The sequence below is a fragment of the Pseudarthrobacter sp. GA104 genome (genome assembly GCF_009741265.1).
Lineage (GTDB): Bacteria > Actinomycetota > Actinomycetes > Actinomycetales > Micrococcaceae > Arthrobacter.
Map to the genome: position 1 here is coordinate 2,857,934 of NZ_WOWL01000001.1, position 922,746 is coordinate 3,780,679.

Annotated in this window: 843 protein-coding genes, 8 tRNA genes, 1 other RNA gene, 8 pseudogenes and 2 riboswitches (2 of these 862 only partly in view); of the genes and pseudogenes, 518 read left to right on the top strand and 342 right to left on the bottom strand. The window is 65.9% G+C overall.

Going from position 1 to position 922,746, the window contains the following annotated elements; genetic code table 11:
* Both GK109_RS13020 and GK109_RS13025 read left to right on the top strand, forming a co-directional pair.
* On the top strand, positions 1–206 hold the end of the coding sequence (locus tag GK109_RS13020) for an SRPBCC domain-containing protein (protein WP_157240993.1). The gene continues 295 nt to the left of window position 1, outside the view; the window shows 206 of its 501 coding nt (coding positions 296–501); its start codon lies beyond the left edge, outside the window; the stop codon is at positions 204–206.
* A 158-nt stretch (positions 207–364) separates the two neighbouring features.
* On the top strand, positions 365–958 hold the full coding sequence (locus GK109_RS13025; protein WP_370460782.1) for a DUF1992 domain-containing protein: 594 nt from the start codon (positions 365–367) through the stop codon (positions 956–958).
* 109 nt (positions 959–1,067) lie between these two features.
* On the opposite strand, the gene GK109_RS13030 is transcribed toward GK109_RS13025, so the two are convergent.
* The gene (locus GK109_RS13030) at positions 1,068–3,245 is read right to left on the bottom strand and encodes a transglycosylase domain-containing protein (protein WP_157240995.1); all 2,178 of its coding nucleotides are present in this window, start codon (positions 3,243–3,245) and stop codon (positions 1,068–1,070) included.
* Between the two features lie 179 nt (positions 3,246–3,424).
* Between GK109_RS13030 and GK109_RS13035 the strand changes: the two genes are divergently transcribed.
* A complete protein-coding gene (locus GK109_RS13035; protein WP_157240996.1) occupies positions 3,425–4,063 on the top strand; it encodes a PadR family transcriptional regulator in 639 nt (212 codons plus the stop codon).
* Here the strand turns inward: GK109_RS13035 and GK109_RS13040 are convergent, their stop codons facing one another.
* The 3 genes from GK109_RS13040 to GK109_RS13050 form a co-directional block, all read right to left on the bottom strand.
* Entirely contained in the window at positions 4,064–5,416 is a 1,353-nt protein-coding gene (locus tag GK109_RS13040; RefSeq protein WP_321214435.1) for an ammonium transporter, read from the bottom strand.
* A gap of 345 nt (positions 5,417–5,761) precedes the next feature.
* Entirely contained in the window at positions 5,762–6,556 is a 795-nt protein-coding gene (locus GK109_RS13045; RefSeq protein WP_157240998.1) for a carbon-nitrogen hydrolase family protein, read from the bottom strand.
* A 55-nt stretch (positions 6,557–6,611) separates the two neighbouring features.
* A complete protein-coding gene (locus GK109_RS13050; protein WP_104999083.1) occupies positions 6,612–6,848 on the bottom strand; it encodes a DUF2630 family protein in 237 nt (78 codons plus the stop codon).
* A gap of 57 nt (positions 6,849–6,905) precedes the next feature.
* On the opposite strand from GK109_RS13050, the gene GK109_RS13055 reads away from it, so the two are divergent.
* Positions 6,906–7,304: a hypothetical protein gene (locus GK109_RS13055; RefSeq protein WP_157241000.1), complete on the top strand. Its 399-nt coding sequence runs from the start codon at positions 6,906–6,908 to the stop codon at positions 7,302–7,304.
* Positions 7,305–7,322: 18 nt separating this feature from the next.
* Here the strand turns inward: GK109_RS13055 and GK109_RS13060 are convergent, their stop codons facing one another.
* A complete protein-coding gene (locus GK109_RS13060) occupies positions 7,323–7,679 on the bottom strand; it encodes a DUF202 domain-containing protein (protein WP_157241003.1) in 357 nt (118 codons plus the stop codon).
* Entirely contained in the window at positions 7,663–8,067 is a 405-nt protein-coding gene (locus GK109_RS13065) for a DUF202 domain-containing protein (protein ID WP_321214433.1), read from the bottom strand. The genes GK109_RS13060 and GK109_RS13065 overlap by 17 nt, the downstream gene beginning before the upstream one ends.
* 110 nt (positions 8,068–8,177) lie before the next feature.
* Between GK109_RS13065 and GK109_RS13070 the strand changes: the two genes are divergently transcribed.
* The 5 genes from GK109_RS13070 (at position 8,178) to GK109_RS13090 (ending at position 13,087) form a co-directional block, all read left to right on the top strand.
* Positions 8,178–9,212 (top strand): LLM class flavin-dependent oxidoreductase, encoded by a 1,035-nt coding sequence (locus GK109_RS13070; RefSeq protein WP_157241006.1) that lies wholly within the window; start codon positions 8,178–8,180, stop codon positions 9,210–9,212.
* Positions 9,213–9,448: 236 nt separating this feature from the next.
* Entirely contained in the window at positions 9,449–10,546 is a 1,098-nt protein-coding gene (locus GK109_RS13075) for a ferredoxin reductase (protein ID WP_157241007.1), read from the top strand.
* Between the two features lie 13 nt (positions 10,547–10,559).
* Entirely contained in the window at positions 10,560–11,756 is a 1,197-nt protein-coding gene (locus GK109_RS13080; RefSeq protein WP_157241009.1) for an acyl-CoA desaturase, read from the top strand.
* A 151-nt stretch (positions 11,757–11,907) separates the two neighbouring features.
* Positions 11,908–12,105, top strand: a complete 198-nt coding sequence (locus GK109_RS13085) for a hypothetical protein (RefSeq protein ID WP_104999076.1) — start codon at positions 11,908–11,910, stop codon at positions 12,103–12,105.
* A 145-nt stretch (positions 12,106–12,250) separates the two neighbouring features.
* Complete coding sequence (locus GK109_RS13090; RefSeq protein WP_157241012.1) at positions 12,251–13,087, top strand: alpha/beta fold hydrolase; 837 nt, start codon at positions 12,251–12,253, stop codon at positions 13,085–13,087.
* Positions 13,088–13,238: 151 nt separating this feature from the next.
* Here GK109_RS13090 and GK109_RS13095 read toward each other — a convergent pair whose 3' ends face one another.
* Entirely contained in the window at positions 13,239–13,982 is a 744-nt protein-coding gene (locus GK109_RS13095; RefSeq protein ID WP_323058052.1) for a GAF and ANTAR domain-containing protein, read from the bottom strand.
* Between the two features lie 299 nt (positions 13,983–14,281).
* Between GK109_RS13095 and GK109_RS13100 the strand changes: the two genes are divergently transcribed.
* The 3 genes and pseudogenes from GK109_RS13100 to GK109_RS13110 all read left to right on the top strand — a co-directional run bounded on the left by GK109_RS13100 (position 14,282) and on the right by GK109_RS13110 (position 17,787).
* The gene (locus GK109_RS13100) at positions 14,282–14,875 is read left to right on the top strand and encodes an adenylate kinase (protein ID WP_157241013.1); all 594 of its coding nucleotides are present in this window, start codon (positions 14,282–14,284) and stop codon (positions 14,873–14,875) included.
* A gap of 57 nt (positions 14,876–14,932) precedes the next feature.
* Positions 14,933–15,807, top strand: a pseudogene (locus tag GK109_RS13105) (NAD-dependent epimerase/dehydratase family protein).
* Positions 15,808–15,990: 183 nt separating this feature from the next.
* Positions 15,991–17,787: a S8 family serine peptidase gene (locus GK109_RS13110; protein WP_370460580.1), complete on the top strand. Its 1,797-nt coding sequence runs from the start codon at positions 15,991–15,993 to the stop codon at positions 17,785–17,787.
* On the opposite strand, the gene GK109_RS13115 is transcribed toward GK109_RS13110, so the two are convergent.
* Entirely contained in the window at positions 17,784–18,896 is a 1,113-nt protein-coding gene (locus tag GK109_RS13115; RefSeq protein ID WP_157241015.1) for a DNA alkylation repair protein, read from the bottom strand. The genes GK109_RS13110 and GK109_RS13115 overlap by 4 nt on opposite strands.
* A gap of 137 nt (positions 18,897–19,033) precedes the next feature.
* Between GK109_RS13115 and GK109_RS13120 the strand changes: the two genes are divergently transcribed.
* Complete coding sequence (locus GK109_RS13120) at positions 19,034–19,837, top strand: phosphatase PAP2 family protein (protein WP_157241019.1); 804 nt, start codon at positions 19,034–19,036, stop codon at positions 19,835–19,837.
* A gap of 11 nt (positions 19,838–19,848) precedes the next feature.
* Here the strand turns inward: GK109_RS13120 and GK109_RS13125 are convergent, their stop codons facing one another.
* A complete protein-coding gene (locus GK109_RS13125) occupies positions 19,849–20,172 on the bottom strand; it encodes a MerR family transcriptional regulator (protein WP_157241021.1) in 324 nt (107 codons plus the stop codon).
* Positions 20,173–20,309: 137 nt separating this feature from the next.
* Here GK109_RS13125 and GK109_RS13130 point away from each other — a divergent pair, with 137 nt between their 5' ends.
* The 4 genes from GK109_RS13130 (at position 20,310) to GK109_RS13145 (ending at position 23,209) form a co-directional block, all read left to right on the top strand.
* Positions 20,310–20,735, top strand: coding sequence for an Hsp20/alpha crystallin family protein (locus GK109_RS13130; RefSeq protein WP_157242931.1), 426 nt, complete (start codon positions 20,310–20,312; stop codon positions 20,733–20,735).
* A 59-nt stretch (positions 20,736–20,794) separates the two neighbouring features.
* The gene (locus GK109_RS13135; protein WP_157241024.1) at positions 20,795–21,118 is read left to right on the top strand and encodes a J domain-containing protein; all 324 of its coding nucleotides are present in this window, start codon (positions 20,795–20,797) and stop codon (positions 21,116–21,118) included.
* Between the two features lie 49 nt (positions 21,119–21,167).
* Positions 21,168–21,545: a hypothetical protein gene (locus GK109_RS13140; RefSeq protein WP_157242932.1), complete on the top strand. Its 378-nt coding sequence runs from the start codon at positions 21,168–21,170 to the stop codon at positions 21,543–21,545.
* An 83-nt stretch (positions 21,546–21,628) separates the two neighbouring features.
* Entirely contained in the window at positions 21,629–23,209 is a 1,581-nt protein-coding gene (locus GK109_RS13145; RefSeq protein ID WP_157241026.1) for a glycoside hydrolase family 1 protein, read from the top strand.
* Between the two features lie 7 nt (positions 23,210–23,216).
* On the opposite strand, the gene GK109_RS13150 is transcribed toward GK109_RS13145, so the two are convergent.
* The gene (locus GK109_RS13150; RefSeq protein ID WP_157241028.1) at positions 23,217–24,323 is read right to left on the bottom strand and encodes an App1 family protein; all 1,107 of its coding nucleotides are present in this window, start codon (positions 24,321–24,323) and stop codon (positions 23,217–23,219) included.
* A 66-nt stretch (positions 24,324–24,389) separates the two neighbouring features.
* A complete protein-coding gene (locus GK109_RS13155) occupies positions 24,390–25,121 on the bottom strand; it encodes a DUF72 domain-containing protein (RefSeq protein WP_157241030.1) in 732 nt (243 codons plus the stop codon).
* Positions 25,122–25,205: 84 nt separating this feature from the next.
* Here GK109_RS13155 and GK109_RS13160 point away from each other — a divergent pair, with 84 nt between their 5' ends.
* The 3 genes from GK109_RS13160 (at position 25,206) to GK109_RS13170 (ending at position 28,126) form a co-directional block, all read left to right on the top strand.
* A complete protein-coding gene (locus GK109_RS13160; RefSeq protein ID WP_157241032.1) occupies positions 25,206–27,014 on the top strand; it encodes a glycoside hydrolase family 15 protein in 1,809 nt (602 codons plus the stop codon).
* A gap of 114 nt (positions 27,015–27,128) precedes the next feature.
* The gene (locus GK109_RS13165) at positions 27,129–27,419 is read left to right on the top strand and encodes a hypothetical protein (protein WP_157241034.1); all 291 of its coding nucleotides are present in this window, start codon (positions 27,129–27,131) and stop codon (positions 27,417–27,419) included.
* Positions 27,419–28,126 carry an HAD family hydrolase gene (locus GK109_RS13170; RefSeq protein WP_157241036.1) on the top strand — a complete coding sequence of 236 codons (708 nt, stop codon included), beginning with the start codon at positions 27,419–27,421 and terminating at the stop codon, positions 28,124–28,126. The genes GK109_RS13165 and GK109_RS13170 overlap by 1 nt, the downstream gene beginning before the upstream one ends.
* A 33-nt stretch (positions 28,127–28,159) precedes the next feature.
* Here the strand turns inward: GK109_RS13170 and GK109_RS13175 are convergent, their stop codons facing one another.
* Complete coding sequence (locus GK109_RS13175) at positions 28,160–28,408, bottom strand: hypothetical protein (protein WP_157241038.1); 249 nt, start codon at positions 28,406–28,408, stop codon at positions 28,160–28,162.
* A 170-nt stretch (positions 28,409–28,578) separates the two neighbouring features.
* Between GK109_RS13175 and GK109_RS13180 the strand changes: the two genes are divergently transcribed.
* Positions 28,579–29,760 (top strand): zinc-dependent alcohol dehydrogenase, encoded by a 1,182-nt coding sequence (locus GK109_RS13180; protein WP_323058056.1) that lies wholly within the window; start codon positions 28,579–28,581, stop codon positions 29,758–29,760.
* Between the two features lie 29 nt (positions 29,761–29,789).
* Here GK109_RS13180 and GK109_RS13185 read toward each other — a convergent pair whose 3' ends face one another.
* The 5 genes from GK109_RS13185 to GK109_RS13205 form a co-directional block, all read right to left on the bottom strand.
* Positions 29,790–30,941, bottom strand: coding sequence for a serine hydrolase (locus tag GK109_RS13185; RefSeq protein WP_157241042.1), 1,152 nt, complete (start codon positions 30,939–30,941; stop codon positions 29,790–29,792).
* Between the two features lie 86 nt (positions 30,942–31,027).
* A complete protein-coding gene (locus tag GK109_RS13190; protein WP_157241044.1) occupies positions 31,028–31,840 on the bottom strand; it encodes a bifunctional allantoicase/(S)-ureidoglycine aminohydrolase in 813 nt (270 codons plus the stop codon).
* A gap of 17 nt (positions 31,841–31,857) precedes the next feature.
* Positions 31,858–33,135, bottom strand: coding sequence for an aldolase (locus tag GK109_RS13195; protein ID WP_157241046.1), 1,278 nt, complete (start codon positions 33,133–33,135; stop codon positions 31,858–31,860).
* A 3-nt stretch (positions 33,136–33,138) separates the two neighbouring features.
* On the bottom strand, positions 33,139–34,737 hold the full coding sequence (aceB, locus tag GK109_RS13200; RefSeq protein WP_157241048.1) for a malate synthase A: 1,599 nt from the start codon (positions 34,735–34,737) through the stop codon (positions 33,139–33,141).
* A 37-nt stretch (positions 34,738–34,774) separates the two neighbouring features.
* Positions 34,775–36,220, bottom strand: a complete 1,446-nt coding sequence (locus GK109_RS13205) for an NAD-dependent malic enzyme (protein WP_157241050.1) — start codon at positions 36,218–36,220, stop codon at positions 34,775–34,777.
* A 221-nt stretch (positions 36,221–36,441) separates the two neighbouring features.
* Between GK109_RS13205 and GK109_RS13210 the strand changes: the two genes are divergently transcribed.
* Positions 36,442–37,197: an IclR family transcriptional regulator gene (locus GK109_RS13210; RefSeq protein ID WP_157241052.1), complete on the top strand. Its 756-nt coding sequence runs from the start codon at positions 36,442–36,444 to the stop codon at positions 37,195–37,197.
* 103 nt (positions 37,198–37,300) lie between these two features.
* Here the strand turns inward: GK109_RS13210 and GK109_RS13215 are convergent, their stop codons facing one another.
* Together GK109_RS13215 and pucL are read right to left on the bottom strand one after the other, a co-directional pair.
* Positions 37,301–38,812, bottom strand: coding sequence for a nucleobase:cation symporter-2 family protein (locus GK109_RS13215; RefSeq protein WP_231754858.1), 1,512 nt, complete (start codon positions 38,810–38,812; stop codon positions 37,301–37,303).
* Between the two features lie 181 nt (positions 38,813–38,993).
* Positions 38,994–39,902: a factor-independent urate hydroxylase gene (gene pucL / locus GK109_RS13220; protein ID WP_157241054.1), complete on the bottom strand. Its 909-nt coding sequence runs from the start codon at positions 39,900–39,902 to the stop codon at positions 38,994–38,996.
* A 352-nt stretch (positions 39,903–40,254) separates the two neighbouring features.
* Between pucL and GK109_RS13225 the strand changes: the two genes are divergently transcribed.
* Positions 40,255–40,440 carry a hypothetical protein gene (locus GK109_RS13225; protein ID WP_157241056.1) on the top strand — a complete coding sequence of 62 codons (186 nt, stop codon included), beginning with the start codon at positions 40,255–40,257 and terminating at the stop codon, positions 40,438–40,440.
* Between the two features lie 15 nt (positions 40,441–40,455).
* On the opposite strand, the gene GK109_RS13230 is transcribed toward GK109_RS13225, so the two are convergent.
* Positions 40,456–41,820 (bottom strand): 8-oxoguanine deaminase, encoded by a 1,365-nt coding sequence (locus tag GK109_RS13230; RefSeq protein ID WP_157241059.1) that lies wholly within the window; start codon positions 41,818–41,820, stop codon positions 40,456–40,458.
* A gap of 406 nt (positions 41,821–42,226) precedes the next feature.
* Here GK109_RS13230 and GK109_RS13235 point away from each other — a divergent pair, with 406 nt between their 5' ends.
* From GK109_RS13235 to GK109_RS13265, 7 genes are all read left to right on the top strand, one after another.
* The gene (locus tag GK109_RS13235) at positions 42,227–42,721 is read left to right on the top strand and encodes a nucleoside deaminase (protein ID WP_157241061.1); all 495 of its coding nucleotides are present in this window, start codon (positions 42,227–42,229) and stop codon (positions 42,719–42,721) included.
* A 9-nt stretch (positions 42,722–42,730) separates the two neighbouring features.
* Positions 42,731–44,251: an NCS2 family permease gene (locus GK109_RS13240; RefSeq protein ID WP_157241063.1), complete on the top strand. Its 1,521-nt coding sequence runs from the start codon at positions 42,731–42,733 to the stop codon at positions 44,249–44,251.
* 162 nt (positions 44,252–44,413) lie between these two features.
* The gene (locus GK109_RS13245) at positions 44,414–45,664 is read left to right on the top strand and encodes an XdhC family protein (RefSeq protein WP_157241065.1); all 1,251 of its coding nucleotides are present in this window, start codon (positions 44,414–44,416) and stop codon (positions 45,662–45,664) included.
* A complete protein-coding gene (locus GK109_RS13250; RefSeq protein WP_157241067.1) occupies positions 45,655–46,605 on the top strand; it encodes a xanthine dehydrogenase family protein subunit M in 951 nt (316 codons plus the stop codon). Before GK109_RS13245 ends, GK109_RS13250 begins: the two co-directional genes overlap by 10 nt.
* 2 nt (positions 46,606–46,607) lie before the next feature.
* On the top strand, positions 46,608–49,439 hold the full coding sequence (locus tag GK109_RS13255; protein ID WP_157241069.1) for a molybdopterin cofactor-binding domain-containing protein: 2,832 nt from the start codon (positions 46,608–46,610) through the stop codon (positions 49,437–49,439).
* 64 nt (positions 49,440–49,503) lie between these two features.
* Positions 49,504–50,484, top strand: a complete 981-nt coding sequence (locus GK109_RS13260; RefSeq protein ID WP_157241070.1) for an aldo/keto reductase — start codon at positions 49,504–49,506, stop codon at positions 50,482–50,484.
* A gap of 36 nt (positions 50,485–50,520) precedes the next feature.
* Positions 50,521–51,186 (top strand): uracil-DNA glycosylase, encoded by a 666-nt coding sequence (locus tag GK109_RS13265; RefSeq protein WP_157241072.1) that lies wholly within the window; start codon positions 50,521–50,523, stop codon positions 51,184–51,186.
* A 2-nt stretch (positions 51,187–51,188) separates the two neighbouring features.
* Here the strand turns inward: GK109_RS13265 and nboR are convergent, their stop codons facing one another.
* On the bottom strand, positions 51,189–51,818 hold the full coding sequence (gene nboR, locus GK109_RS13270; RefSeq protein WP_157241074.1) for a nicotine blue oxidoreductase: 630 nt from the start codon (positions 51,816–51,818) through the stop codon (positions 51,189–51,191).
* A gap of 24 nt (positions 51,819–51,842) precedes the next feature.
* Positions 51,843–54,623 carry a pyruvate dehydrogenase (acetyl-transferring), homodimeric type gene (gene aceE, locus GK109_RS13275; RefSeq protein WP_157241076.1) on the bottom strand — a complete coding sequence of 927 codons (2,781 nt, stop codon included), beginning with the start codon at positions 54,621–54,623 and terminating at the stop codon, positions 51,843–51,845.
* Between the two features lie 296 nt (positions 54,624–54,919).
* On the opposite strand from aceE, the gene GK109_RS13280 reads away from it, so the two are divergent.
* From GK109_RS13280 to GK109_RS13290, 3 genes are read left to right on the top strand one after another with little or no spacing between them, the layout of a single operon-like run.
* A complete protein-coding gene (locus tag GK109_RS13280) occupies positions 54,920–56,488 on the top strand; it encodes an NCS1 family nucleobase:cation symporter-1 (RefSeq protein ID WP_157241078.1) in 1,569 nt (522 codons plus the stop codon).
* A 10-nt stretch (positions 56,489–56,498) separates the two neighbouring features.
* Entirely contained in the window at positions 56,499–57,266 is a 768-nt protein-coding gene (locus tag GK109_RS13285) for an aspartate/glutamate racemase family protein (RefSeq protein ID WP_157241080.1), read from the top strand.
* A gap of 24 nt (positions 57,267–57,290) precedes the next feature.
* Entirely contained in the window at positions 57,291–58,052 is a 762-nt protein-coding gene (locus tag GK109_RS13290; protein ID WP_157241082.1) for an SDR family oxidoreductase, read from the top strand.
* A gap of 6 nt (positions 58,053–58,058) precedes the next feature.
* Here GK109_RS13290 and GK109_RS13295 read toward each other — a convergent pair whose 3' ends face one another.
* The 3 genes from GK109_RS13295 to GK109_RS13305 are packed head-to-tail and all read right to left on the bottom strand — an operon-like array spanning position 58,059 to position 61,132.
* On the bottom strand, positions 58,059–58,436 hold the full coding sequence (locus tag GK109_RS13295) for a sterol carrier family protein (protein ID WP_157241084.1): 378 nt from the start codon (positions 58,434–58,436) through the stop codon (positions 58,059–58,061).
* A 58-nt stretch (positions 58,437–58,494) separates the two neighbouring features.
* Positions 58,495–59,511: an asparaginase gene (locus GK109_RS13300; RefSeq protein WP_157241085.1), complete on the bottom strand. Its 1,017-nt coding sequence runs from the start codon at positions 59,509–59,511 to the stop codon at positions 58,495–58,497.
* Between the two features lie 46 nt (positions 59,512–59,557).
* Positions 59,558–61,132, bottom strand: coding sequence for a molybdopterin-dependent oxidoreductase (locus GK109_RS13305; protein ID WP_157241087.1), 1,575 nt, complete (start codon positions 61,130–61,132; stop codon positions 59,558–59,560).
* A gap of 125 nt (positions 61,133–61,257) precedes the next feature.
* Here GK109_RS13305 and purD point away from each other — a divergent pair, with 125 nt between their 5' ends.
* Both purD and GK109_RS13315 read left to right on the top strand, forming a co-directional pair.
* The gene (gene purD, locus GK109_RS13310; RefSeq protein ID WP_321216298.1) at positions 61,258–62,574 is read left to right on the top strand and encodes a phosphoribosylamine--glycine ligase; all 1,317 of its coding nucleotides are present in this window, start codon (positions 61,258–61,260) and stop codon (positions 62,572–62,574) included.
* Between the two features lies 1 nt (position 62,575).
* Positions 62,576–63,514 carry a phosphoribosylaminoimidazolesuccinocarboxamide synthase gene (locus GK109_RS13315; RefSeq protein ID WP_157241089.1) on the top strand — a complete coding sequence of 313 codons (939 nt, stop codon included), beginning with the start codon at positions 62,576–62,578 and terminating at the stop codon, positions 63,512–63,514.
* A 36-nt stretch (positions 63,515–63,550) separates the two neighbouring features.
* Here the strand turns inward: GK109_RS13315 and GK109_RS13320 are convergent, their stop codons facing one another.
* Positions 63,551–64,816, bottom strand: a complete 1,266-nt coding sequence (locus GK109_RS13320) for a helix-turn-helix transcriptional regulator (RefSeq protein WP_321214406.1) — start codon at positions 64,814–64,816, stop codon at positions 63,551–63,553.
* A gap of 128 nt (positions 64,817–64,944) precedes the next feature.
* Between GK109_RS13320 and GK109_RS13325 the strand changes: the two genes are divergently transcribed.
* Positions 64,945–65,172: a hypothetical protein gene (locus tag GK109_RS13325; RefSeq protein WP_157241093.1), complete on the top strand. Its 228-nt coding sequence runs from the start codon at positions 64,945–64,947 to the stop codon at positions 65,170–65,172.
* Between the two features lie 137 nt (positions 65,173–65,309).
* Here the strand turns inward: GK109_RS13325 and GK109_RS13330 are convergent.
* The 5 genes from GK109_RS13330 to GK109_RS13350 form a co-directional block, all read right to left on the bottom strand.
* Positions 65,310–65,386 (bottom strand) — tRNA-Pro (locus GK109_RS13330).
* A 104-nt stretch (positions 65,387–65,490) separates the two neighbouring features.
* A complete protein-coding gene (locus tag GK109_RS13335) occupies positions 65,491–67,317 on the bottom strand; it encodes an ABC transporter ATP-binding protein (protein WP_157241095.1) in 1,827 nt (608 codons plus the stop codon).
* Positions 67,314–69,134, bottom strand: coding sequence for an ABC transporter ATP-binding protein (locus tag GK109_RS13340; RefSeq protein ID WP_157241097.1), 1,821 nt, complete (start codon positions 69,132–69,134; stop codon positions 67,314–67,316). The genes GK109_RS13335 and GK109_RS13340 overlap by 4 nt, the downstream gene beginning before the upstream one ends.
* 139 nt (positions 69,135–69,273) lie before the next feature.
* Entirely contained in the window at positions 69,274–70,221 is a 948-nt protein-coding gene (locus GK109_RS13345; RefSeq protein WP_157241099.1) for a metallophosphoesterase, read from the bottom strand.
* Between the two features lie 6 nt (positions 70,222–70,227).
* On the bottom strand, positions 70,228–72,513 hold the full coding sequence (locus GK109_RS13350; protein WP_157241101.1) for a transglycosylase domain-containing protein: 2,286 nt from the start codon (positions 72,511–72,513) through the stop codon (positions 70,228–70,230).
* Positions 72,514–72,550: 37 nt separating this feature from the next.
* Here GK109_RS13350 and GK109_RS13355 point away from each other — a divergent pair, with 37 nt between their 5' ends.
* Genes GK109_RS13355 through GK109_RS13365 form a run of 3 tightly spaced genes read left to right on the top strand, consistent with a single transcriptional unit; the run spans position 72,551 to position 74,169 of the window.
* Complete coding sequence (locus GK109_RS13355; RefSeq protein WP_003797879.1) at positions 72,551–72,706, top strand: DUF4177 domain-containing protein; 156 nt, start codon at positions 72,551–72,553, stop codon at positions 72,704–72,706.
* Between the two features lies 1 nt (position 72,707).
* Positions 72,708–73,241 (top strand): RidA family protein, encoded by a 534-nt coding sequence (locus GK109_RS13360; RefSeq protein WP_157241103.1) that lies wholly within the window; start codon positions 72,708–72,710, stop codon positions 73,239–73,241.
* A 16-nt stretch (positions 73,242–73,257) separates the two neighbouring features.
* Positions 73,258–74,169: an NUDIX hydrolase gene (locus GK109_RS13365; RefSeq protein WP_157241104.1), complete on the top strand. Its 912-nt coding sequence runs from the start codon at positions 73,258–73,260 to the stop codon at positions 74,167–74,169.
* A 189-nt stretch (positions 74,170–74,358) separates the two neighbouring features.
* Here the strand turns inward: GK109_RS13365 and GK109_RS13370 are convergent, their stop codons facing one another.
* Positions 74,359–75,036 carry a Crp/Fnr family transcriptional regulator gene (locus GK109_RS13370; protein WP_050684013.1) on the bottom strand — a complete coding sequence of 226 codons (678 nt, stop codon included), beginning with the start codon at positions 75,034–75,036 and terminating at the stop codon, positions 74,359–74,361.
* 251 nt (positions 75,037–75,287) lie between these two features.
* Between GK109_RS13370 and GK109_RS13375 the strand changes: the two genes are divergently transcribed.
* Positions 75,288–76,472: a MarP family serine protease gene (locus GK109_RS13375; protein WP_157241106.1), complete on the top strand. Its 1,185-nt coding sequence runs from the start codon at positions 75,288–75,290 to the stop codon at positions 76,470–76,472.
* 3 nt (positions 76,473–76,475) lie between these two features.
* On the opposite strand, the gene aroQ is transcribed toward GK109_RS13375, so the two are convergent.
* From aroQ to GK109_RS13400, 5 genes are all read right to left on the bottom strand, one after another.
* Complete coding sequence (gene aroQ / locus GK109_RS13380; RefSeq protein WP_157241108.1) at positions 76,476–76,937, bottom strand: type II 3-dehydroquinate dehydratase; 462 nt, start codon at positions 76,935–76,937, stop codon at positions 76,476–76,478.
* A 121-nt stretch (positions 76,938–77,058) separates the two neighbouring features.
* Entirely contained in the window at positions 77,059–79,251 is a 2,193-nt protein-coding gene (locus GK109_RS13385; RefSeq protein ID WP_157241110.1) for an alpha-galactosidase, read from the bottom strand.
* 140 nt (positions 79,252–79,391) lie between these two features.
* Positions 79,392–80,732, bottom strand: coding sequence for a sugar ABC transporter substrate-binding protein (locus GK109_RS13390; RefSeq protein WP_157241112.1), 1,341 nt, complete (start codon positions 80,730–80,732; stop codon positions 79,392–79,394).
* 48 nt (positions 80,733–80,780) lie between these two features.
* Complete coding sequence (locus tag GK109_RS13395; protein ID WP_157241114.1) at positions 80,781–81,707, bottom strand: carbohydrate ABC transporter permease; 927 nt, start codon at positions 81,705–81,707, stop codon at positions 80,781–80,783.
* 12 nt (positions 81,708–81,719) lie between these two features.
* Complete coding sequence (locus GK109_RS13400) at positions 81,720–82,664, bottom strand: carbohydrate ABC transporter permease (RefSeq protein ID WP_157241116.1); 945 nt, start codon at positions 82,662–82,664, stop codon at positions 81,720–81,722.
* Between the two features lie 207 nt (positions 82,665–82,871).
* Between GK109_RS13400 and GK109_RS13405 the strand changes: the two genes are divergently transcribed.
* The gene (locus GK109_RS13405; RefSeq protein WP_157241118.1) at positions 82,872–84,077 is read left to right on the top strand and encodes a Gfo/Idh/MocA family protein; all 1,206 of its coding nucleotides are present in this window, start codon (positions 82,872–82,874) and stop codon (positions 84,075–84,077) included.
* Positions 84,078–84,087: 10 nt separating this feature from the next.
* The gene (locus GK109_RS13410; RefSeq protein ID WP_157241120.1) at positions 84,088–85,143 is read left to right on the top strand and encodes a LacI family DNA-binding transcriptional regulator; all 1,056 of its coding nucleotides are present in this window, start codon (positions 84,088–84,090) and stop codon (positions 85,141–85,143) included.
* Positions 85,144–85,225: 82 nt separating this feature from the next.
* Here the strand turns inward: GK109_RS13410 and GK109_RS13415 are convergent, their stop codons facing one another.
* The 4 genes from GK109_RS13415 to GK109_RS13430 all read right to left on the bottom strand — a co-directional run bounded on the left by GK109_RS13415 (position 85,226) and on the right by GK109_RS13430 (position 90,526).
* Entirely contained in the window at positions 85,226–86,557 is a 1,332-nt protein-coding gene (locus GK109_RS13415; RefSeq protein ID WP_157241122.1) for an ABC transporter substrate-binding protein, read from the bottom strand.
* Between the two features lie 72 nt (positions 86,558–86,629).
* Positions 86,630–87,463: a carbohydrate ABC transporter permease gene (locus GK109_RS13420; protein ID WP_157242935.1), complete on the bottom strand. Its 834-nt coding sequence runs from the start codon at positions 87,461–87,463 to the stop codon at positions 86,630–86,632.
* Between the two features lie 77 nt (positions 87,464–87,540).
* Positions 87,541–88,476: a carbohydrate ABC transporter permease gene (locus tag GK109_RS13425; RefSeq protein WP_157241124.1), complete on the bottom strand. Its 936-nt coding sequence runs from the start codon at positions 88,474–88,476 to the stop codon at positions 87,541–87,543.
* A complete protein-coding gene (locus GK109_RS13430) occupies positions 88,463–90,526 on the bottom strand; it encodes a beta-galactosidase (RefSeq protein WP_157241126.1) in 2,064 nt (687 codons plus the stop codon). The genes GK109_RS13425 and GK109_RS13430 overlap by 14 nt, the downstream gene beginning before the upstream one ends.
* 212 nt (positions 90,527–90,738) lie before the next feature.
* On the opposite strand from GK109_RS13430, the gene GK109_RS13435 reads away from it, so the two are divergent.
* A complete protein-coding gene (locus tag GK109_RS13435) occupies positions 90,739–91,755 on the top strand; it encodes a LacI family DNA-binding transcriptional regulator (protein WP_157241128.1) in 1,017 nt (338 codons plus the stop codon).
* A gap of 7 nt (positions 91,756–91,762) precedes the next feature.
* Here the strand turns inward: GK109_RS13435 and GK109_RS13440 are convergent, their stop codons facing one another.
* Positions 91,763–92,548, bottom strand: a complete 786-nt coding sequence (locus GK109_RS13440; RefSeq protein WP_157241130.1) for a DeoR/GlpR family DNA-binding transcription regulator — start codon at positions 92,546–92,548, stop codon at positions 91,763–91,765.
* A 101-nt stretch (positions 92,549–92,649) separates the two neighbouring features.
* Complete coding sequence (gene acs, locus GK109_RS13445) at positions 92,650–94,674, bottom strand: acetate--CoA ligase (protein ID WP_157241132.1); 2,025 nt, start codon at positions 94,672–94,674, stop codon at positions 92,650–92,652.
* A gap of 410 nt (positions 94,675–95,084) precedes the next feature.
* On the opposite strand from acs, the gene GK109_RS13450 reads away from it, so the two are divergent.
* The 3 genes from GK109_RS13450 to GK109_RS13460 all read left to right on the top strand — a co-directional run bounded on the left by GK109_RS13450 (position 95,085) and on the right by GK109_RS13460 (position 97,968).
* Positions 95,085–96,431: a hypothetical protein gene (locus GK109_RS13450; RefSeq protein WP_157241134.1), complete on the top strand. Its 1,347-nt coding sequence runs from the start codon at positions 95,085–95,087 to the stop codon at positions 96,429–96,431.
* Positions 96,432–96,499: 68 nt separating this feature from the next.
* Positions 96,500–97,294, top strand: coding sequence for an endonuclease III (nth, locus tag GK109_RS13455; protein ID WP_157242936.1), 795 nt, complete (start codon positions 96,500–96,502; stop codon positions 97,292–97,294).
* Complete coding sequence (locus GK109_RS13460; protein ID WP_323056714.1) at positions 97,291–97,968, top strand: CoA pyrophosphatase; 678 nt, start codon at positions 97,291–97,293, stop codon at positions 97,966–97,968. Before nth ends, GK109_RS13460 begins: the two co-directional genes overlap by 4 nt.
* A gap of 2 nt (positions 97,969–97,970) precedes the next feature.
* On the opposite strand, the gene GK109_RS13465 is transcribed toward GK109_RS13460, so the two are convergent.
* Positions 97,971–98,162, bottom strand: a complete 192-nt coding sequence (locus GK109_RS13465; RefSeq protein ID WP_157241136.1) for a DUF1508 domain-containing protein — start codon at positions 98,160–98,162, stop codon at positions 97,971–97,973.
* A 166-nt stretch (positions 98,163–98,328) separates the two neighbouring features.
* The gene (locus GK109_RS13470) at positions 98,329–100,047 is read right to left on the bottom strand and encodes a bifunctional 3'-5' exonuclease/DNA polymerase (RefSeq protein WP_157241138.1); all 1,719 of its coding nucleotides are present in this window, start codon (positions 100,045–100,047) and stop codon (positions 98,329–98,331) included.
* A gap of 263 nt (positions 100,048–100,310) precedes the next feature.
* Here GK109_RS13470 and ssd point away from each other — a divergent pair, with 263 nt between their 5' ends.
* From ssd to GK109_RS13500, 6 genes are all read left to right on the top strand, one after another.
* The gene (gene ssd / locus GK109_RS13475) at positions 100,311–101,375 is read left to right on the top strand and encodes a septum site-determining protein Ssd (RefSeq protein WP_231755062.1); all 1,065 of its coding nucleotides are present in this window, start codon (positions 100,311–100,313) and stop codon (positions 101,373–101,375) included.
* A 137-nt stretch (positions 101,376–101,512) separates the two neighbouring features.
* Positions 101,513–102,667, top strand: coding sequence for a TadA family conjugal transfer-associated ATPase (locus tag GK109_RS13480; protein WP_370460783.1), 1,155 nt, complete (start codon positions 101,513–101,515; stop codon positions 102,665–102,667).
* On the top strand, positions 102,664–103,470 hold the full coding sequence (locus GK109_RS13485) for a hypothetical protein (protein WP_157241142.1): 807 nt from the start codon (positions 102,664–102,666) through the stop codon (positions 103,468–103,470). Before GK109_RS13480 ends, GK109_RS13485 begins: the two co-directional genes overlap by 4 nt.
* Positions 103,467–104,075, top strand: coding sequence for a type II secretion system F family protein (locus tag GK109_RS13490; RefSeq protein ID WP_157241144.1), 609 nt, complete (start codon positions 103,467–103,469; stop codon positions 104,073–104,075). Before GK109_RS13485 ends, GK109_RS13490 begins: the two co-directional genes overlap by 4 nt.
* A gap of 165 nt (positions 104,076–104,240) precedes the next feature.
* Positions 104,241–104,585, top strand: coding sequence for a DUF4244 domain-containing protein (locus tag GK109_RS13495; protein WP_157241145.1), 345 nt, complete (start codon positions 104,241–104,243; stop codon positions 104,583–104,585).
* Positions 104,582–105,028, top strand: a complete 447-nt coding sequence (locus GK109_RS13500; protein ID WP_157241148.1) for a TadE family type IV pilus minor pilin — start codon at positions 104,582–104,584, stop codon at positions 105,026–105,028. Before GK109_RS13495 ends, GK109_RS13500 begins: the two co-directional genes overlap by 4 nt.
* Positions 105,029–105,062: 34 nt before the next feature.
* Here GK109_RS13500 and GK109_RS22225 read toward each other — a convergent pair whose 3' ends face one another.
* A complete protein-coding gene (locus GK109_RS22225; protein ID WP_255428755.1) occupies positions 105,063–105,185 on the bottom strand; it encodes a hypothetical protein in 123 nt (40 codons plus the stop codon).
* Here GK109_RS22225 and GK109_RS13505 point away from each other — a divergent pair.
* Complete coding sequence (locus tag GK109_RS13505) at positions 105,184–105,459, top strand: Rv3654c family TadE-like protein (RefSeq protein WP_370460581.1); 276 nt, start codon at positions 105,184–105,186, stop codon at positions 105,457–105,459. The genes GK109_RS22225 and GK109_RS13505 overlap by 2 nt on opposite strands.
* Before the next feature lie 95 nt (positions 105,460–105,554).
* On the opposite strand, the gene GK109_RS13510 is transcribed toward GK109_RS13505, so the two are convergent.
* Together GK109_RS13510 and GK109_RS13515 are read right to left on the bottom strand one after the other, a co-directional pair.
* A complete protein-coding gene (locus tag GK109_RS13510) occupies positions 105,555–107,930 on the bottom strand; it encodes a DEAD/DEAH box helicase (RefSeq protein ID WP_321214382.1) in 2,376 nt (791 codons plus the stop codon).
* A 79-nt stretch (positions 107,931–108,009) separates the two neighbouring features.
* Positions 108,010–108,702, bottom strand: a complete 693-nt coding sequence (locus GK109_RS13515) for a GNAT family N-acetyltransferase (RefSeq protein ID WP_157241150.1) — start codon at positions 108,700–108,702, stop codon at positions 108,010–108,012.
* A 152-nt stretch (positions 108,703–108,854) separates the two neighbouring features.
* Between GK109_RS13515 and GK109_RS13520 the strand changes: the two genes are divergently transcribed.
* Entirely contained in the window at positions 108,855–109,748 is an 894-nt protein-coding gene (locus tag GK109_RS13520) for a rhodanese-related sulfurtransferase (protein ID WP_370460582.1), read from the top strand.
* On the opposite strand, the gene GK109_RS13525 is transcribed toward GK109_RS13520, so the two are convergent.
* Both GK109_RS13525 and GK109_RS13530 read right to left on the bottom strand, forming a co-directional pair.
* Positions 109,745–110,344 carry a hypothetical protein gene (locus GK109_RS13525; RefSeq protein WP_157241152.1) on the bottom strand — a complete coding sequence of 200 codons (600 nt, stop codon included), beginning with the start codon at positions 110,342–110,344 and terminating at the stop codon, positions 109,745–109,747. The genes GK109_RS13520 and GK109_RS13525 overlap by 4 nt on opposite strands.
* Positions 110,345–110,394: 50 nt before the next feature.
* Positions 110,395–110,871 (bottom strand): hypothetical protein, encoded by a 477-nt coding sequence (locus tag GK109_RS13530; RefSeq protein ID WP_157241153.1) that lies wholly within the window; start codon positions 110,869–110,871, stop codon positions 110,395–110,397.
* Positions 110,872–110,936: 65 nt separating this feature from the next.
* Between GK109_RS13530 and GK109_RS13535 the strand changes: the two genes are divergently transcribed.
* From GK109_RS13535 to proC, 5 genes are all read left to right on the top strand, one after another.
* Positions 110,937–112,604, top strand: a complete 1,668-nt coding sequence (locus tag GK109_RS13535; protein WP_370460583.1) for a methyltransferase — start codon at positions 110,937–110,939, stop codon at positions 112,602–112,604.
* Positions 112,605–112,719: 115 nt separating this feature from the next.
* A complete protein-coding gene (topA, locus tag GK109_RS13540; protein ID WP_323056719.1) occupies positions 112,720–115,446 on the top strand; it encodes a type I DNA topoisomerase in 2,727 nt (908 codons plus the stop codon).
* A 43-nt stretch (positions 115,447–115,489) separates the two neighbouring features.
* Positions 115,490–115,909, top strand: a complete 420-nt coding sequence (locus GK109_RS13545) for an SseB family protein (protein ID WP_157241157.1) — start codon at positions 115,490–115,492, stop codon at positions 115,907–115,909.
* Between the two features lie 7 nt (positions 115,910–115,916).
* On the top strand, positions 115,917–116,906 hold the full coding sequence (locus tag GK109_RS13550) for a Ppx/GppA phosphatase family protein (RefSeq protein WP_157241159.1): 990 nt from the start codon (positions 115,917–115,919) through the stop codon (positions 116,904–116,906).
* 306 nt (positions 116,907–117,212) lie between these two features.
* Entirely contained in the window at positions 117,213–118,046 is an 834-nt protein-coding gene (proC, locus tag GK109_RS13555; RefSeq protein ID WP_157241162.1) for a pyrroline-5-carboxylate reductase, read from the top strand.
* A gap of 72 nt (positions 118,047–118,118) precedes the next feature.
* On the opposite strand, the gene GK109_RS13560 is transcribed toward proC, so the two are convergent.
* Positions 118,119–118,757, bottom strand: a complete 639-nt coding sequence (locus GK109_RS13560) for a TrkA family potassium uptake protein (protein ID WP_171059109.1) — start codon at positions 118,755–118,757, stop codon at positions 118,119–118,121.
* A gap of 40 nt (positions 118,758–118,797) precedes the next feature.
* Positions 118,798–120,231, bottom strand: a complete 1,434-nt coding sequence (locus GK109_RS13565) for a TrkH family potassium uptake protein (protein ID WP_157241164.1) — start codon at positions 120,229–120,231, stop codon at positions 118,798–118,800.
* A 103-nt stretch (positions 120,232–120,334) separates the two neighbouring features.
* On the opposite strand from GK109_RS13565, the gene GK109_RS13570 reads away from it, so the two are divergent.
* On the top strand, positions 120,335–121,546 hold the full coding sequence (locus GK109_RS13570) for an acetoin utilization protein AcuC (RefSeq protein ID WP_157241166.1): 1,212 nt from the start codon (positions 120,335–120,337) through the stop codon (positions 121,544–121,546).
* Between the two features lie 49 nt (positions 121,547–121,595).
* On the opposite strand, the gene GK109_RS13575 is transcribed toward GK109_RS13570, so the two are convergent.
* Positions 121,596–122,072: a hypothetical protein gene (locus tag GK109_RS13575; RefSeq protein ID WP_157242943.1), complete on the bottom strand. Its 477-nt coding sequence runs from the start codon at positions 122,070–122,072 to the stop codon at positions 121,596–121,598.
* Between the two features lie 153 nt (positions 122,073–122,225).
* On the opposite strand from GK109_RS13575, the gene GK109_RS13580 reads away from it, so the two are divergent.
* Positions 122,226–122,831, top strand: a complete 606-nt coding sequence (locus GK109_RS13580; protein ID WP_157241168.1) for a helix-turn-helix transcriptional regulator — start codon at positions 122,226–122,228, stop codon at positions 122,829–122,831.
* A gap of 79 nt (positions 122,832–122,910) precedes the next feature.
* On the opposite strand, the gene GK109_RS13585 is transcribed toward GK109_RS13580, so the two are convergent.
* Positions 122,911–124,272, bottom strand: coding sequence for an alpha-hydroxy acid oxidase (locus tag GK109_RS13585; protein WP_157241170.1), 1,362 nt, complete (start codon positions 124,270–124,272; stop codon positions 122,911–122,913).
* Positions 124,273–124,370: 98 nt separating this feature from the next.
* On the opposite strand from GK109_RS13585, the gene GK109_RS13590 reads away from it, so the two are divergent.
* The gene (locus tag GK109_RS13590) at positions 124,371–125,078 is read left to right on the top strand and encodes a FadR/GntR family transcriptional regulator (RefSeq protein WP_157241172.1); all 708 of its coding nucleotides are present in this window, start codon (positions 124,371–124,373) and stop codon (positions 125,076–125,078) included.
* A 7-nt stretch (positions 125,079–125,085) separates the two neighbouring features.
* On the opposite strand, the gene GK109_RS13595 is transcribed toward GK109_RS13590, so the two are convergent.
* Complete coding sequence (locus tag GK109_RS13595; protein WP_157241174.1) at positions 125,086–126,120, bottom strand: LacI family DNA-binding transcriptional regulator; 1,035 nt, start codon at positions 126,118–126,120, stop codon at positions 125,086–125,088.
* 375 nt (positions 126,121–126,495) lie between these two features.
* On the opposite strand from GK109_RS13595, the gene GK109_RS13600 reads away from it, so the two are divergent.
* From GK109_RS13600 to GK109_RS13620, 5 genes are read left to right on the top strand one after another with little or no spacing between them, the layout of a single operon-like run.
* A complete protein-coding gene (locus GK109_RS13600) occupies positions 126,496–127,968 on the top strand; it encodes a Gfo/Idh/MocA family protein (RefSeq protein WP_157241176.1) in 1,473 nt (490 codons plus the stop codon).
* Between the two features lie 27 nt (positions 127,969–127,995).
* Entirely contained in the window at positions 127,996–128,961 is a 966-nt protein-coding gene (locus tag GK109_RS13605; RefSeq protein ID WP_157241178.1) for an NAD(P)-dependent oxidoreductase, read from the top strand.
* Entirely contained in the window at positions 128,958–129,863 is a 906-nt protein-coding gene (locus GK109_RS13610; protein ID WP_157241180.1) for a 5-dehydro-4-deoxyglucarate dehydratase, read from the top strand. Before GK109_RS13605 ends, GK109_RS13610 begins: the two co-directional genes overlap by 4 nt.
* Entirely contained in the window at positions 129,863–130,972 is a 1,110-nt protein-coding gene (locus GK109_RS13615) for a mandelate racemase/muconate lactonizing enzyme family protein (RefSeq protein WP_157241182.1), read from the top strand. The genes GK109_RS13610 and GK109_RS13615 overlap by 1 nt, the downstream gene beginning before the upstream one ends.
* 20 nt (positions 130,973–130,992) lie before the next feature.
* Complete coding sequence (locus tag GK109_RS13620; protein WP_370460584.1) at positions 130,993–132,444, top strand: aldehyde dehydrogenase (NADP(+)); 1,452 nt, start codon at positions 130,993–130,995, stop codon at positions 132,442–132,444.
* Positions 132,445–132,595: 151 nt separating this feature from the next.
* On the opposite strand, the gene GK109_RS13625 is transcribed toward GK109_RS13620, so the two are convergent.
* The 3 genes from GK109_RS13625 to GK109_RS13635 are packed head-to-tail and all read right to left on the bottom strand — an operon-like array spanning position 132,596 to position 137,036.
* Positions 132,596–133,765: a Xaa-Pro peptidase family protein gene (locus tag GK109_RS13625; RefSeq protein WP_157241184.1), complete on the bottom strand. Its 1,170-nt coding sequence runs from the start codon at positions 133,763–133,765 to the stop codon at positions 132,596–132,598.
* Positions 133,762–135,864 (bottom strand): DUF6807 family protein, encoded by a 2,103-nt coding sequence (locus GK109_RS13630; RefSeq protein WP_157241186.1) that lies wholly within the window; start codon positions 135,862–135,864, stop codon positions 133,762–133,764. The genes GK109_RS13625 and GK109_RS13630 overlap by 4 nt, the downstream gene beginning before the upstream one ends.
* A complete protein-coding gene (locus GK109_RS13635; protein WP_157241188.1) occupies positions 135,861–137,036 on the bottom strand; it encodes an acetylxylan esterase in 1,176 nt (391 codons plus the stop codon). Before GK109_RS13635 ends, GK109_RS13630 begins: the two co-directional genes overlap by 4 nt.
* A gap of 523 nt (positions 137,037–137,559) precedes the next feature.
* On the opposite strand from GK109_RS13635, the gene GK109_RS13640 reads away from it, so the two are divergent.
* The 3 genes from GK109_RS13640 to GK109_RS13650 all read left to right on the top strand — a co-directional run bounded on the left by GK109_RS13640 (position 137,560) and on the right by GK109_RS13650 (position 141,042).
* Positions 137,560–138,504 (top strand): sugar ABC transporter permease, encoded by a 945-nt coding sequence (locus GK109_RS13640; protein ID WP_321214363.1) that lies wholly within the window; start codon positions 137,560–137,562, stop codon positions 138,502–138,504.
* Positions 138,494–139,435: a carbohydrate ABC transporter permease gene (locus tag GK109_RS13645; RefSeq protein ID WP_157241190.1), complete on the top strand. Its 942-nt coding sequence runs from the start codon at positions 138,494–138,496 to the stop codon at positions 139,433–139,435. The genes GK109_RS13640 and GK109_RS13645 overlap by 11 nt, the downstream gene beginning before the upstream one ends.
* 239 nt (positions 139,436–139,674) lie before the next feature.
* Positions 139,675–141,042: an ABC transporter substrate-binding protein gene (locus GK109_RS13650; RefSeq protein ID WP_157241192.1), complete on the top strand. Its 1,368-nt coding sequence runs from the start codon at positions 139,675–139,677 to the stop codon at positions 141,040–141,042.
* Positions 141,043–141,166: 124 nt separating this feature from the next.
* Here GK109_RS13650 and GK109_RS13655 read toward each other — a convergent pair whose 3' ends face one another.
* Complete coding sequence (locus GK109_RS13655; RefSeq protein ID WP_157241194.1) at positions 141,167–142,723, bottom strand: HNH endonuclease signature motif containing protein; 1,557 nt, start codon at positions 142,721–142,723, stop codon at positions 141,167–141,169.
* Between the two features lie 503 nt (positions 142,724–143,226).
* Complete coding sequence (locus GK109_RS13660; RefSeq protein ID WP_157241196.1) at positions 143,227–145,242, bottom strand: beta-galactosidase; 2,016 nt, start codon at positions 145,240–145,242, stop codon at positions 143,227–143,229.
* Positions 145,243–145,441: 199 nt separating this feature from the next.
* Here GK109_RS13660 and GK109_RS13665 point away from each other — a divergent pair, with 199 nt between their 5' ends.
* The 5 genes from GK109_RS13665 to GK109_RS13685 are packed head-to-tail and all read left to right on the top strand — an operon-like array spanning position 145,442 to position 150,594.
* Positions 145,442–146,731 carry an ABC transporter substrate-binding protein gene (locus tag GK109_RS13665; protein WP_157241198.1) on the top strand — a complete coding sequence of 430 codons (1,290 nt, stop codon included), beginning with the start codon at positions 145,442–145,444 and terminating at the stop codon, positions 146,729–146,731.
* A 48-nt stretch (positions 146,732–146,779) separates the two neighbouring features.
* A complete protein-coding gene (locus GK109_RS13670) occupies positions 146,780–147,733 on the top strand; it encodes a sugar ABC transporter permease (protein WP_321214359.1) in 954 nt (317 codons plus the stop codon).
* Positions 147,730–148,647, top strand: coding sequence for a carbohydrate ABC transporter permease (locus tag GK109_RS13675; protein WP_157241200.1), 918 nt, complete (start codon positions 147,730–147,732; stop codon positions 148,645–148,647). Before GK109_RS13670 ends, GK109_RS13675 begins: the two co-directional genes overlap by 4 nt.
* 22 nt (positions 148,648–148,669) lie before the next feature.
* The gene (locus GK109_RS13680; protein ID WP_157241202.1) at positions 148,670–149,296 is read left to right on the top strand and encodes a Poxvirus protein I5; all 627 of its coding nucleotides are present in this window, start codon (positions 148,670–148,672) and stop codon (positions 149,294–149,296) included.
* A 44-nt stretch (positions 149,297–149,340) separates the two neighbouring features.
* Positions 149,341–150,594: an MFS transporter gene (locus tag GK109_RS13685; protein WP_321214356.1), complete on the top strand. Its 1,254-nt coding sequence runs from the start codon at positions 149,341–149,343 to the stop codon at positions 150,592–150,594.
* Between the two features lie 24 nt (positions 150,595–150,618).
* Here GK109_RS13685 and GK109_RS13690 read toward each other — a convergent pair whose 3' ends face one another.
* Positions 150,619–153,939, bottom strand: coding sequence for a family 78 glycoside hydrolase catalytic domain (locus GK109_RS13690; protein ID WP_157241204.1), 3,321 nt, complete (start codon positions 153,937–153,939; stop codon positions 150,619–150,621).
* Positions 153,939–155,177 (bottom strand): Gfo/Idh/MocA family protein, encoded by a 1,239-nt coding sequence (locus tag GK109_RS13695; RefSeq protein WP_157241206.1) that lies wholly within the window; start codon positions 155,175–155,177, stop codon positions 153,939–153,941. Before GK109_RS13695 ends, GK109_RS13690 begins: the two co-directional genes overlap by 1 nt.
* A 237-nt stretch (positions 155,178–155,414) precedes the next feature.
* Between GK109_RS13695 and GK109_RS13700 the strand changes: the two genes are divergently transcribed.
* From GK109_RS13700 to GK109_RS13725, 6 genes are all read left to right on the top strand, one after another.
* Positions 155,415–156,083, top strand: coding sequence for a YesL family protein (locus tag GK109_RS13700; RefSeq protein ID WP_157241208.1), 669 nt, complete (start codon positions 155,415–155,417; stop codon positions 156,081–156,083).
* A gap of 137 nt (positions 156,084–156,220) precedes the next feature.
* Positions 156,221–157,750, top strand: coding sequence for an extracellular solute-binding protein (locus GK109_RS13705; RefSeq protein WP_157241210.1), 1,530 nt, complete (start codon positions 156,221–156,223; stop codon positions 157,748–157,750).
* A complete protein-coding gene (locus tag GK109_RS13710) occupies positions 157,751–158,722 on the top strand; it encodes a sugar ABC transporter permease (RefSeq protein WP_157241212.1) in 972 nt (323 codons plus the stop codon).
* Positions 158,722–159,594 (top strand): carbohydrate ABC transporter permease, encoded by an 873-nt coding sequence (locus tag GK109_RS13715; protein ID WP_157241214.1) that lies wholly within the window; start codon positions 158,722–158,724, stop codon positions 159,592–159,594. Before GK109_RS13710 ends, GK109_RS13715 begins: the two co-directional genes overlap by 1 nt.
* 30 nt (positions 159,595–159,624) lie before the next feature.
* Complete coding sequence (locus GK109_RS13720) at positions 159,625–160,326, top strand: rhamnogalacturonan acetylesterase (protein ID WP_157241216.1); 702 nt, start codon at positions 159,625–159,627, stop codon at positions 160,324–160,326.
* Positions 160,327–160,368: 42 nt separating this feature from the next.
* Positions 160,369–161,013 (top strand): DUF1961 family protein, encoded by a 645-nt coding sequence (locus GK109_RS13725; RefSeq protein ID WP_321214350.1) that lies wholly within the window; start codon positions 160,369–160,371, stop codon positions 161,011–161,013.
* Here the strand turns inward: GK109_RS13725 and GK109_RS13730 are convergent, their stop codons facing one another.
* From GK109_RS13730 to GK109_RS13740, 3 genes are all read right to left on the bottom strand, one after another.
* The gene (locus GK109_RS13730) at positions 161,014–162,036 is read right to left on the bottom strand and encodes a DUF808 domain-containing protein (RefSeq protein WP_321214349.1); all 1,023 of its coding nucleotides are present in this window, start codon (positions 162,034–162,036) and stop codon (positions 161,014–161,016) included. It lies immediately after the preceding gene.
* A 164-nt stretch (positions 162,037–162,200) separates the two neighbouring features.
* Positions 162,201–163,016: a hypothetical protein gene (locus GK109_RS13735; RefSeq protein WP_157241220.1), complete on the bottom strand. Its 816-nt coding sequence runs from the start codon at positions 163,014–163,016 to the stop codon at positions 162,201–162,203.
* 83 nt (positions 163,017–163,099) lie between these two features.
* Positions 163,100–164,164: a spore photoproduct lyase family protein gene (locus GK109_RS13740; RefSeq protein ID WP_157241222.1), complete on the bottom strand. Its 1,065-nt coding sequence runs from the start codon at positions 164,162–164,164 to the stop codon at positions 163,100–163,102.
* Positions 164,165–164,392: 228 nt separating this feature from the next.
* Here GK109_RS13740 and GK109_RS13745 point away from each other — a divergent pair, with 228 nt between their 5' ends.
* Positions 164,393–164,767 carry an STAS/SEC14 domain-containing protein gene (locus GK109_RS13745; protein WP_157241224.1) on the top strand — a complete coding sequence of 125 codons (375 nt, stop codon included), beginning with the start codon at positions 164,393–164,395 and terminating at the stop codon, positions 164,765–164,767.
* 52 nt (positions 164,768–164,819) lie between these two features.
* On the opposite strand, the pseudogene GK109_RS13750 reads toward GK109_RS13745, so the two are convergent.
* Positions 164,820–165,841: pseudogene (locus GK109_RS13750) on the bottom strand (LacI family DNA-binding transcriptional regulator).
* 151 nt (positions 165,842–165,992) lie between these two features.
* On the opposite strand from GK109_RS13750, the gene GK109_RS13755 reads away from it, so the two are divergent.
* The 8 genes from GK109_RS13755 to GK109_RS13790 all read left to right on the top strand — a co-directional run bounded on the left by GK109_RS13755 (position 165,993) and on the right by GK109_RS13790 (position 174,167).
* Positions 165,993–166,340: an L-rhamnose mutarotase gene (locus GK109_RS13755; protein ID WP_157242947.1), complete on the top strand. Its 348-nt coding sequence runs from the start codon at positions 165,993–165,995 to the stop codon at positions 166,338–166,340.
* 87 nt (positions 166,341–166,427) lie between these two features.
* The gene (gene rhaI / locus GK109_RS13760; RefSeq protein ID WP_157241226.1) at positions 166,428–167,594 is read left to right on the top strand and encodes an L-rhamnose isomerase; all 1,167 of its coding nucleotides are present in this window, start codon (positions 166,428–166,430) and stop codon (positions 167,592–167,594) included.
* Positions 167,595–167,605: 11 nt separating this feature from the next.
* Positions 167,606–169,648, top strand: a complete 2,043-nt coding sequence (locus GK109_RS13765) for a bifunctional aldolase/short-chain dehydrogenase (protein WP_157241228.1) — start codon at positions 167,606–167,608, stop codon at positions 169,646–169,648.
* On the top strand, positions 169,645–171,090 hold the full coding sequence (locus GK109_RS13770; RefSeq protein ID WP_157241230.1) for a rhamnulokinase family protein: 1,446 nt from the start codon (positions 169,645–169,647) through the stop codon (positions 171,088–171,090). The genes GK109_RS13765 and GK109_RS13770 overlap by 4 nt, the downstream gene beginning before the upstream one ends.
* 46 nt (positions 171,091–171,136) lie before the next feature.
* Complete coding sequence (locus tag GK109_RS13775; protein WP_157241231.1) at positions 171,137–172,156, top strand: acetylxylan esterase; 1,020 nt, start codon at positions 171,137–171,139, stop codon at positions 172,154–172,156.
* A gap of 240 nt (positions 172,157–172,396) precedes the next feature.
* The gene (locus tag GK109_RS13780; protein WP_157241233.1) at positions 172,397–173,551 is read left to right on the top strand and encodes a 3-deoxy-7-phosphoheptulonate synthase; all 1,155 of its coding nucleotides are present in this window, start codon (positions 172,397–172,399) and stop codon (positions 173,549–173,551) included.
* Between the two features lie 154 nt (positions 173,552–173,705).
* Positions 173,706–173,918, top strand: coding sequence for a helix-turn-helix domain-containing protein (locus tag GK109_RS13785; RefSeq protein WP_104998964.1), 213 nt, complete (start codon positions 173,706–173,708; stop codon positions 173,916–173,918).
* Positions 173,919–174,068: 150 nt separating this feature from the next.
* Positions 174,069–174,167, top strand: coding sequence for a 30S ribosomal protein bS22 (locus GK109_RS13790; protein ID WP_003792170.1), 99 nt, complete (start codon positions 174,069–174,071; stop codon positions 174,165–174,167).
* Positions 174,168–174,234: 67 nt separating this feature from the next.
* Here GK109_RS13790 and GK109_RS13795 read toward each other — a convergent pair whose 3' ends face one another.
* On the bottom strand, positions 174,235–175,053 hold the full coding sequence (locus GK109_RS13795) for an HAD family phosphatase (protein ID WP_157241235.1): 819 nt from the start codon (positions 175,051–175,053) through the stop codon (positions 174,235–174,237).
* A gap of 89 nt (positions 175,054–175,142) precedes the next feature.
* Here GK109_RS13795 and GK109_RS13800 point away from each other — a divergent pair, with 89 nt between their 5' ends.
* Both GK109_RS13800 and GK109_RS13805 read left to right on the top strand, forming a co-directional pair.
* Positions 175,143–175,397 (top strand): glutaredoxin family protein, encoded by a 255-nt coding sequence (locus GK109_RS13800; protein WP_157241237.1) that lies wholly within the window; start codon positions 175,143–175,145, stop codon positions 175,395–175,397.
* Positions 175,398–175,501: 104 nt separating this feature from the next.
* Positions 175,502–176,206, top strand: a complete 705-nt coding sequence (locus GK109_RS13805) for a redox-sensing transcriptional repressor Rex (protein WP_321214341.1) — start codon at positions 175,502–175,504, stop codon at positions 176,204–176,206.
* A 62-nt stretch (positions 176,207–176,268) separates the two neighbouring features.
* On the opposite strand, the gene GK109_RS13810 is transcribed toward GK109_RS13805, so the two are convergent.
* From GK109_RS13810 to GK109_RS13820, 3 genes are all read right to left on the bottom strand, one after another.
* Positions 176,269–177,069 carry a hypothetical protein gene (locus GK109_RS13810; RefSeq protein ID WP_157241239.1) on the bottom strand — a complete coding sequence of 267 codons (801 nt, stop codon included), beginning with the start codon at positions 177,067–177,069 and terminating at the stop codon, positions 176,269–176,271.
* Between the two features lie 109 nt (positions 177,070–177,178).
* A complete protein-coding gene (locus GK109_RS13815) occupies positions 177,179–177,646 on the bottom strand; it encodes a hypothetical protein (RefSeq protein WP_157241241.1) in 468 nt (155 codons plus the stop codon).
* A 112-nt stretch (positions 177,647–177,758) separates the two neighbouring features.
* A complete protein-coding gene (locus GK109_RS13820) occupies positions 177,759–178,307 on the bottom strand; it encodes a YceI family protein (protein WP_157241243.1) in 549 nt (182 codons plus the stop codon).
* A 197-nt stretch (positions 178,308–178,504) separates the two neighbouring features.
* Between GK109_RS13820 and GK109_RS13825 the strand changes: the two genes are divergently transcribed.
* The 10 genes from GK109_RS13825 to GK109_RS13870 all read left to right on the top strand — a co-directional run bounded on the left by GK109_RS13825 (position 178,505) and on the right by GK109_RS13870 (position 192,635).
* A complete protein-coding gene (locus tag GK109_RS13825) occupies positions 178,505–179,185 on the top strand; it encodes a histidine phosphatase family protein (RefSeq protein ID WP_157241245.1) in 681 nt (226 codons plus the stop codon).
* A gap of 2 nt (positions 179,186–179,187) precedes the next feature.
* Positions 179,188–179,826, top strand: a complete 639-nt coding sequence (locus GK109_RS13830) for a TlpA family protein disulfide reductase (protein WP_370460585.1) — start codon at positions 179,188–179,190, stop codon at positions 179,824–179,826.
* A 14-nt stretch (positions 179,827–179,840) separates the two neighbouring features.
* A complete protein-coding gene (locus GK109_RS13835) occupies positions 179,841–180,596 on the top strand; it encodes a cytochrome c biogenesis protein CcdA (RefSeq protein ID WP_321214338.1) in 756 nt (251 codons plus the stop codon).
* Positions 180,596–182,371, top strand: coding sequence for a cytochrome c biogenesis protein ResB (locus GK109_RS13840; protein WP_157241247.1), 1,776 nt, complete (start codon positions 180,596–180,598; stop codon positions 182,369–182,371). Before GK109_RS13835 ends, GK109_RS13840 begins: the two co-directional genes overlap by 1 nt.
* Positions 182,371–183,474, top strand: a complete 1,104-nt coding sequence (gene ccsB / locus GK109_RS13845) for a c-type cytochrome biogenesis protein CcsB (RefSeq protein WP_157241249.1) — start codon at positions 182,371–182,373, stop codon at positions 183,472–183,474. Before GK109_RS13840 ends, ccsB begins: the two co-directional genes overlap by 1 nt.
* Positions 183,475–183,629: 155 nt before the next feature.
* Positions 183,630–185,705: an Hsp70 family protein gene (locus GK109_RS13850; RefSeq protein WP_157241250.1), complete on the top strand. Its 2,076-nt coding sequence runs from the start codon at positions 183,630–183,632 to the stop codon at positions 185,703–185,705.
* Positions 185,706–185,707: 2 nt separating this feature from the next.
* Positions 185,708–187,771: a LuxR C-terminal-related transcriptional regulator gene (locus GK109_RS13855; RefSeq protein WP_157241252.1), complete on the top strand. Its 2,064-nt coding sequence runs from the start codon at positions 185,708–185,710 to the stop codon at positions 187,769–187,771.
* Positions 187,772–187,934: 163 nt separating this feature from the next.
* Positions 187,935–189,053 (top strand): IniB N-terminal domain-containing protein, encoded by a 1,119-nt coding sequence (locus GK109_RS13860; protein ID WP_157241254.1) that lies wholly within the window; start codon positions 187,935–187,937, stop codon positions 189,051–189,053.
* Positions 189,054–189,162: 109 nt separating this feature from the next.
* Positions 189,163–191,109: a dynamin family protein gene (locus tag GK109_RS13865; protein ID WP_370460586.1), complete on the top strand. Its 1,947-nt coding sequence runs from the start codon at positions 189,163–189,165 to the stop codon at positions 191,107–191,109.
* A complete protein-coding gene (locus GK109_RS13870; protein WP_157241256.1) occupies positions 191,106–192,635 on the top strand; it encodes a dynamin family protein in 1,530 nt (509 codons plus the stop codon). The genes GK109_RS13865 and GK109_RS13870 overlap by 4 nt, the downstream gene beginning before the upstream one ends.
* Here GK109_RS13870 and GK109_RS13875 read toward each other — a convergent pair.
* A complete protein-coding gene (locus tag GK109_RS13875) occupies positions 192,624–193,232 on the bottom strand; it encodes a hypothetical protein (RefSeq protein WP_231754860.1) in 609 nt (202 codons plus the stop codon). The genes GK109_RS13870 and GK109_RS13875 overlap by 12 nt on opposite strands.
* Before the next feature lie 12 nt (positions 193,233–193,244).
* The gene (locus GK109_RS13880) at positions 193,245–193,637 is read right to left on the bottom strand and encodes a PLD nuclease N-terminal domain-containing protein (protein WP_157241258.1); all 393 of its coding nucleotides are present in this window, start codon (positions 193,635–193,637) and stop codon (positions 193,245–193,247) included.
* 62 nt (positions 193,638–193,699) lie between these two features.
* Here GK109_RS13880 and GK109_RS13885 point away from each other — a divergent pair, with 62 nt between their 5' ends.
* Positions 193,700–194,011, top strand: coding sequence for a DUF4229 domain-containing protein (locus GK109_RS13885; RefSeq protein ID WP_321214329.1), 312 nt, complete (start codon positions 193,700–193,702; stop codon positions 194,009–194,011).
* A 2-nt stretch (positions 194,012–194,013) separates the two neighbouring features.
* On the opposite strand, the gene GK109_RS13890 is transcribed toward GK109_RS13885, so the two are convergent.
* The 5 genes from GK109_RS13890 to GK109_RS13910 all read right to left on the bottom strand — a co-directional run bounded on the left by GK109_RS13890 (position 194,014) and on the right by GK109_RS13910 (position 198,387).
* A complete protein-coding gene (locus GK109_RS13890; RefSeq protein WP_104998946.1) occupies positions 194,014–194,895 on the bottom strand; it encodes a 1,4-dihydroxy-2-naphthoate polyprenyltransferase in 882 nt (293 codons plus the stop codon).
* Positions 194,896–194,962: 67 nt separating this feature from the next.
* Positions 194,963–196,141, bottom strand: coding sequence for an AMP-binding protein (locus GK109_RS13895; protein ID WP_157241260.1), 1,179 nt, complete (start codon positions 196,139–196,141; stop codon positions 194,963–194,965).
* 13 nt (positions 196,142–196,154) lie between these two features.
* Entirely contained in the window at positions 196,155–197,123 is a 969-nt protein-coding gene (locus tag GK109_RS13900; protein ID WP_321214327.1) for a 1,4-dihydroxy-2-naphthoyl-CoA synthase, read from the bottom strand.
* A 22-nt stretch (positions 197,124–197,145) separates the two neighbouring features.
* Entirely contained in the window at positions 197,146–197,586 is a 441-nt protein-coding gene (locus tag GK109_RS13905; RefSeq protein ID WP_157241262.1) for a VOC family protein, read from the bottom strand.
* Positions 197,587–197,625: 39 nt separating this feature from the next.
* A complete protein-coding gene (locus tag GK109_RS13910; protein ID WP_157241264.1) occupies positions 197,626–198,387 on the bottom strand; it encodes a CPBP family intramembrane glutamic endopeptidase in 762 nt (253 codons plus the stop codon).
* Between the two features lie 147 nt (positions 198,388–198,534).
* Between GK109_RS13910 and GK109_RS13915 the strand changes: the two genes are divergently transcribed.
* The 9 genes from GK109_RS13915 (at position 198,535) to GK109_RS13955 (ending at position 209,361) form a co-directional block, all read left to right on the top strand.
* Positions 198,535–199,509, top strand: a complete 975-nt coding sequence (locus GK109_RS13915) for a metal ABC transporter substrate-binding protein (protein WP_157241266.1) — start codon at positions 198,535–198,537, stop codon at positions 199,507–199,509.
* The gene (locus tag GK109_RS13920) at positions 199,506–200,249 is read left to right on the top strand and encodes a metal ABC transporter ATP-binding protein (protein ID WP_157241268.1); all 744 of its coding nucleotides are present in this window, start codon (positions 199,506–199,508) and stop codon (positions 200,247–200,249) included. Before GK109_RS13915 ends, GK109_RS13920 begins: the two co-directional genes overlap by 4 nt.
* Before the next feature lie 3 nt (positions 200,250–200,252).
* Entirely contained in the window at positions 200,253–201,122 is an 870-nt protein-coding gene (locus tag GK109_RS13925; protein ID WP_321214323.1) for a metal ABC transporter permease, read from the top strand.
* Between the two features lie 161 nt (positions 201,123–201,283).
* Positions 201,284–202,993 (top strand): ABC-F family ATP-binding cassette domain-containing protein, encoded by a 1,710-nt coding sequence (locus tag GK109_RS13930; protein WP_157241270.1) that lies wholly within the window; start codon positions 201,284–201,286, stop codon positions 202,991–202,993.
* A 258-nt stretch (positions 202,994–203,251) separates the two neighbouring features.
* The gene (locus GK109_RS13935; RefSeq protein ID WP_321214321.1) at positions 203,252–203,599 is read left to right on the top strand and encodes a molybdopterin oxidoreductase; all 348 of its coding nucleotides are present in this window, start codon (positions 203,252–203,254) and stop codon (positions 203,597–203,599) included.
* Positions 203,600–203,619: 20 nt separating this feature from the next.
* Positions 203,620–206,139, top strand: coding sequence for a nitrite reductase large subunit NirB (gene nirB / locus GK109_RS13940; protein ID WP_157242957.1), 2,520 nt, complete (start codon positions 203,620–203,622; stop codon positions 206,137–206,139).
* Entirely contained in the window at positions 206,136–206,471 is a 336-nt protein-coding gene (locus GK109_RS13945) for a Rieske (2Fe-2S) protein (RefSeq protein ID WP_157241272.1), read from the top strand. The genes nirB and GK109_RS13945 overlap by 4 nt, the downstream gene beginning before the upstream one ends.
* Positions 206,472–206,646: 175 nt before the next feature.
* Positions 206,647–208,107 carry an amino acid permease gene (locus tag GK109_RS13950; protein WP_321214319.1) on the top strand — a complete coding sequence of 487 codons (1,461 nt, stop codon included), beginning with the start codon at positions 206,647–206,649 and terminating at the stop codon, positions 208,105–208,107.
* A 198-nt stretch (positions 208,108–208,305) separates the two neighbouring features.
* Entirely contained in the window at positions 208,306–209,361 is a 1,056-nt protein-coding gene (locus GK109_RS13955) for a DNA polymerase IV (protein ID WP_321216291.1), read from the top strand.
* Positions 209,362–209,478: 117 nt separating this feature from the next.
* Here GK109_RS13955 and GK109_RS13960 read toward each other — a convergent pair whose 3' ends face one another.
* Complete coding sequence (locus tag GK109_RS13960; protein WP_104998934.1) at positions 209,479–209,655, bottom strand: CsbD family protein; 177 nt, start codon at positions 209,653–209,655, stop codon at positions 209,479–209,481.
* A 143-nt stretch (positions 209,656–209,798) separates the two neighbouring features.
* Here GK109_RS13960 and GK109_RS13965 point away from each other — a divergent pair, with 143 nt between their 5' ends.
* The 5 genes and pseudogenes from GK109_RS13965 (at position 209,799) to GK109_RS13985 (ending at position 214,012) form a co-directional block, all read left to right on the top strand.
* Positions 209,799–210,257: an SRPBCC family protein gene (locus tag GK109_RS13965; RefSeq protein WP_157241277.1), complete on the top strand. Its 459-nt coding sequence runs from the start codon at positions 209,799–209,801 to the stop codon at positions 210,255–210,257.
* Positions 210,257–210,934, top strand: a complete 678-nt coding sequence (locus tag GK109_RS13970) for a pentapeptide repeat-containing protein (protein ID WP_370460587.1) — start codon at positions 210,257–210,259, stop codon at positions 210,932–210,934. The genes GK109_RS13965 and GK109_RS13970 overlap by 1 nt, the downstream gene beginning before the upstream one ends.
* Before the next feature lie 120 nt (positions 210,935–211,054).
* Complete coding sequence (locus GK109_RS13975) at positions 211,055–212,281, top strand: acetyl-CoA C-acyltransferase (protein WP_157241279.1); 1,227 nt, start codon at positions 211,055–211,057, stop codon at positions 212,279–212,281.
* Complete coding sequence (locus GK109_RS13980; protein ID WP_157241281.1) at positions 212,281–213,114, top strand: enoyl-CoA hydratase/isomerase family protein; 834 nt, start codon at positions 212,281–212,283, stop codon at positions 213,112–213,114. Before GK109_RS13975 ends, GK109_RS13980 begins: the two co-directional genes overlap by 1 nt.
* A pseudogene (locus tag GK109_RS13985) lies at positions 213,114–214,012 on the top strand (3-hydroxyacyl-CoA dehydrogenase family protein). The gene GK109_RS13980 and the pseudogene GK109_RS13985 overlap by 1 nt, the downstream one beginning before the upstream one ends.
* Here GK109_RS13985 and GK109_RS13990 read toward each other — a convergent pair.
* Positions 214,009–214,242 (bottom strand): DUF6480 family protein, encoded by a 234-nt coding sequence (locus GK109_RS13990; protein ID WP_104998929.1) that lies wholly within the window; start codon positions 214,240–214,242, stop codon positions 214,009–214,011. The pseudogene GK109_RS13985 and the gene GK109_RS13990 sit on opposite strands and share 4 nt — an antisense overlap.
* Before the next feature lie 76 nt (positions 214,243–214,318).
* On the opposite strand from GK109_RS13990, the gene GK109_RS13995 reads away from it, so the two are divergent.
* From GK109_RS13995 to GK109_RS14005, 3 genes are read left to right on the top strand one after another with little or no spacing between them, the layout of a single operon-like run.
* A complete protein-coding gene (locus tag GK109_RS13995; protein ID WP_370460588.1) occupies positions 214,319–214,939 on the top strand; it encodes a GNAT family N-acetyltransferase in 621 nt (206 codons plus the stop codon).
* A 49-nt stretch (positions 214,940–214,988) separates the two neighbouring features.
* On the top strand, positions 214,989–215,717 hold the full coding sequence (locus tag GK109_RS14000) for a tyrosine-protein phosphatase (protein WP_231754861.1): 729 nt from the start codon (positions 214,989–214,991) through the stop codon (positions 215,715–215,717).
* Positions 215,714–217,903 (top strand): S1 family peptidase, encoded by a 2,190-nt coding sequence (locus tag GK109_RS14005; protein WP_157241283.1) that lies wholly within the window; start codon positions 215,714–215,716, stop codon positions 217,901–217,903. The genes GK109_RS14000 and GK109_RS14005 overlap by 4 nt, the downstream gene beginning before the upstream one ends.
* On the opposite strand, the gene GK109_RS14010 is transcribed toward GK109_RS14005, so the two are convergent.
* Entirely contained in the window at positions 217,900–218,361 is a 462-nt protein-coding gene (locus GK109_RS14010) for a PaaI family thioesterase (RefSeq protein WP_157241285.1), read from the bottom strand. The two genes, GK109_RS14005 and GK109_RS14010, sit on opposite strands and share 4 nt — an antisense overlap.
* Before the next feature lie 145 nt (positions 218,362–218,506).
* Here GK109_RS14010 and paaZ point away from each other — a divergent pair, with 145 nt between their 5' ends.
* Both paaZ and GK109_RS14020 read left to right on the top strand, forming a co-directional pair.
* On the top strand, positions 218,507–220,618 hold the full coding sequence (gene paaZ, locus GK109_RS14015; protein ID WP_157241287.1) for a phenylacetic acid degradation bifunctional protein PaaZ: 2,112 nt from the start codon (positions 218,507–218,509) through the stop codon (positions 220,616–220,618).
* A 247-nt stretch (positions 220,619–220,865) separates the two neighbouring features.
* Positions 220,866–221,261, top strand: a complete 396-nt coding sequence (locus GK109_RS14020) for a VOC family protein (protein WP_231754862.1) — start codon at positions 220,866–220,868, stop codon at positions 221,259–221,261.
* An 82-nt stretch (positions 221,262–221,343) separates the two neighbouring features.
* On the opposite strand, the gene GK109_RS14025 is transcribed toward GK109_RS14020, so the two are convergent.
* Together GK109_RS14025 and GK109_RS14030 are read right to left on the bottom strand one after the other, a co-directional pair.
* The gene (locus GK109_RS14025; protein WP_157241291.1) at positions 221,344–221,649 is read right to left on the bottom strand and encodes a hypothetical protein; all 306 of its coding nucleotides are present in this window, start codon (positions 221,647–221,649) and stop codon (positions 221,344–221,346) included.
* 12 nt (positions 221,650–221,661) lie between these two features.
* Complete coding sequence (locus GK109_RS14030) at positions 221,662–222,768, bottom strand: S1C family serine protease (protein ID WP_157241293.1); 1,107 nt, start codon at positions 222,766–222,768, stop codon at positions 221,662–221,664.
* Positions 222,769–223,032: 264 nt separating this feature from the next.
* On the opposite strand from GK109_RS14030, the gene GK109_RS14035 reads away from it, so the two are divergent.
* Positions 223,033–223,614, top strand: a complete 582-nt coding sequence (locus tag GK109_RS14035) for a hypothetical protein (RefSeq protein ID WP_157241295.1) — start codon at positions 223,033–223,035, stop codon at positions 223,612–223,614.
* Positions 223,615–223,659: 45 nt separating this feature from the next.
* On the opposite strand, the gene GK109_RS14040 is transcribed toward GK109_RS14035, so the two are convergent.
* Entirely contained in the window at positions 223,660–224,265 is a 606-nt protein-coding gene (locus GK109_RS14040; RefSeq protein ID WP_157241297.1) for a TetR/AcrR family transcriptional regulator, read from the bottom strand.
* Between the two features lie 140 nt (positions 224,266–224,405).
* Between GK109_RS14040 and GK109_RS14045 the strand changes: the two genes are divergently transcribed.
* On the top strand, positions 224,406–226,226 hold the full coding sequence (locus tag GK109_RS14045; protein ID WP_157241299.1) for an MBL fold metallo-hydrolase: 1,821 nt from the start codon (positions 224,406–224,408) through the stop codon (positions 226,224–226,226).
* Between the two features lie 24 nt (positions 226,227–226,250).
* Here the strand turns inward: GK109_RS14045 and paaK are convergent, their stop codons facing one another.
* Positions 226,251–227,600: a phenylacetate--CoA ligase PaaK gene (paaK, locus tag GK109_RS14050; protein WP_157241301.1), complete on the bottom strand. Its 1,350-nt coding sequence runs from the start codon at positions 227,598–227,600 to the stop codon at positions 226,251–226,253.
* A 6-nt stretch (positions 227,601–227,606) separates the two neighbouring features.
* Positions 227,607–228,089 (bottom strand): hotdog fold thioesterase, encoded by a 483-nt coding sequence (locus GK109_RS14055; RefSeq protein WP_157241303.1) that lies wholly within the window; start codon positions 228,087–228,089, stop codon positions 227,607–227,609.
* 265 nt (positions 228,090–228,354) lie between these two features.
* Here GK109_RS14055 and pta point away from each other — a divergent pair, with 265 nt between their 5' ends.
* Positions 228,355–230,430 carry a phosphate acetyltransferase gene (pta, locus tag GK109_RS14060; RefSeq protein WP_157241305.1) on the top strand — a complete coding sequence of 692 codons (2,076 nt, stop codon included), beginning with the start codon at positions 228,355–228,357 and terminating at the stop codon, positions 230,428–230,430.
* A gap of 69 nt (positions 230,431–230,499) precedes the next feature.
* Positions 230,500–231,873, top strand: coding sequence for a UDP-glucose/GDP-mannose dehydrogenase family protein (locus GK109_RS14065; protein WP_157241307.1), 1,374 nt, complete (start codon positions 230,500–230,502; stop codon positions 231,871–231,873).
* Here GK109_RS14065 and GK109_RS14070 read toward each other — a convergent pair.
* The 7 genes from GK109_RS14070 to GK109_RS14100 form a co-directional block, all read right to left on the bottom strand.
* A complete protein-coding gene (locus GK109_RS14070) occupies positions 231,870–233,015 on the bottom strand; it encodes a phosphotransferase (protein WP_157241309.1) in 1,146 nt (381 codons plus the stop codon). The two genes, GK109_RS14065 and GK109_RS14070, sit on opposite strands and share 4 nt — an antisense overlap.
* The gene (locus tag GK109_RS14075; protein WP_157241311.1) at positions 233,012–234,253 is read right to left on the bottom strand and encodes a phosphotransferase enzyme family protein; all 1,242 of its coding nucleotides are present in this window, start codon (positions 234,251–234,253) and stop codon (positions 233,012–233,014) included. The genes GK109_RS14070 and GK109_RS14075 overlap by 4 nt, the downstream gene beginning before the upstream one ends.
* Positions 234,250–236,061 (bottom strand): ABC transporter ATP-binding protein, encoded by a 1,812-nt coding sequence (locus GK109_RS14080; RefSeq protein WP_370460589.1) that lies wholly within the window; start codon positions 236,059–236,061, stop codon positions 234,250–234,252. Before GK109_RS14080 ends, GK109_RS14075 begins: the two co-directional genes overlap by 4 nt.
* Entirely contained in the window at positions 236,058–237,179 is a 1,122-nt protein-coding gene (locus GK109_RS14085; protein ID WP_370460590.1) for a glycosyltransferase family 4 protein, read from the bottom strand. The genes GK109_RS14080 and GK109_RS14085 overlap by 4 nt, the downstream gene beginning before the upstream one ends.
* A gap of 51 nt (positions 237,180–237,230) precedes the next feature.
* On the bottom strand, positions 237,231–238,562 hold the full coding sequence (locus GK109_RS14090; RefSeq protein ID WP_321214300.1) for a glycosyltransferase family 4 protein: 1,332 nt from the start codon (positions 238,560–238,562) through the stop codon (positions 237,231–237,233).
* Positions 238,549–239,799: a glycosyltransferase family protein gene (locus GK109_RS14095; RefSeq protein ID WP_197432468.1), complete on the bottom strand. Its 1,251-nt coding sequence runs from the start codon at positions 239,797–239,799 to the stop codon at positions 238,549–238,551. The genes GK109_RS14090 and GK109_RS14095 overlap by 14 nt, the downstream gene beginning before the upstream one ends.
* Positions 239,800–239,979: 180 nt before the next feature.
* A complete protein-coding gene (locus GK109_RS14100; protein WP_157241315.1) occupies positions 239,980–240,285 on the bottom strand; it encodes a hypothetical protein in 306 nt (101 codons plus the stop codon).
* Positions 240,286–240,421: 136 nt separating this feature from the next.
* Here GK109_RS14100 and GK109_RS14105 point away from each other — a divergent pair, with 136 nt between their 5' ends.
* Positions 240,422–241,585 (top strand): acetate kinase, encoded by a 1,164-nt coding sequence (locus tag GK109_RS14105; RefSeq protein ID WP_157241317.1) that lies wholly within the window; start codon positions 240,422–240,424, stop codon positions 241,583–241,585.
* Positions 241,586–241,664: 79 nt separating this feature from the next.
* Here the strand turns inward: GK109_RS14105 and GK109_RS14110 are convergent, their stop codons facing one another.
* The 5 genes from GK109_RS14110 to GK109_RS14130 form a co-directional block, all read right to left on the bottom strand.
* Positions 241,665–242,861 (bottom strand): FAD/NAD(P)-binding oxidoreductase, encoded by a 1,197-nt coding sequence (locus GK109_RS14110; protein WP_321214297.1) that lies wholly within the window; start codon positions 242,859–242,861, stop codon positions 241,665–241,667.
* 4 nt (positions 242,862–242,865) lie between these two features.
* Positions 242,866–243,072 (bottom strand): DUF2945 domain-containing protein, encoded by a 207-nt coding sequence (locus GK109_RS14115; RefSeq protein ID WP_157241319.1) that lies wholly within the window; start codon positions 243,070–243,072, stop codon positions 242,866–242,868.
* An 8-nt stretch (positions 243,073–243,080) separates the two neighbouring features.
* Positions 243,081–245,477, bottom strand: coding sequence for a hypothetical protein (locus tag GK109_RS14120; RefSeq protein WP_157241321.1), 2,397 nt, complete (start codon positions 245,475–245,477; stop codon positions 243,081–243,083).
* 6 nt (positions 245,478–245,483) lie between these two features.
* The gene (locus tag GK109_RS14125; RefSeq protein ID WP_231755068.1) at positions 245,484–246,158 is read right to left on the bottom strand and encodes a peptidoglycan-binding protein; all 675 of its coding nucleotides are present in this window, start codon (positions 246,156–246,158) and stop codon (positions 245,484–245,486) included.
* A gap of 173 nt (positions 246,159–246,331) precedes the next feature.
* Complete coding sequence (locus GK109_RS14130) at positions 246,332–248,911, bottom strand: AMP-binding protein (RefSeq protein WP_157241323.1); 2,580 nt, start codon at positions 248,909–248,911, stop codon at positions 246,332–246,334.
* A 283-nt stretch (positions 248,912–249,194) separates the two neighbouring features.
* Here GK109_RS14130 and GK109_RS14135 point away from each other — a divergent pair, with 283 nt between their 5' ends.
* A complete protein-coding gene (locus GK109_RS14135; RefSeq protein ID WP_157241325.1) occupies positions 249,195–249,647 on the top strand; it encodes an SRPBCC family protein in 453 nt (150 codons plus the stop codon).
* A gap of 87 nt (positions 249,648–249,734) precedes the next feature.
* On the opposite strand, the gene GK109_RS14140 is transcribed toward GK109_RS14135, so the two are convergent.
* Positions 249,735–251,966, bottom strand: a complete 2,232-nt coding sequence (locus tag GK109_RS14140) for a S9 family peptidase (RefSeq protein WP_157241327.1) — start codon at positions 251,964–251,966, stop codon at positions 249,735–249,737.
* A 224-nt stretch (positions 251,967–252,190) separates the two neighbouring features.
* On the opposite strand from GK109_RS14140, the gene GK109_RS14145 reads away from it, so the two are divergent.
* From GK109_RS14145 to GK109_RS14155, 3 genes are all read left to right on the top strand, one after another.
* Positions 252,191–252,757 (top strand): hypothetical protein, encoded by a 567-nt coding sequence (locus tag GK109_RS14145; RefSeq protein ID WP_157241329.1) that lies wholly within the window; start codon positions 252,191–252,193, stop codon positions 252,755–252,757.
* A complete protein-coding gene (locus tag GK109_RS14150; protein WP_197432469.1) occupies positions 252,754–254,367 on the top strand; it encodes an FAD-dependent monooxygenase in 1,614 nt (537 codons plus the stop codon). The genes GK109_RS14145 and GK109_RS14150 overlap by 4 nt, the downstream gene beginning before the upstream one ends.
* Before the next feature lie 484 nt (positions 254,368–254,851).
* Positions 254,852–255,274 carry an Hsp20/alpha crystallin family protein gene (locus GK109_RS14155; protein WP_157241333.1) on the top strand — a complete coding sequence of 141 codons (423 nt, stop codon included), beginning with the start codon at positions 254,852–254,854 and terminating at the stop codon, positions 255,272–255,274.
* Positions 255,275–255,517: 243 nt separating this feature from the next.
* Here GK109_RS14155 and GK109_RS14160 read toward each other — a convergent pair whose 3' ends face one another.
* The 5 genes and pseudogenes from GK109_RS14160 to GK109_RS14180 all read right to left on the bottom strand — a co-directional run bounded on the left by GK109_RS14160 (position 255,518) and on the right by GK109_RS14180 (position 261,263).
* Positions 255,518–256,456, bottom strand: a complete 939-nt coding sequence (locus GK109_RS14160; protein WP_370460591.1) for an NAD(P)H-hydrate dehydratase — start codon at positions 256,454–256,456, stop codon at positions 255,518–255,520.
* Complete coding sequence (locus GK109_RS14165; protein ID WP_321216290.1) at positions 256,440–257,225, bottom strand: histidine phosphatase family protein; 786 nt, start codon at positions 257,223–257,225, stop codon at positions 256,440–256,442. The genes GK109_RS14160 and GK109_RS14165 overlap by 17 nt, the downstream gene beginning before the upstream one ends.
* Before the next feature lie 183 nt (positions 257,226–257,408).
* Positions 257,409–259,084 (bottom strand): annotated as a pseudogene (locus GK109_RS14170) (alkaline phosphatase).
* Positions 259,085–259,271: 187 nt separating this feature from the next.
* On the bottom strand, positions 259,272–260,393 hold the full coding sequence (locus tag GK109_RS14175; protein ID WP_157241337.1) for an LCP family protein: 1,122 nt from the start codon (positions 260,391–260,393) through the stop codon (positions 259,272–259,274).
* A gap of 207 nt (positions 260,394–260,600) precedes the next feature.
* Positions 260,601–261,263 carry a low molecular weight phosphatase family protein gene (locus GK109_RS14180; protein ID WP_157241339.1) on the bottom strand — a complete coding sequence of 221 codons (663 nt, stop codon included), beginning with the start codon at positions 261,261–261,263 and terminating at the stop codon, positions 260,601–260,603.
* A 141-nt stretch (positions 261,264–261,404) separates the two neighbouring features.
* Here GK109_RS14180 and GK109_RS14185 point away from each other — a divergent pair, with 141 nt between their 5' ends.
* A complete protein-coding gene (locus GK109_RS14185) occupies positions 261,405–262,625 on the top strand; it encodes an FAD-dependent oxidoreductase (RefSeq protein WP_157241341.1) in 1,221 nt (406 codons plus the stop codon).
* Between the two features lie 188 nt (positions 262,626–262,813).
* Here the strand turns inward: GK109_RS14185 and GK109_RS14190 are convergent, their stop codons facing one another.
* The 4 genes from GK109_RS14190 to GK109_RS14205 form a co-directional block, all read right to left on the bottom strand.
* The gene (locus tag GK109_RS14190; RefSeq protein WP_157241343.1) at positions 262,814–263,434 is read right to left on the bottom strand and encodes a DUF305 domain-containing protein; all 621 of its coding nucleotides are present in this window, start codon (positions 263,432–263,434) and stop codon (positions 262,814–262,816) included.
* A 74-nt stretch (positions 263,435–263,508) separates the two neighbouring features.
* Positions 263,509–264,063, bottom strand: a complete 555-nt coding sequence (locus GK109_RS14195; protein WP_157241345.1) for a hypothetical protein — start codon at positions 264,061–264,063, stop codon at positions 263,509–263,511.
* 84 nt (positions 264,064–264,147) lie between these two features.
* Entirely contained in the window at positions 264,148–266,283 is a 2,136-nt protein-coding gene (locus GK109_RS14200; protein WP_231754863.1) for a heavy metal translocating P-type ATPase, read from the bottom strand.
* A gap of 53 nt (positions 266,284–266,336) precedes the next feature.
* Positions 266,337–266,672, bottom strand: a complete 336-nt coding sequence (locus GK109_RS14205) for a heavy-metal-associated domain-containing protein (RefSeq protein ID WP_157241347.1) — start codon at positions 266,670–266,672, stop codon at positions 266,337–266,339.
* 276 nt (positions 266,673–266,948) lie between these two features.
* Between GK109_RS14205 and GK109_RS14210 the strand changes: the two genes are divergently transcribed.
* Entirely contained in the window at positions 266,949–267,617 is a 669-nt protein-coding gene (locus GK109_RS14210; protein ID WP_370460592.1) for a PAS and ANTAR domain-containing protein, read from the top strand.
* 45 nt (positions 267,618–267,662) lie between these two features.
* Here GK109_RS14210 and GK109_RS14215 read toward each other — a convergent pair whose 3' ends face one another.
* The 3 genes from GK109_RS14215 to GK109_RS14225 form a co-directional block, all read right to left on the bottom strand.
* Positions 267,663–268,319 carry a hypothetical protein gene (locus GK109_RS14215; protein WP_157241349.1) on the bottom strand — a complete coding sequence of 219 codons (657 nt, stop codon included), beginning with the start codon at positions 268,317–268,319 and terminating at the stop codon, positions 267,663–267,665.
* Positions 268,320–268,388: 69 nt separating this feature from the next.
* The gene (locus GK109_RS14220; protein WP_323056786.1) at positions 268,389–269,075 is read right to left on the bottom strand and encodes a sortase domain-bontaining protein; all 687 of its coding nucleotides are present in this window, start codon (positions 269,073–269,075) and stop codon (positions 268,389–268,391) included.
* A 21-nt stretch (positions 269,076–269,096) separates the two neighbouring features.
* The gene (locus GK109_RS14225) at positions 269,097–269,873 is read right to left on the bottom strand and encodes a CHRD domain-containing protein (RefSeq protein WP_157241351.1); all 777 of its coding nucleotides are present in this window, start codon (positions 269,871–269,873) and stop codon (positions 269,097–269,099) included.
* Between the two features lie 188 nt (positions 269,874–270,061).
* On the opposite strand from GK109_RS14225, the gene nhaA reads away from it, so the two are divergent.
* Entirely contained in the window at positions 270,062–271,414 is a 1,353-nt protein-coding gene (nhaA, locus tag GK109_RS14230) for a Na+/H+ antiporter NhaA (RefSeq protein WP_157241353.1), read from the top strand.
* A gap of 84 nt (positions 271,415–271,498) precedes the next feature.
* Here the strand turns inward: nhaA and GK109_RS14235 are convergent, their stop codons facing one another.
* Both GK109_RS14235 and GK109_RS14240 read right to left on the bottom strand, forming a co-directional pair.
* Positions 271,499–271,762: a GlsB/YeaQ/YmgE family stress response membrane protein gene (locus GK109_RS14235; RefSeq protein ID WP_139030225.1), complete on the bottom strand. Its 264-nt coding sequence runs from the start codon at positions 271,760–271,762 to the stop codon at positions 271,499–271,501.
* Between the two features lie 130 nt (positions 271,763–271,892).
* Entirely contained in the window at positions 271,893–272,117 is a 225-nt protein-coding gene (locus GK109_RS14240; protein ID WP_157241356.1) for a hypothetical protein, read from the bottom strand.
* Between the two features lie 236 nt (positions 272,118–272,353).
* On the opposite strand from GK109_RS14240, the gene GK109_RS14245 reads away from it, so the two are divergent.
* A complete protein-coding gene (locus GK109_RS14245; protein ID WP_157241358.1) occupies positions 272,354–274,330 on the top strand; it encodes an amino acid transporter in 1,977 nt (658 codons plus the stop codon).
* Positions 274,331–274,471: 141 nt separating this feature from the next.
* Here the strand turns inward: GK109_RS14245 and GK109_RS14250 are convergent, their stop codons facing one another.
* Positions 274,472–275,173: a GAF and ANTAR domain-containing protein gene (locus GK109_RS14250; protein ID WP_370460593.1), complete on the bottom strand. Its 702-nt coding sequence runs from the start codon at positions 275,171–275,173 to the stop codon at positions 274,472–274,474.
* Between the two features lie 473 nt (positions 275,174–275,646).
* Here GK109_RS14250 and GK109_RS14255 point away from each other — a divergent pair, with 473 nt between their 5' ends.
* From GK109_RS14255 to GK109_RS14270, 4 genes are all read left to right on the top strand, one after another.
* Positions 275,647–275,916: a hypothetical protein gene (locus tag GK109_RS14255; protein ID WP_157241362.1), complete on the top strand. Its 270-nt coding sequence runs from the start codon at positions 275,647–275,649 to the stop codon at positions 275,914–275,916.
* A 218-nt stretch (positions 275,917–276,134) separates the two neighbouring features.
* Entirely contained in the window at positions 276,135–277,397 is a 1,263-nt protein-coding gene (locus tag GK109_RS14260) for an MFS transporter (RefSeq protein WP_157241364.1), read from the top strand.
* Positions 277,378–277,755, top strand: coding sequence for a metalloregulator ArsR/SmtB family transcription factor (locus tag GK109_RS14265; RefSeq protein ID WP_321214274.1), 378 nt, complete (start codon positions 277,378–277,380; stop codon positions 277,753–277,755). Before GK109_RS14260 ends, GK109_RS14265 begins: the two co-directional genes overlap by 20 nt.
* Before the next feature lie 117 nt (positions 277,756–277,872).
* Positions 277,873–278,049: a CsbD family protein gene (locus GK109_RS14270; protein WP_157241368.1), complete on the top strand. Its 177-nt coding sequence runs from the start codon at positions 277,873–277,875 to the stop codon at positions 278,047–278,049.
* A gap of 93 nt (positions 278,050–278,142) precedes the next feature.
* Here the strand turns inward: GK109_RS14270 and GK109_RS14275 are convergent, their stop codons facing one another.
* Together GK109_RS14275 and GK109_RS22095 are read right to left on the bottom strand one after the other, a co-directional pair.
* Positions 278,143–278,466, bottom strand: a complete 324-nt coding sequence (locus GK109_RS14275) for a DUF3040 domain-containing protein (RefSeq protein WP_157241370.1) — start codon at positions 278,464–278,466, stop codon at positions 278,143–278,145.
* Between the two features lie 47 nt (positions 278,467–278,513).
* A complete protein-coding gene (locus GK109_RS22095; RefSeq protein WP_231754864.1) occupies positions 278,514–278,807 on the bottom strand; it encodes a hypothetical protein in 294 nt (97 codons plus the stop codon).
* 282 nt (positions 278,808–279,089) lie between these two features.
* On the opposite strand from GK109_RS22095, the gene GK109_RS14285 reads away from it, so the two are divergent.
* The 4 genes from GK109_RS14285 to GK109_RS14300 are packed head-to-tail and all read left to right on the top strand — an operon-like array spanning position 279,090 to position 281,678.
* Positions 279,090–280,415, top strand: coding sequence for a DUF2254 domain-containing protein (locus tag GK109_RS14285; RefSeq protein WP_157241372.1), 1,326 nt, complete (start codon positions 279,090–279,092; stop codon positions 280,413–280,415).
* 57 nt (positions 280,416–280,472) lie between these two features.
* Entirely contained in the window at positions 280,473–280,952 is a 480-nt protein-coding gene (locus GK109_RS14290) for a hypothetical protein (RefSeq protein WP_157241374.1), read from the top strand.
* A 59-nt stretch (positions 280,953–281,011) separates the two neighbouring features.
* On the top strand, positions 281,012–281,419 hold the full coding sequence (locus GK109_RS14295) for a four-helix bundle copper-binding protein (RefSeq protein ID WP_157241376.1): 408 nt from the start codon (positions 281,012–281,014) through the stop codon (positions 281,417–281,419).
* A 16-nt stretch (positions 281,420–281,435) separates the two neighbouring features.
* Complete coding sequence (locus GK109_RS14300) at positions 281,436–281,678, top strand: hypothetical protein (RefSeq protein ID WP_157241378.1); 243 nt, start codon at positions 281,436–281,438, stop codon at positions 281,676–281,678.
* A gap of 90 nt (positions 281,679–281,768) precedes the next feature.
* Here GK109_RS14300 and GK109_RS14305 read toward each other — a convergent pair whose 3' ends face one another.
* The gene (locus GK109_RS14305) at positions 281,769–282,146 is read right to left on the bottom strand and encodes a MerR family transcriptional regulator (protein ID WP_157241380.1); all 378 of its coding nucleotides are present in this window, start codon (positions 282,144–282,146) and stop codon (positions 281,769–281,771) included.
* Positions 282,147–282,327: 181 nt separating this feature from the next.
* Here GK109_RS14305 and GK109_RS14310 point away from each other — a divergent pair, with 181 nt between their 5' ends.
* The gene (locus GK109_RS14310) at positions 282,328–283,851 is read left to right on the top strand and encodes a SulP family inorganic anion transporter (protein WP_157241382.1); all 1,524 of its coding nucleotides are present in this window, start codon (positions 282,328–282,330) and stop codon (positions 283,849–283,851) included.
* Here the strand turns inward: GK109_RS14310 and GK109_RS14315 are convergent.
* Positions 283,848–284,339 carry an SDR family NAD(P)-dependent oxidoreductase gene (locus GK109_RS14315; RefSeq protein ID WP_231754865.1) on the bottom strand — a complete coding sequence of 164 codons (492 nt, stop codon included), beginning with the start codon at positions 284,337–284,339 and terminating at the stop codon, positions 283,848–283,850. The two genes, GK109_RS14310 and GK109_RS14315, sit on opposite strands and share 4 nt — an antisense overlap.
* A gap of 73 nt (positions 284,340–284,412) precedes the next feature.
* On the opposite strand from GK109_RS14315, the gene GK109_RS14320 reads away from it, so the two are divergent.
* Positions 284,413–284,754, top strand: a complete 342-nt coding sequence (locus GK109_RS14320) for a YciI family protein (RefSeq protein WP_157241384.1) — start codon at positions 284,413–284,415, stop codon at positions 284,752–284,754.
* A gap of 62 nt (positions 284,755–284,816) precedes the next feature.
* On the opposite strand, the gene GK109_RS21925 is transcribed toward GK109_RS14320, so the two are convergent.
* Positions 284,817–284,963, bottom strand: a complete 147-nt coding sequence (locus GK109_RS21925) for a hypothetical protein (RefSeq protein ID WP_197432470.1) — start codon at positions 284,961–284,963, stop codon at positions 284,817–284,819.
* Positions 284,964–285,198: 235 nt separating this feature from the next.
* On the opposite strand from GK109_RS21925, the gene GK109_RS14325 reads away from it, so the two are divergent.
* Positions 285,199–285,573, top strand: a complete 375-nt coding sequence (locus tag GK109_RS14325; RefSeq protein ID WP_157241386.1) for a cupin domain-containing protein — start codon at positions 285,199–285,201, stop codon at positions 285,571–285,573.
* Positions 285,574–285,642: 69 nt separating this feature from the next.
* Here the strand turns inward: GK109_RS14325 and GK109_RS14330 are convergent, their stop codons facing one another.
* Together GK109_RS14330 and aceB (GK109_RS14335) are read right to left on the bottom strand one after the other, a co-directional pair.
* The gene (locus GK109_RS14330; protein ID WP_157241388.1) at positions 285,643–286,251 is read right to left on the bottom strand and encodes a flavodoxin family protein; all 609 of its coding nucleotides are present in this window, start codon (positions 286,249–286,251) and stop codon (positions 285,643–285,645) included.
* A 292-nt stretch (positions 286,252–286,543) separates the two neighbouring features.
* Positions 286,544–288,160 (bottom strand): malate synthase A, encoded by a 1,617-nt coding sequence (gene aceB, locus GK109_RS14335; protein ID WP_157242968.1) that lies wholly within the window; start codon positions 288,158–288,160, stop codon positions 286,544–286,546.
* A gap of 224 nt (positions 288,161–288,384) precedes the next feature.
* On the opposite strand from aceB (GK109_RS14335), the gene GK109_RS14340 reads away from it, so the two are divergent.
* From GK109_RS14340 to GK109_RS14350, 3 genes are all read left to right on the top strand, one after another.
* Positions 288,385–290,208, top strand: a complete 1,824-nt coding sequence (locus GK109_RS14340) for an L-lactate permease (RefSeq protein WP_370460594.1) — start codon at positions 288,385–288,387, stop codon at positions 290,206–290,208.
* A gap of 90 nt (positions 290,209–290,298) precedes the next feature.
* The gene (locus GK109_RS14345) at positions 290,299–291,669 is read left to right on the top strand and encodes an FAD-binding oxidoreductase (RefSeq protein ID WP_157241392.1); all 1,371 of its coding nucleotides are present in this window, start codon (positions 290,299–290,301) and stop codon (positions 291,667–291,669) included.
* Between the two features lie 123 nt (positions 291,670–291,792).
* Complete coding sequence (locus tag GK109_RS14350; RefSeq protein WP_157241394.1) at positions 291,793–292,518, top strand: FadR/GntR family transcriptional regulator; 726 nt, start codon at positions 291,793–291,795, stop codon at positions 292,516–292,518.
* Positions 292,519–292,531: 13 nt separating this feature from the next.
* On the opposite strand, the gene GK109_RS14355 is transcribed toward GK109_RS14350, so the two are convergent.
* Positions 292,532–293,227 carry a GntR family transcriptional regulator gene (locus tag GK109_RS14355; RefSeq protein ID WP_370460595.1) on the bottom strand — a complete coding sequence of 232 codons (696 nt, stop codon included), beginning with the start codon at positions 293,225–293,227 and terminating at the stop codon, positions 292,532–292,534.
* Between the two features lie 136 nt (positions 293,228–293,363).
* Between GK109_RS14355 and GK109_RS14360 the strand changes: the two genes are divergently transcribed.
* Positions 293,364–295,091: an L-lactate permease gene (locus GK109_RS14360; RefSeq protein ID WP_157241398.1), complete on the top strand. Its 1,728-nt coding sequence runs from the start codon at positions 293,364–293,366 to the stop codon at positions 295,089–295,091.
* Complete coding sequence (locus GK109_RS14365; protein WP_157241400.1) at positions 295,091–297,940, top strand: FAD-binding and (Fe-S)-binding domain-containing protein; 2,850 nt, start codon at positions 295,091–295,093, stop codon at positions 297,938–297,940. The genes GK109_RS14360 and GK109_RS14365 overlap by 1 nt, the downstream gene beginning before the upstream one ends.
* A 1,002-nt stretch (positions 297,941–298,942) precedes the next feature.
* On the opposite strand, the gene GK109_RS14370 is transcribed toward GK109_RS14365, so the two are convergent.
* The 3 genes from GK109_RS14370 to GK109_RS14380 all read right to left on the bottom strand — a co-directional run bounded on the left by GK109_RS14370 (position 298,943) and on the right by GK109_RS14380 (position 301,561).
* Positions 298,943–299,572: a hypothetical protein gene (locus tag GK109_RS14370; RefSeq protein WP_231754866.1), complete on the bottom strand. Its 630-nt coding sequence runs from the start codon at positions 299,570–299,572 to the stop codon at positions 298,943–298,945.
* 63 nt (positions 299,573–299,635) lie between these two features.
* Positions 299,636–300,187 carry an iron transporter gene (locus GK109_RS14375; protein ID WP_157241402.1) on the bottom strand — a complete coding sequence of 184 codons (552 nt, stop codon included), beginning with the start codon at positions 300,185–300,187 and terminating at the stop codon, positions 299,636–299,638.
* A 354-nt stretch (positions 300,188–300,541) separates the two neighbouring features.
* Positions 300,542–301,561, bottom strand: a complete 1,020-nt coding sequence (locus tag GK109_RS14380) for a hypothetical protein (protein WP_157241404.1) — start codon at positions 301,559–301,561, stop codon at positions 300,542–300,544.
* Positions 301,562–301,892: 331 nt separating this feature from the next.
* On the opposite strand from GK109_RS14380, the gene GK109_RS14385 reads away from it, so the two are divergent.
* From GK109_RS14385 to GK109_RS14475, 19 genes and pseudogenes are all read left to right on the top strand, one after another.
* Complete coding sequence (locus GK109_RS14385) at positions 301,893–303,998, top strand: putative bifunctional diguanylate cyclase/phosphodiesterase (protein ID WP_370460784.1); 2,106 nt, start codon at positions 301,893–301,895, stop codon at positions 303,996–303,998.
* A gap of 133 nt (positions 303,999–304,131) precedes the next feature.
* Positions 304,132–305,148, top strand: a complete 1,017-nt coding sequence (paaA, locus tag GK109_RS14390) for a 1,2-phenylacetyl-CoA epoxidase subunit PaaA (protein ID WP_157241408.1) — start codon at positions 304,132–304,134, stop codon at positions 305,146–305,148.
* Positions 305,145–305,525: a 1,2-phenylacetyl-CoA epoxidase subunit PaaB gene (gene paaB / locus GK109_RS14395; protein ID WP_157241410.1), complete on the top strand. Its 381-nt coding sequence runs from the start codon at positions 305,145–305,147 to the stop codon at positions 305,523–305,525. Before paaA ends, paaB begins: the two co-directional genes overlap by 4 nt.
* Entirely contained in the window at positions 305,522–306,415 is an 894-nt protein-coding gene (gene paaC, locus GK109_RS14400; RefSeq protein WP_370460596.1) for a 1,2-phenylacetyl-CoA epoxidase subunit PaaC, read from the top strand. The genes paaB and paaC overlap by 4 nt, the downstream gene beginning before the upstream one ends.
* 11 nt (positions 306,416–306,426) lie before the next feature.
* Positions 306,427–306,960, top strand: coding sequence for a 1,2-phenylacetyl-CoA epoxidase subunit PaaD (paaD, locus tag GK109_RS14405; protein WP_157242970.1), 534 nt, complete (start codon positions 306,427–306,429; stop codon positions 306,958–306,960).
* A gap of 9 nt (positions 306,961–306,969) precedes the next feature.
* Positions 306,970–308,211, top strand: a complete 1,242-nt coding sequence (paaE, locus tag GK109_RS14410; protein WP_157241412.1) for a 1,2-phenylacetyl-CoA epoxidase subunit PaaE — start codon at positions 306,970–306,972, stop codon at positions 308,209–308,211.
* Between the two features lie 42 nt (positions 308,212–308,253).
* On the top strand, positions 308,254–309,033 hold the full coding sequence (locus tag GK109_RS14415) for an enoyl-CoA hydratase/isomerase family protein (RefSeq protein WP_157241414.1): 780 nt from the start codon (positions 308,254–308,256) through the stop codon (positions 309,031–309,033).
* A 492-nt stretch (positions 309,034–309,525) separates the two neighbouring features.
* Positions 309,526–309,738: pseudogene (locus tag GK109_RS14425) on the top strand (phenylacetate-CoA oxygenase/reductase subunit PaaK); the annotation flags it as partial.
* On the top strand, positions 309,715–309,855 hold the full coding sequence (locus GK109_RS21930; protein WP_197432605.1) for a hypothetical protein: 141 nt from the start codon (positions 309,715–309,717) through the stop codon (positions 309,853–309,855). The pseudogene GK109_RS14425 and the gene GK109_RS21930, both read left to right, overlap by 24 nt.
* Positions 309,856–310,324: 469 nt before the next feature.
* Entirely contained in the window at positions 310,325–311,659 is a 1,335-nt protein-coding gene (locus GK109_RS14430) for a hypothetical protein (RefSeq protein ID WP_370460597.1), read from the top strand.
* Positions 311,660–312,595: 936 nt separating this feature from the next.
* A complete protein-coding gene (locus GK109_RS14435; RefSeq protein WP_370460785.1) occupies positions 312,596–313,813 on the top strand; it encodes a glycosyltransferase family 4 protein in 1,218 nt (405 codons plus the stop codon).
* Between the two features lie 209 nt (positions 313,814–314,022).
* The gene (locus GK109_RS14440; RefSeq protein ID WP_231754868.1) at positions 314,023–315,588 is read left to right on the top strand and encodes a glycosyltransferase family 4 protein; all 1,566 of its coding nucleotides are present in this window, start codon (positions 314,023–314,025) and stop codon (positions 315,586–315,588) included.
* Positions 315,569–316,456 (top strand): ABC transporter permease, encoded by an 888-nt coding sequence (locus GK109_RS14445; RefSeq protein ID WP_370460598.1) that lies wholly within the window; start codon positions 315,569–315,571, stop codon positions 316,454–316,456. Before GK109_RS14440 ends, GK109_RS14445 begins: the two co-directional genes overlap by 20 nt.
* The gene (locus GK109_RS14450; RefSeq protein WP_231754869.1) at positions 316,443–317,333 is read left to right on the top strand and encodes an ABC transporter ATP-binding protein; all 891 of its coding nucleotides are present in this window, start codon (positions 316,443–316,445) and stop codon (positions 317,331–317,333) included. Before GK109_RS14445 ends, GK109_RS14450 begins: the two co-directional genes overlap by 14 nt.
* A complete protein-coding gene (locus GK109_RS14455; protein ID WP_157241419.1) occupies positions 317,333–319,237 on the top strand; it encodes a glycosyltransferase in 1,905 nt (634 codons plus the stop codon). Before GK109_RS14450 ends, GK109_RS14455 begins: the two co-directional genes overlap by 1 nt.
* Positions 319,238–319,253: 16 nt before the next feature.
* The gene (gene wecC / locus GK109_RS14460) at positions 319,254–320,507 is read left to right on the top strand and encodes a UDP-N-acetyl-D-mannosamine dehydrogenase (RefSeq protein ID WP_157241420.1); all 1,254 of its coding nucleotides are present in this window, start codon (positions 319,254–319,256) and stop codon (positions 320,505–320,507) included.
* Complete coding sequence (locus GK109_RS14465) at positions 320,504–321,322, top strand: hypothetical protein (protein ID WP_157241421.1); 819 nt, start codon at positions 320,504–320,506, stop codon at positions 321,320–321,322. The genes wecC and GK109_RS14465 overlap by 4 nt, the downstream gene beginning before the upstream one ends.
* Positions 321,323–321,381: 59 nt before the next feature.
* Positions 321,382–323,589: a glycosyltransferase gene (locus GK109_RS14470; RefSeq protein WP_157241422.1), complete on the top strand. Its 2,208-nt coding sequence runs from the start codon at positions 321,382–321,384 to the stop codon at positions 323,587–323,589.
* Positions 323,590–323,596: 7 nt separating this feature from the next.
* Entirely contained in the window at positions 323,597–325,858 is a 2,262-nt protein-coding gene (locus GK109_RS14475; protein ID WP_157241423.1) for a D-glucuronyl C5-epimerase family protein, read from the top strand.
* Positions 325,859–325,953: 95 nt separating this feature from the next.
* Here GK109_RS14475 and wecB read toward each other — a convergent pair whose 3' ends face one another.
* The 3 genes from wecB to GK109_RS14490 all read right to left on the bottom strand — a co-directional run bounded on the left by wecB (position 325,954) and on the right by GK109_RS14490 (position 328,098).
* The gene (wecB, locus tag GK109_RS14480) at positions 325,954–327,111 is read right to left on the bottom strand and encodes a non-hydrolyzing UDP-N-acetylglucosamine 2-epimerase (RefSeq protein WP_157241424.1); all 1,158 of its coding nucleotides are present in this window, start codon (positions 327,109–327,111) and stop codon (positions 325,954–325,956) included.
* An 87-nt stretch (positions 327,112–327,198) separates the two neighbouring features.
* Positions 327,199–327,444 carry a hypothetical protein gene (locus tag GK109_RS14485; protein ID WP_157241425.1) on the bottom strand — a complete coding sequence of 82 codons (246 nt, stop codon included), beginning with the start codon at positions 327,442–327,444 and terminating at the stop codon, positions 327,199–327,201.
* A 66-nt stretch (positions 327,445–327,510) separates the two neighbouring features.
* Entirely contained in the window at positions 327,511–328,098 is a 588-nt protein-coding gene (locus GK109_RS14490) for a YdcF family protein (RefSeq protein WP_370460599.1), read from the bottom strand.
* A 356-nt stretch (positions 328,099–328,454) separates the two neighbouring features.
* Between GK109_RS14490 and GK109_RS14495 the strand changes: the two genes are divergently transcribed.
* On the top strand, positions 328,455–329,018 hold the full coding sequence (locus GK109_RS14495; protein ID WP_231754870.1) for a DapH/DapD/GlmU-related protein: 564 nt from the start codon (positions 328,455–328,457) through the stop codon (positions 329,016–329,018).
* A 29-nt stretch (positions 329,019–329,047) separates the two neighbouring features.
* Here the strand turns inward: GK109_RS14495 and GK109_RS14500 are convergent, their stop codons facing one another.
* On the bottom strand, positions 329,048–330,847 hold the full coding sequence (locus tag GK109_RS14500) for a glycosyl hydrolase family 28-related protein (protein WP_157241426.1): 1,800 nt from the start codon (positions 330,845–330,847) through the stop codon (positions 329,048–329,050).
* A gap of 293 nt (positions 330,848–331,140) precedes the next feature.
* On the opposite strand from GK109_RS14500, the pseudogene GK109_RS22100 reads away from it, so the two are divergent.
* Positions 331,141–331,521, top strand: a pseudogene (locus tag GK109_RS22100) (enoyl-CoA hydratase/isomerase family protein); the annotation flags it as partial.
* Positions 331,522–332,347: 826 nt separating this feature from the next.
* Positions 332,348–333,238, top strand: coding sequence for a UTP--glucose-1-phosphate uridylyltransferase GalU (gene galU / locus GK109_RS14510; protein WP_157241428.1), 891 nt, complete (start codon positions 332,348–332,350; stop codon positions 333,236–333,238).
* A 53-nt stretch (positions 333,239–333,291) separates the two neighbouring features.
* Here galU (GK109_RS14510) and GK109_RS14515 read toward each other — a convergent pair whose 3' ends face one another.
* The 5 genes from GK109_RS14515 to GK109_RS14535 form a co-directional block, all read right to left on the bottom strand.
* Entirely contained in the window at positions 333,292–333,708 is a 417-nt protein-coding gene (locus GK109_RS14515) for a VanZ family protein (protein WP_157241429.1), read from the bottom strand.
* A 224-nt stretch (positions 333,709–333,932) separates the two neighbouring features.
* Positions 333,933–334,547, bottom strand: a complete 615-nt coding sequence (locus GK109_RS14520; RefSeq protein ID WP_157241430.1) for a peptidase — start codon at positions 334,545–334,547, stop codon at positions 333,933–333,935.
* A 186-nt stretch (positions 334,548–334,733) separates the two neighbouring features.
* Positions 334,734–336,632, bottom strand: a complete 1,899-nt coding sequence (locus tag GK109_RS22370; protein ID WP_370460600.1) for a DUF4012 domain-containing protein — start codon at positions 336,630–336,632, stop codon at positions 334,734–334,736.
* A gap of 36 nt (positions 336,633–336,668) precedes the next feature.
* Positions 336,669–338,108: a sugar transferase gene (locus tag GK109_RS14530; RefSeq protein ID WP_157241431.1), complete on the bottom strand. Its 1,440-nt coding sequence runs from the start codon at positions 338,106–338,108 to the stop codon at positions 336,669–336,671.
* A 46-nt stretch (positions 338,109–338,154) separates the two neighbouring features.
* A complete protein-coding gene (locus GK109_RS14535) occupies positions 338,155–339,609 on the bottom strand; it encodes a polysaccharide biosynthesis tyrosine autokinase (RefSeq protein ID WP_370460601.1) in 1,455 nt (484 codons plus the stop codon).
* 307 nt (positions 339,610–339,916) lie between these two features.
* On the opposite strand from GK109_RS14535, the gene GK109_RS14540 reads away from it, so the two are divergent.
* The 11 genes from GK109_RS14540 to GK109_RS22375 all read left to right on the top strand — a co-directional run bounded on the left by GK109_RS14540 (position 339,917) and on the right by GK109_RS22375 (position 352,458).
* On the top strand, positions 339,917–340,855 hold the full coding sequence (locus GK109_RS14540) for a glycosyltransferase family 2 protein (RefSeq protein WP_157241432.1): 939 nt from the start codon (positions 339,917–339,919) through the stop codon (positions 340,853–340,855).
* Entirely contained in the window at positions 340,852–341,865 is a 1,014-nt protein-coding gene (locus tag GK109_RS14545) for a glycosyltransferase (RefSeq protein ID WP_157241433.1), read from the top strand. Before GK109_RS14540 ends, GK109_RS14545 begins: the two co-directional genes overlap by 4 nt.
* A 74-nt stretch (positions 341,866–341,939) precedes the next feature.
* Positions 341,940–342,899: an RNA-binding protein gene (locus GK109_RS14550; RefSeq protein ID WP_231754871.1), complete on the top strand. Its 960-nt coding sequence runs from the start codon at positions 341,940–341,942 to the stop codon at positions 342,897–342,899.
* On the top strand, positions 342,896–343,609 hold the full coding sequence (locus tag GK109_RS14555) for an acylneuraminate cytidylyltransferase family protein (protein WP_370460602.1): 714 nt from the start codon (positions 342,896–342,898) through the stop codon (positions 343,607–343,609). Before GK109_RS14550 ends, GK109_RS14555 begins: the two co-directional genes overlap by 4 nt.
* The gene (locus GK109_RS14560) at positions 343,606–345,849 is read left to right on the top strand and encodes an N-acetylneuraminate synthase family protein (protein ID WP_157241434.1); all 2,244 of its coding nucleotides are present in this window, start codon (positions 343,606–343,608) and stop codon (positions 345,847–345,849) included. The genes GK109_RS14555 and GK109_RS14560 overlap by 4 nt, the downstream gene beginning before the upstream one ends.
* Positions 345,840–346,970 carry a glycosyltransferase family 4 protein gene (locus tag GK109_RS14565; protein ID WP_157241435.1) on the top strand — a complete coding sequence of 377 codons (1,131 nt, stop codon included), beginning with the start codon at positions 345,840–345,842 and terminating at the stop codon, positions 346,968–346,970. The genes GK109_RS14560 and GK109_RS14565 overlap by 10 nt, the downstream gene beginning before the upstream one ends.
* A 523-nt stretch (positions 346,971–347,493) precedes the next feature.
* Positions 347,494–348,162 carry an O-antigen ligase gene (locus GK109_RS14570; protein ID WP_157241436.1) on the top strand — a complete coding sequence of 223 codons (669 nt, stop codon included), beginning with the start codon at positions 347,494–347,496 and terminating at the stop codon, positions 348,160–348,162.
* The gene (locus tag GK109_RS14575; protein WP_157241437.1) at positions 348,152–349,192 is read left to right on the top strand and encodes an acyltransferase; all 1,041 of its coding nucleotides are present in this window, start codon (positions 348,152–348,154) and stop codon (positions 349,190–349,192) included. The genes GK109_RS14570 and GK109_RS14575 overlap by 11 nt, the downstream gene beginning before the upstream one ends.
* Positions 349,193–349,689: 497 nt before the next feature.
* Positions 349,690–350,286: a glycosyltransferase family 4 protein gene (locus GK109_RS21935; protein ID WP_197432472.1), complete on the top strand. Its 597-nt coding sequence runs from the start codon at positions 349,690–349,692 to the stop codon at positions 350,284–350,286.
* Positions 350,283–351,233 carry a glycosyltransferase family 2 protein gene (locus tag GK109_RS14585; protein WP_157241439.1) on the top strand — a complete coding sequence of 317 codons (951 nt, stop codon included), beginning with the start codon at positions 350,283–350,285 and terminating at the stop codon, positions 351,231–351,233. The genes GK109_RS21935 and GK109_RS14585 overlap by 4 nt, the downstream gene beginning before the upstream one ends.
* A gap of 40 nt (positions 351,234–351,273) precedes the next feature.
* Positions 351,274–352,458, top strand: coding sequence for a glycosyltransferase (locus tag GK109_RS22375; protein ID WP_370460603.1), 1,185 nt, complete (start codon positions 351,274–351,276; stop codon positions 352,456–352,458).
* Positions 352,459–352,575: 117 nt separating this feature from the next.
* On the opposite strand, the gene GK109_RS14595 is transcribed toward GK109_RS22375, so the two are convergent.
* The 3 genes from GK109_RS14595 to GK109_RS14605 all read right to left on the bottom strand — a co-directional run bounded on the left by GK109_RS14595 (position 352,576) and on the right by GK109_RS14605 (position 356,271).
* On the bottom strand, positions 352,576–354,042 hold the full coding sequence (locus GK109_RS14595; protein ID WP_197432473.1) for a lipopolysaccharide biosynthesis protein: 1,467 nt from the start codon (positions 354,040–354,042) through the stop codon (positions 352,576–352,578).
* A 107-nt stretch (positions 354,043–354,149) separates the two neighbouring features.
* Positions 354,150–355,256, bottom strand: a complete 1,107-nt coding sequence (locus GK109_RS14600) for a glycosyltransferase (protein WP_370460604.1) — start codon at positions 355,254–355,256, stop codon at positions 354,150–354,152.
* 25 nt (positions 355,257–355,281) lie between these two features.
* Complete coding sequence (locus GK109_RS14605; protein WP_157241441.1) at positions 355,282–356,271, bottom strand: GDP-mannose 4,6-dehydratase; 990 nt, start codon at positions 356,269–356,271, stop codon at positions 355,282–355,284.
* A gap of 152 nt (positions 356,272–356,423) precedes the next feature.
* On the opposite strand from GK109_RS14605, the gene galE (GK109_RS14610) reads away from it, so the two are divergent.
* From galE (GK109_RS14610) to GK109_RS14625, 4 genes are all read left to right on the top strand, one after another.
* Positions 356,424–357,443 carry a UDP-glucose 4-epimerase GalE gene (gene galE, locus GK109_RS14610; protein WP_157241442.1) on the top strand — a complete coding sequence of 340 codons (1,020 nt, stop codon included), beginning with the start codon at positions 356,424–356,426 and terminating at the stop codon, positions 357,441–357,443.
* A gap of 219 nt (positions 357,444–357,662) precedes the next feature.
* A complete protein-coding gene (locus GK109_RS22380) occupies positions 357,663–357,734 on the top strand; it encodes a hypothetical protein (protein WP_370460786.1) in 72 nt (23 codons plus the stop codon).
* Between the two features lie 366 nt (positions 357,735–358,100).
* On the top strand, positions 358,101–359,765 hold the full coding sequence (locus GK109_RS14620; RefSeq protein ID WP_157241444.1) for a PAS domain-containing sensor histidine kinase: 1,665 nt from the start codon (positions 358,101–358,103) through the stop codon (positions 359,763–359,765).
* A gap of 39 nt (positions 359,766–359,804) precedes the next feature.
* The gene (locus GK109_RS14625) at positions 359,805–360,185 is read left to right on the top strand and encodes a response regulator transcription factor (RefSeq protein WP_157241445.1); all 381 of its coding nucleotides are present in this window, start codon (positions 359,805–359,807) and stop codon (positions 360,183–360,185) included.
* A gap of 20 nt (positions 360,186–360,205) precedes the next feature.
* On the opposite strand, the gene GK109_RS21940 is transcribed toward GK109_RS14625, so the two are convergent.
* Positions 360,206–360,361, bottom strand: a complete 156-nt coding sequence (locus GK109_RS21940) for a hypothetical protein (RefSeq protein ID WP_197432606.1) — start codon at positions 360,359–360,361, stop codon at positions 360,206–360,208.
* Between the two features lie 696 nt (positions 360,362–361,057).
* On the opposite strand from GK109_RS21940, the gene GK109_RS22115 reads away from it, so the two are divergent.
* From GK109_RS22115 to GK109_RS14670, 8 genes are all read left to right on the top strand, one after another.
* Positions 361,058–361,741 (top strand): hypothetical protein, encoded by a 684-nt coding sequence (locus tag GK109_RS22115; protein WP_231754872.1) that lies wholly within the window; start codon positions 361,058–361,060, stop codon positions 361,739–361,741.
* Positions 361,742–362,212: 471 nt separating this feature from the next.
* Positions 362,213–362,686, top strand: a complete 474-nt coding sequence (locus tag GK109_RS14640) for a sensor histidine kinase (RefSeq protein WP_370460605.1) — start codon at positions 362,213–362,215, stop codon at positions 362,684–362,686.
* Between the two features lie 235 nt (positions 362,687–362,921).
* On the top strand, positions 362,922–364,013 hold the full coding sequence (locus GK109_RS14645) for a M23 family metallopeptidase (protein ID WP_197432474.1): 1,092 nt from the start codon (positions 362,922–362,924) through the stop codon (positions 364,011–364,013).
* Between the two features lie 232 nt (positions 364,014–364,245).
* Positions 364,246–365,556, top strand: a complete 1,311-nt coding sequence (locus GK109_RS21945) for an EAL domain-containing protein (RefSeq protein ID WP_370460606.1) — start codon at positions 364,246–364,248, stop codon at positions 365,554–365,556.
* A gap of 523 nt (positions 365,557–366,079) precedes the next feature.
* Entirely contained in the window at positions 366,080–367,303 is a 1,224-nt protein-coding gene (locus GK109_RS14655; RefSeq protein ID WP_231754873.1) for a MinD/ParA family protein, read from the top strand.
* A 146-nt stretch (positions 367,304–367,449) separates the two neighbouring features.
* Positions 367,450–367,719, top strand: a complete 270-nt coding sequence (locus tag GK109_RS14660) for a hypothetical protein (protein WP_157241450.1) — start codon at positions 367,450–367,452, stop codon at positions 367,717–367,719.
* Positions 367,720–367,910: 191 nt separating this feature from the next.
* Entirely contained in the window at positions 367,911–368,999 is a 1,089-nt protein-coding gene (locus tag GK109_RS14665) for an EAL domain-containing protein (RefSeq protein ID WP_157241451.1), read from the top strand.
* 32 nt (positions 369,000–369,031) lie between these two features.
* On the top strand, positions 369,032–371,503 hold the full coding sequence (locus tag GK109_RS14670; RefSeq protein ID WP_157241452.1) for an EAL domain-containing protein: 2,472 nt from the start codon (positions 369,032–369,034) through the stop codon (positions 371,501–371,503).
* Positions 371,504–371,877: 374 nt separating this feature from the next.
* Here the strand turns inward: GK109_RS14670 and GK109_RS14675 are convergent, their stop codons facing one another.
* Both GK109_RS14675 and GK109_RS14680 read right to left on the bottom strand, forming a co-directional pair.
* A complete protein-coding gene (locus tag GK109_RS14675) occupies positions 371,878–372,342 on the bottom strand; it encodes an Lrp/AsnC family transcriptional regulator (RefSeq protein WP_370460607.1) in 465 nt (154 codons plus the stop codon).
* A gap of 125 nt (positions 372,343–372,467) precedes the next feature.
* On the bottom strand, positions 372,468–372,713 hold the full coding sequence (locus GK109_RS14680; RefSeq protein WP_370460608.1) for a hypothetical protein: 246 nt from the start codon (positions 372,711–372,713) through the stop codon (positions 372,468–372,470).
* 369 nt (positions 372,714–373,082) lie between these two features.
* Here GK109_RS14680 and GK109_RS14685 point away from each other — a divergent pair, with 369 nt between their 5' ends.
* The 4 genes from GK109_RS14685 (at position 373,083) to GK109_RS14700 (ending at position 377,916) form a co-directional block, all read left to right on the top strand.
* Complete coding sequence (locus GK109_RS14685) at positions 373,083–374,303, top strand: thiamine pyrophosphate-dependent enzyme (protein ID WP_157241453.1); 1,221 nt, start codon at positions 373,083–373,085, stop codon at positions 374,301–374,303.
* Positions 374,300–375,412: an alpha-ketoacid dehydrogenase subunit beta gene (locus GK109_RS14690; RefSeq protein WP_321214214.1), complete on the top strand. Its 1,113-nt coding sequence runs from the start codon at positions 374,300–374,302 to the stop codon at positions 375,410–375,412. Before GK109_RS14685 ends, GK109_RS14690 begins: the two co-directional genes overlap by 4 nt.
* A gap of 2 nt (positions 375,413–375,414) precedes the next feature.
* Positions 375,415–376,917, top strand: coding sequence for a dihydrolipoamide acetyltransferase family protein (locus tag GK109_RS14695; RefSeq protein ID WP_157241454.1), 1,503 nt, complete (start codon positions 375,415–375,417; stop codon positions 376,915–376,917).
* Positions 376,918–377,436: 519 nt separating this feature from the next.
* Positions 377,437–377,916, top strand: a complete 480-nt coding sequence (locus GK109_RS14700) for a hypothetical protein (RefSeq protein ID WP_157241455.1) — start codon at positions 377,437–377,439, stop codon at positions 377,914–377,916.
* Between the two features lie 206 nt (positions 377,917–378,122).
* On the opposite strand, the gene GK109_RS14705 is transcribed toward GK109_RS14700, so the two are convergent.
* From GK109_RS14705 to GK109_RS14715, 3 genes are read right to left on the bottom strand one after another with little or no spacing between them, the layout of a single operon-like run.
* Positions 378,123–378,953, bottom strand: coding sequence for an ABC transporter ATP-binding protein (locus tag GK109_RS14705; protein ID WP_157241456.1), 831 nt, complete (start codon positions 378,951–378,953; stop codon positions 378,123–378,125).
* Positions 378,950–380,053: an iron chelate uptake ABC transporter family permease subunit gene (locus GK109_RS14710; protein WP_231754874.1), complete on the bottom strand. Its 1,104-nt coding sequence runs from the start codon at positions 380,051–380,053 to the stop codon at positions 378,950–378,952. The genes GK109_RS14705 and GK109_RS14710 overlap by 4 nt, the downstream gene beginning before the upstream one ends.
* Positions 380,050–381,135, bottom strand: coding sequence for a FecCD family ABC transporter permease (locus GK109_RS14715; protein WP_370460609.1), 1,086 nt, complete (start codon positions 381,133–381,135; stop codon positions 380,050–380,052). The genes GK109_RS14710 and GK109_RS14715 overlap by 4 nt, the downstream gene beginning before the upstream one ends.
* Before the next feature lie 125 nt (positions 381,136–381,260).
* On the opposite strand from GK109_RS14715, the gene GK109_RS14720 reads away from it, so the two are divergent.
* The 7 genes from GK109_RS14720 to GK109_RS21950 all read left to right on the top strand — a co-directional run bounded on the left by GK109_RS14720 (position 381,261) and on the right by GK109_RS21950 (position 387,603).
* Positions 381,261–382,274, top strand: coding sequence for an ABC transporter substrate-binding protein (locus GK109_RS14720; protein WP_370460610.1), 1,014 nt, complete (start codon positions 381,261–381,263; stop codon positions 382,272–382,274).
* Complete coding sequence (locus GK109_RS14725; protein WP_157241457.1) at positions 382,274–383,194, top strand: siderophore-interacting protein; 921 nt, start codon at positions 382,274–382,276, stop codon at positions 383,192–383,194. The genes GK109_RS14720 and GK109_RS14725 overlap by 1 nt, the downstream gene beginning before the upstream one ends.
* 150 nt (positions 383,195–383,344) lie before the next feature.
* Positions 383,345–384,505, top strand: a complete 1,161-nt coding sequence (locus GK109_RS22125; protein WP_231754875.1) for a glycoside hydrolase family 16 protein — start codon at positions 383,345–383,347, stop codon at positions 384,503–384,505.
* Positions 384,506–384,637: 132 nt separating this feature from the next.
* A complete protein-coding gene (locus tag GK109_RS14735) occupies positions 384,638–385,453 on the top strand; it encodes an MBL fold metallo-hydrolase (protein WP_157241458.1) in 816 nt (271 codons plus the stop codon).
* Between the two features lie 120 nt (positions 385,454–385,573).
* On the top strand, positions 385,574–386,506 hold the full coding sequence (locus GK109_RS14740) for a lipid kinase (protein WP_157241459.1): 933 nt from the start codon (positions 385,574–385,576) through the stop codon (positions 386,504–386,506).
* Entirely contained in the window at positions 386,499–387,347 is an 849-nt protein-coding gene (locus tag GK109_RS14745; RefSeq protein ID WP_157241460.1) for an SGNH/GDSL hydrolase family protein, read from the top strand. The genes GK109_RS14740 and GK109_RS14745 overlap by 8 nt, the downstream gene beginning before the upstream one ends.
* Positions 387,348–387,462: 115 nt before the next feature.
* Positions 387,463–387,603, top strand: coding sequence for a hypothetical protein (locus GK109_RS21950; RefSeq protein ID WP_197432475.1), 141 nt, complete (start codon positions 387,463–387,465; stop codon positions 387,601–387,603).
* A 56-nt stretch (positions 387,604–387,659) separates the two neighbouring features.
* Here GK109_RS21950 and GK109_RS14750 read toward each other — a convergent pair whose 3' ends face one another.
* Positions 387,660–388,133: an Hpt domain-containing protein gene (locus tag GK109_RS14750; RefSeq protein WP_157241461.1), complete on the bottom strand. Its 474-nt coding sequence runs from the start codon at positions 388,131–388,133 to the stop codon at positions 387,660–387,662.
* 141 nt (positions 388,134–388,274) lie between these two features.
* Positions 388,275–389,123 (bottom strand): SGNH/GDSL hydrolase family protein, encoded by an 849-nt coding sequence (locus tag GK109_RS14755; RefSeq protein WP_157241462.1) that lies wholly within the window; start codon positions 389,121–389,123, stop codon positions 388,275–388,277.
* 496 nt (positions 389,124–389,619) lie between these two features.
* Between GK109_RS14755 and GK109_RS14760 the strand changes: the two genes are divergently transcribed.
* The 3 genes from GK109_RS14760 (at position 389,620) to GK109_RS14770 (ending at position 393,529) form a co-directional block, all read left to right on the top strand.
* A complete protein-coding gene (locus GK109_RS14760) occupies positions 389,620–390,957 on the top strand; it encodes an EAL domain-containing protein (RefSeq protein WP_197432476.1) in 1,338 nt (445 codons plus the stop codon).
* A gap of 91 nt (positions 390,958–391,048) precedes the next feature.
* Entirely contained in the window at positions 391,049–391,747 is a 699-nt protein-coding gene (locus GK109_RS14765) for a hypothetical protein (RefSeq protein ID WP_157241464.1), read from the top strand.
* Positions 391,748–392,368: 621 nt separating this feature from the next.
* On the top strand, positions 392,369–393,529 hold the full coding sequence (locus GK109_RS14770) for a serine hydrolase (RefSeq protein ID WP_157241465.1): 1,161 nt from the start codon (positions 392,369–392,371) through the stop codon (positions 393,527–393,529).
* A gap of 268 nt (positions 393,530–393,797) precedes the next feature.
* Here GK109_RS14770 and GK109_RS14775 read toward each other — a convergent pair whose 3' ends face one another.
* Positions 393,798–394,466, bottom strand: coding sequence for a metalloregulator ArsR/SmtB family transcription factor (locus GK109_RS14775; protein ID WP_157241466.1), 669 nt, complete (start codon positions 394,464–394,466; stop codon positions 393,798–393,800).
* Positions 394,467–394,558: 92 nt separating this feature from the next.
* On the opposite strand from GK109_RS14775, the gene GK109_RS14780 reads away from it, so the two are divergent.
* The gene (locus GK109_RS14780) at positions 394,559–395,053 is read left to right on the top strand and encodes a hypothetical protein (RefSeq protein ID WP_321214205.1); all 495 of its coding nucleotides are present in this window, start codon (positions 394,559–394,561) and stop codon (positions 395,051–395,053) included.
* Between the two features lie 76 nt (positions 395,054–395,129).
* On the opposite strand, the gene GK109_RS14785 is transcribed toward GK109_RS14780, so the two are convergent.
* Together GK109_RS14785 and GK109_RS14790 are read right to left on the bottom strand one after the other, a co-directional pair.
* A complete protein-coding gene (locus GK109_RS14785; protein ID WP_231754876.1) occupies positions 395,130–397,142 on the bottom strand; it encodes a matrixin family metalloprotease in 2,013 nt (670 codons plus the stop codon).
* Positions 397,135–397,518: a hypothetical protein gene (locus GK109_RS14790; protein ID WP_157241468.1), complete on the bottom strand. Its 384-nt coding sequence runs from the start codon at positions 397,516–397,518 to the stop codon at positions 397,135–397,137. The genes GK109_RS14785 and GK109_RS14790 overlap by 8 nt, the downstream gene beginning before the upstream one ends.
* Before the next feature lie 141 nt (positions 397,519–397,659).
* Here GK109_RS14790 and GK109_RS14795 point away from each other — a divergent pair, with 141 nt between their 5' ends.
* Both GK109_RS14795 and GK109_RS14800 read left to right on the top strand, forming a co-directional pair.
* Complete coding sequence (locus tag GK109_RS14795) at positions 397,660–398,007, top strand: hypothetical protein (protein ID WP_157241469.1); 348 nt, start codon at positions 397,660–397,662, stop codon at positions 398,005–398,007.
* Positions 398,008–398,172: 165 nt separating this feature from the next.
* The gene (locus GK109_RS14800; protein ID WP_157241470.1) at positions 398,173–399,384 is read left to right on the top strand and encodes an acyltransferase; all 1,212 of its coding nucleotides are present in this window, start codon (positions 398,173–398,175) and stop codon (positions 399,382–399,384) included.
* Here the strand turns inward: GK109_RS14800 and GK109_RS14805 are convergent.
* The 5 genes from GK109_RS14805 to GK109_RS14825 form a co-directional block, all read right to left on the bottom strand.
* Complete coding sequence (locus GK109_RS14805) at positions 399,381–400,154, bottom strand: GAF domain-containing protein (RefSeq protein ID WP_157241471.1); 774 nt, start codon at positions 400,152–400,154, stop codon at positions 399,381–399,383. The two genes, GK109_RS14800 and GK109_RS14805, sit on opposite strands and share 4 nt — an antisense overlap.
* Before the next feature lie 184 nt (positions 400,155–400,338).
* Entirely contained in the window at positions 400,339–400,533 is a 195-nt protein-coding gene (locus GK109_RS14810) for a hypothetical protein (RefSeq protein ID WP_157241472.1), read from the bottom strand.
* A gap of 292 nt (positions 400,534–400,825) precedes the next feature.
* Positions 400,826–401,569: an ANTAR domain-containing protein gene (locus GK109_RS14815; RefSeq protein ID WP_370460611.1), complete on the bottom strand. Its 744-nt coding sequence runs from the start codon at positions 401,567–401,569 to the stop codon at positions 400,826–400,828.
* Between the two features lie 124 nt (positions 401,570–401,693).
* The gene (locus tag GK109_RS14820; RefSeq protein ID WP_157241473.1) at positions 401,694–402,437 is read right to left on the bottom strand and encodes an SDR family oxidoreductase; all 744 of its coding nucleotides are present in this window, start codon (positions 402,435–402,437) and stop codon (positions 401,694–401,696) included.
* Between the two features lie 94 nt (positions 402,438–402,531).
* A complete protein-coding gene (locus GK109_RS14825) occupies positions 402,532–403,086 on the bottom strand; it encodes a hypothetical protein (RefSeq protein ID WP_157241474.1) in 555 nt (184 codons plus the stop codon).
* A gap of 431 nt (positions 403,087–403,517) precedes the next feature.
* Here GK109_RS14825 and GK109_RS14830 point away from each other — a divergent pair, with 431 nt between their 5' ends.
* The 8 genes from GK109_RS14830 to GK109_RS14865 all read left to right on the top strand — a co-directional run bounded on the left by GK109_RS14830 (position 403,518) and on the right by GK109_RS14865 (position 410,139).
* A complete protein-coding gene (locus GK109_RS14830; RefSeq protein WP_157241475.1) occupies positions 403,518–403,721 on the top strand; it encodes a helix-turn-helix transcriptional regulator in 204 nt (67 codons plus the stop codon).
* Entirely contained in the window at positions 403,714–404,904 is a 1,191-nt protein-coding gene (locus GK109_RS14835; RefSeq protein ID WP_157241476.1) for a type II toxin-antitoxin system HipA family toxin, read from the top strand. Before GK109_RS14830 ends, GK109_RS14835 begins: the two co-directional genes overlap by 8 nt.
* Positions 404,905–404,983: 79 nt before the next feature.
* The gene (locus GK109_RS14840) at positions 404,984–405,463 is read left to right on the top strand and encodes a DUF2975 domain-containing protein (RefSeq protein ID WP_157241477.1); all 480 of its coding nucleotides are present in this window, start codon (positions 404,984–404,986) and stop codon (positions 405,461–405,463) included.
* Positions 405,463–405,669 carry a helix-turn-helix transcriptional regulator gene (locus GK109_RS14845; RefSeq protein WP_104998778.1) on the top strand — a complete coding sequence of 69 codons (207 nt, stop codon included), beginning with the start codon at positions 405,463–405,465 and terminating at the stop codon, positions 405,667–405,669. Before GK109_RS14840 ends, GK109_RS14845 begins: the two co-directional genes overlap by 1 nt.
* A gap of 102 nt (positions 405,670–405,771) precedes the next feature.
* Positions 405,772–406,608, top strand: coding sequence for an alpha/beta fold hydrolase (locus GK109_RS14850; RefSeq protein WP_157241478.1), 837 nt, complete (start codon positions 405,772–405,774; stop codon positions 406,606–406,608).
* Positions 406,605–408,365 (top strand): EAL domain-containing protein, encoded by a 1,761-nt coding sequence (locus GK109_RS14855; protein WP_370460612.1) that lies wholly within the window; start codon positions 406,605–406,607, stop codon positions 408,363–408,365. The genes GK109_RS14850 and GK109_RS14855 overlap by 4 nt, the downstream gene beginning before the upstream one ends.
* Positions 408,366–408,422: 57 nt before the next feature.
* On the top strand, positions 408,423–409,349 hold the full coding sequence (locus GK109_RS14860; RefSeq protein ID WP_157241480.1) for an ABC transporter ATP-binding protein: 927 nt from the start codon (positions 408,423–408,425) through the stop codon (positions 409,347–409,349).
* Positions 409,339–410,139, top strand: coding sequence for an ABC transporter permease subunit (locus tag GK109_RS14865; protein WP_157241481.1), 801 nt, complete (start codon positions 409,339–409,341; stop codon positions 410,137–410,139). The genes GK109_RS14860 and GK109_RS14865 overlap by 11 nt, the downstream gene beginning before the upstream one ends.
* 144 nt (positions 410,140–410,283) lie before the next feature.
* On the opposite strand, the gene GK109_RS14870 is transcribed toward GK109_RS14865, so the two are convergent.
* Complete coding sequence (locus GK109_RS14870) at positions 410,284–410,616, bottom strand: hypothetical protein (RefSeq protein ID WP_157241482.1); 333 nt, start codon at positions 410,614–410,616, stop codon at positions 410,284–410,286.
* 125 nt (positions 410,617–410,741) lie between these two features.
* A complete protein-coding gene (locus tag GK109_RS14875) occupies positions 410,742–411,149 on the bottom strand; it encodes a response regulator transcription factor (RefSeq protein WP_370460613.1) in 408 nt (135 codons plus the stop codon).
* Between the two features lie 195 nt (positions 411,150–411,344).
* Between GK109_RS14875 and GK109_RS14880 the strand changes: the two genes are divergently transcribed.
* The 4 genes from GK109_RS14880 to GK109_RS14895 are packed head-to-tail and all read left to right on the top strand — an operon-like array spanning position 411,345 to position 413,632.
* On the top strand, positions 411,345–411,695 hold the full coding sequence (locus GK109_RS14880) for a PadR family transcriptional regulator (protein WP_157241483.1): 351 nt from the start codon (positions 411,345–411,347) through the stop codon (positions 411,693–411,695).
* Positions 411,696–411,697: 2 nt separating this feature from the next.
* Positions 411,698–412,063: a DUF1048 domain-containing protein gene (locus GK109_RS14885; protein WP_157241484.1), complete on the top strand. Its 366-nt coding sequence runs from the start codon at positions 411,698–411,700 to the stop codon at positions 412,061–412,063.
* A gap of 25 nt (positions 412,064–412,088) precedes the next feature.
* Positions 412,089–412,871 (top strand): ABC transporter ATP-binding protein, encoded by a 783-nt coding sequence (locus GK109_RS14890; protein ID WP_157241485.1) that lies wholly within the window; start codon positions 412,089–412,091, stop codon positions 412,869–412,871.
* Complete coding sequence (locus tag GK109_RS14895; RefSeq protein ID WP_157241486.1) at positions 412,868–413,632, top strand: ABC transporter permease; 765 nt, start codon at positions 412,868–412,870, stop codon at positions 413,630–413,632. Before GK109_RS14890 ends, GK109_RS14895 begins: the two co-directional genes overlap by 4 nt.
* 78 nt (positions 413,633–413,710) lie before the next feature.
* Here the strand turns inward: GK109_RS14895 and GK109_RS14900 are convergent, their stop codons facing one another.
* From GK109_RS14900 to GK109_RS14915, 4 genes are all read right to left on the bottom strand, one after another.
* A complete protein-coding gene (locus GK109_RS14900) occupies positions 413,711–415,090 on the bottom strand; it encodes a TrkH family potassium uptake protein (RefSeq protein ID WP_157242990.1) in 1,380 nt (459 codons plus the stop codon).
* Positions 415,091–415,179: 89 nt separating this feature from the next.
* Entirely contained in the window at positions 415,180–417,162 is a 1,983-nt protein-coding gene (locus GK109_RS14905) for an amino acid transporter (RefSeq protein ID WP_157241487.1), read from the bottom strand.
* Between the two features lie 198 nt (positions 417,163–417,360).
* The gene (locus GK109_RS14910) at positions 417,361–418,032 is read right to left on the bottom strand and encodes a response regulator (protein WP_157241488.1); all 672 of its coding nucleotides are present in this window, start codon (positions 418,030–418,032) and stop codon (positions 417,361–417,363) included.
* Positions 418,017–420,560: a DUF4118 domain-containing protein gene (locus GK109_RS14915; RefSeq protein ID WP_157241489.1), complete on the bottom strand. Its 2,544-nt coding sequence runs from the start codon at positions 420,558–420,560 to the stop codon at positions 418,017–418,019. Before GK109_RS14915 ends, GK109_RS14910 begins: the two co-directional genes overlap by 16 nt.
* A gap of 88 nt (positions 420,561–420,648) precedes the next feature.
* On the opposite strand from GK109_RS14915, the gene GK109_RS14920 reads away from it, so the two are divergent.
* From GK109_RS14920 to GK109_RS14940, 5 genes and pseudogenes are all read left to right on the top strand, one after another.
* Positions 420,649–421,974, top strand: coding sequence for a serine/threonine-protein kinase (locus GK109_RS14920; protein ID WP_231754877.1), 1,326 nt, complete (start codon positions 420,649–420,651; stop codon positions 421,972–421,974).
* On the top strand, positions 421,971–422,408 hold the full coding sequence (locus GK109_RS14925; RefSeq protein ID WP_157241490.1) for a hypothetical protein: 438 nt from the start codon (positions 421,971–421,973) through the stop codon (positions 422,406–422,408). Before GK109_RS14920 ends, GK109_RS14925 begins: the two co-directional genes overlap by 4 nt.
* Before the next feature lie 67 nt (positions 422,409–422,475).
* Entirely contained in the window at positions 422,476–422,802 is a 327-nt protein-coding gene (locus tag GK109_RS14930; RefSeq protein WP_157241491.1) for a helix-turn-helix transcriptional regulator, read from the top strand.
* Positions 422,799–423,541: pseudogene (locus GK109_RS14935) on the top strand (cation diffusion facilitator family transporter). The gene GK109_RS14930 and the pseudogene GK109_RS14935 overlap by 4 nt, the downstream one beginning before the upstream one ends.
* 106 nt (positions 423,542–423,647) lie before the next feature.
* Positions 423,648–425,594: a hypothetical protein gene (locus GK109_RS14940; RefSeq protein WP_157241492.1), complete on the top strand. Its 1,947-nt coding sequence runs from the start codon at positions 423,648–423,650 to the stop codon at positions 425,592–425,594.
* Here GK109_RS14940 and GK109_RS14945 read toward each other — a convergent pair.
* Positions 425,516–425,860 carry a hypothetical protein gene (locus GK109_RS14945; RefSeq protein ID WP_104998767.1) on the bottom strand — a complete coding sequence of 115 codons (345 nt, stop codon included), beginning with the start codon at positions 425,858–425,860 and terminating at the stop codon, positions 425,516–425,518. The two genes, GK109_RS14940 and GK109_RS14945, sit on opposite strands and share 79 nt — an antisense overlap.
* 197 nt (positions 425,861–426,057) lie before the next feature.
* On the opposite strand from GK109_RS14945, the gene GK109_RS14950 reads away from it, so the two are divergent.
* The 4 genes from GK109_RS14950 to GK109_RS14965 all read left to right on the top strand — a co-directional run bounded on the left by GK109_RS14950 (position 426,058) and on the right by GK109_RS14965 (position 429,552).
* On the top strand, positions 426,058–426,492 hold the full coding sequence (locus GK109_RS14950) for a hypothetical protein (protein ID WP_157241493.1): 435 nt from the start codon (positions 426,058–426,060) through the stop codon (positions 426,490–426,492).
* A 167-nt stretch (positions 426,493–426,659) separates the two neighbouring features.
* A complete protein-coding gene (locus GK109_RS14955; protein ID WP_157241494.1) occupies positions 426,660–427,877 on the top strand; it encodes an MFS transporter in 1,218 nt (405 codons plus the stop codon).
* Positions 427,878–427,906: 29 nt separating this feature from the next.
* On the top strand, positions 427,907–428,611 hold the full coding sequence (locus GK109_RS14960; protein ID WP_157241495.1) for a triacylglycerol lipase: 705 nt from the start codon (positions 427,907–427,909) through the stop codon (positions 428,609–428,611).
* Positions 428,608–429,552 carry an LssY C-terminal domain-containing protein gene (locus GK109_RS14965; protein WP_370460615.1) on the top strand — a complete coding sequence of 315 codons (945 nt, stop codon included), beginning with the start codon at positions 428,608–428,610 and terminating at the stop codon, positions 429,550–429,552. The genes GK109_RS14960 and GK109_RS14965 overlap by 4 nt, the downstream gene beginning before the upstream one ends.
* Before the next feature lie 201 nt (positions 429,553–429,753).
* Here the strand turns inward: GK109_RS14965 and GK109_RS14970 are convergent, their stop codons facing one another.
* Positions 429,754–430,266 carry a PepSY domain-containing protein gene (locus GK109_RS14970; RefSeq protein ID WP_157241497.1) on the bottom strand — a complete coding sequence of 171 codons (513 nt, stop codon included), beginning with the start codon at positions 430,264–430,266 and terminating at the stop codon, positions 429,754–429,756.
* 203 nt (positions 430,267–430,469) lie between these two features.
* Here GK109_RS14970 and GK109_RS14975 point away from each other — a divergent pair, with 203 nt between their 5' ends.
* Positions 430,470–431,960, top strand: a complete 1,491-nt coding sequence (locus GK109_RS14975; RefSeq protein WP_157241498.1) for an ATP-binding protein — start codon at positions 430,470–430,472, stop codon at positions 431,958–431,960.
* On the opposite strand, the gene GK109_RS14980 is transcribed toward GK109_RS14975, so the two are convergent.
* From GK109_RS14980 to GK109_RS15005, 6 genes are all read right to left on the bottom strand, one after another.
* A complete protein-coding gene (locus tag GK109_RS14980; RefSeq protein WP_157241499.1) occupies positions 431,908–432,618 on the bottom strand; it encodes a response regulator transcription factor in 711 nt (236 codons plus the stop codon). The genes GK109_RS14975 and GK109_RS14980 overlap by 53 nt on opposite strands.
* Before the next feature lie 306 nt (positions 432,619–432,924).
* The gene (locus GK109_RS14985) at positions 432,925–433,830 is read right to left on the bottom strand and encodes a phosphatase PAP2 family protein (RefSeq protein WP_157241500.1); all 906 of its coding nucleotides are present in this window, start codon (positions 433,828–433,830) and stop codon (positions 432,925–432,927) included.
* A 96-nt stretch (positions 433,831–433,926) separates the two neighbouring features.
* The gene (locus tag GK109_RS14990) at positions 433,927–435,111 is read right to left on the bottom strand and encodes an MFS transporter (RefSeq protein WP_370460616.1); all 1,185 of its coding nucleotides are present in this window, start codon (positions 435,109–435,111) and stop codon (positions 433,927–433,929) included.
* The gene (locus GK109_RS14995) at positions 435,108–435,650 is read right to left on the bottom strand and encodes a Chromate resistance protein ChrB (protein ID WP_370460617.1); all 543 of its coding nucleotides are present in this window, start codon (positions 435,648–435,650) and stop codon (positions 435,108–435,110) included. The genes GK109_RS14990 and GK109_RS14995 overlap by 4 nt, the downstream gene beginning before the upstream one ends.
* A 129-nt stretch (positions 435,651–435,779) precedes the next feature.
* On the bottom strand, positions 435,780–436,280 hold the full coding sequence (locus tag GK109_RS15000) for an SRPBCC family protein (RefSeq protein WP_157241501.1): 501 nt from the start codon (positions 436,278–436,280) through the stop codon (positions 435,780–435,782).
* 12 nt (positions 436,281–436,292) lie between these two features.
* Complete coding sequence (locus GK109_RS15005) at positions 436,293–436,634, bottom strand: helix-turn-helix transcriptional regulator (RefSeq protein WP_157241502.1); 342 nt, start codon at positions 436,632–436,634, stop codon at positions 436,293–436,295.
* 138 nt (positions 436,635–436,772) lie between these two features.
* Between GK109_RS15005 and GK109_RS15010 the strand changes: the two genes are divergently transcribed.
* The 5 genes from GK109_RS15010 (at position 436,773) to GK109_RS15030 (ending at position 443,809) form a co-directional block, all read left to right on the top strand.
* Positions 436,773–437,762: an ABC transporter ATP-binding protein gene (locus GK109_RS15010; RefSeq protein ID WP_157241503.1), complete on the top strand. Its 990-nt coding sequence runs from the start codon at positions 436,773–436,775 to the stop codon at positions 437,760–437,762.
* A complete protein-coding gene (locus GK109_RS15015; RefSeq protein ID WP_370460618.1) occupies positions 437,755–439,386 on the top strand; it encodes an ABC transporter permease in 1,632 nt (543 codons plus the stop codon). Before GK109_RS15010 ends, GK109_RS15015 begins: the two co-directional genes overlap by 8 nt.
* A gap of 72 nt (positions 439,387–439,458) precedes the next feature.
* Complete coding sequence (locus tag GK109_RS15020; RefSeq protein ID WP_321214176.1) at positions 439,459–440,475, top strand: magnesium and cobalt transport protein CorA; 1,017 nt, start codon at positions 439,459–439,461, stop codon at positions 440,473–440,475.
* 22 nt (positions 440,476–440,497) lie between these two features.
* Positions 440,498–441,502: an o-succinylbenzoate synthase gene (locus GK109_RS15025; RefSeq protein WP_197432477.1), complete on the top strand. Its 1,005-nt coding sequence runs from the start codon at positions 440,498–440,500 to the stop codon at positions 441,500–441,502.
* A gap of 234 nt (positions 441,503–441,736) precedes the next feature.
* Positions 441,737–443,809: a PhoX family phosphatase gene (locus GK109_RS15030; protein WP_157241505.1), complete on the top strand. Its 2,073-nt coding sequence runs from the start codon at positions 441,737–441,739 to the stop codon at positions 443,807–443,809.
* Positions 443,810–443,908: 99 nt separating this feature from the next.
* On the opposite strand, the gene GK109_RS15035 is transcribed toward GK109_RS15030, so the two are convergent.
* The 6 genes from GK109_RS15035 to GK109_RS15060 form a co-directional block, all read right to left on the bottom strand.
* Entirely contained in the window at positions 443,909–445,549 is a 1,641-nt protein-coding gene (locus tag GK109_RS15035) for a glucoamylase family protein (protein ID WP_157241506.1), read from the bottom strand.
* Positions 445,546–447,453 carry a glycoside hydrolase family 3 protein gene (locus GK109_RS15040; RefSeq protein ID WP_157241507.1) on the bottom strand — a complete coding sequence of 636 codons (1,908 nt, stop codon included), beginning with the start codon at positions 447,451–447,453 and terminating at the stop codon, positions 445,546–445,548. The genes GK109_RS15035 and GK109_RS15040 overlap by 4 nt, the downstream gene beginning before the upstream one ends.
* 36 nt (positions 447,454–447,489) lie before the next feature.
* The gene (locus tag GK109_RS15045; protein ID WP_157242995.1) at positions 447,490–448,404 is read right to left on the bottom strand and encodes a carbohydrate ABC transporter permease; all 915 of its coding nucleotides are present in this window, start codon (positions 448,402–448,404) and stop codon (positions 447,490–447,492) included.
* Positions 448,405–448,448: 44 nt separating this feature from the next.
* Positions 448,449–449,399 carry a carbohydrate ABC transporter permease gene (locus GK109_RS15050; protein WP_370460619.1) on the bottom strand — a complete coding sequence of 317 codons (951 nt, stop codon included), beginning with the start codon at positions 449,397–449,399 and terminating at the stop codon, positions 448,449–448,451.
* Positions 449,400–449,401: 2 nt separating this feature from the next.
* Positions 449,402–450,676 (bottom strand): sugar ABC transporter substrate-binding protein, encoded by a 1,275-nt coding sequence (locus GK109_RS15055; RefSeq protein WP_157242997.1) that lies wholly within the window; start codon positions 450,674–450,676, stop codon positions 449,402–449,404.
* A gap of 215 nt (positions 450,677–450,891) precedes the next feature.
* Positions 450,892–451,983: a LacI family DNA-binding transcriptional regulator gene (locus tag GK109_RS15060; RefSeq protein WP_157241508.1), complete on the bottom strand. Its 1,092-nt coding sequence runs from the start codon at positions 451,981–451,983 to the stop codon at positions 450,892–450,894.
* A gap of 93 nt (positions 451,984–452,076) precedes the next feature.
* Here GK109_RS15060 and menD point away from each other — a divergent pair, with 93 nt between their 5' ends.
* On the top strand, positions 452,077–453,831 hold the full coding sequence (menD, locus tag GK109_RS15065) for a 2-succinyl-5-enolpyruvyl-6-hydroxy-3-cyclohexene-1-carboxylic-acid synthase (RefSeq protein WP_370460620.1): 1,755 nt from the start codon (positions 452,077–452,079) through the stop codon (positions 453,829–453,831).
* Between the two features lie 146 nt (positions 453,832–453,977).
* On the top strand, positions 453,978–454,973 hold the full coding sequence (locus GK109_RS15070; RefSeq protein WP_157241510.1) for a hypothetical protein: 996 nt from the start codon (positions 453,978–453,980) through the stop codon (positions 454,971–454,973).
* 28 nt (positions 454,974–455,001) lie between these two features.
* Here the strand turns inward: GK109_RS15070 and GK109_RS15075 are convergent, their stop codons facing one another.
* From GK109_RS15075 to GK109_RS15090, 4 genes are all read right to left on the bottom strand, one after another.
* Positions 455,002–455,805 carry an amino acid ABC transporter ATP-binding protein gene (locus GK109_RS15075; RefSeq protein WP_157241511.1) on the bottom strand — a complete coding sequence of 268 codons (804 nt, stop codon included), beginning with the start codon at positions 455,803–455,805 and terminating at the stop codon, positions 455,002–455,004.
* A 12-nt stretch (positions 455,806–455,817) separates the two neighbouring features.
* Positions 455,818–456,609 carry an amino acid ABC transporter permease gene (locus tag GK109_RS15080; RefSeq protein WP_157241512.1) on the bottom strand — a complete coding sequence of 264 codons (792 nt, stop codon included), beginning with the start codon at positions 456,607–456,609 and terminating at the stop codon, positions 455,818–455,820.
* 152 nt (positions 456,610–456,761) lie between these two features.
* Positions 456,762–457,565, bottom strand: a complete 804-nt coding sequence (locus GK109_RS15085; protein ID WP_157241513.1) for an ABC transporter substrate-binding protein — start codon at positions 457,563–457,565, stop codon at positions 456,762–456,764.
* A 180-nt stretch (positions 457,566–457,745) separates the two neighbouring features.
* A complete protein-coding gene (locus GK109_RS15090; protein WP_157241514.1) occupies positions 457,746–459,155 on the bottom strand; it encodes an isochorismate synthase MenF in 1,410 nt (469 codons plus the stop codon).
* 89 nt (positions 459,156–459,244) lie between these two features.
* On the opposite strand from GK109_RS15090, the gene GK109_RS15095 reads away from it, so the two are divergent.
* The 6 genes from GK109_RS15095 to GK109_RS22390 all read left to right on the top strand — a co-directional run bounded on the left by GK109_RS15095 (position 459,245) and on the right by GK109_RS22390 (position 464,608).
* Positions 459,245–460,036 carry an alpha/beta fold hydrolase gene (locus GK109_RS15095; RefSeq protein WP_157241515.1) on the top strand — a complete coding sequence of 264 codons (792 nt, stop codon included), beginning with the start codon at positions 459,245–459,247 and terminating at the stop codon, positions 460,034–460,036.
* Positions 460,037–460,087: 51 nt separating this feature from the next.
* Complete coding sequence (locus GK109_RS15100) at positions 460,088–460,864, top strand: demethylmenaquinone methyltransferase (protein ID WP_323056930.1); 777 nt, start codon at positions 460,088–460,090, stop codon at positions 460,862–460,864.
* 3 nt (positions 460,865–460,867) lie between these two features.
* Positions 460,868–462,208, top strand: coding sequence for a geranylgeranyl reductase family protein (locus tag GK109_RS15105; protein ID WP_321214166.1), 1,341 nt, complete (start codon positions 460,868–460,870; stop codon positions 462,206–462,208).
* On the top strand, positions 462,205–463,305 hold the full coding sequence (locus GK109_RS15110) for a polyprenyl synthetase family protein (protein ID WP_321214165.1): 1,101 nt from the start codon (positions 462,205–462,207) through the stop codon (positions 463,303–463,305). The genes GK109_RS15105 and GK109_RS15110 overlap by 4 nt, the downstream gene beginning before the upstream one ends.
* Positions 463,306–463,782: 477 nt before the next feature.
* Positions 463,783–464,112 carry a type IV toxin-antitoxin system AbiEi family antitoxin domain-containing protein gene (locus tag GK109_RS22385; RefSeq protein WP_370460787.1) on the top strand — a complete coding sequence of 110 codons (330 nt, stop codon included), beginning with the start codon at positions 463,783–463,785 and terminating at the stop codon, positions 464,110–464,112.
* Positions 464,113–464,146: 34 nt separating this feature from the next.
* Positions 464,147–464,608, top strand: a complete 462-nt coding sequence (locus GK109_RS22390) for an endonuclease domain-containing protein (RefSeq protein ID WP_370460621.1) — start codon at positions 464,147–464,149, stop codon at positions 464,606–464,608.
* A 122-nt stretch (positions 464,609–464,730) separates the two neighbouring features.
* On the opposite strand, the gene GK109_RS15120 is transcribed toward GK109_RS22390, so the two are convergent.
* On the bottom strand, positions 464,731–465,156 hold the full coding sequence (locus GK109_RS15120) for an SMI1/KNR4 family protein (RefSeq protein WP_157241517.1): 426 nt from the start codon (positions 465,154–465,156) through the stop codon (positions 464,731–464,733).
* A 13-nt stretch (positions 465,157–465,169) separates the two neighbouring features.
* Positions 465,170–465,838, bottom strand: a complete 669-nt coding sequence (locus GK109_RS15125) for a trimeric intracellular cation channel family protein (protein WP_157241518.1) — start codon at positions 465,836–465,838, stop codon at positions 465,170–465,172.
* Positions 465,839–465,898: 60 nt separating this feature from the next.
* Between GK109_RS15125 and GK109_RS15130 the strand changes: the two genes are divergently transcribed.
* The 12 genes from GK109_RS15130 to GK109_RS15185 all read left to right on the top strand — a co-directional run bounded on the left by GK109_RS15130 (position 465,899) and on the right by GK109_RS15185 (position 479,585).
* Positions 465,899–466,768 carry a sirohydrochlorin chelatase gene (locus GK109_RS15130; RefSeq protein WP_157241519.1) on the top strand — a complete coding sequence of 290 codons (870 nt, stop codon included), beginning with the start codon at positions 465,899–465,901 and terminating at the stop codon, positions 466,766–466,768.
* Between the two features lie 54 nt (positions 466,769–466,822).
* The gene (locus GK109_RS15135; RefSeq protein WP_157241520.1) at positions 466,823–468,568 is read left to right on the top strand and encodes a nitrite/sulfite reductase; all 1,746 of its coding nucleotides are present in this window, start codon (positions 466,823–466,825) and stop codon (positions 468,566–468,568) included.
* A complete protein-coding gene (locus GK109_RS15140) occupies positions 468,568–469,296 on the top strand; it encodes a phosphoadenylyl-sulfate reductase (protein ID WP_157241521.1) in 729 nt (242 codons plus the stop codon). The genes GK109_RS15135 and GK109_RS15140 overlap by 1 nt, the downstream gene beginning before the upstream one ends.
* Positions 469,293–470,240: a sulfate adenylyltransferase subunit CysD gene (cysD, locus tag GK109_RS15145; RefSeq protein ID WP_157241522.1), complete on the top strand. Its 948-nt coding sequence runs from the start codon at positions 469,293–469,295 to the stop codon at positions 470,238–470,240. The genes GK109_RS15140 and cysD overlap by 4 nt, the downstream gene beginning before the upstream one ends.
* Positions 470,241–471,656, top strand: a complete 1,416-nt coding sequence (locus GK109_RS15150; RefSeq protein ID WP_157241523.1) for a sulfate adenylyltransferase subunit 1 — start codon at positions 470,241–470,243, stop codon at positions 471,654–471,656.
* Between the two features lie 111 nt (positions 471,657–471,767).
* Positions 471,768–472,934 carry an RtcB family protein gene (locus GK109_RS15155; RefSeq protein WP_157241524.1) on the top strand — a complete coding sequence of 389 codons (1,167 nt, stop codon included), beginning with the start codon at positions 471,768–471,770 and terminating at the stop codon, positions 472,932–472,934.
* A gap of 130 nt (positions 472,935–473,064) precedes the next feature.
* On the top strand, positions 473,065–474,213 hold the full coding sequence (locus GK109_RS15160) for an ABC transporter substrate-binding protein (protein WP_157243000.1): 1,149 nt from the start codon (positions 473,065–473,067) through the stop codon (positions 474,211–474,213).
* 28 nt (positions 474,214–474,241) lie between these two features.
* Entirely contained in the window at positions 474,242–474,967 is a 726-nt protein-coding gene (locus GK109_RS15165) for an ABC transporter ATP-binding protein (protein ID WP_157241525.1), read from the top strand.
* Positions 474,957–475,904, top strand: coding sequence for an ABC transporter permease (locus tag GK109_RS15170; RefSeq protein WP_157241526.1), 948 nt, complete (start codon positions 474,957–474,959; stop codon positions 475,902–475,904). Before GK109_RS15165 ends, GK109_RS15170 begins: the two co-directional genes overlap by 11 nt.
* 216 nt (positions 475,905–476,120) lie before the next feature.
* Positions 476,121–476,570: an SRPBCC family protein gene (locus GK109_RS15175; protein WP_157241527.1), complete on the top strand. Its 450-nt coding sequence runs from the start codon at positions 476,121–476,123 to the stop codon at positions 476,568–476,570.
* 181 nt (positions 476,571–476,751) lie between these two features.
* The gene (cobA, locus tag GK109_RS15180; protein WP_157241528.1) at positions 476,752–478,017 is read left to right on the top strand and encodes a uroporphyrinogen-III C-methyltransferase; all 1,266 of its coding nucleotides are present in this window, start codon (positions 476,752–476,754) and stop codon (positions 478,015–478,017) included.
* 101 nt (positions 478,018–478,118) lie between these two features.
* Complete coding sequence (locus GK109_RS15185) at positions 478,119–479,585, top strand: FAD-dependent oxidoreductase (RefSeq protein WP_370460622.1); 1,467 nt, start codon at positions 478,119–478,121, stop codon at positions 479,583–479,585.
* Between the two features lie 89 nt (positions 479,586–479,674).
* Here GK109_RS15185 and GK109_RS22130 read toward each other — a convergent pair whose 3' ends face one another.
* Genes GK109_RS22130 through GK109_RS15200 form a run of 3 tightly spaced genes read right to left on the bottom strand, consistent with a single transcriptional unit; the run spans position 479,675 to position 482,099 of the window.
* A complete protein-coding gene (locus GK109_RS22130; RefSeq protein WP_231754879.1) occupies positions 479,675–480,949 on the bottom strand; it encodes an SRPBCC family protein in 1,275 nt (424 codons plus the stop codon).
* 28 nt (positions 480,950–480,977) lie between these two features.
* Entirely contained in the window at positions 480,978–481,805 is an 828-nt protein-coding gene (locus tag GK109_RS15195; protein ID WP_157241529.1) for a DUF1206 domain-containing protein, read from the bottom strand.
* Between the two features lie 3 nt (positions 481,806–481,808).
* A complete protein-coding gene (locus GK109_RS15200; RefSeq protein ID WP_157241530.1) occupies positions 481,809–482,099 on the bottom strand; it encodes a hypothetical protein in 291 nt (96 codons plus the stop codon).
* A 155-nt stretch (positions 482,100–482,254) separates the two neighbouring features.
* Here GK109_RS15200 and GK109_RS15205 point away from each other — a divergent pair, with 155 nt between their 5' ends.
* Positions 482,255–482,791 (top strand): hypothetical protein, encoded by a 537-nt coding sequence (locus tag GK109_RS15205; RefSeq protein WP_157241531.1) that lies wholly within the window; start codon positions 482,255–482,257, stop codon positions 482,789–482,791.
* Positions 482,792–482,902: 111 nt separating this feature from the next.
* Here the strand turns inward: GK109_RS15205 and GK109_RS15210 are convergent.
* The 3 genes and pseudogenes from GK109_RS15210 to GK109_RS15220 all read right to left on the bottom strand — a co-directional run bounded on the left by GK109_RS15210 (position 482,903) and on the right by GK109_RS15220 (position 486,230).
* Positions 482,903–484,152 (bottom strand): annotated as a pseudogene (locus GK109_RS15210) (AI-2E family transporter).
* Positions 484,153–484,265: 113 nt separating this feature from the next.
* Positions 484,266–484,946, bottom strand: a complete 681-nt coding sequence (locus GK109_RS15215) for a FadR/GntR family transcriptional regulator (RefSeq protein WP_157241532.1) — start codon at positions 484,944–484,946, stop codon at positions 484,266–484,268.
* A gap of 6 nt (positions 484,947–484,952) precedes the next feature.
* Positions 484,953–486,230: a CynX/NimT family MFS transporter gene (locus tag GK109_RS15220; protein WP_157241533.1), complete on the bottom strand. Its 1,278-nt coding sequence runs from the start codon at positions 486,228–486,230 to the stop codon at positions 484,953–484,955.
* 152 nt (positions 486,231–486,382) lie between these two features.
* Here GK109_RS15220 and GK109_RS15225 point away from each other — a divergent pair, with 152 nt between their 5' ends.
* The gene (locus GK109_RS15225) at positions 486,383–487,969 is read left to right on the top strand and encodes a CHAD domain-containing protein (RefSeq protein WP_370460623.1); all 1,587 of its coding nucleotides are present in this window, start codon (positions 486,383–486,385) and stop codon (positions 487,967–487,969) included.
* 79 nt (positions 487,970–488,048) lie between these two features.
* Here the strand turns inward: GK109_RS15225 and GK109_RS15230 are convergent, their stop codons facing one another.
* Positions 488,049–489,485, bottom strand: coding sequence for a PucR family transcriptional regulator (locus GK109_RS15230; RefSeq protein ID WP_157241534.1), 1,437 nt, complete (start codon positions 489,483–489,485; stop codon positions 488,049–488,051).
* A 168-nt stretch (positions 489,486–489,653) separates the two neighbouring features.
* On the opposite strand from GK109_RS15230, the gene GK109_RS15235 reads away from it, so the two are divergent.
* Together GK109_RS15235 and gabT are read left to right on the top strand one after the other, a co-directional pair.
* Entirely contained in the window at positions 489,654–491,084 is a 1,431-nt protein-coding gene (locus GK109_RS15235; RefSeq protein WP_370460624.1) for a gamma-aminobutyraldehyde dehydrogenase, read from the top strand.
* 52 nt (positions 491,085–491,136) lie between these two features.
* Positions 491,137–492,507, top strand: coding sequence for a 4-aminobutyrate--2-oxoglutarate transaminase (gene gabT / locus GK109_RS15240; RefSeq protein ID WP_157241536.1), 1,371 nt, complete (start codon positions 491,137–491,139; stop codon positions 492,505–492,507).
* A gap of 93 nt (positions 492,508–492,600) precedes the next feature.
* On the opposite strand, the gene GK109_RS15245 is transcribed toward gabT, so the two are convergent.
* Together GK109_RS15245 and rarD are read right to left on the bottom strand one after the other, a co-directional pair.
* Complete coding sequence (locus tag GK109_RS15245) at positions 492,601–493,854, bottom strand: NAD(P)/FAD-dependent oxidoreductase (RefSeq protein WP_157241537.1); 1,254 nt, start codon at positions 493,852–493,854, stop codon at positions 492,601–492,603.
* 40 nt (positions 493,855–493,894) lie between these two features.
* On the bottom strand, positions 493,895–494,935 hold the full coding sequence (gene rarD, locus GK109_RS15250) for an EamA family transporter RarD (RefSeq protein WP_157241538.1): 1,041 nt from the start codon (positions 494,933–494,935) through the stop codon (positions 493,895–493,897).
* 104 nt (positions 494,936–495,039) lie between these two features.
* On the opposite strand from rarD, the gene GK109_RS15255 reads away from it, so the two are divergent.
* From GK109_RS15255 to GK109_RS15320, 14 genes are all read left to right on the top strand, one after another.
* Entirely contained in the window at positions 495,040–496,038 is a 999-nt protein-coding gene (locus GK109_RS15255) for a DNA topoisomerase IB (RefSeq protein ID WP_157241539.1), read from the top strand.
* A gap of 74 nt (positions 496,039–496,112) precedes the next feature.
* On the top strand, positions 496,113–497,543 hold the full coding sequence (locus GK109_RS15260; RefSeq protein ID WP_321214146.1) for an FAD-dependent oxidoreductase: 1,431 nt from the start codon (positions 496,113–496,115) through the stop codon (positions 497,541–497,543).
* 62 nt (positions 497,544–497,605) lie between these two features.
* On the top strand, positions 497,606–498,217 hold the full coding sequence (locus GK109_RS15265; RefSeq protein WP_157241541.1) for a TetR/AcrR family transcriptional regulator: 612 nt from the start codon (positions 497,606–497,608) through the stop codon (positions 498,215–498,217).
* Positions 498,217–499,494 carry a glycosyltransferase gene (locus GK109_RS15270; protein ID WP_157241542.1) on the top strand — a complete coding sequence of 426 codons (1,278 nt, stop codon included), beginning with the start codon at positions 498,217–498,219 and terminating at the stop codon, positions 499,492–499,494. Before GK109_RS15265 ends, GK109_RS15270 begins: the two co-directional genes overlap by 1 nt.
* A gap of 177 nt (positions 499,495–499,671) precedes the next feature.
* Positions 499,672–501,021, top strand: coding sequence for a GAF domain-containing protein (locus GK109_RS15275; protein WP_157241543.1), 1,350 nt, complete (start codon positions 499,672–499,674; stop codon positions 501,019–501,021).
* A gap of 125 nt (positions 501,022–501,146) precedes the next feature.
* Positions 501,147–502,670: an aldehyde dehydrogenase family protein gene (locus tag GK109_RS15280; RefSeq protein WP_157241544.1), complete on the top strand. Its 1,524-nt coding sequence runs from the start codon at positions 501,147–501,149 to the stop codon at positions 502,668–502,670.
* 56 nt (positions 502,671–502,726) lie between these two features.
* Positions 502,727–503,749, top strand: coding sequence for an alcohol dehydrogenase AdhP (gene adhP, locus GK109_RS15285; RefSeq protein ID WP_197432478.1), 1,023 nt, complete (start codon positions 502,727–502,729; stop codon positions 503,747–503,749).
* Positions 503,749–504,156, top strand: coding sequence for a DUF779 domain-containing protein (locus GK109_RS15290; RefSeq protein WP_157241545.1), 408 nt, complete (start codon positions 503,749–503,751; stop codon positions 504,154–504,156). The genes adhP and GK109_RS15290 overlap by 1 nt, the downstream gene beginning before the upstream one ends.
* 176 nt (positions 504,157–504,332) lie before the next feature.
* The gene (locus GK109_RS15295) at positions 504,333–505,880 is read left to right on the top strand and encodes an amino acid permease (RefSeq protein WP_157241546.1); all 1,548 of its coding nucleotides are present in this window, start codon (positions 504,333–504,335) and stop codon (positions 505,878–505,880) included.
* 73 nt (positions 505,881–505,953) lie between these two features.
* Entirely contained in the window at positions 505,954–506,559 is a 606-nt protein-coding gene (locus GK109_RS15300; RefSeq protein WP_157241547.1) for a TetR/AcrR family transcriptional regulator, read from the top strand.
* Positions 506,560–506,788: 229 nt separating this feature from the next.
* Positions 506,789–507,775 carry an ABC transporter substrate-binding protein gene (locus GK109_RS15305; RefSeq protein ID WP_157241548.1) on the top strand — a complete coding sequence of 329 codons (987 nt, stop codon included), beginning with the start codon at positions 506,789–506,791 and terminating at the stop codon, positions 507,773–507,775.
* Complete coding sequence (locus GK109_RS15310; protein ID WP_323056957.1) at positions 507,772–508,614, top strand: ABC transporter permease; 843 nt, start codon at positions 507,772–507,774, stop codon at positions 508,612–508,614. The genes GK109_RS15305 and GK109_RS15310 overlap by 4 nt, the downstream gene beginning before the upstream one ends.
* Positions 508,611–509,384: an ABC transporter permease gene (locus tag GK109_RS15315; RefSeq protein ID WP_157241549.1), complete on the top strand. Its 774-nt coding sequence runs from the start codon at positions 508,611–508,613 to the stop codon at positions 509,382–509,384. Before GK109_RS15310 ends, GK109_RS15315 begins: the two co-directional genes overlap by 4 nt.
* Positions 509,374–510,237, top strand: a complete 864-nt coding sequence (locus GK109_RS15320) for an ABC transporter ATP-binding protein (protein ID WP_157241550.1) — start codon at positions 509,374–509,376, stop codon at positions 510,235–510,237. The genes GK109_RS15315 and GK109_RS15320 overlap by 11 nt, the downstream gene beginning before the upstream one ends.
* On the opposite strand, the gene GK109_RS15325 is transcribed toward GK109_RS15320, so the two are convergent.
* The 3 genes from GK109_RS15325 to GK109_RS15335 form a co-directional block, all read right to left on the bottom strand.
* Complete coding sequence (locus tag GK109_RS15325; protein ID WP_157241551.1) at positions 510,215–510,850, bottom strand: DUF2461 domain-containing protein; 636 nt, start codon at positions 510,848–510,850, stop codon at positions 510,215–510,217. The two genes, GK109_RS15320 and GK109_RS15325, sit on opposite strands and share 23 nt — an antisense overlap.
* Positions 510,851–510,975: 125 nt before the next feature.
* Positions 510,976–512,472 carry a catalase gene (locus GK109_RS15330; RefSeq protein ID WP_157241552.1) on the bottom strand — a complete coding sequence of 499 codons (1,497 nt, stop codon included), beginning with the start codon at positions 512,470–512,472 and terminating at the stop codon, positions 510,976–510,978.
* Positions 512,473–512,479: 7 nt separating this feature from the next.
* Positions 512,480–512,965, bottom strand: a complete 486-nt coding sequence (locus GK109_RS15335) for a Fur family transcriptional regulator (protein ID WP_157241553.1) — start codon at positions 512,963–512,965, stop codon at positions 512,480–512,482.
* 93 nt (positions 512,966–513,058) lie between these two features.
* On the opposite strand from GK109_RS15335, the gene GK109_RS15340 reads away from it, so the two are divergent.
* Together GK109_RS15340 and htpX are read left to right on the top strand one after the other, a co-directional pair.
* Entirely contained in the window at positions 513,059–514,330 is a 1,272-nt protein-coding gene (locus tag GK109_RS15340; protein WP_370460625.1) for an MFS transporter, read from the top strand.
* A gap of 32 nt (positions 514,331–514,362) precedes the next feature.
* Complete coding sequence (gene htpX, locus GK109_RS15345) at positions 514,363–515,232, top strand: zinc metalloprotease HtpX (protein WP_321214133.1); 870 nt, start codon at positions 514,363–514,365, stop codon at positions 515,230–515,232.
* 112 nt (positions 515,233–515,344) lie between these two features.
* Here htpX and GK109_RS15350 read toward each other — a convergent pair whose 3' ends face one another.
* Positions 515,345–515,836, bottom strand: coding sequence for a YajQ family cyclic di-GMP-binding protein (locus tag GK109_RS15350; RefSeq protein WP_104998705.1), 492 nt, complete (start codon positions 515,834–515,836; stop codon positions 515,345–515,347).
* A 185-nt stretch (positions 515,837–516,021) separates the two neighbouring features.
* Between GK109_RS15350 and GK109_RS15355 the strand changes: the two genes are divergently transcribed.
* Positions 516,022–516,276 (top strand): hypothetical protein, encoded by a 255-nt coding sequence (locus GK109_RS15355; RefSeq protein ID WP_157241554.1) that lies wholly within the window; start codon positions 516,022–516,024, stop codon positions 516,274–516,276.
* A 167-nt stretch (positions 516,277–516,443) separates the two neighbouring features.
* A tRNA-Tyr gene (locus GK109_RS15360) sits at positions 516,444–516,525 on the top strand.
* A 60-nt stretch (positions 516,526–516,585) separates the two neighbouring features.
* Here GK109_RS15360 and GK109_RS15365 read toward each other — a convergent pair.
* Positions 516,586–517,767: an IS481 family transposase gene (locus GK109_RS15365; RefSeq protein WP_157239323.1), complete on the bottom strand. Its 1,182-nt coding sequence runs from the start codon at positions 517,765–517,767 to the stop codon at positions 516,586–516,588.
* A gap of 272 nt (positions 517,768–518,039) precedes the next feature.
* Here GK109_RS15365 and GK109_RS15370 point away from each other — a divergent pair, with 272 nt between their 5' ends.
* The 3 genes from GK109_RS15370 (at position 518,040) to GK109_RS15380 (ending at position 521,338) form a co-directional block, all read left to right on the top strand.
* Complete coding sequence (locus tag GK109_RS15370) at positions 518,040–519,176, top strand: hypothetical protein (RefSeq protein ID WP_231754880.1); 1,137 nt, start codon at positions 518,040–518,042, stop codon at positions 519,174–519,176.
* 148 nt (positions 519,177–519,324) lie between these two features.
* On the top strand, positions 519,325–520,767 hold the full coding sequence (locus GK109_RS15375) for a phenylacetate--CoA ligase family protein (protein WP_231754881.1): 1,443 nt from the start codon (positions 519,325–519,327) through the stop codon (positions 520,765–520,767).
* 139 nt (positions 520,768–520,906) lie between these two features.
* Positions 520,907–521,338, top strand: a complete 432-nt coding sequence (locus GK109_RS15380) for a CBS domain-containing protein (protein ID WP_157241555.1) — start codon at positions 520,907–520,909, stop codon at positions 521,336–521,338.
* Between the two features lie 96 nt (positions 521,339–521,434).
* On the opposite strand, the gene GK109_RS15385 is transcribed toward GK109_RS15380, so the two are convergent.
* Complete coding sequence (locus GK109_RS15385; RefSeq protein WP_157241556.1) at positions 521,435–522,403, bottom strand: LysM domain-containing protein; 969 nt, start codon at positions 522,401–522,403, stop codon at positions 521,435–521,437.
* Positions 522,404–522,761: 358 nt separating this feature from the next.
* Positions 522,762–523,493, bottom strand: a complete 732-nt coding sequence (locus GK109_RS15390; RefSeq protein ID WP_157241557.1) for a potassium channel family protein — start codon at positions 523,491–523,493, stop codon at positions 522,762–522,764.
* 70 nt (positions 523,494–523,563) lie between these two features.
* Here GK109_RS15390 and GK109_RS15395 point away from each other — a divergent pair, with 70 nt between their 5' ends.
* Positions 523,564–524,112, top strand: a complete 549-nt coding sequence (locus GK109_RS15395; RefSeq protein ID WP_157241558.1) for a thioesterase family protein — start codon at positions 523,564–523,566, stop codon at positions 524,110–524,112.
* A gap of 3 nt (positions 524,113–524,115) precedes the next feature.
* On the opposite strand, the gene GK109_RS15400 is transcribed toward GK109_RS15395, so the two are convergent.
* Both GK109_RS15400 and GK109_RS15405 read right to left on the bottom strand, forming a co-directional pair.
* Complete coding sequence (locus GK109_RS15400; protein WP_321214128.1) at positions 524,116–524,913, bottom strand: ABC transporter permease subunit; 798 nt, start codon at positions 524,911–524,913, stop codon at positions 524,116–524,118.
* Positions 524,910–525,833, bottom strand: coding sequence for an ABC transporter ATP-binding protein (locus tag GK109_RS15405; RefSeq protein ID WP_157241559.1), 924 nt, complete (start codon positions 525,831–525,833; stop codon positions 524,910–524,912). Before GK109_RS15405 ends, GK109_RS15400 begins: the two co-directional genes overlap by 4 nt.
* A 159-nt stretch (positions 525,834–525,992) precedes the next feature.
* Between GK109_RS15405 and GK109_RS15410 the strand changes: the two genes are divergently transcribed.
* A complete protein-coding gene (locus GK109_RS15410) occupies positions 525,993–526,418 on the top strand; it encodes a co-chaperone YbbN (RefSeq protein WP_157241560.1) in 426 nt (141 codons plus the stop codon).
* A 75-nt stretch (positions 526,419–526,493) separates the two neighbouring features.
* Here the strand turns inward: GK109_RS15410 and GK109_RS15415 are convergent, their stop codons facing one another.
* A complete protein-coding gene (locus GK109_RS15415; protein ID WP_104999812.1) occupies positions 526,494–526,772 on the bottom strand; it encodes a putative quinol monooxygenase in 279 nt (92 codons plus the stop codon).
* A gap of 113 nt (positions 526,773–526,885) precedes the next feature.
* Between GK109_RS15415 and GK109_RS15420 the strand changes: the two genes are divergently transcribed.
* Positions 526,886–528,562, top strand: coding sequence for an AMP-binding protein (locus GK109_RS15420; RefSeq protein WP_157241561.1), 1,677 nt, complete (start codon positions 526,886–526,888; stop codon positions 528,560–528,562).
* A 153-nt stretch (positions 528,563–528,715) separates the two neighbouring features.
* On the top strand, positions 528,716–529,657 hold the full coding sequence (locus GK109_RS15425; protein WP_157241562.1) for a hypothetical protein: 942 nt from the start codon (positions 528,716–528,718) through the stop codon (positions 529,655–529,657).
* 45 nt (positions 529,658–529,702) lie between these two features.
* Here the strand turns inward: GK109_RS15425 and GK109_RS15430 are convergent, their stop codons facing one another.
* The gene (locus tag GK109_RS15430) at positions 529,703–530,686 is read right to left on the bottom strand and encodes a DNA-3-methyladenine glycosylase (RefSeq protein WP_157241563.1); all 984 of its coding nucleotides are present in this window, start codon (positions 530,684–530,686) and stop codon (positions 529,703–529,705) included.
* A gap of 163 nt (positions 530,687–530,849) precedes the next feature.
* Here GK109_RS15430 and GK109_RS15435 point away from each other — a divergent pair, with 163 nt between their 5' ends.
* From GK109_RS15435 to GK109_RS15460, 6 genes are read left to right on the top strand one after another with little or no spacing between them, the layout of a single operon-like run.
* The gene (locus GK109_RS15435; protein ID WP_157243009.1) at positions 530,850–531,257 is read left to right on the top strand and encodes a VOC family protein; all 408 of its coding nucleotides are present in this window, start codon (positions 530,850–530,852) and stop codon (positions 531,255–531,257) included.
* Positions 531,258–531,293: 36 nt separating this feature from the next.
* Complete coding sequence (locus tag GK109_RS15440) at positions 531,294–532,679, top strand: cystathionine beta-synthase (protein ID WP_157241564.1); 1,386 nt, start codon at positions 531,294–531,296, stop codon at positions 532,677–532,679.
* Between the two features lie 39 nt (positions 532,680–532,718).
* Positions 532,719–533,882: a cystathionine gamma-synthase gene (locus GK109_RS15445; protein WP_157241565.1), complete on the top strand. Its 1,164-nt coding sequence runs from the start codon at positions 532,719–532,721 to the stop codon at positions 533,880–533,882.
* Positions 533,883–533,932: 50 nt separating this feature from the next.
* Positions 533,933–534,424, top strand: coding sequence for a helix-turn-helix domain-containing protein (locus tag GK109_RS15450; protein ID WP_157241566.1), 492 nt, complete (start codon positions 533,933–533,935; stop codon positions 534,422–534,424).
* A complete protein-coding gene (locus GK109_RS15455; RefSeq protein ID WP_157241567.1) occupies positions 534,421–535,728 on the top strand; it encodes an MFS transporter in 1,308 nt (435 codons plus the stop codon). The genes GK109_RS15450 and GK109_RS15455 overlap by 4 nt, the downstream gene beginning before the upstream one ends.
* A 34-nt stretch (positions 535,729–535,762) precedes the next feature.
* Positions 535,763–536,533 (top strand): SDR family oxidoreductase, encoded by a 771-nt coding sequence (locus tag GK109_RS15460; RefSeq protein ID WP_157241568.1) that lies wholly within the window; start codon positions 535,763–535,765, stop codon positions 536,531–536,533.
* A 74-nt stretch (positions 536,534–536,607) separates the two neighbouring features.
* Here GK109_RS15460 and GK109_RS15465 read toward each other — a convergent pair whose 3' ends face one another.
* The 3 genes from GK109_RS15465 to GK109_RS15475 are packed head-to-tail and all read right to left on the bottom strand — an operon-like array spanning position 536,608 to position 539,994.
* On the bottom strand, positions 536,608–538,146 hold the full coding sequence (locus GK109_RS15465) for an APC family permease (protein ID WP_157241569.1): 1,539 nt from the start codon (positions 538,144–538,146) through the stop codon (positions 536,608–536,610).
* A 13-nt stretch (positions 538,147–538,159) separates the two neighbouring features.
* The gene (locus GK109_RS15470; RefSeq protein ID WP_321214114.1) at positions 538,160–539,371 is read right to left on the bottom strand and encodes a glutathionylspermidine synthase family protein; all 1,212 of its coding nucleotides are present in this window, start codon (positions 539,369–539,371) and stop codon (positions 538,160–538,162) included.
* A gap of 2 nt (positions 539,372–539,373) precedes the next feature.
* Positions 539,374–539,994, bottom strand: coding sequence for a Tat pathway signal protein (locus GK109_RS15475; RefSeq protein ID WP_157243011.1), 621 nt, complete (start codon positions 539,992–539,994; stop codon positions 539,374–539,376).
* A 195-nt stretch (positions 539,995–540,189) separates the two neighbouring features.
* Between GK109_RS15475 and GK109_RS15480 the strand changes: the two genes are divergently transcribed.
* The 7 genes from GK109_RS15480 to GK109_RS15510 all read left to right on the top strand — a co-directional run bounded on the left by GK109_RS15480 (position 540,190) and on the right by GK109_RS15510 (position 546,496).
* Positions 540,190–540,846: an MOSC domain-containing protein gene (locus GK109_RS15480; RefSeq protein ID WP_157241570.1), complete on the top strand. Its 657-nt coding sequence runs from the start codon at positions 540,190–540,192 to the stop codon at positions 540,844–540,846.
* 405 nt (positions 540,847–541,251) lie between these two features.
* Complete coding sequence (locus GK109_RS15485) at positions 541,252–543,396, top strand: DEAD/DEAH box helicase (protein WP_157241571.1); 2,145 nt, start codon at positions 541,252–541,254, stop codon at positions 543,394–543,396.
* Positions 543,397–543,644: 248 nt separating this feature from the next.
* Positions 543,645–543,716 (top strand) — tRNA-Thr (locus GK109_RS15490).
* 61 nt (positions 543,717–543,777) lie between these two features.
* Positions 543,778–543,851, top strand: a tRNA-Met gene (locus GK109_RS15495).
* Between the two features lie 153 nt (positions 543,852–544,004).
* Positions 544,005–545,201, top strand: a complete 1,197-nt coding sequence (locus tag GK109_RS15500) for an acyltransferase family protein (protein ID WP_157241572.1) — start codon at positions 544,005–544,007, stop codon at positions 545,199–545,201.
* Positions 545,202–545,271: 70 nt separating this feature from the next.
* A complete protein-coding gene (locus GK109_RS15505; protein ID WP_157241573.1) occupies positions 545,272–545,829 on the top strand; it encodes a dihydrofolate reductase family protein in 558 nt (185 codons plus the stop codon).
* A 16-nt stretch (positions 545,830–545,845) separates the two neighbouring features.
* Positions 545,846–546,496, top strand: a complete 651-nt coding sequence (locus GK109_RS15510) for an NAD(P)H-binding protein (protein WP_157241574.1) — start codon at positions 545,846–545,848, stop codon at positions 546,494–546,496.
* Positions 546,497–546,502: 6 nt separating this feature from the next.
* Here the strand turns inward: GK109_RS15510 and GK109_RS15515 are convergent, their stop codons facing one another.
* Positions 546,503–547,708: an ROK family protein gene (locus GK109_RS15515; protein WP_157241575.1), complete on the bottom strand. Its 1,206-nt coding sequence runs from the start codon at positions 547,706–547,708 to the stop codon at positions 546,503–546,505.
* A 96-nt stretch (positions 547,709–547,804) separates the two neighbouring features.
* Here GK109_RS15515 and GK109_RS15520 point away from each other — a divergent pair, with 96 nt between their 5' ends.
* The 4 genes from GK109_RS15520 to GK109_RS15535 all read left to right on the top strand — a co-directional run bounded on the left by GK109_RS15520 (position 547,805) and on the right by GK109_RS15535 (position 551,817).
* Positions 547,805–549,517, top strand: coding sequence for a glycoside hydrolase family 13 protein (locus GK109_RS15520; protein ID WP_157241576.1), 1,713 nt, complete (start codon positions 547,805–547,807; stop codon positions 549,515–549,517).
* On the top strand, positions 549,517–550,458 hold the full coding sequence (locus tag GK109_RS15525) for an aldo/keto reductase family oxidoreductase (RefSeq protein WP_157241577.1): 942 nt from the start codon (positions 549,517–549,519) through the stop codon (positions 550,456–550,458). Before GK109_RS15520 ends, GK109_RS15525 begins: the two co-directional genes overlap by 1 nt.
* A 167-nt stretch (positions 550,459–550,625) precedes the next feature.
* The gene (locus tag GK109_RS15530; protein ID WP_157241578.1) at positions 550,626–551,489 is read left to right on the top strand and encodes a CoA ester lyase; all 864 of its coding nucleotides are present in this window, start codon (positions 550,626–550,628) and stop codon (positions 551,487–551,489) included.
* Positions 551,490–551,592: 103 nt separating this feature from the next.
* Entirely contained in the window at positions 551,593–551,817 is a 225-nt protein-coding gene (locus tag GK109_RS15535) for a DUF3188 domain-containing protein (RefSeq protein WP_370460627.1), read from the top strand.
* Here GK109_RS15535 and GK109_RS15540 read toward each other — a convergent pair.
* Both GK109_RS15540 and GK109_RS15545 read right to left on the bottom strand, forming a co-directional pair.
* A complete protein-coding gene (locus tag GK109_RS15540) occupies positions 551,805–553,478 on the bottom strand; it encodes a SulP family inorganic anion transporter (protein ID WP_370460628.1) in 1,674 nt (557 codons plus the stop codon). The genes GK109_RS15535 and GK109_RS15540 overlap by 13 nt on opposite strands.
* Entirely contained in the window at positions 553,475–553,855 is a 381-nt protein-coding gene (locus GK109_RS15545) for a metalloregulator ArsR/SmtB family transcription factor (protein ID WP_321214103.1), read from the bottom strand. Before GK109_RS15545 ends, GK109_RS15540 begins: the two co-directional genes overlap by 4 nt.
* Before the next feature lie 120 nt (positions 553,856–553,975).
* Here GK109_RS15545 and GK109_RS15550 point away from each other — a divergent pair, with 120 nt between their 5' ends.
* The 4 genes from GK109_RS15550 to GK109_RS15565 all read left to right on the top strand — a co-directional run bounded on the left by GK109_RS15550 (position 553,976) and on the right by GK109_RS15565 (position 557,174).
* Entirely contained in the window at positions 553,976–554,437 is a 462-nt protein-coding gene (locus GK109_RS15550) for a MaoC family dehydratase N-terminal domain-containing protein (protein ID WP_157241579.1), read from the top strand.
* Between the two features lie 2 nt (positions 554,438–554,439).
* On the top strand, positions 554,440–554,877 hold the full coding sequence (locus GK109_RS15555; RefSeq protein ID WP_157241580.1) for a MaoC family dehydratase: 438 nt from the start codon (positions 554,440–554,442) through the stop codon (positions 554,875–554,877).
* 39 nt (positions 554,878–554,916) lie between these two features.
* Positions 554,917–555,984: a UDP-N-acetylmuramate dehydrogenase gene (locus GK109_RS15560; RefSeq protein WP_321214100.1), complete on the top strand. Its 1,068-nt coding sequence runs from the start codon at positions 554,917–554,919 to the stop codon at positions 555,982–555,984.
* Between the two features lie 80 nt (positions 555,985–556,064).
* Positions 556,065–557,174 carry a winged helix DNA-binding domain-containing protein gene (locus tag GK109_RS15565; protein ID WP_157241582.1) on the top strand — a complete coding sequence of 370 codons (1,110 nt, stop codon included), beginning with the start codon at positions 556,065–556,067 and terminating at the stop codon, positions 557,172–557,174.
* Positions 557,175–557,261: 87 nt separating this feature from the next.
* Here GK109_RS15565 and asd read toward each other — a convergent pair whose 3' ends face one another.
* The 11 genes from asd to GK109_RS15620 form a co-directional block, all read right to left on the bottom strand.
* On the bottom strand, positions 557,262–558,404 hold the full coding sequence (gene asd / locus GK109_RS15570) for an aspartate-semialdehyde dehydrogenase (RefSeq protein WP_157241583.1): 1,143 nt from the start codon (positions 558,402–558,404) through the stop codon (positions 557,262–557,264).
* 81 nt (positions 558,405–558,485) lie between these two features.
* A complete protein-coding gene (locus tag GK109_RS15575; protein ID WP_231754882.1) occupies positions 558,486–558,923 on the bottom strand; it encodes a hypothetical protein in 438 nt (145 codons plus the stop codon).
* Position 558,924: 1 nt separating this feature from the next.
* Complete coding sequence (locus GK109_RS15580; RefSeq protein WP_231754883.1) at positions 558,925–559,587, bottom strand: hypothetical protein; 663 nt, start codon at positions 559,585–559,587, stop codon at positions 558,925–558,927.
* Between the two features lie 19 nt (positions 559,588–559,606).
* Positions 559,607–560,578, bottom strand: a complete 972-nt coding sequence (locus GK109_RS15585; protein WP_370460629.1) for a WXG100 family type VII secretion target — start codon at positions 560,576–560,578, stop codon at positions 559,607–559,609.
* Positions 560,579–560,691: 113 nt separating this feature from the next.
* Positions 560,692–560,910, bottom strand: coding sequence for an NF038396 family protein (locus GK109_RS15590; protein ID WP_104998664.1), 219 nt, complete (start codon positions 560,908–560,910; stop codon positions 560,692–560,694).
* A gap of 3 nt (positions 560,911–560,913) precedes the next feature.
* The gene (locus tag GK109_RS15595) at positions 560,914–561,498 is read right to left on the bottom strand and encodes a dihydrofolate reductase (protein ID WP_157241584.1); all 585 of its coding nucleotides are present in this window, start codon (positions 561,496–561,498) and stop codon (positions 560,914–560,916) included.
* Positions 561,495–562,298 (bottom strand): thymidylate synthase, encoded by an 804-nt coding sequence (locus GK109_RS15600; protein WP_321214094.1) that lies wholly within the window; start codon positions 562,296–562,298, stop codon positions 561,495–561,497. The genes GK109_RS15595 and GK109_RS15600 overlap by 4 nt, the downstream gene beginning before the upstream one ends.
* Before the next feature lie 44 nt (positions 562,299–562,342).
* Positions 562,343–563,311 (bottom strand): NUDIX hydrolase, encoded by a 969-nt coding sequence (locus tag GK109_RS15605; RefSeq protein ID WP_157241585.1) that lies wholly within the window; start codon positions 563,309–563,311, stop codon positions 562,343–562,345.
* A gap of 11 nt (positions 563,312–563,322) precedes the next feature.
* Positions 563,323–565,572: an RNA degradosome polyphosphate kinase gene (locus GK109_RS15610; RefSeq protein WP_157241586.1), complete on the bottom strand. Its 2,250-nt coding sequence runs from the start codon at positions 565,570–565,572 to the stop codon at positions 563,323–563,325.
* 128 nt (positions 565,573–565,700) lie between these two features.
* Complete coding sequence (gene mshD, locus GK109_RS15615) at positions 565,701–566,672, bottom strand: mycothiol synthase (RefSeq protein WP_157241587.1); 972 nt, start codon at positions 566,670–566,672, stop codon at positions 565,701–565,703.
* Positions 566,673–566,705: 33 nt separating this feature from the next.
* Positions 566,706–567,404, bottom strand: coding sequence for a response regulator transcription factor (locus GK109_RS15620; RefSeq protein WP_157241588.1), 699 nt, complete (start codon positions 567,402–567,404; stop codon positions 566,706–566,708).
* 338 nt (positions 567,405–567,742) lie between these two features.
* Here GK109_RS15620 and GK109_RS15625 point away from each other — a divergent pair, with 338 nt between their 5' ends.
* From GK109_RS15625 to GK109_RS15645, 5 genes are all read left to right on the top strand, one after another.
* The gene (locus GK109_RS15625) at positions 567,743–568,510 is read left to right on the top strand and encodes a permease (protein ID WP_370460630.1); all 768 of its coding nucleotides are present in this window, start codon (positions 567,743–567,745) and stop codon (positions 568,508–568,510) included.
* Between the two features lie 172 nt (positions 568,511–568,682).
* Positions 568,683–569,291 (top strand): FABP family protein, encoded by a 609-nt coding sequence (locus tag GK109_RS15630; protein ID WP_321214090.1) that lies wholly within the window; start codon positions 568,683–568,685, stop codon positions 569,289–569,291.
* Positions 569,292–569,391: 100 nt separating this feature from the next.
* Positions 569,392–570,477 (top strand): folate-binding protein YgfZ, encoded by a 1,086-nt coding sequence (locus GK109_RS15635; RefSeq protein ID WP_197432480.1) that lies wholly within the window; start codon positions 569,392–569,394, stop codon positions 570,475–570,477.
* Positions 570,474–570,908: an ankyrin repeat domain-containing protein gene (locus tag GK109_RS15640; protein WP_157241589.1), complete on the top strand. Its 435-nt coding sequence runs from the start codon at positions 570,474–570,476 to the stop codon at positions 570,906–570,908. Before GK109_RS15635 ends, GK109_RS15640 begins: the two co-directional genes overlap by 4 nt.
* Before the next feature lie 49 nt (positions 570,909–570,957).
* Positions 570,958–572,481 (top strand): DHA2 family efflux MFS transporter permease subunit, encoded by a 1,524-nt coding sequence (locus GK109_RS15645; RefSeq protein ID WP_370460631.1) that lies wholly within the window; start codon positions 570,958–570,960, stop codon positions 572,479–572,481.
* On the opposite strand, the gene GK109_RS15650 is transcribed toward GK109_RS15645, so the two are convergent.
* From GK109_RS15650 to GK109_RS15670, 5 genes are all read right to left on the bottom strand, one after another.
* A complete protein-coding gene (locus GK109_RS15650; protein WP_157241590.1) occupies positions 572,443–573,159 on the bottom strand; it encodes a GNAT family N-acetyltransferase in 717 nt (238 codons plus the stop codon). The two genes, GK109_RS15645 and GK109_RS15650, sit on opposite strands and share 39 nt — an antisense overlap.
* A gap of 82 nt (positions 573,160–573,241) precedes the next feature.
* Complete coding sequence (locus GK109_RS15655) at positions 573,242–574,267, bottom strand: ATP-dependent 6-phosphofructokinase (protein ID WP_104998653.1); 1,026 nt, start codon at positions 574,265–574,267, stop codon at positions 573,242–573,244.
* Between the two features lie 161 nt (positions 574,268–574,428).
* The gene (locus tag GK109_RS15660) at positions 574,429–574,686 is read right to left on the bottom strand and encodes a PspC domain-containing protein (RefSeq protein WP_104998652.1); all 258 of its coding nucleotides are present in this window, start codon (positions 574,684–574,686) and stop codon (positions 574,429–574,431) included.
* A gap of 3 nt (positions 574,687–574,689) precedes the next feature.
* Positions 574,690–574,989, bottom strand: a complete 300-nt coding sequence (locus GK109_RS15665; RefSeq protein WP_157241591.1) for a hypothetical protein — start codon at positions 574,987–574,989, stop codon at positions 574,690–574,692.
* Between the two features lies 1 nt (position 574,990).
* Positions 574,991–576,496, bottom strand: coding sequence for a PspC domain-containing protein (locus GK109_RS15670; protein ID WP_157241592.1), 1,506 nt, complete (start codon positions 576,494–576,496; stop codon positions 574,991–574,993).
* Between the two features lie 124 nt (positions 576,497–576,620).
* On the opposite strand from GK109_RS15670, the gene GK109_RS15675 reads away from it, so the two are divergent.
* The 4 genes from GK109_RS15675 to GK109_RS15685 all read left to right on the top strand — a co-directional run bounded on the left by GK109_RS15675 (position 576,621) and on the right by GK109_RS15685 (position 580,116).
* Positions 576,621–577,970 (top strand): ATP-binding protein, encoded by a 1,350-nt coding sequence (locus GK109_RS15675; RefSeq protein ID WP_157241593.1) that lies wholly within the window; start codon positions 576,621–576,623, stop codon positions 577,968–577,970.
* Positions 577,967–578,656 (top strand): response regulator transcription factor, encoded by a 690-nt coding sequence (locus GK109_RS15680; RefSeq protein ID WP_157241594.1) that lies wholly within the window; start codon positions 577,967–577,969, stop codon positions 578,654–578,656. The genes GK109_RS15675 and GK109_RS15680 overlap by 4 nt, the downstream gene beginning before the upstream one ends.
* Positions 578,657–578,941: 285 nt before the next feature.
* On the top strand, positions 578,942–579,265 hold the full coding sequence (locus GK109_RS22395; RefSeq protein WP_370460487.1) for a helix-turn-helix domain-containing protein: 324 nt from the start codon (positions 578,942–578,944) through the stop codon (positions 579,263–579,265).
* A 50-nt stretch (positions 579,266–579,315) separates the two neighbouring features.
* Positions 579,316–580,116, top strand: coding sequence for an IS3 family transposase (locus GK109_RS15685; RefSeq protein WP_370460788.1), 801 nt, complete (start codon positions 579,316–579,318; stop codon positions 580,114–580,116).
* A gap of 87 nt (positions 580,117–580,203) precedes the next feature.
* On the opposite strand, the gene GK109_RS15690 is transcribed toward GK109_RS15685, so the two are convergent.
* On the bottom strand, positions 580,204–581,421 hold the full coding sequence (locus GK109_RS15690) for a pyridoxal phosphate-dependent aminotransferase (RefSeq protein ID WP_157241595.1): 1,218 nt from the start codon (positions 581,419–581,421) through the stop codon (positions 580,204–580,206).
* A gap of 274 nt (positions 581,422–581,695) precedes the next feature.
* On the opposite strand from GK109_RS15690, the gene GK109_RS15695 reads away from it, so the two are divergent.
* The 9 genes from GK109_RS15695 to rplL all read left to right on the top strand — a co-directional run bounded on the left by GK109_RS15695 (position 581,696) and on the right by rplL (position 588,241).
* Positions 581,696–581,768 (top strand) — tRNA-Trp (locus tag GK109_RS15695).
* Between the two features lie 82 nt (positions 581,769–581,850).
* Positions 581,851–582,135, top strand: a complete 285-nt coding sequence (secE, locus tag GK109_RS15700; RefSeq protein WP_157241596.1) for a preprotein translocase subunit SecE — start codon at positions 581,851–581,853, stop codon at positions 582,133–582,135.
* 114 nt (positions 582,136–582,249) lie between these two features.
* A complete protein-coding gene (gene nusG, locus GK109_RS15705; RefSeq protein WP_370460632.1) occupies positions 582,250–583,062 on the top strand; it encodes a transcription termination/antitermination protein NusG in 813 nt (270 codons plus the stop codon).
* A gap of 129 nt (positions 583,063–583,191) precedes the next feature.
* Positions 583,192–583,623, top strand: coding sequence for a 50S ribosomal protein L11 (gene rplK, locus GK109_RS15710; RefSeq protein ID WP_003803853.1), 432 nt, complete (start codon positions 583,192–583,194; stop codon positions 583,621–583,623).
* 186 nt (positions 583,624–583,809) lie between these two features.
* Positions 583,810–584,517 carry a 50S ribosomal protein L1 gene (gene rplA, locus GK109_RS15715; RefSeq protein WP_157241598.1) on the top strand — a complete coding sequence of 236 codons (708 nt, stop codon included), beginning with the start codon at positions 583,810–583,812 and terminating at the stop codon, positions 584,515–584,517.
* Positions 584,518–584,639: 122 nt separating this feature from the next.
* Complete coding sequence (locus GK109_RS15720; protein ID WP_157241599.1) at positions 584,640–585,779, top strand: GNAT family N-acetyltransferase; 1,140 nt, start codon at positions 584,640–584,642, stop codon at positions 585,777–585,779.
* An 8-nt stretch (positions 585,780–585,787) separates the two neighbouring features.
* On the top strand, positions 585,788–586,906 hold the full coding sequence (locus GK109_RS15725; RefSeq protein WP_157241600.1) for a GNAT family N-acetyltransferase: 1,119 nt from the start codon (positions 585,788–585,790) through the stop codon (positions 586,904–586,906).
* A gap of 298 nt (positions 586,907–587,204) precedes the next feature.
* On the top strand, positions 587,205–587,786 hold the full coding sequence (rplJ, locus tag GK109_RS15730; protein ID WP_104998642.1) for a 50S ribosomal protein L10: 582 nt from the start codon (positions 587,205–587,207) through the stop codon (positions 587,784–587,786).
* Between the two features lie 77 nt (positions 587,787–587,863).
* Complete coding sequence (rplL, locus tag GK109_RS15735; RefSeq protein WP_013601842.1) at positions 587,864–588,241, top strand: 50S ribosomal protein L7/L12; 378 nt, start codon at positions 587,864–587,866, stop codon at positions 588,239–588,241.
* A 67-nt stretch (positions 588,242–588,308) separates the two neighbouring features.
* Here the strand turns inward: rplL and GK109_RS15740 are convergent, their stop codons facing one another.
* Both GK109_RS15740 and GK109_RS15745 read right to left on the bottom strand, forming a co-directional pair.
* Entirely contained in the window at positions 588,309–588,806 is a 498-nt protein-coding gene (locus GK109_RS15740) for an aminoacyl-tRNA deacylase (RefSeq protein ID WP_157241601.1), read from the bottom strand.
* A complete protein-coding gene (locus GK109_RS15745) occupies positions 588,806–590,005 on the bottom strand; it encodes an acetyl-CoA C-acetyltransferase (protein ID WP_157243022.1) in 1,200 nt (399 codons plus the stop codon). Before GK109_RS15745 ends, GK109_RS15740 begins: the two co-directional genes overlap by 1 nt.
* 462 nt (positions 590,006–590,467) lie before the next feature.
* Here GK109_RS15745 and rpoB point away from each other — a divergent pair, with 462 nt between their 5' ends.
* The 7 genes from rpoB (at position 590,468) to GK109_RS22235 (ending at position 603,100) form a co-directional block, all read left to right on the top strand.
* Entirely contained in the window at positions 590,468–593,977 is a 3,510-nt protein-coding gene (gene rpoB / locus GK109_RS15750; RefSeq protein ID WP_157241602.1) for a DNA-directed RNA polymerase subunit beta, read from the top strand.
* A 117-nt stretch (positions 593,978–594,094) separates the two neighbouring features.
* On the top strand, positions 594,095–597,994 hold the full coding sequence (locus GK109_RS15755) for a DNA-directed RNA polymerase subunit beta' (protein WP_157241603.1): 3,900 nt from the start codon (positions 594,095–594,097) through the stop codon (positions 597,992–597,994).
* A gap of 394 nt (positions 597,995–598,388) precedes the next feature.
* Entirely contained in the window at positions 598,389–598,763 is a 375-nt protein-coding gene (rpsL, locus tag GK109_RS15760) for a 30S ribosomal protein S12 (RefSeq protein ID WP_009358312.1), read from the top strand.
* A gap of 1 nt (position 598,764) precedes the next feature.
* Positions 598,765–599,235 (top strand): 30S ribosomal protein S7, encoded by a 471-nt coding sequence (gene rpsG / locus GK109_RS15765; protein ID WP_026531948.1) that lies wholly within the window; start codon positions 598,765–598,767, stop codon positions 599,233–599,235.
* A 68-nt stretch (positions 599,236–599,303) separates the two neighbouring features.
* The gene (gene fusA, locus GK109_RS15770) at positions 599,304–601,418 is read left to right on the top strand and encodes an elongation factor G (RefSeq protein ID WP_321214080.1); all 2,115 of its coding nucleotides are present in this window, start codon (positions 599,304–599,306) and stop codon (positions 601,416–601,418) included.
* 264 nt (positions 601,419–601,682) lie between these two features.
* A complete protein-coding gene (tuf, locus tag GK109_RS15775) occupies positions 601,683–602,873 on the top strand; it encodes an elongation factor Tu (RefSeq protein WP_104998637.1) in 1,191 nt (396 codons plus the stop codon).
* 101 nt (positions 602,874–602,974) lie between these two features.
* Positions 602,975–603,100, top strand: coding sequence for a hypothetical protein (locus GK109_RS22235; RefSeq protein ID WP_255428758.1), 126 nt, complete (start codon positions 602,975–602,977; stop codon positions 603,098–603,100).
* 31 nt (positions 603,101–603,131) lie between these two features.
* Here the strand turns inward: GK109_RS22235 and GK109_RS15780 are convergent, their stop codons facing one another.
* Positions 603,132–604,568 (bottom strand): GH1 family beta-glucosidase, encoded by a 1,437-nt coding sequence (locus GK109_RS15780; RefSeq protein WP_157241604.1) that lies wholly within the window; start codon positions 604,566–604,568, stop codon positions 603,132–603,134.
* A gap of 411 nt (positions 604,569–604,979) precedes the next feature.
* Here GK109_RS15780 and rpsJ point away from each other — a divergent pair, with 411 nt between their 5' ends.
* From rpsJ to map, 23 genes are all read left to right on the top strand, one after another.
* The gene (gene rpsJ, locus GK109_RS15785; RefSeq protein WP_003803825.1) at positions 604,980–605,288 is read left to right on the top strand and encodes a 30S ribosomal protein S10; all 309 of its coding nucleotides are present in this window, start codon (positions 604,980–604,982) and stop codon (positions 605,286–605,288) included.
* A 17-nt stretch (positions 605,289–605,305) separates the two neighbouring features.
* Positions 605,306–605,956 carry a 50S ribosomal protein L3 gene (rplC, locus tag GK109_RS15790; protein ID WP_013601833.1) on the top strand — a complete coding sequence of 217 codons (651 nt, stop codon included), beginning with the start codon at positions 605,306–605,308 and terminating at the stop codon, positions 605,954–605,956.
* A 4-nt stretch (positions 605,957–605,960) separates the two neighbouring features.
* Entirely contained in the window at positions 605,961–606,584 is a 624-nt protein-coding gene (rplD, locus tag GK109_RS15795; RefSeq protein ID WP_104998635.1) for a 50S ribosomal protein L4, read from the top strand.
* Positions 606,581–606,886, top strand: a complete 306-nt coding sequence (gene rplW / locus GK109_RS15800; protein ID WP_102975110.1) for a 50S ribosomal protein L23 — start codon at positions 606,581–606,583, stop codon at positions 606,884–606,886. The genes rplD and rplW overlap by 4 nt, the downstream gene beginning before the upstream one ends.
* 29 nt (positions 606,887–606,915) lie before the next feature.
* Complete coding sequence (rplB, locus tag GK109_RS15805; protein ID WP_066277871.1) at positions 606,916–607,755, top strand: 50S ribosomal protein L2; 840 nt, start codon at positions 606,916–606,918, stop codon at positions 607,753–607,755.
* 12 nt (positions 607,756–607,767) lie between these two features.
* On the top strand, positions 607,768–608,049 hold the full coding sequence (gene rpsS / locus GK109_RS15810; RefSeq protein ID WP_003803803.1) for a 30S ribosomal protein S19: 282 nt from the start codon (positions 607,768–607,770) through the stop codon (positions 608,047–608,049).
* 38 nt (positions 608,050–608,087) lie between these two features.
* A complete protein-coding gene (rplV, locus tag GK109_RS15815) occupies positions 608,088–608,453 on the top strand; it encodes a 50S ribosomal protein L22 (RefSeq protein ID WP_009358304.1) in 366 nt (121 codons plus the stop codon).
* Entirely contained in the window at positions 608,454–609,299 is an 846-nt protein-coding gene (gene rpsC / locus GK109_RS15820) for a 30S ribosomal protein S3 (RefSeq protein ID WP_321214079.1), read from the top strand.
* The gene (rplP, locus tag GK109_RS15825; protein ID WP_013601829.1) at positions 609,300–609,716 is read left to right on the top strand and encodes a 50S ribosomal protein L16; all 417 of its coding nucleotides are present in this window, start codon (positions 609,300–609,302) and stop codon (positions 609,714–609,716) included.
* A gap of 2 nt (positions 609,717–609,718) precedes the next feature.
* Positions 609,719–610,048 carry a 50S ribosomal protein L29 gene (gene rpmC, locus GK109_RS22255; protein WP_013601828.1) on the top strand — a complete coding sequence of 110 codons (330 nt, stop codon included), beginning with the start codon at positions 609,719–609,721 and terminating at the stop codon, positions 610,046–610,048.
* Positions 610,045–610,350 carry a 30S ribosomal protein S17 gene (rpsQ, locus tag GK109_RS15835; RefSeq protein WP_013601827.1) on the top strand — a complete coding sequence of 102 codons (306 nt, stop codon included), beginning with the start codon at positions 610,045–610,047 and terminating at the stop codon, positions 610,348–610,350. Before rpmC ends, rpsQ begins: the two co-directional genes overlap by 4 nt.
* 638 nt (positions 610,351–610,988) lie before the next feature.
* Positions 610,989–611,357 (top strand): 50S ribosomal protein L14, encoded by a 369-nt coding sequence (rplN, locus tag GK109_RS15840; RefSeq protein WP_009358299.1) that lies wholly within the window; start codon positions 610,989–610,991, stop codon positions 611,355–611,357.
* Positions 611,358–611,360: 3 nt separating this feature from the next.
* The gene (gene rplX / locus GK109_RS15845) at positions 611,361–611,723 is read left to right on the top strand and encodes a 50S ribosomal protein L24 (RefSeq protein WP_102975106.1); all 363 of its coding nucleotides are present in this window, start codon (positions 611,361–611,363) and stop codon (positions 611,721–611,723) included.
* Complete coding sequence (gene rplE, locus GK109_RS15850; RefSeq protein WP_102975105.1) at positions 611,723–612,304, top strand: 50S ribosomal protein L5; 582 nt, start codon at positions 611,723–611,725, stop codon at positions 612,302–612,304. Before rplX ends, rplE begins: the two co-directional genes overlap by 1 nt.
* A 93-nt stretch (positions 612,305–612,397) precedes the next feature.
* Positions 612,398–612,796 carry a 30S ribosomal protein S8 gene (gene rpsH, locus GK109_RS15855; protein ID WP_041652213.1) on the top strand — a complete coding sequence of 133 codons (399 nt, stop codon included), beginning with the start codon at positions 612,398–612,400 and terminating at the stop codon, positions 612,794–612,796.
* Positions 612,797–612,814: 18 nt separating this feature from the next.
* Positions 612,815–613,351, top strand: a complete 537-nt coding sequence (gene rplF, locus GK109_RS15860) for a 50S ribosomal protein L6 (protein WP_050054319.1) — start codon at positions 612,815–612,817, stop codon at positions 613,349–613,351.
* A 2-nt stretch (positions 613,352–613,353) separates the two neighbouring features.
* Positions 613,354–613,737 (top strand): 50S ribosomal protein L18, encoded by a 384-nt coding sequence (rplR, locus tag GK109_RS15865; protein WP_157241605.1) that lies wholly within the window; start codon positions 613,354–613,356, stop codon positions 613,735–613,737.
* A complete protein-coding gene (rpsE, locus tag GK109_RS15870) occupies positions 613,734–614,456 on the top strand; it encodes a 30S ribosomal protein S5 (protein WP_321214078.1) in 723 nt (240 codons plus the stop codon). Before rplR ends, rpsE begins: the two co-directional genes overlap by 4 nt.
* A gap of 2 nt (positions 614,457–614,458) precedes the next feature.
* Positions 614,459–614,665: a 50S ribosomal protein L30 gene (gene rpmD, locus GK109_RS15875; protein WP_078027228.1), complete on the top strand. Its 207-nt coding sequence runs from the start codon at positions 614,459–614,461 to the stop codon at positions 614,663–614,665.
* On the top strand, positions 614,666–615,151 hold the full coding sequence (rplO, locus tag GK109_RS15880; protein ID WP_157241606.1) for a 50S ribosomal protein L15: 486 nt from the start codon (positions 614,666–614,668) through the stop codon (positions 615,149–615,151).
* A gap of 215 nt (positions 615,152–615,366) precedes the next feature.
* Positions 615,367–616,677 (top strand): preprotein translocase subunit SecY, encoded by a 1,311-nt coding sequence (secY, locus tag GK109_RS15885; RefSeq protein ID WP_157241607.1) that lies wholly within the window; start codon positions 615,367–615,369, stop codon positions 616,675–616,677.
* 5 nt (positions 616,678–616,682) lie between these two features.
* Positions 616,683–617,252 (top strand): adenylate kinase, encoded by a 570-nt coding sequence (locus tag GK109_RS15890; RefSeq protein WP_197432583.1) that lies wholly within the window; start codon positions 616,683–616,685, stop codon positions 617,250–617,252.
* 72 nt (positions 617,253–617,324) lie between these two features.
* Complete coding sequence (map, locus tag GK109_RS15895) at positions 617,325–618,152, top strand: type I methionyl aminopeptidase (protein ID WP_157241608.1); 828 nt, start codon at positions 617,325–617,327, stop codon at positions 618,150–618,152.
* 86 nt (positions 618,153–618,238) lie between these two features.
* Here map and GK109_RS15900 read toward each other — a convergent pair whose 3' ends face one another.
* The 3 genes from GK109_RS15900 to GK109_RS15910 all read right to left on the bottom strand — a co-directional run bounded on the left by GK109_RS15900 (position 618,239) and on the right by GK109_RS15910 (position 621,530).
* On the bottom strand, positions 618,239–619,582 hold the full coding sequence (locus GK109_RS15900) for an ABC transporter substrate-binding protein (protein ID WP_157241609.1): 1,344 nt from the start codon (positions 619,580–619,582) through the stop codon (positions 618,239–618,241).
* A 74-nt stretch (positions 619,583–619,656) separates the two neighbouring features.
* Entirely contained in the window at positions 619,657–620,577 is a 921-nt protein-coding gene (locus tag GK109_RS15905; RefSeq protein WP_370460634.1) for a carbohydrate ABC transporter permease, read from the bottom strand.
* Positions 620,574–621,530: a carbohydrate ABC transporter permease gene (locus GK109_RS15910; RefSeq protein WP_197432481.1), complete on the bottom strand. Its 957-nt coding sequence runs from the start codon at positions 621,528–621,530 to the stop codon at positions 620,574–620,576. Before GK109_RS15910 ends, GK109_RS15905 begins: the two co-directional genes overlap by 4 nt.
* A gap of 238 nt (positions 621,531–621,768) precedes the next feature.
* Between GK109_RS15910 and GK109_RS15915 the strand changes: the two genes are divergently transcribed.
* The 8 genes from GK109_RS15915 to GK109_RS15950 all read left to right on the top strand — a co-directional run bounded on the left by GK109_RS15915 (position 621,769) and on the right by GK109_RS15950 (position 627,011).
* A complete protein-coding gene (locus tag GK109_RS15915) occupies positions 621,769–622,704 on the top strand; it encodes a P1 family peptidase (protein ID WP_157241610.1) in 936 nt (311 codons plus the stop codon).
* Between the two features lie 167 nt (positions 622,705–622,871).
* Positions 622,872–623,093, top strand: a complete 222-nt coding sequence (infA, locus tag GK109_RS15920) for a translation initiation factor IF-1 (RefSeq protein WP_009358723.1) — start codon at positions 622,872–622,874, stop codon at positions 623,091–623,093.
* 70 nt (positions 623,094–623,163) lie between these two features.
* Entirely contained in the window at positions 623,164–623,277 is a 114-nt protein-coding gene (gene rpmJ / locus GK109_RS15925) for a 50S ribosomal protein L36 (RefSeq protein WP_009358722.1), read from the top strand.
* Between the two features lie 183 nt (positions 623,278–623,460).
* Positions 623,461–623,835: a 30S ribosomal protein S13 gene (rpsM, locus tag GK109_RS15930; protein WP_003803743.1), complete on the top strand. Its 375-nt coding sequence runs from the start codon at positions 623,461–623,463 to the stop codon at positions 623,833–623,835.
* 54 nt (positions 623,836–623,889) lie between these two features.
* Positions 623,890–624,291, top strand: a complete 402-nt coding sequence (gene rpsK / locus GK109_RS15935; RefSeq protein WP_018769149.1) for a 30S ribosomal protein S11 — start codon at positions 623,890–623,892, stop codon at positions 624,289–624,291.
* A 130-nt stretch (positions 624,292–624,421) separates the two neighbouring features.
* Positions 624,422–625,432, top strand: coding sequence for a DNA-directed RNA polymerase subunit alpha (locus GK109_RS15940; RefSeq protein WP_013601812.1), 1,011 nt, complete (start codon positions 624,422–624,424; stop codon positions 625,430–625,432).
* A gap of 71 nt (positions 625,433–625,503) precedes the next feature.
* Positions 625,504–626,085 carry a 50S ribosomal protein L17 gene (rplQ, locus tag GK109_RS15945; protein ID WP_157241611.1) on the top strand — a complete coding sequence of 194 codons (582 nt, stop codon included), beginning with the start codon at positions 625,504–625,506 and terminating at the stop codon, positions 626,083–626,085.
* Between the two features lie 32 nt (positions 626,086–626,117).
* Entirely contained in the window at positions 626,118–627,011 is an 894-nt protein-coding gene (locus GK109_RS15950; protein WP_197432482.1) for a tRNA pseudouridine(38-40) synthase TruA, read from the top strand.
* Positions 627,012–627,078: 67 nt separating this feature from the next.
* On the opposite strand, the gene GK109_RS15955 is transcribed toward GK109_RS15950, so the two are convergent.
* Positions 627,079–628,749 carry a cell wall metabolism sensor histidine kinase WalK gene (locus tag GK109_RS15955; RefSeq protein WP_157241612.1) on the bottom strand — a complete coding sequence of 557 codons (1,671 nt, stop codon included), beginning with the start codon at positions 628,747–628,749 and terminating at the stop codon, positions 627,079–627,081.
* 252 nt (positions 628,750–629,001) lie between these two features.
* Here GK109_RS15955 and GK109_RS15960 point away from each other — a divergent pair, with 252 nt between their 5' ends.
* Positions 629,002–629,793 carry a response regulator transcription factor gene (locus tag GK109_RS15960; RefSeq protein WP_157241613.1) on the top strand — a complete coding sequence of 264 codons (792 nt, stop codon included), beginning with the start codon at positions 629,002–629,004 and terminating at the stop codon, positions 629,791–629,793.
* A 7-nt stretch (positions 629,794–629,800) separates the two neighbouring features.
* Here GK109_RS15960 and GK109_RS15965 read toward each other — a convergent pair whose 3' ends face one another.
* The 18 genes from GK109_RS15965 to GK109_RS16055 all read right to left on the bottom strand — a co-directional run bounded on the left by GK109_RS15965 (position 629,801) and on the right by GK109_RS16055 (position 645,995).
* The gene (locus tag GK109_RS15965) at positions 629,801–630,265 is read right to left on the bottom strand and encodes an Hpt domain-containing protein (protein WP_197432483.1); all 465 of its coding nucleotides are present in this window, start codon (positions 630,263–630,265) and stop codon (positions 629,801–629,803) included.
* A gap of 91 nt (positions 630,266–630,356) precedes the next feature.
* Complete coding sequence (locus GK109_RS15970; protein WP_157243030.1) at positions 630,357–631,241, bottom strand: type II secretion system F family protein; 885 nt, start codon at positions 631,239–631,241, stop codon at positions 630,357–630,359.
* Positions 631,242–631,248: 7 nt separating this feature from the next.
* Positions 631,249–632,181, bottom strand: coding sequence for a type II secretion system F family protein (locus GK109_RS15975; protein WP_157241614.1), 933 nt, complete (start codon positions 632,179–632,181; stop codon positions 631,249–631,251).
* A gap of 6 nt (positions 632,182–632,187) precedes the next feature.
* The gene (locus tag GK109_RS15980; protein WP_157241615.1) at positions 632,188–633,738 is read right to left on the bottom strand and encodes a CpaF family protein; all 1,551 of its coding nucleotides are present in this window, start codon (positions 633,736–633,738) and stop codon (positions 632,188–632,190) included.
* The gene (locus GK109_RS15985; protein WP_370460635.1) at positions 633,739–634,935 is read right to left on the bottom strand and encodes a CpaE family protein; all 1,197 of its coding nucleotides are present in this window, start codon (positions 634,933–634,935) and stop codon (positions 633,739–633,741) included. It abuts the gene before it with no gap.
* Positions 634,932–635,702 (bottom strand): Flp pilus assembly protein CpaB, encoded by a 771-nt coding sequence (locus GK109_RS15990; protein ID WP_370460636.1) that lies wholly within the window; start codon positions 635,700–635,702, stop codon positions 634,932–634,934. Before GK109_RS15990 ends, GK109_RS15985 begins: the two co-directional genes overlap by 4 nt.
* A 39-nt stretch (positions 635,703–635,741) precedes the next feature.
* The gene (locus GK109_RS15995) at positions 635,742–636,776 is read right to left on the bottom strand and encodes a pilus assembly protein TadG-related protein (protein ID WP_370460637.1); all 1,035 of its coding nucleotides are present in this window, start codon (positions 636,774–636,776) and stop codon (positions 635,742–635,744) included.
* A complete protein-coding gene (locus tag GK109_RS16000; RefSeq protein WP_157241618.1) occupies positions 636,764–637,153 on the bottom strand; it encodes a TadE/TadG family type IV pilus assembly protein in 390 nt (129 codons plus the stop codon). Before GK109_RS16000 ends, GK109_RS15995 begins: the two co-directional genes overlap by 13 nt.
* A gap of 121 nt (positions 637,154–637,274) precedes the next feature.
* The gene (locus GK109_RS16005; protein WP_157241619.1) at positions 637,275–637,490 is read right to left on the bottom strand and encodes a Flp family type IVb pilin; all 216 of its coding nucleotides are present in this window, start codon (positions 637,488–637,490) and stop codon (positions 637,275–637,277) included.
* Between the two features lie 495 nt (positions 637,491–637,985).
* Positions 637,986–638,873 carry a type II secretion system F family protein gene (locus GK109_RS16015; protein ID WP_157241620.1) on the bottom strand — a complete coding sequence of 296 codons (888 nt, stop codon included), beginning with the start codon at positions 638,871–638,873 and terminating at the stop codon, positions 637,986–637,988.
* 17 nt (positions 638,874–638,890) lie between these two features.
* Entirely contained in the window at positions 638,891–639,841 is a 951-nt protein-coding gene (locus GK109_RS16020; protein WP_157241621.1) for a type II secretion system F family protein, read from the bottom strand.
* A gap of 2 nt (positions 639,842–639,843) precedes the next feature.
* On the bottom strand, positions 639,844–641,343 hold the full coding sequence (locus GK109_RS16025) for a CpaF family protein (protein WP_370460638.1): 1,500 nt from the start codon (positions 641,341–641,343) through the stop codon (positions 639,844–639,846).
* Positions 641,340–642,545, bottom strand: a complete 1,206-nt coding sequence (locus GK109_RS16030; protein ID WP_157241622.1) for an AAA family ATPase — start codon at positions 642,543–642,545, stop codon at positions 641,340–641,342. Before GK109_RS16030 ends, GK109_RS16025 begins: the two co-directional genes overlap by 4 nt.
* Positions 642,542–643,267, bottom strand: coding sequence for a Flp pilus assembly protein CpaB (locus GK109_RS16035; RefSeq protein ID WP_157241623.1), 726 nt, complete (start codon positions 643,265–643,267; stop codon positions 642,542–642,544). Before GK109_RS16035 ends, GK109_RS16030 begins: the two co-directional genes overlap by 4 nt.
* A gap of 94 nt (positions 643,268–643,361) precedes the next feature.
* On the bottom strand, positions 643,362–644,375 hold the full coding sequence (locus GK109_RS16040; protein ID WP_157241624.1) for a TadE/TadG family type IV pilus assembly protein: 1,014 nt from the start codon (positions 644,373–644,375) through the stop codon (positions 643,362–643,364).
* Complete coding sequence (locus tag GK109_RS16045; protein WP_157241625.1) at positions 644,363–644,752, bottom strand: TadE/TadG family type IV pilus assembly protein; 390 nt, start codon at positions 644,750–644,752, stop codon at positions 644,363–644,365. Before GK109_RS16045 ends, GK109_RS16040 begins: the two co-directional genes overlap by 13 nt.
* Positions 644,753–644,869: 117 nt before the next feature.
* Positions 644,870–645,082, bottom strand: coding sequence for a Flp family type IVb pilin (locus GK109_RS16050; protein ID WP_157241626.1), 213 nt, complete (start codon positions 645,080–645,082; stop codon positions 644,870–644,872).
* Between the two features lie 277 nt (positions 645,083–645,359).
* Positions 645,360–645,995: a prepilin peptidase gene (locus tag GK109_RS16055; protein WP_370460639.1), complete on the bottom strand. Its 636-nt coding sequence runs from the start codon at positions 645,993–645,995 to the stop codon at positions 645,360–645,362.
* A gap of 325 nt (positions 645,996–646,320) precedes the next feature.
* Here GK109_RS16055 and rplM point away from each other — a divergent pair, with 325 nt between their 5' ends.
* Together rplM and rpsI are read left to right on the top strand one after the other, a co-directional pair.
* Complete coding sequence (gene rplM / locus GK109_RS16060; protein WP_015937805.1) at positions 646,321–646,764, top strand: 50S ribosomal protein L13; 444 nt, start codon at positions 646,321–646,323, stop codon at positions 646,762–646,764.
* A 38-nt stretch (positions 646,765–646,802) separates the two neighbouring features.
* The gene (rpsI, locus tag GK109_RS16065; RefSeq protein ID WP_050684362.1) at positions 646,803–647,309 is read left to right on the top strand and encodes a 30S ribosomal protein S9; all 507 of its coding nucleotides are present in this window, start codon (positions 646,803–646,805) and stop codon (positions 647,307–647,309) included.
* Between the two features lie 51 nt (positions 647,310–647,360).
* Here the strand turns inward: rpsI and GK109_RS16070 are convergent, their stop codons facing one another.
* Both GK109_RS16070 and GK109_RS16075 read right to left on the bottom strand, forming a co-directional pair.
* On the bottom strand, positions 647,361–649,151 hold the full coding sequence (locus GK109_RS16070) for a glycosyltransferase family 39 protein (RefSeq protein WP_157241629.1): 1,791 nt from the start codon (positions 649,149–649,151) through the stop codon (positions 647,361–647,363).
* 146 nt (positions 649,152–649,297) lie between these two features.
* A complete protein-coding gene (locus GK109_RS16075; RefSeq protein WP_157241630.1) occupies positions 649,298–650,527 on the bottom strand; it encodes a bifunctional glycosyltransferase family 2/GtrA family protein in 1,230 nt (409 codons plus the stop codon).
* A gap of 194 nt (positions 650,528–650,721) precedes the next feature.
* Here GK109_RS16075 and glmM point away from each other — a divergent pair, with 194 nt between their 5' ends.
* Positions 650,722–652,083: a phosphoglucosamine mutase gene (gene glmM / locus GK109_RS16080; protein WP_370460640.1), complete on the top strand. Its 1,362-nt coding sequence runs from the start codon at positions 650,722–650,724 to the stop codon at positions 652,081–652,083.
* Between the two features lie 66 nt (positions 652,084–652,149).
* Here glmM and mscL read toward each other — a convergent pair whose 3' ends face one another.
* From mscL to coaA, 3 genes are read right to left on the bottom strand one after another with little or no spacing between them, the layout of a single operon-like run.
* The gene (gene mscL / locus GK109_RS16085; protein ID WP_157241631.1) at positions 652,150–652,554 is read right to left on the bottom strand and encodes a large conductance mechanosensitive channel protein MscL; all 405 of its coding nucleotides are present in this window, start codon (positions 652,552–652,554) and stop codon (positions 652,150–652,152) included.
* Positions 652,555–652,578: 24 nt separating this feature from the next.
* A complete protein-coding gene (locus GK109_RS16090; RefSeq protein WP_370460641.1) occupies positions 652,579–653,463 on the bottom strand; it encodes a D-alanyl-D-alanine carboxypeptidase family protein in 885 nt (294 codons plus the stop codon).
* Positions 653,464–653,468: 5 nt separating this feature from the next.
* A complete protein-coding gene (coaA, locus tag GK109_RS16095) occupies positions 653,469–654,464 on the bottom strand; it encodes a type I pantothenate kinase (RefSeq protein WP_157241632.1) in 996 nt (331 codons plus the stop codon).
* 116 nt (positions 654,465–654,580) lie between these two features.
* On the opposite strand from coaA, the gene glmS reads away from it, so the two are divergent.
* The 8 genes from glmS to GK109_RS16135 all read left to right on the top strand — a co-directional run bounded on the left by glmS (position 654,581) and on the right by GK109_RS16135 (position 667,364).
* Positions 654,581–656,467, top strand: coding sequence for a glutamine--fructose-6-phosphate transaminase (isomerizing) (gene glmS, locus GK109_RS16100; protein ID WP_157241633.1), 1,887 nt, complete (start codon positions 654,581–654,583; stop codon positions 656,465–656,467).
* A 116-nt stretch (positions 656,468–656,583) separates the two neighbouring features.
* Positions 656,584–656,931, top strand: coding sequence for a holo-ACP synthase (locus tag GK109_RS16105; protein WP_157241634.1), 348 nt, complete (start codon positions 656,584–656,586; stop codon positions 656,929–656,931).
* 29 nt (positions 656,932–656,960) lie between these two features.
* Positions 656,961–658,556, top strand: coding sequence for an NAD(P)H-hydrate dehydratase (locus GK109_RS16110; RefSeq protein ID WP_157241635.1), 1,596 nt, complete (start codon positions 656,961–656,963; stop codon positions 658,554–658,556).
* A gap of 67 nt (positions 658,557–658,623) precedes the next feature.
* Entirely contained in the window at positions 658,624–660,879 is a 2,256-nt protein-coding gene (gene glgX / locus GK109_RS16115; protein WP_157241636.1) for a glycogen debranching protein GlgX, read from the top strand.
* Entirely contained in the window at positions 660,876–663,203 is a 2,328-nt protein-coding gene (gene treY, locus GK109_RS16120) for a malto-oligosyltrehalose synthase (RefSeq protein ID WP_157241637.1), read from the top strand. The genes glgX and treY overlap by 4 nt, the downstream gene beginning before the upstream one ends.
* Entirely contained in the window at positions 663,200–664,969 is a 1,770-nt protein-coding gene (gene treZ / locus GK109_RS16125; protein WP_157241638.1) for a malto-oligosyltrehalose trehalohydrolase, read from the top strand. The genes treY and treZ overlap by 4 nt, the downstream gene beginning before the upstream one ends.
* Positions 664,970–665,074: 105 nt before the next feature.
* Entirely contained in the window at positions 665,075–666,115 is a 1,041-nt protein-coding gene (gene mgrA, locus GK109_RS16130; protein ID WP_157241639.1) for an L-glyceraldehyde 3-phosphate reductase, read from the top strand.
* A 163-nt stretch (positions 666,116–666,278) separates the two neighbouring features.
* The gene (locus GK109_RS16135; protein ID WP_370460642.1) at positions 666,279–667,364 is read left to right on the top strand and encodes an inositol-3-phosphate synthase; all 1,086 of its coding nucleotides are present in this window, start codon (positions 666,279–666,281) and stop codon (positions 667,362–667,364) included.
* A 124-nt stretch (positions 667,365–667,488) separates the two neighbouring features.
* On the opposite strand, the gene GK109_RS16140 is transcribed toward GK109_RS16135, so the two are convergent.
* A complete protein-coding gene (locus tag GK109_RS16140) occupies positions 667,489–668,106 on the bottom strand; it encodes a MerR family transcriptional regulator (protein WP_157241640.1) in 618 nt (205 codons plus the stop codon).
* A gap of 92 nt (positions 668,107–668,198) precedes the next feature.
* Here GK109_RS16140 and GK109_RS16145 point away from each other — a divergent pair, with 92 nt between their 5' ends.
* The gene (locus GK109_RS16145) at positions 668,199–668,756 is read left to right on the top strand and encodes a DUF2306 domain-containing protein (protein WP_157241641.1); all 558 of its coding nucleotides are present in this window, start codon (positions 668,199–668,201) and stop codon (positions 668,754–668,756) included.
* 44 nt (positions 668,757–668,800) lie between these two features.
* On the opposite strand, the gene GK109_RS16150 is transcribed toward GK109_RS16145, so the two are convergent.
* The 3 genes from GK109_RS16150 to GK109_RS16160 all read right to left on the bottom strand — a co-directional run bounded on the left by GK109_RS16150 (position 668,801) and on the right by GK109_RS16160 (position 673,283).
* Positions 668,801–670,477 (bottom strand): formate--tetrahydrofolate ligase, encoded by a 1,677-nt coding sequence (locus tag GK109_RS16150; protein ID WP_157243037.1) that lies wholly within the window; start codon positions 670,475–670,477, stop codon positions 668,801–668,803.
* Between the two features lie 43 nt (positions 670,478–670,520).
* Positions 670,521–671,786: a D-inositol-3-phosphate glycosyltransferase gene (mshA, locus tag GK109_RS16155; protein ID WP_157241642.1), complete on the bottom strand. Its 1,266-nt coding sequence runs from the start codon at positions 671,784–671,786 to the stop codon at positions 670,521–670,523.
* Positions 671,787–671,861: 75 nt separating this feature from the next.
* Complete coding sequence (locus tag GK109_RS16160; RefSeq protein WP_157241643.1) at positions 671,862–673,283, bottom strand: 6-phospho-beta-glucosidase; 1,422 nt, start codon at positions 673,281–673,283, stop codon at positions 671,862–671,864.
* 69 nt (positions 673,284–673,352) lie between these two features.
* On the opposite strand from GK109_RS16160, the gene GK109_RS16165 reads away from it, so the two are divergent.
* The 6 genes from GK109_RS16165 to tsaD are packed head-to-tail and all read left to right on the top strand — an operon-like array spanning position 673,353 to position 678,579.
* Entirely contained in the window at positions 673,353–674,444 is a 1,092-nt protein-coding gene (locus GK109_RS16165) for a carbohydrate kinase family protein (RefSeq protein ID WP_157241644.1), read from the top strand.
* Positions 674,445–674,485: 41 nt separating this feature from the next.
* On the top strand, positions 674,486–675,706 hold the full coding sequence (alr, locus tag GK109_RS16170; RefSeq protein ID WP_370460643.1) for an alanine racemase: 1,221 nt from the start codon (positions 674,486–674,488) through the stop codon (positions 675,704–675,706).
* Positions 675,703–676,284 (top strand): tRNA (adenosine(37)-N6)-threonylcarbamoyltransferase complex ATPase subunit type 1 TsaE, encoded by a 582-nt coding sequence (tsaE, locus tag GK109_RS16175; protein ID WP_321214037.1) that lies wholly within the window; start codon positions 675,703–675,705, stop codon positions 676,282–676,284. The genes alr and tsaE overlap by 4 nt, the downstream gene beginning before the upstream one ends.
* Positions 676,284–676,955: a tRNA (adenosine(37)-N6)-threonylcarbamoyltransferase complex dimerization subunit type 1 TsaB gene (tsaB, locus tag GK109_RS16180; RefSeq protein WP_157241645.1), complete on the top strand. Its 672-nt coding sequence runs from the start codon at positions 676,284–676,286 to the stop codon at positions 676,953–676,955. The genes tsaE and tsaB overlap by 1 nt, the downstream gene beginning before the upstream one ends.
* Positions 676,956–676,999: 44 nt before the next feature.
* Positions 677,000–677,479: a ribosomal protein S18-alanine N-acetyltransferase gene (gene rimI, locus GK109_RS16185; RefSeq protein WP_157243039.1), complete on the top strand. Its 480-nt coding sequence runs from the start codon at positions 677,000–677,002 to the stop codon at positions 677,477–677,479.
* Entirely contained in the window at positions 677,476–678,579 is a 1,104-nt protein-coding gene (gene tsaD, locus GK109_RS16190; protein ID WP_157241646.1) for a tRNA (adenosine(37)-N6)-threonylcarbamoyltransferase complex transferase subunit TsaD, read from the top strand. The genes rimI and tsaD overlap by 4 nt, the downstream gene beginning before the upstream one ends.
* Before the next feature lie 15 nt (positions 678,580–678,594).
* Here tsaD and GK109_RS16195 read toward each other — a convergent pair whose 3' ends face one another.
* Positions 678,595–679,746, bottom strand: coding sequence for a glutamate--cysteine ligase (locus GK109_RS16195; protein WP_370460644.1), 1,152 nt, complete (start codon positions 679,744–679,746; stop codon positions 678,595–678,597).
* 377 nt (positions 679,747–680,123) lie between these two features.
* Between GK109_RS16195 and GK109_RS16200 the strand changes: the two genes are divergently transcribed.
* Positions 680,124–681,557: a glycoside hydrolase family 3 N-terminal domain-containing protein gene (locus tag GK109_RS16200; RefSeq protein WP_157243041.1), complete on the top strand. Its 1,434-nt coding sequence runs from the start codon at positions 680,124–680,126 to the stop codon at positions 681,555–681,557.
* A gap of 109 nt (positions 681,558–681,666) precedes the next feature.
* Positions 681,667–682,464, top strand: a complete 798-nt coding sequence (locus GK109_RS16205) for a shikimate 5-dehydrogenase (RefSeq protein WP_157243042.1) — start codon at positions 681,667–681,669, stop codon at positions 682,462–682,464.
* Here GK109_RS16205 and GK109_RS16210 read toward each other — a convergent pair.
* Positions 682,448–683,731 (bottom strand): class I SAM-dependent methyltransferase, encoded by a 1,284-nt coding sequence (locus tag GK109_RS16210; RefSeq protein WP_157241647.1) that lies wholly within the window; start codon positions 683,729–683,731, stop codon positions 682,448–682,450. The two genes, GK109_RS16205 and GK109_RS16210, sit on opposite strands and share 17 nt — an antisense overlap.
* Positions 683,732–683,785: 54 nt before the next feature.
* Between GK109_RS16210 and GK109_RS16215 the strand changes: the two genes are divergently transcribed.
* Positions 683,786–684,163, top strand: coding sequence for a hypothetical protein (locus tag GK109_RS16215; RefSeq protein ID WP_157241648.1), 378 nt, complete (start codon positions 683,786–683,788; stop codon positions 684,161–684,163).
* Here the strand turns inward: GK109_RS16215 and GK109_RS16220 are convergent.
* Entirely contained in the window at positions 684,091–685,023 is a 933-nt protein-coding gene (locus GK109_RS16220) for a DMT family transporter (protein ID WP_370460645.1), read from the bottom strand. The genes GK109_RS16215 and GK109_RS16220 overlap by 73 nt on opposite strands.
* 226 nt (positions 685,024–685,249) lie before the next feature.
* Here GK109_RS16220 and groES point away from each other — a divergent pair, with 226 nt between their 5' ends.
* The gene (gene groES, locus GK109_RS16225) at positions 685,250–685,543 is read left to right on the top strand and encodes a co-chaperone GroES (protein ID WP_003805290.1); all 294 of its coding nucleotides are present in this window, start codon (positions 685,250–685,252) and stop codon (positions 685,541–685,543) included.
* A 77-nt stretch (positions 685,544–685,620) separates the two neighbouring features.
* On the top strand, positions 685,621–687,231 hold the full coding sequence (groL, locus tag GK109_RS16230) for a chaperonin GroEL (RefSeq protein ID WP_157241649.1): 1,611 nt from the start codon (positions 685,621–685,623) through the stop codon (positions 687,229–687,231).
* 102 nt (positions 687,232–687,333) lie between these two features.
* On the opposite strand, the gene GK109_RS16235 is transcribed toward groL, so the two are convergent.
* A complete protein-coding gene (locus GK109_RS16235; RefSeq protein ID WP_321214032.1) occupies positions 687,334–687,936 on the bottom strand; it encodes a dihydrofolate reductase family protein in 603 nt (200 codons plus the stop codon).
* Positions 687,937–688,014: 78 nt separating this feature from the next.
* On the opposite strand from GK109_RS16235, the gene GK109_RS16240 reads away from it, so the two are divergent.
* The 4 genes from GK109_RS16240 (at position 688,015) to GK109_RS16255 (ending at position 692,847) form a co-directional block, all read left to right on the top strand.
* Positions 688,015–689,538 (top strand): ATP-dependent DNA ligase, encoded by a 1,524-nt coding sequence (locus GK109_RS16240; protein ID WP_157241651.1) that lies wholly within the window; start codon positions 688,015–688,017, stop codon positions 689,536–689,538.
* Between the two features lie 127 nt (positions 689,539–689,665).
* On the top strand, positions 689,666–691,309 hold the full coding sequence (locus tag GK109_RS16245; protein WP_370460646.1) for a LuxR C-terminal-related transcriptional regulator: 1,644 nt from the start codon (positions 689,666–689,668) through the stop codon (positions 691,307–691,309).
* A 90-nt stretch (positions 691,310–691,399) separates the two neighbouring features.
* On the top strand, positions 691,400–691,744 hold the full coding sequence (locus GK109_RS16250) for a hypothetical protein (RefSeq protein ID WP_157241652.1): 345 nt from the start codon (positions 691,400–691,402) through the stop codon (positions 691,742–691,744).
* A complete protein-coding gene (locus GK109_RS16255; RefSeq protein WP_157241653.1) occupies positions 691,741–692,847 on the top strand; it encodes an NAD(P)/FAD-dependent oxidoreductase in 1,107 nt (368 codons plus the stop codon). The genes GK109_RS16250 and GK109_RS16255 overlap by 4 nt, the downstream gene beginning before the upstream one ends.
* On the opposite strand, the gene GK109_RS16260 is transcribed toward GK109_RS16255, so the two are convergent.
* Entirely contained in the window at positions 692,816–693,784 is a 969-nt protein-coding gene (locus GK109_RS16260; RefSeq protein WP_323056644.1) for a DUF389 domain-containing protein, read from the bottom strand. The genes GK109_RS16255 and GK109_RS16260 overlap by 32 nt on opposite strands.
* 123 nt (positions 693,785–693,907) lie before the next feature.
* On the opposite strand from GK109_RS16260, the gene GK109_RS16265 reads away from it, so the two are divergent.
* The 5 genes from GK109_RS16265 to GK109_RS16285 all read left to right on the top strand — a co-directional run bounded on the left by GK109_RS16265 (position 693,908) and on the right by GK109_RS16285 (position 701,567).
* Positions 693,908–695,986, top strand: a complete 2,079-nt coding sequence (locus GK109_RS16265) for an acyltransferase family protein (protein ID WP_157241655.1) — start codon at positions 693,908–693,910, stop codon at positions 695,984–695,986.
* Between the two features lie 230 nt (positions 695,987–696,216).
* Positions 696,217–697,728 (top strand): IMP dehydrogenase, encoded by a 1,512-nt coding sequence (guaB, locus tag GK109_RS16270; RefSeq protein WP_104998577.1) that lies wholly within the window; start codon positions 696,217–696,219, stop codon positions 697,726–697,728.
* Positions 697,729–697,748: 20 nt separating this feature from the next.
* Positions 697,749–699,176, top strand: coding sequence for a hypothetical protein (locus tag GK109_RS16275; protein WP_157241656.1), 1,428 nt, complete (start codon positions 697,749–697,751; stop codon positions 699,174–699,176).
* A 91-nt stretch (positions 699,177–699,267) separates the two neighbouring features.
* The gene (locus GK109_RS16280; RefSeq protein WP_231754885.1) at positions 699,268–699,675 is read left to right on the top strand and encodes a hypothetical protein; all 408 of its coding nucleotides are present in this window, start codon (positions 699,268–699,270) and stop codon (positions 699,673–699,675) included.
* Between the two features lie 38 nt (positions 699,676–699,713).
* Positions 699,714–701,567, top strand: a complete 1,854-nt coding sequence (locus tag GK109_RS16285; protein ID WP_157241658.1) for an ABC transporter ATP-binding protein — start codon at positions 699,714–699,716, stop codon at positions 701,565–701,567.
* Here GK109_RS16285 and GK109_RS16290 read toward each other — a convergent pair.
* A complete protein-coding gene (locus GK109_RS16290; RefSeq protein WP_231754886.1) occupies positions 701,545–702,228 on the bottom strand; it encodes a hypothetical protein in 684 nt (227 codons plus the stop codon). The two genes, GK109_RS16285 and GK109_RS16290, sit on opposite strands and share 23 nt — an antisense overlap.
* 65 nt (positions 702,229–702,293) lie before the next feature.
* Here GK109_RS16290 and GK109_RS16295 point away from each other — a divergent pair, with 65 nt between their 5' ends.
* The 7 genes from GK109_RS16295 (at position 702,294) to GK109_RS16325 (ending at position 713,232) form a co-directional block, all read left to right on the top strand.
* Positions 702,294–703,430 carry a GuaB3 family IMP dehydrogenase-related protein gene (locus GK109_RS16295; protein WP_321214022.1) on the top strand — a complete coding sequence of 379 codons (1,137 nt, stop codon included), beginning with the start codon at positions 702,294–702,296 and terminating at the stop codon, positions 703,428–703,430.
* A gap of 75 nt (positions 703,431–703,505) precedes the next feature.
* Positions 703,506–705,245: a glycerol-3-phosphate dehydrogenase/oxidase gene (locus GK109_RS16300; RefSeq protein WP_157241659.1), complete on the top strand. Its 1,740-nt coding sequence runs from the start codon at positions 703,506–703,508 to the stop codon at positions 705,243–705,245.
* 41 nt (positions 705,246–705,286) lie between these two features.
* Positions 705,287–705,775, top strand: coding sequence for a PTS sugar transporter subunit IIA (locus GK109_RS16305; RefSeq protein ID WP_157241660.1), 489 nt, complete (start codon positions 705,287–705,289; stop codon positions 705,773–705,775).
* 107 nt (positions 705,776–705,882) lie between these two features.
* A complete protein-coding gene (locus GK109_RS16310) occupies positions 705,883–706,719 on the top strand; it encodes an SURF1 family protein (RefSeq protein WP_370460647.1) in 837 nt (278 codons plus the stop codon).
* Entirely contained in the window at positions 706,716–707,258 is a 543-nt protein-coding gene (locus tag GK109_RS16315) for a DUF3817 domain-containing protein (protein WP_157241661.1), read from the top strand. Before GK109_RS16310 ends, GK109_RS16315 begins: the two co-directional genes overlap by 4 nt.
* A 90-nt stretch (positions 707,259–707,348) precedes the next feature.
* Positions 707,349–708,944 (top strand): glutamine-hydrolyzing GMP synthase, encoded by a 1,596-nt coding sequence (guaA, locus tag GK109_RS16320; protein WP_157241662.1) that lies wholly within the window; start codon positions 707,349–707,351, stop codon positions 708,942–708,944.
* A 130-nt stretch (positions 708,945–709,074) separates the two neighbouring features.
* Complete coding sequence (locus GK109_RS16325) at positions 709,075–713,232, top strand: DUF4011 domain-containing protein (protein ID WP_157241663.1); 4,158 nt, start codon at positions 709,075–709,077, stop codon at positions 713,230–713,232.
* Positions 713,233–713,317: 85 nt separating this feature from the next.
* Here GK109_RS16325 and GK109_RS16330 read toward each other — a convergent pair whose 3' ends face one another.
* From GK109_RS16330 to GK109_RS16340, 3 genes are all read right to left on the bottom strand, one after another.
* A complete protein-coding gene (locus GK109_RS16330; RefSeq protein ID WP_157241664.1) occupies positions 713,318–714,085 on the bottom strand; it encodes a Flp pilus assembly protein CpaB in 768 nt (255 codons plus the stop codon).
* A 104-nt stretch (positions 714,086–714,189) separates the two neighbouring features.
* On the bottom strand, positions 714,190–714,462 hold the full coding sequence (locus GK109_RS16335; protein ID WP_321214016.1) for an FmdB family zinc ribbon protein: 273 nt from the start codon (positions 714,460–714,462) through the stop codon (positions 714,190–714,192).
* Between the two features lie 121 nt (positions 714,463–714,583).
* The gene (locus tag GK109_RS16340; RefSeq protein WP_157241665.1) at positions 714,584–715,207 is read right to left on the bottom strand and encodes a 5-formyltetrahydrofolate cyclo-ligase; all 624 of its coding nucleotides are present in this window, start codon (positions 715,205–715,207) and stop codon (positions 714,584–714,586) included.
* 79 nt (positions 715,208–715,286) lie between these two features.
* Here GK109_RS16340 and galU (GK109_RS16345) point away from each other — a divergent pair, with 79 nt between their 5' ends.
* The 5 genes from galU (GK109_RS16345) to GK109_RS16365 all read left to right on the top strand — a co-directional run bounded on the left by galU (GK109_RS16345) (position 715,287) and on the right by GK109_RS16365 (position 719,019).
* Positions 715,287–716,192, top strand: coding sequence for a UTP--glucose-1-phosphate uridylyltransferase GalU (galU, locus tag GK109_RS16345; protein WP_323056633.1), 906 nt, complete (start codon positions 715,287–715,289; stop codon positions 716,190–716,192).
* A 4-nt stretch (positions 716,193–716,196) separates the two neighbouring features.
* A complete protein-coding gene (locus GK109_RS16350; protein WP_157241666.1) occupies positions 716,197–716,817 on the top strand; it encodes a GNAT family N-acetyltransferase in 621 nt (206 codons plus the stop codon).
* Positions 716,818–716,922: 105 nt separating this feature from the next.
* Positions 716,923–717,843: a hypothetical protein gene (locus GK109_RS16355; RefSeq protein WP_370460790.1), complete on the top strand. Its 921-nt coding sequence runs from the start codon at positions 716,923–716,925 to the stop codon at positions 717,841–717,843.
* Positions 717,844–717,971: 128 nt separating this feature from the next.
* Positions 717,972–718,044: transfer RNA gene (locus GK109_RS16360), tRNA-Ala, on the top strand.
* A gap of 219 nt (positions 718,045–718,263) precedes the next feature.
* A complete protein-coding gene (locus tag GK109_RS16365; protein WP_157241668.1) occupies positions 718,264–719,019 on the top strand; it encodes a PKD domain-containing protein in 756 nt (251 codons plus the stop codon).
* Between the two features lie 26 nt (positions 719,020–719,045).
* Here GK109_RS16365 and GK109_RS16370 read toward each other — a convergent pair whose 3' ends face one another.
* The 4 genes from GK109_RS16370 to GK109_RS16385 are packed head-to-tail and all read right to left on the bottom strand — an operon-like array spanning position 719,046 to position 721,543.
* Positions 719,046–719,570, bottom strand: coding sequence for a hypothetical protein (locus GK109_RS16370; protein WP_157241669.1), 525 nt, complete (start codon positions 719,568–719,570; stop codon positions 719,046–719,048).
* Between the two features lie 3 nt (positions 719,571–719,573).
* The gene (corA, locus tag GK109_RS16375; protein ID WP_157241670.1) at positions 719,574–720,569 is read right to left on the bottom strand and encodes a magnesium/cobalt transporter CorA; all 996 of its coding nucleotides are present in this window, start codon (positions 720,567–720,569) and stop codon (positions 719,574–719,576) included.
* Between the two features lie 37 nt (positions 720,570–720,606).
* Complete coding sequence (locus GK109_RS16380) at positions 720,607–721,032, bottom strand: DUF1761 domain-containing protein (RefSeq protein ID WP_157241671.1); 426 nt, start codon at positions 721,030–721,032, stop codon at positions 720,607–720,609.
* Positions 721,033–721,063: 31 nt separating this feature from the next.
* The gene (locus GK109_RS16385) at positions 721,064–721,543 is read right to left on the bottom strand and encodes an Lrp/AsnC family transcriptional regulator (RefSeq protein ID WP_157241672.1); all 480 of its coding nucleotides are present in this window, start codon (positions 721,541–721,543) and stop codon (positions 721,064–721,066) included.
* Positions 721,544–721,715: 172 nt separating this feature from the next.
* Here GK109_RS16385 and GK109_RS16390 point away from each other — a divergent pair, with 172 nt between their 5' ends.
* Positions 721,716–722,969 carry an MFS transporter gene (locus tag GK109_RS16390; RefSeq protein WP_157241673.1) on the top strand — a complete coding sequence of 418 codons (1,254 nt, stop codon included), beginning with the start codon at positions 721,716–721,718 and terminating at the stop codon, positions 722,967–722,969.
* A gap of 17 nt (positions 722,970–722,986) precedes the next feature.
* On the opposite strand, the gene GK109_RS16395 is transcribed toward GK109_RS16390, so the two are convergent.
* Positions 722,987–723,490, bottom strand: coding sequence for an Lrp/AsnC family transcriptional regulator (locus tag GK109_RS16395; RefSeq protein WP_321214012.1), 504 nt, complete (start codon positions 723,488–723,490; stop codon positions 722,987–722,989).
* 131 nt (positions 723,491–723,621) lie between these two features.
* Positions 723,622–724,863, bottom strand: coding sequence for an MFS transporter (locus tag GK109_RS16400; RefSeq protein ID WP_157241674.1), 1,242 nt, complete (start codon positions 724,861–724,863; stop codon positions 723,622–723,624).
* 173 nt (positions 724,864–725,036) lie between these two features.
* On the opposite strand from GK109_RS16400, the gene GK109_RS16405 reads away from it, so the two are divergent.
* Together GK109_RS16405 and GK109_RS16410 are read left to right on the top strand one after the other, a co-directional pair.
* The gene (locus GK109_RS16405; RefSeq protein WP_370460648.1) at positions 725,037–726,011 is read left to right on the top strand and encodes a LysR family transcriptional regulator; all 975 of its coding nucleotides are present in this window, start codon (positions 725,037–725,039) and stop codon (positions 726,009–726,011) included.
* A 66-nt stretch (positions 726,012–726,077) separates the two neighbouring features.
* The gene (locus GK109_RS16410) at positions 726,078–727,007 is read left to right on the top strand and encodes a BadF/BadG/BcrA/BcrD ATPase family protein (protein WP_323056627.1); all 930 of its coding nucleotides are present in this window, start codon (positions 726,078–726,080) and stop codon (positions 727,005–727,007) included.
* A gap of 5 nt (positions 727,008–727,012) precedes the next feature.
* Here the strand turns inward: GK109_RS16410 and GK109_RS16415 are convergent, their stop codons facing one another.
* The gene (locus tag GK109_RS16415; protein WP_321214008.1) at positions 727,013–728,035 is read right to left on the bottom strand and encodes a pirin family protein; all 1,023 of its coding nucleotides are present in this window, start codon (positions 728,033–728,035) and stop codon (positions 727,013–727,015) included.
* A 249-nt stretch (positions 728,036–728,284) separates the two neighbouring features.
* On the opposite strand from GK109_RS16415, the gene GK109_RS16420 reads away from it, so the two are divergent.
* The 6 genes from GK109_RS16420 to GK109_RS16445 all read left to right on the top strand — a co-directional run bounded on the left by GK109_RS16420 (position 728,285) and on the right by GK109_RS16445 (position 734,109).
* Positions 728,285–729,382 carry an ABC transporter ATP-binding protein gene (locus tag GK109_RS16420; protein ID WP_157241675.1) on the top strand — a complete coding sequence of 366 codons (1,098 nt, stop codon included), beginning with the start codon at positions 728,285–728,287 and terminating at the stop codon, positions 729,380–729,382.
* Positions 729,382–730,113 (top strand): ABC transporter permease, encoded by a 732-nt coding sequence (locus GK109_RS16425; RefSeq protein WP_157241676.1) that lies wholly within the window; start codon positions 729,382–729,384, stop codon positions 730,111–730,113. The genes GK109_RS16420 and GK109_RS16425 overlap by 1 nt, the downstream gene beginning before the upstream one ends.
* Positions 730,110–730,856, top strand: a complete 747-nt coding sequence (locus GK109_RS16430; RefSeq protein ID WP_157241677.1) for an ABC transporter permease — start codon at positions 730,110–730,112, stop codon at positions 730,854–730,856. The genes GK109_RS16425 and GK109_RS16430 overlap by 4 nt, the downstream gene beginning before the upstream one ends.
* Positions 730,853–731,815 (top strand): ABC transporter substrate-binding protein, encoded by a 963-nt coding sequence (locus GK109_RS16435; protein ID WP_157241678.1) that lies wholly within the window; start codon positions 730,853–730,855, stop codon positions 731,813–731,815. The genes GK109_RS16430 and GK109_RS16435 overlap by 4 nt, the downstream gene beginning before the upstream one ends.
* Positions 731,816–731,982: 167 nt before the next feature.
* Complete coding sequence (locus GK109_RS16440) at positions 731,983–733,203, top strand: pyridoxal phosphate-dependent aminotransferase (RefSeq protein WP_157241679.1); 1,221 nt, start codon at positions 731,983–731,985, stop codon at positions 733,201–733,203.
* A gap of 51 nt (positions 733,204–733,254) precedes the next feature.
* Positions 733,255–734,109, top strand: a complete 855-nt coding sequence (locus GK109_RS16445) for a polyphosphate kinase 2 family protein (protein ID WP_157241680.1) — start codon at positions 733,255–733,257, stop codon at positions 734,107–734,109.
* 10 nt (positions 734,110–734,119) lie between these two features.
* Here the strand turns inward: GK109_RS16445 and GK109_RS16450 are convergent, their stop codons facing one another.
* Both GK109_RS16450 and xseA read right to left on the bottom strand, forming a co-directional pair.
* Positions 734,120–734,338, bottom strand: a complete 219-nt coding sequence (locus tag GK109_RS16450) for an exodeoxyribonuclease VII small subunit (protein WP_157241681.1) — start codon at positions 734,336–734,338, stop codon at positions 734,120–734,122.
* Positions 734,331–735,671, bottom strand: coding sequence for an exodeoxyribonuclease VII large subunit (gene xseA / locus GK109_RS16455; protein ID WP_157241682.1), 1,341 nt, complete (start codon positions 735,669–735,671; stop codon positions 734,331–734,333). The genes GK109_RS16450 and xseA overlap by 8 nt, the downstream gene beginning before the upstream one ends.
* Before the next feature lie 194 nt (positions 735,672–735,865).
* On the opposite strand from xseA, the gene GK109_RS16460 reads away from it, so the two are divergent.
* Both GK109_RS16460 and GK109_RS16465 read left to right on the top strand, forming a co-directional pair.
* A complete protein-coding gene (locus GK109_RS16460) occupies positions 735,866–736,714 on the top strand; it encodes a hypothetical protein (protein ID WP_370460649.1) in 849 nt (282 codons plus the stop codon).
* Between the two features lie 9 nt (positions 736,715–736,723).
* Complete coding sequence (locus tag GK109_RS16465) at positions 736,724–737,803, top strand: 4-hydroxy-3-methylbut-2-enyl diphosphate reductase (RefSeq protein WP_157241683.1); 1,080 nt, start codon at positions 736,724–736,726, stop codon at positions 737,801–737,803.
* Positions 737,804–737,822: 19 nt separating this feature from the next.
* Here GK109_RS16465 and GK109_RS16470 read toward each other — a convergent pair whose 3' ends face one another.
* Positions 737,823–739,064, bottom strand: coding sequence for a DNA recombination protein RmuC (locus GK109_RS16470; protein WP_157241684.1), 1,242 nt, complete (start codon positions 739,062–739,064; stop codon positions 737,823–737,825).
* A 115-nt stretch (positions 739,065–739,179) separates the two neighbouring features.
* Between GK109_RS16470 and ychF the strand changes: the two genes are divergently transcribed.
* From ychF to GK109_RS16500, 6 genes are all read left to right on the top strand, one after another.
* Positions 739,180–740,265 (top strand): redox-regulated ATPase YchF, encoded by a 1,086-nt coding sequence (ychF, locus tag GK109_RS16475; protein ID WP_321214003.1) that lies wholly within the window; start codon positions 739,180–739,182, stop codon positions 740,263–740,265.
* Positions 740,266–740,349: 84 nt separating this feature from the next.
* Positions 740,350–742,122, top strand: a complete 1,773-nt coding sequence (locus tag GK109_RS16480) for an ABC transporter family substrate-binding protein (RefSeq protein ID WP_157241685.1) — start codon at positions 740,350–740,352, stop codon at positions 742,120–742,122.
* Positions 742,123–742,389: 267 nt separating this feature from the next.
* The gene (locus tag GK109_RS16485; RefSeq protein ID WP_157241686.1) at positions 742,390–744,075 is read left to right on the top strand and encodes an ABC transporter substrate-binding protein; all 1,686 of its coding nucleotides are present in this window, start codon (positions 742,390–742,392) and stop codon (positions 744,073–744,075) included.
* A 122-nt stretch (positions 744,076–744,197) separates the two neighbouring features.
* Positions 744,198–745,127 carry an ABC transporter permease gene (locus GK109_RS16490; protein WP_321214001.1) on the top strand — a complete coding sequence of 310 codons (930 nt, stop codon included), beginning with the start codon at positions 744,198–744,200 and terminating at the stop codon, positions 745,125–745,127.
* The gene (locus GK109_RS16495; protein ID WP_157241687.1) at positions 745,117–746,061 is read left to right on the top strand and encodes an ABC transporter permease; all 945 of its coding nucleotides are present in this window, start codon (positions 745,117–745,119) and stop codon (positions 746,059–746,061) included. Before GK109_RS16490 ends, GK109_RS16495 begins: the two co-directional genes overlap by 11 nt.
* An 11-nt stretch (positions 746,062–746,072) precedes the next feature.
* On the top strand, positions 746,073–747,779 hold the full coding sequence (locus tag GK109_RS16500) for an ABC transporter ATP-binding protein (protein WP_157241688.1): 1,707 nt from the start codon (positions 746,073–746,075) through the stop codon (positions 747,777–747,779).
* A gap of 67 nt (positions 747,780–747,846) precedes the next feature.
* Here GK109_RS16500 and GK109_RS16505 read toward each other — a convergent pair whose 3' ends face one another.
* Positions 747,847–748,689 carry an SGNH/GDSL hydrolase family protein gene (locus tag GK109_RS16505; RefSeq protein WP_157241689.1) on the bottom strand — a complete coding sequence of 281 codons (843 nt, stop codon included), beginning with the start codon at positions 748,687–748,689 and terminating at the stop codon, positions 747,847–747,849.
* A 268-nt stretch (positions 748,690–748,957) separates the two neighbouring features.
* On the opposite strand from GK109_RS16505, the gene typA reads away from it, so the two are divergent.
* Positions 748,958–750,886, top strand: coding sequence for a translational GTPase TypA (gene typA / locus GK109_RS16510; protein WP_157241690.1), 1,929 nt, complete (start codon positions 748,958–748,960; stop codon positions 750,884–750,886).
* A gap of 198 nt (positions 750,887–751,084) precedes the next feature.
* On the top strand, positions 751,085–751,894 hold the full coding sequence (locus tag GK109_RS16515; protein WP_157241691.1) for a hypothetical protein: 810 nt from the start codon (positions 751,085–751,087) through the stop codon (positions 751,892–751,894).
* 48 nt (positions 751,895–751,942) lie between these two features.
* Here GK109_RS16515 and GK109_RS16520 read toward each other — a convergent pair whose 3' ends face one another.
* Entirely contained in the window at positions 751,943–752,182 is a 240-nt protein-coding gene (locus tag GK109_RS16520; RefSeq protein WP_321213997.1) for a hypothetical protein, read from the bottom strand.
* Positions 752,183–752,318: 136 nt separating this feature from the next.
* Here GK109_RS16520 and fdxA point away from each other — a divergent pair, with 136 nt between their 5' ends.
* The 3 genes from fdxA (at position 752,319) to GK109_RS16535 (ending at position 755,339) form a co-directional block, all read left to right on the top strand.
* A complete protein-coding gene (gene fdxA, locus GK109_RS16525) occupies positions 752,319–752,645 on the top strand; it encodes a ferredoxin (protein ID WP_013601705.1) in 327 nt (108 codons plus the stop codon).
* Between the two features lie 14 nt (positions 752,646–752,659).
* Positions 752,660–753,811, top strand: a complete 1,152-nt coding sequence (dapC, locus tag GK109_RS16530) for a succinyldiaminopimelate transaminase (protein WP_321213996.1) — start codon at positions 752,660–752,662, stop codon at positions 753,809–753,811.
* 241 nt (positions 753,812–754,052) lie between these two features.
* Positions 754,053–755,339: a citrate synthase gene (locus GK109_RS16535; protein WP_157241694.1), complete on the top strand. Its 1,287-nt coding sequence runs from the start codon at positions 754,053–754,055 to the stop codon at positions 755,337–755,339.
* A gap of 162 nt (positions 755,340–755,501) precedes the next feature.
* On the opposite strand, the gene galE (GK109_RS16540) is transcribed toward GK109_RS16535, so the two are convergent.
* Complete coding sequence (gene galE, locus GK109_RS16540; protein ID WP_157241695.1) at positions 755,502–756,515, bottom strand: UDP-glucose 4-epimerase GalE; 1,014 nt, start codon at positions 756,513–756,515, stop codon at positions 755,502–755,504.
* Positions 756,516–756,649: 134 nt separating this feature from the next.
* Between galE (GK109_RS16540) and GK109_RS16545 the strand changes: the two genes are divergently transcribed.
* Together GK109_RS16545 and GK109_RS16550 are read left to right on the top strand one after the other, a co-directional pair.
* Positions 756,650–757,252, top strand: coding sequence for a TetR family transcriptional regulator C-terminal domain-containing protein (locus GK109_RS16545; RefSeq protein WP_321213995.1), 603 nt, complete (start codon positions 756,650–756,652; stop codon positions 757,250–757,252).
* 101 nt (positions 757,253–757,353) lie between these two features.
* A complete protein-coding gene (locus tag GK109_RS16550) occupies positions 757,354–757,965 on the top strand; it encodes a hypothetical protein (protein WP_157241696.1) in 612 nt (203 codons plus the stop codon).
* A 38-nt stretch (positions 757,966–758,003) separates the two neighbouring features.
* Here the strand turns inward: GK109_RS16550 and GK109_RS16555 are convergent, their stop codons facing one another.
* Together GK109_RS16555 and dapD are read right to left on the bottom strand one after the other, a co-directional pair.
* Entirely contained in the window at positions 758,004–758,861 is an 858-nt protein-coding gene (locus tag GK109_RS16555; RefSeq protein WP_157241697.1) for a hypothetical protein, read from the bottom strand.
* Between the two features lie 6 nt (positions 758,862–758,867).
* Complete coding sequence (gene dapD / locus GK109_RS16560; RefSeq protein WP_157241698.1) at positions 758,868–759,890, bottom strand: 2,3,4,5-tetrahydropyridine-2,6-dicarboxylate N-succinyltransferase; 1,023 nt, start codon at positions 759,888–759,890, stop codon at positions 758,868–758,870.
* A gap of 50 nt (positions 759,891–759,940) precedes the next feature.
* Here dapD and dapE point away from each other — a divergent pair, with 50 nt between their 5' ends.
* Positions 759,941–761,077 (top strand): succinyl-diaminopimelate desuccinylase, encoded by a 1,137-nt coding sequence (dapE, locus tag GK109_RS16565; RefSeq protein WP_323056620.1) that lies wholly within the window; start codon positions 759,941–759,943, stop codon positions 761,075–761,077.
* Between the two features lie 78 nt (positions 761,078–761,155).
* Here dapE and GK109_RS16570 read toward each other — a convergent pair whose 3' ends face one another.
* From GK109_RS16570 to GK109_RS16585, 4 genes are all read right to left on the bottom strand, one after another.
* The gene (locus GK109_RS16570; protein WP_157241699.1) at positions 761,156–761,995 is read right to left on the bottom strand and encodes an amino acid ABC transporter permease; all 840 of its coding nucleotides are present in this window, start codon (positions 761,993–761,995) and stop codon (positions 761,156–761,158) included.
* Positions 761,992–762,642: an amino acid ABC transporter permease gene (locus tag GK109_RS16575; RefSeq protein WP_157241700.1), complete on the bottom strand. Its 651-nt coding sequence runs from the start codon at positions 762,640–762,642 to the stop codon at positions 761,992–761,994. Before GK109_RS16575 ends, GK109_RS16570 begins: the two co-directional genes overlap by 4 nt.
* Positions 762,643–762,728: 86 nt before the next feature.
* Positions 762,729–763,616 (bottom strand): glutamate ABC transporter substrate-binding protein, encoded by an 888-nt coding sequence (locus GK109_RS16580; RefSeq protein WP_157241701.1) that lies wholly within the window; start codon positions 763,614–763,616, stop codon positions 762,729–762,731.
* A gap of 70 nt (positions 763,617–763,686) precedes the next feature.
* Positions 763,687–764,442, bottom strand: coding sequence for an amino acid ABC transporter ATP-binding protein (locus GK109_RS16585; RefSeq protein WP_157241702.1), 756 nt, complete (start codon positions 764,440–764,442; stop codon positions 763,687–763,689).
* A gap of 104 nt (positions 764,443–764,546) precedes the next feature.
* On the opposite strand from GK109_RS16585, the gene GK109_RS16590 reads away from it, so the two are divergent.
* From GK109_RS16590 to GK109_RS16605, 4 genes are all read left to right on the top strand, one after another.
* A complete protein-coding gene (locus GK109_RS16590; RefSeq protein WP_104998519.1) occupies positions 764,547–765,329 on the top strand; it encodes a TIGR00730 family Rossman fold protein in 783 nt (260 codons plus the stop codon).
* A gap of 49 nt (positions 765,330–765,378) precedes the next feature.
* A complete protein-coding gene (locus GK109_RS16595) occupies positions 765,379–765,762 on the top strand; it encodes a DivIVA domain-containing protein (protein WP_370460651.1) in 384 nt (127 codons plus the stop codon).
* Positions 765,763–765,767: 5 nt separating this feature from the next.
* A complete protein-coding gene (locus GK109_RS16600; RefSeq protein WP_157243056.1) occupies positions 765,768–767,024 on the top strand; it encodes a hypothetical protein in 1,257 nt (418 codons plus the stop codon).
* A 233-nt stretch (positions 767,025–767,257) separates the two neighbouring features.
* The gene (locus GK109_RS16605) at positions 767,258–767,425 is read left to right on the top strand and encodes a DUF3117 domain-containing protein (RefSeq protein WP_009357720.1); all 168 of its coding nucleotides are present in this window, start codon (positions 767,258–767,260) and stop codon (positions 767,423–767,425) included.
* A gap of 57 nt (positions 767,426–767,482) precedes the next feature.
* Here the strand turns inward: GK109_RS16605 and GK109_RS16610 are convergent, their stop codons facing one another.
* Positions 767,483–768,115, bottom strand: coding sequence for an O-methyltransferase (locus GK109_RS16610; RefSeq protein ID WP_157241704.1), 633 nt, complete (start codon positions 768,113–768,115; stop codon positions 767,483–767,485).
* A gap of 226 nt (positions 768,116–768,341) precedes the next feature.
* Here GK109_RS16610 and sigE point away from each other — a divergent pair, with 226 nt between their 5' ends.
* The 3 genes from sigE (at position 768,342) to GK109_RS16625 (ending at position 770,340) form a co-directional block, all read left to right on the top strand.
* The gene (sigE, locus tag GK109_RS16615) at positions 768,342–768,956 is read left to right on the top strand and encodes an RNA polymerase sigma factor SigE (protein WP_139029816.1); all 615 of its coding nucleotides are present in this window, start codon (positions 768,342–768,344) and stop codon (positions 768,954–768,956) included.
* Between the two features lie 88 nt (positions 768,957–769,044).
* A complete protein-coding gene (locus GK109_RS16620) occupies positions 769,045–769,863 on the top strand; it encodes an anti-sigma factor (RefSeq protein WP_370460652.1) in 819 nt (272 codons plus the stop codon).
* A 69-nt stretch (positions 769,864–769,932) separates the two neighbouring features.
* A complete protein-coding gene (locus tag GK109_RS16625) occupies positions 769,933–770,340 on the top strand; it encodes a Sec-independent protein translocase TatB (protein WP_104998514.1) in 408 nt (135 codons plus the stop codon).
* 7 nt (positions 770,341–770,347) lie between these two features.
* On the opposite strand, the gene GK109_RS16630 is transcribed toward GK109_RS16625, so the two are convergent.
* From GK109_RS16630 to GK109_RS16640, 3 genes are read right to left on the bottom strand one after another with little or no spacing between them, the layout of a single operon-like run.
* Positions 770,348–771,490: an Mrp/NBP35 family ATP-binding protein gene (locus tag GK109_RS16630; protein WP_157241706.1), complete on the bottom strand. Its 1,143-nt coding sequence runs from the start codon at positions 771,488–771,490 to the stop codon at positions 770,348–770,350.
* Positions 771,490–772,140 (bottom strand): DUF1003 domain-containing protein, encoded by a 651-nt coding sequence (locus tag GK109_RS16635; protein ID WP_157243059.1) that lies wholly within the window; start codon positions 772,138–772,140, stop codon positions 771,490–771,492. Before GK109_RS16635 ends, GK109_RS16630 begins: the two co-directional genes overlap by 1 nt.
* A gap of 31 nt (positions 772,141–772,171) precedes the next feature.
* Entirely contained in the window at positions 772,172–773,455 is a 1,284-nt protein-coding gene (locus tag GK109_RS16640; RefSeq protein WP_104998511.1) for a magnesium transporter MgtE N-terminal domain-containing protein, read from the bottom strand.
* 77 nt (positions 773,456–773,532) lie between these two features.
* On the opposite strand from GK109_RS16640, the gene GK109_RS16645 reads away from it, so the two are divergent.
* The gene (locus GK109_RS16645; protein WP_157241707.1) at positions 773,533–774,438 is read left to right on the top strand and encodes a general stress protein; all 906 of its coding nucleotides are present in this window, start codon (positions 773,533–773,535) and stop codon (positions 774,436–774,438) included.
* A gap of 98 nt (positions 774,439–774,536) precedes the next feature.
* Here GK109_RS16645 and GK109_RS16650 read toward each other — a convergent pair whose 3' ends face one another.
* The gene (locus GK109_RS16650) at positions 774,537–776,123 is read right to left on the bottom strand and encodes an aminopeptidase P family protein (protein WP_321213986.1); all 1,587 of its coding nucleotides are present in this window, start codon (positions 776,121–776,123) and stop codon (positions 774,537–774,539) included.
* Positions 776,124–776,262: 139 nt separating this feature from the next.
* Here GK109_RS16650 and GK109_RS16655 point away from each other — a divergent pair, with 139 nt between their 5' ends.
* Both GK109_RS16655 and GK109_RS16660 read left to right on the top strand, forming a co-directional pair.
* On the top strand, positions 776,263–777,117 hold the full coding sequence (locus tag GK109_RS16655; RefSeq protein WP_321213985.1) for a PHP domain-containing protein: 855 nt from the start codon (positions 776,263–776,265) through the stop codon (positions 777,115–777,117).
* A 254-nt stretch (positions 777,118–777,371) separates the two neighbouring features.
* Positions 777,372–777,602: a hypothetical protein gene (locus GK109_RS16660; RefSeq protein WP_157241708.1), complete on the top strand. Its 231-nt coding sequence runs from the start codon at positions 777,372–777,374 to the stop codon at positions 777,600–777,602.
* 68 nt (positions 777,603–777,670) lie between these two features.
* Here GK109_RS16660 and GK109_RS16665 read toward each other — a convergent pair whose 3' ends face one another.
* On the bottom strand, positions 777,671–778,543 hold the full coding sequence (locus GK109_RS16665; protein WP_157241709.1) for a site-specific DNA-methyltransferase: 873 nt from the start codon (positions 778,541–778,543) through the stop codon (positions 777,671–777,673).
* 8 nt (positions 778,544–778,551) lie between these two features.
* Positions 778,552–780,243 carry a DEAD/DEAH box helicase gene (locus GK109_RS16670; protein ID WP_323056614.1) on the bottom strand — a complete coding sequence of 564 codons (1,692 nt, stop codon included), beginning with the start codon at positions 780,241–780,243 and terminating at the stop codon, positions 778,552–778,554.
* Between the two features lie 26 nt (positions 780,244–780,269).
* On the opposite strand from GK109_RS16670, the gene GK109_RS16675 reads away from it, so the two are divergent.
* Entirely contained in the window at positions 780,270–780,410 is a 141-nt protein-coding gene (locus GK109_RS16675) for a hypothetical protein (RefSeq protein ID WP_157241710.1), read from the top strand.
* A gap of 137 nt (positions 780,411–780,547) precedes the next feature.
* Here the strand turns inward: GK109_RS16675 and GK109_RS16680 are convergent, their stop codons facing one another.
* Both GK109_RS16680 and thiE read right to left on the bottom strand, forming a co-directional pair.
* Positions 780,548–782,068, bottom strand: a complete 1,521-nt coding sequence (locus GK109_RS16680) for an RNB domain-containing ribonuclease (RefSeq protein ID WP_321213982.1) — start codon at positions 782,066–782,068, stop codon at positions 780,548–780,550.
* Positions 782,069–782,144: 76 nt separating this feature from the next.
* Positions 782,145–782,900, bottom strand: coding sequence for a thiamine phosphate synthase (gene thiE, locus GK109_RS16685; RefSeq protein WP_157241711.1), 756 nt, complete (start codon positions 782,898–782,900; stop codon positions 782,145–782,147).
* Positions 782,901–782,928: 28 nt separating this feature from the next.
* Positions 782,929–783,046: riboswitch (TPP riboswitch) on the top strand.
* On the opposite strand from thiE, the gene thiO reads away from it, so the two are divergent.
* The 4 genes from thiO to GK109_RS16705 all read left to right on the top strand — a co-directional run bounded on the left by thiO (position 783,041) and on the right by GK109_RS16705 (position 785,802).
* A complete protein-coding gene (thiO, locus tag GK109_RS16690; protein WP_157241712.1) occupies positions 783,041–784,366 on the top strand; it encodes a glycine oxidase ThiO in 1,326 nt (441 codons plus the stop codon). Its footprint overlaps the riboswitch before it by 6 nt.
* The gene (gene thiS, locus GK109_RS16695; RefSeq protein ID WP_157241713.1) at positions 784,363–784,599 is read left to right on the top strand and encodes a sulfur carrier protein ThiS; all 237 of its coding nucleotides are present in this window, start codon (positions 784,363–784,365) and stop codon (positions 784,597–784,599) included. The genes thiO and thiS overlap by 4 nt, the downstream gene beginning before the upstream one ends.
* A gap of 5 nt (positions 784,600–784,604) precedes the next feature.
* Positions 784,605–785,420: a thiazole synthase gene (locus tag GK109_RS16700; protein ID WP_157241714.1), complete on the top strand. Its 816-nt coding sequence runs from the start codon at positions 784,605–784,607 to the stop codon at positions 785,418–785,420.
* Positions 785,421–785,463: 43 nt separating this feature from the next.
* On the top strand, positions 785,464–785,802 hold the full coding sequence (locus tag GK109_RS16705) for a 4a-hydroxytetrahydrobiopterin dehydratase (protein WP_370460653.1): 339 nt from the start codon (positions 785,464–785,466) through the stop codon (positions 785,800–785,802).
* 92 nt (positions 785,803–785,894) lie between these two features.
* Here the strand turns inward: GK109_RS16705 and GK109_RS16710 are convergent, their stop codons facing one another.
* Genes GK109_RS16710 through GK109_RS16720 form a run of 3 tightly spaced genes read right to left on the bottom strand, consistent with a single transcriptional unit; the run spans position 785,895 to position 787,177 of the window.
* A complete protein-coding gene (locus GK109_RS16710; protein WP_157241716.1) occupies positions 785,895–786,197 on the bottom strand; it encodes a hypothetical protein in 303 nt (100 codons plus the stop codon).
* A 40-nt stretch (positions 786,198–786,237) separates the two neighbouring features.
* Positions 786,238–786,462 carry a DUF3107 domain-containing protein gene (locus GK109_RS16715; RefSeq protein ID WP_321213976.1) on the bottom strand — a complete coding sequence of 75 codons (225 nt, stop codon included), beginning with the start codon at positions 786,460–786,462 and terminating at the stop codon, positions 786,238–786,240.
* Between the two features lie 49 nt (positions 786,463–786,511).
* Positions 786,512–787,177 (bottom strand): TetR/AcrR family transcriptional regulator, encoded by a 666-nt coding sequence (locus tag GK109_RS16720; RefSeq protein WP_104998498.1) that lies wholly within the window; start codon positions 787,175–787,177, stop codon positions 786,512–786,514.
* Between the two features lie 83 nt (positions 787,178–787,260).
* Here GK109_RS16720 and moeB point away from each other — a divergent pair, with 83 nt between their 5' ends.
* Positions 787,261–788,460 carry a molybdopterin-synthase adenylyltransferase MoeB gene (gene moeB / locus GK109_RS16725; protein ID WP_157241719.1) on the top strand — a complete coding sequence of 400 codons (1,200 nt, stop codon included), beginning with the start codon at positions 787,261–787,263 and terminating at the stop codon, positions 788,458–788,460.
* A gap of 200 nt (positions 788,461–788,660) precedes the next feature.
* Here the strand turns inward: moeB and GK109_RS16730 are convergent, their stop codons facing one another.
* The gene (locus GK109_RS16730; protein ID WP_323056608.1) at positions 788,661–789,977 is read right to left on the bottom strand and encodes a glutamyl-tRNA reductase; all 1,317 of its coding nucleotides are present in this window, start codon (positions 789,975–789,977) and stop codon (positions 788,661–788,663) included.
* A 158-nt stretch (positions 789,978–790,135) separates the two neighbouring features.
* On the opposite strand from GK109_RS16730, the gene hemE reads away from it, so the two are divergent.
* The 10 genes from hemE to hemL all read left to right on the top strand — a co-directional run bounded on the left by hemE (position 790,136) and on the right by hemL (position 801,148).
* The gene (hemE, locus tag GK109_RS16735; protein ID WP_157241720.1) at positions 790,136–791,230 is read left to right on the top strand and encodes a uroporphyrinogen decarboxylase; all 1,095 of its coding nucleotides are present in this window, start codon (positions 790,136–790,138) and stop codon (positions 791,228–791,230) included.
* A gap of 4 nt (positions 791,231–791,234) precedes the next feature.
* Positions 791,235–792,692 carry a protoporphyrinogen oxidase gene (hemG, locus tag GK109_RS16740; RefSeq protein WP_157241721.1) on the top strand — a complete coding sequence of 486 codons (1,458 nt, stop codon included), beginning with the start codon at positions 791,235–791,237 and terminating at the stop codon, positions 792,690–792,692.
* A gap of 106 nt (positions 792,693–792,798) precedes the next feature.
* A complete protein-coding gene (locus tag GK109_RS16745; protein WP_157241722.1) occupies positions 792,799–793,689 on the top strand; it encodes a hypothetical protein in 891 nt (296 codons plus the stop codon).
* A gap of 116 nt (positions 793,690–793,805) precedes the next feature.
* The gene (gene hemQ, locus GK109_RS16750; protein WP_157241723.1) at positions 793,806–794,507 is read left to right on the top strand and encodes a hydrogen peroxide-dependent heme synthase; all 702 of its coding nucleotides are present in this window, start codon (positions 793,806–793,808) and stop codon (positions 794,505–794,507) included.
* On the top strand, positions 794,504–795,772 hold the full coding sequence (locus tag GK109_RS16755) for a ferrochelatase (protein ID WP_157241724.1): 1,269 nt from the start codon (positions 794,504–794,506) through the stop codon (positions 795,770–795,772). Before hemQ ends, GK109_RS16755 begins: the two co-directional genes overlap by 4 nt.
* Entirely contained in the window at positions 795,769–796,767 is a 999-nt protein-coding gene (gene hemC / locus GK109_RS16760; protein WP_321213970.1) for a hydroxymethylbilane synthase, read from the top strand. Before GK109_RS16755 ends, hemC begins: the two co-directional genes overlap by 4 nt.
* Positions 796,768–796,775: 8 nt before the next feature.
* On the top strand, positions 796,776–797,642 hold the full coding sequence (locus GK109_RS16765; RefSeq protein WP_157241725.1) for a uroporphyrinogen-III synthase: 867 nt from the start codon (positions 796,776–796,778) through the stop codon (positions 797,640–797,642).
* 60 nt (positions 797,643–797,702) lie between these two features.
* On the top strand, positions 797,703–798,683 hold the full coding sequence (hemB, locus tag GK109_RS16770; RefSeq protein ID WP_157241726.1) for a porphobilinogen synthase: 981 nt from the start codon (positions 797,703–797,705) through the stop codon (positions 798,681–798,683).
* Entirely contained in the window at positions 798,683–799,780 is a 1,098-nt protein-coding gene (locus GK109_RS16775) for an LLM class flavin-dependent oxidoreductase (RefSeq protein WP_157241727.1), read from the top strand. The genes hemB and GK109_RS16775 overlap by 1 nt, the downstream gene beginning before the upstream one ends.
* Before the next feature lie 36 nt (positions 799,781–799,816).
* Positions 799,817–801,148, top strand: a complete 1,332-nt coding sequence (gene hemL, locus GK109_RS16780) for a glutamate-1-semialdehyde 2,1-aminomutase (RefSeq protein ID WP_157241728.1) — start codon at positions 799,817–799,819, stop codon at positions 801,146–801,148.
* An 82-nt stretch (positions 801,149–801,230) separates the two neighbouring features.
* On the opposite strand, the gene GK109_RS16785 is transcribed toward hemL, so the two are convergent.
* From GK109_RS16785 to GK109_RS16800, 4 genes are all read right to left on the bottom strand, one after another.
* Entirely contained in the window at positions 801,231–801,968 is a 738-nt protein-coding gene (locus tag GK109_RS16785; RefSeq protein WP_157241729.1) for an amino acid ABC transporter ATP-binding protein, read from the bottom strand.
* Complete coding sequence (locus GK109_RS16790) at positions 801,965–802,729, bottom strand: amino acid ABC transporter permease (RefSeq protein ID WP_104998485.1); 765 nt, start codon at positions 802,727–802,729, stop codon at positions 801,965–801,967. Before GK109_RS16790 ends, GK109_RS16785 begins: the two co-directional genes overlap by 4 nt.
* Before the next feature lie 16 nt (positions 802,730–802,745).
* On the bottom strand, positions 802,746–803,681 hold the full coding sequence (locus GK109_RS16795) for an ABC transporter substrate-binding protein (protein ID WP_157241730.1): 936 nt from the start codon (positions 803,679–803,681) through the stop codon (positions 802,746–802,748).
* 332 nt (positions 803,682–804,013) lie between these two features.
* A complete protein-coding gene (locus tag GK109_RS16800; protein ID WP_157241731.1) occupies positions 804,014–804,724 on the bottom strand; it encodes a 3'-5' exonuclease in 711 nt (236 codons plus the stop codon).
* A 63-nt stretch (positions 804,725–804,787) separates the two neighbouring features.
* On the opposite strand from GK109_RS16800, the gene GK109_RS16805 reads away from it, so the two are divergent.
* Genes GK109_RS16805 through GK109_RS16815 form a run of 3 tightly spaced genes read left to right on the top strand, consistent with a single transcriptional unit; the run spans position 804,788 to position 812,159 of the window.
* Positions 804,788–805,204: an MGMT family protein gene (locus GK109_RS16805; RefSeq protein WP_157241732.1), complete on the top strand. Its 417-nt coding sequence runs from the start codon at positions 804,788–804,790 to the stop codon at positions 805,202–805,204.
* Entirely contained in the window at positions 805,201–808,569 is a 3,369-nt protein-coding gene (locus GK109_RS16810; RefSeq protein ID WP_370460654.1) for an ATP-dependent helicase, read from the top strand. The genes GK109_RS16805 and GK109_RS16810 overlap by 4 nt, the downstream gene beginning before the upstream one ends.
* 8 nt (positions 808,570–808,577) lie before the next feature.
* Entirely contained in the window at positions 808,578–812,159 is a 3,582-nt protein-coding gene (locus tag GK109_RS16815; RefSeq protein ID WP_157241733.1) for an ATP-dependent DNA helicase, read from the top strand.
* Here GK109_RS16815 and GK109_RS16820 read toward each other — a convergent pair.
* A complete protein-coding gene (locus GK109_RS16820; protein ID WP_370460655.1) occupies positions 812,146–813,393 on the bottom strand; it encodes a macrolide 2'-phosphotransferase in 1,248 nt (415 codons plus the stop codon). The genes GK109_RS16815 and GK109_RS16820 overlap by 14 nt on opposite strands.
* 143 nt (positions 813,394–813,536) lie before the next feature.
* Here GK109_RS16820 and nudC point away from each other — a divergent pair, with 143 nt between their 5' ends.
* The 3 genes from nudC to GK109_RS16835 are packed head-to-tail and all read left to right on the top strand — an operon-like array spanning position 813,537 to position 817,352.
* Entirely contained in the window at positions 813,537–814,559 is a 1,023-nt protein-coding gene (gene nudC / locus GK109_RS16825; protein WP_157241735.1) for an NAD(+) diphosphatase, read from the top strand.
* Between the two features lie 58 nt (positions 814,560–814,617).
* On the top strand, positions 814,618–816,753 hold the full coding sequence (locus tag GK109_RS16830; RefSeq protein ID WP_323056596.1) for an ATP-dependent DNA helicase UvrD2: 2,136 nt from the start codon (positions 814,618–814,620) through the stop codon (positions 816,751–816,753).
* Positions 816,754–816,797: 44 nt separating this feature from the next.
* Positions 816,798–817,352 (top strand): M48 family metallopeptidase, encoded by a 555-nt coding sequence (locus tag GK109_RS16835; protein WP_157241736.1) that lies wholly within the window; start codon positions 816,798–816,800, stop codon positions 817,350–817,352.
* Between the two features lie 33 nt (positions 817,353–817,385).
* On the opposite strand, the gene GK109_RS16840 is transcribed toward GK109_RS16835, so the two are convergent.
* The gene (locus GK109_RS16840) at positions 817,386–818,861 is read right to left on the bottom strand and encodes a zinc-dependent metalloprotease (RefSeq protein ID WP_157241737.1); all 1,476 of its coding nucleotides are present in this window, start codon (positions 818,859–818,861) and stop codon (positions 817,386–817,388) included.
* Positions 818,862–818,994: 133 nt separating this feature from the next.
* On the opposite strand from GK109_RS16840, the gene GK109_RS16845 reads away from it, so the two are divergent.
* The 5 genes from GK109_RS16845 to GK109_RS16865 all read left to right on the top strand — a co-directional run bounded on the left by GK109_RS16845 (position 818,995) and on the right by GK109_RS16865 (position 824,825).
* Positions 818,995–820,194, top strand: coding sequence for a PDZ domain-containing protein (locus tag GK109_RS16845; RefSeq protein ID WP_370460656.1), 1,200 nt, complete (start codon positions 818,995–818,997; stop codon positions 820,192–820,194).
* Positions 820,195–820,361: 167 nt separating this feature from the next.
* Positions 820,362–823,334, top strand: coding sequence for a UPF0182 family protein (locus tag GK109_RS16850; RefSeq protein WP_197432587.1), 2,973 nt, complete (start codon positions 820,362–820,364; stop codon positions 823,332–823,334).
* A gap of 167 nt (positions 823,335–823,501) precedes the next feature.
* A tRNA-Met gene (locus GK109_RS16855) sits at positions 823,502–823,575 on the top strand.
* A 102-nt stretch (positions 823,576–823,677) separates the two neighbouring features.
* A tRNA-Met gene (locus tag GK109_RS16860) sits at positions 823,678–823,751 on the top strand.
* Between the two features lie 141 nt (positions 823,752–823,892).
* Positions 823,893–824,825 carry a cytochrome b/b6 domain-containing protein gene (locus GK109_RS16865; RefSeq protein ID WP_157241738.1) on the top strand — a complete coding sequence of 311 codons (933 nt, stop codon included), beginning with the start codon at positions 823,893–823,895 and terminating at the stop codon, positions 824,823–824,825.
* Positions 824,826–824,844: 19 nt separating this feature from the next.
* Here the strand turns inward: GK109_RS16865 and GK109_RS16870 are convergent, their stop codons facing one another.
* The 3 genes from GK109_RS16870 to GK109_RS16880 form a co-directional block, all read right to left on the bottom strand.
* Positions 824,845–826,278, bottom strand: a complete 1,434-nt coding sequence (locus GK109_RS16870) for a deoxyribodipyrimidine photo-lyase (RefSeq protein WP_157241739.1) — start codon at positions 826,276–826,278, stop codon at positions 824,845–824,847.
* 108 nt (positions 826,279–826,386) lie between these two features.
* The gene (locus GK109_RS16875) at positions 826,387–827,178 is read right to left on the bottom strand and encodes a PspA/IM30 family protein (RefSeq protein ID WP_157241740.1); all 792 of its coding nucleotides are present in this window, start codon (positions 827,176–827,178) and stop codon (positions 826,387–826,389) included.
* A gap of 106 nt (positions 827,179–827,284) precedes the next feature.
* Positions 827,285–829,324: a TPM domain-containing protein gene (locus tag GK109_RS16880; RefSeq protein WP_197432485.1), complete on the bottom strand. Its 2,040-nt coding sequence runs from the start codon at positions 829,322–829,324 to the stop codon at positions 827,285–827,287.
* A gap of 283 nt (positions 829,325–829,607) precedes the next feature.
* Here GK109_RS16880 and GK109_RS16885 point away from each other — a divergent pair, with 283 nt between their 5' ends.
* From GK109_RS16885 to GK109_RS16900, 4 genes are all read left to right on the top strand, one after another.
* Complete coding sequence (locus GK109_RS16885; RefSeq protein ID WP_157241742.1) at positions 829,608–831,158, top strand: trypsin-like peptidase domain-containing protein; 1,551 nt, start codon at positions 829,608–829,610, stop codon at positions 831,156–831,158.
* Between the two features lie 275 nt (positions 831,159–831,433).
* Complete coding sequence (locus tag GK109_RS16890) at positions 831,434–832,225, top strand: electron transfer flavoprotein subunit beta/FixA family protein (protein WP_104998470.1); 792 nt, start codon at positions 831,434–831,436, stop codon at positions 832,223–832,225.
* Between the two features lie 14 nt (positions 832,226–832,239).
* Positions 832,240–833,193, top strand: coding sequence for an electron transfer flavoprotein subunit alpha/FixB family protein (locus tag GK109_RS16895; RefSeq protein ID WP_157241743.1), 954 nt, complete (start codon positions 832,240–832,242; stop codon positions 833,191–833,193).
* 4 nt (positions 833,194–833,197) lie between these two features.
* Positions 833,198–833,977 carry a PIG-L deacetylase family protein gene (locus GK109_RS16900; RefSeq protein ID WP_157241744.1) on the top strand — a complete coding sequence of 260 codons (780 nt, stop codon included), beginning with the start codon at positions 833,198–833,200 and terminating at the stop codon, positions 833,975–833,977.
* A gap of 100 nt (positions 833,978–834,077) precedes the next feature.
* Here GK109_RS16900 and GK109_RS16905 read toward each other — a convergent pair whose 3' ends face one another.
* The 4 genes from GK109_RS16905 to GK109_RS16920 form a co-directional block, all read right to left on the bottom strand.
* Positions 834,078–834,956, bottom strand: a complete 879-nt coding sequence (locus GK109_RS16905) for an anti-sigma factor domain-containing protein (protein ID WP_370460657.1) — start codon at positions 834,954–834,956, stop codon at positions 834,078–834,080.
* Position 834,957: 1 nt separating this feature from the next.
* Entirely contained in the window at positions 834,958–835,581 is a 624-nt protein-coding gene (sigK, locus tag GK109_RS16910; RefSeq protein ID WP_157241745.1) for an ECF RNA polymerase sigma factor SigK, read from the bottom strand.
* A 213-nt stretch (positions 835,582–835,794) separates the two neighbouring features.
* A complete protein-coding gene (locus GK109_RS16915) occupies positions 835,795–836,262 on the bottom strand; it encodes a tRNA (cytidine(34)-2'-O)-methyltransferase (RefSeq protein ID WP_321213955.1) in 468 nt (155 codons plus the stop codon).
* 42 nt (positions 836,263–836,304) lie between these two features.
* Positions 836,305–837,255 carry a J domain-containing protein gene (locus GK109_RS16920; protein ID WP_157241746.1) on the bottom strand — a complete coding sequence of 317 codons (951 nt, stop codon included), beginning with the start codon at positions 837,253–837,255 and terminating at the stop codon, positions 836,305–836,307.
* 227 nt (positions 837,256–837,482) lie between these two features.
* On the opposite strand from GK109_RS16920, the gene GK109_RS16925 reads away from it, so the two are divergent.
* From GK109_RS16925 to GK109_RS16965, 9 genes are all read left to right on the top strand, one after another.
* Complete coding sequence (locus GK109_RS16925) at positions 837,483–838,175, top strand: hypothetical protein (RefSeq protein WP_157241747.1); 693 nt, start codon at positions 837,483–837,485, stop codon at positions 838,173–838,175.
* Between the two features lie 53 nt (positions 838,176–838,228).
* The gene (locus GK109_RS16930) at positions 838,229–839,458 is read left to right on the top strand and encodes a cysteine desulfurase family protein (RefSeq protein ID WP_370460658.1); all 1,230 of its coding nucleotides are present in this window, start codon (positions 838,229–838,231) and stop codon (positions 839,456–839,458) included.
* Positions 839,459–839,591: 133 nt separating this feature from the next.
* Positions 839,592–840,731, top strand: a complete 1,140-nt coding sequence (gene mnmA, locus GK109_RS16935) for a tRNA 2-thiouridine(34) synthase MnmA (RefSeq protein ID WP_157241748.1) — start codon at positions 839,592–839,594, stop codon at positions 840,729–840,731.
* 237 nt (positions 840,732–840,968) lie between these two features.
* Complete coding sequence (locus GK109_RS16940) at positions 840,969–842,600, top strand: ABC transporter substrate-binding protein (protein WP_157241749.1); 1,632 nt, start codon at positions 840,969–840,971, stop codon at positions 842,598–842,600.
* A 140-nt stretch (positions 842,601–842,740) separates the two neighbouring features.
* Positions 842,741–843,832, top strand: a complete 1,092-nt coding sequence (locus tag GK109_RS16945; protein WP_157241750.1) for an ABC transporter permease — start codon at positions 842,741–842,743, stop codon at positions 843,830–843,832.
* Between the two features lie 2 nt (positions 843,833–843,834).
* Positions 843,835–844,848 carry an ABC transporter permease gene (locus tag GK109_RS16950; protein WP_157241751.1) on the top strand — a complete coding sequence of 338 codons (1,014 nt, stop codon included), beginning with the start codon at positions 843,835–843,837 and terminating at the stop codon, positions 844,846–844,848.
* A complete protein-coding gene (locus GK109_RS16955; RefSeq protein WP_157241752.1) occupies positions 844,845–846,569 on the top strand; it encodes an ABC transporter ATP-binding protein in 1,725 nt (574 codons plus the stop codon). Before GK109_RS16950 ends, GK109_RS16955 begins: the two co-directional genes overlap by 4 nt.
* Positions 846,570–846,667: 98 nt before the next feature.
* The gene (locus tag GK109_RS16960; RefSeq protein WP_157241753.1) at positions 846,668–847,075 is read left to right on the top strand and encodes a chorismate mutase; all 408 of its coding nucleotides are present in this window, start codon (positions 846,668–846,670) and stop codon (positions 847,073–847,075) included.
* A gap of 65 nt (positions 847,076–847,140) precedes the next feature.
* Complete coding sequence (locus tag GK109_RS16965; RefSeq protein WP_323056690.1) at positions 847,141–848,145, top strand: hypothetical protein; 1,005 nt, start codon at positions 847,141–847,143, stop codon at positions 848,143–848,145.
* Positions 848,146–848,151: 6 nt separating this feature from the next.
* Here the strand turns inward: GK109_RS16965 and GK109_RS16970 are convergent, their stop codons facing one another.
* From GK109_RS16970 to GK109_RS16995, 6 genes are read right to left on the bottom strand one after another with little or no spacing between them, the layout of a single operon-like run.
* Positions 848,152–848,865, bottom strand: a complete 714-nt coding sequence (locus GK109_RS16970) for a DUF4166 domain-containing protein (RefSeq protein ID WP_157241754.1) — start codon at positions 848,863–848,865, stop codon at positions 848,152–848,154.
* A 40-nt stretch (positions 848,866–848,905) separates the two neighbouring features.
* Entirely contained in the window at positions 848,906–850,198 is a 1,293-nt protein-coding gene (locus GK109_RS16975; RefSeq protein ID WP_157241755.1) for a DUF58 domain-containing protein, read from the bottom strand.
* A complete protein-coding gene (locus GK109_RS16980) occupies positions 850,198–851,193 on the bottom strand; it encodes a MoxR family ATPase (protein ID WP_157241756.1) in 996 nt (331 codons plus the stop codon). The genes GK109_RS16975 and GK109_RS16980 overlap by 1 nt, the downstream gene beginning before the upstream one ends.
* On the bottom strand, positions 851,190–852,404 hold the full coding sequence (locus GK109_RS16985; protein WP_231754887.1) for a DUF4350 domain-containing protein: 1,215 nt from the start codon (positions 852,402–852,404) through the stop codon (positions 851,190–851,192). The genes GK109_RS16980 and GK109_RS16985 overlap by 4 nt, the downstream gene beginning before the upstream one ends.
* On the bottom strand, positions 852,401–853,090 hold the full coding sequence (locus GK109_RS16990) for a DUF4129 domain-containing protein (RefSeq protein WP_157241757.1): 690 nt from the start codon (positions 853,088–853,090) through the stop codon (positions 852,401–852,403). Before GK109_RS16990 ends, GK109_RS16985 begins: the two co-directional genes overlap by 4 nt.
* Complete coding sequence (locus GK109_RS16995) at positions 853,080–854,105, bottom strand: hypothetical protein (protein ID WP_231754888.1); 1,026 nt, start codon at positions 854,103–854,105, stop codon at positions 853,080–853,082. Before GK109_RS16995 ends, GK109_RS16990 begins: the two co-directional genes overlap by 11 nt.
* Positions 854,106–854,665: 560 nt before the next feature.
* Here GK109_RS16995 and mtrA point away from each other — a divergent pair.
* The 7 genes from mtrA (at position 854,666) to secA (ending at position 864,931) form a co-directional block, all read left to right on the top strand.
* Positions 854,666–855,340 carry an MtrAB system response regulator MtrA gene (mtrA, locus tag GK109_RS17000; protein ID WP_102974915.1) on the top strand — a complete coding sequence of 225 codons (675 nt, stop codon included), beginning with the start codon at positions 854,666–854,668 and terminating at the stop codon, positions 855,338–855,340.
* A 142-nt stretch (positions 855,341–855,482) separates the two neighbouring features.
* Positions 855,483–857,234 carry an MtrAB system histidine kinase MtrB gene (gene mtrB, locus GK109_RS17005; protein WP_157243075.1) on the top strand — a complete coding sequence of 584 codons (1,752 nt, stop codon included), beginning with the start codon at positions 855,483–855,485 and terminating at the stop codon, positions 857,232–857,234.
* Positions 857,231–858,949, top strand: coding sequence for an LpqB family beta-propeller domain-containing protein (locus GK109_RS17010; protein ID WP_157241758.1), 1,719 nt, complete (start codon positions 857,231–857,233; stop codon positions 858,947–858,949). The genes mtrB and GK109_RS17010 overlap by 4 nt, the downstream gene beginning before the upstream one ends.
* A gap of 104 nt (positions 858,950–859,053) precedes the next feature.
* Positions 859,054–859,977, top strand: a complete 924-nt coding sequence (locus GK109_RS17015) for a ComF family protein (RefSeq protein ID WP_370460659.1) — start codon at positions 859,054–859,056, stop codon at positions 859,975–859,977.
* Positions 859,978–860,121: 144 nt separating this feature from the next.
* Positions 860,122–860,847 carry a ribosome hibernation-promoting factor, HPF/YfiA family gene (gene hpf / locus GK109_RS17020; protein WP_157241760.1) on the top strand — a complete coding sequence of 242 codons (726 nt, stop codon included), beginning with the start codon at positions 860,122–860,124 and terminating at the stop codon, positions 860,845–860,847.
* Between the two features lie 32 nt (positions 860,848–860,879).
* Entirely contained in the window at positions 860,880–862,145 is a 1,266-nt protein-coding gene (locus GK109_RS17025; protein WP_370460660.1) for a winged helix-turn-helix domain-containing protein, read from the top strand.
* A gap of 47 nt (positions 862,146–862,192) precedes the next feature.
* On the top strand, positions 862,193–864,931 hold the full coding sequence (gene secA, locus GK109_RS17030; protein ID WP_323056581.1) for a preprotein translocase subunit SecA: 2,739 nt from the start codon (positions 862,193–862,195) through the stop codon (positions 864,929–864,931).
* A 98-nt stretch (positions 864,932–865,029) separates the two neighbouring features.
* Here secA and GK109_RS22140 read toward each other — a convergent pair whose 3' ends face one another.
* Positions 865,030–865,539 carry an Rv3235 family protein gene (locus GK109_RS22140; protein ID WP_231754889.1) on the bottom strand — a complete coding sequence of 170 codons (510 nt, stop codon included), beginning with the start codon at positions 865,537–865,539 and terminating at the stop codon, positions 865,030–865,032.
* A gap of 91 nt (positions 865,540–865,630) precedes the next feature.
* The gene (locus GK109_RS17040; RefSeq protein ID WP_157241762.1) at positions 865,631–866,533 is read right to left on the bottom strand and encodes a LysM peptidoglycan-binding domain-containing protein; all 903 of its coding nucleotides are present in this window, start codon (positions 866,531–866,533) and stop codon (positions 865,631–865,633) included.
* A gap of 129 nt (positions 866,534–866,662) precedes the next feature.
* Between GK109_RS17040 and GK109_RS17045 the strand changes: the two genes are divergently transcribed.
* Entirely contained in the window at positions 866,663–867,232 is a 570-nt protein-coding gene (locus tag GK109_RS17045; RefSeq protein ID WP_157241763.1) for a hypothetical protein, read from the top strand.
* A 37-nt stretch (positions 867,233–867,269) separates the two neighbouring features.
* Here the strand turns inward: GK109_RS17045 and GK109_RS17050 are convergent, their stop codons facing one another.
* Complete coding sequence (locus GK109_RS17050) at positions 867,270–867,485, bottom strand: helix-turn-helix domain-containing protein (RefSeq protein WP_009356834.1); 216 nt, start codon at positions 867,483–867,485, stop codon at positions 867,270–867,272.
* A 155-nt stretch (positions 867,486–867,640) separates the two neighbouring features.
* Here GK109_RS17050 and GK109_RS17055 point away from each other — a divergent pair, with 155 nt between their 5' ends.
* From GK109_RS17055 to GK109_RS17070, 4 genes are read left to right on the top strand one after another with little or no spacing between them, the layout of a single operon-like run.
* Positions 867,641–868,285, top strand: a complete 645-nt coding sequence (locus GK109_RS17055) for a hypothetical protein (protein ID WP_157241764.1) — start codon at positions 867,641–867,643, stop codon at positions 868,283–868,285.
* Complete coding sequence (locus tag GK109_RS17060; protein WP_370460661.1) at positions 868,282–869,589, top strand: CpaE family protein; 1,308 nt, start codon at positions 868,282–868,284, stop codon at positions 869,587–869,589. The genes GK109_RS17055 and GK109_RS17060 overlap by 4 nt, the downstream gene beginning before the upstream one ends.
* A gap of 57 nt (positions 869,590–869,646) precedes the next feature.
* Positions 869,647–874,500, top strand: coding sequence for an NAD-glutamate dehydrogenase (locus tag GK109_RS17065; RefSeq protein WP_157241766.1), 4,854 nt, complete (start codon positions 869,647–869,649; stop codon positions 874,498–874,500).
* A 28-nt stretch (positions 874,501–874,528) separates the two neighbouring features.
* Positions 874,529–875,995, top strand: coding sequence for a sensor histidine kinase (locus GK109_RS17070; protein WP_370460662.1), 1,467 nt, complete (start codon positions 874,529–874,531; stop codon positions 875,993–875,995).
* Between the two features lie 123 nt (positions 875,996–876,118).
* Here the strand turns inward: GK109_RS17070 and GK109_RS17075 are convergent, their stop codons facing one another.
* Complete coding sequence (locus GK109_RS17075; protein WP_015937605.1) at positions 876,119–876,367, bottom strand: WhiB family transcriptional regulator; 249 nt, start codon at positions 876,365–876,367, stop codon at positions 876,119–876,121.
* 230 nt (positions 876,368–876,597) lie between these two features.
* On the opposite strand from GK109_RS17075, the gene GK109_RS17080 reads away from it, so the two are divergent.
* A complete protein-coding gene (locus GK109_RS17080) occupies positions 876,598–877,086 on the top strand; it encodes a hypothetical protein (protein ID WP_370460663.1) in 489 nt (162 codons plus the stop codon).
* A gap of 22 nt (positions 877,087–877,108) precedes the next feature.
* Here GK109_RS17080 and GK109_RS17085 read toward each other — a convergent pair whose 3' ends face one another.
* On the bottom strand, positions 877,109–881,170 hold the full coding sequence (locus tag GK109_RS17085; RefSeq protein WP_157241767.1) for an FtsK/SpoIIIE domain-containing protein: 4,062 nt from the start codon (positions 881,168–881,170) through the stop codon (positions 877,109–877,111).
* A gap of 188 nt (positions 881,171–881,358) precedes the next feature.
* Here GK109_RS17085 and glf point away from each other — a divergent pair, with 188 nt between their 5' ends.
* Together glf and GK109_RS17095 are read left to right on the top strand one after the other, a co-directional pair.
* A complete protein-coding gene (glf, locus tag GK109_RS17090) occupies positions 881,359–882,546 on the top strand; it encodes a UDP-galactopyranose mutase (RefSeq protein WP_321213933.1) in 1,188 nt (395 codons plus the stop codon).
* Positions 882,543–884,567: a glycosyltransferase gene (locus GK109_RS17095; RefSeq protein WP_157241769.1), complete on the top strand. Its 2,025-nt coding sequence runs from the start codon at positions 882,543–882,545 to the stop codon at positions 884,565–884,567. Before glf ends, GK109_RS17095 begins: the two co-directional genes overlap by 4 nt.
* Positions 884,568–884,582: 15 nt before the next feature.
* On the opposite strand, the gene GK109_RS17100 is transcribed toward GK109_RS17095, so the two are convergent.
* Positions 884,583–886,166 (bottom strand): DUF2142 domain-containing protein, encoded by a 1,584-nt coding sequence (locus GK109_RS17100; RefSeq protein ID WP_157241770.1) that lies wholly within the window; start codon positions 886,164–886,166, stop codon positions 884,583–884,585.
* A gap of 77 nt (positions 886,167–886,243) precedes the next feature.
* Between GK109_RS17100 and GK109_RS17105 the strand changes: the two genes are divergently transcribed.
* Complete coding sequence (locus GK109_RS17105; protein ID WP_231754890.1) at positions 886,244–886,723, top strand: GtrA family protein; 480 nt, start codon at positions 886,244–886,246, stop codon at positions 886,721–886,723.
* Positions 886,724–887,084: 361 nt separating this feature from the next.
* Here GK109_RS17105 and GK109_RS17110 read toward each other — a convergent pair whose 3' ends face one another.
* The 7 genes from GK109_RS17110 to GK109_RS17140 all read right to left on the bottom strand — a co-directional run bounded on the left by GK109_RS17110 (position 887,085) and on the right by GK109_RS17140 (position 895,953).
* Entirely contained in the window at positions 887,085–888,788 is a 1,704-nt protein-coding gene (locus tag GK109_RS17110; RefSeq protein WP_157241771.1) for a DUF2142 domain-containing protein, read from the bottom strand.
* The gene (locus GK109_RS17115; RefSeq protein ID WP_157241772.1) at positions 888,785–889,852 is read right to left on the bottom strand and encodes a substrate-binding domain-containing protein; all 1,068 of its coding nucleotides are present in this window, start codon (positions 889,850–889,852) and stop codon (positions 888,785–888,787) included. Before GK109_RS17115 ends, GK109_RS17110 begins: the two co-directional genes overlap by 4 nt.
* Positions 889,853–889,919: 67 nt before the next feature.
* Positions 889,920–891,896 (bottom strand): DUF6541 family protein, encoded by a 1,977-nt coding sequence (locus GK109_RS17120; RefSeq protein WP_157241773.1) that lies wholly within the window; start codon positions 891,894–891,896, stop codon positions 889,920–889,922.
* Positions 891,893–893,125, bottom strand: coding sequence for a lipopolysaccharide biosynthesis protein (locus tag GK109_RS17125; protein WP_157241774.1), 1,233 nt, complete (start codon positions 893,123–893,125; stop codon positions 891,893–891,895). Before GK109_RS17125 ends, GK109_RS17120 begins: the two co-directional genes overlap by 4 nt.
* A gap of 30 nt (positions 893,126–893,155) precedes the next feature.
* Positions 893,156–894,199, bottom strand: a complete 1,044-nt coding sequence (locus GK109_RS17130) for a hypothetical protein (RefSeq protein ID WP_157241775.1) — start codon at positions 894,197–894,199, stop codon at positions 893,156–893,158.
* Positions 894,200–894,256: 57 nt separating this feature from the next.
* Entirely contained in the window at positions 894,257–895,192 is a 936-nt protein-coding gene (locus GK109_RS17135) for a glycosyltransferase (protein ID WP_157241776.1), read from the bottom strand.
* Positions 895,192–895,953: a glycosyltransferase gene (locus GK109_RS17140; RefSeq protein ID WP_157241777.1), complete on the bottom strand. Its 762-nt coding sequence runs from the start codon at positions 895,951–895,953 to the stop codon at positions 895,192–895,194. Before GK109_RS17140 ends, GK109_RS17135 begins: the two co-directional genes overlap by 1 nt.
* 164 nt (positions 895,954–896,117) lie before the next feature.
* On the opposite strand from GK109_RS17140, the gene GK109_RS17145 reads away from it, so the two are divergent.
* On the top strand, positions 896,118–896,999 hold the full coding sequence (locus GK109_RS17145) for a glycosyltransferase family 2 protein (protein ID WP_157241778.1): 882 nt from the start codon (positions 896,118–896,120) through the stop codon (positions 896,997–896,999).
* Between the two features lie 73 nt (positions 897,000–897,072).
* Here GK109_RS17145 and GK109_RS17150 read toward each other — a convergent pair whose 3' ends face one another.
* From GK109_RS17150 to rfbB, 4 genes are read right to left on the bottom strand one after another with little or no spacing between them, the layout of a single operon-like run.
* Positions 897,073–897,459 (bottom strand): DUF2304 domain-containing protein, encoded by a 387-nt coding sequence (locus GK109_RS17150; RefSeq protein ID WP_157241779.1) that lies wholly within the window; start codon positions 897,457–897,459, stop codon positions 897,073–897,075.
* A gap of 9 nt (positions 897,460–897,468) precedes the next feature.
* Complete coding sequence (locus tag GK109_RS17155) at positions 897,469–898,200, bottom strand: glycosyltransferase family 2 protein (protein WP_323056571.1); 732 nt, start codon at positions 898,198–898,200, stop codon at positions 897,469–897,471.
* Complete coding sequence (locus tag GK109_RS17160; RefSeq protein WP_157241781.1) at positions 898,197–899,621, bottom strand: bifunctional dTDP-4-dehydrorhamnose 3,5-epimerase family protein/NAD(P)-dependent oxidoreductase; 1,425 nt, start codon at positions 899,619–899,621, stop codon at positions 898,197–898,199. Before GK109_RS17160 ends, GK109_RS17155 begins: the two co-directional genes overlap by 4 nt.
* Positions 899,622–899,625: 4 nt before the next feature.
* Positions 899,626–900,624, bottom strand: coding sequence for a dTDP-glucose 4,6-dehydratase (gene rfbB, locus GK109_RS17165; protein ID WP_157241782.1), 999 nt, complete (start codon positions 900,622–900,624; stop codon positions 899,626–899,628).
* A gap of 55 nt (positions 900,625–900,679) precedes the next feature.
* Here rfbB and rfbA point away from each other — a divergent pair, with 55 nt between their 5' ends.
* Entirely contained in the window at positions 900,680–901,549 is an 870-nt protein-coding gene (rfbA, locus tag GK109_RS17170; RefSeq protein ID WP_157241783.1) for a glucose-1-phosphate thymidylyltransferase RfbA, read from the top strand.
* Between the two features lie 63 nt (positions 901,550–901,612).
* Here the strand turns inward: rfbA and GK109_RS17175 are convergent, their stop codons facing one another.
* A complete protein-coding gene (locus GK109_RS17175; RefSeq protein ID WP_157241784.1) occupies positions 901,613–904,498 on the bottom strand; it encodes a GH25 family lysozyme in 2,886 nt (961 codons plus the stop codon).
* A 288-nt stretch (positions 904,499–904,786) separates the two neighbouring features.
* Here GK109_RS17175 and GK109_RS17180 point away from each other — a divergent pair, with 288 nt between their 5' ends.
* The 14 genes from GK109_RS17180 to GK109_RS17245 all read left to right on the top strand — a co-directional run bounded on the left by GK109_RS17180 (position 904,787) and on the right by GK109_RS17245 (position 916,218).
* Positions 904,787–906,010 carry a CpaF family protein gene (locus tag GK109_RS17180; protein ID WP_157241785.1) on the top strand — a complete coding sequence of 408 codons (1,224 nt, stop codon included), beginning with the start codon at positions 904,787–904,789 and terminating at the stop codon, positions 906,008–906,010.
* Positions 906,007–906,864 carry a type II secretion system F family protein gene (locus GK109_RS17185; RefSeq protein WP_157241786.1) on the top strand — a complete coding sequence of 286 codons (858 nt, stop codon included), beginning with the start codon at positions 906,007–906,009 and terminating at the stop codon, positions 906,862–906,864. The genes GK109_RS17180 and GK109_RS17185 overlap by 4 nt, the downstream gene beginning before the upstream one ends.
* Positions 906,861–907,802: a type II secretion system F family protein gene (locus tag GK109_RS17190; protein WP_370460664.1), complete on the top strand. Its 942-nt coding sequence runs from the start codon at positions 906,861–906,863 to the stop codon at positions 907,800–907,802. Before GK109_RS17185 ends, GK109_RS17190 begins: the two co-directional genes overlap by 4 nt.
* Before the next feature lie 58 nt (positions 907,803–907,860).
* On the top strand, positions 907,861–908,091 hold the full coding sequence (locus GK109_RS17195; RefSeq protein WP_157241787.1) for a hypothetical protein: 231 nt from the start codon (positions 907,861–907,863) through the stop codon (positions 908,089–908,091).
* A 3-nt stretch (positions 908,092–908,094) separates the two neighbouring features.
* A complete protein-coding gene (locus GK109_RS17200; protein WP_197432487.1) occupies positions 908,095–908,520 on the top strand; it encodes a TadE family protein in 426 nt (141 codons plus the stop codon).
* Complete coding sequence (locus tag GK109_RS17205) at positions 908,501–909,022, top strand: hypothetical protein (RefSeq protein ID WP_157241788.1); 522 nt, start codon at positions 908,501–908,503, stop codon at positions 909,020–909,022. The genes GK109_RS17200 and GK109_RS17205 overlap by 20 nt, the downstream gene beginning before the upstream one ends.
* 44 nt (positions 909,023–909,066) lie before the next feature.
* Positions 909,067–909,480 (top strand): pilus assembly protein TadG-related protein, encoded by a 414-nt coding sequence (locus GK109_RS17210; RefSeq protein ID WP_157243082.1) that lies wholly within the window; start codon positions 909,067–909,069, stop codon positions 909,478–909,480.
* A gap of 86 nt (positions 909,481–909,566) precedes the next feature.
* The gene (gene prfB / locus GK109_RS17215) at positions 909,567–910,682 is read left to right on the top strand and encodes a peptide chain release factor 2 (protein ID WP_157241789.1); all 1,116 of its coding nucleotides are present in this window, start codon (positions 909,567–909,569) and stop codon (positions 910,680–910,682) included.
* Between the two features lie 186 nt (positions 910,683–910,868).
* Complete coding sequence (gene ftsE, locus GK109_RS17220; RefSeq protein WP_157241790.1) at positions 910,869–911,648, top strand: cell division ATP-binding protein FtsE; 780 nt, start codon at positions 910,869–910,871, stop codon at positions 911,646–911,648.
* Positions 911,645–912,559, top strand: a complete 915-nt coding sequence (ftsX, locus tag GK109_RS17225) for a permease-like cell division protein FtsX (RefSeq protein WP_157241791.1) — start codon at positions 911,645–911,647, stop codon at positions 912,557–912,559. The genes ftsE and ftsX overlap by 4 nt, the downstream gene beginning before the upstream one ends.
* 26 nt (positions 912,560–912,585) lie before the next feature.
* Positions 912,586–914,010 (top strand): M23 family metallopeptidase, encoded by a 1,425-nt coding sequence (locus GK109_RS17230; protein WP_157241792.1) that lies wholly within the window; start codon positions 912,586–912,588, stop codon positions 914,008–914,010.
* A gap of 86 nt (positions 914,011–914,096) precedes the next feature.
* Positions 914,097–914,570 (top strand): SsrA-binding protein SmpB, encoded by a 474-nt coding sequence (gene smpB / locus GK109_RS17235; RefSeq protein ID WP_009356865.1) that lies wholly within the window; start codon positions 914,097–914,099, stop codon positions 914,568–914,570.
* An 88-nt stretch (positions 914,571–914,658) separates the two neighbouring features.
* Positions 914,659–915,027, top strand: a transfer-messenger RNA (tmRNA) gene (ssrA, locus tag GK109_RS17240).
* Positions 915,028–915,234: 207 nt separating this feature from the next.
* Positions 915,235–916,218: a S1C family serine protease gene (locus GK109_RS17245; protein ID WP_157241793.1), complete on the top strand. Its 984-nt coding sequence runs from the start codon at positions 915,235–915,237 to the stop codon at positions 916,216–916,218.
* Positions 916,219–916,220: 2 nt separating this feature from the next.
* Here the strand turns inward: GK109_RS17245 and GK109_RS22240 are convergent, their stop codons facing one another.
* The 9 genes from GK109_RS22240 to GK109_RS17285 form a co-directional block, all read right to left on the bottom strand.
* Positions 916,221–916,355 carry a hypothetical protein gene (locus GK109_RS22240; RefSeq protein WP_255428760.1) on the bottom strand — a complete coding sequence of 45 codons (135 nt, stop codon included), beginning with the start codon at positions 916,353–916,355 and terminating at the stop codon, positions 916,221–916,223.
* Positions 916,356–916,447: 92 nt separating this feature from the next.
* The gene (locus tag GK109_RS17250; RefSeq protein WP_157241794.1) at positions 916,448–916,816 is read right to left on the bottom strand and encodes a hypothetical protein; all 369 of its coding nucleotides are present in this window, start codon (positions 916,814–916,816) and stop codon (positions 916,448–916,450) included.
* A 67-nt stretch (positions 916,817–916,883) separates the two neighbouring features.
* Positions 916,884–917,285 carry a CrcB family protein gene (locus GK109_RS17255; RefSeq protein ID WP_370460665.1) on the bottom strand — a complete coding sequence of 134 codons (402 nt, stop codon included), beginning with the start codon at positions 917,283–917,285 and terminating at the stop codon, positions 916,884–916,886.
* Entirely contained in the window at positions 917,282–917,707 is a 426-nt protein-coding gene (locus GK109_RS17260; protein WP_370460666.1) for a CrcB family protein, read from the bottom strand. The genes GK109_RS17255 and GK109_RS17260 overlap by 4 nt, the downstream gene beginning before the upstream one ends.
* The gene (locus GK109_RS17265; RefSeq protein WP_321213887.1) at positions 917,704–918,432 is read right to left on the bottom strand and encodes a metal-dependent transcriptional regulator; all 729 of its coding nucleotides are present in this window, start codon (positions 918,430–918,432) and stop codon (positions 917,704–917,706) included. The genes GK109_RS17260 and GK109_RS17265 overlap by 4 nt, the downstream gene beginning before the upstream one ends.
* 64 nt (positions 918,433–918,496) lie before the next feature.
* Positions 918,497–919,255 (bottom strand): class I SAM-dependent methyltransferase, encoded by a 759-nt coding sequence (locus GK109_RS17270; RefSeq protein WP_323056566.1) that lies wholly within the window; start codon positions 919,253–919,255, stop codon positions 918,497–918,499.
* A gap of 94 nt (positions 919,256–919,349) precedes the next feature.
* Positions 919,350–920,792, bottom strand: coding sequence for an aminotransferase class V-fold PLP-dependent enzyme (locus tag GK109_RS17275; RefSeq protein ID WP_323056565.1), 1,443 nt, complete (start codon positions 920,790–920,792; stop codon positions 919,350–919,352).
* 35 nt (positions 920,793–920,827) lie between these two features.
* Positions 920,828–920,941, bottom strand: a riboswitch (SAM riboswitch).
* Positions 920,942–921,100: 159 nt separating this feature from the next.
* On the bottom strand, positions 921,101–921,913 hold the full coding sequence (hisN, locus tag GK109_RS17280) for a histidinol-phosphatase (protein WP_157241797.1): 813 nt from the start codon (positions 921,911–921,913) through the stop codon (positions 921,101–921,103).
* Between the two features lie 48 nt (positions 921,914–921,961).
* A protein-coding gene (locus tag GK109_RS17285; protein ID WP_321213884.1) for a ribosome small subunit-dependent GTPase A crosses the window boundary here: on the bottom strand, positions 921,962–922,746 show its 3' portion. 331 nt of this gene lie beyond the right edge of the window; 785 of the gene's 1,116 nt are visible here — the last part of the coding sequence; the start codon falls outside the window, past its right edge — the gene reads right to left on this strand; its stop codon occupies positions 921,962–921,964.

Below are 922,746 nucleotides of genomic sequence, written 5' to 3' on the forward strand. Positions count from 1 at the left end.
CCGGAGCGCCCTTGGATGCCATGGGCAGTGCCCATGCCGCGGTAGACCTGGAGGACATCGGCGGCCGCACCCGCATGACCATCATGTCTATCTTCGATTCCGAAGAACAGATGGAAGAGATGGTCAAGATGGGCATGGAGGAGGGCATGAAGGAGGCTTTGGGCCAGATCGACGCGATCCTGGCCGAGCATGCCAACGCCGGCTAAGCCTCGCGGCACTCGGGAGAGCGTACGACGGCGGGACGTTCCGGCGTCGTACGCTTTCCTTTGTCCACGGGCTGGCTGCGCCCGGCAGGCGTTGAACAGGGCGAAAAGCTTCTGAATACTGGAAGGAAGCAGCATTCCCAGGCGAGGCGGTGGCAGCGGTGAGCGGCGGTGCGAAGGATATCCGGAGGCGCCTGGAACGCGCCGCTGAGGTCCGGTCCTACCGCGGAGCCGGAATCAGCGCCGAGGAAGAAGCCGCGCTCGACGCCCTCGAAGCGCAGGAACGCGAGAAGCGCAAGAAAGTGAGCGACGCCGCCCGGGCGGAATACCTGGTCCGCGATGCCATGGCCCAGGGCAAATTCGACAACCTCAAATACGCGGGCAAACCGATTCCGGGGCTGGGGGAGCGGTACGATCCCGACTGGTGGGTCAAAGGGCTCATCCAGCGGGAGAACCTCAGCGGGCTCGGCCCCGCCGCGATCCTGCTCCGTAGCGAGGATGCGGAGCTTGATGCCCGGCTGGATGCCCAGTACACCGAGCAGCAGGTACGGGACATCCTGCAGGACTTCAACCGGCGGGTCATCGATGCCCGGCGCCAGCTCCAGGGTGGCCCGCCGGTGGTCACCAAGACCCGTGACGTGGACGAAGCGGTGGCGCGGTGGCGCGAACGCCGTGCCGCCCGTCCCGTAGAGGCGCCGCCGGAACCGGAACCGCGGCACTCGTGGTGGCAGCGGCTGTGGAAGGGGACCGGCTAGCGGCTTGCTTCTTCCCGGTCCGCCGCGCCGCCGCTGCCGGGCACGGCATGGCGCATTCCGGACGGCGGGAAGCGCCGTCGTCGTAATTCCCACGCGAATGGCCCGGTGCTTACGGCCGCGGGCTCGGCGAGGGGCTCGGGCCAATCATCGATGGCGGAGGAGGCGGGAACGGGCCGGCGGGATAGAGCGGCACCACGTTAAGCATGTAGTAGGCCCATTGGGGTCCGGCGATCATGTAGCCGTCAAGGCGGGGGTAGAAGGTTCCGTTGATGGTGACGTTCTGCCCGGCTCGCTTCTGCCCCTCAAGTGCGTCACCGAAGAAGGACGCGGTGGCCAGGCCGGTGGTGTAGCCGACGATCCACGTGGACCCGTTGGTGTTCGAGGTGCCCGTCTTGGCCGCCACAGGGAACTTGTCATGGGTTTTGGGGTTGATCCAGACGCCCGAGCCCTTCTTAAGCACGTCCTGCAACACACTGTTGACGCCGCGGGCCACGTCCGGCTTCACTGCGTCCCGGCACTCGACCGTCTGGGCAGGCAGGTTACCGCCGGTTGCGTCCTTGACGTCCGCCAGCGCAATCGGTGTGCAATAGCGGCCGTCGTTGGCAAAAGTGGCAAAGGCATTGGCCAGATGAAGGGGAGCAACTCCGATCGCGCCCAGGAGGTTGCCCAGCTGGTGCATGTTGATCGGGGTCCCGTCGAGTCCGCTGTGGAGGCCCACAGCGTCCACCATCTTCTGGATGCCACAGAAATCCAGCTGTGCGGCTGTCGCAAACGTGGCAGTGTTGATCGAGTTGTAGAGCCCGTAATTGATGGGCATCTTCCGGTAGAAGCCCTCCTCGGCGTTCTGCAAGTCATCAGCGGCGCCCAGCTCCGGGTTATTCTGGGCGGTGCTGTAGGCGCCCAGCACCTTTCCGCAACTGGACCTCCAAGGGAATCCCAGCGGATACACGCGCCGGGACGCGTCCACTTCCGCTGTCAGCGACTTGCCCTCGTTGAGCCACTCGGCAAAGGTGAACGGCTTCATGGTGGACCCGGGCTGGAAACCGCCGGCTCCGTTCAGGTCGTTCCCCTGCGGATCCTTGGCGTCCACGTTGAAGTTCAGTTGCGTGTCGAACTTCCCCGGTTCGGGAAGGAACACGGTGTTCTGGGCCATGGCCAGGATCTTGCCGGTACCGGGCTGTACCGTCACCAGTGCCGCACCCCACCGGTCCGGATTGGGCCCGGCCGTACCGTCCACCTGCGCCTGGGCGGCAGCCTGGAGCCTGCTGTCCAGGGTAGTGACGATGGTGAGGCCCCCACGGTACAGCTTCCTCTGCCGTTCCATCAGGCTCGCCCCGTAGGCAGGGTTGTTCAGGATGAGATGCGAGATGTAGTCGCAGAAATAGGGCGCCATCGAGGCGTTGGCGCAACCTTGCCGTTCCGGGCTGATTTTAAGTTCAATGGGCGTAGCCACGGCTTCGTCGTGCTGGGCCTGGGTGATCATGCCTTGGCGGAGCATCTCCGAGAGCACCTGGTTCCGGCGGACAATCGACTTGTCAGGGTTGACCGCCGGGTTGTAGAACGTCGGGCTGTTGACCAGTCCGGCCAGCAGGGCTGCCTGCGGAAGGCTGAGGTCCTTGGCGGTGGTGCTGAAGAAGTAGTGCGAGGCTGCCTCGATGCCGTAGGCGTCGCTGTTGAAGAACACAATGTTCAGGTATCCCTCGAGGATCTGCTCCTTGGTGAACTTCTTCTCCAGCGCAATGGCCAGTTTCATCTCGCGCAGCTTGTCGCCGACGTTCTTTTGCCCGCTCAGGATCACTTCATCCGGCCTGTTCTCCGAGAGGCGGGCCTCATTTATCACGTTGGTGACATATTGCTGCGTGATGGTGGAGGCGCCCTGCTGGCTGCCCTTGGTCAGGTTCGATACCAAGGCCCGCACGATCCCTTGGGGATCAATGCCGGCATGCTCGTAGAACCTGCTGTCCTCAATCGCGACGATGGCACCCCTGATATAGGGCGACATCTGGTCCAGGGGGATCCTGACGCGGTTCTCCGCATAGAAGATGGCGATCGGCTGGCCGTCGGAGGTGAGGACCTTGGTGGATTGCGACGGCGGCTGGACTGTCAGTTCTTCCGGCAGGCTGTCGAAAAAGCCAATGGAGTTGCTGACGCCGAGGCCAGCGGCCGCCACGGCCGGAACCACCAGGCTGGCGGCCAGGACGCCGCACAGGGCACTCGTTGCCAGGAACCCGAGGAACCTTCCCAAGGCAAGGCTGAAACCGCGCCCGCGCTTCCTCTTCGTCGCCATTCTTCAGCCCTCAAGCCTAGGGGGTGCCAAAAGACTACGCCGGTGGGAGGGGGCGATCCACACCTCGGAGATCAGGATTTGGTCACTCTTGAACCCCTTGACCGGTCGATAGATAGCGACATATCGTTAACTATCGCTGATAAATCCAGCGAAGACTACGGAAGCAAGAGGAGGATGGCATGAAAGGCATTCCTGAAGGAAGGTTTCCAGGGCCGGAATTCGGCAGGGGACGGTTTGAGCGCGGGCGGGGCCGGAGGGGGCCGCACGGGCACCGGGGTGGCGGGTTTGGCCCCGGCTTTGGACCAGGCTTTGGACCAGGCTTCGGCCCGGGATTCGGGCCGGGATTTGGCCCTGGCTTCGGTCCGGGGCTGGGCCGAAGCCCGCGAAGGGCCAGCAGGGGCGATGTCCGTGCCGCCATCCTCTCGCTCCTGGCGGAAGCGCCCTCGAACGGTTACGGATTGATCAAGACGATCGCCGAAAAGACGGGGGGAGCGTGGCGGCCCAGCCCCGGGTCCATTTATCCAACCCTTCAGCAACTCGTTGACGAGGACCTGATCTCAGCGCTCAGTGAGGGCCGCGGGACGGAGTTCACCCTAACCGACGCGGGCCGGGCCTACGTTGCCGAGCATGCAGAGGAGATGGAAAACGCCTGGAACGCCGGGCAGGACAGTCCGGATCGGGACTTCCACCAGAGCATCGGGAAGCTGATGGGCGCCATTCACCAGTTCCGCAGCGGGGTCACCGAGGAACAGCGCGCCGCCGCTATGGAAAAGATGGATGAGACCCGCCGGGCGCTGTACAAGATCCTGGCTGACTGATCAGGCGAAAGAGTCTTCCTTGCGGTGCTGTGCAGCCGCGCCGGACTCCGCGTCGGCGGACATGCCAGCGGCGGACGCTGCGGCAGGGAAGGGGGATGCGGTGTGCGGCAGCGGATTGAAGCCCGCTCCTATCTCCCCGAACGCATAGGCGCTCTCGGCATGTTCGGCCAGGTCCACACCCGCAGTTTCCGCCTCGTGGCTGACCCGGAAGCCGATGGCCTTGTTGATGGCACGGCCAATGACAAGGGTTCCGACGCCGGAAAGCAGCAGGGTGATCACGACGGCCGCGGTCTGCGCGATGAGCTGCTGGACGCCGCCGCCGTAGAAGAGGCCGCCGCCCAGGCCGTCTGCCGGGAGGGCGATGAAGCCCAGCGCGAGGGTTCCGATGAGCCCGGCGCCGAGGTGGACGCCCACCACGTCCAGGGAGTCATCCAGGCCGAACCGGTACTTGAGGTCCACGAAGACCGCGCAGGCAGCTCCCGCCACCAGGCCCAGGCCCACGGCAGCCAGCGGGCTGATGTTGGCGCAGGACGGCGTGATGGCCACAAGCCCGGCCACCACGCCGGACGCCGCGCCGAGGGAGGTGGGGTGGCCGTGGCGGAGCTTCTCCGTCACCAGCCAGCTCAGCATGGCCGCGGCGGGAGCAACCAGCGTGTTCACCCAGATGAGGCCGGCCTGTTCCGCCGTTGTTGCGGCGCCGCCGTTGAAGCCGAACCAGCCAAACCACAGGATGGCGGCGCCCAGCATGATGAAGGGGACGTTGTGCGGGCGGTGGTTGGGGTCTTTCGCGAACCCGTGGCGCTGTCCCACGATCAGGGCCAGGACCAAGGCGGCCGTTCCGGAGCTGATCTCCACCACGGCGCCGCCGGCGAAGTCGATGACCTGGCCGAACACGGCGGTGACTGCGCCGCCGGAGCTCATCAGCCCGCCGCCCCACACCATGTAGGCGAGCGGGCAGTACACAACTGTGATCCATACGGGGACGAACAGGGCCCAGGCGCCGAACTTGGCGCGGTCCGCAATGGCGCCACTGATCAGGGCAACAGTGATGATGGCGAAGGTGGCGCTGTATCCGGCCTTGATCAGGTCGGGGGAACCCATGAGGTTCTGCAGGCCGAAGTTGGCGAACGGGTTGCCGAAGAGGCCCAGCACGCCGTCGCCCGTTGTCATGGAGTAGCCCCACAGGACCCAGACAACCCCGACGATCCCGGCGGAGATGAAGCTCATCATGATCATGTTCAGCGCGGCCTTGGCCCGCGTCATGCCGCCATAGAAAAGGCCAAGCCCGGGCGTCATCAGCAGTACCATCGCGGCTGAAATCATCAGCCAGACATGTTGGGCAGAAATCTCCACCTGCGGGTCCCTTCGCGTTGCGCCTCGAAGCGGGGCACTCTTCCAGGCCCTCGCATTTCCCCCGCAGTCCATCTTTCGCGTTTTGTGTTTCGGGAAATGCGCCTCAAAGTTGCGTCCGCGTTACAGAAACGGCCGGTGTGTGAAGTCCCCGTGTCCGTTATGTTTCGGCTGTGTAAACAGCCGCCATCCCGAAGGGGGCGGGGCCGCCGGGCTTTGCTCCGCAGGCCGCGCGGTAAAAGGGCGGGCCGGATGCGGAAGGTGAGAAGCGCCGTCGCACGCTGGAAATGGGGAGATTACGGCGCGGTGAACGGAAGCTCACCGCACCGGCGCGCTGAAAAGCCCCGCTTAGAACTGACGGGCGTTGGCCAACACCGGAAGCTTGCTGCGCACATCGTCCACCAGGGACGGGTCGATATCGACGACGGCGAGTTCCGGCTTTCCGCCCAGAGTTGCCACGGCGGTGCCGAAGGGAGTGATTACGGCGCTGTGGCCGATGCCCGTGGGGGCTGTGCCTGCAGGGCCGGCGCCTATGGTTTCGGGATCGCCCTGGCCGCAGGCAACCACGAAGGTGGTGCTGTCCAAGGCCCGTGCCCGCACCAGGAGGTCCCACTGCTCCGCCTTGCCCTCGCCGGCGCCCCACGACGCGCACACGATGTTGACCTGTGCTCCCCGGCGGGCGTTGGCGGTGAAAAGGGCGGGAAAGCGGACGTCGTAGCAGGTGGCAAGTCCGAACACCGTGCCATTAAGTTCAAAGGTCACCGGAGCCTGGCCCGCGTCCACTGTCCTGGATTCGGCGAAACCGAAGGCGTCGAAGAGGTGCACCTTGTCGTATGAAGTGTCCAGCCCGGGGCCGGTGACCAGGAGGGTGTTGCGGACCCGGCCGTCCTTTCCGGGGGTGAACATCCCGGCCACGATCGCTATGCCCAGTTCCCTGGAAATGGCCCGGACTTCCCCGGCCCACGGGCCGTCCAGCGGCTCAGCGACATCTCGGAGGGAATGGCCAAAGGCGCGCATGGCGGCCTCGGGGAACACCACCAGCTCGGCGCCGGCGGCCTTGGCCTGTGCAGCGTAGTCCCGGATCAGCTCCAGGTTGGCTGCGGGGTCAGCGCTGCTGATGATCTGCGCGACTGCAAGGCGCATGGAACTCCAATCTCTTCACGGCGGGGAGCGGCACGGGTGCAACGATGCCGTGCAGCTACTGCTTGTAGCCCTCGACTTCGTTGACCGGACGGACTTCGGCGTCATCGGGGTCCTCGCCGGAACCGGCTTTGGCCCTGCGCTGGCGCAACAGGTCCCAGCATTGGTCCAGGCTTTCTTCCACCTGCTTCAGCCGCGCCTTGTCCGGCATCTGGCCGTCTCCGGAGGCCTCGCGAAGGGAGTGCTCCTCTTCCACAAGGGACCGGATGCGCGTGAGGAGATCTTCATCGTTCATGTCTACCCCTTAGGCCGGAACGGTTTTCCCCCAGCGTACGCCTGTACCATCGGAATCATGCCCACTGTGCTTGATATGGCAGGTCCAATCCTCGAGATGCTCACCTGGTTGTGCCTGCCCGCAGGGCTCGGATTGCTCTTCTATACCGGGTTCCTCCGCCGCTTCGTTCATCCCTGGGCAGTAGCCGAGGCCGTGGTGTATTCCGACACCACAGGGGTGGGCTTTCGGTGGTTCGACCGCAAATACCAGGTGCACCACGCGCCCATGTCGCCCCATGACATCAGGGACCTGGCGGTGGGCGACACCCTCCCCATCTACTATCACCCCAAGCGCCCCACCCAGTGGCAGACCACGGCGCCGGAAGAAGCAGGGAGGACAGCATCCGTGTTGGGCCGCTGCCTCACCGCCATCGGCGCTGTGGCCTTGCTTGCCGGCTTTGTCCTGCCGATGTTCTAGGGGTCCTGCGCCGCAGCTTCAGCCGGCAAGGACAACGCCAATGCCCAGGCAGCCCAAGGCGACCCCTGCGAAAGCCGTCCAAAGCACCGCGGTGATGTCGGCGTCGAGCCGTTCCCTGGAGAGTCCCCGGGACCGGACACGGTACCGGCGGCGTTGGGTCAGGTAGATGGCCAGCGCTGCGGCGGATGAGACGGCGAACAGCATCAGGATGGGGAGCCCGTGCTGCGGGAGCCAGCGCAGGAAGATGGCGCTGACCGTCACCAGGGCCAGCATGGTCCGGCCCCAGGCGAGCGAGGTCCGCTCCGGCTGCAGGCCCGGGTCGCCATGGCCGCCGGCGGTGCGGGACGCCGCCACCTGGTCAGCGCCAGAGGACAAAGATGAGGACGACGGCGGCCGCCAGCGCGCCTGCCCCGGCCAACAGCGGGACAACGAGCGGCAGCGGAAGCGGCGCGTTGTTCCGCATGCTGCGCTCCACCCGGAGCCACCGCACGGCTGATCCCGCACTCAGCAGCATTCCCAGCAGGAGCAGCAGCACCGCCAAACCCTTGCGGACCGGTTCCAGGAAGAGGCCGGCGGTGAATGCCTCGATGGCGATCCCTCCGGCCAGCAGTGCGAGCGACGTGCGGATCCATGCAAGGAAGGTGCGTTCGTTGGCGAGGGTGAACCGCGGGTCAGGTTCTTCTCCGCCCGGCAACAGGCGCTCGGCGATTTTCCCGCGCGACGGCGGGACGGAAGCGCTGGCGGGCTGGTCGCTGTTGGTCACGCTGCCAGTCTAGCCACGCCGCCGGGCTTCACTGGGCGGCAGCACGGAATAGGCCCAGGGCAGTCCGGACCGTCGGGAATGCCCGCGGTGTCCGTGCAGTTGGGGCAGGTATGGAGCGCATCGGATTTCTTTCCTTCGGCCACTGGGGTCCCGGACAGGGCTCCCGCACCAGGACCGCCGGCGACGCCCTCCTCCAGGCCATTGACCTTTCGGTGGCCGCGGAAGAGCTTGGGCTGGACGGGGCGTTCTTCCGCGTGCACCACTTCGCCCGGCAGCAGGCCTCGCCGTTCCCGCTGCTTTCCGCGATAGCCGCCCGGACCAGCAGGATCGAGATCGGTACCGGCGTCATTGACATGCGGTACGAAACCCCCCTCTACATGGCCGAGGAGGCCGCAGCCACAGACCTGATCAGCGGCGGCAGGCTTCAGCTCGGCATCAGCCGTGGTTCACCCGAGCCCGCCCGCCAGGGTGCGGCAGCTTTCGGGCACGTGCCCGAAGCTGGGGAGACCGACGCCGACATGGCCCGCCGGCACACCGCCCTCTTCCGTAAGGCAATCACCGGCGCCGGTGTGGCGGAAGCGGACCCGCGGTATGCAGGCGGAACCAGGGGACTGCTGCCCGTCCAGCCCCAGTCGCCGGGGCTCGCGGAGCGCATTTGGTGGGGAGCCGGAACCAGGAAGACGGCGGTCTGGGCCGCGGATCTCGGCATGAACCTGATGAGTTCCACCCTGCTCACTGAAGATACCGGTGTTCCCTTCCACGAACTGCAGGCCGAGCAGATCCAGCTGTTCAGGGATGCCTGGGCCGCAGCAGGCCATGCCCGCCGGCCGCGGGTTTCGGTGAGCCGCAGTGTCCTCCCCATCGTGGACGCCGAGGACAACATGTACTTTGCCGGCAGCGCCCTGCGCGACAGCCGGGACCAGGTGGGAATCATCGACGGGCTTACTGCCAGGTTCGGGAAAAGCTATGCAGGCGCACCGGACGTCCTGGCGGAGCAGTTGGCTGCCGACACCGCGGTGCAGGCCGCGGACACCCTCCTGCTCACTGTCCCCAACCAGCTGGGCGTGGACTTCAACGCCAAGCTTTTGGGCAACGTCGCCCGGTATATCGCACCGGCACTTGGCTGGCAGGCGGCACGCCCCTGACCCGTAGCTGCCGGCCGTAACCTTGCCGTCTTCCCCGTAAATATCCGCCTGCCCACACGCGGTGAGGGTAAACTAAGTATGCTTAGTGAAGACTGGGGAACCTTCTGCACACCGCAGCCGTTAGACTTATAGTGCGGCTTTGGGGGCTTAGCGCCCTCATTATTACAGCGTGACTGCGGAACGGTCATATAACGAAGAGAGAGAAATATGGCCCGCGCCGTTTTAGGCTTTACCCTATGATCCGGCTACGTCAGCTGGCCCAGGCGGCCTCTGTCCTCACCACGCCCTTGGCGCCGGAGGATATCCTCGCGCTGTTCAACCCCGTCTATTCTGCCCGGCAGCTTCGCGGCGTGGTTACGCGCGTGGTCCAGGAGACCGCGCAGTCCGCCACGATCTTTTTCCGGCCCGGCCGCGGTTGGCACTCCCACCTGGCAGGCCAGTGGGCGCGCATCGGCGTCGAACTCGATGGCGTCCGCCACTGGCGGTCCTACTCCCTGAGCGCCCCGGCAGGCAAGGACCCGGCTATCACCGTCACGGACGTCGGCGCAGTCTCCGGCACGCTGGTGCGCACCACCCGTCCGGGCGACGTCCTGTTCCTTGCCCCGCCGCAGGGCGACTTCGTGCTTCCCGAGCACCCCCGGCCCCTGCTGATGGTCACGGCGGGCAGCGGCATCACTCCGGTGATGTCCATGATCCGCACCCTTGTTCCGCGGCGTCCGGATGCCGACGTCGTGCTGGTCCACTCGGCCCGCACGCCCGGGGACAGCCTGTTCCGCGAGGAACTTGCCGAGCTCGCGGACCAGTTCCCCAACTTCCGGCTGGCCCACTGGTACACCGGCGAACAAGGCCGGATGGACCTCACCAACACCGACCAGCTGGACGAGATCTGCCCGGACTGGAAGGAACGCGCGGCGTATGCCTGCGGTCCGGACAGCTTCCTGGACGACGCCGAAGCCCTCTGGAAGCGGGCGGCGCTGACTACCGCAGCTCCGGGCTCGGACGTCGCGGTGGCCGGTGACCCCGGGAACCTCATGATTGAACGGTTCAACACCACGTTCAATGCCGGCGTGGGGCACGACGGCGGCCTGGTCACCTTTGAAGCGTCTGATCGGGAAGTGGAAGCCGACGGCGACACCCCCATTCTGGACGTCGGTGAGGACGCCGGCGTGCTGATGCCCAGCGGTTGCCGGATGGGCATTTGCCACAGCTGCCTCACACCCCTCCTGGCCGGACAGGTCCGCGACCTCCGCACCGGGGAAATCCATGGCGAGCCCGGCCAATTGATCCAAACGTGTGTCTCGGCAGCCGCCGGACCCGTCAACCTCGAAATCTGAGGAGCACAACGGTATGTCTGTAGTTACACCCAGCAAAACCACCGCCGGAGATGCCTCCAACCAGGAGAAACCTGCGGCGGGAAGCAGGACGCGCCCCGGGAAGCTGGCCGAATCCGGCAGCCCCACGGTGCGGCCGCCGGCCGCCGCCCACCTGAGTGATGAACAAGTGGCGGAACTCGGGCGCGAACTGGACGCCATCCGCGACGAGATCCTGGCCAAGCGCGGGGCGTCGGACGCCGCCTACATCCGCCGCGTGATCAAGATCCAGCGCGGCCTGGAGATTTCGGGCCGTGCCGCGCTGCTGGTCAGCAAGAACAAGGCAGCCTGGGTCACCGGCACCACGCTGCTGAGCCTGGCCAAGATCCTGGAAAACATGGAGATCGGGCACAACGTCCTGCACGGCCAGTGGGACTGGATGCGGGACCCGGACATCCACTCCACCACCTGGGAATGGGACTTCGTCACGCCGTCGCGCTCCTGGCAGCACACCCACAACGACCTCCACCACCGCTGGACCAACGTGGTGGGCAAGGACAACGACGTCGGATACAACCTCCTGCGCATGGACGAGAACCAGCCGTGGAAGCCCTTCAACCTGGGCAACCCGCTGTACAACGCGATCCTGGCTCCCCTTTTCGAGTGGGGCATCGCCATCTATGACCTTGAGCTGACCGAGTACCAGGAAGGCAAGAAGTCCAAGGAAGCGCTGCTCAAGGACCTCAAGGCCCTTGGCAAGAAGGTTGTCACCCAGTTCACCAAGGACTATGCCGCAACCCCCGCGGTGGCCATGCTGACCGGCTCCGGCAAGCAGGCGCTCTACGGAACCCTGACAGCCAATGCCGTCCGCAACGTCTGGGCCCACGCGGTCATCTTCTGCGGCCACTTCCCCGAAGGCACTGACACCTTCACGGAGGAAATGGCCGAAGGCGAAACCCGCGGCGACTGGTACATCCGCCAGATGATCGGCTCCGCCAACATCTCCGGGTCAAAGTTCATGCACATCATGACCGGTAACCTCTCGCACCAGATCGAGCACCACCTCTTCCCGGACCTGCCTTCCAACCGGTACGCCGAGGTGGCGCCCAAGGTCCGTGAAATCTGCCAGCGCTACGGTCTGAACTACACCACCGGACCGCTGCTGAAGCAGGTTGGCTCAACCTGGGGCAAGATCTTCAGGCTGGCCCTGCCCGGCAAGGCCGCCAAGGCCTGACCCGACACCTTTGCAATGCATCGACATGCACCTCCGGTTCCGGATCATCCTGGAACCGGGGGTGCATTTGTGTTTCCCCGTGCTCTCGCATTTTTCGAGGTCAACGGCGCATAATTGACCCACACCCGCCGCCGTGGCCAATGGAGGACTCATGCGGATTGTCGGAGCACTGATTGTCATCTGGCTGATCATCGGCGGCGTTGCTGCCTGGCAGCGGGGCTACTTCGGGGGAGCGCCCGGAAACTGCGCAGAGGCGGGCACCATTGCCATCACCATTGCCGCCGGCCCGTTGAACTACATGGGAGCCAACCCCCAGATCAACTGCGAGCTTCCGCAACCTTCCCAGTAAGCGGTAGCGTAACGGGACCTGGCACCAGCCGGGCCTCACGGTTGGGCTGTACTGGATGGCGGACCGTCCTAGAGTGGGTATTGCGCGGGCATTGCACTGCGGCCCGCTCCGCATCGATCCCACAGTCTCGAAAGGACCCGCCGCGATGGCTTTCATCACCGTTGGAACCGAAAACAGCACTGACATCGAGCTTTACTACGAAGACCACGGCTCCGGCCAGCCCGTCGTGCTGATCCACGGCTACCCCCTGGACGGCTCCTCCTGGGAGAAGCAGGCCGCTGCCCTGCTGGGCGCCGGGTACCGTGTCATCACCTATGACCGCCGCGGCTTTGGGAAATCGAGCAAGACCACCGAGGGCTACGACTACGACACGTTCGCGGCGGACCTCAACACCGTACTGACAACCCTGGACCTGAATGACGCCGTCCTGGTGGGCTTCTCCATGGGCACCGGCGAGGTGGCCCGATACCTGGGCACCTACGGCTCCGCCCGGGTGGCACGGGCAGCCTTCCTTGGTTCCCTTCAGCCCTTCCTGCTCAAGACCGGGGACAACCCCGACGGCGTTCCACAGGAGGTCTTCGACGGGCTGAAGGAATCCGTCACGGCTGACCGGTACGCCTTCTTCACCGGCTTCTTCAAGAACTTCTACAACAGTGACACGTTCCTCGGTACGCCCCGACTAAGCCAGGAAGCCGTCAATGCCAGCTGGAACCTTGCGGCCAGCGCCGGAGCAACGGCATCTGTCGCTGCCCAGCCCACCTGGCTCACCGATTTCCGCGCGGATATCCCGAAGATCGACGTTCCGGCACTCATCCTCCACGGCACGGCGGACAACATCCTGCCCATCGACTCCACCGGCCGGCTGTTCGCCAAGGCCCTGCCCAGCGCTGAATACGTGGAGGTTGAAGGTGCCCCGCACGGCCTTCTGTGGACACACGCCGCCGAAGTCAACGAAGCGCTGCTGCGTTTCCTCGCCAAGTAAGGCGCACACGGGAAACTTCCGGCGACGGCGGGAGTCCGCCGTCGCCGGAAGTGCGAGACCGTTGGGTGAAAAGCCGCGTTAAGTGAGAGAGCGTCGGGCCGGGGAGCGTCGCCGAGCCAGGCGCTGACTGTTGCCGTGCCGCCTGTGAAAGCTATCCGTCGTAATGGGTCCGTGCAGGCCCCTGCCCCAGCGAATTGACCACAACGGCGGCCACGTCATGCAGCTTTGAATTGCGGGTGCTCGACGCCGTCTTCAGGATCTCGAAGGCGTCGTGCTGGCTGCACCGGTTCTGGGCCATGATGATGCCCACGGCCATGTCGATGACGGTGCGTGATTCCAGGGTGGCGCGGAGGTTCGCCGCGGTCTCGCTGTAATGGGCAAAGCGGACCGCAAGCCGCAGGGCAAGGGACGTCTGGCCCACGAAGTCCTCGGCGAACTCAAGGATGCGTGACTCAAAGCGGCGCGGCCGGGGCGAGTACAGCAGCAGCGCCGCCTTTGTTTCGCCCTCCAGCCGGAAGGGCAGGGCAAGGACGGAACGGACGCCCTGGGCCAGGACGGCAGAAGAGTATTCAGGCCAGCGGCCGTCATGCTGCGCGTCCGGAACGCTGATGGTCTCCCGGGTGGTGGAAGCTGCCAGGCTGGGCGTCTCGCTGAACTCGTACTCAAGCTGCGCGATGGCCTTCGCCTCCGGGCTGCTGCTGGCCACCGTTGCGGCCTTGCGCTGCCGCAGCAGGGTGATGGCGCACATGATTTCGTCGCCGGGCTCGGAAAGGTTGCGTGCCGACACCTGTGCCAGTTCATTAAGGAAGTCCTCAACGTCAGGGCTGCTGAGGACCAGTTCATGCAGGTGCTCGGTTATGGATGTATCGGGTTTTGCTGTTGACTCGCTGGCCACGGTTTTTTGGTGCCATTCGCTCAGGACAACCCGGCGCCTTCGAGCATCCCGCCGCAATGCCGGCAGGTTATGAAGGTCGCTGGATCGAAGAACTCTCCAACGGCCTGCTGCTAAACCGATATCCAGAAGTATATACATCCTCCGGCTGGGGGCGGCGTCACTTTGACACGCGTGAAGGCGGGGTTCTCTGGCGCCTGCCGGGAAGTTACCGCAGAATGAAGCAGGCGCCGGTGCCCCGGCGGCAGGGCCCCGAAGCGGCGGCCGGCACGCCCCTACGGGGCAGGAAGTGGGACAGGAACATGACCAGGCTGCTCATCATCGGCCCGCCGGGTTCCGGCAAAGGCACACAGGCGGAACAGTTGGCACGGCACTTCGGCGTCCCGGCAGTCTCCACCGGAGAAATCTTCCGAAGCAACGTCAGCCAGGAGACGGAGCTGGGAAACCAGGCTGCCAGCTACCTCGACGGCGGCGATTTTGTCCCGGACCACCTCACCAACGCGCTGGTCAAGGACCGCCTCCTGGAGAGCGACCTGCAGGCGGGGTTCCTGCTGGACGGCTATCCGCGTACAGCCCCCCAGGTGACGGAGCTGGACAACATGCTCGCCTCGCAGGGGTACGCCCTGGACGCGGTCATCGAATTGTCCGCCCCGGACGCCGTGCTGGAAGAACGGATGCGGCGGCGCGCGGCGGACCAGGGGCGCACGGACGACACCGTGGAGGTGTTCCGGCGCCGCCTGGACCTCTATCACCGCGAGACGCATGAAGTAGTCTCGGTCTACGCCGGTCGCGGAATCCTCGTGTCCGTGAACGGCAGCGGGGATCCCGGTGAGATTACCGGACTGGCGATCGCCGCCGTCGAGAAGTTCCTTGGAACGCCGCGCCGCGGCAACTGACCCCCGACCGACCTGGCGGCTAACCTGGCGCAAAGCCACAAACATGAAGGAAACCTGATGAGAATTGCGGTAACCGGCGGTAGCGGAAAACTCGGGCGGCACGTGGTCCGCAGGCTCACGGAGGACGGCCACCAGGTCCTCAACCTGGACCGTGAGGGCAGCCGCAGCCCCGGCCTGGTGGTGGTGGACCTGAGGAACTACGGCCAGGTCCTGGATGTCCTGCTGGGGCTGGATGACAGGCACGAAGGTTTCGACGCCGTGGTGCACCTTGGCGCCATCCCTGCCCCGGGCATCATTCCTGACGCCGCCACGTTCGAGAACAACATGCTTTCCACCTACAACGTGTTCCAGGCGGCACGCAGGGCCGGCATCAAGAAGGTGGTGTACGCCTCCAGCGAGACCGTGCTGGGACTGCCGTTCGACGTCGACCCGCCGTACATTCCGGTGGATGAGGAATACCCCGCCCGGCCTGAAAGCACCTACTCCCTGGTGAAGCACCTGGAGGAGCAGATGGCGGTGGAGCTGACCCGCTGGGATCCGGAGCTGAGCATTGTGGGGCTGCGGTTTTCCAACGTCATGGACGTGGCGGACTACGAGAGGTTTCCTTCCTTCGACTCGGACGCGACACTCCGGAAATGGAACCTCTGGGGATACATCGACGGCCGGGACGGTGCCCAGGCGGTGGCCCGGGCACTGGAGAACGGGAAGCCGGGATTCGAGGCCTTCATCATCGCCAACGCGGACACTGTCATGAGCCGCTCAAGTGCAAGCCTTGCCGCGGAAGTTTTCCCGGGGTCAGGGTGGTCAAGGACCTGGGCGAACACGAGACCATGCTGTCCATCGACAAGGCGCGGCGGCTGCTGGGATTCGAGCCGGAACACACGTGGCGGACGCACGTTTCCCCCAGTGTCGGCGGTGCCAAAACCGGCTGAACCGGCCCGGGCTCAGGAATCGCCAAGGGTTGCCGAAGGATCCCGCAAGGACCACGTCGCGGTGCGTTGCGGGCTCCTATTCTTTTGGTAGGGCGGGGACACAAACCCCTGTCCACGCAGCCCGAAAACGCCGAACGAGGACCCAAAATTCGCACTTCATTCTTTGCGCTGCCCGCCGCCGCAGTGCTGGTCTCAGCAGTCCTGTCCGCCGCCGCCGTTCCCGCCGCTGCCGTTGCGCCGGCTGATCCCGGAGCTACCGGGCGCTACATCGTCCAGTACGCGCCCGGTACCGACGTAGCCGCCGAGGCGGCCGGGCTGCGGGCCCAGGGCCTCGCCGTCGGCCGGACCTTCACCCACGCCATCCGCGGCGCCCTGGTCACCGCCAGCCCTGCCCAGGCGGCGGCGCTCGCGAAGTCCGGCCGGGTGGTGTCCGTTGAAGCCGACGCCCTGGTGGGCATCTCCGATACCCAGCAGCCCGCGCCGTGGGGCCTTGACCGGGTGGACCAGAGGCCGCTGCCGCTTTCCGGCTCCTACTCCTGGGCGTCCTCGGGAACAGGCGTGACCGCATACGTGGTGGACACCGGCGTCCTGGCCTCGCACACCGAGTTCGCCGGGCGGATCACCTCCGGCTGGACCGCCGTGGCTGACGGAAGGGGCTCCAGCGACTGCAACGGCCACGGCACGCATGTTGCCGGAACCGTTGCCGGGACCACCTACGGGGTGGCCAAGAGCGCCACGATCGTTCCCGTCCGGGTGCTGGACTGCAACGGATCCGGCTACAACTCGGATGTAGTGGCAGGCCTGGACTGGGTGGCAGCGAACCACGCAGCAGGGGCTCCGGCGGTGGTGAACCTCAGCCTGGGCGGCGCCGCCAGTTCAACCGTGGACACTGCCATCCAGTCCGTGGTGAACGACGGCGTTACCGCTGTGGTGGCCGCCGGCAACTCCGCCGTGGACGCGTGCGGCAGTTCGCCGGCACGGGTCCCGGCGGCGGTGACAGTGGCTGCCAGCGACTCCGCCGACAGGCAGGCATCCTTCTCGAACTTCGGTTCCTGCGTGGACCTCTACGCACCGGGCGTGGGCATCAGCTCGGCGTACCACACGTCTTCCACCGCCACCGCGTCAATGTCCGGCACCTCAATGGCCGCACCGCACGTGGCCGGGGCAGCAGCCGTCCTGCTCTCCCAGAACCCGGCACTCACCCCTGCCCAGGTCTCCGGCGCGCTCACCTCCAACGCGACGGCAGGGGTGGTGGCGGGGGCCACCAGCGGCACGCCCAACCGCCTGCTGTACTCTGCTGCGGCCGCTCCTGCTCCCGCACCTGCTCCGGCCCCTGCCCCCGCTCCCACGGTGACAGCCGTGACGCCTGCCGCGAATGCCACTGCCGTCGCGGCAGGAACCAACGTCACTGCCACCTTCAGCACCGCCGTCCAGGGCGTCACCGGCGGGACCTTCGTGCTCAGGAACTCCGCCGGCGCCACCATCCCTGCCGCCGTCTCCTACAACGCGACCACCCGTACGGCAACCCTGGACCCTGCGGCCGGACTTGCCGCCGACACCACCTTCACGGCCACGCTGGTGGGCGGTACGTCCGCCATCCGGGACAGCGCCGGCACCCCGCTTGCCTCCGTCAGCTGGAGCTTCCTCACCGGCCCCGCGCCCGCCATCACCGGGTACACGCCCGGCAGCAACGCCTTGCTGGTGCGCCGTGGCAACAACGTCAGCGTCACTTTCAGCGAAGCGGTCCAGGGCGTCAACGGAACCACGTTTACCGTGAAGAATGCCGCCACCGGCGCCCAGGTTCCGGCCAACGTGTTCCGGAACGGCACCACCAACCAGTGGATCCTGGATCCCTCGCAGCCGCTGGCCGCCAAAACCAAGTACACCGTGACGGTCACCGGCGGCGGAACTGCGGTCCGGGACCTTGCTGGCAACCAGCTCACCGGCCGGACCTGGCAGTTCACCACCGGTTCCTACTAAGCGGTTTCGAGCACGAACTCCGCGTGCCCGTGCACGGCGCCGTTGACTTGGAGTTCCAGGGCGTGCATGCCGGGATGGTGCACCCTGGTGGTCATCTGCCGGAAGGCGTGGCGTTTGGACAGGCTCCTGCACTCGCCTGGTGCAAGGGTGAGGGTTGAGGCCTTGAAAACCTTGGCCGACTGGCTGCCGTTCGCCTTGCGGTAGTGGATGAGGTAGTCCACCGCCAGGGCCACATCTTCTGTACCCAGGTTGGTGATGTCGAATGAAAACGTCAGTTCGCCGGGCACCCTCAGGATCTTCCGGTCAAGGCGGGGCCCGGCCACCGCTACCTGCGCCGGCGTGAAGCCCAGGAGCGCCAGGGCGCCAGGATGCCCCTTCTTGACGAGCGTGCGGAGGCCGTGGCTGACCACCCGTCCCGTGTTGGCATCAGCCGCGGAGAGCCACTCCCGGGCGGTGGCCACCACGGCCGAAGGCGCGTGCCGGGCAAGATCGTTCAGGTGGTTGGCAACGGACCGCCGCACGTATTCGGACGGGTCGCGGTACAGGGAACTGAGGATGGGAAGGGTGGCTTCCGGCCGCTGGACGAGGGCGGGGATCCGAACTGCCCACGGCAAATAAGGGCGGGTTCCCTCGCTGGCCAGGCGGCGGACATGCTCATCCGGATGGGAGGTCCACGCCTGGATGATGGCCAGCGCCCGGTCCGGGTCCTGGCGGAGGAGGCGGCGAATGGCGAACTCACCGGTAAGCCTGGGCGTCAGTTCCGCCAGCAGGGCCATGGCGTCGTCGAAGTCCCTGCCGGAGCCGGAAGCGACGGCAAGTGCGGCGGCAGCTTCCGAAACCGGCCACAAGATCCAGCCCGTGAACTCCTCGAACCCAAGTGCGGCGCGGAAGCTGCCCGCCGCCGTCGGATATCCCGCCCCCGGGACTTTTCCAATGTCAGCCTGCAATGCCTGGGCCACCAGGTCAGTCCTGGCGCGCAGGTTGAGGTCGCTCAGCAGGTGGGCGGCGGCTGCCGTGCTGTCCCACTGCACATTCGGAGCGGATTCCGCCAGGATGGCGGCAACGGAATCCACGGCAGGCGCGTCAATCAGTTCGTTCATGGCACCCATGCAGACAGGCTACCCCGGGTCTGGCGGTGGGTGGCCGGCAGGGCGTCACTGCATGGAAAATGCGGGCAAACGGCGCCAACGCGGCCCGTGCGGGATAATCTTCACCCTAGGTTAAACTTCACGGCGCAGGGACGGGTATGACAGTGGGACAACAGGGATCAGCAGGCTCGGGAACCAAGCATCCTACCGGCAAGTGGCGTGCCTTCCACGACAAGTTCGTGGTTGAGGAACGCTACCTGGATCCGGCCGACCGGCGCGGGCTGTACCGGGCAGCCATTATTTTGGCGGCGGCGGGAATCCTTCTGTTCATTGCCACCCTGGTCAGCGTGCTGCAGGCCGACGGCCTGTCCGCAGCCGACGTGCCCGTCCGCGATTGGCTGCTCGGGCTGAGGTCACAGACGCTGACAGTCATCATGATTTTCCTGGCTGTGGTCTTCGGCCCGATTGCCCTGCCCATCATCGTCCTGGTGGTGATCCTGGCGTGGGGTTTCGCGGCGAAGCATGCCTGGCGCCCCATCCTGCTGGCGTCCGCGATGATCACCGGGGTGATCGTTTCCCAGATCATCCTCCAGATCGTGCGGCGCTCGCGGCCGCCCGTGGAGCAGATGCTGTTCGGGATCGACCACACCTTCTCGTTCCCCTCAGGGCATGTCCTGGGAGCCTGCGACTTCCTCCTGGTGGGGGCCTTCCTGATCTTCTCCCGGCGCCGCAATCCCCGCGCCGCCGTCCTGGGTTTCGTGGGGGCGGGGATTGGTATCTTCCTTGCGGCGGTAAGCCGGCTGTACCTGGGGTACCACTGGCTCAGCGACGCCCTCGCGTCGTTGTCCCTTTCACTGATCATCCTCGGCGGGGTCATAGCCCTGGACACCTGGCGCACGGCCCGGATCCCGGGGGAGCGGATCACCGGGGAACTGTCCAAGGCCGACTCGCCCAAGGACTGAGCCGGAACCACCTAGCCCGGCGGCCGCGACCGGGCACGCTTCAGCGCCCGGTGCAGCTTGACGTTGGCGGCCTCAAGTTCCAGTACTTTGGCCACGCCTGCGAGGTTATGGCCCTGTTCAAGCAGTTCGCCGATCCGCAGCAGGACGGCGATGTCGTCGTCACTGTACTGCCGTGTTCCGCCGGACGTCCGCGACGGGGTCAGCAGGCCCTTGGTCTCGTAGAGCCGGATGTTCTGCTGGCCGGTTCCCGCCAGCTTGGCCGCAACGGAGATGGCGTACAGTGCGCGGTTGCTGCCATTGGGGCCGGGCGGCCGCCCGGTTTCCTGCGGTGCCATAAGTTCTCCAAAATCCGTCCGGTAGCCTTGCCTCAGTTTCCCACGAGTGCTATAAAAAATCTATATCCATCACCATAGATTACGGAGGATGGATATGACACGGATAAACACCTACAGAGCTGAAGGAGTGGGAAATGATGTTGATGCGCACGGACCCGTTCCGTGAGTTGGACCGGCTCACGCAGCAGGTCTTTGGGACCGCCGCCCGCCCGGCTGCCATGCCGATGGACGCCTGGCAGGAGGACGGCGAGTTTGTGGTGGCGTTCGACCTTCCCGGCGTGAAGATTGATTCACTGGACCTGAACGTTGAACGCAACGTCCTCACGGTCCGGGCGGAGCGCAAGGACCCCACGCAGCCCAATGTGGAATTGGTGGCTTCCGAGCGCCCCCGCGGTGTCTTCAGCCGGCAGTTGATCCTCGGCGACACCCTGGACACTGACAACATCAAGGCCAGCTACGACCAGGGCGTCCTGACCCTGCGGATCCCGGTGGCAGAGCAAGCGAAGCCGCGCAAGATCGAGATCCAGACACAGCATAGCGAGAAGCACGAGATCGGAACCTAGCCACGGGCGGCGGGCACGGGCAACCCTTGGCGTTGCCCGTGCCCGGAACAGGGCAGCACATGACGAACACCCCCGACTACTACGCAATCCTGCGGGTCCAGCCACACGCCACCCAACAGGAGATTTCCCGCGCCTACCGGGCACTCATGCGCAGCCACCATCCGGACGTCGACGGCGGGGCCACCCCGCAGGGGGAGCTCCTGGAGATCATGCAGGCGTTCAATGTACTGCGCGATCCGCAACGGCGTGCCGCCTATGACCAGCAACGGGCAGCAGCCGCTGCCCAGGCCATCCCCGTCCGCAAGGTGCGCAGCCAGGCCGGTTCTTCCGGACCCGCCATCAGGGTCACCCCGGTGCGGTGGGAGAGCGGGCCCTGGGCCTGACGCAGGGCTGATGGAGTACAACGACAACCGCGAGGAGGCGGAGAACCGAATGAGCGAATGGCGCCGCTACGACTCACCCCTGATCCCGGCGTTCCACGAGCGCTTCGAACAGCGATGGGGCCCCGGCACTGCCCCCTTCCTGGACCCCGAGGCGCATGAGCAGCCGCTGCCCCGTGCCCAGTGGATCAATCCGGCCACCGGCGCTGCCCTGGCCGTTGTGCCGGTCTGGACCGCCGATGAAAAGCAGCAGCGGTCCTTCGGGGTCTTCTACCTTCCGCCCGCGGGGGACATCTGGGTATTGCGCCCCGGCTACACCGGTTACCTGGAACCTGCCGACGGTGAATCGGAGCATCTGGTGACCCTTCGGAATGACGCGTTCCGCAAGGCCGTGGCGCATGCCAAGGAGTTTCTGTTCGGTTCCCAGTAGCGGCCGCAGGTTCCGCTCGTCAGTTGCCCCCAGCTGTGCCATCCTGAGACGTACTCACACGCTCCGTCACAAAAGGCCCGCCGATGCACATCACCGCCAAAGACCTCGCCGCACTCATCCCGCCCGGGTTTACGCTTGGCGTTGCCACCGCAGCCTTCCAGATCGAGGGCGCGCTGGACGAGGATGGCCGCGGGCCGGCAGGCTGGGATGTCTTTGCGGCCAAGGAAGGCGCCATCGTCGAAAACCACAGCCCGGTGACGGCCTGCGACCATTACCACCGCATGCCCCAGGACGTTGCCCTGATGAAACAGCTGGGCGTGGACTCCTACCGGTTCTCCTTCGCCTGGCCGCGGATCCAGCCCACCGGGCGCGGGCCGGCCAACCAGGCGGGCCTGGACTTCTACGACCGACTCCTGGACGAGCTGCTGGCCAACGGCATTTCCCCCATGGCCACCATCTACCACTGGGACACGCCGCTGGCCCTGGACGAAGCCGGCGGCTGGCTGAACCGCGACACCGCCTACCGGCTGGGGGAGTACGCAGGCATCCTGGCAGAGGCATTCGGTGACAGGGTGGCCAGATGGGTGACCATCAACGAACCCGCGACTGTCAGCACCAACGGCTACTCCCTCGGCCTGCATTCGCCCGGCAAGGAACTGCTCCTGGCCGCCTTTCCCACCGTCCACCACCAGTTGCTGGGGCACGGACTGGCGGTGCAGGCACTGCGCGCTGCCAAGGTGCCTGGCGAAATCGGCATGACAAACGTCTACTCGCCCATGGTTCCGAATTCCATCAACCCGCTGGACTACGTCAGCGCCGGGCTGATGGACCTGGCCCAGAACCGGCTCTACGCCGATCCCGTGCTGACCGGAAAATATCCGGACCTTATCCGGGCCGCCAAGTTCTTCAGCTCGTTCGAGCACCCGGAGGAGGACATGGAGCTCATCTCCCAGCCCCTGGACTTCTATGGGCTCAACTACTACATGCCCACCAAGGTGGCTGTTGGCCCGGGTGGCGGTGCAGTGCCGGCGAGCATGGCCGAGGCCATGGGCAGCGACCTCAGTGCTGCCGGCAACGGCGGAACACCCTTCCATGTGGAGACCTGGCCGGAAGCGGACATCACCTCCTACGGCTGGCCCGTGAAGCCGGAATACATGGCAGTGGCCCTGAAGGAGATGGGCGAGCGGTACCCCAACCTCCCGCCGGTCATCCTCACCGAGGGCGGTGCCAGCTTCGAGGACATCATCGTGCGGGACAAGTCCACCAACACCAGGTTCATCCCGGATGAGCGCAGGCTGAAGTACCTCTCCGACCACCTTGAGGCCGCCCTCAGGGCAACAGCCCCGGGCGGAGTGGCGGAAAAGGTGGACCTGCGCGGCTATTACGTCTGGTCGCTCATGGACAACTTCGAATGGTCCGCCGGCTACAACCAGCCCTTCGGGCTCCTGCACGTGGACTTCGAAACCCTGGAGCGGACGCCCAAAGCCTCCTACTTCTGGCTCCAGGAACTCGTCGAGGAGCGCGACCTCGCCGCGGCGGCGGGTACCGCAATCGCGGAGGCCATGGCTTCCGACGCTTTTGACGTTGAGGTCATAGGCACCGACGTTGTTGGTGCTGATGCGCCGGACGACGACGACGTCACGGCTTTGGGTGCCAGCGCCTAGGACAGGTTCAGAGCAGGTCCAGGGCGGCGAGCTGCTTGGCTATCCCCGCCCCGTCGGGTGAGTAGATCCACGGAACCCGGGATGCCGTGTGGTCCCCGTCCTCCGAATGGCCGCCTGCGAACACCGATTCGCTGATGGACAGCTGGCGGATGGCGATTGCGGCTACCTTGTCCGGGTTCTCCTGCGCGAATTCGGAATAGATGGCTTCGTCATGCTGGCCGTTATCGCCGATCAGGAGCCAGCGCATGTCAGGGAATTCCTTGGCGAGCCGTTCCAGGTTGCGGTGCTTGTGGTCCTGGCCGCTGCGGAACCACCGGTCCTGGGTCAGGCCCCAGTCGGTCAGGAGCAGGGCACCGGACGGGTACATGTTCCGGGTCAGGAAGCGGGCCAGGGTGGGGGCGGCGTTCCACGGCCCCGTGGACAGGTAGATCACCGGCGCGTCCGGGTGTTCGACGGTCAGCCGGTCCAGCAGGACCGCCATGCCGGGCGTGGCCATGCGGGCCCGCTCGCTCAGGACGAACGTGTTCCACAGCGCCAGGAAAGGCCGGGGCAGGGCCGTCACCATCACGGTGTCATCAATGTCGGAAACGATGCCGAACTTTACGTCCGGGGCAATGACCCGGATCTTCGCCTCAACAGGTTCGGTGCCTTCGCCCCGCAGGACGGCAGTGTGCCAGCCGGGCGTGAGCTGAACATCCACTTCGGTGTCAATCAGCCCGCCCCGGTCAGCCCGGACGTGGGTGACAACATCGCCGATGGTGATTTCGACGTCGGTGAACTGCAACGGCACGCTGGTGAAGGCGCGCCAGCCGCGGACGTTCTGGTTGCCGTTCCGGGCTGCATGTTCTGCCTTGCTGCCCGGCGACGGCTTCTGGGTCAGGAGGACCCGTCCCAGCACGCGCACCATGCTGGTTGAGCCATAGCCCTGGTAGGCGATCGTCTGGGGAACGAACTTCCAGCGTTTGGCCAACTGGATGCGAACGGTGTTAACGGCATCCGAAATCCGGTGCGCAAACCTGAACACCTGGTTTCCGTAGAGCTGGGTGTGGTCCGTCCCGCCGTGGTCTGTGGGTGTTGCTGCATGCTCTGGCGGGGTCTGGGGAGCCGTGTCCATGGAACCACTCTGCCACAGGCTGCACCGCGCGGGGCCACTTCCGGCGCTTGCCCTCACTCCGTGACGTCACCCTTCCCCCAGGATCCAGCGCAGGGTCTCGGCGTTGCGCACGGCGTTGCCGCCGCCGTCGTTATTGAAATAGGCATACACGTCCAGGCCGTTGCCGGACCACTCGCGGATGCGGTCCGCCCACCAGTGCAGGTCGGTGTCCGAGTAGGAGCCCGCGTAGAGGTGCTCGTGGTCCGGGCCGTGCAGCCGGACATACGTGAACGGGGCGGTGGTCCGCAGGATGCAGGGAAGGTTGGCCCCGCTCATGATGCAGTAGGCTGCCTGGTGCCTTTCCAGCAGGGCGTACACCTCCGGGCTGTCCCAGCTCGCATGCCGGAACTCGACGGACACCCGGATCCACTCCGGAACCATGGCCAGGAAGTACTCCAGCCGGGCGTCATCGCGTTCCATGCCGGGTGGCAACTGGACCAGGAGGACTGCCCGTTTGTCACCGAGTTCGTGCCAGCACCGCTCGATCCGCTCCAGCCACACCTCCGGCTGGTACAGCTTCCGGGCGTGGGTCAGGCCGCGGGGAGCCTTGACGGACATGGTGAAGCCGTGCGGCAGCCGCCGGTTCCAGCCCGCGAAGGTGGTGTCCCGGGGCCAGCGGTAGAAGCTGGCATTGAGCTCAACGGTGCTGAAGCGGGAGACATAGTGGGCAAGCCTGTCCCTCACCGGCAATTTGGGCGGGTAGAGGACGTTTTCCCAGTGGTCGTAGCTCCAGCCGGAGGTTCCGATGTGGATTGCCATTGTTCCTCCCAACCGGCCGGCATTCCTTCAGGCTACACCGGCGGATGCCCTTCCTTTTCGGGACGGCTGTGGCAGGGTAAGGACATGGCGCGAATTGAAGATTACGCGGTGGTCGGCGACCTTCAAACCGGGGCCCTGATCAGCAAGGACGGCTCCATCGACTGGCTGTGCCTTCCCCGGTTCGATTCCCCGGCCTGCTTCAACTCGCTGCTTGATACGCCGGAGGCCGGCCGTTGGCTGCTGGCGCCCAAGAGCGGCGGGCCGTGCACCCGGAGGGCCTACCGCGACGGCACGCTGGTGCTGGAGACGGAGTGGGAAACCCCCGACGGCACCGTGCGGGTCATCGACTTCATGCCGCCCCGCGACTCCGTGGCGGACATCGTTCGCATCGTCGAGGGGGTGAGCGGCAGCGTGCCGATGCACGGTGAGCTTGTCCTCCGCTTTGATTACGGCCACATCATCCCGTGGGTCCGCCGGGACAAGCTGGGGCTCCACGCCATCGCAGGCCCGGATGCTGTCTATTTCGTCACGCCCGCGCCGCTTCAGAGCGAGAACATGCACACCGTCAGCGACTTCACGGTCAACGCCGGGGACCGCGTCCCGTTCGTGCTCACCTGGGCGCCAAGCCATGTGGCCCGGCCGCACACGGTGGACGCGGAGGAAGTCCTGGGCAGCACGTCCGCCTTCTGGCGCGGCTGGGCTTCCCAGTGCACCGTCAAGGGGAAGTACCAGGACGCGGTTGTGCGCTCGCTTGTGACGCTGAAGGCGCTGACCTACGCCCCCACCGGCGGCATCGTGGCGGCCGTGACCACGTCCCTGCCGGAGCAACTGGGCGGCCCCCGCAACTGGGACTACCGCTACTGTTGGCTGCGGGACGCCACCATGACGCTCCAGGCCCTCCTGGCGGCCGGTTACACAGCGGAGGCGGCCGCCTGGCGGGACTGGCTGCTCCGGGCGGTGGCCGGCGACCCCGCGGACCTGCAGATCATGTACGGCATCCACGGCGAGCGCCGCCTGCCGGAGATGGAGCTGCCCTGGCTGAAGGGCTATGAGAATTCGTCTCCGGTGCGCATTGGCAACGGAGCGGCGGAGCAGCTGCAGCTGGACGTCTGGGGCGAAGTGCTGGACTGCCTCGCGCTGACCCGGAATTCGCTGCTGACGCATCCGGACGAGGCCTGGGACGTCCAGCTGGCCCTCATGGAACACCTGGAGACGATCTGGGACCAGCCGGACAACGGCCTCTGGGAAATGCGGGGCCCGCGCCGCCACTTCACCCACTCTAAGGTGATGGCCTGGGTGGCGGCGGACCGGATGGTGAAAGGCGTCCGGGAGTCCGGGCTGCCGGGTCCGGCCGAGCGGTGGGAAAGGCTGCGGGAGACCATCCGCCAGGACGTCATGGCCAATGGCTTCGACGCTGCCCGCAATACTTTCGTGCAGTCCTACGGCCGGTCCGAGCTGGACGCCAGCCTCCTCCTGATTCCGCGCGTAGGGTTCCTGCCGCCCGATGATCCCCGGGTGATTGGAACCATCGAGGCGATCCAGCGTGACCTTACGCAGGACGGGTTCGTCCTGCGGTACCGCCCTGAAGAGAGCGACGACGGCCTGCCGGGGGACGAGGGCGTCTTCCTTGCGTGCTCCTTCTGGCTGGTGGAGGCACTGCTGGGCGCGGGACGGCACGAGGAATCGCGGGAGCTTTTCGAGCGGCTGCTGGACCTGCGGAACGACGTCGGCCTGCTGAGCGAGGAATGGGCCGTGAAAGCCGGCCGGCAGTTGGGCAATACGCCGCAGGCCTTCAGTCACTTCGCGCTTGTGACTAGCGCTTTGGAGCTCCATCAGGATACGGTTCGGCGGAGTGACACCCCCATTCCGCCGGAGGCGGCGGAACCGTGCTGAGGCGGCGCGGCCCGGGGTCTCTTCTCCTTCGCGCAATAGATAAGTATACTTACTAACACCTCATGGAGTGCTCCAACAAAGCACAACGCGGTGACTGACGGAGGAGTGATTTGCATGGCCGGGTATTTTGAGCTCGTGGATGCGCCTGACGGCGGCTACAGGATCCGGATGCTGGACGGAGCAGGGAGCCTGATGGCCATCTCGGTCACCTTTCCCACCAAAAGGGCCGCGGTTGCCGGCGTGGCACTGGCGCGGGAGATTGCCGGTACCGGCCTGATCCGGGATAAGAGCCACGACGGCGCCGGGACGGTTCTCCGGGAACGCGTTCGCCCCGTGAACTCCGCCAAGGAGGAAGCAGCCCGCCGAAAGAAGGCCCCTGCGGCCAAACGGGCAGCGGTAGGCTGATGGCACCCCAAGGCGCCACACCCCCTGGCGTGCGACGCCGGGGGGTTCTTTTTGACGTTGACGGGACCCTGATCGACTCGTCCTACATCCACACCATTGCCTGGTGGGGAGCCTTCCGAGAGCACGGCTATGACATCCCCATGGCCTCCATCCACCACTATGTGGGCATGGGTGGCGACCGGTTGGTGGACAGCCTCCTGCCCGAGGGGCGGGACCGGTCCGCGGACCCGGAGGTGATGGCCAGCCATGGTGCGCTCTATGCGTCCCACTGGCCCGCGCTCCGCGCCTTCAAGGGGGCAAAGGACCTGCTGGGCCAATGCCATGCCGGCGGCCTGGCCGTTGCGCTGGCCTCATCCGCCCGCAAGAAGGACCTTGCGGTCATGGGGTCCGTCCTCGACGCCGATGCCTTCATTGACAGCGCCACCAGCGCCAACGACGCCAAGGAGAGCAAGCCCGCCCCGGACATCCTGGTGGCGGCACTCGACGCGATCGGCGTGGAGGCCGCGGACGCCGTCTTCATTGGAGACGCCGTTTGGGACATGCTGGCCGCGGGGGCATTGGGGATTCCCGCCATCGGTGTTACCTGCGGCGGAGTCAGCGCCGCCGAACTCCGGGAGGCCGGGGCGGTGGAAGTCTATGAAGGGCCGCAGGACCTGCTGCAAAACCTGACGTCAAGTGCCATCGGCCGGCTGCTCGCGCGGCCTTGAAGCCGCATTGCGCAGGCTTGGTAACACGCCGGGTCAGGGCGCCTGCCCGCCCGCCACGGCATCCTCATCGCCTGCATTCGCGGCCTTGTTCCATACCACCGCAACCCTGACCGATCCGTCGTCGTTCCGCTCAACGTCCGTGAGCACTTCCGCCATGTTGGCTCCCATCTCCATGATGCGGGTCCGGTAGCTGTTGACGAGCGCCTCCAGGCTTTCCTCGCTCCACTCGCCGGGCCGCATGCGCGTGGAGATCTCAACGGGTTCCGGCTGGTAGAGCGACATGGCGTTCCTCTTTCATACGTAGCTGCGGAGCTGGCCCTTCCCACGCTAGGAGCCCGGGGCCGGGACGGCAAGTATTTAGTCAGCCTACTTACCTTTTCTGTTGGAAGCCGATAGCGTCGAATGACGGGCTGCGGTCCGGACTGAAGGCAGAACCTCCAGAAAGGCGAATCGTGAAAGCACTGACCTGGCAAGGAAAGCGCTCGGTAAGCGTGGAAGAAGTACCCGATCCCGTGATCCAGGAGCCCACCGATGCCATTGTCCGCATCACCTCTACGGCAATCTGCGGCTCGGACCTGCACCTGTACGAGGTCCTGGGACCCTACATGCACAAGGGCGACGTGATCGGCCACGAACCGATGGGCATCGTGGAGGAGGTGGGCAGCGCCGTCACCAACCTGCGCAAGGGCGACCGCGTGGTGATACCTTTCAACATCTCCTGTGGCCACTGCTTCATGTGCGGGCTGGGCCTGCAGTCCCAGTGCGAAACCACGCAGGTCAGGAGCAAGGGCTCAGGCGCAGCCCTCTTCGGCTACTCAGAGCTTTATGGGTCGGTTCCCGGCGGCCAGGCCGAGTACCTGCGCGTGCCGCACGCCGATTACGGCCCGGTGAAAGTGGGAACTGAGCTTCCGGACGAGCGGTACCTGTTCCTCTCGGACATCCTTCCCACCGCCTGGCAGGCAGTGGAGTACGCGGATACCCCAGCCGGCGGCACCCTCGCCGTATTTGGTCTGGGCCCGGTAGGCCAGTTCGCCGGCAGGATCGGCGTGCAGCGGGGCCTCCGCGTAATTGGCGTGGACCCCGTTCCGGAGCGCCGCGCGATGGCGGAGCGGCACGGCGTGGAAACCCTCGACTACGGCAAGGACGTGGCGGACCAGCTGCGGGAGATGACAGCCGGAAGGGGCCCTGACGCGGTGGTTGACGCCGTCGGAATGGAAGCCCACGGTTCCCCTGTCGCGGGCTTCGCCCACCAGGCCCTCGGGCTCCTGGCTGACAAGCTGGCGCAGAAGGCGATGGAGACCGCCGGGGTGGACCGCCTCGCCGCACTCCACACCTCCATTGACGCCGTGCGGCGCGGCGGCACGCTGTCCCTGAGCGGCGTCTACGGCGGCCAGGCCAGCCCCATGCCGGTGCTGGCCATGTTCGACAAGCAGATCCAGGTGCGGATGGGGCAATGCAATGTCCGGCGCTGGACCGAGGACATCCTGCCGCTGGTGGAGGACGACGCCGATCCGCTGGGTGTGATGGACCTGGTCACCCACCGTTCGGGGCTGGAGGGGGCGCCGGCCCTGTATGAGAAGTTCCAGAAGAAAGAGGACGGCTGCATCAAGGTGGTCCTCAACCCCGGCGCCTGAACCCGGAGTGAAACCCCGTCACGAAGCCCTCAGCACAGCGTGTTGAGGGCTTCCTGGGCCACGTCCTGCATCTCAAGGATCAGGGGGTTGAGTTCGAGGGTGGGCGGTGCGGGAGGGTAGGCGACCGCCAGCGCCAGCTGGCTCCGGCCGTCCTCGCTGGTCATGGCAACCGTGCCGTAGCCGTCGGTATCACCGGGAAGGCCATAGTAGAACCGGTTGTTGCAGGTGTTGTTCCAGCGGCGCAGGGCAAAACCGTAGTACTGCGAGTAGCCGCCCTTCATGGCCGTCACGCTGTCCGGAGGAAGCAGCCTGCCCTCCAGCAGCGCGGCGTAGAAACTGTTCACTTCCTCCACGGTGGACACGGCCCCGGTTGAAGGGGACTCCGCCTGCCAGGCCGGCATGCTGACGTCCGTGCGCCTGCCTTCAAGGGCGACGTAGCCGTGGATCATTCCCAGGGGCGGGGAGCCGCCAAGCCGGGTTTTCGCCAGGCCCAGGGGCCTGGCCGTGTCATCGGCGAGGACCTGCTCGATAGTTTCGCCGCGGAGCCGCTCGACAATCAGTGCCAGGGCTGCATAGTTCGAGCGGGAATAGTCAAAGATCCGTGCCAGCCGGCCGTCCCACGGCAAGGTGGCGGCCAGGGCCAGTTGCTGTTCAAGGCTGAGCGGCCGGTTCATGGTGTCCGCCCAATTGCCGGACGCCAGCAGGGGGACCGAGAAGTCGGGAAGTCCTGATTCGTGCGTCAAAAGCTGGCGGACAGTCACAGGGCCGGGTGGACGGAGGACGCTGCCGAACTCGGGTAGGTAGCGGTTTACTTCGGCGTCCAGGTCAAGCTTCCCTTCCGCCGCCAGCTTCATCACCGAAACCGCGATGAAGGATTCAGTGATGCCGCCTACGCGGACAGGATCGGAAACCGTGGCCGGCTCGCCCGTTTCCAGGCTCCGCACGCCGGCGGCATGCGTCCAGGTGGTGCCCCGGGTCCGGACGGAGACCAGGACTGCGGGAGCGCCTTCCGCGAGCATCCGGGCACTGAAGTCCTCCAGGAGGGCGAAGGCGGCAGGCTTGTCCGGCTCGGGCTCCGGAGGTTGCGGCTCCCCGGTACAGCCGGGCAGGGACGCTGCCAGCAGGGCTGCGCACAGGACAGCCGCGACCCGCTTCGACCCGCGGCCCCGGCTTGTGCCCATGCCACCAATTTTCCTCCAACTAAGTAGCGCCAAGTGTCGTTTTGGAGCCTCAAAACGACACTTGGCGCTACCTAGTTGGGAGGGGATCAGGTGAGGCGCACCTGGCGGTTCATGTCCTTGTAGAGCAGGTAGCGGAACTCGCCCGGGCCGCCGGCGTAGCAGGCCTGGGGGCAGAACGCGCGCAGCCACATGAAGTCCCCGGCCTCCACCTCCACCCAGTCATTGTTCAACAGGTACATGGCCTTGCCCTCCAGGACGTACAGGCCGTGCTCCATGACGTGGGTTTCGGGGAACGGGATGACGCCGCCGGGCTGGAACGTCACGATGTTCACCTGCATGTCATGGGCGAGGTCGTTGGAGTCCGTGAAACGGGTGGTCTTCCAGACGTCGTTGGTGTCCGGCATGGACGTGGGCTCCACGTCCTTTTCGTTGGTGACGAAGGACTTGGCTTCGTAGCCCTCAAGGCGTTCGTAGGCCTTGCGGATCCAGTGGAAGGACACGACGTCGTCCGAAACGTTCTCCAGGCCCCACTCAGCACCGGCGGCCAGGTAGGCGTAGCCGCCTTCCTCCATTTGGTGCAGTTCGCCGTTGAGCCTGAGGTTGAGCCTGCCGCGCGTCACGAAAATGACGCCTTCGACGCCGGCCTCGAACTCTGCCTTGGGAGCACCGCCGCCCGGGGCGATTTCCACGATCAGCTGCGAGAAAGTGGTGGCGAAGCCGGAAATGGGCCGCGCGATGATCCAGGAGCGGGTGTTGGAAAAGCCCGGGAGGTTGGACGTGACGATGTCCGTCATCACGCCCTTGGGGATCACCGTGTAGGCCTCGGTGACGATGGCCCGTTCGGTGGTCAGGTGGGTCTGCGGCGGCAGTCCGCCGGCGGGGGAGTAGTACTTGCCCATGAAGAGAAGGTCCTTACCTAGGAGTTGGAAGTGGTGGCGAGACGCGGGTGGGCCAGGGCAGTGAGCTGCGGAAGTCCGACGCCGGCAAGCGCCTGGACTTCATCTGCACCGACTGCGCCGCACTGGACGCCGCGCAGGACGAAGGCGGCCAGTGCCCGGGCGGTGGCGGGTTCATCCATGACGCCGCCTGCGGTCTGCTCAACGTAGTTCCGCAGCCGGGCTGCGGCTGCGGGCAGTCCCTGCCGGTAGAAGGCATAGGTGGCGGCGAAGCGGCTGGGGAGCTGTACCGGGTGCAGGTCCCAGCCCTGGTAGTAGCCGCGTTCAAGTGAACGCCTGACCAGCCTGCCGTGCAGCTGCCAGGCGTTTTCCACGTTGTCGCCCACCGGGATGATGTTCGTGGATCCGTCGGAGAGCCGGATGCCGGTGCCGGCCACCGCCAGCTGCATGACCTCCTTGGCGAAATCCGCCACGGGGTGCTCCATGGACTGGTATTCGGCGGAGATCTGCAGTGACGCCGAGTAGTCGTACGTGCCGTAGTGCAGGCCGCTGATCCGGCCCGGGACAGCATGCGGGAGCTGCGCTACCGGCGACGTTCCGTCCGGCCCCAGGATGAGCTGCGGTGTTTCCACCTGCACCTCGAAACGGAGCCGTCCGGCCGGGAGGGAGTGCACGTCCTCCAGCCGGGAGACGGCGTAGTCCATAGCCTTGACCTGGGCCACGGTGGTCACCTTGGGCAGGGTCAGGACCAGCCCTTCGGGGAGTTCCCCGGCGGAGGCCAGGGCGGAGACAAACAGGTCCAGGGTCCGCAGCCCGCGGGAGCGGGTGGCCGCCTCGAAGCACTTGAACCGGATGCCGATGAACGGCGGAGCAGACCCGGCCGCGACTGCGGCGGCCACGGCGGAAGCCGCGGCAACAGCGGCGGTGTCCTCGGCGTCGTCGCCCCTGTCCCCGAAGCCGTCCTCAAAATCGAGGCGCAGGTCCTCGATGGGCTCGCTGGAGAGCTTGGCTTGCACGCGCGGGGCAACGGCCTCCGCAAGTGCGGTGTCCTGGCCCAGGAGCGACCCCAGCCTTTCGAAGCCGCCGTGGGCCTTGGCCGCAGCCAGTGCTTCGGCGCCCCACTCGGCAGCGAACGACGGCGTGAACCGGTCCGCAGGGACGTACACCGTGTGGACGGGCTGGCGTGAGCCGTCGTCGCCCGGGTAGTTCTGCTCCAGCAGCCGGTCCGTGGCGGCCAGTTGCCGGTCAATGTCGGCCAGGTCTCCGGCGGACAGCGACGGCACGGGTGATGCTGCCATGCCTCAGCCCACCAGTTCGTAGGCCGGGATGGTGAGGAAGTCCGTGTAGTCCTCGGAGAGGCAGATTTCCCCGATCAGTTCGCTGGCCGGCTTGTAGTAGCGGCGGAAGGCTTCGTCGCCGAATTCGATACGCAGCCGCTCGGTTTCCTCGCCCAGGATCCGCTCCACGAGTTCGCGGGTGACGGTGTTGCCGGTGTCCGCGAGGACCGACTTGTTGCGGATCTGCTGCCACACCTGGGAACGGGAGATTTCCGCGGTGGCGGCGTCCTCCATCAGGTTATGGATGGCCACGGCGCCGTTCCCGGACAGCCATACCGCCGTGTAGGCGATGGCCACGTACAGGTTCAGGCGGAGCCCGGCTTCGGTGACCTGCCCGTCGGCGGAGGAAACGTCCAGCAGCTGCCCGGCCGTGACGTTGACCTCCGGGCGCTGCTTGTCCAGCTGGTTGGGCCTGTCACCGAGCACGGAGTCGAAGACTTCCCGGCAGGTGGGAACAAGGTCCGGGTGCGCCACCCAGGAGCCGTCGAAGCCGTCGTTCGCCTCGCGGGTCTTGTCCGCCCGGACCTTTGCAAACGCAGCCTCCGTGACCTCGGGGTGGCGGCGGTTGGGGATGACTGCCGCCATGCCGCCCATGGCGAAGGCGCCGCGCTTGTGGCAGGTCTTGACCAGCAGTTCGGTGTAGGCGCGCATGAACGGCGCGGTCATGGCAACGCTGGCGCGGTCCGGGAGTACAAACTCCTCGCCGGCGTCCCTGAAGTACTTGATGATGCTGAACAGGTAGTCCCAGCGGCCGGCGTTCAGGCCGGACGCGTGGTCCCTCAGTTCATACAGGATCTCGTCCATCTCGAAGGCGGCCGGGATGGTCTCGATCAGCACGGTGGCCCGGACGGTGCCCTGGGGCAGCCCCAGGTAGTCCTGGGCGAAGACAAAAACGTCGTTCCACAGCCGGGCCTCGAGGTGGCTTTCCATCTTGGGCAGGTAGTAGTACGGTCCCTGACCGTTGAGCACCAGCTGCTTGGCGATGTGGAAGAAGTGCAGGCCGAAGTCCACCAGGGCGCCCACGGCGGGTTCGCCGTCGAGCAGCAGGTGCTTTTCCTGCATGTGCCAGCCGCGGGGGCGGGCCACCACGACGGCGAGGGGCGCGTCCGTACGGAGCCTGTACTCCTTGCCTTCCTCCGAGGTGTAGCTGAGGGTGCCCTGGGCGGCGTCGCGGAGGTTCAGGATGGCATCGATGACGTTGCCCCACGTGGGGGTGCTGGCATCTTCGAGGTCCGCAAGCCATACCTTCGCGCCCGAGTTAAGGGCATTAATGGCCATCTTTGCCGGCGAGGCGGGCCCGGTCATCTCAACCCGGCGGTCCTGCAAAGCTGCCGGTGCCGGCGCAACCTTCCAGTCGCCGTCGCGCACGTCCTTGGTTTCCGGCAGGAAGTCCAGTTTGCCGGTTTCGGCCACGCGCTGCCGCTTGGCGGCACGGGCTTGCAGGAGTTCGTTGCGGGTGCCGGCGAAACGGTTGTGGAGCTCCTCCACGAAGGCCAGTGCCTTGGGGGTGAGGATTTCCTCCGCGCGGTTGATGGGCCGGGGGTCCGTGACAGTGATGGCCATTTCTGGTCCTTTCCTTGTGCTGAAGTCGGGCGGTGAATCAGGCGCCGGCCAGGGCGGCAACGGGAGCCGCGGTTTCCGGAACAGCTGCGTTTGCCACGTTGGCGGCGTGGGCTGCGGCGGCAACGGCTGTTGCGACATCAGCGGCGACATGGGGATCGAAGACGCTGGGGATAATGTAGCTGGCATTCAGCTCGTCGTCAGCAACCCGGTTGGCGATGGCCTCCGCGGCCGCCACCAGCATCTCCGGGGTGATGTCCGAGGCTCCGGCATCGAGCAGGCCCCGGAAGAAGCCCGGGAAGGCCAGGACGTTGTTGATCTGGTTGGGGAAGTCGCTGCGGCCGGTGGCTACGACGGCGGCGTGCTTCGAAGCAACGACAGGGTCGATTTCCGGCGTCGGGTTGGCCATGGCAAACACGATGGCCTTCTCCGCCATGGCGGCCACCTGTTCCTCGCCGATCACGTGCGGGGCGCTGACGCCGATGAACACGTCCGCGCCCACGAGGGCTTCGTGCAGGGTTCCGGCGAAGCCTTCTTCGTTGGTGTTCGAGGCGATCCAGCTGCGGTGCTCGTCCCCGTACGTTTCACCCGAGTGGATGGCACCGGAGCGGCCGGCGGCGACGATGTGCTGCGCGCCCTGTGCCTTGAGGAGCTGGATGATTGCCGAGCCCGCGGCGCCCACACCCGAGACCACGATCTTCACCTCGTCCAGCTTCTTGCCCACCACGCGCAGTGCGTTGACCAGGGCGGCGAGGGTGACGATGGCGGTGCCGTGCTGGTCGTCGTGGAACACCGGGATGTCCAGTTCCTCGCGGAGCCGGTTCTCGATTTCGAAGCAGCGCGGGGCGGCGATGTCCTCCAGGTTGATGCCGCCGTAGACCGGGGCCATTGCCTTGGCGATCATGATGATTTCCTCGGTGTCCTGGGTGTCCAGGCAGACGGGCCAGGCGTCCACGTTGGCGAACTGCTTGAAAAGCGCGGCCTTGCCTTCCATCACCGGAAGGGCGGCGGCCGGGCCGATGTTGCCGAGGCCCAGGACGGCCGAACCGTCGGTAAGGACGGCGATGGTGTTCCGCTTGACAGTGAGGTTACGGGCCGCTGCGGGGTCCTCGGCGATGGCGAGGCAGACGCGGGCGACGCCGGGAGTGTAGGCGCGGGAGAGGTCGTCGCGGTTGCGGAGGGCTACCTTGGGGACGACTTCGAGCTTGCCGCCCAGGTGCATGAGGAAGGTGCGGTCCGAGACGTGCTGGACCCTGACGCCGTCGAGCGCGTTGAGGGCATCCTTGACGCGGGCTGCGTGTTCGTCGTCGGTGGTGTTGCAGGTGACGTCCACGACCAGGGTTTCATGGTGGGATTCGCTGACGTCCAGGGCGGTGATGGCGGCGCCTGCCGCGCCGACGGCTGCTGCGAGCTCGCTGGTGGCGCTGAAGCTGGACGGCGCTTCCACGCGCAGGGTGATCGAATTTCCGGGGCTGGGGTTCGCCATTGAATGTCCTCCTGTTGGGCCCGGGAACGGGCATCTACTCAATCAAATGTTTTCGTATTATGGATATTATTATCTGCAAGATGGAAATACAAGCTCCGCATATATGACCGGCCAAGGCTCATCGCGGAGTGAACCGGCGTGCTGTATGTTGGGTGTTCCAAGCAACTCTTTTCACGATGCGGATAAGAGTTGTCGGATTCCGAACCGTAGGAGACAACGGAATGGCAGAAAAAGCGTCGGGCGGCGTGCAGTCAGTGGAGCGTGTCTTCGAACTGCTCGAGCTCATCACGGACGCCGGCGGCGACGTCACGCTCAGCGAACTGTCTGCGTCAACGGACCTTCCCCTGCCCACCATCCACCGCCTGCTGCGGACGCTGGTGGCCCTTGGCTACATCCGGCAGCTGCCGAACCGGCGCTACGCGCTGGGGCCCCGGCTGATCCGCCTGGGCGAGGGGGCCAACAAGCAGTTGGGCGCAGTGGCGCGTCCGCAGCTTAAAACGCTGGTGGACCGGCTGGGGGAGACCTCCAATATGGCGGTACTGGACTCGGACATGGTGATCTACGTGGCACAGGTTCCCTCGCTGCATTCGATGCGTATGTTCACGGAAGTGGGCCGGCGCGCCCATACCCACGCCACCGGCGTCGGGAAGGCGATCCTTGCCCAGCTGGATGACGAGGTGGTCCGCGGCATCGTGACCCGCGCCGGCATGCCCACCCCAACCCCCAAGAGCATCGGTGACGTGGACGAACTCCTGGCCGACCTCAAGCTCATCCGGGAGCGTGGCTACTCCATTGACGAGGAGGAGCAGGAACTGGGTGTACGGTGCTTCGCCATGGCAGTACCGAATGCGCCCACTCCAGCGGCAATCTCTGTTTCCGGCCCGGTATCCCGCGTGGACGAGCACTTCGCCGACAAGGCCGTACCCGTCCTCCGGGAGGCGGCCGAGGCCATCTCCCGTGAGCTGAACCGCACCTGAGGCACCAAAGCGGCAAGCCGCCGTCGTGCTTAACCGCCGGAATGGCAGTTCGCAGCAATGTTCCTGGGGAACACTGCCGTGAACTGCCATTTCGCGTTTGCCCCTAGTGCTCCGACGCTTTCTCGGACGACTCGACCTTCACTTCCTTGCCTTCACAGTCGATGAGCTTGCCGCCCTCGAAACGGTCGCCTTCCGCCAGGCACTTGAGGTCTTCCTCCCGCACCACGCGGCCCGTCCCCGCCACGAATACCGACTGGTTCTCCGAGTTGCCGGCTTTGAGGTGGTTGAAGAGGAGGTTCAGCAGGATCGCCATGACCGCTGCCGAGCTGATGCCGGAGTGGAAGATTGTCCCGAACCAGGAAGGGAACTTGTCATAGAATGTCGGCGCGGCGATCGGAATCATGCCGAACCCGATGGACGCGGCCACGATGATCAGGTTCATGTTGTTCTTGTATTCGACCTTCGCAAGGGTCCTGATGCCGCTGGCGGCGACCGTGCCGAAGAGTACGATTCCCGCGCCGCCCAGGACGGCGGTGGGGACGGCGGCCACGACGCGGCCCATGACCGGGAGCAGGCCGAGCAGGACCAGGATCACGCCTCCCGCTGCCACGACATAGCGGCTCTTGATCTTTGTGACTGCCACGAGGCCCACGTTTTGGGCGAAGGCGCTCTGCGTAAAGGAACCAAACACCGGTGCGATGAGGCTGGAGCCCATGTCGGCGCGCAGTCCTGCGGCGATGCGCTTGGAGTCGGTCCGGGTTCCCACGATTTCGCCGACGGCAAGGATGTCAGCCATGGTTTCGGTCAGGATCACCAGTACAACAATGAGCATGGAGATGATCGCCGCAATCTCGAACGTGGGGGCGCCGAGGTGGAAGGGAGTCGGAAAGGCGACAATCGGCCCCTGGCCCACCTTGGAGAAGTCCGCCATCCCGGTGGCCGCGGCGATGGCCGTGCCCACGACCATCGCCAGAAGGATCGACAGGCGTGAAATAGTGGCGCTGCCGACCTTGCTCAGGAGCAGCACCAGGGCCAAAGTGGCGGCGGCGAGGCCGATGTTCGCCATGCTGCCGTAGTTTTCGGCCTTTCGGTTGCCGCCCATGGCCCAGTTTGCAGCGACGGGCATCAGGGTCAGGCCGATGGTGGTGATGACGGTGCCGGTCACCACCGGGGGGAAGAACCTGACGATCTTGGAAAAGATCGGGGCGATCAAGAGGCCGATGGCCGCCGAGACCATGACCGCGCCGAAGACGGCGGGCAGCCCGCCTCCACCGCTGACGATCGCGACCATGGTGGCCACGCTCGCAAAGGAAACGCCCTGCACCAGGGGAAGCTGGGATCCGAAGAAAGGGATGCCGATGGTCTGCAGGAGGGTGGCCAGGCCGCCCATGAATAGGGCCGCTGCGATCAGGATGCCGATATCGGCAGGAGATAGGCCTGCGGCCTGGCCCACAATCAGGGGAACGGCAATGATGCCGCCATACATGGTCAGGACATGCTGGAAACCGTAGGCGAAGCTGCTCCCGATTGAGAGCCGTTCATCCTCGGGCCTGGTGGAGGTGGCGCGTTTCAGGCGCTGTTTGGCGTCGGCTTTGAGGGGGTTCTTGATGTTCATGGCAGACTTTCTGGTTCATGGCAGACGTCTTCGTCTGGCTAACGTTGTCTGGCTAACGGTGTGGCTGAAAGGCTAGGGGCGTGGGCCCGGAGCTGCCGCCCAGGTCACGGGCGCTTAGAAGCGCCATGGGATGACCAATGGAAAGAAACCCCGGGCCCGGATGGGTTGACGGCGCTGCGGTTCAGCAGAACCCGGCGATGCCCGACCAGGCGATGTCCGCAGGGGTGGCGTCCTCGCGCTGGACCGTGGCCTCGATCAGGCCGTAGGGACGGTCGGCCGCGAAGAAGACCTCGTTGGGGTTGTCCAGGCCGAACGGCGAGAGGTCCACCAGGAAGTGGTGCTTGTTCGGCATGGAGAACTTGATCTCGTCGATCTCGCTGTGTGCTTCAAGCACTTTGGTGCCCATGTCGAAGAGTGTCTGCTGGAGGGCGTGGGAGTACTTTTCCGTGAAGCCTTCGAGCAGGAGGCCCTTGACGTCGTCGTAGCTCTTGTTGAAGTCCAGCGTGCTGAAATCGGTGCCGGTCTTGAAACGCCAGCGGGCAGAGACATCGGTCGCCAGGATGCGGTCGGTGGTCTCCTGCAGGGTGGTGTACTTGTCCTTCGGGTAGCCCACGAAGCCGGATTCGGTCGACTTGAGGACGGTCAGGTCCTTGAGCCCGGAAATCAGGTGCGTGGTGGCGCCATCGCGCACCACGACTGCAGTGCGGACTTCCTGGCCATTGCGCACGAAGGAATGGTCGTGTTCGGTGCCGTGGGCCTGGATCCGGTTCCAGCTGTAGGACTCGGCCTCCCAGCGGCCTCCGGCCACCCAGTCGAAACTGGAGGTGAAGTGCTCACCGAGGCGAAGCAGGAACGCTTCGGGGGAGCCGATGCCTTCACGGGCGAAGGCGTACACGGTGTTCTTCTGGGTGTCAGTGGGCACCACGCGGGCGTTGTCGCCTTCGAGGTGGGCGGCCGTGAAATCCCCCCGCAGCTGCGAGGTGACGTTGAGGTCTTCGATTTCGTGGCGGTCGGTATCGCGGGTGATCTTGACGACCCGGACCTCGGCCTTTCCGTACTGGTTGTCGCCGAGGATGATCTTGCTGCTCATGGTCTGTTCCCAACTTCCGGTAAGTGGAACCTAGGTTCCGTCACTGAAATTAAGCGCGCATTTCAAGCGCGTTTCCGGTGGTGCCGACCCAACAAAAAAGAGCCGGCATCCATTGATGCCAGCTCATTAACAACCCTGCCTGCTGCTCCCAGGTTACGTGACATGCGCCACGAATTAACATCCAGCGTACCCGCGGAAGCCGGTGGTGTACATCACAAGCCGAAAATTCATTTTGTGACCGGGCCACCTCCGGACCATTGACGAAGCTGCCGACGGCATCCTAAGCTATTCCACATAGCAAAAGTTGTTTTCCATTTTGTGGAACTACCCCAAGCCCTCGAAGGAGGATCAGATGTACCAGCAGGACAGCACGCCGGTCTCACCGGCACCCACGGCGGCACCCTCAGTCCAGGAGTTCTACCTCCCCCTCGGCGGCGGCACCGACCCGGACTTCTACCTCCCGCCTGACCGGGAGCACGTTCCCGGGCCTATCTCACGCTGGATCCATGCACTCCCAGGGTTCGGACGGCGCGCTTAGCGGGCCCGGGCCGGGCTACCCGTTCACCAGCCGGCGGGCAGCAGCGGAGTGCTCCGCAATAAGGCCGGCAATATCGAGGTCCGGGATCTGCCCGTCCACCACGCGCCACTGTCCGCCCACCATGACCCGGTCCGCCCGGTCTGCACCGCACAGCAGCAAGGCGGCCACTGGATCGTGGCTGCCGGAGAAGCGCAGGCTGTCCAGCCGGAAAAGTGCCAGGTCCGCCTGCATTCCCGGAGCCAGCTGGCCTAATCCGGTCCGGCCCAGGACGGCTGCCGAACCGCGCGTGGCCCAGCCGAGCGCGCGCTCCACCGGGACATGCGCCCCGTACCGCAGCCGCTGCAAATAAAGCGCCTGCCGCGCTTCCAGGATCATGTTGGAAGCATCGTTCGACGCCGAGCCGTCCACTCCCAGCCCCACGGGAACTCCCGCATCCTCCAGTTCCAGGACCCTCGCGGTCCCCGATGCCAGGCGCATGTTCGACGTGGGGCAGTGTGCGACGGCGGTGCCCGCGGCACCCAGCCTGGCGATCTCCCCGTCGCTGAAGTGGATGCCGTGCCCCAGCCAGGTGCGGTCCGTCAGCCAGCCGACGCTTTCCAGGTAGTCAACGGTCCGGAGTCCGAACGTTTCCCGGCAGAAGTCCTCCTCGTCCAGGGTCTCCGCCAGGTGGGTGTGCAGCCGGACATCCAGCCGTTCGGCGAGCGCGGAGCTTTCGGCCATGAGTTCTTTCGTGACCGAAAACGGCGAGCAGGGCGCCAGGGCAATCTGGATCACCGCGTCCTCGCCGCGCTCGTGGTATGAGCCAACCAGGCGCTCGCTGTCGGCCGGGACCACCTCCGCCGCCTGCACTGTCGCCTGCGGCGGCAGGCCGCCGTCGTCCGATCCCAAGGTCATGGACCCGCGCGTGAGGGTTGCGCGCATTCCCAGCCGGCGTACCGCGTCCACCTGGATATCGATGGCATCCTCAAGGCCCGCGGTGAAGAGGTAGTGGTGGTCGGCCGCCGTGGTGCAGCCGGAAAGCAGCAGCTCCGCCAACGCCGCCGTGGTGGCGAGCTCAAGGTCCCGCGGGGTGAGCCTGGCCCATACCGGGTACAGGTTCTGCAGCCAGGGAAAGAGGGGGGCGTTCGCAGCCGGGCCCCAGGCGCGCGTGAGGTTCTGGTAGAAGTGGTGGTGCGTGTTGACCAGGCCTGGAAGCAGTACGTGGTTCCGCGCGTCGAAGATTGCGGAGCACGGTTCGGCGGGCCCTTGCCCCGCCGTGAGAACCTCCTCGATCTTCCCGCCGCCTACCACCACTCCGCCTGAGGCGTCGAGCTGGTTGGCGGTAAACGCCGCTTGCGGGTTCCGGATCCAGAGGCGGGCGGGTGCGGTGGCTGGCGTCATGGCTGACCTTCCTGAGCGCGGTCGATATGCCAGCTCAGTGGCGCCCTGTCTGCTGATCCAGGCGGCCGCGCCCGCGAAGGCGGGCGGTGCCCGGCCGGGGCTCGGCTGGGACCTAGGCTAGAGGCGGCCGGGCGGTGCGTCAACGCCGGCGGATTGTGACCGGAGAACGTGAAACCTCCGAAACATGGATTTCACATTGCGAAATTAAATTTCCAGAAAACTATGGCGCGGACCACAATCCGGTGCTAATCTCGATTCTGCCAAAGGCGGGCACCCGGTCCCCGGGAAGCTATCTACCAGGCGCAACTTAACCTTCACAGCACATGCTGAAGCCTGGTAACCGTCGCACCTGGTTCTACTGGTCCTGCAAGCGGCATCAGGCTTCCCGGCAAAAGGAAGTCGCATCATGAGTACTACCGTCACGGCCGAACAGTTCCTGGCCAGATCCATCAGGTTGGCTACGGCCAACGTCCTGAACAGCGGGGGCCCCTTCGGAGCCATGATCGTCACGGCGGACGGCCGCACGTTCGACGGCGTCAACCGCGTCACCGCGGACAACGATCCCACCGCCCACGCCGAGGTCACCGCGATCCGCACGGCCTGCCGCGAACTGGGCACCTTCGACCTTAGCGGCGCCGCCCTTTACACCAGCTGCGAGCCATGCCCCATGTGCCTGGCCTCCGCGCTCTGGGCCCGGGTGGACCGGGTCATCTTCGCCGCCGACCGGCATGACGCCGCGTCCGTCGGCTTCGACGACGCCGTTTTCTACGAGTACTTCGACAACAAGGACCGGAACTCCCTGATGCCGGTCTCGAAGCTGGTGTTAGACGATCCGGAGGCCCCGGCCCCGCTGGAACCGTTCAACACCTGGAACGCACTCGAAACCAGGATCGACTACTAGGCGGCCGGGATGACCATCCTGGACAATTCCCACGAGGAGCATTCGGCTCCAAGCACCCGCATCCCACGTCCGGCGAACAGCACTCCCAAGCCCCCGGCGCCGGGCTCCTTCCTTGACCGGTTCTTCCAGATCACCCGGCGCGGCTCCACGCTTGCGCGGGAATTCCGCGGCGGCCTGGTCACCTTCTTCACCATGGCGTACATCGTCATCCTCAACCCGCTGATCCTGGGAGGATTCAGCGCGGACAACGCGCCTACCGACGTCGCCGGGGGCTGGCTGTCCGCAGCGCAGGTGGGCGCCGTCACCGGGCTCACCGCCGGCGTCATGACCATCCTCTTCGGGCTGGTCGCCAACCTGCCCTTCGGCCTAGCCGCCGGGCTGGGCATCAATTCGTTCCTGGCCGTTTCCGTCATCCAGGAAGTCACGTGGGCCGAGGCCATGGGCCTGGTGGTGATCAACGGCATCCTGATCGTCCTGTTCGGAATCACCGGTGCCCGCACCGCTATCTTCCGGGCCGTGCCCAAGGAACTGAAAGCCGCCATCACGGTGGGCATCGGCCTGTTCATCGCCTTCATCGGGTTCGTGGACTCCGGCTTTGTCAAGGCGTCGGCCGGCGGACCCCCCGTCCAGCTGGGCAACGGCGGCTCCATCACGTCGGTTCCCACCCTAGTGTTCATCATCGGCCTGCTGGCCATGGGCATCCTGGTGGCACGCAAGGTCCAGGGCGGGCTGCTGATCGGCATCGTGGGTACCACTTTCCTGGCCGCCGTCGTCGAGGCAGCCATGAAGATCGGCCCGGCCACCGAAACCAACCCCGGCGGGTGGCACCTGAACACCCCGGTCCTCTCCGGCCAGCTGGTCTCGGCACCGGATCTTGGCCTGGTGGGACACTTTGACCTGTTCGGCGCCTTCGGCCGGATCGGAGCCCTGGCCGCCACCATGCTGGTGTTCACCCTGGTGTTCACCAACTTTTTCGACGCCATGGGCACCATGACCGGCCTGGCCAAGAGCGCCGGCGTCGCGCACAAGGACGGAACGTTCCCGCGGCTGAAATCCGCCTTCATCGTGGAAGGCTTCGGCGCCGTGGCCGGCGGGGCAACCTCGGGCTCGTCCAACACGGTGTACATCGACTCCGCCGCCGGCATCGGTGAAGGCGCCCGCACAGGCCTGGCGTCCGTGGTGACCGGCGTCCTGTTCCTGGGCTCGATGTTCCTGACCCCGCTCACCAGCGTGGTTCCGCTCGAAGTGGCCGCCGCCGCACTGGTGGTGGTGGGCGCAATGATGATGGCGCAGATCCGCGAGATCAAGTTCAGCAAGTTCAGCGTGGCCCTGCCTGCCTTCCTCACCATTGTCACCATGCCGCTGAGCTACTCGATCGCCAATGGCATCGGCGTGGGCTTCATCAGCTGGGCCGTTATCGGGGCCGCGTCCGGCAAGGCCAGGAAGGTCCATCCGCTCATGTGGGTGGTCAGCGCAGGGTTCCTTGTGTACTTCGCCCGCGGACCCATCAACCTGCTGCTCGGCGCCTGAGCGCACCGGTTCCGGACATCCGCCCCCGCGACCCGGGGAGCGGATGTCCGGAACGGCAGCGCATTTTCCGACCCACACGCTTCCAGGACCACATGCTTTCCGAACCAGCCCGCAGCAACGACAATATGGACACCACCGCAGCGCGGAAGAAGGAGTGCCGCCATGCTTGACCTGATCCCGTCACTGGGCACCTGGGCGCCGGCCCTGGCCGGACAGCCCTTCGCAGTGGCCACCATCGTGCGCGCCAGCGGTTCCGTCCCCCGGCCCGTGGGCACCTCCATGCTGGTGTCCGCGGACGGCGCGGTCCTGGGCAGCCTCTCCGGAGGCTGCGTCGAAGGCGCCGTCGTGGCGGCAGCGCTGGAAGCAATGGACGACGGCGTCGCCCGGCTTGAGACCTTCGGCTTCAGCGCCGCCGATGCCTTCGCCGCCGGGCTCACCTGCGGCGGAGAGCTGGATGTGTACATCGAGCCGGCCAACCTGGACCGCACGTGTCCCCTGGGTGAGGCGGTGCGGCAGCTGGCTGCCTACGGACCGAACGAGCCGGTGGCTCTGGTCCGCAGGCTGGACGGCCGCGCTGGCGGCGGCAGCAGCGCCGTCGTTCTTCCTGATCCCGGCGCCATCGAGGCAGCCGGACACCGCGGACTGGCCACGCTGCTGGAAAGCCGCGACTGTACCGGCGGCAGCGAACCAACCTGGCGGGCCAGCGCCGCGCAGCTCGAGTCGATGCTCCGTGCCGGCACCACCGCTGTGCTGGATTTGGGCTCAGCAGGGCTGTGCACCAGTAACGCCGCCGTCCTGGTGGAAACCAGGCTCGCACCGCCGCGCCTGCTGGTCTTCGGTGCCAATGACTTCAGCGCAGCGCTGCTGCCGGCCGCCAAACCGCTCGGCTGCCGCGTGACCCTGGTGGACGCCCGCCCGGCTTTTGCCTCCCAGGCACGGTTCAGCTCGGCGGACGAGGTGGTCACCGCGTGGCCGCACCAGTACCTCGCAGCAGAGGCCGCCGCGGGCCGCGTGGATTCCCGGACCGTGATCTGCGTCCTCACCCACGACCCTAAGTTCGACATTCCGCTGCTCGAAACCGCACTTGGCCTCAGAGTGGCCTTCATCGGAGCACTCGGGTCCCGGCGCAGCCACGCCCAACGGGTCGATTCCCTCCTGGACCGGGGAGTGCGCCCGGAGCGGATCGCCCAGCTCCACTCACCGCTCGGCCTGGACATCGGAGCAGTGACCCCCGCCGAGGTGGCGGTCTCCGTCCTCGCCGAAATCATCGCCGCCCGCAATCCGGCGGCGTCACATCAGCCGTTGAGGGAGACCTCCGGCCCCATCCACCGGACCGCCGCGCCGTCAGCACCCGCACCAGCCAAGGCGCCGGCCCCTACAGACCTTTTGCAACAGGAGATCGCATGGACATGAACACCATCGAGGCGGTGGTCCCCACCACCGACCCCGCGGAATGGCGCGACGGCGACGCGTGGCTGGCCGGCGGCACCGTGCTGTTCTCCTACGGCAGCCTGGCGTTCGGGCCGCAGCCGTTGAAGCGGCTGCTCGACCTCGGCAGCGCAGGCTGGACCCCGGTGGCCATGAGTGACGCAGGAATCGAACTCGCCGCCACCTGCACCGTCGCCGAGCTGTATGGACTCCCCGGTTCAGCGGAGGCAGCAGGCCGTGCCTGGCCGGCCCTTGACCTGGTCCGCCCCTGCTGCGATTCCTTCGTGGCCTCCTTCAAGGTGTGGAACATGTCCACCGTGGGCGGCAACCTGTGCACGTCCCTGCCCGCCGGCCCCATGATCTCGCTCTGCGCCGCGCTGGACGGAACGGCCACCATCCTCGGCCCGGGCGGCACCAGCCGCACCGTTCCGGTGGCCGACTTCGTCACGGGCGACGCAAGGAACTGCCTGGCACCCGGCGAGCTCCTGCGCAGCGTCCGCCTTCCGGCGTCGGCCCTCGCCGCCCGGGTGGCGTTCCGCCGGCTCTCCCTGAGCAACCTCGGCAGGTCGGGGGTGCTGCTGATCGGGAGGCTCGACGGCGGCGCCTCCTTTGTCCTCACCGTCACCGCCGCCACCAAACGGCCCGTCCAGCTCCGCTTCGACGCCCTGCCGGAGACGGACGCGCTGGCGGGGGCACTCGACGAGGCGATCCCCGCCGGCCTTTACCACGACGACATCCACGGGCTGCCGGCCTGGCGCCGGGACATGACGTACCGCCTGGCCGAGGAGGTCCGCGCCGAGCTCGCCGCCCCGGAGGGAGCGCCCGGGCTCCGGGTTTCCGGCGACTTCTGGCCAGCCTCCGGCCATGGACATCATGCACAGGGAATTTACGCGCAGGGACTTCGCGCACGGCAGGAAGGGGCCTGAACATGGCCATCGAGATCAACGGAACGCCGGCCGGGACAGCACCGCGCCCCGGGCAGTGCCTGCGGACCTTCCTGCGGGAGCAGGGCAGCCTCGGCGTGAAGAAGGGCTGCGACGGCGGAGACTGCGGTGCGTGCACCGTGCACGTGGACGGCACCCCGGTGCACAGCTGCATCTACCCGGCCGTGAGGGCCGAGGGCCACGCCGTCACCACCATCGAGGGACTGGCGTCCACTGCCGGCGACGGTGCAGACCTCCACCCCGTCCAGCAGCAGTTCATGGAGCGCCAGGGTTTTCAGTGCGGGTTCTGCACGGCCGGCATGGTGATGACGGCCGCTGCGTTCGACGACGAACAGAAGGAGAACCTGCCACGGAACCTCAAGGGCAACCTCTGCCGCTGCACCGGATACCGGGCCATTTCCGACGCCGTCTGCGGACACGCCGGCCACCCCGATCCCAAGGGACAGGGCTCCGGAATTGCGGGGGAGGGGCAGCCGGATCCCGAGCCGGGACAGCTGGGTGACGACGTTCCGGCACCCGCCAGCCGCGCCGTGGTGACCGGCACCGCCCGCTACACGCTGGACGTTCCCGCGGACCAGTTGCAGGGACTGCTCCACCTCAAGCTCCTGCGCTCGCCGCACGCGCATGCCCGGGTGCGCTCCATCAACACTGGACAGGCGTTGAAGGTACCGGGCGTGATGGCCGTCTTCACGCACAAGGACGCACCGGAACAGCTGTTCTCCACTGCCCAGCACGAACTGTTCACCGATGACCCGGACGATACCCGCGTGTTGGATGACGTGCTGCGCTTCAGGGGCCAGCGGGTTGCCGCGGTGGTGGCCGAAACGGTGGCCGCCGCAGAGGCCGGGGTCCGCGCACTGGAGGTGGAGTACCAGGAACTCCCTGCAGTCTTCTCACCCCGGGATGCACTGCAGCCGGGTGCTCCCCTGGTGCACGGGGACAAGGATGGAACTGTGGCGCGCATTTCCCGGCCCGACCGCAATGTGGTGGCCGAGCTGCACTCCGAACTGGGGAGCGTGGCCGAGGGCTTCGCCGCCGCGGACTTCATCCATGAACAGACCTACCGCACCCAGCGGGTCCAGCACGTGGCACTGGAAACACATGCGGCCATCGCATCAGTGGACGGCGACGGGAGGCTGCAGGTCCGCACGTCCAGCCAGGTCCCGTTCCTGGTCCGGCGGACGTTGTGCCGGGTCTTTGGGCTCCCGGAGGAGCAGGTGCATGTGGTGGCCGGCCGCGTAGGCGGCGGGTTCGGCGGAAAACAGGAAGTCCTCACCGAGGACATCGTGGCCCTCGCAGCCCTGAAACTGGGCAGGCCGGTCCAGCTGGAACTGACCAGGACCGAGCAGTTCACGGCCACCACCACCCGTCATCCGTTCACCATCAAGCTCAAGGCCGGCACCAGCAATGACGGACGGCTCACCGCCCTGGAACTGGACGTCCTGACCAACACGGGCGCCTACGGCAACCACGGACCCGGCGTGATGTTCCACGGCTGCGGCGAATCCCTGAGCGTCTACAACTGCGCCAACAAAAAAGTGGACGCCCATGCGGTGTACACCAACACGGTCCCCGCCGGGGCGTTCCGCGGCTACGGGCTGAGCCAGATGATCTTCGCCATCGAGTCGGCCATGGACGAGCTCGCAGCCGGCATCGGCATGGACCCGTTCGAGTTCCGCCGCCGGAACATGGTGCGCGAAGGCGACCGGATGCTGTCCACCCAGCCGGAGCCCGACGAGGACGTCCATTACGGCAGCTACGGCCTGGACCAGTGCCTGAGCCTGGTCCGCGAAGCCCTGGCCCGGGGCCGGGAACGCTATCGCGCCGCCGGCCTGGACGAACTGGGCCCGGACTGGCTCACCGGCGAGGGCACGGCGCTCTCCATGATCGACACCGTGCCCCCGCGCGGCCACTTTGCCCACTCCCGCCTCCGGCTCCTGCCGGACGGGACGTACCAGGCCGACGTCGGAACCGCCGAGTTCGGCAATGGCACCACCACCGTCCACGCCCAGCTGGCCGCCACGGCGCTGTCCACGGAGGCCGCCAGGGTGGTGGTGCGGCAGTCCGATACCGACCTCGTTGAGCACGATACCGGGGCCTTCGGCTCGGCCGGAACCGTGGTGGCCGGCAAGGCAACGCTCGCCGCCGCGGAGGAACTCGCCGTCCGGATCCGCGCCTTCGCAGCCGGCATCCGCCAGACCCAGGCCTCGGCCTGCGTCCTCGCCGGAAGCTCGGTGGTCATTGACGGAACGTCCGTGCCGCTGGCCGAACTGGCACAGGCGGCCGCTGACGCCGGCGTCGAACTCGCGGCGGAGGGACGCTGGGGCGGGACGCCGCGTTCCGTGGCGTTCAACGTGCACGGCTTCCGAGTTGCGGTGAACCGCGGCACGGGAGAGCTGAAAATCCTGCAGAGCGTGCAGGCCGCGGACGCCGGCGTGGTGGTTAATCCGCGCCAGTGCCGCGGCCAGATCGAAGGCGGGATTGCCCAGGCCTTGGGTGCCGCGCTGTATGAGGAGGTGGTGGTTGACGACGCCGGCCGGGTCACCACGGACATCCTCCGGCAGTACCACATCCCCACCTTTGCCGACGTTCCCCGCAGTGAGGTGTACTTTGCCGACACGAACGACAAACTGGGGCCGCTGGGGGCAAAATCCATGAGCGAGAGCCCGTTCAACCCGGTTGCACCGGCGCTGGCCAACGCAATCCGCAACGCCACCGGGGTGCGCTTTACCTCATTGCCCATTGCGCGCGACAAAATCTACCTGGGCCTGAAGGAAGCGGGGCTGGTGCCCAACCTGCAGCGCTCGGCCATCTGAGGATCCGGCGTGGCGGGTGCCGTAAAATTCCGGTGGCTGCGCAGCCTCGGCCTATAGTCGAGGGATGGAACAGCGGATTTTAGGCAAGACCGGACGGAACGTCTCCATCGTCGGGCTGGGAACCTGGCAGCTTGGCGCTGACTGGGGCAACGTTGACCCGGCACAGGCGCAGGCCGTCCTGGCAGCCTCCGCGGAAGCAGGGGTGAACTTCTTCGACACCGCCGACGTCTACGGTGACGGCAAGAGCGAGCAGGCCATCGGAAAGTTCCTGGCTGACAATCCCGGCCTGGATATCACGGTGGCCACAAAGATGGGCCGCCGCGTGGACCAGCAGCCGGAGAACTACACCCTGGCCAACTTCCGCCAGTGGGTGGACCGGTCCCGTAAGAACCTGGGGACGGACACCCTGGACCTGGTTCAGCTGCACTGCCCGCCCACGCCCGTGTACAGCAACGCCGAGGTGTACGACGCGCTGGACACCCTGGTCTCCGAGGGCGCCATCCGCAACTACGGCGTCAGCGTGGAGCGCACGGATGAGGCGCTGGAAGCGATCCGGCACCCGGGCACCGCCTCCGTCCAGATCATCCTGAACGCCTTCCGGCTCAAGCCCCTCGACGAAGTCCTGCCCGCAGCGAAAGCTGCCAACGTCGGGATCATTGCCCGGGTGCCGCTGGCTTCGGGGCTGCTCTCGGGCAAATACACCAAGGAAACCACCTTCGCGGAGAACGATCACAGGAACTACAACCGCAACGGTGGCTCCTTCGACGTCGGCGAGACCTTCTCCGGCGTGGACTATGAGCTGGGGCTGAAGGCCGTGGCCGAGTTCGAGCAGCTTGTGCCTGCCGGTGCAACCACGGCCCAGGCAGCCATCGCCTGGATTGCCGCGCAGGACGGCGTCACCACCGTGATCCCCGGGGCGCGGAACGTGGACCAGGCAGCGGCGAACGCTGCCGCGGCTTCCGTGGCCGTCAGCGAAGAGTTCGACGCCGGGGTCCGCTGGATTTACGACCACTACTTCCGCGAAGCCATCCACCCGCGCTGGTAGCGTGCAGGACTCCTGGGGGTTCCGGGAACACTGCAGATGAAAGCGCCTTCCGCCGATGGCTTCGTGGAACGGCTCGCAGCCGTGCCCACGGTTCCGGGACTCAACAACTTCTTTGACCGCAGTGTCCCGGAGAACGCCGTACGCCGGCGCAACCTGGAGCTTTACCTGGAGGAGATGCGGGACCGCTCGCCGAAGGTGCTCCTGTTGGGCGAAGCCCCGGGCTTCAGGGGAATGCGGATCACCGGTGTCCCCTTCACCAACCGCACCATGTTCCAGGGGCCGGCCAACTCCTTCGGCCTGTTCGGGCCGGGCAAGGGCTACTCATTGCCGCCGGACGCGGCGGACGTTGCCGCCGAGCCCACCGCAACGGTGATGTGGGGAGTCCTGGCGGAGCTGCAGTTCCTTCCCCTGCTGTGGAGCGCGTGCCCTTGGCATACCCATGTTCCGGGGAAGCCGCAGTCCAACCGGACGCCAACGGCTGCCGAAGCCCGGCTGGGAACTCTGTTTTGGCAGGAGCTGGCGGAACTGTTCGCCATCCAAACCGTGGTGGCCGTGGGAAACGTCGCGCACCGAAGCCTGCTGGCCAGCGGAATGGATGCGCCCAAGGTCCGGCATCCGGCCCACGGCGGACGCTCGGGCTTCAAGCGCGGCCTGGAGGAGTTGCTCCTGGCCGGAAGCATCACCACCCAGCCCAGCACGTAGGGCTAGTCCAGCAGGTAGAGCTGCTCCGGCGTATCAACATCCAGGCCGCTGGAGAGATCACTGCAATCCACCTCGTCCACCAGTTCCGGGTGGTTACGCAGGAAAGCGCGCGCCCCGGCATCGCCCGTCACGGTTGCAGCCACGGCCTGGCGCAGGGAGGCATCGATCACCAGGGGGTGGCCGCGGCGGAGCCCGCCGTCCCCACCCTGCGCTGCGGCAGCGCCGTCGTCGTACGCCGCTGCGGTGACCCGGCCCGGACGGTGGGACGCAAGCAGCCGCGCCACCGCCAGGGAAGACAGGCCGGGCTGGTCCACGAGGGCAATCATCAGGTGGTCCCGGGGATCGGCGGCGGCGTTGCCCAGCAGCAGGGAACTCCCCATCCCTGACTGCCATTCATGGTTCACCACCGTGCGGCAGCCGTCCAGCCTGGCGGCGGCCAGGACTTCGTGGGCACCCGCGCCGAGCACCACCACAACCTCGCGGCAGCCTCCGTCGAACAGCGCTTCAGCGACCGCTTCCACCAGGGGCCGGCCGCGGTAGGGGAGCAGCGCCTTGGGACCGCGTCCCAGCCTGGCGCCGCCGCCGGCCGCGAGCACAACGCCGGTGGTGCCCGCCGCCTCCGTGTTCCGCATAGCCACACCCTAACCCTTGTTGTCTCAGGCGTCGCCGCCGGCCCCTCCGGTGGTTCCGGCGCTGACGTCCAGGAGTTTGTAGCGGTCCATGGCGTACGACGGCGCCCCGTCCTCGACCTCGCCCCTCGCCGCGAGCATTTGCAGCGTCTTCACCACGATGGAGTGGGTGTCGTTCTTGAAGAAGCGGCGGGCGGCGGCGCGGGTGTCGGAGAAGCCGAAGCCGTCCGCGCCGAGCGATGCGAACTGGTTCGGGAGGAATTGGCGGATCTGGTCCGGGACGGCTTTCATGTAGTCGGACACGGCGACGACGGGTCCGGTGGCTCCTTCGAGCTGCCGGGTGACGAAGGGGACGCGGGCGGGTTCGCCGGGGTTGAGGAAGGCTTCCTCTTCGGCGGCGAGGCCGTCGCGGCGCAGTTCGTTCCAGGAGGTCACGGACCAGACGTCGGCGGAGACTGACCAGTCTTCGGCGAGGATCCGCTGGGCTTCGAGGGCCCAGGGGACGGAGACTCCGGAGGCGAGGATCTGGGCCTTCGGTCCTGCAAGGTCCGACGCCGATACCCGGTAGATGCCTTTCAATACACCGTTGACGTCGAGGTTCTCAGGCTCGGCGGGCTGGGTAATCGGCTCATTGTAGACGGTGAGGTAGTACATCAGGTTTGGATCGGATGCAGCTCCGGTTCCATCGCCGCTTGCGGCCGGCCCGTACATGCGTTCGATGCCGTCGCGGATGATGTGGCCCATTTCGTAGCCGTAGGCGGGGTCGTAGGTGACGACGGCGGGGTTGGTGGAGGCGAGCAGGGGGGAGTGGCCGTCGGCGTGCTGGAGGCCTTCGCCGGTGAGGGTGGTCCGTCCTGCGGTGGCGCCGATGATGAAGCCGCGGGTCATTTGGTCGGCTGCGGCCCAGAAGGCGTCGCCGGTGCGCTGGAAGCCGAACATGGAGTAGAACACGTAGACCGGGACCAGGGGCACGCCGTGGGTGGCGTAGGCGGTGCCGGCGGCGGTGAAGGCTGCGACGGCGCCGGCTTCGTTGATGCCGGGGTGGATCAGCTGGCCCTGGGCGGATTCCTTGTAAGCCAGGACCAGGTCGCGGTCTACGGAGAGGTAGTTCTGGCCGCCCGGGTTGTAGGTCTTGGCCGTGGGGAAGAATGCGTCCATGCCGAACGTCCTCGATTCGTCCGGGACGATGGGCACAATCCTGTGCCCGAAGTTCCTGTCCCGGATGAGGTCTTTCAGGAGCCTGACAAAGGCCATGGTGGTGGCGGCCTGCTGTTTGCCCGAGCCGCGTTTGGCAACATCAAACGTCTTGGGATCCGGCAGCGCAACGGCATCATGGGAGGACCGGCGTTCAGGGACGGCGCCGCCCAGCGCCTTCCGCCGTTCATGGAGGTACACGATCTCCGGTGCATCATGCCCGGGGTGGAAGTACGGCGGGGAATAGGGATCCGCTTCCAGTTGCGCATCGGTAATGGGGATCCGCAGGTGGTCGCGGAACTTCTTCAGGTCATCCAGGGTGAGTTTCTTCATCTGGTGGGTCGCGTTGCGGCCCTCGAAGTGCGGTCCGAGGCCGTAGCCCTTGACGGTCTTGGCCAGGATGACGGTGGGCTTGCCCTTGAATTCGGTGGCTGCCTTGTAGGCGGCGTAGACCTTGCGGTAGTCGTGGCCGCCGCGCTTGAGGTTCCAGATCTGGTCATCGGTGAGGTCCGCGACCATGTCCTTGGTCTGCGGGGTCTTGCCGAAGAAGTGTTCGCGGACGAACCCGCCGGATTCGGCCTTGTAGGTCTGGTAGTCCCCGTCGGGGGTTTCGTTCATGATCTTCACCAGCGACCCGTCGGTGTCCTTGGTGAGGAGGTCGTCCCATTCCCGGCCCCAGACGACCTTGATGACGTTCCAGCCCGCACCGCGGAAGAACGCTTCGAGTTCCTGCATGATCTTGCCGTTGCCCCGCACGGGCCCGTCCAGGCGCTGGAGGTTGCAGTTGATCACGAAGTTGAGGTTGTCCAGGTTCTCGTTCGCGGCGAGCTGGAGCAGGCCGCGGGACTCGGGCTCGTCCATTTCGCCGTCGCCGAGGAACGCCCAGACCTGCTGGTCACTGGTGTCCTTCAGGCCGCGGTTGTGCAGGTACCGGTTGGACTGGGCCTGGTAGATCGCGTTCATCGGCCCGATGCCCATGGACACGGTGGGGAATTCCCAGAAGTGCGGCATCAGGCGCGGGTGCGGGTAGGAGGACAGGGCGTGGCCCTCGCGGGACTTTTCCTGCCGGAACCCGTCCAGGTCCTCCTCGGAGAGCCGGCCTTCCATGAACGCCCGGGCGTACATGCCGGGGGAGGCGTGGCCCTGGAAGAAGACCTGGTCCCCGCCGCCGGGGTGGTCCTTGCCCCGGAAGAAGTGGTTGAACCCGACCTCGTACAGGGTCGCGGCCCCGGCATAGGTGGAGATGTGTCCGCCCACCCCGATGTTCGCCCGCTGGGCCCGGTGGACCATCACCGCAGCGTTCCAGCGCATGTACGCCCGGTAACGGCGCTCGAATTCCTCGTTGCCCGGGAATTCCGCCTCCTGGTCCACCGGGATGGTGTTCACGTAATCGGTGGTGGTCACCATCGGCACCCCGACGCTCTGCGCGCCGGCACGCTGCAGCAGGCTCCGCATGATGAATTGGGCACGCTCGGTGCCCTGTTCCCTGATCAATGCATCCAGGGACTCAACCCACTCGGCAGTCTCTTCGGGATCACGATCAGGCAGCTGGTTAGTCAACCCGCTGAGGATATGGGAGGTATCTTCTCCTGCGGCCACGGAAGCCTCTTTCATCTTTGAATGCTCGGCACTTATTTTCGTAATGTGAGAAAACATTATTGCTATACGAGATTAGTGAGCCGGTCGCGGCCGGTCAAACGTTCCCGCCCTTCGCTCAGGGAAGAAGGCCGCCCGGAGGTGAAGATCGCGTTTGTGACTGGCGCCGTTCGCTGGGCATTTTGACGACAGGTGATCCACGTCATAACCTTTTTTCACCATTCAATATCAAGATTTCGCAGCGCGGAATAACAGAACCGGCCTGTCCAGCCAGGGCTCACCGCAGCGAAACCTTTCCAGAACTGGAGTTCCCCATGCAGACCCCTCCCCCGACGGGCGTTGATATGGCTCCTGACCTGACAACGCCGTCAGATTCCTCAGCCCACTCCGCCGAACGTGTCGAATCCCTGTGCGAATCAGCCAGCGCAGCATCAGGGCAGGCCATCAGCCCCACCCTTTACAACGCAGACCTTGCCCCCACCAAGCGTGCCGGCCGCAGTTGGTCCGGCTACAGCATCTTCACCCTGTGGGCCAATGATGTCCACAGCCTCGGAAACTACGCCTTTGCCATCGGACTCTTCGCCCTGGGCCTTGGCGGCTGGCAGATACTGCTGGCACTCGGCATCGGAGCCGCCCTGCTCTTCGGCCTCCTGAACCTCTCCGGATTCATGGGCGTCAAAACCGGAGTCCCATTCCCGGTGATGAGCAGGATCAGCTTCGGCATCCGCGGCGCCCAAATCGCCAGCCTGCTCCGCGGCGCCGTCGCCGTGGCCTGGTTCGGCATCCAGACCTACCTGGCCTCGGTGGTCTTCCGGGTGATGCTCGTGGCCGTGTTCCCGCCCCTCGGCGAGCTGGACAAGGACTCCATCCTGGGGCTGTCCACCCTGGGATGGATCGCGTTCATCATCCTCTGGGTTGTCCAACTGGTCATCGTGAGCTTCGGCATGGAAATGATCCGCAAGTATGAGGCCTTCGCAGGCCCGATCATCCTGGTCACCATGGCCGCCATCGCCGTCTGGATCTTCATGGAAGCGGGCGGCGCCATTGCCTGGTCCTCGGACAACGCCCTCGAAGGGCCGCAAATGTGGCTGACCATCTTCGCCGGCGGCGCCCTCTGGGTCTCCATCTACGGGACATTCGTCCTGAACTTCTGCGACTTTACCCGGTCTGCCGTCTCCAAGAAGGCCGTGGTCCGCGGAAACTTCTGGGGCATTCCCATCAACATGCTCGTCTTCGGCGCCATCGTCGTCGTGATGGCGGGAGGGCAGTTCAAAATCAACGGCACCATCATCGAGAGCCCCTCGGACATCGTCCAGACCATCCCCAACACGCTCTTCCTGGTCCTGGCATGCCTGGCCCTGCTGATCCTGACCATCGCGGTGAACCTCATGGCCAACTTCGTGGCTCCGGTCTATGCCCTCACCAACCTGTTCCCCAAACACCTGGACTTCCGCAAGGCTGCCATCGTCAGCGCCGTCATCGGCCTGGTCATCCTGCCCTGGAACCTCTACAACAACCCGCTGGTGATCGTGTACTTCCTCGGGGGCCTCGGCGCCCTGCTTGGCCCGCTGTTCGGCGTCGTGATGGCTGACTACTGGCTGATCCGCCGCGGCAAGGTCAACGTTCCCGAGCTGTACACCGCATCTGCTGCCGGCGCCTACTACTACAAGAACGGCGTCAACCCCAGGGCCATCATCGCCATGGTGCCGGCCGCCGTCCTGGCGCTCCTCATCGCCTTCATCCCGGCGCTGGCGGCGGCAGCACCGTTCGCCTGGTTCTTCGCCGCCGGCATCGCAGCCGTTGTGTACTTCTTCATCGCGGACCGCTCGCAGCGGCTCGAAGACCGCGACGGCGAGGCCATCGCCGTCGCCAGCAAACACTAAGGATCCCCTGATGCGCATACTCGTTGCGAACGTCAACACCACCCAGTCCATGACGGATTCCATTGCGGCCCAGGCCCGCAGCATCGCGGCACCGGGCACGGAGATCGTTGGCATCACGCCGCGGTTCGGGGCGGACTCCTGCGAAGGCAACTTCGAGAGCTACCTGGCAGCCATCGCTGTGATGGACGCCGTGACTTCCTACCCGGAACCGTTCGACGCCGTCGTCCAGGCAGGCTACGGCGAGCACGGACGGGAGGGGCTGCAGGAGCTGCTGGACGTCCCGGTGGTGGACATCACCGAAGCCGCAGCCAGCACGGCGATGTTCCTGGGCCACAAGTACTCCGTGGTCACCACCCTGGACCGTACCGTTCCGCTCATTGAAGACCGGCTCAAGCTGGCGGGGCTGGATGCCAGGTGCGCCTCGGTGCGGGCCAGCGGCATGGCGGTCCTGGAACTTGAGGAGGAACCGGAACGGGCCGTGGAAGCCATCATCAGCCAGGCCATGCAGGCCGTCACGCAGGACAAGGCCGAAGTGATTGTCCTCGGCTGCGGCGGCATGGCCGGCCTGGACGAGCAGATCCGGCAGCGGGCGGGAGTGCCCGTGGTGGACGGTGTCGCGTCGGCCGTGGCCATCGCTGAATCCCTGGTCCGCATGCGGCTGTCCACTTCCAAGGTGCGGACCTACGCTGCGCCCCGGCCCAAGACCGTCATAGGCTGGCCGCTGAACAGCGCGGGAGTCGCGGCACCTCTCGAGGCTGCAGCGTCCACCGACGCGTAGCGACCGGCAGTACAGGAGAAGACTTTGAACCAGTTCCAGCAACCGGGGCGCGTAGCAGTCGTCACCGGAGCGGGTTCCGGAATTGGCCGTGCAGTGGCGCGCCTTCTCCTGGCCGACGGCTACGCCGTCGCCCTCGCCGGGCGGCGGGAACAACAGCTTGCCGAGACGGCGGACGGCCATCCGAACGCCCTGCCGGTCACCTGTGACGTCACCCGGCCCCACGACGTCGAGAATCTTTTCGAGGCCACCCGCCAAAAGTGGGGCCGGGTGGACGTTCTGTTCAACAATGCCGGGGTGTTCGGCCCGGCGGCCAGCGTGGACGAAATCTCGCTGGAGGACTGGAACGCCACCCTGGCAGTGAACCTCACAGGCTCCATGCTGTGCGCCGCAGCCGCTGTGAGGGCCATGAAGGCGCAGGATCCGCAGGGCGGGCGGATCATCAACAACGGCTCCATCTCCGCGCACTCGCCACGGCCCAAAACGGTAGCCTACGCCGTCACCAAGCATGCCATGACAGGGTTGACCAAGAGCATCGAGCTGGACGGGCGGGGCTTCGGGATCACGTGCGGGCAGATCGACATCGGCAACACGGCCACGGAGATCATGGACACCATCGGCGTGGGTGCCGGGGCGCTCCAGGCTGACGGCAGCCGGCGGGTTGAACCCACCTTCCCCGTGGAGGACGCCGCCCGTGCCGTCCTGATGATGGCCAACATGCCGCCCACAGCCAATGTGGGGTCCGTGGTGGTCACCGCTGCCGGCATGCCGTTCATCGGCCGCGGCTGAGCCCGGCTACAGCGGGAGCAGTGCCGAGAGGTCAGCCCGGAGTCCGGAGGCAGCAACCTTGTGCGCGGCCACCGCATCCGCCCAGCCCAACCGGCCTGTAACCATCGCAAGCCAGGTGGCGGCGTCGCACTCTATGACGTTGGGCGGCGTGCCGCGCGTATGCCGCGGACCTTCCACGCACTGGGTGACGCCGAACGGCGGCACCCGCACCTCCACGGAATTGCCCGGTGCCCGCGCTGTGACCTCCTCAAGCGTGTAGCGCACCGCAGTGGCCAGGATGCTTCGCGGGACAGGAACGTCCGACGACGGGCCGGCGGCTTCCTGCCAGGCGGCGAGGGCGGCGGCGCCTTCCTCCGGGTCGATACGACGGCGGGCAACAGCCATGGATCCGGCTTCCTTCACGTTGGGGTTGGCGATAAGGAGAACTTCGAGCGGCAGGAGCCTAGTCCAGCAGCGCCGACACTGCGGGACCCAGCCGAATTTTGCCAACAGGTTTTCCGCCGCCCAGCACAGGGTCAACCACTTTTTCCAACACGCTGGCAACCCCGGGAATCTCCACTGCACCGGCCGCGGCCAGGAGGGTCAAGGCCACCAGCGAGGTGGCACGGACGTTCCCGTCCAGGATCTTCACGGCTACGGAAACACCCTGTGGGGTGGCCATGGCCAGGACGCCTTCCGCACCGATCTTCGCGATGATCTCCAGCTCGTCCATGACCAGTGTGTTGGCCTCGCCCCGTCCCTGGACCGCCCAGGGGTAGTCCAGCATGGACGTTGCAATGGTGGCAGCCCGGGCGCTGAAGCTCTGGTCGCCCGGGGCTTTCGCCAGCAGCGAGTACCCCCTGGCCAGTCCCTTGAGGGAAACTGCCGCCACCGGAGCGCCGCAGCCATCGATGCCCAGGTGGGCGATCTTCTCGCCCGTGTATTCCTCGATGACGGTGCGCACCCGCTGCTGCAGCGGGTGGTTGGGCTCAAGGTAGCTGTGGGTATCCCAGCCGTTTTCGGTGCATGCCCAGAGGAAGGCCGCGTGCTTGCCGGAACAGTTGCAGGCAAGCCTGGATTTTCCCCGCTCTGACCGCACCAGCCAGTTGCGGGCCGTCTCGTCCTGGGGCCAGGCCTCCGGGCATTGGAGCTGGTCCTCGCGGACCCCGGCTGCCTTGAGCATTCCTTCCACGACATCCATGTGGTCCAGGGAACCGGTATGGCTGCCACAGGCCACCGCCACCTGCGCGCCCCGCAGCGGGACGCCGGACTGCATGGATGCCAGGGCCTGGAACGGCTTCAGCGTGGACCTGGCGAAAATCGGGGTGTTGATGTCGCCCAGCTCAGTAACCACGGACCCGTCCGCAGCCAGGAGCACGGCAGAACCGATGTGCCGCGACTCCACAAAACCGCTCCGTTCGATCACGGCCAGTTCCACTGCGGAGTCCACGGTAAAGGTGGCATGCGGGTTGTGCGGCATGGTGCCAGTCTAGGGGCCGCCTGATGGAATGCGGCGGAAGGCCGCCCTACTCGACCGTGACCATCACGGACTGCCAGCCGGACGCGCCGTCGGGAACGGGGTCCGCGCGCCGGTCCGTCTGCACTTCGCCGGACCCGTCGGTGGCACGGACTTTGATGTAGTGCGGGCCGGGGGTCGCGTCCCACTGGTAGGACCACTGGCGCCAGGTAACCAGGGAAGCCTCTGCGGAAAGATCCGCGGCCGCCCAATCGCCGTCGTCCACCTGGATTTCCACTTTGGTGATGCCGCGCGTCTGGGCCCAGGCGGTGCCGCCCACGGCCACTCTTCCTGCGGGGACCTTGGCGAAGGACTTGGGGACGTCCACGCGGGCCATGGTCTTGATGGGGCCGCGTTCGGACCAGCCTCGCTCGGTCCAGTAGGCCTTGCTGTCGGCGAACCGGGTCACTTCGAGGTCCACCACCCACTTGGTGGCGGAGACAAAGCCGTACAGGCCCGGAACCACCATCCGCACGGGATAGCCGTGCTCCAGCGGCAGGGGCTCGCCATTCATGCCGATGGCCAGCATCGCGTCCCGGTCGTCCTGCAGCACCTCCAGCGGCGTGGAGGCGCTGAAGCCGTCAACGGACGTGGACAGCACCATGTCTGCGCCGTCCTTGGGCCTTGCCCGCTTCAGGACCTCCCGCAGCGGCAGGCCCAGCCATTTCGCGTTGCCGGCCAGGTTTCCGCCCACGGGATTGGACACGCAGGTGAGGGTGACGTGGGACTCGATCAGGTCGGCGTCGAGCAGGTCCTGGAAGGTGAGGCGGACCTCCTCCTCCACCAGGCCGTGGACCCGGAGCTCCCAGCTGTCCACGTCGATTTCGGGGATGCTCAGCGCTGTATCAATGCGGTAAAACTCCCCGTTGGGCGTCAGCCACGGCGCAACTCCGGCTACCGGTGACTGGACGCCGGCGGGAACGGCCGGCGCCGCCTTGGCCGGGGCGGGCAGCTTCAGGGCGTCCCGTGCCTGGAGGATGTTGCTGCGGGCCGCGCCCAGCAGCCGGCCTCCGGTGGCGGCCAAACCGGCAGCAGCCGCGGTGATCCCGGCTGCCGCGAAGAACCGCCGACGGCTGGTCCCCGGGTGTCCGTCAGGCTCAGCGGCCTTCGCGGGGGCTTCGGGCCACGCCGCCTGCCGCGGCATGCGGTTCATCAGCAGCCGCAGGGCGGCCAGGCCGGCAAAGGTGCCCGCTACCGAGGGAAGGGCATCAGCCGGCGCGACGCCTGCCCGGGTCACCACGCTGGCGACGATGACCGCTCCCATGGCCAGGACCCCCAGCACGCCCAATGCCCAGCGCCGGTAGGCCACCACGCCCAGGACGCATGCCAGCACGGCAATGGTCAGGCCCATGCCCGCGAACAGTGCAGCTTTGTCATTGGTGCCGAAAGTAGCGATGGCGAAGTCCTTCAGCCAGGGCGGCGTGAAGTCGATGAAGGTCGATCCCAGGGCGATCAGCGGTGTGGCGCGGGCGGTGAAGAACGCGCCGAGCAGTTCGGCCACGGCGAGGACGACGGCGGCTGCCACCGCGCCTGCCAGCGCGGCCATGGCAGTGGGTCCTTTGGGCGAGTTCCTCAGCTTCTTCATGATGAGGATTCGGAGCGGCGCGGGCCGCGGATTGTCGCGGCGGCCCTCTACCGGAAAGAACCGCCGAATTGATCCGCCGACACAGCTTAGGAACGGGCAGGGTGCACGAAGTACCCTTGGAGACTGTGAAGGTACTCGTCATCGGCCCCGGAGGCCGCGAACACGCCATTGTCCGCTCCCTGCTCGCCGATCCCAACGTGTCCGAGGTCCACTCAGCTCCCGGCAACGCCGGCATCAGCAAGCTGGTCCCGACCCACAGCATCAACGCCAACGATCCCGACGCCGTCGCCGCCCTGGCCACCAAGCTCGCCGTGGACCTGGTGGTGGTGGGTCCCGAGGCGCCGCTCGCAGCAGGTGTGTCCGATGCTGTCCGCGAGGCCGGGATCCCCGTGTTCGGCCCCAGCAAGGCGGCCGCACAGCTTGAGGCCTCCAAGGCTTTCGCCAAGGAAATCATGGCGGAAGCCGGAGTGCCCACGGCCATGGCCATGGTGGCCACCAACGCGGAGGAAGCCGCCTCGGCCCTGGACACCTTCGGCGCCCCCTACGTGGTGAAGGATGACGGCCTGGCCGCGGGCAAGGGCGTGGTTGTCACCACGAACCGCGAGGAAGCCCTGGCTCACGCGCAGTCCTGCTTCGAAGCCGGCGGCTCGGTTGTCATCGAGGAGTTCCTGGACGGGCCCGAGGTGTCCCTGTTCGTTCTTTGCGACGGACACAACACCGTGGCACTTTCCCCGGCACAGGACTTCAAGCGGATCTTCGACAACGACGAAGGCCCCAACACCGGGGGCATGGGCGCGTACACTCCGCTGGAATGGGCGCCCGAGGGCCTGGTCCAGGAGGTTCTCGACCGCGTTGCCCAGCCCACCGTCAACGAAATGGCCAGCCGCGGCACCCCGTTTGTCGGCGTACTGTTCGTGGGGCTGGCCCTCACCTCGCGCGGCACCCGCGTCATCGAATTCAACGTCCGTTTCGGCGACCCGGAGACCCAGGCCGTCCTGGCCCGGCTGAAGACGCCCCTTGGCGCCCTGCTGCTGGCAGCCGCCAAGGGCGAACTGGACAAGGCAGAAGAGCTGCGGTGGGCGAAGGAAACTGCCGTCGCCGTCGTCATTGCGTCCGAAAACTACCCGGACACTCCGCGCACCGGGGACCGAATCCGCGGGCTCAAGAAGGCGGAGGAACTGGAAGGCGTACACATCATCCACGCCGGCACCTCCTTCGACGAGGACGGTAAAGTGGTGTCCGCCGGCGGACGCGTGCTCGCCGTCGTCGCGCTGGGCAGCGACCTGGTGGAGGCGCGTGAAAGAGCGTACGACGGCGTGGAACTGATTCAGCTCGATGGCGCGCAGTTCCGTACGGACATCGGCGGCAAGGCCGCCCGCGGGGAAGTGAAGGTCCCCTTTAATGCCAGTGCATCCCTCCACAGGACCGAGACGAAGGCCTAGCATGAGCAACGTTCCAGCATCCCGCGGTTTCAGCACCACGGCCCCCGAACTGCCCGGATGGACCCATGTCTACTCGGGGAAAGTCAGGGACCTGTACGAGCCGGCGGACGAGTCCATCCTGCAGCGCGTCGGCCAGGACTGTGTGCTGGTGGTGGCCAGCGACCGGATCAGCGCGTTTGACCATGTCCTGTCCAGCGGGATTCCGGACAAGGGGCGCATCCTCACCCAGTTGAGCCTGTGGTGGTTTGACCAGTTGGACGTGGAACACCACGTACTGGGATCCACCGTGGAGGACGGCGTCCCCGCCGCGGTGGAGGGCCGGGCCATGATCTGCAAGAAGCTGGACATGTTTCCGGTGGAATGCATCGCCCGCGGCTATCTCACCGGCTCCGGCCTGGAGGAATACAAAGCTTCGGGGACCGTGTGCAGCATTCCGCTGCCGGAGGGACTGGTGGACGGTTCGCGCCTGGACCACGCCATCTTCACACCCTCGGCCAAGGCGGAGGTGGGGAAGCACGACGAGAACATCACCTACGACGCCGTGGTGGCCATGGTGGGCGACGACATCGCTGGACGCCTGAGCGAGCTCACCTTGAAGATCTACTCCACGGCCGAAAAGATCGCCCGGGAGCGTGGCATCATCCTGGCAGACACCAAAGTGGAATTCGGCTACGACGCCGTTTCGGGGTCGATCACGCTTGGCGACGAGGTCCTGACACCGGATTCCTCACGGTTCTGGGACGCCGCAACATACCAGCCGGGCAGTGCGCAGCCTTCCTTTGACAAGCAGTACGTCCGGGATTGGCTCACATCGGACGAATCGGGCTGGGACAGGTCCTCGGACACCCCTCCGCCGGCCCTGCCGGCCGAGGTCATCGAGCGCACCCGCAGCCGCTACGTTGAGGCGTACGAGAAACTCACGGGGAAAACCTTCGCCTGACGGAGCCCCAGCGGCTCCCGGCGAACGGCGTGCCGGCTAGCTTGCCTTGGCAGCGGCCGCGGCGCGCCGCTGGGCCAGCTTTATTTCCAGGACCGCGTCCATTGCCTGCTGGACGCGGTCAGCGGCTCCGGCGGCGCTGAAGGCTTTCTGCGCTTCTTCGAGGTGGACCAGGGCTTCTTCTGCTTCGCCCGCGGCCTTAAGGGACTTCCCCAGCAGCAAAGACACTTCCCCGGCGGTGTGCTTCGCAAGGTTGTCCCGCTCGGCATGGATTTCCCGGAGCTTCTCGACGGCGGCAACGATGTCCCCGGTCAGGTACAGCCACCGGGCGCGGATGAAGGCAACTTCCAGCTCATCACTCTTGGTGCCGCTGACGATTGAAAAAGCAAGCTCGGCCCGCTCAATGGATGACAGCGTTTCAGGCTCCACAATTCCGGAGGACAGCCGTACCGCGGCGGACGCTTTATTGAAACGGGCCCACAGCTCGATGTCATTTGCCGGTGACAGCAGTTTCGCTGCCCGTTCGTGGTGTTTGACGCCCTCCACATAGTCGTGGCGCATAAACGCCACATTGCCGATGACCCAGGCCACCTCGCCGGCCAGCTGGGACATCGCGTGCTCATCCACCTGGGCGAGCAATTCCTGGCAGTACTTCCACGCCTCATTGAGGCGGCCGCTTTCGGCCAACGCACCAATCAGTGCCCGGAGCGCGCCGATGGTGATCACTGAGCCCCTGGGCAACTGCTCCGCGAAGGCCACTGCCTCCGTTGCATGCTCCACGGCAGCCGTCAGCTGGCCCTGGCGCTGGCACACAACCGCGAGCATCTGCCGGGCGCGCGCGCCCAGCCCCACGGATTCCCTGGCCATCGGGTGCTCGAGCAGCCTTTCCACAAGCTCCCTGCACTCCAGCAGGTCGCCATGCTTCAGCAGGCACTCGGCCTGCATGTAGCTCATGTTCCACCAGGCGCTGGTGTTTCGTCCGTCCAGGGCTATCTGCGCTGCTGAAGCCGCATGGCTGGCGGCGAGGGGATAGTCCCTCAGGTCCCAGGCCTGGCGGGCGTAGAGCCCTGCAAGGACGTACTCGGCGTCACTGACCGAGATGGGCTGGCTCCATGCCTCCAAGGCCTTCGGTGCAAGCTCCAGCCTGCGTGCCAGTTCTTCAATGACCTCCGCAGTTGGTTCCCTGCGGCCTGTTTCGAGTAGGGAAATGTAGCTGGGTGAATACAGGTCCTTGCCCAGTTCCGCCTGTGTCAGCCCCCGATCGAGCCTCTCCGCCCGGAGCTTCTCCCCGAATCCGTTGCCCACAGGACTCCTCCTTTCTCCACAGGTTTCCCATTGGCGCTTGACAGCCGCTGTGGAAAACATTTTACAATGTATGTCAACAAGGACAGTGCTGGCTTTGTAACGAATCCGACTCGTATTGAGGAACTTATATGTTGAAGAAGATTGCAGCTGCAGCCGCCTTGGCTGGGGCCTTAGCGTTTTCTGCGGCGGCTCCGGCTGTCCTGTCTGCAGGTTCCATTGCCGACACCGAACGAGTGGCTGTAGCCGGAACCGGAAACTGGCCGGATCCCGTCTCCACGGAGACCAAGGGCAAGAAGGCCAACAGCACCGAAACCAGCTACACCACCTACACGGGCAACTGGCCTGACCCGGTGTAAACAGCTTCCTCACAACAGGAGGCGAGGAAAGCCCCGGAGCATCCGCTCCGGGGCTTTTCCTTTACCAAAAAGTTACCGATGCGCCGGATTCCAGGCAACAAAAAAGAGGGCCTCCGTAAGGAGACCCTCTTCAGTTGTGGTCGGGATGACAGGATTTGAACCTGCGACCTCTTCGTCCCGAACGAAGCGCGCTACCAAGCTGCGCTACATCCCGATCCGCTGCAAAAGCAACTTTACAAGGATAGCCGATGCCGGGTCCCGATGCGAAATCCTCAGCCCGGACAGGAAGGCCGGCCGGGCAGGGGCAGGGGACCGGGATCAGACCAGTGAGTCCTTCCACGCTCCATGCAGGTCCGCAAAGCGTCCGCCGCCGCCAATGAGATCGGCCGGGCTGCCGTCCTCCACGATGCGGCCGTCCTGCACCACCAGCACCCTGTCCGCGGTTTCCACTGTGGACAGGCGGTGGGCGATGATCAGGGCCGTCCGGCGGGCCGCCTCCGTGCCCGCGAGGAGGCGGGCCAGGCCCTGCTGCACCAGCCGTTCGGAGGGGATGTCCAGCGAGGAGGTCGCCTCGTCCAGGATCAGTACTGCCGGGCGGGCCAGGAAAGCCCTGGCAAAGCTGATGAGCTGCCGCTGGCCGGATGACACCCGCCCGCCGCGCTTGTTGACATCGGTGTCATAGCCCTCGGGAAGTTCCCTGATGAAGTCGTGGGCGCCCACTGCCTTGGCTGCTTCCTCGATCTCGGAGCGGGAGGCTTCCGGGCGGCCCAATGCGATGTTGTCCGCCACCGAGCCGCTGAACAGGAACGACTCTTGGGTGACCATGACAATGTTGCGGCGCAGGTCGGTGGTGCCGAGGCTCCGGAGGTCGATGCCGTCGAGCGTGATCGAACCCGACGTGACGTCGTAGAAACGGGCTATCAGCTTGGCCAGGGTGGATTTCCCTGCTCCCGTCTGGCCCACCAAGGCTACGGCTTGCCCCGCAGGGATGCGCAGGTTCAGGTTGGGGACGATGACAGGACCGTCTCCGTACCGGAATTCGACGTCCGTGAAGTCAATTGCACCCTTGGCGTCCTTCAGTGCGACGGGATTCTTCGGCGGCCGGACAGTAGGCACCTCCTCGAGGAGCCCCGAGACCTTTTCGAGCGCGGCCTGGGCACTCTGGAACGAGTTGTAGAACATGGCCATCTGGTCCACCGGCTGGAAGAACCGTTTGGTGGAGAGGATGAGTGCCAGGAGAACCCCGACTTCCAGGTCCCCGCCGAGGACGCGGAAGCCTCCGAAGAGCAGGACCACTGCCACGCACACGTTGCCGATCAGCACCAGCCCGGGCTGGAAGATGCCGTTCAGGTTGATGGAGCGCACGGTGACCCGCCGGTATTCCTCGGCGAGCCGGCTGTAAAGCCCGGAGTTTTCCTGCTCCTTCCGGAAGGCCTTGACTGCGCGGATGCCTGTCATGGTTTCCACGAAATGCACAATCAGCCGGGCGGAGACCACCCGCGATTCCCGGAAGACGATCTGGGAGTGTTTCTGGTACCAGCGTGCCAGGAGGAACATGGGAACGCCCGCGGCCAGCACCAGCAGCCCGCTCCGCCAGTCCAGTGCGAACACGGTGGCTGCAGTAAAAACCATGAACAGCACGCCTGAGGCGAGCGAACTGACCCCCGAGTCCAGGAGCTCCCGGAGGGCCTCCAGGTCCGACGTCTGCCGGGCTATGATCCGGCCGGAGGTGTACTTCTCGTGGAACTCCAGGCTCAGCCGCTGGGTGTGGCGGAACACCCGGAGGCGCAGGTCCAGCAGCATGGCCTGGCTCAGCCTGGCGGTGGACGTGACATACAAGGCCGTGAGCCCCGCCGTCGCCATGGCCGCGAGGAGGTAGGCGACGCCGGTGAGCACCAGGGGCGCGTTGTCCCCGGCCTGGAGGGCGGGCAGTGCGCGGTCGATGCCGTAGGCGATCAGCGCCGGGCCCGCCACGCGTGCCGCCTGGGACAGGACCACCATGGCGATGGTCAGCCAGAAGCGCAGGCGCACCGGCCGGATCAGTGACCGCAGCAGCGCCAGCGAGCGCCGTCGTACCGCCCTGCTGTCGCTCTTGCTGAGGTGGGCGTTGTCTTCGTTGGCGGTGCCGAATGTCGTGGCGCTCATCGGGTGGCCTCGGCTTCCTGGATATCGGCATCTTCCTCGAGGTCCGACAATTCCGAATCCAGGTCCCGGGGGTCCTGGTCCAGGCTGGCGATGACGTAACGGTAATGGTCGTTGCCTGCCAGCAGTTCCGTATGCGTTCCGACGGCGGCGATCCTGCCTTGTTCGAGCAGGGCCACCCGGTCCGCGAGGGCAACAGTGGATGGCCGGTGCGCGACGATCAGCGTGGTGGTGTCCTTCAGGACGGTCCGGAGCCGGTTCTCCACCAGCTCCTCCGTGTGGACGTCCAAGGCGGACAGCGGGTCATCCAGTACCAGCACCCGCGGCCGGGCGGCAATGGCGCGGGCCAGCGCAATCCGTTGGCGCTGCCCGCCGGACAGGCTGAGGCCCTCCTCGCCGATCAGCGTGTCCACGCCGTCCGGGAGGGAGTACGCGAAGTGGGCCTGCGCCACGTCCAGCGCCTCGTCCAGGGCCTCGTCGGTGCGCTCCGGTGCGCCGAGGAGAACGTTGTCGCGGACGGAGTTGGAGAACAGGGTGGTGTCCTCGAAGGCTACGCCCACGATGCGGCGGAGCTCCTCCACGTCGAAGTCGCGCAGGTCCACGCCGTCGATGCTGATGGAACCGCCGGTGACATCGTAGAGGCGGGGCACCAGCTGGATCAGGGCGCTCTTGCCGCTTCCTGTGATGCCCACCAGGGCCATGGTCTCACCGGGCCGGAGTTCCAGGTTGACGTCCTTGAGGATGGGCTTGTCCGGGGCGTCCTCGAAGGCGAAAGTGGCGTTGTTGAAACGGAGCGCGCCCGCGGGCTGGCGCGGGCTCCGCGGTTCCGGGGGACTGGTAATGCTGTTGGCAGTATCCATCACTTCGTAGTGGCGGTCGACGGCGGTCTTGGCGGTAAGTGCCATGGCCAGCAGCATGCCGGAAAATTCAACGGGTGTGGCAATGACCGCCGCGGTGGCGAAGAAGGCCACCAACGCGCCGATGCTCAGCTGCCCGGTGGAGCACAGCAGGATACCCGCCACCAGGCCGGCGCCCAGGGCGAGTTCCGGCAGGAGCGTGACCACCAAGGTGAACGTGGCCTGGTGGCGCGCCTTGGCGATTTCCGTCTGGCGGAGCTCTTCGGCCTGTAACTCGAAGGTTTCGAGTGCTTCCCGGCTGCGGCCAAATGCCTTGAGCACGCGGATGCCGTGGACGGATTCCTCCACCGTGGTGGCCAGGTCGCCTGCCTGGTCCTGGCTGAGGCGTGCCACTTTGCTGAAGCGGGTCCGGAACCGGAAGCTGTACGCCATGATGGGCACGGCCGCGGCCAGGAAGATCAGGGCAAGCTGCCAGCTCATGGCGAACATGACGGCAATACCGATGATCACGGTGAGGGTGGTGACCACCAGCATGATGGCGCCGAACGCCATCCAGCGGCGCAGGAAGTTCAGGTCGGTCATGGCGCGGGACAGGAGCTGGCCGGAGCCCCAGCGGTCATGGAAGGAGACCGTCAGTTCCTGGAGATGGTCATAAAGGGAGACGCGCATCCGGGTCTCCACAGTGGTGGCCGGGTTGATGACGAACTGCCGGCGGAGCGCAACCAGGCCCGCTTCAGCGATGCCCAGAACCAGGATGATGCCGGCCGACATCCAGATCGCCTCAGTGTTGCCGCCCGGCTGCAGTGATTCGTTGACCAGGACCCTCAGGACCTGGGGGATGGCCAGGGCTACAACGCTGGCAAACAGCGCGCAGAGGAGTCCCAGCACGAGCCGCGGGATAATGGGCCGGACATGGGGGTAGAGACGACTGATCGACCGAAAAAATGGAGTTTGCCTGGCCATGCCCGCTTCTCAAGCTCTAAAACGAATGTAGTTTCCCGTAGCAACTACCCTATGCCATGGCGTGAGCCGATTCACAGGGTCGTGGTTCCGGAAAGAGCCTGGCCGGTTGTTACGAACGGCAATAGGCGCGCGTACCCGGTCAGGCGGGCGAAGTCAGGGTCAGCAGGACAGCTTCCGGACGGCAGGCGATCCTTACCGGGGCGAAGCGCGAGGTGCCGATGCCGCCCGACACGTTGACCGGCGTCGTGCGTCCATTGCTGCTCCAGTCATGCAGGCCTTTTGCCCGCCAGGTGGGAAGGTCGCAGTTGGCCACGAGGGCGCCGTAGCCCGGGATGCAAAGCTGCCCGCCATGGGTGTGGCCGGCGAGCAGGAGATCCGCGCCGTCCTCCGTGAAGTGGTCCAGCACCCGCTGGTAGGGCGCGTGGATGACGGCCACTTTGAGGTGGTCTGCGGCGTCCTGGTTCACGGTCCCGCGCGGCCATCCGGCGTACCGTTCGCGTTGCAGGTGGGGATCGTCCACTCCGGAGAAGTCGAAGCGCATGCCGTTCATGACCAGGGACTGGTGGCGGTTGGTCAGGTCCACCCAGCCGCCCATCCCGAAGCCTGAACGCAGCCGCGGCCAGTCAAGCGCCGTCGGCTTGGGCTTGGCCTTGGACGGTCCCAGCAGGTAGGAGGCGGGATTCTTCAGGCTCGGGGCGAAGTAGTCATTGGAGCCGGGGACAAAGACGCCGGGGAATTCCAGCAGCGGACGGAGCGCGGCCAGGAGGGGATCCACCGCTTTGGCGTGGCTGAGGTTGTCGCCGGTGTTCACTACCAGGTCCGGTTTGAGTTCGGCCAGTGACTGCAGCCACGCAGCCTTCTTTTTCTGGCCGGGAACGAAGTGGATGTCGCTCAGGTGCAGGATGCGGAAGGGGTTTTTCCCCGGGGGCAGGATGGCCAGGGTCTCTTCACGGAGGACAAACTGGTTTTTCTCCCACAGGCCGTACCCGAAGGCGGCCATCCCGGCGGCAGCCCCGGTTCCGGCGGTGACGGCAAAGCCGCGCCCGATGGTCCGGGCGCGGCTGGCCAACTCGCTGGATGAAATCATCGGCGGCTAGTTCTTCTTGTCGCTGTTGCCCGGCGCGGGTGCGGGGGCGGGCTGGGTGGCGGGTGCCGGGGCCGGTGCCTGGGTTGCCTGCGGTGCCGTCGTGGCGGGCGTGCGGGTGTTCGTGCCGCCGTTCAGGAGGTTGCTGGGCGGGGCCGGGAACGGATTGGTGCCGTAGGCCGGCGCGATCCGGGACATGAAGTTCGAGAACATCGGGCCGGCAATCATGTAACCGTCGATGCCGGGGTAGAACTTTCCGTTGACCGTGATGTTCTGGCCGGACCGGTCCTGGGCGCCGAGTGCGTCACCGAACCAGGCAGCCGTGGCCAGGCCGGTGGTGTGGCCCACCACCCACGTGGATCCGTTGTTGTTGGACGTACCGGTCTTGGCGCCGATCGGGAAGCTGGTGCGCGTTGAAATCCGGGGCTGGATCAGTGAGCCGGAGCCGCGGTTCAGGACTTCCTGGAGGGCGTAGTTCACGCCACGGGCAACGTCCGGCTTGATCGCGTCCCGGCAGCTGCTGGACTGTGCCGGGAGGGTGGCCCCGGTCTGGTCGGTCACCGCAGTGATGGCGATGGGTTCGCAATACTTGCCGTCGTTGGCGAACGTGGCGAAGGCGCTGGCCATGGTCAGCGGTGCCGTCTGGGTGGAACCGAGCAGGTTGCCCAGCGTGGACATGTTGATCTTCGGGTTAGGGTCTCCCTCCGCAGGGAGGCCGCCGTGAAGACCGGTGGCGTCCACGATCTTTTGGATTCCGCAGAAGTCAAGCTGCGCGGCCGACGCGAAGGTCACGGTGTTGATGGAGTTGTACAGGCCTTCGAGGACCGAGAGGGGCCGGTACCACTGCGGTTCGGCGTTCTGCAGGTCGTCGGCAGCGCCGAGCGACTTCTCGGCAGTGTTGTAGGCGCCCGCGACCTTGCCGCAGGTGTTGCGCCACGGGAAGTTCAGCGGGTAGCGGCGCTGTGCTGCGTTGACCACGGTGTTCATGGACTTGCCCTCGTTGAGCCACTCCGCGAAGGTGAACGGCTTCATGGTGGAGCCGGGCTGGGCACCGCCAAGGCCATTGAGGTCGTTGCCGTCCTTGTCCAGCTTGTCCACGTTGAAGTTCACCTGGGAATCGAAGGCGCCTTCCGCGGGCAGGAAGGAGGTGTTCTGGGCCATCGAGACGATCTTGCCCGAGTTGGGCTGCACCGAGACCATGGCCGCACCCCACTTGTCCGGGTTGGCGCCGGCGGAGGCGTTGACCTGCTCCTGCGCGACTGCCTGGGCGTTCGGGTCCAGCGTGGTGGTGATGGTCAGGCCGCCACCGTAGATGAGGCGCAGGCGCTCTTCGCGGTCCGCACCGTACGCCGGGTTGTTCTCCAGCAGGTGCAGCACGTAGTCGCAGAAGTAGGGAGCGGTGGACGCGTAGGCGCAGCCCTGCTTCGGCTGCGTGACCTTGGTCTCCACGGGGGTGGCCACCGCGGCGTCGTGCTCGGCCTGGGTGATCTTGCCCTGGTTCAGCATCAGGCCCAGTACCAGGTCGCGGCGCTGCTTGGCGTTCTCCGGGTTGTTGATGGGGTCAAACGCGGACGGGCTGTTGACGAGTCCGGCCAGCAACGCCGCCTGAGGGAGCGTGAGGTCCTTGGCGCTGGTGCTGAAGAAGAAGCGGGACGCGGCCTCGATGCCGTATGCGTCGCGGTTGAAGAAGACGATGTTTAGGTAGCCCTCAAGGATCTGCTCCTTGCTGAACTCCTTTTCCAGGGCGATGGCAAGCTTCATCTCGCGGAGCTTGTCGCCCACGCCCTTGTTGACACCGTTGAGCTTGATCTGGTCCTCGTTGCCCTCGGCGGCGAGGTTGGCGTTGAGGACGTTGTTTACGTACTGCTGCGTGATGGTGGACGCGCCCTGCTTGTTGCCGCGGGCGGTGCTGACCAGCGCGCGGAGGATGCCTGTGGTGTCCACGCCCCCGTGGTCATAGAAACGGCTGTCCTCGACGGCGATGACAGCTTTCTTAACGAAGGGCGAGATCTGGTCCAAGGCGACTTTGGTGCGGTTCTCGGTGTAGACGCTGGCGATCTCGCTTCCGTCCGCAGCCAGGATCCTGGTGGTCTGGTTGGGCGGGTCAACCTTCAGCTCGGCCGGAAGGGTGTCGAAGAACTCGATGGAACCGCTCGCTGCGCTGCCTGAAACGGCCGCTGCGGGAACCAGCAGGCCTGCTACCAGGACACCGCAAATAGCACTCACGCCAAGGAAAACGAGGATCTTACCGAGGGTGGTGGCAGTGTCGAATAATGGGTTCGTACGAGTCGCCATGTTTTCCACTTTACCGGCAAGGACTAGTCTTTCTCTCATGACCAAATGGGAGTACGCGACGATTCCGCTCATTATTCACGCCACCAAGCAGATCCTGGACCAGTGGGGAGACGACGGCTGGGAGCTGGTGCAGGTGGTCCCCGGACCGGACGGAAACGGCCTGGTGGCCTACCTCAAGAGGGAGAAGCAGTAGCATGGGCACCTCCGCAGAGGCCAAGCCCGGCGCAGCAGCGGCGCCTGTTTCGGCTGTTGAGCAGCGGCTCGCAGACCTTGGGCTCACCCTTCCCGAGGTCGCTCCGCCTGTGGCCGCCTATGTCCCCGCCGTGATTTCCGGCAGCCACGTGTACACCTCGGGACAGCTGCCGTTCATTAACGGCAAACTCCCGGCAACCGGCAAAGTGTCGGCCGGAACCGAAGGCTACGCTGACGAGCCCACGGTGTCCCCCGAAGACGCCCAGCGGTTCGCGGCCATCTGCGCCGTCAACGCCCTGGCAGCCGTCAAGAGCGTCATTGGTGACCTTGACCGGATCACCCGCATCGTCAAGGTTGTGGGCTTCGTCTCGTCCGATCCGTCCTTCACAGGACAGCCTGGTGTCATCAACGGCGCGTCGGAACTGCTGGGGCGCGTCCTCGGTGACGCGGGCCAGCACGCCCGTTCCGCCGTCGGCGTCTCCGTGCTGCCGCTCGATTCTCCTGTTGAGGTCGAACTCATAGCGGAATTCAGCTAGGACCGGTAGGTTTCCCTTGCCTCAGCTAGCTCGACGGCTCTTTGCTCTTCCCCAGGACCTTGAAGGGGCCGCCCAGAGCTGGCTCGAACACGGCGAACGGACGCCCCGCGCGGCGCGCCTTGCGTCCTCGGTGGTCCTCCTGCGCGATTCCCCCACAGGCCTGGAAACCTGGCTGGCCTACCGGCCGGGGTCCTCGCCGTTGGGCGTCCTCGCTTTCCCCGGCGGATCGCTGGACGCCGCCGACGACGATCCCGTGGGCTGGCTCGGCCCCCCGCCCCAGCATTGGGCTGAGCAGATGGGAACGGACGACGTCGGGCTGGCGCGGCGCCACGTGCTGGGCGCCATCCGCGAACTCTTCGAGGAAACCGGCGTGCTGCTGGCCGGCCCGGACATGGCCAGTACGGTGGAAGCGACGTCGACCCCGGAGTGGATGCGCGCCCGCATTGCCGTGGCTGAGCAGGAGAAGACCTTCCCGGAGATCCTGGCAAAGCGGGGACTGTCCGTCCGGGCGGACCTGCTGAAGTCACTGGTCAACTGGCGCAGCCCGGACTTCGCGCACCGTCGGTTCGACACCCGCTACTTCGCCGCCACCGTGCCCCTGAACCAGCAGCCCACCCTGCTGGACGGGAAGGGCGTCTGGGGGCGCTGGGTCAATGCTGCCGACGTGATCGCCGAGCGCGATACCACCGCCCTGGGCGACGAGGTTGGCCAGGAGAATACAGTGGGCCGAACCTTGGGTGAGCTCCTGGTCCCCGGCTCTGAAATCATGCTCGAAAAGATGGCCATGGCCAACGGCTGCATCGCCTACCTGAGCTACAAGCGCAAGGCCCACGTGTACCAGCCGGTCCTGGTTGAAGAGGACGGCAGGCTCATGCTCGAGGTCGAGGCCGCCAAGACGACCCCGGACGATCCCCAGCGCGAACGGTAGGTCCGCGGCGGGTTTCGGTCCGGTTGGCGGGCTGCCGCCCACATGAAACGCTCTCTCACTTGATGTTGCTTTTCCACCGACGCTCTCTCGCTTTCCTTAGGAAAGTGAGAGAGCGTCGGCCGTTTTAGCGCATCAAGTGAGAGAGCGTTCGCGGGGAAACAGGGGCCCGGGGCCGGAGGCGGCGGGTTGCTAGCGGGAGCGCTGGCGGAGGCGCTGCATGTCCAAAATGACGACGGCGCGGGCTTCCAGCCGGAGCCAGCCGCGCTGGACGAATTCGGCGAGGGCCTTGTTGACGGTTTCGCGGGATGCGCCGACGAGCTGGGCGAGCTCTTCCTGGGTGAGCTCGTGGGCTACCAGGACACCGTCCGTCGCCGGCCGCCCGAAACGGTCTGCCAGGTCAAGCAGCGCCTTGGCAACGCGGCCCGGAACGTCGGAGAACACCAGGTCGGACAGCGAATCATTGGTGCGGCGCAGGCGGCGGGCCAGGGCCTGCAGCAGCTGCGCGGAGACCTCGGGACGGGTGCGGAGCAGTGTGTTCAAGCTCTCGTTCCGGAGGCCGGCAAGCCGGGTCTCGGAGACGGCGGTTGCCGTCGCGGTCCGCGGGCTGGGATCGAAGAGGGCCATTTCGCCGAAGAGTTCACCCGGGCCCAGGATGGCCAGGAGGGATTCACGGCCATCGGGAGAGGTCCGGCCGAGCTTCACCTTGCCGGAGACGATGAAGTACAGCTGGTCGCCTTGGTCGCCTTCACGGAACACCGAAGCGCCGCGGGACAGGTCCACCTCGGTGAGCTCGTCCGTCAGCAGACGGAATGCGTCGTCGTCGAGCGTGGCGAAAAGGGGTGCTCGGCGCAGTACCTCGATGTCCATGAAATCTCCTGAATAAAAGTGTCGGCTGTGGCGCTTGTGCCATTGTTTCAGAATTTTCAAGGTTCTGTGACGAACTTGGCAGGCAAAACGCCCCGATGCAGGGCTCCAACGGCCGGTCGGGACCTATTTCGGGCGGCCGTGAAGGCGGCGGGCAGCGGGACTCCACACGGCCCGCAGGGCGGGGAGCTGTCCAGAATATTGTCAGCATCCAACATTAGAATGAAGGTTCAACTGCTTAATAAGGAGCCTCATTGGTCGGCTTGACTGTCTTGGACCTGGTCCTGATCCTGGCGCTGCTGTCCTATCTGGTTTACGGCCTGCGCAATGGTTTCCTGGTGACAGTCGGCGGCATTGCGGGATTCGCTGCCGGAGCAGTGGCAGCCTTTTTTGCAGTCCCCCTGGTGAGCGGCTTTGTCCAGGACTCCGGATGGAGGCTGACCGCCATCGTGGCAGCCGCCGTCGTCCTGGTGGTCCTGGGGCACGGCCTGGGGACGATGGCAGGCCGGCAAATCCGCGGCGCCGTGCGGATCCGGCCCTTGCGTGCGGTGGACCGGCTGGTGGGCGGGGCCGTGAACGTGGTGGTATCCGCGCTGGTGATGTCCATGCTGGCCTTCAGCATCGGCTCCCTGGGCGTGCCGCTTGTGTCCCAGCAGCTGGCCGAATCCAAGGTCATCCGCTTTATCGACGGCCTGACCCCGGACCCCGTCAAAGCAACCATGGCGCAGCTTCGCTCCACGGTGATCGGCAACGGCATCCCTACCCTGCTCGAGGGACTGGAGCAGGGCCCGGCAGTGCCGGTACCGAACGCCAGCACCGATACGCCGGCCCTGAACCGTGCCGCCGATTCCGTGCTCAGGATCGCGGGGACCGCCTACCAGTGCGGCCAGAACCAGACAGGCACCGGGTTCGTGGTCTCTGCGGACCGTGTGATCACCAACGCGCATGTCGTGGCGGGCGTGTCGGAGCCGGTGGTGGAACTGCCTGACGGCGGGGCGATGCCCGGGCGCGTCGTCTACTTCGACACCAAGCACGACCTCGCGGTGCTGGCCGTGGACAACCTCCCCGCTGATGCGCTGGCGCTTAGCCCCGACCTGCCCAACGGCAGCCCCGCCGCTTTTGCCGGCTACCCCCACGGCGGACCGTTCCAGTCCAAGCCGGCCACGGTCCAGGACATCACCACCGTGATGGTGCCGGACATCTACGGCAACAATGCCTCCCCCGAGGAGATCTACCGCCTGGCCGGCGACGTGCAGCCCGGGAACTCCGGCGGGCCGCTGCTGACCATGGAGGGGGATGTGGCAGGGGTGATTTTCGCCAAGGCGACCGCAGACACGGAAATGGGATTCGCCATCACCATGGATGACCTCAACCCGGTGGCCTCTCAGGCGGCGTCGTTGAGCGCTCCGGTTTCCTCCGGGCAGTGCATCCAGAAGTAGCGGTTAGAGGACCTCTGCGAGGTAGTCAATCGCCAGCCGGTACCCCACAACGCCTGCGCCCACGATGACCGCCGAGCAGACGGGGGACAGGAACGAGTGGTGCCGGAACTCTTCCCGCTGGTGCACATTGGTGATGTGGACCTCGACGGCGGGCAGCTGCACGGCAGCGAGGGCGTCACGGAGAGCCACTGAGGTGTGGGTGAACGCCCCCGCGTTGATGACGATGCCCGCGGCGTTGCTCCGGGCGGCGTGGATGACGTCGAGCAGGACGCCTTCGTGGTTGGACTGGACGCATTCGACCGTAAAACCGTGGGCCTCGGCGGCTGCGGCCGCCAGCTGCTCTACATCCGCCAGGGTGGACGTGCCATACTTTTCCGGCTCCCGGGTTCCCAGCAGGTTCAGGTTGGGCCCGTTGATTACCAGGATGGTACGGCGGGCGGCAGGGTCGGTGGAGGCTTCAGTCATGAATGACAATCTATCGGCTGGCTTCGGGTGCCGTGCATTCTTACGCCGGCACCCCCATCGATCGCTCCGTAAATGCCGTTTTGAAGCGTGAAAACGACGTTTACGGAGCAATCGACGGTCATTAGAGTGCGGTGAACCGCACGAGCAGCCCGTGCTCGGGGTTGAGGTTGGGCATGGGCAGGCCCACCTCGGCGAAGAAGCGTCCGGTTGCCTCCGCCCCGTCCGCCAGCCAGGCCGGCGGCTGCACCTGGGTGTAGGTGTGGCCGTAGTCGGAGTCATCCGGAGTGGGGAAGATTGCCTCCGCGCGGTAGCTGCGCTCAGGGTCCAGCCCCGGGATGCCCAGCCGGCCCGGTACCTCGGCGGCGGAGGTGCGCGTGCTCACCAGGGCGAACAGGGCCGCCGTCGTGCCTTCAGCCGCAGGGGCCCCGGTGACGACGCCGTGCAGCAGCAGGGCATCGCCGGCAACGTCCGCGTGGACGCGGCGGCCGCTGTGGATCAGCGCGCGGTGTTCCTTGAACAGGGCGATGAAGCGCTTGAGCTCCTCACGCTCAGCCCCGGTGACCTGCCGGACATCCCACTCCATGCCGAAGTGGCCGAACAGCGCGGAAATGGCCCGGAAGGAGAGATCGTGCGTGCGGGCGGTGGTGTGCGAGGTGGTGGGGCCGATGTGGCTGCCCACCAGTTCCGGCGGGACCACCGCGCCCGTCCAGCGCTGGATGGTCTGCCGCTCCAGCGCATCGTTGCAGTCGGACCCCCAGATCCGGTCCGTCCGCTCCAGGATGCCCAGGTCCACGCGTGCCCCGCCGGAGGAGCAGGATTCAATTTCGACGCCGGGGTGCGCCTTCCGGAGCTCGTCGAACAGCCGGTAGGCGGCCAGGGTCTGCTCGTGGACGGAGGAGCGGCCGGCATGGCCGTGCTCCGTGAGGTCCCGGTTCTGGTCCCACTTCAGGTAGCTGATGTTGTTCTCGCGCAGGAGAGCATCGATGCGGCTGAAGATGTACTGCCAGGCTTCAGGATTCACCAGGTCGATGATGTGCTGGTTGCGCCATTCCAGGGGAAGCCGTCCGCCGTCCTTGTGCTGGACGGCGGACGGGCCAACGATCCAGTCAGGATGTGCCCGGGCGATGTCTGAATCGAGGTTGACCATTTCCGGCTCCACCCACAGCCCGAATTCCATGCCGCGGGAGGTGGCCGCCTCAATGAGCGGCGTCAGCCCCTGGGGCCACAGGCTTTCATCCACGTACCAGTCGCCGAGGCCGGCGTGGTCGTCGCGGCGGCCGCGGAACCAGCCGTCGTCGAGTACGAAGCGCTCCACGCCAAGATCGGCCGCGGACTCGGCCAGCTCAATCAGCGTGTCCAGGTTGTGGTCAAAGTAGACGGCCTCCCAGGTGTTGAGCACCACCGGGCGCGGCTTGCCGGCGGGCCGGCCTGTGGAAGCGGCGGGCAGCACGTGGTGCGGACGGGACCGGAACCAGCTGTAGAAGGCTTCGGTGATCCCGTCCAGTCCCTTGTCCGAATAGGCGGCGAACAGCGCGGGCGTTGTGTAGCTGCCGCCGGCTTCAAGGATGACTTCGGCAGGTCCCAGGAGCTCTGAACCGCCGATCATGGTGCGGCCATCACCGATGGTGTCGGCGAACTGCTCGTGGTTGCCGCTCCAGGCCAGGTGCGTGGCCCAGACTTTCCCGTGCCGGTTGCCGAAACCGGCGGTGCCGGCGGCGAACAGCAGGGAGGAATCATGGCCGGTGCGGCCGTGCCGGCCCGTCCGGACCCAGGTCCCCTGCTGGATGGCCCGGCGCTGCGGGTGGCGCTCGCGGCACCAGCGGCCGGTGAGGTCGAGGAGCTCGACGGCGTCAGGCGCCACGGGGAGGACGGTCGCCAGTTCGTCGAGCTGGTAGGGGGTAGTGCCGTCATTGGTGACGGTGTGCCGCAGTTCCAGCAGGCCGCCGTCGTGCAGGGCCAGGGTGGATTCCACCGTGAGGCCGGCATCCGGGTCCGACTGGACGATGACGGCAGAACCGCCGTTGGCGCTGGCTGTGGCAACGCGGAGGCGGGCCGAGAAATCCAACCCGGAGACGCCGTCGGCCATTCGGGAACCGCGCAGGGCGGCCCTGCCGCGCCACGACGACGAAGCCTGGGGGAGGAGGCCCGCCGGAACGCGCGCATCGATGGCGGAGTGCGGGACCGGGGCGGTGAGGATGGCGAGGTCCGGCAAGGTGGTGCCCAGGTCCGCGCCCCAATGGATGACCTCGGCCTCTCCGCTGTCGAAGCTGATCACCAGGCTGGTGCCGGCGGAACGGAGGTGGAGGGGGTCCATAGAGATCTCTTTCGGTTTTGTGGGGTGATGCTAAGCAGGGTGGTGGATGCCGCCGCCGCGAGGAGGGGACGGCGGCATCCAGCCGGGTGGCTGCGACCACATACGCAGCCACGAATTGGGGGCGTTGCCGAAGCAGGGGCCTACTTGAAGAGGGCGTTGACCTGTTCGTTGGCCTGGGTGAGGGAGCTCGCCGGCGCCTTGCCGGAAACCACCGCGTCCATGGCGGGTTCCATGATGCCCTTGACCTTGGCAGTGTTGTCCGTGATCGGGTACAGGAAGGTGGTCTTGTTCCTGACGTGCTCGGTGAAGGCGGTGACGTCCACGCCCTTGGCCTTGAAGGCCTCCGACGCCTTCTCGGACGAGGCCTTCAGGGCCGGGAAGACAACAGCCTTGGACGCGACGACGTCCTGGCAGTCAGCCGAGGCGAGGTACTCCACCCACTTGATGGACGCGTCCTTCTTCTTGGTACCCGCCCAGATGGAATCGGCCAGGCCGTTGAACATGGAGGCGCGCTTGCCTTCGGGGCCCACCGGGGTAGGCGCGATGCCCACCTCGACGCCCTTGTAGCCGGTGTACTGGCCGATCATCCACGAGCCGTGGGCGTTGATGGCGGACTTGCCCGCTGCGAAAGTGTCAGCCATGGCCGCACCGACGGTGGTCTCCAGCTTGGGCATGTAGCCCTTGTCGGCCAGCCCGGAGAACCAGTCCATGCTCGCCTGGAACTTGGGGTCGTCGTAGTTGTAGCGGGTGCCCCACGGGTTTTTGTCCGTGTGGGACCAGCCGGTGGTGTTGGTGAGGTAGCTCCACTCGGTCTGGCCCGAGGAGTCGCCGCCGCCGTTCAGGCCCAGCCCGTAGACCTGGACGTTGTTCTTGTCGAAACCTGGCTCGTCGCCTCGCTTCCCGCTCTTGTCCACGGTGAGGTGGGCGATGACCTTTTCATAGGTGCCGCCGTCTTCCGGGTTCCAGGTGAGGTCCTTCATCTGCTCCTCGGTGATCCCCGCGCTGGCGAGCATGGCCTTGTTGTAGAAGAGGCCGATGGTGTCCCAGTCCTTGGGCAGGCCGTAGCGCTTGCCGTCCTGGCCCACCCAGAGATCGGCGAGGCCTTCGTTGTAGGCGGTCAGGTCGATGTTGTCCTTCTTGACGGCGTCGTCGATGGCCAGCAGCTGCTTGTTTTCTGCCAGTTCGCCGTAGCGTCCCAGGTGGTTGGTGAACACGTCCGGGGCGGTGCCGCCAACAAAGCCGTTGGTGAGGGTGCTCCAGTAGTCATCCCAGCCGCGCTGGGTGATCTTAACCTTGATGTCCGGGTTGGCCTTGGTGAAGTCATCGGCGCACTGCTGGTAGGCGGGGAGCTGGTTGGCGTCCCAGAGCCAGTAGCTGATCTCGCCCTTGGCTGATTCAGCCGAGGAGGAGGATCCGCTGCAGGCGGAGAGGGAGAGCGCCACAGCGGCGGCAACGGCAACGGCGCCGAGGGATTTCTTCATGGTTCTACTTTCCTTTTGGGGATGGGAGGGAGGCGGTGAATGGGGTTCTTATTTGATGCCGGAGAAGCCGATGGAATTGACGATCTTCTTGCCGAAGACGGCGAAGAGGACCAGCACCGGCAGGGCCGAGATGAGGGTCGCCGCCATCAGGCCGGACCAGTCCGGTGCCCCCTGGGGTGACTGGGACTTGAAGACGCCGAGCCCCACCTGCAGGACGCGGACATCGTCCTGCGACCCCACCAGCAGGGGCCAGAAGTATTCGTTCCACTGGCCGATGAAGGTGAGCAGCGCCAGGGTGGCGATCGGGGCGGCGGCGTTGGGAAGCACAATCTGGAAGAAGATGCGCAGGTGCTTGGCGCCGTCGAGCATGGCCGCCTCCTCCACCTCCCGGGACATGTTCAGGAAGAACTGCCGGAGGAAGAAGATGGCGAACGGCGTCATGAAGATGTACGGGAGGACCATGCCGAGCATGGTGTTGAGCAGGTCCAGGTTCTTGATCAGCAGGAAGTTGGGCAGTGCGGTGAAGATCGGCGGGACCAGCATGGTCCCCAGGAAGAGGCTGAAGACCGCATTCCGGCCCTTCCAGCGCAGCCGGGCAAAGGCGTAGGCGGCCATCGCGCTGAAGAACACGGCGCCTGCCGTAGTGATGGAGGAAAAGATGATCGAGTTCCGCAGGTAGAGCCAGAAGCTGATGGCTGCACCGGAACCGCCCTCTGCGACGGCGTCGGCCGGGCTCTGCAGGCCGAAGACCCGCAGGAACGCGCCGAAGCTGAACTCAGCGGGAAGGAGGCTGGTTGCGTTGGCGGCAAGCGCGTTGTTGGTGGACAGCGCCGTGCGCAGGACCCAGAAGAACGGGAGGACGGAGACGGCGATGGCGAGGACAATGAGGGCCCAGGCGCCTGCGCGGCGGGCGTTGAACGGACGACGGCGGCGGGCTGGCGCCGGCAGCGTTGCGCGGCTGGTGGTGGTGGTCATGCGGGAGGCTCCTTAGTCCAGGTCCGACTCGTTGCCCTTGAGGAACTTCATCTGGATGAAGGCCACCAGGGCGAGGATGAGGAAGAGAATGACGGCGATGGCTGATCCGTAGCCGAAGTCCGACTCGGTGAAGGCCCGCTGGTAGATGTAGTACTGGATGACGCGGGTGGCGTTGACCGGCCCGCCGCCGGTGGTCACTGCGACAGTGTCGAAGACCTGGAAGGAGCCGATCACCGTTACGACGAGGACGAGGACCAGGACCGGCCGCAGCAGCGGAAGGGTGATCTTGGTGAACGTCTGGAAAGGTGAAGCGCCGTCGAGTTTGGCAACTTCATAGACGTGGCCCGGGATGGCCTGCATGCCGGCGAAGATGAGCAGGGCGGTGTAGCCCATGTGGCGCCAGGTGTTGATCAGGGCCTGGGTGGGGATGGCCCACTCCTCGCTGCCGAAGAACGCGACGCGGGGGAGGCCGGCCCACTCGATGAACTGGTTGACCACGCCAATCTGGTAGTCCAGCATCCAGAACCACAGCAGTGCCGCGATGATGTTGGACATCATCCAGGGCAGCAGCAGGGCTCCCCGGATGAGGGTGGACTTGGCGACCCTGTTCATCAACAGTGCCAGGCCCAGGGCCAGGGCGGTCTGGAGGACGATATTGAGGAAAACGTACTGGCCTGTGACGGCCAGGGAGTTCCAGAAGAGTGGATCCTTGGCGATCGCCGTGTAATTGTCCACCCCCACCCACGTGGGGTCTCCCAGGATGTTGTACTCCGTGAAGCTGAGGTAGACACCGCGGATGGTGGGCACCACGTAGAAGACGACGAAACCGATCATTGCCGGGGCGATGAACAGCAGTGCGATCTTGAGATCGCCGAACCGGCGGAGGCTGCCCCGCGTCTTGGCTGCAGACACCGCTGCGCCGGTGGCGGATCTCGGGTTTTTGGCAAGGGTGGTCATCTTCGACCCTTTCCTGACTGTGATGGGGGTAACAACTAGGGAAGAATCTACACGAGTAGATTTGAGTGGGCAAGGGGCTAAATTTTTCTTTTTGTCGGTAGGCATTAATCCATTCACCGGACTGTTGACTCGAGTAGATTGCAATGAAACACTGGGAATCCTCCGGAGAGCGCTTGCCGCGCCCCTGCAATCCTCGAAAGGCAGACGATGACGTTTTCGATCGGCGTAGTAGGAGCCGGCCAGTTCGGCAGCCAGTTCGCGCACCTGTTCAATCTCCACCCGGGCGTCAGCAGCGTCTTCGCTGTTGACGACGTTGCCCATCGCGCAGCCGAGGCCGCCGGGCGCTACCATTTGGCCGGCACGATGGCGACTTTTGAAGACCTTCTGGCTTCCGACGTCGACGCCGTTGCCATCTTCACGCAGCGCTGGACGCATGGTCCGCTCGTGGAGCAGGCGCTCCGGGCGGGCAAGCACGTCTACTCAGCCGTTCCCATGGCGATTTCAGAAGAGGAAATAGCGCGGATCATCGAGGCCGTCCGGGAAACCGGCCTGGTGTACATGATGGGGGAGACCAGCTACTACAACCCCGCCACAGTCTTTGCCCGCAAACAGCTGGCCGAGGGTAAATTCGGTCGGATCTTCTACGCCGAAGGCGACTACGTCCACGACATGGACCTGGGCTTCTACGAGGCCTACCAGTACAGCGGCGGCGAGCGTTGGAAGGAAACCGCCAGCTACCCGCCCATGCTGTATCCCACCCACGCCGTGGGCGGCGTGCTGGGAGCAGTCCCGGCCCACGCAGTCAGCGTCAGCTGCGTGGGCGTCAGGGATGACCGCAACGACGGCGTCTTCGACAAGGACGTCAGCATGTTCGGCAATGACTTCTCCAACGCCACCGCGCTGTTCGAGCTGAACGACGGCGGCGTCATGCGCACTAACGAGATGCGCCGGGTGGGCTATCCCTCGCACATCCGCGAATCGCGGTTCCGGTTCTTCGGGACGGAGGCCAGCTTCGAGCAGCTCGCCACGGTGTCCGTCTGGCAGGACAAACAGAACGTCCACGACATCTCCGAGCAGATGGAGACCCGGCCCAGCATCCCCCTCGATGACCCTTCCCTTGCGAACGTTGCGCCGGAACTGAGGGATGCCTTCGTCTCAGGCCTGGCTCCGGTCCATGATCCCGGGCGGCTTCCGGAGGAGTTCCTGGGCGCGCCCAATGGCCACGAGGGCAGCCACCACTTCCTGGTGGACGACTTCGTGACTGCCGTGAACAACCGCACCCTGCCTCCGGTGAACGCCTGGGTGGCCGCGCGGTTCACCCTTCCGGGGATCGTTGCCCACCAGTCCGCCCTCAAGAACGGCGAACGGCTCCCCATCCGTGACTTTGGCGATGCGCCGGGTACAGGTACCTAATATGGACAGCATGACTACTCCGGCAGTGCAGACTGCGCGCGGCGGCCCCGTGACCCGCAAGGACGTTGCACGCTACGCCGGCGTGAGCACCGCCGTCGTCAGCTATGTGGTCAACGGCGGCCCCAAGAAAGTTGCTCCAGCCACAGAAGCGAAGGTCCAGCACGCCATCCGCGTCCTGGGGTACCGGCCCAACGCGGCGGCCCGGGCTCTCAAGCTGGGCTCCAGCGAGACGCTGGGCCTGGTGATTCCGGACATCTCCAATCCGTTCTTCGCCCAGTTCTCCCACGCCGTTGAAGACGCGGCCGCAGCCCTGGGCTACGCCCTGGTGCTGGGCAACTCGGACGGAAACCTTGCCAAGGAACGGCGCAACATCCGCAACCTCGCCGCCAGGCAGGTGGACGGCGTGCTGTTGGCCAGCGTCCTTTTTGAACCCGACCTGGAGGTCCTGGAAACCGCGGACATCCCGTCGGTGCTGCTGAACCAGGAACGCGACGCGCCGGGCTTCAACAGCATCGGCGTTGACCTCGCCGCCGGCGCCAGGATCGCCGTCGAACACCTGATTGGCCACGGCCATACAAACATCGGCCTGGCCATGGGAACCAACGTTTCCGGCAGCACTGACGGTCGCGAGGTGGGCTGGCGCCAGGCACTGCAGGAGGCAGGTTTGCCGGAGGGGCCGATTGCGTACAGCGGATTCACGTGGCCCGGCGGTTATCTCGCCGGTCAGCGCCTGGTTGCGTCAGTCAACAGGCCGACTGCCATCTTTGCCACCTCGGACACCCAGGCAGTGGGCCTGTTGCGAGCAGTGCATGAGGCAGGTCTGGCTGTGCCGGGCGAAATTGCGGTGGTGTCTTTCGACGGATCCATCGAAGCTGAGTACTCGTGGCCGCCTCTGACCACGGTGGAGCAGCCGGTGGCTGCCATGGCGGAAGCGGCGGTGGCCGCACTGGTGGGAGCCACTCGCGGGGAAACGCCACAGCATCGGATCTTCCCCACCAAACTTCACATCCGGCAGTCCTGCGGCTGCCCGTGGACGCCGTCCGCCGGGGCGCCGCAAGGCGGATAATGCATTAAGGACTGGCCGCCACCTCTGCTGAAAGCGGAGGTGGCGGCCAGTCCTGCCAGAAAGCAATCCCTGGGGGTTGAGGCTACTCCTTCACAGGAATCGACTGTGACTTCAGGGAATCGATAGTCTTTTTCTCGCCTGTCTTGAGCGCGTCCAAGAGGGTGCCGTCGCCTCCCGCGGCCTTGCCGAACCCGTCAGAGACGTCGGTGTACGTCTGGGTCATGGTCGGGCCCCAGGTGAAGTTGGGATCGACGTTTGATGATGCCTCGGCGAAAACTTCGTAGATCTTCTGGCCGCCGAAGTAGTCCACGCCGCCGGTGAACGCAGGGAGGTCCTTGGCCGACTTCGCAGCCGGGTAGAGCCCGCCGAGTTCATTTGCCAGTGCCAGAGCCTCAGGATCCGTGTTCAACCACAGAGCGAATTTCGATGCCTCGTAGGGGTGCTTGGAGCCCTTCAGGACTGCGGTGGAGGAACCGCCCCAGTTGCCGGCGGGCTTTCCACCGTCTTCCCACTGAGGCATCGGGGCGACAGCCCACTTGCCGGCGGTATCTGGGGCACCGCTGGCCAGCGTTGAGGCGCCCCAGACCGCGGAGACCCAGGTCCACTGCTGACCGGTATTGAACGAGGCATTCCACTCATCGGAGAAGGACGGCAGCGTGGATACCTGGTTCTTGTCCAGCAGGTCCTGCCAGTAGTTCGCCACCTTCTCGGATTCGGCGCCGGTCAGGTTGACCTCCCACTGGTCGTTGGCGCTTGAGAACCACTGCCCGCCTGCCTGCCATACGTTGCCGGCGAACCAGTTGACATCGCTGCGGGGGAAATTGGTGATGTACGAACCGCGGGCTTTGATCTGCTCGGCAGCCGCGGCGTATTCGTCCCAGGTGGTGGGAACCTTGATGCCTGCCTCCTTGAAGAGATCCGCCCGGTAGAACATCGCCATCGGTCCGCTGTCCTGCGGGATGGCATAGACGGAGCCTTCCTCGCCGAAGGTGACCTGGCCCCACGTCCAGTCAACGAACTTGTCCCGGGCGTCGGACACTCCTTCGCAGGCGGCGATGTTCTCGAGGCCGTCCTGGACGCGGAAGTTGGGCAGGGCGTCGTATTCGATCTGGCCGAGGTCCGGGGCGTTGCCGGCCTGCAGCTGGTTGAAGAAGTTCTGGTACGTGCCGGAGTTGCCGTTGGGGCCGGTCTGTACCTTGACCTGGATATTTTCGTTTTCTTTGTTCCACAGATCCACCACCTTTTCCATGCCGGGGACCCAGGTGGTAAAGGTCAGCTCGACCGGACCGGATGAGGGTTCGCAGGATCCGGCGGCCTTGGTTTCCGTGGTGCCTCCGCCGCCTGAGCAGCCGGCGAGGGCCAGCGCTGAAACAAGGGCAAAGGCTGCAGTGGCTTTTCCGTAATGCGCGCGCATTTCTATTCCTATCAGTGGGGGTGCTGTACCGGGGCGGAAGCCGCGGGACGGTTTGCGTGGGAAGGATGGAAGCTATTTGACGCTTCCGGCGCCGAGCCCGCTGCTCCAGAAGCGTTGAAGCGCAAGGAACGTTCCGATAAGCGGGAGGATTGAGACAAGTGCGCCGACGATCACCAGGACGCGGAGCTCGGGAATCTGGCTGATTTGGCTGTTCCAGGCGTAGAGGCCGAGCGTGACCGGAAACAGGACCTGGTCGCGGAGCATAATCAGGGGCAGGAAGAAGTTGTTCCAGATTGCGACGAACTGGAACAGGAAGATGGTTACCAGCGCCGGGGCCATGAGGCGCGTTGAGACCGTGAAAAACGTCCTGACTTCGGAGGACCCGTCGAGCCGCGCAGCTTCCAGGAGCTCGGTGGGCACGCTGGCCGCGGCATAGATGCGGGCAAGGTATACGCCGAAGGGGCTGACCAGGCTCGGAAGGAAGACGGCCCACAGGGTGTTGGTCAGTTTCACTTCGCTGAAAATCAGGAACAACGGAAGCGCGAGAGCCGTCGCCGGGACCAGCACCCCGCTGAGCACGATATTGAAGAGAGCTTCCCGCCCCCGGAATTCGTATTTTGCCAGCGCGTAGCCGCACATAGCCGCGATGACGGTGCCCATGAGGGCGCCCAGTCCGGCATAGAGGGCGCTGTTGGCGAGCCAGCGGCCGAAGACACCGTCACTGTACGTGAACAGGTTGCCCAGGTTTGCCAGGAAGGTAGGGGCCGAATCCATGGTGAACCATAGCGGAGCGGTACTGGTGATCTCTCCGCCCGTCTTGGAGGAGGACACCAGAAGCCACCAAATGGGGGTGAGGAAGTAGAGCGTGAAGACGCCCATGATGAGCATCGCCGCGCTGCGCGACATCACGCTGTGACGGGGCCCGCGGGCATTGGCCGCCCCGTGGGTGGACTTGGGTCCTGCTGCCGTGACCGTTGCTGCACTCACTGGGAGACCTTCCGCTGGGTTGCCTTGAGGAAGACGAAGGAAAGAACGAATGTTGCCAGCGCCAGCACCACCGAGAATGCTGCGGCGAGGTTGTAGTTGGGGACGGAAGCTGTTGTGTACACCGCGAGGTTCGGCGTGAATGTGCTGCTGATCGCCGAGCTGAAGCTCCGCAGCGTCTGTGGTTCCGCGAGCAGCTGGAGGGTGCCGATGATGGAGAACACGCCGGTGAGGATAATGGCCGGGACCACCAGCGGGATTTTGATCCGCCAGGCAATCTGCAGGTTGCTGGCGCCGTCGAGCCGGGCCGCCTCGTATATTTCAGTCGGGATGGCCAGCAGGGATGAGTAGATGATCAGCATGTTGTAGCCGACGTACACCCAGGTGACGATGTTGGCGATCGCCCACAGGACCAGTTCTGCGGAGAGGAAGTTCACCTCTGAAGTGACGGCTTCAAAGGGGGACAGCGACGGCGAGTACAGAAACCCCCACATGATGGCGGCGATGACGCCGGGAACTGCGTAAGGGGCGAAGAATGCTAGCCGGAAGAACTTCTTGCCCTTGAGGAGGGGCGAATCGAGCAGCAGGGCAAACAGCAGGGCCAGGCCCAGCATGATTGGCACCTGGACCACTCCGAAAAGGAGCACCCGTCCAACCGACTCCCAGAATTCGGTGTTCTGGAACACCTGCTGGTACTGGACGAGTCCGCCGAAGACCTGCCGGGGAGGGCCGAAGGTCCCTTTGCGTTCAACAGTCAGCAGGGACTGCACCACCGCGAAGATGATGGGTACGGCGTAGAAAGCGAGGAAGAGGACGCCGAACGGCGCAATGAACAGGAAGACGGCGCGGCGCTGGGCGCCGGTGGTTTTGGCTTTCCGGGTCTTCGGCGTCCCCAGGGCCGCTGCCGGAGCGGTGCTTGGTCTAGTCACTTTCATCATCCTTTTGGCTGGCGCTGGGGCCAGCGGTCTGTGGAACAGGATCGGAGGTGCGGACGACGCGCACGGCGCCCGCGGGAACAACGACGGCATGGGACACGTCCTCGCCCACAATCAGTTCGTGGCCGTGGGCGGCGTACTTGTGGTCCTCGTCGGAGTGGTTGATGAGGAAGACGTAGCTATGGTCGGCGCCGGAGCGGACCACGACTTCAAGGCCGGTGGGGGAGCCCAGGACGTTGATCCCCGCCTCGCCGGCAGCCCCGGTGACGACGTCGCGCAACGAGGCAGGATCAAGGACGGTGCCGAGGTACCAGGCGTTGCCGGCGCCATGGCGGTTGCGCGTGACGGCCGCGGTGCCGGACAGGTGCCCCTCGGTGAAGGTCAGCTGCGCCTCGGCGCCTTCGAGGCGCATCGCTTCACTCCAGAGCGAGGCGGTGGAACCGTTACTCAAAGCCAGGGTCCGTCCGGGCGGCAGGGGGTAGAACTCCTCGGAACGAATGCCAAGCATGGTCCGGAAGGCCCCCGGATAGCCGCCGGCAAGCACCTTCTCGTTTTCATCCACGATGCCGCTGAAGTAGGTCACAAGGGCAGTACCCCCGTTCGCGACGTATTCGGCCACCGCGGCGGAGTCCTTTTCCCGCACAAGGTACAGGCCGGGAACGACGGCCAGCTTGTACCTGGAAAGATCCGCGCCGGGGGCAACGACGTCAACGGTGATGCCTGCCTCCCAGAAAGCGGCGTACATGGCATGGACCTGGTCGAGGTACCCAACATCCGATGACGGGTGTGACTCCTGGTCGTAGGCCCACCACGCTTCCCAGCTGAACACCAGGGCGGCCTCGGCCTTCACCGTGGTCCCGGCGACCTCCGCAAGCGTCTCCAAAATGCTGCCCAGTTCCAGGACCTCCCGCCAAATACGCGAGTCCGTTCCTGCATGGGGAAGCATTGCCGAATGGAACTTTTCACTGCCTTGCACTGAGGCCCGCCACTGGAAAAAGCAGAGCCCATCGGATCCCCTTGCAAGGTGGGCGAGGGAATTGCGGAGCATCTCGCCAGGGCCTTTGGCGATGTTGCGTGGCTGCCAGTTCACGGCCGAGGTGGAGTGTTCCATCAGTAGCCATGGCCGGCCCTGGGCAAGCCCCCGGGTTGCGTCGGCAGCGAAGGCCAGTTCGGTTGCGGGAGCATCAAGCCGGTGGTCCAAATAATGGTCATTGGCGATCACGTCCATATGGGGTGCCCAGGACCAGTAATCCAGGTTGCGGATGTGGGCCGTGACCATGAAGTTGGTGGTGACGGGAACGGTGCTGTGCTGCCGGAGGACTTCAGCTTCGGCCTGGTAGTAGCCAAGCAGTTCATCGGAGCTGAAGCGGTGGAAGTCGAGAACCTGGGTGGGGTTGTTCGTGGAGACGGTGGTCCTGGGCGGAAGGATCTGCTCCCAGCTCGAATACCGTTGGGACCAGAACGTGGTGCCCCAGGCTTTGTTGAGCGCATCCAAAGTGCCGTACCGCGCCTTAAGCCAGCTACGGAAGGCGCCTGCGGAGACGTCGCAGTAGCAGAGGGCGTTATGGCAACCAAGCTCATTGGAGACATGCCACAAGCGGACAGCAGGGTGGGCGCCGTAGCGGCGGACGGTTTCGCCCACGAGCCTGAGGGCGTGTTCCCTGTACTGCGGGGAACTGGGACACCAGGCCTGGCGGCCGCCCGGCCAGGCGCGGGTCCCGGACGCGGACTGGGGAAGAATCCCGGGGTGCAGGGTGGTGAGCCAGGCCGGGGTGGATGACGTGCCTGTTCCGAGGTTGACCCCGATGTTGTTCGCATGGAGGAGGTCCAGGATCTCGTCCAGGCGTTCAAACGAGTATTCCCCCGGGAGTGATTCCAGTTCCGCCCAGCCGAAAATGTTTACTGCGACAAGGTTGACCCCCGCCTGCTTCATCAGCCGGACGTCTTCCCGCCAGATGGCGCTGTCCCACTGTTCGGGGTTGTAATCGCAGCCGTAGACAAGCTTTCCGCTGCCGGACAGTGCCTTGACGGGCGTTCTGGTGGGGCTCAACCCTGCTCCTTCAACTTGCAGCAGACGTGCAAGCCGGGGAGAGACCCTGCGGCATTGGACGCTGTTGTCGAATTTCTGTGAACGTTCCCAGGGATGCGCGCCAAAGTGTGATGCGGGTTATCTGGGAACGTTCACAGAATATCTTCGCCCTGCTGGCATGTCAACGGGCGGGCGGAAGCAGCACCGTCCGTTTGCTCCGCTACAGTACAGATATGTCCCTGACACGCACCCGTGCCCGCCGCGCCACCATCAACGATGTGGCGGACGCTGCCGGGCTCTCGAGGGGTACCGTTTCGAGGGTCGTCAACGGGGAAAAATACGTCTCTGACGAGGCCCGGCAGGCGGTGGAAGAAGCCATCGCCCGCGTGGGTTACGTCCGCAACAGTGCGGCACGGAACCTGGTCAAGCAGGAGTCCCGGGCAATAGGCCTGATCATCCACGAGCCGCATTCGCTGCTTTTTGAGGACCCGAATATCGGCTCTATCCTGCTCGGGGCCAACGAGGTGCTGTCCAAGGCTGACTATCAGCTGGTATCGCTGATCATCGATTCAGACCGCGACAGCCGCCGGGTGGCGGATTACCTGCGCGGAGGCCTCGTTGACGGCGCGGTCATCATTTCTGCCCGCGCCTCGGACCCCATCGCGACCGCCGTCGCCGACATCGGACTGCCCGCTGCTTTTGTGGGCCATCCTGACGGTAATCCGGAGCTCCCGTACGCTGCCATCGACAATGTCGCGGCAGCGCGAAGCATCACCAGCAGGCTGCTGGCTACGGGGCGACAGCGGGTGGGCATGATTGCCAGCGCCCTGGACCGGGACTCCGGCCAGGACCGCCTTGCCGGCTTCCGTGCGGCAATGGGCGGGCGCTTCGACCCCCGGATGGTGGTGGAGTACCCGCTGTATACGTACGCAGCGGGCCTGGAAGGGATGCAGGAACTGCTCCGCCGTGCTCCCGATATCGACGGCGTCTTCGCCGCCTCGGATGCTGTGGCCGCGGGAGCGATGACGGCACTTCAGGAGGCCGGGCGCCAGGTGCCTGAAGACGTTGGCATCGTGGGCTTCGACGACAGCAGCTGGGCCCTAAGGTGCAGGCCCCAGCTGTCGACTGTGCGCCAGCCGGCGGATCTCCTGGGAAGCGCCGCCGCCGAACTGGTGCTTGCGCAGCTCAGCGGCCAGCCCAGTCCGCCGCGGGTCCTGGAAACCGCGATTATGTGGCGCGGCTCAGCCTGAGCGCGGCTTAGGCCGGTACTACCCGGAGCATGGTCCTGTCACTGATGAGGCGCTGCGCTTCCGGCCCTAGCCCGGAATCGCTGATGACCTCATCCACGTCGTCCAGCGCGGCAATGGAACTGATGCCGAGCAGGCCCCACTTGGTGTGGTCCGCCAGCACCACGGTTTTGCGCGCGGCCGCCACGAAGGCACGGTCCGTCTCGGCCTCGAGCAGGTTTGGGGTGGTAAAACCGGCGTCTGCATCCATCCCGTGCACACCCAGGAACAGCACGTCCAGGTGCAGCTGTTTCAGTGCAGCGGTGGCGATGGGTCCCACCAGCGCGTCCGACGGCGTGCGCTCGCCCCCAATCAGGATCACGGTGGAGCTGTACCGGGCGGAGCCGGCCGAAGCGGCGTGATGGAAAAGGTCCGCAATGCGTACCGAGTTGGTGACCACCGTGATCTGCGGTCCGTTGACCAGTTCCCTGGCCAGGGCCCAGGTGGTGGTTCCTGCGCTGAGCCCCACGGCCATGCCTTCGTGGACCTGGGTTGCCGCCTCCACCGCGATGGCGCGCTTCTCCGCCGTCAGCTGCGTGGACTTGAGGTCGAATCCGGGCTCGTGGGTGCTGGTGTCGCCCGGGATCTTCGCGCCGCCATGGATCCGCTCCAGCCGGCCGCCCTCCTCCAGCACCTCGATGTCGCGGCGGACCGTCATCAGGGACACGCCCAGTTGCTGGGCCAGGTCTGACACCCGGACAACCCGCTCCCGCTGGAGAGCGTCCAAAATAGCCTGGTGGCGGGCGACGGCGAGCATCGTAGGAGATCCTTCACTAGGCGGTGGGGCTGGTCCCAGCATACGACGACGGCGACGCCGGGCTGTGAGCCAGGCGCCGCCGTCGTGCGTTGATGCTCTACCTATTTCCTGAGGGATGCCGCGATCTGCTGCATGATGGTGGGGTCCGAGAGGGTGGTGGCGTCTCCGGGATCGCGGCCTTCGGCGACGTCCTTGAGCAGGCGCCGCATGATCTTCCCGGAGCGTGTCTTGGGCAGTTCCGGGACCACCAGGATGGCCTTCGGCTTGGCGATGGGGCCGATTTCCTTGCCCACGTGGTTCCGGAGTTCCTGGACGATGGCGTCGCCGGAATCCACGGCGTCGCCGCGGAGGATGACGAACGCGACGACGGCCTGCCCGGTGGTCTCGTCCGCAGCGCCCACGACGGCGGCCTCGGCCACGGCCGGGTGGGACACCAGAGCGGACTCGATTTCCGTGGTGGAGAGGCGGTGCCCGGAGACGTTCATGACGTCATCCACCCGGCCCAGGAGCCAGATGTCGCCGTCCTCGTCCTTCTTTGCCCCGTCCCCGGCGAAGTACATGGTCTCGAAGCGGGACCAGTAGGTGTCCTTGAAGCGTTCCGGGTCGCCCCAGATGCCGCGGAGCATGGCCGGCCAGGGTTCGCGGATCACGAGGAACCCGCCGTGGCCGTTGGGCACGGATTCGCCCATCTCGTCCACGACGTCCACGGCGATGCCGGGCAGCGGGACCTGCGCCGATCCCGGTTTGGTGGCCGTGACCCCGGGGAGGGGTGCGATCATCTGGGCGCCGGTCTCGGTCTGCCACCAGGTGTCCACGATGGGGGCCTTGTCCCCGCCGATGACCTTCCGGTACCACATCCATGCCTCGGGGTTGATGGGTTCGCCCACGGAGCCGAGGACGCGCAGGGAGGAGAGGTCGTACTTGTCCGGGATCTCCCGGCCCCACTTCATGAACGTGCGGATCGCGGTGGGGGCGGTGTAGAGGATGGAGACCTTGTACTTCTCCACGATCTCCCACCAGCGGCCCTGGTGCGGGGAGTCCGGGGTGCCTTCGTACATCACCTGGGTGGCGCCGTTGATGAGCGGGGCGTAGGCGACGTAGGAGTGGCCGGTGACCCAGCCGACGTCGGCCGTGCACCAGTACACGTCCGTCTCGGGGTGCAGGTCGAACACGGCACGGTGCGTGTAGGCGGTCTGGGTGAGGTACCCGCCGGTGGTGTGCAGGATGCCCTTGGGCTTTCCGGTGGTGCCGGAGGTGTACAGGATGAACAGCGGGTGCTCGGAATCATGCCCGACGGCGGTGTGCTGGTTCGAGGCGGCCCCGACGGTGTCGGCCCACCAGTGGTCCCGGCCCTCGGTCCAGTCCACGTCCTGGCCGTTGCGCTTGACCACCACCACGTTCTGCACGGTGTGGTTGTCCTTCGCGAGAGCCTCATCGACGGCGGGTTTCAGTGCGCTGGGCTTGCCGCGGCGGTAGGTGCCGTCCGCGGTGACCACGAGCTTGGCTTCGGCGTCGTCGATCCGGGAGCGCAGGGCGTCCGCGGAGAAGCCCCCGAACACCACGGAGTGCACCGCGCCGATGCGGGCGCAGGCCAGCAGCGTGATGACGGCCTCGGGGATCATCGGCAGGTAGACGGCAACCCGGTCGCCCTTGGCCACGCCCAGGGACTCGAAGGCGTTGGCGGCCTTTTTCACCTCTTCGGTGAGCTGGGCATAGGTGTAGGTGCTGGTGTCCCCGGGCTCGCCTTCGAAGTGGATGGCCACCCTGTCGCCCAGGCCGTTCTCAACGTGCCGGTCCAGCGCGTTGTACGCGGCATTGACCTCCCCGCCCACAAACCACTTGGCGAACGGCGGGTTGGACCAGTCCAGGGGCTGGTCAAAGTCCTTGCTCCAGGTCAGCAGCTCACGGGCCTTCTTCGCCCAAAAAGCGGGATGGTCGTTGCCCGCTTCCTCATACTCCGCCGCGGTGACCACGGCGCCGGCAGCGAACTCCGGCGTGGGCGGAAAGGCACGGGTCTCATGCAGCAGGTTTTCGAAGGCGTCGCCCTGCTCATCGCTCCCGTGGGGAACCTGCTGCCCTGCGCCTGCGGCAGCGGGTGCAACGGCGCTTGAAGTGTCCTGGGACATGTGAACCTCATCATTCATCGATCTTTGCTGGGCGGGATGTCCGCCGACGTCCGGGCTCCGCCGCCTGCACGACGTCGGGCACCGGCTGGTCACGGACATTCCGCAAAGAGCTGTTCCGGAATCAAGACTAATGCTTGGCCCGCCGCTGATGTGTGCGGTGTCACACGAGAGCCCGTGAACGGCATTTATTAAGCGGTGAATGGTTTGCGGGCCGGCCTTTCCGGCCCGCCGCAGGCTGCGGCCAGCTAGTGATCAGCTGGGCTCTTGACTAGGCTGAGATGGAATTGTGACTTCACTTCGGTCCGCTTCGGCCAGGCAACGCAAGGGCCTGGCAATACCGGAACCGCTGTCAAGACGGCACGATTTCGGGACCATGCAGGCCCCGGTGCCGCCACGCTAAGGAGAGCAGAATGAACCAGCAAGGCTTCGGCCAGAAGACCGGCCCCGACACGGCAGGTTCCGGCCACAGCGCCGGAACAGCCGACGGGCCAGGGTCCCCGGCCACCGCGGGCACCGCCTCCAAGGGAGGCAAGGCTCCGAACGCCAACGAGGCAGTGCTGGGTCCGTTCACCATCCGGGACCTGGCCGTCTTCGCCGGCACGCTCATCCTTTTCGTTGCCTCCCTGCTGCCAATCTTCGGCGCACGGTACAACCTGTGGAACCTCAACAACCTGTTCTTCCTGGGGCTGGGCATCGTCCTGCCCCTGATCGTGAGCGCGCTTTTCGCCGCGCGCAGGCTGGCTCCCGCCACGAAGCTCCGGATTGGCTCCCTGTCCATTGACCAGTTCGCGTCAGTGGTTGCCTCCTTTGCCGTGGCGTTCTTCTTCATCTCCGTGGCCGGCGCCTACGTGCCGAGCCTCCTTGTGGGCCTGATCGGCTCGCTGGTCCTGTTCGCCGCAACCGTGCTGGGCCGCTTCCTGCCCTACGTCTCCGGTGACTTCCAGGGCAGGGCCGAAGTGCCGGCCCACGTGGTGGCCCGGGATGCGGTTGTTCCCGTCCAGAAACCCCGCGCTCCCAAGAAGCCGAAGGACGAGTCCGCCGCCGGTTCGAAAGAGTCGAAGCCGGGCTCGAAGGTGTTCTCGGGCGGAGGGCTGTTCGGCGGTGCCGGTGCAGGTTCATCAGCTGTCCGGCCGGGCTCAAACGGCAAGGCCGGTTCACCGGAACAGCACGGTTCGCCGGAGCAGCCGGTGTCAGCAGGGCAGCCCGGTGCCGCCCCGCAGCCCGCGGCAGTCCATGCCCCCGCCACCGCTGCCATCCCTACCGGGGCATCGCCTGTTTCCACTGCCCCCGAGGTCTCCGAGTGGACTCCAGCAGGCGACCCGGGGCCCGCAACCCAGCCCGCCGACGTCGTCCGTCCTTCTTCCACTCCTGCTCCGGTTCACGACGGCGGCGCCCCGCCGGCTGCCCCGTCCGGCCAGGGTGCTGCCTCCCCGGTCCAGGGCGGGCAGGCGGGCTGGGAGCCGCCGGCCGCCACCGCAGTGCACCAGCAGGTCCGGATCGAGCAGCCCATCGGCGCCACGGTTGATCCGGCCAGCCGGCCCGACGAATCGGAAGAACACCCCATCCACGAGGCCTTCTGGTTTGCCGTGGCACAGCACCGCACTGCCTATGACCCCCAAACCGGCGCGCCGGCGTTCGTTATTGAACCGGGCGGCTGGGTGCTGGCCCTTGAGGACCGCGGCCACGAGTTCCTGGTGCAGCACACTGACGGGCGCCTGGGCGTCCTGCGGGACCTCAGCAACATCGAGCGCGGCTGACGCCTGTGGCCGGGCCCGGGGCCTCGAAGGCCGGCGGAATCAAGGCACTCGCCAGCCAGGCTGCCGGGATGCCGGTGGTCTCTTCCGAATCGGTGCTGGCGCTGAAACGGCGGGCACGGCGGATCAACAGGGCGTTGGCCGAGAAGTATCCATACGCCCACGCCGAGCTCGACTTCCGCAACCCGTTCGAACTGCTCGTGGCCACGGTCCTTTCCGCCCAGACCACTGACGTGACGGTCAACCAGGTCACCCGGGTGCTGTTCGCGCGCTACCCGGACGCCCGGGCCCTGGCCGAGGCGGATCCTGGCGACCTGGAAACGATCCTGAAACCCACGGGGTTCTTCCGGGCCAAGGCCAGGAACGTCATTGCGCTCTGCACCCGCCTTGTGGACGAGTACAACGGCGTTGTACCGGGGCGGCTGGAGGACCTGGTCACCCTGCCGGGCGTGGGCCGCAAGACGGCAAACGTGGTGTTGGGGAACGGCTTCGGCATCCCCGGCATCTCGGTGGACACCCACTTCGCCCGGCTCGCCAACCGCTTTGGCTGGACGCAGTCCGACGACCCCGTGCAGATCGAACGGGACGTGGCCGAGCTGTTCGACCGGAAGGACTGGACCATGCTGTCCCACCGGGTGATCTTCCACGGGCGGCGGGTGTGCCACGCGCGGAAGCCGGCCTGCGGGGCCTGCCCCGTGGCCACGTGGTGCCCCAGCTTCGGGCTGGGCGAAACGGATCCCGCGAAGGCTGCGAAGCTGCTGAAGTACGAGCTCGCTCCCGGCCGCGAGGCACTGCTGGAGCAGCTTTTGGCCGAGACCCACCGCGCCGCCGAAATCCGGATGGAATCCCAGCAGAGGACACCGTGAGCGCGCGCGAAGACCTCCTCGAACTGGTGCGCCGGGCGGAGTCCGGTGCCGACGCGGCGCCGGATCCCCTCTGGGCCGCCCTGACGGTGGACAAGTCGCGGGCGCGGAGGGCGGCCGTCCTGATGCTCTTCGGGGCCCTTGATGACGTCCCCGCAGCTTCCAACAAGCCACTGGCGCCGGCCGATCTTGACGTCCTCCTGCTCGAACGCGCCCATACTTTAGGGTCCCATCCCGGGCAGGTGGCGTTCCCTGGCGGCGCCCTTGACGCCAGGGAAACGCCGGTTCAGGCGGCATTGCGGGAAGCAGAGGAAGAAACCGGCCTCGACTCGGACGGCGTGGAAGTTCTGGGATCCCTTCAGGAACTGGGCCTTGCCCACAGCAATTTCCTGGTTACCCCGGTGCTGGCCTGGTGGCGTTCGCCAACGCCCGTCAGGGTGGTGGACTATGCCGAGTCAGCCCAGGTGTTCCGCGTCCCCGTCCGTGACCTGCTGGACCCGGACAACCGCGTGATGGCAACCGTCCACCGCGCCGGGCGCAGCTTCGACAGCCCCGCCTTCACAGTGAACGGCGTGGTGGTTTGGGGATTTACCGGAATTGTCCTGAACGGGCTGTTCGAACAGCTGGGTTGGGCCGTTCCGTGGGACCGGAGCCGGCTCCACCGCATGGGCGTCTAGCGTCAGGCCTGCTGCTGGCGGAGATCCACCACGATGCCGGTGGCGGCGTTCTCCCGGACTGCCTTGATGCCCTCAAGCAGCGAGTTGAGGGACTTGAACTTGGGTGAGACGGCAACAGTGTTGCCCTCTGCATCAGTGAGCCGCAGTCGGTAGGACTCGTCGCCTACCCGATGAATTTCGAACCTGCCCGCCATAAGCCGGGACCTCCCCTGTGCGTCGTTGCATCAGCTTTTGACCGGTCTGCCTCAGTCGCCGCTATGAACTGTAACGCTGGTCACGGGGGCCGGTCGAGCTACCGCCGGGTAGGTTACTTTGCGGGTCGGCAGGCTGCCAAACGCCCCAATTGCCGCGGACGGGCGGCTATTTCGCATGGTCGTAGGAGTCAACCACTGCAACGCTGACCGGGAACTCAACGGGGATGGGACCGAACAGGAGCTCCCTCGCGGCGCTGGCCGCGTCCTCGATCGCCGCGATGCAGGCGGCCACTGCCTCCACGGGGGCGTGGACCATCACCTCGTCATGCAGGAAGAAGACAAGCTCGGCGTCAAGGTGGCGGTCCTTCCGGAGGGTGCGCAGCCGCCGTCGTAATTCCGCCAGCCAGCAGGCCGCCCAGTCAGCGGCCGAGCCCTGGACAACAAAGTTGCGGGTGAAGCGTCCCCGGGAGCGGGCGATCGATTCGGCGCGGCGCTGCTCCTCGGCGCTGGCCGACCGTTGGCTCTGGAACCATCGCCCGGACGGCGGAGGGCTGCTCCGGCCCAGCCTCGTGGTCACCGTGCCGCCGGACTCGCCCGCCCGCGCAGCCTGCTCCACAAAGTCCACGGCCCGCGGATAAGTCTTCGCCAGCTGCGGCATGAGCCGGCCGGCCTCGCCGGAGGTTGCGCCGTACATTGCGCCCAGCAGCGCCATCTTTGCCTTTGCCCGGTCCCCGCCGAATCCCTTGGCGGCGATGCCCGCGTAGAGGTCCTGGTCGCGGGCAGCCTCGGCCATGGACGAGTCCCGGGCCAGGGCCGCCAGCACGCGAGGTTCCAGCTGTGAGGCATCCGCGACGATCAGCTTGTAGCCGGGATCGGCATGGACAGCGCCGCGGATCTGGCGCGGAATCTGGAGCGCACCGCCGCCGCGGGAGGCCCAGCGGCCGGAAACCACGCCGCCCACCACGTATTCGGGGCGGAACCTGCCGCCGGCCACCCAGGCGTCGAGCCAGGCCCATCCGTTGGCCGTGTGCAGGCGAGACAACTGCTTGTAGGCCAGCAGCGGTTCGATGGCCGGGTGGCTGGATTCCCTCAGCTCCCATTTGCGGGTGCTTTTGACCTCGATCCCGTTCCGGTGCAGGGCACGCATCAGGTCCTGCGGGGAATCGGGATTCAGCGTGGGCGAATTCAGGAGCCGGCGAAGCTCTTGGTTCAGCGCCTCAAGTTTCGCGGGGCGGTGGCCCAGGGGCGGGCGGGGGCCAAGGTGCCCGGCGAGGATCTGTTCGTGCAGGTCTTCCCGCCACGGTACGCCGGCATGCTGCATCTCGGCGGCGATCATGGCACCGGCGGATTCTGCTGCGAGGAGGAGCTGCAGCCGGTTCCGCCGGTTCTCCTCATGGCCGACCGAGGCCAGGGCCCCCTGTTGGGCGGCGTATTCGGCCCGCAGCTCTTCTGGAGTACGGCCAGTGAGGGGCCCGGTCCCGGGATCCTCGAACAGGGCACCCTGGTCCGCCGGGGGAGGCGGCGGCTGCAACGCTTTGGGAGGCAGCAGCGGGTCCTCGACGGCGATCCTGTCCGCGTTCCGTGCGTATTCCGTGTCGGCGGTGAACCGGGAAAAGGCCAGGATGTTCGCGCACAGGCTTAGGTCATGGCACCGCTCCAGTTCGACGCCGGCTGCCAGCAGGGCGGGGTACCAATCCTGGGTGCGGTGCCAGATCCAGCGGGGCGGCTGCCCGTTCGGCCGGCGGTGTTCCAGTTCACGTACGACGGCGGCGAGGTCGCCTGTGCTGATGAGCCTTGGTTCCGGGGTGGACGGCAGCGGGGCTCCCGCCTGCGTGAGTTCCTGCAGTGCCGCGCCGTGGGGGTGGGCGGCGAGCAGCAGGTACATGGTCCCCATTCTGCCTTGTTTCCGGGCTTGCCGGCTCTGGGGCCGGCGCCTGCGCGCGTGGCGCGCCCTGCTTTTCCACATACGGCCCCGGCGCCCTTACCCGCCATCTTTCGGCGGTGGAAAGTGGGTCCATGAGCAGGCATCAGCTGATTCCGTCCCACCCTGAACCGGGCCCCGCCGGCTTCAGCCTTGCAGCAGAGGCTGGTCAGCCATTACGGGCAGCCCTCCCGGTGCACGCCCCGGGAGGAGCCGGGGAAGCCTGGCTGCCGGACAGCGGCGGCGAGGTACTGCTGGTGACCTCGTCCGCTGTCCTCCGGGCCGAGGTGGAGCGGATCGTTGCGGCAGCCGGAGCACAGCTGCGCACGGCAGCCGATGCCGCCGGGGCGGGCAGGCATTGGGACGGGGCGGCGGCAGTCCTGGTGGGCAGCGACATCCGTGAACTGCCTCCCCGGCGACGGGCACCGGCAGTCCTGGTGGGCCTTGACGGTGAAGGCGACAGCCTGTGGCACCTGGCCGCGGTCCTGGGTGCAGAGCGGGTGGCTGTGCTGCCCGACGCCGCCGCCTGGCTTGCGGACCATCTCAGCAGGTCGCGTTCGCCGGGCCCCGGCGGCCTCATCCTGGGCGTGGCCGGCGGCTGCGGCGGCGCGGGTGCCACTACCGCAGCCATCTGGATTGCCCAGGCTGCCGCCGGGCTGGGAGCCCGGGTGCTCCTGGTGGACGGTGACCCGTGGGGCGGCGGGCTGGAGCTCGCCCTCGCCGCCGAAGAAGACCCCGGGCTGCGCTGGCCCGACCTCTCTGAGGCCAGGGGCAGCATCGATCCGGTCCAGCTTGCTGATTCCCTGCCCGTTGCAGGAGGCTTTTCGTTCCTCTCCTGGCCCGCCAGCCGTGAGCAGCCTGTGACTGTTGCCGCCGCTACCTCGGCGGGCGTCCTTGATGCCGCCCGCCGTGGGTATGAGCTGGTGGTGGTGGACATCGGCCGGGGAGCGGAGCCGATCCACACGTTCGCCTGGGACTGCGACCTCATCACCGTGGTGGTTCCGGCGCAGCTGAAGGCTGCCGTCGCGGCGGTGCGGCTGCTTCAGGAATTCCCTCCGGTGGAGGCGTCCCTCCTGGTTCGGGGCAAGCACGGTGCGGCGCTGGACGGCGCCCTTCTTGCCGAAGCCATCGGCCTTCCCGTCCAGGGGCGCGTGCCTGAACTGCGGGGCGTCCCGGCGGCCATGGAGTCGGGCCGGCTCCTTGATCTGGGCAAGCGGCGGAGCGTCAGGCAATTCGCTGCCTCCGTGCTGGATCTCCTCGGAGACGGCCTGCCTGCGGGGGATCTCGGGTGAGGCAGCCGCCAGGCTCAGGTGAACGCAGCGTCGGGGAACGAAGCATCGGGGAACGGCGCATTGCGGAACGCAGTTCCGGCGGGCATGCTTCCGGCGAGGGGCGGCGGCGCGAACGCCGTCCGGCCGTCCGGGACGCCGTGGATGTGGGGCTGCTCGAATCGGTGCGGGAGTCCATGATGGCGGACGCGGCGGCTGTGACACCCTCCCGGGTGGCGGCGGCAGTGCAGGCCACCGGCAAACTGCTGGGCACCGCCGGATCATTGGCGGCGGTGGAGCGGATCAGCGCCGAGCTCAACGGGCTGGGACCTCTCCAAAACCTTACCCGCGACCCCGCGGTGACGGATATCTTCGTGAATGCCCCGGACTCCGTCTGGGTTGACAGGGGCCGCGGGATGGAGCGCGTAGCGGTGGCCTTCGACCATGAAGTCCAGCTGCGGGCATTGGCCTGCCGGCTGGTGGCCGCCGGCGGCCGGCGGCTGGATGACGGCTCACCCTGCGTTGATGTGAGGCTGGCCGGCGGCTACCGCGTCCATGCCGTGCTGCCGCCCGTCTCCACGGCGGGAACGCTGCTGAGCATCAGGATCCGGCGCGAACGGGTCTTCACCATGGATGAGCTCCGCGCCGGCGGAATGTTCAGTTCCGGACTGCAGCGTGTCCTGGAACGGGTGGTGGAGCGCAGGCTGAGCTTCCTTATCAGCGGTGCCACCGGGTCCGGAAAGACCACCCTGCTTTCCACCCTGCTCGGGCTGTGCCCTCCCTCGGAGCGGTTGGTCCTGATCGAGGATGCATCGGAACTGAATCCGGTGCATCCGCACATCGTCTCCCTTGAATCCCGCCACGGAAACCTGGAAGGTGGCGGCGCGGTGGACCTGGGGGACCTGGTCCGGCAGGCCTTGCGCATGCGTCCGGACAGGCTGGTGGTGGGTGAATGCCGGGGCGCCGAAGTGCGGGAGCTGCTGACTGCCATGAACACCGGCCACAGCGGCGGGGGCGGAACCATCCACGCCAATACGGCCACTGCCGTTCCAGCCCGGCTCACAGCTCTCGGTGCCCTGGCGGGACTGAACCCCGACGGGGTGCGGCTCCAGGCAGCGAGCGCCCTGGACGTCATCATCCACGTCGAGCGCACGCAACAGTCCCGGAAAGTGACGTGCGTTGGCCTGGTGGGAGAGGGGCCGGACGGCCTGACGGTTCTGCCTGCCTGGGAAGGTGGTGAAGGCCCGGTGGGCACAGGCCCGGCGTGGCCGATCCTGGCCGAACGGCTGGGGCTGGGCCTGGGAGAGCTGCAATGATCCCCCTTCTTGTCATGGTTTTGGGGCTGGCCGCAGTGCTGCTTGCCCGTCCGCCGCACGGCGCTGCCGCCAGGCTGCGCCGTGCAGGAAATGCCGGCCCTGCAGGAAAACCCGGTCCGGCCCCGGCATTAGGTGCCCTCAGGGCAGGGATCCTTCTGCTGAGCAGGCGCAGGGCCGGGAAGGGAGGCAAACAGTCTGCAGCGCCCATGACCGTCGTTGTGCAGCAACTTGCCGCCCTGCTCAAAGGCGGGCGGACACCGGCCCGGCTTTGGGAGGAGATCTGGTTGGTTTACGGCTCCTCGGGTTCCCGCAGCGATGGCCTCCCAAGCGATGGCCTCCCAACGGGCTCCAGCGCCATGCTGGGATCGGCACGCGCTGCGGCGGCCGGTGGAACTCCGGTCTCGGACGCCATCCGCCGGTCGCTGCCCTCCGCCTTTCCCCGGCGGGATCGGGAATCCCGCATCTGGGCGGAACTTGCCGCGTGCTTTGATGTTGCGGAAGCAAGCGGCTGTCCGCTTGCGGACGTGCTCACCAGGTTCGCCGCGCAGCTCGAAGCGGAGGACGACGCCGATGCCGCCCGGCAGACCGCCCTGGCCGGACCCAAGGCCACCGTAAGCCTCCTCACCTGGCTGCCGCTGCTGGGGTTGGGCCTGGGAATGGCGCTGGGCGTGGATCCGCTGGCCATCCTGTTGGGAACGCCATGGGGACTGGCAGCGCTTGCTGCCGGAATTGGCCTTACAGCTGCCGGAAGGCTGTGGTCCGCCAGGCTGGTGGCCGCGGCGGCGGGGGCTGGCGTGACATGACCTGGCCTTCCCCTTCAGCGCTCGCTCTTTTCCTCGTGCTTGCTGCGGCCGCCGCCCTGGTGTGTGCCGGGAGGGGCAGTCCGGGGAAGAGGTTGCTGGCGCTGTCCGGCAGCCCCTCGATGAGGGGCGCGCCCGCCGGCTCCGGAGGATCCCTGCCGCGCGGGGGACGGGAGGGCCTGACGGACACCGCCATGATGCTGGAGCTCGTGGCCGCCATGCTGGATGCGGGGTCGGGCATCGGCCGTGCGCTGGACCTGGTGTCGGACTCCGCTTCCGACAGGTACAGGGACGCTCTCCGGCCGGTCGTGGCTGCCTTGGCTATCGGGGCCGACTGGGAAACCGCCTGGCGCAGCAGTGCGGTCCGCCTGCCCGACGTCCTGGAACTGCGGGACGCCTTGGGGTTCGCGGCCCTGACCGGCGCGCCGTCGTCCGCGATCCTTTACGCCCAGGCTGCCCGGCTCCGCCGCGAGCGGTTCCGGGCGGCAGAAAAACGCGCGGCGTCACTGGGCGTCAAGCTGGTGGTTCCGCTCGGCGTGTGTTCCCTGCCCGCCTTCATCTGCCTGGGCGTGGTCCCGGTGCTCCTTGCGCTGGTGCCCTCGGGCTAGGGCGCCATGTGCCTTTTCCTGCACTCTTCTCCTCCACAGCGGGGTCCACACCACGGAACCACCCGGCTTTTCCACTTAGGCGTCCGCGGGGCTTACCGCTTCCGGCACGGCCCGGAAGAGTCGAGACAGCCGGCAACACCACCGGCCCAACGGAAGGAAAACCACATGCCCACTCATCACCGCCGCCACTACGCCGACGGGACAGCGGCGCTCGCCGCTGCCCGCTCCGCCTCCCGGGGACACCGCAGCAACAGCCACCACGCGGGCGGGGCCGGAAACGGTTCCCTGCCGGCCAACGTCGTAGAACTGTACCCGGGCGTGAAGGCGCCAACCAGCCCCAGGCGGCGTCTCCGGCTTCGGGGATCCGAGGCGGGAATGGCAACCGCCGAGTACGCCATAGCCACTCTCGCTGCCGTGGGCTTTGCCGGGCTGCTGGTCTTCATCCTCCGCAGCGAGGAGGTCCGTGGCTTCCTGCTGACTCTGATCCGCACGGCGTTGGCCCTGCCATGACCGTCGCGCCGGCCGTGCTTCCACCCGTTCGTCCGTGCCCCACCCTGCTGCCCGGCTCCCGGCCCCAGGGGCCGGGCAGGCCCTACGTCGGTCCCGGACCGGAGGAATCGTGCGGCGCCGTGACCGCCGAGTTCGCCGTCACGCTGCCTGCGGTCCTGCTGCTGCTGGCCATGCTGCTGTCAGGTGCCTCCGCCGGGGTCACCCAGTTGCGGCTGGAGGAGGGAGCACGCGCCGGTGCCCGGGCCCTGGCCCGCGGCGAAGATTCCGCCGCTGTGGAAAGAATCGTCCATACCCTGACGGGCGGGTCCGCGTCGGCGGCGGTTTCGGCCGACGGCGAGTGGCTGGACGTCACCGTCACCGGCCGGGTGGGCGGCCCGCTCGGTTCGGCCATTCCCTGGCTGCTTACTGCCCGGGCCTCCACCCGCGCCGAGACGGCCGGATGATGCGTGCCGGGCCCTGTGGACGGACTCGCATCGTTCAGCCGTGCCGGGCAGGTGCTGCAGACTCAGGCCGGCGCCGGCAGGCTTCCGGCTGCGGCCGGGAGCGCGGGTCCGGGACGGTCCTGGCGGCCGGCCTGGCCTTGGTGGTGATGATGGCCATGGCGCTGATGCTGCTGCTGGCACAGTCGGCCGTCCTGGCAAGCAGGGCCGCGTCCGCTGCCGACCTCGCGGCACTTGCGGCGGCCGATGCCCTCCGCGGCGTCACTGACGGGGACCCCTGCACCGTAGCGTTCCAGGTTGCGGCCCGGCAGGGGGCTGCGGTCCTTGGCTGCACCGAGGGTGCAGGGCAAACGATCGAGGTCAGGACGGAGCTGATGGAACGGACCGTGTTCGGGGCAGCAACCGGGCGTTCCCGCGCGGGGCCGCCGCCCTGAACCTCGCACCTGCCCCGGGTGTGGCCGGCAGGCGCGGCTCCTGTGTTGGCTTCCCGAATGTCTGCCGGGCAGACCCGGACAAGCGGCCGGCACCGTCAGCGCTGCGCTTCCATCCTCAGGGAGCTGCCCTCGGTGGCGTCCTTGAGCAGGACGTCGAGGAGGGAGACCGCGGCAGCCTTGTCCAGGGGGTTGTTCTTGTTGCCGCATTTCGGTGACTGGACGCAGGAGGGACAGCCGGAATCGCACTCGCAGGCCTTGATGGCGTCCCGGGTGGCCGTGAGCCATACCTTCGCCTTGTCGAAACCCCGTTCGGCGAAACCCGCGCCGCCGGGATGCCCGTCGTACACGAAGATGGTGGGCACCCCGGTGTCCGCATGCAAGGCCGTGGATACCCCGCCGATGTCCCACCGATCGCTTGATGCCACCAAGGGCAGCAGGCCAATGGCCGCATGCTCCGCGGCATGCAGGGCCCCGGGAAACTGCGCTTCGATCAGCCCCGCCCCGGTGAGGGAACGGTTGTCCACCACGAACCAGACGGCCTTGGTGAAGAGATCGCGGGCGCCCAGTTCCAACGGCTCCTCGCCAAGGATTTCGTTGGAGATCAGGGCCTTGCGCTGAAAGGACACCACTTGCGTCGTGACTTTGACATCACCGAAGTGCACCGAAACGTCACCCCACTGCACCGTGCGCTGCGTCTCCAGCACCTCGATCTGGGTGATGTCCCGGGCGGTGGTGTAGTAATCGGGATTGGCGCGGCGCACCATCACGCAGTGGTCATCTTCATTCAGGTCCTCCACGACGTAACTGTCACCCTGATGGATGTAAACAGCGCCAGTGTGGGCCTGGTAGTGGGTCTGCGGGGAATCCATGGTTCCAAGGAGGGACCCGGTTTCGGCATCCACGATGCTCACCGGTCCGCCGCCGTCGGCCCGCAGGTTCACCATGGCTGCCGCGCTCTGCGAGTGTGTCCAGAACCAGCCCGCGGGCCTCCGGCGCAGGTACCCCTGGGCCACCAGCCGGTCCAGGAGGGACTCCGCCGTGCTGCCGAAGAGGTCGAGTTCGGCAGGACCAAGCGGAAGTTCCGCTGCCGCGGCGCACAGGTGTGGACCCAGCACGTAGGGGTTTGAGGGGTCGAAGACAGTTGCTTCCACGGACACGTCGAAAATCGCTTCCGGATGGTTCACCAGGAAGGTGTCCAGGGGATCATCGCTGGCAACAAAGGCCGCGATGGCGTCCTGCCCGGCCCTGCCCGCCCGGCCGATCTGCTGGAACAGGGAGGCGCGCGTCCCCGGCCAGCCCGCCACCAGGACCGCGTCCAGTCCTGAAATGTCGATCCCCAGTTCCAGGGCGGAAGTGCTCGAAACACCCAGGAGCCGCCCCGAACGGAGCGCCTTTTCCACGGCGCGGCGTTCCTCGGGAAGGTACCCGGAACGGTATGCAGCCACCCGCTGCGGCAGGCTGGGGTCCACCTCGTCCAGGAGGCGTTTGGTGATGGAGGAGATGGACTCCGCCCCGCGCCGGGATTTGATGAACGCTATGGTGCGGACCTGGGCCGATACCAGGTTCGCCAGCAGGTCTGCGGTTTCAGCCACAGCCGTCCGCCGCTCCTTGGCGCCGTTTTCGCCCCGAACGTCGGTGAGGGCGGGTTCCCAGAAAGCCACCGTGGTGGCACCGTGCGGCGAGCCGTCCCGGGAAACTGCCCTCACTGGAGCCCCGATCAGCCGGGCGAAGGAGACCTCGGGCTCCGAAGCGGTCGCGGAGGCGGCGATGAATACCGGCTCCGGGTAGGCCGTGCCCGCACCGTAGTACGCGCAGATCCGGCGCAGCCGGCGCATCAGGTTGGCCACATGGGAACCGAATACACCTCGGTAGCTGTGGGCCTCGTCAATGACCACGTAGCGCAGGCGGCGGAAGAACCCGGCCCACCAGGCGTGGTTGGGAAGAATCCCAAAGTGCAGCATGTCCGGGTTGGCAAGGATGAAGTTGGCGTGGTCCCTGATCCAGCGGCGCGAGGCGGGGTCGGTGTCCCCGTCGTAGGTTTCCGCCCGCACGGTGGGCAGTTCCAGGCCCCTGATGGCATTGAGCTGGTCCGCGGCGAGGGCCTTCGTGGGGGACAGGTAGAGCGTCACGGCGCCGTCGTCATGGATCTTCCCGGGCTCGGCCATGACCCGCAGTTCGGAACGGTGGATGGCGTCCAGGGCGGGGAGCTGGTAGGCGAGCGACTTTCCCGATGCGGTTCCGGTGGCCACCACAACGTGTTCGCCGGCGTGGGCGATTCCGGCTGCTTCCACCTGGTGCCGGTAGGGCTCCTGGATGCCCAGGGACCCGTACGCCGCAACCAGGTCCGGATGCACCCACGCGGGCCAGGGCTCGTACTCGGCCTCACGGGCCGGGATAGTGCGGACATGACGCAGCTGCTCCGGTTCCGGGCCGCGGCCCAGCAAGGGAATCAGGGAGTCATGGGGGTTCACCCGAACATTGTTTCACCCGGCAGGGACTTGCGGGCCCCGGTTCGCCGTCGGGGTAACAGTGTGGGGGGAACGGTAAGGCTCAGCTGAGGGAAAGGTCTGAGCCGTCGTGCGAAGCGGACAGCATGAGTACCCGGGACACGGTGGTCCAGCCGAGGTGGGAGTAGAGTTTTTGGCCGTCCGCGGAGGCCAGCAGGAGCCCTTCCTGCACGTCGTGCTCGAAGGCCTTGGCTGCAAGGGCACGCATGATGAAACTGCCCAGGCCCCGGCGCTGGAAGGCCGGTTCCGTGATGATCTTGTCGAACACCGCGGTGTCGCCCACCACGTAAACCCGTCCGCTGGCGGCCAGGGTGTCGCCGGAACGGACCTCTGCGTAGTGGACGCCGTTCTGCGCGGACGTGGTCCAGGTCAGTTCGTCGTCGGAAAGCCAGGGATCCTCGGCGTCCTGGGTCTCCATGTCCACAATCATCATCGCCTGCGAGTCAGATGTGACATTCAGCCCGTGCCTTGCGGCCAAGGCCGAGTAGCGGGCTGTGTCATTGGTCAGGATGGTGAGGACCCTGGCCGGAACTTCGGCCGTCTTGGCGGCCAGCGCCGCGAACTCATCGTCCGTGGGCTCGGACGCGAAGAATTCCCATTCGCCGCTGGTATCCGCCCGCAGCACGGCGGGAAAGCGGCCCTCGGTGGATGTCCTGTAGCCGCGGCAACCGGCCCAGCCCGCCACCCACACCTCAAGAAGGCCAGTGATGTCTTCAACCATGGTTTCCGGGGTCATGGGATGAGAATATTCCAGCCCGATCTTAAGCAACAGGGGGTGGCAGAGAGCTTATGCAATCGTGATGAGCCGAAAACGCCACGGACCTTCGCGGAAGCTGGAGCGGACCGGCCGGCACCGTCGCCGCGGACCGTGCCGGTACCCTTAAATACGTGGCTTTGAACCGAATTGTGCTTTTTTACGGCTTTACCCCGATCGCGGACCCCGAGGCGGTACGGCTATGGCAGCGCGCGCTGTGCGAGAAGCTCGGGCTGACCGGACGCATCCTGATCTCCAAGGACGGCATCAACGCGACTGTCGGCGGGGAGATCGGCGCGGTCAAACAGTACGTGAAGACCACCCGCGAGTACAGGGGCTTCCGCGGCATCGACGTGAAATGGTCCGACGGCGGTGCCGAGGACTTCCCCCGGCTCAGCGTCAAGGTCCGGGACGAGATTGTCTCCTTCGGCGCGCCCGGGGAACTCAAAGTGGACGAGAACGGCGTGGTTGGCGGCGGTACGCACCTCAAGCCGGAGGAACTGCACGAGCTGGTGGACAGCAAGAAGGAAGCCGGGGAGGACGTTGTCTTCTTCGACGGCCGGAATGCCTTCGAAGCCCGGATCGGCCGCTTCAAGGACGCGATCGTCCCCGATGTCGCCACGACCCACGACTTCATCCAGGAGCTGGAGTCCGGCAAGTATGACGACCTCAAGGACAAACCCGTGGTCACCTACTGCACCGGCGGCATCCGCTGCGAGGTGCTGTCCAGCCTCATGGTGAACCGGGGTTTCAAGGAGGTGTACCAGCTGGACGGCGGCATTGTCCGCTACGGCGAAACATTCAAGGACCAGGGGCTCTGGGAAGGCTCGCTCTACGTCTTCGACAAGCGCATGCACCTGGAATTCAGCGAGGACGCCAAGACCATCGGCGAATGCACCCGCTGCTCGGCGCCCACCAGCAAGTTCGAGAACTGCTCAAACCCCAGCTGCCGGACCCTCACCCTGTACTGCGCCGACTGCGCATCCAGCCCGGAAACCCTGCGCTGCCCCGACGGGTGCGCAGCCTAGGGAACGGGTGGCGAGAGAAGCCGCAGCCGGTAGGCGTAGTTGGCGCCGGTCCGGGCTTCCACCCTGATGGTGAGGGCTGTCTCCGAGGAAAGATAAATAACGTTCTCCCGGTTGATCCCGCACCGGAGCCCCAGATCCACCAGCGTGAGCGACTCGCTGCGGACGGTGAACGTCACACGCCGCTGGCTGCGGCACGCCAGGGCCAGCGCGTACGTGCCGGTCCCCAGGACGGGCGTCGACTCGGCCCGGATTTCCCCGGCTGCCATGAGCCCTGCCCTGGCGTGGGCCACCGGCTGCCCTGTGTCCGGCAGCGTCCGGGTTACCCAAGCGCCAAGCTCAGCCTCGCTGACGGGGTCGTTCTGCAGCGGGTCGCGCGTGAACACCGGCCCGGGAAGCCGCGTCGGCTCTGCCTCGACGGGCCCCGGAAGGCTGCGGCCGTCGTCGTACGTATACTCGCAGCCGCCCAGCACCATCGCGGCGGCCAGCGCAGCAATGACGACGGCGGCGCCCGGCTTCCGGGCCAGCGGCACCGGCGCTGTGCGCACGCGGGGCGTCCGCACGGTACAAGGCGCGGAGGCGATCCGCACACTGGGCATAGTCAGACTGTATGCCCGCCGCCATCGGCGGGCCAGAGCCGAAGGTACCGTTATCCGGCGGGTTCCAGCCGGTACGCGTAGATGAGGGGCGCGTCCACGCTGGAAGCGCTGATTTCCAGGGTGCCGGCCTTGGGCAGGGTGATTTTGGTTGTCTCCCGGCTGCCGTTGCACGCCGCTCCTGCGTCCGCCAGCATCGCTCCATCAAGTGATACGGCGAAGAAGGCCTTGCCGCCGCCATCGCACGTTGCGGTCAGGATGTAGCGCCCTGCCGGAACATCGGCGGCTTCCTTAATAATGCGGTTCCGGTTGAGGATCTTGCCGGCGTCCTCGATGACGGCGCCCGGCGCCGGGGGCAGCGCGGTTGCCTGCCACTGGGGGACGTCCGCGTTTTCGACGGAAACCACGGGTGAGCAGCCGGCCAGGGCAAGGGCGGCCGCACCTGCCAAGGCTCCGGACCACGGCAACAGGCGGGGGCGCCCCGCCGGCTGGAGCCGGGCGCGCAGAAGGACGGCAAAACTTGAAGGCATGGTTCCACGCTACCGCGTCAACGCAGCCCGCAATGCCCCGCAGCCCGCCGGACTAAACTTGAGCGGTGCCTGAATCCCCGTACGAGTTCACCGCCGGCAACACCCCGGAGGCCCCCCGCAGCGACCAGCCGGAGCTGCTCGCCGCCCTCGCCGCGGACCTGCGCCGGCTCGACTACACGCCCGACGGTGTCGCCCGGTTCCTGGGCCCCGCCGCCTCCGCAGCGCTGGACCGGGACCAGACCATCCCGGCCCTGCTCGCCGCCGACCGCGCCGTGCGGCAGGACGAAGCAAACAAGGCGCTCGCCGCCGTCGTCCGCCTCTGGCTTCTCGCCGAGCCGCAGGCGGCGGAGACGCTCGACGCCGCCCTTCCCGGCATCCGTGCGGAAGGCCTGCTCACGCTGGGGCTGGTTGAACCCGTTCCAGGCCCAGGGCTGCTGGCAGCGAAGGTGGACCTGCGGCCCTACGGCTGGCACGGCACCGCCGGGGACAACGCAGCCGGCGGCGGCACGGAACTCTGGGTGGCCAGCGACCTGGCGGCGCACCAGCAGGAAGGGGTGCTCCGGCACGACCACGTCCTGGGCATCGGCCATGCCTCCACCACGCTGGTGCAGACCACCGCCCGCCGCCGCGCCGAACGCGCCCTGGACCTCGGCACGGGCTGCGGCATCCAGACGTTCCACCTGCTCCAGCACTGCCGGCACGTCACCGCCACGGACATCTCCGAACGCGCCCTGGCCTTCACCCGCTTCAACATCCTCCTCAATGCGCAGGCCCTCTCCGTTGATCCCGCGCGGCTTGCGGACCGGGTCAGCCTGCGCCTGGGCTCACTCCTGGACCCCGTCGAGGGCGAGGAGTTCGGGCTGGTGGTGTCCAACCCTCCGTTCGTGATCACGCCGCGCAGCGCAGGGGAGGACGCCGCAGGGCAGTTCACGTACCGCGACGGCGGCCTGCCGGGCGATGAGATCGTGGCGGCCCTCGTTGCCGGCTTGCCACACGTCCTGACACCCGGCGGAACAGCCCAGCTTTTAGGCAACTGGGAGGTCATTAAGGGAACGTCATGGCAGGAACGGCCGCAAAGCTGGGCCGGTCCGGGCGTTGACGCCTGGTTTATCCAGCGCGAGCAGGTGGGGCCGGAACAGTATGCGGAAACATGGCTGCGCGACGCCTCGGAGGGCCGGGACCGGCAGCACTACCGGGAGGCCTACGCCGCCTACCTCGCAGACTTCGAATCCAGGAACGTGGAGGGCATCGGTTTCGGCATGGTCTGGCTGCGCCGTCCGGTTGAACCGGGCCCTGCCCGCATCAGCCGGTTCGAGGAAATCACGTACCCCATTGAGCAGCCCATCGGACCCCACCTGGGGGCCGCCGTCGAACGCATCGACTGGCTGGCCGTGCACGCCCTGGAGGATGCGCACCTGCTGGTGGCGGACGACGTCACGGAGGAGCGCCACCAGCGGCCGGGCGCCGAGCACCCGGGGGTCATCCTGCTGCGCCAGGGCGCCGGCCTGCGCCGTACCAACCTGCTCAGCACCGAGCTGGCCGGCTTCGTTTCAGCGTGCGACGGCGACCTGACCGCCGGCCAGATCGCCGGGGCGCTGGAGGCGCTGCTGGGCGGCGGAATGGCGGGGGAGGAGGGGTTCGACGCCGGCTCGTTCCGGACCGGGCTGCTCACCGAAGTGGCCAATCTGGTCCGCGACGGTTTCCTGATCCCGGCCGCGGAACAGGGCGCCTAAGACCTGCAGGGGAACCCCCTACTTTTCCACATGGATGCGCACATTTCTGCAAAATATGGTGAACTAGGCCAGTATGGGCGCATCTGCCCGAGCAACCTTTTTCTGTAGGAGCACCGTGCCAAGCAAGGCCAAAACCGGCAAGAAACTCGTGATTGTGGAGTCTCCGGCCAAGAGCAAGACCATCGCCAAGTACCTGGGCGAGGGCTTCATCGTAGAGGCCTCCATTGGTCACATCCGCGACCTTCCCCAGCCGTCCGAACTCCCCGCTGAGCTGAAGAAGACCTCGGTGGGCAAGTTCGCCGTCGACATTGAACACGACTTCAAGCCGTACTACGTGGTCTCCCCGGACAAAAAGAAAAAGGTGACTGAGCTCAAGGCCGCGCTCAAGGACGCCGACGAACTTTACCTCGCAACCGATGGGGACCGCGAGGGCGAAGCCATCGCGTGGCACCTGCTCGAAGTGCTCAAGCCCAAGGTCCCGGTCTACCGGATGACCTTCGGTGAAATCACCAAGGAAGCCATCCAGCGCGCCATGGGCAACCTGCGCGATGTGGACACCGCGCTGGTGGATGCGCAGGAGACCCGCCGCGTCCTGGACCGGCTGTACGGCTACGAGATTTCCCCGGTGCTGTGGCGCAAGGTGGCCCGCGGCTTGTCCGCCGGCCGCGTGCAGTCCGTGGTGACCCGCATGGTGGTGGACCGCGAACGCGAACGGATGGCCTTCAAAGCCGCCTCGTACTGGGACCTCACGGGCCAGTTCGGCGCAGACGCCGGCTCGTTCAAAGCGAAGCTCGCCGCCGTGGACGGCGCCAAGGTAGCCAGCGGCCGGGACTTCAACGACGACGGCGTCCTCACCTCGAAGAACGTCGCCCACCTCAATGAGGAGCTGGCTGCGTCCCTGGCGGCCGGGCTGCAGGATGCTTCGTTCACCGTCCGGTCCGTCGACACCAAGCCGTACACCCGCCGTCCGGCTGCGCCGTTCACCACCTCCACGCTGCAGCAGGAGGCAGGCCGCAAGCTGCGTTTCTCCTCGAAGAGCACCATGCAGGTGGCCCAGCGGCTCTACGAAAACGGCTACATCACCTACATGCGTACGGACTCGTCCGCGCTGAGCGACGAAGCCGTCACCGCTGCCCGCCGCCAGGCCTCGGAGCTGTACGGCCCGGAGTACATCCCGCAGTCCCCGCGTGTGTACACCGGCAAGGCCGCCAACGCCCAGGAAGCGCACGAGGCCATCCGTCCCGCCGGCGACTCGTTCCGCACCCCCGCCCAGGTGGCCAAGCAGCTCTCCGGCGACGAATTCCGGCTCTACGAGCTGATCTGGAAGCGCACCGTCGCCTCCCAGATGGCTGACGCCAAGGGCTCCACGGCCACCATCCGCCTGGGCGCCGTGTCCGCTGACGGGCGGGACGCGGAGTTCTCCGCGTCCGGCACAGTGATTACCTTCCCCGGCTTCCTTGCCGCCTACGAGGAAGGCAAGGACGAGACCCGCGGCGACGACGACTCCGACGAAGCCCGCCGCCTCCCCAATGTGGCCAAGGGCGACGCCCTCAAGGCGTCCGACATCATCGCCGTGGGCCACGAGACCTCGCCGCCGCCGCGCTACACGGAAGCATCGCTGACGGCGGAGCTGGAGAAGAAGGGCATCGGCCGCCCGTCCACTTACGCCTCCACCATCTCCACCATCCAGGACCGCGGCTACGTCCGGAAACAGGGCTCGGCCCTGGTCCCCAGCTGGATCGCCTTCTCCGTCATCAGGTTGCTGGAGCAGCACTTCAGCGACTATGTGGACTATGAGTTCACTGCGGACATGGAAGGCGACCTGGACAAGATCGCCAACGGCCAGGCCGTGGGCGCCTCCTGGCTGCGGCACTTCTACTTCGGCGAGGACTCGGATCCGGGCCTGCTGAGCATCGTGAACAACCTCGGCGAAATCGACGCGCGGGAAATCAACTCCATTCCCATCACGGACCAGATCACGCTCCGGGTGGGCAAGTTCGGCCCGTACCTGGAAAGCTCAGCCGCCACTGTTGACCCGAAGACGGGGGAGATCGTGGAGTCGCCCCGGGCCAACGTGCCGGAGGACCTGGCTCCGGACGAGCTGACCGCTGCCAAGGCCATTGAGCTGATGGAGACCGCTGCCCCCGAGGAACGCGTGCTGGGCACGGACCCGCACACCGGCCACACCGTTGTTGCCAAGAACGGCCGCTACGGCGCCTACGTCACCGAGATCATCCCGGAGATGACCGAGGAGCAAATCGCTGCGCAGCCGGTGGAGTACTACAAGAACGGCAAGCCCAAGCCGCCCAAGAAGCCCGTCAAGGCCAAACCGCGAACGGGCTCGCTGTTCAAGTCCATGACCGTTGAGTCGGTAACGCTGGACGAGGCCCTGCAGCTCATGAGCCTCCCCCGCGTCCTGGGCGAGGACGCCGAAGGCAACCTCATCACGGTGCAGAACGGCCGGTTCGGTCCATACCTGAAGAAGGGAACCGACTCCCGGTCCATCGGCTCGGAGGAGGAGATCTTCACCATCACGCTGGACCAGGCGCTGGAGATCTACTCCCAGCCGAAACAGCGCGGAGCCCGGGCTGCCGTCCCGCCGCTGGCGGAGTTCGGCCCGGACCCCGTGTCGGAGAAGAACATCGTGGTGAAGGAAGGCCGGTTCGGCCCCTACATCACGGACGGGATCACCAACATCACCGTCCCGCGGGCCACCTCCCTGGAGGAACTGACGCGCGAGCAGGCCGTGGAGCTCCTGGCCGAGAAGCGCGCCAAGGGCCCGGTAAAGCGCACGGCCACCCGCAAGGCGCCGGCCAAGAAAAAGGCCACCGCGAAGAAGTAGCCGGGCGTTTGCATGCCGCACGGGATCGTGATCGGGTAGAGGGATGACTGAACAGCCTGCGCACACGGATCTCCAGCCCCTGAACGACCTCGAGGAAAAGCTCGCCAAGGGCGGGCAGCCCGACGCCAGCCCGGTGGACGTCATCCTGTCCTTCCTGAACAGCGAGGTCTACATCATCAGTTCGGACGGCATCGAGGGCGAGGACTCCCAGGTGGAGCCGCTGGTCCTGGGCAATGCCGACGGCGATCCCGTGCTTGCCGTCTTCTCGCACCCCAGCCGCGTGGACCAGCAGTACCTTGACGCTGCGCCGAACGTGCTGGGCACCCAGGGCGCAGCCATCATCGCGAACATCGGCGAGGAGCTGGGCATGGTTATCAACCCGGGCGCCGCCTACGGGTTCGAGATCAACCCTGAGGGCGTGGCCAACATCAAGCGCGACTTCAAGCGGGCTGACGAGCAATAATGTCACCATGCGGCTAGGCGTCCTCGATATCGGGTCCAATACTGTCCATCTCCTCCTGGTGGACGCCCACCCCGGCGCGCGCCCGGTACCTTTCGCCTCGCATAAGCGGCCGCTGTCCCTGGTCCAGTACCTGGAACCGGACGGCAGCATCAACGACGCCGGCCAGCACGAGCTCACCGAATTTGTGCTGGAAGCCTGGGAGTTTGCCGCCAGGCACAAGGCCGAGGACCTCCTGGCGTTCTGTACGTCGGCCATCCGCGAGGCCACCAACGGCCCTGAAGTCCTGGCGCGCGTAAAACACGAAACCACTGTGACGCTGCAGGAGCTCACCGGCAGCGAAGAAGCGTCGATGACCTTTTTTGCCGTCAGGCGCTGGCACGGCTGGGGCGCCGGGCCCATCCTCAACCTGGACATCGGCGGCGGCTCCTTTGAGATGGCTTTCGGCCAGGACGAACTTCCGGAGGTTGCCACCTCCGTGCCGCTGGGTGCCAGCCGGCTCACCAGGGACTGGCTATCCGAGGATCCGCCGTCAGCCAAGAGCGTCAAGGAACTGCGGCGGTACATCCAGGCCACCCTCAAGCCCGCGGTGCGGGAATTCGACGGGCTGGGCCGTGCCAACGTCGTGGCGGGAACATCCAAGACCTTCCGCTCCCTTGCACGGATCGCCGGCGCGGCCCCGAGCGCGGCCGGCCCGTACGTCAAGCGGGAGCTCCGTGCGACGGACCTTGGAGTGTGGGCGCAGCGCATCTCGGCGATGAAGGCCGAGGACCGGCTGCACCTGCCGGGGGTTTCCGAGGCACGTGCCCATCAGCTGCTGGCCGGAGCACTCGTTGCCGAGGCCGCGCTGGAGCTCTTCAGGTTCAAGAAGCTCCGGATCTGCCCCTGGGCCCTGCGTGAAGGCCTGATCCTGCGCCGGCTGGACCAGCTGGTGTTTTCGGGGCCGCTGGAGCCTGCGCCCCACGTGGCGGCGCCGCAGGCTGTCGAAGCCCCGGCCTAGGGCCCTGCCGGACGGTGCCCGCGGCACACGAGCCGGTTAAAAGCGGAAGCACCGGCGTCCACAACAGGAAAATGGGGGAAAACCTGTTGCCGACCGCCGGTGCCCTGGCAGGGATCCCCATCCCTGCCGCATCACTCGCACCCTCAATGAGGTAATAACTACGTTAGGACCCCAAGTTGTGAGGTACCTGCGCCTTACATGTGAGCCACATGTGAGTGCATTTCAGCCGGTTCCCTGGTTACCGGGTTGTCCACCCGGTGGTCATCATTTTCGGCGCCGGCGGGGCCTAACTGTAATGATGGAGCCATGAGCAACCGAATCGCCTTCCTGGGCTGTGGATCCATGAACGAAGCAATTCTGAGTGGCCTGCTGGAAGCGGGGACGGATCCCGCGGACGTCGTCGCAACGGTCCGGCGTGCGGGGCGTGCCGCGGAACTGGCCGAGCGGCACCACGGCGTGACCGCGATTGCCGGTGAGGAGGAGCCGGACAACAACAAACAGGCAACCAAGGGCTCCGGCGTTGTCATCCTTGGCGTCAAGCCTGTTGGCATCCTTGACCTTGCGCGGGAGGTCAGCCGCTCCCTCTCACCAACCGCCGTGGTGGTCAGCGTGGCTGCCGCGGTGTCCATCGCCCAGCTCGAGGCCGCACTGCCGGCGGGGCAGCCGGTAATCCGCGCCATGCCCAATACACCGGCGAAGCTGGGCCGCGGCGTGGTGTCGGTGTCGCCGGGGACGCACTGCACCCCGGAGCAGCTTCAAAAGGTCAAGGACGTCCTGCGGGGTGCGGGAACAGTGGTGGAGGTCCCGGAGGAGCAGGTGGACGCGGTCTCGGCCATCAGCGGCTCCGGACCCGCCTACGCGTTCTACCTGGCGGAAGCAATGGCGGCAGCCGGCCGGGAACTGGGCCTGGATCCGGAACTGTCCGTTCTCCTTGCCAGGGAAACCGTGGCCGGGGCCGGCTTCATGCTGGCCGAGCCCGGGGCGGATCCAACGGCGCTGCGCAAGGCAGTGACCAGCCCGAACGGCACCACTGAACGGGCCATCGCCACCTTTGACGAGCGGGGCCTTCCCGCCATCATTGTGGCCGGTGCCCGCGCGGCTACGGAGCGGGCAGCCGAAATCACCAGGCAGCTCGGCTAGTCCCCACCCGCTCCCTAACCTCGCAAGCTCGGCCAGGGAACCCGGCGGGCGTGGGCCCAGGCGCCCGTGCAATTACGGCCGGGCAGCGAACCGTTCCAGCAGGTCCACGTGGCCGGACACGATCAGCATGTCCCGGGAGGACACCTTGGTCTCCGGGCGGGCATAGGTGAAGTCCTCGCCGGGCGACTTCACGCCCACGATCGTCACGCCGTACTTGGAACGGACCTTTGACTCGTCCAGGGTGAACCCCACCGTTTCGCGCGGCGGGTACATTTTCACGATCGCGAAGTCGTCGTCGAACTCAATGAAGTCCAGCATCCGGCCGGACACCAGGTGGGCTGCGCGGACGCCGGCGTCGGCCTCCGGATAAATCACATGGTTGGCGCCGATCCGGGTGAGGATCTTGCCGTGGGACGGCGTAATCGCCTTGACCCACAGGTGCTCGATGCCAAGGTCCACCAGGTTGACCGTGATCAGCACGGAGGACTCGATGGACGTGCCCACGCCCACGACGGCGGAGCTGAACTCCTGCGCGCCGAGCTGGCGGAGCGCATCGATGTTGGTGGCGTCGGCCTCCACCACGTGGGTCAGCAGCGGTGCCCACTTCTGCACCAGGGACCGGTCCCGTTCAATAGCCAGGACTTCCCGGCCCTGCTTGACCAGCTGTTCTGCCGTGGATGAACCGAAGCGGCCCAGCCCGATCACCAGCACTGGAGCGTTGTGGGCGGGGCGCCGGGGGGCGTCTGGGGAACTAGCCAATGATCGGCCTCTCTTCGGGATAGTGGTACAACTGGCTGCGCTGGCGGAGGGCCAGGGCGGCCGCCAGGGTCACGGTGCCGACGCGGCCGGCGAACATCAGGGCGGCAAGGACGTAAACGCCCGCCGGCGGCACCTCTGCGCTGAGGTTGGTGCTGAGACCCACGGTGGCGAAAGCCGAAATGGTCTCGAACAGCACCCGGTCCAGGGACGCCCCGCTGATGTGCAGCAGGAGGAAGGCGGACACGGACACCAGGGTGGCGCCCGCGACGATCACGGAGATGGCAACGCGCATGGTGCCCTGCGGGATGGTCCTGCCGTAGACCTGCACGTCGGTGTCGCCCCTGGCCTCCGCCACGATCGCCAGGAACATCACGGCGATGGTGGTGACCTTGATGCCGCCGGCCGTGGATGCCGAGCCGCCGCCGGCGAACATGAGCGCGTCGGTCAAGAGCATGGTGGTGGACTCCATCTGGTTCTGGTCCACCAGGTTGAAGCCGCCGGACCGCATCATCACGGAGGCGAACAGGGCATGCGTCACCTTGTCATCGAAATCCATGGTCCCGATGGTCCGCAGGTTGTCCCACTCCATCAAAGCCCACAGGAAAGTGCCGGCAAACAGGAGGATGAAGGATACCTGGATGGTGAGCTTGGTGTGGAGGTTCCACTTCTTCCAGTTCAGCCCGTTCTGCTGGAGGACCATCACCACGGGAAACCCGAGGCTTCCCAGGAAGACGCCGAGCATCAGCGGGACCAGGATCCAAAGGTCCGTTTCGTAAGGCACGATCCCATCCGAATGCGGGGTAAAACCGGCATTGTTGAAGGACGAGATGGAGTAGAAGATCCCGTGCCACACGGACTGCCAGAACGGCTCTCCCAGGGTCAGGAACCGCGGGACAAGGGCAAGCGCCAGCATTCCTTCGATCACCACTGATGTTGTGATGACGATCCGCAGTAGGGTGCCCACCTCGCCCAGGCGGCCTGCGTTGTTCATGGATTCCGCGGCGATGATTTTCCCCCGCACGCCCAGCCGCTTGCTGACCATCAGGGCAAGCAAGGAGGCCAGGGTCAGCGTGCCCAGGCCTCCAATGAAGACGCCCACCAGGATCACCAGCTGCCCGAAGAAGGACCAGTGGACCGCCGTCGACACCACGGTCAGGCCGGTGACGCACACGGCCGAAACTGCCGTGAACAGCGCCTGGTGGACCGGGGTGGGCGTGCCGGCGGCGGACGAGACCGGCAGCGAGAGGATGAGTGTGAAGACCAGGCAGACGGCGGCGAACACCGTCAGGGCAAGCCGGGCCGGGGAGGTGTTTGCGATGTCGTCAATGAAGTCGCGCAGCCGCGTAAGGATCCAGAGGCCTTCCCGCTCCTGCGCTGCGGGATGCCAGCTGGCCGGGTTCCGGGGCCTCGACTGGCTTTGCGTCATGTGTGGCTTTTCCTCGGTAGAAACTGCTTCCCTCAGTAGTAAACCACTAATGCGGCGTTATGGCCGGGCAGGAGGGGCCGCCGGCTCAGGTAGCCTGTGATTGATGACATACCTCCCGGGTCTCAGCCAGCCCGCGCCCCCAACGGTGGTGGCGTGGAGTTCTGACATGACTGCCTACAATTTCGGTCCGGGCCATCCGATGGCGCCGGAGCGGATGGACCTGACAGCCCGCCTGGCCGGCAGCCTGGGTTTGTTCGGCCTGGACCACGTCGTGGTGGAAGCGCCCGAAGTGGCGGACGACGCCGCGCTGGAGTCGGTGCATTCCGCAGACTTTGTTGCGGCGGTCCGCAGGGTCAGCGCCAACCCGGCGGAGCCCGATGAGGCCCGCGGGCTGGGCACGGAAGACGATCCCGCCTTCGCCGGCATGCATGAGGCGGCAGCCCGGCTGGCCGGCGGTTCGCTGCTGTCAGCTTCCCGGATCCTGGACGGCTCCGCGCTGCACGCGGTTAACTTCGGCGGCGGCATGCACCATGCCGCCCGCGAACGGGCCAGCGGGTTCTGCATCTATAACGACGCTGCACTCGCCGTGCAGAAGCTGCTCGACGGCGGCATCAGCAAGGTGGCATATATCGACGTCGACGCCCACCACGGGGACGGGACGGAGAGCATCTTCTGGAATGATCCCCGTGTGCTCACCATTTCGCTGCACGAGAGCGGCCTTACGCTCTTCCCCGGAACCGGATTCGCCAATGAGATCGGCGGTCCGCAGGCCGAGGGGACGGCGGTGAATGTCGCCCTGCCGTCAGGGACGGGGGATGCCGGCTGGCTTCGCGCCTTCCACGCGGTGGTGCCGCAGCTGGTGGCCGCTTTCCAGCCGGAGGTGATCGTCAGCCAGCACGGGTGCGACTCCCACCGCACGGACCCGCTGACACACCTCAACCTCAGCGTTGACGGGCAGCGGGAGGCCGCCTCCGCCGTCGGCAGTCTCGCCGCCCGGCACTGCGACAACCGCTGGATCGCCACCGGGGGCGGCGGGTACAACGTTACGGACGTGGTCCCGCGGTCCTGGAGCCACCTGATTGCCATCGCGTCAGGGCGGCCCGTGCCGCTGCGCACTCCCGTCCCGGAGGACTGGCGCGCCTATGTCCTGGCAAAGTTCGGCAGGGACGCCCCCCTCCTGATGGGCGACGACGTGGAACTGTGGTGGCGGTCCTGGGAAGTGGGCTTCGACCCCAACGATGCCGTGGACAGGACGGTCATGGCCACGAGGAAGGCAGTCTTCCCGCTCCACGGGCTGGACCCCTGGTTCGACTGACCGCGGGTTCGACCAGTGCCGGTTCAACTTCCTTGCGCTGATTGCCTGGTCAGCTGCTCGGCTTTTCCGTCTGGAACACCACCCCGGCAGCGCCGATGAGCCAGCCCAGCAGGGACAAAGCGAAAGCGCCGATCAGGTCCGTTGATGCCGTCCCTTTGGCCAGCCAGAGCAACAGGACGGCCAGGCCCACGGCGAGGTAGACCAGGATCGCTGCAATGATCCGCCCGGACAACCTGGCTGTGATCTCGGCAGGATTGAAGGCCGCGGGCCTGCCCGGCTCCCGCTGAAGCTCGTCCCGACGGACCTCGGCGATGGTAAATCCCAAGGCCGACGCCGTCAGCGAACTCAACGACGTGGCGAGGACTCCGGCCGCCGTGACCAGGGCCCCGTTGAGCGGCGGCGCCACCGTGCGTCCGTCCGGCACCCAGAATCCGACGCGCAGCAGCACCGCGCCCCAGACCGCCACGAAAAAGCCCAGGAACACGAACGCGATGATATTGAACAGTTGCTGGCGAAGGAACTCCATCACCACCCACCCCTCAAACCGTGGTGGCCGCCGCGCGGGAATCCGGGCAGCAGTGACACCGTTCTAGCACTGCCGGGAAACCGGGGCAATGGTGACGGGTACCGGCCGAAATAGTTGATGCCTTTGGGCGTATATGTCGCTAGGGTGGGAGGCATGGTGACAGACGACGTATTTGCCGTCATAGCGGAATCGACCCGGCGGGACATCCTCGTCTCCCTCCGTTCCGGAGACAAGGCCGTGGGCGAACTGGTGGAGGAACTGGCGGCAAGCCAGCCCACCATTTCCAAGCACCTCAAAGTCCTCCGCGAAGCCCAGCTGGTGAGCATGAGGGCCCAGGGGCAGAAGCGCTACTACGCACTGAACCGTAAGCCGCTGGAGGGGATTGCCAGCTGGCTGGAAACGCTCGACGTCGGTTCGGCGGCACCGGCGCCGGCTGCGGCAGCCGGCGCGGCCCCGGCCGCAGCCACTGACGCCAAGCGGGCCGAACCTGCGCCCGCGCAAGCCAGGAAGGCGGCTGCCGCACACAAGGAGGCCGCGACCGCCGGCGCAGTAGCGGCCGAGGCTGTGTCCGCCGGAGTCTTGGCGAGGGACGGTGCGGACCTGAGTCCCGCCGTCGTGATTCCCGGCGGAACCACCGCGCCACTGAGTGATGACAGCGTGCCCCAGCAGATCGGCAGGACCGTGGGGCGCGCCGCCACCAAGGCCGCGGATCTCCTGGCCAACCTCCCCAACCTGCCGAAGTTCGGCCGGAAGAAGTAGCTCTTAATCCAACTGACTCGCAGTTGACGCATTCAAATCCGGATTTCGGTGCGTTAACTGCGAGCCGGTTGGGCGGGGCTTAGTTGTTGAGCAGGCGCACGTGGTCCGGGGTCAGCTCGGAGATCTTGCTGGCGCCCAGCAGCGCCATGGTGCGGGCCATGTCCTTCTCGAGGATCTGCAGGGTGCGGTCAACGCCCGCCCGGCCGCCGGCCATCAGGCCGTACAGGTAAGCGCGGCCGATCAGCGTGAAGTCGGCGCCCAGGGCGAGGGCTGCCACGATGTCCGCGCCGCTCATGATGCCGGTGTCCAGCATGATCGCCGCATCCGTGTTGTCCTTGGTGAAGGCTTCCTTGACCTCGGGGAGCAAATGGAACGGGATGGGGGCCCGGTCCAGCTGGCGGCCGCCGTGGTTGGACAGGATGACGCCGTCCGCTCCATGGCCAACAACCCGGCGGGCATCCTCCACGGTCTGGATGCCCTTGACCACCAGGTTGCCCTTCCAGGTTTCGCGCAGCCAGTCCAGGTCCTCGAACGTCAGGGTGGGGTCGAACATGGAGTTGATCAGGTCCGCCACGGTGCCGGTGTAGCGGGACAGGGAAGCGAAGGTCAGCGGCTCATGCGTGAGGAAGTTGAACCACCAGGCGGGCCGGTAGGACGCATCAAGGACAGTCTTGATGGTCAGCGCCGGCGGGATGGTCATGCCGTTGCGGACATCGCGGAGGCGGGCGCCGGCGACGGCGGTGTCCACGGTGACCATCAGCGTGTCGTTACCCGCCTTGGCGGCGCGCTCGATCAGTTCCAGCGAGCGGTCGCGGTCCGTCCACAGGTACAGCTGGAACCAGTTGCGGCCGTTCGGTGCGGCGGCGGCAACATCCTCGATGGACGCGGTGCCCATGGTGGACAGCGTGTAGGGGATGCCGGCGGCCTCGGCTGCCTGCGAACCGGCGTACTCGCCCTCGGACTGCATCATCCGCGTGAAGCCGGTGGGCGCGATCCCCACCGGAAGGCGGGACGGCTTGCCCAGGATGTCGGTACTGAGGTCGATCGCGGAGACGTTCCGCAGGATGCCGGGCCGGAATTCGATGTCCAGGAAGGCCTGGCGTGCACGCCGAAGGGTGATTTCCGCTTCGGCGGCGCCGTCCGTGTAGTCAAAAGGCGCCTGCGGGGTGCGGCGCTTGGCGATGTCCCGCAGCTCCCAGACCGTGCTGGCCCGCTTGAGCCGGGCTTCCTTGCTGAACTCCGGCTTCTTGAACTGCATCAGCGGAGCCAGGTCCGAGTACTTCGGGATGCGGCGCTTCAGCGCCGCCGGCACGGCAGCGGCGGCCGGGGGAGCGGCCGGTGCCTGGGTAGTGGACGGGGCGGGCGGCGTTGTGGCCGGAATATCCGTCGCGTCCGGTGCGGGAGTTGCTTCCGGATTGTTGGGCTGGATGGTGTGGGTCATGGCGTCCTCCGTTGGCCGGCAGGTCCGCATCCGGGACCTCCTGTGGTCTAACCACACTGTAGGCCATGTGGTCCAACCACATCAAGTACCATTGCCCTATGCGGACGCACCAGCTTGTTTTGTCGTGGATCGAAAATGAGCTTTCGGAGGGCAGGCTGACCGTGGGCGGCCGCCTTCCGGCCGAGCGCACGCTTGCGGAACAGCTGAAGGTCTCGCGAACGTCCGTGCGCGAGGCCATCAGGATCCTTGAGGCGATGGGCGTGGTCCGGGCCGGGGTCGGCTCGGGTCCGGAGGCCGGCACGGTGGTCATTTCGGATCCCACGGCGGCCCTCGGCTCTGCCCTGCGGCTGCACGTTGCAACCCAGCACCTTCCGGTGGCGGACATCGTGGAAACCCGGGTGCTCCTCGAGTCCTGGGCCGCGTCGAAAGCCAGGCCGGACGCGCCGGAGCTGGAGACAGCCGCCGCCTTGCTGGACCAGATGGCCGCGGAAGGGCTTGCCGTCGACGAGTTCCTGGCGCTGGACGTCCGGTTCCACCTTGCCCTGGCCGACGCCGCCGGCAATGCCGTCGTGAGCGCCATGATGGGATCGTTGCGCGAATCCATCCAGAGCTATGCCGCGCAGATCACCTCCAGCCTCCCCGACTGGGAGGACACGGCATCGCGGCTGAAGTCGGAGCACGGCGGCATCCTCGCCGCCATCAGGAATGACGACGGCGAACGGGCGGCAAGGCTCGTTGCCGCCCACATCCAGGGCTACTACAAGGAAGCAGGACTGGATCCGGCGGAGGCCAGGCCAGCCCCGTGAGCGGATGTCAGCCGTGCACCGCGGTGCGGGCGGCCTTGGCCGGGCCCGTGCTGGCCCGCACTTCGAGCCTCGGCTGGTAGCGGCTGCCGGGAGTCTGGCTCGCTTCATTCCGGATGAGGGCCCGCAGCTGGTGCCATGCCTCCGCCCCCAGCTCGGTGATGGGCACCGCTGCCGTGGTGAGCGTCGGCGTCGTGTATTTGGCGAAGGGGATGTCATCAAACCCGGTGACGGAGATGTCGCCGGGAACGTCAAGGCCGCGCTCGTGCAGCCCGCTCATCAGGCCCATGGCCACGAGGTCGTTGAAGGCCAGGATCCCGGTGGCACCGCTCTCCAGCACCGCGTCTACTGACCCATGGCCGGTGTCGAAATCGGAGCCGCCTTCAAGCATGGTGACCTCAACATGCGGATGGGCGGCCTTGAACGCCTCCAGGCCCTGGAGCCGGAGGTTGTTGGACGCGCTGCGGGGAGGCCCTGCCAGGAAGGCGAGGCGGGTATGCCCGAGCTCTACCAAATGTTCGGCGATGTCCTGCACGCCCTGGCCGTAGTCCACCACCAGGCTGGGAACATCGGCGGCTGCCGTGGTGCGGTTGATCAGCACCAGCGGGCGCAGTGACGGGGCCAGCTCTTCCAGCTCGGCGTCGCTCATGCGCGGAGCGCACAGGACCAGGCCATCGCAGCGCCGCCGCGCCTCACCCGCAAGGATGGACTCCTCGCTGGAGACTTCAAAGGAGTCGGCGATGAGGACGCGGTAGCCGTCCTGGGCGGCCGCCCGGCTGAGGCCGCGGAGGATGGCCTGGAAAGTGGGGTTGGCCAGGTCCGGCACCACGATGCCGATGGTGTCGGTCTTGCCGAGGGCCAGGCTTCGTCCCACCGGGTTGGGCTGGTACTTCAGGTCAGCCGCAGCTGCCTTCACGCGGGCGGCGATCTCAGGGTCAACAGTGAAGTTGCCGTTCATGACGCGCGAAACCGTGGCGTGCGAGACGCCCGCCTTGAGGGCAACATCCGCGATGCCGATCCGGCCGGAAGCCGATTTCCTGACCATAAGTGGCCCCTTCCTCAGCGCCGGAGCCGGCAGGCCCGGGCGCAGTCCGCTGGCGGGGGTACCCGGCCAACTCCTTGTCGACGTACTAGTCAGAGCATGTCGTACGTGAAAGCATATAACGGGACGGGAAAGCGATTTCTCTTCTTTTCCCGAATTTTCCCGCACGGTTTTCCCGGCTTTTCCCGTGCGGCCGCCGCGCCGGGGTAGAAAACGCTTTCTCACAACGCTGCCAATGGTTGACGGATGGGCGGTCCGGTTGATAGAACTCATATAACGAATCCGGAAAGCGTTTTCTCACGCCTCGTCAGCATAGAACCGGATCAACCCCGAACAACGGCCCGGCGGGCCGGATTTAAGCCTTCGAAAGGGACCCTCATGGTCAACACAGCCGAGTCGACTTCTGCTTCAGAGGCCCGGTCCGAGTCCGCGGACGGCCTTCACGCCGTTCCCGGCGCCCAAGCTGCTGCCGCCCGCCGGGGCGGAAAGACCCGCATCGCCCTGATCGGGACCGGCGGGCGCTCCGAGATGTACATCCGCGCGATCTTCGGCAAGCACGCAGATACCGCCGAACTGGTGGCGTTCTCGGATGTAAACCCCGGCCGGGTGGAGTTCTACCAGCAGCTCATCCAGGAACTCGGCGCCCCGGGACCCGTTGCGTCCTTTGATCCGGCGGACCTCACAGCCTTCATCCAGGCCAACAACATCGACCGGGTCATCGTGACCACGCCGGACTACACCCACGCCGATTACATCGTGGAGGGCCTGCGCGCCGGGGCGGACGTCGTCGTCGAAAAACCCCTCACCATCGACGCCGAGGGCTGCCGCCGCATCACCCAGGCCGTGCACGAGACCGGCCGCAACGTTGTGGTCACCTTCAACTACCGCTATTCGCCGCGCAACACCGCACTGAAGGGGATCATCCAGAGCGGCGTGATCGGCAAGGTCACGTCCGTCGACTTCAGCTGGGTGCTGGACACCGTCCACGGCGCGGACTACTTCCGCCGCTGGCACCGCGAAAAGAAGAACTCCGGCGGCCTGCTCATCCACAAGGCGTCCCACCACTTCGACCTGGTGAACTGGTGGATCGACGACGTCCCCGAGCGCGTGTTCGCCTCCGGCGGGCTGAAGTTCTACGGTGACACGAACGCCGCCGAGCGCGGCCTGGGCCCCCGTCCGGAGCGCGGCACGCCCGACGCCGATGCTTCCGCCGCCGGAACAAGCACCAGCGCGAAGGACCCCTTCGCGCTGGACCTGCGGGAGGACGAGCGGCTCAAGGCGCTGTTCCTGGACAACGAGCACTACGACGGCTACCGCCGCGACCAGGACGTCTTCACCGGCGGCATCACCATCGAGGACAACCTCGCACTCGTGGTGGAGTACCAGGGCGGGCCCCGCCTGAGCTACTCGCTGAACGCCCACAGCCCCTGGGAGGGCTATCGCGTCGCAGTCAACGGCACCGAGGGCCGCGCCGAGCTGGAAGTCGTGGAACGCGCCGCCGTGCTGCACAGCACGGACAAGAAGACTGTGGTGGACCCCAGCGCCACCCCGGTGGAGGAAGAGGACGCCATCCGCCGCAACGGCGAACGCCTGGTGGTCCAGCGCCACTGGGAAGCCGCCTACGAGGTGCCGATCGTCAACGGCGAAGGCGGACACGGCGGCGGCGACGAGCTCCTGCTCTCGGACCTCTTCAACGGTCCGGGCGAGGACCCGCTGGGCCGCCCCTCCGGTTACCTGGACGGGCTGAGGTCGGTGTCCGTGGGCATCGCCGGCAACCGCTCCCTCGAGACCTCCCTGCCCGTACGCATCGCGGACCTGGACCTCGGCATCGACCTCCGCCGCGGCAAGTGACCGGCCCGAGAACCTGAAGGAACAACCATGAGCAGGATCTTTGTCACCGGCGGCTCCGGCCGGCTGGGACGCAGCGTGGTGGCGGGGCTGGCCGGCAAAGGCCACCAGGTCATCTCCGTGGACCGCGACGCCGTCCCGGCGGACCAGCTTCCCGCCGGGGTGGTGCAGGAAACCGCCGACCTCCTGGCGCCGGGCGAGGCGCCGCGCCTCCTCCGGGAAACCACGCCCGACGCCGTCATCCACCTCGCTGCGATCGCGGTGCCTTTCAGCGCGCCCGAGGACGTCATCTTCGCTACGAACACACGCCTCGCCTTCGCCGTGGTCAGCGCCGCGACGGAAGTGGGCGTGCCGAAGATCGTCACCGCCAGCAGCCCCACCGTGCTGGGCTACGGCGCACCTGCGGGCTGGCTGCCGCCGTCGTTCCCGCTGGATGAGCGGACCCCGCCGAAGCCGTGGAACGCGTACGCGCTCTCCAAGCTCATCGCGGAGCAGACCGTCCAGGCCTTCGCGGCAGCCCAGGGCGAAAAGATCCGCTACGCGGCGTTCCGCCCCTGCTACGTGATCTCCCCGGAGGAGTGGGAAGGCGCGCCCACCCAGCAGGGCCACACCCTTGTGGAACGGCTGGCCGACCCCGCCCTCTCCGCACCCGCCCTGTTCAACTACGTGGACGCCCGGGACGTGGCGGACTTCCTCGACCTGCTGCTGGAAAGGATGCCGTTCATCCCCAACGGGGAAACCTTCTTCGTCGGAGCCGCTGACGCCCTCGCCACCGCGCCCCTGGCCGAACTGATGCCAAAATTCCTGCCCGGAAGCGAAGTCCTCAGCGCAGGGCTCACCGGCACCAGCCCGGCCTTCTCCATCGCCAAAGCACAGGAACTCCTGGGCTGGCACCCCGCGCGCAGTTGGCGCACGGAACTCAAGTCCCGTTCCACCCTCAACGACGAGAACTCCGCGCTGGTCAGCACCGGCGGCGGAGCCAAGGAGACACCATGAAATTCGACGGCGTACTGTTCTTCCCCGTCACCCCGTTCACAGCCGTTGGTGCCGTCGACGTGGAACTGCTCAAAGAACACATCAGCTCGCGGCTTCCGTTCGGGCCGGGCGGCGTCTTCCCCGCCTGCGGCACCGGCGAATTCCACGCCCTCAGCATCGACGAGATCCGCATCGTAGTCGCTGCCGCCGTCGAGGTTGTTGCCGGAAAGGTGCCGGTAGTAGCAGGAGCCGGCGGACCCCTGGGCCATGCCCTCGCCGCCGCCCGCGCTGCCGAAGAAGCAGGCGCGGACGCGCTCCTGGTGCTGCCGCCGTACCTGGTCACCGGCCCCACGGACGGTCTGGTTGCCTATGTCGAGGCCGTGGCCAACGCCAGCAGCTTGCCGGTCATCGTGTACCACCGCGGCAACGCCAGGTTCACGGCCGCATCCATGACCAGGCTGGCCGCCAACCCCAAGGTCATCGGCTTCAAGGACGGGCTCGGCGATGTTGGCCTGGCCCAGGAAATTGTGTCCGCGGTCCGCGCCACGGGACGCCGGGACTTTGCGTTCTTCAACGGGCTGCTGACCGCCGAACTGACCCAGGGCGCCTACCGCGGACTGGGGATCCCGCTGTACTCGTCCGCCGCGTTCGCCATGGCGCCGGAAATCGCCACGGCCTACTACCATGCCTACGAAGCGGGCGACGAGGACCGCCGGAACGCCCTGCTGGAAGGCTTCTACGCGCCGCTGGTTCGGCTCCGTGACCAGACTCCGGGCTTCGGCGTTTCACTGATCAAGGCAGGCCTGCGCCTGGGCGGCCTGCCGGTGGGCCCCGTGCGCCCGCCGCTGGTCGACCCCACCGAGGAGCAGTTGGTCCAGCTGAAGGCCATCCTCGCCAGGGGCTACGAGTTGGCCGGCCGCTGATGGGCGCCCCGGCCGCCGAAGCGGTGCGCACCGCACCGCGCATCACGGGCCTCACCACCCGCCTCATCACGGTTCCGCTGCGCCGCAGCTGGGGCGTGGAAGCACCTGAAAACCACGTGATCGTCACGGAGATCCATACGGACGACGGCGGCGCGGGGCACGGTTTCTCCTGGACGCCCACCATCGGCCCCCAGGCGGTTAAGGCACTGCTGGACCATGACATTGCGCCTTTCGTCGCCGGCTTGCCGGCCAACCCCGAGGTGGTGTGGGACGCGCTGTGGAAACGGCTGCATGAGGCCGGCGGCGGGGGACTGACCACCATCGCGATGGCCGGGGTGGACCTTGCCCTCTGGGACCTGCAGGCCTCCCGCGCCGGAACCTCCGTCACCGGATACCTCGGCCAGCGGCAGGAGTCTGCCGAGGTCTACGGCTCCGGGGTGAACCTGCACTACACCCTTGACGAGCTGGTGGCGCAGGCCGAACGCTGGGTCGCGGCCGGGCACCAGGCAGTGAAGATCAAGGTGGGCAAACCCGACCTGCGCGAGGACCGCGAACGTGTTGCCGCGGTCCGCTCCGTGCTGGGGCCGGACCGGAAGCTCATGATCGACGCCAACCAGCGGTGGGACCTGCCCGCCACCTTCCGGGCCCTCGACGTCCTGTCCGAATTCGGGCTGGAGTGGCTCGAGGAACCCATCCGCGCGGACGATCTCTGGGCGTACCGGCGGCTCCGCAAGCATTCACCGGTGCCGATTGCCCTTGGCGAAAACCTGCACACCGTCTACCGGTTCCGCGATTTCATTGAGGCGGAAGCGGTGGACATCATCCAGCCCAACATCGTCCGGGTGGGAGGCATTACCCCGTTCCGGCGGATCGTTGAGCTGGCACGGACCAACAGCATCTGGGTCATGCCGCATCTGCTGCCCGAACTGTCCGGGCAGCTGGCCCTGACCCTGGCGGAGCCCACCATGGTGGAGGACGTCGAAGAGGCATCCTTCGAACAGTTGGGGATCCTGGCAGGCCCGTCGCCGGTCCGGTTCAGCAACAGCCGGGTGACCCTCACGGACCAGCCGGGGCTCGGCTTCCGGTTCACTGACAACCCGCAGACCTAATCACGACGAACAGGATCCCAGTGACTACTGCAACCCTTTCCCTTACCGAGCTCACGGCTGCGGCCACGAAGGCAGCGAAAGCTTCCGCGGCTGCCTCGGATGCCCGGCGCGCTGCCTGGCTCAACGCTGTGGCCGATGCTTTGGACGCCAACGCCGCCGAGCTCGTCGAGATCGCGGATTCCGAGACCAGCCTGGGCGCCGCCCGCCTCACCGGCGAAGTGGCCCGCACCACCGGCCAGCTGCGCCTGTTCGCCCGGGTGATCACCGAGGGCACTTACCTTGAGGCCATCATCGACCACGCGGATCCGGACTCCACCCCGCCCAAGCCGGACCTGCGGCGCATCCTGCGGCCCATCGGACCGGTTGCGGTCTTCTCCGCCTCCAACTTCCCGTTCGCCTTCTCGGTTGCCGGCGGCGACACTGCCTCGGCCCTGGCCGTGGGCTGCTCCGTGATCGTCAAGGCGCACTCGGGCCACCTCCGGCTGTCCGAGCGAACGGCGGAGATTGTGGCAGAGGCGCTGCGCGGCGCGGGCGCTCCGGACGGCCTGTTCGCCCTGGTGAGCGGCCGCGAAGTGGGAACAGCGCTGGTCCAGGACCCCGCCATCAAGGCCGTGGGCTTCACCGGGTCCATCCCCGGCGGCCGCGCCCTCTTCGACCTGGCCACGTCCCGCCCCGATCCCATCCCGTTCTACGGCGAACTGGGCAGCCTCAACCCGGTAGTGGTCACGGAGGCAGCCCTGGCGCAACGCCCGGACCAGCTCGCTGCCGGGCTTGCAGGGTCCTTCACCCTGGGCGCCGGACAGTTCTGCACCAAGCCCGGCCTGGTGTTCATCCCGGCTGGCACAGACTTTGCCGCGAAAGTGGCGGCAGCCAGCAAGGACAAGCCTGCCCTGGGCATGCTCACCAGCCGGATTGCGGAGGCCTACCCGGACGGCCTGCGCAGCTTCGCGTCCGTGGAGGGCGTGAAGGTGGTCAGCGGCACCGTGGACCAGGACGCAGTGTCCGACGGCGCCGCACCCGTGGTCTTTTCCACCTCGGCGGCAAAGGTCCTGGAGCGCCCCGGGGAGCTGCTGGAAGAGTGCTTCGGCCCCACCACCATGCTGATCGAGTACTCGGGCCAGGAGGAGCTGTCCGCGGTCCTGGCCAAGGTGCCGGGCAGCCTCACCGCCACCGTGCACGCCCAGCCGGGCGAGGACGTGTCCGGCCTTGTGGGCCAGTTGTCCGAGCTGGCCGGCCGCGTCCTCTTCGACGGCTGGCCCACCGGTGTGGCCGTCAACTGGGCCCAGCAGCACGGCGGCCCCTACCCGGCCACCACCTCGCTGTTCACCTCGGTGGGCGCGACGGCGGTGCGCCGCTTCCAGCGTCCGGTTGCCTACCAGGATGCGCCCGAAACGGTGCTGCACCCGGCCCTGCACGAAAGCAACCCGCTGGGCATCCCGCGCCGGGTCGACGGGGAACTCGTACTTCCCTGACAACGCTCTCTCACTTAATGTCGGTTTAACCGAAACGCTCTCTCACTTGATGTCGGTTTCACCGAAACGCTCTATCAGTTGGTGCCGGGACTACGGCGTCAACTGATAGAGCGTTTCGGTTTTTTCCGCAGGAACTGAGCGAGCGTTGTGGCTAGAGCTGGAGGGTGGCCGGCCGCTCCAGTCCGTTGACCGCCGTCGAGGGCCAGCGGGGGTCGACGGTGAGGACCCGCAGGCCCGTTGCGGTGAGCTGGACCGTGTCCTCGATCTTGACGCCGGGCCCGGACGGGTTCCAGGTGAAGGCCTGGTCCAGGACCACTGTGTCCGTCGCGGCGGCCGTAACCCGGGGGTCACGGCCCGCGTAGCCGGCGGGACCGCCCTGGTGGTGCTGCTCCCATTGGTCCGCGCCGAAGCCGTGCCGGGCGTAGGAGGCCTGGATCTCGGCGAAGATCCGGTCCAGCCGTGCTCCGGGGACCGTGGCGTCGAAGATGTCTGCTTCCACTGCGGCGATGCGTGCCTCGGCGTCGCGCTCTTCCGCCGTGCCGGCGTCGAACCTTACCCAGCGGGTGATGTTGGCAACCAGGCCGTCCCGACGGGCGCAGAGGACGGCCATCGCGCGGCGGCCCAGGGGCGAGTGCGTGGCCAGCGGGTGCCGGAACCCGCTGCGGCTGCTGCCGTTGCACAGCAGGACCAGGGGCTCCGCGCCGGCGGCGACAACCCGGCCGGCCAAGGCGGACACCAGCTCGAACTCCGTGGTCTCCGGCCGGGCCGTGGAGAGGACGTCCGTCATGATCACGGCAACCTCGGCGCTGAGCCGGGCATAGCGGGTGCTCTCGGCCGGGAGCAGCTGCTGGCGTGCGGCGCGCAGCTCCGACGCCACGTCGGCTTCGGCCAGCGGCGCTGTGCCACGCCCGGCTGTGCCGCCTTGGGCGGCAGTTCCACCCGGGCCAGTTCCAGCCGAGGCAGTACGTCCGACGACGGCAGCGGCCTCGTGCAGGTTGCCGTACCAGGGTACGGAGTGCAGGGCGACGCCGGCCGGCAGCTCCTCGGCGGCGATCCGGCCGGCCTCATTGTTGAAGGTGACGAGGTGGTCGCCCTCGCGGTCCACGAGAAGGGCGGCGATCGGATCGCCGGCCAGGCTGATGTGCACCCGGCTGCCATCCAGGTACCACGTCAGCGCGGTGTTGGTGGTCAGGAGCAGGGATTCCCGCCCTTTGGCGTCAAGGATGTCCAGCACGCGCCGGCGTTTGATGGCGCGGTCCGCCGCGGAGGCCGGGGCCGTCCTGCCCGAATGCAGCGTTTTGTCGGCTGTGGTCTGGCTCATGAACGGTTCCCCTGCTGGTTGATGAGTGCTTCGATGTCGGTGGTGCCCAGGATCCCGTCGGCTACGAAAACGGTGATGCTGCGCTGGACCGGACGGCCCGGTTCGGCGATGACCGGGGTGTCCCAGGCGAGGGATTGGCCGACGCCCGGGTAGCCGTCCACGCGGACGAACCAGGGGTCGGTGGAGCCCTCAGCGGCGACGAAGACGAGCGTGGCGCTGCCGGCGGGTGCCCCGGCGCCTGATGCCCCGCCGACTGGCGCGCCGCCGTCGAACTTTGCAGCCCAGGCGAGCCAGGGCGTCACCGAACCGTGCACCCCGGACTCGCCGGAACCGGCGGACGTCCATACGGTGGCGGCCTCGCACGCGGGCAGCCGCCAGAAGAACCCGCCGTAGCCGCCTTCAAGGCGGCCGTTGGAGCCGGGGCTCCCGAGGCTGACGGGCTGGCCGCCCGCGGGGGAGAGGGCGAAGTCCAGGGACATTCGCCAGATGGACGGGCTGACGCCGGCCCAGGTCCAGGTGCGCTCCTCGACGAGCACCGGCGCGCCGTCGGGACCGTTCCAGCCCAGGAGTTCCTGTAGCTTCCCGTCCCGTCCGCCCGTCCGGGCAGCTGTTTCTTCGACGAGGGTGTCCCGGACCGTGATGCTGCCGTGGTCCGGGCGCCAGACGTACTGGCCGGCTTCACGGGTATAGGTACGGCCGCCCCAGAAGTTGATGCCGTCCACGTCCTGCAGCGCCACCCCGACGCCGAGATGCCACACGTGGTCAAGCGGCTGGTGGTCCGTCACCACCGTGCCCGCCAGGGTCCGGACGGGATGCAGGTAGGGGCGGGGCGAGGACACTGCCCGGATCCGGCTGCCGTCCTGGTACCCGGCAACGGGCTTGCGGTCCACAGTGAGCGTGCGGGCCGGCGGCAGGTCCCGGGCCCAGCGAACACCCAGCTCGGCGAAGGTGGCCTGGGCCTTGAGGGCCCTTTCGATGACGGCTGCGATGCCGTCAACCACGGGGTGGGCGTCGTCGCCTTCGCCCTCCCAGATGACATGTTCCGGCGGGATGGGCTGCGGCGCCGGGGCCGTCCGGATGGCTTCCAGCACTGTAGTGAAGGCGCCGGTGTCCGCCAGCGAACACAGCAGCGGCGTGCCCGTGGAGCGCGCGGCCAACAGGTTCTCCAGCAGGTCCGTACGGCCGAACGTCTCCCGGCGCTCGCCGTCCGCGGTGCTGAAGACCACCTGGTCCTCGGTGTAGAAGAAGGTGATTTCGCCCTGGGTGCCGTGCACCGTCACGGACGGGTTCTGCTGCTCCGGCGCGCACAGCGTCAGCCCGCAGGTGACGGTGGTTCCGCCGGCGGTGCGCACGCGGAGGACGGAGGTGTCGTCGCTCTCGGTATCGTGTGCCCGGTACAGGTCCGTCTCCACCGATTCCACGTCCGCCAGGGTGTGCGCCCCGGCCAGGTGGAGCGCCGTGGCCACGGCGTGGGCCAGGGCGTTGGTTGCCACCCCGTCCACCACGTCGGTGCCGTCCAGGTTGCGCTTTCCGGCCCAGCGGGAGCGCTTGAAGTACGCCTTGCTGCGCACCCATTCGCCCCTTGCGCTCACGCCGAGGATGTCTCCGATGCCGCCTGATGCGACGTGCGCCCGGATGGCGGGAAGCGCGTGGGACCCGAAGCTTTGGAAGCCCACCTGGACCAGGCGTCCCGCGGTTTCGGCTGCGGCCAGCATTTCCCGGAACTGGGCCAGCGAGGCCACCGGCGGCTTTTCCACATAGACGTCCTTGCCCGCTGACAGGGCTGCGAGGGCCAGGGGAGCATGGGTCTGGATGGGGGTGGCGAGAATGACGACGTCGACGCCGGGGTCTGCTGCCAGCAGTTGGGCCAGGTTGTCGAACACAGTTACGGATTTCGCGAGCCGTCCAGGGGCCGGCGGGTTGGGGTCCGCGACGGCGACGAGTTCCACGGTGCCGGCCTGTTCGAGCCTGGCGAGGTTGGCGAGGTGTTGTTCGCCGAAGCCGTGGACGCCCACCAGGGCGATGCGCTGGACGCCCCCGGGGGCGGCACCTCCCGTGGCGTGGCGGCCGCGCTGCGCTGTGGCGGATTGATCAATCATGAGGTGGGTCCTTGGTAGCTGAAGGGAGGAAGGGTTTTAGGGTCTTTGGCGCCGAGCGAGGCGGACAGGAAATCGATCGCTTCCTGTTGCATGCCTGCGGTGAAGACGTGGCCGCCGGGCCAGAAGCTCCCGGTGTAGCTGTCGGGGCTGTGCAGGGACTCCAGTATGCGGTGGGCGCCGCGCATGCCGTCTTCAGGGAAGAGCTGGTCCGCCAGTGCGTACTGCACCAGCAGGCGGCGGGCCGCGGCCCGGGCGGAGAGTTCCGGCCAGTCACCCAGCTTCCACAGCCCCGGCGTCTGCAGCAGCCATGAATGGGCGTCGAGGTAGGCGGGCAGAAGCGACTGGAAAGTGGTCATCATGCACGTCACCACGTAGCTCTTGATGCGGGGGCTCAGCGCGGCGAGGGCCAGGGACCGGCCCCCGCCGCCGGAGAAGCCGATGCAGCCGAGCCTTTGCTGGTCCACGTCCGGCAGCGAGGCGAGGATCTCCAGGGCTGCGAGGTCGTCGTGGGCCACCATTCCGGCGAGGCTGGTGCCCAGCAGGCCGGCGGTCTTGGCCACGGTTTCCTCGTGGAATCCGGCGGCGGCGTTGTACACGTCGGCCTCGGAAGGTACGACGCCGTCCTGCCGCCACTGCGCCTGCCTCGCCTCCAGTGCGTCGGCCGTCCGCCAAGCCGGAACCGATAGGTCAAAACGGCGGTTGCCCCAGCCGAACGTGTCGTGGGCCAGGACGGCGGAACCGGCACGGGCCAGGTCCGTGGCCAGGGCGCGGCCGCCGTAATGGCCGGCCCGGGCGTTTTTCGCGGAGGGATGGGACTTGCGGAGTTCAACCAGCCGGTCCGCGCCGCCGAACTTGTTGCCGCCGTGGCAGTGCAGTGCCAGGATGCCGGGCAGCGGCCCGGAAGCGCCGGCCGGGCGGATCAGCCAGCCCGTACTCCGGGGACCGAAGCCCAACTGCCAGCTGAGCTGGGAGGTGGTGACGCCGTCGTACGTCTCCTCCCACTGGACGGTCACGTCAGGAGACGCCGGCGCCCCGGGCACGCCGAGGGCGTCCGCAAGTTCCTGGGCTGCAATGGTGGCAGCCTGGTAGCGGGGGTGCTGCTGGACATAGGCGGGCCAGTCTTCGTAGCCGGCGATGGCGCTGGGCCTGACGCGCTGGCTGCTACCTGTCATTGGCTGGCCTCCTGTTCGGATGTGGTTTTGATGGCGTGGATCAAACGGGGACCAACCGGGGGTCAGGCCGGCTTGGAGCTGGCTTCTTGAAGCCCCTTTCGCGCCGTCCTGCGGCGAGATCTTCCCGAACAGCACATCCGCGCCAAGACAGATTCCGTGAGACGGAACCGCACTGTTGCGTCCCCTGGGCCCTTCGATTCTATTCGTAGTGACAGACAACGCGGAAAGCGTTTTCTCAAAAACTAGCAAAGGGCTATACACGAGTCAAGAAACCGTTTACTTTGGTACGGAGCCGCTTTTTCAAACCCCCACCTCCCGGCGGCGCGGGGCCTCCCACTGCCAATAATTTGGCGAGGATGCCGCCCCGCAGCGGGATCACACCTCCGCCCAGGGCGGAAACCACCAACGTGGAGGCCACGATGACCAAAGGAGACCACATGGCCGCTAAGCACATACCGGAGGTACCGCGCCCGGCAGGAATGCCGGCAGCAGCGGTGCCATCAAGACGAATGGGGCGCCACCAGTGAGCGCCATCAGCGAACTCAGCTCCATTACCCGGCGAAAGGGCAAACTCACCGCCGCGGAAAAGAAGGCCAACGGCAGGGATAACAAGGCCGCTTATATCTTCCTGCTGCCATGGCTGGTGGGCCTGGTGGCGATCACCATCGGCCCCATGCTGATGTCCCTGTACCTGTCCTTCACCGACTACAACCTCCTCCAGCCTCCGGAATGGGTGGGCCTGGACAACTTCACCCGCATGCTCACGGACGCCCGGCTGCACAACTCGCTTGGCGTGACCTTCACGTACGTGTTCATCGGGGTCCCGCTCCAGCTTGCGGTGGCGCTGCTGATTGCCCTCGTCCTGGACAAAGGCCTGCGAGGCCTGCCGTTCTACCGCTCGGTGTTCTACCTGCCGTCCCTGCTGGGCGGCTCGGTTGCCGTCGCTATCCTCTGGAAGCAGATTTTCGGCACCACCGGCCTGGTGAACCAGGTCCTCGCCATGTTCGGCATCCAGGGGCCCGGCTGGATTTCTGACCCGAGTACGGCGCTGGGCTCGATTATCCTGCTGCACGTCTGGACCTTTGGCGCCCCCATGATCATCTTCCTGGCCGGCCTGCGCCAGATCCCGAACATGTACTACGAGGCAGCCAGGGTTGACGGTGCCACCACCCTCCAGCAGTTCTGGCGGATTACCCTCCCCATGCTGAGCCCGATCATCTTCTTCAACCTCGTGCTGCAGATCATCGGGTCCTTCCAGTCGTTCACCCAGGCGTTCATCGTCTCGGGCGGCAACGGCGGCCCTTCGGACTCCACGATGTTCTTCACCCTGTACCTCTACCAAAAGGGCTTCGGCCAGTTCGACATGGGCTACGCCTCCGCCATGGCGTGGATCCTGCTGGTGATCATCGGTGTGTTCACCGCCATCAACTTCATCGCTTCTAAGTATTGGGTTTTCTATGACGACTAAGCTGGAGACGCTGCCCGCCTCGGACAAGAAGTCCGGAGGTGCCGGCAAGCCTACGAACCATCGCAAGCCCCGCGAGTCCCGCGGAACACTGGCCTTCAGCAAGGCCCAGCGCGGCAAGGCCCTGATGAAGCACGCCGTCCTGATCCTTGCCGGCGGGTTGATGATCTACCCCCTGCTGTGGATGGTGGTTTCATCACTTCGTCCCAACGAGCTGATCTTCCGCGAACCCGGACTCTGGCTCAACAGCCTGGAAATGAGCAACTACACCTCAGGCTGGTCGGCCCTGACGCATCCCTTCGGCCACTACATGATCAACTCCGCGATTGTGGTGATTGGCTCGATCCTCGGCAACCTGGTCTCCTGCTCCATGGCCGCGTACGCCTTCGCCCGTCTTCAGTTCACCGCGAAGAAGCTGCTGTTCGGCATCATGCTGCTGACCATCATGCTGCCGTTCCATGTGGTGATCGTTCCCCAGTACATCCTTTTCTCGCAGATCGGCTGGGTGAATACGTTCTGGCCGCTGATCGTGCCCAAGCTGCTGGCCACCGAAGCGTTCTTTGTCTTCCTTATGGTCCAGTTCATCCGCGGCATTCCCCGGGAGCTGGATGAGGCCGCAAGGATCGACGGCGCAGGCCACCCCCGCATCTTCCTGCGGGTCATCCTGCCGCTGATGGTCCCGGCCCTGGCCACCACCACAATCTTCACGTTCATCTGGACGTGGAACGACTTTTTCGGCGCCCTGATCTACCTGACGGACCCCGACATGTTCACGGTTCCTGTCGCACTGCGCGCCTTCGTGGATTCGCAGTCGGCTACGAGCTGGGGATCGCTGTTCGCGATGTCCATCGTGTCGCTCCTGCCGGTCTTCCTCGTGTTCCTCTTCGGCCAGCGGTTCCTCATCAAGGGCATTGCCACCACAGGCATCAAATAGCAGTCCCGGCTTTTACACGCCTCCCTCGCCGGCCGCGGTACTAACTGCGCTGCAGGAAGCGGCCCGTCCGCCGACGGGCCGCTTCCGAGGTCCATAACATTCTGAAACATCTTGTAATACAAGTTTGCTACTTGTATTCTTAGACTAAGAAAACGGTTTCCCGTTTCGGTGCCACCTCGTTTGAGATTCATCCCCTAACTCCAGCCCCAGCACCAAGATCAAAGAAGATCGGAGCACCAATGCCGCTTTTTTCCCGCTCTGCCCCTGCTGCAGCCAAGCAGCCGGCAGCAACATCCTCCACGGGCGGACGACGCCCCCGACGTAAGACTGGTGTAGCAGCAGCTGCTGCCGCCGTCGTCATGGCTCTGAGCCTCAGTGCCTGTGGCGGGGGATCCGGTCAACAAAACGCTGACGGCCCCGTCGAACTCCGTTTCTCCTGGTGGGGCGGCGACAAGCGGGCCCAGCTGACCCAGGAAGCCATCAAGAAGTTTGAGGCCGAAAACCCCAACATCAAGATCAAGCCGGAATTCGGTGACTGGAGCGGTTATTGGGACAAGCTTGCCACCCAGGTGGCGGCGAACGATGCCCCGGACATTATCCAGATGGACGAAAAGTACATCACCGAGTACTCCAGCCGCGGAGCCCTTCTTGACCTGTCCAAGTACGACATCGACACCTCCAAGCTCGACGAAGCGGCACTGAACGCGGGCAAGGGCGAAGACGGCCTGACTGGCATCGCGGCCGGCATCAACGCCGCCACCATCCTGGCGAACCCGAAGGTTTTTGAGGCTGCCGGTGTTCCGCTGCCTGACGACTCCAAGTGGACCTGGGAGGACTTTGGGCGGATCGCCTCCGAGGTCACTGCCAAGTCCCCGAAGGGCACCTACGGCGCTGCCGCCTACGGGACCGACGAGGCGTCACTCGGAGTCTGGCTACGCCAGAACGGCAAGTCCCTCTACACCTCCGATGGCAAGCTGGGCTTCGAGCCGGGCGACATCGCCGAATGGTGGGCGTTCCTGAAGCAGCTCAGCGAGAACAAGGCCGTTCCGACCGCATCCGAGGTTGTGGAAGCTGAGGCCGCCCCGCTTGACCAGTCCGGACTCGCCACCGGCAAGAACGGCCTGGCATTCTGGTGGTCCAACCAGGCTCCTGCCTTGGAGAAGGCATCCGGCAGCGACTTGAAGATCCTGCGGTTCCCCAGCAAGACCGGGTCATCCGCCGATGCGAAGCTTTGGTACAAGGCTTCCCAGTTCTGGTCCGCGTCCTCACGCACCAAGCACCCTGAGGAGACCGCCAAGTTCATCAACTTCCTGGCCAACGACGTCAAGGCCGGCGAGACCCTGCTGGCTGACCGCGGCGTCTACCCGAACTCCGAGGTCCGTGCGGCCATCGAGTCCAAGCTGACCCCGTCAGACGTGAAGGTGGTCAAGTTCATCGACCAGATCAAGGACGAACTGGGCGAAGCCCCCGCGCCGCCGCCGAAGGGTGCCGGGGCCATCCAGGAAATCATCAAGCGCTACACTTCCGAGGTTCTCTTTGAGAGGCTGTCCACGGAGGAAGCCGGCAAGAAGGCCCACGCCGAAATGAAATCCGCAATCAGCAGCTAGTCTTCACGCCGCCAACACGGCTTGGGACAACGTGGGTGGGCGCCTCCTCCGCCCACCACGTCCGACGGCGGGCGGCAGCTTCGCCCCGGCTGGAACCATCAGGTTCCAGCCGGGGCGGAGCTGCCTAATCTTGTGGCGGCCAGGGAAGGGCGCTTTCCCTGGACCGTGGCCGTCCGACACCTGCTCCTTGCGCATGGACGCGTTCTCCCCGCCTATAGACGCGCGGCGGCATTACCCTTCCCGGGAGTTGGACGGCATCGTGGGGTGGCGACTGTGCGACTGCCGGGGCCCGGGCGGGGCGGGCCGGATGTGCACGAGTGGGGGGCTCCGCTCCCTGGTCCACATGGTGTGGCCCCCTACCGTCTTCCTGAGGTACCGGGAATGTTCCGGGGAGGGGTGGTGCGGTGGAATAGTAGGTGTGGCCGGTTGGGGTGGTGGTTGCCACTGTATGCCGCGGGCCGGGCACGCGTTCTGCCGCCCAGCCGCCGGTTTCCTTGGTGTGGTTACAGGCTTCGCAGAGGCCTTGGCCGTTGCCGGCGCTGGTGGCGCCGCCGCTATGCCAGGAAGCGATGTGATCGTGATGCCTGATGGGGGCGTCGCAGTACGGGGTGCGGCAGGTTTCGTCCCGGACTTGAAGGAAGCGCTTCAGCCCCGCCGGGAAAAGCCGGGCTTTGGCATCCATGGCCAGCAGGTCCCCGCTGCCGGGGGCGGTGTAAAGCCGCCGGACCCACACATCAAGCTCGCGGCGAACAGCAGCGGCGTGGTCGCCCGCGGCACCCTCGCCTCCTGCACCCTCGCCTCCGGCACCGTCGCCGGCGGTGCCGTCAGCGGCAGGAGAACTAGCGCTGCCGGTGCTTGGGTCTGTTGGCGGCATTCCCGCGGCTGATGTACTGGCAAGGGCGATGTTTCTGGCCCAGTCTGCGGGAATGGTGCCGTACCCGGGAAGCCGGGCGGCCTCTGAATCGGCCTGGAGCAAGGCGCGGTCGGTCATAACGAGCTGAATCTCCACCCCGCTGATGCCGGCCGGGGTGCCGCTAACCCTGTCGACGAGGGTGTCGGCCATAACCTGCCCCCGGGACCGTTCGTCTCCTGCAGAGCGGGCGGTATCGGCGTCCCTGGCCAGGGCGGCGTAGGCGGCGACGCCTTGGGCAACGGGGAGCAGCGCGGTCAGGTAGGTCATGGTGTCAGGGGCTGGGCGAAGGCTCACGGTCCGTTCGGTAACCGCTCGTGCGGCCCGCTTTGCGATGGAGCGGGGGTCCCGGCGGTACGCCGCGGCGCGGACTGCGGCGACGATGGCGCGGTCGCCGGCGCCGTCGAGCGTGCCGGTGTCGGCAGCGAGTTCCTCATCCACGCCGGCACGGTCCTCCACCGTGAGGCAGATGGTTTCCTTCACGATCAGGGTGGCGCGCCACTCGTTCAGCTGGCCGCTCCGAAAGGCGGCGAAGGTGCGGGGCATGCCCGTAAGGGCTTTGGCCAGGCCCAGCAACCGGGACCCCCTGGCCGGGGATTCCCGCCGTGCCAGTGCGATCTGCGCCGCGACACCGGCGCCCTGCTCATCCACGGGCACGCCGGCGTCAGCCTGCTCCTGCCGCTGCAATAGATCGAAGGCCACAGCAAGCCGGGCCTGCTGCGCGCCGGCCAGGCATTTCAGGTCCTCCCACTGCCGCATCTGCTCAACCATCCCCGCACTATCGCGGGCCACAGGAATACCAGCCAGAACGGCCAATGCATCAGCGAGGGTCGGCGCGGCAGGCAGGGACGCAGGCGCGCCTCCGGAAGCCGGAACAACAGGCGTTGGGTGGGGTGTACCGGCAGCGGTGGGAATGGCACGCGATGCGTGGGGTTTATCGGCAAAGGTCGGAATGGCAGGGGAGGAGTCCGGCTTATCCCCTTCGATAACCACAGGCGAGGGCTGCGGCACGCTGGCAGCAAGGGGCACCCGAGGCTCCGCCCCCACTGCAACCGTCCCCAATACCGCTTCCATAGCCAAAGTCTTCCACCAGGGTGTGACAACGACAGCCACCCAAAAGCCCTATGTGGAAAACGGGAAAAGCCGCTCCGCCCTGTGCCGCTCCGCCCTGTGCCGCTCCGCCCCAAGCGGCTCCGCCTCCAGGCCGCCCTGTGCAAAGCGGAGCGGCGACGCCAAAGGAGGCGCCGCCGTCGCACGTTCTTAGGCGCGGGTGCCTAGCCCTCCGCAACTACCGCCACGCCGCCCGCCGGGACCCGCCCCGGAAACGGTTCGCCGGTCAGCAAATCCTGGCCGGATGCCTCTACGGCGGCATCCGAACGCGTGTGGTTGATCGCGAAAAGGAAGCCCTGCCCGTCGGCAGAGCGCCGCCGCACCAGTTCCACACCAGGGTCGGCCGCAGCAGCGGGGGCCACACCGGACTCTTCCAACAGCCGGTCCACCACGGAATCAATGCCGTCGGGATCGGGGAACGTGGCCAGGTACCAGGCCGCTCCCGAACCCACGGCCCGTCGCGTGAGGGACGGAACGCCTTCCAGCGGATACTCGGTAAACGCCTGCATGGCTTCCGCGCCGGCCAGGTGGACGTGCTCGCTCCAGATGGAAGAAACGGTCCCGTCGCTCAGCTTCAGCTGCGACCCGGCCAGCAATGGATGGAACTCCTCAACACGAACGCCCAGCAGCTCCCGGAAGGCCCCTGGATAGCCGCCCAGCCGGACGTGGTCCTTCCCGTCCGCGATCCCGCTGAAGTAGCTCACCAGCACAGTGGCGCCGGCGGAGGCCGCGGCGGAAATGTTGGCCGCGGCCTCGTCAGTGACGGTGTACAGGGTGCACACCAGCACGAGGTCGTATCCATCAAGGGAAGCGGAAGGGTGCACGAAATCCACGGACACGCCCCGAAGGAACAGCGAGCGGTGGAACGCCCGCTGCAGGTCCAGGTACCGCACGTCAATGCTCGGTTTGGAGTCGATCTCACTGGCCCACCAGGCCTCGTAGTCGAACACGATCGCAACCCGGGATTCCACTCGCGAACCGCGCACCGGAGCCAACCGCTTCAGGTCCGCCCCCAGTTCCACCACCTCGCGCCACACCCGGGTGTCCCGGCCGCCGTGCGGCACCATGGCCGAGTGGAACTTCTCCGAGCCGGCGAAGCTCTGCCGCCACTGGAAAAACATCACGGCGTCGGCACCGCGGGACACGTGCGCCAGCGAGTTGCGCAGCATTTCCCCGGGCATCTTGGGCCGGTTTCGCGGCTGCCAGTTGACGGCCGACGTCGAATGTTCCATCAGGATCCACGGGTCCCCTTCCGCGATGCCGCGGGTGAGGTCCGCGCTGAACGCGAGTTCGATGTGCCGCTCCGGATCGGCGGCCACGAGGTAGTGGTCGTTGGCGATGACGTCCAGGTCCTTGGCCCAGTCAAAGTAGTCCATGGACTTGGTGGCGCTGGAAGCCATGAGGTTGGTGGTGCACGGCACGCCCGGTGTGACTTCCCGCAGGACCGCCACGAGTTCGCGGTAGTAGTCCATGAGTACCCAGGAGCTGAAGCGCTGGAAGTCCAGTTGCTGCCCCGGATTCAGCGTGGAAGGCGCGGCTGCGGGCGGCAGGATCTCCTCGAATGAGCCGTAGTTCTGGGACCAGAACGCCGTGCCCCAGGCGGCATTCAAGGCCGCGATGCTGCCGTACCGCCGCTCGAGCCACAGGCGGAACGCGGCGGCGTCTTCCTCGCCGTAGAACTCCGAAACGTGGCAGCCCAGTTCGTTGTCCACGTGCCACAGCGCCAGGGCGGGGTGGTCCTTGTAGCGCTCCGCGAGCATCCGGGTGATGCCGCTGGCGTAGCGGCGGTAAACGGCCGACGACGGAGTGTAGTGCCGCCGTGACCCCGGGCCCAGCACGGTTCCGTCAGCCGTGACCGGGAGGATTTCCGGATGCTTCCGTACCAGCCATGCCGGGGGAGCTGCGGTGGCGGTGGCCAGGGCGACCTTGACGCCGATGCCGTGGAGGTTGTCCAGCACCTCATCGAGCCAGCCAAAGTCGTACTTCCCTTCGGCGGGTTCCAGCAGTGCCCAGGAGAAAATTCCCACGCTCAGGAAGTTCACGCCCGCTTCCCTCATCAGCTCCAGGTCCTCCAGGCGGACGCTGACGGGCCACTGCTCTGGGTTGTAGTCCCCGCCGTAGGCGATGCCTCCGATGTTGTTCCAGACGCTGGCCGGCTGGGAGATATCCTGCGAATCCATGGGACTCCTTCATCTAATGAGAGGGCTGTGGCACTGGGAGAAAACGTGTTCTTGGAAAACGCTTGCCCATATTCGTGGAAAACGCTTGCCCGCAGCCGGGAATGCCGATATTGTATCGATTCAGAAGCCGTGTAAGCCAGCTCACTACTCCCGTTGCAGGTGGGCGACAGCATTGCACAGATCGAGCAAGGAGGCTCCCATGATCAACAGAAGGCATTTCCTCACCACCGTGGCCGTCGGCACCGCATCTGCTGCGGCCCTCGCGGCGTGCGGAACGGGCTCCAGCTCTTCCGGAGGGGCCGGCACCGCCGAGAAGCCCGTCACCATCAATTACACCTGGTGGGGCAACGATGACCGTGCGGAGCGCACCCGCAAGGCCATTGCGCTGTTCGAGTCGAAGAACCCGGATATCAAGGTCAACGGCAACTTCACCGACTTCGCCGGGTACTGGCAGAAGCGTGCCACCGAAGCTGCCGGCGGCGGCCTGCCCGACGTTATGCAGTGGGACCTCTCCTACTTGCGGGATTACGGCCAGCGCAACCAGCTCCTGGACCTGGGTACCGTCAAGATCAACACGGATGCCTTTGACAAGTCCCTCCTGCCGTCCGGCCAGATCCGGGGCAAGACCTACGGCATCCCCACCAGCACCAACGCCTTCGCCGTCTACTACGATCCCGCCAAGCTGGCCTCCCTGGGCATTGCCGAGCCGGACGGCACGTGGACCTACAAGGAGTACAACGCCTTCCTCGCCGAAGTAGGCACCAAGGGCAACGGCGCGCTTTTCGGCTCCACCGACTACACCGGCGTCTGGTGGATGTTCAACATCTGGCTGCGCCAGAACAACATCCAAGCGTTCACTGAGGACGGCAAGCTCGGCTTCACCAAGGATGACCTGAAGAAGTGGTGGAACCAGACCGCCGCCCTTCGCGGCACCCCTGCCCTCGTCTCCGAAGAGCGCGTCACCCAGCTCGCCCCCAAGTCCCCCTTTGGCTCGAATGTCACCGCCAGCGAAGTCACCTGGGACAACTTCATGGCTGCCTACCTCGGGGACAGCGGCGCCAAGGAGCTCAAGCTTGTGCCGGTGCCCTCGGATGACCCGGACAACCTGGGCCTGTTCCTCAAGCCGTCCATGCTGATGGTGGCCAGTGCCAAGACCAAGTACAAGGATGCTGCTGCCCGCTTCATCGACTTCATGGTCAACGACCCCGAGGTGGGCAACATCTTCAAGACCTCCCGCGGCGTTCCGGCGTCGAAGACCCAGCGGGACGGCACCACTTTCGAAGGTACTGACAAGCTCGTCGTCGACTACGAAAAGTCGATCGAGCAGTACCTCAAGGACGCTCCCGAGCCACCCATCGTCGGTTTCGGCACCCTCGAGACATCCTTCAAGCGGGTCAGCTCGGACCTGAACTACGGCAAGCTGACCATCGACGGTGCAGCCGATTCCTGGTTCAAGGAAGCCGAAGACCTCATCAAGCAGAACGCCTGACCAGGCAGACTGACTGACCAAGACGTCCACAACTGACGGAATGAACCCGTGACCCAAAGCCCAACCCTGAGCAGGCGTTCGACGTCGTCCGCCTCCCCGCTGCCGCGCAAGTCGCGGCAGCGGGGGGTGGACGCCCGCGCCGGCTATACCTTCCTGCTGCCCTGGCTGCTGGGATTCATCGCCCTCACCATCGGGCCGATGATTTCCTCGCTGTATCTGTCCTTCACCAACTACAACCTGTTTGATCCGCCCAAATGGATCGGTTTCGACAACTACACCACCCTCTTCCAGGACGAGCGGTTCCTGCAGTCGGTGGGCGTGACCGTCAGCTACGTTGTGTTCGGTACCCCGCTCAAGCTCGCCGCCGCACTGGCAGTGGCGATGCTCCTGAACAGCAAGCGCCGCGGCCAGGGGTTCTACAGGTCCGCGTTCTATGCCCCGTCCCTGATCGGCGCCTCGGTGTCCATCGCGATTGTCTGGAAGGCCATGTTCGGCGATTCCGGCCCGGTGGACCAGGGCCTGTCCCTCTTCGGGATCAACCTGGGCGGGTGGGTGGGCAACCCGGCCATGACCATGCCGATGTTCATCCTGCTGACCGTGTGGCAGTTCGGCGCCCCGATGGTGATCTTCCTGGCCGGCCTGAAGCAGATCCCCAACGACCTTTACGAGGCCGCGTCCATGGATGGGGCCGGGCCGGTGCGGAAGTTCCTCAACATCACCTGGCCCATGCTGTCGCCGGTGATCTTCTTCAACCTGCTGATGGAAACCATCCACGCGTTCCAGATCTTCAACTCGGCCTACATCATCTCCAACGGTGAAGGCGGTCCGGCCGGCTCCACCCTTTTCTACACCCTCTACCTTTACCTGCGGGGCTTCAGCGATTTCCGGATGGGCTACGCCTCGGCCATGGCCTGGCTGCTCCTGATCGTGGTGGGCATCCTGACCCTGATCATCTTCCGCACGTCCAAGTCCTGGGTCCATTACAGCGGTGATGCAAAATGACAACCATGGCAACCCCCACCCAGTCCGCCCGCGACGCACAGGTGCCGCACTACAACCCGAAATCCGAATCAGCAGGTGCCAAGCGCGCCAAGAGCACCATTTTCCACGTCGTGGCGCTGGCACTCACGGCCGTGGTCCTGTACCCGGGCCTGTGGATGATCGCCTCCTCGTTCAAGCCCAATGCCGAGATCGGCGGCGCGAACACGTCGCTGTGGTCCAACAACTTCAGCTTCGACAACTTCGTCACAGCCATGGACGGGATCGGCGGGGTCTCCACCCTGCAGTTCTTCACCAACTCCCTGATCCTGGCCGTCGGTGCCGTGGTGGGAACCGTCCTCTCCGCGTCGGTCTCCGCCTACGCGTTCGCCCGGATCAAGTTTCCCGGCCGCAGCGTGTTCTTCGGCATGATGATCGCCACCCTGCTCCTGCCGTTCCACGTGGTGATCATCCCGCAGTACATCGTGTTCCAGCAGCTGGGCCTGGTGGACACGTACGTGCCGCTGCTGATCGGCAAGTTCCTCGCCGCCGACGCGTTCTTCGTGTTCCTCATGGTCCAGTTCATGCGCAACCTCCCCGGTGAGCTGGACGAGGCGGCAAGGATCGACGGCGCCGGCCACGTCCGGATCTTCACGTCCATCATGCTCCCGCTGATGAAGCCGGCCCTGATCTCCACCTCGATCTTCTCCTTCATCTGGAGCTGGAACGACTTCCTGGGCCCGCTGCTCTACCTGAACACCCCGGACAAGTACCCGCTGCCCCTGGCGCTGCGCCTCTTCGTGGACCAGACCCAGTCCTCGGACTACGGCGCCATGATCGCCATGTCCGTCCTGGCCCTCCTGCCCGTGCTGATCTTCTTCCTGGTGTTCCAGCGCTACATCGTCGAAGGCGTCTCCACCCAGGGCCTCAAAGGCTAGTGCCGGGAACCCGAGACAGAAAATGAGCGCCATGGACAGCACCACACCCGCCCCCGACCACCACGAACCCGTCCCGGTGAACCGCTTCGCATTGTTCTCCGAGACCCTCCTGGCCGGGGTGCTGGTCCTGGTGCTCTCCATCCCGCTGGTGACGATTCCCGCCGCGTACGCGGCGGGAATCGCCCACCTGGAACGGCACCTCTCCGGCCGCGACGATTCCGTCCGGGGCCTCTGGGGCACGTTCAAAGCTGCCCTGCCCGGCAGCTGGAAGCTGGGAATCACGACGGCGGCAGCCGCCGTCGTGATTGTCCTCAACCTGCTGCTCGCGTGGGTGGGGCAGCTGCCCGGCCGCGAAGTGGTCCTGCCGGCCACCCTGATCCTTGCCGCCGGGGCGGCCATCCTGCTGCTGCGCACCGCCGCCGGGTGGCCTGACGCCGCAGTCTCTTCAAAGGATGGCAAGAGTGCCTGGCGCTTGGCGCTCGAAAATGCCCAATCGCTGTCCGTCAGGGACTGGACCGGATCGCTCCTGCTGGCTGCCGCACTCTTCGGGGCAGTGGTTTTCGTCTGGATGCTCGCAGCACTCTTCGTGGTGGTTCCCGGCACCCTCATCCTCGCCGCCGCGGCGGTCAAACTGCGTTCCGCCCGCTGAACATTTTTCCTGGTCCTGCCCGCCACTATTGAGTTGAGTCCGACGTGTCTTCCGACCGCCAGCGTTCCGAACAGTCCGTCCATTCCCCGCAGGACCAGCCCCGGTGGTACCAGCCGCTGACGCAGCGGAACTACCGGCTCTTCCTGGCCCTGGTGTTTGCAGGGAGCGTGGGTGTGTGGATGCAGCGGCTCGCCCAGGACTGGCTGGTGCTGCAGCTGACCGGCAGTCCCGCCGCCGTGGGCGTGGCCGTTGCCCTCCAGTTCCTTCCCATGCTGGTGGTGGGGCCCCTGAGCGGCCTGCTGGTGGACATGTTTTCCAAGCGGCGCATCATGCTGGCCTGCCAGGCCGTCGTTGCCGTCCTGGCCCTGGGCCTGGCGGCCTGGGCGGCGACCGGCACCATCACCGTCTGGGCTGTCTACGCCAGTTGCGCTGCGCTCGGCGTGACGTCGGCCATCAACCAGCCTGCCATCCAGGTGTTCGTTAACGAAGTGGTAGGCGACGCCGCCCTCCGGCCCGCTATCGGCCTCAACAATGCAACCGGCCAGCTGGGCGCCATGGCGGGGCCGGCCCTGGCAGGAGTTGTCATTGCGCAGGCAGGAACGGCCGCGGCGTTCGCGGCGAACTCGTTGCTGTGCTTGCTGGTCCTCGGCCTGATCGCGGCCATCCGTCCTGCCGAGCTGCACACAAGCGTTCCGGTGGTTCGCGGGCAGGGCCAGCTCCTGGCCGGGTTCCGCTACGTCCGGGAACGGCCTCCGTTGCTGCTGGTCATTGCCCTGGCCGGGCTGTTGGGTGTGTTCGGCATGAACGGGCCGGTGGTCTTGGCGGCGTTCGCCGAGCGGGTGTGGCACAACGGCGTTGAAGGGTTCGGCCTCTTCAATACCGTCAGCGCCCTCGGTGCCCTGGCCGGAGCGCTCCTGGCAGCCCGGCTGAGAAGCCTGGGCCGGAAGGGGATCGTGGCCGCCGCCGGCCTGTTCGGGCTCTCCCAGTTGGTGGCTGCCCTGATGCCCGACCTCGTCCTCTTCACTGCGATGCTTGCGGTGGTGGGCCTCATGACCCTCCTGTTCCTGACCAGCGCCGCCACCGCGGTCCAGCTTGAAGCCGGGCCGGAAATCCGTGGCCGCGTGATGGCCCTCTACCTTCCGCTCCTGCTCGGCGGCCATGCCCTGGGCGGCCTCCTGGCCGGCTGGTTGACCGAGCAGTTCGGCGTGCGCCTCGGCTTGGTGGCCACCGGCGCCGGAGGCATGCTGTCAGCCGCCGTCATCGGATTCCTGCTCTGGCTGAACTCCCGGAAAACCTAAGCCCGCGTACGGCGCGGGTGCGGATCACCGGGATGGCGAGAACGTCCAGGTGCCGGCAAGGACGCGGAACTCCACCTTGGCTGCACCGCTGGCCGTGCCGCCGTCGGGATGCATGCCCGGTTTCGCGGCACTCGCCGGAGCGGAATGTTCGACGGCGGCATCCGCCGCAGCGTCCTTAGTCCGGGACGTGACCCGGTACCTGCCGGCCGGCAGCCGGACAACTGCGGTGGTTCCGGCCGGAATGGTGCATTCCAGCCGCACCAGCCCGTCTTCCCGGCTCCAGTTGGCCTCCACATATCCGTTCGCCGCAGGCACGGAGCCGCGGGCATGTTCCAGCCGGCACAGCGGTGGCTCGAGCACCAGCCCGCAGCCTCCCGGTGAGCTGTATCGGACGCCCAGCAGGTGTTCAAGGATCTCCTTGGCCACGGATGCCGACCAGGCGTGGGACTGGCTGTAGTCCGTTCCCTCCACCAGGTCCCACGCCTCCCAGGTGAAGGTGGCACCGCGGTCCAAAAGACGTGCCCAGCCGGGCTGGTCCTTGTCCGTCAGAAGGTCCAGCACGGCGTCCGTCAGCCCCTGGGAAAGGAGTGCGCGAACCAGGCGGTGCACGGTCATGGGCCCCTGCATCATGCCCAAGGCGGCGATCCGCCGGGCGTCAGAGGCCGCCAGTTCCGGCTCGGTGATGCCCAAGGACAGCGGAAAGGATGCGGCGTGCTGTGAGGCGTGCGAGCTGGGTGTGCCGTCGGCGTGCAGGCCGTCCACCATCACACCGTCCACGCGCAGGCGGGCGCGGATTGCGCCGGCCAGGTGCCGGGCAGACGAGGCGTAGCGGATGGCGGCCTCGTGGTCGCCCGCCAGGCTGCAGAGCCGGGACGTGGCGACGAGTGCAGAATAGGCCTGGGCGTTGACGGTTGTCTTGGCCGCGCACTCCATGTCGTAGCCGAACCGGCCGGGTTCGGGCCAGTCCACGATGCCGTGCAGGTAGGGGCCGGAACCGCCGCCCAGCCGGGTGACCAGTCCCGCCGTCGGACCATCTGCCGGAATGTGCCGCAGCGCGTAGTCCGCGGTGTTGCGGCAGTGCGGCAGCAGTTCCCGGACCAGGGCGAGGTCCCCGGTGCGCAGATGGTACTCCTCGGCCCACTCGGGAACCATGAGGGAGAAATCCGGGATGTCGCGCTTGCCGTCCCCATTGGGGTATACCGCGTTGTAGCGGCCCCGGTCTTCGCCGTCTGTCCAGTACCGGGCCGCCGACCAGCCGAACTCCCGCAGCGCCTGGGCGGTATAGGCATGTTCCCCGAAGAGCGCCATCGTGGCGTAGGAGATGTTCACGGCGTCCGCCAGGAACTGGCCCTTCTCCCGCGTAGGGGTGTCCACGAACTGCTCCTGGACGCCGAACAGTGCTGAGTCCCGCAGCAGCTTGAAGACATCATTCAGGGCGGGATCCGAACTGCTGAAGCTCCCCTCGCCCGGATGCCGGCCGTGCACCACCAGTGCGCCCAGCCGGTTCACCTCTGCGGTGTCCACGCCGGGAAGCTCAAGGTAGCGGAAGCCCAGGTGCACCGTGGCCCGGAACTGCTGCGGGCCCGCCGACTGCGTATACGGGAAGGACATGTCCGTGTTCTGGCTTGCCGTCCTTCCGGTGTCCACCCGTCCGTCGGCCCGGAGGGTGTAGCCGGTACGGATCATAAGGGTGCGGCCGGGAACGCCGTCCAGGAAGTCCACTTCGGGGCGCCCGGGAAGGACCTGGCCGAAGTCCGCCACCAGCGTGCCGTCGTCAGCCGCCAGAAAGGCCTTGGGCGCCGCGAATTCCTGGGCAAGGAAAGTGCGGCGCGGGTGCAGCCGGGGAAATTCCGGTGCCGGGTGGCCGCCGTAACTGATCGCGGCGGGCAGGTCATCGGCGGCGGAGGGAGCCGCGGCGGCAGCATGCCCGTCCAGGTGTTCCACGGGGTCGCCCTCGTCGTTGCGGTACCCGGACTGCCGGTAGGGCGCCTCGCCTGCGGTCCAGTCCGCTCCGGAGCCGAACACTTCCCGGCGGCCGTCCGTGTACTGCACGCTGATGTGGACCAGCAGGCCGGGCAGTCCGGCGGCGCGGCCTTGGCCCGGGCCGTACCAGTGGAGCAGGGCCGTCAGCGGAACAGCTGTGGCCGGAGGCTGGGCGGCGAGCAGCCCGGTGACGTCTGCGGCGTCGTAGTAGCCTTCGCCCGGATAGCCGAAGGATGTTGTGCTCAAGCAGGCGGTACCGGCCAGGGAGAGCTGCGCGTGGTGGTTCGCGGCCAGGAACACCCGCGCGCGGCGCACTGTACCGGTCAACGTCAGGGTGGTCCGGAACAAGGTCCATTCATCCGGTTGGCGGTGCGCCGTAGTGGAACTCCAGTGGGCCAGGCAGGCGCGGGCGTGGTCCCCGGCGGCGTTGAACTTGTGGTCCAGCAGCAGGGCGCCGGCGGTGGTGATGCGAAGGGACGCGTACTCGGCCTGGGTCCGCGGACCCTGGTGCAGGGCGAGTTTGCCGGCGGACCCGGCAGCGGCCGGCTCATGCACGGCCAAGAGTTCTACACCGTCCAGGGAGACTGTGATGGCCAGCCCGTCATCAGTGACCACCAGGTCCTGCCACGAGCCGGACGCCACGTCCTGGCGCGGCAGCCGGGCCGTGGCCAGCTCGGCGGTCTCCGGGGCGCCCGGGGCGGGAATGTCCCATTCCGGTGCATGCCGCAGGACCACCTCGCCCGCCGAGTTGAGTTCCAGCAGCAGGCCTGTGCCGGGTCCGTTGCTCCGCAGGATCAGTCCCGCCCATCCCATGGCCGGCCGGACGCGGGCTTCAAGGCGGAAGCTGCGGACAGGCGGGCAGGGAACCGGAAGGAACGGCGAGCCCGCCACCCGCAGGGCGTTGTCCAGGATTTCCAGGGGTGCGCGGCCGCCGGGCACCCTCCTGATCCAGTCCGCCTGCCAGGAAGGATCGGCAAGCCCGGTGCTGAAAGGCTGCGCCGCGGACCAGGCCCCGGGCATTCCTGTTGCGTCGCGGACCCGCACGCGCCAGGCATAGTCTGTGTCGTCGTCGAGCGCTGGCCCGCAATAGGGGACGCCCCGCTGGGCGGCGGAGGGGACCGGCCCCGAACTCCAAAACTTCACCCCTTGTGAGTCTTCCACCGTGATTTCAAAGCCGGTCTGCAGTGCGCGCGCCGGGTCTGCGCCCTCCTGCTGGGCAAGTTGCCAGCTGAAGGTGGGGCGCGGCGTGGCCGTCAGGCAGGCCGCGAGGCCGTCGGTCAGGAGGTTGACGGCGTGCAGCTGGCCGGTGGCGGTGGCTGGTGCTTTGCGTGCCGCGGCCTTCCCTGCCCACTGCCGGCGCATCAGGAAACCGGCAGGCTGAAGGCGTGAGGGGCACTGGTTGCCCACGGCAGGCCCAGCTCACTGAACGTGGCGTGCCCGCGGCCGGCACGGTCCAGTGCCGACTCGATGTCAAGGACGACGGCGCGGGCTGCTTCACCTGCCCCCTCCCACCGGACGTGCGCATCACCGATGGGCGCGGGCGGCGGAGCGGTCCGGACCGCTTCCAGGACCAGCATGAATGCGCCGCTGTCCAGCAGCGGGCTGGTCAGCGGGGTTCCGCCGTTCCGGTGCGCCAGGAGGTTCTCGGTGAGGTCGTCGCGGCCATAGGTTTCCTCGGAGGTGCCGGCCTCCGTGGTGACGCTCAGGCGGTCCTCCGTGTAGTGGAACACGGCAGTTCCGGCTGATCCCTGGAGGGTGACGCAGGGCTCCACCGATTCCGCCGCGCAGATGGTGAGGGCGCAGGTGATGGGCAGGCCGGACACCGTGCGGATACGGATCACTGAGGTGTCATCGGACTCGATATCGTTGGCACGGTACAGCTCGGTTTCCACGGACACCACATCAGCCGTGGTCCGTGCCCCGGCGATCCTCAACGCCGTTGCCACGGCATGCGCCAGGGGATTGGTGGCCACACCGTCCACCACGTCCACGCCGTTGATGCTGCGCTTTCCGGCCCACCGTGAGCGTTTGTAGTACGCCCGGTCGCGGACCCAGCGGCCCGTGGCCGAAATGCCCTGGAGCGTGCCGATGGTGCCGTCCGCCAGCAGGTCTTCGATGGCCTGAAGGGCATGCGAACCGAGGCTCTGGAACCCCACCTGGACGCTTCTGCCCGATGCCGCGGCTGCGTCACAGAGCCGGTTGAAGTCCGCCAATGACGCAACGGGAGGCTTCTCCAGATAGAGGTCCGCGTCTGTCCGCAGGGCCGCCAGCGCCAGCGGGGCATGGGTCTGGATGGGGGTTGCCACGATGACCAGGTCCAGCGTCCGGGTGGCGGCGAGCAGCTCGGCCAGCCCCGGATAGACCGCGGCCGACGGCGGGAGGGAACCGGCTTCCGGCGGCTGCGGGTCCGCCACGGCAATGAGTTCGACGGCGCCTGCCGCCTGGAGCCGTTCAAGGTTGCGGAGGTGGTGGGTGCCGAAGCCGTGCACGCCGACGAGGGCCACCCTGGCTGCCCTGCTGCCGTCCATGGCAGGCGCCCAGGCCCCGGCGGACGCTTCGGCGGGCGTTTCGGTGGAACGGGTGCCTCTTGGCGTTCCCATGGTTCTCCGTTCTGCCCGGCGGGCACTGGCCGTTGCGCGAGCAGGATTCAGCAAGCGCTTTCCACCAACCAGTGTGCGGGACGGGAAGGGTTGGAGTCCAGTTATGTAACGATTCAAAAATTGGCTTGACCCGACCGCCTCAGGGGGTCTAGATTTTCGAGAAACCGATTACTGGCGTGACGCGGACCACTACCGCCTTCGCCTCTGCAACGATGGAGAAATGGAGGGAGCTGCGCCATGCCGTCTGGATCCTTCAACGCCCGTGCCTACTCGTTCTTTGACACGCTCCTTTGGATCGCCTGCCTGAACCTGCTGTGGATCTTTTTTGCCCTGGCTGGCGCGGGCATCCTCGGTGCCGGTCCGGCCACCGCGGCCGCCCACATCGCAATACGAAAGCGGGTGCGGGGGAATGAGGCTCCGCTGGCTCGGAGCTTTGCTTCCCACTACTTCAGCAACTTCGGCAGAGCCAATGCCATCGCCCTGCCCGTCATGGGTGTGGCGGTAGTCCTGGCCATGAACTGGAACTACTTTTCGCGCTCCGGCGATGTCATTTCGCAGCTCGTTGCGGCAGGAATCTTCGTGGTGGCCATCTTCCTGGCCGGGGCAGCGTGCTACCTCTTTCCCATGTATGCGCGGTATGAGCTGCCCCTGGCCCAGTACCTGCTCACGTCGTCCCGTTTTGCCTTCCGCCATCTGGCTGGAACGGTCATCCTGCTGTTCATCTCCGCTGCCGCGTTCTATGCAAGCAGCACGATCCCCGGCCTGATCCCGTTCTTCAGCGTCGGCGCCTGGCTGTTCGTTACAGGCTGGCTGTGTGACAGGTTCTTCAGCGCCAATGACGAATCGGTCGCCACGGCGGAAGCGGCCGCCCCCGATGATGCCGTGCCGGTGGCCTCAGTGGCCTGACCCGTCGTACCCGCCAGCAAGTCCTGCGCCGGTGCTCCGGCCCCTTGCCGCCGTCGGCCTCACCGCACTACTGAAACGTATCAAAATCCCTATGCCATGCTCGCCAACCAACCCCGAAGAAGTGGAAAAGGAACAAGATGATTACCAGAAAACTCAGCCTGGCCGCCGCCGTCGTGACCGCCACGGCCCTGACACTGACAGCCTGCGGAGCCGGGGAAACCCAGTCCGCGGACCTGGCCGCCATCAACGTGATGGCCCCCTTCCTCGAGGCGCAGCCGCCCTCCGCGGACGGCGCCGTCCAACAGAAGTTGGAGGAACTCACAGGGAAGGACGTCAACATCGCCTGGACGCCTAACGCCTCCTATGAAGACAAGATGAACATCACGCTGGCTTCGTCCGAGATTCCGCACGTCCTGGTGGTGCAGAGCAAGTCTCCGGGCTTCGTCAAGAACGCCGAAGCGGGTGCCTTCTGGGACCTCACGGATAAGCTCAAGGAGTACCCAAACCTGAAGTCCACCTCCCCGGCGGTGGAGCGGAACGCCAGCATCAACGGCAAGGTCTACGGCGTTTACCGCGCCCGCAACCCGATCCGCTCGGCTGTCATGTTCCGCCAGGACTGGCTGGACAAACTGGGCCTGCAAGCGCCCAAAACCACCGAGGACCTCTACAAGGTGGCCAAGGCCTTCACGGAACAGGACCCGGACGGCAACGGCCAGAACGATACCTGGGGCATCACCATCCCGAAGTGGGGCGCATTGGGGTCCAACAGCCCCTACGACATGATCGAAACCTGGTACGGCGCCGGCAACCGCTGGGCCGAACGTGACGGCAAGCTGGTCCCGAGCTTTGAGACCGAAGAGTTCATCGAAGCCAACCGCTTCGTCAAGAAGATGGTGGATGAGAAGCTCATCAACCCTGACTTTGCCACCTTCGACGGGACCAAGTGGAACGAGCCCTTCTTCAACGGCAAGGGCGGCATCATTATCGACGTCGACTCCCGTGTCAGCGTGCTGATCAACCTGTTCAAGCAGGCCAACCCCAACGACTTTGAAAACAAGGTCGGCTTTGTCGGCGGGCTCGAAGGCCCGGACGGTGAACTGCACACACATCCCACCGACGGTTACTCCGGCTTCCTGGCCATTCCCAAAACCAGCGTCCGGACCGAGGCCGAGCTGAAGACCGTGCTGGAGTTCCTGAACAAGATGAACTCCAAGGAAACCGCTGTCCTGCTGAACAACGGCATCGAGGGCGTGAACTTCACGGTGGAGGACGGCAAGGCCGCCACCATCAAACCCGAGACCCCTGAGGGCAAGGTGGTCAACACCGATATCAAGAGCTACGCCCAGCTGGGAATGAACGTCACGGGCAACAACTTCTACCCGGTCAAGCAGGCCTCGGGCTACGAGCAGGAGGTCTTCGACAAGCGGGTCGAGGTCATGGCCGAGGACCTCAAGAGCGCGGTCTACAACCCGGCAGCAGCCTTCGTCTCACCCACGTATGTGGCCAAGGGCGCGCAGCTGGACAACATTGTGGCCGATGCCCGGATCAAGTACCTGGCCGGCCAGATTGATGAGCAGGGCCTGAAGGACGCCATCAAGCTGTGGAAGAGCAGCGGCGGCGACAAGGTCCAGGAAGAAATCAACAAGCTCTGGCAGGACAGCAAGTAAATGGCAGCCCCTGTCATTGACGCCCAGGCCGGGGAGCGGGCGCAGCCCGTCTCCGCTCCCCGGCCGCGGGGCAGGTTCTCCGTCCACTTCGCGCACTATAAGTGGCTGTACCTCCTGCTGCTGCCCGGCGTGCTCTATTTCGCCGTCTTCCGCTACGCCCCGATGTACGGGGTGTCGATCGCCTTCAAGGACTACGTCCCGTTCCTCGGGGTGAACGGCAGCCCGTGGGTGGGGTTCCAGCATTTCCAGGACTTCTTCGCCAACCCGGACTTCCCCCGGCTGCTGGGCAACACGCTGATCCTGGCGTTCCTGAACCTGGGTATCGCGTTCCCGCTGACCATCGTGCTGGCGCTGCTGCTGAACGAGGTCCGCCTCTCCATCCTCAAGCGCACCGTCCAGACCCTGGTCTACATCCCGCACTTTCTCTCGTGGACCATCGTGGCGTCGCTGAGTTTCCTGCTGTTCGCGCTGGACTTCGGCCCGCTGTTCCTGTTCCTGAACAACGTGATGGGCACGGACATCGACTTCCTGTCCGACCCTGCCTGGTTCCGGCCGCTGATCGTGCTCCAGGAGATCTGGAAGAACACCGGCTGGGGAACCATCATCTTCCTCGCCGCCCTGGCCACCGTGGACCAGGACCAGTACGAGGCCGCCATCATTGACGGCGCCGGACGGTTCCGCCGGGTATGGCACATCACCCTGCCCGGGATCCGCTCCACCATCATCGTGATGCTCATCCTCGCGATCGGGCAGATGCTCAACACCGGCTTCGAGCAGATCTACCTGATGACCAACGCCCTGAACCGCGATGTCGCTGACGTCTTCGACACCTACGTCTACTTCGTGGGCATCACCCAGGGCGCCTACTCCTATTCCACCGCGGTGGGACTGTTCAAATCCCTGGTGGGCATCGTGCTGATCTTCGGCACCAACGCCCTGGCCAAGCGGTTCAACCAGAGCGGACTGTTCTAATGAAGATTCACAACACCACCGGCGGCCGGATTTTCGACGCCGCCAACTACGTCTTCCTGGCCCTGATCGGCATCATCACCCTGCTGCCGTTCATCTATGTTTTCGCCGGTTCCTTCGCCACCGAAGCCGAGATCACCCGGCGGGCCTTCTTCGTCTGGCCCGAACAGTTTTCCCTGGGCTCCTACGAGTACATCTTCTCCACGCCCGCCTTCATCCGCGCCCTGGTCACCACTGTCCTGGTCACCGCCGTGGGCACCGGGGTCCAGCTGATCCTGACCGTCACCATGGCCTACCCGCTGGCCAAACGGAACCTCCGCGGCCGCAAGCTCATCCTGTCCCTGGTGGTCTTCGCCATGGTCTTCTCCGGCGGCATGATTCCCACTTTCCTGCTGGTCAAGGACCTCGGCCTGCTCAACAGCTACTGGGCCCTGATCCTGCCGGCGGCCATCAACCCGTTCAGCCTGATCATCATCAAGAACTTCTTCCAGGAGCTTCCCGCCGAGCTCGAGGAATCCGCCAAGATGGACGGCGCCACCGAGGTCGGGATCCTCTGGCGCATCCTGCTGCCGCTGTCCAAGCCGGTGCTGGCCACGTTCGCGCTGTTCTACGCCGTGGGCATCTGGAACGACTTCATGTCACCCCTGCTCTACCTCTCCGACAACTCCAAATGGACCCTGCAGATGTACCTGCGCCAGGTCACAGCCTCCTCCGACCTGCTCGGCACCGGAAACGTGGACCCCAACTACATCCCCCCGGAACAGGGCATCAAATTCGCGGTCATCGTGGTGGCAACCCTGCCCATCCTGGTCTTCTACCCGTTCCTGCAAAAACACTTCGCCAAAGGCATGCTCATTGGCTCCGTCAAGGGCTGATGGGGGAGCCGGACTACCAGAAAGCACAGCATGAAAATCCTGCTCGCCGGAGATTCCACGGTGGCCAACTGCCCCACGCATGAGTACCCCATGAGCGGCTGGGGAGCGCAGCTTGCGCCGCATGCCTACAGGCGGGCGGCCGTGCACAACTTCGCCAAGGGCGGGGCAAGCACGGAGTCCTTCCGGGAGGAGGGTCTGTGGGGCCGGCTGCTTTCGGAAGCAGCCGAGGGGGACCTGGTGCTGATCCAGTTCGGCCACAACGACCAGAAGAGGCAACACCTCGCGGCCCGCACCGGTTACGCGGCGAACCTGCGCACCATGGCCGGGGACGTGCGGAGCCGCGGGGCGCTTCCCGTCCTGTGCACCCCGGTGGAGCGGCGGCACTTCCTGGACGCGCCGCCGTCGGACGCTGCTGTGGAAGGGATCCTGGAGCCGAGCCTGGAGGACTACCCGGAGGTGGTCCGGGAAATCGGCCTGGAGCTGGGGCTGCCGGTGGTTGACCTGAACGCGTGGACGCGCGGGCTTTACCTTCGCCTGGGACCGGAGGACTCGGCGTCCCTCTTCTGCCACTTTGCGCCGGGCACGCACGCCTACTGGCCGGAAGGGCTGGCGGACAACACCCACTTTTCCCAGCCGGGAGCCGCCCTGGTGGCGGAGCATGTTGCCGCGGAGCTCCAGGAGCTGGGGCTGGTCCCGGACGGTGCGTTAAGTACGACGGCGGGACGCAGCTAAGTGGGCACGCCTGGCTTGGGAACGCCTGGCCCGGGGACGAAGGTGCTCTACAGCAACGCACTGACCGGGCCGGAGGATGTTGCAGACTGGGTGGCGGAAGGGCCGCTGAGCGTGGGCGGTCATGGCGGTGCGCTGGAACTTTCGGGTTCGCTGGACGACGCGGAATTCGGGGACCACGCGCACTGGACGTTCTGGTGCCCGGTGGAGTTCCCGGACGGAGTCCGGATCAGCTGGGAGTTCCTTCCGCTGGAGGAGCCGGGCCTGGCCATGCTCTTCTTCGCCGCCCGGGGGCACGGCGGGCGGGACCTGTTCTCACCCGGGCTCGCACCGCGGACGGGGTACTACCCGCAATACCATTCCGGGGACATCGATGCCCTGCACATCTCCTACTTCCGGCACAAATACGAGTCCGAGCGGGCCTTCCGCACCTGCAACCTGCGCAAGAGCGCCGGTTTTCAGCTGGTGGCTCAGGGTGCCGATCCGTTGCCGCCTGCCGGGGACGCGGTGGACTTCTACCGCCTGGAGGTGGAGAAGGACGGTCCACGCGTGGCTTTTTCCATCAACGGGTTGCCGCTGCTTGAGTGGCAGGATCCGTCCGGCAAGGTGCTTGGGGCCGGCTACCTGGGCTTCCGGCACATGGCCCCGCTCCGGGCGGCCTACCGCAACCTGGTGGTGGAGGAACTCTAGCTAGGGAGCGGGATCCGCCTTGTGTTTCGTCGGCCGGTAACCGGCGAGTTCGGCGCGGACGTCACCTTCCTCGTGCTGGCCCTTCTCCTTGCCGAACGGCAGGGCCTTCAGCAGCGGGTGCAGGACGGCCATCACGGCGAGGCCCCACACGAGTCCCAGGACGGCTGAGCACAGGGTGTTCACGAGCCAGGCCAGGAGGCCGCCAATGCCCGCGATTCCGGCGACCGGGGCCTCCAGGGCATGGACCAGGTCATACGGAAGGTGCCAGCCGAGGTCGTAGGCCCCCTGCAGCATGATGTGGCCGCCAACCCACAGCATGGCGACTGTCCCGATCAGGGTGATTGCAGCCAGCACGGCGGGCATCCCCTTGACCAGCAGCTCGCCGAAGCGTTGCGAGCCCGCAGATTCCTTGGCGGCCAGGTGCAGGCCAATGTCGTCCATCTTGACGATCAGTGCCACCGCACCGTACACGAGCACGGTGATGGCGAGGGCCACGACCACCAGGATGACAGCCCGGGCCCAGATGGATTCGGCCGCCACCTCGTTCATGGAGATGACCATGATCTCGCAGGACAGGATGAAGTCTGTGGTGATGGCGCCCTTGACCACCTTCGCCTCCGCCTCCGGACCCCGCTGGACCGCCGGCGCTTTTTCGTCCGAGTGGTCCCGGCGGAGCTTGTGCCAGACCTTCTCGGCACCCTCGAAGCACAGGTACGTGCCGCCCAGCATGAGGATGAACGGGATGGCCCACGGGAGGAAGGCGCTGATGAGCAGCAGGGCCGGGAGGATGATCAGCAGCTTGTTCCGGAGCGAGCCCCAGAAGATCCGCTTGATCATCGGCAGTTCGCGGGACGGGTCAGCCCCGGACACGTACTGCGGGGTTACAGCGGCGTCGTCGATGACCACACCGGCGGCCTTGGCTCCTGCCTTGGCGGCTCCGGCTGCGACGTCGTCAACCGACGCGGCGGCGATGCGGGCCAGGGCCGCGACGTCGTCCAGCAGGGCGACGAGGCCGCCGCTCACAGACCGCTCCCGCAGTGTTCGCGTTCCGTCGGCTGGGCTTGGCTGCCTGGGTGCAGGCGCGTGATCGGCATGCTGAGATTATACGGGGGGCGGGCAGCCGTACCGGCCCGGCTCCGCTGCGCACGGCCAGCATTCCTTCGACCTTTGTCCCCAGCCGCGGCCGGTCAGGCCCCGGCGACCGGGAGCACCATCAGGTAACCGGTGGGCAGTTCGCTGCTCCAGCGCCGCGGCTCGCGGACCACGAATTGCGTTGCCAGCTCCTCCGGGGTGAGCAGGCTGTTGGGCGCGGGCGACGGGCCCCACTGCCCGCTGCCGTGCGGGTGGAGCGGATCCTGGACCCGGACGCCGGTGACGGAGAAGTCCTGGAACCGGGCGGGATCGCCGATCGACTCGAAACCGCTCATCACCCATGCGTGGCGGCCGCGCCACATGACCAGCCCCACCGGCCGGCCCGTGGCGGCGATGGCGCGCGCCGCCGTCCGGAGCGCGGTCCCGTAGTCGGCGATGCTGACCACCGTGTACGGCCCCATGCCAACCTCCGTCAGCACCTGCGCCCACCCGAGGGGGTTGGCGCCGTTGAACGAGTTGGACGATCGGGCCCGGGCCATCTCCCAGAGTTCTCCCTGCTGGGTGGAATCCGCCCACGTGCCGCCGCCCGTGTCGTCGATGAGGTTGTGGGCCATCTGGATGCTCGCTGCCACACACCAGTCAAAGGTGTACTGCGGCACGAAGTCGCCCTCCTGGTAAAGGTTGAGGGCGAACGGCTGGGGTTCCGGCGGTGCCGCGGGTACCGGCGGCGGGGCGGGCGGAGCCGCTGACGCCGGTGGCGGGGCGGTCAGGGCGGCCGATGCCGGCGCCGGGGAGGCCGGGCTCGCTTGCCCGGTAACGGCGTCGTTGATGCCGACGGCGGGCGTGCAGGCCCCGAGGAAGGCTGCCAGGACGAGGAGCCAGGCCAAGAGACGGGGGCGGGCGCCGGTCATGCTTCAGTCTAGCGCCGCGCGGCGGGGCAGGCCCTGGCCCGAGGCCCGGTTCGCGCCCCGACGCCGGCCAGGAACCCGGGCCCTCAGAAGGCGTACCGGATGCGGCAGTATGGTGCGATCCTCCCAACCAGGGCGGTCAGTTGCCGCACGTAGCCGGCCTTGGTTCCGGAGCGGTAGCGGACGTTGGTGAAGCCGTTGGATGAGACCTTTGCCTCTTGGAGGTCCGGGCGCCACAGCACGCTCTCGGCCTGCGGATGCCAGCCGAGGTTGACCTCGTGGAGCCGTTCATTGTGCGTCAGGAAGATGACTTCCGCCGCCAGCTGGGACTTCGCAGCGGCACTCAGCGTCGCGTCGAGTTGGCAGAGCAGCTCCTCCCAGTCGCTGAGCCAGGTGTCCGTAATGATGACCGGGGAAAAGTTCACATGCACCTCATAGCCGGCAGCGACGAAGTCGTTGATGGCCGCCATGCGTTCGCCCACCGGCGAGGTCCTGACGTCGATCGACTTCGCCAAAGCCGCGGGCATAAGGGAAAAGCGGATCCGGGTGTGGCCGCCGTGGTCCCAGCCCAGCATCGCCGGGTTGACGTACTTGGTGGCAAAGGACAGCTTGGCGGTAGGCAGGTCGCGGAAGAGCGTGACCAGATCTTCCACGTTGTCGCTGACAAGGGCGTCCACGGAGCAGTCGCTGTTCTCACCGATGTCGTAGACCCAGAACTCCGGATCGCACTGGTTGGGCTCAAGCTTGATGCCTTGGCGCGTAACGTGGCGCTCCAGTGACCCCGCGATCTGGTCGATGTTCGCGAACACCGTGACGGGATTGCTGTACCCCTTGTGCCGGGGCACGTAGCAGTAGGCGCACGCCATGGCGCAGCCGTTCGCGGTTGAAGGCGCAATGAAGTCTGCGGACCTGCCGTTCGGCTTGACGGTCAGCGCTTTCTTGACCCCGAGGACCAGCGCCTCCGTTTTGATCCGGGACCAGCGCGGCACGTTCGTTTCATCACCGTGCACTGCCGGGATGTTCCAGTGGTTGTCGACAAGCACGACGTCGGCGTCCGGCCACCGTTCCACGATGTCCCTGCCCCGGGGCAGCTCCAGTGCGGCGGGCTGCGCGTAGATGCGGCGGATCTGCAGCAGCCGGTTGAAGTCCATGATGGCCATTCTTGCAAGTCGCGGGGATGGCCGCGGGCAGTTAAGCCCAGGGCCTCGCCAGGCTATGGTCTCCAGCGCCAGTTCCTCAACAGCCACGGCAAATCCATCCATGTCGAACCAGTCAACCGGCAATGCCTCCTGCGTTGGCACACAAGGCCGGCCGCCGCCTCGGAGGCATACGGCAAGATAGGAAGATCATGGGAGTGCGCCTAGGGAGGGAGGCAGGTTATGGAGCCTGTAATTGTCGACGGCGGCAAGGGAACGGTGGAGCTCCGCTCCGACGGCATCATCCACCTGATTTGGGAACCCAGGGTCCGGATAGAACTGCAGGACGCACGGGCAGCCATGGCTGCCGTCAACCAGATAGCGGGGGACAGCACTTACCCGATGCTGGTGGACATGGCCACCACCGAGGACGTCACCAGGGCAGCCCGTGCTGTCTTTTCCATCCCGTGCGCTGCCAACCGGATCGCGCTGCTGGGAGCAAGCCCGGTAGACCGGATCATCGCAAACTTCTTCCTGGGCGTGCACATCCCGCCCTGCCCCACCCGTTTCTTCACCTCCCGGACAGAGTCCATGAAATGGCTGCAGGAAGGTGACTGACCGGGCGTTGCCTGCCAACCGGGCAATGCCTACTTAACCGGGCGGTGCCACATCAGCCGCCGGCGGAGGTCCCCGTGCTCTGCCGGACCACCAGTTCCGGCGTGAAGACCACCGAACGGTGCGTGGGGTTCCGGGACCCCACTTCTTCGGCGAGAAGTTCGATTGCCGTGCGCCCCAGCGCCTCCGTGGGCTGCCGGATGGAGGACAGCGGAACCACGGCCGAGACGGCGAAGTCAATGTCGTCATAGCCAATCAGCGCAACGTCCTCGGGGATGCGGAACGTGTGGGTCATGGTCAGGGACTGCATGACCCCCAGCGCCAGGAGGTCGTTGGCGCAGAAGATGCCGTCCGGCAGCTTTTCCCGGCCCCGCTCCACCAGTGCGTTCCCCACGCTTCGCCCGGCCAGGACCGTCATGGCGTCCGATGCCAGAACCTCCAGCGACGCGTCGGGTTCTTCCTTGACGGCACGCTGCGCGCCCTGCAGGCGGTCCGCCACCTGCCGGATGGAGGTGGGGCCGCCCACAAAGGCCAGCCGACGGCGGCCGGTGTCCAGCAGGTGCCGCGCGGCCAGGTACCCCCGGCGTCGTCGTCCACTGCTACGGAGCTGAACTTTGCCTCGTCAGCCAGCCGGTCCACCAGTACGGTGGGCACGCCGCGCTCGCGGAGGAGGTCAAGGCGCTCCGTCACGTCACCCACCGGCGAGATCAGCAGTCCCTGGACACGCTGTTCCTGGAAAAGATCGATGTAATTGGCCTCCCGGCCGGCGTCGTGGCCGCTGTCCCCAAGCAGCACCGCACTGCCGTGCAGGGCAGCGGCGTCCTCGGCCGCACGCACCACGGAGGTGAAGAACGGGTTGCCGACGTCCAGGACGATCAGGCCGATGGTGCGGCTGTGGCCGGCGCGCAATTGGCGGGCTGCGTCGTTACGGACGAACCCCAACTCATCGATCGCCTTGAGTACCCGGTCCTTGGTCCGCTGCGAGACCCTGTCAGGGTAATTCAGCACGTTGGAGACCGTGCCCACCGCCACGCTGGCATGGTTGGCGACGTCCTTGATACTGGCTGAGCGGTTCATGATTCTCCGTGCTGCTGCGCGATGTGCCAGGCGTCCGGGCCGCCCCATGGACGGCTTGTCCGGAATGCTTGACACCTACTCCAGTTCAAGAGTACTTTGAATCGTAACAATGAAACGATTCAAAGTTTCCGCGAGTTCAGGAGGGTCCAACATGAGGGTGTGTTTCCGCTCCTCGATACAGCCAGCGCTGATTGACGAATACCGGCGGCGGCATGCGGCCGTGTGGCCGGAGATGCTGCGCGCCCTCAAGGCCGCGGGCTGGAACAACTACTCCCTGTTCCTGGCCGGGGACGGGCTCCTGGTTGGCTACGTGGAATGCGACGATTTCGATGCCGCCCGCGCCCGCATGGCCCTGACCGAGGTCAACGCCCGGTGGCAGGCGGAAATGGCAGCGCTTTTTGAAAACTCTGGCCAGGCTCCCGATGAAGGGTTCCAGGTCCTGGAGGAAGTCTTCAACCTTGACAGCCAGCTGGCCGCGGCACAGGCCTCCACCTCCTAAAGCCGGCGGGCCGGCAAACAACAGGCTCCAGCAGCGGGGCGGCATCCAGCAGACCAACAGCATCACAAGACACCGGAAAGAACCATCATGAATGACGTAGCAACGGCGCTGGGCAGGCTCGGGGAGCTTGCCATCGAGGTCCCTTCGTGGGCTTATGGAAATTCGGGTACGCGGTTCAGGGTGTTCGGCACGCCCGGCACCCCGCGCACTGTGCAGGAGAAGCTGGCGGACGCCGCGAAGGTCCATGAACTGACCGGCCTGGCGCCCACGGTGGCGCTGCACATCCCGTGGGACAAGGTGGATGACTACTCGGCTTTGAAGGAGTACGCGGCGGGTCTGGGTGTTGGCCTGGGCACCATCAATTCCAACACGTTCCAGGATGATGAGTACAAGTTCGGTTCGCTGACCTCGTCCAATGAGTCCGTGCGCCGCCGGGCCATCGACCACCACCTGGACTGCATCGGGATCATGCACGCCACGGGTTCCAAGGACCTGAAGATCTGGCTGGCGGACGGCACCAACTACCCGGGCCAGGACGATATGCGTGGCCGCCAGGACCGCCTGGCGGAGTCCCTGCAGGAGATCTACGCGGCCCTCGGGGACGGGCAGCGCCTGGTGCTGGAGTACAAGTTCTTCGAGCCGGCTTTCTATCACACCGATGTTCCGGACTGGGGCACCTCTTACGCCCAGACCCTCGCGCTCGGGGAGAAGGCGTTTGTGTGCCTGGACACCGGCCACCACGCCCCGGGCACCAATATCGAGTTCATCGTGATGCAACTGCTGCGCCTGGGCAAGCTTGGCTCGTTCGACTTCAACTCCCGCTTCTACGCGGATGATGACCTGATCGTGGGCGCGGCGGACCCGTTCCAGCTGTTCCGCATCATGCATGAGGTGATCAGCGGCGGCGGGTTCGGCAAGGACTCTGGAGTTGCGCTGATGCTGGACCAGTGCCACAACCTGGAGGAGAAGATCCCGGGCCAGATCCGCTCGGTCCTGAACGTCCAGGAAATGACCGCCCGCGCCCTGCTCGTGGACACCGAGGCCCTGGCCGAGGCCCAGCGTGCCGGAGATGTGCTGGCCGCCAACGGCATCTTCAATGATGCGTTCTACACCGACGTCCGGCCGGTCCTGGCCGAGTGGCGTGAATCCCGCGGCCTGCCCGCGGACCCGCTGGCCGCGTTCAAGGCCAGCGGTTACCAGAAGAAGATCAACGAGGACCGCGTGGGCGGCCAGCAAGCCGGATGGGGCGCCTGAAAGGCATGAACATGCAGAACACAGCCAAGACTGTTGAAGACCTGATTTCCCGTTCGAACCGCCTGGGTGCGGATAAGCGGAACACTAACTTTGCCGGGGGCAACACGTCGGCGAAGGGCACGGAGAAGGACCCGGTGACGGGTGAGGACGTCCAGCTGCTGTGGGTCAAGGGTTCCGGCGGGGACCTGGGTACTTTGAGGGCCGGGAACCTTGCGGTGCTGCGCCTTGACCGGCTGAACGCTTTGAAGAACGTGTACCCGGGCGTTGAGCGTGAAGACGAGATGGTGGCCGCGTTCGATTACTGCCTGCATGGCAAAGGCGGCGCGGCCCCATCGATTGACACGGCGATGCACGGGCTGGTGGATGCGGCGCACGTGGACCATCTGCACCCGGACTCCGGGATTGCCATTGCGACGGCGGCCGAGGGTGAGGCGCTGACGGCGAAGATTTTCGGGAACAAGGTGGTGTGGGTGCCATGGCGCCGTCCGGGATTCCAGCTGGGCCTGGACATCGCGGCGATCAAGGACGCAAACCCGCAGGCCATCGGCACTATCCTGGGCGGGCACGGCATCACCGCGTGGGGCGCCACCTCCGAAGAGGCGGAACAGAACTCGCTGTGGATCATCGACCAGGCCGAGAAGTACATCAGGGACAACGGCAAGGCCGAGCCGTTCGGTGCGAAGCTGCCCGGCTACGGCGCCCTGCCCGAGGCCGAGCGGCGCGCCAAAGCCGGGGCCCTGGCGCCGGTGATCCGCGGCCTGGCCTCCACGGACAAGCCGGTCCTGGGGCACTTCAGTGATGACGCCGTCGTGCTGGACTTCCTGGAAGCCGCCGGGCACCCGCGCCTGGGTGCGCTGGGCACGTCCTGCCCGGACCATTTCCTTCGGACCAAGGTCAAGCCGCTGATCCTGGACCTTCCGGCCGACGCCTCCATCGAGGATTCGATTGCCCGGCTGCAGGAGCTCCACGCCGGATACCGCGAGGACTACCAGGCCTACTACGACCGCCACGCGGATGCCGATTCGCCGGCGCTGCGCGGCGCCGACCCGGCCATCGTGCTGGTCCCCGGCGTGGGCATGTTCTCGTACGGCGCCAACAAGCAGACCGCCCGGGTGGCCGGCGAGTTCTACCTCAACGCGATCAACGTGATGCGAGGCGCCGAGGCCATCTCCAGCTACGCCCCGATCGAGGAATCCGAGAAGTTCCGGATCGAATACTGGGCGCTGGAGGAAGCCAAGCTGGCACGGATGCCCAAGCCCAAGTCCCACGCCACCCGGATCGCCCTGGTCACCGGCGCGGCGTCCGGGATCGGCAAGGCCATCGCCACCCGCCTCGCCGCCGAAGGCGCCTGCGTGGTCATCGCGGACCTCAACCTCGAGAACGCGCAGAAGGTGGCCGAAGAGCTTGGCGGGCCGGACGTTGCAGTCGGTGTCCAGGCCGACGTCACGGACGAGGCCCAGGTCGCCGCTGCCATCGACGCCGCGGTGCTGGCGTTCGGCGGGCTGGACCTGGTGGTCAACAACGCCGGCCTGTCCATCTCCAAGCCGCTGCTGGAAACCACCGAAAAGGACTGGGACCTGCAGCACAACGTGATGGCCAAGGGCTCCTTCCTGGTGGCAAAGGCCGCGGCAAAGGTCATGATCGCCCAGGGCATGGGCGGGGACATCATCTACATCTCCTCCAAGAACTCCGTGTTCGCCGGCCCGAACAACATCGCCTACTCCGCCACCAAGGCCGACCAGGCCCACCAGGTCCGCCTCCTCGCCGCGGAACTGGGCGAGCACGGCATCCGCGTCAACGGCATCAACCCCGACGGCGTGGTCCGCGGCTCCGGGATCTTCGCCGGCGGCTGGGGCGCCAAACGCGCCGCCGTTTACGGCGTGGACGAGACGGAACTGGGCAAGTACTACGCCCAGCGCACCCTGCTCAAACGCGAAGTCCTCCCCGAACACGTCGCCAACGCCGCCGCCGTCCTCACCGGCAGCGAACTGTCCCACACCACCGGCCTGCACATCCCCGTGGACGCCGGAGTGGCCGCAGCCTTCCTCCGATGAACACGCCTGTGTTTGCCGCCGTCGATATTGGCGCTTCCTCCGGCCGGGTCATCCTGGGCCGGATCGCAGGAAGCGGCGTGGAGCTGGAGGTGGTCCACCGTTTCTCCAACGGCGTGGTGGAGATCGACGGCGGCCTCCGCTGGGACTTCGACGCCCTCTTCGCGGAGGTGCTGAAGGGCCTGACGGCCGCGGCCACGGTTGCCGCCGTGCAGGGCGAGCGGATCCTCAGCATCGGCATCGACACCTGGGCTGTGGACTACGGCCTGGTCAACGCCGCGGGCGAGCTGACGGCTCCGCCGTTCAGCTACCGCGACGACCGCAGCCGCGCCGCCGTCGAACCCGTGCACCGGAAACTGGACCCCGCCCGCCTCTACGCCACCACCGGGCTGCAGTTCCTGCAGTTCAACACGATCTACCAGCTGGCCAGCGAACCGGACCTGGACGGGCTGCAGGCCCTGCTGATCCCGGACCTCATCGCGTTCCTGCTCACCGGGCAGCGGCGGACCGAGGCCACCAACGCCTCCACCACCGGCCTGTTCGATGCCGTGGCGGGGGAGTGGGCCACCGAGTTCTTCACCGCCCTGGGCCTGCGGAAGGACCTGTTCCCGCCGCTGATCCAGCCCGGTGAAGCGATAGGCACCCTGCTGCCGGAGATCGCCGCCCGGTCGGGACTGCCGCGGGATACAAAGGTGGTGGCGGTCGGCTCGCACGACACCGCATCCGCCGTCGCCGCAGTCCCCGCCAAAGCGGAAGACGGCGAGGAAAACTTCGCGTACATCTCCTCGGGAACCTGGTCCCTGGTGGGGCTGGAACTGAAACACCCCGTCCTCACCGAAGCCAGCCGCGCGGCGAACTTCACCAACGAACGGGGCGTGGACGGCACCATCCGGTACCTCCGGAACATGGGCGGGCTCTGGCTGCTCAGCGAATGCCAGCGGACCTGGGCACAGGAAGGGGTCCGTCCCGAACTGACGGCGCTGCTCACCGCGGCGGCCGCGCTGCCGGCCGGCGGGCCGCAGATCAACCCGGACGACCCCTACTTCATCGCCCCGGACCACATGCCCGAACGCATCCGGGGTGCCGTTCGCCGCACCGGAGAGGTGCTGCCCAACGATCCAGCAGCCATCACACGGTGCATCATGGACAGCCTCGCGGCCGGCTACGCCCGCACCATCCGCGACGCCGAACGCGTCGCCGACCGGATCGTCGACGTGGTGCACATCGTGGGCGGCGGTTCCCAGAACAGGCTGCTGTGCCAGCTCACGGCAGACGCCACGGGCAGGAAAGTGGTGGCAGGACCCGTGGAAGCCACCGCACTGGGCAATGTGCTGGTGCAGGCACGGGCGGCCGGTGCCGTCTGCGGCGGGCTGGCTGAGCTCCGCGCCCTGGTGGTGCAGGGCCATGACCTGCAGGCGTTCGCGCCGGAACTCTCGCGGCTGTAGCCTGACCGCACTGCGACACGTCAACACAGGACAGGATTCGATAACCATGCCGCTCTTCGATCTCCCGCTCGCCCAGCTCCGTACCTACACCTCGGACGTGACGCCGCCGGAGGACCTGCGCGAATTCTGGGACGCAACCATCGCGGAAGCACGGGAGTTCCCCCTGGACCCCGGCTTTGAACCCGTGGAGAACTACCTTTCCGTCATCGACACCTTCGACGTGACCTTTGCCGGCTACGGCGGCGCTCCGGTCAAGGGGTGGCTGCACCTCCCTGCGCACCGGGAACCCGATGCGGCGCTGCCCGTGGTGGTCCAGTACGTCGGATATTCCGGCGGCCGCGGGCTGGTCAACCAGGACACCCGGTGGGCGCAGGCCGGATACGCGCACTTCATCATGGACACCCGGGGCCAGGGCTACGGCGGCTCTCTGGGGGAGACGCCGGACCCGCACCCTTCCGCCGGGGACGTGGCCCACGCCGGCCTTATGACCCGCGGCATCGCCAACCGGGACGGTTATTACTACCGCCGGGTCTACGTGGACGCCTTCCGGGCCGTGGAAGCTGCCCGGTCCCACCCCGCCGTCGACCCGTCCCGCGTGGTGCTGGCCGGCGTCAGCCAGGGCGGCGGCATCGTTGTGGCCGTCGCCGGGCTGGTGGCCGGAAGGCTCGACGGCGTCATCGCCGCCCTGCCCGACGTCCCCTTCCTGCAGGACTTCCCCCGCGCCATCGACATCACCCCGCGCGGGCCGTACCCGGAGATAGCGCAGTTCCTGGCCCGGCACCGGGACCGGTACGACGCCGCCCTCGCGGTGCTGCGCTATTTCGACGGCGTCAACCTGGCACGCTGGGCAACCGCGCCGGCGCTGTATTCGGCGGCGCAGATGGATGACATCTGCCCGCCCTCCACTGTTTTTGCCAGTTTCAACGCGTACGGATGCGGGACGCCCGGCGTTCCGGCCACCGGTGCTGCGAAAGAGATCGAGGTGTACCGGTTCAACAACCACGAGGGCGGCCAGGAGCACCACTGGATCAGGCAGCTGCTGTTCCTCCGGAAGCTGCTGGGGTAGGCCGCCCGTCCCGCGATGCGGCGTAACACTTTGCGGGGGCAACAGGTTGCGGTTATGGTTCAAGGCATGACAAACCGTTGGTATGCGTATTTTTCGTTGGCTCTGGAGGGGCCCGCGTCTAACTGACACGCATCCAACTTTCCTTCAGAGCCAACAGGGCAGAGATTATTCTCTGCCCTTCGCCGTTTCTCCGGCGGGTTCTGATCCGGGCCCGCTTCCCATCTGGAACAGGACCCGAACATGAGCACCGCAACAGCAGAAGCATCCGCCACAGCCCAGACCGCCACCGGCGCCGAAGCCGCAAAATCGACGTCCAACCTGCGTGTCAGCGAATTCACCGCGCTGCCCACGCCCCAGGAAGTCATCGCGGAACTGCCGCTGGACGCACGGGCGGCGGACGTCGTCGAACGCGGACGCGACGAAGTCCGCGCCATCATGGACGGTGTGGACGACCGCCTGCTGGTGATCGTGGGACCCTGCTCCATCCATGATCCGAAGGCGGGACTGGAGTACGCGCGGCGGCTGGTCAGCCAGGCCGAGAAGCACCGGGAAGACCTGCTCATCGTCATGCGGACCTACTTCGAGAAGCCCCGCACCACGGTGGGCTGGAAGGGCCTGATCAACGACCCGCGGCTGGACGGCAGCCACGACATGGTCACCGGCCTGCGGACCGCGCGGCGCTTCCTGCAGCAGGTCACCGCGCTGGGGCTGCCCACGGCCACGGAATTCCTCGAGCCGATCAGCCCGCAGTACATGGCGGATTTGATTTCCTGGGGCGCCATCGGGGCCCGCACCACCGAAAGCCAGATCCACCGGCAGCTTGCCTCGGGCCTGTCCATGCCCATCGGCTTCAAGAACGGGACCGACGGCGACCTCCAGGTAGCCATCGACGCCTGCGGCGCGGCGGCGGCCGCCCAGGCCTTCCTCGGCATTGATGGCGACGGCCGGGCCGCGCTGGTGTCCACCGCCGGAAACCCGGACGCCCATGTCATCCTCCGCGGCGGGCGCAAGGGACCGAACTACTCTGCCGCCGACGTGGAGGCTGCCTCGGCAAAGCTGGCAGGCAAGCAGCTGAACCCCCGCCTCATCGTCGACGCCAGCCACGCCAACAGCGGCAAGAGCCACCACCGCCAGGCCGAAGTGGCCATGGAGATCGGCGCCCAGCTGGAAGACGGCGGCACTTCGGCCCAGGCGATTGCCGGTGTCATGCTGGAAAGCTTCCTGGTGGGCGGCGCACAGAACCTCGATGTTGCCGGGCACGCCGCGGGACGACCGGAGCTGGTGTACGGGCAGAGCGTCACGGACGCCTGCATGGAGTGGGATGTTTCGGTCTCTGTCCTGGACCAGCTGGCCGCCTCCGCCCGCAAGCGGAGGGAGTCGGCTCTCACTAAATAGGGGATGAAATAGGGGACCGTACTACTTTCACTTCTGCCACAGGAACATCTAGAGTATCTAGATAGGTGGTTGGTGGATGGCTCAGCATCGGAACACCGCATTGGCATGAACATGGGGTCACTGTTGTCCATCCGTCAGCAAAGGAATATGGGAAATGTCGCCAGAACAGAACTTCTCAAACGCGAAGTTCCTCACCGTGGCTGAAGTCGCCCAGGTTATGCGGGTCTCCAAGATGACCGTGTACCGGCTGGTCCACTCCGGCGAAATGCCGGCAGTGCGCTTCGGACGCTCCTACCGCGTCCCGGAGCAGGCGGTGGAGCAGTACCTCAAAGGTGCTGTGGTGGACGGCCACACCGAGACCGCCTGACAAGCTTGTCCATAGCCGCCTCCCGGAAGCGGTACCCTGTTAAGGAACGTTTTACGTCATTGTAAGAATCTGTCAGTTGTTCAGTTCGTAGCTCTGTCCACGAACCTTTTCCATCAGACAGGTACTGCATCTAGTTTGTGAGGAACTTTCGTGGGTTCAGTTATTAAGAAGCGTCGCAAGCGTATGGCCAAGAAGAAGCACCGCAAGTTGCTTCGCAAGACCCGTCACCAGCGCCGCAACAAGAAGTAGCAATACTTCGAACTGCGTGGAAATGCCCGCCGCCTTCCGAGGTGGCGGGCATTTCTGTTGGCGCTGCCTAGACGCGGGGGCCCCGGATGCGGGCGAACCCCTTCCAGAGGCCGTAGACGGCGCCGCAGGCCGTTGCCGCTTTGAGCCCGAGCGTGGCTGCGCGGCGGCCTGCGCGGAAGTCGTAGACGGGCCAGTTGTTGTCCCGGGCGTGCCGGCGCAGGCGGGCGTCCGGGTTAATGGCCACGGGGTGGCCCACCAGGGTCAGCAGGGGGATGTCGTTGTAGGAGTCGCTGTAGGCCCAGCAGCGCATCAGGTCCAACTCCTCGGCGTCGGCAATAGCCCGGACGGCAACGGCCTTGGCGGAGCCATGCAGGATGTCCCCCACCAGCCGGCCCGTGTACATGCCGTCATGTATTTCGCCCACCGTTCCCAGGGCCCCGGTCAGTCCCAGCCGGGTGGAAATCACGGTGGCCACTTCGATGGGCGTGGCAGTCACCAGCCACACCCGGCGGCCAACCCGCAGGTGCTGCTCCGCCAAGGCCTTGGCGCCGGGCCAGATCCTCGAGGCGATCATCTCGTCGTAGACCTCTTCGCCCAAGGCCTTTACGTCGTCGACCGTGATCCCGGCGGCCAGGGTCAGGGCGGAGTCGCGCACCGCATGGACGTCGTCGATGTTCTCGCCGCGGGCCACGAACTTGAACTGCTTCCAGGCAAAGCCGGCAGCCTGGGTCATGGTGAAGGCGCCGCGCTGGTGCATCTTCCGTGCAACGTGGAAGAGGCTGGCGCCGCGCATCAGGGTGTTGTCCACATCGAAGAACGCCGCCTCGCCGGGCTGCGGCGCAGCAACCGGCTTGGTGACTACGGCGACGTATTTCTCAACGGGCATGCAGTTGAGTCTAGTCAATCCACTCTTCATTCCACTGCGGTGTCACGCCGGACGTCGCCGCGCCCGGGCAACGGGGATACCGTTAAGGCATGGCCTCACCGCGCGTCCTCCTCATCACCAAAGCAGACTGCCACCTTTGCGAAGACGCGCGCGACGCCGTCGGGCGGGTTACCGCATCGCTGGGACTTGAGTGGGACGAGGAGTTGGTGGACCACCAGCCGGAACTCCGTGAACGCTATGCGGAAGAAATCCCCGTGGTGCTGGTGGACGGGGTGCAGCGCGATTTCTGGAAGATCGACGAAGCCCGCCTTGAACGCGTGCTCCGGCAGGCAATGGCGCAGTAGGGAGCAGCACCTTGTGATGATGCGGACATCGGCGTCACCTGCTTTGTTGGCAATGCTGATGGGGCTCTAGAGTGGTGTCACAACGCAATGCGAGGGAGGAGCTGGTGGCTTCGCTGGATTCAACTCCCCAGGCTGTCCCGGACCTGCCGGGAGCCACGGGCACGGCGGGTAAACAGATTCCGCCCGCTGCGGTGGCACGGCTGACCCTCTACCTGCGCGCCCTCAACACCCTGCTCTCCGAGGGGGTGGAGCGGGTCTCCTCAGAATCCCTCGCCGAGGCCTCGGGCGTCAGCTCCGCAACCCTGCGCAAAGACCTCTCCCACGTTGGTTCGTATGGAACCCGCGGTGTGGGCTACGAGGTGCAGTACTTGAGCCGGCACATCGCGGCCGCCCTGGGACTTACGCACGACTGGAAAGTGGCGATCGTGGGGGCCGGCAACCTGGGCAAGGCCCTGGCCCGGTACGGCGGCTTTGAATCCCGCGGCTTCGACGTAGTTGCCATTTTTGACGCGGACCAGATGGTGGTGGGCAACGAAGTGGGCTGGCTGCGGGTCAGCGACGTGGCCGACCTGGAAGCGGTGTTGCACCGGACCGGGGCCAACATGGTGGTGCTGGCACTGCCGGCCGCCGTGGCCCAGGATGTTTGCGACCGCGTGGTGGCGGCCGGCGTCCGCAGCGTCCTGAGTTTCGCCCCCGTGATGCTCCAGGTGCCGGAGGGGGTCAACCTCCGCAAGGTGGACATGGCAACGGAGCTGCAGATCCTTGCCTACCACGCACAGCGGGCGCAGGCCCCGGGCCAGACCGCCTAGGTTCCTTCGCGGTTCCGGCTGCTTTTTCGGGACCCACGCCCGCAGGGTGGTTGGTGCCTGGACTACCGGCCGTACGGGTTGCCCATGTTGCCGCCGTACGGATTGGCGAACGGCTGCTGCCGCCGGAAATACGGAGCGGCACCAGGCAGGTAGAGCAGCACAATGGCCGCGATCCCCAACAACGTGCCGATGGTCGCGAAACTGGGAGGGCCGAAGAGGCCCAGGACGGAAAGTGCCGCGAAGACGGTGCCCAGGATGCGTGCCCAGTTCTTGCCCTTGCGGACAAAGAATGCCACCAACAAGTACAGGGCCAGACCGATGATGGTGAAAACCACCAGGGTGCCGGCGATGACACCCTTCATATCCTCGTACGTGACTCCGGCGCCGGTGCCCTGGACCTGGCTGTCGAAGACATCGCGGAACCGGGGATCATCCAGCGTGGTGAGGCCGGCAAGCGCGGAGGCAACGAAGATGGCGGCAGAGGCGATCAGCAACCAGAACGAAATGTTGACCAGCTGGGGAACGCCCGTGCTTCCGGACGGCTGCGGCTGCTCCGACGGGTACTGCGCGTAGGGTGACTGCCCGTACGGCTGCTGCCCGTAGCCCGGAGCCGCCGGCGGGTTCTGGCCGTACTGCGGCGCGTTTTGCCCGTACTGGGGCGCGTTTTGCCCGTACTGGGGCGCGCCGGACTGCTGGCCGTACTGCGGGGCGCCGGACTGCTGCCCGTACTGGGGTGCGTTCTGGCCGTACTGCGGGGCGCCGGACTGGGGTGCGTTCTGGCCGTAGCGGGGACCCTGCGTGCCAGGCTCGGAGCCGGACTCGGGATCGTTTGGAACGGGAGGCGGGACAGGGGGAGTACTCATGGGCGTTCCTTTTGCATGTCGGGTTCCAGGTAGGCTGCCGGGAATGGTCCTGTGCCCTACCCCCAGCATGGCTTAAGTCCACCGTACTCCGGGGCGGGCGGCTTGTGGGTCATTCGGAAGAGGTATTCCCGCGCCGTCCTGCTGCGGCAAAGAAGGCCTGCGAACGGGGCAGCCAGAGAAGGACGGTGGCGGCCAGGCTGATGAGGAAGGCAGCCCAGTTGCCAGCCTGGCCCACCCCCATGGCCCCGTTGGCGACGGCCAGGACCAGGGTGATGCCGGTGAGTGCCGTCAGGCCCAGCCGTGCCCGGTGCTTCCCCTCTTTCATGGCGAGGGCGAACACGATCTGGGCCGCCCCCACGCTGGCCGCCAGCAGCATGAGCAGCAGCACCTGGGTTGCGGCTCCCGGCGCAGCAGCGAAGAGCACCAGGGAGGCCAGCATGCCGAGGAGTCCCCCCAGCAGGCCCAGGATGCCGCCCACGAACCAGATCCAGAACGAAACCTTGAGTTCGGTGGGAAGGGCCGCCACCCCGAAGATCCGGGCGAAACCGGTCCGGGGCGCGCTGGGAGAGTTGCTCATGGCCCTCACTGTAAACCCCTCCGGCGAGGGGGAGTGGAGTCGGGAGTTAAAAGGAGGCACCCCGGCACCGGACTGCGGACGTCCAGTGCCGGGGTGCCGGCGGGAACGGCGATTACGCTGCGGGAGCGATGAAAGCCAGTTCCAGGTTGATGGCCACCTTGTCGCTCACCAGGACGCCGCCGGTCTCCAGGACAGCGTTCCAGGTCAGGCCGAAGTCCTTGCGGCTGATGGTGGTCTCAGCGGAAACGCCGGCGCGGGTGTTGCCGAACGGGTCCACGGCCACGCCGTTGAACTCGGTGTCCAGCGTGACGGGGCGGGTGACGCCCTTGATGGTCAGGTCCCCGGTCAGCTCGTAGCTGTTGCCCTTGGCCACCAGGCCGTTGGAGACGAAGGAGATCTCGGGGAACTTCTCCACGTCGAAGAAGTCCTCGCCCTTGACGTGGCCGTCGCGGTTGGCATCGCCGGAATCGAAGCTGGCCGTGTTGATGGTGGCGTTGATCTTCGCGCCGGCCACATCCTCAGGGAGGTCCAGGGTTGCTGCGGCTTCCTTGAACTGGCCGCGGACCTTGCTGATGCCCGCGTGGCGGACGGTGAAGCCGATCTCGCTGTGGGAGTTGTCCAGGGTCCAGGTGCCGGTGGTGACGTCTGCGGGAAGTGCCATGATTTTGCTCCTTGTGTGTGCTGTGAGGGTTCTGCTATTGAAGCTTCATCTGTTGAAGTATCAACTAACTGCTGCATCCAGTATAAACATGCATTTGCATGTTTCATTCCCATCTTCGGAACATTTCTTCAAAAACTTCAGTTCTACTCTGTGTAGAAGATTTCGGATCGCACGCCATCTTTGAGAAACTGGTAAACATGCCCCAAGCCACTGTCCATTTGCTCCGCCACGGCGAGGTCCACAACCCTGACGGCGTTCTGTACGGAAGGCTGCCCGAATTCCACCTCTCCGAGCTGGGGCAGGAGATGGCGCGCATGCTCGCCGAGCACTTCCGCCGCCGCGCCGCAGCCGGCGCCCGCATCACCTACCTGGCAGCGTCGCCGCTGGACCGTGCGCAGGAGACTGCACGGCCGACGTCGGACGCCCTGCACCTGGAAATCCACACGGACGAGCGGATCATCGAGGCGGAGAACTACTTCGAGGGCATGAAGGTCACCAAGGCGGAGCTTCGCCGGCCCAAGCACTGGCCCAGGCTGGTCAACCCGCTGCGGCCTTCGTGGGGCGAGCCCTACAGGAACCAGGCCTCCCGGGTGATGGAAGCGGTGCAGGATGCACGGCTGCGCGCCATCGAACTGGCAGCCGGGGACTTCGGAACGGACGGGCCTGAAGCGATCATGGTCAGCCACCAGCTCCCCATCTGGGCCACCAGGCTGAGCGCCGAGGGCAGGCCCCTGTGGCACGACCCCCGGAAGCGTGAATGCACGCTGACATCCATCACGTCGCTTGTGTTCGACGACGGCGGCGCGCTCCTGCGCGTGCAGTACAGCGAACCGGCGGCTTCCCTACTTCCGGGTGCGGCAAGCACCCCTGGAGCCTAGTAGTGACCGACGGTAATGAAAGGAACGGGCTGCCCCCTGCGCCCGTCACCTCCCGCCGCAGCCTGCTTGCTGCCGGCGGCCTCGCCCTGACCGCCCTGGCCCTGGGGCTGACCGGCTGTGCGCAGGAGGACGCCCTGGCGCAGCAGGCCAAAGCGGGGGACAACAAGAACTATGTGGCCGGGGACGGGTCCGTCACGGAGTTCGCCGCCGGAGACCGCAAGTCCGCCATCCAGGTCAACGGCACCCTGTTCAACGGCACCGCGGTTGCGCCCGCCGACTTCCAGGGCAAAGTGACAGTCCTGAACTTCTGGTTCGCGGCCTGCGCCCCCTGCCGGGTGGAAGCCCCCATCCTGGAAGAGCTCCACCAGGAATTCAAGGACCAGGGCGTGCAGTTCTACGGCGTCAACCTCCGGGACGAGAAAGCCACGGCAGAGGCGTTCGAGAAAAACTTCAACCTGACCTACCCGAGCTTCGACGACAAGGACGGCGGCGTCCTCCTGGCCGTCTCCGGGCTGGTTCCGCCCGGCGCGGTTCCCACCACCCTGGTGCTGGACAAGCAGGGCCGCGTGGCCTCCCGTGTCCTGGGCGAAGTCCAAAAGGGCACCCTGAAGGCCCTCATCGCTGCCGCCGTGGCAGAGTAGCGGCGGCCCGGACCGTGAACAGCCCCTTCGCCGAAGCCATCCTGAACGGCTCGCTCCTCCTTGCCATTCCCGTGGCACTGCTGGCCGGACTGGTTTCCTTCCTCTCGCCCTGCGTCCTGCCCTTGGTTCCCGGGTACCTGGGTTACGTCACCGGGCTGAGCGGCGTGGACCTGGAAAAGCAGAAGCGCGGCCGGATGCTGCTGGGCATTGGACTGTTCGTGCTCGGCTTCTCCGTGATCTTCGTCCTGCTGGGCGGTGCCTTCGGCCAGCTGGGAACCCTCATCACTGGCACGCAGAATGCCTGGATCACCCAACTCCTGGGCATCCTGGTGATCGTCATGGGCGTGGTGTTCATGGGCGGCTTCAGCTGGCTGCAGCGCGACGCCAAGATCCACGCCAAGCCGCCGGCCGGGCTCTGGGGCGCGCCGCTGCTGGGCCTGACCTTCGGGCTGGGCTGGGCGCCGTGCATCGGCCCCACCTACTCCGCCGTCCAGCTGCTGAGCCTCTCCGGCGGCTCCTCCGCCGCCAAGGGCGCCTTCCTGGCCTTTGTCTACAGCCTGGGCCTGGGCATTCCCTTCCTGCTGATCGCTTTGGCACTCCGCCGCGGCATGGGTGTGATGGCGTTCTTCCGCAAGCACCGCCTGGCCATCCAGCGCACCGGCGGGGGCATCCTGGTGGTGCTGGGCCTGCTGATGGCCAGCGGCGTCTGGGGCGCCTGGGTGACCGAACTCCAGTACTGGTTCCAAACCGATGTGAAGTTGCCGATCTGATGAGCGAGCGCGTGAACGTAGACAAGAAATCTTCCGCCCCGGTCACTGGCGCCGGTGCGCCAGGTTCCAAGGCGGACGCCGCGCTGCCGGCCCTGGGCCCCAAAGAGATGCTGCGCTGGGCGTGGACCCAGCTGACCAGCATGCGCACGGCGCTTTTCCTGCTGCTGCTCCTGGCCGTCGCGGCCGTGCCGGGCTCGCTGTTCCCGCAGCGCCCGGCCAATCCCGCCGTCGTCACCCAGTACATCAAGGACAACCCGGACTACGGAAAGCTGCTGGACACCCTGCAGCTGTACGATGTCTACTCTTCGGCCTGGTTCTCGGCCATCTACCTGCTGCTGTTCATCTCGCTGATCGGCTGCGTGGTGCCCCGCGCCATTGCCCACTACAGGGCCATGCGGTCCCAGCCGCCGCGGACCCCCAAACGCCTGTCCCGCCTTCCCGAGTACGGCACCCTGGTCATACCGGCCGACGCCGGGATTCCGGCGCCCGCGGCCATCCACAGTGCCGCCGTGCTGCTGAGGAAGCGCGGCTACCGCGTTGAAGTGAGGGACGACGACGGCGCGCGGCCGTCTTTGGGCGCCGAGCGCGGCTTCCTGAAGGAAGTGGGAAACCTTGTCTTCCACACTTCCCTCATTGGCGTGCTGGTGTCCGTGGCCGCCGGCGGCCTGTTCGGCTACAGCGGCCAGCGCATCCTGGTGGAGGGCGACACCTTCGTGAACACCCTGGTGGGCTATGACCAGTTCAACCCCGGCACCAACTTCCAGTCCAGCCAGCTGCAGCCCTACTCCATCCAGCTGGACAAGTTCGACATCACCTTCGACCGCGAATCCCGGGGCAAGTTCGGCCAGCCCATCGATTTCTCCGCCGCCGTCACCACCAAGGAAAACCCGGACGCACCCGCGCGCCAGGAAACCCTGAAGGTCAACGATCCCATCACCCTCGGCGGCACCAGCATCTACCTGACCGGCAACGGCTACGCTCCCGTGGTGACCATCCGGGACGGCGCCGGCAACGTGGCCATGCAGGGACCCGTGGTGGCCAAGCTGCAGGGGGACAACTACTACTCCTCCGTGGTGATCAAGGTTCCCGACGCCAAGCCAGACCAGCTGGGGTTCGCGGGCTTCTTCCTGCCCACCGCCTTCGTCTCCAACGAGGGGGTCTCCTTCAGCGGGGACCCGGAACTGTTCAACCCGCAGCTGACGCTCAACTCCTACTACGGGGATCTCGGCCTGGATGACGGGGCTCCGCAGAACGTCTTCGAACTGGACGTCAAGGACCTCACACCGCTGAACGCACGGAACCTGGACGCCGGCGGCATTACCCTGGCCCCCGGGACCAGCTACACGCTGCCGGACGGTAAAGGCACCATCAGCTTCGACGGCGTCAAGCGCTACATCGGCGTGGACATCCACCACAATCCCGGGCAGGCCTACGCCCTGGTGTTTGCGCTCCTGGCCGTGGCCGGACTGATCCTCTCGCTTTACGTCAACCGCCGCCGGGTGTGGATCCGCACGGGCACCCACGAGGACGGCCGCACCATGGTTGAGTACGGACTCCTGGCCCGCGGCGAGGACCACCGGCTTGCTGCCGAAGCCGCTGCCCTCCGTCAGCTGCTCGGCGGTGAGTGGCAGCTGGACCCCGGGCCGGACACTGCACAGCCGGGGGATTCCCAGCAAACACCCAGCAGCGTGCGCGAGAATAGCGCCGGCGCTGCCGCAACCGCAGGCCCAGCCACCACCCCAGCCGGCCCCCCAGGGCCCGAAAAGGACCAGTAATGCCGTTTGGAATCAACGAAACCATGGGCCAGTACAGCGAGCTGTTCATGCTCCTGGCGGCCGGCACATACACGGTGGCCTTCATCGCTTTCGCCTGGGACCTGGCCAAGAGCAGCAAGGCCCTGCGCGCCATCGACCTGAAGGCTGCGCAGGCCGGCCTCGACGGCCACGCCCGGGAGGCAGCCAAGGTTCCGGTGGCGGCCGGGGCGGGGGAGCGCGCTGAAACGCACCTGGCGGGGCCTGCCGGCAGGGCCGAGCGGCCGTCGTCGTCCACTGCCAGGACCGCAGGGGCAGGGGCCGGAGGCGTGGCCACCGCCGACGCTGACATGCGGTACGCCGCTGAACGCCGCGCCCCCGCCCGGGTAGCCGTGGCCCTGACCGTCCTCGGCGCACTGATCCATGGTGCCGGTGTCGTGACCCGGGCGCTGGGTGCGGGACGCGTGCCCTGGGGCAACATGTACGAATTCCTCACCACCGGCGCCTTCGTGGCGGTGGCGGTGTTCCTGCTGGTCCTGGTCCGCCGCGACCTCCGCTTCCTGGGTACCTTCGTGGTGGGCCTGGCCATCATCATGCTGGTAGCCGCGTCCGTGGCCTACTGGACCCCGGTGGGCCACCTGGTTCCCGCCCTGCAGAGCTACTGGCTGATCATCCACGTGTCCATCGCCGTACTGTCCTCCGCGCTGTTCACCCTGACATTCGCCATGTCCGCGCTCCAGCTGGTCCAATCGCACCGGCAGAAATCGGTGGCTGCCGGTGGCGCTGACAAGCTCGGCTTCATGCGCCTGGTGCCGTCCGCGCTGAGCCTGGAGAACCTGTCCTACCGCATCAATGCCATCGCTTTCATCGGCTGGACCTTCACCCTCATGTTCGGCGCCATCTGGGCCGAGAAGGCGTGGGGACGGTTCTGGGGCTGGGACACCAAGGAGGTGTGGACCTTCGTCATCTGGGTGGTCTACGCAGGCTACCTCCACGCGCGCGCAACGCGCGGGTGGACGGGCACGCGGGCTGCCTGGCTGTCGATTGTGGGCTACCTTTGCGTCATCTTCAATTTCACCATCGTGAACCAATTCTTCAACGGCCTCCACTCCTATTCAGGGCTCTGAGCAGGGGTTTCTTCCGGAGGCCAAGGCGCCGGGCAGGGAAATAACAATTCGTTTTAGCAATGGGGGTGTTCCCGGTCCGGCCGTAATGCTACCTTGGTGACGTTCGCCAGTGATGAAGCTTGCAGGCGAAACGACAGTATTCCCTGAGGTACCCCATGAGCTACGTTCTCGCCATTGATGTCGGGACCAGCTTCACCGCTGCTGCCGTTGCACGCTTCGATCACGGTACCTCCTCTTCTCCTGAGTGCCTCCCGCTGGGAATCCGCGGAACCTCAGTACCCTCTGTGCTGTTTTACCCGGAGGAAGGCCCCGTCCTGGTGGGGGAAGCCGCGGAACGCCGCGGGCTTGATTCCCCGGCCCGGGTGGTACGGGAATTCAAGCGCCGGATGGGCGACGCCGTGCCGATCTCCGTGGGCACGCTCTCCCTGCCCGCCGAGGACGTCTTCGCCACCATGGCCCGCTGGGTGGCCGCCCGCGCGGAGGAACGCGAGGGGGCGCCGCCGTCGGAGATCATCCTGACCCACCCGGCCGCCTGGGGGAGCCACCGCACCTCGCTCCTTAGGGAAGCCCTGGCCGCCAGGAGCCTGCAGAACGTTGCCCTGGTGACGGAACCGGAGGCCGCAGCCCTGCATTACGCCTCCCAGGTGCGCGTGGAAGAGGGAAGCACCATTGCCGTCTACGACCTTGGCGGCGGAACCTTCGACACGGCCGTCCTCCGGAAGGCCGGCAACAACCGGTTTGAGCTGCTGGGCCGCCCGGAAGGCATCGAAAACCTTGGGGGAGCCGACTTTGATGCGGCGGTCCTGCGCTACGTGGCCGGTAACACCGGCGGCATCCTCTCCAGCCTCGATACCTCCGATCCCGGGGCCCGCGCTGCGCTGGCGAGGCTGAAGCGCGAATGCGTGGAAGCCAAGGAGGCGCTCTCCGCGGACAGCGAAGCCAGCATCTCCGTCCTGCTGCCGGGATTCCACCAGCAGGTGCGCCTGGTCCGTTCCGAATTCGAGGCACTGATCAACGAGCCCATCCGGGACACGGTGGACGCGCTGGAACAGTCCCTGGCCAGCCTGAGGCTGGAACCGGCGGACCTTTCCGCCGTGCTGCTCATTGGCGGATCATCGAGGATCCCCCTGGTTGCGCAGGTGATCTCCGAACAGCTGGACCGGCCCATCGCCGTCGACGCTGATCCCAAGTCCTCCATTTGCCTCGGTGCTGCCGCCGCGGCTGTCCTGGCGCGCGAGGCAGCCGCCGCCGAGGTTGCGGCGCAGGCTGCCGCTGCGGCGGAAGCCGGCCGTGCCGCCGCGGCCCGTGATGCGGCCGCACCGGGTTACGCGCCCGGACGGCTGGCGAGCTGGTCGCGGAAGAGCACGACGGCGGCAGGCGCGATGGCTGGAATCGCAGCCCAGGGTGCCGGGCATGGCCAGCACGGACACCGGGGCGGCGCCCATGCGCCGAAACCTACGGTTCGGCTGACCGCCATCGCGGCAGCTGCGGCCGCGTTCACGGTCCTTTCGGCTACCGCTGCCCAGAGCCCCGAGGGCCTCAGCAGCCTGACATCCATCTTCACCCCCAAGGCGGACGCCGCCCCCGAGAAGGGTTCTTCCTTAGGCGGCTCGGGCGGCGGCGGGGCGGCAGCGGCCGGTGCCGGTGCGGAAGCGCAGGAACCTGCGAGGGGCATCGAAGCCAGTGCCAGCACGAAGGACTCCGCCCCGGGCGGCGCGGGCCTGGACGTGGCCGCCTCACCCACCAGCAGGCCGACGTCCAGCGCCGCCGCGGAGCAGGCTGCCGCGGACTCCGGCGAAACGGGCGCTCTTGACACCGGTACCGGTACAGCTGACTCCGCCGGAACCGGTGCCGGCGGAGTTACGGAGCCCGTCGGCACACCCACTGTCCCTGCCGGAACGGTTGATCCTGCGCCGGGTACAAGCGAACCAGTGCCGGTTGAGACGGGAACGGGGAGCCCTGTCCCCGTGGACCCGCCGCCGACGACTGAGGAGCCGCCCGCGACCGAGGAGCCTCCGCCAGTGACCGAGGAGCCCCCGCCAGCTACCGAGGAGCCTCCGCCCCCGGTGACGGAGGAGCCCACGCCGCCGGCAACCGAGGAGCCGCCGCCTTCCGCGCCCGAACCCACCGCGTCCACGGCCACGGAGTCCGCTCCGGCCACCGATCCGGCCACGGCCACGGAGGCCGCTCCGGCCACCGATCCGGCCACGGCCGCTGAACCGGCGGCTTGAGCATGACCGGGAATGAGATCCGGCCGGTGACCCTGTTGCCCGAGCTGAACCACCACGTGCAGGAGCCCGGTGCCGCAGAACAGATGGCCCGGCAGCTCAAAGGCGAGAACGCTGCCATGCGTGAACTGCTGCTGGCCCTTTCCGTCGGCTTCGTCCTGCCTGGACCACTGCCAGCGGACCTGCAGCGCAGACTTGACACTGGCGACGTGCAAAGCCTTGGCGCCCTTGTGGAACGGGCAGAAGCTGCAGGACTCCTGACGGCGGACGGGACCGTGGCGGGGCCGGCGCAGCAAGCCCTGCTTGCCGTCGTCCCCGCCGCCAAGGTCCATGCGCTTCAGCGGGAGCTCGTTACGGTGTACGCCAGGGACGGCGTGCCCCTCGGCGACGTCGCCCGCGAACTGGCGCGCGGAGGCCTGGCAGATTCCCGCGTGGCGGCTGAACTGGAGCATGCGGCCGACAAGGCTCTTGACCATGATCCTGCGCTGGCGTCCCAACTCTATGGGGAAGCCCTGCTGGCAGGGGCCGACGAAGCAGCGACCGCCGCCCGCCGCGCGCAGGCCGCAGCAGCGAACGGCGACCTGGACGCAGCTACGCGGATCATCGACTCGCTGCTCGTGTGCGACGATCCGCCGGACGTGCGCCGGGGCGTGGACGTGGCCGCAGCAGTCTGGGCCCAGCGAGGCATGCTGGCGCGGGCAGCGGACGTGTACAGCTGGCTGGGTGCCAGCCGGATTGGACCATCAGCCCCCCTCGCGGCAGTGGCCATGATCGGGTGCGGCAACCGGGCCGGCGCGGAAGCACTTTTCCAGCCGGCCGCGCCGCCCGCTTCTCCCACCCTCCTGGCTGCCACGCTGGTCGAGACAGGGAAGGGCATCTACGGATCAGTAAGCGCGGACCCGCAGCAGGCACTCCCCGTGCTGATCCATGCCTCGGACATGTTCAATGCGGCAAACGCGGCGCTTCCCCTTCCGGAGACGCCGGCCGCAATGGCTGCCCTCCTGGCACTGCACAGCGGAGAGCCGCGGCTGGCGGAAACCGTGTGCCGGTCTGCCACCGCTGCCGGCCAGGGCGGCAATGCCGCGAAGCCCAGGCTATTCCTGCTTCAGGCGTGGTCTGCCATGCAGCAGGACAAACTCGAGGATGCCCGGCTCGCGATCAACGAGGCCTCCAAAGCGAACCACTGGCCGCTCGTGCCCAGGGACGAGTTCCTGCGCGCAGCCCTGGAAGTTGGCCTGGCCAGGCGGAACGGCGACGTGCCGGAACTCATCATGGCGTGGGAGTGGGCCCGGGAAGCCATGCTGCACACGTCCGTGGACCTCTACAGCCTCCTGCCATGGGGCGAGCTCATGATCACGGCCGCCCGCCTCAGGGAGACCCGGCGGGTGGCGCACTACCTCACCGAAGCGTGGCAGCTTCTTGACCGGCTGGGCGATCCGCCGCTGTGGGCCGTTCCCTTCCACTGGGCGGCGGTCCAGGCAGCGTTGCTGAGCGAAGACCCCGCGGGCCTCGCGCCCCATGCGGCGGCGCTGGCACGGGCGGCGCGTGACAGCCACCTCGCCGCGGTGCTTGCCGCAGCGGGCAAAGCCTGGGTGTCGGTCCTGGCCGGGAGGATGACGCCCGCTGATGTGGAGGCCGCTGCCCGGGGCCTGGGCAGGGTGGGCATGCCCTGGGAGGGCGCCAGGCTGGCCGGGCATGCAGCGGCGCGGGCAGAGGAGCGTAAGGACATGGTGCGGCTGCTGTCCTGTGCCAGGGACCTGCATCCCCAGGTGAGCCCGGCAGTCAACGGCTCATCCGGCCCCGCGGCCCGCAGCACCCCTGCCGCCGCTGAGGCGGCCGGCAGCCTGCAGCCGGACGGTCCGGGGCTGAGCGAAAGGGAAAAGGAAGTGGCCCGTCTGGTGCTCGAGGGCAAGACGTACCGCGAGATCGGCGAGGCCATCTACATCTCCCCGCGGACCGCTGAACACCACATCGCCAGGATGCGCCGCCGCCTTGGCGCTGAAAACCGCTCCGACCTGCTGGCCCGGCTCCGCCTAGCCTTGGGCCCCGAGGACCCTATGCAGGAATAACCCCTAACGCCCTAACGGCACGGGGCCCGATTCCCCGGCGGAAAGCCATCCGGTAGGGGGAATCGGCCCGATGCCCGGTCCTTGGCCCGAACCATACGTTTGATGCAAGCCCGGTTACGACGCCGAGCGATCCGCAACTCAGAGAAGATTGAGGACAAATCAAATGACGCTCGCAAACGACCTCGTCCAGTTCCTGATGCACCTCTTCGGCAACCGCCAGGCCGCACAGGACTTCCTGGACAATCCCGAGAAGGTTCTGGAAGACCACGGCTTCGGTGAAGTCTGCTCCGCAGATGTGGATGCCGCAATGCCGGTAGTCCTGGACTACGCACCAGTCACCACCTCCCGGTTCGACCGCGAGTACAACACCGGCGGCAACACGTCCTGGACCGGCCACATCGGCGGCGGCGGCGGGGGCGCGGGCGGCACCGGACACACTCCTCCTGCAGGTGGCGGAAGCGGCGGCGGACACCACGACCACGATGACCACGCCCACGCAGTCCAGCAGCTCCACCACGTGGTGAACAATTACTCCTACACCTCAACGGTGGATGACCGGGACAACATCGTTGACCAGTCCGTCAACCAGAACATCTGGGCCGAGGGCGACGTTGAGCAGTGGTTCGACAATGACTCCGTCATCGCCTCGGGGGACCGCTCCGTCGCAGCCGGCGACGACGCATACGTCCGGGACTCCAACAACATCAGCGATTCCAACAACACGGACAATTCCGCGGACAACTCCACGGACAACTCGGTCCACGCCGGCGGCGACGTCAACATCGGCAACGAGAAGACGGACATCGACGACTCCTTCAACACAGACCTGGATGTTGACGTGGCTGATTCGTTCAACGACAACTCGGACAACTCCGTGAACCACGATATGGATGTCGCCGTCGAGGATTCCTTCAACGACAACTCCGACAACTCCGACAACTCGGACAACAGCGTGGACAACACGGACAACTCCACGGACGTTGCCATTGAAGATTCCTTCAACGAAGACAGCTCCACCAACACCGACGTGGACGTCGCACTGGAGGATTCGTTCAACGACAACTCCACCACGGAGACCAACACCACCGAGGTTGCGATCGAGGACTCGTTCCAGGACAACTCCACCGCGGAGACCAACACCACCGAGGTTGCGATCGAGGACTCGTTCCAGGACAACTCCGAGACCGAGATGACCCACACCGAGGACAACTCCACCAACACCGACGTGTACGTGGAAGACATCGAGGTCAACACGGCCATAGACGATTCAGTCGCCGGCTAGGCGGCCCCGGGGGCAGCGGAAGTGCCCGGCAGGAGGTTTCTCCCTCCTGCCGGGCTTTTCGGGGCTCACCCCCCGTTCCATTTCCGAGAATTGAGGCAAAGGACAGACCGTGGCAGAAGCAGGAACGGCAGGACAGCCAACGCCGGCAAGCGCGGGGCAGCTCATCAAGCTGGTGGAGCAAGGCCTTCAGCTGGTGGGCACGGGGGACAGGGCGGATCTCCGCAAACGCCTGCACCAAACCCTGGCAAGGCTGAAGGACCCGAGCATCCGGGTGATCGTCGTCGGCGAATTCAAGCAAGGCAAGAGCAAGCTCATCAATGCCCTGGTCAATGCCCCTGTGTGCCCGGTGGATGACGACATCGCCACCTCCGTCCCCACGGTGGTCCGCTACGGCGATCCCGCCTCGGCGAGCATCCTGGTGCCAAAAGACGGCACGGACGCCCCGGACGAATCCAACGTGGAGCGGCAGCCAGTCAACATTGCCGAACTTGCCGCCTTCGTTTCAGAACGCGGCAACCCTGGCAACAGCAAGAAACTGGTGGCCGCCGAGGTCTGCCTTCCCCGCAGGATACTGACCGGCGGACTCACCGTTATCGACTCCCCGGGCGTTGGCGGCATGGGATCCTCACACACCCTGACCACCCTCACCGCACTGCCCACAGCGGATGCCATGCTGCTGGTCAGCGACGCCTCGCAGGAATACACCGAACCGGAACTGCGCTTCCTCCGGCAGGCCATGCGGATCACCCCCAGTGTAGTGGGGGTCCTGTCCAAGACCGACCTCTACCCGGAATGGCGTCGCGTCGAGGAGCTGGACCGGGCCCACCTGGCCCAGGTTGCGCCGGACATCCCGCTCTACCCCGTCTCCTCCGACCTGCGCCTGGAGGCTTCCCGGCTGCAGGATGCCGAGCTCAACGCCGAATCCGGCTTCCCGGGGCTGATCACGCACCTCCGGAACGAGATCCTGGGCAAGGCGCAGCGCCTCCAGCGGCGTTCGGTGAGCCAGGACCTGCTGTCAGTTACGGAAAACCTGCGGCTCTCGCTGCAGTCCGAGCTTGAAGCCCTCGAGAACCCGCAGGGTACGCCCCAGATGATCGCGGGGCTGGAGCTGGCCAAGGCCGAGGCGGACGACCTGCGGAAACGCTCCGCGCGGTGGCAGGTCACACTCAACGACGGCATCAGCGACCTGATCGCGGACATGGAATACGACCTCCGGGACCGGCTGCGGCGGATCCAGCGGGAAGCCGAGACAGCCATAGACCAGGGCGACCCGGGACCCACGTGGCCGCAGTTCTCCAAGTGGCTCGAGGAATGCGCGGCGGCCGCCATTTCGGACACGTTCGTATGGACCAGTGAACGGGCCCAGTGGCTGGCGGCGCAGGTGGCAGAACACTTCGCTGCCGATGAAGTCACCCTGCCGGTGTTCCGCGTCTCCGACACCGGGGATGCCCTGGACCCCGTGGACGAAATGCCAACGCTCGACGACGGACGCATCAAGCCGGTGCAGAAGGTCCTGATCGGCATGCGCGGATCCTACGGCGGTGTGCTGATGTTTGGCCTCCTGACGGGGATCTTTGGGATGGCTTTGATCAATCCCCTCTCCGTGGGGGCCGGACTGTTGCTGGGACGCAAGGCATTCCGGGAAGACCAGGAAGCGCGGCTCAAGCGCCGGCAGGCCGAAGCCAAGGCGCTGGTACGGCGCCAGCTGGACGATGTCACGTTCCAGGTAGGCAAGCAGCTGAAGGACCGGCTGCGGCTGGTTCAGCGCTCCATCCGTGACCACTTCACGGAGATCGCGGACGAGCACCACCGTTCGCTGACGGACTCTGTAGCGGCAGCGCAACAGGCAGCCACCACATACGCCCTCGAAAAGGACGCCCGCATCCGGGAGATCAAGGCGGAGCTTAAGAAGGTTGACGCGGTGTCCCGCGCCGCCGCAGCTGTTGCCGCAGAGGTATCTGCGGCAACGCCCCGCCAGGCGGGCGGAGGCCAGGACACTGCCCGGCCTTCAGCCGGCCGGCCGGCGGGGGCTTCAACCGTGGCGGCCGTGGGATGAAGAACCCTACGATGGCCGGTGCCAAGGAGCTGGTTGCCGCCGCCCTGGAAGTGTACGGGGATGATCCTGCTGCCTCCGACGCGCTCAAGGGCTATGGGCGCAGGCTGTCCGAGCCCCTGCGGATCGCCATCGCCGGAATGGTGAAAGCCGGAAAGTCCACGCTGCTGAACGCGATTATCGGGGAAGAGATAGCTCCCACGGATACCGGCGAATGCACCCGGATCATCACGTGGTACCGGCACGGGCACACGCCCCGCATCACGCTATACCCGGTGCAGGGCGAACCCAGGAGCCTGCCCCTCAAACGCGTGGACGGGCGGCTGGTGTTCGTCCTGGGGGACGTGCGGGCGGAGGACGTGGAGCGCCTGGACGTCCAGTGGCCCGCGCCGGGCCTGAAAGACATGACGCTGATCGATACCCCCGGCATAGCCTCGCTCTCGGGGGACATATCTGCACGGTCCACCAGCTTCCTGACCCCCTTGGATACCCCGTCGGAGGCTGATGCCATCATCTACCTGATGCGGCACATGCACGCCTCGGACCTAAGGTTCCTGGAATCCTTTGCCGACACCGCCGTGGGCCGCTCAGGCACCGTGAATGCCATTGCCGTCCTGTCCCGGGCCGACGAGGTGGGCGCAGGACGGATCGATTCCCTCCTGTCCGCCGGAGACATCGCCGAAAGGTACCGTCGCGACCACAACCTGAGGAAGCTGGCGCTGGGTGTGGTACCCGTTGCCGGCCTCCTGGCGCAAGGTGCCCGGACCATGCGCCAGCCGGACTTCCGCGCGCTTGAACTGCTGGCCGGCATGGACCGCGCGGCCAGGGAAAAGATGATGCTCTCGGCGGACCGGTTCCTCCGCGCAACGGATCCGGAAGGCATGACGGCTGAGGCCAGGGCCTCGCTGCTGGAGAGATACGGCCTTTTTGGCATCCGCCTGGCGGTGGTCCTGCTCCGGAATGGATTCGACCAGCCAACGCCACTGGCCCACGAGCTTGCCCGGCGCAGCGGCCTGGACCCGCTGCTGGAGACGGTGGGCCGGCAGTTCCAGGCACGGGCAGATGCGTTGAAGGCCCGGACAGCCTTGGTGGGGGTGGAAGCCCTGCTCCGCGCTTCTCCCCGCAAGGGGACCGAGCACCTCGCCGAGGCCCTGGAGAAGCTGCAGGCCAACGCCCATGAGTTCCGGGAACTGCGGCTGTTGTCGACGCTGCGGACCACCGGCGTCGGACTGAACCCCGAGTTTGCCGCCGAAGCAGAGGCACTCATCGGGGGCCTGGGTGCTGCCTCCCATGTACGGCTCGGGCTGGGCCCGGATGCCACCCCCGAACAGTTGGCTGACGAGGCACGGCGTTTGCTGTCCCGCTGGCGTGCACTGGCGGAGAACCCGCTGACGGACCGGGCGGCCCAGGACGCCTGCCGGGTGGTGATCCGCAGCTGCGAAGGCATCGTGGCGGAATGTTCAGTGCGCGAATTCCAGCGTCAGCTCGCCCAACACTCGTCGCGCCAGGCCAAACCGTTACCAGCCTGACCTGAGCCAGGCGGCAGCGGACGGGAAGAAGAACAGGACGAGCCCGATGAATGCCAGCAGGATCTCGATGCCCCAGAGGATGGCCACATAGCTGCCGGCGTCGCCCGGGGGCACCAGGAACGTGGCCGTCACCACCATGACCAGCACGTGCCCCGCCAGCAGCGGGACCAGTGCCAACCGGGCCCAGCCCTGCCGGCCTGCCACCACGCCGAGCATTGCCGCCTCGAGGAGCATTACCAGCAGCAGCGCACCGATGCTTCCCCAAAAGACGATGGCGGTGGCCGTGGTTATGGCGGTCTCGTCGCCGCCGGGAGCCGTTTCCTGCACCACGCTTCGCAGCCGTTCCAAGTGGGAGTCCCGGGTAAGGAAGGAGCCCACCAGGACCGCCAACCCGGCCACGAAGCTGAACAGCCAGAGGTTCCTGGCCACCCGGACGCTCCCCGGTGCCGGCGGGACCACCACGATCGGTGCCGGGGACGAATAGGACAGCCCGGGCCGCGGAGGCGGCGCGGGCTGTGTGCGGGGTGGCCCGTCTGGCGGCGAGGCTGCACCGGCAGGGTTCCGCAGCCGGTCTTCTCCGTCAGCGTCGCGGGCCATCAGACTGGTCCCCTACTTCAGTCCGTCGGTGTCGTGTTCGTCGGTCTCGTGCTTGTCTTTCCCGCCGTCGTCGGTCTTTGCCTTGGCGTCCAGCTCATCCTTGAGCTTCTTCAGGCGTGCGGCCTCGGCTTCCTGCCGGCGGCGCACCTCCAGGTTGCGGAGGAAGTCCGGATCGTCGTCCGGGGCGGTGGGGTGGCTGTAGTTCTGGCGCTGCGGGGGAGCGCCGCGCGGCCGGCCGATCAGGAGCCAGAGGACCGCCCCGATCACCGGCAGGACGATCATGACCACGATCCAGGCAGGTTTGGAGATCCCGCGGGTGAGGCGCGCGTCGGTGCGGATCACGTCGACGAGCCCGTACACGAAGATGGCGAGGACTGCGACGGCCAAAACCACACGGAGGAGCATGCCATTAAGTCTATCGTCAGGAGGCGCAGGGGCCGTGGGCGGGAGGCGGCTAAACTTGAATAGTGGCCTTTTTGAAATATTCCCTGATCCGCCTGGCGCTGTTCGCACCCCTGTTCGTGCTTTTCACCTTCCTGGGCCTGGGCGCCCTGATGTCCGTCATCTGCGCGGCCCTGATTGCCTTCGCCGTGAGCTACCTGTTCTTCCAGAAGCAGCGGGACGAAGCAGCGGCAGCACTGCAGCACCGTTTCTCCGGCAAGGCCAAACCGCTGCGTTCGGCCGGCGAGGTCCAGGACGCCCGCGCCGAGGACGCCCTCCTGGACGCCAACCCGGACGTGGCCATCAGCAATGACGCCAAGGACCGCAAGCGGGCTTAGGACTAGAACCCGTGGCTGAGGACCAGGCCCAGTGAGAACAGCAGGCTGTAGCCGAGGTTGATCAGGCCGGTCTGCTTCAGGACCGGGATCAGGCTCTTGCGCTTGCGGCCGTTGATCATCAGCCATGCCGGCATCAGGCAGGCCGGAATCAGCAGCAGCACAATCAGCATCCACGGCCGGCCGGGAGCCAGGATGACCACCAGCAGGATGGCCACCGCGAGCATCAGCACGTAGCTTTCCCGGGCGTGCTTGTCGCCCAGCCGGACCGCCAGGGTCTTCTTGCCGGCCTGCATGTCCGTGGGAATGTCCCGGACGTTGTTGGCCATGAGCAGCGCGGTGGCGATGAGGCCGGTGCCGATCGCGCCGATGATGGAGGGCAGGTTGATCTGCCCGGCCTGGGTGTAGGTGGTGCCCAGGGTTGCCACCAGTCCGAAGAACACAAACACGAAAACATCGCCCAGGCCCATGTAGCCGTAGGGGTTCTTGCCTCCGGTGTAGCCCCAGGCGGCCATGACGCAGCCCAGTCCCACCAGGATGAGCCACCAGCTCTGGGTGATCACCACCAGGACCAGCCCGAAGACCATGGCTGCGGCGAACGCGCCGAAGGCGGCCCGCTTGACGTGCTCCGGGCTTGCCGCCCCTGATCCCACAAGCCGCAGCGGGCCCACCCGGTCATCGTCGGTGCCGCGGATGCCGTCCGAGTAGTCGTTGGCGAAGTTCACGCCCACCTGCAGCAGGAGTGCCACGAGCGCCGCGAGGATGGCGTTGAACAGGAGGAACGAATCCATCTCGTAGGCGGCGGCGGAGCCGATCAGCACCGGCGCAATCGCGGCGGGCAGCGTCCGGAGTCGGGCGCCTTGGATCCATTGTGCGGCTGTAGCCACGGTCAGTACCTCGTGTGTGGTTGGGGAGGGCGGCAGGCGGGGGCCTGCCGGATGGTGCAGGTCTACTTTACTTTCCCTCGTGGAGGGCATTCAGTTCGGCAGTCATGGCCAGCCGGTCCGGCTTGCCGTTGGGCAGCAGCGGCAGCGAGGATGCGGCCAGGACCGTTTTGGGTGCCAGGATCCCCAATGTCCGGCGCCATTCCTGCTGAAGCACGACGGCGTGGTCCCGGCTGGGCAGGGCGTCGCCGGCTTCGGCGCCCCGTGCGGACTCTGCCAGCGCCACGTAGGCGGCCACGGCCTGGCCCCATTCCGCGGAGGGCACGCCCGCCACGAAAGCCGCCGCGACGCCGTCGGACTTCACCAGCTCGTCCTGGACATGCGCCGCGGAAACCTTCATGCCCCCGGTGATGATCACGTCGTCGGCGCGGCCCAGGACGGTCAGGCGGCCGTCCTCGCCGATGCGGCCCAGGTCGCTGGTGCGGTACCAGCGCACGCCGTCCTCCTCGAAGAACGTCTCGGTGCTTTCAGGGGCCTCAAGGTACCCCGCGGCGATGGTGTCACCGCCGAGCAGGATCCGGCCGTCCCCCTCAACCCGGAGGGACACTCCCTCCAGGGGGAAGCCGTCGTAGACGCACCCGCCGGACGTCTCGGCGGAGCCGTAGGTGGTGATGACCCGGACGCCGGCGTCGCGGGCGGCGGCCAGCAGTGAGGCGGGGGCCGGGGCGCCGCCCAGCAGGACGGCGTTGAAGCGGCGGAGCACGGCCAGGGTTTCCGGAGACGGTTCGTCGAGGAGGCGCTGGAGCTGGGTGGGAACCAGGGAGGTGAACCTGATCCTGTCCGTCAGTTCCAGAGCAGCCTCGGTGAATGCTTCGGGCGTGAAACCCCGGGACATGTCCATGACCCACGGGCGGGTGCCGGCGAACAGGGAACGGACCAGGACCTGGATGCCCGCCACGTACTCCACCGGAAGGGCCAGGAGCCACTGGCCTTCGCCATTGAGCGCCAGAGCCGTAGCCATGGAGGAGGCAGCCAGGGATTCCACCGTCAACACCGTCGCCTTGGGGGCGCCGGTGGAGCCGGACGTGCGCACCACGGCCACCGCGTCATCGCAGCCGGGAGTTTCCACATGTCCCACCAGCAGGGCGCCGTCGCTCCCGACGGAGAGTTCGACGGCGGGGCCCTCGCCGTGGAGGGCGGCCGCGAGGGCCTTGAGGGCGGGCTCTACATTGAGTGGGCCGCTGTTCATATGCCGCTCCTGGCTAGAAGTAGTACGGGAAGGAGGACCAGTCGGGTTCGCGTTTTTGCAGGAAGGCTTCCTTGCCCTCCACCGCCTCGTCCGTCATGTACGCCAGCCGCGTGGCCTCGCCGGCGAACACCTGCTGGCCGGCCAGGCCGTCGTCGGCAAGGTTGAAGGCGAACTTGAGCATGCGGATGGCCTGCGGCGACTGCCGGGCAATATCAGCTGCGTACTCCAAGGCAACCTCTTCCAGGCGTTCGTGGTCCACGGCCTCGTTCACCGCACCCATCCGCACCATGTCCCCGGCGGAATATTCGCGGGCCAGGAAGAAGATCTCGCGCGCTGCCTTCTGCCCGATCTGCCGTGCGAGTAGGGCGGAGCCGTAGCCGGCGTCGAAGCTGCCCACGGTGGCATCCGTCTGCTTGAACTTGCCGTGCTGGCGGGAGGCGATGGTCAGGTCCGCCACGACGTGCAGCGAGTGCCCGCCGCCGGCCGCCCAGCCGTTGACGACGGCGATGACCACCTTCGGCATGGTCCGCATCAGCCGCTGGACTTCCAGGATGTGCAGCCTGCCGGCGCGGGCGGGGTCGATGGTTTCCTGCGACTCGCCGTCTGCTGTGTCTTGTACTACGTACCGGTAGCCGTCCCGGCCCCGGATCCGCTGGTCCCCGCCGGAGCAGAAGGAGTGGCCGCCGTCCTTGGGGGAGGGGCCGTTGCCGGTGAGCAGCACGGTGGCAACGTCCGGGGTCATGCGGGCGTGGTCCATGGCACGGTAGAGCTCGTCGACAGTGCCGGGCCGGAACGCGTTCCGCACTTCCGGCCGGTTGAAGGCGATCCGCACCGCGGGCAGGTCACGCACCCACCCGCCGTCGGAATCCCTTTCCACCTGCCGGTGGTACGTCATGTCCTGGAAGTCCTCGAAACCGGCCACGGTCCGCCAGCGGATGGGGTCGAAGACGTCTGACACTTGGGCGGGAATCTGTTTGCTCACCGTCCAAGTCTAGTAATCGGCCTTAGCTGATGCAGAACTCGTTGCCTTCCGGATCTGCCATGGTGTGCCAGGAATGCGGACCCTGGCTGGCGGTCCAGAGGAAAGTGGCGCCCCTGGCCTCAAGCTCCCGGCGGACCTCATCCTTGTCCCGGCCGGCCAGGTTCACGTCCCAGTGCACGCGGTTCTTCACGGTTTTCCCCTCGGGTGCCGTCTGGAAGAGGACACGCCTTGCGGGTTGTTTGGACTCCAGTTCCTCCGGCGGCCGGATGGCGCAGCCCTCACGCCAGACCAGGTTGCCCCGGTGCGTCATGGTCTGGTCCTCCGTGGCGAAGCCCTGCTCGATCATGGAGCGGATGAACGCCGCGTCCTGGGGCTCCACGGACCACTGCAGGGTTTCAGCCCACCAGTCCGCGAGCTCGTGCGGCTTGCTGCAATCGACGACGATCTGGATGTTCAGTCCCATCCCACCAAGGTACGGGGGTCGATGGAGCCGCGGTAGGGCCTACGGCTGCACCTGCTGGAGCTGTTCGAAGACCTCCGGCGGGATGGCATAGATGAACACCACGGCCAGCAGGTTCTTCGCAGCATGGACGAAGTAGGAAAACATCAGGTTCTTCCCTGTCCAGACGTACACGAAGACCAGGGTGGCGCCCATGGCCAGGTAGGGGAGCAGGGCAGCCAGGGTGATGGCTTCCCGGCCCACGATGTGCATGGCGGCGAACAGGACCACCGAGACGGCGCAGCAGATCCAGATGTTCACCCGCCGGCTCAGCTTGCCTATGAGCAGGTGGCGGAAGATGTACTCCTCCACGAACGGTCCCACCACTACCACCAGCGGAACCATGAGCCAGGCCGGCACCTGCTGCATCAGTTCCTGCAGGCCCGCCTGGTTCTCTGACGTCTGTGCCTCGCCGCCGGCGGCCACCACGATGGCGGTCAGGATCAGCATGGCAATCACCGCGGCGGGCACCATCATGAGCGTGAACCACGGGCGCGTGGCGAGGACCTTCAGGTCGCGGCCCACCACCTTCCGGGCCGCCAGGAGCGCCAGGATGCCCACTGTGGCGTAAAAAAGCAGGTTCGCCGCGTAGGAAGCCGCCGCCGGGGAAGGAGCAACCTGCCGCAGGAACGGGGCCAGGAGTTCCCCCGCCACGGCGAAGAACCCGGCGATGGCCACGTACACAATCAGGGTTGCCCCGTCCAACGGCGAGAAGCGGTACAGCTGCGGCTGCGGAGCAGGGGGTATTCGGTGGGCGGTCGCCATGGCTTCAGCCTATCCCCCAACTAGGTAGCGCTAAGTGTCGTTCTGGGGCTCCAAAACGACACTTAGCGCTACCTAGTTGGGCGGGAACGGGAGGAGGTGGGCCGGCCGCGTTGCTGGGGGAAACGCGCGTCCCCTAGAATATTCGGTATGCCTAAATTTACGTTTCGGTGCGCCAAAGAAGCTGCCCCGATTGGCGCCCGCAGGACCGTGCGCTTCAGGGCGGCGGCCGCTGCCGCCGCCGTGCTTTCCCTTGTGCTGACCGCCTGCGGCGGCGGGGCTTCGGGGAACGGGGACAGCAAGCCCGTGGTGCTGACCACGTTCACGGTGCTGGCGGATATCGCCCGGAACGTCGCGGGGGACAAGCTCATCGTGGAGTCCATCACAAAGGCCGGCGCGGAAATCCACGGCTACGAACCCACTCCCGGCGACATCCGGAAAGCCTCCAAGGCCGACCTCATCCTGGACAACGGCCTGAACCTGGAAGCCTGGTTCGCGCAGTTCGTGGACGGGCTGGACGTTCCCCACGCCGTGGTGAGCGAGGGCGTGGAGCCGATGCCCATCAGCGAGGACTCCTACCAGGGCAAGCCCAACCCGCACGCCTGGATGTCGCCGGTGAACGTCCAGGCCTACGTGGACAACATGGTGCGGGCCTTCAGCGACCTTGACCCCGGCAACGCCGCTGCCTTCAAAGCCAACGGGGACGCCTACAAAGCCGAACTCCAGGCCGTGCAGGACCAGATGACCACCAGCCTTGCCGCGGTTCCGGAAGCCCAGCGGGCCCTGGTGACCTGCGAAGGCGCGTTCTCCTACCTGGCCCGCGACACCGGGCTCAAGGAGGTGTACATCTGGGCCGTGAACGCCGAACAGCAGGCCACGCCCCAGCAGATCACCCGTGCCATCGAGTACGTGAAGGCCAACAAAGTCCCGGCCGTCTTCTGCGAATCCACGGTTTCCAACGCCCCCATGCAGCAGGTGGTGGAAGCCACGGGCGCACGGTTCGGCGGCACCCTGTACGTGGACTCCCTTTCCGAAGCGGACGGGCCCGTCCCCACCTACCTGGACCTGATCAGGCACGACGCCGACATCATCACCAAAGCACTCACAGCAGGGGTGGGGCAATGACCTCCCCGGCCATCCAGGTGGACAACGTCACCGTCCACTACGGCGAAGTCCTGGCACTCGACTCGGCGTCGCTGTCCCTTGACCCGGCGCGGATCTGCGGCCTGGTGGGCATGAACGGCTCCGGGAAGTCCACGCTGTTCAAGGTGATCATGGGCATGATCAAGCCCGACGCCGGCACGGTGCGGATCGGAGGAGAGCCACCTTCCAAGGCGCGCAGGGAAGGGGGCATCGGCTACGTGCCGCAAAGCGAGGAAGTGGACTGGCAGTTCCCGCTGTCCGTGCGCGACGTGGTGATGATGGGCCGCTACGGCCACCAGGGCTTCACCCGCCGGGCATCGAAGGCCGACCGGGCTGCCGTGGACGAGGCACTGGACCGGGTGGAACTGGGGGAGTACGCCGGGCGGCAGATCGGCCAACTCTCCGGCGGGCAGAAGAAGCGTGCCTTTGTTGCCCGCGGGATAGCGCAGGGTGCCACCACCATGCTGCTGGACGAACCATTCGCCGGCGTGGACAAGAGGTCGGAAGCCACCATCACCAGGCTCCTGCGCGAGCTCGCCGCGGACGGCTGCACCATCCTGGTCTCCACCCACGACCTGCATGCGCTCCCGCAGCTCTGCGACGAAGCCGTGCTGCTGATGCACCGTGTCCTCATGCACGGCCCGCCGCAGGTGGTGCTGCAGCCCGAAAACCTGGCCATGGCGTTCGGCCTGGACGTGCTCAACCGGGAAGGGCGGAGCTGACCCGTGGAACTCCTCCTCGAACCCCTCAGCTACGACTTCATGGTCCGGGCCATCGTCACCACGGCGCTCGCCGCCGTCGTCTGCGCCGTCCTCAGCTGCTGGCTGGTGCTGATCGGCTGGTCCCTCATGGGCGACGCCGTCTCCCACGCGGTGCTGCCCGGCGTCGTCCTGGCCTACATTGTGGGCGCCCCCTTCGCGCTCGGCGCTCTGGTGTTCGCCCTGATCGCCGTGACCCTGATCGGGGTGGTCCGCAATACCAGCCGGGTGAAGGAGGACGCGGCGATCGGCATCGTGTTCTCCTCGCTGTTCGCCCTTGGCCTGGTGCTGATTTCAGTGACGCCCAGCCAGACGGACCTGAACCACATCATCTTCGGCAACCTGCTGGGCGTCAGCATTCCGGACCTCATCCAGGTGCTGGTGCTGGGCGTGGTGGCCTTCGCCATCCTGATCCTCAAGCGCCGCGACCTCACGCTCTACGCCTTCGATCCCACGCATGCGCACGCCATCGGACTGTCCCCGCGGAGGCTCGGGGCGCTGCTGCTGGGCCTCCTGGCCCTGACGTCGGTGGTGGCGCTGCAGACCGTGGGCGTTGTCCTGGTGGTGGCCATGCTCATCATCCCCGGCGCCACGGCCTACCTGCTCACGGACCGGTTCTCCCGAATGCTGGTGATCGCCCCGGTGGTCTCGGCGCTCTGTTCGATCACCGGCATCTACGTCAGCTACTACCTGGACACGGCCTCGGGCGCCATGGTGGTGCTGACGCAGGGAGTGGTGTTCGCCGTCGTCTACCTTTTCAGCCCGCGCCAGGGCCTGATCGGCACCCGCCTGGCGAAGGCCCGGCGCAGGAAGGCGGCGGCCCTCGCTGCAGCTTGACTCGTGGCTTCACGCGGGGCAGTCTGGAGCGATGAAGTCCTGACCAGCAGCCCCGGCCCTGCGCCAGGCTGTTCTCCCAAACCAAGGCCGCCGTCGAGCGCTGGATGAAACGTCCCGTTCAGCTCCGGCGGCCACACTGCGGAACTTTGCGAGGACTTCCCTTGACTGAACACCTTAACCTTTCGGACGTCTCCCATGGCTATGGCGACCGCCGGCTGCTGGAGCGCATCAGCCTGGTGATTACGGCCGGCGAGCACGTTGCCGTGGTGGGCGAAAACGGTGCCGGCAAATCCACCCTGCTCCGGATCCTGGCCGGCCTCGAAGCGCCTGACGAAGGCGCCGTGGTGATCCAAGGCAGGGTGGGCTACCTGGCCCAGACCCATGGCCTGCCCGAGTCCTTCACCGTGGGCGCCGCCGTCGACGCTTCCCTTGCCTCGCTGCGTGCCCTCGAAGCGGAGCTTGACCGGCTGGAGGCCAACCTCGCCGACGCCGGGGACGACGAACTGGACACCTACGGCCGGCTGCAGACGGAGTACCAGCTGCGCGAAGGCTACGCCGCGGAACACCGGGTGGAAGCCGCCCTGGACCGGCTGGGCCTGGGCGGCCTGGACCGGAACCGGGTGCTGGGATCCCTGTCCGGCGGGGAACAGGAACGCGTGGCCTTGGCCTGTGTCCTGGCCGATCCGGCGGACATCCTGCTCCTGGACGAACCCACCAACCATCTGGACGCCCGCGGAACCGCCTGGCTGGAGGACCGGCTGGCGGCCCACCGCGGCACGGTGGTGGTGGTGTCCCACGACCGCGTGCTCCTCCGCAAGGTGGCGGCCACCATCATTGAGGTGGATGCCGAGCGCCGCGCCGTGACCCGTTACGGCAACGGCTACGACGGCTACCTCCGGGAGAAGGCAGCCGAACGCGCGCGCTGGGTCCAGCAGTACCACACCTGGATTGATGCAATGGAGTCCGAAAAGCGGCAGGCAGAAACTGTTGCCGGGACCATGGGCTACGGCCGCAAGCGCGACGGCGACAAGATGGGCTTCGACTTCAAGGCCGGCACCTGGCAGAAGGCCGCCAGCAGCCAGGTCCGGAACGCCCAGGAGCGGCTGCGCCGGCTCGAAGCCAGCCCCGTGGACCGGCCGCCGGTACCCCTGCGGCTGAACGTCGATCTGGCCGCGGACTCAGGTGCCGCGCCTTCCGGGGCAGCGCAGGAGGGTACGCCGGTGCTGGCACTGCGCGGGGTGAGCGTGCCCGGCAGGCTGGAAACCACAGACTTCCAGGCGGGCGCCGGCGAGAAGATCCTGATCACCGGGCCCAACGGCGCGGGCAAGTCCACGCTGCTCTCCATCCTTGCCGGAACCCTGGAACCAGCTGCCGGCTCCGTCACCCGGCCCGAACGCGTCGGCTACCTGCAGCAGGAACTGGAGCTGCCGCAACGGCCCGCCTTGCGCCTGCTGCCGGCCTTCGCCGCGGGCCTCGGCGGCAACATCGACGAGCACGCCGAGGCCCTCCTCCGCCTCGGCCTCTTCCGCACCAGCGAGTTCCACGTGCCCGTCGGCAGCCTGTCCGCCGGCCAGCAACGAAGGCTGGCCCTGGCCCGGCTGCTGTTGGGCGGCTACGGCACCCTGGTGGTGGACGAGCCGACCAACCACTTGGCGCCCGTGCTGGTGGAACAGCTGGAGGCGGCACTGGCGGACTTTGCCGGGACCCTGGTGATGGTCAGCCATGACAGGGCGCTTCGGGAGTGGTTCGCGGCGTGCGCGCGGCGGAGCCGTGGTGGGGCCGGCGCCCCGGAAGGCACCCGGGCCGGGAACACCGCCGTCGGACGTTGGACCCGGTATTCCATGGACAAGGGCGTGCTCGCACCGGTTTAGGGGATTGCCTGGGGCAACCAAGGGGCAATCCCGACCGGAATGCGTCACTTTTGGCCCCGCAGCGGCGCAGTTGGTCCGGATTGGCAGGCTTTCCTCCCGCCTGGCAGGGCATAAGTCACGCATTTGGGGCAGCAGCCTGGCCCTGAAACCGGTGAGATTCGCGTAAAGCAGTCTTTACCGGGGGACCGGCGGCCGGAAACATCGGCGGCGGAAAATGGGGCCCATGCCCGTCTTTCCGCCGGCCGAAAGGATCTGTCCGTGATCGCCAAGAACCTTTTCCTGCAAGGCATCTACCACTTCCAGGGCGTGGGCCTGGAGAAGCCCGTCCCGCTGCACAGCGAGCTCTCGCACTATGTTCCCGACGGCGTGATCAACCAGGCGCTGTACTTCCGCGGCGGCAACTCGAGCAGTGAGCTGATCGCCGTGGTGCTCATGCGCAACGGCGTTCCCATGCGCTACTTCCCCATCGGCGCCAAGAGCGAGGTCCATGTTCCGCTGCGCGTGGTGGAGGATATCGACGGCGGCTCGGTGATCGAGCTGTACCTGGCGGCTCCGGAGGGCCTCCACGGGTCCGTGGTGATCGACCTGGGGATGGTGGAACACTGATGGGCAGCGTGGCGGAGCAGATGCAAGCCGGGGCCCAGGCCAGGCCGCGCTCCCGGTCCGGCGGCCGGGACAGCCGGCGGCGCCTCGTGGTCATCGGCAACGGCATGGCCGGCGCCCGGGCGGTCGAGGAGATCCTGGCCCGGGGCGGTGCGGAGCAGTTCAGCATCACCATGTTCGGGGACGAGCCGTACGGAAACTACAACCGGATCATGCTCAGCCACGTCCTTTCGGGTGAGGAGAGCGACGCAGACATCTTCCTCAACCCCCTGTCCTGGTACCAGGACAACGGCATCACGCTGCACGCGGGCGTCCGGGCCGACCGGATCGACCGGTTCGCCAAACACGTGTTTTCCAGCGACGGCCGGGTGACGCCCTACGACACGCTGATCATCGCCACGGGAAGCCGCTCCCACCTTCCTCCCATGGACGGCCTCTACACACCCGGCGGGTCGGTCAAGCAGGGCGTCTTCGGCTTCCGCACCATCGACGACACCCTCAAAATGGCTGCCCACGCGCAGCAGGAACACCACCGGCACGCCGTGGTGATCGGCGGGGGCCTGCTGGGGCTGGAGGCCGCTGCCGGGCTGCGCAGCTTCGGGCTGGGCGTGGACGTGGTCCACTCCGGCGGCCACCTGATGAGCGCACAGATGGGGCCCGACGGCGGTGCGGTGCTCCGCCGGAGCGTAGAGGCACTGGGCATCGGGGTACTGACCGGCTGCCGGACCACGGCCGTCCTTGGCAGGGACAGGGTGACCGGCGTCAGCCTCCGCGGCCGGCCGGACATCGGGTGCGACATGGTGGTGGTGGCGGCCGGGATCCGTCCCAACGTGGACCTGGCCGTCCTCAGCGGGCTCCCGGTGGAGCGGGCCATTGTGGTGGATGACAGCCTGCGGGTCCAGGACGAGGAGGACATCTACGCGGTGGGGGAGTGCGTCCAGCACCGCGGCGAGGTGTACGGGCTGGTGGCCCCGCTGTGGGAACAGGCGGTGGTGCTGGCCAACCATGTGACGGGCACGGACACCGGCTCCGCGTACCTGGGCTCGCGCACCGCCACCAAGCTGAAGGTGGCCGGCGTCGAAGTGGCCTCCATGGGCCTGCACGGGCCGGAACTTGAGACGGACGAACACATCGTCTTCTCGGAGCCCAGCCGCGGGGTCTTCAAGTCCATCGTGGTCCGGGACAACAAGATGGTGGGCGCCACCCTCCTGGGCGACAGCCGCAAGGTGGCGTACCTGACCCAGGCGTTCGACCGCGGGCTGCCGCTGCCCGAGGAACGGCTCGGGCTGATGTTCGATCTCGGCACGCCCGGGGAGGAGGCCGGGGTTGCCGAGCTCGACGACGAGGCACAGGTCTGCAACTGCAACGGCGTCAGCAAGAAGGACCTGGTGGGCGCGGTGAAGGGCGGCTGCAGCTCGGTATCCGGGGCCATGGACGCCACCCGCGCCGGCAAAGGGTGCGGCTCCTGCAAGCTCCTGGTGAAACAGGTGGTGGAGTGGGCGGCGGACGGGGCCGTGGAGGAGGATCCGGCTGCCGCTTACTACGTCCCCGGCATTCCACTGGACAAGCAGGCTCTGATGGCAGAGGTCCGGGCCCGCGGCCTGCGGTCGGTTTCGGCGGTGTTCCAGGCGCTGGCCCCGGGCGGCGCCGAGGACGCAAAGTCCAAGATGGGGCTCGCCTCGCTGCTCAAGATGATGCTGGGGGACCGCTACATCGACGAACGCGACGCGCGCTTCATCAACGACCGCGTCCACGCCAACATCCAGCGGGACGGCACCTTCTCCGTGGTGCCCCAGATGAAGGGCGGCGTGACATCGGTCCAGCAGCTGCGCCGGATCGCTGACGTGGCGGAGAAGCACAACGTTCCGCTGATCAAGCTCACCGGGGGGCAGCGCATCGACCTGCTGGGGATCCGCAAGGAGGACCTGCCGCAGGTCTGGGCGGACCTGGACATGCCCTCCGGCTATGCCTACGGCAAGAGCTTCCGGACGGTGAAGACGTGCGTGGGAAAGGACTTTTGCCGCTACGGCACCGGTGACTCCACCAAGCTGGGGATCGAGATCGAATCCCGCTTCCAGGGCCTTGAGGCGCCCGCCAAGCTGAAGCTCGCGGTCTCGGGCTGTCCCCGGAACTGCGCCGAATCGCTGGTGAAGGATGTGGGCGTGGTGGCCGTGGAGGGCGGCCGCTGGGAGATCTACGTGGGCGGAGCCGCCGGTGCCCACATCCGCAAGGGAGACCTGCTGGCCACCGTGGACGATCCGGACGAGGTGAAAGTCCTCACCGGCCGGTTCATGCAGTACTACCGGGAACAGGCCGGCTGGCTGGAACGGACCTACGCTTTCGTCCCGAGGGTGGGCATCGAGCACCTGCGGGCCGTGATCGTGGAGGATTCGGAGGGGATCGCGGGCCGGCTGGACGAGGCGATGCAGGCCTCCGTGGACAGCTACGTTGACCCGTGGCGGGAACGCGATGACCCGCAAACGCCCGGGCAGTTCAGGACGTCGCTGCCCCTGACCGTCCTCCCGCAGGTGCCGGTCCGATGAGCAGCACCGGATCAGGTGCCAACGCCCATGTCCTGGGCCCGGTGGACCAGATTCCGCTGGGCGAGGGGCGGGCCTTCGGGGTCGGCGGCGAGCAGGTGGCCGTCTTCCGGCTGCGGGACGGTTCACTGCGGGCGGTCTCCGGCGTCTGTCCCCACCGCGGCGGGCCGGTTGCGGACGGCACCGTGGACCGGCAGGTGGTCATTTGTCCGCTGCACCAGCACGCTTTTGACCTCACCTCCGGGTGCTCCACTACCGGTGCGGAACCCCTGCGGACCTACCGGATTTCCTTGGACGGGGAGCAGAATATGGTGCTTGAGACGGCCGCTGTGTAGCGCGCGTCACGTAGCACCCCTCAGCGTCTTGTAGGATGGACGAGCCGCGCGAAGCTTCGGCTTTACGGAGGATTGCGCTCACAAACGGTCGCCCCAACGGCGTAAGCCCGAATTTTGTGAGCTGGATCATGCTGTAGTCCGGATGCGGCCAACCCCCAACCCACAAGGAATCGTTGTGCCTCAAATTACCCCCACAGATCTCGAGAACCGTACGGCCCCATCCGTCGCCGTCGACCCCACCCTCAGCGCCGAGGGCTACAGCAAGACCCTGGGCCGGCGCCATGTCACCATGATCGCCATGGGCGGCGCCATCGGCGTCGGCCTCTTCATGGGTGCCGGCGGCCGGCTGGCCTCCACCGGCCCGGCCCTGATCTTCTCCTACGCCATCGCGGGCGTCATCGCCTACCTGCTCATGCGGGCCCTGGGCGAACTCATCATGTACCGCCAGACCTCCGGCTCCTTCGTGAGCTACGCCGGCGAAATGTTCGGCAAGAAAGGCGCGTTCCTGTCCGGCTGGATGTACTTCATCAACTGGGGTATGACCGGCATCGCCGAACTGATTGCCATCGGCCTGTACTTCCAGTTCTTCTTCCCCAATGTCCCCGTGGAAGCCTCGGCCATCGCCGCCCTGGCCATCCTGGTGGCAGTGAACCTGCTCAGCGTCAAGGCGTTCGGCGAGTTCGAATTCTGGGCCTCCTGCCTCAAGGTGGGCGCCATCCTGATCTTCCTGGCGGTGGGCACCTTCATGGTGGTCACCAACGCCCGGGTGGGCGACGGCAACGCCTCGGTTGCCAACCTCTTCGCGGCCGAAGGCGGCATGTTCCCCAAGGGCGCCCTGGTGATGGTCCTGGTGCTCAACGCCGTCATCTTCGCCTACAACGGCATCGAACTGGTGGGCATCACCGCCGGTGAAATGCAGGATCCGGAACGCGAAGTGCCCAAGGCGATCCGCGCCGTCGTCCTCCGCATTGTGGTGTTCTACGTCGGCTCGGTGACCCTGCTCGCGATGCTGCTGCCGTCCGACCAGTACGTTGCCGGAACGTCCCCGTTCGTCACCGTCTTCGGCCAGATGGGCCTCGCCTGGGTGGGCGACGTGATGAACATGATCGTCATCACCGCCGCGCTGTCCTCCTGCAACTCCGGCCTGTACTCCATCGGCCGCGTGTTCCGCACCATGGCCAACAACGGCCACGCCCCGCAGTGGCTCACCAAGATGTCCAAGCGGCACGTCCCGTACGCGGCCATCCTGGCCATCGCTGCCTTCTACGCGGTAGGCATCCTGCTGAACATCTGGCTGGGCGGATCGCACGCGTTCGACCTCGCCCTCAACACCGCCTCCATCGGCGTGATCTTCTGCTGGGGCTCCATCTTCGCCAGCCAGATCGTGCTGCGCCGCCGCAAGGGCGTCACCTCCGGCCTGCCGATGCCCGGTTCGCCGTGGACCAGCTGGGCCGGACTGGTGGGCCTGCTGGCCATCACCGTCCTGATCGGCTTCGACACCATGACCAGCAAGAGCGGTGAGGTGTTCTACCTGGGCCTCTGGACCCTGGCCACCATCCCGTTCTTCGCCGTGGTCCTGTGGCTGGGCTGGCAGAAGGTCAAGAACAACGAGCCGAAGAGCGCGCTCTACAGCTAACGGCTCACCCAAGCAGTGCATACGACGGCGGGACGCCCCTTGGGAGGGGAGTCCCGCCGTCGGCGTTTCCCTGCATCGATTGCTCCGCAACTGCCGTTTTGGGGCCTCAAAAGGACCGCTACGGAGCAATCGATGGTGCCGGAGCGGTGGTGCGGAGCGCGCCGCCGGGGCAGACTGGGGCTTGTGGGCGAACCCTGGGTGCTGCATGTGGACCTTGACCAGTTCATCGCGGCCGTCGAAGTGCTCCGCCGGCCCGAGCTTGCGGGCAAGGCGGTGATTGTCGGCGGCCGCGGCGATCCCACCGAACGGGCGGTGGTGTCCACGGCATCCTACGAAGCCAGGGCGTACGGCGTCGGCTCGGGGATGCCGCTGCGCATCGCCGCGCGGAAAGTGCCCGATGCCGTCATCCTGCCGGTCGACCATGAAGCCTACCTGGAGGCGTCCGAACAGGTCATGGCGGTGCTGCGCTCGCAGCCGGGCGCTACCGTCCAGGTGCTCGGCTGGGACGAGGCGTTTGTTGGCGTGCAGACGGATGATCCGGACGCCTACGCCCGGCAACTGCAGCAGGCCGTGCTCGGGGCGACCCGGCTGCACTGCAGCGTGGGTATCGGCGACACCCTTCTCCGCGCCAAGGTGGCGACGACGTTCGGCAAGCCGGCCGGCGTCTTCCGGCTCACGGCAGGCAATTGGCTGGACGTCATGGGGAGCCGGCCCACCATCGAGCTGTGGGGCGTGGGAACGAAAGTGTCCCAGCGGCTCGCCAAGCTTGGCATCCGGACGGTGGCCGAGCTGGCAGCGTCCAACCCTGACGACCTTGTCCCCGAGTTCGGCCCGAAGATGGGTCCCTGGTATGCGCAGCTGGGCCGCGGCGACGGCGGACGGACAGTTGATGACACACCCTGGGTGGCGCGCGGGCACAGCCGTGAAACCACCTTCCAGCGCGACCTGACCGGGCCGGGGCAGATTGACGGTGCCGTCAGGGAGCTGGCGGCGCACGTGCTGGAGGATGTCGCGGCAGAGGGCCGGCCGGTGGTCGGGCTGACGCTCAAGGTCCGCTATGCACCGTTCATCACCAAGACGTATGCCCGGAAGATCCCCGAGACCTCGGACCCGGCGGAAGTGCTCGCCCGGGTCCTGGACCTGGTGGCGAAGATCGAGCCGGGCCGCCCCATCAGGCTCCTGGGGCTGCGGGCCGAAATGACGATGCCGGACGACTCCCGGCAGGGGCACACCCCCACCCGCAGCGGCTGGTGACGGGCCCCTGATCGCTCAGGTACCGCGCAAACAGAACGGCGGCGGATCCCGTGGGATCCACCGCCGTGTCGCTCTGTTGCAGCCGCCCGGTCCGGCCGGGCCTGCCGCATGCAGGGGCTAGTCGCGCTTGAACTCGTCCTTGACGCTTTCGCCGACCTTCTTGGCGTCAGCCTTGACCTGGTCCGCCTGGCCTTCAGCCTTCAGGCGGTCATTGTCGGTGGCGTTGCCGGCCGCTTCCTTGGCCTTGCCGCCCATGTCTTCCGCTGCGTTACTGATCTTGTCTCCGAGGCCCATGGTGTGTGGCCTCCTTTCGTTTCCGTTGACCAAAACAATGCATTTTCACACTAACACGAAGCATGCTTACTAATTCAAGCCTTTGGGCGCCTGCTGCGGGCAGCGCCTGTTGATTCTCCGTACCCGCCGCTAGGCTCGAAACCATGGACCACAGCCTCAGCCTCACCCAGCACATCCAGGCGCCACCCGAGAAAGTCTGGTCCGTCATCACGGACATCCCGGGCTCCGCGGCCACCCTCTCCGGAGTGGACTCGATCCAGCTCCTGACAGATGGCCCCTACGGTGAGGGGACCCGCTGGAAGGAGACCCGGAAGATGCTGGGCAAAGCGGAAACGGTGGAGATGTGGGTGGCCGAGGCTGAGCGGAACCGCAGCACCACCGTCAAGGCAGTCCAGGGCGGCGCGGACTACACCACGCGGTTCAGCCTGGCCCCGCGCGACGGCGGAACGGACCTCACCCTCACCTTCGGGGCCGAGGTCATCAAGCCCACCCTGGCCAGCAGGATCATGATGCTGCTGTTCGGCAGGATGGGCATGGCTGCCACCCGCAAAGCCCTGGCCAAGGACCTCACGGAAATAGCGGCGAAGGCGGAAACGCTGTAGTGGCCGCGCGCATCCCGCGGAAGGGCGGCCCCGACGCGGCTGCGCCGCGGCTCACTCCCGTGCGGCTCGAGAACCTCACGGACATCGCCGTGCCGGACTTCCGGCGCGGCGGGAGGTACGACGGCGAGCGGTACAGCCGCGTGGCTGCCGACGGGCTGGAGCTGGGCGGCACCGACTTCGCCGGATGCGAGTTCCGGGGCGCGTCCTTCAATGAGGCGCAGCTCCGCGGCTCCACCTTCCGTGACTGCATCCTCGCGGAGCTGTACGCCCCGGTTTTCCGGGCGGCGCGGTCAACCTGGCGGGAGGTGGAGATCCGCAATCCCCGGCTGGGGTCCGCCGAACTGCATGAGAGCGGCTGGCAGTCGGTCCACATCGACGGCGGCAAGCTGGATTTCCTCAACCTGCGGGGCGCAAAGCTCACGGACGTCCTGATCACCGGCTGCATCATCAACGAGCTGGACCTGGGCTCGGCCGCCGCAACCCGGGTGGCGCTGAAGGACTGCACCATCGGATCCCTGGATGTCAGCGGGGCCAGGCTGAAGGACTTTGACGTTCGCGGCACGGAATTCCGGAGCATCAGCGGACTCGGCAGCGTGGCCGGCATGGTCATAGATGAGTACCAGCTGGGCCTCCTCGCGCCGCTGCTGGCAGCCCATCTGGGCCTCACTGTCCGCTAGGCCTTATCCGGTATCCACGGATCAGCCCTCCCGTGTACTATTTACAGAACGAACGGTCGGTAAGTGGGGGAGCTGCCGGCTGCAGATGACAGTGCCGTTTATCGCGTGAAGGGTGTTTCCATGGCTGCAACCGCAGGTCCGCAGGCTTTCCTTGTTGGCGGGGTCCGAACGCCGGTGGGCAGATACGGCGGGGCGCTCTCGTCGGTCCGCCCCGATGACCTGGCAGCCCTGGTTCTCCGGGAGGCGGTGGCCCGGGCGGGACTGGATCCGGACAGCATTGACGAGGTCATCCTGGGCAATGCCAACGGGGCCGGCGAAGAGAACCGCAACGTGGCCCGCATGGCAACCCTGCTGGCCGGACTTCCCCTCCACATCCCCGGGATCACAGTGAACCGGCTCTGCGCCTCCGGCCTGAGCGCCATCATCCAGGCCAGCCACATGATCAAGGCCGGAGCCGCGGATATCGTGATCGCCGGCGGCGTGGAATCGATGAGCCGGGCGCCGTGGGTCCAGGAAAAGCCCACCGCCGCCTTCGCGAAGCCCGGGCAGATTTTCGACACCTCCATCGGCTGGCGCTTCACCAACCCGCTGTTCCACAAGGGCGGGCTGTCCCGGGACGGCAAGATGACCTACTCCATGCCGGAGACTGCCGAAGAGGTGGCCCGTGTGGACAACATTTCCCGTGAGGACGCCGACGCCTTCGCCGTCCGCTCCCACCAGCGGGCCCTGGACGCCATCGCAGCCGGGCGGTTCAAGGACGAAATCGTTCCCGTCACCGTCAGGACCCGCAAGTCCGAGAACGTCGTGGACACCGATGAAGGGCCCCGTGAGGGCACCACCCTGGACGTCCTCGCAGGACTGAAACCGGTAACCCACGGCGGATCCGTGGTCACTGCAGGCAACTCCTCCTCCCTCAACGACGGAGCCTCAGCGATCATCGTCGCCTCGGAAGCAGCCATCGAGCGGCTGGGCCTGACGCCCCGCGCGCGGATCATCGACGGCGCCTCCGCAGGCTGTGAACCCGAGATCATGGGCATCGGCCCGGTGCCGGCCACGCAGAAGGTCCTCAAGCGCAGCGGACTCAGCGTAGGCGACCTTGCCGCCGTCGAACTTAACGAGGCCTTTGCCACGCAGTCCCTTGCCTGCATCCGGCGCCTTGGCCTGGAACAGGACATTGTGAACAACGACGGCGGCGCGATCGCCCTGGGGCACCCGCTCGGTTCCAGCGGGGCACGGATCGCCATCACCCTGCTGGGGCGCATGGAGCGCGAGGACGCCAGGATCGGCCTGGCCACCATGTGCATCGGCGTGGGCCAGGGCACTGCGATGCTGCTGGAGAAGGTCTGATGCCCGCGGCTGTGGACCTGGCCGCGGAGAAGTTCCACGCCCTCCTGGTGGAGGAACGCGGCGACCGGGTGGTGGTGCTGCTCAACCGGCCCGAGGTGCGCAACGCCATCGACCAGCAGATGGTGGACGAGCTGCATGTGGTCTGCACGGCGCTGGAACAGAACCCCAAGGTGCTGATCATTGCCGGCGTGGACGGGGTGTTTGCCTCCGGCGCGGACATCGGCCAGCTGCGCGAGCGGCGCCGGGACGATGCCCTGCAGGGCATCAACTCCACCATCTTCGTCCGGATCGCCAAGCTGCCCATGCCGGTCATCGCGGCACTTGACGGCTACTGCCTGGGCGGCGGGGCGGAACTCGCGTACGCCGCCGACTTCCGGATCGGAACCCCCGGTGTCCGCATCGGCAACCCCGAAACCGGGCTGGGAATCCTCGCCGCTGCCGGCGCCAGCTGGCGGCTGAAGGAACTGGTGGGCGAACCGGTGGCCAAGCAGATCCTCCTGGCCGGCAGGATCCTGGGCGCCGACGAAGCCCTGGCCGTTAACCTCATTACCGAGGTCCACGAGCCGGCGGGGCTCCTGGACGCCGCGCACAACCTGGCGGACAGGATCGGACGGCAGGATCCGCTGGCCGTGCGCATCACCAAGTCCGTGTTCCACGCCCCTGCGGAAGCACACCCCCTGATCGACCAGCTGGCCCAGGGCATCCTCTTCGAATCCGAGGCCAAGTTCGACCGGATGCAGGCGTTCCTGGACAAGAACGCAGCCAAGAAGGCCCGGAAGGCCGACAAGAACGCAGCCGGGAGCGCCGCTGCCGAGACCGGAGAAAAGAACTGATGAACACATCGAGACCTGCCCCCGGCCTGCCATCTGGTCTTCCCGTCTTCGTCGGTGTCCTGGGCGGCGGCCGCATGGGCGCCGGCATTGCCCATGCCTTCCTGGTCAAGGGTGCCGACGTGCTGGTGGTGGAGCGCGATGACCAGTCCGCGGAGGCTGCCCGGGAACGGGTGGAATCGGCTGCTGCCAAGAGCATCGAGCGGGGCATGACGGACGCGAACCTCGATGAGATGGCGTCCCGGCTCACCGTGGGCGTGGACTACGACGCGTTCGCGGACCGGCAGCTGGTGGTGGAAGCCGTTCCCGAGGACTGGGACCTGAAAGTCACCTCACTGCGCGGAATCGAGGAGCGGCTGGCCGATGACGCCTATCTCGCCTCCAACACGTCATCGCTTTCCGTCAACGGACTGGCCGGTGAACTGAAGCGGCCAGGGAACTTCCTGGGCCTCCACTTCTTCAACCCGGTCCCGGCGTCCACCCTCATCGAAGTGGTGCTGGGGGAGCGCACGTCCCCCGAACTTGCCGCCGCCGCGAAAAGGTGGGTCGAGGCACTCGGCAAGACCGCCGTCGTGGTCAATGACGCCCCGGGATTCGCGTCCTCACGGCTGGGCGTGGCCATCGCCCTCGAGGCGATGCGCATGGTGGAGGAGGGCGTAGCCAGCGCCGAGGACATCGACAACGCCATGGTCCTGGGCTACAAGCACCCCACCGGACCGCTGCGGACCACGGACATCGTGGGGCTGGATGTCCGGCTGGGCATCGCCGAGTACCTGCACTCCACGCTCGGTGAGCGCTTCGCCCCGCCCCGGATCCTCAAGGAGAAGGTGGCCCGGGGGAGCTGGGACGGAAGTCCGGCAAGGGTTTCTTTGACTGGCCCAGCCAGGGGACCGCGGGTTAGTCGAAAAGCCCGACGATATAGCCGATGAAATACAGGAGGAACAGCAGCACGCCGGCTCCGATGGCTCCAAGCCAGAAGACCTGCTGTCCCTTCCCGGACCCCTTCTGCCGGGGCTCCTGGGTGCCTGCCACCGACCCTTCACCGGGAGGCGTTTCGCCCGGCGGCACGCCACCGCCGGGCTCCAGGCCTGTGATCTTGTCGTCCTCCGGGTCCGGATTGGTTCCTGACACGTAAACTCCCTTGCTCGCCGTCCTGGGTGTTTCCCCAGCGTAACCGTGGCGTGGTGGTTGCACCTAGGCTGGTGCCGTGACTTTCCTGGAACCCCTTACCCTCACTGGCAGGTATGTAACCCTGGAACCCTTGTCCGGGGATCACCACGACGGCCTGGTGGACGCGGCCCGGGACGGTGAGCTGTGGCGGCTCTGGTACACCTCGGTGCCGTCGCCGGAGCAGATGGCCGAGGAGATCGAGCGGCGGCTCGCCCTGCAGGAGCAGGGCTCCATGCTGCCCTTCACCACCCGGCTGACCGATCCGGCCACCGGAGGCCCCGGGCGGATCCTCGGCATGACCACCTACATGAATATCGACGCCGGTACTCCCCGCGTGGAGATCGGCTCCACCTGGAACGCCGCGTCCGTCCACGGCACCGGCACGAACCCCGAGTCCAAGCTGTTGCTCCTGCGGCACGCGTTCGAGGCTGTTGGCTGCCCTGCCGTGGAGTTTCGGACGCACTGGCTCAACCACCAGTCGCGGGAGGCCATCGCCCGGCTCGGGGCCAAGCAGGACGGCGTGCTCCGCAGCCATTCCCGGACCCGCGACGGGCTTCTCCGTGACACGGTGGTGTACTCCATCCTGGAGCACGAATGGCCCATGGTCCGGGCCGGCCTCGAGTACAGGCTGGCCCGGCGTGGGCAGGGGCTTGGCTGAACTACGTTATGACGTGCGTCTCCTGTGGCCAGTGTGATTAACTTTGCCAATGAGGAAACCGGGCGGATCCATGGACTGGCATGGTGCTGTCAACGCGTGGCATGTGGCCGGCGGGGTGTACCGGATGGGGCGGCGGGAATGGCTCACGGAAGCGGGCTGGCAGCAGGCGTACGACGACGGCATCCGCACCGTGATCGATCTCCGCAACGCTGCGGAGGCGCGGCGCCGCAGCACGGACCCGGTGGTGGGCGGGGCGGCCTGGTCCGGCATGACTGTCGTTTCGGCGCCCACGGAGGAGCCGAACCATCCGCAGTTCACCGCGGTGGCCGGGCCCTACCTCAACGATCCTGCCCACTACGCGGAGAACGCCCGGCTCTTTCCGGGCAAGCTGGTGGGCGTCTTCAAGGAGCTGGCCGCCGCCTCCGTCCGGGGCGGCGCGGTGCTGCACTGCGCGGCCGGGCGTGACCGCAGCGGCATGGTGGCCGCCATGGTCCAGGACCTCGCGGGGGACTCCCGCCAGGACATTGCCGACGGCTACCGGCGCGCAGCCCGCGGCATCAATGAGCGCTACCGCACCCATGGGCCGCCCCATGCACGGGAACGCTACTTGCCCGAGGATGAACTTGGCCCCCTCCTCCAGTCGCGCGGAGAAGCCGTGGCCCACTTCGTGCGGACCCTGGACACGCGCGCTTTCCTGCTGGCCAACGGACTGAGTGTCCCCGAGCTGGATGCGGTGCTGTCCCTCTGCGGAGCCGCCCGCGTCAAGGAACCACAATGAGAACCGGTGCAGCGTTCCGCCGGGGCAAACGCGGTGTTGCCCTGGGCGCCGCCGCCGGCGTCCTCGCCGCATCCGTCCTGGGTTACGCTCCCGGCTGGGCCATGACGGAGGCGGAGGACGCGGCGCCGCCGGCTCCGGCTGCAACGTCCGGCCCTGCTGCCACTGCACCCGCCGCGGAAACGGGGAGCGCCGGGCTTTCGGAGGAGGGCCTCGCCGACGCGGTCCGGCGGGACCTGGGCCTCACCCCTGAGCAGTTCAATGCGGCAGGGGAGCTGGGCAGCCGGGCAGCTGCTGCCGCCAGCCGGCTGCGCGGCGTTCCCGGCTATACAGGCATCAGGCTGCAGGACAACAGAATCATCGTGAGTGGTACGGGGGCCGAGCTGCAGTCGGCCGTCGACCGGCTGTCCGGCAGCCTGGCTGGCCTCAACCTTGAAGCGCCCGGCAGTTCAGCGTCGCAGCCCGCACCTGCTCCGGTTCCTGCGGCGACGGCCGCTCCCGGATCCCAAATCGCCGTGAGCACCGAACAGCTGTTCCACGCCTATCTGCGCGAGGTCGGAACCGCCGGCCTGCAGGCAGTGGTCTATTCCGGCGGCAAATTCGTCATCCGGACGGGCAGCATCGCCGCAGCCCAGGCAACGCAGGGCACGGGCGGGGCGCCCTCCACCCCGCCTGGCACGCTGGACACCACTGCCGCCCCCGGCAAGATATCGCCGTCGGAATTCGTCGCGAGGTACGCCAACGTAGTGCTCGACGGCGGCGCGCCCCTTAAGCCTGAGGCGGAGGTCCCGGGCGGGGTGGGTTACCAAACGGACAAAGGCGAAATCTGCTCCACGGGATTTTCCGCGTTTGATCCCTCGGGCCTGCCCGCGGTCCTCACGGCCGGGCACTGCACAGGTGACGGCGCGGCCACAACCGCGGACCTGTTGCTTCAGGGCGTGCCTGCCGGGCCCTTGGGTGCCTTCGAATTCAGCCAGCTGGGCGGGCCCGGCAATTCGAGGGTGCTGGACCCGAATATTCCCACGAACCAGGACGGCGCGGCACTTGAGGACCCCGGCAACGTGGGAACCGACATTGCGGTCGTCGGAGCGCTCAGCCCTGAACAGGACCCGGTGCCGGCCGCCAGCACGCACGGTGACACGCTGCAGCCGGGACCGGACGTCAAAATCATCGGCACCGCCAGTCCGGTGGTTGGCATGGAGGTCTGCCGTTCGGGCTGGCGGACGGGATGGTCCTGCGGAACCGTGAGCGCCGTGGGGATCTTTTTGGTGGGAGGACCCGCCTATCCCGCGGACCCTGCCGATGTCCGCGCCTTCAACGGTTTCCTGTCCTACGACGTGCAATCCAGCGGCGGTGACTCCGGCGGTCCGTGGATCAGCGGAAACTACGCGGTAGGGACGCACAGCGCCGGCGACGACCCCCAGCCCAACGAACCCCCGCCGCCCAACTTCGCCGTCGCGGCTACCTTGGAGGGATCCCTGAAGGTCCTGCCCGGCTACCAACTGGAGCTCTTCCTCAACAAGCCGCTGGTTTCCTCGCCCGCGCCCGGCGGCGCCTATGAACCCGGACAGGTCGTCAGCGGAACCGTTCCAGCCGCCCCGGCCTCGGCCGTTGCCGCCGGGTCCGCCGTGCGGATTACCCTCCAGGGGCAGGAGCCGTTCGAGGTCCCGGTGAATGCTGACGGAAGCTGGAGTTTCACGGCACCGGACGGCAGGCAGACGCTCCGGTTCACCGCGGAGACGGTCAACGGCTTCAGCGTCTCGGGCGCCGCGGATTTCGGGTTTGCCCCTGTTGCACCGGCCCAACCCGCGCCGGCAGAACCCGTTCCGGCAGCGCCTGCCGACCCGGCTCCCGTCCCGGAGCCTCCGGCAGCCGCTGGTCCGGTACCGGCCGAACCTGCCCCTACAAATCCAGTCCCGGCAAATCCAGCCCCGGCGGACCCGGCCCCGTCCCCAACAGCTCCAGCCCCGGGGGACGACGGCGCCGCCGTCGTCCCCGGTCCGGCGTCCACCCCTCCTGCTGGCCTGGCGGACACGGGCGGCAACGCCAGGGACGCGGCGGACGGGGGCAACCTCGCCTATACCGGCGCCAATGCCCTCCCGGCGGCGGGCGCGGCCGCGGCGGCCATCGCGGCCGGCGCGGTGCTCATGCTGCTGGTCCGGCGCCGGAGGCAGCGCACCCGGGACTAGGCTTCGGCGGCGGGCTTCTTGTGCCGCCTCATCAGCAGGTTGGTGATGCGCAGGGTGCAGAGCCGCTGGCCGGCCTCGTTGGTGATCAGTACCTCGTGGGTGGTGAGCGTGCCGCCCAGGTGGATGGGCGTGGCGGTGATGGTGATCTGCCCCTCGCGTGCGGAGCGGTGGTGGGTGGCCGAGACGTCCACGCCCACCGCGGTCTTGCCCAGGGTGCTCGCGTGGATCACCGCCGCCCAGGACCCGACGGCCTCGCCCACGGCAAGGGAGGCGCCGCCGTGGAGCAGTCCGAACGACTGCCGGTTGCCCTCCACCGGCATGGTGGCCACCACGCGCTGGACGGACTCCTCGACGATCTTCACGCCCATCTTCTCGTCCAGCTCCCCGAGCGTGATCTTCCACAGCTCGTGCGCGGAGGGCTGGTTCTCGGCAGCATCCATGGGTGACGGGGCGCTCATACATTCTCCTTTGGGTGGCCGGATTCAGTCCCGGCCTTCTAGTGTGCAGCACGGCACTTCATGTATGGTGAATATATTACCGAACGGACGGTCAGTAATCATTGGCCGATTCTGCCTGCCCCCTTGTTGGAAGGACCCGTCAACGATGACCACCACCGCCACAGCTCCCCAGGCCACGGTCGACACCGTGGAGACAGTGCCCAGCTTCATCATGGATTCCTGGTGGACTCCCGACGCCGGATCGGCCGGGTCCGCGACGCCCGTCAGGGACGCAAGCACGGGGGAGATCCTGGCCAAGGTGAGCACTGAAGGGCTGGACCTGGCTGCGGTCGTGGACTACGGCCGCACCACCGGCCAGCAGGAGCTCGGCCGGTTCACCTTCCACCAGCGTGCCCTCAAGCTGAAGGAGCTCGCCCAGTACCTCAATGCCCGGCGCGAGCACTTCTACACGTTCTCGGCCCAGACGGGCGCCACCAAGGTGGACTCCATGATCGATATCGACGGCGGCATCGGCGTGCTCTTCACGTTCGGTTCCAAGGGCCGGCGCGAACTGCCCAACTCGCAGGTGGTGGTGGACGGCCCCATGGAGGTCCTGTCCAAGGACGGCTCCTTCGCCGGCGAACACATCTACACCCGCATCCCCGGCGTCGCCGTGCAGATCAACGCCTTCAACTTCCCGGTCTGGGGCATGCTGGAAAAGTTCGCCCCGGCCTTCCTCGCCGGCGTCCCCACCATCGTCAAGCCCGCAACGCCCACCGGCTACGTGGCGGCCGCAGTGGTCAAGGCCATCGTCGAATCGAACATCCTGCCCAAGGGCTCGCTGCAGCTGATCTCCGGCTCCGTCCGCGGGCTGCTGGACGTCCTGGACTACCGCGACCTGGTGGCCTTCACCGGCTCCGCATCCACCGCGCTTTCCCTGAAGGCCCACCCCAACGTGGTCCAGGGCGGGGTCCGCTTCACTTCCGAAACGGACTCCCTGAACGCCGCCATCCTCGGCCCGGACGCGGTGGAAGGGACGCCTGAATTCGATGCCTTCGTAAAATCGGTGGTCACGGAAATGACGGCGAAGGCAGGGCAGAAGTGCACCGCCATCCGCCGTGCCATCGTGCCGCAGGAGCTGGTTGCCGCAGTCTCAGCGGCCATCGGCAAGCGGATCTCCGAGCGCGTTGTCCTGGGCGATCCCCGGGCCGACGGCGTCACCATGGGTGCGCTCGCTTCAGTGGAGCAGCTCCGGGACGTCCGCGCCGCCGTCCAGTCGATGCTCGACGCCGGCGGTGAGCTTGCGTACGGAACCCTCGATTCGCCGTCGGTCACCTCCGCAGACGGAACCACCGGCGTGGTGGACGGCGGGGCGTTCATGGCTCCCGTCGTCTTGAACTGGCAGGACCCTGAGGCCGAGGAAGTGCACTCGCTCGAGGCGTTCGGTCCCGTTTCGTCCGTGATCGGGTACAAGGACATTCCCGACGCCGTCCGCCTCGCCGCCCGCGGCGGCGGCTCCCTGGTGGCCTCGGTCTGCACCAACGATCCTTCCGTGGCCCGCGAACTTGTCACGGGGATCGCGGCGCACCACGGACGTGTCCTGATGCTCAACCGCGAGGACGCGCGTTCGTCAACGGGCCACGGTTCGCCCGTGCCGCACCTGGTCCACGGTGGTCCCGGCCGTGCGGGCGGCGGCGAGGAACTGGGCGGCATCCGGTCGGTGATGCACCACATGCAGCGCACGGCCATCCAGGGCTCGCCGAACATGCTCACCGCCGTCACCGGACTGTGGCACGCCGGCGCGGACCGCAACTTCACCCTGGAAACCGAGGGGACCCACCCGTTCCGGAAATCGCTGGAGACGCTGCGGATCGGTGACGCCGTCCGCTCGGACCTGCGCCAGGTCACGCTGGAGGACATCACCGCGTTTGCCAACTCCACCGGCGACACGTTCTACGCCCACACCAACCAGGAGGCCGCGGAAGCCAACCCGTTCTTCCCGGGCATCGTGGCCCACGGCTACCTCCTGCTTGCCTGGGGCGCCGGACTGTTCGTGGAGCCTGCCCCGGGCCCGGTCCTGGCCAACTACGGGCTGGAGAACCTGCGCTTCATCACCCCTGTGGCCGCAGGTGATTCGATTCGGGTGACCCTCACGGCCAAGAAGATCACCCCCCGCGAAACCGACGAATACGGCGAGGTGGCCTGGGACGCCGTGCTCACCAACCAGGACGACGAGATCGTGGCCACCTACGACGTCCTCACCCTCGTCGCCAAGTAGCCCACGCCCCCCCCGGACGCTCTATCACTTAACGCGGGTTTCCCCCGGACGCTCTCTCACTTAACGCGGGTTTCCCCCGGACGCTCTATCACCTGCCGGCGACAGGTGATAGAGCGTTGGCGCTTAAGCCGCATTAAGTGAGAGAGGGTGTGGGTCTTCCTGCGGGAAGTGAGGGAGCGCGGGGATCTTTTTGGCTGGCGGAAGCGTAAAATTCTGCCCGTAGGAGGTGGCCCTTATGAGCCTAAGAATGAACACAGCCACGACGGTCCTGCCAGTCGACGATCCAGCACGCGCCCGTAGGTTCTACACCGAAAAGCTCGGACTCCCGCTCCGCGGCAAGGCAGACGATGGAAGCGAATTGCTCGGCAGCGACGGCGGCCCGATGCTGCAGTTGTTGCCGGTTTCGGACGGTAAGCACTCCGAGCACACCGCCCTGAGCTTTGAGGTGACGGACATCGAGAGGACAGTCCGGGACATGGAGGCCAGGGGCGTCAGGTTCCAGGATTATGACCTGCCGAACCTGAGGACCGAGAACCATATCTGCACAACCGACTCGGAAAAATGTGCCTGGTTCATGGACACCGAGCACAACATCCTCTGCGTCCACGAGAAGCTGGGCGTCCAGGCCGAGTACGAGCTCTAGCGGCACAGCGAACGCCCCCAAAACACAGAAGGGCGCCCCGGGTTTCCGGGGCGCCCTGCTGCCGTTTCGGCAGGAAGCGGGGTCAGGATTCGGCGCCGCCATGCAGGCCGTCGTCGCTGCTGTCATCCTCGCGGCCGGTGCCGTGCCCGCTTTCGCTTTGATCGGAAAGGTCCATGTTGCCCCGGGCCTCCGCCATAGTGGGGCCGCCGGAGGGGACGCTGTAGGTGTCCGGGCGGATGCCGTGGGACTGTTCCTCGATCAGTGCCTGCTCTTCGCTGAAGCGGATGGCGTTGGCTTCGTCTCCGGCGTCGCCGGTTAGGTCTTCGCGGATCTTTGAGGGGTCCGGAATGATGTATCCGGCCTCTGCGTCGTCCTTGGGGTGGCTCATGTTCTTACCTTCCTATCGGGTGTTACTTGTGGGCCGGGCGATGAGGTCCGCCTTGACGTCAAGGCTCTGACCTCCCCGCTTGACCTTGAAGCCTACGGTATCGCCGGGGTTGCGGCCGCGGAGTTCCGCCAGGAGCTTCTCCGGTGCGTTCAGTTCCACGCCTTCCATCGACTCCAGCACGTCGCCCGGCCGGATGCCCGCACGTGCCGCCGGACCGCCGTCGTCCACTGCCAGGACCACGACGCCGGTACTGGCGTCAATGCCCAGCTGCTCGGCGATCTGGGCCGTAAGTTCGCCGGGCGTGAGGCCCAGGTAGGCGTGCTCGGCAGTGCCGTCCGCCAGCAGCTCCTCGGCCACCTCCACGGCCGTCGCGGCGGGAATGGCGAATCCCAAAGCCACGGCGCCTGCAGACGGCGGGATGTAGGCCTCGCTGATGCCAATGATTTCGCCGCGCATGTTGATGACGGCGCCGCCGGAGTTGCCGGGGCTGATGGGGGCATCGGTCTGGATCAGGTCCACGAGGGACAGGCTGTTGGAGGCGGAGCCCGGGATGGAGCGGTGCAGTCCCGAGATGATGCCGGCCGTGGCGGTGTTCTCGAAGCCCAGGGGAGAGCCCAGCACCACGGCCCCCTCACCAACGCGCGGCAGGTTGGCCTGGTAGACGGGTTTGGGCAGGCCGGTGCGCTTTGCCTGCACCAGGGCGAGGTCGGTGACAGGATCCGTGGCCTTGACCGTTCCCTCCACCCGCTGGCCGTCGGCAAAGGCAACTTCCACCGTGGTGTTGCCCCGGATCACGTGTTCGTTCGTGAGGATGAGGCCGTCCTCGGAATAGACAACGCCGCTGCCCAGGCCGCCCTCGGTGAAGATGGTCACCACGGACGGCGCGAGGTTCTCCACGAGCTGGGGGATGTCGCCCGCCGCGGCCGGTGCCGGGGCCGGCGAAGAGCTGCCCGGCGTGGCGGTGGAGGTGGAAGTGGGAGTGGCGGTTGTGGTGTCGCTGGGCGCCGGGGGACTTGGCGTCCCGGTGCAGCCGCTGAGGGCCAGTGCGGCCGCGAGGGCGGTGGTTCCAAGTACTGTCCGCAGGCGGTCTGTACGCCGCGGACCGCTGGCTTGGCTCATTGGTACCTCCCTGCGGATGCTGGTTTTCTACCACGGTAGCCGGGGAGCGGGCCAAATACCAAGCACGCTTATTATCCGCGTTCCGTCGCGCGCGGCGGCGCCCGGATAACGTCACCGGCGAGACGGGGCCGGGCCGTAGCCGGCGGACGCGGGGCTGCCCGGAAGGCACTGCCGAAGGGCCCTATCTGCGCTCCTGGGGCGGTGCTAGCCTTCGGGCATCCAGCCCGGCCGGGAGGGACAATTAATCGGAAGAAGAGGCGCTTCATGCGTACTGCAAACTCGAATCCAAGAACCCGCATCGCAGCGATAGCGGGCCTGGCAGCTGCTTTGGGAAGCGCCTTGGTCGCAGCACCACCAGCACAGGCCGCTGACGTCTTCAGGATGCAGTACACCTCCGAGTACGCGCAGGCGTATACAAGCACGATGTCTGAGGACGGATGCGCCTTCAGCTCCATATCGGCTGCCGCGGGAACCGCATTCGGCGGCGGCACCACCATGTTCTACTCTTCGTCCAGCTTCAACGTCTGCACCGGGGAGGGCTACTCAGTCTACGGCGAAGCCCCGACAGAGGTGTTCACTTTCGAACGCACTTCGGTACATGCCACCGCCACAGTGCCGCTTTCCGACGGGACCGACATCGGCTTGGACCTCACGTGGCAGGGTACGGGAACGATCGAACGCGGCGGCAGCACGTCGAGGGACATCCTGCCCGGACAGTTCGTGCAGCGAACCACCAACCACGGCACTATCCAGGAGGCAGTGGTCAGCGGGACGCTCTCGTTCGAGAACGCCTACATCTCAGCCTCGAAGGGCTCTTCGATGACGGTGGTCATCGCCAGCCAGTGAGGGGGGCGGCGTAGGCCAGTGCCGCGAGACCCGTACTGCAGGCTGCTAGGGTTCCGCGTGCAGGCCGTCGAACGCCATGGTGATCACGTCGTCCGCCAGCCGTTCGGGCGAGAGGGAGCCGCCCGGTTTGTACCACTCAACGATGGAGTTGATCATGCCGAACAGCAGGCGGGTGACGGTTCGCGGATCGATGTCCTGGCGCAGCGAGCCCTCGTCCCGGGCGGCGGAGATCAGCCCGGCAACCTTGTGGTCGAACGCGCGACGGCGTTCCAGGGCGTCCCGCTCTATCTCGGTGTTGCCGCGCAGGCGCAGGAGCAGCGTGACGAACGGCAGCCGGTCCACCAGCACCGCCACGGTTTGCCGCAGCACAAACTCCAGGCGCGCATCCGCCGCGCCGGACACAGCCGCGGGTTCTTCCAGGATGGCCTCGAGCCCGCCGAGCGCGTGGTCCAGTGCGAGTTTGAGGAGGTCGCCCTTGGAGGGGACGTGGTGGTAGATGGCAGACTTTGAAATGCCGAGGTTGTCCGCCAGGATCCCCATTGAGGTGGCGTCGTAGCCGTGCCGGTTGAAGACGTCGACGGCGATGCGGAGCACCGATTGCTGGTCGTACCCCGGGCGGCCGCGCTTGGTGGGCGCATCAGTTGTGGACATACCGGCCATTTTCTCATGAACGTTCGGTTATTTAGGCCGTTATCGGGGAGGGACCTTGGACCCTGTGGCGGTTTGTGCGGGAGGACCACGCTGGTAGGGCAGGCAACCCAGCTGCATTACTCCAGGAAGGCCGGACAGGCATGAGGCCCAGCACACCCCAGCCCACAGCCGTCGCGGACGGCGTGTACCAGCTGCCCACCGGGAGCGGCCGGTTCGCCTCCCACGTCTATTTTGTCCGCTCCGGGCAGGGCTGGGTGCTGGTGGATGCCGGCTGGCCGAAGGCGGACGACGCGATTGCGGCCGCTGCGGAGTCCCTCTTTGGAAAAAGCAGCACGCCCGCAGCGATTATCCTGACGCATATCCACCCGGACCACACCGGCGCCGTCCCCGGCCTGGCCCGCCGATGGGACGTGCCGGTCTTCGTTCATCCGGATGAACTGCCGCAGGCGTCCGGGAAGCTGCTGGATGAATACGCCAACCCCCTCGACCGCCGGGTGCTGCGTCCCTTGCAGCGGGTCCTGCCGCAGGGGACCATGCCCGCGACGGACCTGACCGCCGTCGTGCGGCCTTTCGATCCGGCGGCCGGCGTCCCGGGGCTTCCGGACTGGAAGTGCGTGCCCACCCCGGGGCACACACCCGGGCACATTGCCCTCTTTCGGGAGGCCGACGGCGTGCTGCTCACCGGCGACGCGGTACTGACCACTGACGTGAACTCGCTGCGCGGCCTCCTGGGCCGGACGCGCAGGGTCAGCGGCCCGCCCCGGATTGCCACCTGGGACTGGCCGACGGCGGAGGCTTCCATCGGTGCGCTGGCCCGGCTTCGGCCTCGGGTTCTGGCCAGCGGGCACGGGCGTGCGGTTTCCGGGCCGGCGGCATCCCGCCAGTTGGAAGAACTGGCCGCCAGGGCCGGTGCTGCGGACAATGCCGCCGCTTCAACCGCGGCGCCGGAGGCGCCTTTGGAGTACCGCTGCGTGGCCGCTGTCCGGATGGGCGGGCCGGAAGTGCTGGAGGTTGTACGACGGCGGCTGCGGACGCCGCGACGGGACGAGGCCAGGGTGCGGGTTGAGGCGTGCAGCGTGAGCGCCGTTGACGTGCAGGCCCGCAGCGGGCTCTCCACCTACCCGCCGACGTTCCCCTTTGTGCCCGGCTACGCCGTGGTGGGCGTGGTGGATGCGACGGGGGCGGGCGTCACCGCGGTTGCGCCGGGGGACCGGGTGGTGGTGATGACCGAGAAGGGCGGGTACGCCGAGTACATCTTCGCCAGCTCGCACCCCATGATGCGGATTCCCGATGAACTGGACGCGGGCGAGGTGGTGGTTGTTGCGCTGAACTACCTGGTGGCCCACCAGGCCCTCTCCCGCGTGGCCCGGATCCGGCGGGGGCAGGCCGTCCTTGTCACCGGCGCCGCCGGCGGGATCGGTACGGCGATCGTCCAGCTCGGCCGGTTGCTGCGGCTCAGGATGTACGGGGTGGACATCCCGGCCAAACACCGCTGGCTCGTTGAGCACAGGGTGGTGCCCCTGGACACGCAGCGGGACCACGTGGTCAAGGCCCTCCGCAGGCTGGAGCCCTCCGGCGTCGATGCAGTCCTGGACGGGGCGGGCGGGGATTGGGCCGATACCGGCCTTGCCGTGCTGCGGCCCGGCGGGGTGCTGGTGGAGTACGCCAACCCCGGCAGCCCGGCCTCCACCCTGCGCCTCCTGGCCCGGGCCGCAGGGCAGAACCTGATCCCGAAGGGCAAGAGGATCCGGCTGTACGGGACGACGTCCTGGCGGCTGGACCGCCGGCCGCTGATGGAGGCGTGGGCCACGCTCTATGGACTGCTCGGGGCGCGGAAAATCATCCCGGTGATCGCGGACCGGTTCCCGCTGGCTGAGGCGCGGCAGGCGCACGCCCGGCTGGAGCGCGGGGACATTGCGGGAAACCTCGTCCTCATGGTGCCGGGAGAAGACCGGCCCTGAGCACGGCGGCTACCCCTTGGGCTGCTACCCCTTGGGGCGCAGGTCGTAGATCCTCCGCAGCTTGCCGTTGGACCGCTCAAGCGAGCCCGGCTCCACGACGTCAACCGCGCAGGAAGAACCCACGTGGATCTTGATCTGTTCCTTCAAGGTGCGTGCCGCCGTCGTGCTCTGCTCAACGGTGACGCTGTCCCGGCGCTCGATCTTGACCGTCATCTGGTCCATCCTCTGGCCCTCGGGGCGGGTGAGCTCCAGCTGGAAGTGCGGGCTGAGCTCGGGGATCCGGAGGGCGATTTCCTCGATCTGGGACGGGAAGACGTTCACGCCGCGGAGGATGATCATGTCGTCGCTGCGGCCGGTGATGCGCCCCATCCGGCGGTGCGCGGGGCGGGCCGTGCCGGGGAGCAGGCGGGTGAGGTCCTTGGTGCGGTACCGGATGATGGGCAGCGCTTCCTTGGTCAGCGAGGTGAAGACGAGTTCGCCGTGCTCGCCGTCGCCCAGGACGTTTTCCTTGCCCACCACCGGGTTGAAGGCGTCGATGATTTCGGGGCGGAAGTGGTCCTCCCAGATGTGGCTGCCGTCCTGTGTTTCCACCGCTTCGCCGGCCACGCCCGGGCCCATCACCTCGGACAGCCCGTAGATGTCGCAGGCCTTGAGGTTCATGGTGACCTCGAGCTCGTGCCGCATCTCTTCGGTCCACGGCTCGGCGCCCAGCACCGCATACTTCAGCGACGTGGAGGCGGGGTCGATGCCCATGTGGGCCATGGCGTCGGCGATGGTCAGCAGGTACGTGGGCGTGGCCAGGATGGCGTCGGGCTTGAAGTCCTGGATCAGCTGGATCTGGCGTTCGGTCTGGCCGCCGGAGATGGGGATGACGGTGCAGCCCAGGGCTTCGGCGCCGGCGTGGGCACCCAGGCCTCCAGTGAACAGGCCGTACCCGTAGGCGTTGTGGACCTTCATGCCAGGGCGGATGCCGGAGGCGCGGAAGCTGCGGGCCACAAGCTTTGCCCAGTCCGCCAGGTCCTGCTTGGTGTAGCCGACGACGGTGGGCCGGCCCGTGGTGCCCGAGCTGGCATGGATGCGGGCTACTTCGTGCTGCGGCACCGCGAACATGCCGAACGGGTATTCCTCGCGCAGATCGTCCTTGGTGGTGAACGGGAAGTTGCCCAGGTCGCTCAGTTCACGCAGGTCGTTGGGGTGGATGCCGGCGTCGTCGAACTTGCGCTTGTAGAGGGGCACGCGCTCGTAGGCGTAGGCAACGGTGTGCTGCAGCCGGCTGAGCTGGAGGGCCTCGAGCTCGTCGCGGGAGATGGTCTCCTCGCGGTCCAGTCCGGCTGCTGTGGTGGCTGCGGGGGATTCGGGGGCATGCAGGGTCATGGTTTCCTACTTCTTGGGGATGGTGCGGCTGCGTCCGCGGAACTCGGCAATGAGCTCGCCTGGCTGGTTCGGGGTGGGCTCGCCCGGCTGGCCGGCGTCGGCGGGCGGGGCGTCGGCGGCGAAAATCTGGATGTCGTACAGGCCGCTGCGTCCGGCGCTGGAGCGGCGGTCCGCCACCGCGGTGAGCACCTGGCCGCGGAAGGCGGGCTTGAGGAAATTGATGTCGACGCCGGAGGCCACGGTGATGCTGTTTTCCTCGCCGGGTGCCGGCACGGCGGGGTTGCACGCGAGGGCGAACGCCGTATCCCCGAAGGCGAAGATCATTCCGCCGTGGGCCATGCCGAAGCCGTTGAGCATTTCCTGCCGGAGGGTCATCCGGATGGTGGCGTGCCCGTCGCTGATGGCGAGGACCTGGATGCCCATCCACTCGGAGGCGTAGTCGTTCTCCAGGATCTGGTGCGTGGGCCCGGAAAGGGTGGTTTCAGCCATGCGTCATTGCCTCCAGCTTTATTTACCGAATGTTCATTAGGTAATCCCATCGAGGGGTCCTGTGTCAAGGGGAGGGCGGCCGGACCAGCCCAGTTTTGGAGGGTCCAGGCCAGCAGTCTGTGGGGGCAGTCCAGGGAGGCGTTCGAAAACTGGGCTGGAAGGGACGACGGCGGCCGGCAACTGGGCGGGAACGTACAGCGGCGGCGCGGGAGGGTTGGAAGTGCAAGGATGGAGGGACCGGCACCAGCACAGCAAAGGGCGGACCATGGCCAAAGGCATTTACGTCAGCGCAACCACCCCCGGCTCGGGCAAGTCACTTGTTGCCCTGGGCCTGGCGGACACCCTGCACCGGCACGCGGACAGGATCGGCTTCTTCAAACCCGTGGTCCACGGCCCGGATGCCACGGCCGATCCGATGGTGGCGCTGATGAAATCGCGCTTCGCGCTGGAGGACGAGCGGTGCCGCGGCGGCCTGACCTACACCGAAGTCCGTGATCTGCTGGCGGAAGGCAACCGCGCCGAGATCGATGCCCGCTGCGTGGAAATTTTCGCGGACATTTCGCGGCACTGCGACGTGGTGATCGTGGAGGGAACCGACCTGGTGGGCCAGGACTCCGCCGTCGAATTCGACCTCAACGCCCGCCTGGCGAACAACCTGGCCACGCCCGTGGTGGCCGTGGTGGGCGCCAAGGGGCGCACCGTTGCAGAAGCCGTGGCCGCCGTCGAGGTTGCCCGGAAGGAACTTGCCGCAGAACGGTGCGCGCTCCTGGCCATCCTGGTGAACCGTGCGGACCCGGAGGACGTGGAAGCGATCGGGGCGGCGGTAAAGCCCGGCGCGTCCAAACGGCCCGTGTACGTCCTGCCGGAACTGGAGGAGATAGCCCGGCCCACCACCGGTGAAGTGGCCACGGCGCTCGGGGTCCGGCAGATCGCCGGCCGGCGGGACATGGAGCGCGACGTCAAGGACATCAAGGTGGCGGCCATGAACGTGGGCAACTTCCTGAACGTGCTGGACGAGGGCGCGCTGGTGATCGTTCCCGGGGACCGCGCCGACGTGATGGTGGCCTGCCTGGCCTCATCCTTCTCGCCGGAATTTCCGGTGGCATCCGCGCTCATCCTCACCGGCGGGCTCGCACCGGACGCCAACATCTACCCGCTCCTGGCGCAGGCGCCGTTCCCCGTGTTCGCCACGAAGGAGGACACCTACACCACCGCGCGCCGGGTCTCCGAAGTCCGCAGCGAGATCTGGTCCGGGCACCGCCGCAAGGTTGCCTCCGCCCTGGGGCTGTGGTCCCGCCGGGTGGACGAAACCGAACTTGTGGAGCGCCTGCACCTGCCAAGGGCCGAGCGGATGACGCCGCTGCGCTTCCTGCACGACCTCATCGAACGCGCCCGCTCGCAGCGCCGGCACGTGGTGCTGCCGGAAGGAACGGACGTGAGGATCCTGCGCGCGGCGGAGATCCTGCACCGGCGCGACGTCTGCGACCTCACCGTGCTTGGGCCGGAGCCTGACGTCCGCGAACTGGCCGCAGCGAACGGCATCGACCTCACCGGCATCAGCATCGTGGACCCCGCCACCTCGGACCTCCGGCAGAAGTTTGCCGAGAAGTACGCCGAGCTGAGGGCGCACAAGGGGGTGGACCTGGCCAAGGCGCTGGAGATCATGCAGGACGTCAGCTACTTCGGCACCATGATGGTCCAGTTGGGCGTGGTGGACGGCATGGTGTCCGGGGCCGCGCACACCACGGCCCACACCATCCGGCCGGCCCTGGAGTTCGTGAAGACGCGCCCGGGCGTGAAGATCGTGTCCTCGGTGTTCCTCATGCTCATGCCGGACCGGGTGCTGGTGTACGGCGACTGCGCGGTGAACCCTGACCCGAACGTGGAGCAGCTGGCGGACATTGCGCTGGCTTCGGCGGAGACCGCCGCCCAGTTCGGGGTGGAGCCGCGGGTGGCCATGCTGTCCTACTCAACGGGCGGCTCCGGCTCCGGGGAGGCGGTGGACGAGGTGCGGCAGGCCACCGAGCTGGTCCGTGAGCGCCGGCCGGACCTCGCCGTCGAAGGCCCCATCCAGTACGACGCCGCGGTGGACGCCTCCATCGCCGAGTCCAAGATGCCGGGGTCCTCGGTTGCCGGGCAGGCCACCGTGTTCATCTTCCCGGACCTCAACACCGGCAACAACACGTACAAGGCGGTGCAGCAGAGCTCGGGGGCGGTCGCCGTCGGGCCTGTCCTGCAGGGGCTCCGGAAGCCTGTCAATGACCTCTCCCGCGGCTGCACCGTGGAGGACATCGTCAACACCGTAGCCATCACGGCCATCCAGGCCCAGGCGCAGGCGTGAACAGGTAGGGTAGCGGAAAATACTCCTGGTCCGGCCTGCGCCGGGCCAGACGCCCCGGGGGAGGCCACGATGAAGGTTTCGGTTATTGGCTGCGGTTATCTCGGTGCGGTCCATTCGGCCGCGCTGGCCCGGCTCGGGCATGACGTCGTGGGCATCGATGTCGACGCCGGGAAGGTGCAGGCTTTGGCCGCTGGCCGGCCTTCCTTCTTCGAACCCGGCCTGCCGGAGCTCCTGGCCGCCGGCGCCGAGGCCGGCACCTTGCACTATTCCACCAACATCGCCGACGCGGCAGGGTGCGCCGTCCACTTCATCACGGTCGGAACTCCGCAGCAGCCGAACGGGTATGCGGCTGACCTCAGGTACGTCCATGCAGCTGTTGCTGCGCTCATTCCGCATCTCAGGCCAGGCGACATCGTGGCTGGGAAGTCCACTGTTCCTGTAGGGACGGCGCGGCAGATCGCCGCGACACTCAGCGCCGGAGCTGCCGGATCCCTGCTGGTGTGGAATCCCGAATTCCTCCGCGAGGGCCACGCCGTGCAGGACACGCTGTCTCCGGATCGGCTGGTTTACGGCCTGCCCGGCCCTGCGGGCTGCGACGGCCTGGGGGCCGCAGACGGGCAGGTGCCCCATCCCCAGCGTGTGCTGGACGAGGTGTACCGGCAGCTTTTGGCGGACGGGTGCCCCCGCCTGGTCATGGATTATGAGACGGCGGAGATGGTCAAGGTCTCGGCGAATGCCTTCCTGGCCACCAAGATCTCCTTCATTAACGCGATTTCCGATGTCTGTGAGGCTGCCGGGGCGGACGTTGCCCTGCTGGCGGACGCCATTGGCTACGACGCCCGGATCGGCCGGAGCTTCCTCAACGCGGGCCTGGGGTTCGGTGGCGGCTGTCTCCCGAAGGATATCCGGGCATTCATGGCCCGTGCCGGGGAACTGGGCGCCAGCCAGGCCCAGGCGCTCCTGCGGGAGGTTGATGCCATCAACGCGGGCCGCCGCTCCAGGATGGTGGACCTCGCCAGTGAGGTGTGCGGCGGTTCGCTTGCGGGTCAACGGGTGGCTGTCCTTGGCCTGGCGTTCAAGCCCCAGTCCGACGACGTCAGGGAGTCGCCCGCCCTCAGCGTCGCTGCAGAACTGCAGGACAAGGGTGCGATCGTGACGGCGACCGATCCCCAGGCGGTCCGTAACGCGGCGCTGATTCTGCCGGCGCTGAACTGCGTGGAGACCGTGGAGGAGGCAGTCCAGGGCTCGCATGCCGTGCTGGTCCTGACTGACTGGGACGAATACCGGTCCCTGGATCCAACCTGGCTGGCCGGGCTGGTCTCGGGCATGGGGGTGGTAGACGGGCGCAGTTGCCTTGACGCAGATGCCTGGCGCGCAGCGGGCTGGACCTATCGGGCTCTCGGACGGCCCGGACTCCCTGCGGCCGTGCCGGCCACCGTCTAGGCGAAGTCCGCCAGCCGGGAATGCCCGCCCCGCTGCCCCAGCCTTCCCAAAATGTGCGCGAACCAGTCATGGGCGAGGGGCCGGTACGGGGGCCGGAACGCGTAGACGCAGGCAATCCTGACGGCGGCAGCCACGCGGTAGGCCTGCAGCCGGGCCGGGTCCACGCACAGGCTGTCCGCGGCCTCAAGTATCCGCCCTTCAGCGTGGGTTGCAGCGGCCCGAAGGAGTAGCCCCTGCCAGTACCGGAACTCCACATGTGCCAGCAGGTTTCCAAGGTCCAGTGCGGGTTCTGCCGTGGAGAGTGTGTCGAAGTCGATCAGCCCGAGGCCCCCTTCCCGGGAGCCGACGAGAATCTGTTTGTCGTGAAGGTCACGGTGGCACAGGACAGGAGCCTGCGCGGGCGTGGCCAGCAGCATCAGGTTCACCCTTTCGACGGCGTCTCCAAGAGACGTGCCCGCGGCCTGTAGGGCGCCATGTGCGTCTGCGTGTCCAGCCCATTGCGCCACCGTCCGGCACTCGTCTTCCGCTGTATGGAAGGGCAGTGCCCCTCGGGGCGCTTCGGCGAAGTGCGGCCACGTCCCCGGGAACAGCCGCCAAGCGGCTTCCCAGCCGGCCTGCGCGGCACTGCCGGTCCCGGGCATGTCCGCAGCAGCGGCGCGGCCAAGGCGGTGCAGGTCCGTGCCGGGAACAGCGGAAAGCGTAATGCTGCCCGAATCCTGCCGCAGGAGCCGGGGAACGGTGATACCCGTTGTTTCCGGGAGTTTTTCCGCGAGGCTGTGCGTTCGGGCCAGGGCCGGGGCCTTGCCCTGGCGCACCACCTTGGTGAAAGTGGACTGCCCGTCCGGGTGCACGTGCCGGAGCACCGCCCGCCGCCCGTATCGGTGGATCAGCAATTGGCTGCCGCGTGCAGCGTCCCTGAGGCTTTCCAGGGCGGGGTCACACCCGTACGGTGTGGCCCGGATGCAACCATCACCGGATACGCTGCCGGCGCGGATGCGTCCCGTGTCGGTTTCCCTGGCCTCAAATGTCAGGCTGCCGTTGGCACCGGGCCAGACCTTCCGGACGGTCACGCCGGTTCCCATGGCCCGCGGGACCGCGGGCCCGTGCAGCACAGCCAGGGCGGAGGAGATCCGGCCCGTCACAGGATCTGCTCTATTGTTGCCAGCCGGTCTGCCATTTCCTGATGCCAGTGGTCCCTGCAGTTTCGGAACGGCTCATGCAGCCTGCCCAGCAGGTGGAAGGCTGTCCAGGCAACCACCTCGGCGTCGCTGACCGGCTGGCCCGTTGACCGGTAGCCCTCCAGCAGGGCCGCAGTGAGGGACGGCCTGCCCGCACCGGCAGCCGCAGCAAGGAGTTCAACGGCCGCGAAGCTCCCCAGGTCCGATGCTCCACGGCCGTGGGAGCAGCGGTCAAAGTCGATCAGGCGGATCCGGGTCCCGTCCACGAGCACCTGGTCCGCGGAGAAGTCACCGTGGATGAGGGTCTGGCCTGAGTTGATGTCCACCACCGGTTGCAGTCTTCCATGTATCCGGTCCAGCCGGGCGGCCAGTGCCGGGGCAAGCCTCGCATGGTGCCGCACCGAGGCGGAAAGCCTCGCCGCCGGGCTGCCCTGCATTGCCTGTGCCCCGGGCAGCGGTCCCAGCGAGTGAAGCCGTGCCAGTGCCCTTCCGGTTTCATGGGTCAGTTCAGTGAGCCGCGTCGCCGTGCTCTCTCCGGGGGAGCCGAGGTGGCCCATGCCGAACCACGGGTAGTAGCGAAGGCTCCGCGAGCGGGGAATGCCCGGGGGCAGGGCCTCCGGGAGGCATTCCGGCACCACCGGGACGCCGGCGCCGCCCAGCCGGACCAGCAGGGCTGCCGTTCCGGGGAAAGGCGTGGACGTGGCCTTGCAGACGAGCTCCCCCGTATCAGTCCCCACCGTGAATACGACGCGCCGAAACGGGTTGTAGTTCAGGATCCGGCTCCCGGCCATGCCCCCGGGTAAGCCGGAACGGGTGAAGTGGGCCAGGGGTTTGTGCAGCTTCCCGTCCATCTGCAGGGGCCCCGTAAGCACCTGGTACCCCGGAAAGCCTGGCATTCCTATCTGCACCACGCGGGAGGCCCCGGTGGACCATTGCCTGCTTCGGTGCAGGATCTTTTCGGCCTTCTCGACGGCGGACGGGTGGTACGCGGCAATCCATTGCGGCGTGTCCTGCCCGTCCTGGAGCCGCGCCACCGCCGAGACGCCCGGCTTATGCCGCATGCGGTCCGCCCGGGCCGGCCGTCCCAAGGCGTGGCTCAGGCGGGAGGCATCGAAGAAGAGGTCGAGAACGGGCAGGCCCTTGTCCACGGGAGGCCCGGCAGGACCGGCAGCGGTGCCGGGGAAAGTCCCTGTGTTGCTCATGCTGTCTCCGTCCTTGCCGGGGCCTCGCGGGCGGCTGCGAGCTGCTGCGCGAGCCAGGAGGCGAACAGCGGATAGCCGACGAGCTCATCGGGCGGCCCGTCCAGCAGAACCTGCCCGTCCTGCAGCCAGACCACCCTGTCACAGGCCAGGGCCACCGAGGCCTCATGGGTGATCCACACCGTGGTGCGCCCCCTGGTCAAGGTGTCCAGGCCCGCCATCACCTCGGCACGGGATGCCTGGTCCAGTCCGGTGGTCACCTCATCGAGAACCACCACCGGTGAATCCCGGAGCAGGGCCCGTGCAATTGACAGGCGCTGCCGCTGGCCGCCCGAAAGAGTGCCGCCCCGCTCGCCGACCACGGTGTCGTAGCCTTCCGGCAACGCTGCGATGAACCCGTGGGCATGGGCGAGGCGGGCCGCCTGCTCCACCTCGCGGTCAGAGGCGTCCAGCCGGCCGTAGCGGATATTTTCCCTTATGGTTCCTGCGAACAGCACCGCCTCCTGCAGGACGACACCCAGGGCCGAGCGGACCGAACCCAACGTGGCGTCCCTGAGGTCCCGCCCGTCGATCCGCACCGAACCCTCCACCGGGTCGAGCATGCGCGCCAGCAGGGACACGAGCGTGGACTTCCCGGATCCGGATGGTCCGATGATGGCGGTCTTGCGACCCGCCGGGATGGTGAGGTCCACCCCGCGCAGCACTGGCCGGCCAGCGATGTAGGCGGCGGTAACTCCCCGGAATTCAATCGCTCCGCGCACTGTGCCAAGGGGAGTGGCGCCGGGTGCATCGGTGATCTCCACGTGTTCCTCGAGGAGTTCAGCCACCCGCTCCCCGGATGCCGCGGCGCGGGCTATGCGCCCGGTATGTTTTGCCAGGTCCCGCAGGGGCTTCATCGCCGTCTTGAGGTACATGAGGAACAACACCAGGTCCCCCGGAGTCATGGCGCCTTGAGTCACGCGCCAGCCCCCGACCGTCAAGACCACCGCGCCCGCCAGGCCGACTATGACATCGGTTCGGCGCTCCAGTGCGGCGGCAAGGCGCCGGGACTGCACCCCGTCCTTCAGCGTCCTGGCGTTGCTGCCTTTGAAGCGGACTGCGAGCGCGCTTTCCAAACCGTACGCCTGGACGACACGGATGGCTCCCAGGCTCTCCTGCGCGGTATTGGCGAGTGAGCTTTCACCCTTGCGGGTGCGGCGGGCCGCCGTCGTTATTCTTCCCGTGCTCCCCCTGGAGACGGCCACGAATGCTGCACAGGCGGCGAGCACGGTGAGAGCCAGCAGCGGGTCCAGCCAGAACATGACCCCGGCCATCGCCACGAGCGTGATGCAGTTCGCCAGCAGGGGCAGGCCGGCGCTGACGGCAACTTCCTGGAGCCGGCCCACGTCGCCCACGAGCCGCTGCACCGTGTCACCGGTCCGTGATGTCGCGTGGTAGCGGGCAGAGAGGGACTGGACATGGTCGAAAACGCGTGCCCTCAGCTCCGTGGCGACGCGTGAACCGGCCAAGGCAAACGCCACAGTGGCCAGGAAATTGCTGAGTGCGCGCAATACCGTGATCAGCAGCACCGCAGCCCCGCAGGCGAGGAGAAGACCCGGACCTGCCGCAGGCCCGGGACCGCCAAGGTCCGCACCAAGGCTCCGGGTGACCGCGTCCACCACAAATTTCACCGGCCAAGGTTCCAGGATCCGGAAGGCCACCTCGAAGAGCAGCGCCGTCACACCTCCCGCCATCAGCCACTTGTGCCCGGCAAGGTGGGGACGCACCATGGCGAGCGTGCGCCGCAATGGCCGTTCCCGCGGTCTGCTCACAGGGCTGCGCCTTCTGTGATGCGCGCCAGCACACTGTCCCAGCTGTGCCGCTCCAGGACAACGCGCCGGGCGGCTGCCGACATCGCAGCCCGGGTGCCTGGAGCCTCAACGAGGGAATCGATGGCACCTGCCAGCCGGCCGGCATTGGAAGGATCCACGAGCAGGCCGGTGACCCCGTGCTCGATGATTCCGGGAACCTGGCCCACCCTTGAGGCCACGACCGGAAGGCCGGCCGCGCAGTACTCGTAGATCTTCAAAGGAGAAAAGTAGTGTTCCGCGTCATCGTCCAGGGCAGGATAGGGGGCCACCCCGATTGCACAGCCGGCCAGGGCGGCGGGGATATCGTCCGGCGGAACAGCACCGGTGAACTCGACGTCCAGCTCCAGGTCCGCAGCGAGGGCGCGCAGCGCTGGCCCCTCGGGTCCGTCGCCTACGATCTTCAGTGCCCAAACGCGTGAGGCAGCAGCCTGGGCTTCCAGCAGCGTCCGCACACCGTGCCATGGCTTCAGTGTCCCGACAAACACCACAACCGGCCTGCCCGCGGTCTCGGGTGACGGCCTGATGCGGTGGCCGTTCACACCGTTCGGGGTGACGATCACGTGCCGCGCGCCAGGGCCGGTACGGTCCAGCACCCAGTCACGGACGGGTGCCGAAACGCAGGCAACCGTGCTGGCGGCCCGGACCTGGCCGCGCAGGCAGTCAAGGGCTGCTTCCTCGTCGTGGATCTCCCGGTACTTGCGCTGTTCGTCAATGAGCGGTGCGTTGACCTCCAGGAAGCCGGGAATCCGCAATGCCTCCGTGACGCGCTGGAGTGCGTCGCTGAACAGGGAGTAGCGCTCGTAGACGGCATCGGCGCCATCCCGAATCACCTGCGCAGCAAGGCTTTCCGCAGCCCGCACCTGTGCCCGCTCACGATTCCCGCCTGTGGCGGCCTTGATGGGGTGCACCACGACAGGGACGTCTGCCAGGTCGGGAGGAACGTCCGTCCCGTTCCGTGTGCAGTAGATCGTCACCTCGGCCCCGCGGTTGCGCCAGCTGCGGACAATTTCCTGGACGTGGACGGACGCGCCTTTGCTCCCGAACACAGGAACGCCGGGATCGACGGAAAGATAAGCCACCCGTCTTCCAGCCATTGCCGCCACCCCAGCTGATACCCCGCCGGCCATTGCTCAGCGGCCTGCGGATTGTGTCAGGACAGGGCTCAGGGCCGCATCAGCTGGTGCGAAGTCCACAGGGGTGGCCCGCCCGGGCTGAGACCTGGAATGGACAGCGGTGCTCTGGTACTGCAGATCCCTCAGGGCCGCTGACTGGATGGCCGCATCGAAGTTCCGTTCCACGAGCCTCCTGGCGGCGCCAGCCATGCCGATCCGGTCGAAACCCGGCCGGGTGACCTCCTGCAAGGCGGCGACGAGCTCGCCGGTGCTGCCCGGGACCGTAAGAATACCGGTCTGTCTCCCGCCGTCGTCGTGCCCCACCACCTCGGGGATGCCGGTGACGGCGCTGGCCACCACCGGGACCCCCAAAGCCATGGCTTCGAGCAGTACGGTGGGAAGCCCGTCGGTGTTGCCGTCAGCACCCACAACACAGGGCGCCACGAACACATCGGCCCACCGCAGCAGCTCGATCACCTCGTTCTGCGTGCGGGGTCCCAGCAGTTCCACGCTGCGTTCAAGCCCGAGCCGCGCAATCCGGCCTGCCAGGTCTTCCTCCAGTTCTCCGCCGCCCGCGATCCGCGTCACGGTGCTGACCCCCGCGGCCTGCAGGGCAGCCACTGCATCAATGAGGTGCCGGAAGCCCTTTTTCTCCACCAGGCGGCCCACGGCCGCAATCCGCAGGGGTGAATGCAGGGCGGACGGCGGCAGGTAGGGAAACCGTCCCAGTTCGAGGCCGTTGTAGATGCGCCGCACTTTGCCGGCGGAGTCCGGCGCAATGGCCCGCAGGAAGCCGGCATTGAAGTCGCTGACGGTCACCACGTGCGAGGCCGATGCCATCAGTGACCGCAGAACGTCCTCGTCAACAGCTTCATGGAAGAGATCCTTGGCATGGGCCGTGAACGAAAAACGTATGCCGGCCAGTGCAGCGGCGATCGCCGCCGTCCGGGCAGCGAGGCTCCCAAAGTGCGCGTGCAGGTGCGTGATTCCCCGGCGGGTTGCCTGAACCGCCAATTCAATGCCCTGGTGCACTTCCCCTGCATCTGCCCTGGCAAGCTCGGGCAGCATGCGGGCGAAGGATGCGCCGAACCCGGGAACAGTCCTCTCCGCCTCGGCGATGACCATCCATCCTTCTGCGAGCCTGGCGGGCCTGCCGAGGTATGTCACAGGGGCCTGCACGCGGGCGAGTTCCGGGTGGAAACGGGGATCCGAGGCCTGGCGGAGCGAAAAAATGTGGATGTCTTCCCCCGCCGCTTCCCTTGCGAGGATCTCGGTAACGATAAAGGTCTCCGAAAACCTGGGGTAAACCTTCAGCACATATCCGGTGCGAACCTGCTCAGACAGCTGCACGGTTCCTCCAGTCCGAGCGGATCCCAGGGTGCTGGATTACTGCCGGGGCCGATCTCCGGCGTGTTACCGGGCTAGCGAGCAGCCCGGCAGCAAGGCCGCACACCGTCTCCAGCCCGCTCAGCGAAATGCCGGTGCGGGTGGTGGAGGAGCCCGCTGCGGAGCGGAACCATGCACCCAAGGCCTCGGGGGTGAACGCTTCGGGCCGGCAAAGATCAATGAGCCCCCGGTCGGCCAGGGCCTTGGCCCGTATCAGCTGCTCCCGGCGGGGACTGGTGCGGGGGACAATCAGCGCCGGGGTTGTGGTGCTCATGATCTCGCAGACGCTGTTGTACCCTCCCATGGAGACCACCGCAGCCGCGTCCCTGATCTCCGGCAGGGCGTCCCGCACTGAGCCTACGACTGTCACGGAGGCGCCGGCAGCGCGCTCCACTTCGGCCCGGTGTCCCATCGGCATGTTCGGCCCGGTCACCACCAGGTGCTCATAGCCGGCCGGTACTTCCGCTCGGGCGGCCGTGAGCGTAACCTCCAGGCCGTCGCCGCCCCCGCCTGCGAGCGTCAGCACGTAGGGGCTGCGGGATTCGGGGCCTGGCTGGGCTGAGTGCCGGTTCGCGGCGAGGTAGCCGGTAAACCGGACGAGGTCCTCCAGTTCCTGCGGCACCTCCCCGGTGCTCAGGGGATCGTGGACGGCCGGGTCCCCATAGACCCAGACTTCATCAAAGGCCTCACGCACCCGCGAAAGATCGCCCAAAGCCCGCCATTCCCGCCGGGCGGCAGAGGGAGAGTCCAGGACTTCCCGAAGGCCAAGCACCACCCGGCAGTTGGGCTTTGCCGTCCGGAGCCGGCCGAGGGCACGGGCCAGTTCGTTGTCAACACCGAAGGCGTGCCGGTCTACGATGACCAGATGCGGCTTGAACTGTTTGGTGACGGCGGCCAGGATCCGCGAACGGATCCGCACGAGTTTGGGCTGTCCAACCTGGAGGTGGCGGGGCTCGTAGCCGTTCGGACCCTTCTGGATTCCGGGCAGCAGGACCCAGTCCCAGCCAACGGGCGCGCAGAAACGCGGGGCGTTCGGCTCGCCCGTGATCAGCAGGCCGCTCACGGGACGGCCGGTCAGCCCCGGCAACCCGCGCGAGAGCGCATGCGCCAAGGCCAGGTTGCGGCGGCTATGGCCAAGGCCCTGCGAATCGTGGGAGTAGAGCACCACCCTCAGCGGCTTCGGTGTCTTGGCGGCCTTCATTTTTCCGGAAATTTCATTCAAGCCGGTTGTCACACTCCCTGAGCTGACGTTACAAGCCCAGTATTGCCCGTGACCGCACGGGTAGCAACATATTCAGGGATAAAACGACGGCGGCACCCGCCAGGGTGCCGCCGTCGCCATTGCTGCCAGCCGTCGAGCGGCCCGGCAATGAGGTGCTGTTCAGCTGTTGTCCGGCTTGGCCAGGCTTTCCTGGTCCTCCTGCTTGGCGGGTTCGTCCGACAGGCCCTGCGGGGTGAGGTCCAGGTCCTCCGTGTTCTCCGGGGCCTCGGGGGCTTCGCCGGTTTCGGCGGCCTTGAGGTTGCCGGTGTCGTCCAGGGCCGGGTTGGCGCCCTCCACCACCGTGGGGTCCTTCTTTCCGGAGCCCGGCCGGGCATCCGAATCCGCCTGGGCATTCAGGGGAGGGGTGCTGCTGGATCCCGTGTTGGTGGGATCATTCTCGTCAATCGACGCGGGTTCGTTCGTCATGGAAGTGTCCTCTCGGGCGTGGTCCAGCCTGTCCGCCCCGACTCTAGGCGCAGCCGGGCCCATCCGCAAGGAATCGGCCGCCGCGCCCACCTATAGTGGGGTTTGAACCGCAGAAGCAAGGCTCAGGAGGCCCCTCATGCTCGTGCTCGTCATCAACTCCGGATCGTCGTCGCTCAAATACCAGGTGCGCGATGTCGCGGCCGGGAGCGTCCTGACCGAGGGGCTGATCGAGAAGATCGGCATGGGCAACGGCGGTGACGGGGACGGCGAGATTGAGGGCCCGCGGGACCACGCCGAGGCGCTGGAGCAGGTGGACGCCGCCATCCACCAGGAACTCGGCGGCTTGGAGCTGGCGGCAGTGGGCCACCGGGTGGTGCACGGCGGCGAGCGGTTCGCCGAACCCGTGCTGATTGACAACGAGATCACCCGCGCCATCGAGCGCCTGAACCCGCTGGCACCGCTGCACAACCCGGCCAACGTGCTGGGGATCCGCGCCATCACCAGGAAGTGGCCGGACATGCCGCAGGTTGCCGTGTTCGACACCGCCTTCCACCGCACCCTCCCGGAGCACGCCTGGCGCTACGCTGTCCCGGATGAGCTGTACACCAACCACGGCATCCGCCGCTACGGCTTCCACGGCACTTCCCACGAGTACGTGGCGCGGCGCGCGGCAGCGCTGCTGGACCTGCCCATGAAAGAGTTCGACGGCGTGATTGCCCACCTGGGCAACGGCGCCTCCGTCACCGCCATCCGGGGCGGCCACTCCGTGGACACGTCCATGGGCTTCACGCCCCTCGAAGGCCTGGTGATGGGGACCCGATCGGGCGACCTGGACCCGTCCATCCTGGTGTTCCTGGGCCGGGCAGGCTGGACGCCGGAAGACCTGGACACCATGCTCAACCGGGAATCCGGGTTGAAAGGCCTGGCCGGCAACAACGACATGCGCTCCGTGGTGGAGGCCTCGGAATCCGGCGACGCGCGGGCTGCGACGGCGCTCGCCGTCACCTCCTACCGGCTGGCCAAGTACATCGGCGGGTACCACGTCGCCGTGGGCGGGGCGAAGGCACTGGTGTTCACTGCAGGGATCGGCGAGAACTCCCACCAGTTCCGTGCCCTGGTGGCGGACAGGCTGGGCGCGCTGGGCATAGAGCTCGACGCCGGCCTGAACGCCGAGCGGTCAAAGGAGCCGCGCGTCATTTCCACGGCGCGGTCCGCCATTCCCGTCCTGGTGGTTCCCACGGACGAGGAGCGGGCCATCGCGGAGGCGACTGCCGCCGTCGTGACTTCCGCGGCCGGGTAACCGACGCTCTATCACTTAACGCGGGGTTTCCCCGGACGCTCTCTCACTTAACGCGGGGTTTCCCCGGACGCTCTCTCACTTAAGCCCTGCCCTTGAGGATTAGGTTCCAGTAGACCTGCGGGAAGATGTCCCGGTCCACCACCCAGGACAGCCTGCTCTCGTTCCAGGTTGGCACCCGGGGAATGGTGGGCATGGCCCGGTACCGGTCGTCGAACTCGGCGAACACCACGGTGTCGCGTGACACCGTGAAGGGGCACACCGAGTAGCCGTTGTACTTTGCCCGCAGGGCCTTGCCTTTCCGCGCGGCCACCAGGTTTTTGGCCAGGACCTTCGTCTGCTTCCGCAGGGCGCCCCCCGACTTGGAATTGGTGGTTCCGGCCGCGTCCCCCAGCGACCAGACGTTCTGGAACCGGATATGCCGGAGCGTCTGCCGGTCCACCTCCACGAAGCCGCCGGCGTCACCGGCTGCAGGCAGGTCGGTCGCCTTGAGCCAGTCCGGGGCGGACTGCGGCGGAACGGCGTTGAGGACGTCGTAGTGCAGGTTCTCTTCGGTACCGGCGGCCAGGTCCCGGATAGTGGCTGTCTGGCCGGCCGCGTCCACGGCAACCAGTTCGCTGTTGGTCCGCAGCTCGATGCCGTACTCGGCGATCTTGCGGTCAAGTTCCCGGTCCACCTCCGGGACACCGAACACGGTGGGGTAGGGCTGCACCATCACCACGCGGATCCGGTCCAGGACACCCTGTTCCCGCCAGTAGTCGCAGGCCAGGTACATGGGTTTCTGGCTTGCGCCGCCGCATTTGACGGGACCGGCGGGCATGGTGAAGACGGCCGTGCCGGACGTGAGGCCGCTCAACAGGGTCCAGGCCTTGGACGCCAGTTCGAACTCGTAGTGCGAGGCGCCGGCGGGCGAGTGCACGGCCTCGGCCAGGCCGGGCACGGCATCCCAGTCATACTGCAGGCCGGGGCACACCACCAGCTGTCCGTAGGACACGGTGGAACCGGACGCCAGGGTGACGGTGTTCGCGTCCGTGTCCACACCGGCGGCGGCGTCGTGGATCCACGTCACGCCCTGGGGGATCACGGACTCCTGCGACCGGACGGCCTCCGTTGCCTGCGCCCGGCCGCCGGCGATGTGGGAGAACAGCGGCTGGTAGAAGTGGTGGTCCTTGGGCTCCACGACGGCCACGTCCTTGACCCCGTAGCGCTCCAGGCGGGCGGCAAGTGACACGCCGGCGTTGCCGCCGCCGATGATGACCACCTCGTGCTGCGCGGCCACCGTGCTACTTCTTTTCGGTCAGGGCGGAAGCCTTGTGCGCGGCCCGGGCTCCGGTCTTGGCCGACTCCACCACATACTGCGGCTCGTCCTCGCTGGCACGGTGGGTGTTCCCGTCCAGTTCAAAGTCACTGGTCTTCTTTTCCACGATCCTGCCGTGCGTCTTGCCCTGCGGGGTGTTCCATTCCACGGACGTTCCCTTGCCCAATGACATCTGTGCTCCTAGGTGGGGTTTGTGGTGGGAAGCGGCTCGGCTGCGGGAGCCGTGCCCCCAGTATCCGCCGTTGGGAGCGGTGTCTCAACGGGGGCGTACGACGGCGGCGCGTCGCCTGGCGCCGGCTGGGTCGCCGGGGCGGTGGCGGGCGCTGTCCCTGCCGGAGCGGTTGCGCCGGTTCCCGTGCCGGATGAGGCCGGGGCCGTTGGTGCCTGGGCTGGGCCTGGTTCCCCGGAAGGAGCAGGAGTGGCTTCCTGGGCGGAACTTTGTGTGGCGCTGGGATCCGCCTGGACGATGGCCATGATCTGTGCCTTGTAGGAGGACAGGGTGGCCTGGATTTCGGAAAGCGGCACGTTCTGGATATTCCGGCCGTACTCGGCGATTTCTGCCCACAGCGCCTGAAGGGAGGCCATGCCCGCTTCGCTAAGCGGGCCATCCAAGGTGAGGACCAGCTGGCTGGCCAGTGCATAGGTAAGGCACTCTAAGCAGTTGTAGTTCGCCGCGGCGGAGAGGTTCTCCGGCACCACAACGTCGGCCTGGCCCACGATGAGGACCACCTGGAAGCCCACGGCCACGGCGGCGCACCCGCTGCAGCTGGCAAAGGCGTAGGCCTCATTCCTGGTATCAACGGGTTCACCGTCCTCGGCCCACACCAGAGCGAAGGCGACGCTGTAGGTCACGGACCCGTCGGTGGTGTTGACGGCCAGGGCCTGGTTGCCGCCCTCCTCGGGAGCTGCCGGTCTGTCAAAGGGGAACACCCAGGACGGAGCCTCTGAATTGGCGGTTCCTGCCGGACCAGCCCCCGCGGGAGCGTCCACCGGCACCAGCACCATGCTCAACTGAGGGTTCTCCCGGGTGGGCTTTGCGGCGCCTTCGGGCCACAGGGCCACGGTCCGTCCGCTGCCGCCTTCCCGCAGCGCTGTGCCCGAGGCAGGCAGGACCGAAGCCGTCGCATCGGCCAACGTCCCGCGTTCGTACGGCTGCACCGGACGGTACGTGCCGCCGTCGGGCCACCACGCCCACGCAAGCCCCGCCAGCAGTGCCGCCACTGCGCCCATCGCGGCAGTCCGCCGAAGTGCGTGTCCGCTCGTTTTCCGCCAGAGGCGGGTGACCAGCTGCCGCAGCAGCCGCACCAGGATGTAAAGCATGCCAACCATGGGAAGGGCCACGGCCGCAATGGCCAGGACGCGCACGGCGGCGCCGGCCAGGTCCCCGGCGCCAAGGCTCCCGGCGAGCAGCTCCTGCTGTTTGGCCGCACTGCTCCAGGCGGTGGCCAGGAGCCGGGGCAGGGCCAGCACCATCATGGCAAGGCTGAACAGCAGCAGCGGCACGGTGACCAGCACCCACAGGGTCACGACGGCGCGCGCCCACGGCTTGAGGACCCGGTTTTCCGGCCGTCCCCAGCGCCAGGGAAGCAGGCCCAGCAGGACGGGCCTGATGCGCTGGAAGAGGTCCGGCACGCCGGTAGCGTCGGCCAAAATGTGGTACCCGTCAAAGCGGACCAGAGGCAGCAGCTGCCTGACCATCTGCAGGATCTGGGTGACCACCACCAGCAGCAGGGCATCGAAGCCGGTAGCCCACCACAGTCCCATGATGCCTACGGCAACAACGGCGTTGAAGTAAAGGCCGCCAAGGTCCGTGCGGATTCTGCCGCCGCGGCCCAGCCGGTAGGAATCCGTGACGTCCGTGAAGAACGCCGGCCAGATAAGGTACAGGCCTGCACCCATGGCGCCGGGCGTGGCCCCGCCCCTGCGGGCAGCGGCGGCGTGCCCGAATTCGTGGAACCCCGCGGAAAGGATGGTGACGGCAAAAATCAACAGGAGCAGGACCGGGTTCTCAAACGCCTCGTGGGTGGCAGATCCCAGGCCCTTGACCATCAGCACCCACCAACAGGCAGCCAGGAATGCCAGGGTTACCAATACGACCACCAGCGGGTTGAACAGAACCGTGAAGGGTGCCGTGATTCTGCGGGTGCGTTCCGGGTCGGTCACTGTGTAGCGGAAGCGCATGCCCAGCAGCGGATCAGCCTTCCGGACCTCGGGCTGGGATCCGTCCGCAAGCCGCAGCAGGCCCAGCGGCAGCAGCTGTGAGTCCATCAATGTGCGGACGTTGTCCGCGCTGATCAGCCTTCCGGACGCCTCGCTGGCGTGCCGGGCAACCTCCTCCTCCGTCCGTGTCCCGTCCACTGCCTCCAGCACCGCGAACAGCAGCGGCGTCAGTTGCAGGGTCTGGCCGTCGGCGCGGCGGACCAGCGATGGCGGCTCCCGGTAGCCGGATCCCTCGGAAGGCCCGATGAGCTGGACGCCGTCGGCCCGGGCGGGAGTGTGCAGCGGGTGGTCGCCGGTGGGCGCAGCGGACGACGGCGGGCCCGCCTGGGTGCGTGGCCCGCCGCTTGTGTGGGTCATGGGTGCTTACTGCCGGAGGTCGGACTGCTGGTCGGCAGTGGCGTTGGCTTCGCCCTCGATGTGCTGGGAGATGATGGCATCCTGTTCGGCCACGGCGTATGCCTGGCTGTCGATGGAGCCGATGTTCGCGGCAACCGCGGCATCGATGGGCGCGGCCACGTTGGCGTTGGCGGCCACTGCGCCGTTGATCGGGGCCGCGATGTCCGCGTCGGCGGCAAGGTCCACGTTGACGTTGAGCAGGTCGCCGTCGAGTGCGGCGGCCGGGTCCACCGGCAGCGCGCCGACGTCCGGCAGGGCGGTGCCGGCCTCCGTAGTCCCGGTGCCCGCCGCGCCGTCCTCCACCGTGCCGTCGCCGACGGTGTCGTCCGACTGGTCGATGGTGCTGTCCTGGGCGGAAGCCGCATTGGCGTCAGCCACAATGCCCTGCTCGATCATCACCCCCTGGTCGGCCAGCGCCTGGGCCTCGGAGCCGTAGGAGAGGATGTTGGCGGACGCCGCGGCGTCGATCGGCGCGGCCACGTTGGCATTGGCGGCCACGGCGAGATCGATGGGTGCCGCCGCATCGATGCCAAGATCCAGGTCCGCATTCAGGTCAAGGACAGAGGCAACTTCCTTGTCCGGCAAAGCGGTTCCCTGTTCCGCCATTAGTTCGTCGTCGGTCAGGGGACGCATTTCTTCCATGCTCACAGAAACCTCCACGTACGGCGCTGGTTGGCCTGCCCCCAGCGGGCAGCCAGCGCCAGACAATAGTAAGCATGATTAGTGTTATTGGATACATCCGTGTCCAGCGCCGCCCATGGTGCGGCTTGGCGCAAGGTGACGGGCGACGGCGGAGGAGGGCCGCCGTCGTCCGCTCAGGTCCGTGCGCGCAAACGCTGGGCGGCGCCGGCAACCCTGTTGCACAAGGCCCAGTAGGCCACGCCTGCCGCCAGGGAGGCAGCCAGTGCGAGCGGAAGGCCCAGGCCCGCCAGCGGCGGGTAGACCAGCCAGTGGACGAGGTAGATGTGCATGGAGGCGCTGGCCAGCAGGACCGTCACGCGGCCCAGGGCCCGCGGCATGGGGAGGGCGGGCAGCCAGGCAAGCAGCAGGATGCCGGCAATCACCGTGACGTCGCGGTTGGCGTCCTCGAAGAACCCCGGAACCGTGAGGACGGCCAGGGCGGAGACAATGCAGCGCTGGGCGAGGTTGCGGGACCGGGCCACCGCCCATCCGAGCGCGAAGAGCCACAGTGCGGGGACGGTGTACGGCACACCCGGCTCCACGAGTTCGTACCGGGTCAGGAGGCCGCCGCCGAACAGGATGAGCGGGAAAATGAACGGGAATCGGCGTTCCGCGCGGTGCAGCCACGGGATGGAGAGCAGGGCCGTCATGGCCAGCAGGATGTAGACGATCACCTCGATGAACCAGAAATGCCACTGCGTGGTCACCTGCTCCGGCCCCAGGATGGCGTTGAGGAGCACGATGTTGACCAGGCCGTAGTGGTCGGTGACCAGGTAGGCGAAGGCGATGAACACCATGCTGGGCACGGCGATCCGGGCCACGCTGGTGAGCTGCCGGCGCAGGCGGGGCAGCCTTTCGCCGGAGAGCTGGAAGCGTGCGAAGTTGAACCCGGCCGCGGCAATCAGCACGTGGGCCATGCCCTGCCAGTTGAACAGGCCGATGTGCGTGCCGGCGATCAGGAAGATTCCCACGGCCCGGAGGACCAGGCTGGTGTCCGTGGGGGCAAAGAGCCGTGCGAGCCGGGTCCGGGCGGGCCGGCCCGGCCGGCGCGGCTCCAGGTCGCGGACCGGCGTGACATGCCAGTCCGGGGGCAGGTGGCCCAGGGCCTGCTCGAGCCGGACCGAGGCCGCCACGAAGGACAGGGAGTCGCCGCCGAGCGAGACGAACGTGTCCGTGTCCGCGATGTCCGTCTGCTCCAGCGTGTCCTCGTAGATGCGCCTGACGGTGTCCGGCCCGGCCCCGGTGCCCTGCGGCTCCTGCGGGGAGCGACTGTCAGGGGTGCGGTTGTGCGGGGCCGCTTTGTCCGCGGCTGTTGCCGGGGCAGCCGCGTTGCCCGCGGCTTTTGCGGAGAGCGCTGCCACTGCCGGGTAGTCCACCTTGCCGGTGGCCAGGCGGGGAAGTTCCGCCACGGCATGGATGTCGACGGCGGCGCGCGGCAGGCCGAGGCCCTGGGCGAGGACTTTGGTGAGCAGCCGGGTGTCGTGGGTTCCCTCCACGGCGACGACGAGCCCCTGGTCCGTTCCGGCGCTCGCTGCGTGCACGCCGAGGTCCGCCAGGAGGCGTTCCACCTGGCCCAGGTCCACGCGCAGTCCCACGATCTTGACGAACCGGCTGCGCCGCCCGCGCACCTCGTAGAGGCCTGCGGCGTTCTTCACGGCGAGGTCGCCGGTGCGGAGCTCGGTGACGGTGCGGCCCTGTGCCAGGTCCTCCGGGGTCTCGGCATATCCCAGCATGACGTTGGGCCCGGTGTACACGAGCTCGCCGTCGGCCAGTCCGGGCACGGGTTCGATGAGGAAGTCTCCGCCGGGGACGGGCACGCCGATGGCGCCGGGATGGGCGGCGGCAAGGTCGGGCGGCAGGTACGCCATCCGGGCCGTGGCCTCCGTCTGGCCGTACATGACGAAGAGTTCCCAGCCCTGCCGGCGGCCCAGTTCCGCGTAGTGCCGGACGCTCTCCGGGGCGAGCCGGCCGCCGGCCTGGGTGACGTAGCGCAGGCTGGGCAGGTCCATGTCCGCGAAGCCCACGCGCTCCAGCAGCTCAAAGGTGTAGGGAACGGCGGCGAACGCCGTGGCACCTTCCCGCCGGAACAGCTCCCAGAAGCACGGATCCACCACCGACAGTCCGGTCAGGACCAGGCCGGCGCCGCGCAGCAGATGGCTGTTGATGACCGAGAGGCCGTAGCAGTAGGACATCGGCAAGGTGGTGGCGGCCCGGTCTTCAGCCGTGATTCGCAGGTACGTAGCGATGGACTCGGCGTTGGCCTGCAGGTTGGCGTGGGAGAGGCGCACCAGTTTGGGGGAGCCCGTGGAGCCGGACGTGCTGAGCAGGAGGGCAAGGTCCGGATGCAGGGTGTGGCCGGTTCCGGGCCGGCGTTCGTCCAGGACGCACTCGCCGTTCGCGGAGCGGACCACGACGTCGGGGTCGTAGGCCGCCACCAGGGATTCGAGGGCAGCCGGCTTGTCTTCCGGGAGGAGGATCAGCGGGTGGCCGGACGCCAGGGCGGCAAGGTAGGCCACCAGCGATTCGACGTCGTTGGACGCCGCAAGGGCGATGAGGCGCCGTTCAGTGCCCAGCCTCCGGGCAAAGCTGTCGACGCGGGCGGCCAGCTCCCGGTAGGTCAGCGTCAGCCCGTCGGCAAGGATGGCAGGCCGGTTTCCGTAGCGCGCAAGATCGGCAGCGAAAGAAACCCGCGCGAAATCAAGCTGCGTGGTCATCCGGCAATCTTATTAGTACAGCCTTACCTTACTAAAATCGGGCGTTAAGAAAAGCGGATGGAGAAATAAAAGGGGAGTGCCTGCTTCCGCGGAAATGCCCATCGACTGCTCCAATAACGTCGTTCCGGGGGCTCAAAAGGGCTTTATTGGAGCAGTCGATGAACCACGAGGGTGAGCTTTCCGGCAGCGTCTTGACAGCCCAAAGCCGTCGGGCCAAGCTGGCGCTGTGCCTACCTGCCGGCCGAGCCGGGCCGGCACCAGGCCGTTGTCCAAGGAGAATCCAATGCCTGTTGTGGAAGAAACCGTCGTCATTCCCCGGCCGCAGCAGGAGGTCTTTGACTTCCTGTCGAAATTCGAGAACATCGCCGTCTACGATTCCTCGGTCACCTCGTCCGGGCAGATCGGTGACGGCCCGCTGGGCGTGGGTTCACGGGGCCGCGGAACCAGCAAGATCATGGGGCGGCAGTTCGACTGGACCGCCGAAATCACTGAGTTTGATCCGCCCCGGCGCATGGTGTCCCGTTCCGTCGAGGGCAAGCTGGACTTCACCATTACCATCACGCTCGAACCGGCCGACGGCGGCACCCGCGTCACCGAGCGCATCGAGGCCGCGTCCGGCCTGGGCGGCATCTTTGGCAAGCTGGCCGACCCGCTGGTGGAACGGGCCCAGGGAAGGACCGTCCGCGCCAATCTCGAAACGCTGGCCGAGTGGCTGGCGGAGCATCCACAGTCCTGAGCGGTTTCCCCATCGATTGCTCCGAAAACGCCGTTTTGGAGGCTCTAAACGGCAATATCGGAGCAGTCGATGGCGTACGGCGTCGTCCTACTTCAGGCCGGCGCCGGGCAGCAGCTCGGTGGCGCCAAGGGAATCGGCGATGAAGGCGTAGTCCCAGGCCCGTTCCCGCCACTGCACGTAGCGGCCGGACGCGCCGCCGTGCCCGCCATCCATCTCGATCTTCATCAGGATGGGCTCGGTGCCGGTGGTTTTGCTCCGCAGCTCCTGCACCCACTTGGCCGGTTCCACGTACAGGACCCGGGTGTCGTTGAAGGAGGTGACGGCGGCGATCTTGGGATACGCCGCCTCCCTGACGTTCTCGTAGGGGGAGTAGGACTTCATATAGGCGTAGGCCGCGGGATCGGTGATGGGGTTGCCCCACTCCTCCCACTCCAGGGCGGATAGCGGCAGCTCGGGATCGAGGATGCTGGTCAGGGGGTCCACGAACGGCACCTGCGCCACGATCACTGCGTACTTTTCCGGCGCCATGTTCGCCACGGCCCCCATCAGCAGGCCGCCGGCCGATCCGCCCAGGGCGGCGATCCGCGCAGGATCCACCCAGCCGGAACCGGCCAGCCAGTCTGTGGCGTCGATGAAGTCGGTGAACGTGTTCTTCTTGGTGAGCTTCTTGCCGTCCTCGTACCAGTGCCGGCCCAGCTCCCCGCCGCCGCGGATGTGGGCGATCACGAACACCACGCCGCGGTCCAGCAGCGACAGCCGCGCGATCCCGAAGCCCGGATCCATGCTCAGCTCATAGGAGCCGTACCCGTACACCAGGCCGGCCGCCGTCGAGTCCTGCTTCACGGCCTTGTGCCGCAGTACGGAGAGCGGAATCCTGGTGCCGTCCGCGGCGTCTGCCCACTCCCGGGTGGCGACGTAGTCGCTGCCGTCGTAGCCGCCCAGGACCGGGCTTTCCTTCCGCAGCAGCAGCTCACCCGCGGGCTGCTGCGGGGTGGGCAGCACGAAGTCGTACACGCGCGACGGCGTGAAGTAGGACGTATAGCCCAGCCGGATGACCGGGGCCTCGTAGTCCGACCCGCCTACGCCCGCAGTGTAGAGCTCCTCATCGAAGGCCGGCTCCACGGGTTCTTCCTGGGCGGGCGTCCCCAGCCCTGCCAGACCGATGAACTGCACGCGCTCGATGGTGTCCTTGCGGATGGAAACGACCAGGTGCGTGGAGGTGACTCCCGCGCCGTTGATGCGGACGTCGTCGGAATGTTCGACGACGGTGACCCAGGCCTGCTCTGCCAGCGGCTTGGCGAGCTCCGCCGGGTCCGCCAGGGAGACCATGGAGTTGACCGCACCGCGGTTGTGCGTCAGCAGGATGCGCTCGCGTTTTTCGCCGTCCGGCCCGGCAAGCAGGAACGGCTCGGCCTCATAGAGCACGCGGTCGTTCCGGGAGATCACGGTAATGAGTTCTTGGGCGGGGTCGTCAAAGCGGAGCAGGCGGGTTTCGCTGTACTCCGAGCACCCGATGCCCAGCACGAGGTGGCGCCGGTCAGCTGAGAGCTCGAAGCCCAGCCACATGGCGGCGTCGTCCTCCTGGTAGATGACCACATCGTCGGCCACAGGCGTGCCCAGGACGTGCGCCTTCACCTGGTACGGGCGCCAGGAATCATCCACCATTGTGTAGAAAATCCGGGTGCCGTCGGGGGAGAAGGCAACGCCGTAGAAGATATTCTCGATGACGTCCGGCAGCAGCTCGCCGGTGCTGAGGTCCTTGATGCGGAGGGTGAAGCGCTCGTCCCCCGAGTTGTCCACGGCATAGGCGTAGAGGGTGCCGTCCACGGTTACGGCCGAGCCGCCCACCGAGAAGAACGGCTTGCCCTCCGCCTCCACGTTGCCGTCCAGCAGGACTTCCTCGCCGGGGATTTCGACGCCGGGCTGGACGGCGGGCGGGGTCCAGTCGGCAACCTTGTCCCCGGTGTCCGCGGCCCTGACCCGGCACTGGATGCCGTATTCCTTGCCCTCCACGGAGCGGCTGAAGTACCACCAGCCGTCCTTGCGGTGCGGCACGGACAGGTCCGTTTCCTGCGTGCGGCCCTTGATCTCCTGGAAAATGGCCTCGCGCAGCGGCTCCTGGTGTGCGGTGACCGCTTCCTGGTAGGCATTCTCGGCCTTCAGGTGCGCCACCACTTCGGCGGATTCCTTGTCCCGCAGCCACTCGTAGTTATCCACGAAAACGTCCCCGTGGTGGACACGTTCGGACGGGATCTTCTTGGCAACCGGCGGTGTGGGAGCGGCAGTGGCGGCGGAGTCCCGCAGCGGAGTCTGGGTCATTCCTTCAATATATAGATCCGCGCCGACAATTATCCGGCCGTTCGCTACCGGGGGATCGCCGCCTCCCGGCGCGGGAGTAAAGGGCGTCCGACGGCGGTGCGCGCGGCAGCGGTGCGGGGTGAAAAGGGCCAAAGACCCTAGGGGCGGGGACCGGTGTGCGGGACGGTGGAGGGAGTGGAGGGACAGAGCGGACGGACACCAGGGGGCGCGGAAGGAGAGCGGCAATGTCCAGCGAACAAGGTCCGGCCCCCAGGGCCCAGGCCTGGCGGGCGGTGGCCGGGTGTGTGGGCAGGAGCTTCGTGATGCTGGCCCGGCGGCAGGTCCACCTGCCCGGGGAAAACGTGGGACGCGTCCTGCAGTTCGCGGACGGCAGCACGTCGCGGGTGTACCGGGAAACGGCCGTCAGAGCCGTGCCCAGGGAGCCGTGCATACTCGTTGTCGCCTTCAGGCTCAGGCTGGTGCGGGGCAGGGCGCACCGCCTGTTCGAAGCCGAAAGCCTGCTCAACACGCCGCTCTTCGTCGGGTTTCCTGGTTTCGTGTCAAAGCTCTGGTGCGCGCATGACGACCGCGGAGTGTATCGGGGCTTCTACGAATGGGATGGCGCGGAAAGGGCCCACCATTACGCGGCATCCCTGTGGCGGGTCCTGGAACTGGTGAGCGTCCCGGGCTCGATCAGCTACAAAGTTTTGCCCGGGCTGCGCCGGGATGAGGCGCTCGCTGATCCGGCCCGGATGGAAACTGCCGCCGCCGGCGCCGGCCAGGCCTGGTGGCGGCTCCTGGGCCACCCATGACGGTCCACAGCGACGTCCTGGTGGTGGGCGCCGGTCCCGCAGGCCTGGCAACGGCGCTCCAGGCGCATGCCCACGGAGCTACCGTCCGCATTGTCGACCGGCGGGCGGAACGGGTGCGCCCCTCCCGGGCAATGATGCTCCACGCCCGTGCACTCGAGGGCCTCCGGCCGCTGGGTGTCACGGACGAACTGCTCAGCCGGGCGGACACCACCCCGGAGGCACGCATCCACCTCGGCAAGCGGGTGGTGCAGGCCAGGCTTGGCCACGCCGACCTTCCGGACACGGCCTTCCCGCACCTGACGCTGGTCCGTCAGGCCGACGTCGAAGACGTTCTGTGGCGCGCGCTCAAAGCCCGGGACGTGCCGGTGGACTGGGGCGTTGAGTTCCGTGGCCTCGCCGCCTTCCCGGGCAGGGGCGGAGCGTTGCGCGCCGACCTGCGGCTGGCGGACGGCAACTTCCCCGGGGCGAACCGGACCCTTGGCAACGCGCACGAACAGGGCCTGGAGCAGCACGAATGCCGCTTCCTCGCCGGATGCGACGGGCAATCCAGTACCGTGCGCGGGCTCGTCGGTGCCGAGTGGAGCGGGGCGCCGTACCGGGTGGAGGCAGTCCTGGCCGACCTGGAGCTCGATGGCCCGCTGGACCCCGGGCTCCTCCATGTCGCTGTGGGAAGCGCGGGGCTTGCGTTCCTTTTGGCCCTGGGCGAGGGCGCCACGTGGCGGCTGCTCGCCACCCGCACGGCAGACCCGCATGCCTCCGGCCCGTTCGGGCAGCTGGGGCCGGCAGTCCCGGCGGGGGAAGTGGCCCGGCTCGTCCAGGGGTCGGGGCTGGAGGCGACGGTGCGGGACGTGCGGTGGTCCGCGCAGGTCCGCCTGCAGCACCGAGTGGCCAGCAGGTTCCGCAGCGGGAACCTGTTCCTGGCCGGAGACGCCGCGCACGCCCATTCGCCGGCGGGCGGCCAGGGGATGAACAACGGCATCCTTGATGCGCTGAATCTTGGCTGGAAGCTTGGATTCGCTTCCGACGGCGGGACGCACCCGGAACTGCTCGGCTCCTACGACTACGAGCGCCGCCTCGCTGCCCGGCGCGTGCTGGCCCTGACCCACCTCATCTTTTTCGGGGAAGCGTCACCCCACCCCCTTGCGCGCCTGCTCCGCGGCCTCCTTCCGGTTTCCGCGCCGTTGCTGCCGGTGCTGCTGCGCCGGCGGCGCCTCACGTCTGCCGGCATCAGGCTGCTGGCACAGCCTTTTGTCCGCTACCGGAACAGCGGCATCTCGTTGGAGGGCACCCCGCCCGCAGCGCGGTGGCCGCGGCCGGGGGACCGGCTGCCGGACGCGCCGGCAGCCACCGGCGGGCAGCCCGCCCGCCTTCACGAGCTGACGGCCGCGCCGGGCGTCCACATTCTGCTGGAGCATGATGCCGGCTGGGATGTGGCGGGCGCGGAGCTCGCGTTTTCAGGGCGCAAGGTCCATGTGCATCGGCTCAGCAGCCATCCCGGCCGCGGCATCGTTGCGGTGCGCCCGGACGGCCATGTCGGTTTCCGCTGCGGGGAGTCGGACCTGCACCAGTTGCGCGCCTGGCTCCGGCTGGTGGGTGCCGTCCCGGACTGACGGGAACGGCGGGCCGCCGGCCTAGTGGGCTTGAGGCGGCGGGCGTATCCTGTTCACGCCAAGGCACGTCCATCAAACGTGAGAGGGGAACGTCACATGACCATCCCGCCAGTGCACGAGCCCGAGCCGTTCCCGCCGGAACCAGGCCCGGACCAGCCAGATCCAGCCCATCCCGGCCACCCGGGCCCGCCGGCTCCCAATCCGTTCCCCGCACCGGAACCCCCGGGCCCGCTGCCGGTGCCGGATCCGGGCCCGGCACCGCTGCGGCCGGACCCGACGCGCAGCTGACAACCAGCATCTGAGGGGCCTTTCGCGTACCGCGATGGGCCCCTCACCCATGTCCCGCGAGGCCGCAAAAAACTTCAAAAATACCCTTCGGAACCCCTTGCAGACCTGATTCCCCAGTGATAAAAAATCTATATCAGCCAATACAGATCGGCTGATGCGGAAAAGTGTTGGACCGTCTCTTACGAGGAGGGAAGCCATGTTGATGCGAACTGATCCGTTCCGCGAGTTGGACAGGCTGGCCCAGCAGGTCCTCGGCACGGCGGCGCGCCCGGCAGCGATGCCGATGGACGCGTGGCGGGAGGACCAGGAATTTGTCGTCGCCTTTGATCTGCCCGGTGTCGCACTGGATTCTGTGGATCTGGATGTGGAACGGAACGTCCTGACGGTACGGGCCGAGCGCCCCGACACTGCAGGCAAGGACACCGAGTTGATCGCCTCCGAGCGGCCGCGCGGCGTGTTCAGCCGCCAGCTGATCCTTGGGGACACCCTGGATACTGACAACGTAAAGGCTACGTACGACGCCGGTGTCCTGACGCTGCGGATTCCTGTCGCCGAAAAGGCCAAGCCGCGCAAGATTGAAATTGAGACGAAGGGGGCCAAGCAAGAGATTGCCGCCTAGCTTCAACACAGGATCGGAAAGTCGGGGATTTGCTGACTGCCTTTAGGGCGGATTGCACAGTATGCACGCCACAGCGCTTAAAGCGCACCGGCAGCCTACACCCGCACTTCCCGGTATGGCGGCCCCCGGCTTCGGCCGGGGGCCGTCTCATGTCCGGAGAAAGCAACGCGGGGTCACCTATCGCGCAAAAAACCCCGTCGGATGGACCGTAAGTGACCCCGCGTTGCTTTTAACCTGGACGGATCAGGTGTTGAGTTCCAGCATCAGCGCGGGCAGCTCGTCCGCGAGTTCGCGCGCCAGGAAGCCCAGGGGTCCCAGCCGGCTGGCAAGCCTGTCCGCAGCAGCCGCATGAAGATGGGTGCCCCAGCACGCAGCCTGCGCTTCACTGGTTCCCCGGGCGCGAAGGCCGGCGATGGCACCGGCCAGGACATCCCCGCTGCCTGAGGTCCCCAGCCCGCCGTACCCCGTGGTGATTTTCCAGAGCTCCGCCTCTTCCGGAGCATCACCCGGCGGCCTCGCGATCAGGCCCTGGCAGCTCACCACCGCCTGGTACCGTTCGGCAATCTCAGCAACATCGGCCGGCAGGTCCTCCAGCCCGCGGCCAAGCAGGATCTCAGCCTCCTTGGGATTGGGCGTCAGGATCAGGCGCCCCTTCCACGGACCGGACTGGTCCTCCACGTTGGCCAAGGCACCCAAAGCGTAGGCATCGAGGACGACGGCGGGACCTCCGCCGTCGTTCCCTTTCCCGGAGGCGGCCTCCCGCCCGAGCAGCGCCCGAAGCAGCTCCTCGGCCAGGTCCAGGTCATCGAGGCCCGGACCCACCAGCACGGCATCTGCCTTGTCCAGGTACGGGGCAATGCGGTCCAGTCCCTCGGCCGTAACGGACCCGCCGGGGGTTTCCGGCAGCCCCACCGCCCCGCATTCCGGCAGCGCGACGCCCACGTGGACGGCCACCGATTCCGCGACGGCCAGGGTGAGTTTCCCGGCGCCGGCCCGAAGGGCGGCAGCACCGGAGAGCAGGGCGGCACCGGGAGTCGCCCGGGCCCCGCCGACCACCAATACCGATCCGCGGGAGTACTTGTCCTCGCCGGCGGCAGGGAGCGGCCAGTCGCGCAGGAGCGACGGCGTCACCAGGGCTGGCTGCGCGGCCCCGGCCGCGCCCGCCTCACCGCGGGTGGACACTGGCGTCCCCGGCATGTTCGGTCACGGCAACGCCCTGCTCGGTCAGGTGGTCCGCGACATTGAAGCTTTCGAGCGTCCAGCGGCCGGCGCCGGAGGGCCGCACATAGCGGGTCAGGGAGGCATTCAGGACCGAGGTGGTGGCCGCCAGGTCCAGGAGTTCTGCTTCACTCAGCCCTTCAAGCACGTACCGGAAGAGCATGATCACGGCGTCGTGGCACACCAGCATCACCCGATGCCCGGTGCCGAGGTTGTTCAGTTCCGCCAGGACGGAGCGCAGCCGGAGGGCCACGTCCGCCCAGGATTCCCCGCCCGGCGGCCGGTAGTACAGCTTGCCCAGCCATTCGCGGCGTTCCACCTCGTCCGGGTAACGCTGCTCCACGCCCAGCCGGGTGAGCCGGTCCAGGATGCCCAGTTCGCGGTCCCGGAGCCGTTCATCGGTGCGCACCTTCACGGGCCAGCCCGCCACCTCCACGGCGATTTCCGCCGTCTGACGGGCACGTGCATAGGGCGAGGAAACCACGGCGTCCGGCCGGAACTCCTCGGCGGTCCGGGCCAAAGCCGCGCCCAGGGCCTTGGCCTGCTCCTGCCCGATGTCGGACAGGTTCACATCGGCGTCGCGGGCCGGCACGGCGATGACCGCCGCCCCTGCCTCCCGGGCCTCGGTGGCGGCAACGTTGCCTTCACTCTCGCCGTGCCGGACCAGTAGCAGTTCCACCGCCCCGGCTTCCTGCACAGCCTCTGTCAGCCCGTCGTCGTTCAAGAGAATCACCCCGTCTGCGTGCCGTTCCGAATGCAGGAACACTACCAGCGGCGTACCCAGCGGGCGGGGAAAATAACGGACGACGGCGGCCGGCATCTCGCGCCCGCAACCGAAATCCGCGCCCGATTCGGACACCCGCTCCCGGGGCCCGGGGCGCGGCTGTCCGGATCAGGCGCGGAAATGCCCGCCGGCTTACCGCTCCGGCGTCAGCACCTTGGAGAACACCGTGGCGCCATTGGCGTTCCGGAGGCTTGCCGTGAAAGTGTTGTCTTCGCCCAGCTGCACGTGACCGAAGAACTGGTTCTCGCCGTTGCGCGGTGACTCTCCCGCGAACTTGCCCGCCTTGGAGAACACCACCTCGGGCCCGAACGTGCCGTCCATCTTGTTCGGTCCAAATGAACCCGCCGCAATCGGCCCGGCCACGAATTCCCAGAAGGGGTCGAAGTCGGTGAAGGCCGCACGCTCAGGGGAGTAGTGGTGCGCGGCGCAGTAGTGAACGTCGGCGGTCAGCCACACCACGTTCCTAACCTGGTTGCGCTTGAATGCGCTCAATACCCCGGCGATCTCAAGCTCACGGCCCAGGGGTGCACCGGCGTCGCGGTTTGAGACGCTTTCCTGGTTGACCGGCCCGTCGCCCACGATGATGCCCAGCGGCAGGTCGGCAGCGATGACTTTCCAGGTGGCCTTGGACTTGGTCACCTCGCGGATCAGCCAGTCCACCTGCTCCTGGCCCAGGATCGAGGTGGCGTATGGCTCCTTGCCGTCCGTGTTGGGGGACTTGAACGTCCGCATGTCCAGGCAGAAGATGTCCAGCTGCGGGCCGCGGCTGATCTTCCGGTAGATGCGGGCGGGCTGGTACTGGCCGGCGTCGTCGAACGTACCCGGCCGCCACAGGGCCGAGGAATCCGCGATGGGCATGTTCTCCTGCCACGCTTGCCGGCCCCGTGCTGCCAGGGTGTTGACGTCGCGGACGGTGTAGCGGGGATCGTCCAGGATCTCGCCGGGGTACCAGTTATTGGTGGTCTCGTGGTCGTCCCAGTTGGCGATGACGGGGACGTCAGCGAACATGGCCCGCATGTTGGCGTCCATCTGGTTGTAGCGGTGCCGGCCGCGGAATTCCGTGAGCGTCTCGGCCACCTTGGACACCTCCTCCGTGACCAGGTTCCGCCACACCTGCCCGTCCTTCTCCACCACGGTCTCCGTGATGGGGCCGTCGGCGTAGACGGTGTCGCCGGAGTGGATGAAGAAGTCTGGGCGGGTCTGGTGCATGGCGCGGTAGCCGCGCATCCCGCCGATTTCCTCGTTGATGCCCCAGCCCTGGCCGGCGGTGTCGCCCGTCCACACAAAGCTTTGGGCGGACGACGCCGGCACCTCGCCGCCGTTGCTTGTGTCACCGGTGCGGCCGTTGCCGTTATACGTGCCGGCGTCGGGAGCCGTGCGGAAGCTGCCGCTGACAGTCTCGCCGGCCGCGCCGCCGTCGTCCTCGAAGCTGATCTCCAGTGCAAAGCGCGTGTTGGAGGGCAGGTTCCCGGCATGGATCTTGGCGGTGAAGTCGGAGGCCTGGGTGGCGCGGGGCCCGCGGAGGACGCGCTCAAAGGCGCCCCGGCCGTGGAGGACCTCGCCGCCGTCGTCCACGGCCCGCAGCACCGCGGTCATCCGCCCGGCACCGGAAGAACGTGACCACAGGACGGCGGAATCGGAGGTGACGTCGCCGGTGGCGATGCCGCTGGGCAGGGTGAGCCGGTTCCGGACCAGCGCGACGCCGGCCGGCGACTGCACTGTGGCGGCCTGGGCGGCGGCGGGTGTGGCTGCCAGTGCGGCAGCGAGGACGGATCCCTTGACGATGTGCGGCGTGAAATGTCAGTCATGCCGTCCAGCCTCCAGGGGCCGGGCACACAGACGTTTTCCCGCCGGTGAACCCCGGGTGAGCCCCGGTTGAACAGCCAGGTGGCCCCCTAACCGGACGAGCGGCCCTCGACCGCAGGAACGGTGTTGCCCGGCACCGCTCATGCGGGGCAGGGCCGCTCGTCCGCCAATGCCCGCGGCCTCAGCCGGCTACGGAACCGCGAACTCCCCGATCCGCCCCTCCCGCAGCGCAGCCCCAACGGCGTTGATCGCCCCGTAATCCGGGAACAGAACCGACTGGCCCGCGATGAATCCGGAGCCCGCCGTGGGCAGGGTCATGGTGCCGATCGCGTTCACGTCCAGGTTCCGCAGGCTGTAGGCAAGGATGGCAGCCTGCACGGGGTCGAAGCCCCGGTCCACGGTCAGGCAGCAGGACGCGAAATCCACCAGACCGCGCACGGCGTTGACGTCATTCAGGCCGCCCCCGCCGGTCAGGCGGGCCAGGATGGCTTTGAGCAGGATCTGCTGGTTGCGCACGCGCTGGAAGTCGCCGTCGGAAAATGCGTACCGCTCCCGGGCGAACTCCAGCGCGGACTGCCCGTCCAGGTGGTTCACGCCCGGACCGAAGACGTGCCCCGTGTCGTGCGTGGACTGGAACGGAATGGGCACGTTGACGTCGATCCCGCCCAGCCCGTCCACCATGCCCCGGAAGCCGTGGAAGTCCAGCATCACGGTGTGGTCAATGGTGATCCCGAACAGCGACTGAACCGTCTGGGTGGTCATGTCGATGCCGCCGTACTGCAGCCCGGCATTGATCTTTGCGCCGCCGAAGCCCGGGATGTCCACCCACGTATCCCGGTTGATGGAGATGATGTACAGGGTTCTGCGGTCGGCGGGGACGTGGACCAGCATGAGGGTGTCCGACCGGTGGTCCATGGCCTCGCCGGTTGCCGCCGTGTGGGCTGCGGCGTCCCGAGCACTGGCACGGCTGTCGCTGCCGATGACCAGCACGTTCATGGGCGCCGCAGGCAGCTCCGGGATCGGCTCGGGCGGCGGCGGGGGAGCAGGGGCCGGCGGCGGCGTTTCGGAAGGAGTTTCCGAGGGGGTTGCCGACGGGGACGGAGATTCGCTCTGCGTCGCAGCGGGCTGCGCCTCCGTGCCGGAACGGTTGAGGCTGATGACTGCGACGACGGCGGCGGCCACCAGGACCAGCGCCAGCAGTGCGGCTATCCAGCGCCGGCGGCCGTGCGCCACCCAGCTGCCGTTGTGGGGACCGGGGGCGGGCCCGGATGCGTTGGGGCCGGAGGGGTCAGAACCGTCAGGCGTGCTCATTGTGCCTCACCTCTTTGTGAATGGGTGGGATCAGTGTCCGCCAGCCGAGGCCCTGCTGGCTACAAAGTTGTCCAAACTGTCACCTTGCGGCGCCTGACGGGTCAGACGAATCACGCTTGATTACGACGGCGGCAGCGCGGTCAGGCGGGAACGTCGCCGCCGGGAGAAGTGCCGGGGTCGCCGGAGAGGTGCGGGACCGCCCGAACGCTACGGCGACTCCGCACGTGTCCCGCGAGCCGGTGCGTTCAGGCGCGCGTGGCGGAGGATGGAGACGATCGCGGACGCCAGTTCGTCCTCCATCTGCCGGTACACCTCGGGCGCCCGCCGGTAGGGGTCGACGATGTCGTTCTCGGTGGCGTCGGCGGGCAGGGACAGGTGCCGCACCCCCGCGGCCCGTGCCGGGAGGCTCTTCCAGAAGGCGGTGTTGGCGCCCAGCCAGCCGCCGTCGTCGTCATCATCCCTGGCGGGCGCGCTGCCCCCGGATGCTGCTGCGCGCTGGTCCAGGACGTCGAGCATGCGGGCGAACTCGCGGATGGTGAATGTCCGTTTGAGGAGGGAGGCGTCCAGCTGCAGCACCTCGCCGCGGTGTGCGGAGGTCATGGTGAGCACCAGGTCCACGCCGCGGAGGATCTTCGGGGTCAGCTGGCGCGCGGCGAAGTTGTCCGGGTTCCCGCCGAAGGTGCGGACGATGTCCGCGGAGAGGGGCTGCATGGGGTCCCCCACCATGGCCCGGGTGCCCGCGCTGGCCACAACGAAACCGCCCGGCACCGCCTGGTCCAGTCCCGCCTGCAGCAGCCGCTCGGCCACCGGCGAGCGGCAGATGTTGCCTGTGCAGACGGTCAGGATTTTTACTGGTTCGGACGTGTCCAAGGGGATTTTCTCTTTCCAGCCGGTGCGCGGACCGTCCAGCCCGCGGATTTCAACTTAACACGCATCACCCGGACCCTCTCTCACTTGATGCGGGTTTTTGGGGAACCCTCTCTCACCTTTCCGGGCAGGAGGCACGATGATATGACCGTGGAGAAAGTTATCGGGCGTGACTGCGTCATTGCCGGCGGCGGACCGGCCGGGATGGTGCTCGGCTACCTGCTGGCACGCGCGGGGCTGCGCGTTACAGTGCTCGAGAAGCATGGCGACTTCTTTCGTGACTTCCGCGGCGACACCGTGCATCCTTCCACCGTGACACTGCTGGGCGAGCTCGGGCTGCGGGAAAAATTCCTGCAGCTGCCGCTCACGCGCCTGCCCGCGATGGACGTCGTCATGGACGGCCGGCGCTTCACTATCGTGGACTTCAGGACCCTCCCGGAGCCCGACAACTTCCTGGTCCTGGCGCCGCAGTGGGATTTCCTGAACTTCCTGGCCGGCGAGGCGTCGGCGTTTCCCAACTTCGAGCTGCGCATGCTCACCGAAGCCACCGGCCTCATTGTCGAGCAGGACGAGGTTCGCGGCGTACGGGCGGCGACAGAGGACGACGACGACCTTGAGATCCGTGCGACGCTCACCGTAGCTGCGGACGGGCGGGCGTCCGGGCTGCGCGCCGCGGCCGGGATGACTCCCGACGAGTTTGGCGTGCCCATCGACGTTCTCTGGTTCAGCCTGCCCAAACCGCCGGAACCGCCGCCGGCAACCCTCGGCTACATCTCCCGCCAGGGCATGGTCCTGACCATCGACCGCGGCGACAGGTACCAGTCGGGCATGGTCATCCGGAAGGGCGGGTACGACGAGCTTCGTGCGGCAGGGCTGGAGGCGCTCCGGGCCAGGATCAGCCACGCGGCTCCTGTTCTGCGCCCCGTCGTCACCACCCTCGTGGACTGGGACCAGATCAAGCTCCTTTCGGTCCAGATCAACCGGCTCCGCCGCTGGTACCGTCCGGGATTCATCGCGATCGGCGACGCCGCCCATGCGATGTCCCCGATGTTCGGCGTCGGCGTTAACTTCGCCATCCAGGATGCCGTTGCGCTGTTCAACGCCATCTCCGGGGACCTTGCGGCCGGGACCGCGCCGGCCGGAAAGCTCGCGGCGGTGCAGCGGCGCAGGGAGAAGCCGGTGAAGGTGATGCAGTTGCTCCAGCGCAACGGGCACAAGGCCATTGTCCGGGCAACCGCCGGCAACAGTGTCGCGCCGCGCTGGTTCGTCGGGCTCCTCCGGTTCGCCTCGCCCCTGCTGCGCCGGATGACTGCCCGGTTCATCGGCGTCGGAATCCGTCCCGAGCACGTCAGGCCCGGCGCCTGACTGCAACGTGGGCCCGCCCTGCGTCCCGTCCCAAACCGACGCTCTTTCACTTAACGCGGTTTTCCAGCGGATGCTCTCTCACTTAACGCGGTTTTCCAGCGGATGATCTCTCACTTTCGTAAGGAAAGTGAGAGAGCATCGGCCAATTTGGCCCGTTAAGTGAGAGAGGGTCGGGAGGGAGGGGCAGGTTAGAGCGCGGCCAGCATCTCCTTCATCTGGGCGATCTCAGCCTCCTGGGACGTGACGATATCCCGGGAGAGCTGGATGGACCCGGCGTGCTTGCCGGCGGCGATCTCCTGCTTTGCCATGTCGATCGCGCCCTCATGGTGTCCGATCATCTGCTCCAGGAAAAGCCGGACGGCTTCCGTTCCCTGCGCGGCCTTGAGCTTCTCCAGGCCCTGGGAGTCCACCATGCCGCCCATGCCGTGTCCCGAGTGGTCCGACATCATGACGGGCACGTTCCACTCTTTGAGCCAGCCGGTCATCGTCTCGATCTCGGGCGCCTGGGCGTTCTTGATCTTGGTGGCCAGCGCGGTGACCTCCGCGGGCAGGTCCGGCTTGGCGAGCATCATGTCGCTCATCTCCACCGCCTGCGCGTGGTGCGGGATCATCATCTGCGAGAACATGATGTCCGCCTGGTTATGGTCCGCACTGGCGTCCGGCATCATGCTGGCCATGGGGCCGGAGCTGCCGTGGTTCATGGGCATGGTGTTTCCGCCGGAGCTTCCGGAGCCGGCGGCGCACCCGGCAAGGCCGAGCGAGGCCGCCAGGGCAGCGGCGATGGTAAGGGTTTTGAGGTTCGTGTTCATTTTTTGGGGTGTCCTTCAGGGAAGTAATGTGAACTGGGCCAATCGTGCGTGGAGAGCCACGCGGCGCAGTCCGCTTACGTCCGGCTGATGGACAGGTCGCAGGGTGTGGGGCTTGCCGGGATGTACGAGTACCCGACGGCGCCCCGGGCGATGGCTGTGGGCGCGGGCCCGGCGGTGCCGGCCTGGGGCGGGACAACGGCGAGCGAAGCGGTCTTGGCCAGCGGGATGCAGGGTGCGCCGGCTTCCTGCGCGCCCGGGCAGCCGGAGCTGCAGGATTCTGCGGCCGAAAAAGTTGCTCTTGCGGCCTGGTATCCGGCAGCGGCGCCGTGAGCCTGTCCTGAGCCCTGTTCGACGGCGGGGTGCCCGGCCAGGTGCCCGACGGCAGGGTGCCCGCCTGTGTCCCCGGCGAGGGAATGCACGACGGCGGCGTCCCCGGCGGAGTGCCCGCCGGGGAGTTGTGCAGCGGCAGGTTGTGCCGCCTGGGGTTGGACGACGGCGGCGTGCCCCGCGTGCGAGGAGTGGGCGGTCATGACGTGCATTCCGAAGATCCCGGCCACGATGGCCAGGACGGCAGCCAGCAGTCCCGCGCGGAGGAGTGCGGCCGACAGGACGCGGGTGCGTGCGGTCATGCTGCTTCCTCCTTTCTGCTGAACAGGTTGCTGCTGGACTGGTTTCTGCCGGACCGGGTCTTCACCGGGGCCGCTCCTGCACGTTCAACGTACCTCGGACGGGTTGAGTTTCACCCGCCGGAGCAGTTGGACGTTCAAAGCCACCACGATAGTGGATGCGGACATCAGGACCGCGCCCGCGGCCGGGGAGAGGACCACGCCGGCGAACGCCAGGACGCCTGCGGCCAGCGGCACGGACAGGATGTTGTAGCCCGTGGCCCACACCAGGTTCTCCCACATCTTGCGGTAGCTGGCCCGGGACAGGTCCACCATGGACAGGACCGCCCGCGGATCGTTCCCGGCCAGCACCACCCCGGCAGACTCCATGGCCACGTCCGTGCCGGCGCCGATCGCGATGCCCACCTCGGCGCGTGCCAGCGCCGGCGAGTCGTTGACGCCGTCGCCCACCATGGCCACTTTCAGCCCGCGGGCCTGGAGCTCGGCCACCTTCTTGTCCTTGTCCGCCGGCAGGACTTCCGCGAACACCTCGTCGATCTTCAGGTCCGCGGCCACGGCCTGCGCCACCTGCCGGGCATCGCCGGTGATCATGCCGACCTTCACGCCGCGGTTCTGCAGGGCAGCAACCGCCTGCCGCGACTCCGTCCGCACCGCATCCTCGAGGCTGACCGCCCCCAGCACGCGGCCGCCGTCGTCAATGACATGCAGGACGGCAGCGCCGCGGTCCATCCACCCGCGGGTGGACCGCGCCAGGGCGGAGGGTTCGACGGCGCCAAGCTCGCGCAGGAGCGCGGGCCCGCCCACGTGCACCGTGCGCCCGTCCACAGAGGCCCGGACGCCGCGGCCGGTCAGCGAGGTGAAGCCGGCGGCGGCAGGCAGGGCCAGGTTGCGTTCCCGGGCTGCGCGGACGATGGCCCGGGCCACAGGGTGCTCGCTGTCCGACTCGACCGCGGCGGCCAGGGCCAGCAGCTCGTCTGCACCCACCCCGTCAGCGGCCGCAACGTCCACCAGCTGAGGCTCGCCGGTGGTGAGGGTGCCGGTCTTGTCGAAGAGGACCACGTCAATGGTCCGCATCCGCTCCAGCGCCATCCGGTTCTTGATCAGGACCCCGGCGCGGGCAGCCTGCTCCGTGGAGATGGCGATCACCAGCGGGATGGCCAGGCCCAGTGCATGCGGGCAGGCGATGACCAGGACGGTGACGGTGCGGGTCACGGCTTCCGGGATGCTGCCCATCAGGGTCCACGCGGCAAAGGTGATGACGCCTGCGCCGGCAGCGAAGTAGAACAGGAAGGCCGCGGCACGGTCGGCCAGCGCCTGGGCCCGAGAGGACGATGACTGCGCCTCGGCCACCAGGCGCTGGATGCCGGCGAGTGCCGTATCCTCGCCAACCGCCGTCACCCGGACGCGGACGCTGGTATCCGTGGCGACTGTTCCGGCCACCACGGGATCGCCCGGGCCGCGCGGCACGGTCTTCGATTCGCCCGTGATCATCGACTCGTCGAATTCCGCCTGCCCGTCCACCACCGTTCCGTCGGCCGGCATGCGGCCGCCGGAGCGGACCAGGACCAGGTCGTCGGGCCGGAGCTCGGAGACGGGAACGGTTTCCGTTCCGGTGCCTGTGATCCGTTCGGCTTCGTCGGGCAGCAGCGCGGCGAGGGCATCCAGGGCGCCCTGGGCCGCCCCCAGGGCGCGCATCTCGATCCAGTGGCCCAGCAGCATGATGGCCACCAGCAGCGCCAGCTCCCACCAGAAGTCCAGGTCAAACCCGCCCAGGCCCAGGCTGGTGACCCAGGAGGCCGCAAACGCCACGGTGATGGCCATGGCGATCAGGAGCATCATGCCCGGCCGGCGGTCTTTCAGCTCCTGCAGCCCGCCCTTCAGGAACGGCTGGCCGCCGTAGAGGAAGATGACGGTGCCCAGGACGGGCGGGATCCAGGCTGATCCCGGAAAAGCGGGCACCATGTAGCCCAGGATGTGGCCCACCATGGGGCTGAAGTAGACCACGGGGACGGACAGCGCCAGCGTGAGCCAGAACCTGTTCTTGAACATGGCCGTGCTGTGCCCGGCGTGCTGCCCGTGGGTGTGGACGGCGTGGTCGTCGTCGTGGCGGGCATGGCCGCCCGGCCCGCCGGCAGCCGGGGGAGCCTCGGGTTTGGTGAGGGTCCCGCGTGAGGGGCCGTCGTCGTGATGGTGCATGTGCTGGTGATCCTGCAGGTGTTCCATATGTTCCTCCTTGGAGGACGCCGCAGCCGGGGCCATCAGCCCCGGCGGGAATGTCAGTTGGAAGCCAGGGAGTACCCGGCCGAGGTGACGGCCTGCCGGACCGCCGTGTCCGAAACGGTGCCCGTCACGGTGAGGCCGGAACGGCCGCCCGGTACGAGGTCAACGGATGCGGATTCAACGCCGTCGAGGGCGGAGATGGCCTTCTCGACGGTCTGGACGCAGTGGCCGCAGGTGAGGCCTTCAACGGCGAACGTCCGCCGGGAGCCTGTGCCGGCGTCGGAAATTACGACGGCGGCTGGCGCCTTGTGTGCGTGTGCGGCAGGGGAGCAGCAGCTGCAGCCGGCACTGGAGGCCAGGGGGAGCGCGGTCCGGTTTTCAATGTCAAACATGTCAGTTCCATTCCTTGTGAAGGATGATTCCTTGCTGGAGTAGCAGGGTGCTGGGGTTGAACGGCTGTGATGGCGGTGCGGGCACCGGCCGGGACATACCACTTCACTGACAACACCTTGAATATACCCCTAGGGGGTATAGCGGTCAAGCTCTTTGCCTGTTCCCCGGCCGGGGGAAAGGGGCTATGGGCACTATCCGGCGCGTGTCCGGGCGGCAATACTTGGAGCAGTGCGTGCCGACGGCCCGCGGACGACTGCTACAAGGGGGGGTGGCCCGTGACGGAACTCCGTGGCCCTTACACCTACTCAAGCGCACTGGGGGACAGCCCCTGCGGTGCCGGAACCTTCCACGTGGATCTTGCGTCGGGGAAGATCCGCTGGTCCGAGGGCATGTTCCAGCTGCACGGATACCGGCGGGGCGAAGTTGTGCCCACCCTCGAGCTGCTGTTCTCCCACAAGCATCCCGAGGACAGGCCCCGGTGCGAGGAGATTGTTGCGCAGGTTGTCCGGACCGGCGGCTACTTCTGCATGTACCACCGCGTTATCGATGCCCAGAGGCGGACCCGGCGTGTTCTGACCTCCGGCGACGGGATCGTGCACGACGGCAGGGTCACAGCCCTGGAAGGGGTGATGATCGACCTCACCGCGACGCTCCAGCGCGAAACCGAGCAGACGGCGCGGGATGCGGTGGCCGGGGCGACCTCCACCCGCACGGTGATTGACCAGGCACGCGGCATCCTCATGGGCCAGCTGAAGATGGGGTCGGAGGATGCCTTCCAGATGCTGGTCAGCACCAGCAGCCACCGGAACGTGAAGCTGGTGGTGGTCGCCGCGGAGCTCGTGCAGCTGGCCAACTCCGCGGAATCGCGCAACTACCTGGAAACGGCTGTGAAGGCCATTGCGATGGACGGGCAGCGGAGGCCGGTTCGCCAGCAGGCCGGCTAGCAGGTTTCCCGGGACACGCGGCCCGCTGGGATAAAGCGCGCGCCGCTAGTGGTGCTCCACCCAGCACGCCAGGATGGTGGTGGACAGCTGGTAGGCCAGGGCGTTGCGGCTGACGGCATCCGGACCCACGGTTCCCGGCAGGCCTGATGCGTCCACCTGCAGCACGAAGTTGTCCTTCTGGAACACTGCTGAGCCGTCAGCGGTCTCGTAGGCAGGAAAACCGAGGTTGGCCAGTCCATCAATGGGCACGGCGCCGACCGCAAGGGCTTGCATGGCGTCGAAGTACGTCAGCGCCGCCGCCTGGTCCGGCGCCTCCCTGACGGAGATTTCCAGGGCGCCCTCGTCCAGGTGGTAGATGCACGTGAAGGTGCTGTCCGCCCATGTTTCGACAGTATGGGGGTCATCCCCAAGGTCAAGGATCGCGGTGAGCCGGTCCATCGGCTGGTCCCCGCACACCATCCTTGCTGCCTCGCTGGGTCCCCTGCTGGCGTCCCGCGGGGACGCGGGGCCGCCGCCGTGGTGCCCGGCGTGGCCGTCCTGCTGAGGCGAGGGCGAGGCACCCGATGGCGCGGCGGCGGGGGCAGGGGTGTTCGACGACGGCGCTCCCGCCCCGGCTTCCGTCGACCCCGCCGCCGCCGCGCAGCCTGCGAGCAGCAGGGCAGAGAGTGCCAGGGCGGCGAACAGTGGGAAGCGTTTAGTCATGGCTCTTCCGTCCTGGCCGCATCCGTTCCGGATCCTACGGCCGTAGGTGGGTGTTTGCCTGGAAGCGGGTCAGGCTTTGAGCTTGGCATAGATCACGTAGTTGTCGTCGAAGAGCCCGGTGGCGGGATCGTAGCCATCGCAGGTGATCAGCCGCAGTTCGGGGCCGGAGGTGTTTCCGTAGACCTCCAGCGTGGGGAAGCTGTCCTTGCCGTAGAGCGCACCGCGGTCAACGGTGAAGACGGCCGTGCTGCCGTCAGCGCGGGAAACGGCGATGTCCATCCCGGGGACCAGCTTGCGGAGGTCCGCGAAGACGCCGCCGCGTCCGTTGGGCGAGTTGACGTGGCCCAGAATGACGGATGGTCCGCGTTCGCCAGGGGTGGGGGATCCGTTGTACCAGCTGGCCGGGGCACCGTTCCCGCTGTCCTGGGGGACCTCAAGTGATCCGTTCTCCCGCAGGCCGAGTTTCAGGAGGTCGGTCCGCACTCCGATGGCAGGTATTTCCAGGGTAACCGGCTCGGACCGGGCCAGGGCCGCAGGTCCTGCGGCAGGAGGCACGGCCGCTGCGGGGGTGGACACGGAAGGTGCCGCTGCAGCCGGGGCGGGCGGGGGAGAGTCGACGGCCGCGGAAGGTGGGGCGCCGGCGTCGGACGTTCCGGTCATGCCGGAGCCGCAGCCGCCCAGGGCCAAGGCGAGCAGAAGCCCGGCCGCCGTGGAGGCCCCAACGCCCCCGCGGCGGCCGGAATTCGTGTCAGTCACGGTGATCCAGTCAGCCTGTAGTTACGCGGCTGATCCGGAGTTGCGGCGGCGTGCCACGTAGGCGCCGCCGGCGAGGGCAGCCAGGGCGAGGCCACCGCCCGCCGCGAGGGCTGCGGTGCCGGTGCCGGTTTCCTGGGGAATGCCGGTGTCAGCGCCGCCTGACGGCATCTTCATCTGTCCGGCCACCAGGGTCCCGCACAGGGCCGGGGACGTGGCAGCCAGCGGGAGGGTGGGTGCGAGGTCGCTCTTTGCCGCCTGGCCGGCTGCGCTGAGGGTTGCGGGGTCAAGGCCGTGGACCACCACCACGGCGGTGCCTGCCTGGAGGGCCGCCTTGGTCTCGGCATTCAGTTCAAACGTGCGGTCGACGGTGTATGCGGCGCCCTGGCCGCCGACCTTCAGGTCAAGGCCTGCGGCGGGGCTGGTGTCGCCGCTGGTGGAAAGGGTGGTGACGATGCCGCCGTAGGACGGGGCGCCCTCGGTGGTGGAGATGACCTGGTCGCCGTCCTTGTCGGCAGAAGGGCCCGGGCAGGTTCCCTGGGCTCCGCCATGGATGTGCTGAACGTGCGGGTACGGGGCATCCATGAAGGTGGCGGGCAGGCCCGAAACCTTGAGGACAACGTGGGCCTGGTTGCCAGTGACATCAAGGGTGATGCTCCCCGAGCCTGCGCTGCCGTTGATCTGGCCCAGGGTGGACTGGTAGTGGTTAGCGCCGTCCTGGGCCATGGCTGGGGCTCCGGAAAGGGCAAGGGCCCCCAGAGCGAGGGTGGGAACAGCGAGGTAACGAAGTGTCTTGTTCATCGGAAAGCATCTCCTCATACAAGTGACATGGTTGTCCCAGTTGAGGGACAGGAGTGATTCGGCGCCACTCCTGTTTCGGATGGGAAAAAAGTGAAATGGCGCACAGTGCAGCCCCTGTAGGATGGACAAAGGTGCGCCGGGAAGTCTGGTCGGCATGATTTTGTCGAACCCAGATGCCGGGAGCCCCTATGAACCATCCCTCGCCCATTACGCCCCCTTCTCCGACACGGAAGCCCGCGGTCTTTTCCCGCGGCAGCTACGCGGAGGCGCTCCGGATCGGGGAGATTCTCCGCAAGGAAACAGTGGGCGGGGCCCTGCTGGTCTCCGCTGCGCTCATCGCCCTCCTCTGGGCCAACTCGCCGGCGTCGGACAGCTACTTTGCCCTCCGCGATTTCAAGGTGGGCTACGAGCCCTGGCACCTTGACCTCAGCCTCGGCGCCTGGGCAGCGGACGGACTGCTGGCCATCTTCTTCTTCCTGGTGGGCCTGGAGCTGAAACGCGAGTTCGTTGCCGGGGATCTTCGCCAGATCAGCAAATCGATAGTTCCTGTTACCGCAGCCGCGGGCGGCGTGCTGGTTCCGGCGCTCATCTACGCGGCAATCAACTTCACCAGTCCTGAAACCCTGCGCGGCTGGGCCATCCCCACGGCCACGGACATCGCCTTCGCCGTGGCGGTGCTGGCCATTATCGGCTCACACCTGCCCAGCGCACTGCGGATCTTCCTGCTGACGCTGGCTGTGGTGGACGACCTCATCGCCATCACCATCATCGCGTTCTTCTACACCAGCGACCTGCAGCCCGTGCCGCTGCTCCTGGCCCTCATTCCGTTGGCCATCTATGCGTTCCTGGCCCAGAAGTTCCGCTACTTCTTCGGCCGCAAGGTCCTTGCATCCTGGTTTATCCTGCTGCCCCTGGGCGCGGTCACCTGGGCCCTGGTGCATGCCTCAGGCATCCACGCCACCGTCGCCGGGGTCCTGCTGGGCTTCGCCATCCCCGTCATCCGGTCACAGGCCGGCGGCGGCCCGGAGGCAGGGCCAGGCCTGGCGGAAATCTTCGAGCACCGGTTCAGGCCCATTTCCGCGGGCATCGCGGTACCCGTCTTCGCGTTCTTTTCCGCCGGCGTGGCGGTGGGCGGCCTGGAAGGACTGGCTTCAGCGCTCGCGGACCCGGTGGCCCTGGGCATCATCGCGGCGCTTGTACTGGGCAAACCGATCGGCATCCTGGGCACCACGTGGGTCCTGACCAAGGCCACCAGCGCGGAGCTGGACACCTCGTTCAAGTGGATCGATGTCTTCGGCGTGGCACTCCTGGCCGGCATCGGCTTCACGGTATCCCTGCTGGTGGCCGAGCTGAGCTTTGGGCAGGGCACCCTGCAGGACGACCACGCCAAGGTGGGCATCCTGGCCGCGTCCCTGCTCGCCGCCCTGCTGGCCACGGCCGTGCTGAAGACCCGGAACCGGCACTACCGGGTGGCCGAAGAACTGGAAAAGGTGGACGCCGACCAGGACGGCATCCCGGACGTGTACCAGGGCAGGGCCTAACAACAAGGGGTCACTCCGCGCCCAATTGACCGCTCGGTCAGGGCGCGGCGTGACCCCGCGTTGGATATGGCCGTGGGGCAGGCCTCAGCGGCGTACTGAACTCCGGCGGCCGGCCACCGCTTCAGCCGTTCCCACCAGGAGCACCGAGGCGATGACGGCCACGATGAAGCCCAGGAAATTCAGCTCGAAAATGTCCCCGGTGCCCAGGAGCGAAGCCACCACGCCGCCGATGACGGAGCCCGCAAGGCCCAGCAGGAGGGTGGCCAGCAGGCCCAGGTTCTGCTTGCCCGGCTTGATGAGGCGGGCAAGTGCGCCGATGATGAGGCCTGCAACGATGAATCCGATCACGGTGTGCTCCTTCGGGGTGGTTGCGGGCGGGTGACGCCCGTACTGCCGCAGCGGTGCCGCAATGGGTACATTCTATGCACGCGCAGGTGCCGTCCCTTTGGCCGGGACGGCACCGTCAAAAGGGCGGAAATCAGGCCGGGGCCAGCGGCTTGGCCTGCTCCTCCACATGCCGGATCTCCAGCGCCTCAGGGTCCAGCAGCTTCCGCGCGCCCGTCCTCGCGTCCAGGATCCAGAACAGTTCCAGGGCGGGTACGACGTCGGTCACCCGCCCGCGGTGGAATAGCTTGCCGTTGTGCCACGCCTCGATCTGGTCGCCGATCCGAAGCTGAGCGGTGAGAACTTTATGTGCCTCCATGATGCGCCTCCTGCTGTTGTGTCCCCGTATGCACAGCATGCCGTGGCAAGGTTGCTGAATTGTTTCAATCGAGTATTTTTCCTGTGACCTTCGGGGGCCGGGGCGAGTGCCGGCTGGAGGCTTGGCCGGCGGCGTGTAAAGGAACCATTAATAAACGGTCCCTCCGGGCTCCGCCGCTTTTGCCCGGTGCTAGCTTCGGCATGAACCAGTGCAGTGGCAGCGTGGAAGGAAATGCCATGACCACGTTGAGCAGGCCGCCAGCTGATCCCTCCGCGCCGCGGCCGAGGGGAATGCAAGCCTTCAGGCTGTGGCTTCTGTTCGGGCTCCAGGACAGCAAAGGCACACACCTGGGCCCCGGCGTGGCGGCGTCCTCCCACGGGAAGGTCCATCCGTGGTGGCAGGTCATGTGCCTGACGGGTGTCGACTATTTCTCCACCCTTGGCTACCAGCCTGCCATCGCCGCGCTCGCTGCCGGCGTCGTTTCGCCCGTCGCCACAATGGTGCTGGTCGCCGTGACGTTGCTGGGCGCCCTGCCCGTCTACAGGCGGGTCGCCGTCGAAAGCCACCACGGGGAAGGCTCCATCGCCATGCTCGAGCGGTTGCTGCCCAGCTGGGGCGGCAAGCTCCTGGTCCTGGTCCTGCTCGGCTTCGCCGCCACCGACTTCATGATTACCATGACCCTCTCCGCTGCAGACGCCACCGCCCATGTGATTGAGAACCCGGTTGTGCCGGACTGGCTGCACGGACAGAACGTCCTTGTCACCCTGTTCCTCCTGGCGTTGCTGGGCGCCGTCTTCCTGCGCGGTTTCAAGGAAGCCATCGCCGTCGCGGTGGTCCTGGTGGTCCTGTACCTCGGCTTGAATGCCGTGGTGGTGGGCGCCTCGCTGGTTCAAATCTCCACCCAACCGGTCGTCGTCGGCGACTGGTGGGCCACCCTGCTGACTTCCCACGGGGACCCGCTCATGGCGGTGGCAGTCGCCCTGATTGTTTTCCCGAAATTGGCGCTGGGGCTTTCCGGTTTCGAAACCGGCGTTGCGGTCATGCCCCAGGTCAGGGGCGACGAGAACGACACTGAAGAATATCCTGCGGGGCGTATCAAGGGAACGCGGCGGATGCTTACCGGTGCCGCGGCGATCATGAGCGGGTTCCTCATCGCCACCAGCTTCATCACCGTCGTCCTGATTCCGGAGCAGGAATTCCAGCCCGGCGGCCAGGCGAACGGGCGTGCCTTGGCCTACCTTGCCCATGAATACCTCGGCGTCGGCTTCGGGAGCATCTACGACATCAGCACCATCGCCATCCTGTGGTTTGCCGGCGCCTCCGCCATGGCAGGCCTGTTGAACCTGGTTCCCCGGTACCTTCCCCGTTACGGCATGGCCCCGGGGTGGGCCAGGGCCGTGCGCCCGCTTGTGCTCGTGTTCACCCTTGTCAGCTTCCTCATCACTTACCTCTTTGACGCCGACGTCGACGCGCAGGGCGGCGCGTACGCAACCGGCGTCCTGGTGCTCATGACCTCCGCAGCGGTCGCCGTCACGCTGTCCGCGCAGCGAGGGGGCCACCGGGGACGCGCCCTCGGGTTCGGCGCAATCGCCCTGGTTTTCACCTACACCACCATTGCAAACGTCTTCGAACGCCCCGAGGGCATCAGGATCGCCGGGGTTTTCGTTCTCGGCACCATCGTGATTTCCCTGCTGTCCCGCGTCGGGCGCTCCTTTGAGCTGCACGCAACCCGTGTCCACCTGGACCAGCAGGCCCTGGAATTCATGTCCAGCACCCTCGAAGGCCCCATCGCCATCATCGCCCACGAGCCTCTGCGGAAATCGGCAGAGGCTTACCGGCACAAGCTCGCCTCAGCCATCGACGTCAGCCACCTGCCCGTCGAACACGAGCCGCTGTTCCTTGAAGTGATCGTCGATGACTCCTCCGATTTCGAAACGGAACTGTTTGTCCGCGGTGTGACCCGCCACGGCTACAACGTCCTCGAAGTCCACGGGCCCGTGGTCCCGAACACCATCGCCTCCGTCCTGCTCCACATCAGGGACGTCACCGGGCTGATGCCGCACATCTACTTCCGCTGGACGGAGGGCAACCCGATCACCAACCTTCTGCGGTTCCTGTTTCTCGGGGAAGGCGAAATCGCTACAGTCACGAGGGAAGTGCTGCGGGAAGCCGTTCCGGACGTCACCAGGCGCCCCTGGGTCCATGTCGGGTGACGGTACGCGACGCGCGGACTTGCCTGGTGGGGGACGGTTGTCACTCCGGGGTGCCTCGCGGATCAGCTCATTCGCCGCCCCGGCCGGCAGGTCGGGCTCGGTGGACGGGAGGGAAAGAAGGCCCCCCGGTATGCCTGGACCTCATACTCGCTCGACCAGCTTTCCACTGACCTGCACCAAAGAGGCACCGGCCGCCCGAGCGTCCTGGATCAGCTGTTGGAGTGCCTGGTCATGGGTGATGCCGTGGCGTTCCATCAGCACCCCGCAGGCGCGGTTGATGGTGTCCCGGCTGGCCAACGTGGCTTTGAGCTGTTCGGACATCCGAAGCGGCGCCTCGCTGCCTTGGACGTGGGCCACAAGAGTCGCCGCTGCTCCGGCGAACAGGGCCAGGGTGCGGCCGCGGTCTTCGTCATACTGCCCGGGCAGGGCTGAATAGATTTTCAAGGCTCCGATCGAATCCTTTCCTGCCAGCAGCGGCGCGCTGGCCACGGAGCGGACGGGCAGCCCGGCAACGGCCGACGCCCAGCGGGGCCACCGCCCGTCCGTGTGGACGTCGTGCACGATGACCACTTCTTCCGCTGCCCACGCCATGAGGCACGGGCCCTCACGCAGTTCGTACTGCGCGGCGTCGGCCTGCCTCACCACGGCATCCGTGGAGCCGCTGCTGATCAGGCCGCCGGCCGGATCCAGGAGCGAGGCCCCTGTTCCGGGTGCGCCCGGCATGGTTTCCTTGATCGCCTGGGCCAGCAGGCTGACCGCCCTGTCAGCCTTCTCCTGGCTCAAGAGCAACCCGCGGATGCGCGCCACAGCCGCGGTCAGGTCGTCGAGGGGAAGGCGGCTCACTCCGCCACCTCCTGGCTCCGCCCGGGCGGCATCACGTGACAGCGGGGTAGCTGTAGAGGCAGTCGGGGGCCCGGGCAGCCGTCGCTGGACGGATCGAAAACCGCGGCGTGGTCAAGGAACTGCTGGAAGTGCGAGGTTGCCATGGTGGGCCCATTCCGCTTCTGCACCGTGTGCCGCCGGTTTACTACAGCGACTGCTCCGGGGGGCCTGTGCAGGGGGCCGGGAGGGGACTGGAAATGGATCCCGTCACACTCCTGAGATTACGCGTCACAAAAGGGGAAGTACAGGCGAGCCCCGCCCGGTGGCGGCCATGGGGAGTGCACCGGATGCAGCGCCGGGGGCTTGCAGAGGCCTTGATCCCGGGCAAGCCTTCCCGGGCATTGGTAAGTGTGCTTATATATTCTTCTTTGGCGGTAAGCAAAGCCCGTCACCCAGGGTGCTGTTGCCCCGCCGACATAACGGAGGACACTGCCATGAATGATCCTTTGATTGAGGCTATGCACCATCACGAGCCGCTGAGTGACCCGCTCGAAGAGGTCCACCTGCGCCTGGCCGTAGCCGCATCGGACATCGCCGAGTTGCGGGCGGAGATAGCCCGGCTGGACCGGAGCCTGGATGACTCGCGGCGGGTGAACCAGCGGGCCGCTGAGCTGCTGGACCTGGTTTACGAGCGCCTCGCGCAAGGCTGGGGCACGTCGGGCCGGGCGGGCGCGCCGGCCGTTCAGGATTCCTCCCCCCTGTAGGGGCCAGGGCACCGAAGTTCAAAGGACGACGGCGGTGGGCGCCGCGAGCATTGATGGCGCCGCGGAGGCGGCACCACCACCTGGAACCGGCCCGCCTCCAATGCCTTGCAGCAAGGAAAGGTGCGGCTCCACCGGAGCCGCACCTTTCGTTTTCCCTGCCGCTGACGCTACCGTTGAGTGCATAGTCATGCACATATGCACTCAAGGAGTTGGGCCCATTGTTGTCGGTGCTGCGGAACATCACGTACCGCCGGCTGTTTGCCGCGCAGATGGTTGCGCTGATCGGCACGGGCCTGCTGACGGTTGCCCTCGGGCTGCTGGCCTATGACCTTGCCGGCACCAATGCCGGGTCCGTCCTGGGGACTGCGTTGACGGTCAAGATGTTTGCCTACGTGGGCCTGGCGCCGGTGATCAATGCGCTGGCGGCCCGGTGGCCGACGAAGCGGGTCCTCATCGGGGCCGACGTGGTGCGCGCGGCGATGGCGCTGTCCCTGCCGTTCATCACGGACGCCTGGCAGATCTACGTGGCGGTCTTCCTGCTCCAGTCCGCCTCCGCCACCTTCACTCCTGCCTTCCAGTCGCTGATCCCCACCGTCCTGCCGGATGAGCGGGACTACACCCGGGCGCTGTCCCTGTCCCGGCTGGCCTATGACATGGAAGCCCTGGCCAGCCCGGCCATAGCCGCGCTGCTGCTGACCGTGGTGGGCTACAGCAACCTGTTCCTCGGGACGGTTTTCGGCTTCCTGTCCTCCGCCGCCTTGGTGGCCATCAGTGCCCTGCCCAAACCCATGCCAGCTGCGGTGCGGCAGGCCTCGCTGTGGCACCGCACCACCCTGGGCGCCAGGATCTTCTGGCGGAACCGGCGGCTGCGGTCGCTGCTGGCCCTCAACATGGTGGTCGCGGCCCCCACGGCACTGGTGCTGGTCAACACTGTGGTGTACGTACGGGAGGTCCTGCTGCGGCCGGAAACTGACCTGGCCCTGGCGCTGGCCTGCTTCGGCACGGGGTCCATGATTGTGGCATTGTCCGCCCCGCGGGCGCTCGGCCGGTTCGGGGACAGGTCCGTGATGCTCGCTGGCGCCGCCGCCATCCCCTTCGTCCTGGCCTGCGCCGCTGCGCTCTCCGTGCGCCCCGCCGGAGGCGGGTGGTGGCTGCTGCTGGGCCTGTGGCTGCTGCTGGGCGCTGCCAGCGCCACCATCCTCACGCCGTCGTCAAGGCTCCTCCGCCACGCGTCCACCGTGGACACCCGTCCCTACGTTTTTGCGGCGCAGTTCTCCCTCTCGCACGCCTGCTACATCATCACTTATCCGCTGGCCGGGTGGGTGGGCGCCGCGGCGGGCCTGGGCTGGGCTGCGCTGGCCCTGACAATTGTTGCGATGATAGGCAGTGCAGGAGCATTCCTTTCCTGGCCGCGGCATGATGACGCGGAGGCCACGGACCGCGCAGAGAAGGAGCAGGACAGTGAGCAGCCAGCCCGGTAGCAAAGCCATCTCGGCCGCTGACGTGCCGTCCCTGGTCCACCACGTGACCCCGGGGCCGGAACTGCTGGAGGCGGCTTCCGCAACCCTTCGGATGCTCGCTGAGCCGACGCGCCTGCACCTGCTCTGGCAGCTGTCCCAGGGCCCCAGGACCGTTACGGAGCTGACGGCAGCCGTGGGTGTCCCGCGGACAGTGGCAAGCCAGCACCTGGCAAAGCTCCGCCTGAGCGGGCTGGTGGACACCCGCAAGGACGGCCGCCACGTGATCTACTCACTCCACGACGGCCACCTGGCGCGGCTCATCCGTGAAACCATCAACCACGCTGACCACCGCATCACGGGCGAACCCGCCCACGGATAAGGTGCGGCACCGCCCGCCGCGGCCGAAATGATCAGCACCCTTAGTGATTTGTGGTTACGATGGGAAGGTAAGCCGCTGGCGGTACGCCGGCGGGAGCCGACCGTAGGGAGAAACACCATGGGTTTGGACGACAAGATTGGTAACGCAGCCGAGAAGCTTGGCGGCAAGGGTAAAGAGGCCACGGGCGAGGCAACAGGCGACGACCGCCTGAAGGCCGAAGGCCAGGCAGACCAGGCCAAGGGCGACCTGAAGCAGGCCGGCGAAAAGGTCAAGGACGCTTTCAAGAAGGACTGACGTACAGTCCACGCGCCCAGGGTGCGGTTCCATCTGGAGCCGCACCCTTTGCTTGTTGCAAGATGTGTATCGAACCCGGGGCTGGTCTCGGCCTCACCCGGGAGTGGCCGCTTCAGGGGGTTTCCGGTGCCTTTCCGGCCAGTCCTGGAAGTGGTAGTCCCGGAGGAACCAATGGGCGGCGGCAACCATCAGCAGGAAGCCGGCCGCCCCCACAACGACGAGTTCGGTGGCAATCCCCACGATAACGAGTGCGAATGCGGCGATGAAGGCCAGCACTCCGCGCGCCATAGCGGCTGCCTCGCGCGGATGCCCGCCGGGCGCACCAACCTGCAGTTTCTGGTCCAGGCCCGGATCACTGGACGCCAGCTCCTTTTCGAGCATTTCAAGGCGCCTGCGCTCTTCCTCCGACATTCCCATGGGAAGCCCCTCGTCAGCTTTCTGGATCAGGTAAATCGGAATCGCCCTTACCTTTCCCCAATCTCCACGTTAGGCAGGCCTTGACTCCACATCAACGCACGTAATTGATATGCAATGGGTTTCCTGCAAGCGGTGACGTTGCTGTTATCAGACAGAAAAAGCGCACACTGGCAACGTCGGCAGGCAGGCGCACGGGAACTGGTTTTTTGCCGCAGGAAGTACGCCCCCAGGGTGCCGGCCAGGGTGGCGAAGACGGCCACGGAGTAGATCGCCAGATGGACTTGGAGCACGCGGGAGAAGATGCTGGTGCCGGTGATTCCACTGCCGGTGATGGCTGCCATGGCTGGCTCGAAGAGGGAGTCGGCGTAGGAGGCGTGCTCTCCCGTTCAGCTGGCCCAGCGTCCTTGCCCGAGACGCGCAGGACCACCAAGGCCGCATAGGAGACCGAGCCAATGACCAGGACACGGAGAATCTCAAGCCCACGAATCAAACCACATACGCGTCACGCTCCTTCACTAGGGAGTCCGGCCAGCTACAGGGACAGGGGAACTCGTTGACAGTACGCTTAGCATTTCCGGTTCAGCCAGCTTCAGGCCAACCGACGAATGGAAGGGGTGGCATTGATGAACGGGCGCAGCGCACACTGGCTCGATTCCCTGCGGACCCGGTTGTGGCCGCTTCCGCTGCTGGCGGTTACCCTGGCCGTGGTGCTGGGCATGGCCCTGCCGGCGCTGGACGGCAACGTTGACGGCCAGCTGCCCCGGAGCGTCACAGTCTTCCTCTTCAGCGGAGGCCCGGCAGCGGCCAGGTCCGTCCTGCAGGCGATCTCGGGCTCGCTCATCACGGTGACGTCCCTGACGTTTTCGCTCACCGTGGTCACGCTGCAGCTGGCCAGCAGTCAGTTCTCGCCCCGGCTGCTGCGGACCTTTACCTCTGACCGGTTTGTCCACGGAACCCTGGCGCTTTTCCTGGCAGCGTTCGCCTTCGCCCTGACCGTCCTTCGGAGTGTCCGGGACGAAGGCAGTGGAAACACCCCCTTCGTTCCGGAAATCTCCGTCACGCTGGCCTTCGTGCTCGCCATCGCCAGCGTCGTGGGGCTGGTTCTCTTCCTGTCGCATCTCACCCGCGAGATCCGCGTGGAGACCATGATGCGCAGGGTCAACGTGGAAACCCAGGAAACCATTGACAGGGTCTTCCCCGAAGACCGCCCCGGCCGCGGGCCCGAGCCTTGTCCGGGGCCCGGCAGCGTTCCCATCACCTGCGCTTCCTCGGGCTTCCTGACCTCCTTGGACAAGGACGCACTCCTGGAGGCTGCGAAAGACTCCGGGGCTGTTCTGCGAATAGACCGGGAGCCCGGCAGCTCATTGGTGCAGGGCGTCCCCTTCGCCACCGCCTGGCCTGTGGCGCCGGGAGCAACCTTCACCGCCGAAACCCGGGAGAAGCTGGCGAAAGCCACCAATGCCGCCGTCGCCACCGGGTTTGAGCGCACCAACGTCCAGGACGTCGGATTCGGGTTCCGGCAGCTTGTGGATGTTGCCGCGCGTGCGCTCTCCCCGGGTATCAACGATCCCACCACGGCAGTGCACGTCATCGGGCACCTTTCGGCCCTCCTGTGCAGGCTGGCTGAGCGGAACCCCGGACCGGAATTTCTGGTTGACGACGACGGGCGGGTCAGGGTGGTGCTGTCTCTTCCCGGGCTTGGGGACTTCCTGGACATCGCCATGAACCAGCCCCGGCATTATGGGGCCGCGGATTCGGCCGTCGCGGCCCGGCTCCTCAGGCTCCTCCAGGAACTCGCGTGGTGTGATGGGGAGGGCCGGTACCGGGCGGAGATCGTGGACCACCTTGGGCGCATGCGCAACGCCATCGGGAGCGCGGACTATTCAACCGCCGAACGGCAAGGCCTGCTGGACCTGTCTGATTCCATCGCAAAAGTAATACTCATGTGATCTGCGGAACAGGAATCCGAAGCTAGGCTGATAAAAAGCCCTCTACAGGAAGTGGTGATGGCCACACTGGGTTCGTTCGCGCATGGACTGCTTCGCTGCCTCGTTGTGCTGCGGAGCGTTTTCGTGTGGGTGCTCCTGGTCTTGCTCATTGCCGGTGCCGCTTCCTATACAGCCGGCAGCCGGTACGCCCTGGTTCCCGGCTACAGCCCGGTGCAGTCGGCGGGTGGACAGGCAGTTGGGGACCTGCCGCCGCAGGCTGCAACCGCGGCCGGTCCGGCGGAACCTTCAGCCTCCGCGTCGCAGTCCGTCCGCGTCATTCACGAGGCCGGACCGTCCGCAGAGCCTGCGGGACTCGAGAACGAGGGCGAGCGGAAGAAGGCTCCGCGCGGCGAACCGGTCCCGGTGCGGACCGGGGCGGTGGACCCGCCGTCGCTGGTCCAGCGGTTGCCCGGTGGGAGCCTTCATTCCAGTGACATCCCGCCGGAGCCGGAACTGCCCGCGCTCACGGTCGTGGATCTCTCCATCAGCAGGACGTAGGAACGGTTCGCCGTTCCACCCCGTCAAGACCTGCTGCATAGATCTGGAAAGAGAAACCAATGACACATGTACAGTCCATGCTCGATGCCCACCCCAAAGACGTGGGGGGCATCGACAAGGCCAAGCTCGTGGAATGCATCCAGGCGTGTTTCGACTGCGCGCAAACGTGCACGGCGTGCGCGGACGCATGCCTGAACGAGGAAATGGTGGCCGAGCTCGCCAAGTGCATCCGGACCAACCTTGACTGCGTCGACATCTGCGCCGCCACCGGAAAGATCCTTTCCCGCCACGGCAACTACGATGTCGGCATCACCCGGGCAGTCCTGGAAGCATGCCGTACCGTCTGCAAGGCCTGTGCCGAGGAGTGCGGCCAGCACGCGAGCATGCACCGCCACTGTGAGGTGTGCGCCGAAGCCTGCCGCCGCTGTGAGCAGGCCTGCGCCGACCTCCTCTCCTCGCTGGCCTGAGTGGGGAGTGTTGGTTATGACACATTCACAGGTTCCGTTGGCGGTTCGACGCAACTATGGCCGGGGAGCGGCCCGTGCCTGGCGGGCGGAAGACCCGCAGCTGCGGCGGATGCTGGCCACGCACGTCCACTGCGGTGAGCCCATGCAGCTGGTCGGTGGGGACACTTTGCAGGACGAGGGGCTCGCGGTAAGGAACGACGGCGGCCTGCTCACTTACCGCTGCGCCTGCGGGTTCAGCTTCGATCATAGCGAGGGCTGACCGGCCCGTATTAAGCGGCCGGGTTGTCCTTGGTGCTGTTATTGGGGGGGCCGAGGGCAGCCCGCCTGCGCGGATCAGTGCTGCAAAGCGTCAGCCCCGGCCGCTGAGCCGTTCGATGAGCTCGTCGGCCTGGGCCAGGTTGCGGGCCATTTTGGCGCGTTCTGTGACGGCCTTCTCCAGGTACCCCGCGCGTTTGGCCCGCGCGTCGTCGGTGCCTGCTTCCTGCGGGGCGAACAGCTCGAGGATGTCGGCCATTTCCTCCAGCGAGAACCCCAGGGGCTTCATCTGCTTGATCACCATGAGGCGCTCGAAGTCGTCCTCTGAATAGACCCGGAAGCCGCCGTCGGTGCGGGCCGTGGCTGGAAGCAGCCCCACGTCGTCGTAATGGCGGATGGTGCGCAGGGACAATCCTGTCCGTTCCGCCAACTCTCCGATATGCATGGTGGAAGTACCGGTTCGTGCTGTCATGCGTGGGCCTCCGTAATGTCCGCGTTCAACCCTACCATCACGTTAGGGTAGAGTTGTTTCTGGTCGGTGAGACGCCTGTGCGGACTCCCGGCATCCCGGCGCGAGGCTGCGCCCCTTCATCTTTTCGAAAATGTGAGGGCGCTCCATGCGTGCGCCTTTCTGAGCATGAACGGAGCCAGCAATGGCCGCCACGACCGCCGCGGATGCCCCCGCCTACACGCCGGAACAGCTTCAGTCTGTCCGGGAGACCCTCAAATCGCCCAGAAGGCTCAAAACCGAAGTCCTCGCCGGCCTTGTGGTTGCCCTGGCGCTGATCCCCGAAGCAATCGCCTTTTCGATCATCGCCGGCGTCGATCCCCGGCTGGGTCTCTTCGCATCCTTCACCATGGCCGTCACGATCGCCTTCGTCGGCGGGCGACCGGCCATGATTTCCGCCGCCACCGGCGCCATCGCCCTGGTGATCGCCCCGCTGGTGAAGTCCCACGGCGTGGACTACTTCATCGCCGCCGTCATCCTGGGCGGTATTCTCCAGATCATCCTGGGCCTGTCCGGTGTAGCGAAGCTGATGCGCTTCATTCCGCGTTCGGTGATGGTGGGCTTCGTCAACGCCCTTGCCATCCTGATCTTCATGTCCCAGGTTCCCGAGCTGCTTGGCGTCCCCTGGCTGGTGTACCCGCTGGCGGCGCTGGCCCTGGTTATCGTGTTCGGCCTGCCCCAACTCACCACGGCCGTCCCCGCTCCGCTCGTGGCCATCGTGGTCCTCACCCTCATCACCGTCCTGGCGTCCATCACCGTTCCCACGGTGGGGGACAAGGGCGAGCTGCCGGACTCGCTGCCGTCGCTGTTCATTCCGAACGTTCCGTTCACCCTCGAGACCCTGCAGGTCATCTTTCCCTTCGGCCTGGCCGTGGCGTTCGTGGGGCTCCTTGAGTCCCTCATGACCGCCAAGCTGGTGGATGACATCACGGACACCCGCTCCCACAAGAGCCGCGAGGCCTGGGGGCAGGGCGTGGCCAACATCGTCACCGGCTTCACCGGCGGCATGGGCGGCTGTGCCATGATCGGCCAGACCATGATCAACGTCAAAGCCTCCGGCGCCCGCACCCGGATCTCCACTTTCCTGGCCGGCGTCTTCCTGCTGATCCTGGTGGTGGCGCTCGGCGGCGTCGTTTCCGTCATTCCGATGGCCGCACTGGTCGCCGTGATGATCTTCGTCTCCTGGGCCACGTTCGACTGGCACAGCATCCACCCGCGCACGCTGAAGATGATGCCCAAGAGCGAAACGATGGTCATGGTGGCCACCGTGATCGTCACCGTTGCCACGCACAACCTGGCCATCGGCGTCGGCGTCGGGGTGCTTGTGGCCATGGTCCTCTTCGCCCGCCGCGTGGCCCACTTCGTCACGGTGGAACGGACCGTCACCGCCACGGACGGCCACGAAACCGCCACGTACGCGGTCAACGGTGAGCTGTTCTTCGCCTCGTCCAACGACCTCTACACCCAGTTCCACTACGCGCTGGACCCGGAGCATGTGGTGATCGACATGCACGCCTCGCACCTCTGGGACGCGTCCACCATCGCAGCACTGGATGCCATCACTGAGAAGTACCGGCACCACGGCAAGGACGTGAAGATCATCGGCCTCAACGAGGCCAGCACCACCATGCGCGAGCGCCTCGGCGGGAAGCTCGGTGCCGGGAGCTAGGGTGAGGCCATATCCGTGCTGAGGCTGAGGTCCCGCCACTGCTCCAGTTCCGCGCGCTCGGCTTCGGCGACGGCGGCGAACGCTTCCACTTCCTTGCCGAGTACAGCGAGCGACGGCGGATTGGGGCTTTCGGCGATGGCCACGATCGCTTCGGCTGCTTTGGCGGGGTCGCCCGGCCGCGTGCCGTGGATGGTGTCGTTTTCCTTGCGCCGCTTGCCAGCCGTCTCCGCATAGTCCGCGATCGGCGTCGCCGACTGGGTGAGGGAGCGCCCGGCAAAGTCGGTGCGGAAGGCACCGGGTTCAATGAGCGTGACGCTGATGCCGAGGGGCTGCAGTTCCTTGCGGAGCGATCCGGACAGCCCTTCCAGGGCTGCCTTCGTGGCGGAGTAGCCAGCGTTGTGCCCGTGGGCGAGCACCGCCCGGGCGAGTGCCCGGCCGGGTCCGGTGGAGCAGTGGGGCCTTGACCGGAGGTGCGGCGCCGGGGCCATAATCGGGCTGGGCGCCAAAAGTGGTGCCGCTGGGTAGGGCCGGATCATGCCGCCGAAGCAGAGGAGTCCTCGAATGACGAAGTACCTGATCTCGTTCCCCGGTGAGGCCATGGTGGTCCCCGAGGAGGAGTTCGAAGCGGTGGTGGAAGACTCCCATGCCGTCATTGAGGAGGCCAAAGCGGCGGGAGTGTACGTCTTCGGCGGCGGGATCAACGAGGCCGTTGCCCCGGTGCTCGTGGCCGGTGACGGCACCGTCACCGAGGGCACCTACCCGGGCCACACCGTACCCAACGGCGGTTACACCATCCTCGAGCTGCCCTCGCGGCAGGCAGCCCTGGAGTGGGCCGCAAAGATTGCCGTCGCCTGCCGCTGCGCGCAGGAACTCAGGGAGTTCCAGTACGACCCCGCGAGCTGACGACGGCGGCACCCCACCTCAGCAGGCGCCGCACCTCAGCGGGCGCCCCACCTCAGGGGGCGTCAGGCGTTGCGCTTCAGCCAGCCCCAGACGGCAGTGGCCACGAACAGCACCAGGCCGACGACGGCCAGCCACACCAGGCCCTTAATGACGAAGCCCAGGATGGACAGAACAAGCCAGACAACAAGCAGTGTGATTATTAGTCCCATTCCGGAATCCTAGCCGGAATGTCCGTGCGGGGTTCCCGGGCGGCCAGGCAAATTCCTTCGCCGGGGGCCCCCGGCGGCAAGTATTGACACTCTGCACGCGTGGGGCGCACGCTGATAGCGCTGGGTGCCACTGTTGGCGGTGTTGACGCAGCGCGCGTCGGCCAGCCAACGCCCCCCGGAGCGGTCTGGGCGCCCCGGACGAACAGTCCAAGCCCTCCCTGTCTGGAGAATCGAAATGGCCGGAGTAACAGTAAACGCCCTTGAGGCAAAGTCGTTTGACGAACCCGATGAAAAGCGCCGCCCGCCGAAGACCCAGGTGGACGTGGTCAACCTGGGCGACGCCACGTTGGGACGGTTCACGTTCGAGCCGGGCTGGCGGTGGTCCGAGACCGTAAAAACCGTGGTCCACACGGACACCTGCCAGGTGAACCACGTGGGGATCTGCACCGCCGGAACGCTCACCGTGGAAATGGAGGACGGGACGCGGACCACGGTAAGCCCCGGCCACGCCTACACCATTCCGGCCGGCCACGATGCCTGGGTGGAGGGTGACGAGGCATTCGTAGGCTACGAAGTCATGAGCGCCGCGATCTTCGCAAAGCCCGCCTGATCCCGGGGCCCTCCGCCCGCTTCGCGGACGGGCCACCGCCGGCCCGACGGGGCACTCCCGGGCCGGCTCCTACCCGGCAGGATATGGCGCCGAGGTGAGGTACCTGGCCAGGTGCGCAGCGTTGCGTGCGGCCCCCGCCGTGGCGGCGGCGACCTTCTCGGGCACGCTGTCCAGGTCCTTGTAATCCACTGTCTGCATGGCCTCGCCCACCCAGTAGGTGGCGCCCTGGGCGGGAATGGTGAAGCCGACGTCGTTCAGCCCCTGCTGCGTGTCCGCGACCGTCTTGTGGGCTCCGTCCTCGTTGCCCACCACCGCCACGACCGCCACCTTCCCGTACATGACGGGCCTGCCGTCGTCGTCCGTCTCGGCGAGGTCTGCGTCCAGCCGTTCGAGCACCCTCTGGGTGATGCTGCTGGGGTGGCCCATCCAGATGGGGGTGGCCAGGACCAGGATGTCCGCCGCCAGGATCTTCCCGCGGATCCCGGGCCAGGCGTCGCCGGCGCCCATGTCCACCTGCACGCCGGGCATCACGTTGTGGTCCACCACCCGCACGGAACTCCCGCTTACCCCGTGCGCTGCAAGCTCGTCCAGCACGTGGCGGGCCATGAGTTCGCTGCTCGAGGGCTCGGGCGAGGGGGTCAGGGAGCAGACTAGGGCGAATGCAGTGAGGTCAGCCATCAGTTTTCCTTGCCGTCGGTGGATCTTTCCTGGTGCCGCTTCGTGGTTCGTAGCCGGCGGCGAAAAGGACTGCCGGCCGGTGGTGCTCTCCCGTCTGGTCGGGAGGGGAGGCTGGCGGGACGCCAACCGCGGCAAGGTCATGACCGGGCCCGCGATCAGCGAGGAAGGGCACGAGGTCATCGTCCACGAGGAGCGCTCGTCGTTGAAAAGGAAAACGCACGGGCCGCCCTCCAGCCAAAGGGGGCGGCCCGCGCTTTTTGGTGTCCGGTTCCGTTGGTGTCCGGCAGGTCCTTTACCGCGCAGCTACAACGGATTCGAGCAGGTCGTACGCCGGAGTGGTGAGGAAGTCCGTGTACTCCTCCGAAAGGCAGATCCCGGAAATAATCTGCGATGCGGGCTCGTAATACCGGCTGAACAGGTCTTCACCCACTTCACCGCGGAGTTTTTGGGTTTCCTCGGCCAGCAGGCGCTCCACCAGTTCCCGTGTCACCGTGTTGCCCGTGTCCGCCAGGATGGCTGCGTTCCGGATCTGCTGCCACACCTGTGACCGGGAAATTTCCGCGGTTGCAGCGTCCTCCATCAGGTTGTGGATGGCCACCGCCCCGTTGCCGGACAACCAGACGGCCGTGTAGGCAACGGACACGTAGAGGTTGCCCCGCAGGCCGGCCTCGGTGGCCTCGCCCGGCGCCGATTCAATATCGAGCAGCTGCTCCGCGGTGACCTGGACCTCGGGCCTCGTCCGCTGCACCTGGTTGGGGGCGTCTCCGAGGACCCCGTCGAACACTTCCATGCAGATCGGCACCAGGTCCGGATGCGCAACCCAGGAGCCGTCGAAGCCGTCGTTGGCCTCGCGGGTCTTGTCCGCCCGCACCTTCGCGAAGGCCTCCTCGGTGACTTCCGGCTGGCGGCGGTTGGGGATGACGGCTGCCATGCCGCCCATGGCGAAGGCGCCGCGCTGGTGGCAGGTCTTGACCAGGAGTTCGGTGTAGGCCCGCATGAACGGAACCGTCATGGATACAGCCGCGCGGTCCGGAAGCGTGAACTTCGGGCCGGAATCGCGGAAATACTTGATGATGCTGAAAAGGTAGTCCCAGCGGCCGGCGTTGAGGCCGGACGCATGGTCGCGCAGTTCGTACAGGATTTCATCCATTTCAAAGGCCGCGGGGATGGTTTCCACCAGGACGGTGGCCCGGATGGTCCCCTGCGGCAGCCCGAGGGCATCCTGCGCGTAAACGAAGATGTCGTTCCACAGCCGGGCTTCGAGGTGGCTTTCCATCTTGGGCAGGTAGTAGTAGGGGCCGTGGCCGTTGTCGATGAGCTGCCTGGCGTTGTGGAAGAAGTGCAGCCCAAAGTCCACCAGGGCTCCGACGGCGGGCCGTCCGTCGAACTCCAGGTTCCGCTCCTCCATGTGCCACCCGCGGGGACGCATAATGACGACGGCGGTGGGCTCGTCAGTGCGGAGGGCGTAGGTCTTGCCCTCGGGGGACGAGTAGGCCAGCGTTCCGCGGGCGGCGTCATAGAGCGAGAGCTGGCCGTCGATGACGTTGAACCACGTGGGGGAGCTGGCATCTTCAAGGTCTGCCAGCCATACTTTTGCACCCGAATTCAGGGCATTGATTGCCATCTTGGCGGGGGAGGCGGGGCCGGTGATTTCCACCCGGCGGTCCTGGAGGGCGGCAGGGGCCGGAGCCACTGTCCAGTCACCCTGCCGGACGGCGGCTGTCTCGGGGAGGAAGTCCAGGGTTCCTGTCCGGCTGGCTTCCGCGCGGCGGGCATGCCGCGATTCCAGGCGGGCGTCGCGTTCGGCGGCAAAACGGCTGTGGAGTTCAGCGAGGAACTCCAGGGCTTCCGGCGTAAGGATCTCGGAGGCGCGGTCAAAGGGCGGGTTGGTGATCCGGGTCAGGGTCATTGCGGTCCTTTCGATGAGTTTTCGCATTATGGACAATATGTTCTGCCAGGCGAAAAAACAATGCCTAAAAGTAAATCGGTCAGACCATTGACTAATGGTCTGACCGATCCGTAGTCTCGGATCCACCTGAAGAAATCCTTCTCTCACATCGTGGAACTTCACTGGAACTTCATCCCCGTCCGCGTTTCCTCCACCTTCCTGCTCCAAACACAAAGGAGTTTTTTGTGAGCACTTACCAGCAAGTCGTGGACCCTCTCTGGGGTTCCTTGGGCCTGTCAGCCCTCTGTGCGGCGTTGCCGTTGATCCTCCTGTTTGTCCTGTTGGGCGTTTTCCGCGTGAAAGCCGCCAAAGCTGCGCTGGCCAGCCTGCTGCTGTCCATCGTCCTGGCGGCGGTCGTGTGGCAGATGCCGCTGGACCAGGTGTTCAGCGCCACGGCCGCCGGCGCCTTCTATGGCTTCTTTCCCATCCTGTGGATCCTGATTAATGCCCTTTGGGTCTACAAGCTCACCGTGGCCACGCCGTGGTTTGATGCCCTGGGCCGGACCATCCGGTCCATCTCCAATGACCTGCGCATCCTCTCCATCCTGATCGCCTTCTGCTTCGGCGCACTGCTGGAGTCCCTGGCCGGCTTCGGCGCACCGGTGGCCATCACCGCCGCAATGCTGATGGCGGCGGGCATGAAGCCCTTCAAGTCCGCTGTTGTCTCATTGCTCGCCAACACGGCGCCGGTGGCCTTTGGTGCCATGGCCGCGCCGATCATCGCCCTCAACGGCGTCACCGGCCTGCCGCTGCACGACCTGTCCTCGATGGCCGGCCGCCAGACGCCCTTCATCGCCCTGATCGTGCCCCTGCTGCTCGTCTTCATCGTGGACGGCAAGCGCGGCCTGAAGCAGACCTGGCCCGTTGCCCTGGTGGCCGGCGCCGTGTTTGGAATCTTCCAGTTCATCACCTCGAACTTCTTCGCCGTCGAACTCACGGACGTGGTGGCGGCCGTAGCCACGGTGGCGGCCGTGCTGCTGATGCTCCGTGTGTGGCAGCCCCGTGAAATCATTGAGATGTCCGGGCCGGTCAGCGGTTCGGAGCCGGACGAGGATGAGCTCGCCTCGGGCCCCGTCACGGACGGCCGCAATGGCACAGACGGGGCCAGCGGAACGCACAGGCCCAGCGGAAGCTATGGCTCACAGGGTTCGCCCGCCCGCCCCTCCTCGGGAAGGGTTCCGGCCTCCGCCTCGGTGACCGAGGCCGTCTCCGCAGCAGCAACCACCCGGGTCATGGCGCCTGCCGGCAGCACGGCACAGCGGCCGGGGCAGCGGGAAATCTGGATGGCCGTCGCCCCGTACCTGATCATCATGGCCATCTTCTCAATCGCCCAGATCCCGGCGGTGAAGAGCTGGCTGAGCGTGGCCGGAAGCGTGAGCTTTGCCTGGCCGGGCCTGGATGTTGTGGACGCAGACGGAAAGCACGTCGCGGCGCAGAAGTTCAAGTTCGACCACCTCAAGGCCACCGGCACGCTCCTGCTGATTTCGGGCGTGATCACCATGGCCCTGTACCGCATCCCGGCAGCCGCCGGCTTCCGCATCTACGGGGAAACCCTCAAGCAGCTGCGGTGGACCATCGTGACCGTGATGTCCGTCCTGGGCCTGTCCTTCGTCATGAACCTGTCCGGGCAGACCACCTCCCTGGGCCTGGCACTCGCCTCCGCCGGCGGATTCTTCGCCGTCCTCTCGCCGGTGATCGGCTGGCTCGGCGTCGCCCTGACCGGCTCCGACACGTCGTCCAACTCCCTCTTCGGCCAGCTCCAGGTTTCCGCAGCCGAACAGACCGGACTGCCTCCGGTCCTTATGGCGGCGGCGAACTCCTCCGCCGGCGTCATGGGCAAGATGCTGTCCCTGCAGAACCTGGCAGTGGCAGCGGCCGCGGTGGGCCTGGAGGGATCCGAAGGCACACTCTTCAGGAAGCTCCTGGGCTGGAGCCTTGGGCTCCTGGCCGTGATGATCCTCCTGGTCCTGCTGCAGTCGACACCGGTACTTGGCTGGATGGTTCCCTAAACACCCCGCCGCCCTTACAAATGAAAAAGGGCCGGGGGAGTGCGTCAGCCCCCGGCCCCATGCCCACAGAAACAAAGAGGTTTCCCTTCCATGAGTACATCGGCAGTTGCAACAGCATCAGCGGCGCTTCTCACCGCAAGCGCACATGCTTCCACGGACCTGGACGAACGTGTCCGGGTGAGCACGGACCGCTCCGGCTACGTTCCTCCCAGCCTCCCTGACGGCGTCGTCTACGCCACGAGCACGGAGGAGGTGGTGGCCACCATGAAACTGGCGGCGGCCCACAACGTGCCGGTTGTTCCCCGCGGGGCCGGGACGGGCTTGGCCGCCGGAGCGTCAGCCCGGGCAGGTGAAGTGGTCCTTGACATGGCCCGCATGAACCGGATCCTCCACATCGACCCGGTGGAGCAGCTGGCGGTGGTTGAACCCGGCGTCATCAACGCGGAGGTGAACGCCGCCGCCCGGGAGCACGGACTCTTCTACGCCCCGGATCCGGCCAGCACGGCCATCTGTTCCATCGGCGGCAACATCGCCACCAACGCCGGCGGCATGTGGTGCGCAAAATACGGCGTCACCCGGGAATCCGTCCTGGCGCTGCGTGTTGTCCTGCCCGATGGCCGGGTGCTGCGCACGGGAAGGAACACCATCAAGGGCGTGACGGGGTATGACCTGAACGCCCTGATGATCGGTTCCGAAGGAACACTGGGCGTGGTGGTGGAGGCCACCCTGCGCCTGCGGCCGCGGCCGGTCCAGACCGCCACCGTTGCCGCCTATTTCCCGGATGTGGATGCCGCCGCCCTGGCTGCCTCTGCCATCATCGCCGCGCGCCTGCAGCCCTCGGTGCTGGAACTCATGGACGGCCCCACCCTGGAAGCCGTTGATGCGGCGCACGGCACCAGCCACCGGTCCAAGGGCGGCGCTTTCCTCCTGGCGCAGACCGACGGCTACGGCGCCTTCCTCGAACAGGATGTCCTCCTCCAGGCCATCCAACCGTTCGCCAGCTACATCGAGAAGGCGGAGGACGCGGCGGCAGCGGAGGCGCTCGTGGCCACCCGGCGGGAAGCGATCCCGTCGCTTGAGAAGCTCGGCCGTGTCTCCATCTGCGACATCGGCGTGCCGCGGAACAGGCTGGCGGCAGTCTTCGCCGGCCTGGAAGACATCTCCCGAAAGACCGGCGTCCGGATCTTCAACGTGGCGCACGCGGCAGACGGCAACCTCCACCCGATGATCGTCGTTGAACCGGACGAATCCATCACCGATGGACCCGCCAAAAAAGCCCTTGGCGACATGTTCTACCTGGCACAGCGCCTGGGCGGCACGCTCACGGGCGAGCACGGCGTCGGCCTGCTCAAGCGCGACTGGCTCGAGGACGAGCTGGGCGGAACCTCGCTCGAACTCCAGCGCGCCATCCGCAATGTCTTCGACCCCCAGGGAATCCTCAACCCCGGCAAGGCGATCTAGCAGTCCGGCCGCCGCGGCGGCCGGGGAGGAAAGGGGTGGCGGCGCCGGTTCCGCTACCCCTTTCCGCCGTCCGCGCGCCGGCGCGAACGCAGTGATGTTGGTCCCGTAGGGCAGGATGGAAGCATGGCGGAATCAGCAGCGGAATCTTCACCGAAGCGGACCTACGATGTCCTGTTGGACGACGTCGAAGCGGGCCTCCGCTCCGGGCGCTTCAAGGCAGGGGACCAGCTTCCCGGAGAACGCATCCTGGCGGAAACCTACGGCATCTCCCGCGCCTCCGTCCGCGAAGCCATGCGCCTCCTCGACGCCATGGGGATCCTCCGCAGCTCGAACAAGTCCGGCCCCAAATCCGGCGCCGTCATTGTCTCAGAGCCGTCGGCTGGACTGTCCTCCACCCTCCGCCTGCACGTCGCCAGCAGCCGGCTTCCCGTGGCAGACATCGTCGAGGCCCGCATCCTCCTGGAAACCTGGGCGGCCCGGACCGCGGCCGAAAAGGACAACCCTGAGGGTATCGAGCGGGCCAGGGAACTGCTCCTGGCGATGGATGCCCCGGACATCGATCCGGAAACATTCCACGCCCTGGACGCGCAGTTCCACCTGGCCCTCAGTGCCCTGGCAGGCAACGCGGTGATCGAAACCATCATGGATTCCCTCAGCGGCTCCATCCGCGGCTATATCAAGGACGCCCTTGCGGCCCTGGGCCAGTGGCCGGTGGTCCTCGCCGAGCTGAGGGCGCACCACCACGCAATCTTCAATGCCGTGGAAGCGCGGAACGCGGACCTTGCCGCGGACCTGCTCCGCCGCCACGTTGGCTGGCTCCACGAGCAGACGGCCAGGGCCCGCTCCTGAGCATGCCCGGTGCCTAGCCGGCAGCAGCGTCCGACGGCGGCAGGTCGGCTTCCGGCCCCGGCGTGCCTCCCATGGCGGCCACGAGACGTTCGCGGGCGCGGCCAAGGTGGACGTCCAGCAGCTGCGCGGCTTCGTCCCCGCGGCCGGCCTCGATCAGTTCCAGGAGCTTCTGGTGCTCGGCCTGGATCAGGGCGGTATCCAGGAGGTGCAGCGACTGCACGCGGGACATGCATAGCCGGACTTCGCCCACCAGCGACAGGTACATGCGGCTGATGCGTTGGTTGCCCACCGCGTCAATCAGGCTGGTGTGGAACCGCATGTCCGGTTCCACAACGTCAAGCGGTGCGCCGGTCTTCAATGCCGCAATATCGTTATTGGCCTGCACGGCACTCGCCGGCACCGTTCGGCCGGACGCCAGCCGCCGGAGCACTTCGCTTTCCAGGTATGCCCTGGCCAGGTAGATGTCCCGGACGGATTCCGGCCCCAGGTCCACCACCCGCGCGGTCTTGTGGGTGCCGCGGTCCAGCAGCCCCTCGGCGACGAGCTTCTCGATCGAGGCCTTGGCGGTGGGGCGGGCCACCTCGTAGGAAGACGCCACGTCCGTCTCGGTGAGCGCCACGCCCGAGCCGAGTTCGCCGGAGAAGACGCGGCTCCGCAAATCCGCGGCGATCGCATCCACGATCGAGACTGCTGCAACACGTCCGGCCACTGGCGTTCCTCCCAAAACTGTCCCCGTTTCCTTATTTTGCCAGACAAGTCAGCATCTGCACTTGACCGTCATGTGTACTTGTTAGACAATTTGAGGGCGCCACGGAGTTGTGACGCCTAACACAATCTGGAGACACATGTTTCAGCAGATCCTCGACCCCATCGCCGGGTCCCTACTGATTTCAGCCCTCTGCGCGGCTTTTCCGCTCATCCTGCTCTTCGTCCTTCTGGGCGTCTTCAAGGTCAAGGCCCCCATAGCGGCCCTGGCCAGCCTGGCGCTGTCCCTCGTGCTGGCCGTCGTCGGCTGGCGGATGCCCGCCGGCCAGGCCCTGGCCGCCACCGCCGCCGGCATGTTCTACGGCCTGTTCCCCATCCTGTGGATCCTGGTCAACGCGCTGTGGATCTACCGGCTCACCGTGGCCACGCCGTGGTTTGAAGTGCTGGGCCGGACCATCCGGTCCATTTCCAACGACCTGCGGATCCTCTCGATCCTGATCGCCTTCTGTTTCGGCGCGCTGCTGGAGTCCCTGGCCGGCTTCGGCGCCCCCGTGGCCATCTCGGCGGCAATGCTGATGGCGGCGGGCATGAAGCCGCTGAAGTCGGCCGTGGTCTCGCTGCTGGCCAACACCGCACCGGTGGCCTTTGGTGCCATGGCCGCGCCGATCATCGCCCTGAACGGCGTCACCGGCCTGCCGCTGCATGACCTGTCCTCGATGGCCGGCCGCCAGACGCCCTTCATCGCCCTGATCGTGCCCCTGCTTCTCGTCTTCATCGTGGACGGCAAGCGCGGCCTGAAGCAGACCTGGCCCGTTGCCCTGGTGGCCGGCGCTGCCTTCGGGGCCGCGCAGTTCGTCACCTCCAACTACCTCGCCGTCGAACTGACGGACGTGGTGGCCGCCGTCGTCACCGTGGCCGCCGTCCTGCTGATGCTGAAGGTCTGGCAGCCGGCAGAAAACGTTGGCATCGGAGGTGCCGTGGAGGCTGCTCCGGAAGCCGCGCATGCTGGGGCCGGCGCCCGCGCGGGTGCCCGCTCCGCCGGGTCAACAAGCGGACCGGCTGCCCCGGCCGCAGGAACCGCCGCCGCAGCCGGCGCCAGCATTCCCACTGACAACTCCCGGCCCGCGCCGCGCCAGATCTGGATGGCGATCGCCCCCTACCTGATCATCATCGCGGTCTTCTCGGTGGCCCAGATTCCCGCGGTCAAGGCATGGCTGAGCCAGGTTGGCAGCGTGACGTTCGCCTGGCCCGGCCTGGACATCACCGATTCCGCCGGCAAGCCCGTGGCGGCCACAAAGTTCAAGCTGGACCACCTCAAGGCCACCGGCACCCTGCTCCTGCTCTCCGGCATCATCACCATGGCGCTCTACAAGATCACCGCATCGCAGGGCCTGCGCATTTACCGGGACACCCTGGTGCAGCTCCGGTGGACCATCGTCACCGTGACCGCCGTCCTTGGACTGTCCTTCGTCATGAACCTGTCCGGCCAGACCACCACGCTGGGCTTCGCCCTCGCCTCGGCCGGCGGCTTCTTCGCCCTGCTCTCGCCGCTGATCGGCTGGATCGGTGTTGCCCTGACCGGCTCGGACACCTCCTCCAACTCGCTGTTCGGGCAGATGCAGGCCACCGCCGCCCAGCAGACCGGACTGTCGCCGGTGCTGATGGCAGCTTCCAACTCCTCCGCGGGCGTGATGGGCAAGATGCTGTCGCTGCAGAACCTGGCTGTCGCCTCGGCAGCGGTGGGCCTTGACGGCGCCGAGGGGACCCTCTTCCGCAAGCTCGTCGGCTGGAGCCTGGGCCTCCTGGCCCTCATCACCGTGCTGATCTTCCTGCAGTCCACCCCCGTCCTGGGCTGGATGGTTCCCTGATGGTGTCCCTGGACCTCGCCGGCCTCCGCGCGGCAGTCAATGATCCCGCCCAGGTCAAAACCCGGGCCATCGACCTCCATGCCAATGCCCATGACGCCTCGCACTTCCTGCTCATCCCGCAGGCCGTGGTGACGGCCGGCAGCGCGGCGGACGTGGGCGGGCTCCTGCGCGCGAGCGCTGAGCAGGGCGTCCCGCTGACGTTCCGCTCGGGCGGCACCAGCCTCAGCGGCCAGGCGGTCACCGACGGCGTGCTGGTGGACGTGCGGCGCAACTTCAGGGACGTTGAAGTGCTCGACGGCGGCGCGCGGGTCCGCGTGCAGCCGGGCGTCACCGTGCGGGCGCTGAACGCGCGGCTGGCACCGTACGGGCGCAAGTTCGGCCCGGATCCGGCCAGCGAGGCGGCCTGCACGGTGGGCGGGGTGGTGGCCAACAACTCGTCCGGGATGAACTGCGGCACCGTGGACAACGCCTACCGGACGCTGGAGTCCCTGACGGTGGTGCTGCCCTCGGGCACGGTCATCGACACCGGGGCGCCGGACGCGGACCAGAAGCTGCGGACGCTGGAGCCGGAACTGTACGAAGGCCTGGCGCAGCTGGCCGCCCGGGTGCGCGGCAACAGCGAGTCCGTGCGCCGGATCCGGCAGCAGTTCTCCATGAAGAACACCATGGGCTACGGCCTGAACTCGCTGCTGGACCACAGCACCCCGGTGGACATCATGGCCCACCTGATCGTGGGCAGCGAAGGCACGCTGGGCTTCGTGGCGGAGGCGGTGTTCCGCACCATCCCGCGGCTGCAGCACGCCGCCACGGGCCTGCTGGTCTTCCCGGACCTGCAGGCCGCGAACGCGGCGCTGCCGGAACTGGTGGGGACCGGCGCGGCCACGGTGGAACTCATGGACGCCCTGTCCCTGAAGGTGGGCCAGGCGCTGAAGGGGACTCCCGCCGTCGTACGCGATCTTGTGGTGCGGGACCACGCCGCGCTGCTGGTTGAATACTCGGCCGAAGGGCCGGACGAACTGGCCGCCCTGCGGCTGGGCGGCGAGGGCGTCCTGGCGGGGCTGAACCTCTCGGCCGAGGCCCGGTTCACCGGTGACGCCGCGGCGCGGGCCGGGCTCTGGCACCTCCGCAAGGGCCTGTACGCCTCGGTGGCCGGCGCCCGCCCGCAGGGGACCACGGCCCTCCTGGAGGACATTGTGGTGCCCGTGCCGGCGCTGGGCCGGACGTGCCGGGAACTGATCGGGCTGTTCGACAAGTACAGCTACAGCAACAGCGTGATCTTCGGCCACGCGAAGGACGGCAACGTCCACTTCATGCTCACGGACGGGTTCGCCACGGCCGAGGAGCTGGACAGGTACAGCTCGTTCACGGAGGACATGGTGGATTTGGTCCTGGGCGAAGGCGGCTCGCTCAAGGCCGAGCACGGCACCGGCCGGGTGATGGCGCCCTACGTCCGGCGGCAGTACGGGGACGAACTGTACGGCGTGATGCGCAGGATCAAGCAGCTGTTCGATCCGGCCGGGATGCTGAACCCGGGCGTCATCATGGACGACGATCCGCAGGCGCACCTGCGCCACATCAAGACGGCGCCGCCGGTGGCGGAGGAGGTGGACCGCTGCGTCTCCTGCGGCTACTGCGAGCCGGTGTGCCCCAGCAAGGACCTGACGCTGACGCCGCGGCAGCGGATCGTCACCCTGCGCGCCATCGAATCCGCGCGCCTGGCCGGGGACACGGCGCTGGTGAAGCAGCTGGAAAAGGACTACGACTACGAGTCCGTGCAGACCTGCGCGGTGGACGGCATGTGCCAGACCGCCTGTCCCGTGGACATCAACACCGGCCTGCTGGTGAAGCGGATCAGGCGTTCGGATGCCGGGCCCGTGGCGAACGGCGCCTGGAACGCCGCGGCGAAGCACTGGGAAGGCGTCACCCGCGGCGCCTCGCTGGCCCTGACCGTGGTGGACAAGCTGCCCGCTGCGGCCGTGGCCGCGCCCAACAAGGCCGCCCGGGCGGTCCTGGGGACGGACACGGTGCCGCTGCACTCGCCGGAGCTGCCGGGCGGCGGTTCCGTGCGGAAGCGTCCGACGCCGGACGGGGCGCCGGACGCCGTCTACTTCCCCGCGTGCGTGGGGACGATGTTCGGGCCGGCGGGCCAGGCCGGCCCAGGCCAGGCAGGTTCTGCCGGCGCGTCTGCAGGCCGCGGCGTCCAGTACAGCTTCGAGCAGCTGTGCGGGCGCGCGGGCATCACCCTGCTGGTGCCGGCGGGCATTGACGGGCTCTGCTGCGGCACCCCCTGGTCCTCCAAGGGCATGGTGGCCGGCCAGGCGACCATGCAGGAGAAAACCATCGCCGCGCTCCGGGAGGCCACCCGGGACGGCGAACTGGCCATCGTCTGCGATGCGTCCTCCTGCACCGAGGGCTTGCGCCAGGCCGTGGAGTCGGACGTTCCGCTGGCGGGCCAGCGGCCGCTGCGGATCGTGGACGCCGTGGACTTCGCCGCCGAGCACATCCTGCCCAAGCTGCCGGAGCACGCAAAGCTCGAGTCGCTGGCCCTGCACCCCACCTGCTCCTCCACGCGCATGGGGATCAACGGCTCCCTGGATGCGGTGGCGGCTGCGGTGGCGGAGAAGGTGGATGTTCCGGTGAACTGGGGCTGCTGCGCGTTCGCGGGGGACCGGGGCATGCTCCACCCCGAGCTCACCGCGTCCGCCACCCGGAAGCAGGGGGAGGAAGTCGCGGAAATGGGGGCGGCGGCCCATGCCTCCTGCAACCGGACCTGCGAACTGGGCATGACCCGGGCAACCGGCGAACAGTACCGGCATGTGCTGGAGCTGCTGGAAGAGGTGACCCGGTAACCCCCACCCACCCCCGCCCGGGACGCTCTCTCACTTGACGTGTGTTTTTGACCGACCCTCTATCACTTGACGTGTGTTTTTGACCGACCCTCTATCAGTCGCCGTGCGGGAGGTGAAAAAGCGTTCGGGAAAAAGCCGCAGTAAGTGATCGAGCGTTTGGCGGCCAGCCGTACCTTCCTGCCCAGTTGCATTCGGGGAGACACCCTCCAAAAGCGGGACACGCCGTCGTTCGCGGCGCGTTGCACGGGGGCGGGGAGGGCGCCCGGGCAGGAACGCACGACGACGGCGCGCGGCTGCCGCGTCAGCCGGGCGGAGCGGTGACGTTTCACGCAGGGCTGCCGACTTGGTATTCTCTGAGAGGTCATGCAGCGGCCTCTCAGAGTTTCCCGGGGGTCCCGTCTGTGACCGCGCCGCTGTCCGCATGGCCACGACTGCCCTCCACCCCCCGCCAATAGGCACCTCGCCATCGTGCGCAGGTATGCCGGCGCCATGGGATCCACTGTGCAGAAAACAACGTTTTCGCGCCCCTGCAGGGACCCACGGACCGGCGGGGATATGGCCTCGGAATCCTATTGGGGGTTGGGCCATATCCTTCGCCCCGCCGTACGGGTTTGGCATTTGATTTGAATAAACCCCGGACCTATGCTTTTTCCAGGCGCCCCGATGTATCCCCCAATAACATCGGGGCGCTTCCATGTCCGCAGGAATACCGGCGTCAGCTGGCTCATTCGCCAAGCTGCAGCGTAGACTGTAACGCCCCCGTAACGCGTCCCAGAACCTGAGGGCTGCACTCGGGGGGCTTGCTACGAAGTATGGATGAAGCCGCGTGGGCGCGTTCCTGCCCAGTTGCTGTCTGGCGAGGGGCGGTCCAGAGGTGCGACGCGCCGCCGTCGTCCTCGGCGCGCCGCACCCCGTGCCAGGAAGGTAACCGGGCAGGAACGCACGACGGCGGTGCGCGCCGGTGCGGGGGAAGTACCGGATTGGCCGGATTGATAGAGCGCGTCAGGCGCCTGCCCAGCGACGCAGCGTGCTGTTGATGAGGCCGATGAGCACTGCAGTCCACCAGCAGGTCTGGGAAACGGTCAGTGCGATCAGGAGTCGAAGCCGCAGCCTCTTTGTCAGCTCGCTGAAGCGTGTGCTCGGCGGGAGCGCAAGCAGCCGGTGCATGGCCGGTGCGATGCTGAGGCCGTTGAGCATCAGCACTAGGACGGCCACGAGTTTGACCACTGTGACCGTGCTGGTCAGGTCAGGGCTGATCAGGGCGCCTGAAACCAGCAGCAGGGCGAGGCCGCCCCAAATGAGCGGCTTTGCGGCGGCCTCAAGCTTCCCGGACTCGTGCATTTCCATCTTGCCAAGCAGCCACAGCAGTCCCAGCCAGTCGACCACCAGGATGGTGCCGAACGACAGCACCAGGGCGAGGATGTGAACGGCAAGGCCGATCCGGTGGAGTTCCGGCCCGCAGTCCACGTAATGCCCCACGAGCACCGAAGCCAGCCATCCGGCCGTGCACAGCACCCCGAGGAGGACCAGTCGCTGCCTGTGGCGGCGTGACAACGGTGCCGGCGGGCGCGCCGGTCCTGTTTCCGGGGCGCCCGCCTCCGGCGTGCCCGGCCGGAGCGCCACGCCTGTCATCGCCGAACCCGGCTTCGCCGCCCGCCGAAGCGCCGCGAACGGGTGGAAAGTGACATGTGGAACCTAGCTCAGCTCGACGTCTTTGAACTCCACGGTGGTGCCCTCAATCAGGGGCGGCGTGTCGGACTCTTCGCCGTGGCGGTTGAACGCGGGGACGCCGAGGGTGGCGCGCACTGTATAGGTCCCTGCTTCCGGCACGGTGAAGTTGTTGGCGTAGTGATAGAAGGTGGAGTAGTAGAAATTCAGTTCCATCGACTGGACCACCTTGTCCTGGGCGTCTACCACCTCCAGCGTGATCGGCACGTCGGGGACGATCCTGCCGGTCGAGGCCTCGACAGGAATGATCTCGATGTGGTGGGTCTCGCCGGCTTCCGGCGCACGGAAATGCGTACCGTGCTCGTCAAACCACGGCTCGGCCGCCTCGGTGATCAGATTGACGGTCCATTCCCCGGACTCGACGGTCTTGCCCTTTTCGGCAAGCTCATCGGCCAGTACCTGGTACTGCTCCTGAACGCCGGCGGGAACCGTGAACGCATCTTCCTTTGCGGCTTGGGTGTTGGCGGCGGCTTGGGTGCCGCAACCGGTCAGGGCGAGGAGGACAAGGGGGGTGACCACTGCGGCCAGGGCATGACGAAGCAACGTAAGTCCTTTGGTTGGGGTGCTGTAACAAGTGCGGACGCTAATAAGGCCCGCATGGGGAGGGTAGGCAGGGGCAGCGGGCCTTGCCGCGTACGCCAAGGTTAGCCTTACCTAATTAGGAAGATTACCCGTCCCAGTGAATTATGCAAACTTTCCATGCGCTAATTCGGCTAAGTGTTACGGCGGGGTGCAGGAGCGTTGGGCGAAAGGCCGCATCAAGTGAGAGAGCGTTGCTTCCGCAGGCAGCGGGCCTTGCCTACTCGCCCGGCAAGGCCCGCTACCTCAGCACCTCCAACTATCCGTCCCTGAACTCGGCGGACATGGGTGCCGTCAGTTGGCCACCGTGAAGGGAATCACCGTCACGCCGGAGTTGGTTGAACCCAGCGTGTTGTCGCGGCACGATGTGCGCAGGTGCAGCTTGTGCACGCCGTTGGCCAGGGTCCGGGTGTCAATGGACAGGGGAGCGGCCCCAAAAGGTTCGGGCCCGTAGGGGCCGGCGGCGTCCCGCAGTACGGTTCCGGGGCGTGCCGGGGACGCATGGAAGTCCGGGTCGATCGCGATGAATGAGCGGGTGGCCGGGAGTGAGCCGTCAGGATGGGTGGTGAGCCCCACTACTGGCGTCCAGATGCCTGAAACCGGGCCGTCGGGAAGGGGGAGGCTGCGGACCGAGGCCTCGCAGTACTCGGCGTGCGTGTACCAGCCCTTGCCGCGCAGGAAGGCGTACCTCGAGACGTTCGACGGGGACTTTCCGTTTTGGATGCCCACCTGCCAGTTGAAGCTGGCGACCATTTGCTTGCTGTCCGGCTCCGGGACGAACGCGCGGAAGCGGACTTCCTGCAGGCCGGAATGGTTGAACGAAGAGATCGGCTGCGAGAACGTCAGCCACCGCTCACAGGTGCCGGAGCACACAAAATCGCCTTTGCCGTTGCTTGCAGGCCCCGGGCAGCTGAAGTTTGCCGCGGTGGCCCGCAAGTAGCATTTTTGGACGGTTGTTTCATTGTCTGAGGTTTTGAACACCATGGAGACGTAGTTCGCCTTGCCGGGGTTGTCGTGGAGAACCACCCTCACTTTGACGGTGAGGTTGCCCGAACTGATCGTTTCGCGCTCAGGTATGCACGCCCCCAGGTGCAGGTGGCCGGAGTTGGTGGTGGTGTTGTTTGCTTGATCCGCTTCCGGCACCCACCATGCCTGGGTGTCCACGAACTGCCGCGTTTCGGCGTAGCTCGTCCCGTCGGCTGCAGGTGCGCCTATGCACGGCCCCGGTGCGGCCTGGGCCGTACCAGGAACCAGCGCTGGCATGCCAAGGCAGGCCAGCGCAACAGCACTCATCAATACCAGGAACCGTCTCATGATCATCCGTTCTTAGAAGTCGGCATCCGACGTCCGTGCAAACACCGGTTTCATGGAGGCCCGGCGTCGAGCGATGCAGGAAAACTGTGTGCGGGCTGGGAGCAGTCGGCGGCGCCCAAACGCCGACGTGAGGAGACCTTAGGCTGTCATTAGGCCCGGTAGGGCGTGGCCAGTATATGTGCGCGGTGTAGGCCGGGCGGGACATTTCGTAGACATTACAGACCGTGGCCGAGCACCTTTCGCAGGAGGTGATGGGGTGCTGGCTTCGGGAGCCGACGCTGTTCGCTACTACCCGGGAGTAGGTTACCTTTGACAGCAACTGTTTATGGGTATGGGAGGATACGTGGACGGTCATGCAGCGGCTGTTCGCCCGGATATTTCGGCTCAGAGGATCTTTGAGCTGGCCAGGTGCGCAATTCTTGTTCTGGAACGCAAAAGCGGTGTCATTATCTCGGCCAATCCTTTCGCGGGGGCGTTGTTCGGGCGTAGTTCCGGAAGCCTTGAGGGAATACCCATAACGTCGTTGCTTCCGGAGTGGCACACCCGGATAACGGCTGATGTGTGCCCGGCGGCTGGTCCCGCCGGGGACGCCGGAGTATTCCATACGCGGGGACAGTGGGTAGGGGGCCACAGCTTTTCTGTGGAAGTCGGTTTTGCCGGGACGGGGCAGGAACCCTGTGTTGTTTTGACCATCCGCGAACTGCGGGAGAACGAGGGCGGAACGGCCGACCTGCAGAACCTGGTTTCCCTTCTAAATGCGACGTTGGAGTCCACCGCTGACGGGTTGCTGGTGGTCGGGCTGGATGGCCGCATTACCGGCATCAACGCCAATTTCGCTTCCATGTGGAGGATCCCGCGCACCATTCTGGCTACCCATGACGACCAGGCAGTCATCGGCCTGGTCGTTGACCAACTGCAGGAGCCGGAGGCGTTCCTGGCAAAGGTGCGTGAGCTGTACGACCGCCCGCAGGCCGAAAGTCTGGACATCCTGGAGTTCAAAGACGGCAGGGTGTTCGAGCGGTTTTCGCGTCCGCAGATGATCGCGGACCGGATCGTCGGGCGCGTTTGGAGTTTCCGGGACATCACTGCCCGGCGCCAGGCCGAAATCAAAGCCGACCGGGCCCTTGAAGATCTTGCCAGCAGGGCCGATGAACTGCGGAAGCTAGCGTTCACGGATGCCCTGACAGGACTCGGCAACCGGGCACTCTTCAACGACGAGCTGAGGAAGGCCGCTGCGGCAGGCGCCCAGGAATTATCCCTGCTGCTGCTGGACCTGGACGACTTCAAGGAAATCAATGATGTCCACGGTCACCAGTGCGGGGACGGGATGCTCATCGAGCTGGCACGGCGCATCCGCGGCGTGGTTCGCAGGGAGGACATTGTTGCCAGGATTGGCGGAGATGAGTTCGTGGTGCTCCTCCCTGGCGGGAGTGACGCGGAAGCGGTCGCGGGCAGGCTCGTTGACCTGGCCCAGCGTCCCATTGACGTGGGCGGGGTCCAACTTGCCGTCAGCCTGAGCGTCGGAATTGCGGGATGTGGTTCAAATTGTTCCGATCAGGACGGTGGAGTGGACCTTCTGAGGCGAGCGGATATCGCTATGTATGCTGCAAAGTCTGCAGGCAAGAACCGTTTCGTCCGCTTCGACCCCGGGATGATGAGCAAACTCGTCGAACGCGCGGCCCTGCAGGACAATCTCCGGAAGGCAATTGCCGGCGACGCGATCGTGCCCTTCTACCAAATTGTGGTGGCGCGGACCGGGGAGGTCTGCCAAGTGGAGGCGCTGGCCCGCTGGCAGCATGAGGGTGGGATACGGCTGCCGTCTGACTTCATACCCCATGCAGAAGCGACCGGCCTGATCCGGGACCTGGGGACCATGATGCTGACCAAGGTGTCCGCGGACATGGCCGCCTGGCTTGGCGCTGACGCCGAGCGCAGCATCGCCGTCAACGTCTCCGGGCTGGAGCTCCGCGATGTGGACTACGCGGAATCGGTGTTGGAAATTCTGCGGACCGCCGGGATCAACCCCGGGCAACTTGTCCTTGAGGTCACGGAGAGCGTCTTCCTGGAAGAGGAGTGCGGGGTCATTGCCCAGTTGGCGGAACTGCGCCGGCATGGCGTGAGGATTGCCGTTGACGATTTCGGCACCGGTTACTCATCTTTCGGACGCCTGCAGGAATTGCCCGTGGACGCGGTCAAACTCGATAAATCGTTTACGCACCGCATTGCCGGGCCGGACGCGCACTCACCAATCATCATCTCGATGGTGGACATGGCCCACAACCTCGGCATGACGGTAACCGCCGAAGGAATTGAAACCCGGGAGCAGGCTGATTACCTGAACAGCATCGGCTGCGACCACCAGCAGGGGTATCTCTACGGCCGGCCCCAGCCGGCCGGCAACCTCCCCGCGGCCACCCTGGACACGTTGGAACCCTAGTCCCCGATCCACGCGAAGCTGCCGGCGCACCGCATGCCCGGCGCTTGACGGGGTCCGGCGCTCCCGCATATCCTGAACGAACGGTCGGTAAATAATTCCGACCGCCCCCGAAGGTCTTTGCATAGGAGCAACCATGGCAGCGCAGAACTTGCAGTCAGTGCCGGCTGAGCGAACGGCTGGAACCAGCGAAACGGCAGACGCGGCGGGCCAGGCCAACTTCGACCGCGTTATCGCCGAGGACTCGCGCATCGAGCCCCGGGACTGGATGCCTGCGGCCTACCGCAAGACCCTGCTGCGCCAGATCTCCCAGCACGCCCACTCCGAGATCATCGGCATGCAGCCGGAGGCCAACTGGATTTCCCGCGCCCCCAGCCTGAAGCGCAAGGCCATCCTCATGGCCAAGGTCCAGGACGAGGCCGGCCACGGGCTGTACCTCTACTCCGCCGCCGAGACCCTGGGCCAGAACCGGGACGAGATGACGGACGCGCTGATCGCCGGCAAGGCCCGCTACTCGAGCATCTTCAACTACCCCGCGCTGACCTGGGCGGACATGGGCGCCATCGGCTGGCTGGTGGACGGCGCTGCCATCTGCAACCAGGTCCCGCTGTGCCGCGCCTCCTACGGCCCCTACGGCCGCGCCATGGTGCGCATCTGCAAGGAAGAGTCCTTCCACCAGCGCCAGGGCTTCGAGATCCTGCTGGAACTCTCCAACGGCACCCCCGCGCAGAAGCAGATGGCCCAGGACGCCGTGAACCGCTGGTACGCCCCGGCCCTGATGATGTTCGGCCCGCCGGATGACGATTCGCCCAACTCCAAGCAGTCCATGGCCTGGAACATCAAGCGCTTCAGCAACGACGAACTCCGCAGCCGCTTCGTGGGCATGATGGTGGAGCAGGTCAGGGTCCTGGGCCTCACCCTCCCGGATGACCAGATCCGCTACAACGAGGACACGAAGAAGTGGGAGCACGGCCCGCTGGACTGGCACGAGTTCCACGAAGTGCTCGCCGGCCGCGGCCCCTGCAACTCCCAGCGGCTTGAGCGCCGCAGGCAGGCGCACGACGACGGCGCGTGGGTCCGCGAGGCAGCGGCCGCCTATGCAGCAAAACAGGCAGCAAAGCAGTCAATGACGACGAAGGAATACGCAGCATGACCCCCCACGGCAACCCCGAAGCCCCCGCCAGCTCGGCAACGGAAATCAACCGCGACGCCCCGAAGGCATCCCCGGCTCCGCAGGAGCACCACGACCGCTCCGCCTGGGGCCTCTGGGAGGTCTTCGTCCGGTCCAGCCGCGGCCTGAGCCACGTCCACGCCGGCTCCCTGCACGCACCGGATGCCGCCATGGCCCTGCGCAATGCCCGGGACCTCTACACCCGCCGCAACGAGGGCGTGTCCATCTGGGTTGTCCCCGCGGATGCCATCGCCGCCAGCGATCCGGACGCCAAGGGCTCGTTCTTCGAATCGCCCCAGGGCAAGGACTACCGCCACGCCACGTACTACACCAAGAGCGAAGGGGTGAAGCACCTGTGAGCGGCCACGGCGACATCTCCACCGGCGTGGCCGGCGACAGCAACGCCTCCGCCACCCGCATCACCCCAGGCAACGCGCTCCGCCCGGAGGATATCGCGCTCGAGGTCCGCACCGGCCTGGCCAAGCCGTCCGAAGACACCGCCGAGTACGCGCTGCGCCTGGGCGACGACGCCCTGATCCTGGCCCAGCGCCTGGGCCACTGGATTTCCCGCGCACCCGAGCTGGAGGAGGACATCGCCCTGGGCAACATCGCCCTGGACCAGCTGGGCCACGCCCGCTCCTTCCTCAGCTACGCCGGCGGCGCCCTCACAAAAGAGGACGGAACGCCCAAGTCCGAGGATGACCTCGCCTACTTCCGCCGCGAGCACGAGTTCCGCAGCGTCCAGCTGTTCGAGCAGCCCAACGGCGACTTCGCGGCCACGATTGCCCGCCAGTTCGTGGTGAGCTACTACCAGTTCCTCCTCTACGGCAAGCTGACCGAATCAAAGGACGCCACCCTGGCCGCCATCGCCGCGAAGGCCGTGAAGGAAGTGGACTACCACCGCGACCACGCCGCCCAGTGGATCCTGCGCCTGGCCGGCGGCACGGAGGAATCCCGTACCCGGATGATCCACGGCCTGCGCATCATGTGGCCGTACGTTGAGGAACTCTTCCGCGACGACGACCTGACGGGCCGCCTCACGGAGGCGGGCATCGCCGTCGCGCCTTCCTCGCTCAAGGAGGACTTTGACCGGCTGACCGGCGAAGTCCTGGCCGAGGCCGGGCTGGAGGTCCCGGACGTTCCCGCTGCACCCGGCGGCGGCCGGCAGGGCAGGCATTCCGAGTACCTCGGCTACATCCTGGCCGAGATGCAGGTGCTGGCCCGCGAACACCCCGGAGCAAGCTGGTGACCGTCATGGACATGTACATTTCCGATTTCGAGTCGAGGACCCAGACGCCGCGGCAGAAGGCCTGGGACATCGCGGCCACGGTTGTGGACCCGGAAATCCCGGTGCTCAGCATCGAGGACCTGGGGATCCTGCGGAATGTCGCAGTGACGAAGGAACACGGGACTGACCACGTAAAAGTCACCATTACGCCCACGTACTCGGGCTGCCCGGCCATGGACGCCATCCGCGACGACCTGAAGACCGCGTTCGCCCAGGAAGGCTACGCGGACGTGGAGGTGGACCTGGTCCTCGCCCCGGCCTGGACCACGGACTGGATGACGGAAGCCGGCAAGCAGAAGCTGCGGGAATACGGCATCGCACCGCCCACGGGCATGAGCCACGCGGCACGCCACGCCGGGCCCATCCGCCTGAAAATGGCCGTCAAGTGCCCGCAGTGCGCCAGCCTGAACACCAAAGAGCTCACCCGCTTCGGCTCCACCTCCTGCAAGGCGCTGTACGTCTGCCAGGACTGCAAGGAACCGTTCGACTACTTCAAAGTGCTGTAAGGAAGCCCCATGCCTGTTGTCCGCCAGACCGCCGCCGAAGAGGCGCAGGCCACCGGCCGCCGTCGTCCGTCCTTCCACACGCTCGCCGTGAAGGAGGTGCGCCGGCTCACCGAGGATGCCATCGAGGTCTCCTTCCACGTGCCTGCGGAGCTCGCCGGCCAGTTCGACTACCTGCCCGGCCAGTACGTGGCGCTGCGCACCACGCTGCCGGACGAGACCGGCGAGCCCAAGGAAATCCGCCGCAGCTACTCCATCTGCGCCGAGCCGCGCAGCTTCGAGGACGGCACCAGCGAGATCCGGGTGGCCATCAAGAAGGACCTGGGCGGGCTGTTCTCCACCTGGGCCAATGCCGAGCTGAAGGCCGGGGACACCCTGGACGTGATGAGTCCCATGGGCGCGTTCGTGTCCCGGCACGGCCGCGACGGCCAGGCCGTGGAGCAGAACCGGATGAACTCCATGAACAACCCGGAGGAGCTGGCGGGGGACGTGGCCTCCCAAGGGGAAGCCAACTTCGTGGCCATCGCCGCCGGTTCCGGCATCACCCCGGTGATCGCCATCGCCCGCACGCTGCTGGCCGCCAACCCGGAGTGCCGGTTCGATCTCATCTACGCCAACAAGGCGGCCATGGACGTGATGTTCCTGGAGGAGCTCGCGGACCTGAAGGACAAGTATCCGCAGCGGCTGGCCATCCACCATGTGCTGTCCCGCGAGCAGCGGATCGCCCCGCTGCTGTCCGGCCGGATCGATTCGGAGAAGCTCCGGCAGCTGCTGGGCACCGCCATCCACGCGGACGATGTGGACGAGTGGTTCCTGTGCGGGCCGTTCGAGCTGGTGCAGCTGTGCCGGGATACCCTGGCCGAGCGCGGGGTGAAGCCGGAGAACGTCCGGTTCGAGCTGTTCACCTCCGGCAAGCCGGACAAGCCGGAGGGCAATGCGGGCCGTCCTGTGCTGGTGGACGAGTCCAAGGAGACGTACAAGATCACGTTCAAGCTGGACGGCCTGCAGGGCGAGGTAGCCAGCCCCACCCACGCCCGCGAGTCCATCCTCAACGCCGCGCTGCGGGTCCGCCCGGACGTGCCGTTCGCGTGCGCCGGGGGAGTGTGCGGCACGTGCCGGGCCAAGGTGGTCACCGGCAGCGTCACCATGGACGAAAACTACGCGCTGGAGCAGGATGAGCTGGACAAGGGCTATGTGCTGACCTGCCAGAGCCACCCCACCAGCAAGGAAGTCACCGTCGACTTCGACGTCTGAGTCCGCGGTCCCACCGTTGCCCGTCTGAACCATAGGAGCCCCATGATTTCCCTCTCCATCACCAACGGCGTTGCCGAGGTTGTGCTGGACGCCCCCTACAAGCTGAACTCGCTTGACGAGCAGGCGCTGGCGGAGCTGTCCCAGGCGTACGACGACGCTGCTGCCGCCGCCTCGCGCGGTGAGGTGCGGGCGCTGCTGCTGAGGGGAGAGGGCCGCGCCTTCTGCGCGGGCCGCGACATCCAGAACGTGACGCCGGAGAGCGACGACGCCGCCGCGTACCTGGGCGGGCTGGTGGAGCCGCTGCTGAAGAAGATGGCGGCCTTCCCGGCGCCCACGTTCGCGGCCGCCCACGGTGCCTGCCTGGGCGTGGGGCTGGGGCTGCTGCTGGCCACGGACGTGGTGTACGTGGCGGAGAACGCCAAGTTCGGCTCGCCGTTCGCCAAGCTGGGGGCTACTTTGGACTCGGGCGGGCACTGGTACTTCACCGAGCGGCTGGGGATGCACCGGACGCTGGACCTGATCTACACGGCGGACCTGATCTCCGGCGCCGAAGCCGTGGCGCAGGGGCTGTTCAGCCGGGCCATGCCGGCGGAGTCGTTGCTGGACAGCACCCGGGAGATCGTGGCCAAGGTGGCTTTGGGTGCCACCGGCGCCTTCGTGGCCAGCAAGGAGCTGGTGGCCCACATCCGGGACCAGCGCCTGGGCCTGTGGGAGGCCATGGCGGAGGAAAACACCGAGCAGGCACGGCTCTGCAAGACCGATGACTACGCCGAGGGGTTCCGGGCGTTCCAGGAGAAGCGCGAGCCGCAGTTTCGGGGTTAGGCGCCTGTGGAGCCAAGCCCGGTGGGGGCTTAGGTAGGGAGCGGTTCCCTGGACTTGGGTAAGTACGGTTGCCCCCTTGTAAACGGGTATCGCCTACTCGTGTCACCCGCGCGGCCTGGTTGTTCAATGGAAGTGCCGGCGAGGCGAGGGCTTAGTGGCCACGGCTCCCACCGCAGCATTCGCCGGCACCACCCTCGCGGCGGTTGGATGAATGAGTCTCCTGGTGAACCGGGACGATTCAGGAACGGCGGGAACCATGCGCACCAGAATGTCTACCGGGGATGGAGTCAAACTCGCGGCCTGCCCCCACCAGTTTGTTGGCCGGTGCGATGACTGTTCCGCGTCGGCGGCGCTCAGGGAATCGGACCAGATGGTGACGGATGAAGGCGGAACCACGTTCGCGGCCGAGTCCGGGCCTTCCCCGTCCGCATAGGTGGTCCGCCCGGCTCTGCAAGAAACGGCTGGCCAAGACCTGGGGTCTCGTGGTTTTCCGGCACCGCCATCCACGCGGACGATGTGGATGAGTGAATCCTGTGCGGGCCGTTCGAGTTGGTGCAGCTGTGCCGGGACACCCTGGCCGAGGCGCGGCGTGGAGCCAGAGAATGTCCGGTTCGAGCTGTTCACCTCGGGCAAGCCGGACAAGCCGGACAAGCCGGAGGGCAACGCGGCCGTCCCTTGCTGGTGGACGAGTCCAAGGAGACGTTCACCGAGCCGCTGGGCATGCACCGGCCGCTGGACGTAATCTACACCGCGGAATATGCCGAAGGGTTCCGGGCGTTCCACGAGAAGCGGGCGCCCAAGGTCACCGGTCTTGGTGGTTGAGCCTGTTCATCGCGGGATTCGGCACAGGCGCCCTGTCTGTAGAGTTCCGTGAACTATTCGTTCACACAAAATGCTCTAGTCTGGTTGCCGACCCATTCAGACTTGGAGAACCTACCGCATGGCCGCCTCGGAACCCTTACCTCCAGACTCTTCCGCACGAGAGCGGGGCATGAGATCAACGCAAGGCCGTCTTGCCTGGCTGGTGGCCGCCATAACTGCGCTACTGATTGTGACTCTCGTCGTCGTTCTTGTCCCCATGATGCAGTCCGGAAACCCGGGAAGCGCCGCGCCGGTGCCTGCGTCACCAACTTCACTCGCTCCCACTCCGGAACAGCCACTGCCCCCCGCTCCCGCTGTGACCTACTACAGCCAGGCGGGTCCTCCCTCCGGGTCTCCGCAAGTACCGGTCGAGGCGTTAAGCGTCACGGTGGGGAGGGATAGGACCGGAACGTCCCTGCCGGAGGGGATCGTGGGTCTGTCCCTTGAAGCCACCGATTTGGCGGACACGAGTTTGCGCGGGGATAACCCGGAGATGGTTGGACTGCTAACCGGACTTGGAAAGGCCCACATCAGGTTCGGTGGCAGTTCGGTGGACCGGCGCATGTTCTGGACGTCTACGGGTGAACCTGTGCCGTCCAATCTCAAGGGCGATAAACCGCGGCCGGTCCGCGCCGTCACCCCGGCAGACTTCCAACGCGTCAATACTTTGCTTGTTGCTGCCGACGCGCAGATCAGCCTGACGGTAGACCTGGGGAACTTCGATCCCGCCCGGGCTGGGGACATGGCCAAATATGGCGCTGAGATATTCGGCGCAAGGCTTGTAAGTATCACCGTCGGCAATGAGCCGAACGGCTTTCCCACCAGCGGCGTCCGGCCCTCCGGATGGGGGTTGAAGGACTACTTGGGTGAGCTGGAACAATACGCCGACGCGATCCATAAAATGGCCCCCGATGTTCCGCTGCTGGGGCCCGGTGCATACTCCGAAGCTTGGTGGGAGCCTTTCGTCAAGACCTCCACGCCCCAGCAGAAGATTCTGTCCCTCCACCATTATCCGCTGACAAGCTGCGACTCCAAGGACCCGGACAGCGCGCCAACGATGGCCAACCTGGTATCCGCCAGGATGCACGAACGGACCCTGGCCTATCAACGAGCTGCTTTGGATGTCGCGCGGCAAGCCGGAATGCAAGTTTGGATACCAGAGACGGGAGTCTCAGCCTGCGACGGGGCGAATCCGACCAGCCGTACGCACGCATCCGCGCTCTGGAGTGTCGATTATGTGCTGAGTTCTGCCCAGAACGGCATTCAGCGGCTCGGATTCCACAGCTCACTCCTGACCTGCACCGGCGGCCCGCCCCTGTCCCCGATTTGCTCCGGCGGGGCCTATCTAAAGCCCAACGGCACCATGACTAAGCGCGCGCCCTATCTTGGTTTGGCGATGGCCGCTTCCCTGGGCTCAGGTGATTTCTTGAAAGTGGAACAAAGCGGTGGAGGGCTGACCTACGCCTATGCCTTGGAGCAAGCCGACGGCAGCACCAGCATTATCATCGTGAATGAAAACGACCCCGAGTCGAGCGCCCAGGTTGAGGTGAACCTGACGCTGCCTGGTAGGGCACGGACGGGTACCATGACGCGGCTAACCGGTTCGAGTTTTGGCAGTCAGGACGGGACCAGGATTGACGGCGCAGAGGCTATTCCGGCTCCAGTTGCCGCTCGAGCCACGGTAGAAGGGTTTAACTATGGCTCGCCAACACAAAAGTTCAAGCTGACGGCTGGTACGGCCACGGTCCTCAACTTTAAGTACTGATCCATCACGGCTTCGACTCATGTGTCCGAAGCAGGAAATCGGTCCGAGGAGTTGGGTTAGGACAGGCGTGGAGCGTGGGCATGAACGCCTCACGTACACTATTGATGTTAAGCTGCCTGATTTCGGCTGCTTGACGTTCTCACGAGTCGGACCTTGCATCAGGCTTTGGCGATGAGTTCGAACAAAATTTACATGGGGGGCAGGAACGTCTTGGGGTCAAAAGAAATGGTCATGGTGCGCAGGCAGCGTGTGAAAGCGGTGTCCGCATTGCTTCTCCTGTCTGTCTCAGCGCTTTCCCCCCTTCAGCCGGCGTTCGCCGACGATGTGCCTTTGCCGCCGGATTCCTCCATATCAGTCCCTCCGGTACTCGGCCCTGAACCGACCACTGAAGCGCCGGTGGCTCCCACTCAGGAGCCCGTTCCTACGGAAGGTCCCGTGCCCGACCCCGTCGGGACGGCTCCTGTCCCCGCCCCGGGCGAGCCTTCTGGCGAACCTGCCGCCCCGCCAGTCGTTCCTGCCGAAGGTGTCCCTCTTCCTCCTGCGGCAGTAGAATTGCCTGCCGCGGGACAGCCCGCGCCGGCGCAAACGGCTCCAGTCGGAGACCCCCTCACCATGCCGGTTCCAGTCGAATCGCCAGTTGTTGAACAGACGGCGGAGCCGTCCGCAGACGGAGGGCAAACAATCGCAGCTGCCGTTCCCTCTGCTACACCCTCGGTTACGCCAGTGCAGGAGGAGCCGGACCAAGGGAGCCCTGTCCAGGCCGTTGTGTCGGTGGCCACTGGCAGTCCCTTGGGAGTCCAGCTGCTGACGATTGCAATACTTCTGGGCGCTGGCATTTTGTATTTCAGAGCCCTCGGTTCCAAGGGTCTGCGCACCCCCTCCAGGTCCGCTAAGTAACCGCGAGCCAAATTGAATATTGAAGATCACCCTGACGAGGTGCGCCAAAAAATAGCGGTTCTCCTCCTGACCCATTCGTACTGGCCAGAGAGCAGCCCGCCGCAGCGCAGGTGGAGCGCAATCGTGAGTGAGTTTCGCAAGCAAAGCTGGGACGTCGACGTTGTGACTCCCGTCGCGCATTCGCCTGCGGAAAGCCGCAAGGCTTTTGCAGGCATAGGGGGGAAGGTTTTTCGTTCCCAACCAGGGCCCAACGGTGAACGAATCCACCGTGTGCCTTTTTTGCCGCATGGAAAACGGCATTTATGGCGGCTCGTAGATCAGTGTTTTTCAGCGCTGTGGACGGTTCCTGCGGGTATGTTCACCCGACGAGCGGACGTGGTGATCGTGACCGTACCAAGTCTTCCCATGATGGCGGCCGGTTACTTGCTCGCACGTCTTCGCCGATTGCCTCTGGTTCTGGAAATGCGGGACGCATGGCCTGATCTGGCCCGCGACGCCCGACTGGTCCAGGGAAGTGTTAAGAGCGGATTCGAGATCTTCGCCGACTTCGTGCAACGGCGCGCCGACCTCGTCGTAACAGTCACGGATGGCTTCGCGGATGTGCTTCGCAGCCGGGGAATATCGAACGTTGCAACCATTTCCAACGGCCTGCACGTGAGCTCCCTGCCGGCTCTGCCTGCACCGCCCCTGAAGCGCGAGGTTTTCGAGGCGCTGTACCTTGGAAACCACGGCGAGAGCCAGAATCTGGAAACGTCGATCCGTGCGAGTGCTATTGTCGGCGACCGCATGCAGCTCCACATGGTGGGCTCGGGTTCCCGCAAGCCGCTACTGCAGAAGCTTGCTCGCGAGCTGGGCGCACCGGTGACTTTCCACCCTTCCCTGCACGGGCAGGATGTACTGGACCGTTATGCTTCGGCGGACACGTGCATCGTGTCACTCAGGGATGACTGGAAGTCGTTTGAGACCACAATCCCGTCCAAAACGTACGAGGTCCTCGCCCTAGGACGGCATACCACTGCCATGGTCCTGGGCGAGGCGGCGCGCGTGATAAGCGAAGCCGACGCCGGCGATATCGTCCCAAACGACCCCCAGGCTCTGGCCGGTCTGTGGCGGGGGCTCGCGGAGGACCGGACACGACTGGTCCGGAACGGAACAAGTCGTGCCTGGGTGCAGAACCATGCGGACTACGGTGTCCTTTCCCGCCGCTACATGGACCTCATCCGGGACCTGCTTGCACTGAATGGCCGGGCAACGTGAGATCAATGTGGCGGAATCTCCGCCTGACGTTTCGAACTGTGGCCGACAATCTTGTTGATGACCCCTTTCAGCTGTACCTCCAGGTCTCCCGTAGGCTTCCGGCAAAATATGTCATATTAGCCGCACGCCTGCTCCTCGCTACTTTCCCGGCGAACTCAACCGCCATCCCCCTCGTGATGGCCGAGTTGCTCAGGGGTGATCATGCTGGGATGACACGACGTCTGCAGCTCGCCCTTGAGGGGTCTGTATCGTCCGGCAAGGCGGCGAAATTAGCGGAGCTTGCGTTAGCCGCCAATAATCTCGCTGTAGCGGATCAGTTCCTCAAGATTTCCGTCGGCGCCAGAGGCCATGCTGCTGCTCTTAGCCGGCGCTATTGGCACGTCGGCGCTGTCAGTAAAGCCATCGCCGCGCTCGGCGCCGGCTCGTCCAGGACCAGACCAGGCAGGCAACGGGCGCGGCTGGAGTCGGAACAAGCCCTGCTTCGCGGATGGGCGCCTGACCTTTCGCCGGTGCGGACGGAACCAGTTCCCAACCGCGTGCTGCACCTGCTCACTAATTCCATGCCTCACACCCAAAGCGGTTACGCCCAGCGGTCCCACTCGATTCTGATGGCACAGCAGGAAGCCGGCTGGGAGACGCTTGCCGTCACGCGTCTCGGCTATCCAGTCCTGGTAGGAAAGCTGGGTGCCAGCCAGGAAGACCTGGTGGACGGAGTGTGTTATCGGCGGCTGCTGCCAGCCCGCCTCGAGGCCACCGCCACAGGGCGTCTCCAACAGCAGGCAGAGGAAACCCTGCGGGTGGCTCAAGAGTTCCGCCCCAGCATCATTCACACAACCACGCACTATGTTAACGGGGTGGTCGCGCGGGCGGTTGCCGAGTCCCTAGGGATTCCGTGGGTCTATGAGGTCCGAGGGCAGTTAGCTGATACTTGGGCGTCCACTAGGGGCATTGATGCCAAGGAGAGCGAACGTTACAGGCTTTTTCAGGAGCGCGAGACCGAAATCATGAGGTCCGCTGACAGAGTGATCACCCTAGGACAGGCCATGAAGGAGAACATCTTGGCCGCCAAGGTGCCAGAGGGCAATGTTCTTGTAGCCCCCAACGCCATCGGTGGGGACTACCTGCTGAAGCCCCGGGAAGTGAGTGAGGCCCGCGGCCGGCTCGGGCTTGAGCAGGACGCGCAGATTATTGGGACAATCAGCAGCCTCGTGCCGTATGAAGGGCTCGACGATCTGATTGCAGCCTTCGCGCTCCTTGCACCTTCCAACCCGCAGTTGCGGCTGCTGGTCGTCGGTACGGGCGTGGCACTCCCGTCGTTGCAGGAGCAGGCGCGGAGGAGCGGGTTCGGGCATCGCATCACCTTTACTGGTTTGGTGCCCCGGGCGCGCGCTTCGCTCTACCACCAGGCCTTGGATGTCTTCGTTGTTCCGCGCAAGAACCTCGATGTAACCCGTTCGGTGACACCATTGAAGCCGGTTGAAGCATTGGCGAGCGCGCGGCCGGTGGTTGCAAGCGCGCTTCCAGCGCTGGCCGAAATCGTCGACGACGGCCGGACTGGCCTGCTCGTCCCTCCGGAAGACCCGGCAGCGCTGGCAGACGCCTTAGCCTCCCTCCTTGCTCACCCCTCCCTGAGGCGGAGCATGGGAACTTCCGGGCGGGAACGCATGTTGGCCACTCGGACCTGGGAAGCTAACGCTGCGGTTTGTGTGCAGGTCTACAGTACTTTAGCGACAGAAAATCAAGGAGAGTCCGCTAGTGTCCGCAAAAAGGGCTAAATTGCCGGCCCCCGCCGCCATCCAGCCATTGTCCGTGGATATGCGAAAGCTTACCCGTGTCGGTTCCCGGCCGGGCTTTCTTGACTATCTGGTTCAGCTGTGGGATTTCCGGCAATTTATTTTTTATGACGCCCGCGCGAGAGTACAGAGTGGCACCCGGCGGGACCGGCTCGGAAGCGCCTGGCTGCTGCTGAATCCAATTTTCAACGGCCTAACCTATTACCTCATTTTCGGGGTACTACTGCAGACCAGCCGAGGTATCGATAACTTCATTGGCTATCTTGTGGTCGGCATCTTCCTTTTCCAGTTCAGCTCCGGAGCAATTACTGCTGGTGCCCGCTCCATACGCAGCGGGAAGTCCGTGGTTCAGGCGTTCAACTTTCCCCGTGCGGCGCTTCCCCTGGGCGCGAACATTAGGGAAGTGCTGTCCGCGGTTCCATTGATTCTCGGAATGCTGCTGATCATAGTTGTGTTTCCCCCGGCGGAAACCATCTCTTGGCTGTGGCTCCTGGTTGTCCCCGCAGTGCTCCTGCAGGCGGTGTTCAACTTGGGCGTAGGGATGATCCTGGCGCGAGTCATATCCAAGGTCCACGATGTCACACACCTGCTGCCCTTTTTCCTTCGGGCTTGGATGTATGCTTCGGCAGTCTTTTATTCTTACGAGCGTTTTATCACCGACCAGGCCCTCCTTGAGGTAATGACTCTGAACCCCCTGTTCAACGTCATTGACATCGTCCGGGACTGCGTACTCTATGACACGGTCCCTGCCTGGGAATCCTGGGCAAGCCTTGCCTGCGTGGCACTGGCGGCCCTGATGATAGGCCTCGTCTTTTTCTGGAAGGGAGAAGAAACCTATGGTCGCGATTGATGAAGCCCAGTTCCTCGACGGTCCGCCGTGCGTCGTGATCGACAAAGTCGAAATGACCTATCGCGTCGAGTCCTCGGATGACAGGTCAGCCTCCTCCCGAGGACCCAGGGGTGTTCTCCGGAAGCTCCTTCGAAGGCGCAACCTGGTGACAGTGCACGCCTTGAAAGAAATATCTTTGGTAGTCGAGCGCCGCGAATCAGTAGGAATCATCGGGCGCAACGGGTCCGGAAAGAGCACCATGATGAAGCTCATAAGCGGGCAGGCGGCGCCCACAAAGGGGGGTGTGTTTGCCTCAAGCACACCCATCCTGCTGGGCGTCAACGCAGCGCTTGTCCCTGAGCTTTCGGGAGATCAAAATGTGGTGCTCGGCTGCCTCGCCATGGGCATGGATATGGCGGAAATCGACGAGCAGTTCGAAAGCATCGTTGAACTTTCAGGCCTGGACTCAGCCATCTACCTGCCTATGAAGTCGTACTCATCAGGCATGGCCTCGCGGCTTCGTTTCGCGATTGCAGCCGCTGTCAATCCGGAAATTCTCTTGGTGGACGAGGCACTCAACACCGGAGACGCCCAGTTCAGCAATCGCAGCAAGGCGCGAATGGACGAGCTCAGGGCTCAGGCTGGCTGTGTATTCATCGTCAGCCACAGCCTGGATACCATCCGCGACATGTGCAGCCGGGTGATCTGGCTGGATAAAGGCGAACTCATCATGGATGGGACGCCTGAAGAAACCACGAAGCTGTACCAGGATTTTTCGTCTCACCTGTCCAAGGGGAACAACATCAGCGCTGAGCGGATCAAAACCGAAGCCCGGGCAAAGCTCGTAGCCACGCAAGTCCTGGAGCGCGCCAGCGGCCGCCGGACGGAGGGACGCTGATGACCCTTCTGAAGGATACCCGGACAGCCCTATGGCATCTGCGCGACGGCGGACCCGCCCAATTCAAGGAGTGGCTGCGGCGTCGGGACGGTGCTAACCAGGGCGGCGGCCGTTCCGTTGTCCGGCGCGGCCGCACCAAGGCGCGACGGGATCAGGAGCAGCCGCTGTCGTTTGCCCCGCACCGTATCCCCGACCGTCCCCCCAGGCGACGCGATCTCACAGTCGCCGTTATCCTGGACGATTTCTCTGCCTCGGCGTTCTCCTTCGAATGGAACCTCGTGCTCCTTCGCAAGGATGCGTGGCTGCAGCAACTGACGGAGACCAAGATCGATTTCCTGTTCGTCGAATCGGCGTGGAACGGGAATGCAGGTTCCTGGAAGTTCCAGCTGACGGGGACGTCCGGGCCCAAACCGGATTTCCTGGCCCTCATGGACTGGTGCCGTGAGCACTCCGTTCCTACCGTCTTCTGGAACAAGGAGGACCCACCGCACTATGACGACTTCCTGCCGGCCGCGCGGCGGTTCGATGTCGTGTTCACCAGTGATTCAGGCCGGATTCCCTCCTATCTGGCGGATCTGGGGCATGACCGGGTAGCTGTGCTGCCGTTCGCAGCCCAACCGGCCATTCACAATCCCATCCGGGCCGGTGAGGACCGGCATTCCCGCGGCGTTGCTTTCGCAGGAATGTACTTTGCCCACAAGTATCCCGAGCGGCGCCAGCAGATGGACATGCTCCTGACGGCGGCGCGAAGGGCTGGCAGCCACTCAGGACCGGAATTGGAAATTTTTTCCCGCCAACTCGGAGGTGACTCCAATTATCAGTTTCCTGTGCCGTTCAGCGAGAACGTGGTTGGGTCGCTGGACTATGCACGGATGCTCACGGCTTACCGGAACTACAAAGTGTTCCTCAACGTCAACTCGGTGGTCGACTCGCCCAGCATGTGTGCCCGCAGGATTTTTGAAATCACCGCGTCCGGGACGCCGGTGGTCTCCGCCCCCAGCACGGCGATTGGCCGCTTCTTTGGGCCGGACGAAGTGCTTGTGGCCCGCTCAGAGGAGCAGGGGGAACACCAGATCCGTATGCTTGCACGCAGCCCTGAACTCAGCGACCGCGTGGTCCATAAAGGGCAGCGCCGAATTTGGGCCGGGAATACCTACGCCCACCGCGCAGAGACAGTCGTAGCCTCTGTCCTGCCCGAACGCAGTCAGCCAGTGGCACTGCCTTCCGCCAGCGCCTTGGTACCAACCATCCGGCCTCATCAGCTGGAACACGTCTTCGCCACCGTGGGCAGTCAGGTGGGGGTCGACCTGGAACTGGTGTTGCTCACCCACGGCTTTGAGGCCGACGAAACCCGGCTGCGGCTGATGGCCAACCAGCACGGTGTCCGGCGCTACCAGGTCCTGACTGCTCCTCGAGACTTATCCCTCGGGGAGTGCCTGAATTTGTGCGTCACTGCCGCTACAGGGGAGGTGCTGACGAAGATGGACGACGACGACCACTACGGACCGAATTACCTCGCGGACCTGCTCTACGCGCTGGACTACTCCAAGGCCGAGGTAGTTGGGAAGCTTGCCCATCACATGCACTTCGCCTCGAACAAGGCCACAGTTCTGCGCATGCCGCATCTGGAGCATACTTATACCCGGATCGTTATGGGTCCCACGATCACCGCCCGAAGGGAAGTCTTTGAGGCCCACCCTTTCGAGCCGCTAAACCGGGGAGAAGACACAGCCTTCCTAAGAGCTGTCACGACGGCGGGCGGGTCCATCTATTCAGCCGACAGGTTCAACTTCTGCCAAATGCGGAGCACCGAGGGTCATACCTGGGACGTCTCCGACGAGGAGTTGGCCGCATCCGGCGAAATCAAGTTCTTTGGGGATCCCAAAGAACACATCACCGTCTAAAAAGGGGAAAAGGAAATTGACAGCTATTGAGACCGTTGCGGTCATCGGCCTGGGCTATATCGGGTTGCCTACCGCGGCGATTTTGGCCACGAATGGCATCGACGTTATTGGCGTTGACGTCAACCAGGGCACCGTAGATGCCGTGAACCGTGGCGAGGTCCCCTTTGTAGAGCCGGACCTGGCGGTGCACGTTGCCGGCGCGGTGAGCCAGGGCCAGTTGAAGGCCACCACGGATACTCCCGCGGCGCAGGCCTATATCGTTGCTGTTCCCACGCCGTTCCTTGCTGACCGCTCGGCCGACCTCAGTTACATTGAGGCGGCGGCTCGAGGAATCGCGCCACAGCTGCAGGGCGGCGAATTGGTCATCCTTGAGTCGACGTCCCCGCCCGGTGCAACACGGCACTTGGCCGACTTTATCTTGGCGCTGCGCCCGGATCTGTCCCTCGATGGTGCAGACGATGCCCCGGTGGTGCACTTCGCGCACTGTCCCGAACGCGTGCTGCCGGGCCGGGTCATGATCGAACTGGTCACGAACGACCGGATCGTGGGCGGCATAACGGCGGAGGCAGCCACTTTGGCTCAGGAGCTCTACTCGGTCTTCTGCCAGGGAGAGATCCTGGTCACGGACGACGTGACCGCTGAGATGGCCAAGCTCGTGGAAAACTCTTACCGCGACGTCAACATCGCTTTCGCAAACGAGCTGTCTATCATCAGCGAGAAGATCGGCATTGACGTGTGGGAACTCATTCGCCTGGCAAACCACCACCCCAGGGTGAACATTCTTCAGCCCGGCCCAGGTGTCGGCGGCCACTGCATTGCGGTTGATCCGTGGTTCATTGTGGCAGCAGCGCCCGACGAGTCTCGCCTGATTCGAACCGCCCGTGAGGTCAACGATGCGAAGCCCGAGTGGGTCTTCCAGCAGATCATTTCGGCGCTGGAAGGCCTTCCCGCCACCGCCGAGATCGCCGTTCTTGGCCTGGCTTTCAAGGCCAACATCGATGACCTCCGTGAGTCACCAGCGATCGAGATTGCCGTCCACCTGGCTGAGTCCATGCAGGGCCGGAAGATCAACGTCGCCGAGCCGCATATCGAAGAACTGCCCAGGCAACTGGCGGGCCGCAGCAATGTGGAACTGTTGTCCCTGGATGAATCGATCCAGCGTTCCGAAGTGGTGGTGGTTCTTGTGGACCATGACGATGTCAAGGCGGTCACATCGGACTCCCTGGCAGGCAAGACGGTTATCGACACCCGGGGGGCGATACTGGCATGACGTTCTCCTTCGATAACCTCACCCTTGGCACGGACAGGATCCTTGGTCTTGATGCGGCCGCAGATCTGACGGCGGACGAACCAGTTCCGGGCCCGGCGCTGATAATTGCCGGCGCTTCCACCCCGGCGCCAGAAGTGCGCCACACTCTCTCAGACGCCGTGATTGCGCGAAGCGTGGAGGACTTCCGTTCCATTCGTTTCGTTGAAGTTCAACATTTTGTGGTCACTGCGGATGGGTTCAGCCTCGCGCTGGACCTCTTGGAATCGGGCGACTTGGACCCCGGTTCCCCCGTCGCCTGGAACCTGGGTCTGCCCCTGACCGAGACCCTGGAGCGGCTGAATGCCGTTGGCTTTCCGGAAGGTGTCGCTGTGCGAAGGATCAGCGGTGACGCGGAGAATTCGGTTGTCACCACGGCTGGTGGCTCGGGCCTCCAGTTGGACTTTGCAAGCTTTAGTGCCGGTCTGGAAGTGGCTGCTGCATTGCTTGGGCATGGTGGCCGGGCGACCAGCCCGTACTACCAAGAAGGGACAGTCCAGGCTCTCGCTCTACTGCGACAAAAACACCTCAGCGTGCTTGAGAGTTTGTCGCACGTCGACATCGAAAGTCCGGCGGCTGCTGTGGGTCCAGATGCACCCGCCGCGGACGGTTCCCGGCTCGAGAATGATTTGATTCTCCTCAAGAGGCGCTATGACGCCCTGGACCGGAAATACACCGCCCTCTCTAACTCGCGTCTGGGTGCGCTTACCCTCCGACTCTGGGCGCGTAAGAACCCGCGCCAGCACAAGGCCATCTCAGCAAAGGACGGCGAGAAGTGAAACAACGGCCCAACGAAGCAATAACCCATCCCGTTTTTGACGTGGACTACGGTTCAACGATGCTGCTAGACAAAGACGCCCGCGAAGCAGAGATCCTGGTTCTCCGGGAGTCGCTGAAGGACGTCGCTCCTGCCATCGCCCGGTCCTCCACGGAGCTCGCGCATGGTGTCAGCGTAGTGATCCCGAGTTTCCGTGGCCGGGACCGTATCGCCTCTTGCCTGCAGTCCCTGATCGAGCAAACCCTGGACCCTGATAGGTTCGAGATTGTTCTTGTCATCAATGGGGAGGATGACGGCACCTATGCCCTTGCCGGTTCCATGCGGGATGCCAATCCGGCCCACCAGTTCAGGATCCTCTATCAGGCCGTGCCGAGCGCAGGTGCCGCTCGCAACCTCGGCATAACGGCGGCGCGGTTCCAGTACCTGACCTTTGTGGACGATGATGACTATGTGGGGCCGGCCTTCCTCTCCGAGCTGCTGGCAGCTGCCGCTCCGGACTGCGTGGCGATCGCGCCGATCATCAATGTTTCCAGCCTTGGGGACGAGGATCCTCTGAATGCGCTGAACGCCCAGATATCCGCCCGTGGGAAGAAGAAATTCAGCTTCAATGCTGTCAGCAGCATCTTGGGCTTCAATGCCTGCAAGCTGATCCCTACGTCCGCGGCCAAGGAGATTGCGTACTCCGAGAGCCTCAGGAGCGGCGAGGACATCTGCTTCATGGCTCGTCTGGCCGTGGGAAATACCTTCGAAGCCATTGTTGCTTCCAACGACGCCTCAGCAGCGTACTTCCGGGTTTTGCGGGACGAGTCCATTTCCAGGCAGCCGCTGGATTTCGACTTCGCAGTTCAGCAGAGACTGGAAGTGATTCGGGAGCTCGAATCGATGCGAAGCTGGGACTCTGCGGCGAACGACCTCCTGCTGACCGGGCTGATGCGGTCCCAGGCGAATTTCATCAGGCGCTACCTGGACGCGAACCCGGCAGACCGCCAACGGGTTGTCCAGACAATAGAATCCTTCGGACTCAAGGACTTTCCTTGGTCCCGGATCAATCAGGGGACAGCCCGCGATCTCGTCGTCAGCTACTGTTTTGCCCCGTACTCTGACACCAGTGCCGTTATCGCTTCAAAGGCAATCGTCGAACGGGGACGGGTTGTTGATGTCATTTACAACGACATGTCTTCCGTGCGAAAAAAAGACGCCAACCTTGAAACAATCGCCGGCCGCCTCATTGACACTGCTACCGAGATACACGCGCCGGCGTCCTTCTCCGGCTGGACCCAGATCTGCGAGTTTGTCAGTAAGGGCATTAGCGTTGCCGACAGGAGGGATGCACTGATCGGCGGCTATGAAACCGTCTACAGCCGCGTGCTCTGGCCAGGTTCGCATTTCCTCGCCGCACTGTTCAAGATCAGGCACTCCGGCGTCAAGTGGACGGCGGAATTCTCCGACCCCCTGAGTACCGACGCAAACGGAATGCCGCGGTCGGGGGACCTCGTCAGGGATGACATGTTCGATGCCTTCAATCGGGCAGTCGCTGCCAAGGGCTTTGCCCCCCTTGAAACGGACAGTCTCTTTGCCTGGTGCGAGTACCTGACCTACATCCTCGCGGACGAACTGATTTTTACGAATGAAAACCAGCTGAGCTATATGCGCGACCACGTTCCAGACAAGCGGCTAAGGCGGATCATCGAAGGCAAGGCAGTAGTGCGGGTTCACCCCACACCGCCTGCACGGAGCTACGAGGTGCTGCCGTCAAAATACGCGCTGTCCCGATCTGTGGTGAACGTTGGGTACTTTGGCGCCTTTTACGAAAACCGTGGCCTTCATGAGGTCCTGACGGCGCTCTCCAACGTTTCACCCGACGTGCGCCGGAAGTTGCGCCTGCACGTGTTCACCAACAAAGCCGACGACGTCGCCCGCCAGGTTCAGGGATTCGGCCTGGGTGGGGTGGTGAAGGCGCAGGGATACCGGCCATACCTGGAGTTCCTGAACCTGGCTTCGCAGTTCGATGTGCTGTTGGTCAACGATGTGGAGCGGTCCGGGGAGATGCTGATCAACCCCTTCCTCCCGTCAAAGTACTCGGACTACCTGGGCACGGGAAGGCCTGTTTGGGGCCTCCTGGACGAGGGCAGCGCCCTTAGCAGCAAGCCGCTGGCATACAAGTCGGAGGTGGGGAACTCGGTGCAGGCAGTCAATGTCCTGGAAGAAATCCTCAAAGACTGGCTGAATTCAAGATCTGCGCCCGAAACTGCCGGCACCGGGAGCTGAAGACATAATGGAACAGAGCGTTTGGGACAGCCAGCACGGCGTCCCCATCTACACCTGGGACAGTATCGAGTCTTCGATGGTTGTCACCGATGGAAACAGGGGCCACCGGGCCCGCCATATTGTCCGTGCCAAGGGAACGCCGGAAGACTCACTGAACATCAGCTCGCTGTACGTACCTGGCGAATCCAAGGTCCTCATCGTTCCGCTGCACGGCGCGCTGGTTCGAGAAAACGTCACATTGCCCCGGTTCGAATGGCAGGCCGCCCTGGCGCACCGTGCTGACCATCTGCTGTTCCTGGCTGACACCACCCTCGATCACAGCGATGTGTTGACGCTCGCATGGTACATAGGTACCCAGAAGGATGACCTGACCCGCAAGCTCGCCACTTATATTGAGCATGTGGCCAAGCAATTGGGCATAGAAACCGTTGTACTTCTTGGTTCTTCGGGGGGCGGCTACGCTGCGATTTCAATCGGCACGTATCTGGAGAATTCGTGCTCGATTGCGTTCACACCGCAGACGAACGTCTGGGAGTTTACTCCAGGTCATAGCAAGAACCTGATGAACGAGGTATTTCCGGAGTTTGAGTCGCAGGAAGCGCTGAATGATGCGTTTCCGGAGAGGTTCTCGCTACTCGAGCGCTATGCGCGGCTTCCGCACAAGAACCGGTTCATATATTTCCAGAACTCCGGCGACCGTGAGCATGTGGTCAATCATAAAAAACCCTTCGCCGAGTACCTTGGTGTGCGGCTGCCCGACGGTCGAACTTTCGACCAGTCGGGTGTCTTCATCACGATGTATCACGGCGACGGGCATGTCCGGCCCCCTAAGGAGCAGCTCGATCCACTGATCGACCAGGCCGTCAGGTCCACGGCGTCGCCCGTAAAAACGCCGGTGACCCGGGCGGGGCTCAGTGGCAAAGTCCTGGATCATCAATTCCACCGGGGTGCAACTTCTTTTGTCCGCGTACCCCCGGAACTGAACTCCTTCTACCTGGTATCTGCCCAACCTCTTCGGCCGGAGGCAGACAATCTTGCCTACACGGAGGACGGCGTTCCGCTGCGGATAATTGAGGGCACGGAATACGACCATCCGGTGCTCCAGGCCCAGTTCATGCTGAAGCACCTCAATACGCTGCGTAGGACGAAGTCCCAGGAGCACCAGGCGGTGCTCGCAGCTACGGTCCGGCGGTTGATGTCCTACGCCGTGGAATCCCGCGATGCCCTGTATTTTCCCTATGGATTCCCATGGAACCGCGGAAAGCAACAGCCGCCCTGGTACTCGGCGATGGCCCAGGGGCAGGTCCTTTCAGCCGTTGCGCGGCTGTATGAGTTGGATCCAAAGGATGAGTACCGGGACTTTTCACGCAAGGTCTACCAGAGCTTCCTGAACCTGCCCCATGCCCAGGATCCTGCCCAGCCATGGGTGGTGGACATTGATTCTGAGGGATATCTGTGGCTGGAGGAGTATCCGTACCCCGGGCAAGGGAAGTGCGTGATTAACGGGCATCTTTTTGCCGCATGGGGTCTCTACGACTACTGGCGGGTATTCGGAACAGAGGATGCCCTCACGCTTGCCAACGCGGCATTGGAGACTTTCAAGAAGTACATTTGGCAGTCCCGAAATCCGGGTTGGTCGTCTCACTATGACATGACAGAGTTCTTCCTGATACGCAATTACCACCAGACCCATATTTCCCAGCTGGAAACCACGTACAATCTCACCGGCGATCCGTTCTTTCTGGCCATGGCGGATTTACTCGAAAATGACTTCCCCAGTTATCAGCGGAATGGGTCCCTCTATTTGGCGGCGGGCACGCACAATTTGTTCAAGGCCGATAACATCGCCGTTCCAACGAAGCTTACTGAGTCGAAATCCGTCGAGTTTGATGCGGCCGTCGCCAGGAGCTTTGCCGTCAGAACCAAAATCGAGACGGCTGAAGGAATTTGGCTCCGTATCTCCGAAGGTGAGCACGAAAACTGGTGGGTCAGGGAAGAAGCGGGCCGTGCCTTTCCCAGGCTTTGCCTGGACAAGCACCACTACCCAAGGCGCCGCAGGCTGACGGTGGGGCCGGGAAGCCTCATGCACCACGGCTTCAACCAGTGGGCTTCGCCGGTGGATATCCAGAAACTGGAAGTGGCGGATCATGCCGTCATCACAGTGAAGTCGAAGGCCCTGTGGAATGGGGTCTGGTACTACGAGCTAGCGCACGTACCGGGCTCGTCTTCTTCGCTCGAGGGCCGCTGGATCAGGCGTGACGCGGTGTAGTCGTCTGTCGTGAAAAGGCCCGTGGCCCTGCCCGAGAATGAGTGACCGCATTCAACCGGGAACAGGCCCACGGGCCTTCCGCGTATGATGGCTGCCTAGCTAAGCGCTGCCGTCAGGCCGAATTCGCCGATCCGATGTCCGACGCCCAACAGTTCGGCCACGGCGGCGACTGTGCGCTTCGCCGCCAACCCGTCGCCATAGGGGTTCACTGCGTTAGCCATGGCATCGAAGTGCTCCTGGTCATTCAGCAGGCGGTCCACCTCGTTGACGATGCGCTCTTCGTCCGTGCCGATCAGGGATACGGTGCCGGCATGTACTGCCTCGGGCCGTTCGGTGTTGTCCCGCATGACCAGGACTGGCTTTCCCAGGCTGGGTGCTTCTTCCTGCACCCCGCCAGAGTCGGTCAACACGATGTGTGATAGGGCCAACATCCGGGTGAATTCACCGTAAGCCAGGGGCTCCGTGACGATTACGTTGGTCTTCCCCGCGAGCGCGGGAAGGACCGCTTCCCGGACGACGGGGTTCCTGTGCGCGGGGAGGACGATCGTCACATCCGGTTCGGCATCGGCGATCCGCGCCAGGGCCCGTCCCACACCACGCATCGCATCGCCCTGGTTTTCGCGCCGGTGGGTGGTCACCAGCAGGATCCGGCGTCCGCTGGCAGCCAGCTCCTCCAGCTGGGGGTCAGAGAAGGGGATGTGCTTGTTAACAGTGGTCAGCAGGGCATCGATGACGGTGTTGCCGGTGACCACTATGTCCCTCTCGGCGACACCCTCTGCAAGGAGGTTGGCCCTGCTGGTGTCCGTGGGTGCCAGATGGAGGCTGGCGATCTGGCTGGTGATCTTCCGGTTCGCTTCTTCCGGGAAGGGCGAAAAGAGATTGCCGCTGCGCAGTCCGGCTTCGACGTGAATAACAGGAATACCGTGATAGAAAGCGGCGATGGCGCCTGCCGTCGACGTTGTGGTGTCGCCCTGGACGATGACGGCGTCGGGCCTGCTGGCCGTGAAGAGCTTGTCCAGCCCGTCCATGGTGCGGGTCATAATCGCCGAAAGCGATTGCCGCTGTTGCAAAATGTTGAGGTCATGGTCTGGGATGATGCCGAACAAATCGTTGACTTGGTCCAGCATTTCGCGGTGCTGGCCGGTCACGGTGACGATGCACTCGAAGTCGGCGGACTCCTGCAAGGCTATGACGATGGGTGCCATCTTGATGGCCTCCGGACGGGTGCCGAAAATCGGCATGACGCTAGGCATGGTTTCCCCCAAAAAAGGCAGTCAGTAACCCCCCGATGCTACAGCAACCCACCCAGGACTTCTGATTTCTCTAACCCTGGGCTGCGGTCAGTGGGCAAGCATCAGGATCAGCGCAAGGGAAGGGATGCTGAGGGAGACCAGAACCACAGCGGCCAGCGCCACCAGGCGCTTGGCGCGATGGCTAGCTCGCCGCTGTACCTTCCTAACCGCAGAAGCAGGGTCCGGGGCGGGGGCAGGGGGCAGCATTGCCGCCGGAACGTCCTTGCGGAAGCGCTGCTTGCGCATGTGCCGGGGCGAGGGCGGAAGGGATCCCGAGGGCGGCATTGTGTCCATCGATCCTCACTCCTTTCCGGCTCGGCAGATGAAGCGTGCCTGTTGAAATTCTCGCATTGTGCATAGTTATCTGGCGCATTCCGGCCGGAGTGCTGAATCCAGCAGGCCGCCGGTCTCGACGACGAACCTGTCCAACCACTCCTTTGGATTGAAGTCCGGCATGGAGTCGGCCAAGGCGACGTCCGCCGTCGTGCATTGACGGATCAGCATCCCTGCGCGGGTCACGTGGTAGCGCGAGGTGACCACGGTGACGCTCCTCCAGCCTTCGGCGGCCACCAGGCCGCCGATGGCGCGGGCCTCACCGCGCGTGTCCTTCTGGTCCAGGCTGAGACAGAGCAAAGCGCCCTCGGGGCGGGGCTCGGTGCCTTGGCACAAAGCATCAGCACTGGCATTTCCGGGGGTGTCGGTGTGTGACAGCACCAGGACCGGAATGCCGAGGGATTCCTGCAACCGTTGTGCTACTGGAAGCCGCTCCGTGCTCGCGCCTCCGAGCATGATCACCGCATCGGTTCGCTCTAGCGGCGGGTGGTGAACATTGAAGAACAGTTGGAAAGCCACGATGAGCCAAAGTACCAGGACGATAAGGATCGTGTTGAGCAACCGACGCACGAACAGCACAGTGGCAACGGAATAAGGCACGGTCCAGTCTGGCACGGTTTATCCTTCCAAGTACTCAGCCCCGCAAAATGCGAGTACTCCCTACCGTTAACTACCCGCAGCGAAGGTTCGATTATTGGTTGATGACTACGTATACGGTTGTACTTCAGGCCCTGGAACACCGCTGCCAATGTTGTGGGGAATTGGTGGAAAGTGTCTTTTGCGACGCATGCCAAATGCATGGGGACACTTCTGCGGAATCGCCTGCGACTTAATGCCGTAACTGACCGCCCGGCGGCAAGGGTCTCGCCTGCTGCTGATAGTGTACGCACGTGTTTATGAGACTTAAGAGGTTCCTTTCTGACCTGTCATCTGAAGTGGCCGAGTTGCGAGAACAAGCCGACCGTGTGGAAATGACCATCGGCGATCTGCGGGCGGAACTGGATTTGCTTCGTGATGCGCAGCTAGGGGGCTCTCCGGCCATGAAGCTCGCCGAGTTCCCGCTCAGCAAGCACCCCTATGTGACCCTTGAAGAGGGCGCAAGCATCGCCCCCGGGGTACGCATCATGGCACCCAGTCCGGAGTATGCCGTCCACCTGGGCAAGCATGTAAAGATCTACCGCGGCAATGAGATTCTTGGGCCGGTAGTGATCGGTGACCGCTCGTTCATCAACAGGGACGGTTATGTGAGGTCGCAGGTGACTATTGGTTCGCGAGTTGCCATCGGCGCTTATTGCCGCCTGGTGACAGACAACCATGAGCTTGGCGGTCCGGCCCAGCGGGCCGGAAAGCTGATTCTCGCCCCCATCAATATCGGGGACGGCGTCTTCATCGGGGCGAATGTCACGGTCATTGGAGGCGTTAACATCGGCGCAGGCTCGATCGTTGGGGCAGGGGCGGTTGTTACGAAGGATGTTCCGCCCAACTCGGTTGTTGTTGGAGTGCCGGCGCGCGTTATCCGGACGCTGGAAGGATAGGAACAGCCCGGCGGCAGACGCAGGGGCGCCTAGCCGGCAACGGTTCCCAGCGATTTCCAGATGCCCGGTTTGCCAGCTGCCACGCATATCCAGCCGACTGTTCCTCCGGCTGTGGGGGTCCGGTTGTAAGCGACGTCCCCCCGATTGTGGGTCATGCCGGGTTGCTCCGTGGAAGGGATTGCAGTTGTCCAGAAGACATCTCCCGACCCCGTGCCGGAAGACCCACGATTCATCGAAACAACCATGTCGTCGTACGCCTCGGCATAGACACCTGCGCCACCGTTCAGGGACGCGTTGCCGCGGTACACAGACCCCTTGCTGGTCAATGTGGCCCGGACGCAGCCACCAGTCCCGGACGTGGCGGCGTTCACGTTATCGCGGACATGCGCTCCAGGGGAATCGTTCTGGATCATCCAGATCCGTGCCACTCCATTTGCGACGTTACCTGCTATCACCATGCGGGAGCAGCTTGAAAGAATCCGCATCCCGTTACCAGCGGGTTCGATTCCTTTGAGAATGTTGGAGATGATGTTCATGTCGCTTGAGCCCGTCATGCATACCGCAGTGGAACCACCTTCGACGGTGTTCCCCTGCACCTGGCTGTGGACGACGTTCTCCAAATAGATTCCGGGCTTGGTAGTACCCGAGCGGACCACATTATCGATGATCTGCACCCCCGCGCTTTTCAGGGGCTGCCCCACTGCCTGAATGCCGGTGAAGTACGCTGCGTCCAAAACATTTCCCGCGACCAAAACCCGATCTGAATGGATCACGTCAATGAGGGCGGCCGCGGTTCCGGACGGGGCCGGTCCCAAATGCTTGTACGTATTATCCGTGACTGAGCAGTCCGCACCCTGCACTTTGATTGCCCGCCGCGAAACCGTCTCGATGAGGTTGCCGGAAACCATAGCGCGGGCGGTGAGAAACGGGGAAAGTCCAAAGAGGATCTGAATGGCATCGCCCTCTTCGCCCAGTATGTTGGAGATTCTGTTATGCCGGACCACAGTGCTTCCGGAAGCGGCGGACTGGCTGGTCACAAGCACCGCTCGTGCGGCACCCACGGAGTTTCCCGGGACCTGGTCTCCCACTGCTGTCACGTTAGCAATGACATTGCGTTCAATCAGGACGCCGCCGTCCGTTTCCACCCGCACAGCAATGGCCCCGCCGGTTACGGACCGGAAGTTCTCAAGTCTCCCGTCGACTACCTCGCAGGCCGGTGAACTAATCCGCATGCCTACAGCGGCCTTGTCCGCTCCGTCAAGGTGGACCGATGCCCTTGTCCCGGACCCGGTCAGAGTCAGCATCGTCATCTCGGCTGTAGCAGCGCGGATGATGCCGGTGCCGACGAGGCGGACTTGGGGCACGGCGGAGCTGAGAGTGGAAACAAGGCGGTACGTGCCGGGCGGGAAGAAGACTGTGCAGCCCGCCGATGCCGCGTTCAGGGCTGCTTGCAGGCCCGGGGAGTCATCAGCTATGCCGTCCCCCACGGCGCCGTAGTCCTTGACGTTGATGAACAGTTCGCCTTTGCGGACGGGCTGCCTGCCCTGCGGGTCCAGGGTCGCGTATTTTGTGGAAAGGTCCGGCAGTTGGAGCGCCGGGACTTTCGATTCGAGGTCCAGTGTTGCTACCCCTGACGGTGCCCCCTTCTCCGCCAGGGGCACATACGTGTTGTTGTTGTTGCCAGTTGCGGCGGCGGCGCCGCTGGCTCCCAAAACAGAAACACCGGTGAAAGCCGTGATGAGTGTTCCAAAGTTGAGGAGCTGGCGCCGCCTTAGCCCGTCACTGGTCCCGCGGCCGGGCTGTCCTTCGTTCCGCCGCGCGCTAGCCACGGGTCCGCGCCCACTCGATCGACCTGGCAACACCAGGGATTAACGTTCCAAGAGTCAACATTTTGTGCCCCTCCAACTCACAATTGCCGTCTCTAGAAGTTAGGGTCGTGGAAATTCCCAAACCACAGTGGAGGGTACGTGTTTAATTCGGCAGGGAGTACTTGGACCAGCACTATGGAGCAGGTAGTCGCGGCGGCGCCACACCTGTTCCAGGCGGGTTGGCAGGAGCCTACAAGGCGGGTCTAACCGGGGCCAGAGTGCTGGCGTGCGCACCTAACTCACTGCGGGGAGGCCGGGCCCTGAAGCTGATCTACACGGCAGAGCTGATCAGCAGCACCGAGGCCGCGGCGACGGGCTGTTCAGCCGGGCCATGCCGGCTGGCGAGCTGCTGGAGAACAGGCGGGGCATCATGGACCGCCTACTTCGGGTGCCCGGCCCTTCAGGGCAGGCAAGGAACTGGGGGCCCACAGGACCAGCGTCTGGGCCCGAGGGAGGCCATGGTCGAGGACAACACCGAGCAGGCACGCCTTTGGAAAACCGATGACTATGCCGAAGGCTTCCCGGCGTTCCATGAGAAGCGCGAGCCGAAGTTCAACCGGCGTCGTGAGCCTAAGGAGCTTCATTATCTCATATCACCGCAGGTGAGACCGCTTTCCGGGGATAAATCTCCCTGATCGACCCAGTCTTGCAGGGTGGTTGCACCAAATCTCTATTCGCGTTAGCAAGAGAGATCGCAGCCGGGAAGAAGCGCGGCCACAGCACGGTGGCGGGCCTCAATGGCTGAGCAGCAGCTGAACTCCGACACGGGGGCACACTTGCAACAGCCATCGCCGCACCGGCCGCGGCCGCATCTCCAGTTCCCGCGTCCGTGGTGTGGGGTTGTTGGTGCAGCGTTCGCCACGGGAAACTCCGGTTCACTGACGGTCCAGGCGCCCACCACCTTCGATATTCATACCGGACCGCGTTTGCGGGATCATCAATCTCGTACACCATCACAATTCTTGCCGATAAATCCGAGCAGAATTCAAAGGTCGAAATGGCTTCAGCTTCCCCTGGCACCGGCACTTCCTCGATCGGGCAGGGCATCGACAAAGCTACGACCCTTCGCGGGGACATTGCCCACCACGCCAGTCAGCCACTTGCTTCGTGTAGCCTCTGCCCAACACCACCGCACTGGAGTGGTCGGGCCAGTCAATGGAATGGCGCAACCGGTTGATGGCCAGGAAACCGGGGAGTGCGCGGCTCGTGGCAATCGTCCAGGCCCCGTGGCGGGAAGAAGCCAGGGATGCTGTGGCGCGCTGTTTTCCCTCGGCCCGAGGACTTCCTGAGCGGGAACATCTACGCCTACGTGTTCTCCTGGGACGGCTCGTGCAGCACCGGGCCAGGCGGGCAAGATTCCTCCGTTCAACTCCGCGGCTCGTGCGCGATCTCCGCGGACTTCGGTAAGCCCTTTAGGCGGAGAAGTTGGCTTTGTCTGCTGCTGATTTGTAAGGTTCAGCTATGACTAAGGGGAAAGCTATCACCAAAGCCGTCATTCCTGCTGCTGGATTGGGGACTCGCTTCCTGCCCGCCACCAAGGCAATGCCGAAGGAAATGCTGCCGGTTGTCGATCGGCCGGCCATCCAGTACGTCGTTGAGGAAGCCGTCAACTCGGGTCTCACGGATGTGCTGATGATCACGGGGCGCAACAAGCGCTCGCTGGAAGACCACTTCGACCGCGAGCCGGGCCTGGAACGTGCACTGGAAGCCAAGGGCGACAAGGCAAAGCTGGAGTCGGTGGAGCACGCCTCCGAACTGGGGCCCATTCACTACGTCCGCCAGGGCGAGGCTAAGGGGCTGGGCCACGCAGTGCTGTGCGCCAGCCAGCACGTAGGCAACGAGCCTTTCGCCGTGTTGTTAGGCGACGACCTCATCGATGAGGCCGAAAACCTGCTCACCACCATGATGGAAGTGCAGCAGAAGACCGGCGGTTCAGTGATTGCCCTGATCGAAGTAGATCCGTCCCAGATCAGCGCCTATGGCTGCGCGGACATCACGGCCGTCGACGGCCAGGATTACGTCCGTGTCAACAGCTTGGTGGAGAAGCCTGCCGTGGGGGAGGCCCCCTCCAACCTGGCAGTGATCGGCCGCTACGTGCTGCACCCGTCCGTGTTCGGTGTCCTGGAGAAGACCGAGCCGGGCCGCGGCGGCGAGATCCAGCTGACCGACGCGTTGCAGACCCTGGCCGCTGGAGAGGGCGAAGGCTCGGGCGTCTACGGCGTTGTCTTCAAGGGCCGCCGCTTCGACACCGGCGACAAGCTGAGCTACCTCAAGGCCGTGATCACGCTCGCGTCCGAGCGCGTTGAGTTTGGCGAGGACCTGAAGACCTGGATGAAGGGTTTCGTGAACTGATTCCGCGCTTCGACTGACTTACTGGAGGTCCGCCGCCGAAAGGTGGCGGGCCTTCAGGTTTTTTGAAACGCGGACGCGAGCAGGGCGCCCACTACGGCGCCTGACGTGTTTGTTACAAGATCCAGTGGACTTGCAAACCTGTTGTGAAGAAACAGGAGCTGGCCCAACTCCATGCAGCCGGAAATCAGCAGGCCAAATGCTCCGACCCGCCACCATGACTTTTCTGGAAACGAAAACTGACTGACAAAACCAAGCGGTACGAAGAGCAGGATGTTCGCACAGACTTCGACGAAGCTGTAATTGAACCAGGCAGGAATTCCGTGGCGCTGCAGGAACTGCAGGATGCCCGCCAGCTGGCCTTGAATTGGCTGGTCGACAGGGCTCGGCCAAAAAGCGACAAAGGCAAGAGAGACTAGCATGGCGGTGAGGACAATCTGCCAGAATAGCTGGTTCTGAAGGTATTTCAACATCAACCTTACGAGGTTTTCAGAAGGACAAAGAACCAACTAAGACGGCAAGGCATGAAATCTTAAGAAGACGCCGTGGAGTACCCGCGGCCCGGGCAAAGGGAACGGGGAGGTCGTACCGTTGGGTATGCATCGCCAATCTCGTCCGTAGGCTCGACTAGATACAAAAATATCCGAAGACTGGGGCATGCAGAATAGGTTTTCGCGTCCGCTGCCTTCCAGCCGTCTTATACGGTATTGCTGGCGCGGCGCTTCGCGGCAACCACGCTGCCCGCGCCGAAAACAAGGGCACCCAGGCCAGCCGCTCCCCAGATGAGAACGCCGGAGCTCAGGCCGGTGTTGGCGAGGGCGGCGCCAACTTTGGCGGCCGGCCCGTCCGCAACAACGACGGCGGCGGCTTCGGAGTGAACAACAACCTGTGAGGTGACCACGTGGCCGGACTGGAGGCCGGTGGCTTCCAAGGTGTAGAGGCCGTTCTCATTCAGGCCGAAAGGGTGGGAGAAGTTCCCGGCGGCATCCGCCGTGGTGGTCGCGCTGGCAACCTTTTCCAAGGGCACTATCATGCCGGCAGGGGAAGCAGCGGAGGGGCCGCCTCCCGTACCGGAGGCTCCGGCGGCGGAAGGCACCGCATCTTCCCGGGAAACGTCTATTGCGATGGGTTCGCCTGGGTTGAAGCCGGTTCCGCTGAAGATGAAGGACTCGCCGGGAGCGACAGTACCGTCGCTGACGGTTCCGGTCACTGGCGCGGACGGGTAGTCCGTGTCATGGTTTGCCTGTGCCCCTCCTGCGCCAAGGAATGCGAGTGAGCCGGCGAGGGCCAGGGCGGAAACGGTCTTCTTCATGTCTGATTCCCCAAAATCATGTGTGTATCGAATTAGCAGGCCCCCACAGGATTTTCGCGCGCGTAGATAGCCGCAAAGCTTCGTTGGGATTAGTAACAATCTTAACAGGGCGATGCGAGGGAAACCGCAGGAACAACCCAGTTTTCCGGCAGGCTACCCAAAGGATTCACCGGGATCGCAGGACCGCTAATGGGCCGGGCATGATTCCGCCCGTACCGGAGGCCGGACCACATCCTCCAAGGGCTGGATGGTCGGCGTGACATTGAGATCAAGATCACTTTGCGCGGCCACCCGGGAAAAATCGATTTCCACGGTTTCAGTCTCGCCCGGCCCCATTTCAGCCGTAAGAACAGCAACCGGCCTCTGGTCCTGGCGGAACGAGGACAGCTCCGCAGCGCCGCCGCCAGCCCTGGCTTTCTCCAGGTGGGATCTGCCAGGACCATACGCAATGATGTTGGTCCGTACCCGCCCGGCCTCCACCCCAAAAACGCCCTGGCCGGTGACATATTTCGGCAGCGACGCGGCGGCATCGGCGGGGGCAGTATTCGTTAAGGTGACACGCAGCGTAACGGCCGATCCGCCGTCGGGCATGCATGCCTGTACCAGCTGCGCCGTCCGCCGCACGTAGTAGTCCATCTTTGCGCCGGTGCTGTCGTTGAAGTACAGGCCAAAGGAGGCCCGTTCCTGCGCGGACCCGGCAATCATGCCTGATACCGGGGTTGTGCTGATGGCCCGCTGTTCGTCTGGCCGCGCGGACCAGACGTACAGCCGGTTCTGTTCCGAGCTCCGGACCAGTTCCTCGACCAGCCTCTTGCCATCGCCCTGACCGTCGGCAACGGCGGTGAACACTTCGCTGGCCATGCGGGCGAAGTAGTCGTCCTGCAATCCGGGGTCCGGCAAGGCGGCATAGGAATCGGACAGGAGCGTTTTCACCGCGTTGTCTGCCGTCAGAGTGGCGGGAAGCCCTGTGGGCTTCACCATCGCCAGCAGCGCGGGGTCCTTCAAGGCAACAGGGCCGGTGGCGCGCAGTACATTTGCCAGCACCAAGGGATCCAGGGCAATGACTCCGTCAATTTTGGCACCCGGGTTTCTCTTTTCCCACATGCTGCTTGCAGTGGACGCTGCGGTGGGAAAATCCGGGGTCAGGTTAACGTTCTGCAACTGGGTTCCCATCCGGGTTGTGAAGATCCGCTCCTGGTCCTCAGGGACGTCAAGGGGCGGATCAAAGACACCGACATCGCCCGCGCTTGCCTGGCCGGCGAGCTTAATGGTGCCCCTGTCAGCACTGATGACGGCCACGGCGCCGGGGATACCGCCGGTGGCCCGCACCTCGGCACTGTTCTGAATGAGGATGAGGTAATTCCGCGGCCCGTCCATGCCCAGCATGGGCGGCAGGACTTTGGCGGTAGCAGCGGCGGCGTTGAGTGCGCCGCGGGCTTCATTAAGGGGCGTTATGGCTTGGCCGAGGGGCCCGGCGATTTGGGGCAGGAGGGCCGATTGGTCGATGGCCGTCAAACGTTCATAGGAGAGCTGGACTGTCCTCGCGGCTGTCCCGAGTGTTGGGGAGGCGTCGCGAAGGGCTGCAGCGTCGATCTTCCCACCTTTCGGCGCCAGTTCCTCCCACGCGGTCGAACCGAACTCGCCGACCAGCGGCGCAACAGCTCCCTGGACGACGTCGTCCGCGGACTGGGCAACAGCGGTCACCGCTGAGAAATTGGCACCAAGCCGGGGGACCGACGACGCTGCCTTCCAGAGCGGGTCGGTTCCGGCTTCGCGGGCTGCTGTTGAGTGATCCTGCAGTTCTTCAAGGACGGCTTTTCCGCCTTCCACGTCACCGGCCAGGAGTTTTTGTTCGACGGCGGGAAGCAGGACAGCGGTCGCCTCAAGATGGGTTTTGACCTGGTCCGCGCGGTGGGCGAGCCAGGCCGCGCAGGCCCCGCCCGTCAAAGCAAGGATGCCTATTGCGACTGCCAGCCGGACCAGCCGTCTGCGGAGCCTTCGCCGGGCGTGGCTCCGACTTTTCTTCCGGACCTTAACGGGCTGGCCCGGATGCTGCTGTGCCTCGGCGGTTTCGATTCCTGTCACGCAGCAACCCTTTCGTGTTGCGGGCGGGCGCCGCGGCTAATAGGCGCCATGGCGACTTACCACGGCGCGGAAAGTCCGCAGCAGGATGGAGATATCGCCGGACACGGACCAGTTTTCCACGTAGTAAAGGTCCAGGCGCACAGTGTCCTCCCATGACAGCAGGGAGCGCCCGCTCACCTGCCACAGCCCGGTAAGTCCGGGCCGCACCAGCAGGCGCCTGTGCACATGGTTCTCGTACTGCTCAACCTCCGACGGCAGCGGGGGGCGTGGTCCCACAAGGCTCATGGAGCCGCTGAGGACGTTGAACAGCTGGGGAAGTTCATCCAGGCTGTAGCGGCGGATGAACCGGCCCACCCTGGTGACCCGCGGATCATCCTTGATCTTGAACAAAACCCCGCTGCCTTGGTTCATGAGCTGAAGTTCGCGCAGCTGCTTCTCGGCGTCCACCACCATGGAACGGAACTTGAGCATGTGGAACCTCGTCCCCTGGGTTCCCACCCGCTCCTGCCGGAAAAGTACGGGCCCGGGACTGTCAAGGCGGACCACGAGGGCAAGCGCCAGGAGCAAAGGGGAGAAGGCCAGTATGAGTGATCCTGCTCCCGCCACATCGAAAGCGCGCTTCACAAACCGCTGGGCGGGCGCCAGGTTAGGGGTGGAAACGTGAATGAGCGGCAGGCCCGCAACCGGCTGCGTGTGGATCCGCGGACCTGCAACATCCGTCAAGGCAGGAGCCATGATCATGCGGACATCCATGTCGGCCAGCGCCCAGCCCAGGGCACGGATAGCCCGGGGCTGAAGGTTGACACCGCCGGACAGGGCCACTGCGTCGGGCTTGAACTCCCTGATGGTGCTGGCAATGCTTTCCGGGTCCGTCGCGTGGCCGAGTGTGGGAAGGTTCAAATCCGCGGCAACAGTCGTTCCCTCCGGGCTGCCCGGCAGGTACGTGGCGGCAGGAACATAACCGGCCATGGGCTGGAGGGCCAGGGAACGGGCAAGATGCTCCGCGCTGCCGGGGCCACCAATGATGAGCACCCTGGACATGCTCTTTCCGGCATGGCGTTCAAGCTGCAGGAACTGACGGATCAGGTACCGGGACATGAGCAGGATGCCCAGCCCGGCAGGGAGCGCGATTCCGACGTAGCCGCGCGCTGTGTCGAACTGGAAGGTGTAGGAGACAATTGCGATAATTCCGAACAGCCACAGCGAGGAACTGACTACCCTTTTGTATTCCTCGGTCCCGTGTCCCAAAATGCGTGAATCCCTGGTACCCCAGGCCGAAAGCATGAGCCACCAGCTGCAGGCCAGGACGAGGGAAATTGAAATATAGGGCATTCCCTCTTTGCTGATGATGCTGCCGCTGTCCGGGCTGCCGAATCGAAAGACGAGAGCGCCCAGCGTAGCCCAGAGCACCGCAGCGGCATCCGTCACGGCCAGGCGCCGTGCATAACGCGACTGCCAATTAGGGTCTTCACGCATGGCCATAAGCACCTTTCGGCAGGAATGGTGAACCGGTTCCTAGCGGTCAACGGGCGGCATGGTCACGGGACGGCTCAATAGAATCAAGTGCAGGCGGACGCGAATTTTTCCTATCCGCCGCTTTTTTGTTTCTCTTCTTTGCCTTGGGCTGGTCGGTTTCATAGCTGTAGTAGCTATAGGCGTATGCGTCCGGGCCTTTAACAGGCAGGAAATTAAGCACCACGCCCAGCACGTCGGCCTCGACCATGTCCAAGGCATTCAGGGACTTTTCGAGATCTGGGAGCTTCACTCGGGAGGACCCGACCATCAGGACGACGCCGCCCACGTGCTGTGCCAGCACGGCTGCGTCCGTCACGGGAAGCAGCGGAGGGGCATCGATGATGACCGCGTCAAAATCCTGCTCCAGTCGAAGGATTAGGTTCTTCATGGCTTCCGTCCCCAGCAGTTCGCTGGGATTGTGCGGCGTCTGCCCCGCCGTCAGCACATAAAGTTCGTCCTGGCCCCAGTGCTGCAGCAGCTCGCTTAGATCGGCCTTTCCGAGGAGGGCGGTGGTCAGGCCCGCGTTCTTTTCAAGTCCCAGGTACTCTCCCACCCGGGACCGCCTCAAGTCGGCGTCCACCAACGCTACGGACTGCCCGCCTTGCGCCACGGCGATGGCAAGGTTGATGGCGGTTGTGCTTTTGCCTTCTCCTGGAAGCGACGACGTCACCAGGACGGCCTTGGAACCGTGGCTAACGTGGGCGAACTGCAGGTTGGTCCTTATCTGGCGGAACGACTCTGCCCGTGTGCCCTGGGAGGGAGCCTGGGTAAGAAGGGGCTTTTTGGTGGCGTCGCCATCGAACGCGATTCCTCCCAGGACGGGCGCATCGGTGACCCTTTGCAGGTCAGTCTCGCCGCGCACCTTCGTATCAAGCACGTTCCGAAGGAGGGCCAGGCCCGTGCCAAGGGCCAGTCCGATCGCCCCGCCGAGGGCAATGTTAAGCCGGTTGTTCGGGGCGGACGGCTCAGCCGGCGGCGCCGCCGGGGTGACCACCGAAAGCCGGACCGGCGAGGACCCTGTGCCATTGGTGGGTTTTTCGAGTTCATCGATCACTTCGATGAGGCTCTCACCGACCGCTTGGGCAATCGCCGCCGCCTGCACCGCCGAACTGTCGGTGGCAACTATCGAAATGATCACTGTGTTCGGGCCGGCGCTGGCTGTCACCTTGCCCACCAGTTCATCCACTGGCTTTCCCAAGCTTTCAGCCGCAGGCTCCAAAACCGCAGGAGTCATGGCGGCTTCGACGTAGGACTGGACGCGCGCCTGGATAAAGGTATTTCCCTGCTGCAGGTCACCCACCGATCCGGAGCTTTGGGTTGCCAGGAAAAGCTTTGTCTGGGCCGTATAGGTGGGTTTGATACTGAGCGTATAGGCCGTGGCGGCAACCAGCCCAAGAAGCGTGAAGGCCACCACCATAATCCAATTGCGGCGAAGGATTCGCAGATAGGTGCTGAGCTCCACGGGTGAAACCTTTCTGACCTCGAAAGAGACCTCCCCATTACGGGGCAAGTTCTTCGATTCTATACACGCACTCCTTCAGGTCGAGGTTCATGGAGAGGATAATAAGCAAACTTGTCAACTTTTAAAGCAGAAATTCGACCTGCATGGTCATTAAAATTCTGTTCATAGTATGTTGGAAGTGCAGGTGTTGTGGGGCGCGGTAAATCCCACGTCGGAACGTCTCATCCGGCGGCCCTAGCAACGCTGGCAAACAGCAGGGGGGAAATGATGGTTGTTCTTTGCGGTTCCACCGAAAGTGGCAGGGGCCATGAGTGAAGAACCGATGACGCCTGTCACCGTCGTCGTTCCCCACTATGGAGACCCACGGCCTGCTTCTGCCCTCATCAAAGCCCTCCAAATGCAGGAAGGCGCCGGGCCTTTGCAGCTGGTGGTCGTCGATGACTGCTCCCCGGTTCCCTTTCCTGACAGTGCAGGCGCGGCAGTTGTGCGCAGGCCAGTGAACGGGGGATTCGGCTCCGCGGTTAACTCGGGTGCCGCCCTGGCTGAGCACCCCCTGCTGCTGATCCTGAACAGCGACCTTGAGATCAGTCCCACTTTCGTTGCGGATCTCCTGCGTGCCGCCGCTCCCTGGCAGCCTGCCGTGGTGAGTCCCCAGGTCCTGGGGCACAACGGCGTGCCGCAGTGGGTGGGCAGGCATTTCCCGGCAGTGCGGCACCAGGTTACTGAGTGGCTCACGCCGCTCGCGCGCTGGCGCCATCTACCCCTCCTGCACGAAATGGTGGGGCACGATACCCGCTGCGTGGAAGGCGCGGTGGTTCCCGTTGACTGGGTGATGGGGGCCGCCATGCTGGTGCCCACAGGCGAATTCCGGGCCGTTGGCGGCTTCGACGAAAAATTCTTCATGAACTCGGAGGAAGTGGACCTGCAACGCCGGCTCCGAGACCGCGGCGTTCCGTCCGTCTTTATTGGAACGGTCGCCGTCACCCATGAAGGCGGAGGATCCTCGGATTCCACCAGGCGCCGCCAGTGGCTGGTGGACTCGCGGAAGCTCTACGCAGAGAAGTGGGGGCGCCCCCGGACCCTGCAGGCCGGCCTGGCTGCCGCCACTGTGGTGAATCTTGCCGTCAATACTGTGCGCCGCCTGGCCGGCACTCCTGTGCGGCCGTTGGGAGTTGCGCGGACTGAATGGCACCTCCTCAAGGACGGCGAACCGGACGGACGCTCAATGAATGAGGCCGTCCGATGACCCGGAAGCCTAAACTCCTGCTCATCAGCCCGTCTTTTCACGGCTACCACGAATCCATCGGACGGGCCTTCAGCGATGCCGGCTACAACGTGGCCATCCACCGCTACGACGCCTTCGACGGTGTGCGCGCGAAGCTCCGCAACAAACTGGTTCACGAACTTCCGGCCAAGGTGGGCCTGGACGGCAGCGCCTCAGCCGAGCGGTGGCTCACGGAGCGGACACTGCGGGTCCTCCGGGAATCACGTCCGGACCGGCTGGTGGTTATCAAGGGTGACATCCTGGGCCCGTCGTTCTGGGCTGAGGTGGACACCCTGGCAGTCCCCCGGATCCTGTGGCTCTACGATGACCTTTCCCGCCACCGCTTCAGCATGGATTTCCTTCGGAGGATCGGCCCCGTGGCCAGCTACAGCCGTGAGGAAGCCGCGAGGTTGCATTCCGAGGGAGTCAACGCCGCGTTCCTGCCGAATGCCTTTGATCCCCACCTGGCGGAGCGGGCCGGCAAGCGCAGGGATGAAGTGGTCTTCGTGGGGTCGAAGTACCCCAACCGCGTCGCCCTGCTGTCCGGCCTGGTCAAGGCCGGTGTTCCCGTCCGGGCCTACGGCAGGCAGTGGTCCCATCATCCTTTTGACCGGCTCCGCACGTGGGAGTTATCACGCCCGGACATTCCGGCCGAACGGGACATCCCGCTGTCCGAGGCGTACCGGGTCCAGGCTGCAGCCGCGGCAGCGATCAACATCCACGGACTCCAGTCCGGCCTGGCAATGCGGACGTTTGAGGTGCCGGGAATGGGAGGCCTGCAGCTGGTTGACCGTCCGGATGTTGCTGAGTTCTACGAGGTCGGCACTGAGTCCCTCGTCTTCTCGTCCCTGGAGGAGCTGAAGGAACACTCCGAAAGGGCGCTGTCTGACGAACGCTGGGCAGAACGTATCCGGGAGGCCGGGCGGCGGCGGTCCCTCGCGGAACACACCTTCGCGCACCGGATTGCTGTATTGGAGGAACTGTGGGCCTGAACATCCCCCGTGACCTTGCCAAGTGGCGCAGCTGGCAGCGCAACCGGCATCCGCTGCGGAGGCTTAGGAGCATAATGCGCCCGGCGATGGAGCCAAGCTTCGTAGCGGCGGTCCGCGGCGATGCCCCGCACGTGCTGGTGGCGCTCGACGCCGACACACCCACCCAGCGCATGTCTCTGTTGGAGCCGCTCAAGGCCCTCGGGGACAGGCCTGCAGCAGTCCTGGCACCTGCCGGGCTTCCCCGGCTCTGCCAAGCGCTGCCCGGCGGACCCTGGGAACTGATACCCGTGCGCGGTGCGGGCCTTCCCGGGTATCTTCAGGAGGTTTCCATCGTCATGGCCGTGGGTCATTACCTGCCGTCAGGTGCCTTGGCGCATGCATGGTCTCGAGAGTTGGGCGCCCGCTTCGACGTAGTACAGCACGGGCTGCTGACACCGCATGCGCCCCCGCTGCCAGAGGATGCACACCTGCTTGCGTTCAGCGACGCGGATGCAGAATTTTGGCGCTCCGGCCGCGGGGACATCACCTCGGAAGTGATTGGCTCGCAGTTACTGTGGACGGCAAGCGCGGGAGCGTCGTGGTCGATAGATGACAGCCGGCCCCCCGTGTTTCTCGGCCAGTTGCATGGTGCGGAACTTCCACGGTCCGGTTTTGCGCGGGCGGCATCAGAGTTTTGCGTTAGCACGGGGGCTACATACCGGCCCCATCCGTCGGAGACAGACAAGGTCTCGCGCCTTCAGCACGCTCTCTGGGAACGCCGAGGCATAACCATCGATTCGTCGGGAATACCGCTGGCGGACCTGCATGCTCCCATTGCCTCCGTCTTCTCCACCGGAGTGTTGGAAGCCGCCGCCCGCGGCATCCCCGCCTGGGTCACTTATCCCTCACCTCCCGCTTGGCTGGAGGAGTTCTGGGAACGGTACGGCATGTCCCGTTGGGGAACTGAACCGACACCCGCTCCCGCCCGTCCGGATCTGGAACCGGCCCGCGCTATTGCCGCAATCATCAGCAACCAAGTGAGGGAAGTTTCGTGAATATCCTGTGTGTGATTCCGGTCCGCGGCGGCTCCAAGGGGATTCCCCGTAAGAATATCCGCGACTTGGGAGGCAAGCCGCTGGTCAGCTGGACCATTGAGCAGGCGCTGGCTGCGGATTGCAGACTGGACGTCCTAGTGTCCACCGATGACCGCGAGATCGCGGAAGTGGCCCTGCAAGCCGGCGCCGACGTGCCGTTCCTGCGGCCGGAGGAACTCGCGCGGGATGAAACAGCAACGGAACCCGTGGTGCAGCACGCCATCGAATACCGCACAGCGCAAGGCAGGGAACCCGACGCCGTCATGCTGCTGCAGGCAACCTCGCCCATCCGCCATCCCGGCACCCTTGACCGCGCCGTTGCGCAGTTCCTTGACTCGCGCGTGGACTCGCTGGTCGGCGTCGTGCCCCAAACCCCGTTCCTCTGGACGGCAGGGGACCCGCCCAGGGCCCAATACGCCGTCGACCGCCGGCCCCGCCGCCAGGACCTGGCCGAGGGGGACTACCGGTACAGGGAAACAGGTTCCCTCTACCTGACCCGCACGGAGATTTACCGCAAGTTCTCCAATCGGCTCGGCGGACGCATTGGTCTCTTCGTCATGGAGGAGGCGGAAGGCGTGGACATAGACACCGAACTGGATTTCAGCACCGTGGAGCAGCAGATGCTCGGATCCAGGCAGATGCAGGGGACAGAAAAGGAAGCCCGCAGATGATCATTGAACGCAATACCCTGCCCTACATTGTCTTTTCCGAAGATCCTGTGCTCACCGGCCTGCAGAAAATCACGGCGAACCAGGAACGCATCGTCTTCTGCGTGGACGAGCACGGCGTGCTCCAAGGGTCGCTGTCCGACGGCGACTTCCGCCGGTGGATTGTTGAAAACCCTGCTGAAGGACTGAACGTCAGCTGCCTTGCTGTCGCAAACCGCGCCGTCCGCAGCGCAAGCCACACCACCAGCCCGGCGGACCTGGCCGTGCTGATGCCCCGCAATGTCAGCCATCTTCCCCTGGTGGACGCGCGCGGGCACCTGCGTGCCATTGCCGTTGACCGGGCTGACGAAATGCGCATCGGCCGGCACCACATCGGGCCAGGCCACCCTGCCTTCCTCATCGCCGAAATCGGGAACAACCACAACGGTTCGGTGGACCTGGCCAAGCGGCTGGTGGACCTCGCGCAGGAGGCCGGAGCCGATGCCGTGAAGTTCCAACTCCGGGACATGAAGTCGCTCTACCGCCAGTCCAGCGGCAGCTCCGCCGGCGAGGACCTGGGCACGCAATACACGCTGGATCTCCTCTCCCGGTTCTCACTGCGCGCTGATGACCTGTTCACGGTATTTGACCACTGCCGGGACCAGGGCATTGATGTGCTCTGCACGCCCTGGGACATTGCCAGCACCCAGTCGCTGGTTGATTACGGGCTACCGGCGCTCAAGATCGCATCCGCGGACCTTACCAATCACGAGCTCCTGCGGAACGTGGCTGACCGAGGCGTCCCGCTGATCGCCAGCACGGGGATGTCCCGGGAAGACGAGATCCGGGAGAGCGCTGCTTTGCTGCGTTCGGCAGGCGCCGCGTTCGCCCTGCTGCACACACAATCGACGTACCCCGCGCCCTTCAAGGACGTGAACCTTGCGTACCTGGACCGCTTGGCAGAGATCGGCCAGTGCATCGTTGGGTACTCGGGCCATGAGCGCGGCTACCACGTGCCCATTGCCGCCGTCGCCCGCGGGGCAAGGATCATCGAGAAGCACTTCACGGTTGACACCACCATGGAAGGCAACGACCACACGGTCTCCCTCCTTCCCGAAGAGTTCGCCCGGATGGTCACCCGGATCCGGGAGGTGGAGGAGTCCATCGGCGGCAAGTCGCCGCGCACCGTCTCCCCGGGCGAGATGATGAACCGCATTAACCTGGCCAAATCGCTCGTGGCTGCCCGTCCCATCGCCAAGGGGCAGGTGATCGGCAGCGCCGACGTCGACGTCAAGAGCCCCGGGCGCGGCCTGCAGCCCAATGCCCTGCCGCTGCTGCTGGGCAGGACCGCGCCAAGGGATGTGGCCGAAGGGGACTTTTTCTACGAGGGCGACCTCCGGGATCACGCACCGAAGGGGAGAGACTTTGACTTCCGCCGCCCGTGGGGGCTGCCGGTCAGGTATCACGACCACGAGACGCTGATCAAGGACTGCTCGCCCGACTTCCTGGAGTTCCACTTTTCCTACAAAGACCTGGAGATCGACCCCGACTCCGTGTTCACGGCGCCGCTGGATATGGGCTTCACCACCCACCTGCCGGACCTTTTCGCGGGCGACTTCCTGGTTGACCTGGCCTCGGAGGATGGCGCGCACTGGGAGCGGTCCATTGCCGAAGTTCAGCGGACCATTGACATCACCCGCTCGCTGACCCGCTGGTTCAAGCAGGAGGACGAACCCATCATGGTGGTGACCATGGGCGGGTTCACCAAGGACAGGCACATTCCGGCGCAGGAACGGGCACGGAAGTACGCGCGCGTGGCGCAGGCCCTGCAACGGCTGGACACCGACGGCGTCCGGATTGCGGCCCAGACCCTGCCGCCCTATCCCTGGCTTATGGGCGGACAGCAATTCCACAACCTATTCCTTGACCCACACGACACCGCCGAATTCGCGGCACAAACGGGCACCAGACTTTGCCTGGACGTCTCGCACACCAAGCTGGCCGCGAACTTCCTGGGCATGCCCTTTTCCGAGGCCGTTGAAGCTCTCGCCCCGCACACCATCCACCTGCACATGGTTGACGCCACCGGCGTTGACGGCGAGGGCGTGCAGGTAGGCGAAGGCGAGGTGGACTTCGCTGCGCTGGCCAAACAACTGGACAGGCTGAGCCCTGAAGCCGGTTTCATCCCCGAGATCTGGCAGGGGCACGTCAACGACGGTGCCGCATTCTGGACCGCTCTGGAACGGCTCGAGGCATGGTACTGAGCGGGCAGGAAAGGACGACGGCGGCGCCCACGGCTTTGTGGGTGGTTCCCGTGGCGGACCTCGGGGGCGTGGCACGTCACGTCCTTGACGTCGCCAGGGCCGGGCTGCCGGGGTGGCGCCTGGTGGTCCTCTGCCCGGAAGGTCCGCTCGCAGCGCTGCTGAGGGAAAGCGGCACCGCCGTCGTCACCGGGCCGTTCGGCCCGGCGGCCGGCTTCCGCGCATCACTGCGGACCATGGGGCGGACTGTGCGCACCCTGCGGCCGTCCGTTGTGCACAGCCACCTCTCCTACGCGGACGTGGTGGCTGCGTGTGCCTTGGCGGGGGACAGACGGACCCGGCTAGTCACCACCGAACACGGAATCGCAGCCGACGACCTCGTCTACCACGGGTCGGTTGCCAAGTCCCGGATCAAAGCGGCGATGCATGCCCTGCGCCTGCGCCGTGCCGACGGGATTATTGCGGTTTCGGAGGCGACGCGACGGGCAATGGAGGCAAAATGGAACCCCGGCAAGTCCATTACCGTCATACCGAACGGCGTGGACCGCTCAGCCGGCGGAGGATCCGCTGACGCCTTCTTCATGCCGGCGGCGGTGAGGCCGCGCGTGCTCTCCCTCTCCCGCCTCTCTCCGGAAAAACGCCTCCCGGACCTGCTGAATGCCTTCGCGAAACTGCATGCGGACCTCCCCGGGGCCACCCTGACCGTGGCAGGCGAAGGGCCCCTGCGCAACGAACTCCAAGAGCTTGCCGGGCAGCTCGGCATTGGGCAGGCCGTCCGGTTTCCGGGTTTCCTCGACGCGGGCGAAGCAATGGCCGCGGCCGACGTTCTGGTACAGCTCTCCGTCTGGGAAAACTGCTCCTACACCCTGCTGGACGCTGTCAACGCGGGCCTTGGCGTGGTGGCGACCCCCGTTGGGGGCAACCCGGAAATCTTGCCGGCGGAGTGCCTGGTGTATGCCGGGGACGTGGACGGCATTGTGGAGGCGGTCAAGCGGCAGGTGCAAGCAAAGGCCGACCGTCCGTTGCTGTCAGAAAGTTGGCCCACAACTTCTCAGATGACGCTCAGCATTGTGATGCTTTACATAAACGGTGACGAAAGTCCTTCACGGATGAACGTTAGCTGAAATGGGCATGGATCGGACGGCGGTACCCAGAGCCAGCCTTACAAAGAAGAAAACAAGCCGCTTCAAGCATGCAACCTCGACGCGACAAACGCCTGAAATATTCATGTTCGCGCTTTTGCCGATGGAAGCATTTACCATTGCAGGATTTCCAGTCTCGGAACTCGTAGCGGTGCTGATCGTAGTCCGGGGACTCTTCCGTGTACGTCTGGTGCGAATCAGTTACGGATGGATTACGCTACTTCTTGCCATAGTAATTTGGTGTCTTACGAGCTCGTTGTTAGCAGACTCTGCCCTAGATTTCAGGCGACTGGGCCACATAGCCCTCTGGGCTCTGTTGATATTCGTAATTTCGTCGGGGCGAATACAATACGCTTCTATGGTTCAAGGGCTAGGGCTTGGGGTAGCAGCGGCGGCGCTCAGTGGACTTCTAGGATTCCGGATACTCAGCGGATATGAAGGACGCCTCACGGGACTTTTCGGTGAGCCTAATGTGGCTGGCCTGGTCTTACTCGCCTATGGACTCGTGGCCATCACCACCATCCAGAATCGCGGTTGGACCCTTATTCTCGTTCTTCTAGCCATCGCGGCACTTGGCATGACTTTTTCTCGAACATCTTGGCTTGCACTGATTATCGGCGTTGTGTGGTTTGTCATTGGGAGCCGCGTTACGCCTTTACTGGGTATTCCAATCACAACGGCTTTCTACTGGCTCGCCGCGACAACAGCTGAGTCTTTTCAAAATTGGGGTCCTTTCGCATCGCGCACTGGAAGCGATATGCTTCGTGAACGTATTATCAAGCAGGAATTGGCCTACATCGACCAGAGCCCATTGATCGGTCACGGTGCAGGGACGGCGCATGTACTAGTTGATGGATTGAGTTTCTTCTTTCATAATTCATTGTATGCGATACAGGCAGAGTTCGGATTAGTGGGCCTGGTTCTCATCTCAGCGCTTGTGTCTTTAATATTTCTAAAACTACTTGTCCTTCCGCGCACCCAACGCAATCGTGTCTTGGAAATGTCGATCATCGGTGTAATGATTTGCGCACTCCACCTAGGGGAAGTGTTGCTGTCCCTTGAAGTAGCAGTAGTAATTGGAGCTGCCCTGTATTGGGTGAGTTCTACCCATATGCCATTCGTCACGAATGAAGTCCCGAGATTTCGAAGGATAGCTGAGCGCAATGAGCGATGATTCGTCAGATAAGTCACGGCTATCCCGGGATCTATCCCTTGATGCTCTTCGGGGCGCATTGGTCTTCTTCGTACTGGTACTCCACGCCGAGATGATTTCGGGGATCGGCAGAACGTCCGTTGTCGGCTACCTAAATATGTCTGTGGGGCCGGTCCTTATGCCGCTCTTCTTTGTAATTTCCGGATATCTGGCGCGGAATGGCCTTCGACGTGATTGGACTGACTTTCTATACTCGCAGGTTCTTCGCCTCTTATGGCCCTTTCTAATTTGGGGCGTCATATATTCATGCTTTGTCTCACTGGTAGAGGAAAAGCTACCTCTTAACGCGGGACTTCTTGTGAAGTTGGTCCTGCAACCGACTGAGCTCGGTCCCATTTGGTATCTCCACTTCCTCCTTACTTTCTTAGTTCTTGCAAGAATTACCCGGGGCGTCTCTGCGGTCGCAATGACCGCGCTCTTCGTCATCAGTGCTGTAGCGACAACTGCCGCCGTCGGAAGTTCGCCAACAATATTGATTCATGCATCGAGTTTTTTTCTGGGGTTATCCCTCGCGCGTTATCCAGAACTGCTGCACTGGCTTGGAGAGCGACACGTAGGGCGAAGTACCTTCCTTGCCGCAACGTTCGCATTCCTGGCATCTTCACCGCTTGTGGCTGCAGACTCCTTGCGTGACAATGCCTGGGCACTACCGTTGGTTCTGCTGACGTGTATTGTTCTTATCAGCTGCAGGCGCGTGCTGGAAAACGCGGTCGGCTCCAAATGGATGATATGGATCGGCGTAAACTCACTACCAATTTACTTAATACACTGGCCTGTGATGTTGATCGTTTGGCGCATCACCACTGGGACGTCTTCTCTGCAATCTCCGGAGGTGTTCTGGTTAGCGCTGACGATGGCCATGGTCGTCGGAAGTCTAGTGGCAGATCTTGCAAACAGACGCTCTACTGTTGCTATTTTATTTGCGCCCCCGCAAATCTTCTCAAAAGCAAAACTGCGAAGCTATGCGTTTAGGGGGAGATCGGCACGATGAATGTCAACGCGCGGAAAGCGGAGCGGAAAGTTTCTAAGCAGAACCACAGCGTATGGCTTGCCACCAATAATGGTGAAATGGGTGGAGGGGAGGTCATGCTCTTGGCCCTTGCCAGACAGTTACAGGACCTGGGTGTATCTGTGGAAGTCGTGGGACCGGCCCACCCATCAGGCTTGGTCGACGCTGCCCAAGCTGCCGGACACGCCACCGTTGTGCTGTCAGCCTCCGGCCGTAGTGGCTACATGCTCGAACTTCGGCACTGGCGGCTCCGACACCCGGATGGACTACTGTGGTGCAACGGGCTGGTGCCGTCCGTCGCCACCGCCCTGATGGGCCATCGCGTCGTCCACCTTCACCAGCTGCCGCGAGGCCTGCAGTCCGTCCTCGTGGGGCTTGCCAGAAGACGCGCGGTAGCCACGCTTGTTCCGTCCCGGTCTATGGCTGCGCGCCTTGCGGGCTCGCATGTCCTGGAGAACTGGGCGGAAGAGGTTCGCCCGGTGGCCCAGCAGCCCCGGGAAGGAACGGTTCGTCTCGGTTTCCTTGGCCGGCCCTCTCTTGAAAAAGGCGTGGGTGTACTTGCCGCAGCCCTGCAGCAGCTCGACCGGCAGGCCCCTGGAAGATACCGGCTAGTGCTTGCGGGAGAGCCCCGATTTACCTCGGAAGCCGCCCAACGCGAGCTGGAACAGGCGTTGGTACCCGTAAGTCATTTGATAGACCGCCCAGGGTGGATGGCGACTGACGAATTTTTTGGCTCGATCGACCTCATGGTGTGCCCGTCGCTGGTATCGGAAAGTTTCGGTCTCGTTGTGGCAGAGGCCATGTCCGCGCGTATCCCATTTGTCATAAGTGATGCGGGAGCGCTGCCTGAAGTAGCCGGTCCGGAACACCCGTGGGTCGCTCCGGCAGGGGATGTGGAGCAGTTGGCCCAAGCCATTAGGGGAGCGGTGGACGGCAATACAGGCAACTTCGCGGAAAAGGCCTATGAACGCTGGCTGTCGCGCTATTCGCCCCCTGCCGGAGGGGAACGCCTTGAAGCATTGCTAAAACTGTGGGGGGTTATACCAAGCCCTTCCTGTTCGGGAGGAAAAGCATGAATTCCCAAGTGGGAGCATCCGTCGTCGTACCTTCCCGTGGCGGTGCGCTTCGCCTGCCGGTCCTGCTCTCAGCGCTGGCGCGACAGGACTCCGATGACTTCGAGGTGATTGTCGTTGTGGACGGCGACATCGACAACAGCGCAGGCACGCTCCAACGCCTGGCTACAGAGCATCCCGGGGTGGGATTGCGGACTATTATTTTTCCCGAGAATCGAGGCAGGGCAGCTGCCCTGAATGCCGGGGCGGCGGCCGCGCTAGGACGGGTCCTCATCAGGTCTGATGACGACCTTGAACCCAGCACGGATTATGTGCGAAACCACGTGGCAGCGCACGAGGGGGACCCTGTCGGCGTCGTAGGTCTTTGCCGGAACGTTTTCCCGGAAACTGCATATGCACGCGTCTACGGTCGGGCAGCTGACGAGCGTTTCCGGTCTGATGCCCTGGCAAGCGATGGCGACGACCAGTGGCGGTACTGGGCCGGCAACGTTTCCGTACTGAGGGAAGTTCACGAACGGCTGGGCGGCTATGACGAGCGGTACCGCGCTTACGGCTGGGAGGATGTCGATTACGGCTATCGCCTTAGGAAAACGGGTATCCCCGTTCGCATCCAGCCCTCACTCACCACGGCACATCACGTAGCGGCGACGACGACGGATGTTAGGGCGATGCGTGCCCTCCATTCGGGTGCAGCCAGGGAGATCTTCATAGCCAAACACGGTCCCGAGCCGCTGATGGCAATCCGTCAAAGAACGAGTCTCTGGTCAACTCTGGTGGCTGCGACCAGCATGATCACGAACGAGCGGACCATCAAGGTGGGCGGACGGGCTATAGACGAGGCCTCCCCGGTTCTTCCGCGGTGGCTAGCGGAAAAGCTGGTGGCGCTGGCGGTGGAATCAGCGGGGCGGGCCGGAATAGTCCATCCCGACCGCGCCAGAACGCATTTCTGACCAGACGCTATGACGAGCTTCGACTAGGGAGGGGTGACGAGTGAATATCGAAACTGACCGGGCACCGCTTGATAAGAAACAGTCCGCGAAGCCTAGACCCAAAATTGCGATAGCACACGACTACCTCACCCAGCGGGGTGGAGCCGAACGCGTAGTGCTTGCCATTCTCCGGGCTTTTCCGGAGGCGACCATCTACACAACGCTCTATGATCCGGATGGTACCTATCCGGAGTTCCGGAATGCCAAGATCGTTGTTTCACCGCTAAATCGCTTCTCGATTTTTCGGCGTCACCACAGGATAGCCTTGCCCTTCCTGCCCATAGCAGCATCGACTCTCAAAGTGCCTGCTGACGTCGTCGTGGTCTCCAGCACGGGTTGGGCGCACGGCTTTAACATGAGTGGCCGGGTCTTTGTTTACTGTCACTCGCCAGCGAGATGGCTATATCTAACGGAACAGTATCTCGGGGCACCAGCGTGGGGTTCACTGGCGGGGTGGGCCATAGCCCTGCTCAAGCCTCTCCTGCGCCGCTGGGACCAAAAGGCAGCACACCGCGCGAATAAGTACGTCGCTAATTCCAGTGTTGTTCGGCAGCGCATCATGGATGTCTACGGAATCAACGCCTCTGTGTTCCATCCGCCCCACAGTGTAGACACGAGCGGCGAACGTGAGCCAATCTCCGGACTGGAGCATTTTATCCTTGATGGCGGCCATTTTCTTGTCGTGTCCCGGTTGCTTCCTTACAAGAACGTGGACCAAGCTATCGAGGCCTTTCAAGGCCTGGACGAACGCCTGTTGATCATCGGCGAAGGGCCGCTATCCGACCGACTCCAGGCTTCGCTCCCGAAAAATGTTCGGCTTGTTTCTGGCCTTACCGACGCGCAGATGCGCTGGGCTTACGCTACATGTGCCGCAGTTATTGCCCCTTCACATGAAGATTTTGGCCTGACGCCACTCGAGGCTGCTGCCTGGGGGAAACCGACGATTGCCCTGCGCGCTGGTGGCTACTTGGACACGATCGTAGAGGGTGCAACCGGAATATTCATTGAGAAGCCTGAAGCGGCACAGATCCGAGAGTCGGTGCTTCAATTTCAAGCCGAAGAATGGGACGTTGATAGCATTCGATCTCACGCAGCCAAGTTTTCAGAGGAAGGGTTCAGGGCACGTCTTCACCGTGAGATTGCTGCAGTAGCAAATCGTGAGCCGAACTCCGTTGGCCGCAGTTGACAAGACCAAGCTCTTCGCAGTCCTGTGCCTGATCTACGCTGTGGCCTCGTTGGGTATTGGCTCTGTTCTATGTACTCCTGGCGGTTTTGCGGGGAGTACCACATGGGAGAGACAGGTTCACCGCCGGACCATTCTGGCGGTCTCATATAGCGTCCGATAATCCTGGCGAACCCAAGGAAGGAACGCCATCAAAGCGAATCCCATGAGGTGCACGACTATTGCCAACGGCACAGTAACAACAGAAGACCACCCGGCCGTGACAGAAACCACGCACCACGTTCCGACGGCGGGTACAGCACAAACCAATATGGATCGCAGAGCCGCACGTATCATGACCCCTGTGGGTAGACGCGATACGCGCCCTATCCACCACAGTGACACCGGCCATAAAACACATTGGGCAACAGCGAAGCCAGCCGCTACACCGATGGGACCGAAGCTCGCTCCGGCGGTGAGAAACAGGAGGCGAACGAAGGCAGAAAACAAAGTGAAGCGTAGGAGCGCGAGGCCCAGACCCTTACTGGCGTAGATCCACCCCCCGGCGGACGCCAAGGAATTCATGGCTTCTCCCAACGCTATGAGCTGAACATAAACTGCCGCCCCTGCCCACCGCGGCCCCAGCGCGAGGTCTATCACGACGGGCGCTGCGGCTATCAGTCCGCCCGCAAGGGCTAACAAGGGGTAAATCATTACGATATGCCCACGTCGTACGAAGCTGAGAAAGCGCTCGGGAGAGTCCGTTACTTTCGACAAGACTGACAAAGAAAGAGTGTCTAGGGGCCCCCGGACCTGGGTCATCGGAACCCGGACCAGTTGAAGGCCCCGGTTATAAAGACCGACTGGTACAGGTCCAAAGAATCGCCCGATGATTACGGAATCTGCATTGCTTGCGATGTAAGTTACAATCTGCGTAACGAAGAGTGGAATGCCAACCCCGAACAAGGGGCGCATTGGCTCACGCCACCGGTACAAGCCCGGTATCCATCCGGCAAAAAGCCCGAATAATATAAAGCCTGCAACGCCCCCGACGAGTTGCTGAGCAATCAACGCTCCTGGTCCCCAGCCCATAAACGCGGTCACAACCCCCGCGGCGAAACCAAGAGCAGTAGAGGAAAGTTCTGCAATGGCTGCCCGGCCCAGCCTTAGGCGGCGAGCCAGGTCGGCTCGATACTGGGTAGTCATCCCTGCTAGTAGCAAGGACGGCGCGAGCCATAAGACGATAACGCCGACGTCTTCCCGCCCGTAGAAAGACATCACTAATGGCGCACAGGCAGCAGCGAGCCCTGCCATGACGAGCCCGGCACCGGCGTTGAGCCAGAACAGATTGTCGCGTTGGCTACGAGTCAGGTCGCGTGCCTGGATCGCGGCGGAAGCGAGGCCAAAATCTTTGATGATATGGCCGATGCCGATTATCGCTAAGACCATGCCAACAAGGCCGAAATCCTCTTCAGAAAGCAGGCGTGCCAGAACAACGACCGAAGCCAACTGCAGGGTGAACTTTGCCGCTTGGCCGCCGAGCGTGTGGGCAGCATTCCTTGCAGCGGATCTCCCAAGGTCTGCAGTCTCGCTTACTTGCTCTTGCACCTGAAACCTGTACTTCCTTCGATTGTCCACCCAAGTTGGTTTGGATGCGGCCGAGCATCCAAAGCGTCCGGTTCGATCTGCCTCCGGAAACGCTGGACGGGCGGCTTTTACGAGTTGTGAACGATCCAATTCCGAATGGAAGTGCGAAAGACCGGCCTATTGAATTTTTGGGTTTGTCGGCGACAGTCCTTTGGGGTAATCGATTCCAAGGCCTCCGCCGCTGCCCTCATCTCCGACCGTGAAAAACTTTCCAGGAGAAATCCGGAAACGCCGTGGGCGACCGATTCGGCGGCGCCACCTACCGAGTTTGCTATGACGGGAGTTCCCGTGGCGTTCGCCTCCACGGGCATGATGCCGAAATCTTCGACGGCAGGAAAGATGAAGGCCCAGGCTCTCGCATACAACTCGCGGAGCAGCGGCTGCGACGGTCGGACCACGAGCTGCACCGGAACGGTTGCAGATTCTGCCAACTCCCGGAGTGCGGACTCAAGCGGCCCGGAGCCGGCGAGTACGACAGGAATCTGGTTGGCCTCCCCGAAAGCAATGGCACGGTCCAGCCTCTTGTAAGGAACGAACCGTGAAGCTCCGAGGACAAACGTGTCCGGCAACGACTCGAGCAGGTCACATTCAGCTGGCGTAAGGAATTCAGCTTTGCTGGTGCTGTAGTAATCGACATCGACAGGCGGGTGGATGACCTTACAGTCGCGCAGCCACGCGTTCTGTATCCTCTCACGCACGTAACTACTTACGGCTGCGATCGACGTGGCCTCTTGGGCACGTGCACGGTCGATGGCCTGCAGCGGCTTCGAAACGGCCCGGGCTGCAAGTGAATTGCCCCGATCATCCAGTTCAGGATTCCACACATATCTTGCCGGCGTGTAGGCATAGACGTACTTCGGAATTGGTCTTCCAAGACCGGATAGTTTCGCGTGGTGCGCGAACAGGTGCGAACTGCAGATCATCCAGTCGGGAGCTTCTGGAACGTTTATAGACCGCCACGTCGGCAGCGTGAGAGGGAGAGCGAGGCTCTTCCGCCGGCGAAGCGGGGTCTTGGACAACCAGGATTCGGTGACGGTCCGCCCGGCAAACCGTTCCGGATAGTCATCCCACAGGCACGCGATGGCTGCATCCGGGAAGATCGCCGCGAACTCCTCGGCGACTTTCTCGGCGCCACCGTATTGCTCGATCCATTCGTGAACAATCAATCCAGGCACTTGGATGTCCTCTCCGTTTCCCGGCTCAGACCAGGTGTTTCTGGTTGGCCAGGTCGTGTTCCACCATCATCGAGACCAGACTCCTAAAATCCACCTCCGGTTTCCAGCCCAGGGTGGCATGGGCTTTGCTGGCATCGCCTATAAGCGATTCCACTTCAGCCGGACGGATCAACGTTGAATCCTGCGTTACGTAGCGTGACCAGTCGGAAATTCCGACGGCGGCAAAGGCGACATCCAGCAGGTCACGGATGGAGTGCGATTTGCCGGTCGCAATGACGTAGTCGTCCGGTTCAGGCTGCTGGAGCATCCGCCACATGGCGTCAACGTAGTCACCGGCAAATCCCCAGTCCCTGCGGGCGTCCAGGTTTCCCAACGCCAAAGTTTCCTGCAGCCCGAGTCTGATCCGGGCAACTGCCAAGGTGACTTTGCGGGTAACGAACTCCGGTCCGCGCCGGGGCGATTCGTGATTGAACAGGATGCCGCTGGAAGCATGCATTCCATATGATTCCCGGTAATTGATGGTCATGTGATGGCCGAAGGCCTTAGCCACGCCGTATGGAGAGCGGGGCCACAGCAGGGTCCGCTCAGTTTGGGGCACTTCCTGGGCCTTGCCGTACATCTCGGACGAAGACGCCTGATAGAAGCGGACCTTCCCCATGTCACTTCCGGCGTAAAGCCTTGTTGCTTCGAGCATGTTCAAGACACCCAAAGCCGTCACATCGCTGGTTAAGGCCGCGTTCTCCCACGAGTACCCGACGAAGGAAATGGCGCCCAGGTTGTACACTTCGTGCGGCCCGGCAATGCTCAGGACACGGATGAGGCTGGAGACGTCAGTCAGGTCTCCGGTCAATACCTTGACCTCCGGGATGATCCGGTGAAGAAGTTCACGTTTTGGGTTGCTCTGCCCGCGGACCAGGCCAAAGACAACATAGCCTTTGCTGAGCAGGAGTTCGGCAAGGTAGAGACCGTCCTGGCCAGTGATGCCAGTAATCAGGGCCCGCCTGGGGAAATCCATTCCGTGCATATCCGTCAATTTTGCTCCCCAGCCAAACTCGGAATTCATGGTCCCTTTTTCCAGCTTTCACTCTACGCTCTGATCTTGGTAGAAGACCAAAAACTAAGTCGGGGGACGTTTCAATTTCCTGATCTGAGCATAGAGTGAATCCTATGAAGGTACTGGTCACTGGGGGTGCCGGGTACATCGGATCGCACACCTCACTTTGTTTGCTTGAAGCAGGACATGAAGTGGTTGTTATTGACAACCTGTCAAATTCACAAGTCAAATCCCTCGATCGGGTGCAGCAGCTTACCGGAAGTAACATCACCTTCCGCAAAGTGGATTTGCTGGATGAACGAGCCGTGGAAACGGTTGTTGGGCAATCTGGAGGGGACGCCGTCATTCATTTCGCCGGGCTCAAAGCGGTTGGCGAGTCGGTGGAAAAGCCGCTGAAGTACTACCAAAACAACGTAGTAGGAACCCTGAACCTCCTGCACGCCATGGACAGGGCGGGCATCCGAACGCTCGTTTTCAGTTCCTCTGCCACCGTATACGGAGCCTCCGAGGAAGTGCCTCTGACGGAAAAAGCGCCCATGGATGCCACCAACCCCTACGGCAGGACCAAGGAGCAAATAGAAGACATACTTTCTGACCTTAGCTCGGCGGACCGTCGCTGGAGCATCGCCCTCCTGCGTTATTTCAATCCGGTCGGGGCCCACGAATCCGGTTTGATCGGGGAAGACCCGCGCGGCGTTCCGAACAATTTACTGCCCTTTGTGGCCCAGGTAGCAGTGGGACGGCACGAGAGGGTGCTGGTCTACGGCAATGATTACCCGACGCCGGACGGCACCGGAGTGCGCGACTACATCCACGTCATGGACTTGGCAGCCGGCCACTTGGCCGCGCTCGATTTCCTGAAGTCCAAGGTGGGGACGTTCCGATGGAACCTGGGCACCGGCCGGGGATCCTCCGTGCTTGAGGTTATCCACGCCTTCGCCGACGCGGCCGGACGTGAAATACCCTATGAGTTCGCCCCGCGGCGTCCCGGGGACGCTGCAGTCAGCTATGCGGACCCCTCCTCCGCGCTGGCCGATCTGGGTTGGTCGGCCCGCCGAAATCTCGCACAGATGTGCGAGGACCAGTGGCGATGGCAGAGGGATAACCCCCTCGGCTACGGTGAGTCGAACTGACGGCTGCTTGCCGATTTACCTTGTGTCCATATTCGACGGACTCACCGATCGTTGGTCAATTCGACCATACTCTCCTGGTGCCCGGCATCCTCGCAGTCCGTTTCTCCAGGATAGGGCTTAAGTAAGCCCCGCTGGATTGCCGGATCACCAGGCGCTTTTGTTTTTGTCGCGTTGCAGGAGCAGCGGGGGAGTTCCACTGGGGCCTGGCAAGGTCAGTCGGTGCAGGCGGACGAACTGATTGCCAAGGTCGGAACCACAGGTGCGTCCACCGGCTGCCACCTCCACTTCTAAACTGTCTTGAACGGCAGCCACGCCGATCCTGCGCGTTGGGCACTCCAGCCTCTGACCCTCGCGGAGTGCCCGGCTGACACCACCATGACTGATTTCCGCGATTCAGCGGCGACGCCTCCGGCCTGGGCGGTCTCCGCTGGGCGGGCCAGATAACAGCACCGTCCGTACCCTGAGGGTGTTTCAGCGTCCCGGTAACTCCAAGCACCGTGGGTAGACTCTAGGCCAGGCAGACGCAGCTGCTTGCCAAAGGTATGGAGAAACATTGTCGGAATGGCTCGAAGTCGGCGCGGACAGCTTTCCGCTGGTCACTCAAGGTTCGTTGCTGAACACTTGCCGTGTTAGTGGACCCGAGCGGGCGGTGTGGTCATGAACGTCTCGCGAGCACCTGTGAGCGATGGCCTTGCCTGGTTGCCGGCGCACAGGTTTTTTCATGAGCTTTCCCCCCGGGCGCGGGTGGTGCTGAGCCAGTTGCCGCTCACGGTGACGATGGTCCTGGTGACGGGCATAGTGCTGGTCTTCCATCCCGCACTGCTGCTGGATCCGGTGTTCAAGGCCGGGCTAATGCTCCATGCGGTGATGTTCATCCTGGCCTTGGCCGTCCCGTGGCAGCGACTCCCGCCGGCAGCTTCCCTTGCCGTCCCTGTCCTGGACTTTGTCCCGATCGGAATGATCCGCGAGTCAGGCGTGGAAACCGTTCCCGCCCTCGGGGCCATGGCTGTCCTTCCGGTGGTCTGGTTGACCAGCTCGCAGCTGTACCCGCGGTTTGGCCTGGTAACGAGTTTCCTCGGCCCGCTGCTGGCGGTCTGGGTCCCGCTGCTTCTCCGTGGCTCTGCCGCCGGAGAAGAGTACAGCGTGGTGGTGCTGTTGCCGGTTCTGATGTTCGCCACGGGCTTCGCCGTCCATACCCTGAGCTCCAGCAGGGACCACCAGCAGCACACCGTGGAGGAGGCGAGGCGCCAGCTGCAGGCGGCGCTGGAAAGTTCGGCGCGCAAGGAACGGCTGATCAACACCGTGGTTGACGCAGTGGGAGTCGGTGTCCTGGCCTTGGACGCCGGAGGCAGCATCACCCTCAGAAACCAGCAGCAGAAGCGCAACTACGCACTTGCATATCCTTCTCCGGCTCCCGGCAGGGAGCCGGAGGTGCACGTCTATGGCCGTGGGGGAAAGGAACTGCTTGCTCCCGAGACGCGCCCGGAAAGGCGGGCAGCCAACGGCGAGGACTTTTCCGACTACCTTGTGTGGATCGGCGAAAACGGCAAGCAGCGTGTATTCTCCACCTCCGCCAGGGCCATCCGGGACGATGGCAGGTTCGACGGGTCGGTGGTCACCTTCACCGACGTCACGGCACTGGTCGAGGCCATGACAGCCAAGGACGCGTTCCTTTCCAACGTCACCCACGAACTGCGGGCCCCCTTGACCTCGATTCTGGGGTACACCGAGGTGCTGGCTGCCAGGGAAGACCTGCCGGCGGACGCCGGCGCCATGCTGCAGGTCGTATGGCGGAACGGCCAGCGGCTGCAGAGGCTGGTCACGGATTTGCTCACAGCAGCATCGGGCTCGGTGGATGTGCGTCCGGAGCCGGCGGACCTGGCCGAAGTCATCGGGTTCAGCCTGGCCACGGCGGTGCCGCTGGCCGGCGCTGCGGGCGTGAACCTGGTCAACGAATCAGACCCTGAGGTGCCGGCCCTGATAGATACGACACGAATGGGCCAGGTTCTGGACAACCTGCTCTCCAACGCGATCAAGTACTCGCCCGACGGCGGGAAAGTGACGGTGCGTGCCAGCGCTACCGCGCAAGGTGTGTTCTGTTCGGTGACGGACACTGGGATTGGGATGAGGCAGGAGGAGCTGAAGGAACTCTTCACCAAGTTCTTCCGGTCCGAGACCGCACGGAAATCCGGGATCCCGGGAATCGGCCTGGGGCTGGCAATCACCAAAACCATCGTGGACAACCACGGCGGCAGCATCAGATGCACCAGCACACCCGGTCATGGATCAACGTTCACCGTGACCATCCCCGCCATTCGCTGATTCCACGAGATACCTTAATAAGAAAAGGTGGTGCCGTCCATGCGGAAAACGGCTGTGATCATTGACGACGATTTGGACGTCCGGGGTCTCATCCAGGGCATCCTCGTTAACGCTGGCCTGGAAGTGCATGCAGCCGATTCGGGTGCCGCCGGCGTGGAGGCAGTCCGGCGGCATGGGCCGGACATCATCGTCCTCGACTTCGGCTTGCCGGACTTCAACGGGGTGGAAGCCGCCCGGCGCATCAGGGGCTTCAGCAGCGCGCCGATCCTGATGCTTACCGGTCACGAGGATCTCGCCGACACCCCATTCGCTGCCGGCATCCATGACCTGATGGCCAAACCATTCAGCCCTCGGGAACTGCGTTTGCGGGTGGAGAAACTGCTCTCAAGCGACGAACAAACCGGCATGCAACCGGACTGACTGTGCTCCAGCGTCAGGTGTCATGCGCCCTGCCCGGCTCCCCGGGAAGCATAGCTGATCGAGATGCAGCCATCGGCATCGTCGTCTGAGGAGATATAAGCTGTGAAGTCGGCCAGTGACATGAAGCAATAGAAATCGCTGTAGCGGTAGTTTGATTTTTCTGCCCTGGTTGCCACTTTGATTACCTTCATTCTCGTTGTAGGGATATTCTCTGCCTTCTGACTAAATGATGGGTGGCTTCGATCAAGGTTCCCGATGGTTACCTGCACAGTCCTCATAGGACTGGGACAAAGTTCGCGCAGGAAGCGTAGGGTTCCGCCGGCCTCCCGCCCAGCGGGCAGCGCCGGACAACATTACCTCTGGCCTTGGTGCGCCTGCTGCGGAAGCCGGACCGCCGCCGTCGGCCGCTCCGGCTGAACCTCCCCCTTTCTGCCGTGTCCGGCCTGCTGTTGCCGACAGCATTGCGGAGAGCCCGATGCCGATCTCGTCAGCTCGCCAGGTTTGTTCGTGAAGGAACAGAAGCCGCGGCCCGTGGGTGGGTTCGGCGGTGCTGCCCTATACGGCCTGACCGGCGGGGCCTGGGACTCCCATCGACGCCAACCCGGACTCCGGGGACCTGGTGGAACGCGCCCTGGGGAGGGTATTTTTACCAGCAGTCCAGTCCGCGCACCATCACGGACCTGCTGGAGAACATCGAGTCCGTCGACTCGCTCACGGCGGGCCCGGTACATTTACCATGCCGGCAGGCTGCACCTGATCGCGGGGGAGCAGGACCCCGAAGTCTCGGACTCGCTCTCGGCGGCTGAGTACCTGCGGATCGGCAAGTCACCTACAGCTACTCCTCGGCGGCGCTCACGGACTGCGGTACCGGCGTGACCCACAAGGCGACGAGCGGGATCCTGCAGTCTGCGGACAACGTGGTGAACGCCGCAGGCTATGCAGTGAGCGGTGGCAAGCGTGCGCGCAGCACGCTGCACTGGCTGGCCAGCCACGGGTACGAGGAGCTGGCCTGGAACGCCATTGTGGTGACTACGGACAAGGACGAGGTCTCTTCCCGGGTGGACAAGGACGCCATCGAGGAATACCTCGCCGGGATCTGCCGCGAGCTCATTGCCGTCCCGCACGGCCGCGGAGTGGCCGATGGCGACCTGGTCCCCTGGACGTGCTCGAGCCCGAGGCTCGCCGTGCCTACAAAGCAATCGTGGACGGGTACCGGCAGAGTCACGGCCTGCACCGATCTTGATCAAACCCTCGCCGCACCTGCGGCCAATGCTGAGCCTCCGGGCGTAGCTTGGGCGCATCAGGGCAGGACATCAGAAGGGGTGGCGGGAATGACTATCACCGAATACGCCGCGGCGCTGGGCGGCATGCTGGCACAACTCGCGGGCATGGGGCTCCTGGCCGCAGGACTGATCAAAGCAAAAGCCCGCCAAAAGGTACTCCTGCGAATGCGCTGCGACCTGTCGAGTGCTCCACGACGTTTAGAAGCCACTGGCGGCAGCGGCGGTGAAGGTAGCGGTTCTGATTGGATAGCGGTCGCACCGAGACACAGGTAGCGCCGCAAAGGCGGTTTGCCGCAGGCTGGATGTAGGCGGCGCACCCAAAGTCTAGTGGGTTACGGGGCATCCAAGTCTTTGAAAACCGGGAACGTCCGGGTATTCCACTCCGGGCATGAACTGTAGCTGATCGAAGATGACGCGGATGCAGGTCGATGTTGTCCACGGTGGGGAACAGAAGAATCTTGTCGGAGTCGACTCTAATCAGGGCCACGTGATGCACCTCCGGGAGGGCGCTGAGCTGGTCACGGTGGTTCAGGGCTCCCGAGCTCTATCATGCCGGGGGCCTCGCCGCCGTCCTATGGGCTGGCGGCGAGCCTGCTTGCCCAAACCTGCTGCAAATCTTTATTCGGACTGCGGATAATCGCCGGAGTCCTTGAGGATGGCGGGCCACTCTTGTTCCAGGGGCTTACCGGCCGGATAAATCACCCAAACAAGAGACCGCAAGCATGCAGGGAAGCAGGGAAAATCGTGAGCCACGCAATAGCACTGGATGGGGACAGAACCCAAGACGCAACCGCCGATGAACTCATCGCTGCGTTCCGCACGTGGGGACTGGCCGGCAGCATTGACAGGTTGACCGTGCCGCTCCGCCGGCAGGGTGTTTGTGTACGGATGGAAACTCCCCACCACGGCCTCGAGATTCCGGCGGCCTGCGCTATCCTGCTCTACCGCGCCGGGCAGGAAATTCTCACCAATGCGTTCAGGCACTCCAATGCAACCGAAATGGCCGTCCGGCTCGAGGCCGTCTACCACGGCATCCGCCTGACCATCACTGACAACGGCATTGGCTTCAGCCCGGAAAGCCAGGCCGAGGCCTCCCGGAACCACCGATACGGGGTGTGCTTGATGACGATGGCCGTCAACGAAGCCCACGGCTTCGTGAGCGTTGACTCTGCTCCGGGCAGGGGAACCAAGGTCGCCGTCACCATTCCCCTGGATTAGATTTCAATCCCCGGTCTTGGACATGATAGGCAGTCGTCCTGGCCGCTGCGCGGCGCGGTTATTACTCAGCTTTCTGTGAAGACCGGCCCAGTTTGGCAAGGCCTGCCTGAGGGTTTGCATAGCTTATTCACATATGCGGCCTTATCCCTCAAATCGCCCTGTCCTCCGTGTTCCCATAGTTACAACACCCGCCACTCATCACCATCCAGGCGGCTCTTCACGGGGGAAATCCATTTTGGCAAAACATCTGGCGCGGGCCGCTGCCCGCCGCAGCCGGCAGCACCGGCGGCATGCCGGCCGGCTGGCCATCAGCGGAGGTACAGGCGTGCTGGCCGTGCTCGCTATGGGACTTCAGGCAAACGGCTCGGTTCCTGCTGCCGAACCTGCGCCCGGGCACCCTTCCGGCAGCTTTGCAGCCACAGCCCGCCAGGGCTTCACGGCGGGGACGGCGAGTGCCCGGGCAGCCGGTTCAACCCCGGACGTTGTCTCGGCCCGGGCCGACGCCTTGCTGACCTACAGCCGTTCCATCGTCCGTACCGAAGCGAAGAAGGCGACCGGGAAACTCAGTGCCGCCTCAACCGCCTCGGAGCGACCGGCGGACGGAACCCTGATGGCACCGCTGGAGGCACTTCTCCCCAATTCGCCCTATGGACTCCGGACGAGTCCGATCACCGGAAGAGCGGGGGAATTCCACTGGGGCCTCGATTTCTCCGCATCCTGCGGCACGCGCGTCCACTCGGCGGATGCCGGCGTCGTACGGGCAGTGGGTTGGCACCAGTGGGGCGGCGGCAACCGGGTTGAAGTGGACCATGGCAACGGGCTGATCACCACCTACAACCACCTCGAAGGCATAGCTGTCCGGACGGGCCAGTCCGTCCAGGCCGGCGACGTTATCGCCAAGGTCGGCACAACCGGCGCCTCAACGGGATGCCATCTCCATTTCGAAACGGTCTTGAACGGCAGCCACACCGACCCTGCTAAATGGACGACGGTGCCGCTGCATTCTCCCGATCCCAAGGCCGATATCACGATGGCCGACTACCGGAGCGCCGACGGAACGAAACCTGCGCCGGCATGGGTAGTCTCCGCTGAACAGAGCCGTAGCCATGAATCGGCTGGCCACGGCCACGGTCCCGCGGAAGACGGATCGGCGGCCATGACTTCATCGCCCCGAGTCGACGCCTCGGCGCCACCGGCACTTGCACCCGCCCCGACGACGTCGCCGACTGTGGCGCCCGCCCCGCCAGCTACAGCATCCCCGACGGCGATCCCTTCCGCCACCGCGACGGCGGCCACCCCTTCGCCGACGATCACCGCGGCACCGTAGGTGCATTCACGTTGATTTGCCTGCTTTTGCGTACCTTTTCAAGGATTTCCACAGATTAGTCCAAAGATGGGACTTACCCTGGTGCGGCCCTGTTAGCCTACCTTTGGCCGCGGCCAGTCAGGATGACCGGACTCAAACGCGGGGTGCAATGGGGGAACAGGGCATGGCCAGGTACGGAAAAACGACTATTCGGTCATTTGTCGGCAGCCACCTGCTGCTCTGCGTCCTAAGCGTGCAGGCCGCATTTGCCCTGGCCGTCGCCGCAGGTTGGCCCTCCTTGGCCCACAGCTTTCCGCAGCCACCGGCAGGGCCCGTTCTGGTCTGCGCACTTGCCGGAGGGTTGATCCTCGTTGCCGGGGTCACGGCCGCGCGGGGCGTCCGTGCCCAGGCCCGGGAGCGCGACCGTAGCAGCGCTGTTTCCAACCTCATGGAGACCGTCTCCGACACCAGCAGCGAATGGGTGTGGGCCGTGGACGGCCAGGAGAATTTCAGCTACTCAAGCGGGGCCAGCGCCGCACTCCTCGGGTACGAACCCGGCGAACTGATCGGCAGGCCGGTCAGCACCGTCATCGGTCCGGACGAACTCGCCGGGGCGCGGCAGGCGGTGGCAGACGCCCGCGGCGATCATGGTACGGACTGGAAAGGGGTCCGGATCTCCTACCGCCACCGCAATGGCACATCCGTGTGGATGGAAGTATCCGGCAGGGCACGGCCCACCAGGAACGGGGCCCGCCCCCGCTATGAAGGAACCAGCCGGCCCCTGGCCGCCCAGACAGTGCAACCGCTCATCGAAGGGCACGTCCGGGAACGCATCGAGAGCACCGTCCGGGGCGGAACCATCCTCACCGCCTTTCAACCCATTTACGAACTTGGCACCGGAACCATGACCGGAGTGGAAGCGCTCACCCGGTTCCCCAGTGATGACGGCAGAAGCCCGGAGCACTGGTTCAGCGATGCCGCCAGCGTTGGACTCGGGGGACACCTTGAATTTGCGGCCCTGGAGGCTGCCCTGTTTAGGACCGCGAAGCTCCCCGAACACCTCTATGTGGCGCTGAACCTCTCACCCGATACCTGCCTGGACCCCCGACTGCCGATGCTGCTGGAGCGGTCCGGTCTGGCCGCCCACCGGATAGTTCTGGAACTGACAGAAAGACTGCCAGTGGCTGAGTACACGCCGCTGCTGTCCGCGCTGGCCCCCCTGCGGCGCCGGGGCCTGAAGATTGCCGTCGACGACGCCGGCTCCGGCTTCTCATCAATGCGCCACATCCTCCGGCTCCGGCCCGACATTATTAAGCTCGACCGCAGCCTGGTTGCGGGGCTTGACAGCGACCATGCCCAGCGGGCGCTCGGTGCCGCCATGGTTACGTTCGCCCAGGAAATCGGGGCCCAGATCGTGGCAGAAGGTATTGAGACCATGGCCGAACTGGCTACCGTTACGAGGCTGGGGATGACATCGGCGCAAGGTTACTTCCTGGGCCGTCCCAGCCTCCATCCCGGCGAATGGGAGAGCTGGAAGGAAGCCCGCATCAGCGGCGCCGCGTGATACCTGCGCCAAGCGATCGGTCCTCCACAGACGGCGCAGCCCCCAGCAGCCATAATTGACACGTTTGTCAATTATCCCGACGCGAGGGTAGCGTCCTTCCTAGCTTGACTTGGGAATATTGCCATCGACGGAGGTTTGCATGATGCTGGACTGCTACGCCACAGCGCTGCGGCGAGGTAACCGCCGCTAGCCATGCCCTACGTTGACATCAACCCCCACAAAAACCGTCCCAGATGGCAGGGCTACGCTGCCCTGGCCGTTCTCTTAATACTGACCGCAGCCGTAGTTGCCGCCGCACTGGCCCATCGCTGAGTCCGGGCTGACACTCGAAAGCATCGTAGACTTACGGTTTGAACCAGAGTGCTGCTGAACTTCTTGCCGAACGTCCTGGGGGATAAACATGTCCGATCCGGCGGATCAGAATGCGCGCGCCAATGCAGAAGATGCAGGACAGCCGCCACTGCGACGACGCCGCGACCTCCGTCGCGCCGACGGCGGGCCGGCGGATGTCCGGACAGGAACCATGCCAGCCGTACCGCCCGCACCGTCCAGCCCGCCTGAAGCCGGAGGGCCGCTGACACGCCGGACCTCGTGGGCAGAAGCTGCCGCGGCCGCCGATGCCGCGCAGCCAGCCTCTGCCGTCCCGCCTCCCACCCGGCCACCTGCAGCCGCCCTGACGGCCGCGCAGGACACCCCCACCTCCGTCGCCGGTGCGCCTGCTGCGGAAGCCCCGCAGCCGCCGTCGGCCGCCCCTGCTGAAGCTCCCGCCTTCCGCCGCGTCCGGCCTACCGTTGCAGACAGCATTGCTGAGAGCCCAATGCCGGACTTCATCAGCTCGCCGGGGCTGTTCGTGAAGGAGCAGAAGCCGCGTCCCGTGGGCGGCCTCCGCGGAGCCATCTACAGCATGACCGGCGGCGCCTGGAACCTGGGCCCCAGCGCCAAGCAGCGCCAGGAGGACGAGCTGGGCCGACGCATCTCGCGACAGTTGCAGGGCAGCTACAACACGGCTGTGCTCAGCCTCAAAGGCGGCATCGGCAAGACCTCCACCACCGTGGGCGTGGGCCTGACGCTGGCCGAATACCGCGGGGACGCCCCCTGCGCCATCGATGCGAACCCCGACTCCGGCGACCTCGTGGAACGGGCACTGGGCGAGGGCATCTACCAGCAGTCCAGCCCGCGCACCATCACAGACCTCCTGAAAAACATCGACTCCATCGACTCGCTGACAGCCCTGGCCCGGTACATGCATCACGCCGGCCGGCTGCACCTGATCGCGGGGGAGCAGGACCCGGAGGTCTCGGATTCACTCACGGCTGCTGAGTACCTGCGGATCCGCAAACTCATTTCCAACTACTACTCTGTGGCGCTGACCGACTGCGGCACGGGCGTGACGCACAACGCCATGAGCGGGATCCTGCAGTCTGCGGACAACCTGGTCATTGCCGCAGGCTATGCAGTGAGCGGTGCCAAACGTGCCCGCAGCACCCTTCACTGGCTGGCCAGCCACGGGTACGAGGAACTGGCCCGGAACGCCGTCGTCGTTATTACGGACAAGGACGAGGTCTCCTCCCGGGTAGACAAGGACGCCATCGAGGAACACCTCGCCGGGATCTGCCGCGAGCTCATCGCCGTCCCGCACGACCGCGGCGTGGCTGACGGCGACCTCGTCACCCTCGATGTCCTCAAACCTGAGACCCGTCGTGCCTACAAAGAGATCGCCGCTGCAATCGTGGACGGTTACCGGTAGAACGCCTCCGCTTAGTGCCCTCCGCATTGACCGTTTTGGCAGGACGCGCAGGCAAGTAGGGAGAGGGGTGCCGCAGGTACCCGGCGGGGGAAACTCAGGTACCGCCTACTGGTGCCCCAGCCACGATGCTGGGCTAATTTCGGCCCATGGGTGGATACGAGGAAGACCGGCAGGCCATTCCCCTTCCGTGGGCGCCTGTGCCGGCCGCAATGTTCGGGTTTCGGGACGGTGCGGCCTGGGTAGCGGACGATGTGTTCGTCACACGCGACGGCCGCGGCGACGTGCTGGTGGAGCGCTGGGACGGAAGCGGTGTACGGTCTGCAGTCGTTCGCAGGGACTGCGAAGGTTTCACGAGGTCGATGTGGATCAAGCTCATGGAAATAGCTGTGGACGGGACCCCGAAATCGGCGCCCTAGTTTCCAGTCGCCGCCAATTCCGGGCCCGGCCGCAGTCAATGCCGGAATTTGTTTCTGGACATTAGGGATTTAGGTTCTGTCCGGCTGTACCCTTTGTTCAGGCCGGGGTTGCGCGCTGCAGTCAATCAGTGTTGCGGCCGAGGCCTGGTGCCGGGCTCAGCCGGCGCCTACAGCCGATAAAGGAATAGCCGATGTCACGGGACGAGTTCACTCTCCTCTCAGTCACCGGCGCAGGGGAAACGGCAGGTCCGGGGGGACCTGCACTGCCGCAGCAGGCGGCGAAAGATGGTTCCCTGCGCGATCAGGTGATGGAGCTGATCAATGATGTCCTCACTGATCCTGATCCCAAAGCGGAGTGGGCCAGGGCGCAGCTGCGGAAGCACCTTGCGTCCCACCCGGACAACCCCGAACGTGCGTTTCTTGAGCATCTTGCCGGGACACGGAAACAGGGCGCGCGGCAGCAACCACGTCCTGAGGGTGTGGACGGTACCACTGCCGGTCCCCTTGATGAGCGCAGGGCCCCTGATACCGGGCTTACGAAGAGAATTGAATCGGTTTTGGGCAGCAGGCTGTTGCTGACGGCGTTTCAGCCAATCCACGAATTGCCGGAGCGGCGCGTCGCCGGGGTTGAAGCCCTTACACGTTTTGTCAGCAGCGACGGATCAGACGCCGACACGTGGTTCCGGGAAGCCGAGGCCGTGGGCCTCGGAACCGAGTTGGAGATCGCTGCGCTGCAGTGTGCAGTGTCCGCGGCGCGGATGGTCCCCTCGCATCTCTTCGTCGCGTTCAACCTGACTCCGGCAGCGTTTACGGAGACCCGTGCCCAAGACCTGCTGCAGAACTCCGGGCTGGCGATGGACAAGATCGTCGTTGAATTTCGGGGCGGGGCCAATGACATGCAGTGGAGTAGGGTAATCCGATCCGCGAAACCGCTTCGTGAACGCGGGTTGAGGGTAGCAGTGGATGGTTCCGGGCAAGGCTATACCTCTGCCGAACGGATTCTCAGCTTCCGTCCGGACATCATCAAGGTCGATCGCACTTTCATTGACGGGATTCTTGAGGAGCCAGGCCTGGACAAGCCGGCAGTGATTAGCCTTGCCCAGGAGGTCGGGGCCGTCCTGGCAGCCGAAGGTATTGAAACGGATGCGGAGCTTGCCGCAGTCATCGATGCCGGCCTCACTGCCGGCCAAGGGTATCTGCTGGGCCGGCCGTCGGTGCATCCGCTGGACTGGTCGTCGTGGGTCATCCAAACGACTGTAGGCGTAGCCACGGAGTCCTAGTTGGAATGGATTGAGGATAACGCGGGGGATCAATGGCGGGGGAACAACAGGATGATCTGCTAACACAGGCCTTGCTGCTCGACGAGATCGGCCAGTCTGTGATCGGGATGGACAGCAGCTGGCGGGTCACGTACTGGAACCGTGCCTCCGAACGATTGTATGGTTTCGCTGCCTCGGAGGTGATCGGATTGACGCCTCTTGATCTGGGCATCGTCAATAGTTTCCCGATCCCCGGGCCAGGGCCTGCGAATGAGGAGATCGCGGAGCGGTTAGCCCTTGGCCAGGACTGGTCCGGGGAATTGGGGATGCAGGATCGGTCCGGCAGGCAGTTTCCAGTCCATGCGACGATCAGCCCGATCAGGGGCCGGCACACGGTGGCAGTGGACATCGTGGCCATTTCAAAGGACATTACTGACCGGAAACTCCGGGAGGCGGCCTTGGGCCGGCTCTCCGCGATGGTGGAGTCCTCGGGGGATGCGATCATCGGCGCTGACATGGACGGGAAGATCACCAGCTGGAACGCAGGTGCCGTACGGATGTTCGGCTGGAGCATGGCGGAAGCCGTCGGCCAAACGCACGCGCTGTTCACCACCCGGAATGCGGAGGACTTGGATGTTCGCGTCGCTGAGCGGATCCGCGCCGGGGCTTCCGTCTCAGGGGTAGAGGCCCGGTGGCGGCGCAAAGACGGCTCGGTCATTGACGTGGACCTGACGCTGTCACCGGTGTATGGGCAGGACGGAAAGCTCGCCGGCGCTTCCGCCATTGCCAGGGACATCACGGAGATTAAGCGGTTGCGGTCCGAAGCCGATGCCGAGCGGCGCCGGTTGCTTGCATCTCAGGAAATGGCGCATGTGGGAAGTCTTGAGTACTCGGGGGCCACGGGGGAGACCTGGCACTCACAGGAATTCGCGCGCATCGTGGGCCTGGCGCCAGGGGAGTCCCTATCAAGGGAATGGCTGCTGGAGCGGACACACCCGGAGGACCGTGACCGGGTCCGGCAGGTGTGGCGGGACCTGCATTCGGGGGCGCGATTCGCTGATATAGAGTACCGGCTCCTCCGGCCGGATGGCGGGCAGCGATGGCTTCATTCACGGATACTGAACGTCGACGGCACTCACGGGCAACCAGCTCAATTCCTTGACACGGTACTGGACATCACTGAGCGCAAGAAAGCCGAGCAGGTCCTGGAATGGCAAGCCCGTCACGATGCCCTGACAGGCCTGCCCAACCGGTACCTGATAACCGAGGTGCTGCAGGGTTTCCTTGACGATGGTTCCCGGCCAGTGGTCATGTTCGTCGACATCGACCGCTTCAAACTCGTCAATGACGGTATCGGCCATGGCGGCGGTGACAGAATTCTGACGCTCCTGAGTGACCGTTTGACGAAGACGGTGAGGGCCGGCGACACGGTAGGGCGTTTCGGGGGCGATGAATTCATTATTGTCTGCGAGAACATGGGCATGCGTGCCGCCAAGGTGATGGCCGGGCGAATCCGTGAATGCATCAGGGCTCCGTTCGAGGTGGAGGACCGGCAGATTTTCCTCAACGTCAGTGTTGGTATCGCCCTGGCCGGACCTGATGACACAGCACAATCCATGCTGGGCGGCGCGGATACTGCAATGTATAGGGCCAAATCGGCTGGCGGGGATGCATCGGTGGTTTACCACTCCAGAATGACTCAAAGGGCCAGTGGACGGTTGGACATGGAGTCGGACCTATGGCTAGCCCTGGATCGGGGAGAACTGCGGCTGAATTATCAGCCGATCATGGAGCTCGCCACTGAAACGCCACTCGGTTTCGAGGCTCTCCTGCGGTGGGAGCATCCCGACCATGGCCTCATTCCACCGGAATCATTCATCCCGGTCGCTGAAGAGACCGGCCTGATCGTTCCGATTGGAACCTGGGTGCTGCAAGAAACCCTGCGCCAGGTGCAGCAGTGGCGTCAGGAGGTGGAGGGAGCCGGAGACCTCACGGCAGCAGTGAACATCTCCGGACGCCAGTTCGTGGCGAAGGACTTTCCGGACATCGTGGAGGCAGCAATCCAGGTGTCCGGCATTGATGCTGGAGCCGTTCATTTGGAGATCACTGAAACCGTTCTCATGGACGAACCGGACCTGCCCAAGGAAACCCTGCAACGTCTTTCCCGCCTGGACGTCGGCCTTTCCATTGATGATTTCGGCACCGGCTACTCCTCCCTGGGCTATCTGAGGTGGCTTACTGCTAAGACTCTGAAGATCGATCGCACTTTCATTCAGGAACTGGGAGACCGCCCGCATGGGGGCACCGTCATAGAGCTTGTCCTGGGCATGGCGAAAAGCCTCAAACTCGACGTCATCGCTGAAGGCGTCGAAACCCACGCCCAGCTCAACGAACTTCGGCGGATGGGCGTCACCCGCGCCCAGGGATACCTCTGGAGCAAGCCGATTCCCCCGGAACGCGTCCCCGGGTGGTTGAACGGCCGGCTGAGGAAAACCCGTACGCCGGCAGCGCTGACGCCGGGCTGACGGCGCTCACACACACTCTCAAGCAACTTTGGGCGCGCGATGCCTCTGGCATTGCTGGACACCGGAGGCCAGGGCGTACTCTGCCGGACAGCCACGTGGGGAAGCCCGCCGATTGGGGGGGAAATGTGGCGGGCCTCCCCGTAGCGCCCCAAGCCGCTGAATCTTGATCTCGTCAGGACAATCAATTTCCGGGGGATACGGCAAGTGGAACGGTGTTTCACAGTGCAACTACTGTAGTGCCGCGATAGCTTGGCGGCACTACCGGAAATCTTCGCTTGCGCCACTCAAGACTAAATCAAGATTTCCGCAAGAACGGGCGAGTGTTCTGGAAGTGGCTGTTGCCTCCGGCCCCATCGATGGGGCGGAACACGCACCTACCGCGTATCCAAATCCTCGAACACCAAAAACGTCTGGGTGTCCAACACCCCGGGCATGGACTGCAGCTGGTCGAAGATGACCCGCCGCAGGTCGATGTTGTCCACGGCGCGGACCAGGAGGATCACGTCGAAGTCGCCGCCCACCAGGGCCACGTGGTGCACCTCGGGGATCACGGCGAGCTGGTCCCGCAGCTCGCGCCAGGCGTCCTGCTTCAGCTTCAGGGTCACGTAGGCGGAGGAGCGGAGCCCCGCCTTGATCGGGTCCACCAGCGCCGTGAACTTGGACAGCACCCCTTCAGAAGTGAGCCGGCCGATCCGCGTATACGCGTGCGCCCGGGAGATGTGGACGTTCTCCGCCACCTGCGTGACTGACATCCGGCCGTCCCGGGTCAGCTCGGAAATGATCCTGCGGTCGATCTCGTCCAGCGGGACGGGTTCCGTCCCGGCATCCCTGCCTGCCACTTGCTCCACGGCCCCCGTCAGTAATCCGGCCCACACTTACAATTCGTCTTCCAGTGTAGGCAGAATCGGGCACGATCGTTTCAGTTCACGGGATGCCGGATGCGAAACCCCGGCCAAAGGCCCGGCTACGGAGACTTGCGGCTATTGGCATCCTGCAGCTGCGACGCGGTTCGGAGGAAGTCGCAGTCACTGGGGGAGAGGGAACTTTCCCCGTGCCTGTCCTGTTCAACCTGCACCCCGGTGGCCTTGGTGATCGCCGCCACGACGGTCCGGGGAAGGATCCTGCATCCGGGATTCTCCACCAGCCACTGCCGCGTTTCCGGTTCGAGCCGGTCCCACAACTTCTCAATGTCCATTCCAGCTGCCCCCACTTTTGTAATTCCTCGGTGTAAGAGATGCCGCCTTGCCCACAGCGGTTCCGGGGCAGAAAGGACTGCGCTGTCCCTCCGCACCCTGCGCACCTTCCGAGTGTGGTCCCGCATGAAGGAGAGGTCAAGGGACTTTTGGCACGGGCTCTCAGCACCGGACCTGGTCCTGCAAGGGGCGTGGTCACCGGGGCCCCGGCGTCCCTGGCTGCCATTTTGTCCACACACCCTGTCAGTAATCTGGCTCACACTTACAGTTTGTCTCCCACAGCAGGCAGAATCGCGCAGCTTCTCCACGATTCCTCCGGGAGCTGGATACGAAACCTGCCCGGGGCGGATACTGGGAAGGAATAGTGGCAACAGAAGGACGGAACAATGACGATCTCCGCAGACCACACCGCGCCGGAGCGCACCGGCACGGCACCCGCCGGGAATGACCTCTCGGAAACGGCCAAGAAGTTCGGCATCAGCGCCGAGGACTACATGCTCCCGGCCCGGCACCAGATCCAGATGGTGGACCCGGCCGGCCGGCTCCTGCCGGACAGTGAGCAGGGCACCGAACCCGGCCACGAGTACCCCGTGCCCGGCGACGGCGAACTGCTGGCAGCGTACGAGCAGCTCGTCGTCGGCCGCCGCGTCAATGACCAGAACTCCGCGCTGGTCCGGCAGGGCCGCATGGCCGTCTACCCGTCCAGCCACGGGCAGGAGGCCTGCCAGGTGGCCGCCGCCCTCTGCCTCTCCGACGGCGACTGGATGTTCCCCACCTACCGCGATGCCGTCGCCGTGATGACCCGTGGCGTGGACCCCGTGCAGGTGATGACCATCTTCCGCGGCGACTGGCACAGCGGGTTCAACCCCCTCCAGCACAAGGTGGGCATTCAGTGCACCCCGCTCACCACCCAACTGCTGCACGCCGTGGGCGTGGCCCACGCCGCCAAGCTCCGCGGCGAGGACACCGTGGTGCTGGCCATGTGCGGTGACGGCGCCACCAGCGAAGGCGACTTCCACGAGGCCCTGAACTTCGCCGCCGTCTTCCACCTGCCCGTCATCTTCTTCGTCCAGAACAACAAGTACGCCATCTCGGTGCCGCTGGCGCACCAGTCCGTGGCGCCGTCGCTCGCGCACAAGGCCGTGGGTTACGGCATGGCCGGCGAACGCGTGGACGGCAACGACGTCGTGGCCCTCCTCGCCGTCCTGGACCGGGCCGTGAAACTGGCCCGCGAAGGCTCCGGCCCCCTGCTGGTGGAAGCCAACACCTACCGCATGCAGGCCCACACCAACGCCGACGACGACACCCGCTACCGCGAAAGCAGCGAGGTTGCGGAATGGCGGGCTAAGGACCCGGTGAACCGGATGCGGACCTACCTGACGGACCGCGGCCTGCTGGACCCCTCCGTGGAAGCGCGGATCGCCGGGCACGCCGAAGCCGTGGCCACGCAGCTGCGCGACGGCCTCAGCGAGGACGTCCCGGTGGACCCGCAGGAGCTCTTCCGCCACGTCTTCGAAGAGACCACGCCCCAGCTGAAGGAACAGTCCGCCCTGCTCGCCGACGAACTCGCCCGCGACGCAGCATCATCACAGGAGGCCGGCAAGTGAGCCCCACCATCACCACCTCATCCGAGGCCAACGGCAACGTTTCTGCTGCAACCGCCCGGGCAGCAGCCTCCGCCGCCGCCACCGCGGAAGCCGCCGGCCCGCAGCCGGTCACCATGGCCAAGGCCCTCAACACCGCCCTGGCCGACGCCATGCACGCCGATCCGTCCGTGCTGGTGTTCGGCGAGGACGTGGGCATGCTGGGCGGGGTGTTCCGCATCACCGACGGCCTCACCGCCACCTTCGGGGAGCAGCGCTGCTTCGACACCCCGCTGGCCGAGTCCGGCATCGTGGGCATGGCCGTGGGCATGGCCATCAACGGGATGCGCCCGGTGATCGAGATGCAGTTCGACGCGTTCGCCTACCCGGCGTTCGAGCAGATCGTCAGCCACGTGGCCAAGATGCACAACCGCACCAAGGGTGCCGTGAAGCTGCCCATGGTGATCCGGGTGCCCTACGGCGGCGGCATCGGGGGAGTGGAGCACCACTGCGACTCCTCCGAGTCCTACTACGCCCACACCGCCGGCCTGAAGGTGTTCACCCCGGCCACCGTGGCGGACGGGTACCGGATGCTCCGCGAGGCCATCGACTCGGACGATCCCGTGATGTTCATGGAGCCCAAGAAGCTCTACTGGTCCAAGGACCTCGTGGACCTGGACGAGCTCCGCCGCCTTCACGCGGAAGGCACGACGGCGGGACGCACCACCGAAGGCCGCGCCGCCGTCGCCCGTCCCGGCACGGACGCCACGCTGATCGCCTACGGCCCGTCCGTCCCCACCGCGCTCGCCGCCGCCGAGGCGGCAGCGCTGGAAGGGCGCTCGCTGGAAGTCATCGATGTGCGCACCATTGTCCCGTTCGACGACGAGACAGTCAGCGCGTCCGTGCGGAAGACCGGCCGGGCCGTGGTGATCGCCGAAGCCCACGGCTTCGCATCCGTGTCCTCGGAAATCGTGGCCCGGGTGCAGGAGCGCTGCTTCCACCACCTGGCCGCCCCCATCCGCCGCGTCACCGGGTTCGACATCCCGTACCCGGCGCCCAAGCTTGAGAAGTACTACCTGCCCGGCGTGGACCGCATCCTCGACGCCGTCGACGACCTTCAGTGGGAGAACTGACCATGAGTGAAACGCGTGTGTTTTTGTTGCCGGACCTGGGTGAGGGCCTGACCGAAGCCGAGCTGGTGTCCTGGCACGTTGCTGTTGGTGACGAGATTTCCGTGGACCAGCCGATTGCCGAGGTGGAGACTGCGAAGTCCACGGTTGAGGTGCCCTCCCCGTATGCCGGGATCGTGGCCGAGCTGCATGGGCAGCCGGGCGAGACCCTGGACGTGGGGAAGCCGCTGATCTCGGTGACGCCTGTCTCCGTGGCTGGCACCGCCGCGGATGATGCCGCCCCCGCCGAGCCTGCCGGACCGGTGGTGGAGCCTGCCGAAACCGAGCTGGGCGAGCCCGCGGCCGAGCCCGCCAAAGCCCACCCGGAGGCGGAGGCATACCGCGAGGAGGAAAAGGCCGGGTCGGGCAACGTGCTGATCGGCTACGGAACCCCGGGCGGTCACGGCGTTGCCCGGCGGACCCGCGCCCGCAGGTCATCCGTTGCCTTGGCTGAGCCTGTCGACACCACGCCCGCCGAAACTCCCGCCGAGGACGACCTCACCCTGCTGCGCACCCGCGTCCCCGGCAGGCTTGGTGCCGTGATCTCCCCGCTGGTCCGGCGCATGGCGCGGGAGCACGGCGTGGACCTCGGCGAGCTCCCCGGCTCGGGCGAGGGCGGGCTGATCATGCGCCGCGACGTGGAGAAGGCCATCCATGCGCCGGTGGTCGAGCCTGCCGAAACCAGGCCCGTCCAAACCCCCAAGGCCCCGGCTGAACCCGCCAAAACCACAGCGTCTCCGGAGGGCGTCGACGCCCGAACCGGGCTGCCCATCGCTGCCCGTACACCGGTCAGGGGAGTGCGCAAGGCCGTTGCCGCCAACATGGCGCGCAGCCGTTCCGAGATCCCCGAGGCGACAGTCTGGGTGGACGTGGACGCCACCGGTCTGTTGGAGCTTCGCGAAGGGCTCAAGGCCGGCGGCGCCCAGGTGCCGGGCCTGCTCGCGTTCATCGCGCGATTTGTCACAGCTGGGCTAAAAAAGTACCCGGAACTGAACACGCGGATCGAGACTGCGTCCGATGGGTCCCAGGAGATTGTCTCGTTCGACGGCGTCAACCTCGGGATCGCCGCCCAGACCGACCGCGGCCTGGTGGTCCCGTCCGTCCGGGCAGCCGAGAAGCTGACTGCCCGCGAACTGGACGCCGAGATCCGCCGGCTCACCGACGTCGCACGCCAGGGCAAGGCGACCCCAAGCGAGCTTGGCAGCGGCACCTTCACGCTCAACAACTACGGCGTGTTCGGCGTGGACGGCTCCGCGGCGATCATCAACCACCCCGAGGTGGCCATCCTGGGCGTGGGCCGGATCATCGACAAGCCCTGGGTGGTGGACGGTGAGCTCGCCGTCCGCAAGGTCACCGAGCTGACCCTGACCTTCGACCACCGGGTCTGCGACGGCGGCACGGCCGCCGGCTTCCTCCGCTTCGTGGCCGACGCAATCGAAAACCCAACCACCCTCCTCGCCGACATCTAACCCCCACCCGACGCTCTCTCACTTAACGTCGGTTAAATTCCAACCGTCTCTCACTTGATGTGGGTTTAACCCAAACCCTTTCCCACTCGATGCGGGGACCAGCCTCGAAAAGGCAAAGCGAACGACGGCGGCCGCGTGCCGCCGTCGTTCGTGTTCCGTGCAAAGGGCCAAGGCGCCAGTGCGGCAGCCGATGCGTGCAGGTCCCCCCTACTTCTTATTCAAGCCCCCTATTTCGCCTTTAGTGCTTCACAAGCCCGGAATCAGCGGACTAACATCCTGCCATCTGGTGATCGTCATTCAGTCGATACAGAAGCCGAACTTACTCACTAAGTAAGAAATTATGCGGAGATAACCCCGGCACTTTGCGCCGCGCCCGCAATCCGTCCGCGGAGTCACCTAATGTGGCTGCCGCGGATGCTGAACATTCAACGCCGAGTATCAGCATGGTCCATTGCGCGCATTTGTTTTGAATATATCTTCCCCCTGCGCGCCCACCTGAATTCTTGAATGGAGTTTCCGATGAAGAAACTGCTAGTCCTGTGCGCCCTGTTCTTTGCCTTTTTTGCCAGTGCCAGCCCCGCTACTGCTGCCCCGGGTGGTGACGTCCTCCTGGATGTGACCTTCAAGGCCAACCAGCTTTGCAAGTACCCGGTGCAGTTGGTGGTTACCGGTAAATCAAAGTTTATTGACCTTCCCGGCGACCGATTCTTCATAGCATCTCCGGGGCAGGAGGTAACCATCACCAACCTGAAGACTGGAGAGGAAGCAACCTTTCTCATTACGGGCAGCACGCATGCACAGGTAGAGGCTGACGGCACAACGGAAGTCACCGTGACCGGATTGAACGTGGTGCTTAATCCGCGGGAGTCAAACTCAGAATTGCCGGGAATCTATCTGTTGGAGGGAAACTTCAATTTTGCCCTCAAAGCGGATGGGACTGAAGAAAGAGTGTTCAGCGGTACTGGAGATGTAACGGACATCTGCGCACTGCTGGCATAAAACCAGGCCAACGGCCCTCCCTGCGGCGCCGCCTGGAGGGCCAGCGGTGGTGATCGCACGGGGCAGCAGGGCTCGGGAGGCGCAGGGGCCGACGGCTTCTTTGCGAATCGACGCTGATCCGCCGCCTCCGCCATCGGCCCCGGTCTGTTTTTCAACACTTTGGACCCGGCGGCTCAAGAACAGGCGGGCATTGCGTCAAGAATTCCTCAAGACTGCACCGACACCGCAGCGGCCCCTGCGGTCCCGAGGGGGATGACGTGCGGGCGGCCTTCCGTGGGTTCGGGCACCACATGCGCGTCCAGGCCGAACACCTCCAGCAGGCGGGCCGGCGTGATGACCTCCGCGGGGGTTCCCTGCGCCATGACGGCGCCGTCCTTCATGGCAATGATGTGGTCCGAGTACCGGGCCGCGAGCGAGATGTCGTGCAGGACCATCACCACTGTGCGCCGGTGGTCGCGGTTCAGCCTGCGGACGAGTTCCAGCACGTCCACCTGGTGCGCCAGGTCCAGGTAGGTGGTGGGTTCATCCAGGAGCAGGATCCCCGTTTCCTGCGCCAGGGTCATCGAGATCCAGGCGCGCTGCCGCTGCCCGCCGGAGAGGTCGTCCAGCGGTGTATCGGCCAGCTCCAGGATGTCGGTGGCAGCCAGGGCCGCCTCCACCACTGACTCATCGGACGCCGAAAACTGCTGGTACCACTTCTGCCGGGGGTGCCTGCCCCGGGACACGAGGTCCGCCACCGTGAGCCCCGACGGCGCCGTGGGCGTCTGCGGCAGCAGGCTGATCCGGGTGGCAATATGGCGGGTGGAATGCTGCCTCAGCGGGGCGCCGTCGAGGAACACCTCGCCGCCCCGCGGCGCCAGGAGCCTGCCCAGCCCCCGCAGCAGCGTGGACTTGCCGCAGCCGTTGGGGCCGATGATCGAGGTGACCTGCGCATTGGGGATCTCAAGCGAGAGGTTGCTGATGATGTCGGCCCCCTCGTAGCCGAGGCTGAGGCTGCTGGCGCGGAGGCCCTCCTGCTGCCCTGTGGACGTGTTCAACTCAGCCTCCGCTGGTACTTGAGGATCAGGTGGATCAGGAAAGGCGCGCCCACTACGGCCGTGGCCACGCCCACGGGCAGGGGAGCAGCAAGGACGTTCGCGGACACCGTGTCAGCCGCGAGCACGAAAATGGCGCCCACCAGGGCGGACACACCAACGGGCGGAACCACCGTGGCGGCCAGGGCGCGGGCAATCCGTGGGCTGGCCAGCGCGACGAATGCCACCGGCCCGGCTGCCACCGTGGCCACCGAGGCGAGCAGGACGGCGATAGTGAGCACAACCAGCCGGACGGTGCCGATGCGGGCGCCGAGCCCGACGGCGGTGTCCTCACCCAGGCTGGTCAGCAGCAGCCACCTGCCGCTGGCAATGCCCGCCACGAGCAGCACGGCCGCGCTGAGCGCCAAGGGCTGCACGGTCTCCCACTCCTTCCCGTTCAGGGAACCCATCATCCAGGTGAGGGCCTGGGCGGCACTGGTCACGTCGCCCAGCGTGAGGATCCAGGTGGTGAGGCTTGCCGCCAGGCCGGAGATGCCCAGGCCGGCCAGCACCAGGCGGTAGCTGTCCAGGCCCCGCCGGTAGGAGAGCACGTACACGGCGATGCCGCTGAGGATGCCGGCGCCGAAGGCCGCCGCCGGCATGCCCACCGTTGCCGCCACGCCGCTGAGGCCGGCATGCCCGCCGCCGGCGATCACCAGCACGCTGACGGCGCCCAGGGATGCCCCCGCCGTCACGCCCAGCAGGTCCGGGCTGGCCAGCGGGTTGCGTGCCACGGTTTGGGTGATGGCGCCTGCCGCGGCGAGGCAGGCACCGACGACGACGGCGGCAACCATGCGGGGTGCGCGGAACTCCGTCACGGCAAGGTGGATGCGGGCATTGGAGTCATCGCCGAGCAGGGCCCGCAGGACATCCGGGTATGCCAGGGGAGTGCCCCCGAAGGCGACGTGCAGCGCCATGGCCGCCACGGTGCCGAGGACGAGCAGCCCCGCAACAACCATGGCGCGGACGTTGACGCGGACGGATACCGGCCCGGCGCGCAGCGCCCTGATGCCGGTGGCACCCGGGCCGGGCTTGTGGGGCTGTGTTTCCTGCAGGACGGTCATAGCGTAGCCAGCCTCCGGCGCCGGGCCAGATAGACGAAGAACGGGGCGCCCGCCACGGCCAGGACCACGGCGACGGACAGTTCCCCGGGGCGGGCGATGAGCCGGCCCGCCGTGTCCGCAAGGAGCACCAGGGTTGCCCCGGTGAACAGGGACAACGGAACGAGCCACCGGTAGTCCGGGCCCGTGATGGCGCGGGTGAGGTGGGGGACCAGCAGTCCAGCGAAGGCGATGGGGCCGGCCAGCGTGACGGCGGTCCCGGCCAGCAGGGTGACGGCGCCGATCCCCACCGCACGGGCGCGCAGCACGGAGATGCCCAGGGAAACTGCGGTGTCTGATCCCAGGGCGAGGGCGTTCAGGGCGCGGATGTTCGCCAGGGCCAGCGCCACCCCGGCGACGATGAACGGCCAGACCAGGTCAAGGGCGCCTGAGCGCCCCGCCAGGGATCCCACCTGCCAGAACCGCAGGGTGTCCAGCGCCTGGTCGTTGAGCAGCACGATTCCCGCCACCAGCCCGGAACACAGGGCGGTGACGGCGGCGCCGGCCAGGACCAGGGTGACCGGGGTGGCGCCGTAGCGGGCCGCCGAACCGATCATGAACACCAGGACACTCGCCGCCAGCGCTCCGGCGAAGGCCAGTCCCGCCTGGGTAAGGGCGGGGAGCTCGCCTGCAACCGCCGTCGCGGCAACAATGGCCAAGGCCGCGCCCTGGTTGATGCCGAGCAGGCCGGGGTCCGCCACCGGATTGCGGGTGTGCCCCTGCACCAGGGTCCCGGCGAGGCCCAGGCAGATCCCGGCGCAGACGCCCAGTACGGTCCGGGGCCAGCGCAGTTCACGGACGGTCACGTCCATCACGTCCCCGGTAGGGGTGAAGACCGCGTGCCAGACCTCCTGCAGGGATGAGGGCTGGCCGCCGATGCACAGGCTGAGTACACAGGCCGCGAACAAGGCGAGGGCCGAAGCCAAGAGCCACGCCGTGCGGTTTCGGGGCGGCTTCCTGCCGGGGACGCCTGCGGGGCCGGCGGAGGGATGCGCCTCCCGGGCCACGGGCGGCCCCGGCGCCGGTCCAGCATTAAGCGTTTTCACATGCGGCTTTCTATTACGTCACGGGTTTGTGAGCTAATCCCCGAAGTCCTGCTACAGTCTACGGCAGGCACAGGTAAGCCTTACCTAACGCCCCGCATCCCCCGTAATCTTTCGAAGGCATCCCCGTGAAAATTCGCATCACCCGGCAGCTCACCGCTGCCGCCGCAGGCCTGGTGCTGCTGGTGCTGGCCGCCGCCGGCTGCGCCTCCCCGGCGGCCAGCACCAGCAGCACCACCTCCACCGCTGCGGAAGCGGCCGGCTTCCCGCTGACCATGGACCACACCATGGGTTCCACCACCATCGAATCCGCCCCCAAGCGCGTCGTTGCGCTGGACCCCAGCTACATCGACGCAGCCCTCCTGCTCGAGGCTGACCTGGTGGGCTACGTGCAGTACCGGCAGGACCCCAAAGCGCCTTTCGCCCCTTACCTCGGCGACGTCGCCGAGGCCACCAAGGACTCCGTGAACGTGGGGACCCTGGCCGAACCCAACCTGGAAAAAATCCTCGAACTGCAGCCGGACCTGATCGTCTCCGCGAAGGTCCGCCACGAGGCCCTGTACACGCAGCTGTCCAGGATCGCGCCCACCATCTTCTCCGTGAGCACCGGCCCCACCTGGAAGGAGAACGTCGTCTTCCTCGGCGAGGCCCTGGGCAAGAAGGCCAAGGCCGAGGAACTGGTCAAGGCCTATGAGGACCGTGCCGCCAAGGTCGGCGCTGAGATCCTGGCCAAGAAACCGGACGCCACCTACTCCCTGGTCCGCTTTACCGGCGGCGACACCGCCCGCCTGTACTCCTCCAAATCCTTCATCGGCGAGATCATGGCCGACATGAACATTCCGCGTCCCAAGGACCAGCCGGACAGCGAGAAGGAAATCTTCGTGCCGCTGTCCGCGGAGCAGATCCTGCAGGGTGACGCCGGCCTGGTCATGGTCAGTGCTTTCACCCCGGCCGGAGCCGAAGGGGACAAGGCCCGCGCCCAGCGGGAGGCCTTCACGTCCAACCCGCTGTGGCAGCGGCTCCAGGGCGAGGTCATCAATGTGGACGACGCCACGTTCCTGGCCTCGGTCAGCATCCAGGGCGCCCACGCGGTGATCACCGACCTGGCCAAGCACTACGGCGTGGATCCGCAGCTGCCCTAATGCTGCGGACGGCTGCTTCACCATCGGTGTCCCGGCACCCTGTCCGGGTCTTCGAGGCAGTAGTGGCGGAAGTGCGGGACCTGGGCCCGCACTTCCGCCGCATCACCCTGGCCGGTCCGTCACTGCGGGGGTTCGGGGTGCCGGGCCCCACCCTGGACCTCCGCGTCAAGCTGATCCTGCCCGCCCCGGGTCACCCCCTCACACCCCCCGGTGCCCCCGACGGCACCCTCCAGCCGGGCTGGTACCAGGCCTGGCTCCGGCAGGAGCAGCCGGGCCGGGGCTTCATCCGCAGCTACACCGTCCGCGCCTTCCGCCAGGGCCCCGGCGGACCGCACATCGACATCGACGTTGTGCTCCATGACGGCCCCGCCGCCCACGCAGGGCCCGGTTCGGCCTGGGCGCGGGACGCCGCGCCCGGGCAGCCGGCATGGTTCGTTGGGCCCGATGCCGCCGCGGTCACCGCCGCCACGCCCCTGCCGGAGGCCGGCATCAACTGGAACCCGGGCAGTGCGCGGCACGTCCTGCTCGCCGGCGACGAAACCGCCGTCCCGGCCGTCAGCTCCATCCTTGAGGCCTTGCCCGAACACCTCTCCGGAGACGCCTACCTGGAAGTCCCTGATGCCCGCGGCGTCCTGCCGATCACTACCCGCAGCGGCGTGGGGATCACGTGGCTGGACCGCGACAGCGGCGCCGTCCCCCGGGGCCGGCGCCTGGAGCAGGCCGTCGGGGACGCCGTCGCCCGTAACGGCGTCGGCCCGGGCACTTACGCCTGGGTGGGCGCCGAAACGGGAACCGTCGGGGCCCTCCGCCGCTGCCTTGTTGGCGCCGGGCTTGATCCCCGAACGTCAGAGTTCCGCGGCTACTGGAGCCGGGGCAAGGCCGGCTCCGGGGCCAACGGCATTCCGCTGGCAGCTACCTAGGCAGGTACCCGGGCGGGAGTTGAATCCCAAATATGAGTACTCAGTACTCGTGACCGGCTGCGGCGTCGCACCTAGGCTGGACGGAAGGGGATGAGACCGGGGCGCTGCGTTCTTGCCCGCAGTCCCCTGTGGACCACGCTGGGAGGACACATGGCAGACAGGCCCCGCAACGGCCTCTTCGCCTGGATGGGTGCGCCACGGACGCCGCGGCGTCCTGGCCCTGAGGATGGAACGTCACCGGCGGAGTCGATCAAGCAGCCTGCGCGGACCGGCGGCGCCGTCCTGATGATAGTTTCCCTGGCGCTCACGATCGGCTCGCTGAGCGTTGCCGCGAATACGCCTGGACCCCAGCCTCCAGAAGGGAAAGACACAGAGCCGGTGACCCAGGCGACTGGCTCGGCGCAGCCCGCTACGGGTGCTGCTTCCCCGGAGCCAACTACTTCTGATCCTGGGCCGCCGCAGCCAATTGCCGAGGCCGGCTCTCCGGAGCCCACGGCGGAAACCTCATCCCCGGAGCCAACCCAGGACGGCGGGTCCGGGCCGGCTGCCAATACCGAGTCCTCGCCCTCCCTTGAGGCCCTGCCGGTGGGCGACCTGCCCGGCTGGAGGCAGATCTTTGTTGAGGATTTTACCGACGGGGACGTGCCCCTGGGCGGTTTTCCCGGCATCTACGGGTCGAGATGGAGCGAGACCTACAAGGACGGCACGCCAGACACCCATGCCAAGACGCAAGAAAAGGCCGCCAGAACGTCCGGCTATTTTCCATCCAAGGTTTTGAGCGTCCATGACGGCCTCCTGGATATGTACCTGCACTCGGAAAACGGCGTCTCCATGGGTGCGGCACCCTCCCCGAGATTCGACGGCGCTACCCAGCCGCCGTACAACAGCCAGCTCTACGGACGCTACTCCGTGCGATTCAAGGCCGATTCCCTGCCGGGTTTCAAGGTGGCCTGGCTGCTCTGGCCCGTCAGTAAGCAGTGGCCGCAGGACGGGGAGGTCGATTTCCCGGAAGGGGACCTGTCCAAAGTCATCTATGCTGCCTTGCACGGCATCGGCCCGGACGGGCACAGATTCGACGTCTTCCGTCCCAACGTTCCGTTTACGGACTGGCATGTGGCAACCACCGAGTGGAGCCCCGGGCGCATCGAATTCTTCCTTGACGGCAAGTCCATCGGCGTTGCCACGTCAATGGTCCCGGACAAGCCAATGCGCTACCTCCTGCAGACCGAGTCCTGCCTGACAGGCTGCCCGGCACCCGAGACCAGCGGCCACGTGTACGTCGACTGGGTGGCCATCTGGGCCAGGAACTAGGCACGGCCCGCCCGGGTTTTCCGGCAGGCCCGGCCACCGGCATGCGTGCGGGTCCCGGGAACTTCAAGTGCCGGTAGGTACAATCAACGCCTAGAGGAACGCACACTGCTTTGCCGGAGGTACGGAGAAACAATGTCGGAATGGCTCGAAGTCGGCGCGAACAACTATGTGCTGGTCACCGAAGGATCGCTGCTGAACACCGGACTGGTGGTGGGATCCGAGCGGGCCATGGTGATCGATACCGGCTGCGGCCCCCGGCAGGGCCAGGAAATTCTGGACGCGGTGCGGGACAAGACCCAGCTGCCGCTCGTCGTGGTCAACACCCACGCGCATTACGACCATTTCTTCGGCAACGCGGTGTTTGCGGAGGCCGGCGCCACCGAGTTCTGGGCGCACCAGAACTGCGCCACCGAAATCGAAGAGCGCGGGGACCTCCAGCGCCGCTTCGTGGGGACGCTGGAGCCGGAGATGTCCACCGGGGAGGGCGAAAACGTGGAGCTCGTGGTCCCCAACGCCATCGTCAAGGACCAGCCGGTGCTGGTTGACCTCGGCGGGCTGACCGCCACCCTGTTCTACCTGGGCCGCGGCCACACGGACGGCGACCTGCTGGTGGGCACCCCCACCACGCTGTATGTGGGGGACCTGGTGGAGCAGGGCGCGCACCCGTCCTTCGAGGACTCCTACCCGGAGGAGTGGGCGGACGTGCTCCGCCACATCTCGGCGCTCCGCCACCGCTACGAGTTCCTGATCCCCGGGCACGGGAAGCCGTGCAGCGACCAGTTCGTCAAGACCATGGCCCACACGCTGACCACCGCGGTCCGCCAAGCGCGCCAGTCCATCCGCGACACCCCGGACGACGCCACCAAGGCCATCCCGGTCCTGCCCTACGGGCCGGAACAGTCCCGCTGGTTCATCAAGCGGCTGCAGGAGACCCGCCGCGAGCACTAGCCAAAGTAGAACGTACGACGGCGGCCGCGTGCCGCCGTCGTTCGCCTTGTGTTTCGCAGGGGGGACCTTCAGCCCGGCAGCCCGGCGTTTTCCCAGCCCGCCCCGCCTAGGATGTTCCCCATGAAGGTTGCCCGAGAGGCGAACTCCGCTGCCGTGGTGATAAACGCCGGGGCGCGCCTGGGAGCGGCGGCGCCCGAGCTGGCGGTGGACACCCTGCAGAGGGCCGGCCTGCCCGTCTCCTCCGTGCACCACGTGCTGTCCGGCGCGGAGCTGCCCGGAATCCTTGACCGGGTGGTGGCCGACGGACACGACCTGGTGGTGGTTGGCGGCGGTGACGGAACGGTGTCCTGTGCCGCCGGCCGGCTCGCCGGGACCGGAATCGTGCTCGGCGTCCTGCCGCTGGGCACCGCAAACGACCTTGCCCGCACGCTGGAGATCCCGGGCGATCTTGCCGGCGCCTGCGCCGCGCTCGCCGGCGGCAAGGTGGTGGACATCGACCTGGGGCGGGCGAACGGCCAGCCCTTCCTGAACGTCGCGTCCGTTGGCCTGTCGGTCGGGGTCACCGAGACCCTCAGCCCCCGCCTGAAGCGGTACCTCGGTCCGGCCGCCTACGCCGTGGCCGCCGTGCGCGCCTACGCCCGCCACCGGCCGTTCCGGGCCCGGCTCGAGTTCCCGGAGGGGGACCATGGCACGCTGGAGCTCGAGGACATGCTGCAGGTGGCGGTGGGCAACGGCCGCCACTACGGCGGCGGCAACACGGTCTCGCCGACGGCCGGGATTGACGACCACCTCCTGGATATCTACGCCATCCCCGGGGCGCCGCTCCGCGAGCACGTGCGGATCGCACGGCTGCTGAAGGACGGCAGCTTTGTGGAGCGCCACGGCGTGCACCACCTGACCACCCGGCGGGTCCGGCTGGTTACCGAGCCGCCCATGCCCGTGAATCTCGACGGCGAGATCGCCACGGCCACGCCCGCCGACTTCACCATCGAGCGCAATGCCGTGCACGTTGTGGTGCCGGAAAGCAGCACCAGTGCCCGGTTCGATGGCTAGCGGGCCGCGCCGGCCGGCCGGCGGTGCCTTCAGGTCCAGGCAGGAATGGCTCAAGTACGGCGGACTTTTTGTGCTGGCCGTGCTGGCGTTCGGGGTGGCTGCCATTGCCCTGATGGGACCCCCGAACCCGGACGAAGCGGGCCCGGCGGCCGCAAGCCCCGCGGCCGCCGCGCCGACAATTACAGCTTCCGTGGCGCCGACACCCAGCGGTACCGCCGCGCCTGCAACGGGCGGAACGCCGGGAATTGAGCTGCCCGCCGAGCCCGTCCTGCTGATTCTTGGCGATTCGTACACGGCCGGGGTGGGTGCGGACCAGCCGGACCAGGGGTGGGCGTACCTGGTTGCCGCGGAGCTCGGCTACCCCGCCACGGTGGACGGCGCGGGCGGAACCGGGTTCGCCTGGGGCGGCGGGGCGCAGGACGACGGGGGTGAAGAGTACGAAGTCCGGCTGCGGAAGATCGCCGGCAATGCCGCCTTCGTGCCCAACGTCCTGGTGCTGCAGGGCGGACAGAACGATTCCGCCGTCGCTAATCCGGCTGAAGTGGAAGCCGCCACTGCCCAGACCATCGAGGCGGCCCGGAGGTTCTGGCCGGGTGTCCAGGTGGTGGTGCTCGGGCCGTCGGCTCCGCAGCCCCTGGCGGAGGGACTGCGCGGCGTGAACAGCGCCGTCCGGGCCGGTGCCGCGGCAGCCAACGCACCCTTTATCGACGCCGTCGAGGGCAACTGGTTCACGGGCGCCAACAGTCCGGGCTTCGACGCCGACGGCGCCCACCCCAACACCGCCGGCCACGCCTACATCGCCGGGAAGTTCCTGGAGTCCTGGGCGGGCCTGACGCGGTAAGCCGGGCGGGTGCCGCCAGGGCTGCCGACGCCGCCCCGAACCACGTGGTGCGGAATTTGTAAAACGAGTAGGAAATACGCAGGCGCCGAAGCGTGGGGATGCGTAGAGTCTGCGCATGGCCAATGTAATTGAACGAAAGCACGGTCGCCGCAGGGGGCCGGGTCCGGCCAAAGGTGGTCGCCAGCCGCTGTTTATCTTTGGTGTCGTCCTGGCGGTGGTCCTGGTTCTGGCCGCCTACGTCCTGATGCGTGGCTGAGCCGATGCATGTCCCAACCACGGCATAACCCGCTTGGGATTCTCCTGCGACGGTCCTTACTTACCGGAGATCGGCCTCTGCAGGCTGACTTGAGCCTGCTTCAGCAGATCCGGGGCCGCGCAGAAGAGGCGCTCAAGCTTCGGGCCGAGCTTCGAGGCTTCCACCCGTGCTTTGGCAGTGCACCCTGCACGCACCAGCAATTCCAGCTCCCGGCAGTGCGTTTCTGCCTCCAAGGCGCCCGTCATAGACGAGGTGATCCTCAAACTGACCAGGGCATCCAAGACCACGTCCGGGTCTTCGTCGTCCAGGGCCAGGAGGATGCGGGACCAGCGGCCAGGAATCATGCTCAGGTAGTCAGACAGAAATCTGAGCGCGATTTCCGGGCTGAGATCGTCGCCAATTTCCATGATCGGCGCGAGGTCGAACGCTGGCGCGTGCCCAGCCGTTCGTGCCCCCAGGCCTGAGCTGCCCGCATTAACCGTCTGCGGGACCTGGAGCTCACCGGACACGATTTTCACGTCGATAACCATGAGGTTTACCCCGTTCAAGTGACGGGCCGAGCCACAGCGGCTCGGCCGAACCACTTGATTCTGGCGGTCCACCGTCAAGAAAGCTCTGCTCCAGAATCAACATTTCATCAATTCTTGGCCGATCGGTGGTGCGGCGCCCCGTCAGTTGCTGAGGGCGGGGATTTTCGCTTCGCGGAGGATGGCGTCAGCGTAGCCCAGGGCGTAGCCGGTGGCATTCGGGTGGAAGCTCATGCCGCTGAAGGGGTCGGCCGGGTCGAAAAAGAACCAGGAGCCGGGCAGGCCGACGCCGTGTCCCCCGAACTCGTCGGTGACGCTGACGTAGACGGTTCCGGGGGACTTCTTGGCCGCGTCCTTGATGGCCTTGTTCAGGGTGTCCGTGCCTTTGTTGAAGACCTTCGCCGCTTCGTTGGTGATGTAGCCGTTGGCTCCGACTTCCGGGGAGAACAGGTGCGGATAGCCCAGTGCCACGATTCTGGCATTCGGTGCCTGGGCGCGGATGGCTGCGTAGGCAGCGGTCAGGGCCGGGAGGACCACGGCCTGGGCAACGGCTTCCGCGGCCTTCACCTCCGCCGCGCAAACCTCCAGGGGGCGCAGCATGCAGGCCCCGAGCAGGTTCCCGAACCCGACGTCGTTCCCGCCGGCTGTGATGGTCACCAGGTCCGTTTCCGCGTTCAGGACGCCGGCGGCGGATGCCACCTGGACCTGCAGGGGCACCATGGCGGCGGTCCAGCCGGCGCAGGCTGCGTTGGCCGTGAGCTGCACGTGGTCCTGGGTGTCCAGCACATCGGCGTAGCCAGGCGATGACTGGTAGCACGGCTGCAGCTCGGCGGGGTAGAGGGGAGAGACGGTGACAGACGGGGAAGCGCCGATGCCGGAGGTATAGGAATCCCCCAGGGCGACGTAGTCCAGCGGTGCCGCGTCCTGGGCGGCTGCCGGCGCAGCGACGGAGCCGGCCAGCAGTCCGGCGATGACGGCGGCCAGCAAACCCATGCGCCCCGCACTGCCCCTTCGGGTGCGGGCGCGTGGGCTTGCCCCTGGCTCAGAATGCGTGATCCGGATTTCCCTAGGCGATGTGTTCTTCACGGTTCTTCTCCCTGGCGTATTGCCAGGTGCCGTGGCTCCTGGCTTCTGGCTTGTGTGTCGAGCGGTCCGCCCGGCCCTACCTCCATGGCGTTACTACAGCGTTACGGGCACAGGCATGCCGTCAGGCTATATTGAGTTACTAAACATGTTTGGTAATTGGTCTCCGGGGGGAACCATGGCTCCAGTCAGCAGTGTCCGCGTTTCGACCTTTCAGTCATTCCGGTACGTCTACGGTGCCAAAGCGGGACCGGCCAATCCTGAGGCCGGCACGGGGAAACCCTGAGGTGCCCTGATGCGGAAGCCCCCGCCGGCCGGCAGTCCCCGACCGGCGAAGAATGATTCTTCCCGCTCCCCGGTCCCCGGCGGGCAGGCACAGCTTCGGCCCTCCCCGTTGCGGCCATGGATGTTGTACTCCTGCTTCCTGGCCGGCCTGATCCTCGCGCTTGGCGTCTCGGCGGTCCTGCTCAGGGAACCGTGGGGAGTGGTTGTGCTCGCCGCCGTGATTGCGCCGGTTGCTGTCTACTTGGTGTGGGCGCTGCTGCGCATACAGAGCAGGAAATCCTCCGCCGCGTCCGGAGCGTCCCATCTCCTGGAAGCTGTGCTGGCCACCAGCAGGGAATGGCTGTGGACCATCGGCCCGGACGGCAGGTTCACCTTTTCCGGGCCAATGTCCCGGGAGCTCCTCGGGTATGACCCCTCCGAACTCATCGGCCAGCACTACAGCCAGATCATCGAACCCGATGACCTGGCCCGGGCGCTGCAGGACAGGGTGGGTCTGGAGGGCCCTGACGCTTCATGGTGCGGTCTCGTGACCACCTGCCGGCACCGGGACGGCCGCCGGGTCCTTGTTGAGGTTTCCGGCAGGTCGATCTTTGACGGGCAGGGGCAAGTGTGCGGCTTCGAGGGGACCACGCGAGCCCTGGACACGCCCCCGGCCCATGACGCTGCGGCCGAAGAAGCCTTCGCCGGGGTAGAAGCCATGCTTTCCTCCCGCACTTTGTTGACGGCCTTCCAGCCCATCCGCGCTTCGGACTCCGGCGCTGTGATCGGGGCGGAGGCGCTGACGAGGTTCCTGAGCGCTGACGATCCCGGGATGTCCCCGGAGGCCTGGTTTGCTGAGGCCGCCTCTGTGGGGCTGGGTGTTGACCTGGAAATAATTGCGCTTCAGTCGGCCCTGATTGCCGCGGAGTCCCTGCCGGAAGACCTCTACGTGGCCGTCAACCTTTCCCCCGGGGCGTGCCTTGATAATCGGGTGGCCGGTCTCCTGCTGGGCTGCGGCATTCCACTGGGGCGCATTGTGCTGGAACTGACGGAGCACCACGAAGTGGCCGACTACGGCCAACTTGGAGGAGTGCTGGCTCCACTGCGGAGCGCGGGTTTGAGGATTGCTATAGATGACGCCGGTGCAGGGTTCGCTTCCATGCGCCACATCGTTGAACTCAGGCCAGACCTGATTAAGCTCGACCGGAAGGTCATCACCGGCATCAACGCCGACGCGGGCCTGCAGGCTTTGGGCGCCGCCATGGTCGGCTTCGCCCGGGAGATCGGTGCTTCCCTCGTTGCCGAAGGGATTGAAACCGAGGCTGAACTTGCGGCCGTGCGGAAGCTGGGCATGGGTGCAGGCCAAGGTTACCTGCTGGGCAGGCCCACTGTGGCCACGGAGGAATGGAAACAGTGGTCCAGGGCGGGCTCAAACCGCAACCCCTCCACCCGCCCGGCGGGACGGCACGAACGTCCGTAACCTTCGGGGACCACCCATCCCTGAGCCATGGTGGTGCGAATCACAGGAAGACCACCGAACCTCCTCGGTGGTCCCTGGTAGGGAGCAGAAAATGAACAGAAATTCCAAGCTGGCTATTGGCGGCGCGGCAGCAGCTGTACTCACAGTGGTATCCCTTGGTGCAGGCCCGGTTCTGGCCAATAACGGAAAGTCACCGGACAAGTCCGTCACGCTCACGGCTGTGCTCAGCGAACTGAACGGTTCCGGCGCATCCGGCACCGCGACGGCCGTGGTGAAGAACCAGAAAATCGAACACATCGAGGTCCACGCCGAGGGCCTGACACCGGACGCACCCCACGCCCAGCACATCCATTACGGCAATGACGCACTGAACGAGTGCCCCACCCTTGCCCAGGACTCGAACCGGGACGGGCGCATCAACACTGTTGAAGGGATACCGGCCTACGGCCCGGTGGTGGTATCGCTGAACACCACGGGGGACACCACCCCGGCCAGCTTCCTCGATGTGGCCCGCTTCCCTGTCTCCAGCGACGGGATCTTCAGCTACAGCCGGGACAATATCGAATTCACCGATGTGGCCGGAACGGGCTACCCCGGTGCCGGCGGGCTCGGCACGGCCAAGCAGATCGCGGATTCCATCCGGGAAGGCGAAGGCGTCCTGGTCATCCACGGGCTGGACTACGACGGCAACGGAACTTACAACTTCAGCGACCCCGAAGGCGCAAGCGAGCTGAACGGTGCCTTGCCTGCCGAAGCCACCGATCCGGCGGTGTGCGGCGTCCTGCGCTGATCCCCTGACCGGACTGGCCGCTGCTGGGGGCGGCCAGATCCAGAAAGACCCCTTTCGGCAAACTCCGTATCCCCGGGAAATTCACCCTGCGTCGTTGGCCCGGAAAGCTCTTAGCGCATCGTCTCTAATCCATTTCCTGGTCAGGAAGACGTCCAAAGAACAGGCCGCCAGGAGAGTGGCCCAGGAGACCCATAAAGGTGCAAGGCCCGCAAAAACCAATGCCATGACTGCAAGGACCAAGGCACCGGACGCATAGTTGTAAATTCGCCGTCTCGAAGTGGCATCAAGGGCATCTTGCCGCTCGCGAAAATAGTTCAGCATTGAGTTCCTCCGGGGAATCTAACGGCAATATCTGTCATCGTAACGGCACACTCCAGGCACGGGTCCGGGGAGCATACTTGAGATTGGGGGGACAGCAGGATTTCTCAGTGAGGAGAAGCCATGTTGCAGGCTCTGATGTGCAGATTGAACCTCCGCCACGAGTGGCACGTCGAACACACCGAGGACGGCGGCTTGTACAAACGATGCCTTTGCTGCGGAAAGGATGACGACCGTGGCGGAGGCGGGACCGGCGCTCCCGGCGCCTGGGCGGGGCCGGCGGGAATGGGCTGAGGGCACTTCATGGGTCCTCAAATTCGGACGCCGGGTCACGTCGCAGTCGTAGCCGTGGCCGTGGCTGTCCTGATCGGCGCGTGCACGTCCCCCAACCCGGCCGCTTCCAATCCTGCGCCCCCGGCTGCCCCCACGTCCGAGCTGGAAGCCTTTGCCAGCCGGGCGGTAGGGGCCGGCGCGCCGGCCGTGGTCCTCCATGTGCGGAACGGCAGCCAGGAGGAAGCGAAGGCCTCCGGGGCCAGGAACCTGAATTCACGGGAGCCGGCCGAGGCAGGGGACAGGCTGTGGATTTCCGGCGCCGGGGCGCCGATGGTGGCCGTGGCCGTGCTGAAGCTCGTGGAGAAGGGCGCCATCCGCCTGGACGATCCCGTTTCCGACCACCTGCCCGAATTCGGGGCCATCCTGCCGGGCTGGCAGCGGACCACAATCCGGGAGCTGCTCGGCAGCCGCTCGGGACTCCCGGACTACATTCCGTCCTTGCTCGAATCCCGGACGGTGGAAGAGCTGCAGGTCAGCGTGCTGACCTTTGAGGAGAGGCTCAGGATCGCGGCAGGAACCCACGCCTCGCCGGGACCGCTGTCCCGGGCGGCATGGTCGGCAACCGACTGGGAAGTGCTGGCATGGCTGCTGGAACGGGTCCATGGCCGTGTGCTCGCCGATGTCCTCCTGGCGGACGTCTTTAGGCCCGCTGGCATGGCGGACACCCTGGTGGCAGCTCCGGGACCGCCGCCGGAGCCCATGCTCCACGGCTACGTGCTGGACGGAGGTAACAGGCTGGACTTCACACGCACGGACATCGTAGCGGGATCGGGCGATGCCGGGATCATCTCCACCGTTGCAGACCTGAACAGATTCTTCGCCGCCCTTCCGGCAGGACGGCTGGTCAGCATGGAGACGTGGAAGTCAATGGTGGAGGGAGACCCATACGATCTGGGTGGACTCCAACAGACGGACGGGATCTGCCCCGGCCAGCGCCACGTTTTTGTGCGCGGCGGGGGAGGGGCATACAACGTGCAGTCCATTTCCTCACTGGACGGGCGGCAGCAGGTCTCCGTTGGGATGGCGCTGCCGCCGGCAGAACTGGATGTCTCCACCGTCCCGCCGCTCATCACCCGGATGGAGGAGGCTGCCCGCTCTACGGCTGCCAGCATGTGTGCAAGCGCGCAGTAGGCCAGGCCGGATGCAGGTTTCCCGGTGAAGGGGCACGCGCGGCGGGTCGCGCTTGGCGGTGCCCCCCTGGCACCGCCAAGCGCTGAGACCCATCGGTTGCCCGACTCAAGGCTGCGATATTACTGGACCCAGTTCCAGCCGCACCCCCATGCGCCGCTGCCTTTCACTGACTACTGTGGACTCCCATCCTCAAGGGAGGCGGCAGATAGCGTCAAGAACTTCCCAAGACTTCCTCAAATTCGGGCCCATCGTCCTGCTGAGGCCGGCGTCAGGTGACCGACTGCTCTACGGGGAGCCCTGCCGCCTTCCACTCAGGGAAGCCCTCCTCAAGCCTTGCGGCCGTGCGTCCTTCGTCCGTGAGAATCCGTACGGCCTCGTCCGCAAACAGGCAGTACGGTCCGCGGCAGTAGGCGACCACTTCGCCCCCGCGGGGAACCTCCCGCAACCGGGACTTGACGTCCGAGAGTGGCACGGAGATCGCACCGGGGATATGTCCGGCGTCGTATTCCGGCTGTGGCCGCACATCCAGCACTACCACGTCGCCCTGCCGCAGCCGCAGCAGCAGATCGTCGCGCGTGATGGTGCTCAGGTCGGCGCGGTCGCCGACGTAGGCGCGGACCAGTTCGCCCAGTTCCCCGGCGTGGGTTTCGGCTGTCTCCCGAAGTGCCCGCCATAGCCGTTCCACGGCCGGGCTGGCGAGCGAGTAGTAGATCCGCGTCCCCGAGCGCCGTGAGGAGGCGAGGCCGGCCCGCAGCAGGCGCTGCAGGTGCTGGGATGTGTTGGCCATGCTCTGGTGGATCTCTGCGGCGAGCTCTTCAACCGGCCGCTCGCCCTGGGCGAGGACATCGATGAGCTGGGCCCGCCGGCCATTCCCTATCGCCTTGGCAGCCTCCACGAGGACGTCGTAGAGCGCGTCCTTGTCCTGCTGGTCGCCCATATGTGCCTCCTATTCAAGATATCTCTTGACAAGCCTACCTGCGCGGGTTTCTTATTCAAGTATCTACTTGAATAAGAGAGGGGGCGGTGGCCGTGTCCACCATCCAAACGCCACATCAGCAGGAGTCCCGCCTTCGGACAGGAGCGGGCCTCATGACGCTGGCCGGGCTGGCCTTCGTGGGGTACGCCGTGATCTTTTTGATAATGAACTTCACGGACGCCTTCCTTGAACTGGGCATCGGACCCGAGCAAGTGGACAAGGGGAAGGCAGAGATCGAGGCGTTCAGCCCGCAGCTGTACCACTACATCAGCCATCTGCACATCGCGGTCAGCGGCTTCATTGCGGCAACCGGCCTGGCAGTCGCAGGGCTGTCCTGGTTCGGGGTGCGCCGCGGAGAACGGTGGGCCTTCGCCACCGCAGTCATCGTCCCTGTCGTTGGACTCGCAGTGGCCCTCCCCGCACATTACCCCTGGGGCCTGGCCACGCTGGGACACCTCGGCCTGATCTACCTCGCCGTCCTCATTTTCCTCGTGGGGGTCGTGGCGGCCTACACCGGAATGCGGAGCGCCGCGGCTACACACCACTGACGCCGGCCCAAAAGTGAACGTACGACGGCGGCCGCGGGCCGCCGTCGTACGTTTCAGTCCCTTTCCACGCGGCGGCTCACGCGGTGGCGTGCATTTCCCCGGCCGGCATCCTGTCCGAACCGGATTCCTCGGCGGCCGGGGCCGGGCGCCGCTCCTGGCCGTTCGTCGTCACGCTTCCGTCCATGGTGCCGGTTGGCATCTCGACGGTTTGGGGGACGACGCCGGCGGAGGGCATGTCCGCGCCCGTCGCCTCGGTCATGGCCGCAGCACCGGACGAACCCGTGGACTCCTCGGTCAGGAACGGCATGTTTTGCCACTTGTGCCACAGGGCATTGTCCGTGCCGCGGACGAAGACCTCAAGCCGGCCGTCGGCGTTGCTGCCCACCGTGATGTTGGAGGTGAGGACGCCGCCCAGGGAGTGCCAGCCGGACCAGCCGCTGTTGGGGGCTGTCTGCCACATGTGCCACAGGGCGTTGTCCGTGCCGCGGACAAACACCTCCAGCCGGCCGCTCGCATTCTTGCCTGCGGCAATCTCGGAGGTGAGCAGGCCGCCCAGGGACTGCCAGCCGGACCAGTTGCCGTTGGGGGCCGTCTGCCACATGTGCCACAGGGCGTTGTCCGTGCCCCGGACGAAGGCTTCCAGGCGGCCGTCGGCGTTGCTGCCCACCGTGATGTTGGAGGTGAGGACGCCGCCCAGGGAGTTCCAGCCGGACCAGTTGCCGTTGGGGGCTGTCTGCCACAAGTGCCACAGGGCGTTGTCCGTGCCCCGGGCGAACACCTCCAGGCGGCCGTCCTTGTTCTTGCCCACCCCGATTTCCGACGTGATCACGCCGCCCAGGGAATGCCAGCCGGACCAGTTGCCGTTCGGAGCCGTCTGCCACCGGTGCCACACGGCGCCGTCGGTTCCGCGGGCGAAGACCTCCAGGCGGCCATCGGCGTTGCGGCCTGTGGCCGACGGCCCGGTGATCACCCCGCCCAGGGAGTTCCAGCCGGACCAGCCGCTGTTGGGCGCGGTCTGCCATTTGTGCCACAGGGCGTTGTCCGTGCCCCGGGCGAAGATTTCCAGCCGGCCGTCCAGGTTGCTTGCCGCCGCGATGTCGGTGGTGATGACGCCGCCCAGGGAGTTCCAGCCGGACCAGCTGCCGTTGGGGGTGTTCTGCCATCTGTGCCACACGGCGCCATCGGTGCCCCGGGCAAAGGCTTCCAGCCGGCCGTCCTTGTTGTTGGCCACGGAGGCGTCCGTTGTGATGATCCCGCCCAGGGAATCCCACCCGGACCATGCCTGCGGCGCGGCCGGATACAGTGCCCGGAATCCGTCGAGGTCGTCCTGGGTGAGGGCCCGTTTGGTGAAGTTGGACGCCACGGTGGGGGCCATCACGGCGTTCGCGACGCTGGAGTGGGCCAGCCCCACGATATGGCCAAACTCGTGCAGCGCCACTGTTTCGATATCGAAGGCGTTGGCCGCGGCGCCAACGCTCCACACGTGTTCGCTGTCATCAAAGTGGACCGGCTTGGGCAGCGTGTTGGTGACCACGCTGCAGCCGGGAGGGAAGTCGGCGTGGGCCAGGACGCCGCCCACCATTGAATGGTCCGGGTCCGCCGCCGGGCGCCATCCGATGCGGATGTCCGGACTGGAGCCGAGGGCCACCTCGGTGAAGGTCAGTCCGCCCACGGTCTGCCAGGTCTGGATGGCGCGCCGGATGGCGTCGAATTCGGCGGTGCCCGCGACGTCGTCGGTCCCGGTGTCGAAGGCGTAGGTCAGGGTCCGGTCCGCCCATGCGCACGCAGTGGCGAAGGCGATTTCGCCGGCCCGCATGTCCGGAAGCCCGCAGCGCGGCCGCATCATTGCTTCGCGCGTGGCATCGTCGAAGACGCCGGTGACCGGCAGGTGGAAAAACTCCTGGAAATTCCGAAGCGCCCCTTCGGTGGGATCGTCCAGGACGCCGATTTCCCTGGGGGTGGATTCCCCCAGGTAGCCGAAGCGCTCGAGATACGTTTGCACCTTGCTGAAGCCCGGCGTTCGCCCACCCGGGGCGGTGTTTTCGACTGCGGCAAGGTACGGTGCCGCAGGGTACAGTTCGTCAGTCATTTGGCTCTCCTTGATCGGTTCTGATGCTTCGCAGGATCTGCAGCGCGACGTCCCGCTCGGCGTCCGCAGGCAGATGGACGACGGCGGTGGCGCGCCCTGGAATATTCACGGCGGCGGTGCGGATGCCCTCTTCTTCAAACAGCACGAAGTCCGCGATGTGGTTGCCCAGGGCTTCCCGCCAACGCTCGTAGCCAGGTTTGTTTGCATAGCGGGTGAGCGGGTCGGCGAACGGGCTTGCGTCGACGGTCAGGCGCATGCCGCCACCCTCCAGGACGGCAGCGCCGCCCTCGATGCCGTGCTCATGTGAGGGTGCAAGCTGGTCCGGCACGTCCAGCACCAGGCCTGACACTCGGAAGGAATTCCACGGCTGCCCCATAAGACCGTCCTCACATGCGAGGGAACACGGGAACAGTGGACCATTCTCCGCGTTACTGCACCGTTACTGCCGGGCCGGCTATTGACTGCCGGCGCCGTTCTGGTAACGATGAAGTTCCCGTTGACATTGAGAGGGCCTGTCATGAAATCCACGAAAGCACTGGGCGCGGCCGGAGCCGCTGCGGCTGCATCAGCACTGCTGCTGCTTGCTGCCGCCGGGCCGGCAGCAGCTGACCACACCCACGTCAAAGTCGTTGGCAGCGGAGGCTGCGTGGTGATGGCTGAGGGTGCGGGGGAGGAAGCGGTGGACCTTCCCGCTGCCGTCTTCGAGCACAACGTCCACGCCGCCGACCTGCCACAAACGGACGGCCGGACCCACCCCCTCCACGTGCTGGTGCACCAGGGCGTTCCCGGAGAAAACAACACGCTCTACGTCCTCGGAAGCGACGCCGAGAAGGCAGCCTGCGGCGGGGTCTACGTCAACCGGTAACTGACTGACAGCGGTCCAAAAACTGAAGGCGTACGACGGCGGCGCGCACCGCCGTCGTACGCCTTCTGCGTGGCTGCGTGCAGCCTGCGTCCAGCCTGCACCCAGCGAAGTTATGGAAACGTTATATATGCTGGGTGAGTGGTTTTTAGGTCAAGCAGCGGAAATTTGTCAGCCCCCGAACGTAACGCAGTACCAGGAACAAGCCTCATCGCCGGGCGGAAGCATGCCCTGGACGGGCTCCGGACTGTTGCCGTGGCGGGGGTGTTTTTCTTCCACGCGGCAACCGCCCTGGTGCCGGGCGGCTCCATTGGCGTGGACGTCTTTTTCACGCTCAGCGGCTTTGTGATCACCCTCCTGATCATGAAGGAGCACCTGGCCACCGGCCGGCTGCGGCTGGGCATCTTCTACGCCAAGCGGCTGGCCAGGCTGTGGCCGGCGCTGCTGGCGCTGTGCGGGGTGATCGTCGCCGTGGGCCTGGCCTTCCCGGCGTCGAAGTGGGCCGGCCAGGAAGGGTTTGTCCTCCCGGCCGCCGCGTACGTGATGAACCTGGCCCGCTTCGGGATGTTCGGCGACTCCGTGGCGGGGGAAACCCTTGGCCCCACCTGGACCCTGGCCGTCGAGGAGCAGTTCTACCTGGTGTGGCCGCTCCTGCTGCTGGTGCTGCTGCGGTTCTGGAAGGTCCGCACGGTCACCTGGATCACCGCCGGCCTGGCCGCGGCGTTCCTGCTGGAACGGTTCGTCCTGGTGCTGCTCGGGGCGCCGCTGAACCGCCTCTACAACGGGCCGGACACCCGGGCCGACGAGCTGCTGATCGGATGCACCCTGGCGCTCGTGTTCACGGCAGTCACCCCCGGTTCCCGGTTCCACGCAGCCCTCCGGACGGCGGCGCGCCGGGCCGGACCGGCCGCCGGGCTCATCCTCCTGGCCGCCGTGTTCCTGCTGAAGGAGCCGGACACCCCCGGCCCCTGGTTCAGCGCCTTCTGGACCGTTGGGCCCGCCGTGCTTTCCCTGCTGGCGGCCGCCCTGATCGGATCACTGGTCCTGCAGCCCGCCGGCTTCGCCGCCCGAGTCCTCAGCCACCCCTGGCTTGCCGGGCCGGGCCGAGATCTGTCCTACGCCTTCTACCTCTGGCACCTGCCCGTCTACCTGTTGCTGATGCCGCTGATCCCTTCGCTGTGGCTCCGTGTGCCGCTGGCCGCAGCACTAACCGTCCTGCTGGCCTATGCGTCCCACCGCCTGGTGGAGACGCCCGTCCGCCGCTGGGCAAACAGAAGGCTGGAGCCCGCCGTCGTCCGCTCATCTCCGGAAGCGGCGCAAAAGTCTGCAGCGGCACCTGACCGCGGGCCCGAACTGGTGTCCGCAGGCCGCGAATCCTAGCGGGCGGCGTCAGTGCGGGCGTTGATGTTGTTCTGGACGATGGTGGCCAAGGTGCGGAGCACCTGCTGGTCCGAGGCGCTGAACGCCCGGGGGCGGTGGTCAATGACGCACAGCGTTCCGATGTTCCAGCCGCGCGGCCCGTGCAGGGGGTAACCGGCGTAGAAGCGGATGAAGGGTTCCCCGACGACTAGCGGATTGGTGGCGAACCGGTCATCGGTGAGGGTGTCGTTGATGATGAGCATCGTGTTCAGCCGCACCGTATGCGTGCAGAGCGCGATCTCCCGGGGCGTCTCCTGGCGAAGGGGGCCGACCACGGACTTGAGGAACTGGGAATTTTCGGCGATCAGGGACAGTGATGCAGCACCGACGCCAAAATAGTCCCTGGCGGTTTCCACCACCTGGTCAAAGATGTCCACTGTGCCTGTGTGGAGCAGGTCGGTCTCCCGAAGCGACTGCAGCCGTTCCTCCTCCGCCCGTTCAGGCGTCAGGAGGAACCTGCCCGCGGCTCCCAGGCCGGCCAGCGCATCCTCGCCGGCACGTCCCCTCCGGTGCTGGCGTCCCTCGCCCTGCGGCTGCGCAGGCATGGGCTCCGTGCCGGCACTGTAACCGCGTTCAAATTCGGGCAAGGCCAGTGCGCCGTGAAGGTAGGCATGCAGCTCAAAATCGGAAAAGCGCGGCCCGCCAAAGTAGGTCGGCCAGATGTCCGCCGGGTCCAGCCCGGCAACAACCATGGCTGCAAGCTCAAGCCGCCGCTCTGACTCGTCGCTCATGATGTCCGCCCGGGCAAGGCATAGGGTGCATCCAGCCCATACGCATGTGCTGATTTACCGGCCATGCTAATCAGTCTACTTACTAATTTCGCCTGCCCCTAACCCGGCGGAGGGTTATTACGTTTGCGGCCGCAGCAGAGAGCGGTTCGCGCCAAGCCGGGACCTGGCAGCGGCACCTGGGAGGTCAGGCCGCGGGCTCAGCCGCCTGCGTCAGCCGCACGGCCTGGTACTGCTCGCTGCAGACCGCCGCTTCGTGGTGCTCAGCACACTGGACCTCGGCAACCAGCGAGCCGCCGACGTCATCCTTCTTATAGTGCGTCACGTGCTTGGTGCTCCTGCCGCACGTGACGCAAAGGGCCTGGTGCTGTTTAGTCCACATGCATGAATAATACGGTCGGGCCTGTTTCGCGCAAGTAAAAGTTCCGAAACGTGCGGAAATCCGCAGCGGGAGCGCGCGGACTTTTAATTTGGTGTTTACTTCCTGGGCGCAGGTTATTAAAGTCAGGTCTTGTCATAGTCCAGATGGGCGCCGGGGGGCGTCTGGGAGGGGGTAGCGCATCACCACTGACCGTAACTCGAAGACAATTGACCACTACGTTGAAAGCCCCTCCTAGGAGGGGCTTTCCCCTTGCCCGGCCGGCCCGGCCGCTCCGTTGGGCCGGGGCCCTGCCTCAGGATTCGAATCTGGCCGCCGGAGCGCCGCTGGGCAGCGCCTTGAGGATGTTCTCGGCCACACTGCGGACCTTGAGGTTCCGCTGGCGGGACGCGCTGGCCAGCTTGATGAAGGCTTCGGGGTACGTACAGCGGTTCTGCGCCATGATCACCCCGCACGCCACGTCGATGGAGGTGCGGCTTTCCAGCACAGCCTTGAGGTTGTCCCCGGCGGACCGGACGCTGCGCACCTCAAGGGCCAGCCGCATGCTGTGCGTCGCCACCCCGGCAAACCATTTGGCCTCGGCGAGCAGGCCCTCGAACCCGGGGCCGGTGCGCGCCAGGAACACCAGGGCGCAGGACGTGCCGCCGTTCAACCCCAGCGGAACGGCCACCGCGCCGCCATACCCGGCAGCTGCCAGCCGCCGCTGGTACGTTCGCCACCGCACTGACATGTCGCCGTCGACCGTCACCGCACCGGCAGTGCTCAGTGCCTGCATCAGGGGCCCGTCCCCGTACCGGTCCTCCGATGCCGCCAGTTCGGATGCCGTGAGGCTGCTGCCGGCAGTGAGCGGGGCAGAGCCTCCGCGCGCAAGGACCGCGGCGCAGTCCGGCCCTGGCCCGTCCGGGCCGATGACCGCCTTCGCAGCGGCCTCGGTCAGCCGCTGGAGGGAGTCCAGTTCTGTTTCGGTCCCGGTGATCAGGTCCAGCAGGAACCCGGGCCGGTCCTGGCGCCTGCCGTCAGTCGCCGGATGTGCTGCCACGCTTTTGCCCCCGTCCACGTACGTCCCGCGCCTTGCCGGTGCGCGGGCTTTCCCTGAACTTAATGGAGCGGCGCGGAAAGGGCACGAGTAGCAGGTACTCTACTTTTCCTGCCCGGCGCGGGGACTACTTGCCTGCTTCCAGCCACTGCTGGAACGTTTGGCGTCCGACGGCGGCGCCCGGCGCCGGGATCAGCGCGCCGCTGCGCATGGCTTTGCCCATGCGGCCCGGCAGCACTGCCTCCAGGACCTTCTTGCGCTCACCGGTCTTCGCGAGATAGGTGCGGACCAGGTCTGCGAGCTCCTCGGTCCGCGGCCCGCCGAGGTCATTGATCCGTCCCTGCGGTCCCGCCTCCGCCGCATCCACCAGGGCCTCGGCCACCTCGCGGGCAGCGACGGGCCGGGTGACCATCTTTGGAACGGCCACCAGCGGGCCCACCGTCCCGATCTTCACGGTCAGCGGGACGAACTCGTGGAACTGGGTGGAGCGCAGCAGGGTCCACGGGACGCCGCCGTGACGGACCTCGTCCTCCTGCACCAGCTTTCCCGCGTACAGGCCGGACGTGGCGCCGTCGATCCCCACGATGGAGAGTGCCACGTGGTGCCGCACGCCCGCTTCCTGTTCCGCGGCCAGAAGGTTCTGGGTGGCGTTGGTGTAGAAGTCCACGGCCTGCTTGGTGGAGGTGGTCTGGATCCCGGAGACGTCTATCACGGTATCCAGGCCGGCGAGGGCCTGGGCCAGGCCGCGCCCGTTCACCAGGTCCACGCCCTCGGCACGGCTCAGGCTGACAACGTGGTGGCCGCGCTCCTTCGCTACGGCTACCACGTGGCGTCCGACGGTACCGGTTCCCCCTGCGACGGCGATCCTCATGGGGAAATCCTACGTATCCCGGCCGATTCCAGTCCATGACGAAGGCCCGCCGGTGCAGGAGGGGCGGGCCTTCATTGTTCAAATCCCTACTTGGTTAGCAGGTGAGCGGCACGTCACCGGTCAGCCGGGTACCGGTGGCCTCGCAGGTGAAGATGACTGTTCCTACGGGCTGTTCAATGACCAACTTAACGGAGGTCACGGACAGAACGGGGTTGACGCCCGTCCAGTTGGAGTTGGCGCAGCCAGCTTCAGCGGCAGTGACTGTTCTTGGCGCGGAAAGGACCGCGGGGTCGGTGTGGAGGGTGAGATTTCCGTTCTTGATGGCGTCCTTGGGGACCAATTTAGGCGCCGTCACAGGGCCCACCAGGACCTTGTTCTGCCCGGGCGCGACGTTGCCGCCCTGGTTCTGGCACTGGTAGACGGCGGAACCGGAAACGGTCACCGTAGCGAGCAGATCCTCGCCCCCCAGGCCCGCGAGCACTGTGTGGCAAGTGACTGAGGCTGATGACCCGGTGTAGGTAACGGTACAGACCGGTTCGCCGTTCTTTTTGAAATGCGGGCTGGCGGCCTGCGCTGCAGACAACCCCGTTGTGAAAACGAGCAGCAGGGCCGCGAACAGCATGAGTAATGGGCGGAGATGGGATTTCATGATTTGCCTCTAAAGAGCACTGTCAGTCCATTCGGAGGATGGACACAATATTCCCTTGGCCGCAGCCAACGTTTCCGTTGGCTCGGCGCAGATGGCCGATCCGTTGCCCCAGCTGCGTGGGCCGAAACGGGGCGCGCAGCCCAGTTACGCACGCCCTCACCATGCACAGCCGCAGCAGCCTGATCGCGCGCAGGCCTGCAGTTGCAAGCCCTAGACTACACCTGCAGGGGCCCTCCGTCATGCCTTAGCGGGACCAGCGCGCAGGGCCGGAACGTGCCTTTTAATCGGAAGGATATTTCCGGTTTTGGCCCATCGGCGACTTTGCGGGGGAGACTGCTTTCCTTTCTGCAATATCTTGCGGTTTTCCTTGTTCTGGTGGATTGTGGCAGGAGCAAGCGTGTTAATCGGCAATATCCTGCGGAAAGGGAACGATGGAAGACGTGGCGGCCATTGGGGAGATGATCCGGCGCGCGCGGAAGGAGTCCGGAATTACCCAGGCCACGCTGGCGGACCTTGCGGGTACCTCCGCCCGCACCATCCATGCCATTGAAACAGGCACGGGCAACCCGTCCCTGGTTACGGTGGCCGCCGCCGCCAACGCGGTGGGGCTCCACCTCCGGGCTACCGATGAGTGAGGACCTGCGGCGCCTCAAATTCGTCCGCGGGGCGGATGTGTACAAGGCAGGCATCCTGGCAGGGCACCTGACCCGCACGGAACGCGGCAGCGTGACCTTCTCCTATGCTGAGCACTACCTCCGTGCCGGTGCGCGGCCCGTGGCAACCACCCTGCCCGTCACTGCCGAACCCGTGGAATCGCCCAGCGGCGCACTGCCCGCCTTCTTCTCCGGCCTCCTGCCGGAAGGCCACCGGCTCACCGTGCTCAAGGACGCCGTTAAGACGAGCCTGGGCGATGAGCTGAGCCTGCTCCTCGCCGTCGGCGCGGATGTGCCCGGCGATGTGCAGGTTGTCCCGGCAGGCGAACCCCTGGTGGAGCAGCAGCCGCTGGCGGATACATCCCGGCCGGAGGACCTGGACTTCGCGTACCTGGCGGACGCGGTGGACCCGCACGGACTCCCCGGCGTGCAGCACAAAGCCAGTGCCTCAATGATGACCACGCCGCTGGCCCTCGCCAACCGGCGCTACCTCCTCAAACTGGACCCTCCCCAGTACCCGCACCTTGTGGTGAACGAGGCTGCCCACCTCGCCGGGGCCAAAGCCCTCAAGATACCGGTGGCCAAACACAGCGTGGTCACTGACAGGAAAGGCAGGCCGGGGCTCCTTGTGGAGCGGTTCGACCGCGTCCACGCTGACGGGCCGGTCCGGCTGGCGCTCGAGGACGGGGCGCAGGTGCTGAACCTTCCTCCGGCGTCGAAATACGCGGTCAGCTCCGAGCGCCTGGTCCTGGCGCTGGCCGGACTGTGCAAGGCCAAGGCCGTGGCCGCCAGGAACCTCTACCTGCAGTTCGCCTTCGCCTGGCTGACCGGCAACGGGGACCTCCACGCCAAGAACGCCGCCATCCTTGCGGGCCGGAACGGCGGCTGGGCCGTTTCCCCGATGTACGACATCCCGTGCACACTGCTCTACGGCGACGACACCATGGCGCTGCCCATCGCCGGCAAGGTCAAGGGACTCAAAGCCAGGCACTGGCAGGAGTTCGCAGCCGCCATCGCGCTGCCCCCGAGGGCAGCGGCTGCCGCCAATGCCCTCGCCCTCAGAGCAGCCGAGGGCATCGACCTGGACGCCTTGCCCTTTACGGGATCACCCCTCAACGGCGCACGCAGGGAGCTCCGGTTCCGCAGGGCCCAACTGGTTTCCTGATCCGTTCCGGGCACCACCCTCCGCGAGGCCCTGCTCCGGATCGATTGACTTTCGATAGTTAGTGGTCGAAACTCGATACATGAAAATCACCCGCCTGGCCGTCACTGCTCTTAGGGTGGTGCTCGTTGCCGCGTTCCTCCTCCTGGTCCTGTTCCAGGTCATGTCCATTCCCGGCCAGTTCGCCCATATGGCGCAGGAGAACCCTGAGCGGGCGTACCTGCAGTGGCCGCTGACCATGTTCTTCATTCTGGAGGTGGCCTGCGTCCAAGTGGTGATCGTGAGCACCTGGAAGCTGCTGACGCTTGTCAGGCAGGACAGGATCTTCAGCCGCGGCGCCCTGGTGTGGGTGAACGCGATCGTGTGGGCCATCGCGGCCGGCTGGGCCATGCTCGCCGCGCTCGCCGCCGTGGTGGTCCTCAACGCCGACGATCCAGGACTGCCGCTCCTGCTGCTGCTGGTCCTGGTGGCCGGCGCCGCCGTGGGCCTTGTGGTGGTGGTGCTCCGCGCCCTGCTCCGGCAGGCTGCGGACCTCCGCGCGGACATGGAAGCCGTCATCTGATGCCCATCGTGGTGCGCATCGACGTCGAACTGGCCAAACGGAAGATGAGCGTGGGGGAGTTTGCCGAACGTGTGGGCCTCACGCCCGCCAATGTGGCGGTCCTGAAAAACGGCCGTGCCAAGGCGGTCCGCTTCAGCACGCTGGAAGCGATGTGCCGGGTCCTCGAGTGCCAGCCCGGCGACCTGCTGGAGTTCGTGGAGGACTAGTGCCGCGCCGCGATGCCGTCCAGGGATCCTAGGATTCGTGGACGTCCCGCCGATAGTATCTGATCCAGGAATAAGGTCAGCCTCCTTACGTTTGGTAAAGAAATGGTCGAAGCGGCACCTGCAACTGATTCGCCGGTTATCCGCCGGAACAACGTCACCCTGTCCGGCCGCCCTGATGGGCCGGTGATGCTGTTCGCGCATGGTTTCGGCTGCGACCAGGACATGTGGCGCAGGCTCCTGCCGCATTTCGCCGAGGACCACCGGCTGATCCTCTTCGACCACGTGGGCGCCGGACGCTCGGATGCCTCTGCCTACGACCGCACCAAATACGGATCCCTCGACGGCTATGCGGCCGACCTGCTGGAAATCTGCGCGGCCCTTGACCTGAGGGACGTCACCGTCGTCGGCCACAGCGTCAGCGCCATGATTTCCGTGCTGGCGGCAGTCAAGGAGCCCGGCCGCTTTGCGCATCTGATCTTGGTGGCGCCGTCGCCCCGCTACACCAACGACCCGTCCAGCGGCTACGTGGGCGGGTTCTCGCGGGAGGACATCGAGAGCCTGCTGGACTCTCTGGACAGCAACTACTTTGCCTGGGCCGCAGCCCTCGCGCCGATGGTGATGGGCAACCCGGACGAACCCGAACTGGCCGAGGATCTCCGCGGCAGCTTCTGCCGGACCAACCCCTCCATCGCGCGGCACTTCGCCAGGGTCACCTTCCTCTCCGACACCCGGAACGAACTCGGCAAAGTACGCACCAGCAGCCTGATCCTGCAGTGCTCCGACGATCTGCTCGCGCCGCCCGAAGTGGGCACGTACCTGAACCGGCAGTTGGAACGCAGTTCGCTGGTGCACCTCAAGGCCGCCGGCCATTGCCCGCACGTCAGCGCACCGGAGGCAACAGCGGCGGCCATCCGGCAGTACCTTGCCGCCGGCCCGTGACAGGCGCCCAGGCCGGCGGGCCGACGGACTTCGAGTCACTGTTCCACAAGGCGCCGTGCGGCTACCTGGTAACGGACGACGGCGGGAAAATCACCGCGGTCAACGACACCTTTGCGCACTGGTCGGGTTATGCCCGCGCGGAACTCCTGGGAACCCGGCTGCAGTCCCTGATGCCCATCGGCGACCAAATGCTGTACTCCACGCACTGCATTCCGCAGCTCGGCATCACCGGGGCTGTTTCGGAAATAGCCATAGAGATTGTTGCCGCTGACGGACGGCGCCGCGCCGCGCTGCTTTCGGCCTCGAGATCTCCCGGCTCCCCGCAGCAGGCCGCGAGTGTCCGCGTCATCATCTTCAGCGCCCACGAACGCCGGATGTACGAAAAAGAACTGGTGTCCGCCCTGCGGGAGGCCGAGGAATCCGAAGCCCGGCGGGTGCAGGCCGAAACCGAACTGCAGCACCTTGCGGCCCACGACGCCTTGACCGGCCTCCCCAACAGGGCGGGGCTGAGAGCCCGGCTCAGTCCGATCCTGGCGGATCGCCCTAACGGCACTGGCACCCTGGCCGCCCTCTTCATTGACCTTGACCATTTCAAGGCGGTCAATGACAGCCTGGGCCATGCCGCAGGGGACGAACTCCTGAAGTCCGTGGCGCAGCGGCTGGTGCCGGCGGCCGGGGAGGCCCGCACCGTGGCCCGGCTTTCCGGGGACGAGTTTCTCGTGGTGGACGTGTTTGGGTCCGCCGAGGAAGCAACAGCGCTCGCGGCCAGGCTCCTGGACGTCCTCAGCGCCCCGATCCTGCTCGAGGGCCTGGAGATCGTGACCTCCGCCAGCATCGGAGTGGCCGTATCCGGGGACGAGCCCGAAACCCTGGACGACCTTGTCCGCCGCGCAGACATCGCCATGTTCCGGGCAAAGGCGCTCGGCCGCAACCGCTGGGAGATTCACCGGCACGCGGAATCCGACCCCACCGTGGACCGGCTCCGGTCCCTCGGCGAGCTGCGCCGGGGGATCAGCGACGGCGACCTGCGGGTGCATTACCAGCCCCGCGTGGACCTGCGCACCGGCCTCGCCAGCGGGGTGGAAGCCCTGGTCAGGTGGCAGCACCCGACCCGCGGGCTGCTGCCGCCGTCGGAATTCATTACCATGGCCGAGGAATCAGGCCTGGTGCGGCCCCTGGGTGCGTGGGTCCTGGATGAAACCCTCAGGCAGGCAGCCAGTTGGCGCCGCGAGGGCCGCCGTGCCGCGGAGCTCGAAGTTGCGGTCAACCTGTCAACCCGGCAGCTGAATGACCCCGGGCTGGTGCCGATGGTGGAAGAGGCCCTCCGGCTTCGGCGGATGGACCCCGCGGTGCTGCTCCTGGAGATCACCGAAACAGCCTTGATGGCGGATCCCGGCGCGGCCCTCGAGTCCTTGACCGCCCTCAAGAACCTGGGCGTGGGCCTTGCTGTTGACGACTTCGGCACGGGATACTCCAGCCTGACTTACCTGAAGAAATTCCCGATTGACGAGTTGAAGATCGACCGTTCCTTCATCGGCGGACTGGACTCGGACAAGGGGGACGCCGCAATCGTGGGCAGCTGCATCGAGCTGGCACACGCGGTGGGCCTGCGGGCCGTTGCCGAAGGCGTGGAAACGTCCGGCCAGCTGCGAACCCTCAAGGAGATGGGCTGCGATCTTGCCCAGGGTTACCACTTCACCCGTCCGCTTCCGGCCCCCCTCCTCAAGGAATGGCTGGAGGCGCACTCCAGCAGTTAGCCGGTTCCAAGGTCGAAAGACTCTGTGGGCCGGGGAGCCCCGGCCGGAAACTGGGGTATGGGCGCTGATGCGGTGGTGCAGCTGGTGGACCTCCGAAAGAGCTTCGGGAAGACCACCGCACTGGACGGCGTGAGCTTCACTATTGGCGAGGGCGAAGTCTTCGGCTACCTCGGGCCCAACGGGGCGGGAAAGACGACGACGATCCGCGTCCTGATGGGCATGCTGCGCCCGACTGCGGGGCGTGCGGAAATCCTGGGTCGGGACTCGTGGCGGCAGTCCGTGGAGGTGCGGCAGCTGGTGGGTTACGTCCCCGGTGAACCGGCACTCTATGACCGGCTCACCGGCCGCGACCACATTGCCTTCTGCTCCCATCTCCGCCGCCACGATGCCTCGGCACGGGCCACAGAGCTGGCCGCCGGGATGGACCTTGACCTGGACCGCCCGGCAAAGACGCTCTCACGGGGGAACCGGCAAAAGCTGGCGGTGGTTCTGGCCATGATGTCCAGCCCACGGCTGCTGGTGCTCGACGAACCCACCAGCGGCATGGACCCCCTGGTACAGCAGGTTTTCCATTCGTTTCTCCGCGAGCACACCGCGGCCGGCGGTTCCGTGCTGCTTTCCTCCCACGTGCTCGGCGAGGTGGAACGGGTGGCGGACCGGATCGGCGTGGTGCGCGAAGGGCGCCTCGTTGCCGTGGAGCGCCTGCAGGAGCTCGCTGCCCGGTCTTTGCACCGGGTCCGTGCCAGTTTCGCCGAAGACATAGCCCACTCGGACTACGACGACCTGCCCGGCCTTCGCGACCTCGTGGTGAACAAGCGGACCATGACCTGCAATGCGCCGCAGGCCTCCCTCGACGCTTTGCTGAAAAGGGTCAGCGCGCACCGGGTAGTGGACTTCGAGTGCGCGGAAGCGCCACTGGAGGATACCTTCCTCACCTATTACGGGCCGCAGCACGCCGGAACAGAAGGTCCCGATGCTCACTAACGTTCTGGCCAAGGCACTCCGGGACCAGGGCCGCGCGCTCCTCGGCTGGTGCATTTCGGTTGCGCTGCTTATTGCCATGTACGTGGCGTTCTGGCCCACAGTGCGGGACCAGCCCTCCATGAGCGACCTCTTGGACCAGATGCCCGAAGCGTTCAGGGCCCTGTTCGCTTCCTCCGGCGCGGACATGTCCACCCCCACGGGCTACGTCCAGGTGGAACTGCTTGCCTTTATGGGACCGGCCGCGGTTTTGATGTACGCCGTCGGCTCGGGTGCCGGGGCAATCGCCGGCGAGGAAGACCGCCACACTCTGGACCTGCTGCTTTCCAACCCGGTCAGCAGGAGCCGTGTGGTCCTGGACAAATTCCTGGCCATGACCGCAGGGACCTTCCTGATCGCTGCCGTCATGGGTGTGGCCCTGGTGGCGGAGGGGAACCTCGTGGACCTCGACCTGCCAGCCGGCAAGGTGGCCGCCGCCATGCTGCACCTGGCCCTCCTGGGCGTGGTCTTTGGAACGTTGGCCCTGATGCTGTCCGCCTCCACGGGGCGGACCGGAATCAGCAAGGGTGTGCCCGCGCTGGTGGCCGTGGTCGCCTACGTTGTCAACGGCCTGGCGCCCCTGGTGGACTGGCTGGCAGACATCCAGGAGTTTTCGCCCTTCTACCAGTACATCGGCCACGATCCGTTGCGGAACGGACTCGACGGCGGAAGCGTGGCAATTTCTGCCGCGACCGCCGTCGTGCTCCTTGCAATGGCTGTGCTGGGATTCCGGCGGCGCGACGTCGATGCCTGAATGGCTTGCGGCAGGCCCGGAGCGCAGCTACCCGTCCATTCGGATACAACTGCGCTCACAGGCCGTGGAAACCACGAAGAAAAAGGTTGCGGCTGGCTCCCTGGCCCGATGATTGGGCGCTTCGGGTGCCGTTGCCTTGGGTGCCTAGGCGGCGATGAGGGCCGGCGAATAAGCGCGGCGCCCGGCGTCTGCGCGCGGTGCAAGGACGCTGATGGTGCAGGGTGCCTGCTCCGGATCGATCCTGGCCGGCAGGTGGTGTGTTGCAGAGGACGTATGGAGCATTTCCAGCGCTTCCGGGTCCACCCGGGCGTGGGAAATGTCCAGTTCGAGGTCGAGGCCATTCCGCAGGGAATTGGCGCGTTTAACTACTACATAAAGGGCGTTGACGCTGTGGACGGTGACGTGCCCCTTGGCAATCACGAGGGCCCTGGCGTGGTCGAGATCTACACGGACAACAATGTTCAGCTTGGAATTCAAGTTGTAAAGCCTTCCCCGGCATTGGCTGCGACGCTGCAGCTTCTTGCTATGGCCTGTTTCTTAAGCCTCAATCAGAGTAGGGGCTGAATGTGACGGACGCAACATCAGGCCAATTATTACAACGGTTAGGGTTTCCCCGTTGCCGGAAGCTTCGTGCGGCCCTCAAGCCCCGCCAGGCCCAGGGCCGCTTCCTTCAAGGCCCGTGGAAGGAAAGGCTTGGTGATGTAGGCGGCGGCTCCTGACGCCATTCCGGAAAGGACGTCCTCTTCCTCAGACCTGGCGGTGAGGAACAGCAGCGGAGTCTGGGTCACTTCCCGCAGGGCCCGGGCAACCTCATGACCGTCCATGTCCGGCAGGCCGAGGTCAAGGGTGATCAGGGACAGGGAGGAGCCGGCGGCTGTGCACGCGGCAATTCCCTCGGCCCCGGATTCTGCGGTCAGCACCTTGAATCCTGCACGGCCCAGCACGACAGTAATCAATCCACGGATGTCCGGGTCATCTTCTATGACCAGGCAAACGCCTTGTTCTTCCACTTGGCCCCCCGGCTCTTGCACCTGCCAAAAGTCTAAGGCTGGCACGCAGGTCACGGCCAAAAAGAAGGGATATTTCTTTCCTGCCACCGCCCTGGCCGTGGCAAGGGCTGCCCTGCAGCCAGCCCTTGCCAGGCTGCTATTCAGTGTTACTATGTACCGGTAGTCAGTATTACTAGGTAGCTGGAGGGCGGCCACATGGGCAAGCAGATGACCGAGATGCTCAAGGGAACACTCGAGGGCATCATCCTGGCCATCCTGGCCGTGCAGCCGGCCTATGGCTACGACATCACGGCGCGGCTGCGGGAGCAGGGCTTCTCCGATATTGCCGAGGGGACTGTCTACGCCCTGCTGGTCAGGATCGAGCAGCGCGGCCTGGTGGACGTGGCAAAAGTCCCGTCCGAGAAGGGGCCGCCGCGCAAGGTCTATTCGCTGAACGCGCAGGGCAGGGAGTACCTCGAAGAGTTCTGGAGGTCCTGGAGCTTCCTCGAAAAGCGGATCGGACAACTTCACCGTCACGTCAATAACCCCCAGGAACAAGGAGAGTAACCATGGCCCCAGGATGGATCGAGCGGGTTACAGGCCCTTTCGAGGACAAGAAGCGCTGGCGCCGGTACAAGGCCCGCAAGGAAGAACTCCCCAAGAGCTACCGGACGGCGATCGATGGACTTGAGCGCTACTTCATGTATGCCGGGTCCATCGTCAAGGGTGAGGTCCTCATGCAGATGCTTGAGGACCTCGCAGACCTGATTGAGCGGGCGGCCGTTGACGGCACGCCCATCCGCGACATCGTGGGGGAGGACCCCGTGGAGTTCGCCGACACCTTTATCCAGAACTACGCGGACGGGCAATGGATCAACAAGGAACGCAAGCGCCTGGCTGACTCCATTGACGAAGCATCCGGGGACGGCGCGTAACCGCGCCGCTAAGGAAGGAACGGAAATGACCGCAGACCAGGCCGTGCAACCCGCCATCCGGGTGCACGGCATCGAGAAGTCGTTCAAGGACCTGCACGTGCTGCGGGGCGTCGACTTCGACGTGAAGGCGGGAAGTATCTTCGCGCTGCTCGGCTCGAACGGAGCCGGGAAGACCACCCTCGTGCGGATCCTGTCAACGCTGCTGAAGGCCGACGCAGGCACTGCCACCGTGCACGGTTTCGACGTCGCCACGCACCCCGGCGACGTGCGCGGGGCGATCAGCCTGACAGGCCAGTTCGCCGCCGTCGACGAAGTGCTTACCGGCCGGGAGAACCTGGTGCTGGTGGCCAGGTTGCGGCACCTGAAGGACCCCGGAGCTATCGCCGACGACCTGCTGGCCCGGTTCTCGCTCACCGAAGCCGGAGACCGGAAAGCATCAACATACTCCGGTGGCATGCGCCGCCGGCTGGACATTGCCATGAGCCTGATCGGCAACCCGCCGGTCATCTTCCTCGACGAACCGACCACCGGGCTGGACCCGCAGGCGCGCCTCGAGGTCTGGCAGACCGTCAAGAGGCTGGCAGGCCAGGGCACCACAGTCCTGCTCACCACGCAGCACCTCGAGGAAGCCGAACAACTCGCCGACCGCATTGCGATCCTGCACGAGGGGACCATCATCCAGAACGGAACCCTCGCCGAACTCAAGCAACTCCTCCCGCCCGCCCGGGTGGAATACATCGAGAAGCAGCCCTCCCTGGAGGATGTCTTCCTCACCCTGGTCGGCGGGGCACGAAAGGACCTCCGATGACAACCCGCGTCCTCGGCGACACCGGCGTCCTCACCGGCCGCTCGCTGCGCCACATCCTGCGCAGCCCGGACACCATCATGACCACCGCGGTCACCCCGATCGCGCTGATGCTGCTGTTCGTGTACGTGTTCGGCGGCGCCATCAACACCGGATCCGACGAGTCCTATGTCAACTACATGCTCCCCGGCATCCTGCTCATCACCATCGCATCCGGCGTCGCGTACACTGCCTACCGGCTGTTCCTCGACTTGCAGGGCGGCATCTTCGAACGCTTCCAGTCCATGCCGATCGCGAGGCCGAGCGTCCTCTGGGCCCATGTGCTCACCTCCCTGGTGGCGAACCTGGCCTCCGTGGCGATCGTCATCGGCGTCGCGCTCATCATGGGTTTCCGCACCGGGGCCTCCCCGGCCGCCTGGCTCGCCGTCGCCGGCATCCTGGTCCTTTTCACCCTCGCACTGACCTGGATCGCCGTGATCGCCGGCCTTTCCGCGAGGACCGTGGACGGGGCGAGCGCGTTCAGCTACCCGCTGATCTTCCTTCCGTTCATCAGCTCGGCGTTCGTGCCTACCGGATCCATGCCCGGCCCGGTCGCGTGGTTCGCAGAGAACCAGCCCGTGACCTCCGTCGTGGATACCCTCCGGGCCCTGCTGGCCCAGGAACCCGTGGGCAGTGACGCCTGGACCGCCGTCGCCTGGCTGGCAGGCCTCCTCGCCCTGGCCTACGGCTTCGCCATCGCAGCCTACCGGCGCAGGATCCGCTGAGCAGGGTTCCCTGAAGCAGGGTTCCCTGCGGACGGGGCCCGTCGCGGCGGAACGCCTTTGTACCGGCCCTGGCGGAGGTCAGCCGATGATGGGCCGTTCCTCCGGCAGCCGGAAGAGGCGCGGGCGGGCCGCCAGGGCGAGTGCTGACGCCACCGCCACCGTTCCGATGCGGCCGGTGAACATGAGCGCCATAAGCACCCATTTCGCTGCCGGGGGGAGGTCGTACGTGATGCCGGTGCTCATGCCCACCGTGGCGAATGCGGAGATGGATTCGAAAAGGACCTTTTCCAGGCTGTAGTCCGTGAACATCAGCAGGAGCATGGTTCCAATGACGACGGCGGCGATCCCCAGCAGTGCGACGGACAGGGCCTGCCGCTGGGAGGACGAGCTGATGGAGCGGTGGGCGATGGTCACCTGGTCGCGGCCGCGGACCTCATTCCAGATGGCGAAGCCCAGCACCAGGAACGTCGTGATCTTGATACCACCGGCGGTGCCGGCGCTGCCGCCGCCGATGAACATCAGGATGTTGGTGACCATCAGCGTTTCGGGGGCAGCGGCACCGTAGTCAATGCTGTTGAAGCCGGCGGTGCGGGGAAAGACGCTGCCGGCGAAGGAGCCCAGGATTTTGCCCGTCAGGGAAAGCGGGCCCAGGGTTTGGTGCCTGTTCCACTCGAAGGCCGCGAACAGTGCGAAGCCGGCCACCAGGAGCAGCAGCGTTCCGTAGACGGTCAGGCGCAGGTGGACGGTCCAGTTCTTCGGCGCCACCTCAGCGCGGGTGAGCTGGATGAGCACCGGGAAACCGAGCCCGCCGGCAATCACGGCGAGGCAGATCGGAACGATGATCCACGGGTCTTCGGCGAAGCCGATCAGGTTGTCGCTGAAGAGGGAAAAGCCCGCGTTGTTGAACGCTGAGATGGCATGGAACAGCCCGTGCCACAGGGCGGTGGCAGGGTTCTGGTCGTAAGCGATCCAGAACCGGGCGGTCAGGATCAAGGCTGTTGCTGCCTCGAAGCCGAGCATGATCTTGGCCACCCGGAGCAGCACGGCCCGGACGTCCCCCAGGTTCAGGGTGTGGGTCTCGGACTGGGCCACAAGCTGGCCGCGAAGGCCGATGCTCTTGCGGACCAGCAGCGCCAGCAGCGTTGCCAGGGTCATGATGCCGAACCCGCCCACCTGGATGAGGCCCAGGATGATTCCCTGCCCGAACGGTGTCCAGTAGGTGGCGGTGTCTACGGTGATCAGGCCCGTGACGCAGACGGCGGAGACGGAGGTGAACAGCGCGTCGATGAACTCCGCGGAGCCCCCGTCCTGCCGGGCTGCCGGGATCATCAGCAGGGCGCCGCCCGTGATGATGACCAGCAGGAAGGCCACCGGGACGGCCCTGACGGGGTGGGTCAGCAGGCGGCGGACAAAGTTGTCCTTTTTGCTTTCCTTCCCGCTTTTGGCGTCCCGGAGCATCTTCTGGATTGCGGCGACATTGGCCGGTTCCGTGCCGGGGTTCCCGGCATTCGGCGAATCCGACGGCGGCGGGCCGCTCCTGCGCAGGCTCATCCCACGTGGATGCCCGGGCGGCGGTCCGGGTCGGGTTCGTTTTCGCGGATGATTTCCCGGACCACCGGGGCAGTGTCGCCGCGGCCCAGGAGGAGGTAGCGCATCAGGTGGGCCAGCGGGTTACCTTCGGACCACTCGAAGTAGGCGTGCGGTTTGACACCCGTGCCGTCCCGCAGCGCAAGGAGGATCGCGGCGATGGCATTGGGTGCCGCCGGGCTGTTTGCCCGCAGGATCCTGTGGCCGTCCACTTCCACGCCCCGGACTTCCAGGGTCTCGCTGAACTCGGAGGGGTCGGTGATGTCGATTTCCAGGAAGATGACATCCGCGGTGCCGGGCACGGGGTTGTTTTCCCGCTGCACCGCTTCCTTGTCCCTGTACTCGGCGCCGTCCCGGTCCTGCGGACGGTTGGCGATCAGGTTGATCCGGCCGTCGTACTCCAGCGTGTCCCTGATGAAGCGGCGTGCGCCGTCGTCGAACTCTATTTTGTCCACGCGCAGCTCAGTGGTGCGGCTGACGCGGGAGACGAGGGAGATGGCAATGATGCCAAGGATGAAGAACGCGGAGATGGTGATGCCGTCCGGTTTCTCGATCACGTTGGCGGCCAGCGCGTAGAGCATCACCAGCGTGAGCACGGTGAAACCGATGGACGCCGCGCGCTGCTTCCGGCGGATGGCGGAAATGGTGACGGCGATGGCGCCGGAAACCATCATGGCCAGGACGCCTGTGGCGTAGGCACCGGCCTGGGCGTTGACGTCGGCGTTGAAGCCGATGGTGATCAGGACGCTGATGGCCGTGTAGACCAGCACCACCGGGCGGACGGCGCGGGACCAGTCCGGGGCCATGCCGTAGGAGGGCAGGTAGCGCGGCACGATGTTGATCAGGCCGGCCATCGCCGAGGCGCCGGCGAACCAGAGGATGAGGATGCTGCTGATGTCATAGACGGAGCCGAAGCCGTTGCCGAGCTTTTCGTGGGCAAGGTATGCCAGGGCGCGGCCGTTCGCTTCGCCGCCGTCCTGGAACTGTTCAGCAGGGATCAGGACCGTGGTGACGAAGCTGCTGCCGATCAGGTACACGCTCATGATGACCGCGGCTGCGGTCAGGAGTTTGCGGGTGTTCTTGATCTTGGCGGCGAGCTTCTCCTCGGCAGTGGCGCCTTCGGAGGCCACCAGGGGCATCATGCTGACGCCGGTCTCGAAGCCTGACAGCCCCAGCACCAGCAGGGGGAAAGCCATCAGGGCCGGGCCGACGACCCCGCCCAAGCCTCCGCCGGAGGACGTGAGGGCGGAGGTCCAGCCGTTCAGGGCGCCGGGGGTAGTGAAGATCTCCATGACTCCTGCCCCGATGATCACCGCATTCATCAGCAGGAAGACCGCTACCAGCGGGATGGCCACGGCCACGGCTTCGGAGAAGCCCATCAGGAACACCCCGCCCAGGATCAGGAGCAGGACCACGGTGATCGTGACGGCCTGGCCTTCCAGGAAGTGCGGCAGGAACGGGTTCTCGAGCAGGTGCACGGAGGCGTCGGCGGCTGACAGGGTGATGGTGACGATCCAGGACGTGGCCACGAAGCCGAGCAGGATCAGCACGAAGACCTTGCCTCGCCAGAACGGCAGGAGCCGTTCGAGCATGGCCACGGACCCCTGCCCGTGGGGGCTTTCCTTGGCCACCCGCCGGTACATGGGCAGCATTCCGAGCAGCGTCAGGGCCACGATCAGCAGGGTGGCGAGCGGGGACAGCGCACCGGCGGCCAGGGCCGCGATGCCCGGAAGGTAGGACAGGGTTGAGAAGTAGTCCACCCCGGTGAGGCACATGACCTTCCACCAGCTCTGCTGCGGGGCATGGGCTTCGGCGGCTTCCGGGCCGACGGGCTGGTGCACCCGGTGTTCAAGCAGCCACCGGGTGAAGGCGCTGCCGGGCACTATTTCACGTTCAGGGTTGGGAACGGTGGCGGGAAGGGAGAACTGGGCGGGAGCCGTCAAGGGACGTGTCTTTCTTTTCTGCCGGATGAGGACACACCGGCCCCCGTTTCCAGGCGCGGCACTGTGCTGTAACCACCGGAGCCTAGCACCGGGCAGTTCCTGTCCAACGGGCGTTTCCGGGGATCTTAATGCTTTCTTAACGCCTCTGCCGCAGCAGCGCAGGGTGTAGCGGCGCAGGGATTCACCGGGTCCGGAGGGTCACTCCTGGAAGCGGTACCCCAGGCCGGTTTCAGTGAGCAGGTGCCGGGGGTTGGCCGGGTCCAGTTCAAGCTTCCGCCGCAGCTGTGCCAGGTAGACCCGCAGGTAGGCGGTCTCGTCCGCGTAACCCGGGCCCCACACCCGGGTAAGGATGTCCTCGTGGGTGACCAGGGCGCCGCTGTTCCTGACCAGCAGTTCCAGGATGTTCCACTCGGTGGGCGTCAGCCGCACAGGCACTCCGCGGCGGGTCACCTGTTTGGCGGGCAGATTAACAGTGAACACATCCGTCTTCACAACCGGGGCGTCCCCCGGGGCCCCGCGGCGCAGGGCGGCGCGGAGCCGGGCAAGGAGTTCATCCATCCCGAACGGCTTGGTTACGTAGTCATCCGCGCCGGCGTCCAGGGCCAGGATCTTGTCCTCGGAGCCGTGCCGTGCCGAGAGGACCAGGATGGGCACTTTGTTCCAACGCCTGAGGCGGCGGATGACCTCGACGCCGTCCAGGTCGGGAAGCCCCAGGTCCAGGATGATGATGTCCACCGGGTGCTGCGCAGCCTGCTCCAGCGCGCTCTGGCCGGTGAACGCGGTCACGGTGGAATAGCCCCTGGCGTTCAGGTTGATCTGGAGCGCACGGAGGATCTGGACCTCGTCGTCAACAATCAGGACTGTTGCCATGATGCCCCCCTTATGCCGGGTTCCGGCGCGGCGCCGGTGGAGAGCGGCAGCCGGACCACCATGGTCAGGCCCCCGCCAGGAGTGGGTTCAGCCAGTAGGACCCCGCCCATGGCCTCGGTGAACCCCTTTGCGACAGCCAGGCCAAGGCCGATCCCCGTCCCCGGAGTGGTGTCATCCGCGCGCTGGAAGGGCCGGAACATGGCCAGGACCTCATCGGCGGGGATGCCCGAGCCGTGATCAACCACGGTGAGCTCACTGGCGGGAACATCCCCAATTCTCGCACTGCCCGCACCTCCCACCGCGCCGGCAATCACCACATCGGAATCCGGGGCGTACTTGAGTGCGTTCTCCACGAGGTTGGCGATGACGCGCTCCAGCATCCCCGGGTCCGCATCTACGGGGGGCATGTTGTCCGGCAGCAGCACCCGGAGGCGCTCCGAGTCCGTTCCCCGCAGTGCCTCGCCCACCACATCCACCCAGTAGACCGGGCGGATGAGGGGCGCCACCGAATCGGCCGTGATCCTGGACATGTCCAGGAGGTTGCTGACCAGCCGGTCCAGCCTGTCCGCGCCGTACTCGATGGTGGCCAGGAGTTCTTCCTGCTCATCGGGCCCGAAGGTGATGCTCTTGTCCCGCAGGCTGCTGGAGGCCAGCTTGATGCCGGCCAGGGGGGTGCGCAGGTCATGGGACACCGCCCGCAGGATGGAGGTCCGCATGGTGTTGCCCTCGGCCAGGCGCAGGTTTTCACGCTGGCTGGCAGAGAGTTCCTCGCGCTGCACCATGGCCAGCAGGTGTGCGCCGAAGGCGGCCAGCAGCCGCCTTTCGTCCTGCGAGAGTTCCCTTCCCGTCAGGGTGAGCATCCTGTCCCCGTTCAGCTGCTCCACCGTGTCCGCCTCCGATACTTCAGCGGGGCGGGGTTCGCCGGAGAATTCCCGGAGCTCCCAGACCGCGGACCTGCCGGTCCCGCGCCTGGCCCACAGCCCGGCACCCTTCACCTGGAAATGTTCCCTGACCTGGTCCAGGAAGGCGGGGATGCTGTTGCCTTCGGCGACGGCCCGGCGGCTCAGTTCGCCCAGGACGGCGGCCTCCGCGCCGGCTATGTGTGCTTCCTTGCTGAGCTTGGCCGAGCGGTCCACCACCAGCGAGACGGCCACCGCCACCAGGACAAAGATGAGCAGCGCCAGGACGTTTTCCGGATCGAGGACTGACAGGGACCCGACCGGCCGGACACTGAAGTAGTTGACGATGAGCCCTGCGAGGACGGCCGCCGCCACGGCCGGCCAAAGCCCCCCGAGCAGGGCGACGCCCACAATGCCGGTCAGGTGGACCAGCATGTCCGTTGACAGCTGGTTGTGGGGGAGGAGGTCCAGGATGAACTGCAGGGCAGGGGGAAGCCCCACCGCCAGGGCAAACGCGGGGATCTCCCGGCGCCGGCCCAGCCGGGGAGGCGTCCGCCTCTGGCCGCCGGAGGGGCCGGGAAGGTGGTTGATGAGGTGGACATCCATGGCGCCCGCATCCCTCAGCACACCGGCTGCCACCCCGCTCCGGCCCCGGAAGGGGGACCGGCGCGAGGGGGCCCCCACCATGATCTGGGTGGCGTTGATGCTCCGGGCGAAGTCCACCAGGGCCTGCCCGACGTCCCGCCCGCCGATGGCGTGGAATACGCCGCCGAATTCCGCCGTGAGCCTGCGCAGCATCTCCAGGTCCTTGCCGGACTCCGCGGCTCCCTCCGTGCCGGTACGGACGTGGATTACGTGGAGCTCCCCGCCGGTGGCCGCGGCGAGCATCCTTGCGGCACGGCGGACCAGGACCTGGTCGCGGCTCTTCCCGCCCACCCCGACGGCGATCTTTTCCCGGGCCGGCCAGCTCTCCCGGACCCTCTTCAATTCCTTGTAGTCGGACAGGTCTGCGTCGACGCGCTCAGCCAGCCACAACAGTGCGAGCTCCCGCAGGGCGGCGAGCGTGCCGATGCGGAAAACGCCGGCAAGCGCGGCGTCGGCCTCTTCCCGGGTGCCGTAGATCTTTCCGTCGGCAAGCCGCTGGCGCAGCAGCTCAGGCGAGGCGTCCACCAGTTCGATCTGGCCGGCGCCCCGCACCACGGTGTCCGGGACAGTGAGTGATTCCTGCTCTCCCGTGACCTCCCGGACCGCGTCGGAGAGGGATTCCAGGTTCCTGATGTCCAGGGTGGAGATGACGTTGATCCCGGCGTCGAGCAGGGCGTCCACCTGCTCCCACCGGTGCACACCGCCCGAGGCGGCGGCGTAGTCGTCCACCAGGACAATGTCCGGCGCCCGGTCCTTGACGGCCTGGACGTCCAGCCCGCCTTCCAGGCCCTCGGTCCCCGGTTTCGGGCACAGCTCCAGGCCCTCCAGCATCTCCTCATTGTCGGCACGGCCTTTGGCAGCGACCGCACCGACGACGACGTCGAAGCCCTCCCCGGCCAGCCTGCGGCCTTCTTCCAGCAACGCAAACGTCTTGCCTGCCCCGGGCGCAGCCCCAAGAAAGATGCGCAGATTACCTCGTGCCATGGCTCTATTGTTCCCCCTGCGCGATCGTTCCCCCTGCGCACATGGTGGTTTGGCTAGAGTGATGGGTGGACTGAAGGCAGGGGGCCGCATGGTGGAAGAAACGCAGACGGGTATGGCCGGGACGATCCTGGGCGAACGCTACAGGGTTGGCCAGGTAATTGGCGACGGCGGCATGGGGAGCGTCTACCGGGGAACCGACGTGGTGCTGGGCAGGGAAGTGGCGCTTAAGGTCTTCCGTGCCGACGTCACCGATCCGGACGAACTGCGCAGGCAGCAGGCAGAAGCCCGGATGCTTGCCGGGCTGAACCACCCCGGCCTGGTCACGCTCTTCGACACCGGAACCCTGCTGAGCGGCGGGCGGGAGGTGCCGTTCCTGGTGATGGAACTGGTCAGCGGCGTGGACCTGCGCGGCCAGCTGGCTTCGGGCCCGCTGCCCGGCGCTGAGGTGGCCCGGCTGGGCGCCGAGCTCGCGGGGGCGCTGCAGTACATCCACCACCGGGGTGTGGTCCATCGCGACATCAAACCCGCAAACATCCTCTTGACCCGGTACACGGCGGATTCCCCCCTGCGCCCCAAGCTGGCGGACTTCGGCATCGCACGGATGCTCGACGGCGCCCGGGTCACCGCCACCAACATGGTTCCGGGGACGGCGGCCTACTTGAGTCCGGAGCAGGCCAGCGGGGAGCAGGTTGGACCGCCGGCGGACATCTATGCGCTGGGGCTTGTGCTGCTGGAGGCGCTGACCGGGAAGGTGGCATTCCCCGGGCCGCCGCTTGAGGCCGCAGTGGCCAGGCTCTCGCGGGACCCGGATATTCCCGCTTCCCTGGGCCCGAGCTGGGTGCCGCTTCTCGCCGCCATGACTGCACGGGACCCCCGGGCACGGCCGGAGGCCTCGGCCGTGGCCGCAGAATTCGGCACGGCCGGAGACTGGGGCGGGCTGGCCGATGCAGGCGGCGGGGCAACGGCCGCCACCGCAGCCCTTCCGCAGCCCACCCGCGTCCTTGCTCCCCAACGGCCCGGAAATGCTCCCGAACCGTCCGGGAACTCCGGGCCCGCAGCGCCGGCAGGTACCCGGGGTTCCAGGATTCCCTCCCTTTCCGGCAGCGAAGCAACCAACGCGACGTCATGGCAGCGGGCTCCCCGGTCAGGAATCCCTGAAGCCGGGGCAGGAATCCCTGAAGCGCCGGCCCGCGGGCCATCAATCGCGCGGCGTCCGTGGAAGAAGCCCGGCACAATGGGAGGGCGCCGGCCCTGGGTCCTTGCCGCCGTCGCCGTTCTGGTGCTGGTCCTCGCGGCAGTCCTGCTGGCCGCCATCCAACGGCCCTCTCCGGCCCCCGTGGAAACACCCCAGCCGGTCATCACCGGACCGCTGGGCGAGCACTTCAAGGAACTGGAAGAGAGCGTCACGCCATGAGCCGGACAAAACACGCGGTCCGGATCCTGGCCGCCTGCCTGGGGCTTGTGCTGTTGACGTCCTGCGCCGGTGCGTCGGAGGTGGATGCAGGAACGGCGGAAGGCCTGCAGGCCCGGGTGGCCTCGGCCAAGCAGTTCGCCGCGCAGCAGGACTTTCCGGCGGCGCTCGCCGAGCTTCAACAGCTGGGCCAGGACGTGGCAACCGCAGCGGAAAAGGGCCTGATGTCGGCCGAACGGAAGGCGCGCGCGGAGGCTGCGATCAGCAAGATCAGGGCTGAACTCGAGGCCGCGCAGCAGGCGGCGGAGCCGCAGCCCGCACCTTCCGCGGAACCAACGGCCGCTGAGGACAAGGAGGACGCCCAAAAGGAGGCTGAAAAGCAGCTCGAGGATGCCAAGAAGGACGCCGAGAAGGGCAAGGGCAAAGGTAACGGGTAAAGGCGGAGTAACCTCCGGCCGTTAGTACACGCTTGCCTGAATACATCTGTGGATGTACTTTGAGTCCATGGAATTGCTCACTCAGGCCCCCGTGCTGTCCAGGTTCGGTTATGCGGTGTCGGATGCCACCCGTGCGCGGATTCTCCTGGCCCTCTCGGAAGCGCCTGCTTATCCCTCGGATTTGGCGGACGCCCTGGGGGTCTCGCGGCAGAGCATGTCCAACCACCTGGCCTGCCTGCGCGGCTGTGGACTGGTGGTTGCTGTCCAGGACGGGCGGCGGAGCCGCTACGAACTCGCGGACGCCCGGCTTGGCCACGCCATCAAGGACCTGATCGGCGTTGTCCTTGCCGTGGATCCGGCCTGCTGCGCCCCGGACGGGGAGTGCGTGGCATGACGCTGATCCGCACACCAACCCCGGAACGCCGTGCGGTGTTGAGCCGGAGGATCCGGCTGTTCGCGGCCGCCACCATCAGCTATAACGTCATCGAGGCCGTGGTGGCACTCTGGGCCGGCGGGACCGCGGACTCCTCGGCGCTGGTGGGCTTCGGCCTGGACTCGGTCATAGAGGTGGCATCCGCCCTGGCGCTGTCCTGGCAGTTCACCGCCAAGGATCCGGGCGGCGCGAGCACCTGACCCTGCGGATCATTGCCATTTCCTTCTTTGCCCTGGCCGCGTTCGTGAGCGTGGACGCGGTCCGGTCACTCACGGGCGGGGGAGAAGCCCGGCACTCGGCGCCGGGAATCGCAATCGCAGCCTTGAGCCTGGCGGTCATGCCTGTCCTGTCTTGGGCGCAGCGCCGCGCCGGGCGGGAACTGGGCTCCAGGACCGCCGTGGCCGATTCCAAGCAGACGCTGCTCTGCACGTACCTTTCGGCCGTGCTGCTGGTTGGCCTGGTCCTGAACAGTGCATTGGGCTGGTGGTGGGCCGATGCCGGGGCCGCCCTGGTCATCGCCGGCATCGCCGTCCGTGAAGGAATCGACGCCTGGCGGGGTGAGGCCTGCTGCCCTGTCCTGCACGCCAATGACGGCAACGGCCCTGGTGAAGAAGACGCTGCCTGCTGCACCGGCTGCCAGGCAGACGCCCAGCCGGCTCCGGAAACCCCGGCATCCGGGCCGCCGCCGTCCGGTCGCTGAGCGCCCGCCTCCACCCCGGGGAACGTCCGGACCGCAGTGCGGAACCAGGATCCGGTTTCCGCACTTTCCCTTCCCCCGCCAGTTGGCGCGGGTGGATCATTTAGCCATGGACAAGCGCGCAAGCCGTGGCGGCCATGGCGCCGCCGAGGGCGTGGAGGCCGCGAACGGGCCCGGGCGCCCCGGGCAACCGGGCCGGCCGGACCACGTGGTGGTGTTCGTCCACGGCATGGGGCGGGCCCTCAAGGGCGGCACCCTGCAGGAGTGGGCCCAGCCGCTGATGCTGAGCCTGCACGATCTCTCCCTGGACATGGTGCCGGGCACCGCGCATCCGCACCTGGTGATCACCAAGGCCAACGCGGTGGGCGACGCGCCGGAGGTGCTGGTCAAGGTCCTCCGCGGCGTGGACGGCCACGAACCGGACTACCTGACTGTGCTCATGACCGAGGCGTCCTGGGGCAGGGACTTCGAGCCGGCGTCGGCCGCTTCAACCTACTCGTGGGCGCTGCGCACGGCCCTGCGCGTGTACATGCGGTCCGTGCAGCTGATCAAGTGGAACCTCCATCCCGGCCGGCGGAAGGACATCGGGTGGCTCGGCGCCTGGCTGCGGCAGCTGGTCCTCACGTCGCTGGCCGCGTTCGCCGGGTTCTTCATCCTGCTTGCGGTGCTGGTGGTGCTGCTGCTGATCATCATCCTGGCGTGGATTCCGGGGCCGGGCCGGTGGGTGGGGAGGCTCGTGTCCCTGTTCGCGGACTTCCTGGGCGATCCCCAGGTGTGGAAGCGCAAGCCACTGCAGGCCGCGGCCATGCGGCAGCGGGTGGTGGACACGCTCCAGCGCTGGGACCACAGCCCGGGCACGGAGGTGACCGTGGTGGCGCACAGCCAGGGCGCGGCGATCACCGGGCAGGTCCTGTTCCAGAACCAGGCCCGCGCCACCAACTTTGTCAGCGTGGGCAGCGGGCTGGACCTGCTGGGCTACGCGCAGTGGGGCGGCGGGACGGGGGAGGACCCGGTGACGGACTGGCTGGCCAACCCCCGTCGCCCCCGGTGGATCAACGTGTGGGGGAAGTTCGACTTTGTGCCCGCCGGGCCCATCTCCACGCACGCCAACGGCCCGCTGCCGGTCTTCGGCAAGATCTACGCCCGGGACACCGGGGGCGACGGCGGTCCGGGCCCCGAGGAACATCCCGTGTACAACAGGTCCGCCCTGATCTACGACCACATTGTCTACTCCAAGAACCGCGTTGAGGTGCTGGATCCGCTGGCGCGGCTGGTCCTGGACCCGCCGCCACCGGACACTGCCGGGCTGGCGTTCAGGATGCTCGACGGCGACCGGCGGCTCCGCCCGCACCGCGTCATGGTGAAGAGCCTGGGCGTGACGCGGCTTCTCGCCGTCATCACCTCAGCTTTGAGCGCTCCTGCTGCGCTGGCGTGGCTCGGTTCCCTGGACTGGACGCGGAACCTGGTCCAGTGCGGCCCGCCCGGCGCCGCCGGGGATCCCTGGTGGTCCGCCTGGCTGTGCTCCGGCCCGACCTACCACTGGGCGCACTGGCAGGACCTGGGCGTGCTGGCCGTGACAACCGCCGTGTTCGCCGGCGTGCTGGTGGGACTCCTGAACGGGCCGGTGTGGGGAGTGCTGCACGACCGGCTGCAGCGGCTGCGCAAGCCGTCCTTCCGGCAGTCCAGCGATCCCACGCGGAACCTGCCGGCCAACCCCTGGTGGTACGTCACGTGGTATTTGCTGATCGTGACGGGGGTGGCCGTGGCCGTGCCGTTCATGCTGGCGTGGCCGGACCTGCCCTGGGTGGCCGTGGTGGTGCTGGTGGTTGCGCTCTGGGCGCTCTGCTTCACGCGCACGAGCATAACGGGCCTGCCGGCGCGGACCGGTGAACCCGTGCAGGCGCAAGCGGCTGCCACACCGCAGCGGGCGGCACCCCAGCCGCCGCCCGGCGTCGTCCGCGGCGAAAGGCAACAGGCTCAGCCCACCGGTTCGGCAAGCCTTCCGGCTAACACCGTGACCGGTGCGGCGGACCAGCGCTCGCGCTCGGGCTCATAGGAAATGACGACGGCGGCGTCGCTGTCCCGTGCCTCGTCCATGGCGAGCAGCAGGGCGTCCTCCACGTGCCGGGCGTACTCCAGCCGCTCCGCCAGCGTGCCCTGCAGGTCGGCGTCGTCAATCAGCACATGGCCCTTGCCGTCCACGATGACTTTCAGTGAATACCCCTGGTCCTCGTGCAAGGACCCCCTCGTGGATGAAATTTCGGTGACTCTGTCTGCCCGGACCAGCCCGTTGCCGAGCGTGCGGATCCACACTTCACCCATCGAATGACCTCCCCGTTGGCATGGGCGCGGAACAGCGCCCCATAAAGCGAACGCTACTCCTCCGCGGGGCATTTGTGACCCCCGAATTGCTACATTTACGGGCCTTTTGGCACTTCCGGCCGGGGTTTCCCGTGGGAACGATGTTGGCAGGCGGCGCGCCCAATCATTCCGGCCGTCCACTCGCTTTGGGAGTCACTATGGCGGACAAGACCGTGACCACCCGCGGCGGCAACATTGGCTCCGTGCTGGTTAACGCCGTGCTGCTGTGGGGGATCAATATCTGGCCGGGCTGGAAGGTTGTGCCCTTCCTGACGGCGGACATGGAACGTGTGCTCGGAATGATCAACGCGTCCCTGACCGCGGGCATCATCGCCAACCTCATCTTCGTGGTGATCCGCAACCGGGGCGTCATGGCCCTGGGGAACCTGGCGGTCCTGGGCATCGGGCTTGCGGCTACCCTCCGGATGCTGGAGGTCTTTCCCTTCGACTTTGGGGACAGCTGGTCCGGCTGGCCCGTGGTGGTGCGGGTCCTGCTGGTGCTGGGCATCGTGGGCTCCATCATCGGCATGGTGGTGGAAATCGTGGCCATGTTCAGGTCGCTGGCAGGCTTCGGAGAGCGGGCCCGCCAGTAGTCTCCCGGCGCTGGGGATAGCCGGCTTGGCGTTGTACCGCGCTGCGCACCGAGGCCCGGGTTCGGTGCGCACGGACAGTCCCTGCGCACTGAGCCCTGCCCTCGGTGCGCAGGCCGGCGGCGTGCCGGGGAAAGGGGCGTGCCGGGCGCGGCCATAGGATAAATCTGATGACTTCCCCGGACGACCCCCAGCCCTTCAGCCTGCGCGGCATGGCGGTGGCTGCTTTCGGGCCCACGCTGCTCTACGGGATCGGCACGGGAGCCATCCTGCCCGTGGTGGCCCTCTCCGCCCGCGATCTCGGCGCTTCGGTGGCCGTCGCGGCCCTGGTCGTCACGCTGATCGGCGTGGGGTCCTGGTTCTTCAACCTGCCCGCCTCCCTGGTGACCCTCAAGTTCGGTGAGCGCTGGTCCATCGTGGCTGCCGCCGTCGCCGCCGGGCTCGCGCTCGCGGCGGCCGGGCTGACGTCCGTGGTCCCCAACGGGCTGTGGCTGCTCGCAGTGGCGATGGCCGTCGTCGGGATGTCCGGGGCCGTGTTCGGCCTGGCCCGGCAGAAGTACCTCACCGAGGCCGTGCCCGTGGAATTCCGGGCCCGGGCGCTCTCCACGCTGGGCGGGGTGAACCGCATCGGCGTGTTCATCGGCCCGTTCCTGGGCGCGGCGGTGATGCAGTTCGCCGGGATCAGCGGTGCCTACTGGGTGGGCGTGGTGGCCATGGCGGGAGCCGCGCTGCTGTCCCTCACCATCCCGGACCTGGCCGTTGCGCCAGGGCCCGACGGCGGCCACAAGGGTCCGGAGCCCACCCTCCGGAGCGTTGCGGCGTCCCACGCAGGCGTGTTCCTTTCGCTGGGGGTGGGGATCCTGCTGCTCAGCGCCCTCCGCTCCTCCCGGCAGGTGGTCATCCCGCTGTGGGCGGACAACCTGGGCCTGGATGCCACCTCAGCTTCACTGATCTACGGGCTCTCCGGCGCGATCGACATGCTGGTGTTCTATCCCGCCGGCAAGCTCATGGACCGGAAGGGCCGGCAGTTCGTCGCCGTCCCGTCCACGCTGCTGATGGGCGCGGCCCTGCTGGTGATTCCGCTGACCGGTTCCTTTGCGGGGCTGCTGCTGGCGGCGCTGCTGATCGGGTTCGGCAACGGCATCAGTTCGGGACTGGTGATGACGCTGGGCGCCGACTTCTCGCCGGATCGGGGCCGCGGGCAGTTCCTGGGGCTGTGGCGGTTCATGGCCGACGCAGGCTCCACCGCCGGGCCCGTGCTGCTCTCCGGGGTGACTGCCCTTGCCACCCTTGGCGCGGGGATCTCAGCCACCGGCATACTGGGGTTCGCGGCGGCGGCCGTGTTCGCCGTCGTGATTCCGCGCCTGAAGCACCGCCGCAACTACTGACCGGCGGGAGCGCGGGATATCCTCGACAGATGAGTGAACCGGGCACGCCCATGAGGATCAGTGCGCTGCAAAAAGGTGTCTGGTGGCTGCAGGACTACCTATATGCCGCGGGATGGCAGGTCCGCGGCATGTTCTCGCGCGTCCAGCCCGGGTCCTTCCACCAAGGCCACCGGCGGCCGGTGCTGATCATCCCGGGTGTATACGAAAACTGGCAGTTCATGATGCCGCTCATCCAGTCCATCCACGACGCCGGCCATCCCGTCCACGTGGTCACGGTGCTGCAGCGGAACCAGCTGGACGTCCCCGCGGCGGCCCGGATGGTGGCGCAGCACCTGGAGGAAGCGGGGCTGCGGGACGCCGCGATCGTGGCGCACAGCAAGGGCGGCCTGATCGGAAAGTACGCCATGCTGACGCTGGACCCTGAGCAGCGGATCGACAGGATGGTCACGGTGTGCACGCCGTTCTCCGGTTCGCGCTATGCCAGGTACATGCTGCTGCCGAGCCTGCGCATCTTTTCGCCCCGGCACCCCCTGACCCTCGAACTGGCCCGCGAAGAGGCGATCAACAGCCGGATCACGTCCATCTACGGCCCGTTCGATCCGCACATTCCGGAGGGCAGCGTCCTTCCGGGCGCCACCAACATCGAGCTGCCCACCGCAGGGCACTTCCGGATTTTGGGTGATCCTGAGACGGCGCGGATCATCGTTGAGCAGCTGAACCTCGACGAGCCGTGACCCCCGGGCTGGAAAATCCGGATGTCGGGGACCCGCATATGGGGTCCTCCGACGCGGGGTCCGCGCGGGCGGTTCCGGACGAACCTGACCACTCCCGTTCCAGCAGCGCCGTGGAGCGCCGGCAGAGCAGGTGGGCCACAGTCCTGGCGGTGCTGCAGCGGCTGCTGTACCTGGCGGTCACCGTCGCCGTCGGCTGGGCGGTGTACTTTTTCCTGCTCGCCAGGCTTTCCCGCGGCCCTGAGCAGGCGTGGGTGTTCCTGCCCGTCTGGCTGATCCTGGCCTATGCGCTGCTGCCGCGCGTCCACAAGATCCTGAGCAGCCTGTACATCCCGGACTACTTCATCGGCCGGGCAAGGACGGGCGACGGCGTGCTGGGCGATCCCGTCAATCTCGCCGTAGTGGGGACGGAGGAAGAGCTGCGGCGGGCCATGCTTTCCGCCGGCTGGGTGGAGGCGGATCCCATCACCCCGGCGACCGCCTGGCACACCCTGGTGTCCACCGTCCTGGGCCGCAGCTATCCCGCCGCCCCGGTAAGTTCCCTGTACGTCTTCGGCAACAGGCAGGACCTGGCGTTCCAGCGCGAGATCGACGGGAACCCGCGCAAGCGGCACCATGTCCGGTTCTGGAAGTGCCCGCCCGGTTGGATGCTGCCCGGAGGCCTGTCCGTGGACTGGGTGGGGGCCGGCACGTACGACAGGAGCGTGGGACTGTCCCTGTTCACGTTCCAGATCACGCACAAAATTGCCGACCGTACGGACGAGGAACGCGACTTCATCATCGCCACGCTGCAGGCAGCCGAGGCCGTGCAGTCCGTGCACGTCATCCTCAACTACTCCAGCGGCTACCACCACCGCAACGGCGGCGGCGATGCCATCCGCACCGACGGGCATCTGCCGATCATTGACCTGTACGAGCCGGGCCGGCCGGGTGTTTCCGCCTGACTGCAGGTGCGGGGCGCCCGAACCTCGCATACGCTCCGAGTCCAATCGAAACCAGGATGAGGGCAGTACCTGTGGCCTCGGGCCCGGCCAGCAAGCCCGCGGCCAGGAACCCGCTGTCCATTGCCAGGGCGAGGAAGTGAATCCTCGGCGGTATCCTCATCTGACGCCTCCCCGCCCGGCACGCTTTGCCTGGCCCGCGGATCAGTCGCGTTCAGGCGCGCCCGTGCGCAGGACCTGGAAGTCTGCTCCCAGTTCAACGTCAACTTCGGAGCCGTCGTCAAGAATGATTTCCGCCTCGTAGGCGGCGCCGCCTTCATTCTCCCTTTCGACGTCCCCGATCCGGCCCTTGCCCACGTTCGCCAGTGCGGCTTGTCCTGCCCTGTCGCGGTCTGCAGCGCTCAGCGGCTGCCCTGAATCGTCGTCCCGGCCCTCCGAGACCACCCGGAACGAGCTGTCGAGTTCCACTTCCACCCGGTTGCCGTTGTTCAACTGAACGTTCACTTCGTAGGAAGTATTGGGGTCGTTGTCAGTCTCGGCGCTGATAACGGTGCCGGGACCCGTGCGGGCAATGGCCGCATCGCTGGCCTGCTGCAGGGCGCTTCCGGTCAACGGCTGGTCGTCGCCCGGGGCGGTGCCGGCAGTGGCGACGGACGCTCCGGTGATGGCGGCTGCCGCGGCAGCAACGCCTGTGATCAATAGAATTTTCCGGCCCATGACGGTCTCCTGTTGTGTGGCCCCCAGCAGATCCTGATCGATAAAACCAGTGTGCTGCCAAGGCTTCTGCGCCCACAAATTTCGCCGGGCAAATCTCAGCCAGGGCTCAGTTTGCCTCAGCAGGGGCACAGCCTGGACAAGGGAATCAAAAACAGTTGCCGGGAGGGTTTGTCACAGGCGGCAGCGGGACGCATCCTTGGTTCATGGATGCCGAAAAGCGGCGCCCCCGCTTCGGGAAAACGCGCACCCGACGCTGGGGGGTGCGCAAGCGGGCAACGGCTACGGCGGTCGCCTTTGTGGCGGCCGCGATGCTCGTCGGCGGACTGATTCTCCTGCTGCTGCTGCAGAGGGCCCTGCTGGCGTCCACCGAAAGGCTCACCCGGCTCCAAGCCGAGGATGTGGTGGCCCACATCGCGGAACAGGACCTCGAGGAAGCGGCCAACTACGTCAGGTCTGCGGCGCGTCCGGGCCAGTACATCCAGATCCTGGACCCCAACGGAGCTGTCCTGGCGGCGTCGGTCCCCGCCGCGGCTACCAGGCCCATTACGGCGCTGCGGCCGGAAGCCAAACAAACGCTGTTCGAGAATGTCTCCGTGCAGCAGAGCCTGTTCGATGATGACCTGCTCGTTGCGGCCACGGGCGTCGGCGAGGACGGGAAGGTGTACACCGTAGCCGTTGCCGCCACGGTAACAGTGCAGGCGGAGACCGTGGCCACCGTGGCATGGTTCATCCTTGGCGCCGCGCCACTCCTCCTGGCAGGTGTGGGCTTCGGGGTCTGGATCCTCGTGGGACGGTCACTGCGGCAGGTTGAGCAGATCCGCGACCAGGTTGCGGGCATTAACGCCCGGAGCCTGGACGGCCGGGTGGGGGTGCCCCGGACGTCCGACGAGATCCAGGCCTTGGCGCAGACGATGAACATGATGCTGGACCGGCTGGAGGCCTCGGACCGGGAACAGCGGCGCTTCGTTTCCGATGCGAGCCACGAACTGCGCAGCCCGCTGGCAACCCTCAGCGCCGCGGTGGAGATCGCAGCTGCCGATCCGTCCGGGGCCATGTGGGAGGAGACCAAGGAGGTTGTGGCCGGGGAAACGGCCCGGATGCGCTACCTGGTCCAGGACCTGCTGACCCTGGCCAAGGCCGATGACCAGGGCCTGCGCCTGGAGGCGGCGGACGTGGACCTGGACGACGTCCTCAACGACGAAGTCCGCCGCCTGCGCTGCACCAGCAGGCACGAGATCGAGGCCAGGCTTGAACCGGCCCGGATCACCGGTGATGTCCGGAGCCTCGGCCGGGCCATCAGGAATGTCCTGGACAACGCGGAGCGGTACGCGCGGGCCCGGATCGGCATCCAGGTGCGCAACTCGCCGGACGGCGTGCTGCTCACCATCGATGACGACGGCCCGCCGGTGCCCGTTGCCGAACGAGAGCGGATCTTTGAACGCTTTGTCCGGCTTGACGAAAGCCGGTCGCGCGAAAGCGGCGGCAGCGGCCTGGGTTTGGCCATCACGTCCGCGATCGTCAGCGCCCACGGCGGCCGGATCCTGTGCACGGAAGCTCCCGACGGCGGCTGCCGGTTCGAGCTGGCATTTCCCGCCCAGGCCACCAGGGTTGAGTCCGCCGAGAAGGCCTTGGCCCAGCCGCTCACTCCGCTGAAAGGGCCGGGGAAACCGCTGCGGCAGGGCGGTCGGGGGTGAGCATGTACCCCATTCCCCGGATGGTGGTCAGGGTGTGCAGCCCGAAAGGCGTATCGATTTTCCGCCTCAGGTAGCCCATGTACACCTCGACGACGTTGCCCCCTCCCTCGAAGTCGGAACCCCAGACGTTGTCCAGGATTTCGGACTTGGACACCACCTGGCCGTGCCGGCGCATCAGGTAGTACAGCAGCGCGTATTCCTTGGCGGTGAGCCCGATGGGGGTGTCTCCGCGGCGGACACTGCGGCTCACGGAATCCAGGTTCAGGCTTCCGAGGGCGAGGACCACAGGCCGCTCGGGGGCGCCGCGGCGTGCCAGGGCCCGGATGCGGGCCACCAGCACCAGGAAGCTGAAGGGCTTTGTAAGGTAGTCGTCCGCGCCAAGATCGAAGGCGTCGGTCTGGTCGTACTCACCGTCTTTTGCCGTCAGCATCAGGACCGGCGTCCAGATCCGGTGTTCCCGGATTCCCCTGAGTACGTCGTAGCCGTTCTTCAGGGGCAGCATCAGGTCCAGCAGGATCACGTCATAGGGGTTCTCCACTGCAGCCCGCAGGCCGCTGACGCCGTCGTGTGCGAGGTCCACGACGAACCCTTCATTGCGCAGCCCGCGCCGAACCGTTTCGGCCAGCACCACTTCGTCGTCGACGATCAGGACCCTCATGACCGCGCCTCCCGGTTCATACCGACAGTATCCCTGACCCCGTTGGGCTGCACCACACTCGGCACGGGGTAGGCGGCCGGAAGTCCCGGCGCCGCCTTGGGGGGCATACGGCGCCGGGACGCGGGATACCTGGCGGCGCCCACTTCAAAACGACGCCAGGAGACCGATGGGCGGGGTCAAAGAGCACCAATGTGGTCGAAATCCCCGGCCAAGCACCAGCAAGTATTCACGGGCTGTATCAAAAAAGGGGCCGGAAATTCCTCAAGAAACGGTCAACATTCACCCAGCGGGGGTCAGAGGCGACCGTCAGCGCCCTGGCGGGTCCCGCCGTCGTGCGGCATACGCGAACAGTGAGGTGGTGGCGACGGTGGCCAGGTACCCGGCGATCACGATCAGCGCAATCCCGGCCCAGAAATAGTTCGTGGTGCTGGCCTCCTGCCAGGGGCCGGGCGCGATGCGGGCCAGCGAGTACACCGCCACCGCCGCGGACACCAGCCCGATCGCAACCGGCAGCGTCAGCCAGAGCCGTGCCGAGCCGATGTGCCTGCCGAACCCGTCCCACTCATTCCAGGACCCGCGCCGCATGATGAGCCACCCCGCCGGAATCATGAACGCGCCCACCAGCAGGAACGCGGCCACCACGTCAGCAGGCCGGTGCCACTGGTTGATCAGCGTGGAGACCCCTGAGGCGATGGCGAAGGTGCCGCCCACGAAACCGGCCATCGGACGCCACCGGGGGGAGGCCATGAGGAAGACCGCGGCCGCAGCCGACGCCGCCAGCGTGGTGTGCCCGGACGGCAGCGAGTTCAGCTCCAGCGTCACCACACCCTTGTCCGGACGGGCCGGGAGCAGGTCCTTCAGCATCTGGGTGGCGATGTTCGCCCCGACGCACGCGGCCACGGCGATCCCGGCCTCCGTCCAGTGCTTACGGATCACCGTGACAAACAAAACCACGACGGCGGCCATCACCAGTGAGATGGTGGGCAGCAGGTCCAGGAACCGTGTGCTCGCCTTGCCCGCCGGGCCGTGGATGCCCACGGCCTCCACCAGCGCCGACTCATCGATGAACTGGCCGGTGGTGGTCTGCACGAAGTAGTAGTAGGTGGCGATCAGTCCGGCCACGCAGGCCAGGGTGGCAAGCACGAACAGGAAGCCCGACCCCGGCGCGGGTCGGGCCGGTGTCCTGCTGGGTGCCTGCCGTTGGAAAGTCATCGGTTTAAGGGTGTCACAGAAAGCTGGAAGCCGGCGTCACCCAACTAGGTAGCGCCAAGTGTCGTTTTCAGGGTTCATAACGACACTTGGCGCTACCTAGTTGGGCGGGGGCGGGCCGGCCGGGGCGAGGCGGGGGAGGCTGGCCGCTGCTATCAACAGCGCGAGGGCGCCGAGTCCGAAGGGCAGGGCGGTCAGCGTGGCCACGCCCCCTACCAGCAGCGGCCCGCCGGCGTCGCCGAGTTCGCGCCCGAGTTCGGCGGAGCCCATGGTGCGGCCCATGCGCTCGGGCGGGGTGGTGTCCGCCAGGTGCGCGAAACCCAGCGGCGTGGCCGCCCCAACGCCGACCCCGATTGCCGCAGCGGCAAGGAAGATGGTGACCGGGCCCGGGGCGGCCGCGAGCACGCCGACACCCGCCGCGATGAGGAGGAGCCCCGCCGTCGTGCCCTTGTTGTCGGTGATGCGGTTCCGGTCCCGCAGCCGGCCGACCCGCGGCTGGGTCAGGACGGACCCGAGCGCCAGGAGGCTGACAGCGGCGGTGCCGGCGACGGCGTCCAGGCCGTGCCTCGTGGCCAGCGCCGGGAGGAATCCGACGGCGGCTCCGAGCGCCGCCGTCGATGCCGCCAGGACCAGCGTGGGAACGAGGAAGCGCCGCTCGCCCACCTGCCGTGCGAGGTCCAGCACGGTGTACCGCTGGCGGGGCAGGGGTTCAAGGTGCGGCACGGCCAGCAGGACCCAGACTGCCGTGGCTGCCGCGAGCACGGACAGGGTGCCGAAAAGCAGGGCGAAGCCGCCGGCCCAGATCAGGCCCGCGCCCAGCAGCGGCCCGATGATGTAGCCCAGGCTTTTCCACGACCCGTACCTGCCGAAGTAGGTGCCCGCATTTCCGCCCCGTGCGAGCCGGGCCACCATGGCGGACGACGCCGGCGAGAACGCGGATGCCGCCGCGCCCTGGCCGAGCCGCGCCAGGGCCAGCATCAGCGGGTCCGCCGCCCAGAGCCCGATCAGGGACAGTGCGGCAAAAGCGAGCAGCCCGCCGACGATGACGGGTTTGGCGCCGATCCTGTCGCTCAGGGCGCCGAAGACCGGCTTGAGGAAGACCTCGGAAACGTCGTACAGGGCGAGGAGGATGCCCAGGTTAAGCAGCGTCAGGCCGATGTTCCCGCTGTGCGCGCCCAGGCCCGCCGCGATGCTGTGGGCGCCGAATGCCGTCACGAACCCGGCGGCGTAGAGGGGCGCGGAGACGCTGGCGGCCTTGGCTGCAGCGGTGCGGGCGGCGGTCACGAGTGCACCTCGCCGTAGACGAGGGCGGCAAAACCGTCCAGGGCTGTGGCGCAGTCACCGAGCTTCCGCTCGGCACCCGCCGAAGCCGGGCTGCCGAAGACGTCCTTGGTCCGGAGGGCGCGGAACCAGCGGCGCAGCCGGTCCAGGCTCTGCTCCTCCTCCTCAAGCTCGGCCAGCGTGAACTTCCGCTTGGCGATTTCCTTCGCGATCTCGTCGGTGAACTTGCCGCAGTCGGCAACGAATTCCGCCCACTCCTCCGCGCGTGCAGCGGTGAAGAGTTCACGCAGCCTGGCGGCGTCGTCGTCGGCCGGCGCGGTGGTGAGCAGGAGCACCTCGCCGTTTCCGGCGGCGGCCAGCTCCTTGGCCTTCTTCGCGCCTTCGCGGCAGGCGGGCACGTCGGGCGCCGTCCAGGCGCCCTGCCCGACGGGGACCGCGCCGAAGCGCCGGAGTTCACGCCAGACCGCCACCCGGTGCCGCGAAGGCTCCGAGGGTACCTGCACGAGCATCACCAGCCAGGGCGCTTGTTCAAGGGAAGTCACACCATGAAGTGTAACAACTGTTACAGGATCAGGAGTGCGGGTTGCCTCCCTCCCAAGTAGGTAGCGCTAAGTGTCGTTTTGACGCTCCAGAACGACACTTAGCGCTACCTAGTTGGGAAGGGGCGGGGGTCAGCCGAGCGCAGCCGCCAGCTCCTCGATGATCTCGAACTGTTCCCGCACGCCGCCCTCCATGCCGGACTGCGCGATCATGTCCCGGACTTCCTTGCTGCCCGCGTTGGTGCGGATGCGCACCACGGTCGCGCCGCCGTCGGCCTCCTCAAAGGTGACCGTGGTGACCACGGCACCCTCCTCGCTGTCCGTCCGCGTTCCCGGCGTCTCCATCACCTCGGTGTGGACGATCCGCTCGTTCGGGACGATCTCCCGGTACGTCCCGTGGAAGGCCACCTCGAATTCGCCGTGCGTCACCATGACGTACCGCCAGGCCCCGCCCACACGGAAGTCCATGTCCGCCACGGTCATCCCGCCGCGCCGGCCGGGCCACCACCTCCTGACCAGTTCCGGCGTGGTCCAGGCCTTGTAGACGAGATGCCGGGGTGCGTTGACCGTGCGCGTGATGAGGATTTCCTCGTCGGTGGGGAAGCTGATGTCCAAGGTGTTTGTTGGTGCCATTGCCCTGCTCCCTTATTCTTGCGTGTCTTCCTGTTGAAGATCCTCGAGAACGTCATCGAGCAGCTCGAAGCGCTCGTTCCAGAGATGCTGGTAGCCCGAAACCCAATCGTGGATAGGCTTCAGCGCCTGCGGGTTCAGCCGGTACACCCGCTGCCGCCCTTCGTCGCGGACCACGACGGCGCCCACCTCGCGAAGGACCCGCAGGTGCCGGGACACGTGCGGCTGGGCCAGGCCGAGCAGGTCAACGATCTCGCTGACCGGCCGTTCGCCGGCGGCCAGGGCGTCCAGGATTTCGCGCCGGCGGGGTTCCGCCACCGCGTTGAACGCGTCCGCTGTTGTTGCCGCCCGTGCCATGCCGCGATTATATATCCATATGGATATGGATTGGAAGGGCTGCGCAGCTGAAAGGGCCACTGGAAGGGCTGCGCGGCACCCTCCAAGGGCCGACTTTCGGCCCTTCACAAACGGATGAATCTGAGTAGTGTCCGGACTATGGAAGCCATCATCCACACTGTTGAATTGCACAAGCATTTTGGCCGGGTGCGGGCCCTCGACGAACTCAACCTGGAGGTCCAGCGCGGCGAGATCCACGGGTTCCTTGGCCCCAACGGTGCGGGCAAGTCAACCACCCTCCGCGTCCTGCTGGGCCTGGCCAAGGCCACCTCCGGCACGGCCTCCGTCCTGGGCCTCGACCCGTGGACACAGTCGGTAGAGCTGCACCGCCGCCTCGCCTATGTCCCCGGCGACGTCCGGCTCTGGCCCAACCTGTCCGGCGGCGAGACCATCGACCTCCTCTCCCGCCTCCGCGGCGGCACCTCCGACTCCCGCAGCTACCGGGAGCGCAAGGACCGTCTCTGTGAAGCGTTCGACTTCGACCCGGGAAAGAAGGGCCGCGCCTACTCCAAGGGCAACCGCCAGAAGGTGGCACTGATCGCGGCCCTGGTGACGGACGCCGAGCTCTACCTCTTTGACGAGCCCACGAGCGGCCTTGACCCGCTCATGGAGGCGGTGTTCCGGCGGGAGGCGCTGGCCGCCGTCGGACGCGGTGCAACGGTGCTCCTGTCCAGCCACATCCTCTCCGAGGTGGAAGTGCTATGCCACCGCGTCAGCATCATCCGCGCCGGCAGGATCGTGGACGGCGGCACGCTGGACTCGCTGCGCCACCTCACGCGCACGGAGGTTTCCTTCGCGGCGGACGGGCTGGACACCGGTTCCCTGGCTCAGCTGGGCGCTGTGCATGACCTGACGGCCGACGGCGGCAGGGTCAGGTTTGGTGCCGACTCGGACCGGATTGCGGAGGTGCTTCCGGCCCTGGGAGCCCTGGGCGTCCAGGGGCTGACCATCACGCCGCCGTCCCTGGAGGAGCTGTTCCTGCGCCACTATGGTGACACCTCGGTGCAGGCCAACGCGGAGACTGCGGAGAACGGGCCTGCCCAGCACGCCCGGCGGCGGCACCTGCTCGGCGCGAGGGGCCGTGGCTGAGGTGCGCGAGCTCCGGATCCTGTGGAGCCAGCGGCTGCGGCGTGACCGCTGGCAGCTGGCCATCTGGGTGCTGGGCATCGGCGCCCTCGCCCTGTTCTCGGCAACGGCGATCCAACAGACCTACGGCGACGAATCCAGCCGGGCGGAGCTCCTGCAGATAGCGGTTGCCACACCCGCGATCCTGATGCTCCGCGGCCTGGCGCGCGGGGCGGGCGTCGGCGCCTTCACCTTCTTCCAGATCTACTCCTTCCTCGCACTGCTGGCAGGCCTGATGAGCACCTTCCTCGCTGTCCGGCACGCCCGGGCCGACGAGGAAACCGGCGCCGCGGAACTGGTGGCATCCACCCCCGCCGGGCGCCTGACTCCCGCGGCTGCGACGATCCTGCACGGGACCGCTGCCAACGTCCTCGTGGCGCTCGCGGTGTTCGCCGGCTTCACGGCGGCGGGGCTTGATCCCACAGGTGCCCTGGTTGCGGGAGCCGCCACGGGCGCCGTCGGGCTGGCCTTCCTGGGCATAGGCCTGCTGGTGGCCCAGCTGATGGCCACATCCCGCGGCGCCAACGGGTTCTCCGCGGCGCTCGTTGTCCTGGCGTACATCCTGAGGGGCATCGGGGACGCCACCGGAACGCCGGACCCGGGCGGGACGGTGGTCACAGCGGGGCCCGCCAGTTGGTTTTCCCCGATCGGCTGGGGCCAGCAGACGTTCGCGTACACCGGCGACCGGTGGTGGCCGCTGCTCCTGCCGCTGGCGCTCGCCGTCGCCTGCGGGGGTGCGGTCTGGCTCATCCTGAACCGGCGCGACAGCGGCGCGAGCGTGTGGGGCGCGCTTCCCGGCCGTGCTGCTGCCCGCCCCGGGTTGAACAGCCCTGCGGCCCTGGCGCTGCGGCTGCAGGCAGGGTCGATCATCGGCTGGAGCATCGGCGGGCTGGCGATGGGGCTGCTGGCCGGGTCCATCGGCAGCGCCATCGCCGCCGCGGACACTGTCAACAGCAGTGTCACATCCGCCCTGCGGGCCATGATCCAGGCGCAGGGTGTGTCCCTGACCCAGCTGATGGTGTCAGCCATGTTTTCGGTCGCCGGGATCCTGGCAGCCGCCTGCGCGCTGCAGGCCATCATCAGGATGCGGCAGGAGGAAGCTGCCGGCACGGCCGAACTCCTCCTCGCCACCCCCGTCAGCCGGATGCGCTGGCTGGCCGGCTACCTCCTGCTTGGCGCGGCCTCGGTGGTCCTGGTGATGTTCCTGACGGCGTTCGGGGCCTGGGCCTCGCTGGCGGCAGCCGGCGAGGACTCGATGGACGCCGGCGCCATCTGGGAGACCGCCGCAGCCCAGCTTCCCGCGGCGTTCATCTACCTTGCCGTCCCGGCGCTGGTGTTCGTCCTGTGGCCATCGGCAACCATCGCTGCCAGCTGGGCATTCCTGGGCGCGGGCGTGGTGCTGGGCATCTTTGGCGGGATGCTGGGGCTGGACCAGGCCATCCGCGACCTCTCGCCGTTCACCCACACCCCTGTTCCCGGTGGTTCGACGACGGACTGGAGCGGAGCGTGGTGGATGCTGGCCATTGCCGTGGCCACGGCCGCCGTGGCCGCGGCAGCGATGCGGCGCCGCGAAACCGGGACAGCCTGACGGCGGGGACGGTTCCTGACACCACCGCCGTGCACCTGCCGGAGGAGGACGCAGACACAAAGGAGGCCAGCCGTGACCATCATCGACAACGCCGTATACGTCGACGGGCTGCGGACGGAGGATCCGGGCAGCCTGGACGAAACCTACTTCGTGCTCCGCCAGCGCGAGGGGATGGCGTGGATCGGCCTCTACCGGCCGGACCCCGCGGAACTTCAGTCGGTGGCCGAGGAATTCGACCTCAGCGCGCTCGCCGTCGAGGACGCCCTGGCCGGCCACCAACGCGCCAAACTGGAGCATTACGGCGAGTGCGTCTTCCTGGTGCTGCGGCCGGCCCGCTACCTGGATGATGTGGAGAAGGTGGACTTCGGCGAGATCCACGTCTTTGTCGGCGCCGACTACGTAGTGACCGTGCGGCATGCCGAATCCCCGGACCTGGCCAAAGTGCGCCGGCGGATGGAGGCCATGCCGGAGTTCCTGGCCCTGGGCCCGGATGCGGTCCTTTACGGCATCCTGGACCAGGTGGTGGACGAGTACGAACCCGTGGCGGCGGGGCTTGAAAACGACATTGACGAGATCGAGGACGACCTCTTCGGGGCGGACCCGGAGGTTTCCCGGCGCATCTACGAGCTTTCCCGCCAGGTCATCATGTTCCAGCGCGCCACCAGCCCGCTGGCAGGGATCCTGCAGGTGCTCATGGCCGGGACGCCGGAGCGGGAGCCCGATCCGGAACTCCAGGACCACTTCCGCGACGTGCTGGACCATGTGCTCCGGCTCAATGAACGCGTGGCATCCTTCCGTGTGCTGCTGCAGAACGCACTGGCCGTGAACGCCGCGCTCGTGGCCCAGCGGCAGAACGACGAGATGCGCCGCCTCACGGAATCCAGCATTGCCCAGAGCGAGCAGGTCAAGCGGATTTCCTCCTGGGCGGCCATCCTGTTTGCGCCCACGCTGGTGGGAACCATCTACGGCATGAACTTCCGCTCCATGCCGGAGCTCGACTGGGTGTTCGGCTACCCGTTCGCCCTTGGCCTGATGATTGCCATGGGGCTGGCGCTCTACGGGACCTTCCGCCACAACAGGTGGATCTAGCCCCCGCTTGTACAGTGGGTCCATGCCCACGCCGCTGCCCACCGTGCCCCCGTTCGAGGAACTCCTGGCCGGCGCGCACGTCGTGAGCCTGCCCATGCGGGTCAAGTTCCGCGGCATCATGGAGCGCGAGTCCCTGCTGCTGCACGGCCCCGCCGGCTGGGGCGAGTTCTGCCCGTTCCCCGAGTACGGCGACGCCGAGGCCTCCCGCTGGCTCGCCGCCGCCGTCGAAGCCGGCTGGCATGGCTTCCCCGCCCCGCTGCGGTCCGCGATCCCCGTCAACGCCACGGTTCCCGCCGTACCCGCGGACCGCGTGCCGGACGTCCTGGCACGCTTCGGCCGGGTGGACGCCGTCAAGGTCAAGGTGGCCGAGCAGGGACAAACGCTGGACGACGACGCCGCCCGCCTCGCCGCCGTCCGCTCCGCCCTCCCGGACGCCGCCGTCCGCGTCGACGCCAACGGCGGCTGGGACGTTCCGGCCGCCGTCGAGGCACTCACCCGGCTGGCCGGCGTCGGGCTTGAATACGCCGAGCAGCCGGTGCCCACGGTTGAGGGCCTGGCGGAGGTGCGGCGAGCCCTGCGCGAGGCAGGAACGCCGGTGCTGATCGCGGCCGACGAAAGCGTCCGCAAGGAATCCGACCCCCTGCGGGTTGCCCGCGCCGGCGCGGCGGACCTGATCGTGGTCAAGGTGGCACCGCTCGGGGGAGTGCGGCGCGCCCTGGACATCGTGGCACAGGCCGGGCTGCCCGCCGTCGTCAGTTCCGCCCTGGACACCTCGGTGGGAATCCGCGCGGGACTGGCCCTGGCGGCAGCGCTGCCGGACCTGCCGTATGCGTGCGGTCTGGGGACGGTGTCCCTGTTCGAATCGGACATCACCCGGGATCCGTTAGTGGCCGACGACGGCGCCATCCGCCTGCGTGACGTCGCCGCCGACGCCGGGCTGCTGGAGCGGTACGCGGCTTCCGCGGAACGGCGGGACTGGTGGCTGGACCGGCTCCGCCGCGTCCACGCGCTCCTGGCCGCCCACTAGCCCACCCCGACGCTCTCTCACTTAACGTGCCTTTTGGGCCGACCCTCTCTCACTTAACGTGCCTTTTGGGCCGACCCTCTCGCACTTAACGTGCCTTTTGGGCCGACCCTCTCGCATATGCGCAGGTCATCAGGGGTTACCGGCGGGTTTACCTCCGGTTCACCTCGCTGACGGCTCCCCGTAGGAACCGGCTGGCAGGGTGAGGGCACCGCATCGATTTTTTGGAAGGCAACCATGTCTGAAACTGCCCGCAAGTTCACCCTGCTGCCGATGCTCGGCCACACCAAGGGCAAGCGCAGCGCCGTCACCTGCGCCCTGAAGTGCGACAACGCCTGCGCAGGCGACGTCTGCAACACCAGCTCCAACAGCTACTTCCGCGACATCGCCTCCGCCACCATGTCCCGCCGCGCCGCCCTGGGCTTTGGCGCCGCCGGTGCCCTCGCCGTCGTCCTCGGCAGCGCCGTCACCTCGCCGGACTCCGCACAGGCCGCCGGCCTCTCCAAGGCCGCGAAGGAAGGCTTCGGCGCGTCCAAGCTGCAGTTCACCGCCATTCCCTCGATTGATGCGATGGTGGACGCTGTCACCGTGCCGGAAGGCTTCACCTGGAAGCCGGTCATCCGCTGGGGAGACCCCATCTTCAACGACGCGCCGGAGCTGGACCTGAACAACCAGACGGTTGCAGCCCAGGAAAAGCAGTTCGGGTACAACAACGACTACACGGACATCCTTGAGATTCCGGGCAGCAAGGGCCGCCGCGCCGTTCTGTTCTCCAACCACGAGTACACCAACGACGCCATCATGTTCCCTCCCGCCATGCCGGCCGAGCAGCAGCGCAAAGTGGGAGCAGCCGCGCACGGGCTGACCGTGGTGGAGCTGGAGCGCCACAACAAGAACCAGCCGTGGACCTACGTCAAGGGCGCGGCACTGAACCGCCGCTACCTGAACAGCACGGTCTACGAACTGACCGGCCCCGTTGCCGGATCGGCACTGGTCAAGACCGTTGAGGACAAGGACGGCCGCTTCATCAAGGGCACCCTGGGCAACTGCTCCGGCGGAACCACCCCTTGGGGCACCATCCTCTCCGGTGAGGAAAACTTCCAGGGCTACTTCGTCGGCAACGGCACTTCCGCCGGAGACAAGCGCTACGGCATCACCAGCAAGCCAACCGCCCGCAAGTGGGAACTGGACGAGGACCGCTGGGACACCCGCAAGCCCGGCTACGAGAACGAGGCCAACCGCTTCGGCTGGATCGTGGAAGTCGACCCGTTCGACCCCACCTCCACCCCGAAGAAGCACTCCGCCCTGGGCCGCTTCAAGCACGAGGGCGCCAACGTCATCATCGCCGAGTCCGGCCACGTGGTGGCCTACTCCGGCGACGACGAGCGCTTCGACTACCTGTACAAGTTCGTTTCCAAGGACAAGTACATTGAGGGCGACCGCAAGCACAACATGACGCTGCTCTCCGCCGGCAACCTGTACGTCGCCAAGTTCACCGGCAACTCACCGGCCGCTGAAATCACCGGCACCGGGGCAGTCCCCGCCGACGGTGCGTTCGACGGCATCGGCCAGTGGCTGCCGCTGGTGGTGGACGGCAAGTCCGCTGTTGCGGGCATGACCGTCGAAGAGGTCCTGGTCTACACCCGCCTCGCGGCCGACAAGGTTGGCCCCACCAAGATGGACCGCTGCGAAGACGTGCAGCCCAGCCTCCACACCGGCAAGGTCTACGTGGCGTGCACCAACAACTCCAACCGCGGCACCGGAACGAACGAAGGCGCCACCGAGGTCAACCCGCGCAACCAGAACCGCGACGGCCACATCGTGGAAATCACCGAGACCGGCGACCAGACCTCCACCACCTTCACCTGGAACCTGCTCATGGTCTGCGGCGATCCCAAGCAGGGCGACGTCACCTACTTCTCCGGCTTCCCGGTGGACCAGGTCTCGCCCATCTCCTGCCCGGACAACCTCGCGTTCGACTCCGTGGGCAACCTCTGGATCTCCACCGACGGCGCCCCCTCCGGCATCGGCCGCGCGGACGGGCTCTTCAAGGTCACTCTGGAAGGCGCGGAGCGCGGCAAGGTAGAGCAGTTCCTGGCTGTTCCGCGCGACGCCGAGACCTGTGGCCCCGTCATCCACGATGAGGAGCGCAGCGTGTTCGTCGCCGTGCAGCACCCGGGCGAGGACGGCACGTTCGAGACGCAGGTTTCCTTCTTCCCGGACTACGTCGCGGAAGGCACGACGCCGGCTCCCGGCCAGGTGCGCGCACCCCGCCCGTCCGTGGTCCAGGTGTTCCGCACCGACGCCTGATCCCCGCCCGATGTGAGGCGCTCTCTCACCTTTCGCCCCGTCCGGGCCGAAAGGTGAGAGAGCGCTTGGGTTTAAGCGACGTTAAGTGAGAGAGCGCTTTTAGCCGATCAGGCCCGCGCCGAACTCCTCGTCGGCGATGAGCGGCTTGATGACCGCCTCCACCTCGCCCTGGACGAAGTTGCGGCGGATCACGTCGTTACCGAATACGTTGCCGATCGCACCCAACACCATGGCCTGGTCCAGCGAGAGGTACCGCCGGGCGATGGTTCCGGACTTCACGGCCACGGCATCGAAGAATCCGCCCTGGCCGTAGGCGCCGAGGTCGTTCTCGATCTTCACGAGGTTGTCGTATGCCTCTTGGGGCTCGTACTCCATGGCGAGGAACGCCGCGTGCGGAGTGACCACGCCGTCGCCCCAGGCCGGCGTCGGGTTGGTGGCCGGCCGGCAGCCCTCAAAGCCCACGTCAACGCTGGTGCGTTCGACGTCGGACGGGTAGCCGTCGCTGCTCATGCCCAGGATGTCCACGCCCCATTCGGAGTACCCGCCGTTGGGGTGGCTGGCCGGGGAGAAGCCCCAGTATCCGTACTGGGCCTCGTCCAAGCCGAATTCGCGCTGCGCCCGCACGGTCAGGGGGTGGTTGATGCCCCAGGCCTTCGGCGCCCAGGTGGCTTCGGGGACGAACAGGTCGGGCATCAGAGCCTCAAACATGTCGCCTCCCCAGCTCGGGACGATCCGCATTCCGCGGTACGTGTAGGCGCCTTCGAAGACGTCGATGCCCATGTAGGTCCGGTGTTCGCCGACGGGCTTCTGTTCCTGCCAGGACCAGTCGCAGGTGTCGGGGAAGACGCGCATGGTGGCGAAGTAGTGGGACGGCGGAATCTGGCCCAAGGCTATCCCGATGTACGTGGCGATGCGCGGCTCGGAGTTGGTGATGTCGTAGTGGTTCATCGTGTAGAAGACGTCGGGGCCCTTGCCGAGGTAGTTGCCCTGGACAGTTTCCACCGTCGGTTTGACGTCGTAGAACCCGCCCCGCAGCAGGCCAGCCGCCACACCCGCCCGGGCGTCCTTGTTGTAGAAGATCCCGAAGTCCATCCTGCCAAGGATGGTGTTCGCCAAGCCGGCCACCTTCGGCTCGGCGTTGCGAACCACCATGAGGGCGGCAGCGAACCAGCCATTGTCGACGCTGGACATGAATGGCGCCACGGGGTTCCCGTTCTCCGGCCAGATGGTGATGACCTCGCCGGTGGCCTCGTCGTACCAGTTGTAGAGCATGCCGCTGGGCTCATGGTGCTTGAGCCCGGCCAGCGTGGTGAGGGTGCGCGTCAGCCGTTCCCGGCACTCGCTCGCGCTGATGATGTTCAGCTCGCGGGCCACCACGGTGCTCCACATGTAGCCGCCGATATTGGTGGGCGACGTGAAGCGGCTGCGCTTCGGAGCGGTCGTGGACTCGCCAATGTAGTCTGCCGGCAGGCCTGTTTCGGGATCCGTCATGGCAACCAGGGACTGCCACGTGTCGTGCGCCCAGCGGTTGATGGTTTTCCGGTCGATGCCCTCTTTGTTCCGCGCCCGGGACAGCGGCGCTCCCAGCCCGGATGCAGCGGGTGAGGCGGACCGGGCGGCATGGCCCGGAGTCGCGGATGCCGCAGCGAGGCCCGTCACAGCGAACGCGGCCGCTCCCGCAAGAAGCTGGCGACGCGTGGCGGTGGAGATGCTTGGGTTTGGTCCAAGGTTGCGGCTCATAGTGTGTCTCCTGGCGTTTCCATGGTTGTTGCGGCGGCCGGTTCGGGCAGGGCCAGGCCATGCCCGAACGGGAAGAGTGGATCTGGGGTGTCGCCCGGTACGTCCGGACGGGAAGCACGCACGGCGTCCATGGACCGGGGGATTTCGAACGGCAGGCGGCCCCTGGGCCCGATGCGTCCGAACAGGGCGTCCAGGAGAGCCCCGTCCGAGACCCCGAAGGTGCCCACCAATGCTGTGGCGAAGCCGGCCAGGGGCGTGAGGATGGCAGGCCGGTCCAGCCGCACGTCGATGACCAGCGGAACCTTTTCGGCCAGGGTGCGGAGCCGGGAGATGAGGCCCGGCGGGAAATCCAGGCTTCCGGCGTGGAAATGCTGCTCCAGGAACAGGTCGTCGCGGTGGTCCCAGGGCGAGTGCAGCCGGATCAGGGCAACGTCCGCCTCGGCGGGATCCTGCACCGCGGTCCCGAAGCCGTCGAGGCTTGCGGGATCCATTCCTTCCACGTACACCGCCGGTGAGCCGGACAGCGGCAGGACCGGCCCGGCGTCGGACGTCCCGTTGGTCAGCACGGTGACGGACCGGGACTGCGCCCGGTGGCCCTCACGCCGGAACTCGGCGTTCCCCACAATGGCGTCTGCTGCGTCCTCATCCACGAACGGGTTGTCGAACAGGCCCAGCTGGAACTTGACCAGCAGCAGCCGGCGCGCGGACTCGTCGAGGCGCTCCTCGCTGACCAGGCCGTCGCGGACCAGCCCGATCAGCAGGTCGGTGCACTCCTCGCCGCCGAACTGGTCCACGCCGGCGTTGAGGATCTTCAGCATGCGTTCGGGCGCGGTGAGCTCCTCAACGCCCCAGGCCCGCGCCGGGAGCACCTGGTCGCCCACGATGTTGTCATTGACCAGTTCCCAGTCGCTGAGGACCACGCCGTCATAGCCGAGTTTTTCCCGCAGGAGGTTGGTGATGATCTGCTTGTTGTAACCGAAACCGACTTCCTCAACCGGCTCGCCGTCGAGTTCAACCCCGACCGGCATTCCGTAGTAGGGCATGATGGCGCTGGTCTTTTCGGCAATTGCCGCCCGGAACGGAGCCAGGTGCTCGTCGAAGCGGCCGCCGGGGTAGACCTGCTCGCGGCCGTAGGGGAAGTGCGCGTCCTCGCCGTCGGCCTGTGGACCGCCGCCGGGGAAGTGCTTGGTGGTGCACGCGACGCTGTCCGGTCCCAGCTCCTCGCCCTGGAACCCCTGGAGGTACTCCACCACGTAGGCTGCGCTGATCGCGGAGTCCTGGCCGAACGTCCCGGCCTGCCGGCACCATCGGGGTTCGGTGGCAAGGTCAACGGTTGGGTGCAGCGCCGCGCGGATCCCGACGGCGGTGTATTCCTTGCGCGCGATCTCGGCGAAGCGGCGGATGAGGTCTGTGCTGCCCACGGCCGCGAGGCCGATCGGCTCGGGCCACTGCGAGAAATGGGCGGCCGTGAACGAAACGCCGGAGTTTTCGATGAACGCGTGGCGCGGGTCTGTGGAGATCGTCACGGGAATTCCGTGCGGGGTTTGCGCGGCCAGCTCCTGCAGGGCGTTGCTCCAGCGGGCGGCCTCGCGGGCGCTGCCGAGCGCATGGACATTGAAGTGGTTCATGAACTTGCCCAGGATCACCGTGCTGGTGGGCGATTTGCTGATATTGCCCGGGGTCTCGAGCAGGGTGCCTTGCGGACCGGTCTCGATGACGGTGTGGAACATCAGCCCGGCCTTTTCCTCGAGGCTGAGGCGGCCTACCAGGTCTGCGGCGCGCTCCTGCGGGCTGAGGTCCGGATTTTCGAAGGGATCCATGATCCCGTTGCCGTTGAGGTCCCGGAACGTTTTTCCGTCGGCGACGGGCGTCCCGGGGCGCGGGTGATTCTGGGTTTCAGTCATGGGGACTTTCTGGGGAGGTGGGGGGGGCAGGGGCGGCTATTTGATGCCGGTGGCCGCAACGCCCTGGATGAAGTACCGCTGGAGGGCGACGAAAAGCAGGATGATGGGCGTGATCACCAGCACCGAGCCGGCGAGGAGCAGCCCGTAGTCGGTGGCGTTCTGGCCCGTGGAGTAGAGGGAAAGTGCCACCGGCAGGGTGTACATTTCCTCGCTCTGCGCCACCACCAGCGGCCAAAGGAAGTTGTTCCACGAACCGAGGAAGGTCAGGATGCCGAGCGTGGCCAGCGGCGGCCCGCACAGCGGCATCACGATCCGCAGGAAGGTGCGCAGTTCGCCGGCGCCGTCGATCCGTGCGGCCTCGATAAGGGAATCCGGGATCCCGGCGATGAACTGCCGCATCAGGAACACACCCATCGGTGCCGCGAGGAACGGCAGGATCAGGGCCGGATAGGTGCTGACCATCCCCAGTTTGCTGATCAGGACGAACAGCGGGACGAACGTCACCACGCCCGGGACCATCAGCATGACCATTACCAGCAGGAACAGGAAGCGCTTGCCCGGGAAGTCCATCTTGGCCAAGGCGTAGCCAACCATGGAGCAAAACAGCAAGTTGCCGAGCACGGTGAACACGGCCACCACAACGCTGTTCAGGAAGAAAGTGCCGATCTGCAGCTCGGTGAACCAGACCACGAAGTTCTCCAGCGTGGGCTGTTCCGGCCACCAGGTGATGGGACGGCGGAGCAGCTCTCCCTGGGTCTTGAAGGCGCCAAGGAACATCCACGCGAAGGGCAGCAGTGTGGCAGTGACGGCGACCAGGAGGACTGCGTACGTCAGTGCCCGGTGTGCGGGCGGCCGGCCGGTACGACGGCGGCGGGCCGGGCCGGGCGGGGCGGCCGGCACCCGGGGGCCTCCCGCCGTCGTCCGTTCGGCTTTTTTGCGTTCTGTCAGCATTTTTTCCGTGGGGGTGGGTGCGGTTTCCGGGATTGTCATGGAGCTCAGTCCTTGGATCGCAGGGCTCGGAATTGGATGAGGCTCAACAGGGCAATGGCTATAAAGAGCACATAGCTCGCGGCCGAGGCGAGCCCGTACTTACCGAACCCGAACTGGTTGAAGGTGAAGTAGCTGACCGAGAGGGTGGAGTCCAGGGGCCCGCCCTTGGTCATCACGAACGGCTCCTCGAAAAACTGCAGGAATCCGACCGAGAGAAGGACTGTGCCCAGGAGGAGGGTGGGGCGCAGCATGGGCAGCGTGATCTTCATGAACCGCTGCCAGGCGTTGGCTCCGTCAACCTGGGCCGCCTCGAGGATGTCGCCCGGAACGGCCTGGAGCCCGGCCAGGAAAATGATCATCAGCGTGCCCAGGTTGCGCCAGACAGCAAGCATGATCAGGGCGGGCATGGACCAGGTGGTGCTGTTGAGCCAGTCCGGACCGGCGATGCCCACCCATCCGAGGATCACGTTCAGCAGGCCGTCAGGCTGGAGGATGAACCGCCACACCACGGCCACGGCCACGATGCTGGTGACCACCGGGGTGTAGAAGCCCACGCGGAAGGCGGTGCGGAAGCGCGTGATGCCGCTGTTCAGGGCAACTGCGAGGGCGAGGGCCAGGACGGTGGTGAGGGGAATGCCGGCCAGCACGAAGTAAGCCGTGTTCAGGACCGAGTGCAGGAACTGGGGGTTCCGGAACAGTGCGGCGTACTGGTCAAGCCCCACGAATCCCACGGACAGCGGGTTTTCGATGTCGCGGCTGGTGAAATCCGTGAAGGACATCACGAACGATGACACCAGCGGACCCAGCATGAACACGCCGAAAATGAGGACGAAAGGCAAAGCGAACAGCCATGCCGTCACGGCGTTGCGACGCCGGCGCGAACCGCCAGGCCTGGCCGGACCCCTGCCGGCACCCCGTGAGGTGCCGGCAGACGTCGTGGTGGTGGTTGCAGCCACTGTTACTTCCCGGTGCCGATCGAGTCTGCGGTCTGCTGCAGGGATTTCAGGGCGTCGGCGGGGTCTTTTCCTGCCTTGACGATCTGTTCAATCTCGGAGTCTGCGGCTGCCGAAACCTGGGTCCAGGTCTGGACGGCGGGCGGGTTGTCGGTGGTCTTCAGCTGCTCACCGAAAACGGAGAGCTTGCTGTCGTCGGCCAGGGTCGGGTCTTTCCAGGCAGTCTGCTGGGACGGCAGGTCACCGGTTGCCTTGTACCACTTGAGCTGCACCTCCGGCTTGGACAGCCACTGGAGGAGCTTCCAGGCCGAATCGCGGTTTTCGGACTTCTTGAAGACCACCATGTTGGAGCCGCCCACGAAGGATGTGGCGGTCTTTGCCTTCGGCATCGGAGCCACCTTGTACTTGTCGGCGAATCCCTCGCCGCCGGTCTTGTTCAGCAGACCGACGTGCCACGGGCCGCTGATCATCATCGGCGCGGAACCGTCCACGAACGAGGCCTCGGCCGTGGTCCCGGTGGAGACGGCCTTGGAGGCGATGCCGTCCTTGAAGAACCCCGCGTAGTACTTGAGGGCCTCGGCTGACTCCGGGGTGTCGAGCGTCCATTTGGTGCCGTCGTCGTTCATAAGCTTGGCGCCGTTGGACCACTGGAACGGCAGGGTGGCCTGGTACGAGTCGGCGCCGCCGGTAGGCAGCTGGACGCCGAATTTGGCGCCGGCCTTGGTCTGGAGCGCCTCAGCCAGGGCCCTGAAGTCCTCCCAGGTCGCGGGTGCCTTGGTGATGCCGGCCTTTTCCGCCAGGTCGCTCCGGTAGTAGACCACGCGGGTGTCCACATACCAGGGCACGCCGTACTTGGTTCCTTCGACCTCGGTGGACTTCAAGGAGCCCGGGAAGAAGGAGCTGGTGTCGATTTCGGCCGGGGTCGGGTCGAAGGCGGTGCTGAAGTCACCCATCCAGGTGGTTCCCATCTGGGCCACGTCAGGTGTGGTGCCGCCGGCGATGGCGGTCTGGTACTTGCTCAGCGCGGCATCCCAGGGGATGGCCGTGACATTGACTTTGACGTCGGGGTTCTCGGATTCGAAGTCCTTCAGCAGCGCCGGCAGGGCCTCGCCTTCAGCGCCCTGTGCCCACACTGTGAGGGTGCCGGTCGCTGGACCAGATGCGACGGCTTTGGCCGGAGAGGTTGCTGCCGGACCGGCGGAGTCCCGTCCGCAAGCAGTCAGAAGCAACGCTGCGGCGATGCCGACGGCTGCCGCCTTCTTGGCATTGGCATGGATCATCATTGTTCCTTTCGGGGGTTCCGCGAGCCGGCAGGCCGAACTGAGCGGAGGAGGCAGGAGCAGGGGAGTCATCCCGCCGAAAATTATCTAAGCGCTTTGATTTACGGTGTAAACCAATCTAAGCGCATTGAATGTGAGTTTGGCAACAGCTGCCGCCAACTTTCTCAAAATGGCCGGGCTCCCACGAAGTTGCGCCCCGGCGCGGGCAGGCGTGCTCAGCCCGGGCGGCAGCCGCAGCTTTCGCGAAGGACCATGCGGACCGGCAGGCGAAGCTCCACCGGGGGCTTTTCGGGGTGGTCAAGCCTGTCCAGCAGCAGCTCCACCATGGTCCGCCCCATCCGCTCCATGGGCTGGCGCACTGTGGTCAGCGGCGGCCGGATGACGCGCCCGGCGGCGATGCCGTCGAAGCCAGTGACGGCCACGTGCCGGGGCACGTCAACTCCGGCCTCCGCCAGCATGTCCATTACCACCAGCGCATCCTGGTCGGTGGCGCACACGAAGGCCTGCGGCAGGGTACCGAGCCTGCAGAGGGTCCGGACGGTTTCCGCGACGGCGGTTTCGCTGCCGGCCGGGTAGCAGGGATCGTGGCGCATCCCCACGCCGGCCTCTGCCAGTGCCGCTTGGAAGGCTTCGAGCCGTTCGTCGTTGTCGGAGGACGGCATGGCGCCAATGAACATCAGTTCGGTCAGCCCGTGCACGTCGACCAGGTGCTCCGTCATGGCCCGCATGCCGGCGGCGTTGTCAACGGTCACATGGTCCACGCCGCGGTTGCGCAGGCTCTCCGAAACCTCCACCACGGGAATGCGGCGGGCTATCCGGGTCAGTGCATCGACGGGTACCGACCGCGGAAAGACAGCAAGTCCGTCAACCCGGCCCGCAATGTCGGAGAGCACGGCCTCGTTGTTGGCCGGATTGCCGCCGCCCACCAGCAGCGCCTGCCCCCGGCGCCAGCACTCCAGTTCAACACCGCGCTGGACCTCATCCACATACAAGGGGAACAGGCGGAGGTCCCCGTCCTCGCGGTCGCCCTCCGACGCCGGATCCTGCGGGAGTTCGCCCTGCCCACCGGGACGTGCTGAAGGGTCCAGCAGGTAATCGTAGGCGAACAGGCCCAGGGCGCCGGTCCTGCCGCGCGCCAGGCCGCGGGCGCTCGCGCTGGGGACATAGCCCAGTTCCTGCGCCGCCGCCAGCACCAGTTCGCGGGTCGAGGCCTTGACCTTTTCCGGCTGCCTAAAGGTGAACGAGACGGTGGCTATCGAGACGCCTGCCCGCTCCGCGACGTCGTAAACAGTGGGGCGCTTTGCCATGTGATTCTCCTTCTGGTCAGAGTCTATGCGCTTAGTACAGAACCGGGGGAGCGCCGGACCCGGAACGCACCGGCCGGGTGGCAGACTGGTTTGGTGACTTCGCACAACGATTCCGCTCCCGGCACTTCCCAGACAGGCTCACCGGACGCCGCCCCTTCGCTCAGCGCCATCGCGGCGGCGAGGATCGCCGTCGGGGTTTTGATCGACGGCGGCGTGCAGCACGTGGTGGTTTCACCCGGTTCCCGCTCGGCCCCCATGGCGTACGCGCTGGCCGAAGCGTCAGCTGAAGGCCGCGTGGAACTGCTGGTGCGGATCGACGAGCGCTCCGCCGGGTTCACTGCGCTGGGCCTGGCGCTGTCCACCGGCTCTCCGGCGGCCGTGCTGACAACGTCCGGGACCGCCGTCGGAAACCTGCTGCCCGCCGTCATGGAGGCCAACCACGCCGCGGTTCCCCTGGTTGTGCTGTCCGCCGACCGTCCCGACGAGCTCCGCGGCACGGGCGCCAACCAGACCACCATCCAGCCGGACCTCTTCGGCGACCAGGTGCGCTTCGCCGCCGATGTGCCCGCGGGATCGGACCCCGCGCGCGCTATCCGGACAGGCCTGTCAGCCGCCACCGGCGCCTTCCCGGAACTCCCGCCGGGCCCCGTCCAGCTCAATCTCGCGTTCCGCGATCCACTGGTCCCCTCCCCGGGGGAGGCGCTCCCGCCGGCGGCCGGGCGGCAGCGCTACCGGGTCGGCACCGAGCCCCTCATCATGAACCTGCCGCCGGCTTCAGCAGGGCTGCCGGAGCGGCGGACGGTGGTCCTGGCAGGGCACGACGCCGGGCCCGTCGCCGAGGCGTTCGCCCGCGCCCACGGCCTGCCGCTGCTGGCGGAGCCGTCATCCAACGCACGCTTCGGCCCGAACGCCGTGGGGCCGTACCGGCTTCTGCTGGAGCACTTCGGGCCAGGGTCCGTGATGCCGGTCGAACGCGTGGTGTTGTTCGGCCGCCCCACCCTGTCCCGCCCGGTGGCAGCCCTGCTGGCCCGTGCAGAGGTTCCGTCCGCCCTGTACCAGCCGGTTCCCGTAGCCTGGTTCGAGCCCGGCCGCCGCACCGAACTGCCGCTGGAAAACCTTGCGGACCTGGCGGAATTCGCGGGCCGCGGGACGTCGGAATGGCTGGATACCTGGCTTCTCGCCGGCTCCGCAGCCCAACATGCCCTCGATGGAATACTTTCCGCCGACACCGCCGCCACCGGCCCGTCAGTGGGGTCGCTGGTGTGGAAGCACAGCGGAGGCCAACTGCTGCTGGGATCTTCCAATGGAATCCGGGACGTGGACCTGGCCGGGGTGCCCGCCCCGGAACCAGCCGCCACGGTCTATGCCAACCGCGGGCTGTCAGGCATTGACGGCACCATCTCCACGGCCACCGGCATAGCGCTCGGGGGCCGGCAGGAAACCACCGTCCTGCTGGGGGATGTCACTTTCCTGCACGACGCCGGGGGGCTGTTCCTCGGTTCCGGGGAGGAACAGCCGCAGCTCCGGATCGTGGTCCTGAACGACTCCGGCGGTGCCATCTTCGACCTGCTGGAACATGGTGCGGTGCGCGAGGCCGGAACCTACGGGGACGCCGTCGAGCGCCTCTTCGGTACCCCGCACACAGTGGACCTCTCGGCACTCGCCGCAGCGTACGGCGTCGGGCATTCAGTGGTGGGTACGACGGCGGGACTCGCCGAGGCGCTTGCCCGGCCAGTCGAAGGCCGCACCATCGTGGAGGTCCGCACGGACCGGCACGGCCTGCGCGCCCTGCATGCGCGGATCAAGGAAGCCGTAGCCGCGGCCGTCGGGGGAGTGCTGGCCCGGTGACGGCGGCCGGATCGGGTCTGCGCTACCCGTTCGGACATCGGCCCCCGGGAACCGGGTAGCGGACATCCGAATCGGGCGCGCCACCCTAATCCACATACACGTGATCGGGCATTACGGCGGCGTACACGCCCCGCAATTATGGCTGGATGGACACCAACGCACTCATACTCAGCAGCGATTATGCCCGCCTTGGGAAAGACTCCCGGGAACTTGCACGGAAGTGCGCAGCGGGGGAGCTGCGCCGGATCAGGCAAGGCGTATACGTTGCGGAGCCCGTCTGGAAAGCCCTCAAGCCATGGGACCGGTATCCGCTGCTGATCCTGGCCACAGCCACCACATTGAGGACGCGGAACGTGTTTTGCCTGGAATCGGCGGCAGCCCTTTGGCGCATTCCGCTCCTGGGGGCCCAGAAGGTGGTCCATGCCTGCACCGATGATGCGGCCGGTGGCCGGTCAAAGGCAGGAATCAGCCGCCACCGCATCAGCGTGAGTGGTTCGGAGATTTGCGAGCGTACAGGGCTCCTGGTGACCTCAAGGGAGCGTACTGTTCTGGACCTAGGCGCTCTGCGGCCGTTTGAGCAGGCCGTCATTGCCTTCGACCACGTCCTCAAACCGGACGCCGTTACGGGGCTGCCACCCCTGGACAGGGACGCTTTGAAGGCGATGGCAACCGAAAGATACAGTGCCGCCGCGGCCAGGCGCATCAGTACGGCACTGGACTTCGCCGACCCGAATTCCGGATCACCGGGTGAATCCTTGAGTCGCGCCTACATGTTCCTTGGAGGGTTTTCCATCCCCTTGCTTCAGTGCAGGGTGGCGGACAGGAAAGGCTTTGTGGCCTACCTCGACTTCGAATGGGGCGTGGAAAGAATAGCAGGCGAGTTTGATGGTCTCATCAAGTACCAGAAACCGGAGTTTCTGCGCGGCCGCACTGTCTCCGAGGTGGTGATTGCTGAAAAAAGGAGGGAGGACCGGGTCCGTGCAACTGGACGGAGGGTTGTCCGGTGGACCTGGGCTGAGCTGCGGGATGCGGAGACTTTTGCGGCCTTCCTCATCGCCGAGGGGGTGCCCAAGCTACCGCTTCGCGCCACCATTCCGGGTGTTCGCGCCCGAAAAGGACAGCCGCCATCCGGGGCCGGATAGCGGCTGTCCTTTTCGGGCGCGAAACGCGCTACTCCTCGAGGCCGATGTGCGTCGGATCGAGGACGCGGCGCAGGAACTCCTTGGTGCGGGGCTGGGTGGGGGCGGCAATGACCTGCTCGGCCGCGCCTTCCTCCACCACAACGCCGCCGTCCATGAACACCACGCGGTCCGCCACCTCGCGGGCGAAGCCCATCTCGTGGGTCACCACCAGCATGGTCATGCCTTCCTTCGCGAGGTTCCGCATGACGGAGAGGACATCGCCCACGGTCTCGGGGTCCAGCGCGGAGGTGGGCTCGTCGAAGAGCATCAGCTCCGGGTCCATGCTGAGCGCCCGGGCAATGGCCACACGCTGCTGCTGGCCGCCGGAGAGCTGGTCCGGGAAACGGTCCGCGAGGTGTCCCAGGCCCACGCGCTCAAGGTTGTGCATGGACACCTTGTCCGCCTCGGCCTGGGAGCGCTTCAGGACCTTCGTTTGGGCGATGGAGCAGTTGCGCTTGGCGTCCAGGTGCGGGAACAGGTTGAACTGCTGGAACACCATGCCTACCTTGCGGCGCATCTTGTCGATGTCCACGTCGGGGTCGGTGGCTTCGAATCCGCCCACGTGGATGGCGCCCTCATTGGGCTGCTCCAGCAGGTTCACGCAGCGCAGCAGGGTGGACTTGCCGGAGCCGGACGGGCCGATCAGGCACACCACTTCACCCGGCGCCACGTCCAGGCTGATGCCCTTGAGGACTTCGTTGCTGCCGTAGGACTTGCGCAGGTCCTTGATGGACACGCCGGCCGCGTGGACGGGACCCGTGTGATTGCGGGAGTGAATTACGACGTCGTTCATGGTCTTCCCTGCCTATCGATTGTTCCGCGCGGTGCGGCTTTCGAACTTCCGGGCCAGGAAGCTCAGGGGGATGGTGATCACCAGGTAGAAGGCGCCGGCCACGAGGAGCGGCGTCAGGCCGGCACCGAGGCTTGAGATGCCGTCGCGGCCAAACTTGGTGAGTTCGTACTGGGAGGCGGTGAGGCCCAGGACATAGATCAGGGACGAGTCCTTGGTGAGCAGGATGACCTCGTTGGTCAGCGGCGGCAGGACAATCTTGAAGGCCTGCGGGATGACGATGGTCACCATGGCCCGCCACTGGGGCATGCCCAGCGACCGGGCGGCTTCCAGCTGGCCCTTCGGCACCGCCTGCAGGCCGGCGCGGAGGGTTTCGGCGATGTACGCCGAGGCCACCATGCCGAGGGAAACCATCACGATCACGGTGATGTTCCACGAGACGCCGAACGCCAGCGGCACGCCGTAGCCGAAGGCAATGAAGACCAGCAGCGCGGGGATGCCGCGGAAGAACTCGATGTAGCCGGTGGCGATCCAGCGGTAGAGGGGGAAACTGGAGAGCTTCATCAGGGCCAGCAGCAGACCGCCGGAGAGGCCCACGATGAAGCCGAGGACGGTATAGATCAGGGTGTTGACCAGGCCGGTGACAAAGATGCCCGGGAACATCGGCCCGATCTTGGCGAAGTTGAAGACGCTGTTGCCGATGGTCTTCCAGTCGGTGGCCAGGATCAGCGCGGCGATGGCCACAACAAAGATTCCGGCTTGGACGTACAGGCTTACTCTGGCTCGTTGACGTGCGGTCATTGCCATGGGGTGCTCACATTCGTTGTGCGTGGCAGAGGCCCCGGACGGACTGGGTACAGCTCGTCCGGGGCCCCAACTGCGGAGTTCTCAAGGCGGCGTAGTCCTCAGTGCCGTGCAGGACCCGGGGCGGGGCCTTCGCGGCGACTACAGGGCCGTGGTTACTTGGCGGTTTCGCCGAACCAGGTGGTCTTGAACTTTGCCAGGGAGCCGTCGTCGGTCAGGCGCTTGAGCGTGCCGTTGACCTTCTCCGCCATGGCGGTGTTGCCCTTCTTGATGGAGATGCCCAGCTGCTCGCCGGTGGCAAAGTCCTCAACGCTCTTGAACTTGGGCTGGTCCTTGATCGCGTAGCCCAGGACGGACTGGTTGCCCAGGGCGGCGTCGATGGTGCCGGCCTCGAGGGCCTGCACCAGGAGGCCGGTGTCCTCGAACTGCTGGGCGTCGATGCCCTTTTCCTGGGCGTAGTCGGCGCCGGTGGTGGCCTGCTGGACGCCCACCTTCTTGCCCTTGGCGTCGTCCAGGCCCTTGATGCCGGAGTCATCGCTGGCAACCAGGGCCAGGTCGTCATCCAGGTACGGGGTGGAGAAGTCCATCACGGACTTGCGGGTGTCCGTGATGGAGATCGAGGAGATCCCCAGGTCGCACTGGGTCAGTGCGGTACCGGTCTCGATGGCCTCGAAGGAGCTGTCCACGATGCTCAGTTCTGCACCGAGGTCCTTAGCGACCTCCTTGGCGATGTCGATGTCGAAGCCGACGGTCTGGCCGTCCTTCTCGAACTCGAACGGCTCGTAGGGGATGTCCGAGCAGACCGTGAGCTTGCCGGCGTTGATGAGCTGGATGCCGCCTGCGGAGGCAGCCGGGGTGGAGCTTCCGCCACCGCAGGCCGTGAGGGTGAGGGCGCCGACGGCGAAGAGTGCTGCTGCCTTGGCGGTCATTTTGGCCGTGGCCAGGGACTTGAGCTGCATGTTTTCTTACCTTTTGTTGCGGGGAGTATGTGGTGCTAAATCGGTACATAGTGTAGCGCCGATTATGAGATGTGCATCACAGGAAACTTAGTTTCACTATTGGATAACTAAAGCACAGTGAAAATCAAGCGCGTCGGAGAAGAGCTTGTCTCCGATCCCGGACTTCCTGGGACTGAGGGGTCAGCTGCTGATGCCGAGCGATTCCAGCATCGGCCGGAATTTGGCCCAGGTTTCGGCAAGCTCGGCCTCCGGCTGCGAGCCGTCGACTATGCCGCAGCCGGCATACAACCGCACCGAAGTGGGGGACTCGATGACGGCGCCGCGCAGGGCAATGCCCCATTCGCCGTTTCCGGCGGCGTCAAGCCAGCCCACCGGCCCGGCGTACGGTCCGCGGTCCAGGTGCTCCAGCTTGCGGATGAGCGCACCGGCCACCTCCGTGGGGGTCCCGCAGACGGCGGCGGTGGGGTGCAGGGCGTTGATCAGGGCAAGGCAGGTAGGCACATGGCCTTCGATCTCGGCGAGCTCGGCCTTTACATCGGACGCCAGGTGCCACACGTTGGGCAGTTCCAGGATGAACGGCTCGTCGTGCGCGTTCATGGCTTCCGAGAACGGTGCCAGCTGCGAGGTCAGCGATTGGATGGCGATCTCGTGTTCATGCCGCTGCTTTTCGGATCCTGCCAACACCCTGGTGGCGTAATCCATCGGAAGGCCGTCCTCGCCGTGCGCATCCCGTCGGTCCAGTGTTCCGGCCAGCACGCGGGCCTGGGCAGTGCGGCCCTCAACCTGGATCAGCATCTCCGGAGTCGCCCCCACCAGCCCGTCTACCCCGTACGTCCAGCACTCGCGGTACCGCGCGGCGAGCTCCCTCAGCACCGCCGACGCATGTACGCCCGACGGAATAGTGGCCACCACGTCGCGCGCAAGCACCAGCTTCTCCAGTGCGCCCGTCCGGATTTCCGCCACGCCCGCTTCGACCGCGGCCATCCAGGATTCCTCGCTCAGGGAGCCGGTGTGCAGGGTTGCCGCCGCGGCGAGCGGGAGGGGACGTACGACGGCGCCGCCCGCCTTGGCGCGGGCACCACCCATGGTGCCGTCCCCGGCCGGGTCCGCTGCCGCCGTCGTGCCTGCTGCAACGGGTGCGGCCGCGGCAGCTGCGGGACCGCCGGCAAGCCAGCGGTCCAGTGCGGCGAGGGCACCGTCCTCCGTGAGGAGACCGTCGTCGAACGTCAGCTGGGTGAGCCACACCTGCCCGTCGCGCACGCCCACCACGATTTCGGGCACGATCAGCCGCGATTCGTGCGCCGAGGTCTTGGAAAAGGCAAAGGATCCGAAAGCCACCGGTCCGGTGCCGGGAAGCTCCACGGTATCAATGACTTCGGCCTCGAGGACCAGGTGGCGCCACCAGATGTCTGCCTCAAGGAACCGCTCAGGGCCCGTTGCCGTGAAGCGCGCGATCTCGCCGAATCCTGCCAGTCCGGCCTCGCGGCGGGTCCAGCAGAGGACATCGTCCCGGACCAGAAACGCAGGAAGCCCCCCGGGGAATTCTTTTCCATCCAGGGGGACTGTCAAGGTGCGGAACGTGCTCGTCATGATGAGACAACACTACTCCCGAGCGTGCGGTGGCCCGGGAGGCCTGCTGGAGGTACCCGCGGCGGCGGGGGCGGGCGTACCCTTCAGTCATGGACTCCGAAGTCCGCCAGCTGTTCCTCAGCACCGGGATCCACGTGCCGTGCCTGATCCAGGGGGACGCGTCGGCGCGGCCCCTGCTGCTGCTCCATGCCTGGGGGGAATCGCGCCGGAGCTTTGACCGGCTGGCCCCGCTTCTGGAGGGATTCCGGATCCTCGCGCCTGACCTGCGCGGCCACGGAGACGCGGACAAGCCTGCCAACGGCTACTCGCTGGAGGACCAGGCCCGGGACGTGGCGGCCATCCTCGATGCACTGGCTCTTGAATCGGCCGCCGTCCTGGGCTCCTCAAGCGGGGGCTACGTGGCCCAGCAGCTGGCCGTGATGCAGCCTGAACGTGTTGATGCCCTGATCCTGGTGGGTTCGCCGCTGACCCTTCAAGGCCGGCCCGCGTTCGCCGACGAAGTGGACGCCCTGGCCGACCCGCTCGACGAGGACTGGGTGCGTCAGTCGCTGCTGTGGTTTCCCCTGGGCCAGGCCGTGCCAGGCTGGTATCTCGATGACCGGGTGGCGGATGGGCTTAAGATGCCCGCGCACGTGTGGAAGTCCGTGCTTGCGGGGCTCTGCCTGGCGGCACCGCCCACCGAAACCGGCACCATCCACGCGCCCACGCTGATCCTGTGGGGAGAGGAGGACGGCCTCCTGCCCCGCAGCCAGCAGGAACTTCTGGCAGCCCGCATACCCGGCTCCGTCCTGAAAACGTACGCCGGAACCGGCCACGTGGTCCTCTGGGAATGCCCGGAGCGGGTGGCCGCGGATACCAGGGCATTCCTCGCGAAGCTTTGACTCCATGCCGCCTTGGTCCGGACCTTCCCGAACATTTGAGACAATGGCATGGTGAACCGAGCATCCTTGGATAAGCGTCCGGACGAAGTAGCCACGATGTTTGACGACGTCGCACCGAAATACGACGTCGTCAACGATGTCCTGTCCCTGGGGCAGACCCGGCGCTGGCGCAAGGTTGTGGTGGAAGCCATGGACGTCAGCAAAGGCCAGCGCGTCCTTGACCTGGCAGCCGGTACCGGCACCTCCAGCGAGCCGTATGCCGATGCTGGAATAGACGTTGTGGCCTGCGACTTCTCCCTGGGAATGCTCAAGGTTGGAAAGCGCCGCCGGCCGGACATCAATTTTGTTGCCGGGGATGCCACCAACCTGCCTTTCGCCGACAACTCGTTCGACGCCAGCACGATCTCCTTCGGCCTCCGCAACGTCAACGAGCCGAAGAAGGCGCTGCAGGAGATGCTCCGCGTCACCAAACCGGGCGGCAAGCTGGTCATCGCGGAGTTCTCCCAGCCGGTGATCCCGCTCTGGCGCACCATGTATACCGAATACCTGATGCGCGCCCTGCCGGCCATCGCCACGAAGGTGGCCTCCAACCCGGACGCGTACGTCTACCTCGCTGAGTCCATCCGCGCCTGGCCGGACCAGGACCACCTGGCCGCCTGGCTGCAGGAATCCGGGTGGGAACAGGTCACCTACCGCAACCTTTCCGGCGGGATCGTGGCCGTCCACCGCGCGTTCAAGCCTGCAGGGCCGGCCCCGGACAATGCGGCTGCCGCCATCGCCGCGCACAAGGGCCCGGTGGCCAAGCTGCGCCGCAACATCGTCCGCTGACCTGTGAAGGTACTGATTGTCGGCGCGGGGCCGGCCGGCTCCACCGCCGCGTACTACCTTGCCAAGGCGGGCATCGACGTCACCGTTCTGGAGAAAACGAGCTTCCCGCGCGAGAAGGTCTGCGGCGACGGCCTCACCCCCCGCGCCGTCCGTGAAATCCAGAAGCTGGGCCTGCCCCACCCCGAGGGAGAAGGCTGGCGCCGGAACAAGGGCCTGCGCCTGATCGCCGGCGGCCGCACCATCGAACTGCCCTGGCCCGAGGTGTCCGACTTCCCGCAGTACGGCCTGATCCGCACCCGGCTTGGCTTTGACGAGGAACTGGCCCGGCACGCCCAGGCCGCCGGTGCCACCATCCTTGAGCGGCACAGCGTCACCGAAGCACTGCGCAACGGCGGCGGCCGGGTCACCGGGGTCCGCGCAGCGCTCCTGGACGAGTCCGGACGCAAGGCGGGGGAGACGCGCGACTTCAGTGCCGACGTCGTCCTCGCAGCGGACGGCAACTCCACCCGCACCGCCGTCTCACTCGGTATCCAGAAGCGGGACGACCGCCCGCTCGGCGTGGCCGTGCGCACCTACTTCACCTCGCCGCGCACGGACGACGACTGGATGGAAGGCTGGCTGGAGCTCCCCGGCCGCGACGGCAAACTGCTGCCCGGCTACGGCTGGGTGTTCGGCGTGGGCGACGGCACTTCCAACGTGGGCCTGGGCATCCTGAACTCCTCGAAGGAATTCGGCAAGCTCGACTACAAGCAGGTCCTGCGCGAATGGACCGCCGGCATGCCCGCCGAATGGGGCTTCACGCCGGAAAACCAGGTGGGCGAGATCCGCGGCGCAGCGCTGCCCATGGGCTTCAACCGCACCCCGCACTACTCGCCGGGGCTGCTCCTGCTGGGCGACGCCGGCGGCATGGTGTCCCCGTTCAACGGCGAGGGCATCTCCTACGCCATGGAATCCGCCCGCTTCGCCGCCGAGTTCCTGGTCGACGCCTCCTCCCGCTCGCTGGCAGCGGGAGGAACGTACGACGCCGACGCGCACCTTGCGCGGTACGCGGACTACGTGCGGGACCAGTGGGGCTCGCACTTCACCCTCGGCCGGGCCTTCGCCGCGCTGATCGGCAAGCCGGCCGTCATGAAGCTCGCGCTGCGCACCGGCATGCCCATCCCGGTTCTGATGCGCTTTGTGGTCAGGCTCCTGGCCAACCTCACGGACCCATCCGCGAGGGGCTTTGAGGACCGGGTGATCCGCGTCCTGGAGTCTCTGGTTCCGGCCACATCCAATACAAAGCCCGCCCCGGCAGACTCCAATCAGCGGTATCCGCTACAAAAAGTTAGGGTTAACCCGTGACCAACGCCGCAGACCACAGCTGGACGCACGCCGGGCACGGCCTGCCGGACTCCGAACCCAGCCTCAACACCACCGCCATCGCTACGGGTTTGCAGCTGCCTGCGGGCTTCGCCGCCATTGCCGGAGACGCCGAGCTGGGCCCGGCCATCACCAACAACCTGGCACGCGTGGAGAAAAAACTCCGTGAAGCGATCGCCAACTCTGATCCCCTGGCTGATGCCACGTCGCGGCACCTGGTGGAAGCCGGCGGCAAGCGCATCAGGCCCCTGCTGACACTGCTGTGCGCTCACCTCGGCGACGCTTCCCTGCCCGCCGTGGTGCAGGCCGCCGTCGTGGTGGAACTGACGCACCTGGCCACCCTGTACCACGACGACGTCATGGACTCTGCCCCGTTCCGCCGCGGCGCGCCCACGGCCCATGAGGTCTGGGGCAACTCGGTGGCGGTGCTCACCGGCGACTTGATCTTCGCGCGGGCCTCAATCCTGGTGTCCGAACTCGGTTCGCGGGCCCTCGGCATCCAGGCCCGCACATTCGAGCGGCTGTGCCTGGGCCAGCTGCACGAGACCGTGGGGCCGCGTCCGGATGAAGATCCGATCGAGCACTACCTTTCCGTGATTGCTGACAAGACCGGTTCGCTGGTGGCGGCGTCCGGCCAGCTCGGCGCCATCTTCGCCAACGCCGATCCCGCGTTCGAGCCCGTCCTGGTGGAATATGGCGAGAAGGTGGGTGTGGCCTTCCAGCTCGCGGACGACGTCATCGATGTCACCGGGATCAAGGTCAAGTCCGGCAAGTCCCCGGGCACCGACCTTCGCGAAGGTGTTCCCACCCTGCCCGTGCTGCTCCTGCGCAAGGCTGCCGCGGACGGTGACCAGTCCGCCGTCGGGCTTCTCCGGCTCATTGACGGGGACCTGTCCTCGGATGAGGCGCTTGCGGAGGCCGTCGCCGGGCTGCGCGAGCACCCCGTGACTGCGGAGTCCTGGGTTGTTGCCCGCCGGTGGGCCGATGAAGCCATCGCCGCCCTCGCGCCGCTGCCCGAAGGCGTGGTCAAGGACTCGCTGTCCAACTTCGCGCTTGCTGTGGTGGACCGCGCCAGCTAGCCCGTGCCTGCGTGGAAGCCCGGTTGCCGCAGACGGTGCCGGGCTTTTCCGTGTCATCGATTGCTGTGCAGATGGCGTTTTGGCGCCACATAACGGCAGGTATGGAGCAATCGACGGGTTAAACGGGATAGCCCCGGTTCTCCGCAACGATACGAGTCATACGTTGCTTTGAACCGAGGCTATCTCTCCGTTCGCATCAGACCCGCCGGAGGCGTTTAGCGGATCCGTGAATAGTCTATGACAGCTTTGTCACATCGCGCAAGTAGGTTGTTACCTCTTTTGTCACAGGCGTTGAAGCCATATTGCGGCCGGTGGGTAAATGACCGAAAGGCGCCAGAAGATACGCGTCCGGGACCACCTTCCTTGGGTGACGCTCAGTCTTCGTCCACATAGCTCCTGCCCTGCCTCGCGGATCGGGCCGCCTCGGGTGACGCTGTCGTGGTGGACATCAGCGACTATCTTCAGCGCCGCGGTGGCGTGGCCCGGACATCGCATCTGGAAAAGGCCGGATTTGGACGGGCAGCCGTCAGGGGTGCCGTGGCCAGTGGCCGGATCGTGAAGTCCAGCCGCGGCGTTTACGCCATTCCGGCAGCAAATCCCCTGCAGCAGGCCATGAATCGGGGAGGGCTTCTGACGTGTGTGTCTGCTGCACCCGTATACGGGTTGTGGACCTTGAAGAGTGACCCGGCCTTGCACATCTGCCGCAGTCATCCGGGGCGCACCCCGGGAGTGGTGGAGCATGGGCGGCCCAGATCCGAGGCACGGCTGGCTTCCTGTTGTGGGCCTGGCAGACGTCCTGCTGCATAGCATGCGTTGCCTACCCGAGCTGGAGGCTCTGATAATGATCCAGTCTGCTGCCGGACGCGGCGACATCTCACTCGAGTTCCTCTATGCCAGCTGTAGTGGCAAGCGCAATGGCAAGGCCAGGAAGCTTCTGGACCTGGTGATTCCCAGGGCGGACTCAGTGGTTGAAGTGCTTGCCAATACGCACTTTGCCAGAGCTGGGCTCAGAGTGCGGAGGCACGTGAATATTCCAGGGGTGGGGGAGGTGGACTTCCTTATCGAGGAGTGCCTTGTTGTGGAGACCGACGGCTCAACCCACTTTGAACCACGTTCGGTCAAGAAGGACCAGCGGCGGAACAACCGGAGCATCCTGGGCGGTTACCTGGTGCTCCGCTACTACTACGAGGACGTGGTCCACGCGCCGGAGGCGATGGTCGCAGAGGTCCTGTCTGTCCTCGAGTTGAGGCGCAGAGGTGTCTTTCCGGCGCGTCCTGCCGATGGCGGCTACGAAAATGCGTAACTTTTGGCCCTGCCACGGCTGCCCGTTCCCGGAAACTCAGGGATCTGCCAGAGTGCCGGCTTTATAAGTCACGCATTTCCGGCCGGCGCGTCCGTGTCAAGGTGCCCCGCTTTGGCCGGAACCTAGTCTTCGTCGTCCTCGAAGGCCCACTCGAACATGTCGAACACGAACTCCGAGAAGGTGCCTTCCTCGGACTTCCACTGGCCGCGGGCGTTGTTGCGGCGGTACACGATGGGGTCCGGGACGCTGAGGTCTCCCATGCGGAACCCCCAGGTGTATTCCTCTTCCTCGTCCTCGAGGAACATCAGGAAGCCTTCGTCGTCGACTTCCAGTTCGTCCGGATCCCAGAAGTAGTGGTACGCCTCCATCAGGTCCTCGCAGCCGCCAACGGCCAGGTAGAACTCGCGGAGCACCAGGGGAATCTGGAATTGGTGGTCGGCCAGGGCCTTGTCCAGCTCCTCCGGAGTCAGCCCGTCCTCTGCCTGCCATTCGTCCTCGAGATACTTTGGAACCAGCGCACGGAATTTCTCGAGGAACATGTCAGTCATGGTTCAATCCTAGCTAATCGCGGCCCCGCGATTCGCCGCTGTCGGCCTCAGCCCGGTGCCAGCCGTGGACGGCCAAGGGGATGCGCCAGGACCGCCGCCAGCTTGCCACCCGGAAGGCAAATACGACGGCGGCCACGGCGCATGCGGTGAGCGCATTGAAGGTTCCGGTCACCCAGAGCACTCCGGTCAGCGCGGCCCCGCAAAACGCGGGCACCGCGTACAGGTCCGCGGGGTTGAACAGCTGTGGCACCTCGTTGGCCGTGATGTCCCGGAGCAGCCCGCCGCCCACCGCCGTTGTGACCCCCAGCAGGACCGCTGCCAGGGGGTTCACGCCAAAGGACAGCGCCTTCAGTGTGCCGGTGATGCAGAAGAGGGCCAGCCCGCCGGCGTCGAACAGCACCAGCAGCGACGTGAAGCGCTGGAACGCGGGGAACAGGAAGTACACCAGGACCGTGGCCAGCACCGGCGGGACCAGATATGCGGGGTTGGTGAACGCGGCCGGGATGACGGCGAGGATGATGTCCCTGATCACGCCCCCGCCGAGGGACACCAGCGAGGCCAGCAGGAGCGAGCCCACGATGTCGAACTGCTTCCGGGCCGCCAGCAGCGATCCGGACACGGCGAAGAAGAAGATGCCGGCCAGGTCCAGCCATACCAGGGCGATGTCAAAAGGGAATGTCATGGAGCGTCCCGGCGGTTTAAAGAGGGCGGACAGGGCGGCTCCAACGTTACGCTAGCCCCTATGAACAGCCCCATCATGATCGCCTGCGCCCATGGGACGTCCAACACACAGGGAGCCGCGGAGGTCAACGCCCTGCGCGCCGCCATCGCCGCCCTCCGCCCGGGCCTCGATGTCCGGGAAGCCTATGTGGACGTCCAGCAGCCGGACCTGGTGGATGTGGTGGCCGGCCTGCCCGAGGGGGAGCCCGCCGTCGTGGTTCCGCTGCTGCTCAGCGTCGGCTACCACGTCAAGGTGGACATCGCGCGGGCCGTGAAGAGCCGGCCGGGCAGTGCTGCTGCCGCGCCGCTGGGGCCGGATCCGCGCCTGGCCGCGCTGCTGGACCAGCGGCTGCGGGAGGCCGGCGTCACGGACAACGACGTTATCGTGCTCGCCGCCGCGGGCTCCTCCAACCCCAACGCCGCGGTCAGTGTCGAAGACCTGCTGGGCCAGCTCCGGGAGCTGCGGTCCAACCGGATGGTGGCGGCCTATGGTGCCTCGGCCAAGCCGTCCGTGCCCGACGCCGTTGCAATGCTCCGCGAGGAACTGGAAGGCGGTGCCGGGGCGGGTGAGTCCGCGGGGGCTGTCGACGTCGGCGGGCGCGTGGTGATTGCCTCCTACCTCCTGGCGCCGGGCTTCTTCCACGACCAGCTCGCCAAGGCCGGGGCCGACCTTGTGACCGAACCCCTGCTGCCGTCCCCCGTGCTGGCCGAGATCGCGCTGGAACGGTACGACGCCGCCGTCGCAAAGGCCAGCGAAACCGCGGCCCAGGCGCCGGCCGCCGCCCCGGCCCCCGAGCCCCAGGAAGCCCCCGCAGAACCGGAGCCCGAAACACAGGAGGGTGGCTTCTTCAAGGCTGTCCGGCGTTTCGTGACGAAATATTTCCCTAGGTGACTTAGCGTTTCCGGGCCTTTGTGACGCTCTTCGGGCGGGACCTACAGTCGATGCATGACTGATACAGCTCTAGCCGGAGCGTCCGCGGACTCCGCTGCCGCCAAGCGCCCCGCGCGCACCAACCGCCCCGCCGCGAAGCCGCACGGGCAGTGGAAAGTGGACGGCAAAACGCCCCTGAACGCCAACGAAACCTGGAAACAGGAAGACGACGGCCTCAACGTGCGCGAGCGTATCGAGACCATCTATTCCAAAGAGGGCTTCGACGCCATCCCCGGCCAGGACCTGCACGGCCGGTTCCGCTGGTGGGGCCTGTACACCCAGCGCAAGCCCGGGATCGACGGCGGCAAGACCGCAACCCTGGAGCCGCACGAGCTCGAGGACAAGTACTTCATGCTCCGGGTTCGGATCGACGGCGGGGCGCTCACCACCGAGCAGCTGCGCGTCATCGGCCAGATCTCCGTGGACTTCGCGCGTGACTCCGCTGACCTCACGGACCGCCAGAACATCCAGCTGCACTGGATCCGCGTGGAGGACATCCCCGAGATCTGGACCCGCCTGGAAGGTGTTGGCCTGTCCACCACCGAGGCCTGCGGCGACGTTCCCCGCGTGATCCTGGGTTCGCCCGTGGCCGGCATCGCCAAGGACGAGATCATCGACCCCACGCCGCTGATCGCGGAACTGGGGGAGCGGTTCATCGGCAACCCGCTGCTGTCCAACCTGCCGCGCAAGTACAAGACCGCCATCACCGGCCACCCCAGCCAGGACGTGGTCCACGAGATCAACGACTTCGCCTTGGTGGGTGTCCGCCACCCGGAACTTGGCATCGGCTACGACCTCTGGGCCGGCGGCGCGCTGTCCACCAACCCGATGCTCGGCAAGCGCCTCGGTGCCTTCGTGACGCCGGAGCAGGCTGCCGACGTGTGGCTCGGCGTCACCAGCATCTTCCGCGACTACGGCTACCGCCGCATGCGCACCAAGGCCCGCCTGAAGTTCCTGATGGCCGACTGGGGTCCGGAGAAATTCCGCCAGATCCTCGAGGACGAATACCTCGGCTACAAGCTGGCCGACGGCCCCGCCGCGCCCAAGCCCACCACGCCCGGTGACCACGTCGGCGTGCATGAGCAGAAGGACGGCAAGTTCTTCATTGGTGCCACCCCGCTGGCCGGCCGCCTGTCCGGCGCCGCGCTGGTCAAGCTGGCGGACACCCTCGAGGCCCGCGGCTCCTACCGGCTGCGCACCACCCCGCACCAGAAGCTTGTGGTCCTGGACGTCGAGAAGGAACAGGTTGAGCCCCTGGTGGCTGAACTGGATGCGCTGGGCCTCTCCGCCCGCCCGTCCGTGTTCCGCCGCGGCACCATCGCCTGCACCGGCATCGAGTACTGCAAGCTGGCCATCGTGGAAACCAAGCACACGGCAGCAACCGCAGTTGCCGAGCTGGAACGCCGCCTGGCCGACCTCGCAGAATCCGGCGAGCTGCCGCACGCACTGTCCCTGCACATCAACGGCTGCCCCAACTCCTGCGCCCGCATCCAGACGGCGGACATCGGCCTCAAGGGCATGATGCTTCCCACGCCCGACGGCGACCCCTCCCCGGGTTTCCAGGTCCACCTGGGCGGCGGGCTGGCTTCCAGCGACCGCGAGGAAGCAGGCCTGGGCCGCACCGTCCGCGGCCTCAAGGTCTACGTGGACGATCTCCCCGACTACGTGGAGCGCGTAGTCCGCATCTTCGTAGCCCAGCGCGCCGAAGGCCAGACCTTCGCCGAATGGGCCCACGCAGCAGACGAGGAGGCACTGCAGTAATGGCAAAGCATCTCGCACCCGCACCTGCCAGGCGTCCTGTGGAAGAGCTCAAGGCCCTGGCCGAGGCCGGCGCGGCCGAGCTCGGCTGGGACGCCCCCGCCCGCGATGTTATCGCCTGGGTGGAACGCAACTTCGACCTGCCCGCCGTCGCCGTCGCCTGCTCCATGGCCGACGCCGTCCTGCCGGCCCTCGTCGCTGACCAGATGCCCGGCGTCGACGTCCTGTTCCTGGAGACCGGCTACCACTTCCCGGAAACCTATGCCACGCGCGACGAGGTGGCCGCTAACCTCCGCGTCAACGTGGTGGACGTGCTTCCGGAGAACACCGTGGAACAGCAGGACCGCCTCCTGGGCAAGGACCTCTTCGCCCGCGACGCCGCCCAGTGCTGCGCCCTCCGCAAGGTGGCCCCGCTGCAGCGCACCCTGGCCGGCTACGAACTCTGGTTCACCGGTGTCCGCCGCGACGAGGCGCCCACCCGCACCAACACTCCGCTGGTCAGCTGGGATGACAAGAACGGCCTGGTCAAGGTCAACCCGGTGGCCGCATGGACATTCGACCAGCTGGTCCAGTACTCGGACGACAACCTCCTGCCCGTCAACCCGCTGCTTTCCCAGGGTTACCCCTCCATTGGCTGCCAGCCCTGCACCCGCAAGGTGGCGCCCGGCGACGACCCCCGCGCCGGCCGCTGGGCAGGTACCGACAAGACAGAATGCGGACTACACGTATGAGCACTTTCCTAACCGAGGAGACTACCCAGGTGACCGACTCCGCCGTCTCAACCCGACTGAGCAGCCTGGACACCCTCGAATCCGAGGCCATCCACATCATCCGCGAGGTTGTCGCCGAATTCGAGAAGCCCGCGCTGCTCTTCTCCGGCGGCAAGGACTCCGTGGTGATGCTGCACCTGGCCACCAAGGCCTTCTGGCCGGGCAAGGTCCCCTTCCCCGTGCTGCACGTGGACACCGGCCACAACTTCCCGGAGGTCATCGACTTCCGTGACCGCACCGTTGAGCGCCTCGGCCTGAAGCTCGTCGTCGGCTCCGTCCAGGAGTTCATTGACCGCGGCGAGCTCGCCGAGCGTGCCGACGGCACCCGCAACCCGCTGCAGACCGTCCCCCTGCTGGACGCCATCCAGCAGAACAAGTTCGACGCCGTGTTCGGCGGCGGCCGCCGCGATGAGGACAAGGCCCGCGCCAAGGAGCGCATCCTGAGCCTCCGCGACGAGTTCGGCCAGTGGGACCCGCGCAACCAGCGGCCCGAGCTGTGGAACCTCTACAACGGCCGCCACACCGTGGGCCAGCATGTCCGCGCGTTCCCCATCAGCAACTGGACCGAGCTGGACATCTGGCGCTACATCGAGCGTGAGAACATCGAGCTGCCCGGCCTGTACTACGCCCACGAGCGCGAAGTCTTCGCCCGCGACGGCATGTGGCGCGCGGTGGGCGAGGTGTCCCAGCCGCTGCCGCACGAGGAAGTCATCACCAAGACCGTCCGCTACCGCACTGTGGGGGACATGTCCTGCACCGGCGCTGTCGAGTCCGACGCGTACACGGTGGCCGACGTTGTGGTTGAAGTCGCTGCCTCCACCCTGACCGAACGTGGCGCCACCCGTGCAGATGACCGCATCTCCGAGGCCGCCATGGAAGACCGCAAGAAGGACGGGTATTTCTAAATGAGCACCGACACAGTTTTGTCCGGCGCGGCCGGCGACCTCGAAGCTGCCCTGCCCACAACGCTCTTCCGCTTCGCCACCGCGGGATCGGTCGACGACGGCAAGTCCACTTTGGTGGGCCGCCTCCTTCACGATTCCAAGGCCATCCTGGCTGACACCCTCGACGCCGTTGCCCGCACCTCCGCGGACCGCGGCTTCGGCGGGGCTGCCGGCGGGATCGACCTGGCGCTGCTGACGGACGGCCTGCGTGCCGAGCGCGAGCAGGGCATCACCATCGACGTGGCCTACCGCTACTTCGCCACCGACCGCCGCAGCTTCATCCTGGCCGACTGCCCCGGGCACGTCCAGTACACCAAGAACACGGTGACCGGCGCGTCCACTGCGGATGCCGTCGTCGTCCTCATCGACGCCCGCAAGGGCGTGCTGGAGCAGACCCGCCGGCACCTGTCCGTGCTGCAGCTGCTGCGCGTGGCGCACGTGATCGTGGCCGTGAACAAGATCGACCTGGTGGACTTCAGCGAATCCGTGTTCCGCGGGATCGAAGCCGACGTGCAGCAGGTGGGCCGCGAGCTGGGCCTGGGTTCCGATGGAATCACCGACCTGCTGGTCATCCCCGTGTCCGCCCTCGACGGCGACAACGTGGTGGACCGCTCCGAGCGGACCCCCTGGTACACCGGCCCCGCCCTGCTTGAGGTCCTTGAGACCCTGCCGGCCGCCGACGAACTGGAAAGCCACCTGGAAAGCTTCCGCTTCCCGGTGCAGCTGGTCATCCGGCCGCAGGGCGCCCTGGCACCGGACGCCGTTGCCGCCGGGCTGGACGTGGAGGACTACCGCGACTACCGCGCGTACGCCGGCCAGATCACCGAAGGCTCGGTCAAGGTGGGGGACAAGGTCTCGGTCCTGACCCCCGGCCAGGACCCGCGCACCACAACGGTGGTGGGCATCGACTTCGCCGGCGCCTCGCTGGAGGAAGCCGCCGCCCCGCAGTCCGTGGCCATCCGCCTGGCCGAGGAATTCGACGTCGCACGCGGCGACACCATCGCTGCAGCCGGCACCGTCCGCGAGGCCTCCGCAGACCTGTACGCGTCACTGTGCTGGCTGTCCCCGAAGCCCTTGCGCGAGGGCCAGAAGGTGCTGGTCAAGCACGGCACCCGCACTGTCCAGGCGCTGGTCCGCAACGTTGGAGGCAAGCTGGACCTGGCATCGTTCAAGCTGGAACCGGCGTCCACCCTGGAACTGAACGACATCGGCAACGCGCAGCTCCGGCTCGCCGCGCCGCTGCCGCTGGAGAACTACCTCCACCACCGCCGCACCGGCGCATTCCTGGTGATCGACCCGCTGGACGGCAACACCCTCGCCGCCGGCCTGGTCAAGGACCACCCGGGCGACCACGAGGACGAGCGCTACAGCATCTAGGGACTCCCTTTCGAAGCCGCGGCTTGTTCGCAGATCCGGACCTTCAAGGTCCTGATTCGCGAACAAGCCGCGGTTTTGTCGTCTCGTATGGTTGTTAGGAGGAGGCGGAGCATGGAGACCATCAACCCGAAGCTTCTGAACTGGGCTTCGATCCTGGATGAAAAGACCCGCGAGCAGGCCGTGATGACCTCACAGCTGCCCTTCATCTATCCACACCTGGCCCTGATGCCGGACGCGCACCTGGGCCTGGGCGCCACCGTCGGCTCCGTCATCCCCACGCTCGGCGCCATCATCCCGGCGGCGGTGGGGGTGGACATCGGCTGCGGCATGATCGCGGTCCGGACCCAGTACGTGCTTAAGGACCTTCCCAAGAACCGCAAGACGCTGCGCGAGGACATTGAACGCGCCATCCCGCTTTCGGCCGGTCACAACAACCGGACAGTGCTCCCCACGGCGGAACCCCGGATCGCGGAGCTGAAGAGGCTGGCCGCGAAAGCCGGCTTCAATCCGGACCAGTATGTCGAAAAATGGGAACTGCAGTTGGGCTCCCTGGGCTCGGGCAACCACTTCATCGAGGTCTGCGCAGACGAATCCGACGCGGTCTGGCTCTTCCTGCACTCCGGCTCGCGCGGCGTCGGCAACAAGATCGCCCAGCACCACATCGGCGTCGCGCAGCGCGTGGTGACGAAAAGCAGGGTCCACCTCCCTGACCGGGACCTGGCCTACCTCGAGGAGGGCACGCCCGAGTTCGAGAGGTACATTGCGGAGCTGCGCTGGGCCCAGCATTTCGCGCTGCTGAACCGCGAGGAGATGATGGACCGCGTTACCACCCGGTTCGGCCACTGGGTGCGCGGCCGGGTGCGCGAGCTGGAACGGATCAACTGCCACCACAACTTCACCCAGCAGGAGACGCACTACGGCAAGTCGGTGTGGGTGTCCCGCAAGGGCGCCATCAAAGCCGGGCCCGGCGATCCCGGACTCATTCCCGGGTCCATGGGGACGGCGTCGTACGTAGTGGAAGGCCGCGGCAACCCCGCGTCGCTGAACTCCTCGCCCCACGGGGCCGGCCGTGAGTACTCCCGCAACGCCGCCCGCAAGGCGTTCTCCCTGGAGGAGCTGAAGAAGGCCATGCGGGGGATTGAGTTCCGGGCGTCGGAGGCCTTCATCGACGAGATTCCCGCAGCCTACAAGCCCATTGACCAGGTGATGCACGACGCCGCGGACCTGGTGTCGGTGCGGCACAAGCTGCGGCAGCTGGTCAATGTGAAGGGCAACTGAATCGCGGAAGTCCGGTGGCAGGGCGGCCGAATGTGACGCTAGATGAACGTGCGTGACCCCCCGTTTAGGCTTCATTGAACGGGAATATGACTCTCCCTATGGTGAAACAATGACTAGTTCCAAGCCCGGGATGATCCGCATCGTGGCAGGCGAAAGCGCAGCACCCAAGCGCAAGCGTGCCGTCGAGGCCGCCCTTGCCATCGGACTGGTCCTGCTGATCGCCGTCGGGGCCGTGGTGGCGTCCACCGTTTCGCGGAACACGGAGGCGCAGGCTGCTGAGCCCACGCCCGCCGCCGAGCTGAAGCTCGGGTACTTCGGCAATGTCACCCATGCCCCGGCACTGGTTGGCATCAAGGAGGGGTTCCTCGCCGAAGCCCTGGGCAGCACGTCGCTCAGCACCGAAACCTTCAACGCCGGGCCGGCAGCCATCGAGGCCCTGAACGCCGGCGCCATTGATGCCGCCTACATCGGCCCGAACCCGGCCATCAACTCGTACGTCAAGAGCCGGGGCGAGTCCGTCAGGATCATTGCCGGTGCTGCCGCGGGCGGCGCCCAACTCGTGGTCAAGCCGGAGATCAACTCGGCCGCCGACCTCCAGGGCAAGACCCTCGCCTCCCCGCAGTTGGGCGGCACGCAGGACGTTGCCCTCCGCGCCTGGCTGGCCTCCCAGGGCTACAAGACGAACGTGGACGGCAGCGGCGATGTCGCCATCAACCCCACGGAAAACGCGCAAACGCTGAAGCTGTTCCAGGACGGAAAGCTCGACGGCGCGTGGTTGCCTGAGCCGTGGGCGTCACGCCTGGTGCTCCAGGCCGGAGCCAAGGTGCTGGTGGACGAAAAGGACCTGTGGGACGGGACGGGCACCGGGAAGCCGGGCGAGTTTCCCACAACGGTGCTGATCGTGAACCAGAAGTTCGCCGCGGACCATCCGGACACCGTCAAGGCACTGCTGGCCGGCCATGCGAAGTCGGTGGCCTGGCTGAACGAGGCCCCCGCCGCGGACAAGGCTTCCGTCATCAACTCGGCACTGCAGGAATCCGCGGGCGCGGCCCTTGCCGAGGACGTCCTGGCCCGGTCCCTGGCCAACATCACCTACACGCTGGACCCGCTGGCCGGAAGCTACCCGCGGCTGCTGCGCGACGGCGTCGCGGCCGGCACCACCAAGCAGGCCGAGATCAACGGGCTCTTCGACCTCCGCCCGCTGAATGGCGTGGCCGGCGAAGGCCCCGCCGGCCAGGGCAGCAGCAAGATTTCAGCAGCCGGCCTCGGCCAGGACTGATCCCACCCACCAACTTAAGGACGGCACCATGCCAGTCGTACTGGAACACCTGGGCAAGCGCTTCGGCGACGGCGCCCCGGTACTGGACGACGTCAACGCCACCATCGGGAAGGGCGAGTTCGTTGCCCTCCTCGGCGCCTCCGGCTGCGGCAAATCCACCCTGCTGAACATCATCGCGGGACTGGAGCCGCCGTCGTCGGGCGCCCTGGAGGTGCCCAGCGACGGTGCCGCCTTCATGTTCCAGGACGCCGCGCTGTTCCCGTGGCTGACCGCCCGGGAAAACATCGAGCTGGCCCTGAAACTCCGCGGCGTTGGCAAGGCGGAGCGCAAGGCCAAGGCCCAGGAACTCCTTGAGCTGGTGCACCTGGGTTCGGCCGGGGACAAGCGCCCGCACGAGCTCTCCGGCGGCATGCGCCAGCGCGTGTCACTGGCGCGCTCGCTCGCCCAGGACCGGCAGCTGCTCCTGATGGACGAGCCCTTCGCCGCCCTCGACGCCATCACCCGCGACCTGCTGCACGATGAACTGGAGCGGATCTGGAAGGAAACCGGGCGGACCATCGTCTTCGTGACCCACAACGTCCGCGAGGCCGTCCGGCTGGGCCAGCGCGTGCTGCTGCTGTCCTCGCGGCCGGGCCGGGTGGTCCAGGAGTGGGACGTCACCGAGGAACACCGAACCGACGCCGGGCTCGCCGGCCAGCTGACCGGGGTCATCACTGCCCGGCTCCGGGAGGAGATCCGCCGCCATGCCAAGTAACCCAACGCCCCTGGCCGAAGCTTCCGCCGAACCGGCCGAGCCCCGCCACATCCACGCCGCGCTGACCCGGTCCTCCACCGGGCGCGAGGACCTGCGCGAACTCGAGTCCGGGCTGGACTCCCTGCAGTCCGACGCCGACCGGAAGCGCCGGGTGGACTGGAGCCGCATCCTGCTGCCCATCGCCGCCCTGGTGGTGCTGGTGCTGATCTGGCAGTTTTACGTCTCGCTTGGGTTCAAGCGCCGCGATCAGGTCCCAGGCCCGATGGACGTGTTGGGCCAGATGGGAGTCCTCTGGAGCGAGGGCAAAGTGCAGGAATCCGTATGGACGTCACTGCAGCGAGGGCTGGTGGGCTTCGTCATTTCGGTCGCCATCGCCACGCCCGTGGGCCTCCTGCTCGCACAGGTCGCACCCTTGCGCCGGGCCTTTGGTCCGCTGATTTCCGGGCTTCAGGTGCTGCCGTCGGTTGCGTGGGTCCCGGCGGCCATCATCTGGTTCGGCCTCACCGACGCCACCGTGTATTTCGTGGTGTTCATGGGCGCCATCCCGTCCATCATCAACGGCCTGATTTCCGGTGTGGACCAGATCCCGCCGCAGTACCGGCGCGTGGGCACCGTCCTGGGCGCGTCCCGGCTGGAGATGGCGCTGCAGATCATCCTCCCCGCCGCACTGCCCGGCTACCTGGGCGGACTGAAGCAGGGCTGGGCCTTCTCCTGGCGTTCACTCATGGCGGCGGAAATCATCGCCGTGGGCGGCACCATCGGCTTCGGCCTGGGCTCCCTGCTGGACCAGGGAAGGCAGCTGTCCGACATGGCCGTGGTGATGTCGGCGATCCTGCTGATCCTCGCCGTCGGCATCCTGATAGAGCTGTTGGTCTTCGGGCCCATCGAGAAGCGGCTCCTCCGCAGCCGCGGCCTCCTGGCCGGCAGTACCCGCTAAGCACCCCCGCCTGCGATCACCAGCAAAGCCCGACGGCGACCTCCCGCCGTCGGGCTTTGCCGTGTCCGCCGCCCCAAATGCGTAACTTCTGACCGCCCCGGGCTGCCCCGCCGCGCGATGCCGCGGGCACCATCCTGCATCAGGCCCAAAAGTTACGCATTTGCGGCCGGACCCGGGAGGTGCCGACCCAAAGGACCTGGATGGCAGACTGGCCCCATGACCGCCAATTTTGCGTGCCACACCGAGAGTTCCCTTCCACCGGAGAGGCTGTTCGACCTTGCCCGCAGCGTCGACGCCCACGTGGAATCCCAGAAAGGCTCGGGGGAGCGGGCGGTGGCCGGCGTGACGTCCGGGCTGATCGGTGAGGGCCAGGAAGTCTCCTGGCGGGCACGGCATTTCGGGCTTTCGCTCACGATGACCAGCCGCGTCACCCAGATGGACTACCCGCGGAGCTTCACGGACGAGCAAATCCGCGGCCCGTTCCGGTCCTTCCGCCACGTCCATGAATTCGAGGCCACCCCCGGCGGCTGCATCATGACAGACCGGGTGGAGTTCACGGCGCCGTTCGGGCTCCTTGGCCGTGCAGCCGAAAAGCTGGTCCTGCGGCCCTACCTGCACCGGCTCATCCGGGACCGCGGCCGGTTCCTCGCCGGCATCAGCAGCTGAATCGGGGCACATTGGCACGGACGCGCCGGGGACAACGGCGCAGACGGCCCTGAGCCCCGCCAATGTGCCCCATGAAGGCGCACGACGACGGCCTGGCAGCTTTGTGACGAAGCGTTACCTTGCGTGAACTGGTGTTGCTCGGCCTTTGTGGGCGATTGTGACGCGGCCCTACCGTTGATTCATGGCAATTCAGGATATCTACCCCACCGCGCTGCGCCTCCTCGGCCGCCCGGTGCTGGTGGTGGGCGGGGGCCCCGTTGCTGCCCGCCGCGCCAAGGGGTTGCTCGACGCCGGTGCAGTGGTCACCGTCGTGGCTCCCGTTGCCTCCGCCGCGCTCCAGGACATGGCCGACGCCGGCCACCTCACCTGGGAGCAACGCACCTACCTTCCGTCCGACGTCGACGGCGCCTGGTTCGTCCAGACCGCCACCGGCGATACCGCCGTGGACGCCCAGGTCTCGAACGACGCCGAGGCGCAGCGCATCTGGTGCGTCAACGCCTCCGACCATGAAGCCTCCGCCGCCTGGACCCCGGCAGTCGCCGAGGTGGACGACGTCAAGATCGCCGTGAACGCCGGGGGAGACCCCCGCCGTGCCATGGCAGTGCGCGACGCCGTTGCTACCGCCCTCGAAACGGGTGACCTTCCGTTGCGCCGCCGCCGGGCCCACCGCGGTTCCGTTGCGCTGGTGGGTGGCGGCCCCGGCGATACCGGGCTCATCACCGTCCGCGGCCGCCGGCTCCTGGGCCAGGCCGACGTCGTGGTGGCCGACCGCCTAGGCCCCCGCGAACTCCTGAACGAACTTGCACCCGATGTCCGCGTGATCGAGGTTGGCAAGACGCCCGGCCACCACCCCGTGCCGCAGGCGGAGATCAACCGGATCCTCGTCGAGGAAGCCCTCAAAGGCCACCGGGTGGTCCGGCTCAAGGGCGGCGACCCGTACGTCCTGGGCCGCGGCGGGGAAGAGGCCGAACACTGCCGGCAGCACGGCGTCGAGGTTGAAGTGGTTTCCGGCGTCACGTCGGCGATCTCCGTTCCCGCCGCAGCCGGAATCCCGGTGACGCACCGCGGACTGGCGAAGGGCTTCAGCGTGGTGACCGGCCACGAGGAACTCTCTGAAATCCCCGCCCGCCCCGACCACACCATCGTCCTGCTCATGGGTGTGGGCCAACTTCGCGAGTCCGCGTCCGCCCTCGGCAAAGCCGGGCTGCCTGACGGGACGCCAGTTGGTATCGTGGAAAACGGCTATTTGCCGGACCAGCGCGTGACGATCGGCACCCTTGGTTCCATTGCCGACCAGGCGGAAGCCGCCGGCGTCGCAAATCCTGCCGTGATTGTCATCGGTGACGTGGTGCGCGTGAGCCCTTTCGCGCCGTCGCACTTCAAAACCGCTGACTACAGCACCACCACCCCGAACAGCCCCCGCAAGCCCCGAGTCCTCACAACCTAGTAGCTCCCACCCAACTGAGTAGCGCCAAGTGTCGTTTTGAACCCTCATAACGACACTTAGCGCTACCTAGTTGGGACGGACCGAAGAAAAGGAACACAGCCGTGTCATCAAGCACCACCGTAGGTTCTGCCGAACGTCCGCTGCGCGTCGCCGTCGTGGGCTCCGGCCCGGCCGGCGTTTACGCCGCGGACATCCTCACCAAGAGCGAGGCCGTCAAGAGCGGCGAGCTGACCGTGAGCATCGACCTCTTTGACCGCTACCCGGCACCCTATGGCCTGATCCGCTACGGCGTTGCCCCGGACCACCCCCGCATCAAGGGCATCGTCAACGCCCTGCACAAGGTCCTGGACCGCGGCGACATCCGCTTCTTCGGCAACGTGGACTACGGCACCGACCTCACCATCGAGGACCTCCGCACCCACTACGACGCCGTCATCTTCGCCACCGGCGCCATCAAGGACGCGGACCTGAACATCCCCGGCATCGAGCTCGAAGGCTCCTTCGGCGGCGCCGACTTCGTCTCCTGGTACGACGGCCACCCGGACGTGCCGCGCGAATGGCCGCTCGAGGCCAAGGAAATCGCCGTGATCGGCAACGGCAACGTGGCACTGGACGTGGCCCGCGTCCTGTCCAAGCACGCCGACGACCTGCTGGTCTCTGAAATCCCGGACAACGTCTACGCCGGCCTGAAGGCTTCCCCGGTCACGGACGTGCACGTCTTTGGCCGCCGCGGCCCCGCCCAGGTGAAGTTCACCCCGCTGGAGCTGCGCGAGCTGTCCCACTCCAAGGACGTGGACATCATCCTGTACCCGGAGGACTTCGAGTTCGACGAGGAATCGGACCGCCAGATCCAGACGAACAACCAGACCAAGACCATGGTGGGCACGCTCACCAACTGGATCGCCGAGCAGCCCGAGGACCTCTCCGAGCTCAAGGCCTCCCGCCGCCTGCACCTGCACTTCCTGCACAGCCCGGTGGAGATCTATGACGACGCCGAGACCCCGGGCAAGGTGGCCGGCATGCGGTTTGAGCGCACCGAGCTGGACGGCACGGGCAACGCCCGCGGCACCGGCGAGTTCGTGGAGTACCCGGTCCAGGCCGTGTACCGCGCCATCGGCTACTTCGGCTCCGCCCTGCCGGAGATCGAGTTCGACCACACCAAGGGCGTCATCCCGAACGACGGCGGCCGCGTCCTGGACGCCTCGGGCACCCACGTGCCGGGCATCTACGCCACCGGCTGGATCAAGCGCGGACCGGTGGGCCTGATCGGCCACACCAAGGGCGACGCCCTCGAGACCGTCACCTACCTGCTGGAGGACCGCGAAAACCTCCCGCTGGCCAGTGTTCCCGCAGAGGACGCCGTCGTGGAACTCCTCGATGCCCGGGGCGTGAAGTTCACCAGCTGGGAAGGCTGGCTGGCGCTGGACGCGCACGAGCTCGCCCTTGGCGCAGCCGCCACGGAGGCCGGCGGCTCCCACGGTGTCGAGGTCAAGCGCGAGCGCATCAAGGTGGTGCCGCGCGAGGACATGGTGGACATCTCCCGCGACGGCGTGGCCGCGCAGGTCTAGTTCGCAGGAACAACGCGGGGTCACTTTCCGCCCGATAATCCGAAGTTATTGGGCGGAAAGTGACCCCGCGTTGCTTTAACCCGTGCGTGCTATCTCCCTGCCCCGCCTGCTGCCATGAGTTCGAGCCGCTTGAGGGTCTCGCGGTTGCGCACTGAGATTGCGGGGTCACGCAGTACCTTGGGCACCCGCTTGCCGGGTCCGCGGATGGCGTCCTCGGCGATGGTCACCAGGCACTGATCGCCCCGGTCCTCAAGGGTGATGGCCACCTTCGCTTCGCCCATGGGCCAGCCGCGGGCCACCAGTTCCAGGGATTTACCGGGTTCGACGCCGGTCACCTGCGTGCTGTCGTTGATCACCAGCGGCCACGCGCCCACGGAATGGTGCAGGCGTGAGCCGGCCTGCGGCCACGTGTCATCCACGGCCCTGATCCGGGAAGCGCCCACCACCCAGCCGGAGTACAGCCAGCCGTCGGCGATGACTTTCCAGATATCGGCGGCGGGGGAGTTGAACAGCTGGGACACGGTGGACATGGTGTTCCTTCCTGTGGTGGTGGAGCGGGCAGGATTTCCCGCCGCAGCGGCGGAGCGTACGACGGCGGCAGGAGCCGGCTGCTGTGCCGCCAGGTAGGAGCGCTCCCGGAGGCGGCGCGCCCAGGCATACGTTTGTGTTCCGGGCGGCTGGTTGGCGAGCGGGTCGAAGCGCAGGGGAGTGTCCCGCGGCTCGGGGGCGGCGCGCAGGCGCAGCTCGCCGCACTCATGCCACTGCCCGGCTGGCCTGGCCCAGTACAGTCCAAGAATCCATTCCCCGGAAGCCAGCGACGCGTCCGGAAGCTGCTCCGTCCGCAGGCCCAGCAGCACCGGACCTTTCCGGCCGCGGTACGGCATGAGGGTGGTCAGGGTGGCGCTTGCGACGTCGAGTTTGGGCTGGAGCAGGAACCGGCCGGGCAGCCGCCAGCCGGTGGACGCGAAGAGGACGTCGGCCGGGCCGGGGCCGGCAAAGCCGGCAGCAGGGCCGCCGGGAGCATGACCGCCGGGCGGGGTGACCCGAAGCGCAAGCCCCAGGATGTCCGGAAGGTTCTGCGGCAGGCCGGCCGAACGGGAAAACCTCGCCTCGACGGTGTCCGTGCCGGGCTGGTCCAGCCAGTCCAGCCCGCTCGGCTCACCGGGGCTGCCGGTCCTCGCCAGGTCCCCGGCCAGTCCCACCCCGTCCGGATGGATGGGCCGGTCAGGCCGGGCCAGCTTGAGGAGGCGGAACATGCCTGCGAAGGCGCCGCCCGCCGTCGTACTTAAGGCCCCGCCCGCCGTCGTACCTATGGGTCCGGCGCGGCCGGCCGCTGGTTGGTCACTCACAAGGTGGTCCGTCATGCTTCCTTCCTACCCCGAAAAGGCGGAACTACATGCGTCCGAACCGCGACCGGACAAGGGCGAAAATCCCATAGGCGATGAATCCGGCACCGATGGCCACCAGGAGGTACGGCCCGAAGGGATGGTCCTGGAGGGCCTTGAGGCTGCCGTCCAGCCCGGTGGATTCGTCCGGGCTGTGCTTGGCGGCGGCGATGACGAAGAGCAGTCCGGTGAGGACCAGCGCTACGCCTTTGGCGATGTGGCCGCCGACGCCCAGGACGTCGATCAGCCTGCCGCGCCGCCTGCCGTCGAAGTAGTACAGCTCCTCCTTGAACCCCCGGCGGACCCCCTTGACCATGAAGTAGATTCCAATCCCAATGATCGTCAGGCCGAGGGCCACCAGCGTCCACAGCCCTGGCGGCGTAGCCATCAGCGAGGCGCTGAAATCCCGGGTGCTGTCACTGGAATCCCCACGCAGCCCGACGGCGAAACCGGCGAAGCTGAACCCCACGCTGCTGTAGGCGATGGCCAGGAAACCGGAGGAAATGAGCTTGGACACGCGCTCCCTGCGGGGGAGCCGGCGTGCCCGCAGGGTGGCCTCGCTTGCCTGCCACAGCCCCAGGCCGAGGCAAGCCAGTACGCAGGCCCACATCACGGCCGGGCCCCAGGCGTTGGCGGCGAGCTGCTCGATCGCCCCGGTGGGTTCGGCCTCGCCGGGCTGGCCGAACGCCACGGCGATGGCAATGGCGCCGATGATCACGTGCAGCAGGGCCATGACGGCGAATCCGGTGCGCGCCAGGACGTCCAGGGCCTTGTGGTTGGAGGCCTCCTCGACAGCGTCCGCGGCCTGGCGGATGGTGGATTCCCCGTCAGACATGGCTCAGCCGTTCATTGGTCCTTCGGCCCGCAGCTTCTCGGCGCCGGGCCCCTCGACGTGCACGGTGCAGCGGACCACGAGCCTTCCGGGGGCGTTGTCCAGTTCCACCAGGGAGTCGTCCGCACTCAGGACCGTGAACACCTGGGAGTCCGGCACCACGGCCACCCCCTTGGCTTTGGCCGTCTCCCGGGCGTTGCCCAGTGCCTCGTTCTGCAGGCCTTCTATGTATGCGTTCTCGTCTTCACGGGCCGGGTCCCCAAAAGCCCAGCCAAACAAAGTCCCTGTGTTTCCCATGGCGACGATGTTACGCGTTCTGCTCTGGGAAGACGGGCTTTCGTAACATTAGTAAGTGTGCTTACCATGGGCGGGCCAAGACCCTGACGGGACACGGCAAGCGAAGACCGCACGAGCGGCATCCCGCAACCACTTCGACGTTAGGAATGCACAACATGGCAGGAAATCTCATTGCCCGGTCAGTTCACGATTTGACGGCAGCGGCGTGGTTCGGCGGATCCCTCATGGGGGCCATCGGCCTCAACGGTGCAGCGGCGGCAGCCAAGGATCCGTCCGAACGCACCCGGCTCTCCAGTGCCGGCTGGATGAAGTGGGCGCCGTTCCAGACGGCGGCCTTCGCCTCCCACCTCGTGGCGGACCTGGCCATCGCCTGGGAGAACAAGGGACGCATTGCCAAGCAGGAGGGCGTGGCCCGGGACACCGTGATCAAGACGGCGGTGACGGTGGTAGGCGCGGCGGTAACGCTGTACTCCGGCATCCTTGGCAAGAAGGTGGAGAAGCTTGCGGACCAGGGCGCCGCGGGTGCCACGGAGCCCCGGCCGGAGGCATCCGACGAACTGAAGGCGGCCCAGCAGCAGCTGAAGGTGCTGCAGTGGGTCATCCCGGCGTTCGCCGGCCTGGTGGTTGTCCTGGGTGCGAAGCACGGCGAGATGCAGCGTCCCAAGAACGTCCTCGCGGGCCTGCGCTCCTAGCCATACGGGTGCCTGCCCCGGGGTAAGGCGGCAACGCACGACGACGGTCCGGCACCTGGGTGCCGGACCGTCGTCGTGCACGGGGCCGGGAAGGTGTCCTTGCCGGCCGGCCTAGATCGGTTTGGTGCCCGCCGGCGGCAGGTTCGGGTTCATGTCCTCGAGGTTCGGGTCCTCGGCAGTCCATACCTGGATGATGGCCCAGGCAACGGCGGCCAGCGGCACGGACAGCACCGCACCCACGATGCCGGCGAGGATGGTTCCGGCCGTCAACGCCATCAGGATCACCAGGGCGTGGAGCTGCAGGGACTTGCCCATGACGATGGGCTGCAGCAGGTCGCCCTCGAGCTGGTTGACGGCGATGACCACGGCCACCACGATCAGGGCGACCACCGGCCCGTTCGCCACCAGCGCCACCAGGGCTGCAAGGATCCCGGCCACGGTGGCGCCAACCAGGGGATGAAGGCGGTGATGAAGACGACGATGGCCAGCGGGATGGCCAGGGGCACCTGCATGATCAGCAGCGCGGCGCCGATGGCCACCGTGTCCACCAGGGCGACGATCGCGGTGCCGCGGACGTAGCCGCCGAGCACCTCAAGGGTGCGGCGGCCCACGCGGCGCAGCTTGGCTTCACGGGCTCCGGTGAACGGGCGGAGGAAGAAGTTCCAGATCTTGGCGCCGTCCTTCAGGAAGAAAAAGAGGATGACGATCATCAGGCCGGCCCCGGCGATGAACTCGGTGACCACGGACAACCCGGTGATCGCGCCGGAGCGGACCTGGCTGCTGGTGGCGAAGTCGATGATGCCCTGCCGGGCCTGGTCCAGCTGTTCCTGCTCGATGGGGACGGGCCCGGTCAGCAGGAACTTCTCCAGCTCATCCAGTCCGGAGGAGGCTTGCTGGGCGAGCTCGCTCCACTGGTTGCGCACCGAGAAGTAGATGACGGTGGACACGCCGCCCAGCACCAGCAAAAGGCCGATGAACGCGATCCCTGTTGCCAGTCCCCCGGGCAGCCCCCGGCGCCGGAGCATGTTCACGAACGGGCCGATGGCCGCGGCCAGGATCAGCGCTATCAGGATTGGAATGACTAAGAGCTTGATCTGCATCAGCGCGTAGACGGATACAACCGCAACGATAAGGATCAGCAGGACCTGGGCGGCGCGGATGCCCACCCTGCCCAGGCTGTCACCCCAGAGCTCGGAGGGGGACCTGGGTTCCTTGGGCTTCCGGGCAGCCGCCGGGCGGTGGCCCTCGCCGCCGGGCTCCCCGTGCGCGGCGGCAGCCGGAACAGCCGGTGATTGTGCCGTGGCCTCCTGCGGGGGTTCGTGGCTCACGTCGTGCTCGGTGAGGCGTGATGATCGCGCCATGGGAACTCCTCATCGTCGGCGGGTGCCTGCCGCGCCGGGATGCCGGACAGGCTTACTACCTTCTCAGGTAGTAAGCCTACTGACGGATTGGGCAAGGGTGAAACCCCGCAGGACTATCCGGCGAGCCATTCGGCGCAGGAGTTCAGGTTCCGGTTCACGGTGGCCACGGCGGCCTCCGCGTCACGGAGTTCAATGGCATCAACCAGCAGGCCGTGCCCCTCATGCGGGCGCCCGTCGAAACCGGGCCGGCCCTGCTGCTTCAGGAGGTCCTGGTGGAAGGCGCCTCCAAAGCTGGCATACAGCTCGTGCAGCAGGGGGTTGCCGGAGGCCTGGGCTACCCGTTCATGGAAACCCCAGTCAGCGCGCGCCCAGGCTTCGTAGTCGCCGGCCACCCAGGCCTCGTCCCGGGCGGCGAGCAGGGCACGCAGGGCCGTGACGTCGTCGTCCGTGGCATTCCTCGCCGCCAGCCGGGCCGCCTGGGTGTCCAGGCCCAGCCTGACTTCCAGGATGTGCTCCTCGGTGTGGTCCTGGTACAGCCGGCGGGCCGCGCCGGAAATTTCACTGGTGGCCCGGACGTAGGTGCCGTCACCGCGCCGGACCTCCAGCATTCCGCTGTGGGCAAGGGCCTTGACGGCCTCGCGGAGGGTGCCGCGGGAGACGCCGAGGCGGGCTATCAGCTCGGTTTCGGACGGGATGCGCCGGTGCAGGGGCCATTCGCCGGAGTGGACCATGCTGCGCAGCTTGGCGGTGACCTCGTCCGCGAGCGGCGGGCGGGAGGATGGGCTTAGGGCCATGGCGTGCTACTTCCTTCCAACGGCGTTGGTCATGGCCCTGCCGGTGATCAGGTGGGCCACCACGATCTGGGCCAGCGCCAGGCCAAGCAGGAGCAGGAGGGGCAGGGTCCAGCCGCCGGTGGCGCTGTGCAGCAGTCCCATCCCGAACGGCCCGGCCGTGGCCAGGAGGTAGCCCGTGGACTGGGCAAGCGTGGACAATGCGGTGGTTTCGGCGGTGCTCGCCCCGCTGCGGCTGATCATCACCATCACCAGCGGGAAGATGCCCAGGCCGAAGCCCAGCAGGGCGGCAGGGACGGCGGCCAGCCCCACCGGGAGCACCAGCAGCAGCACCAGGCCCGCCACCATGGTGACGCTGACCAGGTAGAACGTAGGCCGCAGCATCCGTGGCCGCGAGCCGATCGCGATCAGCACCATGCCTGCCGGCACGGAGACCAGCTGCATCAGCCCGAACATCAGTCCGCTGTCCGAGGCGCTCATGCCCATGGTGGTCAGCATGTAGGGGAACCAGCTCAGCAGGGCATAGGCGAGCAGGGCCTGCAGCGTGAAGATCACTGTAAGGAGCAGCCCTTTGCGGGTCCGCAGCAGCGGCCACGGCGAGACGCGGACCGCCGGCCTCCGGGGACTGTTGCGGTGGGCGTGCAGTGCCACGGGCAGGAAGCCAAGGAGGGCCGCGACGGCGGTGATGCCAATGGCACCGACGGCCGCCGACGGCGAACCGAGGGCGTGGGCCAGCGGAACCACGGCGACGGCGGTCACGGTGGCACCCGTGGTCATGGTCACCGTGTAGACGGCGGTCATGAGCGACGTGCGGTGCGCGAAGTGTTCCCGGATGAAGGAGGGCATGGCCACGTTGCAGACGGCCAGGCCGGACATGCCAAGGACGCTGCCGGCCACCAGCATGCCGGTGGCCGGAATGCCGCGCAGGAGGAGCCCGCTGGCCAGCATGGCCAGGGCCACCAGGATCGCCTTTTCCACGCCAAGGCGCCCGGTTAGCCAGGAGGTGCCGGCGCCCGCCAGCGCAAAGCACAGCGTGGGGATGGACGGGATGACGGCGGCCACCAGCGCCCCATACCCGAGGACTGCCTGGAGGTCATGCAGCAGGGCGGACGCTCCGGTAATGCCCGCGCGCAGGTTCAGTCCGATCAGCACCAGCGCAATCACACCGAAAACGACGGCGGACCGGGGCTTGGTACCCGTCCCGGGCAAAGCGGCGGCCGGGACGGCCGGGGTTGCCGGGGCGGCAGCAGCGGGCGCGTTGGCGGCGGGAGGATACGACTCAGGCATTTCTCGAGTCTAAAGGTTAGACGTTTGACGTCTGCAGTTTTGTGGCGGACCTCTCTCCCGGCCGTTCATCTTCGGGCAATAGAATCCGGTTACGGCACCGGGCCAGCCAGGTCCGGACCCGCCGCAACGACGCGGAAGGACGGCCTGTTTCGGTGAGCCAACAAACGGAGATTGAGAAGAAGTACGACGTCGACGAGGACGCCACAGTGCCTCCGCTGGAGGGGCTCCCCGGAGTCACCAGGGCGGGTCTTCCCCATACTGCTGTGCTTCAGGCCGTCTACTTCGACACGAAGCGCCATACACTGGCGTCCCACCGGATCACCCTCCGCCGCCGCACCGGCGGAACCGACGCCGGCTGGCACCTGAAGCTGCCGCCGCTGGATGACGCTACTTCCGCAACGGAACCGCTGCAGCGGCGGGAACTGCACGCCCCGCTGGGGCAGCCCGATGTGGTGCCTGACAGCCTCTTGGCCTACCTCCAGGCATACCTCCGGGGGGCTGAAGTGGTTCCGGTGGTGCGGCTGGAAACCAGCCGCACCACCCACGCCCTGTACGGCGAGGACGGCGTTCACTTGGCGGACCTCGCCGATGACCGGGTGACGGCCGAGCTCCTGCACCGCGGACAAAAAGGCGGAGCCGGGGGCGGCGGGGAGAAGCAGCATTGGCGTGAATGGGAACTGGAACTCGTCCATGGCGATCCCGGGTTCTTCGGCCCCGCCGAGGAGCTGCTGGCCAAGGCCGGAGCCCGTCCCGCCGGGCACGCCTCGAAGCTTGCCCGTGCGCTGGGCGGCGCCGCCGGCTCCCTCCCGGACGCCGGCCCGTCCCGGAACGGAAGTACCCCTGCCCTGGCTGCCGGCAGGAAAGCCCCCGCAGCCGCCGTCGTCACGGCCTACCTCAGTGGACAGATCGGGGAGATCCTGGCCCGGGACCCGGGAGTCCGGCTGGAGGAGCCCGAGTCGGTGCACGACATGCGGTCCGCGCTCCGCCGGGTCCGCTCCGTGCTTTCTGCCTACTCAAAACTTTATGCAGCCGCTCCGGTGCGCCGGCTGCGCGACGAACTGAAATGGCTGGGCCAGCTGCTCGGCGCGCCACGGGATGCCGAGGTCCTGCTGGCCAGGCTCCGCGGGCACCTCGACGACCTTACGCCGGGGGAGGGCGTGGACGACGTCAGGGCCAAGGTGGAGCACAAAGTGGGCGGCGCCTATGACGACGGTTACCGGCAGCTCCAGGAGGCGCTGCGCTCGGAACGCTACTTCCGGCTCCTGGATGACCTGGAGGCGTTCCGGGACAAACCGCCGGTCCGTCCGGACCCGGTGGTGCCGGGGCGCCGCGTGGCTGCGAAAGCCGTGGCCAAGGCTGCCAGGCGGCTGCGGCGCTCGCACAAGGCCGCGGTGCGGTCCAAGCGCGGAACGGCCCACGAAACCGCCCTCCACCAGGTGCGCAAGGATGCCAAGAAGCTGCGGCACGTGGCGGAATCTGCCGCCCAGGTCTACGGCAAACGTGGGGACAAGGTGGCCAAGGCCGCGCATCGGCAGCAAAAGATCCTGGGCAATTTCCACGACGCCGTGATCGCCCGGGACCTGCTGGCCACGGTGGGCTCACGGCAGGAACCGACGCCGGCTGCGGCAGCCTATGCAGCATTGGAGACGCGGGAGGACGGGCTGATCAGCAGCTCCGAGGCCCAGTACCGGAAAGCCCGCAGGAAGTCCCGGAAACTGCTGCGCCGCGGGCTGGGGTAGCGGCATGTCAGGGCAACGCGGGGTCAGATAACGCCCGATAAATCGCTGATATCGGGCAGGAAGTGACCCCGTGTTGGCGTTATTTCCCCTGCCGCGCGGACAGCCGGGCCACGGCCAGCGCCAGCCAGAGCTGCACGCGGTCCGCAGTGACGGCGGGGTCGTAACCGGTCAGCTCGGTAATCTGCGCCAGCCGGTACCGGACGGTGTTCCGGTGCAGGGTGAGCTCCTCGGCGACGGCGGCCACCGAGCCGTTGTTGTTGAGGTAGCTCTCCAGCGTGGCCATCAGTTCCGAGCCGTGGGCGGCGTCAAAGGTCCGCAGCGGGTCCAGGGACTCGTTGGCCATGTCCGCCAGCGGTACGTCCTCGCTGGCCAGGAGCAGCGACGTCAGGCTGAGGCGCTCCGGCTCATTGACGGGCAGGCCGTGGCTTGCCGCGTCACGGGCCTCAAAGTAGCTCCACCGCAGGCCGTTCGGCTTGGTGTACGCGCCGCCGATCCCGATCGTGGCGTGGATGCCGGCTTCTGCCAGGTGGTCGCTCAGTTTCCGGGCAAGGGCAGGTGCGCCGCCGCCGTCGTCATTAATGACCAGCACCAGGTCCTTGCCCACGACGGCGGCCACCGCCTTTTCCAGTTCGCGCGGCACCGAGGTACTCACCAGTGCCTTGTTGTGGGCGGCCGAAACGGCCAGCAGCACCACGTTCTTCCGGGTGCTGTTGACGCCCACGCCGGCCAGGCGCCGCTGGGCCTCGCTGGTCTCCAGCGCCCCGTGGATCACGTCTTCCAGGACCTGGCCGCAGAGGGCACGCTGGGCCTGGCGCTGCTTGACCATGTTGTTCAGCTCCACGCTGATCAGGCTTTGGGCGTACCCGATGATGCCCGAGTCCTCGAAGGGCTGCCGGACCCAGAGGGTGCAGGCATCCCGCCGGCCGGTGGGGACGGGATAGGAGGACCAGGAGTCCGCGGACGGGGAATCGCTGCTGCTGTTGTAGAGCTGGGCCGTGAACTGGGTGAGGGCCACGTCGGTGCGCAGCATGTTGCCCAGGTGCTTGAGGAGCTCGGCGAGCCCGCCACCGGTGAGCAGTGCCCGGGCCAGAATCTGGTGCCCGGCGATCAGCCGCTCGAGTTTGGCGTAGTGGTCCGCGGACTGGGCGTCGGCCACCAGCTTGCCGATGGCAATGAACGGCGTCTCGTAGGGAACCTCCACCACCGGCAGGCCCCACCGGTTCGCCTCCGCCAGCAGGGCAGGAGGGACCGTCTCGTGCGAGAGCCCCACGCCGAAGCCAATGCCCACGGCACCGGCCCGCTGCACCTGCCGGACAAAGCGCCGCTGCTCCGGCGCGGACCGCAGGCGCAGGCCGGTGGTGAGGATCAGTTCCCCGCCGTTGAGGAACCGGTGCGGATCCTCCAGTTCCGTGACTGCCACCCAGTTGATGTCCTGGTGCCAGGTGGTCTCGGCGACCCCGGCCTTGGACAGCTTCAGGGAGTTAACACCCAGCAGGGCGGCAAGGGAAATGGCCATGGATCAAGGATAAACGGGCGCTGGGCAACCGCACTAAACAGCTCCCGGAAGGGTGTGCAGGTGGCTATTCACTGCACAGGGGCGCTGGCATAGGCTCAAGGCAGTTCAATCCATCCGCCCCGAACTCCGCCCGGGCGCGGGTGGCCCCTACGAAAGAGGTTGCACACCGTGGTCCAAACCTTGCAGAACTTCATCAACGGGAAGTTCGTCACCCCTGCCGGCACCACCCTGCTGGACATCGTGAACCCGGCCAACGGGGAGGTCGTGGCGCACTCGCCCGTCTCGGTGCAGGCCGATGTGGACGCCGCCATGACCGCAGCCAAGGACGCCTTCAGGACCTGGAAGCACGTCACCCCGGGGCAGCGCCAGCTGATGCTCCTCAAGCTCGCCGACGCCGTCGAGGCCAACAGTGACGAACTCGTGGAGGCCCAGCACCGCAACACGGGCCAGGTCCGCTCCCTGATCGCCTCCGAGGAAGTGGCGGCCGGCGCCGACCAGCTCCGTTTCTTTGCCGGCGCAGCCCGCATCCTTGAAGGCAAGTCCGCCGGCGAATACTTAGAGGGGCACACCTCCTACGTCCGCCGCGAACCCATCGGCGTCGTGGCACAGGTTGCACCCTGGAACTATCCCTTCCTGATGGCCATCTGGAAGATCGGCCCGGCGCTCGCCGCCGGCAACACCGTGGTCCTCAAGCCCTCGGACACCACCCCGGAATCCACGCTGGTCCTGGCCCGCCTCGCAGGGGACATCCTGCCCGCCGGCGTCCTGAACGTGGTGCTGGGCACGGGCGAGACCGGTGCCCTGATGGTGGACCACAAGGTTCCCGGCCTGGTGTCCATCACCGGCTCCGTCCGTGCCGGCATCGCTGTGGCGTCCGGTGCGGCCAAGGGCCTCAAGCGTGCCCACCTGGAGCTTGGCGGCAAGGCGCCGGCCATCGTCTTCAAGGACGCCGATATCAAGAAGAGTGCCGCGGCCATCGCCGAGTTCGCGTTCTTCAACGCCGGCCAGGACTGCACCGCGATCACGCGCGTGCTGGTGGAAGACTCGGTGCACGACGACGTCGTCGCCGCCATGGTGGAGCACACCAAAACCCTCCGCACCGGCTCGCAGAACGATGAGGACAACTACTTCGGCCCGCTGAACAACGTCAACCACTTCAACGCCGTCAGCTCGGTGGTGGAGAACCTGCCTGCCAACTGCCGGATCGAAATTGGCGGCCACCGGGCGGGGGAGAAGGGCTACTTCTTCGAACCCACCATCGTCACCGGCGCCAGGCAAAGCGATGACATCGTCCAGAAGGAAACCTTTGGGCCCGTCATCACCGTGCAGAAGTTCAGCACCGAGGAAGAAGCTGTGGAACTGGCGAATGACGTGGACTATGCCCTCGCCTCCAGCGTGTGGACCACCGACCACGGCACGGCCATGCGCCTGAGCCGCGACCTGGACTTCGGCGCCGTCTGGATCAACACCCACATCCTCCTCACCGCCGAAATGCCCCACGGCGGCTTCAAGCAGTCCGGCTACGGCAAGGACCTCTCCATGTACGGCGTTGAGGACTACACGCGCATCAAGCACGTCATGAGTGCACTCGACGCATAACCCCGCCGCCAAACCTCCGCATCAAACCCCAGGCTTTCCAGAAAGGCTCCCCATGACCACCACCGCATCAGACATCACCTTCCGCCTGGAGCAGAAGCGCCGGGTCCAGGCCGACTTCCCCGGGCCCAAGTCGGTGGCACTGGCCGAGCGCCGCAAGGCAGTAGTTGCCGCCGGCGTCGCCTCCGCCGTTCCCGTCTACGTTGCAGACGCCGACGGCGGGATCATCCACGACGTCGACGGCAACTCCTTCATCGACCTCGGCTCAGGCATCGCGGTGACCAGCGTGGGCGCGTCCGATCCCGCCGTCGTCGGTGCCGTCAAGGAAGCCGTGGAGCACTTCACGCACACCTGCTTCATGGTCACCCCGTACGAGGGGTACGTGGCACTGGCCGAGCAGCTCAACCGCCTCACGCCCGGCGACCACGAGAAGCGCACGGTCCTCTTCAATTCAGGCGCTGAGGCGGTGGAGAACGCCGTCAAGGTGGCCCGCCTCGCCACCGGACGCGACGCCGTCGTGGCCTTCGACCACGCCTACCACGGCCGCACCAACCTGACCATGGCGCTCACCGCGAAGGCCATGCCGTACAAGACCAACTTCGGCCCCTTCGCGCCCGAGGTGTACCGCATGCCCATGAGCTACCCGTACCGCGAGGAAAACCCGGAGATCACCGGTGCCGAGGCCGCCAAGCGCGCCATCACCATGATCGAGAAGCAGATCGGCGGGGACCAGGTTGCCGCGATCATCATCGAACCCATCCAAGGCGAAGGCGGGTTCATTGTCCCCGCCGAGGGCTTCCTCCCCGCGCTGGCCGCCTGGGCCAAGGACAAGGGCATCGTGTTCATCGCCGACGAGGTCCAGTCCGGCTTCTGCCGCACCGGTGAATGGTTCGCCGTCAACCACGAGGGTGTTGTCCCGGACATCCTGACCCTGGCCAAGGGGATCGCCGGCGGCATGCCGCTCTCCGCCATCACCGGCCGGGCAGACCTGCTCGACGCCGTGCACCCCGGGGGCCTGGGCGGCACCTACGGCGGCAACCCGGTGGCATGCGCAGCCGCGCTGGCATCCATCGGCTCCATGGAGGAGTACGACCTGAACGGCCGGGCCCGCCACATTGAAGCCCTGGCCACTACCCGCCTCCGCGCGCTGCAGGCCGAGCTTGCCGGTGCCGGAACAGCCGTTATCGGCGATGTCCGCGGGCGCGGCGCCATGCTCGCCGTCGAACTGGTCCAGGCTGGCTCCAAGGAACCGAACCCGGAACTGACCAAGGCCGTGGCGGCCGCGTGCCTGAAGGAAGGTGTCATCATCCTCACCTGCGGCACCTACGGAAACGTGATCCGCCTGCTGCCGCCGCTGGTCATCACCGACGAACTGCTGACCGACGGCCTGGACGTCCTGGCCGCCGCCATCAAAGCCAACGCGTAGCAGTCCACAGAGTTAGCGTCCCCTCGCAACGGCGCGAACACAACCCGAGGCCCCGGAACTACTGTTCCGGGGCCTCGGGGGATTAAGGCGCCGCTACCTCTGGGCTTTGTCCGGTTCTCCGATGACCACCTGCGCGGGACTGTGCAGCACGTAGCCGTTGAGCCAGGAAAACAGGGCGCGGACTTTCTGCTGGAATCCGGACAGCAGGGCAAGGTGCACCAGGAGCCAGGACAGAAAAGCCAGCGGACCCTGGAGCTGGACGCGCCGGCGCCCCAGTTCAGCCACCGCCGCGCCCCGTCCGATCATCGCCATGTATCCCTTGTCCACGTAGCGGAAAGGCTGCCGGGTTCCGCCGTTGAGGTCGGCAAGGATGTTGCGCGCGGCCCACTTCCCGGCCTGCTGGGCCACCGAACCGAGCTGCGGCAGTTTCGCTCCGGTCGAATCGGTGATGTTGGCGGCGTCGCCGATGACATACACGCCTTCCGCACCAGGGGCCGTCAGGTCCGCCTGGACGTCGATCCGGCCGCCCTTTCCCTGCGGCAGCCCCGAGCCGGCGATGAGGTCACCGCCCTTCAGCCCGCCGGCCCAGACAACGATCCCGCCCGGGATGACCGTCCCGTCAGCCAGCGTCACGCCGTCGGCCCTGACTTCGGTGACGCCCACCCCCATATGCATCTGGACACCTATCTTCGCCAGGCGTTGCCGGGTGTATTCCTGGGACCTGGAAGAAAACATGGCGAGCACGCTCGGCACCATGTCCACCAGGTGCACGCGGCACCGGGCCGCCAGTTCCGGGGAGAAGAACTTTGCCACAACGAACTTGATGTTTTCCGCCAGGGCGCCGGCAGTCTCCACCCCTGTGGGACCGCCGCCCACCACCACCATGTCCACTTCGGTTCCAGGCTCGCGGTCGGCCCGGTCCAGCAGCCGGGTCACGCTGGTTCCAAGCCTGGTGGCGTCGGTCACGGAGTACAGCGGGAAGGCATGCTCCTCCGCCCCGGGCGTATTGAAGAAGTTGGGCACGGCGCCCACGGCGATCACCAAAACCTGGGCGCGGAACGTGTCACCCTCGTCGGTGGTGACGGTGCGGTTTCCAACATCAACCGAGGCAACTTCCGCGGTCAGGACCCGCACGTTGCGAATCCGCCGGAACATGGACCGGATGGGGCGGGCAATGGCGGACACGCCGATCTGCGAGGTGGCCACCTGGTACAGCAGCGGCTGGAACTGGTGGTAGTTGTTCGAATCGATAAGCAGGACGCGGACGCCCTTGCGGCCAAGTTCCCTGGCTGCAGCGGTGCCGGCGAATCCGGCCCCGATCACGATGACCTGATATGAGTCCTCCATCCGAGCAACCTACTCCACCGGGGTTCCCGGCAACAGGGGGCTAGGGGGATTTGAGGGCCGCCCGGTTCCGTCTCCGGGCCACGGACGCCTTGCGGGCCGTGCGCAGCATGTCCACGGTCAGGACCAGCAGCGCCACCCACACCACGCCGAAGCCGATCCAGCGGTCCAGGGTCATCGCTTCCCTGAACACCACCAGCGCCAGGATGAACTGCAGGACTGGCGCGAAGTACTGCAGCAGCCCGATGGTTGTCAGGGGAAGGCGGCGGGCCGAGGCTCCAAAGAACAGCAGCGGTACCGCCGTGATCACGCCGGAGGCCAGCAGGAGCCAGAAATGGCCCGGTCCCTGTGTGGTGAGCGTGGCTGTTCCGGCGGCTGCCAGGTAGACCATCGTGGCCGCCGCGAACGGGGCCAGCACCATGCTCTCCACGCTGAGGCTGGTGACGGCGTCCACCCTGGACCCCACCCGCTTCTTGACGAAACCGTAGAGGCCGAAGCTGAAGGCCAGGGTCAGTGCGATCCACGGCAGCTTGCCGTAGGAGTAGGTGAGGACGCCCACCGCCACAAAACCGATGCCGACGGCGGTCCACTGCAGCGGACGCAGCCTCTCCTTCAGGACGAACACGCCCAGCAGGACAGACACCAGCGGGTTGATGAAGTAGCCAAGGGAGGCCTCAACGGCCTGCCCGGTGGTCACCCCGTAGGTGTACGTCAGCCAGTTGACGGCGATCAGGAGGGCGGCCAGGGCCAGCGAACCAAACACGGCCCGGTCCCGCAGGGCCTGCGCCAGCGCGGACCAGGAACGGGTGGCCATGATGAGGAGGGCGCAGAACAGCAGGGACCACACCACCCGGTTGGCCACGATTTCGACGGCGCCCGCCGGCATGAGGACAAAGAAGTACAGCGGCAGCAGCCCCCACAGCCCGTAAGCCCCGATGCCAAAGAGGATTCCCGCCGTCGTCTCCTTATCTACGGCCCTGGGACCGGCGGCTTTGGGGCCGGCTGCCCGGGAAGGACGGGGCGCAGCGGCGGGAGCCGGGGCACTGGCGGGGGAGGATCCATCGGGAGTGGGCACGGAACCCATAACACCACCCCGGGGGCAGGTATTCCAGCAGGCAGGGCACGCAACCGGCAAATAATCAGTAGGCTTGCTTTTATGATCTTCGCCAAGCGGCCGGACACGGCCCCATGAGGCTCCGGCGCAGCAACGCTTCGGGCCGAGGCTACCGCCGTGTTGCTGCCGGTAAAGGCTTCAGCTACCGGGACCTGGACGGCTCCACCTTGCCGCCCGGTCCGGTTCGGGACCGGCTGGAAAGCATCGGCATTCCGCCGGCGTGGACAGATGTATGGATTGCCCCGTTCGAGAACGGGCACATCCAGGCAACCGGTGTGGATGCGGTGGGCCGGCGCCAGTACATCTACCACCCGGAATGGCGGGAACGGAAGGACCGGGTGAAATTCGACCGTTCCCTGCAACTGGCGGAGTCGCTGCCGTCGGCCCGCCGCAGGGTCACCATGGACCTGCGCAGTGAGGGCTTTTCGCGTGACCGGGTCCTCGCCGGGGCCTTCCGGATGCTGGACAGCGGATCGCTGCGGGTGGGGTCTGAGCGGTACACGAACGAGAACGGCAGCCACGGGCTCGCCACCCTGCTCTGCGCCCACGTGACGGTGCGCAAGGACCGTATCCTGCTGAAGTTTCCCGCCAAGAGCGGCAAGGACTGGGAGTCGGAATTCCGCGACGCAGACCTCGCCGTCCTGCTGCGGCTGCTCAAGCGGCGCGGCCCCAATGCCCGGCTCCTGGCGTACAAGGAGGGACGGCAGTGGAAGCCGGTCACCAGTGCCGACATCAACGCCTACGTGAAGGAGCGGACCGGATCCGACTTCACGGCCAAGGACTTCCGGACCCTGCGGGGCACGGTTGCGGCTGCCGGCAGCCTGGCCCGCACAGGCGCCCGGCGGACGGCGGCCAAACGCAAGAGGGCCATCGCCCGGGCCATGATGGAAGCGTCGGAGGTGCTGGGCAACACGCCGTCGATCGCCCGCAAGAGCTACGTCGATCCCCGCATAGTGGATCACTACCACGAGGGCGAAACCATCGATCCCAAACGGCCCGACTCCGCCGAAGCCGAGCTCAGGGCCCTGCTGTACCGCGAAGGTGACGTGGTTCCGCTGGCGAAGAGCGGCTGAGCCCTAGAATAGGGGACTGTGCGCTACCTGTCCGGCGCATTCTCGTCAAGACAGCCAGTTCAGAAGGGCTTCCGGTGTCCAACCACAGCGAATCCGCCTCCTCCCGTCCCCTCCGCGTCGCCATTGTGGGCGCGGGGCCGGCCGGTGTCTACGCTGCGGACATCCTCACGAAGTCCAGCGGGGTCAAGGACGGCGACTTCGCGGTCAGCATCGACCTGTTCGAGGCCTACCCGGCGCCGTACGGCCTGATCCGGTACGGCGTGGCGCCGGACCATCCCCGGATCAAGGGCATTGTCAATGCGCTGCACAAGGTCCTGGACCGCGGCGACATCCGGTTCCTGGGCAACGTAACGTACGGCCGGGACCTCACCCTGCACGACTTCCGGGCCTTCTATGATGCGGTGATCTTTTCCACCGGCGCGGTCAAGGACGCTGACCTGGACATCCCCGGCATCGAGCTGCAGGGCTCCTTCGGCGGCGCTGATTTTGTGTCCTGGTACGACGGCCACCCGGACGTCCCCCGCGAGTGGCCCCTGGAGGCGAAGGAAATCGCGGTGATCGGCAACGGCAACGTGGCACTGGATGTGGCCCGCATGCTGGTCAAGCATCCTGAGGAGCTGTTGAGCACCGAGATTCCGGACAACGTTTACCAGGGGCTGAAGGCTTCGCCGGTCACGGACGTGCACGTCTTCGGCCGCCGGGGCCCGGCCCAGGTGAAGTTCACGCCGCTGGAACTGCGGGAACTGAGCCACATGAACGACGTGGACATTGTGCTCTACCCCGAGGACTTCGAGTTCGACGAAGCCTCCGATGACGCCATCCGCAGCAACAACCAGATCAAGACCATGGTGAACACGCTCACCAACTGGCTGGTGGAGGAGCACACCGAGTCCGAGAACCCGTCCTCCAGGCGGCTCCACCTGCACTTCCTGCACAGCCCCGTAGAGGTGCTCGACGACGGCACGGGCAAGGTGGGCGGGATCAAGTTCGAGCGCATGCAGCTCGACGGGACCGGGAATGCCAAGGGCACGGGGGAGTACATCGAGTACCCGGTCCAGGCCGTTTACCGGGCCATCGGTTACCACGGCTCCGCCCTGGACGAACTCGAGTACGACGCCAAGCGGGGCGTCATCCCCAACGAAGGCGGCCGGGTCCTGGACGCTGAAGGCAACCCCGTTCCCGGCATCTACGCCACCGGCTGGATCAAGCGCGGACCGGTAGGCCTGATCGGCCACACCAAGGGCGACGCCCTGGAAACCATCGGTTTCCTCCTTGAGGACCGGCTGACCCTGCCCCCGGCCAAGAACCCTGACCCCCAGGCGATTATCGACCTGCTGGAAGAGCGCGGCATCGAATACACCACATGGGAGGGCTGGAACAGGCTCGACGCCCACGAAGCAGGCCTCGGTGCTGCCTGGACCGGGCCCGAAGGCCTGGACCACGTGGTCCGCGAACGCATCAAGGTGGTGCCGCGCGAGGAGATGATCCGCATCTCCCGCGGCTGAGGATTCCCTGACCATCCCGGGACCCCTTACCTTGGGGCATATTTCGAGTTAAGCTGATTAACATGAATACGGACGGGATGAAGACCCGGCCCTACGACTCGCCCAAGCGCGCCGCCTCCGCCGCCGAAACGGGGCGCCGGATACTGCAGGCAACTTTGGACCTGTTCAAGGAAGGGCCGCTCGGTGACGTCACCCTGAATGCAGTGGCGGAACGGGCAGGTGTTACCGTCCAAACTGTCATCCGCCGCTTCGGTGACCGCATGGGCCTCATCCACGCCGCCGCTGAATTCGCGTCCGCAGAGGTTGCCGGCCAGCGCGGCGCCGTTCCCCCCGGCGACGTCCCGGCCGCCGTCGACAACCTCCTGGAGCACTACGAAACTACCGGTGCGCTGGCCCTGAAACTGTTGGCTGAGGAGGACACCTCACCCCTCCTGGCGGAAATCACCGAAGGTGCCAGGCGCCTCCACCGGCAGTGGTGTGAGCGGGTTTTCGCCCCCTTCCTTGAGGGCGGGTTCCTCCCGGACGGGCAGGACCGGAACCGGCGCCTGGCCCAGTTCGTCGCCCTCTGCGACGTCTACACCTGGAAGCTGCTCCGCCTGGATGCGGGCCTCAGCCGCGACCAGGTGGCACTTTCCTTACTCGAAATGCTGGAGCCCTTCACCCGGAGGCCGTGATGTCCACCGTTCTTGGCTATACCTCGCCCGCCATAGGCCATCTTTTTCCGATGGTTCCCCTGCTCCTGGAACTGAATGCCCGGGGCCACGATGTCCATGTACGGGCCCTTCCCGGCCAGGTCCCCATGCTGCGGAGCGCGGGCCTGCACGCCGAACCTGTCGACCAACGGCTCCTGGAGTTGGTGCACCGGGACTACCTGGCGAAGTCGGTCAAGGCGAACCTCGCCTCAAGCACCGAGACCTTCACAGCGCGTGCCCGGATTGACGCCCCGGACCTTCGCAGCGCCATTGGCGACGTCAATCCCGACCTGCTGCTGGTGGACATCAACGCGTGGGGTGCCCGCATGGTGGCGGAAGCCAGCGGGCTCCCGTGGGGAGCGTTCAGTCCCTACACCCCGCCGCTCCAGTCCAAGGGGACGCCGCCTTTCGGGCCCGGGCTGGACCCGATGCCGGGGCCGCTGGGAAGGATCCGGGACGCACTGGTACGCCCCCTCGTGACCGGAGCCGTGGAGAAGCTGATGCTGCCCGGCATCAACAGGGTGCGCGCTGACATCTCCGCCGGGAAACTTCCCCCGGTCCGGAGCGTGGACGCTTTCTTCCGCACCGCCCCGCTCACGCTGGTGACCACCTCCGAACCATTTGAGTACCCGCACCCTGACTGGGCGCCGGACGTCAGGATGATCGGGGCGCTGTCATGGGAACCGCCGGCACCGCTGCCCGCCTGGCTTGGTTCCCTCAAGGAACCGGTAATTCTGGTAACGACTTCGTCCGAATACCAGGCCGACGAAGCCATCGTTCACGCGGCACTGCAGGGCCTCGCGGGGGAGCCGTTCACCGTCGTCGCCACGCTGCCGGCCGCGGAGAGTGGCGCCGCAGGAGCGCACCGGGCTTCCAGTGTTGATGGCTTTGGACAGCTTCCCCCGAATGCCCGGCTGGAACATTTCCTGCCGCACGGGCCGGTTTTGGAGCACGCGGCAGTTGCCATCACCCATGGCGGAATGGGTGCCACCCAGAAGGCGCTGGCCAAGGGGGTTCCGGTGGTTGTGGTCCCGTTCGGCCGGGACCAGCATGAGGTGGCGGCGCGGGTTGTGGCGGCAGGCGCGGGTGTGCGCCTCAGCCGCAGGAAGCTCACTCCCGGGACGCTTCGAGCGGCGGTTCACGAGGCCCTTGGCAAGAGGGAAGGGGCCCGCCGGGTGGCCGACGGGTTCAGGGCAGCGGGCGGTGCAGCCGCCGGAGCGGACGCCCTGGAGCAATTGGTCCGCATCCAATACGGCTGACGCGTCCCTGTTTGCGTAACTTTTGCAGGCAGCTGGTCCCCGCAACCGCGCCGTTCCGGGGTCTGCCGCCTGCCACAGGGGCCAAAAGCAACGCATTTGCGGCCGCCGTCCAGCCCGGCTGAGGGGTACAATTGCCGGGCTGGCAGAACGAGTGCCGCGCACCATCATGGGAGTTCGATGACGAACCTGATCCAGCCGGCCGCCGAGCCGCACCAGCGAGCCGCCCTCGCCGGGCATGAGTTCCTGGACGGTGCCGCTGCCGGCACCCCGGAGATACCAGGCCTGCGCAAGCTCATCAAAGAGTCCTGGCAGCGTTCGGCCAGTTTCAAGGCAAACCCGGACAGCCTGGCAGCCCCGCTCGCCATGGACCGGGACGTGCTGGAGGACTACCGCAGCCAGCACCCCCTGGCCGCCATCATGCCTGTCATAAACAAGCTCCTGGTCCAGCCCAGCCACGACAGCGGCCTGCTGGTGGCAGTGGGTGACGAGGTGGGCCGGCTCCTGTGGGTGGACGGGGACCCCGTGCTGCAGCGCCGCGCCGAGGGCATGATGTTCGTCCCGGGTGCCGACTGGTCCGAGGCAACGGTGGGAACAAGTGCCCCCGGAACCGCCCTTGCCCTGGGCCGGGGAATCCAGATCGCCGGGGCCGAGCACTACCAGCGCACCGTCCACCCCTGGAGCTGCACCGCTGTTCCTTTCCACGATCCGGATTCCGGCGCCGTCCTGGGCGTGGTGGACATCACCGGTACGGCCACGGCGGTGGCACCCCACACGTTGTCGCTCGTCGAGGCGACCGTGGCCGCCGCGCAGGCGCAGCTGCGCGTTGAAAGGCTGCAGCTGGCGGCGTCGCTGGCCAGCAGGCCCGCACGACGGCGGAGCCATGGCAGCGCTTCCCGGTCACCGGTGCCGGGGGCGAAGGAGGGCAGCCTGTACCGCAACAGCCTCCAGCTGCTGGGCCGCGACCAGGCCCTGCTCAGCATCGAGGGCAAAACCGTGGTGCTGTCCGCCCGGCACAGCGAAATCCTCGCCCTGCTGAGCTCGCACCCGGACGGACTGAGCGCCGAGGAACTCAGCGTCCTCCTGTACCCGGGCGACGGGTCCACCATGACGCTGCGCGCCGAAATGGTCCGGCTGCGCAAGGTCCTGCAGCAGCTCAACCCGGCCGCCGTTCCCGGCTCGCGGCCGTACCGGCTGCCCCTGGACCTGGTGCCGGACAGCGGCCAGGTCCTTAACTGCCTGCAGCGCGGCGCCCACCGGATCGCGCTGGAGATCTACCGCGGGGCCGTGCTGCCCAAGTCCGAGGCCCCCGGCATCATCGACCTCCGGGACAGGGTCTCGTCCCTCATGCGGGAAGCCGTCCTCACGGACGGCAGCGCCGAAACGCTGCTCAAGTACGCTGAGCTGCCCGAGTCGAGGGACGACGTCGGGGTCCGGCGTGCCGCCCTGAAACTGCTGCCTGCCCGCTCGCCCAAGCGTGCCGCCGTCGTCGCCGACCTCGAGCGGCTGGAAGCCGAACTGCGCGCCTGACAATGAGCCCCTGTGATGTGGGCCACAGGGTTGCAACCTGACTGCAACCTTTGCCCTCCTACGCTGAGTGCAACGGCGGAGGCCATGAGCCGGCCTCCGCCCCATGCACAGCAAAGGAGCTAGCAATGACTGTTTACGCCCAGCCCGGTACCGAGGGTTCGAAGGTCACGTTCAAGGACCGCTACGAGAACTGGATCGGCGGCGAATGGGTGGCCCCGGTGAAGGGCCAGTACTTCGAAAACGTCACCCCGGTCACGGGCAAGGTCTTCTGCGAGGTGGCCCGCGGCACGGCGGAGGACATTGAACTGGCGCTCGACGCCGCGCACAAGGTTGCGCCGTCCTGGGGCAAGACCTCCGTGGCCGAGCGCGCCGCGATCCTGAACAAGATCGCTGACCGGATCGACGAGAACCTGGAAATGCTGGCCGTCGCCGAGTCCTGGGACAACGGCAAGCCCGTCCGTGAAACCCTCAACGCCGACATGCCCCTGGCCGCGGACCACTTCCGCTACTTCGCTTCCGCCGTCCGCGCCCAGGAGGGCCGGCTCTCGCAGCTCGACGAGGACACCACCGCCTATCACTACCACGAGCCGCTCGGCGTCGTCGGCCAGATCATCCCGTGGAACTTCCCCATCCTGATGGCCGTCTGGAAGCTCGCGCCCGCCCTCGCCGCCGGCAACGCCGTGGTGCTCAAGCCCGCCGAGCAGACGCCGGCGTCCATCCTGGTCCTGATGGAGCTCATCGGCGACCTGCTCCCCGCCGGCGTCCTGAACGTGGTCAACGGCTTCGGCGTCGAGGCAGGCAAGCCGCTCGCCTCCAGCCCCCGGATCCGGAAGATCGCCTTCACAGGCGAGACCACCACCGGCAGGCTGATCAGCCAGTACGCCAGCCAGAACCTGATTCCGGTCACCCTGGAGCTCGGCGGCAAGAGCCCGAACATCTTCTTCAATGACGTCGCCCAGGAGAACGACGCGTTCTACGACAAGGCCCAGGAGGGCTTCGCGCTGTTTGCCTTCAACCAGGGCGAAGTCTGCACCTGCCCGTCCCGCGCGCTGGTCCAGGAAGACATCTACGAGTCCTTCATGGCCGACGCCGTGGCCCGGGTGGAAAAGATGGTCCAGGGCAACCCGCTGGACACCGAAACCCAGGTCGGGGCGCAGGCCTCCAACGACCAGCTCGAGAAGATCCTGTCCTACATCGACATCGGCAAGCAGGAAGGCGCCACGGTCCTGACCGGCGGCGCCCGGGCCGAGCTGCCCGGCGACCTTGCCGGCGGTTTCTACGTCCAGCCCACGGTCTTCGAGGGCCACAACAAGATGCGGATCTTCCAGGAGGAGATCTTCGGCCCGGTGGTCGCCGTAACGAAGTTCAGCGACTACAACGACGCCATGGGCATCGCCAACGACACCCTCTACGGCCTCGGCGCCGGCGTCTGGTCCCGCAACGGCAACGTGGCATACCGGGCAGGCCGGGAAATCCAGGCCGGCCGTGTCTGGGTGAACAACTACCACGCCTACCCGGCGGGCGCCGCGTTCGGCGGCTACAAGTCCTCAGGCATCGGGCGCGAGAACCACGCCATGATGCTGGACCACTACCAGCAGACCAAGAACCTGCTGGTCAGCTACAACGAAAACAAGCTCGGCTTCTTCTAGAAGTAGCCGCTGCACCCCAGTTCCAACCCCGCTACAACGACGCAAGGATTTCGCCAATGACGACGAGAATGCAAGCAGCAGTAGTAACCGAATTCGGCAAGGACCTCCAGGTCCAGGACCTCGAGATTCCCGCCCCCGGCCCGGGACAGGCACTGGTCAAGGTCCTGACCACCGGCGTCTGCCACACCGACCTCCACGCGGCGGAAGGTGACTGGCCAGTCAAGCCCTCACCGCCCTTCATCCCCGGCCACGAGGGCGTGGGGGAAGTGGTGGCCCTCGGCGAGGGCGTCACCGACCTGGCCGTCGGTGACCTGGTGGGCAATGCCTGGCTCTGGTCCGCCTGCGGCGACTGCCAGTACTGCCGCACCGGCTGGGAAACACTCTGCGAAGTGCAGAAGAACGCCGGCTACAGTGTTGACGGCTCGTTCGGCGAGTACATGCTGGTGGACTCGCGCTTCGCCGCCCGCATACCGGCGGGATCCGACCCCGTCGAGGTGGCGCCGGTGCTCTGTGCCGGCGTCACCGTCTACAAGGGCCTGAAAATGACCGAAGCAAGGCCGGGGCAGTGGGTCACCATTTCCGGCATCGGCGGCCTTGGTCACATCGCCGTCCAGTATGCCGTCGCCATGGGCCTCCGGGTGGCTGCCGTGGATATTGCCGACGACAAACTCGCCCTGGCGAAGGCGCACGGCGCCGAACTGACGGTCAACGCCCTGCATGAGGACCCGGTGGAAGTCATCCAGCGCGAAACCGGAGGATGCCATGGAGTACTGGTCACCGCGGTGCATCCCTCGGCCTTCGGGCAGGCGATCGGCATGGCACGCCGTGGCGGGACGATCGTGTTCAACGGCCTGCCGCCCGGCGACTTTCCCGCACCGATCTTCGAGATTGTGCTCAAGGGCCTGACAGTCCGCGGTTCAATCGTGGGCACCCGCCAGGACCTGGAGGAGGCGCTGGACTTCTACGCCCAGGGCAAGATCCACCCCACGGTGTCCGTCCGGGAACTCTCGGAGGTCAACGCCGTCCTGGATGAAATGAAGCACGCCAAGATCGACGGCCGCGTAGTCCTGAGGTTCTGATGCCGCTGGACAGGCTTGAGGCCGGGGTGACGCTGCCCGGGGAGGACTTCTCGCGGGTGGCGCTCACCCCGGCGGCCGTGCAGCTGCTGCGGAAACTGTGGCTCCAGCACGGTCCGCTCATGTTCCACCAGTCCGGCGGCTGCTGCGACGGGTCCTCGCCCATGTGCTATCCGGCGGGCGACTTCATCACCGCGGAAGCAGACGTCCTGCTTGGCCTCTTCGACCTCTCCGAGGGACTGGAACCGCAGCCGCTGGAATTCTGGATGTCGCGGGAGCAGTTCAGCTACTGGAGCCACACGCACCTGACGGTGGACGTGGTGCCGGGCAGGGGGAGCGGCTTTTCGGTCGAGGCGCCGGAGGGAAAAAGGTTCCTGATCCGGTCCGCCCTGATGGACTGGCCCGCCTAGGCCGGTTCGACCAACTAGCACTTGGGACCCTTCATCTGAAGGGTCCCAAGTGCTTTGCCGGAATAAAGTTCGGCAGAGTAACCGTCTCACCATTCGGGACAATTGGGCCCGTCCAGTGGATGGACACTACCGTTAATAGGTCTGTTTCCATCCGAAACCAGGATTGTGATCCCCCAATGAACCTTCTCCGGACCAAATCCATCGAGCAGTCGATCGCCGACGCCGATGAGCCCGGGCGCAAGCTGAAGCGCTCCCTCAGTACCTGGGACCTGATGATCATGGGCGTCGCGGTTGCTGTCGGCGCCGGCATCTTCTCCGTTGGCGCCAAGGCTGCGGCCAACTTCTCCGGTCCCGCCGTGACCCTGTCCTTCGCCATCGCCGCCGTAACCTGCGCGCTGGCCATCATGTGCTACGCCGAGTTCGCCACCGCCATCCCGGTGGCAGGTTCCGCGTACGTCTTCACTTACGCCACCATGGGCGAACTCCTGGCCTGGATCATCGGCTGGAACCTGATCCTGGAGCTTTTCACCGCCGCGGCCGTGATCGCCAAGTACTGGGGCATCTACCTCAGCAAGGTATTCGCCCTCATGGGCGCCGATATTCCGCCGGCGATCTCCCTGGGCGGGATTGACCTCTACTGGGGTGCCTTCCTGATCGTGGCCGTCTTCACCGTGCTGCTGGTCCTGGGCACTAAGCTGTCCGCCCGCGTAGGCAACATCTTCACCCTGATCAAGATCGGCGTCGTCCTCTTTGTCATCGTGGTGGGCTTCACCTACGTGAAGGTCGAAAACTACGCCCCGTTCATCCCGGCCGCCCAGCCGACCGGCGGCGCCGGTGGCGCCGACGTCCTGAAGCAGTCGTTCTTCGGCTTCCTCACCGGAGCCGCCCCCGCCCAGTACGGCACCCTTGGCATCTTCGCCGGCGCCGCTCTGGTCTTCTTTGCCTTCATCGGCTTTGACGTGGTGGCCACCTCGGCGGAAGAAGTAAAGAACCCGCAGAAGACGCTGCCGCGCGGCATCTTCGGCGGCCTGGCCCTGGTAACCCTGCTCTACATCCTGGTGTCCCTGGCACTCACGGGCATGGTGTCCTACACGCAGCTGGCCGAGGCCGAGAACCCCACCCTCACCACGGCCTTCGAAGCAGTGGGGGACACCTCGGCGGCCAAGATCATTGCCTTCGGCTCCCTGGTGGGCCTGACCACCGTGATCATGGTGCTCCTCATGGGCCTGTCCCGCGTGGTGCTGGCCATGAGCCGCGACGGGCTACTTCCCCGTGCACTGTCCAAGACCAGCCAGAAGCGTTCGACGCCGGTGCGCCTCCAGATCATCTGCGGGGCCGCCGTCGCCCTGGTCGCCGGGCTGACCAACGTGGACCTGCTGGAAGAAATGATCAACATCGGGACGCTGTCCGCCTTCGTGGTGGTAAGCCTGGGCATCCTGGTGCTCCGCAAGAAGCGCCCGGACCTGAAGCCGGCCTTCCGCGTACCGTTCGGCAAGGTCCTGCCCGTCGTGTCCGCCGTGCTGTGCTTCTACCTGATGACCAACCTCGCGGTGGAGACCTGGATCTTCTTTGCGGTCTGGCTGGTCATCGGCATGGCGATCTACTTCTCCTACGGCCAGCGCCATTCCCGCCTCAACGAGCGCTTCGGCGACGCGAGCGCGGCGGTCAACGGACCGGCTGCTGACAAAGTGCGCGACGGCGAGGACGAGCTCACCCGCGCCTGACACCCCGTGCGAATGCCCGCCCTGGCCTGGCCATGGGCGGGCATTCGCATGTCCGGCTTCTAGGATGGATCACATGGCCCGTCCCACACGATCCGAACGCAAGGCAGAACTCCTGGCCGCGATCCTGGATTACCTGATGGACAAAACGCTTGCCGAGCTCACCTTCCGGAGCCTCGCTGAGGGCCTGGGGATGAGCGCGTATGTGCTGGTGTACCACTTTGGAAGCCGGGACCAGCTGATCAACGACATTGTGGTTTCCATCGAGTCCCGGCTGGACCGGATGCGCAATACCGATGTGCACGACATCGACCGCGCCGCCTGGCGGGACTTCCTGCTCGACTCCTGGCAGTGGACCATGGCCCAGCGGAACCGGCACCTGACGCGCCTGGAATTCGAAGCGACGGCGCAGGACATCGTGGCCGCCGAACCGAGGGGAACGTCGCAGGAGCACTTCCGGATGCTCCACCATAAAACCCGCGACTGGCTCATGGTGCAGGGAATTCCGGAGGAGTTTGCCGACACCGACGCGCGGCTCTTCACGTCCACCTTCTACGGGCTGCAGTTCGACTTCGTGGTCATGAATGAGCCGGAAGCGGCCACCAAGGCCTTCGAGCTGATGCTGGCGGTCTTCTTCAACAACCTGGAAACGCGCCTGGCGCCCGGTGGAGGGCAGGGCTGAGCCGTCCCCGGCGCCGCAGGCCGGGCGTTGGCAGGAACTGCGGAAATCCCAGGCCTGGCCACTGGAAACTGTCCCTTACGGTGCCGTCTCAGAGCTGTAACAATGAGCCGTACACGGATGTGCTGGCAGTCGTACCATGATTGAATCGGATAGTCGAACTTCTGTTCGAATGTCGAACACTGGGCTTGGGGGCGGGTCAGCCCCCGGTCATGGGCACGAAGGAGTGATCATGAAACGTCGTCTTATTTCCATCCTGGCAGTTGCCTCTGTCCTGGGGCTGGCGGCCTGCGGAAGCGGCTCGCCCAGTTCTACCGGCGGCGGAAGCGCACCGGCCACCGGGGGCGGCGGCGCGGGCTTGACCAAGGTCAGCGTCGGCGTCATCCCCATTGTGGACTGTGCCCCCATCTACCTTGGCGACAAGCAGGGATTCTTCAAGGACGAAGGCCTTCAGCTGGACATCCAGACGGCCACGGGCGGCGCGGCGATTGTCCCCGGCGTGGTCAGCGGCAGCTTCGACTTCGCGTTCTCCAACCTGATTTCGGTGATGGTCGCCAAGGACAAAGGGCTGGACCTGAAGTTCGTGGCCAACGGCGCCTCCACCACCGGCGAGAAGGGCAAGGACATCGGCGGCGTCGTGGCCCCGGCCGGCTCGGACATCAAGTCCGCGAAGGACCTGGCCGGCAAAACGGTGTCCGTGAACAACCTCTCCAATATCGGCGACACCACCATCAAGTCGGTGATCGAGAAGGACGGCGGTGATCCAAGTGGGGTGAAGTTCGTGGAGGTAGCCTTCCCGGACGCCCCGGCGGCGCTGGCCAACAAGCAGGTGGACGCCGCCTGGATCCTGGAGCCCTTCCTGTCGAAGGCCGTTGCTGAAGGCGGAACCGTGGTGTCGTCCAACTTTGTGGAGATGAGCCCGGAACTGGACATCGCCGGCTACTTCACCAAGGGCGACACCATCAAAGGCAAAGCGGAGCTGACCGGGAAGTTCACCCGGGCCATGAACAAGTCCCTTGAGTACGCCCAGGAGCATCCGCAGGAAGTCCGCGACATCGTGGGCACCTACACGAAGATCGATGAGGCCACCCGGGCCAGGATGATCCTGCCGCGCTACCGCACTGACTTCGACAAGGATGCCTTCAAGACGCTCGGCGATGCCGCGGCCAAGTACGGCACCCTGAGCAAAGCGCCGAGTGCGGACGACCTCCTCCCGTGAGTTCAGGAACCCTGGCCACCGGCGGGGCCGCTCCACGGGCGGAGCGGCCCCGAAGGAAGGGCGGCAAGGGAGCGGCGAAACAACTGCTCGGAGTCGCGGGGATCATCGGATTCCTGGCCACATGGGAGCTCATTCCCCGCCTCGGCCTGATTGATGAACGGTTCCTCCCGCCCGCCAGTGAAGTGGTTGCCGCCCTGGTTGTTGACTTCGGCCTCACGGCCTTCTGGGTTGCGGCGGGAGAAACCATGAAAGCGTGGTTCCTCGGCCTCCTGATCGCCGTGGCCGCAGCCGTCCTGCTCGGTTTCATCATCGGCTCCAGCGGCTTCCTCCGGAAGGCCACCAACTCCACCATCGAGTTCCTGCGCCCCATCCCGTCGGTGGCCCTTATCCCCTTGGCCGTGCTGCTCTTCGGGGTAAAGATCGAGTCGTCCCTGCTGCTCATCGTGTACGCCTCCTTCTGGCAGGTCCTCATTCAGGTGCTCTACGGCGTGGCCGACGTCGACATGGTCGCCAACAACACTGCCAAGACCTACGGACTGGGCCGGATGGCCCGCATCCGGTACGTCGTGTTTCCGACGGCCCTGCCCTACCTGATGACGGGTGTTCGGCTTGCCGCTGCGGTGGCGCTGGTCCTGGCCATCACGGCGGAACTGGTGATCGGTTCCCCGGGCCTGGGCCGGGAGATTGCCCTCGCCCAGTCCGGCGGCGCCATCTCCGGCATGTACGCCCTGGTGCTGGCCACCGGCCTGATAGGTGTCCTGATCAACATGGTGATGCGCCAGATCGAGAAGCGGATCCTGGCATGGCACTCGTCTGTGCGCTCGGAGGTGATCGTATGAGGTCGCTGAAAAACCTCGGCTATATCGTGGGCCTGCCGGTCCTGCTGGTCCTGGTCTGGTGGTCCTCCACCCTGGGAGCGGTCAACTTTTTTGTCCCCCGGCCCGCCGACCTTGTGGGGACCTTCGGCAAAGTATGGTTCGGTGACAGGTTCTTTTCCGATGTCCTGCCCAGCCTGGGCAGGCTGGTGGTGGGCGTGGCGGTGGCCATTGCCATCGGAGTTGTGGGCGGGGTCCTGATCGGGTCCATCCGGTGGCTGCGGGCACTGCTGGAACCGACGCTGGAATTCTTCCGTGCCATCCCGCCGCCGGTCCTGGTGCCGGTGCTGATGCTGCTGATGGGCATCACCGACTCCATGAAGGTCATGGTGATCATTTCCGGTTGCGTCTGGCCCGTGCTGCTCAACACCATCGAGGGTGTGCGGGCTGTGGACCCGGTGCTCTCCGACTCGGCACACACGTACGGCATCAGCGGCTGGGCGCGCGTGCGGCACCTGGTGCTTCCTTCCGCCAGCCCGCAGATCATGGCCGGGGTGCGCCAGTCGCTGTCCCTCGGGCTGATCCTCATGGTGATTTCCGAAATGTTTGCCTCGTCCTCCGGGCTGGGCTTCACCATTGTCCAGTTCCAGCGGTCCTTCGCCATCCCGGAAATGTGGTCCGGCATTGTGGTCCTGGGCCTGCTGGGCGTGGCCATGTCTTTCATCTTCCAGTGGGCGGAGCGGAACATCCTGCGCTGGTACCACGGCCAGAAAGAGGTAGAAAATGCAGCCTGAACCCACCCAAGCGACCACGGAGGCCACCCTCTCCGTCCGCGGGCTGAAGAAGGTCTACCAGACCGACGGCGGCGACGTGGAGGCGGTCCGGAACCTCACCTTTGACCTGCGCGCGGGGGAGCTGGCCTGCCTGGTGGGGCCCTCGGGCTCCGGCAAGACCACGCTGCTCAAGTGCATCTCCGGGCTCATGGCGCCGACCGAAGGCGAAGTGCTCCTGGACGGCAAGCGGGTGACCGGTCCACCCAAGAAGATGGCCGTGGTGTTCCAGGAATACGGACGTTCGCTGTTCCCGTGGATGCGGGTCCGCGACAACGTGGAACTGCCGCTGAAAAACCAGGGGGTGCCCAAGGCCGAACGGGACCGGCTGGTGGATGACGCCCTCGAGGCCGTGGGGCTCTCGCATGTGCCACGGTCCTACCCCTGGCAGCTTTCCGGCGGCATGCAGCAGCGCGTGGCTATTGCCCGGGCCATCGCGTACCAGCCCGAGGTCCTGCTGATGGACGAACCGTTCGCGGCCGTGGATGCGCAGACCCGGGCCGATCTTGAGGACCTGATCCGGGTGGTCTGGAGAAAGCTGGGCGTCACGGTGCTCTTCGTGACCCACGACATTGACGAATCCGTCTACCTCGGCGAGCGGGTAATCATCCTTTCCAGCTCGCCTACCGTGATCCAGGAGGATATTACGATCGACCTTCCGGACGAGCGCGACCAACTTAATACCCGTTCCCTGCCGCGCTTCACGGAGCTGCGCCACCACGTGTACGAACAGATCCAGCTGGCGAAGAAGGGGCACCGCCCGGCCGCGGCCTCATCCGGGAAGGAGACCCCGGTCAAGGGGCAGCATGCCGGCTGACCCAGTCAACCAATGGCCGCAGGTCCTCCCACAGCCCGGCGATGTCCTGGACCGCGGCAGGGGTTGCCAGCCAGTCCGGCCGGCCAAGGTTGACGCTGGCGGCGAGGGATTTGTGCTTCAGGAGTTCGGCCCGCGGGTGCTCCCGCGCATACCCGCGCGGCACCGTCTTTAGCTGCTCTCCCTCAACGGCAAAGCCGGCCGCGGCAACAGCCTCCAGGATCCGCCGGAGCGACTCGCCGGTGCCGGAGGCGTCCACGGAATTGCGGTACCTGGCCAGCTGCGCCGGCGTATGCGAGTGGTAGCCGCCGCCCACCAGCAGTCCGTCAGCGCTTATCTGCAGGTAGTAGCCAACCCCTTCCTGGACGGATGCCACCGCACCCTGGGCCGTCTTGTAGGGGGACTTGTCCTCGGAAAACCGGATGTCCCTGTTGGGCCGGAAGAGCTTCGCCGGCCCAAACCTGGGTTCCAGCTCCGCAAGCAGTAACGAAAGCGGTTCCCTGATCAGGGACAGGTAACTGTCCTTGTGTTCCTGCCACCACTCCCGGTTGTTGTTGTCCTGAAGCTCCTCATAGAACCCGAAGGCGCCGGCAGGTATGCCCTGGAAAGTTGTCATGCAGCGATCCTAGGGACGGCGGGCGGCGGCGGCCATGCGCGGAGCCGGGTATGTGGAAAAAAGAAGACCACCCCGCCACACGAACAGCGGCGGGGTGGTCTTCAGCAAGTCAAGACGGAGCTGGATCAGCCGATCTTGTTGGCAGCCTCAGCGTCGGAGGACGGAGCTGACGGAGCAGCCGCGGTACCGAGGTTGGCGCGCAGCTTGGCGCCGAGTTCGGCGTCAACGTTGGTCCAGTACTGGATGGCGCGTTCCTTGATGCCGGGGCTCTTGACGCCGCCCACTGCACCGGTGATGGTCTCGAGGAAGCGGGCCTTCGCAGCTTCGTCGTAGACCTCGCGGTAGAGCGTGCCCGCCTGGACGAAGTCGCCGTCCTCTGCGTGGAGGGAGTGCGCGGCGAGGGTCAGCTCGCCGTCGTTCTCCCAGCCGCCGGCCGGGTTCTGCGGCTCGACTGCGGCCGGGCCGCCAACGGAGTTGGGGGCGTAGACCGGCACGGACGGGGCGTTGAAGTGGTAGCGCCCGGCACCGTCCTGGCTGTAGTTGTTGACCTGGTTCTTGGGCTGGTTCACCGGGATCTGGGCGTGGTTGGTGCCGACGCGGTAGCGGTGGGCGTCCGCGTAGGAGAAGATGCGGGCCTGCAGCATCTTGTCCGGGGAAGCGGCGATGCCCGGCACGAAGTTCGACGGCGCGAAGGTGGCCTGCTCGATCTGCGCGAAGTAGTTCTCCGGGTTCCGGTTCAGCTCCATGGTGCCCACCTTGATCAGCGGGTAGTCGCCGTGCGGCCACACCTTGGTCAGGTCGAACGGGTTGAAGCGGTAGGTCTTGGCGTCCTCGTACGGCATGACCTGGACGTGCAGGTCCCAGGACGGGAAGTTGCCGGCCTCGATGTTCTCGGAGAGGTCGCGGATGTAGAAGTCGGCGTCGGAGCCTGCCAGCTGCTCGGCCTGCTCGCTGCCCATGGAGTTCACGCCCTGGTTGGACTTGAAGTGGTACTTGACCCAGAACCGCTCGCCCTCGGCGTTGATCCACTGGTAGGTGTGCGAGCCGTAGCCCTGCATTTCGCGCCAGGAGGCGGGCAGGCCGCGGTCGCCCATGAGCCAGGTGACCTGGTGTGCGGACTCGGGGGACAGGGTCCAGAAGTCCCACTGCATGTCGGCGTCGCGCAGGTGCGTGCCCGGCAGGCGCTTCTGGGAGTGGATGAAGTCCGGGAACTTGATGCCGTCACGGATGAAGAACACCGGGGTGTTGTTGCCCACGAGGTCGTAGTTGCCCTCGGTGGTGTAGAACTTCACGGCGAAGCCGCGGGGATCGCGCCAGGTGTCCGGGGAGCCGCTTTCGCCGGCCACGGAGGAGAAGCGGATCAGCATTTCGGTTTCGACGCCGGGCTGGAGGAAGGCTGCCTTGGTGTACCTGGACACGTCCTCGGTGGCCTTGAACGTACCGAATGCGCCGCCGCCCTTGGCGTGCACTACGCGCTCCGGCACCCGCTCGCGGTTGAACTGGGCGAGCTTTTCCACCAGGTAGTGGTCAGTCAGGATGATGGCACCGTCGGCACCGACTGACTTCGAGTGCGCGTCCGACGTAACGGGGGCACCTGACTGGGTTGTTGAAATGGCAGTCATTGTTCTCCTATTTCTCTATTTCTTGCGGGGGACGATTGGAAGGAAGTTGTTGGGACTGCTGGCAGTCCTGGCAGATGCCCTGGTACATGACATCGGCGATCTGGATGGTCATCGGCTTGGCGTTTTCATCCCAGTGGGGGGTGAGGCAGGGTGCGTGGCCCACTGCGCAGTCGACGTCCTCCACCCGGCCGCAGCTGATGCAGATGGCGTGGTGGTGGTTGTCGCCCACCCGCGTCTCGTACAGGGCGGGGGAGTGCGGGGGCTCAAACCTGCGGAGCATGTGCAGGTCCGTCAGGTCGCCGAGCACAACATATACGGACTGTGCCGTCAGCTCAGGCAGTTCGGCGCGGGCGGCGGCCAGGATGCTCTCCGCAGGGGAGTGGGGGTGGCGTTCGACGGCGGCCAGGACCGCCAACCGCTGTTTGGTCACCCTGCGGCCGTGGGCACGCAGGGCGGCAGCCCATGCCTCGTGGCCGTCAAAGTGTTCCGTCATGCCACCATTCAAGCACTTATTATGAGCATCTCACAATAAGGCTCGGCTAACACGTTGTGAACGGGAAGAAACCGCCGCCGCTAGGGTTGCGGGGTGGGGAAACTGCTCGCTGACATCACGCCGCTCCGGGAGAGCCCTGCGTTCCGCCGGCTCTGGGTGGGCTCGGCCGTATCCGCCGTCGGCAGCCAGCTCACCCTGGTGGCAGTGAGCCTTGAGGTTTACCGGATAACGGGGGAGAGCCTCTACGTCGGCCTGCTGGCGGTCTTCGCCCTGGTGCCGCTGGTGATCGGCGGGCTGCTGGGCGGATCCCTCGCCGACTCCCATGACAGGCGCCAGGTGGCGCTGCTGGCCTCCACCGTCATGTGGCTGGCCACCGGACTGATCGCGCTGCAGTCCTGGCTGCAGCTGGGCAACGTATGGGTCCTGTACCTCCTGGTGGCGCTGCAGAGCGGCGCGCAGGCCATCAACCAGCCGGCCCGCAGCGCCATCCTCCCCATGCTGATCCGAACCGAACTCCTGCCTGCGGCCAACGCACTGAGCATGATGTCCTTCGGCCTCTCCATGACGGCCGGTCCGCTGCTGGCCGGCGTGCTGGTGGCCTGGGTGGGGTTCGGCTGGACGTACACCCTTGATTTCGCAAGTTTCGCGTTCGTGCTGTGGGCGGTCTACCGGCTGCCGCCCCTGCCGCCGTCAGGGAGCCCGGGCAGGCCCGGACTCCGCTCCGTCGTCGAAGGCTTCCGCTTCCTCGGCACGCGGCCCAACCTCCGGATGACCTTCGTGATCGACCTGGTGGCCATGGTCCTTGCCCAGCCGCGGGCGCTGATGCCGGCCATCGGTGCCGTCATGATCGGCGGCGGCGAAGCGACCGTAGGCGTCCTGCTGGCGTCCAGCGCCGTCGGCGCTTTCCTGGCGGGCCTGTTTTCCGGACCCCTCGGCGGCGTCCGCTGGCAAGGGAGCGCCGTGGTCATCTCGGTAATGGGGTGGGGTGCGTCCATGGCGGCCTTCGGCCTGGTGGTGCTGCTCGCCGGGCGTGCACCGGACGGGGCGGTCACGCCCTGGCTTCTCCCGGCGGCAGTCTGCTGCGCGCTCGCGGGCATTGCCGATTCCATCAGCGGCGTCTTCCGCCACACCATCCTCCAGGCGGCCACACCGGACCACCTCCGCGGGCGGCTCCAGGGCGTCTTCATCGTGGTGGTGGCCGGCGGTCCCAGGATCGGCGACCTGCTGGCCGGCGGCGCCACCAGGCTCGCGGCCGAGGGCTGGGTCCTGCTGCTCGGCGGCGGGCTGTGCATCGCCGGGGCCTGGGCGGCGGCCAGCCTCCAGCCGGGCTTCCGCAGGTACGACGCGCGGAACCCTGCCCCCTAGACAGCCGTTTCCATAGTGAGTAAGGAGGAGACGTGCACAAACACTACAACGGGCTCAAGACCGCGGCGCTCTTCGGGGTGCTGTGGGCGGTGCTGCTGGGCCTCGGGGCGCTGATCGGCACCAGTACCCGCAGCTCCGCGCCGATCTGGATCATGGCCCTCGTGGGCGTGGCCACGACGGCATACGGCTACTGGAACAGCGACAAGATCGCCATCCGCGCCATGGCGGCCTACCCCGTCACGGAACCGCAGGCGCCGCAGCTGTACCAGATGGTCCGGGAACTGTCCGTCCGCGCCAACCAGCCCATGCCGCGCATCTACCTCTCGCCCACCATGAACCCGAACGCCTTCGCCACCGGCCGCAATCCCCGGAACGCCGCCGTGTGCGTGACCGAGGGAATGCTGCAGTTGCTGGACGCCCGGGAGCTCCGCGGAGTCCTGGGCCACGAGCTCATGCACGTCTACAACCGGGACATCCTCACCTCGTCCGTGGCCGCCGCCGTCGCAGGCGTGATCACGTCGGTGGGCCAGATGCTCCTGTTCTTCGGCGGCGGTGACCGGCGCAATTCCAATCCGCTGGCGATGCTGGCCATGGCGCTCCTCGCCCCCTTCGCGGCGTCGCTGATCCAGATGGCCATTTCCCGGACCCGGGAGTACGACGCCGACGAGGACGGTTCGCAGCTGACCGGCGATCCGCTGGCGCTCGCCTCAGCGCTGGCCAAGATCGAGCGGGGCGTCACCATCGCACCGCTGCCGCAGGACCAGCGGCTGGTGAATGCCTCGCACCTGATGATCGCCAACCCCTTCCGCGGCGGTGCGATGACCAAGCTGTTTGCCACGCATCCGCCCATGCGGGACCGGATTTCCCGGCTGGAGCGGATGGCAGGCCGGCCGCTGGGCTGACGTCCGGCGTCTCCGGGACGCGCAAAGAGGCCGGCGCAGCCCTATTCCGGGTGCGCCGGCCTCTTGCGTGTCGGCCGAAATTATGCGCGTCGAGAACGACGGCGGCGGACGGCTAGCTGCGGAAGTTCACGAACTGCAGGTCGGCTTCCTCGAAGTCCTTCAGCAGGGCCATGGTGGCCTGCAGGTCGTCGCGGGACTTGGACGTCACGCGGAGCTCGTCGCCCTGGATCTGGGACTTGACCGACTTGGGGGCTTCATCGCGGATGAGCTTGTTGATCTTCTTGGCGAGGTCCTGTGCGATGCCCTCCTTGATGGAGGCCTCCAGCCGGTACTCCTTGCCGGACGCATAGGGCTCGCCGGCGTCCAGCGACTTCAGCGAGATGCCGCGGCGGATCAGCTTGGACTGGAGCACGTCCAGCACTGCCAGGACCCGTTCCTCGGAGTTCGCCTTCATCAGGATCTTTTCGCCGCTGAAATCCACCTCGGCGCCGACGCCCTTGAAGTCGTAGCGCTGGGCCAGCTCCTTCTGCGCCTGGTTCAGCGCGTTGGCCACTTCCTGCTTGTCTACCTTGCTTACGACGTCGAACGTTGACTCGCCTGCCATGACTCTCCTTTTGCCGGTGGAAGCCCTGTGCGCGGACAGGGGGTGATCACTGCATTCCAGCCTAATACGGATGGCCGCGTTGAGGGGCTCAGGGATTCACAGTTCCCTCCCAGCGGACGCTCTGCAGGAACGAAGGAGGGCGGAGAACAGTTGAACGTGTTGGGAAGTTGTTCGAAGGGAACACCATGCACCGCAAGGCCGTCCGTTACGCCACCCGCACCACCTCGGCAGCAGCGGGGGCGGTGGCAGCAGCGGCGTCGTCGGTGGCCGCAGCAGCGGTGGCTGCGTCCATCATCCTCGCTCCGGTGGCCGATGCTTCATCCCGGATGGAGGGAGTCAGCGAGGACCTGCTGCGTGCAGTCCAGCTGAACCAGATCACTGAGGAGCAGGCCGTGAAGTTCGAGGCCCGGCTTGCCGGAAGGATTCTGGGAGAGGCCTGATTCCGTTCCTTTCCCCGTTGTTTCAAGGGATTTCCGGGCCTCCGCGGCCCGATTCGATTCTTCGGCGGAAGTTCTGTAAAGTTGTCTTGCCCGCGGTTACTGGAAGCGGAACGGCCCGGAAACGGACGTTCTGCAGACTGCATCGGCGGGTACTTCTTTTGAAGTTCGGCAGATTACCCGAGCGGCCAAAGGGGGCTGACTGTAAATCAGCTGGCAACGCCTACGGGGGTTCGAATCCCTCATCTGCCACCCTGTGGTGAGTCGAGACATCCTTCACGGATGAGTCGGGTCATCGGTAACACCCCGGTCTTAGGACCGGGGTGTTTTTCTTTGCCCGGATTCTCTGGGTTGGTAATCCCGCTCGGGGTCGATGGTGAGTTCGCGGATGATCTCTCCTGTGGTGGCGTCGCTGATGGTGACGTCGGCGTCGTGGATGAGCATGAGGACGTGTTTACGGGCGTGGGTCCGGCCGATGCCGATGTGGCGGAGCTGGCCTGCGTGGCGGAGCGTGAGTTTGCCGAATTGGTCGACGCGGTCGATGCGGCGGCGCCAGTGGTCTCCCTGTTTGGCTCCGGACGGGGCTGCTTTGGGTGTTGCGGCGTAGGCGGCGGCGGGTGTGCGGCGGTCCAGGGCCCGGTGTGGGCGTTCGTGGTTGTAGATGTGCCGGAACTTTTCCAGTTGTTCGTTGAGGTCTTCCAGGGTGTGGGCGCGGGGTTGGCCGGTCAGCCAGCGTTTGAGGGTTTGGTGGAAGCGTTCGATTTTGCCTTGGGTCTGCGGGTGGCTGGGGGAGCCGTTTTTCTGGGTGATGCCCAGGGCATGGAGTTGGTGTTCGAAGGCGTTCCGGCCGCCCCTGCCGCCGGCCAGGCGGGTGGTGTAGACCATGCCGTTATCGGTCAGGGTGGAGGCCGGGAGGCCGTGTTCCGCGGCGGTGGTGAGGAAGGTGGCCACGACTGTGGTGACGGTGACGGGTGCGAAGGCGGTGCAGGCGAGCAGGTAGCGGGAGTGGTCATCGAGGAAGTTCAGGATCTCGGTGTCGGTCCCGTCGGCGAGGGCCCAGTGGGTGAAGTCCGATTGCCAGGTTTCGTTGGGCTGGTCGGCCTCGAAGCGGTGCAGGGATGTTTTGGGGCGTTTCTTCGGTTCGGGGGTGATGAGCCCGGCGGTGTGCAGGATCCGGCGGATTGTCGAGGTCGAGGGCGGCCGGAGTCCTTCGCGTTCGAGGTGCCAGGCGATGGTCACGGGCCCGGCGTCCAGTCCGGCGGTGACCAGTTCACCGCGCAGGTCCAGGATCCGGCTGGTGGCGGCCTCGGTGGTTCGGCGCGGGTTGCTTAGCGGGCGTTTGGACCGGGGCTCGACCGCGTCGAGGCCGCCTTCTGCTGCACGCCTGAGCAGTTCGTGGACCCAGCGGCGGCTGACTCCATAGCGGCGGGCTGCGTCCGTGACGCTCAGGCCTTGGTCACGGACGGCGAGGACGATGACTTTCTGCTTCGACATGCATCATGCTCGGCCAACCCCAGTGTGAACGATGTCCCGACTCACCGATGAAGCGTCAAGTGGGAACGATGTCCCGACTCAGGTGTGAAGTATGTCGTGAAACTAGACACCTCATCTGCCACCCAAGCGAAGGCCCGTAGTTTCCTGGAAACTACGGGCCTTTGTCATGCCCGGCCGCTGCGGACCGTCGCCCTGGATCGGCTTCGAATCACGCCAGGTGGGCAGGCTGCCCGATCTTTTTCCAATCCTGTGACAAATCTGGGCGGATCTTGATGATGCCGCAGATAGTGTTCTCACATATTCGCAATTTTTATGGGGGGAAATTGTCGGTGGCCGGCATGTCTGACGATGTTGGGGGACCCTGGCTCGATATCGCCGAGGAGGTCCGCTGGTATCCCTCGCCGCATAATTCCCAGCCGATAAAGCTGAGGCCGATCAGCGAGACCGTGGCAGTCGTCTATTATGACCTTGACCTTGGGCTGCCTGCCGAATCTTTCGGAATCCCTTTCGGCCACGTGTGCGCGGGGGTCTTCCTGGAGTCACTGTCCGTGGTGGCCGCGCCCCTGGGCTACCGCACCGTGGAAAGCCTTGAGCTTTCCGAAATGGATTTCGCTGCCGAGGACCGGCTGCATCTTATTGGCACAGTCCGATTGGAACCTGCTGCAGCTGGCTCCCATTCCCAGCCCTTGGCCGAAAGTGCTTTGGCCGCATTCCGGGCCAGGCGGACGTCGCGCCGGCCGTACGACAAGCGGGTGGTCGATGAGGCGATTTTGACGGCAGCTTCTTCCATTGCCGCCCGCCAAGGATACGCATTTCATTCAACCGCTGACAGCCGCACTGTTTCATCGCTTGTGCGGATCAATCAAAAAACTCTCTTTTCCGACTTGCGCAATAATGCGGTCTACGCCGAGATCATGGAGTGGCTGCGGTTTTCGAAGGACGAGGCTGCAGCCCGGGCAGACGGTCTCAGCGCGGAGACCATGATCATTCCCGGCCGGGTGCTTCGATTCGCGATGAAGCACCGTAATCTTTGGTCCTTCCCAGCCATCGGCGGTTTCATAAAGGCCGTCTATCTACGCACAATGCGTGGCGTGCGGCAGCTTGGATGGTTGGAGGGCCCGTTCGCGGAGCCGGGCCATTTCCTGGAAGCCGGGCGCACGTTCATGCAGGTATGGCTCTTTTTTTCGGAAAAGGGCGTATCCCTCCACCCCTTTGGCACTGTGATCACCAACCCGTCTTCTCACGCAGAATTCGTCGAGGAGGCTGGAATCAACGAGACAGCGAACAGGATGGCGTGGATGCTGTTCAGGTTCGGTTACAGCGACACCCCGCCAAAGTCTCACCGCCGCCCGGCGGCCTCGATGCTGCTCACCGATGACATGTCCTTACAGGAGCCACACCTTGAATAAGAAGCTCATATTTGCGTTCGTCTTTCTTATGGACAGATTCGTCGGGGTCTTTACGCCAAGGGTTTCAACTCACCGGATACTGCTGATGCCGGGCATCGAACCTTTCCGTTGGACTGCCGGACGCTGGAGGGCCTGGCGGACCTTTGAGATGGCGGCTAAACGGGTCCCTGCTTATCGTGAGTTCCTCTCCGAGCACGGCGTCAGTGGAAGGCTTTCCCTTAAACGCAGGACGGTGGCGGAGGCCTTCGCCGCGCTGCCGGAGATGGACAAGGACAGCTACATCAAACGCTGGACCATTCCTGCCCGCAGCGTGGACGGCGTGCTTCCCCGCCACGGAGTGGTTGTCGATGAATCTTCCGGAAGCTCGGGTGTTCCAACCAGCTGGGTGCGTGGCCGCGACGAACGTCTTGCCACAAGGCAGCTGCTCCAAGTTGGCTTTTCGCGCACCGCCGAGACACTGAGGAAGCAGCCGTTCGTGCTCAACTGCTTCTCACTCGGAGCATGGGCAACAGGGATGAACGTCACGACTTCCCTGACAGACGTGACAATGATCAAATCAATCGGCCCGGACCGCGACAAGGTAATCGCCACGATGCTGGAGTTCGGCCCGGATTACACCTACATCATCCTTAGCTATCCGCCCTTCCTGAAAGCCCTGTTCGACGACGATCGGATCATCTGGGAGGACTACGATATCGTGGCGGCATTCGGCGGCGAGGGCATCAGCGAGAACATGCGGGCCCACATCACGAAGTACGCCCACAGTGCCTTCGGCTCGTACGGTGCGTCCGACCTTGAGATCAACATAGCCATCGAAACGGACTACACCGTGGAGCTTCGCCAGGCGATCGCGGCCAACCCGGAACTGTCGTCACGGCTCACCCGGCAGGACGAATACGGCGTGCTCCCGATGATCTTCCAGTTCAACCCGTACGACTACCTCATCGAAACGAACGGGGACGGAGAACTCGTCGTCACGATCGTGCGCAAGGAGAACGTCAACCCGCGGATCCGTTACAACATTCATGACCGCGGACACGTGCTGCGCGTGCGTGAACTCAACGCTGTGCTTCGGGAATTCGGGCTCGAACACGTCATCCGCCAGCAGTTCCTCGATCTGCCCGTGCTCTTCCATTACGGCAGGAGCGACCTGTCCGTAGACTTCAACGGAGCGGTTGTGGCACCGGATGCATTGCGCGACGTCCTTAGCAGTGACCAGAGCCTTCTGTCAGCAGTGGAAAACCATCGGCTTGTCAGTTTTGAGGACGCCTCGGGAAACCGGCAGCTTCATATCGCGCTTCAGCTCACCTCGAAAGCCACCACCGAGGGCACCTTCGAGGCAGCTTCCTACCGGACATACATCCTTGAACGACTAAGAAGCATGAACGGTGACTTCAACAACGCAATCCTTACATCACCTGAGGCAAGCCTCCCGACGATTGCTTTTTATCCGCTGCGCACCGGCCCCTTCACGTCGGACGGTTCAAAGCTAAAGAATGAGTACGTCTGGCAACTTGGCCCTACGGCTCCCCAGGACTGGGAGCTGGACCTCACGTTCCGGGCCCAAAAGAGCCGGGCATCGGCTGACTGACGTGGGCCGTCCAGGGGCCGAAGCTGCCCCGGAACGGTGCCAAACCGCCGTCGACATCGGCACGGCCCGGGCGTAGTCTGGCAGCATCGGCGCATGTGCCCGATGCCCTGCGTCGATACCAATCGATGAAGGAGGACCAATGAGTGCCGTACGTGAATTCATGACTACGGACGCACAGTGTATTAAGGAAAACCAGTCCCTGGCAGATGCCGCCCGGATGATGAAGGACCTGGACTGCGGATCGTTGCCCATCTGCGGCGACGACGGCAAGCTGCACGGCATGATCACCGACCGTGACATCGTGATCAGGTGCGTGGCCGCCGGACGTGATCCGCGCGAAATGATGGCCAGCGAACTCGCCTCAGGCAAGCCGTACTGGATCGATGCCGACGCGAACGTTGACGCCGCCATTGAAATGATGGAAACACACCAGGTCCGCCGGCTCCCCGTGATCGCCGACCACAAGCTGGTTGGCATCATCAGCCAGGGGGACATCGCCCGCAACTACTCGGAACAGCGCGTGGGCGAACTGGTGGAGCATATCTCGGAGCGCAAGCGGATGAACGCATAGCCGGGGTCTTCCTGGCGCAGTTCATGCCCTTGTCCGCGGCTCCCTGCCTTGAAGGCCAGGGACCGCGGACAAGCTATGCCAGGGCAACCTTGGCAGTCAGTTCAGCGCGATCAGGAGCATCTGACTGGTGCCGGGGATGCAGGTCTGCAGGATGGCCCGGGGGAAGCCGCCGAAGACCGCAATTACGTCGTTGGTGGTTCCCGGGTTGGGCACCTGTCCCCGTGCCGAAACCGTGTACGTTCCATAGCCCGGGATGCTCACCGTCTCGCCCACCCCAATGCCGGAGAAACGTGCCCAGCCGCCGCAGAAATCGTGCTCCGTGATGAAGAGCGAATAGCCGTCATTGGGGGTGTAGTGGATGGGACCGATGCAGGCGTCCACCATGGCCTGGCCGCCGGCGCCCGCCACATAAATGGTGCGGACGGCGGGTGCGGCAAAGACAGGTGCCGGAGCGGCGGCTGCGGGTGCCGGGGCGGGAACGGACGCTGCAACGGGGGCGGAAGCGGGGGCCGCCGGCGCCGCAACAGGCGGGCCGGTCAGGACCAGCGTCTGGCCCGGGTAAATGATGCTGAACGGGCCGAGGCCGTTGGCGGCGAGCATCGCGTTCATGTCCACGCCGTGACTGGCCGCGATGGCCCCGACAGTATCTCCGGGCACCACGGTGTAGACGTTCGGATCACCCGCAGGCGCGGGTTCAGGGGCGGGCGCGGGAGCAGGGGCAGGTGCCGGTTCAGCCGGTGGCGCCGTTTCGGGAGCCGCGGGCGCCGGAGCTTCCGCTTCCGGGACTGGCGCTTCTGCCGCCGAAACAGCTTCCGCTGCGGCGGCCGGCACTTCAGGTGCCGCGGCTCCGGCAACCTGGCCGATCGCCGTCGTGCTTTGGGTCAGCGACGCGGGAGGCGCCGCCAGGGCACCGACGCCGACGGCGGCCACCACAGCGGCAGTGGCCATGCCGGCCCACAGCTTGTTGCTGATGGCCGGCCGCACGCCGGTGAGGTCGGTGCGGGGTTCATCGGTGGCAAAGCTCCTGCTGGGGCCTTCGGGAGTGGAGAGGTATGGCTGGTTCATGGGTAGCCCATCCGGGTTCGGTCCAGGCAGGCTGGCGCTGTGCGCTTCAGCAGGCAGGACGGATTTAGGAAATATGCGCCCGGCCGCCCCCAGCTGTTGCCGGGCTGCACAAAAAGGCGCGTGATGGAGCGTCCGCATACCCAGAAAATACGGAGGCCCCGTGAGGAGGCAGGACCCCCGGGAAGCCAGCCCGGGGGACCCGCCCGCACGTGTCAGGTCCTAGGAATCCCGAGTCTAGGAAGGGAGCACGGCGGGCGGCACCAGTAGGAAATACCCGAATATTTGCGCGGGATACCCGATAACGCGGCACCGACTACTCAACCGCCGGCAACCCGATACTTGCCCGCAGCCGGGCGGACTACGGCGTGCGCCGCTCCTGCAGCTCGGCGATCTCGGCCCGGAGCGCGGCAATTTCCGCCACGAGCCCCGCCATTTCGGCACGGACCGGCTCCTCCGCCTCGGACACAGCCTCGGCGGTATCCTCCACCCGCTGGACCAGCCACGACGCAATGGACGCTGTCACCACACCCAGGACGGCAATGCCGCTCATCATCAACGCAGCCGCCACCATGCGGCCGATCGGCGTCACCGGGTACATGTCGCCGTAACCCACGGTGGTGATGGTGGTCATGGCCCACCAAAGGGCATCGCCGAAGGTAATGATCTTCGCGTCCGGCGCGGACTGCTCCGCATCCAGGACTGCGAGGGCTCCAACGAACACCAGCATCGTGGCCGAGCCCACCACGTAGGTGACCACGCGTCCCCTGAGCGTGTCGCCCAGCGTCCGGTGCAGCACGGACAGCAGCGTCACCAGGCGGAGGAGGCGCAGCGGCCGGAAGAACGGCAGGGCCACAATCACCAGTTCATGCAGGTTCCGGATGAACCAGGTGCTGCGGTCGCCCGCGAGCCACAGGTTTGCCAGGTAGTCCACCACGAAGATGCCCCATGTCGCCCACATGACTGCCTCGAGCCAGATGGCCGCACTGCCCTCCAGCCTGCCAATCACCTGCCATGCGTACGCTCCCAGGAAGACGAGCGCAGTCACCGTCAGCGGCCAGTCCGCCAGGTCCCGGTAGCGTTGTTGGGTCATGCAGGAAATCCTACTAACAGCTCCACCGCCGGCTGCAGCCATGCATGTTACTGGCGGGTAGCATAAGGGGATGCACCTGCTCCTGAGAACCCTCCTGATGCTCTTCCGATCCTCGCGCCGCCCGCCGGTGACGGTCTGGGACAGTGCCTCACTCCCGCTGCGGGTGCTGCCCACGGACATCGATATCGCCCTGCATGTCAACAACGGCATGTACCTGTCCCTCATGGACCTGGGCCGGTTCGACCTCATGGTGCGCAGCGGAGTCTGGAAGCGGATGCGCCGGCGCGGATGGGGCCCCGTGGTGGCCGCGGAGACCATCGCCTTCCGGAAGTCCCTCCAGCTGTGGCAGCACTACACCATCGAGACCCGGATCATCGGGCTGGATGCCAAGGCGATCTTCTTCGAGCAGCGCATGGTGGCCGACGGCGAGGTCTATGCCCGCGCGTACATCGCCACCCGGCTGGTGGCCAAGGGCCGGCCGGTCAGCCAGGAGGAGATCCTGCGCGAGTTCGGCGAGCCGCCAGCGGACCTGGTCCTCCCCGACTGGATCCACGAGTGGCGGGCGTCCAGTGCGCTGCCTGGCAGCAGGACGCCGGCGCCGCATGACTGGGAAGCGTAGCGCCTAAGCGCCCACGTCCCGCCGTTCCAGTGCGACGGCGGCCACCGCAACGAGTGCCGCCGAAATGCCCCACAGCCACGCTGCCGCCGCCCAGTCCGCCCCGTTGGCCACCGGCGAATTGCCGTACGCCCAGTGGTAGGGGCTCAGCTCCAGCAGCCACTCCACCTCCTTGCTCTGGCGCCCCACGGCGTTGAACACGTAACCGAGCACGGCCACGGTGGCGCCCGCGGCCAGTCCATAGGTCCGCCGGCCCGTGACAGTGCCGACGCACAGGGCAGCCGTTCCGCTGAGGAGCGCCAGCCCGGCAAACAGGACGGTGGCACCCAGCAGATTGTCCAGCTTGATATCCAGCTGCGCGGGCCCGTTCAGCAGCCAGACGAGCGCACAGACCAGGGCAGCAAGCAGGACCACGCGCAGGAACAGTGCCAGCGCCCGCTCCAGTACCACCTGGCCGCGGGTCACACCGTGGGCCAGGGTCAGTTCCAGCTGACCCGATTCCTCGTCCCCGCCCACGGCCGCGGCGCCCCAGGCGACAGAGGCTATGGTCATCAGCATGAAGCCAAGGAGTCCGTACAGGGTGGCCTGTGCGTAGCCGGGTCCAGTGGCGATCTGGTCATAGTTCAGCGCCTTTGTCATCTCCGGGGGGAGAGCGTTGACCATGTCCTGCATTTCCGCGCTGCCGCCGAGGGACGGGTACAGCGGGAGGTAGAGGAAACAGGCTGCGGCCAGTCCGGCCGCCCAGCCCAGGGTGGAGCGCCACGTGTCGAGGAAGGCGCGGCGGAACAAGGGAAGTGTTGTCACCGCGCGTCCTCCGGCTGGCCTGAGTACATCTTGAGCACGGCTTCCTCCAGGTCAGGCTCATCGAGCACCAGGTCCGTCAGCTCAAGGGAACCCAGCATCCTGACCAGCGGCTGGATGGCGCCCTCCAGTACAGCGGACAGCGTCACGCTGCCGTCCGCCTCAAGCACCTCCACCTGTCCGATGCCGGGCACCCCCGACAGCAGCGCCACGGCGTCGGACGCCGGGATGCCGTGCGTGGTGAAGCGGACGTGGCGCACGGCCCCTTCGCGCAGCCCTTCGACCGACTCGACGGTGATGATCCGGCCATCGCGGAGGATGGCCACCGTGTCCGCCGTCTGCTGCACCTCGCTCAGGACGTGGGAGCTGAGGAAGATGGTCTGTCCGCGGTGTTTCGCCTCCCGCACCATCGCGTGGAACTCCTGCTGGACCAGCGGATCCAGGCCGCTCGTGGGTTCATCGAGGACCAGCAGTTCCGGCTGGTGCATAAACGCCTGGACCAGCCCGAGCTTCTGTTTGTTGCCCTTCGACAGCTGGCGCGTGTGGCGGTCGAGGTCCAGCCCCAGCCGCTCGGCGAGCCAGTCAATGCGCCCCGGCGGAACGGGCCCGCTGATGGCCTGGTAGTGCGCCAGCAGCTTGCGGCCCGTCACCCGGCCTTCGAGGAACAACTCTCCGGGCAGGTAGCCGATGCGGCGGCGAAGCCCGGGTCCGCCCAGCCGCGGATCAATGCCGAGGACGCGGATCTCGCCCCCGCTGGGCCGGATGATGTCCAGCAGGCAGCGCATGGTGGTGGTCTTGCCGGCGCCGTTGGGTCCGATCACGCCGAACACCGTTCCGGTCTCCACCTCGAAATCAATGCCGTGCAGCACTTCCCTGCGGCCGAACCTCTTGGTCAGGGACCGGGCGGAAACAGCGGTGGCCATGAGCCCTCCTGGACGCGAACACAGCGGCTGGTGACCCCCAGACTAGGCTCCGCGGGCGGCCGTGTACATGGAGGGCGCCCGGTTATTCCCGATCACGCGCGGAGCGAACAAGGGCTCCCTGAACAGGACAGGTCCGGGCATCACGCGTACCGTTGACACATGGCTACCCTTGACATCACAGGTGAACAGTTCGCATCCACCATCGAAGGCAACGATATTGTCCTGGTGGATTTCTGGGCGGAATGGTGCGGCCCCTGCAAGCAGTTTGGGCCCACGTACTCAGCGGTCTCAGAGAAGCACCCGGATGTCCTCTTCACCAAGGTGGACACGGAGGCGGAGCAGCAGCTGGCCGCCGAGGCAGGCATCTCGTCCATCCCCACGCTGATGGCCTTCCGCGAAAAGGTGCTGGTGTTCTCGCAGCCCGGTGCGCTGAACGCCCAGCAGCTCGAACAGGTGGTGGATGCCGTGAAGGCGCTGGACATGGAGGAAGTCCATGCCCATGTGGCACGCCAGCGGGAAGAAGCCGCTGCAACGGCCGGCAGGCAGGCCGGCCCCCAGGACGGAACCCAGATCCCGGACGCCTGATCCCCCTTAACTTCGAATGCGGGACCTCCCACTGGGAGGTCCCGCATTCGTTTTAAAGCAGCTGATTCGGACAGGCTAGATCCGTTCCACCTTGACCGGTTCCGCCAGCAGCGCGCTCAGCGATTCGTTGAGGTCCTGCACCGCGATGCCCTTGGAATGCTTGGCCAGATCCTCCTCCGACGCCCACTGCTCGGTCAGGACCAGCTTCTCTTCGGTGGCTTCGGTCAGCTCGTAACGGATGCAGCCCGGTTCGTTCACCACCTCATCGATGGCTATTTCGAGCGCCAGTTTTACACGGTGGAACTCGCCGTCGTTGGGGATGAACGTTGCCTGCAGGTCAATGGGTGAACTCATGGATTTCACAATACCGGCAGCAGGGGAGGGCTTTGCCTCTGTTGCGCCGGACACCCGGGTGTTGTGGTTCCGCGGTGCTTTTATTGCCGGGGGCCACTTGGTAGCGTGCCACCATGCGCGCTTACACAGCCGGGGACACTGACGTCCCGCTGCTCGAAGAGACCATCGGCACGAACTTTGAGCGGGTGGTGGAGCGGTTCCCCTTCCACGACGCGCTGATTGAGGCAGCGCCTGTTCCCGGGGCGGATGCGCGCCGCTGGAGCTACACAAAAATGAATGACGATGTCGACAGGCTGGCGCGTGCGCTCCTCGCCATGGGCGTCGCCAAAGGGGACCGGGTGGGGATCTGGAGCCCGAACTGCGCCGAGTGGACGCTGCTGCAGTACGCCACGGCCAAGGCCGGCGCCATCCTGGTGAACGTCAACCCGGCCTACCGCAGCCACGAGCTGGAATTCGTGGTGAAGCAGAACGGCATGCGGATGCTGGTCACGGCGCCGTCGGACCGGAACAGCGACTACGTGGGGATGGCCCGCCGGGCGCTCGCAGGGTGCCCCGACCTGCGCCAGCTGGTCTTCCTTCCCTCGCCTGGCGGGGAAGGGCTCGACGCCGGCGTCCCCCTCAGTGACGCGGAACTGACCTACGCAGAGCTGCTTCGGCGGGCGGACGACGTCGGACATTCCGGCCTGAAGGCCCGCATGGCTGAACTCGGACCGCACGATCCCATCAACCTGCAGTACACGTCCGGGACCACGGGATTCCCCAAAGGAGCCACCCTGACGCACCACAACATCCTGAACAACGGGTTTTCCATTGGCGAGCTGCTCGGCTACACGGAACACGACAGGGTAGTGATACCCGTGCCCTTCTACCATTGCTTCGGCATGGTGATCGGCAACCTGAACGCGCTGAGCCACGGTGCGGCCACCATCATCCCCGGCCGCGGTTTCAGCGCGGCTGCCGCCCTGGAAGCTGTCCAGGATTTCGGCGGCACGTCGCTGTACGGCGTGCCCACCATGTTCATCGCCGAACTCGCGCTGCCCGACTTTGCGTCCTACGACCTCTCAACCTTGCGCACCGGCGTTATGGCCGGCTCCCTGTGCCCCATCGAGGTGATGAACCGGGTGATCTCGGAGATGAACATGCATGATGTTGCCATCTGCTACGGGATGACGGAGACATCCCCGGTGTCCACCATGACCCGGCAGGGCGATACCCTGCAGCACCGCACCGAAACCGTGGGACGGACCATGCCGCAGCTGGAGAGCAAGATCGTGGACCCGGGCTCCGGAGATGTCCTGGAGCGCGGGCAAATCGGCGAGTTGTGCACCCGGGGCTACGCGGTGATGGAAGGGTACTGGAACCAGCCGGACAAGACGGCCGAGGCCATCGACGCCGAGGGATGGATGCACACCGGCGACCTCGCCCGCATGGACGGGGACGGCTACGTGGTGATCGAGGGCCGGATCAAGGACATGGTGATCAGGGGCGGAGAGAACATCTATCCCCGGGAAATCGAAGAGTTCCTCTACACCCACCCGTCCATCCGGGACGTGCAGGTCATCGGTGTCCCGGATGCGCAGTACGGCGAGGAACTGATGGCCTGCATCATCCTGGAACCGGGGGCGGAACCACTGGATGCTTCTGCCCTCGCCGACTTCTGCCGCGGCCGTTTGGCCCACTACAAGATCCCGCGCTACGTGGACATCCGGGCCAGCTTCCCCATGACGGTCTCCGGGAAAGTCCGCAAAGTGGAGATGCGCGAGGAAGCAGTGGCCCGGCTGGGTCTGTGATTCGTCCTCCGCTGCAACCTACAGCAACGCGGGGTCACTTTCCGCCCGATAATCCGGGTTTCTCTGGCAGGGAGTGACCCCGCGTTGCCCAGGGAAGGGCGCCCTGTGGATAACGTGAGACGCTGTTCTGCCCGAACGCGCACACTGGGTGGCATGGTTACTGCGAAGCCACTCCCCGAGGAGCTCTCAAAACTGCCATTCACGGTCTATCAGGCGCGGGCCCTTGGTGTTGCGCCGAACCGCTTGCGGGCCAAGGACCTGATGGGCGCAGGACGCCTAATCCGGGTGCACGCCGGCCGCGAGCCTTCCATGGTCGAGCGGGCACGCGTTCTCTGTGCTGCTACGCCGGACGCTTGGGTGTCGCATGAGACTGCCGGTATCTTCTTCGATTTGGGTCTCCCTCCATGGCTTGGCCAGGAGCCGCTCATCCACCTCAGCAAGCCTCACGGATTACCAAGGGTCCGTCGGGCCGGGGTCATCGGTCACCGCGTGCATGTAATTCCCGGTGAAGTCATTGAGATTGACGGGATCAGGGTCAGCGGTCCCGCTCGAACGTGGCTTGACCTGGCCCATAAGCTTCCCTTGCGGTATCTCGTGGCCATGGGTGACCAACTGATCCGCACTCCCCGGCCGGAGTTGGAGTTCCGCAGCCTGCCGTTTGCCTACAAGGAAGGTCTGCGCCTTTTGATACGGCAGCATCCCAACATGAAAGGTGTCGAAAAAGCGCGACTGGCGTTGGATGAGATGCGGGTAGGGTCGGATTCCCTCCCGGAAACGTTCCTGCGGCTGGCGCTCTTGGACGCGCGCCTCCCGGAACCCGAATTGCAGCTCCGTCTCGACCCCGGCGACCCAAGGTCGCCTGCAGCCGACCTTGGGTATCGAAAGCACCGGATCGCGGTGCAGTACGACGGCGCCCATCACCGGTCGAGGGAACAACAGTCGCGCGACAACCGTCGGGACGAATTCTTCATCAACGCGGGTTGGTCCTATTTCAAGCCGAACGCAGATGACCTCGCTAACGGTTTCCAGGACCTCATAGCCAGAATCAAACGGGCCTATTCCCGCCATAACGCGGGGTCACTTTTGGGCCGATGACTGGGGTTTATCGGGCTGTATGTGACCCCGCGTTGCACCGATGAGTCAGTGCCGGCGGTGGTCCTGGATGGTCATCCGGGGGCCGAACGTCGGTTTGCGGAAGCCGCTGGCCTGGATCATCCGCACCACGCGCTGGCGGTGCCCCCGCCATGGTTCCAGCAGCCGGAGCATGCCGGCGTCGTCCGTCCGGCTGCCGGTCAACGCCGCGCCCACGTAGGCAGCCAGGTGGTAGTCACCCACCGAGACCGAGTCCGGGCAGCCGTGGGTGCGCTGCACCACCTCGGCCGCTGTCCACACGCCGATCCCCGGGATTGCCTGCAGCTTTTCGGCGGCCTCCAGCGCCGGAAGCGCGGCCAGCCGTTCAATTGCGACGGCGGAACGCAGCGCCCGCATCACGGTGGCCGAACGTTGCGGCCCCACGCCCGCCCGATGCCACTCCCAGCTGGGGACCTGCAGCCATTGGCCGGCGGTGGGAGCCAGCACCAGGCCGGCCGGAGCCAGCGCGCCGGCCTGGGGAGCGGGGGAGCCGTAGCGATGCAGAAGGTAGCGGTAGGCCCGGCGGGCCTCGATCACCGTCACTTTCTGTTCAAGGATGATCGGGACGAGCTGGTCCACCATGCGGCCGCTGGCGGGAAGCCGGACGTCGCGGCTTCGCCGCCGCGCCTCACGGACCATGCCGGGGAGGGTGGCATGGAAGGAGGGCTCGTCAAACGCCGACCAGTCGTCATCCCCGCCCAGGAGCCGCGGCACTGCCCGCACGGCCGCCGCGGCGCCCGTGCCCCAGGCCTGGACGTCCACGCAGTGCTCCAGGCCCGGGCCGCCGGCGGAGCTGAACCTCACGGCGGCCGGGCCGTCCGTCGTCGTAAACGCATTCCAGATGACGTTTCCCTGGACACTGAAGGACGGATCGCTGTTGCCGCGCAGGAGCGGACTGAGAGTCCGGGCAAGGTGGTAAGGGCCGCCCGGATACCACCGGACAGAGGCGTCCGCCGCGGCTGCCAGCCGGGCGGGAACCTCTGCAATCGTCATACAGCCATCGTCCCACGGCCCAGCGACAACAGGCGGCCGCCACCATCTTTGGCAACCGGACGCACCTGCCAAAGGCCCCTTATCCAGCCGGCATTCCGGGTCTAGAATCCCAGGTGTGGCGCGGGGCATCCGCGCCTTACCTTCGAGATTCCAGGTGAGCGCAATGGGTGGAGTGGTGCATTTCGAGATCCCCGCTGACGATCAGGAGCGGGCCAGGAAGTTCTACCGGGAGGCCCTTGGTTGGCGAATCGACGCCGTCCCGGGAATGGACTACAACATGGTCATCACCACGCCGATGGACGAGGCGACCGGCCAGCCCACGGAAGCGGGCGCCATTAACGGCGGCATGATGGCCCGGGAGGGTGAAATCACCAGTCCCGTCATCACGGTGGACGTTCCGGACATTGACGCCACCCTCAAGACCGTGGAGCGGCTGGGCGGATCGGTCGTGATGCCCAAGAACGAGATCCCCGGAATGGGCTACTTCGCCTACTTCAAGGACTCCGAGAACAACATCATGGGCCTCTGGGAGAACCTGCCACCGGACCAGCAGGCCGAGGCTGCCGGGTAACGGCATGCATGCGGGGGAAGCGGTAGCTTTGTACACATGAAGTACGCCCAGTCCATCCTGGACCTCATCGGCAATACCCCGCTCATCAAGCTCAACCACGTGACAGAAGGCATCAAGGCCACTGTCCTGGTCAAACTCGAGTACCTGAACCCTGGCGGTTCCATCAAGGACCGCATCGCGGCGAAGATGATCGAGGACGCCGAGCGGGAAGGCAAGCTGCAGCCCGGCGGCACCATCGTGGAGCCAACTTCCGGAAATACCGGAGTAGGCCTGGCCCTCGTGGCCCAGCAGAAGGGCTACAAGTGCATCTTTGTGGTCCCGGACAAGGTGGGCGAGGACAAGCGTGCCGTCCTGCAGGCCTACGGCGCCGAGGTTGTGGTGACGCCAACTGCCGTCCCGCCCGACAGCCCGCAGAGCTACTACGGTGTTTCGGACCGGATCGTCCGGGAGACCCCCGGTGCATACAAGCCGGACCAGTTCTCCAACCCCGCCGCTCCCGGCAGCCACTACCAGACCACCGGGCCGGAGATCTGGCGGGATACGGACGGCAAGGTCACCCACTGCGTGATCGGCGCCGGCACCGGCGGCACCATCACCGGCACGGGCCGCTACCTCAAGGAGGTCTCGGCTGACAGGCCGGCGTCCGACGGCGGCGTGGTCCGGATCATCGGCGCGGACCCGGAAGGTTCGGTCTACTCCGGCGGCACCGGGCGCCCGTACTTCGTGGAGGGCGTGGGGGAGGACATGTGGCCCGCGAACTACGACAAGTCCGTGCCCGATCAGGTGATCGCCGTCAGCGACGCCGACTCCTTCGCCATGACCCGGCGGCTGGCCCGCGAGGAGGGCCTGCTGGTGGGCGGGTCCTCGGGCATGGCCGTCGTGGCCGCCCTGCAGGTGGCCCGGGACCTGCCCGAGTCCGCCGTCGTCGTCGTCATCCTTCCCGACTCCGGCCGCGGCTACCTCGCCAAGATCTTCAACGACCAGTGGATGCGCTCCTACGGCTTCCTGTCCGGCGGCGAGGAGACCTCCGTTGGTGAAGTCATCAGCTCCAAGAACGGCGAGCTGCCGGACCTGGTCCACATCCACCCGAACGAGTCCGTCCGCGATGTCATCAACATCATGAACGAGTTCGGCGTCAGCCATATCCCGGTCCTGTCCCAGGAGCCCCCGGTGGTCATGGGCGAGGTGCTGGGTGCTGTGGATGAGCGCACCCTCACGGCCAAGCTGTTCCGCGGCGAAGCCAAGCTCACGGACAAGATCTCCGAGCACATGGGCCCCAAGCTGCCCGTCATCGGCTCCCTGGAAACCATCTCCGCGGCGAGGGAACTGCTCTCGGACGTGGACACCGTCATGGTCACGTTCGTGGGTGCACCCGTGGGCATCCTCACCCGGCACGACCTCCTGGCCTACCTCAGCAACTGAACTGCTTCACCTGACCTGCGCCACCCGTAAAGGAGCACCATGTCCACCCCGCAAAACCAAGGTTTCAACACCCGCGCCGTGCACGCCGGCCAGGCTTTCGAGCCCCGCACCGGCGCGGTGGTGCCGCCGCTGCACTTCAGTTCCACCTACGCCCAGGACGGCATTGGCGGGCTGCGCGGGGGCTATGAGTACGGCCGCGGCGGCAACCCCACCCGCGACGCCCTGCAGGAACAGCTGGCGGCGCTGGAGGGGGGCACGCACGCCTACAGCTTCAGTTCCGGGCTGGCAGCGGAGGACTCGCTGATCCGTGCCCTGGCCCGGCCCGGGGACCACATCGTGCTCGGCAACGACGCCTACGGAGGCACCTACCGGCTGATCAGCCGGGTCCTGGGCGGCTGGGGAATCGGCAATACGCCGGTGGACATGGCCAACCTGGACACCGTGCGCGGGGCGGTTACTGCGAACAAAGCCCGGATCCTCTGGGTGGAAACCCCCTCCAATCCGCTGATGAAGATTACCGACATCGCGGCGCTCGCAGAGATAGCGCACGACGCCGGTGCCCTCCTGGTGGTGGACAACACCTTCGCGTCGCCCTACCTGCAGACCCCGCTCGCCCTGGGTGCCGACGTCGTGGTCCACTCCACCACCAAGTACATCGGCGGCCACTCCGACGTCGTGGGTGGCGCCGTGGTGGTCAAGGACGCGGAACTGGCGGAGAAGATCGGCTTTGTGCAGTTCGCCGTGGGCGCCGTCTCCGGCCCCATGGACGCCTTCCTCACCACCCGCGGGCTGAAGACGCTCGGCGTGCGGATGGACCGCCACAGCCTTAACGGCCAGGCCGTGGCCGAGTGGCTGCTGGAACGTCCCGAGGTGGAGGCCGTCCTCTACCCGGGCCTGCCGTCCCACCCTGGCCACGAGCTCGCCAGGAAGCAGATGCGGAGCTTCGGCGGCATGGTCTCGGTGCAGTTCAAGGGCGGTGAAGCAGCGGCCCGCAAGGTGGCGGAGTCCACGTCCGTGTTCACCCTCGCGGAATCCCTGGGCGGGATCGAGTCGCTCATGAACTACCCCTCCGAGATGACCCACGCTTCGGTCAAGGGCACCGAGCTCGCCGTTCCGGTGAACCTGCTCCGGCTGTCCTGCGGAATCGAGGATGTCGAGGACCTGGTGGCGGACCTGGAGCAGGCGTTCTCGGCCATCCCGTAAACCACGAAGGGGGCTGGCTTTCTTGAAGAAAGCCAGCTAGGGTTTTGCCTATGCCTCTTCGATCCGACTGGTCCCAACGCAGCTGCAGCATGGCCCGCGGCCTTGACGTCCTGGGCGACCCCTGGAGCATCCTGGTGCTGCGCGAAGTCTTCTTCGGGAACGGCCGCTTCGACGCCATGAAAAGCCGGCTGGAAGTGGCGGACTCCGTGCTCACCAAGCGCCTGGCGGGCCTGGTTGAGTCCGGGCTGCTGGCCAGGAAGGCATACGACGACGGCGGCCGCACACGCCAGGAGTACGTGCTCACCCCCAAGGGTGAGGACGCCCTCCCGGTCTTGAACGCCGTCACCATCTGGGCAGAAAAGCACCTGCCGGCGCCCTCGGACCAGGCGCATCTTTACGTGATCCACACCGGCTGCGGGAAACCCACCACCTCGGCGGACACCTGCACCGAATGCGGCGAACGGCTGACGGCGGCCAACACCAGCTGGCACAGCAGGGCCCGTTCAGCGGAACCGGTCCGGCTCGCCACGGCCGCCGCATGAGGGAAACCAACAGCCGCCGCCTGCACCCCGCGTGGATCGTGGCCGCCGTCGCCTTCCTTGCGCTGGTGGGAGCCGCCGGATTCCGCGCCGCCCCCGGTGTCCTGATGGTTCCGCTGCAGCAGGAGTTCGGCTGGTCCACCACGGTGTTGTCCGCGGCCGTGAGCATCAACCTCGTCCTGTTCGGGCTGACGGCACCGTTCGCGGCCGCGCTGATGGAGCGGTTCGGCGTCCGGGCAGTAACAGCCACCGCGCTGGTGCTGATCGGCACCGGCAGCGCCCTGACGGTGCTGGTGAACCAGTCGTGGCAGATCCTGCTGACCTGGGGCCTGCTCATCGGGCTTGGCACCGGATCCATGGCGCTGGTGTTCGCTGCCACGATTGCCAACACCTGGTTCGTCAGGAGCCGCGGGCTGGTGATCGGCATCCTTACCGCCGGCAGTGCGGCCGGCCAGCTGGTCTTCCTCCCGTTCATCGCCTTGCTGGCGCAGGATCCGGGCTGGCGCCAGGCATCATTGCTGATCGCCGCCGGTGCGCTGGCTGTGGTCCCGCTGGTGCTGAAGTTCCTCAAAAACTCGCCGGCCGACGTCGGGGTCCTTCCGTACGGCGAACCCGCGCTGGCAGGGGGAGTCCCCGCACCGGAGCCTCCCTCGCACAGCGGCCCTCGCAGCAATGCCGCCGTGCGTGCCCTTCAGGTCCTCCGGCGGGCCAGCCGCGTCCGGACCTTCTGGGCCCTCGTGGCCGGTTTCGCGATCTGCGGCGCCACCACCAACGGGCTGATCGGCACCCACTTCATCCCCTCCGCCCACGACCACGGCATGGCCGAAACCACCGCCGCCGGCCTGCTTGCCGTCGTCGGAATTTTCGACATTGTGGGCACCATCGCCTCCGGCTGGCTGACCGACCGGTTCAACCCCCGCATCCTGCTGGCCGTGTACTACCAGTTCCGGGGGATCGGCCTGCTGGTGCTGCCCCTCTTGCTGAGTGCCGAAGTCCAGCCGAGCATGATCGTCTTCGTCGTGATCTACGGGCTTGACTGGGTGGCCACCGTGCCGCCAACAGCAGCCATCTGCCGGGAAACGTTCGGCGCGGACGGCAGCGTGGTCTTCGGATGGGTGTTCGCCGCACACCAGCTCGGCGCGGCCGCCGCCGCCCTGGGCGCCGGTGCCGTCCGGGACGCCACCGGCCAGTACACCTACGCCTGGTTCGGCGCCGCCGCGATGTGCACCGTCGCGGCGGTCATCAGCGCCACCATCCGCAGGCACGCGGTCGCCCGCGAGCCCGCCCCGGCCGGAGCGCCTTCCTGACAGCGCCCCGGGACGCCGCCGCTAGGCTGGTCCCATGGAGACCCCACCCGAAGTTCCCGTCCGAAACGTAGCCCTCGTGACGGGCGCGGGCCGCCTTGCCTCCATCGGCGCGGGTATTGCCCGGCAGCTGGCGGCGGAAGGCTGGGACCTGGTGCTGGCTTACTGGCAGGACTACGACGCCCGCATGCCGTGGGGAACTGAACCGGACGACGTCGTCCGCCTGACAGCCGAACTGGAAGCCATCGGAGCCCGGGTCCACACCCTGCCGGCGGACCTGGAGGACCCTGCCACGGCGGAGAAGCTGGTGGCTGACGCCGTTCAGCTCGCGGGCCCGCTGCACGGCATGGTGCTGAGCCACGCCGAGTCAGTCGATTCAGGGATCCTGGATACCAGCCTTGAATCGTTCGAGCGGCACTTCGCCGTCAACGCCCGTGCCAGCTGGCAGCTGATTGCCGCCTTCGCGCGGCAGGCAACGGACGACGGCGGCGCGATCGTTGCGCTGACCAGTGACCATACAGCGTTCAACCTGCCGTACGGCGCCTCGAAGGGCGCGCTGGACAGGATCGTGATTGCCGCCGCCCGGGAGCTTGGGCCGCTGGGCATCTCGGCGAACGTGCTGAACCCGGGGCCGGTGGACACCGGATGGATGGACGACGCGGTCCGCTCGGCTGTCCTGTCCCGGCAGCCCACGGGCCGCCTGGGCACACCGGCCGACGTCGCCGGCACTGTGGCGTTCCTGCTCTCACCCGCCGGCCGCTGGGTCTCCGGCCAGCTCATCAAATCCGACGGCGGCTTCTCGGCATGACCCCTCTGCGCCCTTGGCCCAACTAGGTAGCGCTAAGTGTCGTTTTGACCCCTCAAAACGACACTTGGCGCTACTTACTTGGGGGAAGGGGCGGCGGTTTGGCCTGGGACGTTGGTCCCGGTGAAGTAGCCGCGGGTGGACGGCAGGAAACGGCAGACGACGGCGAGCACCACGCCCAGGGCCAGCAGCAGCACCCCGCTGACGAACGCGCCGCCGACGCCGAAGATCTGGGTGTCGCCGTACGCGGGGTCCCACATCTGGACGGCCGAGACGAAGAAGGCGGCGGTCAGCAGCAGGGCGCCAACGAGCGGAAGGATGCCCCGGAACCACAGATTCCGCGCCGAGTGCCGAAGGGTGCTGCGGAAGTACCAGAAGCAGGCAAAACCGGTCAGGGCGTAATAGAACGCGATGAACAGGCTGATGGCGCTGATGGAGTCGGAGAGCAGGTTTTCGCTCAGGAAGCTCATGGCCACGTAGTACGCGATGGCCGCCGCCCCCATGACCTGGGTGGAAAAGCCGGGCGTCTGGTTCTTCGGATGCACCTCGCCGAACTTGGCCGGCAGTGCGCCGTGGACCCCCATGGAGAGGGTGCCGCGGGCGGTGGGCAGGATGGTGGTCTGGGTGGAGGACAGAACGGAGGCCAGGACCGCGACGACGATCAGCCAGCCCCACGGGCCCAGCACCACGTCCCGCATGGCCAGGAAGACGTCGTCCTGGTTGGCCTCGTTGCCCAAACCGATGCCTTCGGTGCCCACGGTGGCGTACATCATCACCAGCAGCGCGACGGACACATAGATGGCCACCAGGATGAACGCGGAAATCACGGCACCGCGGCCGGGGGTGGTGGAGGGGTTCTCGGTTTCCTCATTCACTGCAAGGCAGGTGTCCCAGCCCCAATAGATGAACAGGGCAAGGAGCACGCCGTGGACCACTGCTCCCGGATCCGCGAACGCACCTGCCGGGTTGAACCACTCGAAATCGAAGGGCTGGATGGTGGTCTCGCCGCCCGCCGAGCCCCGGACAATCCCGACGACGATGGCCAGGGCGAATATGCCCAGCGCAATGTACTGCACATACGTCAGGACCCGCTGGACGTGCTCGCCCAGCCGGATGCCGCGGTAGTTGACCAGGGTCATGACGGCGATGAACAGCACGCCCGTGGCCGTGACCACTGCCTTGTTCTCTGCCAGGGAACCGTCGTCCACCAGGAGCCATAGATACTGTCCGGCCACCTGTGCAAGGTTTGCCAGGACCACAATGCCCGCGAGCGCCACGCCCCAGCCGCCCAGCCAGCCCGCCCAGGGGCCGAAGGTGCGGCGTGACCACGTAAAGGTGGTTCCGCAGTCCGGGATGGCACTGTTCAGCTCGCGGAACGCATAGGCGATGAACAGGACGGGGATGAAGCCCAGCAGCAGGATCAGGGGAGTGTAGTTCCCGTTGACGGCCACGATCAGGCCTAGTGTTGCCGCCAGTGAGTACACCGGCGCCGTGGAGGCAAGGCCAATCATCACGGAGTCGCCGAGATCCAGGATGCCGGCCCGGAGTCCCTTGGCCGGAACTGTGGTCCCGTGCGCGCCGCCCGGGCCTCCCGTCGTCGTAATCTCCGTGCTCATGCTGTCACCGGGTTCATAATGCGATACCTGCTTTGCTGGAGGATGCCCCGGCCGAAAGCGGCGCCGGCGCGTCGATGGTGTTGGGCACGAAGCGGCAAAAATAATCCGTGACCGGCCCGTCAGATTCCCGGATGCCGCAGCCCACGGACTCCCCGTCCACCACCCACAGGCCGAGGACGGGATGGTTGCCGTCGAAGTCGGGCAGTTCCTGGTACTGCTGGTAGCACCAGCCTTCACGGCCGTAGCCGCCGGGCTGCTCCAGGCTGATGCCCTGCGCATGGATCTTGATGTTGTCGCCTTCGCGGCCGTGCAGGGGCTTGGCCACCCATTCCTTCAGCGGCCCCGGCTCGTTGAGGTACGCGGGCAGCAGGTTGGGGTGCTCGGGGTAGAGGTGCCACAGGGCGGCCAGCAGGGCCTTGTTGGAGAGCAGCATCTTCCAGGCCGGCTCGATCCAGCGGGGGTTGTGGGCGCGTTCCAGCAGCCGGTGCCCGAACGGTTCCTTCATCATCAGCTCCCACGGGTAGAGCTTGAAGATGGTGCTGATCATGAAGTTGTCCAGGTCCACGAAGCGGTTGAGGTTGGGGTCCCAGCCGATATCGGACATGTTGATGCCGATGGTGGTCCAGCCCGCCTGGCTGGCCACGTCCCGCATGTAGGCCGCAGTCATCCAGTCCTCGCCGGACTCCTCGACCTCCGAGTGGGCAACGTGCAGGGTGCTCATCCCGGTGCGGTACTGCACCTTCTTCCACTGCCGGATCAGGGCTTCGTGGATGCCGTTCCACTGGTCCTTTTCCGGAAAGACGTCCTGCAGCCAGAACCACTGCGCCACCGCCGCTTCGATCAGGCCCGTGGGGGTGTCCGCGTTGTATTCGAGCATCCTGGCCGGGCCGCCCTGCCCGTCATAGATGAAGTCGAACCGGCCGTAGACGTCCACGTCCCCGGCCTGGAGGGATTCCGCGGCCAGTTCGAGGGCCTGCGGGCCGATGCCGATGTGGCCCATGGCGCCGGTGGCCAGGAACTTGGCCGCTTCCAGGCACATCTTGTGCATGTTTTCGGCCGTCGCCTCGAGGGTTTCCACCTCCTCCATGGTGAATTCGTAGTACGCAGACTCGTTCCAGTACTCGATCCGGCGCCCGTCCTCCATGGTGGTGGTGGAGAACACCAGGCCCTGCTCTTCGATCTTCTGCTTCCAGCCGGGCCGGGGCTCAGACGTCAACCGCTTCACGCTCAGCCCCCCGAGACCTTGCTGCCGCCACCGCTGGTGCCGCTTTTGGCGCTGGTGCCGAAGCCGCCGCGGCTGACCGTTCCGCCCTTGGTGCTGTACCCCGTGGACGCTTTCGCGCCGCTGGGAACAGTTTTGGTGTAGTTGGGGGCTGTGGAGCGGTTCTGGCCGATGGCGGGGACGTACGCGCCTCGGGAAAAGAAGTACCAGGCATAGAGGCCGCCGCCCCTGCCGGCGGAGCTGTTGCAGTTCGTGTCTTCCACGCGCTCGCCAGTTTCGTCGTTGAAACACACCTGCGCGTACTCGGGATCATCCTGGTTGCTGGCCACCACGGCGGTGATGGTGCCGGCGAGCAGCGCCGTCACGCCCAAACCCACGACGACGGTGCGCCGCTGGGAGCGCTTCTTCCGGGAGGCTTCCTCGTTGAGCTGCCGTTCGCGGTCCCGGGCGAACGGGTCCACGGGGGTAACCGGCTCGTTGAGCAGTTCGGGGCGGAGCTCCGGCTTGGGTACCTGCCAGGGAGGAGGCTTGGCGCCGCTGTGCCCGTCTCCGGCCGGCGGGACGCCCTCGCCCGCAGGCCGGTCGCTGCCGGGCCGCCCGGGGTCCGGGTCCTTGTTCGGGTCCATGGTGTCCCCCTCCGTTGTCCACGTGAATTGGGCACAGCGCTGCACCCCCATTGCAATCCTTAAATCAGCGTAGTCCCTGCCGGTGCCCGCTGGCCCAAGCAGCTCGCATTAAACGTCGCGAAACCGCTGTTTGGCGCCATTAAATGCGAGCCGGTTGGGTGTGGGAGCTGGGAAGGGGAGCCATACACTGGAGCCATGGAAACCGCCTCCGTCCTCGCCGTGTGCCGCGTCCACCAGCTCCTGCCGGATGCCTCGAACGTGGGCGTCACCGCCATCGACAAGCGTCCCGTCGAGGGCCCGGTCAAGGTGCACCGGCTGGGCCTCCAGGGCGACATCCAGGCGAACCGCGTCCACCACGGGGGACCGGACCAGGCCCTGTACGCCTACTCCCAGCAGGATGCGGACTACTGGTCCCGTGAACTCGGGCGGGACCTGCCCCCGGGGAGCTTTGGCGAAAACCTGCGGGTGGCCGGGATCGATGTCACCGGCGCCGTGATTGGTGAGCGCTGGCGGATCGGCCTGGACGTCGAAGTGGAGGTGACCTCGCCCCGTACCCCCTGCGCCACCTTCCAGCGCCGGATGCGGGAGCCCCACTTCGTCAAGAGGTTCACGGAGGAGGGCCGGGTGGGAGCCTATCTCCGCGTCATCAGGACCGGGAGCATCCAGGCGGGAGACCATATCCACCGGCTGTATGTCCCGAAGCACGGCATCACCGTGGGCAAGTGGTTCAGCGAGCCGGACCTGGAGGCAATGGAAGCACTGCGCGACGCCGACGCAGACGGGGAGATCCGCCTGCAGCAGCCGGAGTTCGAGCAGAAGTTCGAGGCGCTGGAACGGCAGCTGGGCCGGTAGCCGCAGGCTGAAGCGGCCGGCAGGGAAGCGGTGTGCGCAAGCTCACCGCCGCCGTCGTGCCCTCAATTTCCGCTGGAGCGGGCGCGTGCCCTACACTGGAGATATCCCCCACTCCGGAAATCCCTTATTCCTGCCCAATTTTTGAGGCAGGACTGGCAAGTGTTGGGGCCCGCGCAAGCGATGCGGGCATTTTCATAGGGAGAGCCGGCTAAAGAAAACGCTGTACAGACTGCTGGGATAGCAGCCAAGAGATGCAGCGGGAAGTCCTGCCACGGGATTGCGAAAGCGCCGGACTTCTGTGACCGGCCGGTCAACGTTTGCCCGGCACCTTTGGTCACACGTACTGCGGCTCCGCTCACCTCGGGTAGTGCCGCCTGGCCCCCTATGGATGAGGAATATTCCCCTATGCCCGAAAATCACAACGACGCCGCCGCTGACGCAGCAACAGCCAGCATCGAATTCACCGAGCCCGCTGCTCCCGCAGCCGAGGCCGCAACGGTTCCCGCCGAAGCCCCTGCTGAAGCGCCGGCCGCTCCCGCCGCCCAGGCTGACGAAGCTCCCGCCCCTAAAGCTGAAGATGCTCCCGCTGCCAAGGCTGAGGAAGACGAAGAAGAAGGCGTCAAGTTCGCCGACCTCGGCATCGACGGCCGCGTCCTCGCCGCCCTCCAGGACGTCGGCTACGAGAAGCCGTCCCCCATCCAGGCAGCAACCATCCCGCTGCTGCTCGAAGGCCGCGACGTCGTGGGCCTCGCCCAGACCGGCACCGGTAAGACTGCAGCATTCGCAGTACCGGCACTGTCCCGTCTGGCCGAGCTCCACGACCTCAACGGCCCGTCCCGGAAGACCCAGGCACTGGTCCTGGCTCCCACCCGCGAACTGGCGCTCCAGGTTGCCGAGGCCTTCACCTCGTACGCCAAGCACATTGACGATTTCACCGTCCTCCCCGTCTACGGCGGTTCCGCCTACGGCCCGCAGCTCGCCGGCCTGCGCCGCGGCGCCCAGGTTGTTGTCGGTACCCCCGGCCGCGTGATCGACCACATCTCCAAGGGTTCCCTGGACCTGTCCGAACTCCAGTACCTCGTGCTGGACGAGGCCGACGAAATGCTGCGCATGGGCTTCGCCGAAGACGTGGAGCAGATCTTCCAGCAGACCCCGTCGGACCGCCAGGTGGCACTGTTCTCCGCCACCATGCCGAGCCAGATCCGCCGCATGTCCAAGCAGTACCTGAACAACCCGGCAGAGATCTCCGTCAAGTCCAAGACCACCACCGGCGCCAACACCCGCCAGCGGTACCTGCAGGTCATGGGCCCGCACAAGCTTGATGCCATGACCCGCATCCTCGAGGTCGAAGAGTTCGACGGCGTCATCGCCTTCGTGCGCACCAAGATGGCTACCGAGGACCTGGCTGACAAGCTGAAGTCCCGCGGTTTCCAGGCCGCCGCGATCAACGGTGACATCCCGCAGCAGCAGCGCGAGCGCACCGTTGACGCCCTGAAGGAAGGCCGCATCGACATCCTCGTGGCCACCGACGTCGCCGCCCGTGGCCTTGACGTGGAGCGCATCAGCCACGTCATCAACTACGACATCCCGCACGACACCGAGTCCTACGTGCACCGCATCGGCCGCACCGGCCGTGCAGGCCGTTCCGGCGATGCCATCCTGTTCATGACGCCGCGGGAGAAGTACCTGCTGCGTTCCATCGAGAAGGCCACCCGCCAGCCCGTGGAGCAGATGCACCTGCCCACCGCGGAGACCGTGAACACCCTCCGCCTGGGCAAGTTCGCAGAGCGCATCACGGAGACCCTCGCCTCGGAGGACGTGGCGCCCTTCCGCGACCTCATCGCTTCCTACGAGGAAGAGCACAATGTTCCGGCGTCGGAGATCGCTGCAGCCCTTGCCGTAATGGCCCAGGGCGGACAGCCGCTGCTGGTGAAGGAACTGCCCGCAGCGCCGGAGTTCCAGAAGCGCGAGCGCTCCAAGGACGGCTTCGGTTCCCGCGGACCGACCCGCACGCTCACCGAGGGAAATGCCACCTACCGGATCGCCGTGGGACGCCGCCAGCGCGTCATGCCCGGTTCCATCGTGGGCGCCATTGCCAACGAGGGCGGCATCTCCTCGGCACAGATCGGCGGCATCGACATCCGCTCGGACCACTCCCTGGTGGAACTCCCGGCGGACCTGAGCCCCGAGCAGCTGCGTGCGCTGTCCCGCACCCGGATCGGCGGCGAGCTGATCCACCTCGAGCTGGACAACGGCCGCAAGCCTGCCGGCGACCGCGGCTCCTACCAGGGCAACCGCGGCGGTGACCGGGGAGGCAACTTCAAGGGCAACGGCGGCTTCAAGAAGGAATTCCGCAAGAACGACGGCGAGCGATCCTCCGCTGACCGCGGCGGCCGCTCCTACAGCGAGCGTTCCTTCAGCGCTGACAGCGGTGCCAACCGCGGCCAGGCCAGCGACTCCCGCTTCGGCGGCCACGGTGACGGATCCCGCAAGCCCCGCCACGGCAACGAGGGCGGCCAGCGCGACTTCAACCGCAAGGGCAAGTGGTAACCGTCAGCTAGCCTGACGCAGTTCCCCCGGTGGGCCGGCTTTCGAGCCGGCTCACCGGCGTTTAACGCACGACGGCGGGACCGGCGTGTTCGCTTCGTCACACCTGTTTCACTGCGGGCCCTGCCGGCCCTGCATCGGCGCACCGAAGGCTCATTTAGGCCCGGTTTTCTGCGCTTTTAAGGGGCCAGGGCTGCGTTGGAGCGCCGATTTGTTGGTGGGAAAATCTTCCGGTAGAGTATTTACTCGTTGCCCCCCTAGCTCAGTGGTAGAGCGCGTTCTTGGTAAGAACGAGGTCACCGGATCGATTCCGGTGGGGGGCTCTGGATGAGGGCCTGTGTCAAGGCGGTTTTGACCGGCTTGGCGCAGGTTTTTCTCATTCGTGGCGGTGTAGCTCAGTTGGTTAGAGCGCACGACTCATAATCGTGAGGTCGGGAGATCGAGCCTCCCCACCGCTACAGGCTAAGCCCCTGGAATCCCCAAGATTCCGGGGGCTTTTCTGTGCCCTTTTTGCGTGGCACCCACGGAAGGTCCTTTGGCTCTGGTGCCGTGGGACGGACGGGCCACGATGGAGTCAGAAGCAGCAACGGTGGCGGCAGGGAGGGTTCAGGATGTCCCGAGCAGCAGGGTCCGGCGGGCCCGCCGCTGTGTCCGCCGGGACAGGGCGGCTGGCCTTCGTGGATGTCCTGAGGGTGCTGATTATCTCCATGGTGATCATCCACCATGCAGCCCAGGCGTACGGACCCACCGGCGGCTTCTGGCCGGTGGAAGACCAGGCCACCAGCGACTGGTTCGTGCCGTTCTACACGGTGAACGCGGCCGTGGGCCTGGGCCTGTTGTTCCTGGTGGCCGGCTATTTCCTGCCCGGATCCTATGAGCGCAAAGGTCCGCGCCGGTTCCTCAAGGAACGGTGGGCCCGCATCGGGGTGCCGCTCGTGGTCTTCGTCGCGGCGGTCAACGTTCCACTCGCCTATCTGGCATCCGGAAGTCCCGAGCCGGGGGAGTTCGTCAGGTCGCTGTATGACGACGCCTGGCAGGGTGCCTACTTCCACCTCTGGTTCCTGGCACACCTCCTCCTTTATACGGCCGCCTATGTCCTGCTGGCGGAGCGGGTCCGCTGGTTGCGCCCGGCCTCACCAGGGACCCCGCGGCAGATGCTGCCGCCGCCCGGCCACGGCGCCATCCTGTCTTACGCAGCTGCCCTGATCGTGGTTACGTGGGTTGCCCGGTGGTGGTTTCCCGTCGATGACTGGGTACCACTCTTCTTTGTCATGCCGGCAGAACCCGCAAACCTCACCCAGTATGTGAGCCTGTTTGCCTTGGGCATCCTCGCCTACCGGAACGACTGGTTCCGGCGGATTCAGCGCCGCGTCGGCTTCACCTGGCTGGCTGTGGGCCTTGCGGCGTCCGCGGCCATCTTCTCCCTGCAGGCACTGGGACTCTGGGGCGCTGCCACGGCGACGGGCGGAGTGGACTGGCGTTCGCTGGTGCGGGTCGTCCTGGAGACGTTGGTCTGCGCCGGCCTGGGAGTGGGCCTGCTGGTCACGTTGCGCGAGCTCTTCCGCCGGCCGGTGCGGCTGGTGTCAGCGATGGCCACGGCCAGCTATGCCGCCTATATCCTGCACATCTTCGTCGTCGTGGGCCTCCAGGTGGCGATCCTCCAGGTTGCCTGGCCCGCCGGGGCCAAATTCCTCCTGGTCGCCGTGCTCGGGCTCCTCCTTTCCTTTGGCCTTGGCCACGTTTCCCGCACGGTGCCGGGACTGCGGGTGCTCCTCGGCACGGGCCCGGACCACCGGCGGACAGCCTGACCGCGCCGGGGAACTGCGCGTGGCCCCTGGCGGCTTCCAACTGCCTGCCTTCGCGGCCACAATAGGGACCATGGGCCAGCTCATTTACACCTGCATCACCTCCCTGGACGGATACGTGGCGGACCGCAACGGCAATTTCGACTGGAGCGCCCCCGACGAGGAAGTCCACGCCTTCGTCAACGATCTCGAACGGGACGTCGGGACGTTCCTGCTCGGCCGCAGGATGTACGACGTTATGGCGGTCTGGGAAACCATGGGCGGCCCCGGAGACCCGCCGGTGATCCAGGACTATGCCCGGATCTGGCAGGGGGCAGACAAGGTTGTCTACTCCTCTTCGCTCGCAGTCGCTGAGACGCCCCGGACCCGGATCGAGCGCACCTTCGACCCGGCTGCCGTCCGGGCGATGAAGGACGCAACGGACGGGACGATGAGCATCGGCGGTGCCAACCTGGCAGGACTGGCATTCGCGGCAGGACTGGTGGACGAGTGCGGATTCCTGATCAATCCGGTGGTGGTCGGGGGAGGCCTGCGGGCCCTGCCGGACGGCCTGGAATCAAAGCTTGAGCTCCTCGACCTGCGCCGTTTCGGCAACGGCGTGGCCTACCTGCGCTACCGCGTCCTGCGGTGAAGGGCAGAATGGGGGCATGACGCGAATCGCAATCATCGGCGGCCACGGCAAAGTGGCCCTTCACCTGTCCGCCCTGCTCACGGAAGAAGGCCACAGCGTTACCTCGTTCATCCGCAACCCGGACCATGCAGCCGACGTCGCCGCTACGGGGGCGGTGCCGTCGGTCCTGGACGTTGAGAATGCGACGACGGCGGCACTCGCCGAAGCGTTGAAGGGCCATGACGCGGTGGTCTGGTCCGCCGGTGCGGGCGGCGGCAACCCGGCACGCACCTATGCGGTGGACCGGGACGCGGCCATCCGTTCGATGGATGCGGCCGCCGAAGCCAATGTGGGCCGCTACGTGATGGTGTCCTACCTGGGCGCCGGCAAGGACCACGGCGTGCCGGAGGACCACTCCTTCTTTGCGTACGCCGAGGCGAAGGCCGCCGCCGACGAGTACCTGCGCGGCACCGGCCTTGCCTGGACCATCCTGGGCCCGGGGGCGTTGACGGACAGGCCGGGAACCGGGCTGATCGACGTCGATCCCGCTCCCGGGGGCAGCCGGGAAACCTCGCGGAGCAACACGGCAAGCGTCGCGGCCGCCGTGCTGGACCTGCCGGAAACCGCGGGCAGGACCATCGAATTCTGTGACGGCACGCTGCCCATCGCCGCTGCCCTGCAGCCCTAGCGCGGACTAAGCGCGGGGGACCAGCTGCAAGTCGAGGGAATGCTTCTCCACGTAGTCCAGCGCGCCCCGGACGGCCCCAATGGTCACGATCGAGTCGCCCAGCGGCGAGACCGCAATCCGCGGGGGAGTGGCGGTGAAATCCTTCAGCCGCCGTTTGATCGGTTCGAGCAGGACGCCTGCGGAGTTGGCCACTGCACCGCCGATCACCACAAGCTCCGGGTTGAACACCGTCGCCACCGCGCCAATGACCCGGGCCAGCCGGTCCGCCAGGCGTTCAAGAATGTGCAGGGCCACGGCGTCGCCTTCAGCAGCGGCCGCGAAGACGTGCTCAGCCTCCGCCCCGCCTTGGGCTGCATAATCCCGGAGGGATGTCCGGGTTTTGCCGGCCAGCGCCTCGGCCGCCCACGTCCTGGCGAGGCTTGCAATGCCGAAGGTGTCCCCCACACCCTCGACCTGGTCCAGGAAGGCGAGTTCACCGGCGCCGCCGCGGCTCCCGTGCAGCAGCCGCCCGCCGTCGATCACCCCTGAACCGAAACGCTCACTGGCAAGGATCACCACGACGTCGTCCACTCCCGCCGCCGCACCCCGCCAGCGGTCGCCGAGGGCGGCAAGGTTGGCGTCGTTTTCCAGCAGGACCGTCCAGCCGTGCCGGTCCCGCATGGCTGCCTTCAGGCCGACGTCGAACAATCCCCAGAAATGCTGGGCCACCAGCACGTCACCGTTGCGGTCCACCGGGGCGGCGATGCCGGCGCAGACGGCGAGGACCGACTCCGGGGCGGCGCCCACGCTGCGAAGTGCCGTCATCGCAGCCCGGTCGATGACGGAGATGCGTTCCCCGGCCGAAATTTCGGCTTCCGCGAAGGGCAGCGTGGACCGCCCCAGCACCTGCCCGCGAAGGTCCGACACCACCACCGTGGCCTTGGAAACCCCCACGTCCATGCCCAGTACGTAGCCGGCACGCTCGTTGAGTTCGAAGCGGCGGGCGGGCCGGCCCTTCCGGTACCCGCCGGATGCACGCTGGTTCTCCAGTTCGCGGAGCCAGCCCCGCTCCTTGAGGTCCTCGCAGACGGAGATGGCGGTGGCGCGGGTGAGGCCGGTGGCTTCCATGACTTCGGTGACGGTGACGACGCCGGAGGAGCGCATGAAGTCCAGTACGGCGCCGGCGCTGACACGGCGCAGCAGTTGGGGGGTGGCGGCGGTGGTTTCAGCCATGCTGTTGACCTTTCCGTGCAACGCGCCAGATAATGATCGGGCAGCTAAATTTAGAACCAAAATAAATATAGTCGACAAGCAGCAAAGGATCACCCCTTGTCCACCACCGCCACTCTGGCAACCCTTTCCGATTCCGACCGCCTGGCCGATCCGAACTGGTGGCGCCAAGCCTCTGTGTACCAGATCTATCCGCGCAGCTTCGCGGACTCCAACGGCGACGGCATCGGCGATCTCAAGGGCATCACCGCCAAGGTCCCGTACCTTAAGTCGCTCGGGATCGACGCCGTCTGGCTGAGCCCGTTCTACCCCTCGGCGCTTGCCGACGGCGGCTACGACGTGGACGACTACCGCGACGTTGACCCCAAGCTGGGCACGCTGGCCGATTTTGACGAGATGGCCAAGGCGCTGCACCAGGCCGGCATCAAGCTCATCGCCGACATCGTCCCCAACCACTCCTCCAACCGGCACGAATGGTTCAAGGAAGCGCTCGCCTCGCCCAAGGGATCCCCCGCACGGGACCGGTACATTTTCCGTGACGGCAAGGGCCCCAACGGCGAGTTTCCGCCGTCGGACTGGGACTCCGTCTTCGGTGGGCCCGCCTGGGAGCGCATCACCGAGCCGGACGGCACCCCCGGCCAGTGGTACATGCACATCTTCGCCAAGGAGCAGCCGGACCTGAACTGGTCCAACCGGGAAATCCGCGAGGACTTCCTGAAGACCCTGCGCTTCTGGTCCGACCGCGGCGTGGACGGCTTCCGGGTGGACGTGGCGCACGCGCTCACCAAGGACCTCACCGAACCGCTGCTGTCCAAGCTGGAACTGAGCGCGGCCAACACCGGCGTTGACGGTTTCGACGACGGCACGCACCCCTTCTGGGACCGCGACGAAGTGCATGAGATCTACGCCGAGTGGCGCGAGGTGTTCAATGAGTACAACCCGCCGCGCACCGCCGTCGCCGAGGCATGGGTCCACGCGACCCGCCGGGCCCGCTACGCCAGCCCCGAGGGCCTCGGGCAGGCCTTCAACTTCGACCTCCTGCAGGCCGACTTCGATGCGGCGGAGTTCCGCGAAATCATCACGCGCAACCTCGCCGAGGCAGCTGCCACCGGCGCCTCCTCCACCTGGGTCTTCTCAAACCATGACGTTGTCCGCCACGCCACCCGGTACGGCCTGCCGCAGGTCTCCAAGGGCAAGGAGCGCACGAAGGGCCAGGACGGCAAGGACTGGCTGCTGGCCGGCGGCCCCAAGGAGGAGCTGGACGTGGAGCTCGGCGAACGCCGTGCCCGCGCCGCCACCCTGCTGATGCTCGCCGTCCCGGGCTCCGCCTACCTGTACCAGGGTGAGGAGCTGGGACTCCAGGAAGTGGCGGAGATCCCGGAGTCCGAACGCCAGGACCCCTCGTTCTTCCGTAACAAGGGTGTCGAAATCGGCCGCGACGGCTGCCGGGTGCCCCTGCCCTGGAAGGTCGAGGGAACCTCCTTCGGCTTCGGCGACGGCGGCGCGCACCTGCCGCAGCCTGACTGGTTCAGCAAGTACGCCGTCGAGGCGCAGGACGGGACCGAGGGTTCCACGCTGGAGCTCTACCGCAAGGCCCTGAAGCTCCGCCGCGAGCTGCAGACGGACGAAGCGCTGGAATGGGTGGAAACCGGCAACCCGGAGGTCCTCCACTTCCGCCGCCCCAACGGCTGGCAGTCCGTGACCAACTTCGGGGACACCGCCGTCGACCTCCCGGCAGGCACCGTCCTGGTCAGCAGCGACGTCCTGGAGGACGGCAAGCTGCCCGCCAACACCACGGCATGGCTGCGCTGATGCAGGAACTGATTTATGGCTGCATGGGCCTGGGCGGCAGCTGGTCCGACGAGCCGCATGCCACCGAGCATGTTGACGAGGCCGCTGCCGCCGTCGAGGCTGCCCTGGGCGCGGGAATCACCCTGTTCGACCACGCGGACATCTACCGCAGGGGCAAGTCCGAGGCAGTCTTCGGCGAGGTGCTGGCGTCCACTCCCGGGCTGCGTGACCGCATCCGGCTGCAGACCAAGTGCGGCATCAGGCTCGGCGAACCCGGGCTGCCCGGGCACTACGACCTCAGCCGCGAGGCCATCCTGGAGCGCGTCAACGAAAGCCTGAAGCGGCTGCGGACGGACTACGTGGACATCCTCCTGCTGCACCGCCCGGATCCCTTGGCGGACCCGGCGGACGTGGCCGCCGCCGTCGGGCAGCTGATGGCCGAAGGCAAGGTGCGGCAGCTGGGTGTTTCCAACATGTCCGGGGCGCAGATCGAGGCGCTGCAGGACCGGCTGGAAACCCCGGTGGTGGCGAACCAGCTGGAAATGAGCCTGCTCAAGCGGGCATGGCTGGAGAGCCAGGTGCTGGTCAACCACTCCGAGCACCTGGACTACAGTTTCCCGCACGGCACCCTGGAGTACTGCGTCCGGAACTCCATCACGCTCCAGGCCTACGGCTCGCTCGCCAGGGGCCTGTACACGGGCGCGGAACCGGAGAGCCCGACGTCGGCGGAGGCAGCCACCGTCGAGCTCGTGGCGCAGCTGGCGGGGGAGTACGGCAGCTCCGGGGAATCGGTCCTGCTCGGGTGGCTGATGAAGCACCCGGCCGGCATCGCGCCGGTGATCGGGACCGTCAACCCGGGCCGGATCCGGGCCTGTGCCGACGCCGCCCGCGTGGCCCAGGCGATGACCCGGACGGACTGGTACCGACTCTGGGTGACTGCGCGCGGCAGCAACATCCCCTGACCCACCCCAACTGACTGGCAGCAGGTGTCGTTTTGGCGCCCCGAAACGGCACCTGCTGCTACCTACTTTCGCTGCCCGGCCGTCATATCCCGTTTAGTTCGTATTGAACCTCCCGTGCTGGCCGTTTTTATGCCCCGTGCCCCTGCCCGGGCGGATACGGTAGATACATGACGTCTACCATCGCCACCGAGACCGTAAGGCCGGAACGCAATATCCCAGCAGAGATCGCCCGCTCATGGCTCCTCGTGAATGCCATGAAGACGGAGCTCTTCGACCAGTCGGCAATGTCCCGCGCCGATTCGATCATCCTGGATATTGAAGATGCCGTGGACCCCTCCCAGAAGGACCATGCCCGGAACAACGTCATTGACTGGCTGACCGCCGGCGGCAAGGCCTGGGTCCGCATCAATGACGCCACCAGCCCGTTCTGGGCAGCGGACCTGGCAGGACTCCGCGGCACGCCGGGCTTGCTCGGCATCATGCTGGCGAAGACCGAATCCGCGGACCAGGTCACTGAGAGCTTCCACCGCATGGACGGCAATACGCCCGTGATCCCGCTGGTGGAATCCGCCGTCGGCATCGAGGAAGCCAACAACATTGCCAAGGCGCAGGGCGCCTTCCGGCTGGCCTTCGGTTCCGGCGACTTCCGCCGCGACACCGGCATGGCCGCCACCCCGGAAGCCATGGCCTACCCGCGCGCCAAGCTCGTAGTCGCCAGCCGCGTCGGCAACCTGCCCGGGCCCATCGACGGCCCCACCGTCGGCACCAACCACCCCATCCTGCGGGAGCAGACCGGCATCACCGTGATGATGGGCATGACCGGCAAGCTCTGCCTGGCCATCGACCAGACCCCCGTCATCAACGAGGTCATCAGCCCGACGCCGTCGGACGTCGCCTGGGCCACCGACTTCATGGCCGACTTCGAAGCCAACGGCCGCGTGATCCGTGACGGTTCCGACCTGCCCCGCCTGGGCCGCGCCGAAAAGATCATGAAGCTCGCGGTAGCCTTCGGGGTGCAGCCCGCCCTGTAGGACCTTGCAACGCGCGACGGCGGGCTTCCGCAACAGGTGCGGTCAGCCGCCAAGGCATGGCGCCCCGGGCTGAGCGGCTGAGGTTGCCCGGTAGACTTTCAGGGTGCTGAACGAATTCTGGGCCACCGCGCCTACCCGCTACAAAGTCCTGGTTTTCAGTGCGATGGGACTGATCGCCGTCGGAATTATCCTCAACCTGGTAGGCAACACCAGCGGCAACTCCGGCCTGGTCACGGCCTCCCTCCCGCTGATCGGGCTGGGCCTGGTCCTGCACATCGCCGGGATTGTGGTCCGCGGCCAGGCGATCCGGAAGGGCTACAAGCGGTAGCCGGCGTTACGGCGGACGTGGCTGCGGGCGTGTTCCACTGCGTCCCCGAGGTGCCCGAACAGGTGCTTGTGGTGCCGCAGGGACCGGATCACTCCCACGTTCGTCACCAGCCGCAGGTGGTCCGGCCGGACGCCTTTGAGTAGAACGGTGATTCCCCGGAGCTCAAGCGCGGAGACCACCTCCACCAGTGCATGCGCGCCCGTGGCGTCCAGCATCCTCAGCTGGGAAAGTCTGATGATGGCCACCTGGACGTCCTTGACCTGGCTGATCTCCTGCAGGATCCGTTCGGCGGCGCCGAAGAACATGGCCCCGTCCAGCCGGAGGACGGCGATGTGCTCGTCACCCTCGGCGCGCGGACCGGGGATCTCCTCCCGCTGCACGCTGCTCAGCGAGGCGAACGTGCGCAGGGCAAAGAGGGCTGCCGCCGCGAGCCCTATCTGGATGGCAACGATCAGGTCGAACGCCACCGTGATGATCGCCGTCAGGATGAAGACGGCGGCGTCGGACCTGGTGGAGCGGAGGATCGCCGCAACGGTCCGCCGGGACACCATCCGCACCGCAGTGACCATCAGGACTCCGCCGAGGGCTGCCAGCGGAATCCGGCTGACCATGCCTGAGGCGAGGTAGACAATCGCGAGCAGCACCACGGCGTGGACAGCGGCAGCCAGGCGGGTTTTTGCACCTGAGCGGACGTTCACGGCCGTCCGTGCGATGGCCCCGGTGGCGGGCATGCCGCCGAAGAGGCCCGCAGCGATTGACGCCAGGCCCTGGCCTGTCAGTTCCCGGTCCGGGCTGTACGGTCCACTCGGTCTGCCGTCCGGCCCGGTCATTCCTGCCGCAACCCGGGCGGACAGCAACGACTCGATGGCCGCAAGGCAGGCGATGGCCACCGCGGGCATGGCCAGGCTGCCCAGCAGATCCAGGTCAAAGACGGGAACCGCGGGGGCGGGCAGGGAATGCGGCAGGGGGCCGATCCTGGGGATGTCCAGCCGGAACAGCTCGGCGGCCGCCGTGGCGAGGAGCACCGCGATCAGGCTGGCGGGCAGGGCCTTGAGCAGCTTCTGCACCAGGACCATCACGACGGCGATTCCCGCCACGACCGCGAGGGTCAGCAGGGCAGCCGGAACCGTTGCGGCGGATGCGGCTTCCACTGCAGCGATGAGGGTGTTGTGGCCCGGGACGCCGGATGTTCCGGTGGCGGGCGGAACCTGCTGGAGGAAGATAATGGCGGCGATCCCCAGGGTGAAGCCTTCCACCACGGGCCAGGGGATGAAAGCGACCGCCCGGCCCAGGCCGCTGAATCCCAGGACGCAGACCAGGAGCCCCGCCATGAGTGACAACGGGGCCACGCTGCCGGCGCCGTGGACTGCCACCACAGGGGCCAGCACCACAACCATGGCACCGGTCGGGCCGGACACCTGGACGGGTGATCCGCCCATCACGGCTGCCACCAGGCCGGCGACGATCGCCGTGATGAGCCCGGCCTCCGCACCCACTCCCGAGCTGACGCCGAACGCCAGGGCCAGCGGCAAAGCAACAATGCCCACCGTGATGCCGGCCAGCAGGTCAGTCCGCCACGATGCTCCAAGTCCCGCGTAATCCAGCTTCGAGGGCAGGAACCGGCCGGGGTGCCGCCTGTCAGTGCTTACGCCCGGCTTCACGAGGCGGGCCCGGCAGCGAGGTGCCCCGCAGGCAGCTGCTGCGCCAGCCGGAGCTGTTCGTTTGAATCGGCAAGGTTGTCCAGGAGGAATGTCCGCGCGATGGCAAGCAGTTGGGAAATCCCGGGGTGCGCCAGCCGGTAGGTCACGGCATTGGCGGTGCGCACAGAGGTGACCACCTTGTGCTTGCGCAACGTGGCCAGGTGCTGGGAGAGGTGCGAGGCTTCAAGCCCGGTCTCCGCCAGGAGGTAGCTCACTGCTGCGGTCTCCTGCGGCGACGCTGCCAGCAGCTCAAGGATGCGGATCCTTGCAGGGTGCGCCAGCCCCTTGAAGAGGTTGGCCTTGATTTCGTACAGCGGAGCCTGGGCGGAAGGCAGCACGGGAAGCTCCTCGACGTGACACTGATGGCCAATGCGCCAGCGAATTGATGGATTGATAAATTCATCATATCAAGGTGGTGCAAGTCCCCTGCCAGGCGGGGCAACGATAGGCTGGAACCCATGACTATCAATCCGGACCTGCAGGGCCGAAGCTACCCTGCCGCAGAGGTGTACGACGTTGGCCGTGAGAAAATCCGCGAGTTCGCCCGCGCCGTGAAGGCCACCCATCCCGCGCACTTCGACGTCGACGCCGCCAAGGCCCTGGGCCACGCGGATCTTGTTGCCCCTCCGACGTTTGCCATCATCATCGCCCAGCGCGCCGACGCCCAGCTCATCGAGGATCCGGAAGCGGGCATCGACTTCTCCCGCGTGGTCCATGCAGACCAGCGCTTCACCCACCACCGGCCGATTTTCGCCGGAGACCGCCTCGTGGCGGAACTCCACGTCGACGGCGTCCGGGCCATGGGCGGCGGGGCAATGATCACCACACGTTCGGAGATCTTTGCCCTGGGTGCGGATGATTCCCGTGACCCCGTCACCACCACCACGTCGTCCATCCTGGTCCGCGGAGAGGGACAGTAACCATGAGCCACAGCATTCACGACCTCAGCGCCGGCCAGGAGATCGGCAGCCGCACCATCGAGGTCAGCCGCACCGACCTGGTCAAGTACGCCGGCGCATCCGGCGACTTCAACCCCATCCACTGGAACGAAGCCTTCGCCACCAGCGTGGAACTGCCCGGCGTCATCGCCCACGGCATGTTCACTATGGGCTCGGCCGTGCAGTTGGTCACTGACTGGGCAGGCGACCCGGCCGCCGTCGTCGACTTCCAGACCCGCTTCACCAAGCCCGTCCTGGTCACCGACACCACGGGCACCGACCAGCCCGGCGCCACCATCGAAGTCAGCGGCATCATTGGCAAGCTCGACGCCGAGGCGAACACCGCGCGGGTTGACCTCACCGTTGTTTCCGCGGGACAAAAGGTCCTGATGAAGGCCCAGGCCGTCGTCCGGCTCAGCTGAGCCGGGAAGCGTGTCCCACTTTGCCGATAGGGTTGTCTGGTGACTTCCACCCTGCTTTCCCAGCTCACAACAGCCGCCGTCGGGGGCCCCGCCGGCACCTACATCGAGGCCCGCACCGAGGCTGAGATCATCGAGGCCGTCCGGTCAGCCGACGCTGCCGGGGAGCCCCTGCTGATCATCAGCGGAGGCTCCAACCTGCTGGTTTCCGACGACGGGTTCCCGGGTACGGTGGTGAAGATCGCCTCGGAAGGCTTCACGGTCAACGCGGAGGATTCCTGCGGCGGCGTGGCCGTGGTGGTGCAGGCCGGCCACAACTGGGACAGGCTGGTGGAATACGCTGTTCTGCACGCGTGGTCCGGGATTGAGGCCCTCGCCGGCATCCCGGGCTCCACGGGGGCCACCCCGGTGCAAAACGTCGGCGCCTACGGCTCCGACGTGTCCCAGACCATCGCCGCCGTCCGGACCTGGGACCGCGAGCGGAACGCCGTCAAGACCTTCACGAACTCGGAGCTGAAGTTCGGCTACCGGGACTCCATCCTCAAACAGACCACCACCAATGGCTCGCCGCGTTACGTGGTGCTGACCGTGGAGTTCCAGCTGCCCATCGGCCGGATGAGCGCTCCCATCCGGTATGCGGAGCTGGCCCGCTCGCTGGGCGTGGAGCAGGGCAAGCGGGCCTACTCCACGGACGTGCGCCGGGAAGTGCTGCGGCTGCGGGCATCAAAGGGAATGGTGCTGGACCCGGCGGACAGGGACACCTATTCCACGGGGTCGTTTTTCACCAATCCGATCGTCCCCGCTGAAATCGCCGCAGCCCTTCCGGAAAAGGCACCCCGCTACCCGGCGGGCCATGACGGGATGGTGAAGTTGTCCGCGGCCTGGCTCATCGACCAGGCGGGCTTCGGCAAGGGCTTTGGACTGGAGCCGGGCAGTGTGAGCGGGGGCCGGGCGTCCCTATCCACCAAGCACACCCTCGCCATTACCAACCGCGGCTCTGCCAGCGCTCAAGACGTGCTGGCGGTGGCGCGGGAGGTGCGCGCCGGCGTCGAAAGGCGCTTTGGCATCCGGCTGCACCCGGAACCACTGCTTATCGGCTTGGAGCTTTAGCCCGGGCGGTGTCAGGGTCATCCACCACCCCGGGCCAGGCGCGCGGGCGGGCGGCCCGGAACCGGGCCTAAGATGGGCACATGGCTGTCGACCTGCACCGGCGCAACCCCAAAATCCTGGGCCGCCTGAGGATGGTTTCGCAGGGCCTCGCAGGGGGAACCCACGCGATCGGCCCGGTCGCCGAAGCGGTGCGTTGGATGACAGCCATGCAGGCGCAGGACCTCCAGGCAGCCATGTGGGCTGTGGGCGCCAGGGTGTCCGGATGCGGCCTCACCGATGTCCGATCCGCCATTGATTCAGGTGCCGTGGTGCGGTCCTGGCCGATGCGCGGAACCTTGCACCTGGTAGCTCCGGAGGACCTGCGGTGGATGCTTGACCTCACAGCGGACCGGCTCACCAGGAGTATTGCCGCGCGGCACCGGGAACTGGAGATCACGTGGGCGGACATCGAGAAGTGCCGGGACATCGCGCTGGAGCATATTGCCGGGGCCGGTCCCGCCAGCCGCACCGAACTGTTCGCCGCCTTCGACGCAGCGGGGCAGCCGACCCGGGGCCAACGGGGCATCCACATCCTGGGGGCCCTGTGCCGGCACGCGTGGCTGGTTCAGGGGCCGCTGGCCAAGAACCAGCAGTTGCTGGTGCCCTTCGAGGAATGGATACCCGTTTCGCGCAGCCTGGAGCGGCAGGAAGCCGTCGCGGAGTTACTGCTGCGGTACCTCCGAAGCCACGGCCCTGCCACCCTTCGTGACTTCGCCTGGTGGACCCAGCTTCCCCTCACCGAGGTTCGCGCCGCCTTTGAGGACGCCAAGCATGAGTTGGTTGAGCTGGAATTCCGGGGCACAACCTATTGGCTGTCGGCTGAGACAGCATCTCTCCTTGACGGCGGCCTGCCCGGACAACGGTCCGTCCTCCTGCTGCCCGGCTTCGACGAGTTCCTGCTGGGCTATGCTGACCGGCGCGCGGTCCTGCCGCCCGAGCATTCCGACAGGATCGTGCCCGGCGGCAATGGCGTCTTCAAGAAGACACTGGTGGCCGGGGGAGAGGTGATCGGCACATGGTCCCGCGACGGCGCCGGCCCGCGCGCCGCCGTCGTGCCCGAACTCTTCGACGCCACCAAGCCGCTGGGGCCGGCCGCCAGGGCAGCGTTCGCCAAAGCCGCCCAACGCTACCTCACGTTCCTCACTACCTGACGACAAAGCAACGCGGGGTCACTTAAAGCCCCTCCGCGGGTGCGGATCGGGCGGTAAGTGACCCCGCGTAGCTTTGTCCGGGGGAAGTTACAGGTTCCCGGTGGCGATGTTGAGCATGCGGCGGAGCGGCTCGGCGGCGCCCCAGAGGAGCTGGTCGCCCACGGTGAAGGCGCTGATGTACTGCGGGCCCATTTCCATCTTGCGGATGCGGCCCACCGGGATGTCCAGGGTGCCGGAGGCGGCGACGGGGGTCAGGTCGGCCATGGAGGCTTCCTTGGTGTTCGGAACCACCTTGGCCCACTGGTTGTCCTCGTCGAGCAGCTTCTCGATCTCGGCGACGGACAGGTCCTCGCGGAGCTTCAACGTCAGGGCCTGGGAGTGGGAGCGCATGGCACCGATCCGGACACAAAGGCCGTCCATGATCACGCGGTTTTCCTCGGAGGTGCCCAGGATCTTGTTGGTCTCCGCCCCGGCCTTCCACTCTTCCTTGGACTGGCCGTTGCCCAGGTCCGCGTCGATCCAGGGGATCAGGGAACCGGCCAGCGGCACGCCGAACTGGGTGGCGTCAATGTCAGTCCGCTGGTGGGCCAGGACCTTGCGGTCAATGTCCAGGATGGCCGACGCCGGATCGTCCAGTTCCGTGCTGACCTCGGCGTTGAGCGTGCCGAACTGGCTGAGGAGCTCACGCATGTGCCGTGCGCCGCCGCCAGAGGCAGCCTGGTAGGTCATGGAGGTGCCCCACTCCACCAGGCCGTTCTTGAACAGGCCGCCGAGGCCCATAAGCATGCACGAGACCGTGCAGTTGCCGCCGATGAAGTCCTTGGTGCCGTTCACCAGGCCCTTGTCGATGACGTCCCGGTTGATCGGGTCCAGCACGATGATTGAATCGTCGTTCATGCGCAGGGTGGAGGCGGCGTCGATCCAGAGGCCGTCCCAGCCGCGGCTGCGCAGCTCGCCGTGGACCTGCTTGGTGTAGTCGCCGCCCTGGGCGGTGAGAATAATGGGCAGCTTAGCCAGCGTGTCGACGTCGAACGCGTTTTCGAGCTTGCCGGCGCTGCCTGCTGCTGTTCCAGCAAGCGTCGGCGCGGCACCTCCCGCGTTGGACGTGGAGAAGAACACCGGGTTGATGTTGGCGAAGTCGCCCTCGTCCTGCATGCGCTGCATCAGGACGGAACCGACCATGCCGCGCCATCCGACCAGGCCGACGGAAGGGGTAGCTGCTGTAGTCATTCGTCCAGTTTAGACTTCGGAACCGGGACGGCGCAGTCGGTTACGTCACTGCCCGGTCCGGCAGTCACAACCGGCGGGGTGCTACCTGTCGAACTGGCGGGCAGTGGGCTCGGGGACTCCCCGTTCCGCGCGCAGGCGCTTGGCCCGGGAAGCCACGCTCGCCATCCGCCCGGCGTACAAGACACCGCCGATTCCGGCAACGGTCAGGATCAGGGCGCCCCACAGCGGGTCCTGGCCGCGGCTGGTGGGTCCGGCCACCAGCATGACGGAAAAAACCGCCACGGCCGCGAAGAAAGCCGCCATCAGCAGGAAGCCGCCGGCGGACCGCACCTGCGGGTGCGAGCTCGCCGTGACAACGCCGAGCTCTTCCCTGGCATAGCTGTGAAGCCTGCCCTCCGCGGTGCGGAACAGGATCCGCTTCTCACCCTGCGCCAAGGCCTGGTCGTGGGAGGCGCGGACCTGGTCGTCGGAGCCGGAAACGTTGCCCGGGTTGTTGCTGCCTGGAATGCCGTTCTGCACGCTAGTCCTGTCGGATTGATCGGATGTGGTCCAGCACCTGGCTGTCGGTGAGGCCGTCGATTTCCCGGATGGGCTCCGCAGGGCCATCGATAATGCCGTATCCCACGGCCCAGCCCTGGCCGCTGCGTTTAACCAGCAATTGCTGCCCGGCCCCGTCCACCAGCAGCCGGATGGTGGCGCCGCCGGAGGGGTTCTCTTCGAGGTGCTTGCGCACAATGAAGAAGTTGACTTCCGCCGGCGTGGAATCGGGGCGCTGGGCCATGGCGAACCAGCTAAGGTACGCGCGCGGCTGCAGCAGGATCCGGTAAGCGGGCGACTCCACAGACAGGACGTTGTCCACGGAGTCTGCGGTCAGCAGGTTGATCTGCACCCGTTTGGTTGCCTCCGCCAGTGCGCTGGTGACCGCGGCGACCGGGCCGTCGACGGACAGCTCACCGCCCGGTTCAACGGTGGCCGCACCGCGGGCCACCAGGGAGGAAGCGCCGGCAGAGAGAAGCGGGGCGTCGTCGAGTTCACCCTCCAGCCGGAGCGCTTTCGCGGATGCTTCGGCGCCCGGGCCGCGCCGGAGGTTCAGGAGCACCAGGAGTTCTGCGAAGCCAAAGCCGATGGCGTCCGGAAAGCCCTCGGCGGTTGAGGACCTGGCTGTGGTTGTTGTCTCAGTCACTGAATGTTCTCCTCAGTTTTCAGAAGCCAAAGAAATCGCCGACGGCGTCCACTCCGTCGCCGACAGCGTCGCCAACGGCCTCTGCCCCGTCAGCGATCTTATCGCCTACGTAGTTGACGGAGTCGTGGATGACAGGCACGTTGTCGTAGAGGGCCAGCGCGCCGCTGGCCACCATGCAGGCCGTGCCGATGGGAGGCGGAGCGAAGGAACCGGCGCCCAGCAGGGCCTTGGTGGTGGAGTACGCGGCAGAACCATAGTCCCCCTCCTGGAAGTTGTTGAAGGCGTCGAGGGAGTCCAATCCCACGCCCACGACTCCCAGGCCCTTGCTGAAACCATCAAGGTACTTGAACGCGTTGCCTTCCTTGGCAAGGTTGAGTACCTCATGGAACTTGCCCTCGAACAGGTTGTTGGACATGTTGAAGAACGTGCTGAAGGCGTTGGAGTTCTGGAAGGCCCGCCAGGCCACCGGGTCCATGAAGTCACCGATACGTGACTTATGGAGCATCGCGCCAATGTCGAACAGGCCCGCCCGCAGGTTCGGGAAGGCCTTGATGAGGCCGTAGATGTCCCACCCGTCCCGGAACGGGGAATCCGGATCTGCCAGCCAGCCGGGGCCCCAAGGGTTGTTGCTGCCTTGTCCGGGGACAGTCCCGCCCGGACCGCCGCCACCCGGCAGGCCCGCACCCGGGCCTCCTGTCCCGGGCCCGCCGGAACCGCCGGCGCTGCTCGCCCTGTCCTGTTCATCGGCGTTTGTAAGCAGGAGCTTTGATTCCTGCTTCAGGCGCGCCGCCGTCTTCTGCAGGAGCGCCCGGTGGTTGCCGTTCCAGTCGGAACGGAAATGTTCAGCATCCCGGCCCTTCCAGGAGGGCGTGTTGTTGATCTGGCTGCTCAGCTGTGTGGACTGCTGCAGCAGCAGGTCCGCCGTTGTGCCGAACTGCTTCGCGAGCGTCCGCAGCTGCTCAACGTCGGCGCCCCACAAGTTTCCTGCCACCAGGCATCCCCCAATCTCTTGAAACAGCCGTTCCCTGACGCTGCAGGCCCCAGCCTAGTGAACAACCCGGGACGTGCGCGATGGGGTGTCCTCCCCATCGGCGGACAAGGCCACTAGCGAGTGTCGGATTCCTCCCGCACAGCGGCTTTTCGGGCACGCAAGGCGAAGAACGCACCGAACGCGAAAACCTGCGTCACCACCACCAGCACGATGGCTCCGGCGATCTTGTTCCCGCCCAAAATCATGGTGAGCCCAACAATCGCGGACAGGAGAGCCAGGAGGGGGAGAAGCATGTACCCCAGGACAAACAGGGTTTCCGGTTTCTTCAGCATGACCTAGCCCTCGGTCCTTGACCATTTGGTGAACCTATAGCGCGTGCCGTTGGCGGCCGTGAGCCACCCGTCGGGCGGGACGGAGACGGACGCCTCCCAACTGGTGCCAAGCTCCGGGGCGAACGTGTCGCCGTCGGCCTCGACATCGATGGTGGTGACCACCGCAACGTTGGCGAGCTCGGTGGCCTGGCGGAATATCTCGCCGCCGCCCAGGATCCAGACCGTGTCCCCGCCGTCCACGAACTGCGACTCCAGCAGTGCGTCGTCAAGGGAGGGAACCACGACGGCGCCCTTCGCCTCGGGCGTTTCGGCCCAGCTTTTCTGCCGGGTGACCACAATGTTGGTGCGGCCGGGCAGGGGGCGGTATTTGTCCGGGAAGGACAGCCACGTTTTGCGGCCCATGATCACAGGGTGGCCCATGGTCAGCCTGGTGAAGTGCTTGAGGTCCTCCGGCAGGTGCCACGGCATGTCGCCGTCCTTGCCGATGACACCGTCCGGGGTCTGCGCCCAAACCAGGCCAACGCCGGTCACGGAGGCGGCAAGTTCTTCAGTGAAGGACTGCGGGTCAGTGAAGTTCTCGGTGCTCATACGGCGATCGGGGCCTTAATGGTCGGGTGGTGTTTGTAGCCCACCACTTCGAAGTCTTCCAGCGTGTAGTCGAAGATCGACGCCGGCTTGCGGGTGATCCTCAGCTGCGGGTACTCGTACGGCTCCCGTTCCAGCTGCTTGAGGACCTGGTCCATGTGGTTCTCGTAAATGTGGACATCTCCGCCGGTCCAGATGAACTCGCCGGGCTCCAGCCCCACCTGCTGCGCCACCATGCAGGTGAGCAGCGAGTAGGAGGCAATGTTGAAGGGGACGCCCAGGAACATGTCCGCGGAGCGCTGGTACAGCTGGCAGGACAGCTTGCCGTCAGCCACATAGAACTGGAAGAAGGCGTGGCACGGGGGCAGGGCCATGTCCTGGAGCTCGGAGACGTTCCAGGCGGACACGATGTGCCGGCGTGAGTCGGGGTTGGCCTTCAGGTTGTCGATCAGCTCCGCGATCTGGTCAATGTGGCCGCCGTCGGGAGTGGGCCAGCTGCGCCACTGCACACCGTAGACAGGTCCGAGGTCGCCATCGGCGTCGGCCCATTCGTTCCAGATGGTGACGCCCTGGTCCTGCATCCATTTGATGTTCGTCTCACCGCGCAGGAACCACAGGAGCTCTACTGCCACCGACTTGAAGTGCACCCGCTTGGTGGTGATCAGCGGGAAACCCTTCGTCAGGTCGAAGCGTATTTGGCGGCCGAAAACGCTGGTGGTTCCGGTTCCGGTGCGGTCCGATTTGTGCGTGCCGGAAGCCAGGACATCGCGGAGGAGGTCTTCATAAGGCGTTGGGATGCTCACGGCTAAAGTCTACTTGGCCGGTCCGGGGAGCCGCTGCGCGACATTCAGTCGTCGAACGGCTTGAACTGCTCCACGGCCACGACCCGTCCCTGCCCGCCTGGAGCCACGTGGCACACCACCAGTTCGCCGGGGGAGAGGTACGGCTCCTTGGCCGGCAGGAGCGCGCGCAGGTGCGCCGGCATGTGCTGGCCGAGCTGGGTGAACACGGTGGGCAGCGCGGGGCGGTGCGTGCAGATGACCACCGGCCGCTGCTTGTCGAAAAGGCCCTCGATGACGGCGGCCGTTTTCTTGGGGCTGCGCTGGTGCCGGTGCTCCGTGAGCGGCTCCGCGAGCTTCACCTTCGCTCCCGCCGCCTTCGCGTAAGGCGCCACTGTTGCGACGCACCGCAGCCAGGGGCTTGTCACCACGCGGAGCGGCTTCCAAGCGTGCAGCAGCCTGCTGACGGCCTGCGCCTGCCGTGTCCCCGTGGCGGCAAGCGGCCGCTCGCCCTCTGCCTTGCTCCAGGATGAACGCGGCTTGGCCTTGGCATGCCGGAGCACCACGAGCGGCCACGTGTCCAGCTCCCCGCGCCTGTGCGCGTCGTGCAGGTACTGAAGGGGCACGACGTCGGAGGGATTGGACAGCAGCGCAGCCGCCTTCTCGGGGGTGCACCACATGACGCTGTCCACCTCCTTCCCGTCCGGAAGCATCCTGACCCCGTTTGCCTTGACGGCCCAATAGTGGACCACCTTGAGGCCGGAGGCCACGTGGTAGTGGATGGGCGGCAGCGGGATGCCCAGCTGGGCGATGAGCCCGATTTCCTCCTGCACCTCCCGGACCGCGCACTCCGGCACCGTCTCGTCGTCGTCGATCTTGCCCTTGGGCCACGACCAGTCGTCGTAGCGCGGGCGGTGGATCAGCAGGACTTCAAGCTTGTCCTTCACCACGCGCCAGGGCAAAGCGCCGGCAGCCGTTACGGCTACTGGTTCCCCCGGGTGGTCTGTCTGGTCTGCTACAAGTGCATCGCTCGACAAAACAGTGGCCCTTAGCGCCGGCTCAGGCTGCGCTGCCGGGGGCGGGAGGCCAACAGCCAGGACTGGACGTCTTCAAGGGGCGTGCCGTCGTCGGACAGGTGGTGCCGGGTCCAGACCCCTTGGTTGTCGAGGTGCCAGCTTGCGGTTTCGGGATCCATGTAGCGCTTCAGCAGGTCAAGGACGTAGGTGATGTCGTCGGCGCTGGCCAGCTGGACCAGGGCCTCCACCCGGCGGTCCAGGTTGCGGTGCATCATGTCCGCCGAACCGATGTACACCACCGGATCCCCGCCGTTGGCGAAGGCGAACACGCGGGAGTGTTCCAGGAACCTGCCCAGGATGGAGCGGACGGTGATGTTGTCGCTGAGGCCCGGCACTCCCGGGCGGAGGGAGCAGATTCCGCGGACCACCACGTCCACTTTCACGCCGGCCTGCGAGGCCCGGTACAGGGAATCGATGATGGCCTCATCCACCATGGAATTGACCTTGATCTGCACGCGGCCGGGGATTCCGGCACGGGCATTGCGGATTTCGGTTTCAATGCGGTCGATCAGCCCCGAACGCACGGAACGGGGTGCCACCAGCAGCCTCTTGAACGTGGATTTGGGTGCATAGCCGGAGAGCTGGTTGAACAGCTTGGACAGGTCTTCGCCCACCTGCTCGTTGGCGGTCAGCAGGCCCAGGTCCTCGTAGTAGCGGGCAGTCCGGGGGTGGTAGTTGCCGGTGCCGATGTGGCAGTAGCGGCGCAGCCCGTCAACCTCCTGGCGGACCACAAGCGAGAGCTTGCAGTGGGTCTTGAGTCCCACGATGCCGTAGACCACGTGCACGCCGGCCTGTTCCAGCTTGCGCGCCCAGGAGATGTTCGCCTGCTCGTCAAACCGCGCCTTGATCTCCACCAGGGCCAGGACCTGCTTGCCGGCCTCGGCCGCATCGATCAGCGCGTCGACGATGGGGGAGTCGCCGGACGTGCGGTACAGGGTCTGCTTGATGGCCTGGACCTTGGGGTCCGCGGCCGCCTGCTCCAGGAAAGCCTGGACGGAGGTGGAGAACGAGTCGTAAGGGTGGTGGAGCAGGATGTCCCGCCGGCGCATGGCGGCAAACACGTTCGCGGCCTTGGACGTCTCCGACTCGTTGAGGTACCGGGAGGTGTGCGGAACGTGCTTGGGGTAGTGGAGGTCGGCACGGTCGATGCCGGCAATCACGGACAGCCCGCGCAGATCCAGGGGAGCCGGAACGGAGTAGACCTCGGATTCCTCGACCCCCAGCTCGCGGATCAGCAGCGCGCGGATGTTCGGGTTGATGTCGTTGGTGACTTCAAGCCGGACAGGCGGGCCGAAACGGCGGCGCAGGAGTTCCTTTTCGAGGGCCTGCAGGAGGTTCTCGGCGTCGTCCTCCTCCACCTCAACGTCCTCATTTCTGGTGACGCGGAAGGTGTGGTGCTCGAGGACCTCCATCCCCGGGAAGAGCTTGTCCAAGTGGACGGCAATGACTTCCTCAAGGGCGATGAAGCGGGCCACGCGCCCGGCCACCGCGCCGGCACGGGGACCGTCGATGGAGATCAGGCGCGGCAGCTGGTCCGGCACCTTGACGCGGGCGAAGAGCTCCTTGTCGCTGACCGGGTTGCGGACCACCACGGCGAGGTTGAGAGAGAGCCCCGAGATGTAGGGGAAGGGGTGGGCCGGGTCCACCGCCAGGGGCGTAAGGATGGGGAACACCTTCTCGGCGAACATGACACTGAGCTGCTGCTTGGCGGTCTCATCCAGTTCGTCCCAGTGCATGAGGTGGATGTGTTCATAGGCCAGGGCGGGGCGGAGCTGCTCGGCGTAGACCTGCGCGTGCCGCTGCTGCAGCCGGTGGGCCTCTTCGCTGATCCGTTCCAGCACCTCCACGGGGCTGAGGCCCGCGGGGGAGGGGACAGCCAGGCCGGTGGCGATGCGCCGCTTGAGGCCGGCAACCCGCACCATGAAGAACTCGTCCAGGTTGGAGGCGAAGATCGACAGGAAGCTGACGCGCTCCAGCAGGTGGAGCGTGGCGTCCTCGGCCAGTTCCAGCACGCGGGAATTGAAGCTGAGCCAGCTGAGCTCCCGGTCCAGGAAGCGGTCCGGCCGGATGTCGCCCTCCGGCTGCAGGTTCGGCGCGAACTCCGGGATGTCAATGCGGTCCTGGGTGGCGCGCGACGCCGGAACCTCCGAGGAGCCGAAGCGGGCACGCACCGGCACTGCAACATCCTGTGACGTGGCTGATCCGGAAGGTTCCGGGTTCATGGCATCTCCTTTACCTGGCGGTTGATGCTGGCGCTTCCGGCCTGCGCGGTCCTGCTTCAACCTTACAAGCATTCAGCAGGCACAAGACCGCTGATTTCCGGCCCGCACCTGATACTCCGCTTGCAGGACTAGCCCGCTGCCACCGGCCCGTACATGACGTCCATGTCCCAGCGGGTGAACCCCAGCCGCCGGTACAGCGAAACGGCAGGGGCGTTGTCGGCATCTGTGTAGAGCATGACCGCGTGCAGCCCCAGGTCCTGGAGGTACCTGATGCCGGCTACGGTGAGGGCTTTGCCGAGGCCCATGCCCTGGGCAGCAGGCGCAACACCTACTGCGTAAACCTCACCGATGGCGGGGTGGGGGCCGTGCTGGGGGTGGACCTTGGTCCAGTGGAACCCAAGCAGCCTGCCCTGCCGGTCCTCGGCCAGCAGGAAGCCTTCGGGGTTGAACCAGTCCTCGGCCATGCGCGCCTCAAGGTCGGCCCGGGTCAGGCTGCCCTGTTCGGGGTGGTGGGCGAAGGCGGCCCGGTTCACGGCCAGCCAGGCTTCCTCATCCTGGCCGGGAACAAAGGCGCGGATGGACACCCCCTCCGGCAGGACGGCCTCGGGAAGGTCCGCCCCCGCCGTCGTCATCCTCATTTTCCAGAGCTCACGGACGGGCCCAAATCCATAGCGGGCGGCCAGTTCCGCGGCGGCCTCGTGGTTGCCGTGGGACCATGCTTTCAGCCCGTCCAGCCCGCGGCTGTCCTTGAGCGCGCCGACCAGGCGGTCCGCCACGCCCTGGTTCCGGTAGCTGGGGTGGACGGCGATCTCCAGCACTCCGGTGCCGTCAGGGGATTCCACCACCACGGCAAATCCGGCGAGGTCCTGCCCGCTGGCGGGATCGGAGTCCTCGTCCGGGGCATAGAGCGCCAGGGTCAGCACTGAGTGCTCCGCCGAATCGCCGGCCCGCATGGTCACCTGGGTCTGCTCCGAAATGGAGGGATTGCCGTCCGATTCCTCTGCCGCGGCCAGGAGGTCCCGGCAGTCCTTCAGCAGCTGCTGGTCAACCGCGCCCCGTTCAGCATGGACGGGCCACTTCTCTGGGTGCGCTGGAGTCATGAGGCAAGGCTATACGGGAAGCGGCTCGGGCGCTCAGGCCTCGGTGAGCTCATCCTCCTGCTGCCGCACCAACGTCAGGCGGTAGCCCACGTTGCGCACGGTGCTGATGAGGTTCTCGTGATCGGCGCCCAGCTTCGCCCGCAGCCGCCGGACATGGACATCCACGGTGCGGGTGCCGCCGTAGTAGTCATAGCCCCACACTTCGGTGAGCAGCTGCTGGCGGGTGAAAACACGGCCGGGGTGCTGTGCCAGGTATTTGAGCAGCTCAAATTCCTTGAAAGTCAGGTTGAGCGGTGCGCCGTTCACGCGGGCGGTGTAGCTCGCTTCGTCGATGACGACGCCGGCGGCCCGGATCTCCGTTGGCGTGTCCTCCTGCTCGGGGACGGCGCGGGCCACAGAGAGCCTGATGCGGGCTTCCACTTCAGCGGGCCCGGCGGAGTCCAGCACGATGTCGTCCACGGCCCAAGCCGAGGAAACAGCCGCCATGCCGCCTTCGGTCAGGATCAGCACCAGCGGCGCGCTCAGGCCGGTGGCCTTGAGCAGCTGGGTGAGGGAGCGGGCGCCCACCAGGTCCTTGCGGGCATCCAGCAGCACGATGTCGCAGGGATCGGTCTCCAGCAGCGCGGTGGGCTCGGCGGGGAGGATGTGGACCCGGTGGTTCAGCAATTCCAGGGCAGGCAGGATGTCTACCGAAGAGCCAGGGCTGTTCGTCAAGAGCAGGATGTGCGACATTGTTCCTCCAAGGGCCGTCCGCGCATCATTGGGCGACTGAACCGGGTTTCCACCGGCCGGTACTGGCTTCCTGCTCGGGTCTTGGGCCATTGTTCAGGGCGCCGGCCGGCCACCTCAGCAGGGAGCGTAGCTGAGCTTTGAGTATACCCGGCGGGGCCTTCGCGGCCATGGATTCGGCGCGGATGAGGGGACGTTTTGCGACATATGCCGTTCACATAAGGCAGGATTGAGCCAAGGGCCCGACGCCCTCCGCGAAGGGCGGCCCGCCTTTCCAGGTCGACGCCAGGATGGGATTGCAGCGCAGTGAGTGCAGAAACTAAGTCCAGGCCGGGTTCCGCGTGACGGCGGAACTGCAGGCGCCTGCGCGGTCCTTGGGCTCGTGGACCATCGGCGTGGCGGGAATGGCCGGCCTGGCCGCGATCATTGCCGGGGTGTATACCTCCCGCGAGGTGCTCGTAGGCGTTGCGGTGGCGATCGCCGCCGCCATCGGCGTCGGCTGGCCGCACTTCCTCCGTATTCCTGCCAAGAAGACCCTGGCTGCGGTGATTGCCGTGCCGGGCGCCGGAGCCGCGGTTGGCGCCGGCCTGGCTCCTGCTCCCGGGTACCTGGACTGGACCCCCGCCTTCATCGCGCTGGGCATGATCGCCGTCTTCGTGGTGCAGCTGATCCGCGGAACCGGGCAGGCGCAGCGGCTGGAATCCACCCTGGGATGCTGCGCAGGGGTGCTGCTCGCCTGCCTGGGCTCCGGCTGGATAGCGGGCGCTCGGTTCAACGGGGTCCGGGAGATGCTCCTGGTGGCGGCCATCAGTGCCGCGGTTGCCCTGCTGGCCGGGCTGATCCGCTGGCCGGACAGCGTCGTGGCACCCCTAGGAATCGTGATGGCCGGCCTGGCCGGGCCCCTTGCCGGACTGGTGTTCTCGGACATTGCGGTCCTGCCGGCCGCCATCTTCGGCGTCGTAGTCGGGGCGGTGCTGGCAAGCTTCCGGCGGCTCGTAACGCTTCGCGGTGCACCCCTGAACATCCAGGCTGCCCTTAGCATGGGCCTTGCGCCTGTCTCGGCGGTGGGTTCCCTGGCCTACTTCATAGACAAACTACTCATCTACTAACGCGTTAGGATGGCACCATGTCCGTACTTGCATTTGAAATCTTCTTCCTTGTCCTGCTCGGCATCGCCAGCCTCGCCATGGCCTGGTTTGCCGGCTTCGTGGTCTACCGCCTGTTCAAAGGCCAGAAGTAGTCCCCTTTTTCCGGAGCTAGCCGTTTCCCGAGGTAATCGCAGTGCCCATTGAGATTCCTACAGACCTGACTCCCGAACTTGTTCCGCTTTCCTGGCTCATTGGTGAGTGGGAAGGCCGCGGCCGCCTCGGCAGCGGGGACGAGGACTCGGAGCATTTCCTGCAGCACGTGTCCTTCACGCACAACGGGCTGCCGTACCTTCAGTACCGCGCGGAGAGCTGGCTGACGGACGACGACGGCACGCGCCTGCGGCCGCTCACCGTCGAGACCGGCTTCTGGGCGCTGGAGCGCAAACAGCTAGATGCCGACGGCGGCCCGGGCCTGATCCCCGCGGACATCGTTCCGGCGCTGAAGAGTGCCGACGAAGTGGAGGCCCTGCGCAACAGCGAGGGCGGGTTCGACATCTCGGTGTCCATTTCGCACCCCGGCGGCATTTCCGAGCTCTACTACGGGCAGATCAAGGGCCCGCAGATCCAGCTCACCACGGATATGGTCATGCGCGGCAGCCACTCCAAGGACTACAGCGCTGCCACGCGCATCTTCGGCCTGGTGGACGGAAACCTCCTGTGGCGGTGGGACGTCGCCGTTGGCGGCAAGGACGGAAAAGGCCTGGAAGCGCACGCCTCGGCCTTCCTGAAAAAAGTCTCCTGACCCCTCCCCGTCCTTCGGCGCTGAGGGCGCAGGCGGCGGAATCCCGCGTCGATTTGCAAGAATCCGGAATACCGCCGAGCCCCAAGGACTTCTACTACATATGACTACTCCCAGCCCCCTGCTGTCGCGCCCTGGCGCCGTCGAGGCGGCCGGTGCCGACGCCGGCGTTGCCGCCCACTACGGTGAGCCCCTCCGCGAGCAGCGCGCCCTCGCGGCCGGAACCGCCGTCGTCGACCTCTCCTCCCGCGGCGTCGTGACGGTGACGGGTCCGGACCGCCTCAGCTGGCTCAACACCCTCTCCTCGCAGCAGGTCACAGGCCTGCAGCCGGGCGAGTCCAGCGAACTGCTCCTTTTGAGCGTGCAGGGCAGGATCGATTTCGACGCCAGGGTGATTGACGACGGCGGCACCACCTGGCTGATCGTCGAGGCCGCCGAGGCCGCCCCGCTGGCAGAGTTCCTCAACAGGATGAAGTTCATGCTCCGCGTGGACATCGCGGATGTCTCCGCCGACTGGGCCGTCATCGGCAGCACGAAGGCAGTTCCCGAATGGTCCGGCATGCTGGCCTGGCAGGACCCGTGGCCGCACGTGGGCGCGGGGGGTTACTCCTACGCCACTGTCCCGGAGTCGGGCCATCCCGGCCTGGAGCGGCCGTGGTTCGAGTACCTGGTGCCGGCCGACGAGCTGGAGCGGACAGTGGGAGAGCATCCCCTTGCGGGCGTCCTCGCCGCCGAGGCGCTGCGCGTGGCAGCCTGGCGCCCCCGGATCGGGGCCGAGACGGACGACAAGACCATTCCGCACGAACTGGACCTCCTCCGGACCGCCGTGCACCTGGCCAAGGGCTGCTACAAAGGGCAGGAAACCATCGCGCGGGTGCACAATCTGGGCCACCCGCCCCGGCGCCTTGTCTTCCTCCAGCTGGACGGCTCGCAGCACACGTTGCCCCAGGCCGGCAGCCCCGTGCTGGCGGGGGAGCGGAAGGTGGGGACCGTGACGTCAGTGGCGCAGCATTATGAGATGGGCCCGGTCGCCCTGGCAGTCATAAAGCGTTCGGTTGCGCCCGATGAGATACTGACGGTCCTGGATGGCGACGAGCCGTACCCCGCTGTCCAGGAAATCATCGTTGCCCCGGACGCCGGCCAGGTCGTGGGGCGCCAGACCGGATTCCTCAGGGGGCCACGTTCATGACCGAAGACGCCGGAACCAGCGCAGCGCCGTCTGGCACAGCACCACCCGGCCCAGCGCCCGACGACGAGACGCTGGCCTTGGCGCAGACGCTCTTCCAGGCGGCACGGGAGGGGGAGACGGCACTGTTGCGTGCCTACCTCGACGCCGGCGCTCCCGCCACCTTGACCAATGCGGCGGGTGATTCGCTTCTCATGCTGGCCGCCTACCACGGCCACGCGGAGACCGTTCAGCTCCTCCTGAAACACGGTGCCGAGGCCAACTCCGCGAACGACCGGGGTCAGACCCCGCTCGCCGGAGCAGCGTTCAAGGGTTACACCGGCGTTGCCCGGGTACTGCTCGACGCCGGCGCCGATCCGGACGCAGGTTCGCCGTCCGCCCGCGCAGCCGCCCAAATGTTCGCCCGCCAGGAGATCCTGGACCTCCTGGGCTAGCACCACCGGGTCCCGCCCGGCGGATCACAACCTGAGGAAGGATTGCCCAGTGGAAAACGTGGCGAAGCCGTGGGCGGCCCTCTGGTCCCTGGTGATCGGGTTCTTCATGATCCTGATCGATACCACCATTGTGTCCGTGGCCAACCCCCGGATCATGGAGGGCCTGGACGCGGACATCAACTCGGTCATTTGGGTCACCAGCGCCTACCTCCTGGCCTATGCGGTCCCGCTGCTGATTACCGGCAGGCTGGGGGACCGCTTCGGGCCCAAGAAGCTCTACCTTGCCGGCCTGGTGGTCTTTACCCTGGCTTCGCTGTGGTGCGGCCTGTCGGGCCAGGTGGAGGTGCTGATAGCGGCACGCGTGCTGCAGGGCCTCGGCGCGGCCATGATGACGCCCCAGACCATGGCAGTGATCACCCGGATCTTCCCGCCGGACAGGCGCGGTGCCGCCATGGCGATCTGGGGTGCCACCGCAGGCATGGCCACCCTCGTGGGACCCATCCTGGGCGGCGTCCTGGTGGACGGGCTCGGCTGGGAATGGATCTTTTTCATCAACGTGCCCATCGGCATTGCAGGCTTTGTCCTCGCGCTGCGCAACGTTCCGTCCCTCAGCACCCACCCGCACCGGTTCGATATTCCCGGCGTGGTGCTCAGCGCCGTCGGGCTCTTCCTCCTGGTGTTCGGCATCCAGGAGGGCGAAACCTACAACTGGGGCACCATCACCGGTCCCGTCACGGTGTGGGGCCTGATCGTCGCCGGCCTTGCCGTGCTGGCTCTCTTCGTGGTCTGGCAGCGGTTCAACAAGGGTGAGCCGCTGCTGCCCCTGGGGCTCTTCCGCGACCGGAACTTTTCCCTGGCCAACATCGGTATCACCACCGTCGGCTTCACGGTGACGGCCTTCAGTCTGCCGCTCATCTTCTACTACCAGTTGGTCCGTGGCCTCACGCCCACCCAGTCCGCGCTGACGATGGTTCCCATGGCGCTGATCTCCGGCGGCCTTGCTCCAGTGGTGGGAAAGATCATCGACAAAGTCAACCCCAAATTCCTCACTGCCACCGGCCTGGTACTGATGGCCGTGGCCCTGGTGTGGAACTCAGTCCTGATGCAGCCGGACACCCCCATCCTCCTGTTCCTGCTGCCCAGCGCCGTCCTGGGGTTCGCCAACGCAGGCATCTGGGCTCCGCTGGGCACCACCGCCACCCGCAACCTCCCGCCGCGGCAGGCAGGGGCCGGGTCCGGCGTGTACAACACCACGCGGCAGATCGGTGCCGTGCTGGGCAGCGCGGCCATTGCCGTGCTGATCCAGGCCCGGCTCGCAGCCGAGCTTCCGTCCGGCGGACCCGGCGGGGCGGCCGGGGAAGGAACGGGCTTCTCCGGAAGCCTGCCGGAGGCCCTCCACAGCGGGTTTTCGACGGCGATGGGCCAGTCCATCCTGCTGCCCGCCGGGGTGGTCCTGGTCGGGGCCGCCGTGGCGCTGTTCTTTGCGAAGCCGCAGCCGGTTCAGGACTGGGGCGGGCGCGGGGCCGTTCCGGGGTCAGCCAAGGTGGACGCTGGTCTGGATTCCGCCGGCTGACAGGCCGAGCTTCCGGGCCAGCGCAACGGCTCCGGTGTTGCTGACGTCCGTCCGCCATTGCAGCGTAAGCCCTGCGGCCAGCGCCTCGTGCGCCGCGATGGAGGCGGCCAGCGTCCCCAGGCCCCGCCGCCGCCATGCCGGGTCCACCAGGACACCCAGACGGGCCAGCAGGCCCTCCCACTCAGAGTAGGCTCCGCAGGCAAGCGGCACGCGGCGGCCCTCCATTTCGTGGACGATCGTGTAGCGGTTTTCGAGGTCCGACAGGCCCACCTCGTTGACGTCGTCCGGCGGGCAGTTGCCCTCCAGTTCGATGGCCTCCGGGTTGCCGTGCGAAACGGTCATCTCTTCCGGGGGCTGCTTCAGGGGAAGGTCGTCCGCGAAGAACAAGGCCGCGGCACCCAGCCCATGGCCGCCGTGGGACCGCGTCAGCGTCATGAGCGTTACATGCTGGGCCATCTCCTCGTCGGCGATGCCCTCCGCGGCGTCGATGACCCACTGCGGGCCCACCAGCGCAGAGCTGCCAAAGAGCCGGACAAATTCCACTGTGCGGGCGTTGTCGTCGGCGCGGACGATCCGTTCCCCGGACGCCAAAGCGGATCCGAAGGCGTCGTCGTCGAGTCCCAGGTGCCGGGCCCACGCGAGCTGGATGATGGCTGCGGAACCGGGGTCAAGTGTCATGCCTCCAGCCTAGGGCGGGCAGCGCGCACCGCTGAACAGGACGCCGCGGCAGTATGGGAGGACACGGCCTCCCGGCGACAACTCAGCCGAACAGGACGGCGGCCTCGTCGTAGCGTTTCTGCGGGACGGTCTTGAGCTGTCCGAGGGCATCCTGGAAGCCCACGTGCTCGATGTCCGTTCCCTTGAGCGCCACCATGGTGCCCCAGTAGCCTTCCACCACGGAGTCGATGGCCGCCATGCCCAGGCGGGTGGCCAGGACGCGGTCGAACGCGGACGGCACGCCGCCGCGCTGGATGTGGCCCAGGATGGTGGCGCGGGTTTCGATGCCGGTCCGGGCTTCCAGTTCCGGGGCGAGCTGGTCCGCGATGCCGCCCAGGCGGGGGCGGCCGAAGGTGTCCAGGCCGCGCTCGGAATGCGGGGTTTCCATGTGCTCCGGGACGAAACCTTCCGCCACCACCACCAGCGGGGCACGGCCACGGGAATGGGCTTCCTTCACCCATTCGGTGATCTGCTCGATGCTGACCTTCTGCTCCGGGATGAGGATGGCGTGCGCGCCGGCGGCCATGCCGGCGTGAAGGGCGATCCAGCCGACATGCCTGCCCATGACTTCGGCAATCATGCAGCGGTGGTGGGACTCACCGGTGGTGCGGAGCCGGTCGATCGCTTCGGTGGCGATCTGCACAGCGGTGTCGAAGCCGAACGTGTAGTCCGTGGCGTCAAGATCGTTGTCCACCGTCTTGGGGACGCCAACGATCTTCAGGCCCGCGTCCGTGAGTCGCTTTGCCGCAGCGAGGGTACCCTCACCGCCGATGGCGATGATGGCATCAATTCCGAGCCGGTCCATGTGGGCTTTGATGACCTCGGGACCGCCGCCGTTTTCGAACGGATTGGTGCGTGAGGTGCCCAGGATGGTGCCGCCCTGCTTGGCGATGCCGCGGACCATGGTTCGGGGGATGTCGATGATGTCGCCCTCAACGACGCCGCGCCAGCCATCGAGGAAGCCAACGAACTCGTGGCCGTGGATGGCGATACCTTTGAGGACCGCGCCGCGGATGACCGCATTCAGGCCGGGGCAGTCGCCACCGCTGGTAAGAATTCCAATTTTCATGTCTCGCTCAAATCCTGGGGAGAGGGTTTACAGGCAGAGCGCCACGCTGAGCTCACATAGATTCTAGTGGCGTGTGTGGGGTACGACACAAACTGGTTACACAAGGCCCCCGCTCCGGTGCAGCTGGAGCGGGGGCCTTGCGGTGCTTTGTCAGGACGGGTTCAGGGACGGTTCAAGGACCGCCGCTCGAGGAACACCTGGAGCGGGATGACGTCCTTCTGGTCGGGCAGGATCACCCAGGCCAGGAGATAGAAGATGACGGCCGGGCCGGGGAGCAGGCAGAAGACCAGGAACGCGATGCGGACGAAAGCAACGTCCACATTGAGCTTGGCCGCGATTCCTCCAAGCACGCCTCCAAGCCACCGTTCCGGTCCGCGTTTCAGGCCGAGGCCCCTGACGATGCTGAAAAACTTGTCCATGGTTCAAGACTTCCGTGTTGTAGGGCCGTTGTCACGTTTCCGGGCGGAGAGGAGGCCGCCGAGCACCAGGGCCGCGCCTGCCCCAATCATCAGTCCGATCAGGACATAGGTCCCGTTGAGCGTGACGATGCCCAGTTGGGCGATGATGATCAGCGCGGCGAGGGCCACGACGATCAGGCCCCAGACGATGGTTCCCACGCGTGCCCCGGAAGGCGGGGCAGAAGACGCGCCTGCCGCCGTCGTGCCGCCCTGCGCATAGGGATCCGGAATGTACGGGTTTGAGCCCGGAGTTTGGCTGCTCATGTCAGTTGCCTTCCTGGATGGTGACGTTGCTGACGGTGCCGTTGATCTGGATGACCAGGTGGCTGCCGGGCTTGTCGGTGTTGTAGCTGCTCTGCCGGGTGGTGATGCCGCCCCGCTGGTTGCCGCGTTCGTTCAGGTTGCCGAGGGTCATGTCCGCCTTGATGTCCACGGGCACGTCGCCCGGGATGACTACTGTGACGTTGCTGGCCGTGATGTCCAGGGGGACGCGGACCTCCGAGGTGAGCGGGGCATCCAGGGACATGGCCGTAAGGTCAACGGTTCCGCTGCCGGCCGTGATGTCGAATCCGCCGCTGGCCTGCTCGATGCTCGTCGGTGCCCAGTCAACCTGCTGGAAGCGGACGCGGTCTCCGTTGTTGCCCACCACGTTGAAGATTCCTCCTATGATGAGGGCCGCCACGGCGAAGAACGAGAGGATGCCGGGGGTCCGGCCGCGGAGGCCAAGAATGAGGATGCCAATGCCCAGGACGGCTGCCGCGCTTGCCCAGGCAACCGCGTTGGCGGAGTTACCGAGGTCAATGACGTTGGTGAGGTCCAGGGCTTTCACGCCAGCGCCCACCAGCAGGGCACTGCCGGCAGCTATTGCGACGGCGGGAGTGCCGGGACCTGCGGCGCGCACCCTGGGAGCGGGCGGCGGAACCGGCGACGGCCGGCTTCCGGAGTATCCACCGCTGCCCCATCCGCCACTGCCGGAACCGCTGCCAGTGCCCCCGCTACTGCCGCCGTAGGGGTTGCCGGCAAACGGACCGCTGCCTGCGACGTCTGAGTACGGCGGTGTGGTTGGGGTGGACGTCCCGGATGAGTAGGCAGCCGTGCCGGCCGCTGCTGCACTGGTCGGCGTGCCGGCGGCTGTCTTGTTGCGCTGCACCAGGTAGTACACCAGGTAGATGGCGCCGCCGACCCACAGCAGGGACCACAGGAAGGGGCCCACACCCCGGTTGCCCCAGCCCCAGAAGCCGTTGCCGAGCCCGCTGAATCCTGCCACCACCGCGATCAGTGAACCCGTCATGCCGGTGGTCCAGCGTCCCGCGCCGGCTTCCTGGACGTGGATGCGCCCGTCGGGCTCGGGCAGGAACGCCCAGGCAAGCCCGTAAAGAAGCACGCCGATCCCTGCGAAGAGGGCAAGGATGATAAAGACGCCGCGGACAATCAAGGGGTCGACTCCCACACGCTGCGCGATGCCGCTGGAAACGCCGCCCACCCAGCGGTCCTGGCCGCGGCTGATTCCCTGGCTCCGGACCCAGGTGAAGAAATCGGTCTGCTGGCCCGGGACTCCGGCATAGGAGTAACTGCTGCCGGCGCCGGGGGTTTCATGCGCCGGGCCCGGGTTTGCGGAATCCCGCGGCGGCGCGGAGGCAGAAGGAGGCGGCGCCAGGGGCTGGGTGGGGTTTTCCCCCCCGGGGAGGGGCTCCGTGGTGTTCTCAATTTTCGGGCTGGCCGGGGGTTCTTCCGGCGTGCCGTCATGGGGGTTCGGGGTTAGCGAGTTCATACTTCGATCCTGCCGCTCCCGGCCGGGCGGCTCTACCGGGGGACACCCTGAGCCGTCCCTGAGAGGCCCCCGGTTCCCGTGCCAACCCGGTCCGGGAGACCCTGATCCGTGCTTGGATTGGACCATGACATCCGCGCCCGCCCGCCCGCCGCTGGTCCGAAGCAGCGACCGCTTCATTGCCGGGGTCTGTTCGGGCCTCGCCGCGCATCTTGGGCTGCCGGTGAACACTGTGCGTGTGGGAATGGTCCTGGCTTCATTCGCCGGAGGGGCCGGCGTCGTGTTCTACGCCTGGCTCTGGATCATGGTGCCCACCGCCTACGAAAGCGCCCGGCGGCAGGAACGGCGGCCGACGTCGCCCATTGCTCCGGCCGTGATGGGCGGCACCGCTACGGGCACGCCGTCGGCGAACACCGGCCCCGGCATGGTGCCGGGCGCCGGAGTGCCCGCGGAAGCGGCGCCGGCGCCTTGGTTCCGGTTCCGCGAGATGAGGTACGGCAAGGAGATCCTGCTCGGCGTCGGGCTGCTCCTGGTGGCGGGCATCCTCGGCGCCCAGCTGCTGGGGATGGACGTTCCGTTGGGGACCATCATCCCCGCGGCTGCGGTCCTGGGCGGAGCCTCCATCGCCTGGATGCAGCTTGATGAGACCCGTCGGGCCGGGCTGGTGGATAAAACCAAAGCGAACCAGGCAGGCGGCTGGGCACGGCTTGCCGCCGGCCTGGCGTTGGTGGTGGCGGGCGTCCTGGTGATGGTGTCCGGGTCCGGTTCCTGGGAGCAGACCTGGCTGGCGCTGCTGGCGTCCGTGGCCGTCCTCGGCGGCGTGGTACTGGTCCTGCTCCCGTGGGCGCTGAAGTTCTGGCGAGACCTCGAAGCTGAACGCGCCGGCAGGATCCGCGAGACTGAACGAGCGGAAATCGCGGCACACCTTCACGATTCGGTCCTGCAGACGCTGGCACTCATCCAACGGCGCGCCGCCAATGAGCACGACGTTGTCCGCCTCGCCCGTGCGCAGGAGCGCGAACTCCGGGGCTGGCTGTTCGAGGACCCAGGAAAGGACGCCGGGCAGCTCTCGGACCGGATCAAGGCAGTTGCCGCGGAAGTGGAGGACCTGCTCGGGAACGCGGTGGAGGTGGTCAGCGTGGGAGACACCGAGGTCACCGAAGGCCATGAGGCGCTGATCCAGGCCAGCCGCGAGGCCATGCTTAACGCCTCGCGGCACGGCGGCGGTGCGGTATCGGTCTATCTTGAGGTCACCGGCGGGCGCGCCGAAGTGTTCATCAAGGACCGGGGTCCCGGCTTCGAACTCCAGGACGTCCCCGAAGACCGGCTCGGCGTGCGGGAGTCCATCATCGGCCGGATGAACCGGCACGGCGGCACGGCCAACATCATCAGCACCAGTGAAGGCACGGAAGTCCGGCTGGGATTCCCGGCCGCGCAGGCGGAGAAGCAGACGCAGAACACGGAAGGCAAACCATGAACCCAGCACAGGGAGCCGGCAACGGGACCAACCGCGCCACACAGTCTGTCCGGGTGGTGCTCGTGGACGATCACGCGATCTTCCGTTCAGGCCTGAAAGCCGACCTCGATCCCAGCGTCCAGGTTGTGGGCGAGGCCGCCACCGTGGAGCAGGCCATCGCCGTGATCGCGAAGGAGCGGCCGGACGTGGTGCTGCTCGACGTCCACCTTCCGGGCGGCCTCGGCGGCGGCGGCCGTGAAGTGATTGCCGGCTCGGCGGCACTGCTGTCCACTACGAGGTTCCTGGCGCTCAGCGTCTCGGACGCGGCGGAGGACGTTGTCGCGGTCATCCGGGCTGGAGCCCGGGGCTACGTCACCAAGACCATCTCCGGGGCCGAAATCACCGACGCCGTCTACCGGGTGGCCGGAGGGGATGCCGTCTTCTCGCCGCGGCTGGCCGGCTTTGTCCTGGACGCCTTCGGCACGGCCCCGGCGGACATCGCCGATGACGAACTGGACAGGCTCTCCGCGCGGGAGCTCGAGGTGATGCGCCTCATCGCCCGCGGCTACAGCTACAAGGAGGTGGCCAAGGAGCTCTTCATCAGCATCAAGACGGTGGAAACCCACGTCTCGGCAGTGCTCCGCAAACTCCAGCTGTCCAGCCGGCACGAGCTGACCAAGTGGGCCGCCGAACGCCGCCTCCTCTAACCCCGACGCTCTCTCACTTGATGCGCCTTAAACCCGAACGCTCTATCACTCTCCTGAAGGGAGTGAACTGCTCCCCGGAAGTTGGACTGAGAAATTCAGTTCCGACTTCCGGGGAGCAGTTTTATGCATGCACGTAGTTCATTGTCTGAGGCGCAGCGCGAGGCGGCTGTAGCGTTGTTTGAGAAGGGTGTCGGGTATGGGTCGGCGGCCCGGGTGCTGGATGCGCCTCGTGTGCCGGTCAGGGCACTGTATGGGCGGTGGAGGATTCATGGGCAAGCAGTGCTGGTGGGCAGGGCGGTGAGGTCGTACTCGTTTGAGTTCAAACGTGCCCTGGTCGAGCGCTTCCTCGCGGGCGAGTCCGGCCCGGATCTGGCAGTCGAGGCAGGTCTGGCCTCCCGTGAGCTGCTGCAAAAGTGGGTCCGGGCGTACCGGCTCGAAGGCGAGGACGGGTTGCGGCCGAAGCCCAAAGGCCGGCCGCGGAAACCCGATTCCCCGCCGCCTGCGGATTTGCCCGAGCTTGAGCGGTTGCGGCGGGAGAACGAACGGCTGCGCGCTGAGGTGGCGTACCTGGGAAAACTGCGGGCCTTGAGGGAACAGGGACGACGGTAAAGGTTCAAGCCGTCGTTTCCCTCAAGGCTGACTATCCGCTTGGTGTCCTGCTGGACATCGCCGGGCTGGCCAGGTCCACGTTCTTCTATCACCAGCCCCGGCTGCAGGCGCCGGACCCGACAGAGAAACTCAAAGCCGCGGTCACGGAGATCTTCGAAACGAACCATGGCCGGTACGGGCACCGCCGCATCCACAGCGAGCTGGTCAAACAAGGGTGGACGGTCGCGAAGAAGACTGTGCTGAAGCTGATGCAGGAACTCGGGCTGGTCTGCAAGGTCCGGCGCCGGAAGCGCTACAACTCCTACCAAGGCGAACAGGGCGCGGTCGCGCCCAACGTGCTGAACCGCGAGTTCGACGCTGATGCACCGAACCAGAAGTGGGTAACTGATGTGACGGAATTCAGCGTCGGGGACCGGAAGCTCTACCTCTCACCGGTCATGGACCTCTTCGACCGGCAGATCATTTCCTACTCGCTGGGCTCATCCCCGAACCTTGCGCTCACCAACGATTCCCTGCGTGAGGCCCTGACCTGCCTGCAGCCCGGTCAGCAACCGCTGGTGCACTCGGACCAAGGCTTCCAATACCGGCACGCCTCCTGGCGCACCCTGATCGCGGGCGCCGGCGCGGTCCAATCAATGTCCCGCAAGGGAAATTGCTACGACAACGCGGTCATGGAGAACTTCTTCGGCCACCTCAAGTCAGAATTCTTCCACCGCGTCCGGTTCCTCAACACCGACGCCCTGGCAACCGCCGTCGAGGAATACATCCACTGGTACAACACCAAAAGAATCTCAACAAAGCTCAAGGGCCTGAGCCCGGTCCAATACCGTGCCCAGGCCCTCGCAGCTTAGGATCCTATTTGGCCAGTCCAACTTCCGGGGACCAGTTCAGAGTGATAGAGCGTTCCGGTTTTTCCCGCATTAAGTGAGAGAGGGTGCTTATTGGGCCTTGCCCAGGAAGTCCTGCAGGCGCTGGACGCCGGTGGCGAGGTCTTCGTCGCCCAGTGCGTACGAAAGGCGCAGGTAGCCGGAGGGGCCGAAGGCCTCACCCGGAACCACTGCCACCTCGACCTCGTCCAGGATCAGCGCGGCCAGCTCAGCGGACGTCTGCGGCGTGGCCGTGCCGGACGCCGTCGGGAATTCCTTCCCCAGCAGCGCGCGGACGTCCGCGTAGACATAGAAGGCACCTTTCGGCGTCGGGCATTCCACCCCCTCGATGGCGTTCAGGCCAGCAACGATGGCCTTGCGGCGGCGGTCGAACGCCACCTTCATCTCGTCGACGGCGGTCAGCGGGCCGGAAACGGCAGCCAGGGCAGCGATCTGCATGATGTTGGAGACATTGGACGTTGCGTGCGACTGGAGGTTGGTGGCTGCCTTGATGACATCGGCCGGGCCGATCATCCAGCCCACGCGCCAGCCGGTCATGGCGTAGGTCTTCGCGACGCCGTTGAGGATGACGACCTTGTCGCCCAGCTCAGGGGCGGCGGTCGCGATCGAGGTGAAGGGAACGCCGTCGTACGTCAGGTGCTCGTAGATCTCGTCGGTGACCACCCAGAGGCCCTTGGCCGCCGCCCACTTGCCGATCTCGGCCACCTGCTCCGGCGAGTACACCGAGCCGGTGGGGTTGGAGGGCGAGACGAACAGCAGGATCTTCGTTTTGTCCGTGACAGCTGCCTCAAGCTGTTCAACGGTGACGAGGTAGTCCTGCTCCGGGCCGGCGAAGACCTCCACCGGCACGCCGCCTGCGAGCCGGATGGCCTCCGGGTAGGTGGTCCAGAACGGAGTGGGAACAATGACCTCGTCGCCGGGATCCACCAGGGTGGCGAAAGTGTTGTAGACGGCCTGCTTGCCGCCGTTGGTCACCAAAACCTGGGAAGGGTCCACGGCGTAGCCGGAGTCGCGCAGGGTCTTCTCGGCGATGGCCTTCTTCAGTTCGGGCAGCCCGCCGGCGGGGGAGTAGCGGTGGTACTTCGGCTGGCTTGCCGCTTGGATGGCGGCCTGGACGATGTAGTCCGGAGTGGGAAAGTCGGGTTCACCCGCACCGAATCCGATGACCGGCCGGCCTGCAGCCTTCAGCGCCTTCGCCTTGGCATCAACGGCAAGGGTTGCGGATTCGGCAATGGCGGAAATGCGCTGGGAAACGCGGGCGGCAGACATGGCAGGTCCGTTCTTCGCTTGCAGCCTGGCGGCTGGAATGTGGGATTCGACGAGTTCTACTCTATGCTGTTCAGCGGACCCCCCGGGTTGCCCGTTTTGATTTGTGACTGTTCCGGTCAAGGTCAGCCAGGGCAGCAGTCGGGGGCCGGAAACGGGCCGGTTCGACGAACGCGAAGTTGTTGCGTAGACTGGTTCACCGGTGTTGAAACACGGATGATGGCGTGCGCCCCAGTGCAGCTGGCGGTTCGTCATCGGAGAGTGGAATTCAATCCATAGGGTAGTGGCGCAATTGGTAGCGCAGCGGTCTCCAAAACCGCAGGTTGCAGGTTCGAGTCCTGTCTGCCCTGCGCAAGCTGCCCCGGGCGAAAATCCGGGGCAAGCGCAGCAACCATGGTTCTGATCAGGACCGGGTAATCCAACATTGCAAAGATGAGCGAGGACCAGGTGACCGAAACAGCTGCCAGCAGCTCCAAGGGCCGCCCAGCTAAGAAGGACGCCAAGACAAACTTCTTCGCTCGCATTGCACTTTTTGTCCGCCAGATCATCGGCGAACTGAAGAAGGTTGTTGCACCAACCCGCAAGGAACTGATTAATTACACACTCGTGGTGCTGGTGTTCGTGGGCATCATGATGGTCATCGTCAGCCTGCTGGACATTGGCTTCGGATCCGCCGTCGGCTGGCTCTTCGGCGGTAAAGGCCCCACGGACAGCTAAGGCTGTACCGTCCGCAGGCTGTGTGTTCCGTCCGGGAATCCGGAGGGAAACACCGGTGTGCGGAATTGAGCCATTTAAATAGGCATGTTAGGCAATGAGGAAGCAGGAGACCAAGTGTCTGAGCAGGAGCTCGAGGTAACCGAGACTGAGCTGGAAGAGTCCGCGGACATCACGGCAGAAGCCGGTGACGAGTCTGAGGTTGAGTCCTCCGCGCCCGAACCCGACGACGCCGATTCCGATGACTTCGACGCAAAGGCTGATGACGAGGGCGGCTCCGAGGAACAGTCCACCGACGCCCTCGCCGCTGCCGCCGCCAAGGCCGAGGTAGACCCCGCAGAAGAGTTCAAGGCCAAGCTGCGCCGCCAGGAAGGTGACTGGTACGTCATCCACTCCTACGCAGGTTACGAAAACCGCGTGAAGGCCAACCTGGAAACCCGCATCCAGACCCTGGACATGGAAGATTACATCTTCGAGATCCAGGTGCCGATGGAAGAAGTCGTTGAGATCAAGAATGCTCAGCGCAAGGTGATCAACCGCGTCCGCATCCCGGGCTATGTGCTGGTCCGCATGGACCTGACCGACGCCTCCTGGGGCGCCGTCCGGCACACCCCCGGCGTGACCGGCTTCGTGGGCAACGCCCACAACCCGGTGCCGCTGCGCCTCGATGAGGTCTTCTCCATGCTTGCCCCCGTCTTCGAGGAAGAGCAGGCCGAGAAGGGCAAGCCGGTCAACAAGCAGAACCAGGCTCCGGTGGACGTCGACTTCGAGGTCGGCGAGTCGGTCATCGTCAAGGAAGGCCCCTTCGAGACCCTTCCCGCCACGATCTCCGAGATCAAGGTCGAATCCCAGACCCTCGTGGTGCTGGTTTCCATCTTCGAGCGCGAAACGCCGGTCACCCTGGCGTTCAACCAGGTCACCAAGATCTGATTATCCAAAGAATTCGTCCCGGCGCTGCCCGCTTAGCAGCACCGGAACGGCCGGCCGCCTCGCCATGGCGGCCAAAAACCTGAGGCACGCTCCTGTGCCCCAGGACGTTATTGAGAGAAGGACCCTACATTGGCTCCCAAGAAGAAGGTCACCGGCCTCATCAAGCTGCAGATCCAGGCAGGTGCCGCTAACCCGGCTCCGCCGATCGGTCCTGCGCTTGGCCAGCACGGTGTCAACATCATGGAATTCTGCAAGGCGTACAACGCTGCGACGGAAGCCCAGCGCGGAAACGTCATCCCCGTGGAAATCACGGTCTACGAGGACCGTTCCTTCACGTTCATCACCAAGACCCCGCCGGCTGCAGAGCTCATCAAGAAGGCTGCAGGCGTCGCCAAGGGTTCAGCTACCCCGCACACCGTCAAGGTTGCCAAGCTGACCCAGGCCCAGGTCAACGAGATTGCTTCCACCAAGATGGAAGACCTCAACGCCACCAGCCTCGAAGGCGCAGCGAAGATCATCGCCGGCACCGCCCGCTCCATGGGTATCACCGTCGAAGGCTAGTCGCTTCCGTCGCCCTGGCGTCGGGCTCGGGAAACCGATCACGACGACGGGCGGCACCGCCGGGACAACCGGCACCACCTACATAGAAATGTTGGGAACCGGGCACGGATAACGAGTCCGCTCACCAACTGTGGCAGGGCCCAGCGCGGTCCGCAGACCACAACTGCACAAGGAGAAACAAGCAGCATGGCAAAGCGCAGCAAAGCATATGAGGCAGCAGCCGCCAAGATCGACGCGGAGAAGTTCTACGCGCCGTTCGAGGCAGTAACGCTCGCCAAGGACACCAACCCGTCCAAGTTCGACGCCACCGTTGAGGTTGCATTCCGCCTCGGCGTCGACCCCCGTAAGGCTGACCAGATGGTCCGCGGCACGGTCAACCTGCCCCACGGCACCGGCAAGACCGCCCGCGTCCTGGTTTTCGCCACGGGTGACAAGGCTGAAGCAGCAATCGCTGCCGGCGCCGACTTCGTTGGTTCCGATGACCTGATCGAAAAGATCGCCGGCGGCTGGACCGACTTCGACGCCGCCGTCGCCACCCCCGACCTCATGGGCAAGGTTGGCCGCCTCGGTAAGGTCCTGGGTCCGCGTAACCTGATGCCGAACCCCAAGACGGGCACCGTGACCCCTGACGTCACCAAGGCCGTCAACGACATCAAGGGTGGAAAGATCGACTTCCGCGTCGACAAGCACTCCAACCTGCACTTCATCATCGGCAAGGTGTCCTTCGACGCCATCAAGCTGGCCGAGAACTACGCAGCAGCACTGGAAGAGGTGCTTCGCCTGAAGCCGTCCGCTTCCAAGGGCCGCTACATCCAGAAGGCCACCGTTGCCACCACGTTCGGTCCCGGCATCTCCGTTGACCCGAACGTCACCAAGGTTCTGACCGAGGCCTAAATCCTCACTTGAACTTCCGCTGCGGACCCGTCCGCAGCAAACACAACCGCCCGGCACCTGCCGGGCGGTTGTGTTTTAAGCTTCCTGTCCCGGACGGGTGTCAGTTTGCCTAAGCTGTAGAAATGGCCGGACCGGAGTTGGATGGCGTCGCGGGGACGCCCGATGCCCTCACGATTTCCGCCGTGGACGTCCTCCTGGCACCCGGCAGGGGAGCGGTGGCAAGCGCCGGGGACGCAACTGCCGACTTCACGGTGTGCCATGACATGCGCGTGGCCCACGAACTGGAGCTTTGGGGCAACCTGGACCGCTGCCCCACGCTGGCGGAAGCCTTGGAGTTCTGGCAGGGCAATGAGTACGAGGAGCGGCAGCTTTACCTTGCCAGGCTGGGCCGGGAACCGGTGGGCTTCTGCTCTGTGACGCTCCCGCTCCGCGAGAACACGCACACCGCCGGAATCGACGTCCTCATCTCCCCGGCCCACCGGCGCCAGGGATTGGGACGCATCCTCCGGCAACACGCTGAAACCGTAGCCCGGGAGCGGGGCAGGATGTCCCTGGACGCCTATCACGAGGTCCCGCTGGCGCATGCGGACGGAGCTGTGCTGCTGCCCGCCAAATCCGGTGCTGGCGGCCTGCCGCTCACCGCCCCCGCCGTAGCCTTTGCCCTCGCCTCCGGCTACGAGCTGGAGCAGGTGGAGCGCTCCAGCCGCCTCGGGCTGCCGGTGGCCCCGGAACTGCTGGACCAGTTGGAGGCCGAGGCCTCTTCCCGGGCCGCAGGCTACGGACTTACCGGCTGGGACGATCACTGCCCGGAGGCCCTGGTGGACGCCTACGCCCGGCTTAAGGCCACGATGACCGAGGACGTTCCCATCGCCGGCATGGACTGGGAAGGCGAAGACTGGGATGCCGCCCGCGTACGCGACGAAGAGCGGACGCTGTTCCGGGGCGGAGTCCAGTCGGCAGTGACGGCGGCCCTCCACCTAAGTACGGGCGAACTGGTTGCCTACACCGTCCTGAACTGGCGGCCCGGGGTTCCTGACACGATCGCCCAGCAGGACACGCTCGTTGCCGGAGGCCACCGCGGCCACCGCCTCGGGCTCCTGGTGAAACTGGCAAACCTTCGGCGCGCCCAGGGCCGGTGGCCGTCCGTGCGGTCAGTGTTGACGTGGAATGCCATTGAAAACCGACATATGCTGGCCATAAATAATGCCCTTGGATTCAGGCCCGCCGGCTATGAAGGTGAGTGGCAGAAACGGCTGGGATGAAGACGCCAATGGCAAAAGACGTGAAGATCGAACAGCTCTGGATCCCGGACTCACTCGACTCCCCGGACGCCGCAGACTTCCTTGCCGCGGTCGAGGTGGGCCGGAAGGTCCGGATGCAGACCTGGGGGAGCGACGACCTCGCCTACGAGCCGCTGGAAAAGCTCCTGGAATTTGAAGACCCCTATGAGCGGCAGCTCATCCTGGTGGCCAAAGTGGACGGCGAAATCGTGGGCACCGTGGACATCGCGCTGCCCCTCACCGACAACCTGGACCTCGCGGAGTTCACGCTGGACATCCTGCCGGAGTTCCAGCGCCAGGGCGTGGGCAGGCGGCTGCTCCAGGCGGCCGAACAGCTGGCCCGGGCGGAAGGCCGCACCATGATCCTGGTGGACACCAACCATCCGGGCGCGTCCCTTCACGAGTTTGAAAAGGCCCAGCTGGTCCCCGGCTCCGGCCAGGGCTTCGTGCCGCTGGAGAGCCGCGAAGTAGAGTTCGCGCAGAAGACCGGGTACACGCTCCAACACATCGAACAGTTCAGTTCCTGCGCGCTGCCCCTGGATTCGAAGCTGGTTGCGGACCTGCAGGCCGAAGCCGAGGAGGCCAACAACGGCCGCTACCGGCTGCACCACTGGACGGACCGGTGCCCGGACCAGTGGCTCGAAGCTGTCGCCGTCCTTGAGAACCAGGCGGGGGCCGACGTCGATCCCTCCTTGGAAGCGCCCGTTGAGCAGGACATGGTGTTCGACGGCGGCATCCTCCGGGAAGCGGAAGACGTCGCCATCGCGCAGGGGCGGCGGACGGTGGTCACCGCCGTCGAGCACCTCGCCACAGGTGCCCTTGTGGGCCTGACCACCATCACTGTCCTGGCGCACCGCGCCGACGTTGTCTTCCAGGACGACACACTGGTGCTGCAGGAACACCGCGGAAACAAACTCGGCCTGCTGATCAAGGTGGCAAACATGGAACGGCTCACCGAACAGTTTCCGGATGCCCGGATCATCTACACCTGGAATGCGCCGGAAAACCGGTACCTCCTGACGGTCAATAAGCAGCTGGGATTCCAGACGGCCGGGGTCACGGGCATCTGGCAGAAAGAACTCCCGCAGCTGGGCACAAGCACCAGCTGAGGGCGCGATTTGGCGCAGTGATGGCTCTCCCGTAGACTTGAAGGACCAAAGACCGTCGGTTGTTGGAAATCCACTCTCTCGAACATGGCTCAACTCTGCAGTTGTGCGCGGGAGACGCAGTGGGTTTCTGGACGAAGGACCCTCAACGTAGGGCGGCCGGCGCAGGTGAACGAAGCAGCAGCTCCATGGGATATCCGTGTTGAGCCAAGCCCCGTGCATCTGCGCGGGGCGTTTTTTAGTTTTAGCTCACCTTGAGCGGGGACCGTCGAATACCGGCACTATCCCCGGAAGGAGGGTTATGGCAACGCCTACCAAGGTTTCAGCAGTAGCTGAGATCACTAACGATTTCAAGGAATCGAACGCCGCTGTCCTGACCGAATACCGCGGGCTCACCGTTGCACAGCTCAAGCAGCTGCGTGTTTCTCTCGGCCAGGACACCAAGTTCGCGGTCGTCAAGAACACCCTGACCGCCATTGCAGCCAAGGAAGCCGGCGTTGAAGCATTCAACGACCAGCTCTCCGGCCCCACTGCAATCGCGTTCATCAAGGGTGACGCAGTTGCCGCTGCCAAGAGCCTGACGGATTTTGCCAAGACCAACAAGCAGCTTGTCATCAAGACCGGCTACTTCGAGGGCAAGGCTCTGAACGCCAGCGAGGTTGCCGCACTGGCAGCACTCGAGTCCCGTGAGCTGCAGCTCGCCAAGGTTGCAGGCGTCCTCAAGGCCCCTGCCGCCGCCGCTGCACGCATCATTGACGCACTGCGCCTCAAGCTTGAAGAAGAGAACGGTGCACCGGCAGCTGCCGAGGCGCCTGCCGCTGAAGAAGCACCTGCCGCAGAAGCTGAAGCCCCGGCTGACGCTCCCGCAGCTGAAGAGAACTAAGTCTCTTCACCCCACCAGACTCCGGTGTGATGCCCGGCCCCGCGCCGCTGAACACCACAACAGGAAGGACGCCTACCATGGCGAAGCTCAGCAACGAAGAGCTCATTGAAGCTTTCAAGGAACTGACCATCATCGAGCTCTCCGAGTTCGTCAAGCTCTTCGAAGAGACCTTCGAAGTTACCGCTGCTGCTGTTGCAGTTGCCGGCCCCGCCGGTGGCGCAGCTGCTGAAGAGGTTGAAGAGAAGACCGACTTCGACGTCGTCCTCGAAGCAGCCGGCGACAAGAAGATCGCAGTGATCAAGGAAGTTCGCGCCATCACTTCCCTGGGCCTCAAGGAAGCAAAGGACCTGGTTGACAGCGCTCCCAAGGCTGTCCTCGAAGGTGCTACCAAGGAAGCTGCCGAGAAGGCCAAGGAGCAGCTCGAGGCTGCAGGCGCCACCGTTACCCTCAAGTAACAACGCCTTTTCCGCGAAAAGCCCCGTCCACGTCATGTGGGCGGGGCTTTTGCGTTCCCAGCCGCGGTCAGGCCGGGTCGCTGATGTCCGCGACGACGGCACCCAGTGCTGCGGTCAGGGCGTCCGCATCCACGAAGGCGCTGTAGCCGTGGGCGCCTGCGCCCATCGAGATCCTGCGTCCGGTAACGGTGGAGTCCGCATAGACCGGCCAGCTCTTGGTGCTGCCCAGCGGCGTGATGGTGCCGCGTTCATAGCCGGTTGCATCCAGGGCCGCGTCCGCGGGCGGCAGCGACAGCTTGTTGACGCCCACCAGGGTCCGCAGCTTCGGCCACGAGATCTGCCGGTCGCCGGGAATCAGCGCAAACAGGAACGAGCCGTCCTTGTGCTTGACCACCAGCGACTTCACGATGTCCGCCGGCGTGATTCCCAGGATCGCCGCCGCTTCCTCGAGGCTTTTGGCGGCGGGCCTTTCGACGATGTCCACCTGCAGGCCGCGGGCGGCGGCGTCGGCCAGGAAGCGTCCATGTCCGACGCCGTCCGCGTCTTTCACAACTTCGTCCGCCATCAGTCGCGGTACAGCAGGAGCGCTTCGCCCTGCCCGCCGCCGCCGCACAGGGACACCGCCGCCTTGCCTGTTCCGCGGCGCTTGAGTTCATGTGCGGCATGCACGGCCAGGCGCGCGCCGGAGGCCCCGATGGGGTGGCCCAGCGCAATGGCCCCGCCGTGGATATTGCACTTCTCAAGCGGGTAGTCCAGGTCCTTGAGCGACTGCACCGCCACCGATCCGAAGGCTTCGTTGATTTCGATGAAGTCGAGGTCAGCAGTGGTCCATCCCGCCCGTGCCAGCGCGTTCCGGATGGCGTTGGAGGGCTGGGAGTGCAGTGAGTTGTCCGGTCCTGCCACCTGCCCGGGCTTCCCAACGACAGCGAGGTACTCAAGGCCGTGTTTCTCCGCATAGCCGCGGGAGGCCAGCACCAGGGCGGCGGCCCCGTCGGACAGGGGAGATGAGTTGCCGGCGGTGATGGTCCCGTCCGTGACAAAGGCGGCGCGCAGGCCGGCAAGGGAATCCACAGACGTGTTGGGCCGAACCCCCTCGTCAGTGGACACGACGATGGGGTCCCCCTTGCGCTGCTTCACGCTGACCGGGACGATCTCGTCGTCGAACGTTCCATTCTTGGCAGCCAGCGCGGCACGCTGGTGGGACTGCGCAGCGACGTTGTCCTGGGAGGTCCGGTCGATCCCCAGTGCCAGGTTGCGGGTCTCGGTGGAGAGGCCCATGGACTGGCCGTCGAAGGCGTCGGTGAGGCCATCGTGGGCGGCGGCGTCCAATGCCTGGATCGAGCCGTACGTCCACCCCTGCCTGGAACCGGGCAGCAGGTGCGGGGCGCGGGTCATGGATTCCTGGCCGCCGGCCACCACAACGTCCGCCTCCCCGGCCCGGATCAGGCGGGCGGCGTCAATCACCGCGGTGAGCCCGGACAGGCACACCTTGTTGACGGTCACGGCAGGGACGTCCCAGCCGATGCCGGCGCCGATGGAGCTTTGCCGGGCGGGGTTCTGGCCGGCGCCCGCCTGCAGCACCTGTCCCATGATGACGGCGTCCACGTCAGCGGCGTCCACGCCACTGGCTTCCAGGGCAGCCTTGATGGCGCGGGCGCCGAGCTCCACCGCGGTGAAGCTTGCAAGCTGCCCGTTGAGCCGGCCCTGCGGTGTGCGCGCTGCTGCGAGTATGACAACGTCAGTGTTGTCAGGAGAGTTGCCCATGGTTATCTCTTCCGGTCCGTTTTCGGTGTAGGCCACCAAGGGTACCGTGACCCTGGTCACCTAACTATTCAAACGCCTGTCCCGCCAGGTGCATTCCGCAAAGCAAGTTGCATTCCGGAACGCGGGCGGCGCCTTGGGAAGCCTGTTCAGGAAGCCTCTTCAACGTCGCCAGGGAGTCGGGCGGAAATCCGGTGCTTGCAATCCCGCCGGATGTGGGGTAGACATGTAGGTTATTTTGCCGTATCGTAGATATTTGCGTCTTCCCTGTTTACCTTCAGCCTTCATATAGCGGTGGGCTTTGCCTGGCAGCTGACAATCAACGTGCCGTCAACAACGTCACAGCATGGTCAGCACCGGCCCCGGGTCATATAGCGGAACCGGATGGTAGCACTGCGGAGCATTCCGCAGGGTGCACAGCGGGGGAGATCTGAAAACGCCTGAAGGTCTGTGGAAGGATCCCTCTTGGTCGCCTCGAGCACCTCTAATAACGAAACCGCTAACACCGCCGACAGCACTGATGGTGCCACTCGCCGGCTCTCATTCGCAAAGATTCACGAACCTCTTGACGTTCCGAATCTGCTTGCCCTCCAGACGGACAGCTTCGACTGGCTGGTCGGAAATGAGCGCTGGCAGGCACGCGTGGCAAAGGCTGTCGAAGAAAACGATCTCAGCGTCGCCACCACGTCCGGCCTGTCGGACATCTTCGAAGAGATCTCCCCGATCGAGGACTTCCAGGGCACCATGTCCCTGAGCTTCTCCGATCCGGAGTTCGCTGACCCCAAGTACACCATGGCCGAGTGCAAGGACCGGGACGCTACGTACTCGGCTCCGCTGTACGTCAAGGCCGAGTTCATGAACAACAACACGGGCGAAATCAAGCAGCAGACCGTGTTCATGGGTGACTTCCCGCTGATGACCGAGAAGGGCACCTTCGTCGTCAACGGCACCGAGCGTGTCGTCGTCTCCCAGCTGGTCCGTTCCCCGGGCGCCTACTTCGAGCGCGCCGCCGACAAGACCAGCGACAAGGACATCTTCACCGCGAAGATCATCCCGTCCCGCGGCGCCTGGTTCGAGCTCGAAATCGACAAGCGCGACCAGGTCGGCGTCCGCCTCGACCGCAAGCGCAAGCAGTCCGTCACGGTCCTGCTGAAGGCCCTCGGCTGGACCGAAGGCCAGATCCTCGAAGAGTTCGGCCAGTACGACTCCATGCGGGCAACCCTGGAGAAGGACGCCACCGAAACCCGCGAAGACGCGTTGCTGGACATCTACCGGAAGCTGCGACCGGGCGAGCCGCCCACCGTCGAGGCTGCCCAGTCCCTGCTGGACAACCTGTACTTCAACTCCAAGCGCTACGATCTGGCCAAGGTTGGCCGCTACAAGATCAACCGCAAGCTTGGCATCGACCGCTCCCTTGGCGACAAGGAAGCTTCGGTCCTGCACGTTGAAGACATCGTTGCCATGATCAAGTTCCTCGTCGCGCTGCACGCCGGCGAGAAGACCATCAAGGGCACCCGTGACGGCCAGGAAGTGGACCTGCGCGTCGAAATCGACGACATCGACCACTTCGGCAACCGCCGCATCCGCGCCGTCGGCGAGCTCATCGAGAACCAGGTCCGCACCGGCCTGTCCCGCATGGAGCGCGTGGTCCGCGAGCGTATGACCACCCAGGACGTCGAGGCCATCACGCCGCAGACCCTGATCAACATCCGCCCCGTGGTCGCCGCGATCAAGGAGTTCTTCGGAACCTCCCAGCTCTCGCAGTTCATGGACCAGAACAACCCGCTCTCGGGCCTGACCCACAAGCGCCGCCTGTCCGCGCTTGGCCCCGGCGGTCTGTCCCGTGACCGTGCCGGCATGGAAGTCCGTGACGTGCACCCGTCCCACTACGGACGTATGTGCCCCATCGAAACTCCTGAAGGCCCGAACATTGGCCTGATCGGTTCGCTGGCTTCCTACGGACGCATCAACCCGTTCGGCTTCATCGAGACCCCGTACCGCCTGGTCAAGGACGGCGTCGTTTCCGACGACGTCCAGTACCTGACCGCCGACGACGAGGCCGAGGTGCTGATCGCCCAGGCCAACGCGCCGCTGGACGAGAACAAGAAGTTCGCCGAAGACACCGTCCTGGTCCGTGCCCGCGGTGGTGGAGGCGAGCCTGTCCTCGTTCCCGCCGCCGACGTCGAGTTCATGGACGTTTCCCCGCGCCAGATGGTGTCCGTGGCTACCGCCCTGATCCCGTTCCTCGAGCATGACGATGCCAACCGTGCACTCATGGGTGCCAACATGCAGCGCCAGGCCGTGCCGCTGGTCCGTTCCGAGGCCCCCTTCGTGGGCACCGGCATGGAGCGCGCCGCAGCCGTCGACGCCGGTGACGTTGTCATCGCGAAGAAGGCCGGCGTGGTCACCGAGGTTTCCGCCGAGCTCGTCATCATGCTCAACGACGACGGCACCGAGACCAACTACCGCATCAACAAGTTCGCCCGCTCCAACCAGGGCAACTGCTACAACCACCGTGTCCTGGTGAACGAAGGCCAGCGCCTGGAAGTTGGCGGCATCATCGCCGACGGCCCGGCAACGGACCAGGGCGAGCTCGCCCTCGGCAAGAACCTGCTCGTGGCATTCATGTCATGGGAAGGCCATAACTTCGAGGACGCCATCATCCTCTCGCAGCGCATTGTTGCCGAGGACGTCCTTTCCTCCATCCACATCGAGGAGCACGAGATCGATGCCCGCGACACCAAGCTTGGTGCCGAGGAAATCACCCGTGACATCCCCAACGTGTCCGAGGAAGTCCTGGCGGGCCTGGACGAGCGCGGCATCATCCACATCGGTGCCGAGGTTGAAGCAGGGGACATCCTGGTCGGAAAGGTCACCCCGAAGGGTGAAACCGAACTGACCCCGGAAGAGCGCCTGCTGCGCGCCATCTTTGGTGAGAAGTCGCGCGAAGTCCGCGACACCTCCCTGAAGGTTCCCCACGGCGAGTCCGGCACCGTCATCGGCGTTCGCGTCTTCGACCGCGACAACGACGACGAGCTGCCCCCGGGCGTGAACCAGCTGGTCCGCGTCTATGTCGCTGCCAAGCGCAAGATCACCGACGGCGACAAGCTCGCCGGCCGCCACGGCAACAAGGGTGTCATCTCCAAGATCCTCCCCGTTGAGGACATGCCCTTCCTTGCCGACGGCACCCCCGTTGATATCGTCCTGAACCCGCTGGGTGTTCCGGGCCGTATGAACGTCGGCCAGGTGCTCGAAACGCACCTCGGCTGGGTTGCCAAGACCGGTTGGAAGATCGAAGGCGAGCCCGAGTGGGTCAAGCAGCTGCCGAACCTGCCGCGCGAGAGTGGCCAGACCACTGTTGCAACGCCGGTGTTCGACGGCGCCCGCGAAGAGGAAATCACGGGCCTGCTGGACTCCACCAACGTGACGCGTGACGGCGAACGCCTGATCAACTCCTCCGGCAAGACCCGCCTGTTCGACGGCCGCTCCGGCGAGCCGTTCCCGGATCCGATCTCGGTCGGCTACATGTACATCCTGAAGCTCCACCACCTGGTGGACGACAAGATCCACGCGCGCTCCACCGGCCCGTACTCCATGATCACGCAGCAGCCGCTGGGTGGTAAGGCACAGTTCGGTGGCCAGCGCTTCGGTGAAATGGAAGTGTGGGCGCTCGAAGCTTACGGCGCCGCCTACACGCTCCAGGAGCTTCTCACGATCAAGTCTGACGACATCCATGGTCGCGTGAAGGTCTACGAAGCCATCGTCAAGGGCGAGAACATCCCCGAGCCGGGTGTTCCCGAGTCCTTCAAGGTCTTGATCAAGGAAATGCAGTCGCTGTGCCTGAACGTGGAAGTCCTCTCCACGGACGGAACCACAATTGAAATGCGTGACTCTGATGACGCAGTCTTCACGGCTGCGGAGGAACTGGGTATCGATCTGTCCCGTGCAGAGCCCAGTTCCGTAGAAGAGGTTTAGCAGGCGGGCGTACCGGGAAAGCAGCGCGCCACCCGCGCTGCCTTTCCGGTACCTCACCTCCCTCTTTCCGTAACCCAAGACTTCAGAATTTAGAGAACAAGAGAGAACAGGGACCATATGTCCAGCGAATCCTCCTTCGGCCTCATGCAGATCGGCCTCGCCACCGCGGAAGACATCCGCGGCTGGTCTTACGGCGAGGTTAAGAAGCCGGAAACCATCAACTACCGCACGCTCAAGCCCGAGAAGGACGGCCTCTTCTGCGAGAAGATCTTCGGCCCCTCCCGGGACTGGGAATGCTACTGCGGTAAGTACAAGCGCGTGCGCTTCAAGGGCATCATCTGTGAGCGGTGTGGCGTTGAAGTCACCCGCGCAAAGGTCCGCCGCGAACGCATGGGCCACATCGAGCTGGCCGCCCCGGTCACGCACATCTGGTACTTCAAGGGTGTTCCCTCACGCCTGGGCTACCTCCTTGACCTGGCGCCGAAGGACCTCGAAAAGGTCATCTACTTCGCTGCCTACATGATCACCAGCGTTGATGAAGCCGCCCGCCACGAGGAACTGCCCAACCTGCAGGTTGAGCACGACATCGAGAAGAAGCAGCTCATCGACAACCGCGACTCCGACATCGCGGCGATCGCCCGCGACCTCGAAGGCGAAATCGCCCGCCTCGAAGGCGAAGGCGCGAAGGCTGCCGACAAGAAGAAGGCCCGCGACTCCGCCGACCGCCAGATGGCCAACGTGCGCAAGCGTGCCGACGCCGACATCGAGCGCCTCGAGCAGGTCTGGGACCGCTTCAAGAACCTGAAGGTCGCTGACCTCGAGGGTGACGAAGGCCTGTACCGCGAGCTGCGCGACCGCTACGGCATGTACTTCGAAGGCTCCATGGGTGCCGAAGCCATCAAGAAGCGCCTTGAGAGCTTCGACATGCAGGCTGAATCTGACCTGCTGCGCGACATCATCGCCAACGGCAAGGGCCAGCGCAAGACCCGCGCCCTGAAGCGCCTGAAGGTGGTCAACGCGTTCCTGACCACCAACAACAGCCCGCTTGGCATGGTCCTCGACGCCGTTCCGGTGATCCCGCCGGAACTGCGCCCCATGGTCCAGCTGGACGGTGGCCGCTTCGCGACCTCCGACCTCAACGACCTGTACCGCCGCGTGATCAACCGCAACAACCGCCTCAAGCGCCTGCTTGACCTGGGTGCTCCGGAGATCATCGTCAACAACGAGAAGCGCATGCTTCAGGAAGCTGTTGACAGCCTCTTCGACAACGGCCGCCGCGGCCGTCCGGTCACCGGCCCGGGCAACCGTCCGCTGAAGTCCCTGAGCGACATGCTCAAGGGCAAGCAGGGCCGTTTCCGCCAGAACCTCCTGGGCAAGCGCGTCGACTACTCGGGCCGTTCGGTCATCGTCGTCGGCCCGCAGCTGAAGCTGCACCAGTGCGGCCTGCCCAAGCAGATGGCGCTGGAGCTCTTCAAGCCGTTCGTGATGAAGCGCCTGGTTGACCTCAACCACGCCCAGAACATCAAGTCGGCCAAGCGAATGGTTGAGCGTTACCGCCCGCAGGTCTGGGACGTGCTGGAAGAGATCATCACCGAACACCCGGTGCTGCTCAACCGTGCACCTACCCTGCACCGCCTCGGCATCCAGGCCTTCGAGCCGCAGCTTGTTGAAGGCAAGGCAATCCAGCTCCACCCGCTGGTTTGTGGCGCCTTCAACGCCGACTTCGACGGCGACCAGATGGCAGTCCACCTGCCGCTGAGCCCCGAAGCCCAGGCTGAAGCCCGCATCCTGATGCTGTCCTCCAACAACATCCTGAAGCCCTCTGACGGACGCCCGGTCACCCTGCCGTCGCAGGATATGATCATCGGCCTCTACCACCTGACCACCAAGCGGAAGGGTTCGGCCGGTGAAGGCCGCATCTTCGGCTCGGTCGCAGAGGCCATCATGGCGTTCGACGCCCGCGAGCTGCACCTTAACTCGCAGGTCAAGATCCGCCTCGAAGGCTTCGTGCCGTACGCAGGCTGGGAAGCTCCGGAGGGCTGGGAGCCGGGTCAGCCGGCACTCGTCCAGACCTCCCTGGGCCAGGTTCTCTTCAACGAGACGCTGCCCGAGGACTACCCGTGGGTCGAGGCTGTTGCCGACAAGGGCGAACTGTCCCGCATCGTCAACGACCTCGCCGAGCGCTACCCGAAGGTCGTCACCGCGGCAACGCTGGACAACCTCAAGGATGCCGGTTTCTACTGGGCCACCCGCTCGGGCGTTACCGTCGCCATCTCGGACATCGAGGTTCCGGCCGCAAAGCCTGCGATCCTCGCCGGTTACGAGGAACGCGCCGCCAAGATCCAGGGCCAGTACGACAAGGGCCTGATTGACGACGACGAGCGTCGCCAGGAACTGATCGAAATCTGGAACAAGGCAACCAACGAGATCGCCCAGGCAATGCGCGACAGCCTGTCACCGATGAACACCATCAACCGCATGGTGTCCTCCGGTGCACGTGGTAACTGGATGCAGGTCCGCCAGATCGCGGGTATCCGTGGCCTGGTGGCCAACCCTAAGGGTGAAATCATCCCGCGCCCCATCAAGTCCTCCTACCGCGAGGGCCTGTCGGTGCTGGAGTACTTCATCGCCACGCACGGTGCCCGTAAGGGCCTGGCTGACACCGCTCTGCGTACCGCAAACTCGGGTTACCTGACCCGTCGCCTTGTGGACGTGTCCCAGGACGTCATCGTCCGCGAAGAGGACTGCGGCACCGAGCGTGGCCTGGTCACGCCCATCGCCGTCGCCGATTCCAACGGCGAGCTGGTCCTGGACGAGAACGTCGAGAACAGTGCCTACGCACGTACCCTCGCCGTCGACGTCGTGGATTCCGAGGGCAAGGTCCTTGCGGCCGCCGGCACCGACTGCGGCGACGTGGTCATCGACGAGCTGTTCAAGGCAGGCATCACCGAGGTCAAGGTCCGCTCCGTACTCACCTGTGAGTCCAGCGTCGGAACCTGTGCCCTGTGCTACGGCCGTTCACTGGCAACCGGCAAGACCGTGGACATCGGCGAGGCCGTGGGCATCATCGCCGCACAGTCCATCGGTGAGCCCGGTACCCAGCTGACCATGCGTACGTTCCACACCGGTGGTGCAGTCTCCGCCAGCGGCGGCGACGACATCACCCAGGGTCTGCCCCGTATCCAGGAGCTCTTCGAAGCCCGTACTCCGAAGGGTGTTGCACCGATTGCCGAAGCAGCCGGCCGCATCACCATCGAAGAGTCCGAGCGCCAGATGCGCCTGGTCATCACCCCCGATGACGGAACCGAAGAGATCGCCTACCCGGTCCTGCGCCGTTCACGCCTGCTGATCGAGGATGGCGACCACGTCACCGTCGGCCAGAAGCTGATCAACGGACCGGTGGATCCCAAGCAGGTCCTGCGCATCATGGGTCCGCGTGCGGCACAGAAGTTCCTGGTGGACGAGGTCCAGGGCGTGTACCGCAGCCAGGGCATCGGTATCCACGACAAGCACGTCGAGGTTATCGTCCGCCAGATGCTGCGCCGCGTCACGGTCATCGAGTCCGGCGAGTCGGACCTGCTGCCCGGCGAGCTCGCCGAGCGCAGCCGCTTCGAAGATGCCAACCGCCGCGTTGTGTCCGAGGGCAAGACTCCGGCATCCGGACGTCCTGAGCTCATGGGCATCACCAAGGCGTCGCTGGCCACCGAGTCCTGGCTGTCCGCAGCTTCCTTCCAGGAGACCACCCGCGTCCTGACGCAGGCGGCCATGGAAGGAAAGAGCGATCCGCTGCTGGGCCTCAAGGAGAACGTCATCATCGGTAAGCTGATCCCGGCCGGCACGGGCCTCCCGCGCTACACCGAGGTCACCGTGGAGCCCACTGAGGAAGCAAAGGCCAACCTGTTCACCGGCCCCAGCGCCTTCAGTGACTTCTCGTACGACACCCTGGGCGGGGATGGAGCTCCCGAGTTCCACGCCATCCCGCTGGATGACTACGACCTGGGCAACGACTTCCGCTAAAGCGGCAGTCCCGCTCATTGATGGAAGGCCCCGTCCCCGCACCGTGGGGACGGGGCCTTCCCGTTGGGGCGGCATGGCCCTGATTAAGGGGTACGGGCCGTCCATGCTAGACTTGTTACCAATTGTTATTGTGGCAGTGGATGAGTGCGCCGGTACCAGCTGAAAGGCTGAACCAGAGCGACGTTTCCGGTTTGCAGGGTTCTTGTGCAACGTATGCCACATTTTTGCATGCCTAGGGGCCATTGAAGACGTAAGTCAGTTCCTATGGATGCGATCCGACTATTAAGGCTTCGCCTTCGCCGCCATGGAGAACTTCTTCAAGGCCCGGGCGGCGGGGCAACGCAAAGGAGAGTGGCCGGAAGCGGCCACTCCGGATAAAACGGAGAACACGAGAGTGCCTACGATTAACCAGCTGGTCCGCAAGGGCCGCACGCCTAAGGTCTCAAAGACCAAGGCTCCCGCGCTTAAGGGCAGCCCCATGCGCCGCGGTGTCTGCACCCGCGTCTACACCACGACCCCGAAGAAGCCGAACTCGGCTCTGCGTAAGGTGGCACGTGTGCGCCTCAACGGCGGCGTGGAAGTTACCGCCTACATCCCCGGTGTTGGCCACAACCTGCAGGAGCACTCCATTGTGCTCGTTCGCGGTGGTCGTGTGAAGGACCTTCCGGGTGTCCGCTACAAGATCGTCCGTGGTGCCCTCGATACCCAGGGTGTCAAGAACCGTAAGCAGGCACGCAGCCGCTACGGCGCAAAGATGGAGAAGAAGTAATATGCCTCGCAAGGGTCCGGCCCCCAAGCGGCCGCTCGTACTAGATCCCGTTTACGGCTCCCCGCTGGTCACCCAGCTCATCAACAAGGTGCTCGTTGACGGCAAGAAGTCCACTGCAGAGCGCATCGTCTACGGTGCCCTCGAAGGCGCCCGTGCCAAGTCCGGCGGCGACCCCGTAGCAGCCCTCAAGAAGGCCATGGACAACGTCAAGCCTTCCCTCGAGGTCCGCTCCCGCCGTGTTGGTGGCGCAACCTACCAGGTTCCGGTCGAGGTCAAGCCGGGCCGCTCCACCGCCCTCGCCCTGCGTTGGCTGGTTGGCTACTCCAAGGCCCGCCGCGAAAAGACGATGACCGAGCGCCTCCAGAACGAAATCCTGGATGCATCCAACGGTCTCGGTGCCGCTGTGAAGCGTCGCGAAGACACCCACAAGATGGCCGAGTCCAACAAGGCCTTCGCACACTACCGCTGGTAATACTCCCGGGCGCCGCCGGCTCAACCGAGCCGGCGGCGAACGCGTAGTCAATCCCAAAAGGAGACCCCGTGGCACAGGACGTGCTTACCGACCTTAGTAAGGTCCGCAACATCGGCATCATGGCCCACATTGATGCCGGCAAGACCACCACCACCGAGCGCATCCTGTTCTACACGGGTGTGAACCACAAGATCGGCGAAACGCACGACGGCGCTTCGACCACTGACTGGATGGAACAGGAAAAGGAACGCGGCATCACCATCACGTCTGCCGCCGTGACCTGCTTCTGGGAAAACAACCAGATCAACATCATCGACACCCCCGGCCACGTTGACTTCACCGTAGAGGTTGAGCGCTCCCTGCGCGTCCTCGACGGTGCCGTTGCCGTCTTCGATGGCAAGGAAGGCGTTGAGCCCCAGTCTGAGACCGTTTGGCGCCAGGCTGACAAGTACAACGTTCCCCGCATCTGCTTCGTCAACAAGATGGACAAGCTCGGTGCCGACTTCTACTTCACCGTAGACACCATCATCAGCCGCCTCGGCGCCAAGCCGCTGGTCATGCAGCTGCCGATCGGTGCAGAGAACGACTTCATCGGCGTTGTGGACCTGCTCTACATGCGCGCCCTCGTGTGGCCCGGCGATGCCAAGGGCGACGTGACCATGGGTGCCAAGTACGAAATCCGCGAGATCCCGGCCGACCTCCAGGCAAAGGCTGACGAGTACCGCGCGAACCTCGTTGAGACCGTCGCCGAGTCCTCCGAAGAACTCATGGAGAAGTACCTTGAGGGCGAAGAGATCTCGATCGATGAGCTCAAGGCCGGCATCCGCAAGATGACGATCAACTCCGAGCTGTACCCGATCTTCTGCGGTTCCGCATTCAAGAACCGTGGCGTCCAGCCCATGCTCGATGCAGTCGTGGACTACCTGCCGAACCCGCTCGACGTCCCCCCGATGATCGGCCACGATCCTCGCGACGAAGAGAAGGAACTGACCCGCAAGCCTTCCTCCGAAGAGCCGTTCTCCGCTCTCGCGTTCAAGATTGCGGCCCACCCGTTCTTCGGCCAGCTGACCTTCATCCGCGTGTACTCCGGTCACGTGGAAGCAGGCGCGCAGGTGGTTAACTCCACCAAGGGCAAGAAAGAGCGCATCGGCAAGCTGTTCCAGATGCACGCCAACAAGGAAATGCCCGTTGAGGGCGCTACCGCCGGCCACATCTACGCAGCCATTGGCCTGAAGGACACCACCACGGGCGACACCCTGTGTGACTCCGCGAACCAGATCGTCCTCGAGTCCATGAGCTTCCCGGAGCCTGTGATCTCGGTTGCCATCGAGCCGAACACCAAGGGTGACCAGGAGAAGCTCTCCACGGCCATCCAGAAGCTCTCCGCTGAGGACCCCACCTTCCAGGTGTCCCTCAACGAAGACACCGGCCAGACCATCATCGCCGGCATGGGCGAGCTCCACCTGGACATCCTGGTGGACCGCATGCGCCGCGAGTTCAAGGTCGAAGCCAACGTGGGCAAGCCGCAGGTCGCCTACCGCGAAACCATCAAGCGTGCTGTGGAGCGTCACGACTACACGCACAAGAAGCAGACCGGTGGTTCGGGCCAGTTCGCAAAGATCCAGATTGCGATCGAGCCGCTGGACACTGCCGAGGGCGAGCTGTACGAGTTCGAGAACAAGGTCACCGGTGGCCGCGTTCCCCGCGAGTACATCCCGTCGGTTGACGCTGGTATCCAGGATGCGCTGAACGACGGCGTCCTGGCCGGCTACCCGGTTGTTGGCATCAAGGCAACGCTGATTGACGGCGCCTACCACGATGTCGACTCCTCGGAAATGGCGTTCAAGATCGCCGGCCGTATGGCTTTCAAGGAAGCTGCACGCAAGGCGAACCCTGTCCTGCTCGAACCGCTGATGGATGTCGAGGTCCGCACCCCTGAGGAATACATGGGTGAAGTTATTGGTGACCTCAACTCCCGCCGTGGCCAGATGCAGTCCATGGAAGATGCACAGGGCGTCAAGGTCATCCGTGCGCACGTCCCGCTGTCCGGCATGTTCGGCTACATCGGTGACCTGCGCTCCAAGACCCAGGGCCGTGCTGTGTACTCCATGACGTTCAACAGCTACGCCGAGGTCCCGAAGGCTGTTGCCGACGAGATCATCCAGAAGAGCCGCGGCGAATAGTCCCCTGGGACTTTTCTAAGCGAACAACCTCGGGTGCGCCTGCCGGAAGCGGTCAGCGCAGCCGGTGCAGGTGGCCGGGCCGGTCGGATTCATCCGGTCAAGCCGGGTCCCGGCCATCTGCACGAACAGGCTCAAGGCACTAGTATTAGTTCCTGAATCTGCAATTTCACCAATCCAAAGCCCCCCAAGTAGACTTACCTGAGTTTCCGCCGCGACAAGCGCGGCTGAAGGGTACGTCATTTGAAAACGTTCTAGGAGGAACCTGTGGCAAAGGCAAAGTTCGAGCGGACTAAGCCGCACGTTAACATCGGCACCATTGGTCACGTTGACCACGGTAAGACGACGTTGACGGCCGCCATTTCCAAGGTGCTGTACGACAAGTACCCGGATCTCAACGAGAAGCGCGACTTCGCGTCGATCGACTCTGCTCCCGAAGAGCGTCAGCGCGGTATTACCATCAACATCTCCCACGTGGAGTACCAGACCGAGAAGCGCCACTACGCACACGTAGACGCTCCCGGTCACGCTGACTACATCAAGAACATGATCACCGGTGCTGCCCAGATGGACGGCGCAATCCTCGTGGTTGCTGCTACCGATGGCCCCATGGCTCAGACCCGCGAGCACGTTCTGCTCGCCCGCCAGGTTGGTGTTCCCTACCTGCTGGTCGCCCTGAACAAGGCTGACATGGTTGACGATGAGGAACTGCTGGACCTCGTTGAAATGGAAGTTCGTGAGCTCCTCAGCTCGCAGGGCTTCGATGGCGACGAAGCACCGGTTGTCCGCGTTTCAGGCCTCAAGGCCCTGGAAGGCGACCCCGAGTGGGTCAAGTCCGTTGAGGACCTGATGGCTGCTGTGGACGAGTCCGTTCCGGACCCCATCCGCGACCGCGACAAGCCCTTCCTGATGCCGATCGAGGACGTCTTCACCATCACCGGCCGTGGCACCGTTGTTACGGGCCGCGCCGAGCGTGGAACCCTCGCTATCAACTCCGAGGTCGAGATCGTCGGCATCCGCCCGGTCCAGAAGACCACGGTTACCGGTATCGAGATGTTCCACAAGCAGCTCGACGAAGCATGGGCCGGCGAGAACTGTGGCCTCCTGCTCCGCGGTCTGAAGCGCGACGATGTCGAGCGTGGCCAGGTTGTCGTCAAGCCGGGTTCCATCACCCCGCACACCGACTTCGAGGCTAACGTCTACATCCTCTCCAAGGACGAAGGCGGACGTCACAACCCGTTCTACTCCAACTACCGCCCGCAGTTCTACTTCCGTACCACGGACGTAACCGGCGTTATCACCCTGCCCGAGGGCACGGAAATGGTTATGCCCGGCGACAACACTGAGATGACCGTTGCGCTCATCCAGCCGATCGCAATGGAAGAGGGCCTCGGCTTCGCAATCCGCGAAGGCGGCCGCACCGTTGGTTCAGGACGCGTTACCAAGATCATCAAGTAATTCTTGTTGAACTGAAGAACAGCCCCGCTGCTACTGCAGCGGGGCTGTTCTTTTCGGTTAACGCGGCCCTGATACTGTTGCTGGACCGAGAGGAGTTCACCATGGGCTGGCTAATTTTCCTGATCATCGCGGTTGCCGTCGTGGCCGGTGTGTTTTGGGCCAGGCGGTATTTCCGCCACGAGATCGACCGCGCGAAGCGCATCAACAGGGCTAACAAGGAGCTGTAGCTGCTCACGGCGCCCCCGCCGGGAGCACAAACTAGGCCTTGCCCGCTTTCCTTGCGCGGCTGAGTTCCTGGTACCAGTAGAAGGACTGTTTCGGGGTGCGCGCCTGGGTGTCAAAGTCCACATGGACCAGTCCGAAGCGTTGTGAATATCCGGCCGCCCACTCGAAGTTGTCCATGAGGGTCCACACGTAGTAGCCCCGGAGGTCCACGCCGGAAGCGATCCCGCCCGGAGCGGTGGCATCAAGGGCTGCTCCAAGGTGCGTGGCCAGGTAGCGCACCCGCTCCTCGTCCTGCCATGTTCCGGACACGGTCTCGGGCTCAGGGAAGCTGGCGCCGCCCTCGGTGATGAACACCGGCGGCAGTACTTCGCCGTACCGGTCGTGGAGCTCTTTCAGCAGGACACCCAGATGATCCGGGGCCACAGGCCAACCAAACCCGGTGCTGTCGTATTCCGGGTAGCCCACCTCGTGGAAGGGCAGTCGCGCCACCGCTTTGTGGACATCTGCCGGGATTGATGCTGCGCCGCGTCCCAGGGCCACCTTCACGGGGAAGTAGTAATTCAGGCCGTAGAAGTCCAGTGGCTGGTGGATGGTGCGCAGATCGGCGTCGGAGATTCTGCCGATGGAGCGCAGCCATGGCTTGGCATACAGGGGAAGCTTCGGGTAGCGGCCTAGCAGCACGGGATCTGCGTAGATCCGGTTCATCAGCAGGTCATAGAGGTGGGCTACGAGCCGGTCACCTATCTTGCCGCTGGCGGGCCGCACGGGCGCGTGCAGGTTGGTCACCCCGATGCCTCCGGTTACGCCGGCTGCCCGCAGTGCCTGCGCACCAAGGCCGTGGGCCAGCAGTTGGTGGTGAATGGACGGGAGTGCGTCGAACATGAGCGCATGGCCGGGGGCATGCACGCCCAGGGCATAGCCGTTCAGGGTCACCGAGACGGGTTCGTTCAAGGTGACCCACTGCGCCACACGGTCCCCGAAGCGTTCGCCCGCGGCACTGGCATATTCGCCGAAGCGCTCGGCTGTCTCCCGGTTCATCCAGCCGCCGCGGTGTTCCAGCGGCAGCGGGGTATCCCAGTGGTAGAGCGTAGCCATCGGGCTGACCCCGGCCGCAAGCAGCTGATCCAGGAGCCGGTCGTAGAAGTCCAGGCCCTCTTTGTTGAAACCGCCGCGCCCCTCGGGTTGGATCCTCGGCCAGGAGAGTGAGAAGCGGTAGGAGTCCACCCCAAGGTCCTTCAGCAGGGCCACGTCCTCCGGCAGCCTGTTGTAGTGATCGCACGCCACAGCGGGGGAGTGGCCGTCCACGATGGCGCCCGGCTTCTCGGCGAAGGCGTCCCAGCCGGAGGGCCCCCGCCCGCCGTCGGCCAATGCTCCTTCAATCTGGAAGGCAGCAGCGGCTACCCCCAAAGTGAACGACGCCGGCATCCGGCTGGCGAGTTCGGTCGCCGAGTCTGTGCTTTCCAGGGTCATGCCCCTATCATCCATTCGGTTGGGACGGGGGGCAATGGCCCCGGAAGAAGCACCCGCGGCCGGGCGTGAGCGGCGCCGATTCGCTTCTGCCGCCAAATTCCGGCATACTAGATGAGTTGTTCAAGCGCTTCTTCGCGTCCCGATCCGGATAATGCCGGATGCCAGGGTCCAAGTGGAAGACCAAACATAACCCACTCCCCATGGAATAGCGGATTTGTATGCGTGCACAGCGCGACACGCCCGACCGCGGGGGTCGGTTGCGCCGGCAAGGTGAGGAACCCGGATTCATCCGGATTCAGCTTGTGCGGCGGGTGGTAGTTACGACTTCAAATGCTTCGGCAGCCATACAACGAGAAATGAACAGGGCAGCCCTAACCAGGGGAAGCACAGACTGAAAGAGAGTCAGGCGACATGGCGGGACAAAAAATCCGCATCCGGCTGAAGTCATACGACCACGAGGTCATTGACGTTTCAGCACGGAAGATCGTTGAGACGGTCACGCGCGCAGGCGCAACGGTAGTGGGCCCCGTGCCGCTGCCTACGGAGAAGAACGTGTACTGCGTGATCCGCTCTCCGCACAAGTACAAGGACAGCCGCGAGCACTTCGAAATGCGCACGCACAAGCGTCTTATCGACATCATCGATCCCACGCCGAAGGCTGTTGACTCGCTCATGCGTCTCGACCTGCCGGCTGACGTGAACATCGAAATCAAGCTGTAGGGAGGTGCTGAGAGACTATGACCGCAACCCGTAACGTAAAGGGCCTGCTGGGCACGAAGCTCGGCATGACCCAGGTCTGGGACGAGAACAACAAGCTCATCCCCGTCACTGTGGTCCAGGCAGATTCGAACGTCATCACCCAGCTGCGCAACGCAGAAGCTGATGGCTACGTCGCCGTTCAGATCGGCTACGGCCAGATCGATCCCCGCAAGGTCACCAAGCCGCTGGCTGGTCACTTTGAAAAGGCGGGCGTCACGCCTCGCCGCCACGTCGTCGAACTCCGTACCGCAGATGCTGCTGAGTACGAGCTGGGCCAGGAGCTCTCCGTAGAGGTCTTCGAAGCCGGCCAGAAGATCGACGTCATCGGCACCACCAAGGGTAAGGGCTTCGCCGGTGTTATGAAGCGTCACGGCTTCCACGGCGTTGGAGCTTCCCACGGTGCCCACAAGAACCACCGTAAGCCCGGTTCAATCGGTGGCGCATCCACCCCGAGCCGCGTCTTCAAGGGCATGAAAATGGCCGGCCGCATGGGCGCCGTTCGTCACACCACGCTGAACCTCACGGTCCACGCGGTTGACGTCGAGAAGTCGCTGCTCCTTATCAAGGGTGCCGTTCCCGGCGCCCGCGGCCAGGTCGTCCTCGTACGCACCGCCGTGAAGGGAGCCTAGTCCAATGGCTAACACTGTCCAGGTTGACCTGCCTGCAGAGATCTTCGACGTCCAGACCAACGTGCCGTTGCTGCACCAGGTTGTCGTTGCCCAGCTCGCTGCTGCTCGCCAGGGTACCCACAAGACCAAGACCCGCGCTGAAGTTTCCGGTGCAGGACGTAAGCCGTTCAAGCAGAAGGGCACCGGCCGCGCCCGTCAGGGTTCAATCCGTGCTCCTCACATGACCGGCGGTGGCGTTGTCCACGGTCCCACCCCGCGTGACTACAGCCAGCGCACCCCCAAGAAGATGATTGCTGCTGCACTGCGCGGCGCACTGTCTGACCGGGCACGCAACGGGCGCATCCACGTTGTCGCCGAGCTGGTAGAAGGCTCCAAGCCTTCCGCCAAGGCTGCACTTGCAGCGCTGCGCGGCGTCTCCGACCGCAAGAACCTGCTGGTCGTCATCGAGCGCGCCAACGATGTTGCAGCACTGTCCGTGCGCAACCTCGCCGGTGTTCACGTTCTGTACGCAGACCAGCTGAACACCTACGACGTTCTCGTGTCTGATGACGTTGTCTTCACCAAGGCTGCCTACGACGCATTCGTTGCCGGCAAGGCAGTGGCAAAGAATGAGGAGGATGCCAAGTGAGTGCAGCCACCATCAAGGATCCGCGCGACGTCGTGCTTGCACCCGTCGTGTCGGAAAAGAGCTACGGCCTGATCGACGAGGGCAAGTACACCTTCCTGGTGGACCCCCGTTCGAACAAGACCGAGATCAAGCTGGCCGTGGAGAAAATCTTCTCCGTCAAGGTCGACTCGATCAACACCATCAACCGTGCCGGTAAGCGCAAGCGCACCAAATTCGGATGGGGTACCCGCAAGAACACCAAGCGTGCGATTGTCACCCTCAAAGAAGGCACCATCGACATCTTCGGCGGTCCGCTCTCGTAGCGGAGACCACTTTAACGAGGAAATAAATTATGGGAATCCGTAAATACAAGCCGACTACCCCGGGCCGTCGTGGCTCGAGCGTAGCGGACTTCACCGAAATCACGCGGTCGACTCCGGAAAAGTCGTTGGTACGTCCGCTGCCCAAAAAGGGTGGCCGTAACAACACCGGTAAGATCACCACCCGTCACAAGGGTGGCGGACACAAGCGCCAGTACCGTCTGATCGACTTCCGTCGTCACGACAAGGACGGCGTGGACGCCCGCGTTGCTGAAATTGAGTACGATCCGAACCGTACGGCTCGCATCGCCCTCCTGCACTACGTTGATGGCACCAAGCGTTACATCATCGCCCCGAACAAGCTGTCCCAGGGTGACTTCGTAGAGGCCGGCGCCAACGCTGACATCAAGCCTGGCAACAACCTGCCCCTGCGCAACATCCCCGTGGGTACCGTTATCCACGCAGTTGAACTGCGTCCGGGTGGCGGCGCCAAGATGGGCCGCTCCGCCGGTGCATCCATCCAGCTTGTTGCCAAGGAAGGCCGTTTCGCCCAGCTGCGTCTGCCTTCCGGCGAAATCCGCAACGTTGACGTGCGCTGCCGCGCAACCGTCGGCGAGGTCGGCAACGCCGAGCAGTCGAACATCAACTGGGGCAAGGCCGGCCGCATGCGCTGGAAGGGCGTCCGCCCGACCGTCCGTGGTGTCGCCATGAACCCGGTTGACCACCCGCACGGTGGTGGTGAGGGTAAGACGTCCGGTGGACGTAACCCCGTCAACCCCAACGGTCAGCGGGAAGGCCGCACCCGCCGCCCCAACAAAGAGAGCGACAAGCTTATTGTTCGTCGCCGTCGTACTGGCAAGAACAAGCGATAGGAGCCTGGACACATGCCACGCAGCCTGAAAAAAGGTCCTTTCGTCGACCAGCACCTCTTTGTGAAGGTAGCCAGGGAAAACGAAAAGGGCACCAAGAACGTCATCAAGACCTGGTCCCGCCGTTCGATGATCATCCCCGACATGCTCGGACACACGATCGCCGTACACGACGGACGCAAGCACATTCCGGTGTTTGTCACTGAGTCGATGGTCGGGCACAAGCTCGGCGAATTCGCTCCCACGCGGACATTCCGCGGCCATGTCAAGGACGACCGTAAGGGCAAGCGCCGCTAGGCGCCTGCACTTACGTCAAAGACGAGAGAAGGAAAGCAATGGAAGCCAAGGCAATTGCGCGCCACATCCGCGTAACGCCTATGAAGGCCCGGCGCGTCGTCAACCTTGTTCGTGGATTGCAAGCGAATGAGGCTCTGGCAATTCTGAAGTTTGCCCCCCAGGCAGCTTCGGAGCCGGTATTCAAGGTAGTACAGTCGGCAATCTCCAACGCCCGGGTCCTCGCGGACCGCGACGGCGTGGCGTTTGACGAAGGTGACCTCATCATCAGCGAAGCGTTTGTTGATGAAGGCCCGACCATGAAGCGGTTCCAGCCGCGTGCCCAGGGTCGTGCATTTCAGATCAAGAAGCGCACCAGCCACATCACCGTGGTAGTCGCTACCCCGGAGAAAGAGGAGGCTCGCTAAGTGGGACAGAAAGTAAACCCGCACGGGTTCCGACTCGGCATCACCACCGATCACGTATCGCACTGGTTCGCTGACAGCACCAAGGCCGGCCAGCGGTACAAGGACTTCGTTCGCGAAGACATCCGCATCCGCCAGCTCATGTCCACGGGCATGGAGCGCGCCGGTATCGCCAAGGTTGAGATCGAGCGCACCCGTGACCGCGTCCGCGTGGACATCCACACGGCCCGTCCCGGCATCGTCATCGGCCGCCGTGGAGCAGAAGCAGACCGCATCCGCGGCGAGCTCGAAAAGCTCACCGGCAAGCAGGTCCAGCTGAACATCCTCGAGGTCAAGAACCCCGAGATGGAAGCCCAGCTTGTTGCCCAGGGCGTTGCTGAGCAGCTGACTTCACGTGTGGCGTTCCGCCGCGCAATGAAGAAGGCCATGCAGTCTGCGCAGCGTGCAGGTGCCAAGGGCATCCGTATCGCCTGCTCCGGTCGACTGGGTGGCGCTGAAATGTCCCGCTCGGAGTTCTACCGCGAAGGCCGTGTGCCCCTGCACACCCTCCGCGCGAACATCGACTACGGCTTCTACGAAGCCAAGACCACCTTCGGCCGCATCGGCGTGAAGGTCTGGATCTACAAGGGTGACGTCACCGCCAAGGAACTGGCCCAGCAGGCCGCTTCCGCCCCGTCCCGTGGCCGCGGTGCCAGCGACCGTCCGGGCCGCCCGGGTGGCGCTGACCGTGGTGACCGCCGCCGTCGCAACGACCGCCCGGCCGCTGACGCAGCTCCTGCTGCCGAGGCTCCGGCAGCTGAGGCAGCTGCAGCCGCACCGGCACAGGCTGTAGAAGGAGGACAGGCTTAAATGCTTATCCCACGTCGAGTCAAGCACCGTAAGCAGCACCACCCGGGTCGTTCCGGCGCTGCTACGGGCGGCACCAAGGTCTCCTTCGGTGAGTACGGCATCCAGGCCCTGAGCCCGGCATACGTCACCAACCGTCAGATCGAGTCTGCCCGTATCGCGATGACCCGCCACATCAAGCGTGGCGGTAAGGTCTGGATCAACATCTACCCGGACCGTCCCCTGACCAAGAAGCCTGCCGAAACCCGCATGGGTTCCGGTAAGGGTTCACCGGAATGGTGGGTCGCAAACGTCAAGCCGGGCCGGGTTCTCTTCGAGATCTCCGGTGTCGAGGAATCGGTAGCCCGCGAGGCACTGCGCCTGGCAATCCACAAGCTCCCGTTGAAGGCACGCATTCTGCGTCGCGAAGGTGGTGAATAGAAATGGCAGTAGGATCCAAGGATCTGGCTCCCGCACAGCTGGACGGTTTCGACAACGAGCGTCTCGTTGAAGAACTCCGCAAGGCCAAGGAAGAGCTGTTCAACCTGCGTTTCCAGTCCGCCACCGGACAGCTGGAGAACCACGGTCGTCTGCGCGCGGTAAAGAAGGACATCGCCCGCATCTACACCGTTCTCCGTGAGCGCGAGCTGGGCATTCGTGCCGAGGTTGCCGCACCGGTTGTGGAAGCCAAGGAAGAGAAGAAGTCCAAGAAGGCCGCAACCAAGAAGGCCGAGCCGGCTGAAACGGTTGAGACCGAGGAGGATGCCAAGTGAGTGAAAAGGACGAGAACGTGACGGAAACTGCTACCGCAGCCACGGCTGAGCAGCGCGGTTACCGCAAGACGCGTCGCGGCTACGTGGTCTCTGACAAGATGGAAAAGACCATCGTTGTCCAGGTTGAAGACCGCGTGAAGCACGCCCTGTACGGCAAGGTCATCCGCCGTACCTCCAAGGTCAAGGCTCACGACGAGAACAACACCGCCGGCATCGGCGACCTCGTTGTTATCGCCGAGACCCGCCCGCTGTCCGCCACCAAGAACTGGCGGCTCGTGGAAATCCTCGAGAAGGCCAAGTAGCACCTGCTGCTTCGGTAACCGGAAACCCCTGCTCCCCTGGGAGCGGGGGTTTCCGCTTTAACGGCGTGGACGCGTGGTGACCGCACGACGGCGGTGCTGCGGCTTCCCGGGGGAGTGGCACGCAAGGTGGGCCGAAAGACCCCCGCGCATGGCGCCGTCGTGCCCCCCGCGACGCTCTCTCACTTAACGTCGGTTTTTGGCCGATGCTCTCTCACTTTCCTGAGGACAGTGAGAGAGCGATGACCGAAAAGGCGCATTAAGTGAGAGAGCGTCCGACGGCGGGGAGCGGCACCAGAGGTGGGCCGTCAGGCTGCAGTGCGTAACGGCGTCGTCCGCCTTGCGGGGGAGCGCCGGCGGTGATATGGGGACTGGCCGGAACTGTGCTAAGATTTTGAGTTTGTATGGCGCCTTTCGTGCGCCGTCATCAACCTCGTAAACAAGCGTGCCATGGCATAGTGCCCCCTTGCGCCCAGGAGCAGTCCTGGACCGGATGGGAGCAACTGCTTCTGGCACGGGAGTTTAGGCCTGGTCTGGCAAAATCCAGGCAGGTCAAGAGACACCCCGATCAACCGTTCCGCAAGGCTCATTCCGTAGGAAGATTTTCGGTCTGAGAACCGGCGCGACGCAAGGAGTAAATAGTGATTCAGCAGGAGTCGCGACTCAAGGTCGCCGACAACACGGGTGCTAAGGAAATCCTTACCATTCGCGTTCTCGGTGGATCTGGCCGTCGCTACGCAGGCATCGGTGACGTCATTGTCGCCACCGTCAAGGATGCAATCCCGGGCGGCAACGTAAAGAAGGGCGATGTTGTCAAGGCAGTCATCGTCCGTACCAAGAAGGAACGCCGCCGTGCGGATGGTTCCTACATCAAGTTTGACGAGAACGCAGCTGTGATCCTGAAGGGCGACGGTGACCCCCGCGGTACCCGTATCTTCGGACCGGTTGGTCGTGAACTCCGTGACAAGAAGTTCATGAAGATCGTTTCTTTGGCTCCGGAGGTGCTCTAGTCCATGGCTTCTAAGATCAAGAAGGGTGACCTCGTTCAGGTCATCACTGGCGCCAAGGCTGAGCGCGGCGGCGACCGCGGCAAGCAGGGCAAGGTCCTGCGTGTTTTTACCGACACCAACCGCGTGTTGGTTGAAGGCGTTAACCGCGTAACCAAGCACACCAAGGTCGGTCAGTCGCAGCGCGGCACCAAGACCGGTGGCATCGAGGTTGTTGAAGCCCCGATCCACATCTCCAACGTGGCTCTGGTTGACCCGTCCACCAAGAAGCCCACCCGCGTCGGCTTCCGCACTGAGACCGTTGAGCGTAACGGCAAGCAGCGCGAAGTCCGCATCCGCGTGGCCAAGAGCTCAGGGAAGGACATCTAATGACTGAGACTCTCGAGACTCCGGCAACGAAGATCGTTCCTCGTCTGAAGACCAAGTACGCAGAATCCATCAAGAGCACGCTCATTGAGGAATTCAAGTACCAGAACGTCAACCAGGTTCCCCGCCTCGTGAAGGTCGTTGTGAACATGGGTGTTGGAGATGCCGCCAAGGACTCCAAGCTGATCGACGGCGCTGTCCGCGACCTCACCCAGATCACCGGCCAGAAGCCGCAGGTAACCAAGGCCCGCAAGTCGATCGCACAGTTCAAGCTGCGCGAAGGCATGCCCATCGGTGCGCACGCTACCCTGCGTGGCGACCGCATGTGGGAATTCCTGGATCGTCTTGTCACCCTGGCACTGCCCCGTATCCGCGACTTCCGCGGACTGAGCGGCAAGCAGTTCGATGGCAACGGCAACTACACCTTCGGTCTGACCGAGCAGGTTATGTTCCACGAAATCGACCAGGACAAGATCGACCGCGTCCGCGGTATGGACATCACGGTTGTTACCACTGCCAAGACCGATGACGAAGGCCGTGCGCTGCTCAAGGCGCTTGGTTTCCCGTTCAAGGCCGAAGACTAATCTAACTACGTAAAAGGTCCGGCGGCACGGCCCTGACTCCGGTCAGGGAAGCTGCGCCGCGGAAACCGTTACGAGGAAGGGCAAGAGCCCACCATGACAATGACAGATCCTGTCGCAGACATGCTTACGCGTCTGCGCAATGCAAACTCGGCATACCACGACACCGTGACCATGCCGTACAGCAAGCTCAAGGCACGCGTCGCCGACATCCTCAAGGCCGAAGGTTTCATCGCCGGCTGGAAGGAAGAGGACGCTGAGGTTGGCAAGAAGCTGACCATCGAGCTCAAGTTCGGACCGAACCGCGAGCGTTCAATCGCTGGCGTTCGCCGTATCTCCAAGCCGGGCCTGCGTGTTTACGCAAAGTCCACCAACCTGCCGCACGTGCTCGGTGGCCTGGGTGTCGCAATCCTGTCCACCTCTTCCGGCCTCCTGACTGACAAGCAGGCCGGCAAGAAGGGCGTGGGCGGCGAAGTCCTCGCGTACGTCTGGTAACGGGAAAGGAAGAGAATAATGTCACGTATTGGACGTCTCCCCATCACCGTTCCTGCCGGCGTTGAGGTCAAGGTTGACGGCTCTGTCGTCAGCGTCAAGGGATCCAAAGGCGAGCTGAACCACACTGTGGCCAGCCCGATCGAGGTCACCCTGGATGCAGACACCCTGACTGTCGCCCGCCCGAACGACGAGCGCGCCTCCCGTTCACTCCACGGCCTGACCCGCACCCTGATCTCCAACATGATCGAGGGCGTCACCAAGGGCTACGAGAAGAAGCTTGAAATCGTCGGTACCGGTTACCGCGTTCAGGCCAAGGGATCTGACCTTGAGTTCGCTCTCGGTTTCAGCCACCCGGTCAATGTCTCCGCACCGGAGGGCATCACCTTTGCAGTTGAGACCCCGACCAAGCTCTCTGTTTCAGGTATCAACAAGCAGCAGGTCGGCGAGGTTGCTGCCAACATTCGCAAGCTGCGGAAGCCGGACCCCTACAAGGGCAAGGGCATCCGTTACGCCGGCGAAGTCATCCGCCGCAAGGTCGGAAAGGCTGGTAAGTAACCATGGCCATCTCAATTAACAAGAAGCGTACGAACAAGAGCAAGTCTGCTTCGCGCAGCCGCCGCCAGCTTCGTATCCGTAAGCGCATCTCCGGTACGGCTGTACGTCCGCGTCTGGTCGTCAACCGTTCCGCACGCCACGTATTCGTCCAGGTTGTCGATGACACCAAGGGCCAGACCGTAGCGAGCGCCTCCACTCTGGAAGCCGACCTTCGTGCATTCGACGGCGACAAGACTGCCAAGGCCAAGCGCGTTGGCGAACTCGTCGCAGAGCGTGCCAAGGCTGCCGGTATCGAAGCTGTTGTCTTCGACCGCGGTGGTAACAAGTACCACGGCCGGATCGCCGCCGTCGCTGACGGTGCACGTGAAGGTGGGCTGTCACTGTGACGGAAGCAAACAAGGAAAAGGACACTGTGTCTGCAGATCAGAAGGCTACTGAAGCCGTAGCTGCCACTGAGACCACTGCCCCCGCAGCTGCCGATGACCGCCGTGGTGGCGCTCGTCGCGGCGAGCGTGGCGACCGTGGCCAGGGCCGCGGCGACCGTGGTGGCCGTGGCGGCCGCGATGGCGGCCGTGAAGCCGAGAAGAGCCAGTTCGTAGAGCGCGTCGTCACCATCAACCGCGTTTCCAAGGTGGTCAAGGGTGGTCGTCGCTTCAGCTTCACCGCCCTGGTCGTCGTCGGTGACGGCAACGGTATGGTCGGCGTTGGCTACGGCAAGGCTAAGGAAGTTCCTGCCGCAATCGCAAAGGGCGTAGAAGAAGCTAAGAAGTCCTTCTTCCGCGTTCCCCGCGTTGGCAGCACCATCCCGCACCGCGTTCAGGGTGAGGCTGCCGCAGGCGTCGTAATGCTGCGTCCGGCCTCCGCCGGTACCGGTGTTATCGCCGGTGGCCCGGTCCGTGCAGTACTGGAGTGCGTGGGCATCCACGACATCCTCTCCAAGTCGCTCGGTTCCTCCAACGCCATCAACATCGTTCACGCGACTGTTGACGCCCTGAAGCGCCTCGAAGAGCCGGCAGCAGTGGCAGCACGCCGCGGCCTGCCCCTCGACGAGATCGCTCCGCCGGCACTGGTGAAGGCCCTTCTGAACATGAAGGCAGGTGCCTAGTCATGGCTAAGAACCTGATTCCCTCCGACGCGCAGTTGGAGATCACTCAGATCAAGTCCGCCATTGGCGGCAAGCAGAACCAGCGCGACACCCTGCGGTCCCTCGGCCTGAAGCGGATCGGACAGACTGTTGTCCGCACCGCCGATGCCGTGACTGTTGGAATGCTCAACACGGTTCCGCACCTGGTAAAGGTAGAGGAGGCGAAGTAAATGGCAGAGAACACTGCTGATAAGGCACAGGCTGCTGAGAAGCAGAACGCCCTGAAGGTTCACCACCTGCGTCCCGCCCCGGGTGCCAAGACCGCCAAGACCCGTGTTGGTCGTGGTGAAGCATCCAAGGGTAAGACCGCTGGCCGTGGCACGAAGGGTACTGCAGCCCGCTACCAGATCAAGGCTGGCTTTGCCGGCGGCCAGTTGCCGCTGCACATGCGCCTGCCCAAGCTGCGCGGCTTCAAGAACCCGTTCCGGGTCGAGTACCAGGTTGTAAACCTGGACAAGCTCAACGAGCTGTTCCCCGAAGGTGGCGCAGTCACCGTGGAGAACCTGGTCGAAAAGGGTGCCGTTCGCAAGAACCAGCCCGTCAAGGTGCTGGGCACCGGCGACATCACCGTCAAGGTTGACGTCACCGCCCACGCATTCTCGGCCAGCGCCGCTGAAAAGATTGCCGCAGCAGGCGGAAGCACCACCGCTCTCTAGAGCCGGTGGGCGCCAAGCCCGTTGTTGAACTCCCGGTCCCGGGGCTACGGCCCCGGGACCGGGAGTTTTTTCCATCCGCCCGGCGTTTTTTCGCCGCCATCCGGCGCAGCGCCGCTGCCGCGGATTGTTCGCAGGGCGCATACACCCGTTAGACTCGGTTGTTGGGATTCATCGATCCCCATCACACCACTCTTATAGACACCACAGGAGGACGCTTGCTTAGCGCATTTGGCCGGGCCTTTCGCACGCCTGATCTGCGACGCAAGTTGTTGTTCACGCTGGGAATCATCACCATCTTCCGCTTGGGTGCCTTCATTCCCTCGCCTGGTGTGAACTACCAGAACGTGCAGCAATGCTTGCAGGGCGGTCAGACGGCAGGCGGGCTGTACCAGCTCGTGAACCTGTTCAGCGGCGGAGCCCTGCTGCAGGTGTCCATCTTCGCCCTGGGTATCATGCCGTACATCACGGCAAGCATCATCGTCCAGTTGCTCCGGGTGGTCATTCCCCGGTTCCAGGAACTGTACGAGGAAGGCGCGTCCGGCCAGTCGAAACTGACCCAGTACACGCGCTACCTCACCATCGCGCTCGGCCTGCTCAATGCCACCACCCTGGTATCGCTGGCGCGTTCCGGCCAGCTGCTGCCGGGCTGCAACCTGCAGATCATTCCCGACAGCAGCGTGATCACCACCATCCTGATCATCATCACCCTGACGGCCGGCACCGGCCTGATCATGTGGATGGGCGAACTCGTGACCGAGAAGGGCGTGGGCAACGGCATGTCGCTGCTGATCTTCACGTCCATTGCTGCCACCTTCCCCACCTCCCTGGGCGCCATCTGGACCTCGCAGGGTCCCGGCACCTTCTTTATCGTCCTTGCCGTGGGCCTGCTCACCGTGGCCCTGGTGGTCTTCGTTGAGCAATCGCAGCGCCGCGTTCCTGTTCAGTACGCGAAGCGGATGATCGGCCGCCGGACCGTGGGCGGCACCAGCACCTACATCCCCATCAAGGTCAACATGGCCGGTGTCATCCCGGTGATCTTCGCGTCCTCCATGCTGTACCTGCCGGGCCTGGTTGCGCAGTTCAACCAGCCCAAGCAGGGCGAGCAGCTCCAGCCGTGGGTTGAATGGATCAATAACAACCTGACACGCGGTGACCACCCGATCTATATGGTTCTGTACTTCGCCATGATCGTGTTCTTTACCTACTTCTATGTCGCGATCACCTTCAACCCTGAAGAGGTCTCGGACAACATGAAGAAGTACGGCGGCTTTATCCCGGGTATCCGCGCGGGTAAGCCGACCGCTGACTATCTGCAGTACGTGCTCTCCAGGATCACCCTGCCAGGAGCCCTGTACCTGGGCTTCGTGGCGCTGATTCCGCTGGTTGCACTGGTACTGATCAACGCGAACCAGAACTTCCCGTTCGGTGGCACCTCGATCCTGATCATGGTGGGCGTGGGTCTGGAGACCGTCAAGCAGATTGACGCACAGCTACAACAACGTCACTACGAAGGGCTTTTGCGATGACGAGAATGCTGATTATTGGGCCTCCGGGCTCCGGAAAAGGAACGCAGGCGGAACGGATTTCAGAACGCCTCGGCGTTGTGGCCATCTCCACCGGCGACATCTTCCGTGCAAACGTGAAGGGCGAAACGCCGCTTGGCATCGAGGCCAAGAAGTACATGGACAACGGCGACTTCGTTCCGGACAGCGTGACCAACAAGATGGTGCGGGACCGGCTCAGCGAGTCCGACGTCGAAAACGGCTTCCTGCTGGACGGCTACCCCCGCACCACCGCCCAGGTGGACTACCTGGACGAGATCCTCGCCAAGGGTGAGGAAAAGCTCGACGTCGTCCTGCAGCTGACTGCCGACGATGAGGAACTGGTGCACCGGCTGCTCGGCCGGGCCAAGGAAACGGGCCGGAGCGACGACAACGAAGCCGTCATCCGCCACCGCCTTGACCTGTACCACGAGCAGACCGAAGCCGTGGTGGCCAAGTACGCCGAGCGCGGCATCCTCACCCAGGTGGACGGCATCGGCCCCATCGACGAGGTCACCGACCGCGTGATGCAGGCCATCAAGGCAGCGCAGGCAGCCTGATCCAGGCGGCAGTTATCCGAGGCTCCTCCCGTCATCCGGGAGGAGCCTCAGCCATTTGAAAGAAGGAACACCATGGCCTTTGGCCAGCCCCGCATCGAATACAAGACCAATGCCCAGATGCGCATCATGCACGAGGCAGGCCTGGTCCTGAGCCGCGCGCTTGACGCTGCCGTTGCCGCGGCCGTGCCCGGAGTGACCACCAAGCACCTGGACGACGTCTTCGCCGCCGTGCTGAACGAGGCGGGCGCAAAGTCGAACTTCCTCGGCTACCACGGCTTTCCGGCCACGATCTGCACCTCCGTCAATGAGGAAGTGGTGCACGGCATCCCCGGCAGCCGCGTGCTCAAGGACGGGGACATCATCTCGATCGACGGCGGCGCAATCGTGAACGGCTGGCACTCCGACTCCGCCAGGACCGTCATCGTGGGCACCGCCGATCCGGAGGACCAGCGCCTGTCTGACGTGACCAATGCAGCCATGTGGCGCGGAATCGCGGCACTGGCCACCGGCAAGCATGTGGGTGACATCGGGGCCGCCATCGACGACTACGTTTCCGCAGTCCCCGGCAAGCCGTTGGGGATCCTCGAAGATTACGTAGGCCACGGCATCGGCTCGGAAATGCACATGGCCCCGGATGTGCTGAACTACCGCACCAGCCACCGTGGACCCAAGATCCGGCCCGGGCTCTGCCTCGCGATCGAGCCCATGCTGGTGCGCGGCGGCATCGACACCGCTGTCCTTGAGGACGACTGGACCGTGGTGACCACGGACGGCCAGCGCTCCTGCCAGTGGGAGCACTCCGTGGCTGTCCATGAGAAGGGCATCTGGGTGCTGTCAGCGCCCGACGGCGGCGCGGAGCACCTGGTGCCCCTCGGGGTCACCCCGGTGCCGGTCCCGTAGCCCCGCGGCCTTCCTGCCCAGGCAGAAGCGCCGGCTGACGTTGTGATTCCACAACGTCAGCCGGCGCTTCGTCCTTAAGGAGAAACTCAACTGAGCTTCGGCTTGACGTCCTTTTCGTATATGCCCTCCAGCGTCTTCTTGAGGCTGGTCATGGTGGACTTGACGTCCGCCTGCTGGGTAAGGATCGCTGCGGCCGCCTTGGCCAGTTCCTGGTCAGCACCCGGGAGGAACACGCGGGCATTGTCCTGGACCCGCGTAACAGCCAGCTGGTCCACGGCAGTCTGGATCTGCGGCGTCCGGGCCAGGACCGCCTTCATGTCCGCCGACTCGCGGGTGGGCATGTAGCCGGTGGCAGCCGAGAAGGCTGCGCTGTTTTCCGGCTCGGTCATGAACTTGATGAACGTGCCGGCTGCCAGCTGCTCTTCCTTGGTGATGCCGCTGGGGATGCCCAGCCCTGCGCCGCCGGTGGGGCAGACGTTGGTCTCGGCCTTCGGTCCGCCGGGAAGGAAGCCCACACCCACATTGAACGGCGCGGACTTCAGCACACCGAGGAGGGACCCGGTGGAGGAGATCGTGGACGAGGTCAGCCCGGCGGAGAAGTCGTCCGCAGCTTCCTTGGAGGAGACGCCGGCCCACCCGTTCTTGTAGATGGAGTCCTGGGCCCACTGCAGCGCTTCGATGGATTCAGGTGAATCACAGGTGATCTCCCATTCCTTGGACCAGGAGCCACCCCAGCCCCAGAGGTTGTTTTGCAGGGTCCAGCCCGCGTAGCCCGCCAGTGCCGGATAGATGTAGGCGTACTGCGCGCCTGAGCTGGCCTTCAGCTTGGGCGCCCACTCGCCGAACTCCTGCCAGGTCTTGGGTGCCCGGTCCGGCAGCCCGGCCGCCTTGAAGTGGTCCTTGTTGTAATAGAACAGGGGAGTTGAACGCCCGTAAGGGAGCGCCCATTGCTTGTCGTTGTACTTGTAGTCGTCCACGAGTGACTTCCGGAAATCGTCCAGCTTGATGTCCAGCTGCTTGACGAGGGCGTCCACCGGGATGATGCTGCCGTTGGTGAAGTAGCGGAACCACCAGACATCGGAGAGGACCACGACGCCCGGGAGGCCGGATTTTGCCGCCTGCGAGGTCTGGAACTTCTGCGCGATTTCCTCGTAGTTCGCGCCGGCTGTGACCAGGTTGACCCGGATGTCCGGGAACTTGGCGTGGAACTTCTCAATAATGGCCTTTTCGACGTCCTGCGACTTACCCGGGTGGTTGGACCAGAAGTCGATTTTCGCGGCCGGTTTCACTCCACTGAAGTCGAGTTCCGCGGCTTCGCTGGCCTTGGGCGTGCCGCTCGTGGACGGGCCGCCGCAGGCTGCCAGGGCAGCGGCCGACGCCGTGACCCCGGCGAGTCCCAGGAAGTGCCTCCGATCGAGGTGCTGTGTCATGTGCAGGTCCTTTCGTTGGGTGCCGCATTGAGGAGTTGGGTGCTTCTTCTGTGACGAACGACGGCGGCACGGGCTTACCCGGTGACGCTGCCCTGGGTGAGCCCGGCGACGATGTAACGCTGGAGGGCTGCGAAAACGATAAGGATGGGGACGATGACCAGGACGGCGCCGGCCATGAGGATGCCCCATCCGGAGGCGTTGCCCTCGGAGTTCTGGAGCAGTGTCAGGCCCACCGGCAGGGTCATGGTGTCGGGACGGTCCGTGATGATCAGCGGCCAGATGTACTCGTTCCACTCGCTGACAATGGTCACGAGTGCCACCGTGGCGATGGAGGGAACGGAGACCGGCACCACGATCCGCCAGAGGCGGCGCCAGTGGCCGGCGCCATCGATTTCCGCCGACTCAAGGATGGAGGCGGGCAGTGTGAGGAAGTGCTGGCGCAGGAGGAAGGTTCCGAAGGCGGTTCCGAGGCCCGGGAGGATGATGCCCCACAGGGTGTTCTTTCCGCCCATTCCCGAGATCAGGATGTAGTTGGGCAGGATGGACACCTGGGGCGGCACCATAAGGGCCACCAGGATCAGGACGAAAATCGCGTTTTTGAACGGGAAGCGCACGAACACCAGGGCGTAGGCCGTCAGGATGGCCAGGATGACTTTCACGCTGGCGCCCGTCACCGTGACGATGGTGCTGTTCAGGAAGAACTGGCCGAAGGGCACAGTGGTCATCGCGATCTGGTAGTTCTGCAGATCGAGGCCTTCCGGCAGGATCTTCAGGTCCATGGTGATGATCTCACCAGGCTGCTTGAAAGAGCTGAGCACCATCCAGAGCAGCGGCAGGAAGACCACCAGGGTTGCCAGGACCAGCGGGACGTAGCCGCCGAGGACGGCTTGCGCCAGGTTGCGCCGCGAGAAGGGCCGATCGCGGGGAAGAAGCGGTCCGGCTTCCTGCGTTGCCGGGACGGTGGGGTCCGGGTTGACCGGTGACAGGGAGCTCACGAGTAGTGCACCTTCCGCTCCACGAAACGCAGTTGGAACACGGTGATCACCAGGAGGATCGCAAACAGGACCACCGAGATGGCCGCCGAATAGCCTGCGCGGTTGAAGGCACCAAACGCCTGGAGATACGCCTCGTAGATCAGGGTGCTGGTACCGGTTCCCAACGGGGTCATGATGCGGATCAGGTCGAAGGCCTGCAGCGAGGACAGCATGGTGGTGATCAGCAGGAAGAACGTGGTGGGGGACAGGAGGGGCAACGACATGCTGATGAACCGCCGGAACCCGTTCGCGCCATCCAGGGACGCCGCCTCCATGACATCCTGCGGCAGGGACTGCAGCCCGGCCAGGTAGACCACCGCGCAGTACCCCAGGTTCTTCCAGACGTAGACGAGGATGACCATGACCAGGGAAAGCTGCGGGTCATTGATCCACTGCGGGCTCTGCTGGCCGATGCCCCGGAGCAGCCAGGCCAGGACGCCGTAGCCGGGATCGAAAATGAAGAGCCACACCAGGCCCACGCCCACGCCGGACAGGACGTAGGGAGCGAATACCGCTGAACGGGCGAAGGTGGTTCCCGGGACTTTCGCATTCAGCGCCAGGGCGATGAGCAGCCCCAGGATCATGGATCCGCCCACCGTGACTGCAGTGAAGATCGCCGTGGTGCCCAGTACCTTGGAGGCGTCGTCGCTGGTGAAGAAGGTGACGTAGTTATTGATGCCCACCACCGTGGCTGAGGGCGACCCCAGGGTCCAGTCCAGCGTGGAGTAGTAGATGTTGCTGACCAAAGGCCTGTATGTGAAGACGGCGATCAGCACCAGGTTGGGCAAAGCGAGGGCAAGGAACACGAAGAAGTCACGCCGGGTTCGCTGCGTCCAGCGCCGGCGTCCAGGGGCGGCGGCGGGTCCGGGCTTCGTGGGATCGGTGGACGGATGGGGTGCGAGTTGACGGGTCATGCGGTCTCTCACGGGATTCGTGCCTGCTCGTGGCCGGCCGTGGTCGGGGGAGTCTAGCCATTACTTCACCACAAAGTCAGTAGGCGGAAAGCTACGAATGCCCTCGTGAGGGGACTGTTATACGAGGCTTCATTGCCTGTTAACGCTGTGCTGCCTGCAGTCTTGCACAAACTTTGTTTGAAAGTCAGGGACCCGCCGTATTCATCAGTTTGCTGGTCAAAAGGGCAGAATGGATGGCATGGGAGCGATCACCGATGTCCCCGGCATCCGGGTTGGCCACGCGCAAAGGTCCGACGACGGCTGGCTGACCGGGGTGACGGTGGTCCTTCCGCCGCCGGGCACGGTGGGTTCGGTGGATGTCCAGGGAGGCGGACCGGCCACCCATGAGACGGACGCTCTGGATCCCACCACCCTGGTCAGCGCCGTCGACGCCGTGGTCCTCACCGGCGGCAGCGCGTACGGCCTTGCCTCCGCCGCCGGCGCCCAGCGCTGGTGCGAGGAGAACGGCCGCGGGTTCCCGGTGCCCGGGGGAGTAGTCCCTATCGTGCCGGCCGCCGCGATCTTCGACCTGGGCAGGGGCGGGGACTTCTCCGCACGTCCGACGGCGGACATGGGCTACGCGGCAACCGCCGCCGCTGCGTCGCAAACGGAAGGGCACGACGTCGGACGCGGCAACGTGGGCGCCGGCACCGGGGCCCTCATCGGCAGGGGACAGTTCAAAGGCGGCGCAGGCACGGCCTCCATCACGCTGGACAACGGCATCGTTGTCGGAGCCCTTGCCATCGTCAATGCGTTGGGACTCCCCTTTGGGTTCGAGAGGCCCAATCGCCATGATGCAGACGCCCCGCTGAACACCACCCTCGTTGTTGTCGCCACCAATGCGGTGCTCGATGTTGCCGAGTGCAAGCGAACTGCTTCGGCGGCGCACGCCGGGATAGCAAGGGCCCTGAATCCGAGCCACACCCTGGCTGACGGGGACACTGTATTCTGCCTGGCCACCCAGGCTGCGGCACTCGATCGTTCGGACGAAGCTGCCCGGCGGCTCAGCCTCATCACCCTGCAGAGTGCGGCAGCCGACGTCGTACGTTTGGCCATCCTCGACGGCATAGCCAGTGCCCGGGCCGTGAGCACTCCGGCGGGGGAATATGGTGCGTACGGCGGCGGGATGCGCTAGCATGGCTGGATTTAACTTTCGCTGCAAAGTGGCGTAGTGTTGTTTGTTGGTTGTCTGGACTGCCACGCCCTTTTGGGTCTGGAGCCGGCAATCGATCCAACCAAAACGTTCGTGGCCATGCCCGGTGCAATCCGGCAGGGCTGCGGCAACAACAGTTAGCGGAGGGTATGGCCAAGAAGGACGGGGTCATTGAGATCGAAGGCGTTGTGACCGAGGCGCTGCCTAACGCGATGTTTCGCGTTGAGCTCACCAACAAGCACATCGTTCTGGCACACATCTCTGGAAAGATGCGTCAGCACTACATCCGAATCCTCCCAGAGGACCGCGTAGTGGTGGAGCTGAGCCCGTACGACCTCACCCGTGGTCGTATCGTCTACCGCTACAAGTAAATTGCTGGGCGGCTTCAGCGCGAGCTGAGCGCCGCTCCAGTTGACCAACTGTTACACGCAAAGGAATGCCATGAAGGTCAAGCCGAGCGTCAAGCAGATCTGCGAAAAGTGCAAAGTGATCCGCCGTAATGGCCGGGTCATGGTGATCTGCGAGAACCCGCGCCACAAGCAGCGCCAGGGCTAATTTCCCTTCATCGGGAAATCCTGGGTTGCTAACCCACGCAAGTAAATAAAGGCAGCACAAGCTGATCTGGAACATTGAGCTCGAAAGAGTCCGGACAGCTAACCCCCGGTCGGAGGCTGGGGCCGCACAGAACGTGCGGGTGTACTGCCTAGGACCTCCGGTTTATCAAGGAGTACTGCCACTATGGCTCGTCTCGCTGGCGTAGACATTCCCCGCGAAAAGCGGCTGGAAATTGCGCTTACTTACATCTACGGCGTGGGCAAGACCCGTGCACACGAAACCCTGGCTGCCACGGGCATCAGCGCTGACGTTCGCGTCAAGGACCTGACTGACGCCCAGCTGGTTGAGCTGCGTGACTACATTGAAGGCAACTACAAGGTTGAGGGTGACCTTCGCCGCGAAGTAGCAGCAGATATCCGCCGCAAGGTTGAAATCGGCAGCTACGAAGGCCTGCGCCACCGCAAGGGCCTGCCCGTACGCGGACAGCGTACGAAGACCAACGCACGTACCCGCAAGGGCCCGAAGCGTACCGTCGCCGGCAAGAAGAAGGCCCGTTAAAATCCCCGCCGGGACTAACGGACTTTCCCCCGATAACTTTCTGTAGGAGAAAAAATGCCCCCGAAGACTCGTGGCGCGGTTCGCAAGCCGCGTAAGAAGGACAAGAAGAATATCGCGCTGGGCCAGGCGCACATCAAGAGCACTTTTAACAACACCATCGTTTCCATCACGGACCCGAACGGCGCTGTTATCTCTTGGGCTTCCTCAGGTGAGGTTGGCTTCAAGGGCTCGCGTAAGTCCACCCCGTTCGCAGCCCAGATGGCCGCCGAAGCTGCTGCCAAGCGTGCGCAGGAGCACGGCATGCGCAAGGTAGACGTTTTCGTCAAGGGCCCGGGCTCCGGACGCGAGACCGCGATCCGTTCGCTCCAGGCCGCCGGCCTCGAGGTTGGCTCCATCCAGGACGTCACCCCCGCTGCGCACAACGGCTGCCGCCCGCCGAAGCGCCGCCGCGTCTAAGGCTTTTCCGCCGTTTGAGCTTGCCCGGACCGTCGACGGTCCGGGCAAGCCCAGCGCGTTAAGTCTTCAGACCGAATTTCCACCACCTGTGTTGCGTCATATAGCGGATGCTCGCCGAAAGGAAACCTAAGTGCTCATTGCACAGCGCCCCACCCTCTCCGAAGAGGTAGTCTCCGAAAACCGTTCGCGTTTCATCATTGAACCGCTGGAACCGGGCTTCGGCTACACCCTCGGAAACTCCCTCCGCCGTACCCTGCTCTCCTCCATCCCCGGTGCTGCCGTAACCAGCATCCGGATCGATGGCGTGCTGCACGAGTTCACCACGGTTCCGGGTGTCAAGGAAGATGTCACTGAGATCATCCTGAACATCAAGAGCCTCTCGGTCTCCTCCGAGCACGATGAGCCGGTTGTTGCATACCTGCGCAAGCAGGGCCCCGGAGTCGTCACCGCCGCGGACATCGCTCCGCCGGCCGGCGTCGAATTCCACAACCCGGATCTGCACATCGCCACGCTGAACTCGAAGGGCAAGTTCGAACTCGAACTGACCATCGAGCGCGGCCGCGGCTACGTTTCGGCAGCTCAGAACAAGTCCGGCGATGCAGAGATCGGCCGCATCCCGGTCGACTCCATCTACTCGCCGGTGCTGAAGGTTACTTTCCGCGTGGAAGCAACCCGTGTTGAGCAGCGCACCGACTTCGACAAGCTGATTGTCGACGTCGAGACCAAGCAGGCCATCGCCCCGCGCGATGCTGTTGCTTCCGCAGGCACCACCCTGGTGGAGCTCTTCGGTCTGGCACGTGAGCTGAACACCGCAGCTGAAGGTATCGAGATCGGCCCGTCGCCCACCGACGCTGCCCTGGCAGCCGACATGGCACTGCCGATCGAGGATCTGGACCTCACCGTCCGTTCCTACAACTGCCTCAAGCGTGAGGGCATCCACACCGTGGGTGAACTCGTTGCCCGCTCCGAGGCTGACCTGATGGACATCCGCAACTTCGGTGCCAAGTCCATTGACGAGGTCAAGGCAAAGCTGGTTGAACTGGGCCTGTCCCTCAAGGACTCGCCTCCCGGTTTTGACCTCGCAGCACGCGCCGCAGCAATCGAAGAGGACGACGCCGCCTTCGGCGACGACGAACTCTAAACCAGACCTTGGCCGGCGGGCAGGCACCACGGTGTGCAGCGCCCACGGCTTCCATTTGAGGAGAAACAATTATGCCTACCCCCACTAAGGGTCCGCGCCTCGGAGGCGGCCCGGCTCACGAGCGCCTCATGCTCGCGAACCTGGCAGCATCCCTGTTCGAGCACAAGCGGATCACCACCACGGTGACCAAGGCCAAGCGCCTGAAGCCGTACGCAGAGCGCCTGGTCACCTTCGCCAAGCGTGGCGACCTCGCTTCCCGCCGCCGGGTCCTCGGCCTGATCAGCAACAAGGGCGTCGTCCACGAGCTGTTCACCGACATCGCCCAGGCTGTGGAGAACCGCGACGGCGGCTACACCCGCATCACCAAGATCGGCAACCGCAAGGGCGACAACGCTCCCATGGCTGTCATCGAGCTCGTCCTTGAGCCGGTTTCCGCCAAGCAGGCTGTTGTAGCCGAGGCTACCTCCGCTGCGAAGCGCGACGCTGACAAGAAGGAAGCCGCTGCTGCACCCGTTGCAGAAGAGGCTCCCGAGGCAGAGGCTGTTGAAGCCGACGCTGCTGAGGCTCCGGCTGAAGAGGCTGCAACCGAAGAGGCTCCGGCCGCTGAGGAAGCTCCCGAGGCTCCCGCAGCCGAGGAAAAGGACGCGAAGTAATACGCTGACTTCCTTCGCATAGACTTGAGTCTATGAACGACCAAAAACCCGCGGCCCCCGTATTGGGGGGCGGCGGGTTTTTGCGTGTCCGGCTTGATTTGTCGTACGACGGCGGCCCTTTCAGCGGGTGGGCACTGCAGCCTGGCCTGCGCACCGTCCAAGGGGTCCTCGAGGAGGCCCTGCACCTGCTGGTACGGCGGCCGGTCCGCGTCACCGTTGCGGGCCGGACGGACGCGGGAGTGCACGCACGCGGCCAGGTTGTCCACCTGGACCTCACGGAAGCCGAGTGGCGGGGACTGCCCCGCGGGCACGAACTGGATCCCGCCGTCGCCATGCTCCGCAGGATCCGCGGCGCCCTGAGCCGGGTGCTCGGGGACCTCACCGGCGCCGTGGAGGTGCACAGGATTACCCTGGCACCCGAAGGCTTTGACGCCCGTTTCTCGGCCCTGTGGCGGCGCTACAGCTACCGCATCGCGGACGGGCCCGCCCTGTGGGACCCGCTGGGCCGGTACTCCACCCTGTGGCATAAGAACCCGCTGGACGTGGACCTGCTCAACGAGGGTGCCTCCAAGCTCCTGGGGCTGCAGAACTTCCTGTCCTTCTGCAAGCCGCGGGAGGGTGCAACCACTATCCGCGAGCTCCAGCGCTTCGAGTTCACGCGGGCCGAAGACGGCGTCATCGTGGCCACTGTCCAGGCCGACGCTTTTTGCCACAACATGGTGCGCGCCCTGGTCGGCTCTGCCCTTTACGTGGGGGAGGGCGTTGAGGAACCCGGCTGGCTGCACGAGCGCCTGCTGGCCAGGAAGCGGGACGCCAAGTCCGTGCTCGCCGCGCCGCACCCGCTGGTGCTGGAGGAAGTGGCCTACCCGTCCGACGACGAGCTGCTGGCCCGTGCGGAACTGACAAGGGCGCTCCGGGAGCACTGAACCCATCGGTTGCTCCGTAGATGCCGTTTTGAGCCGTCAAAACGGCATCTACGGAGCAGTCGATTCCCTAGAACGACGGCGGGGGCCCGTCCGCCGGTAGTGTCAGCGTGAACGTGCTGCCCTTGCCCTGGCCGCTCTCACAGGTGATGCTGCCGCCGTGGCCCTCCACGATCATCTTGGTGATGGACAGGCCAAGCCCGGCGCCGGCTATGGCCGCTTTCCGTGCAGATTCCGTCCGGAAGAAGCGCTTGAAGACCCTCGCGGTGTCTTCCCGGCTCATCCCCATTCCCGTGTCGCTGACGCTGAGCCGGACCCACTCCTCACTGAAGCTGGCGCTGACGCTGACCGTCCCGCCGTCGGGGGAGTACTTGATGGCGTTGGAGACGAGGTTGTCCAGCGCCTGGCCGATGCGCAGCGGGTCGGCGTAGGCCCAGAGAGGCGAGGGAACGTCGGCCCTGAGCTGGATATGTGCCCGCTCGGCCTGGGCCTGTGCGGAGCCCAGGCTGGTTTCCACCAGGCTGGCCAGGTCTGTCCGCTTGGGGTGCACGTTCAGGGCAACCGAAGCCGACGCCGACAGGTCGGAGACGAGGGCAACCAGCCGTTCCGCGTTCCGCTGGACCACCAGCAGGCGCTGGGCCATCTGTGGCGGCAGTTCAGCGCCGGCGTCATCCAGGACAAGGTCGATGTTTCCGATGATGGAATTCAGGGGCGACTTGAACTCGTGGGAGACGTTCGTGACGAGTTCCTGGTTGGCGGCGAGTGCTTCCACCCAGCCGGTGACATCGCTGTAGACCACCACCGCACCGTTGAAGCTGCCGTCCTCGCTGACCAGGGGCCGGGCGGCCGTGGACACGGCGCGCTGTTCTGTTCCCTCACCGGCCCACACCAGGTAGTCAGCGAAGGACTCACCTGCGATCGCCCGGCTGATGGGACGCTTTTCCGGCGGCAGCAGGGTTCGCCTGTCCTGGCCGAAGATCAGCTGGTGTCCCTGCCCCGGGGCGGCATCGTCGGCGCCGGTGGCCCGGCGGAAGTTCCGCTGCCGGTCGTTGGAGACGAGGAAGCGGCCGGAACGGTCGACGGCGGCAATTCCGACGTCGGTGGCGTCCAGGACCGTCTGGAGCAGCTTTTCCCGTTCCCGGCTTTCGCGCAGCAGCGTCCGGAGCTCCCTGTCCTTCTCCGCGAGTTCACGCTGCTGGAGCCGGACATGGATACTGGCAAACCGGATGGCGAGCGATACCGAGAGCATCATGAGGGGAAAGAGGACAACGGTGGTGATGTCCGTGGCGTTCAGGTTGGGGAAACGTCCCGCAATTGGGGGAAGCATGATGAACATTGGGCCAACAAAGCTCAGCACCAGGCTGGTGCGTGTGAGCATTCCTGAGGCGGAAAGCCAGATCACCGGAAAGACCACCAGGACAGCGAGCCCAGGCAGGAGCGGGGCGGCGCCGTTGCGCAGAAACCCGATGGCCGCGAAGTCCAGGACGGGGACAAACAGATAGGACCGGTGGCCCAGGCGCTCCCACGGCACCAGGAAACAGCCCAGGAAGAGGATCCCATGGAGCAGGATTCCGGCCATATAGAGCGGACTGTGCAGCAATGCTGGCCATGCAAAGGGCGTAGCCGCCGCAAGGCCGGCAACAATCAGCGTCAGCGGAAGCTGGCACAGCACCACCTGGGCCCGGGGTCCGAGACCGCGGAAGAACCGTATAGGTCCACGCTGGAACAAGTGCTCAGCCATGATCGACCACCGTTTCTGGAACTGTCCCGAAGATGGAGCATTCACAGCTGTAATGCATTTCCGCGCGGGTCACCGCGGCCCATCCTTTCGGCTCGTAATCCACATGTCTTGTCATGATAATTGACTTTCCGAAATGAATGGGGAAGTAGATGTGGTCAGTAGAGGTTACGAGTAGCGTATAAATGGTTGGAGCGGATATGGCATTGGCGCTGGGCTGATGGGGGGCCATGTCCGCCTGGCATGGGGATATCAATGGACGAACTTGGCGTGGCTGTGGTAATTGAAGACGATGCCGACGTGCGCAACCTTTTAGAAGGAGTGTTGACGCAGGCAGGGTTTGAAGTGCATACAGCGGCAGACGGACGGGCCGGCGTGGAAGTGGTCCGCGACAAGCAGGCAAATGTTGTGACGCTGGATATCGGGCTTCCCGATATTGACGGTTTTGAAGTTCTGCGGCGGATCCGACATTTCAGTAACGCCTACGTGGTGATGCTGACCGGCAGGACAGAGGAGCCGGACCTGCTGTCCGCACTCAATGCGGGTGCGGACGACTACATCGCCAAGCCTTTCCGGCCCAGGGAACTGCGGGCCCGCGTAGCAGCCATGATGCGCAGGCCTCGGCACGAAATCCAAGGGCAGAAGTCCGCCGGGTCCGCCTGGGGAGCACCTCCCGCGCCGGCCGCCGTCCCGCGGACCCACGACTCCGCCGTCCTGCACCACAATGGACTTACCTTGAACCACCGCACCCGTACGGTGGAGATCAAAGGTCAACCGCTGGGGCTCACCCGCAGCGAGTTCGATTTACTGCATGTGCTGCTGCGCGGCGGCGGTGCAGTGTGCACCCGGGCTGACCTGGTCCGGGCCGTGCGCGGCGAGTTCTATGACCATGACACGTACATCAGCGAGGCGGACGAACGCGCCGTCGAAGTCCACGTGGGCAACCTGCGCCGCAAGCTCAAGGAGGACCAGGTGTCCCCGCGCTGGCTGCAGACAGTCCGCGGCGTGGGCTACCGACTGGCGCCCAGCAGGCCCCCCGAGGGTTAGGTTGGACTCAGTCGTTTTCCAGGATGTAGTTGGCCTGGAGCTCGGACACCGTTTGCCCGCCGTCCTCAGCCACCCGCACCATCAGCACCTGGCCCCGGCGGAAGTCGCCCATGCGGATCACCGCTTCCAGCAGTTCGGCAAGTTTGGCCAGCCGGAGCCCGCCCACCATGGCTGACGTGATCTTCAGGCTGATCACGGCATCAAGGGCTGAGGCCCGGTCCTGGTTCGCAACGGCTGCCGCCAGCCGGGCGTAGCGCTGGTCCCACATGGCGGCGTAGTCGCGGGCGAAGCGCTGGGCCAGGCCGGAGCCGGCGAGCTCGTCTTCCAGCTCTTCGAGGACGGCTGCGTCAACGAGCGGCAAGAGCCCGGCCGCTTCCTGTGAGTGTGGGGTTCCTGCGGCTGAAGCGACCCCGGACGGCAGGGAGCCCGCAGCGGCGGCCTCGCTGCTGAAGCCGGGATCTTGACTGTGCATTGTTCAAGGCTACTTCCTGTAATTCTTCCGGTGTCCTATTTCGGGTGATCCTGTGGAAACCTTGAGCGGATCCTTTGAACCGAGCTGTGGCTTATTGTCCGCTGAAAGTCACGACGGTGTTGATGACGGCCGGTCCAAGAATGGCGATGAAGAGGACCGGGAAAATGAAGAAGAGCAGTGGAAACAGGATCATCACGGGAAGCTTCATCGCCTTTTCTTCCGCGCGCTGCCGCCGCTTTACACGCATCACCTTCGCCTGGATTCGGAGCACCCGGCTGATGGCGATGCCGTAGGTGTCAGCCTGGACTACTGCCTGCACAAAGCTGCGCAGTTCCGGAATGTTGGTCCGTTCTGCCAACGCCTGGTAGGACTCGCGCCGGCTGCGGCCCACCTGCATGTCCTGCAGGGTGCGGACCAGTTCCTCGGCGAGCGGACCCTTGCCGTTTTCCCCTGCACGGGCCATGGCGCCCTCAAAACCGAGGCCGGCCTCCACGGAGATCAGCATTTGGTCCAGCGTGTTGGCCAGTTCCAGCTGCATCGCCTTCTGCCGTTCGGTGCCCTTGCTATAGAGCAGCAGGTCGGGGATGAAGTACCCCAGGAACAGCACGAACAGGCCCGCAAGCTTCATGATGGGCGTACTGCCGATGGCGCTGAGGTAGAGGCCCAGGGACGCCCCCGCTGCGCCGAGCCCGAGCTTGGCGGCGAGGACCTTTGCCAGCGGCATGGACTGGGGCCTGCCGGCCAAGGACAGCAAACGGTCCAGTTTCCGGACATAGGCTGGCGGGGTGAGCCTGTGACCGATGCCCGCCAGAAGGCCTGCCGTATTCTTCTCCGGAGCCTCGGCAGCCCGACGGCCCCGGGTGAGAATGGCAACGGTGGCCGTGCGGGCCTTCCGGTCAACGGAGAGGACGGACCATGCCAGGTAAGCAATGGGCAGGGAAACAAGCATCAGGGAAAACAGCACTGTGGGATTCATGATCATCTCAGAACTTCAGATCAATGATTTTGCGCATCCACAGGCTGCCGATCGTCATCAGCACAGCCGACGCGCCGATCATGCCCCAACCGAGCGGGTGGGTGAACAGCGAGTTCATGTAGCCGGGATTGACGGTCATCAGCATCAGCACAATGCCGAAGGGCATCGCGATGAGGATGTAGGCGGAGAACTTTCCTTCTGCTGCAAGGGATTTGATGTGCCCCTTGATCTCCGCGCGCTCGCGGATGGTTTCATTCACCTGGTCCAGAACCTCTGCCAGGTTTCCGCCCACCTCGCGGTTGATCTGGATAGCCTGGGCAATCCAAACGAAGTCCTCGTTGCGCATGCGCTCCGATGTATCAATGAGGGAGGCCAGCAGATCGCGTCCCAGGCTTGTCTCGGTGATCACCCGCCGCATCTCCTCGGACGTTGGGCTCTGTGATTCGGCTGCTGCGGCATCAATGGCACGAAGGATGCTGTGCCCGGCGCGGAGGCCGCCGGAGAGAAGTTGAAGGGTGTCGCCGAGCTGGCTGTCGAACTTGGCCCGCCGCTTGCCTGCGAGGAATCCGAGCACAAGGTGGCCTACGAAAGGCGCCATGACAAACAAGAGGACGGAGAGCGCAGGAACTCCGATCACCAACCCCACCAAGACGCCGACGGTAGCGCCCGCAATGACCAGCACCATGTATTCGGTCTGCGTGAAGCGCACGCCGGCATTTTCAAGTGCGTCGCGGTTGAAGAGACGGACGTTGCGGGTTGCCAGGAACCGGTCCAGGGCGCCAACCGTCGCGTCGGCCAGACGGGTAAGGTTCGACGGCGGATCTGCCTGAAAGGGCCGCCGCCTTTCGAGCGCGATGTCGGGAGTGCGCGGCAGCACCAGCGCCACGCCCACCATGATGGGGGCGAGGAACAGTAGGGCGGCGCCGATAATGATCAACATGCGGTCCTAGGCCTTTCCTGTGCCGGAAGGGTTTGCACCAGCCGGAGCAGCACCGGCCGGGGTGGCGAACACCGACGGCGACACATGGATCCCAAGGTCCTCGAACCGGTCGATGAACCGTGGCCGGATGCCTGTGGCCACGGGCTTGCCAAGGAAGCGTCCGTGCTGGTCAACGCCGGCAGAGTAATCGAAGACGAATGCATCCTGCAGGGTCACGATGTCCCCTTCCATGCCTTGGACCTCGGTCACATGCGTGATCCGGCGGGACCCATCACGCAAACGGGAAATCTGGACAATCAGGTTCACCGCCGAAGCAATCTGTTCACGGATGGCCCGGAGCGGCAGATCCATGCCGGCCATCAGCACCAGGGTTTCGAGCCGGGCCACGGCGTCGCGGGGTGAATTGGAGTGCACCGTTGACAGGGAGCCGTCGTGGCCGGTGTTCATGGCCTGGAGCATGTCCAGGGATTCCCCGCCGCGGACCTCACCCACCACAATCCGGTCCGGTCGCATACGGAGCGAGTTCCGGAGCAGTTCACGGATGGTCACCTCGCCCTTGCCCTCCGTGTTCGGCGGGCGGCTCTCCAGCCGGACCACGTGCTCCTGCTGGATCTGGAGTTCCACGGCATCCTCGATGGTGACGATCCGCTCGTCCGAGGGCAGGAAGGAGGACAGCACGTTAAGGAGCGTGGTTTTGCCGGTGCCCGTACCACCGGAGACGATGATATTCAGCTTTGCCTTGACGCAGGCGTTAAGCAGCTCGGCCATCTCCGGCGTCAAGGTTCCGAAATCAATCAGGTTCCGGACAGTCAGCGGGGTCTTGCTGAACTTACGGATAGTCAGCGAGGATCCGCCCACCGCCAGGGGCGGGATGACGGCGTTGACACGGGAGCCGTCCTCGAGGCGGGCATCCACCAGGGGTGAGGACTCGTCGATGCGGCGGCCCACCTTGGAAACAATGCGCTCGATGACCTTGCGCAGGTGCTCCTCCGAGCTGAAACGCGAGTCTGCAAGGGTAAGGTGCCCTTTGCGCTCCACGTAGATCTGGTCCATGCGGTTGACCATGATTTCGGTGACGGCCGGATCATCGAGCAACCGCTGCAGCGGGCCGTAGCCCAGAACGTCGTCGGCCACGTCCTGGACCAGCCGTGTGCGTTCCTCAGGCGACAGTGGCACCTGCTCAGCGTCGATGATCCTCGTAAGCTCATCGCGGGCAGCGGTTTTCAGCTCATGCTCCGTGATGCCGGAGTCATTGAACCGGGCGCCCAGATGTTCAAACAATGCGGTCGCGGCCCGCTGCTTAAGTGCTGCGAAAACATCGACGGATTGCTGGAGTTTTGGCTTCGGCTCTTCAAAGAGCGCATTGGGTGCGACGACGGCGGCAGCCGGTGCCGCCGTCGTCCGCTTTTCTCGGGACTGTTCCAGCCACTGCACCCGTTGGGCGGGAACCTCGGGGCGCGGCGCGTCGAGCGTGGGAGCAGAGGCCTTGGCAGGGACGGGCTGGGCAGACGGCTGGGATTTCGCCTGTGCGGCGTTGATGCGTTCTGAAAGTTTCATCTAGACCACTACCCTTCGATGCAGTTTGCGCTGGGATTTTGCCCGCCACGCGGGGTTGAATCGCTCCACGAGGCGGTTAAGCCCTTTGACGGCCGGGTCTTTTACCGGCTCCTGGAGCACCGGGATTCCCCGGTTTGTGGACAGGGCAACCGCGCGGGATCGCGGGATGCTCACGTCAATGGGCGCCCCGATGGTTGATTCGAGGTCCTGGACGGTGAGGCCGGTCTTGGAGTCGGCCATGTTCAGCACTACATGGCGGGTATCGGGGTTGATGTCCAGCTGGCGCAGGATATCCAATCCGGAACGAAGTCCGCGCACGCTCGGGATATCCATGCCGCTGACCCAGACCACATCGGTGCACTTTTCCATGGCTGCCAGCCCAATCTCGGGCAGCCCCGGCGCGGTGTCCACCACCACGTACTGGAACTGCTGTGACAGCTGTTCGATGAGCCGGCCGATCTGGTCCGGCGTGATCTCGTCCGCGTCGACAGGGGTCGGGGGAGCGCAAAGGGCATAGATACTGCTTGGGTGCACTGTGAGGAAAGCCTTGAGGACCAGCGAATCCTGGCTGGCGGCCGGAGACACAGCGTCCGTCACTGTGTGCTCCGGGTCCAGGTAGAGCCCTGAAGCGACATCCCCGAACTGGAGGTCGAGGTCCACAACGACAACGCTCATGGGGGCGATCTTCCCCAGCCCGATGGCAATATTGGTGGCAATGGTGGTTTTGCCCACGCCGCCTTTGGGCGAGAAAACACCGATCACCAGTCCCTTGTTGCTCTCGGCCGCCTGCTGGGGTGCGAGTGTCCGGTGGCGGCTGGCGAAGGACTGGCTGGCACGCTCCAGCAGGACGCGCAGTTGGGCGGCGTCGGAATCGGGGGAGACGATGTCCTTGATGCCTGCCCGCATGGCATGCAGGAGGAAGTCGGGCTCGGGCTCGGCGGCCACAATCACGCCCAGCGCCGGGAAGCTGACATTCAGGACGGTGGCGAACCGAAGCGCTTCGTCCAAGGGAACCTCAGGCCCCAAAATTAGGACCTCAGGCTGCTCCTGGTCCAGGCTCGCGAAGAGCTGGTGCGGGTCAGAAGGCAACATGCTGGTGAAGAAGGTCTGGACTCCGCCCTGAAGGCCACCCGCGACAGCCTGGCGGAGCCGGGAGTCGAAGTCCACGTCGGGAGTGATGAGGACAAAGCGGCTCACTTGTACAGGTCCTGCCGGGTCATGACGCGGGGCCCGCTTTCCTGGGCGTCGACTGGTTCGCGGCTGAGCCAAAGGGAGGCGTATTCTGCAGCAAAAACGATCTTGTTCGAGTTCACATCGTTGACGGCCACCGTGACCATGAGCATCCCCGTGGGCAGGTTCACGTCCTGGGGGTCCGGCTGGGCAGGGTCGGTTGCGGCGGCGGAAGGCTTTGCCGCTGTTGCTTCCGGCGCCCGCTGGACTGCCGTCACCAGGGCTTTGTGGATCGAGAGCTGGACAGTTTCCTTGTCTGGCTTCGCCTCAAGGCCGCCGTTGGGCAGGGAGATGAAGATGCCTACAGTGTCGCCGGGAGCCAAGCGGCCGCCCACAACGCGCTGGGGCTCAAGCTGGAAGGAGACTTCCTGCAGCCCTGCCGGCACGGGTACGGAGCCGGAGGTCTTCAGTTCCTCGGGGGATACCAGCCGCTCTGCTACGAGCTGCTCACCGGGGACAAGGTCCGCGGACGTGACCTTTCCGGCGGACCCTTCGAGGGTGTTCAAGGCGGTCTTTGCGACGGCGGTGCCGGGCAACTGCTGAAGCGCCACGGAGGCCTTCAAAGTTTCGACGGACGAGCCGGCCGGCACCGCTTTGTTGACCACCAGGACTCCCACTGGATCGAGGTTGGCGACGGCCCGCTGGTCTGCACCCTGGGCGTAGGTCACCACAATGACCGCGCCGACGATGGCAAGCAATACCGCCACCACACCGGCCAACAAACGAGACTTCACTGACTGCTCCTGAATATCCTAAAAATCATGGTTTGCCGGCTAACGGAGTTCAACGACGGTTGCGCCATCGGAGTTGACGTCACCCAAGGTGTAACCCTTGGCGAGGGAAACATATTTTACGAACGTTCCGATGATGCCTCGGCAGGGCTCGCGGCACTCAAGAGCGGCCGGAACGTCGGGTGTTCGGTTGCGGAAAGTGTAGGGAAGTCCCGTGTTGCCGACCTTCCATCCGGCCACCTTGAAAGCGGCGAAGGTGGTGAGTCCGTACACAGCGCCCGTGCCGGTTCCTGTGACGGAATTGAATATCGGCAGCAAGATGATGACGTCCTTGCCTGCATTCATGTCCGCCGCCCAGCCATTCAGGAGGGCTTCGCAATTAGAGGGCGGATCAACGCCGGTGGATCCGCCGGCGGTGCCGGTGCTCGCCTTGGTGTCAATGAGTGCACCGCACTGGCCGGAGTCCTGTTTTAGGCCTCCGAACCCGCCTTGCACCGCGGCACCGGACGGTCCGTAGTTGCAGTCTGCGTTGGCGTTCTTCCCGTGCAATTGCAGAAGCTGCATCACCCCGGCCTGGCCGCGGACTTGGCAGATTGACACCGTAATGGGAAAGACGGTGGGTCCCTTGACCGGACTGCCCCAAGCGACTGTTGACGGGGCATTGACCTCGGCGGTGTTGAAGCCCAGGGCCCGGGCAAGGAAGAGGGAAACCTGGTTTGGGGCGTGACCGGCTTCCTGGGATCCGACGGTGGCCGTCACGGTGCGGGTAGCCGTGTTGAGCACTATCGACTTGATATTGCTCAGTCCATCATTCGCGTTGCGGTTCACGAGGCTCTTTGCCAGGGAAGAGGTGTTCGAGCAGTCGACGTCGCCGGCGTTCTTCGCGCACTTTTGGGCCACGGACAAGGCGGCTGCGTCTGCTCCATTCCGGAGTTGAGCGCGTTCTGAATACATCATGGCCACGTCTACGGCCATGGCGCCGAAGCCCAAAAGAACCACCAGCGTAATGGCGACGATCACGCTTACGGCGCCTCGTTCGCCGTCGTAGTCCTTCTTCCCCCGTGTCAGCCGCCGCACAGCATGGCTCCTCTGCCGGTCATCGTGAACGGGCCGGCTATGCCCGTCACGGTGGACAGGGAATAGGTGATGGTGATTGTAGCTTGGGGGCTTGTCCCGGTGCTGACCGTTGAGGGGCATGGCGTACCAAAAACTATGTTGGCGTCCTGCAACCCAGGCTGCAGGGAAACAGCCGTGGTCTTTGCTGCTGACCGTGCTGTCGTTGGGTTGCCGGTGATTGCCATCACGCGCACTCCTTCGCGGGCAGCTGCCGACAGCGAGGCCTGGGCGTTGTAGGCGCGGCTGAATTCCACAATGCCCAAAAGCAGCATGACCAGGACGGGCGCCACGATTGCGAACTCGACCGCAATGGCTCCGCGCTCGGATGCCCTAGACATGGTGGTGCCTTTCAGTGGTGCAGATCTCGTGTGGAACAGCAGAGTGGCGGCGGCTTGAATGCCACCGCCACTCCGTCAACTTGCAGTCAGACGCCAGTGGATTGCTTGTTCCGCGAGCGCACTATGGGGCAGGCGTGCAGGCATCGGCTGCCCAGGTGCCGCCGGACACACGGCACTGGACCTCTTCGAACATGAGGTTCAACGTCCCACCAAGGAGGCTGACGGCGACAATGATGACAACTGCAATAAGGCCAACCATGATGCCGTACTCGACAGCGGTGGCGCCTTTTTCGTTGCGCTGGAGACGGACTGCGAGGTTGGTGTAGAGAGAAAGCATTTGAGACTCCTGAGCGAGTGGGGGGAGGCTGGTCCTGCACCAGCTCTGAAACCAAGGTAGCAACGGACGCTAGCCCTGCGGCCGGATCTTGGAGCATCCTGCGCGAAGGCTTTACGCAGTGTATTTTTCTTGCGCTTATGCTTGGTTTTCGCTGCGCTAACGCTGGGTTTGGAGTTGCCCGGGCACACAAACGGACCCCCTCGGTTCTGGGTGCCGAGGGGGTCCGGTCTATAGGGCGCCGGTGGCGCGTGGGCCATATCTCAGAGAGAGTCATGCCCGAAGGGGGAGATCAGGGAATACCCAGCAGTAGCTTCAAGTGGACTGTAAGTTCGTCGAACCAGCCCTGCAGTGCCAGGCCGAAAAGGGTAATGATGGCAATCGTTGCAACCACGATGAAGCTCATGAGGACGCCATACTCAGTCGAAGTTGCGCCTCTTTCTTCGGTAAGGAAGCCTGGCCACAGGTGCCGGACAAGAGTGCGGGCTGGTCGATGAGTCACAAGGTGCCCCCGGAGAACAGTTCCATGATGCTGATTACAGAGGGTCCAAGGACCACGATGAACAATGTGGGCAAGATGAAGAAGATCAGCGGAAATAGCATTTTTACCGGCATCTTCATGGCGTGTTCTTCGGCACGCTGTTTCCGCTTGATGCGCATATCTGACGCCTGGGCTTTGAGCACGCCCGCAATAGCGACACCATAGGCGTCTGCCTGAACGACCGCTCGGACGAAACTACGCACATCTGGCACGTCGATCCGCTCAGCCATCGCCAAGTAGGCGTCCTTGCGGGACCTTCCCACTTGGATGTCCTGCAGCGTGCGGATCAATTCGTCCGCCAGTGGGCCGCTGCCGTTGTTCCCTGCACGTCCCATAGCCATTTCGAAACCCAGTCCGGCCTGAACTGCGATAAGCATCTGGTCCAAGGCGTTGGGGAGTTCCAAGCGGATCGCCTCGCGGCGCTTTTGGGCCCTGTTCTTGATGAGGATGTCCGGGACGAAATAACACAGCGTTGTGACGGCCAGCATGATCAGGAAATTGGGAGCAGTTGGAGACGACAGGAAGAACAGATAGCCGAGTACGGCACCCGTAAGGGCCAGCAAGGGCTTGATCATAATGATTTTTGCCAGTGGCCATTCCTTAGGGCGCCCGGCGCCGGCCAGCTGCTTGTCCAACCATCCGACGTAGCCTTGCGGAGTCAGTCTCTGGCTCATCTCGGTCAGCGTTTCATTGACGTTAAGGCCTTGGCGCTTCACCTTCGCGGCCTTGCCAAGATTGGCCTGGATGTTGCGCAGCCCAGCCCGGTCGCCGGTAAACACGAGGAACGTCATTAGTGTTACCGGCAGCATGATGGCCAGGATCCCGGCATATGCGAGTACTTGCATTGACAATCACCTGCTTTCTAGAACTTGGGCTTGACGAGGCTCTTCAGCCAGAGACCACCAAGAGTTAGGAGGACAAGGCCGGCGGCAATCATCATGTAGCCGGGCAAAGTGGTGTAAAACGTCCTGGAGTACAGTTCATTGAAGGCAGTCAGGCCCAGGAACATCACCACAGGCAGGGACATTAGGACGAGGGCGGACATACGCCCTTCAGCGCTCAGGGCCCGAATTTGTCCGCGAACCTGGTTACGGTCGCGAACTGTATCTCCCAAGTGATCAAATACTTCCGCCAGGTCTCCACCTACTTCTCGGTGGATTTCAATCGCTTGAGCGATGGCGGCGAAATCCTCGCTCTGTGTGCGCCGAGCCACGTCCGCCAGCGACTCTCCCAGATCCCGCCCGATTCTGGTTTCATTTACAATCCTGCTGAGTTCTTCGGCCATCGGCGGCTGGCTTTCCTGAGCCGCAGCATCGACGGCACGGAGCAAGCTGTGGCCAGCGCGCAAACCGCCAGCCAGCATCTGGAGCGTGTCTGGAACCTGATCATCGAACTGACGCCGCCGTCGAGCAGCCAATACCTTTAGGACCAGGTGAAGCAGTACCGGCGTCACGAGAGTGAGGAGAAGAGCAGGGGCAGGACCGCCGAGGAAGAATCCGATGACGCCCGCCAAGAGGGTAATTACGCCGCCCATGAGCAGGTAGTCGCCCGGATCCTTTTTGAGCCCACATTCGTCCAAGCGGTCACGGCTCAAGAAGCGATTGCCCCGTTCTTTGACGCTCTTGTTGAGGGCTCCAACTGCATGTTCAGTGAGTCGGCTTAACCCTGTTGAGTGCTGAACGACATCCGGCCGGCGCCGGGACATGGGGAGAGCTGCGGTGTTCTTGAAGACAACCCAACCGAACAGGACGAGCGCTAGATAGACCAGGAACAGCCCAGCAATAAAGATCGCCGGTGAGACTTCCTGCAACATGACTACCGCCCCTTTGTTCTGGGGCCGCCGGCCAACTGGGCACCAAATACCGCTGGCGAGATAGGTATTCCCAATTCCGTAAACCGGTCCGTAAACCGCGGCCGTACCCCCGTTGGCACGGGTTTGCCCAAGAACTTGCCATTGGCGTCGATTCCCGCGGAATAGTCGAACACAAACGCATCCTGGAGGGTGACTACATCCCCCTCCATCCCCTGGACTTCGGTGATATGCGTGACCCGACGCGTCCCGTCACGGAGCCTGGAAATGTGAACGATCAGGTTGATGGCAGAGGCCACCTGTTCGCGAACCGCACGGAGCGGGATATCCATCCCGGCCATCAGCACCAGGGTCTCCAGCCGCGCTATGGCATCCCTGGGTGTGTTGGCATGGACAGTCGAGATAGACCCATCATGTCCAGTGTTCATGGCTTGCAGCATGTCCAAACACTCCCCGCCGCGGACCTCGCCCACGACGATCCGGTCGGGTCGCATACGCAGAGAGTTCCGGACCAGGTCCCGAATAGAGACCGCGCCTTTACCCTCAATGTTTTGGGGGCGGCTCTCAAGCCGAATCACATGGTCTTGCTGGAGTTGCAGCTCGACTGCGTCCTCTATGGTGACGATCCTGTCGTCCGAGGGGATGAACGAGGACAGTACATTCAGAAGCGTCGTTTTTCCGGTACCAGTGCCGCCCGAAACGATGATGTTCATTCTCGCAAGGACACAGGCTCTCAATAGTTCCGCCATCTCGGGCGAGAGGCTGCCGAGGGCAATAAGGTTGTTGACTGTGAGCGGGTCCCGGCCGAATTTTCGGATGGTGAGGGCTGGCCCGTTCACAGCGAGCGGAGGGATGATGGCGTTCACGCGCGAACCGTCCGCCAGCCTCGCGTCCACTAGTGGTGAAGATTCATCGATCCGGCGTCCGACCTTTGACACGATCCGCTCGATGACTCTGCGAAGCGCGTCATCTGAAGTGAACTTCGTGTCGGTCAAGAAAAGGTGGCCTTGGCGCTCCACATAAACCTGGTCGAACCGATTGACCATTACTTCCGTTATGGAGGGGTCGTCTAAGTAGCGTTGGATTGGGCCGTGACCGAGCACATCATCGATGATTTCCCGAATCAAGCGTTGGCGTTCGGCGCTTGAAAGGGGCACCTGTTCTTCGTCGACGACAATCTTCAACTCATCCCGTACAAACTGGTGGAGCTCGGCTTCCTCAAGAGACGAATCCGTTATCCGTGAGCCCAGTCGCTCGTACAGGGCCTGGCTGGCTCTTTCCTTGAGGGCAGTGAGGGCGTCACTTGCCACTGCCGCAGTTTGGGGCGCTTCCAAGGTAACCACTGCACTTGCGGCGGCTTCGGCGGTCTTGGCTTCCTGGATTTTGCTCAGCGTGGCCGGGGCGGATGGCGCTTGAAAGGCGCCGTCGAAGGGGCTGCCTGTCTTGGGCTCCTGCGTGGTTTTAGATTCGCCCCGGAGCTGCTGGAACCGATCGGTGAGGCTCACTGTACTACCGCCCTTCTGTGCAGTTGTTTGTGGGTTCGCGATTCCCATTCGGGTTTGAAACGATCAACCAGTTTGCGTAGACCCTTCGTTGCCGGGTCACGGCTACCATCCTGGAGGAGCGGAATTCCTTTATTGGTCGAGTACGGCAGCGTTTTGGATCTTGGAAGTACAACGTCAACCGGTGCATTGATGGTGGCCTCGACGTCCTGGAGGGAAAGACCAGTCCGGCGATCTGCCATATTCAGGACGACATGGCGTTGGGGAGGCATGAGATTCAACTCGTCAAGGATCTGGAACCCCGTACGCAGCCCCCTGATGCTTGGAATATCCATGCCGCAGATCCATACGGCGTCAGATGCATGTTCAAGTGTTGCCAGGACGTGTTCCCCCAAACCCGGAGCCGTGTCCACGATGATGTAGTGGAACTCCTCCTTGAGTTGGGTGAGGAGACGGGAGACATGTTCGCCCGTGATCCTGTCCATTTCCACGGGGTTGCGAGGGGCGCACAGGGCGTAAATGCCCGCCGGATGGACGGTGAGGTAAGTCTTCAGAACCATGGAATCCTGACTGGCCGCTCCAACCACAGCATCCGTAATGGTGTGTTCAGGCTCTAACAACAAGCCGCTGGCTACATCGCCAAATTGAAGATCGAGGTCGACGATGACGACGCCCATGGGTGCTGCCTTGGCCAAGCCGACGGCGAGGTTTGTGGCTACGGTCGTCTTGCCCACGCCTCCCTTAGGAGACATCACTGCGACGACCCGACCGCCCTTACCATGGTCCGCGTGTTCAGAAGTCCCCGGAGCCAAGCCCCGCCGACGGCCAGCAGCCGCCAAGCTGGCTCGTTCCAACATCACGCGGATGGCATCGGGATCGGCTGCTGGATCCAGCAGATCCCGAACCCCGGAGCGCATAGCCTTGATCACGACGTCGGAGGTTTCCGGGACTACCAGCACCACGCTGATTTCAGGGAATTGGAGGTCCATGACCGAGGCCAACTTCAAAGAGTCTTCCACCGGCAGCCCCGGGCCAAGGATCAGGACCTCCGGGGGCTCCCCGACGAGCTGCCGCAGGAAGTCCTGCGGCCCCTCGGGCAGATAGTCGGCTTGGAAGGCCTGCAGGGAACCGTGAATGCCTGCAGTCGCGAGGCGAGCCCTCTGCTCGAAATCTGCATCTGGTGTGATCAGGACGAAGCGACTCATCGGAACAACCTTGTCTTGTCTACGATGCCAACTGTGCCTTCATCGGCATTGCCGGGTTCTTTGGACAGGTAGATTTTGCCGAATTCGGTGGCAAAAATGATTCGTTCTGCGTCAGCCGACGTCCGGGCCAGGGTGATCAGATAGGTTCCGTCTCCAGTGGCTTCCTTCTTAGCGGATGACTCGGAAGACGTTGTTGTAGCAGTAGATTCCGATTTCGCCGCAGCGCCGTTACTGAACTGGGCAGCGGTGACCAGGACTTTGTGGAACGTGAGCTGGGTGCCGCTTGACTTGCTGATGACATCGCCGGTAGCAGCATTCGTGGTGGCATCGTCCAAGGAAACGAATACGCCCACGGTGTCGCCGGCCTTGAGGACGCCACCAACAACCCGTTCGATCGGCAGTTTGAGCGTGATTTCCTGCATCCCCGACGGGACCTGGACCCTTGAAGGGCCCAGGAGTGAGTTGGCATCAACCATGCGCGAGGAAAGCAACTGCTCACCTGGCACTAGGGGGACTGACGTTACTTTGTCCCCGATAGTGTCCAAGCTGGTGACAGTGTCTGAGGCCAGCGCCAGTTTCGGGACTTCCTTCTTTGTAACGGATGCGGCTAGCTTTTCTGCTGCGGTGCCGGCCGCAACGGGCTTTTCTACGACGTAGACGGATTCTGTTTCGGTGTCCGCCAGAGCCCGCCTGTCTGCATTTTGTACGTACATGACCAGCATTACGGTTCCTATGATGGCCACAAGCAGTGCAGCGATGCCTCCCAGTAGGCGTGTTTTCATTTGATCCCCTTAGAAAATGTTGTTAGTGCCTTTGCTAGTTGATGAGGTGAGCGATCGAGGTACCCAGGTAAGCTCCCGGAGGCCCCACGAAGGACGCAACGGACTCAAATTTGACGAACTGCCCGATTACGCAGCGGTCCTGTCCTGCCGAGCACGCCAAGGCGCTCGTCATGTTTGGGTCGGTGGCCTTATTACGAAACTCGTAGGCATGGTTGTTGCCGAACTTCCAGCCCCAGATCTTGAAGGTGGCGTAACCGATAATGTGGAACTGCCCGTTTTGTCCTTGATTCGTGGCGTCGTCGAAAATCGGAAACGCGACCTTCACCTCGCCGCCAGCCAAAATGGTGGCCTTCCAGTCAAGGAGGATCGCCTCGCAACCACTGGGGGGATTATTGCCGGGATCGGATCCAATATCGTTGGTGCCGACCTCAGTTGTTGCCTCGCAAGGTGAACTCTGGTCGAGCCATCCCCAGCCTCCCGGGATCTGTGCCCCTGAAGGCCCTGTACAGGTTCCGCCAGGTTTGTAGGAGATCTTCTGGACTTCTGCGGTTGGGCTCGCCGTTGAGAGGTTGAAGCAATTGTCCGAAATTGCCAGCGGGAATCCGGAGCCGCCTCCCGGAGGGGTTAAGGCGGCAGTCGCGTGGGCACCCACAGTTGCGGGCGGTGCGTTGAGCGCAGCAGAGAACATTTTCTGAAGGAAGCCGGCGCCACTGAGACCGTCGCGCGTTGAGGTCCGAACCGTCACCTGGTTAGCAACGGATTGATCCACCTCAAAAACGGTTGATGACCCATCGTTGGAGTTGCCGTCGGCCATTCCCTGGGCGATGCCTTCAGCTGCCGCCTGGGTGCATCCCGTCTCATTGCAAGCATCGAGGACGGCCAAGGCGCCGGCGTCGGCACCGTTTTGGAGCTGGGCGCGCTCTGCGTAGATTTGCCCGGCATCAACTGCAAGAGCACCAGCACCAATCAGGACCAGCATGATGCCAGCCACTAGTACGCCTGCGGCACCACGCTCAGAATCGGGCTTCGGTTTGGTCAACCTCCGCATCGCATTGCTCCTACTCCTACAAGGGTGACCCCGCTGCCAAAGATGCCGGTCAGGGTGTCTGCGGTATAAGAAATTTCCACGTTGACTGTCCCGTCCGCTACGCAAGCGGTGGGAGTGAACGTATAGGCGAATGTGTCGGTCGCGAGTCCGGGAGCCCCGTTGGCCGCCGCGATCTTTGCTTCGTCCTGGCTGTTGGTGATCGCCATTGTCCGAGCAGCTTCGCGTGCCGCCTGAGTGACGGAAATCTGAAGGTTGAAAGCATGGGCAAACTCGACGATGCCGCCGAGTAGCGCCAAGAGTAGTGGTGCCACGAGTGCGAACTCGACGGCGACGGCGCCGCGGCTCCGTTCTTTGGCACGAGATGCGCTGCGGTTCAATGGGTCCCCCTGATGCGTTGCAGCTGTTGGTGAGAGTGTTTGGGGTTGAGATGTAAGAGTTGTGCCGCGCCCGCGTGGTGCGGACGCGGCACAAGACCTGTTGAACTGCCCTACGTACTAGGGTCCGGTGGTCCAGCCGTCAACTTCCACGCCGAGGTCGGAGAACCAGTTGCTGAGAGCGGTTCCGAAGAGTGCTGCGCCGACGATGATGGCGAAGGCGACGAAGGCGATAAGCAACGAGTACTCGGTTGCTGTTGCGCCCTTTTCGGAGGAGAACCGATCCTTGATGCCGGCGATAAAAGCAGTCATCGAGACCATAAGTGAAGTCATTGTATTTTCCTTTAATTCGGTGAAATGGAGTGATTTGATTTCAACGAATTTCCAGCTGCCCCCGTAATTCTTTAGCGGCTGGACTTCGCTAAGAAAAGATTGTCATTGCGAGGGAGGGGCAACAATGCGTAGTTGTACTCGACTTTTTTCGCACGGCCAAAATGGTCGTACTCAGAACGTGGGACCAGTACTCAGGTGCGCCAGGATTTTCCAGACTCGACTACTTGGATGGTCGCGATCAGGCGGAACGCCAGTGGACAGTTTGGCCTGAACGAGACTAGAGGGTGAGAAGTGAGGCTGCTGCGGCGGCGATGAGCATCGAAGGGCCATGCGCCACTTCCGCCCCGCTAATCCGCCGGTTTCTGGTGACGGCGACAACCGCCACCAGCCCGTTGATAATGAAGCCGAGGAGGCCCCCGTAGAGAAGCTGAGTCCAGCCTAAGTACCCGAGGTAGAGGCCGATGGGCGCAGCGAGCTTAACATCTCCCATTCCGATGCCCGCCGGCGAAATTAAGGCCAGAATCAGGTAGGCAGCGAACAAAATTGCGCAGCCTGCAAGTGCTCGTCCTAGATCGGCAGCCTGTTTATTGAAGAACGCGGGCAGCAGTAGCAGCAAGAGGCCGCCAACAAGAAGTGTTAGGACAAGTGGGTTGGGCAGCAGGTGCCGGGAGATATCAATTCGCCCCAACTGCGTGCCCATAACGGCCAGGAATAGAAAAGCAGGCAAGCTAAAGGTAATTCCCAAGCGAAGGGAAAAGGCCGCGCACGCTGCGAAGGTAATTGCCGCCGTCGTAATTTGGACAGGGATGCTGGGGCGGGTTCCGGCCCTGGGCAGGAAGCGGGCGATGGCAACCTCCGCGGCAGGGGAGAGGATGCCGCCAAGGACGCCGGCTCCGACGACGAAAAGCCACACAGCAGACCCATCGTTGACCCAAGAATGCACTGTGTCCCCCTGCGAACGTCGATCCGGCTCGGCACGCACCAGCGTCCGGCTACCCCATTTTGACCCTGAACCCCTTAACGCGCTAATCTTGGTAGTCGTTGTGCGTGTCCTATTCCGATGGTGCGTGCCCGCTTGAGAATCCGGTTGCAGGATGACTACTCAACGTGCACATTCGGAAGCGAAGGATGACTGGTTACATAGAGCCCTCACCTCTGTTCCGGTAGCGCGCAGATAGTAGGTGCACGAGCTAGTGACACCTAAACAAGAACGCCAGAACAAGAACGAGGCAAACACCGTGCGTACGTACACCCCGAAGCCCGGCGATATCAACCGCCAGTGGCACGTCATTGACGCCACAGACGTTGTCCTTGGTCGTCTCGCGAGCCAGACCGCAATCCTGCTGCGCGGCAAGCACAAGGCCACCTTTGCGTCCCACATGGACATGGGCGACTTCGTCATCATCATCAACGCTGAGAAGGTCGCCCTGACCGGCGCCAAGCTGGAGCAGAAGCGCGCATACCGCCACTCCGGCTACCCGGGCGGCCTGACCTCCGTCAACTACGCGGAACTCCTGGAGTCCAACCCGGTCCGCGCCGTGGAGAAGGCCATCAAGGGCATGCTCCCCAAGAACTCCCTCGCTGCCCAGCAGCTCGGCAAGCTGAAGGTGTACCGCGGTGCTGAGCACCCGCACGCCGCCCAGCAGCCCAAGACTTTCGAAATCACCCAGGTCGCCCAGTAGTCCTGGCCACCAAACAACTTATCTATACAAGGAGAATCGTGGCTCAGAACGAAGAGACCACCGAAGCCGTTGAGGCTGAGGAAACCCTGACCAGCTACACCTCTGAAAGCTCAGCAGCTGACGCTGCTGCGCCGAAGAAGGAGCGCCCGGCACTGACCGTCGCCGGCGCAGCTGTTGGCCGCCGCAAGGAAGCTGTTGCACGCGTTCGCGTTGTCCCCGGCTCCGGCAAGTGGACCATCAACGGACGTGCGCTGGACAACTACTTCCCGAACAAGCTGCACCAGCAGGACGTCAACGAGCCCTTCAAGATCCTTGATCTCGAAGGCGCCTACGACGTCATCGCCCGCATCCACGGCGGCGGCATCTCCGGCCAGGCCGGCGCCCTGCGCCTCGGCATCGCCCGGTCCCTGAACGAGATCGACGTCGAGAACAACCGCGCCACCCTGAAGAAGGCCGGTTACCTCTCCCGTGACGCCCGCGTCATCGAGCGTAAGAAGGCCGGTCTCAAGAAGGCCCGCAAGGCCCAGCAGTACTCCAAGCGCTAAATCCGCTTGTACAGAAGCCCGTCCCGCCTTTGGCGGGGCGGGTTTTCTGGTTTACGGTCTCTGACCTGATAGGTCGTACACGGTTTCAGAGCCGATCGTGGTCTTGGCATAGCTCTGACGAATCCACTGAACGATGGCGTCTGTCTCGTTGCCCAACTTATGCATTTGCAGGAGTTCCGGCTGATCAATGAAGTAGCCGACACGACCCTGCGTTACAAGATCCTTGAACTCGTCCAAGGTGGGGACAGGGTCGAGTCCTAGCCATCCACCGAGCGCTGCCACAGGTCTTTCAGATTCCAGCTGGTACAGAGCTGCGTTTTGGGCAGTCACGGTCATAGCCGCCCAAGTCTCCGTATGTCTCTGGACTCGTAGAAGTTGTACAACTTCCTGGCTTGGCGGAGACCCGAAGGCTAATTGGAGACTACGGACGTCTGCGCCTTGGCGAGCGGCCTCGAACCTCTTGGATAGTGAGCCATCAAATGCCGAAGGCGGACCCGACAGGGGATTGGTTCCGCCTTGCGGTGTGTTGACCGTGTAGAGGTTGGTCATGACGGGCCCCATTAGCAGGGACATGGCAACGGGCAGGAGGATTGCCATCGTAGGGTTTCTTTGCGGCATCAACCACAACAGACTGGCCAATACGCACGCCGCGGGGAGCAGCAGATGCCATCCCGGGGGCCACTCATGGCTGTAGTCAAGGATCTTGTGTGCAAGATAGCCTGTTGCCGCGATGACAACAGATCCGATAACGCGAGTGACGGGCCTGTTGCGGCCCTTCCAGAGCTGGTGAAGGCCAAGGGACATCACAACCGCCATTGGGGCGGCAAAAGAGAATGTGTAGTAGGAGTGAACCATTGTGCCGGCTAGCGAGAGGACTCCCACGACCGTGATGAGCCATGTCGAAGCGATGAGTGCGACTGGTGAGTAGCGCTGTTGAACTGAAGGGTCCCGCAGCACCAGCAGGACCAGCGCGCAGGCAAGAGACGGAAACAACAACCATGCAGCTTCTGGCGCGAAATCGGCGTTGAAAAGTCGTGAGAACCCAGCGATAAATGTGCTTAAAAGAGACTGTGGTTCACTTGGTACGGCCACTCCATCGTGATTCGTGAATTGCGCGAAGCGTGCAATGCCGTTGTAGCCCGTAGTCAACTGCAGCGCGCTGTTGTTGGCGGAACTGCCAACATAGGGGCGTTGTGATGCTGGAATGAGTTCCACGAGCGCCACCCACCATCCTGCTGTGACTAGAAACATGGCACAGGCCCCCACGAGCCGAATTATCCGTATGCCGAGTGGGCTCGTTCCAAGAAACAAGACGGCGAGGATCAGACTCGGTACGACCAGGAGTGCTTGTATCTGTTTGGCCATGAATGCAAACCCGAGGGCTGCGCCGCTCAGCAAGAACCACCGCCAGCGGTCCTCCGAAGTAGCCCTGACTGCGAAGTAGACCGCCGCGACAACGAGTAGTCCCATCAGGGGCTCAGGATTGTTGAATCGGGACATGAGCACGACGACTGGGGTGGTCGCGTAGACTGCGGCTCCAAGGAGGGCCACGTGCGATGTTGAAGTTGTGCGAATGGTCTTGTAAACGAGCCAGGTGGCAATTACGCCCATCACGGCTTGGGGGAGCAAAATGCTCCACGGACTCAGCCCGAAGAGCCGGACTGATAAACCCATGATCCAGACGCTTAGAGGCGTCTTATCGATAGTCACCAGGTTGCCGGCATCAGCTGAGCCGTAGAACCATGCGATCCAGTTGGTGGCGCCCGATTGGGCGGCCGCCGAGTAATAAGGGTTTGCCCAGCCATTCTGATCGAGACGCCACGTATAGAGGAGAGCGGTCATGCTCAGCAAGACCGCCAGTGAAGTCGGCTCTGCAAACCTGGAATTACGAAATGCGTTGATAGTCGCTAATGGTCCGGCAAGCGGCATTGCCCGCAAGACTAGCTCGTCGTTGGGCCCGGGAACAGTCGCCGGCCTAGCAGGCGTAATCAAACGGGCCTCGCTGACGATACGGCTGTTAATCCGTGAGCAGCGCTACGACGTCCTCGGAATACCCACAAACGCAGCAGAACGAACCTCATGAAAGTGGCGAAGATATTAGCCGCCGTCAGGGTCAGCAGTTCCAGATTCGGTGCTGCATCTGGGTTTACGGCGTGCAGAACCAGCAGGGATGACGACGTGATTGTCCAGGCCAGCAGGAACACCATCAAACCCTGGAACTGCTGGGTGAACAGCTTCGCCGGTCCGCTGATGCCGAACGTGAACCGGCGGTTGGCCGCCGTGTTGCCCACGGCTGTCAAAAGCAGGGACAAGAAGTTTGCTTCCTGCGCCCCGAAGGGACCCTGCAGAACCAGGTAAAGCAACGCGAAGGCCAAGGTTGACACCGCGCCGACCATGCCGAACCGCAGCACCTGGCCGAAGAAGCTAGGCCGGCCCTCCGGAACAATGGGACGGCGCCCCAGCTCGGCGTATATCGCTTGAACAGGAATGACGCCTTTCACCAGGGAGCCTGCCACGCGCACCATGCCCCGCAGGTCGTCCAGGGCGGTCTGCTTGATATCCACCCGGCTGTCGGGGTCGTCCACCCAGTCAACAGGGATTTCGTGAATCCGGAGACCAGAACGCTCCGCAATTATCAGGAGCTCGGTGTCGAAGAACCAGCCGTTGTCCTCCACATGCGGCAGGAGGCGCTTGGCTACGTCAGCACGAATGGCCTTGAATCCACACTGCGCATCCGAAAAGCGCACCTGCATTGTCCGGCGCAGCAGAAGATTGTAGGACCTGGATATGAATTCACGCTTGGGCCCCCGGCTTACCCGGGAGCTTTGCCCCAGCCGGGTACCAATGGAAATGTCCGAATGCCCCGACAGCAAGGGAGCAACCAAAGGGGGCAAGGCCGCAAGATCGGTGGACAAGTCCACGTCCAGGTACGCTAAGACCTTTGCTTCAGATGCGCCCCACGCATCCCTGAGGGCGTAGCCGCGTCCCTTGACTTCAAGGCGTCGGTATTCAACGTTCGGCATGTGCTCGCTGAGCCGAGCGGCAATCACCGGAGTTCGATCGGTGCTTGCATTATCGGCGATGGTGATTTTCCACGTCGACGGCATTTCGTGCGTCAGATATTCGGCGAGCCTCGTGATGCTGCTTTCGAGTACCGCTTCTTCGTTGAAGACCGGTACAACAATTTCGAGCGCCAAGCCCCCATAGCTAGGTGTCATGCATGGATCGTAGGGGCGACGAAATGGCCGTGGCGAGGCTTTTGGGCAAAGACAGGTACCGGCCAAATAAACCAAGTAGTCCCAGTAATTGGCCCTGATGGCACTTAGGTACTTGGCCTCCCGCTAACAAGTAGAAACGTCACGCGCGTCCGTCCAGCGCGCCCCGGCCCGAACCCATCCTCTAGACTTGACCGGTGTCTAGATTATTTGGAACTGATGGTGTCCGGGGACTGGCGAACGGCCTGTTGACTGCTGAGCTGGCGCTGCAGCTGGCCCAGGCGGCCGCCGTCGTGCTCGGCCACGACCGCAACTCCAACGGGACGCGGCCGCGCGCCGTGGTGGCGCGTGACCCGCGGGCCAGCGGCGAGTTCATCGCCGCTGCCGTGGAAGCCGGGCTCTCAAGCTCAGGCGTGGACGTCTACGACGCCGGCGTCCTCCCCACGCCCGCGGCGGCCTACCTGGTAGCTGACCTGGACGCCGATTTCGGCGTGATGATCTCCGCCTCCCACAACCCCGCACCGGACAACGGCATCAAGTTCTTCGCCCGCGGCGGCCAGAAACTGCCGGACGACGTTGAGAATGCCATCGAGGCGCAGATGTCCAAGGAAGCGGTGCGGCCCACCGGCGCTGATGTGGGCCGGATCCAGCGCTTCTCCGACGCCGAGGACCGCTACATCGTCCACCTCCTGCGCACGCTGCCGCACAACCTCGAGGGCATCAAGGTGGTCCTGGACTGCGCGCACGGCGCCGCCAGCGGCTGCTCACCCCAGGTCTTCAAGGACGCCGGCGCGGACGTCGTCGTCATCGGTGCCGAGCCCGACGGCCACAACATCAACGACGGCGTCGGCTCCACGCATCTTGGCCCGCTCAAGGAAGCGGTGGTCAAGTACCAGGCCGACCTTGGCATCGCCCACGACGGCGACGCCGACCGCTGCCTCGCGGTGGACCACGAGGGCAACGAGGTGGACGGCGACCAGATCATGGCCATCCTCGCAGTTGCCCTGAAAAAGTCCGGCAAGCTCAAGGACGACGTCCTGGTGGCCACGGTCATGAGCAACCTCGGCCTGAAGATCGCGCTCCGCAACGCGGGCATCAGCATCCGCGAAACAGCCGTGGGGGACCGTTACGTCCTGGAGGAAATGCGCGACGGCGGCTTCAACCTGGGCGGGGAACAGTCCGGGCACGTAATCTTTGCCGACCACGCAACCACGGGCGACGGCGTCCTGACCGGCCTGCAGTTGGCTGCCCAGATCGCCCTGACGGGAAAGCCGCTCAAGGAACTGGCCACCGTGATGACCAAGCTTCCCCAGGTGCTCATCAACGTCAAGGGCGTTGACCGCACACGGGTGGGCAGCAACGAAGTCCTGGCCCAGGCCGTGGCGGCGGCAGAGGCCGCCCTCGGCGATACTGGCCGCGTCCTGCTCCGCCCCTCCGGCACCGAGCCCGTAGTGCGCGTGATGGTGGAGGCAGCTGACGAAGATACAGCCCAGTCCATCGCCGAACACCTGGCCCAGGTGGTGCGCACCGAGCTCGCCCTGGAACTGGTCAGCGAGTAACAAACCGACATAACAAGAAGTGGCCCGTTTCCAAAAGGAAACGGGCCACTTTCGTCTGGAATGTGGCTACGAAGAGCGGGTTTTGAGGGCGTCCCGGATTTCGGTAAGCAACGCGATCTGTGGGTCTTCCGCGGACTCCTTTTTAACGTCCTGGCCGATCCCCAGCCTGCGGTTGCGGCGTTCCACCATGAGGTTCATGGGCATCACCACCACGAAGTAGATGGCGGCCGAGATCAACAGGAAATTGACGATCGCCGTCAGCAGGACGCCAAACTCGATGGCGTTCCCGTTGAAGTCAATCTTGGCGAAGCTGTCAAAGTTGGGTGAACCGGTCAGCCCGGCGATGAACGGCATGAGCACTTTGTTCACCAAAGCAGTCACCACCGCGCCGAAGGCGGTGCCGATAACCACGGCGACGGCAAGGTCAACGACGTTGCCCTTCATGATGAAGTTCTTGAATCCAGTCAGCATAGGAACCAAACTAGCGCAGTTGCCTTATGGGTAGCCCGGCGCCGCCTCCACGCCGAAGTACTCCTCGAGCGTGAAAATCCCGCGCGCAACCATGTCCGTGGCCGCCTCCACGCCGATATACCGCAGGTGCCACGGCTCGTAGTAGTACCCCGTGACGGGGTGGAACATCCACGGGTACCGCACCACGAAGCCGAACCGGTGCCCGTTCGCCTTGGCCCACACGGCGGCGGGCTGGTCGGCAAAGCACGGCTGGAAACTGCACGCGCCCCCGCCGTCGACGATGTCGAACGCCCAGCCCGTCTGGTGTTCCGAGTAGCCAGGGCGCGCACTGGCCGTGTCCGCGTCGGCCTGCCCCCGCGCAGCGACGTAGTTGTTGTAGGTCCCCACCTGCGTGCCGTACGAGCGGTACCCGCTGGCCAGGACCATCGCCACGCCGTCCCGCCCGGCAGCGGCGAACATCGCCTCCGCAGCCGCCGCCGTCGTGCTGTTCAGCAGCGCAGCTTCGCCGGACGCGGTCATTGCGACGGCGGGCGGCACCAAATCAGCCGGGACGTAGTCGGCCGGGACCAGGGGGCGGTGCTTGTTGACCACCAGCCAGGGACTCGCGGGGTCTGTGAGCGAGAACTGCCGCGGCAGGGCTGCGGAGGGCGACGGCGCGGGGGACGGGGCGGCAGGTGCGGCAACCTCGGTGGGGGGCGCCGCCGTCGTGCTTTCCGGGGCGGGCGCGGGTGCACTGCCCGTGGAGGAGGTGGGGGAGGCGGACGACGGCGCCACCGCCGCGGGTGCCTCCGGCGTGCACGCTGCCAGAACAATCAGTCCGGCGCCGGCTGCGAGGAAGCGGGTGAAGCTGCGCCGGCTGGGTGCCTCAGCCGGGGGGACAGCCGCACCGGGGGAGCAGTCGTGGCACACCTGTGTTAAACCTTCCGGAGCAGCATACGGCGGATCGAGTGGTCCGCCTCCTTCGTCAGCACCAGCTGGGCACGGCCCCGGGTGGGAAGGACGTTTTCCTCCAGGTTGGGTTCGTTGATGCGCTTCCAGATCTCCCGCGCGGTGACCTCGGCTTCTTCGTCGGACAACGTGGCGTAGCGGTGGAAGTACGATTCCGGCTGGGCAAACGCCGTGCTCCGCAGCTTGCGGAACCGGTCCACATACCATTCCTCGATGTAGGAAGTCTTGGCATCCACGTAGATGGAGAAGTCGAAGAAGTCGCTCAAGGCCAGGCCCTGCCGGCCGTCGTGCCTCGGCCGCGCCGGGGCCAGCACGTTCAGCCCTTCAACAATCAGGACATCGGGCCGGCGCACCACCACTTCCTTGTCCGGAACGATGTCGTACGTCACGTGGGAATACCACGGGGCGCGCACTTCCTCCGCGCCGCTCTTGATCTCACTCACAAAACGCAGCAGGGCCCGCCGGTCGTACGACTCCGGGAAGCCTTTGCGCTCCAGCAGCTGCCGCCGCTTGAGTTCGGCCAGCGGATAAAGGAAGCCGTCCGTCGTAATGAGTTCCACGTTGGGGGTACCGGGCCAGCGCCGCAGCATCTCCCGGAGCACGCGCGCAATGGTCGACTTGCCCACCGCCACGGACCCCGCCACGCCGATCACAAACGGCGTGCGCTGGGTGTGCTCGCCCAGGAACGTGGTGGTGGCGGCGTGCAGCTGCCCGGCAGCCTCGACGTAGAGGTGCAGGAGCCGCGACAGGGGAAGGTAGACCTCGCGGATCTCCTTCATGTCCAAAGGATCCCCGAGGCCGCGGAGACGGACGATGTCCTCTTGGTTAAGAGGCTGTTCCATCTCATCTGCGAGCCGGGACCAGGTCTGCCGGTCCAGCTCGACGAACGGGGAGACACCCTCTCCGTTCGCCTCGTTGCGTTGCAAAGTCACGTTAGTGATTCTGCCCCTCGCCCGGCACATAGCGAAATGGAGGCGGATTTGAGCGCGGCGGCAGCGGCTGGGAGTGCCACGCACAACCGCCCGGGCAGAGTGTCCCGGTTTAGAGGTAGGGCACCCCTGCCGATAGTCTTGAGCCTATGTGTGGAATCGTGGGTTATGTGGGCCGTTCTGGTAACGGCGGAAGTCACAGTGCGTTGGATGTTGTCCTTGAGGGGCTGCGCCGCCTGGAGTACCGGGGCTACGACTCCGCGGGGGTGGCTGTGGTGTCCAAGGGCGTGATCGAGTCCCGGAAGAAGTCCGGGAAGCTGAGCAACCTGATTGCTGAGCTGGAGGCGCGTCCGCTGCCGGAGACGATGACCGGGATCGGCCACACCCGCTGGGCCACGCACGGCGGGCCGACGGACCGGAATGCGCACCCGCACCTGGCTGATGAGGGCAGGCTTGCCGTGATCCACAACGGCATCATCGAAAACTTTGCCGAGCTCAAGCAGGAGCTGCTGGACAAGGGCGTCACGTTCCTGTCCGAGACGGACACCGAGGTGGCTGCGGCGCTGCTGGGCGACATTTTCCGGAACAAGCTCGGCGGGGACGCGTCCGACGGCGGCCTGACCCGCGCCATGGAGCTCGCCTGCCAGCGCCTTGAGGGTGCGTTCACGCTCCTCGCGGTCCACGCCGACCAGCCCGACGTCGTGGTGGCCGCCCGCCGCAACTCGCCCCTGGTGGTGGGCCTGGGTGAGGGGGAGAACTTCCTCGGCTCGGACGTGTCCGGGTTCATCGACTACACCCGCCGGGCGGTGGAGCTGGGCCAGGACCAGATCGTCACCATCACCGCGGACACGGTGGAGATCACCGACTTCTACGGCAACCCGGCCGCGGGCAAGGAATACCACGTGGACTGGGACCCGGCGTCCGCCGAAAAGGGCGGGTTCAGCTCGTTCATGGAGAAGGAAATCCATGACCAGCCGGACGCCGTGGCGCAGACCCTGCTGGGCCGCTCGGACATCAACCACAAGCTGACCCTGGATGAGCTGCGGATCGACCCGGCGCTGCTGAAGCAGGTCAACAAGATCATCGTGTTGGCCTGCGGCACCGCGGCGTACGCGGGCATGGTGGCGAAGTACGCGATCGAGAACTGGTGCCGGATCCCCACCGAGGTGGAGCTCGCGCACGAGTTCCGCTACCGGGACCCGATCCTGGATGCGAACACCCTGGTGGTGTCCATCAGCCAGTCCGGGGAAACCATGGATACCCTGATGGCCGTCCGCTACGCCCGGGAACAGGGCGCCAAGACCATCTCGATCTGCAACACCAACGGTTCCACCATCCCGCGCGAGTCCGACGCCGTGCTCTACACGCACGCCGGCCCGGAGATCGCGGTGGCCTCCACCAAGGCGTTCCTGGCCCAGATCACCGCCGCGTACCTGCTGGGCCTGTACCTGGCGCAGCTGCGCGGGAACATCTTCTCCGGCCAGATCAAGGACGTCCTCGCGGACCTGAACAAGATCCCGGCGAAGATCCAGAAGATCCTGGACAACGCCGGCCCGCTCCGCGAGCTGGCCCGGAGCATGGCCAACGAGAAGTCGGTGCTGTTCCTGGGCCGCCACGTGGGCTACCCGGTGGCCCTGGAGGGTGCGCTGAAGCTGAAGGAAATCGCGTACATCCACGCCGAGGGCTTCGCCGCAGGTGAGCTCAAGCACGGCCCGATCGCCCTGATCGATGAAGGCCAGCCGGTGTTCGTGGTGGTCCCGTCCCCGCGCGGCCGTGATTCCCTGCACGCCAAGGTGGTCTCCAACATCCAGGAAGTCCGCGCCCGCGGCGCCCGCACCCTGGTCATCGCCGAGGAAGGCGACGAAGCGGTCAAGGCCTACGCCGAGCACGTTTTCTACGTCCCGGAAACCCCGACGCTGCTGATGCCGCTGCTGACCACCGTCCCGCTGCAGATCTTCGCCGCGGAACTGGCCCAGGCAAAGGGCTACGACGTGGACCAGCCCCGCAACCTCGCCAAGAGCGTCACCGTCGAGTAACTGGACCTGATTTAGAGCTGAAGCCCCGGGCACAGAGCCCGGGGCTTCAGCTTTTAAGCATGTGCTCCGGCCCGGCATAGGCGGCAGCCCGGGGGCGTCACCGTAGAATAAGCCGCATGATTGTTGGCATTGGCGTAGACGTTGTAGACATCGAGCGGTTCGGCCGCCAGCTTGAGCGCACCCCCGGCCTCCGGGACCGGCTGTTCGTTCCGGCTGAGCGGGAGCTGAACACCCGGTCCCTCGCCGCGCGGTTTGCCGCGAAGGAGGCTGTGGCCAAGGTCCTGGGCGCGCCGGCCGGCATGAACTGGCAGGACTGCTGGATCGGCCTGGACCACAACGGGCCCACCGTCCAGGTGAAGGGCACCGTGCTGGCCGTGGCAGAGGCGAAGGGCGTCAAGCGCTGGCACCTCTCCATGAGCCACGACGGCGGCATCGCCACTGCGACGGTCCTGGCCGAAGGCTGAGCGGCTCCGGCCGTCACGGGACTGACACGTTGATCAGCGCCTACACCGGCACCCAGGTCCGGCAGGCCGAGGAACCGCTCCTCGCCTCCGGCCTGGGGGACGCCCTCATGCAGCGCGCCGCCCACGGCCTGGCCAACGCGGTCTTCGCCGAGCTCAAAACCCGCGGCCGCCGCGTTTACGGTGCCAGCGTCGCAGTGCTGGCCGGCAAGGGCAACAACGGCGGGGACGGGCTGTACGCGGCCTCGTTCCTTGCGGCCCGGGGCGTGCGGACGACGGCGGTCCTCACCGGGGATTCCGCCCACGCACTGGCGTTGGCTGCCTTTGAGCGCGCCGGCGGCCGGGTCCGCCGCCTCTCCGAAGCGGCACCCGGGAAACTTGCGGCAGAAACGGCCTGCGCCGACGTCGTGATCGATGCCGTGCTGGGCACAGGTGCGCAAGGCGGGCTGCGGGGAAGTGCTGCCGGCCTCGTGGCCGCCCTCGCCGAGCTCAGGGCTGACGGCGCCGGAAAGAACTTTGTTGTGGCCTGCGACCTTCCCAGCGGCGTGGACGCCGACACCGGGGAAGTGTCCCGGCCTGTGCTGCCCGCTGACCTGACCGTCACGTTCGGCGGCGCCAAGGCGGGCCTGCTGGCCGACCCGGGCGCCGACTTTGCCGGCAGGGTGGAGGTAGTGCCGATCGGCATCGAGGAACACCTGCCCGAACCGTTGCTGCGCCGGCTCGAAGAAGTGGACATGGCCAGGATCCTCCCGCGCCCTGCCCGCCGGGCCCACAAGTATTCGCGCGGGGTGCTGGGCGTGGTGGCGGGGTCCGCTGATTATCCGGGCGCCGCCGTCCTGGCCTGCCGGGGTGCGCTCGCCGCCGGGGTGGGGATGGTCCGTTACCTCGGTCCGCCCGAAGTCGCTGACCTGGTGCGGCAGTCCTGCCCCGAAGTGGTTTGCAGTACCGGCACGGTTGCGGAGAACCGCGTCCAGGCCTGGCTGGTGGGCTCGGGCATGGGTCCCGGGGACCATGACCAGCTCCAGCGCGCCCGCGATGCCGTGGACTCCGGGCTCCCTGTCGTGGCAGATGCCGGGGCCCTGCCCGCCCTTCCCGATGTTCTGGCCCCGCAGGTTGTCCTCACCCCGCATGCCGGCGAGCTCGCCGCGCTCCTGCGGCGCCTTGGCCGGGGGGAGGACAGGGAAGCCGTGGAAGCCGGAACCCTGGCCGCCGTCCGCCACGCTTCGCAGCTGACCGGGGCCACAGTGCTCCTCAAGGGCGCAACCACCCTGGTGGCCGCACCCTCCGGCAGCGTGTACAGCCAGGCTGACGGCACACCCTGGCTCGCCACCGCCGGCAGCGGCGACGTCCTGGCCGGCGTCATCGGCGCGCTGCTCGCCCAGGCCGGTTCCGACGTCGGACGCTTCCGTAAGGTGGGCGCTGACGGGGACGCGCGGTGGGCCGCTATTGCCGCGCTGGGAGCCGCCCTGCACGGGAAAGCCGGCACGTCGGCGTCGGACGCGTGCTCCGGTGGTCCGATCGCTGCTGGCGGAATTGCCGACGCCTTACCCGAGGTGTGGGGTAAAGTCAGCAAGCTTAGTAACTCTGGGGCCGGGAAATGTAATAGTCACAGCCAGCCGTTACGGTAGGCATTAGTTCGCACCGGCAGTAGGGGCGCTCCTGCTCCTCTGCTGCCGAATCACAAAGAGGAGCATTATGGAAGTCTGGCCTGGATCGGCTTATCCCCTGGGTGCCACGTTCAACGGAACCGGCACCAACTTTGCCCTGTTCAGCGAACGAGCAGAAAAAGTCGAACTTTGCCTCTTCGATGAGGACGGCAAGGAAACCCGCATCACCCTGGACGAGGTGGACGGATACGTCTGGCACTGCTACATCCCGCAGGTCCAGCCGGGCCAGAAGTACGGCTACCGCGTCCACGGACCCTACGACCCCGCGTCGGGCAACCGCTTCAACCCCAACAAGCTCCTGTTGGACCCCTATGCCAAGGCCGTGCACGGCCAGGTGGACTGGGATCCGTCCCTGTTCACCTACAACCTGGGCGAGCCGGACTCCATCAACAACGAGGACTCCGCCAGCCACATGATGATGGGCGTGGTCATCAACCCCTTCTTCGACTGGGACGGCGACCAGAACCTCCGGATTCCCTACCACCAGTCCGTCATCTACGAAGCCCACGTCAAGGGCCTCACCCAGCTCCACCCGGAAATCCCCGAGGAACAGCGCGGAACCTACGCCGGTGTGGCGCACCCCGCCGTCATCTCCCACCTGCAGAAGCTCGGCGTCACCGCCATCGAGCTGATGCCCGTGCACCAGTTCGTCAATGAAGGCACCCTGCAGGACAAGGGCCTGAACAATTACTGGGGCTACAACACCATCGGCTTCTTTGCGCCGCAGAACACCTACAGCTCCACCGGCGACACCGGCCAGCAGGTCCAGGACTTCAAGGCCATGGTGCGGTCCCTGCACAAGGCCGGCATCGAGGTCATCCTGGACGTCGTCTACAACCACACCGCGGAAGGCAACCACCTGGGCCCCACGCTGTCCTTCAAGGGCATCGACAACGCCGCCTACTACCGCTTGATGGAGGGCGACGAAAAGCACTACATGGACTACACCGGCACCGGCAACTCCCTCAACGTCCGCCAGCCGCACTCCCTGCAGCTGCTGATGGACTCACTGCGCTACTGGGTCAGCGAGATGCACGTGGACGGCTTCCGCTTCGACCTCGCCTCCACCCTGGCCCGCGAGTTCTACGATGTTGACAAGCTGTCCACCTTCTTCGAACTCATCCAGCAGGACCCGGTCGTCTCCCAGGTGAAGCTCATCGCCGAGCCCTGGGACGTTGGCCCCGGCGGCTACCAGGTGGGCAACTTCCCGCCGCAGTGGACTGAATGGAACGGCAAATACCGCGACACCGTGCGGGACTTCTGGCGCGGCGAGCCCGCCACGCTCGGCGAATTCGCCTCCCGCATCACCGGGTCCGCGGACCTGTACGAGCACTCCGGCCGCCGGCCGGTGGCCTCCATCAACTTCGTCACCGCGCATGACGGCTTCACGCTCGCGGACCTGGTGTCCTACAACGAGAAGCACAACGAGGCCAACGGCGAAGGCAACAACGACGGCGAATCCCACAACCGGTCCTGGAACTGTGGCGTCGAAGGTCCCACCGATGACCCCGAAGTCCTTGGCCTGCGCGCCCGGCAGCAACGGAACTTCATTGCCTCGCTGCTGCTTTCCCAGGGAGTCCCCATGCTCCTGCACGGTGACGAAATGGGGCGCACCCAGCAAGGCAACAACAACGGCTACTGCCAGGACTCCGAGCTGACCTGGGTCAACTGGGACACCGTCGACCAGCCGCTGATCGAGTTCACGGCAGCGGTCAACGCGCTGCGGGCCAAGCACCCCACCTTCCGCCGCAGCCGGTTCTTCGACGGACGGCCCGTGCTGCGGGGCGAAGGAGAACGGCTGCCGGACATCGTTTGGCTGGATCCGTCGGGCGAGACCATGAAGCCGGAAGCGTGGGACAGCGGATTCGGGCGGTCCGTGGGCGTCTTCCTGAACGGCCATGGCATCCAGGGCAAGGACAGCCGCGGCCGGAGGATCACCGACGTGAACTTCCTGCTGTACTTCAATGCCCACGATGACACCGTCAAGTTCACCCTGCCTGCGGACGAATACGCACCGGCCTGGGACGTCATCATCGACACTGCCGGGCAGAACGCGGACACCCAGCCGGTCAACGCCGGGGAGCCGCTGCCCGTGGAAGCAAAGTCCCTGGTGGTCCTGCGCGCGCACCAAGTCGAGGAAGTTGAGCCTGACCACTCCGTGGCCGCATCCCTGGCGGCCCTGACGCAGACCTCCACCAGCGAAACCGAGTCGCTCACCACGCCCATGGTGGCCGAACCCGGGAAGACCACCAAGGTCGGCTCGCGGAAGTCTTCCAAAAAATGAGGGTGCCCGCATCCACCTACCGCCTGCAGATCCGGAGCAGCTTCACACTGTTTGATGCTGCCGAAAAGGTGCCGTACCTGAAGTCGCTCGGGGTGGACTGGGTGTATCTTTCACCCATCCTGACGGCGGAGCAGGGCTCGGACCACGGCTATGACGTGACCGATCCCTCCGCCGTGGACCCGGCGCGGGGCGGCCCCGAGGGGCTGGCGGCGCTGTCCAAGGCCGCGCGCGAACACGGCATGGGCGTTTTGGTGGACATTGTGCCCAACCATGTGGGCGTGGCGACGCCGGCCCAGAACCCATGGTGGTGGTCTTTGCTGAAGGAAGGGCAGGGCTCACCGTACGCCGACGCGTTCGATGTCGAGTGGGAGCTTGCCGGCGGGAAGATCCGGCTGCCCATGCTGGGCTCTGACGGGGACCTGGACAAGCTGGAGATCAAGGACGGCGAACTCCGGTACTACGACCACCGCTTCCCGCTCGCCGAGGGCACGTACTCCGACGGCGATTCACCGCAGGAGGTGCACAGCCGCCAGCACTACGAGCTGATGGACTGGCGCCGCGCGGACGCGGAGCTCAACTACCGGCGCTTCTTCGCGGTTACCACGCTCGCGGGGATCCGGGTGGAAACTCCGCGCGTGTTCGAGGAAGCCCATGCCGAGGTGGGCCGGTGGTTCCGTGAGGGCCTGGTGGACGGCCTGCGGGTGGACCACCCTGACGGGCTGGCAGATCCGGTGGGGTACCTGCGCTGGCTGAAGGACCTCAGCGGCGGCGCCTATGTGCTGGTGGAGAAAATCCTCGAACCGGGCGAGGACCTGCCCAGCGAGTTCGCGTGTGAAGGAACCACCGGGTACGACGCCCTGGCGGACGTGGACCGGGTGTTCGTGGACCCGGCCGGAGAACAGGCGCTGGACGCCCTGGACGCGAAGCTCCGGAACTCCGATATTCCCGCGGATTATGCCGGGATGATCCGGGGCACCAAGCGGATGATCGCGGACGGCATCCTGCGTTCCGAGGTGCTGCGGCTGGCCCGGCTGGTTCCCGAGTCCCACGGGCTTACGGTGGACCAGGCAGCCGACGCCATCGCCGAGATCATTGCCGCGTTCCCGGTGTACCGGACCTACCTGCCCACCGGCGCTGAGATCCTCAAAGAGGCGTGCGAGTCCGCCGCTGCCTCGCGGCCCGAGCTGGAGGTTGCCGTGGGAACGCTGCTGCCGCTGCTCCTTGATCCCGCGAACCCCATCGCGGTCCGGTTCCAGCAGACCTCCGGCATGGTGATGGCCAAGGGCGTGGAGGACACCGCGTTCTACCGCTACACCCGTCTGGGCACGCTGACGGAGGTGGGGGCCGAACCGACCGAATTCTCCGTGCCGGTTGAGGAGTTCCACCACAGGATGCTCCGCCGCCAGCAGGAGCTGCCGCTGTCGATGACCACCATGTCCACCCATGACACCAAGCGCAGCGAGGACGCCAGGGCACGGATCTCGGTCATCGCTGAACTTCCCCGGGAGTGGGCGGACACCTTGGACACGCTGCGCGAACTTGCCCCGATCCCGGACGGCCCGTACGAGAACCTGCTCTGGCAGGCGGTCGTCGGAGCGTGGCCCGCCAGCCGGGAACGGCTCCAGGGCTACGCGGAAAAGGCCGCCCGGGAAGCCGGCAACTCCACCACCTGGACGGACCCGGACGGGGACTTCGAGTCCTCAGTCAAGGCAGCCGTGGACGCAATGTTCGACGACGCCCGGGTCGCCAGGGTGGTGGAGGATTTCGTGGCACGGATCGACTCCTACGCCGCGTCCAACTCCGTGTCCGCCAAGCTGGTCCAACTGACCATGCCGGGCGTTCCGGACGTGTACCAGGGCAGCGAGTTCTGGGAACGGTCCCTGACCGACCCCGACAACCGGCGGCCCGTGGACTTCGCCCGCCGGCAGGAGGAGCTGGCAAAGCTCGACGCCGGCACCTTGCCTGAGGCGGGCACCGAAACCAGCAAGCTCCTGGCCACCTCCCGGGCACTCCGGCTCCGCCGCGACCGGCCCGAACTGTTCCAGGGCTACCACCCTGTGACGGCCACAGGTTCCGCGGCAGCGCACCTGCTCGCCTTCCACCGCGGGAGTGACGGTGCCGCGGGCGCCCTGACGCTGGCCACCCGGCTGCCCGCCGGACTGGCGGCCAACGGCGGCTGGCAGGACACCGCCGTCGAACTTTCCGTGACCATGCGGGACGCGCTGACCGGCGCCGGCCACGGGCCGGGCGCCGTTTCGGTGGCAGACGTGCTGGGTACCTACCCTGTGGCTTTGCTGGTACCAGTGGATGGAGAACAGGCATGACCCTCGTGAATGTTGGGCCGGACCGTTTCGATGTCTGGGCCCCGGAGGCCAGGTCGGTAACCCTGCTCGCGGACGGCCGGCAGTACCCCATGGTGAAGAAGGAGACGGCGCCCGGCTCGGACGGCTGGTGGGCCGCTCCGGACGCACCGGGCGAGGGCGAGGTGGACTACGGGTACCTGCTGGACGGGGACGGCCACCCGCTGCCGGATCCGCGGTCGCGGCGGCTGCCTGCCGGAGTGCATGAGCTCTCCAGGACCTTCGACCCCGCCGCCCATGCCTGGCAGGACGGCGGCTGGGAGGGCAAGGAACTGCAGGGCTCGGTCATCTACGAACTCCACGTGGGGACCTTCACGCCCGAGGGAACCCTGGAGGCCGCCGCCGCAAAGCTGGGCTATCTGGCGGACCTCGGCGTAGACTTCGTCGAACTGCTGCCGGTCAACGGCTTCAACGGAACCCACAACTGGGGCTACGACGGCGTCCAGTGGTACGCGGTCCACGAAGGCTACGGCGGCCCGGCGGCCTACCAGCGGTTCGTGGACGCGGCCCATGCTGCCGGCATTGGCGTCATCCAGGACGTTGTCTACAACCACCTCGGCCCCAGCGGGAACTACCTGTCCAGGTTCGGGCCCTACCTGAAGCAGGGCGACGCCAACACGTGGGGCGACTCGGTGAACCTGGACGGCCCCGGCTCGGACGTGGTGCGCGAGTACATCCTGGACAACCTGGCGCTGTGGCTCCGCGACTACCACGTGGACGGGCTCCGGCTGGATGCGGTGCACGCGCTGCGCGATGAGCGGGCCGTGCACATCCTGGAAGAGTTCGGTGCGCTGGGCGACGCCGTCTCGGCCGAAACGGGGCTGCCGAAGACCCTGATTGCGGAATCGGACCTGAACAACCCCCGCCTGCTGTATCCCCGGGACGCCAACGGGTACGGGCTGGCCGGGCAGTGGAGCGACGACTTCCACCACGCGGTGCACGTGAGCGTCAGCGGCGAGACCACCGGGTACTACGAGGACTTCCAGTCGCTGGGGGTCCTGGCGAAGGTACTCAAGGACGGCTTCCTGCACGACGGCAGCTACTCCAGCTTCCGCGGCCGGCACCACGGCCGGCCCATCAATGCTTCGCTGGTGCACCCGGCGGCATTGGTGGTGTGCAGCCAGAACCACGACCAGATCGGCAACCGCGCCACGGGGGACAGGCTCTCGCAGTCGCTGTCCCATGGGCAGCTGGCCGTGGCCGCCGTACTCACGCTGACCTCGCCGTTCACGCCCATGCTGTTCATGGGCGAGGAGTTCGCCGCGAGCACGCCCTGGCAGTTCTTCACCTCCCACCCTGAGCCTGAACTCGGCAAGGCCACTGCGGAAGGCCGGATCAAGGAGTTCGAGCGCATGGGGTGGGATCCCGCCGTCGTGCCCGATCCCCAGGACCCGGAGACCTTCCGCCGGTCCAAGCTGAACTGGGACGAGGCCGCCAGGGGTGACCACGCGCGGCTCCTCGAGCTTTACCGCTCCCTGACGGCATTGCGCCGGGAGCACGCGGAACTTGCCGGCCTTGGCTTCACCGAGACGGACGTGACGTTCGACGACGACGCGGGCTGGCTGCGATTCCGGCGGGGGAGCATTGAGGTGCTGCTGAACCTGTCGGACGCCAAGGTCCGGCTGGAAAATGTGCCCGGTGCCGTCCTGCTGGCAACGGACGAGGGGACCGGCCTTGACGGCGAAGCCCTCGCCCTGGCGCCCTGGAGCGCGGCCATTGTGAAGTCCTGATCCCTGGTCAGGCAACGTTTGCGCCGCGGGCTGGAGCTGTCAGCCCGCGGCGTAACTTTTGCGCTCCGGACTGTAGCGCCCGTCACAACTGGCAGGATGGAACGTATGACTTATTCAGCCGCGGAAAACCGCTATGAATCCATGCCCTACCGCCGCGTCGGCCGGAGCGGCCTGAAACTCCCGGCCATCTCGCTGGGCCTCTGGCACAACTTCGGTGACGACAAGCGCTTTGACGAACAGCGCGCCATCCTCCGCCGCGCCTTCGATCTGGGCGTGAACCACTTCGACCTCGCCAACAACTACGGCCCGCCGGACGGCTCCGCCGAAACCAACTTCGGCCGCCACCTGCAGGATGACTTCAAGCCCTACCGGGACGAGCTGGTCATCTCCACCAAGGCCGGCTACTACATGTGGCCTGGCCCGTACGGGGAGTGGGGCTCCCGCAAGTACCTCATCTCCAGCCTGGACCAGTCGCTGCAGCGGATGGGCCTGGACTATGTGGACATCTTCTACAGCCACCGGCCGGACCCCGAGACGCCCATGGAGGAGACCATGGGCGCCCTGGACTACGCCGTCCGCTCCGGCAAGGCGCTGTACGCCGGCATCTCGTCCTACACACCCGAGCAGACCCTTGAAGCCGCCCGCATCCTGAAAGAGCTCGGCACCCCGCTGCTCATCCACCAGCCCAGCTACTCCATGCTCAACCGCTGGACCGAGAACGGAACCCCGAACCTGTACGAGGCGCTCGACCAGGTGGGTGCAGGCTCCATCGCCTTCTCCCCGCTGGCCCAAGGCATGCTCACCGACCGCTACCTGAACGGCATCCCCGCCGATTCCCGGGCGGCCAAGGCACGTTTCCTCTCCGAGGACGCCATCACGGAGGAGAAGCTGGACCGGATCCGGGGCCTGCACAGGATCGCCGAGGGCCGCGGGCAGTCGCTGGCCCAGATGGCCGTTGCCTGGATCCTGCGGGACCAGCCGAAGGGCTCGCCGGTCACCTCCGCCCTCATCGGCGCCTCCAGCGTCCGCCAGCTGGAGGACACCCTGGCCGCCATCAACAACCTCGAGTTCACCGCGGACGAGCTGAACGCCATCGACGAGTTCGCCGTTGAATCGGACATCAACCTCTGGAAGCAGCCTGCCTGATTCCGTTACCGTGATTCCACAGAGTGGGACGGGGGAACAAGCCCCGGTCCCACTCAGTTGGATACTATGAAAACGCGCCGCTTGGCGCAGAGCCTGCCGCGCCGCCGTCGTCCATTCTTCGACGCGATCGCGGCGGGCTGACGTTTGTCCTCAAAGGAGTTCCGTGTCTTCACATCCGATTCGTGTTGCAATCGTCGGCGTAGGTAACTGCGCCGCTTCGCTGGTCCAGGGCGTCCACTACTACAAGGACGCCGACCCCAAGGCCACGGTTCCGGGCCTGATGCACGTTGAGTTCGGCCCGTACCACGTGGGTGACGTTGAGTTCGTCGCCGCGTTCGACGTCGACGGCAAGAAGGTCGGCGTTGACCTTGCCGACGCCATTCTGGCCAGCGAAAACAACACCATCAAGATCGCTGACGTGCCGCCCAGCGGCGTCACCGTCCAGCGCGGCCACACCCTCGACGGCCTGGGCAAGTACTACCTCGAGACCATTGAGCAGTCCACCGAAGAGCCCGTGGACGTCGTCCAGGCGCTCAAGGACGCCGAGGTTGACGTCATGGTCTGCTACCTGCCGGTGGGGTCGCAGGAAGCCGCCGAGTTCTATGCCCAGTGCGCCATCGACGCCGGCGTCGCCTTCGTGAACGCCCTGCCCGTGTTCATTGCCGGGACCAAGGAGTGGGCTGACAAGTTCACCGCCGCCGGCGTACCGATCGTGGGCGACGACATCAAGAGCCAGATCGGTGCCACCATCACGCACCGCGTCATGGCGAAGCTCTTCGAAGACCGCGGCGTCACCCTGGACCGCACCTACCAGCTGAACGTCGGCGGCAACATGGACTTCAAGAACATGCTGGAGCGCGACCGCCTGGAGTCCAAGAAGATCTCCAAGACGCAGGCTGTGACGTCGAACGTCGAAGCCGAACTGGCTGCCAAGGACGTGCACATCGGCCCGTCCGACTACGTCCAGTGGCTTGACGACCGCAAGTGGGCGTTCGTCCGCCTTGAGGGCCGCAACTTCGGCGACGCGCCCGTGTCGCTCGAATACAAGCTGGAGGTCTGGGATTCCCCGAACTCCGCCGGCGTGATCATCGACGCCATCCGCGCCGCCAAGATCGGCCTGGACCGCGGCATCGGCGGACCCCTGCTCTCGGCATCGAGCTACTTCATGAAGTCCCCGCCGGAGCAGTTCAACGACGACCTCGCCCGCGAAAAGGTGGAAGCCTTCATCCGCGGAGACCTCGAGCGCTAACCCTCCAGTCCGGTTTGCCCCTGAGACCGTCTCTCACTTGACGCGGGTTTCTGGACGATCCTCTCTCACTTAACGTGGGCTTTCACGCGGCGCTCTCTCACTTCGGTGGGGGAGCGCCGCGCCTTTAATCCTGGTATCGGCGGATGGCGTGGCTGGCCTGGGCGAGTGCCAGGAGTTTGAGCAGAAGCTGGCTGTGCATATGCATGCCGACGGCGGCAGTAAGTATGAGCCTGTCGGTGCTCTCCGGGGCGGTCGTTGCGGCAATGTCGATTCCGGCCACATCGTCCATCGCCTTGCTGTACGCCTCCAGCACTGTCGCTGAGACGGCAATCTTGAGGCCCGCCATCAGCTCCAGGTGGGCCGTGAGTGCGTTCCGGGCGTCACTTGGGGAATCCGGCCAGCCGCGGAGACGTACGACGGCGGCAGTCGCCTCTGCCGCTTCGCCACCGATCGCCGTGGTGTAGTTTCCGAGATCCAGCACCACCCGCTGGACCGCAGCTAGGAGATCGAGGCGGGGCACGCCGTCGTCGGCCATTTTCACGAGGCCGCGGATTTGCCCGATGTTGAGGCCCACTATCCGGCGGAGCGCCTGGATTAATTCGAGCCGCTCGAGATGACTGGCTGAATACTCGGCACGGGTTGCGTGAACGGCCTCGCCCGGCGGAAGCAGGCCCTCGCGCAGGTAGTACTTGATGCTTGCGGGTGTGACTCCTGACCGCTGGCTCAGTTCATGGAGCTGCATCCCGCCTCTTTTCCTGCCCGTCTGTTTGGATAGTGAATCCGGCCCCGGCTATCCTGATGTACACACTTGGATAGTGGCTCTATCCTAGGCCTATGGAGCCTTGGAATGTCCTACTTGCCAGCCACGTGGTTGCCGCCCTTTTTGTTCTGGCCATCGGGCCCTTGCAGATGCTGCGCCCACGGCGAGACCGCCTCCACCGCACCATGGGCTACTTATGGGTGGCTGCCATGTACTACGTCTGCTTCAGCAGTTTCTGGATTGTGTCCGACGGGCATTTCAGCTGGCTGCACGGGCTCTCGGCCTTCACCATCGTGACCGTTACTCTGGGCCTGGTCAGTGCCGTTCGCGGCAACATCGCATCGCACAGGGGAAACATGATCGGCAGCTATATCGGAATCGCGGTGGCGTTTATCTTTGCCGTCACAGTGCCCGGGCGGGCGATTCCGAAGTTGGTCAGCGAGGACCCCATTTCCGTGGCGTTCGTCTGCGGGCTTGTGGTGCTGACTACGGTGGCGATCTTCGTTTCGCTGAAGCGCGGAGACCGGATGGGCGTGACGTCGCGGACCGTTGTGACCGCACAAGCGTCGGCCGCACGGGTCCCTGACTCGTCGGAAGTGAGAGAGCGTCTGTGGAAAGCCCGCATCAAGTGAGAGAGGATCGCAGGAAAGCCCGCATTAAGTGAGAGAGGATGCGGCTAGGCGAGGCCCACGGGGTTGCCGTCGCCGTCCACGTCCATCCGCATTGCAGCCGGCGCGGCGGGCAGCCCGGGCATGGTCATCACCGCTCCGGTCAGGGCCACAATGAAGCCGGCACCGGTCTTGGGCAGGAGGTCCCTGACGTGGATGGTGAATCCCTTGGGGGCGCCCAGGCGTGAGGCGTCGTCCGTGAACGAGTACTGGGTCTTGGCCATGCATACGGGGAGGCCGCCCCAGCCGTTCCGCTCGATATCGGCCAGCCGTTTCAGGGCCGGTACGGAGAAGTCCACCCCGTCCGCCCCGTAGATTTCCTGGGCGATGGTCCGGATCTTGTCCTCCACCGGCAGCCCCAGCGCGTACAGGTGCCGGAAATTGTTTGGCCCCGCCACCGTCTTCGCCACGAGCGCCGCAAGTTCATCCCCGCCGTCACCTCCGCCGCCGCGTCCCCACACATCGGCGACGGCGGCCGGCACTCCTTCCGCCGCGCACCACGCCAGCAGCCAGTCGAGTTCCTCGGCCGAGTCGGAGGCGAACCTGTTGATGGCCACCACGGGCGGAACCCCAAATTTCTCCACGTTCCGCACGTGCCGGTGCAGGTTGGCCATTCCCGCCTCGAGGGCGGCGAGGTTCGGTGCGGTGAGCTGGTCCTTGGCCACTCCGCCCTGCATCTTCAGGGCCCGCACCGTTGCCACCACCACCACCGCCGAGGGGGCCAGGCCACCGGTCCGTGCCTTGATGTCCATGAACTTCTCGGCACCAAGGTCGGCGCCGAAGCCCGCCTCCGTGACCACAATGTCGGCCAGCCGCCGGGCCGTTTGGGTGGCAATGAGCGAATTGCAGCCGTGGGCAATGTTGGCGAACGGGCCGCCGTGGACCAGGGCGGGGGTACCGGCGATGGTCTGCACGAGGTTGGGCTTGACGGCTTCCTTCAGCAGCAGCGTCAGCGCCCCCTGCACGCCGAGATCCGCCACGGTCACGGGCGACCGGTCAAAGGTGTAACCGAACGTGATCCGGCCCAGTCGGGACCGGAGGTCGGCCAGGTCCGTGGCCAGGCAGAAGACCGCCATGATCTCGGACGCCACGGTGATGTCGAAACCGTCCTGGCGCGGGACGCCCTGCGTGGGCCCGCCCAAACCTATGACCACCTCCCGCAGTGCGCGGTCGTTCATGTCCAGCACCCGCTTGAACGTCATGCGCCGGGGATCGATGTTGAGCTGGTTGCCCTGGTAGATGTGGTTGTCCACCAGGGCCATCAGGGCATTGTTGGCGGCCGTGACGGCATGGAAATCCCCAGTGAAGTGGAGGTTGATTTCGTCCATCGGCAGCACCTGGGAGTAGCCGCCGCCGGTGGCGCCGCCCTTCATGCCCAGCACCGGGCCCAGCGAGGGCTCGCGCAGGGCGATCATTACCTTGTGGCCGGCCCGGGCAAGGGAATCGGCAAGCCCCACCGTGGTGGTGGACTTCCCCTCGCCGGCGGGGGTGGGGGACATCGCGGAGACCAGCACCACCTTCCCTGCCGGGGCCGGAGCCTGCAGCCGCGCGGGGTCGATCTTCGCTTTGTAGCGCCCGTACTGTTCCAGGGCGTCAGCGTTGATGCCGGCCGCAGCTGCGATTTCCTCGATGGGCCGGATCCGTGCCGTCCTGGCGATCTCCAGGTCACTTGGGGTGGAAGGCATCATTGTCCTTTGCTTGGCGGGTCCGGTGGGGTGTAGGGGGTGGTCAGGAGGCCGGAAAGGCCTGTACCAGCCTGCTCCCCGAGTAGCGGTCGACGGCGGCGTGGTAGCTTTCGAGCGTGATGGCGGCGGTGCGGGCCCATCCGGAGTTCTGGGCGCGGATGGCGGCTGCCCGCCCCATGTCCTCGCGGGTGGCGGGATCGTCATAAAGGGCCTCAAGCGCATCAGCCCAGTCGGCGGCGTGGTGCCCGTCCACCAGCAGCCCGGTCCTGCCGTGGAAGATCGCCCGCGACAGCCCGCCCACCCGCGTGGCCACCACCGGCGTGCCGCAGGCCTGCGCTTCGAGCGCCACCAGCCCGAAGGACTCGCTGAAGGAAGGCATCACCACTACGTCCGCCGCCCTGAACCACGCCGCAAGTTCCGGCGCCGTGACCGGCGGAAGCTGCGTGACGACGTCGTCCATGTCCGCCTCGGAGACCAGGCGGCGGAGGTTGAATTCCTTGTTACCGCTCAGCGAGCCAAGGATGGTGACCTGGAGGTCGATGTCCGGGCGGCGCCGCCGGAGCAGCGCGGCGGCCTTGACCAGGACCTGGGGCCCCTTCAGCCGCTGGATGCGGCCGGCGAAAACAAGGTGGAACGTCCCGGGACGGATGCCCCGTTCTGCCCGGGACCGTGCCCGGAAGGCAGGCGTGAAGGTGCTGAGGTCCACGCCGGGCGGGGCGATGTCGATCCGGTCGTACGTGGCGCCGTAATGCGAAACGAGTTCAGCGGCCTCGGCACTGGTATTGGCAATCAGCCGGGCCGCTCCGTCCACGATCCGGTGCTCGCCCAGTTCCCGCCGCCGCGGCTCCGGCTGCTCACCCGATTCCAGGAGCAGGTTCTTGACCTTGGCCATGGTGTGCATGGTGTGGACCAGCGGCACGCCCCAGAGTCCGGACAGCTCCAGCCCCGCGATTCCGGAGACCCAGTAGTGCGAATGGATCACGTCGTAGCGCCCGTGCGGCTGGCGGCGGCGGATCTGCTCGATCTCGGCAACCATGCTGTGCAGGAGGCCAGGAAGTTCTTCCTTGGGAATCTTCTTCAGGGGCCCGGCCAGGACGTTATGGACGCAGACGCCGGGATCCGGGTGCTCGACGGCGGGCTGGTTGGCCGAGGTGGACCGGGTGAAGATCTCCACCTCAACGCCGGCTTCGGCCAGCGCGGATGCGAGTTCGCGGATGTAGACGTTCATCCCGCCGGCGTCGCCGGAGCCCGGCTGCTCCATGGGGGAGGTATGGAGGGAGAGCAAAGCGACCCTGCGGATCAGTGCCATGGGACCTCCTTCCGGCCACCGGCGTGTCCTGGCAGCGCCGGTAGTGTGCGCATCCGATAAAACACTACTCCTCCCTTAACGCCCGCCACGGCGCCACAGGTCCCGGAGCTCGGGGAACTCCCGCTCATAACCCGCCAGCAGCTGCGCGGCCAGCTCCCGGGAATCCACCAGCGGATGGCGCGTGAACGCGTCCAGGGCCGCGTCCCGGTCACCGGCCGTGGCCGCCCGCACCGTCAGCCACTCCACCTCCTTGACCCGCCGGAGGAGTGCCAGTTGCGGCTCCGGGGGAGCCTGCTGGGCCAGCGGCAGCGCGCCGTCGGCCGTCACCGTGCAGGGAACTTCGACGACGGCGTCCGCCGGCAGCCCGGGAATCGCCGGTTCAAGGGCGGCAGGGCCTGCGGTGGCCGGCTCAGGCGTGCTTGTCTCCGCTGGGCGGGAGAGGGAGTTGCGGGTGTTGAGGATCAGCTGCGTGCCGCCTCTTCCGGACAGGGCGTGCATTGCGGCAAGGGCCACCCGCTCGTAGCCGCCGCCCGCCAGGTCGGCCTCGTCCCGCTGCCCGCCCTCATGGCGGGCCTCGGCCAGGTAGCCCTCCTCGCGGGACCGGCGCGCCTCTTCCCACAGCCGGAAGGCATCGGCGCCCGCCGCGGCCAGCCGTGGATAAAGCTCCTGCTGCTGGCTGTGGATGGTTTCTCCGCGGGTCCGGGCCATGGCGCGCATCGCCGTCCGCGCGGCGTCCTGCCGGTAGTAGTAATAGAGGTACTCGTTGGGCAGGGCGCCAAGGCCGGCCAGGAACGGCTGCGGGAAGAGCCGGCCTTCCTCGAACGAGCCCAGCGCCCGCGGGTCCCGGAGCAGCTCCGGCAGCACATCCCGCCCGGCGGACTCCAGCCGGTACAGCCAGCCCAGGTGGTTGAGCCCGTAGTAGCCCACGCCGTCGAGCCGTCCTTCCGGAAGCGCCGCGCCGGCCGCCCGTGCGGCCCGCTGCACCAGGGCCCCTGCGGAGTCGCAGATGCCGATCACCTTCCGGCCCAGCTCAGGGAACAGCGCCTCCGTGACCATGCCCGCTGGATTGGTGAAGTTGATCAGCCAGGCATCCGGGCAATGCTCCCTCATCAGCCGGGCCAGTCGAAGCATGTGCGGGATGGTCCGCAGGGCGTAGGAAATCCCGCCCGCGCCCGTCGTTTCCTGCCCCAGCAGGCCAAGGTCCTGAGCCACCTTTTCGTCCGCCACCCGTCCTGCCGTCCCGCCGGGCCGGATCGCGGCGAACACCATCCCGGCACCGTCCAGCGCCTCGGGAAGGTCGGTGGTGGAATGGACGGGAAGGCGTGCACCGGGTCCTCCCGGCATGCTGCGAAGAACAGCGGTGACAGCCTCGAGGCGGGCGGGGTCGACGTCGTACAGCACAAGGTCGCTGACCATCCCCGCAAAGCGGCCGGAGGCCAGCGCCCGGTATATCAGCGGCACCCGGAAACCCCCGCCGCCGGCAATAAGAAGCCGCATAATCAGCAGTCTAGGCCCGCGCCCGGCAGGCCCCTACCGGATGTCCGCGGCAGGGCGTAGTGTGCGGACATGGACGCGATCCCAGCCCGCCCCTTCGACCCCCTGGAAGCTGTCCGCCCGCCCTCCACTCCCGGATTCGACGTGCTGCTGGCCGGAACAGTTTTCCAGGACATCATTTTCACGGGCCTTCCGCACGCGCCGGAGCCCGGCACCGAAATCTGGAGCGACGGCATGGGCAGCTGCCCCGGCGGGGTTGCCAACCAGGCCATCGCCGCGGCACGGCTGGGACTGAAGACAGGACTGGCCGCCGCGTTCGGCGACGACGGCTACGGGGACTTCAACTGGAAGATTCTCTCCGGCCAGGAGCACGTGGACCTCTCGCTGTCGCAGAAAGTGCCCGGCTGGCACTCACCCGTCACCGTCTCCCTCTGCGTGGAGAAGGACCGGTCGATGGTGACCCACGGCCACGCCGCGCCCATCACCTCCTCCGAGCTGATCGGGGACCCCCCTCCTGCGCTCGCAGGCATCGCGGAAGTGGGCAGGGAGATCGAGCCGTGGGCCAAGGCAGCCCACCACGCGGGGGTCAAGCTGTTCGGCGACGTCGGCTGGGACCCGAGCGGAGAATGGGCGCCCGCCCGGCTGGACAACCTGCAGTACTTCCATGCCTTCCTGCCCAACCAGCGCGAGGCCATGGCCTTCACCGGGAAGGACGATCCCTGGACAGCCCTCTATGCGCTGGCGGACCGGGTCCCGGTGGCCGTGGTGACGCTCGGTGCCCAGGGTGCCATGGCCGTGGACTCCGAAACGGGGGAGGAGGAATGGGTGCCGTCGCTTCCGGTCAAGGCCTACGATCCCACCGGCGCGGGGGACTGCTTCGACGCCGCGTTCATCGTTGGCAGCCTCGCTGGCTGGCCGCTGGGCAACAGGCTGCGTTTTGCCAACCTCTGCGCCTCGCTGGCGGTGCAGGAGGTGGGCGGATCGCTGGCCGCCCCCGGCTGGGGAGATATCGCCGACTGGTGGAAGCGCGCCAACGCCCGTCCCGAGCGCCAGACAAGCCAATGGCTGAGGCGCTTCGGCTTCCTCGCCGACATCATCCAGGACGTCCCGCTCGCCGCCCAGCGCCGGGCTTCGGCAACCATCGCCCACCTCTCGGACGCCTGACGGATTATTCGGCCTGAAGCGCCAGCACTAGAATCACTAGGGTGACTTACCCCGCAACAACCGGAGAATTCAGCGCTGCCCCGGGGCCCGGCCCCCGCTATGAACGGTCGGCCGTGATCGACCTCGACGCGATCCGGCACAACGTCCGGCGCCTGGCCGCCGCCGCCTCCCCTGCGAAAGTCATGGCCGTGGTCAAGGCTGATGCGTACGGGCACGGTGCGGTCCCGGTGGCGCGGGCAGCCCTGGAGGCAGGCGCCGCCTGGTTGGGCGTGGCCCACATTTCCGAGGCCCTGGCGCTGCGCGCTGCCGGTATCGACGCGCCGCTGCTCGCCTGGCTGCACACCACGGAAAGCAACTTCGGTGCTGCCGTGGCGGCCGGCGTCGACATTGGCTGCTCGGGCTGGGAGCTGGAAAGCATCGTGGCCGCGGCCCGGGAGCAGGAGCGCCCCGCCCGCATCCACCTGAAAGTGGACACCGGACTGGGACGGAACGGAGCCGCCCTGGACACCTGGGACCAGCTGGTGGGCGAGGCCATGGAGCACCAGGACCAGGGCCTGCTGCGCGTAGTGGGAATCTTCTCCCACCTTGCGGTTGCCGATGAGCCCGAGCGCCCCGAAACAGACCAGCAGCTGGCCACATTCCGGGAGGTCCTTGCCGTTGCCGAGGACGCCGGGGTGGACCCGGAGGTCCGGCACCTTGCCAATACCCCTGCCACGCTCTCCCGGCCCGACACCCACTTTGACCTGGTCCGGGTGGGCCTTGGCATCTACGGCCTCTCGCCGTTCAGCGGGCAGAGCTCAGCCGAGCTGGGGCTGCGTCCGGCCATGACCCTGCGGACCCTGGTGTCACAGTGCAAGGACGTGCCGGACGGGCAGGGCGTCTCCTACGGCCTCCGCTACCACACCAGCGGCCCCAGCACGCTGGGCCTGATCCCGATGGGGTATGCCGACGGCGTCCCGCGCGTCGCTACCGGCGGCCCTGTCCGGGTGGCAGGCACGACCTATCCCGTGGTGGGCCGGATTGCGATGGACCAGATGGTCATTGACATGGGCGACGCCGGCCCCGCCAGCGCGGACCTGCTGGGCGCGGAGGCGGAACTGTTCGGCGACGGCGCGGACGGCGGCCCCACCGCCGATGACTGGGCGCGGGCGGCCGGCACCATCAACTATGAGATCGTCACCAGGATCAGCCCCAGGGTGCCGCGCTGCTTCGTCAACGAAGAGGACCCGGGCTCCGTGTCCAGCCAGGAGAAGCTCCCGTGAGCACCAATGGCGAGGCTGCCCTGCCCAACTGGGAACAGACTTTCACCGCGACGACGGCGGAGCAGACCCATGCGCTCGCCGTCCGCCTTGCTGCGGTCCTGGAGGCCGGGGACCTGCTGGTGCTGAGCGGCGAGCTGGGTGCCGGGAAGACCACCTTCACCCAGGGGCTGGGAGAGGGGCTGGGCGTCCGCGAGGGCATCATTTCCCCAACGTTCGTCCTGGTCCGCATCCACCCCAACCTGCCGGCGGGACCACGGCCCGGCGGCCCGGACCTGGTCCATGTGGATGCCTACCGGCTGGGATCAGCAGCCGAGATTGACGACATCGACCTTGAAAACACCATGGACTCCTCCGTCACGGTGGTGGAGTGGGGCAAGGAGCGGGTGGAACACCTCAGCGAAAGCAGGCTGGAGATCGACCTGCACCGGGCCATCGGGCTCGGCACTGGCCTGCCCTCGGCCGGCCTGGACTTCGACACGGAAGACGCGGACGAGCCCCGCACCATCGTCATGCGCGGGTACGGTCCCCGCTGGCCTGAAGCCCCGGCGCTCGGCGCCGCGAAGGAAGGCGTCCGCTGATGCTGATCCTCGCCATTGACACCTCCGCCGTAGCCAGCGCCGCCCTGGTTTCAGACCATGTGCCGGAAGGAGTGCTCGCCAGCTTCTCCACAGAGGACACCCGCAGCCACGCCGAGGTCCTTGCCCCCGGGATCGCAGGGATGCTCGCCGACGCCGGCGTTACCGGAAACGACATCGACGCCCTGGTTGTGGGGGTGGGTCCCGGGCCTTTCACCGGGCTGCGGTCCGGAATCGCCACCGCGAGGACCCTGGCCTTTGTCTGGGGCAAGCCCCTCCACGGGCTGATGAGCCTGGATGCCGTGGCCCTGGAAGTGGCGGAATCCTCGGCGGCGGTGAGCGAGTTCCTCGTGGCAACCGACGCGCGCCGCAAAGAGGTCTACTGGGCTCGCTACAGCCTCACGGAAGGCCAGCTTCCAGTCCTGGAAGACGGCCCGCATGTCAGCTTCGCCGCCGACCTGCCCGACCTGCCCGCTTTCGGTGCCGGAGCCGGCCTTTACGCGGACGTACTGAAAGTCCACCCCGACTTCGCGGAGGAACAGCCGGACGCCCTGTACCTGGGGCAGTTCGCGCTGGCCAGGCTGGCGGCCGGCAACGGACTTCCCGACTCCACGCCGCTGTACCTTCGGGAATCCGACGCCCAAGTCCCCGGACCAAGGAAGAGGGCCCTGTGAACGCCACGCCCGGCTCCCGCAGCCAGGACGTCACCGTCCGCGACATGACCCTGGACGACATCCCCGCCGTCAGTGCCCTGGAACAGCGCCTCTTCCCGGTCGATGCCTGGCCCCTGCAGATGTTCCTCGACGAACTGTCCCAGCCGGAAACCCGCCGCTACCTGGTGGCGCAAGGCAGCGACGGCATCGTGGGCTACGCCGGCCTGATGTGCATTGAGCCCATCGCGGACGTCCAGACCATCGCCGTCGTCCCTGAATATGAGGGCCGGGGCATCGGCACCGCGCTGCTCACCAGCCTCCTCGACGAAGCCCGGCGCAGGCGGGCGGCGGACGTCCTGCTGGAGGTCCGGGCGGACAACCCGCGGGCCCAGCAGCTGTATGTCCGCTTCGGCTTCGAACAGATCCACGTCCGCCCCCGGTATTACCGCGACGGGACCGACGCCCTCATCATGCGCCTCCAGCTCACCGGAACCCCGGGAACAGGCACTGAAGACGCGAATCCCATGGAAGGACGCCGGCCATGAACCGCTCGCAGCCACTGGTGCTGGGCATCGAATCGTCCTGCGACGAGACCGGCGTCGGCGTGGTCCGCGGCACAACGCTGCTCACCAACACCGTGTCCTCCTCCATGGACGAGCACGTCCGGTTCGGCGGTGTCATTCCCGAGATCGCCTCCCGGGCCCACCTGGATGCCTTCGTTCCCACCCTGGAACAGGCGCTTTCCGACGCCGGCGTGACCCTCGACGAGGTGGACGCCATCGCCGTCACGTCCGGTCCTGGCCTGGCCGGAGCCCTCATGGTGGGGGTGTGCGCGGCCAAGGCGCTGGCGGTGGCCACCGGCAAGCCCCTGTACGCCATCAACCACCTGGTGGCCCACGTGGGTGTGGGACTGCTGGACGGGGGCGCTCCGGCCGGAACGGCCCCTGGTACCCCGCAGCTGCCCGAGAACCTCGGCGCCCTGCTGGTCTCCGGCGGCCACACTGAAATCCTGAAAATCAACAGCATTACCGACGACGTGGTGCTCCTCGGCTCCACCATCGACGATGCCGCCGGCGAAGCCTACGACAAGGTGGCCCGCATCCTGGGCCTCGGGTATCCGGGCGGACCGGCCATCGACAAGGTGGCCCGCACCGGCAACCCGAAGTCCATCCGGTTTCCCCGCGGCCTCAGCCAGCCCAAGTACATGGGCACGGCCGAGGAGCCCGGCCCGCACCGCTATGACTGGTCCTTCAGCGGCCTCAAGACGGCGGTGGCCCGCTGCGTGGAGCAGTTCGAGGCGCGCGGCGGGGAGATTCCGGTGGCTGACATTGCGGCCGCCTTCCAGGAGGCCGTGGTGGACGTCATCTCTTCCAAGGCCGTCCTGGCCTGCCGTGAGCACGGCATCAAGGACGTGCTCCTGGGCGGCGGCGTGGCGGCCAACTCAAGGCTGCGCGAGCTCACGGGCCAGCGCTGCGCCTCCGCCGGGATCAGGCTGCACGTGCCGCCGCTGGACCTCTGCACGGACAACGGCGCCATGGTGGCGGCACTGGGCGCGCAGCTGGTGATGGCGGGAGTGGAACCCAGCGGCCTCCGCTTCGCCCCGGACTCGTCCATGCCGGTCACCTCGGTGTCCCTCCCGGCGTAAACCGCGGGAAGGGGCCTAAGCGGTGGGGCCGTTGCGCATCTGCTTGACCAGGTCCAGGACCACGGCCCGGAGGTCTCCGCCGTGTTCGGCGGCCACGCGGCGCTGGCGCTGGTAGCCGGCACCGCGGCGGATGATCTTTTCGACGTCGGCCAGCTCGTCCGGGCAGCCCAGCTTGGCGGCCACGGGCTCAAGCCGGTTCAGGGTCTCCAGCAGGTGCTCGGTGACCAGCTGCTCGTGGCCCGCGGCGTCCAGGATGATAATGGCGTCCATGCCGTAGCGGGCTGCGCGCCACTTGTTTTCCTGGATGTGCCAGGGCGGCATGGTGGGGATGGTGCCGCCGTTGTCCAGGATCGTGGAGAACTCGTCCACCAGGCACTGGGTGAGGGCCGCGATGGCGCCCACTTCCTCCAGCGTGGCCAGGCCGTCGCAGATGCGCATCTCAATGGTGCCCAGGTTGGGCACCGGCCGGATGTCCCAGCGGATCTCCGAGAGGGTGTCGATCACGCCGGTGGTGAACATGTCCTGCACGTAGGACTCGTACTCCTCCCAGGACTTGAACTGGAAGGGCAGGCCGGCGGTGGGGAGCTGCTGGAACATCAGCGCCCGCTGTGAAGCGTAGCCGGTGTCCTCTCCGCCCCAGAACGGGCTTGATGCGGAGAGCGCCTGGAAATGCGGGAAGTAGTTGACCAGGCCGTCCAGCACGGGCAGCGCCTTGTCGCGGCGGTCCAGGCCGACGTGGACGTGCACGCCGTAGATGACCATTTGCCGGCCCCACCACTGGGTGCGGTCGATCAGCTTGGCATAACGGGCCTTGTCCGTCACCGGCTGCAGCTGCGGCGGGCTGAACGGGTGGCTTCCGGCACAAAAGAGTTCCACGCCCATGGGATCGGTGATTTCGCGGACGGCGGCCAGGGAACGGCTGAGGTCCTCCTTGGCTTCAGCGGCGGTCTCGCAGATGCCGGTCACCAGTTCAACGGTGTTCAGCAGCAGTTCCTGCTTGATGTGGGGATGCTCGTCGTCATCATTGAGTTCCGGGTGTCGTGAAGAAACGCCGCGAAGCACCTCATTGGCTACGGACGCGAGTTCGCCTGTCCTGCCGTCCACCAGCGCGAGTTCCCACTCAACTCCCAGCGTTGACTGCCTTGAGGGGGCGAAATCGATCTTCACTCATTTCCTAACTGTCCTGTTTGCCGCTGGCTCACGCCGTCACTGACAGGCTGTTGCCGGCAGGCGAACGGATGGTTCAAGTCTAGTGCAGGGGTAGCATCGTATTGATGGCCTTGTTCCAACACCTGCGTGAGAGTCCTAACAAAACCTTCCCCCTCCTGGCGGCAGCCTCCGCCGCAGTAGCCCTGGCGTCCTGTACGGCCGCACCCGGCCCCGTCCCGTCGTCGGCCCCTTCTGCGCCAGCCTCGCCCGCCGCATCGCCGAGTACGACGACGGCGCCCGCCACCTCCTCCCCGCCACCTGATCCGGGTGCCCGGCCACTGGGCTGGGGGCCCCGGCAGCGCGACCAGGACAAGGCCGCCGCGGCGGTGGCGGCGATGACCACCGAGGAGAAAGCCGGGCAGGTCCTCCTTCCGTCCTTCAAGGGCAAGGAGGTGGAGGCCCACGCTGCCGCCATCGAGCGCCTGCACCTTGCCGGGTCCATCATCATGGGCGACAACGTTCCGCTCGACCCCCAGGGCAGGCTGGACGTGTCCGGCATGGCCGCCGTCAACCAGCGGCTGGCCCAGGCTGCAGCCGCCGGCGGCCGGCCCTGGCCCGGGATCATCGCGGTGGACCAGGAAGGCGGCCAGGTTGCCAGGCTGGGGGCACCCCTGACGGAATGGCCCACGCCCATGAGCTACGGGGCCGCCGGGAGCGTGCCACTGGCCAAGGAGGCCGGGCAAGGGCTGGCTGCGGAGCTGGTGCCGCTGGGGTTCAACGTGGACTTCGCTCCCGATACGGACGTCACCGTCGGCCCGAAGGATCCCACCATCGGTGCCCGGTCCATGTCCTCGGACCCGGGCGCTGCCGCTTCGCTCGGCGTGGCATTCTCCCAGGGGATGCTCGCCGCGGGCGTCCTGCCTGCGGTCAAGCACTTCCCGGGGCACGGTTCGGTGGCCGTTGATTCCCATGTCAGCCTCCCCGTGCAGCCCGCCGCCGTTGCGGACCTCGGCGGCCGCGACTGGAAACCGTTCGGGGCCGCCATCGCCGCCGGTTCGCCCATGGTGATGACAGGTCACATCGCTGTCCCGGCGCTGCAACCCGGCGTCCCGGCGTCGCTCTCCGGACCCACGTATGCCGCACTGCGGGGCCTGGGCTTCAACGGGGTGGCGGTGACGGACGCCCTGAACATGGGCGCCGTGGCCAAGCAGTACCCCGGCGGAACCGCCGCCGTGATGGCCCTTGCCGCCGGAGCTGACCTCCTGCTGATGCCGGCCGACGTGGGGCAGGCGCATGCGGCCATCGTCCAGGCCGTCGCCTCCGGCGCCCTGCCGCCTGAGCGCCTGGACGAGGCCGCCCGGCGGGTGGCAACGATGATGGCGTGGCACGGCAGGACCGCTGCGGCGAACGGTGCGCCGGCGGGAAGCGGGGGAGCCCTCTCAGCCCGGGTTTCCGCCTCCGCCGTCACCGTGCTCTCCGGACCGTGCAGCGGACCCCTGGTGCCCGGAGCGGTGCGGGTGGCCGGCGGCGGGCCAGGGGACAGGGCCCGGTTTGAGGCCGCTGCCGCCCGGGCCGGACTGTCCGTGGGCTCCGGGCCGCTGGTCAGCCTCATCGGCTACGGCGGGCGCGGGGCGGACGGGGACATCGCCGTCGCGCTCGATGCTCCCTGGCCGCTGCAGGACTCGCCCGCTCCGGTGAAGATAGCCCTCTATGGCCGCACCGACGGTGCCTTTGACGCCCTGGCCGCCGTCCTGGCAGGGAAGGCGCCCGCCCCCGGGAAGCTGCCCGCCGCCGTCGGAAGCTTCCCGGCCGGCACCGGCTGCCCCTAACCCAACTAGGTAGCGCTAAGTGTCGTTTTGGGGGCTCAAAACGACACTTAGCGCTACCTAGTTGGGCGGGAGCGGGTTAAATGGTGGGGTGCCCATTCTGAATAAAGACATGACCCTCTGCATCTCGCTCTCGGCCCGGCCCAGCAACAACGGGACCCGGTTCCACAACCACCTGTATGAGCAGCTGGACCTCAACTGGATCTACAAGGCCTTCGCCCCCACCAACCTTGAACAGGCCATCGCCGGGGTCCGGGGGCTGGGCATCCGCGGTTGCGCCATCTCCATGCCGTACAAGGAGGACGTCATCGCCCTCGTCGACGAGATGGACCCCTCGGCCAAGGCCATTGATTCAGTGAACACCATCGTGAACACGGACGGGCACCTCAAGGCCTACAACACCGACTACACGGCAATCGAACAGCTTCTGGCCGCCAACAAGGTGCCTACGGGCTATTCCGTCCTGGTCCAGGGCGCGGGCGGGATGGCCAAGGCCACTGTCGCCGCGCTTCGGGACGCCGGCTTTACCGACGTCACGGTCATTGCACGGAACGAAACCACGGGCCGGGCGCTCGCAGAACAGTACGGGTTCCAGTGGCGCGCCGAACTCGACGGCGGGACCGCCGACCTGATCATCAACGTGACGCCGATTGGCATGGCGGGCGGATCCGAGGCAGGTGCCCTGGCCTTCCCGCAGGAAGCCATCGACGCCGCCAAAGTGGTGTTCGACGTGGTTGCGCTGCCCGCCGAGACGCCGCTGGTCAAGGCTGCGCGGGCGGCGGGGAAACCCGTGATTACCGGTGCGGAAGTGGCAACCATCCAGGCCCTGGAGCAGTTCGTGCTGTACACCGGCATCCGGCCCACTGCCGGGCAGGTGCGCGCGGCGGAAGAGTTCATGCGCGCGCAGTAGCCGTTTCTTCGCGGGCAGTGCCCGGCACCGGCTCCACCACGATGGCCACCCGGTCCTCCCCGATACGGGTCAGGACCAGGGTGGCTGTTTTGGTCCCGGCCTTCTTGCCGGAGTTCTTTCCGGCTGCGCTCTTCCCCCCTGGCAGGAGCTGCCTGCGGAGCTCCTCGGGAGTGACGGCGGTGCCGCGCTTTTTGATGTCCAGCACCCCGATGCCCTCTGCCTTCACCCAGGCCTTGAGCGCCTTGACGTTGTAGGGCATCACGTCCAGGACCTTGTAGGCGCGCGCGAACGGTGTATCCACCAGCTCCGGTGCGCACACATAGGCGATGTGCTCATCCACCAGGTGTCCGCCAAGCTGCAGCGCGACGTCGGCCACCAGGCCGGCCCGGATCACCGCGCCGTCCGGTTCGTAGAGGTAGCCCTCCACCGGCCCCACCGGAGCGGCAGGACCGGCGCCGAAGTCTTCTCCGCTGGTCAGCTCCGCCGCGCCCCGGGCGCCGAGCACCAGAGCGGCCCGGCGGACTCCGGGCCGGCGCACTGCGTTGAACCACAGCGCAACCTCGGTGACGTCGCCCGCCACCGAAACCCACTGTGCCTCACAGCCGGCCGGAACGGACTCGTGCGGCATGCCCGGGCCCATCTTGACCCCGACGGCCAGGCCGGACGCGGCCAGGCCCTCAACGAAGGACAAGGGCGGCGAAAAGGCTTCAGGGTCCCAGATCCGCTTGGTGCCCGACGTCGAAGTGACCCGGCGCGCGGGATCCAGCCAGACGCCGTCGACCCCGTCCAGCGGCACCGCCGTGGCGTCTGCGTGGACCACGGTGGCGTTGGGGAACGGAATGAGGTTCACCGTGGCGCAGGCCGCCGTCGTCTCGTCCATCTCCACAGCGGTGACGTTGATGTCCATGGAAGCCAGCGCCAGCGAGTCCGCGGCCAGGCCGCAGCCTAGGTCCGCCACGTGGCGGACTCCGGCCTCGGCGAACCTCTGGGCATGGCGGGCGGCGACGTTCAGCCGGGTTGCCTGTTCCAGCCCTGCCTGGGTGAACAGCATGCTGCGGGCGAACTCACCGAACTTCGCCGCGGCCTTGGTGCGGAGCCGGGACTGGGTCAGGACGGCGGAAACCAGTTCGGGGGAGTGGCCGGCCTTGCGGAGGGCCGAGTTCAGCTCGAAGGACTTCTCTTCCTGGTAGGGGCCCAGGGACGCCAGGAGCTCCCAGCCTTCAGGGGTGAGCAGCGGTGCAATCTGGTCCTGGGGAGCGTGAGCCATGGGTTCCAGCCTAGTGGAGGAGCGGGCCGCCGCTATGCCGATAGTGTTGAAGCCATGAACCAGAGTGCAGGTCCGCAGCAGCCCCGTCAGCACCAACCCGGGGACGGCGGCCCGGCGAGGTTCGCCCGGCCGGCACTGATCGCAGGTTCCGTGGTGGCGGTGGTGTGCCTGGCGCTCCTGGTGATCATCTTCTTCCTGGACACCTTCAACGCCACCGTCTATTCGGTGGGCGGCAACGACATCAAGGACGACACCCAGGAGGCCCGGGATATCCGGGGGCTGTACGACGGAGCCCGGGCCGGCAGCGTCGTCTTCCTTGCCGCGTCGCTGTTGACCGCCCTGGTCTCTGCCTTCCTCCTCTACCGGGGGCGGAACTCCGCAGGCGGGGCCGACGGCGGAGAGGACGTCGACTTCGACGACCTGGGCCGCTGAGGTGGCCTGCCGCCCGCGCTGGTGAGCAGGACCCCGGAAATGACCAGGACGCCGCCCAGGACCTGCGGGACCGTGATGGGCTGGCCAAGGGCCACCGTGATGATCGCGGTGAAGACGGCAATGAGGTTCAGGTAGTTTCCGGCATTGGCAGCCGAGGTGCGCTTGAGTGCAAGGTTCCAGAGCAGGTAGGAACCCAAGGAGGGGAACAGGGCAATGTAGGCCAGCGACCAGCCCTCCGAGGCGGTGGCCGGCAGCCCTGCCCCGGTGGCCACCGCAAAGGGAACCAGGACAATCGCAGCCATGGCCACCTGCACCGCGGTGGACGTAATCGCCGGGACGGAGAGCCTGCGGGCGATGATCGTATAGAAGCCCCAGACGGTGATGGCGGCCACGATCAGCAATTCGCCGGCATCAATCGAGAAAGTCAGCAGCCGCTGCAGGTTGCCTCCGGTGAGGACCAGCAGGACGCCTGCCAGGCCCAGGGCAACGCCCACCCAGCTCAGGGGACCCGGCCTGTCCCGAAGCAGGATGGCGGCCAGGACCATGATCAGGGCCGGGTTCGCAGCCGTCACCAGGGAGGCGTTCAGGGCAGAGGTGTGCCCCAGCGCACTGTAGAGCAGCAGGGTATAGGCGCTCATCCCAAGGCAGCTCAGGAGCAGGAGCATCGGCCAGCGGCGCAGGACAGCGCGCCAGTCCGGCCGGTCCACCGCCTGTGCCAGGGCCAGCAGCGGCACGGCAGCCAGGGCCCAGCGCCAGAAGGTCAGCTGGAGCGGCTGCATGGTTTCCATGGCGGCCTGGCCTACAACGAAGTTACCCGCCCAGAAGAGGGTGGCAAGGGTCAGGTACAGGGCTGCTCGCACCGGTCAAATGTACATGGATTGGTGTCCGCCCATGACGAAACGCTGGCACTCGCCTTGACCGAGTGCTAAGCCTTACATAGAGTCATCATTAGCACTCTCCCTAGGAGGGTGCTAACACATGAAGAGCTGCCAGCCTGGCTGCTGCCGGCACCGCGACGACGGTTTGCCAGCCAGGGCGGAAAGCTTTCCAGTCCACGAATTTGCTGACGAAGAAGGAGAGGTCCGAGTGTCGGTCTCTATTAAGCCTCTTGAGGATCGTATTGTTGTCCGCCCGCTCGAAGCCGAGCAGACCACGGCTTCCGGCCTGGTCATCCCGGACTCCGCACAGGAGAAGCCGCAGGAAGGCGAAGTTGTTGCAGTAGGCCCCGGCCGCTTTGAGGACGGCAACCGCGTTCCTGTCGACGTAGCCGTTGGCGACGTCGTTATCTACTCCAAGTACGGCGGAACCGAAGTCAAGACCGGCGGCACCGAGTACCTCGTGCTGTCCGCCCGCGACGTCCTGGCGATCGTCGTAAAGTAACTCTCCGGATCCCCGTGCCGCTGGTCATGCATTCTGCTGGTCGGCTGCGCGGGGTTCTGTCTTGAAAGGACAAAACCATGGCAAAGCAGCTTGCGTTTAACGACGCTGCCCGCCGGTCTCTTGAAGCCGGCATCGATAAGCTCGCCAACACCGTCAAGGTGACGCTCGGCCCCCGCGGCCGCAACGTCGTCCTGGACAAGAAGTGGGGCGCTCCCACCATCACGAACGACGGCGTCACCATCGCCCGCGAAGTGGAACTGGACGACCCCTACGAGAACCTTGGCGCGCAGCTGGCCAAGGAAGTCGCAACCAAGACCAACGATGTTGCCGGTGACGGCACCACCACGGCAACCGTCCTGGCGCAGGCCCTGGTCAAGGAAGGCCTGCGCAACGTGGCTGCAGGCGCAGCTCCCGGCCAGATCAAGCGGGGCATCGAGGTTGCCGTTGAGGCCGTCGCCGCCCGCCTGCTGGAGAACGCCCGCCCCGTTGAAGGCACCCAGGTGGCCAACGTTGCAGCCATCTCCGCCCAGAGCGACGAGATCGGCGAGCTCCTCGCCGAGGCATTCGGCAAGGTGGGCAAGGATGGTGTGATCACCATCGAGGAGTCCTCCACCACGCAGACCGAACTGGTCCTGACCGAGGGCATGCAGTTCGACAAGGGCTACCTGTCCCCGTACTTCGTCACGGACGCGGAACGCCAGGAAGCAGTCCTCGAGGACGCCCTCATCCTGATCAACCAGGGCAAGATCTCCAGCATCCAGGAATTCCTGCCGCTGCTGGAAAAGGCGCTGCAGGCTTCCAAGCCGCTGTTCATCATTGCCGAAGACGTTGAGGGCGAGGCACTGTCCACGCTGATCGTCAACCGCATCCGCGGCACCCTGAACGTCGTCGCCGTCAAGGCTCCCGGCTTCGGTGACCGCCGCAAGGCCATGCTGCAGGACATCGCCACCCTCACCGGTGCGCAGGTTGTGTCCCCGGAACTGGGCCTCAGCCTGGACACCGTCGGCCTTGAGGTGCTGGGCACCGCCCGCCGCATCACCGTCACCAAGGACAACACCACCATCGTTGACGGCGCAGGCTCGGCCGAAGACGTGGCAGCGCGCGTGGCCCAGCTCCGCGCCGAGCTGACCCGCACCGATTCCGACTGGGACCGTGAAAAGCTCCAGGAACGCCTGGCCAAGCTGGCCGGCGGCATCGGTGTCATCAAGGTTGGCGCAGCCACCGAGGTTGAGCTCAAGGAGAAGAAGCACCGCATCGAGGATGCTGTTTCCTCCACCCGAGCTGCCCTGGAAGAGGGCATCGTGGCCGGCGGTGGCTCGGCCCTGATCCACGCCTTGAAGGCACTGGATGAGGACCCGGCCGTCAAGGCACTCGAAGGCGACGCCGCCGCTGCCGTGGGCATTGTCCGCCGCGCGCTGGTCCAGCCGCTGCGCTGGATTGCCCAGAACGCCGGTTTCGACGGCTACGTCATCACCGCCAAGGTTGCCGAGCTCGAAACCAACAACGGCTTCAACGCCAAGTCGGGCGAGTACGAGGACCTGATCGCTGCCGGTGTCATCGACCCCGTCAAGGTCACCCGCGCGGCCCTCCGCAACGCGGCTTCCATCGCTGCCCTGGTTCTCACCACCGAGACCCTGGTTGTCGAGAAGCCTGCCGAGGAAGACGAGCACGCGGGACACAGCCACTAGCAAATAGCTGCGCACGGGCAACCGTGTAACGCAAAAAACCGGTCCAGCCTCCGCTGGGCCGGTTTTTTGTTGCCCCGGGGCCGTCCGTTCAGGGCATCCGCTCTACGCTCCCGGCATGTCCTGCGTTTCCACGTCGCCGGTGCGCTCGTAGGCCAGCGACACCGCCCCCTTCGGGAAACTGCGTGCCGGCTCCGCGAGGCGGAAGGACGCAGGGATGGTCCCGGCGTCGAACAGGCGCTTGCCCTGCCCGAGGGTTATCGGATAGAGCCAGAGGTGGAGGCGGTCCAGTACGTTTGCCGCGAGCAGCGAACGGATGAGGACGCCGCTGCCGAACATGTGCACCTGGTCGTATTCCTCCCGCAGCCGGCCCGCGGCCGTGGCATCCGGCAGGACTTTTGTGCCCGCCCAGCCCGGAGAGGTGAGGGTGCCGGAGACAACGTACTTCGGCACCCGGTTGAGCGTGCCCCCGATATCACCGGACTGGCGGGGCCAGTACGAAGCGAAAATGTCGTAGGTTTTCCGGCCGAGAAGCAGGGCGTCGATCTGGCTGATCTCAGCCTCGATGGCCGCTTCAGCCTCGTCGTCGGACACGGGCGCCTGCCAGCCGCCGAAGGCGAAGCCGCCCGCAGTGTCCTCCTCGCGGCCGCCGGGCGCCTGGTAGACGCCGTCGAGGGTGATGAACAGGTTGGCGATAATGATCCCCACCAGCCCATTTTGGGACGGAGTTCCGGCCCTGTCCAGCATCCGCCGCCCGCGGCACAACAGCCGTGGCAGACTGGGGCAATGCTGCTCGACGAGCTCGTGAGTACTTCGGATGCCGTCGCGTCCACCCGGTCCCGGCTGGCGAAAGTGGACGCACTGGCCCACCTGCTGCGCCGCCTCGAGCCCGCGGAGATCGCGACGGCGGTGGGCCTGCTGGCTGCCAGGCCGCGCCAGGGCCGGGTAGGGATTGGCTGGCGCGGCATGTCAGCGGCCATGGGGGAGCCGGCCGCCGAGCCCAGGCTTACTGTCGCAGACCTCGATGCGGCGTTGGACCGGCTGCTCGCAACAGCAGGCGCGGGATCGGCAGCAGAACGTGCTGCGACCCTCAGGACGCTCACAGCGGCAGCTACTGAACGCGAGCAGGCATTCATCGCCGGCGTGCTGCTGGGAGAACTGCGGACCGGTGCGCTCGAAGGCGTCCTGGCGGATGCGGTTGCCCGTGCCTCCGGCCGGCCGGTCGAGGCCGTGCGCCGGGCGGCCATGCTCTCCGGCGACCTGGGCGACACCGCCGTCCTGGCGCTCACGGGAACGCCTGCCGAGCTTGACGCCGTCGGACTCGTCGTGGGACGCCCCGTTCAGCCCATGCTCGCCTCAACCGCGGCCAGCGTCGGCGCGGCGCTGGAGGTCACCGGGGAGGCGTCCGTGGAATACAAGCTCGACGGCGCACGCATCCAGGTGCACCGCACCGGCGACGACGTGCGCATCTACACACGCACCTTGGCGGAAGTGACCCACAGGCTGCCTGAGGTGGTGGAGGTGGTGCGAGGACTTGGGGTGCGGGACGTGATCCTCGACGGCGAGACCCTCGCCCTGGACGAGGACGGCGGCCCCCGGCCGTTCCAGGAAACCATGTCCCGGTTCGGGGCGGACGCTGCACGCGAGACCCTGCTGCATCCGTGGTTCTTCGACGTGCTGCACATTGACGGGCGGGACCTGCTGGATGAACCCTTGTCCACCCGCATCGGCGTGCTTGAAAGCATCGTGCCCGGGCACAGGATCCCCGGGGAGATCACGGCGGACGCGGCTGTTGCCGAAAGGGTGTCGCGCGATGCACTCGCCGCCGGCCATGAGGGCGTGGTGGTGAAGGCCGTGGGGTCCCCTTACGCGGCCGGCCGCCGGGGCTCCAACTGGATCAAGGTGAAGCCGGTGCTCACTTACGACCTGGTGGTGCTCGCCTGCGAATGGGGCTCGGGCCGGCGCACCGGGCTGCTGTCCAACCTGCACCTTGGCGCCTTGGACCCCACGGGTGAGTTTGGTGATCCCGGCGGCTTCGTCATGGTGGGCAAGACCTTCAAAGGCCTCACTGATGAGCTGCTGCGCTGGCAGACCGGGCGGTTCCAGGAACTCGAGGTGCGGCGCACGGCGGGCACCGTCTGGGTAGAGCCGGTCACGGTGGTCGAGATTGCCATCGACGGTGTACAGCAGTCGTCCCGCTATCCAGGCGGTATCGCGCTGAGGTTCGCGCGCGTAAAACGCTACCGGGACGACAAGCCGGCCGCGGAAGCGGACACCATCCAGACCCTGCGGGGGCTGCTGCGGCCGTAGCCGGACCCGCCTCTTCCAGCCGCTTGTGCCCGGTGTGTACCGGGCGTAGCGTGACGCTTAGGTCCCGGGCGTCCGGCGCCCGGGGCGGCGAGGCCGGCGGGGCGGGCAGGTGCCCAAGGAGGTCCGAGTGTCAACTGAAACGGCCATTGACGAGGGCAGGTCAGCCTTCCGGGAGAATCGCTGGACCGATTCCCTCAGGAGCTACACGGACGCGAACCAGCGTGGCGGGCTTCCCGCCGCCGACCTTGAACGGCTGGCCACCGCCGAGATCCTGACCGGAAACACCACAACGGGCCTGGACACACTCACCCGGGCCCACGAAGAGTACCTGGAAATCGGCGATGTGGCAGGGGCCGCCCGGTGCGCAGGCTGGCTCGGGATCCAGTTCATGAACCTCGGCGAGGCGGCGCAGGCCGGGGGATGGTTCGCCCGCGGCCAGCGGCTCCTCGATGAGCTGACCGAGCCCAACGTCGTCGAGGGGTTCCTGCTGGTCCCCGCAGCCCTGGGCAAACTATATGGCGGGGAGCCCGCAGCCGCACTCCAGCTCTTCTCCCAGGCTGCCGAGGTCGGCCGGAGGTTCCAGGATAAGGACCTGTCTGCACTTGGCCTCCTTGGCACCGGCCAGGCCACCCTTATGCTGGGCCGGGCGGACGAGGCGATCAGCTTGTTCGATGAGGCCATGGTCGCTGTGACAACAGGTGAGCTGTCCCCGATCCCTTCCGGCATCATCTACTGCGCGGTCATCGGCAATTGCCATCTGGCCTTCGACCTGAAGAGGGCGCTGGAGTGGACAGCGGCCCTCGACCGCTGGTGTGCTGCCCGCCCGGATATGGTGCCGTTCAGCGGCCAGTGCCAGTCCCACCGGGCCGAACTCTTCCGGCTCCACGGCGCCTGGCATGAAGCACTGGAGGCAGCGGCGGTCGCACAGCAACGGGCCATCCACGGTGATCCCCAGGCGCTGTTCGGCGGCTACTACCAGCAGGGCGAGGTGCAGCGCCTCGCCGGCGACCTTGACGCAGCGGACGCTTCCTACCGCCAGGCGGCCCGGAGCGGCTACGAGCCCCAACCTGGCCTTGCCCTCCTTTGGCTGGCACGGGGTGACCCTCGGCAGGCGCAGTCGATGATCCGCCGGACCGCCGGCGAAGCTGATGAGGCCACCCGCCGGCACCTGCTGCCGGCACTGGTGGAGATCGAGTTGGCAGCAGCCGATGTGGAAGCAGCGGCCCGGGCTGCCGCAGAGCTGGAGTTCTTCGCCCGGGAGTACCCCAAACCAATGGTCCGGGCGGCAGCCAGCCAGGCTGATGGGGCGGTCCGGCTGGCGGAAGGTAATCCTGCCGCGGCGTGCGTGTCTTTGAGGCAGGCCTGGCACCTGTGGGCTGGACTTGGCGTGCCGTACGAGGCTGCCCAGTGCCGTGTGCTGATCGGAATTGCCTGCCGGGCGTTGGGCGATGAAGCCTCTGCGCTGATGGATTTTGAGTCCGCCCATGCTGAATTCCTCGAACTTGGCGCCGCTCCGGCCGCCGCGTGGGCGGCCTCCCTCATGCAGGCAGGCACGGACGACGCCGGCCGGCACCAAGGCCCCTTGACCGAGCGGGAGGTCGAGGTGCTGCGGCTCGTGGCGTCCGGGGAGGGTAACCGCGCCATCGCGGCGCACCTGTTCCTCAGCGAGAAAACCGTGGCCCGGCACATCAGCAACATCTTCCTGAAGCTCGGACTGTCTTCGCGGGCAGCGGCCACCAAGTACGCCTTCGAGCACGGGCTCACCGGCTAGGGGGTACACAAAATTACCCAGCAGGTCCTGCGGCCCAGTTGCATGTTTTGCCCGACGCGCCCGCCCGTTCGCGGCCCATAGCCTTCAAGCATGAACCTTTCAGTCCTTGCCGGCACCCTTTCCACGGTGCTCTTCGCCCTCGGTATGCTGCCGATGCTGGTCAAGGCGGCACGGACCAAGAACCTGTCCTCCTACAGCCTGGGAAACCTGCTGCTGACAAATGTGGCCAATGCGGTCCATTCCGTGTACGTGTTCAACCTCCCGGCCGGGCCCATCTGGGCCCTCCATCTCGCCTACGTCGCGGCTTCCGGCCTGATGCTGGTGTGGTGGCTGCGCTACGGCGGCGCAGGCCGCACTGAGGGAGGCGCCCACGCGTCAGGACAGGAAGGCTCAGAATCAGGCATTCCCATCAGCACAACAGGAGCACAGCCATGAACAGCAGCAACGTGACCGGCATGCTGGACACAATGATCATCGGCGGCGGCCAGGCGGGACTCGCCCTGGGCCACCACCTCAAGGAGCAGCACCGGACCTTCCTCATCCTGGATGCAAATCCGCGCACCGGCGACGCCTGGCGCCAGCGGTGGGATTCGCTCCGGCTGTTCACGCCCGCGAAGTTCGACGGACTTCCCGGAGAACCGTTCCCGGCCGATCCGCTGTCCTTCCCCACGAAGGACGAGGTGGCCGGATATCTGGAAAGCTATGCCGCGGGGAAGGGGCTGCCCATAGTCCACGGCACCCGGGTGGAACGCCTGTGGCGGGAAGCGGACCACTTCGTCGCAGCGTCCAACGGCCGCCGCTGGGAGGCGCGCAACGCCGTCGTGGCTACCGGGGTCAGCCAGGCACCCAAAGTGCCTGCTTTTGCGGCGGAGCTTGCCCCCTCCATACTCCAACTCCACTCCAGCGGCTACCGGAATCCGGGCCAGCTGCAGGACGGGCCGGTCCTGGTGGTGGGGCTCGGCAACTCGGGGGCGGAGATAGCCCTCGAAGTATGCCGGACCCACCCCACTACCGTGGCGGGCAAGCCCGGCGGCGAGCTTCCGGTGAAACACGGCCGGGCCGCTGCCCGCTACGCTCTGCCCCTTGTCCGCTTCCTTGGGCTGCATGTGCTCACGCTTGGCACGCCCATCGGGCGCAAAGCGGCGCCGGTCTTCAAAGCGCACGCCACGCCCCTGATCAGGACCAAGACCAAGGACCTGGCGGCGGCCGGCGTGCGGCTCGCACCGCGGGTGGCCGGCGTGGAGGACGGGAAGCCGGTCCTGGCGGACGGCACCCGGCAGGATGCCGCAAACGTGATCTGGTGCACGGGGTTCCGGGACGATTTCAGCTGGATCGATCCGGACCTGCTCGACGGCGGCGCGCTGCCGCGCCAGCACCGCGGTATCGCCCTGGACACCCCCGGGCTGTTCTTCCTGGGGCAGGAATTCCTGTACGCGGCGGCCTCCGCAACCCTTCCCGGAGTCGGCCGCGACGCGCGGTACCTTGCGGCCAGGATTCCTGCTCCGCTCAACCGCGAGTCCGCCGTAGCTCCCACTTGAGCCGCCGCGTTGTGGCCTCAGGCAGCCGTTTGGAGACAACACGGTAGATGAGGAGGATCGCCACAGCGGCTACAACTATGCCGACGAGGTTCAGCAACAGCTGGAAGGCGGATCCGGCCGCCTTCTGGAACTCGCCCAACACCAGCGCCACGGCAACGTATCCCGCCGCCGGGACGGTGGTGACCGAGATAAAGACGCCGATGAGCGCCGCTGACCGGCGACTGATGACGGACAACATTCCCGCGGCGCCGGCCAGGATGGCGACGATCAGTGAATAGGGTCCTGGATGGTAGATGAATTCGACGGCGGATCCGGTGTCCAGGGCATCGGCGGGAAAGAGCCCGAGCGGGATGGATAGCCAGGCGGTCAGCGCCGCCAGCAGCATCGCCACCGGAAAACCGACGCCAAGCGCGACGGCGGCCTTCCGCCCGAGCCCCCACTGGCCCCGCGCCAGTGCCACGGCCAGCGCAGCCAGGGGACCGAACTCCGGCCCTACGGCCATCGCCCCCACGATGGCGATTGTGGAATTGGTCACGATGCCGATCGCGGCAAGCTGGGTGGCCAGGACCAGGAAGGCCAGATAGCTCCACGATAATTTTGAGTCCTCGCCGGTCTGGTGCGAGACCTCGTCCCAAATCACCGCATCCGCGCCGAATCCAGGGGCAGCTGACTCGGCACTGTCTGCGCGCCGCGACAGTACGAGCTCCGGCATCGAAATGACGATCGATCCCATCTCTTGCGCCTTGAGGACATCAAGTTTCTCAAGCAGCCCCTCGACCGATTCCCGGGCAACCTGGAGTTCGATGACATCGCCCGGGGGCGCCACGGATGCGCCTGGAAAAAAGGCTGCCTCGGCCGTTCCGGGATGGTCCTGACAAGTATTCAGCGTCACTGCCGACAACTCTTCCGGCACACAGATCCGCAGCTGGACAATCACGTCGGCTCCCCTCCCTGGTTGTGGCAAGCATAGTTCGTGGGCTGGGGCGCTGCCGTTTATTGGCCTTGGCCGACGCCGATCCGTAGGCTTGATGTTTTGGCTGGCGGGTCTGGAGGGGTTTTCATGTCGAGTGCGGGGACCTTGGTTGAACCACGCCGTGGACGCCAGGCCCGGTCCGGCCAGCGGAAACCGACCTTCCGTCCCGAAGTCCAAGGGCTCCGGGCGCTCGCCGTCCTGATGGTCGTCGCCTACCATGTGTGGCTTGGCCGGGTATCGGGCGGAGTGGACATCTTCCTGTTGGTCTCCGCCTTCCTGCTGACACTCTCCTTTGTCCGGAAAGCCGAAGCTGGGCGCCCGTTTGGACTCCTGGCCCACTGGCTGCACCTGTTCAAGCGGCTGCTGCCGGCCGCCGTCGTGGTAATCCTCGGCGTCCTCGCCGGCACCTGGCTGATCCTCCCGCAGAGCCGTTGGCCGCAGGTCCTGGAACAGGCCTGGGCCTCGCTGCTTTACGGCCAGAACTGGCTGCTCGCGGACACGGCGGTGGACTACTACGCGCAGGACCACGCAGGCGCCAGCCCGCTTCAGCATTTCTGGTCGCTGTCCATCCAGGGCCAGGTGTTCATCCTGTGGCCACTGATCTTCACCGGCACCGCGGCGCTGCTGGCGTTGCTGCACCGCGTCCCGGCACTGGCCGAGGTCAACTACCGCGGGTTGTTGGGGCTGGCCTTCGGCGCGGTGTTCGCGGCATCGCTGGCATACTCCGTGGATCAGACAGCCACCAACCAGGCCTACGCCTATTTCGACACCAGGACCCGGCTCTGGGAGTTCGCGCTGGGCTCCCTCCTGGCGCTTGCCCTGCCCTGGCTGAGGCCGGCACGGGCCCTCCGCGTGGTGCTGGGCTGGGCAGGGCTGGCTGCCATGGTCTCCTGTGGCCTGCTCCTGACCGTGGACCGCTCGTTTCCCGGGTACGTTGCACTCTGGCCCACCCTGGCCGGCGCCGCGATCATCCTGGCCGGGCAGACCGGCAGCCGGTGGGGCGTGGACCGGCTCCTCGGCAGCAAGCCGCTGGTGGCACTGGGAGACAATTCGTATGCCCTGTACCTGTGGCACTGGCCCGTCCTAGTGCTCTCGCTCGCCGCCACCGGCGTGGAGGCGCCCAATCTCGTCCAGGGCCTGGGGATCGTCGGCGCCTCCATCGTGCTCGCCGTCCTCACCACGCGTTTTGTGGAAAAGCCGCTCCGCGACTGGCGCTGGCCCCAGCTGCGGGCCCGGCGCACCGCCGTCGTCATTGCCGCCTGCGGTGCCGTCCTGGCGGGGCCCGTCGCGGTGTGGCAGACCACGCTCACCGCCGAGGAAAGCGCGACGGCGGCGCAGCCCCGGGAGTTCACGCCCGGTGCCGCCGCACTGAACCTGGAAAACGCCCCGGTGCCGGCCCCGGATGCCAGAATCATTCCCGGGCCTGCCGCGCTGGACAACGACTGGGCCGGGATCCATGCTCCCTGCACGGGGGCCAACGCCACCAGCGACCCCATCCTTGAGGGCTGCCGGCAGGAGCTTCCGGAAGGGGAGGCGGCCAGGCGCATTGTGGTCCTGGGCGACTCCCACTCCCAGCAGTACCTCGGCGCGCTGGCGCCGGTCGCGGCCAGCCGGGGCTGGGAACTGGTGACGCTGCTGATGCCGGCCTGCCGCTTCGGGGCGGAATCGGCCGAAAGGAACGCCGAGTGCAACGCCCACAACAGGGCCAGCACTGCCTACGTCTTGGAGCATCGGCCCGACGCCGTGTTCACGGTGGCCTCGCTGACGCACGAGGAGGCGCCCTACGAGACTGAGGTCCCGGGATACCTTGAGGGCGTCCGCCCGTTCGCGAACGCGGGAATCGATGTGATCGGGATCAGGGACAACCCCCGTTTCACCTTCAACATGCCCGAGTGCGTGCAGCGGAACGGCGCGGACGCCGCGGAATGCAGTGTGCCCCTCGCGGAGTCCCTGGCGGACCCGTCGCCGCTGGACGGCTACCGGGGCAAACTGGAGCGGCTGCACCTGATGGATCTGAGCGACTTCATCTGTGCCCGGGGGATCTGCCCCGGCGTGGTGGGGAACGTCTATGTGTACAAGGACGACAACCACCTCACCCGGACATATGTGGAAAGCATGATCCCCATGTTTGAGGAGCGGTTGCTGGCAGCCACGGGCTGGAGCTGAGGGCCGGGGCTGCTCAGCGGCCGGCCGGGACGTGCAGTTGCTCACATTGCACGCGTGGAATAGGGGGATCGGCGCGGAGGTTCTAATATTTACTCAATACTTTCCGGCCCGCAGGGCGCCGCCCCCGCGGCTGCCCGGCAACATCTCCTGCACAGGCCAGTCCCGTAATGACGGGCTGGTCATCGGCTGCAACCCCTACCCGTCCAGCAACCAAGGTAAGAGGCGCACTCATGACCGAGCCCGAACACAACCCCTTCGGCTTCATAGGCCTGACCTACGATGACGTCCTGCTCCTGCCGGGCCACACCGAGGTCATCCCGTCCGAGGCCGACACGTCCTCCCGGATCTCCAAGCGGATCACTGTGCAGACGCCGTTGCTTTCCGCGGCCATGGACACCGTCACCGAATCCCGCATGGCCATCGCCATGGCGCGGCAGGGCGGCCTGGGCGTGGTGCACCGGAACCTTTCCATCGCGGACCAGGCGGACCAGGTGGACCGGGTCAAGCGCAGCGAATCCGGCATGATCACCAACCCGCTCACCATCCGGCCCGAGGCAACCCTGCGCGAGCTGGACAACCTCTGCGCCCAGTACCGGGTCTCAGGCCTTCCCGTGGTGGATGAGGACAACCGCCTGCTGGGCATTGTCACCAACCGCGACACCCGCTTTGTTCCCGAGTCCGACTTTCCGCTCCGGCTGGTCAGCGACGTCATGACCAAGATGCCGCTGGTCACCGGACACGTGGGAATCAGCCGCGAGGAAGCCTCGCACAAGCTGGCCACCAACAAGATCGAGAAGCTGCCCCTGGTTGACGACCAGGGCCGGCTCAAAGGCCTCATCACCACCAAGGACTTCACCAAGGCGGAGCAGTACCCGCTGGCCACCAAGGACGACGAAGGCCGGCTCCGCGTGGGCGCCGCCATCGGCTTCTTCGGGGACGGCTGGGAGCGCGCCATGGCACTCGTGGACGCCGGCGTCGACGCCCTGTTCGTCGATACCGCCAACGGCCACTCCCAGGGCGTGCTGGACATGATCCGCAGGCTCAAATCCGATCCCGTTGCCGCGCACGTGGACATCATCGGCGGCCAGGCCGCCACCCGCGAAGGCGCCCAGGCGCTGATCGACGCCGGTGCCGACGGCATCAAGGTGGGCGTGGGGCCGGGCTCCATCTGCACCACCCGCGTGGTGGCCGGTGTTGGCGTCCCGCAGATCACCGCCATCTACGAGTCCGCCAAGGCCGCCATCCCGGCCGGCGTTCCGCTGATTGCCGACGGCGGCCTGCAGTATTCGGGCGACATCGGCAAGGCGCTGGTTGCCGGAGCCGACACCGTCATGCTCGGCTCCCTGCTCGCGGGCTGCGACGAGTCCCCGGGTGAACTGATCTTCGTCAACGGCAAGCAGTTCAAGTCCTACCGCGGCATGGGCTCGCTGGGCGCCATGCAGTCGCGCGGCAAGAACACGTCCTACTCCAAGGACCGCTACTTCCAGGCGGACGTCTCCGGTGATGACAAGCTCATCCCCGAAGGCATCGAAGGCCGGGTTGCCTACCGCGGTCCGTTGTCCTCCGTGGCCTACCAGCTGGTGGGCGGCCTCCGCCAGACCATGTTCTACACCGGTGCGCCCACCGTTGCCGAACTGAAGGCCCGCGGCAAGTTCGTCCGGATCACCCCGGCCGGACTGAAGGAATCGCACCCGCACGATATCCAGATGACCGTCGAGGCGCCGAACTACGGCTCCCGCTAAACACCAGGAAGGGATGGGCAGTGCTGCCCATCCCTTCTTTTTGCGCCGTCAAGTACATTCGATGGATCAACATCCGGCAATTGGGGGACGGTTTGAACGGCGGATTCTACGGAGCTGACGTCGCGCAGTTGCAGCAGCTCGCAACAACCATGAGCAGCGCGGGCCGGATGCTGGAGATGCAACGGCTGGCTCTGAACGGCCGGGTGGCTGGCACGCCCTGGCCCGGTCCGGACGCTGAGATATTCCGCCAGGACTGGAAAACCGTCCACAGCCGCTCGCTTGGGGCAGCCGCCATACTCCTGCAGCAGGCAGCTAAGGACCTGATGCGGCAGGCGGATGAACAGCAGCGGGCAAGTGCTGCAGGCGGTGCTTCAGCGATGCTGTCCCTGCCTGGCGTCGAGCGGTCCCCGGAGCCCCGGCCCGAGGACCTTCACGGCAGATCCCCGGCGGAGATAAGGACCTGGTGGTTCGGGCTGGCCGGCCACCAGCAGCAGGCGTTCATCCGCAACCACCCCCACGCGGCGGGAAACACCAACGGGATCCCTTTCGACGCGCGGATCGAGGCCAACCGGCTCAACGCCCGGTTACGGATCGACTGGCTGCAAAACAACGATCCTGAGCCCAGGCTGAATCCCTGGATCCTCGACTCGGGCTATCCCGCACGTTTCGCTGCCGAACATGAGGCGTGGCGCAAGCGTCAAGATGGCATCGGATACCTTCAAAATGTCGTGGAAGACAAGATCCACCTGGCAGCCTACGATCCCGGCCAAAGTTCGATCGTGGAGCTGCTGGGTGAATACAACGCTGCCACGACGACGGTGATCACCTACGTTCCCGGAACCACCACCAACGAGGCGTCTTTTTACGACGGCGGCCCACAGGCTGTGCCCAACCGCCTGGTCCAGGCCGATACCTCCGGGAGCACGGCGGCATTTGTCTACAAGGGATCCGAGTTCCCCGACGGCGACCTCGTGGAGGCTTTCCTGGTGGAGGCCAAAAGCGATGAATTCGTGGCTGCATCGGCACCGGTCCTCGCTGCCTTCCAGGAGGCGGTGGACCTGGAGCTGCCACGCGACGCCCAGACGGTGGGCATGGGCCACAGCTGGGGCCTGCGGAACGTGACGGGCTCCGAAATGGAGGGGGCGTCCTACAGCAAGGTCATCGCGCTCTCGGGTGCCGCCATGCCGCCGGGCTGGACGCCCAGCCCTGGGACCGACTACACCAGCTACACCTACCCCGATATCCTGCTCACGGCAGAGGCCAACGGGCTGGTGGGCGAGAACTACCCCATGCGGGAGCCCGCCTTTGACAAGCACGTCTACGCTCCGCCGGGCGGTCTCAGGCCCTCGGAGATGTACAGCATCGACAACCATTCGCTGATTGCCGAGACTGTTCCCGAAAACGAGGAAGCCCTTGATGACATCGAAGAGGAAATCAGTGGCCGGTAAGTCCAGGCGCGCTTCTGCCTGGCGACTTGCAGGAGCAACAGCACTGCTAGCAATGGTGGCCTCGTGCGGACAGGCCGGAAATGGAAAGAACATGGACATCAGCCTGGAATCAGCCAAGGACAAGGTCATGTCCACCGAGCAGGAGATCGTAGGCCTCCTGCCCCAGGACAAGGTGCTGTCCAGGTTCGCCCACGACACCTCGCCGCTGATGCCCTGTTCCGGGGAACAACGAAAGTGGACCGGCGACGCCGAGGCCGAGCTTGCGGCGGGAGTTGACCGGGATGCATTCCTGGACGATGTCGTGGCATCGATGTCCACCAAGGACGGCTGGACAGTGGATGACGGCAAAACCGCCGGCGGAAAGCGCAGGGTCGACCTGTTGCACAGTGACGGTACCCACTTGCTGGTGTCCTTCCGGGATGCACCCGAGACACTCAGGGTGTCCGGCTACAGCGCCTGCTTCCCCTTCCCCGAGTACGAGTACGGCGAGGAGTACTGACGCCCGCCCGACCCGGGGCGCGGCACTAGGCTGGGACCATGCCCCCAACGCAACATCCGGCGGAGCTTACCCCCAAGCGTGAGCCCTCGCGGCGGCTGGCCCTTCGCCCATACGCACGCGCGGTGGCCCAGGTACTGCGCGTCAGCTTCCATGCCTCGCCTGGCGCTGTGATCATGAAGGTGCTCGGCTCGCTGATCTCGGCCGTGCTTCCCTTGGTGACCACCTACTTCGCCGCGCTCACCACCACGGCGCTGGCGGCGGCCTACGCCGGTGACTCCGGCGCAGGGCAGCTGGCCATCGTCTACGTCATCATCACCGCTGCCCTCGGGCTGTTCTGGGGCGCCTTCAGCAGCGTGGACCGCTACATCCAGCAACTGATGAGCTTCAGGGTGGGCGCCATCGTGGGCGACCAGATGTACGAGCGGTTCCTGGCGCTGGAGTTCTGGCGATACGACGACAAAGAAACCGTTGACCTGTACGACCGTGCCAAGCGTTTCTCCGATTCCTACGCCCGGGTGCTGGATCGGATCGCAGCCATCTTCACCCAGCTCGTATCGGTGATCCTGGCCATCGGGGCGCTGCTCCTGGTCAGCTGGTGGATCGCGGTGATTGTCCTGGTGGCCATCGTGCCCAGCGTCTACCTTCAGTTCAAGCTGTCCCGTGAGCAGATTGCCCACTGGAACACCCAGGTGGACTCGCGCCGGCAGCGCAGGATGATCGAAACGAACCTCCTCCGGCCGCAGCACATCGCGGAGATGCGCCTCTACGGCATCGTGGGATTCCTGATGGGCCTCCGTTCCCGCCTCCGGGACGCGGACGAGCGCCGCCGCCTTGATTTCCAGCGCCGGTATATCCCGAAGCAGCTCGCCGCTGATGCCCTGCAGTACGGCGCGGAAGTGGTGTCCCTGATCTGGGTGGTGGGGCAGATCATCGCCCGGGCCCAGCCCGTGGGCCAGTTCCTCTACGTACAGCAGATTGTCAGCAGGGCACTGTCCACCGCGAACAGCCTCGTATCCTCCCTCAGTTCCATCGATGAGGACCTGGCCAACCTCAAGGACTACGAGCTGTTCATGGCGTTGCCGGTGCACTCGGAACACGCGCCGCCCCTGCTGGAATCCCCGAAAACCGTTGAGCTGAAAGACATCCGCTTCACCTACACGGGCAGCGACATCGAGGTGATCCGCGGCATCAGCATGACCATCCGCGAGGGCCAGCACATCGCCGTCGTGGGGGAGAACGGCGCCGGAAAGTCCACCCTGATACGTATACTCGCCGGACTCTACCGCCCCGACTCCGGGCAGGTGATGCTCGACGGCGTTGACCTCGCCGCCGTCGACGTCACCTCCTGGCACCGGCACCTGGCGGTGCTGAGCCAGGAGTTCCTCAAATACGAGTTCGCCACGGCTGCGGAAAACATCTACTTCGGCGACGTCGACTCGCCGCGGGACGATGCGCGCATCCGCAAGGCTGCTGGAGACGCGGAGGCGCTGGAGTTCATCAACAAACTGCCCAACGGCCTGGAAAACCACGTCAGCAACTGGATGGAGGACCCGCGCGGCCGGAAGGGCAGCGGCCTCTCGGGCGGCCAGTGGCAGCGGCTCGCGATGGCCCGCAACTTCTACCGGAACGCTTCATTCATGGTGATGGACGAGCCGACGTCAGCCATAGACGCCCTCGCCGAGCACCGGATCTTCACCCGCCTCTTCGCCGACCGCGGCAGCACGATCATCGCCATCAGCCACCGCCTGGCCACCATCGAGAAGGCGGACATCGTGTACATGCTGGAGGACGGCAGGATCGTGGAGCAGGGCACGCACAAGGAACTGGTGGCGCTGCGCGGGCGGTACTTCCGGATGTTCGAGTCCCAGCTCAGCGTCCCCACCAGCCCCTGACCCCGCTTCGCCTGCCAGGGAACCGGCGGGCGCCGGCCGCAGGCGGCCGGCGGGGCGCGGCCTCAACCACGGTGGTGCGCACGCGGGCGAGGCTTGGCTGCGGCGGAACGCTGCTGAAACCGAAGGTCACCGGCGGGTGGACAGGTGCCAGTGCGCCGGCGTCAGCGCCGTCCCAGCTGACGACGGCGGCACTGATGGTGTGCAGGTCGCTCACCCCGTAGTACTCCCGCCGGCCGCTGCCCGCGGTGCCGGACGTCCGGGAGCCGCCGCTGACAATGCCGGCCACGGGACTGACGGCGCGCAGCCAGCCGGGGTGGACTGCCAGCCGCCGGGGGACGGCCCGCAGCGCGCTGCCAAGGAGGGTCCGGCTGCCCAGGCTGGCGCTGATCCCCAAGGGACCGGCGTCGACCGTCAGGATCCCCTGCTCCAGCCGCGCGGACACGCCGACCACTGCAACGTCATCGAAGGTGTAGGTGGCGGAAATGAAGTCCGCCGCCGCCCCGGTGGGGGCCAGCAGTTGCCGGTGCCCGGAGGGGTGCTGGACCATCACGTCCGCAAACCGTCCGAACGGGGACTCCTGCCAGATGCCCACCACCGCCCGCAGTCCGGAGCCCGTGCCAATGCCGGCAATATGGCCGTCGAATACCCACTGTGAACCCATCAGGCCACTGTAGCCACGGACAGCCGCAGCCGTGGCCAGCACCCCGGCTGGGATAACCTAGAGCAGTGACTTACGAGATCGAGATCGGCCGTGGCAAGCGTGGGCGTCGAGCCTACTCCCTGGATGACATTGCAATCGTCCCTAACCGTCGTACCCGCGACCCCAAGGACGTCTCCGTCTCCTGGCAGATCGACGCCTACCAGTTCAGCATGCCGGTGATCGCGGCGCCGATGGATTCAGCCATGTCGCCCCAGACCGCCATTGCCCTGGGCCGGCTCGGCGGCCTCGGCGTGCTTGACCTCGAAGGCCTGTGGACCCGCTACGAGGACCCGCAGCCCATCCTGGACGAGATCGGCGCGCTGGAGGATGAAACCAACAGCCCCGCTGTGACGGGGCGGATGCAGGAGCTGTACAAGGCGCCCATCCAGCCTGAACTGATTACGTCCCGCCTGGCGGAGATCCGCGAGGCCGGAGTGACCGTTGCGGGGTCGCTCACCCCGCAGCGCACCCAGGAGCACTACAAGACCGTCGTGGCCGCCGGCGTCGACATCTTCGTCATCCGCGGCACCACCGTATCCGCCGAGCACGTCTCCAAGGACCACGAGCCGCTGAACCTCAAGCAGTTCATCTACGAACTCGACGTCCCCGTCATCGTGGGCGGCGCGGCCGGCTACACGCCCGCCCTGCACCTCATGCGCACCGGCGCGGCCGGTGTCCTGGTGGGCTTTGGCGGCGGTGCCACCACCACCACCCGCCGCGCCCTGGGCATCCACTCGCCCATGGCCTCCGCCATTTCCGACGTCGCCGCCGCACGTCGGGACTACATGGACGAATCCGGCGGCCGCTATGTCCACGTGATTGCCGACGGCGGCATGGGCACCTCGGGCGACATCGTCAAGGCGATCGCAATGGGAGCCGACGCCGTGATGCTCGGCAGCGCCCTGGCCCGGGCCGAGGAGGCGCCAGGCAAGGGATGGCACTGGGGCCAGGAAGCCCACCACCTCGAACTTCCCCGCGGCGACCGCGCCAACGTGGGCACTGTAGGCCCGCTGGAGGAAGTGCTGTTCGGGCCGGGCCACCACACCAACGGAACCTCCAACCTCATCGGCGCATTGCGCCGCTCCATGGCGACCACCGGCTACTCGGACCTGAAGGAATTCCAGCGGGTCGACGTCGTGGTTTCCCCTTACGCCGGAAACTGACAGACTCCTGCCCAAGCGTGCCCCAAGCAAGTAGGGTGGTTTTACTACCGGCACGAGAGGCACTGGAGGCGTTCAATGAAGAGATTTCCTGTTAACGGCGGGGCACTCGGCCCGGAAGCCAGGGAAGCATCCATCCAACGGCTGCGTGCAACCTCGGAGCCCGGCCAGGAGCTGGACATCCTCATTGTTGGCGGCGGGATCGTGGGCACCGGAGCCGCGCTGGACGCCGTCACGCGGGGCCTGACGGTGGGCATCGTTGAGGCGAACGACTGGGCGGCAGGCACGTCCTCCAGGTCCTCGAAGCTTATCCATGGCGGCCTCCGCTACCTCGAAATGCTGGATTTCGGCCTGGTGAAGGAGGCCTTGCAGGAGCGGGGGCTGCTGCTCTCGGAACTGGCGCCCCACCTCGCGCGGCCGGTGCCTTTCCTGTATCCGCTGACCAAGCCCTTCATCGAGCGGCCCTACGTGGGTGCCGGCATCGCGCTGTATGACGTCATGTCCATCTCCAGCGGGCACAGCAGGGGAGTGCCGTTCCATAAACACCTCACCCGCCGGGGCACCCTGCGTGCCGCCCCCAGCCTCAAGAACGATGCCTTCGTTGGCTCCATCCGGTACTACGACGGCCAGGTGGACGACGCCAAGTACTGCGCCAACCTGGTGCGGACCGCCGCCTACTATGGCGCCCACGCCGTCAACCAGATGAAGGTGGTGGATTTCCTCCGCGAGGGTGAACGGGTAGTGGGGGCCAAGGTGGTCAACCATGAGGACGGGACGCAGTTCAACATCCGCGCCAAGCAGGTCATCAATGCCACGGGCGTCTGGACGGACGAAACCCAGGCCATGGTGACCGACCGCGGCCAGCTGAAGGTCAGGGCCTCCAAGGGCATCCACCTGGTGGTTCCGCGGGACCGCTTCCAGTCAACGGTGGGGCTGATCCTGCGCACCGAAAAGTCGGTGCTGTTCGTGATTCCCTGGGGCCGGCACTGGATCATCGGCACCACGGACACCGACTGGAACCTGGACAAGGCCCACCCGGCCGCCTCCAGCAAGGACATCGACTACATCCTGGAACACGTCAACAAGGTCCTCAAGCGGCCGCTGACCCGGGAGGATGTGGAGGGCGTCTACGCCGGCCTGCGTCCGCTCCTGGCCGGGGAAAACGACTCCACCGCCAAGCTGTCCCGCGAACACGTGGTGGCCCATCCCGTTCCGGGCCTTGTGGTGGTGGCCGGCGGGAAGTGGACCACCTACCGCGTGATGGCCAAGGACGCGGTGGATGAGGCCACCCGCACCATGGACGAGCGGGTTCCGCCCAGCTGCACGGAGACCATCCCGCTGCTGGGCGCAAGCGGCTTCAGGGCGGCCTGGAACCGGCGCAACCGCACCGCGGAGGAATCCGGCGTGCATGTGGCCCGCATCGAGCACCTGCTGAACCGCTATGGCTCCATGACCGATGAAGTGCTGGCCATCATCGAGGAGAATCCGGCAATGGCTGAGCCGATTCCCGGCGCTGATGACTACCTCCAGGCCGAGGCCGTCTACGCCGCCACCCACGAGGGTGCCCGGCACGTGCACGACGTCCTGACCCGAAGGACCCGGATTTCCATCGAGGCGTGGGACCGCGGCGTGTCCGCCGTGCCGGTTGTCGCTAAACTAATGGGTGACGTTCTTGGCTGGAGTGACGAACAGCGCGAAAACGAGGTCCGGCACTACATCGCACGGGTGGAGGCCGAACGCCTCAGCCAGCAACAGCCGGACGACGAATCCGCAGACGCCGCCCGCCTGGGCGTGGAAGACATCGTGCCCTTGCGCTGAGGGGTCCACGGCAACAGCACTCCTGACCGAAGGGACACGCCTTGGCGGAACCACTTGACCGGTACGATGCCGGGCTCACCACGCCCGAAATGGTGATCCTGGAACTGGAGGCAACGGACAAGGCTGATGCCGCCACGCAACTCGCCAAGCGGCTGTATGCCGCCGGGCGGATTTCGGACCTGGACGGATTCCTCAAGCATGTGAATGCCCGGGAACACCAGCTGGCCACAGGGCTTCCCGGCGGGATTGGCCTTCCGCACGCCCGCAGCGAGTTTGTTTCCCGCACGTCCATTGCCGTCGGCATCGCCAAGTACGGACATGCCCTGGACTTTGGCGCGGCGGACGGTCCCGCTACCGTGATCCTGCTCATCGCCACCCCCGCGAGTTCCTTCTCGGACCATCTCGAAGTCCTGGCAACCTTGGCCCGGTCGCTGTCCAAGGAGTCGTTCCGGGAGTCGCTGCGCCGGGCTTACGATCCTGAGGTGATTGCGGAGCTCATCAACTCGAGCCTGGTGTTCTTCGATCACTAGGCAGCCCCAGCCAACCACCCGGGCCACCGGGACCGACCGTCCGGTGCGGTTCCTGCCGCCGTCCCGGCGTTTAGTTGTTCTACAGCGGCACGAAGTACGGTTAAGACGTGTGGAAAACAGCCCTTAAGCCCCGATGGATCGCCGGTTTTGTCTTCGCGATCGCCATCTCCGGGGTCTTCGTGCTGCTGAGCCAGTGGCAGTTCGGGCGGTCCACCAGGCCCGAAATCCCCGCCAACCCCGCCACCGAACAGGTCCGGCCCCTCACTGAAACCCTGCAGCCCGGCGAGTTCTTCCACGGAACGGATGCCGACCAGATGGTTTCGGCAGAGGGATCCTATGATCCCGCAAAGCAGCTGCTGGTTCCCGGCCGGCTTCACGACGGCAGGCCAGGCTACTGGGTAGTTACCGCCTTTGCCGTCTCCGGCGCACCCACGCTGAGCGGCGTTGCCGCCTCACCCCAGACGTGGATCCCGGTGGCCCGCGGCTGGGTGGCGGACCGTGCGGCTGCTCCAGCGCCGCCGTCGGGCATCCTCCAACTGACGGGGCGGCTCCTGCCGTCCGAGGCGCCCGTGCCGGGAACGGCACCCCGGCCGGGAGAAGCCACCGCGGTTTCCGTGGCTGAGCTGATCAACTACTGGGAGGTCAGCAGCTACCCCGGTTTCCTCGCCGCCACCGCGGAAATAACGGGCGGTGAGGACGTCAGCCCGGCTGCCGTGCCCGGCGAGCTCCTTCCCCTGAACATCGGCCCGCAGCCGCCGGCCCAGCAGATCAACTGGCTAAATCTCTTCTATTCCCTCGAATGGGTGGTCTTCGCCGGCTTTGCCCTCTTCATCTGGTGGCGGCTCGTCAAGGACGACTACCACCGCGACCTCGAGGACAGCCTTGAGGAAGAAGACGAAGACACCCTGCATCCCGAACACAACCAGCAAAAGGTACAGCCATGATCGACCCGAAACCGGCCAACCCCGCCTCTGCCACAGGCAGTAACACAGGCACCAACACCGGCGCCAGCCCGGCAGGAAAGTCCGCCGGCAGGAAGCGGCGCTTCGGCGGGACTGAGGCCCAGATCCGCTCTGCCCTGAAGTTCTACAAGGTGCTCGCCTACCTGACCGGCACCATGCTGCTGCTGCTCTGCGCCGAACTGGCCGCCCGGTACGGCTTCGGGCAGTACCTGTTTGCCGGCGGCACCAACGCCGTTACCGGGCAGCCTTTCGGCTTCGGTTTTGCCGATGCGGAGCCTCCGGGTGTGCTGGGAGGCGTCAACCTGTCCGTGGCCGTCCTGATTGTGCACGGCTGGATGTACGTGGTGTACCTGATCTCCAACTTCCGGCTCTGGTCCCTGATGCGCTGGCCGTTCCTCAAACTGGTCCTGCTGGCACTGGGCGGCGTGGTTCCTTTCCTCTCCTTCATCGTGGAAAAGAAAGTCCACGCCGAGGTTGAGGCGGAGCTGGCCGCCAACCCCCAGGCACCCCGGCGCTACTGACCGGCAATGGCCGGGGCTGCCCGCCGGGGAGTCTGCTCCGTCACAGCACCGCTTCTCAAGGTGCGCCGGCGCAACGGCGCAAAGTAGGCTATGACGGTGACTACTCCCACTGCATCCCAGACTTCCCAGAAGCCGGTGCTGGTTGTTGACTACGGTGCCCAGTACGCGCAGCTGATTGCCCGCCGCGTCCGGGAAGCAAACGTGTATTCGGAAGTGGTTCCGCATACTTACACCACCGAGCAGCTCCTGGCCAAGAACCCCGCCGCCATCATCCTGTCCGGCGGCCCCTCCAGCGTTTACGCTGACGGGGCCCCGAGCGTCGGTGCCGACCTCTTCGAGGCCGGGGTCCCGGTCTTCGGCATCTGCTACGGCTTCCAGGCCATGGCGAACGCCCTCGGCGGCAAGGTGGACAAGACCGGGCTGCGCGAGTACGGCTCAACCCAGACCACCATCATCGGTGAAGGCCGCTCGGTCCTGGAAGGCATGCCCCAGCACCAGAACACCTGGATGAGCCACGGCGACTCCGTCCACGAGGCCCCGGAAGGCTTTGAAGTGCTGGCGACGACGGCGGGCGCCGAAGTGGCTGCCTTCGCCAACGAGGAGAAGGGCCTGTTCGGCGTGCAGTGGCACCCCGAGGTAAAGCACTCCGCCTACGGCCAGCAGGTCCTGGAAAACTTCCTCTTCAAGGGTGCCCGGATCGAGCCCAACTGGACCACCGGGAACATCCTCGAGGAGCAGGTGGAACGGATCCGGAAGCAGATCGGTGATGCGAGGGTCATCTGCGGCCTCTCCGGCGGCGTGGATTCCGCCGTCGCCGCGGCCCTGGTGCAGCGCGCCGTCGGTGACCAGCTGACCTGTGTGTTCGTGGACCACGGACTGCTGCGCGAAGGCGAAGCCGAGCAGGTGGAGCGCGACTTCGTGGCCGCCACCGGCGTGAAGCTGTATGTCGCGAACGAGCAGGAGCGCTTCCTGTCCGCGCTTGCCGGCGTCAGCGATCCCGAAACCAAACGCAAGATCATCGGCCGCGAGTTCATCCGCGCGTTCGAGGAAGCCGAACTGGCCATCATCGCCGAGGCCGCCGCCCACGGCGAGAAGATCAAGTTCCTGGTCCAGGGAACCCTCTACCCGGACGTCGTCGAAAGCGGCGGTGGCGAGGGCGCAGCGAACATCAAGAGCCACCACAACGTGGGCGGCCTGCCCGAGGACCTGCAGTTCGAGCTCGTCGAACCGCTTCGGGCACTCTTCAAGGACGAAGTCCGCGCCGTGGGTGCACAGCTGGGCCTGCCCCAGGAAATCGTGGGTCGCCAGCCCTTCCCCGGCCCCGGCCTCGGGATCCGGATCGTCGGCGAGGTCACCAAGGAGCGCCTTGACCTGCTGCGCAAGGCCGACGCCATCGCGCGCGCCGAGCTGACCGCCGCGGGCCTGGACAACGAGGTCTGGCAGATGCCCGTGGTGCTGCTGGCTGACGTGCGCAGCGTCGGAGTCATGGGTGACGGCCGCACCTACGGCCACCCCATCGTGCTCCGCCCCGTCTCCTCCGAGGACGCCATGACGGCGGACTGGTCCCGGCTTCCGTACGAACTGCTGGCCAGGATCTCCAACCGCATCACCAACGAGGTGGAAGGCGTCAACCGCGTGGTGCTCGACGTCACCAGCAAGCCGCCGGGAACCATCGAGTGGGAGTAGCATCCTGAGTGGCCGGCCTCCGTCAAGGGAGGCCGGCCACTGGTGTTCCGGGGTGAAATCGTCCGGAATTTCGGGGCGCGCAGTGTTGCGGTCTCTCAGTCCCGCCGCCTAAGCGGCTACTCTCGAACCTATGCCCGTATGGTCCAGGACGTCACGTGCAAGCGCAGAAAAGAAGGCAGTAGTGTCAGTTGGTCAAGGCCACCCGGAGGGCTCCGAGGAGCTCCGCAAATGGCTGTCCGGGCTTAAACCCGTCACCGGGGCGGACACAATGCTGCGCTTCACCAAGACTCCCGAAGGTTCCATCGATCTGACACACGCCCACCCGTCCGGGCTGGCCCAGCTCATGGCCGGACGCAAGACGCGGCTGTCCACCCTGATCCGGGACCGCCAGCAGTACGTCGTCGCAGCCAGGGCATCCCGGAACATCAGGTCTAAGATCTTCGAGCTTTCCAATGAGCGCGGCATTGACGCCGGCTACCTCTCCGCAGGCACCGTGGTGTGGACTTCCGCCGTCGGCGGCAAGCCCCAGCGCGTCTCGGCGCCGGTCATGCTCACGGCCATTTCCCTGACCGTCAGGCCGGGGGAGGACGACTACGAACTCCAGCTGACCGAGCAGGCGCACATCAACCCCGCCCTGGTGCGGCACCTGAAGAACATCCACGGCATTGTCTTTGACGTCAACGCCGTCACCCGGCTTGCGTACAGCACGGCCCGCTTCGATCCGCAGCCCGTCCTGGACCGGCTGGGCACGCTGATCAGGCCCATCCACGGCGCAGAAGCCCAGCACAACCTGCTGGTTTCAACCTTCGCGGACCTCTCGGGCAACCTGGATGACCCGTGGATCAACGACTCCAACCCGCTCATCTCCGCGCTGGCCACCGCGGGCGGAGGCGAAATGGTGGACGTCGAGGAGCCGGATCCCTCACGCTTCCCTCCCCTGGACAGCAGGCACCCCCAGGACGAACTGCTCCTGCTGGACGCGGACACGGACCAGCAGTACGTCATAGACGCTGCCCGTGCCGGGGATTCCCTGGTGGTCAGGACCCCGCCGGGCACCGGCCAGACCCAGACCGCCATCAACACCATCGGTGCGTTGGTGGATGCCGGAAAAACCGTCCTGGTGGTGGGGGACCGCCGCGCCAGCCTCAACGAAGTATCCGGCCAGCTGGAGGGCCTGGGCCTGGAGTCCATCCTCTTCCAGCTGTCCGGAAACGTCACCGCCCAGCAGCTGAAAGCCCAGCTGGTCCGGGCCATCGTCCGCAACGAAAAGTCGCTTGAACCCCAGCTGGGAAATCTCCACAACACCCTCACGGAGCACCGCCACGCCCTGATGGACCACGTGGCCTCGCTCCACAACGTCAGGCAGCGGTGGGGCTGCTCCCCGTACCAGGCCATGCAGTCGCTGGCGGAGCTCACCGCCATCCACCCTGCCCCGGCCACCACCGTCCGGCTGAAGCGGAGCGTCCTGGACAGCATCCGGGACCGTGACGAGCTTGCAGGCAGGCTCCGCCGGGCAGCTGAGCTGGGCAGCTTCAGCAAGGCCTCCACCACCAGCCCGTGGCATGGCGCCCGGCTGCTGACGCGCAAAGAGACCGAGGAAGCGCAGGAACTGGTCCGCTCCGTGGAGAAGAGCCTGCCTGCGCTGCGCGACCGCATGGAGGCGGTTGCCGAGCACGCGGAAATCCGGCTGGGTGCCTCCTTTGCGGAGTGGGGCGAGCAGCTTGAGCTCCTGGTGGCGGTGCGGGGCAGCCTGGACAAGTTCACGCCGGACATCTTCGACCGCCCGGTCACGGACCTCATTTCCGCCACCGCGCCCTCGGCCTGGCGCAAGGAGCGCGGCATTGAGATGACCTCCATGCAGCGTTCAAGGCTGCGCAGGGTCGCGAAGGAGTACGTACGGCCCGGGGTTCACATTGCCGACCTTCACACCTCCCTGCTGCTGGTGCAGGAGCAGCGGGCGCTGTGGGCAGGCTATGCGACCACGCAGCGGCATCCCGCCGTGCCGTCCGGGCTCGCCGAGATGAACGCGATGTACCGTTCGCTGGACGGCGACCTGGCCCGCCTGGGTGAGGCCCTGCGGCACACGGAGGCCGGCGGTTCCTTGGCTGCCGTGCGCTACGAAGAGCTCATGGAGCGCCTTGGACGGCTGGTGGCGGATACCGACACACTGAAGACACTGCCCGAGCGCACCCTGCTGGTTGAGAACATGCGCGAGCACGGGCTCGGTGAGCTCCTCGCCGACCTCGCCGAGCGCGAGGTTCCCGCAGGCTCGGTGGGGGCCGAACTTGAGCTGGCATGGTGGCAGTCCGCCCTTGAAGCGATGATCAGCGGCGACGACTATCTGGCCATGTCCGACGGCGACGCGCTGCGGAAGCTGGAGGCCGAGTACCGCCTTGCGGACAACGCCCACATTGCCAGCGGCGCCGCCCGCCTCCGCTGGGACCTCGCCGAGCGGTGGCGCGGCGCCATCGCCGCGCACCCCCGCCAAGCGGATCTCCTCCGGAGCCTGCTCAAGGATGGCAGGGTGTCGCTGCCGTCGCTGACGGCGCAGGCGCCTGAACTGATCGGAACCCTGGTGCCGGTCTGGTCCGTGAGCCCCTATCTCATGACCGGCCTGCTGCCGGCGGAGCAGCGCTTTGACGCGGTGGTCATCCTGGACGCCGAGGCGACGTCGCTCCAGGCGGTGCTGCCGTCCATCGCCCGCGCCAGGCAGGTCATTGCCTTCGGCGACTCCCGCATCGCCAGCCCCCGCACGTTTACTGTCGGCGTCGAGCGCCTGGCGCCTGGCGAATCGGCGCACCAGCGGGTGGAGAGCGCCTTTGGTGCCTTGTCCAGGGTACTTCCGGTGTGGCGGCTCAACTTCGTCTACCGGGCGGTGGACGAGGACCTCGTGCTGCAGCTGAGCAAGAACTTTTACGACGGCGGCCTCCGCAGGCTCCCGGAGGGTCAGTCCGCCACGGGACTGGACCGGTCGCTGCTGGTGGAGTACCTGCCGGACGGCACCGGCTTGCCCAGTGCAGACCATGAGGGCGTGGAATCCGTGGTGGCGGAAGTCAACCGCGTGGTCCAGCTGGTCTTCGAGCACGCCCGGCTGCGCCCGCGTACGTCGCTGGCCGTGGTCACGGCAAGCCTCCGCCATGCGGCCAGGATCGGGGAATCCATCCGGCTCCAGCTGCCCAACTACCCGGCCCTGGCGGGCTTCTTCGGAGCCGGCCCCGAGTCATTCCGTGTTGTCGACCTTGAACGCGCCCAAGGGCTGGTGCGCGACCATGTCATCTTCTCGCCCGGCTTTGGCCGCACACCGCACGGGCGGGCCCTGCACAACTTCGGGCCCCTCTCCGCCGAGGGCGGCCGGGAGAAGTTCGCACTGGCCATGACCCGCGCCCGCAGGTCGATGCACGTTCTCACCTGCTTCCGGCCCGAGGACCTGGACCACACCAGGCTGACGCACGGCGCCGTGGACCTCTACTCGCTCCTTGACCGTGAAATTGCGGGAAACACGGACCTCGGAACTCCGGCCTCGCGGGCCGCGGCCAGCGAGCAGGCCCTTGGGGCCGATCCTCTGGTGGCTGACCTTGGAGACCGCCTGCGCGCCCGGGGCGCCCGGGTGTGGCACCAGTATGACGGCGCCATCGACGTGGTGGCTGCCGCAGATCCGCTGAGCACCATGGGCCAGGAGGACGCCGACCTCCCCTGGCCTGTGGCGATTGAATCGGATGGCACCGAACAGTACCGCGCCCTGAGCGTCCGGGAGCGGAGCCGGCTGCGCCCCCAGCTGCTGGAGCGCCTCGGCTGGCGCTACATGCCGCTGTGGACCATCGAGGTGTTCACGGATCCGTCCGCCTGCGCCGACCGCATCGCAGGATACCTCGGCCTCGAAAAGAACGCGCTCTCCGGGCGGACGTCCACATCCATCGCCTTCCTGGACGATGACGTGGACCAGGCGCTCAACGGAATCGATGCCGTGTCCCGGCGCGCGGCATCGGACCATGAACCAGCACAGGGCGGACGCCTGGACAGCAAGGAGGCGGGTGCCATGGCCCCGGACCACGAGAAGAACGACTCTTCGGACACCGAGCAGTCCGTCGCCGCCGGACCTGCACCCGGGCAGGACCAGGAGGGCGGCCCCGTTCCCGGCAGCGCATCCACCCCGGGCACGGCCGCCCTGCCTGGCACGGCCGCCTTGCCGAACAAGGCGGCCGAAGACGAAGCCCGGGGCTGGGGCGACCGCGAAGACGACGACCACGATGCGTGGCTGAAGGAACAGAAACCCCCGCACTGGGGCTGAGGCAGGATCGCAGCCGGGGCAGGAGCCTGCGTCCGTGGAGGTTGGCGCTGTGGCTGCGCGCCGGCCCGGACCATCGCTCGCAGGGCTACGGCCCCACCAGGACGAAAAACAGCTTTCCCTGGGTGGAGGCGCCGGCGAGCCGAACCGCCTGTTCCGGATTGGCGGCCACCACTATGAGTCCGTCCGTCTCCGCCGTGCCCAGCCACTGGCCGCCTTGCCCGCCCTGACCGGAAGTCCACAACACCGGAACCCCTGAAGCCAGGACCTCCGGTGGCTCCTGCTGGTCGTAGCCGCCGGCTGCCGTTAGCACCACGTTCACGAGCTGCCCCGGGGAGACGAGCTGGATGGACGATGGATCCGCCATGCGAAGGGGAACAGCCGCTGACCCTGGGGGAGTGCCGGCGAGCAGCCCCGGACCAAGCAGTTGGGCATCCGTGAGCAGCTGTCCCTTGCGCAGCGGCGCCGCGAGTTGTTTCCCGGCCGCCTCGCCCGGTCCGTTGAGGAATCCGTCGGCCAGCATGCCCGGCGGTACCTGGACAGAGGCGAGGTCCGCAGCCGCCATGGCTGTGCCGGCGGGAAGGTCGCGGGCTGCGGCGAGCGCAGGCACCGTGTAGACCGGTGCCGGCGTAAGTTGCTGGACGGTGATGGCGGCTGCGGCGCAAAGGAGCAGCGCGGCGGCCAGCCGCCTGTTGCGGCTCAGCCAGGAGGCAAAGCGGGCCGGCGGGCGGCGGCGTGCGTTGTGGCCGGCGGCGCGGCTCCCGCCGTGGGCGCCACTGCGCCGTAAAGCCCCGGGGAGCCCAGGTCCGTGCGACGCGCTTGATACAACCCGGTGTTGCTGTCCGTGTGCAGGCATGTGCCCACGCTAAAGCCGCGCATGGCGGCCGCGGCAGGGGCGCCGGCAGCTATGTGGACAACGCAGTCAGCTGCCAGGCAGCAGCCTGGACCGCGGAACGTGGATCAGCTGGCGGCAGCAGCCGGAGCCGGAGCAGCTGGTGCAGCCGCAGGCGTTGCCGCCGAGGCAGCGGGAGCGGCAGAAGCCGTGCTGCCCTTGGCATCCCGGGAGTCTGTGCGGTAGAAGCCGGAACCCTTGAAGACAACGCCCACGCTGTTGAACTTCTTGCGCAGGGTACCCTGGCACTCAGGGCACGACGACAGAGAGCTGTCCGAGAACGACTGGACGATGTCAAAGGCATGGCCGCAATCCTTGCAGGCGTACGCATACGTTGGCACTGGTGCTCCTCCTCTTGGGCAAACGAGAGGTCCCGGACTGCCTCTGGATTATGGATGTCCATTAGCAGTCGCAGGGCCTGAGTGCTAATTCTACCATCCTCGTACGCGGGGACTTCCCCGGTCAGGCGGCGTCCGCCAGGCTCCGGAACCCGGAGGGAAGCACGACGCCAGGCACCGGCCGGTCGAATGCCTCCACCGGAATCCTGCCGGCAGGCAGCAGTTCCCCGTCGTAGATCACCGCGGCCAGCGGAATGTGCTTCCCGGCTGATTCGAGGTGGCCCAGGAACTTGTCGTAGTAGCCTCCGCCCTGGCCTACCCTGCTGCCCGCGAGGTCAATCGCGGTGGCAGGGATAAAGAGGGCGGCAGCTTCCCCGGCCACCTCAATTTCGTGCCGTGTCCCCACGGGCTCCAGGATGGGGGCATACCTGCTCTTGACCAGATCGACGCCCGGCGCCCAGAAGACCCACTTCAGCTCCCGCCCCGGCTCGCAGACGGGAAGCAGGACTTTGTGGCCGGCGTCGTGGAGGGCCGCGATCAGCGGCAGCGTGGGCGGTTCCGCCCCGACTCCGAGGTAGGCGCAGACCGTCGCTGCCTTCCCCCGGGTTACCGAATCTGCCCACGCTGCCCCGTGCTTCGCCAAGGCTTCCCCGGCATCCTGCCGCTCCTGGAGCGTAAGTAAAGCACGACGGCGGCGATGGGCAGCACGTATCTCGTCCTTGGCCGCCTTTGAATCCTCAAGCGTCATGTGTTTCCTCCGTAGCTGCCGCATGGCGTCGGCCATCCCCTGATTACTGAATGCTTGACGCTGACGTTAGATTAGTCCGGTGACTACCAGTAATCCGAGAGTACGCAAAGCTGTCATTCCTGCCGCCGGACTTGGCACCAGGTTCCTGCCGGCAACCAAGGCGATGCCCAAGGAAATGCTTCCCGTTGTGGACAAGCCTGCCATCCAGTACGTGGTTGAGGAAGCCGTGAACGTCGGCCTCAACGATGTCCTGATGATCACCGGGCGGAACAAGCGGGCGCTGGAAGACCACTTCGATCGTGTGCCGTCCCTGGAGTCCGCCCTTGAAGGCAAGGGGGATACCGAGAAGCTGGCGTCCATCCAGGCTGCGAGCAACCTGGGTGACATCCACTACGTCCGGCAGGGGGACCCGCACGGACTGGGCCATGCCGTACTCCGCGCGAAGCAGCACGTTGGCGACGAAGCCTTCGCCGTGCTGCTGGGCGATGACCTGATCGATGCCCGGGACGAACTGCTCAGCACCATGATTGATGTCCAGGCCAAAACCGGTGGTTCCGTCGTCGCGCTGATCGAAGTGGAACCCTCGCAGATCAGCGCCTACGGCTGCGCTGACATCGAACCGATCGACGGCGAATCATACGTGCGGGTCAACCGGCTCGTGGAGAAGCCGAGCCCGGAGGAAGCGCCCTCCAACCTGGCGCTGATTGGCCGTTACGTACTCCATCCGGCCGTCTTCGACGTCCTTGAGCGCACCGGGCCGGGACGGGGCGGCGAAATCCAGCTGACAGACGCCCTCCAGGAACTGGCCACCGGTGACGGCGAAGGGCACGGTGTCTACGGCGTCGTGTTCCGGGGGCGGCGTTACGACACCGGGGACAAGCTCAGCTACCTCAAGGCCTGCGTCCAGCTGGCCATTGACAGCGAGGACCTCGGCCCCGGCCTGCGGGAATGGCTGCCCGGCTTCACCGCCGGCCTGTCCAAGTAGCGCCATGCGCCCTGGTCCCATCTGGCCCGTGACCCTGGAATGCGGGGATCTGGTCCTGCGGCCCATCCGGTACCGGGACAAGAAGGAATGGACGGAAGTCAGGTCCCGCAACAGCCAGTGGCTGGCGCCGTGGGAAGCATCCAACCCGGATCCATCCGGCGGCCTGCCGGACTACCGGCAGATGGTCCGGTCATTGAAGGCGCAGGCGGCCCAGGCAACGGCTTTGCCCTTCCTCATCACCGAGAGGCGGCCCGGCAGCGTCAAGCCGCCCATTGTTGGCCAGCTGACCGTATCGTCGATCGTTTGGGGCTCGGCCATGATGGCAACCCTCGGCTACTGGGTGGATCAGGCCTGTGCGGGCCGCGGCATCGCGCCCACCGCCGTCGCCATGGTGACGGACCATTGCTTCAAGACCTTGGGCCTGCACCGGATGGAAATCAACATCAGGCCAGAGAACGGACCCAGCCTCCGGGTGGTGGAGAAACTCGGGTTCCGGGACGAAGGCTACCGGCCGCGCTACCTCCACATCAACGGTGAATGGGCCGACCACCGCTCGTTTGCCTTGACGTCTGAAGAGGTCCCGGAGGGACTACTTAGGCCGTGGCTTGCCTCACACCGGTCATAAATCCAGTGAATTGCCGTCTGCGCCACGACACACCGCAGCTAATGCTGCCGCAGCGGGCCGGATGCTCATACGGTTTTGAGTGTGGACTTCCCCCTTAGCAGCTCAGTGATCCTTGTGGTTGCCGTTGTGCTCTGGATTGTGTGGGTTGCGCCCTACGTCCTCCGGAACCGCAGGCACCAGTTCCAGCCCGCCGGCGATTTCCTGGCAGACGCCGCAGCCGATGAAACACCGGAATCGCCAGCCGTTTTGGTTATGAACGTTGCCGCCCAGCAGGAGAAAGCCATGGACACCAGGAAGAGCGCCGGACCCGGGACCGCTGCTGCCGGCACGCCGGCCGGGGCCAAGCTCCGCATACGCTATGGCCGGACGGCACTCGCCCTCATCGGGCTGCTGTCGTTGGCCACCGCATTCGTTTCCGGAGTGCTCCTCCTCTTCGGGCTGGGCGCTCCCGTCCTTCCGTTGGCATGCCTCGGACTTACCGCCGGATCCGTGGTCCTCCTGCGTTGGCTGGCTGTCCGGGACAGGAGAGCCAAGGTCAACGCAGCCTTCCGGTCCGCGATGACCGCACCGCCCCGGCAGTCCAAGGCTGCCGGGAATGTCCCGCCGAGGCCTGAAGCAGCGCCGGCCAGGCCGGACAACCCGCTTTTCGACGCCGAGGCGCACCAGCCAAAGGTAAAGCCGCTGACCGCAGTGGAACTGCGCGAGGCTGCACTTGCGGTCGCGGTCGCCGCGGGGGATCCGAGCGCCGCAGCAGCCGGTGCCGCGGGCGCTGCACCGGCGTCTGCCACGTGGGAGCCCGTAGAGGTCCCCAAGCCCGTTTATGTTGAGGCAGCCAAGGCCGAGCGCCCTGACCCCGAGCCCCTGGAGCTCCCCGAATCGCCCAAGGCTGTTGGCAAGCCGTCCCTGAAGCAAGGTGCGGCCGCCGCGCCGCCGGCGGGTACTGCTGCCGCGGACGGGCCCCAGCTTTCCAAGGCGCAGAGCGCCCTCAGCAATCTCGACGACGTCCTGCAGCGCCGCCGCGCCTGACCCGGGTAGTACGGACAGGCCACCCGCGCGGTTCCCGTGAGCCGGGGTCGGCATGGCGGTTTGGCTTCTTCACGGAAAATTTGTAGCCTAGGGTCACCGGTGCCGCACCTGCAGGGGCGGATGGTTCCGGGGCTATAGCTCAGTTGGTAGAGCGCTTCGTTCGCATCGAAGAGGTCAGGGGTTCGAATCCCCTTAGCTCCACCGTTTGAAGGAGTTTCCTGGCCATCGTGCTGTTTCGATAGGCACTTTCTTGCTCAACCTGGACCTGGGACACGACGCCGAACGCCTGGTCAAGGCTGGAGCACGCCACGCCTTGGGCGCCTGGCTGTAGGCACAGACTTTATTGCGGCAATCTTGTTGCCGCCCCCGTAGCGCAACCGGCCATTATCTGGGCATGCTTCTTCCTGAAGGAAAAGATCAATGGGGAGATCGATGAACAGGAACGCAGCAGTTCTGGCGGCCAGTGGGCTTGCGCTCATGCTCGGCGCCTGTGCCGAAGGCCCCGGTGCCCTGTACGGGCCGGAGGTAACCCCGGCAGCCACCGCCTCCCCCCAGGCCAGCCCGCCGACCGGCCAGGGCGGGGACTCTCCGCTGCAGGTCACCGTCATCCCGCTGGGCAAGAACAACGGCGTCGAGGCCAGGTTTCCTATCAACGGCTACTACGCCGCACCAGGCATGGAGATCACCTTCGACGCCTCCGGGTCCGTCGGTGCGATCAGCAAGTACGAGTGGGACTTCGACGGCGACGGCACTTACGATGCGACGACCACCGGGCCGGCCTACAAGCACACCTATGAGGATGAATTCGAGGGACAACTGGCGCTGCGGGTCTCGAACGCGATCGGCAGCACCCACGTCCTCCGGGTCCCCGTTCACGTCAGCACGAAGCCGTTCCATCAGCAACTGGCCCCGCCGGGAAATGTCCAGGCCGAGGCCCTGACCACGGTGAATGGAATCAGCACAATCAAGGTCACGTGGGAGTCCGATGACCCGGCCGCAGACTCCTGGGCTGTCGCGATCAACGGCATGCCGGTCGGCCGGATCGAAAAGACGGCACGCTCCGTCACGGTCACAGACATCCAAAGGGACGAGGACGTGAGCGTCGAAATCTTCGGCCTGACCGCGGGCATGGAGGTCGGGCGGCGCGCTGGCACCACGCTGCCGGCGGCAAAGTAGCAGGCTCCGGCAGGGAGTTCCCCTGCCTAACTCCCTGAAACGCCCTCAACGGCGATGGCCTCGTCCGATTCAACCCTCCCAAGGCCCGCCAGGAGCCGGTCGATGCCGGCAAGGGAGGCACGCAGCCGGGCGTCCGCGGCGCCAGAGGCGGCGGCCGCCCAGTCCATGGGCCCGGTGCCGACAACAAAAAGCGTCGCATTCCTGGCCGCGAGGACGGCAAGAACGGCGGCGAACTGCTCCCAGGCCTCAGCCCGGGACCCTGCGTCCGCAGGTTCCGGTGCTGGCACGCCGTCAATAACGCACAGCTCCGGACCGGCCGCCAGGACGGAGTAGTCCTCCGCCGACGTGCCCGGCGCGCAGAGTTCGTCAAAGCTGATCCACAGCAGGTCAGGCTCCAGGGCCTTGGCAACGAACGTACGGGAACCGGATGGGAGAGCCCGGTGCCGGTCGGGCTGCGGATGGAACAGGCCGTAGGCAGCCAACTGGCGGCTGCTGCCGGGAACAATAATGCGGCCTTCCCGGAGGGCTGGAGGCTGTGACGGCGATTCCATGCCTTACAGCCAGCCCTTCTTCTTGAAGATGCCGTACATAAGGGCCGCCGTCCCGATCATCAGTCCGATCGCCATCGGGTATCCCAGCTCCCAGTGGAGCTCGGGCATGTGGTCGAAATTCATCCCGTAGATCCCGGCCACGAAGGACGGTGCGAAGAGGATCGCAGCCCAGGAGGATATCTTCTTCACCTGTTCGTTCTGCTCGGCGCTGGCCTCGTTCTGCCGGTTGGCGGTGAGGGTGCCGTCCAGGGTCAGGGCGTTCTGCAGCAGGTCGCGGAAGGAGTCGGCCCGGGAGATGACCCGTTCCACGTGGTCCTCCACGTCACGCAGGCTGTGCCGGAGATCGGTCTCCACGTCGTACTTTTCAAAGCCCTGCTTGAGCTGGCGCATGATGTCCGGCAGGGGGTGGATGGCCCGCTGGAACTGGATGACTTCACGGGCAAGCTCGTAGATGCGCCGGGATACGGCGGTGTCACCGCTGAAAAGCTGGTCTTCAATTTCGTCGATGTCGTTTTCAAGTCCGGCAACCACGGGCCCGTAGTCATCCACAACCCGGTCGAGCAGAGCGTAGAGCACGGCCTCGGGGCCGTGCCGGAGCAGGTCGGGCCGGCCTTCGAGGCGCTGCCTCACCTGTGCCACGCCGGCCGTCTCGGCGTGCCGTACCGTGACCACGAAGTTCTTCCCCGTGAAGATGTGCAGCTCGCCGAATTCAACCGTTTCAGTCGCGTCCAGGTACCGTGCAGGCCGGAGGACAGTGAACAGGTTGTCTTCGTAGCGCTCGATTTTCGGGCGCTGGTGGGCCGAGATGGCGTCCTCCACCGCAAGTGCGTGCAGGCCGAATTCAGCGGCAACGGCAGCCATTTCCTGCTCGGTGGGCCGGTAGAGGCCGATCCAGGCCATTCCTCCGTGCCGGGCCAGTGTTTCGAAGGTCTGTTCCAGGTTTTCGGGCTCCACGTGGCGGACCCCGTTGACGTAGACGGCGTTGTCAATGATGGTCATGGACGCCGGTCTCCCGCCGGGAGGACAGCGGCCACCATCACGACATTCCTCCGATGATGGCGCCGGCCACCGTCATGGCCACGATGTCATGGCCGGAGTCGATCAGCGTGACGGCTGCCGGGCGCCCGGCGAAGCCGTTGTGGATGACGTGGCCGCCTGCCCTGAAGACGAGTCCCGCGACCAAGGCGAAAAAGCCGCCCGCCACGGCACTGTCCAGTCCGAGCCTGGTGATCAGGACAGCGAGCAGGACCGCCGTCAGGGCCGCGGCCGCCATCATCGGGACCCAGATGCCTGCCCCGCCGCTGATGTTCTTGAGATCGTCCTCCGTCTTGCCGATGGCGGCCATCCACCGGTTGCCCAGGACCGAGGGCATGTACCAGACAAAGCCGATGGCCATGGTTGCGACGAAGGCCAGCAGCACGGCGAGCCAGTTGATCTGTGAAACGTACGAGAGCCAGTCCATTCTGGAAATCCTAGCCGCCCGGGCGCGGACGTCAGGTGTTCGACGCCTTGGCCAGGCCGCTGATCAGCGGCTCGGTGCGGTAGGGGATATGGGTATGCAGGGCCAGTACGGTTTCGGTCCGGATCACGCCCTTGATCCTCAGGACCTGCCTCAGGGAGGACTGGAGGTTGTGGGTGTCCGTGGCTGCCACCCGGCACCAGACGTCGCCGCGTCCGGAGATTTCATGAACTTCCAGTACCTGCGGGATCAGTCGCAGTGCGGCCACCACGCCGTCCAGCTCCCGGTGCGAGACCTCGATCGTCACGAAGGCCACAACGTCATAGCCCACAGCCTCCAGGTCCACTTCGCGGCCGCCCGGCCTCAGTACTCCTGCCCGGATGAGGCGGCGCAGCCGCGTCTGGGCCGTGTTGCGGGCGATGCCCAGGGACTCGCTGAGTTCACCGACCTGGATCCGAGGGTCCCGGATGAGGGCCAGCAGGATCTTCAGGTCGGTGGCATCCAGATTGTTCATATTGTCATTCTGCATCACATGGCCGGGAAGATTTTGACGTTTTTGCGCAATAGGTCCGCAGATCTTCGAGCAATGGAGCAGAAGTACCGCATTCTTGTGCCATCGGATATCCATCCCGCGCCGGGCTCCCACAAGGTCCACCTGCCGCGGTAGAACCAAAAGGCGGCGCCACATGACGGTCTTCAGCGAACTCCGGATGCGTCCTGCCCCGGCTGCTGCCAGGGCGGGTTGGGATGCGTCCACCACGGCGCGCCTGGTGATGGCCGGCGCTGTCATTTTCGTCCTGCTGGTGGGCGCCAACCTCGCGACGCCGCTGTATCCGCTCCTGCAGGCGGAACTCGGGCTGTCCACGCTGGGCGTGACCGCCGCGTTTGCCAGCTATGTCCTGTCCCTGGTGGCCACGCTCATGCTGGCCGGGCACTGGTCGGACCACATCGGGCGCCGGGCTGCGCTCATCCTCGCGGTCGTCATCGGGCTGGCAGGCGGCTGGCTCTTTGCCGAGGCACAGACGCTCGCTGCCCTGTGCGCCGGGCGGGCGCTGCAGGGCGCAGCCGTTGCGCTGGCAACCGGGGCCAGTGCCGCAGCCCTCCGCGAGCTCCTCCCGACCCGTCCCGAGTGGGCATCCCGATTCACCTTGCTGGCGTCGTCCGGCGGAGTGGCGGCCGGACCGGTGATTGGCGGACTGCTGTCCCTCCTCCCTGGCCCGACCAGCGCACCCTACTACGTCCATTCGCTGGTCCTGGCCGGCCTCCTGGTGCCGCTGTACCTGCTTCATGCCCGCCCGGCGATCAATCCTCCGGCCTCCGCCAGGCCGCTGCAGGCACTGGCACCCCGCCGCCCTTCCGTATCGCGGGAGGCGAGGGGCGCCTTCTGGCTCGCTGCCGGCGTCGGCTTCCTCAGCTTCGCTGTCTTCGGCTTCTGCCTATCGCTTGCACCCGGCTACTTTGCCCAGGTCCTGGCCACAGACTCCCGTCCCCTGGTCGGCGTGCTGGCCGGCCTGGCCCTGGGGTCCTCGGCGCTGAGCCAGCTGCTGACCCTTCGGGGCCGCTACGTGGTTCCGGCGGGGCTTGGCGTCCTGGGGGTTTCCGTGCTTCTCCTGGGGGCGGCGGGAGCCTGGGGGAATCCGCTGCTGCTCGTGGCAGCCGCCCTTGCGGCCGGGGTAGGGCAGGGCATCGCCTTCCGCACTGTCTTCAACGAGGTGGCGGCCAAGGTGGAGGCATCACGGCACGCCCAGATCGTCAGCACCGTCTATGTCATCACGTACCTGGGAAGCGCTGTGCCGGTCCTTGGCCTGGGCTGGGCCTCCGGCGTGGTCGGTGTGCCGGCCGCCATAGCGGGTTTCGTTCTGTTGTGCGGCGCGGCGGCGCTAATCCTCTCCGCCGTGACTTTCCGCCTCGCGGTCATCGGCCGCGGGGGTGCAGCTTAGTCCGTTCCGCAGGGCACTTACTCAGGCAGCGGCCCGTGATTGCCCTGGATGTGTTCGAACACCAGGGTGGTTTCCGTGTGCCCCACCACCGGATCAGTTGCCAGGTTGTCCAGCACCCAGTCCCGCAGGTCCTCGGTAGTGGCGACGGCGATGTGCAGCAGATAGTCCACGGAGCCTGAGGTGTGGAACGTCGACAGCACCGCGGGCAGGTGTGGCACCCGGGCAGTGAAGCGGTCAATCTGGTCGCGGTCGTGGGCGCGGAGGCGCACGGCAACCAATGCCTGCACGGACCGCCCGATGGCAGAAAGGCTGAGCTTGGCCTCGTAGCCCTGCACGATCCCGCGTTCGGACAGGGCGCGCGTCCGCATCAGGGCAGTGGAAGGGGCAATCCCGACGAGTTCCGCAAGCTGCTTGTTGGAGATCCGGGCATCAGCCACCAGCGCGGCCAGGAGCCGTTCGTCAATCGCATCCAGCGGCTCAAGGTGCGCTCCCGGCCTGGGATTCCTGGCGTTCGTGCTCACTGCAACTCCTCAATGGTCCTCTGTTCATCCTAGACCTGCGAATATGCGCTTTCGCGCTTGTACGGGCCGCGCAGCCGAATTTTTGCGCCGCCGCCTGATTGGCAGGGGCAGATAATTCGTGGCGCTGCCTGTTACGCGCGAGGTCCTTCTGCCCGGGGATGGACGACGGCGACAGCAGCCGCAGTGAGGCAGGCCAGGACCATGACTGCCGCGGCCAGCGCGTTCCAGCCGAGGGACTGGAAGGCCAGTCCGCCCGCCCAGCCGATGATGCTGGACCCCAGGTAGTAGGCGAGGTTGTACAGCGAGGCGGCCTGCGCCCGGCCGGTGCTGGCGAGGGCGCCGGTCCAGCCTGCCCCGATGCTGTGGGCGGCGAAGAAGCCGCCGGTAAACAGCACAAGGCCGGCGAGTATCAGGGGGAGGGCCTGCGTCAGCGTCAGGGCAAGGCCCGCCGTCGAAAGTGCCAGGCCGGCGAGCAGGACATTGCGGCGCCCGAAGCGCAGGGTCAGCCCTGCGGACCAGCGTGAGGTGACGGTCCCGGACAGGTAGGCCAGGAAGATCAGGCTGATCAACGTTGCAGGCAGGCCGAACGGTTCGCCCGAAAGCCGGAACCCCAGGTAGTTGTAGACCGCCACGAACCCGCCCATCATCAGGAAGGCCTGGCCGTAGAGGACCAGCAAGCGGACATTCCGCAGGTGGCCGCCCAAGGTCCGGAAGGCGCCGCGCAGCCCGGATGCAGGGGCGGAGACGAAGCCCCGGGCCCGCGGCACCAGGACCAGGAAGGCGACCGCGGCCAGCGTGGCAAGGATCGAAACAGCCAGTGCGGCGGCCCGCCAGCCCCACAGTTCACCGGCCGGCCCGGCCACCAGCCTGCCGGCAAGCCCGCCCAGCGTGGTGCCGGCAACATAGCTTCCCGCTGCCAGGGCCGTGTGCGCTTTGGTGACCTCCTCGTTGAGGTAGGCGATGGCAATGGCCGGGATGCCGCCCAGTGCCATGCCTTCTATAAGGCGGAGGGTGAGCAGCATGCCAAAGCTGGTGGACAAGGGAACCAGCAGCCCCAGGACGGTGGCCAATGAGATACCCCACGTCATCGCCCGGACCCGCCCTATGCGGTCCGCCAGGAAGGACCACGGGATCACCGTCACCGCAAGGCCCACGGTGGCCAGCGAGATGGTCAGGGCCGCCTCGGCCGCCGTGACCTGCAGGTCCGAGGCCAGGATCGGCAGGACGGCCTGGGTGGAATAGAGCTGCGCAAAGGTGGCAACACCCGCAAAGGAAAGGCCCGCGAGGATCCTGGCGTACGCCGTCGACCCCTTGGCATGACCTTCCCAACGAGGGGAAGGGCTGCTGCCGGCGGAACGGACGATGTGTGCCATCCGGCCAGCCTAGCTTTCACCCAATAGATGCCTCCAATGCATGCTTCGTGTAAAACTGATAGCCGATTTGCATGCTTTCCCAACTGGGTAGCGCTAAGTGTCGTTTTGAACGCCGAAAACGACACTTAGCGCTACCTACTTGGGCTGGCGCGGAGCAGGAAGGAGGCCGGCCCGTGGAACCGGACCAGAAACAGCTGGTGCAGTTGCTTCCGCTGCTGCCCGTGCTGGCCGAGCTGGGGCGGACGGAGCACGTCACGGAAACCGCGGAACTCCTTGGAGTACCCCAGTCCACGGTGAGCCGGGCGCTGGCCCGGGCGAGCGCCGTCGTCGGTACCGAACTCCTGGTCAGGGACGGCAGGGGAGTCCGGCTGACGCCCGCGGCACGGACCCTGCTGCCCTACATTGAGCAGGCGCTGACGGCGTTCCAGGCAGGGTTGGACGTTGTGCGGGACGAGTCGGACGTGGCCCGGGGGAGGGTCTCCCTGTCGTTCCAGCACACTTTCGGTGAGGCGACGTTGCCGCTCCTGATCAGTGCTTTCCGGAGCAGGCACCCGGGCGCAGTTTTCACCCTGAGCCAGGGCGCCCGCAACGCGTGCCTTGACGAACTGGCGTCGGGCGAGTCCGATCTCGCCCTGACCGCACCGGTGGCGCCGCCGGGCCGGAACGTGTCCTCGGCGCCGCTGTACAGGGAGCCGCTCCGCCTGGTTGTGCACCACAGCCATCCCCTTGCCACGCGGCCGGCAGCCCGGCTTGCCGACATCAGGGGAGAGCCTTTTGTGGCGCTCGGGCCCGGATACGGGATGCGGTCGCTCACCGATGCCATGTTCCGCGAGGCCGGCTACCGGCCCCGCATCGCCTTCGAAAGCCAGGATTCTCACACGGTCCGCGGCCTGGTCTCGGCGGGCCTCGGAGTCAGCATCCTGCCGCCAGGCGGGGATGCCCCCGGACGGACGGTCAGCCCCGAAACCGGGAACCTCGGCTGGGTTGAGGTCCCGCTGGAGTCCGGCCTGGCTTTCCGCGAAGTGGGCCTGTCCTGGCGGCGGCGCAAGCCCGGGTCCGAACCCGTGCCGGTCCGGTTGTTCCGGGACATGGTGGTGACCGAAGGGCCCAGGCTCCTGGCCGGGCTGGTCAGGCAGCGGTCCCGCTGAAGCGCGAGCGCCCGAAAGTGAGGCGGCCGGGGTGTCCCGCCGCTCCGGCACCATTACCCTTGTGACGTGACCAACGCTGAAAACTCCTCCGCACTCCCGGCCCCCAGTCCACTCCGCGGCGCCATCATCGGGCTGGATATCGGCGGGACGAAGACCCACGGTGTCCGTTTTGAGGACGGGGCTCCGGTTGCGGATGAGTCGGCCGGCAGTTCCAATGTGCAGAACGTCAGCCGCGACGAGGCGGCCGCCAACCTTGCCGACCTGTTTGCACGCATCGGCGGGGGCCAGGTGTCGCAGGTGTACGCCGGTTCCGGCGGCATTGATACCGACGACGACGCCGCCGCCCTGGCGTCCCTGATCCAGCCGCATGTCCCCGGCGCCCGGGTCACCGTGGTCCACGATTCGCGCCTGCTGCTCGCGGCAGGCTACGCGAGCACCGGTGTTGCGGTGATTGCGGGCACCGGCTCTGCAGCCTGGGGCAGGAATGCGGACGGCGGCGAAGCGCGGGCTGGCGGCTGGGGCTACCTTCTGGGCGATGAAGGCAGCGGATACTGGCTGGGCCGCGAAGCGGTGCGGCACAGCCTCCGGCGGATGAACCAGGGCCTGCCGGTGGACGTCCTGACTGCGTCTCTTTTGCAGTCCTGCGGGGTGGACGATCCCAACCGGCTGATTGCGCTGTTCCATTCACCGAAAACCGGCCGGCGCTTCTGGGCGCAGCAGGCCCGGCTGGTAGTGGAGGCGGCGGCCGGCGGCCACCCGGAGAGCCAGGCCCTGCTGGACCAGGCAGGTGAAGACCTTTCAGCGCTGGCCCTGCAGGTGCTGGGCCTGCTTGGCATCACCGGGCCGGTGATCCTGGGCGGCGGCCTGGGCATGAATGTTGCCCCGCTGCAGCACTCCTTCCGCCGCCGCCTCAAGGACGCGGGCGTGACCGACATCCGGGTGCTGGACCAGGAACCGGTGTTCGGTGTGCTGCAGTTGGTGGCCGAGCAGACCTGAGTGGATCAGTCCCCCCGGAGCCGTTTCCGGGGCGTGAGCCGCACGCCCGGCAGCGGCGGAGCAGGAATGCGGCCCGCCTCCGGTCCAGCGTCAGGACCGTGGCCGTGAACCACGCCGTACCGGGCTGCTGCCTCCTCCGTTTCGGGCAGTCCGGCCTGGGCTTCCCAGTCACTCCGTGCCTGCTCCACTTCGTCGTGGGTACGGCCAACGAAGTTCCACCACATCAGCAGTTCCTCCTGGAACGGCTCGCCTCCAATGAGGAGGAAGCGCGTCCCGGGAAGCGCCTGCACCTGGAGTTCCGTACGCCCGGTGCCCAGGTAGCCCAGCGGGCCGGGCGGAACCTCCTGGCCGTCCACCGCCAGCCCGCCGTCGAGCACCAGGATTCCGTGCTCGAAGCCGGCGTTGAGCGGCAACACCGCTGCGCCGCTGCACGAAACGTCCGCGCCCACGATCGGTGAGTACATCGTTGCCGGCGAGGTGACGCCGGCGAGTTCGCCCACCATGACGGTGGCCGTGAACCCCTGGCCGCCGGCCCGGGGAAGTTCTCGGTGCTGCTCGAAGGCCGGCTGCCGGTGCCGTTCACCCTCAGGCAGGGCCACCCAGAGCTGCAGGCCACGCTGAACCGGCAGGGCCTCCCCGGCAGGCGGCAGCACGGCGAACTCCGAGTGGGAGACGCCGTGGCCGGCCGTCATGATGTTCAGCTCGCCAGGCCGGACCACCACGTCGCTGCCCACGCTGTCGCGGTGCCGGATATGGCCGGCGAGGGGCCAGGTCACGGTCTGGAGGCCGATATGGGGATGCGGGAGCACGGACATCGCCGTCCGGTCAGGGCCGAAGCTGTCCAGGAAACACCACGCCCCGATGGTGGGGAGGCCGCGCTGCGGCAGCGTCCGCTGGACGTTCATGGCCCGGACGCCGCCGAGCGGCACTTCGCGTTGCGGCCACAGCTGCAGGCAAGGCCCGGATGTACCGTCCGCGCCTGCCGGCGGGCACACTTCCTGCTGGGGTGCTATTTCCAAGTTGGTCACGAATCCACTCTAGGCCGGACGAAGCACGTCGGGCACGGTTCCAGGCCCTCCAGTTGTTCCGGCCGAAAATGGGCTCCCATCCGGGCCGCTCCCGGCTCCGAATGGTTACAGTAGGGATTCCTTTGCCCGGATTCGGGACGCTGCAGGGTGTTGCCGGCCCCGGATTGGGTTACCGTAACTATCAGCGTCCTGATGACAATGTCGCGGTGCTTCCAGGAGCCCGTCCCAGAGAACAGGTAAGTCCGCACCATGGACCAGGCGATGATCGAGTTTGAGAGCGTTACCAAGCAGTACCAGGGCGGACAGCCGGCCGTGGACAACCTCTCCATGTCCATCAGCAAAGGCTCCATCACCGTTCTGGTTGGTCCGTCCGGCTGCGGCAAGACGACCACGCTGCGCATGATCAACAGGATGGTGGAGCCCACTTCCGGGACCATCACGGTGGGCGGCAGGGACGTGACCGCCGTCCCGGCAGCTGAACTGCGCCGCTCGATGGGCTACGTGATGCAGTCAGCGGGGCTGTTGCCGCACCGCTCGGTGCTGGACAACATCGCCACCGTTCCCCGGCTGAACGGCGTGTCCAAGTCCGAAGCCCGGCGGCGCGCCGAGGAACTCCTGGACGTTGTGGGCCTGGCCCGCCCGCTCGGCAGGCGCTACCCGTCGCAGCTCTCCGGCGGCCAGCAGCAGCGCGTGGGGGTAGCGCGTGCGCTCGCCGCCGATCCTCCCGTCCTGCTTATGGACGAACCTTTCAGCGCCGTGGACCCGGTGGTCCGCGATGAACTCCAGCAGGAACTGCTGCGGCTCCAGAAGGACCTGGCCAAGACCATCGTGTTCGTCACCCACGACATCGACGAGGCCACCGTCCTGGGGGACAAAGTGGCGGTCTTCGCGGTGGGCGGGAAGCTCGCCCAATACGCCACCCCTGAGGAAATCCTCCGCGCGCCGGCAAATGACTTCGTGGCCTCATTCGTGGGACGGGACCGTGGCTTCCGGCACCTGGGCTTCACCCCGTCCGACGGCGTCACCATCCATCCGGTGCCAACGCTCGTCCGCGGCCGCAGCGTCAACACGGATCCGGGCGCCGCCGACGGCTGGCAGCTGGTGGTGGACGAGGAGATGCGCCCGCTCGGCTGGTCCACTCCCGGCACTGACGAAGGCCTCATCCCCGGCGGTTCCCTGTTCCGCCCGGGGGAAAGCCTGCGCCGCGCGCTTGATGCCGCGCTTTCCTCGCCGTCGGGCCTGGGCGTGGCAGTGGATGGAGAGGGCAAGGTGATGGGCGTGATCCGCGGCGGAGAAGTGCTGGCCCTCATTGAAGAGGCACGCCAGCTCCGGCAGGCTGCACTCTGATGGAGTGGTTCCTCGCCAACAGCGGCATGGTCCTGGAGCGCGCCGGCCAGCATCTGGTGCTGGCCCTCGTCCCCATGGTCCTGGGGCTGGTCATCTCCATCCCCCTCGCGCAGCTGGCGCGGCAGAACCGGGCGCTCCGCTCGGTGCTGCTCACAGCCTCCTCGCTCCTGTACACCATTCCTTCGCTGGCGCTGTTCATCATCCTGCCCACCGTCCTGGGCACCAGGATCCTGGATCCGGTCAACGTGGTGGTGGCCCTGACCATCTATGCCGTTGCCCTGCTGGTCCGGGCCGCCCTGGACGCCTTCGATTCGGTCAGCCAGGACGTGAGCCAGGCCGCCGTCGCCATGGGGTTCAAGCCGTTGGCCCGGTTCCTCCGCGTGGACCTTCCGCTGTCCCTGCCGGTCCTGTTCGCAGGGCTCCGGGTGGTGTCGGTCAGCAACATCTCCCTTGTCAGCGTGGCAGCCCTGCTGGGCATCGGAAACCTGGGGATGCTGTTCACATCAGGACTGCAGCGGGGCTTCGTGACCGAAATCGTGGTGGGCATCATCGCCATCCTCATCCTTGCGCTGCTGATGGATGCGGTCCTGGTCCTGCTGGAACGCATCCTCACTCCATGGGAGCGGGCGGGGAAGCGGCCGGACCGGCAGCCGGAAGCGGGGACCGTTGGCGAGGCACTTGACCCGGCCCTCGGGCTGGCCCGGCCCAAGACGGGAGGCGGAAACGCATGAGCAACGTTTTCGCCGATACCTTCGCCTGGCTGGCCGACCCCCTGCACTGGACAGGAAGCGCCGGGATCCCCGCCCGGCTGGGCGAACACCTCCAGTACACCGGCCTGGTGATGCTGATCGCGGCCGCCATCGCCGTCCCCGTAGGCATGTATGTAGGCCACACCGGCAGGGGACGGGTTGCGGTGGTTGCGCTCGCCGGCGCGCTGCGTGCGCTGCCCACACTGGGCCTGCTGACGCTCTTTGTGCTGCTTGCCGGGATCGGGCTGATGCCCCCCATCTGGGCGCTGGTCATCCTCACTGTCCCGCCCCTGCTCGCGGGCACCTATGCCGGCATCTCCAGCGTGGACCGCAACGTGGTGGACGCCGCGCGTGCCATGGGCATGACCGAACTGCAGGTCCTCTTCCGGGCGGAGCTGCCCAACGCGCTCACCGTAATGTTCGGCGGCTTCCGCACCGGCGTGCTGCAGGTGATCGCCACGGTTTCCGTGGTGGCGTACATCAACCTGGGCGGCCTGGGCCGGTACCTTTTCGACGGACTGGTCCTCAGCGACTTCCCCCAGATGCTCGGCGGTTCCCTGCTCATCGCGGCGCTGGCGATCGCCGTCGACCTTGTCCTCTCCCTTTTCCAGAGGCTGTTCCTGGCAACAGGCGCCTCGGGGCAGTCCCGCCGCAGCCAGCAGGCTACGGCCGATCTCACAGACCCCGTCCTCACGGAGGCTGTGGTACCAGGAGGTAAATCATGAAAGAAAGCCGTCCATACCATCCCGGCAGGCGGGCATTCGGCGGCCTCGCCGCAGGGCTCGGCCTGGCCATGGCGCTGTCTGCCTGCGGCGGATCCTCGGATCCACTGAGCAAGGCGCCGGCCAGCAGCGGAGCGGCCTCCGGGGGAGCAACATCCCTGGTGATTGGCTCAGCCGACTTCACCGAAAGCCAGATCATCGGCGAACTGTACGCCGGGGCGCTGAACGCGGCCGGCGTCACGGCCACCACCAAGCCCAACATCGGCTCCCGCGAGGTGTACTTCAAGGCAGTCCAGGACGGTTCCGTGGACGTCATTCCGGATTACACCGGCAACCTGCTGCTGCACGTGGACAAGGAAGCCTCCGAGGTGTCAGCGGAAGACATCGCCAAGGCGCTGCCGGACAAGCTGCCCGGCGGGCTGGCCATCCTGGAACCGGCCAAGGCAGAAGACAAGGACGCCATGGTGGTCACCAAGGCAACCGCCGAAAAGTACCAGCTGAAGTCCATTGAGGACCTGGCCAAGGTCTGCAGCGAGATCGTGGTTGGAGCTCCGGCCACCTTCGCTGAGCGCGCCTACGGCCTGCCGGGCCTGAAGAAGAACTACAACTGCGAGCCCAAGAAGCTGGAGCCGTTCAGTGACGGCGGCGGTCCCGTGACCCTGAAGGCACTCCTGGAGGACCAGGTGCAGGTGGCGGACATCTACACCACTACCCCGTCCATCGCGGACAACGATCTTGTGGTGCTCGAGGACCCCAAGAACAACTTCATTGCCCAGCAGGTGGTTCCGCTGTACAACGAGGCGAAGATGACGGACAAGGCGAAGGAAGCCCTCAACTCGGTGTCCCGCGTGCTGACCACCGAGGACCTGATCAACCTGAACAGGGCCGTCAGCGGCAGCCAGAAGCAGGGTGCCAAGGAAGCCGCGCAGGCGTGGCTGAAGGAAAAGGGCATCGTGAAGTAGCAACTGCATCGCGCCGCCATCGGTGCGATGGCTCAGCAGTACGACGGCGGCTGCCGGACCTTCGGAGGTCCGGCAGCCGCCGTCGTCCGTCCTGCCTGCCGGAACCCGCCGCACCGTGTGGCTGACGTCTCAGCTGCCGCCCATCCTTCCTGTGGCATATTTGAGGGATGGCAGAATTCAGGCAGTCCACGAAACTCAACAACGTGCTTTACGACATCCGTGGACCGATCCTCCAGGCCGCCCAGCAGATGGAAGCGGAGGGTCACCGGATCCTCAAGCTGAACATCGGAAACCCGGCGCCGTTCGGATTTGAAGCGCCGGACGCCATCCTGGTGGACATGATCCGCCACCTGCCGCATGCCCAGGGCTACAGTGACTCCCGCGGCATCTTTTCCGCCCGGACCGCAGTGTCGCAGTACTACCAGACCCGCGGCATCCAGAACATCCATGTGGACGACATCTACCTGGGCAACGGCGTCAGCGAGCTCATCACCATGTCCCTGATGGCCCTCCTTGACGATGGCGACGAGGTCCTGATCCCCACGCCGGACTACCCCCTCTGGACGGCCTCGGTGGCGCTGGCCAGCGGCAAGCCAGTCCACTACCTCTGCGACGAGGAGTCCGGGTGGCAGCCCGACCTGGAGGACATGGAAGCCAAGATCACGCCCCGCACCAAGGGCATTGTGGTGATCAACCCGAACAACCCCACCGGAGCCGTCTACCCGGAAGAGACGCTGAAGAAGATCGTGGCCCTCGCCGAGAAGCACGGCCTGGTCCTCTTTGCCGACGAAATCTACGAGAAGATCCTCTACGAGGACGCCGTCCACGTAAACCTTGCGGGGCTTACCGGCGACGACGTCCTGTGCCTCACCTTCAGCGGCCTGTCCAAGGCCTACCGGGTGTGCGGGTACCGGGCAGGCTGGATGGCCATTTCGGGGCCGAAGAAGGATGCAGCCGACTACCTGGAAGGCATTAGCCTCCTGGCCAACATGCGCCTCTGCGCCAACGTGCCTGCCCAGCATGCGATCCAGACAGCACTGGGCGGCTACCAGAGCATCAACGACCTGATCCTGCCGGGCGGGCGGCTGCTGGAGCAGCGCAACAAGGCGTACGACATGCTCAACGCCATTCCGGGCGTGAGTACCCAGCAGGCCCGGGGCGCCCTGTACCTCTTCCCGAAGCTCGACCCCGAGGTGTACCACATCCGTGACGACGAGAAGTTCGTCCTGGACCTCCTCAGGGAGCAAAAAATCCTGGTCTCCCACGGCCGGGCGTTCAACTGGGTGCGCCCGGACCACTTCCGCATGGTGACCTTGCCCAACGTCAAGGACATCGAGGAAGCCGTGGGCCGGATGGGGGACTTCCTAAGCAGGTACCAGGGGAACTAGCCTGTGTCCACGGGCACCCCGGACCCGTGGAACTTCGCTGAAAGGATTCCCATGCCCGACGCCGTTGGCTTCGACCAGCACCCCTCTGAAACCCTGCGGGCGGGGAAGGGGTTCCTGTTGAGCAAAGTCGATCCTGACGCCACCCCCGGCTACAGCGGCACCAAGGAGGACGGCCAGGCCCTGCTCGCCGAAATGGACAACGGACTGACGGAACTGCAGGAAAAGCTGTTCGCCGAGTCGCGGTTCGGGGGACGGAAGCGGATCCTGCTGATCCTCCAGGCCATGGACACCGCCGGCAAGGGCGGGATCGTCAACCACGTCATGGCCGCCATGAACCCCCAGGGCGTCCAGTTCAAAGCCTTCAAGGCGCCCACGGAGGAGGAAAAGTCCTACGACTTCCTGTGGCGCATCGAAAAGGAGGTGCCGGCCGCCGGGATGGTGGGTGTTTTTGACCGCTCACACTACGAGGACGTCCTGATCCACCGGGTGCGTGCCTGGGCGACTCCCGCGGAGATCAAACGGCGGTACGTGGCCATCAACGAGTTCGAGACGCGGCTGACCGACTCCGGGACGAAGGTGGTCAAAGTCATGCTGCACATCAGCGGCGAGGAGCAGAAGCAGCGGTTGCTGGCCCGCCTGGACAACCCGGCCAAGCACTGGAAGTACAGCAGGGGAGACCTGGAGGAGCGCGCCTTCTGGGACGACTACATGAGCGCCTACCAGGCGGCAATCGAGGAGACCAGCACCGCTGCAGCTCCCTGGCATGTTGTCCCGGCTAACAAGAAATGGTTTGCCAGGATTGCCGTCCAGCAGCTGCTCTTGGGCGCGCTCACTGACCTTAACCTTGAGTGGCCCAAAGCGGAGTTTGATGTAGCGATGGAACGGGAACTGGCAGCGCGCTCCTGAGCCCTTGCTGTCAGAGCGGCTGGTCGCGGGCGGCTGCCAGCCGCTTCCGGGCACCTTCCAGCCATTCCTCGCACCGGACGGCCAGGGCTTCGCCCCGTTCCCAGAGCGCCAGGGATTCCTCAAGGCTGGCCCCGCCGGCCTCGAGCTTCCCCACCACCGCGATGAGCTGCTCGCGGGCCTCTTCGTAGCTCAGGGCCGCGATTCCGGCCCCTGCCGTCTGCTCAGTCATGTAGTTCTCCGGTTTCGGTAGTGGTCTCTTCAGGTGTTCCGGTGGAGGTTGCGCCGAAGCGGCCCTCCGCCACGCGGATGGACAGCGGGGCGCCGGCGGGAGCCTCAGCCGGGCGGCGGACCACAGCGTGGCCCGCGGCGCCTGACTGCGCAGCGCGCTTCGCGGCGAGTTCGACGACGGCGTACCCCCGGTCCAGGGTTTTCTGCGGCGACAGCGCCCGCACCTGCGCCTTCAGGTGGTCCAGTTGGTCAGCCGCGCGGACCACGGTGGAACTGACTGCGGCCGAAGACCTCCTCAGCAGCCGCTCGATTTCTTCTGAACGGACGGTTACCAGTCCTTCCGGCGCAGCCAGCACGGGCCGTGAATGCAGGGACGCCAGCCGGTCCGATTCCCGGTCCACCAGCCGCTCGATGCACCGGCGCAGCTGCTCCCGGGCCTGGCGGACGCCCGCAAGTTCCTCGGAAACTTCCGGGACAATCCGCTTGGCGGCATCCGTGGGGGTAGAGGCACGCAGGTCTGCGACGTCGTCGAGCAGTGGCCTGTCCGCCTCGTGGCCGATGGCACTCACCACCGGGGTAACGGCTGCTGCGACGGCGCGGATCAGTTCTTCACTGTTGAACGGCAGGAGGTCCTCCAGGGCGCCGCCGCCGCGGGCGATCACAATGACGTCCACCTCCGGCAGGGCGTCCAGGTCGCGCAGGGCACGGACCACCTGGGCGACGGCGGTGTTCCCCTGCACGGCCACCTCCCTGATTTCAAACTCAACCGCGGGCCAGCGCAGGGCGGCGTTGCGCAGGATGTCCTTTTTGGCATCCGAATCGCGCCCCGTGATGAGCCCGATGCGGTGCGGCAGCAGGGGAAGGGGTTTCTTGCGGGAGTCAGCGAAAAGGCCCTCGGCGGAGAGCGCCTGGCGCAGCCGTTCAATCCGGGCAAGGAGATCGCCCAGGCCCACCGGCCTGATGTCACGGACCAGCATGTTCAGCCGTCCGGTCTTGATCCAGAACTCCGGCTTCAGCAGGGCAACCACACGGGATCCGCGCTCCAGCGGCAGGTCCTGGCGTTCCAGTACCTTGGTCCAAACGGAGGCGGGCAGGGAAACTTCGGCGTCCACGTCCCGCAACGTGAGGTAGGCATTGGTGCCCCGGCGGTTCAGCTCGATGACCTGGCCCTCAACCCATGCAGACGGCGTGCGGTCGATGTGGGCCTTGAGCTTCTGCGACAGCAACTGGAGCGGCCACGGATTGTCAGGGGTGGTTTCGGCGGCCGTGGCGGGCAGCGTGGTGGGCGCGGTGGATTGCTGGCCGGTGCCCGGGAGTGACGCCTGTTCAGACATGCGAACGCCCTCGCGGGGCTGGAGCTGCGGGCATGGGGTCCTTCGTCCGGTGTTTGGCTGCCTGGTGTCGGGCTGTGGGCTGAGGTCGGCGGTCATTCAACCTTATCCATAAGCTGTACCACCCGGGGCTGACAAAGAACCGCCGCCAAGCCTGCCTAGGATGGGTTAACCCCACCAACGACGAAGGAACCGCCGTGCGAACTTTTGTTTCTGCTGCCGCCACCGTGCTGGCAGTCCTGCTGGCAGCCGTGGGAGTTCCGGCCATCTGGCTGGACCGCAACATCGTTCAGGAACAGGGCTTCGTGGAGTTGGCGGCCCCGCTCGCAACAAATTCAGCGTTCCAGCAGGAGCTGGCCGTAGCGGCGGTGGGCACCATCGACACCAGCGCCGTTCCCGGTTTCCTCTCCGACCTCGTCCAGCCGGTGCTGGAAGACGCGGCTTCGTCACTGACAGGCCTGCCGGGCTATCCAGCCGCGTGGGAGGAAACGCTGCGCAGGAGCCACCGGCTCAGTTTCGCCCCGGCAACGGACGACGGCGGGGCGGCCTCGGCTTCGTCCCTCACCTTGGACGTCGCCCCCTTGGTGGCGCTGGGCGCGGAGGAGATTTCGCGCACTACCAGGCTGCCCCTGGACCCACCTGAACAAACCCTGATCAACGTGGGCCAGCCGATGTACAAGGAGTGGACTGAACGGCTCACCACCTATGCGCCTGCGGGCTACCTGCTGGCTGGTGGATCCGCCGTAGCGCTGCTCCTTGCCCTGGTGGCTGCACGCCGCCGCTGGACAGTGCTGGCCGGGGCGGGAGCCGGCGCGCTGCTCCTGGCGGCTGCCTGGGCGGCGGGCTCACAGGCGGCGTCCGCCGCCGTCGTGTCCGCGGACAGCGGAAATGAAGTTGCCAACATGTTCCGGGACGAATTTGTGGCCGCCTCCGCGGCGGATTTCCAGGCCTGGACCTTGGCAGCGGCGGTCACCGGCGGCGTGCTGCTGGTGCTGGGCGTCGTGCCCGGGTTCACCTCGCGGAAGCCGCAGCGGGCAAACCGGTAGCATGGAGGAATGACCCCCTCAGCTGTTTCCCTTTCGATGCCCACCATCCCGCGTCGGCGCCGGTCACCTGAGGAAGTAGCTGCCGCAGCCCCGGTGCCGGGAACCAAGAAGGTGCTGCTCGCTGCTCCCCGCGGTTACTGCGCCGGCGTTGACCGCGCCGTCATCGCCGTGGAGAAGGCCCTGGAGCACTACGGTCCGCCGGTCTATGTGCGGAAGCAGATCGTCCACAACGTGCACGTGGTCAGTTCTTTGGAGGAACAGGGAGCCATCTTCGTCGACGAGACAGACGAAGTGCCCGAGGGTGCCCTGGTCATTTTCTCCGCACACGGCGTCTCCCCGGCCGTGGTCCAGTCTGCCGAGGACCGCGGCCTGCGCACGATCGACGCCACCTGCCCCCTCGTTACCAAGGTGCATAAGGAGGCCGTCCGGTTTGCCAAGGACGATTTCGACATCCTGCTGATCGGCCATGACGGCCATGAGGAAGTGGAAGGCACGGCCGGCGAAGCACCGGAACACATCCAGATCATCAATGGTCCCCACGAGGTGGACAAGGTGACGGTCCGGGACCCGGAAAAGGTCATCTGGCTCTCGCAGACCACCCTGAGCGTTGACGAAACCATGGAGACGGTCCGGTTGCTCAAGCAGCGGTTTCCCACCCTGCAGGATCCGCCCAGCGACGACATCTGCTATGCCACCACCAACCGGCAGGTGGCCATCAAGAAGATCTCGCCGCAGGCAGACCTGGTCATCGTGGTGGGCTCGGCCAACTCCTCAAACTCCGTCCGTCTGGTGGAGGTGGCCCTCGAGTACGGGGCGAAGGCGTCCTACCGGGTCGATTTCGCCAACGAGGTCGACGAAACCTGGTTTGAAGGGGTTGCCACCGTGGGCGTGACGTCTGGAGCGTCCGTCCCGGAAGTGCTGGTGCAGGAGGTGCTGCGCCTGCTGGCCGACTACGGCTACGGAACCGTGGAGGAAGTCGTCACGGCGGAGGAAGACCTGCTCTTCTCGCTGCCCAAGGAACTCCGTGCCACCCTCAAGCAGGCCGGCGACGTCAGCCGCGCGCTCGGCGGGCGCCGGGCGCGCAGCTGATCACCGGGAAGCCCGCTGTTCACGCGGCTTCGTCATCGCTTTGGAGTTCCGGTGCAGCAAGGGCGCGCGGGGTGGCTTCCACCACCGGCGGCGCGGCAAGTCCGGACTCTTCCAGTGAGTTCAGTTTCCGGGCGGTAGGAAGGACACGCGCTTCCAGCGTCCCCACCATGGCGTTGTAGCGGTCCACGGATGACTTCAGCGACGACCCGAGTTTGGTGACGTTCTCGCCCAGGGTTCCCATCCGGTCGTACAGCTGCCGCGCCAGTTCGAACAGCTCCCGCGCACTGTCTGTCAGGACATCCTGACGCCACGTGAATGCCACCGACTTCAAGACGGCCAGGAGCGTGCTGGGCGAGGCCAGGACAACGTTCTTCGAGAGTGCGTGGTCGAGGAGGCCGGCATCGGCCATGAGGGCCGCGGCGAGAATTGACTCAGCCGGGATGAAGCAGATCACCAGTTCCGGGGAGTTGCCGGGAATGTCCCAGTACTTCTTATTGCCCAGGGAATCCACGTGTGCCCGCAGCGCTTTGGCATGGGCCTGCAGCAGCGCCTGCTGGCTGCGGTGGCCGTTGCTTGGGGCCGGACCGGCGGGGAAGGCGCTGGAACCACCCGCGGTGCGGACGTCCGGGCCCAGTTCCTGGGCTTCCAGGTAGGAGGACAGCGGAACCTTGGCGTCGACCACCAGCTGCTTTTCACCGGGCAGCTGCACCACCAGGTCCGGCCGCACGCTGGAATCGCCCCCGGGACTGTGGACCTGTTCCACGAAGTCCACGTGCCGGAGCATCCCGGACACTTCCACCACGCGCCGCAGCTGGACTTCGCCCCACTGCCCCCGCGCGCTGTTGGACCGGAGTGCGGACTCCAGCGCATGGGTGGAACGGATCAGCTGTTCATCCGAGAGCCGGGCTTCCTGAAGCTGCTGGGCAAGCTGCCCGTACTGTTCCACCCGGTCACGCTCAAGCAGCGCAACCTGCTGCTGAACGGCCGTCAGTTTCTCCGCCACCGGGGCAAGCGCCCGCAGCACGCTGCCGTCCTGGGACCTGGCTTCACCCAACTCCCTGTTCTGTGCCGCCAAAAGGCGCCGCTCGGCGTCGGCCGCGGCAAACTGCGCACTGACCTCTGAAAGCCGGGACGATACGGCGTCGAAATCCTCCTCCAGGCCCTTGGCGCTTCTCCGAAGCACAAAGAACGCAGCCGCCGCACCCGCGAAGGCGCCCAGCAGCAGCATAAACAAAGCAAGAATTAAGGCGAAAGCATCCATGCCCTCACTGTCGCACGGGGCTGTGACATTTTGCCGAAGCGACATTTCCCCTGGCGTGCACAGGGCTCCCCGGCCGTTACTGTGCGTGGACGCCCTGCGGGTAGAATCAATACTCGTGGCTCTTACTATTGGCATCGTCGGACTGCCCAACGTCGGCAAATCAACTCTCTTCAACGCACTCACCCGCAACCAGGTCCTGGCCGCGAACTACCCGTTCGCCACCATCGAACCCAACGTCGGCGTCGTGAACCTGCCCGACCCCCGCCTTCAGAAGCTGGCCGATATCTTCGGCTCGCAGCGCCTGCTGCCCGCGCCGGTGTCCTTCGTGGACATTGCCGGCATCGTCAAGGGCGCGTCCGAGGGTGAGGGCCTCGGTAACAAGTTCCTGGCCAACATCCGCGAGGCCGAAGCTATCGCCCAGGTGGTGCGCGTGTTCGATGACCCGGATGTCATCCACGTGGACGGCAAGGTGGACCCCCGTTCCGACATGGAAACCATCAACACCGAACTGATCCTCGCCGATCTGCAGACCATCGAGAACGCCATTCCGCGGATCGAAAAGGAAGTCAAGATCAAAAAGCGGGAGGCTGCCGAGCTTGCCGCCATCAAGGCAGCCCAGGTGGTCCTGGAGCGCGGCGACACCATTTTCTCTTCGATCAAGAGCGACAAGCTGGAAATGGAACACCTCAAGGAGCTCGGCCTCCTGACGGCCAAGCCGTTCATTTACGTCTTCAACGCCGACGAAGCCATCCTGGGCAGCCCGGAAAAGCAGGAAGAACTGCGGGCCATGGTTGCCCCGGCCGACGCCGTTTTCCTTGACGCCAAGCTCGAAGCCGACCTCGTGGAGCTCGATGAGGAAGAGGCCCGCGAAATGCTGGAGATGAACGGCCAGGACGAATCCGGCCTGGACCAGTTGGCGCGCGTCGGGTTCCACACCCTGGGATTGCAGACCTACCTCACGGCAGGCCCCAAGGAAACCCGTGCCTGGACCATCCGCCAGGGGGATACTGCACCGCAGGCAGCAGGGGTAATCCACTCCGACTTCCAGCGCGGATTCATCAAGGCCGAGGTGGTGTCCTTCAACGACCTCATCGAGGCCGGATCCATGGCTGAGGCCAAGGCCCGCGGTAAGGTCAGGATTGAGGGCAAGGAATACGTCATGGCCGACGGCGACGTTGTGGAGTTCCGCTTCAACGTCTGATCCGGTGGACGCCTTATCCTGAATAAAGGGCGTGATCCTGGCGATTCCAGGAGCCCCTCCCGCAGAAGCAAACAAGGAGGCGGCATGCCGGTCAGGCGTCTGATGCAGTACATCACCGCGGCGGTAGCGGCTGCCATGGTCCTGTCGGGCTGCTCCGGCAGTCAAGGCAGCGCACCCGTGGTGGTGGGGGAGGCCAAACGCGGCGGCAGCGTCACCGTCGCTGAGGTCAACGCCTTCTCGTCCTTCAACCCGTACAGTGCGGACGGGAACACCGATATCAACTCCAAAATCGGCCACATCACCCATTCGGGCTTCTACTACCTCGATGATGCCGCCAAGGTGGTGCGGAACGAAAAGTTTGGGCGCTTCGAGAAGGTTTCGGACCAGCCGCTCAAGGTGCGGTATACCGTCAACGAGGGCGTCACGTGGTCCGACGGCGAAGCGATCGACGCCGGCGACCTCCTTCTCAGCTGGGCCGCGGGTTCGGGGTATTTTGACGATGCCGACCCCCTGGCGGGGACGGGCACCAAATACTTTTCCACTGCCTCCGACACCAGCGGCCTCGCCGGCACCGTGCTCCCCGAAATCGGGGCGGACGGCCGGTCCATCACCCTGGAGTACACCGTGCCCTTCGCCGACTGGGAAGTGGCGTTCGACGTCGGACTGCCGGCGCACGTCGTTGCAGCCAAAGGTGGCCTCAACGACGAAGAAGACCTGATCGACCTGATCAGGAACTCACCCCGCGGGGACGAGGAAAAGCCGGCCCTGAACGCACCGCTGAAGCAGGTCAGCGACTTCTGGAACTCCGGATTCGACTCCAAGGGCCTTCCCGGGGATCCTGCCGTGTTCCTTTCCAGCGGCCCGTACATCGTGCGTGAGATCATCCCGGAAGTCTCCATGAAACTCGTCCGGAACCGTGACTACGTCTGGGGGCAGGAACCATGGCTGGATGAAATCAACGTGCGCTTCACCGGCTCCGTTCCTACGGCAGTCGATGCGCTCCGGAACAGCCAGGCCGACATCATTTCCCCGCAGCCTTCCGCCGACACCGAGGAGCTCCTTGCAGGACTGGCTGGCCAGGGCATCACCATTGAACGGTACAACCAGTCCGGCTACGACCACCTGGACCTCAACTTCTCCGGGCCTTTCCTGGACGACAACGTCCGCCGCGCGTTTCTCAAAGCGGTTCCCCGGCAGGCCATCGTCGACGCCGTGGTGGGGGACCTGCTGCCAGACGCGAAGCCCTTGGATTCCCACGTTTTCCTGCCTGCCCAGCCCAGGTACAACGACACCGTGAAGAACAACGGCTCGGCCGATTACGCCGAAGTCGACATCGAAGGGGCGAAGGCGCTCCTGGAGGGCGAAACCCCCACCGTCCGGATCCTGTACAACCGCGACAACCCCAACCGCGCGAAAGCGTTTGCCCTGATCCGCGACTCGGCAGCGCGGGCAGGGTTCCAGGTGGTTGACGGCGGGCAGGCAAGTGCGGACTGGGCACGGTCACTCGGGGGCGGGGGTTACGATGCCGCGCTGCTCGGATGGATCGGCACGGGTGCAGGCGTCAGCCGTGTCCCCCAAATCTTCCGCACCGGCGCTGGCAGCAACTTCAACGGTTTCTCCGACGGCGACGCGGACAAGGCGATGGAGCAGCTTGCCGGAACAACCGATCTGGGCAAGCAGGATGAACTCCTGGCGGAGATCGACAGGCAGATCTGGGAGAGCGCCTATGGTCTCCCGCTGTACCAGACGATTGGTACCACTGCCTTCAACGCCCGGGTTGCCGGCGTCAAGACCAGTTCAGGTCCGTTGGGCATCTGGTGGAACGTGTGGGATTGGCGGCTGGCCAACCCGTCATGACGCCGGAGCGCGGGAGAGGCAGCTCCCGGTTGTCCCGATTCGCCGCCGCGGCTACCGGCGAGTAGCATGTGACGTGCACAACTTCTGTTGACCGACTAAGCGTTCAGGGCTGGCCGGTCACGGTTTGGCAACGGAGTACCAGTATCTGGACTTCGTGCAGTTAGGCTACTCGTATATGTAGGCTGCGTCACAGCGGACAGCTGGGTCTCGCCTGCGGGGGAGCACAAGATTCCCCCTCGTTATCTCCCACAACTCATAGGAGGCGGAATGCGTTTTACGCGCACTTCCAAAGCACTGGGCATAGTGGCAATAGCCGCGCTTGCCCTGACCGGCTGCGGCGCTGGAGGCGGCAGCACTGACGGAGCCAGCAACGCCGCCGGCGACCCGAACAAGGTCATCACTGCCTACAGCAACGAACCACAAAATCCGTTGCTGCCGGCGAACACGAACGAAGTCTACGGCGGCCGCGTCGTCGAGCTTCTGTTCGAAGGCCTGCGGACCTACGACGCTGATGGCAAGCCGGTGAACGCGCTGGCAGAATCCATCGAGTCGCCTGATGCCCAGAACTGGACCATCAAGATCAAGCAGGGCCAGAAGTTCACGAACGGTGAAGAGATCACGGCCAAGACGTTCGTGGATTCCTGGAACTTCGCGGCGAACTCGAAGAACCTGCAGAACAACGGGTTCTTCTTTGAATCCATCGCCGGCTATGAGGAAGTCTCGGCGGTTACCAAAGAGAAGTCTGCGGACGGCAAGACCACCACCACTCCCGCACCCACCGCGGAAACCATGTCCGGCCTCGAAGCCAAGGACGACTCCACCCTTACCGTCAAGCTGGCCCAGCCCGAAGCTGACTGGTCCTTGCGACTCGGCTACTCCGCCTTCTTCCCGCTTCCCTCCGCTGCGCTGGCAGACCCGAAGGCATTCGGCGAGAACCCGGTAGGCAACGGCCCGTACAAGATGGAGAAAGAAGGCGCCTGGGTTCACGACCAGTCCATCTCCCTCGTGAAGAACCCGGACTACAGCGGTCCCCGCGAGTCGAAGAACGGTGGCGTGACGTTCAAGTTCTACACGGATCCGGGCCCCGCGTACACCGACCTGCAGTCGGACAACCTGGACGTAACCGACGTCCTCCCGTCGAATGCGCTTAAGACGTACGTTTCGGACTTCCCGGACCGCAATGCCACCAAGCCCGTTGCCACCAACTCCACCCTGAACATCCCGGGTTACAACCCGAACTTCCAGGGTGAAGCCGGCAAGCTCCGCCGCCAGGCACTCTCCTACGCCATCAACCGCGAGGAGATCGCCAAGGTTGTCTTCAACGGCACCCGCACCCCGGCCAAGGCATTCGCCCCGCCGGTCATTGACGGATTCAAGGAAGGCCTCAAGGGCAGCGAAGTCCTGAAGTTCGACGCCGCAAAGGCCAAGGACCTCTGGGCACAGGCTGACAAGATCCAGCCGTACGACAATTCCAAGCCGCTGCAGATCGCATCCAACACCGATGGCGGCAACAAGGAATGGATCGACGCCGTAGCTAACGGCTTCAAGAACAACCTGGGAATCCAGGCTGAAATCCAGCCCTTCGCCAAGTTTGCTGAGGTCCTGAACCTGCGCAAGTCCCAGTCCCTCCCGGGCCTGAGCCGCGCCGGCTGGCAGGGCGACTACCCGTCGCTCTACAACTTCCTGGGGCCGGTCTGGGCCACGGGCGCATCCTCCAACTACGAGAAGTACTCGAACCCCGAGTTCGACAAGCTGCTCAAGGAGGGCCTGGCAGCCAAGACCACGGATGAGGCCAACGCCAAGTTCAACGCGGCACAGGAGATCCTCTTCGAGGACCTTCCCGGCCTGCCGCTCTGGGACCAGGCACGGCCGATCGTGTGGAGCAACAACGTCGCCAAGGCTGAAACCGGCTGGAACGGCAGCATCCTTTACTACGGCATCACCGCAAAGTAGTCCTAGAACTAACTTGTCGGTAAGCACATGGGGGTCCGGCTACCGCCGGGCCCCCATTGGCTTGCACGGCAGGAAGGCACCAATGAACCTGTTTTCTTCCCAACCGGAAGGCTGGTGATCCGGTGGTCCGCTTTATTCTGCGCCGACTCCTTCAAGTGATCCCCGTCTTCATCGGCACCACCCTTTTGGTCTATTACATGGTGTTCGCCCTCCCGGGTGACCCTATCGCTGCGCTTTTCGGGGACCGTCAGCCTCCGCAGGCCGTCATCGACACGTTGCGCAGCCAGTACCACCTTGATGAGCCGTTCTGGGTCCAGTACGGCCTGTTCCTCAAGAACCTCTTTACGTTCAACCTTGGCAACGACTTCACCGGCCAGCCCATTGCGGCAAGCCTGGCCCGCGTCTTCCCGGTCACCGCGATGCTGGCCGTTGAGGCCTTGGCCATCCAGGCGATCTTCGGCGTGGCATTCGGTGTTTTCGCAGGCCTGCGCCGCGGCGGCTGGTTCGACTCCACCGTCCTGGTGGCGTCGCTCGTGGTCATCGCCGTGCCCACATTCGTCCTGGGCTTCGTCTTCCAGCTCGTCTTCGGCGTCAAGCTCGGATGGGCGAAACCCACCGTCGGCGCCAACGCCGACTGGGGGAGCCTGCTGCTGCCCGCCATTGTCCTGGGCCTGGTGTCCTTCGCTTATGTCCTCCGCCTCACCCGCGCCTCGGTCAGCGAAAACATGAATGCCGACTACGTGCGCACTGCAACTGCCAAGGGCCTGTCGCGGCCCCGCGTGGTCCTGGCCCATATCCTGCGCAACTCCCTGATTCCCGTGGTGACCTACCTCGGTGCCAACCTCGGCGGCCTCATGGGTGGCGCGATCGTGACGGAGGGTATCTTCAACGTGCCCGGCGTCGGCAACAAGCTCTACCAGGCGGTCCTCCGCAGCGAGGGTCCCACCATCGTTTCCATCGTCAGCGTGCTGGTGCTGGTCTTCGTAGTGGCCAACCTGCTTGTCGATCTCCTTTACGCCTGGCTTGACCCGAGGATCCGCTATGACCAGTAATAACAGCCACTTTGTGGCGCCCATCGACGAAACCCCGTTGCTGGCAACGGATGCCGTAAAGACTGACCAGGCCCCGCTCAGCCTGTGGTCCGACGCCTGGCGCAAGCTCCGCCGTCGTCCGCTGTTCATCATTTCCGCGCTGCTGATCGTGATGCTGACCGTGATAGCGCTGTTCCCCGGACTCTTTACCTCCGTGGCTCCCAACGAGGGCTGCGAACTGGCCAATTCCGAGGGCGGACCCATGGCCGGCCACCCCTTTGGTTTCACTTTCCAGGGCTGCGACGTGTACTCCCGCGTCATCCACGGGACCCAGGCCTCGCTGTCAGTGGGCCTTCTCTCCGTGCTGTGCGTCCTGGTCATCGGTGTCACCATCGGTGCCCTGGCCGGTTACTACGGCGGCTGGATCGACGCCGTGCTCGCACGCCTGGGTGACATCTTCTTCGCCCTGCCGCTGATCCTTGGCGCGCTGGTCATCACCCAGCTTCCCATGTTCCGCGAGAACAGGGGCGTCTGGACGGTGGTCTTTGTCATCTCGCTGCTGGCGTGGCCGCAGATGGCACGCATCACGCGCGGTGCCGTCATTGAGGTACGCAACGCTGACTTCGTCACTGCGGCGCGGGCCCTGGGCGTCTCCAAATTCGGGGCCCTTGTGCGGCACGTACTGCCGAACGCCCTCGCGCCGATCATCGTCCTTGCCACGCTGGAACTCGGCGTGTTCATCGTGGCAGAAGCCACGCTGTCCTTCCTGGGTATCGGCCTGCCGCAAAGCATCATGTCCTGGGGCAATGACATCGCCGGCGCCCAGGCGTCCATTCGAACCAGGCCGGAAATCATGCTGTATCCGGCCGCGGCCCTGTCCATCACGGTCCTGAGCTTCATCATGCTGGGCGATGCTGTACGTGACGCCCTCGATCCCAAGAGCCGTCAGCGATGAGAGATAACGAGATGACCACTCCACAAATCCGCATCGACGAGGCCGGCGCCACCGGCGTCCAGCCGCTGCTGGAAATCCGCGACCTGGCCATTACGTTCAAGACCGGCGGCGGGGACATCCAGGCAGTCCGGAATGCGCACCTGAGCATCATGCCCGGTGAGACCGTCGCCATCGTGGGGGAGTCGGGTTCCGGCAAGTCCACGACGGCGCTGGCGGCCATCGGGCTGCTGCCCAATAACGGCCGTGTGTCCGGTGGCCAGATCCTGCTGGACGGTGAGGACATTGCCCACGCCACCGAGCAGCGGATGATCGAACTGCGCGGCAACACCATCGGCATGGTGCCGCAGGATCCCATGTCCAACCTCAACCCCGTCTGGAAAATCGGCTACCAGGTCAAGGAGACCCTGCGCGCCAACGGCAGGCCGAGCGGGCCGGAGGACATTGCCAAGGTACTTGCCGAAGCCGGCCTCCCGGATGCGCACAGGCGTGCCAACCAGTATCCGCATGAGTTCTCCGGCGGTATGCGGCAGCGCGCCCTCATTGCCATCGGCCTCTCCTGCCAGCCGCGGCTGCTCATTGCCGACGAGCCGACTTCGGCGCTGGACGTGACCGTGCAGCGGCAGATCCTCGACCATCTGGACACCATGACCACGGAACTGGGCACGTCGGTACTGCTGATCACGCACGACCTGGGCCTGGCTGCGGAACGGGCGGACAAGGTCGTGGTGATGTACCAGGGACAGGTCGTGGAAGCAGGGCCCTCCCTGGAACTGCTGCGAAACCCCCGGCACCCTTACACCAAGAGGCTTGTCGAATCCGCACCTTCCCTTGCCAGCCGGCGGATCCAGGCTGCCAAGGAGCAGGGCGTGGAAACGGCCGATCTCCTGGCCCCGGCCGCAGAGGCGGCAACGGCAGACAACGTCCTGCAGATCCAGGACCTCCGCAAGGTCTACAAGCTCCGGCAGGGTTTCGGGAGAGCTTCGGACTTCGCCGCCGTTGACGGTGTGAGCTTCGACGTCAAACGCGGAACCACGACGGCGATCGTGGGGGAATCGGGTTCCGGCAAGTCCACAGTGGCCAAGATGGTGCTCCAGCTGGAGAAGCCGACCGAGGGCAGGATTCTGTTCGATGGCGTGGACACGTCAGGTCTGAAGCCGGCGGAACTCTTCAAGTTCCGCCGCCGGGTCCAGCCCATCTTCCAGGATCCATACGGTTCCCTGGACCCCATGTACAACATCTTCCGCACTATTGAAGAACCGTTGCGCGTCCACAAGATCGGCGACAAAGCCAGCCGTGAGAAAAAGGTCCGGGAACTCCTGGACCAGGTGGCCCTTCCGCAGTCGGCCATGCAGCGCTACCCCAACGAGCTGTCCGGCGGCCAGCGGCAGCGCGTGGCCATCGCCCGTGCACTGGCGCTGGATCCGGAAGTGATCATCTGTGACGAAGCGGTGTCCGCCCTCGACGTCCTGGTCCAGGCGCAGGTGCTGAACCTGCTGGCGGACCTGCAATCCAAACTCGGACTGACGTACCTCTTCATCACGCACGACCTTGCGGTGGTGCGCCAGATCGCGGACCACGTCTGTGTCATGGAAAAGGGGCGGCTGGTGGAGACCGGATCCACGGACGACGTCTTCGAATCGCCGCAGCAGGAGTACACCAAGGCCCTGCTCAATGCCATTCCCGGTGCCAAGCTGATGTTGCCGCCGGAAGTGGCCTAGCGACGCGGCACCAACGCGCGACGGCCGGCGCCGGGGTATTGGACTCCGGCGCCGGCCGTTGCTGTTTTCAGTCCTGGCCCGCGCCTGCGCCTCCGGTGCGGGCATCCAGGAGCGGGGCAACGTCCGCCGTCGGCGTTCGCTCCAGGCCCAGTTCGCGGAGGCGGCGCTCAAGGAGCGTACCCAGCGCCCGGCGGCCCCCCGGGTTCATGTGCACGGAGTCCGCGAGATCCTGGACCAGGCCGTATTTGGTCAGCCAGTCACCCACGGCTACGAAGGGCAGGCCGTGGTCCGCCGCCACGGATCCCAGCAGGGCGTCCACCTCGCTTCGCCGGCCTCCGCCATGGCCTTCGCCGCGGGCCAGAGTCCCGATCATCGCCAGGCGCGTGCCCGGGTACCGCCTTTGGAGCTCCCCGATCAGCCGCTCAGCGTTGGCAACGATGTCGCTGTCACTGGCTCCGCTGGTGGCATCGTTGCCGCCGCCCTGCACCACGATCAGCGCGGGCGTGCCGGCCGGGAGCAGCCAGTCGCCGCGCAGGAGCGCATCGATGTAGTTGCCCGTGGCACCCTTCGACGTGACAAAACCGGTGCCGCCCCTGCCGCAGAAGTACACCCGGTATCCCGCAGCGGCCAGGCCCAGCCGCGGCCAGCCGTCGGCCGGCTCCGATTGCGAATCGCCGATCAGGAGGACGGTCCTGCCGATCTCCGGGACCACCGCTTCAAGCCGGCCGTTGCCGGGGTTGAGGACACGCGAAACGGCAGGCGCCGCGTCCACCAGGGCCGGACCCTCGCCGGACTGGGCGGGCAAGGCGCAGCCGGAGAGGACAATGGCGCCTGCCACGGCGATAACCGCAACGGCGGCCGCCGCGGTACGGCGGCGGTACCGGGCCGCAGCGGCCAAGGCATTTCGCATCTGGTGTCTTTCCCGCTTGCGCTGTATGTCAGAGCAATCATGTGGCATCGCCGCCGGATCCGCCAGTGATTTTGCCCACAAATAAACATCGTGGCGCGGCGGTTGGCTGGCCACCGGATCCGCGGTCGGCGGAAAAATTTAGGCCAATAAAAGGCACACCGGCTAGACTTGGGGAAGGTGCCCTGTGCTAAGGGCCTGATCCGTCGTGCGTTCCAGTTGGAAATGTCGCGATACATTACAGCTGACCCACTGAATCGAGCAATAACGCATGTCTGAAACCACCACCAACATTGCGGTAGCCACTGCATCGCGCAGTGACCTGCGCAACGTCGCGATTGTGGCCCACGTTGACCACGGCAAGACCACCCTGGTCGACGCCATGCTCAAGCAGACCAACTCCTTTGCCGAGCACAACCACCTCGAAGACCGCGTCATGGACTCCGGTGACCTGGAGCGCGAAAAGGGCATCACCATCCTCGCCAAGAACACCACGGTGGCCTACAACGGTCCGTCCTCCCACGGCGAAACCATCACCATCAACGTCATCGACACCCCGGGCCACGCCGACTTCGGCGGCGAGGTGGAACGCGGCCTGTCCATGGTTGACGGCGTCGTACTCCTCGTTGATGCCTCTGAGGGCCCGCTGCCCCAGACCCGCTTCGTGCTGCGCAAGGCCCTCGCCGCACACCTTCCCGTGATCCTGCTGGTCAACAAGACCGACCGTCCCGATGCCCGCATCGACGAAGTGGTCCACGAGTCCATGGACCTGCTCCTGGGCCTGGCCTCCGACCTTGCCGATGAGGTGCCGGACCTGGACCTGGACAAGGTCCTGGAAGTTCCGGTTGTCTACGCTGCCGCCAAGGTTGGCCGCGCGTCGCTGGAGCAGCCCGCCAACGGTGCAGCCCCGGACAACGAGGACCTTGAGCCGCTGTTCAAGACCATCATCGAGCACATCCCGGCTCCCACCTACAACCCCGACGGTGTCCTGCAGGCGCACGTCACCAACCTGGACGCGTCCCCGTTCCTGGGCCGCCTGGCGCTGCTGCGCATCTACAACGGCACCCTGCGCAAAGGCCAGACAGTTGCCTGGGCCCGCGCCAACGGTGAACTCAAGAACGTCAAGATCACCGAGCTCCTGGCCACCAAGGCGCTGGACCGCGTGCCGGCAGAATCCGCCGGACCGGGCGAGATCGTCGCTGTCGCCGGCATCGAGGAAATCACCATCGGTGAGACGCTGACCGATGCCGAGAACCCGCAGCCGCTGCCGCTGATCACCGTGGACGATCCCGCCATCTCCATGACCATCGGTATCAACACCTCGCCGCTGGCCGGCAAGGTCAAGGGCGCCAAGGTCACGGCCCGCCAGGTGAAGGACCGCCTGGACAAGGAACTGATTGGTAACGTCTCCATCAAGGTTCTGCCCACCGAGCGTCCCGACGCCTGGGAAGTCCAGGGCCGTGGCGAGCTCGCCCTTGCAATCCTGGTTGAGCAGATGCGCCGCGAAGGCTTCGAGCTGACCGTAGGCAAGCCGCAGGTGGTCACCAAGACCATCGACGGCAAGGTCCACGAGCCGATGGAGCACATGACCATCGACGTGCCGGAAGAGTACCTCGGCGCCGTCACGCAGCTCATGGCAGCCCGCAAGGGCCGCATGACCAACATGGCCAACCACGGCACCGGCTGGTGCCGGATGGAGTTCATCGTTCCGGCCCGTGGCCTGATCGGTTTCCGCACCAAGTTCCTCACGGACACCCGTGGCGCCGGCATCGCAGCCTCCATTTCCGAGGGCTACGAGCCTTGGGCCGGCCCCATCGAGTACCGGACCAACGGTTCGATGATCGCTGACCGCGCCGGCGTCGTGACTCCGTTCGCCATGATCAACCTGCAGGAACGCGGCTCCTTCTTCGTGAAGCCCACGTCCGAGGTCTACGAGGGCATGATCGTGGGCGAGAACTCCCGCGCCGACGACATGGACGTCAACATCACCAAGGAAAAGAAGCTCACCAACATGCGTGCAGCCTCCTCCGACACCTTCGAGAACCTGACGCCGCCGCGCGACCTCACCCTCGAAGAGTCCCTGGAATTCGCCCGCGAGGACGAGTGCGTCGAGGTCACCCCGGAAGCCATCCGCATCCGCAAGGTCATCCTGGACACCAACGAGCGTGCCAAGGCCAACCGCGCCCGCGCCAAGGTCTAGCAACTCTAGTTTCTTCCACAGAATGCCACCGGCCCCGTGCCGGTGGCATTCTGCGTTCCGCCCTGCGCAGTCATGTCCCGGTTCGGCGCGCAGGGGCAGTCCCCGTACACTGACCGGTGCCTTCACCGCACCCGGCGGTTTTCCACATGGCCGGCACGGGCCCTGGGTCGGACTCCTCGGACCGGGCAGCATGCACCCATGCGAACTGTCATTGATGCATTGGCGGCATTGGGGGGAGTCGCCAGCGCAAGCTCACTCAGGCAAGCCGGAGTTCCCCGCCGCCTCATTGAAGCCGGTGTGCTTGACGCCTCCGTCCAGAGGGTTGCCAGGGGAATGTACGCGCTGCCGCAGGCAGAACCCGTGCTCATCCATGCCGGCCGCCATTACGCGGTTCCGGGTTGTGTCACGGCCGCCTTGGCAGCGGGGCTGTGGGTAGTCAGGGAACCGGAGAAACCGCATCTGGCCGCCCGGCACGGGAGGCCAGTTCCGGGCTGCGTGGTCCATCGAAGCAGCCTTCCGTTGACGCCCTTGGATTTTGTGTGCCAATCCCTCCGCTGCCTGCCGCCGCTTGAGGCGCTGACCATCGCGGAATCTGCGGTGAAGAAGGGGGTGGTTCAACTTCCGGCGTTGAGGGAACGCTTTCCAGCGGCGCGGGAGAAGAGCGTTCTTGCACTTGTGGGCAGAATCCGGCCGCAATCGGGTTCCATCATTGAAACGATGGCCCGGTACCTGCTGGAAGAAGCGGGGCTAACAGTCGAACTTCAGGTCAATATTCCGGGGATGGGCCACCTGGATCTTCTTGTGGACGGACTGCTGGGCATCGAGACGGATGGCTACACCCACCACAGCAGCCGCGCAGCGTACCGGGAGGACAGGCGGCGCTGGAACGTTACCGTTGTCCGGGGCGTTCCCACCCTTCGCGTGACGTTCGAGATGCTGCTCGCCGAACCCAAGAAGTTCGTGCACATGGTGCATCAGGCACTCGCGACGTACCGCCCTGCGCAGTGAAGCCCGGGTTCGCTGCGCAGGGACTGTCCCTGCGCAGCGTGGATCGCCCTAGGCGCGCGGCCGGCGCCGCTCCGGCGCCGGTGGCACTTCTTTGGCAGCCACCACCAGGTCCAAGGGAATGACGACGTCGGCCTGCCGGGTGCGGATGGTGCACGCACCGGCGTCGCAGGCCAGGAGGTGCCCGAGGGCATCCGTGAGCCCGTCCTCGATGCGGTAGCGCACCACAACCCTCGTTCCAGGCGTTGCGGTGGAGAGGAACCCGGAAGGAGCGGGTATAGGCTGACTCACCAGTTCATACTAGGTGCCCGGCTAGGTTCGCGGGAACGGGCTGGGAGATAATAGGCTCAGATGTCAAGAGTCCGGCCGCAGTTGCCGGATGCAAGAACCGGCGGGTTGCCGGAACCAACGTGGAGAGGCCAGGGACGTGACGTACGTAATCGCGCAGCCGTGTGTAGATGTCAAGGACAAGGCATGTATTGAGGAATGCCCCGTCGACTGCATCTACGAAGGTGAGCGTTCGCTGTACATCCATCCGGACGAGTGCGTGGACTGCGGCGCCTGTGAACCGGTCTGCCCGGTTGAAGCCATTTACTACGAGGATGACACCCCGGAGGAATGGGCGGACTACTACAAGGCCAACGTCGAGTTCTTTGATGACCTCGGTTCCCCCGGAGGTGCCGCGAAGATCGGCAACACGGGCAAGGACCACCCGATGATCGCCGCGCTGCCGCCGCAGAACCAAGACCACTGACCCGGGCAGGGACCGTGACCGCAGCAGCAAGAACCTTTGGCCTGGACCTGCCTGACTACCCGTGGGAGGCCATGGCGCCGTATGTCGCCAAGGCCGGGCAGCACCCGGACGGGGCGGTCAATCTGTCCATTGGCACCCCGGTTGACCCCACCCCCGCCCTGATCCAGGATGCGCTGAAGGCGGCCGCCGACGCCCCGGGGTACCCCACCGTCCATGGCACCCCGGCCCTCCGTGAAGCGATTGCCGGGTGGTTTGAGCGGCGCCGCGGCGTTACCGGCCTCGATCCCCGCAACATCATGCCGACCGTGGGCTCCAAAGAACTCGTGGCATGGCTGCCGCTCCTGCTGGGGCTTAAGCCCGGAGACGTCGTCGTGCGCCCGAAGGTGGCATACCCTACCTATGACATCGGGGCCACCCTCGCCGGTGCCGCGTCCGTGGCGACCGACAACCTGGATGAACTCGACGACGAGACGCGGGCGAGGGTACGGCTCATCTGGGTCAACTCGCCCGGCAACCCCACAGGCAGCGTCCGGGGCGTCGAATCCCTGAAAGCGCTCGTGGAACAGGCCCGTGGGCTGGGCGCCGTGGTGGCCTCGGACGAATGCTACGCGGAGCTGGGATGGGGCGATTGGGACGTCCAGCGCGGCGGCCAGGCCGTTCCCAGTATCCTGGACCCCCGGGTCGCGGGAGGCTCCCATCGGGGGCTCCTGGCCGTCTACTCCCTCAGCAAGCAGTCCAACGTGGCAGGCTACCGTGCAGCGTTTGTGGCCGGAGATCCTGACTTGATGCCCAACCTGGTCAACAGCCGCAAGCACGCAGGCATGATTGTCCCGTACCCGGTCCAGGAGGCCATGCGCGTAGCGCTTGGAGACGACGCCCACGTTGAGGCGCAGAAGGACCTGTACCGCGGACGCCGCGATCGGCTGGTCCCGGCCCTGCTGGACTTCGGCCTGGAGATCAAGGATTCCGACGCCGGACTGTACCTTTGGTCCACGGCGGGGGAGAGCACGTGGGACACAGTGGCACGGCTGGCTGAGCGCGGCATCGTTGTGGGCCCCGGGGTTTTCTACGGCGAGGCGGGCAACGGCTACATCCGCGTGGCTTTGACGGGTTCGGACGAGCGCATCGACGCCGCAGTGTCACGGCTGGCAGCGGCGCGGCAATAAAACAGCACCGTAACAATGGTGTGACTCGCGCCACAAGAGCCCTATTTTAGGGGCTTCAGCCACGTCTTGGATTAGTGACACCCGCCAAGGAGCGGGTACTTTTTAAGTGACTATCAATGGTGGCCCTCTACAAGAAGGCAGCCCGGGTGTTGGAACCTGTGTTCTCAGGGTCAGTGCGCGGCTCACCTGATGTTGGATCAAGCTTTCGACAGAGGCCCAGAAGCCTCATGAAGGGGACTCCATGACTGAGACCAACAACGCAGCGACCCTGCTCCACGCAGGAGGCGAGCTTAAGCTCCCGCGCATCCAGGTTATTGAAGGGAACGAAGGCTACGACGTTTCCAAGCTGCTGAAGCAGACGGGCGCAGTCACCTTCGACCCCGGCTTCATGAACACCGCAGCCACCACCTCGGCCATCACCTACATCGATGGCGATGCGGGCATCCTGCGGTACCGCGGATACCCCATCGAGCAGCTGGCGCAGCACTCCAGCTTTCTCGAAGTGTCCTACCTGCTGATCTACGGCAACCTGCCCACGCCCACGGAACTGGACACGTTCGACCAGAAGATCCGGCGGCACACCCTGCTGCATGAGGAGCTCAAGGGCTTCTTCGGCGGCTTCCCCCGCGACGCGCACCCCATGCCCGTCCTGTCCTCGGCCGTATCCGCGCTGTCCACGTTCTACCAGGACTCGCTGGACCCGTTCAATGCAGAACAGGTGGAAGTTTCCACAATCCGCCTCATGGCCAAGCTCCCGGTCATCGCGGCGTACGCGCACAAGAAGTCCATCGGCCAGCCCATGCTGTACCCGGACAACTCCCACAACCTTGTGGAGAACTTCCTGCGCCTCAGCTTCGGGCTTCCGGCGGAGCAGTACGAGGTGGACCCGGTCGTCGCGAAGGCACTGGACCTGCTGCTCATCCTGCACGCGGACCACGAGCAGAACTGCTCCACCTCCACGGTGCGGCTGGTGGGTTCCTCCAACGCCAACCTCTTCGCCTCAGTGTCCGCAGGCATCAACGCGCTCTTTGGCCCCGCCCACGGCGGCGCCAACGAGGCCGTGCTCAAGATGCTTCGCCAGATCCAGGCCGACGGCACCAAGCCCGAGGACTACATGGAGAAGGTCAAGAACAAGGAAGACGGCGTCCGCCTCATGGGCTTCGGGCACCGCGTCTACAAGAACTACGATCCGCGCGCCAAGATCGTCAAGGCCACGGCCCACGAGATCCTCACCAAGCTCGGCGGCAACGACGAACTGCTGGACATCGCCCTCCGCCTGGAAGAGAAGGCGCTGAACGATGACTACTTCATCCAGCGCAAGCTCTACCCGAACGTGGACTTCTACACCGGCCTGATCTACAAGGCCATGGGGTTCCCGGAGAAGATGTTCACGGTCCTGTTCGCCATCGGCCGCCTTCCGGGCTGGATTGCCCAGTGGCGCGAAATGATCAGCGACCCCAACACCAAGATCGGCCGCCCCCGCCAGCTGTACATCGGTGAGCCCGAGCGCGACTACCCGGTCCGCTAGTCCCCACTCCCTCGCCGGTGCGGGCCCGCCCACCGGCTCCAGTACGACGACGGCCGCCCACCTTCCTGAGGTGGGCGGCCGACGTCGTTAATCCCATCGAGTGCTCCGCAGTTGTCGTTTAGGCGTAACAAAACGACAACTTCGGAGCAATCGGTGGGCAGGTCAGGAGGCGTAGCCCTGGGGGTTGTTTTTCTGCCAGCGCCAGTGGTCCTCGCACATCTGGTCCACTGTCTTGGTGGTGGACCAGCTGAGGTCGGCCAGGGCGGAGGTTGCGTCGGCCCAGAAGGCCGGGAGGTCGCCGGCGCGGCGGCCGGTGATCTCATAGGGGATGGGCCTGCCCACAGCCTTCTCGAACGAGCGGAGGACTTCCAGGACGGAGGAGCCCTTGCCGGAGCCCAGGTTCCAGCGGAACACACCGGCGCGGTCCGCCACGTGGTTCAGTGCGGCCACGTGGCCCTCGGCAAGGTCGACGACGTGGATGTAGTCGCGCAGGCATGTGCCGTCGGGCGTGTCATAGTCGCCGCCGAACACCATGAGCTTTTCGCGGCGGCCCACGGCCACCTGGGCGATGAACGGAACCAGGTTGTTGGGGATCCCTTGGGGGTCCTCGCCGATCCGGCCGGAGGGGTGGGCGCCCACCGGGTTGAAGTAGCGCAACAGGGCAATGTGCCAGCGGGTGTCGGCTGACCCGAGGTCCGAGAGGATGTCCTCGATCTGCTCCTTGGTGCGGCCGTAAGGGTTGTTGGCCCCGATCTCCATCTTTTCGACATAGGGGATGGGGTTGTGCTCGCCGTAGACCGTGGCTGAGGAGCTGAAGACGATGGACCGGACATCGTGGCGGTCCATCACCCGGATGAGGTTCAGGGTCCCTACCAGGTTGTTGTAGTAGTACTTGAGCGGCTCACGGACGGACTCGCCCACGGCTTTCAGCCCTGCAAAGTGGATCACGGCGTCAATGGCGCCGGCGGCGAAGACCTTTTCGACGGCGGCCTCGTCCACGAGGTCGACATTATGGAACTCGGCAGTCTTCCCGCTGAGTTCGGCTACCCGCCGGAGGGACTCTTCACTGGAGTTGACCAGGTTGTCGATGACCACGACGTCATGGCCGGCTTCCTGCAGGGACAAAACAGTGTGGGAACCAATGTAGCCGGTGCCTCCGGTGACGAGAATTTTCATGCCTCAACGCTATCCCAACAACACGTGCCGCCGCCGCTGCGTCCCGGATGCCGGGCAAGAAGGATGCTGCCCGAAGTGCGGCTGCACGGCATGCCGCGCCCCGCGGAAGAACACATCCGTGCTAAATACAAGTAGTGCCCAAAATCGTAGATGCCGAAGCCCGGCGCCAGGACGTGGTCGAAGCCGTTCTCCGGATCATCGCAGGTGACGGGCTGGAGCGGGCCTCGCTGCGGGAAGTCGCCGATGAGGCCGGGCTGGCTGTCGGTTCCGTCCGGCACTACTTCTCCGGGAGCGAGGAACTGCTCTCCTTCTCCTTCGCAGTGGTAGTGGACCGCATCGTGGGCCGCCTTGGAGCATCCCTGCCTGCGGTACACGATGCAGTGCCCGGTTCCGCCGAGCACCGCGAGGCAGTGTTAACCCTGCTGTGCGGAATCCTGCCCCTGGATGAGCAGCGGGCGCTGGAGGCGTGCGCCTGGATGGCGTTCAAGAATGCTGCACGGGTCAGGCCGTTCCTTGCCACTGAGGCAGACCGGAGCCACCGCGAGGTGGCTGTCATCGCGGGGCGGGTGGTTAGCGCCTTAATGCCGCAGGACGAGCCGCAGGACAGCCTCGTGCTGGAGGCGGAGCGCCTCCTGGCGACGCTCGACGGGCTGTGCATGCATGCGCTGCTGCAACCCGGATGGATGACCCGCGAAATGTGCGTTGACGTCCTGGAACGGCACCTCGACGGGATGTGATGCCAGCCACTAACGTGGGCATTGAGGGGAATACACTGATTAGCAGGGGGCGCTGCCCGGTCACCCAACCCCGGTGCGGGCACACCACGGAAGGACGTCGGATGCATCAGACAAGCGGCACCAGGTGGCAAATCACCACGGACACGTCAGGGCCCATGATGATAGCCCTGTACGTCCGGGATACTGCAGGGCTTGACGGGGCAGGTCAGCCATCGTTGTCGCATGCAGCGCCCAAGGTCCGCCGCGCCGACCATTCGCACCTGACCGCCGACGTTGGTGGTTTGAGTGCCCTGAAGACGGAGTGGGAAGCCTGGTGGGAACAGCTGCTCAAAGCCCACCCCCAGACGTCCCCTGAATTGTCACCGCCGAACTTCGAGGCCTTCGGCAATTCGCCCGCGCTGCAGCGGGTGCTGCAGGCACACTTCGGTGCTGCCCTTACCTGGGCGCGGGAGCGCAGGAGTGAGTACGCCGAGATTGAGGCGGAGCGTGCTGCCACTGGAGCTGACCAGATTCTTGAGGACATGGTGGATGACAGGCTGATGGAGGTGGGCCGTGATTCCCGTGACTTCAAGCTGACCATCATCGAGCTGCCGTTGAACGAACAGCGGGCCTGGTACATGGAGCCGGACAAAATCATCATGAGCAACAAGCTGATGGGCGAGCCGGAGCTATTCCGCAGCTACGTCCAGCCAGTGGTGGAGATCCTGGTCTAGGGACCTTCCGCCTCTACCTGCCCGCAGCCCGCCGGTCCTCAGCTGCGGGCGTCTCCCGCCGCCACCGTGATCCGGACCCCGCCCTCCGGACCCGCAGATTCCTGCCAGCCGTCCCGCGATGCACGGTTCCAGCTTCTGCCCGCCACCTCGACCCGGGTGACCTCAAAGTCTTTGGCGTTGGCAACCGCCCATTGGGCCACGGACCACGCCTGGCTTCCCGCGGCCTCGACCACCAGGGTCGCACCGTCGACAGTTGTTTCCAGCGGGCCGTACGCCTGGTCCAGCTCGGCGGACACTGTTGCGGCGTCGCCGCCGGTGCCGGCCGCCCGAAGGGTGCATTGGACGGCCTCGGGCGTCTGGCCGCTCAGGCCGGAGGCAAAAGTCCGTCCCATTTCCTCGTGCTGCGCGTAGGCGGCGGGGTAGGCGGATCGCTGAACACGCTGGGCTGCCTCGGTAATCTCCAGTGACTCATACCCGGGGATTTTTACCAGGGCATCGTAGAAGGCGTTCGCTGCATAGTACGGATCCATGATCTGCGCCTCGGTTCCCCACCCTTGGGAAGGACGCTGCTGGAACAGCCCGCGCGAATCCGGGCCGGCCTGGTCTCCGTGCTCAATGTTCCGCAGCTTGGACTCCTGCATGGCGGTGGCCAGCGCTATGCTTGCTGCCCGCGGCGGAAGTCCGCGCTGCACGGCAACAGCAGTGATCAGCGAGGCATAGACGGCCTGGTCCGGGGCCAGCTCGGATGTCCGTTCATCAATGACGGCCCTGCAGCGTTCCGAAACGAGGGTTTCGGAACGCTGCAGGAAGAACACGGCCGAGTAGATGCCGCCGGCTACGAGTGCCAGGGTGAGCACCAGTACCGCGAGGGTGCGCAGGCTGCGTCTTCGTGCCATGAAGGATCAGTTGGCGTGCAGGGCGTCGTTCAGCTCCACGGTCTGGCCCTGGCGGGGGAGGACCTCCACCGCGCCCGTGGTGGAGTTGCGGCGGAACAGCAGGTTGGGCACGCCGGACAGCTCCGCGGCCTTGACGATCTTGGTGGTGTCTTCACCCACCTCATCCTTTGGTCCCGGGATGCGGACGCGGGTTCCCGCCGTCACGTACAGCCCGGCCTCAACCACCGAATCGTCACCGATGCTGATGCCGACGCCTGAATTGGCGCCCAGCAGGACCCGCTCGCCGATGGTGATTTTTTCCTTGCCCCCGCCGGACAGCGTGCCCATGATGGAGGCTCCGCCGCCGACGTCACTGCCGTTGCCGGTCACTACGCCGGCCGAGATGCGGCCTTCCACCATGGAGGTGCCCAGGGTTCCGGCATTGAAGTTGACGAAACCTTCGTGCATCACGGTGGTGCCTTCGGCCAGGTGGGCACCGAGGCGCACGCGGTCGGCGTCGGCAATCCTTACACCGGTGGGCACCACGTAGTCCACCATCCGCGGGAACTTGTCAATGCCGTAGACAGTGACGGCGCCACGGCGCCGCAGCCGCGCGCGGGTGAGCTCGAAGCCCTCCACCGGGGCGGGGCCGAAGTTGGTCCACACGACGTTGGGCAGGTTGCCGAAGATGCCGTCCAGGTTGATGGTGTTGGGCTTGACCAGGCGGTGCGAGAGGAGATGCAGGCGCAGGTACGCATCGGCGGTATCGGCCGGGGCCTCATCGAGGTGGATCTGGACAAAAACCACTTTCTGTTCCGTGCCGCGGTCCTCATCGGCGCCGTTCTTGGCGATCAGGGTGAGGGACTCATCCGCGTTCTCAACGGAACGCAGGTTTTCGGCGGCAACACCGAGGGCCGGTGCCGGAAACCACACGTCCAGTACGGTGGCGTCACCGGTGGAAATGGTGGCCAGGCCGAACCCGTAGGCAGAGCGTTCGTCGGTGGTTGCGTTCGAGGTTTCGGGCACGGCGGAAGAAGCAGTCTCAGTCATGGCCCCAGTCTATCGAGGGGCAGCGACAGGGTCCGAACTAGACTGGCTTCGTGACTGCCGAAACCACTCCGGACCCTTCCACCTTGACGCTCGACCTCCGCCAGGACGTTGCGCTCCTTACAGCCGCCATTATGGACATCAACAGTGTGTCCGGCAATGAAACGGAACTGGCGGACGCCATAGAAGCCGCGCTGCAGGGAATTCCCCAATTGAGCGTGCTCCGGGACGGGGATTCGATGATCGCCCGGACTGAGTTGGGCTGTGCGGAACGGGTCATCCTGGCGGGGCATCTGGACACCGTCCCGCTGCCCCTGGCGGATGGTGCGAAGGGGACCGTGCCCTCCACCTGGGGATCCGGTGTTCCCGGCAAAGGGATCCTGTACGGCCGCGGCGCGACGGACATGAAGGGCGGCGTCGCGGTGCAGCTTGCGCTGGCCGCCACAATGTTCGACGACGGGGCCTCGCCGAAGCGGGACGTCACCTTTGTCTTTTACGACCACGAGGAAGTCGAGGCCGTCAAGAGCGGCCTTGGGCGGCTGGTGCGGAACCACGGCGACCTGCTGGGCGGCGATTTCGCGATCCTGCTGGAACCAACCCACGGGACGGTGGAAGGCGGCTGCAACGGCACCAGCCGGTTTGAGGTGACGACGGTGGGGGAGTCTGCCCACTCAGCACGCGCGTGGATGGGCCGCAACGCCATCCACGCTGCGGCGCCCGTCCTGGAGAGGCTCGCAGCCTACCGGCCGGCAACAGTCAACGTGGACGGGCTGGAGTACCGGGAGAGCCTCAACGCGGTAAGGATCAACGGCGGCACTGCCGGAAACGTCATTCCGGACCGGTGCGTGGTGGAGATCAACTACCGCTTCGCCCCGGACAAGACGCCGGACCAGGCCGAAGCCGTGGTGCGGGAACTCCTTGAGGGATTCGACGTGGTCCGTACCGATGCCGCCGCCGGGGCCCGGCCCGGCCTCCACCACCCCGCCGCGGCATCCTTCGTTGCGGCGGTGGGGGCCGAGCCGAAGCCCAAGTACGGCTGGACTGACGTCGCGCGCTTCAGCGAGCTGGGGATCCCGGCGGTGAACTTCGGCCCCGGCGACCCGCTGCTGGCGCATAAGGACAACGAGCACGTCGATGCTGAAGCCATTCGTACGTGCCTGCGGGCACTGAAGGACTGGCTGGCAGGCTAGGTCCGCCAGGCCTCGCACCCCGTTAAAAAGCAGTGGCCCGGATCCTACGATCCGGGCCGCTGCTTTTGGTGGGACCGCCTAGGGCGCTCCGGCCTCAACTGCGGCGGGCTCCGCCTTGGCCATTCCGCCCGCGGCCTTCTTGGATCCGCGGCGCTCGATCCACACCGCGAGGCGGGAAACGCCGATGTTGATGGCGATGTAGATGGCGGCGGCGACAAAGAAGATGGGGAACAGGAACTGGGTGCCCAGGAAGTCCGCCATCACCTGCACAGCGCGCAGTAGCTCGCCGTACGCCACGATGTAGCCGAGCGAAGTGTCCTTCAGCAGGACCACCATCTGCGCCACCAGGGAGGGCATCATGCGACGGATCGCCTGCGGAAGCTCGACCTGCATGCGGGACTGGAAGCTCGTCAGGCCAATGGCCAGCCCGGCCTCACGCTGCCCCTTCGGCAGCGACTGGATGCCGGCCCGGATGATTTCGGCGAACACGGCTGAGTTGTAGAGCACCAGGCCGGTGACAACGGCAATGAACGGCGAGGTACCGAAGCCCAGCAGGACGAACAGCATCATCAGGACCACGGGCATGCCGCGGAGGAACTCCAGCACCACGCGGGTGGGGATCCTGATGAAGGCCGCATCAGAGATGCGCAGCAGGCAGAGGAGCAGGCCCAGGGGGAAGGCGATAACCGCCGCCAGGGCTGCTGCGCTCAGGGTGGCGCCGAGGCCGTTGGCCAGGAGGGTCCACACGTCGCCGCGGGTGAAGATCTGCCAGCGTCGGCCTTCGAAAATTCCCTGCTGCGCGAGGGTCATGACAATCCACGCCAGCAGGCCGAGGATCAGCACGGAACCGGCGATCGAAGCTATCAGGGAGACGCGCCGGGCCTTGGGGCCGGGAACGTCATAAAGGACTGAGCTCATCGGGCAATCGCCACCTTTCGTTCCACCGTGCTGGCGAGGATGCCCAGCGGAACGGTGAGGAGCAGATAGAAGAATGCAGTACCCAGCAGCACCGCGATGACGGCGTCACCGTTGGCGTTGGCCAGTTGCCGGCCGTAGCCGAAAAGTTCCAGCACAAAGAACGCACCGGCCACGGACGAGTTTTTCACCAGGGCGATCAGGATGTTGATCAGCGGCGGGATCACCGTCCTCAAGGCCTGCGGCAGGATGATGAGGGACAGCACCTGGCTGAACTTCATGCCAATACTGCGGGCGGCTTCAGCCTGTCCCACCGGGACACTGTTGACACCAGAGCGGACAGCTTCGGCGATGAACGCTGCGGTGTAGGTACTGAGGGCAATGATCGCGGCAATCTCGAACTGCTCAAACTTGACCCCGAGGCGGGGGAGCACGACGGCCGCGAAGAAGAAGGCGATGGTCAAGGGTGTATTCCGGAGAACCTCGACGTAGACGGTGCTGAAGCCGCGCAGGGCAGCAACCGGGGAAACCCTGGCAGCCGCAAGGAGCGTGCCCAACACCAGCGCGATGATCCCGGATACGGCTGAAAGAAAGAGGGTACGGAGAAAACCGTTCCAGTACAGGGGCAGGTTTTCAAGAATGACGTCCATAGGATCCTTCGGCTCTGGGAGTGGACGGAAGTGAAGGCGTGGCGTTGCCGGGACCGGCGGGCCGGTCCCGGCAACGAACGGGCAGCCTAGTAGCGGTTGATTGCGGGCAGGCTGGGCGCAGTCTTGATGACCTCGCCGGCAGTGGCCTCCCAGGCCTTCTTGTAGCTTCCGTCCTTTTCGAAGGACTCCAGCTGGTCATTGATCCAGTTGCGGAACTCGGTGTCGTCCTTCTTCAGGCCGATGCCATAGGGCTCCTTGGTGAACGTTTCGTCGGAGGCCAGCTTGAAGGCGTCCGGTTCCTTGTCCACGAAGCCGGCGAGGATGACGTTGTCGGTGGTGACCGCTTCAACCTGCTTGTTGCGCAGCGGCTCCAGGCATGCGGAGTAGGTTGCGGCGGGGACCAGCTCTGCTCCGTACTTCTCCACGATGGTGGCGGCCGGCGTCGAACCCGTCACCGAGCAGACCTTCTTGCCCTTGACGTCTTCAGGCTTCTTGATGGAGTCGTTGTCCTTGTTCACCATGAGGGCCTGTCCGGCCTCGTAGTACGGTCCGGCGAAGCTGACAACCTGCTTGCGCTTGTCGTTGATGGTGTACGTGGCGATCACCAGGTCCACCTTGCCCTGCTCGATGAAGGGTTCGCGGTTGGCGGAGACGGTCTCTGACCATTCAATCTTGTCCGCGGCGATGCCCAGCTTGGCAGCGATAAGCTTGCCGATTTCAACGTCGAATCCGACGGGCTTGCCGTCCAGGCCGACCTGGCCGAAGAGCGGCTGGTCGAACTTGGTACCGATCTTGATGCTGCCTGCCTTGGAGAGCTTCTCCATGGTGGTGCCCGCAGCGAACGACGGCTTCTCGGCAACAGTGGGATTGGTGGTGGTGCCCGTGCCGCCTCCGCCGCAGGCGCTCAGGGACAGGGCCAGGGCAGCGGTGGCCGCCACGACGAATGATTTCCGCCGGGTCATAAATGCCTTCATGACATTCCTTTCATTGATGGCCGTGGGTCACGGCCTCGGTGCGAACTGGGAGTGTTTGTTCAGGTGTGAATCAGTGCGTCAGGAGCTTGGAAAGGAAGTCCTTGGCACGATCGCTCTTCGGGTTGGTGAAGAATTCTTCCGGGGTTGCGTCTTCGACGATCTGGCCGTCGGCCATGAAGACGACGCGGTCCGCGGCCTTGCGGGCAAAGCCCATCTCGTGCGTGACCACAATCATGGTCATGCCCTCTTTGGCCAGTTGGACCATGACGTCCAGAACCTCGTTGATCATTTCCGGGTCCAGGGCTGACGTGGGCTCATCGAACAGCATTACCTTCGGCTTCATTGCCAAAGCCCGTGCGATGGCCACGCGCTGCTGCTGCCCGCCTGAGAGCTGTGCCGGCAGTTTGGGGGCCTGGTGGCCTACGCCGACGCGTTCAAGCAGGGCCATGGCGTCCTTGTCCGCCGTGGCCTTGGCGACGCCCTTGACCTTAATGGGGCCGAGCGTCACATTCTCCAGGATGGTTTTGTGCGCAAAGAGGTTGAAGGACTGGAAAACCATCCCGACGTCGGCGCGGAGCTGGGCGAGTTCCTTGCCTTCCTCAGGAAGCACTTTCCCGTCGATGCTGATGGTTCCGGCCTCGATGGTCTCCAGGCGGTTAATGGCACGGCAGAGGGTGGACTTACCGGAGCCGGAGGGCCCGATGACCACAACAACCTCGCCCTTGCGGACCTGCAGGTTGATGTCCTTCAAAACGTGCAGCTGGCCGTAGTGCTTATTTACGCCGTTCAGGGAGACAAGCGCATCTCCGGGCACATGAGTAGTCATAGGAAAGAATCTAGCGAACAACAACTGTTTATGACGCGAATCACCGCAACTTCCTGCGGATCGTGATTCAAGAGATACCTCCCGGGGGAGGTTAGCCTTGGTGAATGAGCATCAACGCAGATCCGGCCAGAAATTCCCAGCCGCGCCGTAAGGGCCCCCTTGAACTGCGCCGCAAGCAGGCGGCCGTGGACATGTCTGACCAGCATCTGCTCGACACCAAGGGCCCCGGGCAGTTTGTCCACACTGATCCTTGGCGCGTCCTGCGCATCCAGAGCGAGTTCGTGGAAGGCTTCGGCGCCCTGGCGGACATCGGCAAGGCCGTGAGCGTCTTCGGCTCGGCGCGCACCAAACCCGGCAGCCCCTACTACGAAATGGGTGTGGAAGTGGGGCGGAAACTGGCCGAGGCCGGCGTTGCCGTCATCACCGGCGGCGGTCCCGGGTCCATGGAAGCCGCCAACCGCGGCACCGTTGAAGGCAACGGTGTGTCCGTCGGCCTGGGCATCGAACTTCCTTTTGAGCAGGGCCTGAACCAGTGGGTGGACCTGGGCATCAATTTCAGGTATTTCTTTGCCCGCAAAACCATGTTCGTCAAGTACGCGCAGGGGTTCATTGTCCTGCCGGGCGGCCTGGGCACGCTCGACGAACTTTTTGAGGCAATGGTGCTGGTGCAGACGCGAAAGGTGACCTCGTTCCCCATCGTGCTGCTGGGCGTCGAATTCTGGGGTCCCATGATCGAGTGGATCAGGGGAACCCTGGTGGCGGAAGGCATGGTCTCCGAAAAGGACCTGGACCTGATCCAGGTGGTTGATGATCCAGCAGAGGCGGTGGACAGGGTGCTCCACGTGGCCATTACCCCCTCGCTTAACGGGGAACAGCGGCCGGAGTAGCCCGAGCGTCCGGACGGCGGCGCTCCATCCCGTCTGGCACGATGGAGCGGTGAGCTTTTTTCTGGTTTTCCTGGCCATCGTGCTGATTGGGGTGGTCTTCTGGATCGGCCTGGGGCTGCGTTCCGGCAAAACGGGCGACGGCCTCTTGCCCGGCTTGCCCGGCGGCGGTTTCGAGCAGCCGCCAGCCAACCTTCCTCCGGTCCTGCTGCCCGCACAGGCAGCCCCGGAGGACGTTGACCGCGTGCGTTTCTCCCTTGGCCTCCGTGGCTACCGGATGGACCAGGTGGACCAGGTCCTGGATGAACTGCGGGACCAGCTCGCCTCCAAACAGCAGGAAATCGACGGGCTCCGGGCAGCGCTGGCGGCTATGGAAGCTCCTCTTGGACCGGAACCCGACAAAAAGGGCACTGCGCCTGAAGAGGACCGGCTGTGAGCACAATGGCGCGGCGCCGGGCAGGTCTTGTCCCGTCCCTTCAGGCGTTGGCCGCACAGGCCGGGCGGGCTGTCCAAGGCTGGCCATGGTGGCTGCAGGCCACCGCCGTCTACTTCGCGGCCCGGCTGGTCAGCGCCTGCATCTTCATGGCTGCCGCCCTGCATCAGGGTCCCAACCCCTGGTTGCCGGCCAAGCCGGATTACTGGAACTTCATCAACATCTGGGATGCGCGCTGGTACGGCCAAGTCATCGCCGGTGGCTACCCCTCCGTCCTGCCGACTGATGCCGCCGGCAACGTCCAGGAAAATGCGTGGGCTTTCTATCCGTTGTTTCCTGCCCTGGCCGGAGGCCTCAGCAGACTGACCGGACTTGTTCCCGCCGCCTCACTGACCATCATCGCCATGCTGGCCGGGTGGGGAGCCGCCCTGGTTGTCTACATCCTCTTCCGGCACAAGGCCGCCCCTGCGTCCGCCCTATGGGGAGTGGCCTTCTTCGCCACCTTCCCCGTGTCCGCCATCCTCCAGGTGCCCTATGCCGAGTCGCTGTCGCTGCTGCTGCTCGCGGCGGCGTTGCTGCTGGTGGTGCGCAGGCAGTACCTGTGGGCCATCCCGGTGGTGGTGCTCCTGTGCCTGTCCCGTCCGGTGGGCGTCCCGTTCGCGGCCATGCTCGGGCTGGTTCTGCTGCGCCACCTGTGGGAGCGGTTCGGTGCCCGGCAGGCCGGCAACGGGCAGCGCGAAGGAACGCACTCGAACGGCGACCTCGCGGCGCTGGCTGCCCTCACCGCCGCCGGAGGGGCCATGGCGCTTGCCTGGCCGGCCGCCGCCTGGGCGGCAACGGGCGATATCCAGGCGTACACAAAGACCGAAACCGTGTGGCGGGGCCACGACCTGGTGCCTTTCAAACCCTGGTTCGATACCGGCGTCGACCTCTTTGGCCCCGTCCTGGGCCTGCTGGCGCCGGTCGTTTTCGTGGCGCTTTTCGGCGCCATGCTGTTCCTGCCGCCGGTACGGCAGCTCGGCGTGGAGCTCCGGCTGTGGTGCGCCTGCTACATGGGTTACCTGGTGGTGTTCCTGCACCCGCAGACCAGCACCTTCCGCATGCTCCTGCCGCTGTTTCCGCTCGCGCTGGGTGCTGTTTTGGTGTCCGGCTCGCGGGCCTACCGGTGGACGGTGGTCACCATGTTCCTGCTGCTGCAGATCGTCTGGATCGTCTGGTTGTGGGCCTGGGCCCAATTGCCCGGGGGAGGGGATTATCCACCCTAGCCAATGGGACTTTCGCGCAGGTCAGGACTCAAATGGCAAGACGTTGGAAATGTCCATCGATTAGCTACGGGCGGGTAATTCCGCGATAATGGTAAGTAAGCAAGGACAAAAAGCATTCAGAATACGCTCAGCCTTGGCGGTGTCCATCCACTCCGCCATAGCGGCTTGATCGACATGCGGACACAGCCCGTCCGGGCTGATCAGTCCTGGGACAAAATGGAGGGGAATTCCTCATGGCGGCTATGAAACCACGCACCGGCGACGGCCCAATGGAAGTCACCAAGGAGGGCCGCAGCCTGATCATGCGCGTCCCGCTCGAGGGCGGCGGGCGCCTGGTGGTCGAGCTGAACGCTGCCGAGGCAGCAAACCTCAAGGAATGCCTCGTCGGCGTTACCGAATAATCGTGCCGGGCAGGGCCCGCAGCCAGCAGGCTGCGGGCCCTGCCCGTATCCTGGTGGCTACTTCTTGACCGCTACCAGCAGCCCGTCGCCGGTGGGAAGCATGGCGGACGCAAGCCTCTCGTCGTCGCGGATTGCCTTACCGACCTGGCGCAAGACCACCGTGGTGGCTTCACGGCCGGCGGGGTTGGCAACTTTGTCCTTGTCCAACGCATCATTGATGATCAGCAGCCCGGAGGGCTTCAGGAGCCGGATGGCCTGCTCCACATAGCCCGGGAGTCCTGGTTTGTCGGCGTCGATGAACACCAGGTCATAAGCGTTGTCAGTCAGGCGCGGCAGGACGTCGCCGGCCCGTCCGGAAATCGTGCGGGTGCGGTTGGCCGGGCTCCCTGCCTCGGAAAATGCCTCCCGGGCGGCCTTGAGGTGTTCCACGTCCACATCGATGGTGGTGAGGACGGACTGCGGGCCGAGGCCGCGGAGCAGGCAGACGCCGGACACCCCGGCGCCGGTCCCGATTTCGACGGCGGTCTGGGCTTTGGACGACGCCGCCAGCACGGTCAGGACTGCGCCCACCCCTGGTCCAACCGGTGTAACACCCAGCTCGAAGGAGCGCTCCCGGGCCCGAAGCATGACCTCATCCTCAGCGGGCAGATCTTCTGCATAGGACCAGCTGGTGGACTTGTCGGCGCTCATGGGTTTCGCTTTCTGGGCGGCAGGGGAATGTCCTTTACAGCCTACTGTGTCCGGTGGCAACAGCAGCGGAGGCGGGCGGTTGCGCCCACGGCTGAACTTCCGAACAATCAGGAAATTCCCAGACAAGTTTGAAATGATTATTATCCGCTCATCCGAAAGGTGACCGGCGCCGAATCAGTGATGTCAACAGTATCCGGGCGTTAGCATTCCACGAGGGGAGTGGACGATGTCATCTTCAGTAGTGGCACCTGTCCCTGCAGCAAATCATCCTGATCCGGAGTGGGTCCGTCCCACCTGGGAAGAAGTGGTCACCAACCACTCGGCGAAGGTTTACCGGCTCGCCTACCGCCTGACCGGTAACAAGTACGACGCCGAGGACCTCACCCAGGAGGTGTTTGTCCGTGTCTTCCGCTCGCTGGAAAACTTCAAACCTGGCACCCTTGACGGCTGGCTGCACCGGATCACCACCAACCTCTTCCTGGACCAGGCACGGAGAAAGACGCGGATCAGGTTCGATGCCCTTGCCGAGGACGCAGAGTCACGGCTTCCCGGCCGTGAACCGGGCCCCGAGCAGAGCTTCGAGCTGAACAACCTCGATGTGGACGTCCAGGCTGCGCTGGAGGAACTGCCGCCGGACTTCCGTGCCGCCGTCGTTCTGTGCGACCTTGAAGGGCTGTCCTACGACGAAGTGGCGGAAGCCCTGGGCGTGAAGCTGGGCACCGTCCGTTCACGGATCCACCGCGGACGGACCATGCTGCGGGAAAAGCTGGCCCACCGGGATCCGCGTCCGCAGCAGTCCCGCCGGAAACTGTCCATGCCGCGCATCGCCGGTATCCTCTGAACGGCGCATGAGGTCCCGTAGTCCATTCGGACGCAGGCATCAGCGCACCGGCAGCCACCTTCAGTCCTGCCAGGAATGCCATTCAGCCGTGCGGAGGGAGCGCCAGTACCTGGAGCGGCTCCGTGATGCTCCCATCCCTCCGGCCAGTGATGACCTGACGGCCCGCCTGCTCGCCCGAACGCAGGAACTGGCCGCCATGCCGCCTGCAGGCGCGCACCGGCCAGCATCGTCCCGGAGCGCCGTCCGCGTCCTGGCCCTGGCTGCCGGTGGCAGCATGGCAGCTGCCGGCGTGCTGGCCGTCGGCGCATTTGCCGCGGCAGGAGATCCCCCGCCGGGGGACACTGCAGGCAACCAGGCCGCACTCTCCCACGTCTCATCCCGGACACCTGCGGACGGCAGGCTGCTGACAGGGGAACAGCTCACCCAGCTGCGTTCCGAAGGATGGGCCTGCCCGGAGCTTGAAGCGATGGGCTTCCGTCTCGAGTCGGCGAGGGCCACCGTGCTCGATGGCCAGCCGGCAGTGGAGCTGCGGCTCACCGACGGCACCCACCAGGCAACGGTGACCGAACAGCGGACCGCCCTGCAGGCCGTTCCCGGACAAAGCGCTGCGGGACAGGAAGGTGCCGGGCCGGACATGGCCAGCCAGGACAGCAGCCCCCTGCGGGTGGGGCGGTCCTCGCCATGGTCGGCAACCTACCGGACGCCCGGCCACACTTTTCTCTACGAGTCCGACCTGCCCGCCGAGGAGGCTGACGATGCCCTGCCTATCCTGCAGCGGCTCGGCAACCAGGCTGAGGAAGGCGTTGCGGCCCGAATTCCGGATGCCTCCCCGGAAGCGGCGGAGGAACCAATCATCACCCGGCTGCAACGTGGAGTTAACCGCATCGTTGCCTTTTTCACCCCGTAGAACGCACAGTCTTCCCGGACCCCGGGCGGAAATCGTCACTGGCAGCCCGGAGAGGGTAATCTTCCTAAAGTGTTTGGAATCAACGGCCCGGAGTTCTTTCTTCTGCTGATCATTGGGGTTCTGGTGATCGGTCCCCAGCGGCTGCCCGAATACACCCAGAAACTGGCTAATCTGGTCAAGGAAGTCCGGCGCATGGCATCCGGCGCCCGTGAGCAGATCAAGGAAGAAGTGGGGATCGACATCGACGATGTCGACTGGAAGAAGTACGATCCCCGCCAGTACGATCCGCGGCGCATCATCAAAGAAGCGCTCCTGGATGACGACTCCAAGCCGGTGAGCGCCGGCGCGCCCGCTGCAGTGGCTGCCGTCTCCGGCGCAGCGGCTGTGGCAGCGGAGGCGGCGCCGCGGCGGCCGGAACGGGTGCTCCAGTCCCTGCCCCCCGGCGAGGCCGCGCCTTTCGACACCGAAGCCACCTAGCCGCTTCTTAGCGGGGCTGCAGGCCCAGTTTCATCCCCGCGAGGCCGCGCGGCTTTGCTGCCAGCCGGCCGGCGATGCCGGACAGCGCCGCGGCAGCGGGTGTATCCGGCTGCCCGAGCACTATCGGAACCCCGGAATCGCCGCCCTCCCGCAGCTGGATATCAAGCGGTATCTGCCCCAGCAGCGGCACCTCTGCGCCTACTGTTGCCGTCAGTCGGCCGGCGAGGACTGACCCGCCGCCGCTTCCGAACAATTCCATCCTGCCGCCGTCGGGCATTTCCAGGTAGGACATGTTCTCGATGACGCCGGCCACTTTCTGGCCGGTCTGCGTGGCTATGGCGCCGGCGCGCTCCGCGACGTCGGCCGCGGCGGCCTGCGGTGTGGTGACCACCAGGATTTCGGCTTTCGGCAACAGCTGGGCCACGGAGATCGCGATGTCACCGGTGCCGGGCGGCAGGTCCAGGAAAAGGGCGTCCAGGTCACCGAAGTACACGTCCGTCAGGAACTGCTCAAGGGCGCGGTGAAGCATGGGTCCGCGCCAGGCCACGGGCTGGTTGCCGCTGACGAACATCCCGATGGAGATCACCTTCACCCCATAGGCCACCGGGGGGAGGATCATGTCATCCACGCGGGTGGGCGGCTGGGTGATGCCCATGAGGCCAGGAACCGAGAAGCCGTACACGTCCGCGTCCACGATCCCGACCCGCAGGCCCTGGGCGGCGAGGGCGCAGGCAAGGTTGACCGTCACGGAGGATTTGCCCACCCCGCCCTTGCCGCTCGCCACCGCATACACCTTGGTGAGCGAATCCGGCTGGTTGAACGGGATGCCGCGCTGGCCGCCGGCGCCGCGGAGCAGCTCCTTGAGGGCATCGCGCTGTTCCTGCGTCATCACTTTGAGTTCGACGTCGACGGCGGCCACTCCCGGAACGGCCAGCAGCGCCTTTGTGGCATCGGCCGTGATGGTGTCCCGGAGCGGGCAGCCGGCGATGGTGAGCAGGACAGCAAGGCTGACCCTGCCGTCGTCGGAAATGTCAACGGACTCAACCATGCCCAGCTCCGTGATGGGGCGGCGGAGCTCGGGGTCAATGACCGTGGCCAGGGCAGCGGCGACTGCGTCAGCCAACGCGGTGTTGGCGATCGGTGCGTTCATTAGCGGTCCTGGGTGGAGTGGCCGGGCTTAACCCGGGGAATCTGTTGGGTGCGGGGATTCCGCTGGCGGTCACGCTGTTCCTTCAGTTTTTCCCTGATTTTGTCGCGCGGGGATTCGTGCTGCGCCTGCCCGGCGGGATCATGGGTCCGAAGCTCTTCCTGGGCTTCCAGCATGTCTTCCAGCAGGGAGCGCAGTTCGGCACGGACGTAGTCGCGCGTGGCAACCTCGCGGAGCGCAATCCGCAGGGACGCGAGCTCCCGGGTCAGGTACTCGGTGTCTGACAGGTTGCGTTCGGCCCGCTGGCGGTCCTGCTGGAGCGAGACGCGGTCGCGGTCGTCCTGGCGGTTCTGTGCCAGGAGCAGCAGAGGTGCGGCGTAGGAGGCCTGCAGGGACAACATCAGCGTCAGCAGGGTGAAACCGAGGGCGCGGGAATCGAACTGCCACTCGAGCGGCGCCCAAGTGTTCCAGGCCAGCCAGATCACCACGAAGACGGTCATGTAGACAAGGAACTGCGGCGTGCCCATGAAGCGGGCGAAGCCTTCCGTGGCATGGCCGAAGGCATCGGGGTCCGGGGAGAACTTGGGCAGGATCCGCTGGCGGCCGCTGAGCGGCGTGTCCAGGCTGCCCTTTGACGCGGTCTTGGCCGGCATCCGCTGGTTGGGGTTCTTGGGAGCGCTGCTGTCAGCCAATACGGCCACCAAGCCTTCTTATCGGGGCTTCGCCGTCATGGGCTCGCCAGTCATCCGGCAACAGATGATCCAAAACGTCATCAACAGTCACCGCCCCCACAAGCCGGCCGGCGTCATTGACCACAGGGAGGGAGTTCAGGTTGTAGGTAGCCAGGGTCCTGGCGACTTCACTGATGTGCGCCTGGTCCGACAGCGGCTCGAGGTTCTTGTCCACCAGGTTGCCGAGAGGTTCGAACGGCGGGAACCTGAGCAGCTGCTGGATGTGGACCACGCCCAGGAAACGGCCGGTGGGCGTCTCCAGCGGGGGCCTGGCAATGAAGATGGAGGAGGCCAGCGCGGGGGAGAGTTCCTCGCGCCGGACATGCGCCAGGGCCTCGGCCACAGTGGCTTCGGGCGGCAGGATGACCGGCACCGGGGTCATGAGGCCGCCGGCGGTGTCTTCGTCGTATTCCAGCAGGCGCCGGACGTCCTCTGCGCCTTCGGGCTCCATCAGCTGGAGCAGCTCTTCGGCCTGGGCGGAAGGGAGTTCGCCGAGGAGGTCGGCGGCGTCGTCGGGATCCATCTCCTCCAGCACGTCGGCGGCGCGCTGGACGTCCAGGGCAGACAGGATCTCCACCTGGTCGTCCTCCGGAAGTTCCTGCAGGACGTCTGCCAGGCGCTCATCCTGCAGTTCGCTCGCCACTTCGAAACGGCGTTTATCGCTCATTTCCTGCAGGGCCTCGGCGAAGTCCGCGGGTTTGAGGTCTTCATGGTTGGCCACGAACTGGGTGGCAGCCTGCGGCTCGGTGCGCGCGCCCTGGAGGGCGTCAGCCCAGTCGATGATCAGGGTCTCGTTGCGGCGGAGCCGGCTCAGGGGGGAAAGGGAATGGCCGCGCCGGACAAAGAGCTTGCTGACGAACCAGTCCCCGGAACGGGTCTGGTCCATGGCAATGTCCTCAATCGTGGCATCGCCGCTTCCGTCCCGGAGCGTGACGCGTCGGTCGAACATTTCGGCCACCACCAGGGTTTCGGCGCCGCGCTGCTCAAAGCGGCGGAGGTTGACCAGTCCGGTGCAGATGATCTGCGTCTGGTCGATGGAGGTGATCCGGGTCATGGGCACGAACACGCGCTTCTTGCCGGGAACTTCGACGACGATGCCCACCACGTGCGGAGCGCCCTGGGTTCCACGGGACAGCACAACAACATCGCGCAGCCGGCCCAGCCGGTCGCCCAGCGGGTCGAAGACGTCGAGGCCCAGAAGGCGCGCCACGAAGACGCGGGTAGGAGTTGTGCTCACTCCTACAGGCTACCGAGTCTGCTCTCTTTTAGCTGAATTTACAGGCAGCACACATGCGCATGGGCAAGAATGGGGGTATGGCAAACATATTTGGTGCTCCCAAGGCCGGCGGGCCCGGCGGAATGGACGAGTCCCGGGCCGTCCCCGCCGGCGACACCGTGGGTTCCTACACCTCCTACCTGGATGCCCAGAAGGCCGTGGATTACCTCGCGGACCAGCAGTTCCCGGTGCACATGGTGTCCATCGTGGGCAACGAGCTGAAGATGGTGGAGCGGGTTACCGGGCGCCTGAGCTATCCCCGGGTTGCCCTGTCCGGAGCGCTGAGCGGCATGTGGTTCGGCCTGTTCGTTGGCGTCATGCTCTCCTTCTTCGCACCGTCACCGGGGTACTTCTCCATCCTCACGTCGGTGCTGATGGGCGCGGCGTTCTTTATGCTCTTCGGCATCGTCACCTACGCCATGCAGCGGGGCAAGCGCGACTTCACCTCCACCAGCCAGGTGGTGGCCACCAGCTACGACGTCGTGGTGTCGCCGGAAGCCGCACACGAGGCGCGCCGGCTCCTTCAGCAGCTGCCCATGACGCGCTCGGACGCGGCGGCCGGCGGGGGACCGTACACCCAGCGTGACTTCCAGGGCCAGCCGTACCAGCCCCCGCAGCCGGGCCAGGCGCCCGCCCGTCCCTCGGGATGGAGTGACCCCTATGGCCAGTCTTCCGCAGGTTCATCCGCGCAGGAGCAGGCCGGTGACCACGCCGGCGCCGGGCCGCGCCAGGACGCCGCCGTCCAGGAGCAGCCGGCCCCGGCACGGGCTGTCCGGTACCCGGACCTGCCGGACGGCCGGCCCCAATATGGTGTCCGGCTGCCGCAGGGTCCCGCTGCAGGGACCGGCCAGCCCCAAGACGACCAGCACGGGGATCACGGGCAACCCGCTGACGGGCAGCAAGACGCAGACAAACAGCAGCACCCGGGCGAGACGCGGCAGTAGCGCACGGCCGCCTTGGTGCCACAGGCAAACGCCGGCGCCACAGGCAAAAGCGGGGCTACCGGAAAATTCCTCCGGTAGCCCCGCTTTCTCTTGTCCGGCTAGGACTCTTTGGTTCCCTCGGCTTCGCGGTAGATCCCGGCCATCCAGTCCTCCACGTCCCCGGCCTTGCGCGGCAGGGCGGCGCTCAGGTTGACCGGCCCGTCGGCCGTCATCAGGATGTCGTCCTCGATGCGGACGCCGATCCCGCGGTATTCCTCCGGAATGGCCAGGTCCTCGTTCTTGAAGTACAGGCCGGGTTCGATAGTGAACACCATGCCTTCCGTGAGGATGCCGTCAAGGTAGAGTTCACGCTTGGCCTGGGCGCAGTCGTGGACATCGAGCCCCAGGTGGTGGCTGGTGCCGTGCGGCATCCACCGGCGGTGCTGCTGGCCCTCGGGGCTGATGGCTTCCTTTACCGTGACCGGCAGGAGTCCCCACTCGGCAAGCCGCTCAGCCAGCACCGTGGTTGCCGCAGTGTGGATGTCGCGGAACTTCGCGCCGGGCTGCGCGGCGGCAAACCCGGCGTCGGCAGCATCCAGCACCGCTTCGTAGACCTTGCGCTGGATGTCACTGAACACGCCACTGGCGGGAAGGGTCCGCGTGATGTCTGCCGTGTACAGGGAATCTGCTTCCACTCCGGCGTCCAGGAGGAGGAGCTCGCCGGCGTGGATCTTCCCGGTGTTGCGCGTCCAGTGCAGCACGGTTGCGTTGTTGCCGGAGGCGGCGATGGTGTCGTACCCCAGCTCATTCCCGACTTCGCGCGCACGGGCGAAGAACGCGCCTTCCACCACCCGTTCACCGCGGGCATGAGTGAGGGCGCGGGGAAGGACCTTGACCACTTCCTCGAAACCTTCAACCGTGGCGGCCACCGCGAGTTTCATCTGCTCAATCTCCCAGCTGTCCTTCAGCAGGCGCAGTTCGGACAGGGCTTCGCTTAGCTTTTCGTCGAGGGCATCGAGGACCTCGAGGTCCAGGTTCTCCGGGTCCTTTGCCGTGTTGTAGCGGGCGGTGTCCACCAGCGCGTCGATGTTTTCGTCCACTTTCCGGACCAGGCGGATGGAAATGCCGCCGATCTCCGGGGCGCCCACATCCTTGGTGATTGCCGTCTCGAGCTGGTCGATGTGTGCCGTCGCAAGGCCCAGGCGTGCCTCGAACTCGGCCAGCGTGGGGCGGGCGCCAATCCAGAATTCACCCGACCGGGAGTCTGCATAGAACTGCTCTGTGTCCCTCCCGGCCAAGGGCCGGAAGTACAGCGTGGCACGGTGGTTGCCGCCGTCGTCGCCTTTCCCTTCCTCCACCGGCTCCAGGATCAGCACCGCGTCAGGCTCGTGGTCCAGGCCCAGACCGGTGAGGTGGGCAAAACCGGAGTGGGGGCGGAAACGGTAGTCGCAGTCGTTGGAGCGGACCTTCAGCGGGCCCGCGGGGATAAGCAGGCGTTCACCTTTGAACTGGCTGGAGATGGCCTTGCGCCGGGCCGCGGCGTAACCGGCCACGGCGTCGCGCTCGGGGAGTTCCTGGCGGGAGGGCGCCCAGTTGCTGGCCATGAAGGCCTTGAAGGCGTCGGAACTGGGCCGCTGGGAGCGGTTGTTGACGCGCTCGTCCAAGGGCTGGGAAGCAGAGTTCGGGGTGTTTTCGGCATCGTTCACGGCACCATCGTCTCACCAGCTCCGCGGCTGCGCGAACAGGCGGACCACCGGCCGGGCTGGTTCTGCCGGGGCGTGTCCGCCGACGTGGGTTGCAGCAGGGCATACGCGGGGTGAACTCAAGGTCAACTACTCTGGACAGGTGAGGATCGACCTGCATGCCCACTCCAATGTTTCCGACGGTACCGAGAATCCGGCAGACGTCATGGCATCCGCTGCCCGCGCCGGCCTGGACGTGATAGCGCTGACGGACCATGACTCCACTGCCGGCTGGGACGAAGCCTCCCTGGCAGCTGTTGAACACGGTGTTGCCCTGGTACCCGGGATGGAGGTTTCCTGCCGGACGGAGGAGGGCATCAGCGTGCACCTCCTGAGCTACCTTCACGATCCGAAGCATCCGGGGCTCCTTGAGGAAATCACCAAGGCCAAGGACGCCCGGCACACCCGCGCCGAGCGGATGGTCACCCTCCTTGCCGAGGACTACCCCCTCACCTGGGACGACGTCATCCATCATGTGGCCCCCGGCGCCACCCTCGGCCGGCCCCACATCGCAGACGCCCTCGTGGCTGCCGGCGTCGTGGAGGACCGTTCGGAGGCCTTTGCCTCCATCCTGACCTCACGGTCGCGCTACTTCATCCAGCACTACGCACCCGCGCCGGCCATCGCCGTCGAACTGGTCCGCGCCGCCGGCGGCGTCCCGGTCTTCGCCCACCCCGTGGCGTCCTCCCGCGGACGCATCGTGGGGGAGCGCGTCTACCAGGAGATGATCGACGCCGGCCTGGCGGGCCTGGAAATCGACCACCGGGACAACCCGGAGGAGGGGCGCGGCTTCCTGCGGCGGCTCGCGGCCAAGCATGACCTGCTGATTACCGGTTCCTCGGACTACCACGGCACCGGCAAGCCCAACGTGCTGGGGGAAAACCTCACCTCACCGGACGTCCTCGCCCGGATCGAGGAACTCGGGACGGGCACCAAGGTCGTGCGCGCGGGGAAGTAACTTGCTCCCACGCATTGACTAGCAGGCAGGGCCGAGTAACCTTGCGCGTACTGGGGGAGCGGCGCCAGCCGGTCCAGGTCTCATCGAGTCACTACCAACTGATGACGGAGAGATCGATGCTGAAAAAGTCCCTTGCTGCGGCCGGCCTAGCCACAGCCTTTATGTTCGTTCCCGCAGCAGCCAACGCGCTTGACTGTATCAACGTCAGCCGGCCGCCTGCCGCGTGCGGGTCCACCTGTACTGACGGACCTATTTTGAACGGGAACTGGGCCTGGCTTCCCAGTGTCTTCGAGGGTGCTCCGGAAGTCTGGGCATTTGTCCCGCCCGGAACAGTCCAGGGGTTCGGCCTGCCCGGCGAGAAGGGCAACTTCCAGGGCGGCGAAGGCCATGCCCTACTCGTCAATGCAATCTGCGATTCCCAGGGGTCAGTACTCGTGAGCCGGCAGACGGACCACGGGATCCAGTTGATGGAGGGCTGCCCGTAAAGCCGGTGAGGGTGAAGTAAGTCGCGCTAGGTGTCGTTTTGCTGGGTCAAAACGACACTTGGCGCTACCTAGTTGGGCGGGAACGCGGTGAGCTCCGCGTGGGCACCCAGGCGCCTGGCCATGATGTCGATCGCCGGCTGGTTCTGGTCCACGCACACGAACTTCCGGTCCATCTTGGCCGCCACTGCACCCAGGGTCCCGGAGCCGGCAAAGAAGTCCAGGCACCAGTCTCCGGGCCTGCTTGAGGCGGCAACCACCCGGCGGACCAGGCCCTCGGGCTTTTGCGTCGGGTATCCGGTTTTCTCCTTGCCGGTGGGGGAGACGATGGTGTGCCACCAGACGTCGGTGGGCAGTTTCCCCAGTTCGCGCTTGGCGGGCGTCACAAGGCCCGGTGCCATGTACGGCTCGCGGTCCACCTCCGCGCTGTCGAAGTGGTACTTCGCCGGGTTCTTGACATACACCAGGATGTTGTCGTGCTTGGTGGGCCAGCGGTTCTTGGCGCGGGCTCCGTAGTCGTAGGCCCAGATGATCTCGTTCAGGAAGCACTCGCGGCCAAAGATGGCATCCAGCATCACTTTGGCGTAGTGCACCTCGCGGTAGTCGAGGTGCAGGTAGAGGGTGCCGTCATCGGCCAGCAGGCGCCACGCTTCCACGAGCCGGGGCTCCAGGAAGGACCAGTAGTCGCTGAACGCGTCGTCATACCGGTGGAGCGCGCCCTTGATGGTGTCGTAGGAGCGCCCCTTGAATCCGACGCGGTCGCCGGCGCCGTCCGCATTGGCCACCATGGTGGTCTGCTGGCGCCGTTGGGCCCGGCCGGTGTTGAACGGCGGATCCACGTATATCAGTGTGAAGGCGCCGTCCGGCAGCGAGGGAAGGAAGTCCGCGTTGTCCGCGTGGACCACCAGGCTGCTGCCGTCCGGCGCCCAGACAGTGTCAGTCATGGAGGGGTTTAGGCCTCGGTGCTGCCGGGCTGCGTGGCCTTGTCGGCGCCCACTACCTCGCCGTTGCGGCGGCGGGTGCGCGTGCGGGGGCGGCGGGTGCGGGAGGGCTGCTCTGCTTCGCCTGCACCGGCGTTGGCATCACCGGCAGTGACGGGAGCTGCGGCAGGCTCGGACGTACGACGGCGGCGCTCACCTGTGCGGGCAGCGGAGTCGCCGCTGCGCCCGCCTTCGCGCTTGGCGCCGCGGTCCCGGCTGTCGCGTCCCCGGCCGTCGCGGTCGCGGGAACTGCCGGCGTCGCGGCCCCCGCGGGCGTTCTTTTTGCCCGTTTCGCCCAGGTCTTCCAGGACTTCGGCGTCAACTCCGGCCAGGGTGCGCTTGTCGCGCGGGAGCCGGCCTTTGGTGCCCTCGGGAATGTCCAGGTCTTCAAAGAGGTGCGGGGAAGACGAGTAGGTCTCCACAGGCTCCGGCACGCTCAGGCCCAGGGCCTTGTTGATCAGTCCCCAGCGGGGCATGTCGTCCCAGTCCACGAAGGTGACAGCGGTGCCCTTATTGCCGGCGCGGCCGGTCCGGCCCACGCGGTGCAGGTAGATTTTTTCGTCTTCCACGCACTGGTAGTTGATGACGTGGGTGACGTCGTCGACGTCGATGCCGCGCGCGGCGACGTCGGTTGCCACCAGGACGTCCACCTTGTTGTTGCGGAAGGCCCGGAGGGCCTGCTCGCGGGCGCCCTGGCCGAGGTCGCCGTGGATGGCGGCGGCCGCGAAGCCCCGGTCCACGAGTTCCTCGGCAACCTTGGCGGCAGTGCGTTTGGTCTTGGTGAAGATGATGGTCCGGCCGCGGCCGCGGGCCTGCAGGATGCGGGCGACAACCTCGATCTTGTCCATGCTGTGCGCGCGGTAGATCAGCTGGCGGATATCGCGCTTGGTGAGGCCTTCATCATCCGGATCAGCAGCACGGATGTGGGTGGGCTGGGTCATGTACCGCCGGGCCATGGCAATGACGGGGCCGGGCATGGTGGCGGAGAACAGCAGGGTCTGGCGGACCGCCGGCGTGGCCGCGATCAGGGTCTCGACGTCAGGCAGGAAGCCGAGGTCAAGCATTTCGTCGGCCTCGTCCAGGATGACGACCTTGACGTTCTTCAGGCTCAGGTGCTTCTGCTTGAAGAGGTCGATGAGGCGCCCGGGGGTACCCACCACAACCTCCACGCCGTTCTTCAGGGCTTCCACCTGGGGCTCGTAGGCCCGGCCGCCGTAGATGGTGGCGATGCGCGCGTTCCGCTTGCGGGATGCAGTCTGCAGGTCGTTGGCCACCTGTACCGCCAGTTCACGGGTGGGGACGATGACCAGTGCCTGCGGTGCACCCGGGACGGCAAGCTTTTCGTAGCCGGCGTCGTCCCGGCCCACTACCCGCTGCAGGGCGGGGATGCCGAAGCCCAGGGTCTTGCCTGTGCCGGTCTTGGCCTGGCCGATGATGTCGTGTCCGGAGAGGGCAACCGGCAGGGTCATGGCCTGGATGGGGAAGGGGTGGGTAATGCCGGCGTCGGCCAGGGACTCCACGATGTCGGCGCGGACGTTGAAGTCCGCGAAGGACTTCTCCTCAATCTCGTGCGGCTTCTCGTCGGAGATGATGGTTTCTTCGGGCTCAAGCGTTTCGGTGCCGGAGTCGTCCGTCAGAAGCTGGTGGGTATGCAATTCACTCACGTGGAGTTTCCTTATTCATTTGGGCAATGGCGCTGCCTGCTCAACGGGCCGGCCGGCAGGCCGTTCCGGAGCACGCTCAGGCGCGCAAGCAATTCCAGTGGAAGCCGATCGCGGGCTATCTTTATGCTGGCACTGGTGACCAGCGGGTGGTTCTCAAGATCGCGTAGGGGCGGGCTTGTTGGTTTCAAATCAAGGAAATCAACGACCGGGCATCCATTTCTACCTCTTCAGTCTAGCCGCAAGGGCACCGAAATCCGGCTTTTGCCCGCACTGCGGGCCGGATATGCCACAAAACCGCCCCGGGTCACGGCGCCTTCGGCACCAGCTCGAAATGCACTTCACGGGTAGCGATGTCCGAGGACATGAGGCGCACCCGGACCTTGGTTCCGGCCTCCAACTCACCGGCGCAGCGCGCTGTCACTGCAGGTTCGGCGATCTGGATGATCCCGGAGCCGCCGTTGCCGTTCTTGCCGTTGCCGTTTTTGCCCTTGCCGTTGCCGTTCCGGCTCAGGCCGCCGTTCCCGTTCTCCTTCTGGGGCTTCGACCCTGAAATCACGATCGCGTCGAACTCCTGTCCGATGTGGTTGATCAACAGTGCCGCCTCCACCGTGTCCAGCGCCATTCGCTCCATCCGGGACGCCAGCTGGTCCGAGCCCGCCATGATCTCGGGAAGCGACGGCAGGGCGTCCCGCACCCACGCGGGCACCTCGCCGCCATTGCTCAAGGCCTCGCAGGTGACCAGCACGAAGCGGTCCACCAGGCGGCGAAGCGGGGCGGTGGTATGGGCGTACGCGGCGCCGATGGCGGACTGAACGGCGTCATCCGGGACGGTGCCGTCAAAGGCCGTATAGGCGGCCCCACGGAAGAGCATCCCTGCGGAGTGGAGGATTGCGAGCTGGCGGGGATGGGTGGGGTCCAGGCTGCGGAGGTATTCGCCGTAACTGACTTCGCCGTCCCAGGGCTTTCCGAGGGCCTCTGTCTGCAGCCGGAAATGGTTCAGGGAACGCTCGTCCGGGGCCGGCATGGTGCGCAGGATGCCCACTTTCCCGGCCAGCATGAGCTGTGCGGCTGCCATGCCGGTCATCAGCGATATCTGTGCGTTCCAGTCCTCCACGGGCAGCTGCGGGGCGGCGGCAATCCGGTAGCCGCCGTCGGGAAGCTGGACAATCTCCTGGTCCGGCATGTTCAGGCTGGCACCCTCCCGGGCGCGCTCCAGCTCCACGCGCTTGAGCCCCACCTCTTTAAGGAGGCGCAGCACAGGGGAAGGGCTGCCGGCGTCCAGTTCCGCCTGGGCGCCTTTGTAGCTGAGCTTGGTGCGGCTGCGCATCCGGGCACGCCGCACGGCCACGGCCGTGACCTCCGCGTCAACGTCAAGACGGAAGTCCCACACGAACGCGGAACAGTCCTGTCCCGGCAGGAGGCTTCCCGCCCCCTCGCTGATGACTTCGGGATGCAGCGGTATGCGGCCGTCCGGCGTGTAAAAAGTCTGTCCCCGACGCCGCGTCTCAGCGTCCAGCGGGCCGCCGGGAGTAACAAACGCCGGCACGTCGGCGATGGCGTAGAGAACGTGGTAGCCGTTGCCGTCCCGCTCGATGAACAGCGCCTGGTCCAGGTCGGTGGACGATGCCGGATCGATGGTAATGAATTCAACGAAAGTCAGGTCATGGGACGGCAGCTGCAATGCGGACACGGCGGCCTCGGCGTCCTTCACGGCATCATCAGGGTAGGCGCCCGGCAGCTCAAGCTCACTCCGGAGCGCGCCCAGCGCCGCTTCGAGTGCGTTGGTGTGCTCGTGGACATTGGGGGCCAGCCGATGGTGTGACACGAAAATCAGCGTAGCCCGAATTTCGTCAATAGTGCACGGAAGCGGCCCGGAGAGGCACGGCAGTTCCGGCGCGGGATTATGGGCGGGCGGCGTCCAGGGCGCTGAGGAGCGAAGCGGCGGCCGCGGCCGGATCGTCAGCCTCGGTAATGGCCCGGACCACCACGATCCGGCGTGCGCCGGCTTCCACCACCTCTTCGACGTTGGAGTGGTCGATGCCGCCAATCGCGAACCAGGGGACACCGCCGTCGGGCGTGTCCTCCTCCCCGTCCGCCCCGGCAACAGCCGCGGCGGCGTACCTCACCAGGTCAAGCCCGACGGCGGCCCGTCCGGGCTTGGTGGGTGTTGCCCACAGCGGCCCCACGCAGAAGTAGTCCAGCGCCGAGGGGCCGGCGGCGGCAGCCAGGGCGGCGTCCACCTGCTCCGGGCTGTGGCTGGACAGGCCGATGGCCGCGTTGCCGTTCAACAGCGTCCGGGCCGCCTTGAGGGGCAGGTCCTTTTGGCCGATATGGAACACCGGGGCTCCGGACAGCACGGCGATGTCCGCCCTGTCATTCACCGCCCACAGCCGGCCGTGCCGCACCGCCGATTCCTTGAGTACGGCCAGGAGCTCCAGCTCCTCGGCGGCTTCGATGGACTTGTCCCGCAGCTGGATGATGTCCACCCCGCCCGCGAAGGCGGCATCGACGAACTGCCCGAAATCGCCCCGCTCCCGGCGCGCGTCCGTGCAGAGGTAAAGGCGTGCGGCCTGCACGCCGGAACTGCCTTCGGCGTTGAGAAAGGCGTCGGTAGCCGGGACGGGGGATGCAGCGGCAGGAGGGTGGGACACATTCATGGGTGCCAGCCTAGTTCCTCTACACTGGGCCTCGTACTGCGGGAGCCGCGGCAGCTGTCATAAAGCGCCGGGCTGAGAGGGCGTCAGAGCCGACCGCTTGACCTGATCCGGCTAATACCGGCGTAGGGAAGGAGACACTTATGCCCAATGCGCTCGACGCCCCGTACCGGCCCGCGCCCGGCTCCGCACTGGAGGCCGACGTTGCGGTCATCGGCGGGGGAGTCATCGGCCACGGCATCGCCTGGGAGGCGAGGCGGTCCGGACATTCAGCGGTGGTAATCGATGACGCCCCCGGCTCCGGTGCCAGCTGGGCCGCGGCGGGGATGCTTGCCCCGGTGAGCGAACTGCATTACCAGGAGGAGGACCTCCTGGAGCTCATGCTGGAGGCCTCCGGGCGCTGGCCGGGTTTCGCCGCTGGCCTTGCCGCGGCTGCCGGTTCGGATCCCGGGTATCTTACGACGCCGACCCTCGCCGTGGGTGCCGACGCTGCGGACCGGCAGGCGCTGCTGGACCTGCGCGAGGTGCAGCAGGCCAATGGACTGACGGTTGAGCCCCTCACCATCCGTGAAGCCCGGCGCCGGGAGCCGCTGTTGAGCCCGGCCATTGCCTCGGCGCTGAATACACCGGCGGACCACCAGGTGAACCCCAGGCTGCTGGTCGCCTGCTTCCGCCGTGCCCTGGCCCGGCACGCCGGCGGAACTGGTAGCGGCAGAAGCTTCGTGGCCGGAGCCGCCGAGGGCTACGCCGTGCCGGACCGGGCAGCGGGCCTGCTCTGGCGGGACGGAGCCGTCGCCGGTGTCACGCTGGAGGGCGGAGGAACGGTGGCGGCCAGGGAGACCGTAGTGGCCAATGGACTGCACGCTGCGGCCCTGACCGGGCTGCCGGAAAAGCTGCACCTGCCGTTGCGGCCGGTCCACGGTGACATCCTTCGCCTCGCCGTCCCCGCCCACCTCCAGCCGCTGCTGACCTCCACCGTCCGCGGACTGGTCCGCGGGATCCCTGTGTACATCGTCCCCCGGCAGGACGGCACCGTGGTGATCGGGGCAACGCAGCGTGAGGACGCACTGGGGAAGGACAGCGGAACCAGCGCGGGGGCAGTGTCGGCAGGGGGCGTCTACCAGTTGCTGCGCGACGCCCAGGTCCTGGTGCCTGCGGTGGCGGAACTTGAGCTGCTGGAATGCACAGCCCGGGCCCGTCCCGGCACACCTGACAACGCCCCGCTGCTCGGGCGGGTCCCCCTGAAGGACGGCCCTTCAGGGCAAAGCCACGTGGAAGGGCTCATCATTGCCACCGGCTTCTTCCGCCACGGCGTCCTCCTCACCCCGGCAGCGGCCGCGATATGCCGGGACCTGCTCGAAGGCAGGGAGGACCCCCGCTGGGCACCCTTCAATCCCGGCCGCTTTTCCGGCGTCGCCGTTCGGCCTGCTGCAGCGGCCACCCTACCCAACCCCAAGGAGACAGCATGAACATCACCCTGAACGGAACCGGACATACAGTCGCCGACGGCGCGTCCATCACCACGCTCGTCACCGAGGTCACCGGCCGCGCACTGGCCGCTGACGGCCACGCAACCGACGGCCGGAAATTGGGCGTCGCCGTTGCGCGCAACGCCCAGGTGGTGCCCCGGAGCCAGTGGTTCGCTACCGCACTCTCCGAGGGTGACGACGTCGAACTTGTCACGGCAGTACAGGGAGGCTGAACACCATGACGGAAACCCGCAGCACCCTCGACGGCACCCGGCCGGACCTTCATGATCCCCTGGTGATCGACGGCGTCGCGCTCGCGTCCCGGCTCATCATGGGCACGGGCGGCGCGCCCAGCCTTGACGGCCTCGGCGCCGCGCTCCTGGCCTCCGGCACCTCCCTCACCACCGTGGCCATGCGCCGCTATTCGCCCCAGGAGGCAGGCTCGCTTTTCCAGCTCCTCCTGGACCACGGCATCAAGGTCCTGCCCAACACGGCGGGGTGCTTCACCGCCCGGGACGCCGTCCTCACCGCGGAGCTCGCCAGGGAGGCCCTGGAAACCGACTGGGTGAAGCTGGAAGTCATCGCTGACGAACACACCCTCCTGCCGGATGCCGTGGAACTCGTGGATGCCACCGAACAGCTGGTCAACCGGGGGTTCAAGGTTTTTGCGTACACCAATGACGACCCCGTCCTGGCGCTTCGGCTCGAGAACCTGGGAGCTACCGCGGTCATGCCGCTCGGCTCGCCCATTGGCACCGGCCTGGGCATCCTCAACCCGCACAACATCGAGCTCATCGTGTCCCGGGCCTCGGTTCCGGTGGTGCTGGATGCGGGAATCGGCACGGCGTCCGACGCCGCCCTCGCGATGGAACTCGGATGTGATGCCGTGCTCCTGGCCACGGCGGTGACCCGGGCACAGGACCCGGCCATGATGGGCGCCGCCTTCAAGCACGCCGTCATCGCAGGTAGGCTGGCGAAAGCGGCAGGTCGCATACCTCGCCGTGAACACGCGCTGGCGTCGTCGGCGATGGAAGGCCGGGCCGAGTTCCTGTAGGGCCCGCTTTCCGCCGGCCGGCGCCTTGATTCAAGGAGCAGCAGTGGCCGGCAAAGACGCCCTTCCCCCGGAACGAATCGACGAAGCCTTGGCTGGACTGCCTGATTGGCGGGCCGACAATGGCGGATTGGTCACTGTCTTCAAGATGCCGACGGCGGTTGCCGCACTTGAGCTGATTGCCGCCGTCGGACGTCTGGCCGAGGAACAAAACCACCATCCCGACCTCGACTGGCGTTACAACCGCGTCTTTATCCGCTACACGTCCCACGACGCCGGGGGACAGGTGACTGACCGGGACATCGCGGCAGCTGCGGGAGCAAGTGAAGCTGCGGCAGCGTCGGGGGCCGTGGCCGAGCCGGCGAAGTACGGGCCGGGGCGTTAGTAGCCTCGCCACCAGCCACTGGTCCCTAAGCAGCAGTGGCCGCCACCCCTGGCGGGATGGCGGCCACTGCTGCCGGTTGCCTTGCGCCGGCCCTATGCCCGGAGGATCGCCGTAAGCCTTTCGGCGTCCCGGCGCGCACGCGTGCGGCCAAGATACACGGCTGCTCCTGTTGCGGCGCCGGCGCCCAGCACGATGGGCAGGACCCACGGGATCCAGGTCAGCCCTGGCAGGTAGCCGAAACCGGCCGCCATCAGGACAATCCAGCTCAAAGCCGCCATTGCTACGGCGACCCCGGCGGGCAGGCCTGCGCCATACTTGGCGTGCCGCTTGTCGTTTGCCCAGATGATGAAGCCTGCCGCGGCGGCAGCCAGTACAACGATGGTCAGCGAAAGCATGGATCTCCTTGGGCTTCGGACGCGGTTTTTCGGCCGGCCGCTAGAACTGGCCGAAACCTACGCGCCGTGCCTCTTCTGCGCCGATTTCCACGTAGCCGAGCGCATTTCCGGGAACAATGATCACGCGTCCCTTTTCATCCTTCAGGCGAAGTTCGCTGCCCGCGGTGATGGCTTCCCCCACGACCTTGGCCACAGAAGCCGCGTCCTCGGTTGATTCGAGCACAATTTCGCGGGCAACATTCTGAACGCCGATCTTAATTTCCACAGGGGCCTCCCAGCCAGTCAAAGTTCGTTGGTGATGTCTTATTTGTAGTCTAGGACTCTTTGGGGAAGCGCGAGATTCCGCGCCAAGCTAAACGGTAGATGAGGTCGCTGGCCACATTGATGTCCAGGTTGCCGTCCGTTTCAAGCCAGTACCTGGCACTGACCTGCGCCATCCCGGCCAGTCCCCGGCCCAGCAACTGCGCTTCGAGATGGGGGAGCTTGGTGTCCTCGGCGATGACGCGGGCGATGGCATCGGCAAATGTCCTGTTGAACGTCTCCAGCCGCGAGCTGACGTCGGGATCGTTGATCAGGTCGGACTCAAACACCAGCCGGTGGGCCTGGTCATCGCTGGCGATGAACTGGAAGTAGGCGCGCATGACGGCCTGAACGCGTTCGTCGTTATCGGTGGTGGAGTTCAGCGCACCCAGCATCAGTTCGGTGAGGGAGGCCAGATGGCTTTCAAGCAAGGCGAGGTACAGCTCGCGTTTTGAGGGAAAATGCTGGTAAAGGACGGGTTTGCTGACGTGCGCCGTCTCGGCAATCTCGTCCATGGCCGCGCCGTGGTACCCGTTGGCCACGAAGACTTCCTGGGCTGCGTTGAGGAGCTGCGCGCGCCGCTCGTCACGCGGAAGCCTGGCCGACCGCTGACCCGCGGGACGCGGGGGAGTTTGCGGTTCGGCGGCTGACGGGCGGTCAGCCCGTGCTTCATGGACCACAGTTGTCCTACTTTCCGTTGCAGTTACTTCCACTTTACTGCGGGGTAATATGACCCGGCAGTATCCGGGGGATACATTGAAGTATGGCTTCGACATTCACCGCAAATGTTTCACCCGTGTCATTGGATCCGCTGGTGGAACCGGGCCCGGACCTTACCCCTGCCGAGGTGGAGCGCTATTCCCGGCACCTCATCATCCCCGAGATCGGCTCGGTGGGTCAGCGGCGGCTCAAGAATGCGAAAGTGCTCGTTATCGGTGCCGGCGGGCTCGGCTCCCCGGCACTCCTGTATCTTGCGGCCGCCGGCGTCGGAACGCTGGGAATCATCGACGACGACGACGTTGACCTTAGCAACCTGCAGCGCCAGGTCATCCATGGCGTGGCGGATGTTGGCCGCCCCAAAATCGAGTCCGCCCGGGACGCCATCGCGGCCCTCAACCCGCTGGTGGACGTGCGGCTGCACAATGTCCGGCTGGACGCGTCCAACGCGCTGGAGCTGTTCGCCGGCTACGACCTGATCCTCGACGGCGCGGACAACTTCGCCACCCGCTACCTGGTCAACGACGCCGCCGCCATCCTGGGCAAACCCTACGTCTGGGGTTCCATCTTCCGGTTCGACGGCCAGGTGAGTGTCTTCTGGGAGAAGTTCGGGCCCACCTATCGGGATCTCTACCCTGAGGCGCCGCCGGCAGGCTCGGTGCCCTCGTGCGGCGAGGGCGGCGTGTTCGGCATGCTGTGCGCAGCCGTGGGATCGCTTATGGTGACGGAGGCAGTCAAGCTGATTACCGGCGTCGGACGTTCCCTGTTGGGCCGTGTGGCACTGTTTGACGCCTTGGGCGGAAGCTGGCGCGAGATCCGTGTTTCAAAGGACCCCGCGGCCGCGCCCATCACGGAGCTGACCGACTACGAGGCCTTCTGTGGCGTCACGCCGGCGGCCCCCTCCGACACGGAGCACACCGTCACGGCCACCCAGCTGGCCACCATGCTCGCCGCGCGCAAGGCGGGGCTGAAGGACTTTGAGCTGGTGGACGTCCGCGAATCGGGGGAGTTCGACATCGTCCGGATCGACGGCGCGAAGCTCATCCCGCAGGGCCGGATCCTTGCAGGCGAGGCGTGGAATGAGCTCCCGCAGGACAGGGACATTGTGTTCCACTGCAAGGCCGGGTCGCGTTCGGCCAATGTGCTCGCCGCGGCGCAGAAGGCGGGCTACCAGCGGGTGAGCCATCTCGACGGCGGCATCCTCGCCTGGGTGCGCGAGGTGGAACCCCACAAGCCCGTTTACTGATCCCCGCCCCTTTCAGCCCTCTCTCACTTGACGTCCCTTCTAACACGACGCTCTCGCACTTAATGCGCTGTTTTGAGGGATGCTCTCTCACTTTCCTGAGGCAAGTGAGAGAGCATCGCCGGAAAAGGCGCATTAAGTGAGAGAGCATCGCCGGGAAAGGGGCATTAAGTGAGAGAGGGTCCGCGCGGCGGGAGGCGCGGTCAGGCGGTTTCGAGGCCCCGGTGGTCCACCGGGCATTCGGCCTGCGGCGCCACCGATGCCGGCTGCTCCACGGTGATGCCGTAGAGGGCTTCCAGGGCGGCCACGTAGTCATCCTGCTGGCCGTTGGCGGCAAGTTCGCGGGCCCGCACCGTGGGCACATGGAGAAGCTGCTTGACCATGCGGCGGAGTGCGAACTCCACTTCCTCGGCAGCGGCGGTGCAGCCGTGCCGGGCCCGGACTTTTTCCATTTCGGAGTCCAGGACGCTCATGGTGTGGCGGCGGAGCGCAACGATCGCGGAATCCACGGAGCGGGCCTCGCGTTCCTGCTCGAACGCCTTGGCGGCGCCGCTGACGATTCCGCTGGCCTGGGCAAGCGACTCGGCCTGTTCCTGGGGTGCGGCGAGGCGGACCGATTCCAGGGTGAGCAGCTCCACGCCGTCAAGCTCGCCGACCCCCGGATCGAAGTCGTGGGTGAGCGCAAGGTCGATGGCGATCAGGGGCTGCGGGGAGTCGGCCCGGACTTCGGCCAGCTCGTCGGCCTCCACCCGGGTGTCGGAACCGCTGCAGCCGATCATCACGTCTGCTGCCGCGACCGCCGGCCGGAGTGAATCGGCGTCCAGCGCCGTGCCGCCGCGGGTGGCAACAAATCCTTCGGCGCGGCCGGACGAGGAGAAAACCGAGATGTCGGTGCAGCCGCGTTCACGCAGGAGCGCCATGGTGGCCCCGGCGTAGGCGCCGGTACCGAAGACCACAACCTTCTTGCTGGTCCAGTCCGGGTTTTCGGAAAGATCAGTGGCCAGGTCGAGTGCGACGGAAACGATCGAGAGGCCACGGGAACCGAGGGCAGTCTGTGCTCCCACGTCCTTGGCGGTCTTGGACGCCGCCTGGAAAAGCCGGACCAAACCGGAGCTTGCCGTGCCTTCATGCTGGGCGGTGATCAGTGCGCGCCGTACCTGTCCGGCGATCTCCCGCTCTCCGACCACTGCGGAGTCCAGGCCGGCGCTGACGGCAAAGAGGTGCTGGCTGACTTCAGGACCCGTGCGGGTGCTGAAGGAGCGTGAGACGAGCGGTTCGCTCAGTCCGCTGGTTTCGCTGATCTTGGCCACCAGGGCGGCGCGGGCCGCCTCCACATCGTCAGGCCGGGCGGCTTCGCCGTAGATTTCGTAGCGGTTGCAGGTGGCAAGGACAATCGCACCCGTCACTGCCGTCGATCCGGAGAGGGCGGATGTGGCGATCTCCGAAGAACCGTTGCTCAACTGAGCAACGGTCTCAAGATCGATGTCGGCGTGTGTAGCCACCAATGAAAAAAGAACCACAGCAGGTCAATCATAGCTTTTTCGTTACTCGGTAGAACAACTCCCCGGGCTGCCGGACGGGAGCGCGGGCTGTGATTCCTGCCACGGCGCGGTGGCAGGGCTCCCGCGTGACACTTTGTCGTTATCTTTTGGAGTCATTTTTCGGCACAATCAAAGGCATGACTTCCAGCCCCGCCACATCCGCTGCCGGCGTCCTCGCCGCAGACCACCCGCTGGTGGATGGCCGCACCGCAGACTCACCCCTCATCACGGCCTACCGCGGAGGCAAGCCGTCCCGGCGTCCCGTCTGGTTCATGCGCCAGGCCGGACGTTCACTGCCGGAGTACCTGAAGGTCCGCGAAGGCGTCGCCATGCTGGACTCCTGCCTGCGCCCCGAACTGGCTTCCGAGATCACCCTCCAGCCCGTCCGCCGCCACGACGTTGACGCCGGCATCTTCTTCTCCGACATCGTCATTCCCCTGAAGCTCGCCGGCGTGGGCGTGGACATCGTTCCGGGCGTGGGGCCGGTCCTGGACACCCCGGTCCGCACTGCTGCGGACGTGGCGGCGCTGCCGCAGCTCACCTGGGAATCGCTGGAACCCATCCGTGAAGCGGTCCGCCTCACCGTGGCCGAGCTCGGCAAGACACCGTTGATCGGCTTTGCGGGCGCACCCTTTACCCTTGCCGCTTACATGGTGGAGGGAAAGCCGTCCCGCGACCACCTGGGTCCGCGCACCATGATGCACGCTGATCCGGAAACCTGGCACGCCCTGGCCAACTGGGCCGCGGACGCCTCCGGAATGTTCCTCCAGGCACAGCTTGAGGCCGGTGCCTCGGCGGCCCAGCTCTTTGACTCCTGGGCCGGTTCCCTGGGCCTGGCGGACTACACGAAGTACGTGGCGCCGGCCTCGGGCCGCGCCCTGGACCATGTCCGGCACCTCGGGGCGCCGCTGATCCACTTCGGCACCGGAACGTCAGAGCTCCTGGTGGCAATGCGGGATGTGGGTGTGGACGTTGTGGGCGTGGACTACCGGCTTCCGCTCGATGAGGCGAACCGCCGGCTGGGCGGCACGGTGCCGCTGCAGGGAAACATCGACCCCGCCCTGCTCCCTGCTCCGTGGGAAATCCTTGAGGCCCACGTCCGCGACGTCATAGCCGCAGGCGCGGCTGCTCCCGGGCACGTGGTCAACCTGGGGCACGGCGTCCCGCCGGAGACGGACCCCGCCGTCCTCACCCGCGTGGTTGAACTTATCCACTCCATCTCCCCGGAGTAGGCCGATGGGCAGTACGTCGGCAACAACCGGGACGGCACTGGTGCTGGGCGGCGGCATCTCGGGACTGCTGTCCGCCCGCGGGCTGGCGTCCGCCGGGTACCAGGTGACGCTCCTTGAAGCCGGAGCTGAATGGGGCGGCTGCGTGGGCAGCCACACGGTGGCCGGCCTGACCCTTGACAGCGGCGCCGAATCCTTCGCCACCCGGTCCGACGCTGTCTCAGCGCTGGCCGCTGAGCTGGGACTGTCGGCCAAGATCGTGCCGCCCCGCCCGGGGGGTGCCTGGGTCCAGCTCCCGGACGGCCCGCGCGAGTTGCCGAAGACAGGTGTGCTGGGAATTCCGGCCAACCCGTGGGATCCCGAAGTCCGGCGTTCGCTCGGCCTCATCGGCACCCTCCGGGCCTCCCTTGATAAGTTCCTCCCGGCTTCGGTTGGGACCACAGCGGACGTTATCAGTGTCTCGGCACTGGTCAAGGCGCGCATGGGCACCCGTGTCCTGGAGCGGCTGGTGGCGCCGGTTGTGGGCGGCGTCCACTCGGCGGATCCCGGGATGCTCGACGTCGACATGGTGGCACCCGGGCTGCGCGAGGGGCTGCGGCGGCACGGGTCCCTGGCCGCCGCCGTCTCCGCCCAGCGCCGCATGGGGGCTGCTCCTGCCGCGCAGGGGGACACGCCGGCCCCTGCCGGTCCGGCCAAGGCAGGCTCCGCGGTTGCGGGGCTGGAGGGCGGCATGCACACGCTCATTTCCGCCCTGGTCTCCGACCTCCGCCGCCGGGGAGTCAGGCTGCTGCCCGGCACCCCGGCCGAGTCTGTGATCCGCACCCCTGAAGGCTGGCGCGTCAGGTCGGCAGGAGCAACGTTCGACGCCGGCCTGCTGGTAGTGGCAGTGGACGGTCCGGCCGCCGTCGGACTGCTTGAAGACGCGGTGCCCGGCCTTGCAGGGAAGCGGCCGCCGGCAGGCCCGGACGTCAAGCTTGTCACGCTGGTCCTGGCCGGCCATGAACTTGACCGCCGGCCGCGCGGCTCAGGCGTCCTGGTGGCACCGCAGACTCCCGGTATTGAAGCGAAGGCACTGACGCACGCGACCGGAAAGTGGGACTGGCTGGCCGATGCCGCCGGGCCGGGGCGGCACGTGGTCCGGCTCTCGTACGGGCGCGTGGACGGTGCCGGGGAACAGTCCGGTGGCCCGGACACGGATGAAGGACTCCTGGCCGCGTCGCTGCGAGATGCCCGGGCCCTGCTGGGCGTCCCCATCACCAGGGAAAACCTGCTGGACTGGGACGTGGTCCGCTGGCGCGGGTCGCTGCCCTTCGCCGCCGTAGGCCATAAAGCGCGGGTGGCCGAAATCCGGGAAGCCTGCGCGTCGGCGGGGAACCTGGCCGTGGTGGGAGGCTGGGTGGCCGGCAACGGGCTTGCCGCCGTGGTGTCCGACACGAACGAACAGATCCGGGCCCTGGCCCGCTAAATGTTGCCGCTGGTCAGCGGCGCAGCAGGGCATTACGGCGCCCCACAGGCGTTGCGGCCGGGTACTTCGCCGGTTTCCGTTTCCCCTTCCGATATGGCTAGGGTCGATGACTATGGTTTACATCAGGTCCGAACTTTTCACATCCCGGACCGGTATCCATGGGGGGCTCCGGCGCGGCACTGCGGCTGCGGCAGTCGGAGCGGTACTGGTCCTTGCAACAGGCGTTCCGGCATCCCACGGTGATGACGGGAATCCGCAATCCGGCGTCGATGCCGGCCCGGGCCAGGACGCCACGGGCCAGGGCCGGGATGGGAAGGAAGCGCGGCAGGCGGCCACCCTTTCGGTATTGTCCGTCCCCACAGCGCTCCTGCCGGTGGTCACGACTTCGCTGGCGCCGGCCGTGACCACGGCTCCCACGACAGCTTCCTTGGCACTTCCGGCACCCTTGCCGTCGATACCACTCCCGACGCCGTCGGACGTTCCGCTTCTCCCGGCCGCGACGGCTCCGGCAGTAATCGTTCCGGTGCCATCCTCGCCATCGCCGGAGTCCCAGGCCCAGGAACTTCCCGCAGCCGAGGCTCCTGCCGCCCCCACCCCGGAAACCGCTGCCCAGGCCGCGGCTCCGGGTACGGTGCCCGTGCCGTCGTCGGAATCTGCCGGAGAGGTGAACGGCGCCGCGGCAGCCGGCGGAAACCCGCCCGCGATGGAACTGCCGGCAGGCGAAAGCGGAGCCGGCCAGGCCGGGCCCGGCGGGGAATCCGTGGCCGGGGCTGAAGCGCCGGTACCCGCGGCCGCAACGCAGGCTGCCGCCGCACCACAGGAAGCCGGAGGCCCCGCCCCGCAGGCCGCGGGCGTCCCCCGCAGCGCGGCGCAGAGCGTTGGCGCCATCGTCAAGTCGCAGCCGGAACTGGAAGCCGTGATGGTCGGGCTCGGCGTTGGCCTGGTGGGCCTGGCTGCCGCGGCCGGTGCAGCCTACTTCCGAATGCGGAAGCCGTAGCCGAAACCGGCGGATGCCGCATGCAGTCCCGGCGCCGGCGTGACTTTAATCACTTCTACCGCTTGTAGAAGTCGCTGGTTTCGCCTTGGTGGGCAGAAGGGGGCAAACTTGTAACCATGAGCCACACTTCTGCCGAATCTGTCACTAAAACCGAAGAATCAGCCGAGCAGTTTTTCACCCTCTGGACGGTATTCAAGCGCTCCGAAAACCTGATCCGCAGCGCCGACGCCGCCGCTGACTTCGAGACCCTGCTGGAACGGCTTGCCCACGCCGGGGTGACCCACCGCGGAAGCTACGACGTCTCCGCGATGCGGGCTGACGCCGACGTCATGGTGTGGCTCCACGGCCCGAAGCCGGAAGCCCTGCAGCAGGCCATCCGGGACATCCGCCGCTGCAGCCTGTTTGCCGGCACAGAGATTGTGTGGTCCGCCATGGGCGTGCACCGCGAGGCCGAGTTTGCGAAGAACCACACCCCGGCGTTCTCCCGTGGGGTTGCGCCGGCGGAGTGGCTGTGCGTCTACCCCTTCGTCCGGTCCTACGAGTGGTACATCCTCCCCGAGGACGAGCGTGGCGCCATGCTTCGCGAGCACGGCCTCCTGGGCCGGGAGTTCCCGCAGGTCATCTCCAACACCGTTTCTTCGTTCGCCCTGGGCGACTGGGAATGGATCCTGGGCCTTGAGGCCCCGGAACTGGTGGACCTGGTGGACCTGATGCGCCACCTGCGCAACACCGAGGCCCGCAACCACGTCCGTGAGGAAGTCCCGTTCTACACCGGACGCCGGATCTCCCCGGCCGAAGTGGCGGAGGTGCTCGCATGAACCTGCCGGTTTCCAGCAACGCCGCCGCCGTCAATCCGGTCACCGAAGCCGGGCGGATGGCGCCGAAGAACTACGACGCCGTGCTCCTCGCCTCCTTCGGCGGGCCGGAAGGCCAGGAGGACGTCATCCCCTTCCTCCGCAACGTCACCCGCGGCCGGGGCATCCCGGACGAACGGCTGGAAGAGGTCTCGCACCACTACCGCGCCAACGGCGGCATCAGTCCCATCAACCAGCAGAACCGCGAGCTCAAGGCTGCCCTGGAGGCGGAACTCGCCGCCCGGGGGATCGACCTGCCCGTCCTCTGGGGCAACCGCAACTGGGCACCGTACATCCCGCAGACCCTGCAGGACGCGTACGACGCCGGCCACCGCCGCCTGCTGATGATCACCACGAGTGCCTACTCCTGTTACTCCAGCTGCCGCCAGTACCGCGAGGACATCGGCATGGCCTTGACGGAGACCGGCCTGGACGGCCGGCTGGAAGTGGACAAGGTGCGCCAGTACTTCGACCACCCCGGCTTCGTGGAGCCCTTCATTGAGGGCACCGCTGCAGGCCTCGCCGACGTCCGGGAAAAGCTCGCAGCGGCCGGCACTCCCGATGCGCCCGTCCAGATCCTGTTCGCCACCCACTCCATTCCCACCCGGGACGCGGAAGCGGCCGGCCGGTCCGAAGGCGAACCCCGCGAGTTCGAGGAAGGCTCGGCCTACGTGGCCCAGCACCTTGCCACCGCGGATGCCGTCATCCAGCGCGTCAAGGACGAAACCGGCCTGACCGCCCCCTGGTCCCTGGTGTACCAGTCACGCTCCGGCGCTCCGCACGTGCCATGGCTTGAGCCGGACATCAATGACGCCATCGAGGAGCTGGCCGGCCAGGGCGTCAAGGGCATCGTCATTGTGCCGCTGGGGTTCGTCAGCGACCACATGGAAGTTGTCTGGGACCTTGACACCGAAGCCCTGGAAACCTGCGCCAAGCTTGGACTCGCCGCCACCCGCGTCCCCACGCCGGGCACGCACCGCAAATTCGTCAACGGCCTGGTGGACCTGATCTCCGAACGCACCGTGGCGAACAACATCAGCGGCCGTCCGGCGCTGACGGACCTCGGTCCCTGGTACGACGTCTGCCGGCCGGGATGCTGCCAGAACTTCCGTGGCGAGAAGCCCACCATCGCCGGAGCAGACACCACCGTTGGCACCGGGCACGACCCCTATCCCGGCGAAGCCGGGACGGGGCAGCCGGCCTCTTCCGGGGGAGCGCCGCAGCAGTGACGGTCCGCATCGGCACCCGTGCCAGCAAGCTGGCGCTCACCCAGACGCAGCAGACGGCAGACCAGCTTGCCGCCGTCGGAGGCTTCCCGGTGGAACTCGTCCACATCAGGACCGACGGCGACGTCCTCACCGGCTCGCTCTCGCAGATGGGGGGCACCGGGGTCTTCGTTGCCGCCCTGCGTGATGCGCTGCTGCGCAATGAATGCGACGTTGCGATCCACTCGCTCAAGGACCTGCCCACCGGGGCGGCAGTGGGGCTCAGCCTCGCGGCCACCCCGCGGCGCGTCGATGTCCGCGACGTCCTGTGTGCCCGCGACGGGCTGAAACTGGCTGACCTTCCCGCAGGTGCCAGGGTGGGTACCGGTTCGCCCCGGCGCGCAGCCCAGCTCCGCACCGCCCGCCCGGACCTGGAGATCGTGGACATCCGCGGCAACGTGGACACCCGCCTGGGGCGGGTTCCCGGGTTGCCGGGCAACACCGTCAGCGACGTGGTTCCGGGCAAGTCCTGCGACCTGGATGCCGTGGTTCTCGCAGCCGCAGGCCTGGAACGCATCAGCCGCCTGGATACGGTCAGCGAGTTCCTCGAAACGGACGTTATGCTGCCCGCTGCAGGCCAGGGCGCGCTCGCCATCGAGTGCCGCACCGCGGACGCTCCGCCGAGGCCCGGCTTCGCAGAAGGTTCGAAGGAAGTCCTGGCGCAGGCGCTGGCTGCGCTGGATGATCCGGACACCCGGCTTGCCGTCACGGCGGAACGGGCCCTGCTTGCACGGCTTGAGGCCGGATGCGCGGCGCCCGTCGGCGCCTACGCTTACCGCAAGGGCAGCCTGCTCCACCTGGAGGCGGCGGTATGTGCCGTGGACGGCACCGCCTCGGTCCGGGACAAGCGCGCCACCGACGGCCTGACAGAGGTGGGTGCCACGCTGCTCGGCATCGAACTTGCCGAAGCACTCCTGGCCGCCGGCGCCGCTGACATAGCGGACCTGCAGGCTTCCTGATCCCGGCCATGCCCAAGGCACCGTTGGCGGGGGCGCGGGTACTCATCACCCGCAGCCCGGAGCGCTCGCTGCCCCTCGTGGAGGCGCTGCGGAAGGCTGGAGCCGACGCATTGCTGCTGCCCTTGATCGACTTCGAACGGGCTCCGGACCAGCATTCCCTTGACGTTGCCTGCGATGCCCTGGCCGCCGGGGCCTTCGACTGGCTGGTAGTCAGCAGCGCCACCACGGTCCATGTGCTCGCTGCCAAGGCCGCCGAACGTGGCCTGGCGCTGGCCCGCTGGATCCCGGCTGCCACCCGCATCGCAGCCGTGGGCGCTGCGACCCGCAGGCTCCTGGAGGCCCATGGGGTTGCTGTGGCCCTGGCGCCGGAGGAGGATCAGTCCGCCGCCGGCCTGCTGTCCGTGTGGCCGGACGGGGGCGGCAAGGTCCTGCTGCCGCAGGCGGACATCGCGCCGCCGCGCCTGGCGGAGGGACTTTCAGGGGCCGGCGGCAGCGTCACCGCCGTCACGGCCTACCGCACGGTGGACTACCCGGCGGCAGCGGAGCGCAGGCTCGCCATCCCGGCGGAGGACGGGGCAGGGGAGGGGCAGCCGCCGTCGTACGCTTTGCTGACCCCGGCAACCGCCGCCGCTGAACTCGCCGCGGGACGCATCGACGCCGTGATCGCCGCTTCACCGAGCGCCGCGCGGCGCCTCCATGAGCTGTTTCCCCTGGGCCGCTGCCGGTTCGTGGCGATTGGACGGCCGACGGCGGACCAGGCTTCCGCGCTTGGCTTGCCGGTGGCCGCCATCGCGGCCCGGCCCACGCCGGCCGGGCTTGTTGCCGCCGTGGCGGCAGCCCTCCAGCCGGAACAAGACGCAGGGAAGCCGCCCTGACGCGGGGGACGCCCGCCAACGGACACCCACCACGCTTGAACCAAAGCAAAGGACAGGATCATGACTTTTCCCAGCGACCGCCCCCGCCGCCTCCGCACCACGCCGGCCATGCGCCGGCTTACCGCCGAAACCCGCCTGGCGCCCGCCGAGTTGATTCTTCCGGCGTTCATCCGCGAAGGCCTGGCCGAGCCCAACCCCATCACCTCCATGCCAGGGGTTGTCCAGCACACCACCGACACCCTGAAGCGCGCCGCGGCGGAAGCCGTGGAGCTGGGGCTCGGCGGAATCATGCTGTTCGGCATCCCGGAAACCCGCGACGCCGAGGGAACGGCATCGCTTGACCCGGACGGGGTGCTGAACAAGGCCATCCGGGACGTGCGTGCCGAAGTCGGGGACAGCCTGGTGATCATGAGCGATGTGTGCCTGGACGAGTTCACGGACCACGGGCACTGCGGAGTGCTCGACGCCGACGGCTACGTGGACAACGACCGCACGGTTGGGATCTATGCACGGATGGCCGTGGCCCAGGCAGACGCCGGCGCCCACATGCTGGGGCCCTCCGGAATGATGGACGGCCAGGTTGCCGCGATCCGGTCCGCCCTTGACCAGGCCGGGCACACCAACACCTCCGTCATCGCCTACGCAGCCAAGTACGCGTCGGCGTTCTACGGCCCGTTCCGCGAAGCCGTTGATTCCCAGCTGAAGGGGGACAGGCGGACCTACCAGATGGACGCCGGCAACCGCACCGAGGCCCTGCGCGAAGTGGAACTGGACCTCGCCGAGGGGGCCGACGTCGTCATGGTCAAGCCCGCCATGAGCTACCTGGACATCGTCGCAGACGTCGCCGCCATGAGTCCGGTGCCGGTGGCCGCGTACCAGATCTCCGGAGAGTACGCGATGATCGAGGCCGCGGCCGCCAACGGCTGGATCGACCGGCGCGCCGCCATCACCGAATCGGTACTGGGCATCCGCCGCGCCGGCGCCCACATGGTCCTGACCTACTGGGCCGCCGAACTGGCCGGCTGGCTGAAGGAGTCCTGATGGTTGGCTCACCGACACCCCGGCCCGTCGCTGTTCCGGAGAGTCCCACCGCCCCGGTGGCACCGGACCGGATACTCCTGGGCCTGAACACGTTCGGCGACGTCGGCGAGAATGCGGACGGAAGCCCGCAGCCGCATGCCCGGGTACTCCGCCAGCTGCTTGAAGAGGCTCAGATGGCGGACGCCGTCGGACTCCATGCGTTTGGCGTGGGCGAGCACCACCGCAAGGACTATGCCGTTTCAGCGCCGGAAGTCTTCCTCGCCGCCGCTGCCGCCCGCACCACCCGGATCCGGCTGGGCTCAGCCGTCACGGTCCTGAGCTCCGATGACCCCATCCGCGTGTTCCAGCGTTTCTCCACCGTGGATGCCCTTTCCAACGGCCGCGCTGAAGTCATGCTGGGCCGCGGCTCCTTCATCGAGTCCTTCCCGCTGTTCGGACTGGACCTCGCAGACTACGAGCTCCTGTTCGAGGAAAAACTCGAGCTCTTTGACAAGGTGCGGGCTCAGAAACCAGTGCACTGGGAGGGCCGTACCAGGCCGCCCGTGGCCGGGCTGAGCGTGTACCCGCCGCTCGAGCGGCACCTGCTGCCCACCTGGATCGGCGTCGGCGGCACCCCCGAGTCCGTGCTGAGGTGCGCCCAATACGGCTATCCCATCATCTTCGCGATCATCGGCGGGCAGCCGCGTGGCTTCCGGCCGCTGGTGGACCTGTACCGCGAGGCCATGGCCAAGTACGGCCACCCGATGCAGCAGGTTGCCACGCATTCTCCCGGACACGTGGCGGAGACCGACGAGCAGGCCAGGGAGGAACTCTTCCCGCACTGGCTGAAGCTGCGGAACAAGCTCGGCGCTGAACGGGGCTGGGGGCCTGCCGGACGGGGCGAGTTTGAGGCGCTGTGCGCTCCGGAAGGGGCGCTGTATGTCGGCTCCCCGGAAACGGTGGCGCGCAAGATCGTGCTGCTGAAACAGAACCTGGGCGTGGACCGCTTCGACCTTAAATACAGCAACGGGCCGCTGCCGCACTCTGCAATGATGCGCTCCATCGAGCTGCTGGGTACGGCCGTGGCGCCGCGCGTGGCTGAACTGCTCGGCACCTGACGCACCCGGCGCCGGCCACCTGAGAGAATAGGAACCATGACTGCCAGCAACCCTCGCAACGAGGAACTCTTCGACCGCGCCCGCCAGTTGATGCCGGGCGGGGTCAACTCACCGGTCCGTGCCTTCGGGTCCGTGGGCGGTACCCCGCGCTTCATGGTCTCCGCCAAGGGACCGTACCTCACGGACGCCGACGGCAAGGAATACGTGGACCTTGTCTGCTCCTGGGGTCCGGCGCTGCTGGGCCACGCCCACCCGGCTGTGCTGGAGGCCGTCCACGCCGCCGTGGACCGCGGCCTGTCCTTCGGAGCGTCCACCCCGGACGAGGCCAACCTGGCGGAAATCGTGAAGGACCGCGTACCCGCAGTCGAGCGCCTCCGGATGGTGTCCACCGGCACCGAAGCCACCATGACCGCCGTGCGCCTGGCCCGCGGCTTCACCGGACGCAACCTCATCATCAAGTTTGCCGGCTGCTACCACGGCCACCTGGACGGACTCCTTGCCGCCGCAGGGTCCGGCGTCGCCACCCTCGCCCTGCCGGGTTCCGCCGGCGTCACCGAGGCCACGGCCGCAGAAACGCTGGTGCTTCCCTACAACGACCTCGCCGCCGTCAAGGAAGCCTTCGCCACCCACGGGCCCAACATCGCCGCTGTCATCACGGAGGCAGCGCCGGCGAACATGGGCGTGGTGACACCGGAAGAAGGCTTCAACCTGGGCCTGTCCCGCATCACCCGCGAACACGGGGCGCTGCTCATCGTGGACGAAGTGCTCACCGGGTTCCGCACCGGCTATTCCGGCTACTGGGGCCTGACCGGCGGGGCGCCGGACGCCGCCGAGCCGTGGACGCCGGACCTGCTCACCTTCGGCAAAGTCATCGGTGGAGGGATGCCGACGGCGGCCCTCGGCGGACGTGCCGACGTCATGGACTACCTCGCGCCCACCGGCCCGGTGTACCAGGCGGGAACACTGTCCGGAAACCCTGTGGCGATGGCGGCCGGCGTGGCCACGCTGACTCATGCCACCCGCGATGTCTACTCCTTCATCGACGTCCGTTCGCTGGAACTCTCCTCTGCCCTGTCCGGCGCCCTGGACGCCGCCGGGGTGGACCACTCGATCCAGTTTGCCGGCAACCTCTTCTCGGTGGCCTTCGGCACCTCAGCCAACGGCGTCCACAACTACGCTGACGCCCAGGCGCAGGAGAGCTTCCGCTACGCGCCGTTCTTCCACTCGATGCTGGAGTCCGGGGTGTACCTGCCGCCGTCGGTCTTTGAGGCCTGGTTCCTGTCCGCTGCTCACGACGACGCGGCCATGAACCGGATCTATGATGCACTGCCTGCCGCAGCCAAGGCGGCAGCAGCGGCCCGGGGCTAGAAACTCCGGAACATCCCGGCCACACATAAAGAAATCCCCGGCTGCGGGCTGCAGCCGGGGATTTCTTTATGTGCTTCGGGAACTACAGGACGTCCGAGAGGAAGCCCTTGAGGCGGTCCGTTGCCGGTGCGGTGAAGATCTGCTCCGGCGGCCCGGATTCCACAACCACTCCGGCGTCCATGAACGTCACGGTGTTCGAGACGTTGCGGGAGAAGCCCATTTCGTGGGTCACCACCACCATGGTCATGCCCCCCTTCGCGAGGTCGGCCATCAGCGCCAGGACTCCCTTAACAAGCTCGGGGTCCAGCGCGGAGGTGGCCTCATCAAAGAACATCACCTCCGGCTTCATGGCAAGTGCCCGGGCGATGGCAACGCGCTGCTGCTGGCCTCCGGAAAGGTTTGCCGGGCGGGCATCGGCCTTGTGCCTCAGGCCCACCAGGTCCAACTGCTCCAGGGCCTCGGCGCGTGCCTGCTCCTTGGAGAGTTTGCGCAGCTTCCGCAGCGCGAGGGATACGTTGTCCACCACGGTCTTGTGCGGGAACAGGTTGAACTGCTGGAACACCATGCCGATCCGTTGCCGCAGCTCGTCCGGGTTGTCCTTCAGGACCGAACGGCCATCCAGGAGGATGTCGCCCTGGTCCGGCTCGATCAGCCGGTTCATGACGCGCAGGAGGGTGGACTTGCCCGACCCCGATGGGCCGATCACCGAGGCAGTGGTGCCCTTCTCCACGTGCAGGTCGATGCCGCGGAGAACATGGTTGTGGCCGAAGGAGAGGTGCAGGTTCTTGCCGGTCAGGGTTCCGGAAGCGAATTCCGTCATGCCTGTGCCCCCTTGCCGATAGGTGCTGCCAGCTCATCCGGTTCCTTCTTTTCCGGCTTGCCGGTTCGCAGCCGGTGGTCGATGAAGTTCACGAAGTGGGTGAGCGGGACGGTCAGGATCAGGTACAGCACACCTGCGGCCACCAGCGGAGACAGGTTGCCGGTGTTGGCCATCGCGTCGTTTCCGATCCGGAAGATCTCCCGGTCCGAGGCGGCAAGCCCGAGCATAAACACCAGTGAGGAATCCTTCAGCAGCGAGATGAACTGGTTTACCAGGGCGGGAAGGACCCGCCGGATTCCCTGCGGCACCACCACGAGGCGCATGGAACTGCCGTAGCTGAAGCCAAGGGCCCGGGAGGCCTCCAGCTGGCCCTTCTCCACACTCTGGATGCCCGAGCGGAAGATCTCGCCGATGTAGGCGGCCGCGATCAGCGTCAAGGCCAGGATGCCCAGGGGGTAGGGGTTCCTGGATCCGGTGATTTCCCGGGCGATGGGACTGAGGCCAATGCCGATGACCAGGATCACCAGGATGGCAGGGAGGCCCCGGAAGATATCGGTGTAGATGCGCGCCACCCAACGGGCGCCCGCGTTGCGGGAAATCCCCATCATGGCGAGCCCGAGCCCCAGCAGGGAGCCGAGGATGCCGGAGGCGACGGCCAATATCAGGGTGTTGGGCAGGCCCACCATGAACAGGGCGGGAATGACTTTGGCCATTTCCTCCCAGTTGAAGAAGGTGTCAGCCAGCTGGTCCAAGAGATCCATGAACGTCCCGGCTCAATCAGCTCTGGGGAACCGTGGCGGCCTTGCTGCCCGGCTTCCAGTCAGAGGGCATCTCGCGGTCCGGGTACCATTCCTTGGTCAGCTTGGTCCAGGTTCCGTCGGCGATGACAGCGTCAAGGCCGGAGTTCAGCGCGTCGATCAGCGGCTGGTTGTCCTTGGCCACCGCGTAGGCAGTGAAGTTCTGCGTGTTGACGACGGATTCGACGATCGCGGTGCCGTCGCCTTCCTTCACCTGGCCGCTGGCCTGCTGCGACGGAGCCACCCAGGCGTCCACCTGGCCGTTGCGCACGTTGGCGTAAACCGTGGCGTAGTCCGGGAAGCGGATGGGTTCCATCTTCAGGGTATTGGTCACGTAGTCGTCCTGGACGGTGCCCTGGACGACGCCGATCCGGAGATCGTCCTTAAGGTCGGCAAAGCCCTTGATGCCGCTGTCGGTCTTGGCAACCACGGCCATGAAGCCGAAGTCGTAGCCGTTGGTGAAGCCGACGTTCTGGCGGCGCGCGTCCGTGGTGGAGATGGAGGAGGATCCGACGTCGAACTGCTTGGTGGAAACCTGGGAAAGCAGGGCGGAGAAGTCCGTGGCAACAAACTCGACCTCAAGGCCGAGCTTGCCGGCGATGGCCCGCAGCAGCTCGTTGTCGTAGCCGGTGAACTTGCCCGAGGGGTCAATGAAGATGTTCGGCGGGGCGTCCGACAGGGTGCCCACCTCAAGCTTGCCTTCGGTGTTCAGGCCGAGCTTGGTCTTGTCGATCTGGTCAATCGGGGTGACGGTAGCGGTGGTGTACTTGTCCAGCGTCTGCTGGTCGCTGCCGGCGAGGGCGTCCGTGGGCGTGCCGCTCGGCTGGGCTGATCCTGAACCGCACGCTGCCAGGGAAACCGCGAGGGCGATTGCCACGGGAGCGGTTGTCAGCCACTTCATCGCTTTGATTTTCATCAGTCTGTCGCTTTCATTGAGTCATAAGTCAACCGGGCCGCAAGGCTGCGCTGGTGGCGCCTGGCACCTGCCCGAGGCTGTTCAAGCACTGCATGGCAGGGGTGACCGCAAAACTTTATTGTCTCACTTCAGTGTTTGGCGGCCGTGAGGCGAACAAGTGCTGGCTCTGAAGGCAAATAATCGAAGGAACTTTCGTATAGGCGCTGATGGCCCTCATACTGGAGTCCTGCGGCCCCGTGCGGACGAATCCTTGAGTCCCTCACCGGCCCCGTTGTGTGAGCAGTGCGACTGTGAAATATCTCTCGCCGTGGCCCTGCCGGAGACGGTCCCGGTCAGAAGCCGGCCGTAGTGGCGTCCTGCGGCGGAAGGACCGGCCAGTCACCTTCGATGACGGCAGCGGGCTTCGTCTTGCGGAGATAGTCCTGGAAATCGGCTGCCTGGCTTACTGCCCACTCGACCTGCAGCTGGTGCAGCTGGCTGGCCGGCATGCTGAGTTTGGGAAACTTGCCGGCCATGGCGTCCAGGACCCTCAAGGTGGCCAGGGCATCAGCGGCCGACGTATGGGCGTTGTCCAGGACCACGCCGTATTCCTCGCACAACGCCGTGAGGGTCCGCTTGCCCTTCCGGTAGCGGTCCACCTGCTTGTTCATGATGTACGGGTCCAGGACCGGGAAGCGGGTCAGCTGAGGGACCCCGTACCGGGCCGACTCCGCAGCCAGCACCGTGAAGTCATAGCTGGCATTGAAGGCGATGACGGGGGTCCCGTCGTCGAACAGTCCCTGCAGCACGGCCGCAACCTCCCGGGTCACTTCGTGGGCAGGCCTGCCCTCACGGCGTGCCTGTTCGGTGGTGATGCCGTGCACATCACTGGCCTCGGTGGGTATCTCTACCCCGGGATCCGCCAGCCACTCGTGTTCCTGGATGACGTCGCCCGTGTGGTCCACCACCGTCACCGAGGCGGTGACGATGCGTGCAGCCCGGGAGTTGCGCCCTGTGGTTTCGAGGTCGAAGGCTGCGCGGGGGAGGGTGTTCCAGGTGCTCATGCTTCAACGCTAAAGGGCACCACCGACAATTCCGTGGAACGCCACTGCGGCTAGATTGGATCAATGCGGATTGAGTATGTGGAGGCGGTGCTGGCCATTGTGGAACTGGTGCCCGCCGGATCCGCCGTCGCGTATGGCGACGTCGCCGAGCTGTTGGGTTCAGGCGGGCCAAGGCAGGTCGGCACGGTCATGAGCCGCTACGGGAGCGGAGTCCCCTGGTGGCGGATTCTCAAGGCGAGCGGCCACGCACCGGACGGACACGAGGCTGAGGCCCTCCGCCGCTACCTGGCCGAGGGCACACCCCTGCTGGGCGCCTACCTCGACTTCCAGCGGACCGGCGAGGGGCGCTGGCGGGTGGATCTTTCGGCCGCCCGCTGGGCGCCAAGCGATGCCCAGTTCGACAGGATTGATGTGGTCGCCGGGATGCTGGAGCGGCGGCTGCACAGATTGTCGGCGGCCGATGATGGAATGTCCCTGTGACAGTAACCATGCCCCTCACCGGCCCCCTTGACGAATCCCGGGATGGCTCCGCGGACGGCCCCGCGCGTCATTCCGGTGAACCCGCCGGCCCGGGAGACGGCCGTACGCCCCCGCGGCAGGCCGGAGCTGCAGGAACCGGCCTGCGGCTGCTGCCGCCCCGCCAGGTGCATGTCGTGGCGCCCCTGCTCTCCGCCGACCAGCAGGCGGCCGTCGACGTCCCCCAGGGAACAGGGCCGGTTTTGCTGCCCGGCGCTCCGGGAACTGGCAAGACCACCGTCCTTGTGGAGGCCGCCGTCAGCAGGGTCACCCGTGACGGCGTGGATCCCGAGCGGATACTGATCCTGGCGCCCAGCCGCCTGGCTGCCGATGCCATGCGGGACCGCTTCACGGCCCGGCTGGACAGGAGCCTGAGCACCACTCCCGCGCGGACCTGGGCCTCCTACGCCTTTGACGTGATCCGGCGTGCCAAGGCGGAAGGGATCCTTCCCCTGTCCCGGCCGCCCAGGCTCCTCTCAGGCCCGGAGCAGGACCTCATCATCAAGGAGCTCCTTGAAGGCCATCGCCTGCCCGGCCTGGAGCTTCCCTGGCCCGCCGACATTGAAGGTGCCCTGGAAACCCGGGGCTTCCGGCAGGAAGTCCGGCAGCTGTTCGACCGCATCATCGAGTCGGGCCGTACCCCCGGCGACCTGGTAGGGCTGGGACACGAGTGCCGCAGGCCTGACTGGATCGCCGCTGCGTCCCTGTACGCCGAGTACCGGGACGTCCTGGACCTGCGGATGCCTGAGGCTTTCGATCCGGCCGGCATCATCACGGCAGTACGGCAGATTTTCCAGGACTCTCCCGGCTTCCTGGCGGCGGAACGGGACCGGCTGCAGGTGATCCTGGTGGACGACATCCAGGAAGCCAACCCCGCAGTCTTTGAGCTCTTGGCCGACATCGCCGGCGGGAAGGACTGCTACGTGGCGTTTTCACCGGACACTGTGGTGCAGGGCTTCCGCGGTGCCAGGCCCGACCTCGTGGCAGAACTGCCCGGGCTGCTGTCGCCCGGTGCACCCGTGGCGGAGCGTCCACTGCGGTACGCCCACCGGCAAGCGCCCGCGGTGGCCGAAGCCTGGCTTGGAGTGGCCGGGCGGATTTCACAGCGCGCGGGCGGGCAACTGGCCCGGCGGCTTGACCAACCCGACCCTGATCAACCCGACGACGCCAGGCCCCAAGGGGCAGTGGAAGCACACCTTGTTCCGTCCGCCGTGCACGAACTGCGCTACGTTGCCCAGCGCATCCTGGACCAGCACATCAACCACGGGCGCGACCTTGCCGAACTCGCGGTGATCGTGCGCAACGGCGCCCAGGTGAGCGAGTTCCAGCGTTACCTATCGGGCCAGGGGATTCCTGTGCGGGTCCCGGTGGCGGAGTCCGCGGTCCGGGACGAAGTGGCAGTGCGCCCGCTGCTTGATGCCTTCGCGATTGCACTGGATCCCGCGCTGCTGACCCCGGAAGCCGCAGTATCCCTCCTGACCTCCCGGATCGGCGGTGCCACATCGATCGAGCTCCGCCGGCTGCGGCAGTCGCTGAGGAGGGACGAGATCCTGGGCGGCGGAGGCCGGACCAGCGACGCCCTGCTGGTTGAAGCATTGCTCGAACCCGGCGCACTGGAAACGCTCGGCATCGAAGGCCGTGCCGCACGCCGGGCAGCACGCATGATCCAGGCGGGCCGCCACGCCGCTGCGCAACCTGGCGCCAACGCCGAATCAGTGCTGTGGGCACTCTGGGATGCCACCGGACTCGCCGGTTCCTGGACGGAAACCGCCCTTGCCGGCGGTCCGCACGGCGCGCGTGCGGACCGGGACCTGGATGCCATGATGGCCCTCTTCCACACCGCGGAGCGTTACGTGGACCAGATGCCCGGGGCCGGCCCCGAGCAGTTCCTCGAGTATCTCCTGAACCAGGAGCTTCCCATGGACACCCTCGCTGCCCGTGCCCAGGTGGACGACGCCGTGGAACTGTTGACTCCAGCCAGTGCGGCCGGGCGGGAATGGCCGGTGGTGATAGTGGCGGGCCTCCAGGAAGGTGTGTGGCCCAATACCCGGCTCCGCGGCGAACTTCTGGGAAGTACGCTGTACAGCGACGCGGTGGAACACGGGCCGGGGTACGCCCTGCAGCGTGATCCCCTGAGCCGGCTCCGCGACATCCGGTATGACGAACTGCGAAGCTTTTCCACTGCGGTCTCCCGCGCCCGCGAACTGCTCGTATGCACGGCTGTTTCCTCCGAGGATGACCAGCCGTCCTCCTTCCTGGACTACGTTATGCCCCTGGAACCGGGCCAGGAGGGCCGTCCGTTCACGGCAGTGCAGCGGCCCATGGCGCTGCGGGCCCTTGTTGCCGAACTCCGGCAGCACGCCCAGCTGGACGGCGGGGATGCTCCGCAGGCGGATGAGGCGGCCAGGGTCCTCGCCCGGCTGGCAAAGGCTGACCCGCCGGTGCCCGGCGCGCATCCGCAGAGCTGGTGGGGCCTTCTTCCGCTGACGTCGGCGGCAGCGGTGGTTCCGCCTGGCGGTACCGTCTTTGTCTCACCGTCAAAAGTCGAGACCGTGCAGAAATCCCCGCTTGACTGGTTTATCCAGGCCGCGGGAGGCGAAGCTGCCACTGACTTCGCCCGCAGCCTTGGCACCCTGGTCCACGCCATTGCCCAGGACCTGCCGGATGCGTCCGGCAGTGAGTATGTCGCAGAACTGGTCCGGCGCTGGCCCGCACTGGGAATGAAGGACAACTGGGAGGGCAGGCTGGACTTCCAGCGTGCCGAGTCCATGGTGCGCAAGCTGGCACAGTATGTACTCCTCATGCGAAGCGAAGGCCGAAGCCTGCTCGGAGTGGAACAGGATTTCGACGTCGCCCTCGGAAAGGTTCCTGTCGATGATGCTCCCGCCCGGGACGCTGTCCTGCGCGGCCAGGTGGACAGGCTTGAGGTGGACGCCGAAGGCAGGCTGGTCATCGTGGACCTCAAAACCGGAAAACGCCAGCCCGGTAAGGGGGAACTGTCACGGCATCCCCAGCTCGGCGCCTACCAGGCCGCGGTGCTCGCCGGGGGCTTCCAGGACCGACCGGACAGCCCCGCCGCTCCGCTCCCTGGCGGTGCCGTCCTGGCCCAGCTCGGCACCGGGGCAAAGAATCCCGCCATCCAGCATCAGGACGCAATAGACCCTCAGGAGAACTGGGCGATGGACATGGTGAAGGATGCAGCCGCCGTAATGGGAGGCACCACGTTCGAAGCACGGCACGATCCCTCGAAGGGAAGCCATGGCGGCCACGGCTGCAGGCTCCCCGAGGTGTGTCCGCTGTGCGTGCGCGGAAGGCAAGTGACCGAATGAGGCCGGACATGCAAAACTCCCCGACTGCCCTCTCCGCCCTTGCCCCGGTTTCCGGGCCCGGCGGGGATGCAGGGCCACCCCCGGAGCCCCGCTTCAGCCCCGAGGAGCTTTCGGTGCTCCTCGGGGAGAAGAACGTTCCTACCCCCGAGCAGTCGGCCATCATTTCGTCGCCGCTCGCGCCGAGGCTGGTCATTGCGGGGGCGGGATCCGGCAAGACAGCCACCATGGCGGACCGGGTGGTGTGGCTCGTGGCCAATGGCTGGGTCCGTCCCGAGGAAGTGCTGGGCGTGACGTTCACCCGGAAGGCAGCAGGTGAACTCGCCTCGCGCATCAGGGGAAAACTGGCCGCCCTCCAGCGCGTGGTTGTCCAGGATAGAGGTGTCCAGGACGGCGCCGACGCGGACAGCGGGGGCAGGGTGTTCCAGCACGGGCTGCTCAGCAGTGATGCGCTCGAACCGAAAGTTTCCACCTACCACTCCTTCGCCAGCGGCATCGTCTCTGACTATGGGCTCCGCCTTGGAGTGGAGCGGGACGTGGTCCTGCTGGGCGGCGCGCAGGCCTGGCAGTTGGCCAGCGAGGTCGTGGAGGGTTACGACGGCGAGTACGGGCATTTCCGCGCCGCCAAGTCCACGCTCGTGAAAGCAGTCATCCAACTTGCCGGTGAATGCGCCGAGCACCTCCAGGAACCCGAAGACGTCGAAGCCTGGCTGATGGCGCGGCTGTCCGACTTTGAGTCATTGCCGTATCTCGCCACCAAGAAAAGGAACGCCCCGCAGGCAGCGGCTGACCTCGCCGGCATGTTGAGGACCAGGGCAAGCGTGGCGGACATGGTTGCCCGGTACGCGGCGGCGAAGCGGGCCCGGGGAGCACTTGATTTTGGCGACCTGGTGGCCCTTGCCGCCCGCGTGGCGCAGGACGTGCCTTTGGCCGCCCACATGGAACGGCAGCGCTACAAAGTGGTCCTGCTCGACGAGTTCCAGGACACGTCCCACGCCCAACTGGTCCTGTTCTCCCGGCTCTTCGGCGGCGGGCACGCGGTGACCGCCGTTGGCGACCCCAACCAGTCGATCTACGGTTTTCGCGGTGCGTCGGCAGGCCAGTTGTTCCATTTCGTGCGCGAGTTCCCCGTGTGGAAAGGGAGGCCAGGACATGGGACAGAGCCAACCGGGGCGGAGGGCACCCCGGCAGGGGGAATGGCGGAAGGCGGGGCCAACTGGGCTCCCGCGCCGACGTCGTACCTGACAACGGCGTGGCGGAACGGACGGTCCATCCTGGCCGCTGCCAACGTGATGTCTGAATCCCTGGCCCGGTCAGCGGCGCAGCGCGGACCGGCGGGCGGGGGAGGGCCGGCCGCGCCCAAGGTGCCGCCGCTGCAGCCGAGCCCGTATGCGGCAGCGGGATCTGTGGTGCTGGGGCGGTTCGGAAGCGATGTGGATGAAGCCTCAGCGCTCGCCGATGACGTCCTGAAGTACCGGGTGACGGATTTCGAGCTGAATCCCGACGGTTCGCCGGTTCCGCCCGCCATCGCCGTCCTTTGCCGGCGGCGCGCACAAATGGAGCCCATCCGGCGGCAGTTGGAGGCCCGAGGCATTCCCTACGAGATAGTCGGACTGGGCGGACTCCTTGATACCCCCGAAATCGTGGATCTTGTTGCCACCCTGCGTGTCCTCGCCGACCCCGGCCGTTCCGATGCGCTGATGCGCCTGCTGGCAGGGGCGCGTTGGCGGATCGGCCCCGCAGATCTGATGGCCTTGCGGGACTGGTCCAGCCAGCTTGCCCGGCGTCGGGCCCAGGCTGGACGGGGCGATGACCAGCTTCCGGATGACGGCCCGGCCGTCCTCGAAGGCGACCTTACCGACGGTGCCAGCCTGGTGGAGGCATTGGATTGGCTGCCCCGGGAAGGATGGACCTCATCGAACGGCAGGTCCCTGACCCCCGCTGCGCGGGAGCGGATGGTCCGGTTCTCCGCGGAGCTGCGTCAGCTCCGGGGCTACCTTGGGGATGACCTCACCACCCTGCTCGGGGAGGTGGAAAGGGCCATGCTCCTTGATATCGAGGTTGCCGCCAGGCCCGGCATCAGCATCCATCAGGCGCGCCGGAACCTCGATGCCTTCCAGGATGCCGCTGCCGGGTTCCTGCGGACGTCCCAACGCGTGGACATCCTCGCCTTCCTGTCCTGGCTGGAGGCTGCGTCAGCAGAAGAAAACGGACTGGAAGCACCACCGGGCGACGTCAACCGGGAGGCCGTGCAGCTGCTTACGGTCCATGCTTCCAAGGGGCTGGAATGGGATGTCGTTTTTGTTCCGGGACTGAACGCCAAGGACTTCCCCAGCGACCGCGACTCACGCTGGAGCAGCGGGTCCGCAGCCTTGCCCTGGCCGCTGCGCGGTGACCGGGCAGACCTTCCCCAGTGGGACCTCGACCAGCCTGACCAAAAAGGCTGGCTGGATGCGGAAAAGGACTTCAAGGCAGCTGTCCAGGCCCACGCGGAATCGGAGGAGCGCCGCCTGGCCTACGTGGCGTACACCCGGGCCAAGCATGTCCTGTGGGCGTCCAGCGCCGCCTGGGTGGGGTCCAGGTCGGGACGGGCGGAAATGTCGCCATTCCTGGCAGAGCTTGAAACTCTGGCCGCCGCCGCAAGCGAGGGCACGGCGCCGGCCGTCATCCATCCGCGCTCAGTGGAGGAGTCCGCACTGCCTGAGACCAGTCCGCTGACGCTCGATACTGAGGTGGCCGGCTGGCCGTACGATCCCCTGGAGGGGCCGGTGGACCCCCGCACGGGGGAGCGCCTGCGCTTGGCAGGCGGCCGGAGGCGCGCTATGGAAACCGCGGCTGCCCGGGTGGCGGCGGCGCTGGAGGACGCTCCCCGCGCGCGGACAGCTACCCGGGAGCCCGAACTTACAGGGGTTGCCGCCGGGTGGGCCCGGGAAGCAGCCTTGTTGCTCGAACGCCGGGCGAGGAGGTCTTCAGCCAACGACGTCCACCTTCCCGCCCACATTTCGGCATCCACGCTCGTTGACCTTGGCGAGGACCCGTCAGCCGTGGCCTGGCGGCTGCGCAGGCCCGTGCCCCGGGAACCGGGCATGTCGGCCCGGAAGGGCACGGCATTCCACGCGTGGGTGGAAGAGTACTTTGGCACGGCCGGCATGCTGGACTTCGGTGAAGCGCCGGGCTCGGATGATCACATCGACGCGGCGTACGACCTCGACGCCATGGTGGCCACCTTCCGGTCGTCCCCCTGGGCCCACCGCTCTCCGGCCTTCATTGAGGTGCCGGTGGAGACACGAATAGGGGACGTGGTGGTCCGTGGACGTGTTGACGCAGTGTTCCAGGATCCTGACGGGCGCTGGGACCTGGTGGACTGGAAGACCGGCCGGCGGCCCTCCGGGGACCTGCTCCGGGCCAAGGCCGTCCAGCTGGCGGTGTACCGGCTGGCATGGTCGCGGCTGAAGGGCGTGCCGCTGGAGGACGTGCGCGCAGCGTTCTTCTACGTTGCCGATAACGAGGTGGTGCGGCCCCACGACCTGGGTACAGCAGGCCAGTTGGAGGAGATCGTGGCGGCAGCCCTAGCTTCCCCTAGTCCTTCTTGATGTCGACGATTGAGAGCGCCGCGGTGGAGGTGTCGTCCGGTCCGCCGGTGGACCCTTGGCCGGGGGTCTCCGGCTCCACCGGAAGTGGAGTCACGGCAACCGGAATTTGCGTCACGACGACGGCGGGCTGGGCCGGGACGGGCAGGACGGTGACCGGCGGCACGGCTGCCGGCACGTCGTCGTCGGCCGCCCTGATGCCGGGGACAGCCTCGGGAGCAACGCCCTCATGCCGTACTGCGTCAGGTGCCCCGGCAGCGGGGGCGCCCGGGGCCCCGGCAGCTGCCGCGGGCGGGAGGGGCTCAACGCTGATGGGCTGCCCGCCGTGCTCAGCGATGTCGCTTGCCAGCGTGTCCAGCATTTCTTCTGCCTCGGCAATCATGGAGACATCGCCGGCAGCGATCCCCTTCACCAGGTACTGCGCGAGAGCGAATTCCGCGGAGAGCGCGGCCCGCCGGAGGAGGTGGTTGTCGGGGGTGTCACGGCGGCCGGAGGTGTAGGCCGCCAGGACGGCATCCACAAAATCATGCTCGTTGGAGGCGACCAGCCATGCGAAGTCGTCCGCGGGGTCGCCGATGCGGAGATCGGTCCAGCCGGTCACCGCCGTGACCCGCTGGCCCTCCACCATCAGGTTGTCCTCATGCAGGTCCCCGTGCACGACGCAGGGATTGAAGCGCCACAGGGACACGTCTTCCAGCGCGTGTTCCCAGCGAAGCAGCAGGGCGGGGGGAATCTTCCCGGTGGTGGCTGCCTGGTCCAGCTCATTCAGCCTGCGCTGCCGGAATTCATTCGGGGTGTAGCTGGGCAGGTCCGCGTTGCTGACCAAGGCCCGGGGAAGATCGTGAATGGCCGCCAGCGCGACGCCGATTTCGCGGGCGAGGGCATCCGGTCCAGCCGTGAGTTCTTCGACGCTGCGGGTGCTCCCGCCCAGATGCGAATACACGAAGGTGCTCAGGCTGCCCAGCCGCACACTGCCCGCAACCGTGGGCATCAGAAAAGGCAGCTCAGCCCGAATGCCCGGCGCGAAGGCGCGCAAGACCAGGAACTCGGTTTCCAGCCGTGCGCTGGCCTCGGCATGCCGCGGGGACCTCACCCGCCAGCGCTTCCCCTCCGAATCAAGGAGCAGGGCAGAGTCGAAGTCCGCGGGATCGTCCGGGGCAGAGCTAACGGCCGTCGGGGTCAGTCCGGGGACTGCCGCGGTTGCAACGGCTGCCAGTTCAATCGGTTTTCTTCTCACCATTCCACGGTAGATTGCCTGCCGTCCGGGAGGCCGGTCCGGCGGCGGCGAGTCTTGAGATACCTGCAAATCAGGGGAGGGGAGGTCGGCCGGGAAACGGCCTCGAAATGTCAATTGTCAGCGCCAGTCAGTACGGTGGACCTATGAGCCACGCCGAGTCTGTTACACCGGTCTACCAGGGGCAGCAGGCAATGCTGCCCGCCAACCACCTCAGGGACACGCTGCTCCCTGTCAGGCCGGCGCTGGTGGACCGCGGATCGGCCGAGCGCACGGCTCCCGGAATAGTTGCCAGCCAGCTGGCCAGCCCCGCAACGTTGGCCGTTGTCCTGTCGGGCCGGCAGGGGCTGGTACAGGGCGGCGGGTTGTTTACGGCCGCTGCGGCGCCCCTTCTTGAGGAACTCGCCACGGCAGGCTCAGCCCCGGAACTGGTCATCTTCCTGGGCACCGCCCTCCCGGACTCGGACTTTCCCGCAGGAACCGGGCTGCTGCTGTTTGTCCTGCCGGAGCAGGCGGCTCCGGGAACAGCCGGAATCCCCTCCGACGCCCAGTGGGCCGGTTTCCGCGACGTGGCTGCCGGGCTGACCCCAACCCACACCGCGCTCTTTGTCGAATCAAGTGCCATCGCCAACTGGCATGCCGGCCACACGCATTGTCCGCGCTGCGGGAAGCCCACCGAGGTGGAAGCCGGCGGCTGGGTGCGTCGCTGCCCGGTGGACTTGTCGGAGCACTACCCTCGGACGGATCCCGCCATCATCGTCACGGTCGAGGGCCCTGACGGCCGGCTGCTGCTGGGCGGCGGAGGGCCTGCGGATGCCAGGAACTATTCCACGCTGGCAGGCTTCGTGGAGCCCGGGGAGTCCCTGGAACAGGCAGTAGTCCGCGAGATCTACGAAGAGGTTGGGGTCCGGGTGACCGCGTGCCAGTACCTCGGATCGCAGTCCTGGCCGTTCCCTGCCTCGCTTATGCTTGGATTTACCGCCGTCACCGAAGACTCCGAAGCAACGCCCGACGGCGTCGAGGTCACCAGGGCGCGCTGGTTCAGCCGGGAGGAACTCCAGGAAGCCGTGCTCAGCGGGGAGATCACCATCTCCAGCCGGCTTTCCATTGCCCGCTCGCTGATTGAGCACTGGTACGGCGGACGCATCCAGGACCGGGCCGGGGCCTGACTCCTTTACGTATCCACCAGACTCCAGCACGCGGTAGTCGAGACCAAGAGCAGCAGAAGTGACTACAGAACATATTGACGGGACAGCCTCCCTGGAGGACCGCATCCTTGGCGGCCTGGACGCGGAGCAGCGCGAAGTCGCCAGCACCCTGAACGGCCCGCTGTGTGTCCTGGCAGGCGCAGGGACCGGCAAGACACGCGCCATCACCCACCGCATCGCCTACGGCGTCCACTCCGGCGTCTATTCGCCGCAACGGCTGCTTGCGGTGACGTTCACGGCCCGGGCCGCTGCCGAGATGCGGAGCCGGCTGCGGGATCTCGGGGTGGGCAACGTGCAGGCACGGACATTCCACGCCGCCGCCCTGCGCCAGCTGCAGTTCTTTTGGCCGCAGGCGGTTGGCGGAACGCTGCCCAACCTCCTGGACCACAAGGCACAGATGCTGGCCGAGGCCGCGCGGCGGCTCCGGCTCAGCACGGACAGGGCCTCCATCCGCGATCTCGCCTCCGAAATCGAGTGGGCCAAGGTGTCGATGCTCACGCCGGCCAACTACCTGGAAAATGCCCAGGACAGGGGCGCCCCGGGAGGGTTCGACCTCACCGCCGTGGCCAGGGTCTTCCAGTCGTATGAGGACGTGAAGACGGACCGCAACGTCATTGACTTCGAGGACGTCCTGCTGATCACGGTGGGAATTCTCCAGGAGGACGAGAAGGTCGCTGCCACCGTCCGCGAGCAGTACCGGCACTTTGTGGTGGACGAGTACCAGGACGTCTCCCCGCTGCAGCAGCGGCTCCTGGACCTCTGGCTCGGCGGCCGGGACGAACTCTGCGTCGTCGGTGACGCCAGCCAGACCATCTATTCGTTTACGGGGGCTTCCCCCAAGCACCTCCTGGATTTCAAAGCCCGCTTCCCGCAGGCCAACGTGGTCAAGCTGATCCGGGACTACCGTTCGACGCCCCAGGTGGTCAAGCTCGCCAACGACCTCCTGGCAGGCCGGCGGAGCGGCGGTCCAGTGGCCGACGCCGCCTGGGCAACACCGCTCCAGCTCGTGGCCCAGCGGCCGGCGGGCCCGGCACCCCAGTTCACCGAGTGCGCGGACGATGAAGCAGAGGCAGCCACTGTTGCCCAGAAGATCAAGGCCCTGCTCGACGCCGGCACGCCCGCAAGCGAGGTGGCCGTCCTGTTCCGGACCAACGGCCAGTCCGAGGCGTACGAACAGGCCCTCGCTGCGGCCGGCATCGGGTACCAGCTGCGCGGCGGCGAGCGGTTCTTCGCCCGCAAGGAGGTCCGGGACGCCATCCTGCAGCTTCGGGCCGCAACCCGGGCCGTCGCGGAGACGGATTCCCCCGAGCCGCTGGGGCAACTCGTCCGGGACATTGTCTCGTCCCTCGGCTACACGGACTCCGCCCCCCACAGCGGCGGCGCACTGCGGGAGCGGTGGGAATCGCTGGCGGCCCTGGTGGCGCTCGCCGACGAACTGGTCCAAACCCGGGGTGCCCGGTTTGGCCTGGCCGACTTCGTCAACGAACTACAGGAACGTTCCCTCGCCCAGCACGCCCCCACGGTCCAGGGCGTGACTCTTGCCTCGCTGCACGCGGCCAAGGGCCTCGAATGGGATGCGGTGTTCCTGGTGGGCCTCAGCGAGGGGCTGATGCCCATCTCCTTCGCTGACTCGCCGGAATCGGTGGACGAGGAACGCAGGCTCCTTTACGTGGGAATCACCCGAGCCCGGGAGCACCTGTCGCTGTCCTGGTCCACTGCCCGGACCCCGGGCGGACGGGCAAACAGGAAACCGTCCAGGTTCCTTGACGGGCTGCGCCCGGATTCGGTGGCGACTTCAACCACCCGGGGGAAGGTCACGGTGTCCCGCCGGAAGGCCGCCGCTCCTGCCATGTGCCGGGTCTGTGGAAGCATGCTCGCCACCGGCGCGGAACGCAAGGTGGGCCGGTGCAATTCCTGTCCGCCGAGTTATGAGGAGCAGACCTTCGATGCCCTGCGGAACTGGCGCCGCGAAGTTGCCCTCGCCGCCGAGGTGCCGGCGTTCGTCGTGTTCACCGATGCCACGCTCACGGCCATCGCCGAGGCGCGCCCCGCCTCGCTCGAAGAGCTGGCCGGACTGGCAGGAGTGGGCCCGTCCAAGCTGGAACGGTACGGGGAAGACGTTCTGCGCGTCCTCACGGAAAGCACTTCCCTGTGAGGCCCGGCCAGGGCGCAAAGACGGCCGGAGCGGTTACTGCCCCCTTGACCACTGACGACGGTGCGCCCGTCGTCGTGCGGCGTTCGGCCCGGCGCACCCGCACGGTGGCGGCCTTCTGGGAGAACGGAAGCGCAGTTGTGGCTATCCCGGCGCGGTTTACCGCCGCCCAGGAGGCCGACTGGGTCCACCGGATGGTGGCCAAGCTGCAGCGCCAGGGGGAGCGGCGGGCAGCAGCAGGCAAGCGGCGCCCGGCCACGGACGCCGCCCTCGCCGCCCATGCCGCCCACCTGTCCGCACAGTACCTCGGGGGGCGGGCAGTGCCGACGTCGGTGCGCTGGGTCAGCAACCAGAATTCCCGGTGGGGTTCGGCTACTCCCGCTGAAGGCACCATCAGGCTCTCGGACAAGCTGCGGCCAATGCCGCAGTGGGTCATCGACTATGTCCTGCTCCACGAGCTCGCCCACCTGCTGGTGGCCGCGCACAACGCCGCGTTCTGGAAGCTGCTGGAGGCCTATCCCGAGACCCAGCGGGCCAAAGCGTTCCTGGAAGGTGTCTCCTTCGCCACCGGGCGCGGCATGGCCGATCCGGACGCGGACTGAAGCCGCCCCCGCAACAATGCGGGCCCGGACGTCCTAGCCTTTCGGCTGGCCGTCCCGCCCCTCCTCCGGCCGCCCGCCGTCGCCGTCGTCCTTTGCAGTGCCGCCCTGGTCCTGGCCTTCGGCGCCACCCTGGCCCTCAGCGCCGCTCCTGTCTTCGGGAGCGGCGTCGAAGCCGCCACTGAGGAGTTTCTCCAGGGCGTCGTCCACTTCGCTGTCGCTGGCTTCGGCCAGTTTGCGGCGCCCGCTGAAGCCCTTGGGGTCATCCAGGTCCTCGGCGGTGGGCAGCAGGTCCGGGTGGTGCCAGATGGCGTCGCGGCCTTCGATGCCGCGCTCTTCCTTCAAAGTGGCCCACAGCGTTGCGGCATCCCGCAGCCGGCGGGGCCTCAGCTCCAGGCCCACCAGGGACGCGAAGGCGTGCTCGGCCGGACCGCCGGTTGCCCGGCGGCGGCGCACTGTTTCGCGGAGCGCGCCCGCGGACGGCAGCAGCTTCTCTGTGGCGGCCGCGGTGAGCTCGTCCACCCAGCCTTCCACCAGCGCAAGCGCCGTCTCAAGCTTCTCAAGGGCCTGTTCCTGTGCGGGTGTCCGCTGCGGCATGAACACGCCCTGGGACAGGGCCTCCTGGATGCCCTCGGGGTTGCCGGGATCAAGGTCCCGCGCAAGTTCCTCAATCCGCGAGGTGTCGATATGGATGCCGCGGGCGTAGGCCTCGATGGCGCCCAGCAGATGGCCGCGCAGCCACGGCACCTGGACAAAGAGCCGCGCGTGCGCAGCTTCCCGTACCGCAAGGAAAAGCCGGATGTCATTCTCGGGCAGGGACAGGCCCTCACCGAACGCCGCAACGTTGGCCGGCAGCAGCGCCATCTCGAGGTCGGCCAGCGGAACACCGATATCGGTGGAGCTGACCACGTCAGCGGACAGGGCGCCGATGGCCTGCCCCAACTGCATGCCGAAGATCGCCCCGCCCATGTTCTGGAGCATCGAGGATGCCCCGCCCATCATTGACTTCATCTCTTCGGGCATCTGTTCCGTCATTGCGGAGGACAGGGCGTTCGCGATGCTGTTCGCAACCGGTTCGGTCAGCCGTTTCCACGTGCCAAGGGTGGCTTCCACCCACTCCGCCCGGGACCACGCGTGGCCGATCAGGCCGGTGGCGGGAAGGTCTGTCACGGGGCCAAGCCACAGTTCCGCAAGGCGCAGGGCCTCGTCGACTTCGCGGGACTGCTGGGCAGTGACTGAAGGATCGCTGCTGCTCGCCGCGACCCGGCGGGCGTTGTCATGGGCAAGCTGCCAGTTGACGGGACCCTCGGAAGGCGCACTCATCATTGCCTGCACCTGGGAGAACATCTGCGCGAGCAGGTTGGGGTCGTTGGGCAGCCCGGCAGCCTTGGCCAGCTCGGCGGGGTCGAAATTTTCCATCCCCTTGCCGCCCATGAGGTTCTGCAGCATTTCGGTCAACGGATCCTTGGGGGTGTCATCCCCATTGGACGAATTGAGTGGATTGGAGGCCATGATCCCGCCGATCGTCGGTTTGACTGTCAACCTTCACGGTACCCCGGCCATGCCCGGCTGTCTGCCGGACCGCCGGGCCGTTCGCTCTAGGCAAAGCGCTGGCAGGCACTGGTCACCGCGTAGTCTTGGTTGGGTGACTACAACCCGTGGCGGCCACCCCTCAGAGGACCACGCTCCTGAGCTCTTCACCCGCGGGTTACCTGCGCAGACAGAAGAAGCACCAACAGAAGAAACCAACGACGGCGGTCCGGCCGTCGGCAGGCTGCTGCCGGACCGTGCGCCGCGCGACCCTAAAGTGTCCGCCATGCTGTTGGCCGGCATGTCGGCCCTTGGGCTGGGAATCGCCGTCGGTACCATTCCGGTGCCGTACGTCATCGAGTCACCCGGACCCACGTACAACACCCTGGGTGAGAGCCAGGGGAAGCCGGTTATCAGCATCACGGGCCGGGACGCGTACCCGGCGAAAGGCAACCTGGACCTCACCACGGTCTACGTGGACGGCGGACCCAACGGGCCCGTCAGCATCCTTGATGCCTTTTCCGCCTGGCTTGCCCCCTCCAAGGCCGTCCACCCGGTGGAACTGATCTACCCCACCGGCACAACCAGGGAAGAGGCTGAGGAACAGAGTTCCGTGGCCATGACCACCTCCCAGGAGAACGCCGTGGCGTCGGCCCTCAAGGAGCTGGACATTCCCTTCGGGCAGCAGCTCCAGGCAGCGGGCCTCTCGGAAGGTTCCGCATCCGCCGGAAAGATCGAGCCCGGGGACATCCTCAAAACCATCAACGGCAGGGAGATCACCTCACTGGCCGTTGTCCAGGAGGAACTGGCGGCAGGAAAAGGCGCGCCGGCCACCGTGGTGGTGGAGCGCGGCGGGCAGCCGGTCACGGAGACCATCACCCCCAAGGACAACGGCGAGGGCCGCTTCATCCTCGGCGTGATGCTCAAATACCTGTTCACGTTCCCCTTCACGGTCGACATCTCGCTTGAGAAGGTGGGCGGCCCCAGCGCCGGGCTGATGTTCTCGCTCGGCATTATTGACACCGTCACCCCGGGCGACCTGACGGGCGGCAAGCACATCGCGGGGACCGGCACCATCTCCCCGGACGGCCTCGTGGGACCCATCGGCGGGATCGAGCAGAAAATGCAGGGTGCAAGGGCCGGGGGAGCCACCATGTTCCTCGCGCCGGCCGCCAACTGCCGGGAAGTGGTGGGGCAGATCCCCGACGGGCTGCAGGTGGTCCGGGTGGAGAACCTCGCGGAGGCGCGTGACGCCGTCGAACGCGCCGGCAGCGGCCAGGACACGTCCGGCCTTCCGGCGTGCACAAGCAACTAGACTGGGCGCAACTAGACTCGACAGGAACTAAGCCTTACCGCCACTCGTGGCAATTGTGACGGACGAAACCAGCTGTTTGACCGGTGCCGGACGTCGCTCGCACGCACGCATCGAATAATCTGACGACCAGCTATGAGGTACCCAGTTTGTCCCGTCCCGCCAGCACCATGTCCACAGGCAGGCCCCCTTCACGACGCGGGGCGCTGACGCCCACCCTGATCGTTGTTGCCCTGGTGGTAGTGGGCTTCATCTTCTTCGCCAACGTCTGGACCGACGTCCTCTGGTACCGCCAGCTCGGCTTCATTGAAGTGTTCGTGACAGAGAACCTAGCCCGGATCGGCATCTTCGCGGCCGGTTTCGCGGTTATGTTCCTGGCGGTCTTCTTCGCGATCCGGATCGCCTACCACGCCAGGCCGGTTTACGCGCCCGACTCCGAGATCCGGGACAACCTCAACCGCTACCAGGCGCAGCTGGAACCCGTCCGCCGGGTAGTCATGGTGGGACTGCCCGTCCTGTTCGGCCTCTTCGCCGGCAGCGCAGCCGCCAGCCAGTGGCAGAAAGTCCTCCTGTTCTTCAACCAGGAGCCCTTCGGGCAAGCGGATCCTGAATTCAACATGGACATCAGCTTCTACCTGATGACGCTTCCGTTCTTCGGCTTCGTGACCGGATTCCTGATCAGCGTGGTGGTCATTGCCGGCATCGCAGGAATCCTTACCCACTACCTCTACGGCAGCATCCGGCTGATGGAACGCGGCGTCTTCACCAGCCGGGCGGCGCAGATCCACATCGCTGTCACCGGCGCCTCCTTCCTGGTGCTCCTGGGCATCAACTTCTGGCTTGACCGCTTTACGACAGTGCAAAGCAACAGCGGCCGCTGGGCCGGCGCCCTCTACACGGACGTCAACGCCGTCATCCCCACCAAGGCCATCCTCGCTGTGGCTGCGGTCCTCGTTGCCATCCTGTTCGTCGTCGCCGCGGTGATCGGCAAATGGCGACTGCCCGTCATTGGGACCGCGATGCTGGTCATCACGTCCATCCTCGCCGGGGGCGTCTACCCGTGGGTGATCCAGCAGTTCCAGGTCCGTCCTTCGGAAGAGACGCTGGAAAAGGAATACATCCAGCGCAACATCGACAACACTCGGGCTGCGTATGGCCTGGACAAGATCCAGGTGGACCGGTACAACGCCACCAACACGGCCAGCACCGGAGCCCTCGCGCCTGATGCCCAGACCACCGCGAACATCAGGCTGCTGGACCCGAACCTGATCTCGGACGCGTTCTCGCAGCTGGAACAGTACCGGCCGTACTACCAGTTCCCCGAAGCCCTCAACGTTGACCGCTACGAGGTGGACGGCAAGATCCAGGACACCGTGATCGCGGTCCGTGAACTGAACCCTGCCAACGTCGCAACCAACCAGCAGGGCTGGCTCAACCAGCACGTCGTGTATACACACGGCTACGGCGTGGTGGCAGCCAAGGGCAACAAGTTCACCGTGGACGGCAAGCCGGAGTTCCTGCAGTCGGGCATCCCGTCAACCGGTGTCCTCGGCGACGACTCCACCTATGAACCGCGGATCTACTTTGGCGAGTCCTCGCCGGACTACTCAATTGTTGGCGCGCCGGAAGGTGCTCGTGCTCGCGAGCAGGACAGGCCGTCCGGCCGGGAAGGCGAGGGCGAGACCCAGTACACCTTCCAAGGCAACGGCGGACCCAACGTGGGGACGTTCTTCAACCGCGTGCTGTACTCCATCAAGTTCCAGTCCTCGGACCTGCTGCTCTCGGACGGCGTCAACCAGGAGTCCCAGATCCTGTACGACCGCAACCCCCGGGAGCGCGTGGAAAAGGTAGCCCCCTATCTGACCGTAGACGGCAATGCCTACCCTGCAGTGGTGGACGGCCGGGTCAAGTGGATCGTGGACGGCTACACCACCAGCCAGTACTACCCGTACTCCCAGCAGGAACAGCTCTCGGATGCCACCGCTGACACCCAGACCACGTCCGGCCGGGCGGTTGCCCTGCCCAACAGCACGGTCAACTACATCCGGAACTCCGTCAAGGCAACGGTGGATGCGTACGACGGTTCGGTCACGCTCTACGCATGGGACGACCAGGACCCGCTGCTGAAGTCCTGGCAGAAGGTGTTCCCCTCGACGCTGAAGCCGTACTCGGAAATGTCCGGCGATGTCATGAGCCACGTCCGGTACCCGGAGGACCTGTTCAAGGTCCAGCGCCAGCTCCTGGGCGAGTACCACGTGACCAACCCGTCCACCTTCTACCAGACCAAGGATGTCTGGAGCGTTCCGGCGGATCCCACGGTTGATTCCACCAGCGGCGTCAAGCAGCCGCCGTTCTATATGTCGCTGCAGATGCCGGACCAGGACAAGCCCGCCTTCCAGCTGACGTCGTCGTTCATCCCGCAGATTGTCAATGGAAACGCCCGCAACGTGCTCTACGGCTTCCTTGCTGCTGACTCGGATGCCGGCAACCAGGCAGGGGTTAAGGCGGAGAGCTACGGCAAGCTGCGGCTGCTCCAGATTCCGCCGGAGATCCAGGTCCCCGGTCCGGGCCAGGCGCAGAACAAGTTCAACTCGGACCCCACGGTGTCGCAGGCGCTGAACCTGCTGCGCCAGGGCGCGTCGGAAGTCCTTAACGGCAACCTCCTCACCCTTCCGGTGGGCGGCGGCATCCTGTATGTGCAGCCTGTCTACCTCAAGTCCACCGGCGAGACGTCCTACCCGACGCTGCAGCGCGTCCTGGTGGCGTTCGGCGACAAGGTGGGCTTTGCGCCCACCCTGGATGAGGCGCTGAAGCAGCTGTTCGGTGGAGACTCCGGAGCTGCTGCCGGCGACTCGGACAACAACGGCCAGGCGCCCGCCGGTCCCGGCGCCCCTGCCAGCCCCGCTGGTGCGGATGCCAAGGCGGACCTGAAGGCGGCGCTGGACGAAGCCAACGCGGCCATGCAGGCAGGGCAGGCGGCACTCGCTGCCGGCGACTTCGCGGCGTACGGTGAGGCGCAGAACCGGATCGCCGCTGCCCTCAAGAGGGCCGTCGAGGCGGAGGCCAAGATCCCCGTGGCGGCACCCGAGGCATCTCCCGCTCCGGCGTCCACGGCTACGCCTTCGCCCTCGCCGAGCAAGTGATTGTGACTGGTACCTGACTGATACCGCCCGGTAGCTGATTACGTACGACGGCGGGACGCGGTACCTGCTCCTTCGGGGAGCAGGTACCGCGTCCGTTTTGGCGAGACGGACATCACGCCGCTCCGATTTGGCCTGGAGTTCACGTGCCGGTAAAGTAGATCTTGCGACGCGGGGTGGAGCAGTTCGGTAGCTCGCTGGGCTCATAACCCAGAGGTCACAGGTTCAAATCCTGTCCCCGCAACTGATGGGGAAGTCCGGACACTGGAAACAGTGTCCGGACTTTTTTGTTTCCCCGGCAGGTGGAAATGGGGGCCGGGAAAATAGGGTAGTGTTGTTTCAGCGACGCGGGGTGGAGCAGTTCGGTAGCTCGCTGGGCTCATAACCCAGAGGTCACAGGTTCAAATCCTGTCCCCGCAACTATGAGAAGACCCCGACCGGCATATCAGCCGGCCGGGGTCTTCTTTTTCCTTGGATACGAGTAGTTCCTAGTATTCTCTTTCGCAGAGCCTCACACGTCGTGAGCACTTGGCCAGTCATTCTCGAGAGGAATGTTGTTCGATGTCCACACCCACGAAGAAGCCCGGTACCGCGGCGGGTAAGCGGTCGCGACTCTACTGGGGGGTACCTGCCGCCCTGGGAGGGCTGGTCCTCGTGGTGTTGATCGCCAGGTGGCTGATGGGCCTTCCTGCCGTGGCTTCCTTCGTTGCCGACTATCCGGGACATTCCGGGCTTCCGGCCGCTGCTCCCGTGGGCTTTCCTGCCTGGCTTGCCTGGCAGCACTTCCTCAACGCCTTCTTCCTGCTCCTGATCATCCGGACCGGGTGGCAGGTGCGCACCACCACCCGTCCCAGCGGCCACTGGACGCGGAACAACAAGGGCCTGATCAAGACCAAGAACCCGCCCGCCAAAATCACGCTTGAGCTGTGGTTCCACCTGACACTCGATGCCCTGTGGATCCTCAACGGCCTGGTGTTCGCTGTACTGCTCTTCGCCACCGGGCAGTGGATGCGGATTGTTCCCACGAGCTGGGACGTCTTCCCCAACGCGCTGTCGGCCGCCCTGCAGTATGCCTCGCTGGACTGGCCCACGGAGAACGGCTGGATCAACTACAACGCGCTTCAGCTGCTGACGTACTTCGTGACCGTCTTCATCGCGGCTCCGCTGGCCTTCATCACCGGCCTCCGCATGTCCGGTGCCTGGCCCAAAAAGGCGGCAGGCCTCAACAAGGCCTTCCCCATTGAATGGGCACGGGCTGTGCACTTCCCCGTGATGATCTACTTCGTGGCGTTCATCGTGGTGCACGTGTTCCTGGTGCTCGCCACGGGAGCCCTCCGCAACCTCAACCACATGTACGGTGTGCAGGACAACGACGGGTGGTTCGGTTTCTGGGTCTTCCTCGCTTCGGTGGTGGTCATGGTGGCGGCCTGGTTCCTGGCCCGCCCGCTCTTCCTGCGGCCCGTCGCCTCCCTGATGGGCAAGGTCAGCCGCTGACCCAGGACCGCCTGGGATTTCAGCCGTCCTTAAGCCGCTGGTAGGCCTCGAGTGCCCGTTCCCGGGACTCCGGGAGGTCCACCAGGGGAGCGGGATACCCCCGCAGGTCACCGCCGGCCTTCCACGGCTCGTGGATGCCTTTTCCGTCCAGTCCTGCCAGCTCAGGGATGTAGCGGCGCAGGTAGTTCCCGGCGGCGTCGAACTTCTTGCTCTGGGTCACCGGGTTGAAGATCCGGTAGTACGGGGACGCGTCCGCTCCTGAGCCTGCCACCCACTGCCAGTTGGCGGGGTTGCTCGCGGCGTCGGCGTCCACCAGGGTGTCCCAGAACCAGGCCTCCCCGGTCCGCCAATCCGCCAGGAGGTTCTTGACCAGGAAGGACGCTGCCGCCATCCTCACCCTGTTGTGCATCCAGCCTGTCTCCCAGAGCTGCCGCATCCCGGCATCAACGAACGGATATCCGGTGCGGCCCTGCTGCCAGGCCTTCAGTTCCTCGCTGCCCAGGGACTGCCACTCAAAGCGGTCAAACTCCGCCCGGTAGTTACGGGTGGCCAGTTCCGGGTTGGTGTACAGGAGGTGCCAGCAGAACTCGCGCCAGCCGAGCTCGGAACGGAAGATCCCGACGTCGGCCGGCACCTCCCGCGGAAAGCTGCTGCGGATTTCCCGCCAGATCCTGAAAGGACTGACTTCGCCGAAGCGCAGGTGCGGAGACAGGCGGCTTGTTCCTTCCACCCCCGGCACATTGCGGCCGGTGCCGTAGTCCCGTGCAGGACCGTCCAGGAAATCCTCCAGCCGCCGGTGGGCACCTTCTTCCCCAGGCTCCCAGGTTTCGGCCAGCCCGCCGCTCCAGTCGGGGGAGGAGGGCAGGAGCTGCCAGCCCTCAAGCTCGTCCCCGGCCGGCATGCCACCTGTTCCCTTGGGCGGCGCCGGCAACTTCAGCGGAGCGTCGAGGGGGCCGCGCACATCACCGTTCGCGAGGCAGGCCCGCCAGAACGGTGTGAACACTTTGTAGGGGCCGCCGGCACCGGTGCGGACCGTCCATGGTTCAAACAGGAGGTTCGCCTGGTAGCTGGAGGCTTCAATACCGTTTTCTCCGCACCACGCCTTGACGGCGGCGTCAAGTGTGCGTTCCGGCAGGCTGTAGCGGCGGTTCCAGAACAGGTGGCCTGCGTTGGTCTCGGCGGCGAGTTGCCGGATTACCTCCAGCGCGGGGCCGCGGCGGAGGACCAGTCGGGAGCCGGTGGCCTCGAGCGCCGCCGCCAGGGAGGTGAGGGAGTGATGCAACCACCACCGGGTGGCCCCGCCGAGTGGCCGGACGCCCTCGGACTCCTCGTCGAGGATGAAGACGACCGTCAGGGGCAGGCCCAGCGCAGCCGCTTCCACCAGGGCCGGATTGTCGTCCAGCCGAAGGTCGTCGCGAAGCCAGACGATCGAGGTCACACCGGAGGAGTCCATAGCACCACGCTACACAGGGACAGGGACAGGGACAGGAAGGGCCGGGGCCAATCCGTGGCCCCGGCCCTACTTCTTCACGACGGAAGTGGCGGCATGTCCCGCCTCCGTTCAGAGTTTGTCGAAGTCAGCTTCCTCGACGGTGGATGCCGAGGCCGCGGAACCTGAAGTGCCGAGGGCCGGCTTGGTTGAATTGCCCGACTTCAGGGCGGCCAGGCGCGCTTCGATCTCCACCTGCTCTCCGAGGTCTTCAAGCTGGTTGAACTGGGCGTCCAGGCTGGAAGCTGCGAGCTCCTCGTGGCCGCGGACCTTGGCTTCCTCGCGGCGGATCTTCTCTTCGAACCGGCCAACCTCGCTGGTGGGGTCCATGATGTCGATGCTCTTGATGGCGTCGTGGACCTGGGACTGCGCTGCAGCGGTCTTGGACCGGGCCACCAGTTCGTTGCGCTTGCTGGTCAGCTGGTTGAGCTTGCCCTTCATCTGGTCCAGGCCGGTCTTCAGCTTCTCCACCACTTCGCGCTGGGAAGCAATGCTCGGCTCCGCGCCCTTGGCCTCATTTTCGGCGGCCATCTGCCGCTGCAGGGCTACCTTGGCGAGGTTGTCGAACTTCTCGGCGTCCACCACGTCGCCGCTGGCGCGGAATTCATCAGCCTTGCGCGAGGCCGCGAGTGCCTTGTTGCCCCAGTCGCGGGCGTTCTTGACATCCTCGTTGTAGTCGTCCTCGAGCATCCGGAGGTTGCCGATGGTCTGGGCAACGGCAGACTCTGCTTCTGCGATGTTGTTGGTGTAGTCCCGGACCATCTGGTCCAGCATCCTCTGCGGATCCTCAGCGTTGTCCAGCAACGAGTTGACGTTAGCCTTTGCCAGCTGCGCGATGCGGCCGAAAATGGACTGCTTAACCATGGTGTTACCCTTTCGTCCTGCTCTGTGGTGACCACTGAATCCAGTGAACAATTATGTGGTGCGTGCCCGTGGGCCGGACTGCACAGCCTTTGGGCCAGCCGGGCGTCTAGAAGTCCCCGCCGCCGCCGGAGTCGCCGCCCCAGCCGCCCATGTCTCCGCCGCCGAAATCGCCGCCGCCCCAGCCGCCGCCGTCGCTGTGGCCGCCGCCCCAGCCTGCGCCGCCGCCTCCATGGAGGATGGAGTTGATCAGGATGCCACCTAGGATGGCGCCCCCCAGGCCCCCGCCGCCGCCACCGCCGAACATCCCGCCGCGGCCGTAGCCCTGGTTGGCGTAGCCGCCGAAGTGGTCCACATCCGCCTGCGCCAGCTGGGCGGCCTGCGCCGCCAGCGCGTGGGCCTGCTGGGCGTAGGTGAGGGCCGTGACCGGATCGGTGCGCGAGATGGACAGGGCGTAATCGAGGTTCCGCTGCGACTCGGCAAGCCGGGTGCGTGCCTCAGTGCCCACACCGCCGCGGCGAGCGGTGATGTAGTCCGACGTTGCGCTGATCTGCGCCTGGGCGGACATGATGGTCTGCTGGAGGGAGGCCTGGGCCCGGCGCGCCTGCTCCTGCTGGTCCCTGATGCCGCTGAGGGCCTGGTCCAGCGACTGGTGGGCAGTTTCCACCCGCTGCAATGTGGCGATCGGGTCAATCTTGCCGCCCTGGATTTCCGCCTTGACCTGCGCGAGGGCGCTTTCGACGCCGGCCACCGGTCCGGCCAGTTCCGGGTGTGCCCCGGACTGGACCATGGCCCTTGCCTGGGCGAGGTCCTGCGAGGTGTCCACAACGGCACTCTCGAGGCTGCTCCTGGCCTCGTCGAGGTTGGATGAAACCTTGGCGATGGCATCGAGGAGGACGTTCGTCTGGTGCAGGCTCTCCTCGGCTGCCCGGACAGCTACCGCGGCCAGGCTGTCCTCGCCCTCACCCAGCTTCTGCTGCGCGGTGGCGGTTGCATTCTGAACGAACGCCAGGCGCTCCTTGGCCTGCAGAATGTTGTCCGAGACCTGGGTGAGGGCGCTCTCGGCATACTTTGAGCGCAGCGCAGTGAGTGACTGCTCGGCCGTGTTGATCTTCGCGTCTGCTTCCCGCGCCCCGGCGTTGACCGTGGCCAGGGCCTGCGGAGCGTTCTTCTCGAGTTCGCGCAGGGAATCGAAGTCCGCTTTCTGCTCCTGCAGCGAGGTCAGGGCGGCTTCGGACCGGCGGATGATTTCGACAAGCCAGGTCCGCTGCTGTTCCTCGGTGTCAGGAATATGGTCGTCCAGCTGCTGCTGCAGCTTGAAGGATTCGCTCAGGTGGGCTTTGGCTTCGGCCAGCGCCTTGGTGAAGTTCCCGACGGCGGAATCTCCGTACTGCGCCTGGGCGAAGCCAAGCTCCTGCTCGCTGGACTTGATGGCGTCGTCCGCCTCGATCAGCAGGGAGCCGCTCTTGCGGCGCAGTTCCTCGATGCTCAGCGAGGCCAGAGGATCCGCCGGAGCTTCCTGTCCGCCGTGTCCCGCGCCCGCCGCCTGTCCTGCGGCCTTCTTTCGCTTGTTCCGGAAATAAAGGTAGGCGCCGGCACCACCGGCAGCAACAATTCCGGTTCCCACCAGGACAGCCGCTCCGGCACCATCACCGGGGACATTGCCACTGCCGCCCCCGGCTGCATCACCAATGGCCGCTGCGGCGTTGATCGCCGCCTGCGCGTAGTTGTCGTTCGCGAGCTGCGGGCCGATTGCCTTGCTCTTGATGTTCTCGATCTGGGCGGTGGTGATCTTGCTGCCACCCTTGTTGAGGACGTACTGCCTGGTATCGGTGGCGACCGCGAAAATCAGCGCATTGGATCCGAGGTTGGCCTTTTCGGCCACCGCATCTGACCAGGCTTCACGATCGGCGGGGTTCTCAAACTTCTTGACGATGACGACGTGCAGCACGGTGGCGTGGTCCGCACCAAGCTTCTTGATGGCGTCCTGGACCTCACCCTTTTTCGAACCCAGGACTCCCGACGGATCCACAATTTTCGTTGCGGGATCCAAAGTGACCGGTGGTTCGGCCCAGGCCGCGCCGGCGGGCATCGCCAGGAAAGCGGTTAGGCCGATCACGGCGAGGATACGTTTGAACTTTGACCGCATGTGCAACCCTTCAGCACGCCTGACGCCAGTTCGGGACGAACCGGTCGTCTGAGAATGCACAGCGCCCCCACGCTTGGTGTGAAGCCGCAGGTCGCTGTGGCAATTCATCTTGATTCTATGGTGCACCCCAGAGCCAGTCCATCGGCCCGACTATGCCACCAGCGAAACGCCGGAACCACCGCCGCCGGGGCTGGAAAGTCTTCAGCAAGCTCTCAGCAAACATAAGAGATTGTTCCAGCCGGGGAGTCCATAGTTAATGCAGACGAGGATGAAAGGAAGTCCCATGACTGAGAACCAGACGCCCGGGCAGGGCCCGAGGAACGACGGCCCGGACCGGGATCCCTGGGAGCAGCAGCACCCCGGCCAGCCGGAGGGCAATGCTGCCGGAACCGGTAAACCCGGCCCTCGGGAGTACCCCACCGAGGGGCTGGACCGGCACGGGGACAACCCCACGCAGGAGATCCCCGGCGCTCCGCGTCCGGTCTATCCCCAGCGGCAGCCGTTCTACGGACAGAACACTTCGCAGGAGCCGGCCCCCGGCCAACAGCAGGCACCGCAGCCCGGCCATGGCTTCTACGGCCAAGGCGGCCAGTACGGAGCCGTGGGCCTTGCCCCCAACCCCAAGGACGCGCCGCGGCGGAAGGCCTCGTTCGGCGTCGGTACGCTGGTGGCCAGCATCCTCGCTGCCGGGCTGGTGGGAGGCGGAGTGGCCACGGTCGGTTCCGCGGGACTGGTTAACACCGCTCCCGGCTCGACGGTGACCGGCAACAGCCAGCCGGGCACGGTCATCGTCAACAACAAGGACAACGTGAATGCCATCACGGCTGCTGCCGTTAAGGCGTCGCCCAGCGTGGTGACCATCAGCGCGTCCACCGGCAGCGCCGGCGGCACCGGCTCCGGCATCGTCCTCAACGACCAGGGGCATATCCTCACCAACACCCACGTGGTCACCCTGGACGGCCAAACGGCCAACGCCGCGCTCGAAGTGCGTACCAGTGACGGTCGTGTCCTCGGCGCCAAACTCGTGGGCACCGACCCGCTGTCCGACCTCGCGGTCATCAAGGTGGACAACGCCTCCGGCCTCACCCCGGCGACCTTGGGCGACTCCGGAAAGCTGAACGTGGGTGACACCGCCATTGCCATCGGTTCGCCCCTGGGCCTGACAGGCACCGTGACCGACGGAATCGTCTCCACCCTCAACAGGACCATCAGCGTGGCCTCCGCCGCCGCACCGGAAGGCGACAAGGCCGAGGACGATGGCGGCGGCTTCCAGTTCGCACCTCCCGGCGGCGGCGAAAGCCAGCAGCCGGCCAACCAGGGCGAAATTTCCATCAACGTCATCCAGACAGACGCCGCCATCAACCCCGGCAACTCGGGCGGTGCCCTGGTGAACAGCAGCGGCGAAATCATCGGCGTCAACGTGGCCATCGCATCAGCGGGCTCAAACGCATCGTCCACCAGCGGCAACATCGGCGTCGGCTTCAGCATCCCCATCAACCACGCCAAGCGCGTCGCCCAGGAAATCATTGACACCGGCAAGGCTTCCCATGGCCAGCTGGGCGTCAGCGTTCGGAAGAAGGCGGCATCCAGCACCTCGTCCGAGTTCTCGGTCGGCGCGGACGTGGCCACGGTGGAAGCCAACTCGGCTGCGGCCAAGGCCGGGATCAAGGTGGGCGACGTCATCACGAAGTTCAACGACCTCGCCATCGGTGAACCCAACCAGCTGACCGCGGCTGTCCGCGAACAGCGTGCCGGTGCCACCGTGAAGATCACCGTCCTGCGCAACGGCGCGGAACAGACCTTCGACGTCACCCTCGGCACCGCTGCCGGCTAGCAGCGGCGGCCCGCCAAGGCGTAGTCAGCAATGCCCGACGGCGGCGTCCCCACCTTGGGGGCGCCGCCGTCGGACATTAAACGATGGGCGGGCAGCGGGGGCAGCGGCGCGCATGTCCAGCCCACTGACACAGGCGTTAACGGAAGAGGGCGCCGGGGCGCGCCTATATGGTTAGCTAGGAGCTACCCGTATGCCGGGGCATTCCGCGGCCATGACCTCACCCGGCTGGCTGTCCACAAGCATGGAAGGCTGCTGTAAATACAGTGGAAGATACATTGAAGATCATCGTCCTGGTCAAGCATGTACCGGACGCGCAGTTTGACCGCCACCTCAATGGGGAGGACTACACGACTGACCGCGACGAGAGCATCCTGTCCGAGCTTGACGAATACGCACTCGAGGCAGCCCTGCAGCTGGCCGAAGCCCGCGGGGGAGCCAAGGCAGGCAACCAGGTCATCGCGCTGAGCATGGGCCCTTCGGGCGCCGTCAACGCCATCAAGAAGGCGCTGCAGATCGGGGCGACCGAGGGCGTGCACCTCACGGATGACGCACTGGCCGGTTCGGACGCCGCCGCCACGTCCCTGGCGCTGGCAGCAGCAGTCCGGCACCTGGGCAGCGTGGACCTGGTCATCACCGGCATGGCGTCAACCGACGGTGAAACCTCCCTCGTTCCCGCCCAGCTGGCCGAACGGCTCGGCCTCCCGCAGGTCACCTTCGCCTCCACGTTGGAGGTCGACGGCGGACGCCTCACCGCGCGCCGCGACGCTGACACGTCGTCCGAGACGGTGGAAGCACCGCTCCCGGCCGTCGTCTCCGTGACGGACCAGATCAACGAGCCGCGCTACCCCAACTTCAAGGGCATCATCGCAGCCAAGCGCAAGAGCATCACCACGCTCTCCCTCGCTGACATCGGTGTGGACCCGGCGCAGGTGGGGCACGCCGGTTCCTGGACCCGCGTGCTCAGTGCGGAGGAACGTCCGCCCCGGACCGCCGGGACCATCATCACCGACGAAGGCGATGCCGGCATCAAGCTCGTTGACTTCCTGGCCGCCCAGAAGCTGCTCTAAGAGGGACCACAGACATGGCAAAAGTACTTGTATTCATTGACAACCCCGGGGCTGCGCTCAAGAAGAGCAACCTTGAACTGCTCACTTTGGGCCGCTCACTCGGCGAGACGGCAGTTGCGCTGAACGGGACGCTGCACGACGACGTTGCGGCCACCTTTGCCGAGTACGGCGTCAGCACGGTGCTGTTCCCCTCGGCAGGGGACCTCGATGACTTCCTTGTTGCCCCGAAGGCTGCCTACCTGGCAGCTGCGGCTGAACAGGCCGGGGCCGGCATCGTCCTGCTCGACAATTCGCCTGAGGGCAAGGAGATCGCCGCGCGGGCGGGCATCCGCCTGAACGCCGGCGTCATCACCGACGTGGTAGCCGTGGACGCTGACGGCACCGCGCACAAGTCAGTCCTCGCGGGCTCCTACAACACCGCCTGCAAGGCCTCCACCGCGGTCAGCGTGCTGACCGTGAAGGCCAACAACGTCACCCCGGAGCCGGCTGCGGCGCCAAGCTCACCGGAGACGGCCACGGTGGACGTTCCCGCCGGCAGCACCGCCGCGGCCGCGCGGATCACCGCCCGGGAGCAGAAAGTAGCCAGCGGGCGCCCGGACCTGACCGACGCCCGCATCGTCGTCGCCGGCGGCCGCGGCCTTGATGGCGACTTTGGTCCGGTTGAGGAACTTGCCGACGCGCTGGGCGCAGCCGTGGGTGCCTCCCGTGCCGCCACCGACGCCGGCTGGATCAGCCATGACGCGCAGGTGGGGCAGACCGGCAAGACGGTGTCCCCGCAGCTCTACATCTCGGCGGGAATCTCCGGTGCCATCCAGCAGAAGGCCGGCATGCAGACGGCGAAAGTGATCGTAGCCGTCAATAAGGACGCTGAATCACCGGTTTTCGAGATCGCGGACTTCGGCATCGTGGGCGACCTCTTCGACGTCCTCCCGCAGGCCACAGCCGAGATCAAGAAGCGAAAAGGCTGACTCCTTGACTTCCTCTCCTGCACAGGAACAGGGCCCGTTCAACCCGGACATCCACCGGATTGGGCGGGTGCTCTGTTTTGCGGCACATCCCGACGACATCGACTTCGGTGCTGCGGGCACCATCGCCGGCTGGACGGCGGCCGGAGTCCATGTCAGCTACTGCATCATGACCGACGGCGACGCCGGCGGCTTCGACCCCGCCCACCGGGCGGACATCATCGCCCTGCGCGACGCTGAACAGCGCCGGGCCGCCGAACTGGTGGGGGTCACTGACATCCACTACCTCCACCAGCGTGACGGCTACCTTGAGCCGTCGCACGAGGTGATGAAGGGCGTGGTGAAACTGATTCGGGAAATCCGTCCCGACGTCGTGCTTTCCATGCACCCGGAACGGAACTGGAAGCGCATCCAGAAGAGCCATCCCGACCATCTGGCCGTAGGCGAGGCCGTGACGCGTGCTGTCTACCCGGCAGTGGAGAATCCGTTCGCCTACCCTGAACTGGCGGAAGCCGGCCTGGGGGCCTACAAACTGCCGTGGCTGTGGCTCTATGCCGGGCCGGAAGAACGGGAGAACCATTTTGTGGACGTCACGGAGCACGTGGAGTCCAAGCTTCGGGCAATCCATGTCCACGTCAGCCAGCATCCCGACGTGGAGGCGATGGAGGCAACCGTCCGGCGGGGCATGAAGCTGAATGCCGCACGCGCCGGCCTGCCGGAGGGGCGAAGCGCCGAGGCATTCCATGTGGTTGCGGTCAACGGTCCGGGAACCATCGCGGGCTTCTGACACATTTCCCCGGTGGGAAGACCACAGGCGAAAGCGCCCCGTTCCATGTCCTTCCGGAAGGTGGAACGGGGCGCTTTCAGCTGGTGCGGGAGCGTTCCCCTTAGGCGCCCAAGGGTGCGGCAGCCACCGTGGGCAACGTGGGCGACCGGGACCCGCCCGCCGGCTCCACGGTGATTCCCAGCGCCGCTGCGGAGGAGATCCCTTCCACCACAGCCGGCTTGGAAAGGGCTTCCTCGTCCATCAGGCCCTGGGATACGGGTGCCGAACCATCCTTGGGGATCAGCCACATCTGGTACACCTTGCCGGCGGGCGGCGCAGGAACGCCGTTCATCTTGACAACGGCGGCATCCTCGGAGGACGAAATGAGCAGGGTGGCGGTGCCGCCGCCGGCCACATCCACCGAGGCCTCCCGCAGGTCCCCTGCCCGCACCACCTGGTTGATGGGATCGTTCAGGTCCGCCAGGTATGAACCCACTCCCACGCCGCCGAGGGCGATGGCGGCCGCGGCGGCCACTCCGGCCAGCCAGCGGCGGGTGCCGGAAGGCCGTCGCCGTTCCTCCCGGCGCTGCCGCGCCTTGGCGAGCTCGTCCCCGGCAACCGGCTGCCCTGTTGCCGACGGCCCGGCGGGCGCGGCGGCAGGCCCCGCTGCGGGGGCCGGGCCGTCCGCTTCCGGGTGGTTGTCCTGTGCAGGAAGCTGTGCGACGATGCGGTCGAAAAGGTCGGCCGGCGGCTCTTCCTCGACCCGGAAAGTCCTGGCCAGAGTTTCCCTTGCCTGGCGTACCCGGTCGAAAAAGAGGGTACGTTCCGATTCCGGGGCAGCCGAGATGTACTGCTCGATCGCCCGGCGTTCTTCGTCGGTCACCGCGTCCAGGGCATACAGCTCCGCCAGCTCTACGACCCGGCCGGAAGCCAGGTCCATGGCTACGGTGTCACCAAACGAACCTGGACGGCCGTCGCGGCCATGGTTCATGTCACTCATCTCAACTCACCTCCAGACAGGTCTTCAGCCGGATTAATCCGTCACGGATCCGGGATTTTATGGTCGGTACTGCTGCGTTCAGGCGTTCGGCAACTTCCCGGTACGTGAGGCCGCCGTAGTAGGCCAGCCGCACCGACTCCTGCTGCGTTTCGGTCAGCGTTCCCAGGCAACGGACCACGGCCTCGGCTTCCAGTCTGCTCCCGACCTGGTCCGACACTGTGTCGTGGTCGATGTCCTGGGTGCTGGCGCCGTATTTGGCCTCGCGGTCAGTGGAGGATTGCGAGGACCGGACTCTGTCCACAGCGCGGCGGTGCGAAATGGTCATTAGCCAGGAGAGCGGGCTCCCGGCCTTGGGATCGAACTTCGCCGCGTTCTGCCACACCTGGAGGAAGACCTCCTGCGTGGTGTCTTCGCTGAGTTCGGGGTCGATCAGCACGCGGCGGGCCATACCGAAAACCCGGCGCGACGTGAGTCGGTAGAACTCGGCGAAGGCGGCCTGGTCGCCCCGGCCTATGCCTTCCAGCAGGACTGAAAGCCGGTGGCTGAGATCGGCCGGAGGGTCAGTTACCGCGGCATGGGCCTCGGAATGCGGGGCCTCGGAATGCGGGGCATTGGGGGTTTCCATTACTACCAAGCATAAGTGTCCGGACCGTGAATCCTCAGCAGTGCCGCCCCGGCTGCTGCGGGCGGTCCTGGAACGTGACTCCAGCAATGTCACCTGCAGCTCCTTGAACACGATGGAATGTTGTCGGGAGTGATTCGACGCCGCAGCAGGGGCGGATGGGTTGGCTGGGAAAAATGATACGGCCCGCCCGTTGTGTGCCTGGAACGGAGCGGGTCAGATCCTGGCGCCGGCGAAGCCCTGTTGGCGCCACGCTTCGTACACGGCGATGGAGGCGGCGTTGGCCAGGTTCAGGGAGCGCAGTGCCGGCAGCATGGGCAACCGGACGGTGGAGGTGACATGGGGATCTGCCTTCAGTTCCGCCGGCAGGCCCACGGATTCCCGTCCGAACATCAGGACGTCACCCGGCTGGTAGGAGATGTCCGTGTAGCTGGCGGCTCCGTCCGACGTAAAGGCGTACACCCGTTCCGGCTTCAGGTGCTGCCAGGCGTCCTCGATGCTCGGGTGCACAGTGACGACGGCGAGGTCGTGGTAGTCGAGGCCGGCCCGTCGGAGTTTCGCATCCGAAAAGTCGAAGCCGAGCGGTTCCACGAGGTGCAGTTCGGCCCCGGTGATGGCTGCCAGCCGGATGGCGTTGCCGGTATTGCCGGGGATTTCGGGGGCATGGAAAAGGATGCGGAACACGGTTCCATCCTAGCGACCGTTGCAGGCGCAGGGCGTCCAGGGTCAGTGCATGCCGCGCAGCAGCCTGGCCAGCACCGGAACGTTCACCGTATTGGGGGCCGGCCCGGCGGCAAGGAACTCCTTGAGGCCACGCACCATCCCCGCGGCATTGACCACCTGTACGGCTTCCAACCCGCCTGCCGACCGGCGGTGGTTGTCGATCACCGGCTCATGGAGGTTGCCGCCCGGACTGAGCACGACGGTCCAGCCTGTGACATTCAGTTCCGGGAAGATGTCCTGCATGGCACGCACCACGTGTGCGAGCTGCGGCGGGGGGATGGCACGGCCGCCGTGGTTCAAGGTCCGGCCGTCCCAGGCATAGGCTCCCTTGGGCAACAGCATGGAGCCGATCAGCGCCAGCCGGTACCCGGACAGCACAGCATGGTCGATGTGGCTGTTGTCCGCGGGGGACTGGAGGCCATTAATGAGCCTGGCGGCCGGAATTGCCGGCAGGACCTGTCGGGTGAGGAGCTGGACGGTGCGCATTTCCCGCTGGATGCGTGCCTCGGCGCCGAATATTCCACGCTTCCGGGGCATGCCGTGGACCTGCTGGCTGGCGAGTTCCAGCGGGATAAGGGGAACGTCGCCGGCAGGAACGCTGTCGTACGCCGGGACGTAGACCGGGGGATCTCCGGCGGTGTTGCGGGCGTTGCCTGGCCGGTGCACGGTGGCAGAAGCGCGGCTGCCTGCCGCCGGGGCGTCGAAGTGCGGCTCCCTCCCGGCCTCGTCACCGCGGACAGTGCCGGCGGCGTAGGAGCGGTCGTAGGCTTTCCTGCGAATGGGGTCGATGAGGGTTTCATAGGCCTTTGTCACCCGCCGGAATGCTGCGGCATCTCCCCCGTGATCGGGGTGGGCCGTGCGGGCAGCCCGGCGGTAGGCCACCTTGATTTCCTTCTCCGTGGCTGTCACCGGCACGCGAAGCACCTGGTAATACGAGCCGCTGCTCTCGGTCAAGCACCCATCCTTTGGTTGATTCGGCCAGTCTTCGCAGGTAGCCCGGTCTGCACAGTTTAATGGCCCTGCCTGAACAACGACGTTCCGGCCCCGCCGGGTTCCCTGCAGCCGGCAGGGGCTGGCGTTGCGGGGCGGGGACCAGGGCGTTGGCCCGGGCCCGGATACCTCTAGACTCGTGCATGCGCGGCCGTCCGGCCGCGGCGGGATGCATTGGGGTAGGAATGGAAATGCCGGCGACGGCGGGAACGGCTGGCTGGGCCGGGCGGCGGCCCGTGCCGATACTGGCAGCCGCAATGGCGGCCCTGCTCATGGGCGGCTGCAGCGTTGAGGTACGGGACCCGGCGGCTCCGGAACCTGCGGCCAGCACGCCCGCAGTGGCTACGCCCACCATAACGCCGGGCCACGACGCTGAGGCAGTAGCCGGCCGGGACCTGCCCTTTGCTGCCGGCGGCACCCTGGCCCCGGGGGTGCCGGTTGGAATCTCGGATGGACTCAAGGAAGCTCCGGGCTGGAAGGCCGGGAGCCGCAACGTCGCGGGCGAAAGCCGGTACACCAAGGCCGACGGATGCCTGGTTGCCGCCAAAGCCCGCACCAACCAGAACGCCCTTGCCAGGGCTGATGACCGGGAATCGACCATTGCCCTCTTCGAATACCTTGATCCGTCCATCCTGCCCGGCTACCTGAAAACGGAGACCCTGCAGTGGGGCGCATCCCCGGAAGGGCCAGGGCGCGCGGTGGAGGTGCTGGCCCTGGAGCCGGCACCGCAGCCGGGCGGCAGGGCAACGGCTGTGCTGGCCAGGCTTTTCGGCACGGCCGGTTCGTCGGTCTATGTCTCCATCTCCTGCCCGGACGCCGCCTCGCTCGCGTCGGCCAGGTTCGACGTCGTGCGTTTCCTGCCTCTGGTCCCGCCGGCCGGCTAGCAGCCCCAGGCGCAGCCGCTCCTGCCTCAAGGCATGGACAGTAGAATTGGGAGGTGCCCGTTTACCTGGACCATGCCGCAACCACGCCCCTCTCACCTGAGGCGCTGGCTGCCTTGACGCGTGAGCTCGCGCGCACCGGGAATCCCTCCTCCCTGCACGGCTCCGGCCGACGCGCCCGCCGCGCGGTGGAAGACGCGCGGGAGGCCATTGCGGCTGCAGCGGGGGCCCACCCCTCGGAAGTCATCTTCACCTCGGGGGGCACGGAGTCTGACAACCTGGCCGTCAAGGGCCTCTACTGGTCACGGGTGGCAGAAAACCCTGCCCGTCGCCGCATCCTGTGTTCCGCCGTCGAGCACCATGCCGTCCTGGACACCGTGGAGTGGCTGGAGCGGCACGAAGGCGCCGAGGTGGCATGGCTTCCCGTGGACAGCGAGGGGGTCGTGGAACTGACCGCCCTTGAAAAGGAACTTTCCCGTGACCCGGACACCATTGCCCTGGCAACGGTCATGTGGGCGAACAACGAGGTGGGCACCATCCAGCCCGTCAGCCGGATCGTGGAACTGGCCCACGCCGCAGGGGTGCCCGTGCACTCCGACGCGGTACAGGCATTCGGTTCGCTTCCCGTGGACTTCAAGGCCTCCGGCTTGGACGCCATGTCAATCTCCGGGCACAAAATCGGCGGACCGGTGGGGGTGGGGGCCCTCCTGCTAGGGCGGGCGGTGAAACTGACGCCCGTCCAGCACGGCGGCGGCCAGGAACGTGACGTCCGCTCAGGCACGCTGGACACCGCCTCCATCGCAGCCTTCGCCGCGGCTGCGGAAATGGTTGCGGCCACCCTGGGCCAGGAGTCGGCGCGGATCGCGGCCCTCCGCGACCGGCTGATTGACGGCGTCCATGCACAGGTTCCGGAAGCCGTCCTGCGGGGTGCCCCAGGGAACGGCCGGCTCCCCGGGAACGCGCACTTCACCTTCCCCGGCTGCGAAGGGGACTCCCTGCTGTTCCTCCTGGACCTGGCAGGGGTGGAGTCATCCACGGGTTCTGCCTGCACGGCAGGGGTGCCGAGGCCTTCGCACGTCCTGCTGGCCATGGGCCTGGACGAGGAGACGGCGCGCGGAGCGCAGCGGTTCACCCTGGGCCACGCATCCGTGGAGGCCGACGTCGATGCGCTGCTGGCCGCGCTTCCGGGAGCCTATGCACGGGCGCGGCAGGCGGGCATGGCAGGACACGAGTCCAGTATCCAAACCGCAGGAACCCTGGCCCGCCGGGTGCCGGCCCAGGAATGACGGGAGCTTGCCGCGCCCGTCGAATTGACACCGCCGTAGAATAGATAGGCGAAGATCGTTTCCGGGTGACTGCCCGCCTTTTAAGCCGGCCTCCGGCAGTTCGGCCCCGGAAGTACCCCAACAGAAAGCAAACATGCGAGTTCTAGCAGCCATGAGCGGCGGAGTCGACTCCGCCGTTGCCGCCGCCCGCGCCGTCGAGGCAGGGCACGACGTCGTCGGCGTCCACCTGGCGCTGTCCCGCATGCCCGGAACGTTGCGCACCGGAAGCCGGGGCTGCTGCACCATTGAAGACTCCCGCGATGCATGGCGCGCCTGCGATGTGCTGGGCATTCCGTACTACGTCTGGGATTTCTCCGAGCGGTTCAAGGAAGACGTCGTCCAGGACTTCATCGATGAATACGCCGCCGGCCGCACGCCCAACCCCTGCATGCGCTGCAACGAACGGATCAAGTTCGCGGCACTGCTGGAGAAGGCCATCGCGCTGGGCTTCGACGCCGTGTGCACGGGACACTATGCCAAGGTGATCGAGGACGCTGACGGTAACCGCGAACTCCACCGCGCAGCTGACTGGGCCAAGGATCAGAGCTACGTCCTGGGCGTCCTGACCCACGAGCAGCTCAAGCACTCCATGTTCCCGCTCGCCGATACGCCGTCCAAGGCTGAAGTGCGTGCAGAGGCGGAGCGGCGCGGCTTGTCTGTAGCTAACAAGCCGGACAGCCACGACATCTGCTTCATCCCCGACGGTGACACCGCCGGATGGCTGGCGGAAAAGATCGATATGTCCACCGGTGACATCGTGGATGAAACGGGCACCAAGGTGGGCGAACATCCTGGCGCCAACGCCTTCACCGTGGGCCAGCGCCGCGGACTGAAGCTGGGCACCCCCGCCGCCGACGGCAAGCCGCGGTTTGTCCTTGAGATCCGGCCCAAGGAGAACAAGGTTGTGGTGGGCCCCGAGGCGCTGCTGGCGATTGACGAGATCCGCGGCATCAAAGTCTCCTGGGCCGGAATGCCCATCGCTGAAGTAGGGACGGGCGGGGACTTCGAATGCCACGCGCAGGTCCGTGCCCACGGCGATCCCGTTCCTGCCACTGCACGCATGGAGCCGGCCGGCCGGGATACGGAAGCGGGCGGAGGCCAGCTCGTCGTCCGGCTCGCCACTCCGCTGCGTGGAGTGGCCCCCGGGCAGACGATAGTCCTTTACCAGGGCAGCCGCGTGCTGGGCCAGGCAACGATCGACGCTGCCCGCTCGCTTCAGCGCGCCGCGCTCTAGACCCTTATTTTCGAGCACCGCCCCGGTTCCGCCGGGGCGGTGTTCTTTGTTGTGCGCGCCCTGGCGGGAGGACCGGGGCTCATTCAGGTAAATTTTGTGTCTCAACTCACAAAATCGTCCCGTCTGAGGGTTGACTCTCTGATTGAATCTAGGCATCAGCACCGCGCGCTTCCCGCCTGAGCACATGTACCCGTCAGCGGTCGGCGGGCGCGCACTCATCGAACAGAAAGTTCACAGATGACGAAGAGCAACAAAGCACTGCATGGCGCAATCGCGCTGGCAGGCATCTCCGCAATCGCACTGACAGCCTGCACGGGCCCCTCAGGCGGCGGCGGAACCTCAACCGGCGAGGCAGGAGGCGGTGCCATCACCTACGGCACCACGGACAAGGTGGTCACCCTCGACCCCGCCGGATCCTATGACGGCGGATCCTTCATGGTGATGAACCAGATCTACCCGTTCCTGCTCAACTACAAGCCCGGCACTGCAGACGCCGCGCCGGACATCGCCGAGTCCGCCTCCTTCACCAGCCCCACCGAGTACACGGTGAAGCTGAAGCCCGGCCTGAAGTTCGCCAACGGCAACACGCTGGACTCCTCGGACGTCGTGTTCTCCTTCAAGCGGGTCAAGGCCATTGACGATCCCAACGGCCCGGCCTCACTGCTTTCGAACATGGAAAAGATCGAAGCGACGGACCCCAACACCGTCGTGTTCACCCTTGCGGCCGGAAATGACCAGGTGTTCCCTGGCGTCCTCGCCTCCAACCCCGGGCCGATCGTGGACGAGCAGGTCTTCCCGGCGGACAAGGTCATGGACGACGACGCCATCGTCGCCGCAAAGCCCTTCGCCGGCCAGTACACGATTGAAAGCTACAAGAAGAACGAACTGGTCAGCTTCAAACCCAATCCGGACTACCAGGGCCTGCTTGGCAAGGCGGCCAACGACGGCGCAACCCTCAAGCACTATGCCGACCCGAACAACCTGAAGCTCGACGTGCAGCAGGGCAACATTGACGTTGCCGGCCGCATCCTCACGGCCACGGACGTCGCCGACCTCGAGAAGGATTCCAAGGTCAAGGTCCACAAGGGCCCGGGCGGGGAACTGCGCTACATGGTCTTCAACTTCGACACCATGCCGTTCGGCGCGAAGACGCCCGAAGCCGATCCCGCGAAGTCGCTGGCCGTGCGCCAGGCGATAGCACACCTCGTTGACCGCGATGTCATCGCCTCCCAGGTCTTCAAGAACACCTACACTCCGGTCTATTCCTACGTCCCCAAGGAATTCGAAGGAGCAGCGGAGCCGCTGAAGAGCCTGTACGGCGACGGAAACGGCAAGCCAAGCGTGGACAAGGCCAAGAAGGTCCTGGCCGACGCCGGCGTCACCTCCGTGGTTGACCTGAAGCTGCAGTACACGGACCGCTACGGTACGTCAGCTGCCGACGAGTACGCCCTGGTCAAGGAGCAGCTTGAGAAGTCAGGTCTCTTCGCCGTTGACCTGAAGTCCACGGAATGGACCACCTACACCAAGGAGCGCCGCGCGGACGCGTACCCGGTGTACCAGCTGGGCTGGTTCCCGGACTACTCGGACGCGGACAACTACCTGACCCCGTTCTTTATTCCGGGCAACTTCCTCGGCAACCACTACGAGAACCCCGCCGTCACGGAAATCGTGAAGAAACAGCTCGTCACCACGGACAAGGCGGAACGCAGCGATCTCCTGGGCCAGGCCCAGGAAGCCATTGCGAAGGACCTCTCCACGCTCCCGCTGCTGCAGGGCGCCCAGGTAATGGTGGCCGGAACGGATGTCAAGGGAGTCGAGAAGACCCTGGACGCGTCCTTCAAGACCCGTCTTGGCGTGATGTCCAAGTAGGTCCACTGAACAATCCGGCTCTGACCTAAGACGGGGCGGGACGCGGTGCGCCTGCACAGGTGCGCGTGTCCCGCCCCGTCTGCTGGTCGGGAAGCGGTGAACGCCCACCGCGGGCACCGCAAATAACAACCTGAGGCACCATGACTACATTGATCGACGCGCCGCCAACAGACGCGGACGGCCTGCTTCCGGCGGCCAAGAAATCCTCCGGCGGGGGATTGGGACAGTACATCCTGATCCGTTTCCTGCTGATTTTCCCCACAATATTCATCCTGGTGACCATGGTCTTCTTCCTGATGCGGATCACGGGAGACCCCATCACCGCGGCCATGGGCGGACGCCTGCCCGAGGACCAGCTACAGGCGCGGATCCAGGCTGCAGGCTACGACCGGCCCATCCTGGTCCAGTACTTCGAGTACCTCGGCCAGCTGGCCACCGGCAACTTCGGCCGGACGCTCACCGACAACCGGGCCGTCGTCGAAATGCTGACAACCTACGGCTCAGCCACCCTGGAGCTGAGCATCAACGCGCTGCTCGTCGCCCTCCTGGTGGGCATTCCCCTGGGCATGGTGGCGGCCCACCGCCGGGACAAGGCGCCGGACGCCGTCCTGCGGGTCTTTGCCATTCTTTGCTACGCCACCCCCGTCTTCTTCGCCGGCATGCTCCTGAAGCTGACCTTCTCTGTCTGGCTCGGATGGCTGCCGGTGGCCGGGCGGGCCAAGACCTCCAGCGAACTCGCCCTGACCTCCCTCCAGGCCCCCACCGGGATCTATTGGCTCGATGCCCTGCGGAGCGGCAACATGGCCGCACTCGGAGACGTCCTGGCGCACGCGGTCCTGCCTGCGGTGGCGCTGGGACTGCTGACGGCAGGGATTTTCCTCCGCCTCGTCCGGACCAACGTGATCGGCACCCTGGGCCGGGACTACATAGAAGCGGGGCGGTCCAGGGGCGTCAGCGAATACCGACTGGTCACCAAGCACGCCTACAAGCCCGCGCTCATCCCCATCATCACGGTGATGGGCCTGCAGATAGCGGTCATGCTTGGCGGCGCGGTACTGACCGAAAAGACGTTCGAATGGAAAGGCCTGGGGTTCCAGCTGGCCAACTACCTCACGGCGCGCGACTTCGTCGCGGTGCAGGGAATCGTGGTGCTGCTCGCCATCATCGTGGCCATGACCAACTTCATCGTGGACATCATCGCCGCGCTGATCGACCCCCGCGTGAGGTACTGACCATGAGCATCCCCACTGTTCCCGTCCCCATGGAAAATCCCAGGGCGCCCTGGTACCGGCGCCTGCCGGTGGTTTCACATTTCAACAAGAGCGTGGGCCTCCAGCGCGGCATGCTAGTGGCGGGCCTGATCCTCACCGGCCTCTTTGTCCTGACGGCACTTTTCGCGCCGCTGCTGGCACCTTACGGTTTCTCCCAGCTTTCCGACGCCGACGGCAACTTCCCCACGCAGGAGGCCCCCGGAGGCAAGCACCTTCTGGGCACAACGGTGGGCGGTTACGACGTCCTGTCCCGTGTCGTCTGGGGAGCGCAGACGGCCATCCTGGTGATCGTCGTCGCCGTCGCCATGTCCATCGTCCTGGGTGTTGCCCTCGGCCTGGTCAGCGGCTACCTTGGCGGGTGGCTCGACCGGATCCTGGTGGTCATCGCCGACGCCGTGTACGCCTTCCCGTCCCTGCTGGTTGCCATTGTCATGGCCATTGTCATCAGCGGCGGCCAGTCCAGCCTGCTTGGCGGCATCTTTGCCGCCGGCACGGCAATCACACTGGTGTTCATTCCGCAGTATTTCAGGGTGATCAGGGCGGAGACGGTCCGGCTCAAGGCCGAGCCGTTCGTGGAGTCGGCCAAGGTGGTGGGCGCTTCCAACATCCGCATCATGACCCGCCACATCTACCGCAACGCCACCCGCACCCTGCCGTTGATCTTCACCCTCAACGCTTCCGAGGCCATCCTCACCCTTGCCGGGCTGGGCTTCCTTGGCTTCGGCATCGAGCCGAGCTCGGCCGCTGAATGGGGATTCGACCTCAACAAGGCGCTCGCCGACACGACTTCCGGGATCTGGTGGACCGGCCTGTTCCCGGGCCTGGCGATTGTGCTCACCGTGGTGGGCCTGACCTTGGTGGGCGAGAGCATCAACGACCTGAATGATCCGCGGCTCCGGGGCCGCAAGAGCACGGGCGGCGGTTCGCCCGCGCCGGTGGACAACGCCGCCATCGCAACAGAAGTGAGGGCATCATGACCGTCAACATCGATCCGTCGTCCGGGGCCGGCTCCGGCCACGAGTCCGGCGGCGGCCGTCCGGTCCTCGACATCGACCACCTCCAGGTCACCTTCGCCACCGACGGCGGCCCGGTCCATGCCGTCAAGGACGTCAGCCTGGAGGTCCGGAAGGGGGAAGTGCTGGCCATCGTGGGGGAGTCGGGGTCCGGCAAGACGGTCACCGCCAAGACCATTCTGGGCCTGCTTCCGGAAACAGCCAGCAGCTCCGGGGCAGTGGTGATCAACGGCGCTGACGTGATCAGCGTCAGTGCCGCCAAACTGCGCCAGATCCGTGGCCGCGACGTAGCCATGGTGTTCCAGGAGCCGTCAACAGCCCTGAACCCGGTGTTCACCGTGGGCTGGCAGATCGCCGAAGGCATCCGCGCACACGCCGGCAGCGGCGGTAAGCGGGTTTCGGCCAGGGAAGCCAAGTCCCGGGCCGTCGACGCGCTCCGCAAGGTGGGCATCCCCGACCCCGAACACCGCGTCAACTACTACCCCCACCAGTTTTCGGGAGGACAGAAGCAGCGGGTGGTGATCGCCGCCGCGCTGGCCCTGAATCCGGGGCTGATCGTAGCCGACGAGCCAACCACCGCCCTCGATGTCACGGTCCAGGCAGAGATCCTGGAACTGCTGCGGGACCTGCGGGACAAGTACGGCACGTCCATCGTGCTCATCACCCACAACATGGGTGTGGTCGCGGACCTCGCCGACCGCGTGGTGGTCATGTACCAGGGGGACGTGGTGGAGGAGGCGCCGGCCCGCACCTTGTTCGCTGAACCCAAGCAGGACTACACCCGGAAACTGCTCGCAGCAGTGCCGCACCTGGGGCGCAACTCGGCGTCGGAGGGCCTGACCAGCCGGGCCCACCAGGATGAGGAAATCCTGGTGGAGGCCAGGAACCTCACCATCGAGTACCCCGGCAGGCTGGGAACGCCGGCGTTCAAGGCAGTGGATGGCGTCAGCTTCACCGTCTCCAGGGGCGAAGTCTTCGGGCTGGTGGGGGAGTCCGGTTCCGGGAAGACCACCATCGGGCGCGCAATCGCCGGCCTCAACAGGACCACCGGCGGGAGCCTCAAGGTCCTGGGCTACGAGATGCTGAACCTAAAGGAACGCACCTTCAAGCCGCTCCGGAAGGACATTGGCTTCGTGTTCCAGGACCCGGCGGCGTCCTTCAACCCGCAGCTGACCATCGGGGACTGCATTGCCGAACCCATGGTCATCCACACGAAGCCAAGCCCGGCCCAGGCGCGCAAGCGCGTAGGCGAGCTGCTCGAATCAGTCCAGCTGCCGGCGTCGTACGCGGGCCGCTACCCGCACGAACTGTCCGGCGGGCAGCGGCAGCGCGCCTCGTTGGCCCGGGCACTCAGCCTGAACCCCCGCCTGCTGATAGCGGACGAGCCGACGTCGGCCCTGGACGTGTCGGTGCAGGCGAAGGTCCTGGAGCTGTTCAAGGACATCCAGGAGGAGTTCGGTTTTGCCTGCCTGTTCATCAGCCACGACCTGGCCGTCGTGGACACGCTGTCATCCTGGGTGGGCGTGCTCTATAAGGGGAAGCTGGTGGAGCAGGGAATCGGGAGCCAGGTGATGGGAAGCCCGCAGCATGACTACACGCGGCGGCTCATCGCGTCACTGCCGGTGCCGGACCCGCAGGAACAGGCACGGCGCCGGGAGGAGCACCGGGCACTGCTCGGCATCTGATGGGTCGCGGCAAGCCCGGGGTTTGCGGCGCCGGTGCCGGTTGCGGCGCCGGCGCTTAACACCCGGGCTATCCGCGTGCCCTCCCATAGACTTGAGCCATGACGCAGCACAACCCCCACTCTCCTGATTCCGATGACTACGACCCCTCCGCCAGTTCTTTGGCCGGCCAGGTGGACAACTCGGTGATGGCTGAGCTGCTGTCCATCCGTTCCAGCATCGACAACATCGATGCGACCCTGGTCTATCTGCTGGCTGAGCGCTTCAAAGCCACCCAGAAGGTGGGGTTCCTCAAGGCCGCCCACCGGCTCCCCGCCGGCGACCCCGGCCGTGAGGCAGCCCAGATCGCCAGGCTGCGCAGGCTGGCCGAGGATGCGCACTTGGATCCCGCGTTCGCGGAAAAGTTCCTGAATTTCATCATCGGCGAGGTCATCAGGCATCACGAGGCGATTGCCGAAGACCACGAGGCGGCCTCCGGACAGCACCCGCAGGCACCAGCACGCGCGTGAGCCGGGACGAACGGCGCCGCGCCGACTCCAGCACCGGACCGGGGAACGGGGCGCCGACGCGTCAGGTGACGGCCACCGCGCTGGGACCCTGGCCGGGTGAAGATCCGGTGGAAGCGGCAAAAATCATCCGCGGCGAGCTGGGCAGCCCCCACCTGCCGTTCCTCGCCGAGCTGCCGGACCGGGGCGTCGGCTCTGATGCCCTGGGACGCACTGCCTGCCTCCTGGAGGAGCTTGCGGTCGACGTCCAGCCGTATGGCTGGCGGCTCGTGGACCGTCCCGGCAAGGACTTCCGGCGTGCCGCCTCCGCCCTTGCCACGGACATCAATGTCCTGGCCGACGTGGCCGGGACCGAGGAAAATCCGGCAGCCGAAATCAAGGTGCAGCTGGTGGGGCCGCTGAGCCTTGCGGCCGGGCTCCACCTGCACAACGGCGAACGGGCACTCATCGACTACGGGGCCCGCCGGGACCTTGCGGCTTCCCTTGCCGCCGGTGTGGGACGGTACCTCTCGCGGGTTGCCGCTGCCGTGCCGGGTGCCCGGCTGGTGGTCCAGGTGGATGAGCCGGACATCGCCGCGGTGCTGGCCGGCACCATCCCCACCTCCAGCGGCTACCGCACCCTGCGTGCTGTGGCCGCCTCCGAAGTACGGGAATCGTGGCGGGTGGTCCTGGACGCACTGCGCGGGTTCGGCGCAGCCGAAGTCGTCATAGCCGTGCCGGCGATCGAGGCGCCCTTCGAGCAGATCCTCGCGGCAGGAGCCGACGGCATTGCCGTTCCGTTTGACGCCCTGACTTCCCGGCAGTGGGAACAGTTGGCTGGAGCGGTTGAGGCGGACAAGCGCCTGTGGATCGGCGCGCTCGATACTGCGGGACGGTCCCTGCCAAAGGTGTCGGACTGCGTCGAGGGCGTGTGGCGCCCCTGGCGCCAGCTGGGGCTGCCCGCCACAGCGCTTGGCACCGTGCGGATCACTCCCTCGCAGGGGCTGGCCGGCGGCACCCCGGCACAGGCCACGGCGGTCCTCGGACGCCTCACGCAGGTGGCGGATGGGCTGAACCAGCTGGCGCTGGGATAGCGGGACTCAGACCCGGTTTTCCCAACGGTCCGGCTGCGCGTAGCGGGGCAGGAAACTCTGGGCTGAACTGCCGCCGGTGTAGGGGCGCAGCCTGTAGTCGAAGCTGCCGGCATACACCAGCACCAGGCCGATCTGCGGCTGGATCACCTTTACCTGGATGCGGTGCTTGCCCGCGGCGCCGTCGGCCGGGTCCCACCACTGTTCCGCGTATGCTTTGGCATCCAAGGCGGCGGGAAGGGGGATGCGGAGGGGGCCAATGAAGAGCCGGGAGGCTTCGGAGATGCCGCGAAGCCGGCCCTCCGGCGTGACGCTCAGGTTCAGGTCGGTCACCAGCCTCCGGTACCGTCCCACGTAGTCCACCAGCTGGGTGGCGCCGGCCCGGCGGGTCGCACTGGTGGTGTCCTGGAAGATCCGCGTCCGGCCCGGGAACCGGATTTCGCGGCGGGCTGTCAGGCTGGAGCGGCCAAAGGGGTCCTGGTGGGCATGGTTCTCAATCCGGAAAGGAATGTTCTCGCCGTACTCGGGGAAGAATGCTTCCTCCCCGCTGGTAAGCCGCAGCAGGGGGCGCAGCCATTCCTGCCGGCAGCCAACGACGTCGAAGGTCCCTTCCCCCACTCCGTAGCTGCCGGAACCCGGGGCCAGGGAAAAGTATTCCTGGAGCTCCGGCTGGAGCCGGGAAAAGTGCGCGCCGAGCGCCTGCTGGTAAATGGGAATGTTCAATGGGGCCTCCTGCGAAACGGTAGGACAAGATGCTGTGAATTCACAATGTACCGGCGGCCTTGAGCCTGATGTACATGTCGGCCAGCTTCGGCGGCAGCTGGTGCGGTTCGGCGTCCACCACTTCCACGCCGTGCTGCCGGAGCTCGGTACTGATGGCCGCGCGCTGCAGCAGCGCCCGCTCTGCGGCGGCGGCGCGGAATACACCGGTGGCGTCGTCGCGTTCCTTGAGCATGGCACCGAGCTGGGGGTCCCGGACGGCTGCCACCACCACCACGTGCTGCCGGGCCAGCTGTGCCGCGACGGGAAGGAGGCCTTCCTCGGGTGCGCCGCCGTCCAGCGACGTCAGCAGCACCACCAGGGAACGGTGCGCGGAAACGGCGCGGACCTGGGCCGGGACCGCTGGCCAGTCCATCTCGATGAGTTCAGCCTCAAGCGGTGCCATCGCCTGGACCAGCTGGCCCAGGAGGTTCCCCTGCCCGGCAGAGCCCGCCCGGGCGCGGGTGCGGCGGTCAAACGCCACGAAGTCCACGCGGTCCCCGCCCCGCTCGGCCAGCACACCCAGCAGGAGCGCCGCTTCCATGCCCGTGTCCAGGCGGGTTTCGTCGTCGATCCTTGCCGCCGAGGTCCGTGAGGTGTCCAGGACCATGACCACCCTTCGGTCCCGTTCAGGCCGCCACGTGCGCACCACCACCGCTGACCGGCGCGCGGTGGCCCGCCAGTCAATGGACCGGACGTCGTCTCCCCGGACGTAGTCCCGCAGTGAATCGAACTCGGTGCCCGCGCCGCGGATCTGCACCGCAGCCTTGCCGTCGAGCTCACGCAGTTTTCGCAGCTTTGACGGCAGGTGCCGCCGGGAATGGAAGGGAGGCAGCACCCGCAGCGAACCGGGGCAGTCAATGGTCCGCTGCCGCGCGGCCAGCAGCAACGGGCCGAAAGAGCGAAGGGTGACGTGGGGTACTTCCAGGTCGCCCCGCCGGACCGGCCGCAGCCGGACGGTGACGCGCCTGCCTTCCCCGGCCGGGACGTCGATGTCCTGCACCGGATTCTGCGCTCCCGCGGAGGGCTGCCATGCATCGCGGAGGACACCTCGGAGCCGCCGGCCGCCGTCGTTCTGCACCTTTAACACGGCGTCCGTACCCGCATGCAGCGTGACGTTGCCAGGCTCGGAACGCAGGACGTGCACCGGACGCAGGGAAGCCGCCAGCAGGAGGTCGACGGCGGCAAGGGCCGCCAGCGCGGCGGCCACCAGCAGCACCGTTCCCCAGCCCGGCAATGCCAGGACCGGCACGGCGCCCAGCAGCACCAGCAGCACGAAACGCCCGGAGACGGCCATCAGCGGGGAACGGGAACGGACGCCAGGATGCTGCCCAGCACGTCGTCCACGCGTACTCCGTCCATTTGGGCTTCAGGCTGCAGCGCCACGCGGTGCCGGAGGCAGGGGAGGGCCAGGGCCTTGACGTCGTCGGGGGTGACAAAGCTCCTGCCGGAGAGCCAGGCCCAGGACCGCGAAGTGTTCAGCAGGGCAGTGGCGCCGCGGGGCGAGACCCCAAGCAGGAATGAAGGTGCGGAGCGGGTGGCACGCACCAGGTCCACGATGTACGCGATGACTTCAGGGTCCACCGCCACGGAGGCCACCGCCTGCCGCGCCCGTGCCAGGTCCTCCGCACCTGCAACGGCGCGGACGCCGGCGGCGGTAAGGTCCCTCGGATCGAAGCCGGCGGCGTGGCGCCGGATGACTTCCATTTCGTCCTGGCGCCCTGGCAGCGGCATGGTCAGCTTGAGCAGGAACCGGTCAAGCTGCGCCTCAGGCAGCGGATAGGTGCCTTCGTACTCCACCGGGTTTTGGGTGGCAGCGACAAGGAACGGTCCGGGCAGCGGCCGGGACTCGCCGTCCACGGACACCTGCCGCTCCTCCATGGCTTCGAGCAGGGAAGCCTGCGTCTTGGGAGGCGTCCGGTTGATCTCGTCCGCCAGCAGGATGTTGGTGAAGACCGGCCCCTCCCGGAAGGTGAATTCCGAGGTGTGCGAGTCATAAACCAGCGAGCCCGTGATGTCGCCTGGCATCAGGTCCGGAGTGAACTGGACGCGCTTGGTGTCCAGGCTCAATGCGGCGGACAACGCGCGGACCAGCAGGGTTTTCGCGACCCCCGGAACGCCCTCCAGCAGCACGTGCCCCTGTGACAGCAGCGCGATCAACAGGCCGGTAACGGTGGCGTCCTGGCCCACCACGGCCTTTGCCACCTCACTGCGCACGTCCAGGAGTGCCTGCCGGGCGGAATCATGTTCCATGTGGTCCAGGACCCGGGGGCCGCTGCCTTGCTCGCTCATCGCCTTTTGACTTCTTTCTCTAGGTTGTCCAGCTCCCGCGACCAGGCAACAAGCCTTGCCTCGGTCCGCGGATGTTCGTTGACGAGTTCGTGTATCTGCCGGGCCGGCTGGCCGAGGTGCCGTGCTGCGGCGTTGACCACCTGGTCGGCCGTGGCCGCGGCGCCCACCCGCAGGTGCCCTGAAAGCCGAACCAGGGTTCCGGCCCGGAGGTTGTCCCGGGCCTGGTCCACGGCGCGGGAATCGTGGTAGAGCCGGGCCCTGCCCTCTGCTGTCTCCACTGCCTTGACCACCACAGGAAGGGGCTCAAACACCAGAGGGCCAAGGCGCCTGCCCCGCCAGGCTATTGCCGCGGCGGCCACCAGGGCGAGCCACGGCCCGAGGAAACGCACCCAGTCGGGTGCGAGTTCGTCGAGGGTCTGCGGGGAAGCGCCGGTTTCCAGGTCCTCGATGGTCGGGAGGTACCAGACCAGGTCCGGGGAGGTGCCGAGGGTGCGGATGGCCAGCGCAGCGTGGCCGAGATCGTCCAGCCGCCCGTTATTGAGGATGCCGGTGCTTCCCAGGACAGTGAGCCGCCCGTGACCCTCCACGGCAAGCACTCCGGCGGCAGAACCGGCAGGCCGGTAACAGGAGGTCCCGCCGTCGTAAATAAAGCCTGACTCGCCGGACACCGGTCCGGCTGCTTCCGCGTCAGGAAGGCTGCACCCGGGATCCAGCGCGGAGGAGGCGTCCGGGACCACCCCTGCCTGGCGGATGCTGCCGCTGAGCGCGGCCAGGGTCTGCAGCCTGGGCGAAACCAGCACCACCCTCTCCGCGGACGCCGCCAGTTCCTGGAGCCGCGGCTCGTCGAGGAAGCCGCTCCTGTCGTACAACAGAAGGGTCGGGGAGGTTCCCGCCTCCAGCGCCGCCATGGCCGCCTCGAAGTTCCCGACGCCGTGGACCTTGACGCCGTGCCGGCCCAGGATCTGCGTGACGGCCCGGGCACCGTCCGGGCCGGCGTTGTTGAGGGACAGGGGAACGGCGTCACCTTTCGGAGCGAGCTGCGCCCAGAGAACCAGCGCCAGGGCTGCGCCGACGAGGGCCCACAGTGCGGCGAGGGCACGGTGCCGCCCCAGCCACCCCCACAGCCCATTGGCTTTCCCGGTGCCGCTGTCCGGTGCAGCGCCCGGCTCAGGCACCTCGCGGGTTGAGGGTGCCGGAGACACGGCGGTCATGGGCGCGCCGCCGTGTGCGGCAGGGAATCCTGCCGGGCCTGCTCCTGTGGGGCCTGCTCCTGCTGGGCGGGGGTGCGGACGGGCTTCATGGCTTCGAGGCTCTTGTCCAGGCTGGCCATTGCCTGGTAGTCGGCGGCGTCCGCCGCCAAGTTCCCGTACCGGATAGCGTCGAAGGTCCCTGCCGCCTTGCCCAGTCGGTCCGCTTCGGTACGGAACGGTGCAGCAAGCTCACGGACCACCTCGTCAGCCGTCCGTCCCGGCTGCGGATCCAGGATGGTGCGGTCCTCGGCAGAACGGACCAGTGCCCGGAAGCGGTCGACGACGGCGTCCCCCCACTTCCCGGCCGCAGCGGACGTTTCGGCGCGCTGCCGGTAATCCGCTGGCGTCAAGACGCTGTCAGGCTCAAAGACCTCCCTGGCCCGCCGCACTTTCGCATTCAGCCGGGGTTTGGCAATGATCACGGCGGCGGCGATGACCACGGCGATGACGATCCCAATGACCGGGCTGGGCACTGTGCTCCCGTCAGCCGCGGAACCGTCCAGCGACTGGAGCCAGTCCACGAAGTCCTTCCAGAGCTCCTCAAGCCAGCCCGGAGCAGCTTCGCGGTACTCCGGTTTAGCCAGTTCCTCGGCCGCCCACCGCCGGGCTTCCTCTGCCGCGGGCAGGACCGGGGGTTCAGCGGCCATCCGGCCATGCCCCCGCAACGGGTCCGGGTCCGGGGCTCCAGCCAGGCTGGCTCCAGCCTGGCGTGCCCCTTGCGTGGCCCCGGCCCGGAATGCCGTTCGGATCGGCGCCGGACTCCATCTGGCGGAGCAGTGAGATGTCCAGCCCGTCCTTCCTCATCCGGAGGTCCATGTAGACCAGTGCCATCACAGACGTCTGCAAGGCGTAGCCGAGGGCCCCGGCCAGCGCGCCGAGGATTGCTGTGATGACTCCGACTGCCACGGCGAGGGCCACCTCCTGCTCACTGCCGCCGTGCGGGGACAGGAAACTGGCCACCAGCGGGGGCAGCAGGCCTACCGGGATCATGACGATCTGGCTGGCGACGCCCACCAGAATGCCCACCACCAACGTGATCCCCAGGATCCGCCACCAGTTGGCCCGGGTCAGTTCCCATGACCGGCGGAGGCTGTCCAGCGCACCCAGCTCCTCAATCACGACCGCGGCCGGGGCTACCATCAGCTTCACGTAAATCCATACGTACAGGGCAACGAAACCGAGGAACAGGGGGATGAGCAGCAGGATCCCGATCCCTTCCATGCTTGCGATCAGCGCGACGGCCAACGCTGCGGGGACAAGCACCGCCAGCAGGCCGGCGGCCATCAGCAAGGCAGCAAGCCGGACCAGGGCTCCGACCCGCGGGCGGGCAAGCGACCACATCTGCTTGAAGCTGGTGGGCCGGTTGAGGATGGACCGGGCCACCGGCACCACCATGGCGCCCTGCAGGACGGAGGCAATGAAGAGGCTGAGGACGGCCACCAGCAGCATGGCGGCCACGAACCCCAGGCCGAGGGTTGCCAGATCGGCATTACTGGCGCTGTTTGCCCAGCCTTCGATGGAGCCCGCCGAAGTTGCCGTGGCCGCGGTGAGGACAGCGGTAAGGATGGCGGCGAGGGATTGCGCCAGCAGGGAAGCGCCCAGCATGGCCTTCGCGTTCCGCCGGATCACCTGGAAGGACCCATCCATGATTTCCCCGAACATCAGGGGACGCAGCGGGACTATGCCCGGCTTCGGGGGAGCAACATACCGCGGCTGGCCGTAGGGAGGGCCCTGGTTCGGAAAGTGCTGGCTGGGATACCGGGGCTGCGGCAACCCGGGATAGGCAGAACCGGGCTGCCCCCAAGGCTGCTGCGGCGAGGGCTGTTGAAACGGCGGCGGCCCCCAAGGCTGCTGCGCCGAAGGCGGTTGCCACGACGGCGGCCCCCACGGGTTCCGGGCCGGCGGTTGCTGCTCCGGAGGTTGTTGCCCGGACGGCTGTTGTCCCGATCGCTGCGGTCCTGGCGGCTGGTGGCCGGAGGGGTGCCGCCAGGCAGCCTGCCGGTCCTGAGGCTCCTGCGCGTCCGAATCCTGTGGTGACACCGATGTTCCTTCCCCCGTACCAGTGCGCCGTCAGCCAGGCGCCCGCTCCATTGACGCAGGCGCGGCGCGCCAACGCACGGCGTGGCACCAGCCTATAGTTCCGGCGTCGGGCATCCTAGCGCCCCGCCATGCCGGAGGGCGTCCAATAGGACAAAGCCATCCTCATAAGGGAATATATAGCTATGAAGGCACGCATTCTGGTGGTAGATGATGACGAAGCGCTGGCCGAAATGATTGGAATTGTTCTCCGCAACGACGGCTTCGAGCCCGTCTTCTGCGCGGACGGCGCCCAGGCGCTGGACGTTTTCCGGTCATCCCGGCCGGACCTTGTGTTGCTGGACCTCATGCTTCCCGGTGTGGACGGCATCGAGGTCTGCCGGCAGGTCCGCGCGGAGTCGGATGTTCCGATTGTCATGCTCACCGCCAAGTCAGATACGTCCGACGTCGTCCGCGGACTCGAGTCCGGCGCCGATGACTACGTGCCCAAGCCGTTCAAGCCGGCGGAACTCGTGGCCCGCGTCCGTGCACGGCTCCGACCCGGTGACCAGAAAGCGCCCGAAACGTTGCGCATCGCGGACATCACCATTGATGTCGCCGGGCACACCGTCAGCCGGGGCAATGAGCGGATCTCTCTGACGCCCCTGGAGTTTGACCTCCTGGTGGCGCTCGCCCGGAAGCCTTGGCAGGTGTTCACCCGCGAACTGCTGCTCGAGCAGGTCTGGGGCTACCGGCACGCTGCCGATACGCGCCTTGTGAACGTCCATGTCCAGCGGCTTCGTTCCAAGATCGAGCAGGATCCGGAAGCTCCGGAAGTCGTATTGACGGTGCGTGGTGTCGGCTACAAAGCAGGGGCCTGAACCCGCGGCGCAAGGCGGTACACCCGGTACGGGCGTGCCAGCTTCCGCGAACCCCGCTCCGGGGGAAACTTCCGGGCACCACAGCAGCGGCACCGGGCCGCCGCCTCCCCCCGAACACACGGACGCCATCAGCCTGCGGGGCCTGACGTTCCGCGCCCATCTCTGGCAGCGGCGGTCCCTGATCGTCAGCCTGCGCGTTGCGCGGCTGGTCAAGACGGGAGTCCGCCGGTTCCTGCCGGCGCTGCGGTACGTCGGACGTTCCCTCCACCGCCGGTGGCGCCGGTCCCTGCAGTTCCGGACTGTCCTCACCACCCTGCTCCTGGCCGTCACCTCCTTCGCTGTGGTGGGCGCGTACCTGTCCAACCAGATTGCCAACAACCTCTTCCAGGAGCGGTTGACGCAGGCCGAGTCGGAGACCCGCTACAACGTCAAGCAGGTGCAGGACACGTTCGACGGCGCGCAGGTCACCGACCAGGCCAGCGTGATCACCCTCGTTTACGACACCCTGAACGCCGTGGAGGGCCGCGGGTCGGTCATCCAGCGCAGGTACGTCTTCGAGGCCGTGCCTGAACAGACCAAACCGCGGAACCGCTGGGTCGAATCCCGGGCCTCCGACCAGTTGACCGTCAGCGTCATTCCGCCGGCGCTTCGCAAGGCCGTGCAGGAATCCGGGAAGGACCAGTACTGGGCATCCACGGTCATCCCGGTCGGCACCGAGGACCGGCCAGGCATTGCCGTGGGCAACAAAGTGACCTTCAACGGCACCGTCTACGAGCTCTACCTTATTTACGACCTGAATACCGCCCAGAAGACGCTGGACGAGATCCAGAGCGTCCTGTGGGCGGGCGGTGCGGTGCTGGTGCTCCTGATCGGAGCCGTCGCCTGGTATGTCACGCGGAACGTGGTCAGCCCGGTCAGCCACGCCGCCATGGTCTCCGAGAAGCTCGCCGCGGGCCAGCTGCAGGAGCGGATGGTGGTCCGGGGTGAAGATGAAGTGGCCCGCCTCGGCGCCTCCTTCAACCACATGGCAGCCAGCCTCCAGGAACAGATCACCCAGCTGGCAACCCTCTCCCAGATGCAGCAGCGCTTCGTCTCCGACGTCTCCCACGAGTTGCGGACACCGCTGACCACCGTCCGGATGGCTGCGGAGGTCCTGTACGACGCCCGGCACGATTTCGACCCCATCAACAAGCGTTCGGCGGAACTGCTCTACAACCAGGTGGAGCGTTTCCAGTCGCTCCTCTCGGACCTGCTGGAGATCTCCAGGTTCGACGCCGGTGTGGCGGTACTGGATGCGGAAGCGGAGGACATCCTGCAGGTGATCGCCCACGCCATCGAGGGTGCGGCCCCGGTGGCTGCCGAATATGGTTCCGAGATTGTCCTCAGGGCACCGGAGGGTGCCGTCATCGTGGAAATGGATGCCCGCCGTATCGACAGGATCCTGCGGAACCTGATCCTCAACGCCGTGGAACACGGCGAAGGTAAGCCAGTCACTGTCACCGTGGCGGCCAGCCAGACCGCCGTCGGGATTGCCGTCCGGGACCAGGGGATCGGAATGGATCCCGCGGAAGCGGCGCGCGTCTTTGACCGTTTCTGGCGGGCAGACCCTGCGCGGGCGCGCACTACCGGCGGAAGCGGCCTCGGCCTGTCCATCGCCATGGAAGACACCAAACTGCACAACGGCTGGCTCCAGGCGTGGGGCAGGAAGGGAAGCGGCGCCAACTTCCGGCTGACGCTGCCGCTCCGCCAAGGAGAAGAGATCGACAAGTCGCCGGTCCAGCTGGAGCCGGAGGACATCACCCTTCCCGGTGAGCCGCGCTCAGAGAACATACTCGTCCTGGAAACGGGTGCCGCGTCGCTTGCTCCGGCATCGTCCCCGAAGGAGGGAAAATGATCGGTCGCGCCGGCCGCCGGGCCAAGCTGCATGCTTCACTGCTGGTCCTCCTGCTGGTGCTGCTGGCCGGCTGCGCCCGTATTCCCACCTCGGGGCCGGTGGGCAAAAGCAGCGAAGGCAGCGCGGGCAACGTCAGCGCGCCGGTGTTCCTGCCGGCAGCTCCCCAACCGGGTGCCTTGCCGGAAACCATCATCGATTACTTCTACCGGGCCGGCAGCGGCTATGAGGACGACTACGCTGTGGCACGCCAGTACCTGACCCAGGCCGCCTCGGTGTCCTGGAAGCCGGACCAGCGGGCGCTCGTCTACCGGGAGGCGCGGGTGGTGGCAACGGGAAACGAGAACGTCTACAACTACGAGCTGGATGTCGCCTACACCGTGGATGCGGACGGCATCGCCACACAGTCGCCGGAGGGAACAATTGAAAATATCCCGGTGACTCTCACCCAGGTGGATGGTGAATGGCGTATTTCAGGCCTCCCGGACGGCACCGCCATTGCTGAGGAAACCTTCAAGGTGATTTACGGGGCTTACCCCATCTACTTCTACGACCCCACATTCACGTTCGCTGTCCCGGATGTCCGCTGGTTCATCAAGAACAAGACCGTCAAGGCGATGACCAGCGCACTGCTGGCAGGGCCGGCGCCGTACCTGCGCGGGGCGGTGGCGAGTGCCTTTCCGTCCGGCATCAAGCTCGCGCGGGAGTCGGTCCCCGTCGTCTCAGGGGCTGCGCAGGTGGACCTGACGGCCAAGGAACTGATGGAGACGTCCCCGGAGGACCGGCTCCGGATGCAGATGCAGCTGACGCTGACGTTCCGCAGCCAGCCCGACGTCGTCAATGTCGAGCTGCGCGCCAACCAGGACCTGGTGCGGGTGGAAGACAACGGAGCCGTCCTCCCGCCGGTCCAGGACAAGAGCGTGCCGTCCCGCCAGATTGCCATCAGCGGCAACGAGCTGGTGCGGTACGAGAACAACAGGGTTTCGCCGCTTCCGGACATGCAGCCCGTATCATCGTTCGCGCCGCGGTTCCCCGCGGAGTCCCCGGTTTCGCAGACGGCCGCTTTCCTCAACGAAAGCCGCACGACGCTGTACAGCATCAGTCCCGGGCAACCCGCCCGGGCCCTGACCACGAGGAGCACCCTGAGCAGGCCATCCTTCGGCCTCAGTGAATGGGTGTGGTCGGCAGGTCCGGGTGCCACGGGCGGCACTGAAGTTGTGGCGTTCCGCCCGGCCGGGATTGCGGAGGGCGCCGCCGTTCCAACTGTCACCCTGTCGCCCGCATGGCTGGCTGGAAGGACAGTCAAGGAGTTCCGGATTTCCAGGGAAGGGGTCCGGGCGCTGGTGATTTCGGAGCAGAACGGCAAAACCAGGGTTCAGGTAACCGGAATCATCCGGGGCGCCGACGGCACCCCGCGGGAGCTGACACCGCCGGCCACCTTGGCCACCGGCAGCGATCCGGACCAGGGCGTCTGGGTCACGGATACAACTGTTGCCGTGATGAAGGCATCAGCGGGGCAGAACGTCACCCCGGAACTGCTGTCCCTCACCTCCGGGCAGCCGCAGCAGCTGGCACCGTGGCCAGGCCTCGTGGCCCTCAGCGCGGGCAACGGGGCTGAGGAAATCTATGCACAGTCGGCTGAAGGGATTTTCCAGCGGCTTGGTAACGGCTGGTCTCCGCAGATCAAGGGCCCGATCGATCCGGCATTTCCCGGCTGAGAACCGCGGCCGGACATCGTGGCCGGCAGTAGCGCTTCGGGGCACTGTCCACATAGCGCGCCTGCCCGCTGCGCGGCGACGGGGCGCAGGCCGAAGATGGTGGGGTGAGCCGCAGACCCTTAGCCGGCGGGCGGGCCGTGACAGGTGTCCGGCCCGATCCCGACCTTGACCCGCCCGACGGAATTGCCGCCCGGCACCGCTCAGACCACGGCAGCGCCTTCCTCCGGTTCACCGACCAGCTCACGGGAGCGGCGGCGGACCTCCTGTCGCTTGCTGTTCCGGTTGACTGCGTCAGCTGCGGTGCGGAAGACCGGGCGCTCTGCATCCCCTGTGATCGTCGCATCCGGCACCTCACCGCAGCCCCGTTCCGGGCAGAAAGCGGAGCGCCGGCACTCATGGATGTGGACGGGTCGGTGCTGCTTCCGGTGGTGGCTGCCGGCGTCTACCGCGAAGAGCTCGCGCAGGCCCTGCTTTCGTTCAAGAGGCACGGCCAGCAGCAGCTCAAGCGAAGCCTGGGCCGCGCGCTCGCCGGGGCGGTTCGCGCAGCCGCCGAGGGCTCCGGAGAGATCTGCCTCGTCCCCGTGCCCACCAGCACCAAGGCCTACCTGAATCGGGGTTTCAGCCCTGTCCACCTGCTGCTGGCCGGGGCCTCGCAGCAGCTTGCAGGGTGGCCTGTCGCAGATGTCCTCGCCAAGGCCGGCGGGTCCGTCCTGCAGCTGCCGGGCGGCCAAAAAGGCCTGGGCCGGGGCGCCCGGGCGCAGCGGGTGCGCGGTTCCATGCGGGTCTCCACGCGGGGGCGGGCAAAGGTGGCCGGGCGCCGCTGCGTCATCATCGACGACGTCCTGACCACCGGCTCCACGCTGGCCGAAGCAGCCCGCGCGCTCCATGCAGCAGGGGCACAGGTAACGGGTGCCGTCGTCCTCGCTGCGACACGCCCGCCGGACGCCGAGGGCCACGGCGCCCAACTCCCGAAGACCCGCGGAAGCCGCCATGACTTAGAAAAAAATAAACCAAGAAAGGATGAATAACGGGTGCCTATGAACTAACGTCGGTGGTGGGTACCAAGAACAGAATGTACCTTTCGATGGCGGCTCGGAGAGGGGCTCGACTGTCACACAGATCGGCCCAGGGAAGCGCCGCCGTCGTGTCACCGAAGTCATTTGGAGGGCACCATGGAGTTTATGATCAGCGGACGAAATCTGACAGTCTCAGACCGGTTCCGTGAATATGCCGGGGAAAAGATTTCGAAAATCGAGTCGCTTGGGGACAAGGTCCAGCGGGTGGACGCGAAAGTCTCGAAGGAGACCAATGCCCGGCAGACCGGCGACCAGCTGACCGTTGAGGTGACGGTGCTGGGCCGGGGACCCGTGATTCGTGCCGAAGCCAGCGCCGCTGACAAGTTCGCGGCCTTTGATCTTGCCTACAACAAACTGCTTGAACGGCTCCGTCGGGCCAAGGACCGCAAGAAGGTCCACCATGGACGGCACACCCCTAAGGCTGTCCGGGAAGCGACGGCCACCCTGGAACCCGCCAGCACGCAAGAACCGCTTTATGTCGAGGCCAGCCACCGGAATGAGGCCGTCGCCGCCCCCGAGGACAAGTCTCCCTACGATGTTGAAAACGACATCCCGGCCGGCAACTCGCCCGTCCTGATCCGGCGCAAGGTTTTTCCTGCCGCCTCCCTCTCCCTCGACGACGCCGTGGACAACATGGAACTTGTGGGCCATGATTTCTACCTTTTCGTGGACAAGGCCACCAACACGCCGTCGGTCGTGTACCGGCGCCGCGGCTGGACCTACGGGGTCATCACGCTGGATCACGAGTGCGAACCCGGAGACACCGTGGTGGAGGAAAAGGTCATTGCGTACCGTTCGGACGACGCCGCCGCAAACGCGTAGGGTGGTTGACACCATCCACAGAGAGGACTGAAGTGTCAGCGACGCTGAGCCTGGACCAGGCACGGCGGATCGCTTTGGCAGCCCAGGGACTCGACAAAGGACGGCCCACCGGCCCCGTGACCTCACGGGCGGTGGGCCGCACCTTTGCCCGGATCCAGCTCGTCCAGATCGATTCCGTGAACGTCGTCTCCCGGAGCCACCTCCTGCCCTTCTTTTCGCGGCTGGGAAACTACGACCGAACCATCCTCCAGCGAATGACCGCCGTCCATCCGCGGCGCATGGTGGAGTACTGGGCACACGAAGCGAGCTACATCCGCCCGGAGCACTACGCGGACCTCCTCCTGTGGCAGAAGCGCTCCTGGGTCGGCGCCTCCCGCATGGACCCTGACCTTCGCGCCGCAATCGCAGGGAAGATCCTGGACACGCTGGCACGCTCCCGGCCCCTGACCGCGGCCCAGCTGACTGCCAGGATGGGCCACGTCGAGGAGAAGGAGACTGCCAACTGGGGCTGGAACTGGAACGCCGTCAAACGGGTGCTCGAGCACCTGTTCGAGGAAGGCGTGGTCTCCGCGGCAGCGCGGACGGAGCAGTTCGAGCGCAGGTACACGTTGACATCCAGGGTGCTGCCGGAGTTGTCCGGGCCGGCGACAGGCGACGCCGGTCCAGCGGAAGCGATGCACCGGCTGATCGACGCCGCTGCCCAGGCACATGGCATCGGCACCGTACGTTGTTTCGCGGATTACTTCCGCACCCCTCCGAAGGCCGCGGCGGCCGCCGTCGAACATCTGGTGCGGATGGGCAGGCTGGAACGCGTCACAGTTCCGGGCTGGGACCGTGATGTCTTCCGCCATGTCGAAGCGAGGTTGCCTCGGCGCGCCACCGGCCGCGCCTTGCTGAGTCCGTTCGACTCCCTGGTGTTCGAACGCCGGCGGCTTGAGGAACTGTTCGGCTTCCACTACCGGATCGAGATTTACACGCCCGAACACAAGAGGCGCTACGGGTATTACGTCCTTCCCTTCCTCCTCCGCGACAGGATCGTGGCCCGTGTGGACCTGAAGGCGGACCGCCAACGCGGGATCCTGCTGGCGAGGTCCGCCTTCGCGGAGCCTTACGCCCCGCCGGACACCGCCGTCGAACTCGCTGCGGAGCTTCGGCTCATGGCCGACTGGCTCGGCCTGTCCGAAGTGGAAGTCTTCCCGGTTGGAGACCTCGCCGGGAGCCTCGCCGCGGCGGTCAGCGGCAGGGGAGTATCCGCTCTGAGGGAACAAACGGGGCTCGCGGCGGCGTCTCTCCCGTAGACTAAAAACGCCAGAATTCGGCGGCATGAGACTGGGAGCATCTTCACGTGGCATCACTTATCGAAAAACTTCTCCGCACCGGTGACAAAAAAACACTCCGGCAGCTGAGGAACTATGCCGACTCCATCAATGCCCTGGAAGACTCCTTCAAGACCTTCACGGATGCCGAACTCCGGGAAGAAACTGCCCGGCTCCGCGAACGCCACCAGGATGGCGAGGAGCTGGATGACCTGCTTCCGGAGGCTTTTGCCGCAGTCCGCGAAGCTTCGTCACGGACCCTGGGGATGCGCCACTTCGATGTCCAGTTGATGGGTGGTGCCGCCCTGCACCTGGGCAACATCGCGGAAATGAAGACCGGCGAAGGCAAGACCCTGGTGGCGACCGCTCCCGCCTACCTGAACGCGTTGACCGGCAAGGGTGTCCACGTGGTCACCGTTAACGACTACCTCGCCGAATACCAGTCCGACCTCATGGGCCGCGTCTACCGTTTCCTTGGTTTGACCAGCGGGTGCATCCTGGCCAACCAGGACCCGGCGGTCCGGCGCCAGCAGTACGCCGCGGACATCACGTACGGCACCAACAACGAGTTCGGTTTCGACTACCTCCGCGACAACATGGCGTGGGACAGGAACGAGCTCGTCCAGCGCGGGCACAACTTCGCCATCGTTGACGAGGTGGACTCGATCCTCATCGATGAGGCGCGTACCCCGCTCATCATCTCCGGCCCCGCGCAGGGGGACACAAACCGCTGGTACAGCGAATTTGCCAAAGTGGTCCAGCGGCTGCAGCCGGAGAAGGATTACGAGGTCGACGAGAAGAAGCGCACCGTCGGCGTCCTGGAGAGCGGCATCGAAAAGGTGGAGGACTACCTCGGCATCCAGAACCTGTACGAGTCCGCGAACACGCCCCTCATCGGGTTCCTTAACAACGCCATCAAGGCCAAGGAACTGTTCAAGCGGGACAAGGACTACGTCATCCTGGACGGTGAAGTGCTGATTGTCGACGAGCACACCGGCCGCATCCTGGCCGGCCGGCGCTACAACGAGGGCATGCACCAGGCGATCGAGGCCAAGGAAGGCGTCGAGATCAAGGCTGAGAACCAGACCCTGGCCACCGTTACGCTGCAGAACTACTTCCGCATGTACGACAAGCTCTCGGGCATGACCGGCACCGCCGAAACCGAGGCGGCCGAGTTCATGAGCACCTACAAGCTGGGCGTAGTGGCCATTCCGACAAACCGGGACATGCAGCGCATCGACCAGCCGGACCTCGTCTACAAGAATGAAACGGTCAAGTTCGACGCCGTTGTGCGGGACATTGCCGAACGCCACGAAAAGGGCCAGCCTGTCCTGGTGGGCACCACCAGCGTTGAAAAGAGCGAATACCTCTCCCGGCTCCTTGCCAAGGAAGGCATTCGCCACGAGGTCCTCAACGCGAAGAACCATGCACGCGAAGCCGCCATCGTTGCCCAGGCGGGCCGAAAGGGTGCCGTCACGGTGGCAACCAACATGGCCGGCCGCGGTACCGACATCATGCTCGGCGGCAACGCTGAGTTTACCGCCGTCGCCGAGCTCGCGAAGCGCGGACTGGACCCTGAAGAGAACTCCGAGGAGTACGAGTCCCAGTGGCCCGCCGCCCTTGAGGCTGCCAAGCAGTCCGTCAAGGACGAGCATGAGGAAGTCCTGGATCTCGGCGGACTTTACGTCCTTGGCACCGAGCGCCACGAATCACGCCGCATCGACAACCAGCTCCGCGGACGTTCCGGCCGCCAGGGCGATCCCGGCGAGTCCCGGTTCTACCTGTCGTTGACCGATGACCTCATGCGGCTCTTCAACTCAGGGGCGGCGGAACGGCTCATGAACAGCTCCGTGCCCGACGACGTCGCACTGGAATCGAAGCTGGTGTCCCGGGCAATCGCCTCCGCCCAGGGGCAGGTTGAGGGCCGCAACGCCGAACAGCGCAAGAACGTCCTGAAGTACGACGACGTCCTTAACCGCCAGCGAGAAGCGATCTACAGCGACAGGCGCCGGATCCTCGAAGGCGACGACCTGCATGAGAAAGTCCAGTTCTTCGTCGAAGACACCATCACCGCTTTCATCGACGCCGCAACGGCCGAAGGTAACGGGGACGACTGGGACTACAACCTGCTCTGGACCAACCTCAAGACGCTCTACCCTGTCAGCGTTACTCCGGACGAGATCATCGAGGAAGCCGGCGGGAAGTCCAGGCTCACTGTTGAGTTCCTGAAAGAGGAGCTGTTGTCCGACGCACGGCTGGTGTACCAGGCGCGCGAGGAAGCCATCGGCTCCGAAAGCATGCGGGAACTTGAGCGCCGGGTGGTCCTCTCCGTCATTGGACGGAAGTGGCAGGAACACCTGTATGAGATGGACTACCTCAAAGAGGGCATTGGCCTGCGCGCCATGGCACAGCGTGATCCCCTCGTGGAGTACCAGCGTGAAGGCTTCCTCCTGTTCCAGAGCATGATGGAAGCCATCCGCGAAGAGAGCGTGGGGTTCCTGTTCAATCTCGAAGTGGAAGTCACTCCTGCCCAGGACGTGGTGGTGCCGGATGCACAGGGCGGACACACCGAGCATGTCGAACCGCAGGTACGGGCCGCCGGTCTGGAAGCTCCGGAAAAGCCTGCCCAGCTGCAGTACACGGCTCCGAGCGAAACCGGTGGCACGCAGACCAGGGTAGAGACCCGTTCCTCCGGCCGTTCCGGAAATCCGGCCAAGGCGGCCGCGCAGGATGCGGCAAAGCGCCCCGCAAAGAAAAAGCGCCGCTGACCACAGAACGACCTGCCTGCCGGCCGCGGTGCCAGGCAATGAGTGCGGGCAGGGCCGGGAACAGTGGTTCCCGGCCCTGCTTTCTTTCCGCTGCGTCGTCAACCAATGACAAGTTCGGTCACCCGCCACACCTGCTTGCTTTGCTCCAGCCGGACGGCAACGGCACGGGCCCGTACGTCGTCCACCACCACTGCGCTGGCCTCGTAAATGCCGTCGGCGACCTCGCAGACCCGGACCGACCTGACAGTCGAGTTGCGATGGAGCCTTGCCAGGGCCGGACTGCCCGTACGCGTGAGCTCGCGGCGGATAAGGGCGGCCCGGTGTTGCAGGGCCGTCAGGCAACGGGGGTCAAGGCGCCGGGCAAGCTGATGGATCGGCCGGATCCCGGCAAGTACCTCCATGGCCGCCTGCACTGTGGTGCGGGTGACTGCGCGGACCTCCGCCATGTCGTCGACGGGACGCAAAGGCGTGGAAGCTGCCTGGCGGCCCGGAGACAACGGTGGCGTGGTTGGCCGGCGCGGCGCATGTCCTGCCTCCGCTCCCGGGGCCGTCCCTTGGCCCGCCCAGTTTGTGGTCTTGGCCGTGCGTATCGGTGTCACTGCACTCATTGGTTTCCCCTTGGTTGGATTGCCCGTCAGTGGGATGGCGGACGGGATCGGGCTTGGCTCGTAGGGTGTGGCCTGGCTATTCGCGGCCCGGCTATTTGTGGGCGGGTGAAGGTGGCTGAAGAATCTGTCCCGGGAGCAGCACGTCAGGGTTCTGTCCTATGAGTGCCAGGTTGGCCTGGTACCAGCGGGGCCATTGAAGCGCGATGTCCAGGTCCGAAGCACCGTGTCCCAGATGACGGGCAGCGATGTCCCACAGGGTGTCTCCCGCCTGGACGGTGACGCCTTCAACCTCCGCAGGCGCTGCTTCCCGGGTGGCACGGATGGCAGGAGCCGCAAGCAGGCCCGGATTCGCCACCGGCGGGACCGGTTGCCAGCCGGGGTGGACGGGTGGCGGTGGCGCCGTTGTTTCAACGACGGCGTGTTCCTTCCCTGTATGGACCGGCGCCACGTTGCCGGCCGGTGCTTCATTCCCGGATCGGGTCACTGCACCGGCCAGCGTCTCCGTATTGGCCGGCGGGGATTTGGCTGGATCTTGGGCTGTCGCAGTGGCAGGGCCGGCGGGCGCCGAGGATGAGTGGCCTTGCGTGGGTGCCCACACCGGGCCGGGCGCCGGTACCGAGGCGTGGGCCACGGGTCCGGCCAGGAGTTGAACGGACAGCGCGCCGAGCACCAACCGCTGCATGAAAGCGGGGGAAAGCTTCCGCGTGGCTGCTGCGGCCCGGGCTCTGCCTGTTCTGACCAGGACGGCGGTAGCGGCCGCGCACGCCAGCGACACGAACCACCAGGCCACAATGCCCGCTCCTGCAATGCCTGCTGCGGCAGCCAGATGAATCTCCACGCCGGGCAGCTGCTGCCGCGCATACGAATCCTTCCACTGTTCCAGCAGCCCCGAGCCGATGAGGCACAGCAAAAGGCCCAACAGGAGGACAGCTGCCGCTGCCACGGCGTCGGCAGACAACCGCCGTGATCCAGGCCTAGCCACAGAACTGCTCATTTGATGCAGTTTGATGTTGTTTGATACGCATAAGGAAAGTTTGAGCCCGTGCGTGCAGGTTTGTCCATACGCTGGAAAGAATTACTTGATGCATTGACCGGCCGCCCGGCCCGGTCCTACGCTGACGCAATGCGCTGGGATGCACTCTTCAATGACATGGAAAGCCAATTTGCCGAATCGGAGCGGCTTTCCCTGGACGCGGAGATCAACGAACGGACCCGGGCGGAGATGGTGGACGTCGGGCTCGCGGACCGGCTCCGCGGCGCCTTGGGGTGCCGCCTCGCCGTGCATCTCGCGTGTGGCGATGTTGTCCGCGGCGCGCTGAGCCACGCTGGCGCGGACGCCTTGGTTCTCGATGAGGAGCGGCACCAGGTCCTGGTCCCGTATGCCGCCGCTGTACGTTATGTGGGCCTGGGCAGGTTCTCCGTGGCTGAACCGTCGGCGGTGCGCAGGGGGCTGGGACTTGCGCACGCGCTGCGCGCTTTGGCACGGGACCGCGCGGAACTGGCGGTGACGTTGGCGCATGGTGCCGGTGCGGTGAGGCTGGCCGGGGTCATCGACCGGGTGGGGAAGGATTATCTGGACCTGGCGACGTTCACTCCGGGAGAGGTGCGCCGCAGCAACCAAGTCGGCCAGGTGTCAGTCATCCCCTTGGCGGCGTTGGCGGCCGTCAGGTCACGGCGGACTGGCGATTCTTAGCCGGCGGTGCTGTTGGCGCCGAAGTCCCGGACGGAGCTCAGACGGACCTGGACTTGGATTCCTGGATCATCCGGCTGGCCTCGGCGTAGCGCTCCTCGATGTATTGCTCCAGCATCTTTTCTTCAACCCGCCATTGGCCGCGGCCGCCCACCTGGATGGCCTTCAGTTCTCCACTGCGGACCAGCGCGTACGCGGCCGGCGAGTTGATCTGAAGCTGCTCGGCGACATCTGCGAGCGTTAGGAACCTTGGCATGCCTCCATTTTGCCATCGAATGGGACCTTATGCTGCTGTTATCCACAGATTGGCCCTGTTTGGCATCGTGACTTTCGTTCCAGCGTCACGGCGGTAACAATGAGGGTGTTTGGACACGGCGAGCAGGGCCGGCGCACATAGGGGGAGAAATTTTCATGGTTCCTGATTCATCCGCCACGGCGGCCAGGCTGAAACGGCCATCATGGAAGGACCCCCGCCTGCTGGTAGGTGTCCTCCTGGTCCTGGTGTCCGTGGCGGGTGTTGTGTTCCTTGTCGGCAGTGCGGACCGGACCACCGAGGTATATGCGGCCCGTGACGGCATCGCCGTAGGGGAGAGGCTGACCCGGGATAACGTTGTGCGCGCAAAGGTGCGCCTGGGTGAGACGGAGGAGCAGTATATTACGGCCGAATCAGGCATCCCCGAAGGGGTGGTGGCGGTCCAGCGCATCGGCAAGCACCAGTTGGTGCCCCGCGCCAGCCTTGGCTCAGTCGACCAACTCGACCGGAAGCCGGTAGCCCTCACCATCGAGGAAACCCTCCCGGCGCAAGCCGTCGCCGGCGCGAGGGTGGACGTTTGGGTTGCGCAGCCGGATGCCCGCAACGGATTCAGTGAACCGAAACTCCTCCTTCCCGGCGCTGAGATCGCGGAAGTAACTTCCGGCTCGACGGCTCTGGGATCATCAAAAACCACCGTCCTGATGGTGTTGGTGGAGGATGGTCAAATGCCGGCCCTTCTGGGGGCCCAGGCCAACGAGGCGAAAATCTCTGTGGTCTGGAACCCGGGCGGCGGTGCCAGGTGAGCATCCCGGTAGTTACCGTCGGCCAGAGCAGGGACGATCTGGTGGGCGGGCTCGAGCGCCTGCATGGACCGGTAACGGTGGTCAGGAGGTGCACGGAACTTCCCGAACTTCTGGCGGCGTGCCAAAGCGGCCTGGCCAGGGCTGCGGTTGTGGCGGACGGGTCCGAAGGACTGACTTCCTCGCTCGTGGACAGGCTTTCGGCAGTTGGGGTGGCAATCATTGCCCTGACTGACAACGCCGACGAAGCCGCCCGGCTGCGGTCGATAGGGGTAGCTTCAGCGCTGACCGGCGTGGAGTCCGCGGCGCTCTCGGACAGGATCGCGGAGGCGGTAGCCCAACTTACAGGGCGGGGGCCAGGTGTTGCCCGGAGAAGCGGCCCGGCTGACCCCGGGGCTGCACTGAAGTCCGTCCAGGCCGAGCCGCCGGCGGGGCCGGATGAACCGGGTCCGGGCAGGATCATTGCGGTCTGGGGGCCGGCCGGAGCTCCCGGACGGACCACCGTTGCTGCAAATATCGCCGGTGAGTTGGCTGCGGAAGGAACGGCCGTGCTTCTTGTTGACGCCGACAGTTATGGCGCCAGCATCGCGGCTGTCCTGGGCCTCCTCGATGAGTCGGCGGGCCTGGCACAGGCATGCAGGCTCGCGGACCAGGGCCTGCTGGACAGGGAGGCGCTCGAGAAGATCGCCGCGCCAGTGGCAACCAAAGCGGGCACCTTCAGGGTGCTTACCGGGATTACCCGGGCGGACCGCTGGACGGAGCTCCGGGCCTCCGCCCTTGCGCTGGTCCTCGAACGCGCCCGGGAGATTGCGGAAGTCGTTGTGGTGGATGCCGGGTTCTGCCTTGAAGCGGACGAAGAACTCAGTTTCGATACGCTGGCCCCGCGGCGGAACGCAGCCACGCTGCGGTCGCTCGAGCTGGCTGACACGCTCTACGCTGTGGGTGCCGCGGACCCGGTGGGAGTGCCGAGGCTGGTCCGTGGCCTCGCAGAGCTCGAGTTGGCTGTTCCGCAGGCATCACCCATTGTTGTGATGAACCGCGTACGCGCCTCGTCGGTAGGCAGAGGGCCGGAGAGGCAGCTGATGGATGCCTGGGAGCGGTACGGTCCCGCGTCTGAGCTTAAGGCTTTCCTTCCCTACGACGTGTCTGCGGCGGATGCCGCACTGTTGGGCGGGTCCCTGCTGCTTGAGGTTGCTCCAGATTCGTCCCTCCGCCACGCCATCCGCGATTTGGTTTGTGCATCCGACCAGCAAAATCGGAAATCCTCTGTATTTTCTTCCACAGCACGGCGCCGGGCGAAGGACTAGGCTCGCCATAAGAGCTGCAAGGGTGCAGCGAATATCTTGTGATGGAGGCGTTTGTCGATGTCGTCTGGATCCAGCGTGGAGGATCAGCCCCTTTCCCTTGTAGGCGATGAGGGCTTCGTTGGGGACTACTACCAGCACCTAGCCGAAGAGGACGCCCGAACGTACCCCCGGGACGTGCTGGTTGCCCGTGCCGACCATCACCGGGAGATCGCCTCCGTCCGGAGGCCTGGCCAGGCGAAGGTCGCCATTGCGGACGAGGAAGACAGCAGCGTGGTCTTCGTTGTCACAGATGACATGCCCTTCCTGGTGGACTCGGTCAACGCCGAACTCGTCCGGCAGCATGCCGCCATCAAGCTGGTCATCCACCCCCTCTTCGTGGCTACCCGGAACAGGGAGAGCGGCGAGCTCACCAAGGTCAGCAGGGTCCCGGCGCACCTTGGGATTTCCAGCGGCGACACGGCCGCCATGCCCAGCCTGTCCCACCTCATTGCCCAGGGTGAGAACGCCTCGCACATGGAGTCCTGGATCGCCGTCGAGATCAACCGCGTCTCGGAAGACGCGAAAGCCTCCCTCCTCGAAGGCCTTGAACGGGTCCTCAAGGATGTCCGCGCCGCCGTGGAGGACTGGCCAAAGATGCGCCAGAAGGCCATCCAAATCGCGGAAAGCCTTGACCAGACAGCCAACTCCTCGCAAATCGCCGAACTGCGGCAGGCGCAGGACCTCCTTCGCTGGCTCGACGACGGGAACTTCACCTTCCTGGGCTACCGGGAATACGACCTGGTCAACGTTGATGGGGAAGACGTCCTGGAGCTCCGTGAAGACAGCGGCCTTGGGCTGTTGCGGCCCTCCACCGACTCGCCCCACATTCAGCACCTGACGGACACCGGCCGGAAGAAGGCACGGGAAAAACGCGCCCTGGTCATCACGAAGGCAAACTCCCGCTCCACCGTCCACCGCTCGGCCTACCTGGACTACATCGGTGTGAAGAGCTTTGACGCCGCGGGGAATGTCAACGGCGAGCGGCGCTTTATCGGCCTCCTGGCAACCAGCGCCTACACCGGCTCCGTCCGGAATATTCCGATTGTGCGCGAGAAGGTTGACGCGGTGCTTCGTAGCGCCGGCTTTCCCCCGGACTCCCACTCCGGCAAGGACCTGCTGGGCATCCTGGAAACCTATCCCAGGGACGAGCTATTCCAGATTGAGGTCCCGGACCTAGCCGCCACTGCCCTCGGCATCCAGAAACTCCAGGAGCGTCGGCGCACCAGGCTGTTCCTTCGGCCTGACATCTACGGCCGGTTCATGTCCGCCGTCGTCTATCTTCCACGGGACAGGTACACCACGAACGTTCGCCTCCGCATCGAGCAGGAGCTGCGCGAAACGTTCCAGGCCGTCTCCATTGACTACGAAGCCCGCATGACGGAGTCGGCGCTGGCCCGCCTGTTCTTCCGCATCCGGCTGCCCAAGAACGCAGACATCAGCAACGTCAATGCGGAGGAGCTGGAGAAGCGCCTTGTGCGGGCTGCCCGCTCCTGGAGCGAAGGGATCGCGGAGGTCCTGCGCGAGGGGCGGGACGTTTCTGAGGCAAAGGAGCTTGCCGCCATCTGGTCGGAAGCGTTTCCCGCCAGCTACCGGGTGGACTACGAAGTCGAGGACGCACTCGAGGACATTGCACGGTTCGAGAAGTACGGTGCCGCCGCGGAACGGGCTGAAGGTACTGTCCAGGAGCGCCCCGGCGTGCACGTCTATCTCCCGGAAGGTGCGGGGGCAACACTGGAGGAGGACGCGCGGGTCAAGCTCTACATGCTGGAGCCCAAGAGCCTCAGCCAGATCCTGCCGTACTTCCACAACCTCGGACTGGAGGTCCTGGACGAGCGGCCTTTCGAAATCGAAACGGCGGACCGCCGCGACTTCTTCCTGTACGACCTTGGCCTGAAGTACCCGGCAAAGGTGGACCCGGTCTCCACGGGCCAGCTCCTTGCCGAGTCCTTCGGCGCTGCAGTGACGGGTGCAGCCGAGTCGGACAGCTTCGACCGGCTGGTGCTGCGCGAGGGTCTGCAGTGGCGGAAGATCACCGTGCTGCGGGCCTACGCGCGGTACATGCGCCAGATGGGTAACACCAACTCCTTCGGCTTCATGGCCGATACCCTGCTGGCCAACCCCCGCGTGACCAAGGGGCTGACTGCGCTCTTCGCCGCGCGCTTCGATCCTTCCCTCAACGACGAAGAGCGCAATGAGGCCCAGGCGTCCGCCCGCAAGGACCTGGACCTGGCCATTGAAAAGGTGGAGACGCTCGACGCCGACAGGGTCCTCCGCACGTTCGTCAACCTGATCGAGGCGACGCTCCGGACCAACTACTACCAGAACAAGCCTCACCTGAGTTTCAAACTCGATCCCGCCCGGCTTGAGGGCCTGCCCTTCCCGCGCCCCATGTTCGAGATCTGGGTCTACGCGCCGCGGGTGGAGGGGGTCCATCTCCGCTTCGGCAAGGTGGCACGCGGCGGGCTTCGCTGGTCCGACCGCCGCGAGGATTTCCGCACCGAGATCCTGGGGCTGGTGAAAGCGCAGACGGTGAAGAACGCCGTCATCGTGCCTACGGGGGCGAAGGGCGGTTTCTTTGCCAAGCAGCTTCCCGACCCCACGGTTGACCGCGCCGCCTGGATGGCGGAAGGGATCGAAAGCTACAAGACCTTCATCAGGGGCCTGCTGGACATCACAGACAACCTCCTCACCGAGGGTGACAGCGAAAGGCTCGTGCCGCCGTCGGACGTTGTAAGGCACGACGACGACGATTCCTACCTCGTGGTGGCTGCCGACAAGGGCACCGCGACGTTCTCCGACATCGCCAACGGGCTCGCTGCCGAGTACGGTTTCTGGCTCGGGGACGCGTTCGCGTCCGGCGGATCCGTGGGGTACGACCACAAGGCGATGGGCATTACGGCGCGGGGTGCGTGGGAGTCGGTGAAACGCCACTTCAGCGAACTCGACCTGGACACCCAGACCCAGCCGTTCACCGTGGTGGGCGTGGGGGACATGTCAGGGGACGTCTTCGGTAACGGCATGCTGTTGTCCCGCCACATCCGCCTCCTGGCGGCCTTCGACCACCGCCACATTTTCCTCGACCCCAACCCGGACGAGGAAGCCTCGTTTGCGGAGCGGCAGCGTTTGTTCGAGCTGCCGAGGTCCTCGTGGGATGACTACAACAAGTCGCTCATCAGTGAAGGCGGCGGAGTCTTCGCCCGGCAGGCCAAGTCGATCCCGGTTTCGCCCCAGGTCCGCACGGCGCTGGGACTGCCGGCCGAAACCACCGAACTCAGCCCGCCGGAACTCCTCCGCGCAGTCCTCCTTGCCCCCGCCGACCTGCTCTACAACGGCGGCATCGGGACTTACGTCAAGGCGAGCACCGAGACCAACGCCTCGGTGGGGGACAAGGCCAACGACGCGATCCGGGTGGACGGCCGGGACCTGCGCGTCAAGGTGGTGGGCGAAGGCGGAAACCTCGGCATGACACAGCGCGGCCGCATTGAAGCGGCGCTGCAGGGTGTCATCCTCAACACGGACGCCATCGACAACTCCGCCGGCGTGGACTGCTCCGACCACGAAGTCAATATCAAGATCTTCGTGGACCGGATGGTGGCTGCCGGAAAGCTGTCGGCGGAAGAACGCTCCGGCTTCCTTGCATCGATGACCGACGAAGTGGGCCGGCTGGTTCTTGAAGACAACATTGACCAGAACATCCTGCTGCTGAACGACCGGACCAAGGTGGCCGAGTGGAGCCCGAGCTACGAACGGCTGATGGACTGGCTCGAGAAGACGGCCGACTTGAAACGGGACCTTGAGGCGCTTCCCTCCACCGAAGCGCTCCGGGAGCGGCTGCAGCAGGGCCAGGGGCTGACATCTCCTGAACTGTCTGTACTCGCCGCGTATGCCAAGATCGAGCTCGCGACGGCACTGCGGGAAAGCGACCTGGCAGACGACCCCTGGTTCAGGCAGACGCTGCGCGCCTACTTCCCCGCGCAGCTGCGGGAGCGTTTTGACGCTGAACTGGACACCCACCCGCTGCGGCGCGAGATCATTGCCACTGTGGTTGCCAACGACATGATTAACCTCGGCGGCATCACGTTCGCGTTCCGGGTGATGGAGGAAACGTCGGCCAGCGAAGCAGCGGTGGCAAAGGCATTCGTGGCCCTGCGGGAGATCTACGAGCTGGACCGCATGGTGGGGGAGCTGAACAGCCTGCCGGCATCCTTCCCCACCGAGCACTGGAGCGCCGTCCATCTGGACATCAGGCGGTTGCTTGACCGTGCAGTCCGCTGGCTCCTGGGCCAGGGCACGGTCTCCCGGCCGATAGCCGACGTCGTGTCGGAGTTCAAACCCGTGATGGAGCCGATGCGGGCCCACCTGCTGGACTACCTGCGGGGTGATGACCGGGAACGGGTGGCAGGCTGGCTGGAGACAGCGCGTGAATGGGAGCTGCCGGAAGGCCTCGCCCTGCGATGGGCGGAGCTTTTCGAGAGCTTCGTGCTGCTGGACATTGCCAAGATCGCGCATGGGCGCAAAGAGCCCGTGAATGAAATCGCGGCCGTCTACTACACCGTCTTCAACCGGTTCCACGCCGACTCGCTGCTGGAACGGATCAGCAGCCTGCCCCGGCAGGACAGGTGGCAGGCCCTGGCCCGGGCGGCCCTGCGGGATGACCTGTACTCCACCATCTCGGACATGACGATGGCGGTGCTGGACGCCACCGCTGCCAGCGACTCGCCGGAGGCCCGCCTGAAGGACTGGGAGGCTCAAAATGCCGAGCAGCTGAGCCGGGCCAAGTCCATGTTCGACGAGGTCAATTCACTTGAGGCCGACGATATGGCGTCACTGTCGGTAGCATTGAGGCTCTTGAGGTCAATCGTTCGACGCTAGCCAAGCCGGCGTCGCAAATGGAGGTGCAGTGGCAATCTTTACGGACCCTATCAGGGAACATGCTGATTTTGGGCCGGGCGATGCCGAGTGGCTGCACCTCCTGGTGGGGGACTGGCAGATGGTCGCGGACCTGGCGTTCGCGGATCTTGCGCTGTGGTTCCCGCACCCTGACCACGGGTATGTGGCGTTGGCGCATGTCCGGCCCTCCACCACGCACACGGTGTTCCACGGCGACTTCGTGGGCGAGGGCATCCGGTCCGACCTGCAGCCGCTCGTGGACAAGGCATGGAACAGCCGTTCCATCGAACGCTCCAGCGAAACGAACTGGAGCAGTGACATGGCCCTGCGGGTGGAGGCGGTCCCCATGGTCCGCAACGGGCGCACCCTTGCCGTGGTCACCACGCACATGGACCTGTCCAGCTCGCGGATGCCGTCCCGGCTCGAACTGACCTACCGCCAGTGCGCGTATGACCTGCTGCGGATGGGCACGCTGGGGCTCTGGCCGGACTTCGCGTCGCCTACGGGTTCCCGGCGCGGTGCGCCGCGCGTGGGGGACGGGCTGATCAGGCTGGATGCAGAAGGCATCGTGCAGTACGCCAGTCCCAACGGTGTTTCTGCCTTCAGGCGGCTGGGTGACGGGGAATCCCTTGAGGGCCGGTCCCTCGCGGAGGTGACCGCCAGCCTCCTCAAGGACCGCCGCATGGTGGACGAGACGCTCCCCCTCGTAGTGACCGGCCGGATGCCCTGGCGCAGTGAGATCGAGTCCCGGGGGGTGAGCCTGTCCCTGCGCGCGATTCCGCTGCGCGACGAGCAGCAGCGCTTCGGCGCGCTGGTCCTGTGCCGCGATGTGTCCGAGTTGCGCCGGCGGGAAATGGAGCTTGTCACCAAGGACGCCACTATCCGGGAGATCCACCACCGGGTCAAGAACAATCTCCAGACCGTGGCGGCGCTGCTGCGCATGCAGTCCCGGCGCATGGTCAGCGACGAAGCCAAACAGGGCCTGGAGCAGGCGATGCGGCGGGTGGCCACCATCGCGCTCGTCCACGAGACCCTGTCCCAGGGCCTCACCCAGAGCGTGGATTTTGATGAGCTGATCGGACGTCAGTTCCGTCTTTCCGCGGAAGTCGCCTCGCCCTCGCAACAGGTCAGGACGGAACGCTCCGGCACCTTTGGCGAGCTGCCCAGCGACCTCGCCACCCCGTTGGCCCTGGTCATCAACGAACTGGTAACCAATGCCGTGGAGCACGGACTGGAGGGAAGGGCCGGAACGGTCTCGCTGATCGCTGACCGGTCGGAAGGGGATGACGGCGAGGAGCTCACCGTCACCATCGCCGACGACGGCGTGGGGCTTCCTGACACACCCCACGTTGAGGGGCTGGGGCTTCAGATCGTGCGGACCCTCGTGACGAGCGAACTGGGCGGGACCATCCAGTGGCGGTCACGGGAGGGCGGCGGCACTGCCGTCGAGATCCGCCTCAGCCTCGCCGGGAAGTAGGTCGGGAGCCGGGCTACCTTCGCCGGAGCCGGACTACCGAGGAGGAACAACTGAAACAGCCCCGGCTGCAAGCCTTGGAAGGTTGCAGCCGGGGCTGTTTGTGCTTGGAGGTTTCCGGTGGGATCAGGAAGCGCGGCGGGCGCGGGCAGCGCGGCGCTTCAGCGCCCGGCGCTCGTCTTCGCTCATGCCGCCCCAGACGCCGGCGTCCTGGCCGGACTCGAGGGCCCACTGCAGGCAGGTATCCACAACGGGGCACCGGCGGCAGACGCTCTTTGCTTCCTCGATCTGCAGGAGGGCAGGCCCGGTGTTCCCGACGGGGAAGAAGAGTTCAGGGTCCTTTTCGAGGCACGCTGCGCGGTTACGCCAATCCATGCTGATCAGTTGCTCCATTTCTGGGAAGAGCCCTTGTGAAATTATTCACTAGTAGCTACAAAGGAAAAGGGCCCGGCGGGGCCCCCTTGGTCATCTGAATCAAGCCTGTCATGTTAACGCTGTGTAAACAAGGGGTAATAACGCTTGATATCCCCCGAAAGCTGAGCGATACATCACACCGGCGCTGCTGGCCCTCACCACTGTCCGACTATGTCCGGTAGGGTGCCAGTGTGTCAAGACCCCCGGTAAACCCAGCAGAGCCCCCTTCACCCGCACCGGACCCCGGCCAGGGCCGAAACGGCCAGCACGATAAGGGCCCGAGTGGCCGGCCCGCGGCGGTGCTTGTGGTGGCCCTGGTAGTGGCCGCGGAGGCCACTGCCCTCCTGGTCGCGGCGGGGTGGTACGGCTACCAGTTGCTGGCAGGGAGCCCTGTCCTGTCATTCTGGGGAGCTGTGTTCACCCTTGTACTCCTGCTTGCCTTCTCCGCCTGGCTGTATGCGGTGGCCCTTTTCCTGAACCGTGGCTTCCGCTGGACCCGGGCTGCTGCCCTTGTAGCGCAGCTGTTCGTTCTGACCATCGGATTTCCAACGGTCAGCAGCGGCCTCCTGCTTGCCGGGCTGGCTATGCTGGTTCCGGCCGTCACTGCCATCGTCCTTCTGTTCCAAAGCAAGGTGATCAGTTATGCGTCGCGCACCGGTGGGGGGACGCCGGCACTCTAGCAGGTTCTGCCGCCCGGTCCTTTTATTCCATCCCCGCCCAGGCAACCTGGACCGGGGAGGACCGCCCCCGGGATATCAGCATCCCCCTGCCCGCAGGGGGATCCGGCTCGATGTCGAACCGGACCCCGAACAGGTCGCCCTCCGAAGCGGACCGCGGAGACAGCAGGAGTCCCCGTCCGGCGGCCCGGCAATCCATGACCAACGGAACGCGCTGAAGCAGCAAGGGACTGTAATTTGCGGTCAGGACCACAGGGTGGCCGAGGGCGTGCAACTCAGTCAGGTCCTGTAAGGCGCCGGCAGGCAAGAGGTCAATGTCGTCTGCCAGCAGCACCGCCGCCCTCGGCAGTTCCCCCTCCCTGGCCTTGGCCAGCGAACACTTCCAGAATTCCGCCGGATCCGTGCCGCCGTCCGGGCAGGTCCACCGGCCCGCGGCCGGGTTCAGAGCCTGCAGGGTACGCAGGACGTTCGTCTTTCCCGAACCGGCTCCACCGAGGACGGCGAAGACGCCTCCGGCCGGAATCCGAACGGTGACAGGTTGAAGTTCATCGCCACCAAGGCCCAGGAGCAGGTCCCGCGAGTGGGCGTCGCCGTCACTCCGGCGTGGTCCCTTCCCGTTCGCGAGCGGCGCTTCGGGAACCGTCGCTCCGACGTCATCCATCCTGGCAGCCAAAGCCTCAACCTCCGGGACTGATACCAGGGAGGGAAGCGGCTCAACCCGGAAAGGCCGGGTCCCCGCCGCAACGACTTCGTTCGGGCTGGTGCCGTCCTGCGCTGCACTGGCCGAAGCGGGTTCGAAGAGCTGGCAGACGGCTGCTGGGCCGCCGACGATCGGCCCGAAGGCCGCGCCCCTGCCTTTGACCGGGGCCGTGGAAGGCATCTTTGGCCATGCCATTCGGCTGTCCTCATTGGAGCCTGCGGGGAAGTAGATGCGGTTGGGAAGTGATCCGCAGAACCGGGCCGTAACCAGTTCCCTCTCACCGGAGATGAGGACCGTGATTCCGGCGTTGGCGCCGTCGCGGACCAGATCCTGGACAAGGTCTTCGGCCCAGGCCAGCGGTCCTGCCCGAAAAGCCGATACCCAGGACCCCCAGCCGGAGATCACAAGGACAAGCGGAACGCAGCTGTCAGCCCGGTTCAGGCGGCTGGCCAGTTCCTGGGCCAGCCGTTCAAGTATGCGGACGGCACGCCGCAGCTCGTGCAGCCCTGCGTGGGCCCCCGTCCGGGTGTGCGCGGCCAGGCCGAGGAAGGATCCGCCGGCGTCCAGGAAATAACAGTGTGATTCCGCTGTATGACCGGCCACTTCACGGGCGGCCAGGTCAAGGGCCTCCGCCGCGCCGGACGCCGGACCTCCGACAAAGGCGAGGTGGCTGTCCTTTGCGGGTTTCCACAGCAGGGGCGTCACCTCTTGGCGCTCGGGCAAGTCCACCAGGCCCAGATCAATGGTCCACTGGCTGGTGCCGTCCTTCGCCGTTGCCCCGGCGGTCAGGCCGCCACGGGATATCTTCCTTTGGGGGTGAGTGAGCTTCCGGGGCAGGGGAGGGGCAACCGGCGGCCGTGGTGCTGCCCCTGCCTGTGAGGCCCAAAGATTTCGAACCAGCGAGACGAGGGGAGCTGCTGCTTCTGCCGGTGTCAGGTCTGCGGTGCCGGCGGTGGCCGCGGTGTCTTTGCCCACGGCCTCCAGATACTCCGTGGCGAGCTGTACCTCCGTCTCTTCGACTGCCGTGGCACGGCACGCTCCAGTTGCTGCCGCCTGGAATTCCTCCGGCTCCTCCATGCCGCGGGCGATAAAGGCACGCCCCGGAGTTGCCAGCCTGATGCCGGCCGCCGCCGCGGTCCTGATGACGTCGTGGGACTCCATCTCCGACTGGACGCGAAGCGCAATGCTGGACGTGACGTTGGCGCGGATGTCGGCGGTCAGCGCTCCCTGGGGACGCTGGGTTGCCATGACGAGGTGCAGACCGAGCGAGCGCCCGATGGAAGCGATCCGCATGAGTTCGCGGATTACCTCTGGAGCGTCGTCCACGAGCATCCGAAACTCGTCGATGACGATGACCAGATGGGGAAGGGGACAACTAAGGGATGCGCGTGTGGAACGGTAGGCGGTGAGGTCCGGAACCCGGGCAGCGGCGAGGGCTTCCTCCCGGACCCTGATTTCCGCCCGAAGTGATGCGAGGGTCCGTTCGAGTTCGTGGGTGGACAGGTCCGTCAGGACGCCGACGCAGTGGACCAGGCCCGCCAGCGGACCCAGGCCCGATCCGCCTTTGAAATCGACAAAGAGGAAATTGACCCTGTCCGGGGGGTGGGTGAGCGCCAGCGCCAGCGCCAGGCTTCGGAGCAGTTCCGATTTGCCCGAGCCTGTGGTTCCCGCCACCAGCAGGTGGGGACCGTCATTCAGCAGGTCAAGAAGTTGAGGCCCCGTTGCTCCGAGTCCCAGCGGAACGCCTAGACCGCGGATGCCGGCGCTCGCAGCCCAGCGGGCAGCAGTGTCTGCGGGAGTGATCGGCAGCAGTTCGTCCAGTGCGCAGGCAGACGGGACCGGGCGCTCCTGGCCCTCCGGCGGCCTCGGAGAGGCCGCTACCCGCCGACAGAAGCTGCTGAACACGTCCTCGGGTGCCAGGTCCGGGACGAACGCAATGCGGCGCCCCGTTTCCCGCAGGAACGACTGCCGCTCGGCGAGTACCACTTCGGGGACACCCGGAACGGTGTCAGGCTCACAAAACTGGAGCACTTGCCAGCCCAACCCTGCTGCCTTTTCCCGTAGTCCGTCCTCGTCCATGAGTGACGCTTCGATGGACAGGAGGACACCGTGATCATAGGTGGAGCCGAAGCCGTCCGCGAGTGCCTTCATGCCGGCACGCCGGGTTCCTGCGAGGGTCACGCCGGGAAGAAAGCGGGCAGGGAGCGGAAGACTTTCCAGCGGGCCGCAGATGATGATGCGGGTCCTGCTGCCACACGGGTAGCCTGCCAACTGCATGACGAGCGACCTGATCATCGCCTCCGCCACGGTCCGAGGCCCGCGGAACGTGGTGTTGGGGGGATCCGGATCCAGCAGCACGGGGACTTCCCCGACTGACGGAACAATGCGGGGCGCGGTCCCCGACTCGACTTTCAGACAGGCTTCCTGGGCCGCTTGCCCGAGGCGAAGCCACACCCTGCCGTTCCCCTCGGCCCGCGAAGGCGCAACCTGCCCGTGGCGGGCAGCCAGCATCAGCAGCGGGAGGGAGGGCCCCGCCCGCTGCCGCCGCTCCCGGTCCTCCTCCACTGCCGACTGGATCCGTTGTGCGAACTCGCGCGCCTGGCGGCGGCCCGTCGCCAGCGGGATGAGTACGGAGACTGCCGAGACGGCCGCGAAAGCAAGGAACATCCACATTCCTGTGAGGACCGCGAGTCCTATGCCGATGGCCAGGGGGAGCACTGCGGTGAGCAGAAGGATTCCGCGATTGCCGGACTCGGTGAGGCCTGGAACGGTGAGGGGCTCCTTAACTGACGTGCCGGCGTCGGCCAGTGCCTTGTCAGGCAGGTCCAGGAAGACGAGCGACATTGCCGTGTTGCCGCAGCGGATGGTGGAGTCAGTGGTGACGCGCGCATGGCGGACCCGTCCGCCGTCCACATAGGTGCCGTTGGCGCTCTCCAGATCGACGATCATGATGTCCTTCTCGGTGACCACCAGGCGGGCATGTTCGCGGGAGAGTTCAGGATCGGGAACCACGATGCGCGTATTGCTTCTGCCTATCGTGTAGGTGCCGCGCCTCAGGGGGACCAGGATGCCTGCTCCGGCGCCGGTGTGCACAGCCAGCGCGATGGGTGCAGCGGGATCAGGAGCCGGACTCCTCGGCCTTCTTCGGCTGGGGGGCTGGCTCCCGCCGTCGACCAGGATGGCGCCATTCACAAGGGGTGCTTTGCCGAGGCTCATGGAACACAGGTCATCCCCGCCGATAGAGACCGCCCCCGTGCCGAACCTCTCCACCAGCAGGGCGTGGATTTTTGCGCCGGAAGTGCCCGGTGGTGCCGTAATGGAAAGTTCCATGGGCGGCCCGGCCGGAAGCGAGTGGGGGCTGCGGACCAGTGTGCAGTGGAGTGTCATGGGCGTGAATCCTTCGGTGCCTTTGAATCCACGCTAGGCAATTGGCATGGTGTGGAACACGGCCTGAATCTTCTATGTGGACAAGTGGCAGGGGCATTCGATTCGACGGGGCCCGCTATCCCTCGGGTAGGCTAGAGCAGCAGACAATGCGCACAATTGCGCTGCCCGCATTCAATCCAGGAGATTTTGTGACCGCTGACCTCGTCATCGTAGGGTCCGGCTTTTTTGGCCTGACAATCGCAGAACAGGCCGCCACTGAGCTGGGCTTGAAGGTCGTCGTCATCGACCGCCGCCACCACATCGGCGGCAACGCCTACAGCGAAAAAGAAGAGCAGACCGGCATCGAGGTGCACCGCTACGGCGCCCACCTCTTCCACACATCCAACGAGCGGGTGTGGGAGTACGTCAACCGGTTCACGACCTTCACGAACTATGTCCACAAGGTCTATGGCGTGCATAAGGGGGAGGTCTTCTCACTCCCCATCAACCTGGCGACCATAAACCAGTTCTTCCGTGCCAACCTGACACCCGGCCAGGCGCGGGAACTCATCCAGGAGCAGGCCGGCGAGCTCGCCGGGACCGATCCGCAGAACCTCAATGACAAGGGCATCCAGCTGATCGGCCGTCCCCTGTACGAGGCCTTCATCAAGCACTACACCGGCAAGCAGTGGCAGACGGATCCCAAGGACCTGCCGGCCGGCATCATTTCGCGGCTCCCGGTGCGGTACAACTACGACAACCGGTACTTCAACGACAAGTACGAGGGCCTGCCCACGAACGGCTACACGGCGTGGATCGAAAAGATGGCGGAGCACCCGAACATCGAGGTCCGGCTCAACACCGATTTCTTCGATGAGTCGCATGAGTACAGCAAGAACAAGGTGGTCGGGAACATCCCGGTGATCTACACGGGCCCCGTGGACCGCTACTTCGACTTCGCTGAAGGTGACCTGTCCTGGCGCACCATCGACTTCGAGGAAGAAGTGCTGGACATGGAGGACTTCCAGGGCACCTCCGTTGTGAATTACAACGACGACGACGTCCCCTACACCCGGGTCATCGAGCCCCGCCACTTCCACCCCGAGCGTGACTACCAGACGGAAAAGACCGTCATCATGCGAGAGTTCTCACGTTTCGCCGAGAAGGGTGATGAGCCGTACTACCCGGTCAACACGTCCGCTGACCGGGAACGGCTCCTGAAATACCGCGACCTGGCGGCGGCCGAGAAGGACGTCCTCTTCGGCGGGCGTCTCGGGACGTACAAGTACCTGGACATGCACATGGCCATCGGTTCGGCACTGAGCATGTTTGACAACAAGATCCGGCCGCACTTCGAAAGCGGCGTAAAGCTGGAAAGCGGAGGCGTCGACGCATGACTGACACGCCGGGCTGGGCAACGCTCCAGAGGGTCATATTCCCTCCGGAATCAGGGGTGGACACCATGTCCCTCTATGCGGACGCCGGCCCGGCAAGCGGCGTTCGGATGCAGGAGAGCAACGAGTTTGCCCGGAATCCCAAGCCTCTTGGAGAGAGGCTGCACCTTGTTGGGGCAAGCCCGAAGGAGGTGCATTTCGATGACCTCGTGTCCCGTCATTCCATTCGTGTGCGTTCAGGCGAACAGCTTTCGCTCGGAACTTACTTCAATGCCTTCCCGGCCAGTTACTGGCGGCGATGGACCCATGTCAGGCAAATCCGGCTTGTCGTTGAGACCTCCGGACACGGTTCGGTCACCGTCTACAAATCGAATGCCCGCGGAACGATCCAGCGTGTTGAAGGCGCAAGGCTGGATGGCGACACGACGACGGCATTCGAGTTGTCCATCAAACCATTCGGTGATGGCGGTTGGTATTGGTTCGATCTGGCGTCGAGCCGCGGCGACCTCGTCCTAAAGCAGGCACGCTGGGAAGGGCCCCAGCCGCTGAGGTCCGGGGAGCGGGCGACGATCCAGATCACTACTATGGACAAGCCCGACTTCTGCCTCGCCAACATTCGCTCGCTCGTTGAGCATCCGGATGCCCTTGAACTGGCGAAGGAAGTTATCATCGTCGACCAAGGGTCACGAAAAGTGGCGCACCAGCCCGGATTCGCAGAGGTTGCGGAGCTCTTTGGCCCAAAACTCAGGGTGATCGACCAGGCCAACCTTGGGGGTTCAGGAGGTTTCGCGCGGGGAATGTACGAAGCTGTCGAAAACGGCAGCGACTACGTTCTCCTCCTGGACGATGACGTCGTCATGGAGCCGGAGAGCATCATGCGGATGATGGCTTTTTCCGGCAGATGCAAGAATCCCACCATCGTTGGTGGCCATATGTTCGATCTCTACAGCAGGAGCACCTTGTATTCGATGGGCGAGACCATCGACGCCCGCCGCTTCTCGCCAGGCCAGCCGCATCAGGATATGCAGATGCGGCACGACTTTGGCGTTTCCAACCTTCGGCAGACGCCATGGCTTCACCGCCGCGTCGACGTAGATTACAACGGTTGGTGGATGTGCCTGATCCCGACGTCCGTCATCCGGACGATTGGCCTGCCCCTGCCCGTGTTCATTAAGTGGGATGACTCCGAGTATGGTCTTCGGGCCAGAGCTGCCGGAATCCGGACGGTATCCCTTCCAGGGGCGGCACTCTGGCACATCTCCTGGATAGACAAAGACGACCTTGTGGGCTGGCAGGCCTACTTCCACAACCGTAACCGGCTCATTACCGCACTTCTCCATAGTCCCTATCCCAAAGGGGGCAACGTCCTTCGGGAGTCTTTCCAGGAAGACGTCAAACATCTGGTATCCCTGCAGTACTTCACCGCGCACAATCGTTTGGCTGGAAGGGACGACCTCCTGACAGGTCCCGGGCACCTGCATCCCTCCCTGAGTACAAAGCTCGCGGAGATCAACGAACTCCGTGAGTCATACTCCGACGCAACGATGCGCGAGGACGTGGACGATTTTCCTGCGCCTGCACTGGGCGCCGGCCTCTCGGCCGCTGCCGATGTCCAAATGCCCGCCAAGAAGGACATGGTCCAGTGGGGTTTGACCATGGTGGCGCGGCAGCTGATGAAGCAGCCCCCGCCGGAATCGCTGGAACGCCCCCAGGCGTACCTTGCCCACCTTGATAATCGCTGGTTTCGGATAGCCCACTACGACTCCGTCGTAGTTTCAAACGCGGAGGGTACGGCCGCCTCCTGGTATAGGCGCGATCCGAAAAAGCTCAGGGCAATGCTGACACGGTCGACCAGACAGCATGCACGACTGTACAAAGACTGGAATGCGCTGGCTGATAACTACAGGTCGGCGCTGCCGGCCCTTGTTTCGATGGAGGCCTGGCGCGCCACCTTCGATGCCGCCGCCCCGGCGCAGGGCCATAAAAATGACCCTGCCACCAGGAGCGCCGGCGCTTCTAAATGAATCTCCCGCCGCTCATCATCTGCTGAGCGGTGGCTGCAACGGGGCTATAAGCTTCTGCCGTGCCTGTGCCGGCGGCGTAGTCAAGAGGCGGTAGAGGAAACTACCGCAGGTTGCCAACAGCAGGATGTAGATGACCGCGAGCACTTGCCAGGTACCTGGAGGCTGCCACAGCGGTTCAAACATCTCTGTCCAGTTGACGTGATCTTGAATCCCGATGGTGTAGCGGCGCAAGCCTTCCAGGAACACATAGGCGTGCGCCAATCCCCCAAGAACCAACCCCCAGCGGACCATGGACTTAGTCCAAGGCGTAATACGGAACGGGCGGAAGCGCGTTGCGATTCCAGCCGCCAAGATGAGGGTGACAACCATTGCCAGCGTGTATCTTCCCTGCCAAATCCAACCCAGCTGTTCGCTTGAGCTTGCTTGCAGGGCGGTTGGAACTGCGATAACGGTAACCGTCAGCAGCACCATGACCCAGCGCGCCCTGAGAGGGCGGGCCGTGTAGGCAAGGAACAACATGGCCCCAAACCCCAGGACCCAGGCGTAGAGAGCGGCCGGCGGCGGCATAGTGTCGATCCACCCAAGGACACCTACGTACTCCACCATGAAGAAAACCGTTTTGTCGAGCATGGCAACAGCTGCACTCTCCGCAGGAATGGGGGCGCCCGCCAGCAGGCTTTCGAAGCTTTTCGCCGACACGACCCACCACAGTGCAAAAGCGCACGATACGCCGACGATGAGCAGCGCTACCTGGAATCTCCTTTGTGCCAGCGTGCGCAGAGAAGCATTGATGCCAAAACAGAGCACAGCGGCGGTCGCGGCAATTGCCAACCACAAGAGGGAAAGCGGACGGGTATGTGCGAGAACTGAGGCGGACAGGGTGAAGACAACTAAGAGCAGAGTGCTGAGCCTAACCTTGCTGGCCGTTTGCTCGGCGATGGCGCAAAGACTCGCGAATACGGCCCCCGTGGAGGCAATCTCCAGCGCATTCGGGTTGATCGAGCCGGTTAAGAAGAAGACAGCTGGTGTCAGTGCTATTGAAGCCGCGATGACTGGCCGGTGGAACCGACGCAAGGACGCGGTGGCTGCGAAGATTGCAGCCAGGAAGAATGCCACCATCCACGTACTGATCAGCCTCATGGCATATATCGCAGTTTCGCCGCTGAGGCCGCGGCTACCCAGGCCGACAATGCCGTAATACACAGGATTGTAGTTTCCGGCGGATGTCTTGCCGGTTCTCCATCCTCGATCGGAGGAGTCGATCGGAGTCGCGCAGTCAGCGGTTACGTTTGATTTTTGCGCGAAACATACATGTTGGTTAAGATCCGCGATGTAACCGGGCACTTGAACCATCAAGGGGGCACCTTGGACTCCGGAGCTGGTTCCCGACAGTTGTCCACGGGCTACTGCTGCCGCCTTGATGGTGTGAGCGGGTTCGTCAGGAATGGACATGAGGGGCGAAGCGAAACTCCATACGCTTCCGATGCATCCAAAGAGCAGCCAGGCAACTATGAGGACTCGGAAGGATGAGGGGGCGGGTCGGTGGGTCTTTAGGTGGTTGAACTTGGCTAACAGGGGAGGGAGCGTCGAATGTGGCATGATAGCTTTAAGCGTACTTGGAGGCTGGCTGTCAAGAGGCTGAACACTCCGTTCCACTGGAGAGGATCAACCCCACGATGCGAATTCCCGGTTCTGGCATGCCGTCATCCAATAAGTCTTCCGCCGAGGCAGCTCCTCCTGTGCCACGCCTTGCTATGGTCCTTTACCGGCATCCCGTAGTCAGATTTCTGGCGGTTGGTGGTCTTTCATTTGCGCTTGATCTGGGACTGCTGGCGGTGCTTCACGAAGGGTTCGGCGTAGACCTTTGGATTGCCACGCCCATTGCGTTCGTCGTTAGCCTGGTTTTCAATTTTCTGCTCCAGCGAGTATTCACTTTCCAGGCAACGAACAAGGGAAGCGTCAGTGCAGCAAAGTACCTGCTCCTGGTTCTACTGAACATCGTCGTAAGTGATGTGATAGTTACCGGTTTTGATGCTCTTGGCTGGTCGTATGTTTTGGGCAAGACCACTGCAACGACTCTCACCACGGTTTGGAACTATTTCCTCTACCGGCACTGGATCTTCCGGCGTGAACCGCAGGACGTGGAAACGAACTAGTTCTCTGCCCGGTAGGGGGCTTCCGGGGGGGCAACTCGGGCAACAGACAGCCCGGACGAACGACGCCAAACCCTGAAGGGCCTGCTCCCGGGCACCTTTCATTCCGCAGTGAGCACGCCCTGCGGCTGGCCGAACACATCCAAGCCCGGCCCAACGGTCCAGCACGATCGACGGTGTGACCACATCCAGTGCCCCGTTCTGAAGGGGCAGGGAGGGCTATGGCGCCGCCCAGGCTGGGTGGAACGCTTCGGCCACGCCCGGGCTTTACACATGTGCAGAGCCAAAACAGCCTCCGGCGCTCGTTGTGAGTGCCGGAGGCTTGAAGCGTACGCATCACGGCCTGCCGTGCGGCACCTTTGAATTACATGGACGGTTCCCGCGGCGCCCTGGAGACTTCGGGCTCGGGGGAAACGGGGTGGGAGGCCCCGGATGCGGAAATAAGGTCTGCCGCAGCATTCCGCTCCGCGTGGGCGGTGGCTCCCGAAGTGGAGAGCCGGCCCGGCCTTCCAGCTCTCACCGAGCGAGCTATCAAAGGCTGCCCGGTGAAGAGGTAGCGGAACAGGATCAGGCCCGCGAGCGCGGTTATAAGAAGGTAAGCGATGGTCAAGGGGAGCCAACCGAACGGCGGCTGCCAGTCAGGCGAAGAGAAAAGCGTCTGCCAGTTGGCGATCTCACTAATGCCTACAACGTAGCGCCTCAAGACATATGCGAAGGTCAAGGTGTGGCAGAAAACAATGAGCCAGAACATGATCCGCGAAACGTGTAAGGCAACGGGGCCGTCCGGGAATCTGAGTTTCCTCAGTCCAAGACCTACGCTGACGAATAGGACCACAACAAGGGGAAGCGTGTAGCGTCCTTGCCAGATGAACCCCATCCCACGCCATAGCGCGGTCTGCAGCAGCGCAGGAACCAGGTAGAGCATTGCGAGGGCAACCCAGTATCCGGTCCAGTTGCGAAGCGGCCGGACACAGAAAGGGATCAGCAGGCCGGCGATCATCAATCCGCCCCAAACCAGCGTCACCAGTTCGGGTGCAGGGGTGTCGAGCCATCCCATGGTTCCGATGTACTGCGGGAAGAAATCGTACGTCCGGTCGAGCATAATCATGAAACCGCGGTACAGGGGGGCGTCGGGATGTGGATTGGCAATTCCCTCTGGCGCCACGCCGACGTTTGCTGGCCCGTTAGCCGCCAGGTACATCCAAACTAACCCCAACAATGCCCCTGGAACGGCCAAACCCACGGCAGCGAGCACCCGCCTGTCCTTAAAGACGGTGACAGTGCGCCGGAACCGGAAAGAGCAGACACCGACGATCAGGGCGCAGAGAAGCCATATCAACGATATTTGCCGGGCGTTTGCGAGTGCCACCGTGGACACGGCAACAGTGGCCAGCGCGGGGATCACACGTCTTGTGTCCCGCCAGTTGTCGAGGATCACCACGAACCCCGCGAATGCTGCCATGGTGGCCGCAATCTCCAAGGAGTTCGGGTTGATGCCCCCGCCAAGGAACAGGATCATCGGAGTCATTGTCAGGGCCGCAACCAAGACGGGGTACTTCGGACGCCTCAGTTCGGTCAGTGCGGTGAAGCCGGCTGCAAAGAAAGCGGCACAGAGTAGAGCGCTTACCAGCCGCATGGCATAGAGCGCCGGGGCGCCGGACATCAGTAGTGATGGCAACCCGACAACAAAGTAGTACATCGGGTTATAGGAGCCTGCAGAGGTCACAGCAATGTTTGTGAAGGTGTCGTCGGCATAAATGGGAGCTGTGCAATCGGCAGCCTGAGCCCGGTTGAACTTGTAGCAGCTTTGGGCGTGGAGGCTCGCAATATAGTTGGGTACACGTACGTGGACGCCGTGGCCGAACGAGGTACCTTCCTCCACCAGGATCTGGCCGCGAACTACAGCTGCGGCCTTAATGGTATGCGCGGGCTCGTCTGGAGAGCCCATGAGGGGGGTGGCGGCCGACCACAATCCGAACAGCAGAAAGAACAGTGCCGTGAGAAGACCGAAAGTAGGCAGTGGTCGGGGCAACCCACGTCGTCGAACATTTCGGAAAAGCAGGGTCATTGTCCGTCTCCAATGGTGCTGATGAGTGCCAGTCCTTCGCTTGCGGCTTTTTTGCTGGGTGACATGACAAACGCGAATGCGTTGGCGTTCTTCTGGGCATCGCTGCCAAAGACATTTTCGCTGAACGAGCGGCCCAGCCGGCTCAGGGCCGGTTCCGAGTACTCCCTGCAGACGTGCAGGTAAATGACAGTGCCCAGGGCATATCCGGAGCGCCCATCCAACGATTGGACGACTGAGGTTGATGAGGCTTCTACATCGCCCGTACTGACAGCGTCTACCACCGAGGAGGCTTGCAGCCTCCGGGGCTTCCCGTCGAACATCAGTTGGGCTGCAGTAAACCTGTTGCCGATAATGCTTCCATCGAGAATGGAGAGGCCACCATTCGTATCGTCAAGTTTGTCCGCAAGAGCCAGCGGCGGCGACGACGACTGCCCGACTACGTCGGCTGGCCAGCGGTCTTCATGCTCGGGATCCCAATCGGTGCCTGTCCGCTCACTGATGTAGTTGTTGACGGGCCGCACTGTATCCGACGGCCCTTCCGGAACAAGAACAGTGATTGCCAGGTCCGGCAACGCAATTCCAGGGTTCAGCTCAGCCAGCCTCGAATCGTTCCATCGCGTGATTTCCCCGCGCAGTATGGCTGCGAGGGTTCGAGGGTCCAGCACAAGGTCATTTACGCCTTTGATCTTGACCGCAACACCTACCGGCAGGACTCCGGCTGCCAGCGATAATGCGCCCTTATCAGTGCACATACCGCGCACCGCTGCAGCCTCCCGCTCAGGCAGCGGAGCAGAAGTGATTGCAAAGTGCGCTTGTCCGTCCTCGAACGCCTTGAGCCCCGCCGCGGAACCATCGGGCGAGAAGCTGACCGAAGTGCCCTTGACCGCGCTGCCCCATGCCAAACCCCAAGCGCTGACGGCTCCCTGCCCGGCGTTGCTGCCGATGCCGGTAAGAGCGCCCTGGATGGTTCCGGGGGGAGTGGTGGAGCACGAGGTTAGGGTGAAGAGCCCCGACAGTAAAGCGGCGGCCAGGAGACGGGATGTTCGGCGGGAAACAGGAATCACCTGTCCAGCCTAATGCCGACGCGGAGCAGGTACGGGCAGGCTGATGTCTCCCGGCAGTTGCCCATGGTCATGGGCAGGCCGTGATCCGGTAAAGTTTGGCCCCGTCACCTTGTGAATCTACAAGGTCAAGCCCCTGGACGTCACTTATGTCGGTTACACCGGGATAGGTTTCGGATCCCGGCAAATCGATCAGGTACTGCGATCCAAAGTCCAAAACGTATTGCACATTCTTTTTCTTCAACGCGCTGCAGACGGCTTCGTTGTCCGGAGCTTCCTTCAGTTCTCGGTCGATAAGCAATGTGTCAGCGTCCTTCTCCGCAAACAGATGAGCCGTCAGTACCCGCCGGTTCGCATAAGCGTAGGCCAAAGAGCTGCCGTTCCAGGGGTTATCGGCGATGACTGCATCCGGAGGAACCTGACTGGGGATTCGTTTCAACAACGCCAACTCGTCAGGAGTCAACAAGTCGGATCCAGCGTCGAACCGATAGACGGTGGCGGCGCCGGCGATATAGTGCGACAAGGGGCCAGCGACAGTTGCGAGCGCAGCGAAGGCAAAGGCCGTAATGGTTGCCATTGCAGTTGCCCCGGTGTGTGAGCGCCAACGAAACCGGTGTCCGATCACGCGCTGGAGTTTGAAGGCCGCGGCGGAAGCGCGCCAGGAATCCCATATGCGCAGTCCGCCGACCACGGCAAGCGGCGTCGCGAACAGCGGCAGGAGAGCCGCCAGCCGGTAGGTGTCCTGGTACCAGGTCCCCACCAGAGCGTCCCTAAGGGCGCTCTCAGGCAGTGATGCTGCCACGACATAGAGCGCCCCGACGATGGCATAACAGGCGGCGAGCCAACGGAGGCTGCCCATCCGGAAGACCGTGAGCAATCCCGCGATGGACAGGACCGAGACCACCACAGCCGGGATGGCTGACTGCATCGGGCTCATTGTCAGGATCTCACCGACGGCGGCACCCGGCTTAACGGATGGTCCCCAGTTGTCGTACGGAGCAGGGCGGAGCTTGAACCAGAGGGCGGCTGCAACAACAACAACGGCCAACGTCCCGGCAATAAGCAGCCAGGCCCGTCGCGGGTCAGGTTGCCGCAGTTTAGCCCGCTCAGCAAGCCGCCACCACAGCAGGGCAGCGATCGGAAAACCAGCAGCCATAGTGGTGTTAATGGAACTGGTGTGGGCGAAGGCAAGGCCCGCCATCGCGATGGCGAGCGCACAGGTCCAGCTCCGCAGCGGATCCGTACGGGTCCGTCCGAGCCGTGCCAGCCCGGCCAGGGCAGTGATGGCGGCGGGCATCATGCTAATTGCCAGGGCGTAGGGGAACAACGGTCCCCAGACGATCATAAGGAACGGGAACGCCACCTGTGTCCCGGCGACAACGGCTGCAAGGATAAGCGCAGCGGGCCTTCTCGAAACGGTCTTTGCCACCAGAAAAAAGCAGGAAGCGGGCCACAGAACAGCTGCTACGACCAGATTCAGTGCATTTTGCGCTGTAGGGATATCGACGGCGGCCAACTGCACCAGTAAGGCGGCAAAAGAATGCCATGCCGCCGGATAGACAGCATCCAAGCCGCTCACCCCCTGGATAGAAGCAAGGTTCAGCGAGGAAGCATTGCCGGTGTCGAGGATGAACCGGATGGCGTTGAGGTGAAAGACGTTATCGAATACCTGTGAGGGATGCTCAGGTGAGCCGACCAGCTGGATGAAGCGCCAGGTTATCGGAACAGAAGCCAGGGCGATGGCAGCGAAGGGGAGACACTGCCGCCATGACGGGATCCGGGGCATTCGCCACGGAATGCCCCGTGTAATCACCAGTGCGGCCGCGGCAATCAGGGCGCTCACCAGCAGAAACGGCAGGACACTCCAAGGGATCCCCAGTTGTCCGGCAATGACACCCGCAAGGCCTGCGGCCGCCGTCGAATGCAATGGTGCAAGACCAAGGACAGCACCCGGGCGGAATTTCAGGCAGCTGGCAATCAGGGCTCCGGGGACGTACAGCAGGAGGGCTGCCAAAACCACCACCGGGAGGAAGCCGATCCATATCATGGAGTCACTCCCTCCACCTTGTCCTCCGGGGCTTTGGCCCGGATGAGCCGCAAAACGGCTGCGAACTGAATTGCGGTGACCAGGATTTCACCTATCGCCAGGCCAAGGGCCCCGCCTTGGCCGCCCATCAGTCCGGCCAGGACAATCATGGCGGGGAGGCCCACAACGGCACCGGCGATGGTACTGGTGAACACGACCCGCATCTGCTTGGCCGGAACCAGCCAATGGGCGCCAGTAGAGGTTGTGACACATACCAGGAGGAATGACAGGCCAAACCAGAAGCACGTCCAAAAGTCCGCAGCCAGTGCCGCGCCAAAAAGCAGCGTGCTGGCCCAAGGCCCGAGGAGGGCCATGATCAGCCACCCGGCGGTACCAAGTCCGGACAGGGCCACCAGCGAAAACTTCCGCCTCTGACGGTGGTCCGTACCAAACTCGCTGACCCAGCCCTGCAGGCTGTTGCCCAACGCGGCAGTAGCCAGTTGACCGATCCGGTACAGCTTCTCGGCCGACACAAAGGCGGCCAGGCCGGTTGCCGACGCAGCAAACTGAACCACCAGTACAGGCGTTGAAGCGTAAGCTCCGGCGGCTACAGTGATTCCTGCGCCTGCCCGCAATCCCCAGATTTCCCTGAAAACAACCGGTAGGGACAGGCCCCTGTAATCCTGGCGGTCGGAGTGGTTCTTGTTGAACCAAAAAGTTCCTGTCAGGCCCAGCACCAGCAATGCCAGCGGGTAGAGATAGATCTCACCCGTCGCGAAAATCAGCGGTATCACTCCGAGCGTCGCTGCCATCCTCGGCAGGACGTCGTACTTGGCTATCCGGCCGGCGTGTCCGGTCGCGATGCAGTACCAGGCCGGCGTCAGGCCCGCCGCCGCCTGGGCGCAGGCCATCAGGAATGCGACCGGGAACTGGCTGGTGCCGCTAGCGAACCCCAGGGCGAGCGCCATCAGGGGCACAGAGCAAACGAACATGAACGAGCGGGTGACAAAGCTGACGGCATAATGCCGGCGCCGCACGCTTTCCTCGCTGGCTGACGCGACGGCGGCGGGTCCCGTGAGGGGCCAGCCGAGCCCGATGACAATGGCGGCAATGGCGCCTACGGCCTGCCCGACAGCCAAAGAGTTCCACGCCGGAGCGCCGCCCACCCTTGCAATGATTGGCAGGAGGATGAAGGAGGCCAGCGAGGCGAGCAAGGGTAACCCGGCGAACGCCGCGATCCTTTTGATCATGCCGTCGCTGCTCCGGGGTTGGCTGGTTTGCTATAGGTAGTCATACGCGTCCTTGCCAAGCCGGCCGTTCACGAACACGTCTTCAACCTCCCGCTTGAACCGGGAACGTTCATTCAGGATGGTTGCCCGGTAGGTGTCCTGTTTTGCCACTTCAACATCGAAGTTTTCGATGAGCCGTGGCAGCATCCCCACGGCTGTTGCCACCTCTTCGTCGCCGGGGGTGATCTTGTGCTCCCAGGGGATGGGGACGTCGGCATAGAAAGCACCTGAGCCCCGGCGGGCAACGACGGTGAGGGCGCCGGACAACGTGGCTTCGCGGGGCATGCGGTCCTTGCCAGGGTGATGACCCAGGTCCAGGTATACGCCGCAGCCCTGGAGGGTTTCGACGACTTCCGCCCGGGTCATTCCTACGATGGGACGCCATTCCAAGGAAGGAGGGCATTGGGCCTTGACGGCTTCGATGATGTGCCCACCCTTGGCGGGGTTGTACGTGACCATGTTGCGGTTGCGCTGAAGGGCTGTGGTCCCCTGGAACTCGTCCGTTGGTGTGTAATCGGAGATGAGTGAGGGTACGACGTCCAGGCGCGTGGCGATAAAGGCCCAGGCATAGGACGACTGCACCAAATGGACAACGTCACGGTCCTTCCGAAGGGACTCCGGATTAACGCGGTTCTTCCACATCCGGGCATAGGGAAAGGCGGTTTCGCGTGCCTTCTTCAAAAGGCCGGCCTGGTTGCGGTGCCACATCCGTTCGGCCATGAACGTCAGGGAATTGTCGATGCTGAGCCACCAGCACATCCGCCGGGCGTGCTTCACTTTCGACATCTCAAAAACATAGGTTTCCGGGAAAACCACCGTGTTCCCGGGCGCATCCACGATTTCAGGGGCTTCCGGTGCGTCATAGATGTTGTACTGTTCCACCCGCGGGTTCCGGGCCGTGTGGGGATGCGGGACGAGAAAGGCATCCTGGCCAAGCTCGCGCAGCATGTCGACGAGCTGGTGGAGGGCTTCCGGCCCCCCGGTCCTGAGTCCCTTGTGGTAGAGGACGAAGATGGTTCCTGAGTTGGTGGTCATGGGTGTCTTTCGATCTCGGCCGGGCCAGGGGGTTGCCCTGAGTACTGGGATTCTTCCTTAGCGCAGGCGGGCGGCGAGGGCGTCGTCTATCTTGCCCATCTTCTGACGGAGCGCATCGCGGACACCTGCCACGGCCGCGACGAAATGCTTCCGCCTATTGGGGCCAAATCCAAAGCGGACAACGTTGCTTTGGATTTCCATGTAAATCCTGCGAAGCACCCACGTTGGCTGTTTCATCGCATACCGGCGGGCAAGGATGAGTGAATTGCGGGTGATGTAGTAAACACGGAACGGCGCGTGGTAGTAGACGAACAGCTTCTTTGAGCCGACGCGGGCATGCCATCCCAGAATTTTCATGGGGCGCGCACTGCCAAGGCTGTGCTCCAGGTTGCATCCCCGTCCCGCGAGGGCACGGAGTCCATGCTCGCGTAGGCGGGCATTGAATTCAGAGTCCACGCAGTCGATGAAAAAGCCCTCGTCAAAGAACCCAACGACATTGAAGACGCTTGTCCGTACCAAGCTGCCGCTGGTCATGGGGTCGAAGATCTGGGCTTCCTGCCGATCGCCCCAGGTGGGCAGTGGAATATGGTTATGTGACTCCGCGCACACCATGCCCACGCTTCGAGGGTCGCGGGAGGAAGCCGCGGTTTCGAGTGCGGACGTGACGTAATCGCCGGTAAAGCGGGAGTCCTGGTCCATGGTGACGATCCACTCCGGACCCCACCGCTCCACTGCTTCCTTGATTCCAACATTCAGTGCCCGTGCTATGCCGGAGTTAGTGCTCAGCCGTACCACGATTGCGCCGGCGTCCTCCATCTCCGCCAGCGCCTGTGAAACGTCGCCCGGCGAGCCGTCGTCGACGACCACAACGTGGGAGACGAAGCGCAGCAGCCATTTGACGTTGGAGACGTTTTCCGGACCTGGGTTGTATGCGGAAACGACCCCGCACACGTCCTGGTGCGGTTCTTTGGCTTCAAAGTCTGCAGGCGCCATTACTGCGCCGTCCTGGCGTGGCGAAAGCGTCGTCGTACAGCCTCGACAACGTTGCGGAGGAACGCGATACGTGCCCGGACTATCTTTGAGGCGGAGCGGATGCCGTGAGGGGTCAGGTTCCCGCCGTGCAGTCGGTGAAGGATGGTGTCTTCTTCCATGTAGATAATGGAGCGGTTGACATTGCCCACGGTTGCCACCCACTGGTCATGTGATTCAGTCATGTACGAGGGGAAAGGCAATACCTGCTGGAGGATTTCCTGCCGGAGCGCCATGGCACACCCCCAGTGCAACCGGTAGCCCACGACAATGCCGAGGATGTTTCGGAGGTTGTGTGTCGAGTCCTTGGAGCGCAGCCGAATTTCGTGGAACGAGCCCAGCGGACCGTCAAAGTGCCGGCAATTGCTGACAACCATGTTTTTGCCGTCCATGGCGGAGATCATGCGGTCCACCCTGCCAGGGAGCCACACGTCGTCCTGGTCGGAAAGGAATACGAATTCTCCGCGCGCCTCACCAAGGGCCCGTTCGAAAGTGCGGACGTAACCGTTGTTGCGCTCGGCCTGGATGAGCCGGATCCGCGGATCATTGATGCCGGCCACTAGCTGGGATGTCTCGTCGGTGGAGCAATCGTTGACCACTACCAACTCATCGTGCGGGCCAATTTCGCTCAGGATTGAGTCGATTTGTTCCTCTATATGGCGCGCGCCATTGTACGCCGCCATGCACACGCTCACGCGCGGCTTGGGGGCGGTTTCGGGCTCCATCAGTTTTTCTCCTCAGGCCTCCGGGCGGTGCCAGCGGGGCGGGCAGGTCCCAAGCAGTCTAGCAAGCTGTGCCTGCCCGAATGGACGCATGCCAGTCAACTATAATCGAGGGGACGCAGCCGCCGAGCTCTTCGCGCGGAAACCACGGAAGGAACCTCAGGTCCATGACCGTTGACGTAATGTTGCCGTACTACGGCGATGTCCATCAGATGAAGCTTGCAGCCCGCAGCGTAATGAATCAGGAGAACCAGGACTGGCGGCTTGTTGTCATCGACGATGGGTACCCGGATCCTGAACCCGAACGATGGTTTTCGACCATCACGGATCCTCGGGTTACCTACCTCAAGAACGACCAGAACCTGGGCGCAAACGGCAACTACCGCAAGGCGCTGACCCTCGTAGAAGCCCCTTACGTCGTCATTATGGGCGCCGACGACATCATGCTCCCCAACTATCTCGACGTTGTGGTGAGCGCCTTCGAAGAGTACCCAAAGGCAGACGTTGTCCAGCCGGGGGTGCAGGTAATTGATGAGCAGGGCATCGCGTGCACGCCGCTCGTGGATGCTGTAAAGAAGGTCTATGCACCCAAGACCAGTGAGCGCATCGAACTTAAGGGTGAGGCCATGGCGACAAGCCTGGTGCGTGCCGACTGGGCGTACTTCCCGTCCCTGGCATGGCGTTCAGAGACGGTCAAGCGTATCGGGTTCACCGAAGGTCTCGACGTTGTCCAAGACCTCGCCCTCTTGCTCGATATCGCCGCAGAGCACGGTTCGATGATTGTTGATCCCGTGCTGGCCTTCCTGTACCGCAGGCACCAGGCGTCCGACTCGTCGGTGCGTGCGCTGGACGGCAGGCGTTTCGATGAGGAGCGGCGCTTCTTTCAGCAGCAGGCTGAGCGGTTCAGCCGTCTTGGCTGGAAAGGTGCCGCGCGTGCTGCGAGTTTCCACACCACCTCCCGGCTCAACGCTGTGTCGTTAATCTTCAAGTCAGTCGGGAAAGGCAAGTTCGATTCACTGCCCCGGCTTGCGAAGCACGTCGTCAGATAGGGAACAGCGAACAAAAAAGGACGCCTCGGGCGTCCTTTTTTGTTGTTTCACTCACATCCGCGGCCGGGCTCTCCTATTGGCCGTTTTCGGGTTCCTCCCCAGACGTGGAGACCGCTTTCAGGCGGTGTCGAACATCGGCCAGGTCCGCCCTGAGAAGGGCTACTTCCTCGCAAAGGATCCGCACCTCGTCTTCAGCCTGAGACTGCTCCCTCGAGAGGTGCAGGCACACTCCCACCAGGAGGACCAGCGTCATGATGAAGAGGAGGTTTGCCGGTACCTGGATTCCGAGGAGTCCACTGGCTTTCTCCAATACGGAGGGGAAGGCCGAGAGCAGGAGGGTGCCGATACCGATCACGATCCACAGCACAGCGTACTTTTCACGCAGTTTCTGGCGGCGGAGCATTTCGAACACAAAGAACAGGATCGCCACGACGACGATGGAACCCATAAGGAGTGACATGTTGAATTCCTAGTTGGTGGACGGCTCGGTTTTCTTTCGCGTCAGTGCGAACAGCAAAGCCATTCCTGAGCGTCCGAGATAAATGGCGGCTTTGATGGGGTCATGGCTTGGCGTTCCGCCCTGGCGGGCGCGCATTGAAACCCCAACCTGTTTAACCGTGCAGCCGGAACGGATCGCGACAACAAGGGAGTCGATGGTGTCGCCGAGGTATTCCGCAGGATAGTGATCCACGTACTGGCGGATGGCTTTTGTATTTGCGGCCCGGAACCCTGAGGTGACGTCGGTCAAAGTGGTGCCGGCAACACGGGAAACCGTCCACGCCAGTACTTTCATGGCCCATTTCCTGGGTCCACGCACCGTGTAATTGCCCTTGTCGGCGAACCTGGCGCCGATGGCAATGTCGGCATCCTGAAGGCCGTCCAGCACCGTTTTGATATCCCGCGGATCGTGCTGGCCGTCAGCATCGACTTGGATCACTTGGCTGTAGCCATGGTTCTTCGCATATTTGAATCCGGTACGCATTGCGCCGCCGACTCCCATATTGAAAGGAAGCTGGAGGACCATGGCGCCGGCATCACGTGCCACCTGGGCAGTGTTATCGCGGGATCCGTCGTCGACGACCAATACATCGCACAGAGGCCCAAACTCGTACACTTCCCGAATGGTGTTGCCAATGGATTCGGACTCATTCCAGGCAGGCATGATGACCAGTGTTTCGGGCCTGCGGTTGCTTAGTGTCACGGGTTGATCAACTCATTCTTCAAGTATTCGGCCAACCGGTTGCTGGAGGAGGCCGGCTCAAAGCCCGTCGCTTTGATCTTCGTCAAGTCCAACGTGCTTGCGAGGGGGCGGGGCGCGGCGGTTTTACCGCTGAAGTATTCTTCGGTGGTAACTCCGCTCACCGCTTCCCTTGGGCTGCCCGACAGCTCGTAGACGTCGGCGGCAATGTCGGCCCATGACTGCGGCTCACCCTCATTGCTGAGGTTATAGACGCCATATTCAGCTTCGTGCTCCAACAGGTGCTTGATGCCGGCGGCGATGTCCTGGGTAAAGCTCAGCCGGCCGATCTGGTCGTTGACCACTGATGGTGCTACGCCGCGTTCCGCCAGGGAAGCCATGGTCCGGACAAAGTTGTTGCCGGCTCCGATGACCCAGCTCGTCCGCACAATGTAGTGGCGGGGAACAACGCTCACGATGGCGTCGCCGGCGGCCTTGGTCTGGCCGTAGACGCCGAGTGGGGCGAAGGGCTCGTTCTCATCGTGCACGCGGCGGGAGCCGTCAAAAACGTAGTCCGACGAGACGTGCACCAGTGTGAGGTTGTGCTCGACGGCGGTCCTGGCCAATTGCGCGACGGCCGTGACATTTACGTTCCAGGCGGCCGCACGTCCTTCAGCAGTTTCCGCAGCATCGACCGCCGTGTAGGCGGACGCGTTGATGATCGCCGTGTAGTTCTTCCAGTTGCGGCTGCTGAAGGATTCCGCGGTGGTGAGGTCGAACTCGGCCCTGGACGCGAACTCGACGGATGGGTCGCCGTCGTACAGCTTCCGCAGCGCCTTGCCCAACTGCCCGTCTGCACCGATTACGAGGATCTTCCTGGCTGGCATCGGGGTGACGTCAGCCATCACTGGATGCGCCCTGTCCTTGTCGGAAAGCTCCGCCTGTTCCAGCGGAATCGGCCAGCCGATGGCAGCTGTTTCATCCGCGAGGTTCAGGAAGGTGTACTGCCCCTGCGCGTCAGCGGACCAGTGGTCGTTTACGAGGTAGGAGTATGCAGTGTTGTCCTCAAGGGTTTGGAAGGCATTGCCTACGCCGCGGGGAATGAAAATGGCCTGGCTCGGGTCGATTTCCGCCGTGAAGACTGCACCAAAAGTGGGGCCTTCGCGGAGGTCAACCCAGGCACCGAAGATCCGGCCCGTTGCGACCGAGATGAACTTGTCCCATGGTTCTGCGTGGATGCCGCGGGTGGTCCCGGCCTTTTCGTTGAAGGAGATGTTGTTTTGGACCGGCCGGAAATCCGGCAGTCCGATTTCCAGCATCTTCTCCCGCTGCCAGTTTTCCTTGAACCAACCTCTGTTGTCACCGTGGACCGGGAGGTCATAGAGCACGACGCCGGGAATGGGCGTTTCGTGTGCAGCGAGCTTTTTGGAAAATTCGATCGGCATTCGTTTACTGGCCCTGTTCCTTGTACTTCGCTTCGGTCTGGGCCTTCTGGGGGCGCCACCAGTCCTCGTTGTCCCGGTACCAGGCGATGGTGGCTTCGATGCCTTCGTCGAAGTTGGAGAACTCCGGTTCCCAGCCCAGCTCCTCGCGGAGCTTGGTGGAGTCGATGGCGTAGCGCAGGTCATGGCCTGGGCGGTCCACAACGTGGTCGTAGGCGTCCGCCGCCTGGCCCATGTGCTTGAGAATCAGTTCGACGACGTCCTTGTTGTTCTTCTCCCCGTCCGCGCCGATCAGGTAGGTCTCGCCGATCCTGCCCTTGGCGATAATGGCCAGGACCGCGGAGGAATGGTCGTTGGCGTGGATCCAGTCACGGACGTTTTCGCCCTTGCCGTAAAGCTTGGGGCGGATCCCGTCGATGACGTTCGTGATCTGGCGGGGAATGAACTTCTCCACGTGCTGGTACGGCCCGTAGTTGTTGGAGCAGTTGCTGATGGTTGCCTGGAGCCCGAAGGACCGGACCCATGCACGGACCAGCAGGTCTGAGCCTGCCTTGGTGGATGAGTACGGGCTGGAGGGATTGTAGGGTGTCTGTTCGGTAAACCGCTCCGGGTCATCGAGTTCCAGGTCACCGTACACCTCATCCGTGGAGATGTGGTGGAACCGCTTGTTGTGCTGCCTGGCAGCTTCAATGAGCGTGTAGGTGCCGATGATGTTGGTGTCCAGGAAGGGGCGGGGATCGTGCAGGGAGTTGTCGTTGTGTGACTCGGCAGCATAGTGGACCACGACGTCGGTGTCCGCGACAAGGCGGTTCACCAGGGCCGCGTCGCCGATGTCACCGTGGACAAACTCAAAACGATCCTCGGGGAGGCCCCGCAGCGATGCCAGGTTGCCGGCGTAGGTCAGCTTGTCCAGAACAGTGACGTGGGAGTCCGTATTCTCCAGAACGTAGTGGACAAAGTTTGAGCCAATGAAGCCGGCGCCGCCGGTAACAAGAAGTCGCTGCATAATTCCCAAGGGTACCGGATTTGCCGCCGCACTTAGCGAAGGGAAAGATGGGAGCATGCGCGGAATAATACTTGCCGGCGGTACCGGCTCAAGGCTTCACCCCATAACCCTGGGAGTCAGCAAGCAGTTGGTCCCGGTCTACGACAAGCCCATGATCTACTACCCGCTCTCCACCCTCATTCTTGCCGGGATACGGGACATCCTGATTATCACCACTCCGCATGACGCAGAGCAATTCGAACGCCTGCTGGGGGACGGGGCCCGTTTCGGAGTGTCCATCACTTACAAGCAGCAGCCTTCGCCGGACGGCCTTGCCCAGGCATTCGTGCTCGGTGCAGAGCACATCGGTGATGACAGCGTGGCCCTGGTCCTCGGCGACAACATCTTCTATGGCCACGGAATGGGCACACAGTTGCGTCGTTTCGAGAACATCGATGGCGGGGCGGTGTTTGGCTACTGGGTGGCGGACCCCAAGGCCTACGGCGTGGTGGAGTTCGACTCCGAGGGCAAGGCCATCTCGCTGGAGGAAAAGCCGGCAAAACCCAAGAGCCATTACGCCGTCCCCGGACTTTATTTCTATGACAATGACGTTGTGGAGATCGCGAGGAACCTCAAGCCCTCGGCCAGGGGTGAACTGGAGATCACCGACGTCAACCGTACGTACCTGGAGAGGGGAAAGCTGCAGGTTGAGATCCTGCCGCGGGGGACGGCTTGGCTGGACACAGGCACTTTCAACGATCTTAACGATGCCTCGAACTTCGTCCGGACAACCGAAAATCGCCAAGGACTGAAGATCGGTGCACCGGAGGAAATCGCCTGGCGGCTGGGCTTCCTTACCGATGACGAACTGCGGGAGCGGGCCGAGCCTCTGGTAAAGAGCGGCTACGGATCTTATCTAATCGATCTGCTGGAGCACGGCCACTAGAACATAGTCCATAACGAAGAGCGGGACCCGGAGATCCGGGTCCCGCTCTTCGTTATCGCCTGGCTAGTTCAGCCGGATTGTCGCTCCACCGGAGGCGGTCCAGCTGATGCTTCCTCCCTGGAACGTCTGGCTGCAGGATGTCCTGTCGACTGTGCACGTCTGGCTGCTGGTGGGGTAGGCGAGTGTTCCGTTTTCGAAGCCCTGGCTGGCCCAGCTCTGCTGGATCGGGCCCGGCACCATAAGGTGGGCGCCGCTTCCCGAGGACCACATCACCGTGCCCTTCTCGAAGTTCTGGAAGCAGCCGCCGTTCCTCAGGCCGCAGATTGTGGCACTTGTGGGGTAGCCCAATGACCCTGACTCGTAGCCTGTTGCCGCCCACCGCTCCCTGATCGGCGTTGAAGTCATCGCATGTGCCCCGGTTGTGGGCGAGTACATGACCGTTCCCCTGGCGAAGTTCTGGAAGCAGCCGCTGTTCTTGAGCCCGCAAACCAGTGCACTGACAGGGTAACCAAGCTTCCCGCCTTCAAATCCGGAGCCCACCCAAGCATCCCGGACGGGGCCGAACATCACGGCGTTCGCTCCGGTTGCAGGAGACCACATGACGGTCCCGGTGGAGTAGTTCTGGAAGCAGCCGCCGTCAACGAGGCCGCAGATGACGTCGGAGGCAGGGTAGCCCAGTACCCCGTTCTCGAAGCCGGTTTTCTGCCACAGATCCCGGATCGGTCCCCAAATGCTGGGCTGGGCCCCTGTAAGCGGCGAGTACATAAGCGCGCCCTTGGTAAACATCTGGAAGCAGCCGCCGTCCTTGAGCCCGCAATACTGCGGAGATGCGGGGTAGCCGAGGGTTCCTGCGCCCCACCCCAGACGCTCCCAGCCTGCCGCCAGGGGACCGGCAGGAACCGTTTCCGGGGGCGTGCTGGCTGAGTAGCCCACAACGCCCTTTTCAAACGCCTGCCGGCACTCGATCTGCACTCCGCCGCAGCTCGCGGCGCCGGCCGGGTAGCCCAGCCGGCCGTTCTCAAAGCCGGACTTCTGCCAGTAATCCAGCAAGCGGCCGGTAAGGGTAAAGGCACCGCGGGCCGGGGAGAACATAAGTGTCCCGCCCTGGAACAGTTGATAGCAGCCGCCTTCCCGCAGGCCACAGACTTCCCCTGCCACGGGGAACCCGATGGGTTCCCCGTTCGTCCTGGCCGCTTTCCAGGTCTCGCCCATTCCCATGAAGACAGGCCAGGCGCCTGAGGTTGGCGTCCAGGCAATAACGCCACCGCTGAAGTCCTGGGTGCAGGCTGAGCTGCTGCAGGTGGCCTCCGATTTCGGGTAGCCGAGCAGGCCGTTCTCAAATCCCGCCCGGGACCAGGCATCGAGGAGCGGTCCTGTCTTCACCAGGCGGGCACCTGTGGCAGGGCTCCAGAGGACAGATCCAGCCTGGAAGAGCTGGAAGCAGCCGCCGTTCTTGAGCCCACATGTCTGATCGCTTGTGGGGTAGCCCAGAGCGCCATTTTCGTACCCCTGGGCTGCCCAATAGTCTCGGATCGCTCCGAAAGGTACCTGCGATGCCGGCGACGCCGGCGACCACATGATTGATCCACCTTGATAGTTCTGGAAGCAGCCGCCGTTCTTGATCCCGCAAATGACAGCCGAGACCGGATATCCCATCTGGCCGTTCTCGAATCCAGTCCTTGCCCAGGAATCGCGGATTGGCCCGATCATGCTCGGCTGGGCACCTGACAAGGAGGACCACATAACGATTCCCGATTGGTAGCCTCTAAAACAGCCTCCATCCCTAAGCCCGCAGATCGTGTCAGAAGTCTGTGCTCCGAGCGACGGCATGGATGACCGGAGCGCATCAATGGCCCTGGTCGCGGCAGGAGGGATGCCGCTTGAGGCAAATGCCTTCAAGCCCGCGTAATCCCCGTTCCAGACATTGGAGTCGCCGGCGAAGGGGCCGGTGCTGCTGTACTGCCACATGCTGTAAGTACCCCAACTGGCGGTGGGTACCGGGCCGGCGTTGTTCGTGGGAGAGCTTGGGTACGCCGCAACCCACAGGGGATAGTCACCAAAACCGGCCGGATTTCCCAGGCACTGGTTCCACCAGCTTGTATTGGTGTAGATAACCGGGAGCCTGCCGGTCAGCGCCTGCATGGTGTTGCCAAAATCCCGAACCCAGGATTGCAGCTGGGCTGGGGCCATGTTGTAGCAGGTATTGCCGAAGTAGAACCCGTTGATGGTGCGTCCCTCGTACGGGTTGAATTCGAAGTCCAGGACGGGCGGCATGGTGTACCCGTCGGCGGACCAGCCCCCGCCGTTTTGCACGAAGTAGCGCGCCTGGTCCGCTCCGGAAGACCAGTTGGGTATGGCGAAGTGATAGGCGCCCCGAATCATTCCAACGTTGCGGGACCCCTGGTACTGGGGGCCGTAGGAGGGGTTCGTGTAGTAATTGCCTTCAGTGGCCTTTACGTAAGCAAAACGAGCGCCCATATTCCACTGCTGCTGCCAGTCCACGCTCGGTTGGTGGCCGCTCACGTCCAGTCCCTGGATGCCAAAAGTGGGCATCCAGGTGCCTTCGGTGGACAGTGACTCCGTGCTCAGCCGCTTGAACGAGTCCGAGGGAGCCGAGGCCGTGACGCGGGCGGACCGCTGCCCCATCTCAGCTCCGCCGACGCCGACTGCTTCCGCCATGGACTGGGTAGCCTCTGCAGTGGGCGGGGCGGCCGGCGCTGCCGCCGGTGCTGTTTCTTCGGGAGAAGGGGGCGGCGTAGAGACCGACGGAGAAGGTGAAACAGTTTGCGACGGATCACTCGTCGGCGAGGAAGTTGTCGGCGTCGGGGCAGGCTCAACGGCGGAGGCAATACCCGCCAGGCCTGGGCCGGCCACCAGGGAAGCGGCCAGCAGAACGATCCCAAGGGACTTCCTGACGGGGCGACGGGACTGAGACAGGTTCCGTTTCATATTGGCTCCGGAGACAATGAGGCGCTCCCACGAGCCCTCATCTGGGTTGCTGTTCCGGCTGGTTCCCCCAGGAACCGGACGGACAGGGGTTTTTGACACTTAACGCGCTCACCATAGCACCGTGTTGCTGGTGGAAACAGTGGTGCTGATGGTGCATGTGTTGATCCTGTGGCTATCTTGCGCTTATCCACAGACAATCCTTATGACTTGGCAGCATGTTGTATGGTCCCTAGTCTTTATCCCAGTTGCACTGCCTCCGCCGGGGGCGGCAGTTGTATTGGGGAACGTATGGACGCGCTTGGAATTGTCGAGGACGAGGTCCGTGAGCTGATCCGTCGTCGAGGGCTGGATCCGCTGCACCAGGCTGGTGAGGTGCGCCGGCTTGTTGAGGCAGCGGTTACGGACTACGACGAGCGAGCGCTCATGGGACCTCTTCCTCCCATAGGTCCACTCGATGCAGCGCGACGGTTCCTCTTCGATGCTGTTGCCGGCTTCGGCGTGCTGCAGCCCCTGCTGGACGATCCCTCAATTGAGGAGATCTGGCTCAATGCGCCCAATGAAATTTTTGTGGCCCGCAACGGCGAATCGGAACTTACCTCCCTGAGCCTCACCGAGCAGCAGGTCCGGGACCTGGTGGAGAGGATGCTCAAGAGCTCAGGGCGCCGCCTGGACATGTCGTCTCCCTTTGTGGACGCAGCACTTCCCGATGGCTCCAGGCTGCACGTCGTCATTCCCGATGTGACCCGCAAGCACTGGGCAGTGAACATCAGGAAGTTCGTGGTGAAGGCCAGCCGCCTTGAACATCTCGTCGAGCTCGGCACGCTCACGCCGCAGTCAGCCCGTTTCCTGGGTGCAGCCGTATCAAGCGGCCTCAACATCCTAGTTTCCGGTGCAACCCAGGCCGGCAAGACCACGATGCTGAACTGCCTGGCAGCGAGCATCGGCAGCCGGGAACGTGTGATCACCGTTGAGGAGATCTTCGAACTGCAGTTTCCCCTGCGCGACGTCGTCGGTCTCCAATGCCGGCAGCCGAACCTGGAGGGTGAAGGCGAGATCCCGCTTCGCCGGTTGGTCAAGGAAGCCCTTCGCATGCGGCCCGACCGGCTGGTGGTGGGCGAGGTCCGTGAGGCGGAGAGCCTGGACATGCTGATCGCCTTAAACAGTGGCCTTCCAGGCATGTGCACCGTCCATGCAAATTCAGCACACGACGCCGTCACGAAGATCTGCACCCTGCCCCTGCTCGCGGGAGAAAACATCTCAAGCGCCTTTGTTGTCCCCACCGTCGCATCCTGCATCGACCTGGTGGTGCACTGCAGCCGGCACGCCAACGGACGCAGGGAGGTCACCGAGATCCTGTCCTTGGGCCGCCGCGTCGAAAACGGCATCATCGAGTCCTCCCCGGTGTTCACCATGATGGATGGCACCCTGCAGGCCAGGGCCAACTCGATGCCTGCCGCTGAAAAGTTCAACCGGGCAGGCTACGACGTCGCGGCGTTGCTGGATCCGCGATGACGTCAGCATTGCTGGGGGTGACGGCAGGGACGGGCCTCTTCCTGATCTGGTGGTCCTGCTGGGAGTCTCCGGCACACGGTCCGCGGGAGCGGAAGGCCAGCCGCCTGGCCGATCTTCTCGCCTCCGCGGGCGTGGACAGAGTATCTCCGGGCGGATTGTTGGGTACGTGCTTGGGCCTGGGGCTCTTCGTGGCCCTGGTGTTCTACGCCATCAGCCGCTCCTGGCCAATCGCTGGCTGCTTCGCGCTGTTCGCGGCATGGCTCCCCGTCAGTGTCCTGCGCTGGAGGGCGAAAAAGAGAAGCGCCCTGTTGCGACAGTTGTGGCCCGACGTCGTCGATCACCTCCGCTCCGCGATACGCGCCGGTTTGCCGCTGCCCGAGGCACTGATTCAGCTGGGGGACAAAGGCCCCGAAGAGTTGCGGCACGTCTTTCGGGAATTCGCCGCCGACTATCGCGCGGGAGGCCAGTTCGATGCGTCGCTGAACAAGCTCAAACACCGGCTCGCCGACCCTGTCGCTGACCGCATTGTCGAGGCCCTGCGCCTCACCCGCGAGGTCGGGGGCTCCGATCTGGGCAAGCTGCTCGGTACGCTGGCCGAATTCCTCCGCGAAAGTGCTCGCACCCGCAGCGAACTTGAAGCGAGGCAGTCCTGGACCGTCAATGCGGCGCGCCTTGCTGTCGCTGCCCCGTGGATCGTCATGATCCTGCTGGCAACGCGGCCGGAAGCGGTGCAGGCTTACAACACGGCTGTAGGCGCGGCAGTCCTGCTCGGGGGACTGGTGGTTTCGCTGGTCTGCTACTCCATCATGCTAAGGATTGGCGCTCTTCCGCAGGATGAGCGGGTGTTGAGGTGATCGGGATTTCGCCGGCGGCAGTTGTATGTGGGGCTGTACTGGGCGTCGGCCTATGGCTCGTCGTGTTTAGATCCCCGCTCATGCGTGCCACCACACTGACAGAACGCATCGAGCCGCAGCTGAGGTCCCAGAACCTCGAATCACGGCTCCTGAACTCCGTGGAGCAGAACCTGACGCCCTTCGGACCGCTCGAAAGGATACTTCGCCCGGTTTTCCGTGACGGCATGGCGGCGCTGGGACGGCTGAACCCCTCGCCGGGAGCCACCGCCCGACGCTTGGCACAGGCAGGCATCAACAAATCTTCCATCGACTTCCGTGCGGAGCAGCTCCTGTGGGCTGCTGCAGGCTTCGTGGTTTCCCTTGGCTTAATCCTCATAGGAGCAGCAGCCGGGAGGTTCAGCCCATTGTTTGCGGCCGTGGCAGTCCTGGGCAGCGCCGTGGGCGGCTTCATGCTGCGTGACTATTGGCTGGGCGCGCAGGTCCGTCGGCGGGAAGCACGAATGATGGCGGAGTTCCCGAGTCTCGCCGAACTGATGGCGCTCGCCGTCAGCGCAGGGGAGAGCGCAACCGGAGCGCTTGAGAGGGTCTGCCGCAGTGCCAGGGGCGAACTGTCCCAAGAGTTCTCGAACATTCTTGCCGAGACCCGGGCCGGCAAACCGTTGGTGACGGCACTGCAGGAATTCTCGGGCAGGACGGATCTGGCGCCACTGGTCAGGTTTGTTGACGGCATCATCGTCGCAGTTGAGCGAGGCACACCGCTCGCGGATGTCCTTCGTGCCCAGGCCCAGGACGTGCGGGACACAGCCAAACGGGACCTCATGGAAGCTGCGGGCAAGAAGGAGATCGCGATGATGGTGCCGCTTGTTTTCGGCGTGCTCCCCCTGACTGTGGTCTTCGCCGTTTTTCCCGGGCTTGCAGCCATCAACCTGGGCTTCTAGGAAGACAAGACACGGAACGCAAGAAGCTCGAAGAATCAAATCAGGAAGAGGACGAGAAATGAAAACCATGGGTAACCGCTGGGCATCCCTGCTCCTGGTGTTGGGTGCCCTGCTGGGCACCGGACTTTGCTCAGGAGGGCGCCACGCTGAGGACCATGAGAGGGGAGACGTCCCCGGGTGGGTCATGATCACCTTGATGTCAGCAGTCCTGGTGGCCGCGCTCCTGGCACTTGCCGGACCGGCGCTCGAAGCAATGTTCAACCAGGCGATGGAAACGGTCGGAAGCTAGCCGATGACGCAGTCCTCCCGTCGCGCCGGCCAGGCCAGCAACAAATGCGGGTTGCCCGGGGCGCGGGAGCAGGGCTCGGCAGTGGTGGATTTTGTCTTGGTGGGAGGCCTCCTCACCATGTTCTTCCTGGCGATTATCCAGCTGACCTTGATCCTGCACGTTCGGAATACCTTGATCGATGCTGCGGCGTCAGGGGCACGCTACGGAACCCTGGCGGACCGGGGAGCCGCGGACGCAGAGGAACGGACCCGCGGGCTGATTGGCGTAGCCCTGACTTCCGGATTCGCCGAACACGTCAGCACGAGCGAAGTGACCGTCCAGGGGCTTCGCACCCTCGAAGTGACAGTCCGGGCTCCAATGCCCGTGATCGGTCTCATCGGTCCCCGGGAGATGCTGGAGGTGAAGGGGCATGCGGCGGTCCAGCCATAAATGCCTCTGGTCCCCGCTCAGGGCCGGCCTGGGCGAAGCCCTTTGCCGGATACCGCGGGAAAGCGATGCGCCGCAGGAACCTGCCCGCAAGCACGAACAGGGGAGCGCGGTGGTCGAATTCACGTTCCTGGCCCTTCTGCTGATGGTGCCGCTGGTCTACTTCGTCATCACCGTGGGGCAGATCCAGGGCGGCTCCTTTGCCGTGGTGGGAGCAGCCGACCAAGCCGCGAAGGTTTATGTGGCCCAGCCTGACGGAACAACCGCCCAGGCTGCAGCAGAACAGGCTGTTGCCGTCGCCCTTGCCGACTTTGGGCACCAGCCTGAGGAGGCGAGCGTTGCCACATCCTGCAATCCGGCAGACTGCCAGGCCGCAGGCACCGCAGTCACCGTTACAGTGACCCTGGCCGTGCCCCTGCCGTTCGTGCCCTTTAACGATGGTTTCCGGCTGGCGGCGAGCGAGGTACAGGCATCCTCGACTCAACTGGTGGGCCGGTTCCGGTGACCAGCAGGACCGTGACCGGCAGGACACGAGGCGAGGACGGCCAGATGATGGTGATGATCCTCGGCTACGTAACCTTGGCGTTGCTGGTGGCAACGGTGGTGGTTGGCATTTCGTCCGTCTACCTGGAGCACAAGCGGCTGCTGTCGCTGGCCGACGGCGCCTCCCTGGCCGCCGCTGACAGCTACACCCTGGGCGAGGTGGAAGGGCAAGGCGGCAGCCCGTCGGCCACCCTCAACCCAGCCCGGGTCCGGAGCGTCGCAGCCGACTTCCTGGCAAGGAGCCCCGCATCGCAGCGTTTCGACGGCCTGGCGGTCACGGGGGCAACAGGCAGTCCCGACGGCGCCACCGCCGTCGTTGTCTTGACCGCAGCAGTCCATCCGCCGGTGGTCAACTTCCTGGTGCCCGACGGCATCAGGATCGAGGCAACGTCGACGGCCCGCTCGCGGCTGACGCGCTGACTTCCCGGACGCGCTGAATGTATGCGCTCCGGGCGCCAATAGCGCACGCCGGTGCGCTGCCCCGGATAGCGTAGGCTTAAACAACCATGGCCAATATTGATTTTTCTGCTGAAATCCGCGCCCTTCGCGCTACCTACGAGTCCATTGAGCGGGTCTCCGACGTAGACGCACTGAAGGAAGACATCGCCGAATTGAGCGAGCGGGCGGGCGAGCCGGACCTGTGGGACGACCCCGCAGCGGCGCAGAAAATCACCTCACGCCTTTCCCACCGACAGTCGGAACTGGAACGCCTCAACAACCTTGCGTCACGGATCGATGACCTCGAGGTCCTGGTGGAGCTGGGGCAGGACGAGGACGACGCCGATTCCATGGGGGAGGCAGCGGCTGAACTCGAGTCCATCAAGAAGGCCCTGAAGGAACTGGAAGTGGTCACCCTGCTTTCCGGTGAGTATGACGAACGGGAGGCAGTGGTTTCCATCCGCGCAGGTGCCGGCGGCGTGGATGCTGCCGATTTCGCCGAGATGCTGATGCGCATGTACCTCCGCTGGGCGGAACGCCACGGTTACCCCACCACGATCATGGACACCTCCTACGCGGAGGAAGCCGGGCTGAAGTCGGCCACCTTCGAAGTCAAGGCACCCTACGCGTTCGGCACGCTCAGCGTCGAGGCCGGCACGCACCGGCTGGTCCGCATCAGCCCCTTCGACAACCAGGGCCGGCGCCAGACGTCCTTCGCCGCCGTCGAAGTAATCCCGCTGATCGAACAGACAGACTCCATCGAAATACCGGACAACGAGATCCGGGTTGACGTGTTCCGCTCATCCGGCCCGGGCGGCCAGTCGGTCAACACGACGGACTCCGCAGTCCGCCTCACGCACATCCCCACCGGCACCGTAGTGTCCATGCAGAACGAAAAGTCGCAGCTGCAGAACCGCGCCGCCGCCATGCGCGTGCTGCAGTCCCGGCTCCTGCTCCTTAAGAAGGAGCAGGAAGACGCCGAAAAGAAGGCACTGGCCGGCGACGTCAAGGCATCCTGGGGTGACCAGATGCGGTCCTACGTCCTGAACCCGTACCAGATGGTCAAGGACCTGCGGACTGAGCACGAGGTGGGCAACACCTCGGCCGTGTTCGACGGGGAGATCGACGACTTCATCGACGCCGGAATCCGCTGGCGCACCGACAACCGCAACGCTGAAAAATAGGCCACGCGGCCGCCAAGGCCCAAGAGCGAATTCGCCGACACGCCCCCGGATAACAGCGTGATACGCAAAGACTCCTGCGTATAGTCGAGGGGCCGGGGCCCTACTTCCCCCAAACGAAAACCCGCGCACCGGCTGCAGAACTGGGCTGCATCAGAATCAGCCATGCCCTGCAGGGTACTTAGGGCCATGATCCGATTCGAAAATGTCACCAAGGTCTACGACCAGAAAGCCCGGCCTGCGCTGGACTCCGTCAACCTTGAGATTGACCGCGGCGAATTTGCCTTCCTGGTGGGCGCATCCGGCTCCGGCAAGTCCACCTTCCTCCGGCTGGTGCTCAAGGAAGACCGGGCGACATCCGGCGCCGTCTACGTCGCCGGCCAGAACGTCGCCAAGATATCAAGCTGGCGCGTGCCCAGGCTCCGCCGCGGAATCGGCGTCGTCTTCCAGGACTTCCGGCTCCTGCCCCAGAAAAACGTCTTCGCCAACGTAGCTTTCGCCATGCAGGTCATCGGCAAGAGCCGCAGCGTCATCAGGGACACCGTCCCCGAGGTCCTGAAGACTGTTGGCCTCGAGGGCAAAGAGCACCGCATGCCGCACGAGCTCTCCGGCGGTGAACAGCAGCGCGTGGCCATTGCCCGCGCAGTGGTCAACAGGCCCGGGATCCTCCTCGCCGACGAGCCCACCGGAAACCTTGACCCCACCACCTCGATGGGCATCATGGGTGTCCTGGACAAGATCAACCAAAACGGAACCACCGTGGTGATGGCCACCCACGATGACGACATCGTCAACGAGATGCGCAAGCGCGTGGTGGAGCTCAAGAACGGCATCGTCATCCGTGACGAAGCCAAGGCGCTCTACACCTCCATGATTCCCGTTGTCGGCCAGTCGCGCAGGCTCAAGGACGCCAGCGGCCGGGAAAACCCCGAAGCGGGCCTGCCCGGCGAAGGCGAGGGACAGCGATGAGGCTAGCGTTTATCCTCGGTGAGATCGGCAGCGGACTCCGCCGCAACCTCTCCATGGTGGTCTCGGTCATCCTGGTCACCTTTGTCTCGCTCACCTTCGTGGGCGCGGCCGGCATGCTGCAGATGCAGATCAACCAGATGAAGGGCTACTGGTACGACAAAGTCCAGGTGGCCGTCTTCCTGTGCAGTGAAGGGTCGACGGCGGCGGGTTGCGCCAGCGGGCCAGTCACCCCCGAGCAGCAGGAGAGCCTCAACGCCTTGCTGGAATCTCCCGCAGTGGCGCAGTACATCAACGACTTCCAGTTCGAGTCCAAGGAAGAGGCCTACAAGCACTTCAAGGACCAGTTCTCGAATTCGCCCATCGTTGACTCGGTCACGCCGGACCAGCTCCCGGCATCCTTCCGCATCAACATGAAGGATCCGGAAAAGTACCAGATCATCAGCGAGACCTTCTCTTCCCAGCCGGGAGTGGAAACGGTGATCGATCAGCGCCAGCTCCTTGAGCGCCTGTTCTCGGTCATGAACGGCGCCTCGCTGGTGGCCGTCAGCATCGCAGGCGTGATGATTGTGTGCGCCATCCTGCTGATCGCCACCACCATCAGGCTCTCCGCCTTCAGCCGCCGCCGCGAAACGGGCATCATGCGCCTGGTGGGGGCCTCCAAGACAGTGATCCAGCTTCCCTTCATCCTGGAAGGTGTCATTGCCGCCGTCATCGGCGCGGCGCTGGCCTCCGCCACGCTCTGGGCCGTGGCCCACTTCTTCCTGGGCGACTACATGGCCCAGCAGTACCCGGACACAGCCTTCATCTCCGCCGGGCAGACGCTGATCCTCGCGCCGGCATTGATAATCCTTGGCGGATCCTTGGCCGGAATTTCGTCTCTCTTGACCTTGCGCAGATACCTTCGCGTCTAGGTATGCAAACCGAACTAGGAATGCCCATGAACTTAACGGACCAAACGTCGCCGCGACACCGGCTCAACAGCCGCCGCACGGCGCACCGCAAAAGCATTTTCAGCGGCGTGCTGGCAGTCGTCCTAGCCGCGGGCCTGGCCTCCTCTTCGGCGCCGGCCTTCGCTGACGAGCTCGAGGACAGGCAGAGGGCACTGGAAGCGGAGGCTGCCCGCGTCCAGCAGTCCCTGGAATTCGTTGATTCGCGCATTGCCAAGGCGGCCAGCGACCTGGTGATCTACCAGGGCCAGTTGCCCGGCGCGCAGCAGGCACTGCTCGAGGCGCAGGGGCGCGTGGCCGGTGCCGTCAAGGAGGTGGAGGCGCTCTCCGCCCGTGTGGACATGGCGCAGCAGAACAAAGCCAAGATCACCCAGCAGCTTGAGACGGACAAACAAAAGATTGCCGACACCAAAAAACTGATCGGCCAGATCGCCACCCAGGCGTACAAATCCGGCGGCGTTCCGTCCAACCTGTCACTTTTCTTCGGGGCCAACAACGGCGGCAGCCTCACCGAAACCATGGACCTGGCGGACCAGGCCATGCGGAGCCAAAACGCCGCCATGGACAAGCTGTCGCAGCAGAACGCGACCAACGTGAACTCCGAAGCCCGCCTGCAGGCCGTGGAAGCCGAGATCAAGGACCTCAAGGCAAAGGCCGACGCAGCCCTTGAGCGGGAGAAGGCCGCCCGTGATGAAGCGGCCGCGAAGAAGGAAGAAGTAGACCGCCTGATCGCCGACACCACCCGCCTAGACGCCGAACTCCAGGCGGCCAAGCCCGGCATCCAGTCCCAGCTCGCCGGCGTGCAGGCCAGCCAGAACGCTGTGGCCGCGGAAATCCAGGAACGCGACAGGAAACTCCGCGAAGCCTGGGAAGCCGAGCAGCGCAGGCTGGCGGCGGAAGCCGCTGCCGCTGCCGCGGCCGCCGCGGCAGCTAGGAACCAGCCGCCGCCCCCGGTGCAGCCTTTTGTGCCCTCTGTAGGATCGCCGTCGGCCTTTGGCCTCCGGCACCCGTTCGACGGCAGCGTTCCCATCACCTCCGGTTTCGGCTGGCGGGCAACCCCGCCGGGCACCATCGACTTCTACGGCCAGGGCGGGTACCTGCACACCGGCATCGACTTCGGCGCCGCCTGCGGCACGCCCGTCTATGCGGCAGCGGCGGGAGAGGTCTTCAGCTCGGGCTGGAGTTCTGCTGACGGCGGCGGCTGGCGGGTCAAGATCTCCCACGGCCTGATCGAGGGCAATACCCTGAACACCATCTACTACCACAACGCCAGCATCGTGGTGTCGAACGGGCAGCGGGTCTCGCAGGGACAGCTGATTGCCTACTCGGGCAACACAGGTAACTCCACGGGCTGCCACGCCCACTTCGAGACCTGGCTGAACGGCGCCGCCGTGGACCCGATGCGCCTGCTGTAGGGCGGCCGTCAGCCTGCCGTAGACTGGTATGACTCCGCGCCGGCCGGGCCGGAGGACATCCGATTCTCGAACTGAGGAGCTTTCCCTTGCCTAAAGAAAGTGGCCGTAAAGTGGTGGCCACCAACCGTAAGGCCCGGCATGACTACCACGTGCTGGACACCTACGAGGCTGGAATCGCGCTCATGGGCACCGAAGTTAAGTCGCTGCGGGAGGGCCACGCGTCCATGGTGGACGGGTTCTGCACCTTCTACAACGACGAGCTGTGGATGGAAGCCATCCACATCCCCGAGTACAACCAGGGGAGCTGGACCAACCACGCCGCCCGCCGCCGCCGCAAGCTGCTGCTGCACCGTGAGGAGCTCATCAAGATTTCCCACAAGGTGCGGGAATCGGGCTACACCATCGTGCCGCTGCAGCTGTACTTCGTTGACGGCAAGGCCAAGGTGGAGATCGGCGTGGCCCGCGGTAAGCGTGAATACGACAAGCGCCAGACCCTCCGCGAGCAGCAGGACAACCGTGAGGCGCAGCGTGAGATGCGGGAACGCAACCGCCGTCGCTAGTGATCCGGCAGCCGGGAATGAATCCCCGGGAACATGCGTTACTATAAGTAGTCCGGAGGGGAAGCCCGCCGGTTTGATAACAAAATACGGGGATGATCGGTTTCGACGATGTTAGTCGCGACAGGTGAAGCGGGCCGAGGATGCAGAATTATCTCGTAAACGCTGTCTGCAAACCAATAAGTGCCAATTCTAAGCGCACTGACTTCGCTCTTGCTGCCTAAGCAGTAAGACAGTCCGTCAGCCCGAGGTTGCTATTGCCCCGGAACCTGGCGTCATTTAGATAGCCACTGCTGCTTACCCCCGTCATCGGGGTGAGCGGGACTCTTAGATGACTGGGCCCGGATCAGCCAGCTGTTTGCAGCATGGCTGGGGCCGAGAAAATCCGACGCAAACTGCGCCCGGAGAAGCCCTGACAACACGACATCGGACGGGGGTTCAATTCCCCCCATCTCCACATTTTGAAAAGCCGCAAGGCACACTGAAAGACCCGGACACCTCGTCCGGGTCTTTCAGTGTTTAAGCGCACGGCCTCAAGAAACGGCTGTTCACCGACGGCGTAGCCGGTCCGGGACTAGCAGCCGCCGTCCATGGGTTGTCCTCTATAAGATCCGGCGTCGCGGCCCCGGCTGGGCCGGAGGCAGCCGGAGCAGCCAGGAGGTGCCCCATGAACCAGACACGCAAGCCCAGCCCGGAAGAGTTCGACGACGGCCCGCTGGACTCATATTCGGAGACGGTCATGCGGGTGGCTGAGACGGTTACGCCGCACGTTGCGGCCATAGAAATGACCAGCACCCGCCGGACCGGCCGGTTCCGCGCGGGAGCAGGTTCTGCAGTCCTGTTTACCGAGGACGGCTATCTCCTGACGAATTCGCACGTGGTGGCCGGCACCACTAAGGGCCATGCCGCGTTTGCCGACGGCAGCCGGACCGATCTCGAACTGGTTGGCGTGGATCCTTTGTCGGATCTCGCCGTGGTCCGCGGCAAGGCGCCTAGGGTGGCCCCTGCCCGGTTCGGCGACGCTGAGACACTGCGTGTGGGCCAGCTGGTCATCGCGGTCGGGAATCCGCTCGGGCTGGCAGGATCAGTCACGGCCGGAGTGGTCAGCGGCCTGGGCCGTTCCATCCCGGTCTGGGCGGGCGGCAACCGGCGGGTGATCGAGGACGTCATCCAGACCGACGCGGCCCTCAACCCAGGCAGTTCCGGCGGCGCCCTGGCAGACGCGCACGGCAGGATCGTGGGCATCAACACCGCAGTGGCCGGCGCCGGGCTTGGCCTCGCCGTGCCCATCAACACCACGACACGGCGGATCATCGCAGCCCTGCTGAAAGATGGCCGGGTCAGGCGGGCCTACCTCGGAGTGGTCAGCACCCCCATTCGGCTAAACGCCAGTGCGGTGATCAGGACGGGCCAGCGGGAGGGGCTCAGGGTGGTGGAGGTGCTGGCCGGATCGCCTGCAGAACGCGCGGGACTACAGGCCGGCGACATCATCCTTACAGCCGGAAGCCGTGCCGTCAGCAACGCTGAAAGCCTGCAGAAACTGCTGTTCGCCGATGCAATCGGCAAGCCGCTGCAGATCAGGGTGCTGAGGCACGGCAGGGATGAGGACCTCGTTGCCGTACCCGACGAGATGCAGGCAAACGGCCAGTAAGGCTACCGGCGCTTCTTCAAGTGCGCCACCGGGTCCTGGGCGCCCTCAGGGTTCTTCGCCTTCTTCTCGGCGCGTTTTTCCTTGATGGTCTTGACCGGCTTCTTTGCCAGGTTCTGGTGGGGTGTTTTGTCCGGCATGGCGTGCTCCTTACAGCAGGGGACGGGCTGCGTCCCACTTCGTAAGTTACGCCTATTCAGCCCCGAATGTAATGGCCTGGATCGACACGAAATCAGTCCGGAACAGGTACGTCGGCGATGCCCACAAAACGCGTCCCGACGCCGTCGAACTCGCTGCGGACGTACCCCTCACGCGTGCGGGGCACCTCTTCGGGATCGTGGTGCCCGCACACCACGTAGGTGAAGTCCGGCCACCATTTCTTGGGGCGGGCGGCTTCCTCGTAACCGCAGACTGCACATTCCAGATGGACCCACACAGGGCGTTTGCCGGTGCGGTTTGCGCGGGACTGGACCAGCCAAGGCGGCGGGTTGTCCAGGATTTCACCCAGCTCGGCCTCGGTCATCCACTTCGGAAGGCCATGGCGCTGTGCCATCTCCATGGGTACATCAAGGGCAATGGCCGCGTCGCGTCTGCTAATCATCACCATCCACGATACGGGAGCCCGCCAAATCAGCGCGCCGTCACCACAGCTGACAAGGCAGCAAACGCTAGGACACCAGGGCGATCCCGGCAGCTGCCGCGCCAAAACCCAGGACCAGGTTGGCCGCAAGATTCACTGCGGCAGCGCCGAATCGTTCCTCGCTGAGCAGCCGCACCGTTGCGGTGGTCCACGAACTGAAGGTGGTCAGCCCTCCGGCCAGGCCCGTGGCCAGGCCGGCCTGCCACTCGGCGCCAAGCCCCAGCGCCGCGGTGGAGCCGTGCGCTGCTCCGATGACGAAGCTGCCTGCCACGTTCACCAGCAGCGTGGCCCAGGGCCAGTGCAGCCTCTCTGCGCTGCCTGTGGCGCGTGTACTGCGGATGGAACTGTGATGCGCAAACCAGCTGTCCACGCCGAAGCGGAGAAGGGCGCCTGCCACGCCGAATATTCCTACCATGACCGCCGCGATCACCGGCGGACCCCGGGGTGCCGGCCAACCAATTTCCCGGCCCGCCACCCCACGCCGGCGGCCGCAAGTCCAAGGAGCAGCGACAGTGCGAGGTAGGCGGACCACACACCATGTTGCCCGGCCCGGGCCAGTTGGTCCACGGAAAAGACCACGGCCGAGAATGTTGTGAAGGAGCCCAGCAGGCCAGGCCCCAGCCCGGCCCGCAGCCAGAAGGCAGTCTGCGGCCGGGCCATCCACATGGTGGTCAGGGCGGCCAGGACAAAGCTGCCGGCCACGTTGATGCCCAGGGTGGTCCAGGGAAAGGCGCCGGGCAGTTCAGGAAACGCAACAGCCAGGCCGTAGCGCAGCTCGGTACCGATCAGGGCGCCGGCCGCCACCGCAAGCCAGGCGCGCAGCCCTACGCCGGAAGTCTTCAGCCGGCTCACACCCTGGGCAAGTCAGCGTCCCCGAGGAGGCAGCCGGGGTGGGGGTGGTCGCTGTGCACCCACAGCGCCGACGTAACCTCGTCAGCGAGGTCGTAGTTCCGTTCGCGGCCCGAATTGCTGATCCGCACCACCAGGGCGCCGCCGAAGGGCCGGCGGCCCACCACCTCAACTTCGGCGTCGAGGTCTATCTCCTCGGCGGCCAGGTAGCGGAGCAGTTCCGGGTTGTCGTCGCTGATCCGGGTAATCCGGCCGGTATGGCCCTCATCAAGTTCACCCATGAGGTGCGCGCGGGGCATGAACACTTTGCCATCGGCGGTGGGGATCGGATCGCCGTGCGGATCCCGCTGCGGGTTGCCCAGCTTGGCTGCCATCCGTTCTATGAAGGTGTCCGAGACGGCATGCTCCAGCAGTTCGGCTTCGTCGTGCACCTCGTCCCAGCTGTACCCCAGCTGCTGGACGAGGTACGTCTCGATCAGCCGGTGGCGCCGCACCATGGAAAGGGCAAGCCGGAGACCGGCGTCCGTGAGCCTGATGGCACTGTACGGTTTGTGGTCCACCAGGCCCTGGTCCTTCAGCTTGCGGACCATTTCCGATACGGAGGAATTGGCCACGCCAAGGCGCTGCGCCAGCTGGGAGGACGTGATGGGCTTGTCCTGCCATTCGGTGAATGAGTAGATGACCTTGACGTAGTCCTCGATGGAGGAGGAGGGCGCGCTGGTCTTCACGGGATCAAGCCTACCGGCTCGCCGCCGCCATGCGGGGACTGGCGGGGCCGGCGGTGGCGGGCACTCATGCCCTCACCGCCCGCCAGGCCAGGGTGAGGTAAGGCAACTCCAGGTCTTCGTCCGGCGCATGTCCCAGGTGCTCATGCAGGTACCAGTCGAGGTTCGCCAGTACCTTCGCCCGGGTGGCCTCACCCGCACGGAGGTAGTAGCTGCGCGACTTTGTCAGCTCCATCAGGTCGGTGGTGGTGACGGAGTCCTGCCAGTGCGTCAGGTGGTCCTCCAAGCCCTCGAACTCAGGCCCCACCAGCGGCCGGAAACCGGGTTTGTAGACGTCCCCGGCATGCATGATCCTCGAGAGCCGGTGGACCCAGGGGACGGACGTGTCCAGCTGGTTCCACACCAGGCCAAGCGTTCCCCCGGGGCGGAGGACGCGGGCCAGTTCCGTGCTTGCCCGCAGCGCATCGCACCAGTGCCAGGCCTGCGCCACGGTGACGACGTCGAACGCTGAGTCAGGCAGGCCGGTGGCCTCCGCGGTGCCCAGGACAGCCGCGGCGCCGGGATAATGTTCCGCCAGCTGTCCGAGCATGTCGGCTGAGGGGTCCACCGCCGTGACGGACAGCCCCAGCCCCAGCAGCAGTTCAGTGAACTTGCCCGTGCCGGCACCAACGTCGAGCGCGTCCCGGGCGCCCGGAGGTACCAGCCACTGTGCTGTCTCAGCGGGATACCCGGGCCGCACCTGCTGGTAGTGTTTGCCGCCATCCTGGAAGCTCTGGCCCAGCTCCCGCCGCCGGCCGTGATCCAGCCTGGGGCCACCCCGTGCCACGCGTGGCCTCCTTCGTCGGGTCTCGTTGCTACCTTCCGAATTTACCGCACCCGCGCCGGTGTGGCGGAGCGGCAGCATGCAGGCGGGCCGCAGGTCAGTCGTCGATGCAGGGGGCGGCGCCGGCCGTTCCCGGAGTGTTGGGAGCCCAGTGGGGGTAGGTGCGGTTGTCGTTGGCGGGAACCCAGCGGCCCGCGTCCACCACGTAGTCCCAGCCGAGCCCCTTGCTCCGCAGGTCACGGATTCCTGCCAGGAGCCGCTCGGCATCGTCAAGCCGGGATCCCACGCCGAAACTGGCACGGAGGGAACCCGACGGCAGCCCCAGCCGCTTGAGCAGCGGGTGGGCGCAGAAGCGGCCGTCACGCAGGCCCACGCCATGCTCTGCCGACAGGTACGCCGCCACCAGTCCGGCGTCGTAGCCTTCGACCGAGAAGTTGACCACGCCGATGGTGTCCGTATCCGGGTTGGTGTCCTGAAAGATCTGGTGGACGGTCACGCCGTCGATTCCCTGCAGGCCCTCCACCAGGTAGGAGCGGATGGCTGATTCGTGCGCGTGCCAGCGGTCCTGGTCCAGCCCCGCGATGACCTGCGTTGCGCGGGCCAGGGTGGCCGCTCCCAGCACGTTCGGTGATCCGCCCTCATGGCGGGCCGGGCCCGTTGCCCAGCTGACGCCGTCGAGCCTTGCCTCCTTGACGGCGCCGCCGCCGGCAAGGTGCGGTGTTCCGGCGTCGAGCCAGTCCGGCCGGCCCACCAGCACACCGGCGCCAAAAGGCGCGTAAAGCTTGTGCCCCGAGAAGGCGATGTAGTCGACGTCGTCAGCGGTGATGTCGATGCGGCGGTGCGGCGCCAGCTGGGCCGCGTCCACCACGATCCTTGCGCCGTGCTCGTGGGCGAGTGCGGCGAGGGCGCGGACGGGAAGGATTTCGCCCGTGACGTTGGACGCGCCGGTGACGGCGAGCAGGCTTACCCCGCCGTGCTGCAGTTCGGCACGCACGGCCTCAATGGTCCCTGCGATGGTGTCGTCCGCCACGATGCTGCGGTGGGGGACGCCCTGCCATGGCAGCAGGTTGGCGTGGTGCTCAATGTCGAGGTACAGGACGTCGCCGTCGGCCCGGCCGTTCGTGACGGGCAGGCAGCCGGCCAGCAGGTTGAGGGAGTCGGTGGTGTTCCGGGTGAAGATCACGGAATCGTCCGGGCGGCCGCCCACGAACTCCCGGACGATGGCCCTGGCATTCTCGTAGACCGAGGTGCTGATCTGGGAGGCGTAGCCGGCTCCGCGGTGCACGCTCGCGTAGAACGGCAGGATTTCATTGAGGTAGGCGGACACCACGGAGAGCGCCGGCGCGGACGCGCCGTAGTCCAGGTTCGCGTACCGGACGTGCCCGCCATGGATCAGGGGAGCCTGGATTTCGGCGCCCGTGACTGCCGCCAGGGGACGGCCGGCTGCGGCGTGGCGCTGGTCGAAGAGGGCGTCCTGTCCGGGCTGTGCTGCGGCGTCAGGCTGGATTGCGGCGTTGGGGGAGACGGTGGCTGTTGTCACAGAGACCTCACTTTGAAACAGGACTCCGCTGGGGGAATCCGCGCTTGCCGCATCCGTTCCGGACCCGCCTGGTCGTCACCCGGGGCACCCCACCGCGAATGGAGGGTTGCCGGCCAGCAAACCGGGGTTTAGCGCTGGCACTCGTGACCTGGTTAAGAGCGTAGGACATAGCCCGCGCAGGCTAAAAGCCGGCCGGAATGTTAAGGCCTTTGTTACGCGCAGTTGAAAAGGTCCGCTTTTGCCGAAGATAACGACGGCGGGCGCCTCCTTTCGGAGGTGCCCGCCGTTGATTGTTCGGAAGAGGAGGGTCAGAGGAGGTCGTCCAGGTCCGGGTTCAACCGGCGCAGCACCTCCGAGTGAAGGATGGAATTCGTGGCCAGTGCGTTGCCGCCGAACGGGCCGTCCTCACCTTCCAGCGATGTGAACCGGCCGCCCGCTTCAACCACGATGGGCACCAGGGCGGCCATGTCGTAGAGGTTGAGCTCGGGCTCGCAGGCGATATCCACCGAGCCTTCCGCCACCATGCAGTACGACCAGAAGTCCCCGAATGCCCTGGTACGCCACACGTCCTCCGTGAGGCCCAGGAATTCGTTGAGGTTACCGCGCTCCTTCCAGCCGCCAAGGCTCGAATACGACAGGGAAGCGTCGGACAGTTTGGACACGTTGGACACGCGGAGGCGGGTTGCGGCTGCCAGGGAACGTCCCATATAGGCGCCCATGCCCTTGGCCGCCCACCAGCGCTTGCCCAGTGCAGGGGCGCTCACCACGCCCACCACCGGCTCGCCTTCGTCCACGAGGGCGATCAGGGTGGCCCACACCGGAACGCCGCGGACGAAATTCTTGGTGCCGTCGATGGGATCGATGATCCACCGCCGCGCACCATGGCCGGTGCTGCCAAACTCCTCGCCGAGTACGGCATCGCGCGGACGGGAACGGGAGAGCTGGCCGCGGATGGCCTCCTCGGCCGCCTTGTCGGCATCGGTGACGGGCGTCAGGTCCGGCTTGGTCTCGATGTGGAGGTCCAGCGCCTTGAAGCGGCTCATTGTCTGGTCGTCCACTGAGTCGGCCAGGACGTGGGCCAGGCGCAGGTCATCGTTGTAGCTCGAAGCGGGTTGGATCATGGTTCCAAACTACCGTCTGCGCGCCGTTCTGCCGGGAACCGGGCCCCGTCAGTTGACGCTGCCCAGCTCCTTGGCCTCCTGGGCTTCCATTCGGGGGTCCGTCCCCAGGAGCCGCCGCAGGGAGGCCAGCCTTGCTGAACCGGTGGGTCCGGCATGGCCTCCCGCTACCCACGCGTCCAGCCCACAGTCCACGGCGGTGGCTGTGTGCTTGCAGCCGCGCTCGCAGTCATCCGTGCCGGGGGAGAGGTCCGGGAAGGAGCGCAGGATCCGGTCCGGGTCCACGTGGGCCAGGCCGAAGGAGCGGATGCCGGGGGTGTCGATGATCCAGCTGCCGGACGGCGCGTCCGCGAGGCGCAGGGCGAGGGCGGACGACGACGTGTGCCTGCCCCGGCCGGTCACCGCGTTCACCCCTCCGGTGGCCCGTTCGGCCCCGGTCAGCGCATTCACCATGGTTGACTTGCCCACGCCGGAATGCCCCAGCATCACGGTCACTTTCCCGCCGAGGTGGGTCCGGAGCTCCGCGACGGCGGCCCTGTCCAGGCGGGCGGAGAGCCCGTCGTCGGAGCGGGCATCCACGCCCGAGGCCTGCGCATCCGCCGTCCGGCTGATGATCACGGGGAAGTCCAGGTGGGTGTAGTTGGCCAGCAGCTCCGCAGGATCCTTGATGTCCGCCTTGGTGACCAGCAGGATCGGCTCGATACCGGCGTCGTAGGCGGCCACCAGGGCGCGGTCGATGAAGCCGGTCCGTGGCTCGGGGTTGGCAGCGGCCACCACAATGACCAGTTGGTCCGCGTTGGCCACCACGGCGCGTTCCACGGGATCAGTGTCATCGG

Coding starts and splice junctions, on each gene's coding strand:
- GK109_RS13030 (WP_157240995.1), bottom strand. CDS start 3,245: ATGGCGACGAAGAGGAAGCGCGGGCGCGGTTTCAGCCTTGCCTTGGGA.
- GK109_RS13035 (WP_157240996.1), top strand. CDS start 3,425: ATGAAAGGCATTCCTGAAGGAAGGTTTCCAGGGCCGGAATTCGGCAGG.
- GK109_RS13045 (WP_157240998.1), bottom strand. CDS start 6,556: ATGCGCCTTGCAGTCGCGCAGATCATCAGCAGCGCTGACCCCGCAGCC.
- GK109_RS13050 (WP_104999083.1), bottom strand. CDS start 6,848: ATGAACGATGAAGATCTCCTCACGCGCATCCGGTCCCTTGTGGAAGAG.
- GK109_RS13055 (WP_157241000.1), top strand. CDS start 6,906: ATGCCCACTGTGCTTGATATGGCAGGTCCAATCCTCGAGATGCTCACC.
- GK109_RS13070 (WP_157241006.1), top strand. CDS start 8,178: ATGGAGCGCATCGGATTTCTTTCCTTCGGCCACTGGGGTCCCGGACAG.
- GK109_RS13075 (WP_157241007.1), top strand. CDS start 9,449: ATGATCCGGCTACGTCAGCTGGCCCAGGCGGCCTCTGTCCTCACCACG.
- GK109_RS13080 (WP_157241009.1), top strand. CDS start 10,560: ATGTCTGTAGTTACACCCAGCAAAACCACCGCCGGAGATGCCTCCAAC.
- GK109_RS13085 (WP_104999076.1), top strand. CDS start 11,908: ATGCGGATTGTCGGAGCACTGATTGTCATCTGGCTGATCATCGGCGGC.
- GK109_RS13090 (WP_157241012.1), top strand. CDS start 12,251: ATGGCTTTCATCACCGTTGGAACCGAAAACAGCACTGACATCGAGCTT.
- GK109_RS13100 (WP_157241013.1), top strand. CDS start 14,282: ATGACCAGGCTGCTCATCATCGGCCCGCCGGGTTCCGGCAAAGGCACA.
- GK109_RS13115 (WP_157241015.1), bottom strand. CDS start 18,896: ATGGGTGCCATGAACGAACTGATTGACGCGCCTGCCGTGGATTCCGTT.
- GK109_RS13120 (WP_157241019.1), top strand. CDS start 19,034: ATGACAGTGGGACAACAGGGATCAGCAGGCTCGGGAACCAAGCATCCT.
- GK109_RS13125 (WP_157241021.1), bottom strand. CDS start 20,172: ATGGCACCGCAGGAAACCGGGCGGCCGCCCGGCCCCAATGGCAGCAAC.
- GK109_RS13130 (WP_157242931.1), top strand. CDS start 20,310: ATGTTGATGCGCACGGACCCGTTCCGTGAGTTGGACCGGCTCACGCAG.
- GK109_RS13135 (WP_157241024.1), top strand. CDS start 20,795: ATGACGAACACCCCCGACTACTACGCAATCCTGCGGGTCCAGCCACAC.
- GK109_RS13140 (WP_157242932.1), top strand. CDS start 21,168: ATGAGCGAATGGCGCCGCTACGACTCACCCCTGATCCCGGCGTTCCAC.
- GK109_RS13145 (WP_157241026.1), top strand. CDS start 21,629: ATGCACATCACCGCCAAAGACCTCGCCGCACTCATCCCGCCCGGGTTT.
- GK109_RS13150 (WP_157241028.1), bottom strand. CDS start 24,323: ATGGACACGGCTCCCCAGACCCCGCCAGAGCATGCAGCAACACCCACA.
- GK109_RS13155 (WP_157241030.1), bottom strand. CDS start 25,121: ATGGCAATCCACATCGGAACCTCCGGCTGGAGCTACGACCACTGGGAA.
- GK109_RS13160 (WP_157241032.1), top strand. CDS start 25,206: ATGGCGCGAATTGAAGATTACGCGGTGGTCGGCGACCTTCAAACCGGG.
- GK109_RS13165 (WP_157241034.1), top strand. CDS start 27,129: ATGGCCGGGTATTTTGAGCTCGTGGATGCGCCTGACGGCGGCTACAGG.
- GK109_RS13170 (WP_157241036.1), top strand. CDS start 27,419: ATGGCACCCCAAGGCGCCACACCCCCTGGCGTGCGACGCCGGGGGGTT.
- GK109_RS13175 (WP_157241038.1), bottom strand. CDS start 28,408: ATGTCGCTCTACCAGCCGGAACCCGTTGAGATCTCCACGCGCATGCGG.
- GK109_RS13185 (WP_157241042.1), bottom strand. CDS start 30,941: ATGGGCACAAGCCGGGGCCGCGGGTCGAAGCGGGTCGCGGCTGTCCTG.
- GK109_RS13190 (WP_157241044.1), bottom strand. CDS start 31,840: ATGGGCAAGTACTACTCCCCCGCCGGCGGACTGCCGCCGCAGACCCAC.
- GK109_RS13195 (WP_157241046.1), bottom strand. CDS start 33,135: ATGGCAGCATCACCCGTGCCGTCGCTGTCCGCCGGAGACCTGGCCGAC.
- aceB (WP_157241048.1), bottom strand. CDS start 34,737: ATGGCCATCACTGTCACGGACCCCCGGCCCATCAACCGCGCGGAGGAA.
- GK109_RS13205 (WP_157241050.1), bottom strand. CDS start 36,220: ATGGCGAACCCCAGCCCCGGAAATTCGATCACCCTGCGCGTGGAAGCG.
- GK109_RS13210 (WP_157241052.1), top strand. CDS start 36,442: ATGGCAGAAAAAGCGTCGGGCGGCGTGCAGTCAGTGGAGCGTGTCTTC.
- GK109_RS13215 (WP_231754858.1), bottom strand. CDS start 38,812: ATGAACATCAAGAACCCCCTCAAAGCCGACGCCAAACAGCGCCTGAAA.
- pucL (WP_157241054.1), bottom strand. CDS start 39,902: ATGAGCAGCAAGATCATCCTCGGCGACAACCAGTACGGAAAGGCCGAG.
- GK109_RS13225 (WP_157241056.1), top strand. CDS start 40,255: ATGTACCAGCAGGACAGCACGCCGGTCTCACCGGCACCCACGGCGGCA.
- GK109_RS13230 (WP_157241059.1), bottom strand. CDS start 41,820: ATGACGCCAGCCACCGCACCCGCCCGCCTCTGGATCCGGAACCCGCAA.
- GK109_RS13235 (WP_157241061.1), top strand. CDS start 42,227: ATGAGTACTACCGTCACGGCCGAACAGTTCCTGGCCAGATCCATCAGG.
- GK109_RS13240 (WP_157241063.1), top strand. CDS start 42,731: ATGACCATCCTGGACAATTCCCACGAGGAGCATTCGGCTCCAAGCACC.
- GK109_RS13245 (WP_157241065.1), top strand. CDS start 44,414: ATGCTTGACCTGATCCCGTCACTGGGCACCTGGGCGCCGGCCCTGGCC.
- GK109_RS13250 (WP_157241067.1), top strand. CDS start 45,655: ATGGACATGAACACCATCGAGGCGGTGGTCCCCACCACCGACCCCGCG.
- GK109_RS13255 (WP_157241069.1), top strand. CDS start 46,608: ATGGCCATCGAGATCAACGGAACGCCGGCCGGGACAGCACCGCGCCCC.
- GK109_RS13260 (WP_157241070.1), top strand. CDS start 49,504: ATGGAACAGCGGATTTTAGGCAAGACCGGACGGAACGTCTCCATCGTC.
- GK109_RS13265 (WP_157241072.1), top strand. CDS start 50,521: ATGAAAGCGCCTTCCGCCGATGGCTTCGTGGAACGGCTCGCAGCCGTG.
- nboR (WP_157241074.1), bottom strand. CDS start 51,818: ATGCGGAACACGGAGGCGGCGGGCACCACCGGCGTTGTGCTCGCGGCC.
- aceE (WP_157241076.1), bottom strand. CDS start 54,623: ATGAAAGAGGCTTCCGTGGCCGCAGGAGAAGATACCTCCCATATCCTC.
- GK109_RS13280 (WP_157241078.1), top strand. CDS start 54,920: ATGCAGACCCCTCCCCCGACGGGCGTTGATATGGCTCCTGACCTGACA.
- GK109_RS13285 (WP_157241080.1), top strand. CDS start 56,499: ATGCGCATACTCGTTGCGAACGTCAACACCACCCAGTCCATGACGGAT.
- GK109_RS13295 (WP_157241084.1), bottom strand. CDS start 58,436: ATGGCTGTTGCCCGCCGTCGTATCGACCCGGAGGAAGGCGCCGCCGCC.
- GK109_RS13300 (WP_157241085.1), bottom strand. CDS start 59,511: ATGCCGCACAACCCGCATGCCACCTTTACCGTGGACTCCGCAGTGGAA.
- GK109_RS13305 (WP_157241087.1), bottom strand. CDS start 61,132: ATGAAGAAGCTGAGGAACTCGCCCAAAGGACCCACTGCCATGGCCGCG.
- GK109_RS13315 (WP_157241089.1), top strand. CDS start 62,576: ATGAGCAACGTTCCAGCATCCCGCGGTTTCAGCACCACGGCCCCCGAA.
- GK109_RS13325 (WP_157241093.1), top strand. CDS start 64,945: ATGTTGAAGAAGATTGCAGCTGCAGCCGCCTTGGCTGGGGCCTTAGCG.
- GK109_RS13335 (WP_157241095.1), bottom strand. CDS start 67,317: ATGAGCGCCACGACATTCGGCACCGCCAACGAAGACAACGCCCACCTC.
- GK109_RS13340 (WP_157241097.1), bottom strand. CDS start 69,134: ATGGCCAGGCAAACTCCATTTTTTCGGTCGATCAGTCGTCTCTACCCC.
- GK109_RS13345 (WP_157241099.1), bottom strand. CDS start 70,221: ATGATTTCATCCAGCGAGTTGGCCAGCCGCGCCCGGACCATCGGGCGC.
- GK109_RS13350 (WP_157241101.1), bottom strand. CDS start 72,513: ATGGCGACTCGTACGAACCCATTATTCGACACTGCCACCACCCTCGGT.
- GK109_RS13355 (WP_003797879.1), top strand. CDS start 72,551: ATGACCAAATGGGAGTACGCGACGATTCCGCTCATTATTCACGCCACC.
- GK109_RS13360 (WP_157241103.1), top strand. CDS start 72,708: ATGGGCACCTCCGCAGAGGCCAAGCCCGGCGCAGCAGCGGCGCCTGTT.
- GK109_RS13370 (WP_050684013.1), bottom strand. CDS start 75,036: ATGGACATCGAGGTACTGCGCCGAGCACCCCTTTTCGCCACGCTCGAC.
- aroQ (WP_157241108.1), bottom strand. CDS start 76,937: ATGACTGAAGCCTCCACCGACCCTGCCGCCCGCCGTACCATCCTGGTA.
- GK109_RS13385 (WP_157241110.1), bottom strand. CDS start 79,251: ATGGACCCCCTCCACCTCCGTTCCGCCGGCACCAGCCTGGTGATCAGC.
- GK109_RS13390 (WP_157241112.1), bottom strand. CDS start 80,732: ATGAAGAAATCCCTCGGCGCCGTTGCCGTTGCCGCCGCTGTGGCGCTC.
- GK109_RS13395 (WP_157241114.1), bottom strand. CDS start 81,707: ATGACCACCACCACCAGCCGCGCAACGCTGCCGGCGCCAGCCCGCCGC.
- GK109_RS13400 (WP_157241116.1), bottom strand. CDS start 82,664: ATGACCACCCTTGCCAAAAACCCGAGATCCGCCACCGGCGCAGCGGTG.
- GK109_RS13405 (WP_157241118.1), top strand. CDS start 82,872: ATGACGTTTTCGATCGGCGTAGTAGGAGCCGGCCAGTTCGGCAGCCAG.
- GK109_RS13410 (WP_157241120.1), top strand. CDS start 84,088: ATGACTACTCCGGCAGTGCAGACTGCGCGCGGCGGCCCCGTGACCCGC.
- GK109_RS13415 (WP_157241122.1), bottom strand. CDS start 86,557: ATGCGCGCGCATTACGGAAAAGCCACTGCAGCCTTTGCCCTTGTTTCA.
- GK109_RS13420 (WP_157242935.1), bottom strand. CDS start 87,463: ATGTCGCGCAGCGCGGCGATGCTCATCATGGGCGTCTTCACGCTCTAC.
- GK109_RS13425 (WP_157241124.1), bottom strand. CDS start 88,476: ATGAAAGTGACTAGACCAAGCACCGCTCCGGCAGCGGCCCTGGGGACG.
- GK109_RS13435 (WP_157241128.1), top strand. CDS start 90,739: ATGTCCCTGACACGCACCCGTGCCCGCCGCGCCACCATCAACGATGTG.
- GK109_RS13440 (WP_157241130.1), bottom strand. CDS start 92,548: ATGCTCGCCGTCGCCCGCCACCAGGCTATTTTGGACGCTCTCCAGCGG.
- acs (WP_157241132.1), bottom strand. CDS start 94,674: ATGTCCCAGGACACTTCAAGCGCCGTTGCACCCGCTGCCGCAGGCGCA.
- GK109_RS13450 (WP_157241134.1), top strand. CDS start 95,085: ATGAACCAGCAAGGCTTCGGCCAGAAGACCGGCCCCGACACGGCAGGT.
- nth (WP_157242936.1), top strand. CDS start 96,500: ATGCCGGTGGTCTCTTCCGAATCGGTGCTGGCGCTGAAACGGCGGGCA.
- GK109_RS13465 (WP_157241136.1), bottom strand. CDS start 98,162: ATGGCGGGCAGGTTCGAAATTCATCGGGTAGGCGACGAGTCCTACCGA.
- GK109_RS13470 (WP_157241138.1), bottom strand. CDS start 100,047: ATGTACCTGCTGCTCGCCGCCCACCCCCACGGCGCGGCACTGCAGGAA.
- GK109_RS13485 (WP_157241142.1), top strand. CDS start 102,664: ATGATCCCCCTTCTTGTCATGGTTTTGGGGCTGGCCGCAGTGCTGCTT.
- GK109_RS13490 (WP_157241144.1), top strand. CDS start 103,467: ATGACCTGGCCTTCCCCTTCAGCGCTCGCTCTTTTCCTCGTGCTTGCT.
- GK109_RS13495 (WP_157241145.1), top strand. CDS start 104,241: ATGCCCACTCATCACCGCCGCCACTACGCCGACGGGACAGCGGCGCTC.
- GK109_RS13500 (WP_157241148.1), top strand. CDS start 104,582: ATGACCGTCGCGCCGGCCGTGCTTCCACCCGTTCGTCCGTGCCCCACC.
- GK109_RS13505 (WP_370460581.1), top strand. CDS start 105,184: ATGGCGCTGATGCTGCTGCTGGCACAGTCGGCCGTCCTGGCAAGCAGG.
- GK109_RS22225 (WP_255428755.1), bottom strand. CDS start 105,185: ATGGCCATCATCACCACCAAGGCCAGGCCGGCCGCCAGGACCGTCCCG.
- GK109_RS13515 (WP_157241150.1), bottom strand. CDS start 108,702: ATGACCCCGGAAACCATGGTTGAAGACATCACTGGCCTTCTTGAGGTG.
- GK109_RS13525 (WP_157241152.1), bottom strand. CDS start 110,344: ATGCCCAGTGTGCGGATCGCCTCCGCGCCTTGTACCGTGCGGACGCCC.
- GK109_RS13530 (WP_157241153.1), bottom strand. CDS start 110,871: ATGCCTTCAAGTTTTGCCGTCCTTCTGCGCGCCCGGCTCCAGCCGGCG.
- GK109_RS13545 (WP_157241157.1), top strand. CDS start 115,490: ATGACTGAACAGCCTGCGCACACGGATCTCCAGCCCCTGAACGACCTC.
- GK109_RS13550 (WP_157241159.1), top strand. CDS start 115,917: ATGCGGCTAGGCGTCCTCGATATCGGGTCCAATACTGTCCATCTCCTC.
- proC (WP_157241162.1), top strand. CDS start 117,213: ATGAGCAACCGAATCGCCTTCCTGGGCTGTGGATCCATGAACGAAGCA.
- GK109_RS13565 (WP_157241164.1), bottom strand. CDS start 120,231: ATGACGCAAAGCCAGTCGAGGCCCCGGAACCCGGCCAGCTGGCATCCC.
- GK109_RS13570 (WP_157241166.1), top strand. CDS start 120,335: ATGACATACCTCCCGGGTCTCAGCCAGCCCGCGCCCCCAACGGTGGTG.
- GK109_RS13575 (WP_157242943.1), bottom strand. CDS start 122,072: ATGGAGTTCCTTCGCCAGCAACTGTTCAATATCATCGCGTTCGTGTTC.
- GK109_RS13580 (WP_157241168.1), top strand. CDS start 122,226: ATGGTGACAGACGACGTATTTGCCGTCATAGCGGAATCGACCCGGCGG.
- GK109_RS13585 (WP_157241170.1), bottom strand. CDS start 124,272: ATGACCCACACCATCCAGCCCAACAATCCGGAAGCAACTCCCGCACCG.
- GK109_RS13590 (WP_157241172.1), top strand. CDS start 124,371: ATGCGGACGCACCAGCTTGTTTTGTCGTGGATCGAAAATGAGCTTTCG.
- GK109_RS13595 (WP_157241174.1), bottom strand. CDS start 126,120: ATGGTCAGGAAATCGGCTTCCGGCCGGATCGGCATCGCGGATGTTGCC.
- GK109_RS13600 (WP_157241176.1), top strand. CDS start 126,496: ATGGTCAACACAGCCGAGTCGACTTCTGCTTCAGAGGCCCGGTCCGAG.
- GK109_RS13605 (WP_157241178.1), top strand. CDS start 127,996: ATGAGCAGGATCTTTGTCACCGGCGGCTCCGGCCGGCTGGGACGCAGC.
- GK109_RS13610 (WP_157241180.1), top strand. CDS start 128,958: ATGAAATTCGACGGCGTACTGTTCTTCCCCGTCACCCCGTTCACAGCC.
- GK109_RS13615 (WP_157241182.1), top strand. CDS start 129,863: ATGGGCGCCCCGGCCGCCGAAGCGGTGCGCACCGCACCGCGCATCACG.
- GK109_RS13625 (WP_157241184.1), bottom strand. CDS start 133,765: ATGAGCCAGACCACAGCCGACAAAACGCTGCATTCGGGCAGGACGGCC.
- GK109_RS13630 (WP_157241186.1), bottom strand. CDS start 135,864: ATGATTGATCAATCCGCCACAGCGCAGCGCGGCCGCCACGCCACGGGA.
- GK109_RS13635 (WP_157241188.1), bottom strand. CDS start 137,036: ATGACAGGTAGCAGCCAGCGCGTCAGGCCCAGCGCCATCGCCGGCTAC.
- GK109_RS13645 (WP_157241190.1), top strand. CDS start 138,494: ATGACGACTAAGCTGGAGACGCTGCCCGCCTCGGACAAGAAGTCCGGA.
- GK109_RS13650 (WP_157241192.1), top strand. CDS start 139,675: ATGCCGCTTTTTTCCCGCTCTGCCCCTGCTGCAGCCAAGCAGCCGGCA.
- GK109_RS13655 (WP_157241194.1), bottom strand. CDS start 142,723: ATGGTTGAGCAGATGCGGCAGTGGGAGGACCTGAAATGCCTGGCCGGC.
- GK109_RS13660 (WP_157241196.1), bottom strand. CDS start 145,242: ATGGATTCGCAGGATATCTCCCAGCCGGCCAGCGTCTGGAACAACATC.
- GK109_RS13665 (WP_157241198.1), top strand. CDS start 145,442: ATGATCAACAGAAGGCATTTCCTCACCACCGTGGCCGTCGGCACCGCA.
- GK109_RS13675 (WP_157241200.1), top strand. CDS start 147,730: ATGACAACCATGGCAACCCCCACCCAGTCCGCCCGCGACGCACAGGTG.
- GK109_RS13680 (WP_157241202.1), top strand. CDS start 148,670: ATGAGCGCCATGGACAGCACCACACCCGCCCCCGACCACCACGAACCC.
- GK109_RS13690 (WP_157241204.1), bottom strand. CDS start 153,939: ATGCGCCGGCAGTGGGCAGGGAAGGCCGCGGCACGCAAAGCACCAGCC.
- GK109_RS13695 (WP_157241206.1), bottom strand. CDS start 155,177: ATGGGAACGCCAAGAGGCACCCGTTCCACCGAAACGCCCGCCGAAGCG.
- GK109_RS13700 (WP_157241208.1), top strand. CDS start 155,415: ATGCCGTCTGGATCCTTCAACGCCCGTGCCTACTCGTTCTTTGACACG.
- GK109_RS13705 (WP_157241210.1), top strand. CDS start 156,221: ATGATTACCAGAAAACTCAGCCTGGCCGCCGCCGTCGTGACCGCCACG.
- GK109_RS13710 (WP_157241212.1), top strand. CDS start 157,751: ATGGCAGCCCCTGTCATTGACGCCCAGGCCGGGGAGCGGGCGCAGCCC.
- GK109_RS13715 (WP_157241214.1), top strand. CDS start 158,722: ATGAAGATTCACAACACCACCGGCGGCCGGATTTTCGACGCCGCCAAC.
- GK109_RS13720 (WP_157241216.1), top strand. CDS start 159,625: ATGAAAATCCTGCTCGCCGGAGATTCCACGGTGGCCAACTGCCCCACG.
- GK109_RS13735 (WP_157241220.1), bottom strand. CDS start 163,016: ATGACCGGCGCCCGCCCCCGTCTCTTGGCCTGGCTCCTCGTCCTGGCA.
- GK109_RS13740 (WP_157241222.1), bottom strand. CDS start 164,164: ATGGACTTCAACCGGCTGCTGCAGATCCGCCGCATCTACGCGCAGCCC.
- GK109_RS13745 (WP_157241224.1), top strand. CDS start 164,393: ATGGAGCCTGTAATTGTCGACGGCGGCAAGGGAACGGTGGAGCTCCGC.
- GK109_RS13755 (WP_157242947.1), top strand. CDS start 165,993: ATGAGGGTGTGTTTCCGCTCCTCGATACAGCCAGCGCTGATTGACGAA.
- rhaI (WP_157241226.1), top strand. CDS start 166,428: ATGAATGACGTAGCAACGGCGCTGGGCAGGCTCGGGGAGCTTGCCATC.
- GK109_RS13765 (WP_157241228.1), top strand. CDS start 167,606: ATGCAGAACACAGCCAAGACTGTTGAAGACCTGATTTCCCGTTCGAAC.
- GK109_RS13770 (WP_157241230.1), top strand. CDS start 169,645: ATGAACACGCCTGTGTTTGCCGCCGTCGATATTGGCGCTTCCTCCGGC.
- GK109_RS13775 (WP_157241231.1), top strand. CDS start 171,137: ATGCCGCTCTTCGATCTCCCGCTCGCCCAGCTCCGTACCTACACCTCG.
- GK109_RS13780 (WP_157241233.1), top strand. CDS start 172,397: ATGAGCACCGCAACAGCAGAAGCATCCGCCACAGCCCAGACCGCCACC.
- GK109_RS13785 (WP_104998964.1), top strand. CDS start 173,706: ATGTCGCCAGAACAGAACTTCTCAAACGCGAAGTTCCTCACCGTGGCT.
- GK109_RS13795 (WP_157241235.1), bottom strand. CDS start 175,053: ATGCCCGTTGAGAAATACGTCGCCGTAGTCACCAAGCCGGTTGCTGCG.
- GK109_RS13800 (WP_157241237.1), top strand. CDS start 175,143: ATGGCCTCACCGCGCGTCCTCCTCATCACCAAAGCAGACTGCCACCTT.
- GK109_RS13810 (WP_157241239.1), bottom strand. CDS start 177,069: ATGAGTACTCCCCCTGTCCCGCCTCCCGTTCCAAACGATCCCGAGTCC.
- GK109_RS13815 (WP_157241241.1), bottom strand. CDS start 177,646: ATGAGCAACTCTCCCAGCGCGCCCCGGACCGGTTTCGCCCGGATCTTC.
- GK109_RS13820 (WP_157241243.1), bottom strand. CDS start 178,307: ATGGCACTTCCCGCAGACGTCACCACCGGCACCTGGACCCTGGACAAC.
- GK109_RS13825 (WP_157241245.1), top strand. CDS start 178,505: ATGCCCCAAGCCACTGTCCATTTGCTCCGCCACGGCGAGGTCCACAAC.
- GK109_RS13840 (WP_157241247.1), top strand. CDS start 180,596: ATGAGCGAGCGCGTGAACGTAGACAAGAAATCTTCCGCCCCGGTCACT.
- ccsB (WP_157241249.1), top strand. CDS start 182,371: ATGCCGTTTGGAATCAACGAAACCATGGGCCAGTACAGCGAGCTGTTC.
- GK109_RS13850 (WP_157241250.1), top strand. CDS start 183,630: ATGAGCTACGTTCTCGCCATTGATGTCGGGACCAGCTTCACCGCTGCT.
- GK109_RS13855 (WP_157241252.1), top strand. CDS start 185,708: ATGACCGGGAATGAGATCCGGCCGGTGACCCTGTTGCCCGAGCTGAAC.
- GK109_RS13860 (WP_157241254.1), top strand. CDS start 187,935: ATGACGCTCGCAAACGACCTCGTCCAGTTCCTGATGCACCTCTTCGGC.
- GK109_RS13870 (WP_157241256.1), top strand. CDS start 191,106: ATGAAGAACCCTACGATGGCCGGTGCCAAGGAGCTGGTTGCCGCCGCC.
- GK109_RS13875 (WP_231754860.1), bottom strand. CDS start 193,232: ATGGCCCGCGACGCTGACGGAGAAGACCGGCTGCGGAACCCTGCCGGT.
- GK109_RS13880 (WP_157241258.1), bottom strand. CDS start 193,637: ATGCTCCTCCGTGTGGTTTTGGCCGTCGCAGTCCTCGCCATCTTCGTG.
- GK109_RS13895 (WP_157241260.1), bottom strand. CDS start 196,141: ATGAACAGCGGCCCACTCAATGTAGAGCCCGCCCTCAAGGCCCTCGCG.
- GK109_RS13905 (WP_157241262.1), bottom strand. CDS start 197,586: ATGGGACTGAACATCCAGATCGTCGTCGATTGCAGCAAGCCGCACGAG.
- GK109_RS13910 (WP_157241264.1), bottom strand. CDS start 198,387: ATGGCGACCGCCCACCGAATACCCCCTGCTCCGCAGCCGCAGCTGTAC.
- GK109_RS13915 (WP_157241266.1), top strand. CDS start 198,535: ATGCCTAAATTTACGTTTCGGTGCGCCAAAGAAGCTGCCCCGATTGGC.
- GK109_RS13920 (WP_157241268.1), top strand. CDS start 199,506: ATGACCTCCCCGGCCATCCAGGTGGACAACGTCACCGTCCACTACGGC.
- nirB (WP_157242957.1), top strand. CDS start 203,620: ATGCAAGCCGGGGCCCAGGCCAGGCCGCGCTCCCGGTCCGGCGGCCGG.
- GK109_RS13945 (WP_157241272.1), top strand. CDS start 206,136: ATGAGCAGCACCGGATCAGGTGCCAACGCCCATGTCCTGGGCCCGGTG.
- GK109_RS13960 (WP_104998934.1), bottom strand. CDS start 209,655: ATGGGCCTCGGAGACAAGATCAGTAACGCAGCGGAAGACATGGGCGGC.
- GK109_RS13965 (WP_157241277.1), top strand. CDS start 209,799: ATGGACCACAGCCTCAGCCTCACCCAGCACATCCAGGCGCCACCCGAG.
- GK109_RS13975 (WP_157241279.1), top strand. CDS start 211,055: ATGGCTGCAACCGCAGGTCCGCAGGCTTTCCTTGTTGGCGGGGTCCGA.
- GK109_RS13980 (WP_157241281.1), top strand. CDS start 212,281: ATGCCCGCGGCTGTGGACCTGGCCGCGGAGAAGTTCCACGCCCTCCTG.
- GK109_RS14000 (WP_231754861.1), top strand. CDS start 214,989: ATGAGGAAACCGGGCGGATCCATGGACTGGCATGGTGCTGTCAACGCG.
- GK109_RS14005 (WP_157241283.1), top strand. CDS start 215,714: ATGAGAACCGGTGCAGCGTTCCGCCGGGGCAAACGCGGTGTTGCCCTG.
- GK109_RS14010 (WP_157241285.1), bottom strand. CDS start 218,361: ATGAGCGCCCCGTCACCCATGGATGCTGCCGAGAACCAGCCCTCCGCG.
- paaZ (WP_157241287.1), top strand. CDS start 218,507: ATGACCACCACCGCCACAGCTCCCCAGGCCACGGTCGACACCGTGGAG.
- GK109_RS14020 (WP_231754862.1), top strand. CDS start 220,866: ATGAACACAGCCACGACGGTCCTGCCAGTCGACGATCCAGCACGCGCC.
- GK109_RS14025 (WP_157241291.1), bottom strand. CDS start 221,649: ATGAGCCACCCCAAGGACGACGCAGAGGCCGGATACATCATTCCGGAC.
- GK109_RS14030 (WP_157241293.1), bottom strand. CDS start 222,768: ATGAGCCAAGCCAGCGGTCCGCGGCGTACAGACCGCCTGCGGACAGTA.
- GK109_RS14035 (WP_157241295.1), top strand. CDS start 223,033: ATGCGTACTGCAAACTCGAATCCAAGAACCCGCATCGCAGCGATAGCG.
- GK109_RS14040 (WP_157241297.1), bottom strand. CDS start 224,265: ATGTCCACAACTGATGCGCCCACCAAGCGCGGCCGCCCGGGGTACGAC.
- GK109_RS14045 (WP_157241299.1), top strand. CDS start 224,406: ATGAGGCCCAGCACACCCCAGCCCACAGCCGTCGCGGACGGCGTGTAC.
- paaK (WP_157241301.1), bottom strand. CDS start 227,600: ATGACCCTGCATGCCCCCGAATCCCCCGCAGCCACCACAGCAGCCGGA.
- GK109_RS14055 (WP_157241303.1), bottom strand. CDS start 228,089: ATGGCTGAAACCACCCTTTCCGGGCCCACGCACCAGATCCTGGAGAAC.
- pta (WP_157241305.1), top strand. CDS start 228,355: ATGGCCAAAGGCATTTACGTCAGCGCAACCACCCCCGGCTCGGGCAAG.
- GK109_RS14065 (WP_157241307.1), top strand. CDS start 230,500: ATGAAGGTTTCGGTTATTGGCTGCGGTTATCTCGGTGCGGTCCATTCG.
- GK109_RS14075 (WP_157241311.1), bottom strand. CDS start 234,253: ATGAGCAACACAGGGACTTTCCCCGGCACCGCTGCCGGTCCTGCCGGG.
- GK109_RS14095 (WP_197432468.1), bottom strand. CDS start 239,799: ATGAAGGCCGCCAAGACACCGAAGCCGCTGAGGGTGGTGCTCTACTCC.
- GK109_RS14100 (WP_157241315.1), bottom strand. CDS start 240,285: ATGACGAACGAACCCGCGTCGATTGACGAGAATGATCCCACCAACACG.
- GK109_RS14105 (WP_157241317.1), top strand. CDS start 240,422: ATGCTCGTGCTCGTCATCAACTCCGGATCGTCGTCGCTCAAATACCAG.
- GK109_RS14115 (WP_157241319.1), bottom strand. CDS start 243,072: ATGTCATTGGGCAAGGGAACGTCCGTGGAATGGAACACCCCGCAGGGC.
- GK109_RS14120 (WP_157241321.1), bottom strand. CDS start 245,477: ATGACCCACACAAGCGGCGGGCCACGCACCCAGGCGGGCCCGCCGTCG.
- GK109_RS14125 (WP_231755068.1), bottom strand. CDS start 246,158: ATGGAAGAAATGCGTCCCCTGACCGACGACGAACTAATGGCGGAACAG.
- GK109_RS14130 (WP_157241323.1), bottom strand. CDS start 248,911: ATGACCACGCAGCTTGATTTCGCGCGGGTTTCTTTCGCTGCCGATCTT.
- GK109_RS14135 (WP_157241325.1), top strand. CDS start 249,195: ATGCCTGTTGTGGAAGAAACCGTCGTCATTCCCCGGCCGCAGCAGGAG.
- GK109_RS14140 (WP_157241327.1), bottom strand. CDS start 251,966: ATGACCCAGACTCCGCTGCGGGACTCCGCCGCCACTGCCGCTCCCACA.
- GK109_RS14145 (WP_157241329.1), top strand. CDS start 252,191: ATGTCCAGCGAACAAGGTCCGGCCCCCAGGGCCCAGGCCTGGCGGGCG.
- GK109_RS14150 (WP_197432469.1), top strand. CDS start 252,754: ATGACGGTCCACAGCGACGTCCTGGTGGTGGGCGCCGGTCCCGCAGGC.
- GK109_RS14155 (WP_157241333.1), top strand. CDS start 254,852: ATGTTGATGCGAACTGATCCGTTCCGCGAGTTGGACAGGCTGGCCCAG.
- GK109_RS14175 (WP_157241337.1), bottom strand. CDS start 260,393: ATGAGCACGCCTGACGGTTCTGACCCCTCCGGCCCCAACGCATCCGGG.
- GK109_RS14185 (WP_157241341.1), top strand. CDS start 261,405: ATGACCGTGGAGAAAGTTATCGGGCGTGACTGCGTCATTGCCGGCGGC.
- GK109_RS14190 (WP_157241343.1), bottom strand. CDS start 263,434: ATGAACACGAACCTCAAAACCCTTACCATCGCCGCTGCCCTGGCGGCC.
- GK109_RS14195 (WP_157241345.1), bottom strand. CDS start 264,063: ATGACCGCACGCACCCGCGTCCTGTCGGCCGCACTCCTCCGCGCGGGA.
- GK109_RS14200 (WP_231754863.1), bottom strand. CDS start 266,283: ATGGAACACCTGCAGGATCACCAGCACATGCACCATCACGACGACGGC.
- GK109_RS14205 (WP_157241347.1), bottom strand. CDS start 266,672: ATGTTTGACATTGAAAACCGGACCGCGCTCCCCCTGGCCTCCAGTGCC.
- GK109_RS14215 (WP_157241349.1), bottom strand. CDS start 268,319: ATGACTAAACGCTTCCCACTGTTCGCCGCCCTGGCACTCTCTGCCCTG.
- GK109_RS14225 (WP_157241351.1), bottom strand. CDS start 269,873: ATGAACAAGACACTTCGTTACCTCGCTGTTCCCACCCTCGCTCTGGGG.
- nhaA (WP_157241353.1), top strand. CDS start 270,062: ATGAACCATCCCTCGCCCATTACGCCCCCTTCTCCGACACGGAAGCCC.
- GK109_RS14240 (WP_157241356.1), bottom strand. CDS start 272,117: ATGGAGGCACATAAAGTTCTCACCGCTCAGCTTCGGATCGGCGACCAG.
- GK109_RS14245 (WP_157241358.1), top strand. CDS start 272,354: ATGACCACGTTGAGCAGGCCGCCAGCTGATCCCTCCGCGCCGCGGCCG.
- GK109_RS14255 (WP_157241362.1), top strand. CDS start 275,647: ATGAATGATCCTTTGATTGAGGCTATGCACCATCACGAGCCGCTGAGT.
- GK109_RS14270 (WP_157241368.1), top strand. CDS start 277,873: ATGGGTTTGGACGACAAGATTGGTAACGCAGCCGAGAAGCTTGGCGGC.
- GK109_RS14275 (WP_157241370.1), bottom strand. CDS start 278,466: ATGGGAATGTCGGAGGAAGAGCGCAGGCGCCTTGAAATGCTCGAAAAG.
- GK109_RS22095 (WP_231754864.1), bottom strand. CDS start 278,807: ATGGCAGCCATCACCGGCAGTGGAATCACCGGCACCAGCATCTTCTCC.
- GK109_RS14285 (WP_157241372.1), top strand. CDS start 279,090: ATGAACGGGCGCAGCGCACACTGGCTCGATTCCCTGCGGACCCGGTTG.
- GK109_RS14290 (WP_157241374.1), top strand. CDS start 280,473: ATGGCCACACTGGGTTCGTTCGCGCATGGACTGCTTCGCTGCCTCGTT.
- GK109_RS14295 (WP_157241376.1), top strand. CDS start 281,012: ATGACACATGTACAGTCCATGCTCGATGCCCACCCCAAAGACGTGGGG.
- GK109_RS14300 (WP_157241378.1), top strand. CDS start 281,436: ATGACACATTCACAGGTTCCGTTGGCGGTTCGACGCAACTATGGCCGG.
- GK109_RS14305 (WP_157241380.1), bottom strand. CDS start 282,146: ATGACAGCACGAACCGGTACTTCCACCATGCATATCGGAGAGTTGGCG.
- GK109_RS14310 (WP_157241382.1), top strand. CDS start 282,328: ATGGCCGCCACGACCGCCGCGGATGCCCCCGCCTACACGCCGGAACAG.
- GK109_RS14315 (WP_231754865.1), bottom strand. CDS start 284,339: ATGGCCCCGGCGCCGCACCTCCGGTCAAGGCCCCACTGCTCCACCGGA.
- GK109_RS14320 (WP_157241384.1), top strand. CDS start 284,413: ATGACGAAGTACCTGATCTCGTTCCCCGGTGAGGCCATGGTGGTCCCC.
- GK109_RS21925 (WP_197432470.1), bottom strand. CDS start 284,963: ATGGGACTAATAATCACACTGCTTGTTGTCTGGCTTGTTCTGTCCATC.
- GK109_RS14325 (WP_157241386.1), top strand. CDS start 285,199: ATGGCCGGAGTAACAGTAAACGCCCTTGAGGCAAAGTCGTTTGACGAA.
- GK109_RS14330 (WP_157241388.1), bottom strand. CDS start 286,251: ATGGCTGACCTCACTGCATTCGCCCTAGTCTGCTCCCTGACCCCCTCG.
- aceB (WP_157242968.1), bottom strand. CDS start 288,160: ATGACCCTGACCCGGATCACCAACCCGCCCTTTGACCGCGCCTCCGAG.
- GK109_RS14345 (WP_157241392.1), top strand. CDS start 290,299: ATGAGTACATCGGCAGTTGCAACAGCATCAGCGGCGCTTCTCACCGCA.
- GK109_RS14350 (WP_157241394.1), top strand. CDS start 291,793: ATGGCGGAATCAGCAGCGGAATCTTCACCGAAGCGGACCTACGATGTC.
- GK109_RS14360 (WP_157241398.1), top strand. CDS start 293,364: ATGTTTCAGCAGATCCTCGACCCCATCGCCGGGTCCCTACTGATTTCA.
- GK109_RS14365 (WP_157241400.1), top strand. CDS start 295,091: ATGGTGTCCCTGGACCTCGCCGGCCTCCGCGCGGCAGTCAATGATCCC.
- GK109_RS14370 (WP_231754866.1), bottom strand. CDS start 299,572: ATGACAGGCGTGGCGCTCCGGCCGGGCACGCCGGAGGCGGGCGCCCCG.
- GK109_RS14380 (WP_157241404.1), bottom strand. CDS start 301,561: ATGAGACGGTTCCTGGTATTGATGAGTGCTGTTGCGCTGGCCTGCCTT.
- GK109_RS14385 (WP_370460784.1), top strand. CDS start 301,893: ATGGGAGGATACGTGGACGGTCATGCAGCGGCTGTTCGCCCGGATATT.
- paaA (WP_157241408.1), top strand. CDS start 304,132: ATGGCAGCGCAGAACTTGCAGTCAGTGCCGGCTGAGCGAACGGCTGGA.
- paaB (WP_157241410.1), top strand. CDS start 305,145: ATGACCCCCCACGGCAACCCCGAAGCCCCCGCCAGCTCGGCAACGGAA.
- paaD (WP_157242970.1), top strand. CDS start 306,427: ATGTACATTTCCGATTTCGAGTCGAGGACCCAGACGCCGCGGCAGAAG.
- paaE (WP_157241412.1), top strand. CDS start 306,970: ATGCCTGTTGTCCGCCAGACCGCCGCCGAAGAGGCGCAGGCCACCGGC.
- GK109_RS14415 (WP_157241414.1), top strand. CDS start 308,254: ATGATTTCCCTCTCCATCACCAACGGCGTTGCCGAGGTTGTGCTGGAC.
- GK109_RS14440 (WP_231754868.1), top strand. CDS start 314,023: ATGACACGACGTCTGCAGCTCGCCCTTGAGGGGTCTGTATCGTCCGGC.
- GK109_RS14450 (WP_231754869.1), top strand. CDS start 316,443: ATGGTCGCGATTGATGAAGCCCAGTTCCTCGACGGTCCGCCGTGCGTC.
- GK109_RS14455 (WP_157241419.1), top strand. CDS start 317,333: ATGACCCTTCTGAAGGATACCCGGACAGCCCTATGGCATCTGCGCGAC.
- GK109_RS14465 (WP_157241421.1), top strand. CDS start 320,504: ATGACGTTCTCCTTCGATAACCTCACCCTTGGCACGGACAGGATCCTT.
- GK109_RS14470 (WP_157241422.1), top strand. CDS start 321,382: ATGCTGCTAGACAAAGACGCCCGCGAAGCAGAGATCCTGGTTCTCCGG.
- GK109_RS14475 (WP_157241423.1), top strand. CDS start 323,597: ATGGAACAGAGCGTTTGGGACAGCCAGCACGGCGTCCCCATCTACACC.
- wecB (WP_157241424.1), bottom strand. CDS start 327,111: ATGCCTAGCGTCATGCCGATTTTCGGCACCCGTCCGGAGGCCATCAAG.
- GK109_RS14485 (WP_157241425.1), bottom strand. CDS start 327,444: ATGGACACAATGCCGCCCTCGGGATCCCTTCCGCCCTCGCCCCGGCAC.
- GK109_RS14495 (WP_231754870.1), top strand. CDS start 328,455: ATGACCATCGGCGATCTGCGGGCGGAACTGGATTTGCTTCGTGATGCG.
- galU (WP_157241428.1), top strand. CDS start 332,348: ATGACTAAGGGGAAAGCTATCACCAAAGCCGTCATTCCTGCTGCTGGA.
- GK109_RS14515 (WP_157241429.1), bottom strand. CDS start 333,708: ATGTTGAAATACCTTCAGAACCAGCTATTCTGGCAGATTGTCCTCACC.
- GK109_RS14520 (WP_157241430.1), bottom strand. CDS start 334,547: ATGAAGAAGACCGTTTCCGCCCTGGCCCTCGCCGGCTCACTCGCATTC.
- GK109_RS14530 (WP_157241431.1), bottom strand. CDS start 338,108: ATGCGTGAAGACCCTAATTGGCAGTCGCGTTATGCACGGCGCCTGGCC.
- GK109_RS14540 (WP_157241432.1), top strand. CDS start 339,917: ATGAGTGAAGAACCGATGACGCCTGTCACCGTCGTCGTTCCCCACTAT.
- GK109_RS14545 (WP_157241433.1), top strand. CDS start 340,852: ATGACCCGGAAGCCTAAACTCCTGCTCATCAGCCCGTCTTTTCACGGC.
- GK109_RS14550 (WP_231754871.1), top strand. CDS start 341,940: ATGCGCCCGGCGATGGAGCCAAGCTTCGTAGCGGCGGTCCGCGGCGAT.
- GK109_RS14560 (WP_157241434.1), top strand. CDS start 343,606: ATGATCATTGAACGCAATACCCTGCCCTACATTGTCTTTTCCGAAGAT.
- GK109_RS14565 (WP_157241435.1), top strand. CDS start 345,840: ATGGTACTGAGCGGGCAGGAAAGGACGACGGCGGCGCCCACGGCTTTG.
- GK109_RS14575 (WP_157241437.1), top strand. CDS start 348,152: ATGAGCGATGATTCGTCAGATAAGTCACGGCTATCCCGGGATCTATCC.
- GK109_RS14585 (WP_157241439.1), top strand. CDS start 350,283: ATGAATTCCCAAGTGGGAGCATCCGTCGTCGTACCTTCCCGTGGCGGT.
- GK109_RS14605 (WP_157241441.1), bottom strand. CDS start 356,271: ATGGATTTCCCCAGGCGGGCCCTGATTACTGGCATCACTGGCCAGGAC.
- galE (WP_157241442.1), top strand. CDS start 356,424: ATGAAGGTACTGGTCACTGGGGGTGCCGGGTACATCGGATCGCACACC.
- GK109_RS14620 (WP_157241444.1), top strand. CDS start 358,101: ATGAACGTCTCGCGAGCACCTGTGAGCGATGGCCTTGCCTGGTTGCCG.
- GK109_RS14625 (WP_157241445.1), top strand. CDS start 359,805: ATGCGGAAAACGGCTGTGATCATTGACGACGATTTGGACGTCCGGGGT.
- GK109_RS14655 (WP_231754873.1), top strand. CDS start 366,080: ATGCCAGCCGTACCGCCCGCACCGTCCAGCCCGCCTGAAGCCGGAGGG.
- GK109_RS14660 (WP_157241450.1), top strand. CDS start 367,450: ATGGGTGGATACGAGGAAGACCGGCAGGCCATTCCCCTTCCGTGGGCG.
- GK109_RS14665 (WP_157241451.1), top strand. CDS start 367,911: ATGTCACGGGACGAGTTCACTCTCCTCTCAGTCACCGGCGCAGGGGAA.
- GK109_RS14670 (WP_157241452.1), top strand. CDS start 369,032: ATGGCGGGGGAACAACAGGATGATCTGCTAACACAGGCCTTGCTGCTC.
- GK109_RS14685 (WP_157241453.1), top strand. CDS start 373,083: ATGACGATCTCCGCAGACCACACCGCGCCGGAGCGCACCGGCACGGCA.
- GK109_RS14695 (WP_157241454.1), top strand. CDS start 375,415: ATGAGTGAAACGCGTGTGTTTTTGTTGCCGGACCTGGGTGAGGGCCTG.
- GK109_RS14700 (WP_157241455.1), top strand. CDS start 377,437: ATGAAGAAACTGCTAGTCCTGTGCGCCCTGTTCTTTGCCTTTTTTGCC.
- GK109_RS14710 (WP_231754874.1), bottom strand. CDS start 380,053: ATGACCGTCCTGCAGGAAACACAGCCCCACAAGCCCGGCCCGGGTGCC.
- GK109_RS14725 (WP_157241457.1), top strand. CDS start 382,274: ATGCTGCGGACGGCTGCTTCACCATCGGTGTCCCGGCACCCTGTCCGG.
- GK109_RS22125 (WP_231754875.1), top strand. CDS start 383,345: ATGGCAGACAGGCCCCGCAACGGCCTCTTCGCCTGGATGGGTGCGCCA.
- GK109_RS14735 (WP_157241458.1), top strand. CDS start 384,638: ATGTCGGAATGGCTCGAAGTCGGCGCGAACAACTATGTGCTGGTCACC.
- GK109_RS14740 (WP_157241459.1), top strand. CDS start 385,574: ATGAAGGTTGCCCGAGAGGCGAACTCCGCTGCCGTGGTGATAAACGCC.
- GK109_RS14745 (WP_157241460.1), top strand. CDS start 386,499: ATGGCTAGCGGGCCGCGCCGGCCGGCCGGCGGTGCCTTCAGGTCCAGG.
- GK109_RS21950 (WP_197432475.1), top strand. CDS start 387,463: ATGGCCAATGTAATTGAACGAAAGCACGGTCGCCGCAGGGGGCCGGGT.
- GK109_RS14750 (WP_157241461.1), bottom strand. CDS start 388,133: ATGGTTATCGACGTGAAAATCGTGTCCGGTGAGCTCCAGGTCCCGCAG.
- GK109_RS14755 (WP_157241462.1), bottom strand. CDS start 389,123: ATGGGTTTGCTGGCCGCCGTCATCGCCGGACTGCTGGCCGGCTCCGTC.
- GK109_RS14760 (WP_197432476.1), top strand. CDS start 389,620: ATGTTGTACTCCTGCTTCCTGGCCGGCCTGATCCTCGCGCTTGGCGTC.
- GK109_RS14765 (WP_157241464.1), top strand. CDS start 391,049: ATGAACAGAAATTCCAAGCTGGCTATTGGCGGCGCGGCAGCAGCTGTA.
- GK109_RS14770 (WP_157241465.1), top strand. CDS start 392,369: ATGGGTCCTCAAATTCGGACGCCGGGTCACGTCGCAGTCGTAGCCGTG.
- GK109_RS14775 (WP_157241466.1), bottom strand. CDS start 394,466: ATGGGCGACCAGCAGGACAAGGACGCGCTCTACGACGTCCTCGTGGAG.
- GK109_RS14785 (WP_231754876.1), bottom strand. CDS start 397,142: ATGACTGACGAACTGTACCCTGCGGCACCGTACCTTGCCGCAGTCGAA.
- GK109_RS14790 (WP_157241468.1), bottom strand. CDS start 397,518: ATGGGGCAGCCGTGGAATTCCTTCCGAGTGTCAGGCCTGGTGCTGGAC.
- GK109_RS14795 (WP_157241469.1), top strand. CDS start 397,660: ATGAAATCCACGAAAGCACTGGGCGCGGCCGGAGCCGCTGCGGCTGCA.
- GK109_RS14805 (WP_157241471.1), bottom strand. CDS start 400,154: ATGAGCGACGAGTCAGAGCGGCGGCTTGAGCTTGCAGCCATGGTTGTT.
- GK109_RS14810 (WP_157241472.1), bottom strand. CDS start 400,533: ATGTGGACTAAACAGCACCAGGCCCTTTGCGTCACGTGCGGCAGGAGC.
- GK109_RS14820 (WP_157241473.1), bottom strand. CDS start 402,437: ATGAGGATCGCCGTCGCAGGGGGAACCGGTACCGTCGGACGCCACGTG.
- GK109_RS14825 (WP_157241474.1), bottom strand. CDS start 403,086: ATGAAATCCCATCTCCGCCCATTACTCATGCTGTTCGCGGCCCTGCTG.
- GK109_RS14830 (WP_157241475.1), top strand. CDS start 403,518: ATGGAAGACGTGGCGGCCATTGGGGAGATGATCCGGCGCGCGCGGAAG.
- GK109_RS14835 (WP_157241476.1), top strand. CDS start 403,714: ATGAGTGAGGACCTGCGGCGCCTCAAATTCGTCCGCGGGGCGGATGTG.
- GK109_RS14840 (WP_157241477.1), top strand. CDS start 404,984: ATGAAAATCACCCGCCTGGCCGTCACTGCTCTTAGGGTGGTGCTCGTT.
- GK109_RS14845 (WP_104998778.1), top strand. CDS start 405,463: ATGCCCATCGTGGTGCGCATCGACGTCGAACTGGCCAAACGGAAGATG.
- GK109_RS14850 (WP_157241478.1), top strand. CDS start 405,772: ATGGTCGAAGCGGCACCTGCAACTGATTCGCCGGTTATCCGCCGGAAC.
- GK109_RS14860 (WP_157241480.1), top strand. CDS start 408,423: ATGGGCGCTGATGCGGTGGTGCAGCTGGTGGACCTCCGAAAGAGCTTC.
- GK109_RS14865 (WP_157241481.1), top strand. CDS start 409,339: ATGCTCACTAACGTTCTGGCCAAGGCACTCCGGGACCAGGGCCGCGCG.
- GK109_RS14880 (WP_157241483.1), top strand. CDS start 411,345: ATGGGCAAGCAGATGACCGAGATGCTCAAGGGAACACTCGAGGGCATC.
- GK109_RS14885 (WP_157241484.1), top strand. CDS start 411,698: ATGGCCCCAGGATGGATCGAGCGGGTTACAGGCCCTTTCGAGGACAAG.
- GK109_RS14890 (WP_157241485.1), top strand. CDS start 412,089: ATGACCGCAGACCAGGCCGTGCAACCCGCCATCCGGGTGCACGGCATC.
- GK109_RS14895 (WP_157241486.1), top strand. CDS start 412,868: ATGACAACCCGCGTCCTCGGCGACACCGGCGTCCTCACCGGCCGCTCG.
- GK109_RS14900 (WP_157242990.1), bottom strand. CDS start 415,090: ATGCTCCGGGACGCCAAAAGCGGGAAGGAAAGCAAAAAGGACAACTTT.
- GK109_RS14910 (WP_157241488.1), bottom strand. CDS start 418,032: ATGGCAACAGTCCTGATTGTTGACGACGAGGTCCAGATCCTCCGTGCG.
- GK109_RS14915 (WP_157241489.1), bottom strand. CDS start 420,560: ATGGCACGAGGTAATCTGCGCATCTTTCTTGGGGCTGCGCCCGGGGCA.
- GK109_RS14920 (WP_231754877.1), top strand. CDS start 420,649: ATGGTGGAAGAAACGCAGACGGGTATGGCCGGGACGATCCTGGGCGAA.
- GK109_RS14925 (WP_157241490.1), top strand. CDS start 421,971: ATGAGCCGGACAAAACACGCGGTCCGGATCCTGGCCGCCTGCCTGGGG.
- GK109_RS14930 (WP_157241491.1), top strand. CDS start 422,476: ATGGAATTGCTCACTCAGGCCCCCGTGCTGTCCAGGTTCGGTTATGCG.
- GK109_RS14940 (WP_157241492.1), top strand. CDS start 423,648: ATGGACAAGCGCGCAAGCCGTGGCGGCCATGGCGCCGCCGAGGGCGTG.
- GK109_RS14945 (WP_104998767.1), bottom strand. CDS start 425,860: ATGGGTGAAGTGTGGATCCGCACGCTCGGCAACGGGCTGGTCCGGGCA.
- GK109_RS14950 (WP_157241493.1), top strand. CDS start 426,058: ATGGCGGACAAGACCGTGACCACCCGCGGCGGCAACATTGGCTCCGTG.
- GK109_RS14955 (WP_157241494.1), top strand. CDS start 426,660: ATGACTTCCCCGGACGACCCCCAGCCCTTCAGCCTGCGCGGCATGGCG.
- GK109_RS14960 (WP_157241495.1), top strand. CDS start 427,907: ATGAGTGAACCGGGCACGCCCATGAGGATCAGTGCGCTGCAAAAAGGT.
- GK109_RS14970 (WP_157241497.1), bottom strand. CDS start 430,266: ATGGGCCGGAAAATTCTATTGATCACAGGCGTTGCTGCCGCGGCAGCC.
- GK109_RS14975 (WP_157241498.1), top strand. CDS start 430,470: ATGGATGCCGAAAAGCGGCGCCCCCGCTTCGGGAAAACGCGCACCCGA.
- GK109_RS14980 (WP_157241499.1), bottom strand. CDS start 432,618: ATGAGGGTCCTGATCGTCGACGACGAAGTGGTGCTGGCCGAAACGGTT.
- GK109_RS14985 (WP_157241500.1), bottom strand. CDS start 433,830: ATGACTTTCCAACGGCAGGCACCCAGCAGGACACCGGCCCGACCCGCG.
- GK109_RS15000 (WP_157241501.1), bottom strand. CDS start 436,280: ATGGCACCAACAAACACCTTGGACATCAGCTTCCCCACCGACGAGGAA.
- GK109_RS15005 (WP_157241502.1), bottom strand. CDS start 436,634: ATGGCACGGGCGGCAACAACAGCGGACGCGTTCAACGCGGTGGCGGAA.
- GK109_RS15010 (WP_157241503.1), top strand. CDS start 436,773: ATGGAAGCCATCATCCACACTGTTGAATTGCACAAGCATTTTGGCCGG.
- GK109_RS15025 (WP_197432477.1), top strand. CDS start 440,498: ATGCCCACGCCGCTGCCCACCGTGCCCCCGTTCGAGGAACTCCTGGCC.
- GK109_RS15030 (WP_157241505.1), top strand. CDS start 441,737: ATGTCTGAAACTGCCCGCAAGTTCACCCTGCTGCCGATGCTCGGCCAC.
- GK109_RS15035 (WP_157241506.1), bottom strand. CDS start 445,549: ATGAGCCGCAACCTTGGACCAAACCCAAGCATCTCCACCGCCACGCGT.
- GK109_RS15040 (WP_157241507.1), bottom strand. CDS start 447,453: ATGACTGAAACCCAGAATCACCCGCGCCCCGGGACGCCCGTCGCCGAC.
- GK109_RS15045 (WP_157242995.1), bottom strand. CDS start 448,404: ATGCTGACAGAACGCAAAAAAGCCGAACGGACGACGGCGGGAGGCCCC.
- GK109_RS15055 (WP_157242997.1), bottom strand. CDS start 450,676: ATGATCCATGCCAATGCCAAGAAGGCGGCAGCCGTCGGCATCGCCGCA.
- GK109_RS15060 (WP_157241508.1), bottom strand. CDS start 451,983: ATGGCAAAGCGCCCCACTGTTTACGACGTCGCGGAGCGGGCAGGCGTC.
- GK109_RS15070 (WP_157241510.1), top strand. CDS start 453,978: ATGGACACCAACGCACTCATACTCAGCAGCGATTATGCCCGCCTTGGG.
- GK109_RS15075 (WP_157241511.1), bottom strand. CDS start 455,805: ATGAACGACGTCGTAATTCACTCCCGCAATCACACGGGTCCCGTCCAC.
- GK109_RS15080 (WP_157241512.1), bottom strand. CDS start 456,609: ATGGCAATGACCGCACGTCAACGAGCCAGAGTAAGCCTGTACGTCCAA.
- GK109_RS15085 (WP_157241513.1), bottom strand. CDS start 457,565: ATGCAGCTCAAGTCCCTGGCCACGGCCAAAATGACCGCCAAGGCAGCA.
- GK109_RS15090 (WP_157241514.1), bottom strand. CDS start 459,155: ATGACGAGCACGTTCCGCACCTTGACAGTCCCCCTGGATGGAAAAGAA.
- GK109_RS15095 (WP_157241515.1), top strand. CDS start 459,245: ATGGACTCCGAAGTCCGCCAGCTGTTCCTCAGCACCGGGATCCACGTG.
- GK109_RS22390 (WP_370460621.1), top strand. CDS start 464,147: ATGATCCAGTCTGCTGCCGGACGCGGCGACATCTCACTCGAGTTCCTC.
- GK109_RS15120 (WP_157241517.1), bottom strand. CDS start 465,156: ATGACTGACATGTTCCTCGAGAAATTCCGTGCGCTGGTTCCAAAGTAT.
- GK109_RS15125 (WP_157241518.1), bottom strand. CDS start 465,838: ATGACATTCCCTTTTGACATCGCCCTGGTATGGCTGGACCTGGCCGGC.
- GK109_RS15130 (WP_157241519.1), top strand. CDS start 465,899: ATGAACAGCCCCATCATGATCGCCTGCGCCCATGGGACGTCCAACACA.
- GK109_RS15135 (WP_157241520.1), top strand. CDS start 466,823: ATGACTGATACAGCTCTAGCCGGAGCGTCCGCGGACTCCGCTGCCGCC.
- GK109_RS15140 (WP_157241521.1), top strand. CDS start 468,568: ATGGCAAAGCATCTCGCACCCGCACCTGCCAGGCGTCCTGTGGAAGAG.
- cysD (WP_157241522.1), top strand. CDS start 469,293: ATGAGCACTTTCCTAACCGAGGAGACTACCCAGGTGACCGACTCCGCC.
- GK109_RS15150 (WP_157241523.1), top strand. CDS start 470,241: ATGAGCACCGACACAGTTTTGTCCGGCGCGGCCGGCGACCTCGAAGCT.
- GK109_RS15155 (WP_157241524.1), top strand. CDS start 471,768: ATGGAGACCATCAACCCGAAGCTTCTGAACTGGGCTTCGATCCTGGAT.
- GK109_RS15160 (WP_157243000.1), top strand. CDS start 473,065: ATGATCCGCATCGTGGCAGGCGAAAGCGCAGCACCCAAGCGCAAGCGT.
- GK109_RS15165 (WP_157241525.1), top strand. CDS start 474,242: ATGCCAGTCGTACTGGAACACCTGGGCAAGCGCTTCGGCGACGGCGCC.
- GK109_RS15170 (WP_157241526.1), top strand. CDS start 474,957: ATGCCAAGTAACCCAACGCCCCTGGCCGAAGCTTCCGCCGAACCGGCC.
- GK109_RS15175 (WP_157241527.1), top strand. CDS start 476,121: ATGACCGCCAATTTTGCGTGCCACACCGAGAGTTCCCTTCCACCGGAG.
- cobA (WP_157241528.1), top strand. CDS start 476,752: ATGGCAATTCAGGATATCTACCCCACCGCGCTGCGCCTCCTCGGCCGC.
- GK109_RS22130 (WP_231754879.1), bottom strand. CDS start 480,949: ATGACGGACCACCTTGTGAGTGACCAACCAGCGGCCGGCCGCGCCGGA.
- GK109_RS15195 (WP_157241529.1), bottom strand. CDS start 481,805: ATGTCTGACGGGGAATCCACCATCCGCCAGGCCGCGGACGCTGTCGAG.
- GK109_RS15200 (WP_157241530.1), bottom strand. CDS start 482,099: ATGGGAAACACAGGGACTTTGTTTGGCTGGGCTTTTGGGGACCCGGCC.
- GK109_RS15205 (WP_157241531.1), top strand. CDS start 482,255: ATGGCAGGAAATCTCATTGCCCGGTCAGTTCACGATTTGACGGCAGCG.
- GK109_RS15215 (WP_157241532.1), bottom strand. CDS start 484,946: ATGGCCCTAAGCCCATCCTCCCGCCCGCCGCTCGCGGACGAGGTCACC.
- GK109_RS15220 (WP_157241533.1), bottom strand. CDS start 486,230: ATGCCTGAGTCGTATCCTCCCGCCGCCAACGCGCCCGCTGCTGCCGCC.
- GK109_RS15230 (WP_157241534.1), bottom strand. CDS start 489,485: ATGGCCATTTCCCTTGCCGCCCTGCTGGGTGTTAACTCCCTGAAGCTG.
- gabT (WP_157241536.1), top strand. CDS start 491,137: ATGACCACCACCGCATCAGACATCACCTTCCGCCTGGAGCAGAAGCGC.
- GK109_RS15245 (WP_157241537.1), bottom strand. CDS start 493,854: ATGGAGGACTCATATCAGGTCATCGTGATCGGGGCCGGATTCGCCGGC.
- rarD (WP_157241538.1), bottom strand. CDS start 494,935: ATGGGTTCCGTGCCCACTCCCGATGGATCCTCCCCCGCCAGTGCCCCG.
- GK109_RS15255 (WP_157241539.1), top strand. CDS start 495,040: ATGAGGCTCCGGCGCAGCAACGCTTCGGGCCGAGGCTACCGCCGTGTT.
- GK109_RS15265 (WP_157241541.1), top strand. CDS start 497,606: ATGAATACGGACGGGATGAAGACCCGGCCCTACGACTCGCCCAAGCGC.
- GK109_RS15270 (WP_157241542.1), top strand. CDS start 498,217: ATGTCCACCGTTCTTGGCTATACCTCGCCCGCCATAGGCCATCTTTTT.
- GK109_RS15275 (WP_157241543.1), top strand. CDS start 499,672: ATGACGAACCTGATCCAGCCGGCCGCCGAGCCGCACCAGCGAGCCGCC.
- GK109_RS15280 (WP_157241544.1), top strand. CDS start 501,147: ATGACTGTTTACGCCCAGCCCGGTACCGAGGGTTCGAAGGTCACGTTC.
- adhP (WP_197432478.1), top strand. CDS start 502,727: ATGACGACGAGAATGCAAGCAGCAGTAGTAACCGAATTCGGCAAGGAC.
- GK109_RS15290 (WP_157241545.1), top strand. CDS start 503,749: ATGCCGCTGGACAGGCTTGAGGCCGGGGTGACGCTGCCCGGGGAGGAC.
- GK109_RS15295 (WP_157241546.1), top strand. CDS start 504,333: ATGAACCTTCTCCGGACCAAATCCATCGAGCAGTCGATCGCCGACGCC.
- GK109_RS15300 (WP_157241547.1), top strand. CDS start 505,954: ATGGCCCGTCCCACACGATCCGAACGCAAGGCAGAACTCCTGGCCGCG.
- GK109_RS15305 (WP_157241548.1), top strand. CDS start 506,789: ATGAAACGTCGTCTTATTTCCATCCTGGCAGTTGCCTCTGTCCTGGGG.
- GK109_RS15315 (WP_157241549.1), top strand. CDS start 508,611: ATGAGGTCGCTGAAAAACCTCGGCTATATCGTGGGCCTGCCGGTCCTG.
- GK109_RS15320 (WP_157241550.1), top strand. CDS start 509,374: ATGCAGCCTGAACCCACCCAAGCGACCACGGAGGCCACCCTCTCCGTC.
- GK109_RS15325 (WP_157241551.1), bottom strand. CDS start 510,850: ATGACAACTTTCCAGGGCATACCTGCCGGCGCCTTCGGGTTCTATGAG.
- GK109_RS15330 (WP_157241552.1), bottom strand. CDS start 512,472: ATGACTGCCATTTCAACAACCCAGTCAGGTGCCCCCGTTACGTCGGAC.
- GK109_RS15335 (WP_157241553.1), bottom strand. CDS start 512,965: ATGACGGAACACTTTGACGGCCACGAGGCATGGGCTGCCGCCCTGCGT.
- GK109_RS15350 (WP_104998705.1), bottom strand. CDS start 515,836: ATGGCAGGCGAGTCAACGTTCGACGTCGTAAGCAAGGTAGACAAGCAG.
- GK109_RS15355 (WP_157241554.1), top strand. CDS start 516,022: ATGCACCGCAAGGCCGTCCGTTACGCCACCCGCACCACCTCGGCAGCA.
- GK109_RS15365 (WP_157239323.1), bottom strand. CDS start 517,767: ATGTCGAAGCAGAAAGTCATCGTCCTCGCCGTCCGTGACCAAGGCCTG.
- GK109_RS15370 (WP_231754880.1), top strand. CDS start 518,040: ATGATGCCGCAGATAGTGTTCTCACATATTCGCAATTTTTATGGGGGG.
- GK109_RS15375 (WP_231754881.1), top strand. CDS start 519,325: ATGGCGGCTAAACGGGTCCCTGCTTATCGTGAGTTCCTCTCCGAGCAC.
- GK109_RS15380 (WP_157241555.1), top strand. CDS start 520,907: ATGAGTGCCGTACGTGAATTCATGACTACGGACGCACAGTGTATTAAG.
- GK109_RS15385 (WP_157241556.1), bottom strand. CDS start 522,403: ATGAACCAGCCATACCTCTCCACTCCCGAAGGCCCCAGCAGGAGCTTT.
- GK109_RS15390 (WP_157241557.1), bottom strand. CDS start 523,493: ATGACCCAACAACGCTACCGGGACCTGGCGGACTGGCCGCTGACGGTG.
- GK109_RS15395 (WP_157241558.1), top strand. CDS start 523,564: ATGCACCTGCTCCTGAGAACCCTCCTGATGCTCTTCCGATCCTCGCGC.
- GK109_RS15405 (WP_157241559.1), bottom strand. CDS start 525,833: ATGGCCACCGCTGTTTCCGCCCGGTCCCTGACCAAGAGGTTCGGCCGC.
- GK109_RS15410 (WP_157241560.1), top strand. CDS start 525,993: ATGGCTACCCTTGACATCACAGGTGAACAGTTCGCATCCACCATCGAA.
- GK109_RS15415 (WP_104999812.1), bottom strand. CDS start 526,772: ATGAGTTCACCCATTGACCTGCAGGCAACGTTCATCCCCAACGACGGC.
- GK109_RS15420 (WP_157241561.1), top strand. CDS start 526,886: ATGCGCGCTTACACAGCCGGGGACACTGACGTCCCGCTGCTCGAAGAG.
- GK109_RS15425 (WP_157241562.1), top strand. CDS start 528,716: ATGGTTACTGCGAAGCCACTCCCCGAGGAGCTCTCAAAACTGCCATTC.
- GK109_RS15430 (WP_157241563.1), bottom strand. CDS start 530,686: ATGACGATTGCAGAGGTTCCCGCCCGGCTGGCAGCCGCGGCGGACGCC.
- GK109_RS15435 (WP_157243009.1), top strand. CDS start 530,850: ATGGGTGGAGTGGTGCATTTCGAGATCCCCGCTGACGATCAGGAGCGG.
- GK109_RS15440 (WP_157241564.1), top strand. CDS start 531,294: ATGAAGTACGCCCAGTCCATCCTGGACCTCATCGGCAATACCCCGCTC.
- GK109_RS15445 (WP_157241565.1), top strand. CDS start 532,719: ATGTCCACCCCGCAAAACCAAGGTTTCAACACCCGCGCCGTGCACGCC.
- GK109_RS15450 (WP_157241566.1), top strand. CDS start 533,933: ATGCCTCTTCGATCCGACTGGTCCCAACGCAGCTGCAGCATGGCCCGC.
- GK109_RS15455 (WP_157241567.1), top strand. CDS start 534,421: ATGAGGGAAACCAACAGCCGCCGCCTGCACCCCGCGTGGATCGTGGCC.
- GK109_RS15460 (WP_157241568.1), top strand. CDS start 535,763: ATGGAGACCCCACCCGAAGTTCCCGTCCGAAACGTAGCCCTCGTGACG.
- GK109_RS15465 (WP_157241569.1), bottom strand. CDS start 538,146: ATGAGCACGGAGATTACGACGACGGGAGGCCCGGGCGGCGCGCACGGG.
- GK109_RS15475 (WP_157243011.1), bottom strand. CDS start 539,994: ATGGACCCGAACAAGGACCCGGACCCCGGGCGGCCCGGCAGCGACCGG.
- GK109_RS15480 (WP_157241570.1), top strand. CDS start 540,190: ATGGAAACCGCCTCCGTCCTCGCCGTGTGCCGCGTCCACCAGCTCCTG.
- GK109_RS15485 (WP_157241571.1), top strand. CDS start 541,252: ATGCCCGAAAATCACAACGACGCCGCCGCTGACGCAGCAACAGCCAGC.
- GK109_RS15500 (WP_157241572.1), top strand. CDS start 544,005: ATGTCCCGAGCAGCAGGGTCCGGCGGGCCCGCCGCTGTGTCCGCCGGG.
- GK109_RS15505 (WP_157241573.1), top strand. CDS start 545,272: ATGGGCCAGCTCATTTACACCTGCATCACCTCCCTGGACGGATACGTG.
- GK109_RS15510 (WP_157241574.1), top strand. CDS start 545,846: ATGACGCGAATCGCAATCATCGGCGGCCACGGCAAAGTGGCCCTTCAC.
- GK109_RS15515 (WP_157241575.1), bottom strand. CDS start 547,708: ATGGCTGAAACCACCGCCGCCACCCCCCAACTGCTGCGCCGTGTCAGC.
- GK109_RS15525 (WP_157241577.1), top strand. CDS start 549,517: ATGCAGGAACTGATTTATGGCTGCATGGGCCTGGGCGGCAGCTGGTCC.
- GK109_RS15530 (WP_157241578.1), top strand. CDS start 550,626: ATGACGTCTACCATCGCCACCGAGACCGTAAGGCCGGAACGCAATATC.
- GK109_RS15550 (WP_157241579.1), top strand. CDS start 553,976: ATGACTATCAATCCGGACCTGCAGGGCCGAAGCTACCCTGCCGCAGAG.
- GK109_RS15555 (WP_157241580.1), top strand. CDS start 554,440: ATGAGCCACAGCATTCACGACCTCAGCGCCGGCCAGGAGATCGGCAGC.
- GK109_RS15565 (WP_157241582.1), top strand. CDS start 556,065: ATGGCTGTCGACCTGCACCGGCGCAACCCCAAAATCCTGGGCCGCCTG.
- asd (WP_157241583.1), bottom strand. CDS start 558,404: ATGACTACAGCAGCTACCCCTTCCGTCGGCCTGGTCGGATGGCGCGGC.
- GK109_RS15590 (WP_104998664.1), bottom strand. CDS start 560,910: ATGCTGAAGAAACCGGAAACCCTGTTTGTCCTGGGGTACATGCTTCTC.
- GK109_RS15595 (WP_157241584.1), bottom strand. CDS start 561,498: ATGAGCACCGAGAACTTCACTGACCCGCAGTCCTTCACTGAAGAACTT.
- GK109_RS15610 (WP_157241586.1), bottom strand. CDS start 565,572: ATGAACCCGGAACCTTCCGGATCAGCCACGTCACAGGATGTTGCAGTG.
- mshD (WP_157241587.1), bottom strand. CDS start 566,672: ATGACTCCAGCGCACCCAGAGAAGTGGCCCGTCCATGCTGAACGGGGC.
- GK109_RS15620 (WP_157241588.1), bottom strand. CDS start 567,404: ATGTCGCACATCCTGCTCTTGACGAACAGCCCTGGCTCTTCGGTAGAC.
- GK109_RS15635 (WP_197432480.1), top strand. CDS start 569,392: ATGACTACTCCCAGCCCCCTGCTGTCGCGCCCTGGCGCCGTCGAGGCG.
- GK109_RS15640 (WP_157241589.1), top strand. CDS start 570,474: ATGACCGAAGACGCCGGAACCAGCGCAGCGCCGTCTGGCACAGCACCA.
- GK109_RS15650 (WP_157241590.1), bottom strand. CDS start 573,159: ATGACACTTGACCCCGGTTCCGCAGCCATCATCCAGCTCGCGTGGGCC.
- GK109_RS15655 (WP_104998653.1), bottom strand. CDS start 574,267: ATGAAAATTGGAATTCTTACCAGCGGTGGCGACTGCCCCGGCCTGAAT.
- GK109_RS15660 (WP_104998652.1), bottom strand. CDS start 574,686: ATGGACAAGTTTTTCAGCATCGTCAGGGGCCTCGGCCTGAAACGCGGA.
- GK109_RS15665 (WP_157241591.1), bottom strand. CDS start 574,989: ATGAGCAGCCAAACTCCGGGCTCAAACCCGTACATTCCGGATCCCTAT.
- GK109_RS15670 (WP_157241592.1), bottom strand. CDS start 576,496: ATGAACTCGCTAACCCCGAACCCCCATGACGGCACGCCGGAAGAACCC.
- GK109_RS15675 (WP_157241593.1), top strand. CDS start 576,621: ATGACATCCGCGCCCGCCCGCCCGCCGCTGGTCCGAAGCAGCGACCGC.
- GK109_RS15680 (WP_157241594.1), top strand. CDS start 577,967: ATGAACCCAGCACAGGGAGCCGGCAACGGGACCAACCGCGCCACACAG.
- GK109_RS15690 (WP_157241595.1), bottom strand. CDS start 581,421: ATGTCTGCCGCCCGCGTTTCCCAGCGCATTTCCGCCATTGCCGAATCC.
- secE (WP_157241596.1), top strand. CDS start 581,851: ATGAGCGAGGACCAGGTGACCGAAACAGCTGCCAGCAGCTCCAAGGGC.
- rplA (WP_157241598.1), top strand. CDS start 583,810: ATGGCAAAGCGCAGCAAAGCATATGAGGCAGCAGCCGCCAAGATCGAC.
- GK109_RS15720 (WP_157241599.1), top strand. CDS start 584,640: ATGGCCGGACCGGAGTTGGATGGCGTCGCGGGGACGCCCGATGCCCTC.
- GK109_RS15725 (WP_157241600.1), top strand. CDS start 585,788: ATGGCAAAAGACGTGAAGATCGAACAGCTCTGGATCCCGGACTCACTC.
- rplJ (WP_104998642.1), top strand. CDS start 587,205: ATGGCAACGCCTACCAAGGTTTCAGCAGTAGCTGAGATCACTAACGAT.
- rplL (WP_013601842.1), top strand. CDS start 587,864: ATGGCGAAGCTCAGCAACGAAGAGCTCATTGAAGCTTTCAAGGAACTG.
- GK109_RS15740 (WP_157241601.1), bottom strand. CDS start 588,806: ATGGCGGACGAAGTTGTGAAAGACGCGGACGGCGTCGGACATGGACGC.
- GK109_RS15745 (WP_157243022.1), bottom strand. CDS start 590,005: ATGGGCAACTCTCCTGACAACACTGACGTTGTCATACTCGCAGCAGCG.
- GK109_RS15755 (WP_157241603.1), top strand. CDS start 594,095: ATGTCCAGCGAATCCTCCTTCGGCCTCATGCAGATCGGCCTCGCCACC.
- rpsG (WP_026531948.1), top strand. CDS start 598,765: ATGCCTCGCAAGGGTCCGGCCCCCAAGCGGCCGCTCGTACTAGATCCC.
- GK109_RS22235 (WP_255428758.1), top strand. CDS start 602,975: ATGGGCTGGCTAATTTTCCTGATCATCGCGGTTGCCGTCGTGGCCGGT.
- GK109_RS15780 (WP_157241604.1), bottom strand. CDS start 604,568: ATGACCCTGGAAAGCACAGACTCGGCGACCGAACTCGCCAGCCGGATG.
- rpsJ (WP_003803825.1), top strand. CDS start 604,980: ATGGCGGGACAAAAAATCCGCATCCGGCTGAAGTCATACGACCACGAG.
- rplC (WP_013601833.1), top strand. CDS start 605,306: ATGACCGCAACCCGTAACGTAAAGGGCCTGCTGGGCACGAAGCTCGGC.
- rplD (WP_104998635.1), top strand. CDS start 605,961: ATGGCTAACACTGTCCAGGTTGACCTGCCTGCAGAGATCTTCGACGTC.
- rplB (WP_066277871.1), top strand. CDS start 606,916: ATGGGAATCCGTAAATACAAGCCGACTACCCCGGGCCGTCGTGGCTCG.
- rpsS (WP_003803803.1), top strand. CDS start 607,768: ATGCCACGCAGCCTGAAAAAAGGTCCTTTCGTCGACCAGCACCTCTTT.
- rplV (WP_009358304.1), top strand. CDS start 608,088: ATGGAAGCCAAGGCAATTGCGCGCCACATCCGCGTAACGCCTATGAAG.
- rplP (WP_013601829.1), top strand. CDS start 609,300: ATGCTTATCCCACGTCGAGTCAAGCACCGTAAGCAGCACCACCCGGGT.
- rpmC (WP_013601828.1), top strand. CDS start 609,719: ATGGCAGTAGGATCCAAGGATCTGGCTCCCGCACAGCTGGACGGTTTC.
- rplX (WP_102975106.1), top strand. CDS start 611,361: ATGGCTTCTAAGATCAAGAAGGGTGACCTCGTTCAGGTCATCACTGGC.
- rplE (WP_102975105.1), top strand. CDS start 611,723: ATGACTGAGACTCTCGAGACTCCGGCAACGAAGATCGTTCCTCGTCTG.
- rpsH (WP_041652213.1), top strand. CDS start 612,398: ATGACAATGACAGATCCTGTCGCAGACATGCTTACGCGTCTGCGCAAT.
- rplF (WP_050054319.1), top strand. CDS start 612,815: ATGTCACGTATTGGACGTCTCCCCATCACCGTTCCTGCCGGCGTTGAG.
- rplR (WP_157241605.1), top strand. CDS start 613,354: ATGGCCATCTCAATTAACAAGAAGCGTACGAACAAGAGCAAGTCTGCT.
- rpmD (WP_078027228.1), top strand. CDS start 614,459: ATGGCTAAGAACCTGATTCCCTCCGACGCGCAGTTGGAGATCACTCAG.
- rplO (WP_157241606.1), top strand. CDS start 614,666: ATGGCAGAGAACACTGCTGATAAGGCACAGGCTGCTGAGAAGCAGAAC.
- GK109_RS15890 (WP_197432583.1), top strand. CDS start 616,683: ATGCTGATTATTGGGCCTCCGGGCTCCGGAAAAGGAACGCAGGCGGAA.
- map (WP_157241608.1), top strand. CDS start 617,325: ATGGCCTTTGGCCAGCCCCGCATCGAATACAAGACCAATGCCCAGATG.
- GK109_RS15900 (WP_157241609.1), bottom strand. CDS start 619,582: ATGACACAGCACCTCGATCGGAGGCACTTCCTGGGACTCGCCGGGGTC.
- GK109_RS15910 (WP_197432481.1), bottom strand. CDS start 621,530: ATGACCCGTCAACTCGCACCCCATCCGTCCACCGATCCCACGAAGCCC.
- GK109_RS15915 (WP_157241610.1), top strand. CDS start 621,769: ATGGGAGCGATCACCGATGTCCCCGGCATCCGGGTTGGCCACGCGCAA.
- infA (WP_009358723.1), top strand. CDS start 622,872: ATGGCCAAGAAGGACGGGGTCATTGAGATCGAAGGCGTTGTGACCGAG.
- rpmJ (WP_009358722.1), top strand. CDS start 623,164: ATGAAGGTCAAGCCGAGCGTCAAGCAGATCTGCGAAAAGTGCAAAGTG.
- rpsM (WP_003803743.1), top strand. CDS start 623,461: ATGGCTCGTCTCGCTGGCGTAGACATTCCCCGCGAAAAGCGGCTGGAA.
- rpsK (WP_018769149.1), top strand. CDS start 623,890: ATGCCCCCGAAGACTCGTGGCGCGGTTCGCAAGCCGCGTAAGAAGGAC.
- rplQ (WP_157241611.1), top strand. CDS start 625,504: ATGCCTACCCCCACTAAGGGTCCGCGCCTCGGAGGCGGCCCGGCTCAC.
- GK109_RS15950 (WP_197432482.1), top strand. CDS start 626,118: ATGAACGACCAAAAACCCGCGGCCCCCGTATTGGGGGGCGGCGGGTTT.
- GK109_RS15955 (WP_157241612.1), bottom strand. CDS start 628,749: ATGGCTGAGCACTTGTTCCAGCGTGGACCTATACGGTTCTTCCGCGGT.
- GK109_RS15960 (WP_157241613.1), top strand. CDS start 629,002: ATGGACGAACTTGGCGTGGCTGTGGTAATTGAAGACGATGCCGACGTG.
- GK109_RS15965 (WP_197432483.1), bottom strand. CDS start 630,265: ATGCACAGTCAAGATCCCGGCTTCAGCAGCGAGGCCGCCGCTGCGGGC.
- GK109_RS15970 (WP_157243030.1), bottom strand. CDS start 631,241: ATGAATCCCACAGTGCTGTTTTCCCTGATGCTTGTTTCCCTGCCCATT.
- GK109_RS15975 (WP_157241614.1), bottom strand. CDS start 632,181: ATGTTGATCATTATCGGCGCCGCCCTACTGTTCCTCGCCCCCATCATG.
- GK109_RS15980 (WP_157241615.1), bottom strand. CDS start 633,738: ATGAAACTTTCAGAACGCATCAACGCCGCACAGGCGAAATCCCAGCCG.
- GK109_RS16000 (WP_157241618.1), bottom strand. CDS start 637,153: ATGTCTAGGGCATCCGAGCGCGGAGCCATTGCGGTCGAGTTCGCAATC.
- GK109_RS16005 (WP_157241619.1), bottom strand. CDS start 637,490: ATGCTTTCTCTCTACACCAACCTCGCAGTCCGTCTCCAGCGCAACGAA.
- GK109_RS16015 (WP_157241620.1), bottom strand. CDS start 638,873: ATGCAAGTACTCGCATATGCCGGGATCCTGGCCATCATGCTGCCGGTA.
- GK109_RS16020 (WP_157241621.1), bottom strand. CDS start 639,841: ATGTTGCAGGAAGTCTCACCGGCGATCTTTATTGCTGGGCTGTTCCTG.
- GK109_RS16030 (WP_157241622.1), bottom strand. CDS start 642,545: ATGAGTCGCTTCGTCCTGATCACACCAGATGCAGATTTCGAGCAGAGG.
- GK109_RS16035 (WP_157241623.1), bottom strand. CDS start 643,267: ATGCTGGTCATGTACGTACAAAATGCAGACAGGCGGGCTCTGGCGGAC.
- GK109_RS16040 (WP_157241624.1), bottom strand. CDS start 644,375: ATGCGGAGGTTGACCAAACCGAAGCCCGATTCTGAGCGTGGTGCCGCA.
- GK109_RS16050 (WP_157241626.1), bottom strand. CDS start 645,082: ATGACTTCACTTATGGTCTCGATGACTGCTTTTATCGCCGGCATCAAG.
- GK109_RS16070 (WP_157241629.1), bottom strand. CDS start 649,151: ATGACCGCTCTCCTCTATACGTGGCGTCTCGATCAGAATGGCTGGGCA.
- GK109_RS16075 (WP_157241630.1), bottom strand. CDS start 650,527: ATGACACCTAGCTATGGGGGCTTGGCGCTCGAAATTGTTGTACCGGTC.
- mscL (WP_157241631.1), bottom strand. CDS start 652,554: ATGCTGACTGGATTCAAGAACTTCATCATGAAGGGCAACGTCGTTGAC.
- coaA (WP_157241632.1), bottom strand. CDS start 654,464: ATGTGCCGGGCGAGGGGCAGAATCACTAACGTGACTTTGCAACGCAAC.
- glmS (WP_157241633.1), top strand. CDS start 654,581: ATGTGTGGAATCGTGGGTTATGTGGGCCGTTCTGGTAACGGCGGAAGT.
- GK109_RS16105 (WP_157241634.1), top strand. CDS start 656,584: ATGATTGTTGGCATTGGCGTAGACGTTGTAGACATCGAGCGGTTCGGC.
- glgX (WP_157241636.1), top strand. CDS start 658,624: ATGGAAGTCTGGCCTGGATCGGCTTATCCCCTGGGTGCCACGTTCAAC.
- treY (WP_157241637.1), top strand. CDS start 660,876: ATGAGGGTGCCCGCATCCACCTACCGCCTGCAGATCCGGAGCAGCTTC.
- treZ (WP_157241638.1), top strand. CDS start 663,200: ATGACCCTCGTGAATGTTGGGCCGGACCGTTTCGATGTCTGGGCCCCG.
- mgrA (WP_157241639.1), top strand. CDS start 665,075: ATGACTTATTCAGCCGCGGAAAACCGCTATGAATCCATGCCCTACCGC.
- GK109_RS16140 (WP_157241640.1), bottom strand. CDS start 668,106: ATGCAGCTCCATGAACTGAGCCAGCGGTCAGGAGTCACACCCGCAAGC.
- GK109_RS16145 (WP_157241641.1), top strand. CDS start 668,199: ATGGAGCCTTGGAATGTCCTACTTGCCAGCCACGTGGTTGCCGCCCTT.
- GK109_RS16150 (WP_157243037.1), bottom strand. CDS start 670,477: ATGCCTTCCACCCCAAGTGACCTGGAGATCGCCAGGACGGCACGGATC.
- mshA (WP_157241642.1), bottom strand. CDS start 671,786: ATGGCACTGATCCGCAGGGTCGCTTTGCTCTCCCTCCATACCTCCCCC.
- GK109_RS16160 (WP_157241643.1), bottom strand. CDS start 673,283: ATGCGGCTTCTTATTGCCGGCGGCGGGGGTTTCCGGGTGCCGCTGATA.
- GK109_RS16165 (WP_157241644.1), top strand. CDS start 673,353: ATGGACGCGATCCCAGCCCGCCCCTTCGACCCCCTGGAAGCTGTCCGC.
- tsaB (WP_157241645.1), top strand. CDS start 676,284: ATGCTGATCCTCGCCATTGACACCTCCGCCGTAGCCAGCGCCGCCCTG.
- rimI (WP_157243039.1), top strand. CDS start 677,000: ATGACCCTGGACGACATCCCCGCCGTCAGTGCCCTGGAACAGCGCCTC.
- tsaD (WP_157241646.1), top strand. CDS start 677,476: ATGAACCGCTCGCAGCCACTGGTGCTGGGCATCGAATCGTCCTGCGAC.
- GK109_RS16200 (WP_157243041.1), top strand. CDS start 680,124: ATGACCACCGAGGAGAAAGCCGGGCAGGTCCTCCTTCCGTCCTTCAAG.
- GK109_RS16205 (WP_157243042.1), top strand. CDS start 681,667: ATGACCCTCTGCATCTCGCTCTCGGCCCGGCCCAGCAACAACGGGACC.
- GK109_RS16210 (WP_157241647.1), bottom strand. CDS start 683,731: ATGGCTCACGCTCCCCAGGACCAGATTGCACCGCTGCTCACCCCTGAA.
- GK109_RS16215 (WP_157241648.1), top strand. CDS start 683,786: ATGAACCAGAGTGCAGGTCCGCAGCAGCCCCGTCAGCACCAACCCGGG.
- groL (WP_157241649.1), top strand. CDS start 685,621: ATGGCAAAGCAGCTTGCGTTTAACGACGCTGCCCGCCGGTCTCTTGAA.
- GK109_RS16240 (WP_157241651.1), top strand. CDS start 688,015: ATGCTGCTCGACGAGCTCGTGAGTACTTCGGATGCCGTCGCGTCCACC.
- GK109_RS16250 (WP_157241652.1), top strand. CDS start 691,400: ATGAACCTTTCAGTCCTTGCCGGCACCCTTTCCACGGTGCTCTTCGCC.
- GK109_RS16255 (WP_157241653.1), top strand. CDS start 691,741: ATGAACAGCAGCAACGTGACCGGCATGCTGGACACAATGATCATCGGC.
- GK109_RS16265 (WP_157241655.1), top strand. CDS start 693,908: ATGTCGAGTGCGGGGACCTTGGTTGAACCACGCCGTGGACGCCAGGCC.
- guaB (WP_104998577.1), top strand. CDS start 696,217: ATGACCGAGCCCGAACACAACCCCTTCGGCTTCATAGGCCTGACCTAC.
- GK109_RS16280 (WP_231754885.1), top strand. CDS start 699,268: ATGGACATCAGCCTGGAATCAGCCAAGGACAAGGTCATGTCCACCGAG.
- GK109_RS16285 (WP_157241658.1), top strand. CDS start 699,714: ATGCCCCCAACGCAACATCCGGCGGAGCTTACCCCCAAGCGTGAGCCC.
- GK109_RS16290 (WP_231754886.1), bottom strand. CDS start 702,228: ATGGGTTCACAGTGGGTATTCGACGGCCATATTGCCGGCATTGGCACG.
- GK109_RS16300 (WP_157241659.1), top strand. CDS start 703,506: ATGAAGAGATTTCCTGTTAACGGCGGGGCACTCGGCCCGGAAGCCAGG.
- GK109_RS16315 (WP_157241661.1), top strand. CDS start 706,716: ATGATCGACCCGAAACCGGCCAACCCCGCCTCTGCCACAGGCAGTAAC.
- guaA (WP_157241662.1), top strand. CDS start 707,349: ATGACGGTGACTACTCCCACTGCATCCCAGACTTCCCAGAAGCCGGTG.
- GK109_RS16325 (WP_157241663.1), top strand. CDS start 709,075: ATGCCCGTATGGTCCAGGACGTCACGTGCAAGCGCAGAAAAGAAGGCA.
- GK109_RS16330 (WP_157241664.1), bottom strand. CDS start 714,085: ATGCCTGCACACGGACAGCAACACCGGGTTGTATCAAGCGCGTCGCAC.
- GK109_RS16340 (WP_157241665.1), bottom strand. CDS start 715,207: ATGACGCTTGAGGATTCAAAGGCGGCCAAGGACGAGATACGTGCTGCC.
- GK109_RS16350 (WP_157241666.1), top strand. CDS start 716,197: ATGCGCCCTGGTCCCATCTGGCCCGTGACCCTGGAATGCGGGGATCTG.
- GK109_RS16365 (WP_157241668.1), top strand. CDS start 718,264: ATGGGGAGATCGATGAACAGGAACGCAGCAGTTCTGGCGGCCAGTGGG.
- GK109_RS16370 (WP_157241669.1), bottom strand. CDS start 719,570: ATGGAATCGCCGTCACAGCCTCCAGCCCTCCGGGAAGGCCGCATTATT.
- corA (WP_157241670.1), bottom strand. CDS start 720,569: ATGACCATCATTGACAACGCCGTCTACGTCAACGGGGTCCGCCACGTG.
- GK109_RS16380 (WP_157241671.1), bottom strand. CDS start 721,032: ATGGACTGGCTCTCGTACGTTTCACAGATCAACTGGCTCGCCGTGCTG.
- GK109_RS16385 (WP_157241672.1), bottom strand. CDS start 721,543: ATGAACAATCTGGATGCCACCGACCTGAAGATCCTGCTGGCCCTCATC.
- GK109_RS16390 (WP_157241673.1), top strand. CDS start 721,716: ATGACGGTCTTCAGCGAACTCCGGATGCGTCCTGCCCCGGCTGCTGCC.
- GK109_RS16400 (WP_157241674.1), bottom strand. CDS start 724,863: ATGGCACACATCGTCCGTTCCGCCGGCAGCAGCCCTTCCCCTCGTTGG.
- GK109_RS16420 (WP_157241675.1), top strand. CDS start 728,285: ATGGACCAGGCGATGATCGAGTTTGAGAGCGTTACCAAGCAGTACCAG.
- GK109_RS16425 (WP_157241676.1), top strand. CDS start 729,382: ATGGAGTGGTTCCTCGCCAACAGCGGCATGGTCCTGGAGCGCGCCGGC.
- GK109_RS16430 (WP_157241677.1), top strand. CDS start 730,110: ATGAGCAACGTTTTCGCCGATACCTTCGCCTGGCTGGCCGACCCCCTG.
- GK109_RS16435 (WP_157241678.1), top strand. CDS start 730,853: ATGAAAGAAAGCCGTCCATACCATCCCGGCAGGCGGGCATTCGGCGGC.
- GK109_RS16440 (WP_157241679.1), top strand. CDS start 731,983: ATGGCAGAATTCAGGCAGTCCACGAAACTCAACAACGTGCTTTACGAC.
- GK109_RS16445 (WP_157241680.1), top strand. CDS start 733,255: ATGCCCGACGCCGTTGGCTTCGACCAGCACCCCTCTGAAACCCTGCGG.
- GK109_RS16450 (WP_157241681.1), bottom strand. CDS start 734,338: ATGACTGAGCAGACGGCAGGGGCCGGAATCGCGGCCCTGAGCTACGAA.
- xseA (WP_157241682.1), bottom strand. CDS start 735,671: ATGTCTGAACAGGCGTCACTCCCGGGCACCGGCCAGCAATCCACCGCG.
- GK109_RS16465 (WP_157241683.1), top strand. CDS start 736,724: ATGACCCCCTCAGCTGTTTCCCTTTCGATGCCCACCATCCCGCGTCGG.
- GK109_RS16470 (WP_157241684.1), bottom strand. CDS start 739,064: ATGGATGCTTTCGCCTTAATTCTTGCTTTGTTTATGCTGCTGCTGGGC.
- GK109_RS16480 (WP_157241685.1), top strand. CDS start 740,350: ATGCCGGTCAGGCGTCTGATGCAGTACATCACCGCGGCGGTAGCGGCT.
- GK109_RS16485 (WP_157241686.1), top strand. CDS start 742,390: ATGCGTTTTACGCGCACTTCCAAAGCACTGGGCATAGTGGCAATAGCC.
- GK109_RS16495 (WP_157241687.1), top strand. CDS start 745,117: ATGACCAGTAATAACAGCCACTTTGTGGCGCCCATCGACGAAACCCCG.
- GK109_RS16500 (WP_157241688.1), top strand. CDS start 746,073: ATGACCACTCCACAAATCCGCATCGACGAGGCCGGCGCCACCGGCGTC.
- GK109_RS16505 (WP_157241689.1), bottom strand. CDS start 748,689: ATGCGAAATGCCTTGGCCGCTGCGGCCCGGTACCGCCGCCGTACCGCG.
- typA (WP_157241690.1), top strand. CDS start 748,958: ATGTCTGAAACCACCACCAACATTGCGGTAGCCACTGCATCGCGCAGT.
- GK109_RS16515 (WP_157241691.1), top strand. CDS start 751,085: ATGCGAACTGTCATTGATGCATTGGCGGCATTGGGGGGAGTCGCCAGC.
- GK109_RS16535 (WP_157241694.1), top strand. CDS start 754,053: ATGACTGAGACCAACAACGCAGCGACCCTGCTCCACGCAGGAGGCGAG.
- galE (WP_157241695.1), bottom strand. CDS start 756,515: ATGAAAATTCTCGTCACCGGAGGCACCGGCTACATTGGTTCCCACACT.
- GK109_RS16550 (WP_157241696.1), top strand. CDS start 757,354: ATGCATCAGACAAGCGGCACCAGGTGGCAAATCACCACGGACACGTCA.
- GK109_RS16555 (WP_157241697.1), bottom strand. CDS start 758,861: ATGGCACGAAGACGCAGCCTGCGCACCCTCGCGGTACTGGTGCTCACC.
- dapD (WP_157241698.1), bottom strand. CDS start 759,890: ATGACTGAGACTGCTTCTTCCGCCGTGCCCGAAACCTCGAACGCAACC.
- GK109_RS16570 (WP_157241699.1), bottom strand. CDS start 761,995: ATGAGCTCAGTCCTTTATGACGTTCCCGGCCCCAAGGCCCGGCGCGTC.
- GK109_RS16575 (WP_157241700.1), bottom strand. CDS start 762,642: ATGGACGTCATTCTTGAAAACCTGCCCCTGTACTGGAACGGTTTTCTC.
- GK109_RS16580 (WP_157241701.1), bottom strand. CDS start 763,616: ATGAAGGCATTTATGACCCGGCGGAAATCATTCGTCGTGGCGGCCACC.
- GK109_RS16585 (WP_157241702.1), bottom strand. CDS start 764,442: ATGACTACTCATGTGCCCGGAGATGCGCTTGTCTCCCTGAACGGCGTA.
- GK109_RS16590 (WP_104998519.1), top strand. CDS start 764,547: ATGAGCATCAACGCAGATCCGGCCAGAAATTCCCAGCCGCGCCGTAAG.
- GK109_RS16600 (WP_157243056.1), top strand. CDS start 765,768: ATGGCGCGGCGCCGGGCAGGTCTTGTCCCGTCCCTTCAGGCGTTGGCC.
- GK109_RS16605 (WP_009357720.1), top strand. CDS start 767,258: ATGGCGGCTATGAAACCACGCACCGGCGACGGCCCAATGGAAGTCACC.
- GK109_RS16610 (WP_157241704.1), bottom strand. CDS start 768,115: ATGAGCGCCGACAAGTCCACCAGCTGGTCCTATGCAGAAGATCTGCCC.
- sigE (WP_139029816.1), top strand. CDS start 768,342: ATGTCATCTTCAGTAGTGGCACCTGTCCCTGCAGCAAATCATCCTGAT.
- GK109_RS16630 (WP_157241706.1), bottom strand. CDS start 771,490: ATGAACGCACCGATCGCCAACACCGCGTTGGCTGACGCAGTCGCCGCT.
- GK109_RS16635 (WP_157243059.1), bottom strand. CDS start 772,140: ATGCCGGCCAAGACCGCGTCAAAGGGCAGCCTGGACACGCCGCTCAGC.
- GK109_RS16645 (WP_157241707.1), top strand. CDS start 773,533: ATGGCAAACATATTTGGTGCTCCCAAGGCCGGCGGGCCCGGCGGAATG.
- GK109_RS16665 (WP_157241709.1), bottom strand. CDS start 778,543: ATGACTGACACTGTCTGGGCGCCGGACGGCAGCAGCCTGGTGGTCCAC.
- GK109_RS16675 (WP_157241710.1), top strand. CDS start 780,270: ATGGCGCTGCCTGCTCAACGGGCCGGCCGGCAGGCCGTTCCGGAGCAC.
- thiE (WP_157241711.1), bottom strand. CDS start 782,900: ATGAATGTGTCCCACCCTCCTGCCGCTGCATCCCCCGTCCCGGCTACC.
- thiO (WP_157241712.1), top strand. CDS start 783,041: ATGCCCAATGCGCTCGACGCCCCGTACCGGCCCGCGCCCGGCTCCGCA.
- thiS (WP_157241713.1), top strand. CDS start 784,363: ATGAACATCACCCTGAACGGAACCGGACATACAGTCGCCGACGGCGCG.
- GK109_RS16700 (WP_157241714.1), top strand. CDS start 784,605: ATGACGGAAACCCGCAGCACCCTCGACGGCACCCGGCCGGACCTTCAT.
- GK109_RS16710 (WP_157241716.1), bottom strand. CDS start 786,197: ATGCTTTCGCTGACCATCGTTGTACTGGCTGCCGCCGCGGCAGGCTTC.
- moeB (WP_157241719.1), top strand. CDS start 787,261: ATGGCTTCGACATTCACCGCAAATGTTTCACCCGTGTCATTGGATCCG.
- hemE (WP_157241720.1), top strand. CDS start 790,136: ATGACTTCCAGCCCCGCCACATCCGCTGCCGGCGTCCTCGCCGCAGAC.
- hemG (WP_157241721.1), top strand. CDS start 791,235: ATGGGCAGTACGTCGGCAACAACCGGGACGGCACTGGTGCTGGGCGGC.
- GK109_RS16745 (WP_157241722.1), top strand. CDS start 792,799: ATGACTATGGTTTACATCAGGTCCGAACTTTTCACATCCCGGACCGGT.
- hemQ (WP_157241723.1), top strand. CDS start 793,806: ATGAGCCACACTTCTGCCGAATCTGTCACTAAAACCGAAGAATCAGCC.
- GK109_RS16755 (WP_157241724.1), top strand. CDS start 794,504: ATGAACCTGCCGGTTTCCAGCAACGCCGCCGCCGTCAATCCGGTCACC.
- GK109_RS16765 (WP_157241725.1), top strand. CDS start 796,776: ATGCCCAAGGCACCGTTGGCGGGGGCGCGGGTACTCATCACCCGCAGC.
- hemB (WP_157241726.1), top strand. CDS start 797,703: ATGACTTTTCCCAGCGACCGCCCCCGCCGCCTCCGCACCACGCCGGCC.
- GK109_RS16775 (WP_157241727.1), top strand. CDS start 798,683: ATGGTTGGCTCACCGACACCCCGGCCCGTCGCTGTTCCGGAGAGTCCC.
- hemL (WP_157241728.1), top strand. CDS start 799,817: ATGACTGCCAGCAACCCTCGCAACGAGGAACTCTTCGACCGCGCCCGC.
- GK109_RS16785 (WP_157241729.1), bottom strand. CDS start 801,968: ATGACGGAATTCGCTTCCGGAACCCTGACCGGCAAGAACCTGCACCTC.
- GK109_RS16790 (WP_104998485.1), bottom strand. CDS start 802,729: ATGGATCTCTTGGACCAGCTGGCTGACACCTTCTTCAACTGGGAGGAA.
- GK109_RS16795 (WP_157241730.1), bottom strand. CDS start 803,681: ATGAAAATCAAAGCGATGAAGTGGCTGACAACCGCTCCCGTGGCAATC.
- GK109_RS16800 (WP_157241731.1), bottom strand. CDS start 804,724: ATGAGCACCTGGAACACCCTCCCCCGCGCAGCCTTCGACCTCGAAACC.
- GK109_RS16805 (WP_157241732.1), top strand. CDS start 804,788: ATGCGGATTGAGTATGTGGAGGCGGTGCTGGCCATTGTGGAACTGGTG.
- GK109_RS16815 (WP_157241733.1), top strand. CDS start 808,578: ATGCAAAACTCCCCGACTGCCCTCTCCGCCCTTGCCCCGGTTTCCGGG.
- nudC (WP_157241735.1), top strand. CDS start 813,537: ATGAGCCACGCCGAGTCTGTTACACCGGTCTACCAGGGGCAGCAGGCA.
- GK109_RS16840 (WP_157241737.1), bottom strand. CDS start 818,861: ATGGCCTCCAATCCACTCAATTCGTCCAATGGGGATGACACCCCCAAG.
- GK109_RS16850 (WP_197432587.1), top strand. CDS start 820,362: ATGTCCACAGGCAGGCCCCCTTCACGACGCGGGGCGCTGACGCCCACC.
- GK109_RS16865 (WP_157241738.1), top strand. CDS start 823,893: ATGTCCACACCCACGAAGAAGCCCGGTACCGCGGCGGGTAAGCGGTCG.
- GK109_RS16870 (WP_157241739.1), bottom strand. CDS start 826,278: ATGGACTCCTCCGGTGTGACCTCGATCGTCTGGCTTCGCGACGACCTT.
- GK109_RS16875 (WP_157241740.1), bottom strand. CDS start 827,178: ATGGTTAAGCAGTCCATTTTCGGCCGCATCGCGCAGCTGGCAAAGGCT.
- GK109_RS16880 (WP_197432485.1), bottom strand. CDS start 829,324: ATGCGGTCAAAGTTCAAACGTATCCTCGCCGTGATCGGCCTAACCGCT.
- GK109_RS16885 (WP_157241742.1), top strand. CDS start 829,608: ATGACTGAGAACCAGACGCCCGGGCAGGGCCCGAGGAACGACGGCCCG.
- GK109_RS16895 (WP_157241743.1), top strand. CDS start 832,240: ATGGCAAAAGTACTTGTATTCATTGACAACCCCGGGGCTGCGCTCAAG.
- GK109_RS16905 (WP_370460657.1), bottom strand. CDS start 834,956: ATGAGTGACATGAACCATGGCCGCGACGGCCGTCCAGGTTCGTTTGGT.
- sigK (WP_157241745.1), bottom strand. CDS start 835,581: ATGGAAACCCCCAATGCCCCGCATTCCGAGGCCCCGCATTCCGAGGCC.
- GK109_RS16925 (WP_157241747.1), top strand. CDS start 837,483: ATGCCGGCGACGGCGGGAACGGCTGGCTGGGCCGGGCGGCGGCCCGTG.
- mnmA (WP_157241748.1), top strand. CDS start 839,592: ATGCGAGTTCTAGCAGCCATGAGCGGCGGAGTCGACTCCGCCGTTGCC.
- GK109_RS16940 (WP_157241749.1), top strand. CDS start 840,969: ATGACGAAGAGCAACAAAGCACTGCATGGCGCAATCGCGCTGGCAGGC.
- GK109_RS16945 (WP_157241750.1), top strand. CDS start 842,741: ATGACTACATTGATCGACGCGCCGCCAACAGACGCGGACGGCCTGCTT.
- GK109_RS16950 (WP_157241751.1), top strand. CDS start 843,835: ATGAGCATCCCCACTGTTCCCGTCCCCATGGAAAATCCCAGGGCGCCC.
- GK109_RS16955 (WP_157241752.1), top strand. CDS start 844,845: ATGACCGTCAACATCGATCCGTCGTCCGGGGCCGGCTCCGGCCACGAG.
- GK109_RS16960 (WP_157241753.1), top strand. CDS start 846,668: ATGACGCAGCACAACCCCCACTCTCCTGATTCCGATGACTACGACCCC.
- GK109_RS16975 (WP_157241755.1), bottom strand. CDS start 850,198: ATGGCCGTCTCCGGGCGTTTCGTGCTGCTGGTGCTGCTGGGCGCCGTG.
- GK109_RS16980 (WP_157241756.1), bottom strand. CDS start 851,193: ATGAGCGAGCAAGGCAGCGGCCCCCGGGTCCTGGACCACATGGAACAT.
- GK109_RS16985 (WP_231754887.1), bottom strand. CDS start 852,404: ATGACCGCCGTGTCTCCGGCACCCTCAACCCGCGAGGTGCCTGAGCCG.
- GK109_RS16990 (WP_157241757.1), bottom strand. CDS start 853,090: ATGGCCGCTGAACCCCCGGTCCTGCCCGCGGCAGAGGAAGCCCGGCGG.
- GK109_RS16995 (WP_231754888.1), bottom strand. CDS start 854,105: ATGTTCGGGGAAATCATGGATGGGTCCTTCCAGGTGATCCGGCGGAAC.
- mtrA (WP_102974915.1), top strand. CDS start 854,666: ATGAAGGCACGCATTCTGGTGGTAGATGATGACGAAGCGCTGGCCGAA.
- GK109_RS17010 (WP_157241758.1), top strand. CDS start 857,231: ATGATCGGTCGCGCCGGCCGCCGGGCCAAGCTGCATGCTTCACTGCTG.
- hpf (WP_157241760.1), top strand. CDS start 860,122: ATGGAGTTTATGATCAGCGGACGAAATCTGACAGTCTCAGACCGGTTC.
- GK109_RS22140 (WP_231754889.1), bottom strand. CDS start 865,539: ATGAGTGCAGTGACACCGATACGCACGGCCAAGACCACAAACTGGGCG.
- GK109_RS17040 (WP_157241762.1), bottom strand. CDS start 866,533: ATGAGCAGTTCTGTGGCTAGGCCTGGATCACGGCGGTTGTCTGCCGAC.
- GK109_RS17045 (WP_157241763.1), top strand. CDS start 866,663: ATGCGCTGGGATGCACTCTTCAATGACATGGAAAGCCAATTTGCCGAA.
- GK109_RS17050 (WP_009356834.1), bottom strand. CDS start 867,485: ATGCCAAGGTTCCTAACGCTCGCAGATGTCGCCGAGCAGCTTCAGATC.
- GK109_RS17055 (WP_157241764.1), top strand. CDS start 867,641: ATGGTTCCTGATTCATCCGCCACGGCGGCCAGGCTGAAACGGCCATCA.
- GK109_RS17065 (WP_157241766.1), top strand. CDS start 869,647: ATGTCGTCTGGATCCAGCGTGGAGGATCAGCCCCTTTCCCTTGTAGGC.
- GK109_RS17075 (WP_015937605.1), bottom strand. CDS start 876,367: ATGGATTGGCGTAACCGCGCAGCGTGCCTCGAAAAGGACCCTGAACTC.
- GK109_RS17085 (WP_157241767.1), bottom strand. CDS start 881,170: ATGACACTCCACTGCACACTGGTCCGCAGCCCCCACTCGCTTCCGGCC.
- GK109_RS17095 (WP_157241769.1), top strand. CDS start 882,543: ATGACTGACACGCCGGGCTGGGCAACGCTCCAGAGGGTCATATTCCCT.
- GK109_RS17100 (WP_157241770.1), bottom strand. CDS start 886,166: ATGCCACATTCGACGCTCCCTCCCCTGTTAGCCAAGTTCAACCACCTA.
- GK109_RS17105 (WP_231754890.1), top strand. CDS start 886,244: ATGCGAATTCCCGGTTCTGGCATGCCGTCATCCAATAAGTCTTCCGCC.
- GK109_RS17110 (WP_157241771.1), bottom strand. CDS start 888,788: ATGACCCTGCTTTTCCGAAATGTTCGACGACGTGGGTTGCCCCGACCA.
- GK109_RS17120 (WP_157241773.1), bottom strand. CDS start 891,896: ATGATATGGATCGGCTTCCTCCCGGTGGTGGTTTTGGCAGCCCTCCTG.
- GK109_RS17125 (WP_157241774.1), bottom strand. CDS start 893,125: ATGATCAAAAGGATCGCGGCGTTCGCCGGGTTACCCTTGCTCGCCTCG.
- GK109_RS17130 (WP_157241775.1), bottom strand. CDS start 894,199: ATGACCACCAACTCAGGAACCATCTTCGTCCTCTACCACAAGGGACTC.
- GK109_RS17135 (WP_157241776.1), bottom strand. CDS start 895,192: ATGGCGCCTGCAGACTTTGAAGCCAAAGAACCGCACCAGGACGTGTGC.
- GK109_RS17140 (WP_157241777.1), bottom strand. CDS start 895,953: ATGGAGCCCGAAACCGCCCCCAAGCCGCGCGTGAGCGTGTGCATGGCG.
- GK109_RS17145 (WP_157241778.1), top strand. CDS start 896,118: ATGACCGTTGACGTAATGTTGCCGTACTACGGCGATGTCCATCAGATG.
- GK109_RS17150 (WP_157241779.1), bottom strand. CDS start 897,459: ATGTCACTCCTTATGGGTTCCATCGTCGTCGTGGCGATCCTGTTCTTT.
- GK109_RS17160 (WP_157241781.1), bottom strand. CDS start 899,621: ATGCCGATCGAATTTTCCAAAAAGCTCGCTGCACACGAAACGCCCATT.
- rfbB (WP_157241782.1), bottom strand. CDS start 900,624: ATGCAGCGACTTCTTGTTACCGGCGGCGCCGGCTTCATTGGCTCAAAC.
- rfbA (WP_157241783.1), top strand. CDS start 900,680: ATGCGCGGAATAATACTTGCCGGCGGTACCGGCTCAAGGCTTCACCCC.
- GK109_RS17175 (WP_157241784.1), bottom strand. CDS start 904,498: ATGAAACGGAACCTGTCTCAGTCCCGTCGCCCCGTCAGGAAGTCCCTT.
- GK109_RS17180 (WP_157241785.1), top strand. CDS start 904,787: ATGGACGCGCTTGGAATTGTCGAGGACGAGGTCCGTGAGCTGATCCGT.
- GK109_RS17185 (WP_157241786.1), top strand. CDS start 906,007: ATGACGTCAGCATTGCTGGGGGTGACGGCAGGGACGGGCCTCTTCCTG.
- GK109_RS17195 (WP_157241787.1), top strand. CDS start 907,861: ATGAAAACCATGGGTAACCGCTGGGCATCCCTGCTCCTGGTGTTGGGT.
- GK109_RS17200 (WP_197432487.1), top strand. CDS start 908,095: ATGACGCAGTCCTCCCGTCGCGCCGGCCAGGCCAGCAACAAATGCGGG.
- GK109_RS17205 (WP_157241788.1), top strand. CDS start 908,501: ATGCGGCGGTCCAGCCATAAATGCCTCTGGTCCCCGCTCAGGGCCGGC.
- GK109_RS17210 (WP_157243082.1), top strand. CDS start 909,067: ATGATGGTGATGATCCTCGGCTACGTAACCTTGGCGTTGCTGGTGGCA.
- prfB (WP_157241789.1), top strand. CDS start 909,567: ATGGCCAATATTGATTTTTCTGCTGAAATCCGCGCCCTTCGCGCTACC.
- ftsE (WP_157241790.1), top strand. CDS start 910,869: ATGATCCGATTCGAAAATGTCACCAAGGTCTACGACCAGAAAGCCCGG.
- ftsX (WP_157241791.1), top strand. CDS start 911,645: ATGAGGCTAGCGTTTATCCTCGGTGAGATCGGCAGCGGACTCCGCCGC.
- GK109_RS17230 (WP_157241792.1), top strand. CDS start 912,586: ATGAACTTAACGGACCAAACGTCGCCGCGACACCGGCTCAACAGCCGC.
- GK109_RS17245 (WP_157241793.1), top strand. CDS start 915,235: ATGAACCAGACACGCAAGCCCAGCCCGGAAGAGTTCGACGACGGCCCG.
- GK109_RS22240 (WP_255428760.1), bottom strand. CDS start 916,355: ATGCCGGACAAAACACCCCACCAGAACCTGGCAAAGAAGCCGGTCAAG.
- GK109_RS17250 (WP_157241794.1), bottom strand. CDS start 916,816: ATGATTAGCAGACGCGACGCGGCCATTGCCCTTGATGTACCCATGGAG.
- hisN (WP_157241797.1), bottom strand. CDS start 921,913: ATGATCCAACCCGCTTCGAGCTACAACGATGACCTGCGCCTGGCCCAC.